Here is a 922746-nt window from a genome sequence, read left to right as displayed (position 1 = left end):
CGACGCGTTCACCGCGACGGGATCGCCGCGCCGCTCCTGGCTGCGACTCAAGCTGGTGCGGGTCGCCGAGGACGCCACCCGGGCCGACGAGGGCTTCGCCGAGGAGTTGGCCGAGGCGCAGACGCCGGCCGTCGCGCCGGGCACGGCCCTGGTCGCCGCCGGTGACGGCAGCACCACCGCCGACTCCACCGGCGTCCGTTTCGACCTGCTCGCCCACGACGCGCTCGGCTCGCCACTGCGCTGGCGGCTACTGGCCGAACACAACCGGATCACCGACCCGCTCGCCGTGCCGCCCGGCACCGTGCTTGCCGTGCCGCCGCTGCCGGGGACCGTCGCCGCCCCGGGTGACGGGGCATGAGCGGCGGCGCGCCCCGGGCGCTGACCGTGCTGCTCGACGGCGACCCGTTGGCCGGTCGCGGCGTCGGGCGGGTGCTCTCGGCCCGGGTGGCGGCTCGACTCAACCGGCCCACCCAGTGCGAGGTGGCGCTGGTCACCGGGCCGGGCAGCGCCGCACCGCCGGCCACGGCGCGGATCGGCGCACGCCTGGAGGTACGCCTCGACGGGCAGTCGGCGGCGCTGTTCGGCGGCGAGGTCACCGCCGTCGAGGTCGAGTACGCCGCCGACGGCGCGGCGACCCTGCGGATCCGGGCCTACGACGCGCTGCACCGGTTGCGCAAGCGACAGCGGCTGCGGGTGTTCGAGTCGGTGACCGCCGCCGAGCTGGCCGCCGACCTCTGCGCCGACCTGGACCTGCGGGTCGACGCCGAGGTCGACGGGCCACGGCTGGACCGGTTGCCGCACCACCGCCCGAGCGACCTGGACCTGCTGCTGGAGGTGACCGGTCGGGCCGGGCTGCACCTGAGCGTCGACGACGACGTGCTGCGCCTGCTGACGCTCGACGGCTTCGGCGCGCCGATCCCGCTCGTGCTCGGCCGCGACGTGCACGGCCTGCGGCTGTCGGTGAACGCGGACACCGCCGTGGGCGAGAGCGCCGCGCTGGGCTGGCACCCGCAGCGGGCCGAACCGTTCACCTCGCAGGCCGGGGCGCCCCGGTGCGGGCGGGACACGCCGGTGGACCCGGATCCGGCCGACGTGGGCGCGGACGGCACCCGGACCGCGCTGGACCAGCCGGGACGCAGCGACGACGAGATCACCGCGCTGGCCCAGGCCCGGCTGGACGTCCGCACGGCGGCGCTGGTCACCGCCGAGGGCACCGCCGAGGGGGATCCCGCGTTGCGGCCCGGCCGGCGGATCCGGCTGACCGGGGTCGTCGAGCCGATGGCCGGCACGTACGTGCTGACCGAGGTGGTGCACACCGTCGACGCCGACGGATACCTGAGCCGGTTCTCCACCGTGCCGCCGCCGGCGCCGCCGGTCGGGCCGCCCGCCCCGGCGGTGGTCACCCTGGGCACCGTCACCGACGTGGCCGATCCGGACGGGCTGGGCCGGGTACGGGTGGAACTGCCCGCGTACGGCGGGGCGGACGCCGGGTGGCTGGCGGTGCTCTGCCCGGGCGCGGGCCGGGGCAAGGGACTGGTGGCGCTGCCCGATCCGCAGGACAACGTGCTGGTGGCGTTGCCCGGTGGTGAACCCGCGTCCGGGGTGGTGCTCGGTGCGCTGTTCGGTGCCGCCACGCCGTACGACACCGGGGTGGACGACGGACGGGCCCGGCGCTGGTCGCTGCGGACCTCGGGCGGCCAGCAGGTGGTGGTCGACGACGTGGCCCGCAGCCTCCGGTTGAGCACCGACGGCGGTAGCTGGCTGGAGCTGACCCCGGACCTGGTGACCCTGCACGCCGCCGCCGACCTGGTGCTCTCCGCCCCGGGCCGGGCGATGGTGGTGCGCGCCCGCAGCGTCGACTTCCTGCACGCCGAGGGGCCCGAGGACCCGGGCACCGCCGCCGAGCGGGCCCGCAGCCTGGCCCGCGCCCATCACCGAGGAGGTGGCTGATGCGCTGGATCCATCGGGACTCGGTGATCAGGTGTAACCACGACGGCCTGGTCCGCAACGAGGAGTCGCAGCGGTGGGTGCGGGTGGTCGGCGTACCGGTGCTGGTGGCCGACGACCCGACCGACCGCACGATCGTGGCCTGCCCGAACTACGGCACGACGGTCAAGCCGTGCACAAAGACCGAGCCGGTCCGGGTCGGCTACAGCGACTTCGTCCGGGTGGACGGTCACCGGGTGGTGCTGTCGCACCTGGAGGGCTTCACCGACGGCAGCCCGCCGGGCCAGTTCCGGTACCGGGTGCGCGATCCCCGGCAACCGTTCCTGGGGGCCGACCGGTGAGGGCGATCCGCTTCCTCGGCGCGGGTTTCGACGCCGGTCGCAGTGGTGGGCTCGGGCTGACCGCGGCCGGCGGGCTGGCCATGACCGACGGCGACGAGACGGTACGCCAGGCGCTGTTCCTGCTGCTGTCCACCACGCCGGGCGAGCGGCTGATGCGTCCCGGGTACGGCTCCCGACTGCACCGGCTGGTCTTCGCCCCGAACGACGACACGACCGCCGGGCTGGCCATCCACTACGTGCGCGCGGCGGTCACCCGCTGGGAGCCGCGCATCGACGTGCTCGACGTGGACGCCGGGCCGGACCCGGACGACCCGTGGCGGCTGGTGATCCGGCTGGACTACCGGATCCGGGCCAGCCTCACCCCCGGGCAGTTGGTCTTCTCCGTGGACCTGCTGCCCGCCGACGACGACCCACCGGGGCCGACCTCCGACCCTGCCGCCGACGCTGAGGAGGGGCGATGACCCTGCCCGTGCCGCACCTGGACGACCGGACCTTCCTCGATCTGGTGACCGAGGCCCGGGAGCGGATCCGGCAGTCCTGCCCCGGCTGGACCGACCTGTCCGCGCACGACCCGGGCATCGCCCTGCTGGAGGCGTTCGCGCACCTCACCGAGGTGATGATCTACCGGCTGAACCAGTTGCCGGAGAAGGCGTACGTCTCCTTCCTCAATCTGCTCGGGGTGGTTCGGCACGCCCCGTCGGCGGCCTGGGTCGACGTTCGCTTCACCCGGACCGGCGCCGACGACGAGGCACTGCGCATCCCGGCCGGTACCCGCGTCGCGGCGGCGCGCGGGGCCGACCCGCGACCGGTCGTCTTCGTCACCTGCGAGCCGGCGCTGCTCGCCGCCGGCCAGCGGGAGGTGACCGTACGGATGCACCACTGCGAGCCGGTCGAGGCGGAACTGCTCGGCGTCGGCACCGGCGCGCCGGGCCAGGTGCTGCGGGCCGGGCGGGCCCCGCTGGCCCGCACCGCCGAGACGCTGGACCTGCTGCTCGGCGTCGAGGTGCCGACCGGCTCGGTGGAGTTGGGCGCGGCAGCCCGCGAGCACGAGGGACGCACCTTCGAGATCTGGCGGGCGGTGGACAGCTTCGCCGGCCTCGGGCCGCAGGACAAGGCGTACCTGGTGGACCGCTGCTCGGGCACGGTGACCTTCGCCCCGGCGCTGGACCTGCGCGGGCCGGACCCCGCCGGTGACGACGCCCCGGTCGCGGCGGTGCCACCGGCCGGTCGGCAGGTGCGGCTCTGGTACCGGGCCGGTGGTGGCACCGCCGGCAACGTGGCGGCCGGGACGCTGACCAGCCTGCGGGACCCGCTGCCCGGGGTGAAGGCGGTCAACCCGCTACCGGCGGCCGGGGGCCGGGAGATGGAGGCGATGGAGTCGGTGCTGCTGCGCGGCCCGTACGCCTTCTTCGCCCAGCAGCGCGCGGTGACCGCCCGCGACTTCGAGGTGCTGGCCACCGGCTCCGGCGGGGTGAGCCGGGCGCGCGCCTTCACCCGGGCCGCCGTCTACAGCTTCGCCCGTCCCGGCGAGGTCGAGGTGGTGCTGGTGCCGTACGTGCCGGACGACGCCCGGCCCGGCGGGCGGCTGCCGGTGGCGGTGCTGCGCGGGCACGAGGTGGAGGAGGCGCGGCTGCGGGTGGAGGCGGACCTGGAACGTCGCCGCTCGCTCGGCACCACCTGCCGGGCGAGTTGGGCGCGGTACAAGGCGGTGTCGATCCGGGCCCGGGTGGTGGTCCGCCGGGAGGAGGACGCGGAGGCGGTGCGACGGCGCATCCACGACCGGCTGCACCAGACGCTGAGCCCGCTGCCCACCCCGTTGAACCCGGCCGGCTGGGCGTTCGGTGAACCGCTGCGGGCCTCCAACGTGTACCGGCTGCTGGAGCACGCCGAGCCGGGGGTGCGCTACGTCGAGTCCGTGCGGTTCGTCGTCGACGAGGCCCCCGACCAGCAGGTACGCACGCTCGCCGCGGACCAGTACCAACCCCGCACCTGGTACGCGGGCAGCGGCCCGGTGCTGTTCCGCTCCACCAACGCGGGTGCCGGATGGGAGCCGGCGGGCCGGTTCGACGGGGAGACCGTACAGCGGGTGGCGCCCGCGCCCGCCCCGGTGCGACCCGGCATCGTGCCCCGGCCCGGTTCGGTGGCGGTGGCCACCGTGCGCTCCGGCGGCGGCTCCCGGGTACACCTGAGCGCCGACCTGGGCGAGACCTGGTCCCTGCTGGCCGACCTGGACTCGCGGATCAGCGACCTGGCCTGGATCGACCGGGACGGCGCGGGCGCGCTGCTGGTCGCCACCGACACCGGCCTGTACGAGGTGTCGCTGCTGCCCGGCGCGGTGCCGTTGCAGATCCTGGTCGATCCGGCCGACGCCGACCGGGGCTTCTACGCGGTCCGGGCGTTCGTCTCCGAGCGCGGCGCGCCCGGGGTGGCGGTGGCCGCGCAGGCCGGGTTCGGGGTCTACCTGTCCGGCAACGCGGGCCGCCCCGGCAGCTTCGCCCACGTCGGCCTCGCCAACGTGGACAACCGGCTGCTCGCGGTGCAGTACGACGGCCCGGCGACGCTGCTGTGGAGCGGCGCCGGGGAGCCGGACCCGAAGAAGCCCGGGCAGGGCTGCTTCCGCGCCCGACTGTTCGAGTCCGACGTGAAGTGGCAGGCGATGCAGGCCGGCTGGGTCGGCGGCACCTGCCGGGACCTGGCCTTCAGCGGCACCCTGGCGCTGGCCGCCACGCAGAGCGGCGGGGTGTTGCGGTTGGACACCGTCGCGGCGCAGCCGCAGTGGGCGTCGGTGTCGGTCAACTGCGGGCTGCCGCTGCGCGACCGCACCCGGTTCGTGCCGGTGGACGCGATCGCCGCCACCGCCGGCACGGATCGGCTGGTGCTCGCCGGTGGCGAACGCGGTGTGCACCGCAGTGGTGACGCGGTCGACTGGTCGGCCAGCGCCAACCAGGCCACCGCCGACGTGGTCACCGTCCCGGACACCTGGCTGCTCTGCTCCGGCGAGCACGACATCGAGGTGGTGCGGCAGGATGCGTCGACCGGCCATTGAGCGGCTGCTGCCCGCCGCCTATCAGCGCGCCTGTGTGCCGGGCAGCGTGCTGTGGGCGCTGCTGGACGTGATGGAGGCGCTGCACGCGCCGGACGAGGCGGTGCTGGCCGAGGTCGACGGGCTGTTCGCGCCGTACCGGGCGCCGGACGGCATGGTGGCGTACCTGGCCGGGTGGGTGGCGATGGACCACGTGATCGCCGCGCCCCGGCGGGACGCCCCGCTGCCGCTGCCGGCCAGTCGGCTGCGTGACCTGGTGGCGCACGGGGCGGCGTTGGCGACCTGGCGGGGCACTCCGGAGGGGCTGCGCACCGCCCTGGAACTGGCCACCGGGGTCACCGGGTTCGTCCTCGACGAGCCGGCCGACCGGCCGTTCCACCTGGTCGTCCGGGTGCCGGCGACCGCTGCCGACCAGCTCGCCCTGGTCAGCCGGATCGTGGCGGCGGAGAAGCCGGCCGCCGTGACCGCCGAGGTCACCGTCGTGGCGGACGCACCGGCGGTCGGCCGGGCCAGTGTGCCGTCCCCCTCCCCCGTTCCCACCGTGCCCGATCCCGCTCCGGAGGAGCCGTCATGACCACCGAATGGACCGTCGTCGCCGCAGCCGAGCAGTTCACCCTGGACGCCCGCAACTCCGGGGAGCTGACCTTCACCGTCTCCAACCCGGGACTCGCGCCGGACACGGTGGTGTTCGACGTGGCACCGGGCGAGGGCACGCAACGCTCCTGGTTCACCGTGGCCGAACCGCAGCGGGTGGTGCCCGGGCAGGGCTCGGTGTCGTTCCTGGTCCGGCTGGCCGTGCCGGCGGGCACGCCGCCGCGCCGCTACGACATGACCGGGTTCGCGTACTCGGCGAACACCGCTCCGGAGGAGAGTTCCCGCTCCAGCGGTCGGGTCACCTACGAGGTGAAGGCCGTGGCGCCGCCGAAGCGTACGCCCTGGCCGTGGATCGCCGCCGCGGCGGCGTTGGTGCTGGTGGTCTCGGCGGTGGTGGTGTTCCTGGTGGCACGCGACGACGACCCGCCGCCGCAGGCCCGGGTGGTGACCGTCGAGGCGGAGACGCTGGTGCCCGGTGCCCGGGTCGAGTCGCCGAGCGGCGCCGCGCCGACGGTGGCGGTGCAGCCCAACTGCTGCGAGGTGACGTGGTCGCAGGACAACCAGTTGTTCTTCCTGGGCCGGGCGATCAACGACCGGGTGACCGTGACGGTGGAACTGCCCGCCCAGGCCGTCTGGCAGTTCTCCACCGTGCGGACCACCGCTCCCGACTACGCCAACACGGTGTTCCTGATCGACGGTCGGCAGGTCGGTGATCCCTTCATCGGCTTCTCCCCCACGGTCCGGATCACCGACTGGGTCGACGTGGCGCGGGTGCCGCTGGCGGCGGGCCCGCACCAGATCACCCTGGTGGCGATCGGCAAGACGCAGAGCACCGACCGCTACTTCGCCGGGCTCGACGCGATCCGCTTCACCGAGCTCCCACCGACCCCCTGACCCTGGTTGATCAAGAGATTCGCGTCAGCTCAGTCCCTGTTCCCGACGCAAACCTCTTGATCGACGCGGAGAGAACCGGAGAGAACGCGGAGAGAGCAGCGATGGCGGCGTGCGATGGAGTGGGGGTGGGGTGGTGACGGGGCGGCAGAAGGTGCTGTTGGTGGCGCTCGGGGTGCTGGTGGTGATCCTGTTCATGGTGGCGGTGGGGGCGGGGGGCGGTGATCGGGGGGACCCGTCGGCGCGCCGTGGGTTGGTCGACCTGCTGGGGCGGGCCGGCGGTGGGGCGCAGGCGGTGGACCCGGCCACCGTCGACGCGGACTGTGCCGAGGCTGCCGGTCGGCTGGCCGTGGACGGCGACTGCGAGCTGCGGGTGGCCGACCCGGGTGGGCTGCGCACGCTGATCCTGCGCGGCCCGGAGGCGTTCACCATCGAGGCGCCGGCACCGGGGGACGCCGAGTTCACCGTCGAGGACGACGTCACACCGGCCGACGACGGTACCGGCGCGGTGGCCCGGATCGCCGTGGACCGGGCCACCACGGTACGGGTGAGCTGCTCCGGCGGCTGCCCGATCACGATCGCGCGGGACTGAGGCGGGGAGGCCGGGATGGGCGCGTTACGCAAGCCGTTCCTGCTGCTGGCGATGCTGGCGCTGGTGCTGGCGGTGGGCGTCGAGTGGGGTGCCGGGCTGCTGCTGGGCGGCGGTGACGCCGGTGCCGCGCTGGCCGACAGCGCCGGTGACCTCGGGGTCGAGGTCGGTGACGTGAGCGGGGTCGGCGAGCCGTCCGGCCGGGGCACCGGCTATCTGGTGCTCGTCGACGCGGCGGCGCTCTGGACGACCGGGCTGTTCTGCCTGGGGCTGGTGCTGCCCGAGCGGATCCACGGCCGGGTGCAGGGCGTCGCCACGCTGATCTTCTCGATCATCCTGATCATCGTGGCGTTCGTGGCGTTGATCGTCGCCTTCGTCGAGCTGATGGTGATGGTGTCGTTGTTCCTGGCCCCGCCGTTCGGCACGCTGGCGTACCTGGCCCTGTGGGGGTTCTTCCCGGTCGGGGACGCGGCCGTCCTGCTCGGTCTGGCGTTGCTGCTCAAGCTCGCCTGGGCCGGGCTGCTGGTGCTGGCCCAGCCGAAGTTCCTCCAGAACAAGGGCCTGGTCCTGCTGATCCTGACCAGCCTGCTCTGCACGGTGCTGCTGGAGTTCCTGCACAACCTGGTGCCGGTGATCCTGGTGAGCATCCTCGACGACCTGGGCGCACTGCTCTTCGCGATCATCGCGATCGTCTGGGCACTGGTGCTGCTGATCGGCGCGATCCCGGCGATCGTCAAGGCGCTCCGGGCCACCGCCGCGCTGCGCGCCGAGCCCGATCCCGACCGCTAGGGCCTGTTTCGTGAGGGCGGCCGGTCCTGATGAGGCAGGCCCTGGGTGCGCGGGGCGGATATGGTGGTGAGGTGATCGGGCTCGGCATGATCTGGTACCTCGTCGGCGTACTCGCCGACGTGGGTGCCTCCAGCATGCTGTCCGGCACGGCCGCGGCGACCGGTGTGCTCCTCACCGTCGTGCTCGCCGCCGCGAACCTGGTCCATCGGGTGGTCACCGCCCCCGACCTGCGGATCACCCGACGACTGCTGCGGGAACGCGCCGGGCGCACGGGTGTGCCCCGACACCGCGATCCGGACGCCGCCGGCCGGGCCCGCCCCAGGGCACCGACCGCGACCCTCGTGGTCGCCTGAGCCCTCGCTGCGCTCCATCCCTGTGCCGCTCCTCGGCGACCGCTGCTGACACGTCCCGCCCGTCATCAGTCTCGTCGTGTTCCGAGGAGTACCCACATGCCCGATCCGTCCGTTCTCCGCCACCCGTACGTCACCGGGGTCCTCCGGTGAGCGCCCTGTTCAGCCCACTCATGGCGGTCGTCTACGGCGCCATCTCGGCCGTCCTGCTGTTCTGGCACGGCGCCTGGCAGATGCTCTTCGGCGACGCCGCCGCGCTCGGCACCGACTGGGCGTGGGTGCTGGGCATCGTCTTCCTGGTGCTGACCGTCCGGGGCGTGCTGTTCCCGGTCTACGTCAGGCAGATCAAGTCGCAGCGCGCCATGCAGGCGCTCCAACCGCGCATCAGGGAGATCCAGGAGAGGCACAAGGACGACCGGGAGACCATGCAGAAGGAGTTGCTGGAGCTCTACCGCACGGAGAAGGCCAACCCGCTGATGGGTTTCCTGCCGATGCTGGTGCAGATTCCGGTCTTCCTGGGCCTGTTCCACGTGCTGCGTCATCTCAAGCCGACCATGCCGGAGCACATGAAGACGCTGTACGGCTGGACCGTCACCCAGTTCGACAGCGCGTCGTCGGCGACGTTGTTCGGCGCGCCGATCGCCGCCAGCCTCCGGTCCGGCGCGCAGGAACTGTCGCTGCTCGGCGCGGACGGCACGACCGTCCGGATCGTCGCCGCGCTCCTGATCGTCACGATGATCGCCACGACCTACCTGAGCAGCCGGCAGATGATCCTGCGGACCGGATGGGCCGAGGACCCGCCGCAGCGGATGGTGCAGCGGCTGATGCTCTACGGCATCCCGTTCTCGCTGCTCGTCTCGGGCCTGATCTTCCCGATCGGCGTGGTCATCTACTGGGTGACCACGAACCTGTTCTCCCTCGCCCAGCAGACCTGGGTGCTGCGGAAGTACCCGCCGCCGACCAGCGGTACGCCGAAGGCCACGGCTGCCGCCCGGCGTGACGGGGGCACCCCGGCCCCCGCCAGGTCGCTCGCCCCCAAGGTCGGCGCGAAGCCGACCACCGCCCGCAGGGGCGCGTCGCGCGGCCGATAGACGCCGAGATCCCGGTACGCCGCCTCGCCCGGCGGCGTACCGGGATCACCGGCAACAGACGTCAGCGCACGTCGGTCGTGGTCCAGCGCGGCGACGCGTTGGTCACCACGGCGGTGTCGCCGACCAGCGTGGTACGCGCCTCGGCGTCCCGACGCACACTGCTGCCCACCCACAGGTCGACGTCGCCGGGCTCCACCACGCGGGTGAGGCTCCGGTCGGAGAAGGCCAGCCGGGTGGTGGGCACCGTCAACTCGACCGTCACCGACTGGCCCGGCTCCAGGTGCACCCGGCGGTAGCCGAGCAACTGGGCCACCGGCCGGGTCACCGAGGCGACCAGGTCACGACCGTAGAGCTGGACCACCTCGTCGCCGGCCACCGCACCGGTGTTGGTGAGCCGGACGGTCACCGGCACCGCCCCGTCGGTCGGCACCGTGGCGGGAACGGTCAGGTCGGCGTACTCGAAGGTGGTGTAGGACAGGCCGTGGCCGAACGGGGCCACCGGGATCGCCGGCAGGTTGGTCACCTCGTTGCCCTCGCCCAGGGTGGGGTGCAGGTACGAGAACGGCTGCGCCCCGGCCGAACCGGGCAGGCTGACCGGCAGCCGCCCGGACGGGTTGACCCGCCCGGAGAGCACCCCGACGATGGCGCCCGCGCCCTCCTCGCCGGGGAAGAACGCCTGCACCACGGCCGCGCAGCGGTCCACCGCCCACCCGATCGCGTACGGCCGGCCGGTGAGCAGCACCAGCACCACCGGCGTACCGGTGGCCAGCACCGCCTCCACCAGCTCGCGCTGCACACCGGGCAGTTCCAGGTCCTCCCGGTCGCAGCCCTCGCCGACCGTGCCGCGCCCGAACAGCCCCGCGTGGTCGCCGACCACCAGGACCGCCACGTCCGCCGCCGCGGCGACGGCCGCCGCCTCGTCGAGGCCGGACCGGTCCGCCGAGTCCACGTCGCAGCCGCGCGCCCAGCTCACCTGGTCGGTGCCGAACTCGGCGCGGGCCGCCGCGAGGACGGTGGGCACCTCGATGCCGGTCTCCACGTCCGGGTGCTGCACGAGCACGTGGTTCAGGAACGAGTAGCAGCCGAACAGCGCACCCTCCCGGTCCGCGTTCGGCCCGACCACCGCCACCCGCCGCCCGGCCGGCAGCGGGAGTACGCCCTGGTTGGCGACCAGGACGACGGACTTCTCGGCGAGCCGGCGAGCGATCGACCGGTGCTCCGGGGAGTCGAGGTCGACCGGTTGCGGCTCGTCGTCGAAGGTGGCGTCGAGGAGCCCGATCGCCTCCTTCTGACGCAGCACCCGCAGCACCGCCCGGTCCACGATCGCCTCGTCGAGCCGGCCCGAGCGCACCGACTCGGCCACCGTCAGGTAGGCGTCCCCGGTCGGCAGTTCGATGTCGACACCGGCGGTCAGCGCCTGCACCGCCGCGTCGGCGTGGTCGGCCGCGACGTGGTGTAGCAGGTTCAGGAAGGCCACGCCGAAGTAGTCGGCGACCACCGTCCCGTCGAAGCCCCACCGGTCCCGCAGGATCCCGGTCAGCATCGTCGGGTCGGCCGCCACCGGTACGCCGTCGATCTCCGCGTACGAGTGCATGACCGACCGCGCGTCGCCGTCCAGGATCGCCATCTCGAACGGCGGGAACAGCACGTCGGCGAGTTCCCGGGGGCCGGCGTGCACCGGAGCGAAGTTGCGCCCCGCGCGGGAGGCGGAGTAGCCGGCGAAGTGCTTGAGCGTGGCCAGCACCCCCTGCGCCTGAAGTCCCCGCACGTACGACGTGCCGAGCGTGCCGACCAGGTACGGGTCCTCGGCGATGCACTCGTCGACCCGTCCCCACCGGGGATCGCGGATCACGTCGAGCACCGGGGAGAGTCCCTGGTGGATGCCGAGTGCCCGCATGGACGACCCGATCGCCTCGGCCATCTCGGTGACGAGGTCCGGGTCGCAGGCCGCGCCCCAGGCCAGTGGAGTGGGATAGGTGGCCGCCTTCCACGCGGAGAGCCCGGTGAGGCACTCCTCGTGGACGATCGCCGGGATGCCGAGTCGGGTGCCGGTCACCAGGTCGGACTGGAACTTCCACAACCAGGACGCGCGGGCCGCAGCGTCGACCGGCCGGGTGCCGTACGCCCGGGTGAGGTGCCCGAGTCCGTGCCGCGAGAAGGTCTCCAGCTTGCCGACGTCGGCGAACTCGCCCTGCAACGGCGCGACCGCCTCGCCCTCCTCCTTCTCCCAGAAGCCGACGAGCTGGGCGACCTTCTCCTCGATGGTCATCCGCCCGAGCAGCTCACGGACCCGTGCCTCGCCGTCCGGCCGGTCGGACCGGTCGTGGCGGTCGTGGCCCGGACCCGGTTGTGCCGGGACCGGTGCGCCGACCACGCCGTGGACCTCAGTCATGCTGTGCTTTCCCCTTTGTGTTGTGCTGGTGCCGCGTGGCCCTCGTCGAGCCGCGCCGCTCAGCCCTTGACCGCGCCCTGCAGGCCACCGACGATCTGCTTCTCGGCGAACGTGAAGAAAAGAAGTGCCGGCAGCATTGCCAGCGAGGTGAAGGCGAGGATTCCGGCCGTGTCCGAGGTGTACTGGCTGGAGAAGTTCTGTACGCCCAGCGGCAGGGTGTGCAGGCTGGCGTCACCGAGCACGAGCAACGGCAGGAGGAAGGCGTTCCAGCTCGCCACGAACGCGAGGATCCCGACGGTGACGAGGGCGGGACGCGACAGCGGGAGCATGATGCGCCAGAGGAATCCGAGCCGACCGGTGCCGTCGATCGCGGCGGCGTCCTCCAGCTCACGCGGGATCGCGGAGAGGAAGGGACGCAGGATCACGATGGTCAACGGCAACGAGAAGGCGATCTGCGGCAGGATCACCGCGTAGTAGGAGTTGATCAGATTCAGGTCGCGAAGCATGAGGTAGAGCGGCAGGATCGCCGCGCCGGCCGGGAACAGCAGGCCGAGGGTGAAGAAGGTGTAGAGCACCTCCCGGCCGCGGAAGGTGTACCGGGCCAGCACGAACGCGGCGCAGACCCCGAGCAGGACGACGCCGAGCGTGGTGCCGAATGCGATCACCGCGCTGTTGAACGCCTGCGTCCAGAAGCCGCTCTTGGTCAGCACCCGGGCGTAGTTGTCGAAGACCCACGGGTCGGGCAGGCCGGCCGGGTTCGCGACGATCTGCGGGGTGGTGCGGAAGCCGCCGATGATGACGTACAGCACCGGGACGATCGACACCGCCGCGACCGCGAGGGCCAGCGCGTAGGTGAGGGGGTTGCCCCACGACACCGGGCGACGCCGGGGCGGGGGCAGAGTGGCGTTGGCGGTCACGTCAGTTCGCCCTTCCGGTCGTGGCACCCTGGATGTCGCGGCGGAGCAGGAACCGCTGGAACAGCAGCGCCGCGACGAACGAGATGACGAAGAGGATCACCGCCACCGCGTTGCCGTACCCCCAGAGCCGGGCGAAGAACCCGTTGTCCACCATGTAGGTGGCCATGGTGGCGGAGGCGCCGAGCGAGCGGACGGCGGGTACCGAGGTCACCCAGATGACGTCGAAGACCTGCAACGAGCCGATCATCGACAGGAACATCCAGATCCGGATGGTGGGGCCGAGCAGCGGCAGGGTGACGTGCCGCTGGATCTGCCACCAGCTCGCGCCGTCGATGGCGGCGGCCTCGTGCAGCTCCTGCGGCACGTTGGACAGGCCGGCGAGCAGCAGGATGATGGCGAAGCCGACGTACTTCCAGGTGAGCACGAACAGCAACGTCCAGATCACGATGTCCAGGTCGGCCAGCCATGCCTGCACCAGGCCGCCCAGGCCGATCGACTGGAACAGCGCGTCCAGGCTGCCGCCCGGGGTCAGGATCAGCTTCCACATGATGCCGACGGTGACCTCGGCCAGCACGTACGGCACGAACGCCAGCAGGCGGAACAGCGTGCGGCCCCGGAAGTGCCGGTTGAGCAGCAGGGCCACGCCGAGGGCGACCGGCCCCTGTAGCAGCAGCGAGCCGAAGACGATGATGGCGTTGTTGCGCAGGGCGTCGAGGAAGATCGGGTCCTGGAACGCCATGACGTAGTTGTCGAAGCCGATGTACTCGGTGGGCGGTCCGACCCCACGCCAGCGGAAGAGGCTGTAGTAGAAGGCGAAGCCCATCGGCACCAGGACGAACATCACGTAGACGATGATCGCCGGGGTGGTGAGACCGATGATCTCGTACCACTTGCGTCGGGTCTCGGCGGCCCGGTCCTTGGAGGGGCGTCGGACGGGCCGGAGCCCCGCCGGCGGCGCGGAGGCACCGCCGGCAGGGTCCAGTGTGGTGGGGTTGGTGGCGGTCACTTGCGCGCGGCCGCCTTCATCGCGTCGACGACCTGCTCGGGCGTCCCGTTGCCGGCGAAGATGGCGACGATCGCGTCGTTCATCGCGTTACCGACGGTGCTGCCGAACGCGGTGTCCAGCCAGAGCTGCACGTAGGTCGCACCGGTGGTCGCCTCCAGGATGGAGCGCAGAGCCGGGTCCTCGACGCCGTCCTCGGCACCCTTGGCGACGGGCAGGCCGGTGCCGGTCTGCGCGTAGCCCTTCTGCACCTCGGGGCTGACGATGTACTTGAGGAACTCGACGCACTCGCCCGGGGCGTTCTTGGCGCAGGCGAAACCGTCGCCACCGCCGAGCGCCGCCTTCGGGTCACCGGCGGAGCCGGAGATCGCCGGCACCGGGAACCAGCCAAGGAACTTGTCGAGCGCCTCCTTGTCGTTGGTCACCGTCTCCAGCGAGCCCTTGTTCCAGTCGCCCATCAGCTCCATGGCGGCCTTGCCGTTGGCGAGCAGACCGTTGGCGCTGGTCGGGTCGTTCTGACCCGGGGTGGCGATGAAGTTGTCCTGGAACGGCTTGGTGTCGATGAAGGTCTTGAGGTCCTGGCCGGCCTTCACGAAGCACGGGTCGTCGAAGACCGTGTCGGTGCTGGCCTTCTTCAGCGTGTCCACCGAGCAGGCGCGCAGGGCGAAGTTGTACCACCAGTGCGCGGCGGGCCACTTGTCACCGGCGCCCAGCGCGATCGGAATCACGTTGATCGCCTTGAGCTTGGTGACCGCGTCGTTCAGCTCTTCGAACGTGGTCGGCGGGGCGGCGATGCCGGCCCGCTGGAACATGTCCTTGTTGTACCAGATGCCCTCGATGCCCATCCGGTACGGCAGACCGTACTGCTTGCCGTCCACCTGCCAGATCTCGGCGGCGCTACCGATGTTGTCGACCTCCGACTTCACCTGCTCGGTGATGTCCTTGAGGTAGTCGGCCTCGACCTGCTCGCGGATCTCGCCGCCGCCCCACGCCTGGAAGATGTCCGGCGGGTCGTTGCTCAGCAGCGCGGCGGGCAGCCGGGTGCGTTGGAGCTGGTTGGTCTCGATCCCCTCGATCTCGATCTTGACCGTCGGGTGGAGTGCGGTGAAGTCGGCGGCGACCTTCTCCCAGTAGGTCTTGCCGGGACCGTCCTGGGAGGCGTTGTGCCACCAGGTCAGGGTCACCGGGTTCTTGAACAGCTCACTCTCCGGAGCTTCGGACTCACCCCCGCCGCCGCATCCGGCGGCAAGCAGTGCGGTGGTGATGGACAGCGCTATAGCGGTGGTTACGCGGCGCTTCAAAGCCATCGGTATCTCCTCGACATTCGTCGCGGTGCTCGGCCTGCCGGGGAGTTTTACAGCCGTGTAACCCGGTGTCAATCGGTGTCGATAACGTTTTCGACTCGCCGTACGCGGCGCTCGTTGAGCCCTCTATCATCGTCGGCGTGGCGTTCCCGCAGCGTGTCAACATGTCGGACGTGGCCCGTGCGGCCGGCGTCTCGGTCGCAACCGTATCCAAGGTGGTAAATGGCCGGTACGGCGTGGCGCAGGCGACCGTGGAGCGGGTTCAGCAGGTCATCCACCAACTCGGATACGAGGCCAGCCTCGGCGCGCAGAGCCTGCGCAGTCACCGCACGAACGTGCTGGGCATCCTGGTGGCCGAGTTCGAGCCGTTCTCCACCGAGTTGCTCAAGGGCGCCTCGTCGGAGGTCACCGGCACCGGCTACCAGTTGCTGGCGTACTCCAGCGGTGACGTGGCCGGCGCCGCCGTCGGCTGGGAACGTCGCTCGCTGGCCCGACTCTCCGGGACGCTGATCGACGGTGCCGTGATCGTCACCCCCACGGTGGTGGAGACCAAGCAGGGCTTCCACGTGGTGGCCGTCGACCCGCACACCGGGCCGTCCGGCCTGCCCACCGTCGACTCCGACAACTTCGCCGGTGCCGTGCTCGCCACCAACTACCTGCTCTCGCTCGGCCACCGCCGCATCGGGCACATCTCCGGTCGCGCCGACCTGGAGTCGTCCCGCCTGCGCGAGGCGGGCTTCCGACAGGCCATGGCCGACGCGGGCGTGACCGTGGACGAACGACTCGTCCGGGTCGGTGGCTTCCGGATCGAGAGCGCCGCCGGCACCGCCGCCGAACTGCTCGCCCTCCCCGACCGGCCGACCGCGGTCTTCGCCGGCAACGACCTCTCCGCCATCTCGACCATCGACGTGGCGCAGCGCATGGGCCTGTCGGTACCGGACGACGTCTCCGTGATCGGCTTCGACAACGTCCCGGAGTCGGCGCTGACCAACCCGCCCCTGACCACGATCATGCAACCGATCCAGCGGATGGGCGCCGAGGCGCTGCGGCTGCTCGTCGACCTGATCGCCGGGGTGGAGCGCGACATCCACATCCGGCTCCCCACCGAGCTCGTGGTCCGCGCCTCCTGCCGCCCGTTCCCCGCCTGACACCACCGGCAGAGGGAATTCGTCCGTCCTCGCACCATCTGACGACAGGTATCACCAGCCCGGTTGCCGGCTCCTGAACTACGTCATCGCGCCGACACGGTACGTACACACACCGTCACCGGCGCACGCTCCTTCGATAGGAGAACCTGTCATGAGCAGTGCAGGAAGACGAGTCCGCCGCGCCACGGTGGTCGGGCTCACCGCTGCGATGCTGACCGGCCTGCTGGCGGTCACCGCCGCTGCGGCGGTACCGGTCGAGGCGGTCCCGGCCGCCGCCGCGGCGGCGCGTTCCGACGTCTACATCCAGGACACCACCGCCGACGTCGGAGTCGAACCGCACACGCTGAACCCGCTCTGGGCCAGCCCCGACATCAAGGTCTGCCCCACCGCCGTGGAGTGCGCGGTGAGCCAGAACCCGATCGTCGGCGTCACCAACTACCTCTTCATCAAGCTGCGAAACCCCGGCCCGTACGGCTCGGGCAGCAGCAGCGGAGTGCTCCGCGTCTACCGGACCACGCCCGGCGGCGGCGCGGTCTGGCCGACCCACTGGACCCAGATCGGCGCGGCCAACGTGGTGTCCTTCGCCGGCGTCACCACGGTCACCATCCCGTGGACCGGAGTCCCCGGGCCGGGACACTTCTGCCTGCTCGCCCGCTGGGTGTCCGCGACCGACCCGATGACCTTCGAGGGCCCGGACATCAGCACGAACACCCGATACAACAACAACATCGCGTGGCGCAACGTCGACTCGGTCCGGCTCACCCCGGGCGGACCGTCGGTCGTACGACCCTTCGCCATCGGCAACTCGCTGACCGTCCCGTCCCGGAACGAGGTCGTCTTCGCGGCGGCCGAACCGCTCCAGGGGATCGGCGGGCGAGTCGTCGTCGACCTCGGCCCGGACCTCTTCGAGCGCTGGCGGGCCGGGGGCGCGGTCGGCACGGGTGTCCGAGCGGTCGGCCGGACCCAGGTGGAGATCGTCGAACCCACCAAGGCCAGCCTGGGCAACATCACGCTGAACCCCGGTGAGCGCGCGGAGTTCTCGCTGCTCTTCTCCGCCGCCGCCGACAGCCAGCGGGAGATCTCCTTCACCGTGACCCAGTTCGGTCCGGACACCAGCGGGGCCAGGTCGACCGATCTCGGTGGTGTGCAGTACCTGATCAGCACCGGCAGGCAGGGCTAGCTCGCACCGAGGCGCGGGGTCGTGGGTCGGAGGGGGCCCACGACCCCCGTGGCGTCAGCGCAGGCAGACCCAGTCGGTGGCCACCACGTGCTCGCCGCTGTACGCGCGAAGCTGCACCGGGCCCGTCGGCGGTACCCCGAGCGAGAAGAGACCCACCGCGTCGACCGTCGCCTCGTCGTAGATTCCGCTCATCGTCCGGGCGCTGACCCGGCCCCGGCCGGCCGGTGAGAACTGGCCGACGATGCCGGCGTCGCTCACCTCGATCTCCAGGACGACGTCGGCGCTCCGGAAGCACAGGCTCCGCGCCGAGCCGGACGAGCGGGTGGCCCCGGCGGGCTCCGCCTCGAGCGCCGAGTCGAAGGTCAGCTCAGCCAGGGTCACCCCGGTCTCCGTCGTCCGCCCCGCGAACGCCGCCCGCGCCGCCGTCAGATGCTCCTCGGGCACGCCCTCGGAGTTCCAGAGCGCGGCGACGAGTTCCGCCCTGAGCCTGTCGTCATCGACCGGCGGCCACGGCTCCATCGCGGTCACCCCCCTGCCGTCCGGCGTGCGGCCCGAGTCCCAGGTACGGGGCCAGCACCGCACAGTCACGCAGCCTCCGCAGGCACCGGGCCTGGGTCGGCCCGATGCTGCCGACCGGTACGCCCAACCGCTCGGAGACCTGCCGGTAGCTGGGCGGCGGCTCGGCCATCAACAGCGCGAGCAGTTCCTGGCACCGGGGCGGTAGCTGGGCGAAGCCCTCCCGCAGCGCCTGCCGCCGTTCCGCCCGCAGCAGGTCCTCCTCCGGCGGAGCGGCGTACGGCCAGGTCCCGTGGTAGGCGTCGAGCGCGCCGTCGGAGGGGTCGACCGGCTGGGTGCGCCGGACGAGACGGGACATCCGGTAGCACTCCCGTCTGGTCGTGACGGCCAACCAGGCCGCCAGTGCCTGCGGCTCGCGGACCTGGCCCAGGTGCTCCACCAGGCGCAACCACACGGTCTGGTTGACATCGGCCGCGTCGGCGCCGCTCAGGTCGTGCGACCGGATCACCGAGTACACCAGCGGGGTGTACCGACGCACCAGTTCGACCCAGGCCGACTCGTCCCCGTCGGCCGCCTCGGCGACCAGGACGCGTACGTGTCGATCGGTCACCACGACACCGCTCGGTGCTCCGCCGTGCCCGGTCATCCGACGAGCACGCCGTAGTCGGGGTGCCATCGCGGCGCCGCGAGCAGGGCCAGCCGTGCCCCGTCGGCGCTCAGTCCGGCCTCGGTCATCAGGGCGGCGAGTCGGCCGGCGACATGCGCCGTGGCGAACGACGTGCCGGCCCAGGTGGCGTACCGGTGGAACAGCCGGGTCGGTCGTCCGGGCAGCGGCAGCCGCCCCTCGACGTACGTGCTGTCGCGTCGACCGAGGGCGCAGGCGTCGACCCAACCACCCCGGCCGCTGTACTCCGCCGGCACCACCGCACCCGCGGCGCTCACCTCGACGGCCCCGACCGCCAGCACGCGGTCCAGGGCGGCCGGCCAGACCGGACGGTCGACACCGGCGTTGCCCGCCGCGGCCACCACCGCCGTCGTCGGCATCGCGGCCAGCACGTTGGCGAGCGGCAACGAGGGCCGGTCGTCGAGGGTGAAGCCGCCCAGGGACAGGTTCACCACCGACACCTCGCCCGAGAGCCGGCTCAGGGCGGCCACCAGCATCGACTCGTCCCCGACACCGGTCGGCGCGAGCGCCGTCTCGGGATCGAGGCGTACGCCCGGCGCGGCCTGCCGCACCACCCCGGCGACGAACGTGCCGTGACCGCCCTGCGGAGCGAGCACGTCGGTGTGCACGTAGAGCGGGTCCTCGTCGTCGACCTCCGGCAGGTATGCGCCGCCCAGCCACTGCGGGTGTCGGCTGCCCGCCTGCCGGCAGATGCCGGTGTCGCAGATCCCGACCGTCACCCCCGCACCCTCGGCGAGCCGGGACGGATCCGGGGGTGGCAGGGCGGCAAGCGCCCGGGGCGGCCCTCCCGGGTTACCCATGATGTTGCCCAGACCGAGCAGCACGTGGTGCGGTTGGACCACGGGCACCGGCGCTCCGGGCCACTGTCGGGGGTCGCGCAGCTTCGTCACGAGCGCGGGGATGTCGGCCTCCCCGGCGAACAGCAGTCGGCTGACACCGGCGAAGCCGACGCCGAACGTCACCGGGTTGCCGGTGGCCCTGAGCCACGCGGCGACCCGCTGGGCGTCGGCGGGGGCGGTGAGCAACTGCCGGGGTCGGTACAGCATCTCCCGCCCCGGTACGGCGTACCGCCGCACGTTGCGGTCGGCGTCGAGCGTCTCGGCGAACGCGAGCTGGTACGCCTTGTCGTCGGCGGCGTCGTCGCCGAGTGCCGGTGCCGGTCGCACGGTGGCACCCAGGGGCAGCGCCATGGTGGTCAGCGCGGACGCGGCCAGCAGGCGTCGTCGGGACAGCCGGGCGGTGACGGGTGGCGCGGTGGGACGGTCGGGCAGCAAGGGTCCTCCCCAGACGACTCGGGAGGCGGCTCGGCGCTGGTGGTCCGGTGCGGCGGGTCCCGGTCTCCGGTCAATTCTTCCAACTGATCGGCACATGTCAATGCCATCCGCCTACTCACTGTCACACGTCGACCACTCGGACGAAATATGGACGACACTCAACGGATGGTGAACCCTGCACCGGTGCCCGACCGCACCGACAGTGCCGCGACCGCCCAGGCGGCCCTCGACACCGTCCAGCGCCGCCCCAGCGAAGCGATCGTGATCGCCGAGCGGGTCCTCGCCGCCGGATCCGACGGGGACGAGCGCTCGACCGCCGACCGCGCCATCGGGCTGGCGCTACGCGAACTCAACGACATGGCCGGCGCCCGGCGGCACCTGCGTCGGGCGGTGCGCCACGCGGGCACGGCCCGGACCCGGGCACTGGCCCGGATGAGCCTCGGGTACGTCCTGGCCAGCTCGGGACACACCGCGGCGGCGCTGCGGGCCGTGACCGCGGCCCTGCCCGAACTGACCGGAGCCGACGCCGGTCGGGCCCGGATGCAGCGGGGGGTGGTGCTGCACTATCGCGGCCGGTACGACGAGGCGGTGCGGGACTACGGCCTCGCCATCGACATCGCCCAACGCGAGGGCGACCTCCTGCTGGAGGCCCGGGCCCGCAACAACCGGGGCCTGCTCAACGCCCACCGGGGCACCACCGGCGGCACCGACGACCTTTCCCGGGCGGCGACCGCCTTCGAGCGGCTCGGCCTCGACCTCGCGGCGGCCGACGCCCGGTGGAACAGCGGGATCGCGGCCGGTCGACGCGGTGACATCGCGGCGGCGCTGCGCTGTTTCGCCGCCGTCGGCGAGGAGTACCGACGCCTCGGCGTGCCCCGACCGGCGCTGCTGCTGGACCGCTTCGAGTTGCTGCTGTCGGTGCCCCTGGTCGACGAGGCGGTGGAGATCGCCGACGTGGCGATCCGGGAGCTGCGCCGCCGGGGCATGGCCTCCGACCTGGCTGAGGCGATGCTGGCCCGGGCCCGGGCCGCGCTGCTCGCCGGTGACCTGGCCACCGCCACCGAGGCCGCCGCCGCGGCCCGGACCCGGTTCCGGCGGCAGGGCCGCCGCACCTGGGCGGCGTTCGCCCGGCACGTCGAGCTACGCGCCGAGGTCCGCCGGGGAACCCGGACCACGGCCCTGGTCACCGCGATGATGCGGACCGCCGACCAGCTCGACGACACCGGGTGGTCCGACCCTGCACTGAGCACCCGCATCGACGCCGGCCTGCTGGCCGCCGCGATGGGTCGCCCGGACCGGGCCCGCACGCTGTTCGCCGTCGCCGCCCGCGCGCGGGCCCGGGGCACCGCACCCCGGCGGGCCCAGGGCTGGTATGCCCTGGCGCTGTCCCGCCGACTCGGCGGGGACGAGACGGGTGCGGCCCGCGCGCTTCGCCGTGGACTGGGTGTGCTCGACCGGCACCGGACCTCGCTCGGCGCCACCGAACTGCGGGCCAGCAGCGGCGCGTACGGACAGGAACTGGCGGCCGAGGGCCTGGACATCGCGATCCGGGCCGGTGCACCGGCGCGGGTCCTCGCCTGGACCGAGCGGTGGCGGGCCAACGCGCTGCGGATGCGCCCGGCCCTGCCACCGGACGATCCCGACCTGGTCGCGACGCTGGCCGAACTCCGGCTCGTCAGCGGGCTGCTGGAGGACGCCGTCCTGGCCGGGCGTCCGGTCCGCGCCCTGCGCGGCCGGCAGACCCGACTCGAACAGCACATCCGGGACCTGGCCCGGCGGGCGCCCGGCGCGTCCGGGGTGACCACCCCACCGGGCGTACGTCGGCTGGCCGACCGCCTCGGCTCCCGCGTACTCGTCGAACTCGTGGCCCACGGCGACCGGCTCGGCGCGGTGCTGGTCCGCGACGGCCGGGCCAGCCTGCACGACCTCGGGCCGCTCGCCGAGGCGGCGAGGCTGGCCCGGTGGCACCGGTTCGGGCTGCGCCGGCTGATCGTCGGCCGGGATCCGACCGCCGCACGGGCCGGTGCCGAGCACGCTGCGGCGGCACTCGACCGTCAGCTCTTCGATCCGGTGCGACGACGCCTCGGTGACCGTCCCCTGGTCATCGTCCCGGTCGGTGCCCTGCACTCGGTGGGCTGGGCCGGGTTGCCCACCTGCGCCGGGCGCGCCGTCACGGTCGCGCCCTCGGCGACGGTCTGGCTCCAGGCGGACCGTCGCACGGCGGGGGCGGGGCCGCCCGTGCTGGCCTGTGGTCCGCGGCTGGCCGCCGGGCAGGCCGAGGTCGCACGGCTCGCCGAGGTGCTGCCCGGCGCCCGGTCGCTCGTCGGGCCGGACGCCACCGCCGGTGCGCTGACCGCCGCGCTGGACGGTGCCGGCATGGTGCACATCGCGGCCCACGGCACCTTCCGCGCCGACAATCCGCAGTTCTCCACGCTGGAGCTGGCCGACGGGCCGCTGTTCGCCTACGAATGGGAGCGGGTCGCCCGTCCGCCCGGCTGCGTGGTGCTCTCCGCCTGCGAATCGGGGCTGACCGACGTCCGTCCCGGTGACGAGATCATGGGTTTCGCCGCGGTGCTGCTGGCGCTGGGTACCCGGTGTCTGATCGCCACCGTCCTGCCGGTGCCCGCCGAGCCCACCACGGCGCTCATGGTGGACCTGCACCGACGGATGTGGGCGGGCGCCCACCCCGCCTCGGCGCTCGCCGAGGCCCAGCAGGCGTTCGTCGCCTCCGGCGACAGCACCGCCCGGGCCACTGCGGCGGCGTTCGTCTGCCTGGGCGCCGGCTGAGACCGGGCCGTCTAGATCAGCGCGGCAGCGGTGGCGCGATCCAGCGCGCCGTCGGCGACGACCACCTGGTAGCGGCCGGGCCGGCTGGTGCCGGCCGGGATCGTCGCGGTCTGCGCGAACGCGAACGCCACGCAGACCCCCGGATACATCGTGGTCCGGACGAACCACCGGTCCCCCGGCCCCAGACCACTGAACACCAGCGTGTACGCCGCGCCCTCCGGCGACCTGCCGCGCAGTGCGACCCACGGCTCGGCGCAGCCGTTGACCGTCTCCTCGCCGTCGCGCGCGGCGGTGAACACCTCGGTCGGCCCGTCCGTCAGCGCCCGCCAGAAGAACCCGCCGTACCCGGCCCCGCCGGGGCGACCGTTGGTGGCCGGGCTGCCCAGCGTCACGTCCCGGTCGGCGGGAGCGGTCAGGGTGCTGCCGACGTCGAGCCGCCAGGCGCTCCGGTGGCCCGGCAGCACCGAGGCGGTGAGGGTACGCCGCTCGGTGAGCAGCACCGCACCGGTCGGGTCGCACCAGTGCAGCAGGTGGTCGAGCCGGTCGGGTGCGCGATGCTGCCAGCCGGTGTGCGCGATCCGGCCGTGGTCGGCCCGCCAGGTGTAGCCGACGTCGCGGACGTAGGTGCGACCGCCCCAGAGGTTGGTGCCGTCGACGTCCTGCACGGCCAGCGACGCACCGAGGTGCCAGACGTGGTCGGCCGGGAACGCGTCGGTGACCGTGGTGCCCGCCAGGGTACGCACCGGGTGCAGGTAGGGCCGGGGTCCGTGCTTCGCGTCGAGGTCGGGTGCGAGCACGTACCGGGCGACCGGCGTACCGCCGACGACCAGGTGCGGATCGTCGTCGGTCGAACGCGTACCGGTGAGCGGTCCGGCGGTCACGACAGCTCCGCCTCGGCGACCGTCCGGCGGCGGGCCACGGCGTGCACGGCGGCCAGCGCGTACCCGGCGAGGATCGGCACCGCGACCGGGGTGACCAGCACGCCGAGCAGCGCGGCGACCACGGTGGTGCCGGCCAGCGCGGCCCAGTGCGCGGGGTGGTCGAGGCAGGCCCGGGCGGCCCGGCCGGCGGCCCACCGCCAGCCGGTGCCGCCGGTACGACCCACCTCGACCACGACGGCGGCGGCGTACCCGAGCAGGCCCGCCGCGACGACGGTGGTGACGCTCAACGCCAGCGCCCCGCCGGGCACCCGACCGGTGGCCAACGCCACCAGGTCGGCGGCGAGCAGGCCGACGGCGGCGAGCCCGAGCAGCGCCACCGGCAGGCCCGGCAGCAGTCCCCGGCCGAACCGGGAGAACGTCTGCCGGGCCGTCGGCCACCTGCCGGTGGCCAGCCAGTCGTGCACGGCCGCGCTGGCGGTGCCGACCGCGGCGCCGGCGGTCACCACCGGCACCGAGGCGAGCACCGTCAGGATGCCGACCAGCGCCAGGTCGGCGGCGTCGCGGACGGTGTCGCGCCAGTCGCGGCGCGGTGTCCGCCGGTCGTGGCCGTCGTCAGCCCTTGAGTCCACTGGTGTTGATCCCCTCGACGAGCATCCGTTGGAAGGCCACGAAGAACACGAAGACCGGCAGCAGGGACAGCACCGACATGGCGAACATCGGTCCCACCGCGCTCTGGCTGGTGGAGTCGATGAACAGGGTCAGCGCCACCGGCACCGTGTAGTCGCTCAGGCTGGACAGGAAGACCAGTTGCCGGAAGAAGTCGTTCCAGGTCCAGATGAACGAGAAGATCGCGGTGGTGACCAGCGCGGGTCGGCTCAGCGGCAGGATGACGTACCGGAAGATGCCGAACGCGTTGGCGCCGTCGATCCGGGCGGCCTCGTCCAGCTCACGCGGGATGCTCCGCATGAACTGCACCATCAGGAAGACGAAGAACGCCTCGGTGGCCAGGAACTGCGGGATCAGCAGTGGGAGGTACGGCCAGTCGCCGCCGACCAGGCCGAGGCTGCGGAACAGGATGTACTGCGGCACGATCAGCACGTGCCCCGGCAGCAGCAGGGTGCCGATCATGACGGCGAACCACAGCCCGCGCAGCCGGAACCTCAGCCGGGCGAAGGCGTACGCGGCCAGCAGGCAGCTCACCGCGTTGCCGACCACGGTCAGCAGACTGACCGTGGCGCTGTTGAGGAAGAACCGGCCGAAGCTGACGTCGAAGTTGCTCCAGCCGTTGGTGTAGTTGCCCGGGGTGAAGGTCTCCGGCAGCAGCCCGATGTTGTTGACGATCTCCTGCTGCGACTTGAACGACGTGCCGATCATCCAGATCAGCGGATAGAGCACCACCGCGACGATGGCCAGCAGCACGATCAGCCGCAGCCAGGAGCGGCTGCGCGGGCGTTGCGGGCGGGTCGCCACGGGTGGCGCCACGGTGCTCGCCACCATCAGCGGTCCTCCCCGTCGGAGTAGTGCACCCAGAACCGGCCGGTGCTGAAGAAGACGACCGTGATCAGGGCGATGGCGATCAGGAACACCCAGGCCATCGCGGAGGCGTAACCCATCTCCAGGTCGGTGAAGCCGGTGATGTAGAGGTTCAGCGTGTACATCAGGGTCGAGTCGACCGGGCCGCCGGTGCCGTTGCTGAGCACGAACGCGGCGGTGAAGCCCTGGAAACCGTTGATGGTCTCCAGCACCAGGTTGAAGAAGATCACCGGAGAGAGCATCGGCAGCGTCACGTTGACGAACTTGCGGAACGTCCCGGCGCCGTCCACCGAGGCGGCCTCGTACAGCTCGGTCGGCACCTGCTTGAGCCCGGCCAGGAAGATCACCATAGGTGCGCCGAACTGCCAGATGGCCAGCACCATCAGGGTCTCCAGGGCCCAGTCCGGGTCGTTGACCCAGGGCTTGCCCTCGATGCCGAACAGCGCCAGGAAGGAGTTGAACGCCCCCTCCCGGTTGAACATGTTCACCCAGACGATGGCCAGCGCCACGCTGCCGCCGAGCAACGACGGCAGGTAGAACAGGCCCCGGAACAGCCCGACCCCGCGCCAGGCCCGGTTGAGCAGCAGCGCCACCCCGAGGGCCGCGGCCAGTTTCAGCGGTACGGCGATCAGGGCGAAGCTGAGCGTGACCCGGACCGAGTGCCACCACGACGGATCGCTGGTGAACATCCGTTCGTAGTTGGCCAGCCCGACCCACTCCACCTCGGACCAGGGGGTGAGGATGTCGTAGTTGGTGAAGCTGAGGTAGAGCGACAACAGCATGGGCATCGCCGTGATGGCCATCAGACCGATGAGCCAGGGCGACAGGAAGACGTAGCCGGCCAGACCTTCCCCGTGCCGGATCCGTCCGGTCCCGCGCCGGGTGGCGTCGGGCCGGACGGATCCGGTGCCGCGGCGGGTCGGGTCGGGCGCCGTGGTCAGGGCCACGAACTGCTCCTCTCCGGGTTTCGCGGCGGCGTCAGGACGCGATCGCTGCCTTGCAGGCCTCGACGAACTGCGCCGCGGCCTCGGCGGGGGTGGCCCGCCCGTACTGGGCGTTCTCGGCGGCCTTGGTCAGTTCGGCGCGGACCTTGCTGTGGCCCTTGATCGGCACCTGCGGCGCCTCGCCGAACGTCTCGGCCAGCTTGTTCTCGACCTCGATGGACTGCTTCATCGCCGGGTCGGTGGTGTCGTCGCTGACCACCCGGCGCAGGTCCATGTTGGACGGCAGGCCCCGGTCGGTGCCGAGCAGCTTGACCGCCTCCGGGTCGTTGGCGAGGAAGTTGATCACGTCCACCGCGACGTCGGCGTTCTTGCTGCCCCGGAAGACCGACCAGTACATCGAGGCGCGGGCCCACTGCGCGCTCGGGTCACCCGGGTACGCGATGACGCCCAGCTCGTCGGCGGTGTTCTTCTTCAACTCCGGCATCTGGTTGACCCAGACCCAGGAGGTGCCCGACTTGCCGGTCACCACGAGCTGCTTGGTGATGTCGGTGGCGTTTCCCTCGTGGATGATGTCGGGGGTGGGCGTGGCGCCCCGGTCCCGCGCGCCCTTCCACAGCTCGAACCACCTGGTCACGTCCTCGGCGGTGAAGCCGAGGTCGTTGCCGGAGTAGAGGTCCTTGCCCTGCTGGCGCAGCCAGACCCAGAACGCCTTGTAGTCGGCGCTGGGGTCCTGGGTGCCGGGGACACCGGCCTTCTTGCTGACCTGCTCGGCCCAGGCGATGTGCTCCTCCCAGCTCATCCCGGTGGTCGGCTCGGGCAGCCCGTTCTTGGTCAGCAGCGTCTTGTTGTAGACCAGGCCCTGGGTGTTCTCCCCGGCGGCGAGGCCGGCGAGTTTGCCGTCGACCTCGCCGTACTGGAGCAGGCTGGGCGGGAACCTGCTGGTGTCGAGGTCGCCGGAGTCCGCGTACTTCTTCAGGTCCAGGGTGGCGTTGCGGGCCGCGTACTCGGCGAGGAAGTTGTCGTCGATCTGGAAGATGTCCGGCGGGTTGCCACCGGCGGTCAGCGTGGCCAGCTTGTCGAAGTAGCCCTGGTTGGCCTGCCAGACCTTCTCGAACGTGACGTCCGGGTTCTTCTTGGTGTAGAGGTCGAGGGCCTGGTTGGTGAGATCGGCCCGGGCCTCGCCGCCCCACCAGAAGATGGAGAGCTTGACCTTGCCGTCGGAACCGGCGTCGTCACCGCCGCAGGCGGCGGCCGCGCCGACCAGCGGCAGGGCCACGACGGCGGCGAGCATGCCGCGCAGCAACCGGCGGCGGAGCAGGGGGGTACGGTAGGTGCGCCCGTCGGACGCGTTCGCGGTGGGGTGCGTTGCGGGGTGCATGTGCGCTCACTCCTTGGCGTTAGGAGGCGACGACGTCACCGGCGGCCACGATCGGGCTGCCCGGGTCCGCACGGCGATGCGGGCCCGGGCCTACGGCAGCGGCGCCGGGACGTTCCCGGCCGGCGTATGGTCCCGGCGCGGTGGAGTCGCGGATGACCAACTCGGTCTGGAGCATTACCTGTGCGGTGGTACGACGGACGCCGACTGTCGCCCCGGCACCGCCGCCCCGCCCGGTGCGCGGGAGATCGGTGTCCTGTTGCAGCAACATGTCGACGGCCGTCCGGCCGGCGGCCGCGGTCGGCGTGGCCACCGTCGTCAGCTTGGGGCGGGTGAGTCGGCTCAGGCTGATGTCGTCGACCCCGACGACACTCACCTCCTGCGGCACCCCGACCCCGAGTGCGTCGAGCCCCTCCAGGAGTCCGATCGCGATCAGGTCGTTGTAGGCGAGCACGGCCGTGACGCCGGCCCGGCGGACCTGCTCCGCCTGGGCCAGGCCACCGTGTTCGGTGGGCGGGTTGGGGCCGAGCACGGTCAGGTCCGCGCCGGCGGTCCGGGCCGCCGCGCTGGCGGCGCGTCGGATCTCCCGGCTGGTCCATGAGCCGCGCGGCCCGCCGAGCAGGGCGATCTGCCGGTGGCCCAGGCCGACGAGGTGCTCGATGGCGGTGCGCGCGCCCTGCCCGACGTCCATCAGGACGCAGGGCAGACCGGCCAGTTGGCGGTTGACCACGACCAGCGGCACCTCGCGGCTGAGCTGCTCGATCAGGCTGTTGCTCATCCGTGGGCTGCACAGCAGCACGCCGTCGACCTGCTTGGCCAGCGCGTGCACCAGTTCCTCCTCCGCGGCGGCGTCCTCGTTCGTGTCGGCGACGAAGACGTGGTAGTCGCGGTGGCGGGCCTGGCTCTCCGCCGCCTTGATCAGCGGCGGGAAGAACGGGTTGGCGATGTCGGCGATGATCAGGCCGATGTTGTGCGTCCGGCCGGTGATGAGGGCGCGGGCGGCGCGGTTGGGCCGGTAGCCCAGGTCCTCGGCGCAGGCCAGGACCCGTACCCGGGTCTCCGGGTTGACCAGATGGGGTGCGGAGAAGGTGCGGGAGACGGTGGAGATGTGCACGCCGGAGGCCCGTGCGACGTCCCGGATGGTGACTGGCACTCAGGCCCCCTTCATCGATGTGTGTCGGCGGTCACGGGTGTCGCCAATTAATGCAAACGGTTGCTCCACTGTCAACGGCGCTTGATTACAGCTCTGTTTCGGCCGGGCTCTCACCATGCACTCTAAGCCCCACGAATAGGGTCAAAAGACGCCGATTCTCGGCTGCTCGTTGACTCTGACCAATCGATCGTGGTTACTTCACTGCAAAGGTTTGCACAAAGATCGAGGAGGATCGGTCTGTGTCACCGCAACCCGGCAAGCGCGCCCGGTACGCCGTCGTCGGCACCGGCGCCCGCGCCGAGATGTTCGTCCGGGCACTGGTCCGCGACCACGCGGACACCGCCGAGCTGGCCGCGTTCGCCGACGTCAACCAGGCCCGGATGGACGCCCACAACCGATGGCTCGGCGAGCTGGGCCACGCCGCGCTGCCGACCTACCACGCCGACGACTTCACCGCGATGCTCACCAAGGAGCGGGTCGACGTGGTGCTGGTGACCTCGGTCGACGTCACCCACGACGCGTACGTGGTGGCCGCGCTGGACGCCGGCTGCGACGTGGTCACCGAGAAGCCGATGACCACCGACGCGCCCCGCTGCCAGCGCATCCTCGACGCGGTACGCCGCACCGGCCGACGGGTGACGGTGGCGTTCAACTACCGCTACAACCCGTTGCACGAACAGATGCGGCGGCTGCTCGCCGAGGGCGCGGTCGGCGAGATCGGCTCGGTGCACTTCGAGTGGCTGCTCGACGTACGCCACGGGGCCGACTACTTCCGGCGCTGGCACCGCGACAAGGCCAGCTCCGGCGGGCTGATGGTGCACAAGGCCAGCCACCACTTCGACCTGGTCAACTGGTGGCTCGACGCCACCCCGGTGCAGGTGTACGCCGCCGGCCGGCTGTTCTTCTACGGCGACGACGGCCGCCGGCACGGCTACGCCCGCGACTACGAGCGGGCGCACGCCGCCCCCGCCGCCGCCGACGACCCGTTCGCGCTGCGCCTGGCCGAGCACCCCCGGCTGCGGGAGCTGTACCTGGACGCCGAGGCCTCCGACGGCTACCACCGCGACCGCAACGTCTTCGCCCCCGGCGTGACCATCGAGGACGACATGGCGGTGCTGGCCACCTACTCCAGCGGCGCGACGATGACCTACCACCTCACCGCGTACGCGCCGTGGGAGGGCTACCGGGTGATGGTCAACGGCAGCCGGGGCCGGCTGGAGCTGGAGGTCACCGAGAGCGAGTTCGTCAGCCCGGCCGCCGCCGGCGCACTCAAGGGCGCCGCCCTGCACGGCGCCGAGGCCGCCAGCGAGGGCGGCGACGCCACGCTGACCCTGCGCCCCTTCTGGTCCCCGCCCCGACGCATCGAGGTCGACGGGTACACCCGGCACGGCCACGGCGGGGCGGACGCCCGGATGACCCAGGTGCTGTTCGGCGGCGTACCCGATCCGCTGGACCGCGCGGCGACCGCCCGCGACGGCGCACTGGCCCTGCTCACCGGCCTGGCCGCCAACCGGTCCTTCGACACCGGCGCCCCCGTGCGGGTCGCCGACCTGCTCACCCTCGACTGACCTCGACCCCAGGAGCCGAACCCCGTGCCCACCTCGACCCGTCCCGACCTGCTGTTACCCGCCGAGCCCGGCCAACGCGCCCTGGCCCGCGAGCTGTACGCGCTGGTGGCGCGGCTGCCCATCATCTCGCCGCACGGGCACGTCGACCCGGGGCTGCTCGCCGACGACCAGCCGTTCCCCGACCCGTCCCGGCTGCTCATCGTGCCCGACCACTACCTGACCCGGATGCTGTTCAGCCAGGGGGTGCTCCCGGCCGAGCTGGGCGTGCCCACCCGCGACGGCAGCCCGGTGGAGACCGACGGGCGGCGGATCTGGCGACGCTTCGCCGAGCACTGGCACCTCTTCCGCGGGACCCCGTCCCGGCTCTGGCTGGAGCAGACCCTCACCGAGGTCTTCGGCCTGGACACCCGACTGTCGCCGCAGACCGCCGACGAGGTGTACGACGCGCTCGCCGCCCGGCTCGCCGAGCCGGAGTTCCGGCCCCGGGCCCTGTTCGAACGGTTCAACATCGAGGTGCTGGCCACCACCGAGTCCCCCCTGGACGACCTGGGTCGGCACGCCAAGCTCGCCGCCGACGGGTGGGGTGGTCCGGGCGGTCGGGTGGTCACCACCTTCCGGCCGGACAACGTGGTGGACCTGGAGTTCGAGGACTGGTCGGCCAACGTCGACCGGCTCGGCGAGATCACCGGCGAGGACACCGGCACGTACCAGGGCTACCTGGCCGCGCTGCGGGCCCGCCGGGAGGCGTTCATCGCCGCCGGTGCCACCTCGTCGGACCACGGGCACCTCACCGCCCGCACCCTGGACCTCGGCGCGGGCGCGGCGGAGGTCTTCGACCGGGCCCGCCGGGGTCGGGCCGAGCCGGGCGACACCGAGGCGTTCCAGGCACACATGTTGCTGGAGTTCGCCCGGATGTCGCTGGACGACGGCCTGGTCATGCAGTTGCACCCGGGAGCGGTACGCAACCACAACCGCTGGCTGCACGACCGGCACGGCCGTGACGTGGGCGGCGACGTCCCGCAGGCCACCGAGTTCGTGCACGCGCTGGCGCCGCTGCTCGACGCGTACGGCAACGACCCCCGGCTGCGGGTGGTGCTCTACACGCTGGACGAGGACACCTTCACCCGGGAACTGGCACCGCTGGCCGGTGGGTACGCCGCCCTGGTGCTCGGCGCACCCTGGTGGTTCCTGGACTCCCCCGAGGTGCTGCGCCGATTCCGCGAGACGGTCACCGAGACCGCCGGCTTCTACAACACCGCCGGGTTCGTCGACGACACCCGCGCGTTCTGCTCCATCCCGGTACGCCACGACGTGGCCCGCCGCATCGACGCCGGCTTCCTCGCCCGGCTGGTGGCCGAGCACCGACTGCCCATGGACGAGGCCGCCGAGACCATCGTCGACCTGGCGTACCGGCTGCCGAAGCAGGTCTTCAAGTTCGGAGAGAAGCAGGCATGACGACCATCACCGACGTGACCGTGCACGACGTACGGTTCCCGACCGCCGCCAGCGGCGACGGCTCCGACGCGATCAACCGGGGCGACTACTCGGCCACCTACGTCGAGTTGCGCACCGACGACGGGCCGACCGGCGCCGGGTTCACCTTCACCAACGGTCGCGGCAACGAGATCACCTGCGCCGCCGTGCAGGCCCTGGCCCACCACGTGCGGGGACGCGGCGTGGAGGAGATCACCGCCGAACCGGTGGCGTTCTGGCGCTCGCTCGTCGCCGACGTGCAGTTGCGCTGGCTCGGCCCGGAGAAGGGGGTCATCCACATGGCCACCGGCGCGCTGGTCAACGCGGTGTGGGACCTGCGCGCCAAGCTCGCCGGCAAGCCGATGTGGCGCTACCTGGCCGAGCTGTCCACCGAGGAGTTGGTGGCCAACGTCGACTTCCGGCACATCACCGACGCGCTCACCCCGGACGAGGCCGCCGCTCTCCTGGACAAGGGACGCGACGGGCTCGCCGACCGGCTGGCCCTGCTGGAGCGGGACGGCTTCCCCTCGTACACCACCTCGGTGGGCTGGCTGGGCTACCCGGACGACAAGGTGCGGGCGTTGACCCGGGAGGCGTACGCGCAGGGGTGGCGGGCGATGAAGATGAAGGTCGGCGGCCCGCCCGAGGACGACCTGCGGCGGGCCCGGATCATCCGGGCCGAGATCGGCCCGGACGCGCTGCTGATGATGGACGCCAACCAGGTGTGGGACGTCGACGAGGCGATCACCAACATGACGGCGCTGGCCGAGGTCGACCCGTACTGGATCGAGGAGCCGACGCACGCCGACGACGTGCTGGGCCACGCCCGCATCGCCCGCGCGCTGACCGAGCTGACCGGCGGCCGGTGCCGGGTCGCCACCGGCGAGGTGGCCGCCAACAAGGTCATCTTCAAGCAGTTGTTGCAGGCCGAGGCGATCGGCGTGATGCAGATCGACGCCTGCCGGGTGGCCGGGGTCAACGAGGTGCTCGCCGAGATCCTGCTGGCCGCGAAGTTCGGCGTACCCATCTGCCCGCACGCGGGCGGCGTCGGGCTCTGCGAGTACGTCCAGCACCTGGCGATCTTCGACTACCTGCGGGTGGGCACCAGTCTGGACGGCCGGATGGTGGAGTACGTCGACCACCTGCACGAGCACTTCGTCGACCCGGTACGCACCCGCGACGGGCGGTACCTGCTGCCGACCGAACCGGGCTACAGCGCCACCATGCGGCCGGAGTCGATCGCCACCTTCCGCTTCCCGGACGGCCCGACGTGGCGGTGACCGTGGGCGCGTCCCGACTGGACCTGGGCGCCCTGCGCCGACTGCCGGCGCAGTCCCGTCCGCTGATCCGCCCGGGCACCGTGCCGGCCGGCGTGATGCACCTCGGGCTCGGCGCGTTCCACCGCGCCCACCAGGCCGTCTACACCGAGCAGGCGCTCGCGTCGGCCGGGGGCGACTGGGGCATCGTCGGCGTCGCGCCACGCAACGCCGATCTGGTGCGGACGCTGACCGCGCAGGACAACCTGTTCAGCGTGAGCACGCTCTCCGCCGCCGACCAGCAGACCCGGGTGATCGGAGCGCTGGCCGACGTCCGGCTGGCCGCCGCCGACCCGGGCGCGATCGTGGCGTTGCTGGCCGACCCGGCGATCCGGGTGGTGACGCTGACGGTGACCGAGAAGGCGTACCAGCTCGATCCGGCGGCCGGGACGCTGCGCCCCGACTCCGAACTGGTCGCCGACCTGACCGGCGACCGGCCCCCGGCCACCGTGCCGGGGCTGCTGGTGCGCGGCCTGCTCGCCCGGGCCGCCGCCGACGCCGGGCCGATCGCGCTGGTGAGCTGCGACAACCTGCCCGCCAACGGTCGTCGGCTGCGTGGCCTGGTCACCCAGGCGCTGGTGTACGCGGGCACCGGGCAGACCGCGCTGGACTGGGTCCAGGACCAGGTCGGCTTCCCCGGCACCATGGTCGACCGGATCGTCCCGGCCAGCACCGCGCAGACCCTGGACGCGGCCCGCCGGGCGCTCGGCGTCGAGGACCTGGCGGCGGTGGCGGCCGAGCCGTACACCCAGTGGGTGATCGAGGACGACTTCCCCGGCGGACGGCCCGCCTGGGACCGGGCCGGTGCGGTGCTCTGCGCCGACGCCGGGCCGTGGGAGCGGCTGAAGCTGCGCGGACTCAACGGGGTGCACTCGGCCGCCGCGTACCTCGGTGCGCTCGCCGGATGCGAGACGATCGCCGACGCGCTCGCCCTGCCGCACCTGACGACGGTGCTGCGGCGGCTGATTGCCGAGGACGTGGCGGCCAGCTTCACCCCGCCCGACGGCGTCGACGTGGTCGACTACGGCGAGCAGGTGCTGGCCCGCTTCGGCAACCCGGCGATCCGGCACCGCACCCTCCAGGTGGCCATGGACGGATCGCAGAAGCTGCCGCAGCGGATCCTGCACACCATCGCCGACCTGCGCGCGTCCGGCCGGTCCGCCCGGTGGGCGGCGCTGGTCGTGGCCGCCTGGATCCGGTTCGCCCAGGGCACCGCCGACGACGGCCGCGCACTGCCGCTGGACGACCCGCTGGCCGAGCGGATCCGTACCGCCCTGGCCGCCGCGCCGCAGACCCCGGTCGGTGCCGTCGACGCGGTCCTCGCCCTCGACGAGGTCGTCCCGCCCGAGGTGGCCGCCGACGCGCAGGTCCGCGCCGACGTCACCGCCTGGCTGACCGACCTGCACCGGCACGGCGTCCGAGCGACCCTGGCCGGTGCCGGATGAGTGAAAGGAAGGGCACCTTCCTAACGCCTGCGGTAGAGCAGGGGTCCCCTGCCAACGCCCCGACACCCACGACCCGCGCGACGCCCGCGACCCGCGCGACGCCCGCCGTACCCGCCACGTCGGTGCCGACGGTCGCGCTGGTCGGGGCGAACGGGCACGGACGTTGGCACCGGCGGGTGCTCGGCCCGCTGCACGACGCCGGACGGCTGCGCCTGGTCGCACTGGTGGACACCCGGCCGTTGGAGGACGAACCGACCGCGCCGGTACCCCCCGACGCCCGGGTCTTCACCGACCACCGCGCCATGCTCTCCGCCGTCACGCCGGACGTGGTGGTGATCTGCACCCCGCCGCACACCCACCTGCCGATCGCCCGGGACGCGTTGACCGCCGGTGCCGACCTGCTGCTGGAGAAGCCGCCGGTGCTCTGCACCGCCGAACACGAGGAGCTGGCCGGGGCGTTGGCCGGCACCGGCCGGGTGGCGCAGGTCGGCTTCCAGGCGCTCGGGTCGGCCGCGCTGACCGCACTGACCGACGCGGTCGGCGCCGGTCGACTGGGTACGGTCACCGGCATCGCCACCGTCGCCGCCTGGCAGCGTCCGGACGCGTACTACGCCCGCTCACCGTGGGCCGGTCGGCGGACGTTGCACGGGCGGCCGGTGCTCGACGGCGCGTTGGCCAATCCGCTGGCGCACGCGGTGATGCAGTGCCTGGCGGTGGCCGAGGCGGTCACCGGTGGGCCGGTGGAGCCGACCGCCGTCGAGGTGGAGCGCTACCGGGTCCGGCCGATCGAGGTCGAGGACACCGCCGTGCTGCGGGTACGCCTGCGGCACGGCCCGCCGGTCGTGGCCGCGGTGACGCTGGCCGGGGAGGACTTCGTCCCCGGCGAGGTGATCGTGACCGGGGACGCCGGACGGGCCGTGCTGGAGTACCCGACGGACCGCCTGCTGCTGCCCGGCGAGACGCAGGCACGGGAGGTGCCCGGCCGACGGGGCCTGTTGGAGAACCTGCTGGACCATCGGGCCGATCCCCGGGTGCCGTTGATCGCGCCGCTGGCCCGGACCGCCCCGTTCACCGCGGTGCTGACCGCGCTCCAGGCGGCGCCCGAGCCGACGTTGCTCGGTGGCGGCTGGGTGGAGACGGTCGGCGACGGCCCGCAGCGGGTGCGAGTCGTTCCGGGCGTCAACGACGTGCTGCGCCGGTCCGCCGAGAGCGGCGCGTTGCCGACCGAGCTGGGTGTGCCGTGGGCGGTCGCCCCGTGGCGGACCGATCCGACCGGAGCGGAATAGGAGGACACCGCAACGCCACTGCAACATCGCCGGTCCGATCAGGACCGATCACGCCACGATGACCAGCGGTTTCCCGACCGGGACAGGTCGGGACGATGTCGGCCGAAAGCATTTTCTGCAACAAAACTGCACATCATTAATATTGACCACAATAAAAACATAACCGTAACCTTCGTCACATAGAGAAACAACGACGAGGGAACGGGACGAGCTGATGCGCAGAATTGCCGCCGGTGCGGCATTGATCATTCTCACCCTGACCGCCGCGCCCACCCCGGCGGCGGCACACCCCGGCCCGACGGGCGGCACGGACACCCTGTCCGTGCTGGCCCGCCAGATCGGCCGACAGGCGCTGCCGACGAACGACGGCTGGGCGGCGGCCGGGCCGGGCACCACCGGTGGCTCCACCGCCACCGCCGACCAGGTCCACGTGGTCGACAGTCGCCAGGACCTGGTCGCCGCGCTCGGCGGGAACAACGCCACCAACGCGACCAACGCGACCCCGAAGATCGTTTACATCCGGGGCGAGATCGACGGGTTCGAGGACGCCGACGGTCGACTGCTCGACTGCGCCGACCTGGCCGACCCCGGGTACTCGCTGGAGACGTACCTGGCCGCGTACGACCCGACCGTGTGGGGACGGGTGGCGCCGAGCGGGCCGGTGGAGGAGGCCCGGGTCCGGTCGGTGACCAACCAGACCCGGCAGACCCAGATCAACGTCGGCCCGAACACCACCATCGTCGGTCTGCGCGGGGCGCGACTGACCGGCCTCACCCTGATGATCGACCGGGCACCCAACGTCATCGTCCGCAACATCACCTTCGACGACGCCCGGGACTGCTTCCCCGCCTGGTCCCCCACCGACGGCGAGACGGGCAACTGGAACTCCCAGTACGACCTGGTCTCGGTCCGCCGCAGCGAGAACGTCTGGATCGACCACAACACGTTCACCGACGGCGACAATCCCGACAGCGGCCAGCCGGTCCACTTCGGACGGCCGTACCAGGTGCACGACGGCGCGCTGGACATCACCCACACGGCCAGCCTGGTGACCGCCTCCTGGAACCGGTTCGACGGGCGGGACAAGCTGATGCTGATCGGCTCGTCCAACACCGTCGGCCCGGACGTCGGTCGGCTCAACGTCACCCTGCACCACAACCTGTTCGACGAGGGGCTCCAACGGCTGCCCCGGGTCCGCTTCGGGCAGGTCGACCTCTACAACAACCAGTACCGGCTGACCGGCGACGCTTTCGAGTACGCCATCGGCGTCGGCGTGCAGTCCGCCGTGTACGCGGAGAACAACCACTTCACCCTCGGCGCCGGCATCACCGCCGCCGATCTGCTCTACGACTGGAGCGGCACCGCGATCACCACCCGGGGCAACTGGGTGAAGGCCGCCGGCAAGCTACCCCGCCCGGTGGACCTGGTGGCCGCGTACAACGCCGCGCACGACCCGGACCTGTCGCCCGACGCCGGCTGGACGCCGACGCTGCGGCACGGACCGGTCCTCCCGGCACCACTGGTGCCCCTCGTCGTCGGCCCGCTCGCCGGAGCCGACCGCCTGCCGCTCTGACCGTCCCTCAGGCGACCCGGCGACCACCCCCGGCTGTAGCAGTACCACCACCGATAGCACGGAAGGTAGGCAAGGATGAGACGAACAGTCGCACTGCGACTCCTCGCGGGGCTGTCCGCGACGGCCGTGGGCGCCGCGGTCTGCGTGACCCTGGTGACCCCCCAGGCGTCGGCCGCCGTCGGCAGCGCCACCGGCTTCGCCACCCGCAACGGCGGCACCACCGGCGGCGCGGGCGGCCAGACGGTACGCGCCACCACCGGCACCCAGATCCACGCGGCCCTGTGCAACCGGGCCAGCAGCAGCACCCCGATCACCATCCAGGTGGAGGGGACCATCAACCACGGCAACACCACCAAGGTGTCCGGGTCGAGCTGCAACACCGCCGCCGACGTGATCGAGCTCAAGCAGATCAGCAACGTCACCATCCTCGGGGTGGGCAACGGTGCCGTCTTCGACCAACTCGGCATCCACATCCGCGAGGCCCGCAACATCATCATCCAGAACGTGACGGTGCGGAACGTCAAGAAGTCCGGCTCACCCACCTCCAACGGCGGTGACGCGATCGGCATGGAGAGCGGTGTCCGCAACGTCTGGGTCGACCACGTCACCCTGGAGGCGTCCGGTGGCGAGTCGGAGGGCTTCGACGGCCTCTTCGACATGAAGAACGACACCCAGTACGTGACGCTGTCGTACAGCATCCTGCGCAACTCGGGTCGTGGTGGCCTGATCGGCTCCAGCGAGAGCGACCGCTCGAACGGGTTCGTCACGTTCCACAACAACCTGTACGAGAACATCGACTCGCGGGTGCCCCTGCTACGCGGCGGGCAGGCGCACATCTACAACAACCACTACCTGCGGATCAACGAGTCCGGCATCAACTCGCGGGCCGGCGGGCAGGCCAAGGTGGAGAACAACTACTTCCAGAACGCCAAGGACGTGCTCGGCACGTTCTACACCAGCGAGGCCGGCTACTGGCAGGTCAGCGGCAACACCTTCGACAACGTCACCTGGTCGGCCCGCAGCGGCGACAACAACCCGGCCGGGCCCAACCCGACATCCAACACCAGCGTCAGCATCCCCTACTCGTACCGGATGGACGCGGCGAGCTGCGTGCCGACCATCGTCCGGGACACGGCCGGCGCCAACAAGGGCATCCGGACCTCGAACGGCAACTGCACCCCGACGAACCCGACGACCAGCCCCACCCCGGGGCCGACCAGCCCGACGCCCGGACCGACCACCAGCCCCACCCCCGGGCCGACGAACCCGCCGAGCGGCACCAACCTGAGCATCGGCGCCGGTTCCGACGGTTCCAGCAAGGCCAGCGGCACCAGCTACGGCGACGTCCGGGACGGCGACATGAACACCGCCTGGTCCCCGTCGGCTACGACGGGTTCCATCTCGATCAAGTGGGACTCCGCGAAGACGATCTCCCGGGTCACCATCCGTGAGGCGTCCGGCGCGGTGGGCAACATCCGGGGCTGGCGTCTGATCAACCACGGCACCGGGGCGGTACTCGCCTCCGGCACCACCGCCGGTGTGATCAGCTTCGCCTCGACCTCGCTCAGCAAGGTCACCTTCGAGATCACCAGCTCCAGCGGCACGCCGAGGGTCGCCGAGTTCGAGACGTACGCCTGACCATCCGACCGCCACGTGGGCGGGAGCCGTCGACGGCTCCCGCCCACCGCCGTGCCGTCGCTGGGCGGCGGTGCGCGACGGCGAGGTGCCGGGGCACGCGGGCGGCCGGGCGGGACGGCGTACGGCAGAATCGGCGGGCGATGCGCGCGGCCACGATCCTCACCGCTCTCGCCGACCTGGCTCCGGCCGGCGCGGAGCGGATGTTCGACGTGTCCGGGACCGGGCGGCCACTGGTCTGGCTGCCCGAGCCGCACCGGGGTCCCCGTACCGCCCGGCTGGACCGCCTCGCCGCACTGGACGCGCTGCACCGCGACGAGCGGATCCTGCGGCTGGGGCTGGCGTTCCTGGTCGGCGGCGTCGACGTGGCGGGGACCCGGCGTCGGGTCCGGCTGCCGCTGCTGGCCCAACCGGTACGCCTGGAACGCGGTCGGCGCGCCTACCGGGTGGTGCCCGCCGGTGACCTCGAACTGACCTCGCTGATCGAGGATCGGGACCTCGCCGCCCGGCTGGAGGCCGCGCCGGGGCTCGCCGGTCCCGGCTGGCTGGCCGCGCCCGGCACCGCCGCCTGGGTGACCACGGCGGCCCAGGCCGCCGGCCTGACGGTCGACCGGGTCGTGCCGAGGCCACCGCGCCGCCTCGACGAGACGACCCTGACCGGCGTGGCCGCGGCGGCGCTGTTCGTCACCCGGGACGTCTTCGCCGGACGACTGCGGGACACCCTGCTGAACTGGGCGGGCCGCCCCGGATTGACCGGGACGGCCCTGACCCGGATCTACCTCGGTCCGGCCGAGACGCCGGCCGACGTCGCGGGCAGCACCACCAGCGGCACCGACTGCAGGACCGACGAGGGCACCGACGACGGGGCGAACGGGGACGACGTACTGTCGCCGCTGGCGCTGAACGAGGCGCAGCGGGACGTGGTCCGGCGGACCCGGACCGAGACGGTGGTGGTGGTCTCCGGCGCGCCCGGGAACGGCAAGAGTCACGCCCTGGTCGCCGCCGCCCTGGACACCGTGGGCCGGGGCGGGTCGGTGCTGGTGGCGACGCAGTCCGCGCACGCCGCGGAGGTGCTCGGCGAACTGCTGCGCCGACACCCCGGCCCACCGCCGGTGCTGTTCGGCGACGCCGAGCGGCGGGAGACCGTCGCCGCCGACCTCGCCGGTGGCATCGCGGCCGGGGTGGACGACGCCCAGTTGCGCGACGACGCCGCCGCCGTGGCCGCCGCCCGGGACCGGGTGAGCGCCGTCCGGTCCGGCATCACCGCCGCGCTGGAGCGGGAACGGCTCGCCGCCACCCTGCCCGGCTGGCAGCCGCTGCTGCCGGCGCTGGGCCACGACGCGCCGACGGTCTTCACGCCGGACGCCGACCTCGCCGCGATCCGGCGGGCCCTGGCCGACACGGGCCCGGCGGATACCGGCTGGTGGTCCCGGCTGCGTCGGGCCCGGGCCGCCCGACGGCTCCGGCGACTGACCGGTGCCGACCCCGGGCTACCCGCCGACCGGCTGCGGGCCGCCGTGGAGGCCGCCGAGGCGGTACGGGCGGCGGCGCGACTGACGGTCGAGGGCGGCACCGACCTGTCGGCCGCCTGGTCGGCGCTGACCGAGGCGGACACCGCGCTCGCCGAGGCGGTCGGCACCGCGCTGCGGCACCAGGTCACCAGCGCGCGACGGTGGACCGGCGACGCCCGCCGGGCCGCCGGTGCCCTGGGCACCGCCCTGCGGGCCGGTCGCAACCGTCGACGCGAGATGCTCGCCGGGCTGGACGCCGAGGCACTGGTGCGGGCCCTGCCACTCTGGGTCGGCACAGTCGCCGACGTGGAGGACCTGCTGCCCCCGGTGTCCGGCATGTTCGATCTGATCGTGCTGGACGAGGCGGCACACGTCGACCAGTTGCGGGCCGCCCCGGTGCTGGCCCGGGCCCGACGCGCCCTGGTCGCCGGTGACCCGCGCCAGTTGCGGTTCGTCTCCTTCGTCTCCGACGAGGACGTGACCGCCACCCTGCACCGGCACGGACTGGACCGCTTCGCCGACCGGCTCGACGTACGCCGGTCCAGCGCCTACGACCTGGCCGCCGGTGCGGCACCGGTCACCTGGCTGGGCGAGCACTACCGGTCCACGCCCCACCTGATCGGGTTCTCCGCACGGCGGTTCTACGGCGACCGGCTCAAGCTGGTGACCCGGCACCCCCGCACCGAGCGCACCGACGCCATCGACGTGGTCACCACCACCGACGCGGACGTGGTCGACGGCGTCAACCGGGCCGAGGTGGACGCCGTACTCGACCTGGTCGGCAAGCTCGCCGCCCAGCCGCCCGGCGGCGGCATCGCGGTGATCAGCCCGTTCCGCGCGCAGGCCGACGCGGTCGAGGCGGCGCTGCTGTCCACGTACGACGTCGACGAGATCGAACGGCTCGGCCTACGCTCCGGCACGGTGCACGCGTTCCAGGGCAGCGAGGCGGACGTGGTGATCGTCTCGCTGGGACTGGTCGACGACGACCCGCCGGGCCGGCACCGTTTCCTGGCCGAACCGAACCTGTTCAACGTCATGGTCACCCGCGCCCGACGGCACCTCACGGTGGTCACCTCGCTGCGCTCCCCCGACGGCATCGTCGCCGACTACCTCCGGTACGCCGCACAGCCGCCGGTCTCCACCACTGCCGACACACGCACGTCCGAGCCGTGGGCCCGCGCCCTCGCCGCCGAACTCGACCGGATCGGCGTGCCGGTACGGCCCGGCTACCCGGTCGGCCGCTGGCGGATCGATCTCTGTGTCGGGGCCGACACGGACGCGGTCGGGGTGATCTGCGGCGTGCACCCGGACGGGGTGGCCGCCCACGTGGAGCGGCAGCGCACCCTGGCCCGCGCGGGGTGGCGTCTGCACGACGTGTTCGCCAGCCGCTGGGCCGACGACCCGATCCGCGCCGCCCTCGACCTGACGGGCCGGATCAGCCCTCGCTGACCACGACAGACCGCCCACGCTCGATGGTGGTCACGGGTAGTCCTTGTCGTGCCGCCACCGACGGTGGGGCAAGGATGAGGTTCCGTCGTCGGTGGACCCGGACTCGGGGCCAGTCTCGTAGACCGCTGGCGGCCACCCAACCCTCAGGTACGCAGCCACGAGCACCCGTACCTGTGGACGGACAGCCCCGCTGTGGACAACCCCACCGCCGGCCCCCATCTGCTATGACGGCGGGGAGGTGCGGCGGCGCGCCGAGTGGGTCGGGGCGCACCGGCCGTCCCCCTACCGGTGCGGGTGATCGGTTATAAGGGACGGATGGAATTGCCACCGTATCTGGCCACCATGCCGATGCACGCGATCACCGAGATGCACGGCGAGGCCGGTCTGCGGGAGCGGTTCCGGCTGGAGATCGAGGTCTTCGACGAAGACGCCCGACGCCGCCTCGACGAGGCGTTGACGCTGGCCTCGCGGCTGCACCGGGACGACCGACGGTCCCGTGAGCCGTACGTGAACCACCTGCTCCGGGTCGCCATCCGGATGGTGCACTACTACGAGGTACGCGACGTCGACGTGATCGTCGCCGGGCTGCTCCACGACGCCGTGGAGGACCACCCGATCGAGCTGGCCGGGGCACGGAACGGCTCCGGGGTCGGTGGCCAGGACAGCTCCGACCGGGCCGCAGCCACCGGCGAGCAGGGCGGATCCGACCAGATCGGCGCGGCGCTGGAGGTGCTCGCGGAACGGTTCGGGCCTCGGGTGGCGCGGCTGGTGGCGGCGGTGACGAATCCGCCGTGGGATCCGGGGCGGGAGCGTGACGAGCAGTACCACGAGCACGTCGCCACCAGCCTGGAGCGGGAGCCGTGGGCGCGGGTCGTCAAGATCTCCGACTTCACGGACAACGGCGTCGGTGTGATCCACTCGATCGGTCCCAAGGTCGAGTCGTTGGCGCGGAAGTACCGCCCGCTGGTGCCCGTCTACCGGGATCTCGTCACCCGCCCGGACACTCCGCTCTCCGCTGCGGTGCGTCGGCACATCCTCGACCAGCTCGACCTGGCCGAGGAGCGCTTCAGCGCCATCCTCGACCAACCCGCCCACCCCGCCTGACCGGGCCACTCCGCCCGGCTACCGACCCCGGTCAGCCGCCGTCGGCCAGGTTGCGGGCCTCGGCGGCCTGGATCTCGGCGGCGCGGCGTTGGTACTCGGCGATCAGCGCCAACTCCTCGGTGCGGTACTCGGCGTGGAGTTCGCCGAGGGCCGGGTCGCGGTGGCCGGGACGGTCCGGTCGCCCAGGCGGCTCCGCAACAGGGTGGCCTGGGCGACCGGGCCGCCGCCCACGCCCAGGCCGTCCCGGGCCGCGTCGTAGAAGTGGTCGCGGGCCTCGTTGGCCCGGTGCAGCAGGTCCGGTAGCTCGTCGTCGGTGGGTACACCCCGGACGAGACGCTCGATCGCCCAGACCGCGTCGCGCCACGCCCGTGCCGCGGTCACCGTCGGGCCGTCACCGAGCAGCAGCACGTTCTCCCAGGCCAGGGTGTGCCGGAAGTCCGCCTCGATGAGGTTGGCCAGCTCCCGCTCCCGGTCCACCTGCGGGCCTTTCCGGCCGGGCGACAACCGGCCGGCGATGGTGTGCACCTCCTTGAGCGCGCGGGCGAACTCCGCGTACGCGTCGAGTCGCCGTTCGTCCCAGCGCACCGTCTGGGTACGCCGCCAGCGCGACCGGTCGGCCAGCGAGGTGGCGACGATCGTGCCGGCGGTGCCGATCAGCACACCGAGCAGGGCAGGCAGTTGCGCCAGGAGGCTTCCCACCACCCGAAGACTGCCACCTCCGAGCAAGATTCAGGGGCATGGGATTCCCGCCCGGGGCGGTATGTTCACCTTCGACAATGGACGGAGCCTGGATACGATGATCCAATCGAGCACAGGTCCGTCACCCCGACCCCGCTGACAGGAGCTAGGAATGGCCAGCCCGGACGCCGAACTCGCCGCGAAGCTCCAGCCCGAGGTGCCGCACGCCGCCCGGATCTGGAACTACTGGATGGGCGGGAAGGACAACTTCCAGTCCGACCGGGCCGCCGGCGACGCCGTGGCGGAGGTCTACCCCGAGATCGTGGTGATGGCCCAGCAGTCGCGCAAGTTCCTCATCCAGGCGGTGCGCTACCTGGCCGCCGAGGCGGGTGTGCGGCAGTTCCTCGACATCGGCACCGGACTGCCCACCATGCAGAACACCCACGAGGTCGCCCAGGCCGTCGCGCCCGACGCGCGCATCGTCTACGTCGACAACGACCCGATGGTGCTGGTCCACGCCCGCGCGCTGCTGTCCAGCACCACCTCCGAGGGCGTCACCACGTACGTGCCCGCCGACTACCACGACCCGGAGAAGATCCTCGCCGAGGCCGCCCGGACGCTCGACTTCGACCAGCCCGTCGCGGTGATGTACATGGGCGTGATGGGCTACGAGCCGGACCTGGACGTGATCCGCGCCATCGTCGGCCGGACCATGGCGGCCACCGCCTCCGGCAGCCACCTCGTGCTCTGGGACGGCACCGACACCAGCCCCGAGGTCGTCTCCGGCGCGGAACGGCTGGCCCAGAGCGGCGGCGTGCCGTACATCCTGCGCAGCCCCGAGCAGATCGGGACCTGCTTCGAGGGGCTGACGCTGGTCGAGCCGGGCCTGGTGCCGATCCCGCTGTGGCGGCCGGCGGCCCCGGACGCGGTGGCGATCGACGCGTACGGCGCGGTGGGCCGCAAACCCTGACCGTCACCTGCCCGGGTGACGGCGGGACCGGTCGGTCACCTGCACGCAGACCGGTCAGGAATCGAGAAGCGCAGGTCAGCGCCCCGACCATAGCCTGACTTCCGGTCGAGCACACCACCGGCAGAGTGCCGGTGCGGCGGCTCGGCCCGGAGGGAGGCCCCGGTGAAGGGCAACGTGTGGACTCGTCAGGTGCACCGGTGGACGTCGATCGTCTTCACGGTGGCCGTCGTCATCGTCACCGTCGTCGCCCTGCGGCAGCAGGAACCGGCCGAGTGGGTGTACCTGCTGCCCCTGCCACCGCTGTTCCTGCTGCTCTTCACCGGCCTGTACCTGTTCGCCCTGCCGTACGCCGCCCGACGCCGCGCCGCCCGCGCGCGCTGACCCGGACCGCCACGCCTCCGACCAGCAGCGCCAGCGCGGCGACGTGCAACAGCCGGACGCCGGTCGGCGCGAGCAGGTCGGCACCGGGCAGCACCGTCACGCCCGCCGCACCGGCGACGACGACCGCCCCGGCGACACCCCAGAACAGGGCCGGCCGGCGGGTCGGGACCGCGAGGCCGTCCGCCTCCCGCCCGCCGCGCCGACCGATCCGGGCCGCGAGTACGACCGCCAGCGCGCTGCCGACGACCGTGCTCGTCAGGTCCGACACGGTCCACCACGCGACGCCGCCGACCCGGGACCAGTCGATCCCGAACAGCACCCGCAGCCAGTCGTCGGTGTGCGTGAGCCAGTCCCACCCGAGATGGCTCGCCGCACCGAGCAGCGCCGACCCGACCGTGATCCACCAGCGGTGCGGCAGCACCGGCCCCCGCAGCGCATAGCCCCGCCAGCCGAACCACCGGTCCCCGGGCAGGTGCACCGCGACGTCGGGGCCGGTGAGGCGGACCACCGCCGCGTACGCCAACGCCACCGGCAGGCACCACCAGAACAGGGCGGGCCAGGAGTGGGTGTCGGCGAAGGTGCGGCCGTCCGCCCCGGCGGCCAGGTACGCGACGTCCGGGGCGACCGCACCGGCACTCAACGCCACCCCGTCGCACCATCGGGGCCGCCACACCCTCACCGCCAGCACCGGCGCGAGATGCGCGGGAAAGGTCAACGGCACGCGCAGCAGCCTAAGCCCACCCCTGATCGTGGCACTGTGGCTGCTCGACACGCCGAGGCGGGAACAGCCACACCGCCACGATGAGCGTGTGCCGGCCCGATCAGCGGGGGCGGAGCCTGGTAGCTCCGCCCCCGCACGGTCAGGCGACGGTGCAGGTGGCGCCGTTGAGCGTGAACGCACTCGGTCGGGCCGTGTTGCCGGTGTGGTTGGCCTGGAACCCGATGCTGACCGACGCGTTGGGCGCGATGGTGCCGTTGTAGGAGACGTTCCGTGCGGTCACCTGCCCGGAGGTCGGCGAGTAGCTGGCGTTCCAGCCGCCGGTGATGGTCTGCCCGGCGGGCAGCGTGAAGACCAGCGACCAGCCGTTGACCGCCGAGCTGCCGGTGTTGGTGATGGTGAGGTCCTCGGTCAGGCCGTTGTTCCAGGCGTTGATCGTGGCGGTGACCCGGCAGGACGCGCCGCCCGGGGGCGGGGTGGTCGGGGGCGGGGTGGTCGGCGGAGCCGTGGTGGGCGGCGGGGTGGTCGGCGGCGGGGTGGTGCCGCCGAACTGGGTGAAGAAGCGCCAGGTCTCGCCCGGCAGCCAGGTCCGCGAACCGCTGTCACCGGGAGCGCCGTCCTGCGGGGCGGCGATGTGCCCCTCGTCGAACGCCGCCCAGACGACCGGGTAGCCGGCCGCGCATCCGGAGTAGGTGGTGGTCCGGTGGGTCAGGCTGCCCTGGCTCGGCTCCGGCGGGTTCTGCGGGGTGCAGCCGTTGTTGCCGACGAACCGGTCGCGCAGGGACCGTCCACCGGCGATGCCGAGCACGTTGTCACGGATGCCGTGTGCCCCGAAGTAGGCGATCCGGCCGGTGCCGCCGCTGCAACCGCTGATCTGGCCACCGGCGTACACGGCGACCGCGCGGAACACGTTCGGCCGGGCGCAGGCGACCGCGTAGCTCATGCCGCCACCCCAACTGAAGCCGAGGGCGAAGCGTTGGGTGGTCTCGACGCAGAGATCCGCCTCGATCACCCGGAGCATGTCGTCGACGAAGGTGATGTCCTCGCCGCCGGAGTTGCCCCATCCGTTGTTCAGCCCCTGCGGCGCGACGAAGATGGTGCTGTTGTTCGACAGGGGCAGCAACCCGTAGTAGGCCCAGGCGTCACGCTGCACGGTCTGGCCGGTGGCGACGTCGGTGGCCGTTCCGCCGCGCCAGTGGAAACCGAAGACCAGCCGGTACGGGTTGGTGTTCTGGTAGTTGTCGGGCACCCGCAGGATGAAGCTGCGGCTCTTGCCGTTGCTCTGGATGGTGTGCGTACCGCTGCGCAGTGTCGGGCTCTTGCCGCACCCGGCGGTCGCGGCGAGCGTGCCGACCTCGGCCGCGGCGGCGGTGCGACCGAGGCTGCCGGTCACCGCCGTGCCGGCGGCGGCCACCAGGAGGAGGGCGGCGAGCAGCACCGGCCCGAAGAACGATCTACGCCTGGACATCGTGGGACTCCATTCCGCGTCGCGTGGACGCGCGGGCGGCGCGGGGCGCCGTGGTGGTGGGTACGGCCGGGATGCCCGTCGACCGGCCTGGTGCCGTGCGCTCGGCCGCGCCGTCTCGCAGGCGCGGCCGAGCGGTGGCGCGTGCCCCTCACTCCCGAAGGGACGGTAACCTGTGAGCGATAACATAGCAAGGAGTCGATGATGGCCGGCGACATCGCTCCGCCGGGCGCAGCCCGGCGGCGCATCATGCCCACCAGTCGGATCAGCGGGTCGGGGCCGAGGCGCGCAGACCGTCCAGGGCGAAGTCGAGCGCGGCCTCGAGATGGTCGATCCTGCCGGTGGCGAGCATCAGCAGCACGCCGCCCTGGATGCTGGCCAGCAGTGCCGACCCGACCCGGTCGGCGTCCAACCCGGCGGCGATCTGACCGGTCGCCTGCATCTGCCGGACGCCGGCCGTGATCCGCGCCTGCCAGCGCGTCATCAGCCCGGCGACCACCGCCTGCGAGCCGGGGCCACGCCGGCCGGTCGGCCCGAGCAGGGTGCTCAGCGGACAGGACATGCCCTGGGCGCGGTAGCGCGCGACGAGCAGGTCGCGCCACTCCTGCCAGGCCGGCCAGGTGCTCAGGTCGCTGAGCGCCGGCTCCTGGTCGGCGAGTACCTGGTCTGCCTCGTGCTGGGCGACGGCGAGCAGCAGTTCCTCCCTGCCGTCCGGGAAGTAGTGGAAGATCTGCCCCTTGCTGGTGCCGGTGCGCCCCATGACGTCGTCGAGGCGCACCTCGTCGACGCCACGCTCGCGCACCTCGGCGGCGGCACCGGCGACGATGCGGGCGCGGGTCTGCTCGCCCTTGCGGGTCAGCGCACGCGGCAACTCGTCCTCCCGAGGTCAGGCGGCTACCGGGCCATTGAACACCGGCGGCGCGTAGCCGGTCGGCTTGTCGCCGATGCCGAGGCCGGGACTCACGATCCAGGACTGGTACGCGGGGGTGAACATCGAGTACGGGGCGGCGAGCGGCCGGGCGCTGGCCGCGTCGAGCCGGTCGCGCAGCTCGCCGGGGATCTCGAAGTCGAGGGCCGCGAGGTTGCCGTCCAGTTGGTCGGCACTGCTCGCGCCGACGACCACGGAACCCACGGCCGGTTGGGTGATCGCCCAGTTGAGGGCCACCTGCGCCATGGGCCGGTCCAGTTCACCGGCCACGCTCTCCAGGGTCTCCACCACGCGCCACTCGGCGTCGCCGACCGGCCGGTTCCCGTCGCCGAGGCGTCCCGCCCCGGACAGGCCGTCGCCGGTCCGGCGGTACTTGCCGGTCAGCAGGCCGCCACCGAGCGGACTCCAGGCGGTCAGACCCAGCCCCACCGTCTGGGCCATCGGCACGAACTCGGGTTCGATGTCCCGCGCCACCAGCGAGTACGGCAGTTGCACGGTGACCATCGGGGTCATCGCGTGCGCCTCGGCGACGCTCTGCGCCCGGGCGGCGTACCAGGCGGGCACGTCGGACAGACCGGCGTAGCGGATCTTGCCGGCGCGGACCAGGTCGTCGAAGGTCCGCACCACCTCCTCGACCGGGGTGATCCGGTCCCAGGTGTGCAGCAGGTACAGGTCGAGGTAGTCGGTGCCGAGCCGGCGCAGCGACTCCTCCACGGCACGGATCATGTGCTTGCGACCGTTGCCGCTGGCGTTGGGGTCGGTGGGGTCGACCGTGTTGGTGAACTTGCTGGTCAGCACCAGCCGGTCGCGGACCTTCGCGGAGTCGATCAGCCGGCCGAGGATCCGCTCGCTCTCCCCCGCCGTGTAGAAGTCCGCTGTGTCGATCAGGTTGCCGCCGGACTCCAGGTAGCGCCGGAAGATCGGCTCCGCCTGCGCCTCGGTGCGGCCGTACGCGGCGTGGAAGCCGCCGGTGCCGAAGTTCATCGTGCCCAGCGCCAGTCGACTCACCCGCAGCCCGGACCGGCCGAGCAGGTAGTAGTGATTCATGGCGCCACTGTGGCGCGGCAAAATTGGACCGACAAGTCCAGAAGCCCCGGCCCCGGAGGGGCGCGACCCGCGCCTCGGGCACCTCGGGTGGCGGACCGGCCCCGTCTGTCACCCGCGACCCACCTCGGTACCAATCCGTAACATCCACAGACTTATATGTCGGCCCGTGCACCGCTAACCTCCTGAGACATCGAAGATCATCCACGCCGGGTGGTCTGCATCCAAGGAGGCTCCGTGTCACAAGCACGCCCACCTCGCCGACGTCGTCTCGTACTCGCCGCCGGCATCACCGCGACCGCCGTCGTCACCAGCCTGCTCGCGCTGCCGCAGCCCGCGATGGCCGCGGGCGGACCGTACCGGGCCGTCGCCGTACCGGTCACCACCCCGCAGGCGGCCGGTGACGTCGCGGTGATCCCCGGTGCGTACGTCGTCACCATGAAGGCCGGCGCCGACGCCACCGTGCCGGCCCGCGCGCTCAAGGCCGCGCCCTCGGCCTACTTCAGCCGCGCGGTGAACGGCTTCGCGGCCCGCCTCACCGCCGCGCAGGTCGCCGAGCTCGCGCACAACGCCAACGTGCTCAGCATCGAGCGGGACGTGATCCAGTACGACGTGGTCGACGCCACCCAGACCAACCCGCCGGCCTGGGGCATCGACCGGATCGACCAGACCACCCTGCCGCTGTCGCGCAGCTACACCTACAACTCGACCGGCACCGGCGTGCACGCGTACGTGATCGACAGCGGCATCCAGGCCAACCACCCCGACTTCGGCGGGCGCGCCCAGTTCGCCTACAACTCCATCGACACCAACAACACCGACTGCAACGGCCACGGCACGCACGTCGCCGGCACCATCGGCGGGACCAGCCACGGCGTCGCCAAGAACGTCCGGCTGTACGGCGTGAAGTGGCTCAACTGCTCCGGCGGCGGCACCCTGTCGGCCGCCATCGGCGCGGTGGACTGGGTCACCCGCAACGCCAACAAGCCCGCGGTGGCCAACGCCTCCTGGAACTACACCTACAGCGCCAGCCTGGCGACCGCGCTGACGAACATGATGAACAGCGGCGTCTTCCTCGCCGCCTCCGCCGGCAACACCGGTGGCAACTCGTGCGACCGGCTGCCCCGCAACCTGACCGCCGCGTTGGTGGTGGCCGCCACCACCAACACCGACGCGCGGGCCAGCTACTCCTCCGTCGGATCCTGCGTGGACATCTACGCCCCCGGCTCGGGCATCGTGTCGACGTACCCCACCTCGACGACCGCCTCGCTCAACGGCACGTCGATGGCGACGCCGCACGCCGCCGGGGTGGCCGCCCTCTGGAAGGCCACCAACGGTGACGCGAGCCAGGCCACGGTGCACAACTGGATCGTGGCCAACGGCACCAGCGGGGTGGTCACCGGCAGCCTCTCCGGCACCCCGAACCTCCTGCTGAACAAGAAGAACCTCTAACCGGACACCGGGTGTCCCCGCCGCTCCCCCGGCGGGGACACCCGGGCCGCCGTCCCGGACGGTCGGGCGGGACGGCCCGCCCGCCGCCGGGCCGGTGTCACCGTCCGGCTAGCGGATCTCGGTCACCTGGGCGCAGGCGAAGGGCAGCGACACCGAGACCGCCCCACCCCGGCTCTCGTCGGCCAGGCCGGCGATCTCGACGGTGCCGGCGGGCCGGTCGGCCGTCCCGTCGCGCACCGTCACCTCGGCCTGCAAGGAGTCCCCGGCGACGAGCTGACTCAGTCCGGCCGGGCGGCGGCCCGGTTCGGCGTACACCGCCGACATGCCGGTCAGGTAGCGCCCGGAGTGACGCAGCAGGACCAGGGTGAGCGCGGACGTGTCGTCGTCGACCTGGTAGCGGTCGCCGGACCGGGTCAGCACGATCTGCCCCTGACCGCCCACCTTGGCCTCCGTGTCGAAATAGAGGCTCACGGTCAGCGTGCCGTCGGCCTTGGAGCGGTAGCACCGGGTCGTCGCCACCCAGCCCGGTGACGTACCGGGCAGCCCCCGGCCCTCGATCCCGATCTCTGCCCGAGTCACCTCGGTCACGGTCGCCGTGCAGGCCGGATCACCTTCCAGGCCGGCGAAGGCCAGCCGGTCACCCCGGCGCAGCAGGTCGCCCGCGACGCCGCCGAAGCCGGCCAGCAGGGCCACCTCGGCGCTGCCCAGGGTGCCGAAGGTGAGCCGGTCGACCCGATGCCACTGACCGGCCGCGAGCATGGCGGACAGGTCCCCGCATCGGCGCCCGCTGGCCAGCGTGATCCGGGTGTCGGACGACTCGACCGGCACCACGTCGGCGGCGAGGTACAGCCCGGGGAAGGCGGCCGGTGCCGCGCCGTCCCCGGTCGGACCGGCACCCGCCGGCTGCCCCTCGGGGGTGGTGTCCGGGTCGGACCCGCCGCCGGTGCAGGCGGTCAGCGCCAGCACCACGGCCAGGCCGAGCGTCGCCGCCCCGGTGCGCCATCGGTCACGTCTCGTCATGGAAGTACCTCACCTTGGGGCATCGTGGGTCGTCGGTCACCCGGACCACCGGCCAGGAGAGCCTGCTGAACGGGAACGTGCTGCCGGCGAGCAGGATCTCGACGTCGCCGACCGGGCGGCCCACCCGGTAGTCCGCGAGCACCTCGGCCCGGGCGTTCAGGAACGGATAGAAGCGCAGGACGCCGTCGAGGAACTGGTTGCCGCCCTCGCCCTTCATGATGAAGAAGGGCTCCGGACCACCCTGGTTGTTGGGCGTGACGCTGATCCTGTTGGCCCTGCCGGCGAAGCCTTTCGGGACGTGCACCCCGGTCGCCGCGCCGGCCATCTGCAACAGTTGGCCGCTCTGTGCGCCGCTGTACCCGGCGGTGCCGGTGAACGGCCCGGTGAGCCCGGCGCAACTGACCAGGTCGACGTAGACCTTGGGCAGCTTCGCGAGGATCAGGTTGACCTCGCCCGCGCCCTGGGCCAGCACGATGTCGGACCCGTGGTACGTGACCTCGATGGTGATCTGCTGCGCCGGCAGGCCCGCCTTGACCAGGACGTCCCGGAGCAGGTCGAAGTTCTTGCCCACGCCGAAGCCGACCGGGTTGCTGAGCAGCCCGTAGACGTCGCCCAGCTCGAACGGGAGGCTCTCCTTGTCCAGCGAGGCGGTGTAGGTGGCCAGGCCGGTCAGCTTCTCGCCCTCGCCGCCGGGGTCCTCGACCGGCGGCTTGAGTTCCAGGGTGGCCACGCCGTCGGCGCCGGTCTTGGCGCCCCGTTGCGACTTCACACTGTCCGCCGAGACCGCCTTCAGTAGTTGGGTGCCGCCCTTCTGGATGGTGCCGACCTGCGGCTGGATGGTGCTGAACCGGACGGTGAAGTCCTTGAGCGGTCCGCTCCTGGGCACGGTGACCCCGGCCAACGCGTAGCAGTCGATCTTTTCGAGCGCGGTCTCCAGGTCGAAGGTCGCGGTCGCGGTCAGCAGGACGTGTTCGGCCCGGCTGCCCGCCGTGTGCTTGAAGTGCGTGCTGGTCTTGTCGGCGGTCAGCGAGAGCCGGGCGCCCAGCAGCAACAGGATCGCGCTGGCCGCCGCCGCCGACTTGCCCCACACCTCGTCCGCCTTGCCCACCCGGTCCTGTGCCCCGTCGGAGAGATTCTTGACCAGGTTGTCCTTCAGGTAGCCCTTGGCCGAGTCGACGATCCCCTTGGCCACCGGGTCCTGCGGCGACCCGAACCGTCGGGTGAGCGCCTTGCACGGCCCGTCCGAGGCGTACGCGACCCCGCCGCCGACCAGCCGGTCGAGCGCGCCGGGACGGGCCGCCGCCCGGGGCTGGGCCTCGTCGACCACCGCGACCAGGCGGCTGGTGGCGTGCCCGAGCAGCAGGACGGTCTGCAACGGGTCCAGGTACGCGGTGTCCGGGTCGGCGGCGGCGAACAGCACCTGCTGCCGGTGCGCCGACAAGGCCCGGACACCCGCTGCCGCGGTGACGAAGATCGGGTGGTGGTCCGGTTCCCGGGCCCAACCGGCGACGGCGGTGGTGACCTGAGCGAAGGTCATCTTCTTGCGGGTCAGCCCGACCGCGTCCAGCAGTTCGGCGAACTGGTCGACGGTGTACCGGTCCCCGGCGCGGGTCGCGGCGGCCAGCAGCGGGAGCAGCTCGGCGTAGACCGGCGCGTCGTGCAGCGCCACCTGGTCGGGCAGCGCCACCACCGGCCCGCGTACCGACACGATCGGGTGGCCGGCGCGGCGCAGCAGTTCGGCGGTGGCCGCCGCCGACCGGGTCGGGTCTGCGGCGTGGATCTCGGTCACCAACCGCTCGGCCGCCTCCACCGGATCGGCCGGCAACGTGGCGGCGACCGCTTCCAGAGCGGGACGGTCGACCCCGGCCGACGGCGGCGGATCGTCGCGGTCGGCGGTGCAGGCGGAGGCGACGAGTGCCAGGCAGAGCAGTGCCACGACCGGTGGTCGCCACCGCAGGCGGATGGCGCCGCGTGGCGCGGGGACACCTCGTGCCCGGCAGGAGGTGCGTGTCATCGGTCTGGTTCCTTCCCGGCGGGGCGGTGTGGCACCGGGCAGTGCCATCCCCGGCATCAGACCGGCCGGCCGATCCCGGTCACCAGGGACCGATGTCCCGACCGGCCGGGAACCTCACGCGCCGGTGTGCCACGCCGCCCCATGCGCGCCGGGTCGGCCCGGCGGCAGTGTGCGGGGCGACGAACCCTCCACCGGAGAAGGAGAACACCATGCATCCCGCCACGTTGCCGGAGAACCCGCCGAGCGCCGCGCCACCGGCACCCGTACGCCCGCCGCGTGCCTGGGCCCTGACCGGCGCCCTCGGCGGCCTGGTCGGCCTGGTCGGCATCTTCACCACCGCGGGCCTGACCGCCCCCGCCGAGCCGTACAGCGCCGACAACGCCGGCTACGTCGCCGCCCTGACCGACCGCGCCGGGTACGTCTGGGCCCACCAGGTGGTGACCGTGGTCGCCATCGTCTGCCTGGCGGTCTTCGCGGCCGGGCTGCGCCGCTACCTGGGGGCGCAGGAGCCCGCCGGCAGCCTGCTGCCCACGCTCGCCGCGAGCGGGGTCGGTCTGGTGCTGGTCGGACTGCTGATCGGCGGCGGGATCTCCACCGAGCTGTTCTTCTCGTTGAACGCGGCGGACGAGTGGGACCCGGACGTCATCGCGCCGATGCTCACCATCTACAGCACCATGGCCTGGCTGTGGGGCGGGATCGGGCTGACCGCCGCGGCGGTCGCGGTCGGTGGGCTCCGGCACGGCTCGGTCAGCCGCTGGTTCGCCGTCTTCAGCGCGGTCATCGCCGTCCTGATCGCGGCCACCCAGCTCGCGCCGGTGCAGTACATCGCGCTGGTGCCCGGCGGGATCTGGCTGGTCGTCGCCGGGGTGACCCTGGCGTTGCGCCAGCGTCCGGGCGGACGGTCCTGAGCGTGTGGCCCCGGCCCGGCACCGGTGGAGGGCCCGGCGTGGCGTCCACGGGGTCGGGCCGGTCGCCCGATCCGCCGGCCCGGCGACACGGTCTAGTCTCGGCGACGCCATGACCACCGAGAACACCGCTGTCGTGCCGGTCGCGGGCACCACCCGGACGCGAGCCGCGCGTGCGCCGCGCCCCGCCTGGACGCGCCGCGCCGCGTGGTCGCTGAGCGGGGCCTCGCTGCAACTGGCCGCCGTCGCGGTCGGACTGGCGATCCTCAACGGCGCTTCGGTGGGCGACCTGTCGCACCTGCTGCTGGTGACGGCCTGGGCCGTCGTCGGCGCGGCGATCGCCGCGCACCGCCCGGACAACCCGATCGGCTGGCTGGCCCTGACCAGCGGACTCTGCTTCTCACTCCAGGAGGCGTGCGGCCAGTACGCCGCGTACGGGCTGGTGGTGGCACCCGGTGCGCTGCCGTTCGCCGAGGCGCTGGCCTGGCCACAGAACTGGCTCTGGGTGCCCGGCAACGCGGCCGTGGCGCTGATCCCGGTGTTCTTCCCCGACGGCCGACTGCTGTCGCCCCGGTGGCGCCCGGCGGTGTGGACGGTGGTGCTTCTCGGTGCGGTCGCCATGGTCACCGGGGCGCTGCGACCCGGCACCAACGAACAGATCGGCCCGGTCAGCGCGGTCAACCCGCTCGGGGTGTCCGGCTGGCAGCCGATCGCCGACCTGGCCGCCATCCCGGCCACCCTGGCCAGTGCGGTCATCTACGTGGCCGCCGGGTGCACCATGGTGTGGCAGGCCCGTCGGGCCCAGGGGGTCCACCGCCAGCAGGTCAAGTGGCTCGGGTACGCGGTCGCGGTCGCGGTCGCCGTGGTGGTCGCCCGGCTCGTCGCCGGCCTGACCGACGGCCACCCGAACATCTGGCCGCACGGCAACCTGTTCTGGGACCTGGCCGGCGGCCTGAGCGGCGCGCTGATCGTGGTCGCCATCGGTATCGCCGTCCTGCAACACCGACTCTTCGACATCGACCTGCTGATCAGCCGGACCGCTGTGTTCGTCGCCCTGTCGGTGGCGGTCGGTGGCGTGTACGTGCTGGTCGTGGGCCTGCTCGGGGCCGGCTTCGACGCCTCGGCGAGCCTGCCGGTCTCGTTCGTCGCGGCGGCCGTGGCCGCGCTGATCCTCGCGCCGCTGCGCGGCTGGCTGCAACGCCGCGTCAACCTGCTCGTGTACGGCGAACGCGACGACCCGTACGCGGTGCTGGCCCGGCTGGGACAACGGCTGGACCAGACCCAGGACGCCGCCGCCGTACTCGCCACCAGCACGGCGACGGTTCGCGAGGCGCTGCACCTGTCCTACGTCGGGATCGAGACGGTCGACGGCCGGTCGTACCGGCTGGGGGTGCCGCCACCGGACCCGGTGCGGCTGCCGCTGGCCGCCCACGACACCGTCGGTCACCTGCTGCTCGGCCCCCGGATCGGGGAGACCACGCTCGGCGCCTGGGAACTGCGGCTGCTGCGCGACCTGGCCCGGCACATCGGGGTGGCGGTGCAGGCGGTCGGCGCCCTGGACCGGGCCCAGTCGCTCGCCGCCGACCTGCAACGCTCCCGGGAGCAGTTGGTGCTCGCCCGCGAGGAGGAACGACGGCGGCTGCGTCGAGACCTGCACGACGGCCTCGGGCCGACGCTGGCCGGACTGACCATGCGCGCCGAGGCGGCCCAGGAACTCGGCCCGGGTCCGCAGACCCAGCGGCTGCTGGAGGAGATCGTGGTGGACGCCCAGACCGCCGTCGCCGACGTCCGGCGGCTGGTCAACGGTCTGCGGCCACCGGCGCTGGACACCATGGACGTGGTCGCGGCGCTGCGGTCGCACATCGCCGGCTGGCCGGACGACGGGCCCCGGGTGGTCTTCGACGCCCCGCCGGTGCTCCCCGAACTCACCGCGGCGGCCGAGGTGGCCGCCTACCGCATCGCGGTGGAGGCGCTGAACAACGCCCGCCGACACGCCCGCGCCACCCAGGTGCAGGTGCGGCTGCGGGTCTCCGGCGGACGGCTGTGCCTGCAGATCCGCGACGACGGCCGGGGCCGCCGACCCGACCGGCCCGACGGCGTGGGCATGCACACGATGCGGGAACGGGCCGAAGAACTCGGCGGCTCCTGCGTCGTCACCTCGACACCGGGCGCCGGCACGCTGGTGACCGCGACCCTGCTCACCGGTATGAAGGAGACCGATGGACCAGATCCGGACCCTGCTGGTTGACGACCACGCGCCGTTCCGGGCCGGGTTGCGCGCGCTGCTCGCCACCAGCCCAGACATCGAGGTGTGCGGCGAGGCGGCCAGCGGCGAGGAGGCGCTGGCCGTGCTCGGCCGGGTGCAACCCGACGTGGTGCTGCTCGACCTGACCATGCCGGGCATGGGCGGCATCGCGGCCACCGAGCGGATGGTCCGGATGAGCCCACACGTCCGGGTCCTGATCCTGTCCATGGCCGACGACGACGACTCGGTCTTCGCCGCGCTGCGGGCCGGTGCCCGGGGGTACGTGCTCAAGGGCGCCCGCCGACTGGAGATCATCCGCTCGGTACGGGTGGTGGCCGACGGTGAGGCGATCTTCGGCCCGGCCATCGCCACCCGGCTGATGGGCTACTTCGCCGGGCTGGACCGGGCCGAACCGGCGTTCCCCGAACTCACCGCACGCGAGCGGGAGATCCTGACACTCATCGCCGCGCACCTGACCAACCCGCAGATCGCGACCCGGTTGGGCCTGAGCACGAAGACGGTCCGCAACCACGTCTCCAACATCTTCGCCAAGCTCCAGGTCGCCGACCGGGCCCAGGCCATCAGCGTGGCCCGCCGACAGGGACTCTGAGCCGGGGCGGTTCGACGAGCCGGGGCGGCCGGTGGGGCGCGGCGGGTCAGCCGGGCGGGAGCGGGCGGCGGCCGGTGGGGCGAATCAGCGGGGCGACGCGCCGGGCGGGCGGGGCGGTAGGGCGGCGAGCCAGTGCTCCAGCGCCTGCGGGGTGTCGAACAGCAGCACCGGCGGCCCGGCCGGGTCCTGCTGCCAGGCGCGCATCCGGGCGCGTTCGCGGGCGTACCCGGTGAGGTGCCAGACCAGGACGGACTCCGAGGAGAGCACGCTGCCCAGCGACTCGCGGTTGCCGTTGCAGATCTCCTCCCCCGTCCGGAGCCGGTGCACGGTACGGCGCAGCAGCCGCCGGAAGGAGAGCCCGCGCGGGTAGTCCAGCCCGATCACCAGGTCGGCCCGGGCCAGCGGCACGTCCCGCCAGCCGTGGTACGCCCCGTCGAGGATCCACCGCTCCTTGCGGCAGATCGCCTCGATCCGGCTGCGCTGCACCGCGACCGGCACCTCCACCCAGCCCGGTTCCCAGAGCAGGTCGTCGACCGGGTGCCAGGGCAGCCCGAGCCGGTGGGCCAACTGCTGCGCGAGGGTGGACTTGCCGGAGCCGTGCACCCCGTACACCAGGATGCGAGTCGGGCTGTTCATCGCGCGGCAGCCTACCGAGTGGTCCGCGCGCCGGGCGGCCGGGTCGGGTGACCGGCCGCCCGGTCGGGATTCAGCGCTTGTTCGCGAGATCGCCGCAGTCCGACTCCTCGGGCAGCAGCGGCCGCAGGGTGACCCGCCACTGTTTGCCGTCGGAGGTCCACGGCGTCGCCGTGTTGGCGCTCGCGGCGGCACCGAGCAGCGTCCCCAACTCGTCCCCGGTGACCGTCACACAGCCCAGCCCCAGGTCCTTGTTGAGGGTCGTGCCGGGCAGGGCCGGCCCGGGCCAGGCCACCTCGGGCTGCTCACCGGCCTCGCTGTCGGCCACCCACGGCTCGGCGACGGCCGCCACGGCGGTCGGCGCGTACGACGTGGTGTCGCCCAGGGTGTCGCCGAGCGGGCCCGCCGGGTCGGTCAACGACTCGGCGAAGGCGCGCAGCTTGTCCCGGGCCGACTGCTGCTCGGCGCTCAGGCCGCTGTCGGTGCCGGTGGCCTCGCCGAGCGCGTAGACTTCGGACTCCTCGACGCCCTTGTCCCCCAGCAGGGTGAACCGGGTCGAGGCGGCGTCGGCGACCGGCGGGGTCCCGAGATCGGAGACTCCGCCGACACCGGCCGCCCGGGCCTGCGCCACCAGCTTCTCGACCTCGTCGGCGCTGATGGTGCGGACCTGGAGGTTGGGCAGGGCCGGGCCGGGATACTGCAACGTCGTCGGCCCCTCGGTGATCACCCGCCCGTCGCCGTAGACGCTGATCGCGGGCAGGCGGGTGGCCAGCATGGCCGGCGTGACGAACCCGCCGACGTAGTCCATCCGGAACACCACGGAGTCCGCCGAGTAGGAACGCTCGGGAGAACCGGCGTCGCCCGCGCCGCCGGCCCCCTGCTGGCCACAGGCCGCCGAGGTCAGCAACAGCAGAGGAAGGACCGCCAGCCGCCCGCTTCGATGAATCTTCATGCCGATCCGACGTATCCGGAGTCCGATCGGTTTCCACCGGACGCAGATCCACTGCGAGCGGCTTCAGGACGAGCCACGGGGACCGTCGAAGCCGGGGTGGTGAGGCGGTACGCCCGTCCAGGACGTGCCAGGATCGTCAGATGTCGATTCGCGGCGGTTCCGCGCTGACCGCCGTCGCCGTGGCCTATGCGATCTCCTCGATGGGCGACCAGGTCGCGCTGGTGGCCTTGACGTTGCGGTTCTACGAGCAGGGCGCCTCGGCGGTCCTGATCTCCGCCCTGGTGGTGGCGGGGGTGCTGCCGATCGTGGTGGTCGGCATGGTGGCCGCGTCGGTCCTCCTCGCGCCCCGCGTGCCGGTGGCCGCCCAGCCGCGCGTGCTCGTGGGAGCCGGGCTCCTCATGGGTGTGGCGCTGACCGTCGTCGCGGTGCTCCCCGTCCTCGCCGTGGCCCTCGTCGGCTTCGTGTGCACTGGCGTCGCCAACGCCCTGCAGAACCTGGCCGTCCGGAACCTCATCCACGCCGAGGTGCCCGCCGAGGTACGGGGTCGTGCCTTCGCCTGCGCCTCGGCGCTCCTCAACGGCGCCAACCTCTCCGGCACCGCGCTGGGTGGACCGGCCGTGGTGGTCCTCGGCGGCGCGACCAGCATCCTCGTCGCGGGTCTCGGCGCGATCGCCGCCACGCTCGCGGCAGCACCGGTCCTGCTCCGCAGGCGTCACGCCACCTCGGATGGCCCTGCGGCGGGCCCGGTCATTCCACGGTGACCGTGTACGCGGCCGTGTGCACCTCGCCGTCGACCTGGAAGTCGAAGAACGCCCGGTACCGGCCGGGGCTGGGCGGGGTCAGCCAGAACGTCACCGCGCCGTCGACGAGTTCCTGCTCGGGGTGGACGTGCACGAGACCCAGGTCCCCCTCCCGGATCAGCACCAGGTGCCCGTACGCGCCCAGGTAGCGTTCCAGTCGGGCCGGCTCGGTGCCGCCGGTGCGGTCGACCCGCAGGGCCAACGGCGTGGTCACGCCCACCGTGGGCGTACCCTCCAGCACCACCGTGTACGGCCCGGCGGTCGTCTCCCGCTGCGGCGGCGGCAGCCCCGCCGGGGTGTACGCCCCGGGCACCTGATGGTCCACGCCGAGCACCAACGGCAGTTGTCGACCGTCGGTGGTGGTGACGGAGAAGTCGGCGTAGACGCGGTGGTCACCGGCCCTGTCCAGGGTCAGCGGGACGCTCCAGGTGCCGTCCGGCGTCATCGTCGGGTGCAGGTGCTGGTAGCCGCCGAGGTCGTTGCCGACCACGATCAGGTGCAGCGGCTTGTCGTGCACCACCGCGAACCGGGTGGCGGGCTGCCCGTCGGGGCCGACGATCCGGAACCGGTAGTCGACGGCCTTGCCGCTCTGCTGCGTACGCAGCACCGGCTGCATGGTGTAGCCGCCCACGCTGACCTGGGTGCCGGTCGCCTGGCCGGTCCCGTCGCCGGGGTGCGTGTGCGGCCCGGTGCCCGGTGGGTGCTGGTGTCCGTCGCCCGCCATCGCTCCGGCGACCGGTGCCCCGGCGGTGGCCGCCTGCCGACCGCCGGTGCTGGTGGTCCGGGGCTCGTCGGTACCGAGGCGCCCCAGTCCGAACCCGGCCAGCAGCGCCACCACCAGCCCACCGACCAGCAGCACCAGCCGGGTGTCGCCGCGCCGGTTCGCCGGGCCGACGGGGGCCGGTTCCGCGTCGTCCGGTGGGTCGACGACCGGCGTTTCCCGCTCGGTGGTGGCGAGCGCACCGACCGGGCCGCCCGCCGAGGACGTGCCACCGGTCGCCGACGTCGCGTTCACGCGCGCCGGGGACGTCGCGGCCACCGTCGAGGTCCGGCCGGTTCCCACCGTGGAGGCGGTCACCGTGGACGCCTTGGCTCCGCCGGTGGCGGACTTGCCTCCCGAGGCCGACTTCTTCGCGCCGGCCCTGGCGTCGGGTCGACGTCCGGTGCCGGTCCGGCGGGTGTCACCCCGAGGTCGGGCGGGTCTGCGGGTGGGACGGGACCGACCGGTGGGGACGCCGGTGGTGGGGCGGCGGCGCAGGACGAGCAGGGCTGCGAGCGCCGCCCCGAGCGCCACCGCGCCGGTGAGCCAGGCGAGCCGTCCGGCACCGTCCCCGCCGTCGCCGGAAGATGAGGGGGGCGCGGTCATCGCCGGTGCGGGGGCCGCCTCGGGTGAGGTGGCGGGCGTCGCGCCGGAGCCGGACGTCTCGTGCTGCTGGGCGGCGGCGAGCAGTGCCGGGGCGGGCTGGTCCGTGGGCGGCTGCCATCCGGCCGGTGCGTCGGTGACCGGTCCGGTGTAGCGGAAGCTCATGGTGCCGCGTACGGTCTCGCCGTCGGAGGCGACGGAGAGGTAGCTGACCGAGTAGCGGCCGGTCGCGGGCAGGTGCGCGAGGGTCACCGTCGCGGGGTAGCCGGTGGCGTACTCGCGTGGCTCGAAGACGCCGTCGACCAGGAAGTACTCCCGGACGGGGCGGTCCAGCGGCGTGGGTGCACCGTGCGTCCAGCCGTTGTCGACGCGGGCGCCGCCGGGCGCGGTGACGGTGAAGTACGCGTCGTCCCGGACCTGCTCGGTGAAGTACAGCTCCACCGTGCTCAGTGCCTTGTCGACGGTGGCGCCCTCGGCCGGTGTGGACACCGCCAGGGTGCCGTGGGCGGCGGCCGGTGGGGTGGACGCGAGGAGGACGGCGGCCGAGGCGAGGACGAGCGCGAGGAGGCCCGAGACCGCGCGTCGGGGAGCCGCTGGGAGTCGACGCATCCGGTCATCGTTGCGACGACGGGGCTTCGTTCAATAGCCCGTCATCTTTTTATTCAGATAGCAAAAGTTATGCCCTGCCCGACTCAACCTGTTGGTGTCGACGACGAAACGGTGCGGGTCAGTGCCGGTCGCACGGGTGGAACAGCGCCGCGTGCCACCGTTTCACCAGGTCCTGATGCCCGGTCAGGGGCGGGGTGAAGCAGAGCCGGTAGCAGGCGGTCCCGCCGTCGGGGGTGGGTGTCGACACCAGCAGCCCGTGCCGGTCCAGCCGCAGCGGGCACGGCAGACAGTCGGCGGGCACGTCGACACCGGCGGCGACCAACTGCCGCCGCAGGAACGGATAGAACTGCGCGCCGTGGTGGTCGACCAGGTCGACCAGGAGCGTTCGCTCCATCGCGGAGATCGGGTCGGGTGCGGCGGCCCGGTAGTCGGCGAGCCGTACCGGCAGGTCCCGGTCCCGGCCGGTGAGGGTGACGCGCTTGGGCACCACCTCCACGATGACCGTCTCCGTACCGATGTCCAGCAGGTCCGGATCGGACCGGGTGGCCGCGACCGCGTCGGCGGCGGCGCGGGCGGCGGCCCCGGTCAACGGGGTGGCCCGGCCGCCGACCCGCAACCGGCCCCAGGTCGGCGAGAAGGGCAGCGGCGGCACGTCCGCGACGTGCACGAGCACCGAGCCGGTGGTGCCGGCGAGCGGGTCGTCGCGGCGGCACACCAGCAGGATGCGGCCGTCGGCAGCGGCGCCGTGCCGGACGTCGGTCACCGCGGGCCCGCGGTACGCCGTCACGGTGGCGAGCGTGGCGCTGCTGGCCAGGGTACGGGCGATCTCGGCGCTACTCGGTTGCATGGGCGGGCTCCGTTCGGGCGGGCGGCCGGGTCGGGGTCACGGGTGCGGGCGGGCGCAGGTGGGGCAGCCGGGCTCGACACCGAGCAGGCGGGCCAGGCCCGCGCTGACGTCGTCCGGTCCGGCGAGCGTCTCGGCGAAGGCGAGTCGCACGTCGCGGTGCCCCTCGGGCACCTCCAGGCGCAGCACGATCCCGTGCCGGTCCAGCCGCAGCGGGTGCACCCGGCCGGCACCGGCCCGCCGGTCGGCCGGCACCAGGCGCGCCAGCCCGCCGAGCGTCTCCGGATGGGCGTCGGCCAGGTGGCGCAGCAGCTCGGCCTCGTACCGGGCGAGCGGGTCGGGATCGGCGGCGGCCAGGTCGTCCGGGTCCACGGTGGCGTCGCCGTCGGGGTCGACGAGGTCGGCGGTGGCGAGCACGAGGACGGCGGTCACGTCGCCGCCGTCGAGGTCGTCCAGGGTGAGCCAGCCGGTGAGCGTGGCACGGGCCCGGACCCGGTGGCGGGCCGGGACCGGCGCCAGGTCGGTGAGCTCGGCCAGGGCCGGCACCTCCCCCGTGTCGAGCAGGTGTCGGGCCAGTTCGGCGTGGACGGGCAGCGCCACCCGGAGCTGCCCGTCGGCGTCGAGGGTGTGCCGTCCGATCAGGTCCGCGCGGTGGCGGCTGGTCCGCAGGCGCAGCGAGTCCGCACCGGCGAGCAGCGTACGCAGTCGCTCGGCCGGTGTGGCGGTGGTCGCCGTCAGGGGTGCCTTGCTCAAGACCTCACCTCCCATTAGGTTAGCCTTACCTTACTAGAGAGGTGATGATGAACCAGTCCCGCCCGAAGATCAAGCGCTCCCGCCGCCTCGGCATCCCACTGACCCCGAAGTGCGTGCGGTACTTCGAGCGCCGGCCCTACCCACCCGGCGTGCACGGTCGGGCCCGGACCAAGGAGAGCGACTACAAGGTCCGGCTGCTTGAGAAGCAGCGCCTCAAGGCGCAGTACGACCTGCGGGAGAAGCAGCTCCGGCTGGCCTTCGAACGCGCCGTGGGCCGTCCGGGCAAGACCGGCGAGGAACTGGTCATCGACCTGGAGACGCGGCTGGACGCCCTGGTCCTGCGTGCCGGGCTGGCCCGCACCATCTACCAGGCCCGCCAGGCCGTCACCCACGGGCACGTCAACGTCAACGGACGACGGGTGGACCGCCCTTCCGCGCGGCTGCGCCCCGGCGACGTGATCGCGGTCCGCGAGGGCAGCCGTGCCAAGACCCCGTTCGTGGTGGCCGCCGCCGGTGCGCACGCCCCGGACCGGACCGCCCCCTACCTCGACGTCGACCTGGCCGGGCTGACCGCACGGCTGATCCGGTTGCCGCAGCGGGCCGAGGTGCCGGTGCTCTGCGACGAGCAACTGGTCGTCGAGTACTACTCCCGCTGACCGCAGCGGTCCGGCCGGCACCCCTCGCGGGTCCGGCCGGACCACCCGGCACCAGGGGTGGCCTGCGACGAGCTGGCACCGGTGCGCTAGACAGGTAGCCGTACCGACCCCCTCGGATGGCGGGAGCACATGTCACCATCCCTGCTCACCTGGCTCTCCGGCGGCGTACTGCTGCTGGGTGCCGGAGTCCTCACCACCCTGCTGCCACGCCTGCGTACGCGCCGGCAGGACCGCCTGGTGGCCTGGTCGACCGCGCGGGCCGCGATCGACAGCGCCACGGTCAGCCGCGACGCGACGAGTGCCCGCGTACCCGAGGCGGACGGCCTGCTCACCCGGGCCGAGTTGCTCGCCGCCGACCACGGCGGTGTCACGGCCGCCCGCGCGGCGGCCGACCTCGCCCGCCGCGCCGACGAGCTGTGGCAGGCGCAGCGGTGACCGCGCCCCGGGGCATCCGACGCACCGAACCGCTGCGCTGGGGACTGCTCGCCGTCGCGGTGGTCGTGCTGGCGGTCTTCCTGCTCGCCCAGCAGCAGAGCATCGACGTCAGCTACGGCCAGTCCCCGGCGGTGTCGAAGCGGGTCGAGGAGGGCTCCGCCGGTGAGCTGAGCGACGCCACCGTGCCGTCCACCGAAGAGATGACCGCCCTGGTCGACGCCGACCCGGTGGTACGCCTGCCGGGCGCCGTCGCCCGATGGGACGAGCAGCGGGTGCGGGACGCGATCGGCGACGACGACACCCGCATCCTGGTCGCACCGCCGGGCCTGGACGAGGAGGAACGCAAGCGGGTACGGGAGGTCAGGAGCGCCACGATCCGGGTGATCGGCACCCAGGTCAGCGGCGGCATGTTCCAGGCCACCCCGGACACCCTGCCCGGTTGGCGGGCCCAGTTCGCCACCGGTGACGTCACCGGCCAGTTGGTCACGTTGATCACCGCGCTGCGCAAGGTGCCGCGCCCGGCCGATGAGGACACGCTGCGCTGGCGCGACCCGAGTCGGACGGAGCTCGACGCGGTCACCGCCGACCTGCGCGCCGACGGGCTGCACATCGCCGAGGGTGCCACCCTGCGCCAGGTGCCGCAGGACGCGCCCACCGCCTTCCCCGACGGCGCCTGGTACGTCGCCCTGCCCGCCCAGCCGTACGGCGAGGCGCTCCCGGCGTACGGTCCGGCGCTGCACCGGCTCTTCCCGGACCAGCCGCTGGTGGTGATGTACGGCAGTTGGATCGAATACCACGGTCCGGGCGCGGCGGACTTCGCCGAGCTGGCCGCGACCAGCTTCTACGCCCACTTCGGCGACCGGCTCAGCCGCTACGACTACCCGCAGCAGAACGTGCTCGGCGTCTACCTGGGCCGGGTGACCGACATTCGGTACGCGGGCCTGTTCGACCGCCCGCTGCCCTACCGCCCGCTGGATCCGCTGCGGGTGGCGCTGCCCGCCCTGCCCTGGATCTTCGCGGCCTGCGTGGCGTGCTTCCTGGTGCTGTCGATCCGGTCGCTGCGCCGCTCCGGCACCCGCCCGGGTGACCCGCAACGTGGTGGTGTGCGGGCCCGGCTGGCCGGGCTCACCGCGCTCGCGGTCGAGGCGTCGCTGCTCACCGACGCGCGCAGCAATCCCGCGTTGACCCGGGGCATCGGCAGGCTCGAAGCGGCCCGGAAGGCGCTCGACGAGGGACTACCGGAGCGGCACGTCCGCCGGTTGCTCGACAACGCGACGGCGGAACTGGAGGAGACCGCCCGCCTGACCGGCATCCCCGGCTACCGCCCCGACCTCTACCTCCAGGGGAGGCTGTCGTGACCGCCGCGCTGCGACGCGGCCTGGCCGCGCTGGTCGGCACGACCTTCGGCGGGGCGGTGCTGGCCTGTCTGGTGCTGGCCGGGTGGGCGCTGTGGTCGGGCGGGATCCTGGACGGCCCGATCGCCCGCGAGGTGCGCGCCTCGTCGACGTACGTCGCCCCCGGAGTGGACCTGGACCGGCCCGCCGCCGAGCGGATCATCGGCAACCGGCGGCTGGTGGTGCTGTTGATGGCGCCCGGCGACGACCTGCGGGACGCCTGCGACCAGACCCGGCAGGCCGCGAAGGGCACGCTGGTGCTGGCGATGAGCCGCGACGGCGACGACTGGGACACCTACGGCTGCTCGCGCATCCGCCAGCGCGACAGCAAGGACTTCGGCCGCGCGATGGTCGCGGAGACGATCATCAGCCGGGGCGTGGACTCGTTCGTGGACCAGCCGCTGGAGGCGTTCAAGGTCATCGTGGTCAACTACGACCTGCTGGTGCGCGCCGGCAACCTCCCGGACGGGGCTCGCACGATCAGCCCGTCGCTGCCCCGGTACCTGCTGGCCGGCGCGGCGGTCGGCGGTGTGGTCGCCGGTGCCGCCTCGCTCTGGATCGCCGGTCGGCGGGCCGGGCGGCTGGCCGCGCAGCGGCGACGCCGACGCGACGAGCAGGCCGACGAGCGCAGCGCGCTCAGTGCCGCGGCGGCCGGGTTGGCGCAGCAGATCGTCGACCTCGACCAGCGGTACGGCCGGCTCTCCGCCCGCAGCACCGGCCGGGGCTACGCGCGGCTGGTCAGCGACTACACCCGGCTGCTCGGCGAACTGTCCGACGCCGGTGCGGGCGAGGTCACCGTGCGGCGGCTGCGGGAGCGGGTGGACGAACTCGCCTCGCGGGCCACGATGCTCACTCGGGAGGCGCAGGCCCGGGCCGGGAACGGTTCGGGTTCGGACCCGTCGTCCACGGGCCACCGTCCGGGGTCAGGGCGTGGCGGTCGGCGGGGGCGTCGGCGCGACCGGCCCGGGTCCACCACCGGCTGACCCGCTGCCCGGTCCGGGCGGCGAACCGGAGTCGGGAACGGTCGTGCCGGTGGTGTGCCGGGACCGGCCGTGCCCGACCACCGACAGCGCGACCACCCGCCGGGACCAGGGACGTACCCGCAGGGTCACCACGTCGCCGTCGCGGCAGCGCGTCGCCCACTCGCTGGGCAGTCCCCACGCGGTGGTGCGGTCGGCGGTCCCGTCGTCCACGGCCAGGTAGTGCAGCCAGGGTCGGGGCGGGCTGTTCTCGCCCCGGGCGACGCTGCGCCACACCTCGATCCAGAGCACCTCGCCGGTGACGGTGCGCTCGGTGGCCAGGTCCAGCAGGGTGCGGACCACGGTGTGCAGGCCGGATAGCAGCACCAGGACCACCACCACGGTGACGCCGTTGCGCACCAGGTCGAAGATCCGGGCGGCCTGGTTCACCGTCGACGGAGTGAGGGTGAACGTGGGCCCGAAGGCGTCGAGCAGGAAGGCGCCGACGGCGACGCCGATCACGCCGCCGGCCAGCAGACGCGGTGCCGACCGGCCGTAGCGGGGCAGCAGCCGGGGGTAGCGGACGCGTATCCGGTGCCACCTGCCGCCGTACGACGACCAGACCGAGGTGCGGTCGCCCAGGCCGAGGTCGAGCACCGTGCTGGCCAGGCGGGTGGCCCCGACGGCGGCACCGTAGCCGAGGTAGCGGTCCCAGATCGCCACCGCGGCCGGGGGCAGTTCGTCGAACTGCTCGTGCCCGCGCAGCCAGTCCCGCACACCGAGCCACCGGGCCGCCACCTGACGGCCGAGCGCCGTGTCGCGTTCGCCCGGTGACGCCCCGGCCAGCGTGGAGAGCAGGACGAACACCGCGATCCCGGCGATGAACGCGTGGTTGCCCGAGGTCGGATGCCAGCTCGCGAGGTGCAGCGCGGCCAGCCCGACCACCGCGGCGGCGGCCAGCGCCGCGCCGACCAGCAGACCGGTCACGCGTGGACCGAAGCGCCGCCGGGACAGGCCGGCGGCACGGGCGTCGGCGATCACCTGCCCGCGCAGCCGCCGGTTCCACGCCCGGGCCCGGGTCTCGTCGCGGAAGGTCAGCGCGGTCAGCGGCAGGACGCCGTCCACCGCCAGTGCGCGGACCCGGTCGAGCACCTCGCGCTCGTACGGGCGCAGTGCGGCCTCGTCCGGCGCAGCCGCCGGCAGGTGGACGGTGCTCTGCCTCGGGTCGTCGCCGGGTTGGCGGATCTCCAGGAAACTCCGGGCGGCGAGGTCGAGCAGGGTCGCCTCGGCGGCGTCCTCGGTCAGCGACCAACGGTTGACCAACAGGTTGACCACGGCGGGCGATTCGGCACCGAGATCCGGGGTGGCCGGCGCGGGTGCCACGGCGGCGGGCCGGGTGACCCACCGGACGACGACGCCGTAGAGCAGCAGCCAGCCGACGAGGGCGCCCAGGCCCACCGTCAGGTCGAGCAGGAGACGGCCGTCCATCACGTGCCGCCGTCCGCGAAGCCGACTCCGACGGCACCACGCTCGCCCGTCCCGGCCTCGAAGTAGTCCCGCGTGCGGAAGCCGGCCGCACCGGCGATCAGGTTGGTGGGCACCGACTGCACGGTGGTGTTGTACGTCTGCACCGCGCTGTTGTAGAACTGCCGGGCGTAGGCGATGCGGTCCTCGGTGCGGGACAGTTCGGCCTGCAACGCCGCGAACTGGTGGTCGGCGCGCAGGTCCGGGTACGCCTCGGCGAGCGCGAGCAGCCGACCGACCGCCTCGGTCAGCACGGTCTCGGCACCGGCGCGACCGGTGGGGCCGGGCGTGGTGGCGGCGGCCAGCGCACCGCTGCGGGCCGCGGAGACCGCCGTCAACGCGTCGCGTTCGTGCGCCGCGTACCCCTTGACCGTCTCGACCAGGTTGGGGATCAGGTCGTGTCGGCGGCTGAGCTGCACGTCGATCTGGGCCCAGGAGGCCTGCACCTGGTTGCGGCGACGGACCAGCCGGTTGTAGGCGACCGTCGCCCAGCCGAGCACGGCCACCCCCAGCAGGCAGAGCAGCCCGCCGACGAGACCCGCCACGACGCCACTGCTCATTCCCCGACCCTCCGGTGCCGCACCTGCGCGCCGCGAGACCGCGGTGACCGGCGCGAACGCGTCGGACCCCGGTGTCGGCGGTCCGGCCGGTCCGATCATGATGATCGGACCCGGCAGGCGCAATCCGACGAACGGGTGGTCACCAGGTGGAACCGGTCGCTCACCCGGCGGCGTCGATGACCCGGCCCCGGTCGGGTCCCGGCCGGGGCCGGGTCGGGGGTCGGCGATGATGGGGCGGTGAACTTCCGCTCCGTCTACCAGCACGGGTTCGTCCGGGTCGCCGCCTGCACCGGGCGTACGCGTATCGCCGAGCCCACCGCCAACGCCGAGGCCGTCCTGCGGCAGGCCCGCCGGTGCGCCGCCGAGGGGGTGGCCGTGGCGGTCTTCCCGGAACTGGGCCTGTGCGGCTACTCGATCGAGGATCTCCTGCTCCAGGACGCGGTGCTGGACGAGGTGGAGGCGGCGCTGGCGCACCTGGTCGCGGAGTCGGCGGAGCTGCTGCCGGTGCTCGTCGTCGGTGCGCCGCTGCGGCACCGGGGCCGGGTCTACAACTGCGCGGTACTGGTGCACCGGGGTCGGGTGCTGGGCGTGGCGCCGAAGTCGTACGTTCCGAACTATCGGGAGTTCTACGAGGCCCGGCAGATCGGCGCGGGGGTCGACGAGCGCGGCGGGACGATCCGGCTCGGCGGCGTCGAGGTGCCGTTCGGGGTGGACCTGCTGTTCACCGCCGAGGACGTGCCGGGCCTGGTGCTGTACGCCGAGGTCTGCGAGGACCTGTGGGTGCCGGTGCCGCCGAGCGCCGAGGCGGCGTTGGCCGGCGCGACCGTCCTGGTCAACCTCTCCGGCAGCCCGATCACGGTGGGTCGGGCCGAGGACCGTCGACTGCTGTGCCGGTCGGCGTCGGCCCGCTGCCTGGCGGCGTACGTCTACGCGGCGGCGGGCCTGGGCGAGTCCACCACGGACCTGTCCTGGGACGGCCAGACGATGATCTACGAGAACGGTGTGCTGCTCGCCGAGACCGACCGGTTCCCGGCCGACGAGCGGCACGCGGTGGCCGACGTCGACCTGGACCTGTTGCGGCAGGAACGGCTCCGGATGGGCACCTTCGACGACAACCGGCGGGCGCACGCGGAGCGGACCGGCGGCTTCCGCGAGGTGCGGTTCCGGCTGGAGCCGCCGACGCGGGACCTGGGGCTGCGGCGGCGGGTCGAGCGGTACCCGTTCGTGCCGTCGGATGCGGCGCGTCTGGCGCAGGACTGCTACGAGGCGTATCACATCCAGGTCGCCGGCCTGCACCAGCGGCTGGCGGCGACCGGCGACCCGAAGGTCGTCATCGGGGTGTCCGGCGGCCTGGACTCGACCCACGCGTTGATCGTCGCGGCGCGGGCGATGGACCGGGCGGGCCGCCCGCGCAGCGACATCCTCGGGTTCACCATGCCGGGCTTCGCGACCAGCGCGCACACCCGGGACAACGCCCACAAGCTGATGCGCTCGCTCGGGATCACCGCGGCCGAGCTGGACATCACCGCCACCGCGCGGCTGATGCTCCAGGAACTCGGCCATCCGTTCGGTGCCGGCGAACCGGTCTACGACGTGACGTTCGAGAACGTGCAGGCCGGGCTACGCACCGACTACCTGTTCCGGCTGGCCAACCAGCGCGGCGGGATCGTGCTCGGCACCGGCGACCTGTCCGAGTTGGCGCTGGGCTGGTGCACGTACGGCGTCGGCGACCAGATGAGCCACTACAACGTCAACGCGGGCCTGCCGAAGACCCTCATCCAGCACCTGATCCGGTGGGTGATCGGCAGCGGCCAGTTCGACGAGGAGGTGGGCGAGACGCTGCGCGCGGTGCTGGACACCGAGATCAGCCCGGAACTGGTGCCGGGCGCGGAACTCCAGTCGACCGAGAGCACCATCGGCCCGTACGCGTTGCAGGACTTCACCCTCTTCCACGTGCTGCGGTACGGCTTCCGGCCGTCGAAGATCGCCTTCCTGGCCTGGCACGCCTGGCACGACCCGGCGGCGGGCAGTTGGCCGCCCAACTTCCCCGAGCACAAGCGGGTCGGCTACGACCTGCCGGAGATCCGCCGCTGGCTGGAGGTCTTCTGCCGCCGCTTCTTCGGCTTCGCCCAGTTCAAGCGCTCGGCGATGCCGAACGGCCCGAAGGTCGTCGCCGGTGGTTCGCTGTCCCCGCGCGGCGACTGGCGGGCACCGTCGGACGGTTCGGCGCAGGCGTGGCTGCGCGATCTCGCCCGCTGGGACGCGCACTGAGTGGACGGTGGACCCGGCCCGGACGATGGTCCGGACCGGCCCCCGGACGTAGGCTGCACTCACCGAGGGCTTCCGCTGTACCGCCGCCGATGAGCGGCGACGGTCCGGCACGGGCCGGGGCGCGGGGTACCACGGCGGGTGGCGGTTCAGCGGAGGGAAAGTGCTGTGGCGGTAGGGCGCGTGGTGCGTTTCGACGAGGTGAAGGGGTACGGGTTCATCGCCCCGGAGGAGGGCGGCGAGGACGTCTTCGTGCACGCGAACGACCTGATGGAGGGCAAGCAGGCGATCACACCGGGCACCCGGGTGGAGTTCCAGATCAAGGAGGGCGAGCGGGGCCTCAAGGGCTACGACGTCCGGGTCGTCGCGTCGGAGCGCCGCCCGCTCGCCGCCCCGGTCACCACCGCCGACACCGAGGAGTACGACGAGGACGCCACCTGTGACGTGCTCTCCGTCGCGGCGCTGCGGACGGAGGTGACCGAGGCGTTCATCCAGGCCGCCCCGGATCTCACCGCGGGTCAGATCGTCCGGCTGCGGGACCAGGTGATCAGGATCGCCACCCGGCACGGGTGGACCGAGGGCTGAGGCTCAGCCGGCACGCCCGCTGCCCACGTCCGGCGTAGGGGTCGCGGACCCACCACCGAACACCACCGCACGCGGCAGCTCGGGTCGCCCGCCCCGTGGCTGCCACTCGCGCGGGTAGCCCAGCGACACCTCCTGGAACGGCACCCCGTCGTGCCAGGTGGTCCGGGGGATGTGCAGGTGACCGTAGACCACCGCCGCCGCCCGGTAGCGGACGTGCCAGTCGGCGGTCAGCTCCGTCCCGCACCACTGGGCGAACTCCGGGTGGCGCAGCACGTCGGTCGGCTCGCGGACCAACGGATAGTGGTTGACCAGGACGGTCGGCAGACCCGGGTCGCAGGCGTCCAGCCGCTGTCGGGTGTACGCCACCCGCGCCCGGCACCAGGCGTCGCGACTCGGATGCGGATCCGGGTGCAGCATGAACTCGTCGGTGCAGACGATCCCGGTGGCGTACGCCCGCGCCAGCGACTCCTCCTTGGTGGTGGTGCCGGGGGCCCGGAACGAGTAGTCGTAGCCGACGAACAGCGGGGCGACGACCACCGGCCCGCCGGGGCCCCGCCAGAGGGGGTACTCGTCCTGCGGGGTGTGCACGCCGAGCGCGCGGCACAGTTCGACGAGGTGGTCGTACCGCTGCTCGCCGCGCAGGTCCACCGGGTCGTGCCGGGGGGTCCACAGTTCGTGGTTGCCCGGTGCCCAGACCACGGTGTGGAACCGCTCGGCGAGGGTCCGCAGTGTCCACTCCACATCGGCGTACGCGTCGCCGACGTCCCCGGCCACGAGCAGCCAGTCCTCGTCGGAGCGTGGTCGCAGCTCCGCCGCGATCCGCCGGTTCTCGCCGTAGCCCACGTGCAGGTCGCTGACGGCGAGAAGCGCGCCGGCACCCATGTCGTCCACCCCCGGTCCGCGACCCGTCGCCGCCCCGCAACGGTAGTCGGACCGGCGGTGGGCGAACAGCCCGTCAGCCGCCGGTGCCCTCTGCGGCGCCGTCCGGGGTAAGGGCGCCGTCGGCCTCACCGGCGTCGAGGTGCACGTGCTGGTGGCCGTTGCCGGCGTCGATGTTGATCTGGTCGAGCTGCGTGGCGGCCACCGACCAGGTGGTGGCGGCGAGGGTGGCCTGCCGGGCAGCCAGCGCCAGGTGGTCGCGCCGCCGGGCGTCGGGAGCGGACGCCGCCAGGGCGACCGCGTCGACCGCGACGGTGGCCTGGGCCACCGCGCTGCGCAGGCCGCCCCGGGCGACGTTGGTGGCCGTGGTGCCCGACGGCGGGTCGGCGTACTGCTCGGTGAGCCGACGCATGGTCTGCCGCCACTGGTCGAGCTGCGTCGGCTCGGGGGCCCGGCCGGACTCCCCGGTCTCCCGCACGGCCACCAGGATCGGTGCCATCTCCTGACCGGTCCGGCGCGCCAGGTCGGTCAGTTCGACGATCTGGCGCGCGTCCCGTTCGACCTCTGCCGCCCGCATGTCGGCGATCCGCGAGTCGGTCTCGTCCGGTCGTCCCAGGGTGAACCCGACCAGCCCGCCCACCAGGGCCACCACCAGCACGGCCGCGACCGCGCCGAGGATCGACCAGCCGGAGGGCCGGGCCGCCGGGGCGGGTGGGGTCAGCAGGTAGGAGGGCCTTCCGGTACGTCGGGACATGGCCACCCCTCGGATCGACGACGATTCGCTCGGAGCGTAGCCCGTATATCACAAGCCGTCGATACTTCTGTGCGTTCCGGCGTCAACTTTCACTCGGCGGGCACGAAAGCCTGCTGGCGGCCAGGCCCACCACGACGGCCAGCAGCGACGTCCTGCCGCGCGTCGACGAACATGACCGTCACCAGGGAGAGGACAGCCGGCATCAGGGTCAAGCCGGCTATTCGCTGCGTAGCCCCTCGGCCCGGGTCAACCGCCACAGCAGTGGCAGGCTGGCGGCGGTGACCACGAGCACCAGCACCGCGGCGGTGCCGGACACTCCGGCGATGGCCGCCCAGTTGACGCCGACGGAGATACCCGCGACCGACTGGAGCAGGGCCGCCACCGCGCTTCCGGTCACGACCGCCAGCAGCATGCCCAGCGTCACCGGGATCGCCACCTGGTAGAGCACCGCCCCGGAGAGGCTGCGGCGGCGGACGCCGAACGCGCTGAGCACCGCCAACGGCCGCCACCGCTCGCGCAACTGTTCGAGGATGTTGACCAGCATGCTCGCGCCGATGACCAGCAGCAGGACGACCGCGCCGATCTGGAGCGCCTGCTGGTAACCGGCCAGCACCGAGGAGGTGCGGCGCTCCTCGAACGTCTGCACGACCGCCGTCGGGTCCACCTGCGCGACGGTGTTGCGCAACCGCTCCACCGCGTCCCGGTCGGCCGAGTCGTACGCGACGAGCACGGTGCCCGGATTGACCGGCGGCACCTGCAACGCTCCCGGGGTGAGCAGGAAGTCCGCCACCACCATCGTGGAGTACTGCCGGACCGTGGGGACCCCGGTGGGCACCGTCCAGCGGATCGGCGTACCGCCGTCGTCGAAGGTGAGCGTGGTGCCCGCCTCCGTCGACGCGCCGCCCGGGCCGGCGAAGCTGTCACCGTCGGCGCAGGAGGGCAGCTCGGCGTACTGGCGCAGGGCCGCGCAGTCGGCGACGTAGACCCGGTGGACCTGGGCCGCGTCCGGGGCGGTGCCCAGGTCCGCCAGCCCGCTGGCGGCCCGGACCCCGACCGTCTCGGCCAGCGCCTCGGCCCAGGTCCGCGCGGGACCGTCGGGCGTGCCCTGCTCGTACACGTAGACCACGGCCTGGAAGTCGTCGTCGGGACTCAGGTCGCTCGCGCCGTACGCCTGCGCCGCGCCGAGCACTCCCTGCACGGCGATCACGCCGGCCACCGACACCGCGATGCCGGAGACGGCCCGGACCGCGGTGTCGCTGTAGAGTTGCAACCGGCGTACCGCGAGCTGCCACGCCACGCCGCCGCCACCCAGCCGCCGTACCGTCGCCTGCACCAGCCACGGCAGGAGCAGCACCACCCCGACCAGCAGCAGCGTCGCCCCGGCGGCGAGTTGCAGCTCCACCAGCAGGCCGCCGGCCTGCTCGGTGAGGCCGCCGAGCAGCGGGTAGAGCAGAAGGAGTCCGACCAGCGAGGGCAGGGGCCGCCACCAGAACCGACGGTGTCGCTCGCCGCCGCGTCGGACCACCCCGAGCGGCTCGATCACCACCTGCCGCAGCGCGGAGAGGGTGACCAAAACCGCGACGGTCGGCACCAGCACCACGACCAGCAACGCCAACCCGGGCACCGGACGCAGGTCGACGGTGAAGAAGCTGAACCCGGGCGGCAGCAGGTCGCCGGCCACCCCACGGACGCCGAGGAAGGCGAGCGCCCCGAGGGCCAACCCGAGCACCGCGCCGACCAGGCTCTCCCCCGCCGCCACCCGCCGAGTCATCGCGCTGTCCGCGCCGACCAGCCGAATCGCGGCGAGTTGGCGGTCGCGGGCCGCACTGCCGAACCGCACCGCCGTGGTCACGAAAATCATCACTGGCAGCAGCAGGACCACCAGGCCCAGTACGCCCAGTACCAGCAGCACCGGAGTCACTCCTGCGGATTCCTGCCGGCCGTCACCGCCGTACGCGTCGATCCGCCGGGCGCCGGGGGTCTCCTCGTCCACCTGCTCCGAGCCCAGGTAGAAGAGACGCTCACCCGGGCCGGCGAGCCCGTCGGCGCCGATGGTGCCGACCACCCGACCGCCCCACCGCTCCCGCAGCAACGCGCCCTCGGGCGAGTCGAGCAGCTCGGCCAGGGCCGGCGAGACGACCATCTCCCCCGGGGCCAACCGGCGGTCGACACCGGGCGGCAGCGGCGTCCGCTCCCCCTCGGGCCGCACCAGCCAGCCGTTGACGTCGGTGCCCCGGTAGCGGGACTCCACGTCGACGGTCAGCAGAGTGTCCGGCCCGGACGCGGACACCACCGGCCCGGGCAGGCGCGCCGCCTCCCGTTCACCACGCGCGGCGGCCAGCGTGGGCAGGGCGGCGACGGTCAGCAGCAGCACCACACCGAGGCCCACGCCGACCGAGATCAGGGTCAGTCGGGCCCAGCCGGACCGGCCGCCCGCCACGCTGAGCCGTACGCCCAGCGCCAGGTCGTCGAACCAGCCCGCCGCGCCGCGCCGCGTCCCGGCGCTCATCGGACGTGCGCCGGAGTGCGGACCTTGCCGTCACGCACCACGACCTCCCGGTCGGAGTACGCGGCCACCCGCGCCTCGTGCGTGACGAGCACGACCGCGGCACCGGTCTGCCGGGCCGCCTCGACGAAGAGCCGCATCACCCGCTCGCCGTTGAGCGAGTCCAGCGCACCGGTCGGCTCGTCGGCGAAGATCACCCGAGGGCCGGTGATCAGGGCGCGGGCCACCGCCACCCGCTGGCCCTGGCCGCCGGAGACCTCCCCGGGGCGCTTGCCCGCCACGTCGCCGACCTCCAACCGGGCCAACGCGTCGGTCGCGCGGCGTGCCGCCTCCCGCCGCCGTACGCCGGACAGCCGCAACGGCAGCGCCACGTTCTCCAGACAGGTCAGCTCCGGGACGAGCTGCCCGAACTGGAACACGAACCCGAAGTCGGTCCGCCGCAGCGCACTGCGGCGCTGGTCGGACAGGGTGACCAGATCCTGGCCGGCGTAGCGGACCCGGCCGGAGTCCGGCACGACGATCCCGGCCAGGCAGTGCAGCAGGGTGGACTTGCCGGAGCCGGACGGGCCCATCAGGGCGAGCACCTCACCGGCGTGCACCCGCAGCGACGCGCCGTCCAGCGCCGTGGTGGCGCCGTACGTCTTGACCAGGTCCTCCGCCTCCAGCAGTGGGGCCTCCGTGGCGGGCTTCATCGCGTCTCCTCTCGCACCTGCGCGCGGAGCTGGTCCAGCCGGGCGGCGGTCAGCTCCAGCCAGCGCAGGTCGGCTTCCAGGTGGAACAGGGCGTGGTCACAGACGAGCTGGTCGGCCAGGTCACCGGCGAGCTTGCGGTGGGTCAGCTCCCGCATCTGCGCCAGGTGCGCGGCGCGCTGCACGTCGAGCAGGTCGGCCGCGTCACGGTCGGTCAGCAGCGCCAGCACGACCTTGGTGTAGAGCTTGCTCTGGAGGTAGACCTCGGGCTGCTCCGGTCGGGCCAGCCACTGCTCGACGTCGGTGACGCCGGCCTCGGTGATCGCGTACCGCTTGCGGTCCGGGCCCTCGCCGGGCTCGGACTGGACCTCGACGAGACCGTTCTTGAGCAGCCGGGCGAGCGTGGCGTAGACCTGCCCGTAGTGCAGCGACCGTCCGCGACCGAACTGGTCGTCGTAGGAACGTTTGAGGTCGTAACCGTGGCGCGGGCCCTGCTCCAGCAGACCCAGTAGCGCGTAACCGACAGACATGAGCGCCACTATACACGCGGGCTATACACACAGTGTCTACGTACGCGGCGTACGGGCCGACGACGCATTGCCGCAGCTCCGGACGGTCGCACGACAGACGTAGGAGCCATAGATCGAAATGTTTGAACATCCGTCGGATGACCGGCCGTGAGCTGCGCCGTAGCGTCGACGCGATCCACCTCGCACGGCCACGGTCACGCACCGTGACCGCACCGCGAGCGTCACGGCCGCCGTGACGGGACGCCCGGTCGTGGATCGGCGCTCCGTGCTGTCCTTTCCACCCCCGAAGGAGCAGAAGTGCCCCGACAACCCCGCTCGTCACGCGCTCGCCGCAGCGGCGCGTTGCTGCTGTCCACCGCCCTCGTCGCCTCGTTGACCTCGGTCGCCGCGAAGCCCGCCGCGGCGGCCCCGGAGGAACCCCTCAAGTCCAACGAGATCTTCCTGACCGGCCCGAGCCAGGGCGCCCCGGAGGACATCGCCGCCGCCTACCTGCGCGCCAACCCGGCCCGGCACGGGGTGACCGCCGCCGACCTCGGTGACCTCGCCGTGCTGTCCAGCTACACCAGCCGGCACACCGGCGTCACCCACGTCAACCTCGCCCAGCGCCACGAGAAGCTGGAGATCTTCGGGGCCACCGCGACGGTCAACGTCGCCCGCGACGGCAGCGTCGTCTTCGTCGGCGACACCCTCGTGGCCGGTTTGACCGGCGGGGCCACCACCCCCGACCTGGACGCCGTCGACGCCGTCGAGGCCGCCGCCGACGCCCTGGACCTGCCCACGCCCACCAACACCCGGGTGATGAGCCGCACCGGCGGCCCGGCGCAGGGCACCGTCGTCAGCGGCAGCGGCATCTCCGCCGAGCCCATCCCGGCCAAGCTCGGCTGGCAGCCCACCGACGCCGGGCTCCGCCTCGCCTGGCAACTCGTCATCGACGACGCCACCGACGCGCACCTCTGGAACGCCACCGTCGACGCGGAGAGCGGCGACCTGCTCGGTGCCGACGACTGGACCACCCACGAGCACACCGACGACCTCGCCGAGACCCTGCACCCGGTCTCCGGCCGGACGATGCCGGTCCGGCGCAGCGGTCCGCTCGGCACGCCCGACCCGGTGCGGGACGGGTCGAGCTACCACGTCTACGGTTACCCGACGGAGAGCCCGAACGACGGCCCCCGTGCCGTGGTGACCGACCCGGCGGACGCGCTGGCCTCGCCGTACGGGTGGCACGACACCGACGGCGTGCCCGGTCCGGAGTTCACCACCACCCAGGGCAACAACGTCCACGCATACCAGGACCAGGACAACAACAACGCACCGGACTTCGGCAGCAGCCCGGACGGCGGCCCGAACCTGACCTTCAACTTCCCGCTCGACCTGGGCGAGAACCCGCAGAGCTACCGGGACGCGGCCACCGCCAACCTGTTCTACTGGAACAACATCATCCACGACGTCTCGTACCGCTACGGCTTCGACGAGGCGTCCGGGAACTTCCAGGCCAACAACTACGGCCGCGGCGGGGTCGGCGGCGACTACGTCCGCGCCGAGGCCGCCGACGGCGGCGGCACGAACAACGCCAACTTCTCCACCCCGGCGGTGGACGGCGTGGGCACGCCCCGGATGCAGATGTACCTGTGGCCGGGCAACCAGTTCGGCGCCCAGAACCAGGTCGTCGTCGACGGGGTCGGGGCGTTCGACGCCACCTGGTCGCGTTACAGCCCGGCGCCGACCAGCGCCGGCCTGCCCGCCCGCCCGTTCGTGTACGGCGGCACCGGCTGCGCCGCCTCGTCGTACCCGGCCTCGCTGCCCGAGGACGGCTGGGTCGCGGTGGTCGACGGCGGCACCACCGCCTGCACCTACCTGCTGCGCACCCAGATCGCCGAGTCGCTCGGCGCCGACGCGGTGGTGGTCGCGCACAACGCGGCCGGCGCCGCGCCGGTGCTCACCGGTGCCATGACGACCGCGCCGGTCGCCATCCCGGCGGTGGCGGTCACCCAGGCCGACGGCACCGCGCTCAAGGCCGCGATCGCCGGCGGCACGGTCACCGGGTCGGTCCGCAAGCATCCCAGCCACCCCGGCATGCGCGACGGCGACCTCGACGCCGGCATCATCATCCACGAGTACGGCCACGGCATCTCGCTGCGGCTGACCGGTGGTCCGGGGATCAACTGCCTGACCGGCAACGAGCAGATGGGCGAGGGCTGGAGCGACTTCTTCGCGATCACCACGCTGCTCGACCCGGCCCTCGACACCGCCGACGGCTCGCGGGGCCTGGTGCCGTACGTGCTCTATCAGTCCGACCGCACCGGCAACGGACTGCGCCCCCGGCCGTACTCGCGCAACATGGAGACCCAGCCGTTCACCTACGACAGCATCAAGACCGGCGGCTGGCTGAACGGCACGTCGCTGGCCGCGCCGCACGGCATCGGGCACGGCTGGGCCGCCGTCCTCTGGGACGTCACCTGGGACCTGATCGACCGGCACGGCCTGAACCCGAACGTCTACGGCGCCTGGAACACCGGCGGCAACAACCTCGCCATGCAGCTCGTCATGGACGGGTTGAAGATGCAGGGCTGCGGGCCGGGCTTCGTGGTCGGCCGCAACGCCATCATCGCCGCCGACGCGGCGCTGACCGGCGGCGACAACGCCTGCACCCTGTGGGCCTCGTTCGCCCGCCGGGGTCTCGGCTACAGCGCGGTGCAGGGCACCACCAACCGGGACGACAACACCGAGGCGTTCGACACCCACCCGTCCTGCCGGGGCGACTTCGTCGGCCGCACCGCAGCGCCCGGCCTGAACACGCTGCCCGCCGGGGACGCGGCACCGATGAAGTTCCAACTCGCCGCGAACCGGGGGCTGGACATCCTGGCCAGCAACTCGCCGTACTCCCGCCTGGTCGACTGCGACACCCTGCAGACGGTCAACCCGGACGGTTCGGTCACGCCGCGACCGCTTCCGGTGGCCGCCGTCAATCCCGGCAACTCCCGCATGTCCGCCAACGCCAGGGGCCAGTACAACTACGTCTGGAAGACCGACCCCGCCTGGGCCGGCACCTGCCGTGAGTTCGTCCTGACCCTGGACAACGGCTTCCAGTACCGCACCTACTTCCGATTCACCGGCTGATCCGACCCGCACCTGCGGGGGAGGGTTCCGAGCCACGGAACCCTCCCCCGCGCCATGCCCACAGGTGTACCCGGGCGGCGAAGGGGTAGGAACCGCCGACCGGCGCCGCCGCGTGTCGCCGCCGTCGCCACGCGAGGTCCGCCGCAGGCCAGGGGGAACGGGATGAGCCGGGTCCGCAATCTGCGCGTCCGCCCCGACCTGCTCTATCTGGCCAGCGGATGGAGCACGCTGGTGACCGACGTCCGTGGCCGGATCACCGGCAGCGATCCGCAGGGATTCTTCGCCCGCAACACCCGGGTGCTGCACACCGAGCGGATCACCGTCGACGGACGGGAGCCGGTGCCGTTCAGCACCGCCACCGTCCAGGGATACGCCCAACTGTCGTACGCCGAGCTGGGCGCCGGGGACGAGCTGCCCTCGCGGGCGGCGTACCTGACCGTGGCACGGTTCGTGGGAGCCGGGCTGCGGACCCGGCTGACCGTGCTCAGTTACGCCGACGTCCCGCTGGAACTGCGGCTGCGGATCGAACTGGACGCCGACTTCGCGGACACCGGCGAGGCCGAGCGGGGGCGTCGGGTGCAGTCCGGCACGGTCGAGCGCCGGTGGGACCCGACGGCGCGGGAGCTACGGCTGACGTACCGCTGCGACGGCCTGGACCGGGCGGTGGCGATCCGGGTGCGGACGGACCAGCCGATCCGGTACGCCGACGCCGGCTTCGAGGTCGACCTGGCGCTGCCGATCCGCGACCGCCGGGAGGTGGAGATCCTCGTCGAGCCCGTCTTCGACGGCGAACGGCTCGTCGCGCCGCCGCCGAGCTTCACCGACTCCGGTGACCTCGCCGGTGCCGCACGGGCCCGGCTGGAACGCGAGTTCACCCGGTTGACCAGCACCAACTTCGACGTGACGGCGGCCTGGCGATGCGCGACGGAGGACCTGGCCGGGCTGCCCCTCGGCGAGCCGGCCGGGCCGACCGCGCCGATCGCCGGCCTGCCGATCTATCAGGAGATCTTCGGGCGAGACACGATGACCGCCTCGTGGCAGGCGATGCTCGCCGGTCCGACGATGCTCGCCGACAGTCTGCGGCTCAACGCCGAGCACCTCGGGCGACGCGTCGACGACTGGCGCGACGAGGAGCCCGGCAAGCCGCTGCACGAGGCGCGCCAGGGGCCGGTGTCCGCGCTCGGACTCGATCCGCTCACGCACTACCACGGTGACTGGTCCACCGCGCCGGACCTGCTCGTCTTCCTCGGCCAGTACTACGCCTGGACGGCGGACCTCGACACGGTCCGCGCGCTGCTGCCGGCGGCCCGCCGCGCGCTGGACTGGCTCGACCGGTTCGGCGACGTGGACCGCGACGGCTTCCTGGAGTACCACTGCCGCTCCCGGGTCGGCGTGAAGAACCAGGGCTGGAAGGACTCCGACGACGCGGTGGTCGACGAGCACGGCAGACCGGTCCCGAACCCGATCGCCAGCAGCGAGTTGCAGGCGTACTGGTACGCCGCGCTGCGGCACGCGGCCGTCACGTTCACGGTGACCGGTCACCCCGCGACCGGCGCGGCCCTGCTACGTCAGGCGAGGGCGCTGCGTCGCCGGTTCCACCGCGCCTTCTGGATGCCGGACCGGGGTTGCTACGCGATGGCCCTCGGCCCGGACGGGCAGCCGGTCCGCTCGGTCAACTCCAACGACGGGCACCTGCTCACCAGCGGCATCGTGCCGGCCCGGATCGCGCCCGTGGTGGCCGACCGGCTGCTCGCGCCGGACATGTTCAGCGGGTGGGGAATCCGGACGCTCTCCGCCACGCATCCGGCGTACAACCCGTTCAGCTACCACCGGGGCAGCGTCTGGCCGGTCGAGGCGGGCACCATCGGCCTCGGACTCGCCCGGTACGGCTGCTGGGAACACCTGCACCGGCTGGCCGAGGGGACGTTCGCGGCGTCGGCCCTCTTCGCCGAGCACCGCCTGCCCGAGGTGCTCAGCGGCCTGTCCCGGGACACCTTCCCGCATCCCGGGGTCTACCCGAACTCGTGCTCCCCGCAGGCCTGGTCGGCCAGCGCGATCGTCGCGCTGGTGCAGGCGCTGCTGGCGCTGCGCCCGGCCGCGCCGCTGCGGGCGATCCTCGTCGACCCGCACCTGCCACCGTGGCTGCCGGACCTCACGCTGGAGGGGGTACGGGTCGGTGGGCACACCTTCGACCTGACGGTGCGCCGTCGACGGGGCGGGCGGACGTCGGTGCGTACCCGGGGCGACCGGATCGCGGTGCTGCGCCGCCCCACCCGCCAGGCGTCGGTCACCCGGCGGCACCGGCCCTGACCACGGGCCGGGTGCTCAGGAGAAGCGGTCCGGGTCACCGGCGCCGACCCGGACGATCTCCGGCTCACCGTCCGAGAAGTCGATCACCGTGGTCGGTTCGGTGCCGCACTCCCCCGCGTCGACCACCGCGTCGACGGCGTGGTCGAGGCGCTCCTTGATCTCCCAGCCCTGGGTCATCGGCTCCTCGTCGCCGGGCAGCAGCAGGGTGCTCGACAGCAACGGCTCACCCCACTCGTCGAGCAGCGCGCGGGTGACCGGATGCGCCGGGATGCGCACGCCCACGGTCTTCTTGCGCGGGTGCAGCAGCCGACGCGGGACCTCGCGGGTGGCCGGCAGGATGAAGGTGTAGCCGCCCGGAGTGGCCGCCTTCACCGCCCGGAACACCGCGTTGTCGAGCTGCACGAACTGGCCGAGCTGGGCGAAGTCCCGGCAGACCAGGGTGAAGTGGTGACCGCTGTCGAGCTGGCGGATCTCCCGGATCCGGTCCATGCCGTCCTTGTTGCCGAGCCGGCTGCCCAACGCGAAGCAGGAGTCGGTCGGGTAGGCGATCAGGCCGTCGCGCCGGACGATGTCGATCACCTGACCGATGATGCGCGGCTGCGGGTTGTCCGGATGCACGTCGAAGTACCTGGCCATGGCCGGAAGCTTAGAGCGACACCGGGAAGTGTCGCATTGGTGACAGTGGCCTCCTTCGGCCACATGTCGACGCCCATCGTTGTCGGTATGGTCGGACGAGCCCACGACGGCGGCTACCGCGACGCCTTCCGACATCCCGCGACACCGACACCCGTCCGGATCACCGTGCTCGTCTTCGGCGTACTGGCGCTGCTCTTCGCGCTGGCGACCGCCCACCGCGCGGTGGTCGACGGCGGCTCGCTCGGTGCCGCCGCCTTCTTCGCCGTGATGGCCGTGGCGTGCACGCTGGTCGCGGTCAGCCTGGCCGCCCGCCGCCCGTGGGCCCCCTACCCGGCGTACGCGCTGACCGGTCTGCTGGCCGCCGCCTCGCTCGGCCTGTGGGGCGCGATCACCTGTGTCGGCGCGCTCCTGCTGGTCTGGGTGCTGTGGGCGCTGAACGCCCGGGTCTCCCGCGACTGGTTCGGTCGACGCGGGCGACTGCGTTGAGCACGACGCGCCGCCCGCTGCCATCGGCGAGGGCGCGCCGCGTCACCACAGGGGCGGGTCGTCCCGCCCACGCCGGTCACGGCGGCCCTCCCCGACCGGGATCGGCGTGCCGTCAGGCGGTCGCCGAGGACTCCGTCTCCGGCTCCTCGTCCGCCTCGGTCGCCGCCGCCTTCTCCGCGTCGGTCTTCTCCGCGTCGGCCTTCGGCTTCTCCGCCTCGGCGGCCGGGTTGACCCAGGAGAACTCGATCTCGATCGAGTACTCGTCCTTGCCCTCCTGCTCGATCTCCAGCTCGCAGCGCACCTGGTCGGCGACGGCGATGGTGCCGGCGGCACCGTAGAAGACCTGCCCGCTCTCCACCTGGCTCGCCACCTGCCGCAGCCATGCGGCCAGGTCCGCCCGCGACACGGTCCGCTCGTCCTCGTAGATATCCATGCCGTCATGCTGGCATTGCGGTGTCGACCGACCACGCCCAGGGTTACCCGGTCGGCGGGACCGCAGGTGGCGTCGCCGGAGCGTCGGGCGGGCGGGGTTCAGGCGGCCGGACCGGCAGCCGCCGCGGCGGCGATCTCCCGGCGGCGGACCGCCGCGATCATCGCCGTGCCGACCGCCATCACCACACCGGCGGTCAGCAGCGCCCAGGATCCGTCGACCCGCAGGGTCAGGAGCGCCGCGACCAGGGCACCGAGGCCCATCGCGACGACCGCGGCGCACCGCCGGGCCCACGCCGCGCCGTCACCCCCGGCGGCCCGGCTGTCCGCCGAGAGGTTGACCATCGCCATCGTCACCACCACCGTGGACAGGTCGCGGACACCGGTGTGGCGGACCGCTGCGGCCTGGGCGCCGAGCACCAGCGCCAGCAACCCGGTGACGACGAACATCGCGATCCCGTCCGGCGCCCCGGCGCCGGACCAGAGCGCGGCCAGCGTCAGCGTCACCGCGCTGCCGACGACCAGCACGAGCAGGCCGGACCGGGGCAGCTTCGCCGAACCGGCCGCCCGGCGGGTCAGCCGGGCGGCGAGCAGCGCGCCGAGCATGAACGCCAGCAGCGCCAGCAGGTTGTTGAGCACCGGCAGACCGGAGACCCCGGCCAGGCCGAAGCCGATGAAGAGCACGTTGCCGGTCATGTTGCCGGTGAAGACCCGGTCCAGGGCGAGGTAGCTGACGCCGTCGATCGCCCCGGTCGCCACGGTGAGCACCAGCAGCGGTACGTCGTACGTCTTGGTCATGGGCCTCTTCCGCAGCTCGCCGGCACCGCTGTGCGGCACGTCGAGAGCGGCCGTGAGCAGGGCGATCGTCCGGATCGGAGTCTACGCACCGCCCACGACCGCGCCCGACGCAGCCGCGTCACGGCCCGGCGGCGGCCTCCAGCAGGTCGTCGTAGTACTGCAACCCGCGATCCGGCGACACGTCCGCGATGGACCAGCTCTGGTAGCCGGTCTTCGTCCTGGGCAGTTCCACGGCGTTCGCCCCGTGGGTGAGGGCGAGTTCCAGGGTCTGGTTCCAGGTCGACGCCGGGCAGGGGTCCTGGTCGGCGCAGACCAGGTCGGCGGTCGCGGTCTGGTAGCTGATCGGGCCGCCCTTGCCCGCGATGTACGCCCACATCGCGTAGTAGTTGTTCGGGCGGCCGGGGTACATCGAGTTGTTGCCCAGCACACACCGGGCGCCTAGCGAGGTCCGGCAGTAGTCGATCATCTGCCGGGTGTACGGCATGTCCACCGACCCGGTCCAGGTCACCTCGTCGATCCGCTGGTACGGGTTGAACGCCAGGTAGGAGCGGGTCTGCTCCCACACGTCGTGCGCGTCGATCTCGTCACGGTGGCACTGGTCGTCGGCCGCCCCGGTGTAGCCGGCCGCCTCCAGGCCGGGCCGGTTCAGGCTGAGCTGCCCGGTCTGCCGGATGTACGGCTCGGCGAACTCGGTGGTGCAGCGGGCGATCACCACGTCCCGGATCCGTGGCTCGTCGTCGTAGCGGGCGGCGAGCCGGTCCTGGAGGTTCTGGTACGCGGTGCCGTACGCGCTGCTCCAGAAGCGGCCGATCGTGCCGGTCAGGCTGCCGGTGGTGTACCACGGGATCGGACTGGTCCCGCCGAGCGACTTCACCCAGTCCGGCGCGTGGATACCGCCGACGACCCGCAGCCGGGCGTACATCCCGGCCGCGTTCGCGGCGGCGACCGCCTGGTCGATCGCGGTGGTGTCGAGCGCGCCGCCGTGGTCGGTGCCGGGCTGCTGCTGCGGTTGCAGGTCGCTCCAGTTGACCCGGATGACGAAGCTGTCCACCACCGGGGCGTACGCGCCGGTAGCCGGCTCGGCCCGGTCGACCAGGCCGCTCAGCGGCGGTTTGAGGGTGACCGCCGTCGGGGTCGACGTCTGCGCCTGTGCCGGTACGGCGACCGCCGTGGCCGCCGTCAACGCGGTGACGATTACCGCGAACCTTCTCACCCGGGAACCTCCTCGTCGCAGGGGGAGCCCGCGTGTCCGGAGGGACCCGCCTCGGGCGGCACCGCCCGGACACCCGGGCACGAAGCGCCAGAATAGGGCCCGCCCCGCCGGACGTCACCGGCCGAGATCGGCGGCGGCATCCGGGCCGGCGCGATTCTCCGCTGGTCACCGTGTCGGTGCGTGCCCCGACCCGTTACGGTGTACCGACCGATCTTCACCTGGGGGTTCCCTTGAGCCGGTTCGAGCAGCTACGGCAACGACTGCGCCGGGCGTACGACGGGGGACGCGAGTCGGTGCGCGCGGCCCGGGACCGGGACCGGACCCGACGGGCCGACCGCGCGGAGGAGTTCGTCCCCCCCATTCCCGAGCCCCGCTCCGGCGACTCCGACGAGGGCGGCCACCCCTCGACGATCAGCCGGGACGACGCCGGGGTGCCGCACTCGTTGCGGATCGCCGCCGCCTGGTCGTGGCGGATCATCGTCATCGGCATCGTCGGCTGGGCGATGCTGCGGTTCATGGGCACCATCCGCGTCGTGATCGTGCCGCTGCTGGTGGCGCTGCTGCTCTCCGCCCTGCTGGCGCCCGCCGTCGGCTGGCTCTTGCGGGCCCGCTTCCCCCGTACGCTGGCCACCGCCGTGGTGCTGATCGGTGGACTGGCCGCCGTGGTCGGCACGCTGACCATGGTGGTCAACGAGTTCATCACCGGTCTGCCCGACCTCAGCCGCAACGCGGCCGACGGCATCGGCCAGATCCAGGACTGGCTGCGCGACGGGCCGCTGAACCTCTCCGACGGGACGTTGGACCAGTACATCCAGGCCGGACAGAACTGGATCAACGAGAACACCCAGGCGCTGACCACCGGGGCGCTCTCCACCGCCGGCACGGTGGTGGAGATCTTCACCGGCGCGCTGCTGGTCCTCTTCGCCATGTTCTTCTTCCTCCGCGACGGGCAGCGCATCTGGCGGTTCATCGTCGGGATGTTCCCGGCCGCCGCCCGCTGGCGGCTCGACGACGCGGGCAACGCCTCGTGGCAGACGCTGGTCGCCTACGTGCGGGCCACCGTGCTGGTGGCGTTCATCGACGCGGTCGGCATCGGCATCGCGCTGGTGCTGTTCGACGTGCCGTTCGCGTTCGCCCTGGCCGCGCTGGTCTTCCTCGGCGCGTTCATCCCGATCGTCGGTGCCACGCTCTCCGGCGCGGTGGCGGTGCTGGTCGCGCTGGTCGACGGCGGCTGGGTCACCGCGCTGTGCATCCTCGGCGCGGTGATCGTGGTGCAGCAGGTCGAGGGGAACGTCCTCCAACCGTGGATCATGGGCAAGGCGGTGGCGCTGCACCCGCTGCCGGTGGTGCTGGCGGTCACCGCCGGTGTGGTGCTCGACGGCATCTTCGGCGCCCTCATCGCGGTACCGCTGATCGCCGTGCTCAACACCGCGGTCCGGCGGTTGGCCCGGCGCATTCCGCCGACCGAACAGCCACCGCCCCCGGAGGCGGTCGTAGTCAAGGCCACCGCGCCCTGACGCTCCGGGCCCCGGCGAGAATCTATGTCGGGTCTCCGGCGCCGTCGAGCAGGGCCCGCCGCAACGTGAGTCGGTGCTCGCGTCGGATCTCCGCCTCGCGGTAGCGTCCCCGGTCGCCGTCGGTCTCCAGCAGCAGCGGGGGCACCGCACGCGGCTGCCCGGCGTCGTCGACGGCGACCATCACCAGGTGCGCGGTGGCCACCGTGGTCGGTGGCACGGCCCGGTCCCACCGGTCGGCGGTCACCTTCACCGCCACCTCCATCGAGCTGCGACCGGCCCAGGTGATCCGGGCGTCGACGTGCACCACGTCGCCGACGCGTACGGCGCGGAGGAAGGCGGTCTCGTCGATGGCGGCGGTGACCGCCGGGCCGTCGGAGTGCCGGGCGGCGACCACCCCGGCCACCGAGTCGATGAGGTTGAGGATCCGGCCGCCGTGGACCGTACCCATGAGGTTGGTGTGGTGCTGGTCCATGATCTGCGACAGGGTCAGGTGGGACGCCGACGGCGTCCGACCGGGGGCGGAAAGTGTGTCCTGCATGGCGGTTCGTCCGTCCTCGCGCGCGGTCTCGGTGGTGCGGTCTGCCGACGGCGTCCGCCGGCGGGAGGTCCCCACCGGCGGACGTCACCGGGTCAGGAGTCGCTCGTCGACCCGTCGGCGGCGGCCAGTTCGGCGCGGACCGAGGTGGCGGCCCGGACCAGCGCGGTCAGGGCCGGACGGACCTCGTCGTAGCCCCGGGTCTTGAGCCCGCAGTCCGGGTTGGCCCAGAGCCGCTCCGGCCCGACGGCCGCCGCCGCCCGGCGCAGCGCGGTGACCACCTCGGCCGCGTCGGGCACCCGGGGCGAGTGGATGTCGTAGACACCCGGCCCGATCCCCCGGGTGTAGCCGACGGTGGCCAGGTCGTCGAGGATCTCCATCCGGGAACGGGACGCCTCGATGCTGGTCACGTCGGCGTCCAGGGCGTCGATGGCGGGCAGCACCTCGCCGAACTCCGAGTAGCACAGGTGGGTGTGGATCGCCGTGGCGTCGGCGACGCCGCTGGTCGCCAACCGGAACGACGCCACCGACCAGTCCAGGTAGGCGGCGTGGTCCCGGCGGCGCGGCGGCAGCAGTTCCCGCAACGCGGGTTCGTCGACCTGGATGATCCGGATGCCCGCCGCCTCCAGGTCCCGCGCCTCGTCGCGCAGGGCCAGCGCGACCTGGCGGGCGGTCTCCGCCAGCGGCTGGTCCACCCGGACGAACGACCAGGCCAGGATGGTCACCGGGCCGGTGAGCATGCCCTTGACCGGCCGGTCGGTGAGCGACTGGGCGTAGCGGGACCAGGCCACCGTGATGGGTTCCCGCCGGGTCACGTCGCCGTACAGGATCGGCGGACGCACACACCGGGAGCCGTACGACTGGACCCATCCGTGGGCGGTGGCGGCGAAGCCGTCCAGGTGCTCGGCGAAGTACTGCACCATGTCGTTGCGCTCCGGCTCGCCGTGCACCAGCACGTCCAGTCCGAGCCGCTCCTGCTCGGCCACCACCTCGGCGATCTCGGCCCGCATCCGCTCGGCGTAGCCGGCCGCGTCGAGGCGGCCGGCGCGGTGCTCGGCCCGGGCCCGGCGCAGCGCCTCGGTCTGCGGGAACGACCCGATGGTGGTGGTCGCCAGCGCGGGCAGCCCGAGGCGGCGCCGCTGGGCGTCGGCGCGCTGCGGATACGGCCCGCGCCGGGTGTGCTCGGGCCGCAGCGCCTCCAGTCGGGCGCGGACCGGGTCGTCGCGCCACTGCGCCGGGACCGGCGGGGGCGCGGCGGGCAGCTCGCCCACCCCGTCGCGCAGCACCCGGCCGAGCGCGACCACCTCGTCGACCTTCTGCCGGGCGAACGCCAACCGTTCCCGCAGTAGCGGGTCGAGGTCGGTCTCGGCGGCCAGGTCGACGGGCACGTGCAGCAGCGAGCAGGAGGTCGACACGGCGACGGTGTCGGCGAGCCCGGTGAGGGTGGCGCCGACGGCTGCGGCAGCCCGCAGGTCGGTCCGCCACACGTTGCGGCCGTCGACCAGCCCGGCGACCACGGTCCGGCCCGGTTGCGCGCCGTGGCCGGCGAGTCGGCCGAGATCGCCCGGCCCGGCCACCAGGTCCAGCCCGATCGCCTCGATCGGCGTGTCCAGCAGCGCGGGTAGCGCGTCGCCCAGTTCCCCGAAGTACGCGGCGACGAACAGGCGGGGTCGGTGGGTCAGCGCGCCGAGCCGGGCGTACGCGGCACCGAGGGCGCGGATCTCGGCGTCGGACCGGTCGCCGACGTACGCCGGTTCGTCGAGCTGCACCCACGGCACCCCGACGTCGGCGAGTGCGGACAGCAGGTCGGCGTAGACGTCGACCAGGTCGTCCAGCCGGTCGAACGGGCGGAACCCGTCGGGCGCGTCGGCGGTGGGCTTGGCGAGCAGCAGCAGGGTCGCCGGGCCGACCAGGACCGGACGGGTGGTGATGCCGAGCTGCCGCGCCCGCCCGTACTCGGCCAGCGGCTTGTCGGGGCGGGCGGCGAAGGCGGTGTCCGGACCGATCTCGGGCACCAGGTAGTGGTAGTTGGTGTCGAACCACTTCGTCATCTCCAGCGGCGGCTCCTGCGCGGTGCCGCGTGCCATGGCGAAGTAGGTGTCCAGCTCACCGAGGCCCAGCCGGCGGAACCGGTCGGGCACGGCGTCGACCGTGACGGCCGCGTCGAGCACGTGGTCGTAGAGCGAGAACGTGTTGGACGGTACGGCGGACAGGCCGGCGTCGTGCAACGTACGCCAGGTCTGCTCGCGCACCTGCGCGGCGGCGGCCCGCAGGGTCGGCTCGTCGATGCGGCCGGCCCAGTAGCCCTCGACCGCGGTCTTGAGCTCACGACGCGGGCCGATGCGCGGGTAGCCGAGCACGGTGCTCGTGCCGAACGGAGTGGTCATGTCGCCAGGGTTCCCTTCCCTCGAGGTCCGGCGGTACGGCTCCGGAGGAGGGCTGGGGAGGGCACGGTGCGACGACCGACCTCGCCCTGGCCCTCCCGCGGGGCCGACGGCGGCGTGCGCGGTTGCGCACGCGGCACGGGCAGGTCTTCGGACTCGTGGGCGCGACCGGCTGGGCCGGTCTCCTACTGGCCGTCGCTTCCCGGACAGGTGTCCAGTGCGTGTGACGGCGGTCGTTCCCACTCACCGCTGCGGGGCAGTCCCGGATTCACACCGGGTTCCCTCTTACGACGCTCCGACCGAACGGCCGGGGCGAACCAGTACCGTCACGGATCCTAGCGTCCGGATCACGCGCGGCGACCGTCGCGCGGGTGTGATGTCCGCACCGCCACGGCGTGTCGGGCGGTGGGTGAACAACGACTCATCCGGCTTCCGCTCGCATGATCATGGTGTTAGTTTTTGCAAAGACTTGGCAAGAACAACGACTTTGCGTGGGAGTGCGGTGAGCGTCACCACCCTGCCGACGAGCCGGACGGACGTGCTCGGCGTGGCGGCGCAGCGTCGCCGCACCGGCCTCTGGCTGCTCGCGCTGACCCTCGGGCTGGTCCTGACCGGGCTGGTCGCGGTCGGGGCCGGGGCGATCGGCATCCCCCCGCTGACGGTGGCCCGGATCATCGGGCACCACCTCGTCGGGCTGCCGGGCGAGGTCACCTGGACCGGGCCGCAGCAGGCGATCGTCTGGCAGGTCCGACTGCCCCGCGTCCTGCTCGGCATGCTGGTCGGCGCCGGCCTGGCGGTCTGCGGCGTGGCGTTGCAGGCCATGGTCCGCAACGTGCTCGCCGACCCGTACCTGCTCGGCATCAACTCCGGCGCCTCCAGCGGCGCGGCTGCCGCGATCCTGTTCGGCGCCGGTGCCGGCTTCGGCCAGTACGCGCTCTCCACCAGCGCGTTCGTCGGCGCGCTCGGCGCGTCGCTGCTGGTCTTCCTGATCGCGCGCAGCGGCGGCCGGGTCACCTCCCTCCGGCTGCTGCTGGCCGGCGTCGCCGTCGGGTACGCGCTGTACGCCACCACCAGCTTCCTGATCTTCGCCTCCGGGTCGGCCGAGGGCGCCCGCTCGGTGATGTTCTGGCTCCTCGGGTCGCTGGGCCTGGCCCGCTGGAACGCCCTGCTGCTGATCGCCGCGGTGGTGCTGATCGGCACCATCGCCTACCTGACCGTCGTCGGGCGGCGGCTCGACGTGCTGGCCATCGGCGACGAGACCGCGCACACGCTGGGCGTCTCGCCGGACCGGTTCCGACTCCGGCTGCTGGTGCTGGTCTCGCTGAGCGTCGGCATCCTGGTCTCCGCCGCCGGCAGCATCGGGTTCGTCGGTCTGGTCGTGCCACACCTGGCCCGGCGCATCGTCGGCGCGCCGCACGTCCGCGTGGTGCCGGTGGCCGCGCTGCTCGGGGCGATCCTGCTGGTCTGGGCCGACGTGCTGGCCCGGGTGCTGCTGGCCCCCCAGGAGATCCCGATCGGCATCATCACCTCCCTGCTCGGCGCGCCCTTCCTGCTGGTCCTGATCCGCCGCCTGCACGCCTCCGGCGCCTGAACGCCCACCCGTCAAGGAGAACCGATGTTGAAGGCAACCCGCCTCGCCACCGCCGCCGCCTCCGCGTGCGTGCTGCTCGTCGCCGGGTGCGGCGGCGGCGCCGACGGGCCGGCCGAGGCCGGTCCCGGTTACCCGGTCACCGTGACCAACTGCGGCGTGGACGTCACCTTCGACGCCGCTCCGGAGCGGGTCGTGCTGCTCAAGAGCGCCGCCGTGCCGTACCTGCACGCGCTCGGCGTCCTGGACCGGGTCACCGCCCGCGCCGGGCAGTACCCGAAGGAGTACTACGACGCGCCGACCCAGGCCGGGTTGGACCGGATCCCGCTGCTGACCGACAGGACCGACACCAGCGGGCACCTGCAGATCTCCAAGGAGGTGGTGATCAGCCAGGAGCCCGACCTGGTCCTCGGCGAGGTCGACAACCTCTCCCGCGACACCCTCGCGGCGGTGGACATCCCGCTGCTGGAGGAGCCGGCGATGTGCCCGGACAGCACCGCCGTGCCGAGCTTCGACGACATCTACGCGCAGATGGAGACGTACGGCCGGGTGTTCGGCCGCCAGACCGAGGCGGCAGGTGCGGTCACCGCGCTCAGGGAGCGGATGACGAAGGTACGGGCCGAGTCGGGCGACGCGTCCGGACGCACCGCAGCGGTGCTCTACCCCACCGTGGGCGGCGGCACCACGTACGCGTACGGCACCGGCAGCATGGCCCACCCGCAGTTGGAGGCCGCCGGCTTCCGCAACGTCTTCGGTGACGTCAAGGACCGGGTCTTCGAGGTCACCGTCGAGGAGTTGCTCGGCCGCAACCCGGACGTGCTGATCCTGCTCTACGGCGACGGCGACCCCCGCGCCGTCGAGCAGGGGCTGACCGGGCTGCCGGGCGCGCAGCAGCTCGACGCGGTCCGCAACGGCCAGGTCATGACACAACTGTTCAACTTCACCGAGCCGCCGACGCCGCTGTCGATCGACGGTCTGGAGCGGATCGTGCAGCGGTTCCGGGAGCAACCGTGATCGAGGCCACCGGTGTCACCTGGCACTACGGCGTCAACCCGGTCATCGACGGGGTCAGTGTCACCGCCCGACCGGGACGGATCCTCGGCCTGATCGGGCCCAACGGCAGCGGCAAGACCACGCTGCTGCGGTTGCTCTACGGCGCGCTGCGCAGCCGCAGTGGACAGGTCGCGGTGGACGGCGATGCGCTGTCCGCCCTACCCGCCCGGGAGGCCGCGCGGCGGCTGGCCGTGGTCGTGCAGGAGACCGGCGGGGAGACCGCCCTGACCGTGGCGGAGTTGGTGCTGCTCGGCCGGGGGCCGCACCTGTCGACGTTCCAGCGGGCCGGGCGGGCCGACCACGAGATCGCCGCCCGCTGCCTGAGTCGGGTCGGTGCCACGCACCTGAGTGGTCGGGCGTTCGCCCAGCTCTCCGGTGGGGAACGGCAACGGGTGCTGATCGCCCGCGCGCTCGCCCAGCAGGCCACCCACCTGCTGCTCGACGAGCCCACCAACCACCTCGACATCCGCTACCAGCACGAGATCCTGCATCTGGTCCGCACGCTGGACACCTGCTCCGTCGTCGTGCTGCACGACCTCAATCTGGCCGCCCGGTACTGCGACGACCTGGTGCTGCTCGGCGCGGGTGGGGTGGCCGCCGCCGGCACCGTCGACGAGGTCCTCGACCCCGCCGTGCTGGAGCCGGTCTACGGCATCGGCATCCGACGCCTGGACCTCGACGGCGCCGTCCACCTGCTGTTCCACCCGATCCACCAGAGCACCGACGAGAGGACCGCCGCATGACCACGCAGGAACGCATCAACGCCTACTGGACCGGTCGCGCGCCTGACTACGACGCGTACCAGCAGCGCCCGGACCGGCTCGCCGACGACCAGCGGGCCTGGTCGGAGATCTGGTCGAAGGCTCTGCCCCCGGCACCGGTGGACGTGCTCGACGTCGGCACCGGCACCGGCCAGGTCGCGATGATCCTGGCCGGTCTCGGGCACCGGGTCACCGGTGTCGACCTGTCCGAGGGCATGCTCGCCGAGGCCCGACGGCACGCCGCCGCCGTTCCCGGCGGTCCGGTCATCCAGCTCGGCGACGCCGTGGCCCCGGACTTCCCGGCGGGCAGCTTCGACGCCGTGACCAGCCGGTACCTGATGTGGACGCTGCGCGAGCCGCAGACCGCCGTGGCCAACTGGATCCGCCTGCTGCGTCCCGGCGGCGTCGTCGCGGTGGTGGACAGCACCTGGTTCCCGGACGGTCTCGACAACGCCTCGGAGAACTTCACCGGCCACTACGACAGCCAGGTGCAGGCCGAGTTGCCGCTGGCCACCGCGACCTCGATCGACAAGACCGTGGCGGTGCTGGAGGAGGCGGGCCTGGCCGACGTCACGGCCGTCCCGCTGACGTCGATCTACGAGCTGGACCGCCGGTACGGCGTGGCACCGAACCACGAGCACCAGATGCAGTACCTGGTCACCGGCCGGGTCTGAGACCGGCCGGGACCGCCTCCGGTCACGTCCGCAGCAACCAGTCACGCTCCGTGCAGCTCTCCGTGGACAGCGGGGAGCTACACGGCGTTGGGATAGGCGCTAATACGCATTAGCGATGTCGGGTTCTTGAATACTGTGCCCCCGGGACGACGCTGTCAAGACCCGACGGCGAGGGCACCCCCAGCGCTCCACGTCGCCTGCACGAGTCCGCTGTAGGCACTTGATAATCCGCATTAGTTCAGGCAGTTCATCGGCCGGAAATCTGGCGTCACCCTCTTGACATCGATCGGGCTCAACCGCGAAGCTCCTTCCCAACCCGAACGCTAATACGCATTAGCGGCAGTGGAAGGACTCCCCCGTGCCCCCTGCACCCCGACGAGTCACGCAACGTGACATCGCCCGGATGGCCGGTGTCAGCCAGGCGACCGTGTCGCTGGTGCTCAACAACCGCGTCGACGCGGAGGTACGCATCGCACCGGAGACCCGGGAGCGGGTGCTGCGGGTGATCGCCGAGACCGGGTACGCCGCCGACCCGGTCGCCCGCCGGCTCGCGTCCCGGTTCAACCGGATCATCGGCGTCTTCACCTACGAGCCCGCGTTCCCCAGCGGCAGCCGGGACTTCTTCCACCCCTTCCTGCTCGGCATCGAGGAGTACGCCGAACGGGTCGGCTGCGACCTGCTGCTGTTCACCAGCGCCCCGGTGGTCGACGGGCGTCGGCGGATCTTCCACCGGGACAACCGGCTGCGCCTGGCCGACGGCTGCATCCTGCTCGGCCGCGAGATCCACGCCGCCGAGTTGCTCCGACTCAACCGCGACGGATACCCGTACGTCGCGGTGGGCCGCCGCGACGACGCCGGTGGACCGGTCCCCTACGTCGGCACCGACTACGCCGCGGCGGTACGCCAACTCGTCGAGCTGGCCCTCGGACACGGTCACCGGCGCCTGGCCTACCTGGGTGTGGACGCCACCGCCGAGTCGTCGGCCGACCGCTGGCGCGGGTTCGACGCCGCCGCACCGGCCGCCGAGGCGGCCCGTCGCCTGACCGGCCCGACCCACGACGCCGAGGCCGTCCTGGACGACCTGGTCGCCGACGGCAGCACCGTCGTCTTCGTCGAGGACTTCGCCACCGCCGTGGCGCTGGAGTCCGCCGCCCGCCGACGCGGCCTGCGTGTCCCCGGTGACCTGTCGATCCTGACCCTCGGCGACCCGACGGTGCCGGTGCCCACCGACACCGCCTTCACCGGATTCCACATCCCCCGCGAGGAGATGGGCCGGCAGTCGGTCGAGGTGTTGACCTCGGTCATCGACGGCAGCGCCGACGGCGTCCAGCAACGACTCCTGGCCTGCGAGTTCGTCGAGGGCGACACCCTCGGCGCCCCCGATCCGGCGGTCGACCGCCGATAGGCGGCCCGCACGACTGGAAGGATGCAAGTGGCACAGATGCGTGCGGACGTGCTCATCGTCGGCGGCGGGCTGGGCGGGGTCGCCGCCGCGCTCGCCGCGGCCCGGGCCGGCCGGTCGGTGATCCTGACCGAGGAGTTCGACTGGCTCGGCGGGCAGCTCACCAGCCAGGCCGTCCCGCCCGACGAGCATTCCTGGATCGAGCAGTTCGGGACCACCGCCAGCTACCGGGCGCTGCGCACCGGCATCCGCGACTACTACCGACGGCACTACCCGCTGACCGAACGGTCCCGCTCCTGGACCGACCTCAACCCGGGCGCGGGCTGGGTCAGCCGGCTCTGCCACGAGCCACGGGTGGCGGTCGCCGTGCTGGAACAGATGCTCGCGCCGTACCGGGGCTCGGGTCGGTTGACCGTGCTCCAGCCGTACCGGCCGGTGGCGGCGGACACCGACGGGGACCGGGTCACCGGGGTCACGCTGGCGCACCGGGACCGCGAGGACCGGATCGACGTCACCGCGCCGTACGTGCTGGACGCCACCGAGACCGGGGAGCTGCTGCCGCTGACCGGCACCGAGTACGTCACCGGCTTCGAGTCGCGGGAGCAGACCGGCGAGCCGAGCGCCCCGGCCGAGGCGCAGCCGATGAACATGCAGGCCGTGTCGGTCTGCTTCGCCATCGACCACGTCGACGGGGACCACACCATCGACCGGCCCGCCGGGTACGACTTCTGGCGCGACTACAAGCCCGACTTCTGGGGTGACCGGCTGCTGTCCTGGCGCTCGCCGAACCCGCGCACCCTGGAGCCCCTGGAGCGCAGCTTCACCCCGAACCCGGACGACGAGCCGTGGCTGGTCGACGCCGACCAGCGCGTCAACCCCGGTGACGGCAACCTCTGGACGTTCCGCCGGATCGCCGCCCGGCGCAACTTCGTCGACGGCGCGTACGCCAGCGACATCACCCTGGTCAACTGGCCGATGATCGACTACTTCGAGGGACCGGTCATCGACGTGCCCAACGCGTCGTGGCACCTGGCCAAGGCGCGCGAGCTGTCGTACTCGCTCTTCTACTGGATGCAGACCGAGGCTCCGCGGCCCGACGGCGGCACCGGTTTCCCCGGGCTGCGGCTGCGCGGCGACGTGACCGGCAACCCGGCCGGGCTGGCCCAGGCGCCCTACATCCGGGAGTCGCGCCGGATCCGGGCCGAGTACACCGTGGTGGAGCAGGACCTCTCCCTCGCGGTACGCGGCGAGCACGGCGCCGTGCGGTACCCCGACTCGATCGGGGTCGGGATGTACCGGATCGACCTGCACCCGTCGACCGGCGGCGACAACTACATCGACGTCGGGTCCTGCCCGTTCGAGATCCCCCTCGGCGCGCTGATCCCGCAGCGGATGGAGAACCTGCTGCCGGCCGGCAAGAACATAGGCACCACGCACATCACCAACGGCAGCTACCGGCTGCACCCGGTCGAGTGGAACGTCGGCGAGGTCGCCGGTCTGCTCGCCGACTTCTGTCTGGCGCGGGGCGAGTCCCCGCGCGCGGTCCGCGGCACCCCCCGGCTGCTGGCCGAGTTCACCGACCGCGTCACGGCCGCCGGCGTCGAACGCCGGTGGCCGGAGATCGCGGGCTACTGACCCCCCGGTGAGGAGAGACGATGAGATCAGGAAAGGGAATACGCGTAGTCGCCACGGCGCTGACCGGCGTTCTCGCCATGTCCGCCTGCGGCGGCGGTGAGGCGCAGGACAGCGGCCCGGCCACCCTGCGGGTCACCGTCTGGTCGGCCAACGAGGCGCATCTGGCCCTGTTCAACGAGATCGCCGACGAGTACCGCCAGAACAACCCCGACGTCACGCAGATCACCTTCGATCCGCTGCCGTTCGACACGTACACCACGGCGCTGACCACGCAGATCGCCGGTGGCAACGCGCCCGACCTGGCCTGGGTGTTCGAAAGCTCGGCACCGGACTTCGTCGCCTCCGGCGCGCTGCTGCCGCTCGACGAGACCCTCGGCAAGGCCGACGGCTACCAGTACGACGACATCCTGCCGGCCACGCTCAAGCTCTGGCAGGACGACGGCAAGCTGTACGCCTACCCCTTCTCCACCTCGCCGTTCGGCGTCTTCGTCAACACCGACCTGCTCAAGCAGGCAAACCAGCGGACCCCGGCCGAGCTGATCGAGGCGGGGCAGTGGACCTGGGAGAACGCCTTCGCCGCGGCCGGTGCCACCCAGGCCGCGACCGGCAAGGCCGGGCTGGTGGTCCGCGACTTCGACTACAAGGACTGGAGCAACCTGTCCACCGTCTGGACCGGGTGGGGCGCCCGGGCGTGGAGCGAGGACGGCAGGACCTGCGGCTTCGCCGAACCCGAGATGGTCGAGGCGATGACGCGGCTGCACCGCGCCGTCTTCACCGACAAGGCGTTGCCCGGCCCGGGCACCACCGCGGACTTCTTCGCCGGTGACGCCGCCATGACCATCACCCAGATCTCCCGCGCCTCGCTGCTCGAGGACGACGGGTTCGCCTGGGACCTGGTCCCGCTGCCCGCCGGGCCGAAGGGGCCGTACGCGGTGGTCGGGCAGGCCGGCATCGGGGTGCTCAAGCGCAGCCCGAACGCCGAGGCCGCCGCCGACTTCCTCGCCTTCCTCACCAACCCCACCAACTCCGCCAAGCTCGCCCAGTTCTTCCCGCCGCCGCGCCAGTCCCAGTTGACCGCCGACACGCTGGCCAAGACGAACCCAAAGCTCAAGCCGGAGCAGTTGCAGAAGGTCGTCATCGACGGGATCACCAACGGTGTCGTCAAGCCCAGCCACGCCGGGCAGGCCGAGATCAGCCAGCAGGTCCGGGCCGGTCTGGACCCGCTGTGGAAGGCCGACGCGGACGTCAAGGCCGTCCTGGACGGGGTCTGCGGCAAGATCCAGCCGTTGCTGGCGAAGTAAGGCGACCGATGACCCGTACGGACACCAGGGTGGACCCGGCCACGGCCGGGTCCACCCCGGACCGGGCCCGGCCGTTCTGGACCGGCCGCCGCCGTGACCACCTCACCGGCTACCTGTTCATCGCCCCGCAGTTGCTCGGCAGCGCCGTCTTCGTGATCCTGCCGCTGGTCCTCGTCGTCTGGTACAGCCTGCACGAGTGGAACGTGCTCGCCGGTACGTTCGACTTCGTCGGCACCGACAACTACGCGGCGCTCGCCGACGACCCGAACCTCGGCTCGGTGCTGCGGGCCACCGGGCTGTTCTCCGTCGGCCTGGTGGTGTTCAACCTGGCCCTGGCGTTGCTGTTGGCCGTCCTGCTCAACCAGAGGCTGCGCGGCACGATCGTGTTCCGCACGCTGTTCTTCTCCCCCGTGGTGGTGTCGCTGGTCGCCTGGACGATCGTCTGGGGCTTCCTGTTGCAGGACAACGGCGGCGTCAACGGCCTGTTGGACACGATCGGCGTGGACGGACCGAACTGGCTGCGCGGCGAGGCCACCGCCATGCTCTCGGTCGTCGTCGTGCAGGTGTTCAAGAACGTCGGCCTGAACATGGTGCTGTTCCTGGCCGCGCTCCAGGGCGTACCCGCCGAGCTGTACGAGGCGGCCGAGGTGGACGGCGCCAGCCGGCTGCGTCAGTTCTGGCGGATCACCGTGCCACTGATCAGCCCGACGATCCTGCTCACCTCGATCATCACGGTGGTCGGCTCGCTCCAGGTCTTCGCGCAGATCGCGGTGCTCACCCAGGGCGGTCCGGGAACCTCGACCACGGTGCTCGTCTACTACCTGTACCAGCAGGCGTTCCAGTTCCACCACTTCGGCTACGGCGCCACCCTGTCGATCGTGCTGTTCGGCATCGTCCTCGCGCTGACCGTGGCGCAGTGGCAGATGCGCAAGAGGTGGGTCTTCCATGAGTCGTGACCTGTCGCCCCGGACCAAGCTCGTGCTCTACGGGGCGCTGCTGGTGCTGGCCGTACCCTTCGTCTTCCCGACCTGGTGGATGGTCACCTCGTCGCTGAAGCCGGTGGCGGACATCTTCGCCTTCCCGCCGCAGTTGCTGCCGGTCGATCCCCGGCTGGACGCCTACCAGCGGGTGTTCGATCTGCAACCGTTCGGCCAGCAGTACCTCAACAGCCTCTACATCGCGCTGGTGGTCACCGTCGGCACCCTGGCGGTGGCGGCCCTGGCCGGGTACGCCTTCGCGCGGATCCGGTTCCGTGGCCAGAACGTGCTGTTCCTGGTCGTCCTCGCCGGATTGCTCATCCCGAGCGAGGTGACCATCGTGCCGCTGTTCCAGATGTTCTTCCGGCTCGGGCTGATCGACACGCACTGGCCGCTGATCCTGGTGCCGATCCTCGGTGCGCCCAGCGTGCTGGCGACGTTCATCATGCGGCAGTTCTTCCTCGCCCTGCCCGGGGAGTTGGAGGAGGCGGCCCGGGTCGACGGGCTGGGCCGGTTCGCCACGTTCTGGCGGATCGCGCTGCCGCTGTCCCGGCCCGCGCTGGGCGCGGTCGCCATCTTCACCTTCCTGCACAGTTGGAACCTCTACCTGGAACCGATCGTGTTCCTGTCCACCCCGGAGAAGTTCACGCTGCCGCAGGCGTTGACGCAGTTCGTCGACGCGTACGGCGGTCCGATGTGGGACGTGCAGCTCGCGGCGGCGTCGATGACGGCGCTGCCGGTGCTGGTGGTCTTCGTGATCGCGCAGAAGCAGTTCGTCGAGGGTCTGGCGCACACCGGCCTCAAGGGCTGACGGAGGCGTCGCCCGGTCCGGTCCCCGCACCGGACCGGGCGACGCCGTGCCTAGACCGCGCGGGCCACGCAGATGCGGGCGTTCAGCCGAGGTCCGGCCTCGTAGAGCATGTACGACACACCGCCGTCGGTGCCGAACGCCGGTGACGCCACCCGGCCGTTGTCCGAGGCGATCGGCCGGTGGAAGACGCCGAGGTGCACCTCGCGGTCGAAGTTGTTGCCGACCTCGGTGAGGTACATGTTGCCGTTGTTGCCGTGGTAGGCCAGGTATGCGGTGCCGTTGCGCTTGAGCAGGTGCGGCGCGGAGATGTCGGTGAGGCCGTCACCGGCGGGCGACACCAGCGGGTTCGGCGCGAACTGCCATCCGCTCCAGCCGTTCGGCGACCAGCCCCAGAAGATCTTCCGGGTGCCGGGTCCGATGGTGTGGGCGCCCATGAAGACCATCACGTAGCGGTTGCCCTTGCCGGCCACCGAGTGCTCGAAGACGCGCGCGTACGAGGTCTCGGTGGTGTTCGGGACCAGCCGGGTGGACAGGATCGGGGTCTCGTCGGTGAACCGGACTCCGTCGGTGGAGCGGGCCACCCGGGTGGTGAAGTTCTCGCCGTGGAAGTACAGGTAGAACTGCCGCGTCGGGGCGTCCCAGACGACGTGCGGCGACGACACGTGGCTCACCGTCGTGGTCGGCAGCACCCGGTCGACGACCGGGTTGCCGGAGTACTCGGTGTAGGGGCCTTCGAGCCGGTTGGCGTAGGCGAGGCAGATGCCGCCCGGCGCGTCGTGCGGCGCGTAGTAGAGGTAGTAGCGGCCGAGGTAGTTGCTGACCTTGTCGTAGACGCCACGGACACACGGGAAGATGAACTCGCGGGTCGGGTTGTAGCGCAGCGACGACGGCAGCGCGTCCCGGACGTACCGGTAGTTGGGGAAGCCGGCGGGGGCGGCGGTGGCCGGTGCGGACGTGACGGCGAGGCCGACGCCGGTGGTCGCGGTCGCGACTCCGGCCGCCGCCACACCGCGCAGCAGCGTGCGTCGGGTGAAGGGGCTCTCGGGGGTACGGGTCATCGTTCCCTCCGTTCAGGATGGACGACGGGGGCAGGGGGACGGGACCGGGCGGGACGGGTCAGCGGACGCCAGTCACCCACGGCGAGCAGCCGTTACGCTGCGAACACTCGCCCCGAAACCGGTTCATTTGATCGATGAGTCTGCGCGTGTGGTCGCCCGACGGTCAAGACGCTAATACGAATTAGCACAGCGAACCCACCCTCCACCCGCCCTCTCGGCCACCCACCCGCCGCGCCGCTCTGCGCCCACCCACGCCACGACCGTCCTGCACCCCCGGCCCACTGCCCCCATTACAGCTTTTCTGCTGTTTTGTCCATTCTGGGGAGGATAATTACTGGCGGAGCGGTCCGTTCACGGGCAGCCGCCGGGAAGGTCGGCCGACGGTCGAGCACCCGCCCGGCGTGCGCCCCGGACCAGAGACGAGAGAGCGCTGATCGACATGACCAACGACATCGCACCGACGAGCATCCGACGACGGCTGGCGGGGTGGCAGAAGGCCACCATCGCCCTGGTCGCGCTGCTCGGCGTCGCCTGCGCCGGCCTGGTGACGCTCGGCGTCGGCCTCAAGCACCGGTACGAGGGCCGGGTGCAGCGGGAGGACATCCTCGGCCGGGGCACCGCGCCCCGCGACGACGAGCGGTGGGCCGACGGGCCGTTGAACCTGCTGCTGCTCGGCTCGGACTCCCGGGAGGGCGAACCGGACCAGGGCCTCTACCCGGGCCAGCGGTCGGACACCATCATGCTGGTGCACCTGAACGCCGCGCGGGACGCCGCCACGGTGGTGTCGATCCCCCGGGACAGCTACGTGGACGTGCCGGCGCGCGAGGGAAGCTGGGCCGGAGGCAAGAACAAGATCAATGCGGCGCTGGCGTTCGGCGGGGCCTCGCTGGCCGCCGAGACCGTGCACCGGCTCACCGGCGTGACGATCGACGGCGTCCTGGTGGCCAACTTCGCCGCCGTGCGGCAGATCGTCGACGCGATCGGCGGCATCACCGTCTGCCTGCCGTACGAGGTGCTCTCCACCGACACCGGGACCCGGTGGCCGATCGGCTGCCACCCACTCGACGGGCGCCACACCGACGACCTGATGCGGCAGCGGCACCACGTGCCCGGCGGCGACTTCGGTCGGATCCAGAACCAGCAGTTCGTGGTGCGGGCCATCGTGGAGAAGGTCACCTCGGAGAACCTGCTCACCGACCCGGCCCGACTGGACCGGGTGCTGACCACCACGGCGGAGTCGTTGACCGTGGACCAGGAACTCGACCTCACCGAGCTGGTGCTGGCGGTCCGGCGGATCTCGGCGGAGTCGCTGCGGTTCGTCACGGTTCCCGCCGCCGACACCGACCTGACCACCCCGGCGGGCTCGTCGGTGCTGCTGGACGAGGAGTTGTCCGCCGCCCTGTTCACGGCGGTACGCGAGGACCGGCTCGACGAATGGTTCGCGAGCCGGTCCACCACGTCAGTGCCGAACTGAGCGGGTCACCTCGTCCGCTGCCAGTACCGGCAGGTCCAGTCGACCTGGTGCAGTTCGTCGGTGATGCCGTGCTCGGCCCGGAAGTCGTCGACCGCCTGCTTGCAGCCGCGGACCGCGTGGTAGTCGTCCACGATGACGTACCCGCCGACGGAGAGCTTCGGGTAGAGGCTGCGGAGCGCGTCCATGGTCGAGTCGTACAGGTCGCCGTCGAGCCGGATCAGCGACAGCCGCTCGACCGGGGCGGTGGGCAGGGTGTCCTTGAACCATCCGGGCAGGAAGTGCACCCGGTCGTCGAGGAGCCCGTACCGGCGGAAGTTGTTCTTGACCTGGTCGAGCGAGACGGCGAGGAACGGCTGCGCCCAGAGCGCGTCCTCGACGTCCTCGGTGCGGTGCGCCTCCGGCTTGGGCAGGCCACGGAACGAGTCCGCCACCCAGACCGAGCGGCTCTGGTCGCCGTACGCCTGCAACATGCCGCGCATGAAGATCACCGCGCCGCCGCGCCACACCCCGGTCTCGATCAGGTCACCCGGGACGTCCTGTGCCAGCACGTCGCGCAGGCACCGCTCCAGGTTGTCGAGCCGACGTAGGCCGATCATCGTGTCCGCCTCCGGCGGCCAGTCCCGGCCGTTGGCCCGCGCGTCGGCGTCGAACGGGAACTTCAACACCAGTTCCAGGCCGCGCCGTTGCAGCAGGTGCTTGTACCGGGCGTAGACCCGGCCGTGCAACGACCTCGCCCGTGGCTGGTACGGCATCCACGTCTCCTGGAAGACGTACCGGGTCAGCGCCTTCTTCAGCAGGTCGCAGTACATCGCCCGCGGGTCGCTGAGAGTGGACGGCAGGTGGTGGGTGAGCGTCTCGCTCATCGGTTACTCCTTGATCGGTACTCGGTGCGGTTCAGTTGGACGGCCAACGGGGACCGTCGGGTGTGGTGTGTCGGTGCTGGTCGAAGTCGGTGACCGGCTCACCACGGACGTACTGCGGGGCGACCGGTGCGTCCGCCGGGCGACGCAGCGGCGCCGGCTCGATCGGGGCCGCCGAGGCGGACCGGTGGACCCGTCCGGACGCCTCCGCGCGCGGTGCCAACGGGCGGCCCAGGGCCGAACCCACCGCCTCGCGACCACCCGCGACCAGCGGGGTGGACCAGGGCTTCACGTCGTCGATCGGCGAGGGCGGCACCGACCGCCAGCGGGCCGTGACCTTGACGTCCTGGTGGGACTGCCGGGGCGGCGCCGGGGTGAGGTGGTCCACCCGGGGCGGCGCGGGCGTGAGGTGGTCGACGCGGGCGGGCGTCGGCCGCACGTCGGCGACCACCTCGACCGGTACGGTCTGGTCGCCGGTGGACGTCGGTCCGGGCCGGGCCGGTTCGGGCGCGGCCGGCGGAGCGGCCGGCGACACCGGCGGTAGTTCCCGGGCCCGGTGCAGCCCGCCCGAGCCCACCTCGCGGACCCGGTGCACGCCCGACGGCACCCGCCGCGGCGGTCGCACGCTCGTGCCGCCCGGCAGGCCCGCGGCCGGCACCTCGTCGGCACCGTGCTGCCCGGCCCGGTCGATCGCGCCGACCGCGACGATGCCGGCCAGCGGCAGGTTCAGCCGGCGCACCAGCCGCGCCGCCCGGGTCGCCTCGGTCAGGTTGGTGAGCCCCGCCGCCACCACGAGCAGCACCCCGTCGACGTGTTCGGCCAGGGTCGCGGTGTCGCATCCGGCCAGCACCGGTGGCGCGTGCACGATCACGCAGTCCTCGGTGTCGGCCAGGGCGTCGAGCAACTGGCCGAGTTCCCGCGCGTGCACGGTGGTCAGGCTCTCCCGGGGCTCGGTCGGCAGCACGGTCAGCGTCGGCAGGTCGGGCAGCGGCGCCGGGGAGTGCTGCCCGGTGCGCACCTGCTGCCAGGTGAACGAGGCGTCCGGGAAGTGGCCGGCCAGGGCGGGGTCCCGGACCGCCGCGTCGATGACGGTGACCTTGCGCCGCTCCGCCGCCATGGCCAGCCCGAGCAGGGCACTGACCAGAGTGGCCCCGTCGTCGCCGTGCACGCTGGTGACCAGCAGCCGACGCCGGGACGAGCTGGTGAGCACACTGAGCGCCGAGACGGTGGACCGGGTCGACGTCGCGATCTCCCGCCGGGCGAACAACGCGGCGCCGTGGTGCCGGGCGAACCGCTTCGGCAGGTGCGGGAGGGTGCCGACGACCGGCAGGCCGAGGCGGGACTCCATCTGCCCGATGTCGCGCAGGCGGCGGTCGAAACGGTCGCGGAGCACCGTCGCACCCCAGCCGGCGAGCATGCCGACGAGCGCGCCGAGGGCGCTGTTCAACAGCGGCTTGGGGAACGCGGGCCGGGTGGGCACGCTCGCGGTGTCCACCACCCGGGTGGTGACCACCGTGTCACCGCCAAGCCGGAGGCGTTCCAACTGGTCGCCCATGGCCTGGCTGACGGCGTTCGCGATCGCGGCGGCCCGACCGGCGGAGGCCGCGTCGGCCCGCACCGTGACGATCTGGAGGCCGGGTTCGAAAGTGCCGTGCACGTTGCCGGCGACCGCCCGCTCGGACAGGCCCAGCCGACCGGCGGCGGCCACCGCCACCTCCCGCGAGCCGATCAGCTTGGCGACGGTGGGTGCCAGGTTCTGGGCGAGCGCGAGGCTCATCTCCGCCGGACGGTCACCCTCGGGCGTGTCGGCCACCACCAGGACGGAGGCGTGCGCCTCGTACCGGGCCGGCAGCAGCGGCGTCACCGCCTGCGCCGCCGCCAGCCCGGCGAGCAGACCGAGCAGCGGCAGGGCTACCCGCCGCCGACTGGTGTCCAGCAGATCGTTGAAGTCGACGGTACGCATCACGCGGCCACCTCCCGGTCCGCGTCGTCGCGGGCCTTCTCACCGGCTCGCGCCGGGACGGGTACGGACATTCGTTCCTCGTGCAGTTGTCGCCAGACCCGGTCCAGCCGGGCGGCGATCCGGTCCCAGGCGAACTCCTCGGTCGCCCGGCGCAGCCCGGCCTCGGACAGTTCGCGGGCGGTCGCCGGGTCGTCGCGCAGCCGGCCGAGCCGGTCGGCGAGCGCGGCCACGTCCCCGGCGGGGAAGATCAGCCCGGCGTCGCCGACGACGTACGGGATCTCCCCGACGTCGCTGCCGACCACCGGGACGCCGCAGGCCATCGCCTCGACCAGCACCCGGCCGAACTGTTCGCGCAGCGGGATGCCGACCCACGGCAGCACGTTGCGCTGCACGATCTCCAGCGCGGGCAGCACCAGCACGCTCATCTGCGCCAGCACGTCGGGCAGGTCGGTGTGGCCGGTCCAGCCGTACCGGCGGACCCGCCCGGGACGGCGTCGCGCAGCCCGGTCGACGTCGTCGTCCAGGCTGCCCTCGCCGACCAGCACCACGTCGCAGTCGACGAGTTCGGCCGCGCGCAGCAGGTCCAGCACACCCTTGTGCGCCTCGAACCGGCCCACGAACCCGACCGTGAACGGCCGCCCGCGCTCCGGCTCGGGGCGGGGGCGGAAGATCCTGGTGTCCACACCCAGGGGAACGGTCGTGGCCGCGCCCCGGTAACCCTTGACCCGCAGCACCTGCCGGGCCGCCGGGGTGATCGGCAGGACCATGTCCACCCGGCGGTACGCGTACCTCTCCAGCAGCGGGAACGGCATCGGGAAGCGGATCACCACGTTCTGCGCGGCGTACAGCGTGGTCGGCACCGTCGGCCAGTGCCGCCGGCACATCCGCAGGACCTGCCAGGTCGACAGGTACGCGGCCTCGCCGATCATGTGCACCACGTCGGGTGGCGGCGACACCGGCGGTGCGCTCCGCCCGCCGAAGCGCACCATGACCGACGCCATGTGGCCGGTCCGGCCCTCCCCCAGCCGGTGCGGCAGCAGGTGGGCCCGGAAACCGGGATGGCGCCGACCGAGCCGGTCGAACTCCAGGCGCGTGGTCGGTGACACGTCAGCCGCCAGCACGGTGAGCCGGAGGTCGGGTCGCTCGCAGAGCGAGTCGAACAGGTCGATCCAGTGCTCGGTGCGCGCCCCGACGACCGTGATCAGTACATGCATCAGTGGTTTCCTCCGGTGTGGAGACGGGTGACCGCGATCCGGCCCACCCGGGTCCAGGCCCGCATCCGCGCGATGCCGGCCCGTGGTTGCAGGGACAGCCGTACGGTGGCCAGGGCCACTCCCAGCAGCGCCCGGAGCAGTACGACGGCCCGCACGGCCCGTCGCGACCGGGGTCGGTGACGGCTGAAGAACACCAGCATGCTGCGGTAGAGGTGGGGCCAGATCCAGGCCGGGTCGCTGCTGCTCGCCCCGCCGCTGTGGGTCGCGGCCACCGACGGCAGATAGAGCACCTCGGCACCCCGACGGCGGGCCTGGAGGCAGAGTTCCTCGTCCTCGTAGTACATGAAGTACGCCTCGTCGAGCCCGCCGACGGCGGTGAAGAGACTGGTGCGTACGGCGAGGCAGGCGCCCGAGACCCAGTCGACCGGGGTGGGTTCGGCCCCGCGCAGGCACGCCTCGTACGCCGCCCGCCGGTGTCGTCCGCCCAGCCACCGGCGGACCGGCACCGGCACCAGCGGTCCGCCGAACCGGCTGGCCACCACCGTGCCGAGCGTCTCGAACGGGTGGGCGCTGACCGCCACCCGGCCGGTGTCGTCGTGCAGGCGTGGCCCCGCGACGCCGACGTCCGGACGGCCGAGCACGGTCCCGACCAGCGCCCGCGCGGTCTCCGGCGGCACCACGCAGTCCGGGTTGACCAGCAGCAGCACCTCGCTGCGCACCCCTGCGGCGGCCCGGTTGACGGCGGCGGCGAAGCCCACGTTGCCCGTGCCGGACACGACGGTGACCTCGGGGAAGTCGGAGCGGACCAGCGCCACCGTCCCGTCGGTGGAGCCGTTGTCGACCAACCGGACCGGCAGGCCGGCACGCCGCAGCGCGGTGAGCGCGGCGCCGATCTGCCGCTGCGAGTTGTACGTCACCACGATCGCCGTCGCGTCGACCATCACGACACCGCCTCGGGGATCCGGACGGGCGAGGGCAGTCGTCCGGGATCTCGGCCACGGTGCGCGCGTACGGTCAGCAACGCCAGCGCGGGCAGCAGCCCGAGTTCCCAGTGCCCGTCGGTGGGGGCGGCGAACACGGCCGCGCCGAGGAAACCGCAGCACAGGGCCGCGAACGGCAGCGCCGCGCCGTCCCGGTCGGCGATGCCGGCCCGGATGCCGCGCAGCACCGGCCAGAGCACCAGGGCCAGGCCGAGCAGCCCGACGTTGGCCAGCAACGTCACGTAGAAGGCGTGGTAGACCGGGCCGACGTCGGTGAGGGCGAAGTCGGCCAGGTAGACGTCGGCGGTGGACTGTCCGAGGCCGGCGCCGATGACCGGCCGCTGGGCGAAGACGTCCAGCCCGACGACGGACTCCGAGGCGCGGTAGCCGGCGGACTGTTCGAGCCCGGTGGCGATCTCCTGCGCGCGCTCGCGTACACCGGGGTCGAGGGCCAGCAGGGCGGCGACGACGCAGCCGGTGGCGGCGGTCGCGGCCAGCCCGGTGCGGACCGCCCGGCCGCCGAAGACCAGCATGATCAGCAGGGTCACCCCGGCGGCGAGCCAGATCCCCCGGTAGGAGGCGAGCACCACGTCGATGGCGAAGAAGCCGGCGAGCAGCACCGAGGCGACCCGACGCCAGCCTCGGGCCCGTCCGGCGTACCAGATCAGGGGCGGGACGGCGAGCAGCGTGAGCAGCCCGCCGTGCCGGCCGGGGACGGTCATCGAGATCGCGGCCAGGATCGTCACGACGCCGACGTAGAGCAGCCCGGCGGCGATCAGCCGGCGGTCCGTGGTGAGGGTGTGCGTGGCCAGGAAGAAGTAGAGCGGCAGGATGGCGATCTGGTATCCGGCGACGACGACCTCGGTGGGCAGGTTCCCGATGGCGAGGCCGTAGCAGGCGGCGGCGACGGTCAGTCCGATCACCACCAGCATGCCGGTGTCGGCGGCGGTGCGTCGGCCGCCCCGGCCGACGCCGAGGGCGTAGCGGATCAGCAGGGCGGTCGCGCCGACGGCCAGCAGCAGCAGGTGCGCCGCCACGTACGTGCGGACGTCTCCCCCGCCGACCAGGCTGCCGGCCACCGCGCCGCCGACGATGCCGACCGGCAGGACGGTCCACGGCCAGAGCAGGAAGACGGCGAGGAAGACCAGTCCGCCGGTGGCGGCCAGCGCCATGACCCCGGGCAGCATGGCCGCCAGTGAGACGGCGGTGCCGAGCGCGGCGCCGGCGGTCGCCACGCCCACCCCGACCACGACCCGGCTCACCGGGCCAGCCCCGCGAGCAGTCGGTGCAGGTGCTCTCCCCGGGCGGCCCAACTGTTGGCGGCGGCCACCGCGCGGCGGCGGGCGATGTGTGCCGGGACGGTCGCCTCGGTCAGCGCCGCGGCGACTGCCGAGGCGAAGGCGTCGGGGCCCGCGGCGAGGCGGACCACGTCGGTCAGCGCGGTCAGCGCCGGCAGCGGCGTCGCGACCACCGGCTTGCCGAGCGCCAGGTACTCGTAGCACTTCTTCGGGTGCACGTAGTCGACCAGACCGCCGATCCGGTACGGGATCACCGCCACGTCGCAGGCGCGCAGCGTCGCCGGCAGGTCGACGTACGGGATCGGGCCGGTGAGCAGCACGTTGGTCAGCCCGGCCAGGGGTGCCCGGCCGGCGGGGGTGCTCGGGCCGACCAGTAGGAACGTCCAGTCGGGGCGGGCCCGCGCCACCCGGGCGACCAGGTCGGCATCGAAGGCGCGGGTGTCGACGGCCCCGCAGTACCCGATCAGCGGTCGGGTCGGCGCGACCGGGCGCGACACGGTCGGTCCGTGCGGGGCGAAGTGCTCCGGGTCGCAGGCGTTGGGCAACACCACCGGGGCGTGCCGGCCGGCCGGCATCCGGGTCGGCAACGCGGCCGAGGACGCCAGCACCAGGTCGGCGACGGCGACCGCCCGGTCCAGGCTGCGGCGCAGGTGGCGGCGGTTCCACCGGCGGGTGAAGGTCCAGTCCAGGTCGGTGGCGTCGTAGACCACGGCGGCGGCGTCGAGTCGGCCGGCGCAGGGCGCGGCCAGGTCCTCGTCCAGCCAGACCAGGCGTACGCCCGCCGCGTCGTGGCGCAGCCAGCGGCGCAGCGCGGCCACCGCCGCGCGCCGGTTGGCCGCGTTGGCCGTCGGCAGGTGCCGACCGAACGGGACCGGGGTGGGCGGTACGACGTGCCAGACGGCGGGCTCGACCCGACGCACGGTGGTGCCGGTCCGGACCCGCAGCCCCGGGGGGTCGACGAACAGCACCCGGTATCCGGTGGCGAGCTGCCGGGCCAGGGCGTGTTGCCGGTGCGCTCCCCCGTGCCACGGGGTGGCGCTGAAGTAGACCACCCACTCGGCGGCGTTCCCCGCCGCGTCGGGCGGGGCGGTCCGGGACTCCCGGCTGCCCAGGTCAGTCACGGCCGGCCCGCTGTCTGACCGGTGCCCGGTGCACGGCCGGCAGCACCTCGTCCTCGCCGACGCGGCCGAGCACCGGTCGGGCGGTGTCGTCGTCGAGCCGGAGCAGCCGGGCACCGGCCTGGCGGTCCAGCCAGCGCCGGACGGCGGCGGCGGCGAAGCGCCGGTTGACCGTGTCGGCGGTCCGCAGCCGCGCGCCGAAGGGCAGCGGGGTCGGCGGGCTGAGATGCCAGGCGGTGTCGTCGATGTGGGTGATCCGGCTTCGCCAGCGTGGACGGGGTGCCGGCGGGTCGACCAGCAACAGGCGTCGGTCCGGGTCGTCGAGCAGCGACTCGGTGACCACCGGCTGGTCGGCCTGCGGGACGGAGGGGGTCCGGGTGAACACGATCAGCCAGTCCCGGATGTCGCCGTCGGGCAGCGGGCCGACGTCGCCGCGCAGGGCGGCCCGCAGGTCGGCGAGGGTGAGCTGTACGTTTCGCCCACAGATCCGCTTGACCGCGTGGTCGATCAGGACGATCAGCCGGAACAGCGCGATCCGGTGACCGGGTTGGGTCAGCCGCAGGTAGCCGACCATGCTGCCGAGCAGGTGACGGAAGCGGATCGCCGGGCCGAGCAGCCGGCAGGAGGCACCTCGGACGTGGGTCACCACGGCGTCCGGGGTCATCCAGAGCTGCTGACCGGCCCGGTCGAGTTGCCGGGCGAGGATGGCGTCGTTCCAGTAGACCGGGAACCGCTCGTCGAAGATGTGGTGCGCGGGCAGCGCCGCGCGGCGCAGCAGCATGCAACTACCCGAGGCCAGCCGTCGGGGCCGGTCGAAGTCCTGTCCGCGCATCTGGAAGGTGTGCAGCGCCTGCCGGAAGCCGGGGACCCGACGCAGCGCGGTGACCAGGGCCAGTGCCGCGGCGAAGCTGGGCTGCTGCACGTAGTGCTGCTGGAAGGTGCCGTCCGGGTTGAGATAGAGCGGGCTGACGCCGGCCGCCTCGGGTCGATCCCGCAGGAACGTCACCATTGTGGACAGTGCGCCGGGATGGAAGGCGACGTCGCTGTTGAGCAGCAGGATCAGGTCACCGCGCGCCTCGCGGTACGCCTGGTTCACGGCGGCGGCGAAGCCGACGTTGCGGGCGTTGCGGATCAGGCGTACCCGGGGTGCGCGGGCGAGCAGGTCGGCCGAGCCGTCACGGGAGGCGTTGTCCACCGCCACCACCTCGTAGTCGAGGTCGGGTGGCACGGTCGCGGCCAGCGACTCCAGGCACTGCCGGGTCTGCTCGCGGGTGTTCCAACTGGTCAGCAGGATGGACACCGACGGCGGGGCGTCCTCGTGCCGGGGCTCGGGGTTCATCGGGTCACCGCCGTGGCGTCCCGGCGGGCGAAGACGCGCAGCAGGTCACCGAGGAGTGGATGGCGCATCCGGGGCGACCGGCTGGCGGCGACGTCGGCGACGAGCAGGTCCCGGGCCTGCCGCAGGCGGGCCATCGGTCGCCAGTAGAACCGGGAGAAGACGGTGTCGTACGAGACCACCTCGAAGCCGGTCTGGCGCAGCATCCGGGTCAGCGTGGTCGGGGTGAAGTGCCAGCGGTGGTATTCGGGCGCGACCGCCGGCCACTGGTGACCGAGACGGGTGGCGGCGGCCGAGGCGATGTTCGGCACCTCCAACGCCAACCACCCACCCGGCGTCAACACCTCCCGCGCCGCCTGCAGGAACCGACGCGGATCGTCCACGTGCTCCAACACATGCCACGCACACACCACATCCGCCCGCAACGACGGCGCGACCTGCTCGAAATACCCCTGCCGCACCGGCACACCCAGGTGCTCCACGGCGAACGCCGCCGCCACCCGAGACACCTCCACCCCGGTCACCGTGAAACCGGCACCCCGCGCCGCCTCCAGGAAATAACCCCCCGCACACCCCGCCTCCACCAACACCGACGGCCGCACCACCGACGACAACCACCGCAACCGCCGCCCCGCCTCGAACCGGCGCTGCCGGCTGGACGCGAAGTAGTCCTGGTAGCCGTCGGTCAGGTAGTACGCCTCGTCGTACAGCTCGTCCGGGGGCACGGCGGGGCCGGCGGTCCACAGGAAGCCGCAGTCGGTGCAGCGGCGCAGCACGCCGTCGAGCGCCGGGGCGGCCCGGCCGTCCCGGCCGCACAACGCGCAGGTGGTCAGTTCGTCGTCTCTGAGCTTCATCAGCCGTTCCGTCCGTCTCGCGGCCTGCGGGCGATCACCCGCAGGAGGTCTCCCCGCCACCGATGGGTCAGGCGTGGCGAGCGCAGGTTGATCAGGTCCGGCGGCAGCAGCCGCCGCGCGTGTCGCATCCGGTATGCGACGGGCATGTAGAACCGGAAGACCGTGGTGTCCTGCCGGACCACCTCGAAGCCGGTGGCGGCCAACAGCCGGGTCAACGAGGTCGGGGTGAAGTGCCAGGGGTGGTACTCCGGCTGGAGTCCCGGCCAGCGGCGGCCGAGGCGGCGTGCGGCGGCCGAGGCGATGTTCGGCACCTCCAACGCCAACCACCCACCCGGCGTCAACACCTCCCGCGCCGCCTGCAGGAACCGACGCGGATCGTCCACGTGCTCCAACACATGCCACGCACACACCACATCCGCCCGCAACGACGGCGCGACCTGCTCGAAATACCCCTGCCGCACCGGCACACCCAGGTGCTCCACGGCGAACGCCGCCGCCACCCGAGACACCTCCACCCCGGTCACCGTGAAACCGGCACCCCGCGCCGCCTCCAGGAAATAACCCCCCGCACACCCCGCCTCCACCAACACCGACGGCCGCACCACCGACGACAACCACCGCAACCGCCGCCCCGCCTCGAACCGGCGGGGCGCGGCCAGGAAGTAGTCCTCGTAGCCGCCGCCGGTGAAGTAGTCCAGGTCGTAGCGGGCCGGGGCGGCGTGCGGATCGGGCACGGTCCAGCCGAGTCCGCAGCAGGTGCAGCGGCACACGACGCCGTCGAGGTCGGCCCGGTGCGGTTGGCCCTCGCCGCAGTTGAGGCAGGTGGTGGGTCGGACGTCGAGGCTCATCGGCGTACCCCGGTCAGCGTGCGGGTCCGTCGGGCGAGCGAACGCAGCCGGGCCCGCTCGTCGGTGTTCAGGTATCCGCATCCGACCAGCAGCGCGGCGGCGAGCGTCAGGGTCAGGCCGGCGCGGGTGGTCACGGCCAGTGCCGCCCCGAGCCGTCCCGGGCCGTCCGGCAGGTGCCCGACGACGGCGGCGCTGGCGAGTCCCGCCACGGTCGCGGCGGCGATCGGTGGCCAGAGCGTACGCAGCACCGGCCGGATCGGACGCCCCGTGGCCTGGTGGAAGTGGGCCAGGAAGTACCCGGTGGCGAGCACCACCGCGAGCGCCGTCGCGGACGGCACGCCGAGCGGTCCGGCGAGCATCAGCAGCGGTACGGTCAGCGCCACGTTGAGGGCGACCGACAGCAGCACGTAGCGGGTTTCGAGACCGGGCCGGCCCTCGACGCGGGCGACGATGGTGGCGGCACCCATGATCAGGTTGAGCGCGTAGGCGGGGGCGAGGATGGCGATGGTCGCCCCGGCCCAGGAGACCGGGTGTCCGAGCCAGAGCCGCACCAGCGGGTCGGCGCTGACCATCAGCGCCGCCGCGGCCGGTGCGAGGAAGACGGCCAGGTGCCGCACCGTGCTCAGGTAGAAGGCGTCGAGCCAGGCCCGGCCGCCGGTGACCGTCCGGCGCACCGCGGCGGGAAAGAGCACCAGCAACGCGAAGCCGGGTGGCAGGCGCAGCAGGTTGAGCAGGCGGGTGCCGAGGTCGGCGTCGCCGGCCACCGCCGGTCCGAAGAATCCGCCGAGCACCAGCCGGTCGAGTTCCACGTTCACCGCGGCGGCACCGCTGGACACCTGGACCCGCAGGCCGTACCCGCCGACCCGGCGCAGGTCGGGCCCGGCCAGGCGGCCCCAGCGGGGTGTCAGGTCGCGGTGCCGGTGGTACGCCGCGGCGGCGAGCAGGATCGTCCGGATCGCACCGGTGGACGCGGCAGCCGCAGCGAGCGCGACCAGTCCGCCGCCGAGCCGGACCACCGCGATCGTGAGCACCGCGCCGAGGACCGCTGTCACCGCGTTGACCAGGGCGAGTGCGCCGTAACGCTGGACGCCTTCGAGGACCGCGCGCCAGGGCAGTTCCACCCCGCCGGCCACCACGCCGAGCAACAGCCACAGGGTGGCGTGCCACGCGTCGCGGGTCAGTTCGCCGAGTCGCAGCAGTTGGGCGATCCAGGGCCAGCCGGCGGCGAGGACGGAGAAGGTGAGTCCGCCCAGCACGAGGCCCCAGGCCAGGCCGAGCCCGAGCAGTCGCCGCAGGACGTCGGCGGGACCGGCCTGGCTGTCCACCGCCGCCACCTCCCGGACCAGCGCCGAGCCGAGCCCGAGGTCGAAGAGGGCGGCGATGGCGAGCAACCCGGTCAGCAGCACCCAGACGCCGAACGCCTCCGGCCCGAGGTGCTGGTAGACGACGGGCAGCGAGACCAGGCCGGCCAGCGCCATGACGATGCGGGCGCCCAGCATGCTCAACGTGTTGCGGGTCAGCCGGGCGCCGACCGTGCCGGTCGGGCTAGCCACGAGGGAAACCCCGGATCAACTCCAGCGCGGTCAGCGCCAGCAGGGTCAGGTCCATCCGCAGCGATCGGCAGTTCAGGTAGAGCAGGTCGCAGCGCAGCTTCTCCTCGACCGTGGCGGCGTAACCCCCGGTGAGCTGGGCGAGCCCGGTGAGTCCGGGCCGGACCAGGTGGCGCAGGTCGTAGTCGGGCAACTGCCGGAACTCGGCGATGAACTCGGGCCGTTCCGGACGGGGACCGACCAGACTCATGTCCCCGCGTACGACGTTCCACAGTTGCGGGAGTTCGTCCAGACGGCTACGTCGCAGCAGGCGGCCGACGCGGGTGATCCGGGGGTCGTCCGGTTGGGCGAGCACCGGCCCGGTCTCGCGTTCCGCGCCGGGTCGCATGGTGCGGAACTTGACCATGAAGAACAGTCGTCCGCCCGCGCCGACGCGTTGCTGGCGATAGAACGGCGGCCCGGTGAACGACACGACCACGGTGATGGCGAGGATCAGCGGGAGCACCAGGATCGCGCTGAGCGCGATGACGCCGAGGTCGAGGTAGCGCTTGACGCGTTCGCCGGTGCGCCGGTGCGGTCCTGACCGGAGCCGGATCCAGGGCAGCCCGCCGAAGCGTCGGAGGCTGGGCGTGGGCAGCAGCCCGTAGACCGGCCGCGCCAGCACCAGGATCTCCACGTCCAGTTGCCGGCAGGCGGCCACGATCGGTGCGTCGATGCTGTCCAGCGAGTTCTTGAGCAGCAGGAGCTTGGGCCGCAGGCGTCGGAGCACCGCGGTGAGCTGGTCGACGTCGGCGGGTACGGGCAGCCGGAGGACGACGTCGAACTCGTCGTTGAGCCGGTCCGGTCGTGCCGGTGTCTCCACCGGTTCGATCACCAACGCGCGGACGCGACCGCGTGCCGGTTCCCCCGTCTGCTGCCCCGAGCCGCGTCGATGACCGTTGAGCAGGAACTCACGGCCGTGTCGACGTACCGGCTCCGGGGCCGTCGTGCGCAGGTCCTCGTGGAACGGGACGGCGACCGACGGTTTCTCCATGTGGCTTACCTCCTCGCCACGCGGCGGAGCGCTCCCCTGAATGCTCTCGACAGCACTATGAACGATTCAGCGGCATAAACAGTTCATTTGCCGCAAAACAAAGCTTTTTCGTTTATGGTATTTGACATCCGTTTGAGGGCGATATGTCAGAATGATCCTGCTCATAGCGGAGAATTGGCTGGTCACACCGCCGATGCCCGCAGAACTGACCACCCCGCCGCCAAGGAGTTCACGATGGAAGTTCCGCCGAACGGAGCCGAGCCATCCGCGCAAGGCAGCTCGGTTCCCAATCGCGTACTGGTGACCGGCGGAGCCGGATTCATCGGAAGTCACGTCGTCGCGCGTCTGATGCTGATGGGGATTCACGTCAAAGTGCTCGACGACTTCTCGACCGGCCGGGTCGAGAACCTCGCCGACGCCGCATACGGCGGGCTGTCACAGTCGGATGTCCTGCGGGGTGACATCCGCACCGCCGAGGCAGTCGACGTGATCCACGAATGGAGGCCCGAGGTCGTGGTGCACCTCGCCGGCCAGGGCAGCCTCCAGGCCGCCCGGGAATCGCCCCTGTTCGACGCCGACGTGAACACCTTCGGCACGATCAACGTGCTGGACGCCTGCGCGCGCAGCGGAGTCCGGTTGTTCGTGCACGCGGCGAGCAGTGCGATCTACGGCAACGTCGCCTCCGACGCCCTGCCCATCCGGGAGGACCGGCCGCTGGCGGCCACCAGCCCGTACGGCATCAGCAAGGCGGTCGGGGTCTGCTACCTGGACTGGTACCGGCGCGAACACGGCATGTCGTACACCGCCCTGGCCTTCGGCAACGTCTACGGTCCGCGCCCGACCGGAGGCGGCACCAGCGTGGTCGCCCTGATGACCGAGGCCCTGCTGAACGGCCAGCCGCCCACCATCTACGGCGACGGCCAGCAGACCCGCGACTACGTGCACATCGTGGACGTGGCCGACGCGGTGGCCCGCGCCTGCCACTACCCGGGCGCCGGGCTGGTCAACATCGCCACCGGCCGGGAGACCACCGTCAACGACCTCTTCGAGCTGGTCTGCTCGGTGGTCGGGGTGGACTGCGACCCGCACTACGCGCCGCATCCGCACCCGCAGGAGGTACGCCGGATGGCGCTGGACAGCAGCAAGGCCCTCGCCCAACTGGGCTGGCGCCCGACCATCGGCCTCACCGAGGGCGTGCAGTTGACCGTGCGGGAGGCACGACGGCGGCGTACCGGCGCCCAGCGCGCCTACCAGCCACGCCAGGGCCAGCCGGTGGGCGTCGGCCACTGACCTTCCGCACCACTCCACCGAGCACCGTCACCTCGTAGCGCCCGGCATCCGGCCGGGCCGGTCGACCCGCGTCCGCGCGGCCCGACCGGCAGGCCGGCGGCCGGGCGCTCGTGCTGCGCCCGCGCGCGCCGACGCGGACCCGCACGACCGTTTCGCGAACCTCCGTCACGTTAGAGGAAAATCCGCTACGTGGGCTTATGTCCTATATGTTCGCTTTGGCCGCTTGACAGGCGGCGTTCACAACGGAGAGGTGAGGACGGATGTACCCGACGAAAGGTCCGGCGATCGGCGGAGGGCTCGCGACGACCGGAGTGGCGATTCAGTCCTGGCTGCTCGTAGGGATCGGGCTGGTCCTGCTCGGCGCCGCCCTGTGGCTCGCCACCTTCGTGAGCCGACCCAGATGAGCGACCGGCCGAGCACCCGGTCCACCGTGGCGAGCTGGTTCCAGGCGTCGCTCGGCGCGGTCTGTGGCATCGCCCTGGGCACCCTGCTGTTCAACCGGTGGCACGACGTGGCGGTGGTCGAGGCGTGGCTCAACGCACGCCTCGTCGCCGCCACCGGGCTGGCCGACACCGACTCCATCGGCGCCGCCGTGATCTTCCCGCTGGGCGAGCGCTGGGTCGGCTTCCTGGTCTCCACCGGATGCTCGGTGGCACTGCTGCTGATCCCGCCGTTCGTACTGGCCGCGCTGCTGGTCGGCTTCCGGCGGGTGACGCTGGCCCGGGGCCTGGTCGCGGTGGCGCTCGCCGTCGGGCTGCTCGTGGTGGTCAACCAGATGCGCCTCGCCGCCGTCGTCGCGTCGATGCGGCTGTGGGGCTTCGAGGTCGGCTACCAGCGCAGCCACGTCCTGATCGGCTCGGCGATCAGCACCGTCGGACTGATCGCCGTCGCCATCGTCTTCCTCCTCCTGATGGGACGCGGAAACCGGGTACGGAGGTCCGCAGGTGCCCGTTGAGCTTCAGTCCCTGGCCGTCCTGAACACGGCGGCGTTCCTGCTCTGCGTCTACTTCTGCGCGTACGTGCTGAGCATCCTGGTGCTGCACCTGCGTACCCAACGCTCCCGCGGCGGGGACCACACCGGCTTCGACTGGCACATCGTCATCCCGTGCCGCAACGAGGCCAGCGTCATCGCGGACACCCTGCACCGGCTGCTGCGTGACCTGCCGGACGTCACCGTCTGGTGCGTCGACGACGCGTCCGACGACGGCACCGACGCGGTCCTGCACTCCTTCGCCGCCGACCCCCGGATCCGGATCATCTCCCGCCGGCTGCCGGACGCCGTGCAGGGCAAGGGAGCGGCCCTGAACGCCGCCTGGCAGACGATCGAACGTCACCTGCCGGCGGACGCCGACCCGGAACGGATCATCCTCGGGGTCCTCGACGCCGACAGCTACCTCGACCCCCGGTGCCGTTCCGCACTCGCCGGCCCGCGCTACTTCGGCACCGCCACGGTCGCCGCCGTCCAGGTCGAGGTCCGCATGACCCAGTGCGCCCGACCGACCCACGGACTGGGTCGGCTGGCCCGGCTGCTGGTCCGGTTGCAGGACATGGAGTTCCGGGCGCCGATCGCCGCCATGCAGTCGCTGCGCCGCCACACCGCGAGCGTGGCGATGGGCGGAAACGGCCAGTTCACCCGGGTGTCGCTGCTCCAGCAGCTCGCCGCCGAGCACGGCACGCCCTGGCACGGCGCCCTGCTGGAGGACTTCGAACTCGGCCTGCACATCCTGCTCCAGGGCAGCCGCACCGAATACTGCGCGGAGAGCTGGGTCGCCCAGGAGGCATTGACCAAGATCCGTCCCCTGATCCGCCAGCGGACCCGCTGGGCCCAGGGCTCGATGCAGTGCGGGCGCTACCTCGCCGCGGTGCTCCAGTCCCGGCGGATCAGCAACTCCGCCACCCTGGAGATCACGCACTTCCTCGCCGCACCGTGGTTCCAGCTCTTCGGCACCCCGGTCTACCTCGGCTGCCTCGCCGTCCTCGCCTGGTACGTGTCCCGCACGCCGGGCGGCCTGATCGGCTGGTGGACGGCAGGTGGTTGGGGCGTACTGCCGCTGATCGTGGTCTTCGGTGTGCTGCCCTTCGCGATCTGGGGCCTGGTCTACCGCAACCGGTGCGAGCCGCACCTGGCCGTCTCCCATGCGCTCGGCCTCGGCGTCAGTCACTGGATCTACAGCTACGTGCAGTCGGTGGCCGTCTGGTTCGCCTTCGCCCGGATGCTCACCTCCCGCTCGGAGTGGCAGAAGACCGCCCGGGGCGCCGATCAGCCTGCGGCCCCCGACGAGGTGCCCGCACCACCGCCCTCCCTCCCCACCACCACCGGCACCGGCACCACGGCCACGGCCACCGGCACGACCGCTGCCACCGGCAGGGCCACCGGCACCGCGACCGGCAGGGCCACGACCATCGGCAGGACCGCGACCATCGGCAGGGCCACCGTGACAGGCAGGTCCACTGTCTCCGAAGCCTCGGCTGTCCGTGGCACCGCCACTGTCCCCGGCACCGCCACGGTGACCGGCGTCGCCCCGGCCACCGGCACGGAAACGGCCACCGGCACGGCCGCTGTTCCTGGCGCTGCCCCGGCGAGCGGCACCGCCGCCGTTCGGCGCCCGCACTACCGCCCGCGCGGCACGGTCTCCGTGCCGCAACCCCCGGTACAGCCCACCCCGTTCGACCGCCCCGACGTCACCGTCAGATACAGAAAGAGAGATCTCACATGCACAAGGTAAGGTCCGGCGTCGCCCGGGCTGCGACGGCGATCGCCGGCGGTCTGGTGATGGCCCTGGCCGTCGCGTCGCCAGCGATGGCCGACACCTCGCAGTCCAGCGCCTCCGCACTCCAGATCAGCCTCGTCGGGGGTGGTCTGGCGAGCTCCGGCACCGCGAGCGCCACCAACGACGGCACCACCGAGTCGATCTCGGGCAACACGAGCCCGCCGCTGTCCGTGCTCGGCGGCCAGACGGTGATCACCGCCGGTGTGCTCGGGCAGTCCGTCCGCGCCTACAACGACGGCACCTCCGCCGCCTGTGCCGGCGTACTCGGTGCCGGTGGCGCCATCACCATCGGGACCGGTGGCTCGTGCATCGTGACCCCCGGCTCCGAGGTGACCCTCACGCTGGGGGCCAACGGGCTCGCCACCATCACCCTGGTCGCGGACGCCATCTACTCCGAGTGCACCGCGACCAGCAGCCCGTCGGCGACCGGTTCGGCGACCCTGGTCAACGCCCGCATCGTCTCGACCCTGCTGGGCATCCCGACGACGCTGCTCAGCCTGCCGGTCAACCCGGCGCCCAACACCGGGCTGAGCGTTCCGGGGCTGCTGAACCTGACCCTCAACGGGCAGAGCAGCTCCGCCACCGGGCAACTGACGGTCACCGCCCTGGACCTGTCCGCGCTGGGCGGCGCGCTCGCGTCGGTGGTCATCGGCTCATCGAGCTGCGGCGTCAACGCCGTGGCACCGCCCATCCCGGTGATCCCGCTGGCCGGCGCACCGGTCGCCCTCGGTCTCGGCGCGGTCGTCGCCGGCACCGGTGGCTTCTTCCTGCACCGTCGCCGCGCCGCGCGCCGGAGCTGACCGATGGGTCGTGACAGAGTGGGCCTCCGCCAGATCATGGTCCTGGCCGGTACCCGTCCCGAGGGTGTCAAGATCGCGCCAGTGGTGCGCCTGCTCTGTCACGACCCACGCCTGGCGGTGACGGTGGTCGACACCGGCCAGCAACCCGGCCGGGTGGAGGAGGCGTTGGCGCCGTTCCGACTCCACGCCGCAGCCACCCTGAGCGTCGCCCGGGACACCGGCACGCTCGCCGAACTCGCCGCCGGGTTGAGCACCGCCGTGGAGGAGCTGTTCACCCTCCACCGGCCGGACGCGGTGGTGGTGCACGGGGACACCACCACCGCGTTGGTCGGCGGGCTCGTCGCCTTCTGGAACCGGATCCCGGTGATCCACCTGGAAGCCGGATTGCGCAGCCACGACCTCGCACAGCCCTTCCCCGAAGAGGCCAACCGGGCCATGCTCGCCCGGATCGCCGCGCTGCACCTCGCCCCGACCACCACCGCACGGGACAACCTGCTCGCCGAGGCAGTCCCCGCCGACCGGGTCGTGGTCACCGGCAACACCGTGGTGGACGCGGTGCACACGCTGCTCCGCGAGGGCCTGGCCCGCGTACCGTCCTGGGTGGACCCCGGCCGTCGGCTGATCGTGGCCACCGCGCACCGACGGGAGAACTGGGGCACCGGCATCAGCCAGGTGCTGCGCGCGCTCACCCGGGTCACCGCGACCCACGCCGACGTCGAGCTGGCCCTCATCACGCATCCGAACCCGCGCTTGGCCGCCCAGGTCCGGGCCGGGGTCGAGGACGCGTCGAACGTCCGCCTGCTGCACCCGCTCCCCTACCCCGACATGATCGGTCTGCTCCGCGCCGCCCGGGTGGTCGTCACCGACTCCGGGGGCCTCCAGGAGGAGGCCGCCAGCCTCGGCGTACCGGTGGTGGTGACCCGCGCCGCGACCGAACGACCGGAGATCGTCGCGCAGCACCTGGGCGACCTCGTCGGCACCGACCCGGACCGGATCGTCCGCGCGGTGTGCGACCGGCTCGACCACCCGACGCCGACCGTGGAGAGCCTCGCCTTCGGCGACGGCCACGCGGCCCGACGCTGCGGACGCGCGATCACCGCCCTGCTGGGCCTGCCGGACGCCCCGTACCCCCGCCGCCGGCCCGCAGCCGCCGTACCGCACACCACCCGGGTCTGAGCCGCCCGGCGCACCGCCCCGACGACAGCGTCGATGCGGGTCGGTCGGGCTCGGTGGGAGGGCCGGGGCGACGCCGGGCAGATGGCCGACGCGGACGCCCGAGCTCGACCCGGTACGCCTGCGCCCACCCCACACGAGTTCGCCATGTACTTCGACTGCGCTGACACCCGTCTACGTCGTTCGGGTCGGCTCCGCCGTCGGGGGGCCTGCCCGAACAACACCGTCCCGGGCCGACCCCGCTTCCGCCGCGCCGACCCCGACCGACACCGTTCCGGGCACGCTCCGCCTTCGCGGGGCTGAACCCGACCGACACCGTCCCCGACCGACACCGCGGGGCGGAGCCGGCCCCAGCGCGTATGGCGGGGATCAAGGCGCGCCCAGGGGACAGGTGGGTAGATCTGTTGTCGCTGGAGCGACAACAGATCTACCCACCTGCCAGCGAGCCGCACGGGTTACCGATGCACGCGGGTCGACGGCAGACCGCACCGGCCGGAGCAGCGGCACGCGCAACAGATCGGCCGCCCGCTCCGACCGGCCCGACAGCGGACGCGCCCTCGCTGCGGCCAGCCGAGCCGGGGCCGTCAGCACGAGGGCGACCGAGGACGACACGAGGGTGGCCGAGACCGGCGCGAGTGACGGTACGAGCACGGTCCGGGTTTGTGCCGGTGAGCAGCGGGTATGCGGGCCGCCCACCCGACTCGGCGGGCACCGCGCGGCGCACCGCCACGACCTGCCACCGAAGACAGGAGTCGTCCCGGTGCCGTCCGCTCCGACCGGAACCAGGATCCACTGACGTGTGCGGCATCGGCGGTGAGGCACGGTTCGACGGCGCGACGCCGGACACCGACGCGGTGGCCCGGATGAGCGCGGCGATGCGGTCCCGGGGGCCGGACGGCGACGGGTTGTGGAGCGACGACTGGTTTGCCCTCGGGCACCGACGGCTGACCATCATCGACCTCTCCGACGCCGGCGCCCAGCCGATGGTGCGCGAGGATCTCGGGCTCGGCCTGGTCTTCAACGGCTGCGTCTACAACTATCCGGAGTTGCGCGAGAAGCTACGCGCCGCCGGGTACCACTTCCGGTCCACCAGCGACACCGAGGTCGTCCTCGTCGCGTACGCACACTGGGGTGAAGCGTTCGTCGACCACCTGGTCGGCATGTTCGCCATCGGGCTGGTCGACCGGACGCGGCGGCGGCTGGTGCTGGCCCGCGACCGCCTCGGCATCAAGCCGCTCTATCTGAGCGAGACGCCGGGACGGCTACGGTTCGCCTCGACCCTGCCCGCGCTGCTGCGCGGCGGTGACGTCGACACCGCCATCGACCCGGTGGCCCTGCACCACTACCTCTCCTGGCACTCCATCGTCCCGGCACCCCGCACGGTGTTGCGCGGCGTGCGCAAGCTGCCACCGGCGACGCTACGGGTGATCGAGGCGGACGGGCGCAGCCGCGACCGCGTCTACTGGCGACCCGAGTACGCCCGCGACCCCGCCCACTCCGGTATGGACGCCCGGGAGTGGCGGGCGGCCCTCGGCGGGGCGCTGCGCACGGCCGTACGTCGGCGGTTGGTGGCCGACGTACCGGTCGGGGTGTTGCTCTCCGGCGGACTGGACTCCAGTCTCATCGTGGCGCTGCTCGCCGAGGCCGGGCAGCAGCAGTTGCGGACCTTCAGCATCGGGTTCGACAGTCGTGGCGGTGAGGCCGGCGACGAGTTCGGCTTCTCCGATCTGGTCGCCCGTACGTTCGACACCGACCACCGGCGGATCCGACTCGCCGACGACGATCTGGTGCCGGCCGTACGCGCCACCGTCGCCGCGATGACCGAGCCGATGGGCAGCCACGACGTGGTCGCCTTCCACCTGCTGTCCGAGCAGGTGGCTCGGCATGTCAAGGTGGCCCAGTCGGGGCAGGGCGCCGACGAGGTGTTCGCCGGGTACGGCTACCACCAGCCGCTCGCCCAGGTGCCGCGTGACGGGGCGGCGGAGACGTTCGCGTCGGCGTTCTTCGACCGCGATCACGCCGAACTGTGCCGGGTGGTGTCCCCCGCGTACGTGTGCGACCACGATGCCAGCCGGGAGCTGCTGCTCGCCGAGTTGGCCGCGCCGGGTGCGCAGACCGCGTTGGACGCCGTCCTGCGGCTGGACACCCACCGGATGCTTCCCGACGATCCGGTCAAGCGGGTCGACAGCATGAGCATGGCCTGGGGGCTGGAGGTCCGTACCCCGTTCCTGGACCAGGATCTGGTGGCGCTGGCGGCGGCGTGCCCGCCGGAGCACAAGGTGGCCCAGGGCGGCAAGGGTGTGCTCAAGGAGGTCGCCCGGGAGGTGCTGCCCGCCGACGTGATCGACCGCCCCAAGGGCTACTTCCCGGTTCCCGCGCTGCGCAACGTGGACGGCGCGGTGCGGGACCTGGTCGTCGACGCCCTGCGGGCACCGGCCGCCCGGCAGCGGGGCCTGTTCCGTCCGGAGTACGTCGCGCACCTGCTCGACGACCCCGAGGCGGCGCAGGCGGCGGCCGGCAGTAACAAGCTCTGGCAGCTCGGCCTGCTCGAACTCTGGCTCCAGACCCACGACATCCACTGACCGACCTACACCGGTGCGCCCGGAACCCAGCGCCCCCGCCCGGCTGTGGCGGCCCCCGAGACCCGTCGGCGCTTGTCGAGGCGGTGCGGGCCGGTGCCGGTCAGCCGGTGGTGGTCTGGGTGGCGAGGTGGTGCAGCAACGCGGGGATGTCACCGTCGGTGTCGTCGAGCAGGAGCCGCTGCCGGGCGGCGCCGGTGCCGATCCGACGGAGTCGGTCGAGTTGCCGCACCACGTAGTCGAGGTCGCCGTGGGCGGTCAACGCCGGGCTGACCGTGGTCAGCAGGTCGGCGACCAGGTCCCAGGCGGGCCGGGGCCGGGTGGTCCGCAGGTCGACGAGGTCACCGTCGAGGCCGTGGTGGGCGGCCCGCCAGTGGGCGGCGGCGACCAGGCAACTGCGCAGCCTGGGTGCCGGAGTGCCGCGCCGGATGTCGTCGACCATGGTCGCGACCAGGGCACGGACCAGCGCCGCGTGCAGCACGGTGTCGTCGACGCTCGGACAGACGTCACCGACCCGGATCTCGATCGTCGGATAGTTCGACGAGGGACGGGCGTACCAGTAGACCATCGCGGGATCGAGCATGATCCCGGCCTCCACGAGGTCGGCGACGGTGGCGTCGTACTCGGCGGCCGAGGCGAAGTAGGGGGTGGGCCCGAGGCTCGGCCAGCGTTCCAGTTGCATGGAACGCCAGCTCGCGTGCCCGGTGTCGTACCCGTCGTGCAGGGGTGAGTTCACCGTGACGGCGTGGAGGACCGGCAACCACACCCGCAGGTGGTTGCCGACCTGGACGGCCAGTTCCCGGTCGGGTAGGCCCACGTGCACGTGACAGCCGCAGACGGCCGGATCGTGCGCGACCGGGCCGAAGCGTCGGGACATCGCGTGGTAGCGCGGTTCGTCCGGTACCGATCGGTGCCCGTCCCGCACCGGGGTGGCGCCCAGGGCGACCAGGCTCGCGCCGGCCGCACGGGCGGCGTCCGCGGCGGCGCGCCGCAGCGTCAGCAGGTGCTCCCGCAACTCGGTCAACTCGGTACAGACCGGGGTGACCATCTCCACCATGCTGTGCCGGAACTCCTGCCGGCTCTGCCGCCGGGCGTCACCGTGCAACGCGGCCCGCACCTGCCCGGCCACCGGCAGGCTCTCCCCGGTCGCCGGGTCCAACAGCAGGAACTCCTCCTCGACGCCCACCGTCAGGGGCGGAGACACCTCGAACTCCGGCGCCGACACCCCGCGATCACCCATCCTCGACGTCCCATCCGCCAGGGGCGACGATGCCCGCCGCCGCAGACCCCGCTTTCCCGAGCACGTCACCGGCAAACGACGTGCCGACCCGACCCCGGTCAGGCCGCGCGACACGGCGATCCCGGCGGGGCCGACCCCCTCCGACGCCACGCACCTGCTGACCCGACCTCCCGGCTACCGAGACCAGTCCTCGACCGGGGTCAACGGGACAGGTGCGGGACGTTCCACCGTCGTCGTCAACTCGATCCGTCGGCCCTCGGCCGCCGACCGGAGCAGAGCGGTCATCACGTCGAGGACGTGCAGCCCCACCGCACCGCTGGCCCGTGGCCCACGCGCCTCGTCGGCCCCGACGAGATCGATCAGGCCGACCCCCCGCGCGGCGCCGACGTAGCCCGCCGCCGGTTCGAGGACACCCCACCCGGGGCCGCCGAGCGCGAGATGACGGACCTCGCCGTCGAAGTTGTTCGGATCGGGTACGGCGAGCGTGCCGCTCTCCCCGTGCACCTCGATCGGCGCAGCCGTCGTCGCGACACCGTCGAAACTGGTGGTCAGAGTGGACAGGACACCATCCGCGTGTTCCAGCACCCCGCTCACGTGGGTCGGCACCTCGACCGGGATCCGCTGCCCGAGGCGGGGCCCCGCACCGATGACCCGGGAGTCACGCAGCCGACTCGCCGCCCCGATCACCGTTCGGACCGGCCCGAGCAGATGGACCAGCGCCGAGACGTAGTACGGCCCCATGTCCAGCAACGGACCGCCGCCCGGGGCGTAGTAGAAGTCAGGGTTGGGGTGCCAACGCTCGTGACCCGCGGTCACCATGACAGCCGATGCGGAGAGCGGCCGACCGATCAGTCCACCGTCGATCGCCGCCCGGGCGGTCTGCGTACCGGTGCCCAGAACGGTGTCCGGCGCGCAACCCACCCGGACACCGGCCGACGCCGCCCGACCGATGAGCGACCGGGCGTCCGGAAGCGCGACCGTGAGCGGCTTCTCGACGTAGACGTTGCGCCCGGCGTCGACCGCCGCACCCGAGACCTCGGCGTGCGCCGCCGGGATCGTCAGGTTGAGCACCGTCGCCACCTCGGGGTGGTGGAGCAGTCGCTCCACACTCGTCGCCTCGACGCCGGGAGTCGTCGCGGCGACGGCGACGGCCCGCGCCTCGTCCAGGTCGGCCACCGCGACGACGCGCACCCTGGGATGGCCGACGAGCGTGTTCAGGTACGCGCGGGAGATGACCCCGAGTCCGACGATGCCGACGCCGTGCGGCTCGCCCACAGCATTCCCCTCTCGATCACGGTACGGACACCCGCCTGCTCCAGCACGTCGAGGCTGTGTCCCGGAGTCGTCACGACGATCCGCCCCGCTCCCCAGTTGCGGGTCCAGATCGCCGGTGAGGTCACCGGCCGGTGCCACGGGTGCCACCCCTGAGTCGGGTGGGTGGTGGTGGCCAGCACGTCGATCAGGTCGTCGTGCAACACCCAGTACTGCTCGGTGACCAGGTCGAAGTCCTCGATCCCGGCGGTGATCGGATGCTCCCGGCCGAGGTCGGTGATCGTGACCGAGTGCGGCAGGAAGCTGTCCTTCTCCCCGCCGCTACGGGCACACGGCTCGATACCGGGGTGCACGGCGAACTGGCCGCCCACCAGGTGCAGGTAGTCCGAGCAGGCCCGGAACGAGTCGACGATCCCGCCGTGCCAGCCGGTGAAACCCGTACCGGCGACGACCGCCGCAGCCAGACCCGCCACCTGCTCCCCGGTGATCTGCGACATCGTCACGCACTGCACGATGAGGTCGGTCGCGGCCAGTTCGGCGGCGTCGGCGTAGACCTCCGTCGACTCCTCCACCCGCACCGCGAATCCATTGTGTTCGAGGAACGGGATGAACAGCTCCGTCGCCTCGACCGGCCGGTGCCCCTCCCACCCGCCCCGGACCACGAGGGCTCTCCGCTGCACCACACCCGCTCCTCCCCGATCCGTCGCCCCGGCCCGCCGCGCGCACCCGACCGACGCCCGAACCGTGACGACCATCGATTACCGTACCCGTACCTTCGCCCACGCCGCCCTCGTCGATCAAGGCGTACCTACCCAGTGGCAGGCATATGTGTGCCGCCACGCCTGGGCGACGACCTGCCTTGACCTGCGCAGCCACGGTAGCTGTCGCATCGAACTGACCGCCGTTGACCGACCGCACCCACCTGCATCAGAAAGGCTGCGGCGCGGCACCCGACAGAATCTGAGTGGAGCATGGCAGTTGCACGACATCACTTCGAGGTGCGCCGTACCGGATCGGTGATCCGATTCTCGATGCCGTCAAGCCGATCTCGCGCCGTGATCACACCGTTCGTTTGACAGACCCACCAACGATCAGACCCACCGGGCGGAACGAGCCAGCGTCAGGCGCGAATCATCGAGGTTAGTACTCTGCTCCTCTTTCAAACATGTCTCGGTCCAATGCTCTGCTCGAACATGGGTTGGTCCGGACGGACGTTGACACTCGGCTAGACACCTCGGGATGCTCGACTAGCAGCACGTCGAGAGAGGATCGTTCATGCCGAACTGGCGCGTCGTCCCCCGCCTCAGCGATTTGACGCTCTCCGCCGGTGCCGCCTCCGTACTGCTCACTGATGTCACGAACGTCGATGAGAGCGACGCACGGCTGACTCTCACGGCGGACCTCGACAGCTCCGAGATGGTGGTTGCCTCGGTACGACCCTCATCGATTACGGTCGCGGGTCGGTCTTCCGTCATGCTGGTGGTCACCGTGTCGGCTGATGAGGAGGCGCCCTCGGTGCGCCGGACGCTGCGGCTCGAACCGGTGGGCGCCCCCGACGCTGCGGTCACGGTAGGGGTGAACGTCAACGCGACACAACCGTGGTCAATCACCGCCGCTGGCCTCAGCTACCAGGGCGGTATTGCGGAATGGATGGAGATCCGTTTCTCCGTGACCGGCCCGGCCGGTGTCCGGGTCCGGGCGGCTGTCGAGTTCGTTACCGAAGATCGCAACGATCTTGACGGGTTCGGCAAGTTCCCACCATTGGCCCGGACGGAGTCGGGGTCCCGGATCATCGGTGTCGACGGCACGACGGAGGTGCCGGTCTATGTATCGATGGGCGACACCTCGTCCGCCGCCGTAGGGATCCTCTTCGACGAGGAGACCGGCACCGTCCGGGCGCGTAGTGACGCTGTTTACCCCGAAGCCCCGTACGAGATCGGTTCCGAGCTGTGAGCGATGAGCACCGAATGCAGGCCGAGAACACTGCCGGCGAGATCGACTGCGGATGGTACGAACACCGATACGGTGTCGTTCCGCAGGGGTGTCGCGGCTCGGCGCATGGCGGCCGGACCGTCATCTACACGGATGCCGCGACGAGCCCGGCCGAGGCGGCCCTCGTCGCACGTCTGAGTCACGGCCGCGGCACCGCCCGCGAGGCGCTGCACTACTTCCGTACCCACGGCTTCCCCGGCCTGCACTCAACGCCAACCTACGATATGGGCAACCACCTGTGGCACTTCACCGATGCCGCACCCACTGTCGGGACGGGTGCCGACTCCGGCCACGGAAGCTCGACCACTGCCACCGGCGCGGTCGACCGAGGTTCGACCGGCCTGGCCGGATCGACCGATCCGTGGATCGGTGTGAACGGGGGAACTCACCACGGCGCGTCCGTCTGGATCGGATCCCGTCTCAACCGCCGCCCCGGCGACCTCCACGGTGGGCACTCCGACAGAGGGCCGACGAACTCCCGCAGTTCCGGTGGCGTTACGACCCATCCGGGTGCGTCTGCACCCGATACGGACGGCTCGGGTGCCGCCGACTCAGGCGGAACCGGGCCGGGCCGCACGGACCCGGTTTCCGGCGACCCGAGCGAAACCGACACCACCGAGCCGGGCGCCACCAGCCCGGATGCGACCACCCACGGCAGCACCGGCACGACCGGACCTGGGAACACCGACGATGCCGGCGTAACCACTTGGCCGCCGCCCGATCTGACCAAGGAGGATTGGTGGCGGTTGTGCTGGGGTTCGGAGTCGTTGCTGCTGGCCAGCGGCAGCGGAACCACCGGGGATCCGCTGGTGTTTCCTCCCGATACCATCGTCGTCCCGCCACGACCGCTCGTGCCTGCTCACGACCCGACACGACCGGCCGAACGTGAGTACGCGACCGCTGAGGAGGAGTGGGAAGTAGCAAAACAGTCCGCCTGGAACTGGCTGTTCGACCAGGCGGCCGGGATCTCCCCGGTGGTCGGATTCGTAGCTGCAGACTGGCGCTATCCGGAGCCACCCGAGTCGGAGATCGGACGTGCCTACGAGCTGCGGCGCGCGTACGACACCATGCAGAACTTCCTCAATGTCGCCTCGTTTGCGATGGGCCTGGTGACACCGATAATCGTCGAGTCGGCGATCACCTCGGGTATCAGCTCCCGGCTGCTGCAATGGCTCAAGGTGTTCATCGCCGACGAGACCGGCAGCCTGGTAATCGGCGGGACGCTCAACGAGTTGCGGGAGGCCAGAGCGGCCCTGACGCTACGCGGTGCGGAGGTCACCGATGAGGCAATCAGCCTGTACGTGAGATACAAGCGGGCATACGAGCGGGAGCGCCATTTCATGGCGATCGACGGGGCCCCCTTCGAAGGCTTCGAGGATCACATCTTCCCCGGTGGGGACGTGCACATCGGCTGGCTCACCGGCTACCGGGCCCGGGACGTCGAACTCGCCAACAAGCTCGCCGGTATCTCCCGCCTCCCACCGAGCTGGGTGTGGCATCACCATCCGGACTTTGGCCGGATGGTGCTCATTCCCCGACAGATCCACGAACAGGTCAGGCACTGGGGCGGCGTCTCCATCTGGTCGCGCCTGTTCGGCATCAGATACCGCTGATCACGCCGGCCACTGCTCGGCCCGGGCCCCGCTCTTCGCGGGATGGAAGCGTCCGGCGGCGTTGGGCGTTGACGCTGGCTCTACGCGGCTTGGAACGCAAAACGCTTGATCCGTACCTGGCAGGGTGGCGCAAGCGCGCACGGACCGTGCCGCTGATCGAAGAGGTACGGCCGATCGTCGCTCACCGCCTGGACTCCGCATCCAAGCCGGAGTCCCGGCTGTTCACCGGTCCACGCGGTGGCCGGATCAGTACCGCCGTACTCCGTGACGCGACGCATTGGGACGAGGTGGTGACCAAACTCGGATTCGAGCACCTACGCAGACACGACCTGCGACACACCGGCCTCACCTGGATGGCCGACGCAGGCGTACCGGTGCACGTCCTACGGAAGATCGCGGGACACGGGTCGCTGACCACGACCCAGCGCTACCTACACCCCGACCGGCAGTCATTCGTTGACGCGGGAACGGCGCTCAGCGCCCATCTGAAGGCTCGCCGGTCCCCAGATGGTCCCCAGCTACGCGCCGTCTAGATCAGCAATGCCCTACCGGCGCAGAATGCATTAAAACCCGTTGACCAGGGCTTACGTCCTGGTCAACGGGTTTCCTAGCAAGTGTCGGGACGGCCGGATTCGAACCGACGACCCCTTGACCCCCAGTCAAGTGCGCTACCAAACTGCGCCACGTCCCGATGCTCCCGCGTCGTCCTGCCCGCGACAGCCGGTACAGCTTAGCGCAGCTTTCCCTCTGCGCCGCACAGCCCCCTCCCCGCTGTCGTGACCACCCACACCACTCCTAGAACGTCCTAGGAGGGTGGGGTGTGGGTCAGCCGTGGGCCTTGCCTCGGCCGCCGGGGCCGAGCTTCTTGCGGGGGCGTACCGAGATCTCGATGGGGCTGCCCTCGAAGCCGAACTCCTCGCGGAGCTTGCGTTCCACGAAGCGCTGGTAACCGGCGTCCAGCGGGCCGGTGGTGAAGAGGACGAAGCGCGGCGGGGCCACCCCGGCCTGGGTGGCGAACAGGATACGGGGGGCCCGTCCCCCGCGTACCGGGTGCGGGGTGGCCTGCACCAGGGCGGTGAGCCAGCCGTTGAGCTGCGCGGTGGGGATCCGGGTCTCCCAGCTCGCCAGGGCCCGGTGCAGGCCGGCGGCGAGCTTGTCGACGGCCCGGCCGGTCTTCGCCGACAGGTTCAACCGGATCGCCCACGGGATGCGGCGCAGCTCCCGTTCGATCTCCTTGTCCAGGTAGTACCGGCGGTCGGCGTCGACCAGGTCCCACTTGTTGAAGGCGATGACGAGTGCCCGCCCGGCCTCGGTGACCATGGTCAGGATCCGCTGGTCCTGCTCGCTGATCGGCTCGCTGGAGTCGAGCAGCACCACCGCCACCTCGGCCGCCTCGATCGCCGAGGCGGTCCGCAGGCTGGCGTAGTACTCGGTGCCGCTGGCCTTGCCGACCCGCTTGCGCAGGCCGGCGGTGTCGACCAGGTGCCAGGTGTCGCCGCCGATGGTGACCAGACTGTCGACCGGGTCGACGGTGGTGCCGGCGACCGCGTCGACCACCGCGCGTTCCTCGCCGGAGAAGCGGTTCAGCAGGCTGGACTTGCCGACGTTGGGCCGACCGACCAGGGCCACCCGACGGGGGCCGCGCGGCCGGTTCTCCACGATCTTCGGTGCTTCGGGCAGTGCGGCCATGATGGTGTCGAGCAGGTCGCCGGAACCCCGGCCGTGCAGGGCCGAGACCGGGTGCGGCTCGCCGAGGCCGAGCGACCACAGCGAGGTGGCCTCCAGCTCGATGTTGGTGTTGTCGGCCTTGTTGGCCACCAGGATGACCGGCTTGGCGCTGCGCCGCAGCATCTTCACCGCCGCCTCGTCGACGTCGGTGGAGCCCACCGTCGCGTCGACCACGAAGATCACCACGTCGGCGGTGAACACGGCCGTCTCGGCCTGCGCGGCGATGGCCGCCGCCCGGTCCTTCGCGTCCGGTTCCCAGCCGCCGGTGTCCACCACGGTGAAGGTCCGCCCAGACCACTGCGCGTCGTACGGGACCCGGTCCCGGGTCACCCCGGGTACGTCCTCGACGACCGCCTGGCGGCGCCCGATGATCCGGTTGACCAGGGTGGACTTGCCGACGTTGGGGCGGCCGACCACGGCCACCACCGGCTGCGGACCGGTCGGCTCCTCAAGGTCGAGGTCCGTCTCCCGCAGCTCCACCCAACCGTCGTTGTCAGTCACGCCCACGCCTCGTTTCGTTGGCCGGTGGCGGGAAACGTCCACGCCACCGCGCCGGATGGTCCGGTCACCGGCCGAGCCGGCAGGTTGTCGCGCCCGGTCACGCCACGTTCCGCTCGGCGAGCAGCGCCCGCAGCTTCGCCACGACCTCGTCGATGCCCAGCTCGGTGGTGTCCAGCACCACGGCGTCGGGGGCCTGGGCGAGCGGATCGGCCTTGCGGGTCGAGTCGATCTCGTCCCGGCGGGCCAGGTCGGCGGCGGTCGCCGCCACGTCGGAGGCGTCCTCGGCGCTGCGACGTGCGGCACGGGCCGCCGCCGAGGCGGTGAGGTAGACCTTGAGGTCGGCGTCGGGGGCGACCACGGAACCGATGTCGCGGCCCTCGACCACGATCCGGCCCGCCTTGGCGATCATGTCGCGCTGCCGGGCCACCAGCAGTGCCCGGACCGCCGGCACGGAGGCCACGGCGGAGACGGCGGCGGTCACCTCGGGACCCCGGATCTCGGCCTCGACGCCGACACCGTCGGCGGTGACGCCGTAGCCGGTGGGGTCGGTGCCGATCCGCAGGTCGACCTCGGCGGCGACCTTGGCGACCGCCTGGGCGTCGGTGAGTTCGACGCCGGAACGCAGCACCGCCCAGGTGATCGCCCGGTACATCGCCCCGGTGTCGAGGTAGCGGGCGGTGAGGCTCGCCGCCAGCCGCCGGGAGACGGTGGACTTACCCGAACCGGACGGCCCGTCCACAGCGACCACGCAGCGCCCGGCCGGTACGTTTTCCTCCACCGTTGTCCTCCTCAGCCCGTACCCCGCGATCCGCCCATCGGCGGACGCGAGCGGTTGCCCACACAGCTTCCATCATGCCCGGCGCCGTGGCGCACGGCCCGTCGGCCCTTCCGGGCCGCCAGGAGCCTACCGTCAGCGGTACCCGCGAGCGCGGGGTCAGTCACCCACGGCCTTGAACAGGGCGGCGACCTCCGCGTTGGTCAGGCGCCGAGTGCGCCCGGGACGCAGGTCGCCGAGCCGGATCGGCCCGATGGAGGTACGCACCAGCCGACTCACCGGGTGTCCGACCTCGTCGAGCAGGCGACGGACGATGTGTTTGCGGCCTTCGTGCAGGGTCAGCTCGACCTGGGCGGTACGTCCCAGACTGCCCACCACCCGGAACGCGTCCACGGTGACCGGGCCGTCCTCCAACTCGATGCCGGCGGCGAGGCGCTTGCCGAGGTGGCGCGGGATCGGCCCGGCCACCTCGCACAGGTACGTCTTGGCCACCCCGTAGGAGGGGTGCATCAGCCGGTGCGCCAACGTCCCGTCGTTGGTGAGCAGCAGCAGGCCCTCGCTGTCCGCGTCGAGCCGCCCGACGTGGTAGACACGCTGCTCGACCCGGTTGCCGACGAAGTCGGCCAGCGCGGTGCGCCCCTTCTCGTCGGCCATGGTGGAGACCACGCCACGGGGCTTGTTCAACGCCAGGTACACCAGCCGGGTGTCGGCCACCAGCCGCTCGCCGTCGACGTGGATGACGGCGTTGGTCGGGTCCACCTTGTCGCCGAGCTGGGCGACCCGCCCGTTGACCGTCACCCGCCGACGGAAGATCAGGTCCTCGCAGGCGCGCCGGGAGCCCACTCCCGCCGCGGCGAGCACCTTCTGCAGGCGTTCCGGGCCGGTGTAGACGGGGGCGTCGGGGCGGGGGGTGCGGTCATCGCGCGGCATCAGCAAGCTCTTCTACGTCGTCGGGGAGGAACGGGGCCAGGGGCGGCAGGTCGTCGAGGCTGTTCAGACCGAGCTTCTCCAGGAACATCGTGCTCGTCCGGTACAGATAGGCCCCGCTGTCCGACTCGGTGCCACACTCCTCGATCAGCCCACGGGTCACCAGGGTACGGATCACCCCGTCACAGTTGACGCCCCGGATGGCGGAGATCCGCGACCGGGTCACCGGCTGCCGGTACGCCACCACCGCGAGCGTCTCCAGCGCGGCCTGGGTCAGCCGGACCGACTGCCCGTCGAGCACGAACCGTTCCACGTAGGTGGCGTATTCCGGCCGGGTGTAGAGCCGCCACCCACCGGCCGCCCGACGTAGCTCGAACCCGTGCCCGGCGGTGGTGTAGCTCGCGGCGATCTGGTCCAGCATCGGCCCGACCCGCTCGGCGGGCTGTTCGAGGACCTGGGCCAGCGTCAGCTCGCTGACCGGTTCGTCCACCACCAGCAGGATCGCCTCCAGCGCCCCGCGCAGCTCGGCGTCGTCGAGCACCGGCGGCGGCTCCGGCACCACCCGCGCCCGCCCACCGCCCCGCGGCCTCCGCCCCGCCCCCTCCTCCGCGATCGTGGTCACCGGCGGCCCCTGGCGGGGCACTTCTGCACCAGGATCCGGAGCTGCCCCGGGTTCGGCGGTTTCCGGGGCGGCAGGATCGGGCTCCGCGCGAGCGGACTCGACGGGATCAGGAGTGGCCGGACCCGGGGCGTTGGATTCGGGGGCGGTGCGCTGCCAGGGCGGGATCCAGGCGGCGGCCTGGTCGGCCAGGGAGTCCCGGCGTTCCTCGTTGGTCATCCGGCACGCTCCTCGGTCGTCACCGCATCGCCCGACGCCGCAACCGGCCCGGCCGACGGCGCACCAGGCTCGGTCGTGGACACACCCGAACCGGCTCCGGCCGGTGCGCCGGCGGGGGCGGGCTCGTCGGGGCTGCCCGCGTACTCGTCGATGGTCAGGGTCGGGCTGGCGTCGGCGGGGCCGGTCCAGCGCACGGTCAGCTCCTCCAGCGCCTGTTCCTGCACGAAGGCGACCACGCCCTGCCGGTACAGCTCCAACAGTGCCAGGAACCGGGCGACCACCTCGAGGGTGGCCTCGCAGTCGGCGCAGAGCAGCGAGAAGGTGGCGGTGCCGGCGCGGCGCAGCCGCTCGCTGATGATCGCGGCGTGTTCCCGGACACTGACCCGGACCATGTGCACGTGGGCGATGGAGACCTCGGGCACCGGCTTCGGGGTCATCGCCCTGACGGCGAGCTTGAGCAGTCGCTGCGGGCCGATGCCGAGTACCAGGTCGGGCAGCGCCTCGGCGTACCTGGCCTCCAGGGTGACCGCGCGCGGGTAGCGGCGACCGCCGACCTCCTCCAGCACCGCGATGTGCGCCGCCGCCTCCTTGTACGACTTGTACTGCAACAGCCGGGCGAAGAGCAGGTCCCGCGCCTCCAGCAGGGCGAGGTCCTCCTCGTTCTCCACCTCGGCCGAGGGCAGCAGCCGGGCCGCCTTGAGGTCGAGCAGGGTGGCGGCGACCAGCAGGAACTCGCTCGCCTCGTCGAGGTCCCAGTCGTCGCCCATGGCCCGGATGTACGCGATGAACTCGTCGGTCACCTGGTGCAGCGCGACCTCGGTGACGTCGAGTTTGTGCTTGCCGATCAGTTGCAGCAGCAGGTCGAACGGGCCGGTGAAGTTGTCCAGCCGCACCGTGAACCTGCCGGTGTCCGCGGCGTCCGGGTCCGACAGGACAACCGGAGTCGCATCCGGCGCGCCGAGGTCAGCCGCGAGCGGCTGCTCCGGTGCGGCGGTCGGGTCGGCGGGCGGCGCGGTCACGCCGACGACCGTAGTCCACGGCCTGGACACCGATGGTTACCGGCCTACCGCTCCGCCTGCGCGGCGATCACCTCGCGGGCCAACTGACGGTAGTTGCGGGCTCCCGAGGAGGCCGGGTCGAGCGTGGTGATCGGGGCACCGGCGACCGTCGACTCGGGGAACTTCACCGTCTTGGTGATGACCGTCTGGTAGACCTTGTCGCCGAACGCCTCCACCACCCGCTGGAGCACCTGGCGACAGTGCGTGGTGCGGCTGTCGTACATGGTGGCGAGGATGCCTTCGAGCTCCAGGTCGAAGTTGAGCCGCTCGCGTACCTTGTCGATGGTGTCCAGCAGCAGGGCGACACCACGCAGGCTGAAGAACTCGCACTCCAGCGGGATGAGTACGCCGTGCGCCACGGTCAACGCGTTGATCGCCAGCAGGCCGAGTGACGGCTGGCAGTCGATCAGGATGTAGTCGTACTCCTTGCGGACGCTCCTGAGCACCCGGGCCAGCGCCATCTCGCGGGCGACCTCGTTGACGAGCTGTATCTCGGCGGCGGAGAGGTCGATGTTGGCGGGCAGCAGGTGCAGCCCGGCCACGTCGGTCTTGATCAGGACGTCCTCGGCGGTGACGTCGTCCTGCATCAGCAGGTTGTAGACCGACAGGTCGAGGTTGTGCGGGTTGACGCCCAGCCCGACGGAGAGGGCGCCCTGCGGGTCGAAGTCGACCAGGAGGACCTTGCGGCCGTACTCGGCGAGCGCGGCACCGAGGTTGATGGTGGTCGTGGTCTTGCCGACGCCACCCTTCTGGTTGGCCATCGCGATGATCCGCGCCGGGCCGTGCCGGTCGGTGGGCATCGGCTCGGGGATGGGCTTGCGCATCGTGTAGGCGGCCGGGTCGGCCGGACCGAGGTCCGAGCCGAGCGCGTTCTGCTGTTCGCGGAGCTCCGACGTCCAGGTCTCGGCACGGTCACCGTTGCCAGCCATGTCCTCGTTGCCCCCTCCCGACGACCATCTGGCGTCGGAGCCGCCCGACGTCCTTCGCGGCGCCGCTGCGCACCCCGGTCATCCCGCCGCCGGGCCGCGCCGATCCCGACTGTACGCCACCGGCCAGCAGGGCGTTCACTACCCGCTCGGCGTGTCGGACGGCGGTACCGACCGGCGCCGTCCCGGCCCACGTCGACCAGCCGGGCCGGTGCCGTCCCGGCCCGCACCCACCGGCCGGTCCGGTGGGTGCGGCGCCGCTGCGCCCGCCGGCGTGGCGCGCCTCACCGTCGGTGCCGGGCGCGCGGGTGTGCGGTGGCGTAGACCTCGCGCAGCCGGTCCACGGTCACCAGTGTGTAGACCTGGGTGGTGGTGACCGAGGCGTGGCCGAGCAGTTCCTGCACCACCCGGACGTCGGCGCCGCCGTCGAGCAGGTGGGTCGCGTACGAGTGTCGCAGGGTGTGCGGGGAGACCGCCTCCGGCCCGTCCACCGGCAGGCCGGCCCGGGCGGCGGCTCGGCGCAGCACGGTCCAGGCGCCCTGCCGGGTCAGCGGGCCGCCCCGGGAGTTCAGGAACACCTTCGGGGTGCCCCGGCCGGCGGTGACCAGTCCGGGCCGGGCGCGGACCAGGTAGGCGCCGAGGGCCCGTAGCGCGTGCCCGCCGACCGGCACCAGGCGGCTGCGTCCGCCCTTGCCGTGCAGCAGCACCACCCCGTCGTCGAGGTCCACGTCGTCCACGGCCACGCCGATCGCCTCGGAGATCCGGGCGCCGGTGGCGTACAGGAACTCCAGCAGCGCCCGGTCGCGCAGCGCCAGCGGCGCCTGCTCCCCCGCCGCGTCCACCGGGCCGGCGGTCTCCAGCAGCCGGACCACCGCGTCGACCGGCAGGGCGCGGGGCAGTCGACGGGGTGGGGTGGGTGGGCGTACGTCCCGGCTCGGGTCGGCTCCGGCCAGGCCCTCGCGCAGCGCGAAGCGGTGCAGGCCGCGCACGGCGCTGGCGGCGCGGGCGGCCGAGGAGACCGCCAGCGGCGGGCGGCCGTCGTCGCCGGTACGCAGCCGGGCCAGGTGCCGTTCGATCTCGGTGGCCGAGACCCCGCCGAGGTCGTCCACCCCGGCGGCGGCCAGCGAGTCCAGGTAGCGGTCCAGGTCACGGCGGTACGAGGCGAGGGTGTTGGCGGCCAGTCCCCGTTCGACGGTGAGGTGGTCGAGGTAGCCGCGCAGCGCACGACGCAGGGCCGGCGCCGGCTCGGGGCCGGCCCGTTCGTCGGTCGCCGTGCTCAGCGTTACCCCCCTAGCGCCTCGGTGAGCGCGAGGGTGGGCAGCCCGTGCGCCTCGGCCACCGGGCCGTAGACGACCTGACCGGCATGGGTGTTCAGGCCCAGGGCCAGCGCCGGGTCGCGCCGCGACGCCTCACGCCAGCCGTGGTTGGCCAGTTCGAGGGCGTACGGCAGGGTGACGTTGGTCAACGCGTACGTGCTGGTGTTCGGCACCGCGCCGGGCATGTTCGCCACGCAGTAGAAGATCGATTCGTGCACCCGGTAGACCGGTTCGTCGTGCGTGGTCGGCCGCGAGTCCTCGAAGCAGCCGCCCTGGTCGATGGCGATGTCGACGAGCACGCTACCGGGCTTCATCCGGGACACCAGCTCGTTCGAGATCAGCTTCGGGGCCTTGGCGCCGGGCACCAGCACCGCGCCGATGACCAGGTCCGCGTCGAGCACGGCCCGTTCGATCTCGTACGCGTTGGAGGCGACGGTCTGGAGGTGTCCCCGGTAGATGGCGTCGGCCTGCCGCAACCGGCCGACGTTCTTGTCCAGCAGCAGCACCTCGGACTGTAGGCCCAGCGCGATCGCGGCGGCGTTCATGCCGGAGACCCCGGCACCGATGACCACCGTCTTCGCCGCGTACACGCCGGAGACGCCGCCGGGCAGCACACCCCGGCCGCCACCGGTGCGCATCAGATAGAACGCGCCGACCTGCGGGGCGAGCCGACCGGCCACCTCGGACATCGGGGCGAGCAGCGGCAGCGAGCGGTCCGGCAGTTCGACCGTCTCGTACGCGATGCCGGTGACCTCGCGGTCGAGCAGTGCCTGGGTGCAGTCCCGCGAGGCGGCCAGGTGCAGGTAGGTGAAGAGGACCTGCCCCGCGCGCATCCGGTGGTACTCCTCGGCGACCGGTTCCTTGACCTTGAGCACCAGGTCGGCGGCGGCCCACACCTCGTCGGCGGTGTCCAGGATCTTGGCGCCGGCCGCGGTGAACTCCTCGTCGGTGATGCTGGATCCGACCCCGGCACCGGCCTCGACGAAGACCTGGTGACCGCCGCGGGTGAACTCGTTGACGCCTGCGGGCGTGATCGCCACCCGGTACTCGTGGTTCTTGACCTCGCGGGGGATGCCGACCTTCACGATGCAGACACCTCTCTCCGGGGACCGCTCTCCCCGACTGGGCGGTGCCGCGGCGGCCCCTTTGCCGCGACGGTCGACCGGTCCCGTGGGCGGCAGTTTAGGCGTACCCGTGCGTCGCGGGAGAGTGCACCATGACATCCGGTGGCCGCGAACCCTGACGATCTGTCAGGTGTACCGGCAGCCCACCGGCTAGTGTCTCCTCAGCCGACAGGACAGTATTGGGCCTCATCGTCCCACGTGGTGCCTACCGGTGCGGACACCGTCGGTGTCGATCACTATCGTGTCGCCTCATGACTACTCCCCCCTATCAGCCCGGGTATCCCCAGGGCGTTTCCGACAAGAGCAAGGTCATCGCCGGCGTCCTGCAGATCCTGCTGGGCGGCTTCGGCGTCGGCCGGTTCTACATGGGCGACACCAAGACCGGTGTCATCCAGCTCATCGTCACACTGGTGACCTGCGGTATCGGCAGCCTCTGGGGTCTGATCGACGGCATCCTGATCCTGGTCAACGGTGGCGTCGACGGACAGGGTCGCCCGCTGCGCGACTGATCCGGCATACGACAGGGGCCGCGCGGTGATCCGCGCGGCCCCTGTCGTCGTGGTCCCGGTCAGCCCGGCAGCGGGGTGTCCGCCCGACGCAGCACCGACCAACCGGAGTCGCGGGCGCGGGCGGCGGCCAGCAACCCGGCCACGCACGGCCCGTTGGTGATCTCGCCGGCCAGGGCCATGCCGACCGCCTCGTCCAGGTCGATCCGGACGATCTGGAGGTCGGCCTCCTCGTCGTGCCGGTCGTGCCGCTGCTCCATCGGCACCTCGCCGAGGTCCCGGGCCAGGAAGACCCGGACCAGTTCGTCGGTGAACCCGGGTGAGCTGTGCACGTCGACCAGCACGTCGAACCGGCCGGCGGTCAGGTCGACCTCCTCGGCCAGTTCCCGGGCCGCGGTCACCGCCGGGTCCTCGCCGGCGACGTCGGTCAGCCCGGCCGGCAGCTCCCACAGACGCCGACCGATCGGCTGGCGGTACTGCCGGATCAGCACCACCTGACCGGCGGCGTCCAGCGCCACCACAGCCACCGCGCCGAGGTGCCGGACCAGGTCCCGGGGGGCCGTGCCGCCGCCGGGCATGCTCACCTGCTCGGTGACCACGTCGAAGATGCGACCGCGGTACCGCACCTCGCGGGAGAGCACCTCGTAGCGGTGCTCGACCGCCTTGCCGAGGTCGCTCACGACGCCGAGGGCACCGTCGGGACGGTGCCGTTGCGGGTGGCTCGCTCGGCACCGTCCAGGTCGACCGGAAGCTGGTCGGCCTGCGAGTACGCCACCGCCGCCTGCACGAACGCGGCGAACAGCGGGTGCGGTCGGGTGGGGCGGCTCTTCAGCTCCGGGTGGGCCTGGGTGGCCACGAAGAACGGGTGCAGCTCGCGGTCCAGCTCGACGAACTCGACCAGCCGCCCGTCCGGCGAGGTACCGGAGATCCGCAGCCCGGCCTTGGCGAGCTGGTCCCGGTAGGCGTTGTTCACCTCGTACCGGTGCCGGTGCCGCTCGCTGACCTCGGTGCTGCCGTACGCCTCGGCGACGATCGACCCCTCGGCGAGCGCCGCCGGGTACGCGCCCAGCCGCATGGTGCCGCCCAGGTCGCCCTTGCCGGCCACGATGTCCTCCTGGTCGGCCATGGTGGCGATGACCGGGTGCACGGCCTCGGAGTCGAACTCCAGGGAGTTGGCGCCGTCCAGCCCGGCCAGGTGCCGGGCCACCTCGATGGTCATGCACTGCAGGCCGAGGCAGAGCCCGAGCAGCGGGACGCCGTTCTCCCGCGCGTACCGGGCGGTGCCGATCTTGCCCTCGATGCCCCGGACGCCGAACCCGCCGGGGATGACGATGCCGTCGACACCGGCCAGCGCAGCCGCCGCGCCCGCCGGGGTGACGCAGTCGTCGCTGGGTACCCAGCGCACCTGCACCCGGGCCCGGTTGCCGAAGCCGGCCGCCCGGATCGCCTCGCTGACCGACAGGTACGCGTCGGGCAGGTCGACGTACTTGCCGACCAGCGCCACGGTGACCGTGCGCCGGGGCTGGTGCACCCGCTCCAGCAGGTCGTCCCAGCCCTCCCAGTCCACGTCCCGGAAGGAGAGCCCGAGCCGGCGCACCACGTACGCGTCGAGCCCCTCGCGGTGCAGCACCTTCGGGATGTCGTAGATGCTGGGCGCGTCCGGGGCGGCGATGACCGCCTCGGCGTCGACGTCGCAGTAGAGCGACAGCTTGTGCTTGAGCTTGTCCGGGATCTCCCGGTCCGAGCGGCAGACGATGGCGTCGGGCTGGATACCGATGTTGCGCAGTTGCGCCACCGAGTGCTGGGTCGGCTTGGTCTTCAGCTCGCCCGAGGGCGCCAGGTACGGCACCAGCGAGACGTGCAGATAGAAGCAGTTGTCGCGGCCCAGGTCGTGCCGGACCTGCCGGATCGCCTCCAGGAACGGCAGCGACTCGATGTCGCCGACGGTGCCGCCGACCTCGGTGATCACCACGTCCGGGGTGCGTCCGTCGTCGTCCGGGTCGGCCATCGCCAGGATCCGCGACTTGATCTCGTTGGTGATGTGCGGGATCACCTGGACGGTGTCGCCCAGGTACTCCCCGCGCCGCTCCTTGGCGATCACGTCCGAGTAGATCTGGCCGGTGGTGACGTTCGCCTTGCCGGACAGGGCCCGGTCCAGGAAGCGCTCGTAGTGACCGACGTCCAGGTCGGTCTCGGCGCCGTCCTCGGTCACGAACACCTCGCCGTGCTGGAACGGGTTCATGGTGCCGGGGTCGACGTTCAGGTACGGGTCGAGTTTCTGCATCACCACGCGTAGTCCCCGCGCGGTGAGCAGGTTGCCGAGGCTGGAGGCGGTCAACCCCTTACCCAGCGAGGAGGCGACGCCCCCGGTGACGAAAATGTGCCTGGTCGTCCGTGCTGAAGGGGCCAAGGCCTGCTCCCGTGTCGTCCGTCGCGGTCGTGCAGACCGCCGAGCCGATCAGCGAAGTGATCACGCGATCCACGGGATTCCACGGTAACACCTCGCCTGCGGCGCTCCGGGGCCGCACCCGAGGTACGGCCCTCGGGGTCACCCGGTGGCGACCTCCGCCGACGACCGTACCGCCCGGCCACGCCCGCGCTCACCCTCCGCAGCGGGCGCGGGCCCCTCCCCCACCGGCACACCGGCCCGCGTCGCGTCCTCGGCCTCTGGGGCCGCCGCGTCGCCCGTGCGGTCGTCGGACCGGATGACGTCGGACGGCCGGTCGGTGGCCGGCCGGGTACGGTCCGCCGAGTGGTCGAGCACCCGCAACGCGGACAACGCCGCCATCGGCACCACCACGGCCGCCGCCGCACCGGCCACGTCCAGCGCCGCCGCGCTCAGCACCCCGCCGATACCGACCGCCACGCCGGTGCCCGCCATCGCCGCCCGGATCGCCGGGTAGATGCCGAACAGCCGCATCAGCCCACCCCAGGGCTGCAACAGCGCGAACCAGACCAGCAGCGCACCGGCCAGCGCCAGCACGGTCAGCGGGCTGTTCAGCAGGGTGTCGATGTTCGAGGCGCTGGACCGCTGCACGGTCAGCCCACCGGTGCCGTCGCCGAGCGCCGCGAGGAACCGGCCCAGGCTGCCGCGATCGGCCGGTGGACGGCCCAGGTCCACCACCGCGAACCCGACCATCACCGCCAACCCGGCCATGGTCGCCCAGGCCAACCGGGTCAGCGTCAGCCAGCCGCCCGCGCTGATCGCCGCCGCGACGCTCACCCCGGCGGTCAACGCGATCGCGCCGATCGAGTCGGCACCCAGGTACGCGCTGCCGACCACCACCACGGCGGCACCGCCCACCACCACCATCACCATCGGCCGCCACGCCCGCCGGACGTGCTGGGCGAGCCAGCCGCCGGTCAGCAGCGCGCCGGCCACGAACACGCCGAGTCCCACGGTGCCGAGCCCGGCGTACCGGCCGCCCTCCAGAGCCGAGTACCCGATCACACCGTTGAGCTGGAGCCGGGCCCCGGTGACCACGTCCAGGCCGACGGCCAACGTGGTGAGTCCGGCCACCGCGCCCAGCGGCCCCAACGTGGTGCCGTACCCCGGCGTCAGCCGCACCAGCAGCGTCGCCGCGGCCAGCAGCACCATGGTCAGCCCGGCGAACGAGGCGGCCGGGTACACGTTGCGCCACCACGGCACGGCCTCGGCGAGCAGGGCCGCCGGGATGGCCAGCGCCGCCGCCACCAGCAGCAGTTCCACCACCGCCACCACCCGACGGGACACCGGCTTGGGCCCGTACGGCCCCGCGTGCCGGCGGGCGCGGCGCAGCAGCGGCAACACCGCCAGGGCGAGCGCCACCTGCACGGCGGCCAGCAGCGTGAAGAACCCGCCCGCCACCTGCCGCTGCGCGGCCGACTCCCGGTCCGCGTCGGCGGGCTCGGCGATCGCGGCGGCCAGGTCGGCCGGACGGCCGCCGACCGACTCGGCGGGCCGGCCGAGGAACGGTCGGTCCGGCATCGGCCGACCCAGGGCCGCCAGCGCGGTCGGCGCGAGGTCGATCAGTTGCAGGTAGCCCTGCCGGCCGGTGCTGGGCGAGGTCAACCAGCCCTCCTCCCAGCCCGGGCCGTCGGCGACGGCCACGTGCAGCCGGGACGGCCGCTCGGTGTCGGAGACCCCGGCGACGATCACCAGCGAACGCGGCGGCCGACCCTCCAGCACCCGGGCCAGTTGGGCGTCGGCCACGCGGGCCGCCGCCGACCGGGACACCTCGTCCTCGCCCTCGACGGTGCCGAGGTCGACGATGCTGAGCACGCAGGAACCGAGCAGCTCGGCTGGATCCTCCGGCAGCGTCGGCGCGTACCGGTCGACCCGGCCGAACGGCCGCGCGGCGGCCACCGCCGCCCCCGGACCCACCGCCACCGAGCAGCGCACCGACTCCGACAACGCGCCCGGCACCGTGCCCCACGGCAGCCGCTCCTGGTTGCGCAGCACCACGCTCTCCTGCTGGGGCAGGTTCGCGCCGATGCCGTCGGGCTGGTCCACCGTCACGTCGGCCGGCGGACACCGCCCATCGGTCGGACCCCCGCCCCACGCGGCGAAGCCACCCGCACCGAGCGTGAGCCAGCCGTCCACCGGACAGGTGGGCCGGTACACCGACCGCACCGACAGCGAGCCGATCGAGCCCTCCTGCGCCATCCGCCACAGCGTCGGCGTGCGCTGCGGGTCCACGTCCTCCCACCGCAGCCCGGCCACCCCGACCAGCACCACGTAGTCGGCGCTCTGCCGGGGCGGCGGACTCTCCGGACGTGCCGCCAGCACGGTGACGCCGAGCGCCACCACGAGCAGGGTCAACAGGATCGGTGCGATTCGGCGCAGCATCACCGGCGTCCCGTCGACGGCGTGTCGGCGTCGGGCGTCGCCGGCCCGGCCCGGCCCGAGGTCAGCTCGGCGTAGAGCGCGACCAACTGGGCCACCGTCTGCGCCTCGGTGGGCCAGGTCTCGGCCCGCACCACCCCCTGCCGGCCCAGCTCGGCCCGGCGCGGCGCGTCGTCGAGCAGGTCGCCGACCGCCGCGTCGACCGCGTCGACGTCACCCGGCGGCACCAGCACCGCGGCGTCCCCCACCAGATCCGGCAGGCCGCCCACCTCGGTCGCCACCAGCGGTACGCCGGCCCGCAGCGCCTCCTGGGCGAACAGTTGGCGGGCCTCCCAGTCGCTGGTCACCACCGCCAGGTCCGCCCCGGCCAGCAGGTCGGCCACGTCGGTACGGTGCCCGAGCAGGGTCACCGGCGCCCGGGCGGCACTGATCCGGGCGGCCAACGGCAGGTACGCCGGACCACTCCCGGCGATCACCACGGCGGGCGGCGGGACCCGCTCCCGCCACCGGGCGGCGGCGTCCACCAACACGTCGTACCGCTTCTGCGGGTGCAGCCGGCCCACCGACAGGATCAGCGGCTGGTCGGCGGCCACCCCGAACTCGGCCCGGACGGCGGTCCTCCCCCGGCGCGGCGCGGGCAGCTCGGGAGCGGCCACCGGGGCGAGCCGGGCGTCTCCGGCGCCGAGCCCGACGGCGCGGGCCACCAGGTCGGCGGAGGCCCCGAGCGTCACCTGCGCACCCCGGGCCACCATCTTCTCGGCCCACCGGGACAGGCTGCCCCGCAGCCCACCGACGAGCACCGCGTTGTGCCAGGTCACCACCAGCGGGGCGGCCGGCCGGGCGAGCACCGCGACCAACCCGGCGCGCAGCCCGTGCGCGTGCACCACGGCCACCTGCTCGCCGGCCAGCACCCGACGCAACGCGGTGATCGCGCGGACGTCGCCCGGCGTCGGGCTGGCCGGGATCTCCACCGGCGCGAACCGGGCACCGGCCCCGACGAAGTCGAACTGGTCCTGGGTCGCTGCCGGCCCGCAGACCAGCACCGACTCACCGGCGGCCGTCAACCCGCGGGCCACCGCCCGGACATGCTGGCCGACGCCACCGGTGCTGGAGGCGAGCAACAACACCACCGTGCCCGACCGGGCATCCGCACCTCTCGCGCTCACCGGTTACGCCCTCCGTTCGCGCCACTTGCCTTTCCGTCCGCGCGCCCGCCGCTGCTCCGGCGTAGGCGTCGACGCAGACCGGTCAGCAGTGGCCGCAGGTCCCGCCGGTCGACCAACCAGACCACGCCGAGGAAGACGACTCCGACCAGGACTCCGGACAGCATGCCCTGCACGAGTGCCGCCGACCGCGTCGGGGTCTCGCCCCACCAATCCAGCAGCACCAGCGCCGCGAGCGCCGCCGTCGTACCCGCCGACACCCCGGCGGCCCCGGCCCGTACGGCACCGGCCAGCGCCGCCGGACCGGCCGCGCGCCGCACGGCCACCAGCAGCAGCCCGCCGAGCAGCAGCATTCCGGCCGAGTTGGCCAACGCCACGGCGAGCACCCGGTCGGACGTCGGGAGCAGTGCCGCCAACGGCAGCGTACCGAGCGTGACCGCCAGCCAACCGGCACTGATGGCGACGGTGGCCTCCCGGGTCGCGCCGCGCGCGTACAGGGCACGGGACAGGACCGCGAACAGCCCGTACCCGAGCAGTCCCGGCGCGAACCCGGCCACCGCCGTGGCGGTGGCGGAGGCGTCCAGCGGGAAGAACCGGCCGATCGGGCCGGCCACCCCGACCAGCGCCGCCGCGCCCAGGCAACTGGACAGCAGCACCGCGCGCACCGTCCCGGACAGGGTGTCGCGGTAGCCGGCCTCGTCGCCGCCGGCCGCCGTCTCGGCCAACGTCGGGTACGCGGCCGTGGCCAGCGGCACCGCCAGCACCGCCCAGGGCAGCAGATAGAACGTCTGCGCCAGGTTGAACACCTGCGGGGCCTCGGTCCGGCCGCCGGAGATCTGATAGAGGATCACCAGCGTGGCCACCTGTTGGGCGGTGACGGTGACCACCCCGGCGGTGACCAGACCACCCACCCGCGCCCGCGCGTCGGCCGGGAAGCCGTACCCGGGACGCAGTCTCAGGCGCAGCCGCCGCAACGGGATCAGCAGCGACATCGACAGCACCACCACACCGAGCGTGGTGCCGCCGGACAGGATCAACTCGGCGCCCCGGCCCGCCTGCGCCACGCTCGCCCCGGTACCGGCCACGGCGGCGAAGACGAGGTACGCCACGATCACCGTCAGGCTGGACAGCAGCGGCGCGATCACCGGCCAGGCGAAGCGGCGGTGCGCCTGGAGCACACCGGTCAGCACGATGCCGATGCCGTACAGCGGCACCTGCGGCGCGAAGACCCGCAGCATCCGGGCCCCGGCCGCCAACTCCTCCGGGCTTCGGCTGTGGAACACCGAGACGATCTGGTCGGCGCCCAGGGCCACCAGCACCGCCAGCGGTACCAGCAGCGTCACCGTCCAGGTCAGCAGCGCGCCGGTGGTCGCCGCCACGGCCCGCCGGTCACCCGCCGCGACCGCACCGGCCAGCAGCGGTACGACCAGACTGGCCAACGCCCCACCGGCCACGATCTCGAAGATGATGTTGGGGACGGTGTTCGCGATCACGTACATCGCGCCCAGGTCGCTGCCCTGCACCACCCAGGTGAAGACGGCGGTACGGCCGAACCCGGCGAGCCGGCTGACCACGGTGAGTACGGCGATCAGCGCGGCGGCCCCGGCCACCCGGCTGGCGCCGGCGAGGGGCGTCGGTCTCGTCACGTCAGTCGTCGCGACGGCCCAGCGCGTCGAGTTCACGCAGGCCCGGAGTACGCGCGATGACGGCGGTGAAGCTGACCTTCTCGCTGGCCGCCGTCAGGCCGGCCAGCACCGCCAGGATCCCGGCCCGACCGACCGGCCCGGTGCGGGCGGCCAGCGCCACGCCGAGCACGGCACCGAGGGCGTTGGCCCCGCTGTCGCCGAGCATCACGTCCTCACCGAGGTCGGCGGGGAGCAGCCCGGCGGCGGCACCCACCGCACCGGCGGCGATCCCCCCGGACGCGCCACCGACCAGCGGCGTGCCGAGCAGCAGGCCCGACTTCAACGCCCGCCCGGGGCGCAGGTCGAGCAGGTTGAGCAGGTTGGCGGTGCCGGCCACCACACCGGCGCCGAGCAGCACGTCCACGCTCCGCCCCAACCCGCCCTGGCGACGGCGGCCACGGTGCCCGGCCACCCGGGGGTCGGCGGCGAGGAGCGCGGCGGCACCCAGACCGGCCGCCCCCACCCCGACGACCTTGACCAGGCCGGCGCTGACCCGCCCCTGCCGCAGCGCGGCGAGGTGTCCCGCGAAGCCCTTGTCCGCCTTCTGCTCGGGTCGGGCACCGGCCACGTCGTCGTAGAGCCCGACCGCACCGGCGCCGAGCCCGGCCACCAGGGCCGCCGCGCCCGCCGGCACGCTGGACGCCCCGCAGGCCGCCGCGCCGGAGGCACCCGCCGCCAGCGCCGGTCCGGCCGCCAGCGTCACCGTCCGGCCACGGAAGTTGGTCCGTGCCAGGGTCGGCCCGGCCGGAGAGGTACGGATCCCACGTAGCGCGTACCGGGCGGCAGCCGCACCGATCCCCGCTGCCAACAGTCGACCGAGCACGCCCACGCCCCAGCTCACCTCGCTCGCTCACGCCGTCCGCCCCGCCGGTCGGCGGGCGACATCGTCGAATCGGACACCCGGGGTGTCCCGTCGACTCACTGGGGCAGTTTAGGCAGCAGCCCGTCGACGTTGTCGCCCACGCCGTACTGGCCGGCCTTGCGCTCGTTGAGCTGCTGCACGACGGCCAGCGAGGTGACGAGCTGTCCCTGCACGGTGTTGGCGTTGTCGACGGTGGAGATGGTCTGCGCCAGCACCGCGTCGCCCCGGACGAAGGAGACCAGGTTGCCGCCGGTGAAGCCGTTTCCGGCGACCACGATGCCGCCGGTGCGGTCGAACTGCTCGGCGATCTTCACCACCGACTCGTCCTTCTTGGCGGAGTCCTTGTCCACGTACGGCTGGCCGCTGACCACCACGACCGCCTCGGCGGCGTTGGTGATCCGGTCGGCGGTGGTCAGGTAGTTCGCGTTCGCGTACGCGGTCACCACCGCCCGCCGGTCGGCCTCGGTGACCGGCTCGGCACCGGCCGGCTGGTCCAGCAGCACGGTGGCCAGCAGGGCGCTGGAGGTCTCCACGCCGTGCCCGTTGCCGGGCAGGCCGCTGGTCGGCGCGCTGGTGGGTCGGGCCGCGGTGACCGCGAGCTCCAGCAGGTTGTTGTTGTTCTCCGGGTTGATGAACTTGTCCTGCAGGTCGATCCGGCCGATGACGTCGGCGTTCGCCAACTTGAGCATCTCGATCACGCCGTCGGTGTGGTCCCGGCCGGTGGGCAGGCTGAGCACCAGCACCCGCTTGCCGGCCAGCTTGCCCGGCAGCATCACCTGGGCCATCTCGGCCGCGAACTCCTCCTCCAGCTCCAGCTCCCGCTGCATGTTCTGGACCGTCTGGCGCATCTGCTGGTTGTCCTTGCGCAGCGAGTTGACGGTCTCCTTGAGCGAGTCCGCGACCGGGCCGTTGAGGGCGGCTGTGCCGACGACCAGGCCGATCGCCAACGCGAGGAAGACCGCGGTCAGGGACACCACGTGGTACCGGAAGTTGATCACGCTTGCAGCCTCTTGATCGGTCGGGAGCTAGAAGAGCTGGCCGAGCTGGAACACAAAATTGTCCCACCACTCGGAGACCACGCCCAAATACGCCTTGCCGACGGTGGACACCGCCACCGCCGAGGCCATCGCCGCCACCGCCGACAGCACCAGCAGCAGCAGCGAGGAACCCGAGATGCTCTGCCGGTAGAGCCGGCTCACCCCCTTGGCGTCGACCAACTTGCCACCGACCTTGAGCCGGGTGAGGAACGTCGACGCCATGCCGCCGCGCCCCTTGTCCAGGAACTCGACCAGGGTGGCGTGGGTGCCCACCGCGACGATCAGCGAGGCGCCCTTCTCGTCGGCCAGCAGCATGGCGAGGTCCTCGCTGGTGGCGGCGGCCGGGAAGGTCACCGCCGGCACCCCCAGGCCGTTGACCCGGGGCAGGCCGGGAGCCCGACCGTCCGGGTAGGCGTGCACGATCACCTCGGCGCCGCAGCGCAGCACGTCGTCGGTGACCGAGTCCATGTCACCGATGATCATGTCTGGCGTGTAACCCGCCTCGACCAGCGCGTCCGCCCCGCCGTCGACGCCGATCAGCACCGGCTTGAACTCCCGGATGTACGGGCGCAGCACGTCCAGGTCGGCCTTGTAGTCGTAGCCCCGCACCACGATCAGGCAGTGGCGGCCCTGGATCTCGGTGGCGATGTCCGGTACGCCGACACCGTCGAGCAGCAGGTCACGTTCCTGCTTGAGGTAGTCCATGGTGTTGGCGGCGAACGCCTCCAACTGCACCGACAGGCCCTCGCGGGCGTCGCTCATCGCCTTGGCCACGCTCTCGGCGTCCTGCAGGCTGCCGTGTGCCAGCGGCTCGTCGCCGAGATAGACGGTGTTGCCCTCGATCCGCACCGTGTCGCCCTCGCGGATCCGCTCGAAGACCCCCTCACCGAGGTCGTCCAACAGCGGGATGCCCGCCGCGACGAGCACCTCCGGGCCGAGGTTGGGATAGCGGCCGGAGACCGACGGCTTGGCGTTGAGGACCGCGCCGACGCCCACGGCGACCAGCGAGTCGGCGGCGACCCGGTCCAGGTCGACATGGTCGATCACCGCGATGTCACCGGGGCGGAGCCGACCGACCAGGCGTTTCGTCCGGCGATCGAGGCGGGCGGTGCCGAGGATTCGTCCCGGTTCCGCGTTCCGGGTCCGGCGCAACGTGGGTAGACGCATCGTGACCATCCTGGCATGTGAGGCAGGCGAATCTGTCGCGACATGCCTGAGCAGGGCCGCCTACCCAGGGAAGCACAGATGGGCGAGGGCCGGTGTGCCTCCGCTCACAATGACGGTCCTCACGACCGCCGTTCGCGGGCCGCGACGGCCAACAACTCCTCCGCGTGGGCGATACCCAGATCCGAGTCCGGCAAACCCGCCAGCATCCGGGCCAGTTCCCGGGCCCGCTCGGTGTCCTCCACCACCCGTACCCCGCTGGTGGTCACCGCGCCACCGGTGTCCTTCGCCACCACCAGGTGCCGGTCGGCGAACGCGGCCACCTGCGGCAGGTGGGTCACCACGAGCACCTGGTGGCTGCGGGCCAACCGGGCCAGCCGACGGCCGATCTCCACCGCCGCCTGACCGCCGACCCCCGCGTCGACCTCGTCGAAGACCAGCGTGGGCGGCCCGCCCGAACCGGCGAAGACGACCTCGATGGCGAGCATCACCCGGGACAGCTCACCGCCGGACGCGCCCCGCTGCAACGGCAGCGACGGCGCACCCGGGTGGGCCAGCAGCCGCAACTCGACCTCGTCGCCGCCGTCCGGCCCGACACCGACCTCCACCCCGTTGACCGGCAACGTGGGCTCGGTCCGTCCGGCCGGTCGGGGCAGCACCGTTACCTCGACGCGGGCGTGCGGCATGGCCAGCCCGGCCAACTCGACGGTCACCTGCTCGGCGAAACGCACCGCCGCCTCCTGGCGGGACGCCGACAACCGGCCGGCCAACTCGGCCACCTCACCGGCCAACCGGGACGCCTCCCGGTCCAACTCCTCAAGGAACTCGTCGGAGATGTCCAGGTCGGACAGTCGGGTCCGGGCCCGCTCCGCCCAGGCGATCACCCCGTCGACGTCGTCGGCGTACTTGCGGGTCAACGCCCGCAACGCGGCCCGGCGCTCGTAGATGCTCTGCAGCCGGGCCGGATCGGCGTCCAACCCGGTGAGATACGTCGACAACTCCACCGACACGTCGGCGACCAGCGTCGCAGCCTCCTCCAGGCGGGCCGCCAACTCCCCCAGGGCCGGATCGGTGCCGGCCTGCGCCTCCAACGTCCGCCGGGCGGTGCCGAGCAACGCCGAGGCGTCGGTGGTCTCGTCGGCCGCCTCCAACCCGCCGGCCACGCACTGGTGGGCCACCTGCGCCGCGGTACGCAACCCCTCGGCGTGCTCCAGCCGCTGCGCCTCGGTCTTGAGCTCGTCGTCCTCACCGGCCTGCGGGTCGACCCGGGTGATCTCGTCGAGCCCCAGCCGCAGCAGATCCGCCTCCTGGTGGCGCTCCCGCGCGTTGCGCCGCCGGTCGGCCAGGTCGTCGACCACCCGACGCCACTGCGTGTACGCCTCGCGCATGGCCTCCAGCAGCTTCTCGTGCTCCGGCCCGGCGAAGCGGTCCAACGCGGCCCGCTGCTCGGCCGGACGCAGCAGGCGCAACTGGTCGGACTGGCCGTGTACGGCCACCACCTGTTCGCCCACCTCGCCGAGCGTCGACACCGGCATGCTCCGCCCGCCCAGGTGCGCCCGGGAGCGACCCTCCACGGTGACCGTACGGCTCAACTGCATCGCGCCGTCGTCGTCGGGCTCGCCACCGGCGTCGGTGATCCGGGCGTGCACCGACTCGGCGACCCGACCGGTCAGACGCAGGCGGCCCTCGACGACGGCCCGGCCGGGCTGGGCACGCACGCGCCCGGCGTCGGCACGGCCCCCGAAGAGCAGGCCCAGGCCGGTGACCACCATCGTCTTGCCGGCCCCGGTCTCGCCGGTGATGACGTTCATGCCGCCGGCAAGCGGCAGCGTGGTGTCCTCGATGACGCCCAGTCCGGTGATGCGTAGCTCCTCCAGCACAGCACCCGACAGTAGACGCGTGGCCCGACACTTGACCAGCCGGCGCGGCGACCCGGGTCAGCGGCGGTTGCCCCGCCAGCCGTGCACCGGCAGGTCGAACTTGGCCACCAGCCGGTCGGTGAACGGCCGGTCCCGCAGCCGGACGATCCGCACCGGCAGGGCGCCGCGACGCACCGTGAGCCGAGCACCCGGCGGCAGGTCGTAGACCCGCCGCCCGTCGCAGCAGAGCACCGCCAGCGTGGTGAACGGGTCCACGGTGATCGAGATGGTGGAGGTGGGTGCGGTCACCAGCGGGCGGCTGAACAGGGCGTGCGCGCTGATCGGCACCAGCAGCAGCGCCTCCACCTCGGGCCAGACCACCGGCCCGCCGCCGGAGAAGGCGTACGCCGTCGAACCGGTCGGCGTGGCGCAGACCACCCCGTCGCACCCGTACCGGGACAGCGGCCGACCGTCCACGTCGACCAGCAGCTCCAGCATCTGGGCCCGCTCGCCCTTCTCGACGCTGATCTCGTTGAGCGCCCACGACTCGATCGTCGGCCCACCGTCGAACTCGGCGGTCACGTCCAGGGTGAGCCGCTCGTCGACGCTGTAGTTGCGGCCCACCACGTCGCGGACCGCCAGGTCCAGGTCGTCGATCTCCGCCTCGGCCAGGAAACCGACCTTGCCGAGGTTGATGCCGAGCAGCGGCACCTTCGCCGGCCGGGCCAGCTCGGCGGCGCGCAGGAACGTGCCGTCCCCACCGAGCGCGAAGACGATCTCGGCGCCCTCGGCCGCCTCCGGCCCGGTCACCGGCACCGCGCCCGGCAGGTCGAGATCCTCGGCCTCCTCGGCCACCACCCGCACCTCGAAGCCGGCGGAGATCAGGTCGGCCGCGACCGTACGCGCGTGTTCCGTGCTGCGCCGACGACCGGTGTGGGTCACCAGCAGGGCGGTACGGGTCACCGGAGGGCCCGCCCGCCGTGGGTCGGCCGTCGCGTCGAACCACCCGGCGGACGTACCCCCGCCGTGGCGGAGTTGCCCTCGCTCACCCGGCCACCTCCTTCGTCACCTCGTCACGCGGGTCACCGGCGGACGCCGGCGCGCCGGGCCCGGCCGCCACCACGGCCCGCACCCGTTCCGGGTCGGCCGGTGGCGCGTCCCGGCGTAACCATACGAAGAACTCCACGTTGCCGCTCGGCCCGGGCAGCGGACTGGCCGCCAACTCCGCCAACCCCAGTCCCAGTGTCGCGGCGGACGCGGCGACGTCGAGCACCGCCTCGGCGCGTAGCGCCGGATCCCGCACCACGCCACCGGCGCCCACCCGGTCCCGGCCCACCTCGAACTGCGGCTTGACCATCAACGCCAGGTCACCCTCGGCGGCGGTGCAGGCGGCCAGCGCCGGCAGCACCAGCCGCAGCGAGATGAACGACAGGTCGGCCACGGTCAGGTCGACCTGCCCACCGATCACCTCGGCGGTCAGCGTCCGGACGTTCGTCCGTTCCAGGACCCGGACCCGCTCGTCGGTCCGCAACGACCAGGCGAGCTGGCCGTAGCCGACGTCGACCGCGACCACCTCGGCCGCACCCGCGCGCAGGAGCACGTCGGTGAAGCCGCCGGTGGACGCCCCGGCGTCCAGGCAGCGCCGACCGGTCACGGTCAGCCCACCGGGAGCGAACGCGGCGAGCGCGCCGGCCAGTTTGTGTCCGCCCCGGGAGACGTACTCGGAGGTGGGGTCGGCGCCGGTGACCACCAGCGGGTCGGCGGGGTCGACCATCGCGGCGGCCTTGCGGGCCACCATCCCCCGGAGCTGGACCCGACCGGCCTCGACCAGCGCGGCGGCCTGCTCCCGCGACCGGGCCAGGCCACGGCGGACGAGTTCGGCGTCCAACCGGTTACGACGTGCCATGGGTGGACGGCCTCCTCAGGCCTGGTCGATGGTGGCGAGCGTTTCCCGCAACGTCTGGTAGGCGGCCTCGTACTGGGCGATCTGGTCGGCCGGGACGAGGTTCGCGGCGTTCACCATCGCCTGCACGGCGGCGTCCACCGCCGGGTGCCCCGCGTCGTCGGCACCGTCGCCGGTCCACGTCTGCGGCGGCGGGCCCGGCCGGGGACCCGGCGGCGGCCCGGGCCGCGGCGAGACGTTCACCGTCGCGCTCCGGCCGGCGTCGCGCCGGTCACCGCACCCGATGCGACGTCCCGCCGCGCGTCGGCCGCCTGAGCCCGCCGGAGGTGACGCGCGAGACGGGCGGTCACGGCGCGGTGTCCGGGCGCGGCCGGGTGGCCTTCGCCGGTCGGGTCGGCGCGTCGCCGTCGGCGGGACGCGCCACCGAGCCTGGCGTCTTCTTCGCCACCGCCTTCTTGGCGACCTTCGCCACCGCCTTCTTGGCCACCGGCTGATCCGCCGCGGGCGGCGGGGCACCGGCCTTCTTCGCCACGGCCTTCTTGGCGACCGCCTTCTTCGCCGGGCCCGGTCCGGGCGGCGGGGCCGCCGCCGCGGTCTCGGCGGCCTCGGCCGCCACGTCGGCGGGCGAGCCGCCCTCCGGGCCGCCGGAGCGTACGGCGGTGTCGGTCATCGTGCGCAACCGGCGTTCCAGCTCGCGTACCCGCCGCTCCAGCTCCTCGACCTCGTCGGCGGTGGCCAACCCGACCGCGCCGAGCGCACGTTCGACCTCGAACCGCACCAGCTTGGTCAGCGCCTCCCGGTTCTCCGCGCCGGTCGAGCGCAACTCCTCGGCCAGCGTCTGGAGCTGCGCGGCGGTCGCGCCGGTCGAACCGGCCAAGCGGCGCACCGCGTCCTGCGCCTTCTTCCGGGGCGCCTCCGTCAGGCCCATGGCCAGTTCGAGGTAGGCGCGCCACGCGTCCTGCATGCCTGAGTCCTTTCACCCGGGGTTCCGGCAGGTGTCACGCTACCGGGCCGCGGTCGGCGTCCCATGCGGTACGGTGCCCGGAGTACGACGTGGTGTGAGGCGAGGAGGCGACGGGTGGCCACCGTGGACGAGTGTCGACAGGCGTTGCAGGACCTGGCCGCCCGGCTGGACCGCAACGCGGAGACCGTCCGCGAGCACGTCGACCTCGACCGCACGCTGGCCTGCCGGGTCAGCGACCTGGAGACCGCCTTCCACGGTCGACTCACCGGTGGACGACTGGTCGGACTGACCGACGGCGACGACCCCACGGCGAAGATCGCCATGACCACCACCAGCGACGACCTGCTCGCCCTGGTACGCGGCGACCTCGACGTGACCCGCGCGGTGGCCAGCCGACGCGTCTCGATCAAGGCCAACCCGTTCGACCTGATGAAACTGCGCAAGCTGCTCTGAGATCCGGCACCCGCCGCCGGGACCTCGGCGCGGCGCGCTCGACGGTGAGTCAGCCGGTCAGGCCGAGGGCCTCCAGCGCCGTCGCCGCCTCCGGCGATCCCGGACGCGGTACGCCGTCCGGCCGACGCTCCCAGGCCACCGCACAGAGCGCCGCGAGCGCGTCCAGCGGCCGACCCGCGCCGGTCAACTCCCACCCGTCCGGGCCGGTCGTGACGCGCCAGCCGCCGTGCTCCGCACCGGCCGCCGGCACCCGGACCATCGCGGTGGGCTCGAAGAGCCCGGTCAGGTCCCAGGCCACGGCCGTCGGGCGGCGGTCGGTCGGTGCGGCGAGCAACTCGGGTACGTCGCTGACGCCGGTGAGCACCAGCAGGCTGTCCAGCCCCGCCCGGTTGGCGCCCTCGATGTCGGTGTCGAGTCGATCACCGACCACCAGGGAGCGGCCCTCGCCCGCCCGGCGCGCGGCGGTGGCGAACAGCTCCGGCGACGGCTTGCCCACCACCTCGTCGGGTTGCCGGTCCAACGCGGTCGCCAGTGCGGCGACCAACGAGCCGTTGCCCGGCAGGGGTCCCCGTCCGCTGGGCAGCGTCCGGTCGGTGTTGGTGGCGATCCACGAGGCTCCGCCGCGTACCGCCACCGCCGCCTCGGCCAGATCGGCCCAGCCGACCTGCGGGCCGTACCCCTGGATCACCGCGACCGGCGCGTCGTCGGCACCGGAGACCGGGGTCAGACCCACCTCGCGGATCTCGGCCCGCAGCGCCTCGGCACCCACCACCAGCACCGGCGCACCGGCCGGCAGCCGCTCGCCCAACAGTTGGGCGGCGGCAGCCGCGCTGGTCAGCACCTCGTCCGGCCGGGCCGGTACACCCATCCCGGTGAGCAGGTCCGCCACGTCGGCCGGCCGGCGCGAGGCGTTGTTCGTGGCGTACGCCACCGCCCGGCCCTCACCGTGCAGCCGGGCGACCGCCTCGACCGCGCCGGGGATCGGCCGGTCGATCAGATAGATCACCCCGTCCAGGTCGAAGACGACCAGGGTGTACCCGTCGACCAGCCGCTCCCCGTCACCGCTCATCGCCGCTCGTTCTCCTCGGCCCGCTCGCCGTCCGTCACGGACGACTCACCGACACCGCTCGCCGCCGGAGCATCGGACGCCTCCACGACATCGGCCTCGACGACCTCGTCACCGCGCGACGTCGCCTCGACGGCCACGCCGCGGTCGTCCCCGACTTCGCCGTCCGCCGCCTGGTCCGTTCCGACCCGGTCCGCCGCAGCCTCGTCCCCCACCGTCTGGTCGGCGACTCGATCCGTCGGCCCCTCGGCCACCTCGACCTCTTCGGGGCGCTCGTCGGTGGTCAGCTCGCTGTCCGGACGGGCCGGTACCGCACCCGGCGCGCCGGGACCGGCGGCCAGTTCCTCGGTGGCCTCGTCCTCGTCGTCGCCCTCGATGACCACGCCGTCGAGTTCGAGCAGCCGCTCCGCCGCGTCGGTCTCCGCCTCGGCGTCGACCTCGGCCGCGCGGGAGAACCACTCCCGGGCCTCGGCCCGACGGTCCACCGCCAGCAGCGCGTCCGCGTACGCGTACCGCAACCGGGCGGTCCACGGCTGAGCCGTGTCGGTGGTGAGTTCGGGCACCTGGAGCATGGCCACGGCCGCGTCCCGCTGCCCGAGGTCGCCTCGCGCACCGGCGGCCACGATCAGCAACTCGATGGCGACGGCCGCCTCCAGCTTCTCCTGCTCGGCACCGCGGAACAGGTCGATGGCCCGCTCGGGGCGGCCCAGCGCCCGCTCACAGTCCGCGAGGACCGCGATGTGGCTCTGCACCCCACTCATCCGGTGGTACGTCCGCAGTTCCGCGATCGCCGTCTGCCACTCGCCCGAGTGGTACGCGGCCAGACCGACCGCCTCGCGGACAGCCGCGATCCGGGACGCCAGCCGACGGGCGGCCATCGCGTGGGCCAGCGCCTCGGCGGGGTCCTCGTCGATCAGTTGCCCGGTCGCCACGAGGTGCCGGGCCACGGTGTCCGCGACCCCCTTCGACAGCGACAGCAACTCGGCCCGTACGTCCTTGTCCAGGTCGGTCGCGACGATCTCGTCCGGCAGCGCCGGCGCGGGCGTACGCCCCTCCTCGCCCTGGTCGAAGCCGTCACGCCGGCCCCGGTCGTCCCGGAAGCCACCGTCACGCCGCTCGCCGCCGCGCTCGTCGGACCCACGGCGGAACCCGCCGTCCCGACGATCGCCGTCGCGGAAGCCTGAGCCGCCCGAAGCGCGGTCCCCGTACCCGCCGTCCCGACGGTCCCCGGACCGGAAGCCACCCTCCCGACGGTCACCGCCCCGGAAGCCGCCCTCACGACGGTCACCACCGTCGCGACGGTCCGGCCGGAAGCCGCCCTCACGACGGTCGTTGCCCCGGAAGCCTCCCTCGCGGCGGTCACCGTCCCGTGCGCCGCCCTCCCGGCGTGCACCGCCGAAGCCGCCTTCGGTACGCCGGTAGCCGCCGCCGTCGCCCTGCCGGCGATCGTCGTTGCCCCGGCGGAAGCCCTCGTCCCGTCGATCCGAGCGGTACCCGCCCTCCCGGCGCTCACCGGAGCCGTAGTCACGTCCCGGGCCGCGCGAGGAGTTGTCCCGGTCCCGCGAACCGCCATCCCGGAAGCCGCCCTCACGACGCTCACCACGGAAGCCACCGTCGCGACGGTCTCCGTCCCGGCGGTCGCTGCGGAAGCCGCCCCGGTCGTCGGAGCCCCGGCCGAAGCCGCCCTCACGACGGTCACCGTCCCGGCGCTCGCCGCGGAAGCCGCCCCGGTCGTCCGAGCCCCGGCCGAAGCCGCCCTCACGGCGCTCGCCCCGGAACCCACCCTCACGACGGTCACCGTCACGCCGCTCGCCCCGGAAACCACCGTCGCGGCTGTCACCGTCACGCCGCTCGCCCCGGAAACCACCTTCACGGCGGTCGCCGCTGTCGCGACGGTCCGACCGGAAACCACCCTCACGACGGTCACCGCCACTGTCGCGCCGGTCGCCGCGGAAGCCGCCGTCCCGGCGGTCACCGTCCCGGCGCTCGCCGCGGAAGCCGCCCCGGTCGTCGGAGCCGCGACCGAAGCCGCCCTCACGACGGTCGTTGCCCCGGAAACCACCCTCACGACGGTCACCACGGAAGCCACCGGAGCTGCGGTCGCCGTCGCGGAACCCACCGGTACGCCGGTCACCGCCCCGGGCGCCCGAGCCGCGCTCGTCGTTGTCGCGGCGGTAGGCCGGCCGGTCGTCACCCTGGCGACGGTCCCCGGAACCGCCCTCGCGACGGTCACTACGGAAGCCACCGGATCCGCGCTCGCCACGGTCGCCACGGAAGCCACCGGAACCGCCCTCACGACGGTCGCCACGGAAGCCTTCGCGGTCGCCACCGGAGCCACGGCGGTCGCCACCGAAGCCGCCGCCGGTACCCCGGTCGCTGCCTCGGTAGCCGCCCTCACGACGGTCGCCGTCCCGACGGAAGCCACCGGACCGGGAACGGTCAGCACCGTAACCGCCGGCGCCACGTCCACCGTCGCGGGAGTCACGCTCCCGACCGCGCTCGTCGCGGTACGACGGACGGTCGCCACGGCGGTTGTCGCCGTCACGGTCGCCGGGCCGTCCCTCGTAGCCCCGGGGACGGTCTCCGCCCTGAGGTCCAGAACTCACTGGTACATCCTTCCTGAATACGTCGTTCCACGACGCAACGCAGTCGAGGGCCGTCCCGATTCCGGGCGGCCCTCGACTGTAACGTGTGTCCGGCGGTGTCCTACTCTCCCACACCCTCCCGGGTGCAGTACCATCGGCGCTGGAGGGCTTAGCTTCCGGGTTCGGAATGTGACCGGGCGTTTCCCCTCCGCCATGACCGCCGTAACCTTATCAACATGTCAAACACAATCCGCACCAACACTGTCCGTGTCGGGGTGTGTTTGTTTGTTGTGAGTTACACAGTGGACGCGTAGCAACTTTGATAGTCAAGTCCTCGGCCTATTAGTACCGGTCAACTGAACCCGTTACCGGGCTTACATTTCCGGCCTATCAACCCAGTCGTCTAGCTGGGGGCCTTACCCCACCAAAGGTGGGTGGGATACCTCATCTTGAAGCGAGCTTCCCGCTTAGATGCTTTCAGCGGTTATCCCTTCCGAACGTAGCTAACCAGCCGTGCCCCTGGCGGGACAACTGGCACACCAGAGGTTCGTCCGTCCCGGTCCTCTCGTACTAGGGACAGCCCTTCTCAAGTATCCTACGCGCACGGCGGATAGGGACCGAACTGTCTCACGACGTTCTAAACCCAGCTCGCGTACCGCTTTAATGGGCGAACAGCCCAACCCTTGGGACCTGCTACAGCCCCAGGATGCGACGAGCCGACATCGAGGTGCCAAACCATCCCGTCGATATGGACTCTTGGGGAAGATCAGCCTGTTATCCCCGGGGTACCTTTTATCCGTTGAGCGACACCGCTTCCACACGCAAGTGCCGGATCACTAGTCCCGACTTTCGTCCCTGCTCGACCCGTCAGTCTCACAGTCAAGCTCCCTTGTGTACTTGCACTCAACACCTGATTGCCAACCAGGCTGAGGGAACCTTTGGGCGCCTCCGTTACCTTTTAGGAGGCAACCGCCCCAGTTAAACTACCCACCAGACACTGTCCCTGAACCGGATAACGGTCCGAAGTTAGATACCCGAATCAACCAGAGTGGTATTTCAAGATTGCCTCCCCTCATACTGGCGTACAAGGTTCACCGGCTCCCACCTATCCTACACAAGCTAACTCAGATACCAATGTCAAGCTATAGTAAAGGTCCCGGGGTCTTTCCGTCCTGCCGCGCGTAACGAGCATCTTTACTCGTAATGCAATTTCGCCGGGCCTGTGGTTGAGACAGTGGGGAAGTCGTTACGCCATTCGTGCAGGTCGGAACTTACCCGACAAGGAATTTCGCTACCTTAGGATGGTTATAGTTACCACCGCCGTTTACTGGCGCTTAAGTTCTCCGCTTCGCCCCGAAGAGCTAACAGGTCCCCTTAACGTTCCAGCACCGGGCAGGCGTCAGTCCATATACATCGAATTACTTCTTCGCATGGACCTGTGTTTTTAGTAAACAGTCGCTTCCCCCTGCTCTCTGCGGCCATACAACGCTCCACCCGCGCGGGGCTTCACGTCTCCGGCCCCCCTTCTCCCTAAGTTACGGGGGCAATTTGCCGAGTTCCTTAACCACAGTTCGCCCGATCGCCTCGGTATTCTCTACCTGACCACCTGTGTCGGTTTGGGGTACGGGCCGCTCGAAACTCGCTAGAGGCTTTTCTCGGCAGCATAGGATCACTGACTTCACCTGAATCGGCTCGGCATCACGTCTCAGCCACATGACGTGCGGATTTGCCTACACGTCGGCCTACACGCTTACCCCGGCACAACCACCGGCCGGGCTCAGCTACCTTCCTGCGTCACCCCATCGCTTGACTACTACCCGCCAGGTTCCCACGCTCTCCACCCTCAACCCGAAGGTCTTGGATGGATCGGATGGTTAGCACAACGAGGTTCATCAGGGACGCTCCTTCGCGGGTACGGGAATATCAACCCGTTGTCCATCGACTACGCCTCTCGGCCTCGCCTTAGGTCCCGACTCACCCAGGGCGGATTAACCTGGCCCTGGAACCCTTGGTCATCCGGCGGAAGGGTTTCTCACCCTTCTTTCGCTACTCATGCCTGCATTCTCACTCGTGCCGCGTCCACAACTCGATCACTCGGCTGCTTCACCCCCGGCACGACGCTCCCCTACCCATCCACACACCTGCACACAAGCCCGAAGACTCGCGCGAAGTACACATGTGAATGCCACAGCTTCGGCGGTGTACTTGAGCCCCGCTACATTGTCGGCGCGGAACCACTTGACCAGTGAGCTATTACGCACTCTTTAAAGGGTGGCTGCTTCTAAGCCAACCTCCTGGTTGTCTATGCGACCCCACATCCTTTTCCACTTAGCACACGCTTAGGGGCCTTAGCTGGTGATCTGGGCTGTTTCCCTCTCGACTACGAAGCTTATCCCCCGCAGTCTCACTGCCGCGCTCTCACTTACCGGCATTCGGAGTTTGGCTGATTTCGGTAAGCTTGTGGGCCCCCTAGACCATCCAGTGCTCTACCTCCGGCAAGAAACACGCGACGCTGCACCTAAATGCATTTCGGGGAGAACCAGCTATCACGGAGTTTGATTGGCCTTTCACCCCTAACCACAGGTCATCCCCCAACTTTTCAACGTTGGTGGGTTCGGCCCTCCACACGGTCTTACCCGCGCTTCAGCCTGCCCATGGCTAGATCACTCCGCTTCGGGTCTAGAACATGCGACTCAAACGCCCTCTTCAGACTCGCTTTCGCTACGGCTCCCCCACACGGGTTAACCTCGCCACATGCCACTAACTCGCAGGCTCATTCTTCAAAAGGCACGCCGTCACCCCGCAAGGCTCCGACGGATTGTAGGCGAACGGTTTCAGGTACTATTTCACTCCCCTCCCGGGGTACTTTTCACCATTCCCTCACGGTACTCGTCCGCTATCGGTCACCAGGAAGTATTCAGGCTTACCAGGTGGTCCTGGCAGATTCACGGCAGATTTCAGGAGTCCGCCGCTACTCGGGAACATCCATAGAAGACCAGCTGCTTTCACCTACCGGACTATCACCGTCTACGGTCGGCCTTTCCAGACCATTCGACTAACAACTGGTTTTGTAACTTCTTCAGTGAGTGTCAGCCCACCACACAGAGTCCCACAACCCCGACCACGCAACCCCTGACAGGTATCACACGCAACCGGTTTAGCCTAAATCCGCTTTCGCTCGCCACTACTCACGGAATCACTAAATTTGTTTTCTCTTCCTACGGGTACTGAGATGTTTCACTTCCCCGCGTTCCCTCCACACACCCTATGAGTTCAGGTGCAGGTGACACCACATGACTGGTGCCGGGTTACCCCATTCGGACACCCTGGGATCACAGCTCGGTTGACAGCTCCCCCAGGCCTATCGCGGCCTCCCACGTCCTTCATCGGCTCCTGGTGCCAAGGCATCCACCGTTCGCCCTTGACAACTTGACCACAAAGATGCTCGCGTCCACTGTGCAATTCTCAACAAACAACCAACCCACAACCCACAGCCCCACACCAGCAACACCACCCCTACAAGGCGACATCCGGTATGCAAGACCAGGCCATGCCTGGCAACCACCAACCACAACACACGCCGTGGTATCCGGTTCTGAAGCAAACAACCCAACAGTTGTTCCTTCAGGACCCAACAGGGTGCCCATCATCTCCCACCAGCCGCACCAGCAGTCATCCCTCCACACCACCTTCCCGAAAGAAGATGGCCGTACTAGAAACCGCCGGCCGTTGCCGACACGAAACTCACCAGTGTCTCCGCCAATTGAGCACCCCGACCCGACATTCGCAGATCGCGGGCTCCATACCAGCTTTCGCCGGATGGTGCTCCTTAGAAAGGAGGTGATCCAGCCGCACCTTCCGGTACGGCTACCTTGTTACGACTTCGTCCCAATCGCCAGCCCCACCTTCGACGGCTCCCTCCACAAGGGTTGGGCCACCGGCTTCGGGTGTTGCCGACTTTCGTGACGTGACGGGCGGTGTGTACAAGGCCCGGGAACGTATTCACCGCAGCGTTGCTGATCTGCGATTACTAGCGACTCCGACTTCACGGGGTCGAGTTGCAGACCCCGATCCGAACTGAGACCGGCTTTTTGGGATTCGCTCCACCTCACGGTATCGCAGCCCATTGTACCGGCCATTGTAGCATGCGTGAAGCCCTGGACATAAGGGGCATGATGACTTGACGTCATCCCCACCTTCCTCCGAGTTGACCCCGGCAGTCTTCGATGAGTCCCCGCCATAACGCGCTGGCAACATCGAACGAGGGTTGCGCTCGTTGCGGGACTTAACCCAACATCTCACGACACGAGCTGACGACAGCCATGCACCACCTGTCACCGGCCCCGAAGGACCCCACATCTCTGCAGGATTTCCGGCGATGTCAAACCCAGGTAAGGTTCTTCGCGTTGCATCGAATTAATCCGCATGCTCCGCCGCTTGTGCGGGCCCCCGTCAATTCCTTTGAGTTTTAGCCTTGCGGCCGTACTCCCCAGGCGGGGCGCTTAATGCGTTAGCTGCGGCACAGAGAACCGGAGAGGCCCCCCACACCTAGCGCCCAACGTTTACAGCGTGGACTACCAGGGTATCTAATCCTGTTCGCTCCCCACGCTTTCGCTCCTCAGCGTCAGTATCGGCCCAGAGACCCGCCTTCGCCACCGGTGTTCCTCCTGATATCTGCGCATTTCACCGCTACACCAGGAATTCCAGTCTCCCCTACCGAACTCTAGCCTGCCCGTATCGACTGCAGGCCCGCAGTTGAGCCACGGGTTTTCACAGTCGACGCGACAAGCCGCCTACGAGCTCTTTACGCCCAATAAATCCGGACAACGCTCGCGCCCTACGTCTTACCGCGGCTGCTGGCACGTAGTTGGCCGGCGCTTCTTCTGCAGGTACCGTCACTTGCGCTTCGTCCCTGCTGAAAGAGGTTTACAACCCGAAGGCCGTCATCCCTCACGCGGCGTCGCTGCATCAGGCTTCCGCCCATTGTGCAATATTCCCCACTGCTGCCTCCCGTAGGAGTCTGGGCCGTGTCTCAGTCCCAGTGTGGCCGGTCGCCCTCTCAGGCCGGCTACCCGTCGTCGCCTTGGTAGGCCATTACCCCACCAACAAGCTGATAGGCCGCGAGCCCATCCCAAGCCGAAAAACTTTCCACCCACAAACATGCGTCCATGAGTGAATATTCGGTATTAGCCCCCGTTTCCGAGGGTTATCCCAAAGCCTAGGGCAGGTTGCTCACGTGTTACTCACCCGTTCGCCGCTCGAGTACCCCGAAGGGCCTTTCCGCTCGACTTGCATGTGTTAAGCACGCCGCCAGCGTTCGTCCTGAGCCAGGATCAAACTCTCCAACAAAAACCAATTGGAAAAGCAAACCCCAGCAACAAACAAATGTTGCCAAAGGAATCCCCACCAACCCAAAAGTTGGCACGGGGCATCATAAAACAATTTGGCACTGGCTTATCAAGCACCCTGTTGAGTTCTCAAAGAACAACCACACACCATCAGAACACCCGACCAGCAGGCACCCCTCCGGGGCCGAACCACACTCACCTCGCGGCGAGCACTTTTACTACGTTACCCGGTGGTTTCAACCGTGTCAAACCGGCTTCCGCTGGTTTGTCGCGCTTCAACCCATTTCCGGGCGCCATGAATCCGTCCGGCTCACGCCGTTCGTCTCGTGGCTTCGGCAGGCCGGTCGCTTGCGGTCTCCCGCCAGCTCGCCCGGTTCCCTACCGGTCGTCAACCTTACCCGGTCGGTTCCGCCTCACCAAATCCGCCTCGCGGCAGATCCGGGGGCACCACCCGGCCTCGGTGTCGGTGAGTGTATCCACCGTATTCGAGGGGTCGACCAGCGCTCCGGCCTCAGGTCTTTCGACCGTTTCGTCCGTTCCGCGCTGACAGAGAGAAAGTTACGCGCCCGACGGATTGATCGTCAAATCCGCCGGACGCGTCCCGCGTCACACCGCGCTCAGCGCTCCAGTTCGACCCCGGCGAAGGAGCGCTTGCCCCGGCGCAGCACCAGGTACCGCCCGTGCAGCAGGTCCTGCGTCGTGGGTACGGCGTCGACCTCGGTCACCCGCTCGTTGTTGAGGTAGGCGCCGCCCTCGGTGATCACCCGTCGGGCCTCCTTCATGCTCGGCACCAGACCCGATTCCTTGAGCAGGGTGGCCACGTCCGGCAACTGACCGAGGCGCACCAGACCAGCCTCGGCGAGCGCGGCGCGCAGCGTCACCGGCGCCAGGTCGGCCAGCGAGCCCCGTCCGAACAGCGCCTGGCTGGCGGTGACCACCTGCGCCATCTCGCGTTCGCCGTGGACCAGGGTGGTCAGCTCCTCGGCCAGGGCCCGCTGCGCGGACCGCGCCGCCGGGCGCTCCGCGCTCTCCTTCTCCAGCGCCTCCAACTCCTCGCGCGAGCGGAAGCTGAAGTAGCGCAGGTACCGGCCGATGTCCCGGTCGTCGACGTTGATCCAGAACTGGTAGAAGGCGTACGGGCTGGTCATCTCCGGGTCGAGCCAGACCGCGCCGCCCTCGGTCTTGCCGAACTTCGTGCCGTCCGACCTGGTGACCAGCGGGGTGGTGAAGGCCTGGACGGGGCCCAGTCCGCGGCGGCGTACGTAGTCCACCCCGGCGGTGATGTTGCCCCACTGGTCCGAGCCGCCGAACTGGAGTTGGCAGCCGTGCCGGCGGTGCAGCTCGAAGAAGTCGTTGGCCTGTAGGAGCTGGTAGCTGAACTCGGTGAAGCTGATGCCGCTCTCCAGCCGGGCGCGGACCACCTCGCGGGCCAGCATCTTGTTCACCGGGAAGTGCTTGCCGACGTCGCGGAGGAACTCGACCACCGACATCTCGCCGGTCCAGTCCAGGTTGTTCACCAGTTCGGCGGCGTTGTCCCCGGTGTACGAGACGAACGGGGCGAGTTGCTCGCGGATGCGACCGACCCAGCCGGCCACCACCTCGGGGGCGTTGAGGGCCCGCTCCGCGCTCTCCTTCGGGTCGCCGATCTGCCCCGTCGCGCCGCCGACCAGCAGAAGCGGTCGGTGGCCGGCGAGCTGGAGGCGGCGGGCGGTGGTGACCTGCATGAGGTGGCCGGCGTGCAGGCTCGGCGCGGTCGGGTCGAAGCCGACATAGAACGCGGCTCCGCTGCCGTCGAGCAGCGCGCGCAGCTCGTCGGGGTCGGTGGAGTCCTGGATCAGGCCGCGCCACCGCAGGTCATCGGTCAGGGAGTCCCGCCGGGGCGGCGGGAGGCTGCTGTCGGTCACGGTCACCGATTCTCCCCCATCGGCCGGGTTCGGCCCTACCGGGTCAGCCGGTGCCGGTGCTCCGGCTACGCTGACGACGCCAAGATCGAGGAGGCTGCCGTGGAGTTCCCGGACGTGTCGAGCGGCTTCGCCGGGTTGCTCGGGCTGGAGTTCGACGAGATGAGCGGCGACCGGGTGACGATCCGCTGGCGGGTACGCCCGGAGTTGCACCAGCCGTACGGGCTTCAGCACGGCGGGGTGTACTGCGCGGTGGTGGAGACGGCGGCCAGCGTGGGCGGCGGGGTGTGGCTGGGTGAGCGCGGGCAGGTGGTCGGCGTGTCCAACCAGACGGACTTCCTGCGGCCGGTACGGGACGGCGAGTTGATCGCTGTCGGCACTCCGGTGCACCGGGGACGCAGCCAGCAGCTCTGGCAGGTGGAGATCACCGACGCCGACGGGCGGCTGGTGGCCCGTGGCCAGGTGCGGTTACAGAACCTCTACCCGAACGCCTGAGCTCCGACCCGCCGCCGGTGCCGCGGCTCGGAGGCGGGGTCGACCGGACGTGGATACGGCTGAGCCCGGCAGCGGATGCCGGTTTTGCGGGGAATTGACGCGCTAACGGCGATATCGTCGCGTCGATGACCACGCCCGCCCCGCCGCCGACGTGAGGAAGCTGTTCGCCGCCACGCTCGGCATCCTGTCCGCGGTCGGTGGCTTCGTGGACATCGGTGACCTGGTCGCCGCCGGGCAGGCCGGTGCGCGGTTCGGCATGGCGCACACCTGGGTGCTGTTGCTCGGGGTGGTGGCCATCTGCGCGTACGCCGAGATGGCCGGACGGATCGCGGCGGTGACCGGCCGGGCGGTCTTCGACCTCGTCCGGGAACGGCTCGGCGCGCGGGTGGCCCTGGTCAACCTGGTGGCGTCGTACCTGGTCACGGTGATCACGCTGGCCGCCGAACTGGGCGGGGTGGCGCTGGCGCTGCGGCTGGCCACCGGGGTGCCGTACCTGGTGTGGGTGCCGATCGCCGGGGCCGCCGTCTGGCTGGTGCTGTGGCGGATGCGCTTCCCGCTGATGGAGCGGGTGTTCGGACTCGCCGGGCTGTCCCTGGTGGTCTTCGCGGTGGCGCTGTTCTGGCTGCCCACCGACTGGACGGAGCTCGGCCGCAGCGCGATCTCGCCGAGCGACTCCGGACAGGGTTGGGGCGCCTACTGGTTCGTGGCGGTGGCGTTGTTCGCCTCCACGGTCAGCCCGTACGAGGTGTTCTTCTTCTCCTCCGGCGGGGTGGAGGAACGCTGGAGCGCGTCCGACCTGGCCGACGCCCGCTTCAGTGTGCTGGTCGGGTTCCCGATCGGCGGGTTCCTCGCGTTGTCGCTGATCGCCACCGCCGCCGTGGTGCTGCGTCCGGCCGGGGTGACGGTGAGCAGCCTGGACGAGGTCGCCCACCCGGTGGTGCTGGCCTTCGGCGCGGTCGGCCTGGCGGTCGCGGCGCTGGCGTTCTTCGCGGTCACCTTCGGCGCCGCGCTGGAGACCGGGCTGTCCGCCGCATACGCCGCCGCGCAGTACTTCGGGTGGCAGTGGGGCAAGCGGGTCAGCCCGCGCGAGGCGGCCCGGTTCCACACCGTGCTGCTGGTCAGCGTGCTGCTCGGGGTCCTGCTGCTGCTCACCACGATCGACCCGGTGACGCTCACCGAGTACATGCTGATCATCAGCGCGGTGGCGTTGCCGCTGACGTACCTGCCGATCCTGGTGGTCGCCAACGACCGCACCTACCTCGGCGACCGGGTCAACGGGCGGGTGCTCAACCTGCTCGGCGCGGTGATCCTGCTGGTCATCGTCGCTGCGGCGATCGTCGCCGTACCGCTGGCCGTGGGCACGAGGATGGGACAGTGAGGATCGAGGTGAGCCGCCAGTTGCTGGACCGCCAGCTCGTCGACGTGGCGGGACGGCTGATCGGCAAGGTGGACGACGTGGAGTTCGCGTTCGACGTGGACGGCGTGCCGTACCTGCGGACGCTGCTCACCGGGCCCGGCGCGCTCGGCGCACGGGTGGGCGGACGGCTGGGACGGATGCTGGTGCTCGCCGCCGAACGCTTCGTCACGGACCGGCCGGTCGCGCCGCTGCGCATCCCGTACGACCTGGTCGCCCGGATCGACAGCGCGGTGTGGTTGCGGGTGTCGGCCGAGGAACTGGCCCCCGCGCCGGTGGAGGAGTGGCTACGGCGCAGGTTGATCGCGCGTATCCCCGGGTCCGGCCGTGCGAGCGGGTGAGCTGCTCGGCCGGACCGTGTACGACGAGCGGGGTCGGCGGCTGGGGCGGGTGGTGGACCTGGTGGTGCGGGGCGGTCCGGCGGGGCCGCTGCGGTTGACCGACCTGGTGGTGACCCGACACTGGTACGGCCGGGTGAGTGGACGGCTGATCGGGCCGGAGCGGCATCCGTCCGGCCCGTGGGCGATCCGCGCGGTGGCCCGGCTACTCGGTCGCAGCACCGTCCAGGTGTCGCTGCGCCGGGTCCGGCTGGACCCGCCGCTGCCGGAACCACCGCCCGGCGACGACGCGCCGCCGCACTGACTCAGCGCGGTGTCCCGTCCAGCACGGTCCGCGCCCCACCCGCTCGGCCGGTCGCCGACGGGCTCGTCGAGTCCACCGGGCCACCGTCGGACGGGGCCGAGTCTCCCGCCTCCGCCGGAGCGGGGTCGGTCGGGGGCTGTTCGGCGCGGTCGGTCGGGGTGTCCGCCGTCTCCGGGGAGTCCGGGCGGCACAGCCGTACGCCGTGGATGGCCCGGGTGTCGACCTCGGTGACCTCCAGCAGCCAGCCGTCGACGGTCACGTGCTCCCCCTGGGTGGGGATGCGTCCCAGGGCGGCGAGTACCAGGCCGGCGATGGTGGTGTAGTCGCCCTCCGGGCGGCTCGGCAGCTCCACGTCGATGTCCGGCAGGTCGTGCACCGGGAAGGTGCCGGGCAGCAGCAGCGACCCGTCCGGTCCGGTGCGTACCGAGTGCACGTCCCGGTCGGTCTCGTCGTAGATCTCGCCGACGATCTCCTCCAGGATGTCCTCCAGCGTGACGATGCCGTCCACGGCGCCCCGCTCGTCCACCACCAGCGCCATGTGCTGACGCTCCGCCTTGAACTGCCGCAGCGCGTCGACCACCGGCACCGAGTCGGGCAGCAGCATCGGCGGGCGGACGTACTCGTCGACCGGCCGGTCGTCGCGGACGCCGACCAGGTCACGCAGGTGGATGACGCCGACCGCCTCGTCCAGCCCGCCGTGCCGCACCACCGGTGCCCGGGAGTGCCCGGACGCGGCGAGCACCAGCCGGGCGTCCTCGGCGGTGGTGCCGCTGTCCAGGCAGAAGACCCGCAGCCGGGGCACCAGTACGGCGCGCAGCCGACGATCCGCGATCTCCACCGCCCCGGCGATGATGGTCTGCTGCTCCTTGGTGAAGCCGTGGTGGCCGGAGACGATGTCCCGCAACTCGTCGGGGCTGATCTCGTCCGGTTCCGGCTTGGGGTCGAGCCCGAACAGTCGGACCACCATGTCGCTGGTGGCGCCGAGCACCCAGACCGCCGGCCGGGTGAGGGCGGCGAGCAGGTCGAGCGGGCGGGCGACCAGCAGCGCCCAGCGCTCCGGCACCTGCATCGCGATCCGCTTCGGGGCCAGCTCGCCGAAGACCAGCGTGACGAAGGTCAGCACCAGCGTGACCAGGACGACCGCGACCATCTCGGCGGCCCGGCCGAAGACGTCGTCCAGTAGTGGCACCAACGGGCGGGCCAACGAGACCGCGGCGGCGGCCGAGGCGAGGAACCCGGCGAGGGTGATGCCGATCTGGATGGTGGCCAGGAACCGGTTCGGGTCCCGGGCCAGCCGGGCCAGCACCTGTCCGGCCCGGCCGGTACGCTCCAGCCGCTGGACCTGGCTGTCCCGCAGCGACACCAGGGCCAGTTCACTGCCGGCGAAGATCGCGTTGATCACGATCAGGACTCCGACCAGGGCCAGCTGGCTCCAGTAGCTCTGCACGCCCGGTTCTCTCCCTCACTGGACCACGCCGGGTGGCGTCGCCGACGGAGGCCCCGCGGCGTAGCGGTGCCAGTTCCCCGTCGCCCCGGCGCCGAATCCTGCTATCGGGACGAGACCTGCGACCGGGTACGACCGTCGCGCGGACGGTCAGCCCAGCGACACCGTCGGTGCCGGCAGGTCCAGCACGAACGAGTCGCCCTCGCGGCGGAATCCGAGCCGGTGGTAGTACGCGCCGACCATCCCCGGTGGGCTCACCACCCGGCGGAAACCACGGTCGGTGAAGAGGCTGCTGCGCCGGTAGACGAACTCGCCGGGGGTGAAGTCGCGGAACGCCGGGGTGACGTAGTCGAGGTCGATCTGGGCGACGCCGTCGCCGATGTCCCGGGCCAGCACCACGCCGACCACCTCGTCGGCGCGTACCACCAGGAAGGCCGCGCGGCCGGCCACCCGCCCGGGGTGGAAGCCGGGGTTGAACCGGGCGATGTCGGCGGCGTGCACCCGCAGCGTGTGGGCCAGGAAGGCGTCGTCGGCACCCACCTCGACCACCTGGTAGGTCTGCTCGTCGTGCCGGGTGGTGAGCAGCCCGCGCAGGTACCACACGTTGATCACGGCCAGCACGACGTTGAGCCCGACCATGGGCCACACCTGCACGGCGGCGTTGTAGCCGATCAACACGAAGCAGCCGACCAGGTTGAGGGCGCGCAGCCGCAGGATGCGCGTCTGCAGCAGCGACCAGACCAGCAACGCGGAGCCGGCCCAGCCGACGAGTTCCAGCCAGTTCACCCCGCGAGGGTAGTCGCCGCCCTGGTCAGCGGCCCGGCGGGGCGGTCAGGCGGGCAGTTCCAGGACGTACTCGTCGACCTCGTGGCCCCGGGCCGGAGCGAAGGCCCGGTCGGTGCCGCGCACGACGAAGCCGCAGCGCCGCAGCACGGTCAGCGAGGCGGCGTTGTCGACCGCCGCGCGCGCGTGCAGCGGCCGTCGGGTCACCTCCGCGAGCAGCGCGCCGAGCGCGCGCGTGGCGTGGCCCCGACCCCACCGGGCCGGGTCGATCCAGTAGCTGACCTCGATGCGGTCGCCGACGGGGAAGGCGAGCACGTAGCCGACCACCGTCTCGTCGACGGTCACCGTGCGGGCCAGGGTGTCCGGGTCGGTCAGGATCCGGACCCAGCGCGCGGCGAACACGCGCGGGTCGGCCGGGTCCGCCGGACCGAAGGCGGCCATCCGGCTGGCCTCCGGGTCGAGCTGGTGGGCGTAGAACTCCGGCAGGTCGTCCTCGCCGACGGGCCGCAGCCGCAGGTCGTCCGTCACCCCCCGACTCTACGCAGCGGTGGTCGGGGTGGGCAGGGCCGTTGGTCCCGGGCCACGCGGGCGGATCGCCCCTGCCGGTGTGCGCCGGAGCGGACCAGGCTGGCATCGGGAGAGCCGTCGGCGGGACGGCCCCGGCACAGGGCGGAGCGGACGTTGGCCGGACAGGTCCAGGTCATCGGCGAGAGACAGGCGGCGCGCACCGGCGTGGTCGCGAAGGCGGCACCGGACGGCACGACGGGTGCCCGCACCGAGAGACGGTGGGCGGTACGCCACGCGGTCATCCCGGGCGGCGTCCGCCTCGACGTGACCGGCACCGGGTACGCCCCGTACGGCGGTGTCCACCGCGACGGCACACCGGTGGCCGTACCGGACGAGCTGCGTCGGCTGGCGCGGGCCGGGCTGCTCTGCTCCGACGCCGCGGTGGCCCCGCCGGACGCCCACCGGCCGGACTGGTACCCCGTCGGCGACCCGGTTCAGGCGGCGCTGGTGACCTTCGCGGCCCGTTGCGGGCTGGACCCGGTGCGCACCCGGACCGCCTGGCCCCGGATCGCCGTACACCCCTTCGACCGGCGGCTGGGCCGGACGACCACGGTGCACCGCTGCTGCGACCGCCGGTACCTGGTGGTCTGTTCCGGGGTGCCGGAGGGGGTGCTGCGAATGCCGCTGCTCGACGCCGTGGACGGGGACGTGACCGCGCTGAGCGCCGCCGCGCAGCGGATGGCGAGCACCGGGCTGCGGGTGCTGGCGCTGGCGGCGGCCCTGGTCGGGACGGCACCGGTCGACACCGCCCACCCGGTCGGGTTGCGCCCGCTGGGCCTGGTCGCGGTCGGTGTGTCGGGGCCGGCCCACCGTTGACCCGGCCCCGACAATGGGCAGAGGCGAATCTGGAGGGCCGATGAACCGACCTGTCGTGGTGGGGGTGGACGGATCACCGCCGAGTCTGGTGGCCGCGGAACACGCGGCGCAGGCGGCGGTCTGGCGGTCCCGCCCCCTGCACCTGGTGCACGGTTACCTGCACCCGCTCGGCTACGGGGTGCCGATCAACCCGTACGAGGTGGGGTTGCCGGCGCCGACCGAGGACGGCCGGAAGATGCTCGAACAGACCGCCGCCGAACTGGTCGACCGGTGGCCGGGGCTCACCGTCGAGGTGCGCCAGGTGGCCGGTGGTCCGGGCGCGACGCTGGTCGAGGAGTCCCGGCGGGCGGAACTGGTCGTGGTGGGCAGCCGGGGACTCGGCGGCTTCGCGGGACTGCTGCTCGGGTCCGTCGGCACCCAGGTCGCCGCGCACGGCCACTGTCCGGTGCTGGTGGTCCGGCCGCCGGACCGTCCGCTGCCGACCGAGGGGGCGGTGCTGGTCGGGGTGGACGGCTCCGAGTCGGCCGAACTGGCCGTCGGGTACGGTGCCGAGGAGGCGGTCCGCCGCGGCGGCACGTTGGTGCTGGCGCACGTCGCCGACGAACGGCACGCCGACGACGGCGGGGAGGCGGCGGCGCTGCTGGCCACGGCGGCGGCCTCGGCCCGGGGCAGCCATCCGGGGCTGACCGTCGAGGAACGGTCGATCACCTCGGCGAAGCCGGACCAGGCGCTGATCGAGGCGACCTCGGACGCGGCCCTGGTGGTGGCGGGCTCCCGGGGGCGGGGCGGCTTCGCCGGGCTGCTGCTCGGCTCGGTCAGCCAGGCGCTGGTGCAGCACGCCCGCTGCCCGGTGCTGGTCGCCCACCCGCACGAACCGGCGCTCTGAGTCGCCGACGCCCTCGCCGTGATCACGGCGAGGGCGTTCGCGTCGTACGGTCAGGCGTCGCCGCGCAGCAGCCGCTCGAAGTCGGTGCCGAGCGCGAACGGGTCGGCCGGTCCGCGCGACGGGGCGGCGCGGTGCACCTGCTCGGCGAGTTCCCGGGCGGCACGGGTGATCCGGGACCGCAGCGCCCCCTCGGCCGTACCGCCGGACCAGTCCTCGGAGGCGGCGAAGACCGCCGTCGGCGTCACCACCGACCGTAGGTAGGTGAACATCGGACGGAGCGCGTGCTCCAGGGCGAGTGAGTGCCGGGCGGTGCCGCCGGTGGCCCCGATCAGCACCGGCCGTCCGCCCAGCGCGTCGGCGTCGAGCAGGTCGAAGAACGACTTGAACAGGCCGCTGTACGAGGCGTTGAAGATCGGTGTGACCGCGATCAGTCCGTCCGCGCCGGTTACCCGGTCGAGCACCTGCCGCAGCGGGTCCGGGGCGAAGCCGGTGAGCAGGTGGTTGACGATGTCGTGGGCGTACTCGCGTAGCTCGACGTGGTGCAGCTCGACCTGCTCGCCGCGCCCGACCAGCTCGTCGCGGGTGGCCGCGGCGAGCTGGTCGGCGAGCAGTCGGGTCGACGACGGCTGGCTGAGGCCGGCCGAGACGACGGCGATCGCCCGTGCGGTCACCGCTTACCCTCCGCCGACGCCGCGCCGGCCGGCTCCGCGTCGCCGGAGGCGGCCCGCTCGGCGGCGGCACGCAGCGAGGCGTGCGTCGGTGCCGCCGGTACGTGGGCCGGACGCAGCGACTCGAACTCCTTGCGCAGCACCGGTACGACCTCCTCGCCGAGCAGGTCGAGCTGCTCCAGCACCGTCTTCAGTGGCAGCCCGGCGTGGTCGACCAGGAAGAGCTGACGCTGGTAGTCGCCCACGTAGTCCCGGAACCCGAGGGTCCGGTCGATCACCTGCTGCGGGCTGCCCACGGTCAGCGGCGTCTGCGAGGTGAACTCCTCCAGCGACGGGCCGTGCCCGTAGACCGGCGCGTTGTCGAAGTAGGGCCGGAACTCGCGGACCGCGTCCTGGGAGTTGCGCCGCACGAAGACCTGCCCGCCGAGGCCGACGATGGCCTGGTCGGCGGAGCCGTGGCCGTAGTGCGCGAAGCGCTGCCGGTAGAGGCCCACCATCCGGCGGGTGTGCTCGGCCGGCCAGAAGATGTGGTTGGCGAAGAACCCGTCGCCGTAGTACGCGGCCTGCTCGGCGATCTCCGGGCTGCGGATCGAGCCGTGCCAGACGAACGGCGGCACGCCGTCGAGCGGTCGCGGCGTCGAGGTGAAGGACTGCAACGGGGTACGGAACTTGCCCGACCAGTCGACGACGTCCTCGCGCCAGAGCCGACGCAGCAGGTCGTAGTTCTCGATGGCCAGCGGGATGCCGTTGCGGATGTCCTGCCCGAACCAGGGGTAGACCGGCCCGGTGTTGCCGCGCCCCATCATCAGGTCGACCCGGCCGTCGGCCAGGTGCTGGAGCATCGCGTAGTCCTCGGCGATCTTCACCGGGTCGTTGGTGGTGATCAGCGTGGTCGCGGTGGACAGCAGCAGCCGCTCGGTGCGGGCCGCGATGTAGCCCAGCATGGTGGTGGGCGATGAGGGCACGAACGGCGGGTTGTGGTGCTCGCCGGTGGCGAAGACGTCGAGACCGACCTCCTCGGCCTTGAGCGCGATGGCCACCATCGCCTTGATCCGCTCCGCCTCGGTCGGCTCACGACCGGTGGTCGGGTCGACCGTGACGTCGCCGACGGTGAAGACTCCGAACTGCATGACAGCTCCTCGTGTCGTCCGACCCGGGCGGTTCGTACCCGGCGTCGCGAACAACATATTTGACTCGTCAACTATTCCGTAGCCCCGGCCCCCTCCAGTGTCCCCCGTCACGCCGCGCTCATCCCCGGCCGGGGTCGCCGCCGGAAGGCCCGGGGTCGCCGCCGGAACGCTACGGAACCGTCGGGTTCGCCGTCTGGCGCCGGTGGTGCCGGGACACCCGGGCACGGTTGCCGCAGGACGGCTTGCACCACGCCCGCAGCGGTTCGGCCTGCTCCCGGAGCCAGGTTCGATCGGCAACCAGGCGGCGATCGCGCCGGTGGACGTCGCGCACCAGACCTCGACGGATCGGGCGTCCCGTACTCCTCCTGGCCGCCTGTCGAGCTGAACCAGCGGCGCTATCGCCGCACCAGGTGCGGGCTCGGGGCGAGGTCCGATCCGCTGCTGCGGTCAGCTCGACAGGGTGCCGACCAGAGTGGGGAGCCGCAGGCGCAGCAGCCGACTAGGACTCGGGACTGGGACCGAAACGGTTCGGACCGGGCTGACCGTCCTGCACGAAGAACACGATCAGCACGATCCACCCGACGATCGGGATCAGCCCGATCAGGAGCCACCAGCCGGAACGGCCCAGATCGTGCAGGCGGCGCACGGAGACCGCCAGCGACGGCAGCAGGAACGCGACGCTGATGCCAGCAGCGTACGAGGTCGTGTCACCCGATCCGGCCGACCGTCGTCACCCCGACGTGGACGGCCCGGCCGGTCTCGACCGGCCGGGCCGTCACGCCTCAGCGGGGTACGACCTGCTCCGCCGCCCACTCCCGCCAACCGGCCAGCCGGTCGGCGGCGGTGGCGAGCTGGTCGGCGACCGGGCCGGGACCGGTCGAGCCGGGCGTGGTCCGGGCGGCCAGCGCCGAACGGACCGACAGCACGTCCCGGACGCTCGGGTCGAGGTGCTCGCTGACCGTGGCCAGGTCGTCGTCGGAGACCTCGTCCAGGGCACAGTCCCGGGCCGCGCAGAGCGCCACCAGCTTGCCGGTGATCTCGTGCGCGTCGCGGAACGGCACGCCCTTGCGGACCAGCCAGTCGGCCACCTCGGTGGCCAGCGAGAAGCCCACCGGCGCGGCGGCGACCAGGCGGTCGACGCGTACCGTCATGGTGGAGATCATCCCGGCCAGGGCCGGCAGCAGCAGTTCCAGGGTGTCGACCGCGTCGAAGGCCGGTTCCTTGTCCTCCTGCATGTCCCGGTCGTACGTCATGGGCAGGCCCTTGAGCATGGTCAGCACCGCGACCAGCCCACCCACCAGCCGTCCCGACTTGCCCCGGGCCAGCTCGGCGATGTCCGCGTTCTTCTTCTGCGGCATGATCGAGGACCCGGTGGCGAAGGCGTCGTCCAGCTCGACCCAGCCGAACTCCTGCGACGTCCAGAGCACCACTTCCTCGCCGAGACGGGACAGGTGCACGCCGACCATCGCGGTGATGAAGAGGAACTCGGCGACGAAGTCCCGGTCCGCCACCGCGTCCATCGAGTTGGCGAACGAGGTGCGGAAACCGAGTTCCTTGGAGACCGCCACCGGGTCCAGCGGCAGCCCCGAACCGGCCAGCGCGCCCGCGCCGAGCGGGCTCACGGCGGCGCGGTGGTCCCAGTCGCGCAGTCGCTCCAGGTCCCGCAGCAGCGGCTGCACGTGGGCGAGCAGCCAGTGGCCGAAGGTGACCGGCTGGGCGTGCTGCAGGTGCGTCATCCCGGGCGCGGCGGTGTCCACGTGCCGCTCGGCCTGCTCCACCAACGCCTCGGCCAGCTCGACCAGCCGCGAGGCCACCCCCCGGGCGTGGTCGCGCAGGTACAGCCGCAGGTCGGTGGCGACCTGGTCGTTGCGGGACCGGCCGGCGCGCAGCTTGCCGCCGAGGCTGCCGAGCCGCTCCAGCAGCCCCCGTTCCAGGGCGGTGTGCACGTCCTCGTCGTCGACCGTGGGCCGGAACGCGCCCGAGGCGCAGGCCGCCTCCAGGTCGTCCAGGGCGGCGAGGATACGGCCCAGTTCGTCCGGGTCGAGCAGGCCGGCGCCGGCCAGCACCCGGGCGTGGGCCCGGGAACCGGCGATGTCGTACGGGGCCAGCCGCCAGTCGAACTGGACGCTCACCGACAGCCGGGCGAGCGCCTCCGACGGGCCACCGGCGAACCGGCCACCCCACAGGCTCGTACGGTTGGCGGGCGCGCTGTTCTCGGTCAGGCTCTTGTCGTCCACCTGGTCCATTCTGGTGGTCACCACCGCGCCGCTCCGCACCGGGCGTCCCGCCCGAGGTTCCGCTCGGTCATGGTGCTGTGTTCCCTTCGGTGTACTCGTCGCGGCGGGCCCAGCCGGCGAGCCGTTCGCCGAGCGCGGCACCGCCGTCGGATTCCCGGGCCACCACGAGGATGGTGTCGTCACCGGCGATGGTGCCGACCACCTCCGGTAGGCCCGCCCGGTCCAACGCGCTGGCCAGGTACTGTGCCGCCCCCGGTGGGGTGCGCAGCACGGCGATGTTGCCGCTGGAGTCGACCTCGTTGAGCAGTTCCCGCAGCAGCCGTACCAGCCGGGCCGGTGCCGCCTCGGCGTCGCGCAGCGGCCGGTGGCCGTCCTCCGGGATGACGTACACGGCCCGGCCGTCACCGCCCCGGGCGGTGACCGCACCGAGTTCCTTCAGGTCCCGCGAGAGCGTCGCCTGGGTGACCTGGACGCCCTCGTCGCCGAGGAACTCGGCCAGCTCGGTCTGCGAGCGGACGGCCCGGTCGCGGATCAGCTCGACGATGCGGGCGTGCCGGGCGGCACGGGTCAACGGTGCGCTCACGTCTCCTCCCCCAGCAGGAACGCCAGCAACGCCTTCTGGGCGTGCAACCGATTCTCCGCCTGGTCGAAGACGGCGCTGCGCGGGCCGTCCAGCACCTCGTCGGTGATCTCCTCGCCGCGGTGCGCCGGCAGGCAGTGCAGCACGATCACCGTCGGTGCGGCGTGCCCGAGCAGATCCTCGTTGACCTGGTAGGGCAGGAACGGGGTGGCGCGGTCCAGCCCGTCGCCCTCCTGCCCCATCGAGACCCAGGTGTCGGTGGCGACCACGTCGGCGTCCCGGACCGCGGCGACCGGGTCGACGAGCACCTGGACGCTGCCGCCGGTCTGCGCGGCGATCGCCTCGGCGCGGGCCACCACGTCGGCGTCGGGCGCGAACCCCTCCGGGCCGGCGACGCGGACGTGCATCCCGGCGGTCGCGCCGGCCAGCAGGTACGAGTGGGACATGTTGTTCGCCGCGTCGCCGACGTACGCCAGGATGCGCCCGGCGGTGTCGCCGAAGCGTTCCCGCACGGTCAGCAGGTCGGCCAGGAGCTGGCAGGGGTGGAAGCCGTCGGTCAGCGCGTTGACGACCGGCACGGTCGCCCCCTCGGCCACCTCGGCGATGCGGTCGTCGCCGTGCGTGCGCAGCACGATCGCGGCCACGTAGCGGGACAACACCCGCCCCGCGTCGGCCAGCGTCTCCCCCCGCCCGAAGTGGGTGACCTGGGTGTCCACCACCAGCGGATGCCCACCGAGCTCGGCGATGCCGGCGTCGAACGAGATCCGGGTCCGCAGGCTCTGCTTGTCGAACAGCACCGCCACCGACCGGGGCCCGGCGAGCGGCGCGTACGCGAACCGGTCGGCCTTCATCCGGGCGGCCAGGTCGAGCACGGCGGCCTGCTCGGCGGGCGACAGGTCGTCGTCACGCAGGAAGTGCCGGGTCATGCGTTGGCCTCCGTCGGGTCGAGGTCACCGGCCGGGCCGGGGGCGGGCGTCACCGCGTCGAGGGCGACGGGCAGTGCGGCCAGGAACGCGTCGGCCTGGTCGGCGGTGAGGATGAGCGGCGGGGCCAACCGGAGCACGTCCGGCTGGATCGGGTTGACCAGGAAACCGGCGGTACGCAGCGTCTCGGCGGCGGCGGCCGACACCGGCGCGGTCAGTGTCACGCCGAGCAGCAGCCCGGCGCCCCGCACCCCGCCGACCAGCGGGTGCCCGAGCCCCTCGACGCCCCGGCGCAGCCGTTCCCCGATCCGCTTCACGTGGTCGAGCAGCCCCTCGTGGGCGATGGTGGAGATCACCGCGAGCGCGGCGGCGCAGCTCACCGGGTTGCCGCCGAAGGTGCTGCCGTGCGAGCCGGCGCCCAGCAGGTTGGCGGCCGGGCCGAAGGCCAGGGTGGCACCGATCGGCAGTCCACCGCCGAGCCCCTTGGCCAGGGTCACCACGTCCGGCTCGACGCCCTCGGCCTGGTGCGCGTACCAGTGCCCGGTGCGACCGACGCCGGTCTGCACCTCGTCGATCACCAGCAGCGCGCCGTGCCGGGCGGTGATCCGGCGGGCCGCGGCGAGGTAGCCGGCCGGTGGCACCACCACGCCGTTCTCGCCCTGGATCGGCTCCAGGATCACCATCGCGGTCGCGTCGGTCACCGCCGCCTCCAGCGCGGCGACGTCACCGTACGGGACGTGGTCGACCTCGCCGGGCAGTGGACGGAACGGGTCGGCCTTGGCCGGCTGACCGGTCAACGCCAGCGCGCCCATGGTCCGGCCGTGGAAGCCACCGACGGTGGCGACGGCGTGGATGCGGCCGGTCCGCCGGGACAGCTTGAACGCCGCCTCGTTCGCCTCCGCGCCGGAGTTGGCGAAGAACACCCGACCCGGGCGTCCGGCCAGGGCCAGCAACAGCTCCGCCAGGGCCACCGGGGGTTCGGCGACGTACAGGTTGGAGACGTGCCCGAGCGTGGCGACCTGCTTCGACACGGCGGCCACCACGGCCGGGTGCGCGTGACCGAGGGAGTTGACGGCGATGCCACCGAGCAGGTCCACGTACTCCCGGCCGGCCTCGTCGGTCACCACCGCGCCGGAACCGGACACCAGGGCCAACGGTGGCGTGCCGTAGTTGTCCATCATCGACTGCCGCCACCGCTCGATGAGCGTACTCATGAGGGGATCACCATCGTTCCGAAGCCTTCCGAGGTGAAAACTTCCAACAGGGTGGAGTGCGCGACCCGGCCGTCGACCACGTGGGCCGCGGGTACGCCGCCGGTGACCGCACGCAGGCAGGCCTCCATCTTGGGCACCATGCCCGACTCCAGCGAGGGCAGCAGCTCGGCCAGCTCGGCGGTGCCGATCTCGCTGACCAGGCTGGAGGTGTCCGGCCAGTTGGCGTACAGGCCGGGCACGTCGGTGAGCACGACCAGCTTGCGGGCGCGCAGCGCCACCGCCAGCGCGGCGGCGGCGGTGTCCGCGTTGAGGTTGTGCAGCACCCCGTCCACGTCCGGGGCCACCGTCGAGATCACCGGGATCCGACCGGCCCCGATCAGGTCGTCGACCGCCGAGACGTCCACCGACTCGACGTCGCCGACCTGACCCACGTCGACGGCTTCCCCGTCCACGTACGCGTGCCGACGCACCGCGGTGAACAGCCCGGCGTCCTCACCGGAGAGCCCGACCGCGAACGGACCGTGCGCGTTGATCAGCCCGACCAGTTCCCGGCCGACCTGCCCGACCAGCACCATCCGGACCACGTCCATCGCCTCCGGGGTGGTCACCCGCAGGCCGCCCCGGAACTCGCTGTCGATGCCGAGCCGACCGAGCATCGCCGAGATCTGCGGTCCCCCGCCGTGCACCACCACCGGCTTGAGCCCGACGTAGCGCAGGAACACCATGTCGGCGGCGAAGGCGCGCTGCAACTCGGGGTCGACCATGGCGTTGCCGCCGTACTTGACCACGACCGTGGAGCCGGAGAAACGGGCCAGCCACGGCAGCGCCTCGATCAGGGTGGCGGCCTTCTCCTGGGCGCGGGTCAGATCCGAGGTCAGGGTCACCGGACCGGCCTTCCGTGAAAGATCATGCTGCTGACCTTCTGTTCGCGACTGCGGGACTCCGCTTCGCTGCGTTCCTCGCGCTCACGTCGAATATGCCGAGTTCTCGTGCACGTACCCGTGCGACAGGTCGTTGGTCCACACCGTCGCCTCGGCGGCGCCGGCGTGCAGGTCGATCCGGATGGTGACGTCCCGTCCGGTCAGGTCGACCCGGGACCGGTCCTCGGCGGCGGCACCGGACCGGCAGATCCAGACGCCGTTGACCGCCACGTCGATCTCGTCCGGCTCGAACGCGGCGGTGGTGGTGCCGACGGCGGCGAGGATCCGCCCCCAGTTCGGGTCGTTGCCGAACAGCGCGGTCTTCACCAGGTTGTTGCGGGCCACCGAACGGCCCACCTCGACCGCCTCGTCCTCGCCTGCCGCGCCGACCACCTCGATGGCGATCTCCTTCGTGGCACCCTCGGCGTCGGCCAGCAACTGCTGCGCCAGGTCGTGGCAGGCGGCGGTGACCGCGCCGGTCAGCTCCGCCTCGCTCGGCGTGACCCCGGAGGCGCCGCTGGCCAGCAGCAGCACGGTGTCGTTCGTCGACATGCAGCCGTCCGAGTCGACCCGGTCGAAGGTGACCCGGGTGGCGGCCCGCAGCGCGACGCCGAGCGTCTCCGGCGTGGCCACCGCATCGGTGGTCAGGACGCAGAGCATGGTGGCCATGCCGGGGGCCAGCATGCCGGCGCCCTTGGCCATGCCGCCGACGGTCCAGCCGTCGCCGCGCGTCACGGCGGTCTTCGGGCGACTGTCGGTGGTCATGATCGCCTCGGCGGCGGCGTCACCGCCGTCACCGGTCAGGGCCCGCACCGCCGCGCCCACTCCCGGTAGGAGCTTGTCCATCGGCAGCCGTTCACCGATCAGGCCGGTGGAGCAGACGGCCACCTCACCGGCGCCGTACTCCCGGCCGGTGACCGCGCTGAGTTCGGCGGCGGTGTGTTCGGCGGTGGCGTGGGTGTCCTGGAAGCCGGCCGGGCCGGTGCAGGCGTTCGCGCCGCCGGAGTTGAGCACCACCACCCGGACCCGGCCGCCGTGGACCACCTGCTGGGTCCAGATCACCGGCGCGGCCTTGACCCGGTTGCTGGTGAAGACCGCGGCGACCCCGGCGTCCGGGCCGTCGTTGACCACCAGGGCCACGTCGGAGGCGCCGCTGGTCTTGAGGCCGGCGGCGACCCCGGCCGCCCGGAACCCCGCCGGGGTGGTGACGGTCATGGCGCGACTCCGAAGCAGGACAGGCCCGTGGTCTCGGGCAGACCGAACATCAGGTTGGCGTTCTGCACCGCCTGGCCGGCGGCACCCTTGCCGAGGTTGTCCAGGGCGGCGACCACGATCAGCCGACCGGAGTCGACGTCGACGGTGGCCTGGAGGTGGCAGGCGTTGCCGCCGAGGGTGGCGGCGGTGTGCGGCCACCGCCCCTCGGGCAGCAGGTGCACGAAGGGCGCGTCCGCGTACGCCGGTGCCAGCACCGCGCGGGGGTCCACCTCTCCGGTCGGCCGCGCGGTGACGGTGGCCAGGATGCCGCGCGGCATCGGCGCCAGCACCGGCGTGAACGACAGCCCGGTCGCGCCGGTGGCCTGCTTGATCTCGGGCACGTGCTGGTGCGCGCCGACCTTGTACGGCGACAGGTCGCCTGCCACCTCGCTGGCCAGCAGGTGGGTCTTGGCGGCCCGGCCCGCGCCGGAGGTGCCGCTGGCGGCGACGACCACCACGTCGGCCGGGTCGGCGGCTCCGGCGGCGATCAGCGGTGCCAGCGCCAGCACGATGGTGGCCGCGTAACAGCCGGTGTTGGCCACCCGCGTGGCGGTGGCGATGCGCTCCCGTTGGCCGGGCAGCTCGGGCAGCCCGTAGGTCCACGCCCCGGCGTGGGTGCCGCCGTAGTAGCGCGTCCAGGCGTCCCCGTCGACCAGGCGGTGGTCCGCGCCGAGGTCCACCACCCGCACCTGCGCGGGCAGCCGGGCCGCGAGCGCCGCCGACTCACCGTGCGGCAGGGCGAGGAACACCAGGTCGGCGTCGGCCAGGACGTCCACGGTGGTCGCCGCGAAGGTCGGGTCCAGACCGGTGAGCTGCGGGTGCACGCTGTCCAGCGGCTGTCCCGCCTGGCGGTGCGCGGTGGCGGCGACCAGGTCGAACTCGGGGTGCCCGGTCAGCAGGCGCAGCAGCTCACCTCCGGCGTATCCACTCGCCCCGGCGACTGCGACCCGAATTCCCATACCTACCTCCGCATGACTATGCAGAAGAGGTTAGCAGCGGCCGGTGACTGACCGCAAGGTCATGCATACCACTGCATGGTGATGTCACCGGGCTCTCGTCGGGGACGGTCAGAGCCGCCCCTCGGCCACCGCCCGGGTCACCCACGGGATCACCTCGTCGAGCATCTCGTCCAAGGAGGTGGTGGCCGTGAAGCCGAGCACCTCGGCGGCCTTGGTGATGTCCGGCACACGCTTGCGCACGTCGTACTCGAAGGGATCGTCGCTGACGTGCCGGAACGGCACGTCCGGCCCCTTGATCTTGTGCCAGATCAGCTCGGCCAACTCCAGGACCGTCGTCGACCGCGCGGTGGAGAGGTTGAAGTCCTCGTTGCGCGCGGCCGGATGCTCGACGGCGAGCGCGATGCCCCGCGCCAGGTCACCGCCGTAGGTGTAGTGCCGCACCTGGTCGCCCTCGCCGAGGATGTGCAGCGGGTCCTGGCCCTTGACGATCTTCTGCACCAGGTCGGGCACCACGTGCGACATGGCCAGCTTCACGTTGCCGGAGAGCACCTCGGCCTGGCCGAGGGCCCGCCCCTCCCCCACCCCCACGCAGTTGAACGGCCGCACGATCGTGTACGGCAACCGGTACTGCTCCCAGGCGGCCCGGGCGTAGTACTCCACCGCCAGCTTCTGGAAGCCGTACGAGGACAGCGGCGGTGGGATACGTCGCTCGTCGCCCTCCCGGCTCGGCCAGTGCGCGGTCGACTCGTACACCATCGAGGAGGAGAGGTAGGTGACCTTGGCGAGCCCACCCTCGCGATGGGCCCGGATCGCCGCGTCGCAGGTGGCCGCCATGATCCGTTCGTTGGTGGCGAGCAGGTCGTAGGCGTACGCGTGGAAGTAGGAGATCCCGCCGATCATCGCCGCACCGGCGACCAGATGGTCACAGCCGTCGAGCAGGTCGGTGAGCAGGTCGACGTCGCGCGCGTCGCCCTCGACGAACCGGAAGCGCGGGTGCGCGTCGTAGCTGTGCGTGACCGGCCCGTACTTCGAGAAGTCGTCGACCCCGACCACCTCGTGCCCGCGATCGAGCAACTCGGCGACCAGGTAGCCGCCGATGAAGCCGGCCGATCCGGTTACCAGGACCTTCGCCACGTACGCTCCTCAGCCGTCTTCTCGTACTCGGGGCCGCGCTTGTCGTACCCGGGGGCGCACGGGACCGTCACGACCGCCGGACCACGCCGGGCGGCCAGCTTCTCCCGGCTCAGCCGTCGACCGTAGGAGAAGAAGTACCACCGCAGGTAGCCCGGCAGGAACCGCCCGAGGTCGAAGTGGGACTCGCCGAGCGGCCGGTCCAGCCAGATCGTCGGGATCTCCGCCACCGGCAGCCGCAGCCGGGTCGCCTTGGCGGTCAACTCCAACCCGATCTCGAAGCCGGTCCGCGACTCGATGCCGACCTCCCGCACGAACGCCGTGTCGTACGCCTTGAAGCTGTTGGTGGCGTCCCGGGTGCCGACCCGGGCGAAGGTGTAGAGGCTCCGGCCCGCCCAACGGGACATGATCCGCTTCAACCGTGGACCGCCGACCTGCTGGCCGCCCGGCATGTAGCGGGACGCCGCCGCGACCACCACCCCCCGGTCCACCAGCCGGGCCAGCTCGTCGATCTGCCGGGGATCGTCACAGCCGTCGGCCATCGTCACCACCGCGACCGGCGCCCGGGCCGCGTCGATGCCGAACCGGATCGCGTTGGCCGGGCCCCGGCCGTAGGTGTTCAACACCGCCCGCACCCGGGGATCGGTCCGCGCGACCTGCTCGACGTACGGCACCGTGGTGTCCTCGGGCTGGTCGTGCACGACGAGCACCTCGGCGGGGAGCATCAACTCCCGCAGCATCCGTTCCAGGCAGCGGACGACCGCCTCGCCCTCGTCGTAGACCGGCACGATCACCGAGACGCGCGGGTTCACACCCGCACCCCCTGCCCGGTCAGGCCCCACATGTCGATCACCGGCCGGTCGGTGTCGAGGCGGGCGTACTGCTCGTGCGGTGCCGCGATCACCAGGAGATCCGACCGGCGCAGCACCTCGTCCAGGTCGAGAAACCGCTCGTCGACCACGTACGGGTCGGTGCAGAGCGTCTCCCGGGTCTTCAACGCCAGGATCTTGCGCAGCTTGTACGCCAGGCTCTCCCGGGGGTCGTCGCTGCCGCCCTTGAACGCCATGCCGAGAATGCCCACCGTAGAGGAGGCCAGGTCGAAGCGGTCCTCCAACCGGGACACCAGGTACAGCGGCAGCCCCTCGTTGATCAGCATGGCCGAGTGGCCGAGCACGAAGTTGTTCCGGTTGAACGCGGCCAACTGCATGGTGTCCTTGAACAGGCACGGCCCGGCGGCGAACCCCGGCATCGGCAGATCCGCCGCGCGCGGGTAGTCGTACGCCACCGCGTGCCGGATCCGGGCGAAGTCGAGCCCGACGTCGTTGGCCATCATCCAGAACTGGTTGGCGGTGGCGAACTTGACGTAGCGCCACGTGTTGGTGAACAACTTCGCCAGCTCCGCCTCCTCCGGCTGCAACGGCACGATCCGGTCGGTGAGGTGCCGGAACAGCCGCTCCGCCCGAGCCTGTGCCTCCGGCGTACGCGCGGCCACGATCTGCGGCAGCGCGAACAGTTCGGTCATCGCGTGGCCCTCGGCGATACGCTCCGGACAGAAGGCGACGTCGGCGTGCACCCCCTTGGCCGCCAGCAGCTTCTCGGTCAGCGCGGTCACGCCCGGATAGACGGTGCTGCGCAGCACCACGAGCTGACCGTCCCGCAGGTACTCGGCGCACCGCTCCAGAGCCCGGGGCACGGCACCGAGATCCGGGTTGAGGTGCTCGTCGACCGGGGTCCCCACGACGACCACCAGATGCGCGGAGACGCCCACCGCCGCCGGGTCGGTGGTGGCCCGGAGACGACCGGTGGCGACCGCCTCGGCCAGCGGTGCGGCGGCACCCGCCTCGACGAACGGCAACGTGGCGGCGTTGACGGTGTCCACCGCGTCGGCGTTGATGTCGTACAGCACGACGGAGAGCCCACGGGCGGCGAAGGCGATGCCCAGCGGCAGGCCGACCCGGCCACAACCACCGACGATGCAGACGTCGACCGCGGAGGGGGGCTCGTCGGACATGAGGGGACTCCCGTGGGGTGGCGGGGTGCGATCGGCGGCGGTGCGCGGGATCCCAGCAGGCTAACCGCTCGGACGTGACTCGCGGGTAACCAAACAGCTATCGATGCCAGCCTTTCGGCCGATCTCCGCCCGGAGGTAAGGAAGGGTCCCCTGCTATGCACGAGGCGTTAGCAGGGGACCCTTCCTTACATCCGCGTCAGGCGCCGCGCAGGGTCGCCTGGAAGCGCTCGGCGGCACGGGCCACCGCGGCGTCGCGGGCGGCCACCGCCTCCTCGACGGTCAGCGTCCGGTCGGGTGCGCGGAAGGTCAGCTTGTACGCCAACGACTTGCGGCCCGCGCCCAACTGGTCGGAGGCGTACACGTCGAACAGCCGCACCGACTCCAGCAGGTCACCGGCGCCCTCGGTGAGGGCCTGCCGCACCGACTCCGCCGGGACCGACTCGTCCACCACCAGCGCCACGTCGATCAGTGCCGGCGGGAAGCCGGACACCGTCGGCGCGAGCGCCACCGGCGCCTCCGGCAACGCGTCCAGGTCCAGCTCCATGGCACTGGTCCGACGGGGCAGTTCCAGCGTGGCGAGCACCGTCGGGTGCAGTTCACCGGCGTGGCCGACCACCGTGCCGTCCACCAGCAACGCGGCGCACCGGCCGGGATGCCAGGGGGCGTACTCGGCGGCCCGCACCTCGACGGAACCCTGCGGCACCCCGGCGGCGGCGAGCACCGCCCGACCCGCCTCGACGGCGTCGGCCCAGCCGGCGGCCCGACCCGCGCCCCACCAGCCGGCCGGCTCGACGTCGCCGGTCAGTACGACCGCGACGTGCCGGGGCTGGTCCGGGACGACCGCGTCGGCGGCGGCGAACTCCTCGTCGGTGGGACGCCGGTCGACGCCCATGACCGGCGGCCGTCCGGCACCCGGACGCGCGCGGAAGACCGTGCCGGTCTCGAAGATCGCCAGGTCGCGCAGGCCACGGCCGAGATTGCGGCGGACGATGCCGAGCAGCGGACCGAGCAGCGAGGTCCGCAGCAGCGGCTCCTCCTCGGACAGCGGGTTGGCCAGCCGGACCGCCTGGCGACGCGGGTCGTCTTCGGGCAGCCCGAGCTGGTCGGCCAGCTCGGTGGAGACGAACGGGTGCGCCAGCACCTCGACGAAGCCGCGTTCGGCGAGCGAGCGGCACACGGCGCGGTGGCGGCGCTGCCGCGCGGTCAACCCTCGCCCGGGCGGCGCGGTCGGCAGCACCGACGGCACCTTGTCGTACCCGTCGAGGCGGGCCACCTCCTCGACCAGGTCGGCCGGATCGGTCAGGTCGGGTCGCCAGGTGGGCGGGACGACGCTGAGCGCCTCGGCACCGGCGACGGTCCCCACCTCGCCCGCGTCCTCGGCGAGCCGGTCGGCGCCCCGGGCCACGGTGCACCCGACCTGCTCCAGCAGGGCCACCACCCGGGCCGGTGGATACTCCACGCCGACCCGTCGGGTGGGCAGGTCCACCGGCAGCACGATCGGCGTACGCGGTGCGACGTGGTCGATGTCCAACACCTCGTCGGCGACGGTGCCGCCCGCGTACTCGGTGAGCAGCCGTACCGCCCGCTCCAGCGCGACCAGCGGCAGGGCCGGGTCCACGCCCCGCTCCCAGCGCTTCGCGGCCTCGCTGAACAGCTTGTGCCGGCGGGCGGTGCGCCCGACCATCACCGGGTCCCAGTGCGCGGCCTCGAACAGCACGTTGACGGTGCCGGGCACCACCTCGCTGGTCTCGCCGCCCATCACGGCCGCGAGCGAGATCGGCACGCCCTCACCGCCGACCGGGTTCGGCGCTCCGGTGTCGCAGATGACCATGTCCTCCGGGGCCAGCGCCCGGGTCACCCCGTCGAGCGTGGTCAGCTTCTCGCCCACCTCGGCCCGTCGGACCACCAGCGCGCCGGTGATCCGGTCCGCGTCGAAGGCGTGCATCGGCTGGCCGAGTTCCAGCATCACGTAGTTGGTGATGTCGACCGGCAGCGAGATGGTGCGGATGCCGGCGACGGTGAGCCGCCGCTGCATCCACTCGGGGCTCGGTGCGGTCGGGTCCACGCCGCGCACCAGCCGGGCCGCGAACCGGTCGCAGCCGACCGTGTCCCGGACCTCGACCGGGTACGCCGGTACGTCGGTGCCGGTCGGCGCGGGGGCCAGACCGGGGTCCCGGAAGCCGACCCCGAGGGCGAGCGCCAACTCGCGGGCCAGCCCCCGCAGCGACATCTGGTAGCCCCGGTCCGGGGTGATCTCCACCTCCACCACGACGTCGTCGAGGCCGACCACCGGTCGGGCGTCGTCGCCGGGTTTGGCGGCGGTGCCCTCGGGCAGCACCACGATGCCGTCGTGGTCGTCGCCGAGGCCCAACTCGCGCTCCGAGCAGATCATGCCGTTGGAGTTGCGCCCGTACGTCTTGCGGGCACCGATGGCGAAGCCACCCGGCAGGACACCGCCGGGCAGGATCACCACCACCCGGTCGCCCGGGGCGAAGTTGCGCGCCCCGCAGACGATCTCCTGCGGCTCGCCGGTGCCGTTGGCGGCGCCGACGTCGACCCGGCAGAACCGGATCGGCTTCTTGAAACCGGTCAGTTCCTCGATCTCGAGGACCTCACCGACCACCAGCGCCCCCTGGACCGTGTCGGCCAGGTCCACGATCGACTCGACCTCGATTCCGAGGTCGACCAGGGCCCGCTCCAGGTCGGCGGCGGGCAGGTCGGCCGGGAGGTCGACGTACTCCCGCAGCCAACTGACAGAAACTCGCATGACTTGTGACCACCGTCTCCGTGACTCGTACCCGTCGCCCTACACCCCGGCCCCGAAGGCGCGGGTGAACCGCACGTCGCCTTCGGCCATGTCCCGCATGTCGCTGACCCCGTGCCGGAACATCACCGTGCGGTCGATGCCCATGCCGAAGGCGAACCCCGAGTAGACCTCCGGGTCGATGCCGCAGGCGCGCAGCACCCGCGGGTTGACCATGCCGCAGCCGCCCCACTCCACCCAGCGAGGTCCGTCGCGGTGCTCCGGGAACCAGACGTCGAACTCGGCCGACGGCTCGGTGAACGGGAAGTAGTGCGGCCGGAAGCGGGTCCGCGCCCCCGCCCCGAACATCGCCCGGGCGAAGTGGTCGAGGGTGCCGCGCAGGTGCGCCATGGTGATGCCCTTGTCCACCACCAGGCCCTCGACCTGGTGGAAGACGGGCGCGTGGGTGGCGTCCAGTTCGTCGGTGCGGTAGACCCGGCCGGGCACGACCACATAGATCGGCGGCTTGCGGGTCAGCATGGTCCGCGCCTGCACCGGCGAGGTGTGGGTCCGCAGGACCAGCCCGGACTCCTCGGCGGGTGCGATGTGGAAGGTGTCCATCAGGCCGCGCGCCGGGTGGTCCGGCCCGATGTTCAGCGCGTCGAAGTTGGTCCACTCCAACTCGACCTCGGGTCCCTCGGCCACCTCGTAGCCCATCCCGACGAACAGATCGCTGATCTGCTCGGTCAGCACGCTGATCGGGTGCCGGGAGCCGCGCGGCCGCCGGTCGTAGGGCAACGTCACGTCGACGCGCTCCTCCACCAGCACCCGCTCGGCCTGTTCGCGCTCCAGCACCTCGGCGCGGGCGGCGTGGGCCTGCTCGATGGCGCGGCGGGCCTCGTTGACCCGCTTACCGGCGTCGGACTTGGCGGCCGGCGGCAGCGCGCCGATCTCCCGGCGGGCCAGCGAGACCGGGGCGCGGTCCCCGAGGTGCGCCGGTCGCACCACGGCCAGCGCGTCGGGGTCACCGGCGGCGGCGAACGCCTTCTCGGCCTCGGTCACGGCCTCGGCCAGGGCGGCCGGGTCGAGCAGGGCGACCTGCTTCGGGTCGTACGGATCGTTGCGGTAGCTCATGGCGTACGGGCACTCCCTCACGGCGGTGCCGGCCCTCACGGGCGGCGAAGCGAGTCTACGGACGCGCGGCTGCGCCGCAGCCCGCCGGTGGGAGTCGCGTGGGGAGCAGGTCAGGCCCGCCGCCCGCCGACACCGGCGGGCTGGCTAAAGGAACGCCGTATCGCGTTCACCATGGGGGCCGCTCTCCCTGTGGGGTGTGAGGTCAGCGCTGCGCTTTCGCTGAAGCGTACAGGCAGACCGCCGCAGCCGCAGCCAGGTTGAGGCTCTCGGCACGCCCGTGCAGCGGCACCCGGACCCGGGCGTCGGCGGCCTCGACCAGTTCGGTGGGCAGGCCGTGCGCCTCGGAGCCGAACAGCCAGGCGGTGGGCGCGGCGAGCCGGCCGGCGTCGGCCAGGTCGTCGAGGTCGTCGGCGCCGTGCCCGGTGGCGGCGAGCACGGTCAGCCCGGCGGACCGGGCCGCGACGAGCACCTCGGCGGGGTCGGGTTCGCGGACCACGTCGACGTGGAACAGGCTGCCGGCCGAGGACCGGACACACTTGCCGTTGTACGGGTCGACGGCCTCGCCGGCGAAGACCACCGTGGCGGCCCCGGCCGCGTCGGCGGTCCGCAGCACGGTGCCGGCGTTGCCCGGGTCACGGATGCCGGCGAGTACGGCGACCAGGCGCGGGCGGCGGGCCAGTGCGGTCTCCAGCGGTACGTCGACGTGCTCGCAGACGGCGACCAGTCCCTGCGGTGCGACGGTCTCGGCGAGCGCGGCGAGCGCCTCCCCGGTCACCTCGGAGACGGGTACGTCGTCCCGGGCGGCGGCTGCCGCGAGGTCGGCGTACCGGTCGAGGGCGGCCGGCGTGCCGAACAGCTCCCGCACCGTACGCGGGCGGGCCAGTGCCTCGCGGACCGCCTGCGGCCCCTCGGCCAGGAACCGGCCGGTGGCCTCGCGCTCCCGGCGGCGGTGGAGCCGACGGGCGGCGACCACCCGGGGCGTACGCGGAGTGAAGGTCATGTCGTCCTCACCACACACGCGCGAGGCGCCCCCGGTCGTGGGGACGCCTCACTGCGTTGTGCGGGGATCAGGCGGCCTGAGCCGGCGCGCCGCCGGTGCCCTCGGCCTTGACCGCGGCCCGGGCCAGCTCGACGATCGCCGCGAACGCCGGAGCGTCGTGGACCGCCATGTCGGCCAGGATCTTGCGGTCGACCTCGATGCCGGCCAGGCGCAGGCCCTGGATCAGGCGGTTGTAGGTCATCCCGTTGGCACGGGCACCCGCGTTGATCCGCTGGATCCACAGCTGCCGGAAGTCGCCCTTGCGGTCGCGACGGTCCCGGTAGGCGTACTGCATCGAGTGCAGCACCTGCTCCTTGGCCTTGCGGTACAGCCGGGAGCGCTGACCGCGGTAGCCACTCGCGGTCTCCAGCAGGGTACGACGCTTCTTCTGGGCGTTCACAGCCCGCTTGACGCGTGCCATCTCAACTCCTTCTTGGACTCAGGTTGGCGCGCGTCAGCGGCCGAGCAGCTTCTTGAGGCGCTTGACGTCGGACTTGGCGACCTCGACCAGGCCCGTCAGCCGCCGGGTACGGGTGGAGGGCTTCTTCTCCAGGTTGTGGCGCAGACCGGCCTGCTGCTTCACGATCTTGCCCTTACCGGTCACGCGGACCCGCTTGCCCGTCCCCGTGTGGCTCTTCATCTTCGGCATGTGGAACGTCTTCTCCCCTGTTACTCGCCGCTGTTGTCGGCGACGGTGCCGGTGTCACCGGCTGCTGCGGTCTCGCCGGCCTCCGGCGCGGCGGAATCCTCCGCTGCCCGGTCCCGGGGCGCCCCGCCCCGGGAGGCGACCGCGGCGACCGCGGCGGCCTTGGTGGCGCGGTGCGGCGCGAGCACCATGATCATGTTTCGACCGTCCTGCTTCGGAGCGGCCTCGACGTACCCCAGCTCCGAGATCTCGCTCTCCAGCCGACGCAGGAGCCGGTAACCCAGCTCCGGGCGACTCTGCTCGCGACCGCGGAACATGATCGTCACCTTGACCTTGTCGCCGGCCTTGAGGAACCGCACCACGTGACCCTTCTTGGTCTCGTAGTCGTGCGGATCGATCTTCGGCCGGAGCTTCATCTCCTTGATGACGGTCTGCTGCTGGTTACGCCGCGCTTCGCGCGCCTTGAGTGCGCTCTCGTACTTGAACTTGCCGAAGTCCATGAGCTTGCACACCGGCGGGCGCGCCATCGGCGCAACCTCGACCAGGTCCAGATCGACGTCCGCGGCCAGCTGAAGGGCGCGCTCCAGCGGGACGATGCCCACCTGCTCACCCTCGGGGCCGACCAGTCGGACCTCACGTGCCCGGATCTGCTCGTTCACGCGTGGTTCGACGCTGATGGGGCCTCCTCGAGTCGGATCTTCATAGGCGGCCGACCCTGCGGCTCCCGGTTGGGAGCCGACCCGGAAAGCAGAAGGCCCCGGCGCATGCCAGGGCCCGCTCGACCGGTCGGCACGATCACAGGATCGCGCATCCCGACCCGGGACATGCCCGGAACCGGAGACCGGACCCGGCCGCCGCAGTCGGCGACTCGGGTGGGAGCAGGCGCCCCACTTTCATGGCCGCCCGCTCAACGCGGACAGCCTGGTCGACTCGACCACACTACACCCTCGGTAACCACCGCCCCAAACCGACCCGCCCTATCCCGGTCCGCCCGCGCTGATCCACCCGCCCGCACCGGGTCTGTCGTCCGGTGCGACGGGTCTGTCGTCCGGGTGCGACGGGTGGTGGTTCGGGCCGGGCCCTGTCGATTCGGGCCGGGCCCTGTCGAGCTGAACCGTCGGCGCCATCACCGAGGGCCGAACCCGTGGCGATCCATTCGTGCCGTCAGCTCGACAGGCCGCCGACCACACGGTGGAGTGCAGCGGCGAAGGCGACTGAGCGTGACGACCGGTCGCGCGGGAGATTCCAGTGCGGGAAGTACCCCGTGCGCCACGGACGCTCAGCGCCACGGGCAGTGAGCCGGCCCGGACGAAGTGCCCGGGTGAGGGCGCTCAGCGGGTGGCGCGCTCGGAGACGGCGGTCAGGTGCGCCTGGTGCAGGCGGCGCAGGGCACGGACGCCGTCGACGGCGAGCTGCTTGTCGGCGGCCTGGAGGGCGACCACCGGCAGCAGGTCGTCGTCGTACAGCTCCAGGGCGGCCCACGGTGCGCCGCGGTCGAAGCGGACGCCGCGGACGACCTCCCAGGGCAACTCGTACGAGCCGATGATGTTGCGGACCCGGATGCGGTGGGCGTCCGCCTCGACCCGGGGACGGGTGAACAACAGCGTGCCGAGGGCGAACAGGACACCGAGCCCGATCATGGCGAACTGGTCGCCGCGCTGGAAGGTGCCGTAGCCGTTGCCGGTGGGGCCGGTCAGGGTGGTGGCGATCAGGGCGAACACGACGACCAGCACGGCCGCCGAGATCCAGCAGACCAGCCGGATGCGGCGCGGTCGCAGGTGGATCCGGTCGGTGCCGTTCACCGGCTCGCGTTCGCCCGTGCCGGCACTGGCCTGCGTCGCGTCCCGCCGCTCACTCATGCGCCCAGTTTGCCATCCGACCCCGGCACGTCGTCCGGCGCCACACGGACCGCACCGTCGTCCCCACCGGTCCCGACCTCGGCGACCGGGGGCGTGCGTGGGACCGGGGGTGGGGTGCCGGTGGCCGGGGCGGTGGCGGCGCGCGGTCCACGACCGGCGACCAGCACGGCGAGCAGGGTGAGCACGGCGCCGGCCAGCACCGGCAGCCGGGCGCCGGGGCCCTGCGGCAGCAGCGCGTCCAGTAACAGTGCGCCGACGAGTTGGCCGCCGACCAGGGCCAGGCCGGTACGCAGGACGCCGGCCGCCCGGACGCCGATCACCAGGGCGGCGACGATGCCGACGCCGAGCAGCCCGCCGGTGTAGAGGTGCCACCCGCTCGGCCAACTGATGGACGGGCCGGAGAAGGCGCCCGCCAGCGCGGCGACGAGCAGCACCACCGGCGTACTGACGACGAAGTTGACCGCGACCCCGGCGGCGGCCGAACCGGCGGCGGAGATCCGGCCGTTGAGCGCGGCCTGCAACGCCACGGCGACACCGCCGAGCACGGCCAGCAGGAGCACACCCACGGCCAGGTCACCGATCGGTCGGCCGGTCTGGGCCAGGGCCACCGCAGCCACCCCGAGCAGCGCCCCGGCGATGCGGGGCGCGGTGAGCGGCAGCCGACCCACCGGGGCCAGGCCGGAGCGGTCCGAGGCCAGCCCACCGAGGCTGCTGCCGGCGACCTGGGCGATGGTGAAGACCGCGACGCCGAGCACCGGCACGGCGTAGGCGGCGAGCACCACGATGGCCGCGCCGCCCAGCCCGCCGAGGTACGACCACCAGGGCAGCCGGGCCCGCCGCAACGCGACGAGCCCGGTCCGCATGGACGGCAGCGCCAGCAGCCCGAGCAGGACCAGCAGGCAGCCGCCGAGGTTGTTGACGACCGCGCCCACGGTGGCGTTGCCGGTCCGCTGGCCCAGCTCGGCGTTGACCGCGCCCTGCGCCGCCGACGCGACGCCGCCGAGGGTGACCAGAGCCAGCGCGAGCGCCGCCGGGCGCGGCCTCACAGCCGGCAGGCGTGGATGTTGGTGACCAGGATCGCCCGGGCGCCGAGGTCGTAGAGCTCGTCCATGATCTGGTGCACGTCGTCGCGCAGCACCATGGCCTGCACCGCCACCCAGCCCTCGCGGTGCAGTGGGGAGACGGTCGGCGACTCGATGCCGGGGGTCAGCGAGCTGGCCCGGTCCAGCAGTCCGGCCGGTACGTCGTAGGCGAGCATCACGTAGCGGCGGGCCACCAGCACCCCGTGCAGCCGGCGCAGCAACTGCTCGGCCTGCGGGTGGGCGTCGGCACCGACGCGGCGGACCAGCACCGCCGACGAGCGCAGCAGCGGCTCACCGAAGACCACCAGCCCGGCCTGGCGCAGCGTGGCACCGGTCTCGACCACGTCGGCGACCACGTCGGCGACACCGAGCCGGATGGCGTTCTCCACCGCGCCGTCGAGCCGGATCACGTCGGCCTTGACGCCCAGCTCGGTCAGGTGCCGCTCGACCAGCCCCGGGTACGCGGTGGCGATCCGGTGCCCGCCGAGTTCCCGGACGTCGTCGACGTCGTCCGCGCGGGCGGCGAAGCGGAAGGTGGCCCGGCCGAAGTTCAGGTCGACGATCTCCTCGGCCGGCGCGCCGGAGTCGATCAGCAGGTCCCGGCCGGTGATGCCGACGTCCAGGTCACCGGAGCCGACGTAGGTGGCGATGTCCTTCGGGCGCAGGTAGAAGAACTCGATGTCGTTGGGTTCGTCCCGGCAGACCAGGTCCTTCGGGTCGGTGCGCTGGCGGTAGCCCGCCTCGCGCAGCATCTTGGCGGCCGATTCGGCCAGGGCGCCCTTGTTGGGTACGGCGACACGCAGCATGACGGAGTGCTCCTTCGATCGGGTTGAGGTCGACGGCGGGGCACTCACAGATGTCGGTAGACGTCCTTCAGGTCGAGACCACTGGCCAGCATCAGCACCTGGACCTGGTAGAGCAGTTGGGAGATCTCCTCGGCGGTGCGCTCGGGCCCCTCGTGCTCGGCGGCCATCCACGACTCGGCCGCCTCCTCGACGACCTTCTTGCCGATGAAGTGCACGCCCTTCTCCAGCGCGGCGACCGTGCCGGAGCCCGGGGTGCCGGCGGCGGCCTTGGCCTGCAGCTCGGCGAACAACTCCTCGAACGTCTTCACGGAATCGGATTCTTTCAGTCGCCCTCGGTCGCCGTGAGCACGGGGCCGGTGTCGACCGCTGGGCGGGACCGGAATTCCCTACCGACATGGTGGGACACCCCTTCGACGTCCGCCGATGCAGGTCGTACGCTGTGCGCCATGGTCAGCACTCCTCGCATCCTCGCGCTCGCGGCCGCCGGCTCGGTCCTGCTCGCGGTCAGCGCCTGCGCGCCCGAATCCGCACCCGCCCCCCAGCCCACCGCGTCCGCCGCGTGCGACAAGGAGAGCCTGGTCACCCGTACGCCGGGCAAGCTCACCATCGCCACCGACGAGCCCGCGTACCAGCCGTGGTTCGTCGACGACAAGCCGGACAACGGGGAGGGCTTCGAGTCCGCCGTGGCGTACGCGGTGGCCGAGAAGCTCGGGTACGCCCGCGCGGACGTGGTCTGGACCCGGGTCAAGTTCGAGACCGCCGTCGCGCCCGGGCCGAAGGAGTTCGACTTCGACATCAACCAGTTCTCCATCACCGACGAGCGCAAGCGGGCGGTGGACTTCTCCGCGCCGTACTACCTGGTGCGGCAGTCGGTCATCGCGCTGAAGTCCTCCAAGATCGCGGGGAGGACGTCGCTGGCCGACCTGCGCGACGCCAAGCTCGGCGCCCAGGTCGGCACGACCAGCTACCAGGCGATCACCGACCTGGTGAAGCCGACGGTCGAGCCGCAGGTCTACAACAGCAACGACGACGCCAAGAAGGCGCTGCAGAACGGGCAGATCGACGGGCTGGTGGTGGACCTGCCCACCGCGTTCTACATCACCTCGGCCGAGATCGACGACGCGGTGATCGTCGGGCAGTTCCCCCAGGTGGGTTCGCCGGAGGCGTTCGGGCTGCTGCTGGACAAGGACTCGCCGCTGACCGGCTGCGTCAGCGGTGCGGTCGGTCAGCTCGCCGGTGACGGCGTGCTGAAGCAGTTGGAGCAGCAGTGGCTCGCCCAGGTGGCGGGTGCACCCGAACTCACGTGAGCACCCTCACCCACCACGATCCGTCGCCCGCGCAGCGGGCCCGGGACGCGTACCGTCGTCGGCAGACCGTGCTGAGCGTGCTGATCGCCGCCGCCTCCACGGCGGTGATCGGCACGCTGCTGGCGGTCGCGGTGACCGGGGCGCCGGGCTGGGACCGGGTACGCGAGTCGTTCCTCGACCCGGAGATCGCCCGGGACGCGCTGCCCCGGGTGCTCGCCGGGCTCTGGCTCAACGTCCGGCTGCTGGTCTGCTGCGCGATCGGCGCGCTGCTGCTCGGGTTGCTGATCGCCGTCCTGCGGACGCTGCGCGGTCCGGTGTTCTTCCCGATCCGGGCGCTCGCGGCCGGGTACACGTACACGTTCCGCGGCCTGCCGCTGATCATCGTGCTGTACGTGCTCACCCTCGGCGTGCCGGGGCTGCGGTTGCAGGGCATGCCGCCGGTGCTGGTGCTGGGCGGGTTGGCGCTGGTGCTCACCTACGGCGGGTACCTGGCCGAGGTGTTCCGCGCCGGCATCGAGTCGGTGCATCCCAGCCAGCTCGCGGCGGCCCGCTCGCTGGGGCTCACCTATCGGCAGACCATGCGGCACGTGGTGCTGCCGCAGGCGGTCCGGCGGGTGGCGCCGCCGCTGCTCAACGACGTGGTGGCGTTGCAGAAGGACGTCGGGCTGGTCTCCCTGGCCGGCCCCATCGACGCGGTACGGGCCGCGCAGATCGCCACCGCCCAGACGTTCAACTACACGCCGTACATCGTGGCCGGGGTGCTCTTCGTCCTGCTCGCCATCCCGCTGATCGCGGTCACCGACCAGGTGACGTTGCGGGCGGCCCGACGCCAGTCCGGAGGCTGACCGTGGACGTGTTGCGGTGTCGGGGGCTGCGCAAGGAGTTCGGTGGCCGGGTGGTGCTGGACTCGCTCGACCTGACCGTGGCCGAGCACCGGGTGGTGGCGTTGATCGGGGCCTCCGGCTCCGGCAAGTCGACGCTGCTGCGCTGCGTCAACCTGCTGGAGGAGCTGCACGACGGGACGATCGAGCTGGACGGCGAGGAGATCACCGCCCCCGGCGTGGACCCGGACCGGGTACGCCGCCGCATCGGCATGGTCTTCCAGGCGTACAACCTCTTCCCGCATCTGAGCGTGCTGGACAACGTGACGCTGGCTCCGCGTCGGGTGCACGGGCGGTCCCGGGCCGACGCCGAGGCGCACGCCCGGGAGCTGTTGGACCGGGTGGGGCTCGCAGACCGGGCCGACGCGTACCCGGATCGGCTCTCCGGCGGCCAGCAGCAGCGGGTGGCGATCGTGCGGGCGCTGGCCAACTCGCCCCGGCTGCTGCTGCTCGACGAGGTCACCTCGGCGCTCGACCCGGAGCTGGTCGGCGAGGTGCTCACGATGATCCGTGACCTCAAGGCCGACGGCATGACCATGGTGCTGGCCACCCACGAGATGGGCTTCGCCCGGGACGTGGCCGACCAGGTCTGCTTCCTCGACGGCGGCCGGGTGGTCGAGTCCGGCCCGCCGGCCCAGGTGTTCGGCGCGCCCACGCAGCCGCGTACCCGGCAGTTCCTGGCCCGGATCATCGAGGCCGGTCGCCTACCGGGTGCGGTCGGGGGCGATCGTGACGACGGTCACCGTCGCTGACCGGCAGGTTTGTACCCTTGATTGGGTACAAACCGACCATGACGACGTCTGTTGAGGTAGCCGTGCCCCGTTCCGCATCCGACCCGGTCGACGTCGCCCACCTGCGGAAGGTCCTCGACGGGCCGTGGGCCGAGGTCCGCGACGCGCACCGGGACAAACTCGACGACCCTTTCCTCCCCGTCTACGGGGAGAGCGGCCACCAGGCCCGGGAGCGGATCAGTCGACTGCTCACCGAGCTCCCCGCCGAGCTGGGCATGGCGGCGTCCTTCCCCACCGAGTACGGCGGCCGTGCCGACGTCGGTGCCTCGATCGTGGCCAGCGAGATGCTGGCGCAGGTCGACCTCTCGCTGATGGTCAAGGCGGGCGTGCAGTGGGGCCTGTTCGGCGGGGCGGTCCTGGCGCTCGGCACCCGTCGGCACCACGACGCGTACCTGCGCGACATCGTCGCGGGCGATCTGCTCGGCTGCTTCGCGATGACCGAGACCGGGCACGGCTCGGACGTCCAGCAACTCCGCACCACCTGCACGTACGACCCGCAGACGCAGACCTTCGACCTGCACACCCCCCATCAGGCCGCCCGCAAGGACTACATCGGCAACGCCGCCCGGGACGGTCGCATGGCGGTGGTCTTCGCGCAGCTCGTGACCGGCGGGCAGCGGCACGGCGTCCACGCCTGGTTGGTGCCGATCCGCGACGCGGACGGCACCCCGATGCCCGGCGTGACCATCGGCGACGCCGGTCCCAAGGCCGGGCTGCTCGGCGTGGACAACGGGCGGCTCAGCTTCGACCACGTCCGCGTGCCCCGCGACATGCTGCTGGACCGCTACGGCCAGGTCGCCGCGGACGGCACCTACGCCAGCCCGATCGCCGACGACTCCCGGCGCTTCTTCACCATGCTCGGCACCCTGGTCCGGGGCCGGGTCAGCGTGGGTGGCGCGGCGGCGGCGGCGACCAAGTCGGCGCTGACCATCGCGGTCCGCTACGGCGACGTGCGCCGCCAGTTCGGCGCGCCCGACGCCGACCGTGAGGTGCTGCTCAACGACTACCTGGCCCACCAGCGCAAGCTGCTGCCCGCCCTGGCCACCACGTACGCGCTGCACTTCGCCCAGGCCGAGCTGGTCGCCGCGATCCACGAGGTGCAGGGCGGCGACGAGCCGGTCGACGAGCACCGGCAACGGGAGCTGGAGTCGCGGGCCGCCGGCCTCAAGGCCGCGCAGACCTGGCACGCGACCCGGACCATCCAGACCTGCCGCGAGGCGTGCGGCGGTGCCGGCTACCTGGCCGAGAACCGGCTGCCCAGCCTCAAGGCCGACACCGACGTGTTCACCACCTTCGAGGGCGACAACACGGTCCTGCTGCAACTGGTGGCCAAGGGGCTGCTCACCGGCTACAAGGACGAGTTCGGTTCGCTGGACGGCTGGGGGCGGGCGTCCTTCGTCGCCGAGCAGGTCCGCGAGATGGTGTTGGAGCGTACGGCCGCGCGGGCGCTCATCGAACGGCTCGTCAGCGCCGTACCCGGTCGGGGCGAGGAGGTCGCCGTCACCGACCGGGGCTGGCAGCTCAGCGTATTCGAGGACCGCGAGAGGCACCTGCTCGACGGTGCCGTCCGGCGGCTGCGCAACGGCGCGAACACCAAGCGGGACCGACCCTTCGACATCTTCAACGACGTGCAGGACCACGTCCTCACCGTCGCCTCCGCGCACATCGACCGGGTGACGCTGGAAGCGTTCGTCGCCGGCATCGAACGCACCACCGACCCGGCCGTCGCGGCCCTGCTCTCCCGCGTCTGCGACCTGTACGCGCTCAGCGTCATCGAGGCCCACAAGGGATGGTTCCTGGAGCACGGCCGGCTCACCCCGGCCCGCGCCAAGGCGATCACCGCCGTGGTGAACAGCCTGCTCAAGGAGCTGCGCCCGCAGATGCGCACGCTGGTCGACGGCTTCGCCATCCCGGAGGCGTGGCTGCACTGCGCCATCCTGCGCGAGGAGGCCGACCGGCAGGAGGCGATGGCCACTCACGACCGGTACCCGACTGATCGGTAACGGATCGCGGACAGGACGGTCACCGAGGGTGCCCCATCCTGGGGCGACACGCCTCACCGACGGGAGACCTCCTGGTGATCTGGATCATCGAAAGCGAGAGCAAGCTGAGCCGCGAGTTCGCGGCCGACCTCAAGCGCCTGCGGGGCAACGAGGCGGTCGCGGTACACACCGGCCGATCCGTGCTGAACAGCAAGATCGCCGAGATGCGGACCCGGCTCGCGCCCCCGCTCGCGCCCGGCGAGCCGGTGCTGGTCCTCGCCCACTCCGGCTACGCGCTCGACGACCGGCACCACGAGGAGCGGCCCTGGGTCGGCGGGCGCTGGCTGGACGAGTTCGTGCAGGACGTCACGGCGAAGTTCACCCCCGCCGGCATCAGCGGCCGTACGCTCTGGTTCCTCGTCTGCCACACCGGGCACGACGTCGCCACGCTGGGTAACCTGCTGGCCGCCGCCGGGGTGAACGACGTGACGATCTACATGCCGACCGACTTCATGTACATCAGCAAGCAGGGAATCCCGCACGTCCTCATCAGCGAGGCCGACCTCGAATCCGTGAACAAGGACGTCGCGAAGTGGGACGGTGACTACATGAGCATCTCGGGCTCGCAGCCCACCGGGGCCTACTGGGCCGGCTGCACGGTCCGCAACCAGGTGGTCACCACGCTCGGCGCGCGGACGGTCGAGGAGGCCGTCCGGGAGCAGTTCGACCCGGAGGAGGACGAAGCCTGAGCCGCCGACGCCGGGGACCCGGACACGGTCCCCGGCGATCAGGCGACGGCTGGTCTCTGCGAGGGCCGGGTCCCGATTCACGGCGTTCGTCGCGTCACGCCGACAAGCGTCGCCAGTCGCGCGACGTCGGCCGCTGCTGGTGAGCCCCGGGCGATCTCGGCGATCAGCGTACGAGCCAGCGGACGGCACCGGACCTCTGCCGGTGCCGTCCGATGCGCCTCGACCAGCGTGCGGCCGGCCCCCCGCAGGTCACCCGCTTGGAGGTACGCCCGCGTGGCGTCGAGGAGGTAGGCCGCCTGATACTCCCCGGGCAACCGCCGCAGCAACCCCCGTCGCAGGATGTTCTCGTGCCGAAACAGAGCGTCGCCGATATCGCCAAGTTCAGTCGCCACGACCACCCGGGCCATCTCCACTGCCGTCATCCCGAAGGTGACGTGGCAATCCGCACCCCCGTCTCTGATCCGGTTGGCGATTCCAGCAGCCTGCTCGATCGACGCCACCGCACCAGACGTGTCCGAGGCGGCGGCAGCAGCCATCGCGGCTTGCAGCAACAGCGTGCCCCGCACGGACAGATCTCCCGCTCCCGCCTGCCTCTGGTCGACACAGCGTGCCGCAGCGATCGTTGCCGTCATCGCAAGCTGATTCCGGCCTGCGGCCCGCAAGGCTTGACCGAGTGGGATCGCAGCGGTTGCCGCCAGCAACGGATCGAGGTTCGCGACGGTCACTGCCCGGTCTGCCACCAGCCATGCCAGAGCGACCTCGCCGATCTTCACCGACACCAACGAGGTGATCCGGTACGCCTGCACCAGGAGTTCGACTCCTGCCCGGACATCGGACCGATGTGTGTGCTGCACGGACACCAACAGCTCCGGAAGTGTCCGCAACACCTGCGGGTAATGAGCATGGTGATAGGTCAACCAGGCATGCGTGACCTGTCGCCGAACCTCTTCGACACTCCCCGACCGACTCGAAGGGCTGGGCCGGAACACGTCATGGCAGGCGATGACGGCATAGACCTTGTCCAACCCGTCGGCCCTGTCGCTGACCGTCGATGAGAGCCCGTCGACGTTGCGACCAAGCAGCACTGCTGGATCAACCCGCAGGACCCGCGCGATCTCCTCGATCAGGGGGTACCGGTCGAGAGCACGGGCACCTCGCTCCACCTTGTCGACCCAACTCTTCGACTTTCCCAGCCGATCGGCCAGCATCTGCTGGGTCATCCGCCGCCGTACCCGCCACTGCGCCATCCGACGCCCTATCGGCACCTCACTCCGCACGACGACCCCGGCCGACCCGACGCGCGCGGGTCGTCTCCTCGGCCGGTATCCGCTCCGCCTCGGCGAGATCGAGAATCCGCTGCTTTGCGGCCTCCCGCTCGGCCGCCTCGATCTGTTCGCCACGGCTCGCTGATGCCTGATGGTCTCTGCTGCCCATTTCCCGACCCTTCGACGAGGGCGCGGCGACAAGACGATGGAGGATGAACCCTGCCGCCGTCACCCTCGATCGTCCTGGGATCACAGAGAGCAAGTCGAGCGAGTCGCCTCGTCCGCTACGGCATGCCGGACAGGGCGAGTTGGCGGACAGCCGCAATGACCTCGTTGGTCAGCCGTCGAGACGCGGAGGCAACGGCTATCTGATCCGCCGCTGCCAACGTCTCGCCGGCCACTGTCAGGTCGCCAGCCTGCCCCTGCGCGATGGCAAGGTGCACGAGGTTGCGCCCGTGCCAATCCGCTCCGGCCGCCTCCTCGCTCACCCCTGCGACACCCGCCATCAGCAGTTCCAGCGCCCGGTCGTTCGCACGGCTGTCGGTCGCGCCGAGGTAGCGCCACGCGATGCCGTGCTGCACGGCGAAGAACGACGGCGTGTACCAGTAGCCCCACGGGGACAACGGCCCCTCCGCAGCCTGGTCTGCCAACTCGGACGCCTCGGCCAGACAGCTACTCACTTCCGCGGCAGCCGCGCCCGCCATAGCCAATCCTCTAGCCTCCTGACCTGCGCAGTAGGCACGCAGCGCGGCATCGACGCTGTCGTCCCGTCGAGCGGCGCGGGACAGTCCGACCATTGCCGGCAGGTCACCCTGCCACTCCGCTTGGTGGCCCTGAAACGACAGCACAGTGGCGACTAGATTCTTGTTGCCGGCCTCGTTCGCCCATTGCAGAGCCCGCGCGTGCCAGCTAGTCGCCGCACGCGCGTCCCCTCGGGCGATACCCAGCCATCCCGCGAACTGTGCCCACTGAGCAGCCATGTCCACCATCTCGGCTCTCGCCCCCACAGGTGCGTCGCGCAGCAGGGACACCACCGTGTCGAGTTGCACACGGACCGCTCCCATCACGGGTCCGGACCCGATGGCGTCCTCCAGGCGGCGGTAACCCGCGAGGAGATTGCCGAGAGCGTTGACCGCAGCGGAATCGACGCAGTGGGGCCGCAGCGCCGCAAATGCCAGCCGCTCCCCCACTTCCGGAGCCGTCGACACCATTCCGGCCAATGCTCCCTGCGCCTGGAGCGCGCGGTCCAGCCGGGCCGCGATCTCCACCGTGGGTTTGGTCTGCCCCGACTCGAACTGGTGAATCAGGCTCTTGCCGTGGTTGACAACGGCGGCCAACTGTCGCAGGGACAGCCCTCGGTCCTCACGTAGCCGCCGCAGTTCAACGGCGAAACGCGGATCCACAATCGTGCTCGCGCGCGGAGGCATATCCCGGTCCCCTTGTCGTCCGGACCTGTCCTAGGACTTGGCGTCGGGATCCGCCACTTCACCCTGAGACAATTCGCCTCTGCTGGCCGATCTCGAAAGGCCACGTTCCGATCCGCGTAGGTACTCACGAAAGAGAGGAGGAAGCAGTTCCCACCGACATCCTCCACCGATTCATTGATCAATTGAAGCGGCGGCTCGCACTTCTCCACTGCCCGCGTACACCCCTCCGTCGCCGGAGGGGTGCCGGGCGGGTCAGACGCCGAAGCCGACGCGTTGGTTGCCGACGGTGGCGACCTGCCGGACGGCCAGCGCCGCGTCGAGCGCGGCGACGGTGGCCGCCCAGCCCTTGTCCTCGGCGGAGCCGGGCAGACCGGCCCGGTCGCGGGCCTGCTCGATGGTGTCGACGGTGAGCACACCGTGCGCCACCGGTTTGCCCTCGTCCAGCGCGATCCGGGTCAGCCCGTCGGTGACCGAGCGGCAGACGTAGTCGAAGTGCGCGGTCGCGCCACGGATCACCACGCCGAGCGCCACCACCACGTCGCAGCGGCGGGCCAACGCCTGCGCCACCACCGGCAGCTCCACCGAGCCGGCCACCCGGGCCGTCACGGCCCGCGCGCCGCACGCCTGCGCGGCGGCGACCGCCCGCTCCAGCATGTGGTCGGTCAGCTCACCGTGCCACCGTGCGGCGACCACTCCCACGGTCATCCCGGACGCGTCGACCGGGGTCGTGCCCGGCTCGCCGAAACCCGCCATCTCGCCTACGCTCCGATCTCTTTGCCGGCGACCGGGCGGCCCATCGGGGCCTCCGACACCTCGTCCAGGTCCAGCAGGTGCCCCATCCGGTCCCGCTTGGTGCGCAGGTAGCGCACGTTCTCCGGGTGCGGGCGCACCGGCAGGCCCTCGCGGCCGGTCACGGTGAGCCCGTAGCCCTCCAGTCCAGCCCGCTTGGCCGGGTTGTTGGTCAGCAGCCGCATCGTGCGGACCCCGAGGTCGTAGAGGATCTGCGCGCCGGTGCCGTAGTCCCGGGCGTCGGCCGGCAGGCCCAGGTCCAGGTTCGCGTCGACGGTGTCCCGGCCCTGGTCCTGCAACTGGTACGCCTGGAGCTTGTGCAACAGGCCGATGCCGCGCCCCTCGTGACCACGGACGTAGAGGACCACGCCCCGGCCCTCCCGGGCGACCCGCTCCAGCGCGGCGTTGAGCTGCGGCCCGCAGTCGCAGCGCACCGAGGCGAAGACGTCGCCGGTCAGGCACTCGGAGTGCACCCGCACCAGCACGTCGCGCCCGTCGCCGATGTCGCCGATCACCAGCGCCACGTGCTCGGCCGTGTCGTACTCGCTGCGGTAGCCCAACGCCCGGAACACCCCGTGCTCGGTGGGCATCCGCGCGTCGGCGACCAGTTCCACCTGCTTCTCGGTACGCCGCCGGTAGGCGATCAGGTCGGCGATGGTGATCAGGGCCAGCGAGTGCTCGGCGCGGAACTTCTCCAGGTCCGGCAGCCGCATCATGGTGCCGTCGTCGTTGACCAGCTCGCAGAGCACACCGGCCGGACGCAGCCCGGCCAGCCGGGTCAGGTCCACGGCCGCCTCGGTGTGCCCCGGCCGACGCAGCACCCCGCCGGTGCGGGCCCGCAGCGGCACCACGTGCCCGGGTCGGGCCAGGTCGGTCGGGTCGGTGGCCGGGTCGGCGAGCAGCCGGATGGTGTGCGCCCGGTCGGCGGCGGAGATGCCGGTGCTCACGCCCTCGCGGGCGTCCACGGTCACCGTGTACGCGGTCTGCCGCCGGTCCTGGTTGGTGTGGTGCATGGGCGGCAGGTCGAGCCGGTCGCACTCGTCCTCGGTGAGCGGTACGCAGATGAAGCCGGAGGTGTGCCGCACGGTGAACGCGAGCAGCTCCGGGGTGGCCAGTTCGGCGGCGAAGATCAGGTCGCCCTCGTTCTCCCGGTCGGCGTCGTCGACCACGACGACCGGTCGGCCGGCGGCGATCTCCGCCAGCGCGTCCTCCACACTGTCGAAGGTCATGCCGTCACTCCGCTCCGCTCCGTGCCGCCATGAGGCAGCGCCACACCGCACCGATGATTCGCTCGCTGACGCTCGCTCATGCCGTCACCTCCTTGGCGGCGAGCAGGCGCTCGACGTACTTGGCCAGGACGTCGGTCTCCAGGTTGACCGGGTCGCCGACGGTCCGGCCGCCGAGCGTGGTCAGCGACAGCGTGGTGGGGATCAGGCCGACGGAGAACCAGTCGGCACCGACCTCGGCCACGGTCAGCGACACCCCGTCCACGGTGATCGACCCCTTCTCCACCACATACCTGGAGAGCGTGGCGGGCAACCGGAACCGGACCGTCTCCCAGCGCGGCGCCGCTTCCCGGGAGAGCACCTCGCCCACCCCGTCGACGTGCCCCTGCACCAGGTGACCGCCGAGGCGGCTGTTGAGTGCGGCGGCGCGTTCCAGGTTGACCGGGTCACCGGCGCGCAGCGCGCCCAACGCCGTGCGCCGCAGCGTCTCGCCCATCACGTCGGCGGTGAACACCCCGCCGTCGACCTCCACCACGGTCAGGCAGACGCCGTTGACCGCGATCGAGTCGCCGTGTCGGGCGTCGGAGGTGACCAGTGGGCCGCGTACGGCGACCGTGGCCGAGTCCTGTGCCGTCGGGGTGATCCCGACGACCTCGCCCAGTTCCTCGACGATGCCGGTGAACATGCCTAGCCCTCCCTCTTTCGGGGCAGCGCGGTGATCCGCAGGTCGGGACCGATCTGCGTAACGTCGGTGAGTTCCAGGTCGATGGCCTCGGCGATGGTGCTCACCCCGGCGTCGACCAGGGCGGCGGGTCCGGCGCCGAGCAGCCGGGGCGCGAGGTAGCCGACGACCCGGTCGACCAGGCCGGCGGCGAGGAACGCCCCGGCCAGTCGCGGGCCGCCCTCCAGCAGCACGGCGCGTACCCCGCGTCCGTGCAGCGCGGCCATCAGCGCGAACAGGTCCACGCGGCCGTCCGGGCCGGCGCCCACCTCGGCGGTGGTGGCGATCCAGGTCCGGGCCGCGCCGTCGCGGACCGTGGCGTCGGCCGGGGTACGCCCCGACGAGTCCACCACCACCCGCAGCGGCTGTCGGATGGCGAGGGTGCCGTCGCGCAGGTTGCGGACGGTGAGCCGGGGGTCGTCGGCGAGCACGGTGCCGACGCCGACGACCACCGCGTCGACGGTGGCGCGCAACGCGTGCACGTCCATCCGGGCCGCCTCGGAGGTGATCCACATGCTGGTGCCGTCGGCCGCCGCGGAGCGGCCGTCGAGCGTCGCGGCATACTTCCAGATCACGTAGGGCAGGCCCCGGCGCATGGCGGTCAGCCAGGCGATGTTGCCGTTCTCCGCCTCGGTGCCGCGTACCCCCAGGTCGACCCGGACCCCGGCGGCCCGCAGGGTGGCCGCGCCGCCGGTGGCGACCGGGTTGGGGTCCGGTACCGCGATCACCACCCGGGCGACCCCGGCCTGGACCAGGGCGGCGCTACAGGGGCCGGTGCGGCCGGTGTGGTCACAGGGTTCCAGGGTGACGACCGCGGTGCCGCCCTTGGCCCGCCGCCCGGCCTGCGCCAACGCGACGATCTCGGCGTGCGGACCGCCGGCGTACGCGTGGAAGCCCTCGCCGACCACCTCGCCGTCGGCGTCGAGCAGGACACAGCCGACGACCGGGTTCGGACTGGTCGTGCCGAGCCCGCGCGCCGCGAGCTCGATCGCACGACGCATCGCCTCGTCGACGGAGACGCTCGCCATCACCTGGCCCTGCCCTCTCGCTCTGCTCGCGCGGGCAGGAAGATCGACTCGCGAGCAGGCGGCGCACGTCCGGGTACGGCACAGCCGCCCCCGGCAGACGGTGGACACGCCGGGAACCCGGCGAACCACACGCCCGTGCCGTCCCGCGCGCTGTCTCCCATCCGGACTGTCTGGGTGCGGACCTGCCGCCCCCAACCGTCGGCCCCGGATTCTCACCAGGTCCACCGGGCGGACGAACCGCTCCCGGGTCGCGGGCTTACCACGGTCGGACCGTGGATCACCGCCGGTTCGGAATCTCACCGAGTCCCGCCAGCGCGTGGTGGGTACTGAGGGAAGTCTTACACGCTCGGGCGGGTTCTGCGCCACCCCGGCGAGCTACTTCACATGTCGGTGACCGGGATCGGCGACGCCCCGACGGCGGTCCACCGCCACGTACGAGCCGGGTTGGCTCTTGGCCACGGTCTTCATCTCCGAGGCGATGGTCATCGCCTCCAGGGGGTCGGTGAGGCGTTTGTCCCGGTCCGAGACGGAGACCCCGATGGAGAGCGTGACCAGCGCGGCCCGGCGGACGTTGCCGCGTCGGTCCTTCAGCTCCACGTAGCCGCGTTCCCGGTCGGTCGGGTCGTAGAGCGCGTCGGCGGCCTTCTCGAAGTCCGCCGACACCCGGGAGGTGAGCGGCAGAACCTGCTCCGGGGTGCAGACGAAGACGAAGTCGTCGCCGCCGACGTGCCCGAGGAAGGCCGGGGGCAACGCGACCGAGACCACCGCCCGGTGCAGGCTGCGGGCCAACGCGGAGATGAACCCGTCGCCCCGGGAGAAGCCGTACCGGTCGTTGACGCTCTTGAACCGGTCGATGTCGATGTAGCCGACGGCGTAGTCCGAGCCGACCCGGATCCGGTCGGCGATCTCCCGCCGGATGCGGCTGTTGCCGGGCAGCCCGGTCAGCGGGGAGACCTCGCGGAACTCCTTGTTGCGCCGCAGCGTGGAACTGACCCGGGCCACCAGCTCGGCGGTGTCGAACGGCTTGACCAGGTAGTCGTCGGCCCCGGCGCTGAGCCCGTGGACCTTGTCCACGGTCATCCCCTTGGCGGTCAGCATGATCACCGGCAGGGCGGCGGTCATCGGGTCGGCGCGCAACCGGCGGGTCAGCTCCAGCCCGTCCACCCGGGGCATCATCAGGTCCACCACGGCCAGGTCGGGCCGCTGCCGCTCGATCACCTCGAGCGCCTCCTGACCGTCACCGGCGAGCACCACCTCGAAGCCGTGCAGGCGCAGGTTCACCTCGACGAAACGGGCGATGTCCCGGTCGTCGTCGACGACCAGGATCACGTCCTTGTGTTCCCCGGCCGGCTCCACCTCAGGCCCCGGGCGCCGCGCGCTCCGCGAGGGCGCGCAGTCGGCGTACCGCCTCGGCCGGGTCGTCGGCGCCGTAGACCGCGGTGCCCGCGACGAAGGCGTCGGCACCGGCCGCGGCGGCCTGCTCGATGGTGTCGGCGGCGATCCCCCCGTCCACCTCGATCCGCAGTTCGAGATGGCCGGCGTCCACGTGCCGCCGCGCGAGCCGGACCTTCTCCAGCAACTGCGGCAGGAACCGCTGTCCCCCGAAGCCGGCCTTGATGGTCATCACCAGCAGCGTGTCGAAGCTCGGCAGCAGGTCGAGATACGGCTCGATCGGGGTGTCCCGGTCGATCGCCAGCCCGGCTTTGGCACCGGCGGCGCGCAGGTCCTTGGCCAGGGCCGCCGGGTCGTCGCACGCCTCGGCGTGGAAGGTCACGTTGTACGCGCCGGCGTCGGCGTAGCCGGGGGCCCACCGCTGCGGGTCCTCGATCATCAAGTGCACGTCGAAGGGCAGCCGGGTGGCGGCCCGCAGGCTCTGCACCACGGGCAGCCCGATCGTCAGGTTCGGCACGAAGTGGTTGTCCATCACGTCGACGTGCAACCAGTCCGCGGCGTCCTCGACGGCGCGGACCTCTTCGGCGAGACGGGCGAAATCGGCGGCGAGGATACTGGGCGCGACGATCGGCGGCGGTACGGTCACTGGGCCAGTGTACGAACGCGGCCGGCGGTCGCGGCAGCGCGCCACCAACGGGGACGCCCGGTGACTCGGGCGTGACCATTGGTGCAGAATGACCCCCTTCGGACTAGTGGAACCGGACGAAGCGGGGACTCGACTGGCCATTAGTCCGAATCGCGGCAACACTCCATCGGGGACGGTGACGGTAACGTGCAGGCCGGTGGGCACGGGATCCGACAGCCGGGCGACGGTTCCCGGAAAGGGCGGACGATGCGACGGTGGCTCGCGGCGCTGGCGCTGGCCGGCGCGGCTGCGATGGTGCTCAGCGGCTGCGTGCGGCCGGGTGGCACGGACGGCGACATCACCAACGGTTGGCCCGCCCTGCGGGCGCCGACGATGTTCGTCCCGGCCACCGACGCCTGCCTGCCCCGGATCACCGCGATCGTGCAGGCGAGCACGTACGAGACGGTGGACTGCGCCCGCAACCACCTCGCCGAGGCGGTCCACGTCGGTGCGTTCACCGGATCGGCGGCGCGGGGACGGCGACCGGAGCCGGGCTCGGCGGCGCTGCGGACCGCGCGGGCCGAGTGCGACCAGCGGGCCCGCCTGGTGCTCGGCGGCGACTGGCACACCGCACGGCTGACGATGAACATCGCGCTGCCCTCGGTCTCCGCCTGGAACAGCGGGGCCCGGTGGTTCCGCTGCGACCTGAGCGAGACCGACAGCATCGACAACACCCGCCCGGTCAACCGCACCGGCAGCCTGCGCGGCGCCCTGATCGGCGACTCGCCGCTGGTGCACCGCTGCTTCGACCCGAAGCTGATCGGCGACAACCTCAACTACATGGCCCCGGTGCTGTGCACCGAACCGCACCGCGCCGAGTTCGTCGGTGTCTACGTCGAGCAGGACATGAGCTGGGAGAAGTTCGTCGCCTCCTCGGCCCAGGCGCACCAGCGGTGCATGGAGCTGATCGCCTCCTTCGCCGACGTGCCGAACAACGCCGACCTGCCGTACCGGGCCGGCTCGATCTTCTACCCGCCGTCGCAACGCGAGTGGGAGGAGGGCGACCGGGGGGTGCGGTGTTTCCTGTGGAGCGACGACCGCAAGCTGACCGGTTCGATGCGCGGCGTCGGCCCACAGGGACTACCCGTCACCTGACCACGGTGCCGTATGCTCCCGCACCGTGGCGTGCCGTGTCCGCGGTCACGCGCGGCAGGAGGTCGACGGGGGATGCGACGGTGGTGGATCGGAGTCGCGCTGGGCGCGGTGACGCTGGCGCTGGCCGCGTGCAGCACCAGACCGGCCGGCGTCGACGGTGACCTGGTCGACGACTGGCCGGTGATGGCCGCGCCGGAGGTCTTCACCCCGGCGGCGCAGACCTGCCACCCGCAGCCGCAGGACGTCGGCTACCTCAGCGGGTACGCGCCGGTGGACTGCGCGCAGCCGCACCGGGCCGAGACGCTGCACGTGGGCCGACTGACCGAGGCGGGTGGGACGACGCCGCCCGAGGAGGGCAGCACCGCGATGCGGACCGCGTACCGCGAGTGCGACCGGGCCGTCCGCGGCGTGCTGGGCGGCGACTGGCGGACCGCCCGGATCGGGCTGACCGTCGTCCTCCCGTCGCCCCGCGCCTGGACCGGCGGGGCGCGCTGGTTCCGCTGCGACGCGCACGAGACGGATGCCCTGGACACCCCGACCCCGGTCCGCCGCACCGCCAGCCTGGCGGGCACGCTGGACGGGTCGTCGTCGCTGCGGCACCGCTGCTTCCGGGCCGAGACCAAGGGCGACGAGGTCACCGAGATGGTCGCCGTGAAGTGCAGCGCCCGGCACCACGCCGAGTTCGTCGGGGTGTGGAAGTCCCCGGCCAAGAGCTACGCCGCGTTCGAGAAGGACACCGCGCGGGCGCACCGCGGCTGCCTCAGCCTGATCGCCACGTACGCCAAGGTGCCCGACGACGGCAACATGCAGTACCGCGCCGGCACGGTCTACTACCACCCCTCCGAAGCGGAGTGGCGCAACGGCGAGCGTGGGGTGCAGTGCTTCCTGTGGCTCAACGACCGCACCCTGACCAAGTCGGTCAAGGGCGGCGGCAGCCGAGCCCTGCCGATCGGCTGACCGGCGGGCCCGGCGCGCTCAGGTACGGCGCAGCAGCGCCAGGAACATCGCGTCGGTGCCGTGCCGGTGCGGCCAGAGCTGCACGGTCGGCCCGTCACCGAGGCCGGGCATGCCGGCCGGCAGCAGCGGTCGGGCGTCCACGAAGTCCACCGGCGCCCCGCAGCGGCGGGCCGCCTCGGTGACCGTCACGTGTGTCTCCACCACGTGCGGCGAGCAGGTCACGTACGCCACCAGGCCGCCCGGCCGGACCGCCCGGAGCCCGGCGATGAGCAGCTCGCGCTGCAACCGGGTCAGGGCCGGCAGGTCCGAGGGCTGGCGTCGCCAGCGCGACTCGGGACGGCGGCGCAACGAGCCCAGGCCGGTGCAGGGCGCGTCGACCAGCACCCGGTCGAAGTGCTCCTCCGCAAGTTTCGGCTCGCTGCCCACCAGCCGACCGTCGGTGTTCAGCACGGTCACCGGCAGCCCTCGGGTCGCGTTCTCGACCAGCCGGGCCCGGTGCTCGGCCACCTCCACCGCGGTCACTCGCGCGTTGCGCTGCGCGGCGATCGCGCCGAGCAGCCCCGACTTGCCGCCGGGACCGGCGCACAGGTCGAGCCAGCGGCCGTCCGGCCCGTCCAGCGGCGCGGCGGCCAACGCGTCGGCCACCAACTGGGAGCCCTCGTCCTGGACGTGCGCCCGGCCGTCGGCCACCGCCGCCAGGTCGCCGGGGGCACCGCCGCCCAGATAGACCGCGTACGGCGAGAAGGCACCCGGTGCGCCACCGACCTCGTCGGCGAGGTCGACGGGGTCGGCCAGTCCGGGCCGCGCGCACAGGTGCACCGGCGGACGCTCGTTGTCCTCGATCAGCAGTCGGGTGGTCTCGCCGAGATCGCCGTCGAGCGCCTCGGAGAACGCCCGGACGATCCACTGTGGATGACTGTAGGCGAGGGCGAGGTGACCGATCGGGTCGGTCTCCAGCGGCGGCGCCAACCGGGCCACCCAGGCGTCGCTGTCGCGTTCGGCGACCTCGCGCAGCACGGCGTTGGCGAAGCCGGTGGCCCCGGGACCGACCACCCGGACCAGGTCGACGGTGGACGAGACCGCCGCGTGCGCGGGCACCCGGGTGTGCAGGAGTTGGTAGGCGCCGATCCGCAACGCGTCCCGCACCGGCGGATCGATCCGCTGCACGTCCCGCCCGGCGGCGGCGGTGAGGATCGCGTCGAGCGTGCCGACGTGCCGCAGCGTGCCGTAGGTCAGCTCGGTGGCGAAGGCGGCGTCCCGACCGATCAGTCCCTCGTCGCGCAGGATCGCCGGCAGCACCAGGTTGGCGTACGCGTCGTCCCGGTGCACCGCCGCGACCGCCTCGTACGCGGCGTGGCGGGGCCGGTCCGCGGCGTTGCGCCCGCTGCGGGGCCCTCGGCGCTCGGGCCCCCGACGGGTGCTGGTCTCCCTCACGCCAACTCCTCCCCGGTGGCGACCCGGACACCCCGTGCCCAGTCGGTCGCCGGCATGGCCCGCTTGCCCGCCGCCCGCACCTCGCCGAGGCGGACCGGGACGGTGGCCGTGCCGGCCAGCACCCGCGCCTTCTCCACCAGCAGCTCACCGGGCTTGAGATCGGGCCCGTCGGGTGCCGGGGTGACCGGACCGAGCTTCACCCGCTCGTCCCGGAAGGTCGTCCACGGGCCGGGGGCCGGGGTGCAGGCGCGGATCCGGCGGTCCACCGCGAAGGCCGGATCGGCCCAGCGCACCCGGGCGTCCTCGACGGTCAGCTTCGGGGCCAGCGAGACACCGTCGGCGGGCTGCGGCTCGGCCCGGGCGGTGCCGTCCTCCAGCGCGTCCAGCACCGCCACCAGCAGCCCGGAGCCGCTGTCGGCCAGCCGCTCCAACAGGTCGCCGGAGGTGTCGACGGGTCGGATCTCGTCGGTCAGGGTGCCGTACACCGGCCCGGTGTCCAGCCCCTCCTCCAACTGGAAGACGCTGGCGCCGGTCAGCTCGTCGCCGTGCAGCACGGCGTGCTGCACCGGCGCGGCGCCCCGCCACGCCGGCAGCAGCGAGAAGTGCAGGTTCACCCAGCCGTGCCGGGGGATCTCCAGCGCCACCGGAGGCACCAGCGCGCCGTAGGCGACCACCGGCACGCAGTCCGGGGCCAGCTCGCGGAGCCGGTCCAGGAACTCCGGCTCGCGGGGACGGGCCGGGGTCAGCACCTCGACGCCGTGCTCGTCGGCCCAGGCGCCGACCGGTGAGCGTTGCAGGCCACGACCGCGTCCGGCCGGGGCGTCCGGGCGGGTCACCACGGCCACCAGCTCGTGCCGCGAGGCGGCCACGGCGGCCAGGGCGGGGACGGCGACGGCCGGCGTACCGGCGAAGATCACGCGCACCGGATCACCGACCCAGACCGAAGGGGCTGCCGCCGCCGTGCGGGCTCAGCTTGACGGTGGGCGGGGCGGCGGCGTCGTACCACTCGGCCTGCCGGATCGCCTTCATCGCCTCCTTGCGGCCGGCCTGGTCGAGCCGGTCGATGAAGAGCACCCCGTCCAGGTGGTCCGTCTCGTGCTGCACGCACCGCGACATCAGACCGGTGCCGACGATCTGCATCGGGTCGCCGTGCCCGTTGAAGCCCTTGGCGATCACGTTCTGCCGCCGCTTGGTGTCGAAGTACAGACCGGGGATGGACAGGCAGCCCTCCGGGCCGTCCTGCTCCTCCTCGTCGGGGAACTCCAGCACCGGGTTGACCAGGTGGCCGAGCACGTCGTCGACGTCGAAGGTGAACACCCGCAGGCCCACCCCGAGCTGCGGGGCGGCGAGGCCGGCGCCGTTGCGCTCACGCATGGTGTCGGTCAGGTCGGCGATGAGCGTACGCAGCTCGACGTCGAAGTCGACCACCGGATCGGCCGGCGTGCGCAGCACCGGGTCCCCGAACAGACGGATGGGCTGAACGGTCACGCGGGTCGGCTCCTTAACGGTGGGACGGGAGTGCCGTACCAGTCTACGGAGTGCCCGCGGAGGCACCGGTCGGCGCACCACGATCGGCGTACGGCGCCAGCTCAGGCGACGGTGACCGGCAGGGTGTCGTACCCGCGCAGGGTCAACCGGGTGCGGTGCCGGGGCGTGCCGGCGGGGGCCAGCTTGGGCAGCCGCCGCAGCACGGCGGGGAAGGCCACCTGCGCCTCCAGCCGGGCCAGTCCGGCGCCGAGGCAGTAGTGCGGGCCGGCCCCGAAGGAGAGCGGGCCGAGCTGTGCCCGCCACGGGTCGAACCGCGCCGGGTCCGGATACCTCCGGGGGTCGCGGTTGGCCGCGCCGACCAGCACCAGCGTCCAGCCTCCGGCAGGCACCTCGACGCCACCGAGGCGGACGGTCGCGGTGCTCGTCCGGGTGGTCAACTGCACCGGCGAGTCGTAACGGAGCAGCTCGTCGACGTAGGCCGGGGCGTGCTCCGGGTGGCGGCGCAGCACCTCGGCCTCCCGCTCGTGCGCCAGCAGCACCGCCAGACCGTTGCCGAGCAGGTTGGTGGTGGTCTCGAAGCCCGCCACGAGCAGCACCACCAGGTTGGCCAGCAGCTCCTCGCCGGAGAGCCGGTCACCGGCATCGTGCGCCTGCACCAGCGCGGTGGTCAGGTCGTCGGCCGGCTGCCGGCGGCGGGCCGCCACCAGCGCGGTGAAGTAGTCGCGCAGTTCGGTGGCGCCCGCGTCGGCCACGGCCAGTTCGGCCGGGGTGATCTCGGGTTCCAGCACCCCGGTCAGGTCCGCCGCCCAGCGCCGGAACAGCGGGCGGTCGGCGGCCGGTACGCCGAGCAGCTCGCAGATCACCGCGACCGGCAGCGGGTAGGCGAACTCGGCCATGAAGTCGACGGCTGCCCCGTCCCGGCCGACCGTCGCCATCGCCGTGATCAGCTCGTCGGCCTGGGCGGCCACCACGTCGCGCATACCCGCGATCCGGCGTGGGGTGAACGCGCCCGCCGCCAGCCGCCGCATCCGGCTGTGGTCCGGCGGGTTGGTCCGCAGCATCGACCGGGCGATCGACGACAGCGCCGGACTCTCCCGCCACTGCGGCAGGACCTGGTCGCGCAGGTCGCCGTCGAGCACCTGGAACCGCGAGTCCCGGAGCAGTTCGTCGGCCTCGGCGTACCCGGTCACCACGTACAGGCCCGGACCGGCCGGGACGACGTGCCCGAAGGCGCGCATCCGCTCGTACGTCGGATAGGGATCGACCCGCCCGGTGGGCGACATGAGTAGCGCGAGCGTGCCGGCGGCGTCCATGGCGGCCTCCTCGGGGTCGGGAGGCTCCATCATGCCCGCGCCGTCACTGCGGTGGTTCAGACCGTGGTGCCGGACTCCCCCGCCAGCACCGCGTCCCCGCCGAGCAGCGCGTGCTCCGGCAGCGGCAGGCGGATGTCGTGGGCGGCCTCCCAGTCGTGGATCAGGCTGGGCCGGACCTGCGCGGCGAAGTAGTCGATCGCACTCATCCCGCCCACCACGGGCTCGTCGACCTCGGCGACCAGTCGGCCGGGCACCAGCCGGAACCCGCCGCGCAGCGCGGCGCTGAGCCGACGGTGCCCGTTGACCACGAAGAAGTACTCGCCGGTGTAGCCGATCTCCAGCGGCTCCAGGGCGGTCTCACCGGCGGCGACGACCTCGTCGACGGCCGTGGAGTCCCAGAGCCCGCGCAGCTCCGTGACCTCCTCGGTCGGATAGACCCGGCCCGGGTCCAGCAGCAGCAGCGGCGGCGCGGCGCGCAGCACCGCCGGGGCGAGTCGGCCCTCGTACGCGTCGATGATCCGCTCGATCACCTCGTCGGCGGGTGCCCGGGTGGTGTCGCAGACCAGGTCGTAGTTGCGCAGCCGGGCCTTGTCCACGCCGTAGCGGACCACGAACCGGTTGCGCTCGCTCTCGCTGCGTTCCCGCAGCTTGAGCTTTGCCTCCTCCATGGAGGTGTAGCTCTCGGCCGGGCCGGAGGGCCGCAGCAGCACCCGGCGGGCCGCCTCACCCGGCTCGGTGATCATGTGCACCTTGAGCGCGTCGGTGAAAAAGTGCCAGGCCAGCCGGGAGTCCATCACCAGGCTCTCGCCGGAGGCGGCGATGTCGCGCTGGAGTTGGTCGACGTAGCCGTCGACCGCCTGGTCGAGTTCGGCGTGCAGGTTGAGCTGGAGCGCGGTCATCTGACGCTCCTGGGCCATCTGCCGGTACAGGTCACCGACGCTGACCCGGCGCAGGCCGAGCCGCTCGGCGATCACCACCGACACGGTGCTCTTACCGCTGCCGAGGTCACCGTTGAAGACGATCGACTGACGAACGGTCACGACTGGTCCACCCCTGATCACCGGCTGTACTGGATCGTCATCGTTATCGCGCCGGACCGACCCGGTCCCGCCGTCACCACGCCCACCGCGACCGCTCCGGCTCGACGTGCCTGACGCCGCGTCACGACCTGGACTCGTCGTGCGCCCCGGCATGACGGGCGATGCTACCACCTTGACCACGGGACTCCCGCGCGCGCAACTCGGGGACGGCGCGTCGACACCCACCGCGAAGGGCACGTCACATGCGGCGACCGGCAGTCACGTAGAGTGATCAGGCGGCGTCAGAACAGCGCGAGCGGGTCGACCTGGAGGCGTACCGGCTCGGCGGCCTTGCGCGCGGTCCGCACCCCCGCCGCCGTATGCAACGCCTCGGCCATCGCCGCCGCCCGTGCCCGGGGCACCCGGACCAGCATCCGTTCCCGGTCGTCGTCGGCCGGCACCGGGCCGAGCACCTCCGCCCCGTCCGGCAGGCGCGCCTGGGCCAGCAGGTCGGCCACCGCCACCGGCAGCCCGGTCACACTGGCCATCCGCACGGCGGGTGGGAACCCCAGCTCCCGCCGCTCGGCCAACTCCCGGGCGGCGAACCAGCCCGGGTCCCAGCGCAGCAGCGCCTGCACCGGCGCGAGCCCGCCGTCGGCGACCACCACCACCCGACCGCCTGCCGCCGCCGGCCGGGCCAGCGCCGCCGCCGCCGTCCAGCGCCGCAGCGCCTCCTCCCCCGCCCGCAGGTCGGCCCGGGTGAGCATGGCCCAGGTGTCCAGCAGCAGCACCGCGCCGTAGCCGCCCTCGGCCACCGGTTCGGCGCCCGGCGTGGCGATCACCAGCCCGGCGCCGCCGGGCACGTCGGCCAGCACCTCCTCCCGCCCGGACGTGCGTACCGGCACTCCCGGGAAGGCCCGACCCAACTCCTCGGCGGTACGCCGGGCACCGGTGACCGAGGCGCGCAGGCGCCGTCCCCCGCAGTGCGGGCAGGCGTACGCGGCGGCGACCCGGCCGCACCAGCGGCAGGCCGGCGGCCGACCGGCGGAGGCCAACGCCAGCGGCCCGGCACAGTGCGGGCAGCGGGCCGGGGTCCGGCAGTCCTGGCAGGCCACCGAGGGCAGATAGCCCCGTCGGGGCACCTGCACCAGCACCGGCAGATCCGCCCGCAACGCCTCCCGGGCGGCCGTCCAGGCCAGGCTCGGCAGCCGCGCGGTCGCCGCGCCCGGATCGCGGGCCAACTGCGGGTCGTCGCCGGTCGGCGCCACCGCCGGGGTACGCGCCCGCAACACCGCCCGGTCCGCGACGACCTCCCGGGCCCAGCCGGTCTCCACCAGCAGTTGCGCCTCGGCGGTACGCGCGAAGCCGCCCACCAGCGCCGCCGCGTCGTCGAGCTGGGCCCGGGTGAGCAGCACCTCCCGGGCGTGCGGGTACGGCGCACGAGGCTCGGCGTGCAGGTCGTCGCCGTCGTCCCAGACGGCGACCAGGCCCAGCCGGGCCACCGGGGCGAACATGGCCGCGCGGGTGCCGATCACCACCGGGGCGGCGGACCGGCGGGCGGTCAGGAAGGCCCGGTAGCGACGGGCCGGACCCAACGCGGCCGACAGGCACACGTGCCGCCCGACGCCCAGCGTGGCGGTGAGCGCGGCGTCGAGCCGGTCCAGGTCCCGGCCGTCGGCGACCACCACCAGCGCACCTCGGCCGGAGGCCACGGTGGCGGCGACGGCGGTGGCGTAGCGGGCGGCCCACTCCTCCCCCGGCAACGCCGACCACACCGCCCGGGGAGAGCGCCCCTCGGCCAGGGCGCGCAGCAGCGCCGGTCCGGCCGGGTAGTCCCGCCATCCGCCCGGGTCGGGCGCTCCGGTGCCCGGGGAGGCCTCGGCGGCGCGGGTGGCTTCGGTGGCCGTCGCCGCCACACCGTCGGTCGGTGTCTCGGCAGGTGGAGGCGGCTCGGCAGCCGTCGCTGGCTCGGCGGGCGGAGACGGCTCGGCGGGCGGGGTGAGGATCTCCTTCTCGACCCGGGCGTGGCGGGGTGGCACGGCGAGGCGCAGCACGTCGGCGAGGCTGCCGGCGTACCGGTCGGCGACGGCACGGGCCAGCCGGGCCACCTCGGGGGCCAGCACCGGCACCGGCGAGACCACCTTGGTCAGGTACAGCGGCTTCGGGTGGTCGGAGCGGTCGGCCCGCGCCAGCACCCAGCCGTCGACGAGTTGACCGGCGAAGCGGACCTTCACCCGGGCGCCGGGGACCGCGTCGTCGGCGAGGTCCGCCGGGACCAGGTAGTCGAAGAGGCGGTCCAGGTGGGGCAGCGGCACGTCGACGCAGACGCGAGCGACCGGCGACCCGTCAGCGGGCCGCCGGTCGTCACTGCCGCCGCCGGTCAGGCTCCCGCAGCCGACTTGAGATCAGCAGCCCGATCCGTGTTCTCCCACGTCAGATCCGGCAACTCCCGACCGAAATGCCCATACGCCGCAGTCTGCCCATAAATCGGCCGCAACAGATGCAGATCCCGAATGATCGCCGCCGGACGCAGATCGAACACCTCCGACACCGCCTTCTCGATCGACGCCACCGGCACCGTCTCCGTACCGAACGTCTCCACGAACAAACTCACCGGATGCGCCTTACCGATCGCATACGCCACCTGCACCTCACACCGCTCCGCCAACCCCGCCGCCACCACGTTCTTCGCCACCCACCGCATCGCATACGCCGCCGACCGATCCACCTTCGACGGATCCTTACCCGAAAACGCCCCACCACCATGCCGCGCATACCCACCATAGGTATCCACAATGATCTTCCGACCCGTCAACCCCGCATCACCCATCGGACCACCGATCTCAAACCGGCCCGTCGGATTCACCAACAACCGATACCCCTCCACCTCCAGACCCAGACCCTCCAACTCCGGCCCGATCACATGATCCCGCACATCCGGCGTCAACAACGACTCCAACGAGATGTCCGCCGCATGCTGCGACGACACCACCACCGTGTTCAACCGCACCGGACGCAAACCCTCATACTCGATTGTCACCTGCGTCTTACCATCCGGACGCAGATACGGCACCGTCCCATCCTTCCGCACCGCCGACAACCGCCGCGCCAACCGATGCGCCAACGCAATCGGCAACGGCATCAACTCCGGCGTCTCCGAACACGCAAAACCAAACATCATCCCCTGATCCCCGGCACCCTGCGCATCCAACGCCGACTCCGACGACCCCGTCCGCAACTCGAACGCGTTATCCACACCCTGCGCAATATCCGGCGACTGCGCCCCAATGGAAATACTCACCCCACACGACGCCCCATCGAAACCCTTCTTCGACGAGTCGTAGCCGATACCAAGAATGGTCTCGCGGACGATCGACGGAATGTCGGCGTACGCCTTCGTGGTCACCTCGCCCGCCACATGCACCTGACCAGTCGTGATCAGGGTCTCCACCGCGACGCGGCTGTGCGGGTCCTGGCCGAGCAGGGCATCGAGGATGCCGTCGCTGATCTGGTCAGCGATCTTGTCCGGGTGGCCTTCCGTGACCGATTCGGACGTGAAGAGGCGGCGTGTCACGGCACTCCTAAGTTTGGGACGTCGTTCCGCGGCAGTCTAGTCACTCACCGCCGAGCGCCGGGTCGATGGTCAGCAGGTGGATCGTGGTCAGGAGGAGCCGTCGGCGAGCCGGGCGACCACCAGGTCCCACACCCCGTCGGCGAGATCCTCCTTGGACTGTTCGGGCATCCGGGTGACCGAACCGTCCGCGCCGATGACGGTGGCCGCGTTGGTCTCGGCACCGAAGACCTTGTCCGTCCCGACCTCGTTGATCACGATGAGGTCGGCCCGTTTGCGGGCGAGCTTGGCCCGTCCGTTGGCCTCGGCGTCACCGGTCTCCGCGGCGAACACCACCAGCAACTGCTCCGGTCGGCGGCTCCGGCCCAGCTCGGCGGCGATGTCCGGGTTGGTCACGAGCGCGATGCTGGGCGCGGTGCCGTCGTCCGACTTCTTGATTTTGCCAGGCGCGTACGTCGCGGGACGGAAATCGGCCGGAGCCGCCGCCATCACCACCGCGTCGGCGTCGACGGCAGCCGCGAGCGTGGCGTCGCGCAGCTCGCCGGTGGTGCCGACGCGGACGATGTCCGCCCCGGCCGGGTCGGGCAGCTCGACGTTCGCCGAGATCAGCGTGACCCGGGCACCCCGAGCGACCGCCGACCGCGCGAACGCGTACCCCTGCTTGCCGGAGGACCGGTTGCCGAGGAACCGCACCGGGTCCAACGGTTCGCGGGTGCCGCCGGCGGTGACGAGGACGTGCCGGCCGGCCAGGTCGGCGGGGGCGTCGACGCCCCGGCGGAGCGCGCGGCGGGCGACCGCGAAGATCTCGGCCGGGTCGGGCAGGCGGCCCTTGCCGGTGTCGACACCGGTGAGCCGCCCCACCGCCGGTTCGATGACGAGTACGCCCCGGGCCCGCAGGGTCGCCACGTTGGCGACGGTGGCCGGGTGCTCCCACATCTCGGTGTGCATGGCCGGTGCCAGCACCACCGGGCAGCGGGCGGTGAGCAGGGTGTTGGTGAGCAGGTCGTCGGCGAGGCCGTGCGCGGCCTTGGCCAGCAGGTCGGCGGTGGCGGGTGCGACCACCACCAGGTCGGCCTGCTGACCGAGGCGGACGTGGGGCACCTCGTGCACGTCGGACCAGACGTCCTCGGCGACCGGCTGACCGGAGAGCGCCGCCCAGGTCGGCGCGCCGACGAACCGCAGCGCGGCGGCGGTCGGCACGACCCGGACCTGGTGGCCGGACTCGGTGAACCGGCGCAACACCTCACACGCCTTGTAGGCGGCGATGCCGCCACCGACACCGAGGATGATCCGGGCGCTCATCGACGCGCGGAGCCTACGGCTGGTCGGTCGGCTCGGCGGTGAGTAGGCCGGCGTTGATCTCGCGCATCGCGATCGAGAGCGGCTTCTCCTGCGGAGTCGTCTCGACCAGGGGGCCGACGTACTCCAGCAGGCCCTCGCCGAGCTGGCTGTAGTAGGCGTTGACCTGACGCGCGCGCTTGGCCGCGAAGATGACCAGCGCGTACTTCGACGTCGTCTTCTCCAGGAGCTCGTCGATCGGCGGGTTGGTGATGCCTTCGGGGTTGGCGATGGATCCCACGGATTAACCTCTGCGTCTTTCGCACGGACCGCGTGTCACGCGGTGCCGGCGCTCAACCGCGCGGACGCGGCCGGGCCGGAGCCAGGAATGAAGAACCGAGCAACCTTACCAGCTCGTCCACCACGTGCTCAGTGTGGTCATGCGACACGCTGCGGTCGAAAGCCGCCAGGGTGGCCGTACCCGGACGACGACCGGGCGGATGGAGTAGGACGAGACGCGCGTCGGGTACCACCGCGCGGACCAGCAGCGCCCCGTCGAGGTCGAGCGGGAGCAGGACCGGCGATCCGGCGGCGAGCCGGTCCCGGACCGGCGCCAGCTCCGTGCCACGCCGGTACGCCCCGATCCGGCTCCATTCCAGCAGTTCGCCCCGGGCCACCCGGCGGTCGAACTCCAGCGGGGCGAGGAAGTGCCGGTGGACGCCCTCCAGCTCGTCTTCCCGGCGGGGCCGGGTGGTGACCGCGAGCGGCGTCCACACAGACGGAGAACGCGCCCGGACCAGCTCGACGACACTCTCCCTACCGGCGCCGGATGGGCCGGCCAGGACAGTGAGCCGAGCCGCCGGGCGCGCCTCGTCATCCAAGCTCACTGCTTGTTTCTACACGCAGCCGTGCTCAGTTGGCGGCGAACTCCCCAAGCAGGGCCTTGCGCTGCTGTTCGCCGAGGCCACGCAGGCGACGGCTGTCGGCGATCTTGAGCTTCTCCATGATCTGGGTGGCTCGGATCTTGCCGATGCCGGGCATCGCCTGCAGCACGGCCGACACCTTCAGCTTGCCGACGACGTCGTCGGACTCGGCGCGCGCAAGAACGGCTCCGAGGGTGGTCTTGCCCTGCTTGAGCTGCTCCTTCAGCTCGGCACGGGCTTTGCGGATCTCCGCAGCCTTCTCCAGCGCGGCTGCGCGCTGCTCAGGGGTCAGTGACGGGAGCGGCACCAGTTCTCCTCAGGTCCCTATCGCGACGGGCGGGACGCACCGCCGCATCTGTGAAACGTGGTGTCGCTGTGAACCAAGGGGTTCCCAGCGCGGGGAAAACTAGCGGTCAACGGAGCTTTCGGCAACGTGGGCGCGCAATGATCACCGCAAAGTGACCGAGCCGTCAGTCAGTCATGACATCGTCAGGGCCGCCCGGCAGTCCGCCACGGCGCGCTCCGCGGCGGCCCGCAGCGCCTCCGGGCGTGGGCCCGCTCCCAACACCTCCCGGGAGTACGAGGGGAGCACCGAGGTAAGGGCCGAACCGAAGACGACCCGTAGATCATCGGCCGTGGCGCCCTGCGCGCCGAGCCCGGGTGCGAGCAGCGGACCGTTCACCGCGGAGAGGTCGCAGCCGGTCTCGCCGACCGTCGCACCGACCACCAGACCGAAACTTCCGAGCGGCTCCGCACCCGCGTTGAGCTGGGAAATCTCGTCGATGACGGTCTGCGCGACGGTGCGTCCGTCAGCACCGCGAGCGCGCTGGACCGAGGCGCCCTCGGGGTTGGAGGTGAGCGCCAGGACGAAGACACCGCCGCCGTGCTCGGCGGCCAGCTCGAACATCGGACCGAGCGAACCGACGCCCAGGAACGGGCTCGCGGTCACCGCGTCGACATACACGGGACTGGATGGATCGAGATACGCCGAGGCGTACGCGCGGACGGTCGAGCCGATGTCGCCGCGCTTGACGTCCAGCAGAACGAGCGATCCGGAATCTCGTAACTGTCGGATAGTTGACTCAAGTACTGCCACCCCTTGGGACCCGAATCGCTCGAAGAAGGCCGACTGGGGCTTGAACACCCCAACCCGGTCACCGAGGGCGTCCACCACGGTCCGGGCGAAGCGACGCAGCCCGTCGACGTCGTCGTCCAGCCCCCACTTGGCCAGCAGTTCCGGATGGGGATCGATCCCGACACAGAGTGGACCCCGCTCGTCGACCGCCCGGCGCAGCCGCGCCCCGAAGCTCTCCATCAGCCAGCCTTCCTCTCGTCCTCAACCTGTCGCGCTCGTCTACTCAACCTGCGTCACCGAACCGCGTCGACCTACTCAGCCCACCCTGATAGCAGCCGCGACACCGCTCGTCACCAGCGCCAGATCGGCGTCCGAGGTGACGTACGGCGGCATCGTGTAGACCAGGTCCCGGAACGGCCGCAGCCACACTCCCTGCGCCACCGCGGCGGCCGTGGCCGCGGCGACGTCCACCTCGTGGTCGAGCTGCACCACGCCGATCCCGCCGAGCACCCGCACGTCCGCCACACCCGGCGCATCGCGCAGTGGCTCCAGTCCGGCGCGCAGACCCCGTTCGAGCCGCGCCACCTCGCCGACCCAGTCCCCGGCCCGCAGCAGACCCAGCGAGGCGTTGGCGACCGCGCAGGCGAGCGGATTGCCCATGAACGTCGGGCCGTGCGCCAGGACCCCACCGCTCCCGATGCCCCGCGCCACCTCCGGCGTGCAGAGCGCGGCGGCCAGCGTCAGGTAGCCGCCGGTCAGGGCCTTGCCGACGCACATCACGTCCGGGGTGACCCCGGCGTGCTCGGCGGCGAACATCGTCCCGGTCCGACCGAAGCCGGTGGCGATCTCGTCGAAGATCAGCAACACCTCGTGCGCCCGGGTCACCTCGCGCAGCACCCGCAGGTAGTGCGGATGGTGGAAACGCATCCCGCCGGCCCCCTGGACCACCGGCTCGACGATCACCGCCGCCAACTCGTGGGCGTGCCGCTCGACCGCCTCCACCAACGCCGCCTCGTACGCCGGGTCCGGCTCGGACGCGAAGCCACCGGGCGGCACCGGGGCGAACACCTGCCGGGGCAGCACGTCGCCCCAGAGGTGGTGCATGCCGCCCTCGGGGTCACAGACGCTCATCGGGTGGAACGTGTCCCCGTGGTACCCGCCCCGCCAGGTGCCCAGCCGGCGGCGCTCCGGCCGACCGACGGCCCGCTGGTACTGCAGGCACATCTTCACCGCGACCTCGACGCTGACCGACCCGGAGTCGGCCAGGAACACGTGCGCCAACCCCTCCGGCGCCACCTCCACCAGGGTCCGGGCCAACCGCACGGCGGGCTCGTGGGTCAGCCCGCCGAACATCACGTGACTCATCCGGCCGAGCTGGTCGGTCACCGCCGCGTCCAGCACCGGATGCCGGTAACCGTGGATCGCCGACCACCAGGACGACATCCCGTCGACGAGCGTGCGGCCGTCGGCCAGTCGCAGCCGTACGCCCTCGGCCTCGGTCACCAGGTACGGCGGCACCGCCGGCGGCAGTGCCGCGTACGGGTGCCAGACGTGCGCCGCGTCGGCGGCGAGGATCTCCTCCGGCGTCATCCGCCCTCCCTGTCCACGCTGCCCGTGCCCACTCCCGCTCCCGCCTCCGGTAGCGGGAACTCGCCGTCCTCGCACCCGCCCCGCACTCCCCTGTGGCCCCTTAGCTCTGCGTCGACCCACGCACTGGTTCGCGGCCGGAACCGATGCGTGGGGTGACGCAGCGCAGGAGCGGCGGGCCGGCCTCTGGACGGGCGACCGGCCGGGCCCAGCGAACGGGCGGACGGACTCCGGGGCGGCGAGGCACGACGGTGTCCGGACAGAGGCGGGTGTCCGGGGAGAGGCGAGGGTGCCGAGGGCGGCGTGGTGGGGGCGGCGGCGCCCGGTGTTCGTGGCCGTCCGCTCCGACGGGAGCGGGGGTGGCGCCGCCGCCTCATCCGGTTCACGACCCGGTGGTGGCCGGAGCCGGGGCGACCGCCGCCGCGCGGGCGACCGCGCGGGGCAGGGCCGGGCCCCGGTAGATGAACCCGGTGTAGAGCTGGACCAGGCTGGCGCCCGCGTCGAACATCCGGGCGGCGTCGTCGGGGTCGACGATGCCACCCACCCCGATGATCGGCAGCCGGCCACCGGTCTCGGCGTGCACGAAGGAGACCACCTGCCGGGCGCGGTCGGCCAGCGGGCGGCCGGAGAGGCCCCCGGCCTCGGCCGCGCGGGCCTGGTCGGCCGGGGCGAGCCCGGCGCGCCCGAGGGTGGTGTTCGTGGCGATCACCCCGGCCGCCCCCCGGGCCAGGCAGACCTCCAGCAGTTCGGCGACGGCCGCGTCGGTCAGGTCCGGCGCGATCTTCACCAGTACCGGCTTCTCCCCCACCAACGCGGCCAGCAGCGCGTCCAGGTGGTCCCGGTCCTGCAACTCGCGCAGTCCGGGGGTGTTCGGCGAGGAGACGTTGACCGCGAAGTAGTCGCCGTGCCCACGCAACGCGCGGTACGACGCCCGGTAGTCCTCCACCGCCTCGGAAAGCGGCGTCACCTTCGACTTGCCCAGCGAGATCCCCAGCGGTACGCCGAGCGGACGGGTCAGTCCCGCCAGCCGGGCGGCCAGCGCCTCGGCTCCGGCGTTGTTGAAGCCCATCCGGTTGATCACGGCCTCGCTGTCCGGCAGCCGGAACAGCCTCGGCCGGGGATTGCCCGGCTGCGGGTGCGCGGTGACCGTGCCGACCTCGACGAAGCCGAAGCCGAGCGCCGGCCAGGCCGGCAGGGCCGCACCGTCCTTGTCCATCCCGGCGGCCAGGCCGACCGGGTTGGGGAACCGCACCCCGAAGACCTCTCGGGGCGCGGCCACCGCGTACCGGGCGCGCAGGGCCGCCAGCGCGACCGGCCGCCCGGACAGGGCGGCCAGCCGGCGCAGCGTCCACTCGTGCGCCGCCTCGGCGTCACCACCGCCGATGCGGAACAGCCCGCGCCGCAGCGTCCGCTCGAAGATCACCGGCTGGCCCGCAGGGTGGCGTGCAGGTCCTGCAACGGACGCACCTGCATGTCGCCCCGGATCAGGGCCTCGATGCCCATCACGGCCGCGGCGGCACCCGGCACGGTGGTGATGCACGGGATGTCCGCGGTGACCGCCGCACTGCGGATCTCGTACCCGTCGGAGCGGGCGCTGGCCCCGGAGCCCTGTGGCGTGTTGATCACCAGAGCCACCCGGCCGGACCGGATCAGCGAGACCGCATCGTCGTCGGCACCGGCCTCGTAGTGCTTGGCGGCCAGCTCGCAGGCGATGCCGTGACGGCGCAGCACCTCGGCGGTGCCGGTGGTCGCCACGATCTCGAAGCCCAGGTCGGCCAGGCGCTTCACCGGGAAGATCATGCCGCGCTTGTCGCGGTTCGCCACCGACACGAAGATCTTGCCCTGGGTGGGCAGCGAGCCGTACGCGGCCGACTGTGACTTGGCGAAGGCGTGCCCGAAGGCGGTGTCGATGCCCATCACCTCGCCGGTCGACTTCATCTCCGGGCCGAGCAGCGAGTCCACCCCCTTGCCGGCCGGCGTGCGGAACCGCTTGAACGGCAGCACCGCCTCCTTGACCGCGATCGGGGCGTCCGGCGGCAGCGAACCACCGTCCCCGGTCGCCGGCAGCATCCCCTCGGCCCGCAGCTCCGCCACGGTGGCACCGAGCGCGATCCGGGCCGCCGCCTTGGCCAGGGGCACCGCCGTCGCCTTGGAGACGAACGGCACGGTACGCGAGGCACGCGGGTTGGCCTCCAGGACGTACAGCGCGTCGTCCTTGAGCGCGTACTGCACGTTGAGCAGTCCGCGTACCCCGATCCCCCGGGCGATCGCCTCGGTGTACCCGCGGACCTGGGCCACGTGCGAACTGGCCAGGGTGATCGGCGGCAGCGCGCACGAGGAGTCGCCGGAGTGGATGCCGGCCTCCTCGATGTGCTCCATGATCCCGCCGAGGTAGACCTCCCCGTCGGCGTCGCAGAGCGCGTCCACGTCGATCTCGATGGCGTCGTCCAGGAACCGGTCCACCAGCACCGGGTGGTCCGGCGAGATGTCGGTGGCCCGCCCGATGTAGTCGCGCAGCGTCACGTCGTCGTAGACGATCTCCATGCCCCGCCCGCCCAGCACGTACGAGGGGCGGACCAGCACCGGGTAACCGATCTCGTCGGCGATCTCCTTCGCCTCCTCGTACGAGGTGGCGGTGCCGTGCGCGGGCGCCCGCAGACCGGCCCGGGCCAGCAACGACCCGAACGCGCCGCGCTCCTCGGCCAGGTGGATCGACTCCGGGGAGGTGCCCACCACCGGTACCCCGGCGTCCTTGAGCCGCTGCGCCAGCCCCAGCGGGGTCTGCCCGCCGAGCTGCACGATCACGCCGATCACACCCGGCCCGCCGGCCTCTCGACCGGAGGTGTCCTCAGCGTGCCAGACCTCCAGCACGTCCTCGAAGGTGAGCGGCTCGAAGTAGAGCCGGTCGGCGGTGTCGTAGTCGGTGGAGACCGTCTCCGGGTTGCAGTTGACCATGACGGTCTCGAACCCGCCGCCACCGGCCGGGCCCGTCGGCGCCTCCCGCAACGCCTGCACCGCGTGCACGCAGGAGTAGTCGAACTCGATGCCCTGCCCGATCCGGTTCGGCCCCGACCCGAGGATCAGCACCTTCGGCCGCGCCGAGCCGACCACCTCGGTCTCGGAGTCGTACGTGGAGTAGTGGTACGGAGTGCTCGCCTCGAACTCGGCGGCGCAGGTGTCCACCGTCTTGTAGACCGGCCGCACGTCCAGCCGGTGCCGCAGCCGACGTACCCCGTCCTCGGCGGCCAGCTCCGGACGCAGCGCGGCCAACTGCCGGTCGGACAGCCCGGCCCGCTTGGCCCGGCGCAGCAGTCCGGCGTCGAGCACCGGCGCGGCCACGATCTCGGCCCGCAGCTCGACCAGCCCGGCGATCTGGTCCAGGAACCACGGGTCGATCCCGCCGGAGGCGGCGCTGACCTCGGCGATCGAGGCGCCCAGCCGCAGCGCCCGCTCCACCGTGTAGAGCCGGCCGTCGTGCGGCATGCCCAGCGCGGCGAGCGTGTTCTCCTTCGTCGCGTCCGCCGGGTCGGGCTGGGTCCAGAACCCCGCCGCCTTGGTCTCCAGCGAACGCATCGCCTTGTTCAGCGCCTCGCTGAAGTTACGCCCGAGGCTCATCGCCTCACCGACCGACTTCATCGTGGTGGTCAGCTCCGGGTCCGCGCCGGGGAACTTCTCGAACGCGAACCGGGGGATCTTCACCACCACGTAGTCGAGCGTCGGCTCGAACGCGGCCGGCGTCTTGAGGGTGATGTCGTTGGGGATCTCGTCCAGCGTGTAGCCGATGGCCAGCTTCGCGGCGATCTTCGCGATCGGGAACCCGGTCGCCTTCGAGGCCAGCGCCGAGGAACGCGACACCCGCGGGTTCATCTCGATGACCACGATCCGGCCGTCGGCCGGGTTGACGGCGAACTGGATGTTGCAGCCGCCGGTGTCGACACCGACCTCACGCAGCACCGCGATGCCCAGGTCACGTAGGTCCTGGTACTCCCGGTCGGTCAGCGTCATGGCCGGCGCCACGGTCACGCTGTCGCCGGTGTGCACGCCCATCGGGTCGAGGTTCTCGATCGAGCAGACCACCACCACGTTGTCGTGGCGGTCCCGCATGAGTTCGAGCTCGTACTCCTTCCAGCCGAGCACGCTCTCCTCGATCAGCACCTCGTGCACCGGGCTGGCCTCCAGCCCGGCACCGGCGATGCGCTCCAGGTCGGCGTCGGTGTGCGCCATGCCCGAGCCGAGGCCGCCCATGGTGAACGACGGCCGGATCACCACCGGCAGGCCCAGCTCACCGACCGTCTCGCGGACCTCGTCCATCGAGTGGCAGACCCGCGAGCGCGGCACCAGACCGGCCGGGTCCTCGACACCGATGCGGACGCCGGCCTTGGCCACGATGTCCTTGAACAACTGCCGGTCCTCGCCGCGCCGGATCGCGTCGACGTCCGCGCCGATCAGCTCGACGCCGTACTTGTCGAGCACACCGGCCTCGTGCAACGCCACGGCGGTGTTCAGCGCGGTCTGCCCGCCCAGCGTGGGCAGCACGGCGTCCGGCCGCTCCTTGGCGATGACCAGCTCCACGAACTCCGGAGTGATCGGCTCGACGTAGGTGGCGTCGGCGAACTCCGGGTCGGTCATGATGGTGGCCGGGTTCGAGTTGACCAGGCTGACCCGGATCCCCTCGCTGCGCAGCACCCGGCAGGCCTGGGTACCGGAGTAGTCGAACTCGCAGGCCTGCCCGATGATGATCGGCCCGGAGCCGATCACCAGGATGTGCTTGAGATCGGTCCGCTTAGGCATTCGTACGCCCCTCGCTGTGGGTCCGGCCCTCGATCAACTCGGCGAAGCGGTCGAAGAGGTAGTCCGCGTCGTGCGGACCGGCTGCCGCCTCCGGGTGATACTGGACGGTGAAGGCGGGCACGTCCTTGGCCCGCAGCCCCTCGACCACGTTGTCGTTGAGGCAGAGGTGGCTCACCTGCACGCCGCCGAACTCGGTCTCGATCACCTGGTCCGGCACCACCGCACCCGGCGTCACACCGGGCACCTCCACCGCGAAGCCGTGGTTGTGGCTGGTCACCTCCACCTTGCCGGTGACCCGGTCGAGGACCGGCTGGTTGATGCCCCGGTGGCCGTAGCCGAGCTTGTAGGTGCCGAAGCCGAGCGCCCGGCCGAGGATCTGGCTGCCGAAGCAGATGCCGAACAGCGGAATCCGCCGCCCCAGCACCTCGCGGGCCAGTCCGACCGGCCCGTCGGCGGTCGCCGGGTCACCCGGACCCGGCGAGAAGAAGACCGCGTCCGCCCCGGTGGCCAGCAGATCCTCGATGGTCGAGTGCGCCGGCATGACGTGCGTGGTCACCCCCCGCGCGGCGAGCCGACGCGGCACGTTGCGCTTGATGCCCAGGTCGAGCGCGGCCACCGTGAACCGGTGCTCGCCCTCGGCCTGCACCACGTACGGCTGCGCCGTGGTGACCTCGGCGGAGAGGTCCGCGCCGAGCATCTGCGGCGCCTCGCGCACCCGGGCCAGCAGCGCCCGGGGGTCGTCGTCCACACTGGAGATACCGACCCGCATCGCGCCCCGATCGCGCAGGTGCCGGGTCAGCGCCCGGGTGTCCACCCCGCTGATGCCGACGATGCCCTCGGTGGCCAGCCGGTCCTCCAGGCCACCGGTGGCCCGCCAGTTCGAGCTGGCCCGGGCCGGGTCACGCACCACGTACCCGGCCACCCAGATGCGCCGCGACTCGTCGTCCTCGCCGTTGACGCCGGTGTTGCCGATGTGCGGGGCGGTCTGCACGACGACCTGACGGTGGTACGACGGGTCGGTCAGCGTCTCCTGGTAACCGGTCATCCCGGTGTTGAAGACCGCCTCGCCGAACGTCTCCCCCACGCTGCCGTACGACTCGCCGTGGAACGTGCGACCGTCCTCCAGGACGAGGATCGCGGGACGCCTACGACTCACTGTGCCAGCCTTTCGTTCGCGACTGCGGTACTCCGCTCCGCTGCGTTCCTCGCACTCACCGAAGCCAGCCTTTCGTTCGCGACTGCGGTACTCCGCTCCGCTGCGTTTCTCGCACTCACCGGACTGCCTTTCCGTCCAGGACCGTCGCCTCGCCACGCAGGAAGGTCGCCACGATGCGACCCGGCAGCGTCATCCGGGCGTACGGGGTGTTGCGGCTACGACTGGCCATCTCGGCCGGCTCGACCACCCGGCGGACCCTCGGGTCGACCAGCGTCAGGTTGGCCGGGGCGCCCGGCACCGGGTCGTGCCCGTGCTCGGTCAGCCCGGCGATCCGCGCCGGAGTGCGGGACATCCGCTCGGCGATCAGGTCCCACTCGGGGCCGAGCACGTCGAGCGCGATCGACAGCGCCGTCTCCAGCCCGAGCATCCCCGGCCGGGCGTACGCCCACTCGCACTCCTTGTCCTCCACCGCGTGCGGGGCGTGGTCGGTGGCGACGATGTCGATCACCCCGTCGACCAGGGCGGCCCGCAGGGCGGCGATGTCGGTGGCGGTCCGCAGCGGCGGGTTCACCTTGAAGACCGGGTCGTACGACCCGGCCGGGCTCCAGCCCTCCGCGACCTCGGGGCTGGCCAGCTCGCTTCCCCCACCGACCAGCGTGTCGGTGAGCAGGAGGTGGTGCGGCGTCACCTCGGCGGTGACCCGTACCCCCCGGGCCTTGGCCTGGCGCAGCACCTCGACGCTGCCGGCGGTGGAGACGTGGCAGACGTGCAGTCGGCTGCCGACGTGCTCGGCCAGCAGCACGTCCCGGGCGATGATGGCCTCCTCGGCGACCGCCGGCCAGCCGGTCAGGCCCAGCCGGGTGGAGACCTCGCCCTCGTGCATCTGCGCGCCCTCGGTGAGCCGGGGCTCCTCGGCGTGCTGTGCGATGATCCCGTCGAACGCCTTGACGTACTCCAGTGCCCGGCGCATCAGCCGGGGGTCGGCGACGCAGTGCCCGTCGTCGGAGAAGATCCGGACCCGGGCGGCGGACTCGGCCATCGCGCCCAGTTCGGCCAGGCGCTCACCGGCCAGCCCGACGGTGACCGCGCCGATCGGCTGCACGTCGACCAGCCCGGCCTCCCGGCCGAGCCGCCACACCTGCTCGACCACCCCGGCGGTGTCCGCCACCGGCGAGGTGTTCGCCATCGCGCAGACCGCCGTGTATCCGCCCAACGCCGCCGACCGCGACCCGGTCTCGACGGTCTCGGCGTCCTCCCGGCCGGGCTCACGCAGGTGGGTGTGCAGGTCGACCAGGCCGGGCAGGGCGACCAGCCCGTCGGCCTCGACCACGGTCGCGTCCGGCGCGGAGAGTCCCACGCCGGCCTCGGCGATGACGCCGTCGCGGATCAGCAGGTCGGTCGGTGCGGCACCGAGCACGCTGACGTTCCTGATCAGGTACGAGTTCACCGGTTGTTCCCCCCGAGCAGCAGATAGAGGACGGCCATCCGCACGGAGACCCCGTTGGCGACCTGTTCGACGATGGTGGAGCGGGGCGAGTCGGCGACCTCCGGCGTGATCTCCATGCCCCGGTTCATCGGACCGGGATGCATGACGATCGCGTGCTCCGGAAGCCGGCGCATCCGCGGGCCGTCCAGGCCGTAGCGGCGTGCGTACTCGCGGGCGGACGGGAAGTAGGAGTCGCCCATCCGCTCCCGCTGCACCCGCAGCATCATCACCACGTCCGACGACGGCAGCACCGCGTCCAGGTCGTAGCAGACGTCGGTGCCGGGGGCGAGGGCGGCGGCGATGTCGCGCGGGATGAGCGTCGGCGGCCCCACCAGGGTCACCTTCGCGCCGAGCGTGGACAGCAGCAGCACGTTCGACCGGGCCACCCGGGAGTGCAGCACGTCGCCCACCACCGCGACCGACAGGCCGGCCAGCCGGCCCAGTCGGGAGCGCATCGTGTACGCGTCGAGCAGCGCCTGGGTGGGGTGCTCGTGGGTGCCGTCACCGGCGTTGACCACCGAGCCGTCCACCCAGTCGGCGAGCCGGTGCGGGGCACCGGAGGCGGGGTGGCGGACCACCACCGCGTCGGCGCCCATCGCCTGGAGGGTCAGCGCGGTGTCCTTCAGGCTCTCGCCCTTGGCGACGCTGGAGCCCTTCGCGGAAAAGTTGATCACGTCGGCGCTGAGCCGCTTCGCCGCCGCCTCGAAGGAGATCCGGGTCCGGGTGGAGTCCTCGTAGAAGAGGTTCACCACCGTCCGGCCCCGCAGCGCGGGCAGCTTCTTCACCTCACGCCCGGCCACCGCGGCCATCTCCTCGGCGGTGTCCAGGATCTGGGTCGCGGTCTCGGCGTCCAGGTCGGCGCCGGAGAGCAGGTGCCTGATCACGACTGGGTCACCTCCCCGTAGAGCCGGACCTCGTCGGTCCCGTCAGTCTCGGCGAGCGTCACCCTGACGCTCTCGGCGAGGGCCGTCGGGATGTTCTTGCCCACGTAGTCGGCGCGGATCGGCAACTGCCGGTGGCCCCGGTCGACCAGCACGGCGAGCTGCACCGACGACGGGCGACCGAGGTCGCCGAGCGCGTCCAGCGCAGCGCGGACCGTCCGGCCGGAGAAGAGCACGTCGTCGACGAGGACCACCCGCATGCCGTCGATGCCACCGGCCGGTAGCTGGGTCGGGCCGACCGCCCGGGTGGCGTTGCGGCGCAGGTCGTCGCGGTAGAGCGTGATGTCCAGCACGCCGACCGGCACGGAGACGTCCTCGAAGGCGCTGATCCGTGCGGCGAGGCGCCGGGCGAGCGGCGCGCCACGGGTCGGGATGCCCAACAACACGGTGTCTGCGGCGCCCTGGGTCTTCTCGAGGATCTGGTGCGCGATCCGGTCGACGACGCGTTGCACGTCGGCGCTGGTCAGGATCACCTTCACCGAGGGTTGTCGCGGCGGCGACGATTGGGCAGCCGGTGGGTAGGCCACGGCGGACCTCCTTCCCCGCCTCACGGGACGGGTCGTTAAAGGACGTCGGGTACTCCGGACCGGTCAAGATCGGCCGGCGGAGGGGCTTCGGCCACGTTACCAGTGGTCGTCGCCGCGATCACCCCTGGGAGCGAGTGGTCCCGGCCACGCACGGTGTGACCGCACGCGTATCGGTTCAGCGGGCAGAACGGGACAACTCGCCCCGAGCGTCCAACCGGTGGGTCTCGACCACTTGACCGGGTGTACGAATCCCCGTACCGTCACGCTCCGTAGCGATCGCTGGGAGAACCCCGAGCAGCACTGGGAGTGTCCGAATGCCCTCTGAATACGCCAAGTCTCTGGGCGCCCGCCTGCGCTCCATCCGCCAGCAGCAGGGCCTGTCCCTGCAGGGCGTGGAGGAGAAGTCGAACGGGCGCTGGAAGGCGGTGGTGGTCGGCTCGTACGAGCGCGGCGACCGTGCCGTCACCGTGTCCCGCCTGGCCGAGCTGGCCGAGTTCTACCGCGTTCCCGTCTCGGAGTTGCTGCCCGACGGCAGTGGAGTGCGGCACGAGCCCACCAGCAAGATCGTGCTGGACCTGGAGCGGCTCTACGACGAGGCCAGCGAGGAGCTCGCCTACGTCGCCCGGTACGCCCGCGCCATCCAGCAGCAGCGGGGCGACTACAACGGTCGGGTGCTGTCGATCCGCGCCGACGACCTGCGCGCCCTCGCCATCGTCTACGACGCCTCCCCGTCCGGCCTGATCGAGCGCCTGACCGAGCACGGTGTGCTGGTCGCCGACCCGCGGGCGTTCTTCGCCTCCTGACACCCCTGACGACAAAGGGGCCCTGCCATCCGGCATGGGCCCCTTTGTCGTCGTCCGGCCCGTCGGCGCGGCTTCGCCGTCGCCCGGCCGGTGCGCTCAGCGGGTCGCGTACTCCGCGATGCGGCCGAGTAGGCCGTTGAGGAAGCGCGGCGAGTCGTCCGTCGACATCTGCCGGGCCAGCTCCACCGCCTCGCTGATCGCCACCGCGTCGTCGATCTCGTCGATGTAGAGCAGCTCGTAGACCGCGATCCGGGCCAGGTTCCGGTCGACCGTCGGCATCCGGTCCAGCGTCCAACCCTCGGCGTAGCTGGCGATCAGCTCGTCGACCCGGTCCAGGTTCCCGGCCACGCCCTCGACCAGACCGACCGCGTACCCGAGATGGTCGGGATGCGGCTTGTCGAGCCGCTCGATGTAGCCGGCGAGCACCTCCACCGGCGGACGATCACGCAGGTCGGCCTCGAAGAGCACGTCCAGCGCCCGCTTGCGCGCCTTACGGCGCGCCGGCATCTGCTGTTTGGGACCCTCGGCCATCAGGCGCGGCCGAGGTAACGGCCGTCGCGGGTGTCGACCTTGATCTTCTCGCCGGTGGTGATGAAGAGCGGCACCTGCACGGTCGCGCCGGTCTCCACCGTCGCCGGCTTGTTGCCGCCGGTCGAACGGTCACCCTGGAGGCCGGGCTCGGTGTAGGTGACCTCGAGCACGACCGAGGTCGACAGCTCGATGTACAGCGGAACGCCCTCGTGCGTGGCCACGATCGCCTCGGCCTCGGGGAGCAGGTAGTTGGCGGCCTCGCCCACCGTCCCGCCGGGCACCGTGATCTGGTCGAACGTCTCCATGTCCATGAAGACGAAGTCCTCGCCGTCGGCGTAGAGGTACTGCATGGTGCGCTTGTCCACGGTCGCGGTCTCGACCTTGGTGCCCGCGTTGAAGGTCTTGTCGACGACCTTGCCGGAGAGCACGTTCTTCAGCGTGGTACGCACGAACGCACCACCCTTACCGGGCTTGACGTGCTGGAACTCGACGACGGCCCAGAGCTCTCCGTCGAGGTTGAGTACCAGGCCGTTCTTCAGGTCGTTGGTGGTGGCCATTTCCTGCCTTGATCATCAGCTGGCGGACAGACCTGACAAGTCTACTCGCCGCCGCCCGACCCGCTGCCCGCCGCCGTCCCACCCACCCCGCGACCCCCGATCCGGCAGCCCCGACGGGCGACGATGGATGAGACAACGGGGACCAATCCGCCATTCGTTCGTCACGGTCAGTAGCGTGGCCCGGGCCACCAGGAACCGCCACCCCGAGACGATCACCCAGTACGACCATCACCCGTGGTCGTCGTCATGGTCCACGGGTCAGCGCAGGAGCGCCCTGGTGGGTCAGCCGTCCTGGTCGAGGTGGGTGGCCAGGTGGTGCAGCGCCAGGCGGTACCCGTCCACGCCGAGCCCGCAGATGACCCCGGTGGCCACCGCGGAGACGACCGAGTGGTGCCGGAACTCCTCCCGGGCGTGGATGTTGGAGATGTGCACCTCGACCAGCGGGGCGCGTAGCAGGGCGCAGGCGTCCCGGACGGCGATCGAGTAGTGCGACCACGCGGCCGGGTTGAGGACGACGGCCGCACCCTCGTCCGCGGCGTCGTGCAGCCAACCGAGCAACTCGTGCTCGGCGTCGGTCTGCCGGACGGTGACGCTGAGTCCCAGTTCCCGTCCGGTCGACTCGCAGAGTTCGACCAGGTCGGCGTAGCTGGTCATGCCGTAGACGTCGACCTGCCGGGTGCCCAGCCGCCCCAGGTTCGGCCCGTTGAACACGTAGACCTTCATGCTGAGCCTGCTTTCGTTCGCGACTGCGGGGCTCGCAACCCCGGCTCACTCCTCGCACTCACTGGGACACCGCGCGGTACGCCTCGAAGAGCAGCTCGTCGTCGGGGCCTTCGAGGATGGCCGGGCGGGCCAACCCGTCGAGCACCACGAAACGCAGGCGGCTGCCCCGGGCCTTCTTGTCGACCCGCATGGTGGCCAGCAGCCGGGGCCAGGCGTCGGCCGGATAGTCGGTGGGCAGGCCGAGTGCCGTCACCACGTCACGGTGTCGGCGGGCGGTGGGCTCGTCCAGACGCCCGGCCAGCCGGGCCAACTCGGCGGCGTACACCAGGCCGACCGCGACCGCGTGGCCGTGCCGCCAGCGGTACTCCTCGACCTTCTCGATCGCGTGGGCGAGGGTGTGCCCGTAGTTGAGCACCTCGCGTACGCCCGACTCGCGCAGGTCTCCGGCGACCACGTCGGCCTTCACGCGGATCGCGCGTTCGATGAGTTCCCGGACGACCGGGCCGGTCGGGTCGGTCGCCGCCGCCGGATCACGCTCGACCAGGTCGAGGATGGCGGGATCGGCGATGAAGCCGCACTTGACCACCTCGGCCATGCCGGCGGCCAACTCGACCTGAGGCAGGCTGTCCAGCGTGGTCAGGTCGGCGAGGACCCCGACCGGCGGATGGAAGGCGCCCACCAGGTTCTTGCCGGCGGCGGTGTTGATGCCCGTCTTGCCGCCGACCGCCGCGTCGACCATGCCGAGCAGCGAGGTGGCCACCGGCACCCAGCGGACCCCGCGCAGCCAGCAGGCGGCCACGAAGCCGGCCAGGTCGGTGACGGCGCCGCCGCCGAGCCCGACCACCGCGTCGGTACGCGTGAAGCCGGCCTCGCCGAGCCGGTCCCAGCAGTGCGCCGCCACGTCGACGTGCTTGCCGGCCTCGGCGTCCGGCACCTCGATCGTCAGCGGCGTCACGCCGGCCCCGGCCAGCCGGGCACCGATCGCGTCGGCCGACTCCTTCAGCGACGCGGTGTGCAGCACCGCCACCCGGGTGGCGTCGGGCAGCAGGCCCGGCAGCGTGTCGAGCAGGTCCCGCCCGACGAGTACGTCGTACGGCCGTTCGCCGCCGACCGGGATCCGGGTCACCTCGTCCATCGCGGGAACCTAACCCTCCGTGCGCAAGAGCTGCGCGATCTCGGCGACGATCTCCTCCGGCGTCCGGTCGTCGGTCACCACCGTGTGGGTGGCCACCTCGGTGTAGAGCGGCCGACGCTGGTCCATCAGGTGTTTCAGGGTGGCCCGGGGGTTGATCGCGAGCAGCGGTCGTCCGGCACCGAGGCCGACCCGCCTGACCGCGTCGGGCAGCTCGACGGAGAGGTGCACGACCCGGTGCCCGACCAGCGCCGCCCGGTTCTCCTCGGCCAGCACCGCGCCACCGCCCAGGGCCAGCACGCCGGAGCAGGAGGCCAGTGCCGCCGCCACCGCGGCGCGTTCCAGGGCGCGGAAGTGCGGCTCGCCCTCGTCGACGAAGATCTCCGGGATCGGCTTGCCGGCGAGGCGTTCGATGTCGGCGTCGGTGTCGCGGAACTCGACCCCGAGCGTGGCCGCCAGCCCCTGCCCGACGGTGGTCTTGCCCGAGCCTGGCGCACCGACCAGGACACAGACCGGGCGGGTCGAAGCGGTCACCGGATCACCAGTGCGTCGAGGTAGCCGGCCAGGTTGCGCCGCATCTCGGCGACCGAGTCGCCACCGAACTTCTCCACCGCCGCCTCGGCCAGCACCAGCGCCACCATCGCCTCGGCGACGACGGCGGCGGCGGGCACCGCGCAGACGTCGGAGCGCTGGTTGATCGCGGTGGCCGGTTCGCCGGTGGTCACGTCCACCGTCGCCAGGGCACGGTTCAGCGAGGAGATCGGCTTCATCGCGGCCCTGACCCGCAGCGGCTCGCCGGTGGTGATGCCGCCCTCCAGGCCACCGGCCCGGTCGGTGACCCGGCGGACACCGGTGGCGGTCGGCATGATCTCGTCGTGCGCCTCGGAGCCCCGGGACCGGGCCTGCTGCCAGCCGTCGCCGATCTCCACACCCTTGATCGCCTGGATCGACATCAGCGCGGTGGCCAGTCGGGCGTCGAGCTTGCGGTCCCACTGCACGTGGCTGCCCAACCCCGGCGGTACGCCGTACGCCAGCACCTCGACCACGCCGCCGAGGGTGTCGGCGGCCTTCTTCGCGGCGTCGACCTCGGCGACCATCCGGGCGCTCGCCTCCGGGTCGAGGCAGCGCAGCGGGTCGGCGTCGATGCGCTCGGCGTCCTCGGGCCGGGGGCGCAGCCCCGGCTTGACGGCGACCGGCCCCAACTCGACCACGTGCGAGACGATCTCGACGTCGAGGGCCTGGCGGAGCAGGGCCTTGGCCACCGTGCCGACGGCCACCCGGGCGGCGGTCTCCCGCGCGCTGGCCCGTTCCAGGATCGGCCGGGCGTCGGTGTGGCCGTACTTCTGCATGCCGGCCAGGTCGGCGTGACCGGGCCGGGGCCGGGTCAGCGGGGCGTTGCGGGCCTGCCGGGCGAGTTCCTCCGGGTCGACCGGGTCGGCGGCCATCACGGTGCGCCACTTGGGCCACTCGGAGTTGCCGACCCGCATCGCGACCGGGCTGCCCAGCGTCACGCCGTGCCGCAGGCCGCCGATGATCTCGATCTCGTCCTGCTCGAAGGACATCCGCGCGCCTCGGCCGTAGCCGAGCCGGCGACGCGCCAACTCCCCGGCGACCTCGGTGGAGGTCACCTCGATCCCGGCCGGCACCCCCTCCAGCATCGCGACGAGAGCGGGCCCGTGTGATTCTCCTGCGGTCAACCAGCGCAACACAGCGGCCAGTCTGTCACGCCGGGTGCCCGCCGACGCGCACCGCCCGCCGCGTCCCGCCCTGCGGACGCGGCGAACGGCGCGACGGGTCCCGGTCGGTCAGATGCCCCGGCCGCGCTTGTGCAGCGTGCGCAGCACGGCGTCGGCGCGGACCACCCGTCCGGCCACGGCCAGTGCGAGGTACGCCCGGGGCTCCCGCGGGTTGCGGCGGATGGTGCGCCGTGCCCAGCGCATGGCGCCGCGACGGTCTCCCGAGGCGGCCCGGGCGAAGGCGATCTGCCCGGCGACCCGGGCCTCCCCCGCCGGCTGGGTGGCGAACTCGGGATACCGCTCCAGCAGCCACTGCAACGCCTCGGAGATGGTGTCCCAGCGTTGGGCGAAGTACGACCGCTTGTGCCAGCGCACCGTCACGTACGGGGTACGCAGGTTGACCAGCGGGGCGCTGCGGGCGGCCCGGAGCAGGAACTCGTAGTCCTCCGCGTAGCTGCCCGGGATCTCCTCGTCGACCAGCCCGAACCCGTCCCGCAACGCGGCCGTGCGGATCACGAAGGTCGACGGGTGCAGCTCGGTCATCCGGTCCCGCAGCAGGTCGGCCAGGCTGATCGAGTCGCGGTCCAGCACCCGCTCGACGGTGTGCCCGTCATAGGTGACCCGGATGCCGCAGCTCACGAACTCGGCGCCGGGCACCGCGTTCAGCGCGTCGACCTGGGCCAGCAGTTTCCCGGGCAGCCACTCGTCGTCGTCGTCGCAGAAGGCGATCAGCTCGCCGGTGGCCGCCAGCGTGCCCGAGTTGCGGGCCCCGGCCAGCCCCGGCGTACGGGTGTTGGTCACCACCCGGACCGTCCGGTCCGGGCCGGACAGGTTGACCAGCGACGGGTCCGGCTCGGACTGGTCGTAGACCACGACCACCTCGACCGGGCCGGGATAGTCCTGCGCCACGATCGCGCGGACCGCGGCCCGCAGCAGCTCGGGACGGTCCCGGGTGGGCACCACGGCGCTCACGCTCGGGTAGGAGGTCATCGGTTCCGCCTTCCGTTCGGACCGGGCGTTCGCCACGGCCGCCACCACGGCCGGTGACGCCGCTGCGCGGCCTCGGCCACCAACTCCTCGACGATGGTCCCCACCCGGCGGACCGCGGCCCGCTGCCCCTCGGCGGCCTCGGCGTCGACCGTCACGGCGAACCGGGACCGGTCGGCCCGCCCGGCGGCGAGCGCGTCGCGCAGCTCCTGCCGGGACTCGCAGAGCGCCACCAGCCCGGCCGTGCCGAGTCGGCGGGCGAACAGCAACTGGTGGTCGTCGACGTGCTCGCCCCGGGTCGGGTCGCGGGGCACCACGATCGGCAGGTGCCCGTGCCGACGCGCCTCCAGGATGGTGGCCGGCCCGCCGTGGCAGACCACCAGGTCGGCACCGGCCATCGCGGTCTGCAACTCGGCGTGGCCGAGGAACGGCACCGCGTCGGGCAGCCCGTCGGCGCGGGTGTGCCCGTGCTGCACGGTCAGCACCACCTCGCCGGCGACCTCGCCGTGCCAGTCCCGCAGCCAGTCGACCAGCCGGTCGAAGGGGTGCTTGTCGGTGCCGACCGCCACCAGGATGCGGGTCCGGCCGTCCGGGTGCGGCCCGCGTGGCGCCGGCACCCGGCCCGGCTCGGTCCGGGCGGGACGCGGGCGTACCGGCGCGACCCGGTGCGCGTCGCCGGCCGCGCTCACAGCAGCGTCCCGACGACGGTGGCCTCCGGGTACTGGCGGCGCTGCTCCTCCCACTGCACGAGCATCGCCGACAGGAACGGGCGGCACAGCCGGGCGGTCAGCGTCGGCGTGTCGATCCGGTCGTAGACCTCAATGTAGACGGTCGGGATCCGGCGCAGCCGGGCCAGCACCACGAACGGGACGGCCACGCCCGCGCCGGTGGTGACCACCGCCGCCACGTTGCGTCGGCGCAGTACCCGGGCCGCCAGCACCGCGTTGCGCAGCAGGTTGCGCACGTTACGGGTGGTCGGATGGTACGCCGGGACCACGTCCTCCCCGGCGAGCAGCGACACCGCCTCGGGTGTGTCGAAGGTGACCCAGCACCGTCGCCACGTCTCGTACCAGGGCCGCAGGGCCAGCAACTGGGCCAGGTGCCCGCCGCTCGAACCGACCAGCAGTATCACCGGCTGCTGGTCGGACCCGGGCTCGTCGATCTTCGCGTCCACGCGACTCCCCACAAGTTCGCTTGGAATTCCTGTCGGCGCCACGCAGCAGCAGACCACACGTCGCCCGGTGGTGAAAGGTGTGACCGGGTGTTACGTGATCTCCGTACGTGGCGGTTGCGGTAGGCCGAGTGGTCGACCGCCCGTCAACCACTGTCACTGCCTGGAGTTCTCTCGTCACTGTCCGACGTCGACAGTGTGGTGCGGCGGACGGATCAGCCGCTATGTCGTTTCTCGATGGTGTCCAGCAGCGCGGGATGCAGCGCCGGATTCCACCCGGCCCCGGCGTCCGCCAGCCGCCAGGTCCGCAGCCACATCTCCACCAGGTACGCGTCGGCGACCAGCCGTTGCCGGGCCCGGTCCAGCCCGAGGGCGGCACCGTGTCGGGCCAACTCCGCGTCGACCTGTCCGGCGGCGTGCGCCGCCGGTTCGCCGCGCAGCACCACCGACCGCTGGAACGCGTCGTGGGCCAGGTCGAACCCGACGGGCACGTCCGGCCCGCTGTGCTCCCAGTCCCAGGCGATCAGGTCACCGTCGTGCCGACCGAGGTTCCACGGCACCCAGTCGCCGTGCCAGTGGCCGAACTCCACCGCCACGTCACCGTGTCGACGTGCCAGTGCGGCGACGGCGGCCACCGCGCGGTCGCCGACCCCCTCGGTCGCGGCCGACCGCTGCGCCTGCTCGGTCAACCGGGCCAGGAACACCGAACCGGCGAGCGGTCGGGACGCGGTCGTCGCCCCACCCCGGCGGGCCACCGCGAGCAGCGCCGCGATCTCCGGCGGCCCGTCGACCGGTACGCCCCGGATCCGGGCCGGCAACGGTTCGACCACCGCCACCACCTGCCCGGCGAAGCTCAACTCGGTGAGCAGCCGGGGAGTCCCGGGGTGCCCGTCGACCCCGGCCGAGGCGGCCACCTCCCGCAGCGCCGCCGCCTCGGTGGTGACCAGTGCGCGGGTGGCGTCGTTCCAGCCGATCTTCGCGTAGCAGCGCGGCGCACCGGTGCCGTCGAACAGTTGCAGGGTCGGCTTGTGGTTCGGGTCCGGTGGCCGCACCCCGCACGCCGCGTACAGCGGCTCGTCGCCGAGCGCGGCGGCCACCCGGGCGGCCAACAGCGCCTCGGCCGGATCCAGCCCGGTGGGCACCGCGACGGTGAGCACCGGAAACGAGGCCCGGTCGACGATGCCCACCCGCGCCGCCGCACCGAGCGCGGCCCGCATCGCCCGCACCTTCGCCGGCCGCAGCGCGTTGTACGCCAGCAGCGCCGCCGCGGTGACCCGGGGCACGCCCAGCGGCAGCAGGAACCGGGCCCGGGCGATCGACGGCACGACCGCGTACCGGGCCACCACGGTGTGCCCGGCGGGCGGCTCGGCGTCCACCGCGAGGGCGATCCGCTCGTCGCCGAAGACCGCCCGGGTGACCCAGCCCAGCCCGTCGCCGCGCGAGCGGGGATCGGCCGTCGCGGTGGCGGCCGTCGTCACGCGACCCGGTCCGGCCAGTCGAGCGACAGCCCCAGCCGTTGCCGCAGCGCCTCGTTGTGCGGGCGGTAGTACTCGGTCAACTCGGCGCGCAGGTCCGCCTCCAGCGGCGCCGACCGCCGGTCGTTGTAGACCTTGAAGTCGGGCAGGTCGAACGCGGGCAGGCCGAGGAAGTCCAGGGTGCGACGGTAGGTGGCCCGCGCGTCGCCGTACAGGTCCTCGCTGGGCAGGAAGAGCAACTGCGAGCGGTCGAACCGCTCCAGCCACGGCTCCAGGTGCTCCAGGTAGCGGCCCCGGGCCCGGTAGGTGTACCAGTCGTACGCCTCGCTGAAGTGCTCCGGTTCGGCGATCAGCCGTTCCCGCTCCCCCGCCGTACGCTCCGGCTCGGCGGCCAGCGCGGCGGCGAAGTCCAGCGGCTCGACGCCGTTGGTCCGCCGCTCCTTCCAGTGCGAGTACGCCCGCTCGACCGGATCCCGCAGCAGCACGATCAGCTTCACCGAGGGCATCAGCGCGGCGACCCGCTCGGCGGCCAGCGGGTGGAACATGTACAACGGTGCCGCCTCACCGACGCGCACCAGGCCGCCGTGGCGGCTCTCCAGCGCCTCCCGCTGGCGCACCGTCGGGAAGTGCGAGCGATACCACGCCTCGCCGCGACCCCAGTGCTCCTCGAAGTAGTGCGAGGACTTCGTGTTCCAGGCCGGGAAGAGCCGGGGCACCAGCGGATGCTGGATGAGGTAGTTCCAGAGCGACGTGGTCCCGCCCCGTTTGGTGCCGATGATGAGGAAGTCCGGCAGCGGACGCCGGTCGCTGGTGCGGACCCCGTAGTCGACGAGGCTCTCCCGCACCCGATTCGTCACCTGGGTCGGCACCAGTTGCTTCACCCGGTCCCGGATGGACGGCACGACGACCTCACCTGCCCTTCGACGGCGGGGGCGGGGTGCCCTGCGGCGACCCGCCCCGAATCTGCACCATGGTCGCCCGGATGCCACGTCGCACCCGGGGTAACGTCAACAAGCCGACGCAGCCGGCGGCGAGCACGGCCACCGCCACCAGCAGGCCGGGAATGCCCCGCCCGCCCACCACCAGGCCGACCGCCGAGGCCAGCCCGACGCCGCCGACGGTGGCCGCCGCCGCGCGCAGCATCCCCGCGTCGACCAACGGCTGGCCCACCACCAGCCGGGCGCAGGTGACGGCCGTGAGGTTCTCGGTGGCGATACCGGCCGCCCAGGCCAGGGCCGCGCCGGTCGCGCCGAACGCGGGGATCAGCAGCAGGCCGAGACCGACGGTGACCACCAGTCCGGCCAGCGCGCCGGCCAGATGCAGCCCGCTGCGCCCACCCATCAGCAGCAGGCTCTGCACGTTGCCGACACCGGTGTTGATCAGCATCGCCAGGGCGAGCACGGTCAACGCGGCGGCACCGGCGGTGAACTCGGGACCGAACAGTGCCAGGAAGGCCGGGCCGAAGACGGCGAGCAGCAGGTAGACCGGCCAGGACAGCACCAGCCCCCAGGTGGTCAACTGCCGGTGCACGGCGGCGGCGGCGACCCGCTCGCCCCGCCCCAGCAACCGCGACAGTTGCGGTGAGACCGCCACCCGCAGGCCCTGCATCGCCAACTGCCCGGCGAGCACGTACCGGCCCACCGCGCCGAACACACCGGCGTCGGCCTGGGTGGCCAGGGCCGAGGTGAGCAGGACGCCGACCCACATGCTGCCGGCGTCGATCGCCGCGGAGGCGGCCCGGGGCAACGCGAACCGCCAGAACGTGGCCCAGTCGGTCCGCTCCGGGCGCAGCCGGGCGCCGTGGCCCACACCGAGCGGCCGGGCGACCATCATCAGGCAGGCCAGCACCCCGACGGCGGCCGGCACCAGCCAGCCGGTCATGCCGGCGACCAGCCCGCCGCCGACCAGCAACGCCGCGCCGACCAACGCCGGTCGGGCCACCGGCAGCAGCAGGAACTGCACCGCCACGTACGAGCGGATCGGGCGCACGCAGCGCACCACGGCCAGCAGCAGGTTCATCGCGACCACCACCGGCACCGCGACGAACGTGACCACCAGCAGCGGCTCCCCCGCCGGGCCGAGCAACCGCCCGGCCAGCGGACCGGCGAGCAGCGCACCGCCGATCGCGATCAGCACCGCGAACAGCAGCGGCGGCACCAGGGCCACCGGCAGCACCCGGGCGGCGTCGCCGTCGGTTCCGGTGCGCCGCCGGGGCAACGCCCACATCAGCCCGGTCTCCGCGCCCAGGGTGCAGACCGCGGCGGCGACGGTCACCACGCCGATCGCGGCGAAGAACGCGCCGGACCCGGTCGTGCCGTACCCGCGGGTGATGACGACCGCCAACACGAAGCCGAACAGGCCGCTGGTGGCCGCGCCGACCAGCCCGGCGACGCCGCTGCGGACGCTGCGCCGGGTCTCGGTCGCGCCGTCGTCCCGGCCCGGATCCGACCCGGCGGGCCGGTCGGCGGCCGGGGAACTGGTGGTGACGGTCATGTGGGCTGCACCGCCGGTCGAGGTCGGGGCCGCCCGGCCGCGCGGTGCACGTCCCGCTCGGTGAGCGCCATCGCGAAGCCGACCGCGAAGAAGGCGACGGCGAGGTTCTGGTTGGCCATCCCATAGAACGGCACCTGCACCAGGCAGACCACCGGCACGATGGAGAGCCACTGCCCGGCCGCCGAGGTGGCGCGGGCACAGACGAACGCGGCGACCACGAACCAGGCGAGGAAGCAGAGCAGCGCGGGTACGCCGTGACTGAACAGCACCATCCAGAGCTGTCCCTGGGTGCCGATCGGCGCGTCGGCGGAGACGGTGTCGACGTTCACCGGGGCCCCGTAGCCCAGCCATGGTGAGTCGCCCACCCGGCGCAGCACCTCGGAGTAGAGCGACAGCCGGTCGGTGTTGGTGTCACTGGACTCGACCCGGTTGCCGATCAGCTCGGTCACCGGGATGAAGAGCGTGACCAGACCGCCGACCAGCACCACGCCGACGATCGAGGCCGCCACCCGGACGTTGCCGCGCAACGCGGCGCGCAGACCGAGCACGGCCAGGCCGGCGCCGAGGCTGAGGAACATCGCGCGGTTGAGCGTGAGGAAGGCCGGTGCCAGCGACAGCGGCAGCGACGCGAGCAGCGCCCAGCGCAGCAGTCCCCGCCGGCGCAGCATGGTGAAGGCGACCACGCAGGGCAGCGTGATCGCGTACGCGCTGCCGTAGTTGTTGGTGTACGCGAAGGGCGCCGCCGGTCGGAAGATCGGATTGAGCGACCGGATGCTGTACTCGGCGGTGGACAGGTGCACCATGTCGTTGATGAACGGCGTGCCGGCCACCCCACCCGGCAGCAGCACCTCGACCGGCGTGGTCATCTCGAAACGCGGTATCACCACGCCCAGCCAACCCAGCACGACCAGCCCGAACCAGAACGCGCAGAGCGGCACCAGGACGGCGGTCTGGTCGGGGCGTTCCCGGGCGACCGTGTAGACGTAGACGCCGACCACCACCGCGGTGAGGTAGAAGCCCAGTCGTAGGGCGAAGGTCAGCAGCGACACCGGCGACTGCAACTGGGTGACGCTCACCAGCACGATGGCCAGGAACAGCAGCCAGATCCCGGTCGCGGGCGGCAGCGGCACCCGCCCCCGGGTGACCAGCAGCACGAACAGCAACGCGCCCAGCAGCGGCCAGCCGAGATAGAAGAAGCCGGCCAGCCACCAGATCGGCACCAGCCCGAACATGGCGATCAGCGGCCACAGCGGCAGCCGGGGCGGCGGGGCGACCACCGACGGGGTGCCGCCGGCTGCCAGCGGTGCCGGCTCGGTGGCCGGCGGTGCCTGGATCACCGGCACCGCCTCAGCCCCGGCCGCTACGCGAGAGCACGAAGCCGAGCGGATTCACCCCGGCCGCCCGCAGTCGTTCGGCGAGCCGACGCAGGTCGGTCTGCCGGGTCCGGTCCCGCTCGACCACCACCACCGCGGTGCCCTGCCGGGCCACCGCGACACCCCGCTCGTCGGCCTCGGCCGGCGGGGCGTTGTAGAGCACCAGGCGCTTGTCGGCTCCCTGCCGCCAGGTGCCGAACCGGACGCTGCCGGCACCCACGGTGATCGTGTCGCCGCCGTTCACCTGGCCGTTCGCGGTCGGGGTGACAGTCGCCTTCGCGGAGGTGACCCGGGGGATCGTGATCGTCGCCTCCGGGTCGGTCGAGGGACGCGCGCCCGGCGGGTGCGGCGAGGGACGGCGGATCACCTCGGTCGGCGAGTCGTCCGGCCCCTCCATGCTGACCGGCCGGGCCGGCGCGGTACGTGGCTTCGGCACGGAGGGTCGGCTCGGGTCGATGCTGGGCGGCAGCCGGTCCCGGTCGGCCTGCACGGCGGCGCGCAGCCGGTCGAGCCGGCCGCTGTCGTCGGCGACGAACACCTCGCGCCCGGCCACCGCCAGTGCCACGGCAAGGCCGGCGGTGATCGCGCTGGCGTCCTCCCGGGCGGTCACCACGGCGACCCGGGCGGGATGGCGTACCCGCTCGGCGATGGCCATCGCGACGTAGCGCACGTCCGCGTCGACGGCCCGACCACGCAGGCCGGTGTACCGGATGGTGCCCAGCAGCGGCAGGCCGGTGTTGTCCTTGGCGTCCACGACGGTACGCACCCGCCGGTCGAAGGACTCCCAGGCGAACGCGAGCACCAGGCCGACCAGGGCGCCACCGAGCAGCCCGGCGGCCATCAGCATGGGCGCGTTGCCGGCCGCCGAGGTCAGCGCCCGCTCGGCGGACTGGGTGACCCATCCCGGGTTCACGTCGACGGCGGCGATCTCGGTGCGGGCGGAGTTGAGCTGGGTGAGCTGGTTGTTGATCGCGCTCAGCTCGGCGACCGCCACGTTACTGGTGGTGGTGTCCCGGGAGTTGTTCACCCGCCGCTGTGCCGCGGCCTGCTGCGTGGCGACCTTCTCGATGCTCTCGTCGTACGAGCGGAGCATCTCCTCGCGCTGCCGCTCGTACATGGCCCGCCGGACGTTGAGGTAGCTCTCCGCGGCGAGGTTGGCGCCGAGGACCGCGTCGTCGGCGTCGCGGGCCTGGTAGACGAAGCGCAGGATCTGCCCGCCGGTGGGCACCTCGACCTCGAGGGCGTCGCGGACCGACCGCTGGTCCGAGCCGAACTCGTCGGCCAGCTTCCCGACCACCTCGGTGCCGGTGGCGATGCGGCTCTCCACGTTCATGTTCACCGCCCGGTCGGCGTTGGCGCCGCTGGGCGTGAACGCGTCGGTGACCACCGGACGGACCGCCACCACCGCGTTGGCGCTCACCGCCGACGGGGCCAGGAAGGCGTAGCCCGCAGCGGCCACCAGCCCGAACACCGCGACTGCGGCGACCTGCCGGATCCGGTGCAGCGGCACGCGCAGCACGTCGGTGATGGTGACGGACCGAGGCGACGTCTCGGCGTTCGCACCGTCGTTGGCCCAGGGGCTGGGAGCGGCATCAGTCATTGAACTTCTTCACCGTTTGTTGTGGGTTGCCGATGACCACGACCCCGGGCGGTACGTCCGTCCGCACCACGGTCGCAGCCCCCACCACGCTGTCCCGGCCGATCCGTACGCCCTTCATGACCAGCGCGTGAGCGCCGATCCAGACGTTGTCCTCGACCGTGATCGGCGCACGCGTGGCCGGGGTGGGCGGATCGTGCCGCTGAGCCGGTGGCAGGTTGTGGAAGTCATTGTCCAGCAACTCGCAGTCGGACAACAGGCACCGATTCCCGATCGTCACCGACGTCCACGTGCCCACCCACGTCGCGTTGAGCAGGCAGTCGGCTCCGACGCGTACCTCGCCGGGCCCGGCGAAGCGGACCAGCTTGTTCAGCCGGGTCCGGTCACCGATTGTCACCCGCACCCCGCGCCGCAGACGGATCCGTCCCCGGATCTCGACATCCCGCCCGAGGGTCAGGCGCGGATAACGCAGGCCGTACCAGCGACGCTTGATCGCGAAGACCACGCGCACCACGAGGCCACGCCGGATGTCGCTCAACGGTCCTCCCCACGTTCCGTTGGGCCGGCGACGGTGGATCCGCCGCCGGCCCAACGTGAACAAATTACCGAGGTTACATTACGAACAGTGAACGCTACTGCACGGAGAAGAACATCGACGGAGTCGACCAGGTCAGTTCCGTGGTAGCGGTGGCGATCACCGTAGCCTCGGCACCGGTGGCCACGGCAGCGGGGGCCAGGGTCGGATCGAAGGGCACGCTGCGCAGCGATCCGTTCGTCGCCCCGAAGACGATCTTCCCGTTCACCCAGGCCATGCCGCGCACGGTGGACCAACTGACCCCCGTGGTCGGCACGGTGAACTCGGTGGCACCCAGGTAGTTGCCGTCGATCTCGAAGAACCGGTAGTACAGGTTGTTCTGCCCGGTCCGGGTGTAGTAGAGCCGGCCGTCGAGGAAGAACGCCCCGGTCAACTGCGCCGGGTTGAACCAGTCGTTGTAGCCGGACGCCTCCCACGGCACACCGATGGTGGTGCCGTTGAACATCGAGATGTCGATCCGGCTACCCGTACGCGACCCGGAGACCAACCGCGACCAGTAGATCCGGTCGTCCACCCGCCAGGTCGCCCCGGCACCGGTGTAGTTGGCCTGGCTCACCGTGGTCGCGGTGCCGAGAGTGCTCCCGTCGAACGGCACCTTCGCCAACTCACCGCTGCCGACGTTGAGGTACAGGTGGCCGCTGGCGGCCGTCGGAGGGTTGCGCGGGGTGATGGTGCGGCCACCGCTGACCGGGAACATGCCCAGCCGGCCGTGGTACTCGTTGCCCATGCCGTCGGAGTTGTGCCCGAAGTACAGGCCGTCCGGACCACGCCAGAGCACCGGCACGGTCGAGCCCCACGAGCTGGCGCCCGACGGCAGCGCCGAGCCGCCGCTACGACGCGGGTTCCAGTTCACCGGCATGCCGGTGGCCGGGTTGACCGCACCGATACCGAGTCGGTCGATCGCGCCGTTGCCGGCGCTGTCACTGGCGTTCGGGTTGTTCAGCCAGCGGAAGTGCCCGCCGAGGTAGATGACGTTGTCGGCCACCTCGACCGAGGTGATGGTGTCGTTGCCGGTGAAGTTGACCCAGGTGGCGTTCTGGCCGCTGCCCCGGGCCGCGGTCTCGAAGCGCACCAGCGCGTCGCAGTACGCCGACGGCCAGCCCGCACCGCCGTTGGTGCCCACGACGAACCAGCTCCCGTCGGCACCGAACCGCACATCCTGCACGTAGTGCACGAAGGTGGTGGGGGCCGCACAGGGCGCCACGAACCGCTCGCTGCTCCAGTCGATCACGCTGGGCGTGCCGGTCAGGTCGATCAGCGCGATCTGGTTGCGCGGCAGGTCGTTGACGAACATGAAGTTGCCGCCGACCACGAGCGTGCTGCCGTCCGGCGACACGTCGATGGCCCACGCGTACATGCTGGTGTCGTGTCGACCGACCGAGGTGTTGATGTTGAAGGTCGGGTCGATCGCACCGCTGGTCGCGTTCAGCCGCCCGAGCCCGGCGTGCGCCGTGCCGTTGAGCCAGTTGAACGCCCCGGCCACGTACAGCCAGTTGCCGTGCAGCACCATGTCACGCACGGTGCCGCCGTCGGACCGACCCACCCAGGTGTCGATGATCATGCCGGTGGACGGGTCGAGCGCCACCAGGTTGCGGCGGGCCACCCCGTTGACGTTCTTGAAGACACCGCCGACGATCAGCGTCCCGCCGGGACCCGCGATGAGCGAGTTGACCGCCCCGTCGAGCACCGGCAGGAAGGTGGTGGAGATCGTCCCGGTGGTCCGGTTGTAGGCGAAGAGGTAACGCTGGGTGGTCCACGACGAACTGACGGTCTGCCGGATCTGGGTGAAGCTGCCTCCCACGAACACCGTGTTGCCGACCTGTGCGAAGGCACGGGCCTCACCGTCCCGCGCGTGCGGGGTCTCGTCGGCGGGGTTCGCGGACACCAGAGTCGCCGGTTCGGGAACCGGCACCACGGCGGCGGATGTCGCGCTGGGCACGGCCAGGACGGCCGCGACGGTTGCTAATGCGACAGCCCCTGCCCGTACGCGCTTTCGGCGGGTGTTCCGCCACGGGAAGGAGATTATGGGCACGCTGCGCCTCCAGGGTGGACGGGAATGTGCGTTGCGTAGCCTCTCCCGTTCGCCCCTGGGGCGATATCCGCCGATTGGGCGGTCAGTTCATCCAGTTGCGGACATCACCGCGGGCGGTCGTATGTCGGACAACACCGGTACGGCATCCGACCGCCCACGGGTTACCTGAGGTCAGCGGCTCCCTCCGGTGGGTTGCCGAAGGTAACTGTCCCGTCCGGCGGCGGCGAAACCGGCCACCGCCGAGGCGTCCTGGTTCATTGTCATGTTGCAGACGTTCGTCGTCTTCGTCATGCCCGGGGAGTTGAAGTAGATCGCGGCCTTGATCTTCGGGTGGGCCTTCAGCGCCGCCGGGAACTCCTCGAACCACCGCCGCTTCGCGTTCGGGTCGGCGCTGTCGAAGTTCGTGCCGAACTCGGCCAGCATCCGGGGCTTGCCCTTGCCGATGCCGGTGTCGTCCAGCCAGCGGTAGAACGAACCGATCGTGGTGCTCGGGCTCTTCCAGGTCGTACTGCCGTTGCAGACGTGGAAGTTGTACGGGTCCCAGGCCACCCAGTCGACGTAGTCGTCACCCGGGTACAGACCGGCGTACCGGTTGTAGTGGCCGGACCAGCCCATCATCGTCCAGACCCACACCGCGTTGCGGACGTCGGCCTTGGCGAAGCGGTCGTGCACGTACCGCCAGGCGCGGACGAACTCCGCGTCGCTGCCCTTCTCCGGCTCGTCCTCCGGCTCGTGGTCGAAGCCCATGAACACCGGCACCCCGGCCGCCTTGATCCGGCCGGCCACGTCGTCGATCGTCTGGTCGTACCGGCCGCTGTACACGTCCCGCCAGGTGAGCACCGTGCCGGACGAGAAGACCCGGCTCTCCCAGGCGAAGAACATCAGCCGACCCTCACGCATCTGCTGCTGCTGGTACGCGTCGGGGAAGGCACCGTTGCTGCCGCTGTTGGAGAAGTCGTGGTAGCGGTGCACGATGTCGAACGTCCGCCCGACCTGCTTCTCCACGTCGGTGATCGCCTTACCGTGGTCCCATCCGCTGCCCGCGCCGGAGGGTGAGTACATCCCCCACCAGGCACCGCAGGACGGCACCAGCTTCGCCGACACCTGACCGCACGCACCGGAGTCCGCCGGTGGCTTGGTCGGCGTCGGGCTGGGCCGGGCCGGGCTCGGGCTCACGCTCGGCGACACCGTCGGCGAGGCGGGTGGACGGGTCGGCAGCGCGGCCGAGGGCGTCGGCGAGACGCTGGTCGGCGCGGGCGTCGGACGCGTACCCGTGTCGTAGCGCAACACCAGGCGGGGACGGACGTCCGGGTTGCGGTTCTCCCCCGACGCCCAGTAGATCCGCGTGCCCAGCCCGGCCTGTGCCAGCGACACCGTCCAGGTGCCGTTGCCGGTCACCAGTTCGGAGACGTCCCACTCGTTGAAGCCCTTGCCGACGCCGGACACCGCGTCCAGGGCGGCGCCGACCTGACCGGGAGCCGGTCGGGCGGCCCGGGCGTCGAGCCCGGAGTCGTGCGCGGTGACCGCCGCGTCGAACGCCTGCCAGGAGTGCACCCGCAACGTCGCCCGGATGTTCGTCGCGTTCGCGGGCAGTGAGGTCACCGAGAAGGCGAGGACCGCCTGCCGGTCTCCCCGGGGGTTGCCGTCACACGGGGCGGCGCAGGTGGCCAGCGTCGTCTTGACGCTGTTGTCGCCGTCCTGCGGAACGCTCGTGGCGGTGGTGTCGAACACCACCGGAATGGAGATGTCGTCGTCGGCGATCAGGGGCACCATGGTCGCGCCGATGCCGAGCACGACCGTGGTGCTCAGGACACCGAGCACCACGGCCTTGCGCCGGGGGCCCTGGTGCCGGATGAGGCGGTGCAGTCCGCGCCTGGCCACTCAGACTCCTTGTGAATTCGGCGATAACGCTGTGGAGCGTATCGGCGTACACAACAGAGCGTGCGAATGACCGGGGAACCTAAGCGCGTCTTAAAGTTCGCCTAAGCCGACGCTGCGACACCGCGCCCGGCCCAAGCTGCGGCAGGGTACCGGCAATCTGGCGACTCAGCACCGGCCGATCCGCAGGTCAGCGCCGCAGCGGGTCCCCATCTCCGCGCCGGACCGGTGCCGCACCTCAGCGGCGATCGATGATCTACCCCACTGACGGCCCATGCGCAAGTCCGCGCCGATCGATGCCGCGTCCCGGCGGCACGTGCGGCTCAGTTCGGGGCGGCCTGCTTCGCCGGCGTGACGAACGACTGCCAGGCGGCAGGCGCGAACCGCAGGGTGCCGCCGGCCCGGTCCTCGGTGTCGCGCACCAGCACGACGCCGGAGAACTTGTCGGCGACCTCCACGCACGACCCGCCGTTGGTCCCTGAGTAGGTCGACGTACACCTGGCACCGGTCATGTCCATGTCTGCGCCACTTCCCTGATCAGTTCGAGTGACTGCCTGCGCGGGAACGCCTCACCCCGGACCGCCTCCCACGTCCGTTGGAGCGTCTTTCCCCCACCTCTGCCCGATCCGCTCGCGGATTCGTCAAGCCCACCCGCTTGCGCCGATGACGTGCGCGGGGGACCCGCGCACGTATCGACGCTAGTGGGGTCCTATCCAGACTGTCACCTGGCGAAGCCGCTCCCATCCAGGAAGGACGGGGTGGTTTCGCATACCGGGGCCGCCCGTGGATCCCACACCCGGGCGGCCCCGTCCACCCCAGGAAATGGAGGACGACTTGCGTACGCCGGTCGCCTGGTACCAATGCCCGAGGACGGTTCTGCCGTCCCGGTCGCCGCCACGACGTCGACGCGGCACCCACCTGCCCGAGTGGATGCGTCGGCCGACCCGGCCGCTGCCCCGGCAACGCCCCGGGCGCCCCGGCTGGCTGACTCCGGGGCAACAGTGGCGGGCGAACGGGGGCCACCCATGATCGCCACGCGCCCCTTCGCCACGCGCCCCTTCGCGCCCGGGGGTGGCCCACCTCCGGTGCGACCGCACGCCCCTGCCGCCGACGTCCCGCACACCCCGCTACGGCCGATGTGGTGCTGCCGCGCCGACGGGCAACCCTGGCCGTGCGGCGAGGCCCGACTCCTGCTCCGCGTCGAGTACGACGGCAACTCCACCGGCACGAAGGCCCTCACGAGGGCAGTTGCGTACCCAAGCGCAAACGGGGATCACGTCGCGCGAGCAGCTAGGGCACTCGATCCAGGATGTAGTGGCCTCGCGAACAGACGAATACCACTCGATCCAGGATCGAGCGAACGGTCGGCCCGAGCGGCCAGGCTGCCCGAACGGCCAGGCTGCCCAGCGGCCAGGGCGGTCAGGCGGACCGAGCGGCAGCCAGCGCGGCGGCCATCGCGGCGCGGGGGGCGGGGACGCCGGTGAACTGCTCGAACTGGCCTACCGCCTGGGCCAGCAACAGGTCCAGGCCGGAGACCACCGGGCAGCCGGTGGCAGCGGCCGAGGCGGCCAGCGGCGTCGGCCACGGATCGTAGATGGCGTCGAAGAGCACCGTGGTGGGACGCCAACGCACCACACCGGCAAGCTCGTCGGCAGCGCCCTTCGGCACGGTGGAGATCAGCAGGTCGACGTCGGCCAACGCCGCCGCGTCCGCCCAGGGCGCGGCGGTGAGGGCCAGTCCCAGCGCGCTCGCCACCGGCGCCAGCTCGTCGACCGCTGCCGTGCGGCGGGCCACCACGGTCACCCCGGTCGCGCCCAGCCGGGCCGCCGCCGCCAACGCCGCCCGCGCCGTGCCACCCGCACCCAGCACCGTGACGGACGCACTCGCGCGTACGCCTGCGGACGTCAGCACGTCGACCATGCCGGTGACGTCGGTGTTGTCCGCATACCAGGTGCCGTCGGAACGGCGTACCAGCGTGTTGGCCGCGCCGACGGCGGCGGCGACCGGCGAGACCTCGGCGGCGACGGTCAGCGCCGCCTCCTTGCCGGGCATGGTCACCGACAGCCCGGCCCACTCCGGGCCCAGCCCGGCGACCAGGTCCGGCAGCTCCGCCGCCGCGCACTCGATCCGGGTGTACGACCAGCCGGTGAGCCCGGCGGCGGCGTACCCGGCGTTGTGGATCACCGGGGAGAGCGAGTGTGCGATGGGCTTGCCCAACACTGCCGCCCGCCGTGCCACCACCGTCACAGGACGCCGTTCTCCTTGGCCTTCTGGATGTTGCGCTCGTGCTGGCTGTAGTCCTTGGTGAAGGCGGAGTTGCCTTCCTTGTCGATCGCCACGAAGAAGAGCCAGTCGCCGGCCGGCGGGTCCATCGCGCCTTCCAGCGCTTCCTTGCCCGGATTGTTGATCGGCGTCGGGACCATGCCGCGCAACTTGCGGTTGTACGGGTTGTCCGGGTTGTCGAGGTCGCTCCGCGTCATCTGGCCGGAGGTCTTGCCCTCCTGCCCGATCATCTCGAAGTAGTAGTTGACCGTGACGTCCATCTCCAGGCAACTACAGTCGAACGTGCCCGAGTAGACCCGGTTGTAGGCGACCCGGGCGACCCGACCCAGGTCCTTCTTGGTGCCGGCCTCGGCCTGGGCCAGCGACGCCACGATCAACGCCTCGTACGGGCTGATCCCGCCGCGTTCCTTCTGCACCCGGTCGGCGAAGTCCATCTGCCCGGTGACGGAGAGGAAGTGGTCGACCATCTGCCCCAGGATCACCTCGGCGGTGGCGTTCGGCGGGATCTCGTAGGTGTCCGGGAAGAGGAAGCCCTCGATGGACTTGCTCGACTTCTTGCCGTCCTCGCGCTTGAACCACCAGTCCGGTACGCCCAGCTTCTCCGGGTCCTTCGCGGCGGCCTCGAACTCCTTGACCGGGATGTCGGTCTGCTCGCTGAGCAGCTTGAAAATGCTCTTGGCGGTGCGGCCCTCGGGGATGGTGAGCCCGTTGACGATCCGGTTCTGCGGGTCGAGCATCGCGGCCAGGGCGTTCGCGCCGCTCATCTCCTTGCGCAGCTTGTACGTGCCGGGCTGGATGTTACGACTGCGGGAGTTCTCCTGGGCCGCCTCGGTGAACGCCTTGGTGCTCTTGATCACACCGGCGTCGCGGAGCACCACGGCCATGTCGGCCAGGAAGGCGCCCTGCGGGATCTGGATCGTCACGTCCTCGGTGCCGTCACCGTCGAAGTCCGGTGTGACGAAGTAGCTCTGGATCCGGTCGAAGCCGTAGAAGGCACCGCCACCGATGCCGCCGAGCAGCACCAGTGCCAGCAGCAGGGCGAGCACTGTCTTGCCCCGCCCGCCACCGGAGCGGCCGTTGCGCCGCCGTCCCCGGCGGTGCTTGCCCTTCTCCCCCCGGTCCTGCTCGTCGAACCCGAGGTCCAGATCGTCAGTCATTCGGTCCGCCTCCGCTGCGCATCCAGCCAGCTCTGCAGAATCTCCACCGCGGCGGCCTGATCGACCACCGCCCGTTGTCTCTTCCCCCGGACACCGCGCTCGGCAAGCCTACGACTCGCCACTACCGTCGACATCCTCTCGTCGGTCAGCGTCACCGGAACAGGCGCTATCACATCGGCCAGTTGTCGAGAGTACGCCTTCACGTGTTCCGCTGCGGGGCCGTGTTTACCCGCCAGGTTCACCGGTAGGCCCACCACCACCTCGACCGCCTCGTGCTCGGCGACCAGTGCGGCCACCTCCGCGAGGTCCGTCGGCACCGCGTCTGGCCTGGGGTTCTGCTCACGCGAGAGGGTGACCAGAGGGGTGGCGAGAACCCCGTGCGGATCCGACCGGGAAACCCCGATCCGCACCTGTCCGACGTCCACACCCAACCGCACACCCCGGGACAACCCGGTCACGCTTCGTCACCTCGCCCGATATACACGGCAGGGCGGACCTGCTCGGCCCGCCCTGCCCTGAGGTTCTGAGGACTCACGCCTCGGCGACCGCCTTCTCCACGGTGAGCAACAGGGTGGCGACCTCCGACTCCGGCAGCCCACCACCCTGGGCCAGGTCCGGACTGCCACCGCCGCGCCCGGAGAACGCCGCCTTGACCAGGTCGTTGGCGGCGAGGCCCCGGTTACGGGCGGCCGAGTTCACCGACACCACCAGGGACGCCTTCCCGTTCGCACGGGCCGCCACCGCGACCACGCCCGGCCGGGCCACGTCGATCCGACCCCGGATCTCCTGGGCCAGCGTGCGGACGTCGTTGCCGGCCGCCCCCTCGGGTGCCTCGATGCCGACATAGGCCACCCCGCGCACGTCCCGGGCCTGCGCGGCGAACGCCGCCGCACCGCCCAGCACGAGCTGGGCGCGCAGCTTCTCCAGCTCCTTCTCCGCGTCGCGGAGCTGGGTCACCGTCTGCTCGACCCGGTCCGCCACCTGCTCGGAGGGGACCCGGTACAGCTCGGCCAGCCGGGACACCAGCAGGTGCTCACGGGCCAGGAAGTTGAACGCGTCCATGCCGACCAGCGCCTCGACCCGGCGTACCCCGGAACCGATGGACGACTCCGACAGGATCTTGACCAGGCCGAGCTGGCCGGAGCGGGCCACGTGGGTGCCGCCGCACAGCTCGCGGGCGTAGTCGCCGACCTCGACCACCCGGACCTGGTCGCCGTACTTCTCGCCGAACAGCGCCATGGCTCCGATCCGACGCGCCTCCTCCAGCGAGGTGACGAAGGCGTGCACCTCCAGGTCCGCCAGGAGCACCTCGTTGACCTGCTGCTCCACGTCGCGCAGCACGCTCGGCGCCACCCCGGTCGCGGTGTTGAAGTCGAACCGCAGCCGACCCGGGGCGTTCAGCGAACCGGCCTGGGTGGCGGACTCGCCGAGGAAGTTGCGCATGGTCTGGTGCACCAGGTGGGTCGCGGTGTGCGACCGGGAGATGGCCCGCCGACGGCTGGTGTCGATCTCGGCGTACCCGGTCTCACCGGCCCGCACCTCGCCCCGGACCACCCGGGCCCGGTGCACGATCAGCCCCGGCACCGGCTGCTGCACGTCGAGGACCTCGACCTGACCGCCACCGACGGTGATCATGCCGACGTCGGGCTGCTGCCCGCCGCCCTCGGCGTAGAACGGCGTGGTGTCCAGGACCAGCTCGACCAGGTCGCCCTCGACGGCCGCCGCGCGCGGCCCGTCGGTGCCGAGCACCGCCCGCACCGTCGACTCGCGGGAAACCTCGGTGTAGCCGGTGAAGGTCACCGGACCACCGGCGTCGAGCACCGACCGGTACGCCGACAGGTCGGTGTGTCCGGTCTTACGCGCCTGCGCGTCGGCCTTGGCCCGGGAGCGCTGGTCGGCCATCAGCCGCCGGAAGCCCTCCTGGTCGACGGTGAGGCCCTGCTCGGCCGCGATCTCCAGGGTCAGGTCGATCGGGAAGCCGTACGTGTCGTGCAACTGGAACGCCTTGTCACCGGAGAGCGCCGGTCGACCCGCCGACTTCGTCTCGGTGATCGCGGTGTCCAGGATCGTGGTGCCCGCCCGCAGGGTCGCCAGGAAGGCGTCCTCCTCCGCGTACGCGTACGCGGAGATCCGGTCGAAGTCGGCGGCCAGCTCCGGGTACGAGGGCGCCATGCAGTCCCGGGCCACCGGCAGCAGCTCGGGCAGGGCCCGCTCCTGCCAGCCGAGCAGCCGGACCGCGCGGATCGCCCGACGCATGATCCGCCGCAGCACGTAGCCACGGCCCTCGTTGGACGGGGTCACCCCGTCGCCGATCAGCATCAGGGCGGTACGCACGTGGTCGGCGACCACCCGCAGCCGGACGTCGTCGGGGTGCGACTGGTTCGCCGCGTGCCCGGAGTGCGCGCCGTACCGCTTGCCGGTCAGCTCGGCGGCGCGGTCCAGGATCGGCCGGACCTCGTCGATCTCGTACAGGTTGTCGACGCCCTGCAGGATGGAGGCCATCCGCTCCAGGCCCATGCCGGTGTCGATGTTCTTCTTCGGCAGCTCACCGACGATCCGGAACTGCTCCTTGCTGAGCACGTCCGCGATCTCGTACTGCATGAAGACGAGGTTCCAGAACTCCAGGTACCGGTCCTCGTCGACCTCCGGGCCGCCCTCGGCCCCGTACTCCGGGCCCCGGTCGTAGTACAGCTCGGAGCAGGGACCGGCCGGGCCGGGGATGCCCATCGACCAGAAGTTGTCCTTCTTGCCCCGGCGCACGATCCGCTCGACCGGCACACCGACGCGCCGCCAGATGTCGTACGCCTCGTCGTCGTCCAGGTAGACCGTCGCCCAGACCCGCTCCGGGTCCAGCCCGAAGCCGCCCGCCTCGACCGGCTTGGTGGCCAGCTCCCAGGCGAACGGGATCGCGCCGTCCTTGAAGTAGTCGCCGAAGGAGAAGTTGCCGTTCATCTGGAAGAACGTGCCGTGTCGGCTGGTCTTGCCGACCTCGTCGATGTCCGGCGTACGGATGCACTTCTGCACGCTCACCGCACGGGAGAACGACGGCGTCTGCTGCCCCAGGAAGTACGGAACGAACTGCACCATGCCGGCGTTGACGAACAGCAGGTTCGGGTCGTTGATGGCGGGCAGCGGAGCGGACGGCACCACGGCATGGCCGTTCGCCTCGAAGTGGGCGAGATACCGCCGCTTGATCTCCGCCGTCTTCATCGCTGGGGTTCCTCCGGAAAGATGTCTCTGTCACCGACGCGCGGCTCCTCGCGCACGTCGGCGAACTGGTCGTCGAACGCCTCGCCCTGGGCGAACGCCTCGTGGATCTCGTGTTCCCGCTCGGCCATCCCGGCGCGTACGTCCGCCACGAAGCTACGCAGTTCCTCGACGAGACCGCCAGCGGATTGCGACAGGTTGTCGGCGATGCCCGCCGGGGTGTACGCGTGCGCGGCACGGGTCGCCTGGCGGACCACCACCACGCCGACGGCCAGACCGATGCCCAGCCAGAACAGCCGCTTCATGCTCGTACCTCCGACGCCGGTCAGCGGTTGCCGCGCCGGGCGGCGCGCCGCTGGGACTTGATGGTGTCGCGGACCTCGCGCTCGGTCTCGGCGTTGCGTCGGGCCGAGGCGGCCTTGCGCACGCCGTAGCCGAAGGCGGCCACCTTGACCAGCGGGTTGGCCGCCGCGGCCGAGACCACGGTGACCAGGTTGGCGACGTTGGCGCTGATGTTCTGCGCGTGGCTGGTCATGGTGTCGACCTTGGCGAGCTGGAGGTTCACCCCGTCGAGTGACGTCTGCACCTGTTCCAGGGTGACGTTGACGTTCCGCACGGTGGTGTTGACGTCACCGAGCAGCGGCCCGGTCCGGTCGTTGAGGTCGTTGATCATCTGGGTGGTCGCGTCCACGGTGTGCCGCAGCCGCAGGATGGGCAGCGTCAGGATCAGCACCAGCATCGCGAACGCGATAGCCGCGATCAACGCCGCGACCTCCAAAAAGCCCACGCCTGTCCTCCTCAACACGGTCCCGGGACATCACGGCCCACGAGACGTACGACCTTCTCGCCCTCGCCGTCACCGGTGGCCCGCCACGCGCTCGTCGGCAGCGGGCGGGCCGCCAGATGCAGACCCTACCGTCCGTGATGACAATCGGCTCAGGACGGTGGTGACGGCGTCAACTCGCCCAGCGGATCGTCGGTCAGCGTCGGGAAGGGATCCTCACCGGTCAGTGACGGATCGGTGTCCGGCTGTGGCCTGGTCCGCTCGTCGTCGATCGCGTTGCGGACCTTCACCGACACCAACGAACCGGAGCACTCCTCGGCTGCGGTCGACGGGTCGGGTGACGGCACCACCGCCGGCTCACCGTCCACCGGCGGCGGTACGCAGGTCGGCTCCCGGACCCACAGGTCCAGCGTCAACTCGTCCCGCCGCCAGCAGGTGTAGCTGCCGTTCTCCTCCTGCTCCGGGCAGTACGCGGGCCGCCAGGGCTGCCAGCCGTCACCGCTCAGCGCGGCCTCGTACACCTGGGCCGTCTCCTCCGGCGACCGCTCGGAGGTGACGGTCCGCTCGCGCAACCGGCAGTCCAGCAGGCACCAGCGGCTGCCGCTGGCGTAGTCCTCCGGCTGCACCGCGGCCCACTCCGGCACCTCCAGTTCGTCGAGCGCGACGAAGACCGGGTCCCGGTTCATCGCCTGCACGCCGAAGAAGGCCGGCACGCCGGCCAGCAGGAGCACGCTGACCAGGGCCAGCAGCAGCGTACGACGACGCTGCCCGGCACCGGTCTGCCGGCGCGTCTCCGGGTCGACGTCCACCGCCTCGTCGTCGGGCCGGTCGCCGTCGCTGTCCTCCAGGTCGGCGGGGCGCCGTACCGCCGGTTCCGGCGCGGGCCGGGGCCTGCTCGGGTCGGCGGACGCCACCACGGCGGCGGCCCGGGCCACCGCCTCCCCGGCAGCCGGTGGCGGGGGCACCGCTGCGGCACCGGACGGTTCCGGGCGGGCCGGGTCCCGTTGGGGCGGAGCGGCCCGACCGGCCGGGCGGTCGTCGAGGCGTGGGGCCGACGCGGCGGCGCGGGCCACCGCGGACGGCGGTTCACCGGGGCCCGACCCACCGTCGGGTCGGCCCGGCCCGCCCTCGGGGCGTCCCGGGGCACCGTCGGGTCGACGGGAGCCCACCTCGGGGTGCATCGGGCCGCCGTCGGGGCGACGCCGTCCGACCTCCGGGTGGGGCGGTCCGGCAGGCCGGGCAGCCCCCCGAGCGGGCCCTGGCGGCATGCCACCGGGACGGCCCGGTCCTGCCGCCGTCGTGTCGGGGCCGCCGGAACCACGCGGCGCACCGGCGTCCGGAGGCATCGGGCCACGCGGCGGCGGACCGGCATCGGGGGGTACGGGGCCACGCGGCGACGCGCCGTCGGAAGGAGTCAGTCCACGCGGTGCGCCGGAGTCCGGTGGCATCGGCGCACGCGGCGACAGACCGTCCGGGGACACTGGTCCACGCGGCCCGTCCGGGGGCACTGGTCCACGCGGCGGCGGGCCGGCGTCGGGGCGGGCGGTCCCGCGCGGCGGACCGGGGGGAACACCCTCCGTCGGCCCGGTGCCGCGCGGCGGTCCGGCCGGACCGCCGTCCGGGCGGCCGACCGGCCGGGTACGGCCGGTGGATGCCTCGGGTCCGGGACGGCCGGCGGGTCCCCCCGGTCCCATCGGAGCGGTACCGGGCGGTTCGGCCCGGCCCCGCCCGACCGGAGGTCCATCCCGTCGAGCCCGATCGACCGGCGCACCATCGGGTCGAGCCCGATCGACCGGCGCTCCGTCGGGACGGCCGGGCTCGCCCGGCGGCCCGTCGGGTCGGCCGCGATCGGTCCGGGGCGCATCCGGTCGGCTACGACCGGCGGGCGCTGCGTCGGGTCGTCCGTGGTCGCTCGGCGGGGCGTCGGGGCGGCCACCACCGGGGCGACCCGGCGCGGCAGGGCCGGCTCCGGGGATGGCCGCGGCGGGCCAGCCCGGGATGCCGCCCGGGTCGGTCTGGTCGTCCGGGTTCGCGCGCGAGGGGCCGTCCGCGTCACGACGACCACCGAGCATCGCCGTACCACCGGACGGGGTGCCGCCCGCGTGCCCGGCCGGACCGCCCGGTGTCGTGCCGGGCCGCCGCTTGACCGTCGGCAGCGCCGGATCGGTGTGGTGCCCGCGCCCGGCCTGTCGCAGCCAGTCGGCCGGCCGTTCCGGACGCCCGGCCCGGCCGTCACCGGGTCGGGTCGCGAACGGCCGCTCGCCGGTGTCACCGGGCCGCGTCACGTACGGGCGCTCACCCGTGTCGCCGGGCCGCGCCACCACAGGTCGTTCCCCGGTCTGACCGGCCCGGGCGGCGAACGGCCGCTCGCCGGTGTCACCGGGCCGGGTCACGTACGGGCGCTCGCCGGTGTCACCGGGTGCGGGAGCGCGGCCGGAGTCGTCGGCGGCCCGCCGCCCCGGAGGCGGCGTCTCCTCGCCGCCGGCCGCGCGGCGACCCCGAACCGGGTTCTCGGTCGGCGCGGCGGCCCGGCGGCCGGCCGGCGGCGTCGCCGGTTCCTCAGGTGCGGCGCGGCGGCCCCGGAACGAGGAGTCGGCCCGCTCGGGCGACACGGTGCGGGGCTCCGACGGGGTGACGGGCATCGCCGACGGATCGCCGGACGGCACTCCGGGAATGGCCGGCGCGTTGCCGGACAGCGGGACGATCGGTTGTTCTTCCTCGGGCTCGGCGGCGCGGCGGCGACCACCCCGGCGGCCTCCCGATGGCGCGACGGAGGGCCCACCGGCGACGGCGGGGCCAGCCGGTCCCGACGACGGGCGGATACCGGGGTCGGTGGTCGGTACGCCGTCCTCCGCAGCCCGGCGGCCACGGCGGGGCACCGGGCCGGTGGTGTCGGACGGAGCCGTGCCGACCTGCGGCGTCGCGGACTGGTGGGTCGCGGCATCGGCCGGGCGGGGCGCGGTCGGGCGGGGTCCGGCAGGGCCACCGACGCCCGGAGCCGTCGCATCGAGGTCGGTGCGGTCCGGGGTACGCGGACCGGCGCCCGCCTCCGGCGGCGGTGTGCCCCGGACCGGGCCGCGCGGGACGGTCCGGCGTGCACTGGCCGGAATCCCGCTGGGCCGACCGGCGGGGTTCCGTCGTGGCGTGGGCTGGTGTGGCGCGGGACCGGCCGGTCCGCCGGACTCGGGTCCGGCGGGCACGCCCGGAACCGGGCCGGTCGGCGCGCCGGAGACCGGGCCGGACGTCATCGCGGAGGGGTGGCCGCCCGGCCCGCCCGAGACAGGTTCGGCGGGCCCGGGACGTCCGCGCCAACCGGGCGGGCCGCCCGCGTCGGCGGGCCAGCCGCCGGTCGGCTCACCCGTCGGGCCGTTCTCCCGTCGCCCGCCGGGCGGCGGTGCGGTCGCGAACGAGGGACCACCCGGAGCGCGGTCACCCGGGCCAGCAGGCGGCCCGGCGGCGAACGGTGGCCCGCCCGGCGCACGGTCACCGGGCCCAGCAGCAGGCGGCGGGCCGGAACCGAACGGTGCACGGTCGCCGGGGCCGGCGGAAGGCCGGGGGCCGGGGCCGGCGGGCGGCCGGGGGCCGGGCGACGAGGGCTCGGCGGCGGGCGGCCGAGGCCCGGAAGTGGGCGGTGCAGCGTGCGGCGGTGCACCGACGGGCGGGCGGGGGGCCGGTGCGCCCGGCCACGGCCCGTCGACCGGACGGGAGCGTGGCGGCTCGGCCGGGAGCCGGCGGGGCGGTGCGGCCGGTGGACCGGCGGCCGGATCCGGCATGCCGGGCGGCATCGCGGCCCGGCCACCGGCTGCCGGTGGCGGAACGGACCCCGGCGGAGGCGGCGGGGCGGCCCCGGAGGGGGGTGCCGGGCGTCCGGTGGGCGGCTGCCCCGGACGGACCGGAGGCACCTGACCGGGCCGGTCGGTGACCGGCGGGGCGGGGCGGGCGCCGGGGCCGTCCGGAGCCGGGGCGACCCCGTCCGGGCCCAGTTCCCCCCGCTGCTGCTTGGCCGAGCGCAGGTCGTCGATCCAGCCGAAGTCCTCACCGGCGCCCGGGTCCTCCGGGGCGGCCTCGGGCTTGTTCCGGCCCCAGCGGCGGCCCTTGGGACGCCGCTCGTCCGGGCCGTCCTCCGGTCGCTCCGACGATTTCACTGTTGACCCTTCCCGTCGGCGCCGCGGCCGACCTCATCCGCCGCGTGGGCGTCCGTGACCGTGGACTGGCCGCCGTCGACTCCGGACGGGGGCGTCTCGGCCCGGCCCGTCGTCGCCACCCGGTCACCCGTGGTCTCCGCCGGTACGCGGGCGGGCGCGGGCAGCCCGCGGACGATCCGGCGCAGCAGCGGCAGCCGGGTGGCCACCGACCGTTCCGCACCGTGTTGGCTCGGCTGGTAGTAGTCGGTGCCGATCAGGTCGTCCGGCACGTACTGCTGGGTGAGCACGCCCCGCTGGTCGTCGTGCGGGTAGCGGTACCCGATGCCGTGGCCGAGCCCGCGCGCCCCGGCGTAGTGGCCGTCGCGCAGGCCGCGCGGCACCGGGCCGCCCCGGCCGGCCCGGACGTCGGCGATCGCCGCGCCGATCGCGGCGGTTGCCGAGTTCGACTTGGGGGCGGTGGCCAGGTGGATCACCGCCTGGGCGAGGTTGAGCTGCACCTCGGGCAGGCCGACGTACTCGACGGCGTGGGCGGCGGCCGTGGCGACGCTCAACGCGCCCGGATCGGCCATGCCGACGTCCTCACTGGCGAAGATGACCAGCCGTCGGGCGATGAACCGGGCGTCCTCACCGGCCACCAGCATCCGGGCCAGCCAGTGCAGCGCGGCGTCCACGTCCGACCCGCGCATGCTCTTGATGAACGCGCTGGTCACGTCGTAGTGGGCGTCACCGGCCCGGTCGTAGCGCACGGCGGCGGTGTCCACCGCCTGCTCGGCGGTGGCCAGGTCGATCCGGCCGGTGCCCAGCGCGGTCGCCGACCCGGCCGCCGCCTCCAGCGCGGTGAGCGCCTTGCGGACGTCCCCACCGGCCAGCCGGACCAGGTGGTCCTCCGCCTCCGGTGCGCAGTCGAGCGCGCCGCCCAGGCCACGCTCGTCGGTCAGGGCCCGACGCAGCAGCGCGCGGACCGCCGCGTCGTCGAGCGGCTGGAGAGTCAGCAGCACACACCGGGACAACAGCGGGGAGATGACCGAGAAGTACGGGTTCTCCGTGGTGGCGGCCAGCAGCGTGACCGTACGGTCCTCGACGGCGGCGAGCAGCGAGTCCTGCTGGGTCTTGCTGAACCGGTGCACCTCGTCGATGAACAGGACGGTCGGCGGGCCACCGGTGCGCCGCTGACGCCGGGCGGTGTCGATCACGGCTCGGACGTCCTTGACGCCGGCCGAGAGCGCCGACATGGCCACGAACCGCCGGTCGGTGGCGGCGGCCACCAGGTGGGCGATGGTCGTCTTGCCGCTGCCGGGCGGCCCCCACAGGATGACCGACATCGGCGCGTTGCCGGCGACGAGTTGCCGCAGTGGTGCGCCGGGCGCGAGCAGATGGTCCTGGCCGACGAGTTCGTCCAGGGTGGCCGGGCGCATCCGGACCGGGAGCGGTGCGTCCGGACCGACCGGGGTGAAGCCGCCGACGCCGTCGGAACCCGTCGGCGCACCGGGTGCTGCCGTGGGTTCACTGAGGGTGAACAGGGCGTCGGACTCCATCACGAGAACAGTACCGGGCTCGACCGACAACGCCGGAATCGCGCTGCCGGCCGAGCCCGGGATGATCGTTCTCGGTCAGCCGCGCCCTGGGCGGCGACCCCGGTACCAGCGGCCACCGCCGCCCCGGCTGCCGAAGCCGGCCAGGTGCAGCGCGAGCAGCAGAAGCCCGATCAGCACGAGGGTGTTCCAGTTGAACAGATCCGGTGCACCGAGATTGCTGTTCAGCAGGTCGAGCAAGAGTGCGAAGCCGAAAACCGCGGCGGCGGCGATGGCGAGCATGTCGTTCCTCCGGTGGGGGTTCCAGTAGGTTCGGCGCGGGATGTACCCGATCGGTCGGCTCGCCAATCTCCACCCTGGATCGGAGTCACCCCGTAGCGCCCCCACCTAGGCTGTTCCCGTGATCATCGCTGCCGAGGCCCTGGTCGGCCGGGAGGCGATCCTGGCCGCCGTGGACCACCATCCCTTCTTCCGGCACACGGTGCCGCGACACGCTCCGGTGCGCGGCTGGCGGCACGACGGGGCGGTGTGCTGGCTGCGGTCGTCGACGGAGTCGACGGTCTGTGCCGCCGTCGGGGTGCCGGGCGCGGCCGTCGAACTGGTCGGCGCGCTCGCCGAGGAGCGGCTGCTCGACGCGGGCCAGTGGGCGCACCTGCCCCGGCTGGATCCCGCCACCGACCGCGCCGGTACGGCCGGGGCGGCGTACCAGGACTGGGACTTCCTCTGGACGACCGGCGCGCCGCCGCCGCAGTCCGGCGAGGAGCGGGTGGTCCGCCTGAGCGCGGCGGACCACCCGGCGCTGACCGCGCTGATCGACGAGGCGTTCCCGACCAGTACGGCGCGGCCCGGTGGCGCCGGAATCGTCGACTGGTACGGCATCCGCGACGGCGACCGGCTGATCGCCGCCGGGGCGGACCGGACCCGGGGCGAGGTCGGCTTCCTCGCCGGGCTGGTGGTCTCCCCGACGCGGCGCAACCGGGGTCTGGGCGCGGCGCTGACCGCCGGCCTGACCCGCACGCTGTCCGCGCGGTACGACACGGTGGCGTTGGGCGTCTATCCGGACAACGTCGGGGCGATCCGGTTGTACCGGCGGCTCGGCTACACCGGCAGCTTCCCGCTCACCTCGGTCCGGCTCGCCGCGTCGGCGGACGCCCGGGCGGCCCGCCAGGCCGGCAGGTAGAGCGGCGCGGCCACGGCCAGCACCACCGCGCCGACCAGCATCGCCGTGCCCACCCCGGCCCGATCGCCGACGAGACCGAGCACCACCCCGCCCAACGCCCCCGCCGGCATGGCGACCATCGAGTTCACCGAGATCACGCTGTTGCGGTAGGGCCCGTCCACCTGCCGGTGCAGCAGTCCCATGTGCAGCGGGTTCGACGCGCCGTGCACGGCGTAGCAGGCGATGAAGGCGACCAGCACACCGACCGGGCCCGCGAACAGGGCCATACCGACGACCGTGACCCCCTGCACGATCCGGAGCAGGGCGGCACCGGGTGCGGCCCCCAACCGGCGGATCAGCAGCGGGGTGAGCGCCGCGCCCCCCGCGGACGCCAGCCAGGCCACGGTGTTGGCCGGACCGAGCAGGGCGGCGGCGCGGTCGCCGTCCCCCACCACCTCGGCGAGCCGGACCGGCAACAGTCCCTCGAAGGTCATCGTGCCGAAGCCCCAGAACAGCTCGACCGCCACCAGCGCGAGCAGCACCCGGGACCGACGCAGCAGGCCGAAGGCCTCACCCACCATGCGCGGTGCCGCACGGACCGAGGACCGCAGCGCGCCGGCACCGGCCACCGGACGCCGCTCCGCCAGCAACGTCAGCAACGCCACCAGGGCGACGGCCTGCAACAGGACCGCGACCACGATCGGCGTGGTGAGCGCGCTGACCGGGCCCACCGGCCCCAGCGCCACCAGCCCACCGCTGAGCAGCGCCCCGGCCGCCATGGACAGGCCGAGGACCGTGCCACCCTGGCCGAGCCCCTTCTCGTACGCGGCATCGGGGTCGACGGCGAGCGTGCTGTTGACGTACCAGGACTCCAACGGGCCGCTGTCCAGGGCCCGGAACACACCCTGCAACGCCCAGACGGCGACCAGCAGGGCGACGGAGTCGGCGACCACCAGCAGGGCCAGCGACGCCAGGCCGACCACGTTCGCCACCACCAGCACCGGCCGACTGCCCAGCGCGTCGGCGAAACCGCCCGTCGGCAACTCCAGGGCGAGCACCACCACCCCCTGGGCCGCGACGGCCAACCCGATCTGGGTCAGGGTCAGGCCCCGCTCCTGCATGAGCAGGATGATCACCGGGATCATCAGGCCGACCGGAAGCCACCGGAGCCCGTGCAGGACCAGGAAACGACGGCGGATCTGGAGAACGGACAGGTCGCTGGTCACTGCTTCGTCCCCATCGACAGCGGGTGGCTGGCCAGCACCACCTGCACCTGCTCGGCGCCGGGCGCGTCCGGGTCCGCCTCGGCGTGGTAGCGCTGGAGGATCTGCAACAGCTCGGCCTGGAGTTCCTTCAGCCGGCTGGCGGGGATGGTCATGAAGACGTCGCTCATGCCGAAGGCCTCCCGCCACTCCGGCGACCACCTGTCGCGTACCGCGAACCACCGCTCCGCCTGCTCGACGAACAGTCGCACCTGATCGGCCTGGATCCACTCGATCGCGGCCCGGGCGTCCGGGTCGTCGTCGAAGTCGGTGCTCTCGAAGCTCGTGACGTCGTGCGCGGCCCGCCACCAGCGTTGCCGCCCGCTACCCCGGTCGGGCTCCTCGACGACCAGGCCGACCTCGGCCAACTGGCGTAGGTGGTAGCTGGTCGCGCCGGTGTTGGTGTCCAGCAGGTCGGCGAGGGTGGTGGCGGTCGCCGCCCCCTTCACCCGAAGCGCACCGAGCAGCCGGTTGCGCAGCGGGTGTGCCAACGCCCGGACCTGTCGGTGATCGATGTGCACCCGTCGCGGTGCCGGCTTCCGCACGTCTCCCATGACCACACGGTAGCCGTGCACAGTTTCTATGCACAAGTTCTGTGCATAGAAACTGTGCACCCGGGCCGGGCTCAGGTGGAGAGCAGCTCGGTGACGCCCCGCAACCGCGTCCGCAGCAGCGTGGCCGCGCGGGTCGAGTCCAGACGTACCGCTGCCGGGGCGCGACACACCGACGGCCCGCGACGCAGGCGCGCGGTCGGCGGGCTGCTGGCCCGCCGACCGCACGCGGTGTCGGTCAGGTGGGGTCGGCGACCGGGGCGGCCGGGCCGGCGGTGCCGGTGTGCGGGACCTGGGCGGGCTTGGGCTTGGCGTCGATGCCGGCCTCGGTGCGCTGCTGCCCGGTGATCGGGGTGGGCGCGCCGGTCAGCGGGTCGAAGCCGCCGCGCGTCTTCGGGAAGGCGATGACCTCGCGGATCGAGTCGACCCCGGCCAGCAGCATGCAGACCCGGTCCCAGCCGAACGCGATGCCGCCGTGCGGCGGCGGGCCGTAGCTGAACGCCTCCAACAGGAAGCCGAACTTGTCCTGCGCCTCCTCCGGCGTGATGCCGAGCAGGTCGAAGACCCGCTGCTGCACGTCGCGGCGGTGGATACGGATCGAGCCGCCGCCGATCTCGTTGCCGTTGCAGACGATGTCGTACGCGTAGGCCAGCGCCCGGTCCGGTGCCTCCTCGAAGCGGTCGACCCACTCGGCGTTCGGCGAGGTGAACGGGTGGTGCACGGCCGTCCAGCCACCGTCGTCCGTCTTCTCGAACATGGGGGCGTCCACCACCCAGCAGAACGCCCAGGCGCTCTCGTCGACCAGGCCGGCCCGCTTGGCGATCTCGATCCGGGCCGCGCCGAGCAGCTCCTGTGCCTCACGGGCCTCCGGACCGGCCGCGAAGAAGACGGCGTCGCCCGGCTTGGCGCCGACCGCGTCGGCCAGCCCGGCCAGGTGCTCGGCGGAGAGGTTCTTCGCCACCGGTCCGCGCGGCTCACCGGTCTCGGCGTCCAGCACCACGTAGGCCAGCCCCTTGGCACCGCGCGCCTTGGCCCAGTCCTGCCAGCCGTCCAGTTCCTTGCGGGTCTGGCTCGCCCCGCCGGGCATCACCACCGCGCCGACGTAGCCGCCCGCGTCGATCGCCCCGGCGAAGACCCGGAACTGGGTGCCGCGCAGGTAGTCGGTCAGCTCGGTCAGCTCCACGCCGTAGCGCAGGTCCGGCTTGTCCGAGCCGTACCGGGCCAGGGCGTCGTGCCAGGTGATCCGCGGGATCGGCCGGGGGATCTCGTACCCGGCCAGGTCGGACCAGAGGGCGGCGGCGATCTCCTCACCGAGGTCGATGACGTCGTCCTCGGTGACGAAGGACATCTCGATGTCGAGCTGGGTGAACTCCGGCTGCCGGTCGGCCCGGAAGTCCTCGTCGCGGTAGCAGCGGGCGATCTGGTAATACCGCTCCATGCCGCCGACCATGAGGAGCTGCTTGAACAGCTGCGGCGACTGCGGCAGCGCGTACCAGCTACCGGGTTGCAGGCGGACCGGAACCAGGAAGTCGCGGGCGCCCTCCGGGGTGGACCGGGTCAGCGTCGGCGTCTCGATCTCCAGGAAGTCCCGCTCGTGCAGCACACCACGGGCGAGCTGGTTGGCCCGGGACCGCAGGCGCATCGCCCGGGCCGGGCCGCCCCGGCGCAGGTCGAGGTAGCGGTACTTGAGACGGACGTCGTCGCCGGCCACCACCTGGTCGTCGATCGGCAGCGGCAGCGGGGCGGCCTCGGAGAGCACGTCCAGCTCGACGGCGGTCACCTCGATCTCGCCGGTGGGCAGTTCCGGGTTCTCGTTGCCCTCCGGGCGGCGGGTGACCTCACCGACGACCTTGACGCAGTACTCGTTGCGCAGCGCGTGCGCATCCTCCGCACGGAAGACGACCTGGACCACGCCGGTGGCGTCGCGCAGGTCGACGAAGATGACACCGCCGTGGTCGCGCCGGCGGGCCACCCACCCGGCGAGCGTCACCGTGGTGCCGGCGTCCGTCGCGCGCAGGCTGCCGGCGTCATGGGTACGGATCACGACGTGCGTCTCCCTCGTCTGGCTCTACGTCCGTTGCTCCCGGCATTCTGTCAGCCCGCACCCGCTCTCGTTCCCCGGGTGTGCAAGGAAGGGCCCCCTGCTACCGCCTCGTGCATAGCAGGGGTCCCCTGCCAACAGCAGCGCGCCGGCAGCGTTAGCAGGGGACCCGTGCTCTACCGCAGGCGTTAACAAGGTGCCCTTCCTTTCACGCGCAAGCCGGGCGGGCCGCCGGAGGAGGAATCCGGCGGCCCGCTGGCGGAGGAGAAGGTCAGGTACCCGAGTACGGATCAGTAGACGCTGACCCCGTACCGGCTCAGCACCGGTCCGATCGGCTGGAAGAACGTGGTGCCGCCGATGCTGCAGTTGCCGCTGCCGCCGGAGGTCAGGCCGAGCGCGATGGTGCCGCTGAACAGCGAGCCGCCGCTGTCACCCGGCTGGGCGCAGATGTTGGTCCGGATCAGGCCGCGCACCTGGCCCTCGGCGTAGTTGACGGTGGCGTTGAGGGCGGTCACCGAGCCACTGCGGACGCCGGTGGTGCTGCCGGAACGCTGCGCCGACTGCCCGACGTACGCGCTGCCGGAGGCGGTGATCTCCCGGTAGGTGCCGTTGTAGAGGTAGACGTTGCCCGGCTGCACGACGCTCTGGTTGGCGTACCGGACGATGCCGTAGTCGCTGCCCGGGAAGACGCTGCCGGTGCGCGAGCCGAGCAGCGAGGTCTGCGCCGAGTTGCTGTACCAGTTCGCGGCGATGTTGGTGCAGTGGCCGGCGGTCACGAAGTAGTAGGTGCTGCCGGCACGCACGTTGAAGCCGAGCGAGCAGCGCCCGCCGCCCTGTGCGTAGATCGCCTCGCCACCGGAGATGCGGGTGCTGAGCACGCCGGCCTCGGCCTCGATGCGGACGGCGCCGTTGGTGCGCGCGGCGGCGGCCTTGACCCGCTCCAGCTTGGCCCCGGTGACGGTGCTGTCGACGGAGACGACGACCTGGTTGGTGGCCGGGTCGGTCCACCAGGCGGTGCCCGGGATCGCGGCGGAGCGCTCCAGCGCGGCGGTGGCCCGGTCCAGCTCGGCCGCGCCTCGCTTGACCAGCTTGGGGGTCGCACCGGCGGCGGCCACCTGGCGGGCCGCGACGGCGTCGGTCACCGCGACGACCATGGTGCCGCTGGCGTCGGCGTAGGCGCCGGCCGCGCGGTCACCGAGGCGGTCGGCGAGGGCCGCCGCGGCGTCGGGTGTGGCGGACGCGGGCGCCGCGTGGGCCGGCGCGCCGGCCAGTACGCCGGCGACGAGAGTTCCGGCGGCGGCGACGGAACCGACGCGGCGAAGCATTGACCTTGTGGGTCGCATGTAACAGCCTCCCGGTAGGGGGTTTCATGCCCTGTCACGTCGACAGGAGCGGGGGCAACTCGGCCACCTGGGGAAATGGCCGAGCGAGGGAAAGTATTCACACATTTAAGATCGTCAACAAGCCCCGACTCCGGCCGAATCGACCAACCGCCTCGAAGTAATCGCTGCGCAACATTGTGGACACAGACGGTCGTCTATACGCTCTGGTCACCGCCGCCACCCGGCAACCGTGAACCGGAGGCCACCATGACCCTCGTCCGACGCGCGCTGGCCACCCTTGCCGGCGTCACCGCGTTCGTTCTGCTCGCCACCGCGCCCGCCCTGGCCGCACCCGGCCCGGCACCGACCTCGATGGCCAGCCTCGGCGACTCGATCACCCGGGGCTTCAACGCCTGCGGGTGGTACGTCGACTGCACCAGCCGATCGTTCAGCACCGGCGACGACTCCACGGTCAACAGCCACTACCTGCGGATCCGCCGGGCCGAACCGGCGATCAACGGCCGCAACCACAACGCTGCCCGCACCGGCGCGAAGTCCGCCGACCTGAGCGACCAGGCCGCCACCGCGGTCAGCCAGGGAGCCGGGTACGTGACGATCCTGATCGGCGCGAACGACGCCTGCACCGGCTCGGAGTCGAGCATGACCTCGGTGTCCACCTTCCGGGCCAACATCGACTCCGCGCTGAACCGGCTCAAGTCCGGGCTGCCGAACGCCCGGGTCTTCGTGATCAGCATCCCCGACGTGCACCGACTCTGGACGGTCGGCAAGGACAGCGGCAGCGCGCGTACCGCCTGGTCGTTGTTCGGGATCTGCCAGTCGCTGCTGGCCAACCCGACCTCCACCGCCCAGGCCGACGTGGACCGACGCAACCGGGTCCGGCAGCGGGTGGTCGACTTCAACGGCCAGCTCGCGGCGGCCTGTGCCGCGTACGGCTCGAACTGCCGGTACGACGGCAACGCCGTCTTCGGCTACCCGTTCGCCCTCTCCCAGCTCTCCGGCTGGGACTACTTCCACCCGAACGCCGGCGGCCAACAGGTCCTGGCGAACGTCTCCTACCCCGCCGGCTTCGCCTGGTAGCCACCGGAGACCGCCCGGCGGCAGCACCGGAACCCGCGCCGGGCCCCACCGCCGGACACCGGTCCGGCCTCACCGCCGGTGACCGGCCGGGTGTCACCGTCGACGGGCACCCGGCCCCGGACGCGGCACCACGTCACGCGGCTCGGTGACGTGGTGCCCGTCCGCGCAGCGCAGTTCCGCCCGGATCTCGGCGCCGCAGTCGCGGTGTCCGACGCTCAACGGTGGCCCCTCCGGGTCGGCGAGGTAGCGGTCCCCCCAGGCCAGCACGGTGACCAGCACCGGCCACAGGTCCATTCCCTTGGCGGTGAGCCGGTACTCGTGCCGCAGCCGACTGCCCGGCTCGCGGTACGGCTCGCGCCGCAGCACCCCCTGCGCGACGAGTGTGGCCAGCCGGTTGGTCAGCACCTGCCGAGGTACGCCCGTGCGTACCCGCATGTCGTCGAAGCGGCGGACCCCGCTGAACACCTCGCGGAGCACCACCAGGGTCCACTTCTCGCCGAGGATCTCCATGGCGCGGGCGACCGTGCAGTTGTCGATCGACCAGTCCAGGGCCACGGGTCTCATACTCGCCAGGCTAGGTCTGATTGACAGACCCAGCAAGCACTGCCAGGCTGCGTCCATGACGCAGACGCAGGGTGCGACGCGCAGCCGTACCTTCTCCTGGTCCGACCCGGGCCTGAACGCCGCCCAGGTCGGCCGGCGCAGCGGACTGGAACTGCTCCGCGCGATGATCGCCGGAGAGCTGGCCGCTCCGCCGGTGATGCACCTGATCGACATGTCCCGGATGGAGGCCGATGAGGGCCGGGTCGTCGTCGAGCTGGAGCCGCAGGAGTTCCACTACAACCCGCTCGGCACCGTGCACGGCGGCGTGCTCTCCACGCTGCTGGACACCGCCGCCGCGTGCGCCGTGCACACCACGCTGCCGGTCGGTGTGGGCTACACCTCGCTGGACCTGAACGTGAAGTTCCTCCGCCCGGTGACCATCCGTTCCGGGACGCTGCGCTGCGAGGGCACCGTGCTGCAACGCGGCCGGCGGACCGCCCTGGCCGAGGCCCGGCTGACCGACGGGCAGTCCCGCCTCGTCGCGCACGCCACGTCGAGCTGTCTGCTGCTTCCCCTGGAGTGAGGGTAAGGAGGGGTCCCCTCCTAACGCCTCGTGTATAGGAAGGGCCCCCTCCTTACATCCGTGCCCTTCCTTGCATCCGAGCCGCCGCGGGTGTGGACGTCGTCGAGAGAGCCAGCGACGTCCGCACCCGCGGCCTAGCTCACCAGCGGTCGCAGGTCCGCCGCAGGAGGCGCCCACTCCCCCGCCGCCGCCACGACCTGCTCACCGGAGCGGATGTCCTTCACCTCGTCGGGGGCACCCTCCGCGCCCGGGAACCAGACGTACGGGATGCCGCGCCGCTGCGCGTACCGGATCTGCTTGCCGAACTTCGCCGCGCTCGGCGACACCTCGGTGGGTACGCCCCGCGACCGCAGCGCCTCGGCGACCCGGTTGCTGTCGGCCCGCAGCTCCTCGTTGGTCACCGCCACCAGCACGCAGGTCGGCACCTCTCGCGACACGGTCAGCGCCTCGGCGCCGAAGAGCAGCCCGAGCAGCCGGGTCACCCCGATCGAGATGCCCACTCCGGGGAAGCGGGTGGTCCCGGCGCTGGCCAGGTTGTCGTACCGGCCACCGGAGCAGATCGAGCCGAACTTCTCATACCCGATCATCTGCGTCTCGTACACGGTGCCGGTGTAGTAGTCCAGGCCCCGGGCGATGCGCAGGTCGGCCACGCAGAGGCCGGGCGAGTGCGCGGCGGCGGTCTCCACCACGGCGGTCAGCTCCGCGACGCCCTCGTCCAGCAACGGGTCGTCGACCCCGAGCGCGCGGACGGCGTCGGCGAACGAGGCGTCCGGCGCGGAGATCTCGGCCAGCGCCAGGCACGCCTTGGCCTGCGCCTCGCTCGCCCCGGCCGTGGTCGCCAGCAGCTCCGCCACACCGGCCGGGCCGATCTTGTCGAGTTTGTCGACCGCGCGCAGCGCCGCCTCGGGGTCGGTCAGCCCGATGCCCCGGTAGAAGCCCTCGCAGATCTTGCGGTTGTTGACCTGGATGCGGACCGGTGGGATCGGCAGCGCCCGCAGCGCGTCGCCGATGACCAGCGGCATCTCCGCCTCGTGGTGCCCGGCGAGGGTGTCCCGGTCGACGATGTCGATGTCGGCCTGGAGGAACTCGCGGTACCGCCCCTCCTGCGGACGCTCACCCCGCCACACCTTCTGGATCTGGTAGCGGCGGAACGGGAACTGGAGCTTGCCGGCGTTCTCCAGCACGTACCGGGCGAACGGCACGGTCAGGTCGAAGTGCAGGCCGAGGGTGTCGTCACCGGCCGGACCCTCCGGATCGCCCTGTAGGCGCCGGATCACGTAGACCTCCTTGGAGGTCTCCCCCTTGCGCAGCAACTGGTCCAGCGGCTCGACGGCCCGGGTCTCCAGCGGCGCGAAGCCGTACAGCTCGAAGGTGGACCGGATCCGGTCCAGGACGTACTGCTCGATCATCCGCTGGGCGGGCGTCCACTCCGGGAAGCCGGAGATGGGCGTGGGCTTGCTCATGATGCTCCTTCGGCACCCGCGCGCGGCGCGGGGAGGTCCTGGTCCGCGGCGGCTACAGGCCGCGGGTGGGGGCCGCCGGTCGTCCGCCGTCCATCCCGGCCACCTCGACGAGGTACGGATTGGTGGCGCGCTCGCGGCCGATGGTGGTGGTGGGGCCGTGGCCGGGCAGTACGACGGTGTCGTCGGCGAGTGGGAGGATCTTGTCCCGCAGGCTGGTGACCATCGTCGGCATGTCGCCGCCGGCCAGGTCGGTGCGGCCGATCGAGCCGGCGAACAGCACGTCACCGGAGAGGCAGATCTGCTCCGCCTCCCAGGGCGAGCCGGCGCCGGGCAGCCGGAACAGCACCGACCCGCCGGTATGGCCCGGCGCGTGGTCGACGGTGATCTCCAACCCGGCGAGGCTGAGCGTCGTGCCGTCGGCCAGTTCCGCGACGTCCTCCGGCTCGGCGTACGGCAGCCGGCCACCGAAGAGCTGGGTGAGGTCCATCGACAGGGCTTTCGTCGGGTCGGCCAGCATCTCCCGGTCGGCCGGGTGCACGTACGCGGTGATGCCACGCGCCCCGCACACCGGCGCCACGGAGAAGGTGTGGTCGAGGTGCCCGTGGGTGAGCAGGACGGCCGCCGGGTGCAGGCGGTGCTCGGCGAGCAGAGCGTCGAGCCGGTCGATCACCCCGATGCCGGGGTCGACCACCACGCACTGCTCCCCCGGCGCGGCGGCGACCACATAGCAGTTGGTGCCGAAGGCGTCCGCGGGAAAGCCGGCCACGAGCACGTCCGCTCCCCTTCCGTCGAGTCGTCCTCGCCAGCAGCCTACCGGCGTCCCCGGCGGACCCGGACCGCTCGGTCCTCGCGGCACGCGGGGGCAGTGACGGACTCCGATGCGGATGTGCAACGACCTCGTACACGACTTTCCCAGCCGGTACCCGTACACTCTGGCGGGCGTGTGGCGTGGCGCACCTGCCGCCCGACGGGTACGCGACCACCAGGTGACGACCAGGGTAGAGGAAAGGGGAGCACGGGTGGCTTCCAGCAGGGACCGGCAGCGCAAACTGGCGCGGGCCAAGCTCGACCGGCAACAGGCCCGCCGGGCCGCCACCGTCAGGCGCCGTCGGCGCATTCGAGCCGGTGTCGGTACCGCCCTGATCCTCGTGCTGGTCGTCGCCGGCTCGGCGTGGGCGCTGGGCGCCTTCGACCGCGAACCGACGCAGGACACCGCGAACGACGAGGTCTGCCTCTGGACCCCGCAGAACACCGAGGGCAACCCGAACCTCCGCCAGGTCGGCGAACCGGCCGCCACCGGTCTGCCGGTGACCGGCACCCGGCCGATGACGATCACCACCAACCAGGGCGACCCGATCTCGGTCGAACTGGACCTGGCGAATGCCCCGTGCGCCGCCGCGAGCATCGCCCACCTGGCCGGGCAGGGCTTCTACAACGACACCAAGTGCCACGAGATCACCGCCGACGGGGCGGTGCGCTGCGGCGACCCGAGCGGCACCGGCCTCGGCGGCCCGTCGTACTCGTTCCACAACGAGAACGTGCCGACCGCGCCGGAGGCGTCGCCCAGCCCGTCGCCGGACTCACCGCCCACGTACCCCAAGGGCACGGTGGCGATGATCAGCAACCCGCCGGGCGCCAACGGCAGCCAGTTCCTGATCTTCTTCGAGGACTTCACCACCGCCGAGCCGGCCTTCCCGGTCATCGGCCGGGTCACCGGCGGCCTGGACGTGGTGGAGAAGATCGGCGCCCTGCCGACCGTGGAGAATGAGGCTGGGGAGAAGGTCAAGCCGAAGGACGACGACGTGGTCATCCAGAGCCTGACCGTCGGCGAGCCGGGGCTGGACCCGGCGTCACCGGCCGAGCCGACGCCGAACGGCACGGCGAGCCCGGCGGCCTCCGGCGCACCCGAGGCCAGCGCGAGCGCCGGCTGAGCGACACCCGGCGGTTCCACCCACCGCAGCGGCATCCACATACAGTCCAGGAGGATCGAGGCGTGACGTCCACCAGAGAGCGGCAGCGCGCGGCGGCCCGCGCCCGGCTCGAGAAGGAGATGGCCGAGCGGGCGACGCGGGCGCGCAAGCGCCGCCAGACCCAGGCGGTGGTCGGGGCCGGAGTGGTCCTGCTGCTGGTGGTCGCCGGCACGGCCTGGCTCGCCACCAACCTGATCGGCGACGACAGCGGCGGCGACACCGCGGCCCAGGGCGGCAGCACCGCGGAGTGCGGCTGGGTGGAGATCCCGGCGGGTGAGCGGACCCCGACGACCAAGGACGTCGGGCTGCCGGACACCGAGCAGAGCCGGGTCGGCACCCAGACCATGACGATCACCACCAACCTCGGTCCGATCACGGCCCGCATCGACCGGGCGGCCGTGCCGTGCACCGCGGGCAGCTTCACCCACCTGGCCGAGCAGAACTTCTTCGACAACACCAAGTGCCACCGCCTGGTGACCGAGGGCATCAAGGTGCTCCAGTGCGGTGACCCGAGCTCCACCGGCGACGGCTGGCGGGAGACCGACGGCACCGGCGGCCCGGCCTACCGCATGCCGGAGGAGAACCTGCCCACCGACAAGCGTCCGCCGTACGAGGCCGGCGTCATCGCGATGGCCAACTCCGGTCAGCCGGCCAGCACGGGCAGCCAGTTCTTCATCGTCTACGGCGACTCGCCGCTGGACCCGAACTACACCGTGCTCGGCACGATCACCGACGGGATGGACATCGTCAACGACGTCGCCAAGGCCGGTGACGACGGCGCGTTCGCCCAGCAGGCCGGTGGCGGTCACCCCAAGAAGGAGATCGTCATCACCGACCTCACCATGAGCGCACCCACCGGCTGAGCTCCCCCGCACACCACGAAGCGCCCGTCGGCCCAGCCGACGGGCGCTTCGTCATCCCCCACCCCACCCGCCACCTACCCTGCCCCCTGCCCCCTGCCCCCTGCCCCCTGCCCCCGCGATCATGGAGTTGTGGCTGGCGCATAGGAGGACAAAGCACCCATAAGATCAGCCATAAGTCCATGATCGACGCAGGCGACGCGCGGGGCGCAGGCGAGGGCGTCGGGCGCGGGGCGACGCGCGGGCGACGCGGGTGGACGGACGACGGCGGGTGGGTGACGCGGGCGGGAATCGTCAGGGACCAGGCCAGCGGCGTGAGGGACGGAGACCACAGCGGCGGCGCCGGGTCCCCGGGGACGGAACGAGGCGGGTCGGTCAGGCGCCGGAGGTCACCCGGTAGGCGTCGAAGACGCCGTCGACCTTGCGGACGGCGGCCAGCAGGTGCCCCAGGTGCTTCGGGTCGGCCATCTCGAAGCTGAACCGGCTCACCGCCACCCGGTCCCGGGTGGTGGTGACGGTGGCGGAGAGGATGTTGACCCGCTCCTCGGAGAGCACCCGGGTGACGTCTGCCAGCAGCTTGTGCCGGTCCAGCGCCTCCACCTGGATGGCGACCAGGAACGTCGAGGCGGAGGTGAGCTTCCAGCTCACCTCGACCACCCGTTCGCCCTGGGCGCGCAGATCCTCGGCGTTGGCACAGTCGTCGCGGTGCACGCTGACCCCGCCGGAGCGCGTCACGAAGCCGAACACCGTGTCCGGCGGCACCGGGGTGCAGCAGCGGGCCAGCTTGATCCAGACGTCGCTGACGCCGCGTACGACCACACCCGGGTCGTGGCTGGAGGCCCGGCTGCGCGGCGGCCGGGTGGCCACGGCGGTCTCGGCGATGTCCTCGGCCGCGCCCTCCTCGCCGCCGTAGGTGGCCATCAGCTTCTGCACCACCGACTGCGCGGAGACCTGACTGTCCCCCACCGCCGCGTACAGCGACGCCACATCGGCCAGGTGCAGGTCCCGGGCGATCGCCATCAGGTTGTCGGAGGTGAGCATCCGCTGCAACGGCATGCCCTGCTTGCGCATCGCCTTGACGATCGCGTCCTTGCCCTCCTCGATCGCCTCCTCGCGGCGCTCCTTGTTGAAGTACTGCCGGATCTTCGTCCGCGCCCGGGGGCTCTTGACGAATCCCAACCAGTCCTGCGTCGGCCCGGCCGTCTCCGACTTCGAGGTGAAGATCTCGATCACGTCGCCGTTGGACAGCGTCGACTCCAACGGCACCAATTTGCCGTTGACCCGCGCCCCGATGCACTTGTGCCCCACCTCGGTGTGCACCGCGTACGCGAAGTCCACCGGCGTCGACCCCGTCGGCAACGGGATCACGTCGCCCTTCGGGGTGAAGACGTACACCTCCTGGCTGGACAGGTCGAACCGCAACGCGTCCAGGAACTCGCTCGGGTCCGCCGCCTCCCGCTGCCAGTCCAGCAACTGCCGCAGCCACGTCATCTCGTCGATGTGCGCCGGCGGCCCGACGATCTGGGTGCCCTTCTCCTTGTACTTCCAGTGCGCCGCGATACCGAACTCCGCCGTACGGTGCATCGCGTACGTCCGGATCTGCATCTCCACCGGCTTGCCGGTCGGCCCGATCACCGTGGTGTGCAGCGACTGGTACATGTTGAACTTGGGCATCGCGATGTAGTCCTTGAACCGCCCCGGCACCGGCTGCCAGTTCGCGTGGATCACCCCCAACGCGGCGTAGCAGTCCCGCACCGTGTCGACCAGGATCCGCACACCCACCAGGTCGTAGATGTCGTTGAAGTCCCGACCCCGCACGATCATCTTCTGGTAGATCGAGTACAGGTGCTTCGGCCGACCCGTCGTCTCCGCCTTGATCTTGGCGGCCTTCAGGTCGACCTGGACCTTCTGCGTCACCTGCCGCAGCAACGCCTCGCGCTGCGGCTGGTGCTCTCCGATCAGCCGGTTGATCTCCTCGAACCGCTTCGGGAACAGCGTCCCGAACGCGAGGTCCTCCAGTTCCCACTTGATGGTGTTCATACCCAGGCGGTGGGCCAGCGGGGCGAGGATCTCCAGCGTCTCCTTGGCCTTCTGCTCCCGCTTCGGCGCGGGCAGGAAGGAGAGCGTCCGCATGTTGTGCAGCCGGTCGGCCAGCTTGATCACCAGGACGCGGGGGTCCTTGGCCATGGCGACGACCATCTTGCGGATCGTCTCGGCCTTCGCCGCGTCGCCGAGCTTGACCTTGTCGAGCTTGGTGACGCCGTCGACCAGCAGCGCGACCTCGCCGCCGAAGTCGGTGCGCATCTGGTCCAGCGAGTATTCGGTGTCCTCGATGGTGTCGTGCAGCAGCGCGGCGACCAGCGTGGTGGTGTCCATGCCCAGGTTGGCCAGGATGGTGGCCACCGCCAGCGGGTGGGTGATGTACGGGTCGCCGGACTTGCGGTACTGACCGGAGTGCCACCGCGCGGCGGTGTCGAAGGCACGTTGCAGCAGCCGGGCGTCCGCCTTGGGGTGGTTCTCCCGGTGTGACGAGATCAGCGGCTCCAACACCTCGCTGACCTGGGAGGACTGCCACGGCGCGTTGAACCGCGCCAGCCTCGCCCGGACCCGTCGCCCGGTGGGCGCGTTGGACAGCCCGAACCCGCTGCTCGGCAACGGGTCACCGGCGGCTGCGACGGACCCGCCGTCGGCCGCGCTGGGGACCGCCACGTCAGCGCTGGGGCGTACCGTACCGGGCACCCCGGCCACGGCCGGTGTGGCGCCGTCGGGGTCGGTCAGCGAGCCGTTCGCGTCACCTGTCGGGTGCACCGTGCCCTCCACCGGAGGGACGACATCGTGGGACACCGGCCTCCTCACCGCTCGCCGGGGAAACCGACCGTGCGTCGGCCGGTCTGGTCTCTCGCGCCTCTCGAACGGCTCACCGTCCGGTCAGCAATGGGCAATGCTACCCGCACCGACGGTGCCCTGCCGCTCCGCCGGACGTACCGTGCCGCCTCCGTCGCCGGGGGCGGGTCGGTTCAAACGGTCAGCAGGGCATGGACGGGACGCGGCGCCAGTTTCGCCCGCCCGCCGAGGAAGGAGAGCTCCAGCAGCACGGTGAAACCGGCGACCGTGCCGCCGGCCCGTTCCACCAGGTCCAGGGTCGCCGCGGCGGTGCCGCCGGTGGCGAGTACGTCGTCCACCACCAGCACCCGGTGCCCGGCGGTGAACGCGTCCTGGTGCACCTCCAGCGTCGCCTCGCCGTACTCCAGCTCGTAGGAGGCGGCGTACGCGGGACGGGGCAGCTTGCCGGCCTTGCGCACCGGCACCACACCGACCCCGGTCGCGTACGCGATCGCGGCGGCGACCACGAAGCCGCGCGCCTCGATGCCGACCACGGTGTCGAAGGAGTCCCGCCCGTGGTGGGCGACGATCCCGTCGATCACGGTGCGGAAGGTCTCTCCGTCGGCGAACAGCGGCATCAGGTCCTTGAACATGACGCCCGGCTTCGGGAAGTCGGGCACGTCCAGCACCCGGCTGGCGACCAGCCGGGCGGTCTCCGGGCCGCTGTCGCCGCGTACCGCGGTGCTGTGGGTCTCCGTCACGACGCTTCCGTTCCCTTCCACCAGACAACGGCGCCCTGCACGCTGTTCGCACAGCATGCAGGACGCCGTCGTGTTCGTCCCTACCGGGTCGGTCCCGGCCCGGTCAGCGCCGTTTGCCGCCACCCGGGCGGTTGCCGCCACCGCCGCTCGGGCGGCCGCCACGGGCGCCACCGGAGCGCTTGCCGGCCGGACGCGCACCCACCTTCGGCGCGGCGGCACCGGCCAGGGCCGCACCCGCCTCGGCGGTCACCGGCTCCTCGTCGGTGTCGGTCGTCTCGGTCGACTCCGCCTTGCGGGAGCCCTTGGTCGTCGCGGCGTCCCGGGTCGTCCCGGCCCGCCGGGCCTGCACCCGCTTGTTGTGCGCGTCGATCCGCGGGTCGCGGTTCTTGAGCACCACCAGCAGCGGCGTGGCCAGGGTGATCGAGGTGATGAAGGCCATCGCCATACCGACGAAGAGCACCAGGCCGAGGTCCTTCAGGGTGCCCGCGCCGAGCAGGCCGGCACCGATGAAGAGGATGCCGCCGACCGGGAGCAGCGCGACCACCGAGGTGTTGATCGACCGCATCAGGCTCTGGTTGACGGCCAGGTTGGCTGCCTCGGCGTACGTCTGGGTGTTGCTCGCGGTGATCCCTCTGGTGTTCTCCTGCACCTTGTCGAAGACCACCACCACGTCGTACAGGGCGAAGCCCAGGATGGTGAGGAATCCGACGATCGTCGACGGCGTGACCTCGAAGCCGACGATCGAGTAGAGGCCGGCGGTGAGGACCAGGTTCATCACCAGCGAGAAGATCGCCGCGATGGCCATGTTCAGCTCGAAGCGCAGCACCAGGTAGACGGTGACCAGCGCGATGAAGATGACCAGACCGAGCAGCGCCCGGTTGGTGACCTGGCTGCCCCACGCCTCGCTGACCCGGTTGCTGCTGATCGACTCGGGGTCGATGTTGAACTGCTGGCCCAGGGTGGTCTTGACCGCCTGGACCTGCTCGCCGTTCAGCTCGGTGGTGCGCAGCTCGTAGAAGTTGCCGCTGCCGCCGCCGACCTGCTGCGCGGTGACCACCGTGCCACCCTGGGCCGACAGTGCGTTCTGCGTGGCCGCCTCGGCGTCCTGGAGCGTGCCGACGCTGGTCGGGATCTGGAACGAGTTGCCACCGGCGAACTCGATGCCGAGCTTGAACCCGTTGAAGATGACGCTGGCCAGCGCGATCGTCGCCAGCACCGCGGCGATGGTGAACCACATCTTGCGCTTGCCGACGATGTTGAGGCCGGCCTCGCCCCGGTAGAGGCGAGCTGCCAGACCGTTCTCAGCGGACATGTCACGCCTCCTTGGCGCGCTGGTTGCGAGGCTGGGTCGGCGCCGAGCGGGCGGGCAGCACCCGGCCGAGCCCGCTGACCCGCGGGGACAGGAACGCCTTGGTGCTGGCGAGCATCGTCATGATCGGGTGTCGGAACAGGAACACCACGAGCAGGTCGAGCACCGTGGCCAGACCGAGGGCGAAGGCGAAACCCTTCACCGTGCCGACCGAGACGATGTAGAGCACCACCGCCGAGAGGATGGTGATGGCGTTGGCCGAGATGATCGTCCGGCGGGCCCGGATCCAGGCTCGCGGCACCGCGCTGCGCGGGCTGCGGCCCTCGCGGATCTCGTCCTTGAGTCGTTCGAAGTAGATGACGAACGAGTCCGCCGCCACACCGAGCGAGACGATGATGCCGGCGATGCCGGCGAGGGTGAGCGTGAAGCCGATCTGCCGGCCGAGGAACACCAGCGAGCCGAAGAGCAGCAGCGCCGAGGCGACCAGGCTCAGGAAGATGACCGAGCCGAGCAGGCGGTAGTAGAAGAACGAGTAGATGATGACCAGCAGCATGCCGATGCCGGCCGCGAGCAGACCGGCCCGCAGGTGGCTGGCGCCCAGCGTGGCGGTGACGTTCTGCTGCTCCTGCGGCTCGAAGGTGACCGGCAGGGCACCGTAGCTGAGGTAGCCGGCCAGCTCGCTGGCCTCGGCGTTGGTGAAGTTGCCGGTGATCTGCGAGCTGCCGACGAGCACGCCCTGGATCTGCGGCGACGAGATGATCGTGTTGTCCAGCACCACGGCGACACGGCAGCGACCCTCGTCACCGAGCGCGGAGGCGTCACAGGCCTGGCCCTCGTTGTTGAACGCCTCGCGGGTCAGCGCGGTCCACTTCTCCCCGCCGCTGCGGGTGAAGTCCAGGCTGACCACCCACTGGCTGGTCTGGTCGCGCACCGCGGTGGCGCTGCTGACGTCGGTGCCGAGCACCTTCGCCACGTCCAGCAGGTTCTTGATGGAACCGGCCTCGCAGGAGACCGCCTGCTGCTCCGGGTCGGAGATCGAGGCCGGCGGCCGGTCGTCGAGCTGGAGGCAGCTGATGGTCGGCACGTTGAACTGCATCTGCGTCGGCAGCACCGCGACCTCGCGGCCGGACAGCTCGGCGAAGGGCGCGAGCTTCTCGGCCAGCGACGGGTCGGCGGCCAGGTCCGCCGGGGCCTGGAGGCCGGTGGCGGCGGCCCACGCCTCGGCGCCGACCTTCTGCTCGACGGCCTGCCGCTGCTCCTCGACGCTCTGCGGCACGTCCTCCTCGGCACTCGGCGAGGGCGAGGGGGTCGCGGCGGGCGACTCGGTGGGCGTCGGGGTCGGCGCGCCACCGCCCTGGCCACCGGCCGACGGCGAAGAGGTGACCTCGGCCTCGGGCGTGGGCGACGGGCTCGCGGCGGCGTCCCCGGACGGCGTCGGCTCGACCGACCCGCTCGGGGTCGGCGCCGGGGTGCGGACCGTGCCGCTGCCGTCGGCGATCTTCAGCACCTTGCGGAAGCGCAGCTCGGCGGCGCTGCCGACCTCGGTGAGGTCGCGGTTCTCGCCGGGCAGGGAGATGACGATGTTGCGGTCGCCCTCGGTGATCACCTCGGCCTCGGCCACGCCGTACGCGTTGACCCGGCTCTCGATGATCTGGCGGGCCTGTTCGAGGTTCTCCGCCGTCGGGGCCCGGCCGTCGAGGGTGTTGGTGGCCTCCAGCGTCAGCCGGGTACCACCGACCAGGTCAAGACCGAGACGAGGCTCGAGCCGTTCCTTCCAGCCCCCGCTGGCGCCGGCCGAGAAGAACACCAGAAGGTAGAGGACGATGAAGATGGCCCCGAGTACGGCCAACTGCCGTCCCGGGCGCATCTGTCCCTGAGGTGGTGCCACGGCTGTCCTGTCTCCCTGTACGGTCGCGCCGCCGCGGGCGCGGCGGCGGGTCGGCCGGCTGCCCGGCCCACGGTCTGCCTTCCGACGGCGCCCGGGCCGGTGCCGCCGCCTCGGGTGGCCGACGCGGACGCGTGGACCGGCCGAGCCGGAACACCGACGCCCGGCGTCGGCCATCTATCCAGTTGTCGCACTCGCGCCACGTGTGGCGGCCACCCGCACGGGGACGCGTCCGGGTGACTCCCACCCGGGCGCGGTGACCGCCGCGGCGGCGGCCCGGGTGGGCGCGGTGTTCAGTCCTTGACGGTGTCGCTCTCCTCGACGGGCGACTCGACCGGCCGCTCCGCCTTGGTGACCACCCGGGCGATCGCCGGGCGGGCGTAGCGGGTCTGCACTCCGGGAGCGATCTCGAGCAGCACGCTGTCGTCCTCGACGCCGGTCACCGTGCCGTAGAGCCCGCCGATGGTGACCACCTCGTCGCCGGCGGAGAGGCCGGTCTGCATCGCCTCGGCCTCACGGCGGCGCTTCTGCTGCGGGCGGATCATCATGAAGTACATGACGCCGAAGAGCAGCGCGATCATGAGGATCGGCGTGAAGCCCGCCGCTCCTCCGCCTTCTGCTGCGTAGAGCACGGTTGTAGACCTTCCCATTGGCCTCCATCACGGTGCTGGCACCGAGCGGAGGCGGATTTTCACATCCTGTGCGGACCGCGGCGAGTCTAGTCGCTCTATCTGGGAACGCCGAATGCGGCACAGATCACGAACAGATCACGGCTGGTCGCTGTCCACCGAGAACAAGTCGGGCACAGCAGGAGCCTCGAACCCAAATGTACCATTCGGGGGCGTACGTCCCAGGTGGTGCCAGGCGGCCTCGGTCGCCACCCGGCCGCGCGGCGTCCGGGCCAGCAGCCCGGCCCGCACCAGGAACGGCTCGCAGACCTCCTCCACGGTGTCCGGCTGCTCCCCCACCGCCACGGCCAGGGTGGACAGGCCGACCGGGCCGCCCCGGAACGAGTCCACCAGCGCGGTCAGCACCGCCCGGTCGAGGCGGTCGAGGCCGAGGGCGTCCACGTCGTACACGGTCAACGCCGAGCGCGCGGTCTCCACGGTGACCACCCCGTCGGCCCGGACCTCGGCGAAGTCGCGGACCCGGCGCAGCAGGCGGTTGGCGATCCGGGGAGTGCCCCGCGACCGGCCGGCGATCTCCGCCGCGCCGTCGTCGGTGATCGGCACGCCGAGGATCCGGGCCGAGCGGTGCAGCAGCAGCTCCAGCTCGGCGGGGACATAGAAGTCGAGGTGGGCGACGAACCCGAAACGGTCCCGCATCGGGCCGGTCAGCAGCCCGGCCCGGGTGGTCGCGCCGACCAGCGTGAACGGCTCGACGTCGAGCGGGATGGCGGTGGCCCCGGGTCCCTTGCCGACCACCACGTCGACCCGGAAGTCCTCCATCGCGCTGTAGAGCAACTCCTCGGCGGGGCGGGCGATCCGGTGCACCTCGTCGATGAAGAGCACGTCGCCCTCGGCGAGGCTGGTCAGGATCGCGGCCAGGTCGCCGGAGCGCTCGATCGCCGGGCCGCTGGTCACCCGGATGCCGGTGCCCAGCTCCGCGGCGACGATGTTGGCCAGGGTGGTCTTGCCGAGGCCGGGCGGCCCGGACAACAGGATGTGGTCCGGCGGCGAACCGCGCCGCATCGCGCCCTGCAACAGCAGGTCGAGCTGGTCCCGGACGCGGTGCTGGGCGATGAACTCGTCCAGCCGCTTCGGCCGGACACTGACCTCCGCGTCCCGCTCCGCATCGCTGACGTACGCCGAGACCAGCCCGCCGTCGGGCGCGGTCACCGGGACCGGCCCAGCAGCCGGATGGCCTGCTTGAGCAGCACCGGCACCGGCGGCGTGGGTCCGTCGACGGTCTCCGCGACGGCGGTGACCGCCTGGTCGGCCTGACCGGCCGTCCAGCCCAGCCCGATCAGCGCCTGGCGGACCTGCTCCGGCCAGGCCCCGCCGGTCACCCCGGCCGCGCCGTCGGCGCCGACGGCCACCGGGCCGATCCGGTCGCGCAGCTCCAGCACCAGACGTTCGGCGCCCTTCTTGCCGATCCCGGGTACGCGGGTCAGCGCGCCCGTGTCGGCGTTGGCGATCGCCTTGCGTACCGCGTCCGGGGTGTGCACGGCGAGCACCGCCTGGGCGAGCCGGGGCCCCACTCCGCTCGCGGTCTGGAGCAGCTCGAACAGCGCCCTCGCGTCGTCGTCGGCGAAGCCGTAGAGGGTGAGTGAGTCCTCCCGCACCACCAGGCTGGTGGCCAGCCGGGCCGACTGGCCCACCCGCAGGTCGGCGATGGTGCCGGGAGCGCACTGCACGGCCAGGCCGACCCCGCCCACCTCGATCACCGCGTGGGCCGGGCCGGTCGCGGTCACCACGCCGCTCACACTGGCGATCATCTCGCTCCTCCTCGTCTCGCCCGGTCCGCCGCGACGGCCAGTCTGGACCGGGTGCCACCCCGCCACACATGGCAGATGGCCAACGCGAGGGCGTCCGCGGCGTCGGCCGGACGCGGCGGCTCGGGCAGCCGCAACAACCGGGTGACCATCGCCGTGATCTGCGCCTTGTCCGCCTTCCCGGAGCCGGTCACCGCCGCCTTCACCTCGCTCGGCGTGTACGTCTGCACCGGCAGCCCGGCTCGCGCCCCGGCGAGGACGGCGATCCCGCTGGCCTGCGCGGTGCCCATCACCGTACGCACGTTGTGCTGGCTGAACACCCGCTCCACGGCCACGCTGTCCGGACGGTGCTCGGCGACCAGCTCGGTCAGCGAACGGTCCAGGTGCAACAGGCGGGCGGGCAGCTCGTCACCGGGATCGGTGTAGACGACGTAGTAGGCGATCAGCGTGCACGGCTTCCCCGGCACCCCCTCGACCACGCCGACCCCGCATCGGGTCAACCCCGGGTCGACGCCGAGCACCCGCACGCCGCCTCCTCCCCCGGCCACCGGCCAGTACGTGTGTTCGACACCCTACCGATGCCGTCTGCGAGACGTGCTCCGGGACACGCCCGCCGCCCGCCCACTCGGCCGCACCACCGGAGTCGCCGTGCGCCCGTGCCGGTCTCAGCCCCACCAGAACAGCGAGCCGAGCACGGTGTAGAGCGCCACCAGCGCCAGTCCTTCGAGGTGGTTGACCGTGCCGTCGATGGTCACGAAGACCACGAGCAGGGCCGCCACGATGACCGCGACGATCTGCAACGGCGGGAAGATCAACGTGAACTCACCGGCGCCGAGCAGCGGTGCGATCAGCATGAGCACCGGGGCCAGCATCAACGCGACCTGGAGCGCGCCCTCCATGGTGATCGCGGTGGCGGTGTCGGCGTCGCCCCGCAGGCTGAGCTGCACCGCCGGGGCGAGCTGCGACAGGTTGCCGACGGTGGCCACCAGGAAGAGACCGACGAAGGCGGCGTTGAGGTTCATCGCCTCGGTCGCCGGCAGCAGGGCGTCCATCAGCCAGTCCGCCTCGAACGCGATGAGCAGACCGGCCACCGCGACCAGGATCAGGACGCGTGGCAGCGGCCAGGTGCCCACCTTGGCCTCACCGGCTCCGTTGTGCACCGGCGGCGGCGCGTCGGCGTCCTTGCCGAGCCGGAACGGCAGCGACACCACGAACACGGTGAGCAGGGCGATCGCCACCACGTAGGAGACCGCGGTGGTGTGCTCGGCGGCGGGGGTGCCGAGGTTCACCGCGATCGCCGGAGTGATCAGGGTGGCCATCAGCAGCACGAGCATGACCCGGGTGACCTTGGCGTGCCGGCCGTCGATGCTCATCGTGCCGTTGCGCAGCCCACCGGCCAGATAGGACAGTCCGTTGCCCAGCAACAGCAGGTTGAGCACCGACCCGATCAACGCGGCCTGCACCACGGCCACCAGGCCGGCGCGGAGCGCGAAGATGCAGATGATCAGCTCGGGCAGGTTGCCGACCACCGCCTGGAAGGTGCCGATGGCGGCCGGACGCATCCGCCCACCGAGCTGGTCCAGCGAGCGTCCGAGCACCGCCGAGGCGAGGGTGATCGCGGCCAGCGTGACGAAGAAGCGCAGGACCGGCGCCGCGCCGGTGAGATGGGCCAGGGCGGCGAGCATCGCACCGAGTGCGGTCGCACCCCACAGGAGCATGTCCACCAGGCGCCCGACGTCCCGACGGGGCTGGTCGATCTCGGCCGCCGACGTCTGCATGATCGAACCCTATGGGGCGGGGCTACTCCGACCAACATCTCCGGTGGCCGGTGTGACCCGGGCGACCGCGCCCGGGTCACACCGGGCGACGCTCAGTGCTTGCCGTAGTGCTCCCGGGTCTCGCGGATCGCCTCCTCGGCCGCCGCGCGCTCCTGCGGGGTGACGCCCCGCTTGGCGGCCATCCGCGCCCGCAGCAGCTCGAACGCGATCGGCAGCACGGACAGCCCCACGATGGCGATCAGGATGTACTCGATGTTCGTCTTGACGAACGGGATCTGGCCCAGGAAGTAGCCGAGGACCGTCACGCCGGTGCCCCAGAGGATGCCGCCCACCACGTTGTAGATGACGAAGGTGCGGTAGTTCATCCGGCTGACCCCGGCGACGATCGGGGTGAACGTCCGCACGATCGGCACGAAGCGCGCCAGCACCACCGACCGGGCGCCGTACTTCTCGAAGAACTCGTGGGCCTTGAGCAGGTTCTCCTGCTTGAACAGACGCGAGTTCGGGCGTCGGAACAGCGCCGGGCCGACCTTGCGGCCGAACAGATATCCCACCTGGTCGCCGGCGATGGCGGCGATGGTGATGAGCAGGCACACCAGCCACAGCGGATACTTGAGGTACTGGCCGTCGGCGACCAGCAGCCCGGTGGTGAACAGCAGCGAGTCGCCCGGCAGGAAGAACCCGATCAGCAGGCCCGACTCGGCGAAGACGATCACCAGGATGCCGATCAACCCGAAGGTCGAGATCAACCACTCCGGATCGAGCCAGTCCGGGCCGAGAGCCAGGGTGGTGGTGATGGGCGTCGACAAGGAGACCTCCGAAGACCGCGGCAGGCGTCCCGACCGCCGCGGGACGCCCGTAGTCTAGGCCGCCGCCGATCGCCCCGGTGCCCGACATCAGTTCACACCGATTCGCGCAGGTCAGGGGCGTTGCGGTGGGTCGTGAGCCCGTCTCTCGTACCGCCGCGCCGTGCCCCTTGCGCGTCCGGACACCGTGCCGTGGTCGGCGATCGTGTCCCGTCCGCCTCAGCGGGCGGTGATGCCCTCCAGCACCTGGTCGACGACCTTCACCGGGAGGGTCGTGGTGTCGAGGTCCGGGTTCCAGTTCATCACCCGCTGGATGAGCATCGGGCCGGTGAGCATCGCCATAGTCACCTCGACGTCGAGGTCGGCGCGGAGTTCACCGTCGCGTACGCCCCGCCGCAGCACCTCCCGCATCACCGCCCGGCGCGGCTCGATGATGTTCTGGTAGAGCGCGTACTGCTCCGGGTCCCGTTTCACCACCGGCACCAGACACGGCATGATCTTCGCGGCCCGCGGGTCGATGTGCTGCCCGATGGTGCTGACCAGTGTGATCAGGTCGTCCCGGACGGACCGACCGGCCGGCTGCGGCGGGTCGCCCTTCAGCGTCCGCAACGCGTCGCTCAGCAACGCGTTCTTGCCCGGCCACCGGCGGTAGATGGTCGCCTTGCCGACCCCGGCCCGGGCGGCGATCGCCTCCACCGAGATCGCCTCGATCGTGCTGCCCTCCGCCAGCAGGTCCAGGGTCGCCTCGACGATGGCCTCGTCCGCGCGGACGCTCCGCGGCCGCCCGGGCGGTCGCGGAACGTCCGTACTGCTCGTCATGGCCGCATTGTTCCTGACATCAGGGCGCACCGGCCAACTCGGGCTCGCCGACCGGCACCGGCGCTGCGGCGTCGGCCCGGCCCGGCATCCACCGCAGCGCCACCACGACACCGGCCGCCGCGACCAGCGCGGCCAGCACCGCGGACAGGTGCATCGCCGAGACGAAGGCGTCGTCGGCCGCCGCGATCACCTGCGGTGCCGCCGGTCCGAGCTGACCCGCCACGCCGTACGCGCCGGAGATCGACTCGCCGGCCGCCGCCCGCGCCCCGGACGGCAGGTCCGCCACGGCCGGAGCGATTCCGGTGCGGTACCCGGCGGCCAGCACCGAGCCGATAACCGCGACACCCAGCGCGGCGGCGACCTGGCGGATGGTGTTGCTGACGGCGGAGCCGACGCCCGCCTTCTCCCGGGGCAGCGCCGACATGATCGACTCGGTGGCCGGCGGCATGATGTTCGCCATCCCGGTGCCCTGGAGGAAGAAGACGACCAGCACCACCCAGATCGGCGTGGTGGCGTCGACGAAGGCGAACGCGGCCAGCGACACCGTGGTCAGCAGCAGTCCCACCGTCGAGACGGCCCGCGCGCCGTACCGGCGGACCATGGTGGCGCTGCGGGGCGCGAAGACCAGTTGGGCCACCGCGAACGGCAGGAACAGCAGGCCGGTCTGCAACGGGCTGTAGCCGCGTACCAGTTGGAGATAGAACGAGCTGAAGAACATCACGCCCATGGCCGCGAAGAACACCAGCCCGATCATCGCCACCGGTGCGGCGAACCGTGGCACCCGGAACAGGCGTACGTCCAGCGACGGGTGGGTGCTGCGCCGCTCGTACGCGACGAACCAGGCCAGCACCGCCAGGCCGCCGAGGATCGTGGCCCAGACCAGTGGGCGACCGAAGCCGTGCTCGCCGCCGTCGATGATGCCGTACGTCAGGGTCACCAGGCCGACCACCGAGAGCAGGACACCGACCACGTCGACACGTCCCGGCGCGGGATCCCGCGACTCGGGCACCAGCAGCGCCACCAGGACCACGCCGATCGCCGTCACCGGCACGTTGATCAGGAAGACCGAGCCCCACCAGAAGTGCTCCAGCAGCAGCCCGCCGAGCACCGGACCGATCGCCACCGCAAGCCCCACCGCACCGGCCCAGATGCCGATGGCCCGTCCCCGTTCCCTCGGGTCGAAGACGTTGGAGATGATCGACAGGGTGGCCGGCATGATGGCCGCGCCGCCGACCCCCATCAGCGCGCGGGCCGCGATCAGTTGACCCGGATTCTGCGCGTACGCCGAGAGCAGCGAGGCCACTCCGAAGAGGACCAGCCCGATCAGCAGCATCCGCCGTCGCCCGGCCCGGTCACCCCACACCCCGAAGGTGAACAGCAGCCCGGCGAAGACCAGCGTGTACGAGTTGATCGACCACTCCAGTTCCCCCTGGGTGGCACCGAGCCCGTGCACCGGGTCGGCCAGCGTACGCAGCGCGACATTGAGGATCGTGTTGTCCAGGACGACGACGAGCAGGCTGATGACCAGCACTGCGAGGATCGCCCACCGCCTCGGGTGCCCGGTGTTCTCGTTCGGCTGCATCCCCCGACACCCTTCACATTTCGATACGGCCAAGTACCGTAATCATCCCGAGCGTAGGCGTCCCCATTCCGATACGGAACCGATCCGTATTCATTGTGACCCCAGTCACCACCCCTTCCCAGCGACACTCCGCTCCGCTGGCCCCGCTGGCCCGGGTGTAAGGAGGGGACCCTTCCTATGCACCAGGCGTTAGCAGGGGACCCCTCCTTACACCCACCCCCGCCCCGCCGGACCCGGATGCAAGGAGGGGTCCCCTCTTAACCTCTCGGCACCTCTCGGCGCGCGGGCACGGGAGGAGCGAGGAGGTGGGTTGATTTGTTGCTGCCATAGCGACAACAAATCAACCCACCTCCCGTGGGCACGCCTGACCCAGGCGCCGAGTATGGGGCTTTTGTCCGCTCTGGGCTTGGCGTGGGCGGAATTCATTGGCGGCGGGGGACGTTGTATCCGGTGACTGGCCACCGCAGAGCCCACACCCGGCTGCGGCAGATCCGGAGCGCCGGATCCCCTGCGGGAATGGCCCGCCTTCGCCAGTCGTTACACCTGGACCCGGCACCGCGAGCGGCCACCACACCGCGCCAGCCAGGGTCACCCCCCTAGTAAAGCCACCAGCGCCGGACGGCGTCGGCACCACACCCCCACGGTGCCCTACCCCCGAATGGAGCTACCCCCATGAACACCATGCTGCGCAACAGCGTCCTCGCCATCGCCGGACTCACCGTCGCCGGCGGCCTCGCCGCCGGACCCCTCAACCACGACACCACCACACCGACCAACCCCATCGCCGCCGCCGTCCAAGCCGACAAGCCCGACACCGGCACACTGATCCCACACGGCGTCCAAGGCACCCAGTCCCACATCGACCTGACCGACGAGCAGATCGACAACGCCAAGGCCATCATCGCCGCCACCAAGAAGGCCGACATGAACGAACGCGCCGCCGTCATCGCCATCGGCACCGCATTCCAGGAATCCAAGCTGGAGAACCTCGGCCACCTCGGCGCCCGCAACGACCACGACTCACAGGGCCTGTTCCAGCAACGCCCGTCCAGCGGTTGGGGCACGGTCGAACAGATCACCGACCCCGAATACGCCACCCTCGCCTTCCTCAAGGGCCTCAAGCAGGTCGACGGCTGGCAGGACATGCCGCTGACCGTCGCCGCGCAGACCGTCCAGGTCTCCGCGTTCCCCGACCACTACGCCCAATGGGAACAGCAAGCCGCCGACCTCGTCGCCGCACACTGGAACAGCTGACCCCCACCCGAACACGACAGCCGGCGCCCCCAGCCCGGGGGTGCCGGCCGTCAACGACTCCACCGCGTTAGGAAGGGCCCCCTGCTATACACCACGCGACAGCAGGGGACCCTTCCTTCCATCACAGCAAGGCGTTGAGGGCGAGGTCTACGTCCTCGGGGATGGTGTAGAGGTGGAAGGAGGCGCGAACCCGGCCCGCCCGGACGGCTGCGCGTACCCCGGCCCGTTCCAGCTTGTGCTCCGCGTCGGGCACCTCGACGGTGACGATGGCACTGTCGCCGGGCGGTCGCCCCAGGCCGGTGAGGAACCGGTTGGCCAGCGCCACGTTGTGCGCGTGCACCGCCGGCACCCCGATCTCCAGCAGCAGTTCCAGCGCCGGAGCAGCGCCGACCCAGGGGAACCAGGCCGGCGAGATGTCGAAACGGCGGGCGTCGTCGGCCAGCCGCAGCGGCGGCCCGTAGTAGGAGGCGTGCGGGTCGCGGCCCGCGTACCAACCGGCGGCGTCGGGCCGCAGCCGCTCCCGCAGGGCCGGATCGAGGTACGCGAACCCGGTGCCCCGGGGACCCATCAGCCACTTGTAGCCGCCGGCCACGACCACGTCGGCCCGGCTCGCGTCGAACGGCAGCCAGCCGCACGCCTGGGTGGCGTCCACCGCGACGAGCGCGCCGTGCGCCCGGGCCGCCGCGACGATCTCGTCGTACGCGGCCACCGTCCCGTCGGCGGACTGCACCAGGCTGAACGCCACCAGATCGGTGTCGTCGTCGATCGCGTCGACGAGCCCGGCCGGCGGTACGGTGCGCACCTGCACGCCCCGCTCCTCCTGCACCAGCCAGGGGAAGAGGTTGGAGGTGAACTCGACCTCGGGGACCACCACCCGTGCCCCGGCGGGCAGTGCGGCGGCGACCGGAGCCAGCATCTGGGAGACGACCGCGCCGACCGACACGTCGGTCACCGGCACGCCGACCATCTGGGCGAACGCCGCCCGGGACCGATCGGTCGCCTCGCTCCAGCCCTCCCAGGAGCCGCGTCCGGCCCGCCACGCCGCGAGCGCGTCCTGCAACGCCTCCCACGCCGGGTCCGGCGGCAGCCCGTAACTGGCGGTGTTCAGCCACCCGGGCTGCGGTTGCCACAGTTTCTGTGCCTGTTCCAGTTCCACGCCCCGACGTTAGCCCTGCTCACACCCGCTCCCCAGCGCCAATCCGCGCACCCTGGCTCCCGATCCCCAGCCCGAACGCTCCGGGCCCGCTCCGAACGCTCCAGGCCCCCGGCCGGAACGCTCCGGGCGACATCCGAACGCTCCGACCTGCACCCGAACGCTTCGGGCCTGGGTTCGTGCAGGCCGACCCGGGTCAGCTCACGTTGGCGGGACCGAGCACGCTCTTGAGGTCACCCATCAGGGCGGTGGTGGGGGCGACGCGGAACAGGCCCAGTCGCCAGGTCTCGACCCGGCCGCTGCGGTGCAGCTTCACGTGCACCTCGGTGTCGCCGGGATGCAGCAGCAGGGTCTCCTTGAGCCGGTCGGCGAGCGGTGGCGTGAGTCGGTTGACCGGGATCGTCAGGGTGACCGGTTTGCTCGCCGGGTTGCTGCTGACGTCCGGCAGTTGCATGTCCATCGCCATGATGCGCGGGGTGTCGTCGCGCCGGTCGATCCGGCCCTTGACCACCACGATGGCGTCCTCGGCGATGTACTGCCCGATCACCTCGTAGGTGTTCGGGAAGAACAGCGCCTCCACCCCACCGGCGAGATCCTCCAGGGTCGCCGAGGCCCACGCCCGGCCCTGCTTGGTGACCCGCCGCTGCACGCCGGAGAGGATGCCGGCGAGCGTGACCACCGCGCCGTCGGGCACGGTGCCCTCCTCGGACAGGGTGGCGATGGTGCAGTCGGCCGCCGCGTTCAGCACGTGCTCCAGACCGAACAGCGGGTGGTCGGAGACGTACAGGCCGAGCATCTCGCGTTCGAACGCGAGCTTGTCGCGCTTGTCCCACTCGCCGTCGCTGATGACGGGCATGACCGTCGTGGTGGTCGCGGTCTCGGTGTCGCCGAAGCCCGAACCGAAGAGGTCGTACTGGCCGACGGCCTCCTTGCGTTTGACGTCGGCGTACGCGTCGATGGCGTCGGCGTGCACGGTGAGCAGCGCCTTGCGCGGGTGCTTGAGCGAGTCGAACGCCCCGGCCTTGATCAGCGATTCGATGGTCTTCTTGTTGCAGACCACCGCGTCCACCTTGGACAGGAAGTCGTAGAAGTCGGCGTACTCGCCCTTCTCGTCGCGGCACCGCATGATCGCCGCCACCACGTTGGCGCCGACGTTGCGGATCGCGCCGAGACCGAAGCGGATCTCCTTGCCGACCGGGGTGAACGGCCCGGCGGAGGTGTTCACGTCCGGCGGCAGCACCTGGATGCCCATCCGGCGGCACTCGGACAGGTACATGGCCATCTTGTCCTTGTCGTCGCCGACGGAGGTCAGCAACGCCGCCATGTACTCGGCCGGGTAGTGCGCCTTCAGGTACGCGGTCCAGTACGACACCAGCCCGTACGCGGCCGAGTGCGCCTTGTTGAAGGCGTACCCGGCGAACGGGACCAGCACGTCCCAGACCTTCTGGATGGCCTCGTCGGAGTAGCCGTGTTCGCGGCAGCCGTCCCGGAACGGGCCGAACTCCTTGTCGAGGATCTCCTTCTTCTTCTTGCCCATCGCCCGGCGCAGCAGGTCGGCCTGGCCGAGCGTGTAGCCGGCGAGGATCTGGGCGGCGCGCTGCACCTGCTCCTGATAGACGATCAGGCCGTAGGTGGGGGCGAGGATCTCCCGCAGCGGCTCCTCCAGCTCCGGGTGGATCGGGGTGATCTCCTGGAGGCCGTTCTTGCGCAGCGCGTAGTTGGTGTGCGAGTCCACGCCCATCGGGCCGGGACGGTACAGCGCCAGGACCGCCGAGATGTCCTCGAAGTTGTCCGGCTTCATCATCCGCAGCAGTGACCGCATCGGCCCGCCGTCGAGCTGGAACACGCCCAGGGTGTCGCCCCGGGCCAGCAGCTCGTACGCGGCCTTGTCGTCCAGCGGCAGGGCCAGCAGGTCCAGTTCCTTGCCGTGGTTGAGCTGGATGTTCTTGACCGCGTCGTCGATGATGGTCAGGTTCCGCAGGCCGAGGAAGTCCATCTTCAACAGCCCGAGCGACTCGCACGTCGGGTAGTCGAACTGGGTGATGATGACCCCGTCGGAGTCCCGGCGCATCAGCGGGATGTGGTCGACGATCGGCTCGGCGGACATGATCACGCCGGCGGCGTGCACCCCGGTCTGCCGGATCAGACCCTCGATGCCCCGGGCGGTGTCGATGACCTTCTTGACGTCGGCCTCGGACTCGTACATGCCGCGGATCTCGCCGGCCTCGGCGTACCGGGGGTGCTTCGGGTCGAAGATGCCTTCGAGCGGGATGTCCTTGCCCATCACGGCCGGTGGCATGGCCTTGGTGATCCGGTCACCGACCGCGTACGGGTAGCCGAGCACCCGCGCCGAGTCCTTGATCGCGGCCTTCGCCTTGATGGTGCCGAAGGTGGCGATCTGGGCGACCTTGTCCTCACCCCACTTGTCGGTGACGTACTTGATCACCTCACCGCGCCGACGCTCGTCGAAGTCGATGTCGACGTCGGGCATGGAGACGCGCTCGGGGTTGAGGAAGCGCTCGAAGATCAGCCCGTGCGGGATCGGGTCCAGGTCGGTGATGCCCAACGCGTACGCGACCAGCGAACCGGCCGCCGAACCCCGTCCGGGGCCGACCGCGATGCCCTGGTTCTTGGCCCACTGGATGAAGTCGGCCACCACGAGGAAGTACGACGGGAAGCCCATCTGGATGATGACGCCCAGCTCGTACTCGGCCTGCACGACATGGCCCTCGGGGATGCCCTGCGGGTAGCGGCGGCCCAGGCCGGCGAAGGTCTCCTTGCGGAACCACGACTCCTCGGTCTCGCCCTCGGGCACCGGGAAGCGCGGCATCAGGTTGTGGAACTCGAACATCCCGGCCGGGTCGACCCGCTCGGCCACCAGCAGCGTGTTGCGGCAGCCCTCCAGCCAGACGTCGGAGCGGTCCACGTCGCGCATCTCGTCGGCGGACTTGATGTAGTAGCCGCTGCCGCCGAACTTGAACCGGTTCGGGTCGGCGACGTTGCTGCCGGTCTGCACACAGAGCAGCACGTCGTGCGCCTCGGACTGCGCCTCGTGCGTGTAGTGCGAGTCGTTGGTGACCACCGGCGGGATACCGAGCTTGCGGCCGATCTCGACCAGCCCGTCCCGGACCTTCTTCTCGATGTCCAGGCCGTGGTCCATCAGCTCCAGGAAGTAGTTCTCCTTGCCGAAGATGTCCTGGTACTTCGCGGCGGCTTCGAGCGCCTGCGCGTCGTGGCCCAGCCGCAGCCGGGTCTGCACCTCGCCGGAGGGGCAGCCGGTGGTGGCCATCAGGCCATCGGCGTACTCGGCCAGCAACTCGGCGTCCATCCGGGGCCACTTGACGAAGTAGCCCTCGGTGTACGCCTTGCTGGTCAGCGTGAACAGGTTGTGCAGGCCGGTCTTGTTGCGCGCCCAGATCGTCTTGTGCGTGTAACCGCCGCTACCCGAGACGTCGTCGCTCTTCTGCTCCGGCCGACCCCAGCGCACCCGCTTCTTGTGATAGCGCGACTCCGGCGCGACGTACGCCTCGATGCCCAGGATCGGGGTGACCCCGGCGGCCATGGCCTGCTTGTAGAAGTCGTTCGCGCCGTGCATGTTGCCGTGGTCGGTCATCGCCACGGCCGGCATCCCCTGCCGTTTGACCTCGGCGAACAGGTCCTTGAGACGGGCCGCACCATCGAGCATCGAATACTCCGTGTGCACGTGCAGATGCGCGAACGAATCGCCCACGGAGCCCCCCGGGTCGGATGATCGAGACGGTCGGGGCTAACCCTAACCCTGCCGCCGGAGACCGTTCCAGCGCGCCGCGCGCCCCCGGTCCGCCGGGGTGTCGCGGATCATGCCGGGCCGGTCCGCGCGGCCGACCGCACCGACCCGACAAGGTGGTGGGCGGGCCCCACAGGCTGCCCCGTCGGCCAGGTCCGTCACCGGGTACGGCCCGGCCGTCCGGCAGCTCACCGACGGCGCGTACCCGCACCAGCCGGTCGCCCTCCATCCGCCGCAGCAGCCGGGCCTCGTCCAGGAAGCGTTCCGGACGCGTACGTCGTGATGCCCGTTCTCGGCAAGCACCTTGATCCGCCACGCGGGCGTCCAGTCCCGAGGCGTAACACCAGCCACACGGTCGCGAACGCCGCCACGCCCAGCAGCCGCTCCACCCCATACACCCCGAACCCCGCAGGCATCCCCACCACCCCGCCCTCCCCCACCACCCGACACCAGCCCCGCCGATCATGGAGTTGCGGCAGTTCCATAACGCGCATATCAGCACATATCAACAACCTCAACTCCATGATCGATTCGGCTACGGAACCCCAACTCCATGATCGACGAAGCCGGACAACGAAAAGCCGGGCTGGCGCAGCCAGCTCCCCGCCGGACCGTCCACACCAGAGCGCGCAATGCCGAGAAGTGGGCGGGTGATGCAGATGACCAAGGAGTTCGTGCCCCCGACACCGTCCTTCCCGTCATCAGAACTTCTTGATCAACCGGGGCCAGCCCCGCAGGGCGGGAGGCGTCCTGCTGATTTTCAAGCATGGTCGACTGGTCCCGGTGTTCACCGCCAGCGCGTACCTGGTGCGGGTGGTCCCGGGTGGCGTCGTTCACCGGCCACCCGATCCGGCCCGGCGTCGGCGGCTTCCAGGTGGGCCCGGCGGCCTACGTCGAGCGCACCTTCCGGCAGGGCACCACCTGCTGGCCGACCGCGAACAAGAAGGGCCGCGCGCGCAGGACGGGCAGGTGAGTAGGACGGCCCCGGGCGCGACAATGCCGCGCGAGCGGGCAGGACCGATCGCCCCGGGCGGCAGTGCCCGGGGCGATCGGCGGTCGGTGGCGATCAGTGCGTCGGCAGGCCGGCCTCCTGGCGGGCCCGCTCGTCGCCGCTGACGGTGTGCAGCGCCTTCTCGCGGATGAACAGCACGGCGACCAGGGCGAGGAACGCGATCGGCGCGCCGATGAGGAACAGTTCGGAGGTGGCGGTGGCGTACGCGTCGCGCACGATCACCAGCACCGGCTCGGGCAGCGCGGAGAGGTCGGGTACCTCGGTGGTGCCGCCGTCGGCGGGGGCCGCCGCCGGGCCGAGCTGCGCGGTCATCAGGCCGGTGACCCGGTTGGCCAGGACCGCGCCGAGGGCGCTCACCCCGATCGCGCCACCCATGCTGCGGAAGAAGGTCAGCACGGAGGTGGCCGCGCCCAGTTCGTGGGCGGGTACGTCGTTCTGCGCCGCCAGCACCAGGTTCTGCATGAGCATGCCGACGCCGGTGCCGAGGATCGCCATGTAGGTGAAGAGCAGTGGCAGCGGGGTGTCGGTGCCGATGGTGGACAGCAGGAGCATGCCGACGACCATCACGGCGGCCCCGGCCACCAGGTACGCCTTCCACCGGCCGTACTTGGTGATGAGTTGGCCGGCGACCGTGGAGGAGACGAGCAGTCCGAGGATCATCGGCAGGCTCATCAGTCCGGCGATGGTCGGTGACTTGCCCAGCGAGGTCTGGAAGTACTGGGACAGGAACACGGTGCCGCCGAAGAGGGCGACGCCGACCAGCATGCTGGCGATGGTGGTCAGCGCGACGGTCCGGCTGCGGAAGATCTTGAGGGGGATGATCGGCTCGGGGACCCGGGCCTCGACCCAGATCGCCGCGCCGAGCAGCGCCAGGCCGCCGACGACCATCAGCGCGGTCCAGCCGGAGGCCCAGGCGAACTTGTGCCCGGCCAGCGAGGACCAGATCAGCAGCGTGGACACCCCGGCGGTGATCAGGGCCGCGCCGGCCCAGTCGATGCGTACCCGGCGTCGGGTGACCGGCAGGTGCAGGGTGCGCTGGAGCAGCACGATGGAGACGATGCTGAACGGCACACCGATCAGGAAGCACCAGCGCCAGCCCAGCCAGGAGGTGTCGACGAGGACGCCGCCGATCAGCGGTCCGGCGATGGTGCCGACGCCGAAGACGGCGCCGAAGATGCCGGCGTAGCGGCCGAGTTCGCGCGGCGGGATCATGGCCGCCATCACGATCATCGCCAGCGCGGTCATGCCGCCCGCGCCGATGCCCTGCACCACCCGGCTGAACAGCAGCACCTCGACGGTGCGGGAGAGTCCGGCGATCAGCGAGCCGACCACGAACAGGCCGAGGGAGAGCTGGATGAGCAGCTTCTTGCTGTAGAGGTCGGCCATCTTGCCCCAGAGCGGCACGGTGGCGGTCATCGCCAGCAGCTCGCTGGTCACGATCCAGGTGTAGACGGTCTGGCTGCCCTGCAGGTCGGCGATGATGCGGGGCAGCGCGTTCGCCACCACCGTCGAGGCGAGAATCGCCACGAACATGCCGACCATCAGCCCGGAGAGGGCCTGGAGGATCTCCCGGCGGGACATCGCGCCGCCACCCGACTCGGGGGCGTCGATCGGCTCGGTTGTTGCGGTCATGGACGCTTCCTCACGCGTGGTTCTGCCCGGGGCACGGTCGCGCCCGGGGGTGGTGGCAGGTCGGTGTGCGGCGGCGGTCAGCCGGTACGCGGGTCGGGCACTCCCGCCGCGACGGTGGCGAACGCCTCGTCGAGCAGCGCGGCGAGGGAGCCGACGCCGTCGCAGGTCGCCCAGCGGATCATCGCGGTACGCAGTGCGGCTCCGGCGACCGCGACGACGAGCGCCGGGTACGCGTCGGTGGCCGGACATCCGGTCCGGGCGGCGACCGCCTCGACCAGCGCCCGTTCGGTGACCGCGTTGCCGGAGATCAGGCGGGCCAGCAGCACCGGGTGTTGGCTGACCACCCGCATCCGCAGCAGTGACAGTTCGGCGTTGCCCTGCACCTCGTCGACGACCTCGGAGAAGGCGCGCCGGAGCGCCTCCAGCGCCGGCAGGTGCGCGGGTGCGGCGGCGAACGCGGCCAGCACCACCTCCCGGTCGGCCTCGGTGTCGCCGATCAGGGCGTCGTCCTTGGTCGGGAAGTAGTTGAAGAAGGTCCGCGAGGAGACGTCGGCCGCCTCGCTGATCTCTTCGACGGTGACCTGGTCGAGTCCGCGTTCGGCGACCAGGCGCAGCGCGGCGGTGGCGAGGGCGGCCCGGGTCTGCCGCTTCTTGCGGTCGCGTCGGCCCAGCGAGGTCGAGTCTTCCGAGGTCACGGCAGAACTGTAGAACCAAAGATGCAGTCTCTGCAAAGTTTTATCTTGTGACGTGAAACGCCTCGTCCCGACACCATGTCGTGCAGCAGACACTATTGCGAGTTGGACAATGCTGTGTGGCACACACTATCGTGTGGCGCATGGTCAGCGACGACGTCCTGCGGACACACCTCCAGGAGCTACGCCGGGGAACGGTGGTGGTGGCCAGCCTGGTCGCGCTGCGCCGACCCGACTACGGCTACGCGCTCCTGCAACGACTCACCGGGCACGGCTTCCCGGTGGACGCCAACACCCTCTATCCACTGCTGCGTCGGCTTGAGGAGCAGGGGCTCCTGAGCAGCGAGTGGAACACCGAGGAGAGCCGGCCGCGCAAGTTCTACCGCACCAGCGAGTCCGGCGAGCAGGTGCTGCGCCGACTGCTCGACGACCTCTCCGCCGTGCAGACCTCCCTCACCGACCTGATCGAAGGAGCCCCGCGATGACGACCTCCCTGACCGACCGGTATCTCGCCGCGACGCTGCGTTCCGTGCCGACCGGACGGCGTGCGGAGATCGCCGACGAGCTGCGCGCGTCGATCGCCGACATGATCGACGGCCGGACCGCCGCCGGGCTCGACGCCACCACCGCCGAGCGCGAGGTGCTCACCGAGCTGGGCGACCCGGCACAGTTGGCGGCCCGCTACCACGACCGGAGACTCCAGCTCATCGGCCCGGAGTACTACCCGGCCTGGCAACGCCTGATGATCGTGCTGCTGAGCACCGTGCCCGCCGTGGTCGGCGTGCTGATGGGCGTGCTGGAGACCACCACCGCCGAGAACCCGGCCGGCGCCATCGGCGAGGGCATCGGGGCGGCGTTCAACGTCGCGGTGCACATCGGCTTCTGGGTGACGCTGGTCTTCGCGGTGATGGAACGGCTGGGCACCCCGCTGCACCTGCCGGAGTGGACCGTCGACCACCTGCCCGAGGAGCCCGTCGAGCGGGACGTCACCCTCACCGACACGGTGGCCTCGATCGTGTTCCTCGGCCTCACCATCGCCTTCCTGCCCTGGCAGCAGTTCCAGCGGGTGATCGGTGACGGCGGCGACCGGCTGCCGATCCTCGACCCGGCGCTCTGGACGTTCTGGCTGCCGGTGTTCCTCGTGGTCCTGGTCGCCAGCATCGGTCTGGAGTTCGCCAAGTACCGGGCCCGCCGGTGGACCTGGCCGCTGGTCGGCGTCAACGTCCTGCTCAACCTGGGCTTCGCGGGTCCGGCGATCTGGCTGTTGCAGGAGGAACGGCTGCTCAACCCGGAGTTCGTCGACCGTTTCACCTGGCTGAGCGACGGCGGCCTCGCCATGGTCAGCCGGATCAGCATCGTGGTGATCGCCGCGATCGCCCTCTGGGACATCGGCGACAGCGCGGTCAAGGCGTACCGGGCCGGACGCTGATCCGACAGTCGGGTGCGGGCGGGACGCATGGCGGTCCCGCCCTCACCGGGCGTACACCTCAGGGGAGAACGGGCAGCTCTGGACTGTCGCCCGTACGATCATGAGCGCTGGAACCGACGTGCAACCGAGGGAGCGGCCATGGAACTGATCATCGGATTGCTGTGTCTGGTGGTGATCGTCGTAGCAGTGCTCGGCTTCGGCGTGTCGATCTACAACGGGCTGGTCCGGGCCCGCAACGCGTACCGCAACGCCTTCGCCCAGATCGACGTGCAACTGGTCCGCCGGCACGACCTGATCCCCAACCTGGTGGAGACCGCCAAGGGATACCTCAAGCACGAGCGGGAGACGCTGGAGGCGGTCATCTCGGCGCGTAACAACGCCGTCAACGCGCAGACCGCCGCGTCGGCCGCTCCCGGCGACCCGGCGGCGATGCAGCAGCTCAGCGGCGCGGAGAACGCGCTGAGCGCGACCCTGGGCCGACTGTTCGCGCTCTCCGAGGCATACCCGGACCTCAAGGCCAACCAGAACATGATGCAGCTCTCCGAGGAGCTGACCTCCACGGAGAACCGGGTCGCCTTCGCGCGGCAGGCGTACAACGACTCGGTGATGGCCTACAACAACAAGCGCGAGGTGTTCCCCGCGAGCATGCTGGCCGGGATGTTCTCGTTCGGTCCGGCGGCGCTGTTCCAGCCGGACGACCCGACGCAGCGCAACGCCCCGCAGGTGTCGTTCTGAGGAACCGATGAACTTCTTCGAACGACAGCGTCAGGTCCGCCGGCTGTCGACCCGGCTGGTCCTGCTGTTCGTCCTGGCCGTGGTCGGCATCGTGGTGGTGGTGAACCTCGCGACGGTGTTCGCCTTCAACGTCGGCACCAGCAACCCACCCCAGCTCGCCGGGCTGGTCGTGATGGTCACCCTGGCCACCGTCGCCGCGATCGGGCTGGCCGCGACGGTGCGTACGCTCACGCTGCGCGGCGGTGGCGGGAAGGTGGCCCGCGAGCTGGGCGGGGTGCCGGTGCCGGCGGACACCACCGACCCGGAGCTGCGGCGGCTGCGCAACGTCGTCGAGGAGATGGCGCTGGCCTCCGGCGTACCCGTGCCCGAGGTCTACATCCTGCCCGAGGAGACCGCGATCAACGCCTTCGCGGCGGGCTGGAGCCCGTCCGACGCGGCCGTCGCGGTCACCCGGGGCGCGCTGCAACGACTCAACCGCGACGAACTCCAGGGAGTCATCGCCCACGAGTTCAGCCACGTGGTCAACGGCGACATGCGGCTCAACATCCGGCTGATGGGCCTGCTGTTCGGCATCCTGTTCCTGACCGTGGTCGGTCGGGGCCTGGCCCGTGCCGGCGCCCTCGGCGGACGGAGCCGCAGCAGCAACAACAACGGCGGTGCCCTGCCGTTCATGCTGGTCGGGCTGGCGTTGCTGGTGGCCGGGTACATCGGGGTGCTCGCCGGTCGGCTCATCCAGGCGTCGGTGTCCCGGCAGCGGGAGTACCTCGCCGACGCCTCCGCCGTGCAGTTCACCCGGCAGACCAGCGGCATCGCCGGGGCGCTGAAGAAGATCGGTGGCCTCTCCGACGGCTCCGAGTTGCGCACGCCCAAGCGCGACGAGGTGGGGCACATGCTCTTCGGCGCGGCGGGCCGGGCGTCCTGGCTCGCCACCCACCCGCCGCTGGCCAAGCGGATCCAGGCGCTGGAACCCTCGTTCGACCCGAACGAGCTGCGGCAGCTCGCCCAGCGCTGGGCCGCCGCACCGCCGTCGGGCCGGCAGGAGGACATCGCCCTCGGCCTGGCCCCGAGCGGTCCCGGCGACGCGCCCGCCCGCCGGGACTCCGCCGGACCGGCCGCCGCGACGCTGCCGGTGGAGGGCACCCGGGTACGCGTCGCGCCGGCCGAGATGCTGGGCCGGGTGGCCGCACCCACCGAGACGGCGTACACGCACGCCGCGGCGATCCTCGACCGCATCCCGCAACCGCTGCTGGTCCGGGCCCGCAACCGGGACTCGGCCGCGCCGCTGGTGCTCGGGCTGCTGCTCGCCGCCGAGCCCGAGGTCCGGCGGCACCAGCACGAGGCCATCGCCCGCCAGCACGGTCCGGCGCTCGCCGACGCCGCCCTGCGGGAGGCCGGTGAGCTGGCCGGTCTGCATCCGATGCTCCGGCTGCCCCTGGCCGAGTTGGCGTTCCCGGCCCTGCGCGCCCGCACCGACGCCGAACTCGAATCGCTGATGGCGGCCGTGTTCACGCTGATCCACGCCGACGGCGCGATCAACGTGTCCGAGTACTGCCTGTCCCGGCTGCTGCTGGCCGAGATCCAGGAGTCGCTCAAGCCGGACTCCCGGTGGCGCACCGACCGCCGTACGCTCACCGACGCCCGCTCCGCGGCGGGTTACCTGCTGGCCATCCTGGCCCAGGTCGGGCACGGCGACCGGGCCGCCGCCGAGCAGGCGTTCCAGGCCGGTGTCGCCACCCTGCTGCCCGGCACCGCCCTGCCGTACGCGCCGCCGGAGAACGGCGTCCTGGCGTTGGAGACCGCCTGGCCGGTGCTGGACGGGCTGCGGCCGGGCGACAAGGAGCGGCTGGTCGCAGCCGTGGTGGCGGTGATCAGCCACGACGGGATGATGACCGTGCCGGAGATCGAGCTGCTGCGGACCATCTGCGGCCTGCTGCACTGCCCGCTACCGCCGATGGCCGGCGACGGCGTCGGCTGACCGCCGCGTCACCCGCCGGTCGGGGCCGTCAGGGGCCCGACCGGCGTGGTGCCCGTACACCGGTCCCGCCACTCACGAGCCAGCAGCGCGTAGATCACCTCGTCGGCCCACTCCCCCTTGACGTACTCGTTCTCCCGCAGGTGGGCCTCGCGCCGCATACCCAGCCGGGCCAGCACCTGGGCGGAGGCGGTGTTGCGGGCGTCCAACCGGCCGACGACCCGGTGCAGGTCGCACCGGTCGAAAGCCAGCGCAAGCATGGCCTGGGCCGCCTCGGTCGCGTAACCGCGTCCCCGGTGGTCCGGATGCAGCAGGTAGCCGATCTCGCCCTGCCGGTGCGCCGCGCTGGTCCAGCACAACAGCACGTCGCCGACGAGTTGCCCGGTCTCCCGCAGCACCACCGCCAACTGGATCGCGTCGCCCTGTTCCCGCAGCGCGGTCCGCTGCTGCCGCCGCGCCAGCACCTCGCGGATGCCGTCGAGGTCGGCTGGTGCCTCGCTGTAGAGGTAGCGGTGGACGGCCGGGTCGCCGAAGTAGGCGTGCAGGTCGGTCACGTCGGCGGGCTGGAAGGCCCGCAGGTGCAGTCGCTCGGTCTCGATCGGCAGGTCAGGCGTGAACACCGGGGCAGGCTACCCGGTGGCGGGATGGCATTCTCACCTGGTGACCACCGAGAGCAGCGACGACTGGCGGCGGCCGGGCCCCACGCCCGAGCAGCAGCGCCTGGACCTCTACGCCGGGCTGGCCGCGACGGTCATCGCCCTGCTCAGCCTCACGCTGGCCCGCAGCACCGGTACGTTCCTGCTCGGGCCGCCGCCGTCCGGGCTCGAACAGATCCTCTGGACCGTCGCGGTGCCCCTGCCGTTGATCTGGCGACGCCGGTACCCGGTCGCCACCGCGCTGGCCGTGTCGGCCGCGTTCATCGGCGCGCAGGTCCGGGCCGTCCCGGAGTGGCAGCTCTCCCAGTGGGCGCTGTTCGCCGCCATCTTCACGCTCGGCGCGTGGGGGCCGAACCGTCGGCTGTCCCGGCGGCTGCGGATCGGCATCATCGGCGCCATGTTCGCCTGGCTCGGCATCGCGTACGCGATCAGCCTCGACGAGATCACCCCGGACAGCTTCGAGAACGCGCTCGGGCCGGTGCCGCCGGTGCTCGCCGCGATCGTCACCGGTCTGCTGATCAACGTGTTGTTCTTCGGGTTCGCGTACTTCTTCGGGGAGACCGCCTGGATCGCGGCCCGGCGGCAGCACGAGCTGGCCGAGCAGGCCGAGCAGTTGCGCCGGTCGCAGGCGGAGGCCCGGCAGCACGCGGTGGTCGGCGAGCGGGTCCGGATCGCCCGGGAGCTGCACGACGTGGTCGCCCACCACGTGTCGGTGATGGGTGTGCAGGCGGCGGCCTGCCGCCGGGTCTTCGACAAGGACCCGGCGAAGGCGCGGACCGCGCTCGCCTCGATCGAGGAGTCGGCCCGGACCGCGGTGGACGAGTTGCGCCGGATGCTCGGGGTGCTGCGGGCCCGCGACAACGGCCCGGAGGGCACCGGCCAACCCGCCGGGGTCGACCGGATCGCCGCCGTGGTGGACCGGGCGCGGGAGGCTGGCCTACACGCCACGCTGGGGGTGTACGGCGACCCGACGCCGCTGCCCGAGTCGGTGTCCCAGGCCGCGTACCGGGTGGTGCAGGAGGCGGTGACGAACGTGTTGAAGCACGCGAGCGGGGCGACCCTGCTCGATGTCCGGGTCCGTTATCTGGCCCAGGAGATGGAGGTCGAGGTGACCGACGACGGTCGGGCCACCCGCCCGGCGAACGACGACGGGTTGGGACTGGTCGGGATGCGGGAACGGGTCACCACCCACGGCGGGGAGTTGGAGGTGGGCCCGCGTACCGGTGGTGGGTGGCGGGTGCGCGTCCGCTTCCCGCTGCCGCTGACGGCCGGGAGCGCGACGTGACCGGGGCGACGCCGCCGGTCCGGGTGCTGCTCGCCGACGATCACCACCTGGTGCGGACCGGCTTCCGGGTGATCCTGGAGATCGAGGACGACATCGAGGTGGTCGGCGAGGCCGCCGACGGGGAACGGGCGGTCGCGATGGCCCGGGCGCTGCGCCCGGACGTGGTGCTGATGGACGTGGAGATGCCCGGCGTGGACGGGTTGGAGGCGACCCGTCGGATCAGCACCGAGTCGGACGAGCCGGGCGGTCCGGCGGTGCTCATGCTGACCACGTTCGACCGGGACGACTACCTGTTCGCCGCGCTGCGCGCCGGGGCGAGCGGGTTCCTGCTCAAGAACGGCACGCCGGAGGCGCTGGTCGACGCGATCCGGGTGGTGGCCCGGGGCGACGGTCTGCTCGCCCCGGAGCTGACCCGTCGGGTGATCGCCACGTTCGCCCGGCCGGGAGGTCCGGCCGGGACGGTGGGTGGCCCCACCCCGGAGGAGGCGCTGCGCGACCTGACCCCCCGGGAGCGGGAGGTGCTGGTCCTGGTGGCCGGCGGTGCCAGCAACGCCGAGATCGCCGGAGCCCTGCATCTGGGCGAGGCGACCGTGAAGTCGCACGTCAGCCGGGTGCTGGCAAAGCTGGGCCTCCGCGACCGGGTGCAGGCGGTGGTCTTCGCGTACGAGCAGGGGGTGGTGCGCCCGGGCGGATGACCTCCATCCGGAGGTGGAGTCCGGATTTCCGTCGACGGACGGAGGGCAATCGATGATCACGCTTCTAGCGTGGAGTGCGTGACCACGGTACTCCGCCTCGACGGCGTCGACCGCAGCTTCGGCGACCGTCAGGTGCTCAAGAATGTGTCCTTCGATGTCGTCGCCGGTCGGATGACCGGCTTCGTCGGCGGTAACGGCGCCGGCAAGACCACCACCATGCGGATCATCCTCGGCGTGCTCGCCGCCGACTCCGGCCGGGTGACGTGGCGGGACGCGCCGCTGACCCGACAGGTCCGGGGGCGGTTCGGCTACATGCCCGAGGAACGCGGTCTCTACCCCAAGATGAGCGTCCGCGAGCAGGTGGTCTATCTGGGCCGGCTGCACGGGCTGACCGCCGAGGGCGCCCGGCGCGCCACCGACGACCTGCTGGAGCGGGTCGGCCTCGGTGAGCGCGGCGACGACCTGCTGGAGACGCTGTCGCTGGGCAACCAGCAACGCGCCCAGATCGCCGCCGCCCTGGTGCACGACCCCGAGGTGCTGGTGCTAGACGAGCCGTTCTCCGGGCTGGATCCGATGGCCGTGGACACGGTCGTGGCCGTGCTGCGCGAGCGGGCCGCCGCCGGTGCGCCGGTGCTCTTCTCCAGTCACCAGTTGGACGTCGTCGAACGGCTCTGCGACGACCTGGTGATCATCGCTGACGGTGCGATCCGGGCTGCCGGCAGCCGCGACGAGTTGCGTGCCGCGTACACCACGCCCCGCTACGAGCTGGTGGTGGAGACCGACGCCGGTTGGTTGCGGGACCAGCCCGGCGTGACCCTGGTCGACCTGGACGGCGCCCGCGCCGTCGTCGACCTGACGCCCGGGACGGACGAGCAGGTCGTGTTGCGCGCCGCGCTGGAGCGTGGCGCGGTCCGCGCGTTCCGACCGGTCACGCCCTCCCTCGCCGAGATCTTCCGAGAGGTCGCCCAGTGAACACCATGCAGGCCACCCGACTGGTCGCCGCCCGCGAGATCCGGGTCAAGCTGCGCGACCGCACCTTCCTGATCAGCACGGTCGTCTTCCTGCTGATCGCCGCGGCGGCGACCATCCTGCCGCCGCTGTTCTCCGGCGGGCCGTCCAGCGTGGCGACGACCGAGGCGGCGGCGGCTCCGCTGCGCGCGGCCGGTCTGGAGGTACGCGTCGTCCCCGACGACGACGCCGCCGAGCAGGCCGTACGCGACGGTGACGCGGACGCCGCAGTCGTCGCCGGCCCGAGGGTGCTGGCCATGAACGACGCCCCCAACGACGTGGTCAACGCGTTGAGCACCCGGCCTCCGGTCGAGTTGCTGAACCCGGACGCGATCGACCCGGTGCTGGCGTTCCTGGTGCCGTTCGCCTTCGCGTTCATCTTCTTCATCACCTCGCAGACGTTCGGCGTGCAGATCGCGCAGAGCATCATCGAGGAGAAGCAGACCCGGATCGTGGAGATCCTCGTCGCGGCCGTACCGGTCAAGGCGTTGCTGGCCGGCAAGATGCTCGCCGGCACGATCCTCGCGCTCGGCCAGATAGCCCTGGTCGCCCTGGTCGCGGTGGCCGGCATGGCGTTCAGCGGCAGTACCGACATGCTCTCCCTGCTCGGCCCGGCGATCGGCTGGTTCATCCCGTTCTTCCTGCTCGGCTTCGTGCTGATCGCGGCCATGTGGGCGGCGGCCGGTGCGCTGGTCAACCGGCTGGAGGACATCGGCGGGGTGTCGACGCCGGTGCAGCTCGCGGTGATGCTGCCGTTCTTCGGGGTGGTCTTCCTCAACGACAACCCCACCGCGATGACGGTGCTGTCCTACCTGCCGTTCTCGTCGCCGACGGCGATGCCGCTGCGGCTGTTCGCCGGGGACGCGGCGCTCTGGGAGCTGTTCGCCTCGCTGGTGCTGCTGCTGGTGGCGGCGGCCGGGTTCCTGCTGGCCGGGGCCCGCGTCTACGAGGGGTCGCTGTTGCGGACCAACGGCCGCACCTCGCTGCGGACCGCCTGGCGGGAGCGCGAGACGATCGGCTGACCGCACGACGCCCGTCACGCGTCGGCGTCCCTGCACGGGGTCGCCGGCGCGTCGCCGTCAGCGGCCACGTCCGACCTTGAGGTGCGGCAGGTCGTGCGGTCAGCGGCCACGTGCGGCCTGGAGCACGGCAGGTCGTGCCGTCAGCGCCCGCAGGCGACCTTGAGCTGCGGCAGGTCGCGGGTGAACTCCCGGAAGCCGACACCGAGGTACATGTTCCGGGCGGCCGGGTGGGCCGGTGCGCCGAGGCAGGCCACCAGCGCCCGGCGTGCCCCGGCCGCGCGGGCGCGGTGCATCCCGTAGAGCTGCAACGCGGAGCCCAGCCCTCGCCGCCGGAAGTCCCGGTGGGTGCCGACCGGCTCGAACTCCGCGGTCCGCGTCGCCTCGTCGTACCAGACGATCGCGGTCGCGGCGAGCCTGCCGTCCGATGCCTCGACCAGCACGTGCAGGTCGGCGCGGTAGGGCCAGGTCCGCTGCACCCGCGCGCAGGCGGTGTCGGTGAAACTCGACCGGTGCCAGGCGTCCCGGTGCGCCCGGGCCAGGGCCGCCACCGACAGGTGCTCGGCGGTACGCAGCCGGAAACCCTCGGGCAGCACCGGCTCCGGCACGTCGACCAACTCCCGCGCGTTGAACTGGATCCAGGAGCCGCTGTCCGAGCCGGTCTCGGCGTCGAACGCGTACCCGTGGGCGGCCACGGCGGCCCGCGACGCCGCGTCCCCGACCTGCACGGTCAACGCGCGGTCGACGTCGCCGGCCACCTCGTCGTACCAGTCGAGGACCTCGGTCAGCAGCTCCGTCCGGTCCGGATGCGCCTGCCAGATCAGGTTGGCCCGGGTGACCTCGCGGAACGTCCCGTCACTGCGCGCCACCCGGTGCGGCAGGTACGCCCACCCCCACGCGGCCAGCCGGTCGTCGACGAACCACAACCGGTGCAGCCAGTACCGGTGCAGGGCGTCGTGGTCCTTGGCCCAGCCCCAGGCCAGCTCACCGACGGTCGCCTCGCCGTTGACCAGCTCCGGCCGCCGGGCCATCACCTGCTGGGCCAACCCCTGCATCAACCGCAGCTCGTGCAGACCGAGATCCGTCATCCGGGCACCCTCGCAGGGCCCCGGCCGGGCTGTCGAGGCATTTCGTGCCGAGTCGGGCCGCGGGTCGGCCGCCCGAGGTCAGCGTCTCGCGCCGCCCGAGGTCCGTCGGGTTGCCGAGGTCCGTCGGGTTGCCGAGGTCCGTCGGGTTGCCGAGGTCCGTCGGTCGCTGAGGCGTCGCTCGCTGAGGTGCGTCGGTTGGCCGCCGAGGTCAGCGCGTCGGTCATCGTCGTCCGTCGGTCATCGTCGTCCGTCGGTCATCGTCGTCCGTCGGTCATCGTCGTCCGTCGGTCATCGTCGTCCGTCGGTCATCGTCGTCCGTCGGTCATCGTCGTCGGGTCGGCCGCCGACGTCGGGTCGGCCGCCGACGGTCAGCAGGGGACGGCGGCCCAGCCGGCGGGCAGGCGCGGCGTCGGCCAGGCCGGGTCGGGCCGCCAGGCCGCCCAGGACTCGTCCCACCAACGCTCACCGGCGTCGAGCAGGGCGGCGATCCGGTCGCCTTCGGCGCGGATCGTCTCCCCCATCCCCGGGTAGCACCCCTCCACCAGCCGCTGGGCGAACATCTCCACATCCTTGAAGACGTACCGGTCGGCGTCCGCCGACCACCACAGGTCCAGCTCGTGGTCGAGGGTGTCGACCCCGATCGGGGTACGCCGGAACGGCTCCTGGAGGTTGAAGCACCACCCGGCGAAGACGCGCTTACGGACCGGACCAGAACACGTCGACCGAGTGGGCCTCACCGGGGCGCTGGAGCATCAGTTTGCCGTGCCCGGTCCAGGCGGTGTGCCCGGCCGTCTGCCACGGGTGCCGCCCGCACGGGAAGACACCCTCGTCGGGGAACCCGAACTCGGCTCCCGGCGGCAGGTAGAGCGCCAGCAGGTCGGCGGAGTCCTCGACGCAGATCGTCGGCACGGCGAACCAGACCTCGCGGACCGGCCCTTGATCACGCTCGATCCGGGATCGAGTGCCTTCCCCCGCCCGCCGAGACCACTCGATCCTGGATCGAGCGGACCGTGACGCCGGACGCGGCACCTCGCCGAGCATGATCTCCCGCTGCGGCGGCTGCATGCGGTATATCAGCACCTGCCCGAGCGGCCCCGCTGGACGTGTCGGGCGTGCGCGCGGGGCTGGCCCTGTCCGGCGGCCCGGATGCTGCTGCGGGTCGGGTACGACCTGGACCGGGTCGGCCTCACCGTCTATCTTGCCCGCCAGTTGTTCGACGCCACCGGCGACCTGTTTCGGCTGGCCGAGGGCGCGCCACCGCCACCCGGCGAGTTGTTCGACCGCTTCCTGTCCTGGGCGACCCCGCAGTCATGGCAGCAGCCGCAGGCCGGGTGACCGACACAGGCCGGGCGGTTGCCGCAGGCCGGGCGGTTGCCGCAGGCCGGGCGGTTGCCGCAGGCCGGACGACCTCACGGACTGCGGCGGCAGCCCCCTGCACCAGCCGGAATGTCACCCGTGGCTGGTACAAGTCCAACACCCACCGACCGGAGGAGCAGGATCATGGACGTACGTGACGCGGCCCAGCGATGGGCCGACGCCTGGGCCACGGGTTGGCCCGCCCAGGACGGGGAACGCATCGTCGAGTTGCAGGCCGAGCAGGGCGACCACTGGGCGTCGATGTTCCGCGCCTGCCGGGGCCGAGCCGGGCTGCGCGCCTACGTCGAGGAGTGCTTCGGCGAGGAGACCCGCCCGGCCGAGGTCTGGTTCGGCGTGCCCCGGGTCGACGGCGACACCGCGACGGTCGAGTACTGGGCGATCACCTACCCGTACGACCAGCCGGTCACCCTCTCCGGCTGCACGGTGGTCCGCTTCGACGCCGACGGCCTGGTCACCGAGTCCCGCGACTACTCGCACGCCAAGGAGGGCCGCATCCCCCCGCCCACCGGCCTGTTCGCCGACCACCACCCGTGAATCTTGGGACGGTTTCCGCTCTCGAAACGGAACTGTCCAAGATTTCTGAGTCAGCGACGCCGGAAGCGCGGATCCGCCTGGCAAAGGACGCGGCGGAGCCCTCGAGGAAGGGCCAGCGGCGGCTCAGTTCTCGGGGAGGGTGCGCATGGTGCGCAGTGGGGAGAAGACGACCCAGAGGACCCCGAACAGGGCACCGATCCGGCGACCCCGAGGGCGGGCCGTACCCCGACCGTGGCGCCGAGTGCCCCGCCGACCAGGGCGCCGATCGGACGGATGCCGTGGTTGACGGTGCGCCGGAAGCCGGAGACCACGGCGAGCATCGCCACCGGGGTGGCCGCGATCTGCACCGAGCCGACCGCGATGTCGAGATCATGACGCCCAGCGCGGAGACGAACTCGGCGGCGAACAGCAACGCGAGCACCACCGGCTGCGGTCCCGTGGCGAGCGGCACGAGCAGCAGCGGAGCCGGGAAGACGACGAACCCGAGCAGCACTGCGGGGCCGATCCCGATGCGGCGGCTGACCGGGCCGGTGACCGCCGCACCGAGCAGCCCGCCGACCGCGCCGGCTCCGATGGCCAGGCCCAGGAGGCCGGGAGAGACGCCCAGCTCGGTCGTCACGTACAACGCGAAGAGCGCGGCGAACATGTGGTTGAACAGGTTCAGCGTGGTGGTGCCGAGCAATGTCGCCCGGAGCACCTCGGAGCAGGCCACGTACCGGACACCGGCGGCCATGCCCCGGGCGGAGTCGCCGCCCACCGGGTGTTCGGTGACCCTGGTCCGGCTCAGGAAGACCGCCGACACCAGGTAGGTGACGACGCCGGAGATGAGCGCGATTGGGGCGGTGAGCACCTGCACCAGCACGCCGCCGACGCTCGGACCGGCCACGTGCGCCATGGCCCGACTGCCGTTGACCAGACTGTTCGCGTCCACGTAGTCCGACCGCCGGACCAGTGCGGCGAACAGTCGGCGGGCCCGACGCCGACGGCGAGCAGGGCCAGCAGCGGTACGGCGAGCATGGTGATCTGGTCGCCGAACAGCGAGACGGTCTGCGCGGACCAGTAACGGCGAAACGCCGTCTCGCGGAGCAGCCGTGGGACGCGCGACCGGGGCGGCGGCGCGGCTTCGGCCAGGACGAGCAGTTCGGTCACGTCCCGTCTCCGCCCGCCGGTTCTGCCCGGGCGACGCCCGGGGTAGCGCCATCTGCACGAACGTCACCGGGCGGGACCCGGGCGGGCGTTTCGCCGGGTCGGCGATCCGGGCCAGCAGTGCGTCGACCGTCTCCGTGATCTCGCACAGCTCGGCGGCGGTGACGTGCAGCAACACGTCGCCGAAGCCGGCGGCGGCCCGCCACTGCGCGGGCTCGTCGGCGGCTGAGGAAGAGGCGCGGGGCGATCTCCTGGTTGGTCAGGCCGGCGCGGACCAGCTCGGCGATCTCCCGTTCCCGCTGCGGTCGGTGGCCTGAACGCCGGACGGCCCGTCCCCGTTGATCGGGGACGGGCCGTTCCGGTGTGCGCCGGTCGGGCGGCAGGTCAGCCGACCGCCTCCATCACCTCGTCGCTGACGTCGAAGTTGGCGAAGACGTTCTGCACGTCGTCGCTGTCCTCCAGCACGTCGATCAGCTTGAAGATCTTGCGCGCGCCCTCCTCGTCCAGCGGCACGGTGACGCTGGGGATGAGCGAGGACTCGGCCGACTCGTACTCGATGCCGGCGTCCTGGAGCGCGGTGCGGACGGCGATCAGGTCACCCGGCTCGGAGACCACCTCGAACGCCTCGCCCAGGTCGTTGACCTCCTCGGCCCCCGCGTCGAGGACCGCCAGCATCACGTCGTCCTCGGTGGTGCCTGCCTTCGGCACGATCACCACGCCCTTGCGGGAGAACATGTACGACACCGAACCGGCGTCGGCGAACGAGCCGCCGTTGCGGGTCAGCGCGGTGCGTACCTCGGTGGCGGCGCGGTTGCGGTTGTCGGTCAGACACTCGATGAGCAGTGCGACGCCGTTCGGGCCGTACCCCTCATACATGATCGTCTGGTAGTCGGCGCCGCCGGCCTCCAGGCCGGAGCCGCGCTTGACCGCCCGGTCGATGTTGTCGTTCGGGACCGAACTCTTCTTGGCCTTCTGGATGGCGTCGAACAGGGTCGGGTTGCCGGCCGGGTCACCGCCACCGGTCCGCGCCGCGACCTCGACGTTCTTGATCAGCTTGGCGAACATCTTGCCGCGCTTGGCGTCGATGACCGCCTTCTTGTGCTTGGTCGTCGCCCACTTTGAGTGGCCGGACATCTGTTACCTCCGTTGCTACCCGCCGTCTGCATCGACCGCACCGCGCACGCCCCGCTCCGCACCCGCGCACGCGGTGGTGCCGGTCAGCTCTGGTGGAAGCCGTGGCGGCCAGAAGGCCCTGCCGAATCTCGACAATCCTACCGACGTGCGACGGGTGGTCGTCACCCGCCGCACGTCGGCCGCCGGCCTGATCGCCCGAGCTTCACAGATCAGACAAAAGCCACCGACGAACGTGCCCGCGACCACCTGCCGGACTCGGCGGAGCTGGCCGACCACCAGGTGGCCGAGCTGCACCGGCGTCGACAGGGTGATCCGGTGGTCGACGCGTTCGGCGAACGCCTCGCCGTGACCGTGGGGACACCCTTCACCTCCCGGTGGGAGCGCCGTCCGGTGGCGGTGCGGGCCAACGGCGTGCGCTTGGTTGCGGCATCGGCGAGGTCGGGCGACTGCGCCTGGCGTACGAGACGCTCGACCTCGCCGACGACGGCCAGCGGTGCTGGTCCACCTGCCCGCCGACGCCGCCTGCGCCGAGGCGCTGGACCACCTACTGGGCCGACGTCCCGGCGTCCTGCGCTCGGTGGCCGGCTGAGTCCGACGCCCTGCGCCCGTCGCGGGCTGCTTCGGCGCCCTGCGGACGGCGGGCAGCACCGCCTCCTGGCGGCTTTCCGACAGAAATGGCGGGGGTCGTCGACGGCCCGCACCGCAATTCCCCTAAAACCGCCCGACGGTAGCCCTCGGCACATCCGGCAACTGCCAAGGATCCGCCGAACAGCCATTCTTCCGGCCCCGGGGCGCGCCTTTTCCGACTGGCCCGGGTGCCACACACTGGCGCTGTCGTGAGCAGTCGACCGCACCCCGGAGGCGATACGTGCTGGAGGATTTCGAGGAATTCGGCCGTGACCTGCCGATGATCGGCAAGGGCGGCGTCAGCGCACTCAACAAGTTCTCGCTCATGGTGGAACTGCCGTACGCACAGGATCTCGACCTGCCGCCCGAACGCAAACGCGCGGTGGGGGCCCGGTTGTACCGCAGCGTCGCCGAGGTGCTGGAGGCCGCCGAACTGTACTCGGTGCAGCACCTGCGGCTGGACTGGACTGTACTCGGTGCAGCACCTGCGGCTGGACTGGTCCGACGGCAACATCGGGATCGTCTACGACGACTCGTCCTTCGGCTTCCGGATGGCCATCCGACGCGACCTGCGCATCATCCTCGAACGGCCCGGATCGTCGCTGCGCCTCTTCCACAATTGGTACCGGGTATTCATGCCCTACATCCAGGGGCTGGTGTCGCGAATCGCGATCGACCTGTCCGACATCCTGCATTCCGATTTCGACCTGCAACCGATCCGGACCAGTTACCTGTTCTCCCTGCTCACCTACGATTTCATTCCGGTACGCGCACCCCGCCCGGTCAGCAGCCACCAACTGATCGGCAACCTGTTGTCGCACCGCCCCGGCGAGGACGGCCGATTCCTCTCCGTGCCCAGTGGTGGCGCCGCCGGTCCGCTGCGCACCGGCCGACTCGACGTGGAGATCTCCAACTTCCGCGAGGTCGCCCCCGACGTGCACGTACGCGAGATCTACGACATCCAGGCCCCCTCGAACCAGGGCTACCGCGGCATCTGGCTGGACTTCTACTGCATCTCCGAGACCGTCGGCGACGGTGACCCGGCCCTGGAGTCGCGCATCGCTCCACGGCCCGAGTTCCTGCTGGAGCAGTACACGGTCCCGTACCGCGACTTCTTCCGGGATCGCGTCGTCAAGGGCTTCCTGGCCGACTTCTTCAAGGACTGCGAGTTCTCCTGCGCCGTCGGGACCATGCCGTGACGCAGGAGACGCTCAACGTCATCCAGTTCGCGGGCCTGGTGGCCACCTTCGTGTGCAGCATCGTCGCGCTGTTCCTGTCCTGGCAGAACAACCGCTCCTCGGATCGGGAGGTGCGGGTGGCCGCCGAACAACTCCGGGCCTCGATCATCCCCGTTCCGATGATCCAGGACTCCCGGCTGACCTGGCGCGGGCAGGCCCTGGTGGTGCTCTCCGTCCGGCTCCGCAACGTCGGGTCGGGGCCGATCCTCGGCATCCAGATCACCGGCATCCGGATCGACCGCACCAGCCTGGCCTTCGAGGCACTGAGCGCCCCGAAGGCGGACGTCGTCATGCCCACCACCGACGTCGAGCAGCGGCTCCGCTTCGTCGACCCACCGCAGGTCGCGCAGCCGAGTCTGGTGCTCGTCGAGATCGAGTACTTCGACGTGCTGGGCAACCACTACCAGCAGCCACTGCCGTTGACGGTCGTCTCCGGCACCGGCAGCGGCGCCATGGCCGGAGTCCGTCCCGCCCGCATCAGCCGGAACCCCTAGAGAGGCAGTCGCGGATGTCCAAGCTCATTCTCGGCCGGGCAGTCGTGCGTCACCTGGAACCCGAGCCGCTGTCCAAGAGCCAGTTCGCCCAGCGGCGACCCAGCGACACCGGGGTACGCGCCCGCCTCGGACTCGGCGAGGAACACATCGTCGACGACGCCGAGTTGGGCCCGGTGGTCGCCTCGGACGACGACAGCCACCTGATGACGATCGCGCCCACCGGAGCCGGCAAGGGCCGAGACGTGATCATCCCGAACCTGCTCACCTACGAGGGCTCGGTGGTGGTCATCGACCCGAAGGGCGAGAACTACGACGTCACGCACGAGCACCGTCGTACCGTGCTGGGCAACGAGATCGTGCTGCTGGACCCGTTCGGCGCCAGCCACGGCGGCAGCGACAAGCGGGGTTCGCTGAACCCGTTCGACGTCTTCGGCGCGCTGCGGCGCGACGACGACGCCGCCGAGGAGGCCGAGGACTTCGGCCGGGTGCTCTCCGACATCCTGATGGGCGGCATCCAGTCGCTGTCCGACCCGTTCTGGGACGAGATGGCGCAACTACTGATCGCCGCGCTCGCCACCGACCTGATGACCGGCCAGCCCGACCGGCCCGACACCCTGCAGGAGCTGCGTACCCAGCTCTTCGAGTCGGACCTGCGCTACCGGCTCGCGGTGGCGCTCGACACGCGGCCGAAGTCGATGCCGCCGGGTACGCGACAGGAGTTCGAGATGCTGCTCAGCATCGCGGACGCGGAGAAGACCTTCAGCGGGATCGTGGCCACCGCCGCCCAGCAACTGGCCGCCTTCAGCTCCCGGCGGACCGTGGACGCCACCGCCCGGACGAGCTTCGCCCTGAGCGACCTGACCAACCCCGAGCGGCGGATCTCCATCTACGTGGTCATCCCGCCGCACAAGCTGCGTACCCATCAGCGCCTGCTGCGGGCCTGGGTGGGTTGCCTGCTGTACTACGTGATGAACAGCCGGTCGATCAACCAGTCCCGGCTGCTGTTCCTCATCGACGAGGCGGCTCAGCTCGGCCGGTTCTCGCTGCTCCAGGAGGCGATCACGCTGCTGCGCGGGTACGGGCTGCGCACCTGGACCTTCTGGCAGGACCTCGCGCAGTTGTCCAGCCTCTACGGCCTCGCCGCCGAGACCATGATCAATAACTCGGGCGTGCTCCAGGTGTTCAGCCCGGCGAACTTCGGTGCCGCGACCGCCCTGTCGATGCGGATCGGGTGCAGCGTCGGTGAGCTGCTGCAACTCGCCCCGGACGAGCAGGTGATCGCGTTCAAGAACGAGTGGCCGACGAAGATGGAACGCTTCAACCACCTCACCGACCCGGTGCTGCGCGGCTGGGCCCGCGCCAACCCCCGACACGGCACCGCGCCACCGCCCGCGTGAGTTCGATCCGCCCGCGTGGCGTTCCCGTGGCGCGTCAGCTCGCCGCGCGGACCAGGTCCACGAAGTAGGCGTGCAGTCGCGCGTCGCCGGTGAGCTCCGGGTGGAACGAGGTGGCCAGCAGGTTGCCCTGGCGGACCGCCACGATCCGCCCGGCGGCCGGGCCGGCGGTGACCGTGCCCAGCACCTCGACGTCGTCGCCGACCCGCTCGACCCAGGGGGCGCGGATGAAGACCGCGTGCAACGGGCCGCCCGGCACTCCGGCGATCTCCACCGACGCCTCGAACGAGTCGACCTGGCGGCCGAACGCGTTGCGCCGGACGGTCATCGCGATGCCGTCGAAGCCCCGCTGGTCGGGGCGGCCGTCGAGGACCTCGGTGGCCAGCATGATCATGCCGGCGCAGGAGCCGTAGACCGGCAGTCCGGCGGCGATGCGCTTGTCGATCGGCTCGCGCAACTCGAAGATGTCCACCAGCTTGCTGATCGTGGTGGACTCCCCACCGGGGATGACCAGTCCGTCGACCGCGTCCAGTTCGGCTGCCCGGCGTACCGGTCGGGCCTGCGCGCCCGCCCCGGCCAGCGCGGCGACGTGCTCGCGGACGTCGCCCTGTAGGGCGAGCACACCGATCACGGGTGCCGTCACAGGCGTTCCTTCCGTGGTGTTAGCAGGGGTCCCCTGCTATGCACGAGGCGTTAGCAGGGTGCCCTTCCTTGCATGTCACCTGTGCGCTGCACGTCACCAGCCGCGGTCGGCGAGACGGTGCGGGACCGGGATGTCGTCGACGTTGATGCCGACCATCGCCTCACCGAGCCCCCGGGAGACCTTGGCCAGCACGTCCGGGTCGTCGTGGAAGGTGGTCGCCTTGACAATCGCGGCGGCCCGCTGCGCCGGGTTGCCGGACTTGAAGATGCCGGAGCCGACGAAGACGCCCTCGGCGCCGAGCTGCATCATCATCGCGGCGTCGGCAGGCGTGGCGATACCACCGGCGGTGAACAGCACCACCGGCAGTTTGCCGCTCTCGGCGACCTCTTTGACCAGCTCGTACGGCGCCTGCAACTCCTTCGCCGCGACGAACAGCTCGTCGGTCGGCAACGTGGAGAGCCGACGGATCTCCTGGCGGATCCTGCGCATGTGGGTGGTGGCGTTGGAGACGTCACCGGTGCCGGCCTCGCCCTTGGAGCGGATCATGGCCGCGCCCTCGGTGATCCGGCGCAGCGCCTCGCCCAGGTTGGTCGCGCCGCAGACGAACGGGACGGTGAACGCCCACTTGTCGATGTGGTTGGCGTAGTCGGCCGGGGTCAGCACCTCGGACTCGTCGACGTAGTCCACGCCGAGCGCCTGGAGGATCTGCGCCTCCACGAAGTGCCCGATCCGGGCCTTGGCCATCACCGGGATGCTGACCGCCTGGATGATGCCGTCGATCATGTCGGGGTCGCTCATCCGGGACACCCCGCCCTGGGCGCGGATGTCGGCGGGGACCCGCTCCAGCGCCATCACCGCGACGGCACCGGCATCCTCGGCGATCTTGGCCTGCTCGGGGGTGACCACGTCCATGATCACGCCACCCTTGAGCATCTCGGCCATGCCGCGCTTGACGCGGGCGGTGCCGACGACCGGGGTGGCACTGCTGGTGGGGGAAGTCATCTGGGACAGGCTCCTCAGGCGTGCTCGGGGCGGGGGGCAGCGCAGATGCTACGCGCGGCGCGATGCCCCTCCGAGCGCCAATCGCAGGCGTGGTGGCCTGCTCTGTGGCCCCGGTCACCCCTGCGCCCGGGGACCGGCGCGGACGACGGATCAGCGGGTACGCGCGTCGACGGCGGGCACGGTGAGCGTCGGATCGTCGATGTCGAAGTAGCGCGGCCAGGTGTGCCCCCGCCCCATCCGGAGCAGCCGCACCAACGGTCGACCGCGCGCCGAACGGGCGTCCCGGACCAGATCGGTGTGCACCTGCCGGGCCAGCGCGAGCCGCCGACTGGCCGCGATCACCGCGTCGCAGTCCGGGTCGGCGGGGTCGAGTACGACCGCGCGCAACTGCCGGGTCAGGTCGTTCTCGGCCGCCTCCCGCTCGTCCGGGCCGGCGTCCAGCGCGATCCGCGCCGCCGCGTACAGCTCGACGCCGTACCGACGCTCCGCCAGCACCGCCGCCGCGGCGGCCCGACGCAGCAGATGGGCGTCCAGGGCGCGCGCGGCGAGCTGCGCGCGGGACTGGAGCCGCTCGACCCGGCCGGCGGTCCAGATCAGGTACGCCGCCACCAGGGCGACGACCACCGTCGCGCCCACCACCCACCACATGCCCGGCATCGTAGTGCTGCTCCCGTTCCTCCCGGTCAGTCCGGCCCCACCCACTCCTGGTCGATCACCCGCCCGTCGGTCGCCTCGATCGCCGCTGCGTATACCTCCAGAACGCGCCGGGCAACCACGGGCCAGTCGAAATTCGCCACCACCTGGTGCCCACAGGCGGTCAGCTCGGCCCGCTGGACGGGATCGTCGAGCAGCTCGGCCAGGCGGTCGCGCAGCGTCACCGCGTCACCGGTGGGGAACAGCCGTCCGGCCCGCCCGCCGTCGAGCACCCGGCGGAACGCGTCCAGATCGCTGGCGACGACCGTCGTGCCGGCGGCCAACGCCTCGGTGAGGATCATGCCGAAGGACTCGCCACCGGTGTTCGGTGCCACGTACAGGTGCACACTACGCAGCATCCGGGCCTTCTCCTCCTCGGAGACCAGCCCGAGGAAGGTCACCCGATCCCGAAGATCGGGCGGAAACTGGTCGAACAGGTCGTCCCGGTCCCCCGGGCCGGCGACCAGCAGGCGCAACCCGGCCCGCTGCCGGGCCAACTCCACGAACGCGTCGCGCAGGATCGGGAACCCCTTGCGGGGCTCGGTGAACCGGCCCAGGAAACCCAGCGTCCCGCCCTCGCCCGGCGCGTACTCGCCCGGCCAGCCCGGCAACGGCTCCACCCCGGCGAACTTGGCCACCGCCACCCCGTTGGGGATCTCCACCGCGCCGCCGTCCAGGTGCTCGACCTGCACCTTGCGGGCCAGCGCGCTGACCGCGATCCGCGCGGTGATGCGTTCCAGCACGATCTGCAGGACGCCCTGGGCGACCGAGAGCACCCGGGAGCGGGTCATCGCGGTGTGGAAGGTGGCCACCACCGGCCCCCGCGCCGAGAGCACGGCGAGCATCGACAGACTCAACGTCAGCGGCTCGTGCACGTGCAGCACGTCGAAATCGCCCCGGGTGATCCAGCGACGCACCCGGGCGGTGGAGACCGGGCCGAACGCGATCCGGGCCACCGACCCGTTGTACGGCAGCGGCACCGACCGGCCGGCCGGCACCACGTACGGCGGCAACGGCGAGTCCTCGTCCGCCGGAGCCAGCACGCTCACCTCGTGGCCGAGCCCGATCAGCGCCTCGGCGAGATCCATGACGTGGTTCTGCACCCCGCCCGGCACGTCGAAGGAGTACGGGGAGACGATGCCGATCCGCATTGCGTCCGCCCCCTCAGTCCCGCCACATCCGCTGCAACATGTGCCAGTCTTGCGGATGCCGGGCGATGCCCGACGCGAGACCGTCGGCGATCCGCTGGGTCAGCGTACGGACCCGCTCGTCCAGCGAGCCCTCCGCGGGCCCCGGCAGCGGCAGCGGCCCCTCGATCGAGGCGCACGCCGCATCCGGTTCGTACCACATCGACGCCACGTACAGAGGGGCTCCGGTCCGCAACGCCAGCAACGCCGGCCCCGCCGGCATCCGGGTCCGACCGCCGAAGAAGTCCACCTCCACACCCCGGGCGGACAGGTCCCGGTCGGCCAGCAACGGCACCACCGCACCGGCCTGGAGCCGGTCGGTCAGCACGTCGATGGGGGGACGGTCACCGCCGGTGGTGGGCAGGATCTCCATGCCCAGTCCCTCCCGGAAGGCCACGAACCGCTCGTAGACCCCCTCCGGCTTGAGCCGCTCGGCGACGGTGGACAGCGGCCAGCCGTTGGCGACCACCCAGGCACCGGCCAGGTCCCAGTTACCGCCGTGCGGCAGCGCCACCACCGCGCCCCGCCCGGCCGCCACGTCGGCGGCGAGCTTCTCGGCGCCGTCCAGCCGGAAGCCGGCGAGCACCTGCTCCCGGCTCAGCGACGGCAGCCGGAACGCCTCCATCCAGTAGCGGGAGTACGACCGCAGGCCCGCCCGGACCAGCTCGTCCAACTCCGCGTCGGGCAGCTCCGGCCCGACCACCCGGCGCAGGTTGGCGCGCAGCCGGCTGGCACCCTTGCCCCGGCGGCGGTGGGCCCGGTCCGCCACCGCGTCGAACGCCGCCACCGCCACCGGGCGGGGCAGTACCCGGACCAGCCGCCAACCGGCGACGAACCCGAGTTCGGTGAGGTTCACCTGGTTTGGGCCTGCCGGTAGACGTACCGCATCCGCTGGCCGACGGTGAACAGCGACACCGCCGCCAGCAGCCAGAGCGCGATCGGCAGCGCCGCCGGGTGGACCAGCGCGGCGAGCACGCCGCCGACGCCGACGATCAGCAGCCGCTCGGTACGCTCCGCGATGCCGACGTTCCCGCTCATCCCGAGCCCCTCGGCGCGGGCCTTGACGTAGGAGACGAGACCGCCCGCGGCCAGACAGATCAACGCGGCGGCCATGCCACCGCGGTCCCCCTCGCCGGCCAGATAGAAGGCGACCGCGCCGAAGACCGCGCTGTCGGCGACCCGGTCCATGCTGGAGTCGAGGAACGCCCCGAACGTGGTGGACCCGCCGCTCATCCGGGCCATCGTCCCGTCGAGCAGGTCGGTGAGCGCGAAGACCGTCACGATCAGCGCACCGGCGACCAGATGGCCGCGCGCGCCGAAGCCGAGCGCGCCGACGAGCACCCCGACGGTGCCCGCGACGGTGACCGCGTTGGGGGACACGCCCGCGCGCAGCAGGCTACGGGCGATCGGCTCCACGACGCGGGTCATCCCCGCGCGGGCCGACACTTGGAAGATCTTCGCCATGGCGGTCCCACGATAACGGTCGGCCCACCGGCCGACGACACCGCCGGTCCGGGTGGCAGGGGTTGTGTCGGTCCGCCACCGGGTGTGAGATCGAGCAGTAAAGTGACCCGGCTCACCCGACCACCCGTTGACTGCGCGGTTCGGAGCGGTCCCCCGGAGGATATCGCCGCAGCACCCGCCCGGGCCGCGTCCCCGTCGCGCACGGCGGTCGCCACCTACCACCACCGGTTGAGGGAGGTGCGCCCGATGGCGCAGAAGAGTCACGACAAGGGGGCCGCCGGCGGCGTGCCGGCGGTGACCGACCCCGCCAGGATCCGCAACGTGGTGCTCGTCGGGCATTCCGGCGCGGGCAAGACGACGCTGGTCGAGGCGTTGCTCGCGGCCAGCGGCACGATCGACCGGCCGGGCTCCGTCGCCGACGGGACCACCGTCTGCGACCACGACCCCGCCGCCGTACGCCAGCAGCGCTCGGTGGCGCTGTCCTGTGCGCCGCTGCACCACGACGGGATCAAGGTCAACCTGCTGGACACGCCCGGCTACGCCGACTTCGTCGGCGAGCTGCGGGCCGGGCTGCGGGCCGCCGACGCCGCCCTGTTCGTGGTCTCCGCCGTGGACGGCATGGACGCCGCCACCGCCGCACTCTGGGAGGAGTGCGCCGCCGTCGACATGCCCCGCGCGGTGGCCGTCGCCCGGCTGGACCATCCGCGCGCCGACTTCGACGAGGCGGTGGCGCTGTGCCAGCGCGTCTTCGGCGACAACGTGGTCCCGCTCTACCTGCCGATGCTCGGCGACGACGGCGAGTCCACCGCCGGCCTGCTCGGGCTGATCACCCGACGGGTCTTCGACTACACCGCCGGCCTGCCCGCACAGGTCCGCGAGCCCGACCCGGAGCACCTGCCGGCGATCGCGGAGTCCCGCGACGAGCTGATCGAGGGGATCATCGCGGAGAGCGAGGACGAGACCCTGATGGACCGGTACCTCGGCGGTGAGGAGATCGATCCCGCCCTGCTCGTCGAGGACCTGGAGAAGGCCGTCGCGCGGGGCCACTTCTATCCGGTGGTGCCGGTCTGCGCGGCCACCGGCGTCGGGCTGGACGTCCTTCTGGAGGTGCTCACCGCCGGATTCCCGTCCCCGCCGGAGCACGACCTGCCGCCGGTCACCGGCGTCGACGGCTCGCCCCGCCCGCCGCTGACCTGCGACCCGGACGGACCGCTGGTCGCCGAGGTGGTCAAGACGACGGTGGACCGGCACGTCGGGCGGGTCTGCGTGGTACGCGTCTTCTCCGGCACCCTGCGTCCGGACCGTACCGTGCACGTCGCCGGACACGGCATGGCCGAACGCGGCCACCCGGACCACGACGCCGACGAACGCATCGCCCACCTCTACAGCCCGCTCGGTGCCACGCTGCGCGAGGTCGGGGTGGCGGTGGCCGGTGACATCTGCGCCATCACCAAGTCCGGCAGCGCGGAGACCGGCGACACCATCTCGGCCAAGGACGACCCGCTGCTGATCGCCCCGTGGGAGATGCCCGAGCCGCTGCTGCCGGTCGCCGTGGTGGCGAAATCCCGCTCCGACGAGGACGCGTTGGCGCGCAACCTGGCCCGGCTGGTGGCCGGTGACCTGACCATGCGGCTGGAACGCAACCCGGAGACCCACCAGTTGGTGCTCTGGTGCATGGGCGAGGCACACGCCGACGTGGTCCTGGACCGGTTGCGCGCCGGTGGCGTCGAGTTGGACACCGAACCGGTGCGGGTGCCGATGCGCGAGACGCTCACCGCGCCGTCCCGTGGGCACGGTCGGCACGTCAAGCAGTCCGGCGGGCACGGCCAGTACGCGGTCTGCGACATCGAGGTGGAACCGCTGCCGCGCGGCGGCGGCTTCGAGTTCGTCGACCGGGTGGTCGGCGGCGCCGTACCGCACCACTACGTCCCCTCGGTCGAGAAGGGCGTACGCACCCAGATGGAACGCGGGCTGGTCGCCGGTCACCCGGTGGTGGACCTGCGGGTGACCCTGGTCGACGGCAAGGCGCACAGCGTCGACTCCTCCGACGCCGCGTTCCAGACCGCCGGGGCGCTGGCCCTGCGCGACGCCGCCGAGCAGGGCGGACCAATCGTGCTGGAACCGGTCGACGAGGTGACGGTCCGGGTGCCCGACGGCAGCGTGGGCGCGGTGATGGGCGACCTCTCCGGCCGACGCGGCCGGGTCCTCGGCACCGAACCGGACCCGGACGTCGAGGGCCGGACCCTGATCCGCGCCGAGGTGCCCGCCACCGGGCTGCTCCGGTACGCGGTGGAGCTGCGCGCGATGACCGCCGGTGCCGGCACCTTCCGCCGCAGCTTCCTCCGCTACGACTCCCACCCCACCCCCTGACCTTCCCGGGGGTCCCGGTCAGGGGCGGGCGGTGGGGAGCATGGGGCTGGGCCAGTAGGGGCGGTCCACCTCGCGCAGGGCGGCCGAGCGCAGCGCGGCGAGTCGGCGTTCGACCTCGGCGAAGTGGTCCGGGCGAAGCGGACCGAGGGCCAGGGCGGCGGCGTTCTCCTCGACCTGGGCGACCGTACGGCACCCCGGGATCGGGATGGTGCGCTCGCTGCGGGCCCAGATCCAGCCCAGCGCGCCCTGCGCCAGGGTGCGCCCGTCGGCGGTCAGCGCCGCCCGCACGGCGTGCACCCGGCGCAGCCACTCCGGCGCGGGCCGCCCACCCCGGAACCACTCCAACCATCCCGAGGTCATGCCCCGGATGTCGTCGTGCGGCAGCGTCGAACAGTGGTGGTACTTGCCGGTGAGCAGCCCCATCCCCAGCGGCCCCCGGTTGACACTGGCCAGGTCGTACTTGTCGCAGACCGCGAGCAGGTCGGGGGCGTCCCGGAGCACCGACAGGCTGTGCTGCACGACCGCGCCGTGCCGGGCGCCCTGGCCGAGCGCGACGGCCCGGTCGACCCGGTCGGTGCTCCAGCCGTACGCGCGGACCAGCCCGTCGGCGACCAGATCCTCCAGCACGCCGAGCAACGCCTGGGCCGGGGCCACCGGCAGGTCGGCCAGGTGCAGTTGGTAGAGGTCGATCCGGTCGGTGCCGAGGCGACGCAACGAGTCCCGTACCGCCCGGTGCAGGTACGCCGGGGACGCGTCCCGGCCGGTGGCCTGCCGGGACCGCTCGTCGAACGTGTACCCCCACTTGGTGGCGATCACCGCCTCGTCGCGCCGCCCGGCCAGGGCCCGGCCGAGGAGCCGTTCGCCGTGTCCGGCACCGTACGAGTCGGCGGTGTCGAAGAGGGTCACGCCGAGGTCGAGGGCGCGGCGGACCGCCCGGACGGACTCCTCGTCGTCGACCGCCCCCCACCCCAGCGGGGTGTGCCCCTCCGACCAGGGACCGGCGATCGCCCAGCAGCCCATGCCGAGGGCGCTGACCTCGATCCCGCTGCGCCCCAGCGTGCGCGTCGACTCCGCCACCGGCGCATCGTGCCATCTTCCGGACAGGGTTTGACAGACATCCAGCACGATCATCCGTACGGGGGACCGTCGCCCACGGATCACCCCGGATCACCCCGGATCCGTCCCCGTTCTCGCCCCCACCCGGGCGACCTGCGGATCGCTCCGGATCCGGTTGCCCTCCCGGCCGCCTCTGCTCTGCTCACCGATACGCATCGACTTCAGCGCGTAACCGTTGCGTGGGGTGAAGCAGAGCAAAGGCGGCGCAGCGGTGTGCGCGGTCCGGCGCGGCGCAGTCCACAGCGAGCACAGAGGACCCGGCGCGCAGAGCAGCCCGGGTGCGGGGGCGGTGCGTGAGGTCCCCCGGGAGGGGCGAGGCGTCGCGGGTGAGGTCAGGTCGGCCAGGCGCGGACGAACAGGTCGCGGGTGTCGCCGAGCAGTTGCGGCAACACCTTGGTACGCCCGATCACCGGCATGAAGTTGGCGTCACCGCCCCACCGTGGCACCACGTGCTGGTGCAGGTGGGCGGCGATGCCGGCGCCCGCCACCCCGCCCTGGTTCATGCCCAGGTTGAAGCCGTGCGCGTTGCTGACCTTGCGGATCACCCGCATCGCGGCCTGGGTGAACGACGCCAACTCGACCGTCTCCGGTTCGTCCAGGTCGGTGTAGTCGGCCACGTGCCGGTAGGGACAGACCAGCAGATGCCCGGGGTTGTACGGGTACAGGTTGAGCACCACGAAGACGTGCTCGCCCCGCGCCACGACCAGGCTCTCCCCCGCCGGCCGGGCCGGGGCCAGGCAGAACGGGCAACCGGAGGGCTGCTCGTAGCCGCCCTCGGGCCGGTCCTCGCCGGAGATGTAGGTCATCCGGTGGGGCGTCCAGAGCCGGTCCAGCCCGTCGGCCATGTCCCTGTCGCTGTGCTCGTCCGCTCCCCCAGTCACACCGGCGATCCTACGGCCCCGCCGGGCGGGTGCCGAGCCTCGGCCCGGCACCCGGCGTGAGCGGAGGAGCGGTACCCGTCGTGATGTGAGGAAGGGTCCCCTGCTCTACCGCAGGCGTTGGTAAGGTGCCCTTCCTTACGACTGGGCGGAGGGGCCGACGTTGGTGCGGGTGCGGACGACGTCGAGGACGTGGGAGACCGCCTCGGCCAGCGGCACCCCGTTGCGCTGCGAGCCGTCCCGGTAGCGGAACGAGACGGTGCCGGCGGCCACGTCGTCGTCCCCGGCGATCACCATGAACGGGATCTTCTGCTGCTGGGCGGTGCGGATCTTCTTCTGCATCCGGTCGTCACCGGCGTCCACCTGGGCGCGGATGCCCTCGGCGCGCAGCGCGGCGACGAAGCCGTGCAGGTAGTCGGCGTGCTCCTCGCGGATCGGGATGCCGACCACCTGCACCGGGGCCAGCCAGGCCGGGAACGCCCCCGCGTAGTGCTCGGTGAGCACACCGAAGAACCGCTCGATCGAGCCGAACAGCGCCCGGTGGATCATGACCGGCCGCTGCCGGGTGCCGTCGGCGGCCTGGTACTCCAGCCCGAAGCGCTCCGGCAGGTTGAAGTCGACCTGGATGGTGGACATCTGCCAGGTACGGCCGATGGCGTCCTTGGCCTGCACGGAGATCTTCGGGCCGTAGAAGGCCGCGCCGCCCGGGTCGGGCACCAGGTTGAGGCCGGACTCCTCGGCCGCCGACCGCAGCGCCTCGGTGGCCCGCTCCCAGTTCTCGTCGGTGCCGACCGACTTCTCCGGGTTGCGGGTGGACAGCTCCAGATAGAAGTCGTCCAGGCCGTAGTCGCGCAGGAGTTCGAGCACGAAGGCGAGCAGGGACTTCAGCTCCCCCGCCATCTGCTCCTCGGAGCAGAAGATGTGCGCGTCGTCCTGGGTCATGCCACGCACCCGGGTCAGGCCGTGCACCACACCGGACTTCTCGTAGCGGTAGACCGTGCCGAACTCGAACATCCGCAGCGGCAGCTCCCGGTAGGAGCGACCCCGGGACCGGAAGATCAGGTCGTGCATCGGGCAGTTCATCGGCTTGAGGTAGTAGCTGGCGCCCTCCACCTCCATGGGCGGGAACATGCCGTCGGCGTACCAGTCGAGGTGCCCGGAGACCTCGTACAGGTGACCCTTGGTGATGTGCGGGGTGTTGACGAACTCGTACCCGGCCTGCTCGTGCTTGAGCCGCGAGTAGTTCTCCATCTCGCGGCGGATGATGCCGCCCTTGGGGTGGAAGACCGCCAGGCCGGAGCCGAGCTCGTCGGGGAAGCTGAACAGGTCCAGGTCCGCGCCGAGCTTGCGGTGGTCGCGCCGGGCCGCCTCCTCCAGCAGCTTCAGGTACGCCTTGAGCGCGTCCCGGGTCGGCCAGGCGGTGCCGTACACCCGCTGGAGCTGCGGGTTCTTCTCGCTGCCCCGCCAGTACGCGGCGGCCGAGCGCATCAGCTTGAACGCGCCGATCAACCGGGTGTTGGGCAGGTGCGGGCCCCGGCACAGGTCGGACCAGCAGACCTTGTCGGAGTCGGCGGCGAGGTTGTCGTAGATGGTCAGCTCGCCGCCACCCACCTCCATCACCTCGGAGGAGTCCAGCCCCTCGCCCTTGACGTCGATGAGTTCCAGCTTGAACGGCTCGGCGGCCAGCTCCGTCTTGGCGTCGTCGAGGCTGTCGAAGCGCCGCCGCCGGAACCGCTGCCCGGACTTGACGATCTCCTGCATCCGCTTCTCGACCTTGGCGAGATCGTCCGGCTGGAACGGCTTGTCCACCGCGAAGTCGTAGTAGAAGCCGTTCTCGATCGGCGGGCCGATGCCGAGCCGGGCCTCGGGGAAGACGTCCTGCACCGCCTGGGCCAGCACGTGCGCGGTCGAGTGCCGCAGCACGTCGAGCCCGTCCGGGGAGTCGAGCGGGACCGGCTCGACGGCGGTCTCCTCGGTCGGCTGCCAGTCCAGGTCCCGCAGGGCGCCCTGCGGGTCGCGGACCACCACGATCGCCTTCGGGCCGGTGGTGGGCAATCCGGCTGCCGCCACCGCGTGGGCCGCCGTCGTCCCGGCGGCGACGACGACGGGGTCGGCCACGGCGGGGGTACGGGGTGCGGACACGGGTGAACTCCTCGCAGCAGATGTGACGGAAGGTGCCGGTGACGGCTCACCGCGATGGTATCGGTCGGTGTGGCGGCCACCGTCCCCGACACCGTAGGGGACGGATCCGGCCGACGTTGAACCTTTTCGGCCCGGGATCCGAACTACCAGGTGTGGCCGGAGCCGGTTCCGGCCGCGTCGACACGGATGGGGACCCAGCATGGCGATGACGCGCGGCGGCAGCCGTCGACGCCGGGGCGCGCTGGTGGCCGCCCTGGCCACGGCCGGGGTGCTGCTCTGGCCCGCGACCACGGCGTGGGCCGACGGCGTGACGTTCACTCCGGCCGAGGCCCAGCAGGGCAACTCGGTCAAGCTCGAGTTCCTGGTGCCCGACGAGCGGCCCGGGGTCCGGACCGAGCGGATCGAGATCCGGATGCCGGCGGAGACCCCGGTGGCCGAGGTGTACCCGCTCTCGGTGGAGGGCTGGGCGCCCGCCATCACCACCCGCAGGCTCGACGCCCCGATCGCGGGCATGCACGGTCCGGCGACCGACGTGGTGACCGCCGCGCTGACCTGGACCCGGGGCACCGGCGAGGCGGGGGCGGGCCCGGCCCGGCTGGTGTTCTCGATGGCGCCGCTGCCGCAGGCCGAGCAGGTGCGGTTCGAGCTGACCCAGACCTACGCCGACGGCCTCCAGGTGCACTGGGGCGACCGTCCCGGCCAGCGCCCCCTGCCCGCGCTGACCCTCACCCCGGGTGACCCGGCGTACCCGGGTGCCGCTCACGGTGGTCACGGCGCGGCACCCGGCGGTGCCGTGCCGGGTGCCCCCGCTCCGGCCACCGCCCCGCCCGACGAGGGCCCGAACGCCAACAGCCTGCTCGCCGCCGGCCTGGTCGCCGGCCTGGGCGGTGGCGCGGTGATCGGCTGGCTGATCAGCCGACGCCGCCGTTCCGGCACCGAGGAGATCGACCGGTCGGTGCTCGACGGGGAACCCGCCGCCGAGGACGGCCCGACGGCCACCGCCGGGTCGACGCCGACGCCGACACCGGCCGGGTCGGTGGCCGGACGAGCCGAGTCGGTGGCCGACGCTACGCCTGCGGACCGGCCGACCCCCACGGCCGACGCCGACCCGGCGCCGCGCCGCGACGACCGGGTGGCGCAGGCCGGCGCGGCCCGCTGAACGGCACGGGTCAGAGCGGCACGGGTCAGTCGGTCCAGTCGGGCAGCGGTTCCCGGGCGGCCAGCCAGTCAGTGGGCACCCCGCCCGGGGTGCCCACTCCGGTGTGGGCGGCCACCACCGAGCCCGCGATGGCGGCGGTGGTGTCCACGTCGCCGCCCGCCTCGACGCAGGCCCGGACCGCCGCCGGGTAGTCGGTCAGGTGCACGGCGGCAACCCACAGCGTGAAGGCGACGGTGTCCTGTGCGGTGACCCGCGCGCCGTTGCCGACCGCCGCGACGACCTCGGGCAGTGACCGGTCGAGCAGTCCCGCCACCCGGCGTACGGTGCGGTGCACCTCGGTCGCCGGGTCCAGCGCGGCGGCCACCCCGGCGAGCAGGCGGGCCGGGTCCGGGCGCTCACCGTCCAGCCGGGCGCGGGTGGCAAGCGAGGCGGCCACCGCCACCGCGACGGCTCCGGCGATCCCCTCCGGGTGCGCGTGGGTCACCTCGGCGGAAGCCCGGGCCTGGGCGGCGGCCCGGCTGGTCGAGTCGGCGAAGTACGCGCCCAGCGGGCCGACCCGCATGGCCGCGCCGTTGCCGCAGGATCCCTGCCCGTCGAAGGCGGAGGCGGCGGCGACCGGCCACGGGGTGCCGGTCCGGATCAGGCGCAGGATGCGGACGGCACCCGGACCGTAGCCCCGGTACGGTTCGCAGCGCTCGGCGAAGGCCAGGGCGAGGGCGTCCCGGTCGACGCGACCGGTCTCGGCCAGCGCCGCCACGACCGAGCAGGCCATCTCGGTGTCGTCGGTCCACTGCCAGGGCGGTGGTGGGAGCCGACCGGCGGCCAGGTCGGCCGGGATGTTGCCGGGGACGAAGAACTGCGAGCCGAGCGCGTCACCGACCGAGAGGCCGGCGAGCGAGTCTCCGGCCAGGGCCAGGCGGGTGTCGGGATAGAGGGTGAACGTCATCGTCGTACCAGCTTGGCGCGTTCTCGGGTGGGCCGCAACGACGTGACGCGCCGCTCCGAGTACCGTTCTGACGTGGCCACCGTCCTGCTGGTCGAAGACGATCACGTCGTACGCGGCGCGATGCTTCGCTCCCTCACCGACCGGGGCCACGCCGTGCACGCGGTCGGCACCGCGCTGGACGCGCTGCGTCGGGTGGCCGCCGAGACGCCCGACCTGGTGGTGCTCGACCTGGGCCTGCCGGATCTGGACGGGTCGGACGCCCTGCGGATGCTGCGCGGCATCACCGACGTACCGATCATCATCGCCACCGCCCGCGACGACGAGCAGTCCGTGGTGAAGCTGTTGCGGGCGGGTGCCGACGACTACATGGTCAAGCCGTTCACCGGCGCGCACCTGGACGCGCGGATCACCACCGTGCTGCGCCGGGTCGGCCGCGCCAGTCGCGGCGTGGCACCGGCCGTGCACAGCGTCGGCGGGCTGCGGGTCGACGTCGGTGAGCGCAGCGCCCTCCTGGACGGTGCGGCGCTGGCGCTGACCCGCAAGGAATTCGACCTGCTGGCCTATCTCGCCGCCCGACCTGGCCGGGTAGTGTCCCGGCGGGAGCTCTTGGAGGAGGTATGGCGGCAGCCATCGGTCGGCGAGGACCAGACAATCGACGTGCACCTGTACTGGCTGCGCCGCAAAATGGGCGAGTCCGCGGCGAAACCCCGCTACCTGCGCACCGTGCGGGGGGTGGGCTTCCGGCTGGTGGCGCCGGACTGAGGCGCTCGCTGGCGCTGCTGACCGGCGGCACCGGCATTCTGCTGGCACTGGCCTTCCTGATCCCACTCGGCCTGACCCTGGGCGGTCAGGCCCGCGAGGAGGCGATCGCCGACGCGGCCCGGCGCAGCGCGCTGGTCACCGGCGCGCTCGCGGTGAGTACCCAGCCGGTGCTGGTGGAGCGCGCGATCGAGGCGAGCGGCGCCGACCCGGCGACCCGTCCGGTGGTGCACGGTCTCGACGACGTGGACGCCGGGGCCGGACGCGCCGACGCCGGGCAACTCGACCGGGCCCGCGACGAGGGCCGGTCCCTGGTGGTCGACGTCGACGGCGGGGTGCTGCGGCTGGACCCGGTGGTGCTGGGCGACCGGACGGCCGTGGTGGAGGTCTTCGTACCGGACGAGACGCTCGACGGCTCGGGGCGCTGGTGGCTGCTGGTCGGGGTGGCCGTCGCGCTGGTCGGCGCGGCCGTGCTGGTCGTCGACCGGCTCGCGGCCCGCACGGTCGACGCCACCCGGGGCCTGGTCAAGGCGGCGCTCGCGGTCAGCGACGGCGACCTGGGCGTCCGCGTGGAGCCGAGCGGCCCGCGCGAGGTGGCCGAGGCCGGGCACGCGTTCAACCGGATGGCGGAGCGGTTCGTCGCCGCCCGCACCGAGGAGCGGGAGCTGGTGGCCGACCTGTCGCACCGGTTGCGGACCCCGCTGACGGTGCTCCGGCTGGACGCGGAGGCCCTGGAGTCCGACGACACCAGCGTGGACGCGTTCAGCCAGGCGGAGTTGGACCACCGACGCGGCATCCGGCGGATCCGGCAGGCGATCGTCACCCTGGAGGGCGAGATCGACGTGCTGATCAAGACCACCCGCAAGGCGGTGGCCACCGAGGCGGCTCCGGCGATGTGCGACGTGAGCGAGGTGGTCCGGGACCGGATGGTGTTCTGGGCGGCCCTCGCGGGCGACCAGAACCGCCCGCACCGGGTGGTCGGCGCCCAGTTGCGCATCCCGGTGCCGGTGCCCCGGGCCGAGCTGGCCGCCGCGCTCGACGCGGTGATCGGCAACGTGTTCCGCTACACCCCGCAGGGCACCGCGTTCGAGGTGGCGGTCTCCCGGCGCGACGGGTACGTGGCCGTCCGGATCGACGACGCGGGGCCGGGCATCGCCAACCCGGATCGCGCGCTGCGTCGGGGCGCCAGCGACCAGGGTTCCACCGGCCTCGGACTGGACATCGCCAAGCGGGTGGCGTTGCAGGCCAACGGTTCGGTGAGCATCGACCGGGCCCGGTTGGGCGGTGCCAGCGTGGTGATGCTGCTCGCCGATCCGGAGGCGACGCCCCGACAGGTCAGCCGGTTCGGTCTGGTGGGTCGGATGACCCGGGAGGCGCGGGAGCAGAAGGGCAGCGGACGGCGCTGGCCGAGGCAACGGCCCACCGACGGCTGACCGGCTCACGGGCCGCCCGGTTGTGCGGCGGCACAAGTCTTCCTTAGATCCGAATTAACGACGTCCCATTGGCCCGGTACGGGTGTCAGGATCGGCTTCGAACCCAGCAGTTCCACCGGCTCTCCGCTCCCAGCGCACATCGGCCGGTGGAGCCGTGCGCGCGGCGGGAGACACGGTCCCCCCACACCTCCTCCCGTCGCGCGCACTTCATCTCGTCCGCCGGTCCCGACCGGTTCGGCCGGGACCGGGGACCTCCGCAGACGCCGCGAGTCAGGCGCGCGTGGCGGCCAGGTAAGCGTCGATCTCGGTGCTGATCCGCTGTTTGCCCGCCGGGTCGAGGAACGAGGCGGTCACCGCGTTGCGGGCCAGCGCCGCCACCTGTTCCGGTCCGGCGTCGAGCAGCCGGGCGGCCACCGCGTACTCGTCGTCGAGGGTGGTGCCGAACATCGGCGGGTCGTCGGAGTTGATCGTCACCAGCAGCCCGGCCTCGACCAGCGCGGGCAGCGGGTGCTCCTCGATGGTCGCCACCGCCCGGGTCCGCACGTTGGAGGTCGGGCAGACCTCCATCGCGATCTGCCGCTCGGCGAGGTGGGCGAGCAGCTCCGGGTCTCCGGCGGCGGAGATGCCGTGGCCGATCCGCTCGGCGCCCAGCTCGCGCAGGGCGTCCCAGACGGTCTGCGGGCCGGTGGTCTCCCCCGCGTGCGGCACCGAGTGCAGACCCGCCGCCCGGGCCTGGTCGAAGTAGGGCTTGAACTGCGGCCGGGGCACTCCGATCTCGGGGCCGCCCAGGCCGAAGCTGACCAGCCCGTCCGGGCGCTCGTCGAGGGAGATCCGCAGCGTCTCCTCGGCGGCCGGCAGGCCCGCCTCGCCGGGGATGTCGAAGCACCACCGCAGCTCGATGCCGAAGTCGGCGGCGGCCCGCTTGCGGGCGTCCTCGATCGCCTCGCAGAACGCCGGTGCCGGGATGCCCCGGCTCACGTGCGAGTACGGCGTCACCGTCAACTCGGCGTAGCGCACCTGCTGGCGGGCCAGTTCCCGGGCCACCTCGTGGGTGAGGATCCAGACGTCCTCCTGGTCGCGGACCAGGTCGACGACGCTCAGGTACAGCTCGATGAAGTGCGCGAAGTCGCGGAAGACGAAGTAGTCGGCGAGCAGTTGCGGGTCGGCGGGGACCGGCGTACGCCCCTCGTGGCGGGCGGCCAGTTCGGCGACGATCCGGGGCGAGGCGGAACCGACGTGGTGCACGTGCAGTTCGACCTTGGGCAGGCCGGCGATGAAGGTACGCAGATCGGTCACGGGTTCTCCTGGGCGATGGCACCGGTACACCGGCGACGAACGGTCGTTGCGCAGTCTTACAGGCCGCCGGTCCGGGCGGGGCGAGGCACGTCCGGCCGGGTCCACCTCGCGCGGCCCGGCCTCGGCACGGACGCCGGGGGTCACTAGGCTCGGTCGCATGGAGCAACGCACCTTCCCCCGGATCGGCCGACAGGTCGGCGTGGTCGGGCTCGGCGCCTGGCAGCTCGGCGCCGACTGGGGCACGGTCACCGAGGACGACGCGATGGCGGTGCTGGACGCCGCGGTCGACGCCGGCATCACCTTCCTGGACACCGCAGACGTCTACGGCGACGGCCGCAGCGAGCAGCTCATCGGGCGGTACCTGGCGGCTCACCCGGACGCCGGGCTGACGGTGGCCACCAAGATGGGGCGTCGGGTGGCACAGACCTCCGACGCGTACATTCTGGACAATTTCCGCCAATGGACTGATCGTTCGCGCGCCAACCTCGGCGTGGACACGCTGGACCTGGTGCAGTTGCACTGCCCGCCGACGTCCGTGTTCGCCACCGACGCGGTCTTCGACGCCCTGGACACCCTCGTCGCCGAGAGGCGCATCGCCGCGTACGGCGTCAGCGTGGAGACCTGCGACGAGGCGCTGACCGCGATCGGCCGCCCCGGGGTGGCCAGCGTCCAGATCATCCTGAACGCGTTGCGGCACAAGCCGCTGGAGCAGGTGCTGCCGGCCGCCTCGGCCGCCGGGGTGGGCATCATCGCCCGCGTACCGCTGGCCAGCGGGCTGCTCTCCGGCCGGTACGACGAGCGGACCACCTTCGCCGCCGACGACCACCGGTCCTTCAACCGGCACGGGGAGGCGTTCGACGTCGGCGAGACGTTCTCCGGCGTCGACTACACGCTGGGGCTGGCGGCGGTGCGCCGACTCGCCCCACTGGTCGGCGACGACCGGACGATGGCCCAGTTCGCCCTGCGGTGGGTGCTCGACCAGCCCGGAGTCACCGTGGTCATCCCCGGCGCCCGCGACGCGGCACAGGCCCGGGGCAACGCCGCCGTGGCCGGGCAACGCCCATTGTCGACGGACGAGCAGGACGCCGTCGCCGCCGTCTACGACGAGCTGATCCGTCCGCAGGTGCACCAGCGATGGTGACCGAGGAACCGGGGGTGCCGGCGATGGCGATCGGGGAGCCGACCGAGGGCACCGGCATCCCGGCGCAGAGCCCGGCCCCGCAGGACCGGATGAGCGGCTGGTTCCGACTCACCATCGGCCTGCTGGCCGTGGTCGTCGGGGCGATCTGGACGGTGCAGGGCCTCGGGTACGTGGAGGACGCCCTGATCACCGGTCAACGGATCTGGGCGGTACTCGGTCCGCTGCTGGCCCTCGTCGGCGCGGTACTGCTCTGGCTCGGCATGCGGGCCCGGACTCGGCGCTGACCGGGGGATGCGGAAAGCCCCGCGTCCGTACGGAACGCGGGGCTTTTGCACCTGTGCGGGGACTGCCTCGCCGTCTGGCGGTCGGCGGTCGCCGACCGGTGCCTCAGAGGGGGCGGACCTGCTCGGCCTGCGGACCCTTCTGGCCCTGGGCGATCTCGAACTCCACCCGCTGGTTCTCCTCCAGCGTGCGGTAGCCGCTGGACTGGATGGCCGAGAAGTGGACGAACACGTCAGCACCCCCGCCGTCGACGGTGATGAAGCCGAAGCCCTTGTCAGCGTTGAACCACTTCACGGTTCCCTGCGCCATGTGTATCTCCTTCTAAAACTGGCGGCCGAGCACGCCGTGCGGCCGGTTGGCCGTTTTCGAGCAGCGGCGCCTGAGGCGGCCCCCAAGGCAGGAGACTTCTCTCAACCCACGCCGTCTCTCAACAGCGGGGAACAGCAAACCACGTACGCAAAAACTCTGCACAGCCTACCCGACGAAATTCTCCGACATGTGACCTGACGGATGCGAAAGATCCGCTGTGCGGCGCCCGTGAGGTAAGGAGAAAGGCCCCCTTGACCGGTACGGACAAGGGGGCCGGACAGGTCGAACGGAAGCTCCTAGTCGGGCCAACGGCCGGTCAACCGGCGTACGCCCACCGCGCCCCCACGGTCCACGGCGGCCCGGACGACGGAGAAGATGGCGCCCTGCAACGCCGCCGCCGCGAGGATCTCGCCCCAGCGACGATCCTCGTCGACGGGGTCGGGAGCCTCGCCGTCCCCGGCGGTCAACTTCCAGACCTGGCGGAAGATGGCACCCGCGACCGCACCGGCGGCGATGCCGGCCAGGATGCCCACCGGCCGGTAGGCGACCTTGCTCAACCCCTTGCTCACCCACGCCTCCCTCGAATGATCATCAGCACCACGGCGGTGACGATCGCGCCCGCCGCGAGGGCGACGAACGGTGCCGGGCCGTGCCGTCCCCGCACCGGCGGATGGGTCAGGGCCGCCTGGCCACGGACCCGGGCGACGGTCAGCGCCGCCTGCTCCCGGACCCGCTCGCGCGCCTGGTCCGCCGAGGACTTCAACCGCTTCTTGACGTCGGCCTTGGCGGCCAGCGCCTCCACCGTCTCGCCCAGCTCGACCCGGGTCCGCCGGATCTCCGCCCGCAGCGCCTCGGTGTCGCCGGTGCCGTCGCTGTGGCCGTTGCGCGTCCCGTTGTGTGTCATGCCCGTCCCCTGTCCTTCACCGCCGCGCTGACCACGTCGACGTCGGCCCGCACGCTCTGCACGGTCGCCTGCGGCACCGGCGGCACCGCCTGGCTGACCTGCTTCTTGCCGAGCAGCGCGAGAACGCCGGCGATCAGGAAGACGACCGCCGCCACGATGAGCGCGGCCGCCCACGCCGGCAACACCAGTGCCAGCAGCAGGATCGCCGCGGTGATCAGCGCGCCGAGGCCCAGGAAGGCCAGGGCACCGCCACCGGCCAACAGGCCGACGCCGATACCCGCGTGCTTGCCCTTCTCTGTCAGCTCCGCACGGGCCAGCGCGAGCTCGTCCCGGACCAGGCGGGACACCTGCTCCGTCGCCCGCTGGACCAGCTCGGCGGTGGAGGGCTCGCTTCCGTTGTGGGATGTGCGGACGTTCGCCACGTCAGCCATGCTGTCCCCCTCTCGTCGTCACCGCGCTGTATGCCCGAAGTAGCCGCCCGCCAATCCTGTGTGCGAAGAAGGAGCAGGGCGTCCCGCACGAGGTCCCCGGTAAACCTGCCGTCAAACCCTTCCGACCCGTCCCGTTCGGGCGACCCGTCCCGTTCGGGCGACCCGCAGCCGGTCGGGGGCCGGGGGCGGCGTGTGCGGCACCATGCTGCGACCCCCGACCGCACGTCGTCCGGCTCAGCGGCGCGCCTCCACCGGCTCGTCGGGGCCGACGAAGGCTTCGCTGCGGGCGTCGCCGTCGTCGCTGCCGCCGAAGAGGCGGGCGTCGTCGGGGACCTCCCCGTCCTCCAGGCGTCGGGTCCGGCGCTTGGGGGTCACCCACTGCCAGGGCAGGGAGCCGGCACCGTCACCGACCTCGGTACGCAGCCGTGGCAGCGCGGTGGGCCGCTGGTCGCGTACCCAGGCCACCATGTGCTCGCGGACCAGGCAGCGCAGGTCCCACAACGCGCCGGCGCTGGCGGCGCTGACCAGGGCGCGCAGCTTGACCATGCCGCCGGTCGCGTCCGTCACCTGGAGTACGCAGACCCGGCCGTCCCACAGCTCGGTGCCCTCGACCAGGCGACGCAACTCCTCCCGCATCGCCTGCACCGGCAGCGACCAGTCGACGTCGAACTCCGCCGTGCCGAGCACCGCCGCCTCGGTACGCGTCCAGTTCTGGAACGGGGTGCTGGTGAAGTAGGAGGTGGGCAGGATCAGCCGACGGTCGTCCCAGATCTGCACCACCACGTAGCTGAGGGTCAACTCCTCGATCCGGCCCCACTCCCCCTCGACCACGACCACGTCGTCCAGACGGACCGCGTCGCTGAAGGCGAGTTGCAGCCCGGCGAAGACGTTGCCGAGCAGGCTCTGCGCGGCCAGCGCGGCGACGATACCGACCACACCGGCGCTGGTCAGCACACCGGCACCGATGCCGCGTACCGCCGGGAACGTCATCAGCATCACGCCGACGGTGAGCACCACGATCACCACGATGGTCACCCGACGCAGCATGACGACCTGGGTGCGGACCCGACGGGCGTGCCGGTTGTCCGGCACGTCCACCCGGAACCGGGCCAGCGCGGTGTCCTCCACCACCACCAGCAACGAGGTGACCAACCAGGCGGTGGCCGCGATGACCGCGAGCACCAGCGTGTGCAGCAGCGCCTGCCGCCACCCGGTGCCGACCGCGTAGCCGGTGCTGAACCGGACGGCGAACTGCACGGCGAGCACGGTGGCGGCGATCTGGAACGAGCGGTGGGCGTGCTCGGTCAACTCCATCAGCAGTCGTGAGCGGTGGCCCCACCGCCGGATCGAGCGATGTACCACCTCGACCACGGCAACGGCGATCGCCGCCGCGGCGAGCGCGGCGACGACCGTCACGAGGTAGCTGTGCACGTGTGATTCTCCTTCCGACCGACGACAAGATCGACGCAAAGGGGCAAGTTTGCCCCAGAACGCCGTCACCGGCCACCGCAACGCCGCTGCGGTGGCCGGTGACTGAAGGGGGTGGAATCAGACCTTGCGGTAGCGGGCCTGGAGGAAGCAGTAGAGGCCGAAGGCGGCGATGCCCAGTCCGACCAGCGACAGCAGGATGGTGCCGAACGCCTGGTCCCGCAGCGTCCGCAGGGCAGCGTCCAGGCCCCGGGCCTTCTCCGGGTCGTAGTTCACCGCGGCCAGCACGACCAGGAAGCCGGTCACCGCGAACGCGCTGCCCCGGGCGGTGTAGCCGGCCATGCCGAGCCGCCGGGCGAGCTGGGTGGTCCGGGCGTTCATCTCGCCGGTCTTCAGCCGCTTCATGAACTTCTTCTTGACGCCGTAGATGAACATGCCGACGCCGACGCCGACGAGGGCCAGGCCGGCGAGACCGACCAGCCACCGACCGCCGGTCGACTCCATCAGACGGGCGGTCAACTCCTCCTGCTGGGAGGCGCTGTCGGAGTTCGCGTTGGAGAAGACCTTCCAGGCCGTCCATGCCAGCCAGAGGTAGATGACCGCGCGGGCACCGGAGAAGACCCGCTCCTTGATCCGGTCGTTGCCGCTCTCGGTCTGGTGCCCGACGGCGGCTTCGAGGGCCTGCCAGATCGCCATGGCGACCATGCCGACGGCGATGGCGATGACCACGAACGTGCCCATCGGCTGCGCGGCGAGTGTCCGCAGCGCACCGGACTGGTCACCGTCGTCGGAGGAGTTGCCGAATGCGATCTGCAACGCCAACCAACCGAACAACAGGTGCACGATCCCGTAGCCGATGAAACCGGCCCGGGCGAGGAGTTCCAGCCACCGGCTGTCTGCCGTTCGGGCGGCGGTGGCTTCGGCGTTCCGGGTGAGAGACATGCGCCATCAATCTCCGGGCGCGAAGATTTCCAAACGTGTCCCGCCGTCGCCGGAAAGCGACAGCGGGACGGGTGGATCGGACGGTTGTCGGCGTCAGCCGGAATTGCGCGAAATGCGCACCTTGACCTCAGAATCGGTGACGCTGTCCAGGGTCACCGCCAGGCCGCCGACGTCGGTGGCCTGCTGCCCGACGGTCAGCGACAGTTGCTCACCGGCGACCTCGATGGTCACCACGTCGTCCTGGGCCTCGACGAGCCGCGCCTCGACACCGAGGATGTTGGCGCGCGCCTCCACCCCCCGGTCGAAGGTCACCGTGCAGGCGTCCAGTCCGCAGTCCGTGCGGGCTCCCTCGGAGCTGCACCCCATCAGCAGGGCGGCACCGAGCACGAGCCCGGCCAACAGACCGGCCGACTTGCGGGTGGGGACCCTCCAGGCGAGGGTGCGCCGGCTGCGGCCGGCGGGCGATCGGTTCGTCACCGCCTCAGCGTACGAGACGGAGGCGAACGGCCCCGGGGTGCCGAACCGGCGGTGGACAATGGTCCGGTGAGCATGCTGGTCGAGGAGAACGCCGCCAAACACCGCTACGAGATCCTGGTCGACGACGCGTTGGCCGGGTTCACCGCGTACCTGCCCCGGGGCGAGGCGCTGGTCTTCACCCACACCGAGGTGGACCCGGCCTTCCAGAACCGGGGCGTCGGCTCGGCACTGATGCGCGGCACCCTGGACCAGGTCCGGGCCCAGGGACAGCGGGTGGTCCCGCAGTGCCCGTTCATGCACGCCTACATCGAGCGCCACCCCGAGTACGCGGACCTGGTCACCAGCCTGACGTGACGGCGGTACCGCCGAGCAGTTCGGCCACGGCCCGACCGGCGGCCCGGGTCGCCCCGTGCGAGGCGACGTGCACCGCGCCGGTGACCAGTGCGGGCACACCCAACTCCACCACCACGGCGTCGGGCCGGTCCGCCAGCACCCGGTCGACGGCGGTGCGCATCCAGTCGTGCCGGTGCAGGTCGCGGACCACCAGCACGAGCGGTCGGCCGACCGCGTCCGTGGCCGGGTCGGTCGGCACCTCGCCCCGCGCGAAACGGGCGCTGGTGGTGCCCGGCACCAGCGCGGTCAACGGCGCGGCCACTCCCCACGGGGTCTCCGCCCCGATCGCGATGTTGTGCGGCGGCTGGAACTCCACCACGTGCGCCGGAGCGGCCAACGGCAGGTCGGCACCCCCGTCGGCCCGGGTGACCCGGATCGCCCGGCGCGCGGCGACCAGTCCGACCGCCGAACCACCGGCCGTCACCGGGATACGCCCACCGGCCGTCCGGGCGGCCACCGTCCAGGCCGCGAGCTGACCGACCCGCTTCGCCGACTCGGCCAGCCGCTCCTCCGGCAGATCCCCGGCCACGACCGCGTCCACGATGGCGTCGCGCAGGTGCCGGGCGGTCTCCTCGTCGGCGTGCTCGCCACCGACACAGATCGCGTCCACCCCGGCGGCCAACGCCCGCACCGCCGCACCGGCGAGGCCGTACCGGCCGGCGACCGCCTGCATCTCCACCGCGTCGGTCACCACCACGCCGTTGAAGCCCATCTCCTCGCGGAGCACACCGCCCAGGATCCGGGTGCTCAGCGTCGCCGGCAGCTCCGGATCCAGCGCCGGCACCAACAGATGCCCGGTCATCACCGCCTGCACGCCCGCCTGCACGGCGGCCCGGAACGGGGCCAGCTCGACGGCGTCCAGACGGTCCCGGTCCCCGCTGATCCGGGGCAGGTCGTGATGGGAGTCCACCCGGGTGTCGCCGTGCCCCGGGAAGTGCTTGGCGCAGGCCGCCACCCCGCCGGACTGGAGGCCGTGCACCCAGGCGGTGGTGTGCCGGGCCACCACCGCCGGATCGGCACCGAACGAGCGGACGCCGATCACCGGATTGTCCGGATTGGAGTTCACGTCGACGTCGGGCGCGTAGTCCAGGGTGACGCCCAGCGCGGCGAGTTCGACGCCCAGGTCTCGGGCGACCTCCTCGGTGAGGGCCGGGTCGTCCACCACGCCGAGGGCGAAGTTGCCCGGCCGGGTGCTGCCCCGACCCGACTCGATGCGGGTGACGTCGCCCGCCTCCTCGTCGATCGCCACGATCACGTCCGGCCGCTCCGCCCGCAGCCCGGCGGTCAGCGCCGCCACCTGCTCCGGGTCGACGACGTTGCGGCTGAACAACACCACCGCGCCGAGGCCGTCGCCGAGCCAGCGGCAGACCCACGCGGGCGGGACGGTGCCGACGAACCCGGGTTGCAGGACCGCGGCCGCCAACGCCGCCAGGTTCCCGTTCGCTCGCTGACGCTCGCTCATGCCGGCGCGTACCCCCGTCATCCTCCGCCGCGGACTGCCCCGCCACGCGGCGGTGCAGCAATGGTCACACCGCGCCACCGAATAGTCAATAAACCTTACAGTTGCCTTGGGAGCGCTCTGCCAGCAGAGTGCGGAGATGGACCCGCTGCTGTTGCTCGCCGACGCGACGAGCCCGGCCGACATCCCCGGCGTACGCCTGCTCGGCCTGGTGGCGGGCGGCCTGCTGCTGCTCGTGGCCATCCGGGCGATGTTCCGGCGCTGAGGGCGCGACCGGGTGTGACCCGCCCCCGCCGGGGTACCGCCTGGCCCTGGAACCGACGGTCCCGCGTGGCCGGACCGGTGTTTCGGCGCTGGTCCGGCCGGGTACCTGCGGCCCTCGATGAAGCTCACCACGCACTCGATGTCGTTGCGCCGCGCGGCGCGCAGCCTGTTCGGCTGGTCCTCCCTGCGCCCCAACCAACTGGCCGCGATGCGCGCGGTGATGCGGCGGCGCGACGCGTTGGTGGTGCTGCCCACCGGCGCCGGCAAGTCGGCGATCTACCAGATACCGGCGAGCCTGATCCCCGGCCCGACCGTGGTGATCTCTCCGCTGCTGGCTCTGCAACAGGACCAGATCGCCGCGCTCAACGAGCGGCAGCGGGCCGAGCTGCGGGCGGTCCGGATCAGCTCGGACGAGTCACCGGCCCAGCAGGCCGAGGCGATCGCCGAGATCCGCGACGGTCGGGCCGAGTTCCTCTTCATCACCCCGGAGCAACTGGCCAACCCGGACCGGCTGGCCGAGGTGCGCGCGTTGAGACCGGCGCTGGTCGCGATCGACGAGGCGCACTGCATCTCGGCCTGGGGCCACGACTTCCGCCCGGACTACCTGGCGCTCGGTCAGCTCATCGAGGGCATCGGACGGCCACCGGTGGTGGCGCTGACCGCCACCGCCTCCCCACCGGTACGCGACGACATCGTGGCCCGGCTGCGGCTGCGCGAACCCGAGATCGTGGTGTCCGGTCTGGACCGACCGAACCTCTTCTTCGAGGTGGCGCACTGCCCCACCGAGGACTACCGGTGGCGACGGCTGATCGCGCTGCTGCGGGACGACGAGCGACCGGGCATCATCTACGTACCCACCCGGCGGGCGGCCGAGGAACTCGCCGACCGGCTCACCGACGCCGGATACCCGTCGCAGTACTACCACGGCGGGATGGCGGCCACCGCCCGCGCCCGGCTGCACGAGGCGTTCCTGGCCGACCAGGTGCCGATCATGGTGGCCACGTCGGCGTTCGGCATGGGCATCGACAAGCCGAACATCGCCTGGGTGGTGCACATGGCGCTGCCCGACTCGCCGGACAGCTACTTCCAGGAGATCGGCCGGGCCGGTCGGGACGGCCAGCCCGCCCGCGTGCTGCTGCTCTGGCAGGCCGAGGACGTGGGGCTGCAACGCTTCTTCAGCGGTGGCCTGCCCGACGCCACCGAGCTGCGCGACCTGGCCGCCCTGCTGCGCCAGGGACCGACCACCAAGAAGGAACTGCGCGAGGTGACCGGGCTGGGGCCGCGCAAGCTCGGGCAGTACCTGGCCCTGCTGGAGCAGGTCGGTGCGGCGCAGCCGCGCGCCCGGCAGCGGATCGGCGCGCCGCGCTACTCGCCGACGCCGGTGGAGGCCGCCGAGGCGTCGGTGGCCGAGGCCGAACGGCAACAGAACCTGACCCGCTCGCGGACCGACATGATGCGGGCCTTCGCCGAGACCACCGCCTGCCGGGGGCAGACCCTGCTGGCCTACTTCGGCGAGCAGATGACCCAGATCTGCGGACACTGCGACAACTGTCACGCCGGCACCAGCACCGCCGACGACGGCGCGGTGGGTCCGTTCCCGGTGCACAGCCAGGTGCGGCACCCGGAGTGGGGCGGCGGCCTGGTGCTCAGCTACGAGGACGGCCGGATGACGGTGCTGTTCGAGGAGGTCGGGTACAAGACGTTGTCGGTCAGCGTGGTGTCCGAACAGGGACTGCTGACGCTGGACTAACCTGAGCCCGCCGCGATGGCGGCGGGGACATACCGGGCCCGGCGCGGGCAGCAGGCAGGTGGCGCGTCACCGGGGACCCGGACGACGAACGGGAGAGGCACGGTCGTGATCGAAGAGCCGACGTACACCGCTTTCGGTTTCTCCGACGAGGAGTGGGGGCTGCTGGTCGGCCTGCCGCAGGCGGTGCTCACCGCGGCGAGCGCCGCAGAGTCCGACGGCACCCGGGCGACGATGGCCGAGAGTGCGGCCGGACTGGAGACGATCTCCACCGGCCGGGAGTCGGCCAGCCCGCTGGTGGCCGCGGTGGCCGGGGAGATCGTGACCCGGGTGGGCGACCCGGAGGCCGGCGAGGAGTTGCCGGTGATCGCGCCGGAGGACCCGCGCGCGTACGCCGAGGACGTGCTGGGCCGGGCCAAGGCCGCCGCCGCGCTGCTGGCGGCGAAGGTGGACGAGGGCGAGGCCGGCGCGTACCAGCACTGGCTGGTGGAGATCACCGACCAGGTGGTCGGCGCGGCCACCAGCGGCGGCATCCTCGGGCTCGGGGGTAGCCAGGTCAGCCCCTCGGAGCGACGCTTCCGGGACCGGCTCGCCCAGGTCCTCAACGACTGAGCGACGGCGACGAGCAGGGGGGCGACGTCCGACGGACGTCGCCCCCCCTGCTCTCTCTCGTGCGGATCAGGCGATCCGGCGGCGGAACAACACCGATGAGAGCAGCACCGCGACCGCCAGCATGCCCAGGCACCAGGCCGCCGCGCGGGCCGGCGCCGCGCCGACCGGCAGGTCGAGCAGCAACCCGCGCAGCGACTCGATGACCGGCGTGACGGGCTGGTGTTCGGCGAAGCCGCGCAGCCAGCGGGGCAGCGTCTCGACCGGCACGAAGGCGCTGCTCGGGTAGGGCAGGAACATCACCAGGAAGGTGTACCCGCCGGCTGTCTCGGGCGTACGGGCCAGCAGCCCGAACGCCGCCGACAGCCAGGACACCGCCAGCAGGAACAGCAGCAGCACCCCGGCGGCGGCCAGCCAGCGCAGCGGTTCCACGGCGGGCCGGAACCCGATGACGACGGCGACGGCCAGCACCAGCACGGTGGAGACCGTGTTGCGCGCGATGCTGGCCGCCACGTGACCGCCGATGATCGAGGTCGCGCCGACGTCCATGGTGCGCAGTCGCTCGATCATGCCGTTGGTCATGTCCGTGGTGACGCTCACCGCCGTGCCCGCCGCGCCGAAGCCGGCGCAGAGCAGCAGCACGCCGGGCACCACGTAGGTCACGTACGTCGAGCCGGTGTCGATCGCCCCGCCGAAGAGGTAGACGAAGACCAGCAGCAGCATCACCGGCAGCAGCAGCGAGGTGAGCAACGCGTCGACGTTGCGGCGCGACAGCCGGACGCAGCGGCCGATCATCACCGCCGTCTGCGATCCGCGTACGGCCAGCTCAGACATGGGTCACCTGCCGTCGGGTGGGCGCCGGAGTGCCGGTGAGGGTGAGGAAGACGTCGTCGAGGGTCGCCTCGCGGACGGTGAACCGGACCACCCCGTGACGGTCCGGATCGATCTCGTCGAGCAGGGCACGCACCTGCGGCGCACTTCCGTCGGTGGCCACCGACAGGGCGAGCCGGTCCGGGTCCCGGTCGGTGACCCGGTCGCCCAGCAGTGCGACCGCCTGCCGCAGGCCGCCCTCCTCGCGCCAGGTCAGCTCCAGCCGGTGCGCGCCGAAGCGGCGCTTGAGGTCGTCGGCGGTGCCCTCGGCGGCGATCGCGCCCCGGTGCAGCACGGTGATCCGGTCGGCCAGTCGGTCGGCCTCCTCCAGGTACTGCGTGGTGAGCAGCACGGTCACCCCGGTGCGGGCCAGTTCGCCGACGACCTCCCAGAGCCCCAGCCGGCTGCGCACGTCCAGGCCGGTGGTGGGCTCGTCCAGGAACACCACGGACGGCTGCCCGACCAGGCTGGCGGCGAGGTCCAGGCGGCGGCGCATGCCCCCGGAGTAGGTGATCGCCCACCGCCCGCCCGCGTCGGTCAGCGCGAAGCGTTCCAGCAGATCGGTGGCGCGCTTGCGGGCCGCCGGCCCGGACAGCCCGGCGAGCCGGGCCAGCATGGTCAGGTTCTCCAGGCCGGTCTGGGTGTCGTCCAGGGCGGCGTGCTGGCCGGCGAGGCTGATCGTCCGCCGGACCCGTCGTCGGTCACGCACCACGTCGTGGCCGGCGACCCGGGCGCTGCCCCCGTCGGGCCGGGTCAGCGTGGCCAGGATCCGCACCGTGGTGGTCTTGCCGACCCCGTTCTGGCCGAGCAGCGCGTGTACGCCGCCGGCCTCTACCCGCATGGTCAGCCCGTCGAGGACGACGAGGTCGCCGAAGGACTTCCTCAGCTCGACCAGTTCGACCGCGGGTGGTCCGTTCGCCATGGTCACTCTCCGCTTTCTGCGTATGTCGTACGCTTAACTGCGTAGACCATACGCAGAAGTTACGATGAGGGTCAAGCCCGGCCGGTGGAGGTACATGTGAGCGACGGTCCCGACGTCGAACTGCCCGAGAACATCGCGCTCGCCTGGGGGCTGCGCGACCGTCCGAGCCGAGGCCCGAAGCGCGGCCTCAGCCTGGAACAGGTGGTGGCCGCCGGGATCCAGGTCGCCCAGTCCGAGGGGCTCGGCGCGGTGTCGATGAGCCGCGTCGCCGGTGAGCTGGGCGCAGCGACGATGTCGCTCTACCGGTACGTGCCGACCAAGCACGACCTGCTCGACCTGATGGTCGACACCGCGTACGGGCCGCCCCCGCCACCGCGCGCCCCGGACGAGGGCTGGCGCCCCGCGCTGACCCGCTGGGCCGAGGGGAACCTGACCGCGCTGCGCCGCCAGCCGTGGATCCGGCACGTGCCGATCAGCGGCCCGCCGATCAACCCCAACCAGGTCCGCTGGCTGGAGTACGGCCTGGCGGCCCTGGCCGGTACCGGCCTGCGCGGCACCGAACGCGTCTCCACCGTCATGCTGGTCAGCGGGTACGCCCGGAGCTGGGCCACCACCACCGCCGACCTGACCGAGGCGGCGGTCCGCAGCGGACAGACCCCCGACCAGGTGGGCCTGCACTACTGGCGGCACCTGGCCCGGCTCACCGCCGACGGGCCCTACCCGGCGATCCACGAGTTGATCGCCGAGGGCGACGACGAGGACGACTACGTCGACGCGGAGTGGCGCTTCGGGCTCGGCCGGGTGCTCGACGGCGTCGAGGTGATGATCCAGACGCGCACGACGGACGGCCGGTGACCGCTCAGGACCGGTCCAGCAGGTCCAGCACGGCACGCTCGGCCTGTTCCCGGTCGCTGTCCCGGCCGACCGGCACCACCACGCCGTCGTGGAACAGGTCGACCACCCGAGGGTCCACGTAGGAGGTCCGGGCCACCGTCGGGGTGTTGCCGAGCAGCTCCGCCACCTCGCGCATCACGCCGGCCACCGCCCGCCGACGTGCGGTGACCGACCTCGGCTGTCCGAGCACGGCCAGCTCGGTGGCCGCCCGGACGGTGGCGTGCCAGGTGCGGAAGTCCTTCGCCGTCATCTCGCCGCCGCTGGCGTCCCGCAGGTAGTCGTTGACCTCGTCGGCCCGTACGTCCCGCCACTGCCGGCCGTCCCAGTAGCCGAACAGCCGGTCCGCCGCCCGTCGACGGCGACGCAGGTGGGTCAGCACCCGGCACAGCTCCGGATCGGAGACCAGGCGGACCTGCTCGATGCCGCCCTTGGCCGGGAACTCGAAGACCACACAGCCCTGGCGGGACCGGGCGTGTTCGGGGCGCAGGGTGGCGACGCCGAAGGTCGGCTCGTCCCCGGCCGCGTACTGGTCGCTGCCGACCCGGAAGGTGCCCATGTCGAGCAGCCGGGTCACGGTCGCCAGCACCCGCTCGCGACGCAGCCCCCGCCCGGTCAGGTCCTGGCCGACCCGTTCCCGCAGCACCGGCAGCCGGCGGGCCACCTCCAGCACGTGGTCGAACTTGGCCTCGTCCTGCCGCTGCCGCCACAGCGGGTGGTAGAGGTACTGCTTGCGGCCTGCGGCGTCGATCCCGGTGGCCTGGATGTGGCCGTTCGGATGCGGAGCGATCCACACCTGCCGCCAGGCCGGCGGGATGACCAGGGCCCGCAGCCGGGACAGCTCGTCCGGGTCACGCACCGGCTCGCCGCGCGGGTCGAGGAACGACCAGCCCGGACCGCGTCGCCGGCGGCCGTATCCCGGCCGACCCGGATCACTACGCCGCAACCGCACGGTCCGCCCGCACCACCCGTTCCACCTCCTCGACGGCGGCCAGCACCGCGTCGACCCCGACGGCGGTGACCGCCGGGTGACCGCCTACCCCGTCCGAAGTCGGGCATGCGCCGCCCCAGAGCACCCGGTGTCGTCGTCGTTCCGGCGGCGGGCCCCACCGGGCGGGCGGGACCGGCCCGAAGATCACCACCGACGGGGTGCGGTAACCGGTGGCCAGGTGCGCCACGCCGGTGTCCCCGCTGACCACCAGCCGGGCCCCGGCGACCAGCGCGGCGAGCTGCCCGAGGTCGGTCCGCCCGGCCAGCACCGCATCGCCGGGCAGCCCGGCCTCGTCCGCGACCCGAGCCGCGGTGGCCCGCTCCCCCGTACCGCCGGTCAGCACCACCCGGTGCCCCGCGTCGGTCAGCTCGCGGGCCAGCGCGGCGTACCGACCGGGCGGCCAGCGCTTGGCCGGCACCTTGGAGCCGGGATGCAGCACCGTCACGCCGGTCGGCACGGTCCCCGGCGACGGCCGCCGCAGGTCCAGGTCGGTCGGGTCGGCCGCGATCCCGTACCAGCGCAGCAGCCGGCACCAGCGCGCCACCTCGTGCTCCGCGTCGTCCCACCCGGGCCCGTCGGCGTGCGCCGCCCGCGCGTCGGCGAAGGCGAACAATCGGTCCGGGCCGGTGCCGGCGAGCAGCCGGTGCGAGCGCGGTCCCCGGCCGTGCAGGTTCACCGCCACCTCCACCGGCCCGCCGGGCGCCCCCAGCCGGTCCAGCCCGTCGGTGGGCAGCAGCCGGTCCACGCCGCCGACCAGCTCGACCAGCGGGCCGAGCCAGTCCGGCGCGGCGAGCACCAGTTCCCGGTCCGGGTACGCCGCCCGCAACGCCCGCAGTGCCGGGACCGCCGTGGCGAGATCACCGACACCGAGGGCGCGCAGCACCAGGATCACGGGTACGAGGTCTCCTGCTCGGCGCAGACCACCATCTCGCGTACCGCGCATCCGGCCGGTTGGGAGAGCGCGAACATCACCGCGGCGGCGGTGTGCGCCGGGTCGTTGAGGATCGCGTCCGGCCCCGGACGGTACTGCGCGTCGCGGTCGTCGAAGAAGGCGGTCCGCATGCCGCCCGGCACCAGCAGCGTCACGTTCACCGCCCCGGCCAGCTCGGCGGCGAGCGCGCGGGTGAAGCCGACCACGCCGAACTTCGCCGCGCAGTACGCCGTGGCGTCGCTGACCGCCTTGACCCCGAGCGTGGACGCCACCGTGACGATGCTGCCCCGGGCGGCCTCCAGGAAGGGCAGCGCGGCCCGGATCACGGCGGCGGTGGCCAGCAGGTCCACCGTGACGATCCGGTCCCAGGTCTCGCCGGGCACGTCGGCCAGGCGGCCGGGCACGTCCACACCGGCGGCGGTCACCACCGCGTCGAGACCGCCCTCGCGCTCGGCGAGCTGCCGGGTGGCGGCCTCCGCCGCGCGGGTGTCGGCCAGGTCGCACTCGACCCAGGCCACCCCGTCGCCGGGTGCCTGCCGGTCCAGCACCAGCGGTCGCCCGCCGGAGCGGGCGACCGCGGCCACCACCGCCGCGCCCAACCCGCTGGACCCGCCGGTGACCAGCACGGTGCGTCCGGTGCCGGGCGCGCTCATCGGGACACCCCCACGCCGGTACGCGCCGCCGTCGCGGCGATCAGGCCGGTGGTGGACCGGCCGTCCAGGTACGGCACCACCACCGTGTGACCGCCCCAGCGGCGCAGTATCTCGGCCTCGGGCAGACAGTCGCCGTCCCCGCCGCCGGTGGCGTAGTCCCCGCCCTTGACCCAGATGTCCGGGCGCAGCCAGGACAGTGCCGCCGCCGGAGTCGACTCGTCGAAGATCATCACCGCGTCCACGCAGCTCAGCGCCGCCAGCAGGCGGCTGCGGTCGTCCTGCCGCACGACCGGGCGGTCCGGGCCCTTGAGCCCGCTGACGCTGGCGTCGGAGTTGAGGCACACCACCAGGCAGTCGCCGAGTTGCCGAGCCGCCTGGAGGGTCGCCACGTGACCGGCGTGCAGCAGGTCGAAACAGCCTCCGGTCGCCACGACCGTGCCCCCGGCGGCACGGACCCGGGCCACCACGGCGGCGGCTGCCGCCACCCCGACCCGGTCACCGCCCACCGCGGTGTGCACCGCCTGCGGGGCCCGCCGCACCGCCGTCGGCAGCGCGGTCGCCACTCCCCCGTCCGCCACGTACGCCGACGCCTCGGTCACCGCCTCCTGCACCGCCTCGGAGAGCAGCGCGCCCCGGCCCAGGGCCAGTCCGGCGGCGACCGCGAACCGGTCCCCCGCACCGCAGGTGTCGCCCTCGGCGGCCACCGGCGTCGGCACCACCAGCGGGGTCGACCCGGCGTGGCTGAGCAACGCGCCGTCGGCGCCCAACGTCACCGCCACCGCACCGGCCCGCCAGCGTTGCCGCAGGCGCTCCGCGCCGTCGGCGGCGGTGGCCAGCCGGGTGGCGGCGGCGGGTGCCTCGACCAGCTCCTGCACCTCCGACTCGTTCGGCGTGACCAGGTGCACCCCGGGCACCGCCGCCGGTCCGCGCGGGTGCGGGTCCCAGACCACCGGGGCCCGGGTCGCCGCCAGGGCCGCCCGCAGCGCCGGCTGCCGCGCCACCCCCCGGCCGTAGTCGCTGACCAGCACCACCGACGCCCGCTCGATGACCCGCAGCACCGCCTCGGCGGGTTCGCCCGGCGTCTGAGCGCCGCCGCCCCGGTCGTGGCGCAGCAGCACCCGCCCACCGGCCCGCAGCCGGATCTTCTCCGGGGTGGACCCGGCCAGCCGCAACGGGTACACCTGCACCCCGGCGGCGGCCAGCAGCACCCCCAGCCGGGCCCCACCGGCGTCGTCGGCCAGCGCGGTGACCAGCACCACCTCGGCGCCCTGCGCGGCGGCGAAGACGGCGGCGAGTCCGGCCCCGCCGGGCCGGTCGACGTGCGCGGTCTCGTCCAGCACCGGGACCGGCGAGTCCGGACAGAGCCGGTTCACCACGCCCTCCACGTCCCGGTCGAGCAGGGTGTCGCCGACCACCACCACGGGTCCCCTCACGCTTGCCTCCTCACGCCTCGACCGGTCGGCCGGCCCCACCGTCCAGCACCACCTCGACCCCGGCGCGGACCGGACCGGCCGCCGGTGCCTCCGACGCCGCCGGCACCACCGGCTCCACGTACGCCACCGCCGGTCGCTCGGCCATCGCCCGCTCCACGTACTCGCAGAGCAGGTGACTGGAGACCAGGTGCAGTTCCTGCACGACCTGCGAGTCCGGGCAGTCCACCGCGAGCGCCTCGTGGACGGCGTCGGCCAGCGGATTCGGTGCCGGGCCGGTGAACGCCCAGCACCGCAGCCCGGCCTGGCGACCCGCCCGCGCGGCGGCCAGCAGGTTCGTGCTGCCACCGCTGGTGGAGAGCAGCAACAGGACGTCGTCGGGGCGGCCGTGCGCGCGGACCTGCCGGGCGAAGACCTCCTCGTAGCCGTAGTCGTTGCCGATCGCGGTCAACGCCGAGGTCTCGGCGTGCAGGGCGATGGCGGACAGCGGCTGCCGGTCCTCGCGCAGCTTGCCGACCAGCTCGGCGGTGAGGTGCTGCGCCTCGGCGGCGCTGCCACCGTTGCCGGCCACCAGCAACCGGCCCCCGGCGGTCAGGTGCTGTGCCAGGACGACCCCCCACCGGGCCAGCAACGGCTCGCACCGCCGGTACGGCGCCAACGCGGCGGCCAGGTGCGCCAGGTGCGTCTCCAGCGGGTTGCGCCCCGGCATCAGGCCACCACCCGGGTCGGCCGGTGCACGGCGGCCACCTCGGCGTACAGATCGGCGAGACGTTCCGCGGTGACCGTCCACGAGTAGTGCTGCCGGGCCCGCGCCCGGGCCGCGCCCGCGTACGCGAACCGGCGGATGCGGTCGTCGAGCAACCCGGCCAGCGCCTCGCCCAACGCCCTCGGGTCACGCGCCGGCACCAGGTCCCCGGTCACCCCGTCGACCACGGTGTCCCGCAACCCGCCCACGGCGGTCGCCACCACCGGGACCCCACACGCCATCGCCTCCAGCGGGGTCAGGCCGAACGGCTCGTACCAGGGGGCGGCGACCAGGATGTCCGCCGACCGGTACCAGCGGCCCATCTCCTCGCGCGGCACCGCGCCGACCAGCCGCACCCGATCGGCCACCCCGCAGCTCCGGGCCAACGCGCGCAGCCGCCGGGCGTACGGGTCGGTCTCCAGCAGCCCGGCGGGCGGGCCGCCCACCACCACGCACTCGGCATCCGGCACGTGCGCCATCGCGCGGACCACGGTCTGGAAGCCCTTGCGTTCCACCAGCCGTCCGACGGTGAGGATGCGGGCCCGTCCCGGCTCCCGTTCGGCGGCCGGGCCCAGCGGGGCGAACGTGCCCAGGTTCACCCCGGACGGCACGACCGTCATCGCCGAGCGGGGCACCCCCATCCGGACCAGCTCGCCGACCTCGTCGCGGCACTGCGCGATCACCCGGTCCACCGACCGGCCGAGTTGGAGTTCGTAGCCGATCCGCCGGGCCGGGCTGGTGTCCTGGACACCCTGGTGGCGGCGCTTGACCGTGCCGAGCGCGTGGTACGTCTGCACCACCGGCACGCCGACCTGCCGACCGGCCTGCACCGCCGCCAGCCCGCTCATCCAGAAGTGTGCGTGGACCACCTCGGGCGTCCAGTCGCCGCGCCAGCGCTCCACCAGCCAGGCACCGAACGCGCGCATGTGCGGCAGCAGCGCGTCCTTGGCCACCGGCTCGGCCGGCCCGGCGGGTACGTGCACCACGTCGTAGCCGTCCGGGCTGCGCACCATCACCGGCAGGTCCACCGCGTCGCGCCGGGTGTAGACGCGGACGTCGTGCCCGGCCGCGACGAGCGCGGCGGAGAGTTCCGCGACGTGCGTGTTCTGGCCACCGGCGTCCTCCCCGCCCAGGATGGCGAGCGGGCTGGCGTGCTCCGAGATCATCGCTATCCGCATACTTCCTCCTCCAGCAGCCGGTCCCAGTCGGCGAGGAAACGGTCGAGGCCGTAGCGTTCCCGGGCGGCGGCCCGCGCCGCCTGCCCCGCCAGCCGGGCCCGCTGGGGCTCGGCGACGAACCGGCCGGCGGCCTCCAGCAGCTCGTCGACGCGGGTGTCCAGCGCACCGGCGTCCGGCGGCACGGCCATCACCGCCTCGGTGCTGGCCAGCGCCACCACCGGCATGCCGATGCTCATCGCCTCGATCAGGCTCAGCCCGAGCGAGGTCCACCGGCACAGGTGCAGGTACGCCCGGCGGCGCGCCAGCTCGGCGTGCATCCGGTGCTGCGGTACGTCGTCGTGGCTGGTGAGGCGGTCGGCGGGCAGGCCGAGGTGGTCGGCGAGCCCGGCCACCTTCATGCCGAAGACGTCCAGCGGGGCGATCTCGGCGAACCGGGGCAGCAGGTCGGTGCCGGTGACCCGCCAGCGGCGTACCGGCTCGTTGATCACCACGGCCAGCCGGTCCAGTTCGCCGGTGTACTCGACGGCCGGTGGCACGATGCCGTGGTCGACCACGGTGGTCCGGGTCGTGCCGGTGTCCCAGAACAGCTCGTTGAAGGCGGTCACGTGGGCGACGAGCAGGTCGTCGCGGTCGGCCATCGGGTGGCGGCTGTGCGGCACGTCCCCGTCCTTCGGGGTGTTGTGCTCGACGTAGATCGCCGGCACGTCCCGGCCGGGCCGACGGCCCAGCCACCGCTCGGCCAGCTCCAGCTCCTCCGGGCGTTGCAGGAGGACCACGTCGACGTCGCTGTCGCGCAACTGCTCCGGGCTCACCTCGGCGGCGCTCTCCGGCCAGGTGTACGTGCGAGCCCGGCCCAGCCCGTACGGCCCCCGGTCCGGGGTGGCCGGCACCAGGTAGCGGTGTTTGCCGTGCACGAACGACGTGGTCCACGAGCCGTGCACGTGCCAGAGCAGGATGTTCATCGGCCGCCTCCCGCCGCCGCACGGGACACCACCGGGCGGGTGGGCACCGGGTCCGGCGGTACGCCCAGCAGCCGGAGCGCGTCGACGACCGCGCCCGGGGAGATTTCGCTGAGGCACGGGTGACCGGGCACCGGGCAGCGCGCGGCGCGGCTGTCACGGCATCCGGCGGTCGCGTCGCCGAGGCGTACCGTCGGCACCCGCCAGGGGGCCCACTGCCCGAACGGCACGGTGGGGGCGAACAGGCTCACCACCGGCACCCCGGAGGCGGCGGCCAGGTGCGCCGGGCCGGTGTTGCCGACCACCAGCGCGCCGGCACCGGCCACCACGGCGGCCAGCTCGGCGAGCCCGGTCCGGCCGCCGAGGTCGCGGGCGTACCGGCCGGCGACCCGGGCGGTCAGCTCGCGTTCCTGCGGGCCGCCGGTGACCACCACCCGGTGACCGGCGGCGGCCAGCTCCCGGGCGATCCGCTCGGCCAGCTCCGGCGGGCAGCCGCGCGCCGGCGCGTCCGAGCCCGGGTGCAGCACCACGTATCCCGGCTCGCCGGCCTCCGGCGGCGGGGCGGGCACCGGACGCAACCGCAGGCGCGGCTCGTCGTAGGCGGGCAGCGCATACCCGGCGGCGGCGGCCAGCGACAACGCGCGTTCGGCCTCCGGCACACCGGCCGGTACCCGGTGCCGGACGTCCAGCAGGCTTCCCGGGTAGTCGTCGCTGATCGCCGCGATCCGCCGCACCCCGGCCATCCGCAGCAGCAGGGCCAGCGGCAACGGCGACTGGTGGAACGAGGTGAAGACGACCGCCTCGTCGGCGGCGACGGCCGCCAGCCGGGCGGTCAGGGCGGCCATCTCGGCGGGGTCGACGGGTCCGGGTTCGGGATCGATCCACGGCAGCCGGTGCTCCACGATCTCGTCGACGCCGGGCAGCAGTTCGGCGGCGGCCCGGCCGCGCGGGCCGCAGAGCAGCACCACCCGGTCGGCACCGGCGGCCACCGCCCGGACGCCGGGGCCGGTGACCAGCACGTCGCCGACCGAGTCGGCGCGCACCACCAGCACCGTCCGTCGCGGTCCGGTCGCGGGTGTCGGTGCCGGGCGCAGTGCCTGTCGGCGGCGCAGGATCTCGTCCACCGCCGACGGCAGATCGGCGGCGAGCCAGCCGGCGGCGGCGATCTCCTCGGCCCGGGTGACCGGTGTGGGCACGAGGATGCCCGCCGCACCGGCGGCCAGCGCGGCGGTGACGTCCCGGCCGATGTCGCCGATCAGCACGCAGCGCGCGGGTACGGTGCCGAGCGCCCGGGCGGCGGCCTGCACCAGCCCGGGTGCGGGTTTGCGGCAGGCACAGCCGTCCCCGTCGTCGTGCGGGCACACCTGCCACGAGTCGAAGGGGCCGAGCAGGTCCTCGACCCGACGGTGCACCCGGCGCAGGTCCGCCTCGGTGAACAGGCCCCGGGCCAGCCCGGACTGGTTGGTGACCACGGCGAGCCGCAGACCGGCCGCGCGCAACCGGTCCAGCGCGGCCCGCGCGCCGGGCATCGGCCGTACCTTGTCCGGGTCGCCGTTGTACGGCACGTCCTCGACCAGGGTGCCGTCCCGGTCCAGCAGAACCGCGTCGAACAGGGCGGGACCGGCCCGGTCGACGCCGGTCAGCACCCCGGCTGACCTGCGCTGATCCGGCTCCCCACGGTCCTGTCGCACGGGCGGCGGGTTCCCTGCGCCCCGAGGAGTAAACGTCGATCGGGGCGTGGTCGACGGGTACCGGCCCACCGACCGACGCACCGCCGCTCGCGGGTGGCCTTACCCACGGCCCCCGAGAAGCTAACCCGTGCTGCCGTTAGCCGGGCCGCCCACCTGGGTACGGCCCTGTGCGTGGCGATCGTGGAGCGGGTCATCGAGGCACCGGTACGGCAGGTCTGGGCGGTGCTGGCCGACGGGTGGACGTACAGCGACTGGGTGGTCGGCACCGCGCACATGCGCAACGTCGACGACGACTGGCCCCGGGTGGGGACCCGGCTGCACCACCGGGCCGGCCCCTGGCCCCTCTCCCTGGAGGACTCCTCCCAGGTGCTGGAGTGCGAGCCGGAACGCAAGCTGGTGCTGCGGGTGAAGCTCTGGCCGGCCGGCGAGGGCGTGGTGGTCTTCACGCTGGAACCGGTCGGGCCGACCAGCACCCGGGTCCTGCTCGGCGAGGACTTCGCCGCCGGCCCGCTGCGGTGGCTGCGCACCAAGATCAATGACTTGGTGCTGCACCAACGCAACAAGGAGACGCTGAGTCGGCTCGCGGACATCGCCCGCCGCCAGAAGGCACCGGACTGACCTGGGCAGGGGGAGCCGATTCCCCCTGGAACGGACAAGTGGCTACGCTCACGGGGAAGCCTGTCCGCAGACCGAGGATGTCCCCCATGATCGAACCCGTCCAGTTACCCACGCCGTGGGGGGACGCGCGCCTGACCGTCGTGGTACCCACCTACAACGAGGCGGGCAACCTGCCACTGCTGGTCGAGCGCCTGCTCGCCCTGCCGTTGCCGGGCCTGAAGGTGCTGGTCGCGGACGACAACTCCCCGGACGGCACCGGCGAGGTGGCGGACAAGCTGGCCATCGAGCACCCGGAGCGGATCGAGGTCGTGCACCGGCCGGGCAAGGAGGGCCTCGGCCGCGCGTACGTGGACGGGATCAGCCGCGCCCTCGACGGCGGGGCCGAGTACGTGGCCCAGATGGACGCCGACCTGTCCCACCCGCCGGAGGCGCTGCCGGGGATGCTCGGCGCGCTGCTGTCCACCCAGGCCGGTGTGGTGATCGGCTCCCGATACGTGCCCGGTGGCGAGCTGGACGAGAACTGGCCGCTGTACCGGCGCGCGCTCAGTGGCTGGGCCAACCTGTACGTGCACACGCTGCTGCGGGTCCGCATCCGGGACCTGACCGCCGGGTTCAAGATCTGGCGGGCCGACGCGCTGCGTGACATCGGGTTGGAGCGGGTGCAGTCCAACGGCTACAGCTTCCAGGTGGAGATGCACTACCTCGCCACGAAGCTGGGGCACACCATCCTGGAGGTGCCGATCCGCTTCGAGGAGCGACGCGACGGCGACTCGAAGATGACCACCGCCACCAAGATCGAGAGCGCGTTGATGCCGTTCAAGCTGCGTACCCGGCATCGCGGCATCGAGCGCTGAGTCACCGCGCGGGCCGTGACCGGCCGCGTCGGGGTGGCCGGTCGCCACGACGCCTCAGCGATACACGGCCCGGTGGGCGGTGTCCACCGCCCGGCGATAGGCGCCGCCGGTGAACGTCTGGTCCCGGGCCAGCGCGGCCCGAGCCGCGTTGGCCCCCGGCGCCCCGTGCACCCCACCGCCGGGATGCGCCGACGCGCTGGCCAGGAAGAGCCGGTCGACCGGGGTGTCCGCGCGGCCGAGTCCGGGCACCGGGCGCAGGAACAGTTGCTGGTAGGGCGCGGCGGTGCCACCACCGAGGGCACCGCCGACCAGGCTCGGGTTGGCCTCCTCCAGATCGGCCGGCCCGAACACGTGCCGACCGACCACCAGGCTCCGGAAGCCGGGCGCGGCGGCCTCCAGCACCGCCTCCATCCGCTCCACGTGACCGAGCACGTCCTCGCTGCGCCAGTGCCGACGAAACGGCAGGTGCGTGTACGACCAGAGCGACTCTGTGCCCGGCGGGGAGTGGCTGGGGTCGGCCACCGTCATCTGCCCGACCAACAGGAACGGGTCGCGGGGCAGCTCACCTCGGGCGAGCGTCGCGGAGTAGCCGGTCAGCCCGCCGAGATCCGCACCGAGGTGCACGGTACCGACGGTGGCCAGCCGCCGGTTGGTCCACGGCACCGGCCCGGACAGCGCCCAGTCCACCTTCAGCGTCGACCCGTCCCACCGGAAGTGCTCCAGGTCCGCCACCAGCCTCGGTGGTAGCGCCGCCGCGCCGACCAGGTCCAGGTAGAGCGCGGGCGCGGGCACGTCCGCCAGCACCGCCCGGCGCGCCCGGTACAACCCGCCGTCGACGGTGCGCACGCCCATCGCCCGACCCCGGGCCACCAGGACCCGGTCCACCCGGGCGTCGTGGCGGATCCGGCCGCCCCGCTCGGTCAGCCGGGCCACCAGCGCGTCGGTGATCTTCTGTGCCCCGCCGGTCGGCACCGGCCAGCCGACCTGCTGGCCGAGCATCGCCAGCAGCCAGCCGTACAGGCCGGAGCCGGCGTCCTCGGTGGACAGATCGGTGTGCAACGCGCAGCCGGCCATCAGCGCCGGCCCCCCGGCACCGGTGAACAGTTCCTCGCCGAGGCGACGCACCGGCAGGACCATCCGCCGGGCCAGCCGCAACGCACCGCCGGTGTGCAGCCGACGCAGCATGTCCAGACCGGGGCGTACCGGTGGGAACGGGGTGCCGATCAGGTCCAGCATCGGATCGGCGATGTGCTGCCACTGCGCGTACGCGGCCAGCCAGCGTTCGCCGTCGCCGGGCGCGAACTCCTCCAGCGACGCCGCCGTGACCTCGGGGTCGCGGTTGAGCAGGGCGGCCCGGTCGTCCGGGAAGAGGTGGGCCAGCACGTCCGGGGCGTGCCGCCAGGCCAGTCCGTACCGGGTCAGGTCGAGCCCGCGCAGCACCGGGGAGGCGTAACCCAACGGGTAGAAGGAGCTGTAGAGGTCGCTGAGGTAGCCGGGCGCGGTCACCTCCGCCGAGCGCACCGCTCCGCCCGGCGCGCCGGTCGCCTCCAGCACCAGCACGTCCCAGCCCGCGTCGGCGAGCAGGTTCGCGGCGACCAGGCCGTTGTGGCCGGCGCCGACGACCACCGCGTCGGCCTGCTCGGCGCCGAGAGAACCGGACGACATCATCCACCGACGCTACCCGGGCTCAACCGGGCGAAACGTTTGCCCGGCGACCATCGGGGCATGCAGCGCGCCATGTACACGGTTGCGCAGCTCATCGGTGGGGTGTGGGGGGCCGGCGAGGAGGCCGGTGACCTGGTGGTGCACGACCCGGCGACCGGCGCTGCGGTGACCGCCGCCCCGGTCGCCACCCCGGACGAGGTCGGCAAGGCGGTCGCGGCGGCGCGTGGCGTGGCGGCCGAGTGGGCGGCGACGCCGCCGGCCGAGCGGGCCGCCGCGTTGCACCAAGCCGCCGACGCGGTGTCCGCCGCCGCCGACGAGCTGGCCGAGGCGACCACCGCCGAGATGGGCAAGCCGCTCGCCGACGCCCGGGGCGGCGTCGAGGCCGGCATCGCCACCCTGCGGCAGTACGCCGAACTCGCCCCGGCCCGGGGCGGGCGGACCCTGCACGGCGCGCCCGAGGCCCTGGACTTCATGACACCGCAGCCGCGCGGCGTGGTCGCCGTGATCACCCCGTGGAACGACCCGGTGGCGGTGTCCTGCGGGCTGCTCGGCGCCGCCCTCGTCACCGGCAACGTGGTGCTGCACAAGCCGAGCGAACGCACCCCGGCGACCGGGTGGCTGCTGGCCCGCGCGTTCGACTCGGCGCTACCGGCCGGTGTGCTCTCGCTGCTGACCGGCGGGGCGGAGACCGGCGCGGCGCTCGCCGGTGCCGAGGTGGACGTGGTGGCGCACGTCGGGTCGACCGTGACCGGACGGGCCGTCGCCGTGGCAGCCGCCCGCAGCGGTGCCAAGGTGCTGTTGGAGAACGGCGGCAGCGACCCGCTGATCGTGGACGCCGACGTGGACCCGGTCTGGGCCGCCGGGCAGGCCGCGATCGGCGCGTTCGCCAACGCGGGGCAGATCTGCGTCGCGGTGGAGCGCGTCTACGCGCACCGCGACGTGGCCGAGGACTTCGTCGCCGCGCTGGTGGAGCGGGCGGCGGCGCTGCGCGTCGGGCCGGGTGGCGATCCGGCCACCGACCTGGGTCCGCTGGTCGACCGGCGGCACCGCGACCAGGTGCACGGGCAGGTGACGGCGGCGGTCGCCGACGGGGCGCGGATCCGGGTCGGCGGGACGCTGCCGGAGGGGCCGGGCGCCTTCTACCCGGCCACCGTGCTGGACAACTGCCGGCACGACATGGCGCTGGTGCGGGAGGAGACGTTCGGGCCCGTCGCGCCGGTGGTGGTGGTCGACTCGTTCAGCGAGGCGCTGCGGTGTGCCGCCGACTCGCCGTACGGGCTGGCGGCGACCGTACTGACCGGGTCGATGAGTCACGCCCAGCGGGCCTGGCGGGAACTGCCGGTCGGCACGGTCAAGGTGAACGCGGTCTTCGGCGGCGCTCCGGCCGGGGCGGCCCACCCGCGTCGGGGCAGCGGTCAGGGCTTCGGCTACGGGCCGGAGCTGCTGGACGAGTTCACCGCCGTCAAGGCGGTGCACATCGAGGCACCCGGCGGCGGGCACTGGTGAGGACCGCGCCGGTACGCCGAGGGCCCCGACCCGTGCCGGTGACGGCGGAGTCGGGGCCCTCGGGGCGGCGGGTCAGTCGCCGCGTGCCCTGGCGGTCTGCCGGTCGTTCGCCTTCTGGATGGCGCTGACCAGTTCCGGCTTGCTCATGCTCGACCGGCCCCGCACGTCCAGTTCGCGGGCCCTGGCCATCAGGTGCTCCTTGGGGGCGTTCGCGTCCACCCCACCGGCGGTGGGTGCCCGCCGTTCCGGGCCGCCTCCGGCGGCCTGTCGGTCACTCGGGCCCTTGCGGCCCTTGGGCTCCCAGTGGTCGCCCACCTTCTCGAACTCGTGCTTCACGGCGGCGAAGGCGGTGCGGTGTGCCCGTTCCCCCTCGCCGTACGTCTCGACGGCCGAATCGTGCGTCTTCTCCCAGGTGCGCTGTGCCTTCTCCGGGGAGCGCCGCAGCGTGCTGGGCAGTACCTCGCGCCCGGGCATCTCGATCCTCCTCCGTGGTCGGGCCATTCCGACTGGCGTTCCCCGCCCCGGCGGCGCCAAACCCGGAATCCGGTTTGCCGCCGAGCGGCCGGGGGTACCGGCCGGGCCACCCGGCGTACCCTGGTGCCGGTCGTCAGCAGGGAGCGGTGATGACCACGACGAACCCGGACGCCACGGCCGAGGAGCCGCCGGTGTCCGATCTACCCGCCCGGATCCGGCAGTTGCACTGGTCGACGTGGCGGGGCGTGCTGGTCCGCAGCGGGCGCAACTACCTACAGGACAACTGCACCGACTGGGCCGCCGCGCTCACCTACTACGGCGTGCTCGCGCTCTTCCCCTCCACCGTCGTGGTGGTCGCCCTGGTCGGGCTGGTCTCGGACGGGGAACGCACCGTCGACACCGTGCTCGACCTGGCCCGGGACGTCGGGGCGGGTTCGGTGGTGGCGAACGAGAACTTCGTCGGCGTGGTCCGGGGCGTGGTGGAGCAGAACAGCTCGGCCGGGGTGCTGCTCAGCTTCGGTCTGCTCGGCGCGCTCTGGTCCGCCTCGAACTTCATCGCCTCGTTCACCCGCGCCTCGAACACCGTCTACGGGGTGACCGAGGGGCGGCCGGTGTGGAAGCTGCGGCCGATCCAGATCGGGTTGGCGGCGCTGTCCCTGGTGCTGCTCGCCGTGGTGGCCACCGGGCTGATCGTCAGCGGGCCGGTCGCCGACGCGGTCGGCGACCTGGTGGGCGCCGGGGGCGCGGCCCGGACCGCCTGGTCGGTGGTGAAGTGGCCGGTGCTCGCGATGATCGCGATGCTGCTGATGTCGATGCTGTTCTGGGTGGCGCCGAACGTCCGCCAGCCCCGGTTCCGGTGGCTCACCCCGGGCGGGGTGGTGGCGCTGGTCGCCTGGGCGTTGGGTTCCTTCGGCTTCGGCCTGTACGTGGCCAACTTCGGCTCGTACGACACCACCTACGGCAGCCTCGGCGCGGTGATCGCGTTCCTGGTCTGGCTCTACCTGTCCAACTCCGCCCTGCTGCTCGGGGTGCAGATCAACGCGGAGTTGCAGCGCGGACGGGTGCTCCAGTCCGGCGTGCGCGACGCCGAGGAGCCCGTCCTGCCACCGAGGTCACCGGCCGCTTCGTGACCCGGTGCCGGGTTTACCACCCCCTCCCCCGGGTAGCGCAGAAGGCATGGAACGGGGCAGCAGCAAGCACTCACCGAGAGTCGACGACCAGATGGAGCAGGAGGTCAACGGCCTGGTGCAGGGGCCGGGGACCGGCGGCTCCCGGGTCGACGAGTTCCGGGTGCCGGAACCGGCGGGCGAGGACCAGCCGGAGGCGACCACGGTCGTCGGCGGCGAGAGCCGCAGCGGCACGCCGCAGGGCATGACGTCCGAGGACGTGGAGGGCCGCAGCCGGCTGGGACGGTTCATCACGATGACCGCCCTGCCCGGTGACCGGGCGGCCCTGCTCGCGAACGCGCGGGAGAACGAGGCGCCGGCCGATCTGCTCGCCGAGTTGGAGCGCCTGCCGGAGAGCACCCGGTACGAGACGGTGTCCGAGGTCTGGGCCGCACTCGGCCACCGGAACGAGACGACGCGCTGGTGAGGCTGGCCTGCGGCCCGCCCCCGCACCGGCGCAGGAGAGGATTCTGATGAGTGGTGTGACCGAGCACGTGGACGTGGCCGTCCCGGTACGGACGGCGTACGACCAGTGGACGCAGTTCGAGGAGTTCCCCCACTTCATGGAGGGCGTCGAGGAGGTCCGTCAGCTCTCCGACACGCTCACCCACTGGACCGTGGAGATCGCCGGGGTCAAGCGCGAGTTCGACGCGGAGATCACCGAGCAGCTCCCGGACGAGCGGGTCGCCTGGCATTCGACCGGCGGCACCAAGCACGCCGGGGTGGTCACCTTCCACCGGCTCGACGAGCAGAACAGCCGGGTCAGCCTCCAGTTGGAGTTCGACCCGCAGGGCGTCCTCGAACAGGCCGGCGACAAGCTGGGCGTGGTGGACCGCCGGGCAAAGGGTGACCTGCAACGCTTCAAGCAGTTCATCGAGCGACGCGGTCAGGAAACCGGCTCCTGGCGCGGCACCGTCGACCGACCGCAGCCCTGATCCCTTCCGTACCTTCCGCCACGGCCGCCGCTCACCCGGCGGCCGTCGCCGTTGCCGGTGGTCGCGCCGGTGCCGGTGGTCGCGCCGGTGCCGGTGGTCGCGCCGGTGCCGGTGGTCGCGCCGTTGCCGGCATCGCCGGGTCGCGCGGGGCGCCGTTTGGCCGGTGCGGGTGGGGGTAGGGCGAGGGTATGAGCGACGACAGGGTGTGGCGTGACGAGGAACGGCTGCCGTTGGAGGAGCTCGACCGGGCGGTCGCCCGGTCCACGCTCGACGGGCAGTCCGACGACGTGACCGGCAACGACGCCGGGGAGGAGGCCGCGTTCGGTCACGGCCCGGAGGCCGCCGACCGGGGTTCGCAGGTCCCCGGTACGGGTCGCGAGCCGACCGACCCCGAGCGCGCCCACCGTCCCTCCACCACCGGACGTACCGGCCCGGACACCCTCTGACCGCACCACCGGATCATCGCCGATCGGGGCGCGGTATCGGGCTTTTCATCCCGTCAAGCGCCTTCTGTGAAGACGCCACGCCCATGATCGGCGGTGATTGGGTCGGCCGGACGGGTCAGGATTCGGACGGGTCGGACAGATTCGGCCGTTCGGCTGACGGCAATGCCGCGACAGCGCGCAAGACTTTCGGGATGCATCAGGGCTCCGGCTTCCTCACCACGCGTCAACGCCGCCTGGCATGGCTCGGCTTCCTGCTCGCCGCCGCTCAGGCACCCGTCTCCGCCCGCTTCACCGAGGACAGCTCCTGGCTGTTCAGCCTCTGCGTCGCACTGATGGTGGCGACTGTGATCATCGCGGACGACACCGCGCGCCGCCGTCCGGCGGACGCCCGCTCGACGGAGTAGGCGCACCCGGGCCGCTGCGGGCGGCGCACCGCCCTCACCCGGCCTCCGGCGGGCGGGCCTCGTGACCCGTCCGACCACGGGTACGACGCCGTTCCTTCATCTCCGCCTCGTACACGTGCCGCCGGCCCCCGACCAACTCGTCGCGGGCGGTCCGGTCCAGGTCACGGAAGAGCGCGTAGTACCCGTCGTCGAACTCCTCGACGAGCTGGAACGTCCAGCGTCCCGCGATCACGTTGCGACCCACCAACTCGTCGGCGATCCGGTCGGCGATCGCCTCGTGCCCGGCCGCACGGAACATCCGCACCGCCTCGTCCAGCATCAGGTCGGCGTGCCCGATGCGCTGGTGCATCGAGTACAGCTCGCCACGGGCGCGTTCCACGCACTCCAGCGCCTCGCTGAGCCTGCCGAGCGCCTCCACCGTGTCGTCGCTCACACCGGCCGGTCGTCGGTGCCGCTCCTCGGGGCCGTCGGTGGTGTCCATTCGTGCCTCCCTGTTGCCGCCACTGCCCGGATGGGCGGTCGCACGTCCGGGTCCGGATGCCCGGCACGACGACCGGCCGACCCCCTGACCAGCCGGGCGGCCGAGGCCGCCGCCGGTCCGCGTTGGCTAGATTCGTTCCCCATGCGCGTGCCGTCGAACCGGGTTCGGACCCGTACCACCGTCGAGGACAACCGGTCGGCCCTGATGGCGCTCGCCACCGCCATGGGTCTGGACGGGCTGGCCGCCGCTGCCGCCCTGCCCGGCCTGCTCGCCGCCGTCGACCAGCACGCCGCCGCGGTGCGCGACAGCCTCCGGGGCGACGACGCCCCGCTGACCGCCGCCGCCCTGGCCGGCTACGCCGAGGGGCTGCGGACCGCCGCCGACGAGCACGGCTGGCAGCCACCGGCCACCCCGGTCGAGTGGGCCGAGGCGGACTGGGTGCTGGTGCGACTGCTCGCCGTCTGCGCGCTGACCGCCGCGCTGGACACCCCGGCCCCGCAGCCGCCGCCGCTGTGACGCGGACGGGTGCCCGCCGTGTGGCGGACACCCGTCGGCGGTACGCGTCCGGTCACCGACCGAACTGCTGGGTCTCGTCACCCGAGTTCCCGGACTGGTACGTGCCCCGTCCCCCGGACATCGAGGACTCCTGCCCTCGCGACATGGCCTGGGTGCGCTCGGCACCCGCCCGGTCGGCCATCTGCCGCTGCATGTCGCTGCGTCCGGCCTGGGTGCCCTGCCGCTGTTCGCGGACGGCCCGCGACTCCTCCGCGATCCGGTGGAGCCAGCCGTCCCAGCGGTTCTGCATGGGCTTGACCAGACCACCGCCCACGCCGACGATCAGGATGCCGGCCACCGTGGCGAGCACCGCGATCAGGACCGGAGTGGTGACGGTGGTGGCGATGCCCACCTGGTTCAGCGCGGCGATGACGCCGAGCGCGATGATGAAGACCGCCGTCAGGTCGGCCAGCACCCGCCCGTACGACAGACCACCCAGCGCACCGCTGACGAGGTCCCGTACCGCGTTGGCGATCGCCGCGGCGATCACCACGATCACGATCGCCACGAAGGCCCGGGGCAGCCAGGCCACCACGCCGCCGATCAGGTTGCTGATCGCGTTCGGACCCCAGACGCCGAAGGCGAACTGAAGCGTGAACAGCAGTACGGCGTAGTACGCCAGGCGGGCCAGGATGTCACTGGCGTCGTACCTGGTCCGTTCGAGCGCGCGCTTGATGCCGCCCCGTTCGACCGCGCGATCGAACCCCACCCGTTCCAGGACCGTATCAACGATCTTGAGCACGGCTCTCGCGATGAGCCATCCGACCACCAGGATCGCGATGAACGCGATGGCCCTCGGTACGAACAGCAGCACCGACCTCCACATGTCGGCCACAGCGTCACCGATGTTGACCTGCCTGGCCGCCAGGGTTTCCGGCATGATGTCCCTCCTGTCGCATGGACTGCCCCGCGCGCATACCCCAACGTCGGGGCGGCACGCCGCGCAGGTCACCTGCTTTTTCCCGACACATCCCGACAGAACGGCCCTGACCTGCCCTGATGACCCGACCCGAACCGCCGGGCACATGATCGGAAACACGGGTCGAGGGGTCGGGCTAGGCTGCGGTCATGCCAGGAACGGTCGGGCGAGTCCCCACGCCAGCAGGTCAGGCGCCCCGTGCGCCGGTGCCGCGCGCCACGACCGTCGTCGGCCACCACGAGTGGGGCGCGACCGTGCTGGGCACCCGCGAGTCCTGGGACCCGGCGGTCCGCGCCGCCGTCGAGGTGGTGCTCGCCTCACCCGCGCCGATGGCGCTCTACCTCGGCGACGAGTTGCTGCTGCTCTACAACGACGCGTACGCCGAGTTGATCGGCGACCGGCACCCGCAGGCCGTGGGGCGGCCCGCCGCCGAGGTCTTCGACCGGGCGTGGCGGCTGCCCGGCGTCGGTGACGTGGTCGAGCAGACGTACCGCACCGGGGAGCCGTTCCTGGAGAAGGAGGTGCCTCTCCCCCTGCACTCCGACGGCCTCGACCCGTCGGTCTACATCTGGGCCTGCTCGACCGTCCGGGACAGCCGGGGCCGGATCGCCGGGGTGCTCTCGGTGGTCGCCGAGACCAACCCGGCGACCCGCCAGTTGCAGGAGCTCAGTGATTTCGCGGCGGCGTTGTCCGGCACGCTGACGCTCGACGACGTGGCCCGGGTCGCGCTGCGGTACGCGCTCACCTCGTTCGACGCCGACCGGGTCTCGTTCGCCGTCGACGACACCGGCGGTGGGGGCGGCTGGCGGCTGGTCCGCCGGGTCCGTGGCGAACTCGTGGACGAGGCGGACGAGCGGCTGCCCCCGCTGTGGCGGCGCGGGCCGGCGGACTGGCCGGCACCGGCCGCGCTCAGCGCGCGTACCGGTCAGGCCCGGTTCGTCGACGACGGCGAACCGCTGCGCGAGACCGCCGCCGACCGGCACGACCAGCGGGTCCGCGCCCTGGCGTCGGTGCCGCTGCGCGCCTCCGGGGTACGCGGCGCGCTCACCGTCGGATACCGCACCCCGCACACCTGGACCGCGCCGGAACGGGCGTTGCTGGCCGCGTCGGCCGAGTTGGTCGGTCAGGCGACCGAGCGGGCCCGCCGCTTCGAGACCCAGCACGGCACCGCCCAGTTGCTCCAGCGCAGCATGCTGCCGGAGAACCTGCCGAGCCTGCCGCTGCTGCGGATCGCCGCCCGATACGACCCGGGGGTCGACGGCAACGCCGCCGGTGGCGACTTCTACGACGCCTTCGTGCTGCCCACCGGCGACCTGGGGGTGGTGCTCGGCGACGTGGCCGGGCACGACGTGCAGGCCGCCGCCCGGATGGGACAGGTACGCGCCGCGCTGCGGGCGCTGGCGCTCAACGACCCGCGTCCCGACCAGGTGCTCGTCGGGCTGGACCGGCTGGTGACCAGCCTCGGGTCCGAGACCGGCACGTACGAGCTGTTCGTGACCGTGGCGTTCGGGGTGATCGACGTGCAGCGGGAGCTGCTCACCCTGGCCAGCGCCGGTCACCCGGCCCCGCTGGTACGGCGCTGCGGGCCCGGGGGCGAACCACGGGCCGAGTACGTGGACGTGCCGACCGGCGCGCCGCTGGGCATCGGCTACCACCCCGCCACCGGCACCGTCGCGTTCTCCCCCGGCGACACCCTGCTGCTGTTCAGCGACGGTGTGGTGGAGCGCCGACGGCAGGGGCTGTCGCACGGCCTGGCGCGCCTGGCGGAGTCGGTGGCCGCCGCGCCCAGCGGTGACCCGAGGGCCCTCTGCGCCACCGCGTCGTCCTCGGTCCCCGGTGCCACCGAGGACGACGTGGCCGTCCTGGCCGTCGAGTACGCGCTGCGACCGAGCCGGTCGGCCCGGATGGAGGTGCCGGCCGAGCCGACGGCGCCGAGCCGGGTCCGGCACTGGATGACCGCGCTGCTCACCGAGTGGCGGGTGGCCGAGTCGGTGATCGGCGCGGCGGTGCTCTGCACCAGCGAGTTGACCACCAACGCCCTGCTGCACGCCGGCACCGAGGCCCGGGTGGAGATCGACCTCAGCCCGGAGCGCCTGCTCGTCTCGGTGGCCGACTCCGGGTCCCGGGGCACGGTGACGCGGGCCCGCACCGACACGCTGAGCAGCCGGGGACGCGGGCTCGGGCTGATCGAGGAGCTGAGCGACGCCTGGGGCACCGACCCCACCGTGCGCGGTTCGACCGTCTGGTTCGAGATCCTGCTCCCACCCGGCTGACCCCGCCCGGCGGGCGACCCGGCCCGCGCCTCAGGTCAGCCGCTGGACCAGGGCGCGGCCGAGGTCGCGGCCGGACCGCCAGGCGGTCTGCACCCGGGACTCGCCGAAGACGTCCCCGGCCAACCCGATCCCGTCGCCGTCCAGATGGAACGCGACGTGCTCGCCGGAGGTGGGCTTGGCGTACGTCCAGCGGTGCACGTGCACGTGCTCGGCGCGCTCGGGTAGCGCGAGCAGGTCGCGGACGGCCGCCTCGACGGCCGACGCGGCGCCGGTGGGCTGCGCGAGATGACCGGCGGCGAACTCCGGCGTGGTGTGCGCGACCAGCACCGGTGCACCGTCACCGCGCCGGTCGCCGTCGTCGCAGACCAGGCTGAGCAGCGGATGGTCGTTGACGAAGGCGCCCCGGAAGTCGGACCAGCGTCGGGTCGGGAAGCGCAGCACGGCGGAGAGCGTCGGCGCCCAGCGCTGCCGCCCGGCCGCCTCGGTGGCGTCGGCCAGGGCCGGGTCCAGCAGCAGCGCCGCCTGCGGGCCCGGCATCGCCAGGACCGCCGCCGCGCACGCGGTGCCGTCCACCAGCGGACCGGCCTCGACGCCGAGCACCAGCCGGTTCACCACCACCGGCAGGTCGCGGGCCAGGTGCTCGACAAGGGACCGCAGACCCCGGGGAGCGGACCAGCGCATCGGCCCGGCGACCTCGCGCCGCCCGGTGCCGTCGTAGGAGACGAAGGTGTCGGTCCACTCGTGGGCCAGGCCGGCGGCCTCCCATTCGCGTACCACCTCGGCGAACTCCGGATCGCTCACCGTCAGGTAGGCCGCGCCCAGGTCGGCGGGGCGGCCGTCGAAGCGTTTGCTGGCCATCCGCCCACCGGCCACCCGACCGCGTTCGCGGATCTGGACGGGCACGCCGGCCCGCGCCAGTTCCGCCGCGCAGGCGACGCCCGCGATCCCCGCACCGACCACCACGACACCCGTCCGATCCAGACCCATCCGGTGATCGTATTCGCGACCTGGCCCACGTGGCGGCGACCGAGCGGCGACCGTCGATCCTCCGGATACTTCCGGAAGGTCTTCACAAGTTCGCAACCGGCCCGTACCTTGTCGGACATGTGGGAGCGCTTCCACGCACTGTCTTCGATGCATACGAGGAGCAGTCCATGAGAACCCGAGGCACCTATGCCGTGGTCGGCGCCGTCGCGACGGCCCTGACCGTGGTCGCCACCGTCGGCGTGGGCGCGTTGCGTCCCGCGCCCGCCGCCGCCGCCGACTCCGTGTTCTACGTCGATCCGGACACCAGCGCCGCCCGCTGGGTGGCCGCCAACCCGAACGACTCCAAGGCCGCCGTGATCCGGGACCGGATCGCCAGCGTCCCGCAGCCCCGCTGGTACACCACCACCAACACCTCGACCGTACGCGCCGAGGTCAGCTCCTTCGTCACCGCCGCCGCCAACGCCGGCAAGATCCCGATCCTGGTGGTCTACAACATCCCCAACCGCGACTGCAGCAACCACAGCGGGGGCGGTGCGCCCAACCACTCCACCTACCGGCAGTGGGTGGACCAGGTCGCCGCCGGGCTCGGCGGTCGACCCGCCACGATCATCCTGGAGCCCGACGTGCTCCCGATCATGACGAGCTGCATGAACGCCAGCCAGCAGGCCGAGGTCCGGGCCTCCATGGCGTACGCCGGCAAGGCGCTCAAGGCCGGCTCGTCGGCGGCGAAGGTCTACTACGACATCGGCCACGGCGGATGGCTCGCGCCCAGCGAGGCGGCTGCTCGGCTCAACGCGGCGGACATCGCCAACAGCGCCGACGGCATCTCGGTGAACGTGTCGAACTACCGCCGCACCGCCGACGAGGTCTCGTACGCCAAGCAGATCATCCAGGCCACCGGCATCTCCCGCCTTAAGGCGGTCATCGACACCAGCCGTAACGGCAACGGCCCGGCCGGCTCGGAGTGGTGCGACCCGCCGGGACGGGCGATCGGCACGCCGAGCACCACCGCCACCGGCGACTCGGCGATCGACGCGTTCCTCTGGGTGAAGCTGCCCGGCGAGGCCGACGGTTGTATCGCCGCGGCCGGACAGTTCGTGCCGCAGCGGGCGTACGACCTGGCGATCGCGGCCGGCCCCCCGCCGACCACCACCCCGCCGACGACGACCCCGCCGACCACCACTCCCCCCACCACCACGCCGCCGACCACGCCGCCCCCGTCCAACCCGCCCGCCGGAAGCTGCGCGGTGACGTTCACCCCGAACACGTGGGCCGGCGGCTTCACCGCCGAGATCCGGGTCACCAACCGCAGCGTGGCGCTCACCGGCTGGACGCTCGCCTTCAACGCCGGCTCCGGCGTACGGCTGAGCAACGGCTGGAACGGCACCTGGAGCCAGTCCGGTGACCGCATCGAGGTCCGCAACGTCGCGTACAACGGCAGCGTGCCCGTCGGCGGCACGATCAGCGTGGGCTTCCAGGGCACCTACAGCGGCAGCAGCCTGCCGACGCCCGGCCCCTTCACCCTCAACGGCGGCACCTGCGCCTGACCGGCGCGCCCCCAGGACCACACCGGGCCCACGGGCCACCACCACAGACCGGGCCTCCGGCCGACACCGCGACAGCGGCGGCCGGGGGCCCGGTCGCCTGCGCGGGACCGGCCGGTACCCGATCCGCCACGGGCGTTACCACTCGCCCCAGGCGGGAACGCGAGCCGAGACGAAGGAGGAGACCCATGACCACACAGTCGAATCCCTCGGCGTGGCAGCCTGGCGTGACCGGCGGCGACACCCTCCCGTCCGGCCCCGGAGGCCGCACCGCGGCACCCAGCGGCGACGGGCACGGCCCACCGGCCGGACCGCCGACCGTGACACTGGGCGCGTACCCGGACTATCCGTCCGCGCAACGCGTCGTGGACTATCTGGCCGACAACCGCTTCCCGGTCGAACGGACCGCCATCGTCGGCACCGACCTCACCCTGGTGGAGACGGTGCTCGGTCGGCTGACCACCGCGCGGGCCGCGCTGATCGGCGCCGGTACGGGTGCCTGGCTCGGACTGTTCATCGGTCTGCTGTTCGGCATCTTCACGGTCGGCAACTGGCTGGCCGTGCTCCTGGTCGGCCTGGTCATCGGTGCCGTCTGGGGTGCCGTGTTCGGCGGGGTCGCGCACGCCATGACCGGCGGCAAGCGGGACTTCACCTCGGCCAGCTCACTGCGGGCCAACCAGTACGCGGTGACCGTCGAGGCGGACGTCGCCGAACAGGCCCGACAGCTCGTGGGCCGACTGCACCTGGGCGGTCGCTCGGCACAACCGGCGACCTGACATCACGCGAGGCCCACGGGTGGGAACTCTCCCGCCCGTGGGCCGCTTCGCGTGGTCAGGGCCGCGCTTCCCCGCAAGGTCACGACAGTGAGCCCGGCGGCACGAGGTGGGGAGATTTGGTGTCGCTGGAGCGACACCAAATCTCCCCACCTCGGCCTCGCGCGGAGTCGACCATTCCCCGGTCGCGCATCGGGGCGGGCCCTCCCCGTGGCGACCTGTCAGGGCCGGTCGCCCTGACCACCGCTGTGCGGCACCCGCTCCGCCGGGACGACGCCGAGCCGACCCGCCTGGTAGTCCTCGAACGCCTGGATCAGCTCGTCCCGGCTGTTCATCACGAACGGGCCGTACTGCGCCACCGGCTCGCGGATCGGCTGCCCGCCCATGATGTAGAGGTCCAGCGTCGGGGTGCGGCTGTCCTGCCGGGCGTTGGCCTTGAACCGCAGCGCGTCGCCCGGGCCGTGCACCGCGAGCTGCCCGGTGCGGACGCCGCGTCCGTTCGCGCCGACCGTGCCCCGGCCGCCCAGCACGTACACCAGGGCGTTGAAGTCCGGCCGCCACGGCAGGTCGACCTGCGCGCCGGGCTCGACCGTCACGTGGGCGACGGTGATCGGCGTGTACGTCGATCCGGGTCCCTGGTGCCCGGCGATCTCACCGGCGATCACCCGGACCAGCGCGCCACCGTCCGGCGTGGTGACCAGTGCCGCCTGGTTGCCCCGGATGTCCTGGTATTTCGGCGGGTTCATCTTGGCCACCTTGGGCAGGTTGACCCAGAGCTGGGTGCCGTGGAACAGACCACCGCTGACCACCAGGTGCTCCGGCGGCGCCTCGATGTGCAGCAGGCCACTGCCGGCCGTCATCCACTGGGTGTCGCCGTTGGTGATGGTGCCGCCACCGCCGTGGCTGTCCTGGTGGTCGAAGACCCCGTCGATGATGTACGTGACGGTCTCGAAGCCGCGGTGCGGGTGCCAACTGGTGCCCTTCGGCTCGCCCGGCGCGTACTCCACCTCGCCCATCTGGTCGAGGTGCAGGAACGGGTCCAGCTCGGTGGTGGGTACCCCGGCGAAGGCCCGGCGCACCGGGAAGCCCTCGCCCTCGAAGCCGCTGGGCGCGGTGGTCAACCGGCGGACCGGACGGATGACGGTGGTCGACTCGTCGAGCTTGGGCAGTCGGGGCAGGACGAGGACGTTGTCGACGGTGATGGCGGGCATCGGAAGCTCCTTCAGCTCTCGCGGGGGGCGGTGCCGGCGGTGCCCTGCAACCGCTGGCCGAGTCGGGTGAAGACCGTGGTCAGGCAGGCGATCTCGGCATCGTCGAGGTCGTCCATCAGGTGGGTGCGGACCGAACGCAGATGGTGCGGGGCGGCCTCGCGCAACGCCATCAGCCCGGCGGCGGTGAGCACCGCCTCGCTGCCCCGCCCGTCGTCCGGACAGGGCTGCCGGGCGACCAGGCCACGCCGCTGCATGGAGGAGACCTGGTAGGTCAGTCGACTGGGCGAGAAGACGAGCCGACCGGCGAGCTCACCCATCCGCAGCCGCTGCCCCGGGGCCTCGGCGAGCAGCACCAGCACGTGGTAGTCGGCGAAGCTCAGCTCGCTGGCGGCCCGCAGGTCGTCCTCCAGCCGGGTGAACAACCGCTGGCTGGCCTCGATGTAGGCCCGCCAGGCGGCCAGTCGCACCTCGCTCAGGTTCTCCGTCATGGCGCCACCGTAGCACTTATTCAAGATTTGAACAACGGAGCCCCGGGCAGCACCATCTGCACCACACTCCCCAGGTAGATGATTCGGTCAAAATTTGAAGCGACACCGCGCCGACCCTCGCCGATCTTGGAGGAGTGGCGGGCGTTCCGGGGCTTGTGTGCCTTGTGTCGCTACCACAAGTCCATGATCGCGGGGGGCGTGCCCGCGGGGCGGGGCGTGCCCGTCGTGGGGCATGCTCCCCGACGGAGGACGCGGCTGTGCGACACTTTCGCGTCGTGGAACTGACCGGCCCCGGCCTGCTGCTACGCCCCTGGAGCACCGCGGACGCGCCCGCCGTGCTGGCCGCGTGGCACGACCCGGCCATCGCCCAGTGGAACCCGCAGGGCGATGCGTTCGACCTCGACACCGCCCGGCAGTGGGTTCGGTGGCGGGCCGACTGGTCCCAGGGCACCCACGTCTCGCTGGCGGTGGCCGACCCGACCCGACCGGAGATCATGCTCGGCTCGGTCTCGCTGCACCGCATCCACGCGGGCGACGCGTCGATCGGCTACTGGATCGTCGCCGCCGCCCGCCGACGGGGCCTGGCCTCGGCGGCGGTCCGACTGCTCACCGAGTGGGCCTTCCGCGACCTGGGCCTGCACCGCATCGAGCTGTGCCACGCGGTCGCCAACCCGGCCTCCTGCCGGGTCGCCGAGCGGGCCGGGTATCCGGTCGAGGGCACGCTGCGGCAGTCACACCGCTACGGCGACGGCCGACGCTACGACGAACACCTGCACGCCCGCCTCGCCACGGACTGAGCCCTGCGGCGACGGCGCGCCAGCCGGGTCAGGAGACGGCGAATATGCCGGCCACGCCCAGCAGGACCATCACCAGTACGGCCAACAGCGCACCCCGCTCGCTCTCCACCGCCTGCTCGCGGTGCTCGGTCACGGAGTTCGTCATCTCGCCGTGCATGGTGCGGCCTCCTCGCTGCTCGGGCCGAAGCCGGGCCCACGTCACCGGCACGGACGGCCGGCGGGACGAGCCCGATCCGGGATGGTGAGGCCGGGGCGGCCTCCGGGTGGTCACGCCGACGCGCACGGCGATGTCGCCCGGCGCACCGGGGCGTACCGACCCGCGACTGGCTTACCCACCTGGAACAGGGAAAACCCGAAAGAGGCCCGGATTTCTCAGCCGATGGACGGCCGGCGCGGGCTCAGTGGTGCGCGGGCAGCGGGCGTTCGGCGTACGGCACGTCCGTCGACCCGGACTCCGGAGTGTCGAGCACGGTCAGCCCACCCGGGTACGCGAACGACGCCCGGGGCGAGTAGTAGCCCCACCCGATGGTGAGCGGGTTCTCCGGCCGCAGCGCGTACACGGGGTGCTCCGGGTCCAGGAACTCCACCGACTCGATCTCGAAGGAGGTGCTGGGCTCGGCGACCACCGGGTAGATGCTGCTCACCAGCCGGTCGTGCAGTGCGGTGACGTACCGGTGGTGGCCGTTGTGCACGGCGTGGCCGGTCTCACCGGCACGCACCCGGGCCCGGATCACCGGCACGCCGCCGATGGTGGTCTCGGTCACCAGTTCGTGCCCGTTCGCGACGATGGTGGTGTCACCGGTCAGCGCGGGAGCGCCCCGGCCGAGGGCGTACTGGCGGACCAGTTCGCTGGAGGTCACGTAGTGGGTCCACCAGCCCCCGGGGGTCACGCCGTCGGGCGCGTCCACGCCGGCCAGGGTCACCCCGAGGTAGGTCAGCGAGTACGAGCCGAAGCCGGAGGTCTGGCTCGCGTCGTCCACCACGTACTGGTTCATGAAGACCTGGCCGCCGGGATGCGGGCACAGCCCGGCCGGGACGAGCGCCGCCACCGCGTCCGGATCCGCCGGCAGCCAACTGAAGTACAGCGTCCGGCAGTTCACGACGAGTTGGGGCACCGCGGGGTCGAGCACAACACCTCCGGTCGACAGTTTTCCCGCGACGCTATGCCCGGTCCCACCGACGGGACAACGACGGATAGGCGACAGTCGTCACACCGACCCGGCGGCATCTCCCCCGATCGGCGGCGTCAGCCCGCCGTCCGTCCGGGCCCGCGCGAGTGACGACCGATGAGGGGATCGTCCGAACCGCCCAGTGGAGATCACGAATCACCCTCCGAACCGGCGGTAGTTGATGGACGAATGACCGATTGAGGAGGTTTCATGCCTCAAAATCACTTAAGCACATCGTCCGTTCGGCTAGATTTCTGCGGCACCATCAGGCTAAGGTGACTCCCGAACGGACTAACAGCTCTAAACCAAAGCGTCACGTCTTTATCCGCGGACGAGGTGCAGGGAGGACCACCATGACCGCGCTCACCGAAACGGCGACCGCCCCGGCGCCGAAGCTCGACCCGCGATCACTCTCCGACAGTGCCACCGACCTACTCAACGCGATGGCCGCGCTGCCGGCCGGGCACCCGTCCCGGGCCGCGCTGCGGGACCGGGCGATCGAGGCCTGGCTGCCGCTGGCCAACCACCTCGCGCACCGCTACAGCGGGCGCGGCGAGCCCACCGACGACCTGGCCCAGACCGCGGCCGTCGGCCTGATCAAGGCGATCGACAAGTTCGATCCCACCCGGGGCGTCGACTTCGCCGGCTACGCGATCCCCACCATCATCGGCGAGCTCAAGCGGCACTTCCGCGACCGCACCTGGGACATCCGGGTCCCCCGGCGGCTCCAGGAGCTGCGGCTGGCCATCTCCGACGCCAACAGCTCGCTGTTGCAGACCCTCGGCCGCTCGCCGACGGTCGCCGACATCGCCACCCACCTCAACCTCACCGAGGAAGAGGTCCTGGAGGGCCTGGAAGGCGCCCGCGCCTACAACGCGGTGTCGCTGTCCACCCCGACCGGTGACGGCGACCGGGCGACCGAGCTGGGCGACATGCTCGGCGGCGAGGACAGCGAGTTCGAGCTGGCCGAGCTGCGGGTGGCCCTCGGGCCGGCGCTGGCCACGCTGGACGAGCGCGAGCAGAAGATCCTCACGCTGCGCTTCTACGGCAACCTCACCCAGTCGCAGATCGCCGAGCAGATCGGCGTCTCGCAGATGCACGTGTCCCGGCTGCTGGCCCGGGCGCTGACGAAGCTGCGGGGGCAGCTCGACGGTACGTACTAAGGGGGGTGGCGACGGTGGCCGGGTCCGCACGGACCCGGCCACCGTCGTGTCCGCCGCCACCGCCTCGGCCCCGTCGGCCCGCCCGGGCCGGCGCCCGCGTCGGCCGAGCCGGTGGGACGGACGACTCAGGCGGCGGCGGGCTCCCGCCACATCGGCCAGAACGGCGTACCGTCGGGCAACCGGAACGGCTCCGACACCCGGTACCCGTGCCGCGCGTAGAGGTCACGACCGATCTCGCTGCTCGCCTCCAGATAGGCCGACACGCCGTTGGCGTCCAGCCAGGCGTGGTGGTGCCGCAGCAGCGCCGAACCCACCCCCTGCCCCTGGCGGTCCGGCCGCACGGCCAGCAGCGCCAGGTGGTGGTGGTCCCGGTGCGGGTGGTGGGCGGCGAACAGCTCGTCCAGGTGGACGAAGCGCGGCGTCCACTCCCCGCAGGCGGCGGCCAGCCGGGCGTCGTACTCGTCCGGCGGCGGCAGCGGCTCGCCGACCGACGGCAGCCAGACCGCCACCCCGGCCCGGTCCGCCGTGCCGAACACCAGCCCGTGCCGCATCGCGTGCGCCACGATGATCTCGAAGTTCCCGGCCAGCACCGCCTCCCGCTTGGCCTCGTCCGGAACCAGCCACCGGGTGGCGTCCAGGACCAGGAAGGACTCGGCGATGCGCTCGGCCACCCAGCGGGTGTCCGCCACCCCGAGGCGGGAGATCGTCGTCACCGTCATCGCCGCGCCTCCGCCTCGACCGGCGACGGCGGGACCATGACCGCGGCGGCGCTCTCCGCTCCCAGCCCGATCCGGGCGTACGTGTCGGGCCGGCTGCTGCGCAACGTCAGCCCCCACAGCGCGCCGAGCAGCGCCGCCACCGGGTACACCGCCGGGAAGGCCCAGCGCAGCGGGGAGTCGGGCTCGACGCCGAGCAGGTTGGCGAAGTTCTGCACCGCCAGCACGATGATGGCGGTCAGCGCGATCGCGGCGATGCCGGGCGCGATCAGCCGCCGCCAGAGCGTCTCCTGGGCGGCGTTGCGGGCGAAGTAGACGATGATGGCGACCGCGGTGGTCGCGATCAGCAGCAGCACACCGAAGCCACCACTGGTGCCCAGCCAGAAGAACAGTTGCAGGACCGGGTCCCAGCCGTTGAACGCGTACAGCAGGATCACCACCAGGCCGAGCGCGCTCTGCGCCAGCGAGGCGGCCTGGGGCGCACCGGTCGTCGGCGAGGTCCGCCCGAACACCGCCGGCAGCACCCGCTCGCGGCCCAGCGCGAAGGCGTACCGCGCGGTGGTGTTGTGGAACGAGATCATCGCGGCCAGCACCGAGGTCAGGAACAGCGCCTGCCCGATGGTGAGGACGGTGTCGCCCAGGTGTGCGCCGGCCAGGTTGAAGATCAGTTCCACGCTCTGCGTGCCGGCCTCCTCGACGATCCGGTCCGGGCCGACGGCCACCGTCATGCTCCACGACGAGAGGGCGTAGACCACCGCGATGATGGCCACCGACAGGTAGGTGGCCATCGGCACGGTCCGCTGCGGGTCCTTGCTCTCCTCGCTGAACACCACCGCCGCCTCGAAGCCGACGAAGCCGAGGATCGCCAGCACCAGCACCGCGCCGAGGCCGGGCACGAAGAAGTTGTCCGGCGAGAACGCCGCGAAGCTGACGCTGCCGCCCGCCGGGTTGCCCAACTGGCCGAGGTCGAACAGCACGATGACGGCGATCTCGGCGCAGAGCAGCGCGGCCAGCACCATGCCGTTGATGTCCACGCGCAGCAGCCCGAGCAGGCCCACCAGCGCCCAGGCCAGCAGCGCCACGATCCACCACTGTGGCGTCACGCCGAACAGCCGGTCCAGCACCGGTGCCGCCGCCGCGCCGATGGTGCCGTAGAGCCCGACCTGGAGGGCGTTGTACGCGATCAGCGCCACCCACGCCGCGCCCACCCCGGCCGGGCGGCCCAACCCCCGGGCCACGTACGCGTAGAAGGCACCGGCGTTGGCCATCCGGCGGGCCATCGCCACGTAGCCGGCGGAGAAGAGCGCCAGCACGGCGGCGACCGCCAGGAAGGCCAGCGGGATGCCGAGCACCCCGACGACGCCGTAGCCGGTGGTGACCACACCGGCGACCACGGTCAGCGGCGCCGCCGCGGAGAGCACGAAGAAGACCACCGAGGGCACCCCGAGGCGGCCACGGGCCAGTGCCTCGGAGACGTTGCTCGATCGTGGGGTTGTCACTGTCGAGGGCATGACTGCTCCGGATGTCAGGGAGGGGAAGGAAAGGAGCTGACTCAGGGGATGCCGCGCAACACGGCCGCACCCACGGCGGCCTCGGTCTGCCCGACGAGTTCCTTGAGCGGAGCCGGCAGGGCCGGAATGATCAGGTTGAGCCGGTGGTGGGCGCGCGGACCCGCGCTCCACAGCACCTCGCGGGTCAGCCCGGCCGCCGCGACCAGCCCGAGCAGCAGCGCGTCGGGCACGTGGGGCGGATCCGCGCGTTCCAGCGCGGCGCGCAGTCGGGTGGCCGGCCAGGCCGCGACGTTGAGGTCCGTCGGCACGTACGTGACGCTGGTGCGCAGCAGTCGACGCATCTCCTGCCGGCGCAGCACCCCGGCGCGCGCCAGCCGCTCCCCCACCGAGGTCACCGCCGTCTGGGCGAGGAAGCTGAGCCAGGTACGCACCGCCTGGTGCTGTTGCTCGCCGATCAACTGGTCCAGCACGGTGTGTGCCAGCGCGTCGGCCGGTGGACGCCGGTCGACCACGGTGACCTGTCCGGCAGCGACCGTCACGTGTCCATAGAGGACGAGCTCGCCGAGCAGGCCGGCGGCCAGGCCGAGGCTGGTGGCGGCCGGATGCAGCTTGGCCTTGCCCCGGGTGTCGTTGTGCGCGATCAGAAAGAACTCGTCGGCGATGAGCACGCGTCCCCCCTGGCCGGCCGTCCATAGTGATCGCTAACCGGAGGCAAGGATGCACCGAGTGCTACTGCAACGCAACTCCCGTTTTCGGCAGTTGCACTCCGTGCTGACGCGACCTGGGACTTTTCCCGTGACAGACTCGGAGGGTGACTGCGAGCCCCACCGTTCGCCGCCGCCGCATCGCCCGGGAACTCCGCCAGTTGCGCGAACGCGCCGGCATGACCCTGGACGTCGCCGCCCGGCAACTGGACATGTCCAAGAGCAACCTCTCCCGCATCGAGAACGCCCAGATCGGCATCAAGCCGCGCGACGTCCGGGCCGCGCTGGCGCTGTACCAGGTGACCGGCAACGACGCCGAGGCGCTCATCGAGATCGCCCGGGGCGCGCAGCAGCGGGGCTGGTGGCAGCACTACAGCGACGTCCTGCCGGAGTGGTTCGAGTTCTACGTCGGACTGGAGGCCGAGGCGGCCACCCTGCGCACGTACGAGGCGGAGGCGGTGCCGGGGCTGCTACAGACCGAGGCGTACGCCCGGGAGGTCTACCGGCTCACCGCGGGCGAGGACGACATCGACCGCAAGGTGGCCGCCCGGCTGCGCCGCCAGGACGTGCTGCGCAGCGACGAACCGGCTGAGCTGTCGGTGGTGCTGAACGAGGCGGTACTGCTACGCCCCGTGAGCGAACGAGCGGTCATGGCGGAGCAACTCGCCCACCTGGAGACCACCGCACAGCTACCCAACGTCACCATCCAGGTACTTCCATTCGCGGCCGGCGGCCACCCGGCGATGAACTCGCCGTACGTGATCCTCACGTTTGCCGACGCCGCCGACGCGGCCGTGGTTTACCTGGAAAACCTCACGACAGGCCTGGCACTGGAAGAGGTCGCGCAGGTGCGCTCGTATAGCCTTGTGCACGAGAGGCTGCGACGCCTGGCGCTTGATCCAGCGGCGTCTTTGGTACGCCTGAAGGAAGCTTCTCGTTACTTTACGTGACCGTCCGGCGCGGTCACGGTCGGTATCGACGAAGGGATCGCGATGACCGCGCTCGACCTGTCCCGGGCTAACTGGCGTACCAGTACGCGCAGCGTGGGCAACGGCAACTGCGTCGAGGTCGCCGTCGTCGACGGTCGGGTGGCGGTGCGGGACAGCAAGGACCGTCCCGGCCCCGTGCTGAGCTTCCCGCCGTCGGCCTGGCACGCCTTCGTCACCGGCGTCGACGGGGTCCACGCCGGCTGATCCGCCGCCTGCGCGGGCCGCGCCGGGCAGGCGGGCACGTCGAGGCGGGAGACCGGCCCGTCGACCGAGGCGCAGCGGACACGTCGACCGGGGCCGCAGAGCCGGTGCGAGACTGGGCCGTGCTCTCCGACGTACCCCTCGACCTGCCGGTCCGTCCCGCGCTGCCGGCGCTGGTGGCGGCGCTGCGCGCGGCGGGGACCGCGGTCCTCGTCGCCCCGCCGGGCACCGGCAAGACCACGCTCGCCCCGCTGGCGGTGGCCGAGGCGGTCGCCGGGCGCGTGCTCGTCGCCCAGCCCCGGCGGGTGGCCGCCCGGGCCGCCGCCCGGCGGATGGCGACGCTGCTCGGCGAGCGGGTCGGTGACCGGGTCGGTTACGCGGTGCGGGGCGACCGGCGGGTCGGCGCGCGGACCCGGGTCGAGGTGGTCACCACCGGGCTGCTGGTCCGCCGGTTGCAGCACGACCCGGAACTGGCCGGCGTCGGCGCGGTGCTGCTGGACGAGGTCCACGAACGACAGCTCGACGCCGATCTCGCGCTCGCCTTCAGCGTGGAGTCCCGGGCCGCGCTGCGGCCGGACCTGTGGCTGCTGGCGATGTCGGCGACCCCGGAGGCGGACCGCTTCGCCGCCCTGCTCGGCGGGGACCGCCCCGCGCCGGTGGTCCGGGCCGCCTCGGCGCTGCACCCGGTGACCCGGGTCTGGGTGCCACCGGCCCGGCCGGTGCCGCCGCCCGGCGCCGGGCCGGTGGACCGGGCGCTGCTCGACCACGTCGCCGCGACCGTCCGGCGGGCACTCGACGAACAGGACGGTGACCTGCTGGTCTTCCTTCCCGGCGTGGGCGAGATCGCGGCCGTCGCGGGCCGGCTGGCCGCCCTGCGCGACCGCGTCGACGTGCTACGACTGCACGGCCGGCAGGACGGCACCGAGCAGGACGCCGCGCTACGCCCGGGACCGCGACGGCGGGTGGTGCTGGCCACCGCGGTGGCCGAGAGCAGTCTGACCGTGCCCGGGGTGCGGACCGTGGTGGACGCCGGCCTGTCCCGGGTCGCCCGGCTGGACCTGGCCCGGGGACTGGGCGCGCTGGTCACCGTGCCGGTGTCCCGGGCCGGGGCCACCCAGCGGGCCGGGCGGGCCGGTCGTGAGGCACCGGGGCACGTCTACCGCTGCTGGTCACCGGCGACCCACGAGCGACTGGCGGCCCAGCCGGAACCGGAGATCGCCACCGCCGACCTCACCGGCTTCGCGCTCGACCTGGCCGCCTGGGGCGCGCCGGACGGCACCGGGCTGGCGCTGCCGGATCCGCCCCCGGCGGCGGCGATGGCGGTGGCCCGGGAGACGCTCGGCACGCTCGACGCGCTGGACCCGGACGGGCGGATCACCGCGCGGGGACGGGCGATCGCCGCCACCGGAGCGCATCCCCGGCTGGCCCGGGCCCTGCTCGACGGGGCCGCCCGGGTGGGCGCCCGGCGGGCCGCCGAGGTGGTGGCGCTGCTCGCCGAGGAGTCCGTCGCCGGGACCGGAGACGACCTCGCCGCCGCCTGGCGTCGGCTGCGCGACGGCGTCGACCCGGGTGCGACCGCCCGCTGGCGGACCGAGGTACGCCGGCTGCGTACCGCCCTGCCGAGCGGCACCGCCGAGGACCCGTCCGGGAGAGCCCTGCCCGACGACCTGGCCGCCGGGTTGCTGGTCGGGTTGGCGTACCCGGAGCGGGTGGGCCGGGTGCGGCGGCCGGGCGGTTCGGCGTACCTGATGAGTGGCGGGACCGCGGCGGAGCTGGCACCGGGGTCGGCGCTGGCCGGTGCCGGGTGGCTGGCCGTGGCGGTGGCGGACCGTGCGCCCGGCGCGCCGGCCGCGCGGGTCCGGCGGGCCGCGGTGCTGGACGAGGCGACCGCCCGGGAGGTCGGCGCGGCGCTGCTGCGCACCGACCGGGAAGTCGGTTGGTCCGGCGACGACGTGGTGGCCCGGGAGGTGGTCCGGCTGGGCGCCATCGAGCTGGTCGACCGGCCGCTGCCCCGACCCGGCCCGGCGGAGGTCGCCGCCGCCCTGCTGACCGGGCTGCGCGAGGTCGGCCTCGACCTGCTGGGTTGGAGCCCGGCGGCGCGGGCACTACGCGATCGGTTGGCGTTCTGCCGGCGGGCGCTCGGCGACGACTGGCCGGACGTCAGCGACGAGGCGCTGCTGGCCCGCGCGCCGGACTGGCTCGGGCCCGAGCTGGCCGGGGCCCGCCGCCGGGCCGATCTGGCCCGGGTCGACGTGACCGGTGCGCTGCGCCGCCTGGTGCCCTGGTCACTGGCGGGTCGGCTGGACGAACTGGCCCCCGAGCGGATCACCGTGCCGAGCGGATCCCGGATCCGGGTGGACTACACCGACCCGGCCGCGCCGGTGCTGGCGGTCCGGCTCCAGGAGACCTTCGGGTGGGCGCAGGCGCCCCGCGTCGGCGGCGGTCGGGTGCCGGTGCTGCTGCACCTGCTCTCCCCGGCGGGCCGGCCGGTGGCGGTCACCGCCGACCTGGCCTCGTTCTGGCGAACCGGCTACCGGCAGGTACGCGCCGAACTACGGGGGCGTTACCCACGCCACCCCTGGCCGGAGGACCCGACCACGGCCACACCCACCCGGCGGGCTGGGCGCGGCTGACGTGAAAGGAAGGGCACCCTGTTAACGCCTGGTGCATAGCAGGGGACCCTTCCTAACAGCCGTCAGCCGCCGCGCCCAGCCGTCGGCTGGGCGCGGCCGACCGGGTCCGGGCGCGGCTGCGCGTCAGGGCTCGTCGATCACGTCCGCGATGACCACGGTGATGTTGTCCGGGCCACCGGCGTGCAACGCCAGGTCGATGAGCTTGCGGGCGCAGGCATCCCGGTCCGGGTGGGCGGCGAGCACCTCGGCCAGCGTCTCGGCCCGGACGACGTTGGACAGTCCGTCGCTGCACAATAGCCAGCGGTCGCCGTGGCGGGGCAGCATCGTGGCGTACGTCGGGGATACCTCGTCGCCCTGCAGCGCCTGGGTGACCACCGCCCGGCGGGGGTGGCTGCTGGCCTGGTCCGGTGTGATCACCCCCTGGTCGACGAGCATCTGCACGAATGTGTCGTCCCGGGTGATCTGCTTGAGCACGGCGTCGCGGTACAGGTACGCCCGGGAGTCACCCACGTGGGCCAGCGCCAGGCAGCTTCCGGTACGCGCGAACAGCAGCGCGGTCAGCGTCGTGCCCATCCCCTGCCGCTGCGGGTCCTCGCTCACCGCCTGCCGGATCCGGGTGGTGGCCGACTGGATGCCGTCCTGCAACGCGGCGACCAGCGCGTGCTCGGGTATCTCCACGTCCAGCGGCGCCACCGCCTCGATGGCGATGGCGCTGGCCAGGTCGCCCGCGGCCATCCCGCCCATGCCGTCGGCGACGGCCACCAGCCAGGTCCCGGCGTGCAGCGCGTCCTGGTTGCCGCTGCGGATCAGCCCACGGTCGCTCGTCCCCGCGGAACGCAGCTTCAGGGTCATGGGACGCAGCCTGCCAGGAGAAGGGCTCCGTTGTCTCTAGGAGATCAGGACGACCGGGCGTGGCGCGGCGAATCTCACTGGCCGACGACCTCCGAGCCCATCGGATGGGATCGATTGACAGGGCCCGTCCACCCTGGAAACATGCCCGATACCTGGGAGCGCTCCCAGCTTCCTCGCACTCGCCCACCACCATTCCGTCCCGTTCGTCGGAAGGAATATTCCGTGACGCCATACCGACGTCGACTCGCGGTCCTCGCCGCGGCGACCACCGTGGCGCTGGCCGCCGTGAGCGCCGGCACCGCCCACGCCGATCCCCCGGCCGAAGCCCCCGAACAGATCACCAACGGCGATTTCAGCACCGGCGTGTCGCCGTGGTTCTCCTTCGGCACCGGCCCGCTCGGCGTGACCGACGGCCAACTCTGCACCACCGTCGCCGGTGGGTTGGCCAACCCCTGGGACGCCGGCATCGGCCAGGACGCGGTGGCGCTGGTCGCCGGCGCCGAGTACACCCTCGGCTTCGACGTCACCGCGACCCCCGGCAGCAACGTCACCGCCGTGCTGCAACTGGGCAACGCCCCCTACACCGGCTACTACTCGGTCACCGCCGCCGCCACCCCCACCCAGCAACGGGTCGAGCGGACCTTCGTGGCGCCCGAGGACGACGAGCGCGCGCAGCTCATCTTCCAGGTCGGCGGCGCCGCCGAGGGGCAGACCGTCTGCCTGGACAACGTCTCGCTGCGCGGCGGCAACCCGCCCGAGCCGTACGTGCCGGACACCGGCCCCCGGGTCCGGGTCAACCAGGTCGGCTACCTGCCCGGCGGCCCCAAGAACGCCACTGTCGTCACCGACGCCACCGAGGCCCTGCCGTGGCAGTTGCGCGCCGCCTCCGGCAGCGTGGTCGCCAGCGGCACCACCACCCCGCGCGGCGTCGACCCGGCGTCGGCGCAGAACGTGCACTCCGTCGACTTCTCCGGCTACCGCACACCGGGGCAGGGCCTGACGCTCGCCGTGGACGGCGAGGTTAGCCACCCGTTCGACATCTCCGGCGCGCTCTACGAGCGACTGCGCTCCGACGCGTTGCAGTTCTTCTACATCCAGCGCAGCGGCATCGCCATCGACGGCGACCTGGTCGGCGACGAGTACGCCCGTCCCGCCGGTCACCTGGGCGTCGCCCCGAACCAGGGCGACGTCGACGTGCCGTGTCAGGCCGGGGTCTGCGACTACCGGCTCGACGTGCGCGGCGGCTGGTACGACGCCGGTGACCACGGCAAGTACGTCGTGAACGGCGGCATCGCCACCTACCAGTTGCTGAGCACCTTCGAGCGGACCAAGAACGCCGCCACCGCCGGCTTCGGCACCGCTCTCGGCGACGGCACGCTGCGGCTGCCGGAGCGCGACAACGGGGTGCCCGACATCCTCGACGAGGCCCGCTGGGAGCTGGAGTTCCTGCTGCGGATGCAGGTGCCGGCCGGCAAGCCGCTGGCCGGGATGGCCCACCACAAGATCCACGACCGGAACTGGACCGGCCTGCCGTTGCAGCCCGAGGACGACCCGGAGCCGCGTGAGCTGCACCCGCCGTCCACCGCCGCCACGCTCAACCTGGCCGCCGTCGCCGCGCAGTGCGCCCGGCTGTTCGCCCCGTACGACGCGGCGTTCGCGCAGCGCTGCGGCACCGCGGCCAAGACCGCGTACGCGGCGGCCAAGGCCAACCCCACCCGGTACGCCAGCCCGACCGACGGCAACGGCGGCGGCGCGTACGACGACAGCAACGTCACCGACGAGTTCTACTGGGCCGCCGTGGAGTTGTACCTGACCACCGGCGAGCGCGCGTACCTGACCGACCTGACCGCCTCGCCGCACCACACCGGTGACGTCTTCGACGCGCGGGGCTTCGGCTGGCAGAGCGTGGCCGCGCTGGGCCGCCTCGACCTGGCCACCGTGCCGAACGGGCTGCCCGCCGCCGACCTGGCCCGGGTTCGCGCCTCGGTCACCACCGCCGCCGACGGCTACCTCGCCGAGATCCAGCGGCAGGCGTACGGGCTGCCGATGCCCGGTGACGCCGGCAGCTACTTCTGGGGCGGCAACAGCAACGTGATCAACAACGCGGTCGTGTTGGCCACCGCGTTCGACCTGACCCGCGAGGCGAAGTACCGCGACGGTGCGGTGCAGGCGATGGACTACATCTTCGGCCGCAACGCGCTGAACATCTCGTACGTGACCGGGTGGGGCGAGCACGCGGCGGAGAACCAGCACAGCCGCATCTTCGGCCACCAGCTCGACCCGTCCATGCCCAAGCCTCCGGTCGGCTCGCTGGCCGGCGGCCCGAACGCCGCCCTCCAGGACCCGTTCGTGGAGCAGTTGCTGGCCGGCTGCGCGCCGATGTTCTGCTTCGTCGACGACATCGCCTCGTACTCCACCAACGAGGTCGCCATCAACTGGAACTCGGCGCTGACCTGGATCTCCTCGTTCCTCGCCGACCAGGGTGACGCCTCGGCCGTACCGGCGCCGACGTGCTCGGTGTCGTACACCAACTACGGCTTCTGGCAGGGCGGCACCGGCTTCACCGCCCAGGTGGCCATCCGCAACACCGGCACCAGCGCGGTGAACGGCTGGACCGCCCGCTTCGCCTTCACCGGCGACGCCAAGGTCCGGGAGGCCTGGACGGCGAAGGTGACGCAGGCCGGTGCCACGGTGACCGCCAAGAACGAGTCGTACAACGCCCGGATCAACCCGGGCGGCACGGTGACCTTCGGCTTCAACGCCACCACCGGGCCGGGGGCCAACCCCGACCCCGCCCTGGTCACCGTCAACGGCTCCCCCTGCACCGTCTCCTGAACCCCGGGTGGGGGGCCGTCGGCGACCGGCCCCCCACCCGGCCCGTCTCGCCCCCCCGCTTCGTTGATCAAGAGGTTCGGGTCCCGATCCGTGCTGGATCGGGACCCGAACCTCTTGATCGTCGCGTGGCAGCATGGCCGGTATGACGGAGATCGTGGTGCGGCGGGGTGGGGTGGCGGACGCGGCGGTCGTGTTGCGGCTGCTCGATGTCGCTGTCGCGTGGTTGGCGGAACGGGGGCGCACCGGGCAGTGGGGCACCGCGCCGGCCTCGACCGACCCGCGCCGGATCGCCCAGGCCGACGGGTGGGCCGTCGGCGGCGGGCTGTGGCTGGCCGAGGTGGCCGGGCAGCCGGTCGGGGCGCTGGTGGTGGGCGACGCCACCGAGTACGTGCCACCCGCCACCGAGCCGGAGCTGTACGTGAACCTGCTGGTCACCGATCGGGCGCACGCCGGTGCCGGAATCGGTGGCCGGCTGCTGGCACACGCCGCCGAGCTGGCCCGGGAACGCGGTGTGAACCTGCTGCGGGTGGACTGCTACGCGGGCGACGACGGCGCGCTGGTCCGCTGGTACGAGCGGCAGGGCTTCACCGCCACCGATCCGTCCGCCGTGTCCCGACCGGACGGCACGCAATGGCCGGGACAGGTGCTGGCCCGCCGCCTCGACTGAGCCGTCGCCGTCCCCGGCCCCGGTCCCCGGGAGGGTCGGACGGGAGAATGACAGGTACCGGCCGCCCCCACGGACGACCGTCTGCGGAGAAGCGCTGCTCAGCCGCTGCGACCGCGCAGCTTCGGTAGCACCTGCTCGCCGAACGCGTCGAGGAACGGCCGCTGCTCCTGCCCGACGTGGTGCAGCGCGATCTGGTCGAACCCGAGGTCGACGTACTCCTCCAACCAGCCCACGTGCCGGCCCAGGTCGGCGGAGATGTTGACCACCTCGGCGAGGCGGCTCATCGGCACCTCGGCGGAGACCACGTCGAAGTGTTCCGGGGTGGCCAGGTCCCAGCAGACCGGCGGCGCGAAGACGTTGCTGCGCCACTGGTCGTACGCGATCGCCTCGGCCTCGCCATGGTCCGGCGCCCAGCTCAGGTGCACCTGGAGATGCACCGGCCCGCGACCGCCGCCCTCCCGGTACGCGTCGATCATCCGCCGCAGGTGCTCGGGTGCGGCGTTGACGGTGATCAGCCCGTCCGCCCACTCCGCGCACCAGCGGGCGGTCTCGACGCTGACCGCCGCGCCGACCAGGGCCGGAGGCTGCTCGGGGCGGCTCCACAGTCGGGCCCGGTCCACGCGTACCAGGCCGTCGTGGCTGACCTCCTCACCGGCGAGCAGCGCGCGGATGACGTCCACGCACTCGCGCAGCCGGGCGTTGCGGACGTCCTTGCGCGGCCAGACCTCGCCGGTGACGTGCTCGTTGGCGGCCTCTCCGGAGCCGAGGGCGGCCCAGAAACGCCCCGGGTACATCGCGCCGAGGGTGCCGATCGCCTGGGCGATGATCGCCGGGTGGTAGCGCTGCCCGGGCGCGTTGACCACGCCGAAGGAGAGGTCGGTGGCCTGGAGCGCGGAGCCGAGCCAGGACCAGGCGAACCCGGAGTGGCCCTGGCGTTCGCTCCACGGCGCGAAGTGGTCGGAGCACATGGCCGCGTCGAAGCCGACCTGCTCGGCGTGGATCACCGCTTCCAGCAGCGCGCGCGGGTGGATCTGCTCGTGGGAGGCGTGGAAGCCGATCGCCGTCATGCGGGCTTTCCCTACCCACGCGCGGCGCGATGTAAGCAGGGGTCCCCTGCTACCGCCTGGTGCATAGCAGGGGACCCCTCCTTTCATTCCATCGGTCGAGCGGTCAGCCCACCGGTGCGCCGTGCCGGGAGCGCAGCAGCGGGGCGACCTCGGTGGCGAAGCGTTCCATCTCGGCGAAGTGCGGCTGGAATTGGAACAGGAACGTGTCCACGCCGGCATCGGCGAAGGCGCTGATCCGGTCGGCGATCTGCGCGTAGCTGCCGACCAGGCCGGAGAGGGTTCCGCCGTTCGTGCCGACACTGGCCACCCCGACCGCGTTGCGGCCCATCACCCGGGCCGGATCCGCGCCCTCGATCGGCTTGCGCTGTTCCTGGGTCAACCGCCAGAGCCGGTCGAACTCCTCCTTCGCCTCGCTCTCGGTCGGGCGGGCGATGAGGAAGCTGGTCAGCCCGAACCGCAGCGGCGCGCGCCCGGTGCGGGGCCGGGACCGCAGGTCGGCGATGACCGCCCGCACCCCGTCGGGGCCCTCCAGCGGTCGGCCGTTGATCAGGAAGACGTCCGCCGCCGCGGCGGCGAGGGCACGGGCCGGCTCCGACTCGCCGCCGAAGTAGACCAGCGGCGGGCTGCCGGCGTACGGCAGCGGGCGCAGCCGCAGGTCGTCGGCGCGCAGATAGTCGCCGGTCGCGGTCACCGGTCCACCCGCCCATGCCTGCTCCACGATGGACAGCCATTCGCGCGAGTAGTCGTACCGGCGGTCGTGGTCGATCAGCGGCAGACCGAGTCTGGTGATCTCGGGCAGGAACCAGCCGGACACCAGGTTGATCGCGAACCGGCCCCGGCTGATGTGGCCGATCTGGGTCGCCATCTTGGCCAGTACGCCCGGGTTGTAAAGGAAGGGCTTGACCGCAGCGATGATCTCGATGCGGGAGGTCGCCTCGGCGATCGCGGCCGACGTCGTCCAGGTGTCGATGACGTCGCCGTCCGGGTCACCCGGGTTGACGGTGTGCTGGGCGATGAGGGTGGTGTCGAGGCCGAGCCGTTCGGCCTCGACGACGGTCCGCCGGTTGTCGGCGTAGCTGCCGTCGAGGCACTCGTCCGGATGCCGGCGCACCGCCCAGTTCCCGCTGATCGGCGTCCACACCCCGAGACGCGGTGACGTGCCCACGTCAGGCCGCCGGCAGGACGTCGTTGAAGTCGCCGACGAAGACCTGCTTCACGTCGACCGGCTTCTCGATGAACTCGACGGAGAGCAGTTCGTCGGCGAACTCCTGCTGGCGGAGCAGGAACGCGTCGTCGATCGGTTGGTAGCCGGCACCGCTGATCCGGAAGGTGGTGGACAGGGTCGTCAGGCTGTAGTCCACGTGCGGCTTGACGACCTGCGCCGCCTCGTCGGGATGCTGGGAGGCCCAGAGTCCGAGTTCCGCAGCCGCCTGGAAGAAGGCCCGCAACGCCGCGTGCTTCTGCTCGTACGCCTGGGGGCTGACCCGCAGGCAGTAGAGGTTGTTCACGGTGCCGGCGATCCCGTCGATCTCCACCAGTTCCGGGTAGCGCTCCAGGATGTCCGGCGATCCGGGGGCGTTCGCCGAGTACGCCTCGATGTCGCCCTTGACGAGGGCGTTGACGCCGTCGGCACCGGAGATGTTGACCGCCTTGACGTCGTTGTCGGTGAGGTTGTTCTTCTTCAGCAGCCGCTCGTACAACAGCCCGTGGTTGGAGCGGATCGGCATGCCGACGCGCTTGCCCACCAGGTCGGCGAAGCTGGTGATCCCGGAGTCACGACGCACGATGTACTTGATGTTCTGGTCGTTGGGCTTGGTGCAGCCGATGACCTTCTGCCGGCTTCCGGAGGCCGCCGCGGTGATCGGACCGATGTCACCGGTGTCGGAGATGTCGATCTGACCGGCCTCCATGGCCGAGTTCAGTTCGACCGAGTTGGCGAACTCCCGGTATGTGATCTGCACGCCGGGCACCTGGAGGTTCTTCGCCTCGAACAGCGGTGTGTAGCCGTACAGGTCGGTGGTGACCAGGGTGAGCGAGACCGTGCCGTCGGCGTTGGCCGCGCCGCCTCCGCCACCGCAGCCGGTCAGTGCGACGGCGACGGTGAGCACGGCGGCGAGCAGGGGTGCCCGACGGGTTCTGCGGTCGATCATGGTTGTGCCTTTCGACAGGGGTGCCGGTCAGTGCCGGCCGAGTTCGGTTTCGTAGTGGGCGGCACCGAGCTGTTCGAGAATCCGGATCCGGGTCCGCTCGAAGCCGGGGTCCTCGCGGGTGCGGGCACCGGTGAAGTGGGGTCTGACCTCGTCGGCGAGCCGGCCGCCGGTCAGCACGAGGATCCGGTCGGCGAGCACGATCGCCTCGTCGACGTCGTGGGTGACCAGGACGGTGGTGAAGCCGTGCGCCTTCCACAGCGAGTGGACCAGTGCCTGCATCCGGAGCCGGGTCAACGCGTCGAGGGCGCCGAACGGCTCGTCGAGCAGCAGCACCTCCGGCCGCCGGACGAGCGCGCGGGCGAGCGCGGCCCGCTGCGCCTCGCCGCCGGAGAGCGTGCCCGGCCAGGCGTCGGCGAGGGCGTCCAGGCCGACCTCGGCGAGCACCTCCACGGCCTGCCGGCGCAACGCGGCGCGGTTGCCGCGCAGCCCGAAGACGACGTTCTCCCAGACCGAGCGCCAGGGCAGGAGCCGGGCGTCCTGGAAGCCGACCGCGACCGGCTGCCGGACGGACAGCTCACCCTCGTGGTCGGTGTCGAGAGCCGCCAGCGCGCGCAGCAGGGTGCTCTTGCCGCCGCCGCTCTCGCCGACGATGACCAGGAACTCGCCGTGGCGTACCTCCAGGTCGACGGTGTCCAGGATGAGGCGGCTGCCGTAGTGCTTGCGCAGCCCGCGTACGGAGATGCCGGCGATGTCCGGCGACGCCACGCTCATCGGTCCACGAACTCTCGTCGCCACGACAGGGTCTTCCATTCGATGACCCGGACCAGGCCCTCGATGGCCAGGCCGAGCAGCGCGTACAGGGCCAGACAGAGCACGATCGTGTCGGTCTGCAGGAAGTCCTTGGCCCGGGTCAGCATGTAGCCGATGCCGGACTCCGCCGCGACGGTCTCGCCGAAGACCAGGCTGAGCCAGGCGATCGCCAACGAGAACCGCAGTCCGATGAGCAGGTGCGGTAGCGCTCCGGGCAGGATGATGTGCCGGATCACGGCGTACCGGGAGGCCCCGCAGCTCTGTGCGAGTTCCCGGAACCGTGGGTCGACCGACCGGATGCCCTTGCTGAAGTTCAGGTAGATCGGAAAGATCACGCCGATCGCGACCAGGCCGACCTTCAGCGCCTCGTCGATACCGAGCCAGAGCAGGAGCAGCGGCATCATGCCCAGCGTCGGCACGGCCCGCAACATCTGCAGCGGCGGGTCGACGAGTTCGTCGGCCACTCGGGACAGCCCGGTCGCCAACCCCAGCAGCACGCCGATCAGGATGCCGACCAGCAGTCCCAGTACCACCCGTTGCAGGGAGGCCAGCACGTTCGTCGCCAGCACGCCGCTCTCGGCGAACTCGACGAACCGGTCCCAGACCATCCGCGGGCTGGCGAACGTGGTCGGGTTCAGCCAGCCGACGCTGGAGGCCAGTTGCCAGACGCCGACGAGCAGGACCGGCACCAGCACCCGTCGGGCCGACTTGAGCAGCCGGCGCCGTGCCGGGCTGCGGCGCGCCGGCGGGCCGGCCGGGCCACCGGTCGGCCGACCGACCGTGGCGTCCACGGTGGACAGGGCAGGCGCGGTCATCGGGGTATACCTCCTCCTACGATCACGGCGTTCACAGCAGGGGCCCCCGGGGTGCGACGCCGTTGAGCACGTGGTTGCCGAGGTGGTGGTACTTCCAGCGGGTCGGGTCGTGCAGGGTGTGCGTCCGGGCGTCGCGCCAGAACCGGTCCAGCCCGTGTTCCTCGTCGGTGGCGCTGGTGCCGGCGTAGGAGAACAGCTCGCTGGCGGTGGTCACCGCGGTCTCGGCGGTGAACGCGCGGGCGGCGGCGACGGCGAGCGACGCCTCGGCGACCTTCCCGGCCTCCAGGACCGGGTCGGCCTCGGCCGCGTCGACCGCGTCGGCGGCCCGTTCCAGCAACGCGCGGGCCGCGCGTACCTGGACGGTCTGCCGGCCGACGTCGTTGATCAGGTGGTGCTCGTCGGCGGCCCGCTCCCACGGGCTGTCGGCGTAGGCGCGGGTCCGGGTACGCACGTACTCGGCTGCGGCGGCCAGCGCCGATTCGGCGATCCCGACGTCGATCGCCGCGTGCAGCAGTTGTCCGGCGGCACCGGCGGTACGCAGTTCCGCGCCGTCGTACGGCCACCGCACGATCTGCTCGACCGGCACCCGCACGTCGGTGAGCAGGGTGCTGCCGCTGTGCGTACCGCGCTGACCGAGAGCGGTCCAGTCGTCGCCGAAGGAGAGTCCGGGGGTGCCCTGCCGGACGAAGGCGACCACGTCGACGCCGTCCGGATCCCGGGTCTTCACCGGCACCCAGTCCGCGGTGGAGGCACCGGTCGTGTAGTACTTGCGGCCGTCCAGCCGCAGGTCCGTCGTGCCGGGCAGCGCCCGCAGCGACGTCGACGTCTCGCCCTTGCGGCGATCGACGCCCCGTTCGGCCATCGCGTTGCCGAAACGGGCGCCACGCAGCACCTCGCCGAGAAGGAACTCCTGCTGTGCCGGGGTGCCCCGGTCACGCAGCACCCGGACGAAGACGAAGTGGTTCTGGAGCACCTGGCTGATGGAGGCGTCCGCGACGGCGAGCACCCGGAACACGTCGGCCAGGTCGCGGTGACCGACGGCGGCACCGCCGTACGCCCGGGGAACCGTGATGCCGAGCAACCCGGAGGCCGCGACCTCCTGGAGTTCGGCGGTGGGGACGGCCCGGTTCCGGTCTCGGTCCCGTGCGCCGGGCGCGAACCGCCGCGCCAACTCGGAGGCGACGCGTACCGCCTCGGCGCCGTCGGCGAGCACGGGGGCCACGGGGTGGGCGGTCATCCGTCGGCCGCCTCGACGATGCCGAGCAGACGGCGCGCGTTGCCCCCGGCGACGGCGGCCACCTCCGCCTCGTCCAGTCCCGCCGAGGCGAGCGCGGCGAGGACCTCGTCCCGGTGGATCGACTCGGCCACGATCGGCGAGTCCGATCCGACCAGGACGTGATCGGCACCGACCACGTCGACCAGGAAGCGGATGCTGGCCGGGTCGAATCCCATGGTGTCGACGTAGACGTGCCGCCGGAGGTGTTCCGGCGCGTGCCGGCTGATCTTCGCGGTCAGCCCGGTGAAGGTGCCGAGCAGCAGGGCCGGGGCACCGATCAGCGGGATGACGATCCGCAGGTGCGGCAGGTCGTCGACGACCCGGGAGTTGAGCAGCGCCAGCAGGCTCGCGGCGTCGATCGCGCCACGGGCGAGCAGGGTGCCGGCGCGGCCGATCCCTTCGAGCTGGTCGGTGAAGCCGCGCGGGTTGATCGGATGTACGAACACCGGCACGCCGAGTTCCGCCGCCGTCCGCAGCGTCGGGTAGGCGGCCGGGTCGTCGAGCAACCGGTCCCCTCCGCTCGCGGCGGCGTCGACGACCGCACCGGACAGGTGCAGCTCGGTCACCGCACGCCGGAGTTCGGTGGCGGCCTCCTCCCCCTGCCAGGCGTCGATGGTCGCCAGTCCCACCAGTCGGCCCGGGTGGACGGCGACCTGGCGGGCCAGGTGATCGTTGATCTCCCGGATCACCCGGGCGGTCAGGGTCGTACCGGCGGCGGCGACCAGGGACGGCGGAGCGTTGAGCACCCGGGTGGCGACGCCTCCGGCCTCGGCGGACGCCAGGACGTCGTCGAGGTCGACGATGCGCCGGACGGTCCGCTCCCGGAGCGCGGCCACCTCGGGTCTGGCGGACGCCCACAGGGCGGGTGGATGGGCGGGGTCGACGTAGTGGACGTGGAAGTCCACCACCGCCGGTGAGCCGATTTCGGACATGCTGACCTGATCTCTGTGCGGTGAGGGGTGTGGAACGGCGCGAAGGATCACCGGTTCCGGGGAGAGTCGGCCCGCGCGAAGGCAGAGGTGGCCGTCGAGGGTGAGCCGATGGGGGTGCCCGAGCGGGTCACCGAGAGAGAGGGGGCGGCGCCGGCCGAGTCGTCAGGCCGGCGGGTCGTCTAGAGCCGACACAGGGCACCGGCGGTGCGGCGCAGGTCCACATGCCAGCGCCGCCGGTGCCAGGTGAAATGGCTCTTGATCACGACAGTAACCCTATCCACCCGATAGGAATTAACAACAACCTGCCCAGCATCCGAGACGCCGGAGGCGGGCGTGACCAGCAAAATCACCCCCGTGGCGGCAATCCGCTCCGCACCGCTCGTGTGCAACTACTCGGCGTGGGCGCCCGCACCGGCGGTGGCCGCGCCCTCGCCCACCCAGACGGTCTTGACGTTGCAGAACTCGTGCATGCCCTGCGCCGACAGTTCCCGGCCGTAGCCGGAGTTCTTCACCCCGCCGAAGGGCAGTTCCGGGTACGAGGTGGTCATGCCGTTGACGAAGACGGCTCCCGCGTCCAGGTCGGTGGCGAAGCGCTCCTGCTCCTGCGGGTCGCGGGTCCAGGCGTTCGAGCCGAGGCCGTACGGGGTGCCGTTGGCCACCTCGATCGCCTCGTCGTACGACGAGACCCGGTACAGCCCGGCGACCGGCCCGAACACCTCCTCGCTCCACATCCGCATGTCCGGCCGCAGGTCGGTGACCACGGTCGGCGGATAGAACCAGCCGTCGCCGGTCGGCTTCTCGCCGCCGCAGAGCACGGTGGCGCCCCGGTCGACGGCGTCCCGCACCTGGGCGTCGACCTCGTCGCGCCCCCGCTCGGAGGCGAGCGGCCCGACGTCGGTGTCGTCGTCCATCGGGTCACCGACCCGTAGCGCCGACATCCGGTGTGCGAACGCCTCGGCGAACGCCTCGTACACGTCGGTGTGCACGATGAACCGCTTGGCCGCGATGCAGGACTGGCCGTTGTTCTGGCAGCGGGCGGTGGTGGCCACCTCGGCGGCGAGGTCCACGTCGGCCGAGGGCATCACCACGAACGGGTCGCTGCCACCCAGTTCCAGCACGGTCTTCTTGAGTTCCCGGCCGGCGATCTGGGCGATCGAGCGGCCGGCGGGCTCACTGCCGGTGAGTGTGGCGGCCCGGACCCGGGGGTCGCTCAGGATCCGGTCGACGGCGTCGGAGCCGACCAGCAGCGCGGTGAAGGCACCTTCGGGGAAGCCGGCCCGCCGGAACACGCTCTCCAGCGTCAGTGCCGTCTGCGGCACGTTGGAGGCGTGTTTGAGCAGTCCGGTGTTGCCGGCCATCAGCGCCGGCGCGGCGAACCGGACCACCTGCCAGAGCGGGAAGTTCCACGGCATCACCGCCAGCACCGGCCCGATCGGCTGGTAGCGGACGAACGCCCGGGTCGCGGAGACCGCCGACGCGTCGGCCGGACGATCGGCCAGGAACTCCGCGGCGTGCCGGGCGTAGAACCGGCAGGCGCTGGCGCACTTGGTGACCTCGGCCTTCGACGCGGCGAGGGTCTTGCCCATCTCGGTGGTCATCAGCCGGGCGATCTCGTCGCGCTCCGCCTCCAGCAGGTCGGCCGCCGCCGTCAGCCACCGCCCGCGCTGCGCGATCGTGGTGGACCGCAGGTCCCGGTACGCCAGGTGGGTCCGCTCGATCGCCTCGTCGACCTGCGCGTCGGACATCGCCTCGTACGTCTTGAGCACTTGCCCGGTCCGGGGGTCGGTGGTGGCGATGGACATCAGGGCTTCTCCCGTCACTCGAAGAGCGAGTGCCGTACGCCGGGTTCCTCGCGGCGGCGGGCGGCACGACGACGTTGGATGACGGCCAGGTCGACGACGGCGATCACCGCGAGAACGACGCAGACGACACCCAACCAGGCCACGTCGGCACGGAACGCCAGCACCGCGAAGACGACCATGGAGACGAGCCCGAAGCCGGCCAGTACGAGCCTCAGGTTGAGCGCGCTGTACGCGTGGCCGACCGTGCCACGGGCACGTCGGGGCTGGGATCTGGTCATCGCCCCCACCTACCCGGCGATGCCGGGGCTAACCGTCGTGGCGGGCCCCGGTGGTGCGTTGCGTTACATCGACCGCCCGCCGGGGGGCCGTCACGGGTCGGCGCGCGCACCATGGGAGGCATGACCGTGAGCTCCGCCGCGCCGGTGACCGTCGCCGTGGCCCGACGTGCCGACCCCGCCCGCACCGACGAGATGGTGGCGTGGATGCGGGCCGGTACGGCGCTGGCCGAGGTGTTCCCAGGCTTCCTGGGCGCCGGTTGGGTCCGCAGCGCACCCGGTTCGGGCGAGTGGCACATGCTCTACCGCTTCGCCGACCCGGACACGCTGCGCCGCTGGGAGGAGTCGCCGCAGCGGCACTGGTGGCTGACCTCGGCACAGGGCATCGTCGAGCACACCCGGGTCGAGCGACGGACCGGCATCGAGGGCTGGTTCGACCCGCCCCGCGAGGAGACCGTGGAGTTGCTGGACGCGACGCCGACGGTGCCCGCCTCGCCGCCCCGCTGGAAGCAGGCGATCACCATCTGGCTGGCTTTCTTCCCGCTCAGCCTCACCGCGACGCTGCTCACCGGCCACTTCCTGCCGGAGTTGCCGGTGGCGGCCCGGGTCCTGGTCATGACGCTAACCCTGACCCCGCTGATGACCTATCTGGTGCTGCCCCGGATCACCCGGGCGCTGCACTGGTGGCTGCACGGGCACCGCGCCCCGTGGCGCGCATAGCACGCGGCCCTCGACCGCGACAGGTCTCTGCCGCATCTCCGACATCGACACGGGAGCACCACCCGCCCCACGCGTAGAGTCACCATGCTGTCGCTCTGTGCTGTGAGGCTGGGGAACTCATGCCCAAACGCTGGACCACCGTCGTGGTCAGCCTGCTCGCACTGGTCGCGCTCGCCTGCGAGGCCGGTGCGGAACCGACACCACGGCCGAGCGACGACACACCCCGGGCCGGCTCACCCAAGGTCGTCGCCGCGCTCGGCGACTCGATCACCACCGGGTTCGGTTCCTGCCTGGTCCTGACCTCGTGCGAACGCAACTCCTGGTCGACCGGGGACGGCCTGCGGGTGGAGAGCCACTACCGGAAGCTGGTGGACCGCAACCCGGGGCTGCGCGGCCACGCCCACAACCACGCCCGTGCGGGCGCGCGGGCCGCCGCGCTGGCCGGGCAGGCCGAGCGGGCGGTACGCGACCGCGCCGACTACGTGACCGTCCTGATCGGCGCCAACGACGCCTGCCGGAGCACGATCGGGGCGATGACCCCGGTGACCGAGTTCCGGGCCGAGATCGACCGAGGGCTGCGGGTGTTGCGCGAGGGCCGCCCGAAGGCGCGGGTGCTGGTGGTGAGCATCCCGGACCTGTACCGCCTCTGGGAGGTCGGCCACGACGACTCCCGGGCGGCCCGTGCCTGGCGGCGCGGCGTCTGCCCGACGCTGCTGGCCGACGCGACCTCGGACGCCCCCGCCGACCGGGCCCGCCGGGCCGAGTTCCGGGAGCGGATCGACGCCTACAACAACCAACTCCGGGCGGCCTGCCGGGCGTACGGCTCCCGGTGCCGCCACGACGGCGGGGCGGTACACCGGGTGCGCTTCGACCTGGACCTGGTCAACCGGTTGGACTACTTCCACCCGAACACCGACGGTCAGTCCCGCCTCGCCGAGGTGACCTGGCGCTCCTCCGGCTACGCGGACTGACCGTCGGCGAAGGCGCACCCGCCGGACTACTCGGGCGAGATCCGCGGTGCCGGGATGGGCGGGCCGTCGGGCCGGCGGTACATGGCCCGGGAGCGTTCGGCCAGTCCCTTGGTGGCCGAGGAGTTCGCCCAGGTGCCGAGCACGATCGCGGCGCCGGGCACCACCTTGGCGAAGAGTCGCTTCGCGGCGCGGACGCCGGCCATCTGGGCCAGTCGTACGCCCAACCGCAGCATCACCCGGCTCAGTGCCTGCTGCCCGCCGCCACCGCCGAACAACGCACCGGCGCGTTCCCGCCCGGCCGCCACCCCCAGCGCCAGCCGGGCACTCGCCGCCACCTTGTGCACCTTCTGCAACACCAGCAGGTCGGCGGCGCGGTCCGGGTGGGTCGGGTCCACCCCGTACGCGGCGGCGATGTGCAGCACCATCCGCGCCTGGGTCCAGGCCAGCACCCCCACGTCGATCACCGCACCGGGCAGTCCGGCGGCACCGGAGACCGCACCGGAGAGCCGCGCCCGGTTGACGAACCGGCGTACCGCCTTCTCTGCCAGGGCCTCCTCGGTGAGGCGCGGATGGTCGGCGCGGGCCTGCCGGGCCCACCGCTCCGCCTCCGGCCCGAGCCGGCGCACCGCCTCGATGGCGAGGTGCTCCGGCGCGTACTGCGGATCCTGGCGCATGCGGTCCCAGAGCGTGGCCGGCGGGGCCTCGACGGCCTCGCCCGCGGACGCCGGCCCGGCCGGTGCCGGGGTGACGGGCTGACCGTCGGCGGGGACGGAATCGCTCATCGCTCTCCCTTCGGTGACTTCCCTCCATGTGTACCTCGTGACGGCAACGCGGTACCCCGGTCGGTTGTTGCTACACCGATGCCGGGGCGAACGGCTCGCCGCAACAGGAATGCATCAGGATGACGGGTACGTTCTGGCGATCGGGACGCCGTCAACCCGGCGACCCGTGACGCGCAAACCAGGGAGGCCGCACCGGTGCTCGACCCACACGAGCTCTACGAACTCACCGACGATCTGTCCGACCTCGGGCAACCGGTCCTGATCCAGGCCCTCACCGGCTTCGTCGACGCCGGTAACGCCAGTCGGCTGGCCCGCGAGCAGTTGTTCACCTCGCTGGACGCCCGCCCGATCGCCCGGTTCGACCTCGACCAGTTGTTCGACTACCGCTCCCGGCGTCCGGTGATGACCTTCGTCGAGGACCACTGGGAGAGCTACGACGCGCCCGCGTTGGAGCTGCACCTGCTCAGCGACGACGACGAGACCCCGTTCCTGCTGCTCACCGGACCCGAGCCGGACCTACAGTGGGAGCGGTTCGTGGCTGCCGTGTCGGGTCTGGCCGAGCGGCTCGACGTCCGGCTCACCGTCGGGCTGAACGCGATCCCGATGGCGGTGCCGCACACCCGCCCGACCGGCGTGACCGCGCACGCCACCCGACGTGACCTGATCGCCGGCTACGAGCCGTGGCTGCAACGGGTGCAGGTCCCCGGCAGCGTGGGACACCTGCTGGAGTTCCGCCTCGGCGAGGCGGGCCGGGACGCGCTGGGCTTCGCCGCCCACGTGCCGCACTACGTGGCGCAGGCCGAGTACCCGGCCGCCGCCGAGGTGCTGTTGGCGTCGGTGTCGCGCAGCACCGGGCTGCTGCTCCCCCGCGACGGGCTGCACTCGGCCGCCGAGGTGGTACGCGTCGAGATCGACCGGCAGGTCGCGCAGAACGACGAGGCCAGCGCGCTGGTGCAGGCGCTGGAGGAGCAGTACGACGCGTTCGCCCGGGGCAAGGGCGAGCGGAACCTGCTCGCCGCCGAGAACGGTCCGCTGCCCACGGCCGAGGAACTCGGCGCCGAACTGGAACGCTTCCTCGCCGAGCAGACCCGCCCGCCGGAGGCGTAACGGCCGCTCCGCGTGCAAGGAAGGGCCCCCTATTAACGCCTCGTGCATAGCAGGGGTCCCCTCCTAACACTTCGCCCCTGCGCGAACCGCACACCGCACAGCGCCGCGCACACTGCGAACCGCCGGGCTCGTGCGACGTCGGGCGGGACGGGCCGGGATACGGCAGGCTGGCACCATGCGCCTGGCGACCTGGAACGTCAACTCGGTGAAGGCCCGCCTGCCCCGCCTGTTGGACTGGCTGGCCGGCACCGGGCCGGACGTGGTCTGCCTACAGGAGACCAAGTGCCCCGACGGCGCGTTCCCGGTCGCCGAGGTGGGTGACCTCGGCTACACCGTGGCCAGCCACAGCGACGGCCGGTGGAACGGCGTGGCCGTGCTGTCCCGGGTCGGGCTCGCCGACGTCACGGTCGGGTTCCCCGGCGAACCCGGGTTCCCCGAGCCGGAGGCCCGTGCCATCGCCGCCACCTGCGACGGGCTGCGGGTCTGGTCGGTGTACGTGCCGAACGGGCGGGCCCCCGACGACCCGCACTACGCGTACAAGCTGGCCTGGTTGGCGGCGCTGCGGGACGCGCTGGACGCGGAACTGACCGGCGGGCCGGCGCTCGCGGTCTGCGGCGACTTCAACGTGGCCCCGACCGACGAGGACGTGTGGGACCCGGCGCTGTTCGCGACCTCCACCCACGTCACGCCGGCCGAGCGGGCCGCCCTGGCGGCGCTGCGCGACCTCGGCCTCGACGACGTGGTGCCCACCCCGATGAAGGGGCCGCACCCGTACACCTACTGGGACTACCGGGCCGGGATGTTCCACCAGAACAAGGGCATGCGGATCGACCTGGTGTACGCCTCGGCGCCGGTCGCCCGCGCGGTCCGTTCCGCGTACGTGGACCGGGAGGCCCGCAAGGGCAAGGGCCCCTCGGACCACGCGCCGATCGTGGTCGACGTCGACCTCGTGCCGACGGTCGAGTCCTTCTGACCCCGCCCCACCCGCCCACCACCTCTCCCGCCGATCTCGGTACGAAACGGCCCCTGGCGGGGCATCCGTGCACCAAGATCTGATGCGTTCATCCGGGTCTAGGGTGGAGACATGGCAGTTGTGAAGATCAACGCGATCGACGTCCCGCCCGGTGCCGGTGCGGAGTTGGAGAAGCGGTTCGCCGCCCGCGCCCGCGCCGTGGAGAACTCCCCCGGTTTCCTCGGCTTCGAGCTGCTGCGCCCGGTGGCCGGTGAGAACCGCTACTTCGTGTACACGCGGTGGGAGACCGAGCAGGCGTACCAGGACTGGGCCAACGGTCCCGCCCGGGCCGCCCACGCCGCCCCACCCGGTGCCGAGCAGCGTCCCCCGGTCGCCTCCGGCGCCACTCTCCTGGAGTTCGAGGTCGTTCAGCAGGTCCCCTGACCAGCAGCCGCTCACACCCTGGCGACGGGAAGCCGGGGCGGGCGAGAATCCCGCCCGGCCCCGCCCGTCCCGTCCGGCCGCGCCGACGAGGACGCCGACACCGGGATGGTCAGGCGGGGCGGGTGGTGGTGAGGCTGGCGAAGGCGATCACGTTGTCGGCGTAGCCGTCCTGGCCACCGAGCCACTGTCCGCCGCAGGTGATCAGGCGCAGGGTCGGTGGGCCGTCGTGACCGTAGACACGGTCGGCCGGCAACTGGTCCTTCGGGAAGTGCTCGACGGAGTCCACGGTGAACACCGCCACCGAGCCGTCCTCGCGTTTCACCTCGACCGTGTCGCCCACCCGCAGTTTGCCCAGGTCGTAGAAGACCGACGGGCCGCTCTTGGTGTCCACGTGCCCGACGATCACCGCCGGGCCGGGGTCGCCGGGGACCGGGCCTCGGTCGTACCAGCCGGTCTCCTGGTGTCGGCTCAGCGGCGGCACCCCGATCGTGCCGTCCGGTGCGTCGCCGACCGGCTTCACCGGGGCGGAGACGTCGATCGAGGGCACCGACAGGCTCACCGGTCGAGCCACGGTCCGCGTCGCGGGTGCCGAGGTCGACGCCGCTTCGCCGCCGGTCGCGGCCCAGCCCAGCGGGGAACCGGCGGTACGACCCAGCCCGGCTCCGGTGGCGAAGACACCCACCAGCACCAGCACCACGGCCAGCGGCAGCGACCACGGGCGACGGCCGGAGCGCTCGACCCGTTGCGCACGGCGGGCACGGACGCGGGCACCGGCGCCGATCGGGGCCCGGCCCTGCACGTCCGGCGGAACCGGCCCGTCCAGGTCGGTCGGGTACGCCCGATCCGGCGACGGTACGCCCGAACCCGGCGGTGGTCCGCCCGGCCCCGGAGGTGGGGTGTCGACGGGAAGGTGTGCCCAGGGACGCGACCTGCGCGGTGTGGCAGTCGGTGGGTACGGCGTCCCCGGCGAGGCGGCCACGGCAGGGTGAGCGCTAACCGGCGAGGCGGCCACGGATGGACGAGAGGTGCCGGGTGCGGCGACCGTGGGTGGGCGGGGGCCGGGACGCGGCGGATCGGGCACGAAGAGGTCGGGGCGGGGCGGGCTGGCTACCGGGCGGCTACGCGGGGCACCGGCGACGGGCGACGGGCGGCCGGTGCGGGGCGTACCGCCGGAGCCGGTGGGACGGGGGGCGCGCGGGGCGGGCACGGCGGGCTCACCCGCCCGTGCCGCGCCGACGGGTGGCGGCGACCCAGACGACCATCCCGGTGACGGTCAGCGCGAGCCCGCCGGGCAGCAGCAGCCCGGAGGCGACACCGCCGGCCGCGCCGCCGAAACCGGTCGCCGGGCCTCGGCTGGGCTTCATCTGGCGTACGACCTGGACCATCGTCGACGCGGTCTCGCCGCCCCGGCACTCCAGCTTGACCCGGTAGTTGCCGGGGAGCACCCGGTCCTTGACCATCGCCGTCCCGAAGAGCAGGCCGCGTTGCGGCTGCACCGCGACCCGGCCGAAGGCGTCCGAGACGACGATCGCGCCGACGGAGTTGTCCTGGCAGCTCGCCCGCAGGCCGACCATGTGGCCCGGTTCGACGGTGCTCGGCATGACCTCGACGAAGACGTTCGGGCCGGGTTGCGGGGCGGCGACCACGCCGGTCGGATCCGGTTGCGGGGCGGCGGCACGGACGGCCGTCAGGTCGGACCACGGCGCGGCGGGGGCGGCCGTCGGACCGGAGCGCGCAGCGACGGGTACGCCGGCCCGGGCGGGACCGGGCGGCAGCAGCGGTACGGCGAGTACGGCCGCCAGCAGTGGCAGGGCGGCGACGAGCAGCAACGGCACCCGACGAGTGCGGGTCACTGACACGATGCCCCCTCCCGGCGCGCCGGAGCAGTCGCCGGACGCCGCTGCGGACACCCGGCCTGCCGTACGGGATGATGGTCTCACTCCCGGTCGTACCTCACATCCGATCCGGCGCGATGCTCGCGTAGGCTCGGTTCGCTGTGACCTCCACCGACCCGCTTCCCACCGTGTCCGCGCCGCCCCACCCGGCGCGGCCGATCCGCACCTTCCACCCGCGTGGCGGCCGGATGAGCGACCGTCAGACGGCGGCGTTGACGCACCTGTGGCCGATGTACGCCCTGCGGGTGGCCGATGTCGACCGACTCGACCCGGTCGACCTCTTCGGCCGGCGGGCACCGCTGGTGGTCGAGATCGGGTCCGGCATGGGCGACACGACCGCCGAGATGGCCGCCGCCGACCCGGATCGAGACTATCTGGCGGTCGAGGTGCACACGCCGGGAATCGCGAACCTCCTGGACCTCGTGCACCAGCGCGAGCTGGGCAATCTCCGGATCGCCGAGGGTGACGCGCTGGACCTGGTACGCCTGTTGCCGCCCGACTCCCTCGACGCGGTGCACGTGTTCTTCCCGGATCCGTGGCCCAAGTCGCGGCACCACAAGCGGCGACTGATCCAGCCGGCGCACGTGGCGCTGCTGCGGTCCCGGCTGGCGCCGGGCGGCACGTTGCACTGCGCGACCGACTGGGCGGAGTACGCGGCGTCGATGCGGCTCACGCTGGACGCCGACCCCGGCCTGGTCAACCTCCACGACGGGGTCGCGCCCCGGCCGGAGCACCGGCCGGTCACCCGGTTCGAACGGCGGGCGCTGCGGGCGGGACGGCCGATCGCCGACCTGATGTACCGCCGCCGCTGAAGCGCTGCGCGGGCTCCCAGATGTAAGGAGGGGTCCCCTGCTAACGCCTGGTGTATAGCAGGGGACCCCTCCTTACATCCGAACCCACGGCCCGGCGGCGGGCGGCGGCAGCATCCCCGGTTGGCGTTGGTGGGGCGGCGACAGGCACGATGGACCGGCCATGACTCTCACCGCCGCGCTGCCCAAGACCGCCGACCCCGACACCCTCTACGACGCGTTCGCCGGCTGGGCGTCCGAGCGCGGCCTGGACCTCTATCCCCACCAGGAGGAGGCGGTCATCGAGATCGTCTCCGGCGCGAACGTGATCATGAATACGCCGACCGGCTCCGGCAAGAGCCTGGTGGCGATCGCCGCGCACTTCGCCGCGCTGGCCGGCGACCGGACGACGTTCTACACCGCGCCGATCAAGGCCCTGGTGTCGGAGAAGTTCTTCGCGCTCTGCGAGGTGTTCGGCGCGGAGAACGTCGGGATGCTGACCGGTGACGCGAGCGTCAACGCCGACGCGCCGATCATCTGCTGCACGGCGGAGATCCTGGCCAACCTGGCGCTGCGCGAGGGCAGCCGCGCCGACGTCGGCCAGGTCGTGATGGACGAGTTCCACTTCTACGCCGAGCCCGACCGGGGCTGGGCCTGGCAGGTCCCGCTGATCGAGCTGCCGCAGGCGCAGTTCGTGCTGATGTCGGCCACGTTGGGCGACACCACCCGGTTCGTGGACGACCTGACCCGGCGTACCGGCCGGGCGACGGCCGTCGTCCGCTCGGCCGAGCGGCCGGTCCCGCTGCTCTTCTCGTACGCGATGACGCCGCTGCACGAGACGCTCGAAGAGTTGCTGCAGACCAAGCAGGCCCCGGTGTACGTCGTGCACTTCACCCAGGCCGCCGCGTTGGAGCGCGCACAGGCGCTGATGAGCGTCAACGTCTGCACCCGCGCCGAGAAGGACATGATCGCCCAGGCCATCGGCGGCTTCCGGTTCACCTCCGGCTTCGGCAAGACGCTGTCCCGCCTGGTCCGTCACGGCATCGGCGTGCACCACGCCGGCATGCTGCCCAAGTACCGCCGGCTGGTGGAGACGCTCGCCCAGGCAGGTCTACTCAAGGTCATCTGCGGTACGGACACCCTCGGCGTCGGCATCAACGTGCCGATCCGCACCGTGCTGTTCACCGGCCTGTCCAAGTACGACGGCGTACGGACCCGGCTGCTCAAGGCGCGCGAGTTCCACCAGATCGCCGGCCGGGCCGGTCGGGCCGGTTTCGACACCCTCGGTCGGGTGGTCGTGCAGGCGCCCGAGCACGTGATCGAGAACGAGAAGGCGCTCGCCAAGGCCGGTGACGACCCGAAGAAGCGGCGCAAGGTGGTCAAGAAGAAGCCGCCGGAGGGCTCCATCGGCTGGGGCCAGCCCACCTTCGACCGCCTGGTGTCGGCCGAGCCGGAGCCGCTGACCTCCAGCTTCCAGGTCAGCCACTCGATGCTGCTCAACGTCATCGGCCGTCCCGGCGACGCGTTCGCCGCGATGCGGCACCTGCTCACCGACAACCACGAGGACGCGGCGGCGCAGCGCCGGCACATCCGCCGGGCGATCGCCATCTATCGCGCGCTGCGGGCCGGTGGTGTGGTCGAGGAACTGCCCGAGCCGGACGAGACCGGGCGGCGGGTCCGGCTCACCGTCGACCTCCAACTGGACTTCGCGCTCAACCAGCCGCTGTCGCCCCTCGCCCTGGCCACCATCGAGTTGCTGGACACCGACTCCCCGTCGTACGCGCTGGACGTGCTGTCGGTGATCGAGTCGATCCTCGACGACCCTCGCCAGGTGCTGTCCGCGCAGCAGTTCAAGGCCCGTGGTGAGGCGGTCGCCGCGATGAAGGCCGAGGGCATCGAGTACGAGGCCCGCATCGAACTGCTCGACGAGGTGACCTGGCCGAAGCCGCTGGCCGAGCTGCTCGACAACGCGTACGAGATGTACCGGCAGGGGCATCCGTGGGTGGCCGACCACCAGCTCTCCCCCAAGTCCGTGGTCCGGGACATGTACGAGCGGGCGATGACGTTCACCGAGTTCGTGCAGTTCTACGGGCTGTCCCGGTCCGAGGGGCTGGTGCTGCGCTACCTCGCGGACGCGTACAAGACGCTGCGCCAGACGGTGCCCGAGGAGGCCAAGACCGAGGAACTCGTCGACCTGATCGAGTGGCTCGGCGAGTTGGTCCGGCAGGTCGACTCCAGCCTGATCGACGAGTGGGAGCGGCTGCGTAACCCGGGCGACCTGCCCGACGTCGCCGCCGCCCTGGACGATCGACCGGCCGCGGTGACCCGCAACGCGCGGGCGTTCCGGGTGCTGGTGCGCAACGCCCTGTTCCGGCGGGTGGAACTGGCGGCGTTGCGGCACTGGGACGCCCTCGGCGAGCTGGACGCCGAATCCGGGTTCAACGCCGACGCCTGGGCGGACGCGCTGGAGCCGTACTTCGAGGCGTACCCGGAGATCGGCACCGGGCCGGACGCCCGTGGCCCCGCGTTGCTCATGATCGAGCAGGGTCGGGAACGCTGGAGCGTCCGGCAGATCCTCGACGACCCGGACGGCGACCACGACTGGGGCATCAGCGCCGAGGTCGACCTGGCCGCCTCCGACGAGGCCGGGGCGGCGGTGGTCCGCGTCACCGACGTCGGCCAGCTCTAGGCGTCTCCCGGTCACCCGACCAACCGGACCTCGGCGGCGCGACGCGCCGAGCGGGCCGGGCTTCGCCGTACCCGCAGATCGGCGGCACAAAATGGGGCGTTCCTTGACAGTGGGGGTCGACGCTCACATGCCATCACATAGACGACGCATCCTTCCCGGGCAGCGCTCCGCAGACGGCGCCGTCGTGGTGCTCGTGGCGGCGTCGTTCGGCCCGTACGTGGTGTCCGGCGTCCGTACCGAGCAGCTCGCCGTCTGCGCCGTCGCGGTGCTCGCGTTCCTGGCCCGTGCCCGACGCCTGCCGACCACCCCCGGGCCGGTCGTGGCGCTCGCCGCCCTGCTCGTCGCCTATCCGACGGTCGCCGCCGTGGCGTCGATCGGCGACGCCCACCTCCCCACCGGGATGCGCACGGTCGGCTTCTGGGCCGGGCTGGACAACCTGCTCCTGCCGGCGATCGTCCTGACCGCCGGCTACCTGATCGTCTCCGGTGACGTCGACCGGCTGCGACTGCTGCGGTTCGCCGCCGGGACGCTCGTCACGATCCTCGCCGCCAACGCGATCCTGGCGTACGCGATGCTGATGGACCCCGGCGCGTACGACCACATCCTCAGCGCCTGGTGGAGTGGCGACACCGGCACGGTGACGACCGCCGAGCGAGCCGCCACGATGGGCCGCTACTCGGGCGTGTTCAACCAACCGGCCGAGGCCGGTGTCATGTACAGCCTCGGGCTGGTCGCCGCCGTGTTCCTGCTGCGTCGCCGGCCCGTCCCGCTCGCCACCGCCGGGGTCCTGCTCACCATCGGCGGGCTCCTCACCGCGTCCAAGATCTTCCTGCTGGTCGGGCTGCCGGTGGCGATCTGGCAGACCTGGGCCGGCTCGCCGTGGCGTACCCGGGTCGGCGCGGCGCTGGCCGTCAGCGGCGTCCTGGCCGTCTTCGATCACCAGGCGCGGCGGCCCGACTCGCCGATCGGCGGCATGCTCCTCGACGCGTGGCTCACCCCGGGTGAGCAGTCCGGCAGCCTCCTGTCGCTGTACTCGGCCCGCCGCTTCGGCGAGAACTCGACGCTCGCCGACGCCGCCGGGATCGTGTTCACCCACTCGCCGTGGACCGGCTTCGGCATGGACGGGCTGCGCATCGCCTACGACTCGGCATGGGTGGAGGCGTTGGTGATGGCCGGCGTCCTCGGCGTGGTGGCGCAGACCGCGATCCTGGCCATGCTGGTCGTGCTCTGGTGGCGGTCCCGCCGCCGGACCGACCGCGCCGTGGTGCGGTTCGGCGCCGGGCTGCTGGTCGTGGTCGTCGTCGGGTCGCTGGGACTGCCCACCACCACGGTCAACCGGGTGGCGACGGTGGTGTGGCTGCTGGTGGCGCTGCTGCTCGTGACCCGGCCGGCCGCCCCCGCACCCATGCCGCTCCCGGTGGCGGCGGTGCCGCAGCGGACAGCCGCGCCGACCCGGCGGACGACGCCCGAGCCCCGCCGACCGAAGGCGCCGACCGACCCGTTCGCGCCGACCCGGACAGGGTTGCGGACCTGGCCGATCCGGACCCGTCAGCGCAGTCCGATCGGCCCCTTATCTCCTCTGGGCGATGTCAGACCCGTCGATTAGAATATATGTACTAATCGAGTTCCTGACCTGGGAGGATGCTCGTGACAGCGCCCACCTCCGCCCCCCTCACGCCGTACGCCACCCTCCTCGGCTTCACCCGGTACGTCGGCCGTACCGGGCCCACCAAGGCCAGCTTCGTCGGCGGCCTGCGTCGGCAGCGGGCCAGCCGCTCGGGGTTCAACCCGCACGGCCAGTTCGTCAAGGCGCTCAAGGCCGACATCGCCTTCCACACCGGCGGCACCCACCTGACCCAGGTGGTCGACGTGGTCAAGCCCCGCTGGCGACCGCTCTACCAGGCCCTGACGCCCGGCGCGACCGCCTGGCTGCACTCGCTCGGCGAGCCGGCCACCGTCGACCTGGCGCAGACCCGCGACGCCCTGGCCATGCTCGGCGACCTACCCATCAAGATCAACCCCCACTTCGGCATCCGGTACGCCGACGGCCGTGCCGAAGCGGTCCGCCTGCACTTCGACGAGGCGCCGCCCAGCGAGGAGGCGACCCTGGCCGCCCTGCACCTGACCGCCCGCCACATGGACGCCGTCCTGCCGCACGCCGAGCCGGTCCTGGTCGACGTGCGCCGCGGCACCACCCATCGGATGCCCGACAGCGCCAAGTCCGACGAGATCGAACGCTGGCTGGCCGGGGAGGCCGCCGCCTTCCGCGCCATCTGGTCCGCCGCCGCCTGACGCCCCTCTCCCCCGCACGTCCGTAACCGGTCATCCCGTCGTCGGTCGGCTCTGTCGTTCTCCTCCGACCTCGGTGGTGGTCCGGTGCCAGCCGGTGCCGGACCACCCGCCCGCCGAGCGCACCGCCTGTCGGCACAGCTCGGCCCGGCCGGCGACGCGATCGAGAGCACGCCCGACGCGACACCGATGCACAATCCGCGCACCTTCAGCGATGTGCTGTCTCAGGCTCCCTTGGAGGCAGCAGTATCACTGAGGTTGCGCGGATCATGAGGACGGGCGCACCGCGCGAGGCCAGGTGGGTCACTCGGGCGTGCAGGTGGGTTACCCGGGCGTGGTGGGTGGCTCGGTCACCTGGTTCACCTGGGGGTCCTCGACCGTGCCGGTGATCACGCGGAGCGCCGGGAACTGGTCGGCCAGCAGCCGCCGGCACGGGTCGCAGGGGGCCACCAGGATCCGACCGCGATCGCCCACGGTGACGATCGTCTCCAGTTCGCCCGCGTGCTGGGTCGCCGCGGTGCCCACCACGACCACCTCGGCGCAGGCACCCCCGGTGGGGTGCACGACGTTCACGCCGGAGACTATCCGTCCGTCGACGGTGCGGGCCGCCGCCGCAAGGGTGTGTGCGGCGCTGCGGCAGCGCAGCTTGGCCACGGCGCTGGCGGCCTGCACCAGCGCCCGGTCGGTGTCACGCATCGTCATCGGCGTTCCCGTGCTCGCTCCGGCTCGGCGGTCAACGATAGACCGCCGCTCTGCTCACACCCACGCGGTGCAGGCGCGCACGGTGTTAGGAGGGGACCCTTCCTATGCCTGAGGCGTTAGCAGGGGACCCTTCCTTACATCCGGGCATCCGGGCATCCGGTTCCTCACGCACCGGGGGTAACCAGGAGGCGGGTCGGCGGCGCGCTGCCTATCCTTGGCCACGACATGCAGAATCCAGCCACCACCGCCGCGACCGATCCCGTTCGCGAGGTGCACCGTCGCCTCTCCACGTTGATGTTCCGCGACCAGCGTCGGCTGCGTCGGCGGCTGGACGGGTTGCGGAAGGTACGCGATCCGCAGCGTCGGGAGGCGACGCTCGCCGAGATCGTGGTCGAGGTGGCCGAGGCGGAGGCGCGGCTGGCGGCCCGACGGGCGGCGGTGCCGGCGGTGACCTACCCGGCGCAGTTGCCGGTCAGCGAGCGGGCGGCCGACATCGCGGCGGCGATCCGGGACCACCAGGTGGTGATCGTGGCCGGGGAGACCGGCTCGGGCAAGACCACCCAGTTGCCGAAGATCTGCCTGGAGTTGGGCCGTGGGGTGCACGGGCTGATCGGGCACACCCAGCCGAGGCGGTTGGCGGCGCGTACGGTCGCGGACCGGATCGCCGAGGAGTTGGGTACCCAGCTCGGTGACGTGGTCGGCTACAAGGTGCGTTTCACCGATCAGGTGGGCGAGAACAGCCTGGTCAAGCTGATGACCGACGGCATCCTGCTGGCCGAGTTGCAGACCGACCGGATGCTGCGCCAGTACGACACGCTGATCATCGACGAGGCGCACGAGCGTAGCCTCAACATCGACTTCATTCTCGGCTACCTCCGGCAGCTCCTGCCCCGCCGCCCGGACCTGAAGGTGATCATCACCTCGGCGACCATCGAGACCGACCGGTTCGCCCGGCACTTCGCCGGGCCGCCCACCGCCGAGCATCCGGACGGGGTGCCGGCGCCCGTGGTCGAGGTGTCCGGTCGGACGTACCCGGTCGAAGTGCGGTACCGCCCGCTGGTCGAGGTCGACGAGGACGCCGACGACACGGACGAGGAGAACGTCCGCGACCAGGTCCAGGCCATCGGCGACGCGGTGCAGGAGTTGGCCGCCGAGGGGCCCGGCGACGTCCTGGTGTTCCTCAGCGGCGAGCGGGAGATCCGGGACACCGCCGACGCGCTGGGCAGGCTCGTGGAGAACCGGCCGGCGCTGCGCCACACCGAGATCCTGCCGCTGTACGCCCGACTCAGCGTCGCCGAGCAGCACCGTGTCTTCGCCCCGCACGGTGGGCGGCGGGTGGTGCTGGCCACCAACGTGGCGGAGACCTCGCTGACCGTCCCGGGCATCAAGTACGTGGTGGACCCGGGGACCGCGCGGATCTCCCGCTACTCGCAGCGGCTCAAGGTGCAGCGGCTGCCGATCGAGCCGGTCTCGCAGGCCAGCGCCAACCAGCGCAAGGGCCGCTGTGGGCGTACCTCGGACGGTATCTGCATCCGGCTCTACGACGAGCAGGACTTCCTGGCCCGGCCCGAGTTCACCGATCCGGAGATCCTGCGGACCAACCTGGCCTCGGTCATCCTCCAGATGACCGCGATCGGGCTGGGCGACATCGCCGCTTTCCCGTTCATCGACCCACCGGACCGGCGCAACATCGCCGACGGCGTCAACCTGCTGCACGAGTTGGGTGCCCTCGACCCGACGGAGACCGATCCGGCCCGCCGGCTGACCGCGCTGGGGCGGCGGCTCGCCCAGCTTCCCGTCGACCCCCGGCTGGCCCGGATGGTGTTGGAGGGCGAGCGCAACGGGTGTGCCGTCGAGGTGATGGTGATCGCCGCCGCGCTGTCGATCCAGGATCCGCGGGAACGTCCGGCCGACCGGCAGGCGCAGGCGGACCAGGCGCATGCCCGGTTCGCCGACAAGGAATCGGACTTCGTCGCGTACCTCAATCTCTGGCGTCATCTGCGCGAGCAGCAACGGGCCCTGTCGTCGAGCGCGTTCCGCCGGATGTGCAAGGCCGAGTACCTCAACTACCTGCGGGTACGCGAGTGGCAGGACATCGTCAGCCAGTTGCGCCAGGTGTTGCGTACGCCGAACGCGGACCTGCCGGAGGAGATCGACACCCCCCGGGTGCACCAGTCGCTGCTGCCCGGTCTGCTGTCCCACGTCGGCCTGAAGGACGCCCAGAAGCACGAGTACCTGGGTGCCCGGGGAGCCAAGTTCGGGCTGTTCCCGGGGTCGGCGCTGTTCCGCAAGCCGCCGCGCTGGGTGATGGCCGCCGAGCTGGTGGAGACGTCCCGGCTGTGGGGGCGGGTGAACGGGCGGATCGAACCGGAGTGGGTCGAGCCGCTCGCCCAGCACCTGGTGAAGCGCAGTTACAGCGAGCCGCACTGGGAGAAGAAGCAGGCGGCGGTGATGGCATACGAGAAGGTGACGCTCTACGGCGTACCGCTGGTCACGTCTCGGAAGATCACCTTCGGCCGGATCGACCCGACGCTGAGTCGGGAGCTGTTCATCCGGCACGCGCTGGTCGAGGGCGACTGGTCCACCCACCACCAGTTCTGGCGGGACAACCAGCGGCTGCTGGCCGAGGTGGAGGAGTTGGAGAACCGGGCTCGGCGGCGGGACATCCTGGTCGACGACGAGACGATCTTCCAGTTCTACGACGAGCGGATCCCCGCCGACGTGGTCTCCGGACGGCACTTCGACAGGTGGTGGAAGACGGCCCGCCGGGAGCGGCCGGACCTGCTCACCTTCACCCGCGAGCTGCTGGTCAACGCCGGTCGGGGCGGGGTGGACGAGGCCGACTTCCCGGACTCGTGGAGTGCCGACGGGGTCAGCCTGCCGGTGACGTACACCTTCGAGCCGGGCACGCCGACCGACGGGGTGACGGTGGACATCCCGTTGCCGCTGCTCAACCAGGTGCCGGCGGAGAGCTTCGACTGGCAGGTGCCGGGGCTGCGCGAGGAGCTGGTGATCGCGCTGATCCGGTCGCTGCCGAAGCCGGTCCGCCGCAACTTCGTGCCGGTGCCGGACTTCGCGCGCGCCGCACTGGCCGCGATCACCCCCGGCGAGGAGCCGCTGCTGGACGCGCTGACCCGGCAGTTGCGCCGGATGACCGGGGTGACGGTCCCTCGCGACGCCTGGGACCTGAGCCGGTTGCCGGCGCACCTGCGGGTCACGTTCCGGGTGCTCGGCGAGGACGACAAGCCGGTCGCCGAGGGCAAGGACCTGCCGTCCCTGCAACGTCGGCTCACGGCGGAGGTACGCCAGGTGGTGGCCGCCGCCGCGCCGGACATGGCGCGTACCGGGCTGACCGGCTGGGAGATCGGCACCCTGCCGCGCACCATCGAGCAGGTCCGGGCCGGGTACGCGGTGACCGCGTACCCGGCGCTGGTGGACGAGGGCGCCACGGTGGGCGTACGCGTCGTCGACTCCGCCGGTGAGCAGGAGGCCGCGCACTGGGCCGGCACCCGGCGGCTGCTGCGGCTGACCGTGCCGTCGCCGGCGAAGTTCCTCCAGGGGCGGCTGTCCAACGAGGCGAAGCTGGCGCTGTCCCGCAACCCGCACGGCGGGGTGCAGGCGTTGATCGAGGACGCGGCCGGGGCGGCGATCGACAAGCTGGTCGCCGACGCCGGTGGACCGGCCTGGGACGTCGAGGGTTTCGCCGCGCTGCGGGACACCGTGCGGGCCGGGCTGGTGGACACCGTGGTGGAGGTGATGGATCGGGTCCGGGCGGTGCTCGGCGCGGCGTACGCGGTGCAGCAGCGACTCGGCGCGACGAGGAACCTGGCCGTGGTGGCCGCCCTGGCCGACATCCGCGCCCAGCTCACCCGGCTGGTGCACGCCGGATTCATCACCGAGGCCGGGTACGCCCGCCTGCCCGACCTGCTGCGCTACCTGACCGCGATCGAGCGACGGATGGACCGGTTGGCGGCCAACCCGCAGCGGGACAAGCAGCAACAGGACCGGGTCGCGGTGGTCCAACGGGAGTACGACGAGATGGTCGCGGCGCTGCCGGCTGCCCGTCGGAACTCGGCCGCGGTGCGGCAGATCCGCTGGATGATCGAGGAGTTGCGGGTGAACGTCTTCGCCCAGGCGCTGGGCACCCCGTACCCGGTCTCCGAGCAGCGCATCTACCGTGCCATGGACGACGCGGAGAGCGGCTAGGTCAGGGGTTCCACGCCGGGTGGGAGCTGCGCGCCGGCGGTGGCGGTCTGCACGTACTCCAGCAGGATGCGGCGCAGTTCGCGGCCGGCGTGGGTCGGCACCACGTCGCGGCGGCGGGCCACCGCGATGGTGCGGCGGACCCCGGGGGGCGCCAGTCGGGTGACCCGGATGCCGGGCCGCCGGGCCACCACGATGCCGGGGACCAGCGCGACGCCCAGCCCGGCCTCGACGAAGCTGAGGACCGCGTCCATCTCGCCGCCGTCGACGGAGAGCGTCGGCTCGAACCCGGCGGCGCGGCACGCCTGGAGGGTGGCGTCGCGCAGGTCGTAGCCTTCGCGGAACATCACCAGCGGCTGGTCGCGCAGGTCGGTGATGCGCAGGTCGCCGCCGGTCGAGGCGGTCGGCAGCGGGTCGACCGAGGCGACCACCAGGCTCTCCCGCAGGATCGGGTCGGCACGCAGCCCGGGGTCGGTGCCCTGGGCCGGCATGATGATCAGCGCCAGGTCGAGGTCGCCGCGGAGCAGGTCCCGGACCAGGTCCTGCGAGCCGCCCTCCTCCACCCGCAGGTCGATGGTGGGATGGGCGTCGCGGAACAGCCGCAGCACCGGCGGGGCCAGCGAGGTGGCCAGGCTGGGGGTGGCGCCGAGGCGTACCCGGCCGCGCCGCAGGCCGACCAGTTCCTGCACCTCCCGGGTGGCGGTGTCGACGTCGGCCAGGATCCGCTTGGCCAGCGGCAGCAGCACCTCCCCGGCGGCGGTGAGGGCGATGTTCCCCCTTACCCGCTCGAACAGCGGGGCACCGAGGCTGTCCTCCAGGGCGTGAATTTGCTTACTCAACGAGGGCTGAGTTATGCCGACGATGTCGGCCGCCTGGGTGAAATGTCGTACTTCTGCCACCGCTACGAAGTACTTCAGCTGATGGAGCTGCATCTACATAGCTTATGGCTATCAAGACTGCGGTGTCGATGCATTGGACGACTGATCAAAGTACTCCTAGCGTCGGGCTCGTGGTAGTCACGACGAGAACGCGGTCGCCCATCCGATCCAATGTCGGACTGAAGGCGGTCATGGCGGTGACGGGCATCTTCCTGGTGCTCTTCCTCATCGCGCACATGCTGGGCAATCTCAAGGTCTTCGCGGGCGACGCGTCGTTCAACGACTACGCGCACTGGCTGCGCGACATCGGCGGACCGGTGCTGCCGCACGTCTGGTTCCTCTGGATCATGCGGATCGGCCTGCTGGTCTCGGTGCTCGGCCACATCTGGGCGGCCACGGTCCTCGCGCTGCGCGCCCGCGCCGCCCGCCCGGTGCGCTACGCCCACCGCAAGAAGGTCCGGGGCAGCTACGCCGCCCGCACCATGCGCTGGGGCGGCGTGATCATCCTGCTCTTCGTGATCTACCACATCCTCGACCTCACCACCGGCACGCTGAACCCGGTCGGTGACCCGTCCCGGCCGTACGCCAACGTGGTGGCCGACTTCGCGCCGTCGCGCTGGTACGTCACGCTCTTCTACACGCTGGCGATCGTCGCGCTCGGCTTCCACCTGCGGCACGGCATCTTCAGCGCGCTGCGCAGCCTCGGGCAGCAGACGCCCCGGGGCGAGCAGCGGGCCCGCCTGGTGGCGCTGACCTTCGCCGTCGTCCTCTGCGCCGGCTACCTCCTGGTCCCGTTCGCCGTACTCACCGGATTGGTGTCCTGACCATGGATCTGTTCACCGAGGGCGACCCGATCGCCGACACCCGGGCTCCCGACGGGCCGATCGAGACCCGGTGGGAACGCCGCCGTTTCGAGGCCAAGCTGGTCAACCCGGCCAACCGGCGCAAGATGACCGTGATCGTGGTCGGCACCGGCCTGGCCGGCGGAGCCGCCGCCGCCACGCTGGGCGAGCAGGGCTACCGGGTCAAGTCGTACTGCTACCAGGACAGCCCGCGCCGGGCCCACTCGATCGCCGCGCAGGGCGGCATCAACGCCGCCAAGAACTACCGCAACGACGGTGACTCGGTGCACCGGCTGTTCTACGACACCGTCAAGGGCGGCGACTTCCGCTCCCGGGAGTCGAACGTGCACCGGCTGGCCGAGATGTCGGTGAACATCATCGACCAGTGCGTCGCCCAGGGCGTCCCGTTCGCCCGCGAGTACGGCGGCCTGCTGGACACCCGGTCCTTCGGTGGCGCGCAGGTCCAGCGCACCTTCTACGCCCGGGGCCAGACGGGTCAGCAGTTGCTGCTCGGCGCGTACCAGGCGCTGGAGCGGCAGATCGGCCTCGGCAACGTGGAGATGAACGCCCGGCACGAGATGCTGGAGCTGATCATCATCGACGGCAAGGCGCGCGGCATCGTCGTCCGGGACATGGTCACCGGCGAGATCAGCACCGAGTTCGCCGACGCCGTGGTGCTCGCCTCCGGCGGCTACGGCAACGTCTTCTACCTCTCCACCAACGCCAAGGGCTGCAACGTCACCGCCACCTGGCGGGCGCACCGCAAGGGCGCGTACTTCGCCAACCCCTGCTACACCCAGATCCACCCGACCTGCATCCCGGTCTCCGGCGACCACCAGTCGAAGCTGACCCTGATGAGCGAGTCGCTGCGCAACGACGGCCGGGTGTGGGTACCGAAGACCAAGGGCGACGACCGCAACCCGCGGGACATCCCGGAGGACGAGCGCGACTACTACCTGGAGCGGATCTACCCCTCCTTCGGCAACCTGGTGCCGCGCGACATCGCCTCCCGGGCCGCGAAGTACGTCTGTGACGAGGGCCGTGGCGTGGGCCCCACGAAGCTCGGCGTCTACCTGGACTTCTCCGACGCCATCGGGCGTCTCGGCCGCAAGGCCATCGAGGCCAAGTACGGCAACCTCTTCGAGATGTACGAGCGGATCACCGGCGAGGACCCGTACGAGGTCCCGATGCGCATCTACCCCGCCGTGCACTACACGATGGGCGGCCTCTGGGTCGACTACGACCTCCAGTCCACCATCCCCGGCCTGTTCGTGATCGGCGAGGCGAACTTCTCCGACCACGGCGCGAACCGGCTCGGCGCCTCGGCGCTGATGCAGGGGCTCGCCGACGGCTACTTCGTGCTGCCGAACACGGTCGCCAACTACCTGGCCGCCGGCCCGTTCGAGCAGGTCGACGGCAGCCACCCGGCGGCCGTCGAGGCGCGGCGCGACGTCGAGGACCGGATCCAGCGGCTACTCGCGATCGACGGCGACCGCACGGTGGACTCGTTCCACCGTGAGCTGGGCCAGATCATGTGGGAGCACTGCGGCATGGAGCGCTCCGAGGCCGGGCTGCGCAAGGCGATCGACGAGATCCGGGCGCTGCGCGACCAGTTCTGGCAGCGGGTCCGGGTGCCCGGCGACGGCGAGGGGCTGAACCAGTCGCTGGAGAAGGCCGGCCGCGTCGCCGACTTCTTCGAGCTGGCCGAGCTGATGTGCATCGACGCCCTGCACCGGGAGGAGTCCTGCGGCGGTCACTTCCGTGCCGAGCACCAGACTCCCGACGGCGAGGCCCAGCGCGACGACGAGCACTTCGCGTACGTCGCCGCCTGGGAGTTCACCGCCACCGGGCAGCCGTCGGTGCTGCACAAGGAAGACCTGAACTTCGAATACGTCCACCCCACGCAGCGGAGCTACAAGTGAACCTGACCCTGCGCATCTGGCGTCAGTCCAGCCCCCAGGACAAGGGGCGGATGGTCACCTACCAGGTCGAGGACGTCTCCCCGGACATGTCCTTCCTGGAGATGCTCGACGTCCTCAACGAGCGACTCATCCTCTCCGGCGAGGAACCGGTCGCCTTCGACCACGACTGCCGCGAGGGCATCTGCGGCATGTGCGGCCTGATGATCAACGGTGACGCGCACGGGCCGCAGCGCGGCACCACCGCCTGCCAGCTCCACATGCGACAGTTCTCCGACGGCGAGACCATCGACATCGAGCCGTGGCGGGCCCGGGCCTTCCCGGTCATCAAGGACCTGGTGGTCAACCGCAACTCGTTCGACAACATCATCGCCGCCGGTGGGTACATCACCGCCCCCACCGGCAGCGCGCCGGAGGCCCACTCGGTCCCGGTGGCGAAGGCCGACGCCGACGCCGCCTTCGAGTCGGCCGCCTGCATCGGCTGCGGCGCCTGCGTGGCCGCCTGCCCGAACGGCTCCGGCATGCTCTTCACCGCTGCCAAGGTCACCCAGCTCTCGCTGCTCCCCCAGGGCCAGCCGGAGCGGTACACCCGGGTGATCGGCATGGTCGACGCGCACGACGAGGCCGGCTTCGGCGGCTGCACCAACGCGGGCGAGTGCACCGTGGTCTGCCCGAAGGGCATCCCGCTGACCACCATCGGCCGCCTGAACCGCGACTACCTGGCCGCCACCGCCAAGCGGAACGACACCCCCGGCACCTGACCCCCAACACCTGAACCGCACGCGAAACGGCCGCCCCACCCACCTCCCCCCCTCCCCCTCCCCACCCACCCCCGGGCGCGGTGATCAAGGAGTTTGCGTCACGCGACCGCAGCGTCAGCGACCAGAACTCCTTGATCGCGCAGGCCGGGGAGGGAGGGGGAGGGGGGAGGGGCGGGAGGTGGGGGGGGGGAAGGTGCGGCGCTGGTGGCTATGGCTCGGTGCCTGGCGGACAAGTGGAGTACCTGCTGACTTCGGCCCGATCAACGGTGCCGGAGCACGGCGTGGACGGGCTCTGGCTGCATCTGTCCGACATCCTGCGGACCGCCTGGCGGGCCGTCCGGTCCGCGGACACGCCGCCCGGCCGCACGCTGGCCGTCTTCGGCCTCGGCCCGGTGGGGCAGGCTGGTGGTGCTCAAGACCGCGGTGAAGGCCGTCCCCGCGCGGCGGCACCGTCTCCATCTCCGGGGTGTACAACGGCGAGGTCGACCCGCTGCCGCTGAGGGCATCCAGTTGCGGATGGGCCAGTGTCACGTACGCCGGTGGGTCGACGAGATCGTCCCGCTGCTCACCGACGAGGACCCGCTCGGTGTCTCGGACCTGCTCACCCACCGGCTGCCGCTGGACCGGGCCCCGCTGGCGTACCAGATGTTCCAGCGCAAGGAGGACGGCTACGTCAAGGTGGTCCTCAACCCGTGAGCGCGCGCCGGTGTGCGTCCGTCGGCCTAAGGTGTCCATGACGGGAACGGGAGTGGACCATTCGCGAACCGGTTGCACCGCGCAGCGACCCGAGCCGGATCGCGGCACGGGTCCGAGCGGCGTACCGGCGGGAGCGCGCCCGGGCCGGCGGCGACTGGCAGGCGTACCTGAGTCTCGCCGGGCCGGACGGCCCGCTGGTAGCGGTGGACGAGTCGGCGGACCGGCGGGTCGAGGCGTACAGCGTCAACAAGATCGCGGTGGCGACGGCGGTGCTGGACACGGTCGACCGGGGGTTGCTCGCCCTCGACCGTCAGGTCGAGGTGACCGCCGAGCTCGCGACTCCGGACAGCGACGGCATCTTCGGGTTGGCCGGCGCCTATCCCAGCCGGGTGACGCTGGGGCACGTGCTGGCGAACCTGCTGACCGTCTCCGACGACGTCGCGGTGCGGCTGTGCGCGCAGGTCTGCCCGGCCGCCGAGGTCAACCGGATCGTGGCGGCGAAGGGCTTCCCGGGCACGTCTGTGCAGCCGGTGCCCGACTCGCCCCGGTACCACCTCGGCACCAGCACGGCCCGCGAGACGCACGACCTGCTGCGGGCGCTCGTCGGCGGCACCCTGCTCTCCCCCGCCTCGACGGAGTTCGTGCTGCGGATGCTGCGTTCGCCGGTGGCGTTCACCGACGGGGTGCGACGCACCATGTCGTCGGCCGAGCGGGCGCGGATCGCCACCAAGGCCGGCTGGTTCCGCGACGCCCGGCACGAGGCCGGGGTGATCTTCGACACGGCCGGGGCGCCCCGACTGACGTACGCCTTCTTCGCCGCCGGTCAACCCGGGGCGGACGACTTCGGCGCCACCCACCCCGCTGTGCAGGCCCGGGCCCGGTTGGGTCGGCGGTTGCTGGACCTGACCGACCGGCTGGCGACCGGCGAGCCGCGCCCACACGGCTGCGGCAACCAGGGTTGAACCGGGCGGTCAGGGCTACCGTGGACTGCGGGGATCAGCAGAGGGGGCAACCATGCGAGCACCGAAGGAGCCGACGGGACGAGTCACCGGCCGACGGATCGGTGGATCGGTGGTCGGGGTGGCCGCGTTGGCCGGACTGGCCGGACTGGCGTGGGCGGCCCGGGGCGTACCGGCCGCGCTCGGTGGCCGCCTGACCGGGGCGCGGGCGGAGCGGGCGGCCCGGTCGCCGCAGTTCCGCGACGGGACGTTCCACAACCGGGCGAGCACCCGGACGGCGCCCAATCCGGACAGCAACCTGTTCCGCGAGATGATCTTCGGTAAGCAGCAGCGTCGACCGACCCGGGCCGTGCCGCTGGTGCGGTCGACGCCCGCGCCGGACGTCGACCGGGCCCGCGAGCTGAACCTCGTCTGGTACGGCCACGCCTCCACGCTGATCGAGATCGAGGGTCGCCGGGTGCTGGTCGACCCGGTCTGGAGCGACAGGTGCTCGCCGTCGGACGCGGTCGGTCCGCGTCGACTGCACGAACCGCCGGTACGCCTCGACGAGCTGCCGCAGCTCGACGCGATCCTGATCTCCCACGACCACTACGACCACCTGGACATGGCCACGGTGCGGGAGTTGACCGCCCGGCAGTCGGCGCCGTTCCTGGTGCCGCTCGGGGTCGGCGCGCACCTCGACCGGTGGGGGGTGCCGGCGCACCGGGTGATCGAGCTGGACTGGTCGCAGACGCACCGGGTGGCCGACCTGGAGATCACCTGCACGGCCGCGCAGCACTTCTCCGGCCGGGGGCTGCGGCGCAACGGCACGCTGTGGAGTTCGTGGGTGGTCGCCGGTCGGCAGCGGAAGGTCTACTACACCGGGGACTCCGGCTACTTCGACGGGTACGCCGAGATCGGGGCGGCGTACGGGCCGTTCGACGCGACGCTGGTGCAGATCGGCGCGTACGACCGGGCCTGGCCGGGGATCCACATGTTCCCGGAGGAGGGCGTCGCCGCCCACCTGGATCTGCGCGGCGGGCTGTTCGTGCCGGTGCACTGGGCGACGTTCAACCTCGCCATGCACGACTGGTCCGAGCCGGTGGACCGGCTCTGGGCCGAGGCCAAGGCCCGCGACGTCCGGCTGGCGGTGCCCCGGCCCGGCGAGCGGGTCGTGGTGGACGACCCGCCGCCGGTCGACGGCTGGTGGCAGACGGTCGCCTGAGCTCCTCGGTGTTAGGAGGGGGCCCTTCCTATGCCGTAGGCGTTAGGAAGGTGCCCTTCCTTTCACCGCACCCGCCGCGCGGTCAGAGGACGAAGGCGTCGGTCCAGAGGGCGCCGGAGCGGCCGGACAGGGCGTCCAGCATCGCCACCGCCTGCCCGTCGGTGAGCTGGGCGACGAAGTCCACGATGGCGCGGCCACGCGCCTTGCCGAGCCGGTCCGGGGTACGCGGGTGCAGCTCCGCCTCGGCCAACTCCACCAGGTCGTGCAGCCGTCGGGGCAGACGGGACTCCTCCTCCGGGTCGAGCAGCCACTCCAGCAACGCCTCGACCAGGGTGCCGAGCAGGCGGGCCTGGCCCCGCTGGTGCAGTGCCAGGTCGGGGCGGGCCAGCACGAAGCGGTGGTGGACGAACTTGAGCACCTGCACCTCGTGCCACTGCGCCGGGGCCAGCAGCACGTGCCCGGAGCGCATGCCGGGCTGCTCGACCACGGTGATCGCGTCCACGAAGCGGGTGGTCCACCGGGCGGAGAACCGGGCGACGTACTGTTCCGCCTCGATGGAGCCGTCGAAGGGTACCGCCAGCAGGCCCTCGACCAGCTCCTCCCGGACGTGTTCGACGGCCGCCGCGAAGGCGTCGTCGTCGGCGATCCAGGCGTCCTTGCGGTGCAGTTGGCGGCGCAGCCGCTCGATCGCCGAACCGGGCCGGCGGGCCGAGGTCTGCAACGCCGCGTCGGTGATCGCCCGGAAGCTGCCGCCCTCCCGCTGCCAGGCCATCAGCTCGGCGGCGACGGCACCCTGCTGGAGCACCCCGACGCGATAGAAGTCCTCCACGTCGTGGATGGCGTAGGCGACGTCGTCGGCGGTGTCCATCACCGACGCCTCGACGGTCTGCTGCCAGTCGGCGATCCGCCCGGCGAACGGCGCACGCGCCTGCCGCAGGTCCTCCAGCTCGGTGCGGTACGCCCCGAACTTGGCCGAGCCGCTGTCCGGGTCGTCCGGCGGCGGGGTGGCACCGCGCGGCGGCGGGTCCATCAGGCGCGGGTGCGGGTCCGGGTGGTCGAGCCGGGTCCACGGGTACTTCAGCATCGCCGCCCGGACCGCCGCGGTCAGGTCCAGGCCGGTGGTGGCCGCGCCCCGGATCTCGGTCGAGGTGACGATCCGGTACGACTGGGCGTTGCCCTCGAAGCCGTCGGTGAGGCCGAGCCGGTGCCGGGCCAGCCGGTCCAGCACCCGTTCGCCCAGGTGCCCGAAGGGCGGGTGACCGAGGTCGTGGGCGAGCGCGGCGGCCTCCACCACGTCCGGGTCGCAGCCGCCCAGCTTCTCCACCAGGTCACGTTGCCACCCGTCGGCGGTGAGCCGTTCCGCGATCGCGCGGGCCACCTGTGCGACCTTGAGGCTGTGCGTGAGCCGATTGTGCACCAGCAGACCGGACCCGCCGGGACTGACCACCTGGGTGACTCCGCCCAGGCGGGTGAAGAACGGCGAGCCGACGATGCGGTCCCGGTCCGCGCGGAACGGGCTGGTCGCGAGGTCGCCGAGGGTGCGGGCGCTGCCGCCGAACAGGCGTCGGGCGCGCGGCTCCACAGGTGGTTCCATGATCGCCACGGTAGCCCGGCAGAATGCACCACGGAACCCACACCCGAAGGCGGAGCGACATCGTGACCCTCTCTGTTCATCAGCGCATCGCCGAGGAACTCGGCGTCGCCGAGCGCCAGGTACGCGCGGCCGTGGATCTGCTCGACGGCGGTGCGACGGTGCCGTTCATCGCGCGGTACCGCAAGGAGGCCACCGGGCTGCTCGACGACACCCAGCTTCGTACGCTCGAGGAGCGGCTGCGCTACCTGCGGGAGCTGGACGAGCGGCGGGCGGCGGTGCTGGAGTCGATCCGCTCCCAGGGCAAGCTGGACGAGGCCCTGGAAGCGCAGATCATGGCGGCCGACTCGAAGTCCCGCCTGGAGGACATCTATCTGCCGTACAAGCCGAAGCGGCGGACGCGGGCGCAGATCGCCCGCGAGGCGGGGCTGGAGCCGCTGGCCGACACGCTGCTCGGCGACCCGACGCGGGACCCCCGGGAGACCGCCGCCGGCTACGTCGACGCGGACAAGGGGGTGGCCGACGCCGCCGCCGCGCTGGACGGGGCGCGGGCCATCCTGATCGAGCGGTTCGCCGAGGACGCCGACCTGATCGGCACGCTGCGCGAGCAGATGTGGTCGCGGGGCCGGCTGGTGGCCCGGGTCCGCGAGGGACAGGAGTCGGCCGGCGCGAAGTTCGCCGACTACTTCGACTTCGCCGAGCCGTACCCGAAGCTGCCCTCGCACCGCATCCTGGCGATGTTCCGGGGCGAGAAGGAGGGCGTGCTCGACCTGACCATGGACCCGGAGACCGACGGCGACGCCGACACGGTCACCGGCCCGACCCGGTACGAGGCGGCGATCGCCGGCCGGTTCGGCGTCGGCGACCAGGGGCGGCCCGCGGACCGGTGGCTGGCCGACACGGTGCGCTGGGCGTGGCGTACCCGGATCCTCATCCACCTCGGCGCGGACCTGCGGATGCGGTTGTGGCAGGCGGCCGAGGAGGAGGCCGTCCGGGTCTTCGCCACCAACCTGCGTGACCTGCTGCTGGCCGCGCCGGCCGGGGCCCGGCCGACGATGGGGCTGGACCCGGGGCTGCGGACCGGGGTGAAGGTGGCGGTGGTGGACGCCACCGGCAAGGTGGTCGCCACCGACACGATCTACCCGCACGAGCCGCGCCGACAGTGGGACGCCTCGATCGAGACACTGGCCCGGCTCGCCGGGGCGCACCAGGTGGAGCTGGTGGCGATCGGCAACGGTACGGCCAGCCGGGAGACCGACAAGCTCGCCGGTGACCTGATCAAGCGCTTCCCGCAGCTCGGGTTGACCAAGGTGATGGTCTCCGAGGCGGGTGCCTCGGTCTACTCCGCCTCCGCGTACGCGGCGCAGGAGCTGCCCGGGATGGACGTGTCGCTGCGTGGCGCGGTCTCCATCGCCCGCCGGTTGCAGGACCCGCTCGCCGAGCTGGTGAAGATCGACCCGAAATCCATCGGCGTCGGGCAGTACCAGCACGACCTGTCGGAGGTGAAGCTCTCCCGGTCGCTGGACACGGTGGTGGAGGACTGCGTCAACGGCGTCGGGGTGGACGTGAACACCGCGTCCGCGCCGCTGCTGACCCGGGTCTCCGGGATCGGCGCCGGGCTGGCCGAGAACATCGTGCTGCACCGGGACGCCAACGGGCCGTTCCGCAGCCGCTCCGACCTGCGCAAGGTGCCCCGACTCGGGCCGAAGGCGTTCGAGCAGTGCGCCGGCTTCCTGCGCATCCCCGACGGCGACGACCCGCTGGACTCCTCCAGCGTGCACCCCGAGGCGTACCCGGTGGTGCGCCGGATCCTGGCCAGCACCGGACAGGATCTGCGGACGCTGATCGGCCGGTCGGCGATCCTGCGCGGCCTGCGGGCCACCGACTTCGTCGACGACACGTTCGGTCTGCCGACGGTCACCGACATCCTCGCCGAGTTGGAGAAGCCGGGGCGCGACCCGCGTCCGGAGTTCAAGACCGCCACCTTCGTCGAGGGCGTCGAGAAGATCGGCGACCTGACCCCGGGGATGGTGCTGGAGGGCGTGGTCACCAACGTGGCGGCCTTCGGCGCCTTCGTCGACGTCGGGGTGCACCAGGACGGTCTGGTGCACGTGTCGGCGATGTCGCGCACCTTCGTCAAGGACCCGCGCGAGGTGGTGAAGTCCGGCGACGTGGTCAAGGTGAAGGTGCTGGACGTGGACGTACCGCGCAAGCGCATCTCGCTGACGCTGCGGCTGGACGACGACGCGGAGGCCGCCCGCGGCGGTCCGCGGGAGCGCGGTGGCCGGGAGAACCAGGGCGGTCGGGAGAACCAGGGCGGTCGGGAGAATCGGGGCGGCCGGGACGGCGGCGGGCAGGGCGGTGCCGGGCAGGGCGGACGCGGCGGCGGTCGCGGAGACCGGGGCGGGCAGCGCGGCGGGCCGCAGCAGCGGCAGGGCCGGGGCCCGGCCGGGCCGGCGAACGACGCGATGGCCGAGGCGTTGCGTCGCGCCGGACTGGCCTGAGCCCCTCCCCGGGTGAGCGGCGTACGGTGAGCGCCATGGCGGGCGACGAGGACTGGCGGGAGCAGCGACGGCGGGCGGTGCACGCGCACGCCGAGGCCGAGTCCCGGGCCCGGGCCGTGGAGCAGGCCGCGGCGACGGAGCTGGTGCAGCGCTTCGTCGCCGACGCGACCGCGCGCGGGCTGCGCACCGAGCGGCTGCGGGTGACGTCCTACGACGGGCGGCACCGCTACCGCACCGGCCTGACCGGCTGGTACGTCGACCGGGCGCGCTCGCGGGCGGTCGACGCCCGGGGGAACTTCTATCTGCTGACCGTGCCGAACAGCGTGCGTGCGCTGCTGTTCGGCGCGGTCTGCCCGCCGGTCCCGCCGCCGCTGGTGGTCGGCCGGGGCGGCCGGGACGGCGAGTCCCTGCCGCTGGCGGAGCTGCTCGACCGGCGCCTGGACGCCGGTGACGACTGGCCCTGACGCCCTCGACGCGGGCCCTGACGCCCTCAGCGTCGGTGGACGTCGACCACCTCGGACAGCGCCTGCTCCACCCGATGAGCACCGGCGGCCACCGAGAAGACCCGCTGGTAGTGCAGCCGACCGGCCTGCCCGAGCAGGTCGAGCTTCTCCCGGCCGAGGTCGCAGAGTTCGCGCAGCGCGGCGGCGATCGAGTCGGGGTCACCGGGCCGGGCGGTGATCCCGGCCCCGCTGTCGCGGGCCACGTCGGCGGCGTCCCCCTCGGCGGCCACCAGCAGGGCCCGTCCGGCGGCCAGGGTGGCCTGCACCTTGCTCGGCATGGTGTACGCCGACATGCCGCCGGGCCGAAGGCTCACGTAGTGCGCGTCGCCGGTCGCCATCAACGCGGGCATCCGTTCCCGGGGCAGTTGCCCGAGGAAGCGCACGTTGGCCGCGCCCGACTCCTCGGCCCGACGGCGCAGCCGTTCCTCGGTGGTGCCGGAGCCCGCGATCACGCAGACCAGCCGGGGGTCGGCCACCCTTGCGCAGGCGTCCACGAGCGAGTCGAGCCCCTGTGCCTCGCCGAGCGCACCGGCGTACACCAGGACCACCTGGTCGGGGCGCACGCCCAGCTCCGCGCGCAGGTCACCGGCGCGGGGCCGGGGTGTCTCGTCCGCCCACATCGGGATGTGCACCAGCTTCTCCCGGGGCACGCCCCGACCGGCGAGCAGGTCGACGGCGCCGGGCGAGACGCAGGCGACCCGGGCGGCGCTGCGGTACATCGCGCCGCACCAGCCGGCCATGCCCCGCTCAACGGTCCGGGACAGCCGCCCGGTCCCGAGGAATCCGCTGGCCACCACGCTGTCCGGCCAGAGGTCGAGGACGTGCAGCAGCACCGGCACCCGGTGGGCGTACCGGGTGAACCACATCGGCAGCGCGACGCTGATCGGCGAGTTACCCACCCAGAGCGCGTCCAGCCCCCGCAGCACCGGCGTGCCGGAGGTCAACGCGGAGACGGCGAAGGAGCCGTAGTTGGCGACCCGACGCAGCGCGGAACGGTCGTGGCTGGGATAGAGCGCGACCCGCCGGATCCGGGTCGCGCCGACGGTCTCGTCCCGGCGGCGGGCCATCCGGTAGCCGGGGGCCAGTCGCCCGGTCGGGTAGTTGGGGAAGCCGGTGAGCACCTGCACCTCGTGCCCCCGTCCGGCGAGGGCGGTGGCGAGCATCCCGGGCAGGGCGGCCGGGCCGGGCTCCGGGTCGAACCATTGCGTGAGCAGGCCGATCCGCATGCGCCTCATCCCGTCTCCAGTGGGGCCAACGGGCGTACCGGCGGCACGGCGCCGTCGGTGCGCCACAGCGCGGTCAGCGACTCGCGCAGGTCGTACGCGGGTGCCCAGCCGAGCACCCGCCCGGCACGTGTGGTGTCCGCGCACATCCACGGCACGGTGGCGGAGCGCCCGGCGTCGGCGGCGAACCCGCCGTCGCGGACGTCGCCGGTGAACCCGGCCACCTCGGCCAGCAGCCGGACCACGTCGCGGACGGCCACCGCCCGGCCGCTGCCGACGTTGACCACCCGGTCGGCCGTGGGCGCGCTGCGCACCGCCGCCAGCACCGCCGACGCCACGTCCCGCACGTCGACGAAGTCGCGGTACGTGTCGTGCAGTCCCAGCGCGATGCCATCGTCCCCGGCGGCGCGGGCCGACCTGATCAGCGCGGTGACCCGGCCGAGCACGTTGCCCGCCGGGATGCCCGGCCCGACCGGGTTGAAGACCCGCAGCACGACCGTGTCGACCCGGCCCGCCGTACCGGCCAGCTCCGCCAGCCGGGTCGCGGTCAGGTGACTGAGCCCGTACTCGTTGACCGGCGCGCACGGATGGTCCTCGGTCACCGCGAGGCCGTACGGGACGGCGCCGTACTCGGCGGCCGACCCGATCCGGACCAGTCGGGCCGTCGGCACCGCCTCCGCCATCGCCTCGACGAGCTTGGCGGTGGCCAGCACGTGCGCGCGGACGAAGTCGTACCCGGAGCCGACGATCCGGCCCGCGGCGACCACCACCGCGTCGGGCCGTTCCCGGGACAGCAACGCGATCAGCGCGGGAAGGTCGATGCGGACCAGGTCGCAGGCCGACCGGTCGGGTGCCCGGACGTCGGCGTGCGCGGCGAGCAGCGCCCCGACGTGCCGTCCGAGGAACCCGCCGGCGCCGAGCAGCAGCACCCGGTTCATCGGCGGTACGCGGGATCCGCCTCGGCGACCGTCGACTGCCCTGGATTGCCGGTGAACTCGTGCCAGGTGGCCGCACCCGGCGCGGAGATGCCCTGGCGGCTGGCGACCACCCAGACGGTGGCCAGCACGATCTTCAGGTCCAGCAGGAGCGAGCGCCGGTCGACGTACTCGACGTCGTGGGCGAACTTGACCTGCCACTCCAGCGCGTTGCGGCCCCGGACCTGCGCCAGCCCGGTGATGCCGGGCCGTACGTCATGGCGGCGGGCCTGTTCCGGGCTGTAGAGGTCGAGGTACTGCACCAGGTGCGGGCGGGGACCGACGACGCTCATCTCGCCCCGTAGCACGTTCCAGAACTCGGGCAGCTCGTCCAGGCTGCTGGCTCGCAGCCAGCGGCCGACCCGGGTCAGGCGCTGCGCGTCGGTGACCAGTCCCCGGTCCGGGTCGGGGTGCCGCATGGTCCGGAACTTGACCATCTCGAACAGCTCGCCGTGCAGGCCGGGCCGCTTGTGCCGGAACAGCACCGGCCGACCGTGCGCGATCAGCACCACGAGGGCCACCAGGGCCATCAGCGGTGCGCCCAGGACCAGGACGAGGAGGGCGCCCACGACGTCGAGCAGCCGCTTCCACCGATCGTACGGTCGCCAGGTGGCCGGATCCTCGGCGATCCCGCGCGGACCCCTCGCCGCGCCGGCAGCCCCGGCACGCGTGTGCGTCGCATGGAGAGCAACTTTTGACATGCGATACGCATATCATTCTCCGCTGCGCCGGATCGCGCTTTCACATTTCGTGGCGCACTGTTCGGACCGTACGGTGGAATGAATTTCGCTCACCTGCCACCCACACGCGGACAATCCGAATGAGACTCCTCTTTCAATTCAGGAAAGCCGTCCCGGATCAGTTCGTGAATCGGTATGTTCGCCGGTGGACGCCGTCCCGACGGCATCGCGGAACACTCGACAGGGAACAGGCAGGGCCAGATGTGATTTCCTCGCTAACGGATCGGCGATTTCTGATTACCGGTGGCACCGGATCATTCGGCCAGACGATGGTTTCCCGGCTGCTCGACGCCGGGGCCACCGAGGTGCGGGTCCTCAGCCGCGACGAGTCCAAGCAGGACGCGATGCGACACCGCCTGCGCGACGACCGGGTCCGCTACTACGTGGGCGACGTCCGTGACTACGACAGCGTGCTCAGGGCCGCGCGGGGCATGGAGTTCGTCTTCCACGCCGCCGCGCTCAAGCAGGTCCCGTCCTGCGAGTTCTTCCCGTTGGAGGCGCTGCGCACGAACGTGCTCGGGAGCGCCAACGTCGTCGAGGCCTGCGAACGGGTCGGGGTCGAGACGCTGGTGCTGCTCAGCACCGACAAGGCGGTCTACCCGGTGAACGCGATGGGGATGACCAAGGCGCTGATGGAGAAGGTGGCCCAGGCGCACGCCCGGAACAACCCGCAGGCCCGGACCCGGGTCTGCTGCGTGCGCTACGGCAACGTCATGTACTCGCGCGGCTCGGTCATCCCGCTGTTCATCGAGCAGATCCGCCGGGGCGCGCTGCCGACCGTCACCGAGCCGTCGATGACCCGTTTCCTGATGTCGCTGGCGCAGTCGGTCGACCTGGTCGAGCACGCGTTCCGCGACGGGCAGCCGGGCGACGTGTTCATCCGCAAGGCCGACGCCTGCACCATCGGCGACCTGGCCACCGCCCTGTGCAACCTGTTCGGGGTGCCCGCCAAGTTCGACGTGCTCGGCATCCGGCACGGGGAGAAGCTCTACGAGACCCTGGCCAGCCGGGAGGAGCTCGCGCACGCCGAGGACCTGGGCGAGTTCCTCCGGGTGCCGGTGGACAGCCGCGACCTGAACTACGCCCTCTACTTCGAGGAGGGCAACGTCGAGCGGGGCGCGTTGGCCGACTTCCACTCGCACAACGCGCGCCGGCTCTCCGTACCGGAGATCGAGACGCTGTTGCGGACCCTGCCCGAGGTACGGGCGCAGCTCGACGTCGCGGCGGCTGCCGCCGTGCCCGCATGACCGAGCGGCGCGGCGCCGACCCGGGCGTGGGCGGCGGCACGACCGATCGGGTGCCCCGGCGGCGCGACCAGGCCGACGCCGCACACCCCGGCCGACAGGGCGGTGAGTCGGGCTCGTCGCGCCCGGCCGCCCGGCGGGTACTCGTCGTCGGGGTCACCGGCATGCTCGGTCACGCCGTCCTGCGCGAACTGAGCGCCGATCCCGACCTGGACGTGCACGGCCTGGCCCGGCGGGTCGACGACGAGGCGGGGTGGTTCCCGGCGCACCTGCGCGACCGGATCACCACGGGCGTCGACGCCACCCGGTTCGCCGAGGTCCGCCGTTTCCTCGACCTGCTTCGGCCGGACGTGGTGATCAACTGTGTGGGTGTGATCAAGCAGCGGCCGGACGTGCAGGAGGCGGTGCCGACCGTCACGCTCAACGCGCTCCTGCCGCACCTGCTCGCCGCCGCCTGCGTCGATCTCGGCGGCCGGCTGGTGCACGTCAGCACCGACTGTGTCTTCTCCGGTCGACGGGGCGACTACGCCGAGGACGACCTGCCCGACCCACCCGACCTGTACGGGCGGTCCAAACTGCTCGGTGAGGCGACCGGACCGTCGGCGCTCACCCTGCGCACCTCGATCGTCGGCCACGAGTTGACCTCGCACCGTTCCCTGGTGGACTGGTTCCTCGCCCAGCGGGGTCAGGTCCGGGGCTTCACCCGGGCCGTCTACACCGGCGTGACCACCGTCGAGTTCGCCCGCCTGCTGCGCACCGTGGTGCTGCCGCGCGAGGACCTGACCGGGCTCTACCACGTCGCGGCCGATCCGATCACCAAGCACGACCTGCTGCGGCTGGTCGCCGAGGTGTACGGCTGGCCCGGTGAGCTGGTGCCGGACGACGGTTTCGTCTGCGACCGCTCGATGCGGGCCGACGCCCTCGCCCAGGCCACCGGCTACCGGCCGCCGGACTGGCCGGAGATGGTCCGGGCCATGCACGCGGCCCGGGCCCGCTGGACCGACGCGGACCGGCCCGGCATCCGGGTCTGACGGCGGACGAGGACGACGACCCGCCGGGCCGCGTGGTACGCGGGCCGGCCGCGAGGCGGAGGACAGCACGTGATGAACCGTTTGGCCGAGTGGGGCGTCGTCGCGGGGGCGGCGGCGCTGGTCGTGGTCACCACCCTCGTCGCGGTCGACGCCCCGCTGGTCGCGATCGGGCTGACCCTGCTGCTCCTGTTGGTCGCCCTGGTCCGCCGGGTGGACGGGTGGCGGTGGTTGCTGGGGCTGACCACCGCGCTGCTGGTCTGCGCCTCGTCGGACCTGCCCGCCCTGGTCGAGGTGAGCTTCTATCCGCGCTACGCCGCGGTCGCCGCCCTGGTGGTGTGGGGGCTGTGCCGGCCGGTCCGGGTCCCGGTCCGGCTCGCGCCGTGGACCGGTGTCCTCGTCGCCGCGCTCTGGTCGGTCGCCGGGCTCGCCACGCTCAGCACCGTCTGGTCGGTGGTCCCGATGGAGACCTTCCAGCGTGGGGTGGCCCTGGTGCTGCTGGCCGCCCTGGTGCACGTGCTGGTGCGGCGGCGGTGGTCCGAGCGTACGGTGATGCTCGCCGACCTGCGGACGGTGTACCTGGTCCTCAGCGTGTCCGCCCTGGTCAGCCTCGGGTACGGGGTCAGCGGCGGCGTGCTGACCGCCGCGCTGGCCAGCAGCCAGCGGTTCCAGGGCATCTACAACAACCCGAACATGCTCGGCATCGTGTGCGCCCTGGCCATCCCGCTGGGCTGGGCGGTGTACCAGCAGTTCCGCCGACCCGTGCTGCTGCTCGGCGTCCTGCCGGCCGGTGTCTGTCTGCTGCTGTCGCAGTCCCGGACCGGCATCGTCGCCGTCCTGGTCGGTGCCGCCTGGGTCCTGCTGCGGCACGGGTTCGGGCCGGTGGTCCGGGCCGCCACGGCGGTGACCGCGACGCTGCTGGTGGCGCACCTGTTCAACCTGCTGCCGGTCATCTTCTCGGCACCGTGGATGCAGCGGGTCGTGCTGCGCTTCACCGATCCGGAGGGCGCCGACCTGTCCAACGGCCGCACCGAGATGTGGCAGGCCACCGTCGACCTGTGGTGGCAGAACCGGCCCACGCTGGGTTTCGGGTACGCGTCCCGCAACCACCTGTTCGAACTCGCCAGCTACGACGAGTTCTTCGGCGCGGGCGTCAGCGTGGTGCACAACAGCTACCTGCAACTGCTGCTGGAGCTGGGGCTCACCGCCGTCGTCCCGCTGGTGGCGCTGCTGCTGGCCGCCGGGCGCGGCGCGCTGCGCGCACCGGTGCGCGGGGCCAACTCGGGCCTGGTCTGGCTGGTGGTCAGCGGCGTGCTGGTGCAGTTGACCGAGTCGGCCATCTTCGGCACCGGGCAGCCCTACCCGTACGTGTTCTGGCTCGCGGTCGCCGCCCTGCTGCACCGGCCCACCGCCGACCCGGACGAGAAGGCCGGGGTCACCGAGGGCGTACGCACCCGGCCGGGTCGGCGGGCACCCGTCGGGCTGCCCGGCTGAGACCGGCCGCCCGTACGCGACGGATCTCCTCCGGCCGCACCGGGCAGGCGCGGGAACGCCGGTCGCGTCAGCGCCGGGCGGCGGTCAGGAACGCGGTGACCCGGGCCTGCCAGGCCCGGTGGTCGAACGACTCACGGGCCCGGGACAGGGCGGCCCGGCTCATCGCCGCCCACTCCTCGTCCCGCAGGCGCAGCGCCCGCTCGATCCCGCGTCGGACGTCGTCCGGGCCGTTGCCGTCGAGCACCAGGCCCTCGACGCCGTCGTGCACGTGGGCGGCCAGGTCGCTGGTGTGGTTGAGCAGCACCGGGCAACCGGCGGCGAGGCTCTCCGGCACCTTGGACGGGAAGCCGTGCGCGGCGTACCCCCCGGTGGGCCGGACCAGCATCGAGAAGTGCGCGCCGCCGAGCAGCGTGAGCACGGTGTCGCGGGGTACCCGGCCGAGGAAGGTCACCTCGGCCGCCACCTCGTCCAGCAGCGCCGGGTCCAGGTCCGACCCGGTGGCGGCCTGCTCGCGGGTGATGCCCGCGATGGTCAGGCTGACCCGTCGCTGATCGGCCGGGGCGAGCCGGCTGATGCCGCGCACGATCACGTCGAGCATGTCCTTGCGGCCGGGGGTGCCGGCGTAGACCAGCCGCAGCCCGTCGACCAGCGACGGTGTCCGGGGCGGCGCGAACTCGGCGCAGTCCACCTGCGGCGGCACCACCAGCACGTCGAGGCCGTACGCGGCGAGGTGCTCGGCGAGTGCGCCGGTCACCGCCGTGGCCCGGTGCACCAGCCGGGTGGCCAGGAAGGTCGACCAGCGGTGCCGCACGAAGTACGGGGTGAGCCAGCCGTGCGCGAACTGGTGCCGGTCGTGGCGTTCGCTGGCGTCGACCACCACCGGGGCGCGCAGCGCGAGCCGCAGCACCGCCCAGTTGCCGAGCGTCATCATCGCCATCGGCAGCAGCACCACGCCGATCTCGTCGCGGTCCACGCCCGCACGGCGCAGGGCGCGCAGCACGCGTACCGGTCGGGCCAGGCGGGCCGCCATCCGGGTGAGCCGGTTGCCGCCCCGCACGCGCAGCGTGACCAGGTCGATGCCGGCGAGGTCGCCGAACTCGCCGGGGAAGGGGACCTCGCAGGGCCAGTCGTTGACCACCAGGGTCCGCTCCCCCTCGGGCGCGGCGCTGCGGGCGAGTTGCCGCAGCCGGTTGGAGGTGGCGTCGCCGTACGGGAAGGCGTACGCGCCGACGAGCAGCGGCCGGGCCGGGCGTACCCGGATCGTCGACCGACGGCGCTGCTCCGGGCCGCGTACCAGGGTGCTGTCGTTCATCTCGGTCACCGTTCCGAGCCGACCCGCTGCCGGCTCCGCTGTGCTGTCGGATGTTCCCGTGGTCGATAGATGGCGAGGTGGGCGGCGAGGGCGGCGTCGATGGCGAAGACGCTGTCGGCGAAGCGCGCGGCGGCCGTCTGCGGCGTCGTCGACGCGGTGTACGCGGCGGCGGTCCGCACCGCCTCGGCCCAGGCCCTCGGCGGCGCGTCGGTGTCGACGACCGTCACGCCGGGCAGGTGCGACTCGATGAACCGCACCCCGGGCAGGTCGGCGGCGACGGTGCCGACGCCCAGCGCGACGGGTTCCAGCACTCCCCCGGGCAGCCCTTCCAGGCAGGAGGGGTGCACCACCACGTCGGCCTGCCGCAGCAGGTGGCCCACGTCGTCGCGTGGGCCGAGCAGGTGCACCCGGTCGGCGAGTCCGGCGGCGTACGCCGCCGCACGGACCCGCGCGTCGTCGTCGGCGTCGTCGCCGGGACCGACCAGCACCGCGTGTGCCGGCACGCCCAGCGACCGCAGCTCGGCAAGGATCGGCGGCAGCAGCCAGCGCCGCTTCTCCGGCGAGGCCCGCCCGACGCTGACACAGACGAGGGCGCCCGGTTCGGCGCCGACCAGTGCGCGCAGGTCGTCGCGGCCGGGTGCCCGCAGCCGGTCGAGGTCGAGGCCGTTGAGCACCACCCGGCAGCGCCGGTCGCGCTGCCACTGCGGGTCGTAGCCGAAGGTGAGCGAGCTGGGCGAGACACCGAGGATGTCGGTGGCACTGTGCCGCAGCAGCCGACCGCAGAGCCGTCGGTAGACGCGCCGCCGTAGGCTGCGGCGGACGTTGTCGTCGCCCCGGAAGTGCGCCACCCGAACGGGTACGCCGCAGAGCCGGGCCAGTGCCAGCGGTACGCCGGAGAAGTTGGCGCAGTCGACGTGCACCACGTCCGGACGCAACCGCCGCAGCAGCCCAAGCAGGCGCGGGGCGAAGTCGGCGTCCAGCGCGATCGGGGTGACCGTGCCACCGTGCCGGGTGACCACGTCGGCCAGCGGGCCGGGGCCGATCCGGTGGCTGAGCGTCACCAGGTGCACCTCGACACCGGCGGCGGCCAGCCGGGGCAGCAGCTCGGCGGTCCGCATCTCGGTGCCGCCGAAGTTCAGCTCGCCGACGATGCGCAGGACCCGGCACGGCGGCTCGGGGTGGCGCGGGCCCGGCGTCGCCGGGTCATCCCGGGTGGACACCGGCGTGCTCCTTCGCTCGTCGGGCCGGTCGGCGGGGCCGGTCACCGGCGAGCGCCCGCCGGTAGCCCACGATCACCGCCGGCCACATGGTCAGCACGTACGCGAGACAGGCCGCGACCGGCAGGCCGACGAGCCCGAACTGCCGCAGCCCCCAAACCTTGAGCCCGGCCGCCAGCACCAGGAACGACGCCCAGCCGACGAACTGCGGACGGAGCAGGCCGACGCTGTTCTGCACCATGGTCAACGGAGAGGTGACGGCGACCAGGAAGGACCAGGCGGCCAGCCCGGCCAGGAGCGCGACCGACACCGAGGCGCGGTCGATGCCGCTCACCCACGACTCGACCAGCCGGGGGCCGACGCCGACCAGCGCGCCGCCGACCACACCGACGATGACGCCGTAGAGCAGCACCATGCGTCGGGTGTTGCGGCGCACCCAGGCCACCTCGCCCCGGGCCAGGGCGGTGCCGTTGACCGGCCAGATCGTCATGCCGACCAGCCCGACGAAGATCGACAGTACGCCGAACAGCTTCCCGACCACCGCGTAGTGGGCCGCCACCGCCGGCCCGAGCAGGTACGCGACCAGCGGGCTGTCCATGTTGAGCGCGATCGACGACATGGTGGTGAGCGCGAAGAACTGGAGACCGAGCCGGAGCAGGCCGACGGCGGTGGCCCGGTCCACCAGGGCCGGACCGGGCCGCAGCACGGGCTCCTGGAACCAGAAGTACGCCACCGTGTTGAGCAGGTTGGTCAGCGGCACGGCCAGCACCGCGCAGCCGATCACCACCAGCGGACTCCACCCGGCGGCGATGGCGCCGAGCACCGCGCCCATCGCCACCAATGCACCGGCCGACTGCCAGACGTTGCTCTGCACCACCTGGCCCCGGGCGTACTGGATCCGCTGGATCAGCGAGAACGGGATGTTGACGGCGAAGGCCCCGAAGCAGAGCAGCACCATCGTGGACGCGTCCGCGGCGACCCGCGCGTCGGTCACGCCGAACAGCCCGGCCCATCCCACCGTGGGTACGACCGCCACCAGCGCGACGACCAGCACCACGGCGACCGCGCCGAGGGTGGCGAAGGCGCTGGAGATCTCCCGCGCCTGGGCCCGGACGTCGGTGACGTGGTGGCTCAGCCGGGTCAGCAGCCCGTTGCCCAGCCCCAGGTCGGCGAACCAGGCCATGCCGGTCAGCGCGGTGACCGCCATCCACAGGCCGTACCGCTGCTCGCCGAGGTAGCCGAAGCAGGCCGGGGTGACGACGAGCGGCGCGGCCAGGCCGATCCCCTTCGCCGCCATCGCGGCGGCGATGCCGACCGTGACGCGTCGGTCCCGCTCCCCCGCCACCTCGGACGGCGTCGGCGCGGCGGCGGCCGGTGCCGTGTCGGTGGCCGGTGCCGCCGGCAGGGTCTCCACGGCGGACGGCGCGTCGACGGCCTGCGGCATCTCGGCGGGAGGCGGCGTCGAGGTCTGTGCAGGGTCGACGGGAGGGCTCGGGGCCCTCGACCGCCCCGGTCCGGTCCGGCTCGCCGCCCGGTTCACCGGGTCCCGGCGGGTGCGAGGTCGCGCCGCCCGGACATCCACGCGACGGTGGCGCGCAGGCCGTCGAGACGGTCGACCGGGGTCACGTCCGGGAACAGCTCCCGCAGCAGGGTGTCGTCGGCCAGCGAGTGCGGCACGTCGCCGCCGCGCGGGGCGGCGTACTCACGGGCGATCGGTCGCCCGAGCAGCCCCGCCAACTCGTCGACGACCTCCAGCAGGGTGGCCCGCGCCCCGAAGGCGAGGTTGACCGGGTGCGGGTGCTGCACCCGGCGGCGCAGCGCGTCCAGGATGACCTGGCACACCGTGCCGACGTAGGTGAAGTCGCGGGACTGGGTGCCGTCGCCGTGCACCACGACCGGCTCGCCGTGCAGGGCGGCGTGCGCGAAACGCGGGATGACCGCCGCGTACGGGTGGTCGTGCCGCTGCCCGGGCCCGAACACGTTGAAGAACCGGAAGGCCAGCGTGGGCAGGCCGAACGAGGCCTGGTACGCCAGCGCGTACGCCTCGGTGGCCAGCTTGCTCGCCGCGTAGGGGCTCATCGGCCGGGTCCAGGTCAGCTCCGCCTTGGGCAGCGCCGGGTTCGTGCCGTACACCGACGACGACGAGGCGACGACGACGTGCGCGACGTGGTGTCGGCGGGCCGCCTCCAGCACCATCAGCGTGCCGGTCGCGTTCGCCTGGTGGGAGGCGACCGGGTCCGCCAGGGAGCGGGGCACGCTCGGCAGGGCCGCCAGGTGGACCACCGCCTCCCGGCCCGCCATCGCGGTGTCCAGGGCGACCGGGTCCAGGATGGAGCCCTCGACCAGGTCGACGCCGAGCCCGTCCAGGTTGCCGGGCAACCCGACGGAGAGATCGTCGAGGACGGTCACCTCTTTGACGGCGGGATCGGCCAACGCGGCGCGGGCCAGATTGGATCCGATGAAACCGGCCCCGCCGGTGACCAGAACTCGCATGGACATAACCCCCGAATGAATGTCGAAGGTATGTATATCGACTCATCTGGGTCAGCGTCCCGCGTTCGCGGAATTCCGCGCTGCTGTCCGGGAGCCGACCGTGCACCGCTGACCAGGGGCGACGTGGCGCACAGTGACATCATCGGGACGCGTCACGGCGGAGGTGCCGGCATGGGAGAACTGATCGTCTACCGTTCCAACGCCCTGATGACCATCCGGTCGCGTTTCGACGCCACCCGGGACGTGCTGATGCCGGCGAACATCGCCTATCCCCTGGGCATGGTCGGCATGTGGCACTCCAGCCTGCCGCAGGTCACGCTCGTCCCGTCGACGGCGACCGACGCCCAGGTGTGGCCCTCCCCGTCGGCCGTGGGCACCCCGATCCACGACACCTCCGACGACAACTGCCCGATCAACACCGGCTGGTCGTACGTGGGCGGCAACCACGGGTACAACGTGGGCGACCAGATCGTCGTGACCAACCACGGCAAGACCACCGCCGACGTGGGTTCCCGGTGGACCGACGGCACCGAGGTTTTCACGCTGCTCGCCATCACCAACGCCGACAGCCTGCTGTTCGGCAACCCGTACGTGATCGTGGCCGGCGTCGCCCAGGGCGCGCGGCTGCGGCCGGCGGCACCGCTGACCCACCTCTCCGGCGCGACGAACCGCACCACCGTGCCGATCACGGGTCTCACGCCGGACGTCCAGATCCGCCCGGCCACGCACAGCCACGTGGTGAGCGTGGAACTCGACGGTCGGGCGCTGCCGGACGGTCGACGTACCGGCCAGGAACTGCGGATCCGGGAGTCGTACGTGATCCCGTCCTATCGCGGGATGATCGACACCGCCCAGGCGAACATCGGCACGCCGATCGCCACGATCATGACCCGCGTCCCGTCGCTGTGCCGGATCGACAACCTGTACCGCTGGAGCACGGACGGGCTGCTGATCTCGCAGACGGTCACCGCGCTGGACCGCTTCGCCCTGAACGCCGGGGTCACCCAGTGTTCGGCGCTGACCGTGCCGAGCGGCGGCAGCCGCCGACAGTTCATGCCGAACGTCGGGGTCGCCGGCTCGCTGAACTGGTCGACCTGGGCGAAGCTCGACACGCTGACCGCCCTCACCGACATCACCCCGGCCACGCTGCGGGACCCACTGACCCCGGCCGCGAGCATGACCCAGTGGGTGATCGACTCCGGCGGGGAGCAGAGGTGGGGTATCGCGGTCGGACTGCTGCCGTTGGACGACGGGCGACGGGCGGTCCGGGTCCGGCACACCACGGACAAGTCCTGGTTCGTCAGCTCCAGCCTGAAGAAGAACTACCCGCAACTGGTGTGGGGACGCAGGCTGGAGCCGGGTGACTCGGTGACCGGCACGGCGTACCGCCGCTATCTGGCGCCGCCCTCGACCGCCACCGAGATCGTCGTCTCCACCGGCACCCACGACGTCGTGGTGATCGAGCGGGTCGACCCGGTCGCCCAGACCCGGATGCCGGCACCCCGGCTGTACCACCGGCGGCTGGTCGCCGAGGGTGCGACCAACCTCACGGTGCCGGACCGGGTCGCCGTCGACGGCATCCCGTACGCGGTGCCGGTCTCGCCCGGGTACGGCATGTGGCGTGCCGAGCCCGCCCCACCGGCCCCGCCGCAGGTGCCCGGCGTCGTGCTCGGGGTCGGCAGCTACTTCCTGCCGCTGGCCGGTCCGACCCGGGCCAGCACGTACACCGGCGCGTTCCAGCGGCTCCTGCTGCACCCGGTCTACCTGGCCGAGGCGACCCCGGTCGACCGGGCCTGCGTCGAGGTGACCGCGCCCGGCACCGGCGTGCTGCGCCACGGCGTGTACGCCCACGACCCGGCCACCGGACGGCCCGCGTTCCTCGGCCCGATCGCCGACTTCGGCACGCTGGCGGTGACCACCGCCGGGATCAAGGAGTCGGTGCTGGGCACGCCGGTGATGCTGCCCGGCGGTTGGCACTGGTACGCGCTGGTCTGGCAGGGCACCGGCAGCACCGCGCCGACGCTGCTGGCCGAGGCGGCGGGCGGGACGGCGCTGAACATCGGCACCGACCGGGCGGCGATGTCCGGCGACCGGTACGGCTACCAGGTGACCGGCGTGACCGGCGCCCTGAGCGCGATCACGGTCGACGACGTCCACCGGTTCCCGCCACCACGGGTGGCCTACCGGCGGGCCTGACGGCCTCAGGCCGTGGTCACCCCGTAGATCCGCTTCATCGCCTCGTGCTTGGCCGGCACCGGCAGGTGGCCGATCCCCAACGACTTGGCCTGCAACCGCGCGAGGTACTCGTCGGTGGTGCGCAACGGTCGCGCCGGCACCCCGGCGGCCACGGTGTTGTCCGGGATGTCCCGGGTGACGATCGAGCCCGCCCCGATCACGCACCGGTTGCCGATGGTGACGCCCGCCAGGATCATCGACCGCATCCCGATGTAGACGTCGTCGCCGACGACGATCGGCGCGGTCCAGTCCAGGTCCGGGTGTTCCTTACGGAGGATCAGCGTGCCGCCGTCGTGCGTGACGAACTGGACCTCGGAGGTGATGAAGACGTTGTCGCCGAGGGTGATCAGCCAGGGCTCCGAGCCGAACATCGCCCGGCTGATCCCATAGAACCGGACCCGGCCGGTCAGGTTCACCCCGAGCGAACGGGCGAACGCCTCCGGGTCGCGGGTGGCGGCGAGATGGTCGCGCACCCGCTGGACCATGGTACGAACGCGACGAGACACCTGACGTCCTCACCTGACGAAGTACGCGGCGACGGGCCGGCGTGCCCGCACCGCCGGACACCTCCCGCAACGATCCGCCCCGGGTACGAGTGACGGACCTCCGGCGGGTCGACGGTCAGCGGCAGAACCGGCGGGCGTGCTCCAGCACGTTGAGTTCCCGGCTCTGTCGCCGCCAGATCCGGTAACGCCGGGCGGCGACCCGTTTCGCCTCGGCGCGCTCGGCGACCGGGCGGTCGGCGAGCCGGTCGAGCACCGTGCTGAACCCGGCGGCCGTGGCGGGGCGCACCACCGCTCCCCCGGCCTGCGTGATCAACTCGCTGAACGGTGTCTCGTCGGAGCAGATCACCGGGCAGCCGGCGGCCAGGCTCTCGACGATCACGTGACCGTAGTTCTCGCCCAGCGTCGGGAAGAGGAACGCGTCGTACCGGCCGAAGGTCGCAAGCACCTGCCCCGCCGGGAGTTCGCCCCGGTAGGCGACCCGGACGTGCTCGGGCATCGACTCGACGATCCCGCGACACCGCGCCCAGTACGCCTCGTCCTCCACCGGCCCGAAGATGTCGAACTCGACCGGCCGGGTCGTACCGGCCACCGCCTCCAGCGCCGTGACCAGGTTCTTCATCGGCGAGATCCGGCCCACGAAGACCAGCCGCAGCGGCCCCTCGCGCGGCTCGGCGGGCGGGGCGGGATCCTCCGGCACGGCGCACTCGTTGCCGTTGACCATCACCCGGGCCCACGGCATGGCCGCCCGGATCTGCTCCTCCTCCCGCCGGCTGCACGCCTGCCAGCGCACGCCGAGCCGACGCAGCAGCGGTGCCCACACCGACAGGAACAGTCGCTTCTTGCGGGACCTGATGTCCAGGGCGGCCGGAGCCAGTTCCCCGCGCGGCGCGAGCAGGATCGCCCCGGCGCGCAGCACGCCCGAGGCGACCGCGAGGATCGACACCACCGAGAACGGCGACCAGAGGCTGTTGACGTAGAGCAGGTCGACCGGTCGGGAGCGGACGTGCCGCAGCAGCCGCGCCCAGTGCCGGAGCGCGAACGGGTCGAGGTAGAACACGGCCGAGCGGGCGTCGCGGCGCAGCAACCGCCCGGACAGCCCCGGGTAGGACGCCGGTGAGTGCAGGTCACGATCCCGGGTGACCAGGGTGACGTCGAGGTCGTCCGGCAGGGTGTCCAGGATGTAGCGCAGCGAACGGATCGGCCCGCCGCCCCGGAAGCCGGGCTCGAACACACCGGCGGTCGCGACGACCCGGTAGCCGTCCGACTCGACGGCGGACCGCGACGCCGACCGGTGCGTACCGGCGACGGGCGGACGGGTCCTCACCAGCTCGTTCACTGTGTGGCTCACCTTCAGGAAGCGGGCGTCCGTCACCGCAGGCCACAGCCGCGCCCGCCGGTGCGGAGGTGGGGCCTGCGGACCGGTGTCGGCGCGACCGTCACCATCGACGCTCCGGGGCGGCTCGGATGGCGGAGAGCGCCCGGCGTTCTCCCCGGACGAGGGAGCCACGGGTGACGACCGACGTAGTGATCGTAGGAGTCGGCGGAATGGGCCGTGAGGCGTATCGGGTAATTTGTCTACTCAACACGCCGATGTCCCGCGAACCCCGATGGCGGATGCGCGGATTCGTCGACGACTACCCCGCCGAGCCCCCTCAACCAGAACTGCACGGCACGACGCGGTGCTGGGCGACTACGTGTCGGTCAACCCGCTGGCCGCCGTCTCCGGCCACTGCCGCCTCGCCGAGGGCGTGATGGTCGGCACCACCGCCGCCGTCCTCAGTGCCGGATGCCCGCCCAGTCGTGATGACGGCGCACGGTCGACAGGATGAAGTCGACCACCCGGCGTGAGGTGTCCGGGACCTGGTAGTCCAGCGGACAGCCGGCGGCACCGGCGGCGGCCTGCGCCACCACCACCCGGACCGCCTCCACCACCCCGGCCGGGTCCAGGCCGGTCATCACGATCGACCCGGTGTCCAGCGCCTCGGGGCGCTCGATCGACTCGCGCAGGGTCACCGCCGGGAAGCCGAGGATCGCCGACTCCTCGCTGACCGTGCCGCTGTCCGAGAGCGTGCACCGGGCGTGCCGTTGCAGGGTGACGTAGTCGAAGAAGCCGAACGGCTCGTGGAAGGCGATGGCCTCCAGCCGCGTACCGTCCACGGCGAGGGACTCCAACCGCTTGCGAGTGCGCGGATGGGTGGAGACCAGCAGCGGCAGGCCCCACTCGTCGCGTACCGCGCAGAGACAGTCCAGCAGCCGGCGGAGCCGGTCCGGGTGGTCGACGTTCTCCTCCCGGTGGGCGCTGACCACGACATAGCCACCGGGCTCCAGGTCGAGCCGCGCCAGCACGGTCGAGGCGTCGATCTGCGGCCGGTAGTGGTCCAGCACCTCGCGCATGGGCGAGCCGGTGTGCAGGATCCGCCGGGGGTGCAGGCCCTCGGCGAGCAGGTTGCGCCGGGCGTGCTCGGAGTAGACCAGGTTGAAGTCGGCGACGTGGTCGACCATGCGCCGGTTCGTCTCCTCCGGCACGTTCAGGTCGAAGCAGCGGTTGCCGGCCTCCATGTGGTACACCGGCACCTTCATCCGTCGGGCCATCAGCGCCGAGATCGCGCTGTTGGTGTCACCGAGCACCAGCAGCGCGTCCGGACGGGTCTCGGCGATCGCGGCCTCGGTGCCGACCAGGACTGCGCCGAGCAGGGTGCCGAGCGAGCTGGTGTCCGCACGCAGGAACCGGTCCGGCGCGCGGACCCCCAGCTCGGTGAAGAAGATGTCGGACAGGGCCGGGTCCCAGTTCTGTCCCGTGTGCACCAACGTGTGCTCCACGGTCCGGTCCAGCGCGTCGATCACCCTGGCCAGCCGGATGATCTCCGGCCTGGTCCCGACGACGGTCATCACCCGGGTCACGGGCATTCTCCTCACAGCGGTCTTCCGGTGGACGGTGCGGCCCACCGGTTCAGGACGTACGCCCCTGCGGGGGCACCCGGTACGCCGGGTCGCGGATCACGTGCCGGGCCTGGTCGAGCACGCTGACCCGGGTCAGGCTCGCCCGCCAGCGCCGGTACGCCGCACCGGCGGCCACCCGGGCCACGTGCCGCTGCTCCGGTGCGGCCGTGGCGACCTCGGTGACCAGTGCGCCCAGGGCCGACGGGGTCAGATCGGTCAACACCAGCCCGCCACCGTCGCGCAGCACGCCGGTCCAGGGGGTGCGGTCGGAACAGATCACCGGGCAGTACGCCGACAGGCTCTCCGCGATGGCGTTGCCGAAGTTCTCGCCCCGGGTCGGCAGCACGAACGCCTCGTACCGGGAGAAGGTCTCGCGGACGTGGTCGGGGTGCAGCTCGCCGCGATAGGCGACGGTGGCCTGCTCGGGCAGGGCCGCGATCAGTTCCTGGCACCGTCGCCAGTACCCCGGGTCCTCCACCGGGCCGTACACGTCCAACCGGACCGGCACCGGCACGTGGGCGAGCGCGCGGAGCACCAGGTCGAGGTTCTTCATCGGGGAGATCCGTCCGATGAAGACCAGCCGCGCCTGCGCGGTCGGCGGCAGCGTGACCGGCTCCGGATCCGGCTCGGGACCGCTGGCGACGGCGACCACCCCGATCCGGGCCCGGGGCAGCACCCGCCGGATGTCGGCGGCCTCGGCCGGAGTGGTGGCGTGCCACAGCACCCGGGGCTGGGCGAGCATCCACCGCCAGCCGGCCAGGAAGATCCGCTTGCGCAGGCCGTGCAGCCGCAGCGCGGCCGACCCGAACTCGCCCCGGGGCGCCACCAGCACGCGCCGCACCCGCAGCAGGCCGAGCCGGGCCGCGACGATGGGCAGGATGGAGAAGGTCGACCAGACGCTGTTGACGTAGAGCAGGTCGAACCGGACCGTGCGCAGCGCGCGCCAGAGTTGCCGCCAGTGCGCCGGACGGCGTACCCCGAGGTAGAAGATGCTGGTCCGGCCGAATCGCGCCCACCGACCGGAGAGACCGGGATAGGGATCGCGCGAACCGAGGTCGTGGTCACGGGTCAACATGGTCGTCTCGATGTCGTCGCTGGCTTTCGCGAGCACGTCCGAGATCGAGCGGACCGGGCCGCCGGCACGCCAACCGGGAACGAAGTACTCCGCCGTCACGAGAACGCGGAATTGCTTCTCGTCATATTCCGAGAGTCCCTCTCGAAATTGCGACACGGGGGTGGTGTCGTTGACCATCTTCGCTCCTCGCCGGCAGCACAGGACTGATTGGCCCAACGATCGAGCGCTTCTGCGGTGACTGCCGGACGCAGGAGGCGACACCTTCCGAACAGTTTGTGCAGAACGCAATCCGAAACCCCGAACAACGCAATAGATACCAGGCGACACACACCGTCGGCACAGCGCTAGGGGACGTGCGCCGCCCGTGGGGGGACTGAGCACCCGCCTCCGGCCGGGACGGTCGGCGCCGGGCTACCGCGAGCCGGCGCCGATCGTGCCCCGGACCGTACGACCGAGCCGCCGGTAGATGTTGACCGCCGTGCCGGAGGTCTGGAACCTCAGCCGGTCTCCGGCGCTCAGCATCGCGCGCGTGACGGGCACCTGGCCGGCGAGTGCCCGCCGCAACCACGGTCCGACCACCTCGGCCGCCCGTGGCACCACGTCGTCGTCGACGGCGGGGGGCAGCACCCGGTCGTAGATCCGCAGCCCGTCGAAGGGCTGGTCGAAGAAGGCCGCCGTCTTCGGCGCGTACGAGATCGGCAGGATCGGCACGTCCAGGGCCGCCCAGAGCGCGCTGGAGTGCAGCTTCATCGAGACGGCGACCGTGCACTCCGCCATCGCGGCGGCGAAGTCGAGCAGGTCCACGCCCTCGTACGGCAACACCGTCGCGTCACCGCCGGCCAGTTGCCGGCACACCTGTTCGGTGAAGGTCACGTCGGGTCCACCGGTCCCCGCCTCCAGGACGAAGAGGCGCACCGCGTCGACGCCGTACCGCTCGGCGACCCGGGCCACGTGGCGGGCGGTGTCGGTCACGTCCAGCCCCGGCCACCGCCGCAGCGCCACCCCCAGCACCTCCGGCCGGTCGCGCCCGGCCGCTGCGGGACGTACCCCCAGCCCGTCGAGGAAGGTCCGGTCGACGAAGTCCCGGCAGCGCCGGGCCCGCCACCCCAGCCGCTGCTCCGCCAGGGTCACCGAGTCGCCGTCGCGCAGGTAGCACTCGTCGAACGGGGACCCGAGGGCCCGCAGCCGACGTTCCCAGTCCGCGCTGAGCGGGCCGAGACCGAGCCCCACAGCGAGCACCGGCACCGCCGGCAGGTGTCCCGGCAGGAAGCTCAGCCACCGGTAGGGAGTGTGCGGGTGATGGCTGGTCTGGAGCAGGCCACCGCCGCCGAACAGCACGGCGCGGCAGCCCTGGAAGCTCAGTTCGCTGCGGCGGGAGCCGGGCAGGTCCCGTCCGGGGCGGACCGGCCGGGGACGCAGTGGCGCACCGAGCCGGGCCGAGATCGCCGCCCAGTCGATGGGACGACCGAAGCTGAGGTACCGGACCTCGGTCTCCTCTTCCACGTCGGTGGCGGCGGCCACCGCGGCGATCAGGATCAGGTCGTCACCGAAATTGCCGGCCTCACCGAGGCAGACCAGTCCGACGGCACGGGTCACCGCACAACTCCCCTCCGCCCGCCCAGCTTCAGATAGCTGAACCACCAGCAACCGGCGCTGACTAGGGCGAGTACGGCCAGTGCGCCTGCTGCGCCACCGGCTCCGAACAGAACACCACCCGCGACGATCGTCGCGATCCGCACCGGCCCGAGGACCACACCGATCGCCAAGGCACGTCCACCGGCGTGGGCGACGCGGTGCCCGGCGAAGGCGACGAGGGCGACGGGGGCCAGCAACGCCTCGACGGAGAGCAGCGGCAGCAGCGGACGGGCCGCGTCCCAGTTGTCGCCCAGCACGGCCCGGCCGACGTCGTCCGGCAACAGGCACACCGCCAGCACCAGTGGGAGCACCACGCCGCCGGTCACCGCGATGACCGAACCGGCCACCCGCATCCGGGCGCGTGCTGTCTCCGGACGTGCCTGGGCCAGGTACGGGACGATCAGCGAGGAGAGCGTCGTCATCAGCAGCGTCACCGGGCCGAAGACCGTTCGGGCCGCGCCGAGGGCGCCGACCACGGCCACCCCCGCCGTCGCGGCCAGACCGCTCAGGGCCAGTTGGGCCGAACCGGTGGTGACCAGGAACTGCGCGGCGAAGGAGGCGGCCACGCGGGTGCCAGCACGGTCGAGCCCCCAGCCGGGCACCACGCCGTAGCGCAGCCGCAGTGCGGCCACGACACCGATGACCGCACCGGAGACCGCCCAGCCGACGAAGATCATCACCGGCGGCACCGACCCGACCACGGCCGCCCCGACGGCCAGAGCGGTGCAGCCCAGCCAGGCGCACTCCTGGGCCAGCGCGACCCGGGTGCCGCCGACACCGATGCTGATGGCCTTGACGTAGTCGTAGACCACCAGGCCGGGCAGGGCCAGGCCGACCACGGTGAGGTAGTCGGCGCCGACCACCACCCCGGTGGCCGCCGCGAGCAACCCGGACCCGACGGCGACGGTGCAGGCGCGGCGGGCCCCCCACGCGATCTCGGGCCGGGCCGGGCCGGCCCGCGCGGCCAACACCGATTCGGTGACCGCCGTCCGCACCAGACCGATGACCAGTACGTAGATCGAGAAGGCCAGGGCGAACTGCCCCAGTCTCGACAGTGACTCACTCCGCGCGACGGAGACCGAGACCATCAGGTTGCCCACGCTCGACAGCCCGTTCACCGACAGCGCCGCCACCGTACGTCGGACGAACGCCCGCCGACCGCCCGCCCGGGGGATCTCGCTCGCCACCGACGGGCCGGTGCGCGGCGCCGCCCGGGTCGTCATGTCGGGAACCGGATGGGCCGCGGCGGTGCCGGCGTCGGCACCCGGTGCCGGGTCAGTCGCAGGAGCAGCAACACCGGCAGCGCGGCGACGCAGAACTGCACGAACGAGATCATGGACTCCGGATAGACCTTCGACCACATCAGTGGGCTGGCGACCGCGAACCCGAAGAGCGCGAGGCGGACCGGTCCCGGTGGACCGCCGGCCCGCAGCAGCAGGACCCCGACGAGGGCCCACCCGGTGTAGAACAGCACCACGCCCCACGGACCGTCGAGGAAGTAGATCGTGCCGAGCGCGAGGAAGGTGTACGCGGACGTCGACGTTCCGCCGAGGTACTCGTTGATCCGCGTGCCGGTCGACAGGGCCGGCCGGTCCGGGTCGAGTGCCCGGGGCACCAGCCCGTACCGCACGATCTGGGACACGCCGGGGCGCTCGATGTCGACCGGCACGTCGTACTCGCTGGCGCGCGTCACCTGTAGGTCGAAACGGAGCCGGTCGCCGGAGGTGACCTCCTCGTCGACCGCCACGCCACCGTCGACCCGGATCTCGTTGCGGGCGGCGTACACCGTCGGCCAGATCAGGAACAGCGCGATGACGGCGATCACCACGAACCGGGTGTGCAGCAACCCGCAGAGGGCCGCCAGCGCCACCACGAAGGAGAGGTAGCCCATCACGGGAGCGGTCAACGCGGTGGCCATCGCCACCACCACCTGCGCGCCGATGAGGTAGGCCGTCCAGCGCAGGCAGGCCAACCGGCCCGCCTGCCCGGCGAGCAGGCTCGCGGCCAGCAGCGCGAAGGCGAGGTATCGCCAGCCCATGAACAGGGAGCTGAGCATGGCCGTCGGTGACGTCACCACCTCGCCGGTGAGCTGGGTGAAGATCGTGCCGCGGCCGGCCCAGGCACCGGCCAGGTCGGCGGTGACACTGACCAGCGTGACCGCGCGGGCGATCGTGAACAGGTGGGGGTGACCGGCGCTGGCCTCGGCCAGGCCGCGTTGCCACTCGCCGCGTCGGCCCACCCGTCGCAGGAAGGCCAGCTCGACGAGTACGCACCCCGGCAGCGCCAGGGCCAGCAGCATGACGATGAAGCCCAGGTCCGGATTGCCGTTGAGTACCGCCATCGGGACGACGAGCACCGCGTACGGGGCCGACACCATCGTGCTCACCGGAAAGAGTTGCAGCAGCCAGTTCAGCCGGGGCAGTCTGCGGCGGCGGCCCCGCGGGGCCCTCGTCGTGTCCGGTGGTGCCGGGGTCGCTGGTCGAGCCTCGGCCACGCGGTACGACGTCGCGCACGTCACCGGTCGGCCGTCCGGTCGGCGAGCAGTCGATCGTAGGTGTCGGTGAATCGGGACAGCGCCGCAGAACGGGAGAAGAGGCACTCGCAGCGTCGACGGGCGGCCTCCGCCATCGCCGGGCCGGAGACGTCCAGGATGTCCAGGATCCGCGCCGCGACGGTCGCGCTCACCTCGTCGGCGGGCTCCAGGGGAACCAACCAGCCGGTCCGCCCGTCGGCGACGCACTCGACGGCCCCGTGGGTGGCCGTGAGCACCGTCGGCAGACCACAGGCCATCGCCTCCACGGCCGAGAGACCGAGGCCCTCCTCGTAGGAGGTCTGGAGGAAGACGGACGCGCCTCGGAACAACTCGACCAGGTCGTCGGCCGGGACGTCGGGGCGTACTCGGACCCGCTCACCGAGCCCGAGTTGCGCGACCAGGTCCGTCACACCCGGTGCGAGCCGCCCCTTGCCGGCGAGGACGAGCGGCGGCAGGTCCGGGCGACGTCGCAGGGCCTCGGCGTAGGCGCGGACCATCCGGTCGAGCCCCTTGCGTGGATCGCCGAGCCGGCAGACCGAGAGCAGGTATCCGTCGGCGCGCCAGCCGGACGGCGACGGTGTGAACCGGGCGGTGTCCACGCCGGGCGGCGCGAGCAGGACGCCCGACAGTCCGAGCGACACCGCCCAGTCGAGGATCACGTGGTTCTCCACCAGGACCGCGTCCGCCGCGCCGAGCGCCGACCGCTCGATCCGGGAGGTGAGCCGGGTCATCGCCGCCCGCCAGAGGTCAGCCGGGTGCCAGGGCCGCAGTGGACGGTGCGCCCGTTCCCACGCGACGAGCGTCGCCATCTGCACCACGACCGGCGGACCGGCGGAGAGCACCGGAGCCGCCCAGGCGGGTGTGCCGCAGACGACCTGGATGCAGTCGTATCCCGCCAACGCCCTGGTCAGTTCCTGCCGAGGCCGGTACCGCATGACCTCCACCTCGACCGCGTTGGCGCCCCAGTACCGCTCGTGCGGCACCGTGTCGGACGGCCGCAGCAGGCTGGCGCGCCGCCAGGACCGGGGCGCGAGCAACCGGCGGCTGCCGGCGTCCCGGACGGACGTCGCCAGGTCGTGCACGTCCACGGCGTACCGGCCGGTGTCCGTCAACCCCTCGTACAGCCAGTTGACCACCGAACCCACCCCGCCGTTGCGGTGCAGCCCGTGGGTCACCAGGGCGACCCGACGGCGCGCCGACGCGGCGGGGCGACGCCCGGTCGGGCCGTGACCCGCCGGTTGCCGACCGGGCGGTGGACACGTCGCTTCCCGAACGCGAACCTGGCCCGGCTCATCACTCATATATCGGCCTCCGCAATATCGGATCGGGTCGAGAAGGAATAGCCAAAATAGCATCGTGGTCGACGAATGCCGAACAAAGGGCACCGCGAGCCGAATTCGTGAATAGTCGTCACGTCGCGCTCGATCAGAATCCGGCACACGCAATTGACGGACGCCGGCCGGTAGGCACCGTGCGGGCGACCGGACTGTGGTGAGCTGGCCACATGGACCGAATCCGGCTCGGGCTGGTGCTCCATCCCACCCGGGACACCTCGCCCGTGGTGGACACCATCGCGGCCTGGGCCGTCCGGCACGACGCCACCCTGGCGGTACGCGTCGAGGACCGCCACCGGGTCCCCGAGTCGGTCCAGGCGATGCCGACGGCGGACCTCGTCGCCCGCTCCGACGTGCTGGTCAGCATCGGCGGGGACGGCACCATGCTGGGCGCGCTCCGGATGGCCGTGAACGACCCCAAGCCGGTGCTCGGCGTGCACCTGGGCAAGGTCGGGTTCCTGGTCGAGGTGGAGCCGCCGGAGGTGCCGGCGGCGCTGGACCGGCTGCTGACCCGGGACTACACCGTGGCGGGACACAGTTGCCTGGCCTGCGACGTGTGCGGCGACGACGTGGTGGCGTTCAACGACATCGCGCTGATCCGTGCGCCCGGCCAGGGATTCGTCACCGCCACCCTGGCCGTGGACGGCCGCCGGTACGGCTACTACCGCTGCGACGCGGTGGTGGTCAGCACGCCGGCCGGGTCGACCGCGTACAGCTACGCGGCGGGCGGGCCGCTGATCTCCCCGGCCACCCGGGCGGTGGTGGTGACCCCGAGCGCGCCGATGTCCGGCATCTCCCGGGCCGTGGTGCTCTCCCCCGACGAGAACGTCCGGCTGGAGCTGCGGCCCGGTTCCGGGCCGGTCGCGGTGGAGGTCGACGGGCTGCTGATCCGCGAGAGGTCGACCTCCGGCGCGGTCGACATCCGCTACCGGCACGACGCGGGCCTGGTGGTGCGCCTCGACCCGGGCCGCTTCCAGGAGCGCAGCCAGCTCAAGTTGAGCCTGCTGGACCTGCCGCTGCTGCCCGAGCAACTGCGCGAGCTGCTCCCCGAGGAGTTGCGTTCACGTCTCGACCGCCGGATACCACCGACGGCCTGAATTCGACGTCTGCGCATTCGGAGAACGTCCCTCGCCCCCCTGCACGCGACAATTGTTCACACTTCCGGAAATGAACGACCGGCCAGAGAAACGTGAAAACGGGAATCGGACGACCTTAATTCCGCTAAGCAGTTAGGGGACGTGCGTGGCCCCAGACCCGATGTGGGTCTTCACCGGCCACGGACAGGACAGGGGAGATCGTCATGCCACCCGAGATAACGCCGACGCCCCAGGACCGGAACAGAGTGAACCGACGCCGTACCGCCGTCTTCCTGGCCGCCGACGCCCTCGCCTGGGTCGGCGGCTTCACCGTGGCCGGCTGGGCCCGCTACGAACAGGTGCCCACCGCGGACAAGGCCACCGACGTGATGCTGCTCGGTGCCGCCACCGCCGTGCTGCACGTCGGGATCAGCGCACTGCGACGGATCTACTCCGGCCGGCAGCCGTTGGGCACCATCGAGGAGGTTCGCGGACTCGCCGGCACGACCGCCACCACGGCCGCCCTGGCGCTGCTCGCCCTGCTCGCCTTCGGCGAGCGCCCGATCCCGGCCAGCACCCCGGTGGTCGGCGGCGCGCTGGCGCTGCTGTTGATGCTCTGCTCCCGCCTGCTGCACCGGCACCGCCGCGACCGCGCCATGCGTCCGGACGCCCGATCCGCCACCCCGGTGCTCCTGTTCGGTCTGGGCGAGGCCGGTCAGGGGCTGGTCCGGGCCATGCTCGGCGACCCGAAGGGACGCTACCTGCCGGTCGGCGCGCTGGACGACGACCCGGAGCGGCGCGACCTGCGCATCGCCGGGGTCCCGGTGCTCGGCGGCCGGAAGCAACTCGCCGAGGCCGTCCGCCGCACCGGCGCGACCACACTGATCTTCTCGGTGGCGAACGCCGACGCGACCCTGATCCGGGAGATCCGGGAGATCACCCTCCGCACCGGTGCCGCCTTCAAGATCATCCCACCGGTCCGGGAGCTGGTGGACCACCGGATCAGGGTCAGCGACGTCCGCGACGTACAGATCAGCGACCTGCTCGGTCGCCGTCAGGTGGTCGGCGACCTCACGCTCGACGACAACGGCCTCGCCGGTCGGCGGATCCTGGTCACCGGCGCGGGAGGCTCGATCGGCGCGGAACTGTGCCGGCAGATCATGCGGGCCAACCCGGGCGAGCTGATGATGCTCGACCGGGACGAGTCCGCGCTGCACAGCCTCCAGATGTCACTCACCGGGCGGGCCCTGCTCGACGGCCCGGAACTCATCCTCGCCGACCTGCGCGACGACGAGGGCATCCGGCGCATCATGCGGGACCGTCGACCCGAGATCGTCTTCCACGCCGCCGCGCTCAAGCACCTGACTCTGCTGGAACGGCACCCCGGCGAGGCGATCAAGACCAACGTCTGGGGCACGCTCACCGTCCTGGACGCCTGCCGGGACGTCGCCCGCTTCGTCAACATCTCCACCGACAAGGCCGCCAACCCGATCAGCGTGCTCGGCTACTCCAAGCGCCTCACCGAGATGCTCACCGCCCACGCGGCGGCGACCCACCCGGGCACCTTCCTCAGCGTCCGGTTCGGCAACGTGCTCAGCAGCCGAGGCTCGGTGGTGACCGCCTTCCAGCGGCAGATCGAGGCCGGGCAGCCGTTGACCGTCACGCACCCCGACGTGACGCGATACCTGATGACCGTGCAGGAAGCGGTGCACCTGGTCCTCCAGGCGGCCAGCATCGGGCGCGACGGCGAGGCACTGGTGCTCGACATGGGCGAGCCGGTCCGCATCGACGACCTGGCCCGCCGGATGGTCGCCCAGGCGGCCAGCCCGGTGCAGGTCGTCTACACCGGACTGCGCCCCGGCGAGAAGCTGCACGAGGACCTGCTCGGCCACGGCGAGGCCGACCACCGTCCACTGCACCCGCTGATCTCGCACGTGACCGTGCCGGCCCTCGACCCACTAGAGGTCAGTGCGCTCGACCCGTTCGGCGACCCGGGCCTGATCGTCGACCAGCTCGCCGCGCTCTGCGGCGTCTCGCCGGGTACGTCCCGCGAACGCCAGCCGGGCATCCCGCTGGCCCGCTGACACGTCACCGACGTGCCGTCACCCGCACCGGGTGACGGCACGCGGGCGTACGCGTCCACGACTGCCCGACGCCGACGGACCGGTCACGCGCCGCCCGCTGTCCGACGCCGGGCCCGAGCCGGGCCGGGCAGACGCCGGCCGCTGTCCGATACCCGGCGGCAGCCGGGCCGGGCAGGTGCCGAGCCCTCAGGAGTCGGCCAGCACCTCGGTGACCAGTTCCCGCGCCTCCTGCTGGATCCGGGCCAGGTGCTCGGGCCCCTGGAACGACTCGGCGTAGATCTTGTAGACGTCCTCGGTGCCCGACGGGCGGGCGGCGAACCAACCCGAGGCGGTCGTCACCTTGAGCCCGCCGATCGGCGCGCCGTTGCCGGGCGCGGCGGTGAGCGTGGCGGTGATCGGCTCACCGGCCAGCTCGGTGGCGCGCACCTGCTCCGGGGAGAGCTTGCCGAGCACGGCCTTCTGCTCCCGGGTGGCCGGGGCGTCGATCCGGGCGTACGCGGGCGCGCCGAACCGGTCGGCCAACTCGGCCCAGTGCTCGCTGGGCGTCCGGCCGGTGGTGGCGATGATCTCGGCAGCGAGCAGGCAGAGCAGCAGACCGTCCTTGTCGGTGGTCCACGTCCCGCCGTCGCGGCGCAGGAACGAGGCGCCCGCGCTCTCCTCGCCGCCGAAGCCCACCGCGCCGTCGAGCAGTCCGGGCACGAACCACTTGAAGCCCACCGGCACCTCCAGCAACGGACGCCCGAGGTCGGCGGCGACCCGGTCGATCATCGACGAGGAGACCAGGGTCTTGCCGACGGCCGCGTCCGGACCCCACTGTTCCCGGGTCCGGAACAGGTGGGCGATCGCCACCGCCAGGTAGTGGTTGGGGTTCATCAGACCGGCGTCCGGCGTCACGATGCCGTGCCGGTCGGCGTCCGCGTCGTTGCCGGTGGCCACCTGGTAGTCGGCGCGCATCGCGATCAGCGAGGCCATCGCGTTCGGCGACGAACAGTCCATCCGGATCTTGCCGTCGCCGTCCAGGGTCATGAACCGCCAGGTCGGATCCACCGTCGGGTTGACCACGGTCAACTCCAACCGGTGCCGCTGGGCGATCTCGCCCCAGTAGTCGACGCTGGCCCCGCCGAGCGGGTCGGCACCGATCCGCACCCCGGCGTCGCGGATCGCGTCCACGTCGATCACCGCCGGCAGGTCGTCCACGTACGCGCCGAGGAAGTCGTACGTGCCGGTGGTGTCGACGGCGCGCGCCCGCGCGTACGGGATGCGTCGCGCCTCCTTGAGCCCGGCGGCGAGGATCGCGTTCGCGCGGTCCTGGATCCATCGGGTCACGTCCGAGTCCGCCGGACCGCCGTGGGTGGGGTTGTACTTGAACCCGCCGTCGTCCGGCGGGTTGTGCGACGGGGTGATCACGATGCCGTCGGCGAGCCCGCCGGTGCGACCCCGGTTGTGGGTGAGGATGGCGTGCGAGACCGCCGGGGTCGGGGTGTAGCCGTCCCGGCTGTCCAGCAGCACGGTGACCTCGTTGGCGGCGAGCACCTCCAGGGCGTCCACGGCCGCCGGGGTGGACAACGCGTGGGTGTCCCGGCCCAGGAACAGTGGCCCGTCGACGCCCTGCTCCCGCCGGTAGTCACAGAGCGCCTGGGTGACCGCCAGGATGTGGTCGGAGTTGAACGCGTTGCGCAGGCTCGACCCGCGATGCCCGGAGGTGCCGAAGGAGACCTGCTGTGCCGGGTCGGCCGGGTCGGGATGCTCGGCGTAGTAGGCCGTCACCAGCCGCGGAACGTCGACCAGGTCGGCGGGCTGAGCCGGCTGACCGGCGCGCGGGTGACTCATGGCTCCACCTTCTGTCCTTTGCCGATGACCACGATCCCGTTGTCCGAGACGGTGTAGCGCTGCCGGTCCCGTTCCAGGTCCACGCCGATCTCCGCGCCCTCGGGCACGTAGACGTTCTTGTCGAGGATGGCCCGGCGGACCACCGCGTGCCGGCCGATCTCGACGCCCTCCATCAGCACCGCGCCGTCCACGTGCGCCCAGGAGTGCACCTTGGCCTTCGGCGAGACGATCGAGTTCTCCACCAGCGAGCCGGAGATCACCGCGCCGGGCGACACCATCGAGGCGACCGCGCGGCCGACCCGCTCACCCCACTGGTGCACGAACTTGGCCGGCGGGTACGGCGGCTGCTCGGTGTAGATCGGCCAGTCGAAGTTGTAGAGGTTGAACACCGGGTGGACGTTGATCAGGTCCATGTGGGCGTCGTAGAAGGAGTCGAGCGTCCCCACGTCGCGCCAGTAACCCCGGTCCCGGTCGGTGCTGCCCGGCACCTCGTTGTCGCGGAAGTCGTAGACGTTGGCCTCGCCGCGCTCCACCAGCATCGGGATGATGCTGCCGCCCATGTCGTGCTTGCTGGTCTTGTCCTCGGCGTCGCGCTCCACCGCCTCGATCAGCGCCCTGGTGGTGAAGACGTAGTTGCCCATCGAGGCGTAGATCTCGTCGGGCGCGTCGGGCAGCCCGACCGCGTCGGTGGGCTTCTCCCGGAAGGCCCGGATCCGTCGGCCGTCCTCGCCGACCTCGATCACGCCGAACTGGTCGGCGGTGTGCAGCGGCTGCCGGATGCCGGCCACCGTGACCCCGGCACCGGAGGCGATGTGGTCCTCCACCATCTGCCGGGGGTCCATCCGGTAGATGTGGTCGGCACCGAAGACGATCACGTAGTCGGGCTGCTCGTCGTAGATCAGGTTGAAGCTCTGGTAGATCGCGTCGGCGGAGCCGGCAAACCACCAGGGGCCCCGGCGCTGCTGCGCGGGCACCGGCGTCACGTAGTTGCCCAGCAGCGTCGACATCCGCCAGGTCTTGGTGATGTGCCGGTCGAGGGAGTGGGACTTGTACTGGGTCAGCACGACGATCTTCAGATAGCCGGCGTTGGCCAGGTTGGAGAGGACGAAGTCGACCATGCGGTACATCCCGCCGAACGGGACGGCCGGCTTGGCCCGGTCCGTGGTCAGCGGCATCAGGCGCTTGCCCTCTCCGCCGGCCAGGACGATCGCGAGCACCTTGGCAGCCATGACCAGACGCTATCCATCCCCGTGCCGCTTCACCACTCGTACGGGCACACTTCTGCACTAGGGTGCCGGGCATGACCGACTCCGCCCCCCTTCGCGTCGACCTGCTCACCCGGGAGTACCCGCCCGAGGTCTACGGCGGTGCCGGGGTCCACGTCGAGTACCTGGCCCGGGAGCTGCGCCGGATCACCGAGGTCCGGGTGCACTGCTTCGGTGCGCCGCGTACCGAGCCGGGAGTCCGGGCGTACGCGGACCCGCCGGCGCTGGCCGGGACGAACGCCGCGCTGCGGACCATGGGTGTGGACCTGGAGATGGCCGCCGGGTGTGCCGGCGCGAACGTGGTGCACAGCCACACCTGGTACGCCAATCTCGCCGGACACACCGCGAAGCTGCTGTACGGGGTGCCGCACGTGGTGACCGCGCACAGCCTGGAGCCGCTGCGACCGTGGAAGGCCGAGCAGCTCGGCGGCGGCTACGCGCTCTCCTCCTGGTGCGAGCGCACCGCCTACGAATCCGCCGACGCGGTCGTGGCGGTCAGCGCCGGGATGGGCCGGGACGTGCTGGCCGCGTACCCGTCGGTGGACCCGGAGCGGATCAAGGTGATCTACAACGGCATCGACACCGCGCAGTACGCCCCCGACCCGGGCACCGACGTGCTGACCCGACTCGGCATCGACCCCGCCCTGCCCAGCGTGGTCTACGTCGGGCGGATCACCCATCAGAAGGGCCTGCCGCATCTGCTGCGTGCCGCCCGTGAACTGCCGCCGGAGACGCAGCTCGTGCTGCTGGCCGGCGCACCCGACACGCCGGAGATCGCCGCCGAGGTGGAGGGTCTGGTCGCCGAGCTGCGGTCGCGCCGCTCCGGAGTGGTCTGGGTAGCCGAGATGCTGCCCAAGTCCGAGGTGATCCAGGTACTCACCCACGCCACCATCTTCGTCTGCCCGTCGGTGTACGAGCCGATGGGCATCGTCAACCTGGAGGCGATGGCCTGCGAGACCGCCGTGGTCGCCACCGCCACCGGCGGCATCCCCGAGGTGGTCGCCGACGGCGAGACCGGGCTGCTGGTCCCGATCGACCAGGCCACCGACGGCTCGGGCCGCCCGCTGGACCCGGCCCGCTTCGAGGCCGACCTGGCGGACCGGCTGAACACGCTGCTGGCCGACCCGGTGCGGGCCGCCGCACTCGGCCGGGCCGGGCGCCGACGCGCGGTGGAGCACTTCTCGTGGGACGCGATCGCGCGCCAGACGCTAGAGCTGTACCGCTCGCTTTCCGTGTAAGGCTTTGGGTGTAAGGAAGGGCACCTTATTAACGCCTCGTGCATAGCAGGGGTCCCCTGCTAGAACATGCTCACCCCGCACCGTCGCCACCGACGTGCAGGGTGGTGGCGAGGCGGGTGAGCGCGGCGGGAGCGGTGGCGGCGCGGGCCACCACGGCGACCAGAGCGCGGGCGGACGGGCGCTCGCGTACCTCGCCGGGGGCGGTCCGCTCGGCGTCCAACAGCGCCCGCCCCGCCTGGAGCATGTCGCCGAGGCGGGCGTGCGCGCGGGCCACGTCGAGCAGGTACGCCGCGCGGTGCTCGGTCGGCAGCCACCGCCACCCGTTCCCCGCCGTCAGCCGTTCGTGTCGAGCCGCCGCCACCCCGACGTCCCCGAGGTCGGCCGCGATCACCACCCGCGCCGCCTCCACCGCCGCCGTACCGTAGCCGTCCGGCAGCTCGGGCACGATCGCCGCAGCCTGGTCGATCAGCTCGCGCGCGCTGCGGCCGTCGCCCCGACCTCCGGCGGCCAGACCCGCCTGGACCAGCAACGTCGTGCGGAGAGTCGCCGCGTCGCCCGCCCCACGCGCGATCCGTTGCGCGGCCACGACCGCCGCGTCCATCGCCGACCGTCGCCGCCCGACCGCCCGCAGCGCCTGACTCAGCGGTACGGTCGCGGCGGCGGCCAGCAGCGCGTTCCCGCTCCCCAGGGCGACGGCCATCCCCCGGTCCGCCGCCAACCACGCCGACTCCCGCTGGTCCACCTTGATCAGAGCCAGAGCAACCAGCCCGTACGCGCCGACCAGCAGCTCGTCACCGACCGGATCGGGAGGGTCGACCCGCACCTGCCGGACCGTGTCGAGCAGGTCGGGTAACAGCCTGAGCAGGGCCGGATACCGGGCATGCCGGTAGCTCTGCTCGGCATGGTACAGCCGGGCCCGCACCTGCTCCACGTCGACCGGACGCGACGACGCCGGGACGTGGTACTTCGCCAGGGCCGCCCGAACCCGCTCCACACCGGCGGCAGCGGGCGCGGATCGCCCGGCCCGGTCCGGCAGCAGGCTCGCCAGGTCGATCCGGAGCGCGTCGGCCACCTCGCGCAGGTTCGACACCCGCTCCACCCGGCGCTCCCCACGTTCGACCTTGTCCACCCAGCTCTTGGACTTGCCGATCCGGTCGGCGAACTGCTGCTGCGTCATGTTCCGCCGGACCCGCCACTGCGCGATCCGCCGCCCCACCGGCACCTCACTCACCGCCACACACCCCCGCCGCCCGACCCCACCCCACCCACCGCGTCGATCATGGAGTTGTGGTTCGTCCAAAGGCCGCGTACCGCCACAAACCTGCTGCCACAACTCCATGATCGACGACTGAACACCGGACGCGGGATGTCGGGCGGGGGCTGGTGCATCCGTGCCTCCTTGCGAGTGGCGGGAGGTGGGGCAGGGCGAGCACATCGGGAAGTGCGGGCAGGGCGGGGCGGCACGGGGACCCGCCCCGCCCTGGTCAAAGGCACTCCGCTGCTGACGAGAGGCCCACCACAACTTAGCGCACACTGTATACACAGTCAACACTGCACGCACAGAGTGCAGCCCCGGCGTGGCATGCTCGACGCGCTGACGAGAGGCGTTGCCATGCCCAGACAACCCGTGTACGAGCAGGTCATCGCCGACGTGATCGCGTCGGTTCGATCCGGCGCACTGCGGCCCGGCCAGAAGCTGCCGTCCATCGCCCAACTGTGTGAGCAGTACCAGGCGAGTCCGACGCCGATCAGGTTCGCGCTCCGCATCCTCGACGAGCGGGGCTGGATCGAGGTCCACCAGGGCAAGGGATCGTTCGTGTCGCCGGAACCGCCGGCCTGATCTCCCACGCGCGCCGACCGGCGCGCCCCGGCCGAGGGCAGATCGAGCCAGTGCGAGGGCGGCGGGTGGCGACGGGGCAAGCGGGGCACGGTACGGCGGTCGAACGAGCGCGAGCCGATCTCGCACAGTAGGTTGAGGCGGTGAGCGGACGGTTCCCGATCGAAGACGTCTCCCCTGTCGTCTCCTGCGGTCGCTACCCGGCCCGAGCCGTCGTCGGCGAGGTGGTGCCGGTCTCGGCAGTCGCCTACCGCGAGGGGCACGACGCGCTCGGCTGCAACGTGGTCTGGTTGGGCCCGGACGGGCTGGCGCGACCGTTCACCCGGATGAGACCGGGCGAGCCGGGCCGGGACCGGTGGCACGCCACGATCGTCCCGGACGCCGTCGGCGAGTGGATGTTCACCGTCGAGGCGTTCAGCGACCCGTACCTGACCTGGCACAACGCGGTGACCAAGAAGGTCGCCGCAGGCCAGGGGCCGACCGAGCTGGCCAACGACCTGGCCGAGGGCGTACGCGTGCTGCGGGCCGCCGCCGAGCTGGTCCCGGCCGCCGAGCGGGCGGGCCTGGACGGGGCGGTGCGCGCGCTTCGCGACACCGCGCTGCCGCTGCCGCAGCGGGTGGCTCCGGCGCTGGCGCTGGCCGACCTGCTCTGGGCGCACCCGGTCCGGGAGCTGGTCACCACCGGCGAGGAGTACCGCATCTGGGTGGACCGTGAACGTGCCCTCTTCTCCGCCTGGTACGAGTTCTTCCCCCGCTCCGAGGGCGCGATCCCGGCCACCGTCGACGCCCCGGCCCGGTCCGGCACGTTCGCCACCGCCACCGAGCGGCTGCCGGGGGTGGCCGCGATGGGCTTCGACGTGCTCTATCTGCCGCCGATCCACCCGATCGGCCGGGTCAACCGCAAGGGCCCCAACAACACGCTGGTCGCCGGGCCGGACGACGTGGGTTCGCCGTGGGCCATCGGCGCCGCCGAGGGCGGGCACGACGCCATCCACCCCGATCTGGGTACGCCGGAGGACTTCCGCGACTTCGTCGCCGCCGCCGCCGAACACGGCCTGGAGGTAGCGATGGACCTGGCGTTGCAGTGCGCCCCCGACCACCCCTGGGTGACCGCGCACCCGGAGTGGTTCACCACCCGGGCCGACGGCAGCATCGCGTACGCGGAGAACCCGCCGAAGAAGTACCAGGACATCTATCCGGTGAACTTCGACAACGACCCGGAGGGCATCCGCGCCGAGGTGCTGCGGGTGGTGCGGCACTGGGTCGGCGAGGGCGTGAAGATCTTCCGGGTGGACAACCCGCACACCAAGCCGGTCGACTTCTGGCACTGGCTGATCGGCGAGGTCAAGCGGGTCGACCCGGACGTGTTGTTCCTCGCCGAGGCGTTCACCCGACCGGCGATGATGCACGGGCTGGCGAAGGTCGGCTTCACCCAGTCGTACACGTACTTCACCTGGCGGACCTCGGCTGCCGAGATGAGGGAGTACTGCGAGGAACTGGTGGCGGCGGCCGACTACATGCGGCCGAACTTCTGGCCGAACACGCCGGACATCCTGCACGCCTCGTTGCAGCACGGCGGACCGCCGATGTTCAAGATCCGGGCGGTGCTGGCCGCGCTGCTCTCCCCCTCCTGGGGCATGTACGCCGGGTTCGAACTCTTCGAGCACGTCGCGCGCCCCGGCGCGGAGGAGTACATCGACAACGAGAAGTACGAGCTGCGTCCCCGGGACTGGGCCGGCGCGCTGGCGCAGGGGAGGTCGCTGGCTCCGTTCATCGCCACCCTGAACCAGGTCCGCCGGGAGAATCCGGCTCTGCACCGACTGCGGAACCTGGTCTTCCACGACATCGACAACCCGGCGCTGCTCTGCTGGTCCAAGCACGACCCGACGACCGGCAACACGGTGCTGGTGATCTGCTCGTTCGACTCGCACACCGTGCAGTGGGGCAACACCACGCTGGACATGCCCGCGTTGGGCCTGGACTGGCACGACCGGTTCACCGTGCACGACGCGCTGACCGGCGCCGCCTACGACTGGGGACAGCGCAACGCGGTCCGCCTCGACCCGTACCTGCAACCCGCGCACGTGCTGGTGCTGCGCCGCCCCGACGCCACCGCACCCGACACCGCGCCCGACACCGCCAGCACCGCGCCCACCGCCGCCCGTCCCCGCAGCGGCACCGACTCCGCCACGAAGGACGACGCCCGATGGACCAGTTGATCTCCGGGGAGACCCACGACCCGCACGCCGTGCTCGGGGCCCACCCGGCGAACGGGCGTACGGTGATCCGCACGATGCGCCGGGGCGCGGCCGAGGTGTGCCTGCTCGTCGGGGAACGGCGGTACCCGATGACCCGGGTGCACGACGTCGGCGTGTTCGAGGCGACCGTCCCCGGCGAGGCCCTCGACTACCGCGTCGAGGTGGACGGGCAGCCACACGACGACCCGTACCGCCACCCGCCGACCCTGGGCGAGTTGGACCTGCACCTGATCGGCGAGGGCCGACACGAGCGGCTCTGGGAGGCGCTCGGCGCCCGGGTACGCGAGGACGGCGTGGCGTTCACCGTGTGGGCGCCCAACGCCCGGGGCGTACGGGTGATCGGCGACTTCACCGGCTGGGCACCGGACGACGGCTGGCCGATGCGGTCGCTGGGCTCCACCGGCGTGTGGGAGGTCTTCGTGCCCGGGGTGGCGTCCGGCGCCCGGTACAAGTACCGCGTGCTCGGCGCGGACGGGTACTGGCGGGACAAGGCCGACCCGCTCGCCGCGTACGCGGAGGTGCCGCCGGCCACCGCCTCGGTGGTGCACCGCTCGACCTACGAGTGGACGGACGCACAGTGGTTGGCCCGGCGGGCGAGGCAGCAGCCGCACCAGGAGCCGATGAGCGTGTACGAGGTGCACCTCGGCTCGTGGCGGCCCGGCCTCGGCTACCGGGAGCTGGCCGAGCAGTTGACCGCGTACGTGGTGGAACTGGGCTTCACCCACGTGGAGTTCCTGCCGGTGATGGAGCACCCGTTCGGCGGCTCCTGGGGCTACCAGGTGACCGGCTACTTCGCGCCGACGTCGCGGTTCGGCGACCCGGACGACTTCCGGTACCTGGTGGACCGGCTGCACGCCGCCGGCATCGGGGTGATCCTGGACTGGGTGCCCGCGCACTTCCCCAAGGACGAGTGGGCGCTGGCCCGCTTCGACGGCACCCCGCTCTACGAGCACCCGGACCCGCGTCGCGGCGAGCACCCCGACTGGGGCACGTACGTCTTCGACTTCGGCCGCCGCGAGGTCCGCAACTTCCTGGTCGCCAACGCGCTCTACTGGCTGGAGGAGTTCCACGTCGACGGGCTGCGGGTGGACGCGGTCGCCTCGATGCTCTACCTCGACTACTCCCGCGCCGACGGGCAGTGGGTGCCCAACCAGTACGGCGGCCGGGAGAACCTGGAGGCCATCGCGTTCATGCAGGAGACCGACGCGACGGTCTACAAGCACCACCCCGGGGTGGTGATGATCGCCGAGGAGTCCACCGCCTGGCCGGGGGTGACCCGCCCGACCAGCGACGGCGGGCTGGGCTTCGGTTTCAAGTGGAACATGGGCTGGATGCACGACACCCTGCTCTACACCTCGAAGGACCCGATCTACCGGCAGCACCACCACCATCAGCTCACCTTCTCCCTGGCGTACGCCTGGAGCGAGAACTACGTGCTGCCGATCAGCCACGACGAGGTGGTGCACGGCAAGGGGTCCCTGCTCGCCAAGATGCCCGGCGACCAGTGGCAGCGCCTGGCCAACGTGCGCGCGCTGCTGGCGTACATGTGGGCGCACCCGGGCAAGCAACTGCTCTTCATGGGCTGCGAGCTGGCCGACGAGCGGGAGTGGAGCGAGGAGCGCGGCCTCGACTGGTATCTCCTGCACGACCCGGCCCGGGCCGGCGTGCAACGCCTCGTCGGCGACCTCAACCGGGTCTACCGGGACACCCCCGCCCTGTGGACACAGGACACCTCCCCCGCCGGGTTCCGCTGGCTCGCCGGTGACGACGTCGCCAACAACACCGTCTCGTTCGTCCGGATCGCACCCGACGGCGCGACCCTGGTCTGCATCGCCAACTTCTCCGCCCGCCCGCTGGACGACTACCGGGTCGGCCTGCCGGCGGCGGGCACCTGGGCCGAGGTGCTCAACACCGACGCCCACCACTACGGCGGCTCCGGCGTCGGCAACCTCGGCACCGTCCACGCCCAGGACATCCCCTGGCACGGGCTGCCCGCCTCGGTGGCACTGCGCGTCCCCCCGCTCGGCGCCCTCTGGCTCCGCCCGGCCTGACCACTGCCCGGGTCGCCGTCACGGGCGTGGCCGTCACGGCCTGCGGGCCCTGGGTACTTCCTCTGCGCCTGTCGAGCTGAACCGTTTGCGCCATCGCAGCGCCAGGCACGACACGCCGCAGCCTGGTGGCCACCTTCCGCGATCCGTTCCCGCTCTCAGCTCGACAGGTCGCCGTCGGCACCCTCGTCGACTCGTGCGGGGGCCCGAACCTGCGGCACACAGCCAGGCCCCGAGCGGGGGCAGGCCGTCGGGTGGGGCATCGCAGACGGCGCGGGACCCCGACCACCTCATGTCTGCGTGACAGCGCGCTCACCAGGTCGGTAACAATTCGCCGGGCTCGCACGTAGGTCACCGAGCGGTGAACCACCGGCGCCCGCGCGCCCGTACCTCCGGGGGTAGTTGACGACGAGGGGGAGAGCATCGATGGCGAGCAGCAGGCGTACGACCCGGAGCAGTCGGCGCGGGACATCACCGCGACAGCGCAAGATCGCGGGGGCCACGGCGATCGGGGTGACCCTCGGCGTCGCCTTCGCGATGGCGACCGGGACCAGCTCGGCGAGTGAGAACTGCGAGGGTCTCGACACGGCCGTGGGCAGCAACCTCGCCTTCATCGCCGACCAGTTGGTGTTCCCGGACCCGCTGTCGGAGGCCCGGATCGCCAACCGGCAGGCCGTCATCGACCAGCTCGAACAGCGACGCGCGGCGGCCGGTTGCACCGATGAGGTCGAGGTGCCGGACGCGGACCCGAACGCGGCGCTCAACGGCGGCGCGGCGGAGAACTGCGACGGCCTGGACACCGCCGTCCGAAACAACCTGACCTTCATCGCCGGTCAGCGGCAGAACCCGGACGCGCTGTCGGAGGCCCGGATCGCCAACCGGGAGGCGGTCATCGACCTGCTCGAAGACCGCCGGCACCTGGCCGGCTGCACGGGCGAGGTGACGCTCACGCCCGGCGGCTGACGCCCGGCGGGCTCGGGAGGAGCGGCACAGCGCCTCAGACCAGGCCGGCGCCGCGCAGCAGGGTCCAGAGGCCCGCGCCGTCGGGGGCGGAGAGCCACTTCTGCCCGATCGGCCCCTCGGCAGGGCTGTCGTGCGGGACGGGGAGGCTACCGGCCAGCACCGCCTGGGTGGGTGAGAGCCGCCGGATCGCCACGCCCGCCACGTTGTCCGGGTGGGCGGCGGCGAACTCACGGTAGATCTCCGGGTCGTGCTGGCCGTCGTCGCCGACGAGCAGCCAGCGTACGTCGGGGAACTCCTTGGCCAGCCGGGCCAGGGTGGCGCGCTTGTGCTCCCGGCCGCTGCGGAACCAGCGGTCGTGGGTGGGTCCCCAGTCGGTCAGCAGCAGCGGCCCGGCCGGATAGAGGTGCCGGGACAGGAAGCGGGTGAGTGTCGGGGCGACGTTCCACGCGCCGGTGGACAGATAGAACACCGGGGCGCCGGGGTGCGCGGTGACCAGGCGCTCGTAGAGCACGGCCATGCCGGGCACCGCCATCCGGGCGTGCTCGTCGAGCACGAACGTGTTCCAGGCGGCGAGCAGCGGCCGGGGCAGCGCGGTGACCATGACCGTGTCGTCGATGTCGGAGAGGACGCCGAAGCGGACCTCCGGGTCGAGGATGCGGACCGGTGCCTCGACCGGCTCGGCGTCCTGGACGCTGAGCCGTACCGACCCCCAGCCGGGTGGCAGGTTCGTCTCCACCACGACGTCGACGAAGCCGCTGCGGTCGGCCCGCGTCTCGTGGGTCACCCCACCGGTCTCGATGGTCACGGTGACGTGCTTGGCGGGCAGCGTGGTGAAGCTGCGCCAACCCCGGACCTTCTCCAGCCGGCCCCGCTGACGGGTGTCCGGTCGCCCGAGCAGCACCCGGCACATCACCCGCGCCCAGCCGGGGGCACCGTATCCGGTGTAGGCGATGATGTTGATCCGCCAGCCCGTCCGGCGTAGCCGACGCTCGACCACGGCGTGCACCGCGTCCTCGATCCGTGCGGCCCGGTGCAGGGTCGGTATGGCCAGTTGGCCGGCGGAAGTGGGTGACACGGGTGCAACCCTGCCACACGTCGGCGACCTCGGCCATGCGAGAGCCGCCCCGGCACCCCGTCGGCGACCCCGGACGACCCGCACCGCCGACCGGTCGGCCACCGCGCCAACAGCGCCGTGCCGCCGGGCGCGCGAGCCCGCCCGAACTGCGGCAAAGCGGCCCGTAGCGCCGTGCAGCCGTGCGAGACTCCGGACGGGACGACGACGGGGGCGATGGTCGTGCCACGTGCAGGGTCGCAATCAGGGCGACAGCGCGGACGGGGATGGCTCCGGCTCGACCGGCCGGCGTTCGTCGCGCTGCTCCTCGGGCTGGCCGGGGTCGGCTACCGGCTGTACCTCGTGCTGCACACCGTGCCGGTGTCCAACAGCGACGAGGCGACGTTCGGACTGGCCGCGCTGCACATCGCCGAGGGCCGCGAGCACCCGGTCTTCCTGTACGGCCAGCGCTACATGGGAATGTTGCAGTCGTACCTGGCCGCTCCCCTGCTCGCGGTCGGCGGTCCGAGCTGGCCGTTGCTGCGGCTGCCGGTGCTCGCGCTCTACGCGGTGTTCCTCTGGCTGATCCACCGGCTGACCCGGCGGATCGGGTCGCCGTGGTTCGCCACCCTGGTCGTCGGTCTGCTGGCGCTCGGCTCCGAGCGGGTGATCCGGGACCAGGTGACGACCGTCGGCGGTCGACCGGAGGTCAAGGTCGCGGTGTTGGCGATGCTGCTGCTGGTCGCCGGGCTGGCCCAGGGCACGGTGCGCCACCGTCGGCTGGCCGTCGGCGTCTTCGGGCTGCTCGCCGGGGTGGCCGTCTGGTCGGACTGGCTGATCGTGCCGTACCTGGCGGTGGCCGGGCTGGCGCTGGTGTGGGCGGTACGCCGGGAGTTGCTCGGCGGGGCCGGGCTGCTGCTGCTCGTCGGATTCGCCGTCGGCATCGCCCCGATGATCCGCGACAACCTCGTCGCACCGCCCGGACAGGACTCCCTCTCGGTGCTGCGCACCATCAGCGGCGGCACCGCAGCACCGCCGCCGTGGGCGCAGCGGCTGGACGGCGGGTTGCTGGAGGGGGTGTCGCTGGCGGGTGGACTCTGCCCGCTCTCCGGCTGCGCCCGCTGGCAGGAGTGGTTCGGGCTGCTCTACCCGGTGCTGCTGGTCGTCGCGGCGGTGCTGGCCGGGCTCGCGTACCGCCGGGGGGCCGGGCGGGCCGACCGCCTCGCCCCGGTGCTGCACCTGGCGTTGCTCGGCGGGGCGGCGTTGACGCTGCTGGCGTACGTGCGCAGCTCGCTCGCCGCGACCGACCCGCTGGGCAACGCGCGGTACCTGTCGGTGCTGCAACTGTCGATGCCGGCGGTGCTGTGGCCGCTCTGGTCGGCGGCGGTGGCCGGCGCTCGGGGCGCGGTCGGCGCGTGGCGGCGGCTGGTCGGCGCGGTCGCCACCGCCGTCCTGGCCGCCCTGGCGGCGACCTCGTTGGCGGTCACGGTCCTGTTCGCCACCGCCGGTGCGGACCCCGGCCGACGGGAGGAACGGTACGCACGGCAACTGGCCGCCACGGTCCACGCGGCCGGTCTGCACGAGGTGTACGGCGAGTACTGGACCTGCAACCGCCTGATCTTCAACACCGCCGAGAAGGTCGTCTGCGGGGTGCTCGACGGCGAGCTGCACCCCGGTCAGAACCGCTATCCGAAGTACTGGTGGCGGCTCGCCCGCGCCACCCGTCCGGGGTACGTGCTGGCGGCCGGGGCACCGGCGGACCGGCGGCTGCGGGAACTGCTCGGCGACCGCGCGGACGGCAGCCTGCTCGCCGAGATCGGTGGCTTCCGCGTGTACCACCCGCCGGAGCCACTGCGCCCCTGGCGTTAGAGTCGCCCATGCTCATCCTGCTGCCGCCCTCCGAGGGCAAGGCCGACGCCGGCACCGGCCGCAAGCTGGACCTGGACCGGCTCTCGCTGCCGGCGCTCAATCCCGCCCGCCGGGAGGTGCTGGACGCGCTGGTGGCACTCTCCTCCGGGCCACCGGAAGCGGCGCTGGACGCACTCGGGCTCAGCGCCGGCCAGCACGGCGAGTTGCGGCGCAACGCCCGGCTGACGGCGGCGGCCACCGCTGCGGCCGGGGCGATCTACACCGGCGTGCTCTACGAGGCCCTCGACCTGGCCACGCTCCCGCCCACCGCCCGACGGGCGGCGCAGCGGCAGGTGCTGGTCAGCTCCGGGCTGTGGGGGGCGGTCCGGCTGACCGACCGGATCCCGCCGTACCGCTGCGCGATCGGGGCCCGCCTGCCCGGTGTGGGTGCGCTGTCGGCGTACTGGCGGCGGGTGTTGGGGCCGGTGTTGACCGAGGCGGCCGGCAGCGCCGTGGTGCTCGACCTGCGGTCCGGCGCGTACGCCGCCACCTGGGCGCCGCGCGGCGCAGCGGCCGAGCGCGTCGTGACGGTGCGGGTGCTGCACGAACGTGAGGTGGACGGGCAGCCGGTGCGGTCGGTGGTCAGTCATTTCAACAAGGCCACCAAGGGCCGACTGGTGCGGGATCTGCTGCTCGCCGGCGCCCGCCCACGCACCACGGATGCGCTGGTCACGGCGCTGCGGGACCTCAAGTACACGGTGTGCGAACAGGTCGGCGCGCCGGGCCGTCCACGTCAGATCGACGTTGTGGTTTCCGAACTGTAACCAGGCGCAAGATTTCCTCAAGGCTGAGCCGGATCGGTACCACCCGCGGGTGTCACAGGTCACCGTAAGGAGGACCCGACACCACAAGGAGGCACTCCGGTGGTTGCCGCACCCATTCTGCTCGACCGGCATCGCCAGGCGACGACCCTGCCGCCGTTGGACTGGACCACGCTGGCCGACGCGTTCGAGACAGCCTGCCTACTGCGCTGCATGCCGCCTCCGGCGGCTCCCGGCAACCGGTACGCGGGCCAGCAACCCGCCATCCCGGCGACGATCGAGTTCAACCGGGAGGAGGCGGCGCGGCGGACCCGACAGCTACTCGACCGCCTGCACATCCCGGTCCGGCACGAGACGGCGGTGGGCGGGCTGCGCCGCCGCTACGAACTGCACCAGATCCACATCGCCCGCGAGCACCGCACGGCGTACGCGGCGATGGTGGAGAACGGGTGGCGGCGGGGCCGCCGCGAGTTGCTCGGGGGGCCGGTGCCCGGTGCCTCGACGGCCCGGCGGCTGTGGCGTACCCGACTGGCCGCCGCCGCCTGGCGGGCCGCCCTGCTGGCCGGTGGCCGGCACGTCCGTCGGCACATCCTCGGCGTCCGGATCACCGACCGGGAGTTGGCCGCCGTGCTGGTGCGCGGCGCGGCCCTGCTGGACGTGCCGGCGCTGCTGCGTCCCGGCACCGGCTGTTTCCTGGTCAGTGTCGCGCACGGCCGGGATCGCGAGCAGATCCTGCGCCACGCCGGAGAGGAGGCGGCCCACCGCCCAGTCGCCTGATCCGTGGCCGACCGGACGGCCGGAACGGCTCGCCGACCGCCGGTCGACACCACCCGGACGGCCCCGGCAGACCTGCCGGGGCCGTCCGGAGAGCGCTTCCGCCGCCTCTGGGCTTGCGCCACAGGGGTCCGGCGGCGCACAGTGCTGCCCGTGAGCCGTACCCGGTACACCGCCCGAGCCCGGCGACGCGGCGCCCGCGCCACGCTGGCACTGACCGTGTTGCTGGCCCTGCCCGGTCTCAGCGCCTGCCGGGAATCTCCAGATAAGACAGTGCATATCCGGATCGCCACCGGCAGCCCGACCGCCGTCTACCACGCCTTCGGCGAGTCCCTGGCGGCCATCCTCAACCGGGAACTGCCCGACGTACGCGCCGAGGTGATGGTCACCGCCGCCTCGGCGGAGAACGTCCGGCTCCTCGGCGCCGGCCGGGCCGAACTCGGCTTCACCCAGGCCGACGTGCTGCCCGCCGATCCCGGGCCGCACCCGCAGGTGGTGGCGGTCGCCCGGGTCTACGACGACCTGCTGCACCTGGTCACCACCGCGAACAGCCCGGTGCAGACCCTGACCGACCTGCGCGGGCGGCGGGTCTCGGTCGGTGCGCCCGGTTCCGGCACCGAGATCACGGTGCAGCGGCTGCTCGCCGCCGCCGACCTCGACGACGGCCGGGTACGCCAGGAACGGCTCGGCCTCGACGACTCGGTGGCCGCGCTGCGGGACGGGCGGATCGACGCGTTCTTCTTCTCCGGCGGGCTGCCGGTGCGGGCGGTGGCCCAGTTCGCCCAGGACACCCCGACCCGCATCGTCGACCTCGGCGAGTGGACCGCCCCGCTGCGCGTGGGCAACCCGGAGGTGTACGTGCCACGGGACATCCCCCGCTCGGTGTACGGCATCGACGCGGTCACCACCGTGGCCAACCCCAACTATCTGCTGGTCCGTGCCGACCTGCCGGAACCGCTGGTCCGCGAGGTGACCCGGCTGCTGATGGAACGGCGCTCCGAACTGGCCAGCGCCCATCCGGCGGCCGGACGGATGAGTCCCCGCTCGGCGATCGCCACCTCACCGCTGCCGCTGCATCCCGGCGCCGCCGACTACTACCGGGCCAGCAAGCCCTGATCCTCGCCGGCCACCGAGGCCGGCGGCACCGGCTCGGTGGACGCCGGGCCGGGCGGCGCGGCCGGGGGGCCGGGATCGGCCGGCTCGCTGGGTGCCGGGAACCACAGGGCCGCCACCAGCCCCCGTGGCGCGTTCGGGTGCATGGTCAACCGACCGTCGGAGGCGTCGACGAGCACCGCGGCGATGGTCAGCCCCAGCCCGGCACCGTCGACGTTCTGCACCTCCGGTGCCCGCCAGAAGCGTTCGGTGGCCTGGCCGAGCTGATCGGAGGTCATACCCGGACCGGTGTCGCGCACCTCCAGGGCGATCCCACCCTCGCGGGTCGCGACGGAGACGGTCACCTCACCGCCCACCCCGCTGAACTTCACCGCGTTGTCGATCAGCGCGTCCAGCGCCTGGTCGATGGCGGTCGGCACGGTCTGGGCGTACGTCGGCGCGGGGTCGGCCGCCAGGCGCAGGGCGACCTTGCGGTGCCGGGCCAGCGGCTCCCACGCGGCGACCCGGGACGCGGCCACCGCCACCGCGTCGACGGTCACCCGCTGGTTCTCCCGCCGCTCGGCCCGGGCGAGCGTGAGCAGCGCGTCGAGCAGCAGCGCCAGCCGATCGGTCTCCTCCAGGGCCAGCCGGTGCTCGGCGCGGCCGTCCTCGTCGGTCAGGCTCGGTCCCAGCTCCTCCACCCGCAACCGCAGCGCCGTCAACGGGTTGCGGAGCTGGTGGCTGGCGTGCGCGACGAACGCGCGTTGGCGGTCCATCACGTCGGAGACGGCGTCGGCCATGTGGTTGAAGCTCGCCGCCAGGCGGCGCAACTCGGGTGGGCCCACCTGGTGCTGCACCCGGGCACCCCGGTCGCCCTCGGCGATCTCGTGGGTGACCGCGTCCAGCTCGGTGACCGGGCGCAGCACCCAACCGGCCAGCCCGAACGCGGTCAGCACGCAGGCCAGCACCGCCAGCGTGCCCAGCGCGGCGAGCAGCAGCCACCAGGTGGCCACGGTCCGGCGAACCCCGTCGGACGGGGTCGCGGTCACCACCGCGCCGAGCACCTCGCCGCCGTCGTTGATCGGCACCGCCACCACGATCGGCCCGTACACCCAGGGCCAGACCGACTCCGGTCCGCTGTTCTGCTGGCCGGACAGTGCGATGTCCAACGCCTCGCGGGTGCCGGTGCCCGGCCGGTAGCTGCCCGACGCGACCACCACCCGCCGGTCCCGGTCGACCACCGCCGCGCCGATGCCGAACAGATCGTCGTAGCTGCTCAACTCGGCGTCCAACGGGCCGGAGACACCGCTGCGCAGCGCCGGACCGGCCAGCGAGGCGAACCGGGTGGCGTCGGCGATCCGGTCCGCCCGGACCCGCTCGGTCTCCCGGGTGGTCAGCGTCATCCCCAGCGGCAGGCCCAACGCCGCCAGCACCAACACCATCAGCAGGAGGTAGCTGATCACCAGCCGGCGGCGCACTCACTCGCTCCGCAGCCGGTAGCCGACGCCACGAACGGTCTCCACCAGCCGCGCGTCGCCGAGCTTGCTCCGCAACGAGCCGACGTGCACCTCCACGGTGTGCCGGTCGGCGAAGGTGGTCCCCCAGGCGTCGAGCAGGATCCGGTCGCGCGGCACCGCGACACCGGGCTGCCGGGCCAGCGAGACCAGCACGTCGAACTCCTTGCGCGTCAACGCGACCGGGCGTTCGGCCACGGTGACCGTACGGGCCGCCACGTCGATGCGCAGCCGCCCGGCCTCGATCAGGTTGCGCTCCGGCGCCGCGTGCGAGGCCCGACGCAGCACCGCCTCGATGCGGGCCTGCAACTCCACCATCGAGAAGGGCTTGACCACGTAGTCGTCGGCGCCGAGCCGCAGACCGAGCACCCGGTCCCGTTCCTCACCCCGGGCCGTCACCGCGATGATGCCGAGCTGGTTGCTGCGGCGGCGCAGTTCGCGGCAGAGGTCGGTGCCGTCGCCGTCGGGCAGGGTCAGGTCCAGCAGCACCAGATCGCACGGCGCGGCGGAGAGGGCGGCGGAGACGGTCGCCGCGTGCTCCACCTCGTAGCCGCGGCGCGTCAGCGCGGACGACAACGCGGCGGCCACCCGACGGTCGTCCTCGACCAGCAGGATGCGCACCCGGCCTCCCCGTTCGGTCTGCTCCGCTGACCCCGCATGGTCCCGGTCGGACTCCACCGGCCGTGGGGTCACGGTCGGCGGAACTGACCTTAGATGGTCGCAGACAACCGCCCCGGGTGACAGGCCCAGGACCGGGTGACGGTGAGTCAGAGGCCGAAGACCTCGTCGGCGGTGGCGTCGCGTACGCCGTCCGTGAAGCCCCGGAAGGCCGGGTCGTCGTGACTGGCCGGCACGGTGGTGACCAGCTCGCCCGTGGCCTCGGTGACCGCGTCCACCAGCGGCGGGAAGTCGATCTCGGCGTCGGCGAGCGTGTCGTCGTCGGCCTGGCCGAGGTTGATCACCTGCTGTACGTCCTCGGCGGCGGTGTCGGGGTCGCCGGCCCAGTCCGCACCGGCCCGGTAGCACTCGTCGTAGAGCGCCCGCTGGCTGTCGGTCCAGTCCTCGTGGTAGCTCTCCACGCCCGTCCCCTCTCCCGCGACCTGCCTCCGAGCATGCCCGTCCGCGCGCCCGGCCGGGCGCGTACCGGACAAAACCGGTCCCGGCGCGCCGCCGCCGGCTCGCTTGCGGGCCGGACCGACGCCGCGCCGCATGTCGGACGGCGGCCCGGCCCGGTGCCGGACGACGACGCGACCCGCCGCCGGTGCCCAGTCCGACGCCGGACGGCGACGCGCCCGGAACGACAGGTCGTCCCGGGCGCGTGGCGGTCGCGGAGCGGTCAGTGGCAGAGCCGCCCGATCTCCTCGGCGAACCGGTCCATCGGGTTCGCCTCGGCCGGGCCGAGCAGATAGGTCTTCAGGTCCCGACGGGCGTCGGTCATCGGGTCGTCACCGGCCCGGGTCACCGCGACGATCTTCTCCAGCTCACCGCAGTCCGCCGCGAGCAGGTACGCCGCCCGCGAGGTGGGGAAGGTCCGCCGGAACTCGTCCTCGGGCAGCCCGGCCGGGTTGGCCACCACGTACGGCCGCTGGCTCTGCACGAAGTCCGAGACCACGCTGGAGACGTCGCTGATCAGCAGGTCGGTCTGGTTGAAGCAGTCGAACAGCGCGGGCACCCGGCCGGTGACCACCCGGTGCGCCGGCCCGTCCAGGCCGCTCGCGTCGACGTCGCCGCCGGCCGCCCGGATCCGCTCGACGATCCGCTGGTGCACCGCCTTGGCCTGCTTGGACCGGGTGCCGGTCAACGGGTGCGGCTTGTAGATCAGCCGGACGGCGGGACGGGTGGCCAGCAGCGTGGCCACGATCCGGTCCCCCATCAGCATCAGCGAGGTGTGGTACGGGTCGTCGTCGAGCCAACCCTCCCAGGTCGGCGCGTACAGCACGGTGAACGGCCGGTCGACGGCCTCCGAGCCGAAGGTGTGCACACCGGCCAACTGCGGACGGCCGATCTCCACGATGTCGGCGTCCAGCACGCCCACCCCGGCCCGCGCGTACCGCTCCCGACCGGCCAGGCCGGCGACCCACACCTCGTCGTACACCTTGCTGTACGGGTTGACGCTGGCCGCCTTGTCGCTGTCGCCGTGCCCGACGAAGACGTGCTTCATGCCGGGCTCACGCAGCATGTGGATGTTCGGCCCGACGTTGGCGGCGTACAGGGTGGCCCGGATGCTGCTCTTGTCCAGGTTCATGAAGTCCGGCGCGGCCGGCACGAAGATCACCGGCAGCCGGGTGTCGGCCAGCTCCACGAAGGCGTCCCGGCTGCGCATCAGCACCACCGCGCGGCGGCCCAGCGCCTCGATCGGCGCCAGCCACATGTTCGCCTGGTAGACGTCCTTGGCCGGGCCGGCGAAGTAGAGCGCCACCTCCGGGCGGTAGCTGTTGAGCCAGTTCTGCACGGCCGGCAGTTGCGGGCTCTGCCCGGTGCCCCGGCCACGCAGCCAGGTGAGGGCGACGATGCCGCCGATCACCCCGGCCAGCCCGACGGCCACCAGACCGGCGAGGAAGACCGGCGTCACGTCGTCGGCGGCGACGGCCACCACGGCGGCCGGGATGAGCAGGACGTTCGTCCACGGCAACCGGTCACCGGCCACCTCGGCGGCCCATTCCGGCGGGCGGGGGGCGGACCGCATCCGGCCCAGGTCGATGTTGCGGACCAGGGCGGAGACCGGGTTGCGCCGGTCGATCATCCGGTTGAACGCCCCGGCGAAGACGGCGATCAGCCACACCCCGGCGGGCAGCAGGAGCAGCAGGGTCAGCTCGGTGCCGGTCAGCGACACCTGGGAGGCGACCAGCAGCACCACCGACAGGTCCCGGCCCAACTGCCGGTAGACCCGGTTGATGCCGACCTTCTGCAGCAGGGTCGCGGTGGCCGGTGACCACCGCTCCACGGCGAACTCGCCCAACACCGCCGCCGTCCCGGCGACCGCGAAGAGGACCACCCAGCCGAGCGCGCCAGCGGCGAGTAACACCAGGTAGGACGCCACCAGCAGGGCGCCACGCGCGGCGACGCCGACGCGTGAACTCAACATGCCGAACAACGAGTACGCTCCCTAACGAGATCGATGACCGGCTGGATACGCCTCGAACGGCCGCCAGCGTAGCTGCGACCTTAACGCGAAACCTCGCCGGGACAACGCTCGGGTATCCGGCATCTTTCGCCCAAACCGTCGACCACGCGAAACGGACGGCACACGTAACCGATCCGAAATCCGCCGGACGCGTCAGTCCCGACGCAGACAGGTGACCCCGCCCGGCTGATCGGGCACCGGGGGCGGCAACTCGGCGAACTCGGTGTAGCCGAGACGGGCCGCGGTCCGTCGGGCGAACCGGTTGCCGTTGTAGACGCAGATCGTCCCCACGTCCAACCGCTCCAACGCCTCGGACACCTCGTCCCGGGTCGGCCGTCCCTCCGCCGGCCCCCCGTCGGAGAACCGGGTCAGCAGCAGGCGGTCCTTCGCGAACTGCGACTCCAGGTCGTACTCGACCAGATAGAAGTCGCGCGGCAGCACCACCCGGACCTCGCTGGTCACCATCGGCATGGCCCGCATGATGGTGGCCGGGGCGAGCAGGAAGCCGTCCGGCCGGTCGAGGGTGACGATCCACTCCGCGATGACCTGCCGCCGCTCCGGGATCTTCCAGCTCGGTCGGTCGCGCATCTCCACCCAGCTCCGTTCGGACCACATCGGAGTGGCGTAGACCGCGAACGAGGCGATCATCGAGCCGGCCAGCACCACGCCCACCAGCGCCCGTACCGAGCGGAACCGGGTGGGCAGCCAGACCGTGCAGAGCAGCCCGATCAGTGCGGGCAGGGCGAGCAGCCACGGCACCCGCCAGAGCACCACCGAGATGCCGGTCAGCGCGCCGAGCCACTCCAGCACCCCGGGCACCATCAGCACGCTCAGCGTCAGCGCACCGCCGGCCGCCAGCAGTCCGGCCGTACGGCGACGGGCCAGCAGCGGCCCGCACCACAGCGCGAGTCCGCCGATCACGCCGACGATGCCGATCTCGAAGGTGCGCCGGTAGGTGTACGCGGCGTCGTACGCGACCGCGTCGGCCCCGTCCGCGGTGCCCTGCCCCAGCACGATCTGGGTCAACACCACCGAGCCGACCGGGTACGCCAGGGCGACGACACCGACCAGCAGTGCCGACTTCCAGCGCCCGACCAGCAGCATCATCAGCGCCGCCCCGCCGACCAGCATCGGCAGGATGATCGCCGCCGTGGTGGTCAGCCCGATGGCGGTGACCGACAGCGCGAAGACGAGCACCAGGTGACGCTTGCGCCCGTCGTCGAACCAGCGGGTCAGGTAGTACCACATCAACGGCACGACAGCCGAGACGAACATGCCCTTGCCCTCGTACAGCCGGGGCAGGTGGAACGTGCCCAGCGCGGCGTCCGAGCCGGCGACCAGCGCGAGGAACGCGGCGGCCACGGTGAAGGCCAGCACCGGGCGGCGCGGCGCCCACCGGTGCACCACCCGCCAGAGCGCGAGTACGGCGAGCACCGCCATCACCGGCAGCAGCAGGAACCAGGTAGCCGAGGAGGCGTGCATGTCGAGGAACCGGCCCAGCGCGCCGGCCAGCACCTCGATGCTGGCGGTCGGCGGCAGCGACGCCATCGCCGGGAGCACGTTCTCGCTGAACAGGAAGTCGTTGAGCGGGACGATGTCGCGTTCGGCCACCCACACCGACCGGCCCACGTAGTAGACGTCGTCGGGGGTGTTGCGGGCGATGTAGAGCGAGGCCGCCGCCGCCACGCCGGAGATCAGCAACGCGTACAGCGACTGCCAGGCGTTCGGGGCGGGCGCGGAGGGCCGGTCCGGCGGGATGCGCCGCCACGTCCAGACGGTCAGCACCACCATGCCGACGGCGGCGACCGCTCCGGTCGAGGCGGGCCACCACCAGGAGATGTTCTCGCCTGCCGGGGTACCGGCCAGGCCCGCGGTGACCGCCGCCGCCACGCCGAAGAGCAGCACGACCGCCGTCGCCAGGCGCTGGGCGACCGGCATCCGGGCGGTCCGGCCGGTCGGCGTACCGGCAGAGGTGTCCGTGTCCTCGGTCGGCGTCGCGTCCGGCGTCGTCCCGGCGCGCGTCGGCGCGTCCGCGCCGGTCGTGGTGTCGGGACCCGTGGTGGCGTCGGGACTAGTGGTGGTGTCGGGACCCGTGGTGGTGTCGGGATCCGTCGGGTCGGTGGGCGTCGCGGGTCGGGCGGCACGACGACGCAGGGCCCACTGACCCACCCGGACCAGCACCGCGAGCAGCGCCAGCGCCGGGCCGGTCACCAGCCAGATCCGGAGGGTCGACGACGGGGCCCAGCCGAGCGGCAGGCCGACGTGGTAGAGCAGCGTCCAGAGTGCGAAGGCCAGCACCGCGACGTCGGTCAGCACGGCCGGGATCGCGGCGATCCCCGCCCCGAGCCCGCGCAGACCGGCCCGGACGTACCGCCAGGGTGAAGGCTGCGGGCCGGGTGGGGTGGCGGTGGGACCGGTCGGTCCGTCGGCCGCCGCCGGAGCGGGCTCGGTGACGGTCTGGTCGGTCATCGACACACTGCGTCCTTGTCGTCGTACGTGCGGGTGCGGCTGGACACTCCACGGCCGTCTGGCAGACCCCGCGAACCACACCGAGCGTAGTCATCCCGGGTGTCGAGTCGAGCCGACGCGCAGTGACGCGCGGGCCCGATGCCCGATGCCTGCCAGCGGTACCCAGAGCTGGGCCGACTCAACCCCCGGCCGGGGCCGTACGCGGCCGGGGCAGCGGGTCCGGGGCGCCGAGCCCACGGGCCACCGACTCGACCAGGGTCTCCAGGTAGCTGTCCGTCAGCGGGGCACGGGCGACGGCGAGCCGCCAGTAGAGCGGACCCACGATCAGGTCGACCGCGGCGTCCCGGTCGAGGTCGGCGGTCACCTCGCCGCGCTCGACCGCGCGACCGATCAGCCGACCGACGACCTCCTGCTGCCGGGCGCGCAGCACCTGCTGGAGGGTCTCGTCGATGGTCGGGTTGCGGGCCGCCTCGGCGAGCAGGTCGGGGATGATCTGCGCGGCGAGCGGGTGCCGCAGGGCGTGCGCCACCACCTGGAACAGCAGCGCCAGGTCACCGCGCAGGCTGCCGGTGTCCAGCGCGGGCAGCCGGCCACCGGCTGCGGCGGCCACCACCTCCAGCACCAGGTCGAGCTTCGAGTTCCACCGGCGGTAGATGGCGGTCTTGCTGACCCCGGCCCGGCGCGCCACCGCCTCGATGGAGAGCCGGCCGTAGCCGACCGCCGCGAGTTCCTGCATCAGGGCCCGGCGGATGGCCGTGGTGATCTCGCCACGGAGCACCGCCGCACCGGCCGGCGTACGTCTCTTCCCGGTCGTCACCTGGGACTCTTCTCGACTGTCACGAGGAACAATGTAGCGCAACGACGGTACGGTTGCGTCCCGACGTCTTTCGGACTACTGTCCACGCAGCGGCGAGGCGGCGCTCCACGCTAGATTCCATCGTCGCGAACGTATCCGCCGCACGACAGATCGGAGCGCCCATCCCCATGGCCAACACCGCGCTGGCCGACCCCGATTCCGGCCTCACTCCCGCGCAACTGGCCGCCCGCCACGGCCTGCGGGTGGCCGGCGAGCGGCCGTCACTCCGCCGCTACAGCGGTGAGCTGTGGCGTTACCGGCACTTCATCACCGCGTACGCCAACGCCAAGTTGACCGCCTCGTTCAGCAACGCCCGGCTCGGGCAGCTCTGGCAGGTGCTCACCCCGCTGACCAACGCGGCGGTCTACTACCTGATCTTCGGCGTGGTGCTGGAGCAGAGCCGGGGCATCCCGAACTTCATCGCCTACCTCACCACCGGTCTGTTCATCTTCAACTTCACCCAGACCACGGTGCAGCAGGGCACCCAGGCGATCAGCGGCAACCTCGGCCTGATCCGGGCCCTGCACTTCCCCCGGGCCTGCCTGCCGCTGGCCATCACCACCACCCAGTTCCAGCAACTCCTCGGCTCGCTGGTGGTGCTGGTCTGCATCGTGGTGGCCACCGGTGAGCCGATCACCCTGATGTGGCTGATGCTGGTGCCGGCGGTGCTGCTCCAGACGGTGTTCAACGCCGGGTTGACCATGGTGGTGGCCCGGCTGGGCGCCAAGGCCACCGACCTCAAGCAGGTCATGCCCTTCGTGCTGCGGGCCTGGATGTACGGCTCCGGGGTGCTCTACAGCGTGACGCTGTTCTCCGACAACCTGCCCGGCTGGGCCACCGGGATCGTGCAGTTCAACCCGATGCTGGTCTACATCGAGCTGGCCCGCAGCGCCCTGCTGGAGGAGACTCCGCTGCTCAACGACTCGCTGCCGCTGACCTGGCTGATCGCGGTCGGCTGGGCGGTCGTGATGGGCGTCGGCGGCTACCTCTTCTTCTGGCGCGGCGAACAGGAGTACGGTCGTGGTTGATCACCTCGAGATGTCCAACGACGTGACGGTCACCCTGCCCCGGATCCAGGACCGGATCCCGACCGTGGTGGTGGACGACGCGCACATCGTCTATCGGATCCACAAGGGCGCCGCCGGCAACACCAGCCCGGTGGCCGCGTTCAAACGGATGGTGAGCCGCACCTCGGCGCCGAACGTGCGCGAGGTGCACGCGGTGCGCGGGGTCACCTTCACCGCGTACCGGGGTGAGGCGATCGGGCTGATCGGCACCAACGGCTCCGGCAAGTCGACGCTGCTGCGGGCCATCGCCGGCCTGCTGCCGGTGGAGCGCGGCGCGGTCTACACCCAGGGGCAGCCGTCGCTGCTCGGGGTGAACGCGGCGCTGCTCAACGACCTGCCCGGTGAGCGCAACGTCACGCTCGGCTGCCTGGCCATGGGCATGCGCCCGGCCGAGGTCCAGCGCAAGCTCCCGGAGATCATCGAGTTCTCCGGGATCAACCAGCGGGGCGACTTCGCCTCCCTGCCGATGCGGACGTACTCGTCCGGCATGTCGGCCCGGTTGCGCTTCTCCATCGCGGCGGCCAAGCAGCACGACGTGCTGTTGATCGACGAGGCGCTGGCCACCGGCGACAAGGCGTTCCGCAAGCGCAGCGAGAAGCGGGTACGCGAGCTGCGGGAGAGCGCCGGAACGGTGTTCCTGGTGAGCCACCAGCTCTCCTCGGTCCGGGACACCTGCGAACGGACAATCTGGCTGGAATCGGGCCTGATCCGGATGGACGGGCCGACCGCCGAGGTATTGAAGGCCTACGAGGCGTTCACGAACGGCAAGTAGAGTCCGGGTGAACGTCCGACGCCCGCAGGGCGTCGCGCGGACCGCGTCGGCCCGTTGGGGTGACGCGGTCCGCGCGTTAAGGTTCAACGCGTCGCCGGGGCCGGCGACAACCCCCCACCCACACCACCTCACCGAACCATGTACCCCCGAGAGCGAGGACCGGCAATGACGCAGGACCAGACCACCGACCCGGGCAGCCGGCCGGAGAGCCCGGCACCGTGGCGACCCTCGCGGACGGTGGCCGTGGTGCTGGCCGGCGGCACCGGCACCCGGCTGGGCCTCGGCATCCCCAAGCAGCTCCTCAAGATCGCCGGTAAGCCGATCATCGAGCACACCCTGGCCGTCTTCGAGGCCGCGCCGGAGATCGACGAGATCATCGTGCTGATGGCCACCGGGCACGTCGACGAGGCGCAGCGGATCGTCGACAAGGCCGGCTTCCGCAAGGTCACCAAGGTGATCGAGGGCGGCGACACCCGCAACGCCACCACCCGGGTCGCGTTGGACGCCGTCGGCGAGGCCGACTGCAACATCCTCTTCCACGACGCGGTACGGCCCCTGCTCAGCGGCCGGATCGTCCGGGAGTGCGTGAACGCCCTCTGGACGTACGCGGCGGTCGACGTGGCCATCCCGTCGGCCGACACGATCATCCAGGTCGACGAGGACGAGTGCATCACCGACATCCCGGTCCGCGCGACGCTGCGTCGGGGCCAGACGCCGCAGGCGTTCCGGTCGAGCACCATCCGGGAGGCGTACCGGCGGGCCGCGGGCGACCCGAACTTCGCCGCCACCGACGACTGCGGCGTGGTCCTGCGCTACCTGCCCGAGGTGCCGATCAAGGTGATCGACGGCTCGGACGAGAACATCAAGGTCACCCACCCGGTCGACGTGCACCTGGCGGACAAGCTGTTCCAGCTCGCCGCCGCCAAGGTGCCCCGGCTGACCGACCACCGGGCGTACAGCGAGGAGGTCACCGGCCGCACCATCGTCGTCTTCGGCGGCAGCTACGGCATCGGCCACGACCTCACCGAGCTGGCCCGCCGGCACGGTGCCCAGGTCTTCCCGTTCAGCCGCTCCAGCACCGGCACGCACGTGGAGCGGCCGGAGGACGTCGAGGCCGCGCTGCGGGCCGCCTTCGAGGCCACCGGACGGATCGACCACGTCGTGGTCACCGCCGGGATCCTGGAGAAGGGCGCGCTGGCCGAGATGGACCAGGAGACCATCGACCGGGTGCTCCAGGTCAACTTCGTCGGCCCGGTGACCGTCGCCCGGCAGTCCCTGCCCTACCTTCAGCAGACCAAGGGCCAGCTCCTGCTCTACACCTCCAGCTCGTACACCCGGGGACGGGCCGACTACGCGCTCTACTCGGCCACCAAGGCGGCGCTGGTCAACCTCACCCAGGCGCTCTCCGACGAGTGGGCCGAGTTCGGCGTACGGGTCAACATCATCAACCCGGAGCGGACCGCCACCCCGATGCGGACCAAGGCGTTCGGCGCGGAGCCCGAGAACACCCTGCTCGCCGCCGAGACCGTCGCCCAGGCCTCGCTGGACGTGCTGATCTCGGAGCTCACCGGTCAGGTGATCGACGTACGCCGGCCGCCCGGCGAGGCGTCGGCGCCCGCCCCGGTACCCACCCAGGCCGACGCGCCCAGCAGCGGCACCCGCGTCGGCTGACCCACCGACGACGAGCACGAAGGCAGCGCCGAGATGCGTGGTGACCTGGTCACGAAGTTGGCCGCCCGGGGCCTGGCCACCGGCGGGGCGGTCCTGGCGTTCCTGGTGCTCGCGCTCACCGGCGCGACCACCTGGGGGCTCGGGCTGGCGGTGGCCGCGCTCGCCGCGACGGTCTGGGAGCGCCGGGTGCGACCCGGCGCCGACAGCGTCGCGGAGACCGCCCTGCTCGCCGCCGGGATCCTGGTCGGCTACGCCCGGCAGCTCGACGGCGGTTTCGACCCGTTCCTGATGGTCGCCGCCCTCGTGCTGCTCGGGCTGGTGCTGGTCACCGGGCCGTTGCGGGCCGCCGGCAACCTGGAGATCCGCGCCGCCAACCTGCCGGTACGCACCTGGGTGCCGCAGGTCGCCGCCCGAGGAGACGACGCGGTGGCGGGGCTGCTCGCCGCGCTGGCCGTGGCGGCCCTGGCCGGACTGCCCGCCGTGGTGGCCCTGCTGATCTGCCTGCCGGTCGGCGCCGCCGTCGCCGTGGTCGTCCTCGACCTGGCCCGTCGCCGGTTCCGGCCGGCGGCCGGCGGGTCGGCGGTCACCCGGGCGCTGCGTCGCCACCAGCCGGAGTTCGTGCTGCACTTCTCCGCCCCGCCCGGGTCGGAGTATCAGGTCACCATGTGGCTGCCGTACCTCGAACGGATCGGTCGGCCGTTCGTGGTGATGCTGCGGGAACCGGAGTTCCTGCCCGCCGTGGCGGCGGCCACCACCGCCCCGGTGGTCTACTGCCCGACGCTGCGCACCATGGACGAGGTGCTGGTGCCGAGTCTGCGGGTGGCGTTCTACGTCAACCACGGCGCGAAGAACAGCCACTGCATCCGGTTCACCCAGCTCACCCACGTCCAGCTACACCACGGCGACAGCGACAAGGCCCCCAGCGCCAACCCGGTGTCGGCGATCTTCGACCGGATCTTCGTGGCCGGCGAGGCGGCCATCGACCGGTACGCCCGGGCCGGAGTGGAGATCCCGGCCGAGAAGTTCGTGGTGGTGGGTCGCCCGCAGGTCGAGACGATCGAGGTACGCCACCAGCCGACGCGCGGACTGGCGAACCCCACGGTCCTCTACACCCCCACCTGGACCGGCCACCACGCCGACGCCGACTACTGCTCGCTGCCGATGGCCGAGACGCTGCTGCGACGGCTGCTCGACCGGGGCGCCACGGTGATCCTGCGGGCCCACCCCTACACCAACCAGCACCCGGCCTCGGCCCGGCGCCTGGCCCGGCTGCACGAGTTGCTCGCCGCCGACCGGTCCCGCACCGGCCGCCAGCACCTCTTCGGCGCCGCCGCCGGCCGGCTCACCCTGGCCGAGTCGGTGAACCGGGCGGACGCGTTGATCTCCGACGTCTCCGGGGTGGTCTCCGACTGGCTGTACTCGGGCAAGCCCTACACGGTCACCGACACCGGCGCCGACGGGGACCGGTTCGTCGAGCGGTTCCCCCTCGCCGCCACCGGCTACGTGCTGCGGCGGGACATGTCCGACCTGGACGACGTGCTGACCCGGCTGCTCGACACCGATCCGCTCGCCGAGGCGCGCTGGGCGACCCGGCGGCGCTACCTGGGCGACTTCCCCGCCGAGACGTACGCCGAGGCGTTCCTGGCGGCCGCCCGACGGGAGCTGGACCCGGCCTGGAGTGCCCCGGCACCGCGTACCACGACCGACGCCGCGCTGCCCAGCGCCACCTGAGCGGTCCTCAGCGCCAGGGGTCGAGCAACGCCAGCACCGCCGCGGGGTCCTCGATGTGGGCGTTGTGCCCGAGACCGGGCAGCGTGACCACGGGCACGTCGTACTCCCGGAGTTGGGCGTCGGTGACCATCGCGTCGTGTTCGCCCCGGGCCAGCAGGACCGGTACGTCGATCGCCGCCAGCAGGGCGGCCAGGTCGGGTTCGCCGACGGCGAAGGCGGCCGGGTCCATGGCCAGCCGCCACCGCCCGTCCACCTGCCGCAGCCCGGCGTCCACCGCCGGTCGCTCCGGGCTGAGCAGCCCGGTCAGGCCGGACACACGCAGATGCCGCCGGGCCGCCTCGTCACGGGTGGTGAACCAGGTGACCGGCCGGGCGGCGAGATCGGCGGCGCGGGCCAGCTCCGCCGGGGACCACACCGCCTTGATGCCGAGGCCCACCACCGCGTCGACCGGCACGCCCCGATCGGCGGCGGCCAGCGCCAGCCCGACCACCCCGCCGAGCGAGTGTCCCAGTACGACGATCCGGTCGTCCGGGGCGAGGCTCTCCGCGACCCGGTCGGCGAGGGCGGTGAACGAGTACTCCGGCAGCGGCGACGCGCCGCCGTGACCGGCCAGGTCCGGGGCGGACCAACGGCCCGGCCACCGTTGTTCCAGCAGCGGCGCCCAGGGCAGCCACACGTCGCCGGTGGCACCCATCCCGTGCAGCAGCACCAGCACCGCCCGGCCGCCCGACTCCTCGCTCATGCGCGAAGTCTGCCACCCCGGACCCGGATGTAAGGAAGGGTCCCCTGCTATGCACCAGGCGATAGCAGGGGACCCTTCCTTACATCTCAGGAGGAGTAGCCGCGGGTCGCGGCCCAGTGGGCGAGGTCGATGGTGGTCATCCAGTACGAGTAGTACGAGGCGTCGGCCGAGTCGGCGATCTTGACCAGGCGACCGTCGTCCTCGTAGCCCACCACGGCGACGTAGTGGCCACCGGGGAAGGAGTGCCAGCCGCCGTCGGTGTCGGTGGCACTGCCGGCCACGTTCACCACGACACCGCGCCCGTCGGTGATCGCCTCCACCACGTCGGCCTGGAGCTGGTCCATCTGGGCCGGGGTGGCCGAACCGCCCCGCAGCATCGTGGTCGAGTACGGCTCGCCCTTGACGGTGGCGTTGAGCACCCGGGTGGTGTCCAGGGCCGAGTTGGTGCCGGCGTACGTGGTGCCGAGCTGCGCGGCCAGGGTGTCCTGGTCACGGTCGACACCGGCGGCGCTGAGCGCGTTGCGTACCGCGGCCGGACCGCAGTAGTAGCCGGTGGTCTGGGCCTGGAAGTCGTAGTCCAGGACCTTCCGGGCCGGCGGCTTCGGTGCGGCCTTCGCACTGCTGGCCACCGGCGAGGGGGCCGCCGAGGTGGTCTTCGGCGAGGGCGACGGCGACGGGGCGGCGCTGCTCGGGGCCGCGCTGCTGGGCGAGGTCGACGGGGTCGACTCCACCCGGGTGTCGGCGCGGGAGACCGCGGTGTCGCCACGCAACTCGGCGACGGCGGTCGTGGTGTGCGCGGTGGCCGGGGCGTCGGAGGTGTCGACGAGTACGGCACCGGCACCGGTGGCCAGCGCCAGCGCGGCCGCCGAGGCGGCGACGACCTGGTAGGGGCGTTCGGTGGCCAGCCGACGTAGCTGGCGCGTGACGGTCTGCTTCACGGAGTCCTCCACGGGGGCTCAGGGAGGCACGGCGAACCGCTCCGGCGGTCAGCTCGACAGGACCTGTCGAGGACCACCCGAGTACGGGGACGACCGTGCGAGGGGCTGCGCCCGGGCTAGCGGGCGGGGGCGGTGGCCGCAGTCAGCTCGTGGCCGACGGCCCGGCGAGCGCGGGCACCGCGGTGCCGTGGAGGAACAAGGGGGGTACGACGAGGGGCTGCACGAGTGGAAAGCTCCTTCCGACACCGCCGACCGGGTTAGCTGACGGGTTCGGGCGGGAAGACGGCCCTACCGTGAGCCGAGGCTCGCGGATTCACCCCAGTGGTGCGGTGGGTCCCCGGTTCGTGAGACCACGATTAGGCGGGTCGATGCGGCGTCGCCTCCTGCGATCGGGTACCGCATCGGACGGGCCGACACTACTGGTCGGTCACTGCCCTGCCAACCCGCCCTGACCTGCGTAAACATGATCCAGATCGATGATTTTCGGGCGTTCGGTCATCGATGTCGCGCAACGGGACCGATGGCGATCGACGCAACGGGCGGTGACAAGGGGACCACCCGCAGACAATGTCTCCGGGCTTCGCGTCCCGTCTCGGTCGGATCCGGCTCCGGTGTCCGTTCCGGCGGAAGGTGTGACCGGGCTCACCCGATCCGGCCGGACTATCCGGCCGACGGTTCATCCCACGCGCGCCGGACGCCACCGCAGGACCGCCGCCGCCGGACGCGCGACGGTGGTGACGGCGGGCGCCGGGAGCGGATTCGGCCGCAGGCGCTGCGCGGCGGCGTACGCCTCGGCGGAGAGCACCCGGGCCGCTTCGCCGGCCAACTCGGCCTCCCGCCAGGCGGCCCGTTCCCGCTCGGCGGCGGCCCGGTACGCGGCCCGGTGGTTGTCCCGGACGACGCGGGCCAGGACGACCTCCTGGTCGACCTGGTGCAGTCGCGCGTCCCAGCCGGCCCGACGGGCCAGCACGTCGGTGAGCTGCCGCGCCGACAGGTCACCGCGCCAGTGCGCCTTCATCGCGGCGTGGTGCAGCCAGCGCTCCCGGGCGGCGTACTCACTGGCGGTACGCGGGGTGCGGGGCGCGGGTAGCGCGGTGACCCCGGCGAGCCGCCGGGCCCGGCTCTCCGCCTCGTCGTAGGAGGCCCAGGACCGGTCGAGGGCGGTCTGAGCGGTGTGCCACGCCTCCCGACGCCGTGCCGCGTTCTGCGCGGCCCCGGCGGCGGCCACGGCCACCTCACCGGCGTAGCGGCGCAGGTCGGCCGCCTCGGCCTCGGCGGGGTCGTCGACCGGGCCGGTGTCGTCGCCGGTCGATTCGGGCCGGGCGACCATGGCGGTGAGCACGCCCAGCGCGAGCACGAGCAGCACCGACCAGATGGCGGCGGCCCGGGGCACCTCGATCAGGAACTGGTAGAGAACGGTCTTCTCCATGGCGGGACCTCGTGGGCTGTGGTGCGCTGACAGCGGGCCGCCGGACCCGGTCGCCGGTGGCGGGTGCCACGGGCCGGGCGGGGCGGTGGGGACGCATCGCGGGGGCAGTGGTCCCGGGAACACCGGGACGGGCTGCGGCGGAGTCGGTCGACGCGCCGCAGCGGGACGCGAGTGGTCAGGCGCCGGGTGGGGCGCGAGCACCGTGGGCGCCCGGTGGGACCACCGTCGGGGGCGGTGCCGCCGGACCCGCCACCGCCGTCACGGCGGGCCGGTACGCCTCCGGGCGCGCCTCGGACAGCAGCCCGGGCACGCCGGCCGGGTCGGCGTGGTCGACGGCCACAGTGGCGTCCGGCGTGATCACCTCGCCGGGCGACGTGGCGTGCCAGCCGGTGTGGGGCGCCTGCGCGAGGAGGGCGGCCGAGGCGAGCCCGTCGGCGGGGTGCCCGGCGGGGGCACCCGGAGCGGAGGTCGCCCAGGCGCCGAGGGTGAAGGCGGCGGCGACCGCGAACCCGGTCAGTAGCCGGGTCGCCCAGCGCGCCAGCCACCACAGGGGACGGGTGGGCGCGACGGGAGGCACGTCGTCAGGCTACCGCCAGCACCCTCCCACCGCATCGACCACGGGCGTGTCGGGTCGGCGACGCGCCGTCGGCGACACACGAAACAGCAGGTCACTGCGGTGACGAGCAGCCTCCACGGTGGACTCAGCGAGACGGGTCGTGGCGTGCGGTGGTGTGCGGCTCGTCCTCCGGCACGCGCTGCCTCGGCAGCCCGGCGGGCGGGCCGTCGGCCCCGGCGGAGGTGTCCACGGACGGCCTGGCGGAGGCCGTACGGCTCGGGGCCAACCGCCGCATCATCGGCTGCTCCACGTAGCGGTGCAGCAACGCGGCCATCGCCAGGGTGAGCAGCAGGAACCCGATCACCGCCGGCACTCCCCACCAGCCGGGCAGGCCGGTGCCCCAGTCTCCGGTGAGCCGCAGGATCGTCATGATCACGAAGACGTGCACCAGATAGAAGGCGAACGAGACCTCGCCCAGCCAGACCATCAAACGAGAGCGTAGCGGCGACCGACGGCCGTGCACGTCGGCGTCCGCCGCCGCCGCGATCACCAGGACGTACGCCACGGACAGCAGCGCCGCCCACAGCTCGGCCCGGATCCACTGCGAGGCCGCCACCCAGGTCGCGACGAAGATCACGGTGGCCAGCGGCAGCCGTGGGCCGCGCCAGCGACCGCGCAGCATCAGCTCGGCGGCGGCCACGCCCATCCAGAACTCCAGCGACCGCACCAGCGGGAAGATCTGGGCGAACCACCAGCGGCTCTGCTCCGGCACCAGCAACTGGCCGGGCCAGAGCGCCAGGATGAGCAGTGGCATGGCGATCACCACGGTCCACAGCATCCACGGCCTGGCCCGGCGGACCAGCGGCAACGCCAGCGGCAGGCAGAGATAGAAGAACAGCTCGCAGGAGAGCGACCAGCTCACGTTGTTGACGCTGTAGAAGTAACCCGGTCGCGGGTCCCACGCCTGGAGCAGGAACAGGTTCTCCAGCGCGGCGACCGGGTTGATCGGGTCGGCGAACCAGAGCGCCGCGAGCATCGCCAGCGCCCACATCACCAGGTGGTTCGGATAGATCTTGGCGATCCGTCGACGCCAGAACCGACGGCGGGAGTCGCCCACCCGGGCCGACCAGACCAGCACGAAGCCGCTGAGGATGAAGAAGAACTGCACCCCGGACAGGCCCAGGGTGAAGATCTCGCTGACCACCGCCTGGTGGCCGGGCTCGGCGATGATGCGCATGGTGCCGGCGTGGAAACCGAAGACCAGCAGCGCGGCGATCCACCGTAATCCGGTCAACGAGGGCAATCGGCTGGCGTCACCGCGTCGGGTGGTGGAGGGCGGCCTATCGACGACGGTGGTGCTGGTCATTCCGGGCACCATACCGGTGTGGGCACTCCCCCTCGAACCGGGCATCCGGGGGCGGAAGTGGCTCAGGTGTCAACTGGTCCTCCGGTGGCCTACTATTCCCGGGACTTGGATGAGCACCCACCCCGCCATCCGGCCCGGTGGTGCGCTGGGCAGTGCCGAGGCGGGGGCCGGCACACCGACGAGAGGCAGAGTCAGCGATGCACCAGCGGATCCTGATGCGGGCCCGGAAGGGTCCCTTCGACGTCAACTCGCCCGAGGAGACGTTCGAACGGAACCTGATCGGTGAGAACGCGGGCAACCTGGTCTTCAGTCACGCCGCGAACAAGCTGCTGGCCACCCGTGCCGCCACCATCACGCCCAACGGCTTCACCGTCAACATGCGTGACAGCGACCGGATCAACGAGGAGTACGACGTCTTCGTGGTCCCGCTGGCGAACGCGTTCCGGCGCAGCTACGCCCACCGGCTCGACGCGATGAGCCGGCTGATCGAGCGGTTGAAGATCCCGGTCGTGGTGCTCGGGGTGGGCGTGCAGACGAACGTCGACGGCGACCGGGAGTACCTGCGGCCGATCGACGACCAGGTGAGCCGCTTCTGCCGGGCCGTCCTCGACCGTTCGCCGAGCATCGGCGTCCGGGGCGAGATCACCGCCGACTACCTGCGGACGATCGGCTTCTCCAACGTCGACGTGATCGGCTGCCCGTCGATGTTCCTGCACGGCGACACCCTGCCGGTGGACAAGCGCAAGACCTTCATCGGCCCGTACGACAAGATCGCGCTGACCGTCTCACCGTACGTGAAGTCGATGGCGAAGATCATCAAGACGCACCACCAGCGCTACGAGAACCTGCGCTACATCCCGCAGGACCTCAAGACGCTGGGCACCCTGCTCTTCGGCGACGCTCCCGAGGACCGGGGCAAGACCAGCGAGATCCCGATCCACACCACGCACCCGCTGTTCACCGAGGACAAGGTGCGGATGTTCGTCGACCCGTGGACGTGGATCGACTACCTCTCCGGGTTCGACTTCAACTTCGGCACCCGCATCCACGGCACCATCGTCTCGCTGCTCGCCGGCACGCCGGGCTTCCTCTTCGCACACGACTCGCGCACCCTGGAGCTGGCCCGCTACTTCGAGATCCCGCACCGGGTGATGCGCGACGTACCGGCCGACGTGGACGCCGCCCAGCTCTACGACGAGGCCGACTACTCGGGCATGGTCAACGGCCACAAGCAGCGGTACGAGACGATGCTCCAGTTCCTGGCCAAGCACAACCTGGGCAACTCCTTCGCCGACGCCGACAGCGCGGCGGTGTTCGACGCCACCCGGCAGGCGACCGCCTTCCCGCCGGCCGTTCGTCCGGCGTTGGCCACCTCCCCCGAGGTGCTCGTCAAGCGCATCGAGTGGCTTCGTGACCAGGAGGCCGTACTCCGCGAGCAGGCGTCGCAGGCGATGCCTCGGCCGGAGCGGATCCGCACCCGGATCAAGAAGGCCGTCCCCGGCTCGGTGCGCCGCATGCTCAACCGTTAACCCGACGCTGTTCGGCTGTTCAAACACTCCACCACCGTCGGCCACGTCGGGTTCCAGGGCCGTCCATCCGCGCCGTCGAAGGTTGCGGCGTGGTCATTGCGCCGACGCACGCGCCGCTGTTGAGCATCGTGGTACCCGTCTACGACGTCGAGGCGTACCTGCGACAGTGCCTCGACTCGATCCGTGGCGACGTCCCGGCCGACCGGGCCGCGGAGGTGGAACTGGTCGCGGTGGACGACGCCTCGCCGGACGGGTGCGGCGACCTGCTGCGCGCGTACGCGGCCGAGCATCCGGGCGTACGCGTGCGGCACCTGAGCACCAACGTCGGCCTCGGCCCGGCCCGCAACGCCGGGCTGGACGTGGCCACCGGCCGGTACGTGTGGTTCGTCGACAGTGACGACTGGCTGCCGCCGGGCACGATCCCGGCGGTGCTGGACCGGCTGCGGGCGGACCGCCCCGACGCGATGATGATCGACCACCTGCGGGTGCACGACTGTGGCCGCCAGGAGGTGGACCCCAGCAGCCGGTTGCTGCGGGACACCCCCGGCGTGCTGCGGCTGGCCGACCGGCCCCGGCTGCTGCGGGTGCAGCACACCGCCTGGAACAAGGTGGTCCGCCGCGAGTTCCTGGCCGCGCTGCGGCTGCGCTTCCACCCCGGCTGGTACGAGGACATCCCGTTCAGCCACCCGCTGCTGATCGGCGCGGAGCGCATCTCGGTGCTGGACCGGGTCTGCTACCTCTACCGCCAGGGCCGGCAGGGCGCCATCACCTCGACCCGCAGCGGTCGGCACTTCGACGCCTTCGACCAGTACGACCGGCTCTTCGCCTGGCGGCAGGAGCGGTTTCCGGACGGGCGCTGGCACAGCGAGCTGTTCGACCTGATGGTGAACCATTTCCTGGTGGTGGTGGGCAACGACGACCGACTGCACCCGCACCTGCGGCGCGACTTCTTCCGGCGGGTCGCCGAGCACTACCGCCGGTACCTGCCGGAGCGCGGGTACCCCCGCCCCGGCGGGGTGGCCGGGTTCAAACACCGCCTCGTCGGCCGGGACAGCTACCTGGCGTACGCCGCGCTGCGCCGGGCCCACCGGCTGGCCACCCGGTTGCGTGCTGCGGCGCCCGCCGCCCCGGCCACGCCCACCGCACCGACCCCGACCGCCGCGGCGTCCGCCGCGTCCCCGGCCCCGCCCGACGGCACGCCGGACCCCACACCGCCCCGCGCGCTGGTGCGGAGCCGCCAGAACGGATCACGATGACCACCTTGAAGATCGGCCCGCACCTGGTCGGCGCCGGAGAGCGCCCCATCGTGGTGGCCGAGATGTCCGGCAACCACAACGGTGACCTGGACCGGGCACTCTCGATCGTGGACGCGGTCGCGGCGACCGGCGCGCACGCGCTCAAGCTTCAGACGTACCGACCCGACACGATCACCATCGACGTGGACACCCCGGCGTTCCGCATCTCCGGCGGGCACGAGCTGTGGGGCGGGCAGAACCTCTACCGGCTCTACGAGCGGGCACACACCCCGTACGAGTGGCACCGGCCGATCTTCGAGCGGGCGCGCGAGCACGGCCTGACGGTCTTCTCCTCCCCCTTCGACCCCTCGGCCGTGGAGCTGCTGGAGGAGTTGGACGCCCCCGCGTACAAGATCGCCTCGTCGGAGCTGGTCGACCTGCCGCTGATCCGGCTCGTCGCGGCCACCGGCAAGCCGATGGTCATCTCCACCGGTATGGCCACGCTGGCCGAGATCGACGCCGCGGTCCGCACCGCCCGCGACGGTGGTGCCGGTGGGATCGTGCTGCTGGCCTGCACCGCCTCGTACCCGGCGCCGCCCGCCGACAGCAACCTGCGCCGCATTCCGGTGCTGGCCGAGGCGTTCGGGGTGCCCGTCGGTCTCTCCGACCACACGCCCGGCATCGGCGTGCCCCTCGCGTCGGTGGCGCTCGGGGCCTGCTTCGTCGAGAAGCACGTCACGCTGGACCGCGCCGACGGCGGCGTGGACTCCGACTTCTCCCTCGACCCGTCCGAGCTGGCCGCGCTGGTGGTCGAGTCGGAGCGGGCGTACGCGGCACTCGGCGGCACCGCCGTCGGCCCCACCCCCGCCGAGCGGGAGGGCCTACGGTTCCGCCGCTCGCTCTACGTGGTGGCCGACGTACGCGCCGGGGACGAGGTCACGGCGGCCACCGTACGCTCGATCCGGCCCACCGGCGGACTGCACCCGGTGGAGATCGACCGGGTCCTCGGTCGCCGCTTCACCACCGACGTCGCCCGGGGCACGCCGCTGAGCTGGGACCTGATCTGACAGTCGGCCGTCACCGTTCGGCACCCGGCGCGGCCGTTGCAGCGTCCCGCACCACGCCCCACCCACGGCCGGCCCGCGCCACGGCCGGCCCGCACCACGCGCGGCGCCCGGCGGCCCGCACCACGCAGGGTGGGTAGATCTGTTGTCGCTGGGGCGACAGCAGATCTACCCACCCCGGAGCGATGGCGGGCGACATGCCGCGACCCGGCAGGCCGCCTGGACTCGATCGGATGGGGCGAGGCGGTCGCAGGCGTCGACGGCACAGACGGTTCAGCTCGAAAGGCCCAAGCCGGGAGACGGCAAGCCCAAGCCGGGAGACGGCAGGCCCGGGGTGACGGCGAAGGCGACGGTGACGACCAGGTCGGCCAGTGCAGCCCGGTCCGCCGAGCCGGCCTCGTCGGCGAAGCCCGAGGGGCTGAGGACCAGGGTGCGCCACAGCCGGACGGTGCCGGTCGGCATGTTCAGGCCGTACCGTCGCCACACGGCGACCATCGGCACGTCAGCGAGCTTGGCCACGCACTCGGTGCGGGTCCACCGGGCCCAGAAGTCCGAGATGCCGAAGCGGTGCGCCAGCATCGGCGGCACCTCGGCGGCGGCGTACTCGGCGTCGATCGCGACCCGCCAGCCCGGGATAGGCGGCGCGTACCAGCCGACGCAGCGTCCGTCGGCGAGATGGCTGCGGGTGACGGCGTCGCCCGAATCGGTCACCGACGCGACGCGTAGGTGTCGCGGCGCGGCGGCGAGGAGCGCGGCCACCGACGGTCCGCCCGCGCCGACGGCGACGCGGGCGGAGGAAGTGCCCGGATCAGATCGAGGCCGCACCGTCGACCGCGATGACCTGGCCGTTGATGTTGGTCTGGTCGCGCAGCAGCATCCGCACCACCGGTACCACCTCGTGCGGCTCGGTCAGACGACCGGTCGGGGTGCGGCGCACGATCTGGTCCAGTTGGGTCGGCCCGAGCACCGCCGACATCTCCGAGGCGAAGAAGCCCGGCGCAACGGCGTTGACCAGCACCCGGCCGCCCAGTTCCCGGGCCAGCGACCGGGTGGCGGCGTCCATCCCGCCCTTGGTGGCGGAGTACGCGACCAGGCCGGGGAAGCCGCGCTGCGCGCAGATCGAGGTGACGTTGACGATCCGCCCGCGCCGCCCCTGCGCCAGCATCCGCCGCACCGCGAGGCGGGTGAGCTGCAACGGCGCGGTCAGGTTGGTCTCGACGATCCGGGCGATGTCGGCGTCGGCGGTGTGCACGTGCAGCGAGTCCTGTCCGACCGCCGCGTTGTTGACCACGCCGTCGACCGGCCCGAGCCGGGCCTCCACCGCCCGGAGGAACGCCTGCGTGGCGGCCCGGTCGGTGAGGTCGACCGAGTCGGCGTGGACCCGGTCCGGATGGGTCTCGGCGAGCTTCGCCAGCTCCGGGGTGACGGTACGCGCGAAGGCGGCCACCCTCATCCCGGCGTCGAGCAGGTCGGTGACGATGGCGAGCCCCAGCCCCCGGGAGCCGCCGGAGACGAGGACCACGGTGGACGGTGGGACGGGAACGGGGGTGTCAGACATCGCTCTTCAGCGTCTCCTTGACGGGGATCTCGGCGCGCAACCGGATCCGGCGGGGCACGGCGTACTCGGGCAGCCGGTCGGTGCACCACCGCACCAACGCCGCCTCGTCGAGGTCCGGTCCGGTCGCGTCGGGCACCGGTGGGGCGGGCACCACCTCGGCGACGACCATGTGGCCGAGCAGCGGGGCGCGTCGGCCGGTGACCCGGGCCCAGGCCACCCGGGGATGGGCGGTGAGCACGTCGCGGACCAGTCCGGCGGAGACCTTGCTGCCGCCCACGTTGATCTCGTCGGTGTCTAGCCGCCCGGTGATCAGCACCCGTCCGTCGACCACCTGCGCCCGGTCCCCGGTGCGGACCGGCCCGGCCAGACCGACCCCGTGGTACGGCGAGGTGACCACGAGTTCGGAGTCCCGCAGCCCGATCGTGGGGCGTCCGGGGGCGGCGCGGTCCAGCCACTCGACCGGGAACCCGGCCTGTCCGTCGTGCACCACGATCGCCGCGCCGACCTCGGAGGAGGCGTAGATCCAGGAGATCCGGGCGGCCGGGAAGACCTCCCGCAGCCGGTCCAGCACCGCCTGGTCGACCGGCTCCCCGCCGAGGGTGAGTTGACGCAGCGGCACCCGGGCCAGCGCCTCGGGGTCGCGGTGCAACGCCCGACGCCAGAAGGTGGGCGTACCGGAGGCGGCGTCCACACCGTGTGCGGCGGCCAGCGCCGGCCAGTCGTCGAGCTGCTCCGGCTCCACCAGCACCAGGTGTTGTCCGGGCTGGGTCAGCGCCAGCGTCACCACCTGCCACCAGGCGTACGTGCCGGGAGCGTACGGGCAGAGCCAGGTGCGGCCCGGTTGGGCGCCCCGGACGGTGGTCACCGACTCCAGTGTGTGCCCAACGCGCTTCGGTCGACCGGTGGTGCCGGAGGTCAGCAGCCAGAGCCGACCGGGCTCGGCCGGTCGGGGGCGGGTCGGCACGAGGACGACGGTCCCGTCCCCGCCCACGACGGCCTGGTCTCCGAACACCGTCGGATCGGCGGCGGTCAGGGCGAACCCGGCGGCCCGTAGCTCGTCCCGCAGCCCGGCGTCGACCCGCCCGGCCCCGGCGAGCAGCAGCTCGGTGCCGTGCACGGCGTGGTGCCGGGCTGCGGCGAGCGCGTCACGGGCGGAGTGCGCGAGCACCGCCACCGGGTCCGGCAGCCCCGGCTCGGGCAGGTCCCGCCAGGTCAGCACGCTGCCGCCGACCACCACGCGGTTGTCCACGCCGGCCGGGCACGACCCGAGGCGCGCGGGGACGCGGACGCTCACTGCCGCGCGAGGTCGGCGAGGAAGTCCAGCACGTCGCCGACGGTGGCGATGCGCCGCAACCCGGGGGCGTCGAAGTTCAACTCCTCCCCCGTGACGTCCTCGACCCGCAGGGCCAGCTCGGAGAAGTCCAGCGACCGGAAACCGATCTCCCGCAGATCCGCCGCGTCGTCGTCCGGCAGCGCCTTGCCCTGGTTGGCCAGCACCTGCCCCATGAGGTCGCGAATCTGCGCGCGACTCAATTCCGTCATGCGGCGGAGTGTACAGCCCGACGAATCGTGATTAGGGTGCCCGATGACCCCGGAAATACGAACAGAAAGTGAGCGGTACGTGCTGCGAGACGCCACCGGAGACGACGTTAACCTGATGTTGTCCTGGCGTAATCTCCCGGTCAATCGACAGGTCAGCAAGACCGACCACGTGATCAGCGCCGAGGAGCACCGGCGGTGGTGGGAGGCGGTGCGCACCGACCCCGCCCGACGGGTGTTGACCTACCTGCACGACGGCGTGCCCGCCGGCACGGTCACCTTCTTCGACCTGCGGTTCGACGGTTTGCGTACCGGGTCGTGGGGGTTCTTTCTGGACGCCGAGGGGCTGGCCGGGCGGGGAGCCACCCTGCCCGCCTGGCTGGCCGTGATGCGGGCGGCCGTCGCGTACGCCTTCGACGTGCTGGCCCTGGACCGGCTCGATGGCGAGGTACTCGCCCACAACACCGTGGTACGTCGGATGAACCGTCGTTTCCGGTTCGTGGAGGGCGTCGGGCGCGTCGAGGTGCACGACGGTCGGGAAATCATCGTAATCCCCATTTCACTGCACCGCGACAACCGCCGTCGGCGCTGATTCGACGCGCCGTCCAGGTCGCGTTCACGAGACGTTCGACAATTGTTCCCGACCTCGGCGGAAACGGGCCCGAGAGTGCCCGCCATTCACGGCCCGAGCGGCCCGGGTTAACCGCAGGGCGTCGACCTGTTAACCCATCGCCCCTAGCGTTCCCACCCGGCCGGCTGTGGCGTCGCCGGCTCACCGACGACCACGGGAGCACCACATTGAGCGAGCTGAACGGATCGTCCATCCTCGTCACCGGGGGCACGGGTTCCTTCGGCCGGACCTTCCTCCGGCACCTCCTGCACGAGGTCGACCCGGCCCGGGTGGTGGTCTTCTCCCGTGACGAGCTGAAGCAGTACGAGCTGCGTCAGCAGCTCGGCGACGACCCGCGACTGCGCTGGTTCATCGGCGACATCCGGGACCGGCACCGGCTGACCCGGGCCATGCACGGGGTGGACCACGTGGTGCACGCCGCCGCGCTCAAGCAGGTCGACACCGCCGAGTACAACCCGTCGGAGTTCATCGCCACCAACATCACCGGGTCGCAGCACGTCGTCGACGCGGCGATCGAGGCCGGCGTACGTAAGGTCATCGCGCTCTCCACCGACAAGGCGTCCAGCCCGATCAACCTGTACGGCGCGACGAAGCTGGTCGGCGACAAGCTGTTCGTCTCCGCCAACCACTACGCGGCCCCGCACCCCACCCGCTTCTCGGTGGTGCGCTACGGCAACGTGGTCGGCAGCCGGGGTTCGGTGGTGCCGCTGTTCCGCCGCCTCGCCGCCGAGGGCCGCAGCCTGCCGATCACCGACAAGCGGATGACCCGATTCTGGATCACGCTGGACCAGGCGGTGCAGTTCGTCCTGGACTCGTTCGACCAGATGCAGGGCGGCGAACTGTTCGTGCCGCGCATCCCCAGCATGCGCATCCTCGACCTGGTCGAGGCGGTCGCCCCGGACGCCACCACCCACGAGGTCGGCATCCGCCCGGGCGAGAAGCTGCACGAGGAGATGATCGCCCCGGACGACAGTCGCCGGACGCTGATCGCCAAGGACCGCTTCATCGTGCAGCCGACCATCGCCACCTGGGGCTACCAGCCGCCGGTCGGCTGCGAGCCGGTGTCGGACGGGTTCGCGTACCAGTCGGACACCAACGACGAGTGGCTCACCGTGCCGCAGGTGCGCGCCATGCTCGGCCTCACCGCCCTCGCGGCATGACGTCTCACCACACCGGTGCGATGCTGCCGTACGGTCGGCAGTCGGTGACCGAGGAGGACGTCGCCGCCGTGGTCGCCGCGCTGCGCAGCGACTGGCTCACCACCGGCCCCGAGGTCGCCGCGTTCGAGGCGGAGCTGTCCCGGTGGGCCGGCGGCGCCGGGGTGGCGACGGTCTCCAACGGCACGGCGGCGCTGCACGTGGCGTACGCGGCGGCCGGTGTCGGCCCCGGCGACGAGGTGGTCGTGCCGCCGACGACGTTCGTGGCGACCGCGAGCAGCGCGCTGGCGCTGGGCGCGCGGATCGTCTTCGCCGACGTCGAGGAGGAGACGTACACGCTGGACCCGGCGGCGTTGGCCGCCGTCGTCACCGAGCGGACCAAGGTCGTCACCGCCGTGGACTACGCCGGCCATCCGGCCGACTACGACGCGCTGCGCGCCGCGATCGACGGTACGGGTGCCACGCTGCTCGCCGACGCGGCGCACTCGATCGGGGCCGCCTACCGGGGTCGGCCGGTCGGCACGCTCGCCGATGTGACCACGTTCTCGTTCTTCCCCACCAAGAACATGACCACCGCCGAGGGCGGCGCGGTCGTCACCGGCGATCCGGAGCTGCTCACCCGGGCCCGCCGGTTCCGCAACATCGGGCTGGTCCGGGAGCGCGACGAGCAGCGGTGGCCGGACGAGGGCGGCTGGCACCAGGAGGTGCACTCGTACGGGCTGAACTACCGGCTGCCCGACGTGCTCTGCGCGCTCGGCCGCAGCCAACTGCGCCGCCTCGACGCGTTCCTGGCCCGCCGGGCCGAGTTGGTGGCCCGCTACGACGAGGCCCTGGCCGACCTGCCCGGCGTGCTCGTCCCGGGTCGGCGGGACTGGGCCGCACCGGCCTGGCACCTGTACCCGATCCGGGTGCGCGACGGTCGCCGTCGACAGGTGTACGACCGGATGCGCGCCGCCGGCATCGGCGTGCAGGTCAACTACATCCCGGTGCACTGGCACCCGGTCTTCGCCGACCTCGGCCACCGGCGCGGCGCACACCCGGTCGCGGAGGCGTTCTATGCCCAGCAACTGTCGCTGCCGCTCCATCCCGGCCTGCGCGACGCCGATGTCGACCGGGTCGTGGACACGCTCGCCGCGGCGCTGCGCGGCGCCCGGGTCCGGTCGGCCGCCTGAGAGGACCCGATGCACCACGCGAACCACTTCTACGGGCACGCGCACGTGCTAGCCCGCTACGCCGGACTGGGTGACGGGCATCCGCCCCGGATCGACGGGTACGTGCAGCACGGCTGGAACATCGGCGACGGGCTGGCACCCGGCCACCCGTACGCCGACCGCGCCCCCAGCCTGCTCTGGTCCGAGCAGACCCGGCGACGCGCCTGGTCGGTGGGGCGACGCAACGTCACCGTGATCGGGGCGCCCTTCGCGTACCTGCTGGCGACGCGGGCCGCCGAGCCCGCGCCCGAACGGGAGGGCACCATCTGGTACCCGTTCCACGGCTGGGAGGGGCAGCACGTCACCGGTGACCACCGGGAGCTGATCGCCCGGATCCGGGACACCGAGCCCGGCCCGGTCACCGTCTGCCTGTACTGGCACGAGCACCGGATGCGTCGGGTCCGCCGACTCTACGAGAACGCCGGGTTCCGGGTCGTCTGCCACGGCTACCGGGGGCACTGGTGGAAGGACACCGATCCGCTGTTCCTGGACCGGCAGCTCGACGAACTACGCCGCCACCGGCGCGTGGCGTCGAACCGGCTGACCAGCGCCATCTTCTACGGCATCGCCGCCGGGTGCGAACCGGCCGTGTACGGCGACCCGATGACGCTGGCCGACGAGGACCCCACCTTCGGCGGCACCGCCCGCATCCGCCGCCAGTGGCCGGAGCTGCACGGCGAACACCTGCACCTGGCCACCGCCGTGGAGATCACCCGCGCCGAACTGGGCACCGACCACCGCTACCCGCCCACCGCCCTGCGTGAACTGCTGGGCTGGGCGAACCCGGACGAGGAGACGACGTGACGACCGAGACGGCCGTGACGCTGCCCGGCGGCGAGATGCCGACCTGGTCCGACGAGGCCGCCGACGCCGGCCCGCTCGCCACGCTGGTGGCCCGACTGGTGCCCGACGACGCGCGGGTGTTGCTGGCCGGGCCGCACGACCCGGCGGTCCTGGACGCGCTGGCACACACCCGGGTCACCGCGCTGCTGCGCGGCTACCCCGACGCGGCGGCGCTCGCCGGACAGGTCGACCGGGTGGTGGTGGCCGGTGTGGCGGGGCTACCCGCCGACGAGGAGTACGACCTGGTGCTCGCCGCCGCCGGGCTGGACGCGATCGAGTCGGTCGAGGGCCCCCGGTTCGGGTGGGACGCCCGGCTGCGGCGGTTGGCGGCGGCCGTACGCCCCGGCGGGACGCTGCTGCTGCGGCTGGACAACCCGCTCGGCGTACACCGACTGGTGGCCGACTCCCCCTGGTACGCCGACCGCGCCGACGCCGCGTGGACCGTCGGCGGGGCACTCGACCCCGACCGTCCGGCCGCCCTGGACCAACTCCGGACGAGGCTGGCCGACGCCGGGCTGCGAGCGGGCGGCTGCTACGCCGGATACCCCCGCCCGGACCTGACCACCGCGCTGCTGGCGACCGACCGACTCACCCGGCACACCGACTCCGGACTCTTCGACGCGCTGTTGCAGCGCAGTTGCACCGAGGGGTTCGACGGCCGGTTCGTGCTGGCCGACCCGGCCCGGCTGGCCGTGGACGCGCTGCACGCCGGCCGGGCGGTCGAGCTGGCCCCGTGCTGGCTGGTGCTCGCCCAACGGGTCACCGACACCGCCGGGAGCGGTCCGGCCCCCGCCGGACTGCCGGTGGCGCTGGTGCGCGCCCACGGCACGGGTGGCCCGGTCCTTCAGGTGCTCGACGGTCCACCGGGCTGGCGGTGGCACGGCACGGCACCGACCGGACGGACCACACCCGCCACCGCGCCGTACGCGAGCCGACGGGCCGCCCACCGCGACCCGGCGGCACCGGACTGGCCGGTCCCCGACGGGCGGCTGCTGCGGACCCTGCTGCTCGACGGCTGTCTGCGTCGCGACACCGGCCGGTTGCGTCACCTGCTGCGCGGATACGCCGACTGGCTCGCCGGGCAGGCCGAGCAGGGTCGGCTCGGCGGGGCGGCGGCGCTGGCCGGGGCGGACAACCTGGTCGTCGCCGGTGACCGCTTCGCGGTGCTCGATCCGAGTTGGCGGGCCGACGACCCGTTGCCGGTCGACGTGGTGCTCGCCCGCACGCTGTGGCGCTTCGCCACCGAGCTGGTCACCGGCGGGTACGCCCACCCGTGGACCTCCACCCTCGACGTGGCGGGCCTGACCGTGGTGCTCGGCGGGGTGGCCGGGCGGGACTTCGACCGCACGGTGGTGGACGCGGCGGTGGAGACCGAGGCCGCCCTCGGTGCCGCACAGCGGGGCCTGGACGCCGCCGGGCGCGCCGACCTCGACGCCCACCTGCGCGCGGTCACCCCGACCGACCCGCCGTCCGGCCCGCGCAGCTACCAGCAGCTCCACGAGGCGTGGCGACGCCAGCGCGAGGAGAACACCCGGATGGCCGCGCTGCTGGCCTGGACCGAGGAACTGCTCACCTCGCGGGAACGCGCGCTGCGTCGGGCCGAGGCGACGGTCAACCTGCTCAGCGGCTCGCTCAGCTACAAGGTGGGCCGCCTCGCCATCACCCCGGCCCGGCTGGCCCGGCGGGGCGCACGGGCCGCCAAGCGACGGGCCCGCGCCGCGCTGGCCCCCCGGCAGCCGGAACCGAAGCGGACGGAGCGGTCGTGACCGAACGGTTCGTCGGCGTGGTGCAGGCCCGGATGGGCTCCACACGGTTGCCCGGCAAGGTGTTGCGCCCACTCGCCGGACGCAGTGTGCTGGGTCGGGTGGTCCGTGCCGCGCAGGACAGCGGCGTCCTCGCCGACCTGGTGGTGGCCACCAGCGTCGACCCCGGCGACGACGCGGTGGTCGCCGAGTGCGAGCGGCTCGGCGTGGCCTGGCACCGGGGACCGGTGGACGACGTGCTGTCCCGCTTCGTCGGCGCGCTCGACGCGCACCCGGGCGAGGCGGTGATGCGGTTCACCGCCGACTGCCCGCTGCTGGACCCGGAGATCGTCCGGCTGGTCGCCTCGGTGTACCGGGCCGTGCCCGGCCTGGACTACGCCAGCACGTCGATCGCCCGTACGCTGCCGCGCGGCCTGGACGTCGAGATCATTCGGGCCGAGGCGCTACGGACCGTGGACAAGCTCGCCACCGGCCATGACCGGGTGCACGTCACCTCGTACGCGTACGCTCATCCGGAGCGCTTCCGGGTGCTCGGGGTCACCCTCACACCGGACCGGTCCGGGCTGCGGCTCACCCTCGACACCGAGCCGGACTGGCAGGTGGTCAGCGCCGTGGCCGCACACTTCGGTGACGTCGCCGTGCCGCTGGCCACGCTCGCCGACTGGCTCGACGGACGACCCGAGCTGCGGGCGCTCAACGCCGAGGTGCGGCAGAAGCGGTTGGAGGAATGCTGAGCACGGTACGGGTCGGTCTGCGCTGCGACGCGGACCCGCAACGCGGCGTCGGGCATCTGGTGCGCTGTCTCGCCCTCGGCGAGGAACTGCTGGCCCGGGGCGCCACCGTCGAGGTCTTCGGCACGGTCACCGGCGTCGACTGGGCGGCCGGTCGACTCGCCGCCCGGGGCATCCCGCTGCACCCCGGCCCGGACACCCCGGACGCGCTGGTCCGCGCGGCCCGACGGCACGACCTGGACGTGCTGGTGCTCGACTCGTACGACCTCGACCCGGCCTGCGCCGGTGCGCTCCGCGAGGCCGGGGTGCTGACCCTGGCCGTCGTGGACGGCGACACCCGGGGACAGGACGCCGACCTGTTCCTGGACCAGAACGTCGGCGCCGACCTCACGGTACGCACCGGGCGGCTGTTGGCCGGCAGCGCGTACACCCTGCTAGGCGACTCGGTGCTGACCGCCCGCCCGGCGACGCCCCGCCCGACGCGGGTGGACCGGCCCTCGGTGCTGGCCTTCTTCGGCGGCACCGACGCGGCCGGAGCGGCACCGGTCCTGGCCGAACTGCTGATCGCCACCGGGCGGCCGATGACGCTCACCGCCGTCGTCGGGCGGCCCGAGATCACCGGGCGACTCACCGCGCTGCGCACCGGACCGGGTCAGTCGCTGCGGCCGGTGCCGCCCACCGACGCCCTGCCGGACCTGATCGCCGCCGCCGACCTGGTGGTCAGCGCGGCCGGCACGTCGACCTGGGAGCTGTGCTGCCTGGGCGCGCCGTCGGCGCTGGTCTGCGTGGTGGACAACCAACGCGAGTCCTACCACCGGGTGGTCGCCGCCGGGCTGGCCGCCGGGCTCGGCGAACTGCCCGACCTGGTCGCCGACGACACCGCCCAAACCGCCGCCGTCCGACTCCTGGACGAACTGCTCGAAAGCGACGTCCGCCGGGCCGCCCTCTCGGCCCGCGCCCACGCGGCCGTGGACGGGCGCGGCCGGGGCCGGGTGGTCGACGCGGTGCTCGACGCCCTCGACCACCAGTGGATCGCACAGGCGTACTAAACCCCTGCTAGGGTGGCCTCATGTCGCAGGCCGCGTACCAACCGTCGATGCTCGACGTCACCGACGCGCCCCCCGCCCTCGGCCCGCTGGCCGGGCGGCTGCGCCGACACCCGCTGAGCCACGGCGCCTGGGTCGACCACCTGCCCGGCTGGGTGCACGGCTCCGACCAGGTCCTCGACGTGCTCCGCCGGGACGTGCCGTGGCGGGCCGAACGCCGCACCATGTACGACACCGAGGTCGACGTGCCCCGCCTGCTCTGCTGGTACGCCGCCGACCGCCCACTGCCCCACCCGGTGCTCACCACCGCCCGCCAGACGCTGACCCGGCACTACGCCGACGAGCTGGGCGAACCCTTCGTCACCGCCGGCATGTGCCTCTACCGCGACGGCCGCGACAGCGTGGCCTGGCACGGCGACACCCTGGGCCGCTCCGCGCACACCGACACCATGGTCGCCATCGTCTCGTTCGGCTCGCCCCGCCAACTCCTGCTGCGCCCGCGCGGCGGCGGCACCGCCCTACGCTTCCCGCTCGGGCACGGCGACCTGGTCGTGATGGGCGGCTCCTGCCAACGCACCTGGGAACACGCGGTGCCGAAGACCGCCCGACCGGTCGGCCCCCGGGTCAGCGTCCAGTTCCGCCCGGCCGGCGTCGCCTGACCGACCCCCGGGACGGGCCCGACCGCCGACGCGACGGGCCCGACCGGGACGCGGTCAGTCGCGGTCGATCTGGTGACCGACCACCGTCGGGCCGAGCATCACGGCGAAACCGGAGCCGTCCCGACGCGGATCGGCGGCCGGCAACTCCACCGGCTCCCCGTTCGCGGTGGAGCCCACCGGACGCGGACCGATCCAGCCCACGACCACGTCGGTCTCCCCCTTGAGGAACCGCTGCGCCCGCACCCCGCCGGTCGCCCGCCCCTTCACCGGGTACGCCGCCAACGGCGTCACCTTCACGGTCGCCCCGGTGGAGGTGACCACCATGGGCTCGCCGTGCTCCGGATCGTCGGTGCGTACCGCACCGAAGTGGACCACCTGCGCGTCACCCGGCAGCGCGATGCCCGCCATGCCGCCACCCTTGAGCCCCTGTGGACGCACCGTGCCCGCCGGGAAACGCAACAGCGACGCCGCGCTGGTCAGGAACGCCAACGTCTCGGCGCCGTCGGTCAGCCAGGTCGCCCCGACCACCTCGTCGCCCGCGCGCAGCCCGATCACCTCGAACTCGTCCGAACGCACCGGCCAGTCGGGGGCACAGACCTTGACGACACCCTGCCGGGTGCCCAACGCCAGACCGGACGAGCCCTCGGCGGTCGCACCGAGCGGCGCCAGCCCCACCACCGTCTCCCCCGGCGCCAGCGGCACCAGCTCGGCGGCGGACATCCCGCCACGCAACGACACCGTGCCCGCCTGCTCCGGCAACACCGGCAGCGGCAGCACGTCGACCTTGAACGCCCGCCCCGCACTGGTCACCAGCAGCACCCGGCCCCGGGCGGTGGAGTGCACCACCGCGCGTACCGCGTCGTGCTTGACCCGGCCGTGCCGACGCCGCCCCTCGGCGGCCTCCTCCGACTCCGCGGCGGTACGCGCCACCAACCCGGTGGCGGACAGGATCACCTGACACGGATCGTCGGCCACCTCCAGCGGCCCGGCCGGCACGGACGCCGCCAGCACCTCCTTGAGGTCGCCGTCGACGAGGGTCGTCCGGCGCGGCGCGGCGAACTGCTTCACCACCGCGGCCAGCTCGTCGGAGACGACCTTCTTGAGCACGTTCTCGTCGTCCAGGATGGTGGACAGCTCGGCGATCTCCCCGCGCAGCTTCTCCTGCTCGGCCTCCAGCTCCAGCCGGTCGTACTTGGTCAACCGGCGCAACGGCGTGTCCAGGATGTAGGTCGCCTGGATCTCGGAGAGCTTGAACTGCCGCATCAGCCCGCTCTTGGCCGCCTGGGCGTCCTCGCTGGCCCGGATCAGCTTGACCACCTTGTCGATGTCGAGCAGCGCGATCAGCAGGCCGTCGACCAGGTGCAGGCGCTCCTCCCGCTTGCGCTTACGGTAGGAGCTGCGCCGGGTCACCACCTCGTAGCGGTGCGCCAGGAACACCTCCAGCAGCTCCTTGAGCCCCAGGGTGCGCGGTTGGCCGTCGACCAGCACCAGGTTGTTCACGCCGAAGGACTGCTCCAGCGGGGTGAGCCGGTAGAGGTCGGCGAGCAGCGCCTGCGGGTTGACCCCGACCTTGCACTCCACCACGAGGCGGGTGCCGCTCTCCCGGTCGGTCAGGTCCTTGACGTCGGCGATGCCGGTCAGCCGCTTGGTCTTGTTCACCTCGTTGGTGATCGCCGCGATGACCTTCTCCGCGCCCACCCCGTACGGCAGCTCGACCACGGTGATCGCCTGCCGTCCCCGGCTGCCCTCCAGCGGGCCGATCTCCACCTTGCCGCGCATCCGCACCACGCCACGCCCGGTCTCGTACGCCCGACGCACCTCGTCGAGGCCGAGCAGCAGGCCACCGGTGGGCAGGTCGGGACCGGGCACGAACTCCATCAGCTTGTCGAGCGTGGCGGTCGGGTGCCGGATCAGCCAGCGGGCCGCCGAGACGACCTCGCCGAGGTTGTGCGGGATCATGTTCGTCGCCATCCCGACCGCGATCCCGGAGGCCCCGTTGACCAGCAGGTTGGGGAAGGCGGCCGGCAGCACGGTGGGCTGGGTCAGCGAGCCGTCGTAGTTGGGCTCGACGTCGACGGTGTCCTCACCCAACTCGCCGACGAGCAGCATCGCCTCCCGTGACATCCGCGCCTCGGTGTAACGCGCCGCTGCCGGTCCATCGTCCGGGGACCCGAAGTTCCCGTGCCCGTCGATGAGGGGGGTGTTCAGCGAGAAGTCCTGCGCCAACCGCACCATCGCGTCGTAGATGGCGCTGTCGCCGTGCGGATGGTATTTACCCATCGTGTCGCCGACGATGCGGGCCGACTTCACGTGCGCCCGGTCCGGCCGGTAGCCCTGCTCGTACATCGACCAGAGGATGCGCCGGTGCACCGGCTTGAGGCCGTCCCGGGCGTCCGGCAGGGCGCGCGAGTGGATGACCGAGAAGGCGTACTCCAGGTAGGAGTCGGAGACCTCGGTGACCAGCGGGTTGTCGACGATCCGCGCGCCCGCCCGGTCGAACGCGGAGTGGTCGACCTTGGTGTCCTTGCGGCGTGCCATGGCTCAGCTTTCCTTCCGGAACCGGTGGTCAGGCGTCGATGGCGTCGCGGTCGACGCGGTCGGCGGAGTCGATCAGCCAGTTGCGGCGCGGCTCGACCTTCTCCCCCATCAGCAGGTCGAGGATCCGCTCGGCGGCGTCGACGTCGTCGATGGTGATCCGGCGCACCGACCGGGTGGCCGGGTTCATCGTGGTTTCCCACAACTCGTCGGCGTCCATCTCACCGAGACCCTTGAAGCGCGGCACCGGCGTGACGATCTGCTTGCCGGCCGACGCCAGCTTGCGCACCGTCGCCTCCATCTCCGCCTGGGTGTAGGTGTAGATGGTCTCGGGGTTGCGCCCCTTGGTGGTGATCTTGTGCAGGGGCGGCATCGCGGCGTAGAGCCGGCCCGACTCGATCAGCGGGCGCATGTAGCGGGCGAAGAGGGTGATCAGCAGCGTCCGGATGTGCGCGCCGTCGACGTCCGCGTCGGCCATGATGAGCACCCGGCCGTAGCGCAGCGACGACAGGTCGAAGGTACGCCCCGAACCCGCGCCGAGGACCTGCACGATCGCCGCGCACTCGGCGTTGTCCAGCACCTGCTGGAGGTTGGCCTTCTGCACGTTCAGGATCTTGCCCCGGATCGGCAGAAGCGCCTGATATTCCGCAGAACGGGCAAGTCGCCCGGTGCCCAATGCGCTGTCGCCCTCGACGATGAACAGCTCACTTCTGTCGATACCCGCGGCCCGGCAGTCGACCAGCTTGGGCGGCATGGACGCGCCCTCCAGGGCGGTCTTGCGCCGGGCGGCGTCCTTCTGCTGCTTCTGGGTCAGCCGCACCCGGGCCGCGTCGACGATCTTCTGGAGGACCGTCCGGGCCTCGGTCTTGGTCCTACGGTCGTCCAGCCAGGACTTGACGTGCTGCTCGACCAGGCCCTGCACCACCTTGACCACACCGGCGGTGGACAGCTCGTCCTTGGTCTGCGAGGTGAACTGCGGCTCGGGCACCCGCACGTGCACCACCGCGGTCATGCCCTCCAGGACGTCGTCCAGCGTGGGCGCGTCCTCCTTGGCCTTCAGCAGGCCCCGGGTGTTGCGGACGGCGTCGGCGAGGGTACGCGCCAGCGCCCGCTCGAAGCCCTTGCGGTGGGTCCCGCCGTGCGCGTTGCGGATGGTGTTGGTGAAGCACTCGACGGTGCGCTCGTAGCCGGTGCCCCAGCGGAAGGCCACCTCGATCTCGGCGCGCCGCTGCACGTTGGACTGCATCACGCCGTTGGCGTCGGCGGCGTTCTCGCGGTAGGTCCCCTCGCCGGTGACCAGCAGGGTGCCGGAGACCGGTCGGTCGCCGCCCGGAGCGAGGAACTCCACCATGTCGGTGAGCCCGTTCGGGTAGTGGAACCGCTCCTCGGTGGGCTGCTCGCCGGTGAGGTCGCGCAGGGTGTAGCTGACGCCGGGGACCAGGAACGCGGTGTGGCGCAGCTTGGCCCGGACCGCGTCGTGGTCGAGGGCGGCGCCGGTCTCGAAGTAGCGGGGGTCGTACCAGTAGCGGATCGAGGTGCCGGTGCGCTGGTTGCGCTTGACCGCGCCGACGATCTGGAGGCCCGGGCCGGGGGCGAAGGAGGCGTCCGGTCCGTCGCCGTCGAAGATGCCGGGCACACCGTGCCGGAACGACATGGTGTGCACCTTGCCGCCCCGCCGGACGGTGACGTCGAAGCGGCGGGACAGCGCGTTGACCGCCGAGGCGCCGACACCGTGCAGGCCGCCGGAGGTCTTGTAGCCGGAGCCGCCGAACTTGCCCCCGGCGTGCAGCCGGGTGAGGACCAGCTCGACGCCGGAGATGCCGGAGCGGGCATGCACGTCGGTGGGGATGCCGCGCCCGTCGTCGTCGACCTGCACCGAGCCGTCGGGGTGCAGGATGACCTCGATCTTCGTGGCGTGACCGGCCACACCCTCGTCGGTGGAGTTGTCGAGAATCTCGTTGACGAGGTGGCCCACGCCACGGCTGTCGGTGGAACCGATGTACATGCCGGGACGCTTGCGGACGGCGTCCAGCCCCTCGAGGTGGGTGAGGTCGTCGGCCCCATACAGGGTCTCAGGCTCTGCGGTCAACTGGTCGTACTCCCCGGTCTCGGCGATGTGCTGCACCGCACCGTCGGCGGTCGGCCCGGCGCGGGCACGCCGCAGCGAGCGTAGCCGCACGCCCCGACAAGCCGAGCGGACACCCACGCGGCACGCCGCGTGGCGGCGCTGCTGGTGGACCTTGCCGCGGTCAACGTCCGGGTGTCCGGCGTTATGCCCGGCCCCCGGTGCGCGTGGTGCGGGCGTACGCCTCCGGCGTCCCTGGCGTCCCGGTGCCACTCATGTTTCCCATGGTTGACGTGCGTCACACCCGCGTGATGTCATCACGTTCTAGAGGATCTTTCATATTTCCATGAACGGATGGGGAAGCCATGTCCGGGTTGCGTCGTACCGCCGCGTTGGCCCTGGCCATCGCCACAGCGGCCGTCACCACCACCGTCGCCGCGTCCGCCCCCGCCGGGGCGGCTCCACCCACCGCGGCGGTCGCCCTCGGCGACAGCTTCATCAGCGGCGAAGGCGCCGGGGCCTACCAGCCGGTGGCCGACTCGACCGGCGTCGCGCGGGGCTTCCCGGGGTGGACGGCGCCGAACAGTGACGCCTTCTTCTGCCACCGGTCCGGCAACGCCTCGCTGCACCAGGCGTCGCTGCCCGGCATCCAGGCCCGGTTCAACCTGGCCTGCTCCGGTGGGCAGCCGCACGACATCGCCGCCGCCTCGTCGGCCCGCGCCAACGGGCGTCAGGTCGCCGCGCAGCTCGACCAGCTCCGGACGGTCGCCCAGACCCACGACATCGACCTAGTGCTGATCGGTCTCGGCTCCAACAACAGCTCGTTCACCTTCGGCGGGGTCGCCGAGAAGTGCGCCAACCGGTTCATCGCCGACGCCTGGACGGGCTGGTGGGAGTTCTGGGCGTACCTGAACGGGCCGGTGGAGCAGAAGCCGTGCACCGACGCCGACCTGGCGACCCCGGCGCAACTCGCCGCCGCCACCGCCGAGACCACCGCGGCCGTGCGGCAGATCCTGACCACGCTGCGCGAGGTGGACGCCGACGGCCAGCACCGCGTGGTGTTGCAGGACTACACCAACCCGCTGCCGCTGGAACTGGAGGCCGGATACCACTCCGAGGACAGCCGGGACGACACCCGGGACAAGTTCCGCGCGCTGGGTGCCGAGCGGTACGCGGCCGGCTGCCCGATCCACCGCGCCAGCCTGGCGCCCGGGCACCGGTTCTCGCAGGGCCTCGGCACCATCGTCAGCTCCGCCCGGAGCACGCTGGCCGCCGAGTTCCCCGACGTCGACCTGGTCTACCTCAACGTGCAGCGGGCCTTCGACGGCGCCCGGCTCTGCGAGCGGACCAACAGCCCGACGGGCACTCTGGCCACCCCGATCCGGTTGCAGGACAACCCGCCCAACGGCACCTTCGTCACCAGCCTCTCCGGCAAGGACAAGATCGCCATTCAGCGGATCGCCAACACCTGCGTGACCTACTTCCAGACCTGCCAGGAGTCGTGGCACCCGAACGCCGCCGGACACCAGGTGCTCGGGCAGTGCCTGACCGGCGCGGCCACCACCGCCGCCCGATCGGTGGCCTGCGTACGCGCCTCGAACGGCACGATCAGCGTCTCCTGAACCACCCCCGAGGGGCCGTCCCGACGCGACCACCCGCGCGTCGGGGCGGCCCCGCGCCCTGCGTGGATTAGCCGGTGCGGACCGGGGTAAGCCGCAGCGCCCGACACGGTGGAGGGGGACCTGATGTCTGACAGTCACACCGCACTGCGATCGATGCACGACCTGGGCCTGGCGGCCTGGTTCGGCGGCTCCCTGATGGGAGCGTTCGGCGTCAACGGCGCCGCGGCCCGCATCGACGACTCGACCAAGCGGCTCTCGACGGCCTCGACCGGCTGGACCCGGTGGACCCCGGTCAACGCCGCCGCGATCGGCGCGCACCTGGCCGGTGCGGTCGGCGAGCTGGTCACCGAGAGCCCGCGGATGGCCGCCCAGCGGGGCGTCGGCCGGGCCAGCACGGTGAAGACCGCGCTGACCGTCGGCGCGCTCGCGGTGACCGGCTACAGCCGGCTGCTCGGCATGCGTCTGGCCAAGGCCGGCACGACGTCGGTGCAGGGCGTGACCGAGCCCAACGGGCAGACCCCGGCGCACGTGGCCGCCAGCCAGCGCCAGTTGCGGATGCTCCAGTGGGCCATCCCGGCGCTGACCGGGGCGCTGATCGTGGTCACCGCGTACATGGGTGAGCAGCAGAAGCCCGGGCAGGTGCTGCGCGGGATCCTCGGCCGGGCCAACGGCCTGGCACATGCGCCGGGCCGGATGGGCAAGGGTGCCGGCGGGATGGCGGCCATGCACGCGGTTCGGCGGCACATGGCCATGAACGGCCGCTGACGGCCGACCGGCACGACGCGCGCACCGACCGCGACCGCCGGCGTACCGACAGGCGAGGTGGCCATGAGCGACAGGGACAGGCAGGACCGGGGACCGGAGAGCGTCGCGCCCTGGGGCACCACGGACGGCTTCGACGCCGACCCGCCGTGGGGTGCGGGCGAGCACTCGCCGATGGACGAGGGCAGCGAGGAGACCGCGGTGCCCGAGGGACGACGGGGCGAGCGGCGGGCGGCGGACGGGTCGCCGCAGCGGCCCGAGGGACGGCACGGGTTCGGGTCGGTGGAGCCGACCCGTACGCCCGAGGCCGGACCGGGCGCACCACCGGACCCGGCCCCGGCGAGGCGGCCGTTCCCAGACGACGTGGCCGGCGAGGATCTGCCGGACAACGCGCTGGAGGAGGCGACCGGTATGCACACCGAGGGCTCCTGGCACGGTTGAGTTTCGGTCCGTGCCGTCCGGTCAGGACGGCACGGACCGGGCCGCCTTCACGCCGAGCAGCGCGGCGCTGGGCCTGGCCGGCGCAGCAGGTGTTGAACAGCACGTGCGTTCGTCGACCTGACCGGCGAGGTCGGTGAGCAGCTCCGACCAGCGGCGCAGTTCCTCGTCGCCGTAGGCGTAGCGGAAACGTTCCTCCTTGTCGCCGCCGTCCCAGGCGGTGCTGTGCCCGTGAAACCGGATCATCGCCAGCCGGGCGGTGGCCAGCGGGACCGGTCGCCCGGATCGGCAACCGATGGGGCACGCCGTCCGCCCTCGGGTTTGTCCGGGCGTCGGCCGGGGAGGCAGCCGGTGGACGAAGGAGGCGACAGATGCGCGCGTTGAGGCTGCCCGCCTGGAAGAGCGAACCGGAACTGGTCGAGATCGACGAGCCGACACCCGGCCCCGGCCAGGTGGTGGTGAAGATCGGTGGTGCCGGGGCCTGCCACTCGGACCTGCACCTGATGCACGACTTCGACTCGGGCACGCTGCCCTGGGGGCCGCCGTTCGTGCTGGGGCACGAGAACGCCGGCTGGGTGCACGCTCTCGGCGCCGGGGTGACCGGGTTGGAGGTGGGCCAGCCGGTCGCGGTGTACGGGCCGTGGGGCTGCGGTGTGTGTGCCCGCTGTCGGGTCGGCGCCGACAACTACTGCGAGAACCCGGCCGCCGCGCCGGTGCCCGGTGGCGGTGGTGGTCTCGGCCTGGACGGTGGCATGGCCGAGTACGAGCTGGTGCCGGCCGCCCGGCACGTGGTGCCGTTGCCGGACGGGTTGGACCCGGTGCAGGCGGCGCCGTTGACCGACGCGGGGCTGACCCCGTACCACGCGATCCGTCGGTCCTGGCCCAAGCTGGTGCCGGGCAGCACGGCGGTGGTGATCGGCATCGGCGGCCTGGGGCACGTGGGCGTGCAGATCCTCAAGGCCACCACCGCCGCCCGGGTCGTCGCGGTGGACACCCGGGACGAGGCGTTGCGGCTCGCGCAGGAGTGCGGCGCGGACCTGGCGTTGAAGTCCGGGGCGGGCACTGCCGACGAGATCCGGACGCTGACCGGCGGCCGGGGTGCCGACGTGGTGCTCGACTTCGTCGGCGCGGACCCCACCCTGAAGCTCGCCGTCTCGGTGGTGCGGACCGTCGGCGACCTGACCATCGTGGGTATCGGCGGCGGCTCGCTGACCGTGGGCTTCTTCACGGTGCCGTACGAGGCCAGCGTGCAGACCACCTACTGGGGCAGCCGACCGGAGCTGATCGAGGTGCTCGACCTGGGGGCACGCGGTCTGGTCCGCCCGAAGACCACCACGTTCGGGCTAACCGACGCGTTGGAGGCGTACCGCCGGATGCAGGACGGCACGCTGGAGGGCCGGGCGGTCATCGTGCCGTGAGGGCCGGCCCGCCTACAGTGATCATGTGGTCGCCGCGCTGGAGCTCTATCTGGACACCGTCGCCACCCGCCGGATCCGGGTGCTCTGGGACGCCCTGGAGGCCGAGGGGGTGCAGAGCATGCGGTCCCTGCTGGAGCAGCGGCACCGGCCGCACGTCTCGCTGGCGGTCGCGCCGCGTCTCGACCCGGAGCAGGTGGCGGCGGCGCTGACCGGCACCGTCGTGGCGGCGCCGCTGCGGCTGTCGTTCCAGCACGCCGGCCAGTTCGTCGGCCGGGTGCTCTGGCTGGGGCCGGTGCCCACCACGGACCTGCTGGCGCACCACCGGCTGGTGCACGACCGGCTCACCGCCGCAGGTGTCGGGCTGGTCGAGCACTACCGGCCGGACCGCTGGGTGCCGCACTGCACGCTGTCCATGCGGGTGCCGAACACGTTGATGGCGATCGCGGTCCGCCGCTGCCTGGAGGTTCTGCCGCTGGAGGCCACCGTGATCGGTGCGGCGCTGACCGACCACGCCCGGGGCATCTCGCACCCGCTGTCCTGACGCGCCGGGGCTCAGCTCGACGGGTCGGCGCGGCCGTGCCGCCAGTAGCCCATGAAGGCCACCGCCCGCCGGTCCAGGCCGCACTCGGTGACCAGGTGCCGGCGCAGGGTACGGATGACACCCGCCTCCCCCGCCAGCCACGCGTACAGCGGCGCGGACGGCAGCGCGTCGGGCACCTCCCAGAGGATCGCGCGGTCCACGTCCACGTCGTCGACGAGCTGACCGCCCGACGCGTACGCCCCGGACACGCCCGCCCCGACCGGCAGCGCCCGGGCCAGCAGGTCCTCGGCGGCAGCGGCCACCGCGGGGACCAGTCGGGCACCGTACGGCCCACCGTCGCGCGACAGCCAGGTCACCTCGACGCCGGGCGGCACCACCAGCGGCAGCGCGTCCGCCGCCGACGGCACCTCCAGCAGCACCCGGCCCCGGGCGTCGGACGGCAGCCGCTCGCAGATCCCGCCGATCGCCGGCACCGCCGTCTCGTCCCCGGCGAGCAGCAGCCGACCGGTGGACGGCGGACGGAACTCCCGTCCACCGTGGTCGCCGTCGTACCCGGCGTCCGGGCCGGCGATGGCGATCTCGTCGCCGGGGCGTACCCGCCGCGCCCACCGGGTCGCCGGGCCGGAGTCACCGTGCAGCACCAGGTCGACGTCCACCTCGTTGAGATGGGGCCGGACCGCTCGCGCGGTGTAGGTGCGGATCGGGTTGCGCAGGTGCTCCGGCAGGGCCCGCCACTGCGCGTACCAGTCCGGCCCGTGCGGCAGGTCCGCCCCACGCTGGCCGGGCAGCGGCAACGCCAGCTTGATCCGCTGGTCGTAGCCGTTGTCGGCGAAGCGGTCCAGGTCCGGGCCGGTGAAGGTGACCCGGACGAAGGAGGGGCTGAGCCGGGTTACCGCGCGGACCTCGACGGCGAACAGCCGCCAGGGCGTGATCGGCAGGGTGTGGGTCATGGTGCCTCTCTGGTGCGGACCGGTGGCGCGGCGGCGCGTCACCGGGATCGGGGCGCGGCGGCGCGGGAACGCCACAGCAGCCAGACGAAGTACGGGGTACCGATCATGGCCGTGACCAGGCCGGCGGGGATCTGTGCCGGAGCGATCACGGTGCGGCCGAGGGTGTCGGCGAGACTGACCAGTCCCGCGCCGAGCAGCGCGGCGACCGGGAGGACCCGACTGTGCCGTCCACCGACGAGCGCGCGGGCGGCGTGCGGGGCGACCAGGCCGACGAAGCCGATCACACCGACGGCCGAGACGGCGGTCGAGGTGAGCAGCGCCGCCGCGCCGAGGGCGATCAGCCGGGTCCGTTCCAGCCGGACGCCGAGCACCCGGGGGGTGTCGTCGTCCAACGTCATCAGGTCCAGCTCGCGGCGGGCGGCGACCACCGCCGGGGTGAGCACCAGCAGCGCGATCGCCACCGGCAGCACCTGGGCGGCGGTGCGCCCGTAGGTGGAGCCGGAGAGCCAGGTGAGCGCCTTGCCGGTGTTCCACGGGTCGAAGGCCACGATCATGAAGGTGATCATCGCCATGCCGCCCTGCCAGGCCCCGAACCCGATCAGGACCAACCGGTCGGAGCTGAGCCCGCCGCGCCACGCGGCACCGTAGACCAGGGCGAACGCGAGCATGGCGCCCAGCCCGGCCACCCCGGAGACGGCCCACACCCCGGCCAGCGGCACGAAGGTGAGCAGCGAGACCGCGCCCAGGCCGGCTCCGGCGGTGATGCCGAGGATGCCGGGCTCGGCCAGCGGATTGCGGCAGACCGCCTGCACGGTGGTGCCGGCCACGGCCAGTGCCGCGCCGGCCAGCATCGCCGCGGCGACCCGGGGCCAGCGCTGGTCCAGCACGAAGGTGTACGCGGGCCCGGTGTTGCCGTTGATCCAGTTGACGATGTCGCCGAACAGCACCCAGGTGTCCCCGAACAGCATGCCGAGCAGCACCGCCGCGCCGGTGACGGTGGCCGCCACGACGAGCACCGTGCGGTGGAAGGCGGCGGAGCGTACGGCCGCGTGACCGCCCGGCGGACGACGGGTCGGTCCGGCGTCGCGGTGCCGCCGGGCCAGCCAGATCAACACGGCCGCGCCGAGCAGGGTGGTCACCACGCCGGTGGGGATGTCCACCCCGGCCTGGCCGCCCATGACGGCCCGCAGCAGCACGTCGGAGCCGAGCACGATGATCACCCCGGCGATGCCGGAGAGCGGCAGCAGCACCCGGTGCCGGTGCACGCCGGGCACCACCGAGCCGAGCAGTCGGACGATCACCGGCGCGCAGAGACCGACGAATCCGACCGGCCCGGTGAGGGTCACCGCCGAGGCGGCGAGCAGCACGGCCAGCACCGTGACGATCAGCCGGGTACGGCGTACGTCCAGGCCGAGCACGGTGGCGGTGTCGTCGCCGAGGGCGAGGATGTCGAGGCGGTGCCCGAGCAGCATCAGTGCCACGACGGCGATGCCGAGCACCGGGGCGAGCTGGGTGAGCGCGTTCAGGTCGCTCTGCACCAGCGAGCCGTTGCCCCAGGCGAACAGGCCGATGGTGGCCTGCTCGAAGAGCAGGAGCAGCAGCATGGTCACCGAGCTGAGCGCCATCGCGGTCGCCGAACCGGCGAGGATGAGCCGGGTGGTGCCGGCCTGCCCGCCGGAGGACATCGCCATCACCAGTCCGGCCGCCGCGAGCCCGCCGCAGAAGGCGAGGCCACCGGCGGGCAGCGCGGGCAGCGCGATGCCGAACGCGGAGACCGAGACGATGGCCAGGTGCGCGCCGGCGTTGACGGCGAGCGTGTCCGGCGAGGCCAGCGGGTTGCGGGCGATCGACTGGAGGGCCGCGCCGGCGAAGCCGAGGGCGACACCGATGGCCAGCCCGGCGAGCAGCCGGGGCACCCGGGAGGCGACCAGGACCCGGACCGTCTCGTCGTCGCCACCGGTGAGCAGCCGCAGCAGGTCGAGCGCGCCGACGGCGGAGGTGCCCTGGGTGAGGTGCACACCGGCGACCACCAGCAGCAGTGCGCTGGCGGCGACGAAGGCCCCGACGACGCGAGGGGCCGAGACGCGCCCGGCCGGAGCCGGCCCTCGGGCCGGCTCCGTACGCGGGGGTGCGGACAGGGTGGTCACACCGCGTAGGTGTTGACGAACTGGTCGATGTACTGCTTGCCGGAGAGCGGCCCGCCGAAGGTCCAGATCCCGTCCGGCATCCGGTGCAGGTTGCCCTGCTGGACGAAGGGCAGCGACTTCCAGATGGCGTTGTCGGCGAGACCGTCGGCGAAGACGTCTTCGCCGTCCGAGGCGTTGTAGAAGAAGTGCAGGTCCGGGCTCTTGAGCACGGTCAGGCCCTCGACGTCGGTCTGGCCCAGGCCCCACGCCTCGTCGACCTCGCCCTGCCAGGCGTTGGTCAGGCCGAGCTGGATGCCGATCTGGGAGACGAGCGCGCCCTGGCCGAACATCCGGATGCTGACCGTGCTGCCTTCCTTCCAACCGTCGGCGATGGCGAACGGCTTGCCGGCGGCACCGGCGTCGGCGATCTTCTTCTTGCCGTCGGCGATCGCGGTGTCGAAGTCGGCGAGCAGCTTCTCCGCCTCGGCGGTCTTGCCGACCGCGGCGGCGATCATGTTGACGTCGGCGCGCATCCGGCCGAGGTTGTCCGTGGCGTCGCTGCCCTTGGTGACGACGACCGGGATGTACTTCTCAAGCTGCGCGATCGTGCCGGCACCGCGGTCGTCCGTCATCACCACGAGGTCCGGCTCCAGCGCGACGATCGAGTCCACGCTCGGTTCGCCCCGGGTGCCGACGTCCTTGACGTCGGCGTCCAGCTTGGCGGCCGTGACCCAGGTGGCGTAACCCTTGGGGTCGGCGACACCGACCGGCATGACACCGAGGCTGACGAGTATCTCGACCTCGCCCCACTCCAGGCCGACGACCTTGGTGGCGGGCTTGTCGAGCGTGATCTCCTTGCCCCGGCTGTCGGTCAGGGTGACCGGCCCGCCCGTGGCGGAGGGGGTGGAGGCGGGTTCGGAGGTGTTCTCGGTGGTGCCGCAGGCGGCCAGCACCAGGGCGGTGGCGGCGGCGACCAGGGCCGTGACACGGGTACGGGACATGATGTTCTTTCTCGGGATGGGTTGTACGGACCGGTCCGGGATCAGACCGGGATGCGGGTGAGGTGGCGGCCCACCGGGCGGGTGGTGACCAGACCACTGAGCGGGTCGACGACGACCTCGATCCGGATGCCGTAGGTCTCGGTCAGGTCGTCCTCGGTGAAGACCTCGGCCGGAGTGCCGGTGGCCCGGACCCTGCCGCCGTGCAGCAGCACCACCTCGTCGGCCACGGCGGCGGCCTGGTTGAGGTCGTGCAGCACCACGCCGACCGCGACACCGTGGTCGTCGGCGAGGTCCCGCATCAGGTCGAGGATCTCGACCTGGTAGCGCAGGTCGAGGAAGGTGGTCGGCTCGTCGAGCAGCAGCACCGGGGTGTCCTGGGCCAGGCAGGTGGCCAGCCAGACCCGCTGCAACTCGCCGCCGGACAGCTCGTCCACCGGCCGGTCGGCCATCGCGGTGACCCCGGTGACCTCCATCGCCCGGCCGATCGCGGCGGGACCGTCGGGGTCGTCGGCGCGCCAACGCCCCCGGTACGGGTGCCGACCGTAGCCGACTACATCACGGACCGTGACCCCGTTGGGGACCGGTCGGCTCTGGGCGAGCAGGGTCACCCGGCGGGCGTACTCCTTGGCGGGCAGGCCGGCGGCGGCGGACCCGTCGGCGAACAGCACCGCGCCGCTGTCGATCGGGTGCAGCCGGGCCAGTGCCCGCAACAGGGTCGACTTACCACTGCCGTTCGGCCCGACCAGGGCCGTCACCGCACCGGGGCGGAGCGTGATCCCGGCACCGTGCACCACCGGCGTGCCGTGGTAGCCCAGGTGGAGGTCGGCTCCACGCAGGCTCTGCTCGACGCCGTCCGACGCCAGTACGCTCGACATGCGGTTAGGCTAACCTAACCTAACTCGCTGTCAAGACGGGGCCCCCGACACCGGTCGGCGCACCGGCCCGGTTCGACGCGACTCGATGGCAGGCCGGCGCGACACCGCCCACCCAGGTCACCCGGACCCCTGCCGGCCGCACCCGGGACCGCGGACCGCACCCACCCGTCAGCCGGTGCCGAATCGGTACCGGGGTGGGAGGACAGACGAACGCGAGCAGCGGTAGCGTTGCGCGTCATCGCAGCCGGGCGGCCGGTGTGGCGCTCGCGATCGTACGGAGGATGGGGCATGTCCATCGGCGAGGAACCGTTCGCAGCCCGCGACGACCTGGCCTCGCGGCCGAACTTCGAGGTCACCCTGCGGGGGTACGACAAACGGCAGGTCGACCGCTACGTCGAACAGGCCGACGCCCGCATCGCCGCGGTCGCCGCCGACCGGGACCGGGCCACGTCGCACGTACGGGACCTGACCGGCAAGCTCCAGGCGTTCCAGGTCGAGGTGACCGAGCTGCGCCAGCGGCCGACCCAGATGGACCGGGCGTCCTTCCGCGACCTGGGCCCGATGGTCGACCAGATCCTGGACCTGGCCGAGAAGCAGGCGACGGCCATCGTGGACACCCACACGTCCCGGGCCACCAAGCTCCAGGCGGAGGCCGAGAAGACGCTCGCCAACGCGCGCGAACGGACCGTCAAGGCGCTGGCCGACCTCGACGAGGAGTTGGCCGGCCGACGGGCCGAGCACGAGAAGACGTACGAGGAGAAGCGCGCCACGGCCGAGGCGGAGCTGACCGAGATCCGCGAACGCGCCGAGAAGCTGCGTGCCGAGGGTGAGGCCGCACACGAACGCGCCCAGCAGGAGGCGCAGCGCATCGGCGAGCAGTGCCGCCAGCAGGTCGAGCAGGCCCGCTCGGCGGCGGAGGCGCTGACCACCTCCGCGCGTACCCAGATCCACCAGGAGATCCAGGCGGCCCGCACCAAGAGCCAGCAGGAACTGGCCCAGTGGCGGACCACCGTGGAGGAGGAACTCGCGGAGCGGCGGTCCAACGCCGAGGAGGACCTGGCCGAGCAGCGGGCGTCGGTCGAGCGCGAGTTGGCCGCCCAGCGGTCCGCCGCCGAGCAGCGGGTCAGCTCGATGATCGCCGACGCGCAGCAGTACTCGGCCGAGATCCGCAAGCGCGCCGACGAGCAGGCGGCCGAGACCCGCAAGTTCAGCGACGAGCAGGCTGCCGCCGCCGAGGAGCAGTTGCACACCGTCCAGCTCCAGGTCGGCGAGCAGCAGGAGGCGCTGGCCCGGTTGCAGGAGGAGCTGGACGGCGCCCGGCAGCAGCTCGACGAGACCCGGCGGGACAAGGAGGCCACCGACGCCGAGCTGACGCGGCTGCGCCGGCAACTGGAGGAGACCGGCCGCGACCTCGCGGCGGAGAGCCAGCGGCTGGACGAGGTGCGTCGGGCCGTCGAGGCGGCCGAACGGCACGCCAAGGAGACCCGGGCCCGGGTGCAGCGGGAGGCCAAGCGGGTCGCCGACCTGGCGGCGGCGGCGGTCATGGCGGCGGCGGCCGGCGGCACCGAGACCGCCGAGTACCCGGTGGTGGGCGCACGCCCGTCCGCCCGGGTCAACGGCGAACCGGCCCCGGCGACCGGCGCGCACCACTCCCCGGCGACCGGTGACCCTCGCGCCGAGGCGGCCGGTCCCGGGCCGGGCGGTCCGCAGCGGCCGGCGGTCGACGGCTCCGCGGCGGGCCCGGACGGCACCACCGCCGGTCCGGACGCGTCCCGTCCCGACGCCGACGTCCTGCGTTCCGGCGAGGACCCGGACGGTACCCGCACCGAGGTCGGCTCGGCGGACACCGCCTCCGGCGACCCGGTGGGCAGCGGTGGCGCGGCGGGCACCTCATCTGGCCCGGACGGCACCGCCTCCCCGACCGGCTCCGAGGGCACCGGCCCGGCGCAGTCCGGTCCGGTGGCACCGAACGACGTGGCGGGGTTGGCGGACCCGGTGGCGCGGGCGGCGGCGGTGGTCGCGGCCGGCGGGAAGGGCGGCATCGACTGGTTCGCCGGTCCGCCGGTCACCGAGGACGAGGCCGGGCACCCGGTCGTCGCCGCCAACGGCACCGCGCCCGAGCCCACCGCGCGCTGAGTCGACCGGGTCGGGCCGGTGCGGGGCGCGTCCCCGCACCGGCTCACCCGCCGACCGTGCTCAGCACGGTCGGCGCGGCAACCAGCCGAGGAACCGGTCGCGGGCGTCGGCCGGCGGCAACCCGGGCAGGTCCCGGGCGGCGGCGAGCAGACACGAGCCCAGATAGACCGCGAGCGCGGCGCGCGCTCCGCCGAACTCCGCCAGCAGTTGGCTCTGCTTCACCGCGCACGGCCATTCCTGACCGCAGCCGGTGCAGGTCCAGGCGGGCGGCGAGGGCAGGTGCTCCGGCGGTTTCGTCGAGCGGTAGCGGGCGTTCGCGCTGTTGCCGCGCCCGGTGTGCGGACGCGCCCCCCGGACCGTGTCGTCCACCTCCGGCGGACGGGTGGCGAACAGTTCCCGCCGGGCCAACCCCAGCGCGCCGCCGGTGCGGACCAGTGCGTCCGGGCCGGGCCGGTGCCCGACCAGCGCCCCCAGCAGGTGATGTCCCAGCAGGTCGAACGCGTCGGGCCCGAGGTCGAGTTCCCGACACAGCCCGATCAGTCGCAGCGGCGCCGTCACCCGCTGTGTCACCAGCGCCGAGCGCAGCACGTCACGGAACCCGTCCCCCAGTGCCCCCAGCCGGCTCCCCACGATGCTGGTCAGGATCGTCTCCCCGGTGATCCGCCGAAGCGCTTCGGCCGTCGCCCGGCGGACGATGTCAGTCGGATCCCTACCCTCCAACACCCCACCCCTCCCGTCCGTACGCGTCGCGCGGCTACCTCTCCTTCGGACACTCGTCGCGAGATCGTGGAAGTCGCTCTCCGGCTGGTCGCGCGCACGCCCGGGTGCCCGGTCGACCGGTCCGAGAACGAAGTCCCCCGTCTTCGGCAACGATCGAGCACCGGTCGACGCGACGCATACACGATGAGAAATCTCTGGGATTCCTTCCTATGTGGATGCCGTAGGTGGGATTCCTTGCATTTGGCCGCACGGGCGTCGGTGTCTCCCTGAGCGACGGCCACGGCGCGCCGACCGCCTGATCCCCATCGACTCCGGCCGGTGCCAGAATCGCCACATGCCGCGTTCGCTCGTCGGCCGGGACGCCCTGTTCGACCTGGCCTGGCGCGCGCTGGGCGAGCCCGGCCCGGTGCTGTTGGAAGGCCCGGCCGGGATCGGCAAGACGACCCTGCTGCGAGCCCTGGTCGCCGAGGCGACCCGGGCCGGGTGGTCGGTCCTCTCCTGCGCGCCGGCCGAGTGCGAGACCGACCTGCCGTTCGCCGCTCTCGCCGACCTGCTCCGCCCGCTGGCGGACCTGGTGGTGGACCTGCCGCGTCCCCAGCGGGTGGCCGCCGAGGTGGTGCTGCTCACCGGGGACAGCGACGAGACGTTCGACGAACGGGTGGTCGGTGCGGCGACCCGGACGCTGCTGGAGGCGGCGCTCGCGGTCGGACGACCGGTGCTGGTCGCGGTGGACGACGCGCCCTGGCTGGACCGACCGAGCGAGCGCGCGCTGCGGTTCGCGCTGCGCCGACTCGACCCGGCGCCGGCCACGCTGGTGAGCTGCCGCACCCCGGCCGGACCGGCGCCCTGGGCGGCTCCGCTCGGGCTCGACACCGGCCCCCGCCGGCTGACCCGGCTGGCCCTGGCCCCGCTCGACGTGGCCGCGCTGCACCACGTGCTGCGGGACCGGATCGACGCCCCGCTGAGTCGCCCGCTGCTCGCCCGGATCGCCCGCGAGGCGGCCGGCAACCCGCTGGTCGCCATCGAGGTGGCCCGCGCGGTACAGCGCCTGCCGCAGCCTCCCGAGCCGGGACAGGACCTGCCGGTGACCGCCTCCATGCACCACCTCCTCGGCGAGGTTCTCGCCGGGCTGCCGCCGCGCTGTCGGGACGCGGTGCGGTTGGCCGCCCTGCTCGGCGTACCGGTGCTCGGGGATCTGGCGACGGCCGGGGTCGGTCCCGGCGCGTTCGACGCCGCCGAGGAGGCGGGGCTGTTGGTGGTGACGCCGCAGCGGGTCGAGTTCGCCCACCCGGTGTACGCGGCGGCGGTCCGCGCCGGCATCCCGCCCGGCGTACGGCGGGCCCTGCACCGCCGACTGGCCGAGGCGGTGGCCGACCCGGACGAGCGGGTCCGGCATCTGGCGCTCTGCGCCACCACGGCCGACCCGGTGGTGGCCGACGCCCTGGCGGCTGCCGCGGCACGGCAGCACGCGCGTGGGGCGCCGGAGGCCGCCGCGACCCTCTACGAGTCCTCGGCGCGCCTCACGCCGACCGACGACCGTCAGGCCCAGGGGCGGCGGCGGCTGGCGGCGGCCCGGTGCCGGTTCGACTGCGGAGACCATCCGGGTGCCCGGCTCGCCGCCGAAGCGGTGGCCGACGAGTTCACCGGCGACGTCCGCGCCGAGGCCCTGCTGCTGCGGGCCGTGGTGGCGTGGAGCGCCGACGAGCCGGGCGGCACCGCCGTCGAGGCCGCCGGGCAGGCCCTGACCGCGACCCGACCGGACTCTCCCCTGGCCGGTCGGATCCACGCCCACCTGGCGCTCTTCGTCGATCTGCCCGATCCGGCCCGTACGCACGCCGAGGCGGCGGTCGGTCTGCTCACCGGGCCCGGCGGCGACCCCGCGCTGCTGGCCGCCGCGCTGATGAACCTGTTCTTCAACGAGGTACGCGCCGGAGCGCCGCCCCGCACCGACCTGCTCGACCGGGCACTGGCCATGGAGGGGGCGGAGCCGTCCTGGCTGGCCGGCACGATCCCGGCCGTCTGGTGGAAGGGCATCGACGACCTGCACCGGGCCCGGGAGCGCCTGACCGGGCTACTGGACCGGGCCACCGCACGCGGGGACGAGCCGTCCCAGTACGAGCTGCTCAAGCACCTCGGCGAGACCGAGCTGCTGGCCGGTCGCTGGGCGGCGGCCGAGCGGCACATCGCGGCGGCCCGCGAACTCGGCGAGTTGCTGGGCACCGAACTCACCGCCGAGACCTGGCTGGCCGCGCTGCTCGACGCGCTGCGGGGGCGGCTCGACACGGCGGCCCGGGTGGCCGAGGCGGGCGCCCGACTCGGCGACGAACTCGACGACGACTGGTGCCGTCGGATCCACCTGCACCTGGGTGCGTTCGTCGCGCTCAGTGCCGGGCGGACGGTCGACGCCGCCGCCGGGTTCCGGCGGCTCGCCGCGATATTCGACCGGATGGGCCTGGCCGAGCCGTTGGCCCAACGCTTCGAGCCGGACTGGATCGAGGCGTGTGTCGGGGTCGGCGACCTGGTCACCGCGCGGGCGACGCTGGCACGGCTGGCCCAGCGGCACCGGCGGCTGCCGCGTCCCTGGACGCTGCTCGGGTTGGCGCGCAGCCGGGCGCTGGTGGACAGCGCCGACGGGATCGACCCGTCGGCCGCGCTGGCGGAGATCGACGCCGCGCGGGCCGCGGTGCCGCCGGACGTCCTGCCGCTGGATCGCGCCCGGTGTCTGCTGGTCGCCGGGGTGGTGCACCGCCGGTCGCGTCGTAAGCGACAGGCCCGGGAGGCGTTGCAGGTCGCGGCGGCCGAGTTCGACGCGCTCGGGGCGGCGGCGTTCGCGCAGCGGGCCCGGGCCGAGGCCGGCCGCCTCGGTGGCCGCCCGCCCGCCCCGTCGGACCTCACCGCGACCGAGGAACGCGTGGCCCGGCTCGCCGCCCTGGGCCGCACCAGCCGGGCCATCGCCGACGAACTGTTCGTCAGCCCGAAGACGGTCGAGACGAACCTCTCCCGGGTCTATCGCAAGCTGGGCATCTCCCGCCGGGCCGAGCTCGGTGCCGCGCTCGCGCGGACGGCGACCGGCGCCCGGGATCCGGTGGCGGGCGTCGAAAGCTAGGGAAACACCGGATTCCTTCCCGGTCCGCCGACCGTAGCGTCGAGACGTCACCCGACGGTCGGCCGAAGAAGGGAGCAGGACACGTGCGGCGAAAGATCCTGCCGGCGCTCTGCGTGGCGGTGCTCGTTCTCACCGGATGCGACAACGGCGGCACCGAGGCGCCGGCGACGCCGGACACGGGAGCCGGCGCGGACACCGACTTCGACCTGCCCGTCGACACGGCCGACACCGTCCGCCCACCCTGCCCGTTCACCGCGGCGCAGATCTCCGAGTTCGTCGGGGAGCCGATGGAGGACCAGGGCACCTGTAGCTTCGGCGACGGCAAGGGGGTGGCCCAACTGACCGTGACCACCGCCTCCCGGCTCGCCGGCGAGAGCACCTACGACTACCAGCGTCAGCAGGCCGGGCAGATCTATCCGACGGTGACGGAGGTCGGCGACGGCGCGAAGGGTTACCTGGCGGTCAAGGACATCGGCGCCGAGGCGGTGCTGGTCGGCGACGGCGGCGCCTACACCGTGACGCTGAGCAGCTTCGCCCGCCTCGGTGCCCGCCCCGACGGGTACGAGCAGGCGCTGCGTCGGCTGCTCGACGCCCTGCCCCGGTGACGGCGCGGCGGAGGGAGACGACGATGAGGCACCTGTCCACCGCCGCCCGGCTCACCGTGACGGCGCTCGTGACGGCCGTACTCGCCGCCTGTGGCGGGACCGCCGAGCCGGCGGCGGCACCGCCACCGGCGGCACCGACCGGGACACCCGGGCCGGAGCCGTCGAGCGAGCCGCCCGCGCCGCCGGACGCGCCCGAGGTCGACGCCTGCGCGCTGGTGACCAAGGCGGAGGCCGAGGAGTTGGCCGGTACACCGTTGGAGGACCCGGTGGCGGTGCGGGACACCTGCACGTACACCGGGCCGGTCTCGGGGCCGTTGGCCCAGGTGGAGGTCTTCGTCGGCGACGGGGCGAAGAAGATCCTCGACGTCGACCGGGACCTCGATCACGAGTTCGAGACGCTCTCCGGCATCGGGGACGAGGCGTACCTGGAGGAGGGGGCGGTCTTCGTCAGCGTCTCCGGAACCTGGGTGGCCGTCCGGCTGGTCCGGCTGGACGACCCGGCCGGGTACGTCACGCGCCTCACCGACGTGGCCCGGACGGTGGCCGGGCGCTTGTGACCCGTCCGCAGCCCGGTCACGCGCGATCGGGCTGCGCCTCGGGGTCCCGGGGCCCCTCCTCCTGCCGCCGCCCGAATCGCTGCCGGACCGACTCGCTGGCCTGCTCCTCCGGGCAGCCGAGGGTGCGCAGCAGGTCGGTGGCGACGGTCCGGATCTGCGCCACCACCACGCTGCCGGAGAAACCGACCCCCTCCTGGTACGCCTCGGCGGCCCGGTCCACCGCCTTGAGGATCAGCCCCTCGGTGCGGCCGGTGTGGTGCCCACTCTCCGCGGTGATCTGCATCAGCGCGAGGGAGTCGCCGAAGTAGTGCACCGCCGCGGGCAGACCGGTCGGCACCGGTTCGTCGTCGCGGACCGCCGTGGCGGCCCGACGTAACAGTTCCTGGCAGCCCCGCACGGCCAGGTCGAGATAGCGCACGCCGCGTTCGTAGTGCTCGAACTCGGACCGGCGATGCCACCGGGCCGGCGAGATCGCCACCGCCTCCTGTGCCCCGGCGACGGCGTCGGCGATGAGTTTGACCTGCGGGTCGAGGGCGGTCAGGGCGTCCCGGGCCCGGGCCACCGCCTCGGCGTCCCGGGACGACATGCCGTCGGCGCCGGTGTGCAGTTGCTCCATCAGCACCATGAACAGCGGACGGGCCGCCCGCTGCACGAGCCGGACCGGGTTCACCGGCAGCACCGCCACCACCAGCACGGCGGCCAGTCCACCGATGGTGGCGTCGATGATCCTGGGCACCTCCAGCCCCCGTTGCACCGGCGCGAGCGTGGCGATCAGGACGGCCGTGCCGCCGGCCTGGGTCACCACCTGGCCGCCCCGGCTCAGCGTGAGGGCGAGCAGGATGGCCAGCGTGACGACGGTGCCGATCTGCCAGGGCCCGGTGCCGATGACCCAGATCAGGGCGTCACCGACCACGATCCCGGCCAGGACGCCGATCAGTAGCTCCACGGTGCGTCGGGTCCGCCGACCGATCGCGGCGGCGATCGTGCCCACCGCCGCGCTGGGTGCGAAGACCGGCGAGGGATGCCCGAGAACCTGGTGCGCGACCGTCCAGGCGACGGCGGCGGCGACCCCGGCCTGCACCGCGAGGATGGCGTACAGCTCCAGCGTCCGGCGCCGTTCCTGCCAGCCGATCCGTCCGCTGAAGCCGCCGACCGCGCGCGCGACCACCCCGACCACACTCCCGACGGCGTCCCGTAGCCATCCGCGGTCCCGTTCGTCCGTCGCCGTCACGCCGCCGACTACCCGCCCGGGCTGACCTCATTCGCTGGTACGCGTCCGACCACCCGACTCGGTACGGGCACCGACGACCGCCTTGCCGTGACACAACGCCCCTACCTGCGCAGAAGCACTCAATATCAGCTTTGGTCGATTGACAAAGTTGTTGATCCCAACTTATGGTGCGAGCCGGCCGGACGTTTCCGGTGGTCCCGGCGGCGCTCGGCCAGCATCCCGTCGACACCATCACCACACCGAGGAGCGTCATGGCCGGGCTGAGAGGCACACTACGCAGGACACGATGGCGGTTCGGCCTGGTCACCAGCGGGATAGCCGTGTTACTGGCCGGCGTCGGCCTGGTCAACGCGGGTGCCGCGTACGCCGCCGCGGGCTGCCGGGTGGTCTACTCCGCCCCCAGCCAGTGGCCCGGCGGCTTCACCGCCAACGTCGACCTGACCAACCTCGGCGACCCCGTCAACGGCTGGCGGCTGACCTGGACGTTCCCCTCCGGCCAGCGGGTGACGCAGGCGTGGAACGCCACCGTCACCGCCACCGGCAACGACGTGACGGCCACCAACGTCGGCTACAACGCCGCCCTGGGCACCAACCAGAGCGTCTCGTTCGGCTTCAACGGCACCTACACCGGCACCAGCAACGCCGCGCCGACCTCGTTCGCCCTCAACGGGGTCACCTGCACCGGGAGCGTCGGCCCGACCACGCCGCCGCCGACCACGCCACCGCCCACCACGCCACCCCCGACCACCCCGCCGCCGGTCGGTGACGCGATGGCGTACGTGGCCGCGATGCAGCCTGGCTGGAACCTCGGCAACACCTTCGACGCGGTCGGCGCCGACGAGACCGCCTGGGGCAACCCCCGGGTCACCCCGGCGCAACTCGACGCCATCCGGGCCCAGGGCTACAACAGCATCCGCATCCCGGTGACCTGGAGCAACCGGCACGGCCCGGCACCCTCGTACACGATCGACGCGGCCTGGCTGAACCGGATCAAGGAGGTCGTCGGCTGGGCGCTGGACGACGGCTTCTACGTGATGATCAACATCCACCACGACTCGTGGCAGTGGATCCACGAGATGCCGACCAACCGCACCACCGTCCTCAACCGCTACAACGCGCTCTGGACCCAGATCGCCGCCGCGTTCCGGGACGCCTCGCCGAGGCTGCACTTCGAGAGCGTCAACGAGCCGCAGTTCGCGAACAGCTCCGGCGACGCCCAGAACGCGCAGCTCCTGCACGAGCTGAACACCTCGTTCCACCGGATCGTGCGGGCCTCCGGTGGCAACAACGCCACCCGGATGCTGGTCCTGCCGACCCTGCACACCTCCTCCGACCAGCCCCGCATCGACGAACTGGTGAGCACCTTCACCCAACTGGGCGACCGCAACCTGATCGCCACCGTGCACTTCTACGGCTACTGGCCGTTCAGCGTGAACGTCGCCGGCGGCACCCGGTTCGACGCGGTCACCCAGCAGGATCTGATCGACCGGTTCGACCGGGTGCACAACGCCTTCGTCGCCCGGGACATCCCGGTCGTCATCGGCGAGTACGGGCTGCTCGGCTTCGACCGACACACCGGCACCGTGCAGCAGGGCGAGAAGCTCAAGTTCTTCGAGTTCCTCGGTCACTACGCCCGCACCAAGCGACTCACCACCCAGCTCTGGGACAACGGCCAGCACTTCGACCGGATCACCTTCCAGTGGAGGGACGCGGAGCTGTTCGCCCAGATCAAGTCGAGCTGGACGACCCGCTCCGGCACCGCCTCCGCCGACCAGGTGTACGTGCCGCGTACCGGCTCGGTCACCGCCAAGTCGCTGACGCTGAACCTGAACGGCACCACCTTCTCCGGGCTGCGGCAGGGCACCACCACCCTGGCGCAGGGCACCGACTACACGATCTCCGGCAACCAGCTCACGCTGACCGCGAGCGCGCTGACCCGGCTGGTCGGCAGCCGGGCGTACGGCGTCAACGCCACCCTGCACGCCCGCTTCTCCACCGGCGTGCCGTGGCGGATCGACATCGTGACGTACGACCCGCCGGTGCTGTCCAACTCCACCGGCACGACCGCCGCGTTCGCGATCCCGACCCAGTTCCGGGGCGACCAGCTCGCCACCATGGAGGCGAAGTACGCCGACGGCAGCAACGCCGGCCCGCACGACTGGACGTCGTACAAGGAGTTCGACGTCGCCTTCGCGCCCGACTACGCCGCCAACCGGATCACGCTGACCTCCACCTTCTTCGGTGAGGTACGCGACGGCGCCCCGGTCACCCTCACCTTCCACTTCTGGAGCGGTGCCCGGGCGACCTACCGCGTCACCAGGTCCGGCACGGCGGTCACCGGCGTCACCGGCTGAGCGACGGTGCCACCGGCCGCCCTTCGCGGCCGGTGGCACCCACCGGTCATGATGGAATCATGATCCGATTCGTGCTGAACGTGTTGTGGCTCATCTTCGGCGGCGGGATCGTGCTGGCGATCGGGTACGGCATCGCGGCCCTGATCTGCTTCGTGCTCGTCGTCACCATCCCGTTCGGCGTCGCGTCGCTGCGGTTGGCGTCGTACTCGTTGTGGCCGTTCGGCCGGACCCTGGTGCCCAAGCCGAATGTCGGCGTGGCCTCCGGCGTCGCCAACGTCATCTGGGTCGTCCTGGCCGGCTGGTGGCTCGCGCTGTCGCACATCGTCGCCGGGGTGAGCCTCTGCCTGACCATCATCGGGATCCCGTTCGGGGTGGCCAACTTCAAGCTGGTGCCGGCGGCGATCTGGCCGCTCGGGCAGGAGGTCGTCCCCGCGCCGTAACGATTCCCTGCTCGACGCCGGGTCGGGACGGCCACAATCAAGGCGTGGATCGGGTGCTGACGGTGATCGCCGCCCTTCCGCCGGTGGTCGTCCTGGTCCTGGTGTTCGCCCTGCCCGCGTTGGAGTCCTCCACCCTGCTCGGGCTGGTCGTCCCGGGTGAGACCGCCGTCCTGGTCGGCGGTGTGGTCGCGCACGAGGGTCACCTGCCGTTGTCGGCGGTGGTCGCCGCAGCCGCAGCCGGGGCGTGCCTCGGCGACCAGGTCGGCTACCTGCTGGGACGGCGATACGGGCCGGCGGTGCTCTCCCGTGCGCCCGCCGCCGCACGGCGGCGCCTCGACCTGGACCAGGCTCGGCGTCTGGTGGCCGAGCGGGGTGCGGCGGCGGTGGTCGTCGGCCGGTGGGTGGCGGTCCTTCGGGTGGTGGTCCCACTGACCGCCGGGGCCAGCGGCATGCGCCGGACCACGTTCGGGTGGGCCAACGTGACCGGCGGGCTGCTCTGGGCGGCGGCGGTCTCCGTGCTGGGCTACCTCGGCGCGGCCTCCTACCGCTACCTGGAACGGGAACTGGGCATCGGCACCGAGGCGCTGTTGGGCCTGGTCGTGCTGGGCGGGCTGCTCGCGCTGGCGCGCAGGCGGCGCAGGCGGCGTCAGAACAGGGTCGACCAGTAGTCCCAGAAGCGCACCAGCACCGCCAACAGGATCACCGTGTACCAGGCGACCAGGATGAAGCTGTGGTAGCCGGCGAGTCCGGCCAGCCGGGCCGGTGGTGACGACGGCGGCACCCGACGCAGGTGGTGCAGCGTGGTGTAGACGAAGATCGCGATCATCACCACCCAGACCACCATGCAGTACGGGCAGAGCGCGCCGATGACGTACAGGCTCTGGTAGATCAGCCAGTGCACGAAGATCACGCCGAACGTGGCACCGGCCTGGAGACCGGCCCAGATCCAGCCGGGCAGCCGTACCCCGGCGAGCAGCACGACGCCGAGGGTGGTGACCACCGCGAAGCCGGCGATGCCGAGCAGCGGGTTCGGGAGGCCGAAGGCGGCGGCCTGCGGGGTGGTCATCACCGAGCCGCAGGACAGGATCGGGTTGATGCTGCACGTCGGCACGTAGTCCGGATCACCCAGCAGGTTGATCTTCTCGACGGTGAGGGTCGCCGCCGCGAGCAGACCCACGGCGCCGCCGACGGTGAGCACCCACGCGGTGACCCGGGCGAGGAAGGTCGCCCCCGGTGCGTCGGTGTCCGCCGGCCGACGGGCCGTGTCGGCGCTCATCCGGCGAGCGCGGCGTCGATGGCGGCGATCATGTCCGCCTGGGTACGGACGTTGGTCAACTGCCGCCCGTTGAGGAAGAACGTCGGCGTGCCCTGCACCCCGGCGGTCTCGCCGTCGGCCCGGTCCCGGGCCACCCGCTCGGCGGTGGCCGGGTCGTCGAGGTCCCGCCGGAACGCCTCGACGTCCAGGCCGAGGGTGCGCGCGTACCCGACGAACGTCTCGGTCTGCGGGGTCCGCTGGTGCCCCCACGCCTCCTGGTTCTCGAACAGCACGGTGTACATCTCGGCGAACCTGCCCTGGTTGGCGGCGGACTGGGCGGCCCGGGCGGCCAGCTCGGCGTTGGGGTGGCTGGGGATCGGGAAGTACCGCACCACGAAGGTGATCCGGTCCTGGTAGGCGTCCAGGAGTTCGTTCACCGCCGGGTAGACCGCGCCGCACGCCTCGCACTCGAAGTCGAGGAACTCCACCAGGGTGACCCTGCCGTCGGTCGCGGTGGAGAGTCGGTGGCTGTCGTCGCGCACCAGCACGGCCGGATCGACCGGTTGGCCGTCGGCGCGCGAGCCGGCGTTCCGGTTGATCGTGGTCAGGCCGATCATGACGAGGATCACCACCAGGATCATCGCCAACGTCAGTCGCAGGTTCCTCGTCATGCGGGCGTCAACCTTCTCTGCGGGAGCAGCCCATGCTGCACCGGTCGGCTGGCAGATAGCTGAGAGCAGCCTGGACGGGAACTCAACCGCGTACCCGCCGGTCACGTTCGGCCAGCTCGGCGAGCATCCGGTTGTAGGCGGCCAGTTCCGGGTCCTCGCGTCCCTCGGCCTCCGCGCGGTCGGCGGCCCGGTCACGGCGGCGGGCCTCCCGCCGGTCGGCCTGGATCCACTGGTACATCAGCGCACCCATCACGATCACCGTGGGCAGCTCACCGAAGGACCAGGCGATGCCTCCGGCGGCCTGCTGGTCGGCCAGCGGTGTCGGCCCCCACGGCCGGTCCAGCGCGATCCACCAGTCGGCGGCCAGCACGGTCGCGGACTGCATGAGCGCGACGCCGAGGAAGGCGTGCAGCACCATGCTGATCAGCACCAGGACCATCTTCAGCGGGTACGGCACCCGGCGTGGTGCCGGGTCGACCCCGATGACCGCCCAGAAGAAGAGGTATCCGACGGCGAGGAAGTGCCCGACCATCGCCAGGTGGGCGGCGTGCGAGCGGACCGCCAGCTCGTACAGGCCGGTGAAGTAGAGCACGTAGAGGCTGGCCACGTAGACGACGAGCGCCACCACCGGGTGGGTCAGCACGCGGGAGGCCCGGGAGTGCAGGCCCGTTTGGAGCCACTCCCGGGGACCCGGCCAACGCGGGTCGACGGCCGGTCGCAGTGCCCGCAGCGCGAGCGTGACCGGCCCGGCCAGCACCATCAGGATCGGCGCGACCATCATCAGCAGCAGGTGCTGCACCATGTGCACGCTGAACAGCACCGGACCGTACCGGGCCAGGCCGCTGGAGGTGGCGACGACGATCACCACGCAGCCGAGCAGCCAGAACGCGGTACGCGCGGCGGGCCACGCGTCGCCACGCCGCCGCAGCCGCCACACCCCCGCGAGGTAGAGCGCCGCCGCGCCCAGGACGGCGGCGACGACCAGCGGTTCCGGCAGCCAGAGCCGGGTCACCGTGGCCACGCTCATCGGCGGCGGCATCGGGAAGCCGAGCAACGCGGTCGCCACGTCCCCGTCGGCCCCGACTGCCGGCACCGGGGTACGCGACAGCGCCACCGCGGCACCGACGGCGGCCCCGAACAGCAGCGTCTCCACGACGGCGACCCGCACGAACGGGCGTCGCCGACCGGCGACCAGGGCCAGCATCGTGGACCGCCGGTGCCACTGCCCGAGCACCGCGATCACCGCCAGCACGGCGGTCTTCACCAGCACCAGCCGCCCGTACCCGGTGCCGGTCAGGTCGGCCGGGCCGGTCAGCCGTACGCTCGCCGACAGCGCTCCGGACACCCCGACCGCGACCAGACAGACCAGCGCCAGCGGGGAGAACCGGCGCACCGCGACCGCGAGGTCGGCGGCGGCGCCCCGGACGGTGACCGCCAGGGCGAGCAGCCCACCGGCCCAGACGGTGACCGGCACCACGTGCAGCAGCAGGCCGGACACGGCCACCTGGTGGTTGCTGGCCGAGGCGGCGTGCCCGGTGAAGACCGGCGGCACCACCGCGGCCAGGGCGGCGGTCAGCGCCACCACCGCCCCGGACGGACGCAGGCTGCGGGCCGCGACGACGGCCGCGACCAGCGCCAGCGCTCCGCTGAGCGCCAGGGACCGGCCCAGCGACACGGTGCCGACGAAGTTCAGTACCGCACGGACCGACAACACCTGTGCGGCGGGCAGCCCGAACAGGTCGACGAGCGTCCAGCAGACCGCGACCCCGGCGGACACCGCCCAGGCGGCAGCGGTCCACGCGGCGGCGCGCAGCCGGCGGTAGCCCAGCACGGAGAGCCGGCCGCCGTCGTCGCGCGGGGACAGCACGGTGGCCGCCACCAGCAGCCCCACGGTGGCCACCGCGCCGATCTGCATGCCGAGCCGGGCGGCCGGCAACAGCCAGGCCGCGGTCGGGTCCGGGTCGGGCAGCCCCGGTGGAGTCGGCGGTACGCTGCCGCCGCCCCACCGCAGCAGCACGGCGGCGGCAGCGGCGGCGACCAGGACCAGGGCGGCGGGCACCAGCACCGGACGGCGCAGGACCAGGGGTGGGACGAGGTGGTGCGGGCGGTTCAACGACGACTCCCGGTGCGGGTGGTTTCCCAGGTAGTCGGCGCGGCGGGGCTCCGGGTTCCCGGCGGTCACCAATGGGCGCCGTGGCAGACGCCCTCGGCGTCCTCGGGCTCCACCTGCAACGTGGCGTGCTCGATCTCGAAACGGTCGTGCAGGAGCCGGCGGGCGGCGGCCAGCACCCGGGCCAGGTCCGCCCCGGCGGCCAGGGTCAGGTGCGCCGAGGCCACCTCCATGCCCGAGGTCAGCGTCCAGACGTGCAGGTCGTGTACGTCGGCGACACCCTCGACCTCGCGCAGCGCGTCGCGGACCTCGGCGACGTCCAGGTGCGGCGGCGCGGCCTGGACGAGAACCCGCAGTGCGGCCCGGCCCAGCCGGTAGGTGCGGGGCAGGATGAACAAGCCGACCGCCACCGCGACGATCGGGTCGGCGTACCACCAGCCGGTCAGTGCGATCACCCCGGCCGCGACGATCACGCCGATCGAGGCGAGCAGGTCGCCGAACACCTCCAGGTAAGCGCCCCGCACGTTGAGGCTCTCCTGGGCTCCGGAGCGCAGCAGCAGGAACGCCACGATGTTGGCGACCAGCCCGGCCACCGCCACCGCCAGCATCGGCCCGGCCATCACCTCCGGCGGTTCGCCGAGCCGGCGTACCGCCTCGACCAGCACGAAGAGCGCCACCCCGGAGAGCAGCACCGCGTTGGCCAGCGCCGCCAGGACCTCCATCCGATAGAGCCCGAAGGTGCGCTGTCCGTCCCGGGAGGCCCGGCTCGCCGCCGTGATCGCGGCCAGCGCCATGCCGATGCCGAGCACGTCGGTGAACATGTGCCCGGCGTCCGACAGCAGCGCCAGCGAACCGGTCACCCAGGCACCGATCGCCTCCACCACCATGAAGACGGCCAGCAGGGCGAAAGCGGCCCAGAGTCGCCCCCGGTGCTTCTCCCCCGCGCGCAGGACCTGCTGCCCGTGATCGTGCCCGGCACCCATCCGGCACTCCTTCCGCTCGCCACCAGCAACATATGCGGACATTGCAATAAGTGCAAGTGAGGTGCCGGAATCGCCGAATCGGACAGGAGGGGCGACTTGCGCCCTGGGTCAGCGCGCCCGCCAGTTCGCCCACAGCGCGCCCAGCACCAGGCCGGGCCGGGCCAACGCGCGCGGGTGCTCACGCATCGAGACGACGTCGTTGAAACGGCGGGCCGTCGTCACGTCGGTCATGGTCGCCCGGACGATCTGGCCACCCACCCAGCTCGACAGCCGGTACCCGCGCGGATAGGGACCGTCGACGTGCGGCAGCGCCAGGTCGGCGGAGGTCGACATCGACCAGGCGGCGTCCACCACGACCCGTTGCAGCTCGAAGAAGCGCCGGGCCGGGAACCGGAGGTCCGGCCCGGAGCGCAGGTACGCCGACAGACAGGCCGCGTGCAGCGCGGCGGCGGTGATCCCCTGACCGTAGACCGGGTTGAACGAGGCGACCGCGTCCCCGACGCTGACCAGGCCGCCCGGGAACCGCCGCAGCGCGTGGTAGTCCCGCCGTCGACTGTCGGCGTGCCGGTAGGTCTGCACCTCGCCGAGCATCTCGCTGTCGGCGACCTCGGTGAACTCGGGCGGGAACTGCTCACGCAGCCGACGCACGAAGTCCTCGGCGGTGCGGCCGGGCCGGTTGTCGCCGTAGCCGGCCATCATCGCCATCCACCGACCGTCCTCGATGGCGAAGTACGCCGCCCCGGCGACGTCCGAGGACGCCTTGACGCTGTTCAGCGCCATCACCACGGTGTGCTCCGGGTGCGCCTCGCGGCGACGGAACAGGGCCGTGGCGTAGTTGAGGTGCACCGGCATGCGCCGCAACGCGGGCCGCTCCCAGCCGGCCTCCGCCAGCCAGTCGGAGAGGCGGCTCGACCGACCCATGGCGTCGACCACCAGGTCGGCGTTCTCCACCCCGGACGCGGCGTTCACGTCGCACCGGACCCCGGTCACCGACGAGCCGTCGAGCACCAGACCGGTGGCGCGGGCGGTCACCGTCTTGACGTTGGGCAGCCGCAGGACCTGCTGTCGGATCAGTCCCTCCAGCAACGGCCGGCTGCCCGCCAGGCTGTCCGCGTCGTCGGGAACCACCACCTTGAGGCGTCCGTCGAGGTAGTTGCGCCGGGCGCCGGGCGGTGCCTCGACGGCCCCCTGGGCCAGGGCCTGCTCGCGGAACCCGGGGAAGAGGCGCTCCAGTTGCAGGAAGCCGCCGGGCAGCAGCGCGTGCAACTGCGTCCCCTGTGGCACTCCCGGCCGTCCGCCCGGCACGTGCAGGTCGTCGCGGTCGATCACGACGACGCTCGCCGCGTGGTCGGACAGCACCCGGGCGGCCAGCAGGCCGGCGATGCTGCCGCCGATCACCACGGCCGTGCCGAGGACCGGGGACGGCTGGTCGGGCGGTCGCACCGCGTTCAGCGCGGCGAAGACCTGAGCCGGAGAGAAGGACATCGTGCTCTCCAAGGGGTGCGAGGAGTGGCGCCGTTCCGCCGGGCCCGGCCGGTGATCGAGGCACAGGCAGGCCGCCGGAACCGGGCGGTCAACATGACGCTCAACGATCGTTGCACAGCCAGGGAACGCGAGGGCAAATCCGATGATCGGTGCGCCCCCACCTCGCGACGGTGCCGGCACGAGCACCGGCGATCGTCGCGTATTGGCTGCTCAGCACCCCCTTCTCAGGTCGTCGCGGCACCGTCGCGGGTGCTTCGCGGGCCCGCGTCGACGCGGTTGACGAGGTAACCGAAGGCCGCTGCGGTAAAGAACATGACAATGCCGTAGACGGCGGCCGGGATCCCCATCTGTGTGTTGTTCAGCAGCGCCGGGCTGAGCGCGATCGTGATGGCCAGGGTGCTGTTGTGGATGCCGATCTCGAATCCGGCCGCCTTCGCGGCGGTCCGGTCGATCCCCGCCAGCCGTGGCACCCCGTAACCGATCGCGAGGCTGAGCAGGTTGAACGCCAGCACCGCCAGACCGACCGCGACGAAGTAGTCGGCGATGTTCTCCCGCTCGCCGAGCACCGCGCCGAGGATCACCGCGACCAACACCACCACGGACATGATCCGGACCGGCCGGTCGAGCCGGTCGGCGACGCCCGGCACCCGGGCCCGGACCAGCATGCCGATCGCGACCGGGACGAGCACGATGGCGAACACCTGCACCACCTTGTCGAACTGCAGGCCGATGCTCGTCGCGTCGCTCAGGAAGTAGCCCGCCGACAGGTTGACCACGATCGGCAGGGTGAGCACGGCGAGCACCGAGTTGATCGCGGTCAGCGTGATGTTCAGCGCCACGTGCCCACCGAACAGGTGGCTGTAGAGGTTGGCCGTGGTGCCGCCGGGCGATGCCGCGAGCAGCATCATCCCGACGGCCAGTTCCGGCGGCAGGTCGAAGGCGAGCACCAGACCGAAGCAGAGCAGCGGCAGCACCAGCACCTGGCAGGCCAGCGCGATGACGGCGGCCTTCGGGTGCTGGGCCACCCGCCGGAAGTCGGCGACGGTCAGGCCGAGACCCAGACCGAGCATGATGATGCCGAGGGCGATGGGCAGTCCGATCAGGGTCAGGGCGGAGTCCATGACACGACATCGTTACCACCCGGTAACGCACTCACAATCCTCCATGTGGCCGGGGTACGCCGCCCGGCTCAGCGACCACAGGTGAGCGTGAAGCCCGCCGGCACCGAGGTGGTCGACGCGAGCAGGCCGAACGTCGTGGTCCCACCCGGGGCGAGTCGACTGTTCCAGCCGGCGTCGCGGACGGTCACCTCGCCGCCCGCCTCCGTCGGCGTCCCGTTCCAGATCGACTGGATCCGCTGGTCACCGGGCCAGGTCCAGGAGACCTGCCAGCCGTCGAGCGCCTCCGTCCCGGTGTTGCGCACGGTGACCGTGGCGACGAAGCCACTCTCCCAGCCGCTGCCGATCGTCGCCGTCGCGGCGCACACCGGCGACGGCTGGGTACGCGCCGGTCCGCCGACGATGTACGGGTCCCGTCGACCCTCCGAGTCGCCGAACCGGAACCAGTACTCGGTGTCCGGCGTGAGCCCGTCGACCACCACGTACCCGTAGCTCTCCAGCCCGGTGTCCGCCGAGGCGACCGGATCGCGCCACTGCGCGGCGTCCTCCCGGCTGGTGAAGAGGTGGACCGTGAGCGGCGTGGCGTACCCGCAGGGCGGACGGAACAGCAGCGAGTAGCGGAAGGTCACGCTCGTAGCGGTGGTGCTGTCCGCCGACGCGGACAACGGCAGCGCGGGTGGGCAGGCAGGCGGCGAGGTGGTGAGCGGGGCGGGCGGGGACGTGGCGGCGCCCGCGCCGCTCGCCAGGCCGGTCACGCCGACCAGGGTCAGTGTGGCGACGACGATCGTCGCCAGAGCGTACTTCTTGGACATGTGGTGTCTCCTCCGCAGGTGGCGGGGGCACCGGGCACGCAGCGGCGACCGGTGCCCGCGGTGCGGGCTGCCCTGCGCGGGTGGCGTCCCGCGCGCCCTGACGATCGTTCGCACGCCGGCCCCGGACGCGACTGAGCAGAGTGTTTCATTCGACAGCGGTCGATACAACGGACGACCAGCCGATCCACCCGAGCCGGACGGGCCGCGCCCGGGGAGAATGGGGCGATGCCCGTGGTTGAGGCGGTGGCCGTCGTCCCCGTACCCCCGAATCTCGCGTTCGCGATCTCGCAGACCACCATGCCGGTCCGGCGGCGGTGGGATCCGTTCGTCCGCAGCCAGCACTTCGTGGACGGCGCCGTCCGGCCGGACCGGGGCGTCCGCACGTTCACCCGGTCCCGGCACGGCCTCTCGATGGTCAGCGAGTACGTCTCCTACGCCCCGCCGACCAACGTGGGCATGAAGATGGTGCGCGGCCCGTGGTTCTTCGAGATGTTCGCCGGCGGCTGGCGGTTCGCGCCGGCGGCCGAACCCGGGCACACCGTCGCGACCTGGCGCTACCACTTCCGCTGCCGTCCGGCGCTGCTGCGACCGGTCGCCGACCGGATCGGCACCTGGCTGCTCGGCCGGGACATCCGCCGCCGGATCGCCGGCTACGCCGCCGGCTGCGCCGACCCGGTCGTGGTCGCCGCCGCCGAGCGGGACCTGCGCGAACGCGGCGACGGGAACCGGACCGACTCCTGACCGACAACACCGCCGCAGCATGCGCTCCATCCGGGCCGTCGGACTCGGCGGGGCGATGATCTGGGCAGCCCGAGCCCGGCGCGGCGGCCTCAGCGCACCGGCAGCGTCGACTCGCGCATCACCAGGCGGCTGGCGAACTCCTCGGAGCGGGTCGTCGCACCGTCGATGGCCGCGAAGAGGCGCTGCCCGGCCACCGCGCCGAGGTGCTGGAGGTTCATGTCGACGCTGGTCAGTCGCGGGCGGGAGTCCGCCGAGATGGCCTCCCAGTTGTCGAAGCCGATCACCGAGATCGCCGACGGCACGTCCCGGCCGAGATCACGCAGGGCGTCCAGGACGCCTCGGGCGATCTGGTCGCTGCCGCAGAAGATCGCGTCGACCTCGGGCCGCTGCTCGACGACCATGTACGCGGCGGCCCGCCCCCACGACTCGTCCCACGAACCGTAGTAGGGCCGGTCGCCGACCATGCCCAGTCCCGCCGTGGCGAGCGCCGCCGCCGCGCCCTCGGCACGGTCGCGGGCCGCCTGGAAGCCCGGCTCGCCGGTGATGTGGGCGATGTTGCGTCGGCCGCAGGCCAGCAGGTGCTCGATGGCGAGACGGCCGCCCCCGACGTTGTCGACGGTGATGGAGATGTCGGCCGGGTCCGAGGAGGGGGCGTACACGTAGACCACCGGCACCGGGATGTTGCCGGCCAGCGGCGGCCGGGGGTCGGTCCGCGAACCGACCACGATGAGCCCGTCCACCCGGCGCGACAGCAGCGCACGCACGTGGTGCTTCTCCCGGATCGCGTCGCCGCGCGCGTCACACAGGAAGACCGACACCTGCCCGGCGCCGAAGGCGTCCTCGGCGCCCATCAGAATGGGGATCGAGAACCGCCCCTCCAGGTCGCTGGTGAGCAGGCCGACGGTCCCGGTCCGGCCGCTGAGCAACCCTCGGGCCAGGGCGTTCGGAGCGAAGGAGAGCAGTTCCGCGGCCTCCAACACGCGTACCCGGGTGGTCGCCCGCACCTCGCCCCGCCCGTTGATGGCCTTGGAGGCGGTGGCGACCGAGACCCCGGCCAGCTTGGCGACGTCGGTGAGCGTGGGCGTGCGGTTGGCGGGGACCTCTGGCTCGGTCGTCATGCGGTGCTCCCTCCCAGCGACCGGCATGGATGCGGTGCGCGGCGACAGGCTGCTTCGGGAGCCCGCACAGGCACTCCCGACGGAAGTGACCTTGTAAAGGTTTTCGGCATTGTTTCGGTGTCGTTGCCCGGCTCGCGGTGTCACCCGTACCTGCGCGGAAACACTACACCGAAGTGTCCCGTCGACGCGGTTCAGGAAGGCCCCTCGGTGCCCCCTTCCCGAAACCCCGCCGAAACGTTCGCTGGCCGCACACGTAGTGATGAAAGGAAGGGTCCCCTGCTATACACGAGGCGTTAGCAGGGGACCCTTCCTTTCGTCCGAGGAGGCCAGGTGGCGGTCGCGTTCGGCCTCTCGGAGCTGTGGGATCCGGTCGTCCGACGCCACCCGCACGCGTTCTACGACCGGGTACGCGACAGCGGCGGCCCGGTCCTCCAGGTGGACCCCGCCGGCAACCGGCTGTGGGTGGTCGCCGGGCACGCCGACGTGCTGGACGGGTTGCGGCATCCGATGCTCGGGCACGAGGTGCACCGGCACCGCCCGGACGGCTCCACCCCGGCCCCGTACCAGACGTCCGAGATCGCCAGGATCGAGTCCCGGCAGCTCATCAGCCTCGACCCTCCCGATCACACCCGGCTGCGGGGGCTGGTCAGCGGCGGATTCACGGCCCGGGCGGTGGCCCGGTTGGAGCCGTGGATCGGTGCCCTCGCCGACCGACTCGTCGAGCGGGCGCGCCGGCAGGGCCACGTGGACGCGGTGGCCGACCTCGCCGATCCGGTACCGGTCAACGTCATCGCCGAGCTGGTGGGCGTACCGGAAGCGGACCGGGCGCGGTTCCGGGCCTGGTCGGCGGCGATCGTGTCGGCCGGGTTCGACGGCCCGACGGCGACCCTGGAGTTCGCGGCCTACCTCGACGACCTGGCGGCGCGCCGCCGTGCCGAACCCGCCGACGACCTGATCTCCGAGCTGGTGGCGGCGGAGGACCGGGCGGACCGGCTGGACCGCGACGAGCTGGTGGCGCTGGTGCAGTTGCTGCTCATCGCCGGGCAGGAGACCACCGTCGACCTGATCGTCAACGGACTCCGCCTGCTGCTCACCCATCCCGAGCAGTGGGCGGCGCTGCGCGACGAACCCGCGCTGGCCGAGGCGGTGGTGGAGGAGACGCTACGGTTCCGGGGGCCGGTGGAGATCGTGCCGCCCCGGTTCGCCTTCGCGGACGTCGAGCTGGCCGGTGGGCGGATCCCCGCCTTCGACCGCGTGGGGCTGTCGATCTGGGGGGCCAACCGGGACCCGTCGGTCTTCGACCGGCCGCACGAGTTCGACATCGCCCGCAGCGACGTCCGTCGGCACATCGCCTTCGGGTACGGCATCCACTTCTGCCTCGGCGCGCACCTGGCGCGGCTGGAGAGCCGGATCCTGCTCGACCGCGTGGCACGGCACCTGCCCGGCCTGCGGCTGGCGGTCGACGCCACCGACCTGGACGCGTTCCGCCTACATCACGACGGGCTACCGCTACGTGTGTGACGTCCGCGCCGCGCACGCCACCCGCCCGGCAGTCAGTCCCACGCCACCCGCCCGGCAGTCCCACGCCGCACACCAGGCGGCCCCGCACGCCCGGACATGCCGCACGGCGGGACGGGAAGCGGTCACGCGGACGTCCGGGACTCCTGACGGCCTTCGTCGCGGGCCTGCGCGAGCAGCCGCGCGAGTCGGCGGCGGCGTCCGCGCACCACGGTCCGCCCGGCGAGTACGAGCACCACGACCGCGAGTACGAGCGCCAGCTGCGGCCACGGGATCGACCAGACCGTGACGGTGGCGGTGGTGCGCCGGATCTCGGCGTCGGTCGGGTCGCCGACCAGGATGTCCGGGGTGAGCGTGACGGTGGCGGTCAGCCGACCCCAGCCCCACACCCCGTCCACGTGCGCCTCGGCCGGGCGGTCGCCGCCGGGCAGCAGTTCCTCCACCTCGGCCGGCCCCTCGGTGTCGAGCAGCCCGAACAGGTCGCGGACGGTGGCTCGACCGGCACCGGTGACGGCCACGTTGCCGTCGTTGCCGGCCGTGTACCGGATCCGCAGGTCGCCCGGAGCGAAGGGGTTCCACGACCGGTGGTGCGTGGCGGTGAGGTCGTCGATGCGGAGAGCGGCGACGGCGGTGCCACTGGCCCGCAGCATCACCCGGAACCCGACCCGGCTCTCCACCGCCACCGTTCCGCCGGTGCTGGTGACGGTCGCCGCGATGCCGGCCGGGTGGTCGCCGGGGCTGGCGTCGGCGGGTGCCTCGATGGTGAACGGCACCACCCGCGTCGACTTCGCCCCGACGCTCACCGTGTCGCGCACCGTGATCCAGGTGCCGCCGTCCACCGAGGACTGGTGCGACGGGAGCATGTTGAACCGCCCCTTGTCGGTGAGGTAGCCGTCGGCGGCCTGGAGCGAGAACACCACCGGGGCGTCGCTGAAGTTGCGGACCGCCAGGTGCTCGGTGACCACCTCGCCGGGGTCGAGCGTGCGCTCCACCCAGCGGCGGCCGTCGGGGCCGAGCGGGTTCGCCGGTTGGACCGCCCAGGTGACGGTGGGTGCGGTCGGCTCCGCCCGCGCGGGGACCGCCCCGGCCGGGCCGGTCGCCACCAGCAGGACCAGCACGGCCAGTACGGCGGACAGCCGTGCCGCCGTACGCGGTCGCCACGGGACACTCGGCACTCTCATGACCAGCCCTTCACACCGCAGGGGATACGGGTGGGGGCCGCCGAACTCTGGCGGCCCCCACCTGCGTGGATCACTCGAACAGGGACAGGGTCAGCGTCGAGGTGTACTCACCCGCGGCCACGTCGGCCGGGGTCCGCAGGAACAGGTCCGCGTCGACCGAGTACGCCCCACCGGCGACCGCACCCGAGTCGAACGTCGAGACCAGCAACTCCTGGTCGACCAGACCCACGTTGTTACCCGGCTGCGTCGGCTCGTCCAACACCGTCACGACCTCTTCACCCTCGCTGACCAGACCGGTGTCACCACCGTCGACCAGCCGCGGCCTCCACCCCAGGTGCCCGGCACCGATCGGCTCCTGACCCGCCGCCCCGGTGAAGTCGGTGGCACTACCCAACACCGCCCACGCCGCACCCGACGGCACCTCGTCAGCGGTACGCGTATCCGTCACCGTCACCGTCGGCAACCCACCCACGAACTGCCGCACCAACAACGTCGACCCGTCCTCGGTCAACGTCACCGAGTCACCCGCGATCGACATCGCCAGCACACCCGGCTCCACCAACTCCTCGATCTCCACGGTGACCCTCACGTCACCACTGTCACCCGGATCAGCCGACACCGGCGCAGCCGCCACCACCGACCCGACCAACAAGGCCCCGGCAGCACCCGCCGCCAGCAACCGCTTCCGATTCCATGTGTTCATGCGATTCTCCGTTGTCTCTCGTGGTTACTGGGCTTGACGAGGGTCGGCGGCACAATCAGCGCCGGGATGGTCCCGGGTGACGACGGTCGTCACGTCCGTGCCGTCGACCGAGCCGGTGACCCGCACCGTGGCGGTGCCGGACGGGACCGACGCGGCACGGGTGGTGAACTGCTGGAAGGCGCTCGCGCCCGGAGCCACGGCCGACACCGACCGCTGCCCGTACGCGCTCTCCAACACCACGTCCACCGGACCGTCATGGTCGTTACGCGCCTGCACCGCCACGTACGCCTTCCCGGCCACACACCGCGCCTGCACGGTGACCGTCACCGGCACCTCGGGCCGGACACCCGGATCGTCGGCGAACACCCGCCACTCGGTGACGGCGACCGCCGAGTAGGTGGTGCCGTTGCCGTTGGCCCGGATGGTGGCGCGCACCCTCGACGTGGTCACCGGGTCGAAGGAGACGGTGTTGAACGTGGTGGTGCTGGTGCCGTACGGCGAGGCGCCGGTCACGTCACGCCAGGCCGAGGTCGGGGCGTCCCAGTACTGCAGCACCCACCCGTCGGGCTGGGCGACGCCGTCCCCGGTGCCCTGGTTGGAGTCCCGCCAGAACTTCAGCTCGGTGCCGGTGATCCGCACCGGGCGGCTCCAGTCGTACTGGATCCACTGGGTGGCCGGGCGGCTGCCCGACCAGGTCCCCCAGATCTGCGCCTGGCCCGGGTTGGCCGGGTCGGCACCGTCGTTGAGCGCGGTGAGGCTGTTCCAGCCCGCCGTGAACGAGGCGGTCGGGGTGCCGATCGGCCCGATGTTGCCGGTGAGCGGCCCCGACAGGTCGGCCGGGATGGCGACCGTCTTGGCGGTCTCCAGGTTTCCGGCCACGTCGACCGCCCGGTACGACAGCGTGTGCCGGTTCGCGTCGGGGGCCGGGATCGCGCCGTCGTACGTGGTCCAGTCGCCCGTGCCGATGGCGTACTCGATGCGGGCGACGCCGGAGGTCGCGTCGGTCGCGGCGAGCGTGACCGCCCGGGTGGTGCTGTGCACCGTGGCGGTGCTGACCGGGGCGGTGGCGTCGACGCGTACCTCCAGGGTGGCCGGGTCGGAGACGTTGCCGGCCCGGTCGGTGGCGGTCGCGGTGACGGTGTGTCGGCCGTCCCCGGTGACGGTGACGTCGAGCGACCGTACGTCGGTGGCCTCGACCGGCGTGCCCGATCCGACCCGCGCGGAGATGGTCATCCGGCCGCCCCGGTCGTCGACACCGGCGGCCCGCACCCGCACCGTGGACCGGAACCAGCCGTCACTGCCGGCGCTGCCGCTGGGCGTGAGCGTCACCGTCGGCGGCGTCACGTCACCCTCGGTGTCGTCCGGCGAGATGACGGTGACCTGCGCGGAGACCCGGTCGGCGGCGTACCCGAGCACGGTCCCGTCGATGGTGAACGTCCGGGGCGCGGCGACGTCTGCGGGCCGTACCTCGTCCCAGTAGACCGGCACCCGCAGCGTCTGCGCGCCGAACGACACCGGCAGCGTGTCCGGCAGGTCGGTCTCGCCGACCTCCACGGTCATCGCCGGGGCGGTGACCGACTCCGGCTGCGCGGCGAGGACCTTCCACTCCTCGACCGCCACCCCGGAGTACGTGCTGCCGTTGGTCGACGCGTCGAACAGCGCGCGCACCTGCGTGGTGGTCACCGGGTCGAAGGTGGTGTTCTGGAAGCCCTGCGTCGCGGTCGGGAATCCGGTCGGGTTCGGCACGTCGGCCCACTGCCCGGTGTCCAGGTTCCAGTACTGCATGCGCCAGCGGGCGGGCGCGGCGACACCGACGCCGGTGCCCTGCGGCTGGTCGTTCCAGAAGTCGATCTGCGAACCGGAGATCCGCATCGGCTGGTCCCAGGTGTACTGCACCCACTGCTGCGGCGGGTTGTTGCCGGTCCAGGTGCCCCACATGTCCGGCGGCAGCGGGTTCGACCGGACGATCTCGTCGTTGAGCGCCTTGACCCAGTACTGCACGGGGACCGGCTCGTTGGAGACGGTGACCCGGGCCTCCTGGGCGATGTTCGGCCGGGGGGTGAGGTCACGTCCCTTGGCCGGGGTGGGCGTGACGAGCTTCATCCGAGGCGGGGTCAGCGAGTCGTCCCACTCGACCGGGTCGATCGCCACCGAGCGCCGGAAGTGACCGCCGCCCACGGCGTCGGCGGTGTGGTACGCCAGATACCAGGTGCCGTTGAACTCCAGGACGCCCGGATGGCTGGTGGTCGAGGAGACCGGGCGCAGGAAGGTCCCCCGGTAGGTCCACGGTCCCTCCGGTGACGCGGCGGTGCCGTAGGCGAGGCAGGCGTGGTAGTTCGCCGGGGTGCACTGCGAGGTCGGGCCGGCGTTGTTGCCGGCGTACGCCATGTAGTAGGTGCCGTTGCGCTGGAAGATCCAGGCGCCCTCGAAGAAGCCGGTCAGGCCGGTGACGGTGCGCGGGGCGCCGATCGGGGTCTTCATGTCCTGCTGGAGTTCGAGCATCCGCAGTTGGCTGAAGGAGCCCCACCAGATGTAGACCCGCTGGTTCGGGGCCTCGCCGTCGACCAGGATCGTCGGGTCGATGTTGTGGATGGTGTTCGGCGTGGGCACCCGCTGGGAGATGATCGGGCCGCCCGCGTGGTCGGTCCACGGGCCGGTCGGGCTCTCCGACACGGCCACCCCGATCGCGAACCGGTCCGAGGCGGTGCTGTTGCGTTCGTGGATCGGGACGTACCAGTAGTAGCGTCCGTCGACGCCCTGGATCACCTGGCCGGCGTACGCGCGGCCGGGGGTGGCCCAGGCGAAGACGGCCTCCGGGCGCATCAGCGACGGGTAGTGGGTCCACTCCCCCGCCTCGACGTCGGTGGTCCGGAAGGCGCCCCACTCGTTCATGATGAAGTCGTTGGTGGACGGTCCGGCCTGGTCGTGGCCGGTGTAGACGTAGAGCTGGTCGGCGTCGGTGTCGTTGCCGGGGGCACCGGCCCGCACGACCATCGGGGCCGGGTCGGCGGAGTAGTAGCTGCCGTCGCCGAGGATCGGGTTGACCGTGCTGGTGAAGGTGTACGACTGGGGTTCGGCGGCCTGTGCCGGACCGGCGACGCCGGCCAGGCCACCGGCGACGAGCCCGACGGACGCGGCCACGGCGATCGTCCTGCGCCAGCGGCGCGACGGCCGGGTGGAGGGTGGGGCGGCGCCGCGCCCCACGGTGGTGTTCACGGTGTCGATCTCCTCACTCGTGCGCGGGGGTGGTGGCGGCGCCCAGGTCGGACGCCGCCACCACGAGGGGGTCAGCCGCAGGTGAGCGCGCCGAACGGCGCCTCGAACTCCACGGTCACCGGCTCGCCGTCGACGGTCCCGGTGGCCTTCACCGTCGCGGTCCCGGCCTGCACCGACTTGGCGCGGGTGTTGAACGCCTGGAAGGCGGACTTCCCGGAGGCCACGTCGGCGACCGTCCGCGAGCCGTACGGCGTGACCAGCTCGATGCGCAGCGGCACGTCCCCGGCGTTGCGGGCGTTGACGGAGACGTAGACGTTGCTGCCGGTGCAGCGCGTGCTGGCCTGCACCTCGACGTCCCAGACCGGGGTCTGGGGCGGGTCGCCCACGGTGAGGGTCAGCGTGGTCCGGGTGGCCCCGGCCTGGCTGACGTACGGGGGCAGGATCAGGTCACCGATGATGGTGTAGCGGCCGGGGGTGTTGACGATGCGCTCGTCGAAGTCCCAGTCGACACCGATGGCCTGGTTGTCCCGCGATCCGTCGTTGTAGGAGACCTCCACCTTGTCCGGCAGGAACGGCAGTTCGCCCACCTCGACGGACTGTTCGAAGCTCTCGGCGCCCTGGATCGAGATACCGCCGGTGGACATCTCCGGCCGTACGTAGATCCGCGCCTCGGCGATCAGCCCGTACGCGTCGTTGGTGCCGTAGACCACGAACGGGTCGACGTTCGGCTCGGCGACCTGCTCGGGGGTGATCTCCTGCCAGTTGAACGCGACCTGGCCGCGCTCGCCGCTGGCGTAGACGGCGTCGAGCGTGCTCGGCAGCGTCGGCACGTCACCGACGCCGGTGCGGATGAGCACCGGGGACCGCACCGAGTCGACCGTCTCGCCGTTGGCCCGCCAGCGCAGCACGCCGGTGCCGGCGCCGCTGCCCTGCACGCCCCAGATGCGGATCCGCAGGTAGCTGGTGCTGACCGGTTCGAACTCGAAGTTGTTGAACCGGTTGGTCGCCAGTCCACCGGCGTACGTGGAGCCCTCGGCCAGCGTCACCGGCGTCCAGGTGGTGCCGTTCTCCGAGGTCTCGATGGCGTACGTGCCGGCGTTGGGGCGGCGGGTGCCGCCGTTGTCGTCGTACCAGTAGATGTCGGTCGAGGAGAGTCGCACCGGTGCGGCCCAGCGGTACTGGATCCACGCCTCCCGGGCGGTGCTGGTGCCGTTCTGCGGCTGACCCCAGTTGCCCCAGCCGTTGCCGGCACCGGGGTTGGAGTTGTTCGGCGTGGTGGGCTCGTTGACCCGCGAGTGGTTCTCCCAGGACGCCGTGCCGCTGGTGCTGATCGTGGCCGAGGCACCGAACTCCGCGGTGACCTCGCGCTCGGTCAGCGTGACCGACACGTTCGCCGTCGACCGCTTATCGCCGTCGTCGGCCCAGAACCGGAACACGTAGTCACCGGCGACGGTGCCGGTGACCCGGGTGCTCAGCGCCCGCGCGTCGGCGAAGATGACGCCCGCGCCCTGCGGCGCGGAGACGGTCTCCCAGCCGAAGGTCAGCTCGCTGTCGTACGGGATGCCGTCGTCGGCGGCCGTGGCGACGAGCCGGGTGGACAGGTTGCCGTCCGCCGAGCCGTCCCGGTCGGCGGTGACCTGTGGCGCCTGGTTGGTCACGTCCGGCACGTCCCGCCCGGACTCGAACACCTGGATCTCGCTGATCGCGGTGAAGTGGGTCGGGTTGTTGGTGAAGGTGACCCGGAGCCTGTCGGTGGTGACGGTGTCGAACAGCGCCTCGTTGAACTTGGCCGACGGCACGACCGGGTTCTTGAACTGGTCCGGCACCTCCTTCCAGCCGCCGTTGCCGTCGGGCACCTGCACCCACCAGCGCGCCGGCTCGCGGTAGCCACCGGCCTGCCGGTCGCTGACGAAGTAGACCTTGACGTTGTCGAGGCTCTTGGCCGAGCCCAGGTTCAGCTCGATGTAGCCGTTGCGCTCGGTGGTGCCGTAGTTGCCCCAGTACGGCTCGTTGGCGGTGATCCCGTCGGTGACGGCCGCCAGCGACACCGGACGCTCGGTCTCGGAGATCGCGCCGGGCGTGTAGTTCATCGAGGTGGTGCTCCAGCCGGGCGTGTGGAACTGCCGCCACGGCGTGGGCCGCACACCCTGCTGGGTGTACGAGGAGCTGAGCTGGGCGCCCTGCGCCAGGTTCGGCGCCTCCTCGGTGAGGTCGATCCCGGCCGTCTTGAGGTAGCTGACGACCCGGTCGTCGGAGATCGGGGTGTCCACCGCGCTCGGGAAGTCGGTGCCGGTGGTGGCGGTGAAGGTGACGGTCACCCCGTCCTCGGCCTGCACCTGGTTGGTGTTCGGGTCGTAGGTGACCTTGCCGAGCTTGTCGGTGGTGACCTTCTTCTCGCCGTTGAGGAACAGGCTGTAGCCGGCGCCCAGGCCGTACTTGCTGCCGTCCGGGTCCCAGACGATGGTGACGTCCTGACCGTGGTACCGCAGGTTGTTGACCATGAAGTGCTCGTAGCCGAACTGGATCGGCCACAACTCGATCTTGTCATCGGAACGCGGCTGGATGCCGCCCATGTCCTCGATGAAGATGTAGTTCATGTTGCCGAGCATGATGTGGTTCTGGTTGTTGCGGTTGTAGGAGCGCGTCGTCGGGTTCCAGTTGGAGTAGTACTCGGCCTGGTTCGCGACCCGCATGTCGGCGTTCGGGTAGATGCTCCACGCCATCCAGTCCAGCAGCCGCTTGGCGTACTCCGGGGTGATGTACTTCTGCTCCGGGTCGTAGTGGCGCAGCGCCGAACGGACACCGCGGTACTGCACGGTGAAGTTGATGTTCGAGAAGTTGTTCGAGCCACCGATCCCGTACACCGACCGGTCGTACTGGTTGGCGGTGTAGAACGGGAAGATCGGGAAGTTGTCGCCGTAGGTCAGGAACCGGAACCCGTCGACGTACTTCTCCCACTGGTCGGTCGGGATCAGGTTCTCGGCGTAGATGTCGTAGAGGTTCGTCTCCTTGGCCGGGATCAGGTTCCGGGCCGAGGCGGGCAGCGGGTTGGCCCGCCCGTTCGCGGTCGCCGCGCTGCTCGCGCCGTGCGACGTGCCGGCCAGGAACATCCGCATGTCCGGGCTCCACAGCCGGGTCAGGATCGCGTCCCGGATCTCGTCGGCGCTGGTCCCCATCGCGTCGACCTTGGCCTGGTCGGCGTCGGAGATCTGGTAGAGCTGACGGGCCGCGTCGAACGCGCCCCACACGTACGCCGACTCCGGCCGCTCGATCGTCCGCGCGCCCGGTGCCCCGGTGTTCACCTTCGGGAAGCCGAACGTGATCGCGTCGGCGTCGTTGCCCGGCATGTAGTTGGTGTCGTACGCGATCAGCTTGTCGTCGTTGCCGTCGTAGTGCTCCAACTGGCCGACGCCGTCGCCCTCGAAGTACTGGGCGAACTTGCGGGCGACCTGCTTGCCGCCGCCGTGCACGTTGTACGCCTCGAGTCCGGCCGTGCCGAGGTACTGCGAGTAGTGGTTGTTCCAGCTCGTGTGTCCCGGGCTGTCCAGGAAGGCCGAGGAGCCGGACAGCTCACCGATGTTGAGGATCTGGCCGTAGCCGAGATAGGGCGTCCGCAGCCACTTGGTGTCCTGCAGGTGCATCGGCTGGGTCAGCGCGACCGAGTTCTGATAGAGGTTCACCCCCTCGATCGTGGTGGGGTACTGGTAGACGTGGCCGGAGGCGTTGGCGTCGAGCGAGTTGTAGCGCTCGCCCCACCAGCGGTACACGATGGCCTTCTCCAGCGCCGGGTCCGGCACGTTGATGTACGGCACGTCCTGGGCCCAGCGGCGGTGGAAGGCGGTGATGCCGGTCCGCACGGCCGTGGTCGGCGACAGGTCGGCGTACTCCTGGTAGCTCTCCACCGTCTCGGGCAGCGTGGCCGAGGAGACCGCGCCGACCACCGAGAGCGACAGCGAGCCACCGGCCGGGACGGTGATCTCCCGGTCCAGGTTGCTGCCGCTGCGGGTGAAGCCGGAGCCGGTCAGGTCCACCCGGACGGTGTCCCACGGGGTGTCGACCAGCCCGTTGTTCGAGCCGCTGGTGATGGTGCGGGTGCCGGTGAGCGCGGCGTCGCCCGCCGCCTGGGTGGCCAGCGGGGACGCGGCCCGCACGGTGAAGCTGGCCGCCGAGCCGCCGGGGTTGGTGAACCGGATGGCGGTGACCGCCACGTTGTCGTAGGTGATGAACTTCGTCAGGTCGGCGGTGACGCCGGTGCTGCCGATGGTGTAGCGGCTCCTGGCGTGGCTCGGTGCGTTGAACCGGTTGGCGTTGACCTCGGACACGGTCTGCCCGGGCACCGTGACGGTGTAGAGGTTGCCGAGGTTGTTGGGGCCGCCGACGAACGTGTTGCCGGCGAAGCCCATCACGGTGAAGTTGTTGTTGCTCGCGCCGCGCATGTAGAGGGTGCGCCCTCGGGTCATCAGCACCGCTGACCCGAGCGTGCCGCTGACTCCGAGGATGCGGTCGAGGTAGTAGTCCGTACCGCCGGCGGCGAGGTCCTTCTCGAAGATCGACTGGTGCATGCTGCCGGCGGTGAACGGTACGCCCGGCCGAAGCTGGTCGGCGACGCTGCCGACGTTGCTGTAGACCGGGTCGCCGATGTCCATGACGTGGTTCTGACCGTTGGTGTGGACCCCGACGTCGCCCTCGTTGCCGGGCAGGACGGGGCCGGCCGCGTGGGCCGGGGACGATACGGCGACCGTCCCCGACACCACGAGCGCGGCAAGGGCACCCCAGAGGGGCACCCTCCGCACGCGTCTGCGGATCATCTTCTTCCTCCTTGATATCGGCGCGGGTGGGCGGGTGAGGCGGTCCCCCACGTCGCACCTAGGTGGTGATTCGAGCGGCTCGTGGTGGTGCGGGCGGCGCGGGCCGGGAAGCTCGGTGTGAGCGCTAACATCAGCTCCGCCCCTGGCCCTGCTCCGGCAGGTCACCGTCGACGGGGATCCAGACCCGCATGGTCGAGGGGCCACGGTTGGCCCAGGCGTGGTACGGCACCAGCGTCACCTCGTCGAACACCTCGACGGACGCGGGCGACGACTCGGCGGCGTCGGCCCGGTAGGGCCATTCGTGGTCGTCCGCGCGCACCCGGCGGCACCGCACCACGACCCGGCCGTCGACCAGCCGGGGCGGTCGGCTGGTGTCGACGCGCAGCTCGTCGACGGTCGCCACCTCCGGCACGTCCACCGACTCCAACGCGAACACCAGCGGGCCACGCTCCACCGCGACACAGCCCCGCACCGCGTCGATGCGACTGTCCGGATAGGTGAAGCGGGGCGCCATCGGCAGGGCCAGGACGACCTCGTCGCCGCGTCGCCAGGTGCGCTGCTCGGTGACCATGCCGGGGGCGACCGGCCGGGTGGCTCCGGCCACGGTGACGGTGGCCCCGTCGACGGCCCAGTCCGGCACCCGCAGCGACAGCGACCACGGGTGGTCGTCGTCGCTGTCGACGCGTACCCGGATCTCGCCGTCGTGCGGGTAGTCGGTGCTGATCACCAGGCAGCGCTCCCGCCCGTCGGGGAGGCGGTGCGCCACCGTCCCAGGCAGGTACTGGTGCAGTTGCAGGCCCTCGTCGTCGCAGGTGGCGGCGTACGCGCCCAGGCTGGCCACGGTGCGGGCCACGTTGGTCGGGCAGCAGGAGACCTCGAACCACGGCGCGCGCAGCGAGGCCGCCGCGCGCAGGCTGGGCCGGTCCGCGTCGGGCACCGTGCCGAGTTCCCGCCGGTGCAGCGTGTTGGTGTAGAAGAAGCTGCGCCCGTCGGTCGACGGCGAGGTCGACACCACGTTGAACAGGGTCCGCTCGATGAGGTCGGCGTAGCGGGACTCACCGTCGGCGAGCAGCAGCCGCCAGGCCAGCATCACCGAGCCGATGCCCGCGCAGGTCTCCGAGTACGCCCGGTCCGGCGGCAACATCCAGTCCTCGCCGAACGCCTCGTCCTGGTGCCGGGAACCCTGCCCACCGGTGACGTAGGTACGCCGGGTGACCGTGTGCTGCCACTGGCCGCGTACCGCGTCCAGCAGGCCGGCGTCCTTCAGCTCGACCGCCACGTCGACGGCCCCGGCGGCCAGGTAGTTCGCCCGCACCGCGTGCCCGCGCAGCACGGTGGCCTGCCGGACCGGGGTCTCGTCCTGGAAGTACTCCCGACCGAACTCGATGTCGGCCAACCGGCCGTGACCACGCCGGTCGACGAAGAGCGCGGCCTGGGTCAGGTAGCGGTCCTGGCCGGTGGTCCGGGCCAGTTCCACGAAGGCGGTCTCGATCACCGGATGGCCGCAGACGCTGTCGATGCCGTCCACGCCGAACACCTCGCAGACGTGGTCGGCGGCCCGGCAGGCGATCTGGAGCAGGCCGTCGTCGGCGTCCGGCCGGGTCCGGGCCCGGGCCACGGCGGCCTGGACGAGGTGGCCGACGCAGTAGAGTTCGTGCCCCCATTCCAGGTCCGACCAGCGCGGTTGCTGTCCGGGGCGGCCGAACCTGGTGTTCAGGTAACCGTCGGGCTCCTGCGCCGCGCCGACCCGCCGCACCAGGGCGCGGAACCGCGCTTCGAGGTCCGGGTCGGCGGTCCGGCCGATCTCCCACGCCATCGCTTCCAGGAACTTGTAGATCTCCGAGTCGGAGAACTCGCGTCCGCGTCGCTCGCCGGAAAGGTCGCCGTCCACCGCCAGGTCGAAGTTGCGGACCCAGCCCTCCCGTTCCAGCCAGTGCGCGATGTGGTCGAGGGTCACGCCGCCGTTGACCGACTGGCGCTCGGCCCAGAATCCGCCCACGATCCGGACTTCCCGCAGGTCGAGGGGGCGCAGGCGACCCCGGACCGGCAGGACGGGTGCGGCCGGATGTGCGTTGCCGCTCATGGTCATCCTTTCAGCGCGCCGGACATGAAGCCGCGCACGTAGTGTCGTTGCAGCAGGAGGAACAAGACGATGCACGGCAGGGCGAGCACGACGACGCCCGCTTCGGTCGCCCCGTAGTCGACGACGCCCTGGACCTGGCCGCGCAGGTTGGACACGGCCAGCGGCAGCGTCATCTTCTCGGTGTCGTTGATCAGGATCAGCGGGGCCATGAAGTCGTTCCACGCGGCGAGGAAACCGAAGAGACCGACGGTGATCAGGCCCGGTTTCACGGCCGGCAGCAGCACCCGCCACAGCGCGCTGAACGACGAGCACCCGTCGACCATCGCGGCCTCGTCGAGTTCGCGGGGCACCGCCTCGAACGAGATGCGCATCAGGAAGGTGGAGAACGGCAACTGGAACATGGTCAGCACGAGCGCGACGCCGACCAGCGAGTTCTGCAACCCCACCTGGTTGAGCAGGACATAGAGCGGGATCAGCAGCGTCGCGTACGGGACCATCAGGATGGCCAGGGTGAGCAGGAACAGGATGTTCTTGCCGGGGAAGCGGAACCGGGCGAAGGCGTACCCGCCGAGGAACGAGATCAGCAGCGTCAGCGCCACCGTGAGCAGCGAGACGAACGCCGAGTTGCCGAGGTAGCGCCAGACGCCGGCCTGGTAGGCGGCCAACGTCTGGTAGTTGCCGATGCCCCAACCGTCGACCTGGTTGGTGCCCGGCTGCGGGGAGACGGAGGCGATCGCGGTCCAGACCAGCGGTGCCAGGAAGATCAGGGCGACCGACCCGGTGAACACCCAGTACGGCGTCCGCAGCGCGATCCCGGCGATGGTGGTGCCGGCCGGCTTCTTCGGCCTCGACGGCTGCGACCCGGACGGCGGGGTCCGGTCGGCGACGGTCGGTGTGGTGCGGGAAACGACGGCCATCGGATCAGTTCTCCTCGGACCGGAAGGCGCGCATCTGCAACGCGTTGATCAGGATCAGGGCGACCAGCACGATGACGGAGATGGCCGCCGCCACCCCCAGGTCGTTCTGGCCCTGGAACGCCACCATGTAGATGAGCTGCACGACGGTGATCGTGCTGTTGTCCGGGCCGCCCTTGGTCAGGATGTAGAACTGCTCGAAGGCGAGCAGGGAGCCGGTCACGCAGAGCACGGTCGTCAGCGCCAGCGTGGGGCGCAGCAGCGGCAGGGTGACCTTGCGGAAGGTCTGCCAACGGCTCGCACCGTCGGTACGCGCCGCCTCGTACACGTCGGCGGGGATTCCCTGTAGGCCGACCAGCATGAGCACCATGTAGAAGCCCGCGTACCGCCACACGATCAGGAAGGTCGTGGAGAACAGCGCCGCGTTCGGGGAGCCGAGGAACGTGATGCCCAGGCGGTCCATCAGCGGGGCCAGCGGGCTCGCGTACGGCGAGTAGATCACGTAGAACAGCAGCGACGCCGAGGCCAGACCGAGCGCGCTGGGGATCAGGAACGAGGCCCGCAGCAGGTTGTTCCACCGGCTGGACTCCTGCACCAGCAGGGCGAGTCCCAGGCCGAGCGCCAGCAGCAGCGCGGTCGCCAGCGCCGTGTACTTGAGGGTGAACACCACCGAGTCGGTGAAGAACCGGTGCTCGACCGCCTTCACGAAGTTGTCGGGCGCGTTGAACCCCTGGTCACCGGTGAGCAGCGGCCACCGCGACAGCGACATCTTGACGACCAGCACCAGCGGCACGGCGAACAGCAGCGCCACGAAGACCGCGGTGGGTGTCGCGTAGAGCCAGCCGAGCAGGGCCTGACGACCTCGGGGACGGGCGCGGCGCCGTGTCGCCGCGCGGGGCGGGCGAGACGGTGCGGTGACGCTCATGGGAACCTCTCGTTTCCTTCGCTGGCGGACCGAACGTGGGCGCGACGCGGGCGTGTGCCGACCGGTAGGGACTCCTCGGGCGGCACACGCCCACGCCGGGTACCTACTGCTTCAGGACGGCGCTGATCTCGCCGTTGTCCTTCTGCAGGTCGCCGTTGCCGTTGAGCACCTGGTTACGGACGAGGGTCAGCCACGGGCTGTTCGGTGCGTTGAACGCCTGCTGGAAGTTGAGCGCGACCGGGGTGTCACCCTGACCGGCCACCTCGTTGATGGTCACCAGGCGCGGGTCCTCGGCGGCGTACTTGTTGTTCGCCAGGTCGGCCCGGGAGACCACGTCCTTGTTCTTGGCCAGCACCTCGACCTGGGCCTCCTCGGACATCATCCAGCTCAGGAAGTTCCACGCCTGGGCTGCCTTCTTGGAGTCCTTCGAGATGCCGATGCCGTCGCCACCGACGAAGGTGGAGGCACCGCCGTCGGGACCGGGGATGCCGGCGACACCGACGTCGAACGGCGTCGAGGAGAGCAGCGTCGCCGGGTAGAACATCAGGCCGACCTTGCCCTCGGTGAAGGCGGCGGTCCAGGTCGGACCGGTCTCCCCCGCCGAGGCGGGCAGCACGGCACCCGAGCGCCACAGGTCCTGCCAGGTGTTGAAGACCTTCTGCGCGGTCTCGTCGCCCAGCTTGGACTCGGTGCCGTCCTCGCTGAGCACCTGGCCGCCGCCGGCCCAGACGGACGGGAACCAGGTGAAGACGAGGCAGCCGCCGCAGTTCAGCCCGGCGGCCGTACCGTAGACGCCCTCCTTGCCCGAGGCCTGCACCGCCTTGGCGGCGGCGGCGTACTCGGCGAGCGACGCCGGCGCCTTCTCCGGGTCCAGCCCGGCGTCCCGGAACAACTGCTTGTTCCAGAACATCATGGACAGGTCCAGCACGAACGGCAGGACGTGGGCCTTGTTGTCGACGGTGCCCGCCGAGAGGTGTCCCTTGTTGATCTGGTCCTTGAAGTCCAGGCCGTCGATGTTGGCGCTGATGTCCTGGAAGAGGCCCTGGTTCACCCAGTTCGGCACGTAGACGATGTCCGCGGCGAAGAGGTCGGGCAGACCGCCGGAACCGGCCGCCGCGCCGACCTTGGCGACGTAGTCGTCGTTCGGTACGACGGTCAGCTTGACCTGGTTCTGGTGCTTGGCGTTGTACGCGTCGACCAGCAGCTTCGCCTGCTTCTCCAGGGGCGCGCGGGTCCACAGGGTCAGCTCGCTGCCGTCGTCGACGCCGGTCGGCCCGGCCTCGGCCGCGCTGGTGCCGCTCGGCTCGTCGCTGCCGCAGGCCGCCACGGCGAGGACCATCGTCGCCGCCATGGCTCCGGCCAGCGAACGCAGGGCAGTACGCCTGCCCAGGGTTTTCCTCATGATTCCTCTCCTAGTCGCATCGAAGCTCGCCGGGGAGCCGCGAGGCGGTTCCCGTGAGCCGGGTAGCGGACGGTTCCGCGCGATCGGGTGGGACGGGAGCCGCCGCCCCGGCCGTCGACCGTGGCGCCCCCGTGGACGTGATCGGCGAAGCCGGATGATCAGGTACGGCCGACGAGTGGCCGGCCGGGCAGGGTCAGGGTGTGGACATCGGGTCGTCGGCGGTGTTCCGCCGAGCCGAGGTGTCGTGGGGACGGTCCGACGGGGGCACCGTCGTACTGCTGTCTCGCGCGGGACCGATGCACCGGTGAGGACGTTCGCGCCGCCTTCGTGGGCGATGCCTCGTCCGTCCTCATCGGTGTCGCCTCCCGCCGGTTCCGACGGGATCGGCACGGCAAGCCGCACCGCCGCCGAGGTGGTCGGTATCACTTTCCGCCGCTAGCGTGTCCCACGAAAACGGTTTCGGCAAGATGTCGGACGGGTAAAACCTGAACCTGTTTCGGTGCGGTCTTCGCCTTCCCCTGCATGCACTCTGCGCTCTACGCTTGCCCCGAATACGGGGGCGGCGACCACCTGCCGGCCGTCCTGAAACTTTTGCGAAAGGCTTTCGGTGGGGCGACGACGATCACAGTCAGTGACGCTGAGTGACGTGGCCAGCCGGGCCGGCGTCTCGGTCGCGACCGCGTCCAAGGCGCTCAACGGACGCGCCGAGGTGGCCCAGGCCACCCGGGAACGCGTCCTGCGCGCGGCCGGCGAACTCTCCTTCCAGCCCAACGCGCTGGCCTCCGGGCTGATCAACGGACGCACCCGCACCGTCGGGCTGCTCACCGACGAACTCGGCGGCCGGTTCGCCATGTCCATCCTGCTCGGTGCCGAGAACGCCCTCGGCAACGAGCAGATGTCGGTGCTGCTCTGCGACGCCCGGGGCGACGCCATCCGGCGTCAGCACTACATCCGGACGCTGCTGGCACGGCAGGTCGACGGGTTCATCGTGGTCGGCGACAGCAACGAGGCCGGACCCTCGTTGACGCAGGACATCCCGGTCCCGGTGGTCTACGCCTACGCCGAGTCGACCGACCCCCGGGACCTGTCGGTCATCGCCGACGACGAGGGCGGCGCCCGGCTCGCCGCGGAGCACCTGGTGCTGCACGGACGGCGGCGGATCGGGCACATCACCGGTCCGGACGGCTACCGCTCCGCCCGGGACCGGGCGGCGGGGCTGCGGGCGGTGCTCACCGAGGCGGGCCTCGATCCCGCCGGGGACCCACTCTTCGGCGAGTGGTCGCAGCGGTGGGGTCGGCACGCCGCCCGCCTGCTGCTGGCCGCCCGCCCGGACGTGGACGCGATCTTCTGCGGCAACGACCAGTTGGCCGCCGGAGCGGCCGACACACTGCGTGACCTCGGCCGACGCATCCCGGACGACGTGGCGATCGTCGGCTACGACAACTGGGAGTTCTTCGCCGCCGACTGCCGTCCACCGCTGACCACCGTGGACCTCAACCTGGAGCGGCTCGGTGCGACCGCGGTCGAGCACCTCTACGCCGCTCTCGACGGCAACCCCGGCAGCGGCGTCATCCGGCAACCCGGCCGCCTCGTCGTCCGCGAGTCGACCGGACCGGCGGTGCACCGCTGAGCCGGGCGGCGTCGCCGGAGCCGACGACCCACCGGGCCGGGAGAATCCTTCTCGGCCGGGGGCGCTAACCGATCAGGCTGGCCGGTCGCAGCGCGCGCAGCGGTCGACCCACGCTCCCCGGCGTCGCGGCGCTGCGGCGGCTGACCAACTCCGGCACCAGCAGGTCGCGTCGCCGCACCGGCGTCTGCCCGGCCGGGTCGAGCTGCGCCAGCAGCAGTCCCAGGCTGCGTCGGCCGAGTTCGGCGAAGTCCTGCCGGACCGACGTCAGCGGGGGCAGGAAGTGCGCGCCGTCCGGCGTGCCGTCGAAGCCGACCACGCTGACGTCCTCCGGCACCCGCCGACCCGCCTCGTGCAGCGCGCGCAACAGGCCGAGGGCGAGTTGGTCGCTGGCGCAGAAGACGGCGGTGACGTCGGGGTCGGCAGCCAGCCGCTCCCCCTGCTGGTATCCGGTGCTGGCGTTCCAGTCCCCGGGGACGACGGCGGGCACCGGAGCACCGGCGGACCGCAGGGCCTCCCGCCATCCCCGGATCCGCTCCGCCGCCTCCGGCCAGTCGTCCGGGCCGGACACGTGGTGCACGGTGGCGTGCCCGAGGTCGAGCAGGTGTCGGGTGGCGAGTCGGGCCCCCGCCACGTTGTCGATCTGTGCGCTGGCGATCTCGTCGCTACACCCACCGCCGACCGTCACCGCCGCGAGCCCGCCCGCCGCCTCGGCCAGCGCGCCGGCCATGGCGGGCTTGGGCGCGATGGCGATGAGCCCCTCGACCGACTGCCGGCGCAACCAGTCCGCCGCGTCGAGCACCGACCGCCGGTCCAGGTGCCGCACGCTGGCGACGCTGACGAAGTAGCCGGCGGAGCGGGCCGCCCCCTCGATGGCGTAGAGCATCGACGTCGGCCCGTAGAGCGGGCTCTCGTACCCGATGATCCCGAGCGTGCCGGAGCGCCGGGTGACCAGGGCACGGGCCGCCGGGTTGCGCTGGTAGTCCAGCTCCCGCATCGCGGTCAGCACCCGTTGGCGGGTGTCGTCGGCGACGTACGGGTGGCCGTTGATGACCCGGGAGACCGTCTGGGCGGACACCCCCGCCCGCGCGGCGACGTCACGCATGATCGATCGACCGCTGGACCGTCCGGCAGCGGCCCGGGTGTTCGCCGCCCGCCCCCGTGACCCGCCGTTCTTCTCGATCATCGTCTGCTCTCCTCGCCCAGAGGTCCCCGACGCGTCGCCCGTGCCGCCAGGACCGATGGTCAGCGCACGCGCGAAGACCTCGGTGGTCCGATCTCCGACAATGAACCTCGAAAACCGTTTCGGCAATCCCTCTCAGGAGATCTCCGGCGAAACTCACTTCGGAGATCATTGGATTTCGGTGTGGCAGCACGTGGCGCGGACCCACCACAACGGCAACCTGTACGGGTTCCGCAACCACGGTTGGGACCAGGTCATGGCCAGCCGCGGCCGAACGCCCCGCAGTGCGCGCCCGAGTGCGGTCGCTTCTTCAGCCAGGGTGGGCAGTACCCGAACTGCCCCGGCGGGGTGGCCCGCCACGACGACCATCGCTGCGGTTGGCCGACGGGTTCGGCGGCGGTGCCGGCGGCGACCGGGGTCAACGCACGGGCCACGAGTACGACATGACCAACCTGGACGCCGAGAACATGCACATCCTGCTGCACGAGATAGGCCACACCCTGCGGGGCTCGGCCCGGCGGCCGGGCCCCGCAGGACTCACTCCTCGACCCATTCCAGCAGGTCACCGGGCTGACATTCGAGCACCCGACACATCGCCTCCAGGGTGCTGAACCGGACGGCCTTGGCCCGGCCGTTCTTGAGCACCGCCACGTTCGCCGGTGTGAGCCCGACCCGATCGGCGAACTCACCGACGCTCATCTTGCGCTTGGCGAGCTGGACGTCGATGCGTACCACGATGGGCATCAGATCACCGCTTCCATGTCGGTCCGCAGCGTGGTGGCCTGGCGCAGCAGCGCGCGCAGCACCACCATCAGCAGCCCCAGCACGGCGACGCCGGTCGAGAGCAGGAGCAGCAGGAACGGGACTCCGGGGTCGTCGGCCCTGAATCCTACGTAGAGGAACACGGCCACCAGCACCACCCAGGCGGCGGCGACGGCCCACACGATGACGTCCACCCAGACCAGGGAGACCGGGCTGAAGATCCGGTCGTTCTTGACCAGGGTGAGCAACTTCCAGGTGGAGACGATCACCACCTGGACGCAGAGCACCCAGAAGACCGTGACGGCGGTCAACGGCCACCGCAGGTACGCCTGGTCCGGTGACTCCTGTGCCATGTGGGCGAACTGCCCCGGCAGCGAGAGGGTCTGGAACACGACCAGGATCCCGAACAGCACCACGAGGAAGACTCTGAGGGCGGCCACCGCCCAACGTGTCACCAGCATGCATCGACTATCACTCGCCACCTATCGAAAGTCAATAGGTTTCGACCGTTACCACCCCGACCGGTCACCCCATCAACTCACCGAGCGCGTCGCCGAACACCTCGTGGTGCCGGCGGACGTCCTCGACCGTGGTCTGCGGGCACATCAACGCCATGTTGTGGAACGGGGTCATCAGGATCCCCCGGTTGAGCAGGTAGACGTGCAGGTAGTCCTCCAGGTCGCCGTCGGCGCACCGGGCCGACTCCGTGCCGGTACGCGGAGCCGGGTCGACGAAGCGGTACTCCACCCGCGCGCCGAGCCGACTCACCGACCACGGCAACGCGTACTCGGCGAACAGCGCGCCCACCCCCTCGGCGAAGCGGGTCGCCGTCTCGGCCATGCCGGTGAACGCCTCGTCGGTGAGCACCTCCCGCAGGGTGGCCAGGGTGGCTGCGATCGACACCGGGTTGCCCGCCAGGGTGCCACCCACCCCGCCCATGTCGACCAGGTCGAGGTCCGTCCGGTCGGTCAGCGCGGCGGCCAGTTCGGCGGAGAGGCCGTACGCGCCGACCGGGATGCCGCCGCCGATGGCCTTGCCGATGGTGACCACGTCCGGCGCCAGGTCCCAGGCGGCGGTCGCACCGCCCGGCCCGGCGGAGAACGTGTGCGTCTCGTCGTTGACCAGGTAGGTCCCGTACTGACGGGTGAGCGCGCGTACCCCGTCGAGGTAGCCGGGCTCGGGCAGCACGATGCCGATGTTGGTCAGCGCCGGTTCCATCAGCACCGCGGCCACGTCGCCGTGGGCGAGTTCGCGGGCCAACCCGTCCAGGTCGTTGAACTCGGCGACCCGGCTGGTGGCGGTCACGTCGCCGGGAGCGCCGACGTTGCCCGCCCGACTGCGGGGCCGCCCGTCCGGCCCGACCACGATCAGCGACTCGTCCACCGATCCGTGGTAGCAGTAGCTGTTGACCAGGATGCGGGGACGGCCGGTGACGGCGCGCAGCAGCCGGACGGCCCACCGGTTCGCGTCGGTGGCGGTCAGCGTGAAGCTCCAGGCGGGCAGCCCGAAACGCCGGGCCAGCTCGGCACCGACCGCCGCCGCCTCCTCGGTGGGCAGCATGGTGGCCGCCCCACCGAGCTCGGCCAGGCGTCGGGTGACCGCCTCGACCACCGGTGCCGGGGAATGGCCCGCCATCGCACCGGTGTCGCCGAGGCAGAAGTCGACGTACTCGTGGCCGTCGACGTCGGTGACCCGGGCCCCGCGCGCCCGGTCCAGATAGACCGGGAAGCCGGCCGCGTTCTTGTTCATCCAGGTCATCGGGACCCTGCCGAACAGGTGCCCGGCGTCGGCGTACGCGGCGGCCGAGCGGGGGTGGCGGTCCACGAACGTGGACCGCTCCCGCGCGAGCAGCCGTCCCAAGCGGGTGCGGTCGACGCCCTCAGCTTCGAAATCCGTCGGCATCGGGCGACAGTACCAACGAGATGGACTGCCAGCTAGATGCCGTACGACTGATAACTGACGCTACCGCCGTCAGGGCTTCCGTCCGACCGCGCAGTACTGGTCGATCTCCTCGGGCAGTTCGGCCGGGTCGCCGTCGGGCCGCCAGCGGGTCACCGAGACCACGCCCGGCTCGACGAGTTCCAGGCCCGCGAACAGGCCGGCGATCCGCTCCGGGCTGCGCAGGTGGTAGCGGGGGTTGGCGGAGACGTTCCAGATCCGGACCGCCTCGGTGACCGCCTCGCTGGTATCGCTGCCGTCGTACATCGCGAGGTAGCTGCCGGAGGGCAGGCGGCCGACGAGTCCGTCGACGATCGCCTTCGCCTCGTCGTCGGACTCGACGTGACCGAGGATGCCCATCAGCATCACGGCGACCGGCTGGTCCAGGTCCAGCGTCCGGGCCGCCTCGCGCAGGATCCGGTCCGGGTCGCGCAGATCGGCGTCGACGTAGTCGGTGGCGCCCTCGGGCGTACCGACCAGCAGGGCGCGGGCGTGTGCCAGCACGAGCGGATCGTTGTCGACGTACACGATGCGTGCGTCCGGAGCGACGGACTGCGCCACCTCGTGGGTGTTGTCGGCGGTCGGCAGGCCGGTGCCCACGTCCAGGAACTGCCGGACGCCCGCCGTGCCGGCCAGGTGGCGCACCGCCCGGGCCAGGTACGCGCGGGACAACCGGGCGTTCTGCGCGAGCTGCGGCAGGTTGGCGATGATCTGGTCGCCGACCTCGCGATCGGCGGCGAAGTTGTCCTTGCCGCCGAGCAGGTAGTTCCAGATCCGCGCGGTCTGCGGCACTCCGGTGTCCAGAGTTGGCCTGTCCTGTTCGCCGCCGGTCACGGTCGTGCCGTCCACCACGTTCGCACCCTCAGTCTCATTAGGACCATTGTCGTCTACCGGGCGTCAGCCTAGCCCCGCGCCCATCCTGCCGAACCCCGCCCGTCTGCACTATGTTGCAGGCGCCGCGCCCTCGCCCGCCCGACCACCCGCCCGACCGCCAGGAGACCGATGATGACCTCCACCGCACCCGCCGGACCGACCGGGTTCGACGTCGCCGCGCTCCGCGCCCACTTCCCCTCGCTGGCCTCGGGCATCGCGCACTTCGACGGCCCGGGTGGCACGCAGACGCCGCGCCCGGTCGCCGACGCGGTCACCGCCACGATGACCGCCCCGATCTCCAACCGGGGCACCGGCGCGCTCTCGGAGACCAACGCGGACGCCGCCGTCGGCGCGTTCCGGCTCGCCTACGCCGACCTGCTGGGCGTACCCGCCGCCGGGATCGTCTACGGCCGCAGCGCCACCCAGTTGACCTTCGACTTCTCCCGGATCCTCGCCCAGGACTGGGGTCCCGGTGACGAGGTGGTGGTCACCCGGCTCGACCACGACGCCAACGTCCGGCCGTGGGTGCTGGCCGCCGAACGGGCCGGCGCGGAGGTGCGCTGGATCGACCTCGACCCGGCCACCGCCGAGTTCGACCCCGCCTCGGTGGCCGACGCGGTCACCGACCGGACCCGGCTGGTCGCCGTCACCGGCGCGTCCAACCTGCTCGGCACCCGACCCGACGTCCGGACGATCGCCGACGCCGCACACGCGGTCGGCGCACAGGTCTTCGTCGACGGTGTGCACCACGCGGCACACCAGTTCGTCGACGTACCCGCGCTCGGTGCCGACTTCTACGTCTGCTCCCCGTACAAGTTCCTCGGACCGCACTGCGGGGTACTCGCCGCCGACCCGGGTCTGCTGGAGACGCTGCGACCGGACAAGCTGATCCCGGCCACCGACGTCGTGCCCGAGCGCTTCGAACTCGGCACCCTGCCGTACGAGATGCTGGACGGCGCCACCGCCGCCGTCGACTTCCTCGCCGACATCGCACCCGGTGACGACCCGGCGAACACCTCCCGGCGGGAGCGGCTGCGTGCCTCGCTGCACGCCGTCGACGCGCACGAGACCCGGCTGCGGCACCGGATCGAGGAGGGACTGGCGGACCTGGGCGCGGACGTGGTGGTCCACTCCCGGGCCGCCGACCGTACCCCGACGCTGCTGCTCACCCTGCCCGGCCGCAAGACCCGCGACGCCTACCGGTTCCTGCTCGACCACGACGTCCTGGCCCCGGCCGGCTCCTTCTACGCGTACGAGCCGTTCCGCCGGCTCGATCTCGACGACGAGCACGCGCTCCGGCTCGGCCTGGCCCCGTACAACGACGACAGCGACGTCACCCGCGTCCTGCACGGCCTGGCCGCCTTCCTGGCCCAGGTGTAAGGAAGGGCACCCTGCTAACGCCTCGTGCATAGTAGGGGACCCTTCCTTACATTTCCCGCCCGCTCCGCCCAGCCCGCGCGACGTCCCGCCCACGAGCCGGAGACCTGAACTGCCGCGCCCGACGGTGACCGCACACTTCTCTCACGGAGGAAACCCCATGGACGGCATCGACCCCTCGGTCCCACCCAGCGGTCCGGGATGTGCCGACTGCGAGGCCGCCGACCCACCGGGCTGGTGGGTCCACCTGCGGCGCTGCGCCCGGTGCGGGCAGGTCGGCTGCTGTGACTCGTCGCCCAGCCAGCACGCGAGCGCGCACGCCGCCGCGACCGGCCACAACATCGTCCGCAGCTACGAGCCGGGCGAGGAATGGTTCTGGGACTACACCGAGCAGACCATGTACGAACAGGGTCCGGAACTCGCCGCCCCCGCCCACCGCCCCCTCGACCAGGGCGTACCCGGCCCCACCGACCGCGTGCCCCGCGACTGGCGGCGGCACCTGAACCGCTGACGATTGTGAGGAGGGGTCCCCTGCTATGCACGAGGCGTTAGCAGAGGACCCTTCCTTACCACAACATCAGAACAGCCAGGTCGGCAGCTTCGGGTCGCTGCGCAGCGGCACCAGCGGCGGCGCCTCGTCGACGGCCGGACCGGCCGAGCGGCCCCGGGACTCGTCGGACTCCGTGCCCGGCGGCGGCGCTGCCGCACACCGCGTACCGTCCGCCGGCACCACCAGGTCGATCAGGTACGCCTCGATCGCCTCGTCGGCGCAGGCCACCCGGCCGTAGACGATGTGTCCCCAGCCCTCGTAGGTCAGCAGTTCGGCGTGGTCGCCGAACTGTGCGGCGGCGCCGAGCGCCCAGTTGTAGCCGGTCGCCGGGTCGTGCAACGAGTTGACGAACAGCAGCTCGGCCTGGTTGGTCGGGGTGATCGGCCGCTGCGGGTTGTCCGCCGTGCTGGGCCAGCCGAGGCAGATGGCACCGATGGCCGCCCGGGGCAGGTCCGGCAGGTCCGGCGAGGCGAGTTGGGCCGCGTCCACGATCGTCCGCCACTGCCCGATGTTCTGCGCCCCGAGGTTCCAGTCCTCGCAGAGCACCGCCTGGTACGCGAAGGGCACCACGGTCGGTGGCTGTTCCTCGGTCGACCGGCGGGCCGCCGGTACGCCCCACGGACGGCCGGCGTCGACCCGTTCCAACTCGGCGGCGATGTCGAGCCAGTACGGCTGGTAGTTCACGTTGCCCAGCACGAAGTTGACCAGATCCCGCTTGGTGATCTTGTAGCTGTGGTTGTCCGGGTCCGGCAACTCGCCCCGGGCGGCGCGGTCGAGCAGCCGCTGCCAGAACCTGCGGATGTCCCGCCCGTACAGCGCGCACTGGGGCAGTCGGGCGCAGCCGGCCACGAACTCGTTGAACGAGTCCTGCCCGGCGGCAGCCTGGGTGACGGCGAAGCCCCGGGCGTCCAGGCTGTGGTCCATGGTGCTGTCGGCGACGATGGCGCGTACCCGGGTGGGGAACAGTTCCGCATACTGCTGGGCCATCAGCGTGCCGTACGACATTCCGAGGAAATTCAACTGCGGGTCGCCGACGGCGGCCCGGATCGCGTCGATGTCCCGGATCACCTGGAGCGTGTTCACGTGGTCGAATATCGGGCCGCTCCGGGAGCGGCAGTCGTCGGCCAGGGCCCGACTCGCGGTGACCATTCGGGTGAAGTCGGCGGCCGTCTTGATGGCGTCGGCCGGCAGGGCCGACAACTTGTCGACGGCGCACATGATAGGTGCGCTGCGGGCCACTCCACGCGGGTCGAAACCGATGATGTCGAAATGACGACGCAATTCTTCGCCGTACGTGGCCCACAATGCGGAGTCCACGCCCGACCCACCCGGGCCGCCCGGATTCACCAGCAGCGATCCGCGCCGTACATCGGGATCGGTCGCCGGCCGCTTGGCCAGCGCCACCTCGATCGTGGGACCGTTCGGATCGGCCCAGTCGACCGGCACTTCGAGCGTGCCGCACAGCGCGCTGTCATCCTGCTCACAGGGCTCCCACTGCACCTGTGACACGGGTGCCGCCGAGGCCGGCGACACCACGGCCGGCACCAGCGCCGCCCCCACCGCGATACCGGCGAGTAATTGCCGGATCATTTTCTTGCGCATGTGCCCTCTCCCCCACGACTTTCCCGGCCCCCTGCCGGGCGAGGCTGAAGTTAGCGAATCCGCCGAGGCTCGGGGTTACCGGAAAGTGTCAGCGGCAATACCGTTCGGACAGCCCCGGCCGACAATGATCCGCAGCCGCTTGTGATCCATTTCGGCTCACCGACGTGAATGGTGAGGTCACCGCCGTCGCGGAAGTCACGGAAGTGGCGTGAACGAAGCACCGCCGAGGACTGTCAACATGGTGGACGTCACAGGGCGACCAATTCTTCGAATTCACCCACCCGGCGCTTTCCCGCAACGCCCGTCGAAACTGCGTGACGGATTCGAAACGTCGCCGAGCCCGGCCGCCCGGCACGGACGACCCCGCGCGGCGCACCGCTCGGGGTAGGTTGCCGAGTCATGGCCACCACCGCCGCCGACGTCCGGCGCGACCTCGCCCAGCTCGCCGATCCGACCCGCGCGGCCGGGGTGAGCCGGTACCTCAAGATGTTTCCCGGCGGGTACGGCGAGGGTGACCGGGCCATCGGCGTCACCGTGCCGCAGCAGCGCCGGGTCGCCGGCCGGCACTGGCGCGGCCTCGACCTGGCCGACACGGGGACGCTGTTGACCAGCGAGGTGCACGAGGAGCGGCTGACCGCGGTCTTCATCCTGGTGCGCAAGTTCGGCAGGGCCGACGAGCGGGAACGCGGCCGGATCGTCGAGCTGGTCCTGACGCACAGTGCCCACCTGAACAACTGGGACCTGGTGGACTCCTGGGCGCCGTACGTCCTCGGGCCCTGGCTGCTCGACAGGGACCGTGACGTCCTGGACCGGCTGGCCGGCTCGGACCTGGTCTGGGACCGGCGGATCGCGGTGATGGCCACTCTCGCGTTCATCAAGGCCGACGACTACGCGTGGACGTTCCGGCTCGCCGAGCGACTCCTGCGCGACCCGCACGACCTGGTGCACAAGGCGGTCGGGTGGATGCTGCGCGAGGTGGGCAACCGGAATCTGGCGGCGGAGGAGGAGTTCCTGGTCCGGCACTACCGGGTGATGCCGAGGGTCATGCTGCGGTACGCGATCGAGAAGTTCCCGCCGCAGCGCCGCAAGGACTACCTGTCCGGCACGGTCTGAGGCGGTCGCGGAGCCGCCCGCGCCGGACCACCGACGATCGGCGGGGCCGACGCGGGTCAGGGCCGGGTCGCGCGCAGGTAGATCGTCACGGCGTCCGTCGCGTCGAGATCCACGAGCAGGCGACGGTACGTACCGTTCGGCCCCGGTGCCCCTTCGGCGAGCCCGGAGACGCGGGCCGCGCGCTCGGGGTGCCAGGTGTCCCCGCCGCCCACGTCGTCCTCCCGCGTGACGGCGCGGAGCCCGGGGGTCAGTTCCGCGCCGAAGTCCCCGTCACGGACGAAGGTGTCGAGGGCGTCGCGGGGAATCCGGAACCTGGCCGACAGGTGGCTCTCCAGCCCGTTGCTGCTGACGGCCGAGAGGAACACCGTGCCGGGCGGGAACGTGACGTGGGCGACGGCCTCCACCTCCGACGCGGTCGCCGGTCGCGGCGGCGACTGAAGCGCGGCGTCGGTGTCGCCGAGTTGCGTCACCGCCACCACGCCGCAGGAGATCACCGACAGCACGAGGCTCAGCCCGGCCAGGACGAGGGCGTACGTGGAGGCGCGGCTGCGCCTCGGCTGGTCGGACACGGGCAGGACCCTACGCGACGGTGCCGTCGGGCCGGATCCCACCCCGTCAATACATCGACAGTCTTGCATATGTTGACGAGGCTCGTGTATGAAGACTGAGCAATCGTTAAGGTTCCGGTCTCCTGGGAGGAGCGACGATGACACACGCCCCGCGCCGTCTGCGCACGCTGGCGGTCATGCTCAGCGCCTGCACACTCGGGCTGAGCCTGCTGTCGGCACCAGCCGAGGCGTACTCGGCGCCACCTCTCGCGCCGCAGTCCGAGCGCGCCCCCGAGTCCGACCAGTTCGTGGCCGAGGGCGTGACGACCGTCGGCGAGTTGCGCACGCTCGACGGCGCGCTGTCGTACGCCCGCGACGGCCGGACCCAGGTCATCCACCACCCCGGCGCCACCTACGTCAAGGTGCACTTCGCCTCGCTGCGACTCGGCCCCGGCGAGTACGTCACCGTGGCCAGCCCCGACGGCCGGGAGAGCCACCGGTACGACCGCCACCTGAACCGGGCCACCGGCTCGGACTACACCACCGACGGGCAGCCGGGCTTCTGGGCCATGTCCGTCGAGGGCGACACCGCCGTGGTGACGCTGCACAGCACCCGCGCCAGCCGGGGCAGCGCCGCCACCATCGACCGGTTCTGGCGCGGCTACGACCGCACCGAGATCGCCGCGCACAACTTCTCGACCCAGTCCGTGTGCAGCACCGACGCCCGTCGCGACGTGGTCTGCTACCAGAGCAGCCACCCGACCGAGTTCGCCCGGGGCAACGCGGTGGCGCGACTGCTGATCAGCGGCGGCGGGTCGTGCACCACCTGGCGCGTCGGCAACACCAACCGGATGCTGACCAACAAGCACTGCTTCTCGACGCAGTCGGCGGTCAGCGGCAGCGAGATGCAGTTCAACTACCAGTGCGCCACCTGCGGCGGGGCGAACCCCGGCCCCGGCACCAAGGTCAGCGGCGCCACGCTCTACCAGGTGAGCAGCGGCGGCTCCAACCAACTCGACTACGCCCTCTACTCGGTGAACAACTTCGCCGCCATCCAGGGCTACGGCACGCTCTACCTGGCGACTTCCGCCACCACCACCGGCGCCCAGATGTACATCCCCGGCCACGGCGACGGCAGCCCGAAGCGGCTGTCCATCTTCGAGGACACCCAGAACGGCGCACGCTGCACCGTCCGGAACGCGAACTACAGCACCTGGAACATCAGCTACAGCTGCGACACCTCCGGCGGCAACTCGGGCTCGCCGGTGCTCAACAGCAGCCACCGGGTGATCGCCCTGCACCACCTCGGCGGCTGCCCGTCCAACCAGGGCGCGAAGGCGCACCTGATCTACAACGAGATCGCCGGCCTGATCGACAACGGCTGACCCGAGCAGCACCGCAGGCGACGACGGCAGGCCACCGACCCCGGCGGTGGCCTGCCGTGCCACACGTCGCAGGGACGCTACGTGGGTCCGAACCTGTCACGAGACGGCGGTGAGGGGTTGCGACCAGGGCATACGATCCGGCGCATGAAGGCTCACCGCGCCTGGCCGCTGGCCGCCCTGCTTCCCCTGTTGGCCGCGTGCGTGGTCAGCCCGGTGGAGGAGGTCGCGGCGTCGACGGTCACCTACACCTGCTGCGCGCGCGCCGACGTCGAGCAGGTGTACCAGCCGGGGCAGACCTTCACCCTGAACTGGATCGTCGAGTCGCCCGACGACCCACCGGTGACGCCGACTCCCGGGCCCGACGTCGAGCTGACCGCCCACCTGATCGGCCCGTTCGAGTCGGTCGAGCAGCTCACCGCACACGCCATGGGCACGCTCACCGTCCCCGGGCTGGTCACCTACCCGGCCGAGCCGGTCCGCCCCGCCGACGCACCCGACCGACGCCCGGTCAGCACCATCGCCATCGCCCCGGACGCCGGTCCCGGCTACTACAACCTGGTCAGCTCCATGGCCGACCAGGGGAACGCGGTCGGTGGCGAGAGCGTCATCCAGGTGGTGGCCGGAAGCTGAGGTCCCCGCTCAGCACGCCTTGCGGACGTACGTGCGGGAGCCCGGTGCCGAGACGGCGAGGTCGCGCAGCACGATCGAGAGGGTGCTGCCGTGCGAGCCGCACGCCTTGCTGAACCCGCTCTCGGTGTACTCGATCACGATCACGTTCGCGCCGTAGGTCCGGGTGTACGCGTCACACTCGTTCCACGTGCCGCACTCCTCGGCGACGGCGAAGTCGAACCCGGCCTTGCGGGCGTTGGCGGTGCTCAGCTCCGCGAGGTTCTTCTGCGCCACGGCCAATCCCTTGCCGTGCGCGTACGCGCTCAGCGACGCCGCGTACGCGACCGCCTGCGACTCGGTCAGCAGCCCCTTGGACCGGGTGAACGAATCCAGGTTGTCCGGCTCGATCGCCTTGAACCCCTTGCCGGCGCACCGGTCGATCCACCCGCCCACGATCGTGGTGAGCGCCGTCCGCTTGGCCGCCGTGGAGTAGTCCAGCATCAACTCGTTCCAGTCCTCGTCGACCACGAGGTTGCCCTGCGCGTCCCGCAGCAGCAGGTCCGGGTGGTTCGTCTTCCACCACGACTCGGCACCGGGCTGCGCCTGGAAGGCGTTGACGTAACAGATGTTGTACAGCCCGGCGGCGGGTGACGCCTCCAGGTCACGGCTGACCACGGTGACGCCGGACGGCGGCGCGTACACCCCGCCGATCTGGTAGTCGAACCCGGCGTTGGCGGGCGGCGGTGCCCACGTCGGCGCGGTCGTGCGGTTCCCGGCCGGCGGCGTCGTCGCCGGGGTGGACGCGGCCGGACCACCGGAGGCAGCCGGGGTCCGCGAGGGCGGCGGCGTGGTCGCGGGCACACTCGGAGACGTACTCGCCGACGGCGTCGCCGTGGTCGGCCCGCTGCTCACCGCCGCGCCCAGCGCCGACGGCGCGTCGGGCGTCGGCGCGGCGCTCGGAGTCACACTCGGCGTGGGCGAGACCTGCTGCTGCCCGAGGCCCCACCAGGGCTGCCGGCCACTCGCACCGGCAGCACCGATGCCGACACCGAGCACGACGACGGCGACCGCCGCCGCCGTCAGCCCCACCCGGGCCCGCCTGCGCTTCGATCCCATCGAGCCAACTCCTCCAGGTACGTGTGAGCGCACCCTACGAGAACCGGCCGGGACCGGGACACCCCCCGCTTCGAGGGGCGCGGACACCCCCTCCGGCACGGCCGTTGTCCCCCGCCGACGACGCCGCACCTGCCCGCGGCAGGTCGCTCTCACCCGCCCGCCACTCGGTCGCCTCAGCGACCGGCCGCGGTGAAGGCTCTGGCGCCGGCCGGGACGGAGACGAATTCGGCGGAGGTCGATGTCATTTCACCGCATGTGCAACCACCGAGGCGAAATCGATATCGATATGCTTATCCAGTGCATCGGAGTAGTTTCGTCGGCCGGACCGGTGAGCTGAAGCACCTGCGATCGGTGGTGGCGGGCGTCGGCGGACGCGGCGTCATCCTCAGCGGCGGGGCCGGCGTCGGTAAGAGTCGGCTGGTCCGCGAGGCCGTGGCGCAGCTTCCCGCGAGCCGGTACGTCGTCTGGCCCATCACCGCGGCCCATCCGAGTACGGCTCTGCCCTTCGGCGGTCTGGCCCAGGTGCTTCCCGTCGCGCAGCCGGCAGGTCTCACCCCCGCCGGAGTGCTGCGATGGGTGGTGGATTCGTTGCACGAGCAGGCCATGGGTCGGTCCATCGTGCTCACCGTCGACGACGCCCACCTGCTCGATCCGCCGTCGTCGGCGCTGGTCCAGGTGCTCGCCCGACAGGAGGACGTGGTCCTGCTCGGGACGGTGCACGACGGCGAGCAGATGCCGCTGCCGCTGCGACCGCTGTGCGTCGACGAGTTGGTCGAGCGCGTCGAGTTGACTCCGTTCGGCCGGGACGAGACCGCCGAGTTGCTCACGGCCGTTCTCGGCGGGCCGGTCGAGGCGCGGTCGATCGACCGGATGCTCCGCCTCTCGGCCGGCAATCCGCTGCTTCTGCACGAGCTGCTCCACGGCACGATGGGCAGTGGCGAGTGGGCGTGCTGCGACGACGGGTGGCAGTGGAACGGCCACTCGACGCGGCCCCTCGACGTGACGGACGTGATCGGCACCCGGATCGAGCACCTCACTCCCGGCGTACGCAAGGTGGTGGAGCTGGTCGCCCTGAGCGAGCAACTGGGCCTGCGTCTGCTCACCACCGCGACGGACACGGCCGACGTCAGGCAGGCCGAGGAGAACGGCCTGATCGCGGTCGTCCGGCATGACCGTCGGGTCGACGTGCAGTTGACCCACCCGCTGTACGGGGAGCTGCTGCGCCGCCGCTGTCCGCCGGCCCGGACCCGGCAGTTGCAGACCGAGCTGGCCGACCTGGTGCAGGCCACCGGCGCCCGCCGCCCGGGTGACCTGCTGCGGGTCGCCCTCTGGCGGCTCGGCGCGGGCTCCGGGCAGGATCCCCGGCTGCTGCTCGCCGGAGCCATGCAGGCGTTCGCCCGCTACGACGTACCGCTGACGGTGCAACTCGCGCGGGCCGCGCTGGACGCCGGTGGTGGTCACGACGCCGCCGAACTGCTGGCCACCATCCTGATGCTCTGCGAACGCCCGCACGAGGCCCTCCAGGTGCTCGACCAGGTCCGCGACGAACCCGCCGACGAGCGGCGGCGGAGCCGCTGGCTCACCGTTCGGGGCATGGTGACGTACTGGAGCCTCGGCGACGAGTCCACCGCCGACACCCTGGCCGAGGCTGCCGTCCCGATGACCGACCCCGGTCACCAGGCGCGGGTCTGGGCCTTCGAGGCGCTCATGCGGATGCACCGGATGGAGATCGCCGCCGCGCTGCGGTTGAGCCAGGCGGTGCTGACCCAGCCGGCAGCCGGTCCGGGTGCCCGAGGACTGACCCGGTGTGTGGTCGCCTACGTGGACGCGACACGCGGTCTGTTCCGCCGCAACGCCGACACGATCGCCCAGGTGGAGGCGGAGGTCGCCGGCTGGCGGGGGGACGTGCCCTACCTCCAGGCGATGGTGGAGTCGGCCCGGGCCGCCCGGCTGGCGCTCACCTGCGACCTGGCCGGCATCGACGCGATCGCGGCCGACGAGTTCGCCGACCTGGTCAGCTCGGGTGGCCTACGGCTCGGCAGCGGCTTCCTGACCGTCCTCCAGTCCTATGCGGCGCGGCTGCGGGGGCGCACCGACCAGGCGATCACGTTCAGCGACACGGCCGGCGCGATACTGGCCACCAGCCGGCTCTACGGCAGTCTCGCCCACGGCGAGCGCGCGCAGGTGGCGGCCTGGCGCGGCGACCCCGACGCGGCCCTGGCGGCGATGGCGGCGGCAGACGCGTCGTACTCCCCGTGCCTCGCGGTGTTCTACCCCTGGTTGGAACTGGCCCGTGGCGGGGCCATCGCCGCCACCGGTGACCTGTCCGCCGCCGTCGGACACCTGGTCGCGCTGACCGACCGGCTGCGCCGCGACGGGCTCGCCGGGTACGAGGGGCTGGCCCTGCACGACCTGGTCCGGCTGGGCCGGGCGGCCACTCCGATCGGCCCGACCTGCGCCGACGGTGCACAGCGGTCGGTGGCCCAACGCCTGTCCGAGCTGGCCGAGCGTACCGACGGAACCCTGTCGCCGCTGTTGGCCCGGCACGCGCGGGCGTGCGCCGCCGAGGACGGCGCCGGGTTGCTGGCGGTCGCGGACGCCTTCGCCGCGGCGCAGCTCACCGTGTGGGCGGCCGAGGCCGCCGCGACGGCGGTACGCGTGCTGCGCCGCGACGGAGATCCGCTGGCGGCTGACGCGCGTCGCCGTCTCGGCACGCTGCTCGCCGCCTGCGACCGGATCCGCACCCCGACGCTCGACGCCTCGCGCGATTCCTGACCGGCCGGACGGGCGATCAGGCAGCGCGTCGACCGGCGACGGTCGGGTCTCGCGTGGGTTGAACGGTCGGGAACGTTACGCCGGTGAGGTCTTCGGAGACAGCCCAGAGTCGCTTCTGGAGGGCCACCTCGTACGACTGGGGGCTGGAGGTGACCAGCCGGGGGTGGCCCATGACCTCGTTGCGTCCGCCGGGGCCGTAGTACTGGCCGCCGAGCACGGCGGGGTCGGTGGCGGCGCGCAGGGTCGGCAGCGCGCCCATCGCCGGGGTCTGGGTGATCAGCGGTGCGAGCCAGGTGAGTGGGAGTCGGAGTGCCGCCGGGCTGTTGCGGGCGAGTTCGGTGCTGGACATTCCGGGGTGCGCGGCCACCGCGACGGTGGTGCCGTGCGGGGCGAGGCGGCGCTGCAACTCGTAGGTGAACATGAGGTTGGCCAGCTTGGACTGACCGTAGGCGGCGACCCGGCCGTACGACCGCTCCCAGTGCAGGTCGTCGAAGTGGATGTCGGCCCGGATGCGGTGGCCGACACTGCTGACCGTCACCACCCGTGAGCCGGGCACCGGCCGCATCAGGTCCAGCAGCAGCCCGGTGAGCGCGAAGTGCCCGAGGTGGTTGGTGCCGAACTGCAGCTCGAAGCCGTCGCGGGTGGTCTGCTTCGGGGTGTACATCACCCCGGCGTTGTTGATCAGCAGGTCGAGCCGGTCGAACCGGGACCGCAACTGTCCCGCTGCGGCCCGGACGGAGTCGAGCGAGGTCAGGTCCAACGCCTGCACGGTCACGTCGCCGGTCATCCGGGCGGCGGCCTGCGCGCCCTTGTCGACGTCGCGTACGGCGAGCACCACGGACGCGCCGCGTGCGGCGAGCGCCTTCGCGGTCTCGTACCCCAGTCCGGTGTTGGCGCCGGTCACCACGGCGACCCGCCCGCGCTGGTCCGGGATGTTCGCCGTCGTCCACTTCTCGCTCATGCCAGAGCTCCCCATCGACTTAAGTACCGGAGGTATTTTGTAACGACAACGCTAAAGTACTCGCGGTACGTTGTCAACGTACCGAAGGTACTTAAGCTAGGCTGGCGATCGTGACCTTCCAGCGGGCCCGGACCGAGGAACAGCGCGAGATCCGCCGACGGGCGATCCTCGACGCGGCGTCGGCGATGCTCGACGAGATGCCCGTGGCCTCGGTCACCCTGAACGAGCTGAGTCGCCGGGTGGGTCTGGCGAAGCCGAACGTGCTGCGCTACTTCGAGTCCCGCGAGGCGGTGCTGCTCGAACTGCTGGACCGCCACCTCCAGGAGTGGCTCACCGACCTGGCCGACGAGTTGGCCGACTCCATCGACGACGACCTGCCCATGGTCGAGCGGGCGACGGCGGTGGCCGAGGTTCTCAGCCGCTCCCTGGCCGCCCGAGTGGTGCTCTGCGACCTCTTCGGCGCACAGGTCGCCGTGCTGGAACACAACGTCTCCGTCGAGGTCGCCCTGCGCCACAAGCGCGCCTCGAAGGCGCACCTGACCACCATGACCGCCCTGATCGAGAAGCACCTGCCGGAGTTGGGCGAGACCGCCACGCTGTTCAGCCTGCAGACCATGGTCATGGCCGGCGCGCTGTCGGCGTACAGCACACCGCCACCCAGCCTGGAGGCGGCCTACCAGGCCGAACCCGACCTGGCCCGCTTCCACATGGAGCTGCGGGACTCCCTGAAGCTGGCCCTGACCGCGACCCTCCTGGGCGTGCTACCCCGCCGCTGACGCCCGGCATGACGGCATCGGACATGATCGAGGCGTGGGTGACCTTGTGATCAATCTGCTGGCGAGCGTCATCGCCGGTACGGCCGTCTGGCTCTCCGGGTTTCTGTTACGCCGGCGCAGGCTGAATCGGTCCCGCGCCTTCTTCGGCCTGACCGCCGGAGCGAGCTGTCTCCTGGTGGTGTCCCGGCACGCGTCGTCGCCGCGCGAGTTCAGCGTCCACCGCCGCGACGTCGCCGCGCTGGTAGAGTTGGCGACCATCGCCCGGGAGTGCGGCGCGCACGCCGACCGGGTCGGCGAGGACCAGCCGACCGGGGAGATCGGCCGGCTGACCGAGTTCTGCGTCGGCGGCCCCGGTGGCGCGAGCCCGCGCAGCGCCACCCACGTACGCGCGATCCTTCGCGGCGTGACGTACGAGACCTTCGACGAGGAGAAGCGTCGAAGGTCGTTCACGGTCGGCGGCACCGAGTACGTCTTCAGCCCGGAGATCAGCTACGTCCTGCTCGCCCGGTTCTGGGGGCCGGTCGGTGGACGCCCGGTGTTCTTCATCGGCGGCCTGACGGCGGGCAGCAACCTCGCCGCCGCCCGCTACCTGGCCAGGCACCACCCGGAACTCGCCCGCACCTATGGTGCCGACCGACCGTTCGCGCTGGTGCTGCGCATCATCGAGCCGGCCGCGTACGGCACCGACTACACCGAACTGGTCGCCGACGTGACCGACGTGGCGTTCCAGCCCGCGCCGAACCCGGCGACGTAGGCAGCTCCAGGCTCGGCAGTGCGCGATGTCGGCTGTTATGTAAGGAGGGGTCCCCTGCTATGCACCAGGCGTTAGCAGGGGACCCTTCCTTTCACCACAACAGCCCTACACCCCGGCCGCAGTCGCGTCCGCGAAGTACGGCTCGGCCGCCTCCAGCCGAGGCACCCGCACCCCCAGCCGACGCGCTTCCGCGAGCGTGTCGCGGCAGACCGCGCGCAACTCCTCAAGGTTGGCGTGCGCCGTCGTCACCCTGCGTGCCGGCGGGAAATGGGCGAACATCCAGGCGAGTACCGGTGCGGCCAGCCAGACGGGCCCGGTGAACGGCAGCAGCGAGGACCGATGCCGCCGCAGGTCGACGCCCCGCGCCTCGACCAGCGGCAGCAGCTCGCGGATGGCCAGGATCGCCTCGCGTATGTCACCGCGCGTCAGCGCGGACAGGGAGCCCCGACGCAGGCTCTGCGTGTGCAGACCCGCGTTCTGGACGAAGTGGAGCGCCAACCAGCCCCGGAAGTCGGAGTTCTCCTGGATCCGGAACCCGGCCCCGCGAAACACCTCGCGCACGGCCCGCTCGCGCTCGGTCGGTGGCCGGTTGAGAGTGCCGAGGAAGACCACCGGGAGCAGCGAGGCGCGCAGCACCCCGTCGTCGCCGAAACCGCCGCCGGCTCCGGGGAAGCCCCAGGCCACCTGCTCGGTGGGAAGGTGTTCGATCGCGGTCAGCGGCTCGACCCACAGGTTGTTGAAGACGAGCACGGTGGCCCCGCCCACGCGCGGCCCCAGGAAGGCGGCAGCCTCCGCGAAGCCGTAGTGCTGCACGCTCAGCACGATCAGGTCGAAATCGTGGTCCGGCTCCAGCGACTCGCGCAGGCGCACCGGCCACTTCTCCGCGAGACGCTTCCCCCAGGGCCGCCGTCGCGCATCGAGCAGATCAAGGTCGATCGCATCGCCGTACGCCGCCGCGCGCCCCGGCCGGACGTAGAACTCGACGTGGTGCCCGGCCCGCTCCAGGGCCCACCCGTACGCTGCACCGATCACGCCCCGACCGAACATCAAGATCTTCACGCGCCACCTCGTACCCTATAATTGGAGACAGCCTCCACTTTCAAAATATGGAGACAGTCTCCACTTGTCAATCTGGGACCTCACGTGACCGATGCCAAGCCGCTCCGCGCCGACGCCCGCCGCAACCGCGAAGCCCTGATCGCCAAGGCCCGCGAACTCTTCGCCAAGAACTGCTTCAACCTGCGCTTCGACGACTTCGCCAAGCTGGCCGGCGTCGGCACCGGCACGCTCTACCGCCACTTCCCCACCCGGGAAGCCCTGGCCGAGGCGGTCTACCGCGAGGAACTCGCCGCGCTGTGCGACCGCGCCCGCGAGCTGCACGCCACGCTCCCCGCCGACGAGGCGCTGGAGTCCTTCCTGCGCGGCTTCGTCGCCCATCTGCACGCCCACGAGGGGCTCGCCCGCACCCTCGCCACGCTCATGGCCACCCGCTCGGACACCATGGCCGAGGGCGCCCAGGCCCTACACCAGGTCATCGCCGACCTGCTGACCGACGCCGCCGAGGCCGGCACCGTCCGCGACGACGTGGGCGCCGACGCCGTCATGATCGCCATTAACGGCATCTGCGCGGCCTACGAGCACCCGAGCTTCCGCACCAACGCCGACCAGGTCGTCACCCTCGTGCTCGCCGGACTCCGCCACACCGCGCGCTGAGTGACGCCGGCCAGCCTGTCGGCGTACCTGCTCGCGGTCGGCTACAGCCAGGGCGGGCCGTGGATCGTGGGGATCAACCCCAACGGGCTCATCGGCCGCCACGAGGACGTCGGCTTCCACGCCATCGGCTCCGGCGCGCCCATGGCCCAGCAGGCGGGCGCGCCGCTGTCCCACTTCCGGATGACCACGCGCACCGTCGAGTACGGCGTGATCGGCGTGATGCGGGTGCTGGAACGAACCTCGCCGTCGGTCGGCAGGCCGTTCCGCGTCGCCTGCATCCGCATGGTGGCGAGCCCGAGAGTGCACGCCCAGCAAGTGCGCCGGGTGGCTCTGATGGCGGGCGCTCCCGTCAGCCAACGGCGCGCGGGCGTCGCGCATACCGGTGAGCCATCTCCATCACGGCAGTGCCGGTCGCGGCCGGGCCGTTGGATCACCGGCGGGCATCGGCACCGGTGGCGGACGAGACGGCGACTCGGTCCAGCGCATCCTCGTACACCCCGACCTTGAAGTTGACCAGGTCCAGACACTTCCGAAGCTGGTCCATCTGGTCCAGCACCCATTCTCGGTGCTTTCTCAGTAGCACCAGCCGTTCCGCCTCGGTGCCGTCGCCCGCGCGGACCAGTTCGGTGTAGCGCCGGATAGCCGGCAGCGGCATGCCGGATGCGCGCAGGATCATGCAGAGGTGGAGCCAGTCCACATCGTTCTCGTGGTAGACGCGACGCCCGCCGGGATCGCGCCGGATCGGGTCGGCCAGGATGCCTTCCCGCTCGTAGAACCGCAGCGTGTGCACGCTCAGCCCAGTGCGCTCGGCGACCTCGCCGATGCTCAGGCCCGGGACGACTTCGGACATGACGCCCAGCGTACGGGTTGACCTAGAGTCGACTCCAGCTCCTAGGGTGCTCGCACGCAGAGCCGGCCGGGCCGACCGCCCGGCACGCGACGACCACAAGGAGCACCACCATGCGTTACCGCGTCCTCGGCCGTACCGGCATCGAGGTGAGCGTCCACTGCCTCGGCACCATGATGTTCGGCTACGTGGGCAATCCCGACCACGACGATTGCGCGCGAATCATCCACGCCGCCCTCGACCAGGGGATCAACTTCGTGGACACCGCGGACATGTACTCCGCCGGCGAGTCCGAGGAGATCGTCGGCAAGGCGCTGCGAGGCCGCCGGGACGACGTGGTGCTCGCCACCAAGGTGCACTTCCCGATGGGTGAGGGCCGGAACCGGGGCGGCAACTCGCGGCGCTGGATCGTCCGGGAGGTCGAGGAGAGCCTGCGCCGGCTGAGCACCGACTGGATCGACCTCTATCAGGTGCACCGGCCGGACCCCACCACCGACATCGAAGAAACCCTGTCGGTCCTGACCGACCTGGTACGCCAGGGGAAGATTCGCGCCTTCGGCTGCTCGACCTTCCCGGCCGAGCAGATCGTCGAGGCGCACCACGTCGCAGAGCGGCGCGGGCTGCACCGGTTCCGGACCGAGCAGCCACCGTACTCGCTGCTCGCCCGGGGGATCGAGACCGACCTGCTCCCAGTCACCCAGCGCTACGGCATGGGCGTACTGACCTGGAGTCCGCTTGCCTCCGGCTTCCTGACCGGCCGCTACCGCAAGGGGCAGCCGGTGGACCTGTCCACGGGCCGGGCCGCGCTCACCCCCGCCCGGTTCGACCCGGCGATCGAGGAGAACGTGCGCAAGCTGGACGTGGTGGAGCAACTCGTCAAGCTGGCGTCGGAGATCGGCTGCACGCTGCCGGAACTGGCGCTGGCCTTCCCGGTGGCGCATCCCGGGGTCACCTCGGTGATCATCGGGCCGCGCACCATGGAGCAGCTCGACGCCGCGTTGAAGGGCGCCGCGCTCACCCTGGACGATGCCGTACTTGACCGGATCGACGAGATCGTCCCGCCGGGCACCAACCTGTACCAGGCCGACGGTGCCTGGCGCCCACCGGCGCTGACCGACCCGGCGCTCCGCCGTCGCCCGATCGCCGACCGCCCAGCAGCCTGACCAGTCATCCACAACGGCCTGCGCTTCCAGCTCTCCGACGGCGGTCGCCCTCACGTCTTCATCTCTCGGGACACCAGATACTTCCGCGCACGGCGTTGGTTCGATCTCGCCGAGGCAGTCACCGGACGGCGTCCAACACGTGAATCGGACCACTGATCTCTTCGCTGTCAACTCACGGCAGGCCGGTCGGATCAGGTGTCGTACGAGGTCGTCCGGGCTGGTGGCGCTCGTTCCGGTCCGGTGCGGGTGGCACGGTTGCTGCACTCCACAGTTGTACTTTCTTGGCTACACGGAGGACGTCTCGGGCTGCGGCAGCTACCGGGCAGTCCGCCGCTCGGCAGATCGGGCAGCAGCCGTCGGGGCCGGGTCGGTGGTCGCGCAGTACCCAGCGGGCGGTCAGGATCAGTCGGTTGCGGATCTGGGCGAGGGACAGGAACGGCGCGGTCATCTTCAGCCCACCCCGATGGTGGCGGCGAGGTGCACGAGCGTGGTCGGGGCGGTGGGGTCGCGGACGATCTGAGCGAGTACGTTCCGGCCCGCCGGACGGTGCCGGATCTCGGCCGGCGCGAGACGGTCGGCCTCCATAAGCGTCCGGCCGGCGTTGATCGGATCGTCGGTGTGCAGGTACGCGCGGGCGGCGTCGATCAGGTGCGCGGCGCGGTACTCGACGGGCAGCCACCGCCAGCCGTCGCGGTCGGTCGCCTTCTCGTGCCAGGCCACGGCGTCGCCGCCGTCGCCCAACTCCACGGCTGCGGTCACCCTGGCCGTCTGCACCGCCGTCGGCCCGAACCCGGTGCGGTGGTGGTCATGCCCGTCACCGACCTGAGCGGCCAGTGCTGCCGCCTCGTCGAGCAGATCAGCCACCGCCGTCTCGTCGCCTGATCGGGCGGCAGCCAACGCCGCCTGCACCAGCAGGGTCCCGCCCAGTGACAGTTCCTCAGGTGCGCCGTCCTCGATGGTCGGCGGCACGATCCGGTAGGCGGCGGCCAACATGGCCGACCTGGCCGCCCGCACCTGCCCACACCCGCGCAGCACCTGACCGAGTTGCACCGCTGCCGCAGCGACCAGGATGCGGTCCCCGGTGGCGGCGGTCATGGCCCGATCGACCGCCAGCCACGCCAGGTCCGGTTCACCCATCTTCATCAACAGCGACGCAGTTATCCGGTACGCCTCCACCAGCGGCCCCCGACCTGCCACCGGGTCCGCCGCATGAGCGTGCTCGACGTGGGCGAGCAACTCCGGCAGTCGGTCGGCCACCCGGTCGTAGCGGGCGTGTTGGAAAGTCGTCCACACGTAGGCGACCTGCCGGTCCACCTGCGCGCCGGAGGGCAGCGGACGATTGCCCAGAGGTCGGCCGAGAGGAATCGCGTACCGGGACAAGGCCGCGCGGATCCGTTCGACGTCTGCGGTCCGGTCGGACACATCCGTCGGCTGGACCTCCCGGCCGAGCAGCACCGCCGAGTCGATACGCAGGACCGTGGCGACCTCCTGGAGCGTGGACACCTTGTCCAGCGAGCGGACTCCCCGCTCGACCTTGTCCACCCAACTCTTCGACTTCCCCAACCGATCGGCGAACACCTGCTGCGACAGCTTCCGCCGCCCCCGCCAGTACGCCACCCGCCGCCCCACCGGCAGGGTCTCCAACGGCCCGGCCGTCATCCGATCCACCCACGACATGAGCGGTGGACCGATCCGACGTGTACGCGCGGAGAGCCGCGCTGCTGAGCAACGACCCGCCGGACATCTTCCAGGCATGGCTCACCGCAGGCGGTGCGCATTCCCTCCTGGGCGAGTCGGGCCGGTTGGCACGGTCCGGGCTGAATCTCATGCCAGGTGCCGGTGGCCACGCAGAAGCTGGAGCTGCCGGGTCGGTGAGTTTCCCAGAGGGCACGGGCCAGTCGCCACAGCAGGCGGTGCCGGCACTCGTCGGGTGGTTCCACGGGCGGATCGTCGATATCGAAGGACATGCGCCGACCATCCCGTTCGGCGGCGAGCCGTTCCATGGCCAGCGGTCATGTCACGGTGACATGGGACGGGTCGACCAGCGCGATCGAGTCGCTCTAGGCTTTCGATCTGAACACCTTGAGTAGTCGGAACGCGACGCTGGGAGCTGCCGTGCTGCTCGATCCGCTGCGGATTCCGGAGGATGCGTGGTCGCACGGTGAGGTGCTGGCCGCCCTGGCGGCCCGTGACATCGGCGGGCTGTTCCGCTGGATCACGAGTCTCACCGGGGCGAGTCAGAGCCGGATCGGCGCCGCCGTCGGGCTGGAACAGGGCTACGTCAGCCGGATCATGGCCGGACGCAAGGTCACTTCGATCGAGGTCCTGGAACGGATCGCCGACGGATGCCGGATGCCCGACCAGGCGCGAACCACGATGGGCCTGGCACCAAGACAGGCCGCACCACCAACCGACCTCGGCCGGCGCACTCCCAGCGAACCGCCGGCCATTCGGACCTGGCAGGAGGACATACGTAGTGCCGCAGAGCTTTGGCGAGGTGACGTGAACCGTCGAGACGTACTCCGGCAGGTGGCCTTCAGCTCCGCCGGCTACACCCTGCCGGCGCTGCGCTGGTTCACCGCACCCGACCCGGCCCCGGTGACCCAGCCCGGCCGCAGCACGGTCGGTCAACCGGAGATTGACACCATCCGCGCGATGACGGTGACCTACCGCCAGTTGGACAACCAGTACGGAGGCGGCCACGCCCGCGACACCGTCGCCCGCTACCTCCACCAGGAGGTCACCCCACTGCTCACCAACGGCCGTTACAACCACCCCACCGGCCAACGACTGCTCAGCGCCGCCGCCGAACTGGCCCAACTCGCCGGCTGGCAGGCGTACGACACCGCCGAGCACGGCATCGCCCAGCGGTACCTCACCCTCGCTTTGGACTTCGCCCACGCCGCCGCAGACGACGGCCTCGGCGCGGAAATCCTCGCCGCCATGAGCCACCAGGCCACCTACCTCGGCCACACCGCCACCGGCCTCGACCTCGCCCGCGCCGCCGGGCAGACCGCCCGCCGCGCCGGCCTTCTTGTCCTGACCGCCGAAGCCCACGTCATGGAGGCCCACGCCCTGGCCAAGGCCAAGGACGAACGAGCCTGCGCCGCCGCCCTACACCAGGCAGAACAGGCCCTCGACCGGGCCGATCGCAGCACCGACCCGCAGTGGCTCAGCTACTTCGACGAGGCGTACCTGTCGGCCAAGTTCGGCCACTGCTTCCACGCCCTCGGCCACAACACCCACGCCGAACGCTTCGCCGCCCGATCGCTACGGATGGACAACCGATACGTGCGCGGCAGGGCCTTCAACCTCGCCCTGCTCGCCAGCGTCCACGCCCGGCAGGACGAACCCGAACGGGCCTGCACCATCGGCGCGGAAGCCCTGACCCTGACCACTCAGCTACGTTCAGCCAGAGCCGTCCGCTACCTGCGCGAACTGCAAACACACCTCGCCCCGCACCGGCGGCTACCCGCCGTCCGGCACTTCACCGGCCGCATCGACGCCACCCTCGGCCCCCGTCGCTGACACCTACAGCTCTCCCCGGGCCTTACGCGCAACCAGCTCCAGCACCGCGATCACCGTGCCGGCACCGACGATCTCACCCCGAGACACCAGCTCGTACGCCTCGTCGAGCGGGATCCAGGCGACCTGCTCGGCCTCGTTCACGTCCATAGGGGCACCGATGTGCTCAGCCTGCCGGGCCAGGAACAGCAGATTCTCGGCGTCGGCGGTGCCGACCCAGGGTTGAAAGGACCGGAGCGGCTCGACCTCCTGGGGCCGCCAGCCGGTCTCCTCCTCGACCTCCCGCACCGCGCACTGAGCCGGCTGCTCGTGATCGTCGACGTAGCCACCAGGCAGTTCCCACACCCACCGGTCGAACACGAACCGATGCCGCCGCATCAACAGCAGGCGCTCCCGATCGTCCAGCACGGCGACCATGGCTGACCGGGGAGCCCGAATCACGTACTGCTCGAAGCGAACCCCGTCCGGCAGTTCCACCTCGGCGATACTCAGCCGCGCACGCCGGGTGTCGTCCACCACCCGCTCGCCGTGGATGGTCCACCGGGTCAACTCCGTCGCCTGCTTCTCCACCACCCCGCCAGTATCCACGCGAACCATACCCGCCCCACAAGCGGCATCTGCTGGACGCACCTCCCAGACGACAACCCAAACACCGACCCCCGTCGAGGGAGAGTGGCCTCACGTAGCAGTGGAGTGTGATCGAGTGCTATACCGCGTGGTCTGACGTACTGGTTGTTGCTTCGAGCATGATCGGGAGTTGCCATACGGCAGGGCCTTCGCTGACGTTCCGCTGGCTGCGGGCGCCTGAGGACGGCCGCAGGCCGCCCGCAGGGCAGTCCGTAGCGCGGTTCAAGTCCACCCCTGCCCGCACCTCTGTCGGTTCGGCGTTGGATCACGCCGCGCTGACGTGCACGTCGCGTCGCCTGTCGTCGACCCAAGGCCGTGCCACCTGCCAGCGAAGCTGCACAGAGGGGTATACAACCACCTTCTGATCCATCGTCCGCCTTTAAGTCTGTGGCCCTCAGGGAGTCAGACAGGAAACACCCGTTCTGATCGGGTAACCACCGATATCGAATTTTTCAGGTGATAGGACCGTCTCGCGTCGGACCCACCCGGATTGGTGCCTTCGGGGACGCAATCCCGCCTACGGGACTACTCTTACGTACCCCTCACCTGCTGTCGTGAGGGTGGAGCCCCTCCGAAGGCTGGAGCTGATCAGTGCGCCTCGCGTCGATACACGTACAGGGTTTCCGCAGTTTGGCCGACGTAGGCCCAATCGAGATCACTCGCCCGACGATCTTGGTGGGCCACAACGACAGCGGAAAAACCGCACTCCTCGACGCGATCGCGTATCTACTCAACAGGTACACCCTCAGCGAGGAGGACAGAACATACCTCAGAGAGCCGACTGTACCGACCTCTGGCGAATTAAGCGGCCGCTCAGCTCGCGTGGAGACGACTACCGTAACGGGCGAGTTTGTGCTCTCACCGCAAGAGCAGAAGGAATACGGACTTCTGGAGCGAGTGCGAATCCGCCGTCGCGCTACGGCGGATGGCCAAGGACGATTCGAAATCGAGGCCAAAGTTCCGGAGGACCTAGAATTCCGGGATCTGACGGCCAAGAGGAATGACGAGCTTCGAGACCTGGCAAAGGCACATGACATCGACATTCGAGGAATCACCAAGAAGGACGACCTGGTGGAGCGTATCAGCCTCCACGAAAAGGCTGCCCCTTCAATAACCGATTGGGTCTCGCTTCCGGACGCAAAAACAACGCTTCCCCATCTACTCAATTTTGGCGATCAGGACTCTGCCGAGACAGCCATCAAAGCCGCCCTAAATACCAGGTTTCAGCAACATCTCGATGATCCAGCGCTGAAGTCGAGGATAGACGATCTCAGGGACGAGCTGAGCAGCAGAGTCAAAGAGGATGCCAAGGAATTGGTCAGGCACGTCGAGGGCCGCTGCCGTGATTTAAAGTCTGTGGTGATCGAGCCCGAGATCAGCTTTAGCAAGGCGCTGCGGGCCACTCGCCTGAATCTTGCCACCACCGACGGTGAGGAGGTCGACATTGGCCGATTTGGCGCAGGCCGCGCCCGTCGAGTGAGCCTCGCAATCTGGGAATGGGCGAGCGAGACCCTTCGCAGCTCCCTCCCTCGCCCGCAGCACCTGGATGACCCACCAGACCAAGAAAGCCTGCTCGACGCCCAGCCACCAGACGCCGTTGTCCTTTACGATGAGCCAGACACCCACCTGGATTACCTTCAACAGCGACGCATAATGAAAATTATTCAGGAGCAGTCAGATGCCCCGAATATCGTCGTCGTTCTCGCAACACATTCGATGAATCTAATCGACGGTGCCGCCGTGCACGAGCTGGTTCACTTGAGGCTTAATGATAGCCGCCGAACCGAGGTGGATTGCCTGCTTTCGACGGGTTCCCACCATGAGCATGATCGACATTTGATGAACGTCGCCATCTCGCTGGGCCTACGGAATACCGTCCTTCTGCACGAGCGATTCTTCCTCGCCGTAGAGGGCGACACCGAGATGCAATCTTTTCCCATATTGTTTAAGCTCTCAACCGGCAAGACCCTTCAGCAAGCAGGAATAGCGCTGGTGGCCTGCAACAAGAATGAGGGTGCAATCCTATTTGCAGGCCATCTAGTCCAACACGGCAGACAAGTAGCCTTCGTTGTTGATGGCGATACCATCAAACAGAAGTTCTACAACGAAGGACGACTGGCGGATGCCGGGCTAAAGTTGCGCGAGCATGTTCACCTTGTCGGCAAACCCGACAAGGAACTAGAGCACCTCTTTACCGATGAGCAATGGTGCCGAGCAGCGAATGAGAATTGGCCCCGAGTTGACGAGCAGACGTGGACGCCCGACGACATCCGAGTCCTTCGAGAAGGTAAAAAATTCAGTGCCGGCCTGGCGGATACCTTCCGAACGAACAGCGAATCTGGACCAAGCGGAAAGCCAGCGACGATGCTTGCCCTAGTCCAAGGCTTCGACGAGCCCGCTGAGGTTCCTATGCCGATTCACGAGATCTTCCGCAAGCTGTTGGAGATGGCAGCACTAGACGCCTGAGCTTGAGAAGCGGCTCTTCGAGCGAGCATGCGATGACGGCGCTGGAGGGCCGTTGGGGGCTCCCACCCGTGCCAGCCCTGGCCCGGCGTCCACAGCTGGACATGCTCGCGCTCAGCGACGCCGCACCAACGGCAGCCACTGGGCGGCGCCACTTCCCCGTGCTGGTTGAGGGGCTGCATCGCATACCTCCCCGGCTTGGTGTACGTCAACCATGACACGCGGGTACGACATTTTCCATGGGAAGCCCACTACTTCTTGAAGCCGAGCAATCCCACAGAGTCAAGCCCTGGGCTGCTGATCACGTCAACGACCAACATCCAGCGGAGACGCGCACGCCTCGACCGCTCTGACAGCAGTCGGTCGACCTTCCAACCCGTCTGCCGCCGACCCTCAGGGCGCACATGCTCGGCTACGGCGGGCACTTCCTCACCAAGGCCCGCCGGTACTCGGTCACCTTCGGGCTGCTCCGCGACACCCGCGCCACCTACCGCCGCGCCGATGACAGCTCCGTCAGCGTCGGCACCCTGGCCTTCGTCGGTTCCGGGTGGCTCACCGACGGGGACGCGCTGCTCGCCAACACCGCCGCCGCCCAGCACCGGGAACGCAGCCGCGTCGGCCGGGAGGAACTCGCCCACGAGATGTGGTCGGGGGTGGCGGCGTGACCCGCCCCCTCGCCCCGCGCTGGTACTCCCCCGCCGAGGTAGCCGTCCTGCTCGGCTTCGGCATCTCCAAGGTCAAGATGAAGATCGCCACCGGTGAGCTGCGTTCCATCAAGGACGGCAAGTACCGCCGCATCCTGCCCGAATGGGTCGACGACTACATCCGCGACCAGATCGACCGGCAGGAGGCCGCCTGATGCCCGCCCGTGCCCGCGCCAACGGCGAAGGCTCGATCTTCCCGTACCGCAACGGCTTCGCCGCGTACGTCTGGGTCACCAAGCCGGACGGCAAGCGCACCCGCAAGTACGTCTACGGCAAGACCCGCGACGCCGTCCACGACAAGTGGATCAAACTGCACCAACAGGCCAAGGCCGGACCGGTGGCGACCAGTGTGCCGACCGTGGGCAGCTTCCTCGCCCACTGGCTGACCGAGATCATCGAGCCGAACCGGGCGCCGCTCACCTACGCCACCTACGAGACGTTCGTCCGGCGTTACCTCTCCCCCGGCCTCGGCACCAAGCGGCTCGACCGGCTCCAGGCGCGCGACGTGCAGACCTGGCTGAACCAGGTGGCCCGCACCTGCCAGTGCTGCGCCCAGGGCAAGGACGCCGCCCGCCGCAAGGAGAAGCGGCGCTGCTGCGCGGTCGGTCGGTGCTGCCAGGCGGTCCCGTCGACGCGCACGGTCAGCGACATCCGGGCCGCACTGCGGGCTGCCCTCACCCACGCCCAGGCCGAGGACCTCATCACCAGGAATCCGGCCGTGCCGGTCACCCTGGCCACCGTCCGCCGTCGACGGGGCAAGTCCTGGTCCAGCGACGAGGCACGCCGCTTCCTCGAATCCGCTCGCGGCGACGCCGATCCGCTCTACGCCGCGTATGCCCTGGTCCTCGTCACCGGCCTGCGCAAAGGCGAAGCCCTCGGCCTCACCTGGGCGGACGTCGACCTCGACGCCGGGGAGCTGACCATCGGGCGGCAACTGCAACGCGTACGCGGCAAGCTCCTGCACCGCGACACCAAGACCCAGGCATCCGACGCCACCCTGCCCCTGCCCGACATCTGCCTGGCCGCACTGCGACTGCGCAAACACCAACGCGACGAGGCCCGCGCGACGGCCGGTAAGGCGTGGCACGACAACGACCTGGTGTTCACCACCCGCTACGGCACGCCCATCGAGCCGCGCAACTTCCAGCGCTCCTGGCAGACCCGCTGCGACAAGGCGGCAACGAAGCCGATCACCGTCCACGACGCGCGACGGACCTGCGCCACCCTCCTGGCCGACCTCGACGTGCACCCGCGAGTCGCCATGCAGATCCTCCGGCACGCCCGCTTCTCCGTGACGATGGAGATCTACACGCAGGTGTCCTCGCAGGCGACGAGAGACGCCCTCAAGCGTCTCGGCGAATCCCTGACGCGATGACGAACTGCTGTACTTCGCTGCTGTACGGGCAGCAGAAAGGCCACCTCCCGAAGCCGGGAAGTGGCCTGAGCTGCGTGGGCGATACTGGGATCGAACCAGTGACCTCTTCGGTGTGAACGAAGCGCTCTCCCGCTGAGCTAATCGCCCTCAGCGCGGATGACTCTACCCGATCGGGCGGCCGACCCGCGAACCCGGGGTCAGTTCGTGGCGAGGTAGCGCAGGACCTGGGCGATCACGTCGATGCCGAGGCTGTACTTGATCGAGAGCAGGGCGACGGTGGCGACGAAGACGAGGCCGACCGAGCCGATGACCAGGCGCAGCACCAGTGACTGTCGCTTGACCCAGGCCGTCCAGCCGTGGACGTGGCGGCGGGTGAAGGCGAGCAGGCGTTTGGCCCAGTGGAACTCGACGGCCCAGATGCCGAGGCCGGCGATCACCAGGAGCCAGCCGGGGCCGGGTAGCGGGATGAGCACGATGCCGATGGTGACCACGAGGGCACCGAGGACGCCGATGACGACGCGCAGGGCCAGGCGGCCGGTGGGGTTGGCGCGGACCAGCGCGAGGGTGGTGGAGACGCGCTGCCGCCAGCGGGGCCGCTCGTCCACGGCGGTGGCGTCCGGTCCGTCGTCGGCCCGGTCGGCCTCGATTCGCTCGTTGCGCATGCGGTGAGGGTTTCCCCGTCCGGCGGGGCTATTCCCGTCGGTGAAGCCTCGTTCGTTGCGGCCGGTTCGGCGATTGTCGGCCGGTTCGTGGTCGACCGCTGACCGACCGTGCCGGTCGTGCTGTTCGTTCGGCACCCGTACCCCCGCTGTTCGGCTCTGCGGGCCGCGCCGTTCGACGGGTCCCGCCTCGCCAGCTGATCCACTGAGGATCGCTCACCGATCATTTCACGCCCAGTGTGGCGCGGGACCGTCACTGCAACGGCCGACTGGACGTTACCGGAGTAAGTCGACGACTGAGCTACCCGATGATCGGGCGGGATCAAGGCACTGGGCAGAACCGGAAATCCTAGATGAATTTTCACATTCTCGCGGCCTTTCCGAACCCTCTCCCACCACTGGGTGAAGTCAGCGTATGGCGGAGCGTAGGCAGAGGTAGCGCCTGAGTATGGGAAAAGCGGGACACGCGCGTTCCGCACGCGGTGCCGGGGGGAGAACGTCCATGAGTGTCATCCGACCGACGACCGTTGAGGTCGAGACGTCGCTAAGGCTAGTCGCGCCTGACGCCACCGCATTGCCGGTGCGCGCCAGTCTGCGCTACGACCCTGCTGACCCGTATGCGGTCCATGTCCTGTTCCACGCCGAATCGGCCGGTGGCGAGGCGGTGAGCTGGTCGTTCGCTCGCGAGCTGCTGGTCACCGGGCTCGACGAACCGGCCGGCATCGGCGATGTCCGGGTCTGGCCGTGGGCCACCCCGCGCGGCGACTTCGTCGCGCTGGCGCTGTCGTCGCCCGACGGCAACGCCCTGTTCGAGGTGCCGCGCAGCGTGCTGGTGCGCTTCCTGCGGCGGACCTACGTCGTCGTCCCGCGCGGCCGGGAGGCCGAGCACCTGGACGTCGACACGGCGGTGAACCGGCTGCTCGCCGGTCGCTGACCACCGACCCAGGCGGGGCCGCGCGGATCTGCCGAGTCCGCGCGGCCCCGGCTTGTCCGGCGGTACGCACACCACCCGCACCACCCGTGCCACGCGCCCGGCCCGGTGCCGGGCCGCACCCGGCCCCGGCACGTCAGGGCGTCCCACGGACGGTCAGCCGTGCGTGGTCATGCCCCCGTCGACCGGGATCACCGCGCCGGTCAGGTACGCGCCGGCCCGCGACGCCAGGAAGATCGCGACGCCGGCCATGTCCTCCGGTCGACCGATCCGACCGAGTGGCACCTGCGCCTCGACGGCAGCCCGCGCCTCCGGGTCGTCCAGGACGAACGCCATCATCTTGCTCTCGAACGGCCCCGGGGCGACCGCGTTGACGGTGATCCGCTCGCCGACGAGTTGGTGCGCCAGGCTGCGGGTCAGCATGTGCAGTGCCGCCTTCGTCGCCGAGTAGGCGTACACCTCCATGGCCGGGACCCGGAGTCCGTCGACGGAGCCGATGTTGATCACGCGGGCCGGGTCGTCGGCGCTGGCGGCGGCGCGCAGCACCGGCAGCAGCTCGGTGGTGAGCCGGAAGACGGCCTTGACGTTGACCGCCCAGAGCTTGTCGAAGGCGCTCTCCGGATACTCCGCGAGTGGTGCGCCCCAGGTCGCGCCCGCGTTGTTGACCAGGACGTCGAGCCGGTCGACCCGGTCCCGCACGGCGGCGGCCAACTGCCGTGCCCCGTCGTCGCTGCCGAGGTCGGCGGGGATCGCGGTGCAGTGGCCGAGCGCGGACAGTTCCTCGGCGACCGCCGCGCAGACGGCCGCCTTGCGGGAGGAGATGACGACGTGCGCGCCGGCCGCCACGAACCCTCGGGCGATCATCAGCCCGATCCCCCGCGAACCGCCGGTCACCAGGACATTCTTGCCGTCGACCGAGAACAGATCCTGCATGCCCATCCCCTCGCGAGCCGGCCGTGGCTCCCCGGGCGGTCGGCGCCACCGACGCGGACCGTCCGCCCGCCACGGCGACCAGATGACTACCGCCCGGTAACGTAACCGCCGGGCGGTACGCCGACAAGAGCACGGTCGATCGAGGCGTGGACGCCGACGGCGCCGGCTCGGCGACGCGCCCGTCACCAGAGGTGCGTACCGGCCGGTCGCGGGCTAACGTCGCAGGTGATGGTCCCTTCCGGTCACCTCGACAGGGTTCTACCCGACGCTGCCTCCGGCCCGGCCGAGATCGACACGATCACGCTGTGCGATCTGACGCCCGACACCGCGTGGCGCCGCCCGGTCCTGCTGGACCGCGAGCTGATCGTGCTCGGCACCGGCGGCCACGGCGTCGCCGAGGTGGACTTCCGCGCCCAGCCCTGCCGCCCCGGCACGTTACTGCGCGTACGCGCCGGGCAGGTGCTGCGCTGTCCGCTGCCCCGTCTCGACGCCACCGTGGTCCGCTGGCATCCGGACGCGTTACGTGGGCTCGACGTCGACGTGCACCACGTACCCACCCGGGTGCAGCTCGCCGGTGAGGACGAGGACGCGGTCATCAGCGAGGTCAGCCAGTTGACCGTGGACGTTCGTCGGCACCAGGACGTGCCCGCCGGCCGCAGCCTGCTGCGCTATCAGCTCACCGTGCTGCTGCTGCGTCTGAGCATGCTGCCGTCCGAGCTGCGCCGGGCCGGCCGCCCCGAGGAGGAGACCTTCCGCCGGTTGTGCCGTGAGGTGGAGCGCGGCTACCAGCGCACTCGTCGGGTCGAGGACTACGCCGAGCGGCTGGGTTGCTCGGTACGTACCCTCACCCGGGCCTGCCTGGCGGTGACCGGGCGCAGCGCCAAGCAGGTGGTGGACGAGCGGGTCGCGCTCCAGGCCAGCCGCTTGCTCGCCGCCACCGACGAGCCCATCGCCCGGATCGGTCGGCTGCTCGGCTTCACCGAGCCGACCAACTTCGGCCGGTTCTTCACCCGTGAGGTCGGGGTCAGCCCCGGTGCCTTCCGGGCCGCCCGCGAGCAGCCCGGACCGAGCCCGGTCGTCCGGCCCCGGCCGCCCGCCGAACCGGCCCCGATGCTGCGATCCCGTCCGTCGATCGAGGCCCGTCGGGCGTGACCCGGCCGGTCCGGTCGGTCACTCCGTCAGCCCGGCGACGCCCAGACCCGGGGCGGTTGGGCATGATGGCAGGGTGCAGATCTCCGCGCGTGGCGACTACGCGGTACGAGCGGCGCTGAGTTTGGCCGCCGCGTACCCGTCATTGCTGTCCACCCAGACCATCTCCGCGGAGCAGGACATGCCTCGCAAATTCCTGGAGGCGGTCCTGGCCGACCTGCGCCGGTCCGGCCTGGTCCGCGCCCAGCGCGGTGCCGAGGGCGGGTACGCCCTGGCCCGGCCGCCCCGGGAGGTGACCATCGGGGCGGTGCTGCGCGCGGTGGAGGGACCGCTGGCCGGCGTACGCGGGCTTCGTCCGGAGGAGACCAGCTACGACGGGGTGGCGCAGCACCTGCCCGGGTTGTGGGTGGCGGTACGCGCCTCGCTGCGCCGGGTGGTCGACGAGGTGAGCCTGGCCGACGTGGTGGGCGGACGGCTGCCCGCCCACGTCCGTCGACTGACCACCGCGCCCGACGCCTGGGAACCTCGCTGACCCACCCGCCCGTCACGGGTGGACACGGTCACGCGGCCGTGGTGTATCCGCCCCGGTGGTGCAGCAGCGGCGGGCCGTCCACTCCCTCGGCGAGCGCCAGCGGCTCGGCGATCACCAGCGCGTGGTCGCCGGCCGGCACCCGGTGCACCACCCGGCAGAGCAGCCGTGCCAGCACCCCGGTCAGCAGCGGCAGCCCGAACGGCCCGGCCTCCCAGTAGGGGTACGCGGCGAAGCGGTCGACGCCCCTGGCGGCGAAGATCCGGGCGGCCTCGGTCTGGTTCTCGGCGAGCAGGTGCACGGCGACGTGCTCGGCCCGATCGAGCACCGAGGCGCTGGACGAGGTCGCACCGACGCAGAACGACACCAGCGGCGGGTCCAGCGACACGGAGGTGAACGACGTCGCGGTGAACCCGGCCCGCAGGGGCGCGCCGACGTCACCGAGGCAGGCGGGTCGGGTCCCCCGGGCCACGGCGGTGACCACGGTGACCGTGCTGGCCTGACGGCGCAGCAGCGTACGGAACAGGTCCGGGTCCACCGGCCGCAGCTCGTCGGTGCGGCTGTGCTGCGCGGTGGTCATGCCGTCACCGACGGGCAGAGGCGGGGCGGCGTGGCCGGTGCGATGGGGTGAGGGGTGCGGTGCATGCGGGGTCCTCTCCGAAACGCCAGGTGGAGCCGGTGACTCAGCACGCCCTTCCCATGAGGTGAGATGAACGCACTTTCACTCCACGCACCCCTGATTCAACCAGGATCTTGAGTCCGACAACACCCATCTGATGAATAGGATATTCGGGCCACTGCGGACCTCTGATCTCCACTGTGCACCGCGTGGTTTGACGGATCTCCGATACGGGAATCTTCGATGCCGCGCGGGGATGACGAAGGGAGGCCCACGATGGGTCTGATGTTCCGCAAACGCAAGAAGTACGGGCCGCTGATCCTGAACTTCACCGAGAACGGTTTCTCGTCCTGGAGCATCAAGATCGGTCGCTGGTCGTGGAACTCGCGGGCCAAGGCGCACCGCGTCGACCTGCCCGGCCCGCTCTCCTGGAAGCAGGACAAGTCCCGGGCGTGAGCCCGTGAGTCGCGCGGGGCGTCGGAGCAATCCGGCGCCCCGTTCGCATGCCCGTCCCCGGTGCGCGAACGGTCAGCGGGCGGCGGCCGTGATCAGCACGTCCCCGCCGAGCCGGCCCTGCTCCGGGTCACGCCGCACCGCGCCCGTGTCGAGCAGCGCGTCCAGGGCCCGCACCGCGTCCACGGCCCGGTACGCCGTGTCGGTCACCGCGTACCGGCGCAGCTCGGTCACCGTACGCGGGCCGGAACGGGACAGCTCGGCGAGCAGCGCCTCACCCAGCAGTGCCGGGTCCGGTTGAGCGGCACCCGAGTCCCAGAGACTCTCCTTGAACGACTCCAGGCTGCGGTCCGAGGCGGTGCCGAAGCCGATCCGTCGACCGGAGGGCGACTCGACCTCGGCGACCAGCGGGAACCCGGCGTCGACCAGCGCCGCCCGCAGCGGGGTGTCCGGACCGGCCGGCACCAGCACCTCACCGGGTCGGCCGGAGGCGGCGGCGGAGAGCGCCACCGGATCGACGGCACCGTCCACCTCCAGGTAGGACAGCACCGGCGCACCGGACGCCCCGGCCGCGCGCAGCGCCACCGGCAGCAGGGCCGTCGGGCCGGGCATCAGGTGCACGGTGACCTCGGCCGGCAGTCCCGCCTCGGCGGCACCCAGCCGGGCCGGCAGCTCCTCGGTGCCGCCGGCCAGCACCAGCACGGTCAGCCGAGCCCCGCGTACGTCCCCGGCGCACTCGCCGGCCACCCGGACAATCTCCTCGGCCAGGGCGGGGTCGCGTCCGTCGTACCCGAGAACCACCGTCGCCCGGCGGGCACGCCGCAACGCCCCCGGCACCCAGAACCTCAGGTGCCGGAGCACCACCTGCCGCCCCACCTCGTCTGCCACCCTGCCGTTGTACCGCACCGCCCGGCCGCGCCGCGGGCACCCTCGGCAGTCCGGCGGCGCGGGTCAGTGCGACGAGCCGGCCGGGACGGAGATGCCGATGCCGCCCCGGGTGTCGCCGCCGTACCTGCTGATCTCGGCGGCCAGGTCGAGACGGCCGATCCGGGTACGGGCGTCGAGCGCGGCGTCGTCCAGCCGGTCGGCCGGCACCAGCCAGACCACCTCGAACTCCAGCCCGTCCGGGTCCTGCCCGTAGAGGCTCTTGGTGGTGCCGTGGTCGGAGGTGCCGACCAGCGCACCGGCCCCGGCCAGCCGACGGGCGGTGGCGGCCAGCTCGTCGAGCGTGTCCACCTCCCAGGCGAGGTGGTAGAGGCCGACGGTGGCCCGACCGGCGGCCGACGGGCCGGCTCCCGCGCCGATCTCGAAGAGGCCGAGGTCGTGGTCGTTGGTGGAGTCGGGGGCCTGGAGGAAGGCCGCGCCCCGGAACCCCTCCGGGGTCATCGGCACCCGGCGGAAGCCGAGCACGTCGCGGTAGAAGGCGACGCTGCGCTCCAGGTCACTGACGTAGAGGACGGCGTGGTTGAGGCGATGGATTCCCATGCCACCGAGGCTAGCGCGTTCTAGTTGAGCGCTCAACTAATGTCGCTATGATGGCGGTCATGACCCGCTGGCTGGACCCGGACGAGCAGCGCACCTGGCGCGCGTTCCTGACCGCCTCCCGGGCGTTGATGGAGACGCTCGACCGCGAACTCCAACGCGACGCCGGGATGCCGCACGCCTACTACGAGATCCTGGTCCGGCTCTCCGAGGCGCCGGAGCGTCGACTGCGGATGAGCGACCTCGCCGAGGCCAGCGGCTCCTCCCGGAGCCGCCTCTCGCACGCGGTGGCCCGCCTGGAGGCGGCCGGCTGGGTCCGCCGGGAGGACTGTCCGACCGACCGGCGCGGGCAGATCGCCCTGCTCACCGACGACGGCTTCGCCGCACTGGAGGCCGCCGCGCCCGGCCACGTCGAGGGGGTACGCCGTCACCTCTTCGACGCGCTCAGCCCCGCCCAGGTAGACCAGTTACGCCGGATCAGCGAGGCAGTGGCCGATCGCCTGACCCGCCCCTGACCGGATCCTGACCGAACCACTCCGGCGCGGGGCTTGTACATAACGTCGTCGGATGAGCACGATGGGGCGTGCCCTCCGGCTTCGGTGAACTGACTGATCAGGCGCACGACCTGGTCTCCTCCGGCGACCTCGCCGGTGCCCAGCGGCTCCTCGCCGACGCGCTGACCGGCGCCGACCCGCGCCCGGCCAACGCGACACCCGAGATCGCCGAGGCGGCCGGCCTGCACGCGCGGGTGCTGGTCGCCCTCGGCGAACCGCACTCGGCACGAGGCTGGGCCGCGTACGCGTACGCGGCCACCAGCCGCCTGCACGGCCGCTCCGACCCGCGTACGGTCGCCGCCGCGGCCACCCTCGCCGCGGTGCTGCACCGGGTGGGCAGTTGGTCCCGGGCCGCTCGGCTGTACCAGGAGGTCATCATCGAGCTGACCGCCTCGGACGGGCCGGAGTCCCTGCGGGTGCTCGCCGCGCACGCCGACCTGGCCACCGTGGAGTACGCCCGGGGCCAGTGCCAGGTGGCCCGCGACCGACTCCAGGACGCCTGGGAGCTGCACCGCGAGGTGTACGGCGACGGACAGCCCAGCGGCATCAAGATGCTCGCCCGACTCGGCTCGATGCAACGCGACTGCGGGCAGTTCACCGAGGCGCAGGACCACCTCGCGCTCGCCCGGGAACTCGCCCGTCGACACCTCGCCCCGGACGACCCGCTGACCGCCCAGGTGGCCTCGTTGTCCCGGGCCCCCGCCAACCCCGACCACGTCTGCGCCGACACCCCGCCGGTGGGCGCGGAGGGCCCCGTCGTACCGGCCGCGCGGACCCCGGCACAGGGCGACGCCCCGCCCAGCGGCGACTGGACCGCCCAGGCCGCCGCCGTACCGCCCGCCTGGCCCGACCACGACACCGGCGACCAGCCGGACGACCCCGGAGCGGACCGCGACGGGACCGACCCGACCTGGCCGGAGTCCCCGGCTGCCGAGGCCGGGGGCACCCAGACCTGGGCGGAATCCTCGGCCCCGGCAGCCGGGACCACGCCGACCTGGGCGGGGTTCGGTCCGGCGGGGTCGGGCGCAGCCGGGTGGCCCGACCCGGACGACGCCGACCGGGACTGGTCCGCGCCGACGGGAGTCCCGGCGGCGGCTGCCACCCCGGATTGGACGGCGTCGACCGCCGACGACGCCGGGTGGGCCGGGACCGGCGACGGGCGGACCTGGCCCACGGACACCCCCGGTCAGGCGTCCTGGCCCGCCGACACCGACGGTCAGTCGGGCTGGCCCACGGACGCCCCGGGTCAGCCGAGCTGGCCGGCGGAGACCGCCGGGGACCCGCGCTGGCCCGTGGACGCGCCCGACCAGACGGGCTGGCCGGCGGCGGGCGACCCGACGGATCCCCGGTACGCCGAGGAGCAGCACCCGCCCGAGGGCTACCACCCCGGTCAGGGCCACCCGGGCGGCCAGCCGCCCGCCGGGGCCGCGTCGCCGGTGCCAACCCCACGGCAGCCGGTGGACGGTCCGGCCGGGCCACCGCAGGACTGGTGGACCGGACAACCGACCGACCCGCCCTCGCCCGATCCCGCCCCTCCGCACCGGCCCACTCCCACCCCGTCGGCCGAGTCGAGCGGAGCGGCCGTACCGCCGAGCGTGATGGGCCTGACCGGTCCGGCGCCGCAGGCACCCGGGGTGTACCGGCTGCGGCGGCTGGAACCGGAACGCACCGGCCCGTCGTCGCGGCTGCTGCCGGTGCCGGTACGCCGCACGCCCGCCGCGCCCTCCCCCGGACCGAACCGGCTGGTGCCGATCATCGTGGCGGGCGTGGTCGTGGTGCTGCTGGGTGCCGCCGCGGTGATCGCCGGAGTGTCGAGGGTCGGGGACTCGGGCGAACCCGCCGCCCCGACCGCCGGGGGGACCCCGAGCGGGGCGGCTCCCCCGTCCGCGTCGGCACCGGAGGCCCCACCGGCCTCCCCCGGCGCGCCGCCCAGCGAGCTCTCGCTGCGCGACAACCGGGACAGCGTCACGTTGAACTGGACGTACCCGGCGGGGGCGGAGGGACCGGTGATCATCTCGGGTGGTCGGACCGGGCAGCCGAAGAACCCCTTCGCCGATCTGCCCGCCGGCACCGACAGTTTCGTGGTCTACGGCCTCAATCGCAGCCTCGACTACTGCTTCACCGTCGCGGTCGCCTGGTCCACGGACACGGTCGCGCGATCCGACGAGGTCTGCACCGAACGCCGCTGACCGCACCGCCCGGAGTTGGGACGCGGACGTCGCACCCGGGGGTGTGACGGGGCTCGACCGCCTTGGCTCCGGCGGTCGTCGCGCGGTATCTTCGGCAGTTCAGGAAACAAAAAAGAACGGCTCGAAAAGCCGTTCCTAATCGAACTCTAACCCACCGGGAGACGGATTGTCAAGGCACTCCGGCGGTTCGCCGTCCGACGACGAGATCGGCCGCGAGCAGGAGTACGTCTCGATGCTCTACCACCGCCTCGACGACCTGCGGGACCAGGCGTCACGGCGGCTGACCGAGGAGTTGCGGACGGCGGGCGGCACACTCCAGGCCCGCTCCCAACGCGACAGCGCGGTCCGCATGTACGCCGAACAGGTCGAGCAGTTCGCGGCGGTGGAGAACGGCCTCTGCTTCGGTCGGCTCGACACCGACGACGACGAGCGCCGCTACATCGGCCGGATCGGCATCTTCGACACCGACGGCGACTACGACCCGCTGCTGATGGACTGGCGGGCCCCGGCCGCCCGCGCCTTCTACCTCGCCACCGCCGCCAACCCGCAGGGCATCCGGCGGCGGCGTCACCTGCGTACCCGGCAGCGCAAGGTGGTCGCCCTCAACGACGAGGTGCTGGACCTGAACACCGCCTCCCCCACCGCCCACGAGGAACTGACCGGCGAGGCGTCGCTGCTGGCCGCGCTCAACGCCGGGCGTACCGGCCGGATGCGCGACATCGTCGAGACCATCCAGGCCGAACAGGACCGGATCATCCGCTCCGACCTGTCCGGTGTGCTGGTGGTGCAGGGTGGCCCCGGCACCGGCAAGACCGCGGTGGCGCTGCACCGGGCCGCGTACCTGCTCTACACCCACCGCCGGGAACTCTCCACCCGGGGCGTACTGCTGGTCGGCCCGAACATCACCTTCCTGCGCTACATCTCGCAGGTGCTGCCCGCGCTGGCCGAGACCGGCGTGCTACTGCGTACCCAGGGGGACCTCTTCCCCGGCGTCAGCGCCAGACGCGCGGAACCGGCCACCACCGCGGCGCTCAAGGGACGGTCGGTCATGACCGAGGTGCTGACCAACGCGGTCCGCGACCGGCAGCAGGTGCCCGACGAGCCGGTCGAGATCGAGCTGCCGCAGCAGGAGATCCTGGTCCTCGACCCGGCGACCGTCCGGGCCGCCCGGGACCGCGCCCGCCACAGCGACCGCCCGCACAACCTGGCCCGTGCCCTCTTCGACGTCGAGATCATCCACGCCCTGGCCGACCAGGTCGCCGAACGGATCGGCGCCGACCCGCTGGGCGGGGAGAACCTGCTCGAAGAGGCCGACCGTGCCGAGATCCGCCGGGAACTGCGCGAGGAACCGGAGATCACCGCCGCACTGGACGAGCTGTGGCCGGTCCTCACCCCGCAACGCCTGCTCGCCGACCTGTACGCCTCGACCGACCGCATCGCCGCCGCCGCGCCGATGCTCACCGCCGACGAGCGGGCCGCCCTGCACCGCGAGCCCGGCGGTTGGACCCCCGCCGACGTGCCGCTGCTGGACGAGGCGGCGGAACTGATCGGCGAGGACGACCGGGCCGCCGCCGCCCGCCGGGACCGCATCCGCGCCCTGGAACGCGAGTACGCCGAGGGCGTGCTGGAGATCGCCCGGGGCTCCCGGTCCATCGACGTCGAGGACGAGGCCGACGGCGGTGAGATCCTCGGCGTGACCGACCTGCTCGACGCCGACCGACTGCTGGAACGGCAGGAGGAGGCCGACCGGCTGACCACCGCCCAGCGCGCCGCCGCCGACCGGTCCTGGGCGTTCGGCCACGTGATCGTCGACGAGGCGCAGGAACTGTCCCCGATGGCCTGGCGGCTGCTGATGCGTCGCTGCCCGAGCCGCTCCATGACGATCGTCGGCGACGTGGCCCAGACCGGGGCGCTGGCCGGCACCCCGTCCTGGTCCGAGGCGCTGGCACCGTACGTGGCCGACCGGTGGCGGCTCACCGAGTTGACCGTCAGCTACCGCACCCCCGCCGAGATCATGGAGGTGGCCGGCCGCGTACTGGCCGAGATCGACCCGGCCCTGCGCCCGCCCCGCGCCGTACGCGCCAGCGGTTTCCCGCCCGCCGCGCGGGACGTACCGGCGGACCGGCTGACGGCGGAGCTGATCGGGGTCGCCACCGACGAAGCGGCCGGGCTCACCGACGGACGGCTCGGGGTGATCGTGCCGGCCGGTCGCGTCGACGACCTCGGTACCGCCCTGACCACCGCGCTGCCCGAGGCGACCGTCGGCGAGCAGCCCGACCTGGAGAGCCGGGTGGTGGTGCTGACCGTCGCCGAGGCCAAGGGCCTGGAGTTCGACTCGGTGATCGTGGTCGACCCGGACCGCATCGTCGCCGAGTCGCCCCGTGGGCGCAGCGACCTCTACGTCGCGCTGACCCGCGCCACCCAACGCCTCACCACCCTCACCCCCACCCCCTGACCCGCACCAGGATGTGGCGACGGCCCGGCCCCACCTGGGGCCGGGCCGGTGGTTGGGTGGGTCACTCGAAGCTGCCCACGTGGGTGGCCGGAGTGGACTGGTCGCTGGTGCTGCCGCCGGCCGGGGTGCTCATCCCGCCGGTGGTGGCGTCGCCGGTGGTGGTCGGTGCCACCTTGCCCCGGTGCCGTTCCGGCTGGCGGGCCACCCGTCGGGCGCTGGCCGGTCCGGCCGTACCGCCCGTCGTGGTGAGCGCGCCCTGCCCCCGGGTGGGACCGCCGTCGCGCAGCACGGTGGGGTCGATCGGCACGTGCGCCGGATCGTCCCGGTCGTCGCGCTGGATGGCACTCTCCACATCGGTGGGCGGTACGGTCACCTCGTCCACGGCGCCCTCGCCGTACACGCCGCCGGCGATCCGTTCCTCGGCCCGGCGGGCGGCGTCCTGTCGCATGTCGTCCTCACGCACGATCCATCACCTCGCAGAAGCGTCGGTCCTGATGGCGTGCCCGGTGACCGCCCCGGCAAACCCGGTCCACCGGTCCACCAGGCCCGCGCCGGCCTCCGGTCGCGCGTGCAGCCGGCCGCAGGTGGTGCGGAGAGCCGTGGCCGCAGGTGGTGGTGCGGGGCACGGTCGGAACGGGACATCGGGCGGGCTCGGGTGGTTTTCGCCAGGCCGGGCAGGTATCCCCGCGCCGGACGGATTCGGCCGGGTGGCGGGGTGTTACTGCCCCCCGGCGGCGGGGTAGACGGCGGGTGCCCCCGCCATGTGCGCGAACCGTGCCGTGGCCGACACGCGGTAGCGGGGCGAGGGCCGCAGGTGACGACTCATCAAATCCTGAGGAGGACAGATGAGCACGCAGGCTGCATCCACCAGGCCGATGAACCGTCCGGCGCAGGACGCCCAGAACCGGCAGGCCATGCAGGAGGCCGCCACCCACCCGATGCCGATGATGCACGACGGGCATCGGGGGGAGATGCCGTCTCCGGGTACGGAGACCAAGCAGTCGTTCCTGACGACGGAGTTCTGGATCTACGCGGCAGCCGTCACCCTCGTGGTGATCTCTGCCTTCTGGCGCGGGACCACCGCGAACGGCCTGAACCTGAACAACCCCGGTCAGGCGTGGTTCTTCATCACGCTGCTGACCATCGGTTACCTGGGTAGCCGTGGTCTGGCCAAGGCCGGTAGCCAGCGGCGTTCGGCCGCGGAGCGCAAGCAGCGCGGGCGGCGCTGACCCCTTGCGTGCGGTGGCCCTCCGGGAAGTCTCCCGGAGGGCCACCGTCCTGTCTGGTCACGCCCCCGCCGAGCGGGGGTGCGGCATCGTCTCCTAGAACTCCTCGAAGCCGCCGAAGTCACCGCCGCCGTCGAAGTCACCGCCGAAGTCGCCGGCCGCCTCGGTGACCTCCTCCTCGGCACCGTCGAAGGCGTTGCCGATCATGTGACCGGCGAGCATGCCACCGGCCGCGCCGAGCGCCGCACCGGCGACCACGCCACCCATGCCGACCCCGCCCCGCCGCTGCGGCGGGCCGTACTTGTGCGGCGCACCGTAGCCCTGCGGCCCGTAGCCCTGCGGCCCGTACCCCTGGGGGCCGTAGCCCTGCGGCCCGTAGCCGGGCGCGCCGTAGCCCTGCGGAGCGCCGTAGCCCTGCGGGCCGAACGCCTGGGCGCGCAGCGCGCCGAACCGCCCGATGGTCTCCTGGATCCAGCCGTCGACCGTCTCCACCCAGTCGGACCGCTCGGCGTCGGAGTGGGCCACCTGGTACCGGCCGAACACGTCCTGGCCGGGCGCGAGGAAGCCGCCCCGCTTGTCGCACTCGAGCACCACGTCCACGCCGTGCGGGTTGGCCACGAACGTCACTTCGAGTTCGTTGACGGTCTGCGCGTACTGCGGCGCGGCGAAGAACTCGATCTCCTGGTAGAACGGCAGCGTCTGACGTACGCCCTGGATCATGCCGCGCTCCAGGTCGGCCTTCTTGAAGCGGAAGCCGAGCTGGAGGAACGCCTCCAGGATCCGCTCCTGCACCGGCAGCGGGTGCACGTTGATCTCGTCCAGGTCGCCCTTGTCGACGGCCTTGGCGATCGCCAGCTCGGTACGCAGACCCATCGACATGCCGTGCAGCCGCTGGCCGTACAGCCCGGTGATGGGGGTTTCCCACGGCACCGGAAGCTGGAACGGGATGGACAGCGCCTGCTTCGCGGCGAGCTGGAGCGGGCCGCTGACGACCTGCCGGTGGAACTCCATCACCCCGGCCTGCTCGCCGACCTCGACCCGGGTGACCAGGCCGATCACGATCTGCTCGATGCTCGCCGCCGCCTCCCCGCCGAGCAGGTTGACCTGACCGTCGAGGGCCAGCCCGGGTCTGGTGTTCGGGTTGGCCAGGACGGTGTCCACACTCGGACCGCCCACGCCCAACGCGCTCAACATCTTCTTGAAGACCATTCAGTTCTCCTGCGGGGTCTGGTGCCCGGGCTCCCTTTAGGAACGGACGCTGACGGCGGCACCGTATCGGGCGGCCCTGAAAGGTCGCTGGGAAGCCGGTCGCGGAATTCCTGTCGGACGGATGTCGAGATCCGGCCCGGCGGCTTCGACCAGAGGGTGCGGGCACCGACAATGGTGCCCGAGGCCGTGAGGAGACAGTCGTGAAGTACATGTTGCTCATGCAGTCCAGCGTCGCCGGGATGGACTTCCCGCCGATCCACACCTGGGCTCCGGAGGAGCTCGGGGCGCACATCGGCTTCATGGGCGAGGTGGGCGCGAAGCTGGCCGCCGACGGCGAGTTGGTCGACGGGCAGGGCCTCGCCGGGCCGGCGCAGGCGAAGATCGTACGGGCCGGGTCCAGCGGCGCGCCGGTGGTGACCGAGGGGCCGTTCGCCGAGACGAAGGAGTTCCTCGCCGGGTACTGGATCGTCGACACCGACACCCCGGAGCGGGCTGTCGAGATCGCCGCCTGGATCTCCACCGCCCCCGGCCCCGGCGGTGCGCCGCTGAACATGCCGATCGAGGTGCACCCGGTGCTGTCCGCGCCACCAGAGGACCTGTGACGGACGATCGACGGACCGAGGACCTGCTGCGCGAGCTGGCGCCGCAGGTCCTCGGCGTTCTGGTCCGCAGGTTCGGTGACTTCGCCACCGCCGAGGACGCCGTGCAGGAGGCGCTGCTGGCCGCCGCGACGGGTTGGCCCGGGGCGGGTGTGCCGGACAATCCACGTGGGTGGTTGATCCAGGTCGCGTACCGGCGGATGGTCGAGCTGATCCGCGCCGAGCAGGCCCGGCGGGCGCGGGAGGACCTGGTCGCCCGGCGCGAGCCGAGGGACGCGCACCGCGTACCGCCGGTGGACGCGCACCTGGACGCGGACCGTGACGACACCCTGGAGCTGTTCCTGCTCTGCTGCCATCCGGCGTTGTCGTCCGCCTCGGCGATCGCGCTGACGCTGCGGGCGGTCGGCGGCCTGACCACCGCCGAGACGGCCCGCGCGTTCCTGGTGCCCGAGTCCACCATGGCCCAGCGGATCAGTCGGGCCAAGCAGCGCATCCGCGAGTCCGGTACGCCGTTGCGGCTGCCTGCGGCGGCGGAGTTGCCGGCCCGGCTGACCTCGGTACGGCACGTGCTCTACCTGGTCTTCACCGAGGGACACGTGGCCAGCGCCGGGGACACCCTGCACCGGGTGGACCTGGCGCAGGAGGCGATCCGACTCACCCGAATGTTGCACACCCGGTTGCCGGGCGACAGCGAGGTGACCGGGTTGCTGGCGTTGATGCTGCTCACCGAGGCGCGGGCGGCGGCGCGCACCGGCCCGTCCGGCGAGTTGATCCCGCTGGCCGAACAGGACCGCGCCCGCTGGGACCCGGCGGCGATCGCGGAGGGCGTCGCGCTGGTCACCCGGGCGCTGCCCCGGGGTCCGGTCGGCCCGTACCAGGTGCAGGCCGCCATCGCCGCGCTCCACGACGAGGCGCCGACCGCCGCGCAGACGGACTGGCCGCAGATCCTCGCGCTCTATCAGGTGCTGGAGCAGGTGTCGGCCAGTCCCGTGGTGGCGCTCAACCGGGCCGTGGCCACCGCGATGGTGCACGGCCCCGAAGCCGGGCTGTCCGCCCTGGCCGCGCTGGACGGCGAGGCCCGTCTGGCCGGTCACCACCGTCTTCCCGCCGCCCGCGCCCACCTGTACGAGATGGCCGGTGACCACGAACGCGCGGTGCACCAGTACCGGTGCGCAGCCGGCCTGACCGCCAGTCTGCCGGAGCAGCGCTACCTGCTGATGCGCGCCGCCCGTCTGGCCTGAGCCCGGACCGCCTGCTCGTCCGCCTCTCGTCCGCGCCGTCCGCCTCGGTGGAGCTCGGCACCGGCGGTGACCCGGGTGGCCGGGCCCAGGTCGGGCCCGGCCACCGTCAGGGTGCGGTCGTCAGCTCGCGGTGCAGGTCACCGCAGGAGCCGGGTTGCTGCCGCTCCAACTTCCGAGGAAGCCGAAGCTGGTGCTGGCACCGGCGCCGAGTTGACCGTTGTAGGAGACGTTGCGTGCGGTCACCGTGGTACCGCTGCTGGTGACCGTGGCGTTCCAGGACTGGCTGACCGACTGGCCACCGGCGAGGGTCCACCGCACCGTCCAGCCCGTGATGGCGCTGCTGCCGGCGGTCACCCGGACGTCGCCCTGGAAGCCGCCCTGCCACTGCCCGGTGATCGAGTACGTCGCCGTGCAGCCGGCCCCCGGCGGCGGGGTGGTCGGCGGAGGCGTCGTGGGCGGTGGCGTCGTCGGCGGAGGCGTGGTCGGCGGCGGGGTGCCGCCGAAGACACTGGCCTCCCGGGCGGTCTGCCGGATGCCGTTGGTGCCGTTGAACAGACGCTGGCCCCACGTGGTGAGCTGGTTCGGGTTGAACGAGGTGGCCATGTCGAGGTACTCCACGCCACCCCCGTTGCCGCTCCACGACCAGCCCAGCCAGCCGATGCCGTTGGCCTGCGTGTAGGAGAGGATGGCGTCCTCGTCCGGGTCGCCGTCGGAGTGGTAGTGACCGAACTCGCCGACCACGATCGGCAGACCACGGCTGCGGAAGCGGCCCAGGTAGTCACTGATCTCGGCGGCGGTGTCGAAGACGCCGTACATGTGGATTGAGAAGACCGTGTTGCGGGCCGGGTCCGCGTTGAACACCGTCGGCGCGCTGTCTCGCATCGTGAAGGACCAGTCCTGGCCCCAGTTCGGGCCGTCCACCATGATGGTGTGCGCGAAACCCGCGGTACGCAGCCGCCGGATCGCGTTCGACGTGTCGGTGGCCCAGGACGAGTAGTTCTGGTTGCCGTACGGCTCGTTGCCGATGTTGACGATCACGTACCGCTCCTGGCCGGTGAGCGCGCTGGCGATGCTCAGCCAGTAGTCGACCGCCCGGTCCAGGGTGGCCGCGCCGCTCTGCTCGCCGTAGCCGGTGGTGTCGTGCACCTCCAGGACGCAGATCAGCCGGTTGGTCTTGCAGAGCTGGATCACGTTCGACACGTCCTCGGCGCTGTTGCGGGTCCACCGGTCCCCGCTGGACAGCACCACCCGGACGGTGTTCGCGCCGAGCGCCTTGATGTTGGCGAAGGAGCTGGTCTGGTTCGCGTACCAGGTGTGCGCGTGGTTGACGCCGCGCATGATGAACTCGTTGCCGTTGGCGTCGTACAGCTTGCCGCCGCTGACCGTGAAACCGGTGGCGGCGTGCGCCGACGGGCCGAAGGCGAACACTGCGGCGACGGTCGCCAGCAGCACGGCGCCGACGGCCCCGAACAGTCTCTTCATCGATTCCTCGCAGGAGTTCTCTCCCTCCGTGCCCAGGAGGGAGTGCGGTGAGTGGCAGGTGCGGCGGCTGTGCCCGGCAGCCGCACGGCGAGAGGCCCGGCGAGGCAGGCATCAGCGTAGGCCGATGGAGCCTCGGAAGCAACCGGTTCAGTAGAGCGGCCGACGGCCGGCGACCCGTGGCGGCCCGGTTTCTGGTGGGCCGTCACGGGCGGACCATCCCCACCACAGGATGGGCTCCAGGCCGGCGCTGAACCGGTTCAGGCAACGGTAGGCAGCCGCCGGAGAGCCCGTCAAGCGTCGACCAGGGTTGACCCATCCGGGCCCGGGTATCCGCAAACGGACCGCCGGGGAGCGAAGGAGACAGCATGGTCAGCATCGGATACACGTTGATGTGCGAACAGGCAGGCCCCAAGGAACTCGTCGACTATGCGGTACGCGCCGAGGCCGCCGGTTTCGACCAGCTCGTCATGTCCGACCACTACTACCCCTGGCTGGAGTCGCAGGGCCACTCGCCGTACGCCTGGTCGGTCCTGGGCGCGGTCGCCCACGCCACCTCCCGGGCGGAGCTGATGTCGTTCGTGACCTGCCCGATCCGCCGCTACCACCCGGCCGTGGTGGCGCAGAAGGCCGCCACCGTCGGGCTCCTCTCCGACGGACGGTTCACCCTCGGCCTGGGCGCCGGGGAGAACCTCAACGAACACGTGGTCGGCGCCTGGCCGCACGTGCAGCAACGGCACGAGATGTTCGAGGAGGCCCTACAGATCATCCGGCCGCTGCTCGACGGCGAGACGCTCACCTTCTCCGGCAACCACTACGACGTGCCCGACGCGTACCTGTGGGACCGGCCCGACACGCCGGTGCCGATGGCGGTGGCCGCGTCCGGACGGCAGTCGGCCACCCTCGCCGCCGAGTACGCCGACGGCATGATCGCCACCGAGCCGCAGGCGCACCTGGTGGAGATGTACGAGGAGGCCGGTGGCGCCGGACGACCCCGCTATGGTCAGGTGGCCATCTGTTACGGCCCGGACGAGACGGAATGCCGCAAGATCGCGCACGACCAGTTCCGATGGTTCGGGCTCGGCTGGAAGGTCAACGCCGAACTGCCCGACACCGACGCGTTCGAGGCCGCCGCGCAGTCGGTACGCGAGGAGGACGTGGCCGCCGGCATCTCCTGCGGCCCGGACGTGGACAGGCACGTGGACGCGTTCAAGAGGTTCGTCGACGCCGGGTTCACCCACGTGGCGCTGGTGCAGGTCGGCGGCGACAACCAACCGATGTTCCTGGACTGGGCGCAGGAGCAGTTGCTGCCCCGGCTACGCGAACTGTGACCGGCAGGAGATGACTCGACCATGCGTATCGGCAACACGGAGATCCGACCGGCCGGCGGCGGCCTCGGCTGCCTACTGATGATCCTCTTCTCGATCGTCGCCTCGATCGTGCTGACCGTCCTACTCAACCTGGTGCTCTGACCGTCGGCGTAGCAGCACGAACGCGGATGCAAGGAAGGGCGTGGTTGTAAGGGAAGGCGTGGTTGTAAGGGAAGGGCGTGGATGCAAGGAAGGGTCCCCTGCTAACGCCTCGTGTATAGGAAGGGTCCCCTCCTTACATCCAGGTGCCGCCGAGCGCAGAATCACGCGGCGTTGCCGGTCCGCCTGCCCGGTCGGCGGCGTAGGCCGAGGCCGACGAGAACGTCGCGGGTGGCGTGGCCGATCGGCTCCAGAAGGGCGCGACAAAGCCAGCCGACCGTCGCCTGCCAGACCGCACCGACGGCTCGGCAGACGGGCAGCAGCAGGTGCGTCCACACCCACAGCCCGGCCCGGAACACCGGGCGCAGCGTCCACACCCAGCCCCAGCGGAGGATGCGCCCCGCCGTACGCCAGGCCCAGCCCAGCACGGCCAGCACCGCGAGCCATCAGCCCAGCAGTCGGGCGGGCGGGGTGAGCACGCGTACGGTCCACGCCAGCGGCAGCCACACCAGGTAGTACGACGGCACCAGCACGAGGACCCGCACCAGCCAGGCCAAGGAGTTGACCAAGGAGTTTGCGTCCTCCGCCTCCGCCTTCCGTGGCTGAAACCTCTTGATCAACTCAGGAGGTGGGGGCGGTGGGGTGGGGTGGGGTGAGGGTGAAGGTGGCGGTTAGGGGGTGGTGGTCGGAGGCTTGGTGGGTGTCGGGGCTGCGGATCACCCGGGCGTCGACCAGGCGGGCGGCCAGGGCGGGGGTGGCCAGCAGGTAGTCCAGGCGCATCTCGGCGAACTCCGGGGTGTGTCCGTAGCCGGTGGGCACGGTCGGGCCGGCGGTGGCGGCCAGGTCGACCAGGCCGGCGGCGAGCAGGCGGGCCACCGCCCGGGTGTCCACGGTCCGTCCGTCGCGCCGCAGGTGCCGACGGCGGTACGCGGGGGCCAGCCGGGCCAGGCTCCGGGCATGGGCGCCGCCACCTGTCTGGACGAGGTCACCGGCGTGGTCGGTGGGTTCGGCGTACGGGTCGAGGGTGTTCAGGTCCCCGGCGAGCAGGGCGAGGTCGGCGCGGGCCCGGCGCAGCGCGGTGGCCGCCCAACGGGCCTCGACCAGACGGCGACCGCCACGGTACGGATAGAAGTGGGTGCTCAGGACGGCCAGCGGCCCGGCGTCGGTGGACAGTGTCACGCGCTGCGCCGCGTGGTGGAACGGGCGGCGGACCGGCCCGGACGCCACGGTCGGCCAGCGCGGGTGCACGAGGATCGCGACCGGCTGGCCGAAGGGTGACCGGGCCAGGTGGGGCGTCAGACCGGCGTCCGCGGCGAAGCGGGCCACGTCGAGGCCGCGCAGTTCCTGGAGGGCGAGGACGTCCGGCCGGTACGCGGCGACGACCCGGGCCAGCAGGATACGCCGGTCCGGGCCGCCCCGGTCCCGTCCGCCGTTGCGGATGTTCCAGGTCATCACCCGCAGCACGGTCACCTCAGCCCGGCTGGCCGGCCTTGGCCAGCTCGTCGTCCAGGGTGTCCACGTCCTCCGACTCGATCTCGGGTCGGTTGCCCGCCCGCACGTCCTCGTTGGGGCGTACCACCCAGTAGAGCAACCCGATCCAGAGCGCGGTCAGCATGATCGCGCCCATGAAGTCGGTCGGGTGGTGCATGCCCCGGTACATCCGGGAGATGGCCACGCCGACCGGCATGATCACCGCCGCCGCCGCGAACAGCCAGCGCCACCACCGGTCGGTACGCGGGAACACCACCACCGCGATCGCCACCCACAGGCAGAGTGTGGCGGCGATGTGGCCGGACGGGAAGGAGGAGGTCGGCATCGGACCGTCCAGGTTCTCCACCGGCGGGCGCGGCCGGTCCACGGCGGCGGCGGAGGCGAGGAACAGTGTCAGCTCACCGAACATGGTCAGCGCCACGAAGAGCACCGGCCGCCAGCGTCGCCAGATCGCCAGCACCAGCGGGCAGAAGACCATCGAGATGAGCAGGATGGCGTGGGTGTCGCCGACCTTGCTCCACCACCAGCTCACGTCGTCCAGGAACGGGGTGCCGTGCTCGGCGAACCAGCGCGGCACGGTCTCGTCGAGCCGGGCCAGGAAGGTGCCGTCGGCGTGGTAGCTGACGAACATGCCGAAGCCGTAGAGGGCGCCGAAGACCAGCACCCAGCCGACCACGATCTCGGCGATGCCGGCGCGGGCGTGCGGCAGCAGCTTCTCCTCGTCCGGTGCCAGGGCCACCTCGTGCGCCGCCTCGGGTTCCAGTCCGTCGGTCAGCGGGGCGGCCGGTCGGCCGCGTTCCAACCGCCACAGCCGGAAGGCGTACGCGGTGACGCCGAGCCAGGCCGCGCCGAGCAGCCAGGCGCCGAGCACGTCGGAGAGGAAGTGCACGCCGAGCGCGACCCGGGTGAATCCGATCAGGACCACCACGGTGGCGACCAGGGCGATCGCCGGTTTGCGCCAGCGGGGCGCCATGGCCGGCAGGAACACCAGCAGCAGCGCGCCGTAGGCGACCATCGACCCGAGCGCGTGCCCGCTGGGGAAGCTCTGCCCGGCGTACGTGCCGATGGGCACGTCCACCTCGGGGCGCAGCCGGTCGACGAGCGTCTTGAGCGACGGGTCGAGGATCAGCGCCCCGGCGCCGGTGACGATCAAGAAGACCGCGAGCCGGCCCTGCCGACGGATCAGCAGCCCGACCACGGCCACGGTGACCAGCCAGACGATCACCGGTCGGCCGCCGAGGTCGGTGATCGCGTTGAGCACCGTCACCAGCGGACCGATGGGTGAGATCTGCTCGTTGAGCCACTGCGCCACGCCGTGGTCCACGTCGTACAGCGGGGCCCACTGGACGCGGACCAGCACCAGCAGCAGCCCGAACCCGACCCCGGCACCGAGGACGAGCAGCAGCCCGGCGAGGGTCCGTTCGGTGAAGTGACCGAGCGGTCGTCGCAGTACGTCCCGGACCGCGCCCACGGCAGCCTCCTCCTCAGGTGGCGCCGACCGACGGCGACGCCTTCTGGCGTGGCGCTGTACCCGCGTCGATGCCTGCGTACACCCGTCCGGGCGGCGGGGCGCTACAGCGCGGTCATCTCGCCGGTGTCGAGCAGACCGGCGCGGGGCGCGTTCGGCTTCCACAGGTCCGGCTTGGCGGGCTCGGACACGCCGATGCGGACCGCCTCCAGTTGGGCGGCGAAGGCCAGCCCGCCGAACAGCGCCATGCCGGTGAGGTTGGCCCAGAGCAACAACGCCATCATGCCGGTCAGCGCGCCGTACGTCTGGCCGAAGTCCGCACTGAACGCCACGTAGCCGGCGAGCAGCAGACTGGCCAGCCACCACAGCACGGTGGCGATGCCGGCGCCGAAGAACAGCCAGGACAGGCCGGGTTGGCGGCGACGCGGGGCGTACCGGAACAGCACCGCCACGGCCAGCACGGTCAGCCCGAGGCTGAGTGGCCAGCGCACCACGTCCCAGACGGTGGCGGCCAGTTCACCCCAGGCGTAGTGGCGTTCCACCGAGTCGCCCATCGGGCCGCCGCCGACCAGGATGAGGAACCCGGTCAGCGCCGGGATGCCGGCGAGGACGGCGAGCGCCGCGGCGCGCAGGTACTTGCGCAGGGCGGGGCGGTCGCGCTCGACGCCGTAGATGCGGTTGGCGCCCCGCTCGATCTGCGCCATCGTGCTGGTCAGCGCGACCAGCCCGGTGCCCAGGCCGAGAGCCAGCGCCACCTCCCCGATGTCCTCGACGCGTTCGCCGCCCGCACCCTCGCCGAGCAGTTCGGCGACGACCGCCTCGCTGGCGCCGGGGGTGAGCGCCAGCACGGTGTCGGCCACCACCTCGCCGCCCTCGGCCGCCCCGAGCTCCGCGATGAGCCCGGTCAGCGCGATCAGGAACGGCACCACGGCGAGGCAGAGCTGGAAGGCGAAGGCACGGGCGTGGCTGAACCCGTCGCCGTAGCGGAACCGGACGAAGGCGTCGTGGAGCAGGTGCCAGCCGCCCTCGCGGCGCAGCGTCTGCCAGGCGTGGTCGGCGCAGAGCTGCTCGTCGGACATCAGCCGGGTCTCCGGCACCATCTTGGTGCTACTCACCCCGACCCTCCTCGATGAGCCGCTCACCCCGCTCGGCGGCACCGGACGCGTCCTCGGCCAGGTCGGGTGTGCGGTCGGGCTGCGGTACGCACAGCCACAGGGCCCGTCGACGGATCTGCACGTTCAGCTCACGGCCGGGCTCGATCAGATCGCCGTCCAGTTCGCGCGGTTGTGCGCGGTTGCTGGTGATGGTCACCCGACGGGCCCGGAAGACCTCCATCCGGGGCACCCGGTCACGGCGGCGTACCACCGCCCAACCGAGCGAGAGCCAGTGCCGCAACCGGTGCGGGGTGAGCACGGCGACGTCGAGGTAGCCGTCGTCGGGTTCGGCCTCGGTGAGCAGGCGTACCCCGCCCTGGAGGCGGCCGACGTTGGCGACCAGCACCGAGCGGGCGCGGCGACGCAGCGGCGGCTGGTCGTCCAGCGAGACGGACACCCGCATCGGGCGGTCCCGCAGGTGGCGGGCGGCGCCCACGACGTACGCCGGCCAGCCGATCCGCCGTTTCGTCGTCTCGTTGGTGGCGGCCAGCATCTGGGCGTCGAAGCCCATGCCGGCCATCACCGCGAAGTGCTGTCCGTCGACCTCGCCGACGTCGAGCAGTCGCCGTCCGCGCTCGAGGGCCACCTCGATGCCGGCGGCCAGGTCGTTGGAGAGTCCCAGGTTGGCGGCGAGCAGGTTACCGGTGCCCTGCGGAAGCACGGCGAGGGCGACGTCGGTGCCGACCAGGGCGCTCACGCAGGCCATCACGGTGCCGTCGCCGCCGCAGGCGAAGACCACGTCCACGCCCTTGGCCAGGGCCTGCTCGGTCTGGCCACGACCGGGGTCCTCGACGGTGGTCTCCAGCCACAGCGGCTCGGGCCAGCCGGCGGCGGCGAGCGCGTCGACGACGGTGCGGCGGAACGTATCGATGTCGTCCACCTTGACCGGGTTGACCACGACCGCACTGCGTAGGGCCTGTCCGTGCCGTCCAGCTTCCACGGCGTCAGTGTGCGGCACGGTCGACGGTTCGGCGACCCGACGCCGGGTGACCAGGTTCACCCGGCCGGAAGGTGTGACGCCGACCTGCGGCGTGGCGGCTCAGGCGGCGGCCCGCAGGGCGCTCTCCACCCGGTGGCGCACGTCGGCCAGGTCCACTCCGGCCTCGGTGAGCACCAGCGCGGCCAGCCCGTTGCCCTCGCGCAGCAGCCCCAGCAGGATGTGCTCGGTGCCGATGTGCCGGTGGCGCAGCCGCATCGCCTCGCGCAGGGCCAGCTCCAGCACCTTCCTGGCCCGGGCGGAGAACGGCCCGCCCGGTTGCCGCCGCAGCCGACCCCAGCGGCGACGCGGTGCCGGGACGGCCTCACGCAGCGCGTCGGGGCCGAAGGACTCCTCGATCCGGGCCACGATCGCGGCCAGGTCGATACCGATCTCCCGCAGCGCGGCGGCGTCGGCCTCGGCGAGCCCGTCCGCACCGCGTACGGTGTGCCGGCGCACCCGCTCCCGCAGGTCGTCACCGGTGACTCCGACGTCGCGGAGCACCCGGGCGGCCAGCGCGTCGCCGTCGGCGAGGAGGCCGAGCAGCAGGTGCTCGGTGCCGACGGGTCCTCGCCCCTCGGCCCGCGCCTCGTCGCGTGCGTGCCGCACCACGGCGCGGGCGCGGTCGGTGAACCGTTCGAACATCACGCCTCCCGGGAGGATCCGACCGCCGGTCGCCCGGCGTGCTTCTTGTGGACCGCCTGCCGACTGACCTCGAGCGCGTCGGCGATCTCCTGCCACGACCAGCCCTGTCGTCGGGCGTTGTCGACCTGGACCACCTCGAGCCGTTCGAGCAGCCGGCGCAGGGCGCGGACCGCGCGTAGGCCGACCCGGGGGTCGGTGCTGCCGGCCGCAGCCGCGAGTTCCGTCGCCTGACTCATGCCGTCAACCTACATTGACACACCCGACCCTGTCAACCCCGGTTGACACCCGGCGTCGGCCCGCCGCCACCCGCCAGCGCGGTCGTGCTCCGGGTACGTTCAACGCCCTGACCAGGGCGGGCGTCCGGCGATCACGCCCCGGCGACGCATCGGCGCGACTAGCCTCAACAGCAGGCCGAGCGCAGCGCGGGGGTGATCGCGGATGGCCCCAGGCGGCGAGACGCCGGTGCTGGTCGGCGTCGGTCCGGACGGCGCGCTGCCGGTGGCCCGTACCGCCGCTCGGGTGGCCGCCGCCCACGGCCGCGCGCTGCACCTGATGCACGCGTTCAACTGGGCCGCGCTGGAGGCGCCCGCGGTCACCGCGTCCCGCTCGCACGCCGAGGAGCTGCTCGCCGAGGCCACCGTGGCGGCCAACCAGAGCGAGCCGGACGTCCCGGTCAGCGCCGAGGTGATCGAGGGTTCGGCGGTGTCGACGCTGGTCCGCAAGTCCGAGTCGGCCTTCCTGGTGGCCGTCGGGGACGGCGGCATGGCCCACTGCGACCGCTGTATCCCGGCCGACAGTCCGGCCGTCCAGGTGGCCGCCCGCGCCGAATGTCCGGTGCTGGTCGCCCGTCAGGAACCTCCACCGGCCGGGCCGGTGCTGGTCGGGGTGGACGGCTCGACCTCCGCCGAGATCGCCCTGACCTGGGCGTACGCCTGTTCCGGTCGGCACCGCTCGCCCCTGCTGGCGGTGTGGGTGGTCGAGTCCGACGCGGCGGTGGGCGAGGCCACCGACCGGCTCGCCGCACTGGTGGCCCGGCACGGCGCCGGGCATCCCGACGTAGCGGTGGAGTGCCGGGTCCTCCGGGGCGAACCGGGTGACGTGCTGGTCGAGCAGTCGCGCACCGCGCAGTTGGTGGTGGTCGCCGCGCGCGGCGACGAACCGTGGCGCGGCATGCTCGGCGCGGTCAGCCAGTCGCTGCTCTACCACGCCCCGGCCCCGGTGCTGGTGGTCCGCGGTGTCACCGGGCCGCCCGACGACGACGGGCCGGGACACCCGGGTGGGCGGGACCAACGGCCCTGATCCACGCCCGCCGATACCGCGAAGCTGGAGGCAGGAAACCCGCGCTGCGGATGCAGAATCCACCGACCCGCGAGAGGCTCAAGCAGTATGGACACGGCCGTGGACATCCCGAGCACCCTGACCGACGAGGACCTGCGCCGCCTGGACGCCTACTGGCGGGCGGCGAACTACCTCAGCGTCGGGCAGATCTATCTGCTCGACAATCCGCTGCTCCGCGAACCGCTGACAGCCGAACACGTCAAGCCCCGGCTGTTGGGACACTGGGGCACCTCGCCCGGCCTGAACCTGATCTACGCCCACCTCAACCGGGTGATCGTCGCCCGCGACCTGTCGGCTCTCTTCGTCACCGGTCCCGGCCACGGCGGTCCGGCGGTCGTCGCGAACACCTGGCTGGAGGGCACCTGGAGCGAGCGGTACCCTGGCGTCGGCCGCGACGAGGCCGGGATGGCCCGGCTGTTCCGCCAGTTCTCCTTCCCCGGTGGCATCCCCAGCCACGTGGCCGCGGAGGTGCCGGGCTCGATCCACGAGGGCGGCGAGTTGGGGTACGCGCTCAGCCACGCCTACGGTGCCGCGTTCGACAATCCCGACCTGCTGGTGGCCTGTGTCATCGGGGACGGCGAGGCGGAGACCGGCCCGTTGGCCGGGAGCTGGCTGTCGACCGTGTTCCTCAATCCCGCCCGGGACGGCGCGGTGCTGCCCATCCTGCACCTGAACGGCTACAAGATCGCCAACCCGACGGTGCTGGACCGGATCCCCGAGTCCGACCTGCTCGCCATGATGCGCGGCTACGGCTACCAGCCGTACGTGGTGGCCGGTGACGAGCCCGCCGCCGTGCACGAGACGCTCGCCGCCACCCTCGACCGGGCGCTGGACGAGATCGCCGAGATCCAGCGTCGGGCCCGATCCGGTGCCACCACCGAGCGTCCCCGCTGGCCGATGATCATCCTGCGTACGCCGAAGGGCTGGACCGGCCCGCGCGAGGTCGACGGCAAGCAGGTCGAGGGCACGTTCCACGCCCACCAGGTGCCGTTGTCGAACGTCCGCAGCAACCCGGAGCACCTGGCCGAGCTGGAGCGTTGGCTGCGCAGCTACCGCCCGGAGGAACTGTTCGACGCCACCGGTGCCCCCGTCGCCGAGCTGGCCGCCCTGCCGCCCACCGGGGACCGGCGGATGAGCGCCAACCCGGTCACCAACGGCGGATCGGTGCTGCGCGACCTGGACCTACCGGACTTCCGCGACTACGCGGTGGACGTGCCGAGTCCCGGTGCCACGGCCACCGGCGCCACCGGCGAGCTGGGCCGGTGGATCCGCGACGTGATCGCCGCGAACCCGCAGACGTTCCGGCTGTTCGGGCCGGACGAGGTGGCCTCCAACCGGCTCCAGGCGGCCTTCGAGGTCACCGACCGGGCCTGGATGGGCACCACGGTGCCGGGCGACGACCACCTCTCCCCCGACGGGCGGGTGATGGAGGTGCTCTCCGAGCACCTGTGCCAGGGCTGGCTGGAGGGCTACCTGCTGACCGGCCGACACGGCGTCTTCACCAGCTACGAGGCGTTCATCCACATCGTCGACTCGATGGTCAACCAGCACGCGAAATGGCTCAAGGTGACCCGGGACATCCCCTGGCGGATGCCGGTGGCGTCGCTGAACTACCTGCTCTCCAGCCACGTCTGGCGGCAGGACCACAACGGCTTCTCGCACCAGGACCCGGGCTTCATCGACCACGTGATGAACAAGAAGGCCGAGGTCGTCCGGGTCTATCTGCCGCCGGACGCGAACACCCTGCTCTCCACCATGGACCACTGCCTGCGCAGCCGGCACTACGTCAACGTGGTGGTGGCCGGCAAGCAGCCCGCGCCGAACTGGCTGACCATGGACGAGGCCGTGCAGCACTGCCGACGCGGGGTGGGCATCTGGGACTGGGCCGGTACGGACGGCGGCAGCGAGCCGGACGTGGTGCTCGCCTGCGCCGGTGACGTACCGACCCTGGAGACGCTGGCGGCGGCGGACCTGCTGCGCCGGCACCTGCCCGACCTCAAGGTCCGGGTGATCAACGTGGTGGACCTGATGCGACTCCAGCCGTCCAGCGAGCACCCGCACGGCCTGCCGGACAACGAGTTCGACACGCTGTTCACCCGCGACAAGCCGATCATCTTCGCCTACCACGGCTACCCGTGGCTGATCCACCGGCTCACCTACCGCCGCACCAACCACCACAACCTGCACGTACGCGGGTACAAGGAGGAGGGCACCACCACGACGCCCTTCGACATGGTGATGCTCAACGACCTGGACCGGTTCCACCTCGTCATCGACGTGATCGACCGGGTACCCGGGCTCGGCGACCGGGTGGCGTACCTGCGGCAGGAGATGAGCGACGCGCGCGACGCGGCCCGCGACCACACCCGCCGGTACGGCGAGGACGACCCCCGGGTCGCCGAGTGGCGCTGGGTCCGCGAGACCGACCCCACCAACCCCTGAGGAGGAAGCAGCCATGACCAGGAGTACGAGCGGCGCGGAGATCGTGGTGGGCTACGACGGCTCACCGGACGCGGCGGCGGCCCTGGACTGGGCGCTGGAACAGGCCCGCCGTGACGGCCGCGCGGTCCGGCTGGTGTACGTCTTCGAGTGGCTCACCGTGGCCGGCTGGGTCGGACCCGGCGTCACGCCCGGCATGTGGCCCGACGAGCAGGCCCGTCAGCAGGTCGAGGAGTTGGTGGGCAGGGCCGCGAAGGAGGCCGGTGCGGCCAACCCCGAGCTGACCGTACGCGGCGAGGTCCGCGACGGCCCGCCGGCCCTGGTGCTGGAGGAGAGCTCGGCGGAGGCCGACCTGGTGGTGCTGGGCGGCCGGGGACACGGCGGCTTCGCCGGCCTGCTCGCCGGATCCACGGCGGTCAGCGTCACCGCGCACGCGCACTGCCCGGTGGTGGTGGTCCGCCGCGACACCGCCGACGCCGCACGGACCGGGCACGTCACCGTGGGGGTGGACGGCTCCGAACCCTCCCTGGTGGCCCTCGGCTACGCGGTCGAGCAGGCCGCCCTGCGCCGGGTGCCGCTGCGGGTGCTGCGCGCCTGGCAGCCCAAGGGCGACCAGTGGAACCTCACCGGTGAGCAGGGCCGCGACGCGGCCCTGGCCGAGGACCGCGCGGAGCTGGACGAGGTGCTGCGCCGCTGGCGGGAGACGTTCCCCGACGTCGAGGTGAGCGTCGAGACGGGCACCGCCGCACCGGCCGGGCTGTTGATCGAGTCCAGCCGCCAGTCGCAACTGGTGGTGGTCGGCACCCGGGGCCGGGGCGGCCTGCGCGGCATGCTGCTCGGCTCGGTCAGCCAGCAGCTCATCCAGCACGCGCACTGCCCGGTGGCGGTCGTCCGGGAACGCTGATCCGATCCGCGCCGACCGGCGTCAGGCCGGTCGGCGCGGCCCGCCACCGAGCGCCCGCAGGGCGTTGAGGATCACCAGCACGTCGATGCCCTCCTGAAGGAACGCACCGGCCACCGGCGGCAGCTTCCCGGCCGCCGCGAACCCCATCGCGACGACCGCCAACCCCATCCCCACCGTGGCGCTCTGCACCGCGATCCGCCGGGCCCGGCGCGCCACCTCCACCGCGTCGGCGAGCGGGTCGAGCCGGTCGACGCTCAGTACGGCGTCGGCGACGTCGGCGGAGGCGGTCGCCCCGGTGGCACCCATCGCCACCCCGACGTGCGCCTCGGCCAGGGCGGGCGCGTCGTTGACGCCGTCGCCGACCATCACGGTGACCGCCCGCCCCGCCTCGGCGCGTACCCGGGCGGCCTTCTCCTGCGGGGTGCACCGGGCCAGCACGTCGTCCACGCCGACGGCGCGCGCCACCCGGCGCGCCGTCTCCGGGCGGTCTCCGGTGACCATCACGATCCGGGTCATCCCGGCCGTCCGCAGCCGGTCCACCACCTGGCGGGCGTCCGGGCGTACCGGGTCCTCCAGCACCACCGCGCCGAACGGCCCGGTCTCGTCGGACACCCACACCACGCTGTGTCCGGCCTGCTCGGCGCGGGTACGGACCGGCACCGCCCACGGCGGCGGGTCGGCATCGAGCTGACCGACGCGGATCCGACGTCCACCCACCCGCCCGCGCACTCCCCGGCCCGCCTCCTCGGTCACCTCCGTCGGCGCCAGCAGACGCATCCCGCGCCCTCGGGCATCCCGGACCAGCGCCGCCGCCAACACGTGCGGGGAGAGTTGTTCCACCGAGGCGGCCGAGCGCAGCATCTCGTCGGCGTCGCCGCCGGGGGCCACCACCAGGTCGGCCACCCGTGGTCGGCCCAGGGTGAGCGTGCCGGTCTTGTCGACCAGCAGGGTGCGGGCGCGACCGAGCACCTCCAGCGACCCGCCGTCGCGGACCAGCATCCCCCGCCGGGCCACCCGGGACAGCCCGCTGACGATGGCGATCGGGGTGGCCAGCAGCAGCGGGCACGGGGTCGCCACCACCAGCACCGCCACCGCCCGCAGGAACTCCCCGGACAGCGTCCAGCCCAGACCGGCCAGCACGAGGGTGAACGGCACGAACGCGACGGCATAGCGGTCGGCCAGCCGCACGGTCGGGGCCTTGCGGGCGGTCGCCTCCTCGGCCAACCGGACGATCCCCGCGTACGTGCTGCGGGCGGCGCTCTCGGTGGCCCGCAGCCCGAAGCCCGCCCCGGCGTTGACCACGCCACTGGCCACCCGCTCCCCCGCCGCCCGCTCGACCAGCCGGGACTCCCCGGTCACCACCGACTCGTCGAGGGTCGCCGCAGACTCCACGACGCCGTCGACGGCGACCACGTCACCGGGGCCCACCAGCAGCCGATCCCCGACCGTCACCCGGTCCACCGGCACCACCTCGATGTCACCGTCGGCGGTACGCCGACGGGCGGTACGCGGGGCGCGGGCGAGCAGGGATCGCAGGTCACGGGTCGCCCGTCGGTGCGCGTACGCCTCCAGGGTCCGGCCGGTCGCCAACATCAGCGCGACCACGGCACCGGCCAGGTACTCGCCGACGACGAGCGCCCCGGCCAACGCCAGGACGGCGATCACGTCCACGCCGAAGCGTCGTCGCCACAGCTCACGCAGCATCGAGGCGGTCGCCGGCAGCAACGCGACGAGGGTCGCCGCCGCCCACACCACGTCGGCGATCCCGGCCCGTCCGGCCAGTCGTGCCGCCGCTCCGGCCAGGACCAGCGCGGTCAGTGCGGTCAGCGGCGCCCACAGCCACCACCAGCGTGGTCCACCCGACGGCGCGGGGCGCGGCGGCAGGCACTCGCGGGGACCGTGGTCCGGCGCGTCCGACGTCGGTTCCGCCATGCGCGGATCGTCGCAGGCACCGTGCCCCACCGTCGGGCACTCGGGCCAGATTCCGGGCCGAACTACCCGTCGACGCCGGGTCCCTGGGCCCCTGCGGGTCCCCCGGCGGATGCCGCAGGATGGACCAGACCCGGCCCACGGCCGTACCGAGGTGCGGCACGATGAGCAGAGACGAAAGGTCGTGACGATGAGCCACCAGACGCCGGCCACGCACCGCCCGCTGCCCACCGCGCTCGCGGAGGCCGCCACGATGGCCGGTCGGGCGCCCTCGGTGCACAACGCGCAGCCGTGGCGCTGGCGGGTCCTGCCCGACGCGCTGGAGCTGCGGATGGTGCACGACCCGCAGTTGGCGGCCACCGACCCGGAGGGCGAGCTGGCCCGGTTGAGCTGCGGCGCGGCGCTGCACCACGCCCGGCTGGCGTTGGCCGCCGAGGGCTGGACGGGGACCGTACGGCGGATGCCCGACCCGGCGGAGCCGGACCTGCTCGCCCGGCTGACCGACCTGCGGCCCGGCGGGGCCGACCCGGACGCCATGCGGACCGTCCAGTGCATGCAGGTCCGGCACACCGACCGTCGACCGGTCAGCGACGAGCCGGTCGGCGGCGAACGACTGGACGCGGTCGGCACGGCCGCCCGCCGGGAGGGCGCCCGGTTGGAGATCCTCGACCGCGACCAGGTGCTGGAGTTGGCCGCCGCCGCCTCGCACGCCGCCACCGTCGAGGCCGACGACTCCCGGCTGCGCGAGGAGTTGGCCTACTGGACCAGTCGGGCCGCCGGGACCGGGCTGACCGCCGAGGTGCTGCCCGAGCAGGCCCCGCAGACCACCGTGCCGGGCCGGGACTTCGGCCGCCCCGGGACGCTGCCGGTGGGGCCCGGGCACGACCGGGCCGCGTCGTACGCGGTGCTCTACGGCGACCAGGACGAGCCGGTGGACTGGCTGCGCGCCGGTGAGGCGCTCTCGGCCGCCTGGCTGACCGCCACCCGACTGGGTGTCTCGGTGGTGCCGCTGAGCGGGGTGGTGGAGGTGCCGGCGACCCGGCAGGTCCTGCGCGGGGTGCTGGCCGGGCTCGGCCACCCGTACCTCGTCCTGCGTCTCGGAGTCGCGGACCCGACGCACGCCGGCCCGCCGCACACGCCGCGACGGGACCGCGCCGAGGTGGTGGACACCTCCGCGGTGGACGGAACAGCGGGATGAGCCGGCGGCCGGCGGCCGGTTAGCATCGCCGGGTGACCGTCGGCGATCCCCACCCCCGGCACGGGCCACCGTCCCTCGGGCTCAGTCCGCTCTCCCGTGTCCACCTGGACGAGCTGCTCCAGGAGATGCTGGACCGCGTCGGGGAGGTGATGACCAGCCGGGAACGGCTCCGGGCCCTGCTCGACGCGGTGGTCGGCATCGGCACCGACCTGGACCTGCGCAGCACCCTGCAACGGATCGTGCAGTCCGCCTGCGACCTGGCCGGTGCCCGGTACGGCGCGCTCGGCGTGATCGGCACCGACCGGACGCTGCACGACTTCATCACCCACGGCATCTCCCCCGAGCTGCACGCCAGGATCGGTGACCTGCCGCACGGCCGGGGCGTGCTCGGTCTGCTGATCGACGAGCCGAAGCCGCTGCGGATGCCGGACATCACCCAGCATCCGCGCTCGTACGGGTTCCCGCCGAACCATCCGCCGATGCACACCTTCCTCGGCGTGCCGGTCCGCATCCGTGACCAGGTCTTCGGCAACCTCTATCTGGCCGAGAAGCAGGGCGGCACGCAGTTCACCGAGGACGACGAGGAGATCGTCGTCGCGCTCGCCGCGGCGGCCGGGGTGGCGATCGAGAACGCCCGGCTGTACGCGCTGGCGCACCGGCGGGAACGCTGGCTCGCGGCCACCGCCGAGATCACCTCGCTGCTGCTCGGCGAGGTACGCCGCACCGACGCGCTGACGCTGGTGGCACGGCGTGCCCGTGAGGTCGCCGAGGCCGAACTGGCCCTGGTGCTGCTCTACGACGACGAGGCCGACCACTTCACGGTCGAGGTCGTCGACGGTGCCGGCGCTCAGGCACGCGCGTTGGTCGGCACGGTGCTGCCGGCGGCGGACACCAGTTTCGCCGGGCCCGTCGCGCAGCGCCGGCACGACTCGGTGGACGACCTCGCCCACGCCGCGCCCTGGCCGGCGGTGCTGCACACCGGGCCGGCGGTGATCTCGCCGCTGGCCACCGCCGACACCCTGCACGGCGTCCTGGTGATCGCGCACGCCACGGAGCACGGTGGCGCCACCGACGAGGACGTGGCGCTGCTCGGCAGCTTCGCCGGGCAGGCCGCGCTGGCCATGGAACGCGCACGCGGCCAGGAGGAGCGCGAGCAGTTGGTGGTCCTGGAGGACCGCGAGCGGATCGCCCGGGACCTGCACGACGTGGTCATCCAGCGGCTGTTCGCCACCGGCCTGCACCTGCAGAGCGCGGTGCCGCTGGCCGCACGGCCCGAACTGACCAAACGGATCAACGCGGCCGTCGACGACCTCGACGCCACCATCTCCGACATCCGCCGTACCATCTTCGAGCTGCGCAGTCCGGTGAGCGCGGCGCTGCGCACCGAGATCCGCGAGGCGGTGGAGGTGGCCGCCGGGTCGTTGGGCTTCCGGCCCCGGCTGGAACTGACCGGTCCGGTCGACAGCGCCGTCCCGGACGCGGTCCGTCCCGATCTCACCGCCGTGCTCCGGGAGGCCCTGTCCAACGCGGTACGCCACGCCGAGGCGTCGGCGGTGACGGTGTCGGTGCGCGTCGACGGCGGGCGGGTGACCGTGCTGGTGACCGACGACGGGGTGGGCTGCGACCCGGCCGCCGCCCGGGGCGGGCTGGTGAACCTGCGCGAACGCGCGGAACGCCACGACGGCACCTTCGAGGTGCGCCCGGCCCGACCGCGCGGCACCGAGCTGTGCTGGTCGATCCCGCTACGGGACTGAGCGGCCGGGTGTCGGCGTACGGTCAGCGGGGCTTGCCGAGCAGCCGGGTGGCCAGCACGGCGGCCTGGGTACGCCGTTCCAGACCGAGCTTGGCGAGCACGCTGGAGACGTAGTTCTTGACCGTCTTCTCGGCCAGGAACATCTTGCCGGCGATCTCCCGGTTGGTCAGGCCCTCGGCGACGTACTCCAGGATCCGCCGCTCCTGCTCGGTGAGGGACTGCAACTCGCGCGGCTGCTCCACCCCGCTGCGGATGCGGTCCAGCACCCGGGTGGTGATCGCCGGGTCGAGCAGCGACTGCCCGGCCGCCACCCGACGTACCGCGTCGACCAGGTCGGTGCCGCGGATCTGCTTGAGCACGTATCCCGAGGCACCGGCCATGATCGCGGCGAACAACGCCTCGTCGTCCTCGTACGAGGTGAGGATGAGGCCCTTGATCGAGGAGTCCACGGCCCGCACGTCCCGGCACACGTCGATGCCGTTGCCGTCGGGCAGCCGGGCGTCGAGGATCGCCACGTCGGGGCGCAGGGCCGGGATCCGGCGGGCGGCCTCCGGCGCGGAGCCGGACTCGCCGACCACCTCTATGTCGCCGCTGGCCTGGAGCAGGTCGGCAAGGCCACGACGGACGACCTCGTGGTCGTCGAGCAGGAACACCCGGATCATCCCTCGTTTCTACCCGTTCTCCCCCGCCGCGTGCAGGGGCCGAAGGTCCCGTCCCACCACCCGTCGCCCGATCGGACGCGCGGTCCGACGTCGGCGGTGCCCGGGCAGGGGCGGGGTGTCCCGGTGGTTCGGGACGTGTGGCCCTGCTCGACGGGGGTCCCCGAGGCGCACCGTGGGGAGGTACCGGCGAGCGTGAGGGGGCAGGACCATGGAGACCGGCTACACCGTCGAGCAGCTTCGGGTCGCCGCGGCCGACGCGATCCGCGCGCCGTCCCTGCACAACGTCCAGCCCTGGCGGTTCCGGCTGCGTGAGGGCGGGATCGAGGTGCTGCTCGACCCGCAGCGGCGGCTGCCCGCCACCGACCCGAGCGGTTGGGGCGCCCGGGTCGCCGGTGGCGCGGCGTTGTTCAACCTGCGGCTGGCGCTGGCGGTGGCGGGCGCTCCGGCCACCGTCCGGCTGCGGCCGTACCCGGCGGAACCGACCGTGCTGGCCCGGTTGGTGCCGGACCTGCCGCGCCGACCGACTCCGGCCGAGCAGAGCCTGCACGGGGCGATCCGCCGCCGGTTCAGCAACCGCGCACCGTTCTGGCCGGATCCGGTACCCGCCGACACCCGCTGGCGCCTCGGCGAGGCGGCGCGCGCCGAACACTGCTGGCTGGAACTGCTGATCGGGGTGAGCGCGGTCACCGCGTTCGCCGAGATCGCCCGCGGCGCGCACCGCGTCCTCGAACGCGACCCGGCCTACCGGGCCGAACGCCTCACCTGGGTACGCGCCGAGCCCGCGCCCGACGGGGTGCCGACCACGGCCGGTGGACCGCAGGCCGAACCGCAGGACCTGCTGCCGTCGCGCGGCTTCGGTGCCGCCCGACGCGCACCCGGCCGCGACTTCGAGCCGGAGCCGCTGGTGGCGGTGCTCGGTTCGGCCGGCAACACCGCCGTCGACCAGGTCGTCGCCGGTCAGGCGTTGCAGCGGGTACTGCTCACCGCCACCGACTCCGGGCTGTCGGTGTCGATGCTGTCCCAGCCGATCGAGGTGCCCTCGGCCCGGGATCAGCTCCGGATGTCGTTGGGCCGGTTCGGCACCCCGCAGATGGTGATGCGGATCGGTTTCGGCGGCCCCGGTCGGCCCACCCCGCGCCGCCCGGTCGAGGAGACGCTGGACCTGCCGGTGCGCCTCGGCTGACCGGCGAGGCCGGGTGGGCCGGGGTGGCGCTCAGCGGGCCGCCGGGACCGGGTCACCGGTGGCCAGCTCGGCGAGCAGGGCGGCCTCGCGGGCCGGGTCGAGACCCACCGGCTCCCGGGCCGGGCGGCCCGCCCGGCCCGGCACCGTGCCGACCCGGCGCAACCACTCCCAGGTGTCGGCGACGGTGTCGGCCACCGGTCGGCCGACCAGCCCGGCTGCGTGCGCCCGGGCGACGTCGACCTGCTGCATCCAGCGGTACTCGTGGCCGGGCGGCAGCCAGATCGGCACCTCGCTCCACGGGGCCACGCCCGCGTCGAGCAGCCGGTCCGGCGCGATCCAGCGCAACGAGGCGTCGGCGCCGGTCGCCGCGACCGCGGCGGCGAGCAGGTCACCCATGGTGGCGTGCCCGGGACGGCCGATCACGTTGACGGCGCCACCGAGCCCGGAGACCCCGGCGTCGAGCAGGAAGACAGCCAGGTCGCGCACGTCGACGTACTGCAACGGAAGGTCGGCGGGGCCGGGTGCGAGCACGTCCCCACCCCGGGCGATGCGCGTCAGCCACCACGGCAGCCGGCCGATGTCCTCGCCTGGGCCGAGGATCAGCCCGGCCCGGGCCAGCAGCACCCGGTCGCCGAGGACCGCCTGCACCGCCCGTTCGCTACCGCGCTTGAGCGTCGGGTAGTCGCCGTCGGCGGCGGCCGGGTCGGCGTCGACCACGGCGCCGTCCTCGGTCACCCCGGCGGGCACCGGCGGCGCGTAGACCGAACCGGAGGAGACGTAGACGTAGTGCCGGACCCGCCCGGCGAGCATCCGCGCACCGGCCAGGGCGTCCCGGGGCGCGCCGTCCCAGGTGTCGACCACCACGTCCCACTCGCCGTCGGCCAGTGCGGCCAGCCCGTCCGAGGTGGTGCGGTCGCCGACCAACTGCCGTACGCCGTCCGGAGGAGCCCCGTGCCGCCCCCGGTTGAACACCGTCACCGTCCATCCACGACGGACACCCTCGGCGACGGTCGCCCGGCCCACGAATCCGCTGCCGCCCAGCATGAGCATTCTCATGCGGTCCACCCTGCCGCGTGTCGGGCTCGGCGAGGCACCTCGTTCACCGTCAGCGGATCTGCCCTCGGCAGAAGCGCTGAGTGCCGTGCCCGGCGGACGCCTCAGGCGTGCGCCGGGCACGGGCTTCGGCAGGGCGGTGCCGCGGGCACGGCGGGCACTCCTGGCCGGCTCCTTCATCGAAGGTTGGCACGCTAAATCGTCGTCTCGACCGAGACGGGCGTCAACAACTTCCGGAAATTATCGGTAGTTCAACCGGTGGTCGACCGGGCGGCGGCGCTGTCCCGGACCACCAGCTCGGTGGCCAACTCGATCCGGGGGCTCTCCACCTTCTCCCCCTTGGCCAGCCGCAGCACCGTCCGCGCCGCCAACATGCCCATCTCGGCCAACGGCTGACGCACCGTCGTCATCGGCGGCGAGGACCAGCGGACCTCCGGCAGGTCGTCGAAGCCCACCACGCTGACGTCGTCGGGCACCCGCAGACCCCGCTGCCGGACCGCCTCGTACACCCCCAACGCCATCTGGTCACTCGACGCGAAGATCGCCGTCGGCGGATCGGCCAACCCCAGCAGGCGGGTGCCGCCCACGAACCCGGACTCGTGATAGAAGTCGCCCGGGCAGACCAGCGAGTCGTCGAAGCCCAGCCCGGCGGCCTCCAGCGCGGCCCGGTAGCCGTCCATCCGGGCCCGGCTGCACATCAACTGCGGCGGACCGGCGATGAACCCGATCCGCCGGTGCCCCAGCCCGATCAGATACTCGGTGGCCCGCAGGCCCCCCGCCCAGTTGGTCGCGCCGACCGTCGGCGCGTCCTGCGGCGGCAGACCGTCGGCGTCCACGATCACCACCGGGACGTCCATCCGGCGCAACTCGGCCCGCATGGGCGCCTCGACCATGGACGTCACGAAGATGACGCCCTCGGTGCCCCGCCCGCGCAGGCCGGTCAACCACTGCTCGGCGGGGGCGGTCTGCCGGTGGATGGCGGAGACCACGGTGCCCACCCCGGCGGCGTGCGCCACGTCCTCCACACCCCGGATGATCTCCACCGCCCACGGGCTGTCCAGGTCGTTGAAGACCAGGTCCACCAACCCCGAACTCGCCCGCATACTCGGCGGACGGCGCTGGTACCCGTACCGGGTCAACAGCTCCTCCACCCGCTGACGCGTCTGGGGAGCCACGTCCGAACGCCCGTTGATCACCCGCGACACGGTCGGCACGGAAACGCCGGCCAGATCGGCGATCGCCGAAATCGTGACCCTGCGGGTCTCTCTGGCAACCACAGCTCCACCCACCCAACCCGGTACGGCGACCCACCCGGCGAGGCAGCCGACAACACCCACCCTAGTGCCGGAAATTTCACGCGCATACCGGGAGGTGGGGCAGATCCCTCGGCCCGTCGGGCGGTCAGCTCCTCGGCGCCGCCGCGCTGTCCCGGATGACCAATTCGGTGGCCAACTCGATCCGGGGGCTCTCCACCTTCTCCCCCTTGGCCAGCCGCAGCACCGTCCGCGCCGCCAACATGCCCATCTCGGCCAACGGCTGACGCACCGTCGTCAACGGGGGCGAGGACCAGCGGACCTCCGGCAGGTCGTCGAAGCCCACCACGCTGACGTCGTCGGGCACCCGCAGACCCCGCTGCCGGACCGCCTCGTACACCCCCAACGCCATCTGGTCACTCGACGCGAAGATCGCCGTCGGCGGATCGGCCAACCCGAGCAACCGCACACCGCCGGAGAAGCCGGCCTCGTGATAGAAGTTGCCGACCTGGATCAGCCGGTCGTCGATGGGGATGCCGGCCGTCTCCAGCGCCGCCCGGTAACCGTCCATCCGGGCCCGGCTGCACATCAACTGCGGTAGTCCGGCGATGAACCCGATCCGCCGGTGTCCCAGCCCGATCAGGTACTCGGTGGCCCGCAGGCTGCCGGCCCAGTTGGTGGCACCGATCGTCGGCGCGTCCTGGGCGGGTACGCCGGCCGGGTCGACGATCACCACCGGGATGTTGAGACGACGCAGCTCGGCCTGCTGCGGCCCCTCCAGCGTCGAGGTGACGAAGATGACGCCCTCGGTGGAGCGGGTGCGGATGTTGTCCAGCCACTGCTTGGCCGAGGAGGTGCGGCGGTGGATGGCGGAGACCACGGTGCCCACCCCGGCGGCGTGCGCCACGTCCTCCACACCCCGGATGATCTCCACCGCCCACGGGCTGTCCAGGTCGTTGAAGACTAGGTCCACCAACCCCGAACTCGCCCGCATACTCGGCGGACGCCGTCGATACCCGTGCCGGGTCAGTAACTCCTCCACCCGCTGACGCGTCTGGGGAGCCACGTCCGAACGCCCGTTGATCACCCGAGAGACCGTCGGCACGGACACGCCGGCCAGTCGGGCGATCGCCGCGATGGTCACTGTGCGGTTGTCGTTGGCAGCCACGCGGCGCCTCCATCTCCTCGCTCGAGGGACGCCGCCGACGGGGACGTCACTGCTGGCTCTTCGCCACCGCGGTGATGTCCTTGAGGATCTGATCCGGCCGCTTACGACCGATCATCAGCTCGGCGACGCTGTCGTTGACCTGCTGACCGACCGCCGGCGGGTACGCCTGGTCGAGGTAGAGCTGGAAACCGGTCGCGACAGCCAGGTGCGCCGCCACCACCTGGTTGTTCGGGTCCTTGATCCGCCCGACGGCGGCCAGGTTGGTGGGGAGCACGGCCCCGGTCTCGGCCGCCCGGCGCTGGTTCTCCGACCGCAGCAGCAGGCGCAGGAAGTCCACCGTCGCGGGCGGTGCGTCGCGGCCCACCGCGAAACCGTTGCCGCCGCCGAACGCGTCGGTGGCCGCGCCCTTGCCGCCCTCCACCGTCGGGAAGGTGAAGAACCCGAGCTGGTTGCCGATGCCGCGCTTGCTGTTCGACGACGACGCCTGGATCGAGGGCGCCCACTGGCCCATCAGCTCCATGGCGGCCTCACCGTTGCCCATCGTCGCGCCCTGGCCGTCCGCCGTGCCGTACTCGGCGGAGCGCCAGTTGCGCTGGAACGGCTTGAGATCGACCAGTTCCTTCAGGCGCTCACCGGCGGCCACGAACTCCGGGGTGTCGAAGTTCCCGGTCTCGCCCGCGCGGCGCAGGGCGTCCACACCACCGACGCGCATCGCCAGGTACGCCCAGTAGAAGTGCCCCGGCCACTTGTCCTTGCCGGCGAGGGCGATGGGGGTGATGCCGCGCGCCTTGAGCTTGCCGACCGCCTCCAGCAGCCCGGCCCAGGTGGTCGGCGGCGAGGTGATGCCGGCGTCGGAGAAGTGGTCGCGGTTGTACCAGAAGCCGGTCATGCCCACGTCGAACGGGATGCCGTAGATCCGTCCGTTGATCGTGTAGGGCTGCAACGCCGCCGGGAGCAACTGCCCGATCCACGGTTCCACCTCGGCGGTGATGTCCTTGACCAGGCCCGCTTCCACCTGCTGCTGCAACAGGCCGCCGCCCCACGACTGGAACAGGTCCGGTGGCGTGCCCTTCTTGGTGATCTCGGCCAGCTCGCCCTTGAAGATCTCGTTCTCCAGCGGCTCGATCTCGAACGTCACGTTCGGGTGCCGGCCCGAGTACACCCGCGCCAGGTCGGCCCAGACCGGAAGCATCGGCTCGGTGTTCTGGATGTGCCACCACTTGATCGTCTGCGGCGCGCCGGGGCTCTCGGACTCGCCCCCACCACATCCTCCGAGCAGGAAGGAACCGGCGCCGAGGCCGGCCAGGCCGAGCAGTGACCTGCGGGAGACGGGCGCTGTCATCTGTATCCCTTCGACAACCGGTGACGTACGCATAGGGCACCGCGATCGGCGACAGGCCGCGAATGGCAGTTCGAAAGTTTCAACCCGTTGCCGGCATTTTCGACGTGATGGCCGGCACGTTACGACGCGTCGACGTACCCGGTCAAGAGGCTGTCGCAAGCAGACACTACCCGCTACGGTGATCCGAATCTCGAGGGGTTCCCGCAGCCCACTTCCGGAAATCCACCGGGATCGAAGCCTGAAGGAGCAGCGCATGTCGGCCGAGACCGCGGACGTGGACACCACCCGGTCGATCCGGAACCCGGTCCTCGCCGGCTTCCACCCCGATCCGTCCATCCTGCGTGTCGGCGACGACTACTACCTGGCCACCTCGACCTTCGAGTGGTATCCGGGCGTACGCGTGCACCATTCCACGGACCTGGTGCACTGGCGTGACCTGGGCGGGATCGTCACCGACCGCCGCCTGCTCGACCTGCGTGGCTGCGACGACGCCGCCGGGATCTGGGCGCCCGACCTGACCTACCACGATGGACTGTTCCACCTGGTCTACAGCGACGTGGCCAGCTTCACCGGCGGCTACTGGGACGTGCAGAACTTCCTCACCACCGCGCCGAGCATCACCGGCCCGTGGTCGGCACCGGTCCGGCTGCACGCGCACGGCTTCGACGCCGCCCTGTTCCACGACGACGACGGCACCACCTGGGTGCTCGCGCTCAGCGCCGAGTGGCGGCCGGGCCGCGACCGCTTCGGCGGCATCGAGATCCAGCAGTACGACCCGGTCGCTGAGCGCATGGTCGGCGAGCCGCGGATCATCTTCACCGGCACCGAGGTCGGCCTGACCGAGGGACCGCACCTGTACCGCCGCGACGGCTGGTACTGGCTGGTCACCGCCGAGGGCGGCACGAGCTGGGAGCACCAGGTCACGGTGGCCCGTTCGCGCGAGCTGTTCGGGCCGTACGAGGTCGACCCGGCCGGACCGCTGCTCACCTCCGTCGGCCGCCCCGACCTCACGTTGCAGAAGGCCGGACACGGCAGCCTGGTCCAAACCCCGGGCGGCGACTGGTACCTGGCACACCTCGTCGGACGCCCGTACACCCCGCTCGGCAGGTGCGTGCTGGGACGGGAAACCGCCATCCAGAAGGTGGACTGGCCGTCCGGCGGGTGGCCCCGCGTCGACGGCGGCATCCCGGCCGACGAGATCCCGGCACCCGACCTGCCGGCCCAGCCCTGGCCGACGGCACCGGCCCTCGACCACTTCGACGCGCCCGAACTGGCGGTGTGCTGGTCCACGCTGCGCCGACCGGCCGACGACGACTGGATCGACCTGCGCTCGCGGCCGGGACACCTGCGGGTGCGTGGTGGGCAGTCGCCGACCGGCAGGCAGACCCCGAGCCTGGTCGCCCGCCGGGTCGGTACGCCGCACTGCTCACTGGAGACGGTCGTCGAGTTCGACCCGCGCGACCACCGGCACCTGGCCGGCGTGACCGGGTACTACAACACCCGCAACTGGCACCACCTCTATCTGACCCGGGCCGACGACGGGCGCGTCGTGCTGGAGGTGTTGAGCTGCGACCGGGGACGGCGCACCGCGTACCCGCAGCTCACCGTCGACACCGGCGGCGCCCGCCGGGTCGGCCTACGGGTGACCTTCGACGGCCCGGTGTTGCGCTTCGCCTACGACCTGGGCGACGGCTGGCAGCAGATGCCGGTCGAGTTGGACGCCACCATCCTCTCCGACGAGCACGCCACCGAGATGGTCGACGGCGAGTTCACCGCCTGGGGCTTCACCGGATCGCTGCTCGGTCTCTGGGTGCAGGACATCGGCGGTGACGGCCGGTACGCGGACTTCGACCACGCCACCTACCTCGAACACTGACCGGTGCCGCGTCCGGAACGTTCTCGATATCGCTTTACAGCGCTATGAACAGGCAATATGCCGAGAGCATGAGGTATCGACGGTTGACGCCTCGGCATCGATGGCCGTAACGTTTCGACCAAGTTACCGGACGCTCCCGGAACGACCGCATCGCCACCGCAGCATCGTCGCCGTGCCGGGTGGGGCGGGTCCGCGCCCCACGCGACCCACTCGCCGCACCACCTTGTCGGAAGGCCACCGGTGATGCCACCGTCCACCCCGCCACGTCACGCCCCCTACCCCGCCGTCACGTTCCGCACCGGCATCGGGCTCCCACCGGCACGCCCGGTCGAGGTGATCGACACCGGGCGGGTCCTCTGCCTCACCTTCGACGACGGACCGCATCCGGTGCACACCCCGCGCCTGCTCGACGTGCTGGCCGGGCACGACGTCCGGGCGGTCTTCTTCCTCCGGGGCGACCAGGTCGTCCGGTACCCCGAGGTGGTCCGTCGGATCACCGCCGAGGGGCACGTGCTCGGCAACCACGGGATGCGGCACGACGACATGAGCGGCTGGGCCGCCGGTCGCATCGCCTCGGACCTGCTGGAGACCAACGCGGTGATCCGGCAGGCCGTGCCGTACACCCGGGTCGGCTACTTCCGCGCCCCGTACGGCGCCTGGGGTCAGACCCCCACCGTCGCCGCCGCTCTCGGCATGCGGCCGATGGGTTGGCGGCTCGCCGTCACCGACTGGGAGCCGCCCGGCACCGAGGAACTGCTGCGGCGACTCACCGACGGCGCCGCACCCGGCGCGGTGGTGCTGCTGCACGACGGCGGCGGAGACCGGAGCCAGACCGTCGACGCGGTCGACCGCTTCGTACCGTCGGCCCGGACCGCAGGGTGGACCTTCGCGCTGCCCGACGGCGGCGGACGTCGCTGACTTCAGCAGTACCGTGCGGCAGCCCACGACCTGTGCGGTCTAGGCGGCGGAGTTCGGAGCAGCCGCACGGCGAAGGACTTCCTCCGTCGTCAGCGGGCTGGGCGGATGGTGGCTCAGGCACATCGGCGCCTGCATCTTGACGAACCGAGCCCCTTCGACGGCGGCATAGAACTGCCCCGTGCGCATCTTGCCCACGTCCGGCACATCGGTGCCCTTCGCCCTGGCCACGTCCCGCGCCGCCTCGATCTGGACCGGCGCGGTCAACAGCCCGAAGAACTGGGTGGCCGCGTTACCCGGGATCTGGTTGTGCAACGCCTTCGGCGACTGCGTGGCGAACACCAGGCCCAACCCGTACTTACGCGCCTGCGAGGTCAACGCCAGGGTGCTGTGGGTGCAGGCGGTGACGGCACCGGACGGGGCCAGCGTCTGGGCCTCGTCCATCACCAGGAGCCCGCCCAGGGGGCGGTCACCGGCCGGATGGCGCTTGATCCAGGTGAAGAGTGCCAGTTGAAGCTGGTTGACGAAACTCTGCCGCTGCTGGTCGTCGGGAAGCCCGACGAAGCTGATCACCGAGATCCGGGCCCGTCGGCCCGGCGGTGGCGTGAGCAGGTCGCCGGGGTCGACAGGGGTCCCGGCCCCACCGAACAACGGGTCGTTGATCAGCGCCGCCTTGAGCAGTTGCGCCATGCTCGCCGCCAGCTTGGGCGCGCTGTCGAGTTGACTGACCCCGTCAGGTAGCTCGTTGAGCACCTCGGTGAACGCGTGCAGGTCGTTGGCACCGGTGTGGGCATAGCTGATCAGCGCCTCACGGAGCACCGCACGTCCGAGTCGCGCCTTGTCCGTACCGCCGTCCACCCGAGCGTGCGGGGCCAACGTGGCGACGGCGGCGTTCACCGCCGCCGTGAAACCGTCCGGATCGTCGAGCACATCGGCGAACCGGGGCAACGGATGGAACGCCAGCGGACGACCCGCCTGCCGGCCCGGCGTCCAGATCGTCACGTCGGTCCCGGATCGGTAGGCCGCCGCCAGGTCCGCGTCGCCCGGCGCCCACCCGTTCGGGGGCACCGGCCATGCATCGCCGAGTCTGGCGAGGTCGTTGTTCGGATCCAGGACGATGGCGGAGACACCGCGCAGGGCGCACTCCTCGACGAGCCGGCGGATCAGCACGGTCTTTCCCGAGCCGGATCCGGCGAAGACGACGGTGTGCCGGCGCAGCGACTCCAGACCGATCCGCACCGGGTCGGGCCGTCCGGGGACGACACCGAGCACCAGATGGTGCGGGTCGACTCCGGCGACGGGTGCGAGACCGGTGACAGGGGGGTACGACGTCACTGCGGTCACCGGTACGTCCGTGGGCGGTGTCGCGGGGACAGGCGCCCGCCCGACGACCCGATCGGTCGGCGGCGCCTCCGGATGTGGTGCCGTTCCCGCCGACACCTCGACGGTGGGCAGGACGCCGGAGGGCGGAGCGGGAACCGGCGCGTCGCCGTCGTGCGCACCGCCCGGCCCGGCTCCGAGCGCCTCGCGCAGGCAGCCGATGTCCGCCACGGGTCGACGGTCGGCGAACCACGGCCGCAACGTCTCCAGGCCGTACGTCTGGATGAGCTGTTCCAGGGCGGCCAGCCGGCGGATGTCCGCAGCCGGGAAGGTGAGCGTCCGCCCGCCCGCCCGCTCGAACGCCTCCAGCACCTCCCGGGTGCGGGCCCCCGTCGACCACGCCGCGCTGCGCAGCAGGAAGAGCCGACGCTTGGCGACGCCCTCGGTGAGACCTGCGGTGGTCACGGCATTGCGTATCCGGTTGAGTGCCGCGATGTGGTGTGATGCGCAGATCGCCCGGAAAGACCAGTGCTCCTCGTCCTCGCTCTCCTCGTCGAGGCTGTGTCGGAGCCGAGCGTGCAGGGCCGGCTTCCCGCCGGCCGGGATCGGATCGAGGCTGAACGCCTCCACCGCCGGGCCCTGCCCGGCGATCCACGCGGTCAGCCCGGCCTTGAGCAGTTCCGGGACCCGGGCGTCCTCGGAGTCCTGGCGGACGGCGGGCTCGGGGTCCGCCCCGGCGACGAGTTCCGCGTACCTGACGTCGATCTTCCCGAACTCGTCCGCGTGGCCCGCCGCGCCGGGTGCCCGGTCCGACGGGGATCCGGTCGTCACGACGGGTCGGTCCGGTGTCGGGTGCAGCAGATGCCGGAGTTCCCGCACCTCGCCGGCGGACAGACAGGCCCGTACGTGCGCGTCGATGCGACGCAGCAACTCGCGCGGGGTGAAGCCCTCCACCTCGTCGAACGCGGACGGATGGATGGGCCAGGACGGGTACGGCGGCGCGAAGCCGAGTTCGTCGAACAGCATCGCGAAACGCTTCTCGACGAGTTCCCGGCCGACCTCGGCGGCGGGGATCTCCTTGAGCGGGGCGGCCTCCCGGAACCGGTCCTGCACCGTGTCGGTGGCCTGCTCCTTGACGTTCTGCCAGGTCTGCGGGAGACAGGAGACCACGGACAGCGAGCGGCGGGTGGTCTCCCGCAGGGCCATCAGCCCGCTGGCCACCTGCTCCAGCAACAGCGAGGTCTGCCAGTCGGTCTCGCCCCGGACGTCGTGGTTGGTCGCTTTCACCGACTGCGCGACCATCAGGTCGATCTGGTCGACCGCGATCACCGTCGGACCGACCATGGCCAGCAGGCGGGAGGTGTCCTGGACCACCTCCTGGGGCGCCCGCCGGGTGCGTCGCAGACCCCAGCCGGCGCGGAGACCCGGTTCCTCCTCGTCGCTGGAGCAGAGGAAGTCGAAGCCGATGTCCTGGAGGGCCGACTGCTCGGCGGCATAGAGGACCAACGCTCGGGCGGTGTCCTGGCACTCGGTCCCGATCTGGCGGCTGCTCTTGCGGATCAGGTCGACGAAGGCGTCGAGCGCCGGTCGACTGAGCTCGGTCTCACCGGTGACCGCCCGGCGCACCGTTCGCGGTGCGTCGACACGGTCCGCCAGCCGACGCAGGAACGTCCGCAGTTGGGATGTCCCGTCCGGCATCGCCCTGGCGAAGCCGGTCAACATCGACATCGCGGTGCTGTGCCAGAACGCCCGGGCCTCCAGCAGCTCCACCAGGAAGAAGAACCCGCCGCGTTGCTGCACCTCCTGACGCACCGTGCCGAGCAGATGGGTCTTGCCGGTGCCGCGTTGGCCGAGGATGGCGACACCCACCGGGCTGGAATCGGCGCTCTGCTCCGCCTCGGCGAAGCTGTCCAGCACCGTCTGCACCACGTCGTGGTGCAGTCCCTCCACATGGAACGGGGTCGGCTTCCAGACGTCGTCCGGTGTCGGCGCCCAGTTGAACCTCAACGCAGCCAGGGCCCGCCGCTGCTCGGCGGCCATCATGACGAGATGGCGATGAGGTGCTTGTCCTGGTTGCCGATACTCACCGCGGCGGCGCGCTCCTCGGACCGGAGCACCTTCTGGTTGGACTCCGGCACCAGGTGGACGTTGCGGTCCCGGTTGAGGTGCACCAGCGCGGCGTCGACCTCCGGACGGGGCAGGTCCGCGACCGCGGCGCGCAGGTCGGACAGCATGACGTAGTCGCCGGGACGCGCCGCCAACCCGTGGTATGCCTGTCGGATCAGTGCGACCGCATCGACCGGAGAGCCGGCCCGTGCCGCGTCCACGGGCGGCACGGCCACGGCCGAGACGACGTCGTCCTCCTTGATCTGCAACCGGAAGAGGTCGTCGGCCCGGCTGCCCGAGTGGTCGATCAGCCGCCGCAGGAAGTCCAGCGCGACATAGAGCGCGCCGCCCGCCGTCCCGGCGCCCTTGGGCGCCTCGGCCCCCAACTCCTCGGCGGCCCGGCTCCATCCCTTGTCGGTCAGGGACAGGGTGATCGGCTTCTCGGAAACCTCGATCAGATCGAGCGAGAGAAGTCGACGCCGGTGATCCGCTTTCAGGCCGATCCCGGCGACATTGGTGAAGTAGGTCTGCGGCAGCGGCGTCGCCTTGATCATAAGCGTGACGAGAATGCACCGGTCAACGAGGGTCAGTTCCTTTTCCGGCATGCGGATGCTCCTCTGTGGCACGAGCTTTCACCACGTTGACGGTGATGATCGAAGACTCGGAAGGGGTGGCCGTGGTTCAGGTTCCGCAACGGGTTGGCCCCGCGCACGGGCCGATTCTGCCGACGGCGACCGACGAGCGCAAGGTCACCAATCCTGCTGCCAATAACCGACAACACCGTTGAGTGGATCTTCAGTCGGGCAGCGTGGACGGTGTGACTGGAACACCCGTTCGGAGCCGCCAGTGGTGATCGACTAAACGACCGTTGCCAAATGTCCAGCACAACAGGCAGCATGGCGGTTCGGCGAGAGGCCCGCCGGCAATTGGGTGGCGCCGCGACCTCTCCTGCCGTTCCGGGGAGAGGGCAACGGAGGTGACCTGTGCAGTCTGAAGTGGTCCGCTACCAGGTCGATGACCAGACCATCGCACTGATCGAGGTCGAACCGCTCGCCGGTTTCCAGCCCGCCGGGATCGGCGATGTCGCCGGTCGGGTAAGGGAATCCGCCGCACCTGCGGTCGCCGCTGCGAAGGAACTGCTGGAACAGGTGAAGTCCGTCGCTCCCGACTCGGTCGAGGTCCGGTTCGGGATCAAGGCGACCGGCACGGCGAACTGGGTGGTGGCGAAGGCGACCGGAGAGGCGAACTTCGAGGTCACCCTCGCCTGGCACGCGGACGACGCCCCGGATCGCGGCACCGGTCTCCGGCCCTGACGAACGGGCGACCCCGTGACGACAGCCCCCGATGACAGCCCATGGGTCGCCGCCCTCCATCGCGGCACCCACCCGGACACCCCGGTCGGCACCGGCATCGTCATCGACACGAACCTCGTCCTCACCTGTCACCACGTGGCGTTCTCCACCGACGGCACCCTCCACGACGACCTGTATGTCGCCTTCCCGCTCGCGCCGAAGGTCACCTACTTCGACCGTCGCAAGGTCGGGCAGTGCCTGCACGACGGTAAACAGACCGCCCACGTCGACCTGGTCCTGCTCGAACTCGTCGAGCCGGTGCCGACCACCGTGGTCCCCGCGCGGCTGCGCTGCCTCGAACCCAAGCCCCTGGTGGACCGCCCCTTCTGGGCGTTCGGGTTCCCGACCCAGGTCATCGGCGGCACCTCGGCCACCGGCACCGTCACCGAACTCGGCGGATACGGCCACGTGATGATCGACAGCGGTGCCGGAGGCGCGTTGAGGAAGGGGTTCAGCGGCGCTGCCGTCTGGTCTCCCGAGTACCAGGCGGTGATCGGCGTCGTCGTCTCCGCCGACGGCACGGGCCGGGGACAGGCGGTCACCCTCCACCACGCCGACGAGCAGATACCCGAGATGAAGCTGGAGACGCTGTCGGCCTGGCGGATCGAGGACGCCGACGACACCGCGCTCTCCGCCTGGGGTTGGACGCTCAGCAGCGACGGTGAGGCCGGTCGGCACTGGCTGCCCCGGGCCCGTGGGGTGGCGGTCGACACCGAAGGCGGCGCCCGCTTCCGAGGACGGACCACCGCCCTCCGTCGCGTCGTCGACTGGCTCGACGGGGCGACGGCGGTCACCCGTCCACTGATCGTCACCGGGTCGCCCGGGGTCGGCAAGTCGGCGGTGCTGGGGCGGGTCGTCACCACCGCCGACCGGCAGATCCGCGCCACGCTTCCCGCCGACGACGTCGCCGTCACCGCCACGGTCGGCTCGGTCTCGTGCGCGGTACACGTCAAGGGCAAGACCGCAGACGAGGTGGCTACCGAGATCGCCCGCGCGGTCGCCGTCGACCTGCCCGCCGCCCCCGCCGACCTGGTGCCGGCGGTACGCCGACGCCTGGCCCGTCGGTCCACCCGCTTCACTCTGGTCATCGACGCGCTCGACGAGGCGGTGAACCCCGACCACGCCCGACGGATCATCGAGGAGATCCTGCTGCCGATGGGTGAGGAATGCGGCCGGTACGGGGTCCGGGTCGTGGTCGGCACCCGCCGCTCCGACGACCGTGGTGACCTGATCGCCTGTTTCGGCGACCGGGCAGAGTTGATCGACCTGGACACACCCGAGTACTTCGCCGAGTCCGACCTGGTCAACTACGCCGAGGCGACGCTGCGACTACTCGGCGCCGAGCGTCCCGCCAACCCGTACGCCCCACCCGGTGCCGCCGCACCACTCGCCCACCGCATCGCGACCCTGGCCAAGGGGAACTTCCTCGTCGCCGGTCTCGTCGCGCGGGCACACGCGTTGCGCGACATCGAGCCCGTCGACCCGGCCACCGTGTCGTTCACCGCGACCGTGGCGTACGCGCTGGACGCCTACCTGGCGGGACTTCCCGCGGCCGGCGCGACCTCGGCTCGACTGGCCCTCACCGCCCTGGCGTACGCCGAGACACCCGGGCTGCCGCTCGCCCTGTGGCAGACCGCGGTGACGGCGTTGGGCGGTGCGGTCACGCAGGCGCAGCTTCTCGCCTTCGCCCGTACCTCGGCGGCGAACTTCCTGGTCGAGACCGGCGGCGGCAGCCAGCCCGCCTACCGACTGTTCCATCAGGCGCTCAACGACGCGCTGCTCGCCGAGCGCGACGCGCGAGCGGCGCGACGCGAGGACCAACGCCGACTGGTGTCCGCGTGGGCGGACCAGGCCCACACCGACGGCTGGGCGCACGCTCCCGACTACCTGCTCCGGTCGCTGCCGCAACACGCCGCCCGGGCCGGGCTCGTGGACCGGTTGCTCCTCGACGAGGACTACCTGTTCCACGCGCACCTGGATCGGCTGCTCACGGTGGTCGACACGGAACAGCTCCCGACGGCGCCACTACCGCAGGCCAGAGCGAGGCTGTTGCAACGCACCCCGCTGGCGGTCGCGGCGGAGCCGGCCGAACGGGCCGCGCTGTTCTCGGTCGTCGACCGCCTCGACGGTCTGCGCAGCGGTGTCACCGCCGCACGGGCCCCCTATCAGGCGCGGTGGGCGCACACCCCGCCGCGCCAGGAACGCAGCGTGTTGGACGGCCATTCCCAGGCCGTCTACGACGTCGCCGCCATCGAGATCGACAACCGGCGGCTACTCGCCTCCGTCGGTGACGACGGCACCCTCCGGCTCTGGGATCCGCTGACCAACCAGGTCGAGTCGGTCTTCACCTGTCATGACGACACGGTCCGGGGCGTGTGCGCCGTCCGGACCGCCCTCGGCGAGGTGCTGATCGCCACCGCCGGGCATGACGGCACGGTGGCGCTCTGGGAGCCACGGACCGGTCATCGCCGACACGAGCTGCGCGGACACGACGACTGGGTACGCAACATCTGCGCCATCCCACTGCCGGAGGGTGACCTGCTCGCCTCGGCCGGCGACGACCGGACCGTACGCGTGTGGGACCCGGTGAGCGGCACCCAGCGGTACGAGTTGACCGGCCACGCCGGCTGGGTGACCGCGGTGACGTACGTGCCGGCCGACGGCCGCCACCTGCTCGCCTCGACCGGCTACGACGGGGTGATCCGGATCTGGGAGCCGACCGTCGACGACCGCCCGATGCTGGTCCTCACCGGTCACACCGGCTGGGTCACCACCCTCTATGCGGTGCGGTCACCCGACGGCACGCTGCTCGCCTCGGCCGGATACGACGGCACGGTGCGCCTCTGGGATCCGCTGACCGGCCGCCAGGTGCAGGTCCTGGAGACCGACGGACCCCTCACCGACCTCTGCACGGTCGAGGTCGACAGCGGGCTCCTGCTGGCGTCCACCGGCGAGGACGGACTCATCCGACTGTGGGAGGTGTCGACCTGGACCGGCCGCCCCAGCCTGCGTGGGCACGCGAGTTGGGTCCGCGCGGTGTGTGAGCTGCGCACGGCGAAGGACCGGATGCTGGCCACCGCCGGAGACGACGGCACCGTACGGCTGTGGGACCCGGCCGGCGGCCAACCCGACACGGTCGCCGACCAGGACCGGTTCGGGCCGGTCACCGCCCTCTGCCCGGTGCCTGGCACGCGAGGCGCGCTGGTCGCCTCGGGCGGTGCCGACGGCCGGGTGCGGGTCTGGGACGCCCGCACCGGCGAGCGGGTGCGGGAGTTCAGCACGTCGGGCGGGGCGGTCAACGCCCTGTGCGCCATCCCGGACGACGAGGAACCGTTGATCTTCACGGCTCAGGACGACGCCACCGTCGGGTCGTGGGGGTCGCACGACGATCAACCGACGCACGTGATGAGCGAACACCACGCCTCCGTCGCGGCGGTCTGCCCACTCGTGGTCAACGGCGAGACGGTGATCGCCTCGGCCGGCGACGACCAGGCCATCCGGCTGTGGCACCCGCACACCGGCTCGGTGCGTGGGGTTCTGCTCGGACACGTCACCCGCGCCTGGGTGACGGCCCTGACCACGGTGACCTGGCCGGGTATCGAGGCACTCGCCTCGGCCGACAAGAGCGGCACCGTGATGCTGTGGGCCGGCGGGGACAGCCCGATCTGGACCCAGCAGGGTCACCAGGACGCGGTGACCGCGCTCTGCGCCGTCCCGGTGGCTGATCGTCCGATGCTCGTCTCCGCCAGCGCAGACCATTCGATCCGGATGTGGGACGCCGAGTGGGGCCAGCCGGTGCGGTGGTTCACCGGACACACCGCAGCCGTCACCGGTCTGAGCCTCGTCCGGGTCGACGGTCGTGATCTGCTCGCCTCGACCAGCAGGGACCGTACGGTGCGGATCTGGGAACCGACGACCGGCCGGTTGGTGCGCACCATCCCCGTCTACCACCCGGCGCTCGCCTGCTGCACCGTCGAGGACACGCTGCTGGTGGGGCTTGATCAGGGACTGCTCGCACTGGCCGTCACCGGCTGACACGCGATCGGACTGGTGGGCGATACTGGGTTTGAACCAGTGACCTCTTCCGTGTCAAGGAAGCGCGCTCCCACTGCGCCAATCGCCCGTGGAGACCGCCGACACCGGAGGGTGCGGGCAGGCTACGAGCGGACGACGGGATTCGAACCCGCGACCCTCACCTTGGCAAGGTGATGCGCTACCAGCTGCGCTACGTCCGCGTACCCCGTGAAGTGCCGGGGACGCGCCCACTCTACCCGATGACAAGATCGCCCGGCCGGCCACCCCGCTTCCCCGCGTGATTGTGCCGCTCACCGTCGGGGTACAGACCTCTACGACAGCACACCGCGCCCCTGGAAGAAGGAGGCTGTCATGGGTATCGGAACCAGTGTTTTCCTGCTCGCGCTCGGCGCGATCCTCGCCTTCGCGGTCAACGCCAGCATCGGTGGTCTCGACCTGGACGTGGTCGGCTGGATCCTGATGGCCGCCGGCGTACTCGGTCTGATCATGACGACCCTGGTCTGGGGCCGCCGCCGTCAGGTGGTCACCACCGAGCAGCCGGCGGAGTACCGCCGGGTCGAGGAGCGCCGGGACGTCGCGCCGCCGCTGTGAACACGGCGTACGGCGGACTGGTCGGCGGCCGACGGAGCTGATCGGTCGTCCGGCACACGACGTTGGCGGCCACCGTGCACGGTGGCCGCCAACGTCGTGGCTAGCTCTGCCGGGTGCGGTTCAGGATGCCGTTCAGGTAGAGCCCCTCCTGGCAGGTCCCGGGCGTGGCGGCACCGACCGGGGTGCCGGGTTGGCGGCACTCGACCGTGAGCGTCACCCGCGCCCCGGCCGGTATCCGGATCGGGGTGACCGAGTGGTAGTCCTGGTTGCGGAAGTTCTCCAGGCCGTAGGTGACCACCCGCACGTCGTCGGCGGTGATGGTCAGGGTGCCGGTGTCCCCCTGCGGGTTGTCGACCAGGAAGTCCGTGAGCAGCAGGACCCGGTTGCGGGGCACGGTGTAGCTGCGCGACGCCGTGCTGCCCGGGTTGGTCCGCAGCGTCAGCGCGGTGGCGAACTGTCCGCCGCCGCCGGGGGCCGCCGCCGGCGTCGGCGAGGGGCTCGATGGCGGGGCGACGGGATTCTCGGCGCGGTCCTGCGCGACGGCCTCCCGGGCCGCCTCGCCGGCAGCCTCGTTCGCGGACGCCTGCATCTCGGTCGCGGCCTGCGCCACCCGCTCGTCGGCGGCCTCCTGGGCCGCCGACTGCACCGCCGGACGCAGCAGACCGAACCAGAGCGCGAGCAGGAGCAGCAGCAACGCCAGCAGCAGCGCCAACAGTTTGAGCAGCCACCCGGAGAGGACCGGCTGCTGCACCAGCGTGCCGTCCAGCGTGATCGCCCGGCCGTCCCGGTCGGTCAGCAGCGCCCGGAACGGCAGGTGGCGCGGCGTGCCGCGCCAGAGCAGCCGCGTCGCCCGTACGCGGAGTCCGGCCTGGTACTGCTCGCCCGCGGCCAGGATCATCGCCGTCGGGCGGGCCGTGAAGCGCAGTTGCTCCGCGCCGTCGGTCGCGGCGACGGTCAACTCCTCGCCGATGTTGCCGCCGTTGACCACGGCGATCCGGTAGCGCGCACCGAGTCGGGCCCGCCGCACCTGCGGCCGGAGTTCGGCGGCCACCTCGGAGAAGGGCGCGATGGTCAGCACGCCTTCCTCGACCGTCGCGGTCTCCGGCGCCTCGGACGGCACCACCCGCACACCGTACGGCAGGTCACCGGCGCGGACCTCGGAGGAGCGCGGTGGCCGGACGGTGAGCACGACGGTCTCGACGGCCCCGGGATAGAGGGACACCCGGGGTGGCGTGAACGTCACCCACGCGTCGGGCACGCCGACGATGGTGAGGTCGTACGCTTCGACGACGTCACCCGAGTTGCGGATCGTCACCGGTATGTCGACGCTTTCTCCCGGCACGACCACCGTCGGGGTGTCCACCAGGCCCAACGAGACGCTCATGTCCGCCCACGGTAGGCGTGCGGCGACGCCTGGCGACCGTCCGGCGGGGAACCGGCACGGGCAGAACCGTTGCCCGTTAGGTCCACGTTAGGTGCACGCGAAGTCACGCTCGTCATGCTCTGCGTACCGGCGCGGTACCCGCCGTGCCGGGCCGTCCGGGCCGGACGACCGGGACGGGCGTCGAGGTGTGGGGGAGGCTGGAGATGCAGCGTGTCACGGTGAGCGTCCACGCGGAGGACCCGATCTCGCGGTCCGGGGTGGAGAGCCAACTGCGTGCCCGTCCGGACCTGTGGGTGATCGAACCGGGCCGGGAGACCTCGGAGAGCGTCTCGCTGGTGGTCGTCGACGTCCTCGACGAGTCGGCCATCCGGCTGCTGCGCCGCCTGCACCGCACCGGCCCGGCCAAACTGGTGCTGGTGCCCGCCCGGATCGACGACGCCGGGCTGTCCCAGGCGGTGGAGCACGGCGTGGTGGGCCTGGTCCGTCGCACCGAGGCGAGCGCGGAACGACTCAGTCACATCGTGCTGGCCGTGGCCCGGGGTGAGGGCGCGCTCCCGGCCGACCTGCTGGGACGGCTGATGGCCCAGATGGGGCGGTTGCAGCGGCAGGTCCTCGAACCACGCGGGCTCACCCTGCTCGGGCTGAGCACCCGGGAGGTGGACGTGCTGCGGCTGGTCGCGGACGGGCTCGACACCCGGGAGATCGCCGGCAAGCTGTCGTACTCGGAGCGGACCGTGAAGAACGTCCTGCACGACGTCACCAGTCGGCTGCAACTGCGCAACCGGGCGCACGCCGTGGCGTACGCGCTGCGCAACGGCTTGATCTGAGGCGGAGGTTGCCTCAACGGGCGGGGTGGGCTGCCCCCTCGGGTGCCCGACTGGTCGAGGCGGCCGGACGCCGCAGCACCGGAGGATGGCGGTGGCCATCCCGTACGACGTCCGCCTCGCGAGGTCCACGTGCGACGCATGATCGGATTCCCTGTCGTCCTGGCCGTGCTGCTCGTGGCCGCACCGCCGCCCACCACAGGGGTCGCCGTCGCCGCGCCCGCGCCGGCCCCGACCACACCACCCGCACCGGCTCCGAACGACCAACTGAGCCAGCGGATCGCGTACGCCGGCACCGGGCACCGCGGCGTCGGTGTCGTCACGGGCGAGGGCTCGGCGGCGACGGCGGCACCGTTCTTCGGCCCCGGCCCGGGCCACTTCGACGACGAGGTCTCGGCCCGGGGGTCGACGGTGACCTGGGTGGGTCGGCGGGACACCCGCACCACCGAGGTCTACCTGCGGCGGGGCACCGGCCCGGTGCAGCGGGTCACCGAGAACTCGGCCGACGAGTCCCGGCCGGTGCTCTCCCCCGACGGCTCCCGGATCGCGTACAGCTCCGCCGCCGGGCGGGCCGACGGCGCGCACGACGTGTTCGTGGTCGACGTGGCGGGCGGCGACAGCCGACGGGTGACCGACGGCACCGGCGACAACAGGTGGCCGACCTGGTCACCGGAGGGTACGACGCTGGCCTTCGCCGGGCAGCGCGGCGACGCCACGGTTCCGCAGATCTATCGGATCTCCGTCGACGGCGGCCCGGTCGCCCAGGTCACCACCGAGGCGACCGGTGCCGCCGAGCCGGCCTGGGATCCGAACCCGGCGCACGGCCGTCTCGCCTACACGGTCGGGCCGGCCGAACCGGCCCCCGAGGTGTGGTTGATCGCCCCGGACGGCACCGCGCGGACCCAGATGCTGCCCGGCGGTTGGCAGGCCCGGCAACCGGCATGGACCGCCGACGGGGCCACCGTGGCGTTCGTGAGCCGGACGCTGCCGGACGGCGGATCGGCTGGAGACGTCGACCGGCTCTACTCGGTGCTGGTGCAGGAGGACGTGTGCCAGTGCGTGGTGGTGCAACGACTCGACGAGAACCGCGACGTCAGCCATCCCACCTGGTACACCGCGCCGGGCAGCGGCACCGAGTCGCTGCTGGTCGGCCGGACCAGCGCCCTGGACCGGACCACCGCCACCCTCCAGGACATCCGGCCGGACGGGGTGGACCCGCGTGACCTGGGCGTGTCGGTGCTGCGCGAGGACCCGGGGGCGTTCGACAACTCCTTGCTGCTCTGGGAGCCGGTGGACGGTGATCCGTGGTTCGAGCGGCAGGCGTACTCACCGGACGGGCGGCAGATCGCGGTCACCCGGTTCGAGACGGTCGGCGGCGTACGGACCGAACGGTTGTGGATCGTGGACGCCGACGGGAGTCGGCCCCGGCTGCTGCCGATCGCCGGGCGGGGCAGCGGCGACCGGGAGACCGACCCGGCGTGGTCGCCGGACGGCACCCGGCTTGCCCTGGTCCGCAACTCGCCGGGCGGTGTCCCGGGGACGCGTTCGCCGTCCCGGATCGAGGTGGTCGACGCCGTCGACGGGGACCTCCTGCTGGACCTGCCGGTCCCGGCCCCGCTGGCCGGACTCGACGACACCCAGCCGGCCTGGTCGCCCGACGGCACCCAGATCGCCTTCACCCGGGGCACCTACCGGGGTGAGGTGTCCACCCACATCTGGACCGCCAACGCCGGCAACGGCCTCGACCAGACCGACCTGACCGAGACGATCTGCGGTGTCGGATGCCCGGTCGTCGACGACAGCGCCGCGTTCTCCCCGGACGGCACCCGACTGGTCTTCAACCGGGAGGCCGACGGTCTGGTCCTGCTCGACCTGGACGACGGCGACTGTCGCCTGCTGCTGCCCGCCGGTGGCGGGTCCTGCGCCCTGCCGGTCCCGGACCGGGAGGACGCCCCGCACCAGCCACGTGACGTGGCCTGGTCACCGGACGGCCAGCGGCTCGCGTTCTCGGCCCGCCGTGCCGAGGGCAACAACTCACCCGAGGCACTGTGGAGCTACGACCTGGCCGCCGGCACCGTCGGCCCGCTGACCGGACACCTGCCCGGACGGCAGAAGGAGCCGAGCTGGCAGCGTCGCGTCGACGTCGCCACCTCCGTGTCGGTGCCCGCGCCCACCACCACGGTCGGCGGCCCCACCTCGTTGCGGTTCGCCGTCACCGACCAGGGGCCGACCGCCGCCGACGACGTGCAGGGCGTCCTGCGCGTACCCGCCGGGCTGTCGGTGACCGGCCTCGACACACCGGCCGGTGAGTGTGTGCTCGCCACGCTGCGCTGCGCGCTGGGTCGCCTGGAGGTGGGACGTACCGTCGAGGTCCGGGTCGACCTGGTCGGGACCGCGGCCGGCAACTTCGAGGTGGGCTGGTCGGTCGAGACCAGCCCGACCGACGCGGACCCGGCCGACAACGCCACGGCGACCACGGTCCGGGTCGTGCCCGCACCGCCGGGCAGCCCGGCCGACCCGACGATCACCGTCTCGGTCGACCCGCAGCCGGGCTACGTCGGCGGCGTCGTCACCGTCCGGTACACGGTGCGCAACGCGGGCGGGACCACCGCGACCGGCCTGCGGATCCGCGCCGGCCTGCCCGACGGGGTACCGGCCGGCGGGCTGCTGCCCGACTGCCGGGACGACGGCTGCCCGGTGCCGGACCTCGCCCCCGGCGCCGCCGCCACGGTCGGCGGCACACTCGCCCCCGGCGCGGCCCTCGACACGATCGTCCGGGGCACCGTCTCCACCACCGGCGGCAACGCCGACCCGGACAACGACACCGCCACCGCGCGGCTGCGGGTACTCCAGCCGCGGATCGTGGCGGTGCCGGAGATCGGGCCGCCCGGCTTCGTCGCCACCATCCGGGGAATCGACTTCCCACCGCGTCAACCCGTGCGTCTGGCCTGGGACGTCGGCATCACCGCGACCGCCGCGCCGGTACGCCCGGCCGCCGACGGCACCTTCGCCGCCCAGGTGCTGGTGCTGCCGAAGGACCGGCTGGGTGAACGTCGGGCGGTGGCCACCGGCACCGGGTTCCGCCCGGTCAACACACCGTTCCTGGTGGTGCTGCCGGCCCAGCAACCCCCCGGACTGCTGCGCCGGAGCTGGTGACGACGATGGGAGCGGGCGCGTGATACACGAGATCGACGAGGCCCTGCGTGGGCTGGTCGCCACCGAGGCGCTGACGGGTAGCGGGGTGGAGGTGTCGTTCGACGCGCCCACCCGGGACTGGGCGACCCGCCGCAACGCACCGACGGTGAACCTGTTCCTCTACGACATCCGCGAGGACCGGTCCCGGTACTTCCAGGGGCGGGTCGCCGAGCGGGACGAGACCGGCCAGACGGTGGCCTGGCACGACTCGCCGCACTTCTTCGCGCTGTCCTACCTGGTCACCGCCTGGACCAACCGACCCACCGACGAGCACCGCCTGCTCGCCAGCCTGTTGGCCGGTCTGATCCGCTACGACGAGGTGCCGACCGAGCGGATGACCGGCTCGCTGGCCGCGCTCGGCCTGGCCGTGCCGATGTCGGTCGCCGCGCCACCCGGCGAGGGACGGGCGCTGGCCGATGTCTGGACCGCGCTCGGCGGCGAGCTCAAACCGTCGCTGGACCTGGTGGTCACCGCCCCGGTCTCGACCCGCCGGTCGCCGGCCGCCCCGCCGGTGCGGGAGCGGACCGTCCGGGTCGGCGACATCGCCGGAACGCGGGTGAGTCGACGTACGCACACGGTGGCCGCCCCCCGCCGGGACGACGACGGTCGGTCCCCCGGGCCGGGCGGTCTGCGGTGAGCGGGGCGGACGACACGGCGTACCTGTCGGAGCGGCTCGGGCTGGTCGCCGCGCGGGTACGCCGGGCGGTGGCCGAGCGCCGCCGGGACGACCCCGACCCGGACGACGCCTTCCGGGGGCTGTACGTGTCGGCCGACCACGCCGAACGCCTGGCCGCCGCCGAACCGGCGCCGTGGCGAAAGGAAGGGCACCCTGCTAACGCCTCGTGTATAGCAGGGGACCCCTCCTTTCATCTCGGCCCGGCGGAGCGGACCGCTGCCGACGCGGGTGAGCCGCGCCTGCTGCGGCTGGCGCGCCGCTTCGGACTCACCCCGTTGGACGTCGACGTTCTGCTGGTCGCGTTGCTGCCCGACGTCGAGTCCCGGTACGAGAAGCTGTACGGCTACCTCCACGACGACGTCAGCCGTCGCCGGGCCACCATCGGGCTGGCCCTGGAGCTGTGCGGGACGCCCGCCTCGGCGGTCGCCGGACGGTCCCGGTTCGCCGGCTCCGCTCCCCTGGTCGGCGGTGGGCTGCTGCTGGTCGAGCAGCCGGACCAGCCGTACCTGTCTCGGCCACTGCGGGTGCCCGACCGGGTGGCCGGGTACCTGCTCGGTGACGACACCGTCGACGCCCGGCTCGCCGAGTTGGCCTGGCCCGTCGGGGACGACACGGCCCCGCCGTCCGACACCGCCGACCGCCTCGGCGCGGCGGTGCGGGCCGGGGTGCGCCTGGCGTACCTGCGGGAACAGCCCGGTGCTGTCGCCGACGATCTGGGGGTCGCCGCGCTGGTGTCGGCCGGTTGGGCGGTCCTCCGCCTCGACCTGGACGCGCTGGTCGTCGATCCGGCCCCGGTCGACGTGCTGGCGGTGGCGGTGCGGGAGGCCCGGCTGCGCGGCGCCGGACTGGTCGTCGGGCCGGTCCAGGCGCTCGAACCGACCGGAACGCCGGCACACGCCCGGTTGCTGCGCCGGGTCGCCGACCAACCGGTGCCGGTGCTGCTCACCGGAACCGTCGAGTGGGATCCGCACTGGAGCCGGCAGGCGCCGCTGCTGGTGACCGCCACGCCGTTGGACGAGCAGGGCCGGGCCCGGCTGTGGCGCACGGCGGGTGCCGCGCGGGCCGCCGACCGGCCCGCGGGCTGGGCCGACGGCGTGGACGCGGCCCGGGAGCTGGCGGCGTACCTGCTCGGCCCGGACCAGATCCGGCGGGCCGCGCAGGCCGCCGACCAGCTCGCGCTCTTCGAGGGCGCGGACCGGGTGGACGCCGGGCACCTGCGGGCGGGGGTACGCGGACAGAACGCCGGTGGCCTGGCCCGGCTGTCCCGGCGGATCGAACCCGGCGTCGGCTGGGCCGATCTGGTGCTGCCCGAGCAGGTGCACGACCAGTTGCGGGAGCTGGCCCTGCGGGTGCGGTACCGGGACCGGGTGCTGGGCCGGTGGCGGATGCGTCCCGGCGGCGGGCGCGGGCGCGGGGTGCTGGCGTTGTTCGCCGGTGACTCGGGCACCGGCAAGACGATGTCGGCGGAGGTGGTCGCCGCCGACCTCGGCCTGGACCTGTACGTCGTGGACCTGTCCACGGTGGTGGACAAGTACGTCGGCCAGACGGAGAAGAACCTGGAACGGATCTTCACCGAGGCGGCCGGTGTCAACGGCCTGCTGCTCTTCGACGAGGCGGACGCCATCTTCGGCAAACGGTCGGAGGTCAAGGACGCCCGTGACCGGTACGCCAACCTGGAGAGCGCCTACCTGCTGCAACGGATGGAGTCCTTCGACGGCGTCGCGGTGCTCACCACGAACCTGCGCGCCAACCTGGACGAGGCGTTCACCCGGCGGCTCGACCTGATCGTCGACTTCGCCATGCCGGACGTGGCGCAGCGGCGGGCGCTCTGGGACCGCTGCCTCGGCACCGAACTGCCCCGCGATCCCGACCTGGACCTGGACTTCTGCGCCCGCAGCTTCGAGCTGGCCGGTGGCAGCATCCGGGCCTGTGTGGTGACCGCCGCGTACCTGGCGGCCGAGGCCGGTCGGCCGGTCCGGATGGCGGACCTGGTCGGCGCGGTGCAGCGGGAGTACCGCAAGCTCGGCCGGTTGCTGCTGGAGAGCGAGTTCGGCGCGCACCAACCTCGCGGGGAGCCCGCGCGGATCCACTGACGAGAGGGCAGCGATGCGAGCACACGATCCGGCCGGCCGCGACGTCGCGGCCCGCCCCGTCACGCCGACCAGACCGGAGACCACCGGCGCCGAGCAGGTCCGGCCGGAGGCGGGTGCGGCGTCCGTCGGACCGACCGGCGTCGGACCGGGCGGTGCGGCGGCCACCATCCTGGACCTGCAACACCGGGCCGGTAACGCCGCCGCCACCTTGGCGGTGCAGCGGATGCGCTGCGCCGACCCGGACCACGGCCACGAGTCGGAGCCGGTGCAGCGGTCGGCGGTGAACCAGGTGTTGCGCTCGTCGGGCAGCCCGCTGGCCGGGCCGGTACGGCAGGACATGGAGGCCCGGCTGGGCGCGGACTTCTCCGACGTACGGCTGCACACCGGCGCGCTCGCCGAACGCTCGGCGGCGGAGGTGGACGCCCGCGCCTTCACGTCGGGATCGCACGTGGTGCTCGGCCGGGGCGGGAGCGACCGGCACACCCTGGCCCACGAACTCACGCACGTCATCCAGCAGCGCTCCGGCCCGGTCGCCGGCACGGACAACGGTCACGGCCAGCGGGTCTCCGACCCGGGTGACGCCTTCGAGCGGGCGGCCGAGGCGAACGCCCACCGGGCACTGAGCACACCGCCACCGGCGCACGACGTCCACCAGGCGCCGCAAGCGGCCATGTCAGCACCGATCGGGTCGGCGGCGGGTGCCGCGGTGCAGCGGGTCGGCGCCGACGAGCTGCACCGGGAGCCAACTGGCCCCTCGGTGCAGGTTCGCGGGCCACGCCGATCACGCTCGAACCGGCGCCCCGCCACCCAGGTGGACCAGGCGGCCTGGAACCAACTGGCCACCGCCTACCAGGCAGCCACCGAGCAGGCCCCGTACAAGGAGCGGATCCGCCTCGACACCGACCTCACCTCGCTGAGCGAGATGAGTCCACCGGGAACGGGATACCAGCTCGGCACCGCGCTTACCAACGTGGCGCAACAGGTGGGTATCACGTTGGCGGGCGGGGTCACAGGTGCCCGTAGCAACGCGGAGATGATGGAGGAGCTGGGTCGTCTTGATCCGGCCTCCCTGCCGTACTGGCAGGCCCAGGACGCCCGGGACCAACAGCTTGCCGCCGACGCGGTGAACCGGGAGGCGCAGTACCAGAACGAATCCGGGCCCGAGAACGCGCAGGCCCGACGGGATGTCACGGTGGGCCTGCTACGCGGGATCCAGATGCCGGCGGCCGACGCGACGGACATGCTGCTGACCTTCAACGACGGTCTGGTCATCGGCGGAGCACACCGTGCGGAACCGTTCTTCGCCTGGGCCGTCGACCACATGGCGCGGTTGCACCAGAACGGGGTACGGACGCTCTATCTGGAGTCACTCCGGGAGGACGCGCACCAGCGCCTGGTCGACGAGTACCTCGCCGGCGGCGTGATGAGTCGGGAGCTGACCAACTTCTGCAACACCTACCAGCGGTCACACGCCGTCGACCTCGCCGGATTCCTGGCCGAGGCCCGCAGCGCGGGTATGCGGGTCAAGGGCACCGGCGGTCGGCCCGCGCGCCAGGTCGGCACGAACATCCACAATCGCGCCGTCCTGTTGAACACCTACGGTGAGCAGGTGGTCCGGCGAGACCGGGCGCAGACCGTCGCCTCGGGCGGAGATCCGGGCAAGTACCTGATGCAGGCCGGCGAGTCACACGCCGGTACACACACCAACCGCGCGCCGACCTCGGCGATCGCGGGTGGCGTGGCCCTACCCAACCGGTTCCCCGGCATCGACGAGTTGCTCGACGTGCCCGCCGTACGACTGGAGGACAACATGGATGGCAGGAAGGGTTTCCGCGCCATCTGATCTCGTCCCGAATCACGCGGGCTCCAGCCAACAGCCTGTCTCATCCCTCTACAACGGGAGCGTGTACGCGTGCACGAAGAAGTTTTCGACGCGCGCCCAGTGCAGGTGACCGGCAAGGGCAAGGTCGCCCTCCCGACCGAGGACTACATGCACATGGATCTTGCCGTCTCGGATCTCGCCGGTGCCGCTCAGCTCGAACGGCTGCCGGTACTCGTTGACGATATCCGTGCTTGCGTCGTCCGTTGGCATGTTGCTGATCGCGCATGCGTCGACGGCACCGATCAGAGAGACGATTGCGCCATTCGCTATGCCCTCTTCGGCTGCGCGCCGGGCGAGCGTGTCGATTACTTCTTCCCCGGGCTTGACGCTCAACAGCTTCATCGTTTGCTTATCCAATCGTTAGAGGAGTAGCACCGGCCAACACTGCTGCATAGGCGCGCAGGTTCTCGCGGCACGGTTCGTTCTTGACGGCCGACATCAGAGCCGATCGCATCCCCGTGTCCTTGGCGTCTACGAAATTCGCGAGCAGTACGGCGCTACACCATCGGGCGGCGGCGTCTCGGTTGTTCGTGAGTTCATCTGCAAGGCGGCGTGATGCCCACGCTTTGGTGTCGTCGCCTTCGCCGAGTCTCCAGACGGCCGCTTGCGTGTTTGCTGCACCGGAAAGCTCGACTGCTCGCCCCCACGGCAGTTCTAGGACTCGACTGGCGACGGCTGTGACGTAGAGGTGTCGGGCGTCCTGGTCGCTGCGGATGGCCGAGATTGCCGCGTCGCCCAAGTCTGCCGCTCCGATCTTAGCGAGGATGCCGGCGGAGTTGACTCTCAGCACTGCGGTGGCACCGCTTCGCATCCATGCGGTCAGGCCCCGGCGTGCGCCCTCGTTCTCGGCTGCCAGTGCGCTGATGGTCAGGTCGGTGGCGTGGCTCGTCTGCGCTGTGGCGAGCAGATGTCCGCTGCCTTGTGCGATGTCGCCGAACACGCGGTGAGCAACCAGAACGTCAGTCAGTGCCGGGTCCGTGAATCGGTATGCTCCGCCTGCTGTGCGTACAACGTGTGGGTGTGTGTTCAAGCGATGAGCAACCGGCTGCGAGATTTGAGAAGAGTGCAGCTCGTCTTTGCGGTTCTGCCAAAGGTGCCATGCGAGCCACTCGGCGGCTTCGTGGTCGCCAATCGGCTGCCCTGGCATTGATGAGTCGTGCAGAAATCCACTGGCGGCGGTGGCTGCCGTCGAGGCGAAGAACTGGCGGCGGTTCACTGTGCCCTCTTTCTCGTCCAGCTTTCGGCTGGCGGCGGGCAGGGCAAACCACAATCGGTCTTCCGGTATGTGTAGCACTGCTGACCACTGCGCCAAACGGTCAAGATGGACGACGGGGGGACCGTTCTCGATCCGGCTTAGTTGAGCTTGGCTCATACCGACCCAGGAAGCGGCCTGATCTTGAGATATCGGTTGGCGGCCATGGTAGGGGTGCGTTCGCCAGGCCCGGATTACCCGGCCCATGTGGCGGTCTTGTAGTGCTTGGTCAAGGACGACCTCGTTCCAGAAGTCGGCCGGAATCTCCGGTGCCACCCCTGGGTGCTGGCGGCCGTGGGATGCGCAGGGCGAGCAACGGCCACCGGTGTTGTCGCGTGCGAGCCGTGCGCCGCAGCGGCAATAGCGGTTCCGGCGGGTCGGTGTCATCTTGGCGTCCTTGCGTGGCTGCCGAGCCTTGATGGTAGGCAGTGCCTCTCCAAGATCCCATCCGAGTGCCGGTTGTGCCTATGCATCAGACGCATATTGACATCCGTCCTCTGTCATGTTGCCGAAGGTCTGACCTCCGGCATCGTGTCGTAACGATAAGCGACAAGTCGATTACGGCGCTGCGGCTCCTGTTTGCGCTGTTCAGTCGGCGCGGGCAGGTAGTCGGCGCGTTGCGCTAGGCCGGACGCGACATCCGGCCTGTCCTCTCACAGCACGTTCGGCCATGCAGCGTGGAAGGCGGTTACGGATGGGCATGTACCCCGGCGGCGAACAGGTCGATGCCGCGCAAGTTGCGCTTGAGCGGCACGCGGTGTCGAGCGCGGACGGCAGGTGCTTGAGCTGCGAAACGGCGGGGCCGTGCGCCCCCCGTGAGGCGGCGGTTCTGGTGTTCACGCGATCACTACGTCTGCCCAGCCGGCGGCCCGGGGCTACTCGCCCGGAGCTGATCGGCGCACGTCGTGTCGGTGTGCCCATGCTGCTCGCGGCGCGGTAGGTCGCCGTGATGACAGGTGCCACCGCCGCGTTGATCCCGCTACGCCCGGCTCTGGAGCAGGTGACCCCGGAGACGGTGGCGGAGGCTCGTCGGTTGCTGGGGGCTCGGTTAGCGGACGTGCGTACGGCTGCCGGTGTCAGGCAGGTGGACCTCGCTCGGATGGTGCGGTGGTCCCGCAGCACAGTCGCCAACGTTGAGACGGGACGGCAGTCAGCTCCACGGGAGTTCTGGTTGGGGTGTGATCTTGCTCTGGGCGCTCGTGGGCTGTTGGTGGCCGCGTGGGTGGAGACCGAGGCGCTGTCGAATCGCTTGCGCGACCAGGTAGCGATGGAGCGGATCCGGCTGCGGTTGTCTGAGTCGCCGCCGAGGTGCGTGTGCCGCGATCTTCAACGCCTGCTCAGTGAGGTGGCTGCGTCGGCGCAGCCCGGCCGTCCGACCGTCGTCGGAGCGGTTCGGCGGCAGCGCCCTGGATGACTCGCTCCGCCCTTCTGCGGAGCGACTGGACTCGCACGGCCGAGGCGGTGTCCCGGAGCCAGTTCGGCTGTGCGCAAGGAGTCACGGCGATTGAAAGGAGGCGTGTGCCTCGTACGTCAGCTCGTAGTGCCGACCCGATCAGTTCTCTCGAAGGAGACACAGCATCATGACCGACACGATCACTGGTAACCCGACCATCGAGGCGTACACCGGCTCGATCGATCTGTCTCGCCCCCTCTTCGTGGGCGTCGGCGGTTCCGCGATGTCCGGCCTGGCCCGGCTCCTGGCCGAACTGGGACACGAGGTCAGCGGCAGCGACCTGCACGACTCGGCCACCCTGGCGACCCTGCGCGCGGCGGGCGTGCGGGTGCACCTCGGTCACGACCCCGCCTACATCGAGGGCGCGAGTTGCGTCGTCTACACCACTGTGGCGCGGGACGTGCCGGAGGTGCGGGCGGCCCGGGTTGCCGGAATCCCGGTGGTGCATCGGGCGCAGGTTCTTCACGCCCTCTCCGCCGAGCGGCAGTTGGTGGCGGTGTCCGGATCGCACGGGAAGTCCACCACGGCGGGCCTGCTCGCCCACATCTTGCGCACCCTCGGTGAGGACCCCACGCATCTGATCGGGGCGGACCTCACCGGCCCGGGTTCGGGCGCGCACCTCGGCCGATCGCGCCTGTTGGTCGCGGAGGCGGACGAGTCGGATCGGTCCTTCCACTTCCTCGCTCCGTCGATCGCGGTCATCACCAACGTGACGGACGATCACCCGGAGAACTTCGTCAACCACGCCGACGTGATGCGGGCCTACGTCGGTTTCGGTGGCCGGATCGCTCCGTCCGGGTTCCTGATCGTCAACGCGGACTGTGTGGGCGCGACGGTGGCGGCCGATGTGATCGCCGACGAGCGTCCGGACCTGACGGTCCTGCGGTACGGCCGGGACCGGACGGCCGACGTACGGATTTTGGACGTGCACGCCGAGGGCTGGTCGGCCTCCGTAACGCTGCGCGTTGCTAATGGCACGGAGGTACGGCTGACCCTGCCGACTCCGGCGGGGCACCACCTGGACAACGCGGCGGCAGCCATGGCGTGTGCGGTGGCCCTCGGCCTGGATCCCGCCGACGTGGCCCGGGCGGCGTGCACCTTCGCCGGAGTGCGCCGCCGATTCGAACAGCTCGGCAGCAGGGCCGGCGTGATGGTGGTCGACTCCTACGCCGACCACCCGAACGAGATCGCGGCCGATCTGGAAGCGGCCCACACGCTGGCCCGTGGGCGGGTGTTCGTGGTGTTCCAGCCGTCCGGACACGCCCGCGTCCTGGCCTTCGGAGAGCGGATCGGGCGGGTGCTGGCGGACAAGGCCGATTACGTGCTGCTTCTCGACGTGCACGGCACCGTGCCGGAGGGACGACCGGTCGCGGACAACACGGCCATCATCGCGCGACTGCGTGAGGGCTCGTACTGCCTGCCGCTCGGGCCGGAGCACGCCGCCCGGGTCGTGGCGCGGATGGCTGGCCGCGGTGACGTGGTGCTGACGATGGGCACCGGCGACGTGGCAGGCTACGGCGCGGCAATCCTGGACAGCCTGACCAGTCGGCCCGAGGTCGCGCTGTCCGCGTAACCGCTACGCCTCGGCGGTAACGGCGTCGGGCTCCTCGGCAAGCCTGTTGGCCAGTTTGAGGAGTCCGGCGCTGTTGGCTGCCTTCACCAACACGACATCACCGGGCCGCAGCCCTGCACGTAGCAGCTCCCACGCCTGTTCCATGTCCGCTGCCCGATCTACCGCCGTGCCGGAGGCTCCGGCCGCGTACTGGTCAGCGTTCGCGGCACCGATCGCGACGAGCCACCCGGCACCGATCTCCGAAACCTGCTCCCCGATCTCACGATGAACCTGCGCGGCGTAGTCGCCCTGCTCGGTCATCTCACCCAGCACGGCGACGGCACGGCGACCGTCTCCCGCCATCGCATGCAATGCCCGTAGTGCGGCGCGCATGGCGTCCGGTGCCGCGTTGTAGGCGTCGTTGATGACCGTCACGCCGTCAACCCTAGTGGTCACCTGCATCCGCCCCGGAGACACCGCCTCCGCCTGCGACACCGCCTCGGCCACGGCGTCGATCGAATGTCCCAGCCCAAGGGCGACGGTGGCGGCGGCGAGGGCGTTCGACGCCTGGTGCAGCCCGTAGAGCCGCAACCGCACCTCGGCGGCCTGGCCGTCGTACACGAGCCGGAATCCGGCGCGGCCCGACTCATCCATGACGACATTCTCAGCCCGCACGTCGGCAGGGCTGTCGATGCCATAGGTGAGCACACGCGCGCGAGTCCGCTCCGCCATCGCCGCCACACGCGCGTCGTCGGCGTTGAGCACTGCCAACCCGCCGTGGTGCGCGTCAGGCAGCGCTTCCACGATCTCCCCTTTGGCCTGGGCGATGTTCGCCACCGACCCGAATTCCCCGATGTGCGCGTGCCCGACGCGGGTGACGACACTGACGGCGGGCGGAGCGATGCGGGTGAGGTAGGCGACGTGTCCGATACCGCGTGCACCCATCTCCAGCACCAGATAGCGCGTGTCGGCGGTGGCGCGGGTGACCGTGTACGGCAACCCAAGCTCGTTGTTGTTCGATGCCCGGTTGGCCACCGTCTCACCCCAAGCGGGGAGCACCTGAGCGAGAATGTCCTTGGTCGATGTCTTGCCTACCGAGCCGGTGACTCCGATGACAGTGGTGCGCGAAAGCCGGTCGACCACAGCACGGGCAAGCTGCCCATACGCCGTCGGCACGTCCTCGACGACCACCGCCGGTACTCCGACCGGGCGCGAGGCCAGCACGGCCACCGCCCCGGCCTCGACTGCGCGGGCAGCGAAGTCGTGCCCGTCGACGCGCTCACCGGGCAGCGCCACGAACATTCCCCCGGTGTCCACCTGCCGACTGTCGAATACCACCGGGGCGGTCACGGTGACGCCGTGAGGAGCATCGTGCACGGCTCCGCCGACAACGGCGGCGATCTCTTCGAGGGTCATCGGAAGCACCTGATGAATTTACCGTGCGAGGTATGCCGGGTGAGTGGTCACAGAGAGGTGTCGCCGGATAGTGGCCGACGGCGGCCACGAATGGTGTCCGTCGGACGGCGGCCGAGGTCGTCCTCATCTGGGGGCGGGCCCGATCTCGTCCGGGCCGCCGGGGTCGGGCGCGACGGTGGGCTGCTCGTCGGCGACGAGCTGTGCGTAGTCGTCGCCGGTGCCGACCAGCGCGGAGAAGATCTCCCGCAGCCTGTTCTCGTCCCGCTCCGCCCGGTTGATCTGCTCGGTCAGCCTGGCGTCCTCCGCCTTGAGCTTGCGCAGCCAGTCGCCACCGAGCGTGACCCGCATGGTGTCCAGCTTGCCCACCCCGATCTTGTCCTGTTTGAGCCCGCCGACGCTGGAGGCCGGGTTGGCGGTCGCCTCGGTGGACTTGGCGGTGTGGCGGTATCCGACCGGGTTCCTCGGGGCGTTCGGATCCGGTTTGGACAGGCCGATCGCGTGCAGCACGGTGTCCTTCACCGATTCGGGGGCGGTGGTCTCCAGGCCGATCTGGAGCCAGCCGATGTCGCTGGCGGTGGGCGGCTTGTAGACGAGCAGGATGTGGCCGTGCACGCCGTCGGGGAGCACCACGTCACCGTTGAAGTCGCGGCTGCCGATGCCACCGGCCGCGATGTCCGCGCCACGCTCGTCGCGCCGGGGGTACTTGACGAGTTTGCCGGCCGTCGCCTTCACGCCGCCGACCTCGCGCAGCGTCTCCTCGCTGCCGCCGGTCATGTCGTGCGTGCTGAACGCCCGCTTCGGCAGGTTCCGCATCCCCAACCAGTCCGGCAGCGACCTGCCACCGATCGGTTCCGCCGTCTCCTCCCGGGGGATCTCCACCCGGACGTTGACCCGCCCGCCGTGCGCGAGGGCCCGCGCCACGGCTCCGGTGTGGCGACGCCACTGCCGGTCCGCCGAGTTCTTGCCCTCGGCCCCGGCCACCTCCAGCCCCTGCTGGATGATCACGAACAGCCGCCGGAGCAGCGTGTTGGCCCGCTGGTTCTTCCGGTTGAACTCCTCGATCTGCGGTGCGCTGAGTGCCTCGGTGCCCTCCTGACCGGCCTGGAGATCCTGGGCGGCGAGGGTGGCGGCGAACGTGTCGCGTACGTCGGTGGTCAGTTCGGCTTCCAGTTCCTCGCGCAGCGGGTCGCCCTCGGGCGCGGACCGCATCATGATGCCCCGGGCCAGCACGTACGCGGGGGTGTCGCGGATGCCGCCGGACTCCGCCCGCCGCTCCCAGGCCAGGGTCGCGACGTACAGCCGTTTCCCCGGCGGCAGTTGCAGCCAGTCGTAGTACTTGCTCGCGTCCAGGTACGCCTGCGCCTCCTCGAACGACCCGGTCTCGGCCTGCACCGCGCTGCCCGGACCCGCCCGATCGATCTCGTCCCGCTCGGCGGTGCTGAGCAGCGGCCCCCGGGACAGACGCGAGGTGTAGTCCGGTGCCGCCTGCTCGGTCGCGGTCGACTGGGCTCCGCCGGGTGCCCGCTGCACCGGCAGGGCGGGCGAACCGCCGTGCTCACCGGAGAGTGCGGCGGCGACGGCCGCGTTCCCGGCGGCGTGCTGAAGCGCCATGATCGGATGTTCCGGCCGGGCACCGGACGCGGTGCCACCGCGACGGACCGACCCTCCCGTACCGCGCTCGCCCTGGTCCTGACGCCACTCTCCGGCCCGCATCGTGCTCCTTCCGGCCCGCTGGCTCTTCCTGCCGTCCGGCAAGTCTGCGCGGCCGGGCGGGCAGTCGACGGTGACCGCGAGGGCACACGTGCGGGTAACGCACGCGGGGCGGATCGGGAAATGCCGGCGACGCGGGCGGGCATCGGCGGCGCACCGCTCAGGCCAGCCGCAGGGTCCGCTTGAGGAAGGTGACCGCCTGGTTGATGGCGGCCTCGGCCGCCTCGGTGCCGCGCAACGCGTCGAGCATCACGAAGTCGTGGACGATCCCCTGGTAGCGGGTCGCCGAGACCTGGACTCCGGCCGAGCGCAGCAGGTGGGCGTACGCCTCTCCCTCGTCCCGCAGCACGTCGGCCTCGGCGGTGATGACCAGCGCGGGCGGCAGCCCGGCGAGGTGTTCCGGGGCCGCCCGCAGCGGCGAGGCGGCGGCCTCGGCCCGTACCGCCGCGTCCGGCGCGTACTGGTCCCAGAACCAGCGCATGGTGTCCCGGCGCAGGTGGAATCCCTCGGCGAACATCCGGTACGACGCGGTGTCGAAGCCGGCGTCGGTGACCGGGTAGAACAGCACCTGCCCGACCGGTCGCGGCGTACCGCGCCGCTTCGCCAGCAGCGTCACCGCCGTCGCCAGCGTGCCGCCCACCGAGTCACCGGCCACGGCGATCCGTTCACCGTCCAGGTCGGCCGCACCCGCGTCGGCGAGCCAGCGCAGCACCGCGTGGCACTCCTCGACCGCCACCGGGTAGCACGCCTCCGGCGCGAGGCTGTAGTACGGGAAGACCACCGCGGCGCCGGTGCCGGCGGCCAGTTCCCGGACCAGCCGGTCGTGGGTGCGGCAGTTCCCGAGGACCCAGCCGGTGCCGTGCAGGTAGAGGATCACCGGCAACCGGCCGATGGCACCGGACGGCCGGACCACCCGGACCACGATCTCGCCGCCGGGCCCACCGGGCACCACCCGCTCGTCCAGGTCGGCGTCGGGCCGGGCCAGGTGCCCGGACTGGAGGTCGTCCAGGAGCCGCCGGCCCCGCTCCGGCCCCAGCTCGTGCAGGTACGGCGGTCGCGCGGTCGCCTCGGCGAACCGTCGGGCGGCGGGTTCCAGCACGATCCCGGCGGGAACGTGTCGTCCGGGGACAGGCATCCGACCACTCCGGAAATCCGGGCCGCGCACGCGGCGGAGACACACCGAGGTGTCCCCCGGGTACGCGGAGCCTCTCCGGCCCCCGTCCGGAAAGACATCCGCCATCTGACGGCACTGTCGGTGGACTGCCCCTTCGGGTAGTGGCCGCTTCCCCGCCGCCCGCCCGTCGAGTCATGGTTGCCGGCACCGGGCCTGACCAGACTTCTCCTCACGGATCGCCGTCGTGCCCGAGGGAGCGTGTCATGCCGTCGTACCTGTCACCCGGGGTGTACGTGGAGGAGGTGCCGAGCGGCTCACGCCCGATCGAGGGTGTGGGTACCGCCGTCGCCGCCTTCGTGGGCTTCGCCGCCAGGGGGCCGTTCCACACCGCGACTCTGGTCACGAACTGGAGCCAGTTCGTCCAGACGTTCGGGGAGGCGCTCGACGACGCCTACCTCGCCCACGCGGTGTACGGCTACTTCGCCAACGGCGGTGGCATCTGCTACGTGGTGCGGGTCGGTGCCCCGGAGACTGCGACCGAGGCGACCGGCGCGACCAGGACGGACCGCACGGTCACCGGGCCGTCGGTGTCGCTCGGCACCTTCACCGTCACCGCCCTGCCCGGCTCGGGTGACGGCGGTGAACTCACCGTGGAGGTGGCCGACGTCGAGGGCGAGTCCGTGCCGGAGGACCGGTTCCGGCTGGTGGTCCGACAGGGCGGCACGGAACGGGAGGCGTTCGACGTCTCCGCGAAGCGCAACACCAAGGCGTACGTGGTCAACCAGGTGCGGGAACGGTCGAAGCTGATCGCGGTCGAGGAGGCGGCACCGGCGAGCTCGCTGGCCCGGCCCTCGAAGCAGTCGGTGACCGTGCCGCCGGTGCCGACCGAGGACGCCGGCCTGCCCGCCCGGATCTCCGCCGACGACTACGTCGGTGACGCCGACGCCCGGACCGGCTTCGGCGGGCTGGAGGCGGTCGACGAGATCACCATGGTCGCGGTGCCCGACCTGATGAGCGCCTACCAGCAGGGCCGGATCAGCCTGGAGGACGTCAAGGCGGTCCAACTGGCGGTCATCTCGCACTGCGAGCAGATGGGCGACCGGATGGCGCTGCTCGACCCGCCGCCGGAGCTGACCGCCCGGGGCGTGCTGACCTGGCGGCAGGAGGAGGCGGGGTACGACTCCCGCTTCGCCGCCCTCTACTACCCCTGGATCAAGGTGTTCGACCCGGCCAGCGGGCAGCACCGGTTCCTGCCGCCGAGCGGGCACGTCGCCGGTCTGTGGTCGCGGACGGACGCGGAACGCGGGGTCCACAAGGCACCGGCGAACGACGTGCTCCGGGGCGTGATCGAGGTGCAGAACTCGGTGACCAAGGGCGAGCAGGACCTGCTCAACCCGATCGGGGTGAACTGCATCCGTACCTTCCCCGGTCGCGGCATCCGGGTGTGGGGCGCGCGGACCCTCTCCTCGGACCCCGCCTGGCGCTACATCAACGTGCGTCGGCTGTTCAACTACATCGAGGAGTCGATCCTGCTCGGCACCCAGTGGGCGGTCTTCGAGCCGAACGACGAGCGGCTCTGGGGCACGATCCGGCGCAACATCGCCGCGTTCCTCACCGAGGAGTGGCGCAGCGGGGCGCTGTTCGGCAGCACCGCCGCCGAGGCGTTCTACGTCAAGTGCGACCGGGAGACCAACCCGCCGGAGTCGGTCAACCTCGGCCGGGTGGTCTGCGAGGTCGGTGTCTCCCCGGTACGCCCCGCCGAGTTCGTCGTGTTCCGGATGTCGCAGTACTCCGACAGCACCAGCCTCGTCTCCGAGTGACCCGAAGCGTACCCAGCACAGACATGTGACGGCTAGGAAAGGACGGTAGCCAGCGATGGCGGAGACGGGCGACACCTTCGTTACCCACCGGTTCCAGGTGGAGCTGGGCAAGGCACGGGTCGAATCGGTCCAGGAGGTCAGCGGCCTCACGGTGGAACTCGACGCGATCGAGGTCACCCAGGTCACCCCGACCGGGGAGTACATCATCCGCAAGATCCCGGGGGCCCGGAAGGGCGGCGAGGTGACCATCACCCGTGGCCTGGACAAGAGCAGCGCCTTCACCGAATGGATCAAGGACACGTACGAGAAGGGCGCGATCAACACCGCCCGGCAGAACATCAGCGTGATCGTGGTGGACGCGGAGAACTCGGAACAGCGCCGGTGGGACCTGACCAACGCCTGGGTGAGCCGGTGGGAGGGACCCAGCCTGCGGGCCGGTGACACCTCCCCGGCCACCGAGAAGATCACCATCGTCTTCGAGGAGATCACCAGTTCCTGAGCCACATCGCCACGGACCGCGCGAAGGGAGGTAGCGGCGGCCACTCCCGGCCCGACTCGGGCCGGGTCCGCACGCCGTGAGGTCGATGAGACGACGCACTGTTTCGTACACCGCCCCGGAGGAGCCGCTCGACGGCCCGGACACCGACGCCGGGGCCGCCCCGAACGGCCGGGCCGCACCGACGCCCGAGCCGCCGAGGCTCCAGACCGAGTTCTCCTTCGAACTCCCCCGGGGGTACGTCGACGAGGCGGGCGCCCTGCACCGGCACGGCACCATGCGGCTGGCGACCGCCCGCGACGAACTCGGTCCGCTGGTCGACCTGCGGGTCAAGGACAACCCCGCCTACCTGTCGGTCGTGCTGCTCAGCATGGTCGTCACCCGGCTGGGCACGATCACCGACGTACGGGCCGAACACGTGGAACGGCTGTTCGCCTCGGACCTGACCTTCCTGCAGGACTTCTACCGCCGCATCAACGCGGAGGGGCACACCCGTGCCGCGGTCACCTGCCCGCACTGCACCTCGGACTTCGAGGTGGACCTGGCCGGTGGTCGCCCGGGGGAATCGTGACGTACGCGACCGACCGGCTCTACGAGGAGGTCGCGTACGTCGCCTACCACTTCCACTGGTCCCGCGACGAGATCCTCGACCTGCGCCACGACGAACGGCGGCGCTACGTCGCGGAGATCGCCGCCATCAACACCCGCGTCAACGAGGGGCGGTGATCGACGATGGGCGTACGCGACCTGCTCCGGCGGTGGCGCGGACCGGTCCGGCCCGACGCCCTCCCGGTCGACCCGACCCCGGCCGCTGACCCGGCTCCCACCCCGGTCGTCGACGGCCGGGGCTGGCGGAGCGTACCGCCGATGGACGGTCTGCTCGCCGGTGTCGAGGTGCCGATCAGCGACCCGGTCGGGTTCCGGCACCGGCTGGCCACCTGGCAGGACCCCACCGCCCGTCGTCCCCTGCACCACCTGGTCAGCCCGGACGCGCCCAGCGGGCTGGCACACGACCTGCTCCGCCCGGTGTCCGCACCGGCGGCGACGCCGGACCGTGCCACCGCCCGGCCGGTGCGGCGTTCGACCGTTCCCGACTCCGCCCTGCCGGTGCAACGCCGGGCCACCGCCACCCCGGCCGAGCCGGGTCCCACGCTCCCGGTGGCCCTCCGTGCGCCGTCGGCCTCCCCCACCGGCCCCCTGACCGACGCGGACGGCCCGGCTCCCGAGGATCCGGCCCCGACAGCGGCCGTGACGCCCCGACCGGTCCGTCCCGCCCCGGCCCGCCGAGCCGGTACGCCGTTGACGCTCGCCCAGGTCAGCGCGCCGCCGCGCCGGGTACCCGCCCACCGATCCGGCCCCGCCGACCGAGCCTGGACACCGCGCACCGCGGCCCCGTCCGGCCCGAACCCCTCCGGTTCCGCCGCACCGGCTCACCGCGCCGCGTCCAGTCCGACGGCTCCCGGTCCGGCCGTGCCGACCGGCCCCGCACCGACCGGCCCCGCACCGATCAACGCCGCACCGACCGGCCCCGCTTCGCTGCCCGCCACGTCGACCGGGCACGCCCCGACACCGACCCGGCACGATCCGCTGCCCGCCGTCCGGACCGCCCCGGTGCCGACGACGTCGGACCGCCCGGCCCCGTCGACCGGCGACGCCGCGCGGACCGGTGGGCCGGTGCCGCCGACCTCGACCGGTGCCCCGGCCCGCACCACGCCGACCCGCCGCGACCCGCCGCCCGCCACGTCGAACGGGTCGGTTCCGGTGTCGCGGGCGCCCCGGATCGGTGGCGCCGCACCGCGACTCGGTCTCGGCGAGCCCGTCGTGATGCCGCCACCCGACCCGGACTCGCCACCGGCGGTGCTGTCCGCCCGTCGTCCGGCCCCGGACCAGCCTTCGCCCAGATCCGTTGGGTCCAGCCCGGCGCGCACCCGGCCCACGGACGCGTACTCCGGCCGTGGCGCGGGCGGCGGCACGTCCGGCGCGGGCGACGCGGCACCGGTGCAGCGGTCCACTCGCCTCCATGGTGGGGGGACGTCGACCGGTGCCACTCCGGCCGCACCCGGCGGAGGCGCCCCGTCCGGTGGCCCGGCTGGACGTGCCGGTGCCGGTCCGCACTCCCCGACCTCCGCACCGCGAGGTGTCACCGGTCGACCGGAGAGTGCTCCGGTGGTACGACCACCGGGGGCCGGCGGGTCGAGGTCGGAAGCCGGAGCGGGGCCGTCCGGCCCGGGCCGGTCACCGCTCCGGGAGGTACCGGCGGGTCGGAGCGGTCCGCCGGTACCTCCCCCCAACCCGCTGGTGGGCCTCGGGGCCCCGCTCACCCCGGACGCGGCCCCGCCACGAGTCGCGGCCCGGCCGGTAGCCGCCACCGGTCCGGTGCCGACCCGACGCACCACCGCCGACACCTCGCCCCACCCCGGCGACGCCGCCCACCGGCCCGCGCCGCCGACGGTCTCCCCGCCGACGGGTCCGGCCCGGGTCCGCCCGCTCGACAGGGCACCGGCCGCCCCGACGCCCACGGCCATGCTCCCGGCACACCCGGACCGTCCGGTCCCGACCGGCAACGGCAGCGCGACCCCGTCGCCCCGGACCGCGAGCCCGACCCCGATATCCCGGACCGGGACCGGCAGCGTGTTCCCGCCCCTGACCGCGAGCCCGACCCCGGCCGGGACCGGCAACGCGTCCCGGCCCCGGGCCGCAGGCCACACCTCGACCGGGACCGGCAGCGCAGCCCCGACCCGGGCCGACGGTCCGGTCCCGGCCGGGAGCGGCAACGCACCACTGGTGCGGACCGGAGGCCCGGCGTCCGTGCCCCGGGCCGGTGGCACACCTCCGGGGTCTTCGACGCAGACCGGTGACGCGGCCCCGGTGGTGCAGACCCGGTCCGCCGCCCCGCAGCAGGCCCCGCGCCCGATGACGTACCCCGCCGAGCCGTCCGCCCCGGCGGCAGCGTCACCGCGGCCCCGATCGGTGACCGTCCGGTCGGACACGCCGGTCGTCCGTCCGCACTCCCCGGCCGCCGCTGCGGCGGCCGGTAGGGGGCCGACGGTGCGGGGTGCCGGCCCGGCGCCGACGCCGCGCGGCACGGCGGCCGACCGGCGGACGGGGCGCGCCCCGCTGCTCGGCGAGCGGCCCCTGAGGCCGGTCCTGCAACGGTCCGGGCTCGACGCGACGCCCCGACGTGGCACGGGATCCAGGACACCGGCGGCTGCCCGCACCCCGGCCGGGTCCGCAGTGCCGGTCCGGTGGGTCCGGTCGACCGGCAGTGCACCGGAGACCACGACCAGCCGAACCTCGGCGAGCACCAGGGAGGCCCCCACGATGACCGGACCAGAAGCGTCTGTCGCAGGTTCCGGCACCCGGCCCGGTCCGGGTGCCGGGCCGCACCCGGCCCGACCGGTCACCGGACCGGTCCGGGCGACCGCCACGGCCGCCGTGTCGGCACCCGCGCCCGCCGGCCCGGCGCCGCGCCCGCCGGTCGTGACCCGCGCCGCGGGTGCCACCACGCCGATCGGTGCCGCACCGCAGATCCAGCGGACACCGCGCGGCGGCACGTCCACCGCGCCGCGCCCCGCCACCGTGGTCCAGCGGACGGGACCGGTGGCGTCCGGAACCTCGACCACCACCCGCGCCAAGACGGCCGGCGGCTCCGACCGCGCCACGACCGGCACGACCCGGGACGCCCCCACCCGGACGTCGCCAGGCGGGGGACACGAGGACCGGGACAGCGCCGAACGGTTCCACCACCTGGACCCCAGGGCCCTGGACGAACTCGCCCACCGGCTCTTCGAACCGATCTCCCGGCTGCTGCGGACCGAGCTCCGGCGCGGACGTGAACGCTCCGGCCGGTGGCTGGACGGTGGCCGGTGAGCGACGTCGACCCCGGCACCAGCGTCCACTTCCGGCTCCGCATCGACGGCATCGACCTCGGCAACTGGAACTCCTGCGACGGGCTCGGCTGCGAGGTCGAGGTGGAGCAGCACCAGGAGGGCGGCAACAACGGCTTCGTCTGGCAACTGCCGTCGCGGGTGCGCTACACCAACGTCACGCTCACCCGACCGTTGATCCCGGACACCGCCAAGGTGGCCCGGCTGCTCGCCAAACTCCCACAGGGCGTCACCCGGGGCACCGCCCAGATCGCGGCACTACAGCCCAACCGGGCCCTGCTGGTCCAGTGGGGACTGGCCGACGTCGTCCTGGTCCGCTGGACCGGCCCGTCCTTCGACCCGGCCCGCTCCGAGACGGCCACCGAGAGCATCGAACTCGCCTACCACGGCTTCCTGGAGGTGGGCTGACATGCCGACCGGCAAGGTCTCCGCGTTCCTCCAGCGCTACAACCCGCCGCTGGGCGGCGGCAACCGTCCCGGCGGGGCGCTGGGCGGCCCGATCACCTTCATGTTCAACCCGAACGAGCTGACGCTGACCAAGTCGGCCTCCTGGATCCCGCACGTGGTCCGTGGCGCAGAGCAGGTCGGCATCCCGGAGTTCACCGGCTCGGAGCCGCGCAACCTCGCGCTGACGGTCTTCCTCGACGTGACCGACACGCACAGCCGTACCGTGCAGCAGCGCGTGGAGAGCCTGCTGTCCTGCTGTACGCCGACCACGGCCAGCATCGCCGCGAAGGCGCCCTCGCCACCGTGGGTGAAGTTCACCTGGGGCCAGTTCCAGACCGTCTCGTTCTACTCGTACGTCAGCCAGGTCACCGCGACGTACACGCTGTTCGACAGCTCCGGCACCCCGTTGCGGGCGACCTGCGCGGTGAACCTGACCGAGATCAACGGCAGCAAGCCCGCCCAGAACCCCACCTCGGGCACCCGCTCGGCGCGTCGGGTGCACCGGGTGGTGGACGGCGACTCGTTGCCGCTGCTGGCCCACCGCGAGTACGGGGACCCGACCCTCTGGCGGGTGATCGCCGAGGCGAACGACCTCGACGACCCGAGCCGGCTGCCACCCGGCACCGAGCTGCTGTTGCCCGCGCCCGACGAGGTCCCGACCGCCCTGTCCCGCGTATCCGTCGGGTCCGGTGCCGCCGCGGAAGGTAGGTAGCTCACGTGCCCACCGGAACCCTGACCAACCTGCTCAAGGTCGGCCTGCCCACGGACGAGATCCCCGCCCCCTGGCCGGAGGAGTTGACGTACGGCTGCGTCGAGGACGGCGTCAACATGCCGGCGGTGGCGACCCTGCGCTACCGCGATCCGGGCTCGCTGATGGTGGAGAAGGTCGGCATCACGATCGGCCAGAAGCTGACCGTGGCGGTCCGGCCCGGCGACCGCAACGGCGAGACACCGCTGTTCACCGGCGAGGTGATCACCGTCGAGACGGAGTTCGACGGCACCGGCACGTACACCACGATCCGCGCCCTGGACCTGTCGCACCGCCTCCGGCGCGGCCGACGGGTGGCCCGCTACCTCAACCGGAAGGCGTCCGACATCGCCGGGGAACTGGCCCGGTTCGCCGGTCTGCCGATCGGCCGGATCGATCCCACCACCGTGGTCTACGAGGTGGTGGCGCAGCCCAACGTCAGCGACTGGGAGTTCCTCCGGATGCTGGCCGCCGACAACGACGCCGAGGTGGCGATGGTCGACGGACGGTTCGTGTTCCGCCGGCCGGTCCGCGCCGCCTCCGCCCCCGGCACGCAGACGCCCGCCGAGCGCAGCGACTTCGTGGCGGAGGTCAACGGCAACGTCCTCTCCATGCACGCCACCGTCACCTCGGCCGGCCAGTTCACCGACGTCGAGGTACGCGGCTGGGACCGCCGTACCCGCCAGCCGGTGATCGGTCGTACCCGGGTGCGCGACAGCGACGAGGTACGACTGCCGGTGACCGCCGGGGAGTTGGCGGAGCGGTTCGGCAACGCCGAGATGCTGGTCGCCGACGTGCCGTACGAGACGGCGGCCGAGGTCGACACCGTGTCCCGGTCGCTGGCCGCCCAGGTGGCGAGTGGCTTCGCCGAACTCGAGGTGGCGCTCCGGGGGAACCCGCTGCTGCGCACCGGCGTGCCGTTCACGCTCAGCGGCGTCGGGAAGCCGTTCGTCGGCAAGTACACCGTGACCGCCAGTCGGCACCTCTTCGGGCCGGCGCGGTTCTACGAGACCTGGCTGACGGTCAGCGGCGCCCAGGACCGGTCGCTGGGCGGCCTCACCGGCGGCAACCCGGTCGCGCTCCGGTCGCGGATGCCGGGGCTGGCCGTCGGCGTGGTCACCGACGCCAACGCCGTCCGGGACCGTAACCATCCGGAACGCCGGGACCGGGGCTGGGTCAAGCTCCGCTTCCCCTGGCTGGACGACGAGTACGAGACCGACTGGGTCCGGACGGTGCAACTGGGCGGAACCGGCGGCGGCGGGGTGTGCTGCCCCGAGGTCGGTGACGAGGTGCTGGTCGGCTTCGAACAGGGGCTGCTCGACCGGCCGTACGTGATCGGCGGGCTCTACAACGGCGTCGACCAGCCCTCGCCGCACGACGGTCCACTCGTCGACCCGACCAGCGGGGCGGTGAACCGACTCTCGTTCGCCTCCCGCAACGGCCGGGCGACCGGCGGCGGGACCACCGGCAACTGGGTCGAGCTGCTGGACGGGCCGACCGTCGCCGCCGCGGCGCAGGGGGTTCGGCTGCGTACCCAGAAGGGCACCGACAACCTGCTGGTGCACCTGGACCGGGCCGGCACGTCGGTGGTGGTCCGCAGCGACGGCAGCGTGGTGATCGAGGCCAAGACCGACCTCACCGTCCGCGGCACCGGGGGCGTCTCGGTCGAGTCGCGCGGGCCGGTCTCGGTCACCGGTCGAGGCGTGTCGGTGGACGCCGGGACCGGCGAGCTGAAGCTCACCGGTGACAGCGTGTCGATCTCCGGCCGGATCGTCCGGATCAACTGAGGAGGGAAACGCGATGCCAGCAGCAGCCCGTATCGGGGACAGGGTCGGCCACGGCGCACCCACCGGAAGCGTCGGCCCGCCCGCCGCAGGTCTGCCCGGGGGTGCCGCGTCGCCGGCCGGTCCCCTGCTCGGCGTGGCCAGCGTGCTCATCGGTGGCCGACCGGCGGCGGTGGTCGGCACTGTGTGCACCTGCCCGGTGCCGCCACCGCACCTGGCCCTCGGCCCGGGCAACGTGGTGGTGCCCAGCCCGCCACGGGCGGGCGGGCAGGTGCTGATCGGCGGCTTCCCCGCCGCCCGGGTCGGCGACCGGACCACCTGCTCGGCGACGATCCTGACCGGCGCCCTGAACGTCTCGATCGGGGGCTGAGCGAGGTGGCGGAGCAGTTCATCGGTGCCGGGTGGGCGTTCCCGCTGCGGTTCGACGCCGGTGGCGGCATCGCGCTGGTCAACCGGGAGCGGGAGATCGTCGAGGCGATCCGGCTCATCCTCGGCACCGCACCCGGTGAGCGACCCATGCGCCCCGAGTTCGGCTGCGCGATCCACGACTTCGTCTTCGCGCCCGCCGACGAGAACACCGCCGGGCAGGTCGCCTTCGAGGTACGCGCCGCACTCGACCGCTGGGAGCCCCGGATCGAGGTCACCGACGTTCTGGTGGGCTTCGACGAGGTGACCGCCGGCACTCTCTACATCGACCTCCGGTACGTGCTGCGCGGGACCAACGACCCCCGCAACCTGGTCTTCCCGTTCTATGTGATCCCGTCGCACGACGGGGCCGAGGTGGAGGCGACGTACTGATGGCCCTGCCCGCACCCAACCTCGACGACCGACGTTTCCAGCACCTCGTCGACGACGCCAAACGCTTCATCCAGCAGCGCTGCCCGGAGTGGACCGACCACAACGTCTCCGACCCGGGGGTCACGCTCGTCGAGGCGTTCGCACAGATGACCGACGAGCTGCTGTACCGGTTGAACCGGGTGCCGGAGAAGAACTACCTGGCCTTCCTCGACCTGATCGGCGTACGCCTGTTCCCACCGACCGCGGCACGGTCCGCGCTCACGTTCTGGCTCGCCGCCCCGCAGGCCGAGACGGTGCTGCTGCGGGCCGGGACCGAGGCCGGCACGGTGCGTACCGAGACGGAGGAGGCCATCGTCTTCGCCACCGACACCGACCTGGCGATCGTGCCGTGCGAGCTGGCCCACCTGCGCGTGCATCCCGCCGACGGTCCGGCCGCCGACCGCACCGACCAGGTGCTCGACGGCCGGGACGTGGCCTGCTTCGCCACCCCGCCCGCGGTCGGCGACGCGGTGCTGTTCGGCCTGGACGCGGCGGTCCCGTCCTGCGTGGTGGTGCTGCGGCTGGAGAGCCGGGTGGAGGGCATCGGCGTCGACCCCCGGCAGCCGCCGGTGCGCTGGGAGGCATGGGACGGCGCAGGCTGGACGGAGTGCGAGGTGGACAGCGACTCCACCGGTGGACTCAACCGGCCGGGCGACGTGGTGCTGCACGTACCGGCCGGACACACCACCTCCACCGTCGGCGGCCAGCGGGCCGCCTGGCTGCGGTGCCGGCTGGTCGCCGCCGAGCCCGGCCAGCCGTTCTACTCGGCCTCCCCGACGATCCGCGCCGCGACGGCCTTCACCATCGGCGGCACCGTCGAGGCGGTGCACGCCGAGACGGTGGTGGGCGAGTTCCTCGGCGAGTCCGAGGGCGTACCGGGCCTGCGCCTTCGGGTGGCCCGCCCGCCGGTGCTCCCCGACGACGAGCCGTTCGTGGTCGAGGTCTCCGACGGCACCGGCTGGCAGGAGTGGACCGAGGTGGACGCGTTCGGCGCCACCGGCCCGGACGACCGGTGCGTGACCGTGGACCGGACCACCGGCGAGGTGGAGTTCGGGCCGGCGGTCCGCGAACCGGACGGATCGCTGCGCCGCTACGGCGCGGTGCCGCCCAACGGCGCCCGCCTGCGGGTAAGGCGGTACCGCACCGGCGGTGGACGGCGCGGCAACGTGGCCCGGGGCGCGATCTCGATGCTGCGCAGCTCGGTGCCGTACGTCAGCCGGGTGGAGAACCGGGAGGCCGCCCTCGGCGGCGTGGACGGCGAGTCGGTGCAGAGCGCCCGCCAGCGGGGCCCGGTGCAGTTGCGGGCACAGGACCGGGCGGTGACCGCCCGGGACTACGAGCTGATCGCCGGGCAGGCCGTACCGGCCGCGGCCCGGATCCGCTGCCTGTCCGCCGGGGACGGCGCCGACCCCGGCGGGGTACGCCTGCTGGTGGTGCCCGAAGCGGTCGCGGACGCCGGTGAGCAGCTCCGCTTCGAGCAACTGATCCCGCCCGACGACATGCTCGCCACCATCGCCGAGCACCTGGACGCGCGCCGCCCCATCGGCGTACGACTCAGCGTGGAACCCCCCTTCTACCAGGGCGTCACCGTGGCGGTCCGGCTGAGGGCCCGGCCCGGTGCGCAGGCCGGACGGGTCCGTACGGCGGTGCTCGACGCGCTCTACGGCTACCTCAACCCGCTGCGCGGCGGGCCGGACGGGACGGGCTGGCCGTTCGGCCGACCGGTGCAGTCCGGCGAACTCTTCGGGGTGCTCCAGCACCTGCCCGGCGTCGCGTTGCTGGAGGAGGTGCTGCTCTTCCCCGCCGACCCGCTCACCGGCCGGCGCGGCACGGCCACGTCCCGGGTCGACCTCGACCCGCACGCGTTGGCCTTCTCCTACGAACACCAGGTCCGGGTGGAGGAACGCTAGGTCCGCCCGGACCGGAGAGGGATGTCCCATGCGCGGCACGGTGGCGGGTCTCGGCACACCGCATCCGTTCGGCCCACGGCTGCCGGCGATCTATGCCTCGGACGACGTGGCCGGACGGCTGCTCGCCGCCTTCGACGAGGTGCTGGCCCCGGTGCACGCGACGCTGGACAGCCTCGCCGCCTATCTGGACCCCCGGCTGGCCCCGGCCGACTTCGTCGACTGGCTCGCCGGGTGGGTGGCCGCCGAGACGGCACCGGGGTGGACCCTGGCGCAGCGCCGCGAGGCGGTCGCCGGGGCGGTGGCGCGGCACCGGGTGCGCGGTACCGCGCAGGGCCTGGCGGAACAGGTGCAGATGGTCTTCGGGGTCCGGCCGGAGATCACCGAGAACGGCGGTACGGCCTGGTCGTCGGAGTCGGGCGGGCCGCTTCCCGGCACGGCGGTACCCGCCCTGACCGTGACGGTACGGGTACCCGAGCCGGACCGGGTGCCGCTGGACGCGCTACGGGCGCTGGTGGAGGCGAACCGGCCGGCGCACGTACCGTGCACGGTCCGGGTCGTCGCCGACGGGCAACCGGCGGAGGGTGACGACGATGGAGCGGTGTGAGCGGTGCGTACCGGCCGAACCCGGTAGCGCCTTCTGCGGGGTCTGCGGATCGTTCCTCGACTGGGAGCAGTCCCCGGACGCGCCGCCGCCCGTCCGGCCGTCGACCGGGCCCCGCCCCGCCCCGCCCCCGGACGATCCGGTGACGGCCCGGCCGGTCGACCCGGGAACCGCGGACGCCCCCGACGACACGACGCCCTGGTTCGACTTCCCGACCCCGACCCCGACCTCGACACCGACCGCCGCACCGACCCCGGTTACCGAACCGACTCCGGCGCACCCGGCCACCGTGCAGTCACCGGCGCGCCCGGCCACGTGGACACCGACCGGCACGGCCGCCGAATCGGCCCCGGTGACTCCGACCGGCGAACCGGTGGAGGTCGTGGAGGCGGTCCAACCGGCCCGCCCGTCGATCCGTCGGCCGGTCGTCCGGCAACGCCCATCCTCGACCGAGGAGAGTGCCGGCGGCGTCACCTGCCCGGTGTGTGGGACGGGCAACCCGCCGGACCGCAGGTTCTGCCGCCGGTGCGGCAACGCCCTCGACGCCCGGACCGGCCCGTCCGCCCGGGAGTCGTGGTGGCGGCGCCTGCGCCGAGCCGTGGGCCGGGCGGCGAACTGGCTGTTCCGGCCCCGCTCCGGCGTCGCGGGTCTGGTACGCCGGATCGCCGCACTGCTGCTCGTCGTCGCCCTGCTCGCCGGTCTCGCGTACGGCGTGGCCCGGTTCGGTCCGCAGGCCGGCGACGCCGTACGCGACCGCCTCGCCGATCCGCAGCCGGTGAGCCCGGTGTCGGTCCAGGCGTCCAGTCAGGCGGGCGGCCACCCGGCGGAGGCGGTGGTCGACGGGATCAGCAACAGCTACTGGGCCCCCGCCTCCGAGGGCGCCGGTGGCGGCGAGTACGTCGAACTCACCTTCGCCACACCGTTCCGGCTGCTCGACCTGATCGTGCACGCCGGTGTGTCGGCGCAGCGCGACGAGTTCCTGCGGCAGGCCCGCCCGGCGGAGCTGGAGCTGACGCTCTGGACCAGCGGCGGCACCTCGGAGAGCCGCGTACTCCAGCTCGCCGACCAGGCCGGCCCGCAGACCTTCCACCACGTGGTCGACGACGTGGTGCGGGCCCGGCTCACCGTCCGGCAGAGCTACGGCACCGCCCCCGACCGTCGTACCGCCGTCGCCGAGGTCGAGTTCTTCCGCCGCCCCTGACGGCGCTCAGGCGGCGCTCTGACCGCCGTCAGGCGGCGCGGGCCGGGCCGGGCACCCCGAGTGTGCGCAGCACCCGGTCGTAGGCGCAGCGTGTCCGCGCCGCCGCCGCCGTGTCCCCGGACCGCTGGTGCGCCTCGGCCAGCACCCGCCAGGCGTCGTCCCGGAACCCGTCGATCTCCAGTCCGCGACGGGCCGCCGCAGCCGCCCCGGCGAGATCACCGGCCTCCAGTTCGAACGCGGCGAGCGTCACCGCCGCCTCCGCCGCCAGAGTGCGGTAGCGGTCGCGGTCGGCCACCACCCACTCCGCCGGGCCGTCCTCCGGCAGCAGGTCACCGGCGTACTGGGCGAGCGCCTCCCGCAGCGCCGCCGTCGCGACGCCCCGCTGCCCCGCGCCCACGTTGCGCCGCCACGCCGCCACCGCGTTCTCGAACGAGCGCACGTCGCAGCGGGCACTGCGCGGCAGATCCAACAGGTACGACTCGCCGTCACGTCGCACGAACCGGGACTCGCCACGCCGTACGCCCGGTTCGAGGAACGCCCGCAACGTGGAGACACCGACGTGCAGGTTGCGGATGCCGGACCCGACCGGCAACTCCGGCCAGAGCGCCGTCAGGATGGTCTCCCGGTGCACCGGCCGACCACCGTGGGCGGCCAGGAACCGCAGCAGGGCGCGCACCCTCGGCCGTACCGTCGTCCACTCCAGCCGACGCCCCGGGATCTCCAGATGGAACCCGCCGAAACAGCGGACCACGAGTGGCGCGCCCGTGTCCGGCTGCGTGACGGTCGACGGTCCCGGTTCCTCGACCGCCCGTCCCCGGAGCGGCTGCTGGCTCGAATACCTCATCTTCCGGAACTCCTCCGTCCCCCATCGGTCGCCGTGCCCACCACAGATGCTGCGCCGATCACCGCGCGTAGACATCAGTCAGTTGACGCATACCGATCTCGGAGCCGCCCGGTCAGGACTCGGCGCCGGACACCGCCTCGCGGCGCAGCGCCTCGCGGGCGATCTCGACCCGGCTCCGCACGCCGAGTTTGCCCAGGACGTGCGAGATGTGGGTCTGCACGGTCCGCCGCGACAGGTACATCTCCCGGGCGATGTCCGGCGTGGATCGTCCCTGGGCCACCAGTGCGGTCACCCGCGCCTCGGTCGGGGTGAGCGCGTCCCAACCGACCCGGGCGCGGGCCGGCCGGGGGCCCCGGACACCCCGGCGGACACCGAGACGTCGCAGTCGCCGCTCGGCGCGGCGCACGTCCCAGACCGCGCCGAGGCCGTCGTACCCGTCGACCGCCTCGCCCAGCAGCGTCCTCGCCTCGGCCGGTGAGCCGCGTCGGGCCAGCACCGCGGCCAGGTCCTCGATCGTGCCGGCCAACTCCACCGGCGACCCGACCGACCGGTAGTACGTGACCGCCTCGCGCAGCGGCGTCGGATCGTCGTCGAACAGCCCCTGACACCGGCGCAGGGCCGCCGCGGCCCGACCCGGCCGGGACTCGGCCGCGGTCTCCGCCCGGCACGCCTGCACCGCCGCCCGGGCCGCCGCCGCGTCGTCGGTCGCCACCGCGAGCCGCACCAACTCGGGCGTCCACTGGTGGAGCAGGGTCATCTCACCGGGCCCCCGTTCCAGGACCACCGACAGCTCCGCCAGCGCCCGTGCCGGATCCCCGTCCTGCTCGGCGGCGAGCGCCCGCGCGGCGAGCAGGAAATCGCGATTCTCCCGGTCGGCGACGGTACGCACGGGAAGCTCCAGACCGGCGCTCAGGTGCGCGGTCGCGGTGGCGCTGTCCCCGCGACGCCCGGCGATCATCGCGGCGACACCGCGCCACAGCAACGCCGGACCGCGTTCGCGGAGCCCGGAGTACGTGATCGCCGTGCTGTCCCGTTGGAGGATGTCGAGTTCGGCGAGCGCGTCGTCCCAGCGACCGAGCCAGTAGAGCAGCACGGCGGCGGTGAGCGTGGAGACGCCCTGACCCGGCCCACCGTCCCGCTGGCCCACGGCCCGGGCCCGCCACAGGGTCTCCTGCGCCGCCGGCCACCGGTCGAGGTTCTGCAGGCTGAAGATCCGGCCGTCGAAGGCGAACGTCCGCAGGTCGGCGTGCTCGGGTGCGTCGCCGAGCACGGCCAGCGCCCGGTCGGCGAAGTCGAGGGCGGCCTCGTGGTCACGGCGGACCGAGTGGGTCAGCCACAGGTCCGTCAACGCGTACGCGACGGCGAAGGCGTCCCCGGCCGCCTCACCCACCCGCAACGCCTCCCGCGCCGTGCGGTCCGCCGTGTCCAGGTCGCCGCTGCTCGCCCGGTTGACCATCGACAGCGAGGCGAGCAGGCGGGCCTGCCACACCGCGGGTACGCCCGGACGGCGCAGCGCCGCGCCCAGGACGTCCAGCGCCTCCTCGTTGCGACCCTGGCCGAACAGCGTGCGGGCCAGGATCGAGGACATCTCGGCCTGTTGTCCCGGCCCGGTCGGCAGGGTCAACGCCGACCGGGCCCGGGCGGCGGCCTCGGAGTGACGCCCGGCGTCGAGCAGCACCCGGGCCAACTCCACCGACAGCGCGGCCTGGTCGGCACGGTCGAGCGGGCTCACCGACAACTCGCGTTGCAGCAGCTCCGCCGCGATGTCCGGGGCGCGGGCCGCCAACGCCGGTGCCGCCTCGACGACCCACGTACGGGTCCACTCGTCACCGGTGTGGCCGGCCGCCAACAGTTGCTGGGCCACCCGCAGCGGTTCGGCGCCCGCGCCGGCCAGCGTCCGCGCCGCCTCGCAGTGCAGCGCCGCGCGCAACGCGGCCGGCATGCTGTCGTAGAGCGCCTGACGGATCAGCGGATGCCGGAAGGCGAGCTGGTCGCCGACGCCGACGACGATCCCGGCGGTGACCGCGTTCTGCAACCCTTCGGCCAGGTCCGACACGGTCCGGCGGAGCACCGCGGCGAGGTCGGTGACGCCGAACTCCCCGCCGAGCAACGACGCGGTCCGCAACATCTGGGCGGTGGCCGCCGACACCACGCTGAGCCGGTCGGTCAGGGCTGCCGCGAAGGAGGCGGGCACCCGGTCGAGCGCGGCGTCGGTGAGTTCCCCACCGCTCGGCAGCGCGCCGGCCGTCTGCTCCCGGGCCAGGGCGTCGAGCAGTTCACGCAGATAGAGCGGATTGCCCATGGCCCGCCCGAGCAGACGGTCGAGCCCCGGCCCCGGGGGCGCACCGAGGACCCCGGTGGTCATCGTGCGGACGTCGTCCGGACTGAGCGCGCCGAGCGACAGCAGGGTGCCGCCCCGGCGCAGGGTGGCGGCGCGCAACGTCTGGACGTCCTGCCGGGTGGGCACCGGACGGGTCGCGCTGACCAACAGCAGTGGAAGTTCCTCCACCGCGAGGGCGAGCCGGTGCCACAGCATCAACGACGCCTCGTCGGCCCATTGCAGGTCGTCGAGGACCAGCACGGTGGGTCCGTCGGTACACAACTCGTCGACCAGCGAGACGAGCATTTCGGTGGCCGTCATCGCGATGTCGTCCACCGCGAAAAGCCCTGGCCGCCGGTCCCGCAGGAACTCGGCGATCCGTGCGCGGCGCGGGTCCGGCGAGCGCAGCCGAACCTGGAGACAGTCCAGCATCACCCGCAGCGGAAAGCGGTGGGACAACTGGTCCGCAGTCCCCCACAACACCTCGCGGTCGCCGCTCCCACCACCTGTCAGACCGGTCGCGACCAGGGCAGACTTGCCGATGCCCGCCTCACCCTCCACCCACAGCACCGAGCCACGCCCGTGGCCGGCGGCCTCGGCGGCGGTATGCAGGACGGCCAGTTCCTTTTCCCGTCCGGCCCAGACAGTTGGCAGATCAACTGGAAACATGGCGAATGCACCCGAACGGAATGGACGGTGAAGCGACGCGCATCGGTGCATATTAGCCGACCGCAACGGCCCGACATGGCCACGAATTGAGGACCGAGAATGTGACACGCATTTCCTGAGATCGCTTTTCCCACCGCGACCGCGTCCGTGCTGCTCGACGCCCCGGAGGGCACGCACGGCAGCACTCCCGCGCCGCCACCCTCGCGCGCCGGACGCCCCGCGCCCCACCGTCCCCGCGCCCCACCGTCCCCGCGCCCCCGCTTCCGCGCCAGGACGCCCCGGCTCCCGGGACGCGACACGACCACGGAGAGGGGACGCCAGCCGGGTCAACCGACCTCCTCAGGGCTTCCACCGACCCGGGCCGAGGCGGCGACACCCATGAGGTCGCGGCGCCGGGGCCGGAGTACGGGGCAGGCCGACCGCGCGGATGCCCGGGCTCGGCACCACCGGTCACCCGGACACGAATCGGCCCGCCATCAGGATCGATAGCGGGCCGGTCGATCTGCGATCGATGGTGGGCGATACTGGGTTTGAACCAGTGACCTCTTCCGTGTCAAGGAAGCGCGCTCCCACTGCGCCAATCGCCCGTGCTCTTGTTACGCCGAGGTGGGGACGGGATTTGAACCCGCGTACACGGCTTTGCAGGCCGTTGCCTCGCCTCTCGGCCACCCCACCGAGGTTGCCCCCGTCACGCGTGGCGGCAGCTCCGAGCGGACGACGGGATTCGAACCCGCGACCCTCACCTTGGCAAGGTGATGCGCTACCAGCTGCGCTACGTCCGCACGTCCCCGGTTTTCCGGTGACGGATGAGAACTTTAGCCGAGCGGTGGAACGCTTGCCAAATCGGGCCCCGCCCGGCGCGTCCGGTTCCACTCGGGCCCGCCCAGCATGCCCGGTTCCAGCCCCACCCATCCGATACGTCTGGTTCCGCCGCGTGGGGCCGCCCCTACTCCACAGGCTTCCTAGGAACCTGCGCTGGGGTCTGTCCGACCCGACGCCGGCGGGTCGGGTGGCGGCGGGCGGAAGATCTGGCGGCGGGAGGTCGGACGGCCAACTCGGGCCGGGCGGGGCGCATGGCGGGCAGCGCGACCGGGGCGGCCCGGCGGGCGACGAGTGTCCGGGTTCCGACTGTCGCAAGCCGGATCACCAGGGGTTTGGTGACACGCCGTGTCCGCTTCGATGGGCTACGGTGACGGGCGTGACGAGACGTGCGGCCGAGATCCGCCTGGATGCCCTGCTGCGCACCGCTTGTGACGTGATCGTGCAGCGTGGTCTGGCGAACACCCGAACGGCGGACGTGGCGCAGGCCGCCGGGGTCAGCCAGGCCCTGGTCTTCTACCACTTCGCCACCAAGGAACGGCTGCTCGCGCAGGCCTTCGCGTACGCGGTCGAGCAGGATCTGGCTCGTCTGGACACGGTGACCCGGTCCAGTGCCCCGCCGCTGACCAAGCTCCGCCGCATCCTCCGCCTCTACACCCCGGCCGGTCGGCCCACTTCCTGGTCCATGTGGATCGACGGCTGGTCGGAGTCGCTGCGCACCCCGGAGTTGGAGAAGGCCTCCCGCAAGCTCGACCTGCGCTGGCGGCAGGACCTCGCGACGGTGATCTCCGACGGGGTCCGCGAGGGCGTCTTCGAGTGCGCCGACCCGGCCGGTGCGGCCTGGCGGATCAGCGCGGTCATGGACGGCCTGGCGGTCCAGCTCGCGGTGCACGACCGGGTGATCTCCCGGCGGCAGTTCGCCGAGTGGGTGCGCCTGGTGACCGCCCGGGAACTGGGCCTCGACCCCGCACAGCTCGACTGAGCACTCCGCCGGAGGCCGGACGGACGAGCTCTGCCGGAGGCCGAGGCGGACGAACCTGCACCGGAGTCGCCGGGCGACGGCCACAATGACGCCATGGATCTGCTCGAGGTGTACCGGCGCAGCCTGGCGGAGTTCACCGACCGGGTGGAACAGGTCGGCGGCGGGCAGTGGTCCGCGGTGACCCCGTGCCCGGGGTGGGACGTCCGTACCCTGGTCAACCACGTCGTCGGTGAACAGCACTGGAGTGTCGCGCTGCTCGCCGGCCGGACCATCGCGCAGGTCGGCGACCGTTACGACGGCGACCAGCTCGGTGCCGACCCGGTCGTGGCGGCGCGCGACGCGGCGGCACAGGCCGAGGTGGCCGCCGCCTCCCCCGGCGCTCTGGAGCGCACCGTGCACCTCTCGGCCGGCGACACGCCCGCCGGGGAGTACCTGCACCAACTGCTCGCCGAGCATCTCGTGCACGGCTGGGACCTGGCCGTGGCCATCGGCGCCGACCCGAGGATGGACGCCGACGCGGTCGCCGAGTGCGCCCGCTGGTTCAGCCGCGCCGTCGGCGACTACCGGAGCAACGGGCTGGTGCACGACCGGGTCGACGTCTCGCCGCAGGCGGACGAGCAGGACCGCCTGATCGCCGCCTTCGGCCGTGATCCCGGCTGGGCACCGTGACGGCTCGGGGACCGCGACGGCTCGACACGTACGGCGGCCGGCGCGGGAGCACCCGCGCCGGCCGCACCCCCGGTGTGTGAAGTACGCGAGCGGTCAGCCCAGCCGACCACCGTCACGGGGTACCGTCCGCCACCGCTGACGCGGCCCGGGTTGCCGCTCCCAACGGTCCGCGGCGCTCACCGCGACACCGTCGGCGGGTACCGGCTCCGGATCCTTGGTCAACTGCCGCAGCCGCATCAGCAGGCCGACGCCGAGGAACAGCAGCAACCCGCCGAGCAGGAAGGCGACCTCGGTCAGGCCGAGCCCGGCCCCGGTCTGCGAGACGTTGCCGGCGGCTCCGGCCTCCGGCGCGGCGGCACCACCACCGGCGGCACCGGCGTCGACCCGCTCCCCGGGGCCCTCCTCCGGCGGGTCCTCCGTCGGCTGCGGCGCCAACTCCCGGGGCGACTCGCTCGGGGTCGCCTCGGTCGGGGTGGGTGCCGCCGTCGGGCGGGCCGCCCCTCGGCCGACCACGTCGCGGTTGGCCGTCTGGCGGGACAGCAACTGTAGGTTCTGGTCGTACGCCTCGACGGTGAGTTGGACCCGCCCCGGGTCAGCGTCACGGGCGAACGCGACCCGGTACTGGGCGGTCACCGTACGCCCCGGGCAGAGCGTGCCCGGGTCGAGCTGCCGATCCGTCAACCGGGCCGCATTGCCCTCGGTGCGCACCTGCACCGGGAACGAACCGGTCTCCTCGATCCGGTCGATCCGCACCTGGTCCAGCCGTACGCCCTGCACACCGACCACCATCGACCAACGCACCTTGATGCAGCCGCCCTGGTCCGAGCGGGAGACCACGGCAGAGACCGTCTCCACCCGCCCACCTGCGGTGAACCGGTCCGGCAGGCCGCTGAGTTCGGTGGCGAACGCCGCCTGTGCCGGCGCGGACAGGGCCAGGTGCACTCCGGTGACACAGGCCAGTACCACCCCGATCCGTAGCGTGTTCCGCCACAGCCTTCTCACGATCCGTCCTCCTGTTGGTCGCCTCCATCGGCCACGCTATGAGGGCCGGACGCCAGCCGGTAGACGGGCGTGTTCGCACGTGGTGTGAAGCAAGATGCCCCTTTTCACGTACGGTATTGAACCGGTCACGCGAGACCCGCGACACGCCGAGCCGGGTCACGATGGACAATCACCGGGTGTCCGCGATCTCCACCGCCTTCGTCCGCTTGCACGCCCGACTCGGCCCCGTCGCCTTCGTGCCCGAGGTGCGGCTGCACCAGGCGGACGAGCCGATCGGCCTGTGGGAGCTGACCGAGGGTGAGTTCCGCAGCGACCGGCCGCCGCCGTTCTGGGCCTTCGCCTGGGCGGGCGGCCAGGCTCTCGCCCGGTACGTCACCGACCACCCGGACCTCGTCGCCGGCCGGCGGGTCCTCGACCTGGCCTCCGGCTCCGGCCTGGTGGCCATCGCCGCCGCCCGGGCCGGTGCCGCCGCCGTGCGCGCGGTGGAGATCGACGAACTGGCCGTCGCGGCGGTCGCGCTCAACGCCGAGGCCAACGACGTACGCGTCGACGCCGAACTCGGCGACGTCCTCGATCGGGACGCCGGGGACGCCGAGGTGGTGCTCGCCGGGGACGTGTTCTACAGCGAGGCGATGGCCAACCGGGTCCTGCGGTTCCTGCTGCGCGCCGCCCGCTCCGGGGCCACCGTGCTGGTCGGCGATCCCGGACGCGCCTTCCTGCCCCGGGATCGCTTCGACGAGGTGGCCGCCTACGACGTGCCGGTCAGCGAGGCGCTGGAGAGCGTACGGGTGAAGCGCACCACGGTGTGGCGGCTGCGCGCGGGACGGCCGTCGGCGGCCCGCTAGCGTGACGCGGTGCTGTTCCGCGCCTGGGAGCAGGCCCCGGAGGCGACCGGAAGCGCCGGGGCCGGTGCCGCCGTGGCCGGTGTCGACACGGCCCGGGTCGTGGACCACGTGGGCGTCGCCCACCTGCTGGTGACCCGGCACGCGCTGGTGCGGCAGGTGCTGACCGACCCGGTGACGTACCGCCCGGACAACGCCCTGGACGCGGTGACCCCGATCCCGGTCGCCGCGCTGCGGATCCTCGCCGCGCACCGGTTCCGGTTGCCGCCCACGCTGGCCAACAACGGCGGCGTCGACCACCCGGGGATCCGCGCGCTGGTCGCCGACGCGCTGCACCCGAAACGGGTGGCCGACCAGCGGGACTGGCTGGCCGCACTGGTCCGCCGACGGGTGGCCGGTCTGGACGCCACGCTGGACGGCGGCGTACCCGTCGACCTGCACGCCGGGCTCGCCGCCGACCTGCCGCTGCTGGTCCTGGCCCGGCTGGTCGAGTTGCCCGACGCGCCGGTGGCGGCGGTGAAGGATTTCGCCCGCGCCGCGCTGGAGCTGTTCTGGGCACCGCTGGACGCCGACCGGCAGCAGTTCCTCGCCGCCGAGGTGGGTCGCTTCCACCGGGTGCTGCGCGAGTTCGCGGCCACCGGCGGCGGGCTCGCCGCGTCGCTGCGGGACGCCGGGCACCCGCCCGACGTGGTGGTCGGCGCGCTGTTCTTCCTGCTGGTCGCCGGCCAGGAGACCACCTCGCAGTTCCTCACCCTGCTGATGCACCGGCTGATCGGGGAACCGGCGGTACTCGCCGGACTGCGCGACGGCTCGGTGCCGGTCGCCGACGTGGTCGAGGAGGGGCTGCGGCTGGAACCGCCGATCGTCACCTGGCGGCGCGTCGCCGCCCTGGACACCACGCTGGGCCAGACGGCGGTGGCGGCGGGCACCAGCATCGTGCTCTGGCTGGGTCGCGCCGGACGCGACCCAGCGGTCGTCGAGTCGCCGGACGGGTTCCGGCCGGGGCAGCCCGGGTCACGCCGGCACCTGGCCTTCGGCGCGGGCGTGCACCGCTGCGTGGGCGACCAGCTCGCCCGGATGGAGGCGACCACGGTGTTGACCGAGGTGGCCCCGCTGCTGGCCCGGGTACGGGTGCTGCGTGCGCCCCGCTACCCCGACAACCTCACCTTCCGGATGCCGGACGCCCTGGTCGTGACGCGCGAACCGCTCAGTTGATCTCGTCGGCCCAGGCGCGCCAGTCGTCGAGTACGCCGTACAGCGCCGGGGTGAGCCAGCCCGGCGCGGACCGCCGGAACACGCCCGGGTCCATCGCCCCGGCCCCGGCCGGCAGCGCACCGAGCATGTTCGGCAGCAGGTCGCTGAGGTTGGCCCAGTGCACCAGCTCCGGATCGGCCGGCCAGGCGCCGAGCACCACGCCCGCCGGCACCGCGCGCCGGTCCAGCGCCTCCAGGGTGAGCGCGGTGTGGTTGAGGGTGCCCAGCCCGGCACGGGCCACCACCACCGCCGGGGCACCCAACGACACCGCCAGGTCGGCCACCGTCCACGGCTCGCCTGAGGGTCGCAGCCCCATCGGTACGAGCAGCCCGCCGGCCCCCTCGACCAACACCAGGTCGTGCTTGTCCGCCTCCTCACGGATCGCGTCGACCGCGTTGTACAGCTCCAGCGGCGGCAGGTCCGCCACCCGGGCGGCGGCCAGCGGGGCGAGCGGATCGGGGAAGGCGGCCAGGGTGCGGGCGGTCATCGGGGCGGAGAGCCGGGTGACCGCCTCCACGTCGCCGGGTTCGCCGGTGGCCGTACCCGTCTGGCCGGGTTTGACCACCGCCACCCGCAGCCCGGCCGCCTGCGCGGCGGCCGTGATCGCCGCGGTCACCACCGTCTTGCCGACCTCGGTGTCGGTGCCGGTGACCAGCACCGGTCCGCGCCACTGATCCGTCATGGGGCACAGTCCACGATGACCTCCAGGGCCCGCTCGAAATCCGCCCGGGACGGCCCGGCACCGATGGTGAGCCGCAGCCGGGACCGGCTGTCCGGGGTGGAGGGCGGCCGGAAACAGCCGACCGCCACGCCCCGGTCCCGGCAGGCGGCAGCCCAGTCGGTCGCCGCCTCCGGGCCGGGCGCGGTGACCGAGACGACGGCGGCGTCCGGCGCGGAGACGTCCAGGCCGGCGGCGCGCAGGCGATCCACCGCGAGCGTGGCGCGGGCGGCCAGTTCGGCGCGGAGGGCGTCGCCGTCGCGGGCCAGCCCGACGGCGGCGTGCACCCCGGCGGCCACGGCCGGAGGCAGTGCGGTGTCGTAGATGAAGGTCCGCGCGGTCTCCACCAGGTGCCGGACGAACTCGGCCGGACCGGCGACCACCCCGCCGGCACCGCCGAGCGCCTTGGACAGGGTGGCGGTGACCACCACGTCCGGCTCGCCGGTCAGCCCGGCGGCGGCCACCGCACCGGCCCCGGCCGGGCCGACGACCCCGAGCGCGTGCGCGTCGTCGACCAGCAGCAGCGCCCCGTGCGCGCGGGCGGTCGCGTGCAGCCGGACCAGGGGGGCCAGGTCACCGTCGACGGAGAAGACCGACTCGGTGACCACCACCGCCGGCCGGTCGGGTGCCCCGGCCAGGGCCGCCGCGACCGCGTCGACGGCGGCGTGCGGGGTCACCACGGTCTCCGCCCCGGAGATGCGGCACCCGTCGATCAGGCTGGCGTGGTTGTGCGCGTCGGAGACCAGCAGCGTGCGGGGACGCACCAGCGCCCGGACCGCGCCGAGGTTCGCCAGGTAGCCGGAGGAGAAGACCAGCGCCCGCTCGGTGCCGAGCCAGTCGGCGAGGGTGTCCTCCAGCGCGTGGTGGGCGTCGGTGGAGCCGCGGACCAGACGCGAGCCGGTCGCGCCCAGCCCGTACTCGGACAGCGCCTTGGTCGCCGCGGCGACCACCTCGGGATGCGCGGACAGCCCCAGGTAGTCGTTGCCGGCCAGGTCCACCACGGCGTCGTCGGCGGTACGTGGGCGCAGTCGACGGGTCAGTCCCGCCTTCGCCCGCAGGTCAGCGCGGCGTGCCAGGGCCGCCAGCCAGTCCGCCACCACCACGCCCCTTCCCCGCCGGTTGCCACCGTCAGGCGTCGTCGCCCGGCCACACGCTGTCGCCCCGGGCGCTTCCGCCGGGCGAAGTTACCACCCGTCCGGGCCGTCCCGGCGTGGCGCGGTACGGCTCGCCGGAGGGCACCGGGGCGGGGCCGCGCGCGTTTCCGCCCGTCGGGGGGCCTTGTAGGGTACGTGCCATGCCAGAGATCCTCGACCAGGCCCGTACCCAGGTGCTGGAGGGTGGCGTCGGCCTGGACCAGGCCGGTGTCCTCGCGGTGCTGAACCTGCCCGACGAGCACCTGACCGCCACGCTCCAGCTCGCCCACGACGTGCGGATGCGCTGGTGCGGCCCGGAGGTCGAGGTCGAAGGCATCGTCTCGCTCAAGACCGGCGGCTGCCCCGAGGACTGCCACTTCTGCTCGCAGTCCGGCCTGTTCACCTCGCCGGTGCGATCGGTCTGGCTGGACATCCCGTCGCTGGTCGAGGCCGCCAAGCAGACCGCCGCGACCGGAGCGACCGAGTTCTGCATCGTGGCCGCCGTACGCGGCCCGGACGCCCGGCTGATGACGCAGATGCGCGAGGGCGTCGCCGCGATCAGGGCCGAGGTCGACATCCAGGTCGCCGCCTCGCTCGGCATGCTCAGTCAGGAGCAGGTCGACGAACTGGTCGACATGGGTGTGCACCGGTACAACCACAACCTGGAGACCTGCCGGTCGTACTTCCCGAACGTGGTCACCACGCACTCCTGGGAGGAACGCTGGGAGACGCTGCGAATGGTGCGCGAATCCGGGATGGAGGTCTGCTGCGGCGGCATCCTCGGGCTCGGCGAAACCGTCGAGCAGCGGGCCGAGTTCGCCGCCCAGCTCGCCGAACTGGACCCGCACGAGGTGCCGCTGAACTTCCTCAACCCCCGGCCGGGCACCCCGCTCGGCGACCGCCCGGTGGTCGAGGGCAAGGACGCGCTGCGCGCCATCGCCGCGTTCCGGCTGGCCATGCCGCGCACCATCCTGCGGTACGCGGGCGGCCGGGAGATCACCCTCGGTGACCTGGGCACCCGCGACGGTCTACTCGGCGGCATCAACGCGGTGATCGTCGGCAACTACCTGACCACCCTCGGTCGACCGGCCACCGACGACCTCAAGCTGCTCGACGACCTCAAGATGCCGGTCAAGGCGCTGTCGGCGACGCTCTGATGCCGATGGGCGAGCTGGTCGGGACGTGGTGCGACCGCTGCGGCGAGGCCGTGGCGGTCGGCGACCACCAGGGCTGCGCGGCGGCCCGCACCCTGGAACCGCCCCGCTACTGCACCGGATGCCGACGACGGATGAAGGTGCAGGTGCTGCCGGTCGGTTGGGCCGCGACCTGCGTCGAACACGGCGAACAGCGAGGCTGAGACGTGACGTTGCGCGGACAGGCGGTGACCCTGCGGCCGGTGAGCGCCGACGACGTGCCCACGCTCGCCGCCATCCGCGCCGAGCCCGAGGTCCGTCGCTGGTGGCGCGGCGACGACGACCTGACCGCCGCCGTCGAGGCCGACCTCGCCGACGGCGACCTGGAGGTGTACGTCGTCGAACACGACGACCGGGTGGTCGGCGCGATCCAGTGGTACGCCGAGAACGACCCCGACTACCGCCACGCCGGCCTGGACATCTTCCTCGACCCGTCGGTACGCGGCCGGGGCCTCGCCGGGGACGCCATCCGCACCCTGGTCCGGCACCTGATCGACGCCCACGGCCACCACCGCTTCACCATCGACCCGGCGGCGGCCAACACCGCCGCGATCCGCGCGTACGCGAAGGTCGGCTTCCGCACCGTCGGCGTCCTGCGCCGGTACGAACGCGGCGCCGACGGCCGCTGGCACGACGGCCTCCTGATGGACCTGCTCGCCGACGACCTCCGCTGACCCCACCCGAGCCGCGACGCTCACGCCGTAGCCGCGCCGGGTTCGGTGTAAGGAAGGGTCCCCTGCTAACGCCTCGTGTATAGCAGGGGACCCTTCCTAACATCGCGGACGTCGCGGCTCCGAACACACCGCGCGAAATTCGGTGGCGCCCCGCCCATCGGGTGCCCAGAGTCGGACGATGTCCGTTCCCGATGATCGTGCCGATGCCCTGGAGTGGTTGGCCTTCGCGCAGGCCGGAGTCCTCACCACCGCCCAGGCACGGTCCGTGCTGACCGAGGGCACGCTACGGGGTCTCGTGCGGTCCGGCCGGTGGCGCTCGGTCAGTCGTGGCATCCTGCTGTCCGGCAACGGTCGACTCACCCGGGCCCAGCAACTCTGGGTGGCCGTCCTCGCCTGCGGACGGGGCGCGGTACTCGCCGGCCCCACCGCAGCCGCCGAGGCCGGCGTGCGCGGCCTGCGGCCCGAGCCGTTGCACGTCCTCGTGCCGTCGACCCGCCGCGTCGGGCGTACCACCCTGCGCCGGTTGCCGCTCGACATGGCAGCCGTGGTGGTGCACCGGACGTCGCTGCTACCCGCCGACCACCTCCAGGTCGGCCGGCCGCCCCGGACCAGCACGGCACGTGCCCTGGTGGACGCGGCGGGCTGGGCACCCTCGACCCGGGCGGCACAGGAGGTGTTGGCCGCCGGCTGCCAGCAGCGGAGGGTACTGCCCGAGGAGGTGGCCGCCGTGCTCGACATCCTGCCCCGGGCACCTCGGCGCAGTCTCATCCGGCAGACCGTCGACGACATCGCCGGAGGCGCCCAGGCGCTCAGCGAGATCGACTTCGTCCGGCTCTGCCGCCGCGCCGGGCTGCCGGCACCGGACCTACAGGAGCGACGAACCGACACGACAGGTCGTACGCGCTGGCTCGACGCGTACTGGCGCGAGTGGCGGATCCACGTCGAGATCGACGGGGCGCACCACATGGACGTACGCCAGTGGGCGGCGGACATGCAGCGGCAGAACGACGTCTGGACAGCGGGTGACCGCATCCTGCGCTTTCCCGCCTGGCTGGTACGCGCGCACCCCGACCAGGTCGCCGACACGGTCCGCCGCGCTCTCCTCACCGCCGGCTGGCGACCGGAGTCGTGAATCTTGGAAATCTACCGTTCGACGCTGACGGTAACTGTCCAAGATTGACAGTCACTCCACGCGGTGAGTGCCGCGATGCCGCATCCCGCCTACGGCAAAGTGGCCGGGTCGGACGGATCGTGACGGCGAGGGCGCCGCGGTCGGACGGGTCGTGACGGCGAGGGCGCCGGGGTGGATCGGGTGGTGACGGCGAGAACGGCCGCCGGAGGGACACCGGCGGCCGTTCTCGGGTGGTTGGTCATCGGGTCTCCCCCGATCAGCCGGAGGAGATGGCACAAGCTTGCCTGCGGATGGGGCCCACCGATCTCAGGCGAACGGTCCGACCTGGGCAGACGGGCGGGTCCCGTGTCGGGACGTCGGGGTGGAATCCGGGGCCGCCAGCGGCGTGTCGGTGTAACGCGATTCGGCCCGCCGACGCTACCCCACCGGCCCGGACTCGCCCGCGCCCCGGCGCCTGCCGTCTGCACCCCGACGAGACGCTCGCGCCGTTCCGGATCGGCCTTCCCGGAACGCTCGCTCCTATGGTGCCGCTCGGCCTTCCCAAACCGGTGAACACCAGATTACATTGCTACTCATCCATGGGAGCGCTCCCGGCCCTGCTGGAGCCACTCTGCCACCACCGCCGGCAGCCGTCCACCCCGACGCGTCCGCGTCGACGCTGCCTGCCCGCACCGACAGGAGCAGCCGCATGCACCACACCAGACGGCCGGGCCGCGCGCGCGGCGACGGTCACGGCAGACGCGGCCACTGGTCACGTCGTCTCCGCAGCACCGGCACGGTCATCGCCGCCGGCCTGGCGCTGGCGGTCGGCGTCCCGGCGGCAGCCGCCGCCGCCCCGTACACCACCGCCCCGAACAAGACCAGCGACGCCGAGACCAGCAACACCGCATCGATCAACGCCACCACCAGCAGCGCCGCATCAAGCAGCGCCGCCGCACCGGCGTTCAACTACGCCGAGGCGTTGCAGAAGTCGCTGCTGTTCTACGAGGCGCAGCAGTCCGGCAAGCTGCCGGACTGGAACCGGGTCTCCTGGCGCGACGACTCGGCACTGCGGGACGGCGCGGACGTGGGGCTCGATCTCACCGGCGGCTGGTACGACGCCGGTGACCACGTGAAGTTCGGCTTCCCGATGGCGTTCACCACCACGATGCTGGCCTGGGGCGCGGTCGAGTACCGGGCCGGCTACGTGGCGTCGGGTCAGCTCACCCACCTGTTGAACAATCTGCGGTTCGTCAACGACTACTTCATCAAGGCGCACCCCTCGCCGAACGTGCTGTACGGGCAGGTCGGCAAGGGCGACGACGACCACAAGTGGTGGGGTCCGGCCGAGGTGATGCCGATGGCGCGGCCCGCGTACAAGATCGATGCGAGCTGTGGCGGCGCGGACCTGGCGGGTGAGACGGCGGCGGCGATGGCCGCGTCGTCCATGGTGTTCCGGCCGACCGACGCCGCGTACGCCGACAGGCTGCTCACCCACGCGCGGCAGCTCTACACGTTCGCCGACACGGTGCGTAAGAGCTACCACGAGTGCATCACCGACGCGACCAGCTTCTACCGGTCGTGGAGCGGCTACCAGGACGAGCTGGTGTGGGGCGCGATCTGGCTGTACCGGGCCACCGGCGACGCCACCTACCTGGCCAAGGCGGAGAGCGAGTACGACAGGCTGGGCACCGAGCCGCAGACCACCACCCGCTCCTACAAGTGGACGGTGGCCTGGGACAACAAGCAGTTCGGCGCGTACGTGCTGCTGGCCAACCTGACCGGGAAGCAGAAGTACGTGGACGACGCCAACCGGTGGTTGGACTTCTGGACCGTCGGCGTGAACGGGGAACGGGTGCGCTACTCCCCCGGCGGGATGGCGGTGCTCGACTCCTGGGGCGCGTTGCGGTACGCGGCCAACACCGCGTTCGCGGCGCTGGTCTACAGCGACAAGACCACCGACGCGACCCGCAAGGCCCGCTACCACGACTTCGCCGTCCGGCAGATCAACTACGCGCTCGGCGACAACCCGCGCAACTCCAGCTACGTGATCGGCTTCGGCACCAATCCGCCGAAGAACCCGCACCACCGCACCGCGCACGGCTCCTGGTGGGACAGCATGACCGTACCCACCGAGACTCGGCACACCCTCTTCGGCGCGCTGGTCGGCGGGCCGTCGTCGCCGAACGACGCGTACACCGACAACCGGTCGGACTACGTGATGAACGAGGTCGCCACCGACTACAACGCCGGTTTCACGTCTGCGCTGGCCCGGCTCTCCCAGGAGTACGGGGGTACGCCGCTGGCCGGTTTCCCGGGTGTCGAGCGGCCGGACATCGACGAGCTGACCGTGGAGACCACGGTGATGCAGAACGAGACCCGGGCCACCGGCCTCAAGGTGATGATCTACAACAAGTCGGCGTTCCCGGCGCGGGCGTTGACCGACGCGAAGTTCCGCTACTACTTCCGCCCCGACGGCACCGGCGCGGTGCAGGTCACCCCCGGTTACACCCAGGGTTGCCCGGCACCGAGCACGGCGAAGCAGGCCGGCGGTGACCTCTGGTACGTGGAGGTCGACTGCACCGGCCACACGATCGCGCCGGCCGGTCAGTCGCAGCACCGGATGGAGGTGCAGTTCAAGGTCGGAGTGCCGGAGGGCGGCACCTGGAACACCGGCAACGACCCGTCGTTCCAGGCCGCCGCCGGACCGAACCGCACCGTGCCGTTGTATGCGGGCGGGGTCCGGGTGTGGGGCGTCGAGCCCAGCGGCGACACCGACCCGCCGCCGCCGGACCCGGACGACACCGTCGCGCCGACCGCTCCCGGCGCGGTGACCGTCTCCGGAATCACGGCGACCGGAGCCACGCTGACGTGGGGTGCCGCCACCGACAACGTGGGCGTCACCGGGTACCGGATCTACCGGGACGACGTGCTGGTCACCACCGTCACCGGCACCACGTACGCGGCGACCGGGTTGACCGCGCAGACCACGTACCGCTTCCACGTGGTGGCCGTGGACGCGGGCGGCAACGTCTCGCCGCCCACCGCGAGGGTCTCGGTGACCACGTCGGCACCGCTGCCGACGACGCCCTGCCGGGTCACCTACGGCACCAACGACTGGAGCAGCGGGTTCACCGCGAACATCACCATCGCCAACACCGGCACCTCGACCATCAACGGCTGGACGCTGGCGTTCACCTTCCCGAACAGCGGCCAGCGGGTCGGTCAGGGTTGGGGGGCGACCTTCCAGCAGACCGGCGCGTCGGTGACCGCGAGCAGCTTGTCCTACAACGGCGCTCTCGCGCCGGGCGCGTCCACGAGCATCGGTTTCAACGGTACGCACACCGGCAGCAACCCCCGCCCGACCGGCTTCACGGTCAACGGGGCGACCTGCACCGTCGCCTGATCCCGGGGCGGTGTGGCCGGGCCGACGTGCGCGGCCACACCGCCCCTCCAGCACGCGCCGACACCCCGATCGGTTCACCCTCAGTGCAGATTGTGTGAACATCCATAAGATCCACCCGTACGCCGACCGCTCCCGTACCCATCGGCACCCCTGTCGACCTGGGAAAAGGAGCTGAACAATGAGCGGACGGCACCGTCGGACACGTCGGACACGCCTGCTGGCCCTGGTGGCGGTCGGAGTGGTGGCCCTCGCCGGACTGGCGATCGCCCCGATGACCTTCGCCGCCGAGGCACCCCGCAACACCTGCCCCGACCTGGAGGTCATCGGCGCACGCGGCACCACCGAACGCCCCGGTCTCGGCATCGTGCTGACGCCGCTGGCCCGGCAGATCACCCGGGACCTGCCGCAGACCGTCCGCACCACGCCGCTGGCCTACCCCGCCTCCGGCAACTACATTGCCAGCGTCCGTCAGGGCGTCGCCGAGGTGCAGCGGGTGATGACCGCGACCGCCGCGCAGTGCCCCGACACCCGCTTCGTCCTGATGGGCTACTCCCAGGGCGCCGACGTGATGGGCGACGCGCTGGCCGGCACCGGCAGTCGTGCCGGTCTCTCCGCCGACCTCGCCGCGCGAGTCTCCTCCGTACTCCTCTTCGGCGACCCCTCCTTCACCGCGGGTGAACCCTTCAACGTCACCGACGGTCGACGCTCCGGCATCTTCCCCCGGGGCGCGGGCCGGTTGAACGGCTTCGCCGACCGCATCCAGTCGTACTGCAACGCCAACGACCGCTTCTGCCAAGGCGGATTCAGCTTCGCCGCACACGTCAACTACCAGGGGTTCCACCCCCAGGCCACCCGCTTCGCCGCCACCCGCGCCACCGCCGACGTACCCCGCTGACCTCGCGGCTGGTTCCATCTGCGGCGCGCCGCTGCGGCACACCGCCGACGGACCGGCGGCGGCCGTGCTGCGGCGACGGCAATCTTGGACAGTTTCCGTTAGCTCCTAACGGAAACTGTCCAAGATAGACATCCGTACCGCACGACCGTGGCGGTGTGGTCGGGTGTGCGGGGATGGGGCGAGCACGAGTCGCCGCAACCCGGCGGGCATCACGAACAACTGCCGCTTCTCGACCGCGTCTCCGTACCGGTCGAGCTGGTAACACTGGATCCAGGTCCAGCCGTACGGCGGATGCCAGTCGGCCTGCTCGCGGACGACCCGCACCGCGATCGGCGTGCGAAACTGCGGACCCGCCTCGCGAGTCAACAGGTACACACCGGGCTCGACCACCGGCGTCCCGTCCGGCCGACGCCGCTCACCAGGCACGACGCGGTACGACCACAGCCTGGTCCACCCGCACCCGGGCGTACCGGCGACGGACCTGGAGCGACCCGTCCCGCTGCACCGCGTGCCCGCTCACCTCGGCCCACACGTGGCCGTCCGCCTGCTGCGCCCGGCCGATCACCTCGGCCACGTAGAGCAGCAACTCTCCCACCCCGGGCAGGTACGCCCCCTCCGGCACCCGGATCACGTCTCCCACCGCCACGGTGCCCACCGCCTCCCCACCGAGCACGTCGGCGAACGACGGAGCAGGCGGACAGCCATGGACGGCCGCAGCAGCCGGAGTCGTACCCGTACCGACCGCCGCGGCAGACGGCCGACCGGCGCGGTCACCGGCGGACCTCTCCCCTGCCGGCCCGATCGGCGTCTCCCCCGGCAGGACAATGGGCGCCGACCAGCGTGACGGCGGGACATTGTTCGTCGGTCGCGGTGTGGACACGAAAGCCTCCCTCGTCGTCTCGGTGGACCGGGGGTCGCCGCGGATGCTCGCCCGGCGGCGACCCCCGGGACGAACGCGCCCACCGGGTCAGGGGGAATCGACCTCCACCGAACGCGCCATCTACCAAAACCTTGCCGAGAGTGATGGGATCAGTACACGACGAAGGAGTGTTCCCTGGGGACGTCCGGGACATTCATGGGGAGGCAGGATGAATGATGCACTTCGAGTGGCCATGGCAGAGGCAGGCGAGACAACCGAAAGCCTCGCAGCTCAGACGGGCGTTGATCCCAAGACGGCGGCCAGGTGGATCAGTCCGGGACGCGTTCCGCAACCTGCTCGGCGCGCAAAGGTAGCCACGATCCTCGGCCGGGACGTTGGTGACCTGTGGCCCGATGTCCTCAAGCGTCGCGAGCCGCAGTGGTTACGGGAGTGGATCGACTGGGAACGCGAAGCCGTCTCGTTGCGCTGGTTCGAGCATTCGTGGGTGCCGGGCTTGCTCCAGACCGAGGCTTACGCCCGGGCGACGTTGACCGGCGAGGCCCTCACGGCCGAGGAGGTGGGAGACGTCGTGGCCTCCCGCCTCGATCGGCAAGGGATTCTCCGGCGTGAGCGTCCGCCCCTGCTGGTCGCGGTCATTCACGAGTTGGTGCTGTTCCAGTCCGCCTACGGCGACCGCGAGCTGATGCGCGACCAGTGTGAGCATCTCGCCCGATGCGCCGCCCTGCCCAACGTGCAGGTGTTGATCGTGCCGAGGGACGTGGGCATGTATCCGGGTCTCGGCGGCGGCTTCATCATCGCCGAGTTGCCCAGCGGTCAGCACGTCGCTCACGTCGACGGCCAGGCGCCTGCGCAGATCATCGGAGAAGCGGCCGACGTTGCTACGCTGAATCGCAGGTGGGAGCGCATCAGAAGCGAGGCCCTTTCTCGCTCTCAATCCCTTGATGTCATCAGGAAGGCAGCAGCATCATGGACCTGACCGGTGCACGGTGGCACAAGAGCAGCAAGAGCGGTAACAACGGCGGATCCTGCGTCGAAGTGGCGGACAACCTCCCCGGCACCGTCCTCGTCCGCGACACCAAGGACCGTGACGGCGGGACGCTGGCGTTCGCCCCGACCGCATGGCGGGCGTTCGTCGCCCAGCCCCCCACGCGGGCCTGACCTACCTCTCCGGACACCTGAGAGCGCTCGCCCCACCGGGGCCGGGCGCTCTCACCGTCCCCAGCAGCCGCCCGGCACAGCTCTCCAGCCTGACTCCCCGTCGATCATGGAGTTGTGGCACGGACGAACAGGGGCAATTCAGCGGAGAACGCTCACCACAACTCCATGATCGACGGGGTCCACCGCGCCACGCGGCACCACGCGGCAAGGCGTGCCCCACGTCGAGGCGCGCGACCCGGCACACGAGAGCGTGCGGGACAGCAAAGGGCGGTGGGCGGGGCTCCCGCACCGGGAGCCCCGCCCACCTCACCGTCCTCCGCACCGGAGGTCGGTCGTCTGTGCTGTCAGCCGGCGCGTTCCGTCGCCGCCGACACCTCGGCCCCGAGGGGCACGGTCATGGTGAGCAGGGAGCCGTCGCGTTCGGCGGTGGCGGGTCGCGCCAGCCGACGCAGGGTACGCAGCATGGGCGTGTTGTCCGCCTGGATGTGCAGCACCATCGCCGCGTACCCGGCGGACTCGGCCTGCCGCGTCAACCGGCGCAGCAGGGTCGAACCGAGCCCGCGCCGCTGCCAGTCGTCGCGGACCAGCAGGGCCGCCTCGGCCTCGTCGCCCTCGGCGAGCAGGTTCGCCATCGCGACGACCGACTCCGCCTCCCCGTCGGAGCCGGTCGTCACGGCGATCAGGGTCTGCCCGCGCGCCGGTTCCAGGATCTGGCGCAGTCGGGCCGGGGTGGGCAGGCAGGCACCGCCCAGGTAGCGGCGTTGGCGGGTCTCCGCCGAGCACGCCTCGTGCAACTCGGTCACCGCTGCCAGGTCGTCGGCGACGGCCGGGCGTACGGTCAACTCGGCGCCGTCGGGCAGGACCACGGTGACCTGTTCGGCGGTGCGGCGGGCTGCGGTGGCGCCCAGCTCCAGCAGTGCCTGCGCGCGGGCGTACTCGGCGGGGGTGAAGCTCGGCGCGACCCGGCGCAGCAGGTAGGAGCCGCCGTTGGGGTCGGCCAGCAGCATCGTCGACTCGTCGACTCCGACGCGCGTCACGGCGAGCGCCGGACGCCAGGTCACCTCGTCCGCGCCGAGCAGGGCACGCAGCACCTGGCCGGTCGCGTCCGGGTCGTGGACCAGCCGGGTGGCCAGCCCGAGTACCCGGGTCGGCTGGTCCGCCAGGCCACGCGCCTCGCTGCGCGCCACCCAGCAGTCCCGCCCCCGGCCGCGTTCCACGGCGGCGATCAGACCCGCCTCGTCCAGGGTGTCCGGCGCGTCCACGAGGAAGTCGTCGACGGCGCCGCGTTCGGTGGTGTGCACCTGCACGGTGAGGATGTTGACTCCACGCAGCGCGAGGCTCGCCGTGAGCACCGACAGGTAGCCCGGCCGGTCGTCCACGGTGGCCCGGATCCGCCACAGCGTCATGGTCGCCTCCTTTCACCTGTCACCCTGGCCTGCGGCTGTTGCGGGGCGGTTGCCCCGTCGTGTCCGGCGGCGACGGGCCCTGCGGTCTGCGTCACACCAGGTCGCGGGCGGTCAGGGGTTGGCGGTGACGGCCGGGGGGGCCGACCAGGTCGAGTCGGTCGCCGAGGATCACCGCGCTGGCCCGGACGAGCTGGGCGAGCCGGTCGACCTCGGTGCTGTGGAAGGCGGCCGGGGTCAGCGTCTCGTTGTGCTCGCGGGAGACCACCAGGACCAGACCGGCGCGTCCGAACGGCGCGACCGCGAAGTGGCTGCCGTCGGGCATGGTCATCGACCGGGCGCGCAGCGGGGTCACCTCCGGCAGCCGGGGCGGCACCGGCGTACGCCAGCTCGCGTGCCCGACCGTCGCGCCGCCGCCTCCGGTGCGGGAGGCCCAGTCGACCGGTACGACAGCGGCCACGGCCCACTCGGCGGCGAGCAGTCCGGGTACCGCGTCGACCAGGGTGGCCAGCCCGTCGGCCGGGTTCGCGGCGACCTGGGCCAGCAGTTCGGCGTCCTGCCCGGTGGTGGTGGGCGCGCCGATCGCCCGCCACACCCCGTCGACGCGTACGCCCGGGATCGCGGCCAGACCGGCCAGCAACCGTTCCACCCGGGCGGCGCCCGGCCAGACCACGGTGAAGTCGTCCACCGCCCGCCCGCCGAGCCGTTCCAGGACGACCACCTGGACGATGTCCGCACCCGAGACACCGAGGGTGCGGGCCACCTGGCCGAGGGTGCCCGGACGGTCCGGCAGGGTGACCCGTACGCGCAGCAACATCTGAACCCTCCGCTCGGCGGGCCGGCACAATGCCGGCAGGCTGACCCAGAGCCTGGCAGTTGACCATTTCGTCCCTGTTGCTGCGGCATGTCCCCTGGGCAAAACCTGACCTTGACAACCCGTCGGGGCTGCCATCAACTGTCCGAATGACCGATCCGGCTGCCCGTTTCCCCGCCGGACTGGACCTGGACCGGCTCGGCGCGTACCTCGCGTCGCACCGACCGGAGTCGGCCGGGGAGCCGCTGCGGGCCGACCTGATCGCCGGTGGGCGGTCGAACCTCACCTACCTGGTCCGGGTCGGTGGCCGTGACCTGGTGCTGCGGCGACCGCCGCTGGGGCACGTCCTGGCCACCGCGCACGACATGGCCCGCGAGTTCCGGGTGATCTCGGCGCTGGCCGGCACCGACGTGCCGGTTCCCCGCGCCCTGCTGCTCTGCGCCGACGAGGACGTGCTCGGCGCGCCGTTCTATCTGATGGAGCGCGTTCCCGGCGAGGTGTACCGGAGTCGCGCACAGACCGACCGGCTCGACGCCGGGCAGCGGCACGACCTGGCGATGGCGATGATGGACACCCTCGCCACGCTGCACACCGTCGACCCGGCGGCGGTCGGCCTGGCCGACTTCGGCCGCCCGGACGGCTACCTGGCCCGGCAGGTACGCCGCTGGGCCGGGCAGCTCGACCGGTCCCGCAGCCGACCACTGCCCGGCATCGACGAGCTACGCGACCGGCTCGCCGCCACGGCCCGCGACAGCACCGGTACGGGCCGCATCGTGCACGGCGACTACCGGCTGGACAACCTGCTCGCCGCCGTCGAACCGGCGACCGGCTCGATGAGCGTGACCGCGGTGCTGGACTGGGAGATGGCCACGCTCGGCGATCCGCTGGCCGATCTCGGGCTGCTGTTGACGTACTGGGACGTCCTGGGCGGCGGTGTGGTGCCCGTCGACAACCCGGTCGCCGACGGCATCGGCCCGCGCGCCGGGTTCCCGACCGGCGCGGAGCTGATCGACCGGTACGCCGCGCGCAGCGACGTCGACGTCGGCCCGCTCGACTGGCACGTGGCGCTGGGCTGCTTCAAACTCGCGGTGATCTGCGAGGGCATCCACTACCGGCACACCCTCGGGCAGACCCTCGGCGAGGGTTTCGACACCATCGGCGGCATGGTCGCCCCGCTGGTCGACCACGGGCTGGCCACGCTGAGGGAGGCATGATGCACTTCGGGTACGACGACCGCACCGAGCAGTTGCGCGGGGAGCTGACCGAGTTCCTGGTTGATCACGTCTACCCGGCCGAGGCCGTGTACGCCGCCGAGGTGGCCGCCGCCGGTGATCCGTGGGCCCGACCGCCGGTGCTGGCGACGTTGAAGGACGAGGCACGTCGGCGCAACCTGTGGAACCTCTTCCTCCCCGATCCGCGTCACGGCGCCGGGCTGACCAACCTCCAGTACGCGCCGCTGGCCGAGCTGACCGGCCGCAGCCCGCACCTGGCCCCGGAGGCGCTCAACTGCGCCGCGCCGGACACCGGCAACATGGAGTTGCTCGCCGAGTTCGGCTCCCCCGCCCAGCAGGAGCGGTGGCTCGGCCCGCTGCTGGCCGGCCAGATCCGCTCGGCGTTCTGCATGACCGAACCCGACGTCGCCTCCTCCGACGCGACGAACATCGCCACCGCGATCCGCCGCGACGGCGACCACTACGTGATCGACGGCCGCAAGTGGTGGTCGTCCGGGGCGATGGACCCGGCCTGCGAGATCCTCGTCGTGATGGGCAAGACCGACCCGGGCGCCGACCGGCACCGGCAGCAGAGCATGGTCCTGGTCCCCCGGGACACCCCCGGGGTCACGGTCCGCCGGGGGATGACCGTCTTCGGCTTCAGCGACGCCCCGCACGGTGGTCACGCCGAGATCGACTTCGACGGCGTACGGGTGCCGACGGAGAACCTCGTCGGTGCCGAGGGCAGCGGGTTCGCCATCGCCCAGGCCCGGCTCGGCCCCGGCCGCATCCACCACTGCATGCGTCTGATCGGCATGGCCGAACGGGCCCTGGAACTGCTCTGCCGTCGAGCCGCCGACCGGGTCGCGTTCGGCCGTCCCCTCGCCGAGCAGGGCGTGGTGCGGGAGTGGATCGCCGAGTCCCGGGTCCGCATCGAGCAGGCCCGCCTGCTGGTGCTCAAGACCGCCTGGCTGATGGACACCGTCGGCAACAAGGGCGCACACACCGAGATCCAGGCGATCAAGATCGGTACCCCGGCGATGGCCGAGTGGGTGATCGACAAGGCGATCCAGACGTACGGCGCGGCCGGCGTCAGCCAGGACACTCCCCTGGCCGCACTCTGGACCCACGCCCGTACGCTCCGCCTCGCCGACGGCCCCGACGAGGTGCACCGCGCCAGCCTCGCCAAGCGCGAACTACGCCGCTGGACCCACCCCGCCTGACCCGCCGCCCGGTCCGCCGTCGCCGGCCCTGTTCCGTTCGGCCACCACGCGCCGATGCTCCGGCGGCACCAGACCGAGCAGTACTGCACCGCTCCGGCGCCTGTCGAGCTGAGAGCAGAGACGGGTCACCGGTCGCCCACTCGGCAGCGAGCAGCCAGCGGCGGCTCGCACGGCAGCGAGCAGCCAGCGGCGGCCTGTTCGACGGCGACCAATCGCATGTGACCGAGCGATGGCAAAAACGGGTCAGCTCGACAGTGCCCGAAGCAGAGGTAGGTCAGGGCCTCGGTCCGTCGCGGCGGCCTCCGCCCGGATAGGGGCTCGCGACGAGCCCTCGCTGCCGACCCGCTCTGAGGTGTCGTGCACCTACCCGCCGCTGGTGATCAGCCGCAGGGCAGGCTCTGAGGGTGTGCGTCAGGCGGTGGCGCGCTCGACGAGCTGGGTGTCCAGGACGATGTGCGGGTCGGGGATCTCGTCACCGCGGATGCGGGCCACCAGCAGGCGGGCCATCTGCCGGCCCATCTCGTCGACCGGCTGGAACACCGAGGTGAGCGGCGGGTTGGCCTGTCGGGCGATGGGCGCGTCGTCGAAGCCGATCACGGCCACGTCCTCCGGTACGCGGCGGCCGGTCTCGCGCAGCGTCCGCATGGCGCCGAAGGCCATCAGGTCGGCGGCGACGAAGACGGCGTCCAGGTCGGGGCAGCGGTCCAGCAGTTGCCGCATCGCGGTCGACCCGCTCTCCTCGCTGAAGTCGCCGTACCCGATGAGGTCGGGGTTGACGCCGAACCCGGCGGTGCGGACCGCGTCCCGGTAGCCGGCGAGCCGGGCCAGGCCGGCGCCCATGTCCTGGGGGCCGGCGATGGTGGCGATGCGGCGACGTCCCCGGGCGGCGAGGTACTCCACGGCCTGCCGCGCACCACCGGCGTTGTCGACGTCGACGAAGGAGGCGGGCTGGGCCTCGGGGTGCAGCATCCGGGCCGGACGTCCGCCCAGCACCGTGGGCAGCCCCCGCTCCTCCAGGAGGGTGGGCAGCGGGTCGGAGTCGTGCAGCGACAGCAGCAGCACCCCGTCGACGTGCTGGTTGGTGAGGTGGTGCTCGACCCGTTCCCGCTCCAGCGGCGACTGTGCCATCGCCAGCCAGAGCTGCAACGGCGTCTCCAGCAGGACCGAGCTGATCCCGCGCACGATGCCGGCGAAGAACGGCTCGGCGAAGATGCGCTCACCGGACTCGCTGACCACCAGGGCCACCGAGTCGGTGCGTTGGGTCACCAGGGCCCGGGCCGCGCGGTTCGGCACGTACCCCAGTTCGGCGATTGCCTGCTGCACGGCGGCGCGGGCCTCGGGACTCACCTGGGGGGAGCCGTTGACCACGCGGGAGACCGTCCCGCGGCCGACTCCGGCGCGGGCGGCGACCGCGTCGAGGGTCGGGCGCCCGAGCGACCGGGTGCGCTGCGTTGTCATCGTCTGCTCCTCCGACATGGGCGGACCCGGCACCTGGTTCAGCGTTGGTGCCGGGCCACCCGTTACTGGCTGGCCGTCGCCCTATTGTGCGGCCAGACCGTTGCGTCGGATCACCTCCGCGTACCACCTGGCGCTGGACTTGGGGATACGAGTCTGGCTGTCGTAGTCGACGTAGATCATCCCGAACCGCTTGGTATAACCCCAGGCCCACTCGAAATTATCCAACAGCGACCAGGCGAAGTATCCCCGCAGGGGCACGCCGGCGCTGATCGCCTCGTGCGAGGCGCGCAGGTGGGCGTCGAAGTACGCAAGCCGGTCGGCGTCGTCGACGTGACCGTCGACCACCGCGTCGACGAAAGCCGAGCCGTTCTCGGTGACGTAGAGCGGCAGGTCGGTGTACTCCTCGTGCACCCGACGCAGGGTCTCGACCAGGCCGGGAGCGTCGATCTCCCAGTTCATGTCGGTCACCGGGAATCCGCGGGTGACGAACCGGACGTTCTCGCTGCCCGGCCAGGTCGACGGGGCCCGCCAGTACTCCTCCGGGTCCTCGCCGGGCACCGGCGCGGCCACCACGTGCCGGCTGTAGTAGTTGATGCCGACCACGTCCAGCGGGCTGGAGATGACCGCCAGGTCGCCGTCGTGGACGTGCCCGAAGTCGGTCACCTTCGCCAGGTCCGTGACCAGGTCCTCCGGGTACGACCCGCGAAGGATCGGATCCAGGAAGAACCGGTTGGCCAACCCGTCGATGCGCCGGGCGGCGTCCAGGTCGCCAGGCGCGTCACTGGCCGGGGTCACCGGGTACAGGTTGACGGTCACGCCGAGCTGGGCACTCGGAATGGCCGCACGCAGCGCCTGGACGGCGAGCCCGTGGCCGAGCATCAGGTGGTGTCCGGCGCGGACCGCGTCCGCGCCGTTCTGCCGACCGGGCGCGTGCACGCCCGAGCCGTAGCCGAGGAACGCCGAGCACCACGGCTCGTTGAGCGTCGTCCAGTACTTCACCCGGTCGCCCAACGCACCCGCCACGAGCTGCGCGTAGTCGGCGAACCGGGCGGCCGTGTCGCGGGCCGGCCAGCCACCGGCGTCCTCCAACTCCTGGGGCAGGTCCCAGTGATAGAGGGTGAGCCACGGCTCGATGCCGTTGGACAACAGTTCGTCGACCAGCCGCTGGTAGAAGTCCAACCCCTCGGCGTTGGCCGGGCCCGAGCCGCCCGGCTGCACCCGCGGCCACGACACCGAGAACCGGTACGACTTCAACCCCAGCTCGGCCATCAGGCGAACGTCGTCACCGAGCCGGTGGTAGTGGTCGCAGGCGACGTCGCCGGTGTGCCCGGCGACGGTCCGGCCCTCGGTGTGGCTGAAGGTGTCCCAGATCGACGGGGTACGGCCACCCTCGCGCGCCGCGCCCTCGATCTGGTAGGCGGCGGTGGCCGCGCCCCAGAGGAAGTCGGACGGGAAGGTCAACGGGGCGCGCTCGTCGAGGACACCCACCGCGGGTGGGATGGCGGGGTTGCTCACGACTTGACAGCACCTTCCATGATGCCGCCGATGATCTGGCGGCCGAACAGGATGAAGACCAGGACCAGTGGCAGGGTGCCGACCGCCGTGGCGGCGAAGACCTGGGAGTAGTCGGTGTAGTAGGCGTACGAGAGGAAGGAGAGCGAGACCTGGAGGGTCGGGTTCTCCGGGGTGAGGATCGCGTACGGCCAGAGGAAGGAGTTCCACGTCTCCATGAAGGTCAGCAGGCCGAGGACGGCCGCCGCCGGACGCAGCGCCGGCAGCACGATGTTCCAGTAGATCCGGAACGTGCTGGCACCGTCGACCCGACCGGCCTCGATCAGCTCGTCGGAGATCGCCTGGCTGGCGTACTGCCGCATCATGAACACGCCGAACGCGCTGACCAGGAACGGCACGGTGACGGCGTACAGGGTGCCGTACCAGTTCAATTCCTGCATCATGCCCCAGAGCGGGATGATGCCGAGCTGGGTCGGGATCATCATGGTGATGACGATCATCAGCAGCAGGATGTTGCGGCCCCGGAAACGCAGCTTCGCGAAGGCGAAGCCGGCCAGCGAGCCGGTGAGGACCACCGACAGGGTCACCACCGAGGAGACGATGATCGAGTTCATCAGGCCGGTGAGGAAGTTGGCCGCGTCGTTGTCGAGCACGCGCCCGAAGTTGTCACCGAAGGCACCACCCGGGGTGAGCGGCGGCGGTACGTCGTTGATCGAGTCCAGCGTGCGGGTGCCGATCACGACCATGTAGTAGAACGGGTAGATCGACAGCAGCGCCGCCAGGACGAGCGCGATGTAGGTCAGCGGACTGGTGCGCCACAGGCGCCGGGAGGCCGAGGTCACAGCTCTCTCCTCACTTGGCCGAACGGCGGACGAGTACGAAGTTGAGCAGCGACATCAACGCGATGATCAGGAAGATCGCCCAGGCGACGGCGGCACCGTAGCCAGCGGTGTTGAGGTTCTCGATGCCCTTCTCGTACATGTACATCGCCAGGGTCTGGAACTCCCGCTGGTTGCCGCCGAGGATGCTGCCGTTGGCGAAGAGCAGCGGCTCGGTGAAGAGCTGCATGCCGCCGATCGTGGAGAGGATGATCACGAAGATCAGGGTGGGGCGGACCATGGGGATGGTGATCTGCCAGAACTGCCGCCACGGGCCGGCGCCGTCGATCGAGGCCGCCTCGTAGAGGTCCTTCGGGATGGCCTGCATCCCGGCAAGCAGGATCAGGGTGTTGTAACCGACCCAGCGCCAGTTGACCATGGTCGCGATCGCGGTCCAGGAGCTCCACCGCTGGCCGTCCCAGTCGATGTTGTCGACGCCGACGAAGCTGAGCACCCAGTTGATGAGGCCGAACTCCCGCTGGAACAGCATGCCGAAGACGATCGCGACGGCGGCCACCGAGACCACGTTCGGGATGAAGATCGCCAGCCGGAAGAAGGTCTTGGCGCGCAGCAGGGTGCTGTTGAGCAGGTTCGCCAGGAAGAGCGCGAGCAGCAACTGCGGGATGGTCGACAGCGCGAAGATGCCGAACGTGTTGAAGAGCGCGTTCCAGAAGTAGTCGTCCTTGATCAGGGCGGCGTAGTTGTCGAGCCCGATGAACGTCTGGTCGCCGATCATGTCCCAGTCGTGCAGGGACATCCAGGCGGTCCGCAGCATCGGGTACAACCCGAAGATGCCGAAGATCAGGAAGAACGGCGCGATGTAGAGGTACGGGGAGTACTTCAGATCCAGGCGGTTGAGCAGGAACCCGCGCCGACGCGGGGGCTCGGAGCCCGGTGGTGTGACGTTCGACGGGGGGGCCGTCGTGGCCGAGAGGCTCATGATTTTCCTTTCCCGGCGGGAGCCCTTCCGAGGGGGCCCACGCGCAGGGTGCAACCCAGACGGGGACCGACCGGTGGCGCCCGGGGTAGTCCCCGGACGCCACCGGTGGGAAATCACTGTCAGAAGGCGCCCTGGATGCCGGCGTCCTTCACGAACTGCTCCCAGGCCTTGTCCTTGTTGGCCTGCCCGTTCTCGAACGACCGCAGGGCCGGCTCGAGCGCGTTCTCCTTGACCGCCTGGTGCTTCGGGCCGAGGTGGACCGGCTCGATCTTGGCGACGCTCTCACCGAAGATCTTGCCGGTCGGCGCGCCGCTGAAGTACTCGTTGGTGTAGCTGAGGAACGCCTCGTTCTTCAGCGCCTCCAGGTTGGTGGGCAGCGGGCCCTTGGCCTTGAATGCCTCGACCTGGCTGGTGGCGTTGGTCAGGAACTCGGCGAGCTTCGCCGCCTCCTTCTGGTGCGCGCTCTGCTCCGGCACGGCCAGCCACGAGCCGCCCCAGTTGCCGCCGCCGCCCGGCACGGCCGCGACGTCCCACTTGCCCTTGTTGGCCTCACCCGAGTTGTCCGCCACGATGCCGAGCATCCAGGACGGGCAGAAGGTCGCCGCGAAGGTGCCCTGCTTGAAGCCGCCCGACCACTCCGGCGACCAGGTCGCCGCCTTGGCGGAGATGTCCGACATCGAGGTCGCGGTGTCCCACGCGGCCTTCACCGCGGGGCTGGAGTCCGCGATGATGTTGTTCTCCTTGTCGTAGAACAGGTCGCTGCCCTGCTGGAACAGCACACCGTTCGAGACCGCGGTGATCGAGTCGATGAACGCCTTGCCGGTCGCGTCCTTGTACTTCTTACCGGCCTGGTGGAAGCCGTTCCAGTCCGGCCAGAGCGCCGAGACCTGGTCGCGCTCGGTGGGCAGGCCGGCCGCCTGGAACAGGTCCTTGCGGTAGCAGACCGCGAGGCTGCCGACGTCGGTCGGCAGGCCGATCAGACGCCCGTCGGGAGCCTTGCCCAGCTCCCACTTCCAGGGCAGGTACTCCGTGGAGTGGTCGTCGATCAGCGGGGTGAGGTCGACCCAGTTGCGCGGGTTGGCCTTGAACTCGTTGAGGATGCCCTCCTCCAGCGCGGTGACGTCCGCCGCGCCCTTGCCGGTGGCCAGGTACCGGACCAGCTTCGGCCGGTACTCGCCGAGCTGCGCGGTCTTCCGCAGCTCGATCTTGATGCCGCTCTGCTGCTCGTACTGCTTGACGAGCTCGTCGTAGCCCATCTCGCCGAAGGTGTCGACGACCAGCTTGGCGGGCTTGCCGCCCTCGCCGGTGTTGCTGTCATCGCTACCGCAGGCCGCGAGACCGCCGACAGCGGTGACCGCCGCCAGCGCGCCTGCCGCCAGGCGGGTACGCCGCGTGGTGAGGCTCATCCTGACCCCTCTTTCAGTGGTGAGGCTGGTTTATGTGTGGTGGGGGGTGCCGCAGCGCCATCCGCCCCGACTGGTCGGTCGGGTTCGGGCGCCCGGGGCGGGACTGTGATCCACGCCATCTTGGGAACGCTCCCATGAGATTGCCGGGAGGTATCCGGAGTGTCAATAGCCCGCTGGGAGCGTTCCCAGATCGTTACCGCGAAAATGTTTACCCCGCGCTCCGATACGGACCGCGGGGCAGCTCAACGTGATCGCTGAGTAACGAATCAGCAGAGTCGGCGCAGCAGCGTGCTGACCCTACCTGCGTCGAACGCCTCCGGGTCGAATCCGGAACCCACCCATTCCCGCATCGCCCGGTGCTCCGGGTGGCCGGGATCGCTCAGCGCGGCGAGCAGCAACAGGTAGCCCTGCGGACCGCCGACGTCCTCCGGCGGCCCGGCGCGCTCACCGTCCAGGCAGGTCGGGTAGCGCTCGTCCGGGTCGGCGGCGAAGGCGTCCTCCACCACCAGATCGTGCTCCCACCAGTCGCCGAAGTCGTACGTGTAGTGGATCCGGCTGCCCTTGCCCACCACCGCGTCCAGGCGTACGTCCAACTCGTCGTGCACACTCAGCTCGCCGTCGGGGTCGGGTTCGCCGTACTGCACCCCGTCGATCTCGAACGAGTGCAGGTGGCAGTCGCGCCACCCCATCGCGTGCTGTACCACCCGGTGAACCCGGTCGAGGGTGTAACCGGCGGGCACCAGGACCCGCCGCCAGATCGTGGGACGCAGCCCGGCCAGGGACATCCGCAGCGCGAAGATCTGACGTGACATGCTGCGTCATCCTTCCTCGGCATAGGCTGCCAGCATGATCTGCCGAGCGTGCCGGACACGGCGGCACGACGAGTGTCCGGGCCGGAACTGGTGCGACTGCCAGCACCGTACCCCTCGTCGCACCCCTCCGGTCACCGGTCCGGCCGGCGAATGACCGTCGGACTTCCGATTCGCGCGCTCTGGCCCGACCCGTCACCCGGTCCGGTCGACGACGACACGCTCACCGCGCTCTACCGGCGTGCCGACCGACCCCACCTGCGGATGAACTTCGTGACCAGCGTCGACGGCGCGGTCAGCCTCGACGACTACTCCGCCGGGCTCTCCGGCGAACCGGACAAGCGGGTGTTCGGGCTGCTGCGGATGCTCTGCGACGCGCTGCTGGTGGCCGCCGGCACGCTGCGCCACGAGGGCTACCGGGCGATCCGGCTCGACGAGCGGCGTCGTGCCTGGCGGCGGGCGCACGGGCTGGCCGAGTACCCGACCCTGGTGGTGGTCTCCGGCAGCGGGCGACTCGACCCCGACCAGGCCGCCCTCGCCGACGCCCCGGTACGCCCCGTGGTGCTCACCTGCGCCGACGCCTCGCCGCCGCCCGGACTGTCCAGCGTGGCCGACGTGGTGCACTGCGGTGACGAGCGGGTCGACCTGGTCGCCGGCCTCGCCGAGATGCGTCGGCGCGGCCTCGACCAGGTGCTCTGCGAGGGCGGCCCGCACCTGTTCGGCGCGCTCACCACCGACGACCTGGTCGACGAGATCTGCCTGTCGGTCGCCCCGCTGCTCGCCGGTGCGGGCGCCGGGCGGATCACCGCAGGTGACCCGAGTCCGGCGCGCCACCTGCCGCTGCGGCACGTCCTGCACGCCGACGACGGCACCCTGCTGCTGCGCTACGCCAGAGGCTGACCCGACCGGATCCAGTTGTGGTAATCCGCCACCCGGCCGCTGCTCGGCTCTCTACCGTGAACCGGGATCGGCAACGGCCGGGAGGCGGGGCGTTGGCACACGAGGTGGTCGAGCTGCGGGTGCACGGCGTCTCCGGCACCTCCGCCGAGTCGCTGCTCGACCATCCCGTGGTGATCCGGGTGGCCGGCGACACCAACGCCGGGTTCTACCGCCCCCGTCCCGGGTTCGGGATCAGCGACCGCCCGAGCGGGATGCACGTGGAGGCGTACCGCTGGGGTGCGCTCACCGCGGGCGGCGCGGTGCGTACCCTCTCGTTGCTGTTCCTGCTGCCGTTCATGCTGGTCAACCTGGCCGTGTGGGCCCGGCCGCCGACCGGCGGCAGCGGCAGCCCCATCGGCCCGGTGTGTCGGCTGCTCGCCGCCACCCTGACCGCCGCGTTCGTCCTGTCGATCGTCGGGGTGACCGTGGACATCGTCGGCTGGCAGTGCACGCCCTACCAGCCCTGCGTGCACAACCGCCCGTACCTGTCCTGGCTCTCGGACCTGCCGCTGGGACCACGCCTGGCGTTGCTCGCGCTGCTGCCGATCGGTGCGCTGCGGCTGCTCTGGTGGCTCGGCGAGCGCTCCGCCCGGGTGTTCGAGGCGTTCCCGGCCGCGCGCGGGCAGGACCGGGGCGGCGGGGAGGACCGGGGCGGCGGCGGGGAGGACCGGATCGACAGCCCCGGCTTCTGGAACGACGCACTCGTGGTGCAGCGGTTGCGCGCCGTCCACGTGGCGGTCGGGCTGGGCACCCTGGACGCCATCCTGCTCGGCGCACAGATCAAGATCCGTCCCACCCCGGTCGCGTACGTGCTGTTCGTGACCGCCTGGTTCCTGCTCGCCGCCTGCGTGGTGCTGCTCTGTCTACCCTCCCGCCGGGTCGACGAGGGGCCGGGCCGCGGACCGGTGGACTTCCGGGGCATCCGTCCGCTGCGGCTGGTGGCCACCGGGCTCACCGTGCTGGCGCTGGTCTACACCATGATCCCGCTGGAGCCGGCCCCGCCCCGGGAACAGCTTCCCGGATTCGAGGGGGCGGTGGCCGCGTTGATCGCGGTCCAGGCCGCCCTGCTGGCCGTGCTCACCGCCACCACCCTGCACCAGCGGCGACACGGCGCGGGGAAGGACTCGTCCTGGTTGAGCGGCCTGGCCGCGCCGGTGTTCGCCGCGGCGGCCGTCGCCGCCGCCTACGGGTTCTCCGCCGCCCTGGTCTACCGGGTGGCCGACTTCCTGGACCGGGGCGAGATCCCGAACCCGGCCCGGCCGAACCTGCCCGGAGCGCCACCGCTGGAGCCGCCCGTCTCCTACCGGTGGGCCGCGCTGGCCGGGCTGGTGGCGATCGTGGTGGTGGCGGCGACGACGATGTGGCGGGTGCTGAGCAGCCGACGACGCCGACGCCGGATGGCCGAGGAGGTCGTCCGGCGGGACTTCCCCGACGTACCACCGGAGGCGGTCCCCCGACGTCGGGTCGTCCGTGAGGTGGTCGCCCGGGCCGCGATCGCCGAGCAGCTCACCCCGGCCTTCATCGTGTTCCTGGTGCTCTCGCTGTTCGGCGTGGCCGTGGTGGGGCTCGACCTGATCGGCATCGGACCGTCGGATCTGAGCCGGCGACTGATCGACACCGACGGCGAGGCGACCATGAACCTGGCCATCGCCACCGACGTCGGGATGTACGTCATCGGTCTGGTCGGCCTCGGCATCCTGGTGCTCGGGGTGCTCTCGTACCGGTCCGAGGAGACCCGGCGCACGGTGGCGGTGATCTGGGACCTGGGCACCTTCTGGCCGCGTACGGTGCATCCGTTCGCGCCGCCGTGTTATGCCGAACGGGCCGTGCCGGAGCTGGCCAAGCGGGTCACCGCGCTGACCGCTCGGGGCGACGTGGTGCTCTCCGGGCACAGCCACGGCTCGGTCCTCGCCGCCGCCACGCTGCTCCAGTTGCCGGACCGGGTACGACGGCGGGTGGCGTTGCTGACCCACGGCAGCCCGCTGCACCGGCTCTACGCCCGGCTCTTCCCCGCCTTCCTCGGCGACGCGACCCTGTACGAACTGGGCGACCGGATCGGCTGGCGGTGGGTGAACCTGTGGCGCAACACCGACCCGGTGGGCGGGCCGATCTTCTCCGCCCACCACCCCGGCGAGCGCCCGCGCGTGTCGGGGCCGGCCGGTACGGTCGACCGGCGGTTGCGCGATCCCCGCGCGGTCGTCGTCGACCCGGACGACACCGTCCCGCCACCGATCGACCAGCACTGGCCCTACCACACCGACCGGGGGTACGAGGCGGCCGTGCACGAGTTGACCGGGCGGCTCGACCCGAGCGGGCAGCCGCCGCGGCGGCACCGGTAGCTCGTCCCGCCGGTAGCTCGTCCCGACCACCGCCACGCAGGGTCCACGGTCGGTCGCGGTACGCGCGCGACGGACGGCCGGGGCGTGGTCTCCGCCGCGTCGCGTGGCGGCCTGTCGTACTCCTCCGGCAGGATGCAGGGCGTGTGTGCCGACCGCGACGACCTGCCGACCGGAGCTGCCTGATGACTGACCAGGGGATCCACCGCCCGGGCGCGATCGACGGCCAGGGCGAGGGGGTCGGCCCGGGCGGGATCGACAGCCCGGGCGAGGGGGTCGGCCGGGTGCTCGGCACCGCCGACGCCACGCCGCTGCAGTTCTGGACGGCGGTCTCCCCCGGCAGTTACCTCCAGCTCGACGACGTGGTGGTCACCCGGCGGGAGCTGCCCGACCGCGAGCCGGTGACCATCGCCGGGGTGGTCACCCAGGTCCGCGCGCGGCACGAGGGCGCGCAGTTCGACTCCGACGTGTTCGCCATCGCCGACGGCACACTGCCGGCGCAGGTGCAGGAGGCCGCCGAGATCACCACCACCCGGGTGGACCCGGAGTTCTACGTCCCGCCGCACCCGGGCGCGGTGGTGCACCGGGCCGAGGGGGACGCCCGCGCCCGGGCGCTGCACTTCGACCGGATGGAGCGACGCGTCCCGATGGGCACCGGGCGCGACGGCGTGCCGGTCTACCTCAACGCCGACTTCCTCGACGGCACGCGCGGCGCGCACGTGTCGATCTCCGGCATCTCCGGGGTCGCCACCAAGACCAGCTTCGCCACCTTCCTGCTCTACTCGGTGTTCCGCTCCGGCCAGCTCGGCGGGGACGCGGTCAACGCCAAGGCGCTGATCTTCAACGTCAAGGGCGAGGACCTGCTCTTCCTCGACCATCCGAACGCCCGGCTGGACGACGCCACCCGGGCCGCGTACGCCCGGCTCGGTCTCGTCGCCGACGCCTTCCCGGACGTCCGGGTGTACGCCCCGCCCAGGGTCGGCGACTCCTCCGGCACCCCGGACGTGCACAACCGACTGACCGGGGTGGACAGCTTCTACTGGACGCTGACCGAGTTCTGCGAGAAGCGGCTGCTGCCGTACGTCTTCGCCGACGCCGACGACGAGCGGCAGCAGTACACGATGGTGGTCCACTCGGTCGCCGCCCATCTGGCCCGGTACGCCCAGCCCGCCGACGGCGGGGTCAGCGTCGACGGGGTGCGCCTGGGCACCTACGCCGACCTGGTCGACCACATCGTCGAGCAGCTCAGCGACGACGAGACGCGCAGCGACTGGGCGGGCAGCGCGGTCGGCCTGGGCACGGTGAACGCCTTCGCCCGGCGGCTGATCGGCAGCAAGAAGGACCTGTCCCGGCTGATCCGGGGCGACCTGGCGACCCGCCGCCCACACAGCATCAACACCGCCGAGTCGGCCCAGGTCACCGTCGTCGACCTGCACAACCTGCCGGATCGCGCGCAGCGCTTCGTGGTCGGCGTGACCCTGAAGACCGAGTTCGACAACAAGGAGAAGCAGGGCGCCAAGCCGCTGCTGTTCGTGGTGCTCGACGAGCTGAACAAGTACGCCCCCCGCGAGGGCTCCTCCCCCATCAAGGAGGTGCTGCTGGACATCGCCGAGCGGGGCCGCTCGCTCGGGGTGATCCTGATCGGCGCGCAGCAGACCGCCAGTGAGGTGGAGCGGCGCATCGTCACCAACTCGGCGATCCGGGTGGTCGGTCGACTCGACCCGGCCGAGGCGTCCCGCCCCGAGTACGGCTTCCTGCCACCGGCGCAACGGCAGCGGGCGCTGCTGGCCAAGCCCGGCACCATGTTCGTCAACCAGCCCGACATCCCGGTGCCGCTCTGCCTGGAGTTCCCGTTCCCGGCCTGGGCCACCCGGGTCTCCGAGGCCGGTGCCGCCCCCTCGCAGACGTTGCGCTCGATCACCCAGTCCGCCGACCCGTTCGCCGTGGTGGGGTCCGGCGGCGGCAGCGCCGACGACGACATCCCCTTCTAGACGATCTGATTCGCCACGAGGAGAGGGCTACCCGTGAAGATCCTGCACACCTCGGACTGGCACGTGGGCAAGGTCCTCAAGGGGCAGTCCCGGGCCGAGGAGCACAAGCAGGTGCTCGCCGGGGTCATCGACATCGCCCGCCAGGAGCGGCCCGACCTGGTCGTCATCGCCGGTGACCTCTACGACACCGCCGCGCCGACGGCGGAGGCGACCCGCCTGGTCACCCGGGCGTTGACCGCGCTGCGCCGCACCGGCGCCGACGTGGTGGCGATCGGTGGCAACCACGACAACGGCGCGGCGCTGGACGCGCTGCGGCCGTGGGCCGAGGCCGCCGGCATCACGCTGCGCGGCGCGGTCCGCGAGGATCCGGCCGAGCACGTGGTGGACGGCACCACGGCGGGCGGGGAACGCTGGCGGCTGGCGGCGTTGCCGTTCCTGTCGCAGCGGTACGCGATCCGCGCGGTGGAGATGTACGAGCTGACCGCCGCCGAGACCAACCAGACGTACGCCGACCACCTGGGCCGCATCCTCGCCCGGTTGACCGAGGGCTTCGACGAGCCGGACCGGGTGCACCTGGTCACCGCGCACCTGACCGTGGTGGGCGCGACCACCGGCGGCGGCGAACGGGACGCGCACACCGTGCTGGGGTACGCCGTACCCGCCACGGTCTTCCCCGGCACCGCGCACTACGTGGCGTTGGGGCACCTGCACCGCGCCCAGCGGGTGCAGGGGCCGTGCCCGATCCGCTACAGCGGCGCCCCGTTGGCGGTGGACTTCGGCGAGCAGGAGAACGTGCCGTCGGTGACCCTGGTGGAGGTGACCGCGACGACGGCGGCACGGGTCCGGGAGGTGCCGGTCGCGGAGGCGACGGCGCTGCGCACGGTGCGTGGCACGCTGACGCAGCTCGCCGAGATCACCCCGCCGGAGGGCTGGCTGCGGGTGTACGTCCGCGAGCAGCCCCGGGCCGGACTGCGGGAGGAGGTCCAGGAACTGCTCCCCCGCGCGTTGGAGATCCGCATCGATCCGGAGCTGGTGCCCGCGCCGGGCAGCGGCACCCGGATCGCCCAGCGGGCCGGCCGGTCGCCCCGCCAGCTCTTCGCCGACTACCTGGACAGCCGGGGGCACGCCGACGACGGTGTGCGGGAACTCTTCGACGAGCTGATCGAGGAGGTCGATCACTGATGCGGCCGATGCGGCTGGACATGGCCGGCTTCACCGTCTTCCGGGACGAGACCACCGTCGACTTCACCGACGCCGACTTCTTCGCCCTGGTCGGGCCGACCGGTTCGGGCAAGTCGACGGTGCTCGACGCGATCTGTTTCGCGCTCTACGGCACGGTGCCGCGCTGGGGCGGCGCGCGGGGCCTCGGCAACGCGTTGGCCCCGTCGTCGACGGAGGCGCGGGTCCGGCTGGTCTTCGAGTCCGGTGGGGCCCGCTACGTGGCCACCCGAGTGGTGCGCCGGGACAGCCGGGGCAACGCGAAGACCGCGAACGCCGGTCTGCAACTGATGCCCGACGGGTTCGACGTCACCAAGCTGGACACCGGGCTCAGCCCGGAGGACCTGGGCGAGGTGGTCGCCGGTACGCCGGCCGAAATGGAGACCGCCGTACTGGAGGCGGTGGGCCTGCCGTACGAGCAGTTCACCAGTTGCGTGGTGCTGCCGCAGGGGCAGTTCGCCGACTTCCTGCACGCCCGTCCCGCGACCCGGCAGCAGATCCTGGTCAACCTGCTCGGTCTCGGTGTCTACGAGCAGGTCCAGCAGCGGGCCACCACCCGCGCCGGGCAGGCCGAGGCGAAACTGGAGACAGTCGACCACCTGCTGGCCGGGCTCGCCGACACCGACGACGCCACAGTCACACAGGTCACCGACCAGGTGCACCGGATGCGGGAACTGGCCGAGGCGGTGGCCGAGGCCGTACCGGAACTGGACGCGGCTCGGGCGACGGTGCGTACGGCCGGGGCGGCGTTGGCGGCGCTGGACGCCGAGTTGACCGTGCTGGACGAGGTCCGGGCACCGGACGGGGTGGCCGAGGTGGCGCGGGCGGTGGACGCCGCGCGGGCCGAGGCCGACGCGGCGGCGGGCGCGGTGTCGCTGGCCGAGGAGCGCGAGGAGAAGCTGCGCGGCGAGTTGGCCGCCGCCGGTGACGAGAGCGCGCTGCGGATGCTGCTGCGGGCGTACGCCGACCGGGACCGGCTCGCCGCCGAGGCCGAGCGGGTACGCGCCGTGGTGCAGACCGCCGGTGCCGAGCACGAGGCGGCGGCCGGTGCGGTCGCCGAGGCGCGGGCGGCGGCCGACCGGGCCGAGGCGGACCTGGCGGCGGCGTTCCAGGCCCACGAGGACGCGAAGGCGGCCGACCAGGCGGCGGCGTTGCGGGCGCACCTGACCGACGGTGACTCCTGCCCGGTCTGCGAACAGACCGTCGCCCGGGTGCCGGCGATGCCCGCCGGTTCGGCGGTGGCGCACGCGGTGGCGACCGGCAAGGCGGCCCGGGCGGCCAGTGAGGCGGCGAAACGGCTGCTGGCCGAGCGTGACTCGGCCGCGCGGGACCTGGAACGGGTGCTGCTGCGGGCCCGCGCCGAGCAGGACGGGTTGCGGACCCGCCTGACCGAGGTGGACGACCGCCTGACCGGGGCGGCCTCCGCCGAGGCGGTGCGGGCGACCCTGGCCGAGCACGCGCGGCTGCGGCAGGCACTCGACGAGGCGGCGACGGCGGTCCGGGCCGGTCGGGACACCGCCCGGCGGGCCCGGGGTGCGCTGGACGCGGCGCAGGAGCGCCTGCGGTCGGCGTGGCGGCGGTTCGACGGCGTACGCGACGGGGTGGCCCGGTTCGGGCCGCCGGCAGCCGACCGGGACGACGTCGCCGCCGCGTGGAGCACGCTGTCGGAGTGGGCCCGGGAGCAGGCCCGGCAACGCCAGGCGCAGCGGGCCGGGTCGGCGGAGTCGGTCGCCGTGGCCGAGGCGGTGGCCACCGAGGTCGCGGCCCGGATCGCGGGCATCTTCACCGCCGCCGGGCTGCCCGCACCCGACGATCCGGTACGCGCCGCCACGGTCACCGTGGAACGGGCCGAGGCCGACCTGCGCCGGTTGACCGAACGCCGTGCCCAGGCCGAGGAGCTGCGCGCCCAGCGGGCCGAGCACGAACACCGGGCCCAGGTGGCCCGCGCGCTGGCCGGGCACCTGCGGGCCAACAACTTCGAGCGGTGGCTGCTGGCCGAGGCGTTGGACCTGCTGGTCGACGGCGCCTCCGGGATCCTGCGGGAACTCTCCGGCGGGCAGTACGACCTGGTCCACGACAAGGGCGAGTTCTTCGTCGTCGACCACTACGACGCCGGGTTGCGCCGGGGCGTACGCACCCTCTCCGGCGGCGAGACGTTCCAGGCGTCCCTGGCGCTGGCACTGGCGCTCTCCGAGCAGTTGGCCGGGATGTCCACCACGGCGGCCAGTCTGGAGTCGATCGTGCTGGACGAGGGTTTCGGCACCCTCGACGCGGCCACCCTCGACACGGTCGCCGCCACCCTGGAGAACCTGGCCGCCCGCGGTGACCGGATGGTCGGCGTGGTGACCCACGTGCCGGCCCTGGCCGAACGCATCCCGGTCCGCTTCGAGGTCCGCAAGGACGCCCGCTCGGCCCGCATCGAACGGACCGGCCGGTGAGCGCGAGGAGTGCAGCGCAGCGGAGCCCCGCAGTCGCGAACGAAGGACGTGGCCGGTGAGCGCGAGGAGTGCAGCGCAACGGAGCCCCGCAGTCGCGAACGGCAGGACCGGGCCGTGAGCGCGGGGCGGTTCTTCGTCGACGCGTGGGATCCCGCCTACGGGGCCTCGTTCGAGGCGTCGGCGGCCGGACCGGCCGCGCCGAGCAGCGCCCGGGTGGAGGCGGACCACGAGGTGCCGGTGGTGGACTGGCGGGCGATCGGCCCCCGGCCCGGGGTCCGCGCCCCGGACGTGGTGTTGCTGGTGGACGGGGTACGCCGGATCGACGCCAGCGTCTGGACGGCGGAGGAGGACGGCACCTCGTTCCCCGGTCTGGCCGCCTCGTACGCCGCCGGTGTGGTCCGCTGCGACCTGGAGCGCGGCGCGGCCCGGCTGGCCGGTGCCAAGGTGGGCCGGGGACTCTTCACGGCCAGCCCGTCGGCCACCGACGTGGTCGCCGGCACCGTCCGCTATCCGGTGCACCGGGTCAACGGCACCGGGGAGCTGGCGAAGCTGCCGGCCGCCGTGCAGGGGCCGCTGACCGCGCTGGAGGTGGAGGTCTCGGCCGCCGCCCGTACCGACGACGACCTGCTGGTGGTGGACGGACCGCTGCGTAACCGGCGGCAGTTGCCGCGCACCCTCGGCTACATCAAGACTCAGCACAGCCAGTACCTCGACGCCCGGCTCACCGCGGTGGTCACCGGGCTCGCCGCCGGTCACCGCTCGCCGGTGTTCCGGTTGGGCACCGCGTGGGGCGGCTGGTCGTGGTATGTCCGGCTGCCGGTGGCCGCCGGTGCCCCCTGGGCCGGGATCGTCCGGTTGGAGTGTTCGGCGGACCTGGAGATCGCCGAGGTGGTGCGGTTGGCCGACCTGTCGCTGGTCACCCTGCCCCGGTTCGCGTCCACTCCCTACAAGGACCCCCGGGCCCCGCAGAACCTGGTCCCGATCGCCGGGCTGGAACGGTTGCTGCGCTCGCGGCTGGGCGACTCCCGGCTGCTGCACCGCGCGCTGACCGCCGCCGCGCGGACCGGCCGCTGATGGGTCGGCGACGCACCACCGACCGGATCGCCGCGCGGGTCGACACCGGGCAGGCCGAGCTGGTGCCCGACCCGGACCGGCCCGGATCGTGGACGTTGCTGCTGGACGGCGCGCCGCAGTCGCACGTGGACCTGGCCGACCCGACCCACCTGGAGTTCGAGTACGTGCGCCGGCTGGCCGCCGCGATCGACCTGGTCGCGCCCGCCGGTACGCCGCTGCGGGTGCTGCACCTGGGCGGCGGCGCGCTCACCCTGCCCCGGTACGTCGCCGCCACCCGCCCGGGTTCGGTGCAGCGGGTGGTCGAGGTGGACGGTGCGCTGGTCGACCTGGTCCGCCGGGAGCTGCCCTGGCGGCCCGATCCGCGCCTCAGGGTCCGGGTGGACGACGCACGAACGGTGCTGGCCGGCGGGCGGGACGCCGGTTACGACGTGATCGTGGCGGACGTCTTCGCCGGCTCCCGGACACCGGCCCGACTGACCTCGGTCGAGTACGCCGCCGAGGTGGCCCGGGTGCTGCGGCCCGGCGGCTGGTATCTGGCGAACCTGGCCGACGGGCCGCCGCTACGGTACGCCCGGGGGCAGGTGGCGACCGTCCGCGAGCTGCTGCCCCGGGCCTGCCTGGTGGCCGACGCGGCGGTGCTGCGGGGGCGGCGCTACGGCAACCTGGTGCTGGTCGCGGGCCGTCAGGAGCCGCCGGTGGCGGCGTTGACCCGGCGGGCCGCCGGTGACTGGTTCCCGGGCCGGGTGCTGGCCGGCGCGGACCTCGACCGGTTCGCCGGAGGCGCCCCGGTGGTGCGCGACAGCGACGCCGCCGACTCCACACCGCCTCCGCCGGGGATTTTTTCCGTCCGCCGTTGATCCGTTCGGCGGGGCCCTCCGTACTACTCGGCAGCCATGCCCGTGGGGGGACGGCTTTCTGTCCATGGACATCCGGAGGTCTGCATGCATGCACTGGCGGTCGGTTGGCAGGGCGACCGGGTGCGGGTGGACTGGATGTCCGCTCGATCCCAGTCGCGGCCGACCACGTCCGACCGTGGGGTCGACTCCCGCGCGACGTCTCGCCAGAATAGCCCGGTGACGCCGCGACCTGCCCCGGGCCGACACCAGGCCACGACGACCGAGGCCGCCCACTCCGACCAGTTGATCCGCACGCTGTACGCCGAGCACGCCGGCCCGCTGCTGATGTTCGTGATGCGGCTGACCGGAGGGGATCGGCAGCGCGCGGAGGACATCGTCCAGGAGACGTTGCTGCGGGCCTGGCGCAACGCGCACCGGTTGGGTACGCAGGGACAGGGGTCGCTCCGGCCGTGGCTGGTGACGGTCGCCCGCCGGATCGCCATCGACGAACACCGCAGCGAGCAGGCCCGCCCGGCCGAGACGTACGACCGGGACCTGACCGCCTTCGCCGAGTCGGACAGCACCGATCGGGTGCTCCGCTCGATGACGGTGGCGGACGCGCTGCGTACGTTGAGTCAGTCGCACCGGGAGATCCTGGTGGCGACGTACTTCCGGGGCCGGACGGTGCCGGAGGCGGCCGAGGAACTCGGGCTGCCGTTGGGCACCGCGAAGTCGCGGGTCTACTACGCGCTGCGCGCGCTGCGCACAGCTCTGCAGGAACGGGGGGTGACGGAATGAGCCGGGTAGACCACATGGACGTCGCCGCGTACGCGCTCGGCGTACTGGACGAACAGGACATGGAGCGGTTCGAGGAACACCTCGCGACCTGCTGGGCCTGCGCCGCCGAACTGGAATCGATGGTGCCGGTGGTGGGGCTCCTCTCCGACATCGACGAGGAGTCGGTGACGGCGCTGGAGCAGACCCACTCGGATCCGGTCCTGCTGGACCGTACGCTCGTGGCGTTGCGCAGCCACCGGCGCAAGGCCCGGTTCCGGCAGATCCTGGCGACCGCAGCGGCCGTGGTGGTGTTCGGCGGCCTGACCGGTGTGGTCTTCAGCAACCTGGCCGGCGAGAGCGGCGCGCCGCCGATCGCCGGAGGCCCGAGCAGCGCCCCGTTCGACCCGTCGGGCGGCGGCCCCGGTAACCCGGGCCCCGGCGTCGGTGGCAACGAGCAGGAGGGCGAGCAGGTCGACGTCACCGACCCGAGCACCGGTGTCGAGGGCACGTTCTGGCTTATCGGCAAGGACTTCGGCACCAAGATGGACTTCAGCCTGGGCCGCTTGCCCGGGCCGCGCACCTGCCGCCTGGTCGTGGTCAAGAAGGACGACAGCACCGAGGTCGTCTCCACCTGGACGGTGCCGACGTCCGGGTACGGCACCACCAGCAACCCGACCCGGGCCGCGCTCTCCGCGACCACATCGGTGCAGATGGACGACATCAAACACATCGAGGTGCAGGAGGTGAACGGCAGAGGCGCCACCAGGCCGCTGCTGACCGTGCCCGCCCCCTGATCCGTACCGCGTGATCGAAGGCCCGTCTCCGTTCGGAGGCGGGCCTTCATGGCGCTGGTCTGCGGATACGCACTCCTACGCAGGTTCGGGCCGTCCGGTTCAACGGGCCGCTGTGAAATGAGCCACCGTTTGGCATTCAACCTTGACACTGCCGACCCCGTATATCCCGGTGACTGTCAAGCATGAGGAGGGCACGTGGCACAGATCAAGCGGACCGTCATCGCTGTGAGCGCCGTGGGCGCCATGGTCGCACTTACGGCTTGCGCTCCCGCGGGCTACGACGGGACGAACGCCGGTGCGGCCGAGCCGGTCGCCGTTGCCGCGGCCGAACCCACCGTGACCGTTGACCCGGAGGCCAGCGCGAACCCGGAGGCGAGCGCCACCCCAGGTGCCTCGGCATCACCCGGAGCGGGGGACGACAACGACGTTCCCCTGCCCGACGGCGTCGAGCTGACCGAGAGTCTCACCGGCAAGAAGTTCCCCCGGATGGGCAGCGCCGTCGTCAACCAGGACGGGTTCCTCCTGTACCGCTTCGACAACGACACCAACGACCCGCCCGCCAGCAACTGCGAGGGCCAGTGCATCGAGGTGTGGCCGGCCGCGCTGACCGACGGCAACCCGAAGCTCAAGGGCGTCTCGGACGACGCGGTGGGCACCATCACCCGCCCCGACGGCACCCGTCAGATCACCCTCGACGGCTGGCCGCTCTACACCTACATCGGTGACAAGAAGGCCGGTCAGTGGAAGGGCCAGGGCGTCGGCGGCACCTGGTTCGTGGTGAACCCGGACGGCAGCAAGAACCTGGAGTGCCTGCCCAAGGGCACCCCGAAGGCGGTCTCGCCGCCGTCGAAGACCAAGTCGGACAGCGGCTCGGACTACTGATCCGATCCGGCACCGGTGGCCGGTCGCAGCCCGTTACGGGCGCGGCCGGCCACGGTCGTTCCGTCGGCACGTGGGGACGCACCCGTCGAGCGGTCGACCGAAGTGGCAGAGTTACCCCATGACCGGGACCGCGCCGACCGCGAGCCGGACGCTGCGCCCGCCACCCGGCTACCGGCTGGCCGCCACGATCCGGCCGCTGACCTTCAGCCCGTACGACCCGTGCGCCCGGACCGTCGACGGCACCCTGTGGTGGGCCACCCGCACCCCGACCGGACCCGCCACCCTCGCGCTGGATCCGACCGGCGGCGAGGTGCGGGCCGACGGGTACGGGCCGGGTGGCGACTGGGTGGTCGCGCACGCCGACGCCATCGCCGGGCTGCGTGACGACCTCACCGGCTTCGCCGACCTGGCTCGGTCGCATCCCGTGGTGGCGCGACTCGCAGCCCGCCACGCCGGGGTGCGGATGCCCGCCACCGGCCTGGTCTTCCCCCGCGTGCTCCGGGCCGTCTTCGAGCAGAAGGTGACCGGCAAGGAGGCGTACCGGGCGTACGCCGCCACCGTCCGTCACTTCGCCGAACCGGCGCCGGGGCCGGTGTCGTTGCTGCTGCCGCCCGAGCCGGCCGCCGTCGCGGCCACCCCGTACTGGGTGTTCCACCCGTTCGGCGTCGAACAGCGTCGGGCCGAGACCCTGCGCCGGGCCGCCGCCGTCGCCGACCGGCTGGAGCGCTGCGCCGACACCGTCGAGGCCACCCGCCGGTTGACCGCCGTCGCCGGCATCGGCGCGTGGACCGCCGCCGAGGTGGTACGCGTGGCCTACGGCGACGCGGACGCGGTCAGCGTCGGCGACTACCACGTGCCGAACACGGTGGCCTGGGCGCTCGCCGGTGAGCCGCGTGGTGACGACGCGCGGCTGCTGGAGCTGCTGGAGCCGTTCCGGGGCCACCGGGGCCGGGTCTGCCGGCTGCTGGAGGTCGCCGGGATCCAGGCACCCAGGTTCGGCCCCCGGGCACCGATCCGCTCCTTCGCCCGCTTCTGAGCGGATCACGCGGCTTCGCGCAGGTCGGCCAGGCTTACCGGGGTACGCCGACGCAGCAGTTCCGCCAGCTCGGGCACCGAGCCCACCTCGCCGAGAACGTTCTTGCCCCCGCCGAAGCGGCGCGGATAGTGGTGGACCAGCCGGTACACGTACCGCTGCCGGATCAGCTCGACGCTGACCCGCCACCGCCCACAGCACCCGCACACCCACTCCGACACCCCGCGAAAGTAGCTCTGACCTGCACTTTTCTGATTCGCCCGGGTGGGACGGCAGGGCGTACGGGCGGACAGCACACCCACGGCGCGACAGTGATCTGCCGCACCGTTGTCGGTGTGGTCTGGTTGACTGACGCCGTGGACCTGCCGATCAACCCGCCGGTGGAGCCGATGCTGGCACGCAGCGTGGCGTCGATCCCGATCGCGCGGGGGATGACCTACGAGCCCAAGTGGGACGGCTTCCGCTGCATCGTCTTCCGCGACGGCGACGAGGTGGAGCTGGCCAGCCGGGGCGGCAAGACGATGACCCGCTACTTCCCCGAGGTGGTGGAGCAGGCCCGGCGGCAGTTGCCGGAGCGCTGCGCGGTGGACGGCGAGCTGATCGTGATCCGCCGCGACGGGCCGGACGGCCAGCCCCGGCTCGACTTCGAGCTGCTGGCCCAGCGCATCCATCCGGCGGCGTCCCGGGTCGCCCTGCTGGCCGAGACCACACCGGCCGACTTCGTCGCCTTCGACCTGCTGGCGCTGGACGGCGAGAACCTGCTCGACGCGCCCTACCCGACCCGCCGCGCCCGGCTGGAGCAGGCGCTGGCCGGGGTGCGGCCACCGGTGCACGTCACGCAGGTGACCACCGACGCGGACACCGCCCGCCGCTGGTTCGACGTGTTCGAGGGCGCCGGGTTGGACGGGTTGATCGCCAAGCCGGCCGACCTGCCGTACGAGCCGGGCAAGCGGCTGATGTTCAAGGTCAAGCACGCGCGCACCGCCGACGCGGTGGTGGCCGGATTCCGCTGGCACAAGTCCGGCCCGGTGGTGGGTTCGCTGCTGCTCGGGCTCTACGACGACGCGGGCGTGCTGCACCACGTCGGGGTGAGCGCCTCGTTCACCATGGCCCGCCGGGCCGAGCTGCTGGAGGAGTTGGCACCCTACCGCGACGTCGGCGCCGAGCACCCGTGGGTGCACGGCGACCACGAGCGGGGCCAGCGCATCCCGGGCGGGGTCAGCCGGTGGACCGGCACCAAGAACCTGGAATGGGAGCCGGTCCGCCCGGAACTGGTGGTCGAGGTGGCGTACGACGCGATGGAGGGCGACCGGTTCCGGCACACCGCGCGGTTCGTCCGCTGGCGGCCCGACCGCGACCCGCGCTCCTGCCGATACGATCAACTCGACCGGCCGGTGCGGTTCGACGTGGACCAGGTCCTGCGGGGCGACCCGGCGGTGCCGGTGGGATCCGCGCCCGACTGACCCGCGGCCGTCGACCCGATCACGGAGGCCCAGCTCGTGACCCGTACTTCCGACCGGATCCGCCGCCTGCGGCTCACCCTGGCCGGCCTGACCGCCGTCGTGCTCGTCACCACCGGCTGCACGCTGCCGGCCTTCGCGCCGCGCGCCGACGTCGACACCCAGGGGTCCGCCGCCCCGCCCGGCACGGCACCCGACTGGCGGGCCTGCCCCGAGGTGCCCGACGACCTGGTCGGACGCAGCGCCGCGGGCGTCCGGTACGACTGCGCCCGCATCCAGGTGCCGCGCGACTGGGCCGGCGGCACCGCCGCCACCAGCGGTCCCGGCGTCGGCGAGACCTTCGAGATCGCCCTGTTGCGGGTCCGCTCCGACAAGCAGCGCAACCGCATCGGCTCCCTGCTGATCAACCCGGGCGGCCCGGGCGGCTCGGGCGTGGACACCGCCGTCTACCTCTCCTTCGGCGAGCAGTTCGGCGGCCTGCCCGACAGCATCCTGGAACGGTTCGACGTCATCGGCTTCGACCCGCGCGGCGTGGCCCGGTCCAGCCCGGTCGAGTGCATCTCCGACGCCGACCTGGACGGCGTCTTCGGCTACGACCCCGACCCGGAGAGCCAGGAGAAGTTCGACGTCCTCGTCACGATGGCCAAGCGGATCGGCCAGAGCTGCGGCGACAAGTACGGCGACCAGCTCAAGCTCTACTCCACCGAGCAGACCGCCCGGGACATGGACGCGATCCGCGCGGCGGTCGGCGACGACAAGACGACCTACCTCGGATACTCGTACGGCACGCTGCTCGGCGCCACGTACGCCCAACTCTTCCCGCAGCGGGTGCGGGCGCTGGTGCTCGACGGCGCGGTCGACCCCCGACAGAATCTGATCGCCGGCTCGGAGAGCCAGGCCAAGGGCTTCGAGCGCGCCTTCGACAACTTCGGCCGCTGGTGCGCGGCCAACGCCGGCAACTGCCCGATCGCCCCCGACGCCCGGGCCGCGGTCGTCTCCGCCATCGACAAGGCCAAGTCCTCCCCCGTCCGCTCCGCCGACGGCCGCGAGGCCACCTCCGGCTGGATCTTCTACGCGGTCATCTCGTCCCTGTACAACGAGACCGGCTGGCGGCAGCTCGCCCGCGCCATCGACCAGTTGGCGCAGGGCAACCCCGAAGCGGTGTTCCAACTCGCCGACAACTACACCGACCGCGACGACAACGGTCGCTACACCAACCTCTTCGACGCCAACACCGCGATCAACTGCGCCGACGACGAGGAACGCCCCAGCCTGGAACGGATCCGCCAGTTGCAGTCCCAGTGGCGTACCCAGTACCCACTGTTCGGTCCGGCGCTGGCCACCGGCCTGGTCTCCTGCACCGAATGGCCCGGCGGCACCGACCCCTACCCCACCGGACGCGCCGAAGGTGCCCCGCCCATCCTGGTCGTCGGCACCACCGGCGACCCGGCCACCCCCTACGAGCAGACCCCGGCCCTGGCCGAGATGCTCGGCGTCGGACGCGTGCTGACCTGGGAGGGCGAGGGACACACCGCGTACCCGCAGACCCCCTGCATCACCGAGGCCGTCGACGCGTACCTGATCGACCTGACGGTGCCCGCCGAAGGCAAGCGCTGCCCCGCCCGTTAGCGACCCGAGCGGATCTTGCCATTCCTCCCCACTGGATCTCGGTACGAAAGCGCCCTTCGGGGGCACGTCCCCGCCAAGGTCCGGACGGGGCCCATCAGCTCCGGTCCCCACTCACGCCATGCAGCGTGGTCAAACTCCGACGCGGCGCACCCTGGAGCGGTGGTGGTCTGGCCACCGGGAACCACGATCCTCGACGACGGACGGATCGGTGTGCACGTGCCGGATGGCGGCCCGATCGTCGTGGGTGATCGAGTCGAGGGCGGCGGCGGACACGTCGAGGCCCCACTCACCGAGGACGAGCCGCCGGGCCACCTGCCACCCCTGCCGGTCGAGTGCGGACCCGCCGGCGCACCGATCGCGGTGATGCAGGGCGTCACCCGTCAGAGCGACGGCTGACGCCGCTCCGCCGCGCATCGGCTCGCGCCGCTGTGGGACGCTCGCGGGATGAGCGACGTGTTCTTCCGGGAGGCGGTCCGGGCCGACCTGCCCGCCGTCCTCGACCTGCTCGCCGACGACGTGTTGGGGCGTACCCGTGACGTCGGAGAGGTCGACGCCACGTACGAGAAGGCGTTCGCCGACATCAGTGCCGACCCGCGTAACCACCTCGTCGTCGCCGAGGCCGACGGTGAGGTGCTGGGATGCATGCAGCTCACCTTCATTCCCGGGCTCGGCCGCCACGGCTCCGAACGGCTGTTGATCGAGGCGGTGCGGATCCGCTCGGACCAACGCGGGCGGGGCGTGGGCAGCCTCATGATGACCTGGGCGATCGACCGCGCCCGGCAGCGCGGCTGCGGGCTGGTGCAGCTCACCACCGACAAGAGCCGCCACGACGCGCACCGGTTCTATCTCGGCCTCGGCTTCGTCCCGAGCCACGAGGGCATGAAGCTCAGTCTCTGAGCCTCCCCTCGGCCGATGGTCCCGCCAACCGCTCAAGATCCCGCTCGATCCTGGATCGAGTGGTTGTCCGCGCGCTCCGAAGCCACTCGATCCAGGATCGAGCGTGACCTTGCCGAGCGCACCGGGCACGGCGCGACGCACCGACGACGGAGCGTGTGACGACGCGGCGGGCGGTGATCCGAGGGGGTCGCGCTCAGCGGGGGCGGTCGCGGTCCTTGGAGGGTTGGACCCGCTTGGGTTCGCCGGGCATCTTCGGGTGGTCCGGCGGGTACGGCAGGTCGCCTTCGCCGGCTGCGGCGTCCCGCTCGGCCCACTCCAGCAGCGGGGTGATGTCCCACGCGGCGTCGTCGATGCCTGCGTGCGGGTCGCCGCGCTCGGCCAACCGCTGCGGCACGGTCCGCAGGTCGAAGTCGTCGGGGTCGACGTCGGGCAGCTCGTCCCAGGTGACCGGGGTGGAGACGGTGGCCCGGGCGTTGGCCCGCAACGAGTACGCGCACGCGATGGTGCGGTCCCGGGCCATCTGGTTGTAGTCGACGAAGACGCGTTCGCCGCGTTCCTCCTTCCACCACGCGGTGGTGACCAGCTCGGGGCGGCGGCGGGCCAGTTCCCGGGCCAGCGCGATGGTGGCCCGGCGCACCTCGACGAAGCTCCAGCGCGGCTGGATACGCAGGTAGACGTGCACGCCTCGGCCGCCGGACGTCTTCGGCCAGCCCGGCACCCCCAGCTCGTCGAGGATCACGCGCAGCTCGGCGGCGGCGGTGGCCGCGTGGGCGAAGTCGGTGCCGGGCTGCGGGTCGAGGTCGACGCGCAGCTCGTCGGGACGGTCGACGTCGGCGGCGCGTACCGGCCAGGGGTGGAACACCACGGTGCCCATCTGCGCGGCCCAGGCCACGTGGGCGAGGTCCGCCGGGCACAGCTCCGCCGCCTTGCGTCCGCTGGGGAAGCTGATCTCGGCGGTACGCACCCAGGGCGGCACGCCCCGCGTCGGCACCCGCTTCTGGAAGAACATCTCGCCCTCGATGCCGTCCGGGAAGCGTTGCAGGGTCGTCGGGCGGTCGCCCAGCGCCCGCATGATGCCGTCGCCGACGCTGCGGTAGTAGTGGAAGACGTCGGCCTTGGTGAAGCCGCGCTCGGGGAACATCACCCGATCCGGGCTGGACAGCCGGACCAGGTGCCCGGCGACCTCGATCTCCTCGGCCGCAGCCTTCGCACCTGCCATGGCGCGACCATATGCGATGGGTCCGACCTTCGACGTACGGTTGTCCGGTGAGTCTTCCCGACAGCGAACTGCCCCGCACCGAGGACGAGTGGCGGGTCCGGCTCAGCCCCGAGGAGTTCCGGGTGCTGCGCGAGGCCGGCACCGAACGGGCATGGACCGGCGAGTACGTCGACACCAAGACGCCGGGGATGTACCGCTGCCGTGCCTGCGGCGCGGAACTGTACCCGAGCGACACGAAGTTCGACTCGCACTGCGGGTGGCCGAGCTTCGACGACGCCATCCCGGGTGCGATCACCGAGATCGAGGACGACAGCCACGGCATGCGGCGCACCGAGATCCGCTGCGCCCGCTGCGACAGTCACCTGGGGCACGTCTTCCGGGGTGAGGGCTTCACCCCGAAGAACACCCGGCACTGCGTCAACTCGATCTCCATCCGCCTGGACCCCGGCACCGCCTGACCGCGAGCGCTCCCCGACCCGGCGACGCGCCACCGCCGGGCCACGCCGCGTGGCGGTCCCCGTCGGCCCAGGCCGCCTGGCGGTCAGACGTCGGCCCAGGCCGCGTCCCCGTCAGACGTCAACCCAAGCCCGGTCCCGGTCAGCCGCCGGGCCACGTTAGGTCCCGGCCAGCCACCGCGCCGCGTCCGGCCAGCCCCGCGCCGCATTCGGTCCCGGCCAGCCACCGCGCCGAGACCGGCCAGCCACCACGCCGAGACCGCGCCGGGATCGGTCAGCCGTCGGCTGCCGGGCGCGCCGTCAGCATCGCCACCTGGGCGGTACGCGACTGGGCGACGCGCCGCGCCAGGTCGCGTACCCGCTCGTCGGTGCCGGCGGCGAGGTGCGCCCGGGCCAGGTCGGCGGCGGCCTGCTGGTGCGCGCCGAGCACCTCGACCAGGACCGCGTCGACCTCGCCGGGTGCGGCGTCGCGCAAGCGGGCCAACTGGTCGGGGCCGGTGCCGTGCCCGGCGTGGTCGTCGGCCCGCGCGGTACGTCCGGCCTGCGCCAACCAGGCGCGGGCGTCGGCCAGTTCGTCGGTCTCGGTCACCTCGACGGCGGCCACCAGGGTCCGCAGCTCGGTGTCGACAAGCCGGTCCCGGACCAGCCGGACGATCTCCAGGGTCTGCTCGGTGTGCCCGGCCATCATCGACAGGAACAGCAGGTCGATGCCGGTCATCTCGGTCGGGGCGGACGGCGCTGCGGGGGCGGCGACCGCTGCCGGCGTACCGCTCGGCGCACGGTCCGCGGTCGGCACGGACGGGCCGCATCCGGCGGCGAGCAGCACGACGAGCAGGGCGGACAGCGCGGGCTGCACGGACAGTGCGGCAGGTCGGCGATGCGGCACGACGGACGGCACGGTACGCCGGTGGTGCCGCGGGCGGGACACGACAGCGCGTACCGCCGGTCGGGGAGCCGGCGTGAGGTGCGGTGCGGGCCGGGCCCGACCGCACCTCACGCTGGTCAGACCTGGGTCCACAGCGCCGGTACGTTCGGCGGCTCCCATCCGGCGATGGCGGTGTGCGCCTGCCGGCAGCGGTAGGTGCGACCGCCGTAGGTGACCTGGTCCCCGACGGTGTACGCGCGGCCGGCCGTCCAGGTGCCTCCGACCGGCGGGTTGGTGGTCGGGCCGGCCGTCGGGGTCGGCGACGGTGCCGGCGGGGTGGTCGGGCTCGGGCTCGGCGTGGGGTTGCCGGTACCGCCACCGACCTGCAGGTCGACGCAGGAGTAGAAGGCGTTGGCGGTGTCCGAGATGTTCCACACGGCGAGGAGCTTCTGGCGACCCGGGTAGCCGGACAGGTTGACGGTGTGCGAGACGGTGGCGCCCGGTTGGCGACCGCCGCCGCTGAACACCGCGACCCGGGTGTTTCCGATGAAGTACTCCCAGTCACGGGTGGCGTGCTGCGCGGTGTTGACCCAGGTGAAGGTGACCGTGGTGCCGACCGAGGTGGCGGGCCAGCCCCGGTTGTCGTCGTTGAGGACGGCGAAGTGGGAGATGTTGGCGTGGCAGTTGCGCAGTCCCTTGGGGCCTTCCACGCTCTGCGGCTCCCAGCGGATCTGGCCGCAGTCCGGGACGCGGTTCTGGGCGCAGAGCGCCTGGCGGCTCGGCGGTGACGAGACGTAGCCGTGGGCCTGGGCCGGGGTGGCGACGGCCAGGGTGGAGACCATGGCCCCGGCGGCGACGAGCGGGAGGGTGATTCTTCGACGCATGGCGGCAATCCCTTTCGGCATGTTGCCTGGTGAGGTGCCACCAACATAATTTAAACCTTGTTAACAGTAAAGACCGCTATCGATAAAACGCGCGGTCCGCACATCAGAGGACCAGCAGGCTCCCCCGCTCGTCGATCCGATCGGCCGACTCGTCGTCGAACCACAGCCCACCGGTGGCGAGATAGCGGAAGCGGTACCGGCCCGGGCCGAGGCGCACGGTCACCGTCCGGGTGCCGTCGCGGCGTGCGATCAACTCGTGTCGGCCGGGCCGCCAGTCGTTGAAGCAGCCGACCACGCTCACCGCGCCCGGCGGGGCGTCCCGGGGCAGGCAGAAGGTGACACGGGTCTGACTGCCGAACAGCCGACTGCGCTTGATCATGATTCCTCCGGTTGACGACCACCGGTACGTCGACGCCACCGGCCGCCGGATCGCCCCCGTTCGGCCAGGACACCTCGTACAACGGGCGACCCGCCACCGCCGACACGCCGCACCGGCCGGAGGAGTCGCCGAGATTTCCCGTCGAGAAAACCCGATACAGGGGCAAGATTGGACAAAAGGGCTATCAGTGGAGGTGAGTGTCGTGGCGACGTGCGAGGTCTGCGGTAACGACTACTGGCTGGCGTTCGAGGTGCGTACGGTCAGCGGCGACGTGCACACGTTCGACAGCTTCGAGTGCGCCGGCCACAAGCTGGCCCCGATCTGCGAACACTGCGGCGTCAAGATCCTCGGGCACGGCGTGGAGGTCTCCGGCCGCTTCTTCTGCTGCGGGCACTGCGCGCGCGCCGTGGAGACCGAGCAGGGTGCACAGATCCGGGACGCCGTGGGCGCCCGACCCGCCTGACCGCCTGGTCGCGGTGGAAGGAGGGGTCCCCTGCTATACACGAGGCGATAGCAGGGGACCCCTCCTTTCACACCAGGCCCCGCCGGGTCCGCCGGTTGGGCACGGCCTAACCTGGCCGGGTGTCGAGCACCGAACTGCGGGTCGCGCGCTTCGCCGACCTGGACGCCCGAACCTTCCACGACCTGGTACGCCTACGCGCCGACGTGTTCGTGGTCGAGCAGCAGTGCCCGTACCCGGAACTCGACGGGCGGGACGTCGAGCCGGACACCTGGCACCTCTGGCTGACCCACGACGGCGCTCCCGTCGCGTACCTGCGGATCCTGGCCGACCCCGACGACGTGGCCCGGATCGGACGGGTGGTGGTGGCCCCGGCGGCACGCGGCGGCGGGCACGCCGGGCGCCTGATGACGGAGGCGCTGGCCCGGATCGGTGACCGGCCCTGCGTGCTGGACGCCCAGTCGCACCTGGTGGCGCTCTACGCCCGGTACGGCTTCACGACCAGCGGACCGGAGTACGTCGAGGACGGCATCTCGCACACCCCGATGCGCCGTACGAGCTGAACCGCTTCACATCGGCTCCGGCCACGAGCACCGCCGACCCCGCCACCGCATTGACCAGTGGCGATGGTGTGTGCCATCCTTCGGGCGAAGCCAGGGCAACGTGATCAGGCCGGGAGGGGCAACTCCCGAGCGATCCGGGCGATGTCGCGATCCGACGACTCCCCCTGGGGGCTCCATGTCCAAGCTACTCAGAAGATCACGGGCACTGTCGCTGTTGGGTGTGGCGGCCGGTGCCATGCTGCTGCTCTCCACCGCGCTCGTCGCTCCGGTGTCCGCGCACGGTTCCGTGGCCAACCCGGTCTCCCGCAACTACGGCTGCTGGCAGCGCTGGGGCGGTGACTTCCAGAACCCGCGGATGGCCACCGAGGACCCGATGTGCTGGCAGGCCTGGCAGGCCAACCCGAACGCCATGTGGAACTGGAACGGCCTGTTCCGCGAGGGGGTGGCCGGCAACCACCAGGGCGCCATCCCGAACGGCCAGCTCTGCTCCGGTGGCCGTACCGAGAGCGGACGCTACAACGCGTTGGACGCCGTCGGCGCCTGGCGGACCACCTCGGTGGCCAACAGCTTCCGGCTCAAGTTCTTCGACCAGGCCAGCCACGGTGCCGACTACATCCGGGTGTACGCGACCCGGCAGGGCTACGACGCGCTGACCAAGCCGCTGGCCTGGTCCGACCTGGAACTGGTCGGCCAGATCGGCAACACTCCGGCCTCGCAGTGGCAGCGCGAGGTCGACGGGGTGTCCACCGAGATCCCGGTGAACGCGCCGGGACGCAGCGGACGGCACGTGCTGTTCACCGTCTGGCAGGCCAGCCACACGGACCAGTCGTACTACATCTGCAGCGACGTGCAGTTCGGTGGCGGCACCACGCCGCCTCCGACCACCCCGCCGGCCTCGCCGACGCCGACGCCGACCTTCGACCCGCCCACCACGCCCCCGCCGACCACCGCACCGCCCGCGACGGGTGCCTGCTCGGCGACGTACCGGGTCACCTCGACCTGGTCCGGTGGTTTCCAGGGTGAGGTGCAGGTGACCGCGGGCAGCGCGGCCATCCGGAGCTGGCGGGTGACCTGGACGTACGCCGGTGGCCAGCAGGTCAGCCAGGCGTGGAACGCCACCGTCACGTCCAGCGGGTCGACGGTGACCGCCCAGAACGTCGGCTACAACGGCGGTCTGGGGGCCGGTGCCAGCGCCACCTTCGGCTTCCTGGCCTCCGGCAGCGGGTCGAGCGCGCCGGCGCTGACCTGCACGGCGACCACCTGACCCCGAGCGGGGCCGCGCCTACCTCCCTCGGGCGCGGCCCCGCCCGGCACACTCCCATCGACGCGGCACGTCGACGTTGGGCGGCGGGCGTCGGCTGTCGACTGTCGGCTGTCGGCGTTAGGAGGGGTCCCCTGCTATGCACGAGGCGTTAGCAGGGTGCCCTTCCTTACACCTCGGCCCAGCAGCTAGGCGAGCGCGGAGACGATGTCGGCGATCGGGCGACGACGGCCGGTGTAGAACGGCACCTCCTCGCGGACGTGCAGGCGCGCCCGCGAGCCGCGCAGGTCACGCATCAGGTCGACGATGCGGTGCAGCTCGTCGGCCTCGAAGGCCAGCATCCACTCGTAGTCGCCGAGCGCGAACGAGGCGACCGTGTTGGCGCGTACGTCCGGGTAGCCCCGGGCCATCTTGCCGTGTTCGGCGAGCAGCTCACGCCGCTCGGCGTCGGGCAGCAGATACCAGTCGTACGAGCGGACGAACGGGTAGACGCAGAGGTAGGCGCGGGCTTCCTCGCCGGCCAGGAACGCCGGGATGTGGCTCTTGTTGAACTCGGCCGGTCGGTGCAGCGCCATCTGCGACCAGACCGGGGTCAACGCCCGGCCCAGCGTGGTGCGCCGCAACCGCAGGTACGCGTCCTGGAGGTCGTCGCTGGACGAGGAGTGCCACCAGATCATCAGGTCCGCGTCGGCGCGCAGGCCGGACACGTCGTACGTGCCGCGCACCACGACGTCCTTGCCGGCCAACTCCTCGATCAGCGACTCGACCTCGCCGGTGACGTTGTCGCGTAGCGACGGCAGCGGCGCGCTGGCCCGGAACACCGACCACATGGTGTAGCGGATGGTGTCGTTGAGCTCCCGCAGCCGGGCCGCGTTGGTCTGCTCGGTCATCTCCCCGGTCCTCCCAGTGCTGTGATGATCTCTTCGGCCGCCGCCTCGCCGGAGCGGACGCAGACCGGAATACCGACCCCGTCGTAACCCGCGCCGGCCAGGGCCAGCGTCGAGCGTGTCGCCCGCAGCGCGGCCCGCGCGGCGGCCACCCGGTCGAGATGACCGGGGGTGTACTGCGGCAACGCGCCGCCCCACCGCTGCACGTGCCCGTCCACCGGGGCGGGCAGTGGCGTGTCGAGTACCCCCGACAGCTCCCGGTGCACGGTGGCGGCCAGGTCCTGGTCGGGGCGCTGGAGCTGGGCCTCGTCGCGGTAGCGGCCCACTGAGGCGCGGACCAGGGCCAGCCCGTCGGACCGGCGCAGGTGTCCCCACTTGGTGGTGAAGAACGTGGACGCCTTGATCAGCAGGCCCTCGGTGCTCGGCACCAGGAAGCCGGAGAGCGCCGGCAGCGCCGGTTCCGGCAGGGCCAGGGTGACCAGGGCGACGCTGGCGTAGTCCAGGTCGCCGATTCGCGCCGCCACGTCGGCGGCCGACTCGGCGAGCAGGCGGGCCGCCGGGCGGGCCGGGACGGCCAGCACCACCGCGTCGACGTCGACGTGCTCCGGGTCGCGGGTGGGTCCGACGGTGAGCCGCCAGCCGGGGCCGACCGGGGTCAGTTCGCGGACCGCCGCGTTGCGACGTACGGTCGCCGCGCCGGCCGTCGCGGCGGCGTCGACCAGGGTGCTCAGTCCACCGGCCAGGGTGCCGAATACCGGCTCACCGGGGGCGCGGGGGGCGGCGGCCTGCGCCGCGCGTACCGCACCGAGCAGCGTGTGCTCCGTCCGGGCCGCCCGGGCCAGCGCCGGCATGGTGGTGGCCAGCGAGAGGTCGTCGGCGCGTCCGGCGTACACACCGCCGAGCATCGGGTCGACCAGCCGGTCCACCACCTCGTCGCCGAAGCGGGCGCGGACCAGCGCGCCGACGGCGACGTCCTCGTCCGGGCCGAGCAGTGGCCGTCCGCCGTCGTGGTCGGCCTCCGGCGTCGGCCGGGCCACCGCCGCCACCTTCGCCAGATCCCCGGGTACGCCCACCAGCGTCCCGCCCGGGATCGGGCGCAGCCCGCCGTCGACGGCGAGGGCCGCCTGCCCGACGGTCGGGTGCACGATCCGGTCGGCCAGCCCGAGCCGGCGCACCAGGGTCACCGCCGCCGACTCGCCGCCGGCCGGGTCCCGCATCAGGAACGACTCCGCGCCGAACTCGACCGGTCCGCCGGCCAGTTCGCCGGTGCGCAGCTTGCCGCCGAGCGCACCGGACTGCTCGTACACGGTGATGTCGGTGCCCTCGGGGGCCCGGTCGCGCAACCGCAGCGCGGCGGCCAGCCCGGTGATGCCGCCGCCGATCACCGCCACCCGCCACCGCGTCGCCATGGTGGTCAGTTCCGGGCGGAGAGTTCGTGCACCAGCGCGACCACCCGGGTCAGCACCTCCGGGTCGGTCTCCGGCAGTACGCCGTGGCCGAGGTTGAACACGTGCCCGGGGGCAGCCCGGCCCTCGTCGAGGATCCGCCGCACCTCGGCCTCGATCACCGGCCAGGGGGCGAACAGCAGACACGGGTCGAGGTTGCCCTGCACGGCCTTGTCCGGCCCGATCCGGCCGGTCGCGACGTCCAGCGGCGTACGCCAGTCCACGCCGACCACGTCGGCGCCGGCCTCGCCCATCGCGCCGAGCAGTTCGGCGGTGCCCACCCCGAAGTGGATCCGGGGCACACCGGCGTCGGCCAGCCCGCCGAGCACGGTCGTCGAGTGGGGCAGCACGAAACGGCGGTAGTCGGCCTCGGAGAGCGCACCGGCCCAGGAGTCGAAGAGCTGTACGGCGGAGACCCCGGCCTCGATCTGTACGCGCAGGAACGCCAACGTCACCTCGGCCAAGCGGCCGGCCAGCGCGTGCCACAGGTCGGGCTCGCCGTACATCAGCGCCTTGGTCTTGGCGTGGGTCCGCGACGGACCGCCCTCGACCAGGTAGCTGGCCAACGTGAAGGGGGCACCGGCGAAGCCGATCAGCGGCGTGTCGCCCAGTTCCTTGACCAGCATCCGAACCGCCTCGTCGACGTACCCGACGTCGCTGAGGTCGATCGGCCGGATCCGCTCGACGTCGGGGGCGGAACGTACCGGTTCGGCCACCACCGGCCCGGTTCCGGGGACGATGTCCAGGTCGACCCCGGCGGCGGCGACCGGCACCACGATGTCGCTGAACAGGATCGCCGCGTCCACGTTGTGCCGGCGTACCGGCTGGAGGGTGATCTCGGTGACCAGTTCGGGGCGGCGGCAGGACTCCAGCATCGCCACGTTGGCCCGGATCTGGCGGTACTCCGGCAGCGAGCGGCCGGCCTGGCGCATGAACCAGACCGGGGTGTGTGGGACGGACCGGCGGCGGCACGCCCGCACGAAGGGCGAGTCGGTCGGCCCGTCGGGGCGGGTTGCGTCGTCTCGGGCAGCATCGCCCGTGGTGTCGGTGGCCATCGCGGCAATCGTGCCACGCGCCCGGTGCCCGCTCCGCGCCCACCGCCGGCTTTGTGACGTGAAAGGAAGGGCACCTTGCTAACGCCTGCGGTATAGCAGGGGACCCCTCCTTGCAGTAAGCCCGCGCGCGACGCAGCAAGCCCGCGCGCGACGCGCGCACGAAGCCCGCGCACGGCGCGCGGGAGCGGCGGTGTGGGGAGATCGTCGGCGCGCCGTCCGAGCCGGGAACCGGGCGGCGGCTTAGGCTGCAAACATGGCCGCCCCGATCGCGCTTCCGGACACCTTCGCCCGCGCGGTCACCGGGCTCCGGGTGACGGCGCCTCGACCGGAGATCGTGCTGGAGGAGGCCGGCGCGCCGCAGCGGCTGGCGCCATACTCGTTCGCGCTCTCCGCGGCGGTGCTGCGCGACGGCGACGAGGTGGCCACCGCCCGGCTGATCCTGCTGCACGATCCCGCCGGGCACGAGGGCTGGCAGGGCACCCTGCGACTGGTCACCTACGTGACCGCCGAGCTGGAGGTCGACCTGGCCGCCGACCCGCTGTTGCCCGGGGTGGCCTGGACCTGGCTCACCGACGCGCTGGAGGCGCACGATGCCGGGCACCGGGCGATCGGCGGCACGGTCACCCAGACCGCGTCGACCCGGTTCGGTGACCTGGCCGGGCCGCCGGCCGCCTGCGACATCGAGATCCGCGCGTCGTGGACCCCGACCGGTGTGGAGCTGACCCCGCACCTGTACGCCTGGTGCACGCTGCTCGCCTCCACGGCGGGCCTGCCGCCGCCCGGCGTCACCGCGCTGGACGAGCGTCGCGCCGCGGCCGCCGGTTGACGGGGCGGGTACGGCCCCCCGGCGACGAACCGCCGACACGCGGCGGGGCGGGTGCGCGCGGCACGATCCGTTGGCGCACTAGGGTTGCCAGGTGACCGACGAACCACCCCTGCGCCGTCGGACCGCCGCAAGCCGTACGGGAAACGACACGCACCACGAGCCGTCGGCGCGGCCGGAACCGTCGGACGCGGGGACCGAACCCACCGGCGGCGAGTCCGTGCCGTTGACCGCCCCACGTGAGGGCACTCCCGAACCGGTGGCGACACCGGACCAGCTCGCCGAGGTGGTGGCCCGTTTCGCGGCCGGCACCGGCCCGGTGGCCCTGGACGCCGAGCGCGCCTCCGGCTACCGCTACAGCCAGCGGGCGTACCTGGTGCAGTTGCGCCGCCAGGGCGCCGGCACCGTGCTGATCGACCCGTTGCCGCTACCCGACCTGAGCAGCCTCGACGCGGCGATCGCGGACACCGAGTGGGTGTTGCACGCGGCCAACCAGGATCTGCCCTGTCTCGCCGAGCTGGGGTTGCGGCCACGCCGACTGTTCGACACCGAGCTGGCCGCCCGGCTGGCCGGGTTCGAGCGGGTCGGCCTGGCCGCGCTCACCGAGCAGTTGCTCGGGTTCAGCCTGGAGAAGCACCATTCGGCGGCGGACTGGTCGAGCCGGCCGTTGCCGGAGTCCTGGCTCACCTACGCCGCGTTGGACGTGGAGCTGCTGACCGACCTGCGCGACGCGCTCGACGCGGAGCTGTCCCGGCAGGGCAAGTCCGCGTGGGCGGCCGAGGAGTTCGCCGCGCTGGTGGCCAGCGGGGACCGTCCGCCCCGGGTCCGGGCCGATCCGTGGCGGCGCACCTCCGGCATCCACCGGGTTCGCGGGGCGCGGGCGCAGGCGCGGGTGCGTTCGCTCTGGTACGCCCGCGACCAGATCGCCGCCCGGCGGGACGCGGCGCCGGGGCGGGTGCTGCCCGACTCGGCCATCGTGGCCGCCGCCGAGCTGGACCCGAAGGACGAGAAGACGCTGCTCACCCTGCCCGGTTTCGGCGGTCGGTCGGTACGCCGGCTGGCCCGGACCTGGCTGGCGGCGTTGGACGACGCCCGGCACTTGCCGGACGACGAGTTGCCGGTGACGCCGACGGTGGAGGGACCGCCCCCGCCGCACCGGTGGGCGGAACGGGACCCGGCCGCCGCGGCCCGGCTGACCCGGTCCCGCGAGGTGGTGCTCCGGGTGGCCGGCGCGCACCACCTGCCGCCGGAGAACCTGATCTCCCCCGACACCATCCGTCGGGTCGCCTGGCAGCCGCCCGAGGAGATCACCGAACACACGGTCGCCGAGGCGCTCCGCAGCCACCACGCCCGAGACTGGCAGATCAACCTCCTCCTCCCCGACCTGGCCGAAGCCCTAACCACCCCACCCCCCACCTCCCCCTCCCCACCCACCTGATCCGGCGTTGATCAAGAGGTTTGCGTCCGATAGGCGGCCGGTAGCCGACGCAAACCTCTTGATCAACGCGGGCCGTCGGCGCGGGCCGTCGGCGCGGGCCGTCGGCGCGGGCCGTCGGCGCGAGCGGGGGTGTGGGGTGGGCCACAGCGGGGTCGCGGGCACGGGTTATTACTGGCGAGTAGCATTCGAGGGAAACGCCAGTGCTGGCTAGGAGGCTCAAGTGCCCCGTGAAGTTCGGGATGTCGTCTTCGTGGACGGCGTCCGCACCCCGTTCGGTAAGGCGGGTGGGATGTACGCCGACACCCGCGCCGACGACCTGGTGATCCGATGCATCCGCGAACTGCTGCGCCGCAATCCGCAGCTCCCCCCGGAACGGGTCGAGGAGGTGGCCATCGCCGCCACCACCCAGATCGGTGACCAGGGCCTGACCATCGGCCGTACCGCCGCGCTGCTGGCCGGCCTGCCCAAGACGGTTCCCGGCTTCGCCATCGACCGGATGTGCGCCGGCGCGATGACCGCGGTGACCACCGTCGCCAGCGGCATCGCCGTGGGCGCGTACGACGTCGCGATCGCCGGCGGTGTCGAGCACATGGGCCGCCACCCGATGGGCGAGGGCGTCGACCCGAACCCGCGCATCGTCGCGGAGAAGCTGGTCGACCCGTCCGCGCTGGTGATGGGCTCCACGGCGGAGAACCTGCACGACCGGGTCCCGCACATCACCAAGGAGCGCACCGACGCGTTCGCGCTCGCCTCGCAGCAGAAGACCGCGAAGGCGTACGCCAACGGCAAGTTCCAGGACGACCTGGTCTCGGTGGCGATCCGCGACCCGGAGACCGGCTGGGGCCTGGCCACCGTCGACGAGGCCCCCCGGGACACCTCCCTGGAGAAGCTGGCCACGCTGAAGACCCCGTTCCGCCCGCACGGCAAGGTGACCGCGGGCAACGCGGCCGGGCTGAACGACGGCGCGACCGCCAGCCTGCTGGTCGCCGAGGACGTCGCCCGCGAACTGGGCCTGCCGATCGCCATGCGGCTGGTGTCGTACGGCTTCGTCGGCGTCGAGCCCGAGGTGATGGGCGTGGGCCCGATCCCGTCGACCGAGAAGGCGCTGCGCATCGCCGGCCTGACCATCGACGACATCGGCCTGTTCGAGCTGAACGAGGCGTTCGCCGTGCAGGTGCTCGCCTTCCTCGACCACTTCGGCATCGCCGACGACGACCCCCGGGTCAACCAGTGGGGCGGCGCGATCGCCATCGGGCACCCGCTCGCCTCCTCCGGCGTACGGCTGATGACCCAGCTCGCCCGGCAGTTCGCCGAGCACCCCGAGGTCCGTTACGGCCTCACCGCGATGTGCATCGGCATCGGCATGGGCGGCACGGTCATCTGGGAGAACCCACACTGGACGGAGTCCGGCCAGCCAGCGCAGCGGGAGGGTGGAGACAAATGAGCCTCGCGGCACCCAACGAGGTGGTCACCAGGGCGCTGCTGCGTCAGGTGAACGTGCCGGGGCTGGACCGTCCGGCCGCCCTGATCACCCTCGACAACGGACTCGACCACACCAAGCCGAACACCTTCGGTCCGGGCGGCCTGACCAGCCTGGACGAGGCGATCAGCGCCGCGCTGGCGGCCGACCCGGCGTTCGTCGCGGTGACCGGCAAGCCGTACATCTTCTGCGTCGGCGCGGACCTGACCAGCCTGCCGCTGCTGGCGGACCGGGCGCAGGCGTTGGAGATCGGCCGGCTGGGGCACCGGGTCTTCGCCCGGCTGAAGGACAGCCCGGTCCCGACCTTCGCCTTCGTCAACGGCGCGGCGATGGGCGGTGGCCTGGAGCTGGCGTTGCACTGCCACTACCGGACGCTGTCCGGCGGCGCGGCGGCGCTGGCGCTGCCCGAGGTGTCGCTCGGCCTGATCCCGGGTTGGGGCGGCACCCAGCTCCTGCCGAACCTGATCGGCATCCCCGCGGCCACCCAGGTGATCATCCAGAACCCGCTGATGCAGAACAAGATGCTCAAGCCGAAGCAGGCCGCCGAGCTGGGCATCGCCGACGTGCTGCTGGAGCCGGCCGACTTCCTGGAGCGGTCGCTGGAGTGGGCCGCCGGGGTGGTACGCGGCGAGGTGACCGTCACCCGCCCCGAGGTCGACAAGGACATGTGGGCGGGCGTGCTCTACTTCGCCCGGCAGACGCTGGACCAGCGGCTGCACGGCGCGGTCCCGGCCGCGTACCGGGCGCTGGACCTGCTGGAGACGGCGAAGGACGCCGACTTCGCCACCGGCACCGCCGCCGAGGACGAGGCCCTGGCCGACCTGGTCTTCTCCGAGGAGTTGCGCAGCGGCCTGTACGCCTTCGACCTGGTCCAGCGGCGGGCCAAGCGACCGGCCGGCGCGCCGGACAAGGGGCTGGCCCGTCCGGTGACCAAGGTCGGCATCGTCGGCGCGGGCCTGATGGCGGGCCAGTTGGCGCTGCTGTTCGCCCGCCGCCTCCAGGTCCCGGTGGTGCTCACCGACCTGGACCAGGCCCGGGTGGACTCCGGCGTCGGCTACGTGCACACCCAGATCGAGAAGGCCGTCAGCAGGGGCCGGATGGACAAGGGCACCGCCGCCAAGCTGTACGGCCTGGTCAGCGGCACGGTCGACAAGAGCGCGTTCGCCGACGCCGACTTCGTCATCGAGGCCGTCTTCGAGGACCTGTCCGTCAAGAAGCAGGTCTGGGCCGAGCTGGAGAAGATCGTCGCGCCGGAGGCGGTGTTGGCGACGAACACCTCCTCGCTGTCGATCACCGCGATGGCCGAGGAGCTGGAGCACCCGGAGCGGGTGGTCGGCTTCCACTTCTTCAACCCGGTCGCGGTACTGCCGCTGCTGGAGATCGTCCGTGGCGAGCGGACCGACGACGCCACCCTGGCCACCGCCTTCGCGGTGGGCAAGCAGCTCAAGAAGTCGTCGGTGCTGGTGAAGGACGCCCCGGCGTTCGTGGTCAACCGGCTGCTCACCCGTTTCCTCGGCACCGTCTTCGCCGCCGTGGACGCGGGCACCCCGCTGGAGGTGGCGAACCGCGCGCTGGACCCGCTGGGTCTGCCGATGCGACCGCTGGCACTGCTCCAGCTCGTCGGCCCGCCCGTCGCCCACCACGTCGGCGGCACGCTGCACGCGGCCTACCCGGACCGGTTCACGGTCAGCGACAACCTCAAGCGGATCGCGGACTCCGGCCAGCCGATCGTGGTGGACGACGAGATCAACGCCGAGGTGGCGAAGCTGCTGGTGGTCGGCGACCGGCCGCTCACCGAGGAGCAGGTACGCCAGCAGGCGCTCGACGCGCTGGCCCAGGAGATCCGGCTGATGCTGGACGAGGGGGTCGTCGCCGAGGCGCAGGACATCGACCTGTGCATGATCCTCGGTGCCGGGTGGCCGTTCCACCTGGGCGGCGTCACGCCGTACCTGGACCGGACCGGCACCAGTGAGCAGGTCACCGGTCAGCGCTTCCTGCCGCGCGGCGTGGCCGGCCTGGCGGGCTGAGTCGAGCCGGGTCACGGTGGTCGCCCACCCGGGGTGACCACCGTGACCGGCGGTCGGGGCCAGCGGCACGAGCGGCGGCTGGCTACCATCCCGGTTCCACCCCTCGTCAGGAGCCGACCGCATGTCCCACCCGGACCAGCACCACAATCCGCACGGCGCCGGCCCGTACCCGCCGGGCGGCAGCTACCCACCGCGCAGCGGCGACCAGTACCCGCCGGGCGGGTCGTATCCGCAGGCCGGCGGCTACCCGCCGCCGGGGACCGGCTATCCCCCGCCCCCACCGGCCGGCGGGTATCCCACGCCCGGTCAGCCGTACGGCGCCTTCCCGCCGCCCCCTCCGCCGAAGAAGTCCCACGCGGGGAAGATCGTGCTGATCGTCTTCGCCGTCCTCGTGGTGCTCTGCGTCGGCGGCGGCTCGGTCGTCTGGTTCGTGGTCCGGGACACCGTCGGCGAGGCGGTCGACGCCAGCCGGACCCGGGTGGTGGCGCCGGAGACCCTGGCCGGCCGACAGAAGGTCACCGAACCGGAGTTGCAGCAGCTCTCCGACTCGATGGTCCGGGAACTCAAGTCCTCGATCCAGAACGAGACGGGTGCGGTGGGTGCCTTCTACGGCAACCCGTCGCAGGAGAACCTCGTGATGATCGTGGCCGTCTCCGGGCTGATGGCCGACCCCAAGCGGGAACTCGACGAGGCGGTCCAGGCCATCTCGACCGAGCTGACGGTCAGCAACATGACGTCGGTCGAGCCGGGCCCGCTCGGCGGCGAGGCCCGCTGCGGCGACGGCCGGGCCGACGTGGCGCTGGGCATCTGCGTCTGGGCGGACCGTGGCAGCGTCGGCATGATCGTCTTGTTCTGGTCCTCCCGCGACGACGCCGCATCCGAGTTCCTCACCATCCGTGGCCAGGTCGAACAACGGTCCTGACGGACGCACCGGTGGCCGGACGGGGTGAATCCCCCGCCCGGCCGTCGCGTCGCTGCGGCCGGTGGCGGGCGATCACCCGTCCATCAGGGCGTGTTCCGCCAGACTGCGTTCCACGCAGAACTCGTTGCCCTCCGGGTCGGCCAGCACCACCCATCCCCTGCCGTCCGGCCGACGGTGGTCGGCGACCGGCGTGGCGCCCAGGCCGAGCAGGCGTTCCACCTCCTCGTCCCGGGTCCGGTCGGTCGGTTGGAGATCCAGGTGGATGCGGTTCTTCACGGTCTTGCCCTCGGGCACCCGCTGGAAGAGCATCCCGCCGCCGGCCGTGTCCGGGCCGGACAGCAACGCGCACTCCTCGTCCCCCGGCCGGTCGTCCGGGTCGGGACGCAGCCCGGTGGCCGCCGCCCAGAAGGTCGCCATGGTGTACGGGTCGGCACAGTCGACGTCGATCCAACGCACTCGGGAAGTCATGACCCCAACCTCTCACCGGGATCAAGCGATTATCAGCGCATCGGGTCAGCGTGTGCCCTGCTCCACGGTCGGCGCGGAGTCGGCCGCCGGCAGGTTGACCGTCACCTCCAGGCCGCCCCCGGACTGTGCCACCGCCGTCACCGTGCCGCCGTGCGCGTCACAGACCGCCCGCACGATGGACAGGCCGAGGCCGGACCCGCGGGCACCGGTCCGTTCCCGGCCGCCGCGCCGGAACGGCTCGAACAGCCCAGGTACGTCGGCCGGGTCGACCTCGAAGCCGGTGTTGCCCACCACCAGCCACGACCGCTGGCCGTCGGAGCCGGTCCGCACCCAGAGCCGCCCGTGCAGGTGGTTGTAGCGGACCGCGTTCTCGATCAGGTTGCCGGCCAACCGGTCCAGCAGACCGGGGTCGCCGACCACCGGTGCCGGCTGGAGCGAGGTCCGCACGTCCAGCTTGATCCGGTCCACCTCGCGGCGCACCGCGGACAGCGCGTTGAGCGTGCCGGCGGCCAGGTCGCACTCGGTACGCCGAGCGAGCCGCCGGCCCGTCTGCGCCTCGCTGCGGGCCAGCACCAGCAGGGCGTCGACCAGCCCGTTGGCCCGTTCGGAGGCGTCGCGCACCACGGTCGCCATCCGGCGGTACTCGGCCGCGTCCGCGTCGTCGTCGCTGAGCGTCACGTCGATCTCGGTCCGCATCACCGCCAGCGGCGTGCGTAACTCGTGCGAGGCGTTGGCGACGAACCGTTTCTGCGACTCGAAGGCGGCACCGATCCGGTCCAGCATCGCGTCGAAGGTGTCGGCCAGCTCGGCCACCTCGTCGTCCGCCCCCGAGTAGCCGATGCGCTGGTGCAGGGTGGTCTCGCCGAGTCGCCGCGCGGTGGCGGTCACCTGGTGCAGTGGTCGCAGTGCCCGCCCGACGACCGCGTACGCCCCGACCACGCCGGCCGCGCCGACCGCCAGCAGCGCGGCCAGCCCCTTCGCCAGCAGTTCGCCGGAGGCCGCGCTGACCAGTTGCCGCTGCCACGCCCCGGCCTCCAGGGTGCTGCCGTCGGCCAGCACCACGGTGGTGCCGGGCAACAGCTCGTCGGTGGGGCGCAACGCGTCGCGCACCAGCAACCAGGCCAGCAGCAGCAGGATCGCCCCGGCGCCGATCAGCAGGACGCCGTTGAGCAGGGTCAGTCGCAGTCGCAGGGTGGGCCGCGGTCGCAGTCGCGTGACCGGCCCGATCCCCAGGGCGGGCGTCACGCCGGCCCCTCGGCGGTGCGGTAACCGGCCCCCACCACGGTCTCGATCAGCGGCGGATCACCGAGCTTGCGGCGCAGGGTCATCACGGTGACCCGGACGATGGTGGTGAACGGGTCGGTGTTCGCGTCCCACACCCGTTCCAGCAGTTCCTCGCTGGACACCACCGCCCCGCGCGCCTTGAGCAGCTCGCAGAGCACCCCGAACTCCTTGTTGGTCAGCTCCACCGGCTGCCCGGCCCGGGTGGCCACCCGCCGGGCCGGGTCGACGACCAGATCGGCCAGTTCCAGTACCGGAGGTGCCGCCGGAGTGGCCCGTCGGCCCAACGCCTGCACCCGGGCCACCAACTCGTCGAAGGCGAACGGCTTGGGCAGGTAGTCGTCGGCACCGAGTTGCAGGCCCTCGACCCGGTCGGCGACGGTGCCGCTGGCGGTGAGCATCAGCACCCGGGTCAGCGCGCCGGAGGCGGCCAGCTCGGCGCAGATCTGGTCACCGTGCATGCCCGGCAGGTCACGGTCGAGCACCACCACGTCGTACCGGGTGACGAAGGCCATCTCGTGTCCGCTGTCACCGTCGTACGCGACATCCACCGCCATGCCGCGTTTGCGCAGGCCGCGCGCGATCGCGTCGGCGAGGTTGCGCTCGTCCTCGACCACCAGTACCCGCATGTCACGCCCCTTTTCCGCCGGTGACCACCCGACAACCTAGCGCCGGCCGCCAAGTCGGGCGTGCCACCCCGGGCCGGTGTCACTCCGGCAGTCGCCAGACCCCGAAGTCGCCGTCCTGCCGACGGCAGGCCACGAGGTCTTGGCGGGCCTGGCATTCGCCACGCCCCCCGACCAGCACGTCGATCGGCCGGGCCCGGTCGGCGTCCGGGTGGAGCTCGGCGAGCACCAGGCCGACATCGGCCACCGGTCGTACGGCGAGCAGGTGCGGCGCGTACTCGTACCGGTGGACCTGCTCCCACGGCCCGTGGTCGACGAGCGCCGCCCCGGTCGTCATGTCGAAGGTGGCCAATTCCATCGTCCCCTCGGCCCACCTGGACAGGACCAGCGCACGCCGCTCCCCCACCAGCAGGAGGTCGGCGATGTCCCGGTTGTCCCACCGGATGGCGCCGGTGGCCGGGTCGAGGACCTGCACCCCGCCGCTGGCCAGAAAGGCGCAGAGCAGCGCGGCGCAGTCGGTGACGTGGTAGACCGTCGGCACGGTGGTCTGCCAGACCGGAACCAGCCCGTCGACCGTGTAGGCGGCGACGGTGTTCGAGTTCCGGACCACCGCCACCAGGTCGCCGACCACCCACGCCGACTGGTAGCCGGCCGGGTCGTCGGCGGGCGGCGGCAGGCGGTGCCGGACCTCCCCGGTCTCCGGGTCGCGCACCTCGACGCCGCCGTCGAGCGTGGACACCACGACCGCGTCGACCGCTCCGTCGCGGAGCCGGTAGTCGACGCTGGACGCCGAGAGCGGAATGGACCACAGCTCGCGGGCGCTCGGCAGCTCGATCATCCGCAGCGTGTTCGGCATGCTCTCGCGATGGGTCCGCAGCAGTGCGCGGCGGGGGTCGTCGAACATCGCCACGCCCGGCTCGCGCCAGCGTTCCCGACCGGTACGGGCATCGAGCAGCACGCTCTGGCTGGTCTCGGTCTCCTCGGCGGACATCGAGACCAGCACCCCGTCCTCGGCGACGGGCTGCACCCGGAAGACCCGATGGCCGTGCGACAGGGCGACCCGCCACGACGGAGTCAGCTTCGGCGGCGTGCCGGTGGCCGGCTCGGGATGGGGAAAGGCGAGCAACTCGGGGCGGTCGCCGGTGGCCTCGGTGCCGGGGATGACGGCGAAGATCTGGTCCGCCGAGAGGAGCAGGCTGGCGCCGAGAGGCACCGGCACCGTCGCGTACACCCGGCGGGGCGGCGGTGCGGCGCCGGCCATCGTCACCAGCACGACCACCGCGAGCAGCGCGGCTGCCCAGCGGCGCGAGCCGGCGAAGGTCCGGTGACGTCTCGGCGGGTGGTCGGTCGGCTCGGTGATCTCACCGAGGTCGATCAACGTCACGGTCGTCCTTCCTGCGGTGCGCCGACACGGCCCCTCACAGCCGTCGGCCGCCCCGGCGACCGCCTGTACGATGGCCCGTCGTGGCTGTGCCGGTGATTGATTCCTCGTTGAACCCCGTCCCCGAGACCGTCGAGGCGGAGTCAGCGACAAGACGTCGCCGACGCGGGCCGACGCGCGTCGACGTACTGGCCATCGGAGCCTACGTCCTGCTCGGCGTCCTCGTCTGCCTCTACTACTGGGTGGACGTGCAGAACCGCGTCTCGTCCCATCTGCCCACCGACCACAGTTGGTTCGAGTGGTTGTTCTCGCACGGTGCGTACTCGGTGATGCACCTGGAGAACCCGCTGTTCAGTACGCGGCAGAACGCCCCGGACGGGGTGAACATGATGGCCAACACCTCGCTGCTCGGGGTGACCCTGCCGCTGGCCCCGCTCACCTGGCTGCTCGGCCCGCAGGTGGTGTACGCGCTCTACCTGGGCGGTGCGCTGGCGGCCACCGCCGCCACCTCGTACTGGATGCTCTCCCGGCACCTGGTGCGCTCCCGGGCCGCCGCCTTCGTCGGCGGCGCGTTCCTCGGCTTCGCCCCCGGCATCGTGCACCACGCCAACGGCCAGCCGAACTTCGTCTCCAACTTCCTGCTGCCACTGATCGTGGTGCGGGTGTTCCGGCTGACCGAACCCGGCCGGTGGCGGCGCAACGGGCTGGTGCTGGGCCTGCTGGTGGCGTACCAGATCTTCATCAACGAGGAGATGCTGCTGCTCACCGCGCTGGCCTGCCTGGTCATCGTGATCGCGTACGCGGTCATGCGGCCACGCCAGGCGCGCGACCGTGCCGGCACGTTCGGTGCCGGACTGGGCCTCGGCGGCGTCGTCGCCCTGCTGCTCACCGCCTACCCGATCTGGTACCAGTTCAACGGCCCACAGTCCTACCGGGGTCTACAGGGCGGGGTGTTCCACAGTTGGGGTGAGGACGTCGTCGCCTTCGTCACCTTCCCCCGCGACACCATCGCCGGCACCGAGGCGGTGGAGGCGACCATCGGACTGACCGAGCAGAACAGTTGGTTCGGCTGGCCGATGGTGCTGTTCACGGTGGTGGCGCTGGCGCTGCTGGTGCGCCGGTCGATGGTGGCCCGGATCCTCGCCGTGCTGGTGGTGCTCTTCTCGGTGGGCTCGCTCGGCCCGGAGATCCGGTTCAACGGCGAGCTGACCGGCATCGCCGGTCCGTGGTCGTACATCTCGGAGGACCTGCCGCTGGTCGAGATGATGATGCCGACGCGGCTGGCCCTGGTCACCACCGCCGCGCTCGGTGTCCTGCTCGCCCTGGCATGGGACGCGGTGGCCGGCAACCGCCGGTCGCCGGTGCCGGCACCGCGCTCCGGCGAACCCGCGCCCGCCGCCCGCAACCGGCCGCGCTGGCAGCGCGGCGTCGGGTACGCGGCCATCTCGCTCGCCGTCCTGCCGCTGTTCCCCACCCCGCTGCCCGCCGAGGAGGTTCCGCCGCCGCCGACCTTCATCACCTCGGGCGCCTGGCGGCCGTACGTGCCGGAGGGCCGGACGCTGGTACCGGTGCCCATCCCGAGCAACGTGCACGGTCTGTCCACGTTGCGCTGGAGCGCGCTGACCCAGCACGAGTTCCCGATCCCGGCGGGGTACTTCATCGGCCCCAACCTCGACGGTGAGGGCGTCTTCGGTGCGCCGAACCGGCCCACCAGCACCCTCGTCTATCGCACCATCGACGCCGGTGAGGTGCCCGATCTGACCGACGAGAACCGCCAGCAGGCCGTCGAGGACCTGCGCTTCTGGCGGGCCTCGGTGGTGGTGCTCGGCGCCCACCCCCGGGAGGCCGTGCTGCGGGATCTGCTGACCGGCCTGCTCGGCGAGCCGCAGCGGGTGGACGACGTCTGGCTCTGGGACGTCCGCGACCGCGTCTGACGCGCTCCGGCCTTGTTGGAAGGAAGGGCCCCCTGCTAACGCCTCGTGCATAGCAGGGGACCCCTCCTTACACCTCAGGCGCAGCGGGCAGCGGCTCGGAGACGTGCGCGGTGACGATGCGCCAGCCGACGGGCAGGCGTACCCAGGTCTGGGTCTGCCGGCCGGTGGCGACCGTACCGGCGTAGCCGAACCGGGTGGTGACGACCGCGAGGTCCAGGCCCAAGGTGGTGATCACCGTGTCGACCAACCGGCGACCCGGTGGCAGCGGTGGCTGTGCGGCCCGCCATTTCCGCTGCTCCTCCAAGCCGTACTGGTGGTCGGCGAGGCCGAAGCGCACCGTCCGGTCGGAATCCCGGAAGTAGCCGCAGATCCGCTCCGCGTCCCCGTCGACCAGGGCCTGCTCGTAGCCGGCGAACACGGCCGCGACCTCGGCCACCACGTCGGCGCGGTCGATCTCCATCGGGTTCGTCCTCTCCAGTCGGAACGACAGCGGGCGGCGGGGCGTCCCGGTCGGGCGGCGGAACCTGCCGCCCGACCGGGACACCGCCTCAGCCACTCACCGCCGCCTCGCGGGTGTCGTCGTCCGCCGGGGCGGCACCGGTCGGACGGCCCGGCGCGGAGACCGAGGGGGTCGGGGTGTCCCGGGTCCCGGGCGCGGTGGCGCCGCTGTGCAGGCGATCCAGTTCGGCCTCCTCCGGCGCGGGCACCCGGGGCGGGTGCGCCCCGAGCGCGAAGATCCCGCAGATCACCGCGACGAAGAGATACCCGAGGGCCACCTGCCCGTTGGCGTTCCACCGGACCTCCTCGCCGTGGATCAGGCCGATGAAGGCGAGCACCGCACCCGACGCGGCGAACACGGCCGCGTGGACGAAGCGTTTGTCGATGATGAACGCCACGATCGCGCCGAGCACCAGACCGGCGAGGATGGCCCCTTCCCCGAGTATCCGCAGCCCGTCGTAGACCACCCCGGCACCGGCGAGCGCCTCGTTGCCGACCTCGGCGGCAGTGGTGCCGGCCGCCGCCAGGGCGTTGTTCATCTGCCCGGTCGCCCAGGCCGCGATGTTGGGGATCAGCGCCGCCACCACCGCTGCCGCGTGGGCCCGGGGCGTGGCCTGGAACGCCTGCGCGCCGATCAGCAGCCCGATGTAGAGCAGGATCGGCACGATCGCCGCGGTCGGGAAGATCGCACCGAGCAGGGAGAACATCCCGAGGAAGCAGAGCAGCGCGATGACCACCCCGGTCGCCATCGAGTAACCGGTCCGCCCTCCGGCGGCCTTCCAACCGGGGTGTCCGACGTACACGGCGGGCGGGAAGGGGGAGCCGAGGGCCGCACCGACCACCGCCCCGGCACCGTCGGCGAGCAGGACACTGCGCAGGTTGTAGTTGTCCCCGGCGGTGGCGGCGCTCTCCACGTTGGTCATCGCCTCGGTGAAGTTGTAGACCCCGAGCGGGATCGCGGTCGCCAGCAGCGGCGCCATGTCGGACAGGCCGCGCCCCAGCAGGTCGAGCTGGAACGTGGGGAAGGCGACGGCGATGTCCCGCGCCGCCGCCGTCACGTCCGGCACCGACATCGCCCCGCCGAGCCAACCGATCGCCGTACCCAGCAGCAGGGCGGCCAGCCCGATCGGGAAGTTGAACGGCAGTTTCACGTCGGTGAGCAGCCCGATCAGGAGCAACGCGAGGACCGGCAGGGCGATCCAGGCCATCCGCCACATCTGTCCTGCCGGGTTCATCGAGATGAAGGTGACGCTGATGCCGGCCAGCGTGCCGAGCAGCGCGGCGCGTGGGGTGTACCGGCGGATGTACGGGCCGACGAACGCACCGATCAGCACGATCACACCGATGATGAACGCCCACGCGAGCCCGGCCTCCCAGGCCCGCCTCGGATCTCCGGTGCTCAGGAAGATCGGCAGCATGATGACGAAGATGACGATGAACATGTGCGGCACGCTCGGCCCGTACGGCAGGGCGGTCACGTCGGTACGCCCTTCCCGTCGTGCCAGCCGCCGGGCCAGGTGGGTGTAGTAGACGTTGCCGGCCACCAGGGCGATGCCGAGGGCCGGCAGGATCGTGCCGAACACCTCGCCTTCGGGCAGGTTCACCACGAAGATGCAGAGCCCGGTCAGGGTGAGGACGTTGACCAGGACGTTGACGCCGAAGCCGAAGAACGCGTTGGTGTCGCCGCGCACCCAGTACGGCAGGCGCGGCGCGGAGGTCGTGGTGGGGTCCATGAGCGGCTCCCGGTCAGGAGGAGGCGGGCGACGAGGGGGCGCTGGGCAGCACGGCGAGTACGTCCGTCGAGTCGGCCACCCAGCCGAAGATGCCGCCCTGGGCGGCGATCATGTCGAGTCCGACCCGGTGGAACTCCGGGAAGTAGGACCCGACGCAGTCGGCGAGCACGAGGCACTCGTATCCGCGGTCGTTCGCCTCCCGGACGGTGGTGTGCACGCACACCTCGGTGGTGACGCCGGTGACCAGGAGACTGTCGATCTTCCGTTCGGCGAGCAGTTCCGCCAGGCCGGTGGCGTGGAAGGCGCCCTTGCCGGGCTTGTCGACGACCGGCTCGCCGGGCAGCGGCGCCAACTCGTCGACGATGTCGTGGCCGTACTCGCCGCGGACCAGGATCCGGCCGTTGGGTCCGGGGTCGCCGATGCGCATGCGCGGGGCGCCCCGCTGGAGCTTGGCCGGTGGGCAGTCGGAGAGGTCCGGCAGGTGGCCCTCGCGGGTGTGCACGACGGTCAGGCCGGCGGCGCGGGCGGCGGCCAGCAGCGCGCCGAGCGGCCCGATCGTGCGCCGCAACTGGTCGACGTCGTTGCCCAGGCTCTCGCCGAAACCGCCCGGTTCCAGGAAGTCGCGCTGCATGTCGATGACGAGCAGCGCCGTGGTCGAGAGGTCGAAGGTGTACGGGAAGGGTCGCGCGGCGGCGATGGTCGGCATGGTCCACCTCACCCGGTCGTGGCGGCGATGACGTCGTCGGAGGTGGCCACACAGCCGAAGACGCCACCCTGCATGGTCACCATGTGCAGGGCGGCCTCGTGGTTGCCCTTGTCGGTGGCGCCGGTGCAGTCCGACAGGATCAGGCACTCGTAGCCCCGGTCGTTCGCCTCGCGCATCGTGGTGTGCACACAGACGTCGGTGGTGATGCCGGTGAGGATCAGGTGGGTGATGCCCCGGGTACGCAGTACCAGGTCGAGGTTGGTGGCGTAGAACGCGCCCTTGCCCGGCTTGTCGACGACCACCTCGCCGGGGGCCGGGGCGACCTCGGGCACGATCTCCCAGCCCGGTTCGCCCTTGACCAGGATCCGGCCGCACGGACCGGCCCCGCCGATCTCGGCGCCGATCCGCGCCGAGCGCCATCGCTTGTTCGCCGGCAGGTCGGACAGGTCGGGATCGTGTCCCTCCCGGGTGTGCACCACCAGCATGCCGAGCGACCGGACGTGCGCCAGCAGCCGGGCGGTGGCGGGCAGGCCGGCTCGGGTCAGGCCGATGTCGTAGCCCATCGCGTCGACGTAGCCGCCCGGCCCGCAGAAGTCGGTCTGCCAGTCCACACAGAGCAGTGCGGTACGCACGGTGTCGACCGTGCCGTCGTACGGCCACGGGTAGGGGTTCGCGGGTACCGGACCGATCGTTGCCATCGCTCCTCCTGTCTTCTCCGTTCACGGTCGGCTGGCGGTGTTAGGAGGGGTCCCCTGCTATGCACGAGGCGTTAGCAGGGGACCCCTCCTTACATGCGGCGCGCCGGTACGCGCGCCAGCCACCGGCGGCGCTGATGTCCTCGGCGTCCGGGCCGGCCGCGTACGCCTCGCAGAGGAACCCGAGCACGTCCCGCCCGTCGTGCAGCCGCACCCAGCCGAGCGAGAGCGGAGCGGGCACCTCGGCCAGCAACCCGCCCACGGCCGACGCCGGCAGCGACCAGAGCTCGACCTCGATCGGGTGGCCGTCGGGGGCGGTCGAGGCGACGCGGACCAGTCCGGGCAGCCCTTTGCCGTCCGGGGTCGGCATCCGGTACAGCCGGTAGAGCGGCGCGGTGCGGGCCGCCCCGGCGAGGGTGGCTCCGAGGTCGGTCAGCTCGGCGTTGCGCGACTCCCCGGTCAGGTGCCGCCCGACCACGGCGATCAGCACCTCCGTGCGGCCCGGCGGTGTGCCGTCGCGCCGGATCGGCGGCGCGACCACCGTGCCCGACGTGGTCGCCGTTGCCGGATCGGCCTCGGCGAAGGCGGCGCCGAGCCGGGCCAGTGTGGTGTCGCTGAAGGCCGGGCCGACCAGGGTCAGGCTGGCCGGGCGACCGTCGGCGGTGAACCCGTTCGGCACGGTCACCCCGGCCAGGTCGAGCAGGTTCGCGAACTGGGTGTACCGGCCGAGCACGGCGTTGCGTCCGATCGGGTCCTCGGCGATCTCGTCGAGCGTGAAGGTCGTGCCGACGGTCGGCACGACCAACACGTCCATCTCCTGCCACCACCGGTCGACCTCGGCCCGCAACTCGCGGAGCCGGTGCCTCCCCCGGAAGGCGTCGACGGCGTCGTAGCGCCGCCCGGTCTCCAGCACCGTCCGGGTGACCGGGAGGACCGCCTCCGGATGCGTACGCAGGAAGTCGTCCAGCCCGGCGAGCCGCTCGGCCACCCACGGACCCTGGTAGAGCAGGTCCCCCGCGGCGAGGAAGGGAGCCAGCGGGACCTGCCGCACGGTGCCGACCAACTCCCGCAGGCGGTGCACGCCGGCCGCGAACCGGACCGCCTGCCCGGCGTCGTCGAAGAACTCCAGGTCCACGGTCCGGGGTACGCCGAGGCGGAGCGTCCCCGGCGCGCGGGCCGTGAACCGCTCGGCCGGGAGCGCACGCCCCCAGGGGTCGGCTGTGCTCACCGCGCGGGCGGCGTGCAGCACCTCGCTGGCGCCCGCGACGTCGACGGCGAAGACCGAGACGCAGTCCAGCGAGCGGCAGGCCGGCACCACACCGGCCGTGCTGAGCAGCCCTCGGGTGGGTTTGACGCCGACGATCCCGTTGAGCGCGGCCGGAACCCGGCCGGAGCCGGCGGTGTCCGTGCCCAGGGCGAAGGCGACCTGACCGGCGGCGACCGCGACCGCCGAGCCGGAACTGGACCCGCCGGATACGAGACCTCCGCCGAAGACGCTCTCGACGCTGCCGTACGGGGATCGCGAGCCGGTCAGGCCGGTGGCGAACTGGTCGAGGTTGGTCTTGCCGACCAGCAGGGCTCCGGCGTCGAGGAGTCGGCGGACGACCGGCGCGTCCTCGGCGGCCCGGTACCCGAAGTCGGGGCAGCCGGCAGTGGTGACCATGCCGGCCACGTCGATGTTGTCCTTCACCGCGAACGGGATCCCGTACAGCGGCAGCGTCTGCGGGTCGGTGTCGGTCAGCGCGGCGGCCCGGGTCCGCAGTTCCTCGGCGGAGACGGTGCTGATCCAGACCGGTTCACCGGCTCGCCCGGCGAGTCCTTCCAGGACGGTCTCGGCCAGCTCGGCGGGGGTGAGGCGATGCTCGCGGTACGCGGACCGCAACTCCGAGATCGATCCGATGCGCTCTGGCATACAGTCGATTGTCGACCGTTCTGTTTCAGGGACCGGCGCCGGACGTAACGACGACATGACGCCGCCGCCGATCCGCTACTCCAGATACGTTCGTGCCCCGTGCCCGGAGAGGGCGGCGAGGACCGTCTCCGGGTCTCCCCCGGCCACCGCCTCGAAGAGCCGCTCGTGCCGGTGCACACCGTCGAGGGGTTGCGCCTGCTCCGCCTCGCGGCGCAGGTTGATGGCCATGTAGAGCTGCAACTTCACCAGGATCGAGTCGTACACCCCGGAAAGCTGACGGTTACCGGCCAGCGTCACCAGCGCGACGTGGAACGTGCGGTGCGACTCGGCGACCGCCAGCCGGTCACCGGCGCGCGTCGCCTCCCGCATCCGGTCCAGCGCCGCCCGCAACCCGACCAGGTCGCTTTCCCGTCCCACCGGGATGGCCGACCGGACCGCGAACCGCTCCAGCACGTCGCGCACCTCGTACAGCTCCTGGACGTCCCGGGCGGAGAGGGTGGCGACCCGGACCCCGCGCCGGGGCACGTGCTCGACCAGCCCCCGCTGCGCCAGCAGCCGCAACGCCTCGCGCAACGGTGCCCGGCTGATCCCCAACCGCCGGGTCAACTGCTCCTCCACCAGGCGCTCACCCGGTTCGCTCCGACCGCTGAGGAGTTCCCGGGTCAACCGGGAGACGGCGAGATCCACCAGACTGACACTTTCCAGCTCACCGTCCATCGGCGTCGCGGCCACGTCGCTCACCCCGACGAGTCTGCCATCCGGCCCACGGGCGACCGGTGCGGGCGCGACTCAACCGACAAGTGGGCGGACGTCCCAGACCAGCGCGCCGCCGATCTCCCTCGGCGGGCCGAGCAGCGCCTCCACGGTGTGCCGGACCGGGTCGCCGTGGTGCAGCCCGCCCTGCACGACCACGGCCGCCCGCCAGTGCCGCAGGTCCGCCACCGCCTGCCGGCGTTCCGCCTCGGTGATCGGCGGCACCACGCCGGTGTCCGCCACCCGCCGCAACAGCGCCGAGGTGGGCCGGTCCGGGGCACCCCACCGGGCCGTCGGGTCGTCCGGGGCGTGCGGGCCGATGAAGAAGCCACCCGGAGCGGTGAAGGCCAGCCCGGTCCGGGCCGACCAGAGCATGCCCGGGCTGCGGCCGGCGTTGGTCACCGGCGGCACCGGGACCAGCGTGCGGCCCGCCGGCACGTACGCCCGCCAGGTGCCGTCGGCCACGAACGCCGGCACCGGCCGACTCGACACGGTCCGGATCGGGGTCGGCACCAGCGGCAGCAGGGCGACGGCCAGCGCGGCGGCTCCGACCAGGCGGACCGGTCCGTGCCACCGGTCCCGGGCGGGCGCGATGTCGACGGCCGCCCGCTGAGCCCAGCGGTCCATCGCGAGCGCGACCAGGACACCGAGCACCGGGGTGCAGACCAGCGCGAACCGGGCCGGCACCACGTGGTCGAGCAGCGGCAGCTCGGCGACCAGCCGGTACGGCCCGGGCAGGTCGGTGGCCCGTCCGTCGAGGCGTACCCGGGCACCGAGGGAGAGCAGGGCGAACACCAGGCCGCAGGCGGCCAGCGCACGGACCAGCGGGCGACGCCGGAGCCAGACCGTGACCACCACGGCCAGCACCAGCAGCCCGACGCCGAAGAACGAGTTCTCCTCGGTCGGGTTGGGCGCCAGCAGGCCGGGCGGGCGGTCCTCGCCGAACAGCGTCTGTCGGGCGAGGCCGGTGAACGACGCCGCGTCCAACTGGTAGCTGTACGCGTGGAACGGCATCCCCCGGTAGTGGCCCGGACCGAAGAACTGGAACCACAGCGGGTACGCCAGCAGCGCCCCGGCCACCAGCGCGCCGACCCCGATCCGACCGGCCGTCGACGGGGCCAGCCGACGGGCCGCCGACGGGTCGGCGATCGCGTACGCGCCGACGAACACGCCGCAGGCCAGCGCCACGAACAGCAGCACCTCCTCGCCGAGGAAGACCTGGTACGTCACGACCAGCCCGAGCAGCACACCGTGCCGCCACACCCGGCCGTCCGGCTCGGGTCGGAACACCAGCGCCAGGATCAGCGGCACCAGGAACTGGGCGGCCATGTGCAGGTGCGTACCGGCCTGGGCGACCATGCCGGGCGCGAAGCCGCAGACCAGGCCACCGACGGCGGCGGCCGGCCAGGTGTCGACCAGACGGCGGCGCAGCAGCACGTACCAGGCGGTGGCGGTGCCGGCGAGGCAGAGCACCACCGCGACACCGAAGGCGGCCTGCGACCCGAACAGCAGCGTGACCGGGGACAGTGGGACACCGAGGCCGAGCACCGAGGTGTTCGCCATCAGGTTCACGCCGCCGGGCGCGTTCAACGCGTCGCTCCACAGCGGGTTCTCCCACCCGGCCACGGCACGGGCCGCGCGGGCCAGCATCCACTCGAAGAGGATCTGGTCACCGGCCTGGTGGAACAGCCGGTCCGGGCGACCCCACTGGCGGTGGGTCAACCACGCCGCCAGCGCGACGTAGCCGACCGGCACCGCCACGTCCGGGGCACGCGCGGGCGACCACCGGCGACGGCGCGACGCCACCTCGGCGGTACGGTCGGCCGTGCCGACGGCCATCAGCCCGTCGGAGCGGTCAACGGCCGTACGTCCCACACCCAGACGTCCAGCTCCTGCCGGGCCGGGCCGACCAACTGCTCGACGGTCTGCCGCAGCGGCTCCGAGTGCGGCTGGCGCAGCGGCAGCACCAGCACGGCCGCCTTCCAGTGCCGCAGCTCGTCCAGCGAGCGACGCCGCTGACGGTCGTCCAGTTCCGGCGTACGGCCGGTCGTGGCGACCTCCTCCAGCAGCTTCCCGACGCCGCTGGGCCGCCCGTTGAAGCGGCCCGGGTCACCGGTGGTGGCGTTGCGCGGGGCCAGGAAGTAGCCGCCGGGCATCTTGAAGTCGAGGTTGGTGGAGGCGGCCCAGCGCATCCCGTGGGTGTTGCCCATGCTGGGCACCGGGATCGGCACCAGCGTCTGGTCCGGCCCGACGTAGGCGCGCCAGCGGTCCGAGGTGATGAAGTCGGGCACCGGCGGTCGGGAGGTCATCGGCAGCGGCATCGGTGCGATCGGCAGGAGCGCGAGCACCAGACCGGCCACGGTCAGCGTCCGCACCACCCGCCGGTCCAGGTCCAACGTGCGGCTGCGCTCGATGGCCAGCGCCAGCAGGATCGCCACCACCACGCTGACGATCATGCCGAACCGGGTCGGCACCACCGCGTCGAGCAGCGGCAGCCGGACCAGCCACTCCCACGGGCCGACGATCAGCTCCCGGTCCCACCAGGTGATGCGCTCACCGAGGGAGAGGATCACATAGAACCCGGCGGTCGCCGCCAGCGCCCGGACCAGCAGTTCCCGCCGCAGCCAGAGCACGATGCCGACCGCGATCAGGGCCAGGCTCCACCCGAAGAAGGCGTTCTCCTCGGAGTAGTTCGGGGCGAGGTTCACGTTGGCCCGTTGGTTGCCGCCGATGGTCGGCGAGCCCGGGGCGAAGTACGCCGCGATGTCGTTGCCGTAGTCACGGACCGCGTCGCTGAGCCCGTGGTACGCCATCGGCCCGGCGAACTGGATGTAGAGCGGGTACGCCAGCAGCGCACCGGCGATCACCGTGCAGGTGGCCACCGCCTTGCCCAGCGGGCGCCAGGCCGCCGACCAGAGTCCGGGACGCTGGACGACCATCGCGATCAGGAAGATGCCGCAGCCCATCGCGGTGAAGAGCAGGATCTCCTCGTTGATGAACGCCTGCACGGTGACCAGCAGGGCCAGCAGCGCACCGTCCCGGTACGGGCGGGTGGAGCGGGTGATGACCATGACCCGCCACACGATGAACGGCAGCAGGAACTGGCTGATGATGTTCGGATGCCAACTGGCGTGCGACAGCATCGCCGGGGAGAACCCGCAGAGCCAGCCGCCGACGATCGCGGCCAGCGGGTAGCTGACCACGTGCCGGGACAGCACGTGGTACCAGGCCGAGGCGGTGCCGGCGAGGGCGAGCGTGACCAGCACCACGAACGTGACGGCGGGCCCGAACAGCAGGGTCACCGGCACCATCGGGATACCCAGCGCCAGGATGGCCGTGTTGGCCATCAGGTTGACACCGTCGGGGTAGTTGAACTGCTCGGTGAAGAACGGGAACTCGCCGTGCAGCACCACCCGGACCGAGTGGGCGAGGAAGAACTGCACCTGTGCCGGGTCGCTGCTGTAGAGCGAGGCCACCCGACCGGCCGGGTCCATCCAGATCTGGCTGGTCACCCAGATGGCGGTGAGCAGGAAGCCGCCGAAGACGGCCAGGTCCAGCCGACGGCGGGTCCAACGGAACCGCCGCCACCGCGACGGCGCCGAACCGGACGCCGCATCACCCGTCGGCGGGTCCTCGTCCCCGGTCGGCGCGCCGGGCGTCGGCGTGGCCCCGGAGTCGGCCGGGGCGTCGACGGCCGACGCGGTCCCGGACCGGGCCGGGGCGTCGCTGGTGGTGGTGCCGGAGTCGGCCGTGGTGTCGATGGTCGGCGCGGGGTCGCGCGTACCCTCACCCAGCGTGACGGGTTCGGACGGCGAGCCTGCGACGACGTCGGATTTCGGCGGCGATGCGGCGCGGGTCTCAGCAGGCGTCACAGTCGGCGGAGTCTACCCGAGTGGGGAGATAGCTCCCAAGTCGACGCGGCGTCCCCTGTGGCCGGTGTACCGCCCGGGCGACGCAGCGTGAGGCGGCGCGAGCCGACGGCCGGGCGTCTCGTACTATTGCCCTCCGAACGACGGCCGATGTGATCGGGGGCGTGACAGGTGGCTCCAGCCCGCTGGCGCGGATTGACCGCCACCGGCCTGTCCAGTCTGTTGGTCGCCCTCACCGCCTGCGGCCCGGTCGCCGAGCGTCGGCCGCAGGACCTCCGGGTCGGCTACGACAGCATGGACGGGTCGTTGACCGTGTGGCCGCCTCGCGGCTCGCTGGCCGAGGACGCGGCGACCACCGCCGCGGTGACCGAGGCGGTCCGTGAGTGGCGTTCACCGATCGACGACCGGGTGCACGTGCCCTCCTCCGGCATCCTCTTCTCCGGCGAGGTCGACGGCGCACCGCTGGCCCTGGTGGCCGCGTCGGTGCCCGGCCAGGCCGCGTCCTGGCTGCTCCAGCTCAGCGGCGGCGACGGCGGGTACGAGGTCAGTCAGGCCACCGAGTACACCGACCCGGGCTATCTCGTCTACTCCGACGTGCTGCCGGTACAGACCGCCGACGGGCGGCGCTACCTCACCTCGGAGCGGGTCCGGCGGCTGGTCGGCCCGAACGGCCGGCCCGTACCGGCGACCGACGGCCTGACCGACCCGGTGGAGGTCCCGCAGTGCGAGGCGGTGCCGGTGACCGCCACGTTGCGCTCGACCGAGTCGCTGCCCCGGGGACGCGCCGCCGACCGGCTGCTGGATCTCGGCACCGGCACCGCGAACCCGCGCTACCCGCTGGTGCGTGACGACAGCGGCTCGGGCCGACGGGCCCTGGCCGACCTGGACACCTGCGCGCTGGCCGGCGAGGACGGTCCGTTCGGTAGCGTCACCCGACGGGTCGGCGACCGGGACACCCCGGATTCGGTGCCGGCGTCCTGGCCGAAGTCGAAGGTCGCCGTGCGGACCCTCGGCGAGTTGGCACTCAACGGCGGTGAACCGGCGGAGCTGGAGCAGCTCAGTTGGGAGACCGCCGACGGCACGATGACCGCGTTGGTCTACCGGCCGGCGGACGGCGGCCCGACGGTGCTCTCCCCCGCCGACCGGACCACCCCGTTGCAGGTCTACGAACTGCCGGTGCCCGGTCAGCCGCTGGTCGTGCTGAGCTGGCGTGCCACCAAGGACACCACACTGTCGGTGCCGCCGGACACGACCCGCCTGCTCGATCGTCCCGGCCTGGTGGTGGCGCCGCTTCCGGAGCGCAGCGAGACCTTCAGCCTCGCGGCCGACGACAAGACGCACTACCGCTCCGCCGGTCACCGCCGCTGACCCCCACAGGCCCTCGCACCCCTCACACCGCGCACCCCGGTGAGGCCACCGAGCGGGACAGGCCCGCGATCATGGAGTTGTGGCCCTGACAAAAGGGGCGCAACACGCCAAAAGCTCAGCCCGAACTCCATGATCGGCACCGAAGCCGACCATGACTCCATGATCGAGGGAGCTTCGACCACGACTGCCTGATCGACGGGGCGAGGCACCCGCACGCCGACGACGGCGGCGTGCGGGTGGAGAGTCCACGACGGGAGCGCGAGGCGCCCCGGGGTGTCAGTTGGCGGACGGGGTGGGGGTGTTCTCGGGCGTCAGCCGGGCCGGGTCGACCGGGGTGGTCTCCAGGCGGGAGATCCAGCCGGTGACGTCGCGCGCCACGTCCTGCGCGGTCAGGCCGAGGTCGGCCAGGATCTGCGCGCGGGAGCCGTGCGGGTGCCAGTCGGCCGGTACGCCCAGGTCGCGCAGCGGCACCTGGACGCCCGCGTCCCGCATGGCCTGGGCGAGCGCGTCCCCGACGCCGCCCAGCCGGACGCCGTCCTCGACGGTGACCACCAGGCGGTGCCCGGCGGCCAGCTCGACCAACTCGGCCGGGACCGGGCGCACCCAGCGCGGGTCCACCACGGTCACCCCGTAGCCCTGCTCGGCGACCCGGGCGGCTACCTCCATGCCGAGCTGACCGAAGGCACCCACCGCGACGAGCAGCACGTCGGTACGCGCCGACTCGGCCAGCACGTCGACCGTGCCGATCCGGCGCAGCGCGGGCAGGTCGGCGGCGACGGCACCGGTCGGGTAGCGCAGCACGGTCGGTCCGTCGTCGACGGCGACCGCCTCGCGCAGCTCCTCGCGCAGCGTGGCGGCGTCCCGGGGAGCCGCCATGCGCAGGCCCGGCACCACCCCGAAGACCGACATGTCCCAGATGCCGTAGTGGCTCGGCCCGTCCGGGCCGGTGATGCCGGCCCGGTCCAGCACGAAGGTGACCGGCAGCTTGTGCATCGCCACGTCCAGCAGGACCTGGTCGAAGGCCCGGTTGAGGAAGGTCGCGTAGACCCCCACCACCGGGTGCAGCCCGCCGAGCGCCAGGCCGGCCGCCGAGGTGACCGCGTGCTGCTCGGCGATGCCCACGTCGTAGGTGCGCTCGGGGTACTTGCGGGCCAGCTTCGCGATGCCGGTCGGCTCGGCCATCGCGGCGGTGATGCCCACCACGTCGGGCCGCTCGTCGGCGATCGCGACCAGCTCGTCGCCGAACACGTTCGTCCACTTCACCGACGGCGCGGCGGTGGCCTTGCCGGTGGCGATGTCGAAGGCGCCCGGCCCGTGGAAGCAGTCCGCCTCGTCCTCCTCGGCGGGGCGGTAGCCGTAGCCCTTGCGGGTGACCGCGTGCACGATCACCGGGCCGCCGAAGTTCTTCGCGGCGCGCAGCGCGGTTTCGACGGCGGCCACGTCGTGCCCGTCGACCGGGCCGACGTACTTGATGCCGAGGTCCTCGAACATCGCCTGCGGCGCGACGGCGTCCTTGATGCCCTTCTTGACCGCGTGCAGCACCTCGTACATCGGCTTGCCGACCAGCGGCGTCGAGCCGAGGGCGTCCTTGACCGTGTCGAGGACCTTCTCGTAGCCCGGGTTCAGCCGCAGCGTCGAGAGGTGGTCGGCGAGGCCGCCGATGGTCGGCGCGTACGAGCGCCCGTTGTCGTTGACCACGATCACCAGCGGGTTGCCGGCGGCGGCGATGTTGTTCAGCGCCTCCCAGCACATGCCGCCGGTCAGCGCCCCGTCGCCGACCACGGCGACCACGCTGCGCGCCTCGCCCCGCAGGGCGTACGCCTTGGCCAGCCCGTCGGCGTACGACAGGGCGGTGGAGGCGTGCGAGTTCTCGATGATGTCGTGGTCGCTCTCGGCCCGGCTCGGGTAACCGGAGAGCCCGCCGCGCTGACGAAGCTGGTCGAAGCCCTCCTGGCGGCCGGTGACGATCTTGTGAACGTACGCCTGGTGACCGGTGTCGAACAGCAGCCGGTCCCGGGGAGAGTCGAAGACCCGGTGCATGGCGAGGGTGAGCTCGACCACGCCCAGGTTAGGGCCGATGTGACCCCCGGTGCGGGACACCTTGGCGACCAGGAAGTCACGGATTTCGGCGCTGAGAATGTCCAGTTCGCTGGCGGACATCCGCTTGACGTCCTGGGGACCGTGCACCGTGGCCAGCAGCCGGCCCTGGTTGGCCGTGTCCTCTTCAACACTCATGACCGCAGAGTCTATCGGCCTCCGCACACCTCGCAGCCCGGGTCACCGCGCCCGTTCCCTGACCGCCAGGTCAGGCCCGCACCCGTAGGCGGCGTGGCGGCACCACCCCGGCGGAGGCGGTGGACCGGGCCGACGGACCGGCGGGTGTCCAGGAGCCGAGCACGGTCGCCCGGTCCGCACCGGTCACCGAGGGCAGTGCGCCCGGCAGCCCGTGCCAGGACAGCCAGCCCAGCAGCGCGAACGCGTACGCCTCCTTGGCCTGCGCCGGGACGCCCAGCTCGTCGGTGGTACGCAGCCGCCGCCCGGCGCCGAGCTCGCCGAGCCGACGCCACAGCGTCCGGTTGCGGACCCCGCCACCGGCGGCGACCACCTCCATCACCCGGTGCCGGTCGCAGGCGTCCGTCACGGTCCGGGCGGTCAGCTCGGTCAACGTGGCGAACACGTCGTCGACGGCCACCGGCCCGTCCAGGGCGGCCAGCCGCCGGTCGAGGTACCCGGCGTGGAACAGCTCCCGGCCGGTCGACTTGGGTGCCGGGGCGGCGTAGTACGGCTCGGCCAGCAGCTCGGTGAGCAGCCCGGCGTGCACCCGTCCGGCCGCCGCCTGGGCACCGTCCCGGTCGCAGGGCTCCCCCAGCAGCCGCTCGGCGGCGGCGTCGAGCAGGGCGTTGGCCGGTCCCACGTCGTACCCGAGCACCGGCGATGCGGCCGAGACCACGGTGAGGTTCGCGATGCCGCCCAGGTTCAGTGCCGCCCGGGGCGCCGGATCGGTGCCGGCCAGCAGCAGGGCGTCGAAGGCCGGCACCAGCGGCGCGCCCTGCCCACCGGCGGCGACGTCCGCCGAGCGCAGGTCGGCGAGGACCGGTACGCCGACCCGGGCGGCCACCCGGGCCACCGCGCCCAGTTGCAGGGTCCCCCGGGCCCGGCCGCCCTCGACCCAGTGGAAGACCGTCTGCCCCGGCGACACCACCACGTCGACACCGCCGCCGGCCAGGTCCAGGCCGACGGCCGCCGCCTCGGCGAACACCTCGCCCAACCGGTTGTCCAGCCGACACACGTCCTCGATCGTGGTCGTGCTCGGCGGCAGCACCGCGCCGATCGCGGCGCGCAGCTCGTCGTCGTAGGGCAGGCTCCGGTGTCCGAGTGGCCGCAGCCACAGCGTGTCGCCCTCGGCGGTGAACTCGGCCACCGCCACGTCCACCCCGTCGTAGGAGGTCCCCGACATCAGCCCGACGATCTTCATCGGCCCAGGCTAGGCGGCCGGACGGTCAGTCGGCGGCCGGGCCGGGCACCAGCAGTCCCACCAGCTCCACGTGCTGGGTCATGGGAAAGAGGTCGAATCCGCGCAGCTCCGCCAACCGCCAGCCCGCCCCGGTGAAGGCCCGCAGATCACGGGCGAACGCGGCCGGGTCACAGGCCACGTAGGCGACGGCCCGCGGCCCGGCCGCGACCACGTCGCGCACCACCCGGGCACCGGCGCCCGACCGGGGCGGATCGAGCACCACCACGTCGACCGGTCCGGTGATCCGGCGACGGGCCAGCGCGGTCTCCACCCGGGCCGCCACCACCTCCACCCGGGGCAGGTCGCGCAGGTTCTCCCGGGCCGCCGCGACGCCGTCGCCGGCCGACTCGACCAGGGTGACCCGGCCGGACCCGCCGACCCGCTCGGCCAGTGCGGCGGCGAAGAGTCCGGCCCCGCCGTAGAGGTCCCAGGCGATCTCGCCCGGCTGCGGGTCGGTCAGTGCCACCACCGCGTCGACGAGCGTGTCCGCCGCCGCCGGGTGCACCTGCCAGAAGGACGAGGCGGGCAGCACCCACTCCCGGCCCGCGGCCTGCTCGCGCACCCGCTCCGGGCCGCTGACGATCCGGGTACGCCCGGCCGCGACGGCGGTCACCGTCACGTCCCCGCCGGTCGAGGCGACCGTCTCCACCGCCTCGTCGTCCGGCCACCGGGTGCCGGTGGAGGTGAGCACCGGCAGGTCCTGCACAGCCGGGTGGGCGATCAGGCAGCGGTCGATCGGCACCACCTCGTGCGAGCGGTGTTTGAGCAGCCCGGCCCGGCCCGCCGCGTCGACCGCGTAGCGGACCCGGGAGCGCCAGCCCAGCGGCCCGCCGGGCAGCGCCTCGACGCGGACGCCCAGCGCGTCGCAGGCGGCCTCGTCGAGCCCGCCGATCCGGACGAGTTGCTCGCGGACGACCGTGGTCTTCCAGTCGAGTTGGGCCTGCGGGGCGACGTGTTGCAGGTCGCACCCGCCGCACCGGCCCGGCCGGGCGTACGGGCAGGGCGGGGTGACCCGCTGCGCGGCGGGCTCCAGCACGGTCACCGCGTCGGCCCGGACGAATCCCCGGTGCACCTCGGTCACCTCGGCCACCACCCGTTCGCCGGGCAACGCGTGCCGGACGAAGACCACCTGCCCGTCGACCCGGGCCACGCAGTGGCCGCCGGGAGCGACCGCCGCCACGGTCAACTCGACCCGCTGGGCCTCCTCCAGCCCGCCCGCGGTCGGCCCGGCAGCGGTGTCGGCCCGACGCTCGGCGGGGGTCCGCGACGTCGTCCCGCTCATCGCGGCTCACCGCCCGGCGTCTCGCCGTCGCGGGACGCCACCGAGCCGGCCGGCGGGGCGCCGGGCGGCAGCGTGCTGCGCGGCGTCACCCGGGGCCCCCTCGCCGGTCCCCGGCTCAGCGTGGCGTCCATCCGGTCCAGGTCCTTGCCGGCGGTCGAGGCGAGTTGCCACGGCACACTGGTCACCATCACTCCCGGTTCGAAGAGCAGGCGGCCCTTGAGCCGCAGCGCGCTCTGGTTGTGCAACAGGTTCTCCCACCAGCGGCCGACGACGTACTCGGGGATGAAGACGGTGACCACGTCGCGCGGCGACTCCCGACGGACCCCCGCCACATAGTTCAGGATCGGGCGGGTGATCTCCCGGTACGGCGAGTCGATCACGGTCAGCGTGATCGGCATCTCCCGCCGCTCCCAGTCCGCCTGCAACTGCCGGGTGTCGGTGTCGTCCACGTTGACGGTCAACGCGGTCAGCGTGTCCGGCCGGGTGGCCTGCGCGTACGCGACCGCCCGCAGGGTCGGCTGGTGCAGCTTGCTGACCAGCACGATCGCGTGGTTGCGGGCGGGCAGTACCGGGCGACCGTCGTCCGGGGTCAGTTCCACCGCGACCCGGTCGTAGTGCCGACGGACGGCCAGCATCAGCAGATAGATCACGCCCATCGCGACGATCGCGATCCAGGCGCCCAGCAGGAACTTGGTGATCAGCACGATGACCAGCACCGTTCCGGTCATCGCCATGCCGAACGTGTTGATCGCCCGGGAACGGACCATCCGGGCTCGCACCCGGGGATCGCGTTCGGTGCGCAGCAGCCGGTTCCAGTGCCGGATCATGCCGGCCTGGGAGAGCGTGAACGAGACGAAGACCCCGACGATGTAGAGCTGGATGAGCTTGGTCACCTCGGCCTGGAAGCCGATGATCAGCACGATCGCGAAGGCGGCCAGGAACAGGATGCCGTTGGAGAAGGCCAGCCGGTCGCCCCGGGTGTGCAGTTGCCGGGGCAGGTAGCGGTCCTGGGCCAGGATCGAGCCGAGCACCGGGAAGCCGGTGAAGGCGGTGTTCGCGGCCACGAAGAGGATCGTGGCGGTCACCCCGACCACCAGGAACCCCAGGATCGAGCCGGATCCGAAGATGGTCTCGGCGAGCTGAGCGGTGACGGTCTTCTGTACGTACCCATCCGGGCCCGCGACGATCTGGTGGCCCGGGTCCTCGACGAACTGCAACCCGGTGAGCCGGGCCAGCCAGACGATGCCGACCAGCATGGTCACCGCGACCAGGCCGAGCATCAGCAGCGTGGTGGCGGCGTTGCGGCTCTTGGGCGACTTGAACGCCGGCACCCCGTTGGAGATCGCCTCCACGCCGGTGAGCGCGGCGCACCCGGAGGAGAAGCTGCGCAGCAGCAGGAACGCCATCGCCCAGCCGGTGGTGTCGTGCCACTCGGCGGCGATCACCAGGTCGGCGCTGGGTGCGCGCAGGTCCTCGCCGAGCACCACGATCCGGACCAGCCCGGTGAGGATCATGCCGATGATGACGATCATGAAGCCGTAGGTGGGGATGGCGAACGCGCTGCCCGCCTCCTTGAGCCCGCGCAGGTTGACGGCGGTGAGCAGGACCACCGCGCAGACCGCGATCAGCACCTTGTGGGTCGCCACGAAGGGGATCACCGAGCCGAGGTTGGCCACCCCGGAGGAGACCGACACGGCGACCGTCAGCACGTAGTCGACCAGCAGGGCGCTGGCCACCCCCACCCCGGCCCGGGGGCCGAGGTTGACCGTGGCCACCTCGTAGTCGCCGCCGCCCGAGGGGTAGGCGTGCACGTTCTGCCGGTAGCTGGCCACCACGGTCAGCATCACCACGACGACGCCGAGGGCCACCCACGGCGAGAACACGAAGGCCGAGGCCCCCGCGATGGAGAGCATCAGGAGGATCTCGTCCGGCGCGTACGCCACGCTGGACAACGCGTCCGAGGCGAAGACGGGCAGGGCGATGCGCTTCGGTAGGAGGGTGTGCTTGAGGCGGTCGGACCGGAACGGTCGACCGACGAGCAGCCGCTTCAACAGGGAGGTGGATCGGGCCACAACCGCCAAGCGTACGACCGCTGCCAGCCGGGACGCGCGGTGGTCGCCCGCAGCCGCTCCCGAGGCCGGAGTACCGTCGGTCCCCGTCCGCGACGCCGACGTGACAGGCTCACAGGCGACGAGGCGCGGCGGTACGCACCGTGGGAGGAAGCGTGCATATCGTGATCATGGGATGTGGCCGGGTCGGGTCGACCCTGGCGCAGAGCCTCGAAGGCCGCGGGCACTCGGTGGCGGTGATCGACCACGACGCCGAGGCGTTCCGCCGGCTGGGGCCGGACTTCACCGGGATCACGGTCACCGGGGCCGGCTTCGACGGCGACGTGCTGCGCGAGGCCGGGATCGAGCGGGCCGACGCCTTCGCCGCCGTCTCCAGCGGCGACAACTCCAACATCATCTCGGCTCGGCTGGCCCGTGAGACGTTCGGCGTGTCCCGGGTGGCGGCCCGCATCTACGACCAGCGCCGCGCCCAGGTCTTCGAGCGCCTCGGCATCCCCACCGTGGCCACCGTCCGCTGGACCGCCGACCGGATGCTGCGGCACCTGCTGCCCGAGGGCAACGTCGAGATCTTCCGCGATCCGACCAGCACGGTCTCCATCGTCGAGGTGCCGGTGCACGAGGAGTGGATCGGTCGGCCGGTCCGGGCACTGGAGGAGGCCACCGGGGCCCGGGTGGCGTACCTGATCCGCTTCGGCATCGGCACGCTGCCCACCGGGTCCAGCGTGGTGCAGGAGGGCGACCAGGTCTTCATGCTGGTGACCGACGACATGGTGGCCACGGTCACCGCGACAGCGGCGGCACCGGAAAGGGGGCAGTGACATGCGGGTCGCCATCGCCGGCGCCGGCAACGTGGGTCGCTCGATCGCCCAGGAGCTGATCGAGAACGGCCATCAGGTGATGCTCATCGAGCGGCAACGGCGGAAGGTACGGCCGGAGCGGGTGCCGGACGCGCAGTGGGTGCTGGCCGACGCCTGCGAGCTGACCAGCCTGGAGCAGGCCGACCTCGCCGGCTGCGACGTGGTGGTCGCCGCCACCGGCGACGACAAGGCCAATCTGGTGGTCTCGCTGCTGGCCAAGACCGAGTTCGCGGTACCCCGGGTGGTCGCCCGGATCAACCGGGCCGAGAACGAGTGGCTCTTCACCGAGCAGTGGGGCGTGGACGTGGCGGTCAGCAAGCCACGCGTGATGGCCGCCCTGGTCGAGGAGGCGGTGACCGTCGGCGACCTGGTCCGCCTGATGACCTTCCGGCAGGGCGAGGCCAACCTGGTCGAGATCACGCTGCCGCCGACCGCGCCCTACGTCGGGCAGCCGCTGCGGGCGGTGCCGCTGCCCCGGGACGCCGCCCTGGTGGCGATCCTGCGCGGCAAGCGGGTCCTGGTGCCCACCCCCGACGACCCGGTCGAGGCCGGCGACGAGCTGATCTTCGTGTGCACCGCCGAGATGGAGGACGCGGTACGCGCGGTGGTCCTCGGCCCGGACAGCGTCGAGCGCACCCGCGAGTCGCGCTGAGCCGTCAGCTCGGCAGCGGTGTCGGCTCGGACTCCCGCATGACCCGGCGGACGGTCCAGACCGTGATCAGCAACAGCAGCACGTACGGCGGGTAGCCCAGCGCGAGCCGGGCCACGCCCAGCGCGGTGTCCTGCTGCGCGAGGTAGAGCCCGGCCTGCACGCCGACCTTGGCCAGCCAGACCACGCCCCACAGCACGGTCAGGCCGGTGAAGGTCCGCACCAGCTTCGGGTCGTTCCGCCACTCGGAGCTGCCCTTGGCCACCAGCACCGACCAGAGCCAGCCGACCAGGGGCTGCCGGATCACCGCCGAGACCAGCAACGCCACGCCGTAGCCGATGCCGTAGAGGATGCCGGGCAGATAGAAGTCGCGGGCCTCGCCGGTCCGCCAGGCGATGGCGGCACCGATGCCGATGCCGAACAACCCGTTGACCGCGTGCCGCACCGGCCGACGCTGGGCCAGCCGCAGCACGCCGATGAGAACCGCCACACCCACCGACGCGATCACCGCGGGGCGCAGCTCGCCGAGGATGTTGACCACCACGAAGACCACCACCGGGATGCTGGACTCCACCAGCCCCCGCCAGCCGCCGAGTTGGTCGGCCATCTGCTCGGCGACGGTCGGCAGCCGCTCCTCGTCGGTCGGCTCGGTCTCCGGCTGGGTGGCCGGGTGCTGTCCGGTGGTCATCGCCCGCCTTTCATCCGCCGCGCCCGCGTAGTCACGTCGACGGCTCCAACTCGTAGTACGGGTTGTAGATCACCTTACGGTCGTCCCGCACCGCGATCCGCCCCTTCGCGGTCAGGTGTCGCCCGGGTTCGATGCCGGTGATGCGCCGTCGCCCCAGCCAGACCAGCGTCACGACGTCACTGCCGTCGTAGAGGTCGGCCTCCAGCGCCGGCTGGTTGGTGCGCGGCGTGTAGACCACCGTACGCAGACGGCCGGTGACCGAGGCCACCTGGCCCCGGGCACACTGTGCCGCCGGGACACCGCCGCACCGGGCGCTGTCCCGCTGCAACTGCTGGGCCTCGATCTCGGCCTCGCTGGCGGTGAGCCGTCGCAGCATGCGCCGCAGCGAACCCCGACCCTCGCCGGTGCTCATGACCTCCGCGTCACCCCATCCACGCCGGCCGGGACGTCGCCGGCACCCGCCGCGATCCGGCGGCGCCGGAACGGCTCACGCCAGCGTACGCCGGTGTGGGCCGTCCCGGCGTCTTCGACGGAGCCGGGTTCAGCGCGTACCGGGTGCCGGTGCCGTCTCGGCCTCGGCCTCGACCTGGCCGGCCGCCTCGCGGGGCAGACGCAGCGGCAGCGGCTCCCGCACCGGCTTGGCCTCCTGTCCCCGGTCGACGACCAGTCCGTCGAGGCAGTCGGCCAGCGGACCGGCGGCGGCCGGGTCGGTGGCCGCGGCGCCCTGGTACACCGCCCGGACCATCCACCGGGGCCCGTCGACGCCGACGAACCGCAGGTCCGTCAGCCCGTCGTCGGTACGCACCCGGGCGTGCAGCTCGACGCCGTACTCGCCGGTGACCTCCTGGGCGGCGGCGCCGTCGTTGAACAACGACTTGCGGATCTCCTCCCGCACCTCGTCCCAGATGCCCTCGGAGCGCGGCGCGGCGAAGACGCCGAGTTGCAGGGCGCTCGGCCCGTGCACGAGCACGACCTGCTGGATCACCCCCTGCGGGTCGGCCTGCACCCGCACCTCCACCTCGGGCACCGCCGGGATCTGCAGGCTGCCCAGGTCGAGTCGCTGCACCCCGTCCGGCGCCTCGGAGACGTCGTACGGCCCACGCGCCGGCGCCTCCGACGCCGAACCGGCGTCGTCGACGGTCTGGAGCGCGTCCGTGGCTCGCTCGTCACGGGCGTGCCGTCCCGCGGCCCGCTTTCGGGAGAAGATCACTGCGTCCACCCTCCGCTGTTCGCACTCACCGTGCCATCTCTTCCGTCCACGCCGTCCGTGGGCGGCGGCGGCACCAGCCCGACGTGTCCGCCGGTGGAGCCGTGCCCGCCGGTCCCGCGTCCGGACGCGGGCAGCTCGGCCACCGGCCGGAAGGCCGCCCGTGCCACCCGCTGCACAACGAGTTGCGCGATCCGGTCGCCCCGCGAGATCTTCACCGGTGCGTCCCGATCATGGTTGATCAGGTTGACCAGGATCTCACCCCGGTAGCCGGCGTCGACCGTACCGGGCGCGTTGAGCACCGTCACGCCGAGTCTGGCCGCGAGCCCCGATCGGGGGTGGACCAGGCCCACGTACCCCTCGGGCAACGCGATCGCCACGCCGGTCGGCACCAACGCCCGGCCGCCGGGCGGCAACTCGACGTCGGCGGCGGCCACCAGGTCGGCACCGGCGTCACCGGGATGCGAGTACGCCGGCAGCGGCAGCTCGGGGTCGAGTTGCCGTACCGGCACGGGCACCAGGTCGGTCACGGTCTACCTCTTTCGTCCGTTCCGCTGGGGGTGACCCTGCCATCCTGCCCGGTACCCGGCCCGCCGCGCGCCGTACCCTGGCACGAGTGAGCACGTCACCGTCCCCCGCCACCACCGGCACCACCCCGACGTACGCCGAACGGCTCCGTCTGCCCTGGTGGTTGTGGCCGGCCGGGATCGCGGTCGCCGCGCTGCTCGCGGTCGAGGTCTGGATGGGCGCGGACGGCGTACGCGCCTGGCTGCCGTTCGCGGTGTTCGTCCCGCTCGCGCTGGCGACCATGGCGTGGCTGGGCCGGATCCGCATCGCGGTGACCGGCGGGGAGTTGCAGGTCGACGACGCCCGGCTGCCGGTGCGCTTCGTCGCCGACGCCGTCGCGCTGGACGCCGACGGGCGGCGTGAGGTGCTCGGGGTGGCCGCCGACCCGCTGGCGTTCGTGGTGCAGCGGCCGTGGGTATCCGGCGCGGTCCAGGTGGTCCTCGACGACCCGGACGACCCCACCCCGTTCTGGGTGGTCAGTTCCCGGCGCCCGGTCGAGCTCGCCGAGGCGATCCTGGCCGCCCGGGACGCGACACGCTGACTCCCACCCCTTCCCGGGCACCCTCGGGCCTCCTCGGCGCTCTCAGGGCCGTTGCCGACGCTGTCCCGGGGCTCAGCCGCCGGGAGGTCGGTCAGGAAGCGGGCAGCACAGGCGGCCCACCGGGCATCGGTGGCCCGGGTGGCCCGCCGGGCAACGCCCGCCGTTGCCGACGCAGATCGGCGCGGAGCTCGTCGGCCAGCGCCCGGGTGGCGCGCCGGTTCAGGAAGCTCGCCACCGCCGCGCCGGTCAGGAACGGCCCCAGCGTGGTCAGGTTGCGGCCGAACCGCTTGAGCAGGGTGTCCCGCAGCTCGTGGCGGGCGGCGGTGCCGAGCACGGCGCCCACTCCCACGCCCGGCATCATCGGGTTGACGCCGCGCCGGTTGGCCCACGCCTGCACCAGGGCGACCGTGCGCTGGGTGCCTCCGCCGGGCAGCGGCGCGCCGTAGATCTCGTGCAGCTCGCCGGTCAGCTTCAGCTCGATCGCCACCACGGTGACCGTCTCGGCGGCCAGCAGCACCGGGGCGGACAGCAGGCTCGGGGTGACCGTCCACTGCACGGCGGAGGCGCCGCCACCGGCCGCGCCGATCCCGGCGGTCGCCCGGGACGCGTTGCGCACCAGCCGGTCGGCCAACTGCTCGTCGTCCAAGCCCGGGAAGTGCCGGCGCAGGGTGGCCAGGTCCCGGATCGGTACGTGCGGGGCGACCTCGGCGACGGTGTCGACCATCCAGCGGACGGCCGCCTTCGGCTTGAACAGGTCACCGATGCCCCGGGCCCGGGCCTGCCCCACCAGACGCCCGAGCAGTTGGCGGCGCGTCGCCGGCTCGACGTCGTCGGCGGTCAGCGCGACCACCGTCGCGCCCAGCTCGTCCGTGCCCTGCTCGTTCGCGTCCCGCCCGCTCGCGTTCGGCTCGTTCGCGTTCGGCTCGCTCATGCCGCCACTCCGCTGCCCTCCGTGCCGCCACGCGGCGCCGCGGCACCGGGCCGATGCCTCGACCGCCGCCGCGCGCCCATGCCTGTCCTCCCCCGGCTGACGGCCACCGCGTGGCGCGTCACCCCACGAGTGAATCAGGTCTCGGGCGTCACCGCTCGTCGAGCCGGGTAGCGGCGGCTCCATGCCGGAGCCGCCGCTGTGGTGGTGGTGTCGGGCCGTCGGTCAGACACACTCACGGCAGATCAACTCGCCGTTGCGCTCGACTGCCAGTTGGCTGCGGTGGTGCACCAGGAAACACCGGGCACAGCGGAACTCGTCCTGCTGCATCGGTAGCACCTTGACCGTGAGCTCCTCGTCGGCGAGGTCGGCGCCGGGCAGCTCGAAGCTCTCCGCCACCTCCGCCTCGTCGACGTCCACGGCACCCGACTGTGAGTCGACGCGCCGGGCCTTGAGCTCTTCGAGGCTGTCCTCGCCGAGGTCGACCTCGTCGCGGCGCGGGGCGTCGTAGTCGGTGGCCATCGGTTTCACTCTCCCATTTCGATGTTGTCGCTTCCGGTTGTAACGCCGGACGACGCTGTTTCGGTTCCGCTGGCCGGCCACCGCAAGTGTCGGCCACCCGACCCGACGTCTGTGTGGGCCAGACCGCCAGAGGATCTCCCCGACGAGCGCGGAACCTACCCCCCCTTGGGCGAGGCATGTATACCGCCCTCGTGGCTGAGATGTACGCCCCTGCACGGGAAGTTGTTCCCAATGTGACTCAGGCGACACGAAGATAGGGGTAGTAGTACCCCGTTCCAGGGTGGCGCGCCGGTATGTCGGACTGTTTCCACGCCACGGTCGGACAACCGTTAACCTCAGCGGCGTACCCGGCGGCCGGCGGGACGGCCCGCACGCCGACGGCCGCTGCCACCCATCCATCGCCCGGGAGCGCCCTGATGAGCTTTGCGCGAGTGCGAGCACTCGTTGTCGTCGGCATGTTGGCGGTGGTCGCCCTGGTCTTCGTGGTCGTCGCCCTCGTCAAGGACACCCAGAGTAACGCGGGCTCCGCCCAGGGCTGCCCGGAGGACTGGCCGCGTGCCGACGTGACATTGCGCGAGCGCAAGGACGTCAAGATCAGAGTGCTGAACGCCACCGACCGACCCGGGTTGGCCGGCAGCGTGGGCGACGAGTTCCGCAACCGCGACTTCCAGGTCCAGAAGGAAGGCAACCAGAAGAAGCAGGTCGACGACGTGGCGGTGCTGCGGTACGGCCCGAAGGGCGTCGGCTCGGCCCACCTGCTGCGGGCGTACTTCCTGAACAGCGCCGAGTACGAGTACGACGCCAAGCGCGAGGACGACGTGGTCGAGGTGGTCCTCGGCAACGGCTTCCGGCAGTTGGCGACCACCACCGAGGTCAACCAGTCCCTCGGCGACCTCGGTTCGCCGGTGGCCCCGCCGGGCACCTGTCCCCTGCCGGTCGAGGACTGACCGACGGATCGGTCCGACCGGGTGGACCGGACGAGCCGGGCGGGTCGATCTGATCGGCCGAGCGGCCCGACCACGGGTCACCCGGCCGGACGATCAGGGGCCGCCCGAGGCGTCCAGCGCGGCCAGCCGGTCGTGCAGGGGCGCGAACAGGTCCGGCGGCGCGGCGATGACCATGTCCGGCCCGGGGCCCTGCCCGTCGATCCCGCCGATCCGCAGCCCGGCCTCGGTGGCGACCAGCCCACCGGCGGCCCGGTCCCAGTCCGCCAGGCCCTTCTCGTAGAACGCGTCGGCCCGCCCCTCGGCGACCAGGCAGAGGTCGACGGCGGCGGCACCGAGTCGACGGATGTCCCGGACGTGCGCGATCAGCTCGGTCACCACCCGGGCCTGGTGGGCACGGCGGGCCGGGTCGTAGCCGAATCCGGTGATCACCAGCGTCTGCCCGAGCTCGGTCTCGGCGGAGCCGCGCAGTCGCCGGCCGTCCCGCCAGGCACCGCCACCGGCCGTCGCGGTCCACTCCTCGCCGGTGTGGATGTTGCGCACCACACCGGCCACGACCTCGCCGTCCACCTCGGCGGCGATCGACACCGCGCAGTGCGCCAGCCCGTACAGGTAGTTGACCGTGCCGTCGATCGGATCCACGATCCACCGCACCCTGGCGGTCGGAGCGCGCTCCGTGGCGCCGTACTCCTCGCCCAGCACGGCGTCGTCCGGCCGCCGCCGACGCAGCGCCTCGATGATCTGGCGCTCCACCGCCCGGTCGGCCGCGGTCACCACGTCGGTGGCGGTGCTCTTGGTGGCCGCCACGGAGACCCCCTCGACCCGCATCCGGTGCGCGGTGGCCGCCGCCTCCCGTGCCACGTCGATCGCGATCTCCAACAACTGCCCTGGCTGGGGCGCCGAGCGGTCCATCGTCCGTCCCCTTCCCGCACGACCGGGTTTCCGAGTCCTGCGCGGGTATCATCCTTACAAAGTCCAGAAGTGCACCGAATCGGCGGTCTCGACCGCCGGTCAGCCGTGCGGCGCAGGATGATCGCCGCAGACGGCGTTACAATTCACCCCTGCCCACCGCCACGGGCGACCGGACGACCGGTCGGCCGGGGACACGGGGGTTCCTCAACCACATCGCCCGGCGTGGTGCCCCACGCTGCGCCGGACGATCCCGGCCGTGCTCGCTCTTCGCCTCCGGAAGGTCATTCGTGACAGAACCCCGCCAGACCGGCGCCGACGTTCGCTCGCTCACCGACACCCTGATCGCCCACGCGCAGAGCGCCGGCGGCCAGCTCACGTCGGCCCAGCTCGCGCGCACCGTCGAGTCCGCCGAGGTGACTCCGGCCCAGGCCAAGAAGATCCTGCGGGCGCTCTCCGAGGCCGGGGTGACCGTGGTGGTCGACGGTTCGGCCAGCACCCGCCGCCGGGTCGCCGCCGCCCGTTCCGCCACTCCCGCCTCCCGGGCCACCACCGCCAAGACCACCAAGAAGGCGGCGGCGCCCGCTCCGAAGCAGGCCGCCGCGGCCGACGAGGCACCGGCTCCGGCGCCCCGCAAGGCGACCGCGCGCAAGGCCGCCGGCACCACCGCCGACGTGGCCAAGGCCGTCGCGCCGGCCAAGAAGTCCACCCGGGCCACCAAGGCGACGGTGGCCGCCGCCACCGGCGCCAAGCCGGCCAAGGCCGGTGGCAAGGCCAAGGGCGAGGGCGCCGAGGGTGAGGTCGACCCCGAGGAACTCGCCGCCGAGATCGAGGACGTGGTGGTCGAGGAGCCGGCCGAGCTGACCCAGGCCGCCGAGGCCGACGCGGCGAGTTCGGCCACCGACAACGACTTCGAGTGGGACGACGAGGAGTCCGAGGCGCTCAAGCAGGCGCGCCGGGACGCCGAGCTGACCGCGTCGGCCGACTCCGTCCGGGCGTACCTCAAGCAGATCGGCAAGGTGCCGCTGCTCAACGCCGAGCAGGAGGTGGAGCTGGCCAAGCGGATCGAGGCCGGGCTCTACGCCGCCGAGCGGCTGCGCGCGGCCGACGAGGGCGAGGAGAAGCTCGTCCGCGAGATGCAGCGCGACCTGCTCTGGATCTCCCGCGACGGCGAGCGTGCCAAGAACCACCTGCTGGAGGCGAACCTCCGCCTGGTCGTCTCGCTCGCCAAGCGGTACACCGGCCGCGGCATGGCCTTCCTCGACCTCATCCAGGAAGGCAACCTCGGCCTCATCCGCGCCGTCGAGAAGTTCGACTACACCAAGGGCTACAAGTTCTCCACCTACGCCACCTGGTGGATCCGCCAGGCCATCACCCGCGCCATGGCCGACCAGGCCCGCACCATCCGCATCCCGGTACACATGGTCGAAGTGATCAACAAGTTGGGCCGGATCCAGCGCGAGCTGCTCCAGGACCTGGGCCGTGAGCCCACTCCGGAGGAGCTGGCCAAGGAGATGGACATCACACCGGAGAAGGTGCTGGAGATCCAGCAGTACGCCCGGGAGCCGATCTCGCTCGACCAGACCATCGGTGACGAGGGTGACAGCCAGCTCGGTGACTTCATCGAGGACTCGGAGGCGGTCGTCGCGGTCGACGCGGTGTCCTTCTCGCTGCTGCAGGACCAGCTCCAGCAGGTGCTCCAGACGCTGTCCGAGCGGGAGGCGGGCGTGGTCCGCCTGCGCTTCGGCCTGACCGACGGCCAGCCTCGCACGCTGGACGAGATCGGGCAGGTCTACGGGGTGACCCGGGAGCGGATCCGGCAGATCGAGTCCAAGACGATGTCCAAGCTGCGGCACCCGTCGCGTTCCCAGGTACTCCGGGATTATCTCGACTGATCAGCTCGCGTCAACTGATCGTGTCGTTTTGACCACCAGGCGTCAACGCCGGATGGTGATCAGGTGGTTGCACGAATGTGATCGTTGACGTGGCACCCTGGGTGCACGGCACACTGTCCGTGCCAGGTGTGACCTCGGTCCCCCGCGGGCACACAGGGAAGGCGAGGCCCTACAAGGGTGTTGCACGATAGGTGACCAAGACCGAAGAGAGTGTTCATCGGTGACGACCAGAGGAGGAAGGCGATGACCCCGACCCTCACGCCGCCGCCCGAGACGGTGAGCCCCCCGGCCGCCGATGAACGGTGCGACCGCTGCAATGCCGCCGGCAAGCTCCGGATCACCCTCTCGGGTGGCAGTGAGCTGGTGTTCTGTGGGCACCACGCCAACAAGTACGCGGAGGATCTCGTGAAGATCACCGTACGGTTCGCGACGGACCCGGAGTTCACTTGGCGCGGCGCCGACCTGATGGCGAACTAGAACCCACGAGACACACCGCCGGCCGGAGGCCCCACACGGGCCTCCGGCCGGCTCCGTCTACCCCCACCCCCCACCCCCACCCCGCCTGACGCGGGTGATCAAGAGATTTGGGCCACGATCGCCGACTCGCCCCGACGCAAACTCCTTGATCACCCGACGGGGAGGGGGGTGGGTGGGTGGGGGGTGGGGTTAGAGGGTCTGGACGGTGGCTATGCGCTCTTCGAGCTGTTCGATGGTGGCCTGGGCGCTGGGCGGGCCACCGCAGAGGCGACGGAGCTCGGCGTGGATCTTCCCGTGCGGTTGGCCGGTGCGGTGGTGCTGGGCAGCCACCAGAGCGTTGAGCTGGCGGCGTAGCGCGACTCGGCGTTGGGCGGCGTTCATCGGCGCCGGCGCGGGCGGTGCCGCCGGTTCGGCCGGTCGCTCGGTGGCACGGCGCTTACGGGCCGCCAGTTGCTCGGACTGCCGCTTGGACAGCAGCTCCGCCACCTGCGCCGAGGTCAGCAGCCCGGGCAGGCCCAGGTACTCCTCCTCCTCGGGGGTGCCGGCCTGGGCGGCGGTGCCGAACGAGGCACCGTCGAAGATCACCTGGTCCAGTTCGGCGGTGGCGGACAGCGCGGCGAACCGCTTCTCCAGCTCGCCGCTGGCCTGGTCGTCGCGCTGGGCCCGCTCCAACAGGTCGTCGTCGAAGCCCTCGCGGTCCTTCGGCTTGCCGAGCACGTGGTCCCGCTCGGCCTCCATCTCGCTGGCCAGCCCGAGCAGGTGCGGAACGCTGGGCAGGAACACCGAGGCGGTCTCCCCCGGGCGACGGGCCCGGACGAACCGCCCGATCGCCTGCGCGAAGTACAGCGGGGTGCTGGCACTGGTGGCGTAGACGCCGACGGCCAGCCGGGGGATGTCGACCCCCTCGGAGACCATCCGCACCGCGACCAGCCACCGTTGCTCGGACGCCGCGAACGTCGCGATCCGGGCCGAAGCGCCCACGTCGTCGGAGAGGACGACAGCCGCCTTCTCCCCGGTGACCTGCTCGATGAGCTTGGCGTACGAGCGGGCGGACTGCTGGTCGGTGGCGATCACCAGACCGGCCGCGTCGGGCATGCCCGCCTCGCGCAGCACGGTCAGTCGGGCGTCGGCGGCCCGCAGCACCTGCGGCATCCAGTCGCCGGCCGGGTCCAGGGCGGTACGCCAGGCCTGGGCGATCAGATCCTGGGTCATCGGCTCGCCCAGCCGCGCCGACAGCTCCTCCCCGGCGTTGGTGCGCCACCGGGTCTCCCCGGAGTACGCCAGGAACAGCACCGGCCGCACCACGCCGTCGCGCAGGGCGTCGCTGTAGCCGTACACGGAGTCGGCCCGGGACCGCAGCAGCCCGTCCCCGCCCCGCTCGTACTCGACGAACGGGATCGGGTTGTCGTCGGAGCGGAACGGCGTACCGGTCAGCATCAGCCGGCGTACGGCCGGCTCGAAGGCGGCCTTCACCCCGTCGCCCCAGGTACGCGAGTCGCCCGCGTGGTGGATCTCGTCGAGGATGACCAGGGTGCGCCGGGTCATGGTGCGCCGCCGGTGCACGTGCGGCGCCATGCCGACCTGCGCGTAGGTGATCACCGCGCCGTGGAAGTCCGCCGACGAGTGCAGGTCGGCGTTGCGGAACGCGGCGTCGAGCTGGATGCCGACCCGGGCCGCCGCAGTCGCCCACTGGGTCTTCAGGTGCTCGGTCGGCGCCACCACGGTCACCGCCTCGACGGTGCCGTCCGCGAGCAGTTCGGCGGCGATCCGCAGGGCGAAGGTGGTCTTCCCGGCGCCAGGGGTGGCGACCGCGGTGAAGTCCTCGCTGCGTCGGCGCAGGTACTCCACCAACGCCTTGCGTTGCCAGGCCCGTAGGGGCGGGAACGTCTCGAGCGCCGGCGTCCGGGGTGCCACGGCTCGCTCCTCTCCGACCGCAGTGTCCCGACCGCAGGCCGGCGGACCCGGGCCGGGGGCGCGGTAGTCGCCCCACGAAAACGCCTCCGCGCAGAACAAGCCGCGAAGGCCGACTCAGCATAACCAGGACCGGCGACCGGCCCCACGCGACGCCACACCGGGCGTCCGGTGCCCTTCGCCACTGCCCGACCGCAACGACCACAGCGCCAGGTCACCGCGCCGCGTCGGCCACCGCACCGGGTCCGCGACGTGACGCCGCGTCCACCGGGTGGTGACGGCCGCAGCGGCGACGGTCACGGTCACTCCGGCGGCGGTCCGGACGCCTCCGTGCGGGGCTGACGCAGCGTCGCCACCGGCGCCGACCAGCGTCGCCGCAGCGCCACCACGCGTACGCCGAAGACCAGCACCGCCGCAGCGGTGAGCGGGGCCGGGCCGGTGCGGTCGAGGGCGAACAGGACCGCGACCACGATCGCGCCGACCAGCGCCGCGAGCGCGTAGATCTCCCGCCGCAGCACCACCGGGATCTCGCCGGTGAGCAGGTCGCGGACCAGGCCGCCGCCGATCGCGGTGAGCATGCCGATCAGGCAGGCGCCGACGGCCGGCACCTGGGCTTCGAGGGCCTTGAGGGTGCCGACGACGGTGAACAGGCCGAGCCCGGCCGCGTCCAGCACCAGGACGGTGGTCCGCAGCCGGGCGAACTGCGGGTGTAGCCAGAAGATCGCTCCGGCGGTCAGCGCGGCCGTGGTCGCGTACCGCCAGTCGCCGAAGGCCAGCGGCGGGGCCTCGTTGATGACCAGGTCACGGAAGATCCCGCCACCGAGGGCCGCGACGAAACCGACGAAGACCACGCCGAACAGGTCGAGGCGCTTGGCGACCGCCGCGGAGGCTCCCGAGGCGGCGAAGACCGCGACCCCGGCCAGGTCGGCCAGGAGCAGGGCGGTGGAGGTGGTCACCGCCGCAGGCTACGCGGGCGTACGGGCGGTCGGCCCGGGGTCACTCGCGGTACGAGTCGTAGATCTCTTTGCACTTGGGGCAGACCGGCGAACCCTTTTTGGGGGTCTTCGTCACCGGGAAGGTCTCTCCGCACAGTGCCACGACGAAGGTGCCCATGACGGCACTCTCGGCGATCTTTTCCTTCCGGACGTAGTGGAACATCTCCGGGCCGGTGTCGGCGTCCTTCAGCTCCGGACGCTCCAGGACCTCTGTGCTCACGTCTGCACCTCCAACCGACAAGTCTGGCAGGTCACTGTGGCCCCGGTCCACCTGAGGTGACCGGGGCGGCGGCAGTACGGTGGGCGACTGTGACCCACTTTCACCTTCGCCACGGCACCGAGGTGGCCCAGGCGCTGCGCGAGCGGCGTCCTGTGGTCGCCCTGGAGAGCACCATCGTCTCGCACGGCCTGCCCCGGCCGGACAACCTGCGGGTGGCCCGGGAGATCGAACAGGCCGTCCGGGACGCGGGCGCGGTCCCGGCCACCATCGGGATGGTCTCCGGCGAACTCGTGGTGGGCCTCGACGACGCCGAGCTGACCCGGTTGGCCACCGCCGAGGACGTGACCAAACTCTCCGTACGCGATCTCGCGGTGGCCGCCGCGACCGGCGCGGACGGCGCCACCACCGTGGCCGCGACCAGCGCGGTGGCGGCCCGGGCCGGGATCGGCGTGTTCGCCACCGGCGGCCTGGGCGGGGTGCACCGGGAGGCCGCGCAGACCTTCGACGAGTCCGCCGACCTGGTGACCCTGGCCCGGACGCCGATCGCGGTGGTCTGCGCCGGGGTCAAGTCGATCCTCGACGTGGGGGCGACGCTGGAGCGCCTGGAGACCCTCGGGGTGGCCGTCGTCGGCTACCGCAGCCGCCGGTTCCCGGGCTTCTTCATCACCGACAGCGGCTTCGACCTGGACTGGTCGGTCGACTCGCCGGAGCTGATCGCGGACGCGCTGGCCGCCCGCGAGGCGCACGGCGTGCACCACGGTGGTCTTGTCGTCGCCAACCCGCTGCCGGTCGACGAGCAACTCGACCCGGACCTGCACGACCGGACTCTCGCCGAGGGACTGGCCCGGCTGGAGCGCGACGGGGTGAGCGGCAAGGCGGTCACCCCGTACCTGCTCTCCCACTTCCACTCCGCCACGGAAGGCGCCAGCCTGGCGGTCAACGTCCGGATCATCCTGCGCAACGCCGATCTCGCCGCCCGGATCGCGGTGGCCGCCGCCACCCGGCGCGACAGCGCCACGGCGTGAGCGGATCCGGCGTACGGACCGGCACCGGAGCACGCCGGGGCAGCGCCGCCGGCCGGGTGCTGGTCGTCGGTGACGTGATCACCGACGTGGTGGCGGTGCTGACCGCCCCGCTGACCCGGGGCACGGACACGCCCGCCCAGATCCGGTTCACCGGCGGCGGGCAGGCCGCGAACACCGCCGCCTGGCTGACCACGCAGAGCGTGCCGGTGACGCTGGTCGGCGCCGTCGGCGACGACGCCGCCGGACGGGACCGGATCGCGGAGCTGACCGCCGTGGGCGTCGACTGCGCGGTGCGGACGGTGGCCGGGATCGGCACCGGCACGGTGATCGTGCTGGCCGGTGGGGACGAACGCACCATGGTCACCGAACGTGGGGCGAACGTGGGGCTGCGCCCCGAGCAGGTCGACGCGGCGCTGGCCGAGGCGCCGGAGGCGAGCCACCTGCACCTGTCCGGGTACACGCTGCTGGACCCGGAGTCCCGCCCGGCGGGTCGGCACGCGCTGGCCGCCGCCCGCGAGCGCGGCCTCACCACAAGCGTGGACGCGGCCTCCGCGGCGCCGCTGCGGGCCGTCGGTGCGGCGGTCTTCCTGTCCTGGGTACGCGGGGTCGACCTGCTGCTGGTGAACACCGACGAGGCGACGGTGCTGGCCGGCGGACTGGATCCGGCGGCCCAGGGACGGGCGCTGGCCGCCACCGCCCGACGGGTGGTGGTCAAGCGCGGTGGGGCGGGCGCCACCTGGGTGGAACGGACCGGCACGCTCGTCACCTCACCGGCCCGCCGGGTGGCGGTGGTGGACGTGACGGGAGCGGGTGACGCCTTCGCGGCCGGGCTGCTCGCCGCCTGGCTGACCGGGGCGACTCCGGAGGCCGCCCTGAACCGGGCCACCGACCTCGGCGCGGCGGCGGTCTCCCAGGTGGGTGCCCGGCCGGTCGGCTGAACCGCTCACGACGACCAGTCCTGCCCGGGCCGGGCCAGTGCTGCCCGGGTGGGACTGCGTCAGGGCTCGGCGTCGATGACCTTGTGCGGCCGTTCCTCGGCGGTGAGGCTCATCGGCGGGGCCTCCTGCTGCTGCCGCCGTGCCGACCGGCCGATCAGCCGGTGCTGTTCCTTCGGCGGCCGGTCGTTGGCCAGCAGCACCGCGAGCCACGGGACGACGATCATGCCCAGCGCCACCAGCGGCAGCCAGAGCCAGAGCAGGGGTGCCCGCGTGCCGACCAGGATCGCGCCGGCGATCACGCACGCCACCCGGACGCCCATCATCGCCACGTACCGCCGCTGCCGGGTGGTGAGCTGGTCGTTCTGGCTGCGCGAGGCGTCGGTGATGAGGATCGGCCGGTACGCCTGATGCTTCACCGTGTACCTCCTCGAGGGGTCGCTCCCATCCTGTCACCTCGACCGGGCCCACGACGACGTTCCTCGGGCCGTCGCCTCGCCGGACCGCTCAGCCCCCGGTGGCCTTCGCCTTCGCCGCCGCCTTCTGCTGCTGCTTGTACTCCCGGACCAGGCGCAACGACTCGGCGTCGGTGAAACCCTTGGCGGAGGTACCGGCACCGGCCAGTACCCTCGCTTCGCTCCAGGCGGTACCGGTACCCAGCACCCCGGCAGTACCCGTACCGGTACCCCAGTCAGTACCCAATACCCCTTTCCGACGGCTACAGCCCGTTGCGTCGGTGGGCTGCCCACTCGCCGGTCCAGGCCGCGAGGTCGTGGACCCACCCGGCGGCGGTGCGCCGGGACTTGGCCGACCACTTCGCGGCGTTCTTCGACGCGAACTCGTCCAGGACCGCGCCGTCGAGGCTTACCCATGCGGGGAACTGTGACAGCCACGCCTCCGCCTGGTCCGGGGTGTGGCCGGCACCGATGAGCCACTGCACGAGCAGCGTCAGCTCTACCCACGGGGCAGCCCTCGTCGCCCAGGCCCAGTCGACGATCCGCAGACCGCCCGCAGTCTTGATCAGGTTGGCCGGGTTCAGGTCGGTGTGGATGAGCGACCTGCCGGCCATCGCCGGATGCGAGAACCCGAGCCGCGCCTCCGGGGTGAACCAGGTTCCGCCCGGTGCAGGGGCCGTCTGTAGCCCCTTCAGGGCCACGGCGAGCACTCCCAGGTCCGCGCTGCCGGGCGAGAGATCGGGGTGGGGGCCGTCAAGGTGCTCGACCCCCACCGCCAACCAGCCGCCGTCCTCGACGTACCACAGGACTGCCGGTGCGCAGTCGATTGCCTCGGTTGCCGACAGCTCGTAGCGCAGTGACTGGACGCCGAACTCGCCCGAGGCCGCCTTGACGAAGACCTTGCCGGCCGAGCCCGTGACGGTTGACGCGATCTCCGCATGGTCGCCACGCGGAGCCGGGCACACGTCGATGATGCCGCCGACTCGCGCGGCTATCCTCGCCGTCACGGCGTCGGGCAAGGACGCCCAGTCACTACGCATGGATCACCTCTCGCTGTTACTGCACGCCCGGCTGAGGCGGGTTGGGCGGGCAGCAGGACTCGGCCTCACCGTGCCAGAACTCCATGTCGACCCGGAAGCCGGTCCGGTGCAGCGCCGCGAGCGTGAACGTCACGGCGGTGCCGTCCATCATCCCCTCGGTCAGGATCGGGATGTGGTGGACGAAGCCCCCGGCGATCTGCTCGCAGGCGGCGGCGTACGGGACGGTGTGCTGCAACACGGAGTGCCACACCGCGTCGACCGGGAGGGTCGGCACGACACGGCCGATCGACCCGTCCGGCAGCGGCATCCCGAAGTCGGCGTTGCCGACGTTGTCGGCGTGCGCCTTCAGGAACACGAGGAACTGCTCGACGGCCCGCTCCGAGTAGGCGCGGGTGACGTGCCGGTCGGCGGCGAAGTAGTCGACCAGCTTGCCGAACGTCTCGGCGTCGACGAGGGTCCGGGGGTCGGCGGCGGTGGTGGCCGACCTGTCGGCGGTGATAGTCACGTCTGTCCTCCTAGCTGTGTTGCTGGGGATGCTGCGTCTGTGCCTGTCCTTCGGTGTAGCGATCGGTTGGGCGACTCACGGGCGGCGGCGGACCGGAGGGCCCCTCACCCGCCGCTCGGGTAGGCGCGCAGCGGCGGCCGAATCAGCGGCGGCGTTCTCGTCTGGACCGCACCAGCGGGGAGATGCCGGTCCTGCCGGGCCAGCAGGAAGTCGCGCGTCCATGGGGTGCTCCCTCGTTGAGGTCGATCGGCTGGTTGACCCATCGCATGAACCGGTTGTTGAGCGCGGCGAGGTCGGGAGTGAAGCCGAGCATGACGATGTCGTCCACGGCATCCCGCATCGAATGCGCGAGGTAGAAGACCAGCGCCAGCGTGTGGCCCGCGTACTCACGGAGGAGGGCCAGCTTCGCGGGGCCACAAGGCCAGTGCGCTCCGCAGGCCCGGCACCGCCAGAGCGGCCGGCTGGGAACGTGCTCGCGGCTCACGATGCACCTCCGAGGCCGCGAAGCGTCTGGCCGAGGGTCAGTAGCTCCCCGGCCCGGTCCCAGAGGATCGCCGTCGAGTCATCCCCTGGCCGCAGCGTCAGTCGCGCGGCCAGGTCGGGCGGAGGACTCATCCTTGGGACCGGGCCGGGGGCTGGAATGCCAGGTACCGTCCGCATTCGCGGCGGTTCACAGCCGGGACAAATGCACTTGTGCCCGCGCCGCCGCCTGTGACGTCCCGACATTGAACCCCCTCGAAAGGTTTCTGGGGGAGGGACGCGCACCCGTGCCTCGATCATCCCGTTGGATGCGCGTCCCTCAGCAGACGCAACCGCCGGGGTTGTGGATGTCCCTCCACCGGCCGCGCCGTCCTGGGGACACACTGCCAATGAGTGATGGGACCGGTACACGACGTTCGTTAATCTCTGGGGACGTTCGGGACGTCCGTGAGGAGGTGGGAATGAACCACGCACTTCAGCAGGCCATGATGCAGGCTGGCGAGACCGCCGAAAGTCTTGCCGCCCGCGTTGGCGTCGACCCGAAGACTGCTGGGCGGTGGGTGTCGCCGGGGCGCACGCCTCGCCCCCGGTGCCGTGCCGCCGTGGCGGCCATCCTTGAGCGGGAGGTCGCGGATCTGTGGCCGAGTGCCGTTCGCGGCGAGCCCGACTGGCTGCGCGACTGGGTTGACTGGGAGCGCGAAGCGACCGCCATTCGGTGGTACGAGCCGGCGTACGTGCCGGGCATCCTTCAGACCGAGGCGTACGCGCGGGCCACGCTCGCCGATGGGCTACTCCTGCCTGACGAGATCGAGCAGCGAGTGCATTCGCGGCTGAAGCGGCAGGAGATCCTGGACCGCGACGACCCTCCACTGCTTCTGGCCGTCCTCGACGTGATGGTGCTGCGCCGTCCGGTTCATGGACACCCCGGCGTCATGCGTGAGCAGGTCGAGCACCTGGCGAGGATGGCGGAGCTGCCGTACGTGCAGATCCTCGTGGTGCCAGAGGACGCGGGGATCTACCCTGGACTTCAGGGAGGTTTCATCCTGGCGACTCTCCGCGACGGCTCGTCGGTGGCGCATCTCGATCATCAGGTGGACGCGCAGGTGGTGTCCACGCCGGATCGGATCGCCACTCTCCAGCGCGTGTGGGAGATCATCAGGGGCGAAGCGCTCTCGCGCAGGCAGTCACTCGACCTGATCAAGGAAGCGGCGCAGACATGGACATGACCGGAGCCAACTGGCGTAAGTCGAGCTACTCGGGGGCCAACGGCGGCTCGTGCGTGGAGGTGGCCGACAATCTCCCCGGCGTCGTCCTGGTCCGCGACACCAAGGACCGTGACGGTGGCACCCTCCACTTCAGCCCGAGCAACTGGAAGGGCTTCGTCAGCCTGGCCAAGCAGATCGGCCCCGTGGGCTGACGCCTCCGACGCAGAAGGCCCCCAGCGCGATGCTGGGGGCTCTTTCGTGCTGCCTGCCATCTGACCCGGGCATGCTCCCGAGGTGCAGTCCTCGTCCACGCCATCGGCCACCAGGGACGCCTGGCCGCCTCGCACTCGGCCTCGATGATCGCCTCGTGAGGGCTGCGGCCGGCTGCCGCTGACCATGATGGTCGTGCCCTTCAGGTGGCGCAGCCACCGCCGGATGCTCTCGGCGGTGGCACCCACGTCCAGGCCGGGCGGAACGTTGGCCGTGAAGCTGAGCGCGTTGTCGGCGTAGTTGGTCTGATAGAACGCCAGGAATGCCAGCAGCTCGTCGAGGCTCAGCTCGGCGGCTCTCGCTGGCCGACGTCCGCCGGGCCATCGCCTCCCTAGCCCAGCCCAGCGCCTCCGCCTGAGCTCCCTCGCCGGACCGCTCAGCCCCCGGTGGCCTTCGCCTTCGCCGCCGCCTTCTGCTGCTGCTTGTACTCCCGGACCAGGCGCAACGACTCGGCGTCGGTGACGTCGGCCACCGACCGGTGGACCTCCGGCTCGCCGTAGCCACCGGCCGCCTCCTGCCAGCCCGGCGGCCGTACGCCGAACCGCTTGCCGAGCAGGGCGAGGAAGATCTGCCCCTTCTGTCGGCCGAAGCCCGGCAGGGCGGTGATCCGCGCGAGCAGCTCCGCACCGTCGGCGGGGTCGGCCCAGAGTCGGGCGGCGTCACCGTCGTACCGGTCGACCAGCGCCCGGCAGACCTCCTGCACGCGGGCCGCCATCGCCTTCGGGAACCGGTGCAGCGCCGGCGGCTGGGCGAAGAGGGCCACCAGCGCCTCCGGGTCGTACTCGGCGAGTTCCCGGGCGTCCAGGTCGTGACCGAGCCGCTGGGCCAGCACGTACGGCGAGGAGAACGCCTTCTCCATCGAGATCTGTTGGTCGAGAACCATCCCCGTCAACAGCGCCAGCGGACTCTGCGTGAGCAGCCGGTTCGCCTCCGGGTCGATGGGCAGTGCGAGTGTCATGCCCCTCATCCTGCCCGCCCCGGCCGGCAGCAGGTGATCCAACACTCAGCTTGATTCCGGATTAGGTTAGGCTGTGCTAACTTCGGCGCTCGGTCGTCCCGGGCCGCAGAGGAAAGGGTTCATCGTGCTTCTCACCCGCCGTACCACCGGCGCGTTGCTCGCCGCCAGCTTGCTCACCGTCGGGCTGGCCGCCTGCGGATCAGGTGAGGAGGACGCGGCGGCAGACTCGGGCCAGTCGACCGACAAGTCGATCACCGTCTACAGCGGACGCAACGAGCAGCTCGTCAAGCCGCTGCTGGACAAGTTCACCGAGCAGACCGGCATCACCGTCAACGCCCGGTACGCGAACACCGCGCAGCTCGCCGCCCAGCTCGTCGAGGAGGGCGACCGGTCCCCCGCCGACGTGTTCTTCGCGCAGGACGCGGGCGCCCTGGGCACCGTGGCCAAGCAGGGCATGTTCACCACGCTCGCCGAGGAGACCACGGCGAAGGTGCCGGCGTCCTACCGCGCCGGCAACGGCCAGTGGGTCGGCGTGAGCGCCCGTGCCCGGGTGTTGGCGTACAACGCCGACCTGGTGAAGGCCGACGAGCTGCCCGCCTCGGTGTTCGACCTGACCGGCCCGGCCTGGAAGGGCAAGGTCGGCGTCGCCCCGACCAACGCCTCGTTCCAGGCGTTCGTCACCGCCATCCGGGTGCAGCACGACGACGCCAAGGCCGAGCAGTTCCTCAGCGGCCTCAAGGCCAACGACCCGCAGATCCGCGACGGCAACGGCAAGATCCTCGAAGACGTCGGCGCGGGCACGATCCCGGCCGGCCTAGTGAACCACTACTACCTCGGTGAGATCGCCAAGGAGCAGGGCACCACGCCGGACGCGCTCAAGGTCAAGCTGCACTTCTTCTCCGGCGGTGACACCGGTGCGCTGGTGAACGTCGCGGGCGTCGGCGTGCTCAAGCGGGCCGCCGAGAACGCCGACGTGCAGAAGTTCGTGGACTTCCTGCTCGGCACCGAGGCCCAGACGTTCTTCGCCGAGCAGACCTACGAGTACCCGGTGATCGACGGCGTGCCGTCCCCGGCGTACGTGCCGGCCCTGTCCGAGCTGGCGGTGCCGCAGATCGACCTGAACGACCTGGACACCCTCGACGCCACCGTCACCATGATCAAGAACTCGGGCCTGGTGCCCTGACCGCACCACCCTCCGTCGCAGGGCCGTCCCGATCCGGGTCGGCCCTGTCCGGCGTACCCGGCGGGTTCCGGCGACTGGCCCCACGGCCGGCGTTGCTCGCGGCCTCGACCGCCGCGGTGGCCGTCGCCCTGATCCCGCTGGCCTACCTCGGGGTACGCACCGCCGAGGCGGGCTGGGACGCGGTCGTCGCCGAGTTGTGGACCGAACGGGTCGCGCTGCTCGCCCTGCGCAGTCTCGGACTGGCCGCCGTGGTCACCACGGCGTGCGTCCTGCTCGGCGTGGGCACCGCGTTCCTGGTCACCCGGACCGACCTGCCCGGCCGCCGGGCCTTCGCCGTGCTGGCGGCGTTGCCGCTGGCCGTACCCACCTACATCGCCGCCTTCGCCTGGGTCTCCGCGCTGCCCCGGCTGGAGGGATTCTGGCCGGCGGCGCTGGTGCTCACCCTCTGCTCCTACCCGTACGTGCTGCTGCCGGTCGCGGCGGCGTTGCGCGGCGCGGACCCGGCGCAGGAGGAGGTGTCCCGGTCGCTCGGGCGCAGCGGGTGGCAGACCTTCACCGCGGTGACGCTGCGGCAGGTCCGCCCGGCCACCGCCGCCGGTGCGCTGCTGGTCGCCCTCTACGTGCTCTCCGACTTCGGCGCGGTCTCCATCCTGCGCGCCGACACCTTCACCCGGGCCATCTTCGTCGCCTTCGACCTCGGCTTCGACCGCACCGGCGCGCTGGTGCTCTCCAGCGTGCTGGTGGTGCTCACGGTGGTGCTGCTGACCGGCGAGACCGCCACCCGCCGCCGGGGGGCCCGGTACGCGCGGCTCGGCGGCACCCGCCGTCCCGCACCCCGGCTGGCGCTCGGGTCGGCCCGCTGGCCGGCCATCGCCGTGCTGACCGGCGTCGCCGCGCTGGCGCTCGGCGTACCGGCGGTCAGCCTCGGGCGGCGGCTCGCCGCCGGGGTGTCCCGCCCGGGCGCCCTGCCCGAGGTGCTCACCGCCGCCGGGAACTCGCTGACCGTCTCGCTGGCCGGCGCCGCGCTCACCATGCTGCTGGCGCTGCCGCTGGGGCTGCTCGTCGCGCGGGCGCCGGGTCCGCTGACCACCGCACTGGACCGGCTGGCGTACCTGGCTCACGCCCTGCCCGGCGTGGTGATCGGACTCTCGCTGATCTTCTTCGGGATCAACGTGGCGTACCCGCTCTATCAGACCCGGTGGTTGCTCGCCCTGGCGTACGCGACGCTCTTCCTGCCGCTGGCGGTCGGCGCGGTGGCCGGCGCGGCCGCCCAGTCCCCCGCCGGCCTGGAGGAGGTGGCCCGGTCGCTCGGTCGTGGCCCCTGGACCGTGCTGCGCACGGTGACCCTGCCGCTCACCCTGCCGGGCATCGGCGCCGGGGCCGCGCTGGTCTTCCTCACCGGCATGAAGGAACTCCCGGCCACCCTGCTGCTGCGCCCCACCGGCACGGACACCCTCGCCACCGAGCTGTGGACGAGTACGGCCGTCGGCGCCTACGCGGCGGCGGCCCCCTACGCCGCGCTGCTGGTGCTGATCTCGGCGGTACCCACCTGGCTGCTGGTCGCCCGCAGCGGCCTGCTCGACCGGGAGCGCGATACATGACGACGGCGCAGTGGAGGGGTGGCATGAGAGAGCACAGCGAACGAATCAGCAACACAGCAGCCCATGTCACCCCGCAACGAAGTGGAGGGGTGGCATGAGAGAGCGCAGCGAACGAATCAGCAGCTCAGCAAGCCATGCCATCCCGCAACGAAGTGGAGGGGTGGCATGAGAGAGCGCAGCGAACGAATCAACAGCTCAGCAAGCCATGCCATCCCGCAACGAAGTGGAGGGGTGGCATGAGTGAGGTCGTGCTCGACGGTGTGGTCAAGCGGTACGGGCGGGTCACCGCGTTGGCCGGCGCCGACCTCAGCGTGCCGTCCGGGCGGTTGACCGCGGTGCTCGGGCCGTCCGGCTGCGGCAAGACCACGTTGCTGCGTTGCCTGGCCGGCTTCGAGCGGCTCGACGGGGGGGAGATCCGCATCGACGGCGCGGTGGTCGCGGGCGGCGGCCGGCACCTGCCGGCGCACCGACGACGCATCGCGGTGGTCCCCCAGGAGGGTGCCCTCTTCCCGCATCTGCGGGTGGCCGAGAACGTCGGCTACGGGCTGGACCGGGCCACCCGACGCACCGACCGGGTCGAGGAGGTGCTGGCGCTGGTCGGGCTCGCCGGGTACGGCGACCGGATGCCGCACCAGCTCTCCGGCGGGCAGCAGCAGCGGGTCGCGGTGGCCCGCGCGCTCGCGCCCCGGCCGTCGGTGGTGCTGCTGGACGAGCCGTTCAGCGCCCTGGACGCGGGGCTGCGCGCCGGGCTGCGGCACGACGTACGCGAGGCACTGCGCGCCGACGGGGCGACCGGTGTGCTGGTCACCCATGATCAGGGTGAGGCGCTGTCGGTGGCCGACACGGTGGTGGTGCTGCGCGACGGTCGGGTGGTGCAGGCCGCCGCGCCGACCACGGTCTACCGGGAGCCGGCCGATCCCTGGGTGGCCGGTTTCGTCGGTGACGCGGTGCTGCTGCCGGCGGTGGTCGAGAGCGGGACCGCCCGGACCGCGTTGGGGGTACTGCCGGTCGCCGGTGCGGTGGCCGACGGTCCGGTCACCGTGCTGCTCCGGCCGGAGCAGATCCGCCTCGCCGCCGGGCCCGGTGGGGTCACCGGCACCGTGCTGCGGCACGACTTCCACGGTCACGACGCGCTGGTCGGCCTGCGGCTGGGTGACGGTACGGCGATCACCGCCCGGGTGCTCGACGGGGCCGCCGTGCCGATGGACGGCGAGGTCGGGGTACGGGTGGACGGGGTGGCGCGGGTCTTCCCGGCAGGCGCCGACCGCAGCGCTCCGGTCGACCTGGCCGCCTGACCTCGTCCGGTCCGGCGGGCGGCCCCCGGTGTGCGGTTCCCACGCGCGGGCCCGGCGGACGGTGGTGCCGTCCGCCGGGCCGGTGTGCGTCAGGGTCAGTTGACCACGAACAGCAGGCGGTTCGGCGAGCCGCTGCCCGGGCTGGTCACCACGCCGGTGGTGGCGTTGCTGGTCAGGTAGCTCTTGACCTGGGCCGGGGTGTAGGACGGGTTGGCCGAGAGCACGAGCGCGGCGGCGCCGGCCACGTGCGGGGAGGCCATCGAGGTGCCGTTCAGCGTGCTGGTCGCGGTGTTGCTGGTGTGGTACGCGGACAGCACGCTCGACCCGGGCGCGAAGATGTGCACGCACGAGCCGTAGTTCGAGAAGGACGACCGGGCGTCGGTGCTGGTCGTCGCGCCGACGGTGATGGCGGTCGAGGTGCGGGCCGGCGAGTAGTTGCAGGCGTTGGCGTTGGAGTTGCCGGCCGCCACCGCGTAGCTGATGCCGGAGGCGATCGAGTTGGCCACCGCGTTGTCGATCGTGCTGCTGGCCCCGCCGCCGAGGCTCATGTTCGCCACGGCCGGCTTCACCGCGTTGGCGGTCACCCAGTTCACGCCGTTGACCACGCTGGCGGTGGTGCCGCCGCCGGAGCAGTTGAGCACCTTCACCGCGACCAGGCGGACGGACTTGGCCACGCCGTACGTCGCGCCGCCGACGGTCCCGGCGACGTGGGTGCCGTGGCCGTTGCAGTCGGTGTTGTTGGTGTCGACCGTGTTGGTGCCCCAGGTGGCCCGGCCGCCGAACTCGTTGTGCGTGAGGCGGATGCCGGTGTCGATGATGTAGGCCCGCACGTTCGAGGCCGTGTTCGGGTAGGTGTAGGTGCCGCTCAGCGGGCGGTTCCGCTGGTCGATACGGTCCAGGCCCCAGGTGGGGTTGGTCTGGGTGGCCTGGACGGTGAACGCCTGGTCCTGCTCGACGTACGCGACGGCCGAGTTGGCGGCGAGCCGGGCCGCCTGCTTCGCGGTCATCTTGGCGGCGAAGCCGGTCAGCGCGGCGGAGTAGGTGTCGGAGACGCTGCCCCCGTACCGCTGGACCAGGGCGGTGGCCCGGTCCGGCACTGCGGTGCGAGCCGCCGACGAACCGGCGGCGCCGACTGCGTCGGAGCGCAGGACGACGACGTAGCTGCCGCTGATCGCGTTCGCGGCGCCGGCGCCGCGGATCTCGCCGGTGGGTGCGGCGACCGCCGCGGTGGTGCTGGCCGCCGAGACGGCCGCCGCGGTGGCGACGACGGCGAGCGCCCGGATGACGTGCCGTCGCGCGGTGGACCCTGAGGACATCGTCTGCCTCCCTAACCGGAACGGCCGACCGGGTCATGGCCGGACGGCGCGTCCCATGGACTCGAATGGATGAGATGCTAGCGTTAGATCGATGAATATGACAGAGACGCTCTTCGATTGACTGAGATTGTCACGGGCACCCGCTCCCCGCCCCGACGTCACCAGGCAGGATGGCGGTGTGGACGGACACGACATGCTGCTCTCCCCTGCCGGCGTCGAGGCGCTGCGGACCGCGTTGACGCGAGCCGCCTTCACCGCCAACGGCATCGCCACCCGGCTCGGACCGCAGGCCACCGGCGGGGTGGCCCGTAACGACTTCCGGGCCGCGTTGCGCGCCACCGCCGACGGCGAGCCGCTCGACACCCTGATCCGGGTCTTCATCTGCGAGCAGACCGAGCCGGAGGCCGCCGTCGCCGCCGCGCTCGCGCCGCTGTCGATCGACGAGGCGCTCGCCGCCGGGCTGGTCGAACGGTACGGCGACGGGCTGCGGATGGGGCTGGACCTCGAACCGTACGGCGACGACTGGTGGGTGCTGGCCGACGTGCCGGGCAGCGCCCGCCCCGGTCGGCCCCTGCACGCCGAGCACGTGCTGGGCATCGGCGGAGCGACCCAGACGATGATCGGCGCGGCCGTCCGGCAGCCGGTGCAGAGCGCGCTCGACCTGGGCACCGGCTCCGGCGTCCAGGCCCTGCACCTGAGTACGCACGCCCGGCAGGTGACCGCCACCGACGTCTCCCGGCGGGCGCTGCGGTTCGCCGCCACCACCGCCGCGCTCAACGGCCAGCGGTGGGAACTGCTGCACGGCGACATGGTGCAGCCGGTCGCCGGACGACGCTTCGACCTGGTGGTCAGCAACCCGCCCTTCGTGGTCGGGCCGGGCACCACCACGCACGTCTACCGCGACTCCGGCCGCGTCGGCGACGCGATCGGCGCCGAGCTGGCCGCCGCGGCCGACGGGCTGCTCACCGAGGGCGGCACCATGCAGTACCTGGCGAACTGGGTGCACGTGGCCGGGGAGGACTGGGGCGAGCGGGTGGCCGGTTGGTTCGCCGGGACCGGTCTGGACGCCTGGGTGATCCAGCGCGAGGTCGCCGACCCGATGGCGTACGTCAACCTGTGGCTCACCGACGTCGGCGAGTCGGCCGACCCGCAGCGGATGGCCGACTGGCTGGACTGGTTCGACGCGCACAAGGTGGAGGCGATCGGCTTCGGCATCGTCTCGCTGCGCCGGAGTGGGCACGACGACCCGGTGCTGCGGGTGGAGGACCTGCGGCAACGGGTGGAGGCCCCGATGGGCGACCGGGTCGCGGCCTGGTTCGACCGGCAGGACTGGCTGCGCCGGCAGGGCGACGGGTTGCTGGACGCCCGCTACCGGGCCGCCGACGGTCTCCAGTTGCGGCAGGAGGCGACCATGGGCCCGGAGGGCTGGGGCGTCGACCGACAGGTCCTCGCCATGCCGCACGGGCTGCGCTGGACCGAGGAGATCGATCCACTGGTCCTCGCCCTGGTGGGTGGCGCCGACGGGCGTCTGCCGCTACGCGACCAGATCGCGCTGCTCGCCGTCGCGCACGACGTCACGCCGGACGAACTCGCCGAGGCGGCCGGACCGATCGTGGCGCACCTGGTCGAACGCGGTCTCATCGAGCCGGTGCGGTCCTGATGCGGGCGGTGGTGCAGACCGTCGGACGGGCCGGCGTCACCGTCGACGGCGAGGTGGTCGGCGCGGTCGACGACGGGCTGCTGGTGCTGGTCGGGGTGACGCACACGGACACCGTCGAGACCGCCCGGACGATGGCCCGCAAGGTGTACGAGCTGCGCATCCTCGACGACGAGCGGTCCGCCGCCGACGTCGGCGCGCCGATCCTGGTAGTCAGCCAGTTCACGCTCTACGGCGACGCGCGCAAGGGACGCCGGCCGAGCTGGACCGCCGCGGCCCCCGCCGAGGTGGCCGAACCGCTTGTCGACGCGGTGGTCGAGGCGCTGCGCCAGCGCGGCGCGACGGTGGCCACCGGCCGCTTCCGGGCGCACATGCTGGTCGAGAGCGTCAACGTCGGGCCGCGCACCATCCTGCTCGACCTGTGACGCCTCGCGAGGTGGACGGGCCCGGATCACGGCGCCCGCCCACCTCGTGGTCACCGGTCAGCCGAAGAGTCCCCGACGTTGCAGGGACTGCCGCAGCCAGCCGTCGAGCTGCGCCGCCCAGTCCGTACGGTCCATCGTGGCGTAGTCGACGGTGAACCGACCGAAGACGTCCCGGCCCTCGGTCAACAGGCCGCCGCGCTTGTCCAGCTCCAACACCACCTGCATCTGCCGGGGATCGGCGACGAAGGTGACCTCCAGTTGCTTCATCGCACCCGCGTACTGCGGCGCGGGGTAGAACTCGATCTCCTGGTAGAACGGCAGCGTCTGGTGCACGCCGTAGATGTGCCCCCGCTCGACGTCGGCCCGGGCGAACCGGAAGCCGAGCCGCAGCAACGCCTCCAGCAGCTTCTCCTGCGCCGGCAGCGGGTGCACCGCCACCGGGTCGAGGTCACCCTTGTCGAGTGCGCGGGCCACCTCCAACTCGGTACGCAGCCCCATCGTCATCCCGTGCAGGTGCTGCCCGTACAACTGGGTGACCGGGGTCTCCCAGGGCACCGGGAACCGGAACGGCACGTCGTAGCGCTGCCCGGCCTCCAGCCGGAACGGGCCGGTCACCTGCTGCCGGTGGAACTCCTGGTTCGTGGCGTACTCGTTGTCGCCGCTCTCCACCTCGACGCGGGTCATCAGCCCCAGAGCCACGTACGAGACGTCCACCCCGTGCTCGCCTCCGGTCACCGCGATGGTGCCCGTCAGCTCACCGCCCGGCCGGCAGTTCGGGTTCGTCAGCACCGTCTCCACGGACGGGCCGCCGACTCCCATCGCCTGCATGAGCCGCTTGAAGACCACCATTGCCTCCGTCGCATGTCCGCCCGACCCCGGCACCCGGGGTACGGGGTTGCGTCGGCCCGTCGGCCGACCGCTGGCACGGTAACCGGCGCCGCCAAGTCGTATCTGCCGAACCAGCACAGCCGCCCGCAAGGTGGGGGTAACGGAACGGTCACTGTCGGTTCTCCGATCGCCTCACTCCCGTTTTACGCCTCACCCGCCAAGCTGTGTGTCACCGGCTGCCAGAGGGGCCGGGGCGACACGGCACGGACGCGGACACGGGGAGAGACAGAGATGGCCCTGCAGATGATGGAGCACCGGATGCGCGCCGGCACCGAGGCGGAGCACGGCGTCGACACCCTTACCGACCTGGACGCCACCGACGAGCGTGGCGTCTCCACCGACCTGGTTCGCGCGTACCTCAACGGGATCGGCCGGACCAAGCTGCTCACGGCGGCCGAAGAGGTGGACCTGGCGAAGCGGATCGAAGCCGGGTTGTTCGCCGAGGAGAAGCTGTCCACCTGCACCCCGCTCTCGGCCGACCTGCACGCCGACCTGAACGTGGTCGCGCAGCAGGGCCGGGCCGCCAAGAACCACCTGCTGGAGGCGAACCTGCGCCTCGTGGTGAGCATCGCCAAGCGGTACACCGGCCGCGGCATGGCCTTCCTCGACCTCATCCAGGAAGGCAACCTCGGCCTCATCCGCGCCGTCGAGAAGTTCGACTACACCAAGGGCTACAAGTTCTCCACCTACGCCACCTGGTGGATCCGCCAGGCCATCACCCGCGCCATGGCCGACCAGGCCCGCACCATCCGCATCCCGGTACACATGGTCGAGCAGGTCAACCGGATGGTCCGGGCCCGCCGCGAGCTGTCCGTCTCGCTGGGTCGGGAACCCACGGTGGCTGAGGTCGCCCGCGCGCTGGACGTACCCGAGTTCCAGGTGATCGAGCTGATCTCGTACGACCGGGAGCCGGTCAGCCTGGACCAGGCCGTCGGCCAGGACGGGGAGAGCGCGCTGGGTGACTTCGTCGCCGCCGCCGACCCGGCCGGCGGGCCGGGCGACACCGCCGCCCAGGGCGAGTTGCGCAACGAGGTGAGCATCGTGCTGGCCACGCTCTCCCAGCGCGAGCAGGCGGTGATCCGGCTGCGGTTCGGGCTCGACGACGGCCGACAGCGCACCCTGGACGAGGTCGGCCGCGAGTTCGGACTGTCCCGCGAGCGGATCCGGCAGATCGAGAAGGTGACGCTGCTCAAGCTGCGGGCCCCGGAGCGGGCGCAGCGGCTGGAGGCGTACGCCTCCTGACGTGACTGGTGTGCGACCGGGATGTAAGGAGGGGTCCCCTGCTATACACGAGGCGTTAGTAGGGTGCCCTTCCTTTCACAAACGGCGGGGGCCGGTGTCGGGGCGGGGGGCGGCCGAGCCGGTACGGACCGAGGCGTGCAGCACGGCCAGCCCGTCCGGGCGGGCCAGCACCGGGTTCAGCGTCAGTGCGCGGACCCGGGGTTGCTCGTCGGCGAGCCGCCCGATGCGCAGCAGCAGGTCGGCCAGGGCCGCCCGGTCGACCGGGGCGGCACCCCGGTGGCCCCGCAGCAGAGGCGCCGCCCGGGGGGCGTCGACCAGCTCGGTGGCGTCCCGGTCGGTCAACGGCACCGCCCGCCAGGCCCGGTCGCCGAGCAGGTCGGTGGCGACCCCGCCGAGGCCGAAGCCCACCACCGGCCCGAACGCCGGATCCTCGACCAGCTCCACCACGCAGGCCACCCCGGGCGGCACCATCGGCTGCACCAGCACGTCCGCGCCGAACGCGGCGGCCAGCTCGGCGTACGCGCGGCGGACGGTGTCGGCGTCGGGCAGGTCCAGGCGGACCGCGCCGAGGTCGAGTCGGTGCCGGAGCCCACCGGCGGCGGCCTTGAGCGCCACCGGGAAACCCAGCCGGGTGGCCGCGTCGACCGCCGCGTCGACCGAGTCGACCCGCGCCGACTCGACCACCTCGATGCCGTACGCGGCGAGCAGCGCCTCCGGATCGCCCCCGTCCGCCCGCAGCGCCGCCTGCGCCGCCACCGGATCGACGTCGGGCAGCTCGGGCAGTACACCGGCCGGACCACGCCGCCAGTGCGCGTACGCGGCGACCCGGGCCAGCGCGCGTACCGCCTCCTCCACGCTCGGGTAGGCCGGTGTTCCCGCCGGAGCCTGCCCGACCAGGAAGGTGGCGACCGTCGGCTTGTCGGCCGTGGGCGCGGCGAGCGCGGCGGCGAAGTCCGCCTCGGTGTCGGTGAGCTGCCCCGGCAACGGCGGTGCGAAGAGGACCACCAGCGCGTCGACCGAGTCGTCGGCGGCGGCCCCGGCGAGCGCCGCGCCGAACTCGGCGGCACCGGCCCGGGGACCGACGTCGACCGGGTACCCCGGTGCGACCCGCAGCCCCTGTGCCGCGCAGGCGGTGGCCGCCAGCCCGGTCAACGCCGAGGAGTTGCCGACCACGCCGACCCGGTTCCCGGCCGGCAGCGGCTGGTTGGCCAGCAACGCCCCGACGTCGAGCAGCTCGGCGACGGTGTCCACCCGGATCACCCCGGACTGGGCGAACAGGGCGCTCACCGCCGTCTCGTCCGGGCCGGCGGAGTCGCCCAGCCCGGGCGGACGGGCCGGGGAGGCCAACGCCACCACCGGTTTGTCGCGGCCGATCCGCCGGGCCAGCCGGGCGAACTTGCGCGGGTTGCCGAAGGTCTCCAGGTACAACATGATCACGTCGGTGTCCGGGTCGTCCTGCCAGTACTGCAACAGGTCGTTGCCGGAGACGTCGGCCCGGTTGCCGGCCGAGACGAAGCTGGACACGCCCAGCCCGCGCCGGTCCGCCTCGGCCAGCAGCGCCACCCCGAACACGCCGGACTGGCTGAAGATGCCGACCCGCCCGGGCTCCGGCAGTCGCGGCGCGAGCGTGGCGTTGAGGCGTACCGCCGGGTCGGTGTTGGCCACGCCGAGGCAGTTGGGGCCGATGACCCGCATGCCCGCCGCGTGGGCCGCGCGGACCAGCGTGCGCTGCGCGGCGGCACCGGCCATCCCGGCCTCGGCGAAGCCCGCGGAGATGACCACCAGGCCGTGTACGCCGGCCGCGGCGGCGTCGGCGACCACCTCGGACGCCGACTCCGGCGGCACCGCCACCACGGCCAGGTCGACCGGCAGGTCGGCGTCGACCGCCGACGGGTACGCGGGCAGCCCGGCGACGCGGGCGGCGGTCGGGTGCACCGGCACCACCGACCCGGTGTACCCGCCGTCGCGCAGGTGCCCGAGCACCGCCGCGCCGACGCCCTGCCCGGTGGCGCTGGCCCCGTAGACGACCACGCCACGCGGGGCGAGCAGCCGGGCGATGGACCGGGCCTCGGTGCGGTGCTCCCGTCCCCGCTGCACCTCCAGGGTCGCCTCGGTGGGCGCGATCGGGAAGGTCAGGTGCACCACGCCGTCGGCGAACTGGCGCTGGATCTGGTAGCCGAAGTCGGCGAAGACCCGCAGCATCGCGCCGTTGGCCGGGAGCACCTCGGCCACGAAGTTGACGATCCCGCTGCGGCGGGCCGCGTCGGCGAGGTGTTCCAGCAGCACCGAGCCGATGCCCCGGCCCTGGTAGGCGTCCTCCACCACGAACGCGACCTCGGCGTCGGGCGCGGCCGGGCCGAGCCGCTCGTACCGGCCGACGGCGACGATCCGGTCGCCGGCCAGCACCACGAACGCCTCCCGGTCGCGGTGGTCGACGTTGACGAAGCGGTGCAGGTCGCGTTCGGGGATCCGCGGGTACGGCGAGAAGTACCGCAGGTACCGGGTGCGCTCGGAGAACCGGGAGTGCATCGCCACGATGCCCGGCGCGTCGGCGGGACTGATCGGTCGCAACTGGACCGTGCTGCCGTCGCTGAGCAGCACGTCCACGGCTGGTTCGGTTGTCGTCACCTCGGGCGGCCCTCCCCCGGCCGACTCAGTCGCGCGGATCGTGCGGGTCGAGGCCGAGCAGCGGGAAGACGGCCTTCCGGGTGGCCGCGATGGCCCGGTCCACCGGGTTCGGCTCGCCGGTGGGCTGCCATGGCTGGTAGCTCGGGTCGACGTCGTCGGTCATCCGCAGCGGGATGTCGGTGCCGGGACGCCGGGACCGGGCCAGGTCCCGCCAGCCCGGCGGCGTCAGCGTGGCCGGGTCCAGCGGCTCGCCGGTGGCCACCGCGAGCAGGTGCGTCCAGGCCCGGGGCACCACCTCGACGAGCGCGTACCCGCCGCCGCCGGTGGCCACCCACCGGCCGTCGCACAGCTCGTCGGCGAGCGCCCGCAGAGCCAGGTAGGTGGCGCGCTGCCCGTCCACCGACAGGTGCAGGTCGGCGAGGGGGTCGACGCGGTGGGCGTCCGCGCCGCACTGGGTGAACAGCACCTGCGGACGGAACGCGCGCAGCACCGACGGCACGATCGCGTGGAAGGCGCGTTGCCAGCCGGCGTCCTCCACTCCCGGCGGCAGCGGCACGTTGACCGCCGTACCGGCGGCGTTCGGGCCACCGGTCTCGTCGGGGAACCCGGTGCCGGGGAACAGCGCGAGCGGCGTCTCGTGCAGGCTGACCGTCAGCACCCTCGGGTCGTCCCAGAAGATCTGCTGCACCCCGTCGCCGTGATGCACGTCGACGTCGACGTACGCGACGCGCTCCGCGCCCAGGTCGAGCAGCCGGGCGATGGCCACCGCCGGGTCGTTGTAGACGCAGAAGCCGGCCGCCCGGTCCGTCATGGCGTGGTGCAGGCCGCCGGCCACGTTGACCGCGCGCCGCGCCTGACCGCGCCACACCGCCTCGGCGGCGGCCACCGTCGCCCCGGCGATCAACGCGCTCGACTCGTGCATGCCCTCGAAGACCGGGTTGTCCGAGGTGCCCAGCCCGAAGCCGGTGAAGAACGGCTCACGCGGCGCCATCCGGACCGCGCCCAGGTAGCGCGGGTCGTGCACCCGGCCGAGCAACTCGTCGTCGGCCGGGTGCGGCTTGACCATGCGGACGCCGGGCCGGTGCAGCACGCCGAGTTCCCAGGCGAGCGCGAGGGTCAACTCCACCCGGACCGGATCGAGCGGGTGGTCGCCGAGGTCGTAGGCGAGCAGCGACTCGTCCCACATCACCACCGTGTCGTCGGACATCTGCCCATGGTCGCACGCGACCGCACAGTGGGCCTGGTCAGGCGTCCGTGCCCGGGCCGGTGGCCACCGGCCGGTCCGGGTCGGCCACCCACTCGCTCCACGATCCGACGTAGAGGGCGGCGTCCGGACGACCGGCCAGGTGCAACGCGAGCACCGCCTGCGCGGCGGTCACCCCGGAGCCGCAGTACGCGCCGACCGGCGACCCGGCGACCACCCCGGCCGACGCGAAGCGGTCCCGCAGCACCTCGACGGCGGCGAAGCTGCCCTCGGTGACGTACTCGGGGGCGGGCACGTTCACCGCACCGGGGACGTGCCCGGCCACCGGGTCGATCGGCTCCTGCTCGCCCCGGTAGCGCGGCGCGGCCCGCACGTCGAGCAGCACCCCGTCACCGGCGGCCAGGCGCGCGGCGGCCGAGGCGTCGAGCACCGGTAGCGCACCCGGGCGGACGGTCACGTCGCCGGGCTCGGGCGTCGGCACGTCGTCGCTGGTGGGCAGGCCGTCGGCGAGCCACGCCGGGTAGCCGCCGGACAACAGGCGTACCGGCCGGTGCCCGGCCCAGCGCAGCGTCCACCAGGCCCGGGCGGCGGCCATGCCGTCGCCGCCGTCGTACACCACCACCGGGTGACCGTCGCGCACCCCGGCGGCCCGCAGCGCCGTCTGCAGGGCCTCGGGGTCGGGCAGGGGGTGCCGGCCGGCCGGACCGGGCGGGCCGCAGAGCGCGGTGTCCAGGTCGACGAAGACCGCGCCCGGCACGTGCCCGGCCGCGTAGTCGTCCCGGCCGGGTGGGCCGACCAGGCGCCACCGCACGTCGAGCAGGATGGGCGGTTCGGCAGCGTCGAGTTCGGCGGCGAGCGACCGCGCGTCGACCAGAAGATCGTCTGTACCGGACATGCAACCAGTCAACACCATCAGTGACGACGGCGGCGGTTCGGCAACCGTCGATCGGGGTGCGGCAGGGTACCATCGATACCCGGAGGGCCGCTGACACCATGAAGTCTCACGACTTGGTCGATACGACCGAAATGTACCTGCGCACCATCCTCGAACTCGAAGAGGAGGGAGTGCCGCCGCTACGCGCCCGGATCGCTGAACGGTTGCGCCAGAGCGGCCCCACCGTGAGCCAGACCGTCGCCCGGATGGAACGCGACGGCCTGCTGACCGTGGAGGGCGATCGGCACCTCACGCTCACCGATCTCGGCCGCGCCACCGCCGTCTCGGTGATGCGCAAGCACCGGCTCGCCGAGTTGCTGCTGGTCAACGTGATCGGGATGCCCTACGAGGAGGCCCACGAGGAGGCCTGCCGCTGGGAGCACGTGATGAGCGACGCGGTCGAGAAGCGGGTCTACGACCTACTCAACCGGCCGACCCGGTCACCGTACGGCAACCCCATCCCGGGCCTGGACGAACTGGGTCCGCCCACCCAGAGCGAGCCGGAGACCGCCGAGAGCGAGCGCAACCTCGCCTTCCCCGGTCTGAGCGGCAAGGTGATCGTCCGGCGGATCTGCGAGAGCGTGCAGACCGACGCCGAGGTGCTCCGCCAACTGCACGCCGCCGGGGTCGACCCGGGGGCCACGGTCACCGTGGCGCAGGAGCGGGACGGCGTGTCGATCGACCGTTCCGGCGAGAGCGTCCGGCTGCCCCGCGAGGTCGCCTCCCGGGTCTTCGTCGCCGCCGCCGCCTGACCGTTCACTCGACGTACGGGCAGTGCCGGCAACCCCGGCCGCAGCACGTTCCGCGGCGGGCCAGGAAGCCGGCGCTGAGTACGAACAGCCCGGTGTCCGGGTCGAGGTAACCGGCGTCCCCGGCGGCCAGGGCCGCGTCGTGGGCGGCGATGATCCGCGCACGGCCGGGGTGCCCGGGCGACAGCCGCGACGGATGCGGCTCGCTCAGGGGCCGTGCCGCCAGGGGCCGTCGCTCTCCACTCATCCCGCGCAGTCTAGGCAGCCGCCGCCCCCACCCCCACGACAGGATGAAGACCCGACCTGCCACACCCGCACCGCTCCGCGCTGATCATGGACTAGTGGCTCTCGGAAAGCGCCGAGATGGCCTACTTTGCCACCGCCACAACTCCATGATCGACGGCACGGGGACGGGTGAACGCCGGGGAAGTCGGTCGGGCTGGGGGTGGCCGCGACGTGCGGGAGCCCCGGGCGCGCGGACGCGCCCGGGGCTCCCGTACGTACTGGCGGGTCAGCTACAACCGCTGGTGGAGCCGCAGCCCTCGCAGACGTAGCAGCTACCGGCCGGGCGCATCTTCGTACCGCAGGTGAAGCAGAGCGGTGCATCAGCGGCCTTGCCGATCACGGCCTCCAGCAGCTCGGTGCTGGAACCGACCGACGGTGCCGGCTTGATCGCGGCGGCGTCGGCGAGTTCCTGGGCCGGTTGGGCGACCGGGCCGCTCTTCGGCTCCTCCGGCTTGGCCTCCACCGGAGCGGACGCGGCCATCGCGGTGAGGTCCGTGCCGTTGGCCTCCGCCTCCGCCTCGGCGGCGAGCTGGGCGGCCCGCTCCCTGGCGGTGAAGATGCCGATCTCGGCGCGGCGCTCGTAGGGCAGGAAGTCCAGCGCCAGGCGACGGAAGATGTAGTCCATCACCGAGGCGGCCATCCGCACGTCCGGGTCGTCGGTCATGCCGGCCGGCTCGAAGCGCATGTTGGTGAACTTGCTGACGTACGTCTCCAGTGGGACGCCGTACTGCAGGCCGATCGAGATGGCCACCGAGAAGGCGTCCATCACCCCGGCCAGGGTGGAGCCCTGCTTCGACATCTTGAGGAAGACCTCGCCGAGGCCGTCGTCCGGGTAGGACGAGGCGGTGAGGTAGCCCTCGGCGCCACCGACCGAGAAGGAGATGGTCTCCGAGGGGCGCTTCTTCGGCAGCCGCTTGCGCACCGGACGGTACTCGACGACCTTCTCCACCACCGGCTCGACCGCGGTGACGGTCGCCTCCGGCTCGGCGGTCTTCTTCTTCGCCGCCGACAGCGGCTGGCCCACCTTGCAGTTGTCCCGGTAGATCGCCAGCGCCTTGAGGCCGAGCTTCCAGCCCTCGAAGTAGATCTTCTCGACGTCGGCGACGGTCGCCTGCTCCGGCATGTTGACCGTCTTGGAGATGGCGCCGGAGATGAACGGCTGGACCGCCGCCATCATCCGCACGTGGCCCATCGGGGCGATGGACCGCTCACCCATGGCGCAGTCGAAGACCGGGTAGTGCTCCGGCTTGAGGCCGGGGGCGTCCACCACGTGTCCCTGGTCGGAGATGTGCTCGACGATCGCCTCGACCTGCTCCTCGGGGTAGCCGAGGCTGCGCAGGGCACGCGGCACGGTCTGGTTGACGATCTGCATCGAGCCGCCGCCGACCAGCTTCTTGAACTTGACCAGCGCCAGGTCCGGCTCGACGCCGGTGGTGTCGCAGTCCATCATCAGGCCGATGGTGCCGGTCGGCGCGAGAACGCTGGCCTGCGAGTTCCGCCAGCCGTTCCTGTCGCCGATCTTGTTGCCCTGGGTCCACTGCCTGGTGGCCTCGCGCACCACCGCGGTGGCCACCGTGCCGGCCGGCTTGATCTGGTCGTTGGCGGCGGCGTGCTTGCGCATGACCCGCTTGTGCGGCTCGGCGTTGCGGGCGTACCCGTCGTACGCGCCGACGATGCCGGCCAGCTCGGCCGAGCGGCGGTACGCCGTGCCGGTCATCAGCGAGGTGATCGCGGCGGACAGCGAACGGCCCTGGTCCGAGTCGTACGGCAGGCCGGAGGCCATCAGCAGGGCGCCGAGGTTGGCGTACCCGATGCCGAGCTGCCGGTACGCCCGGGTGGTCTCCCCGATCTTCTCGGTCGGGAAGTCGGCGAAGCAGATCGAGATGTCCATCGCGGTGATGACCAGCTCGACGCTGCGGACGAACTTCTCCACCTCGAAGCCGCCGTCGGCGCGGAGGAACTTCATCAGGTTCAGCGAGGCCAGGTTGCACGAGGAGTTGTCCAGGTGCAGGTACTCCGAGCACGGGTTCGACGCGGTGATCCGGCCGGTCTCCGGGCAGGTGTGCCAGTCGTTGATGGTGTCGTCGTACTGCAGGCCGGGGTCGGCGCACTCCCAGGCGGCCTGGGAGATGGTGCGGAACAGCTTCTGCGCGTCGATGGTCTCGATCACCGCGCCGTCGAGCCGGCCGCGCAGGTCGAAACCGCCGCCCTGCTCGACCGCCGCCATGAACTCGTCGGAGACCCGGACCGAGTTGTTGGCGTTCTGGTACTGCACGCTGACGATGTCGGCGCCGCCCAGGTCCATGTCGAACCCGGCGTCGCGCAGCGCGCGGATCTTGTCCTCCTCGCGCGCCTTGGTGACCACGAACTCCTCGATGTCCGGGTGGTCGACGTCGAGGATGACCATCTTGGCGGCCCGCCGGGTCGCGCCGCCGGACTTGATGGTGCCGGCGCTCGCGTCCGCGCCGCGCATGAAGCTGACCGGGCCGGAGGCGGTGCCGCCGGAGGAGAGCAGTTCCCGGGAGGAGCGGATCCGGGAGAGGTTCACCCCGGAGCCGGAGCCGCCCTTGAAGATCAGCCCCTCCTCCTTGTACCAGTCGAGGATGGAGTCCATCGAGTCGTCGACGGCGAGGATGAAGCAGGCGCTGACCTGCTGCGGCGACGGCGTGCCGACGTTGAACCAGACCGGCGAGTTGAAGCTGAACACCTGGTGCAGCAGCATCCAGGTCAGCTCGTGGGCGAAGACCTCGGCGTCGGCCGGGGAGGCGAAGTAGCCGTACTCCTCGCCTGCGGTGCGGTAGGTGGTGACCACCCGGTCGATCAACTGCTTGAGCGACCACTCCCGCTCCGGGGTGCCCACCGCGCCCCGGAAGTACTTGGTGGTCACGATGTTGGCCGCGTTGACGCTCCAGCTCTGCGGGTACTCCACCCCGCGCTGCTCGAAGTTGATCGAGCCGTCCCGCCAGTTGGTCATCACGACGTCGCGGCGCTCCCAGGCGACCTCGTCGTACGGGTGCACGCCCTCGGTGGTCCAGACCCGCTCCACCTTGAGGCCCGCGTTCGTCTTGTTCCGTGACCTGCTTGTTGTCACACCGTCCCCCGGCATCTCATCCGCCCCCTCGCTCACGCGGGCACCCCGCGCGATCCGACTGTCACTACTGCTGCTCAGACGTTCACTGCGCGTGGGCCGTCTCGGCCCCGGCGCCCTCCCGGGCGCGCGCGGCGGCCCGCAGCGTCTCGATCTCCTGCTCGAAGTCGGCGAGCGAGTCGAACGACCGGTAGACGCTGGCGAACCGCAGGTAGGCGACCTCGTCCAGGTCCCGTAGGGGACCCAGGATGGCCAGCCCGACATCGTGGCTCGGGATCTCGGCGGCCCCCTTGGCGCGAATGGTCTCCTCGACCCGCTGCGCCAGGATCGCGATCGAGTCCTCGTCGACCGGCCGCCCCTGGCACGCCTTGCGCACCCCACCGATGATCTTCGTCCGGCTGAACGGCTCGGTCACCCCGCTGCGCTTGACCACCGCCAGCACCGCCTCCTCGACGGTGGTGAACCGTTTGCCGCACTCCGGGCAGGAGCGCCGCCGACGGATCAACTGACCGTCGTCCGCCTCCCGCGAGTCGACCACCCGGGAGTCGGCGTGCCGGCAGTACGGACACCGCATCGCCCGACCTCCTTGATCGACTTCGGGTACGCCCCCATCCGCCTCCGGGCACACGCAGGGACGGCGGAGCCGTCCCGCAGGACGGCCGCCGGCTCGGCGGCGCGGAAAGTGCGGTGGGTAGTCGAACCCAACCTGTAGGCGACTTACGCCCATGTGACTACTACATCTAGGGGTCGAACCTATGCCGCTGGCGATCCGAGGTCAAGTTGACCGGCGTGTCCGGCGCGTCACCCACCCTCCCCTCTCCACCCGACCTGAGAACCAACGCGGACCGGTGGCGGGGGTTACCGTCCGGCCGGACAGGATCACCGACAATCCGTACGGGGTCGAACACGCGTTCGACCCCGCGTACCATTTATCAGAACGGGCGTACGACTGTCGCGGTTTTCCGGCCCGACACGCGGAGATAGGTCGTACAGATGTTTGAAAATGACCGATCCCACCGATACGGTCATGAACAGCCGGAGGTGACCATGGTCGCCGCACCGGCCGACAGATCACCGTGCGCACCACGAGCCGCCGAGGCACCCCAGCGCCGACCAGGGAGGACGGACGTGACCGAGGACCGGGCCAACCGGCCGCAGAGCCCGCAGCAGAGCATCGAGGCGGGTCCGCCGGCCGCCCGTCGCCGCAGCGTCACCCGCACCCGCTCCGGGCAGCCCGCCGTGCGCCCGGTGACCCCGGTGGTCAGTGGCTTCCCCGACCCGGCGACCGTCGACCTGACCGCCCGCCAGCGGCGCATCCTCGACTTCATCCGCACCTGGGTGGAGCGGCACGGTTACCCGCCGAGCGTGCGGGAGATCGGCGAGGCGGTCGGGCTGGTCTCCCCGTCGAGCGTCGCCTACCAGCTCAAGGAGTTGGAGAAGAAGGGCTTCCTGCGGCGCGACCCGAACCGGCCGCGCGCGGTCGACGTCCGCTCCCCCAGCGTCGACGACGAGCTGGCCCGCTCGCAACGACCCACCCCGGCGTACGTGCCGATGCTCGGCCGGATCGCCGCCGGTGGGCCGATCCTCGCCGAGCAGTCGATGGAGGAGGTCTTCCCGCTGCCTCGCGAGTTGGTCGGCGAGGGTGAGGTCTTCATGCTCCAGGTCAAGGGCGACTCGATGCTCGACGCGGCGATCTGCGACGGCGACTGGGTGGTCGTCCGGCAGCAGCCGACCGCCGACTCCGGCGAGATCGTCGCCGCCATGCTGGACGGCGAGGCGACCGTGAAGACCTACCGGCGGCGCGACGGCCACGTCTGGCTGATGCCGCAGAACCCGGCCTTCGACCCGATCCCCGGTGACGACGCCACCATCATGGGCCGGGTCGTCGCGGTGCTGCGCCGGATCTGAACGACGACGCGGCCGGTGCTGACCCGAGGTCAGCACCGGCCGCCGTCGGCAATGGCTGCCGTCAGTACCGGTCGCCTCGGTAGCCGTAGTTGCCGCCCGGCATCTGGCCGTACGGCTCGTTGCCGTCCTCGCGGTACCGACCGGAACGCCGACCCCGGTAGTCCGGCTCGCCGCCGGGTCCACCCCGCCGGGGCGGCTCCGCGCGGCCTCCAGCGCCACCACCGGGCTGTCCGCCCCGCCCACCGCCGGGCGGCCCGCCCGCGCGTCCACCGCCGCCACCGGGCATCCCGCCGCCGCGGCCACCACCCGGGGCACCGCCACCCGGGGCACCGCCACCCGGGGCACCGCCACCGCGCCCGCCGCCACCGGGCGGCCCGCCGGCCCGGCCACCGCCACCGCCGTAGACCCCACCGCCGGAACGGCCACCGCCACCCTGAGCCGGGCGTCCGCCGCCGCCCTGCGACGGGCGGCCACCGCCACCGGGACGGCCGCCGTAGACCGGGCCGCCCTCGCCACCCGACCGGCCACCCTGGTCGCCGGAGCGGCCACCGCCACCTCCGCCGCCGTAGACGCCACCGCTCTGAGCCGGGCGGGCACCGTTGGCACCCGCCGGACGGCCACCGCCGTAGACCGCACCCGACCGGGCGCCCTCGGGCCGGTCGCCCTTCGCCGACCCGCCGTAGACGGCACCGGACGGGGCCCCGCCGTACACCGCGCCCCGACCCCGGTCCTTCGGGCCGAAGCCGTCGTCCGTGCGGCTCGGGCCGTCGTCATCGTCGCCGTCGCGGCTCTTGCCCGCCGGCACCGGACGCTTGCGGGCCCGCAGGATGCCGACGATGCCGGCGCCCACCAGCAACGCGCCGAGCACACCGACGGTGGCGATCAGGTAGGTGATGTCGTCCAGGGTCAGCCCGTCGAACCACGACCGACCGGCCGCGTTCTTCACCGCGTCCGGGTCGTCGGCCAGGCTCTTCGGGCCTTCGGTCGACGGCGTGTAGCTGAGGATGTCGACCGGCTCGTTGTCGTCGAGGTGCCCCGCGTCGGAGACGGTCAGGAAGGTCTTCCCGTCGAGCGAGTACGCGATCGCCTCGCCGAACGGGTCGGCCAGCGGGGTCACCCGGGGCGTGCCCGTGGTCAGCGCCGTGACGATGTCGCCGTTCTGCACGTCGTACTCGAAGGCGTCGGCGTACGTGCGCAGCACCACCCGGGCGCCGTCCGGCGACCGGGCCGCACCGGTGATCGCCACTCGCCCGAAGGTGCTCAGCGGGTTCTCGGTGTCGGTCTTGGGCAACTCGATGTCGCCGAGCTTCTTCATCGGCACCGGCTCGGTGTCGCCGGTCTTGAGCGCGCCGTCGGCGGTGAAGATCTCCGCCTTGCCGGACGTCACCTTCGTGATGATCAACGGCAGGTTGTCGTTGCCGATCAGCAGCGCCTCGGCGTCGCGGGGCTTGCCGTCCGGGTACGCCAACCGGTGCAGGACCGGCGACTTGCTGCCGTTGATCGGCATGCTCCAGACCGCCACCCGTTCGCGGCGCTGCCGACTGGTGATGTTGTCGCCGGTGTCGGCGATCCACAACGTGTTGCCGTCCGGCGAGACGGCGAGGTCCTCGGTGTCGAACGGCCCCGCACCGGAGTAACGGACGTCGCGGGTGACGTCGCAGTCCTTGTTGAGGTAGAAGACCCGCTTGCGGCTGTCCTGGTCGGTGCTGTCGTTGATCACGATGTACCCGTTACGGGTGACCACCAGACCGGACATCTCCCGCAGCCGGGAGTCGGTGACCGAACACTGCTTCTTGGGGGCCGCCGCCAGCGGCGCGCCGGCCACCGGTGCCGCCGCCACCGGCGCGACCGCACCGGCGGCGAGCAGCGAACCTCGGTCGGTCGGTGCGACCGGCGGGGCGACATCGGTCACCGGCGATGCGGCGTACGCGGGTGGCGACGACCCGGGCGCGGCGAGAGTGACGCCGGTGACCGCCACGGTGGCCCCGAACAGGCCGAGCGCAACCGTGACCGAGGAGACAGTGCGGTGCATGGAAGGAAGTGTCGCACGCCCCACGTTTCCTTCGGGTGACGCGCCTGGACGGTCACCGCGCGGCACGAACCGCCTGCGACGCGTCGATGTACGCGGTCAGTTCGGCGGCGAGCGCCTCGTTGACGCGTACGTGCAGCATGGTGCCCTCGGCCAGGTGCGCGGTGCTGAGCACCTCGCCCTGCCGGTGCAGGCGGGCCACCAGGTCACCCCGCTCGTACGGCAGCACCACCCGCAACTCCACCGCCGGGCGTGGCAGGCGCTGCTCGATCGCCGTCCGCAGGTCGTCGATGCCACGGCCGCGGTGCGCGGAGACGAAGATCGCCTCCGGCCAGAGCCGCTTGAGGTGCAGCAGGGTCTCCTCGTCGGCGGCGTCGGTCTTGTTGACCACCAACAGCTCGGGCAGCCGGTCGGCACCGACCTCGCCGAGGACCTCTCGGACGGCCCGGACCTGCTCCTGCGGATCGGGGTGGGCACCGTCGACCACGTGCACCACCAGGTCGGCCTCGGCGACCTCCTCCAGCGTCGAGCGGAACGCCTCGACGATCTGGTGCGGCAGGTGCCGGACGAACCCGACCGTGTCCGACAGGGTGTAGACGCGCCCGTCGGCGGTGGTGGCGCGGCGGGTGGTCGGGTCGAGCGTGGCGAAGAGCGCGTCCTCGACCAGCACGCCGGCACCGGTGAGCCGGTTGAGCAGGCTCGACTTGCCGGCGTTGGTGTAACCGGCGATGGCCACGGCGGGCACCGCGTTACGGGTACGCCGGGCGCGCTTGGTCTCGCGTACCGTCCGCATGGCCTTGATCTCGCGGCGGAGCCGGGCGATGCGGTGGCGGATGCGCCGCCGGTCGGTCTCCAGCTTGGTCTCACCGGGACCACGCACACCCACGCCGCCACCGGCGCCGCCGCCACGGCCGGAACCGCCGGTCTGGCGGGACAGCGTCTCACCCCAACCGCGCAGGCGGGGCAGCAGGTATTCGAGCTGGGCCAACTCGACCTGGGCCCGACCCTCCTTGCTCTTGGCGTGCTGGGCGAAGATGTCGAGGATCAGCGCCGTCCGGTCGACCACCTTGACCTTGGTGCGCTGTTCCAGGTTGCGGAGCTGGGACGGGGACAACTCACCGTCACAGATGACCGTGTCGGCACCGGCGGAGAGCACCACCGCGCCCAGGTCGTCGACCTTGCCCCGGCCGATGTAGGTGGCCGGGTCCGGCCGGGTACGCCGTTGGATCAGCCCTTCGAGCACCTGCGAACCGGCGGTCTCGGCCAGCGCGGCCAGCTCGGTCAGGGAGTTCTCCGCGTCGGTCTGGCTGCCCTCGGTCCAGACGCCGACCAGGACCACCCGCTCCAGCCGGAGCTGGCGGTATTCGACCTCGGTGACGTCGGTCAGCTCGGTGGAGAGGCCGGGGACCCGTCGCAGTGCCTGCCGCTCGGAGAGCTCGTAATCGCCGGTGGTGGCGTCGGGCTCGTCGTCGGGAAATGGAACGTGGGTCTCCTGGTCGCGCAAGCGTCTCTCCTGTCCGTTCTGTGCATGTACCGAGCAATCCTGACATGTGTCAACGCCGGGTGCACCTGCTATATGCCCACCGTCGGAACCGACAAAAGCGGGGGCGGCTGCCAGCGGCCCGAGCAGGGCGAGTAGAAATGGGCCAGCCGTTCAGCGCCGACGGAGGGGATCCGCGTGCCCACCACCCGACTGCCCAGTGCCGGATTCTCGATCACGATCCGGATCGCCGTACCCGCCGATGCGTCCTCGATCGGGCGGTTGACCACCTCCGTGGGCGAGGCCGGCGCCATCGTCACCGCGCTGGACGTGGTCGACTCCGACCCGACCCACGTGATCGTGGACCTCACCTGCGACACCGCCGACGCCGGGCACGCCGACCAGGTCGTGGACGCGCTCAGCACGTTGGACGGCGTGGACGTGCGCAAGGTCTCCGACCGCACCTTCCTGCTGCACCTCGGCGGCAAGATCGAGGTCAGCTCGAAGGTGGCGCTGCGGACCCGCGACGAACTGTCCCGGGCGTACACCCCGGGGGTGGCGCGGGTCTGCCAGGCGATCGCGGAGAACCCCGCCGACGCCCGACGACTGACCATCAAGCGCAACACGGTCGCCGTGGTCAGCGACGGCTCGGCCGTGCTCGGGCTGGGCAACCTCGGGCCGGCCGCCTCGCTGCCGGTGATGGAGGGCAAGGCGGCGCTGTTCAAGCGGTTCGGCGGGGTCGACGCCTGGCCGGTGGTGCTGGACACCCAGGACACCGACGAGATCGTCGCCATCGTGAAGGCGATCGCGCCCGCGTACGGCGGGATCAACCTGGAGGACATCGCCGCGCCGCGCTGCTTCGAGATCGAGGCCCGGCTGCGCGAGGCGCTGGACATCCCGGTCTTCCACGACGACCAGCACGGCACCGCGATCTGCGTGCTCGCCGCGTTGACCAACGCGTTGCGCGTCGTGGGCAAGCAGCTCGCCGACGTGCGGGTGGTGGTCTCCGGAGCCGGCGCGGCGGGCACCGCGATCATGAAGCTGCTGCTGCGCCAGGGCGTCGGCGACATCATCGCGTACGACCGGCAGGGCGCCCTGCACCGCGGTCAGACCGACCTCAACCCGGCCTGGCAGTGGCTGGCCGAGAACACCAACCGGGACGGCTACTCCGGTGACCTGGCCGGCGCGCTCAACGGCGCGGACGTCTTCATCGGGGTGAGCGCGCCGAACCTGCTCACCGGCGACGACGTCGCCACCATGGCCAAGGACTCGATCGTCTTCGCGCTGGCCAACCCGGACCCGGAGGTCGACCCCCGGGAGGCGCGCAAGCACGCCGCCGTGGTCGCCACCGGCCGCTCCGACCAGCCGAACCAGATCAACAACGTGCTCGCCTTCCCGGGCGTGTTCCGCGGCATGCTCGACGCGCACGCCGAGGAGTTCACCGAGGAGATGGCGCTGGCCGCCGCCCGGGCCATCGCCGACGTGGTCGGCGAGGAGAAGATCAACCCGACGGTCATCGTGCCCAGCGTCTTCGACTCCCGGGTGGCCCCGGCGGTGGCCGCCGCCGTCCGCGCCGCCGCCCAGAACCCGGCCGTCACCCCGCCCCCCGCCGCCGACCCGGGCCCGGCCGACCTCCCCGAGATCGCCGCCAACGCCTCCGCCACCCCCTGACGCCCGACGCTGACGCCCGGCTCCGGCCGCGCCCGGCACTCTGGACGCGTCAGACCGGGCTACCCGGCCCTGCACACCGTCGGGTAGCCCCGGAGACCGCCGGCACCGCCGATCATGGAGTTGTGGCACAGACAAAGCCCTCTGAATAGGGCATATCGCCGACCACAACTCCATGCTCGGCGCGGTCGGTGGGTGCGGCGGGGGCGGGGGCGGGGTGCCGGGAGTGGTCAGGTGAGGGCGAGGGTGCCGGTGGCCACCAGGACTGCGGGGCCGGAGAGCCAGCAGGAGTCCTCCTCGACGGTCACCGTGAGACGGCCGCCGGGCACGTCGACCGCGACCGTGCCGGTCTCCCGCCCGACGTCGTGCAGAGCGACGGCGGCGACCGCGCACGCGCCGGTGCCGCAGGACAGCGTCTCGGCCGAGCCGCGCTCGTAGACGCGCATCAGCACGTGCGGGTCACCGTCGGCGGCGCCCTCACCGGCAGCGGTGAACTCGACGTTCACCCCGTGCGGGAAGAGCTCCTCGTCGACGTGGGGCGCCCGGGTCAGGTCCAGGCCGGCGAGGTCCAGGCCGGCGGGCAGCGGGCAGACCAGGTGCGGATTGCCGACGTCCACCGCCGTGCCGGGCAGGGCTAGCCCGCCCAGGGCTGCGGTCGAGGCGGCGTACAACCGGGGACGCCGCATCTGGACGGCGACGGTGTCGCCGTCGACCCGGGCGTGCACGATGCCGGCGCGGGTGGCCACCGGCAGGTCGCCGTCGCCCGGGGTGGCCAGCCCGTTCTCCAGCAGGTACCGGACGAAGACCCGCGTGCCGTTGCCGCACATCTCGGCGAAGGAGCCGTCGGAGTTCCAGTAGTCCATGAACCACTCGGCCTCGCCGGCCAGGGCCACGCCGTCGGGGTGCTTGGCGGCACGGACCACGCGCAGCACGCCGTCCCCGCCGAGGCCGCGTCGCCGGTCGCAGATCGTCGCCACCAGGTCGGGCGTCAGATCGAGCGCGCCGTCCGGGTCGGGCAGGATCACGAAGTCGTTGGCGGTGCCGTGTCCCTTGGTGAACTCCACGCCTTCCATCATGGCGCAGCGGAGCGGGCCGCTCCGAGGGCGGCCTCGATCAGTGCCGGATCGGCCGAGTCGAGCCAGCGTACGCGCGGATCGCGGCGGAACCAGGACCGTTGGCGGCGGACGAAACGTCGGGTGGCCCGGATCGTCTCGTCGTGTGCCTCGGTCTCGGTCAGCTCACCGGCGAGGAAGCGCAGTACCTGCTGGTAGCCGAGCGCCCGGCTGGCCGTACGCCCCTGCGCCAGGCCGTGGCCGACCAGCTCGCGGGTCTCGGCGACCAGACCGTCGGCCCACATCCGGTCCACCCGCAGGGCGATGCGCTCGTCGAGCCGGGCCGTGTCCAGGTCGACGCCGAGCTGGACGGCCGGGTAGTAAGGCGTCGGTTCCGGCAGGGCGGCGGTGAAGGGCCGACCGGTCAGCTCGATGACCTCCAGCGCCCGGACGATCCGCCGGCCGTTGCCGGGCAGGATGCCGTCGGCTGCCACCGGGTCGGCCGCGCGCAGCCGCGCGTACAGCGGTGCCGGGCCGACGGCGGCCAGCTCGCCCTCCAGGCGTTCGCGCAGCGCCGGGTCGGTGCCGGGGAACTCGAACCGCTCCAGCACCGCCCGCACGTACAGTCCGGAGCCGCCGACCAGCAGCGGCACCCGGCCCCGGGCCAGGATGTCGTCGATCGCCGCGCGGGCCAGTCGTTGGTACTCCGCGACGCTGGCCGGTTCGGTCACCTCCCAGAGGTCCAGCAGGTGGTGCGGCACGCCCTCGCGTTCGGCGACGGTGAGCTTCGCGGTGCCGATGTCCAGGCCCCGGTAGAGCTGCATCGAGTCGGCGTTGACGACCTCACCGCCGAGCGCGTGCGCCAGCGCGATGCTCAGCGCCGACTTGCCCGCCGCGGTCGGCCCGACCACCGCGACCACCGTGCCCGGGGCGCTCATGCCCGCTCCCAGTTCGCCACCAGGTAGGCCACGCCGTAGGGGGCGCTGTGGTGCCGCAGTTCGCCGTGCCAGTCGCCGCCGCTGGCCCGCGCCGCACCGGCGAGCACCTGCCAGGGCGCCCGCCCGGCGACCCGGAGCTGCGCCGACCGGACGGGGTCCAGGCCGAACAGCGCGTCGACGTCCGCGTCGGCGAGGGCTTCGGCGACCGTCTCGTCGTACGCCTCGGCGCGCGGATCGGCGTAGCCGGGCGCCTTCTCGCCCCGGCAGGCCGACCCGTCCCCCATCACCAGCAGCGCCCAGGGTCGGCCGGACACGAGACGGGCACCGAGGTCGGCACACGCTCCGACCGACGCGTCGGCCGCCACGGTCGACATGCGCCACGTCGCGTCGCCGGACGCGGGCGACGGGTGACGATTCAGCAGCCAGGCACCGACGAGCAGGCCGAGTGGTAGGCGGTCGGTGCCGGGCCGGTCACCGGGGAGGTCGCCGAGGCGTACCTCCAGCGGCAGGCCCCAGGGCGCGAAGCTGCCCTGGAACGGCGGATCGAGCGCGGCGGTGCGCTCGGCGGCCCCGACCACCAGCACGTCGTGCGCGCCCGAGTCGAGCAGCCGGGCGACGGCGGCGTCACAGGCGGCGCGGAGGTCGTCCAGTTCGGGCGCGGCGGCACCGGCCACCTCGGGGACCAGCAGCGGTGGGTGGGGGCAGACGGCGGCGGCGACCAGTGGCACCCGGCAACCGTATCGGGCGGCCGGGCAGGTGGCGCCGAGCACCGGCCGGCGGGCCCCTCGGTCGTACGCCGTTCGGCGAAAAGCGGCACGCCGGTTCGGACGGTGACGACAGAGGGCTAGGACACCGTATGGTCACGGTCGGCGATAGGCGCTCGACGCGGACCGGGGCGGACCTGTGACAATGCCCGGAGAACTTTGACTGCGCCGTGGCGGGCCCGGGAGGCTGCTCCCTGGGCACCGGGAGATCGAGGATGGGCACATGAGCGACTGGACTGCCTTCGGACGGGTGGACGCGGACGGCACCGTTTACGTCAAGACCGCCGAGGGCGAGCGGGTGGTCGGATCCTGGCAGGCGGGAGCACCCGAGGAGGGGTTGGCGCACTTCGCGCGCCGCTTCGCCGACCTGGTGACCGAGGTGGATCTGACCGAGGCGCGGCTCAACTCCGGCGCGGCGGACGCCAACCATTCGCTGAGCACGATCCGGCGCATCCGTGCCTCGTTGGCCGAGGCACACGTGGTCGGCGACATCGACGCCCTTGCCGCCCGGCTCGACAAGCTCGCCACGGTGGCCGAGGAGAAGGCCGGCGAGGCGCGGGCCGCCAAGGAGGCCGCCCGGACCGAGGCTCTGGCGCGCAAGACCGCGCTCGTCGAGGAGGCCGAGAAGCTGGCCGCCGAGTCGACCGGCTGGAAGACCGCCGGCGACCGGCTCAAGGAGATCCTCGACGAGTGGAAGACCATCCGGGGGGTCGACAAGAAGACCGACGGCGAGCTGTGGAAGCGGTTCGCCGCCGCCCGGGACGGTTTCACCCGCCGCCGGGGCGCCCACTTCGCCTCCCTGGACGCGCAGCGCAAGCAGGCGCAGACGGTCAAGGAGGAACTGGTCGCCGAGGCCGAGAAGATCAAGGACTCCAGTGAGTGGGCGTCCACGGCCAACCAGCTCAAGGAGCTGATGAACCAGTGGAAGGCCGCCCCGCGCGCCTCCAAGGAGGCCGAGCAGCGGCTCTGGGAGAGGTTCCGCGCCGCGCAGGACGCCTTCTTCACCCGGCGCAGTGAGGTCTTCTCGGCACGGGACAACGAGCAGCGCGCCAACCTGGAGCGCAAGCAGGCGCTGCTCGCCGAGGCCGAGGCGCTCGACGTCGAGGGCGACCCGAAGGGCGCGCAGGCCAAGCTGCGCGACATCCAGGCACAGTGGCACGAGGCCGGACGGGTTCCCCGGGAGGCGGCGGCCGGGCTGGAGCGCCGGCTGCGGACCATCGACGAGAAGGTCCGCGAGGTGATGGACTCGGCCTGGCGCCGGACCACCCGAGAGGACAACCCGCTGCTGGCCCAGATGCGGTCCCAGGTGGCCGAGGCCGAGGAGCGGCTGGCCCGTGCCCAGGCGGCCGGCGACGCCCGACGGATCAAGGAGGCCGAGCAGGCGCTCGCCTCGAAGCGGCAGTTCCTCCAGTTGGCCGAACAGGCTGGCTGAGCGCACCCCGGACGACCCCGGTTCCCGTGTGGGAGCCGGGGTTTTTCCGTCGCCGAAACCCCTGGTCAGCACGATGTGAACGTACGACATTTACATCGAGCCGATTCTATGGTTACCTGGGGAAAGCGTTTGCCCTCCGGGGCCAGACACGCCGAGCCACTCCGACCCACTCCGTCCGACGGCAGGCCGCACTCCGCGAACACCCCGGCACCGCCGCCCCTGGGCAGGGCAGTCACCGGCGCCGGAGCGTACCCCCTGCCGACCGGATGACGCATCGAGGCCGACGCCACGGGACGCACCACCGGCACCCGATCGTGGCGGGCCGCATCGCGGACGCGTCCGGGCAGCGACAGTCGGTCCGCGAACACCACGCGTCGTCCGGCCCGTTCCGCGTACCCGAGGATGAGGAGAAATCTCCGTGCTTGCATTCGTCACGCGTCGCCTGACCCGGCGACTCGCGGCGCTGGCCGCCACGGCGGTCGCGCTGCCCACGGCGCTCGTCGCGGTGACGGCCGCCCCCGCCACGGCGGCGACCGTCGACACCAGTGCGTACTACGTGTTCGTGAACCGCAACAGCGGCAAGGCGATGGACCTGTGGAACTGGTCCACCGCCGACGGCGGCGAGATCCGGCAGTTCACCCGCGCCGACGGCAACAACCAGCAGTTCCAGTTCGTCGACGTGGGCAGCGGCTACTACCAGCTCCGGAACCGGCACTCCGGCAAGGTCGTCAGCATCCCCAACTCGAACGACGGCGTACAGGTCACCCAGGTCACCGCGAGCAGCGACACCAAGCAGCACTTCCGGCTCGCGGACTCCGCCAACGGCGACGTCCGGTTCATCAGCCGGCACAGCAACAAGGCCCTCGAAGTGTGGCAGTGGTCCACCGCCGACGGTGGGATCGTCTCGCAGTACGCCGACATCGACGGCGCCAACCAACGGTGGCAGTTGGTCCGGCTCGGTGGTGGCACCACTCCCCCGCCGAACCCCGGCCCGCAGACAGGACTGGTCGGCTGGGCCACCCAGAACGGCGGCACCAGCGGCGGTGGCAGCGCCGGCACCACCACGGTGACCACCGCCTCGGCGCTGACCAGCGCGCTCGGCTCCAGCAGCGCGGCGGTGATCCGGGTCTCCGGCACCATCAACTGCTCGGGCATGCTGCGGGTCCGGTCCAACAAGACCATCCTCGGCAACGCGGGCGCGACGATCGTCGGGTGCGGCTTCACCATCAACGGTGACCGCAACGTGATCATCCGGAACCTGACATTCCGCAACTGGGGCGACGACGCGATCAACATCGAGCAGTCGGCCACCAACATCTGGGTCGACCACAACACCTTCAGCGCCGGCTACGACGGCGCGGTCGACATCAAGCGCGGCTCCGACTTCATCACCGTGTCGTGGAACCGGGTGTTCAGCCACGACAAGACCATGCTGCTCGGGCACAGCGACGACAACGCCGGTCAGGACGTCGGCAGGCTGCGGGTGTCGTACCACCACAACTGGTTCGACGGCAGCAACCAGCGCAACCCCCGGGTCCGCTTCGGCAACCCGGTGCACGTCTACAACAACTTCTACAGCAACGTGCGCGGCTACGGCGTGGCGTCCACGATGAACGCCGGTGTGCTGGTCGAGGGCAACTACTTCGAGAACACCCCCGACCCGTTCCACCGGGGTGAGGGCGACTCCGGCCCCGGCTCACTGGTGGCCCGCAACAACCACTTCGTCAACTCGGGCAGCGGACAGAGTGGCGGCAGCGTGGCCGGAATCCCGTACGCGTACACCCTGGACACGCCGAGCAACGTCAAGTCGATCGTGACGGGCGGCGCGGGCGCCGGACGGATCTCGGTCTGACCGCGCGGGCCGGTCGGGGCGCGGCACGCCGGGCCCCGACCGGCTCTCAGGTCGCGACGGCGCAGCCGCTCGTCGGCGCGGGCACCACGGCCGGCGCGCCGACCGACGGCAACCCGAGCAACACCCCGGGGGTACGCGGCGAGCGACCCGCCTCGGCCGCGTCACCGGCCCGGGTACGCCGGTGCGACAGCGGCTCCCCGTCCGCGTTGAGGTGGTGCGGGGCGGCGTAGGTGATCGCGGTGTGCACGATGTCGCCCGGCCGGATCGAGCCCGGCTCGACCGCACCGGTCGCGAAGTGCACCAGGCGGCCGTCGCGGGCCCGGCCGGACATCCGGCCGGTGCGCTCGTCCTTGCGGCCCTCCCCGACGGCGACCAGCACCTCGACGGTCTCACCGACCAGCTTGCGGTTCTCCGCCCAGGTGATCTCCTCCACGCAGGCGATCAACCGCTCGTACCGCTCCTGCACGACCTGCTTGGGCAGTTGGCCGTCCATGGTCGCGGCGGGCGTGCCGGGGCGCTTGGAGTACTGGAACGTGAAGGCGGAGGAGAACCGCGCCTCGCGGACCACGTCCAGCGTGCGCGCGAAGTCCGCCTCGGTCTCGCCGGGGAACCCGACGATGATGTCCGTGGTGATCGCCGCGTCCGGCATGGCGGCGCGGACCTTCTCGATGATGCCCAGGTACTTGTCCGACCGGTACGACCGGCGCATCGCCCGCAGCACCTCGTCGGAGCCGGACTGCAACGGCATGTGCAGCGCGTGGCAGACGTTCGGCGTCTCGGCCATCGCGGCGATCACGTCGTCGGTGAAGTCCTTCGGGTGCGGGCTGGTGAACCGGACCCGCTCCAGCCCGTCGATCTCGCCGCAGGCGCGCAGCAGCTTGCCGAAGGCGTACCGGTCGCCGAACTCCACGCCGTACGAGTTGACGTTCTGCCCGAGCAGCGTCACCTCCAGCACGCCCTCGTCGACGAGCGCGCGGACCTCGCTGAGGATGTCGCCGGGCCGGCGGTCCTTCTCCCGGCCCCGCAGCGACGGCACGATGCAGAAGGTGCAGGTGTTGTTGCACCCCACCGAGATCGACACCCACCCGGCGTACGTGGACTCGCGGCGGGTCGGCAGCGTCGACGGAAACACGTCGAGGGCTTCGAGGATCTCCACCTCGGCGGCCGTGTTGTGCCGGGCCCGCTCCAGCAGCACCGGCAGCGAGCCGATGTTGTGGGTGCCGAAGACCACGTCGACCCAGGGCGCCTTGCGGACGATGTCACCGCGGTCCTTCTGGGCCAGGCAGCCGCCGACTGCGATCTGCATCCCCGGGTGCCGGTCCTTGACCGGCCTCAGGTGCCCGAGGTTGCCGTACAGTCGGTTGTCGGCGTTCTCGCGGACCGCGCAGGTGTTGAACACCACCACGTCCGGGTTGTCGTCGGCCTCGCCCGCGCGGACGTAGCCCGCCTGCTCGAGCAGGCCGGAAATGCGCTCGGAGTCGTGCACGTTCATCTGGCAGCCGTAGGTGCGCACCTGGTAGGTGCGCGGGCCGCCCGCCGCTGCGGTAGTCATGACGTGCAAAGCGTAGCCGGACCCGTGGAACGGTCGGAACGAGGAGGAGCCGTGTGCCGGAGCATCAAGACCCTGCGTGAGCCGTACACCCCACAGGTCACCGACGCGGACGTGGAGGCAGCGGCGTTGCAGTACGTCCGGAAGATCTCCGGATTCCGGGCCCCGGCGGCGCACAACGCCGCCGCGTTCGACGCCGCGGTGGCCGCGGTCGCCGCCGCCACCCGCACCCTGCTCGACGAACTCGTGGTCCGTGGTGCCCGCCCGAGCTGACGCCGCACCTCGTGGCCGGCCGTGGTGAAAGGAAGGGCACCTTACTAACGCCTGCGGTAGAGCAAGGGCCCCCTGTTAACCCGCAACCTCGCGTCCGCGGCTCGTCCCGTCGCCGAACCGGCAGGCGGCGTACCGCTGTGAGCCGGCTGGAGGCGTACCGCGTTAAGAGGGTGCCCGTGCTCTGCACGAGGCGTTAACAGGGGGCCCTTCCTTGCACCTCAGGCGGCGGCTAGGGCGGGGTTCACCGAGTCCGGGGTCCACCGCGACCCCCGGCACCGGGACCAGCCCCGACAGCGCGCGTCGGCCTCGGTGCAGAGGCGACGCTCGCTGAGCACCTCACCGTCGTCGGTCTCCCGCACGTCGAAGTGCACCGGGCGGATACTTCCGTCGGGTGCGACCAGCAGGTGCCGGGTCTCGTCGAGCGTGTCGTCGCGCAGCAGGCAGTTGCGGTCGAGCAGCCGGGCCAGCGCCGCGACGCTGGGCAGCTCGGGCAACCCGTCGGGTACGCCGTAACAGTCCACGATCGTGGCGAACTCCCCCGGTGCCTGCCACACGTCGCAGATCACCGCGTACGTTGGCAGACGGGCCGGATCGGCCACGGCCAGGGGCATCACCACCCGACCGAGTGCCTCGGCCAGTGCCGGGTAGACCTCCACCGGTCGTACCTGGTCGATTCTCCAGTTCCACAGCTCGGTCACGCCGCCTCCTCGCTGTGCTCGTTCCACCGGCCTCCGGATCGGGCCTTACTGACGATGGTGGGGGGCATTTGCCCCAAGCCGGGGGCAAGTTACCGGTCTGTGACCATTCTGGGCAAAATTTCCCGACGCCACATCGCTGCGGGTAGCGGGAAGGTGACAGTTTATCGGGTATGGTCCGCGCTCCCACGCAGCGGCTCGCCGAGGCATCGTCCCGCGCGCCGGCCGCCTCCAGCAGGGCCACGACGCGGGTCAGCGCAGCACGATGCGGTGTTCGCTGCGGGGCCGCAGTTCGCCGATCACCGGAGCACCCGGCACCTCACCGGCCACCAGCAGGCCACCCGAGGTCTGCGCGTCGGCCAACAGCAGTCGCTCGGCCTCACCGACGGCGCCGAAGTCGGTCCACGGGGTGACCCATTCGAGGTTTCGGCGGGAGCCACCGCTGACGTACCCGTCCCGCACCGCCTCGACGGCGCCGGTCAGATAGGGCACCCGGGCGACGTCGATCACCACGGTCAGTTCACTGGCCCGGGCCAGTTTCGACGCGTGGCCGAGCAGACCGAATCCGGTCACGTCGGTGCCGCAGCGCACACCGGCCGCCACCGCCGCCCGAGCCGCCTCCCGGTTGAGGGTGGTCATCGCGGCGACCGCCTCGGGGAAGCTCTCCCCGGTGTTCTTGTGCCGGGTGTTGAGCACGCCGACGCCGAGCGGTTTGGTCAGCGAGAGCGGCAGCCCGGCCCGCCCGCCGTCGAGGGTGATCAGTTCCTCCGGCCGGACCAGACCGGTGACGGCCAACCCGTACTTGGGGCCGTCGTCGTCGACGCTGTGGCCGCCGGCCAGGTGACACTCGGCCTCCCGGGCCACGTCCCGGCCGCCGCGCAGCACCTCGCGCGCCAACTCCAGCGGCAGTACGTCACGGGGCCAGCAGAGCAGGTTCAGCGCCACCAACGGGGTGCCGCCCATCGCGTACACGTCGGAGAGCGCGTTGGTGGCGGCGATCCGACCCCAGTCGTACGCGTCGTCCACCACCGGCGTGAAGAAGTCGGCGGTGGTCACCACGCCGGTCCGCTCGTCCAGCCGGACCACTGCCGCGTCGTCCCCGTGATCGAGCCCGACCAGCAGGTCGGCCGCGCCGGCGGCGGGACCGAGCCCGGCCACCATCTCCTCCAGCTCGCCGGGTGGGATCTTGCAGGCGCATCCGCCGCCGCGGGCGTACCTCGTCAGCCGTGTCCGTTCAGTCATCAGCCCATGATCTCCGTCACTGCGCGTGAGCACCATCGCTGACCGGCAAACTCGGACTTCAGGTCAGGATCCGGGTCGGTGTTACCGCTCCGTGACCAACTGAGTTGTCTACCGACATGTCGCCCCGCCTACAGTGGCCGCTAACCGAGGGTCATCCGGCCCTCAAAGCAATGAGGGGGACGGTGGACGACGTGACGACGGGCGAACCGCTCATCGTGCTGGACTCGGTCAACAAGTGGTTCGGGCCGTTGCATGTACTGGACGACGTCTCGGTGTCGGTGAACCGGGGTGAGGTGGTCGTAGTGATCGGCCCGTCCGGCTCCGGCAAGTCGACCCTGTGCCGCACGATCAACCGACTTGAGCCGATCAACTCCGGCACCATCACGTTCGACGGCCAGACGCTGCCGGCCGAGGGCAAGGCCCTGGCGAAGCTGCGCAGCGAGGTCGGGATGGTGTTCCAGTCCTTCAACCTCTTCGCGCACAAGACGATCCTTGAGAACGTCACCCTTGGCCCGGTCAAGGTGCGCAAGGAGAAGCCGGCGGCGGCCCGCGAGCGGGGTCTGGCCCTGCTCGACCGGGTGGGCATCGCCAACCAGGCCGACAAGTACCCGGCCCAGCTCTCCGGCGGTCAGCAGCAGCGCGTGGCGATCGCCCGGGCGCTGGCCATGCAGCCCAAGGCGATGCTCTTCGACGAGCCCACCAGCGCACTCGACCCGGAGATGGTCGGCGAGGTGCTGGAGGTGATGACCTCGCTGGCCCGGGACGGCATGACCATGGTCGTGGTGACCCACGAGATGGGCTTCGCCCGGCACGCCGCCAACCGGGTCATCTTCATGGCCGACGGAAAGCTGGTCGAGGAGTCCACCCCGAACGAGTTCTTCGCCAGCCCGAAGACCGACCGGGCCAAGGACTTCCTCTCCAAGATCCTCACTCACTAGTTCCGACCGAATAGGAGCACGCCGTCCCCCCGGCGGCGGAGCTTTGTCGCAGAAGGAGATGAAAAATGCGTATTAAGCGCATAGCGGCGTTTGCCGCGGCAGCCACCCTCGCCCTCGGCATGACCGCCTGTGGCGGTGACGACGCCGACGACGCCGCCGGCGAGACCAAGGACTTCGCCGCCGGCAGCACGATGGAGCGCCTCAACAAGGCACAGTCCATCAAGATCGGCACCAAGTTCGACCAGCCGCTGTTCGGCCTCAAGGGCCTCGACGGCGCCCCGCAGGGCTTCGACGTCGAGATCGGCAAGGTCATCGCCGCCGAGCTGGGCATCCCGGAGAGCAAGATCGAGTGGGTCGAGACCCCGTCCGCGGTTCGCGAGCAGCGGATCGAGGAGTCGGCGGTCGACCTGGTGATCGCGACCTACACGATCAACGACACCCGCAAGGAGCGGATCGACTTCGCCGGGCCGTACTACATCGCCGGCCAGACGATCCTGGTCCGGGCCGACGAGAACGAGATCACCGGCCCCGACTCGTTCAAGACCACCACCAAGAAGATCTGCTCGGTGCAGGGTTCGACCCCGGCCAAGAACATCGAGCCGTACCTGAGCAACGTCGCCGAGCAGCTCGTCGTCTTCGACGTGTACACCAAGTGCCTCGACGCCCTCAAGGGCGGCCAGGTGGACGCGATCACCACGGACAACGTGATCCTGACCGGCTACATGTCGCAGAACGAGGGCCAGTTCAAGCTCGCCGGTGAGCCCTTCACCGAGGAGCCGTACGGCATCGGCCTCAAGAAGGGCGACAACGACTTCCGCACCTTCCTGAACGACACCCTGGAGGCGTCCTTCGCCGACGGCCGTTACCTGAAGGCCTGGAAGGACACCGCGGGCAAGGTCGACTCGACCGACCCGAAGATCCCGACCGTCGACCGCTACTGATCCCTTAGCTGAAGGGTGATTTCGTGAACGTCCTCGTCGACAATTTCGACGTCTTTCGCAGTGGATTCTTTGTCACTCTTCAGCTCTGCATCCTGTCGGCCACGGGGGCGTTGATCCTCGGCGTCCTCGTGGCCGTCATGCGGATCTCGCCGGTGCCGCCACTGCGGTGGCTCGGCGGAGCGTATGTCACGGTGCTGCGCAACTGTCCACTGACGATTGTCATGTTCTTCGCGGCGTTCGGTCTCCCGGCACTCGGGTCCAACGCCGACTTCCTCCGGATCCCGGGGCTCGACGCGGTCTTCCAGCGTATGGGCACCGACCTCCCGTACTTCCGGTTCGCGTTCATCGCGCTGAGCGTCTACACGGCCGCGTTCGTGGCCGAGGCGGTCCGCAGCGGCGTCAACGGCGTGTCGAGCGGCCAGGCCGAGGCGGCTCGGGCCATCGGGCTGACCTTCACGCAGAACCTGCGCTTCGTCGTCCTGCCCCAGGCATGGAAAGGAGCGATCGTGCCGCTCGGCAGCGTGCTGATCGCCATGATCAAGAATTCGGCGCTGGCCGGCTTCTTCGGCGTCGCCGGAGACCTCTCCGCCAGTGGCCAGGCGCTCACCAGCGTGGGTGGCCTGCCGATCATCCCCGTCTTCATCGGCATCAGCCTGGGCTACCTGATCCTCACGGTCCCCCTCGGCCTGATGCTGGACCGGATCGAGCGCCGTCAGGCGGTGGCCCGATGAGCAACCAGACGATGTCCGTCCTCTACGACGCCCCCGGTCCGCGCGCCCGCCGGATCACCATCATCTCCAGTGTGCTCGCCGCCGTCGCGGCCGTCGCCGGTGCCTACTTCCTCATCTACCGGCCGCTCGACGAGCGTGAGCAGTTCGCGATGGAGAAGTGGGGACCGCTGGTCGACCCGAGCAACGAGGTCTTCGGCCAGGTGTGGACCCAGCTCGGCCAGGGCTTCCGGGCCACGCTGATCGCCGCCGCGCTGGCCATCGTCAGCTCGCTGATCTTCGGTACCCTGCTCGCCATCCTGCGGGTGCAGCTCAAGGCGCTGATGCGCCGTCGCTTCACCACCCTGGCGCCGCCGGTGGCCCTGGTCGTACGCGGGCTGAGCTGGGTGCTCAACGGCGTGACCAAGTTCTTCGTCGAGGTGTTCCGGGGACTGCCGGTCGTCATCACGATCTTCTTCTGCGCCAGCGGCCTGCCGGTGCTCGGCGTGGACCTGGGCAGCATCCTGTGGTATCTGGTGATCGGCCTGACCATCTACAACGGTGTGGTCATCGGTGAGATCCTCCGCTCCGGCATGGAGGGCCTGCCCGGCGGCCAGCGCGAGGCGGCCGACGCGATCGGTCTGACCTCGTTCCAGGCGACCCGGATGATCCTGCTGCCGCAGGCGTTCCGGATCATGCTCCCGGCGCTGATCAGCCAGCTCGTCGTGGTCTTCAAGGACACCTCGCTCGGCTTCATCATCAGCTACGAGGAGGTGCTCCGGAAGAGCAGCTTCATCATCCAGGTGCTGGACAACCCGATCCAGGTGTACTTCGTCGTCGGTGTCATCTACATCGCCGTCAACTACCTGCTGTCGAAGCTCGCCGAGTACGCCCAGCGGCGCCTCGCCCAGGGCCGTCGGACGATCAAGAAGCCGGAGCCGACGCAGGCCGCCCCCATGACGGGATCGGCCACCCCTCAGGAGACCGAGGCGGTGGCGGGCACCACCACCTGACCTCGATCAGGACGCAACACCCCAACCGGATGGCCGGTCGGAGGCGAGAAGCCACCGACCGGCCATCGGCGTCAGCGGGCGATCTCGGTGACCCGGGACTCGCGGACCACCGTCACCCGGATCTGCCCCGGGTAGGTCAACTCCTCCTCGACCTGCTTGGCCACGTCGCGGGCCAGCACCGCCGCGCCGATGTCGTCGACGTCGTCCGGCTTGACCATCACCCGGATCTCCCGGCCCGCCTGCATCGCGAAGACCTTCTCCACGCCGTGCTTGCCGGCGGCGATCTCCTCGATCCGCTCCAGTCGCTTCACGTACGCCTCCAGGCTCTCCCGCCGGGCCCCCGGCCGTCCCCCGGAACAGGCGTCGGAGGCCTGGGTGAGCACCGCCTCGACGGTCTGCGGCGGCACCTCGTTGTGGTGCGCCTCGATGGCGTGCACCACGTCCTCGCTCTCGCCGTACTTGCGGGCCACGTCGGCGCCGATGATGGCGTGGCTGCCCTCCACCTCGTGGGTGAGCGCCTTGCCGATGTCGTGCAGGAACGCCGCCCGCTTGATCAGCGGCACGTCCAGACGCAGCTCGGCGGCCATCACCCCGGCGATGTGCGCGGTCTCCACCAGGTGCTTGAGCACGTTCTGCCCGTACGAGGTGCGGTAACGCAGCCGTCCCAGCAGCGTGACCAGCTCGTCGTGGATCTCGGTGATCCCGACCTCGACCAGGGCGTCCTCGGCGGCCCGTCGGCAGAGCTGGTCCACCTCCTGGCGGGCCAGGTCGTGCACCTCCTCGATCCGGTGCGGATGGATCCGCCCGTCGAGCACCAGCTTCTCCAGCGTCAGCCGACCCACCTCCCGGCGTACCGGGTCGAAGCAGGACAGCAGCACCGCCTCAGGGGTGTCGTCGATGATCAGGTTGACGCCGGTGACCGACTCGAATGCCCGGATGTTGCGGCCCTCCCGACCGATGATCCGGCCCTTCATCTCGTCGCCCGGCAGGTGCAGCACACTGACCACGCTCTCCGCGGTCTGTTCGCTGGCCACCCGTTGGATCGCGTCGACCACGATGTGCCGGGCCCGCTGCTCGGCCGTGGACCGGGCGTCGGACTCGATGTCCCGCACCAGCAGCGCCGCCTCCCGCTTGGCCTGGGTCTCGATCGCCTCGACCAGCTCGGTACGGGCCGCGTCGGCGGTCAGTCCGGCCACCCGCTCCAACTCCCGGCGCCGCTGGTTCTCCGCCTCGGCCAGCTCCGCCTCCCGGACGGCCAGCGCCGCCTCCCGCGTCGCCAACGCCGCGTTCGCGGCGGTGAGCTGACGTTCCCGCTCGGCGAGCCGTTCCACCTCCTCGGTGTGCAGCCGCTCCCGCTCGTCCATCCGGGTGGCCCGCCGCTCGACCTCGGCGGCCTGCTCCCGGGTGGTCGCGGCGAGCACCGCCACCTCCCGCTCACCGCTGCGCCGGGCCGCCGTGCGTAACTGTTCGGCGTCCGCCTCGGCCTGCTTGTGTGCCCGTTCCAGCACGGCGTCCGCCTCGGCGCGGGCGTCGTCGAGCACCCGGCGGGCCTCCGCCCGGGCCGACTTCGCCTCCGCCTTGGCTCCCGCCGCCTCGGCGCGCGCCGCGGACGCCGCCGACTTGGCCACGTCGATGGTGCTGTTCACCTCGTCGGCGGCGGACCGCAACGCCGCCAGCGACTGCTCCTGACGGTCCTTCTCCGCGATGTACGCGGGGTCCTCGGGCGCCGGGCGGGACTGCATGCCGCGCAGCACCCGCAGCCCGAGGAAGGCCGCGCCGAGCACCACCACGGTCAGCAGCAGGACGGCGACCAGGAGCACCACGTCCAGGCCCCTCATACGGCGGCTCCCCGGGCTGCGGCACCGGTCGTCACGGTGCGGCGCAACGGCGCCGCCGGGTGCTCTCCCGGCGACCCTGAACTCTGCTCACCGTCGTCGGTGGCCTCCGCACCCCCCGCAGCGGGTGCACCAGTCCCCCCGCTCATGTCGGCCACCCGATGGACCCGTACCGCCTCGACATGGCGCGCCTCCCCTGAACGTCGCGCCGCAGGCAGCATGCCGGTGGGCACGCTCCTACGGCTCTGGACGCCCGACCGGAGCGCCTGGCCGTGGGATGGCTTCCTCCGCCGACCGGTCGCTGGACCGTCGGCGGGCCGGGTGCAGTTGTCCCGTCGGACCCGGACCGGCCTGTCCGTGCTCGACGTATGCAGCCGGCGAACCGGCCAAAGTGATGCTGTTCTGTTACGAGATCTATGTTGTGCGCTTAGCCTGCGCCGGTCGGGCAATGTGAGCCTTTATGGCGAGGCTAGGACTCCAACGCCCTCCGGTCAAGAAGTCATGATCAAACCACCCGGACGGAGAGAAGTTGTGCAGTCACTCTGCGCCACCGCAGAGTCGGACTTCAGCGGACAAACGCCACCGGTGAACGGACCGGCCTCCGGTCAGTCGCCCGAACCGCCCGCCGCGTCCCCCTCGGCGTCGATCAGGGCGTCCGCGTCGAGGTGCTCGGCGAACTCGGCCGCCTCGGCGCTCTGCGCCGCCAGGGCGTCCTTCACCGCGCGGATCGCCACGCCCGGTGGATAGCCCTTGCGGGCCAACGTGCCGACCAGCCGCCGGAACACCGCATCCGGCTCACCCCGAGCCGTCCGCAGCTTCCGCTCGACCAGGGCCCGCGCGGTCTCCGCCTCGGTGGTCTCATCCAACTCGTCCAGCGCCTCGCTGGCGGTGTCACCGTCCACGCCACGTCGACGCAGCTCGTTGGCGAGCGCCCGACGGGCCAGCCCTCGGCCGGCGTGCCGGCTGCTCACCCAGGCCCGGGCGAACGCGGCGTCGTCGATGATGCCGACCTCGTCGTACCGATCGAGGACCCCGACAGCGGTCTCCTCGGAGATGCCCCGTCGGGCCAGCGCGGTGGCCAACTCGGCACGGGTGCGCGGACGCACCGCGAGCTGCCGCAGGCAGATCTCCCGTGCCACCTCGGCCTCGTCCCGGGGTGGACCCGCTCTTCGACCACCCGCCGCCCCGTCGGTCGACGGCGTGCCGGAGCCCGTCCCGTCGTCGGGCGGACCGGCGGCCGGGCCGGACCCGGCGGCGCGGCGACCTCGGCGGGGGCGAGGGGTGCCATCGGCCGTACGAGGCGGACTGGCATCCCAGCCCCGCCCCGTACGCCCGCGTCGTCCAGCCATGAGTCAGATCAGAAGTCGACCGGCGGCAGCTCCGGGCCACCGGCGGCATCGCCCACGCCGGCCCCGACACCGAGCTTCTCCAGGATCTTCTTCTCGATCTCGGCGGCCACGTCCGGGTTCTCCCGGAGGAACTCGCGGGCCTTCTCCTTGCCCTGGCCGAGCTGGTCACCGTCGTAGGTGTACCAGGCGCCGGACTTACGGATGATCGCCTGCTCGACGCCGACGTCGATCAGCGAACCCTCACGGGAGATGCCCTTGCCGTACATGATGTCGAACTCGGCCTGCTTGAACGGCGCGGCCACCTTGTTCTTGACGACCTTGACCCGGGTGCGGTTACCGACCACGTCGGTGCCGTCCTTGAGGCTCTCGATGCGACGCACGTCGAGCCGGACCGAGGCGTAGAACTTCAGCGCCCGACCACCCGTCGTCGTCTCGGGGCTGTTGTGCACCATGACCCCGTCGACGAAGTAGTTGTGGTTGCCCTCCACCTCGATGTCGAACCGGTTCATGGAGCGGGCCTTGGGCTTGACCCGGACGTCGATGACCCGGGCGGGGACCGGCGTGAGCTCCTCCGCGACGAACTGCGGCTCGACGGCGTACCGGCCACGGAAACGCGGCAGCAGCTTCGACTCCATCGCCACCGGCACGTACGAAGCGACCAGCTCCTGGAACCTCGCCGACGACTCGGTGGTGAAGATGATCGACGCCGTCTGCCGCGCCCCACGGGAGACCAGCTTCACGTCCATGCCGTACGCGTCACGCAGGTGCTCGACCAGCCGGTCGCGGCTGCCCTCCGCCATCGCCTCGACGCAGATCTCGATCCGGCCGGAACCGCCGGCCGTGCGCGTCTGCGCACCCGTGGACCGGACCGTGAAGCAGCCGTCGTCCATGTACCACACCGCGAGGGCGAGCGGGGTCAGCGCCTTGAGGTAGTCCCAACTCAGGTGCTTCTTACCGTCACCCAGGTAGACGGCCCGACGCAGTTCGTCCAGCTCCGGCAGCGGCGTGAAGTCGACGAAGGCCGCGCCTCGGGAGTCGCTGCGGCGGGAGTGCCCGATGTTGTCGAGCAGCGAGACCTTCCAGTCGAGGTAGTCGACCTGCTGTGCGCCGTGACCGAGGCGGAAACGGACACCGGAGCGGTCCCGGCGGTTCGGCGAGAGAGCGCCGTCGCCCATCAGCGAACCGAGCACCACCTGCCACTGCTGCTCACTGAGGCGCCGCGCCTCGGCCAACATCACCCGGTCACCGGCGATCACCTCGCCCGCCTCGCGCCAGCCACCGGGAGTGCGGATCAGGTGGTTGGCGGTAGCGGCGAACTGCGCCCGCCCGTTGCCGCCGGACTTGGCGACGGTGAACTGGAGGAACTGCTCGGCCGGACCGTTGTTGAACCAGTTGACGATCCGCTTCGGCTCGACCCGGTCGGTCTCCGGGTCGTAGGAGAGGACCTCGACGTCCATCCGCTGGTTGACGATCTTGCCGATCTTCTCCTGGGTGCCGTCGGCCAGGGTGACCCGGGTCGAGTACGACATGCACCCGAACATGACGCCGATCTTCTCGCGGAGCTGGTTGATGAAGATCGCGGTGGTGCCGGTGTTGTTGAGCACACCGGTGATCTTCCGCAGCGCCTGGCTCATCAACCGGGCCTGTAGACCGACGTGGCTGTCGCCCATCTCGCCCTCGATCTCGGCGCGCGGCACCAGCGCGGCGACCGAGTCGATCACGATGATGTCGATGGCGCCGGAGCGGACCAGCATGTCCGCGATCTCCAGCGCCTGCTCGCCGGTGTCCGGCTGGGAGACCAGCAGGGCGTCGGTGTCGACACCGAGGGCCTTGGCGTACTCCGGGTCGAGCGCGTGCTCGGCGTCGATGAACGCGGCGATGCCGCCGGCCCGCTGGGCGTTGGCCACCGCGTGCAGGGCGACCGTGGTCTTACCGCTGCTCTCCGGGCCGTAGATCTCGACGACCCGGCCCCGGGGCAGGCCGCCGACACCGAGCGCGACGTCGAGGGCGATGGAGCTGGTGGGGATCACCGCGGTCTGGATGACCGGCCGCTCCCCCAGCCGCATCACCGAGCCCTTGCCGAACTGTTTATCGATCTGAGCGAGAGCAAGGTCGAGTGCCTTCTCCCGGTCCGGCCCTGCCGCCATCGTTGCCACCCCTGCCTTCGCCGGCGTCTTTCCTGAGCTTCGCGTCACGCGGGACACGCTAGGCGCTGGGTCCGACAGAAAACCAGCCGACGGGCCGTGATCTGTGGACGAGCGCCCCGCTGTGGACAATAGCCGAACAGGTGTACGAGTCGGCAAGGGACACGCGGAAGTAACGAATCGGCTGCTCAGCGTAGCCGGGCGGGCACCCGGTCCGGATAGGCGGCGACCACCGCGCGCCACACCACGTGCGTCTCCGTACCGGCCGCGAGCGCCTGCTCGACGGTCCGCCCGCCGAGCTGCGCCAGCACCTGGTCACGGGCGATGCTGGCCGCGTAACCGGGGCCGAACGCCTCCTCCAGCCGCGTCCAGAAGTCGGTCAGCCGCACGTCGATCAGTCCTCCTCGTCCGGTGCGCCCACCGGCACCGGCCGCAACGCTAGCGCCAGCAGGGGGGCCACCGCGACCGCCGCCAGCAGGGTCAGCACGGGATATCCCGACACCTGCACGACAAACCCGCTGATCGCGCCGGCCAGCGCACCGGCCAACCCCATGAGCAGGTCGGACAGGCCCTGGGCGCTGGGGCGTACCGCGTCCGGCACGGACTCCGACAGCAGCGTGGAACCGGCCACCATGGTCGCCGACCAGCCGAGCCCGAGCAGCACCAGCCCGACGACCAGCCGGGGGGTGTCATGCCCGGCGGTGCCGGCGACCGCGCAGGCGGCGAGCAGCGTGCCGGCACCGCCGAGGATCACCGCCCGGCGGCCGAGCCGGTCGGCGAGCCAGCCGACCACCGGCGCCAGCGCGTACATGCCGGCGATGTGCAGGCTCAGCACCAGCCCCACCACCGGCAGCACCTCGTCCACCGGGTGGAACTCCCGCAGGTGCACCGGGGTCATCGCCATCACGGCCACCATCACCAGGTGACCGACGGCCACGGCGGCCACGCCGAGTCGGGCGGCCGGTCGGGTGCGTACCACCGACCAGGCGGCGCGCATCCCCGCACCGCGCCGGGCCGGCGGCACGGGCACGGGCTCGGCCGCCACCGGGTCGCCCGGCGGCGGCGCGGGGACGGGTCGCTCACCGGCCGGCGCGGACCCCCCGCGACCGGGGGCGTCCGGGACGGCCGCCGCGAGACGGCGCGCGGTCAGCAGCGGGTCGGGCCGCAACCGCACCAGGAGTACGCCGGCGGCGAGCACGAACGCGGCGGCGCTGAACGCGAACGGGCCGGACAGCGCCGGCAGCCCCCAGCCGCCGGTGACGCGGTCGGCCAGCGCGGCGAAGTTCGGGGCGGCCACCGCGCCGACGGTGGTGGCCCAGACGACCAGGGACAGGTGCCGGGCACGGCGGGCCGGCGCGGCCAGGTCGACGGCGGCGTAGCGGGCCTGGAGGTTGGCCGCCGACCCGCCGCCGAACAGCAACATGCCGAGGAAGATCAGCGGGATCCACCGGGTCGCCGCAGCCACCACGATCAGCGTCCCGCCCAGCGCGCCGACGCCGTACGCCACGGCCAGGCCCGGCCGGCGGCCGTGCCCGGTGATGATCCGGGTGATCGGCACGGCCAACAGCGCACCGCCGACCACGGCGGCGCTCTGCGCCAGACCGGCCGCGGCGGTGCCGGCGATCTCGGCGACGAGCAGTGCCCCGACGGCGAAGCCGATGGTCACCCCGATCCCGCCGAGCACCTGGGTGCCGCAGAGCAGGCGCAGGGTACGCCGCTGGAGCGACACGACGTCGACGGGCGCCGGTGAGGCCACCCGGGACTCGTCGTGGTCGCGTTCGTGCAGATGCTGCCGCATGGCGGCAAGTGTGGCACCGCCGGACGGTCACCGGGTGAGCGCGCGGGCGGCCACCGTCAGGTCGGCGACGAGACCGTCGTAGGCGATGTCCTGGTTGTCGGCGCGCAGCACCGCCGACGGGTGGATGGTGGCCAGCAGCCGGGCGGCGGGGGCGTCGGTGGTGTGCCCGGCGCTGTCCGTCGGGACCCGCTGGAAGTCCTCGGGGTGCTGTGCGGCGGCCGGCCAGGGCAGCAGTTCGCCCCGCTGGCGGGTGACCCGGAACGTCGGGCCGAGCAGCGCCTTGGCGGCGGTCGCGCCGAGCACCACCACGATCTCCGGGTGCAGGCGGGCGAACTCGGCGACCAGCCACGGCCGGCAGGCGGTGATGTGCACCCGGTCCGGCGTCTGGTGGATGCGGCGCTTGCCTCGTAGAGAATGCCGGAAGTGCTTCACCGCGTTCGTGATGTACAGATGTCGAGGGTCCAGCCCCGCGTCGTCGACCGCCTTGCGGAGCAGCCGACCCGCCGGACCGACGAACGGCAGTCCCTTCTGGTCCTCCAGGTCGCCGGGCTGCTCGCCGACGAAGACCACCCGGGCGCGGGCGTCGCCCCGACCGAAGACGGTCTGCGAGGCGTCCCGGTACAGCTCGCAGCCCCGGCAGCCGGCCGCGGCGGCGCGCAGGTCGTCGAGCGTGTCGGCCTGTGGCGGGATGAACCGTTGGGCGCCGGGCGCGGTGTCGGTGTCGGACATGTCGACTGTTCTACCCCGTGTGGCGCGGGCCACGCGAACGAGGCCGGCAGTTCGACCGTACGGGCAGGTCCCGGGCGTGGGCCTCAGTAGCAGGCGATCTCGACGAGGTTCCGGTCCGGGTCGCGTACGTAGACGCTGGTCATCTCGCCCAGCGCACCGTCGCGGCGGACCGGCCCGACCTCCACCGGGACACCGGCGCGGGTCAGGTCGGCCAGGACGGCGTCGATCGAGCCGGCGCTGACCAGGCACAGGTCACCGGAGCCGGGGGTGGGTGCCACCGCCTTCGGGTCGAAGGTGTGGTCGGCCTGGTGCAGGTTGATCTTCTGGTCGCCGAAGTGCAGCGCCGTCCGGTCCCCGTTGCGGACCACCCGCATGCCGAGCACGTCGGCGTAGAAGGCGGTGGTGCGGTCGACGGACTCGACGGTGAGGACGAGGTGGTCGAGTCGGAGGATCTCCATTTCCGGAACCTAACAGGGCTCAGGCGCTGAAACCGGCGGGTGGGGCGGGGCGGGCGGCGCGGGCCAGCGCGTCGGCCAGTGCCGGCAGGTCCGCCTCGTCCAGCGGGCTGACGGTGATCCGCAGCGCGGGCGGGCCGGCGATGCGGTAGAGCGCGCCGGGGGCGGCCAGCCAGCCGGCGTCGCGCAGCACGGTCGCGGCGAGGGTCTCGTCGGCCACCGGCAGCCACACGTTGATGCCGCTGCGCCCGTGGGCGGGCAGGCCCCGGGCGGCCAGTGCGGCGATCAGCCCGGTGCGCCGTCGTTCGTACCTGTCGGCGGCCCGCTCGATCGAGGCGGCCACCGCCGGGTCGTGCCAGAGCGAGAGCACCAGGCGTTGCAGCAGGGTGGAGACCCAGCCGGCACCGACGCGGGCCCGTCCGGCCACCCGGGCCACCGTGGTCTCGTCCCCGGCCAGCACGGCCAGCCGCAGGTCGGGGCCGAACGGTTTGCTCACCGAACGGAGGAAGGCCCAACTGGCGGTCGCGCCGGCCAGCGGGTGCAGCGGCACCCGGGCCAGTTCGGCGGCGTGGTCGTCCTCGATCAGCAGCAGGTCGGCGTACTCGGCGAGCAGGGCGCGCAGCGCGGCGGCCCGGTCGGCGGAGACGGCCGCGCCGGTGGGGTTCTGCGCCCGGCTGGTCACCACCAGCGCCCGCGCTCCGGCGGCGAGCGCGGCGGCCACCCCGGCCACCATCGGCCCGTCGTCGTCGACCGGTACGCCGATCGGCCGCATCCCGAGCGCGGCGATCAGGTCGAGCAGGCTGGCCCAGCCCGGGTCCTCCACGGCCACCGCGTCACCGGGGCGCAGGTGCGCGCCGAGCAGGCGCTCGATGCCGTCCAGCGCGCCGCCGGTGAGGGTCACCTCGGCCGGGGGGACCCCGTCGGCGACCAGTCGCGCCCGGGCGGCCTCGGCCACCTCGGGCAGCACGCCGACGTCGGGGTAGCCGACCGGCGTACCGGCGGATTCGGCCAGGCGGGCGAGGTGCGGGCCGAGCGGGGGCAGCAGCCGGGTGTCGGGCTCACCGGCGGACAGGTCGCGCAGCCCCGGGGCGGGAGGTGGGCGCAGCGCGGCGCGGCGGGCGGCCACCGGCGGGCGGGGGCGCACCCGGGTGCCGTGTCGGCCGGCGGTGGCGACCAGACCGCGTCGGCGCAGGTCGGCGTAGGCGCGGGAGACGGTGGCCGGGCTGACCGCCAGGTCGGCGGCGAGCGTGCGGACCGGCGGCAGCGGGTCGCCGGGGACGAGGGCGGCGTGGCGGATGCCCGACTCGATGCTGGCCGAGATCTCGACGGCCGTCGCACCGGTCACCTGATAGCGTGCTGACACAAACAAGAGATTGTACTAGAACAAAGGTGGGAGCATGTACTCGCCGACCGCCCGCACCACCGCCAGTCGCTCCCGGGAGCGGATGAGCTACGACCGCGACGCCGCGCACGCGGTGCTCGACGAGGCGTACCACTGCGCGCTCGCCTTCACCGTGGACGGTGCGCCCCGCGTCCTGCCCACCCTGCACGTGCGCGTCGGCGACACGCTCTATCTGCACGGCTCCACCGGCAGCCGGCCGCTGCTCGCCGCCCGGGGCGACGGTCTGCCGGTCTGCGTGGCGGTCACCCTGCTCGACGGGCTGGTCTACGCCCGGTCGCAGTTCCACCACAGCGCCAACTACCGCTCGGTGATCGCGCACGGCACCGCCCACCTGGTCACCGACACCGACCTGCGTGCCGAGGTCTTCACCGCCCTGATGGAGAAGACCGGCACCGGCCGCGCCGCCCAGAGCCGCCCACCGAACCGGCGGGAACTGGCCGAGACCGCGCTGCTGGCCCTGCCGCTGCGCGAGGTGTCCGTGCGTACGCGCACCGGCGGCGTCCGCGACGAACCCGACGACCTGACGCTTCCCCACTGGGCCGGAGTCGTACCGCTGCGGCTGACCGCCGGACCGCCACAGCCCGACGCCGGGGTCACCGCGCCGGTACCGGCCTACCTGCGGCCGGTCGGCACGCCCTGGCACGAGCCGGCCGAGCTGCGCGGCGCGCACGTCCGGCTGGAACCGTTGGACCTGTCGCACACCGACGAGCTGTACGCGGCCACCACCGACCCGGAGGTCTGGCGGCACCTGGGCGTCCCCCAGCCGGCCGACCCGGCGGCGCTGCGCGACGAGATCGCCACGGCCCTGGCCGCGCAGCACCGTGGCGAGCGGGTCGCGTGGGCGCAACGGTGCGCGGTCACCGGGGTGGTCGTCGGCTCCACCTCGTACTACGAGATCGACGACGACCGGCGGTCGGTGGCCATCGGCTACACCTACCTCGGGCGGCCCTGGTGGCGTACCGGAATCAACACCGAGGCGAAGCTGCTGCTGCTCGGCCGCGCCTTCGACGACCTCGGCGCGGTCCGGGTGGTCTGGCACACCGACATCCGCAACGAGCGTTCACAGCGGGCCATCGCACGGCTCGGCGCCATCCGGGAGGGCGTGCTGCGCAAGCACCGGCAGCGGCCGGACGGCTCGTGGCGGGACACGGTGCAGTACTCGATGACCGCCGACGAGTGGCCGAACGCACAGGTCAGGCTGCGGGAAAGGCTTCTCTCCAGGGCCGACGCGGCCGGATGATGTCGGGCGTGCTGGGGATCACCGACATCTGGACGTACGTGCTGGGCACGGTCGCCATCATCCTGCTGCCCGGACCGAACTCGCTCTTCGTCCTCTCCACCGCCGCCCGGCGCGGGGTGGGCGTCGGGTACCGGGCCGCGGGCGGGGTGCTGGTCGGCGACGCGGTACTCATGATCCTGTCCGCCGCCGGGGTGGCGTCGCTGCTCAAGGCGTACCCGCCGGTCTTCCTCGTGATCAAGTACGCGGGTGCCGCGTACCTGGGCTACGTCGGGGTGACCATGCTGCGCGGCGCCTGGCGGCGCTGGCGAAACCGCAACGACCCGGGCACGCCGCGGCTGATCGACGCCGCGAAGCCGGCGGAGATGCGCAGCCCGTTCCGCAAGGCCATGATGATCAGCCTGCTCAACCCGAAGGCGATCCTCTTCTTCGTCTCGTTCTTCATCCAGTTCGTCGACCCGACCTACGCCTGGCCGGCGCTGTCCTTCCTGCTGCTCGGGCTGATCGCGCAGGTCACCAGCCTGCTGTACCTGACCGCGCTGATCTTCGCGGGCACGTTCCTGGCCACCCAGTTCCGTCGTCGCCGCCGGCTGTCGGCGGGGGCGACCACCGCGGTGGGCGCGCTGTTCCTCGGCTTCGGCTTCAAGCTCGCGCAGGGTTGAGGGCGGCTGCGGCTTGTGTGAAAGGAGGGGTCCCCTGCTAACGCCTGAGGTATAGCAGGGGACCCCTCCTTACACCGATGGGCGCGAGGTGCCGCAACGCGGGAAGGTGCGCGGGGTACTGCGGCGGGCGTCAGGTGCCGTCGCCGCCTCCACCGCCACCGACACCCGCGCCACCGGCGGTGCCGCCCAGGCCGAAGCCGGGGACGATCGGCCGGTCGGGCGGTCGGCTGACGTGGGCGGACTCGGTGATGGTGGCCGACCAGTCGGCCTGTGCGGCGGCTGCCGCATGCCGGTTGATCGTCTCGCGCAGCCAGCCGTCCACGACGGAGACCCAGTCGCGCTGGTCGGCGTTGACGTGCCAGATCCGGAACCGGCTGATGCTGGTATGGGTGATCCCGGCCAGCGCCAGCCGGCGGTCGCACCAGAGGATCACTTCGAGGCCGGCGGAGTTGGCCACGAAGATCACCTCCAACTCGGTGATCGGCCCGGCGTAGAGCGGCCCCACCCAGAAACCCCACCGCTGGTGCAGCGGCAGGGTCTGCTCCACCCCCGGCAGCCGCCCGTCGACCAGACCCGCCTGACGCACGCTGAACCCGAGCGTGTCCAACGCGGCCAGGACGTGCTGCTGGGTGGGCAGCGGATGGACGAAGACCGGCACCATGGCGCCCTGGTCCAGCGCCGGGTCGATCGCCACCTCGGTACGCAGCCCCATCCGCAGGCTGAGCAGCGGCACCCCGCCGTACGTGGTCACCGGCGTCTCCCACGGCAGCGGGAACTCGAACGGGATCGAGCGCGCCCGATTGGCCCGCAGCACCAGCGCGTCGGCCACCTGTGCCTGGTGGAACTGCACCAGCCGCCGAGGAGCCTCCGGGTCGTCCGGCTCGACCGAGCTGACCAGGCCGAGCCGGACGTGCAGGACCGGCACGTCGACCGCACCGGCGATCAGGTTCACCCGCCCCGGCAGACGCAGGCCGGGGCGGGTGCTCGGATTGGCCAGCGCGGTCTGCACCGTCAGGCCCGTACCGCCCGACTCCGGTGACACCCCCGTCAGCCGCATCCGTGTCGCTCCTACCTCAGGCGGCGTACCGCACGTGGGATCGGATCGGTCTCGTCGTCGAACTCCCCGATGACCTCCTCCAACAGGTCCTCCAGGGCGACGAAGCCGACCGGCCGGGCCGGGCCGCCGCCGTTGCGCACCAACGCGAGCTGCGAACGGCGGGCCCGCATCACGGCCACCGCCTCGGTCACGGTGGCCGTGCCGGGCAGGGTGATCGCCTCGTTCATCAGGTCCACCGCCCGGGCGTCCGGCCGGACGGCGGTGGCCCGCACCGCCTCGCGTACGTGCACCAGGCCGCAGACGTCACCGGCGGCGTCCAGCACCGCCATCCGGGACCGGCCGCTGTCCCGGCTCACCTGCTCGATCCGGTCCACCGGGTCCTCCCGGCGCACCGTCACCATCCGGTCGAAGGGCTCCATGACCTGGGCCACGGTGGTCGCCTGCAACTGGAGCATGCTGGTCAACAGCTCGTGCTGCGCGGCGCCGAGCAGTCCGTGCTCGTGCGACTGCTCCAGCAGCATCCGCAACTCGTCCGGGCCGTGCACCTGGGCCAACTGGTCCTGCGGGTTGACCTTGAACAGCCGTAGCAGCGCGTTGGCGACCGCGTTGAGCACCGACAACACCGGCCGGGCGACCCGGGCGAAGGCCCGGAACGGCAGGGCCAGCAGCAACGCGGACCGCTCCGGGTGGGTGATCGCCCAGGACTTCGGGGCCATCTCGCCGACCACCAGGTGCAGGAAGGTGACCAGGCTGAGCGCGAAGATCAGCGCGATCACGTGGCTGGCGCCGTAGGGCAGGCCGACGGCGTGCAGCAGCGGCCCGACCAGCCGTTCGATCGCCGGCTCGGCCAACGCACCGAGGCCCAGCGTGCACAGGGTGATGCCGAGTTGCGCGCCGGCCAGCATGAGCGACAGTTCGCGTACGCCGTCGAGGGCGGCCTTCGCCGCCCGACCGCCACCGGCCGCCGCCTGTTCCAGGCGGTAGCGCTTGCTCGCCACCAGGGCGAACTCGGCGGCGACGAAGAACCCGTTGAGCGCCAGCAGGACCACCGAGGTGACCAGCGCGAATCCGGTGCTCACGCGCCCACCTCCGCAGGCCCGTCGGAGAGTTGGAGCCGGACCGAGTCGGCCACGTGCCGGTCCACCGCGAGCACCTCGACCAGGGCACGCGGCCCCGGCCCGTGCTCACCGTCGGCCGGCAGGCTGATCTCCAGCCGGTCACCGACCTCGGGTACCCGGCCCAGCTCCCGCATCACCAGGCCGGAGAGGGTGTCGTACTCGGGGCCCTCGGGCAGGGCGATGCCGGTGCTGTCGGCGACCTCGTCGATGCGCCAGCGTGCCGGCACCACCCACGAACCGTCCTCCTGCCGGGCCGGGGCCCGCTCCGGCGGATCGTCCTCGTCGCGGATCGGGCCGACCAGTTCCTCGGCGATGTCCTCCAGCGTGATGACACCCGCGAAGCCGCCGTACTCGTCGACCACGCAGGCGAGCTGCCGGTGCCCGGACCGGAGCCGGTCCAGCACGATCGGCAGCGGCAACGTCTCGGGTACGAGCAGCGGCGGACCGGCGACCGTACTGACCGGGGTGGTGGCGCGTTGCGCCGGGGGCACCCCGAGTACGTCGGCGATGCCGATCACGCCGACCAGGTCGTCGACGCCCTCGGTGCCGCGTACCGGGAAACGGGACCGGCCGGTGTCGAGCAGCTCGACCACCCGGCTGATCGGCTCGTGGGCCAGGACGGTGTGCACGTCGACCCGGGGCACCATCGCCTCACCGGCGGTCAGTTGCCGGAAGTCGAGCCCCCGGTCCAGCAGCTCGGACATCTCGGCGTCGAGGTGACCGCCCTGCCGGGACTCGGCGATGATCTGCTCCAGGTCCTCCGGCGTGGCGCCGCTGGGCAGCTCCTCGATCGGCTCGATGCCGACCCGGCGCAGCAGGCGTACCGCGGCCCGGTCGAACAGCTTGATGACCGGTCCGGCGACGGCCAGGTAGACCAGGGTGGAGCGGGCCAGGGCCCGAGCCACCGGCTCGGGCCGGGCGATGGCCAGGTTCTTGGGGGCCAGCTCGCCGACCACCATCTGCACCACGGTCGCGATGACCAGGGCCAGCGCCACCGACAGCGGCAGACTGACCGCGGTGGAGACGCCGGAGACGCCGAGCAGCTCGGCCAGGCCGGCACCGAGGTAGGGCTCGGCGAGATAGCCGACCAGCAGGGTGGTGACGGTGATGCCGAGCTGCGCGCCGGAGAGCATGAACGACAGCCGGCCGGTGACCTCCAGGGCGCGCGCGGACGCCTGGTCACCCTCCTCGGCGCTCTGCTTGAGCTTGCCCCGGTCGACGGCGACGTAGCCGAACTCCTGCGCGACGAAGTAGCCCGTCGCGATGGTCAGAACGATGATCAGTACGAGACCGACGGTGATCAACACGGGAGGCTCAGGGCTCCCGGGGTCGCCGGGTCGTGTGGATGCCGGGGCTTACCCGGCTGGCTACTGCTGCCCTCCTGGGCAGAAGAGTCGATCATCCCGTCATTCTACCGGCGGGGACGCCCGGCTCGCGGCCTGTGGAGGCACTGAGGTAAGGAAGGGTCCCCTGCTATGCCGGAGGCGTTAGCAGGGGACCCTTCCTTACCAGTCGGCGGTCAGCTCTGCACGATTCGGACGTCGTCGACGGCGGCCTCGACCAGGCTGGCGGTGCTTGCGTCGGCGGCGTCGATCACGATCCGGACGGTCTGTCCGCGCAGGGCCGAGACGTCCGCGCCGCCGGTCTGCCAGGACGCCGCCCGGTTGGTGGCCGCACCGGTCGCGCTGAGCGCGGTGACCGTGCTGCTGCCGACCACGCGCACCCGCAGGTAGTCGGCGCTGCTGGAGTTGTTCAGGTGGGCCAGGTACCAGGAGAACGACAGCGTCAGCGTGCCGGTGGACGGCAGCGTGATCGTCGGGGACTGGACGGTGCTGACGCCGCCGTCGAGGTCGTGGTCCCCGGCGCTGCTGCCGGCGAGCGGGCCGGTGACCAGGTCGTAGCTGCCGCTGACCGTGGTGCCGAGTTGGGTGGCGACACCGGAGCTACTGGTGGCGGCGGGGTCGGCGCGCTCCCACCGGCCGGCGGTGGCGGTGTCCGTACCGGCCGGGTTGACGGTCCAGCCGGTGGCGGTCTCGAAGGTGTCGCTGTAGACCGTGGTGCCGGGCGGTGGGGTCGCCACCTGGGCCAGCGTCCAGACGGTGTACGCGATGGCGTCGGCGTTGCGGTCCAGCGCGGTGTCGTTGATGTTGGTGAGCGTGTCGCAGGCCCGGTGGTAGCAGGGGTCGAACGCCTGCCCGGCGGTGCCGCCCCAGAGTGACGCCTGGGCGCTGGACTTGGTGCCCTCGGCGCCGGTGAAGGTGCCGCCGGCCGGGATGCCCACGCTGATGAACGGGCCGTAGTCGCTGCGCCCGTCGAAGTCGGTGCCCCGGGTCGGTACGCCGATCGAGGTGAAGTACGCCTGGATGGTCTGCTCGATCTGGGCCGAGCCGGCCGGGCCGGGCCCGGCGCCCACCCCGTCGGAGTTGTCCCCGTCGTAGACGAAGTAGCCCGCGTTGGGCGAGCCGACCATGTCGAAGTTCAGGTACTGCCTGATCCGGCTCCGCTCGGCGGTGGGCAGGTTGTTGACGTAGTACTGCGAGCCACGCAGCCCCAGTTCCTCCGCGCCCCACCAGGCGAACCGCAGGTGCCGGTCGGGGGTGAACCCGGTCCGGGCCACGGCGAGCGCCACCTCCAGGATCGCGGCCGAGCCGGAGCCGTTGTCGTTGATGCCGGGCCCCGTGGTGGTGCTGTCCAGGTGCGCTCCGGTCATCACGACCGCGTTCGGGTCGCCCCCGGGCCAGTCGGCGATCAGGTTGTAGCCGGTGGCACCGTTGTAGGTGAACGACTGGACGGCGGTGGTGTAGCCGACCGCGTCGAGCTGGGCCCGGACGTAGTTGACCGAGGCGAGGTAGCCGGGTCGGCCGTGTGCCCGGTTGCCGCCGTTGGCGGTCGCGATCGACTGGAACTGGGTGAGGTGACCCTTGACGTTCGTCAGGGAGATGTCGGGCGCGGCCACGGCGGCGGTGATCGGCGCGGCGCCGGCCACGGGCGCGCCCGCGACGGCCGACGCGGCGAGCGTCGCGGTGGCGACGACCGCGGCGAGCCCGGCGGTACGGAGGGTGCGGGGTCTCATGGATCCTCCCGGTTCGGGGGCGAACACCGGCCGACCGTGGGTGCACGGGTGGCCGACGGACGGCCACTTGATCGATGTCCGTCATTGCGAGAGGTTGCTGCGCGCCGCCCCGACGGGCAAGACGCAAGGTGCCGGATTGATCGCTCCGCCCGAATTCCGGCGTGTCACCGGTCGGCGAGATCGTCGGCCTCCAACAGTTGCCGGTCCAGCCGCCCGCTGCGGTACGCCGCCCGGCCGATCATCTGTGCGGCGACCGGCGCGGTGGCCAACTGGAAGATCCCGACCAACGCGATCATCCCGAGGTCGGAGACGGTCCGCAGCCGCAGGCCCACCCCCAGCAGCAGGAGCAGGACGCCGAGCACCTGCGGCTTGGTGGCCGCGTGCATCCGGGTCGGCGCGTCCGGGAAGCGCACCACCCCGATCGCGGCGGCCAGGCTCAGCAGTGCACCGGCGATCAGGCTGGTCGCGCCCAGCCAGTCGGCGACGACACCCAGCGTGGCCCCGTCCAGCCAGTCGGCGGCGGCCCCCGGCGACACCCCGTCGAGCCAGGTCACGATCGACAACCCGGTCGGCCGGCTCACGGCCGACCCGCCGGCCGGCCACGCGGCCGTCACGGCTTCTCCCGGACGGCGAAGCGGACCATCGACACCGAGCCGACGAAGCCGAGCAGGCCGAGCGCCACCAGCACCGGCAACGTGGTGGCGTGCCGGTTGATCGCCGCCTCCGCACCGACCGCGCCGATCATGGTGGCCAGCAGCATGTCGGCGGCGATCACCCGGTCCAGCAGCGACGGCCCACGATAGAGCCGGGCGAGGGCGAGCAGCGCGGTCACCGACAGCAGACCGGCCAGTACGACGATGAGGACGGTGTTCACGGGTACTCCTTGTCGGCCGGGTCGGCGCGCAGGCGGCGGACCTCGGCCGTCGACCCCACCGCCTCGATGATCCGCTGTTCCACGGCGCGTACCTGCTCGCGTGCGTCGGTGAGGTCGCTGCGTCGGCGTACGTCCAGCACGTGCACGTAGAGCGTCGCGCTCTCCCGCTCCACGTCCACGATCAACGTGCCCGGCACCAGCGAGAGCGCCTCGGCGGTGAGAGCCAGGTTGAGGTCGGTGCGCACCCGTAGCCGGACCGCCACGATGGCCGAGCGGGGCACGTACCCGGGCTGCACCGCGATCCGGGCGACGTGCACGCTCGCCCGGACCAGTTCGACGACGAACCGGACCCCGAACACCAACAGTCCCCGGGGCCGCAGCCGCCCGGCGAAGGTCACCGGCGGGAGCGGGAAGAACACCAGCACCGCCGCGCCGACCAGGATCCCGCCCAGCAGGTTGCCCCAGGTGAACTCGCCCCAGAGCAGGTTCCAGACCAGCACCAGCCAGCCGACCGCGATGGCCTGGTCCCGCCATCGGCCCGCCCGGCCGCGTACGTCCCGGCCCGGCCCGTCGGCCGACCCGCCGTCGACGTCGGTGCGGGTCACGGTGGACCGTCCGGCAGTACGGCGTGGATGTACGGGGTCCGCTCGCGCAGGTCGACGGCGGCGCCGGTGGTCACGTCGAACAGCGGACCCGCCACCACGGTCAGCGACACCCCGAGGACCACCAGGGCGATGGTGGCCCCGATGGTCAGCGCGGGCAGCGGTGCGGTCGACTCGACGGTCTGGCAGGGCGTACGCCAGAAGGCCAGGTTCCACACCCGACTGGCCACGTACAGGGTGAGCAGGCTGGTCAGCGTCCCCACCGCCACCAGCGTCCAGGGCAGCGCGCCACCGACGGCCACCCCCGCCTGGAGCAGCCCGAGCTTGCCGAGGAACCCGGAGAACGGCGGGATGCCGGCGAGGTTCATCGCCGAGACGAAGAAGAGCACGGCGAGCAGGGGCGTCAGCCGGGCCAGCCCGCCGAGCCGACGCAGGTCGGTGCTGCCGGTGCGTTGTTCGATCAGACCGGCGACCAGGAACAGGGTGGTCTGGATGGTGATGTGGTGCACCACGTAGAAGATGGCCCCGACCAGCCCGGCGACGGTGCTGAGCCCCACCCCGAAGATCATGTAGCCGATGTGGCTGACCAGCGTGAACGAGAACAGCCGTTTCAGGTCCGACTGGGCCACCGCGCCGAGGATGCCGACCAGCATGGTCAGCCCGGCCACCACCATCAGCACCCGGTCGGCCTGCTCGCCGGGGAACAGCAGGGTCTGGGTGCGGATGATCGCGTACACGCCGACCTTGGTGAGCAGTCCGGCGAAGACGGCGGTGACCGGGGCCGGGGCGGTCGGGTAGCTGTCCGGCAGCCAGGCCGACAACGGGAAGACCGCCGCCTTGATGCCGAAGGCCAGCAGCAGCATGAGTTGCAGGCTCAGCCGTACGCCCTCGGGCAGTCCGTCGAAGCGGGCGGCGAGGTGGGCCAGGTTGAGCGTGCCGGTGGCCGCGTACACCAGGCCCACCGAGATCAGGAAGATCATCGAGGCCAGCACGTTGACCACCACGTACGTCGAGCCGGTGCGGATGCGCAGCCGGGTGCCGTTCAGCGTGATCAGGACGAAGCTGGCGGCGAGCAGCATCTCGAAGCCGACGAAGAGGTTGAACAGGTCACCGGCGAGGAAGGCGTTCGTCACGCCGGCGGTCAGCACCAGGTAGGTGGGGTGGAAGATGGCCAGCGGCGCGGACTCCCCGGTCTCCGCCTGGCCCTGGCCGATCGAGTAGAGCAGCACGCACAGGGTCACCGCCGAGGAGACCACCAGCATCAGGGCGGCCAACTGGTCGGCGACCAGCACGATGCCCACCGGAGCCGGCCAGGCGCCGATCTGCACCACCAGCGGCCCGTGCCGGTAGGCGTGCACCAGCAGCAGCACCGCCACCACCAGCGTGGCGGCCAGGCAGAACACGCTGACGATGCGCTGCGGCACCGGCCACTTCACCAGCAGCAGGGTCAGTGCCGCGCCCAGCAACGGCAGCAGCACCGGCAACGGCACCAGGGCGGTCATCGGTGCTCCCGGCGCGGTGGCGCGTACCGGCTCATCCCGGACCTCCCTCGCGGCGGGGCTGCCACGGCGCGGGCGCGTCGACCTGCTCGGGGTCGGTCTCCGGCGGCTCCCCGCCGAGGTCTGCGGTGGAGACCTCCCGGCGCGCCGCCCGGCGCACGATCTGCTGGTCCTCCAGGTCGTCGGGCACCTCGTCGTCGCCGGTCAGATACCAGCTCCGGTAGCTGATGGCGAGCAGGAAGGCGGTGAACCCGAACGTGATGACGATGGCGGTGAGCACCATGGCCTGGGGCAGGGCGTCGCTCATCCGATCCGGCTCGGTGACCCCGACGACCGGGGCCCGCCCGGACCGGCCGCCGAAGATGATCAGCAGGTTGACGCCGTTGCCGATCAGGATGATGCCGAGCAGGATCCGGCTCAGGCTGCGTTCCAGCAGCAGGGTCACCCCGCAGCCGACCAGCACCCCGATCGCCACGAACGAGACCAGGTTCGCCCCGGCGCTCATCGGGTGCCGCCCCGACGCTCGACGGCCAGCCCGCCCTCGGGTCCACCGGCCGCCTCGATGTGCCGGTCCACCTCGGCGCCGAGACTGCGCAGCACGTCCAACGCCAACCCGATCACCACCAGATAGACGCCGACGTCGAAGAAGAGCGAGGTGATCAGGTAGAAGTCGCCGATCACCGGCAACCAGAGGTCGATCCGCGCACTCTGCAGCACGGCGCCACCGGCCAGCAGGGAGGTCACCGCGCCGCAGACCGCCAAGCCCAGCCCGGCGCCGAGCACGGTGCCCGCGGAGACCGGAGCGGCCTCGGCCAACTCGTACCGGCCGCCCGCGAGGTAGCGCATGGTCAGCGCCAGGCTGGCCACCAGGCCACCGGCGAAGCCGCCGCCGGGCGCGTTGTGACCGGAGAACAGCAGGTAGAACGAGAAGAGCACGGCGGTGTGGAAGATCAGCCGGGTGACCACCTCCAGCACGATCGAGCGGTTGCGTTCGATCAGCGTGGCGCCGCCGCGCAGCCACACCGGTCGCCCGGCCAGGCTCTCCCCCCGGTCGGCGTCCAGTCGCCGGGGACGGGGACCGGTGCGGGACTGCTGGAAGATCAGGCTCGCCACCCCGGTCGCCGCGGCCACCAGCACCGCCAACTCGCCCAACGTGTCCCAGGCCCGGATGTCGACGAGCGTCACGTTGACCACGTTGCGGCCGTACCCCTGCTCGACGGCGAGCCGGGGGAAGTCCTCGGAGATGGTGCGGGTGTGCCGGGCCGCCGTGGCGGTCAGCGCGAGCCCGGCCACGGTGAGGCCGACCAGGAGCCCGATGGAGCGGCGGATCCAGCGACTGCGGCGCAGCGGGCGGACCGAGAACCGCTCCGGCAGGCGACGCAGCACCAGCACGAAGACCGCGATGGTCACGGTCTCCACCAGGAACTGGGTGAGCGCCAGGTCGGGCGCGCCGTGCAGCACGAAGAACATCGCGGTGCCGTAGCCGGTCACTCCGACCAGCAGCATCGCGGTGAGCCGACGGCGGGCCCCGACGGCGAGCAGCGCCGCCATCGCGATCACCAGCAGCACCACCGGTTGCGCGGGTGAGCCCCACAGCTTCAGGGACTGTTCCCACGGCCGGACGACCAGCAGCACCCCGCCCGGCACGGCGGACAGCACGATCAGGATCAGACCGAGGTACTGCGGCAGCGAACCCCGCTGGGTGACGCTGGTGACGTCCACGGCGGTGCGGTCGAAGCGGTGGATGAGCCACTCGTAGCCCTGCTGGCCGGTGGTCGGGGAGCGCAGCCGGGCCAGCACCGGGGCCAGTGGACCGCGCAGCACGAACAGCGCCGCGCCACCGGTGAGGGTCAGCGCGGAGAGGCCGAGCGCGAGGTTGACACCGGGCCAGAGCGTCAGGTGCGCGTGCACCGGTCCGAGGAGGCGCGCGTACGGGCGGATCAGGTGGTCGAGCGCGCCGGCCGCCGGCCCGGCGACGAGCCCCGCCCCGGCGAGCACGGCCGGGGGCCACAGCATCGCCGCCGGGATCCGGGCCCACTCGGTCGGGGCCGGCCCGGGACGGGTGCCGAACGCGCCCCAGAGGAACCGGATGCTGTAGGCGACCGTGAGCACGGTGCCGACCACCAGTACGGCCAGCGCCACCGGCCGATCGGTGAAGGCGGCGAAGACCGCCTCCTTGGCGACGAAACCGAACAGTGGCGGCACCCCGGCCATGGAGGCGGCGGCCAGCCCGGCCACCACCGCCAGCAACGGGGCTCGCCGCCCCAGACCGGACAGCTTGCGCAGGTCGCGGGTGTGCGCGCCGTGATCGATGATGCCGACGACGAGGAACAGCGCCGCCTTGAACAGGGCGTGTGCCGCCAGCATCGCCACGCCGGCCAGCGCGGCGTCCGGGGTGCCCACCCCGACCGCCACCGCCACCAGGCCGAGTTGGCTGAGCGTGCCGTACGCCAGCAGCAGTTTCAGGTCGTTCTGCCGCAGCGCGGACCAGCCGCCCAGCACCATGGTGGCCAGCCCGGCGACCAGCACCACCGGCCGCCACGGGCCCACCTGCGCCAGCAGCGGGGCGAGCAGACCGAGCAGGTAGACGCCGGCCTTCACCATCGCCGCCGCGTGCAGGTACGCGCTGACCGGCGTCGGCGCCGCCATCGCCACCGGCAGCCACGAGGTGAACGGCAGCAGGGCCGACTTGGACAGCGCCCCGAGCAGGATCAGCACCACCGCCACGATCAGGTACGCCCCGCCGGGCAGCGGGTGTTGCGACAGTTCCGACAGGCGGTAGGTGCCGGCGTGGTGGCCGAGCATGATGAACCCGACCAGCATGGCCAGGCCGCCGAAGGTGGTCACGGTCAACGCCTGGGCGGCGGCCCAGCGGGCGGAACGCCGCTCGGCGCTGTGCCCGATGAGCAGGTAGGAGAAGACCGTGGTGAGTTCCCAGCAGACGTAGAGCAGCAGCAGGTCGTCGGCGAAGACCAGGCCGAGCATGGCTCCGGCGAAGCCGACCATCACCCCGGCGAACTGGGCCGTGCCGACGGCCGGCGGCGGGAAGTACCGCGCGCTGTAGACCAGCACCAGGGCGCCGACGCCGCCGATCAGCAGCGTCATCACCCAGGACAGGGTGGTCGTCCGGAAGGCCAGGTCGAGCCCGAGCTTCGGGATCCACGGGTACGTCTCGACCACCGCGCCGCCGTCGACCACGTCGCGGGTCCGGTACACCGCCCAGCCGAGCGCGGCGGCCGGCGCCAGCGCCAGCGGGTAGCAGGCGCGCGCACCCCACCGACGGACCAGCAGCGGTGCCGCCAGCGCCGCCACGAGGTGCAGGATCAGCAGTACGAGCACGCGCGCTCCCGGTCGAGGTGGCAGCGGCGCCCGTTCCGCGTGCGCGGCGCCTACCTGCGATCAGACGACATCTCCGGGGCGTACTAGGCGGTTTTGCCGAAAAAAGCCCATATTCACCTTCGTCTGGCGCGAGGGGGTACGACAGGCCCGGTCGACCGAATGGGATCCGGTGACGCTCGGGCGCGGCGGGGCCGCTGCCGGCACCGCAGACCGCGAGGGTGTTCCCGTCCTACCCGGCGCGGGTCTCGACCATCAGGTCCGGACGGCCGAGTTGCCGCGCCGCCTTGTTGACGAGTCGCTGCGCAGCGGCGAGGGAGCGGACGGAGAGTAGTCGACCGCGGCTCTCCCGTCGGAGTACGAAGTAGTGCACGGCGACGCGTACCCGCGCCCGGTCGGCGGCACTGGCCTGGGCCGTCGAGGCGATCAACTCCCGCAGGCAGCCGGCGAGGCGCTCGGCCAACTCCAGATCGGGGCCGTGCAGGCCGGTGCGGAGAGTGGCGACATGACTGTCGACCTTGCGCACCAGGACGTCGGTGCCGGACCCTGGACTCCGCTCCTCGACGTCCATCCGACCTCCTCACCGCGCGCTACACCGCGAGTGAAGTTACTTTATGTTGCAGGATGCAAGCAAGCAGTTAAGTAAGACTTAACGGATTCTACGGGCATGACGCCTGCAACGCCTTAAACAGACATACCTCTCCGTCGCCGTCTGGGGAGGATGTCGGTCCCCGGGGGCAGTATGGGGTCGTGGCGGATTCCAGCGGCGGGTCGACCGGGGTGCTCTCCCGCTTCGGTCCGGCGACCCGGGAGTGGTTCGGGGCGGCCTTCGCCGCGCCCACGGCGGCGCAGTCCGGTGCCTGGACGGCGGTCGCGGCCGGGCGGCACGCCCTGGTGGTGGCGCCGACCGGTTCCGGCAAGACCCTCGCCGCCTTCCTCTGGTCGCTGGACCGGCTGGCCCGCGAGTCGGCCCCGGACGACCCCCGACACCGGTGCCGGGTGCTCTACGTCAGCCCGCTCAAGGCGCTCGCGGTCGACGTCGAACGGAACCTGCGCGCGCCCCTGGCCGGCATCCGGCAGGCCGCCACCCGGCTGGCGCTCCCTCCGCCGGAGATCACCGTCGGCATGCGGACCGGCGACACCCCGGCCGACGAGCGGCGGGCCTTCGCCCGGACCCCACCGGACATCCTGATCACCACTCCGGAGTCGCTGTTCCTGCTGCTCACCTCCGCCGCGCGGGACGCACTGCGGGGCGTCGAGACGGTGATCGTCGACGAGGTGCACGCGGTCGCCGGCACCAAACGCGGCGCCCACCTGGCGCTCTCCCTGGAGCGTCTCGACGAGCTGCTGCCCGCTCCGGCGCAGCGGATCGGGCTCTCCGCCACCGTCCGGCCGGTCGACGAGTGCGCCCGGTTCCTCGGCGGCGCCCGCCCGGTCGACGTGGTGGCCCCGGCCGGCGCCAAGACGATCGAGGTCAGCGTCCAGGTCCCGGTCGAGGACATGACCCGCCTCGACGAGCAGGAGCAGCCGGCGGACGACCTCGCCGGCCCCCGGTCGGCGTCGATCTGGCCCGCCGTCGAGGAACGCGTCTACTCGTTGATCCGGGCCCATCGCTCGACCATCGTCTTCACCAACTCCCGGCGCAGCGCCGAGCGGCTCTGCGCCCGCCTCAACGAACTCGCCGTCGAGGAGGGCGCCGAGGAGACCTCCGACGGAGCGACACCGCCGACCGGGCGGCCGGTCCGGACACCGGCGGAGATGATGGCCCAGGCCGGGGCGGTGGCGGGAGTCCCACCGGTGATCGCCCGCGCGCACCACGGCAGCGTCTCCCGGGAGGAGCGCCGGCACATCGAGGAGTCACTCAAGGCCGGTCAGCTCCCGGCCGTGGTCGCCACCTCCAGCCTCGAACTCGGCATCGACATGGGCGCGGTCGACCTGGTGGTCCAGATCGAGGCGCCGCCCAGCGTGGCCGCCGGCCTGCAACGCGTCGGCCGGGCCGGGCACCAGGTCGGCGCGGTGTCCCGTGGCGTGGTGCTGCCCAAGCACCGGGGCGACCTGCTCTCCTGCGCCGTGGTCGCCGAGCGGATGGGCGACGCGGCGATCGAGGAGCTGCACCATCCGCGCAACCCGCTCGACGTGCTCGCCCAACAGATCGTCGCGATGGTGGCGCTGGACGAGTGGCCGGTGGCCGACCTGGCGACGGTGGTGCGCCGGGCCGCGCCCTTCGCCGAACTGCCCGACTCCGCGCTGCACGCCGTCCTCGACATGCTCTCCGGCCGCTATCCGTCGACCGCCTTCGCCGAGCTGCGTCCCCGTCTGGTCTGGGACCGCGCCACCGACCTGCTGACCGGTCGGCCGGGCGCCCAACGGCTCGCGGTGACCAGCGGCGGCACCATCCCCGACCGGGGCCTGTTCGGCGTCTTCCTGGCCGGCGCCGAACGCGCCGCCCGGGTCGGCGAGCTGGACGAGGAGATGGTCTACGAGTCCCGGGTGGGCGACGTCTTCCTGCTGGGCTCCTCGTCCTGGCGGATCGAGGAGATCACGCCGGACCGGGTGCTGGTCTCCCCCGCGCCCGGGCAGGCGGCCAAGATGCCGTTCTGGAAGGGCGACCAGCCGGGCCGCCCGGTCGAACTCGGCCGGGCCATCGGCGCCCGGGTACGCGGCCTGCTGCGCCAGGGCGACGACGAGGCGACCGCCGCGCTGCGCGCCACCGGCCTGGACGACTGTGCCGCCGGCAACCTGATGGCCTACCTGCGCGAGCAGCAGGCCGCCACCCGCGCGCTGCCCGACGACCGGACGGTGGTGGTCGAGCGGTTCCGCGACGAGCTGGGCGACTGGCGACTGGCCGTGCACAGCGTGCTCGGCGCGCGGGTGAACGCGCCCTGGGCACTGGCCGTCGGCCGACGACTGGCCGAGCGGTACGGCGTGGACGCCCAGGTGCTGCCCGCCGACGACGGCATCGTGGTGCGCCTGCCGGACACCGCCGACACGCCGCCCGGCGCCGACGTGGTGGCCTTCGACCCCGAGGAGATCGTCCAGCTCGTGGAGGAGTCGGTCGGCACCTCGGCGCTGTTCGCGGCCCGGTTCCGGGAGTGCGCCGCGCGGTCGTTGCTGTTGCCCCGCCGCGACCCCCGTCGCCGCCAGCCGCTCTGGCAGCAGCGGCAACGCGCCGCCCAACTCCTCGACGTCGCCCGCGAGTACGCCGACTTCCCGGTCACCCTGGAGGCCGCCCGGGAGTGCCTCCAGGACGTCTTCGACCTGCCCGCGCTGGCCCAGGTGATGCGGGACCTGGCCGGTCGCCGGGTCCGGCTGGTCGAGGTGGAGACGCCGCGCCCGTCGCCGTTCGCCCGCTCACTGCTTTTCGGGTACGTCGGCGCCTTCCTCTACGAGGGCGACTCGCCGCTGGCGGAGCGCCGGGCGGCGGCGCTGGCGCTGGACTCGGCCCTGCTCGGCGAGTTGCTCGGTCGGGTCGACCTGCGTGAGTTGCTCGACGCGGAGGTGCTCGCCGAGACCGAGCGGCAGTTGCGCTGGCTCACCCCGCAGCGTCGTCCCCGCGACGCCGAGGACGTGGTCGAGCTGCTGCGCCAGGTCGGCGACCTGAGCGACGACGAGCTGGCGGCACGCGGCGTGCCGGTGGACTGGTTGACCGAGCTGGCCGCCGCCCGGCGGGTGCTGCGGGTCCGGATCGCCGGGCAGGACCGCTGGGTCGGGGTGGAGGACGCCGGTCGGCTGCGGGACGCGTTGGGCGTGGCGCTGCCGGTGGGTGTCGCCGAGGCGTACCTCGAACCGGTCACCGATCCGCTCGGCGACCTGGTGGCCCGCTACGCCCGCACGCACGCGCCGTTCGCGGCGAGCACCTGCGCGGCGCGGTTCGGGCTGGGCGTGTTCGTGATGGAGCAGGCGTTGCGTCGGCTGGGGGCCACCGGCCGGGTGGTCTCCGGCGAGTTCACCCCGGAGTCGGTCGGCACCCAGTGGTGCGACGCGGAGGTGCTGCGCATGGTGCGCCGCCGGTCCCTCGCCGCGCTGCGCCGCGAGATCGAGCCGGTGCCGCCCCGGGCGCTGGCCACCTTCCTGCCCCGCTGGCAGCAGGTCGGCTCGTCGGCGCGCGGAGTCGAGGCGGTGGCCGCGGCCGTGGAGCAGTTGCAGGGCGTGTCGGTGCCCGCCTCGGCCCTGGAACGGCTGGTGTTGCCGGCCCGGGTGGCCGACTACTCCCCCGCCCAACTCGACGAGTTGTGCGCCAGCGGCGAGGTGCTGTGGGCCGGGGCGGGCGCGATCTCCAGCGGTGACGGTTGGGTCGGCCTGGCGTACGCGGACACCGCCGCGCTGCTACTGCCGCCGACGGATGACACGTCGGCGCGTACGCCCCTGCACGACGCGGTGCTGGGCGCGCTCGGCGACGGCCAGGCGATGTTCTTCCGTCCGCTGGCCGATCGGGTCGGGTCCACCGACGACGCCGAGCTGACGGCGGTGATCTGGGACCTGGTGTGGTCGGGTCGTCTCACCAACGACACGCTGGCACCGCTGCGGGCGCTGCTCGGCGGCGGTGGCGCGCACCGGTCCCGGCCGACCGCCGCGCGGGGCCGCTACCGGCGTCCGGGCCGGGTGGCCCTGCCGGCCCGGGGTGGCCCGCCGACGGTGGCGGGGCGCTGGTCCCGGCTGCCGGAGCGGGACACCGATCCGACCCGCCGGGCCGCCGCCCTGGCCGACGTGCTGCTGGAGCGACACGGCGTCGTCACCCGGGGCGCGGTCGTCGCCGAGCAGGTGCCGGGTGGGTTCGCGGCGGTGTATCCGGTGCTGGCGGCGATGGAGGAGCGCGGCGCGGCCCGGCGGGGGTACTTCGTGGACGGGCTGGGCGCGGCGCAGTTCGCGGTGCCCGGCGCGGTGGACCGGATCCGGGCCCTGGCCGAGCCGCTCGACGGCGGGCGGGCGGCCCGGGGCGCCCCGGCGGTGGTGCTGGCCGCCACCGACCCGGCCAACCCGTACGGGGCGGCGCTGCCCTGGCCGGAGCGGGTGGTCGACTCCGGTGACGCCACCACCCCGGCACCCACCGGCCATCGGGCCGGACGCAAGGCCGGAGCCCTGGTCGTGGTGGTCGCCGGTGACCTGGTGCTCTACGTCGAGCGCGGCGGCCGGACGATCCTCAGTTTCACCGACGACGCCGACGCGTTGACCACCGCCGGCAAGGCGCTGGCCGACGCGGTCCACTCCGGTGCGCTCGGCCCGATGTCGGTGGAACGCGCCGACGGTGCGGCCGTCCGCTCGTCACCGCTGCGGGACGCCCTCACCGCCGCCGGTTTCCGCACCACCCCGCGCGGTCTGCGGCTGCGCGCCTGACGCCGGAGCGCCCGGTCCCGGCGTGCACGATCGCCGCCACGTCCGCGCGATCGGTGCTCGGATCAGTCGAGGTCGGTGAGCGCCTTCTCGTAGCCGGGGCGGTCGGCGCGGGGCGTCCTGGCCTCCAGGTAGTTGAGCACGACGGTGCCGGAGCGGAACGAGGCACCGGCCCACACCTCGGCCATGTCGCTGGCGCTGACCTCGTCGGGGAAGACGTAGACGGCCACCCCGTCGGTCACCACGATCTCCGAGCAGCCCAGCCCGAGTCCGTCCGGCCCGCAGTCCACGGAACGGTCCTTGGACTTGCCCGCCTTGAGGCCGGCGGCCCGGAACGCGGCGACGACCTCGCGTGCGCTGGGCTCGCCGGTCTTGCGGGGCGGCAGCTTCACCGGGGGCGGGCTGGGTGGGCGGCGTTCGGTGCTGCCGGTCACGGTCGGCTCGGCGGCGGGCGGCGCGCTCGACGGGGTCTGTGACGGGGCCGGTGCGGTGGCCGGTGCGCTGGCCGGGGGCGGTGCGCTCGTCGGGTCGCCGGCGGACGACTGTTCCTTCTCGCCACCACCGCAGGCGGTGAGGGCGGCGGTGACCGCGACGAGGACGAGGGCTGGCAAGATCCGGTGGCTCACTCCGAGCAGTCTGCCGGGCGGGCGGCGCGCTGTGCAGTGGCCGGTCGGTCAGGCGGCCTGTCACCTATCCGGCACCCGCGGCGGACCGTACGATGCGGTGCCGTGACCAGCAGCGTGGATCGGGTCGTCTCGTTCACCACCGACTACGGCCTGACCGACGGATTCGTGGCGGCCTGCCACGGGGTGATCGCACGGCTCGCCCCGGCGGTGCGGGTGATCGACGTGACGCATCTGGTGCCGCCGGGCGACGTCCGGCGCGGCGCGACGGTGCTCGCCCAGACGGTGCCGTACCTGCCGGACGGCGGGGTGCACCTGGCGGTGGTCGACCCGGGTGTGGGCACGGCCCGACGGGGTATCGCGCTGGCCACTCCCGGGGGCCTGCTGGTGGGGCCGGACAACGGACTCTTGTGCGACGCGGCAGACGCGTTGGGCGGGGTGCGCGCGGCGGTGGAGCTGACCGATCCGGCGTGGTGGGCCGCCCGGGTCTCCGCCACGTTCCACGGCCGGGACGTGTTCGCGCCGGTCGCGGCCCGGCTGGCCACGGGAGCGCCGATGGCGCAGGCCGGTCCGGCGGTCGATCCGGCGACGCTGGTACGCCTGCCGACCCCGGTGGTCGAGTCCACACCGGACGGCTTCGTCGCCGAGGTGCTGACCGTGGACCACTTCGGCAACGTGCAGGTGGCCGCCGCAGCCGAGCTGCTCGCCCCGCTTCCGGCCCGGTTGCGGGTACGGCCGCCGGACACCGACTCGCTGTGGGCTGCCGTGCACGGGCGGACGTTCGGTGACGCGCCGGTCGGCGGCCTGGTGGTGCACGCCGACTCGGCGGGTCTGGTGGCGCTGTCGGTGAACGGTGGACGCGCTGTGGACCTGCTCGGGGTGGCACCGGGTAGGCTGCTGCGGGTGTGGGCGGAACGCGCCGACGAGGTGCCCCGCGCCACACACCCGTAACGTCTACTGTGGAAAGCTGTTCCGGTGAACGATCGCTGGGTTCCCGCCGCCTGCCCCTGCTGCGCGTACCGGACCGGCGGCGGCACCTGTCCGGTCTGTTTCTGGACCGACGACGGTCAGGGCGACGCCGACGCGGACGTGGTCCGTGGTGGCCCGAACGGGGATCTGAGCCTGTCGCACGCCCGGCTGAACTTCGCCGTGTACGGCGCCTGCCACCCCCGCTACCAGGACGCGGTCCGGGCACCTCGCCCGGACGAGGTGCCCTGAGCCCAGGCCGGGCCGGCGTGGGAGGACACCGGCCCGGCTCCGCGCGCGGTGTTCAGCAGCGCGGCACCGTGGGGCCCCAGACCGCCGAGACGTACGCGTGGCTGACGAACTGCCCGCTGGCGAGACGGTTCCATCGGTTGGTGGTGCGGTACGGCCCGGTCACCGTCTGCCCGGTCACGTAGCACTCGACCGGCACGTGGGAGTAGCGGGCGGCCAGGCCCCGGCTGGCGTAGCCGGTGCCGGCTCCGGCACGGATGTTCAGCGGCCCGTCGCCGATCACGGCCCGGCTGCCGGTGCCGGTCCACAGGTAGGCCACGTCGACCCAGGTGTTGGTGGTCAGTTGCAGCCCGTCCCAGAACGTCCCGTCGGCGAGGTCGATCCCGGCCGGGTTCAGCACCGTACGGCCGAACTGGTCCCGCCCGCCGTTGTAGCCGTTCTGGTAGGCGGCCTGCGCCTGCGGACGGCCCTGCGGCAGATCCTTCCAGTTCTCCCGGACGGCGCTGGGGTTCCAGTAGTCGTCCCGGGTGTTCCACGGTCCGACGTCCCATACCGGCGCGTACGTGCAGCGGGTGCCGCTGGTGGTGCAGACCCGGACGGTGTAGTCACCGCTGTTGCGCGGGGAGAGGCTCCGCCGCGACGGGAGCGCCACGAAATGGTCACGGGGCGCGACGGTGTGCCCGTTGGCGGTCACCTCGCCGACCAGGCCGATCCGGGTGGTGAAGACCCGGTAGACGCGGCCGGGCGTGGCGGCGGCGACGGCCACCCCGCCGGTGTCGGCGGTGAACCGGACGGCGCGGACCTCGGCGGTGGCACCGGCCGGGCCTCCGGTGAGCACCACCCGGGTCTGCACCCGCCCGATCGGCCGGTCGAAGACCACCGCCGGGACGGCGTCGCGCCATTCCGTCCAGCCGCTGCCGTGCCAGCCGCGCACCTGGACGCTCGCGGTGGCACCGGCCCGGGCGGTGGCCGTCACCTCGGCCCGCACCCGGGTGGCCGGGCTGGTCAACGTACGCGGCGCGGCCACCAGCATCCCCTCGGCGACAGCGCTGCGGCGGGCCGGTACGCCGGGCGGACGGGCGTCGGCCAGCCGCAGCCCGGACCGGGTGTGCCGGACGTTGACGTCGTCGGCGTCGACGGTGGACAGGCTGGCGTTCCAGGTGTCGGCGCGAGCGGCCGAGGCGGGCGTAGGCGGCGCCAGGGTGACGGCCAGGACGGCGGTCAGGACGGCGGCCGACGCGGTCGTCGACCGTGATAGACGAATGCGATTCATTCGTTTTCCTCCTCAGATCTCCCCGATAATGCTCATATATGAAGATCGAACCGAAGTGACATACAAATAGCGATACATGCGAATTCGGTTCGGGTGAGGGAGAATGGTGGCGTGCCCGAAGGTGACACCGTCTGGAACACCGCCCGCGTCCTGGACCGCGCCCTGGCCGGCGCCCGGCTGACCGGCAGCGACTTCCGGGTGCCCCGGCTGGCCACCACCGACCTGACCGACTGGGCGGTACACGAGTGCGCCAGCCGGGGTAAGCACCTGCTGCTCCGCCTGACCGCCCCGACCGACACCGGCACTCCCACCGCCACCGGCCCGGTGCACTGGACGCTGCACTCGCACCTGCGGATGGACGGCACCTGGCGGACGTACGCCCCCGGGGAACGCTGGACCGCCCGCCCGGCGCACCTGATCCGGGTGGTGCTGCGAGCCGCCGCCGCGACCGCCGTCGGCTACCACCTGCACGACGTGGCGCTGGTGCCCACCGCCGACGAGGACCGCCTGGTCGGCCACCTCGGCCCCGACCTGCTCGGCACCGACTGGGATCCGGTGGAGGCGGTCCGCCGGCTCGCCGCGCATCCGGACACCGCCATCGGTGTCGCGCTGCTCGACCAGCGCAACCTGGCCGGGATCGGCAACCTCTACAAGTGCGAGGTGCTGTTCCTGCGCGGGGTGCATCCGCGCACCCCGGTCCGGGAGGTACCCGACCTCGACGGCCTGGTCCGGTTAGCGCAGGACCTGCTGGCCGCGAACCGGGGACGGTGGACGCAGAGCAGCACCGGCTCGCTACGTCGGGGCCAGACCAGCTACGTGTACGGGCGTCGGGCGCAGCCGTGTCGCCGCTGCGGCACCGCGATCCGCAAGGAGGAACTGGGCGAACGGGTCACCTACTGGTGCCCGGCCTGCCAGCCCGCCGCCTGAGCCGGCCGACGTGGAAGTTCCGCCGACTCGGACGCAAGTTCCACGGGAGTCTGCGCAGGTGGCGGGCCGGTTCGGAGTGGCGGCGCCGACACGCCGGGCGGTCACCAGATAGGGACGATTGGGTACTTCCTAACCACCCCCCGGCCATCGCATGCTGCGATTGAGCGCTCACGGAAAGTCAAAGTCGTGCGCTGCGCACGCCACATCGCAGTGGTGGCCGCCGCGCCCCGACCCCGGGGAGAGCCATGGCCGTGTTCCGCAGATTCCGGTCGACCTGGCGGGATCGCGCCACCCGCGACGGCGAGTCGAGCCCGGGGGCCGTCCCCGAAGCCCGCACCGACCCGGACCACGCGGACCCCGGCCCCGTCCAGGCACCCCACGACGCGCCGCCGGCCCAGATGCGGCAGGACGCGCCGCCCGCCCCGGTGTCGCACGGCGCGCCGCCCGCGCAGGCACCGCAGGGTGCGCCGCCCGCCCAGGCACCGCCCCCGCCGACCCGGAGCGCGCCCGCCGGACGACCGTCGACACCGGCCAGTCTGGACCCGGCGGCGGTGCCCCGGCTGTTCGGCACGGTGCCGAATCACGCGTACAGCCCGCTGCCGGTGGTCGACTCCGACGGGACGGTGGTGGGCGGCACCGGCATCCGCAAGTTCGTCGACCCGCTGCCCGGTCTCGGCCCGCTGGGGCGAACGCCGCTCGGCGCGCACCTGCCGGTCGCCGTGCCGGACACCATCAGCTACCCCGGCTGCGACTACTACGAGATCGGTCTCGCCGAGTACACCCAACGCCTGCACAGCGACCTGCCGGCCACCCGGATGCGCGGCTACCGGCAACTGAACCTCGGCACCGACGTCGACGGACACAACACCGTGGCACCGCCCCGGCAGCCCTGGCACCTCGGGCCGGTGGTGCTGGCCCGGCGCGGCCGACCCGTACGGATCAAGTTCATCAACCAGCTTCCCGCCGGACCGGCCGGCGACCTCTTCCTGCCCGTCGACCCGACCGTGCCGGGGGCCGGGACCGGGCCGCTCGGCGGACCGGCACCGTACCCACAGAACCGGGCGGTGCTGCACCTCAGCGGCGCGTCGACCGGTTGGGCCAGCGCCGGCAACCCGTGGCAGTGGATCACTCCGGCCGGGGAGATCACCCCGTACCCGACCGGTGTCGGGCTGGCGCACGTCCCCGACATGCCACCCCCGGGCCAGGGCGCCACCACGCTGTACTTCCCGAACGAGCAGAGCGGACGACTGCTCTGGTTCCACGACAACACCGCCGGACTGTCCCGGCTGACCGTCTACTCCGGACAGGTCGCGCTCTGTCTGCTCACCGACGAGGCACAGGAGCGGCTGGTCGACGACGGGGTGCTGCCGTGCGACCAACTCCCGCTGGTCTTCGAGGACAAGACCTTCGTGCCGGACGACGCGCAGCTCGCCACCCAGGACCCGACCTGGGATCGCAGTCGGTGGGGGACGCGCGGCAGCCTCTGGCACCCGCACGTCTACCAGCCGCAACAGGACCCGCACCGCCCGGAGGGCGTCAACCCGACCGGCCGCTGGGACTACGGCCCGTGGTCGCGTACCGCCGCGTCGGCCGGACCGGAGGTCACCGCCGCCACCGTGCCCAACCCGCACCACGACCCGGTCACCGACCCGGACGAGCCGCCGGAGGCACCGGGCGTGCCGCACCCGAGCGCGGTGCCCGCCGCCTACGGGGACACCGTGCTGGTCAACGGTGCCGCGTACCCGTACCTGGAGGTGGAGCCGAAGGTCTACCGGTGGCGGATCCTGAACGCCTGCGCCGACCGGTGGTTGAACCTCCAGCTCTACCGGGCCGCCTCGGACGCGCCGATGTGGACGCCGGAGGGCCGGCTGTCCGACGCCGACGCGGGCGAGGTGCCGATGGTCGACGCGATCCGGGCACCCGACCGACCGACGGGCTGGCCGACCGACGGGCGCCCCGGAGGCGTACCGGACCCGGCCGCCACCGGACCGGAACTCATCCGGATCGGCAACGAGGGCGGCCTGCTGCCCGAGCCGGTGGTGATCCCGAACCGGCCGATCGGATTCCGGTACGACCGGCGCGAGGCGACCGTGCTCAACGTCGACGGGCACGCCCTGCTGCTGGCGCCCGGCGAACGCGCCGACGTGCTGGTGGACTTCGCCACCGTCGCGCCGGGCAGCACGCTGATCCTCTACAACGACGCCCCGGCCCCGCTGCCCGCGCTCGACCCCCGACACGACCACCACACCGGCGGCCCGGATCGCAGCGCCGAGGGCGGCGCGCCACCGACCCGCCCCGGGTACGGCCCGAACACGCGCACCCTGATGCAGTTCCGGGTCTCCGGCACCCCCGCCTCCCCGTACGACCTGGACCGGCTGCGCGAGCGGCTGCCCGGCGCGTACGCCGCCGGCCAGCGTCCGCCGATCGTGCCGCAACCCGCCTACGACGCCTGCTTCGGCACGGTCTCCGCGCCGACCCGGATCCCGGTGCACGCCGCCGCCGTCACGTTCACGCCGACCGGCGGCGCCGCACCGGTGACGCTGCCGTTTGCGATCAAGGCCGTCCGGCAGGTCTTCGAGCCCGAGTACGGCCGCGCCACCGGCCGCCTCGGCGTCGGCCACCCACACGCCGGACCGCTCGACGAACCCACCCTGCCGCTCGGCCCCGCCGACCCGGCCACCGAGACCCTGCACGTCAGCGACCCGGCCGTACCCGTCGGCGCACCCGGTGACGGCACCCAGCTCTGGCGGGTACGCGGCACCGGCCGACACACCCACCCGGTCCGCTTCGACGGCCTCGACGTGCAGGTGGTCAGCCGGGTCGGCCGGGACGGCCGGATCCGGCCACCACACCCCGGCGAACTCGGCTGGAAGCAGGTCGTCCGCGTCGACCCGGGCGAGGACGTGCTGATCGCGCTGCGCCCCGAGGCCCCGCCGCTGCCGTTCAAGCTCGGTGACAGCATCCGGCTGCTCGACCCGACCCGACCGGCCGGCGTACCCACCGGCTCCACCGAGATCAGCCCGCTCGACGGACGTCCCGCCTCGGTGGTCAACCGCCTGGTCAACCTGGGCTGGGAGTACCGCTGGGGCAGCGCCGCGGCGGGCCTGCGTGACCAGGGGATGAGCCGCCCGCTGGTGGTCCGCGTCGCACCCCGCTCCCCCACCGGCCTGAACGCCACTCCGGCCCCCGGCTCGGCCACCGCCCTACCGGCGATCAACCTGACCTGGACCGGCAACGGCGGTCAGCCCGCCGCCACCAGCCACCTGCTACAGCGGGCCACCGACTCCACCTTCACCGGCGGCCTCACCGAGATCACCGTGGCCGGCAGCGCCACCCGCTACACCGACGCCACCATCACCCCCGGCGTGACGTACCACTACCGCCTCCGCGCGGAGAACACGGTGAGCTGCTCCGCCTGGTCGAACAGCGTCCCGGCCGCGGTGCAGCTCACCGCCCCCACCGGCCTGACCGCCACCATCCCACCGGCCGCCCCGCTGCGGGCCGCGCTGCGCTGGGCCAACCGCTCCTTCGCCACCGGCATCGACGTGCAGCGGGCCACCAACCCCACCTTCACCAGCGGCCCCGGCACCACCGCCATCGGCGTCGGCGACCACCACCTGGACACCGCGCTCGCCCCCGACACCACTTACTACTACCGGGTACGCACCACCTACCTGGGCGTCGCCTCGCCCTGGTCCACGGTGGCCACCGTGATCACCCCGCCGGTGCCCGGCGTACCCACCGCGGTCAGCGTCGCCACCAGCACACCCGACCCGGACACCGCGACGGTCGTACTCGGCTGGGCGGCGAGCACCCCCACCGGCCCGGGAGCCGGTTTCACTGTGGAACGGGCCCTGGACGCCGCGTTCACCCGGGAACTGGCCACGTTCACCGTCACCGGACGCGGCTTCACCAATACCGGCCTGGCCCGTGGCGTCACCTATCACTACCGGATCCGCTCGTTCAACGTGGTGGCCGCGTCCCCGTACACCGGCCCCATCCCAGTGACCACCCCAAAGTAAACCCGCCACCCCCGCCCACCCCACCACCCCCGCATGCCCCTCCCGCCCCGTCGATCATGGAGTTGTGGCAGCGACAAAAGGTGCACATCATCGCGTAACCACGACCTCAACTCCATGATCGACGCGTCGAGGGAGACGGCGGCCGGTGGGGACGACGGGAGTCCGGCGGTCAGGAGGTGGTGGCGGGGCGACCGACGGCCCGTAGCTCCGACAGCGCCGACGCGAAGCCGTGCAGCATGTCCGTGGCCTCCGTCAGACGGGCTGCGGAAGGGTGCTCACTGTCGGGGCGGTACTCCTCGGCCAGGTAGCCGGCCGCCGCCACGACCAGTCGCTCGTACGCCCCCACACCGGCGTCCAACTGCCCGGTGAGCGCCTCGTGCGCCTCGGTCAGTGCGGGACGGGCGTCCGGGGGCGCGAGGTGTACCGCGCGTTCCACGCTCGCCACCCGGTTGGCCAGCTCGCGCAGTGACTGCTCGGCCACGGCGGCCTCGGCGACGGCGGGTTCGGCGAAGCCGGTCAGCCGACCGCCCATGGACGCCAGGGTCGACGCCGCCCGGTCCAGTCGTTCCCACGGCTGGGCCGCGCTGGTGCCGCGCAGGGCGCCACGGGAGCGGACCCGGCGCACCTCGGCCACCACCCCGGCACCGACCGGTAGCCGCTCCACGGCGGCGACCAGGCGGGCACGGCTGCGGGCGGCGGCCTGAGCGGGATCGAGAGCGGGCGGGGCGGGCTGGGCCGACAGCGCCCGCAGGTCCACCCAGCGCCAGGCGGCCAGCGCGGTGGAGGCGCCGGCCGCGGCGGCCCAGACGGCGTCGGCGAGGCCGATTCCGGCGTACGGGGTCAGGATGACGGTGGCACCGCCGAGCCCGCCGGCCAGTACGCTCCACCGGCGGGCGGAGCGACGGAGCTTGCCCAGCCGGCGGAAGTAGCGGGTGCGCTCGTCTGCTGCCACCGTCGCCTCCTTGACGCCTCGGTTCAGCCGGCGGCGCTGGCGTCGCCGGTGTTGCGATCCCGGTTCATGCTGGCCCGCAGCTCGTCGAGGCGGGCCACACCCGGGTCGTTGGTCTGTGCCGCCTGCTGCTGGCCACCGGCGGCGGCGTTCTGGTCGGCGGCGCCGCCGAGCTGCTCGCCGGCCATGCTGGCGCGGATCTGGTCGAGGCGGGCCGACCCGGCCACGTCCAGCGTGGCCTTCTGGATCTCCAGCATCCGGCCCTCGGCCGAGTTGCCGGCCAGCTCGGCACGGCCCATCGCGGTGGAGTAGCGGCGCTCGATGCGGTCGCGGACCTCGTCCAGGCTGGGCGTGCTGCCGGGGGCGGTGAGCGCCGACATCGACTCCAGCGAGGAGGCCACCGTCTCCTGCATCTTGGCCTGTTCGAGCTGGCTGAGCAGCTTGGCCCGCTCGGCGAGCTTCTGCTGGAGGATCATCGAGTTGTTCTCGACCGCCCGGCGGGCCTGTCCGGCGGCGGCGAGCGCCTGGTCGTGCAGCGTCTTGAGGTCCTCGGCGGCCTGCTCGGACGAGACGAGCTGGCTGGCGAGGGTCTGCGCGGACTGCTCGTAGCGGCCGGCCTCGACCTCGTCGCCCTTGGCGCGGGCCTGGTCGGCGAGGACCAGTGCCTGTCGGGCGTTGCTCTGCAACCGCTCGACGTCGGACATCTGCCGGGAGAGCTTCATTTCCAGTTGCCGCTGGTTGCCGATCACCGCGGCGGCCTGCTGCACGAGCGCCTGGTGTTGCCGGTGCGCCTCGTCGATCGCCTGCTGGAGCTGCACCTTGGGATCGGCGTGCTCGTCGATTCGGGCGCCGAAGAGCGCCATCAGGTACTTCCAACCCTTGACGAACGGGTTCGCCATCTCCGCCGTATCCCCTCAGTCACGTCGCTGCGCCAACCGCCATGTCCGGCCGGCCCAGCTCGGCCACCGGCGATGGTGGGTCCATCGTCCCAGCCGAGCGCCGGCACGACATCCGGACCGGCGCGAGGGGGACGCTGCGATCAACCCTACGCGGCGGTCGCCACCTCGACCATCGGCCGGCGGCTCAGGCGGTGTGGAACACGCTCAGGCGGCGCAGACCACGTCCCGGTCGGTGCGTTCGGCGGAGCGGACCCGGGTGCTGCGCAGCGTCGCCTTGAGCGGCGACTCCTGGCGCACCGCGACCGCGACGGAGCCGTCCGAGCTGACCTGACGCACCGGTCGGCCGGTGGCCTTGTGCACCGCCGTCGCGCCGACGGGAGTCGCCTCGACCGGCTCGTCCTGCACCGGCACCAGCACGCCCGGTAGCTGCTCGGCGAGGGCCACGGTGTCGCTGACCTCGCGCAACAGCTCGGACAGACGGGCGCCGAGCGCGTCGCAGATCGCCGCGAGCAGTTCGCTCGACGGTTCCTTCTGGCCGCGTTCGATCTCGGACAGGTAGCCCAGGCTGACGTTGGCGGCGGAAGAGACCTCGCGCAGCGTGCGGTGCTGCCCCTGCCGGCGCGCCCGTAGTGCGTCACCGATCACCCGGCGTAGCAGGACCATCGCACCTCCCCTGAGGGACACAGTTCGCCCGGCCGCCGGCCCGGTGGTGCGCACCGGCTCCGACTGTCGGAGCTTTCCCGCAACCGTACCCGTTGCGGGCCGCCACGACATCCCGCCCCGCCCTCCTAGCTTGCGGCGGCGACGTCCCGGTGGGTGTGGGCGGCGAGCATCCGAAGCGCCTCGGTGACCGTTTCGCCCCGAATGTTGTCCCGACTGCCGACCAGGTGGAGTTCGCGTACCTCGCTGCCGGAGGGACCGGCGACCGCGACGTAGACCAGCCCGACCGGCTTGCCGTCCTGCGGCTCCGGCCCGGCGACGCCGGTGGTGGCCAGGCCCCAGTCGGCACCGCAGCGCCGCCGCCCGCCCTCGGCCAGGGCGGCGGCCACGTCGCCGTCCACCGGGCCGCGCGCCGTCAGCAGATCCGCCGGTACGTCGGCGAGCTGCTCCTTCAGCTCGGTGGCGTACACCACCAGTCCACCCCGGTAGACCGCGCTCGCCCCGGCGATCTCCACGATCGTGGCGGCCAGCAGTCCACCGGTCAGCGACTCGACGGTGGCGAGGGTCTCCCGTCGCTCGGTGAGGCGGTGCACCACACCGGCCGCCGCGCTGCCCATCTGTCCTTCGCCCTCTTTGACACCCACGCCCTGCATCCTTCCCGACAAGTGGACGGTCTACTCGCCGCAGCGCCGGGCGGACGGTCAGCGGGCGCGCCGCAGCCGCAGAGCCTGGGCGATGTAGTCGAACCCGGTGACCACCGTCACCGCCACCGCCGCCGCCATGATCCACGGGCCGATCGCGGCCAGGGTGTCGGGCATCGGCCAGAGGTACCAGGTGATGGCGAGGATCTGGAGCGCCGTCTTGACCTTGCCGCCCCGGCTCGCCGCGATCACCCCACGCCGGATCACCCAGAAGCGCAACGCGGTGATGCCCAGCTCGCGGGCGAGGATGACCACCGTCACCCACCAGGGCAGTTGGGCGTACCAGGAGAGCAGCAGCAGGGCGGCACCGGTGAGCGCCTTGTCCGCGATCGGGTCGGCCACCTTGCCGAACGCGGTGACCAGCGAGAACCGGCGGGCGATCCAGCCGTCGACCAGGTCCGTCGCCGACGCCACCACGAAGATCACGCAGGCGACGCTGCGCCACCCGGCGTGCGTCATGCCGGAGACCACCACACAGGCGGCGAAGACCGGTACGAGCAGCAGCCGCAGCCCGGTCAACGCGTTGGCGGCGTTGACCACCGGGACCACCCGGGCCACCACGGGCAGCGGGGTGGACTCCGTCGCCTCGGTCATCGGCGCGTTCTCCGGCAGCACACCTGGTCGCTCTCCCGCTTCGTCCTGGCCGGCGGTCACCGTGTCGCGCCGGGCGCCGCCGAGATCATCTCATCGGGTACGGCGACCAGGTCGACGCCCTCGGTGTCGGTGACGGTGGCCCGGACCAGGTCACCGGGGCGCAGCGCGGCCAGGTCGACCCCGCCGCCGTCCGGGGCGACCAGGGTGGTGGAGCCGTCCACCTCGGGCGCCTGGTGTGCGGCCCGCCCCTCGACCATTTCGCCGTCGACCGAGTCCACCAGCACCTCGACCGTGCTGCCGAGGCGGTCCTCGGCGCGCTGCGAGCACAGCTCGTCGGCGAGGGCGCTGAGCTTGTCGTACCGGCGTTTGATGGTGGCGGCGGAGACCTTGCCGGGCAGCCCGGCGGCCTCGGTGCCGTCCTCGTCGCTGTAGTCGAAGACGCCGATCGCGTCGAGCCGGGCCTCGGTGAGGAAGCGGACCAACTCGTCGTAGTCGGCGCGGGTCTCGCCGGGGAAGCCGACGATGAAGTTGCTCCGCGCGCCGGCCTCCGGGGCCAGGGCCCGCGCCGAGGCCAGCAGTTCCAGGAAGCGGTCGGTCGAGCCGAAGCGCCGCATCCGGCGCAGCACCGGCTCGCTGGAGTGCTGGAACGACAGGTCGAAGTAGGGCGCCACGCCGGGCGTGGTGGCGATCGCCTCGACCAGGCCGGGCCGGGTCTCGGCCGGCTGGAGGTAGCTGACGCGGACCCGGACGATGCCGTCGATCACCGCGAGCTGCGGCAGCAGCTTCTCCAGCGCACGGGGGTCGCCCAGATCCTTGCCGTAGGAGGTGGAGTTCTCGCTGACCAGCACCAGCTCGCGGACACCGCTCTTGGCCAGCCACTCGGCCTCGGCCAGCAGCTCGTCCGGGGTCCGCGAGACGAACGCGCCCCGGAACGCCGGGATCGCGCAGAACGTGCAACGCCGGTCGCAGCCGCTGGCCAGCTTGAGCGAGGCCACCGGGCCGCTGTCCAGGCGGCGACGCAGCACCGGCCGCAGGTGCGCCGGGGTGTGTTCGTCCACCTCGGCCACCGTGCCGTGGCCGGGCAGCGACACCGCGCTGCCCCGCCGGGCGACCGGGGTCAGCGGCAGCAGTTCCCGCCGGTCGCGGGGGGTGTGCGCGGCGAACTCCCGCCCGGCGACGACCGCGTCCAGCCGGGCCGCGATGTCCGGGTAGTCGTCGAAGCTGAGCACCGCCTGCGCCTCGGGGAGGCTGTCGGCCAGTTCCCGGCCGTACCGCTCCGCCATGCAGCCGGCCGCCACCACCTTGGCGCCGGTGTCGGCGGCGGCCAGCAGCGTCTGGATCGAGTCCTGCTTGGCCTTCTCCACGAAGCCGCAGGTGTTGACCACCACCACGTCGGCGCCCTCGCCGTCGGTGGTCACCTGCCAGCCGTCGGCGTGCAGGCGGGCGGCCAGCTCCTCCGAGTCGACCTCGTTGCGGGCACAGCCCAGGGTCAGCAGGGCGACCCGGCGGCCGTCGGCGGGCTGCTCCGGGTCGCGGGGCGACGCCGGACGCACCGCCTGGGAGTCGTCGACAGGAGAGGTGGCAGACACCATCCGAGGGTACCGGGCCACCGGCTCCCGCCCGACAGCCCGGCCGGACCCCGACCGACCGGGCCGACCCGACCAGCCGGGCCGGACCGGGCGGCGGACCCCACCGGGCCGCACGGGCGGGCGTCAGGCCGCCGGGGCGAGCACCGAGACCAGGCGGTCGAGCAGGAAGACCTCGGCGCCGGCCAGGCCGACCGCGCAGAAGACCGAGATCTGCTCCGCGCCGGTGCGGCCGGGTGCCGTGCCCGCCAGCACCGCGCCCAGGTCGCGCAGGCGGGCGGCGTACGGCGGCTGGGCCGCGAGCATCGGCGGGACGTACGCGCCGGCCTGCTCCGGGGAGTCGCTGGCCAGCACGGCGGCGGCGTCCAGCAGGTCGGGACCGAACTCGGCCCGGTCGCACTGCTTGAAACCGACGGCGTTGACGTGCGTTCCCGGTGAGACGTCGGCGGCGGTCAGCACCGGCGTGGTGGACGTGGTGGCCAGCACCACCACGTCCCGGTCCCGGATGGCGGCCCGCGCGGTGTCCACCGCGCGGGCCGGGATGCCGAGTTCGGCGCGGACCCGGGCGGCGAACGCCTCCCGGCGGGCCGCCGAGCGGCTGTGCACGGTCATCTCGCGCAGCGGTCGTACCGCGGCGACGGCCCACACCTGGGCCCAGGCCATCCGGCCGGACCCGATCACGCCCAGCGTGGTGGCGTCCGGGCGGGCCAGGGCGTCCACCGCGACCCCGCCGGTCGCACCGGTACGCCGGGACCCCAACTCCTCCCCCACCGCCACCGCCCGCACCGCCCCGGTACGCCCGTCGTGCAGCACCACCACCTGCTCGGCGCCCGGGTGTCCGAAGGTGTCGTACGACCGGTAGCCGTACCACTCGTCGCGCAGGTGTCCGGCGGTCAGCACCATCCGGCCCCCGCCCAGCGACGCGGCGGCCCGGGGCGGTGCCACCAGCCGTCCCCCGTACGCGGCGAGCAGGGCCTGGCGCATCGCGTCCACGGTGGTCGCGGCGTCCAGCGCGGCGGCGACCTCCGGATCGGAGATGAGGACCGTCATGGCGCCATCGTGCAAGGTGAAGTCAGGTTGAAGTCCACTCCCGGTGAGCGTTCTCACCCGCGGCGTCCGCCACGTCCGGTGCTACGGTCGGTCCCGACGGCCCCCGTGGCCGTCCCGGACGAGTCGTGGGCGTACCCGGTGAGCCAAGACGCCCCGCGTGATGGACCGACTCGTCCCGGCGCCCCGGCGGCCCGGGCGGACCTGAAGAGGTGACCCGATGGCCTGGATCGCGCTGGTGATCTCCGGACTTCTCGAAACGGCGTGGGCGATCGCCCTGGACCGCAGCGCCGGCTTCACCCGACCCGTCCCCTCCGCGATCTTCGCGGTCACGCTGGTGCTCAGCATGGCCGGACTGGCGTACGCGCTGCGCGAGATCCCGGTCGGCACCGGCTACGCGATCTGGGTCGGGATCGGCGCGACCGGCACCGCCCTGGTCGGCATGCTCGCGCTGGGCGAGTCGGCAAGCGTGCCCCGGCTGCTCTGCCTGCTGCTCGTCGTCGCCGGAGTGATCGGGCTCAAGGTCTACCACTGACCCGTGTCCCGGCGTGCCGTTTGGACGGCGCCCCGACATGGGTACTGGCCGATCAACGACGAGTTGACCACCGGAGGAGATCATGGCCAACATGCACGCCGGCACCCGCCCGCGCACCAACGCCGCCCGCATCTGCACGATCCTGGGCTTCGTCTTCGCCGGTCTCGCACTGTTCCTGTTCCCGCTGCTGTTCGGCCTGGTCGCCGTCGGGCTCGGGGTGGCCGGCGCGGTGCAGGGCGACAAGCCACTCGGCTGGTACGCCGCCGGGGCGGGCGTGGCCGCGATCCTGCTCAACCTGGTCCTCGCGGCAGCCCTCGCGAGCTGACCCGCGCCGCCGCAGACGTGGAGGGGCCCGCCGGATGTCCGGCGGGCCCCTCCACGTCTGCGGGTCGGTCTGGTGCGACGGCACCGACCGACCGGCCAGGCGGCACCGAGGTCAGCCCTCCGTGCCCCGCAGCCCCTCCAGGACCTCTTCCAACTCGTCCGGCTTGATCAGCACGTCGCGGGCCTTGGACCCCTCGGAGGGCCCGACCACGCCCCGCGTCTCCATCAGGTCCATCAGGCGGCCCGCCTTGGCGAACCCGACCCGCAGCTTGCGCTGGAGCATCGAGGTCGAGCCGAACTGCGAGGTGACCACCAGCTCGACCGCCTGCACCAGCAGGTCCAGGTCGTCGCCGATGTCCTCGTCGATCTTCTTCTTGCTCTCCTGCGCGGCGGTCAGCACGTCGGAGCGGAACTCCGGCTCGCGCTGGTCCTTGCAGAACTTCACCACGTCGACGATCTCGCGCTCGGTCACCCAGGCGCCCTGGATCCGTACCGGCTTCGACGCGCCCATCGGCAGGAACAGGCCGTCGCCGCGCCCGAGCAGCTTCTCCGCGCCGGGCTGGTCCAGGATGACCCGGGAGTCGGCCAGCGACGAGGTGGCGAACGCCAGGCGGGACGGCACGTTGGCCTTGATCAGACCGGTCACCACGTCGACCGAGGGCCGTTGGGTGGCCAGCACCAGGTGGATACCGGCGGCCCGGGCGAGCTGCGTGATCCGGACGATCGAGTCCTCCACGTCGCGCGGCGCGACCATCATCAGGTCGGCCAACTCGTCCACGATCACCAGCAGGTACGGGTACGGGCGCATCTCCCGCTCACTGCCCGGCGGTGCCTTGATCTCGCCGCTGCGCACCTTGCGGTTGAAGTCGTCGATGTGCCGGACCCCGTTGGCCGCCAGGTCGTCGTAGCGCATGTCCATCTCGCGGACCACCCACTCCAGCGAGTCGGCGGCCTTCTTCGCGTTGGTGACGATCGGGGTGACCAGATGCGGGATGCCCTCGTAGCCGGTCAGCTCGACCCGCTTCGGGTCGATCAGCAGCAGCCGCACCTCGTCCGGCGTGGCCCGGGTCAGGATGGACATCAGCAGGGTGTTGAGGCAGCTCGACTTGCCCGCGCCGGTGGCACCGGCGATCAGGATGTGCGGCATCTTGGCCAGGTTGGCCACCACGAAGCCGCCCTCGATGTCCTTGCCGAGGGCCACCACCATCGGGTGGTGGTCGCTGGTGGCCGCCCGCGACCGCAGCACGTCGCCGAGCGCCACGTTCTCCGGGTCGGTGTTCGGGATCTCCACGCCCACCGCGCTCTTGCCCGGGATCGGGCTCAGGATGCGGACGTCGGGCGACTTCACCGCGTACGCGATGTTGCGGGAGAGCTGGGTGATCCGCTCGACCTTGACGCCGTGGCCCAGCTCGACCTCGTACCGGGTCACCGTCGGCCCCCGGGTGAAACCGGTCACCGCCGCGTCCACGTCGAACTGGTCGAAGACGCCGGTCAGCGCCGCGATCACCTCGTCGTTGGCCTTGCTGCGGCTCTTCGGCGCGGCACCGGTGCTCAGCATGTTCGCCGGGGGCAGCGCGTAGTCCCCGGCCAGCCCGGTCAGCGCGAGCTGCTCGGCCCGGGTCGGCGCGGGCGAGTGCTCCGGCGGCTCGGCCGGCTTGCGGCTGGCCGGCACCCGGGACGGTGCCTTGCGCGGCAGGACGACGGTCTCCTGGAGGTCCACCCCGTCCAGGTCCTCGAAGTCGTCCGGGTCGATCGGCGGAGGCGTGCGCTTCGCCGGCCGTCGCCTCGGTGGAGTCGCGGGCGTCCCGGCCTCGTCCTCCTCCTCGGTGCGGCCGATCACGGTCCCGGCCAGCAGGCCGAGCCGCTCGGGCACCTTGTTGATCGGGGTCGCGGTCACCACCAGCAGCCCGAACACCAGCAGCAGGAGCAGCAGCGGCACCGCCACCCAGGCGGTGACGGCACGCTCCAGCAGGCTGCCCACGCCCGCGCCGACCAGGCCACCGGCGAAGTCCCGCTCGCCGGGATCGGCCGGCTGCTGGCCGATGTGCAGCATCGCGGCGGTGGCGACCAGCATGGAGCCCCAGCCGATCAGGCCACGGCCCCGGTGCTCGGGGTCGCCGGGTTGCCGCATCAGCCGCCACGCGCCGATGCCGAGCAGCACCGGCACGACGATGGAGATGGCACCGAGGAACAGCCGGATCGTGTCGGCGAGCTGGGCGCCCAGCGGGCCGGCCCCGGAGAACCACAGTGCGCCTGCGGTGAGCAGAGCGAGGCCGATCACCAGCAGTCCGGCACCGTCGCGACGGTGCTCCGGATCGATGTCGGCGGCGGAGGCGGCCTGTCGACCGGTGGCGCGTACCGCCCACCCGACGCTGTGCGCCAGGCCCATCCACACCGCACGGACCGCCCGCCCGACGTACGCCGCCGGGCCCGGTCCCCGGGTGGTGGTGCGACGCCGGACCGGCGCCCGGGTCTTCTTCGCCGGTTGACGGGCACGACTGTTGTTCGTGCCACCGCGCGGCGACGCGCCGCGTCGGCGGCTCGCCTGAGAGGTACGGCCCGCCATAGCATCACCGTAACGGCGGTCCCGGGGATACGCCGGTCTTACTGGTCGCGTCCGCGTGTCGCAGCACGGACGCCGCCACCTGCCGTGATAATCGCCGGACCGAAGGGTGCCCGATGGCGTCGCCGGAGTTCGAGGACGGACCGTTGGCCGGACACCCGTCGGCACTGCGGCCGTTGACGCACGACCTCGTCTCGGCCGTGCTGGCGCACCGGGGACACCCGGTCACCGCCGACGGGGACGCGCTGGTCGGCCGGTGGGCCGAGGGCCACATCTGGTTCCTGCGTGCCGGGGACGACGGCGAGATCCTCCAGGTCCGCACGGTGGCCACGCCCGCCTTCGGGGTCGCGGAGGTGCCCCGGCTGCACGGGTTCTGCAACACCTGGAACCACGACCTGTTCTGGCCCAAGGCGTTCGTCCACGTCGACGACGCCGGCCGGGCCCGGGTCTGCGGAGAGGTGATCACCGACCTGGAACGCGGCGTCACCCCGCACCAGCTCGACCGGCTGCTCGGCCGGGGCATCTCCACCGGCCGCAGGCTGGCCGCCGAGGTGGGCCGGCTCGTCGGGTCGGCGCGGTCGTGACCGGCTGGCCGACCGGCCCCGGACGGGGTCGACAGCGCACCCGGAGCAGCGCGCCGGCTCCCGGCGAACGGCCCGCCGACGCGCTGCACGACGCCCGGGACATGCCCGACGGCGAGGCGCGGATCGCCGAACTGGAACGCGTCGCCGCCCTCGCCGAAGCGGTCGGCGACCCCGCCACCGCCCGGACCGCCTGGTCCGAACTGGTCGAGACACACCTGCGCGGCGGCGAGCGGTGGCGGCTGTTCGAGCCCGTCCGGCGCTGCCTCGACGCCGCCGCCCGCACCCGGCCGGACCGCGGCGGCCCGGACGACGAGACGCTGCGCCGCTACCGCCGGTACGCCGCCGAAGCCCTGCTCGGCACCCCCCGCATCGGCCTGGACCAGGCCGCACACCTGCTCGGCACCGACACCGACGTCGCGACGGCGGCGCTGGACGGCCACGACACGGACGCGGTGGTGGCGCAGGTGCGCTGCCGGATCGCCGACCACCTCGGCGACGAGCCCACCGCCCGGCACTGGCTACGCCGGTGGCAGGCCGCGACCGGCGACCCGGCCGCCGGATGCCCCGACTGTCTGCCGGTACGCCAGGCCGACCTGCTCGCCGGCTGGGGCGACTGGACCGCGGCGCTCGCCGTCGTCGCGTCCGTCCTGGACGGTCCGCATGGCTGCACCGCCCAGCCCGAAGCGGCCCTGACCGGGGCCCTGCTGCCCTGGCTGCGGGCCGGTGAGACGCAGCGGGCGGCCCGCGCCCACGTGCACGCGTACCGGCGGCACCGGGTCGAACCCGACGGGTTCGGTCACCTCGCCACCCACCTGCGCTTCTGCGCCCTCGGCGGGTACCCCGGGCGCGGACTGGCGATCCTGGTCGAGCAGTTGCCCCGGTTGGACCAGCCGCACGACGACCGGTCGGTGATGGAGTTCACCGCCGCCGGCGCGCTGGTCTGCGCCCGTGCCGCCGACGACGGCGACGGCCCGGTGCACCGACCGGCGTACCGGGGACGGCCGGCGGCGCAGGTCACGGTGAGTGCGCTCGGCGCCGAGCTGCTCGCCGTCGCGACCGCGCTGGCCGGCAGCTTCGACGCCCGCAACGGCACCGGGCACCAGTCCGGCCGGATCGCCGCCTGGCTGGCCGAACGCCCGCTGGCCGAGCCGGTGCCGCTGCCCGGCGAGGACGAGATCGAGCCGGACCACGAGCCGTGGCCCGGCGCCCCTCCACCGGCCGGGTCCGGTGGCGACACGACCGGTGTAGAGGTCACGACGGGCGACGGGACCGGTCCGGCGGACGAGATCGGCGCGTTGACCGTGGGGATGATCACCGAGGCGCTGGACCGGCGCGGCGACGGGTACGCCCTCGATCCGACCGGCACCGTGCTCGGGCGCTGGGGTGACGCGGTGATCCAGTTCCGGCGGGCCGGGGAACGCGGCGAGATCCTGCACGCCCGGGTGGTCGCCGGTCGGCGGTTGCCGGCCGCCCGGCGCGCCGAGGCGTACGCGTTCTGCAACGGGTGGAACCGCGACCGGCTGCTGCCCAGCGCGTACGTGCACGATCCGGGCGGGGGTGAGCTGGTGCTGGCCGGCGAGGTGACCACCGACCTGGCGTACGGGGTCGCCCCGGCACAGGTCACGGTGCTGGTCGACGCGGCGGTCCGCACCGGCGTCGCGTACGCCGAGGCGGTCGCCGCCCTGCCCTGAGCGGACATGCGACGGCCCGGCCGGACGTGACGCGTCCGACCGGGCCGAAGGGGGATCAGCGTCGGCTGCCCAACGTGGCGAAGTTCTGCGTGGTGAGCAGCGTCAGGTTGTTGCGTTGCAGGATCTCGTTGACCGGCTGGTAGAACGTCGTGCCACCGCGTACGCAGTCGCCCGAGCCGCCGGAGGTGACGCCCTGCGCCTGGTTGCCCGAGATCCACGAACCACCCGAGTCACCGGGCTCGGCGCAGACGTTCGTCCGGACCAGACCGCTGACCAGACCCTCCGGGTAGCGGACGGTGGCGTTGCGGGCCTGCACGGTGCCGCAGCGCACGCCGGTGGTGGAGCCGGACCGGCAGATCGACGACCCGGCCGGCACCTCCTGCGAACCGGCGACCCGGGCGATGCCGCCCCGGAAGTCGGTCACCTCGGGCAGCACCCGGGTGTTCTGGTTGACCTGCACGAAGGCCCAGTCGTCGCCGGGGAAGGAGGAGGCCCGGAAGACGCCCTGTAGTTCGCCGTCAGCACCCGAGGTCCGGGCACCGACCCGGCCGCAGTGCCCGGCGGTCACGTAGCCGCCGACCACCGCGAAGCCGACCGAGCAGCGGCCTGCGCCGACGAAGAACGGCTCACCGCCACGGACGTCGGCGAAGAGGCGCGGCTGCTCCTCGGTGGCCATCCGGACCGCCTGGCGGGGTACGCCGGCACGGGCCACGAAACGCCAGCCGGCCGCTTCGGCACCCGGAGCGGCGAGCACCACCACGCTGTTGGTGGCGACGTCGACGTACCAGCCGGAGACGTCCTCGGCCCGCGCGGCGGTCCGGTCCATCCGGGTCTTGATCGCGTCGAGCTGGCCGACGCCGCGCTCCACCACCTTCGGCACCGCGCCGGTGGCGCGTACCCGCTGTGCCTGGGCCGCGTCGGCGACCGCGACGTTGAGCTGGCCGCCGTCGGCGCTCAGCCAGCTACCGGCGTAGTCCCCGCCGAGGTCCGCCCGGAGCTGGTCGACGACCCCGCTGGCCCAACGCTCGGTCTTCAGCCGCGCCGCGACCTGCGCCTGGTCCAACCCCAGGTCCCGACGCATGGCCTCGACCACCTCGGCGTCGGCGCCCGCCACGGCCTGGCCGGTCGGCGCGGTGCTCGGCGCGCTGCCGTCACCGGCGAAGGACGGCAGGGCCACCGCCGCCGCCGCGCCCACCGCCGCCACCACGACACCGATGGCTGTCAATCGTCTGCGGTCCATCCGCCATGCTCCTCCCGGCGGGCGCGGGGCACGCCTGCCGGATCGGAGTACGGGCGGATGGACCGAACGGTTCAGACTTCGACGACAGTGGGCACGATCATCGGCCGACGCCGGTAGGCGTCGTTGACCCAGCGGCCCACGGTGCGGCGGACGATCTGCTGGAGCTGGTGCGGGTCGGTGATGCCGTCCGCGGCGGCCCGGTTGAGAGCCTCGGTGACCAGCGGGATCACCGCGTTGAACGCCTGCTGGTCCTCCGAGAAGCCCTTCGCGGACACGGTCGGCCCGGCGACCACCTTGCCGGTCACCGAGTCCACCACCACGGTCGCGGCGATGAACCCGCCGTCACCGAGGATGCGACGCTCGGTGAGCAGCGACTCGCTGACGTCACCGACGGCCAGACCGTCGACGTAGACGTACCGGCTCTTGACCCGCCCGACCAGGCTGGCCCGCCCCTCCACCAGGTCGACCACGTCGCCGTCCTCGCAGAGCACCACCCGGTCGGCCGCCACCCCGGACTCGATGCCGAGGCGGGCGTGCGCCCGCAGGTGCCGCCACTCCCCGTGCACCGGCATCAGGTTGCTGGGCCGCACCACGTTGAGCAGATAGAGCAGCTCACCGGCGGGAGCGTGACCGGAGACGTGCACCTTGGCCACGTCCTTGTGCACCACCACCGCACCGGCCCGGGCCAACCGGTTGATCACCCGGTAGACCGAGGTCTCGTTGCCCGGCACCAGCGACGAGGCCAGCACCACCGTGTCGCCCGGGGCGATCGTGATGTGCCGGTGGTCGCCGCTGGCCATCCGGCCCAGGGCGCTCATCGGCTCGCCCTGCGACCCGGTGGACATCAGCACGATCTGCTCGGGCGGCATCGACGTGGCCTCGTCCAGACCCACCACCAGACCCGCCGGGATGTTGAGCAGCCCCAGGTCACGGGCGATACCCATGTTGCGGACCATGGACCGGCCGATCAGCGCGACCTTGCGGCCGTGCTCCAGCGCCGAGTCGAAGACCTGCTGCACCCGGTGCACGTGCGAGGCGAACGAGGCGACGATGATCCGGCCGCGCGCCTTCGCGAAGATCGAGTCGAGGACCGGGCCGATCTCCCGCTCCGGGGTGACGAAGCCGGGGATCTCCGCGTTGGTGGAGTCCGACAGCAGCAGGTCCACACCCTCGGCGCCGAGCCGGGCGAACCCGGCCAGGTCGGTGATCCGACCGTCCAGCGGAAGCTGGTCCATCTTGAAGTCGCCGGTGTGCAGGACCAGGCCCGCCGGCGTACGGATGGCCACCGCCAGCGCGTCCGGGATCGAGTGGTTGACGGCGAAGAACTCGCACTCGAACGGACCGAGCCGCTCCCGGCCGCCCTCGCGCACCGTCAACGTGTACGGCTGGATCCGCCGCTCCGCCAGCTTCGCCTCGACCAGTGCGAGGGTGAACTGGGAGCCCACCAACGGGATGTCCGGCTTGTGGGCGAGCAGGTACGGCACCGCGCCGATGTGGTCCTCGTGGCCGTGGGTCAGCACGATCGCCTGGATGTCGTCGAGCCGGTCGAGGATCGGACCGAAGTCCGGCAGGATCAGGTCGACGCCGGGCTGCTCCACGTCGGGGAAGAGCACGCCGCAGTCGACGACCAGCAGCTTGCCGTCGTACTCGAAGACGGTCATGTTCCGGCCGATGGCGCCGAGCCCGCCGAGCGGAATGATCCGCAGTCCGCCCTCCGGCAGCGGCGGGGGAAGTTGGGCCTCCTCGTTGTGCGCCTCGGTCACGCGTTCACCTCATTCTGCGACGCCGTCACCCGGCGTCCGTCGTGTCGTTTGATCATTCGGGCAGCGGTAGCCCGGCCGCCGCGCAGTCGGCGCGGAGCTGGGCGAGCTGGTCTTCGGTGGCTTCCACGAGCGGCGACCGGACCGGCCCGGCGGGCAGCTTCGACGCGTTCAAACCCGCCTTGACCAGGATCGTGCCCTGGGTACGGAAGATCCCGGTGAACAGCGGCAGCAGCCGACGGTGCAGGGCGAGCGCGGTCGCGGTGTCCCCCGCGTCGTACGCCTCGATCATCCGCTTGGTGTCGGCCCCGGTGAAGTGCGTCGAGGTGCCGACCACGCCGACGCACCCGACCGCGAGCGCGGGCAGCGTGAAGGCGTCGTCGCCGCTGTAGAACGCCAGGTCCGTACGGCTGGTCACCCAGCTCGTCGCGGTGATGTCGTTCTTGGCGTCCTTGACCGCGACGATGCGGCCGTGCTCGGCGAGCCGGACCAGCGTCTCGGTCTCGATCGGCACCCCGGAGCGGTGCGGGATGTCGTAGACCATCACCGGCAGGCCAGTGGAGTCGGCCACCTCGGTGAAGTGACGCAGCAACCCGGCCTGCGGCGGCTTGTTGTAGTACGGGGTCACCACCAGCAGCCCGTGCGCACCGGCCTTCTCCGCGGTGGCGGCCAGCTCGACGGTGTGCCGGGTGTCGTTGGTGCCGACCCCCGCCACCACCCGGGCCCGCTCACCGACGGTCTCCACCACGGTCCGGATCAGGCGTTCCTTCTCCGCGTCCGTGGTGGTCGGCGACTCGCCGGTGGTGCCGTTGACCACCAGCGCGTCGTTGCCCTGCTCGGTCACGAGGTGGTCCGCGAGTCGCGCGGCGCCGTCGAGGTCGAGCGCACCGTCGGCGGTGAACGGGGTCACCATCGCGGTGAGCACTCGTCCGAAGGGGCGGGAGGCCGCCCGGACCGGTGTGTCAAGGTGGTCGTGCGTCATGGTGACAACCTAGCGGACGGCCGGCGGTCGGCCGCCGGGGAAGGCCTCAGGACCCCTCGGTGAGCGGAAGGGCTCTCCCGCTCAGGATGCCGCGATGTGTGGGCTCGCCGCCACCTCGGTGCCATCGGCGAGGGTCGAGACGACGAAGTCGGCGAACACGTTCGGCGCCACCCGCTGCAACTGCCGCAGGCACTCCACCGCCAGCTCCCGGATCTCCACGTCGGCGTGCTCGGTGGCCCGCATACCGATGAAGTGCCGCCAGGCGCGGTAGTTGCCGGTCACCACGATCCGCGTCTCGGTGGCGTTCGGCAGCACCGCCCGCGCAGCCTGCCGGGCCTGCTTACGCCGCAACGTCGGGTTGGGCTCGTCGGCGAAGTGCTGCTCCAACCCCGCCAACAACTCGTTGTACGCCCGCACGCTCGCCTCGGCCGCCTCGACGAACCGCTTGTGCAGCTCCGGGTCCTCGGCGATCACCCTCGGCTCCACCATCGCCGCGTCCCGCTCCGGCACGTACCGCTGGGACAACTGCGAGTACGAGAAGTGCCGGTGCCGGATCAGCTCGTGCGTGAACGACCGGGAGACCCCGCTGAAGTAGAAGCTGACCGACCCGTGCTCCAGCACCGAGAGGTGCCCGACCTCCAGGATGTGCGCGAGGTAGCCGGCGTTGGTGGCGGTCGCCGGGTTCGGCTTCTTCCAGCTCTGGTAGCAGGCCCGCCCGGCGAACTCCGCGAGCGCCTGTCCCCCGTCCGCGTCGGTCGACCACGGCACGTCCTCCGGCGGGTCGAAGTGGGTCCACGCGATCAGCTTGACCTGGGGCTGCACCATCTCCGGCATTCCTGCGACTGTAGTTGGCCCACCCACCACCCCCCACCCCCACCCCCACCACCCCCACCGCCCCACGCCGTCCCACCCCGCCGGCCGCGTTGATCAAGAGCTTTCGGTCACGGACGACGGCGTTAACGACCAAAACTTCTTGATCACGCGGGGCAGGGGTGCAGGCCGTGGGGGGTGGGGGTGGGGGTGGGGGTGGGGGTGGGGGTGGGGGTGGGGGTGGGGGTGGGGGTGGGGGTGGGGGTTAGACGTAGAGGGCGGTGAAGGGGGGCCAGGGGAGGTTGCGGACCACGGTGAAGGCCAGCCAGGCGGCGAGGAAACCACCGATCAGCCTCGGACCGACGCGCAGCTCGGGCAGGCGCCAGCCGAACGCCTGCTTGCCGGCCCAGGCGACGAAGAAGTACGCCAGGAACGGCAGCGCGAAGACGAAGAGGAAGTGGTGCCGCGCGGCAGCCGGCAGGTCGGCCTGCAGGACGTACCAGAGTGCTCGGGTGCCGCCGCAGCCGGGACAGTCCAGGCCGGTGGTGAGTTTGAGCAGGCAACTGGGCAGCGCGTCCGGCGCGGAGCGGGTCGGGTCGCTGATCAGCGCGTACCCGATGCCGGCGGCGACGCACCCGACGGCGGCCAGCGGCACCACCCAGCGCGGGGTGCGCGCGTGCAGGCGCGTGACGAAGCGGGTGAGGCGGTCGGGCTCGGCGATCGGCGGGTAGTAGCCCGGCGGATAGCCGCCGGGATAAGTCCCCGGATGACCGCCGGGGTGGTCCCCCGGATGGCCGGCGGGCGGGGGTGGCTGGGCGCCCGGTCGGTCAACGCTCGTCACGTTGCTCACCGTACACCTGCCACGCCCAGCAGCGCGGCGGCCAGCGGCGCGGCCAGGTCACCGGCGGAGGGCGGAGCGACCGCGTCCAGGCCGAGCCAACCGGCGAGCCGGTACAGCTCGGCGGCGAGGGCCACGGCGGTCTCCCCCGGGTCGGCGCCCGGCTCGACCCAGGCGGCCGGCACCAGCAGCACCCCGGCCTTGCGGTCGGCCTTGAGGTCGACGCGGGCGGTGAACCGCTCCCCCTGCCGGAACGGCAGCACGTAGTAGCCGTACACCCGCTGCGGCGCGGGCACGTAGATCTCGATGCGGTAGGTGAAGCCGAACAGCCGCTCGGTGCGGCCTCGTTCCCAGACCAGCGGGTCGAAGGGGCTGACCAGGGTGTTGCCGCGGACCCAGCGGGGCACCCGGGCCTGCGCGTGCAGCCAGGCCGGCTGCCGCCAGCCCGGCACCGTCACCGGGCGCAGTTCCCCGGCCTCGACCAGCTCGGCGACCGCCTGCCGGGCACCGGCCACCGGCAGGCGGAAGTAGTCGCGCAGCTCCACCTCCGCGGCCACCCCGAGCGCGCGGGCGGCGACGCCGACGAGCGTGCGGTACGCCTCGGCGTCGCTCGGCGTCGGTGCGTTCAGCACCTCGGCGGGGAGCACCCGTTCGGGCAGGTCGTAGCGGCGGGCGAAGGAGGTGGTGCGGTCCGCCGCGCACACCTCGCCGGCCCAGAAGAGGTATTCCAACGCCTGCTTGACCGCCGACCAGTTCCAGCCCCAGTTGCCGGTCTCCCGGGGCGCGTCGTGTTCGATCTCGGCGACGGTCAGCGGGCCGCGTGCGGCCACCTCGTCGCGGACCCAGGCCACCAGGGCGGGCTGCTCCCGGGCGATGCGGCGCATCCCGCCCCAGGCGTCGGTGTGTGCCCGCGCCATCCGCCAGCGCAGCGCCGGATGCAGGCCGACCGGCACCAACGACGCCTCGTGCCCCCAGTACTCGAACAGGTCACGTGGCCGGCGGTAGGCGGCGGTGTCGAGCAGCGCGGCCGGGTACGGCCCGAGCCGGCTGTAGAGCGGCAGGTAGTGCGCGCGTTGCAGCACGTTCACCGAGTCCATCTGGATCAGACCGACGCGGTCGAGCACCCGCCGCAGGTGACGGCGGGTGGGCACCCCGGTGGGCGGCGGGTCGGCGAAGCCCTGTGCGGCCAGCGCCACCCGGCGGGCCTGGGCGAGCGAGAGCGATTCCGGTGCGACCATCGCAGCGCAGGCTACGTCACCCGTACGACACCGGTGCGGACACTGGACCTGACGCCGCGCGCCGCCTAGAACTGGAGCCATGCCCACCATCCGTCGGGAGGAACCCGAGGACGCCGAGGCGATCGCCCGGGTGCACGTGAGCGGCTGGCAGGCCGGGTACGCCGGGATCATGCCGGACGAGGTGTTGGAGCGGCTCAACCCGGTGGCCTGGGCGCAGCGCCGCCGGGCCCTCGGCACGGCCGACCCGGAGCACCCGTTCACCACCCTGCTCGCCGAGGTCGACGGGGCGTTGGCCGGGTTCACCACGTTCGGGCCGTACCGCAACGACCAGGACCGGGGCGACCTCGACCCGACGTACGGCGAGGTGCTGGCGCTCTACGTGGCACCTGCCCACTGGGGCGACGGCACGGCTGCGGCGCTGTTCACGGCCGCGCACGACGGCCTGCGGGAACGCGGCTGGTCGGAGTACCGGGTGTGGGTGCTGGCGGACAACCACCGGGCCCGCCGGTTCTACCAACGAGCCGGTCTGTCACCGGATGGCGCGGAGTCGACCTATCCGGTGCCACTGTCCGGCGGGCGTCCGCCGATCGGGCTGGTCGAGTTGCGGTACACCGGTCGCCTCGACGGCTGACCGCGCGACCGGCGTCGACGGTCCGCCCCGGCCCGGCGTTCCGTCCCGGCGGCCCAACGGCAGGAAGGCCAGCAGCGCCAGGCTGATCCAGACGTACGTGTTGCCGAACAGGAAGCCGTCGACCCCGCTGAAGTCCTGCTCCCACGCCCAGACGATCCGACTGGTCAGGAAGCCGTACCCGACGGTGGCGGCGGCCAGCAGCAGGCGGCGTCGGCGGCTACGCGACGGAGCGGCCATGCCGTGATCCACCAGCAGCACCAGCCCCGGCAGCAGCCAGACCAGGTGGTGCACCCAGGTGACCGGGCTGACCAGGCACATCACCGCTCCGGTCAGGGCCAGGCCAGCCGCCTCGTCACCGACCGCCACGGCGGCCCGCGACCGCCAGATCCACACCACGACCGTCGCGACCACCAGCGCCAGCCAGGCCAGCGTGCTGGGGCTCTGCGGGTCGAGCCGGGCCACCACGCCGCGCAGCGACTGGTTGGAGACGAAGGCCAGCTCGCCGACCCGGCCGGTGTTCCACAGGGCGGAGGTCCAGAACTCGCGGGAGGCGTCCGGGAACAGCGCGGCGGCCAGCACGGTCGCTCCGGCGGCGGTGCCGGTGGCGGTGAGCGCCGCCCGCCAGCGGCCGGTGACCAGCAGGTAGACCAGGAAGATGCCGGGCGTGAGCTTGATCGCGGTGGCCAGGCCGATGCCGACACCGGCCCACCGGCTGTCGCGCGGCAGCAGCCGCAGCAGGTCCACCGCGACCAGGAACAGCAGCAGCGTGTTGACCTGACCGAAGTTGATGGTCTCGCGCATCGGCTCGAACGCGGCGGCCAGGCAGAGCGCCACCGCGAAGGCGAACCAGCGGGTCCAGCCGGCGCGCCGGGACACCGGGTCCAGCAGCCACCAGATCAGCACCGCGGCGGCGGCCACCCCGGCGGCGACGCTCACCGCGATCGCCCCGTGCCAGGGCAGGTACGCCATCGGCAGCATCACCAGCGCGGCGAACGGCGGGTAGGTGAAGCCGTACTGGGTGCCGGGCTTGAGGTAGTCGTAGATCTCACCGCCGTCGTGCACCCACCAGACCAGCGCGCCGCGATAGACGTGCAGGTCGAAGAAGCCGTGCCGGACCGCCGCCACGGACAGGAACGCGGTCACCGCGACGGCGAGTACGACCACTGCGACGACCTGTCCGACCGTCCGCCTGGCACCCTGCGCCACCGTCGCCTCCCTCACCCTGCGTAGGCTGTCGTCCCATGGCTCTGGGGTTTGTCCGCCCGGCGCGTCCGGAGGACGCCGCCGAGATCGCCCGCATCCAGCTCGCGACCTGGCGGGTCGCCTACCGGCGGCTGCTGCCCCGGCACGTGCTGGAGAACCTCGACGAGGCGTGGCTCGCGCGGCGGTGGGACGCCGCGGTGCGCCAGCCGCCCGGCGACACCCATCGGGTGCTGGTCGCCGTCGAACAGGCCGAGCAATCGTATCTGGTGGGCTTCGCCGCCTCCGGGCCGGTCGACGCGGAGGCCCTGGCCCCCAACGAGCCGGCCGACGCGCTCGGCACCGGCGTGGTGGCGGTGACGGACCTGCTGGTGGAGCCGCGCTGGGGTCGGCGCGGGCACGGCAGCCGGCTGCTCGCCGCCAGTGTGGACCTGTGGCGGGAGTCCGGCTTCACCCGGGCGCTCGCCTGGGTCTTCGAGGGCGACGAGGCGTCCCGGAAGTTCCTCGGCGCGGCCGGTTGGGAGCCCGACGGGGCGGGCCGGGCGCTGGACGTGGACGACATGCTGGTGCCGCAGCTCCGCCTGCACGTGGCGGTGCCCACCGAGGCGGGCGAACCCGGCGAACCGGCCGCCCCTCCCGCCGACGCTCCCGCAGCCCCGCCCGCCGAGGCGGACTGAGCGGCCTTCGGACGGCCAGGCCCGGTGACGACCGTCGCTCGGACGCACCGCTACCCCGGCGACCGTCGCTCGGACGCACCGCTACCCCGGCGACCGTCGCTCGACCGTCGCCGGCCCTATTCCGACCGGCCACGATCCGCCGGTGCCCCCCCCGGTTACCTTTTTGATCGTCCCCAGTCGGGGACTCTCGGTCGCTCGGCCCGGTATGACTTCCTGCCCCTGTCGTTTGGATGATCCGGGGGGTGTTGTCGCCGGGTCGGGTGGCGTCGGTGGACCGCTGATAGGGACACGGCCGCCCGCTTTGTGGGTTGGTCTCTTCGTAACGTGGCTGCCGGCAGTCCGATGCCCAGACCAGCGGCCGGGGCCACGAGGCGATGCGTGGAGGCGGGTGTGGTGCACGACGGATACGGCGTCTACCTCGGCTTGGACGTCGGCAAAGAGGGTCACCACGCGGTGGGGCTGGCGCCGGACGGCAGGCGGCTGCATGACGCGGCGTTGCCGAACACGGAGGCGCGGCTGCGGCAGTTGTTCGACAAGCTCGCCCGTCACGGTGCGGTTCTGGTGGTGGTCGACCAGCCCGCGTCGATCGGTGCCTTGCCGGTCGCGGTGGCTCGGGCGTGTGGGCATCAGGTGGCCTACCTGCCCGGCCTGGCGATGCGGCGGATCGCTGACCTGCACCCCGGTTCGGCGAAGACCGATGCCCGCGACGCCTACGTCATCGCTGACGCGGCCCGCACTCTGCCGCACACGCTGCGGCGGGTCGACGTCGGCGACGAGACCCTGGCCGAACTGGAGGTCCTGGTCGGCTTCGATGATGACCTCGCCGGCGAAGCCACCCGCGTGTCCAACCGGATCCGGGGACTGCTCACCCAGATCCACCCCGCTCTGGAACGTGTCCTCGGCCCGAAAGTCCACCACAAGGCGGTGCTGGAGCTGCTGTCCCGGTGCGGCGGTCCGGTCGGGCTGCGCAAGGCCGGCCGCCGCAAGCTGCTGTCGATCGCCGCCGTCCACGCACCCCGCATGGGCGAACGCCTCGTCGAGCAGATCATGACCGCGCTGGACGAGCAGACCGTCACCGTTCCCGGCACCCAGGCGGCGGAGACGATCCTGCCCCGCCTCGCTGACAGCCTGCGAGACGTCCTGCGCCAACGCGACCAGGTCGCCACTCAGGTCGAGGGGATGCTTGATGCGCACCCTCTCGCCGAGGTCCTGACCTCGATGCCCGGCATCGGTGTCAGGACCGCCGCCCGGATCCTGCTCGAAGTCGGCGACGGCACCGCCTTCGCCACCCCCGGCCACCTCGCCGCCTACGCCGGACTCGCACCCGTCACCCGACGATCCGGCAGCAGCATCCGCGGCGAACACCCACCCCGCGGCGGCAACAAGAACCTCAAACGAGCCTTCTTCCTCGCCGCGTTCGCCGCCCTCGCCGACCCCACCAGCAGGGCTTACTACGACCGCAAGAGAGCCGAGGGCAAACGCCACAACGCTGCCCTCATCTGCCTGGCCCGCCGCCGCTGCGATGTCTTGTTCGCCATGCTCCGCGACAAGATCCCCTACCAACCCCGCCCAGCCACGCCGATCGCGGCTTGACCAAACCCATAGGGACACCCCCCCCCGACGGAGACGTACTGCCACCCCGGTGCCTGTCGAGCTGAGAGCAGAGACGGATCACCGATTGCCCACTCGGCAGCGAGCAGCCAGCGACGGCCCGTCCGGCAGCGACGGCTCGCCCGGCAGCGACGGCTCGCCCGGCAGCGACGGCTCGCCCGGCAGCGACCGATCACACGTAGCCGACCGACGGTGACGGGCGGCCGACCGGGCAGCGATAGCGCAGACGGTTCAGCTCGACAGGGCCCGACGCAGGGGTAGGACACCGCCTCGGTCCGTCACGGCGGCCTCGGTCCGTCACGACGGCCTCGGTCCGTCACGACGGCCTCCGTCCGGGAGGGGCCCGCGTCGCGCGTCCCGGCCGCCCGGGCCGGGCTCAGTCGAGCAGCGGGTCCAGGCCGAGGGTCAGCCCGGGTCGGCTGGGCACCGCGCGCACGGCCAGCAGCACGCCGGGCATGAACGAGACCCGGTCGTACGAGTCGTGCCGGATGGTCAGCGTCTCGCCGGTGGTGCCGAAGAGCACCTCCTGGTGGGCGAGCAGGCCGGTGGCCCGGACCGCGTGCACGCGTACCCCGTCGACGTCGGCGCCCCGGGCACCGGGCACCTCGTCGGTGGTCGCGTCCGGCATCGGGCCCAACCCGGCCTCGGCGCGAGCCGCGGCGACCAGGCGGGCGGTGTGCGTGGCGGTGCCGCTGGGCGCGTCGAGCTTACGCGGGTGGTGCTGCTCGACGATCTCGACGGACTCGAAGTGCCGGGCCGCACGAGTGGCGAACTGCATCATCAGCACCGCGCCGATGCCGAAGTTCGGGGCGATCACCATGCCCAGCTCCGGCCTGCCGCCGAGCCACTCCCGCACCTGGTCCAGCCGCTGCCCGGTGAAGCCGGTGGTGCCGACGACCGCGTGCACGCCCTGGTCCACACACCAGCGCAGGTTGTCCATCACCACGTCCGGGGTGGTGAAGTCGACGACCACCTGCGCACCGGCCTCCGCGACGGCGGTCAGCGGGTCACCCTGGTCGACCGTGGCCACCAGTTCCATGTCGGCGGCGCCGTCGACGGCCTTGCACACCTCGAGGCCCATCCGGCCCCGGGCACCCAGCACACCGACCCGGATCGGCCCGGTCGCGCCCTTCTCCTGCTCGTCAGTCACGCGGCACAACCTATCCCAATCGGGACGGCGGTACCCCGGGGGTACGACGGTCGCACCCCCGGGCGGCCGGGTCAGGCGACGAAGTCCGCCTCGCCGAACGGACCGACCACGGCCAGCGACATGGGTCGGCTGAGCAGGTCGGCGGCGAGCGCGTTGACCTCGTCGAGGGTGACCGCGTCGACCCGGCGCAGCAACTCGTCGACCGGGACCAGGTCGCCGTAGAGCAGCTCCCCCTTGGCCAGCCGGCTCATCCGCGAGCCGGTGTCCTCCAGGCCGAGGACGAACGAGCCCTTGCTCATCCCCTTGCCCCGGGCCAGCTCGGCCTCGGTGACGCCCTGCGCGGCGGTACGCGCCAACTCGGCCCGGGTCAGCTCCAGCACCTCCTGCACCCGGCCCGGGGCGCAGCCGGCGTACACGCCGAACAGGCCGGTGTCGGCGTACTGGCTGGCGTAGGAGTAGACCGAGTACGCCAGGCCGCGTCGCTCGCGTATCTCCTGGAACAGGCGGCTGGACATGCCGCCACCGAGCACGTTGTTGAGCACGCCGAGGGCGAAGCGGCGCTCGTCGAGCCGGTCGATGCCGGGGCTGCCGAGCACCACGTGCGCCTGCTCGGTCTCCTTGGCATGGACGACCACGGTGGCGGTCTCGGTGCGTACCGCCGGGGTGGTCGGCCGGTGCGGCGCGGGCGTCGCCGGGTCGGTGTCCAGCGGGCTGTCCTTGAGCGCCGACCGGACCAGCCGGACCACGGTCGCGTGGTCGAGGTTCCCGGCGGCGGCGATGACGATCTGCGGCGCGACGTAGCGGCGGCGGTAGAAGCCCTGGATCTGCCAGCGGGTCATCGGCGTCACCGTCTCCGCCGTGCCGGAGATCAGCCGGCCCAGCGGGTGGTCGCCGTAGACGGCCCGGGTGAACAGGTCGTGCACCTCGTCGCCGGGCTCGTCGTCGTGCATGGCGATCTCTTCGAGGATGACGCCCCGCTCGGTCTCCACGTCGGCCGGTTCGATCAGGGAGTCGGCGACCAGGTCGCACATCACGTCGATGGCCAGGGGCAGGTCCTCGTCCAGCACCCGGGCGTAGTAGCAGGTGTACTCCTTCGTGGTGAAGGCGTTGGTCTCCCCGCCGACCGCCTCGATCGACGAGGAGATCTCCAGGGCGTCCCGTTTGTGGGTGCCCTTGAACAGCAGGTGCTCCAGGAAGTGGGCGGCACCGGCCTGCGGCCCCGTCTCGTCCCGCGAGCCGACCGCCACCCAGATGCCGAACGAGACGCTGCGCATCGCCGGAATCGCCTCGGTGAGGACCCGCAGCCCGCTGGGCAGCACCGTGCGGCGCACCGTACCGCCCAGTGGGTCGTCACTCAACGTCCTGGTCACCGCCCGGGTGGTCGCGGCGGCGTGCCGGACGCCGGACGGTGTCCCTCCCGGTCGCGCCGTGGGCGGGGACGAACGGCGGGTCCGACTCACGGCAACCTGCTTCCAAGTACGACGAGGGGTGGTGGATCACGAACCGGCCGGGCGACGGTGTCGCCCGGCCGGTCAGCGCTGCGGTACTCCTAAACGGCGATCAGCTGTGCCGGGTGCGGCGCCGCGGACGGGAGTCCCCGCCGCCCTCGCCACCCTCCGGGCCACGCCCGCCCCGGTCGCCACCGCGCTCGCGGTCGCCCCGGTCACGCGGAGCCCGGTCGCCCCGGTCGCGGCCGGCCGGCCGCTCGCCACCGGCCTCGGCGGCGGGCGCCTCAGCGCCCTCCGGCCGGACCTTGTCGAGGTAGATCTTGCCGCGCTGGTCGATGTCGGCGATCTCGACCTCGACCCGGTCGCCGACGTTGAGGAAGTCCTCGACCTTCTCGACCCGCTTGCCGTCGCCCACCTTGGAGATGTGCAGCAGACCGTCGCGGCCCGGCAGCAGCGAGACGAACGCGCCGAACGGCGCGGTCTTGACGACCGTGCCCAGGAAGCGGTCGCCCATCTTGGGCAGGGTCGGGTTGGCGATCGCGTTGATCCGCTCGACCGCGGCCTGCGCCGACGGGCCGTTGGTGGCGCCGACGTAGATGGTGCCGTCGTCCTCGATGGAGATCTCGGCGCCGGTCTCGTCCTGGATGGCGTTGATGGTCTGGCCCTTCGGGCCGATCACCATGCCGATCTTGTCGACCGGGATCTTCACCGTGGTGACCCGGGGCGCGTAGTCGGACATCTCGGCCGGGGCCTCGATCGCCCGCTGCATCACGTCGAGGATGGTCTGCCGGGCCTCGTACGCCTGCTGGAGCGCGGCGGCCAGCACGTCCGACGGGATGCCGTCGAGCTTGGTGTCGAGTTGCAGGGCGGTGACGAAGTCCCGGGTGCCGGCGACCTTGAAGTCCATGTCGCCGAAGGCGTCCTCGGCACCGAGGATGTCGGTCAGCGTCACGTACTGGGTCTTGCCGTCGACCTCGTCGGAGATGAGGCCCATGGCGATGCCGGCCACCGGCGCCTTCAGCGGCACACCGGCGGAGAGCAGGCCCAACGTCGAGGCGCAGACCGAACCCATCGAGGTGGAGCCGTTGGAGCCGAGGGCCTCGGAGACCTGCCGGATCGCGTACGGGAACTCCTCGCGCGACGGCAGCACCGGGATCAGCGCCCGCTCCGCCAGCGCGCCGTGCCCGATCTCGCGGCGCTTCGGCGAGCCGACCCGGCCGGTCTCACCGGTCGAGTACGGCGGGAAGTTGTAGTTGTGCATGTAGCGCTTGGACTTCTCCGGGGAGAGGGTGTCCAGCGCCTGCTCCATGCGCAGCATGTTCAGCGTGGTGACGCCGAGGATCTGGGTCTCGCCACGCTCGAACAGCGCCGAGCCGTGCACCCGGGGCAGCACGCCGACCTCGGCGCTCAGCGGACGGATCTCGCGCGGGCCACGTCCGTCGATGCGGACCTGCTCCCGCAGCACGCGACCGCGCACCTCGGACTTGGTCAGCGAACGGAAGGCGGCCGACAGCTCCTTCTCCCGACCCTCGAAACGCGGGCCGACCTCGTCCAGCAGGCGGGCCTTGACCGCGTCCAGGGCCTCCTCGCGGTCCGCCTTGCCGGCGATCTGCAGAGCCTCGGCGACGTCGGCGCGTGCGAACTCGGCGACCGCGTCGTACGCGTCGTCCTGGTACTCCAGGAAGACCGGGAACTCGGCGACCGGCTTGGCGGCCACCTCGGCCAGCTCGCTCTGCGCGCGGCACAGCTCACGGATGGCCGGCTTGGCGGCCTCCAGGCCGCTGGCCACGACCTCCTCGGTGGGTGCCGGGGCACCGTCGGCGACCAGCTTGACGGTGTGCTCGGTGGCCTCGGCCTCGACCATCATGATCGCGACGTCGCCGTCGGCCAGGGCGCGACCGGCCACGACCATGTCGAAGGTGGCGCGGCTCAGCTCCTCGTGGGTCGGGAAGGCGACCCACTGGCCGTCGACGTGGGCCATCCGGGTGGCCCCGATCGGGCCGGAGAACGGCAGGCCGGAGAGCTTCGTCGACATCGAGGCGGCGTTGATCGCCACCACGTCGTACGGGTGCTGCGGGTCGAGCGCGAGGATGGTCTCGACGACCTGGACCTCGTTGCGCAGGCCCTTGACGAACGAGGGACGCAGCGGCCGGTCGATCAGGCGGCAGGTGAGGATGGCGTCCTCGCTGGGGCGACCCTCACGGCGGAAGAACGAGCCGGGGATCCGGCCCGCGGCGTACATCCGCTCCTCGACGTCGACGGTCAGCGGGAAGAAGTCGAACTGCTCCTTCGGCTGCTTGCCGGCGGTGGTGGCGGAGAGGACGACCGTCTCGCCGAGCTGGGCGATGACGGAGCCGGCAGCCTGACGGGCCAGCCGACCGGTGGAGAAGGTGATCTCACGGGTGCCGAACGACCCGTTGTCGATCACGGCGGTGCGGACTTCGGTGCCGAGTTTGGTCTCGGTCATGGTGCTGTGGTGCTCCTTCGCATCGGGGGCCACGACGCGGGAGCTGTACGGACGGCCGGTCTTCGATCGAAGCGCCCGGTACCACCGGCGAACTGCCGGGGCCTCCGGAGGCCACTACCGGAGACCGGTACGCCGACGGCTCCCCTTGTCTCAGGTGCGCGCGGCCCGTGTCTCGGGTGGGACGCCGACGGGGGGAGCGGCCCGCTGGGCCACTCCCCCCGTCACGTCACCGACGCAGACCGAGTCGCTCGATGAGCGACCGGTAGCGGTTGATGTCCTTCTTCTGCACGTAGTTGAGCAGCCGACGGCGACGGCCGACCAGCAGCAGCAGCCCACGGCGGCTGTGGTGGTCGTGCTTGTGCACCTTCAGGTGCTCGGTGAGCTCGGCGATCCGCTTGGTGAGGACCGCGACCTGCACCTCGGGCGACCCGGTGTCACCCTCGGCGGTCGCGTACTCCTCGCGGATCTTGGCCTTGGCCTGCTGGTCGAGCGCCATGTTCTCCCTGTTCTGATGGGTTGTCGATACGGTTCGTCGGGCCGGGCTAGGGCACCGGCGACGAACGGCCCTCGCGTCCGCGGCGTCGAGCAGGCAGCGAGGCCCCACGTCGGTCAGCCGACGTCCACGCCAGCCTACCAGCACCTGGTCCGGATCGTCCTGGCGAGCCCTCAGCCCAGCGCCCGGCGCGTCTGCGCGACGTCCTCGGTGATCTGCGCGACCAACGGTTCGATCGCGTCGTACCGGACCTGCCCGCGCAGGCGGGCGACGAAGTCCAGGGCGAGTCGCTCGCCGTACAGGTCGCCGTCGAAGTCCAGCGCGTACGCCTCGACCCGCCGCTCCCGGCCGGAGAAGGTCGGATTGGTGCCGATCGAGACGGCGGCGGCCAACGGGTGCGGCTGCCCCCGACGGATCAACCGGGCCGCGTAGATGCCGTCCGCCGGCACCGCCGCGTACCGGTGGCAGAGCAGGTTCGCGGTGGGGAAGCCCAGCTCCCGACCGCGCTGGTCACCCCGGACGACGATCCCCTCCAGCCGGTGCGGACGGCCCAGCGCGACCGCTGCGGCGGGCACGTCCCCCGCGTCGACGCAGGAGCGGATGTAGGTCGAGGAGAAGACCGTGCCCGCCTCGGAGACCAGCGGAGCGTCCTCGACGGCGAAGCCGAACGTACGCCCGAGCCGGTCGAGCAGCGCCACGTCCCCGGCCGCCCGGTGCCCGAACCGGAAGTTGTCCCCCACCACCACCAGGGCGGCGTGCAGGTGCGCCACCAGCACGTCGTGCACGAACGCCTCGGCGGGCAGCCGGGAGAACTCGGCGGTGAACGGCACCACGCAGAGCACGTCCACGCCGAGCGACTCGATCAGCTCCGCCTTGCGGGCCGGTTCGGTGAGCACCGCCGGGTGCGAGCCGGGCCGGACCACCTCGGCCGGATGCGGGTCGAAGGTGACCACCACCGACTGCACGCCCAGCTCGCGGGCCCGGGCCACGGTGTGGCCGATGGTCGCCTGGTGCCCCTTGTGCACGCCGTCGAAGACGCCGATGGTGACGACGGACCGCCCCCACCCGCCGGGCACCGCGTCGAAGCCCCGCCACCGCTGCATGCTTGTTCCTCCGCTAGTCCGCCCGCCCGCACCGACCGGGCCGGCACCGCCGTCAGGCCGGGGCGAGCACGATCTCCGCACGGGCCCGGCCACCCCGCTCGCTGACGATAGCGATCAACCCACCGGCCGGATCGAAGACCGCGTAGGGTCCGGCCAGCCCGACCGGCTCCAGCGGCCCGCCGTGGGAGAGCACCTTCGCCTCGTCGGCGCCGGCGTCCCGGCGGGGGAAGAACCGGGCGGCGGCGACCGCGAGCGGCACCCCGACCACGTCGGGCGCGCGCTGCTCCAACTCGTCGAGGGTGGCGGCCTCGGCCAGGGTGAAGCCGCCCACCGCGGTCCGGCGCAGCGCGGTCAGGTGCCCACCGACCCCGAGCGCCAGGCCCGCGTCGCGTGCGATCGCCCGGATGTACGTACCGGTGGAGCAGGACACGTCGACGTCCACGTCGACGACGTCCGGCTGGTCGCGACGTATCGCCGACACGGCGAGGCGGGCTACGGTGACCCGCCGGGCCGGCAGCTCGACGTTCTCCCCCGAGCGCACCCGCTTGTACGCCCGCTGTCCGTCGATCTTGATGGCGCTCACCGCGCTCGGCACCTGGTCGATCTCGCCGGTCAGGTCCGCCAGCGCGGCGAGGATCGCCTCGTCGGTGAGGGTGCCGGCGGGCGTGGTGGCGATCACGTCGCCCTCCGCGTCGTCGGTGACCGTGGACTGGCCGAGGCGGACGGTGGCGGTGTAGCTCTTGTCCGCTCCGATCACGTACGTCAGCAGCCGGGTGGCCCGGCCCACACCGAGCACCAGAACCCCGGTGGCCATCGGGTCGAGCGTGCCGCCGTGGCCGACCCGCCGGGTCCGCGCGAACCGGCGGATCCGCGCCACCACGTCGTGCGACGTCATGCCGCCGGGCTTGTCCACCACGATCAGACCCTCAATGCTCACGACGTGCAAGCCTGCCAGACCGCCGGCGTCCGCCCGACACCGGACGACCGGCCGGAGACCGGATGGCCGATCCGTCGACGCTCACGCGACGGCGTCGACCGGCCGCTTCTCGTCCCGGACCGCGCCGGTCACCGCCCAGGCGCCGCTGCGCAGCCGCAGCACCAGACCGACCAGCCGGACGACGACGAACAGCATCAGGCCCGCCCAGATCCCGCCGAGGCCGAGGTCGAAGGCGTAGGCGAGCCAGATCGCCGGCAGGAACCCGCCCAGCGCACCGGCCACGGTCAGATTGCGCAGATAGCGGATGTCACCGGCACCGATCAGCACCCCGTCCAGGGCGAACACCACCCCGGCCAGCGGCAGCATCGCGACGAACCACGGCCACGCCACCATCGCCTGCGCGTGCACGGCGGTGTCCGGGGTGAACAGGGCCGGCACCACGCCGGCACCGGCCGCCACCAGCACCCCGAACGCGGTGCCGCAGACCGCGCCCAGCCAGGCGACCCGGCGGGCCAGGGCCCGCGCCACCGCCGCGTCACCACCGCCGAGTGCCGCACCGACCAGCGCCTGCGCGGCGATGGCCAACGCGTCGAGCACCAGCGCGGCGAAGAACCAGAGCTGCACCGCGATCTGGTGGGCGCCGACCACGGCGGCACCGAACCGGGCTGCCACGGCGGTAGCCGACAGGAAGCTGACCTGGAAGGCGACGCCCCGGATCAGCAGGTCACGGCTGAGCACGAGTTGCTGGCGGATGACCCGGAGGTTCGGGCGCAGCGGCGACCGCTCGGAGATCAGCGCGCCGACGAAGAGCACGCCACCGATGGTCTGGGCGATCGCGTTGGCCACCGCCGAGCCGGTCAGCCCCATCCCCACCGGATAGACGAGCACCGGGCAGAGCACCGCGGAGAGCAGGTTCGGACCGACCACGAACATCAGCGGTCGTCGAGTGTCCTGGACGCCCCGCATCCAGCCGTTGCCGGCGGCGGCGAGCAGCAGGCCGGGCGCACCGAACGCGGCGACCCGGAGCCACTGCCCGGCGGCCTCGCCCACCTCACCGCCGCCCGCGAGAGCGCCGGCCAGCGCGCCGCCACCGAACTGCATGGCGACCACGACCAGCAGCCCCACCCCGAACGCCAGCCAGGAGGACTGCACGCCCTCGGCCACCGCGGCGGCCCGGTCACCGGCGCCGAAGCGGCGGGCGGCCCGGCCGGTGGTGCCGTAGGCGACCACGGTGCCCAGCCAGGCGGTCAGGGTCATCACGGTGCCACCGACCGCCACCGCGGCCAGCGGCACGCGGCCCAGGTGACCGACGACCGCGGTGTCGACGAGGACGTAGATCGGCTCGGCGGCCAGCACGACGAGAGCCGGCAGGGCGAGGGCGGCGAACCGGCGCGGTGAGGCGACACGGCCGGCTACGGAGGTCTGGCTCATCGCCGCCGATCCTGGCACGCGATGTGTAAGGAGAGCAAGCTCCTGCGGCACTTACCCGAGCGGGGCGTCCGCCAGGACGGTGGAAGCACAGGCGACGGGTCGGTACGCGGACGGTGGCACAGGCCGCCCCGGGACCGTCAGCCGGTCCGAGGCGGTGACGCCTCACGCGCGATGCGGCTCGGCGTCACCGCCGGGCGCGTACGGTCACTGACGGGTGTCCATCGAGGTCTGCAGGGCGCGGCGGGCCTGCTCACGGGCCTCGTCGGTGGTCTCGGTCTTGGGCTTGGCGGGCATGGCGGACCCCTTCCAGGGCGCGCGCCGACTGGCGCGACGGCATCACGGGCGGTGTACGACAGGCACCCGGAACCGGCCCCAGGATCACCGGAGCTATGGACGGGTGGTGTGGTGGTTGGCCCGGGTCGGTCGACCCTGGAGGGGAAGCGACGCCGGGTAGGGCTCCGCTCCCGTGACCCGCGCCACAGCAGCACCGGTCTATTCCCAAGTTATCGTTCAGGTCCACATGGTGCGTGCTGTTCCCGCCATCTGGACCGGTCGGATCCCGGTCACCTGGCCAGGAAGTGCCAGCCCACCCACCACCAGAAGCCGAACATGCCGATCCGGCCCACCGGCACCGGACCGACCTCGTAGCGCATCACGTAGGCGCACATCTCGCCGAGCGTCGGGATGCGCGAGCCCTCCCGCCGTGCCATCCACTCGACCACCGCGAACAACACCAGACCGACCAGGAACCCGCCGATCGCCAGATAACGCATCATCGGCGCACCAACCCCCAGAACGCCGAGAGCCAGACCAGCCAGGCGGCGGAACGGACCAGTCGGTCCTCCAGCAACGGGTCGGCCAGCAGCGAGAAGGTCGGGAAGTCGTCACCGGCCGCCGCGAAGAAGGTCGCCCCCTCGAACACCCCGAACACCACCACCGGCAGCGTCCACCAGACCGCGCCGGAACCCAGACGCTCGGGTGCCGGGCGGGCCTGCACCCGCTTGGTCAGGCCCAGCCAGATCAGCAGCCCGCCGGTGCCGAAGACGTAGAGGTTGGCCTCCGTGGAGAACGACGGGAACCGGCCGCCGACCAGCGAGAGGGCCACCAGCACCGGTACGCAGACGACTGGCCTCTCCCAGGTCCGGGGAGCGTCGATCGTGAGGTCGTGGGGCTGCTCCATCACTCGATTCTCCCCGTCATCTCCCGGCGGCGGTATGGCAACACTCCCCCGAGCCGGCCCTGAAATCACCCCTCGGGGTCGACACCGCTTCCCGGCCCGGGCACCACCAACTCGGCGCGTACCCGGTCGACCACCTCGTCCACGCTGCCCCGGCCGGTGAACCCGGCGGCGAGTCGATGCCCGCCGCCGCCCAGCGCGACCGCCACCCGACTCACGTCCACCGCGCCCTTGCTGCGCAGCGACACCGCCCACTCCTGCGGCCCGGTCTGCTTCACCACGCAGCTCACGTCGGCCTCGGCGGTGCAGCGCACCGGGTCGATCAGCGCCTCCAGGACGTACGGCCGCTGGTCGTGCCGGGCCAGGTCGTCCAGGGTCGCGTACGTCCAGACCAGGCCGTGCCCGGCCGCCGCCTCGGGCTCCAACCGGGCGCGGCCGAGCACCTCGCCGAAGAGGCGTACCGCGCCGAACGGCCGGCTGTCGAACACCCGCCGGGAGATCTCCCCCGGCCGGATGCCGGTGGCCAGCAGACGGGCCGCCATCTCGTGCACGGCCGGCGTGGTCGCGTCGAACCGGAACGAACCGGTGTCGGTGCTCAACGCCACGTACAGGCACTCGGCGATGCCCGCGTCCAGCGGCACCCCGAGTCGGGCCAGCAACTCCTCCGCGACCACCGAGGTGGCCGCTGCCGCCGGGTCGACCAGGTTGACGTCGCCGAAACCGGCGTTGGAGGCGTGGTGGTCGAGCACCAGCGCGGTGCCCGGCCCGGCCAGCCGGTCGGCCAGGTCACCGAGGCGCGTTTCGCTGGCCGCGTCGAAGCAGATCACCAGGTCCGGCTCCGGGTCGGCCTCGGTCGCCGGCACCAGCAGCTCCAGTCCGGGCAGACCACGGAAGGGTTCCGGCACCTCCGGCGGCCCCGGGAAGGTCGCCTGCAACCGGCGTACGCCGAGTTGCCGCAGCCCGAGCCCGAAGCCGAGCATGGTGCCCAGCGCGTCGCCGTCCGGGTTGACATGGCAGATCAGCAGCACCCGGCCGTCGGGGACCACCCGGCGGACCGCCGCCACCGCGTCGACCCAGTCGGTCTCGCTCGGCGCGGACCCGCCCGGGTCCGGCGACGTCGCCGTACCCGTCGTGCCTCCGGTGGTCGCCGCGTCCGGGGCGGCGGCACCCGCCGCCCCCTCGGCCGCGCCGGGGCGGGCCGGGCCCGGCAGCGCCGCGCCCGGGCCCGACTCGGTCAGCGCACCGCCGGAGGGGGCGGTCATCGCCGCTCCCCGCTCCGGGTCTCGTCCGTGTCGGTGGTGCCGGTGCCGTTCTCGGCCTCGGGCTCGTCCTCCTCGTCTTCCAGCCGGTACGGCTGGGACTCACCCGCGTACTCGGCCTTGGCGGCGAGGCGCTGCACCTCCGCGTCGGCGGTCCGGGCCGCCGCGAGCAGGTCGTCGATGTGCTTCACCTGGTCCTGTACGTCGTCCAGGACGAAGGTCAACGTCGGCGAGTGACGCAGCCCGAGCGCCTTGCCGACGGTGCTGCGCAGCATGCCCTTGGCGCTGTCCAGCGCGGCGGCGGTGCCCGCCTGCGCCGCGGCGTCACCGAGCACGGTGTAGAAGACCGTGGCGTCGCGCAGGTCTGCGGTTATCCGGGCGTCGGTGATAGTGATCATGCCGAGCCGCGGGTCCTTGATCTGGCTCCGCACCACCGACGCGACCAGTTCCCGCACCCGCTCCGCGTGCCGACGTACCTTGGCCGGATCCGTCATCTCCGCCACCTCCACGGCGTCCCGCTGCCGGCCGGGACCGGCGACGCCGTCACCGGAGCCCGCACCGACCCCAACACTGGAAACCCTACCCGCGCCACGTGCTCCGGTGCGCGGGGCGGCGGGTGACCGCACCCGCCGCCGATCACTCGTCCGCGCCGTGCAGCCGGCGGCGTACCGACAGCAACTCGACCTCCGGTCGACCGGCCACCAGGCGCTCGCACGAGTCGAGCACCTCACGGGCGTGCGCCGCCTCCGCGGCCACGACCGCCACTCCTATCTCGGCTCGCCCGTGCAGGTCGAGCGCACCCACCTCGGCGGCCGACACCTCGAAGCGGCGCAGCGCCGCCACGATCGGCCGAACATACGATCTCTTCGCCTTCAGCGACCGGGAGTCGCCCGGCAGCAGCAGGTCGAACACTGCGGTTGCGGTGAACATCGCTGCGGACACTACCCGCACCCCACCCCGCATGATCAAGGGGTTTACGCCATCCGGCGTAAACCCCTCGATCAGTGCGTCACTACCGGATCAGGCGCGAACCTTCTCCCGCATCTCGAAGGTCTCGATGATGTCGCCCGGCTGCACGTTGTTGTAACCGGACAGCGTCAGACCACACTCGAAGCCCTCGCGGACCTCGGTCGCGTCGTCCTTGAAGCGCTTGAGCGAGCTGATCGTGATGTTGTCCGCCACGACCGTGCCGTCGCGCAGCAGGCGCGCCTTCGCGTTGCGTCGGATGATGCCCGACCGGACGATGCAACCGGAGATGTTGCCGATCTTGGACGAGCGGAAGACCTCGCGGATCTCCGCGCTGCCCAGCTCAACCTCCTCGTACTCCGGCTTGAGCAGGCCCTTGAGCGCCGCCTCGATCTCCTCGATGGCCTGGTAGATGACGGTGTAGTACCGGATCTCCACGCCCTCGCGGTCGGCCATCTCGCGGACCTTGTTCGAGGCCCGCACGTTGAAGCCGATGATCGTGACCGGCTCGGACGAGGCGCTCGCGAGCATGACGTTGCTCTCGGTGATCGCGCCGACGCCCCGGTCGAGGACCTTGAGCTGGACTTCCTCGGGGATGTCGAGGTTGAACAGCGCGTCCTCCAGGGCCTCCACCGAACCGGAGACATCGCCCTTGAGGATGAGGTTGAGCGACGTCTTCTCGCCCTCCTTGAGCTGCTCCATGAGCGTCTCGAGGGTGGCCCGGCCACGGGAGTTGGCGAACGCCGCCGCCCGCCGCCGCGCCTGACGCTGCTCGGCGATCTGCCGCACCGTGCGGTCGTCCGCCGCGGCGAGGAAGGTGTCACCGGCGCCGGGCACCGCGGTCAGACCGAGGACCATGACCGGACGCGCCGGGCCGGCCTCGGTGACCTGGTTGCCGTTCTCGTCGAGCATCGCCCGGACCCGGCCGTGCGCCCCACCGGCGACGATCGAGTCGCCCGCCCGCAGGGTGCCCTTCTGCACCAGCACCGTCGCCACCGCACCACGGCCCTTGTCCAGGTGCGCCTCGATGGCCACACCCTGCGCCGGCCCGTCGGTCGGAGCGGTCAGCTCCAGCGACGCGTCGGCGGTGAGCAGCACGGCCTCAAGGAGTTCGTCGATGCCGATGCCGGGCTTCGCGGCCACGTTGACGAACATGGTCTCGCCGCCGTACTCCTCGGCGACCAGGCCGTACTCGGTCAACTGCTGGCGGACCTTGTCCGGGTTGGCCTCCGGCTTGTCGACCTTGTTGACCGCGACCACGATCGGCACGTCCGCCGCCTTGGCGTGGTTGAGCGCCTCGATGGTCTGCGGCATCACACCGTCGTCGGCCGCCACCACCAGGATCACGATGTCGGTGACCTGGGCACCACGGGCACGCATGGCGGTGAACGCCTCGTGACCCGGGGTGTCGATGAAGGTGACCGCCCGGTCCTCGCCGTCGTGCGGGACGTGGACCTGGTAGGCGCCGATGTGCTGGGTGATGCCACCGGCCTCGCCGGCCACCACGTTCGCCTTGCGGATCGCATCGAGCAGCTTGGTCTTACCGTGGTCGACGTGACCCATGACGGTCACCACCGGCGCACGGCTGACCAGGCGGTCCTCCGCGACCTCCGCGTCGAGGTCGATGTTGAACTGCGCAAGCAGCTCGCGGTCCTCGTCCTCCGGGCTGACGATCTGCACGTTGAAGCCGAGGTGCTCACCCAGCAGCAGCAGGGTGTCGTCGGAGCACGACTGGGTCGCGGTGACCATCTCGCCCAGGTTGAACATCTCCTGGACCAGCGAACCCGGGTTGGCGTTGATCTTGTCGGCGAAGTCCGACAGCGAGGCGCCACGGGAGAGCCGGACCGTCTGCCCCTGACCCCGGGGAGCACCCGAGCTCATGGTCGGGGCCGACAGGTTGTCGAACTCCTGTCTGCGCTGCTTCTTGGACTTGCGACCACGGGTCGGCTTGCCACCCGGACGCCCGAAGGCACCGGCGGCACCGCCGCCACGGCCACGGCCGCCGCCACCCGGACGACCGCCGCCACCGGCCGGACCGCCCGGACGGAAGCCGCCACCAGCACCGGCACCGCCGCCACCACCGGGGCCGCCACGGTAACCGCCGCCACCGCCGCCACCACCGGGGCCGCCACGGTAGCCACCGCCACCGCCGCCACCACCGGGGCCGCCACGGTAACCGCCGCCACCGCCGCCACCCGGACGACCGGCACCGCCGCCACCGGGGCGACCGGCACCCGGGCCACCCGGACGACCGGGACGCTGGCTCGGCATGGAGGCCGGGCTGGGCCGCGGCGGCATCGAGGCGGGACTCGGCCGCGGCGGCATCGAGGCCGGGCTGGGCCGCGGACCACCGGCACCGGCGGCCGGAGGCCGCTGCTGCTGGCTGCCCTGGATACCGAAGGGGTTGTTACCGGCGCCGCGCGCCGGCGGGCGACCCTGCCGGCCACCCGGGCCGGGGTTCGGGCCACCGGGACGACCCGCGGCCGGGGAACCCGGGCGGGGCGGCATGGTGCCGGGACCGGGCCGCGGACCCGGACGAGCGCCACCGTCGGCCGGAGGCTCCCGGCGGACGTTCTCGCGCTGCTGCTGGCGGGCGGCCTGCGCGGCCTTGACCGCGGCCTCCTGCTCGGCCTTCAGCGCGGCGGCGCGCGCCTCGGCGGCGGCCACCTCGATGTCGTGGGCACTCGCCGGCTTGGCGACCGGGGTCGCCGACGGCGGAGGGCCGGGAACCGGTGCCTTCGGCTTCGGCCCGGGCATCGCCGGACGCCGTGGCGGCGTCGGCTTGGCGGTCACCCGGGGCTCGCCGGGGGTCGACGGCGGGGTGGGTGCTGCCGCCGGAGCCGGTGCGGCCGACGGCGCAGCCGCCGGGGCACCAGAGCCGCCGGAGGCGACGAACGCGTTACGCAGTCGCCGGGCGACGGGCGCCTCGACGGTGCTGGACGCGGACTTGACGAACTCGCCCATTTCCTTCAGCTTGGCGAGAACGGTCTTGCTTTCGACCCCGAGCTCTTTCGCAAGCTCGTGTACGCGGGCCTTGCCTGCCACTGCACTCCTCACTCCGAGGTCGTGCGGGCAGCACCCGCAGCGACCTCACTCGTGCACTTGAAGCCTGGTCATTTCTGGGACTTCATCGTGTGCTCATGTCGGTCGTCCTACCTTGCTAGCGGCCACACCCGGTCGGATGACCGGACGTGGTGGTTAACGCGTCAGGTACTCCGCGAGGGTGCCGTCATCCGGAACCCCGGCGAGGCGCAGCGCGCGCCCGAAGGCGCGACGCCGCACTGCCTGCGCGAAGCAGGCCGGATCTGGGTGCATGTTCGCTCCCCGACCCGGCATCCTGCGGGCCGGATCGGGTCGAAGGCTGAACCCAGCCTCGTTGCCGACCGCGACGATCCGCAGTAGTTCACTGGCCGGTGCTCGCCGCCGGCAACCCACACAGGTGCGCTCCGGCAGCGCGCGTCGTGCCACTGGAAAGAGTCTACCCCTAGCTACCCGAGACCGCTCCGCCTGGCTCCCGGACCTGATCGGCCCCGGGCCGACCGCCGGAGCCGGACTGTTCCGCGTCGGACCGGATGTCGATCCGCCAACCGGTCAGCCGGGCAGCAAGTCGGGCATTCTGCCCTTCCCGCCCGATCGCCAGGGAGAGCTGGAAGTCCGGCACGGTCACCCGGGCCGCCCGAGCGGCCAGGTCCACCACCTCGACCCGCAGGGCCTTGGCGGGTGACAACGCGTTACCGACGAAGGTGGCCGGGTCGTCGGACCAGTCGATGATGTCGATCTTCTCGCCGTGCAGCTCGCTCATCACCGCCCGGACCCGCTGGCCCATCGGCCCGATACAGGCGCCCTTGGCGTTGACCCCGGCGACGGTGGACCGCACCGCGATCTTCGTACGGTGACCGGCCTCACGCGCGATCGCGCTGATCTCGACCGTACCGTCGGCGATCTCCGGCACCTCCAGGGCGAAGAGCTTCTTCACCAGGTTCGGGTGGGTACGCGAGAGCGTGATCTGCGGCCCGCGCATCCCCTTGGCCACGTGCACCACCACGCAGCGGATCCGCTCGCCGTGGGTGTACCGCTCCCCGGGCACCTGCTCGGACTGGGGCAGCACCCCCTCCAGCTTGCCCAGGTCGACCGTGACGATGCCCTTCTCGGCCCGGGCCTCGTGCGCCTGCACCACACCGGTCACCAGGTCACCGTCGCGGCCGGCGTACTCGCCGAAGTGCACCTCGTCGGTGGCCTCCCGCAACCGCTGGAGGATGACCTGCTTGGCGGTCATGGCGGCGATCCGCCCGAAGTCGTGCGGAGTGTCGTCCCACTCCCGATCCACCGTGCCCTCGTCGCCCAGTTCCTGGGCGTAGACCAGGGCCACGCCGGTCTTGCGGTCGATCTCCACCCGGGCGTGCGGCTGCGCACCCTCGGTGTGCCGGTACGCGGTCAGCAGCGCGGTCTCGATCGCCGCGAGGATCGTGTCGAACGGGATCTCCCGCTCGCGCTCGAGTGCGCGCAGCGCCGCGAGGTCTATGTTCACCTCTCCTCGTCCTCCACATCGTCGTCGTCATCGTCGTCGAGGTCTTCTGATTCGGCCAGTTCGTCGAGGCGGCTGAACTCGACCTGCACCCGGCCCGGTCCCAACTCGGGGTACGCCCACCCGGCGCGCTCGGCGTCGGTCTCCAGCACCACGCGCTCGTCGTCGGCCTCGACCACCCGCCCGGTGACCTGCCGGTCGCCGGCCGTCCCGCCGCCGCGCACGGTCACCCGGACCAACCGGCCCACGTTGCGCCGCCAGTGTCGGGGCAGGGTCAGCGGCCGGTCCACCCCCGGCGAGCTGACCTCCAGTTGGTACTCCCCGGCGACGATGTCGCCGCCGGTCTCCTCGGCCGCGTCCAGCGCCGCCGAGACCGCCCGGGACACGTCGGCGACCGCGTCCAGGTTGATGCCGCCGTCGGCATCGACGATCACGCGTACCACGTGCCGCCGGCCGGCCCGGGAGACGGCCAGGTCCTCCAGGTCGTAGCCGGCCTCGGCGACGACCGGCGCGATCACCTCGCGCAGCCGCTCGCGGCGGGCGGACAGGTCGCCCCGACCACCCGGCGCGCTGCGCGGCGCGGGACCACCTCGCGGAGCCTGGCCGCCACGGGGTCGCCCCGTCGTTCTGGTGGCACGGCCACGCTGCGTCATCTGTTGGACCTTCCACTGCTCGTCGGCCGCCATGCCGGTACGCCACCGGTGCGGGCGCGCCGGTGGTTGCGCAGAGCGTAACGCGCCCGGCGGAGGAGAGCCCGGGCGGCGCACCGGCGCCACCGCGCCACACGGCCCACGCCGATGGTGTTGACTTGTCCGGTGGTGATGGGCATGACGAGTCGGCCGGACGGGTCCGCCGAGCTTTCCCGGCGCACGGTTCTGCGGGCCGGTGCGCTGCTGGCGCTGGGTGGGGCCGCCGTGCCGCTGAGCGGTTGCGGTCTCTTCGGCGGGGACGAGCGGACACCGGAGCCGGATCCGCTGGATCCGCTGGTCGACGAGGCGTGGAGTCTGGCCGCGGGGCTGCGCGCCGCCGCCACCGCCCACCCCGACCTGGCCGCCCGGCTCGTCCCACTCGCCGAGTCGCACGAGGCGCACGCGGCCGAACTGGCCCGGCTGACCGGTGCCGCGACGCCGTCCGGCTCGGCCGTACCGACCGGGGCGTCCTGGTCCCCCGCCGTCCCGCCGGGCGAACCGGCCGCCGCGCTGGCCGCGCTGCGCCAGGCCGAACGCTCCGGCCGGGAGTCGGCCAAGGCCGCCTGCGCCGCCGCGCCGGCCGAGCGGGCCGCGGTGCTGGGCTCGGTCGCCGCCGCCCGCGCCAGCCACCTGGAGGCGTTGCGATGAGCGGATGGACCACCGGGCGCGGTGCGCCGGCCGGGCCGGATGAGGCGCTCGCCGGGGCGCTGACCGCCGAATACGCGGCCATCTGGGCCTACGGCCCGATCGGGGTACGCCTCACCGGCGACGATCGGAAGGCCGCCGCCGACGCGGAGGCGGCCCACCGGGGCCGACGGGACGCGCTGGTGATGCAGATCAGCACCGGTGGCGGGACCGTGCCGCCGGATCGGGCCGGCTACGCCCTGCCCTACCCGGTCACCGACCGGGCCAGCGCGCTGCGGCTCGCGATCGAGGTGGAGGAACGGACCGCGGCGTTCTGGCGGGCGGCACTGCCGGTCAGCACCGGCGCCGAGCGGGAGCGCGCCCTGGCCGCCCTGATCGAGTACGCGGTCCGGGCGACGCGGTGGCGACGCAGCGCCGGCACCACCCCGCTGACCGTGCCGTTCCCGGGTCGACCCGCCTGAGGTGGACATGCCCGTCGATGGGTAGGCAGCGTCACGGTCCGCACCGGTTGCGGATGGCATACCAGGTATGCATACTCCGGTTCCATGTCCATCCGTCACGGCCTGCTCGCCCTGCTCGAACGCGGCCAGATGTACGGCTACCAGCTCCGGGCCGCCTTCGAGGAGTCGACCGGCTCCACCTGGCCGCTCAACATCGGGCAGGTCTACACCACCCTGTCCCGGCTGGAGCGGGACGGGCTGGTGCGGTCTTTGCCGGAGAGCGAGGCCGGGCAGCGGCCGTACGAGATCACCGAAGCCGGGCGGGCGGACCTGACGCTGTGGTTCGCCACCCCGATCAGTCGCAACGACCGACCCCGTGACGAACTGGCGATCAAGCTGGCGTTGGCGCTGACCACACCGGGGGTGGACGTCCGTGCCGTGGTGCAGACCCAGCGCACCGCGACGATGCGGACTCTCCAGGAACTGACCCGGCTGAAGTACTCCAGCGACCGGCCCGAGGACCTGCCGTGGCGGCTGGTGCTCGACGCGATGGTCTTCCAGGCCGAGGCGGAGGTGCGCTGGCTCGACCACTGCGAAAGCAGCCTGGTGCGGCATCGCCCCCCAGCCGCCGGCCCGACGCCACTGCCCGAGGCGGCGGGCCGCAGTGCTGAGGAGGCCTGGCGGTGAGCGCGGACGACCGGCCCACGTCGGCGACCCGCGACACCGCCACCACACCCGGCCGACCGGACGACGGCACCGGGGCAGATCCGGAGGCGGTACTGGAGCTGCGGGGCGTGCACCGCACCCACGGCAGCGGCCCGGCCGCGGTGCACGCCCTGCGCGGGGTGAGCCTGGTCGTCCGCCCCGGCGAGCTGGTCGCCGTGATGGGTCCCTCCGGCTCCGGCAAGTCCACCCTGCTGACCCTGGCCGGTGGGCTGGACAGCCCGACCGAGGGCCACGTGCTCGTCGAGGGACAGCCGCTGCACGCCCTGGACCGGCGTGGCCTGGCCCGGCTGCGTCGTCGCCGGATCGGCTACATCTTCCAGAACCTCAATCTCATCGGCAGCCTGACCGCCGCCGAGAACGTCGCCCTCCCCCTCGAACTCGACGGCGCGGGCGTACGGCGGGCCCGTCGGCTGGCGCTCGACGCGCTGACCGAGGTGGGTCTCGCCGAACTCGGCGACCGGTTCCCCGACCAGCTCTCCGGCGGCCAGCAGCAGCGCGTGGCGATCGCCCGGGCACTGGTCGGCGAACGGCGTCTGGTGCTGGCCGACGAGCCGACCGGGGCGTTGGACTCGCAGACCGGTGAGGCCGTCCTGCGGCTGCTGCGCCGCCGGGTCGACGGCGGAGCGGCCGGGGTGCTGGTCACCCACGAGGCACGGCACGCCGCCTGGGCGGACCGGGTGGTGTTCCTGCGCGACGGCGTGGAGGTCGACTCGACCGCCCCGCTGGTCGGCATCGACGCACTGCTCTCCGGCAGCTCCCGGTGAGCCTGCTCCCCCAGTCGCGGCCGTCGCACGAACTCCCACCCGGTCAGCCCCGCCGGAGCCGGCTGGCGGAGACGTTCGGGTCGTGGCGCGCCGCGCTGCGGATCGCCCGTCGCGAGGCGACGCGGGCCCGTGGACGTACCGCCCTGGTGCTGGCGATGATCGTCCTGCCCGTACTGGCCCTGTCGTTCATCGCGGTCAGCGCGGACATGGCCCAGCTCGATCCCGCCGAGAAGATGGACCAGCGGCTCGGCGACGCCGACGCGGAACTGCGGGTGGTCAGTACGGGGCAGCTCGCCCAGAACGCCGACGGCAGCGGATGGGACGCGCCGGACGACCGGATCCCCGAGACGGTCACCGTGGACGACGTCCTCCGGTTGCTCCCGGAGGGCAGCCGGGCCCTCCCGGTACACCGCGGGGTGCCGATGCCGGTACGGGACGGCACCCGGATCCGCGACGACGTACCCGCCACCGAGGTCGACCTGACCGATCCGCTCGCCGCCGGTCTCGTCCGGGTCCACGAGGGCCGGGTGCCGGCCACCGCCGACGAGGTCGCGCTGAACCGGGCCGCCCGGCGCACCCTCGGCGTCGACGTCGGGGGCGTGCTCAGCGCCGGGGACGGCACCGGGAGCCGGACCGTCGTCGGTGTGGTCGAACTCCCGGAGTCACTGGAGCCGATGGCGTTCCTCCGTCCCGCCGGGGAACCGTCGGGCTCGCTGCACCACGACACCGTGTTCCTGGTCGACCTGCCCGGGCCGGTCACCGAGGACCTGTTCCGCCACCTCAACCGCAACGGAGTGGTGGTCGGTGCCCGCGTCTCCGCTCCGTCGAGCCCGGTGGAGGCGGTCCGTCCGCTCGGCAACAGTCTGGGCGCGGAGGCGATCGGCACCGGGATGCTCATCGGCGGACTGGGACTGCTGGAGGTGGTCCTGCTGGTCGGCCCGGCCTTCGCGGTGGGGGTCCGGCGACGGCGGCGGGAACTGGCGTTGGTCGCCGTGGCCGGCGGCGACGCGGCCCAGCTCCGCCGCGTGGTGCTCGCCGACGGCGTGCTGCTGGGGTGCCTCGGTGCCGCCGTCGGGGTGGCGCTCGGCGTGCTCTCCGCGTTCGCCGCCCGCCCGCTGGTCGAGGAGTTCGTCTTCCAGCACCGCTTCGCCGGGTACCGCGTCTGGCCGGCGGCGCTGGGCGTGATCGCACTGGTCGCCGTACTCGCCGGGGTGCTGGCCGCGCTCGCGCCGGCCTGGACCGCCGCCCGGCAGGACGTGGTCGCCGGGCTCGCCGGCCGACGCGGCGCACCCACCCACCGGCGGCTCTGGCTGGCGCTCGGGGTGCTGCTGGCTGCCACCGGGCTGGTCATCGCCGGGATCGGTGCGGCGATGGTCCGTTCGTCGGTCATCCTCGCCGGGCTGGTGCTCGGCGAACTCGGGCTGGTCTTCGCCACGCCGACGCTGGTCGGGCTGCTGGCCCGGCTCGGCCGGTTCCTCCCGCTGGCGCCCCGGATCGCGGTACGCGACGCCAGTCGCAACCGTTCCTCGACCGCGCCGGCCATCTCGGCGGTGATGGCGGCGGTCGCCGGCAGCGTCGCCCTGGGTGCCTTCCTGGCCAGTGACGACATCCGCTCCGACGGGCGGTACCGGCCGCTGCTGCCGGACCGGACGGTGCTGGTCACCGCCGACGACCCGGCGGCCGACGGTCCACTCGGCCGGGCCGCCGTCACCGCTGCCGCCCAAAACCATCTCGGTGCCGCGACGGTCGCCCCGCTGGTCGAGGCCGGCTGCCGGCCGGTCTTCGACGCCTGCCTGGTGAGCGCGGTGCCGCCGCCGGACCAGGTCTGCCCGTGGCGCCCCTACGACGCGATGAGCGAGGCCGAGCAGCGGCGGGCCCGGGCCGACCAGCGCTGTCAGAGGCCGTCGGAGGACCACCTCGACGGCTACTTCCAGGTGGCGGTCGACGACGGCGCGGCGCTGCCGATGCTCACCGGCGCGACGCCGGCCGAGGTCGCCGACGCCACGGCCGTCCTGCGCGCGGGTGGCGCGGTGGTGACCGACCCGCGCTACCTCGCCGACGGCCGCCTGCACCTGCGGGTCGAACCGGACGACGACCGGGTGGTGGACGCGGCCACCGCGACCGTGCCCGGGTACGCCACGGGGAGCGACCTGCGACCACCCTGGTTGCTGCTCTCGCCCGCCGCGGCCGACCGCCTCGGCCTCGCCGTCCGGCAGGTCGGTTGGGCGGTCGCCGCCGACGAGCCGCCGGGGCAGCGGCAACGCGACCGGTTCGTCGACGCGTTGGAGTCCCTCGGTCCGGTCGGCGCACAGTTCGAGGTCGGCAGGGGCTTCGGCAGCACCGAGCCGCTCCTGCTCCTGCTGGCCGGAGTCTCGGCGCTGGTGACCGTGGGGGCCGCCGGGATCGCCACCGGACTCGCCGCCGCCGAGGGGCGGGCCGACCTGTCCACCCTCGCGTCGGTCGGTGCCGGTCCGGGCGTGCGAAGGCTGCTGTCGCTCTGCCAGGCCGGGGTGATCGCCGGACTCGGCTCGTTGCTGGGCATCGTCGCCGGGCTCGGCTCGGCGGCGATCATCCTGACCTTCACCAACCGACGGCTGACCGAGGGGTGGCCGGTGGAGTCGCCGTACCCACTGGTGGTGCCCTGGATCACGCTCGGCGTGCTGGTGGTGGTGCCGCTGGTGGCGATGGCCGGGGCGGCGCTGCTGACCCGGTCCCGGCTGCCGGTGGAGCGCCGCCTGGACTGACGGGACGTCGGCGGGACGGTCGGCGAGCGTTGTCGTACCGACGCCGGTGGATGCAGAATGTCCCGATGTCCGTACTGCGAGACGTGACCCGGCGGATCGGTCACCACCCCTGGTTCGGTGCCACCGCCCGGCTGCTGGTGCCGCTGGACCGGGCGGTCGGTCGGCTGACCAAGGGCCGGGTGGTCGCGCTCGGGCTGGTGCCGTCCCTGGTCATCACCACCACCGGCCGCCGCTCCGGCAAGCCGCGCAGCAACCCGTTGCTCTATGTGCCGGACGGCGACGGGTTCGTGGTGGTCGGCTCCAACTGGGGCCAGACCCAGCAGCCCGCCTGGTCGGTGAACCTGCTCGCCGAGCCGCGCGCCGAAGTGGACGTCGCCGGGCGCCGCATCGCGGTACGCGGTACGCCCGCGACCGGTGCCGAACGCGAACGCCTGTGGCGGCTGCTGGTCGACGCCTGGCCCGCGTACGAGGCGTACGTGCGCCGGGCCGGTGACCGGGAGATCCGGGTCTTCCGGTTGGTGCCGACGGTCTCCGGCACGCCCGACGGCACGGACGCGCCGGACGGGCCGCCCCCGCCGCACTAGGGTGTGCGGTGACCGGGCCGTCGCTGCCCGCGACGGTCCGCACGGTGGCGCGATCGTGGGGTGGTCGGTGTGGACGGTGTCCCGGAACACCGGGACGATCCCCGGTGGCAGGTGGCCGATCGGGTCGCCGAGGCGGTCCGCCGACGGTTCCCCGCCGACGTGCTCGCCGTCGCGGTGCACGGACCGCTCGCGCACGGCGACGACGACGGCGGTGGGGACGGCGAGGTCGGGCTGCTGGTGGTCACCTACCGGCCCGGTGCCGGGCCGCCCTCGGCCACCCGGCGGGTCGACGGGGTGCTCGTCGACCTGACCGTGGCCTCCGCCGAGGAGCGCCTGCGTCAGGCCCGGCAGCTCACCTCGCGATGGCCGCTGACCGCCGACCGGTACGTCACGACGCGGGCGCTGCACGACCCGACCGGATGGCTGCGTACCCAGCGCGACGAACATCTCGGGCGGCTGGCCCGGGCCCGTCCGGCCGAGTTCAGCGGCGCCGCCCGCCGGGCGTGGTACCGGGGCAGCGCCGCGCACGCGCGGGCGGCCCGGCTGGCCGAGTGGTACGAGACGGACCAGGCCCTGCTGATGCTCGGCGAGGCGCGGCTGGCCGCCGCGACCGTCAACGGGCTGCTCAGCCGCACCTACTTCCGCGACCCCGGCGACGCGGTCCGGCGGACCGGGCTGGCCGGGGCGGACATGACCGAGGTGGGCGCGGTGCTGGCCCGTCAGTCGGCGGAGCTGACCGCCCGGGGGCGCCCGGTCGACGGGACCGTCGACGACCTGCTCAGTGGGTGACCGCGCGTCGGCTCAGCCCAGGCCGCCCTGCACGCCGATGAGCGCACCGACCAGGTAGGTGGCCGCCGCCGCGGCGGCACCGAGGAGCAACTGCCGCATTCCGCCGGTCCACCAACGCCGGTTGGTGAACCGGGAGACGATCGCGCCGGCCACGAAGAGCCCGATCCCGCCCACCGCCAGGGCCAGCGTCAGGCTGGTCGCGCCGAGCAGGTACGGCAACAGCGGCACCAGCGCGCCGACCGAGAAGCAGAGGAACGACGACAACGCCGCCGCCCACGGGTTGGGCTGCTCGTCCGGGTTGACACCCAACTCCTCCTGGACGTGCATCCGCAACGCCTGCTCCGGGTGTTGGCGGACCGCCTCGGCCACCTGCACGGCGAGGTCCTCGGGCAACCCCCGCGCCATCCACATCTCGGCGAGTTCCCGGGCCTCCTCCTCGGGGTGGCGTTCCAGCTCGCGCCGTTCCTTGGCCACCTCGGCGGCGATCTGCTCGTTGGCCGAGCGGACGCTGGTGTACTCGCCGAGCGCCATCGAGATCGCGCCGGCGACCAGACCGGCGGTGCCGGTCAGCACGATGGCCTGCGGCGAGACGCCGCCACCGCCGACACCCGCGATCAGGGCGATGTTGGTCACCAGCCCGTCCATCGCGCCGAAGACGGCGGGTCGCAGCCACCCGCCCGAGACGTCCGCGTGGTGGTGTTCCCGCAGTGCCGCAGGAGTGTCGGTCACGGCAGCGTCAGGATCTCGTACCCGTCCTCGGTCACCAGCACGGTGTGTTCGAACTGGGCGGTCCACTTCCGGTCCTTGGTGACCACCGTCCAGCCGTCCTCCCACATGTCGTACTGGTGGGTGCCGAGGGTGATCATGGGCTCGATGGTGAACGTCATGCCCGGCTCCATCACGTCGGTGGGCCGTGGGCTGTCGTAGTGCGGCACGTAGAGACCGCTGTGGAACGCCTCGCCGATGCCGTGACCGGTGAAGTCGCGGACCACGCCGTAGCCGAACCGCTTCGCGTACGACTCGATGACCCGCCCGATGACGTTGATCTGCCGGCCCGGCGCGACGGCCTTGATGCCCCGCGTCATCGCCGCGTGGGTCCGCTCGACCAGCAGCCGGACCTCCTCGTCGACCTCGCCGACGCAGAAGGTGGCGTCGGTGTCGCCGTGCACCCCACCGATGTACGCGGTCACGTCCACGTTGATGATGTCGCCGTCGGCCAGCACCGTGGAGTCCGGGATGCCGTGGCAGATCACCTCGTTGAGGCTGGTGCAGCAGGACTTCGGGAAGCCCTTGTACCCCAGCGTCGACGGGTACGCCCCGTGGTCGACCAGGAACTCGTGCACCACCCGGTCGATCTCGTCGGTGGTCACACCGGGCTTGCAGTGCTCACCGGCGAGCTGGGTGGCCTGCGCGGCGAGCCGCCCGGCGACCCGCATCTTCTCGATCGTCTCCGGCGTCTGCACGTGCGACCCCTGCCACGGCCGGGGCGACTTCTTGCCGACGTACTCGGGTCGGACGATGTGGGCGGGCACCGGCCGCCACGGGGAGAGCGTGCCTGGGGTCAACGGCGCACGGACGGTCATGCGGCAAGCCTATCGCCGCGCCCCGGGTGGCCCCCGTCACCGTCGGTGGCCCACGGTTGTTGCCCTACCACAACTGCTGTGTCAAGGTGTCAGCGTGGATCAAGGGGGAGCACCGCCCGTCTTCTCCGCCAGCGCGGAGATCGACGGTGATCACCTCCGCGTGGTGGTCACCGGCGAGGTCGACATGGCGACCGCGGACACCATGACGCAGACCGCGCTGCGCGAGCCAGCCACCCGGCTGACCCTCGACCTGCGCGCGGTGACCTTCTTCGACTCGGCGGCGATCCACGCGGTGGTGCGGCTCGCCGGTCACTATCCGGACACCCTGACGGTGTTGCCGTCCCGACAGGTCAGCCGCGTGCTGCACATCGCCGGTCTGGGCGGGCAGCACTGGCTGCGGCCGGTCTGACCCGCCGCGCCGGACGGCTCAGGCACCGAGTTCCCGACGCAGCGTCACCTCCGTGCCCTCCGGGGTACGGCTGACCGACAGCTCCCCGAGTGCCTCGATCAGGGAGAGTCCCCGGCCCCGGAAGCCCGACCCGGTCGACTCCCGCCAACGTCCGGTGTCGCGTACGGTCGCGGTCACCGTCCGGCCCTCCACGGTCACCTCGACACCGATCGTCGGCTCCACCGGATCCACCGGGTGCTCGATGGCGTTCGCCGCCGCCTCGGAGACCGCCACCGTCAGGTCGAACAGGTCGGTCTCGTTCACCCCGTGCGCGACCAGGAAGTCCTCCAGCCGCTTGCGCAGCACACTGAGCCGGGTCGGGTCGGCGGGCAGCCGCAGCGCGAACCGGTCGAGTTCGGCGGCCTCCAGCGCGAGCACCGCCACGTCGTCGCGGCGGGGCCGGTCGACCACCCGCTGCACCACCGCGTCGACCAGGTCCACCACGTGCTCCCCCGGCCGGGCCGCGTCGGCCCGGAGCTGTTCCAGCGCCTCGTCGATGTCGACGTGCCGGTCCTCGACCAGACCGTCGGTGTAGAGCAGCAGCCGGTCGCCGGCGGACAGCTCGCCGGTGACCGTCTCGTACTCCGTCCCCGGAATCGCGCCGACGGGTGGGCCCAGCGCCCGGTCGTGCAGGAACGCCACGTCGCCTCCTCGGATCAGCAGCGGGGACGGATGCCCGGCGCTGGCGTACCGCAGCCGACCGGTACGGGGGCTGAACCACAGACAGAAGACCGTGGCGAAGGAGCGCGACCCGGTCGAGCCGACCAACCGGTTCAGCCGGGTCAACGACTCCCCCGGGTCGAACCCCTCCAACACGTACGCGCGCAGCGCGTTGCGCAACTGCCCCATCGCCGCCGCGGCCGGCACCCCCTTGCCGACCACGTCCCCGATGACCAGGACCATCTCGTCGTCCTCGCGGGTCACCACGTCGTACCAGTCGCCGCCCACCTCGACGTCGTCGCTGCCCGGCAGGTAGCGGCTGGCCACCACCGCACCCGGCAACTGGGGCAGGGTACGCGGCAGCAGGCTGTGTTGCAGGGTGGTGGCGATGCGGTGCTCGACCTCGTAGAGCTGGGCGTTCTCCAGGCGTACGCCGACCAGCCGGGCGAGCTGGGTCAACGCGGCCTCGTCCGTGCCGGCCGCCTCGGCCACCGCCCGCCACACCCGCAGTTCACCGAGGTGCTTGCCGCCCACCCCGGTCAGCGGCAGGACGAAGGCGGGATCGGCGGCGCTGGTGCCGCCGCCGTCGGCCTCGAACCGGGCGTCTCCGGCGGTGACGGACACCCGGACCGCCTCGGCGAGACTCAACGCGTGCCGTGCCGCGACCTGGAGCACCTCGTCGGTGGAGCGCGCGGTGTTCACCGCCACGGCCGCGTCGGCGAGTGCGGCCAACCGCCGGATGAGCTGGCCGCGCAGTTGGCCGAGTTCGACGTTGGCCCGCACCCGGGCGACCAGCTCCTGCCCGGAGAAGGGTTTGGTCAGGTAGTCGTCGGCGCCCACCGCCAGGCCGGCCACCTCCTCGGCCGAGCCGGCGCGGGCGGAGAGCAGCACGATCGGCACGTACCGGGTGCGCGGGTCGGAGCGCAGCGCGGCGACCAGGCCGAAGCCGTCCAGTCGCGGCATCATCACGTCGGTCAGGACCAGGTCGAAGTCGGTGTCGGTGGCCAGCCGCAGCGCGTCCACGCCGTCGGTGGCGGTGCGCACCTCCCAGGTCGGCGCCAGCAGCCTGGTGACGTGGTCACGCAGGTCCCGATTGTCGTCGACGACCAGGATCCGGCCCGCCGCCGCGCGTGGGCCACGGACCTCGCCCACGTCGGCCCGGTCGTCGCTCCAGCGCTCGGCCTCGGCGACGAAGAGTGCGCTCTGCACCGGCTCGCGCTCGGTGCAGGTCTCGGCCACCCGGTCCGTCGGCAGGTGCGCGGAGCCGAACGGGACGGTGACCACGAAGCGGCTGCCCTCGTCGACCCGACTGGTCGCGCTGACCTGACCGCCGTGCATCTCGACCAACTCCCGGACCAGCGCCAGGCCGATCCCGGTGCCCTCGTGGCTACGCGAGGGCACCCCCGGTGCCCGGTGGAACCGCTCGAAGACGTGCGACAGTTCCTCGGCGACGATGCCCACGCCGGTGTCGGCGACCTCCAGGCGGGCCACGCCGTCGACCGCCCGCACCTCGATGCGGATCTCCCCGTCGAGGGTGAACTTCACCGCGTTGGAGAGCAGATTGAGGACGATCTTCTCCCACAGCTCCTGGTCGACGTAGACCGGCTCGGGCAGCGGCGGGCAGTCCACCGTCAGCCGCAACCCGGCGCGGTCGGTGGCCGAGCGGAACGTGCTGGCCAGCCGGGCGGTGTAGTCGGCCAGATCGACCGGCTCGTAGTGCGCGGCCAGCCGCCCGGACTCCAGCCGGGAGAAGTCGAGCACCGTGTTGACCAGCTTGAGCAGCCGCAGCGCGTTGCGGTGCATCATCGTCAACTGCGCGGTGTACGTCTCCGGCAGGCCCGGGTCGGCGAGCAGGTCCTCCAGCGGGCCGAGCACCAGGGTCAGCGGGGTACGGAACTCGTGGCTGACGTTGGCGAAGAAGTTGGTCTTGGCCAGGTCCAGGGCGGCCAGTTCGGCGGCGCGTGCCTGCTCCTGCTCGTACGCGCGCTGCTTGCCGACGGCCCGGGAGATCTGCGCGGCGACCAGTTCGAGGAAGGTGCGGTAGTCGTCGGAGAGCGGCAACCGGCGGGCCACCCCCAGCACCAGCACGCCGGCCTGTTCCGCGGTGGCGGTGATCGGCAGCAGCAGCGCCTCGTCGGCGGCGTCGGCCGGCACCTCGCCGAACAGGTCGACGGTGGGCACCGTGCCGCCCTCGGCGGCAGCACCGGCCGCCCCGGCGGCAAGCTGTTCGACACCGGTCACCGGGCCGCTCGTGCCGGCCAGCCGCAGGCCGCCGTCGGGTCCGTACAGGTAGAGCAGCCCGAACGGTACGTCCTGCCGGTGCCGGTCGAGCACCGCCGCGGCCACCCGGCCGAGTTCCGCGCTGCTGCTCACCTCGGCCAACTCGGAGCCGAGTTCGGCGAGCGTACGCAGCCGCCGCTCGCCCAGCACCCGACCGGTGGTCTCGCTACAGATGCAGAGCACCCCACCGATCGAGCCGTCGGTGTCCCGGATCGGGTCGTACGAGACGTCGAAGTAGACGTCCTCCACGAAGCCGTGCCGGTCGAGCAGGAAGTGGTGGTCCCGCGCCTGGTACGAGTCGCCGGTCCGCACCACGCCGGTGAGCAGCGGCCCGAGCACGTCCCAGGTCTCGATCCAGTGGTCGCGGGCCGGCTGCCCGAGGACCGCCGGATGCTTGTCTCCGATCGTCGGCCGGTAGGCGTCGTTGTAGAAGGCGTGCTGCTCGTCACCCCAGAAGACGACGATCTGCGCCTTCGAGGCGAGCATCGTGCTCACCGCGTTGCCCAACGCGGTGGGCCACTGCTCCGGCGCGCCGAGCGGACTCGCCGACCAGTCGCGGTCACGCAGCAGAGTGCCCATCTCGCCACCGGCCGCGAACGCCGCCGCGAGCAGCGGTGGTACCACACCGTGTGTCGCCGACGGGTCACCCCCGTCCACGCCCCCCTGGGCCGAGTTCATGCAGCCTCCCCGGCCTGTTCGCGACGTGCCCTGATCATCGCTGCCGTGACCGGACTTCTACCCCGCCGAACCAGGAACGTAACGCATCAGTCGATCGCGACGCTGATTAGCCCACGACAGTTGTCGATCAACCGATACGAATCGCCCGACCGATGACCGGAAGTGTCGGCTACATCACAGTGGTGTCACATAGGCACCGGTGATCCCGCCGTCGACCACGAACTGCGCGGCGGTCATGAACGACGAGTCGTCACTGGCCAGGAACGCCACCGCAGCGGCGATCTCGGTCGGTTCGCCGAACCGCCCCATCGGCACGTGCACCAACCGGCGGGCCGCCCGCTCCGGATCGGCGGCGAACAGCTCCCGCAGCAGCGGCGTGGCCACCGGGCCGGGGCAGAGGGCGTTGACCCGGATGCCCTCGCGCGCGAACTGCACGCCCAGCTCCCTACTCAGCGCCAGCACCCCGCCCTTGCTCGCGGTGTACGCGATCTGCGACGTCGCCGCACCCATCAGTGCCACGAACGAGGCGGTGTTGATGATGGATCCCCGGCCCTGCCGGCGCATGTGCGGGATGACGTACTTGCAGCACAGGTAGACGCTGGTGGTGTTCACCCGCAGCACCCGCTCCCAGGCGTCCAGCCCGGTCTCCAGGATGGAGTCGTCGTCCGGCGGTGAGATGCCGGCGTTGTGGAACGAGACGTCCACCCGCCCGTACCGCTCGACCACCCCGTCGAAGAGGTCACGGACGGCGGCCTCGTCGGTCACGTCCACGGCGACGAAGGTCCCGTCGACCTCCTCGGCGGCCCGGGGACCCCCCTCGGTGTCGACATCGACGCAGACCACCCGCGCCCCCTCGGCGGCCAACCGCCGGACGGTGGCCAGCCCGATCCCGCTGGCCGCGCCGGTCACCACGGCCACCCGGTCCTGCAACCGCTGCATCGCCTCACTCCTCCGTGCCGATGAAGACGTTCTTGACGTCGGTGAACGCGTGCAGGGCGTCCGGGCCCAACTCGCGACCGAGACCGGAGCGTTTCATCCCGCCGAACGGCGTCCAGTACCGCACCGACGAGTGCGAGTTCACGCTCAGGTTGCCCGCCTCCACCGCCCGCGCCACCCGCACCGCCCGGCCCACGTCACGGGTCCAGATCGAGCCGGACAGGCCGTACTCGGTGTCGTTGGCCAGCCGGATCGCGTCCGCCTCGTCGTCGAAGGGCAGCACCGAGACGACCGGGCCGAAGACCTCCTCGCGCCAGTGTCGGTCGGCGGGCGAGTCGGCGAGCAGCACCGTCGGCGGATACCAGTAGCCGGGGCCGTCCGGGCAGGAGCCGGTGAAGGCGACCCGCGCGCCGTCGACGTACCCGGCGACCCGGTCCCGGTGCCCGGCGGAGATGAGCGGACCCATCTCGGCGGCCTCGTCGGCCGGGTGACGGACCCGGAACGCCCGCACGGCCGGCTCCAGCAGTTCCAGGAAGCGGTCGTAGACCGGGCGCTGCACCAGGAGCCGGGACCGGGCGCAGCAGTCCTGACCGGCGTTGTCGAAGACCCCGGACGGGGCTGCCGCCGCCGCCTTCTCCAGGTCGGCGTCGGCGAAGACGAGGTTCGCCGACTTGCCGCCCAACTCCAGGGTCAGTCGCTTCACCTGTGCGGCGCAGCCGGCCATGATCCGGGTGCCGACCTCGGTGGAGCCGGTGAAGCAGATCTTGCGTACCGCCGGGTGCCCGACGAAGCGTTCACCCACCACGTCGCCCCGCCCCGGCAGCACCGTGAGCACGCCCTCGGGCAGCCCCGCCTCCCGGGCCAACTCGCCGAGGCGCAGCGCAGTCAACGGGGTCAGCTCGGCGGGTTTCAGCAGCACCGTGTTGCCGGCGGCGAGCGCGGGCGCCAGTCCCCAGGCGGCGATCGGCATCGGGAAGTTCCACGGCACGATCACCCCGACCACGCCCAGCGGCTCGTGGAACGTGACGTCCAACCCACCCGCCACCGGGATCTGCCGTCCGGTCAGCCGCTCCGGTGCCCCCGCGTAGTAGTCCAGCACGTCGCGCACGTTGCCCGCCTCCCAGCGGGCGTTGCCGATGGTGTGCCCGGCGTTCTCGACCTCCAGCCGGGCCAACTCCTCCACGTGCGCGTCGACCACCGCCGCGAACCGCCGCAACAGCCGGGCCCGCTCCCCCGGCGCCACCTGGCGCCACCGCTCGTACGCCACCGCCGCCCGCGCCACCGCCGCGTCGACCTCGTCCGCCGACACCCCCGCGACCTCGCGCAGCAGCTTCCCGCTGGCCGGATCCCGCACCTCAGCCACGCCCACCCACACTCCCCTCGCCTCGTCTGCGGGCACGGCTCCCCGCCGCCCCCGCCGCCGTCCCCGCCACCCGCGCCCCCACGCCACCCGTGAACTCCGCACCACCCGTGAACTCCGCGCCGATCATGGAGTTGTGGTGGCAGCGAAAGCCGCGAAAGAGGACAGGTCGGGTGCCACGACTCCATGATCGGCGCGGGGCAGCGGGAGCAGCGGGGGCAGCGGGAGGCCGAGGCCCAGGCTGACGGTCTGGGGCCGGTCAGAGGCGCTCGAAGCCACGGGCGAGTTCCCAGTCGGTGACGGCGGCGTCGAAGGCGGCCAACTCGACCCGGGCCATGTTGGTGTAGTGGGCGACCACGTCGTCGCCGAACGCCGCCGGGGCCACGGTGGAGGACTCCCAGAGCGTCAGCGCGTCCCGGAGGGTGCCGGGGACGCGGTCGGCCGCCGCGTCGTCGTACGCGTTGCCGGTGCACTCCTCACCCAGCTTCAACTCCTGCTCGATGCCGTGCAGCGCGCCCGCCACCAGGGCCGCGATCGCCAGGTACGGGTTGACGTCCGCCCCCGGCACGCGGTTCTCCACCCGCATCCCCTGACCGTGGCCCACCACCCGCAACGCGCAGGTGCGGTTGTCGGTGCCCCAGCGCAACGCGGTCGGGGCGAACGAATCCGGCTGGTACCGCTTGTAGGAGTTGATGTTCGGCGCGAAGAAGAGGCTGAACTCGCGCATCGTGGCGAGCAGCCCGGCCAGCACCCGCTGCCCGGTGACGCTCAGGTGGCCCGGCCCGTCGCCCAGCATCGCCGACCCACCGGAGGCGTCCCGCAGCGAGAAGTGGATGTGGCAGGAGTTGCCCTCCCGGGCGTTCGGCTTGGCCATGAACGTGATCGACATGCCCTCCTGGGCGGCGATCTCCTTCGCCCCGTTCTTGTAGATCACGTGGTGGTCGGCGCAGCGCACCGCCTCGTCGTACCGGAAGGCGATCTCGTGCTGGCCGAGGTTGCACTCGCCCTTGGCGCTCTCCGGGGTGAGCCCCGCGCCCGCCATCTCGTTGCGGATGCGCCGCAGCAGCGGCTCCACCCGGGCGGTGCCGAGCAACGAGTAGTCCACGTTGTACTGGTTGGCCGGGGTCAGCTCCCGGTAGCCGCGCTGCCACGCCTGCTCGTACGAGTCGCGGAACAGCACGAACTCCAGCTCCGTGCCCGCGTACGCGGTCAGTCCGTGCGCGGCCAGCCGGTCCAGTTGTCGGCGCAGGATCTGTCGGGGCGAGACGGTCACCGGGCCGGTGTCGCCGGGCCAGTGCAGGTCGGCCAGGAGCAGGGCGGAGCCGGGCTGCCACGGCACCCGGCGCAGCGTGTCGAAGTCCGGCTTCATCGCCAGGTCACCGTAGCCGCGCGACCAGCTCGACATCTCGTACCCGTCGACGGTGTTCATGTCGACGTCCACCGCGAGCAGGTAGTCGCAGCCCTCGCTGCCGTGCCCGACCACCTGGTCGAGGAAGTACGGCGCGTGGAACCGTTTTCCCTGTAGCCGGCCCTGCATGTCGACCAGGGCCAGCACCACCGTGTCGATCTCGCCCTCGGCGACGGCGACCCGCAGTTGCTCCAGCGTCAGCGGGGCTCTCTTCATGAGCATCACCGAACCACCGCCCCCGCCCTTGTGCAAGG

The 922746-nt window shown here is 72.4% G+C and carries 807 protein-coding genes, 7 tRNA genes, 3 rRNA genes, 10 pseudogenes and 4 riboswitches (1 of these 831 cut by a window edge); of the genes and pseudogenes, 336 read left to right on the top strand and 491 right to left on the bottom strand.

The window, feature by feature from the left end:
- The 11 genes from ACQVFL_RS11425 to yidC form a co-directional block, all read left to right on the top strand.
- On the top strand, nucleotides 1-358 hold the final stretch of the coding sequence (locus ACQVFL_RS11425) for a hypothetical protein (protein ID WP_431729323.1). 386 nt of this gene lie to the left of the window's left edge; the window shows 358 of its 744 coding nt (coding positions 387-744); its start codon lies beyond the left edge, outside the window; its stop codon occupies nucleotides 356-358.
- Complete coding sequence (locus ACQVFL_RS11420) at nucleotides 355-1950, top strand: phage baseplate assembly protein V (RefSeq protein WP_431729322.1); 1596 nt, start codon at nucleotides 355-357, stop codon at nucleotides 1948-1950. The genes ACQVFL_RS11425 and ACQVFL_RS11420 overlap by 4 nt, the downstream gene beginning before the upstream one ends.
- Nucleotides 1950-2288, top strand: coding sequence for a hypothetical protein (locus tag ACQVFL_RS11415; protein ID WP_396695134.1), 339 nt, complete (start codon nucleotides 1950-1952; stop codon nucleotides 2286-2288). The genes ACQVFL_RS11420 and ACQVFL_RS11415 overlap by 1 nt, the downstream gene beginning before the upstream one ends.
- Nucleotides 2285-2749, top strand: coding sequence for a GPW/gp25 family protein (locus tag ACQVFL_RS11410; protein WP_431729321.1), 465 nt, complete (start codon nucleotides 2285-2287; stop codon nucleotides 2747-2749). Before ACQVFL_RS11415 ends, ACQVFL_RS11410 begins: the two co-directional genes overlap by 4 nt.
- Nucleotides 2746-5334 carry a putative baseplate assembly protein gene (locus ACQVFL_RS11405; protein WP_396695138.1) on the top strand — a complete coding sequence of 863 codons (2589 nt, stop codon included), beginning with the start codon at nucleotides 2746-2748 and terminating at the stop codon, nucleotides 5332-5334. The genes ACQVFL_RS11410 and ACQVFL_RS11405 overlap by 4 nt, the downstream gene beginning before the upstream one ends.
- A complete protein-coding gene (locus ACQVFL_RS11400) occupies nucleotides 5315-5905 on the top strand; it encodes a phage tail protein (RefSeq protein WP_431729320.1) in 591 nt (196 codons plus the stop codon). The genes ACQVFL_RS11405 and ACQVFL_RS11400 overlap by 20 nt, the downstream gene beginning before the upstream one ends.
- Nucleotides 5902-6819 carry a hypothetical protein gene (locus ACQVFL_RS11395; RefSeq protein ID WP_396695142.1) on the top strand — a complete coding sequence of 306 codons (918 nt, stop codon included), beginning with the start codon at nucleotides 5902-5904 and terminating at the stop codon, nucleotides 6817-6819. Before ACQVFL_RS11400 ends, ACQVFL_RS11395 begins: the two co-directional genes overlap by 4 nt.
- Nucleotides 6820-6952: 133 nt before the next feature.
- Entirely contained in the window at nucleotides 6953-7408 is a 456-nt protein-coding gene (locus ACQVFL_RS11390; protein WP_431729319.1) for a hypothetical protein, read from the top strand.
- A gap of 15 nt (nucleotides 7409-7423) precedes the next feature.
- Nucleotides 7424-8194, top strand: coding sequence for a hypothetical protein (locus ACQVFL_RS11385; protein ID WP_431729318.1), 771 nt, complete (start codon nucleotides 7424-7426; stop codon nucleotides 8192-8194).
- Between the two features lie 29 nt (nucleotides 8195-8223).
- Entirely contained in the window at nucleotides 8224-8547 is a 324-nt protein-coding gene (locus ACQVFL_RS11380; RefSeq protein WP_396695148.1) for a DUF6412 domain-containing protein, read from the top strand.
- A gap of 170 nt (nucleotides 8548-8717) precedes the next feature.
- Complete coding sequence (gene yidC, locus ACQVFL_RS11375) at nucleotides 8718-9635, top strand: membrane protein insertase YidC (protein WP_431729816.1); 918 nt, start codon at nucleotides 8718-8720, stop codon at nucleotides 9633-9635.
- Nucleotides 9636-9696: 61 nt separating this feature from the next.
- On the opposite strand, the gene ACQVFL_RS11370 is transcribed toward yidC, so the two are convergent.
- From ACQVFL_RS11370 to ACQVFL_RS11355, 4 genes are read right to left on the bottom strand one after another with little or no spacing between them, the layout of a single operon-like run.
- Nucleotides 9697-12027, bottom strand: a complete 2331-nt coding sequence (locus ACQVFL_RS11370) for a beta-glucosidase (RefSeq protein WP_396695150.1) — start codon at nucleotides 12025-12027, stop codon at nucleotides 9697-9699.
- Between the two features lie 59 nt (nucleotides 12028-12086).
- Nucleotides 12087-12944 (bottom strand): carbohydrate ABC transporter permease, encoded by an 858-nt coding sequence (locus ACQVFL_RS11365; RefSeq protein ID WP_396695152.1) that lies wholly within the window; start codon nucleotides 12942-12944, stop codon nucleotides 12087-12089.
- A gap of 1 nt (nucleotide 12945) precedes the next feature.
- Complete coding sequence (locus tag ACQVFL_RS11360) at nucleotides 12946-13950, bottom strand: carbohydrate ABC transporter permease (protein WP_396695154.1); 1005 nt, start codon at nucleotides 13948-13950, stop codon at nucleotides 12946-12948.
- On the bottom strand, nucleotides 13947-15254 hold the full coding sequence (locus tag ACQVFL_RS11355; RefSeq protein ID WP_396695156.1) for an extracellular solute-binding protein: 1308 nt from the start codon (nucleotides 15252-15254) through the stop codon (nucleotides 13947-13949). Before ACQVFL_RS11355 ends, ACQVFL_RS11360 begins: the two co-directional genes overlap by 4 nt.
- A 137-nt stretch (nucleotides 15255-15391) precedes the next feature.
- Here ACQVFL_RS11355 and ACQVFL_RS11350 point away from each other — a divergent pair, with 137 nt between their 5' ends.
- Nucleotides 15392-16399 carry a LacI family DNA-binding transcriptional regulator gene (locus tag ACQVFL_RS11350; protein WP_396695157.1) on the top strand — a complete coding sequence of 336 codons (1008 nt, stop codon included), beginning with the start codon at nucleotides 15392-15394 and terminating at the stop codon, nucleotides 16397-16399.
- Between the two features lie 151 nt (nucleotides 16400-16550).
- Nucleotides 16551-17579: a hypothetical protein gene (locus tag ACQVFL_RS11345; RefSeq protein WP_396695159.1), complete on the top strand. Its 1029-nt coding sequence runs from the start codon at nucleotides 16551-16553 to the stop codon at nucleotides 17577-17579.
- Nucleotides 17580-17633: 54 nt separating this feature from the next.
- Here ACQVFL_RS11345 and ACQVFL_RS11340 read toward each other — a convergent pair whose 3' ends face one another.
- Genes ACQVFL_RS11340 through ACQVFL_RS11330 form a run of 3 tightly spaced genes read right to left on the bottom strand, consistent with a single transcriptional unit; the run spans nucleotide 17634 to nucleotide 20054 of the window.
- Nucleotides 17634-18098, bottom strand: a complete 465-nt coding sequence (locus ACQVFL_RS11340) for a hypothetical protein (RefSeq protein ID WP_396695160.1) — start codon at nucleotides 18096-18098, stop codon at nucleotides 17634-17636.
- Entirely contained in the window at nucleotides 18073-18705 is a 633-nt protein-coding gene (locus ACQVFL_RS11335) for an RNA polymerase sigma factor (RefSeq protein ID WP_431729317.1), read from the bottom strand. The genes ACQVFL_RS11340 and ACQVFL_RS11335 overlap by 26 nt, the downstream gene beginning before the upstream one ends.
- Nucleotides 18706-18737: 32 nt before the next feature.
- Nucleotides 18738-20054 (bottom strand): S8 family peptidase, encoded by a 1317-nt coding sequence (locus ACQVFL_RS11330; RefSeq protein WP_396695163.1) that lies wholly within the window; start codon nucleotides 20052-20054, stop codon nucleotides 18738-18740.
- A 165-nt stretch (nucleotides 20055-20219) separates the two neighbouring features.
- On the opposite strand from ACQVFL_RS11330, the gene ACQVFL_RS11325 reads away from it, so the two are divergent.
- Complete coding sequence (locus tag ACQVFL_RS11325; protein WP_431729316.1) at nucleotides 20220-22841, top strand: CHAT domain-containing protein; 2622 nt, start codon at nucleotides 20220-20222, stop codon at nucleotides 22839-22841.
- Between the two features lie 11 nt (nucleotides 22842-22852).
- Here the strand turns inward: ACQVFL_RS11325 and ACQVFL_RS11320 are convergent, their stop codons facing one another.
- Genes ACQVFL_RS11320 through ACQVFL_RS11295 form a run of 6 tightly spaced genes read right to left on the bottom strand, consistent with a single transcriptional unit; the run spans nucleotide 22853 to nucleotide 28727 of the window.
- Nucleotides 22853-23722 carry a PmoA family protein gene (locus ACQVFL_RS11320; protein ID WP_396695167.1) on the bottom strand — a complete coding sequence of 290 codons (870 nt, stop codon included), beginning with the start codon at nucleotides 23720-23722 and terminating at the stop codon, nucleotides 22853-22855.
- Entirely contained in the window at nucleotides 23719-24351 is a 633-nt protein-coding gene (locus tag ACQVFL_RS11315) for a hypothetical protein (RefSeq protein WP_396695169.1), read from the bottom strand. Before ACQVFL_RS11315 ends, ACQVFL_RS11320 begins: the two co-directional genes overlap by 4 nt.
- Complete coding sequence (locus ACQVFL_RS11310; protein ID WP_396695171.1) at nucleotides 24335-25219, bottom strand: carbohydrate ABC transporter permease; 885 nt, start codon at nucleotides 25217-25219, stop codon at nucleotides 24335-24337. Before ACQVFL_RS11310 ends, ACQVFL_RS11315 begins: the two co-directional genes overlap by 17 nt.
- Nucleotides 25219-26202 (bottom strand): carbohydrate ABC transporter permease, encoded by a 984-nt coding sequence (locus ACQVFL_RS11305; protein ID WP_396695173.1) that lies wholly within the window; start codon nucleotides 26200-26202, stop codon nucleotides 25219-25221. The genes ACQVFL_RS11310 and ACQVFL_RS11305 overlap by 1 nt, the downstream gene beginning before the upstream one ends.
- A gap of 31 nt (nucleotides 26203-26233) precedes the next feature.
- A complete protein-coding gene (locus ACQVFL_RS11300) occupies nucleotides 26234-27577 on the bottom strand; it encodes an ABC transporter substrate-binding protein (protein ID WP_431729315.1) in 1344 nt (447 codons plus the stop codon).
- A 19-nt stretch (nucleotides 27578-27596) separates the two neighbouring features.
- Nucleotides 27597-28727 (bottom strand): LacI family DNA-binding transcriptional regulator, encoded by a 1131-nt coding sequence (locus ACQVFL_RS11295; protein ID WP_396695177.1) that lies wholly within the window; start codon nucleotides 28725-28727, stop codon nucleotides 27597-27599.
- Between the two features lie 239 nt (nucleotides 28728-28966).
- Here ACQVFL_RS11295 and ACQVFL_RS11290 point away from each other — a divergent pair, with 239 nt between their 5' ends.
- The 9 genes from ACQVFL_RS11290 to ACQVFL_RS11250 all read left to right on the top strand — a co-directional run bounded on the left by ACQVFL_RS11290 (nucleotide 28967) and on the right by ACQVFL_RS11250 (nucleotide 43087).
- Entirely contained in the window at nucleotides 28967-30295 is a 1329-nt protein-coding gene (locus tag ACQVFL_RS11290; RefSeq protein WP_396695179.1) for a Gfo/Idh/MocA family protein, read from the top strand.
- Between the two features lie 24 nt (nucleotides 30296-30319).
- Nucleotides 30320-31750, top strand: coding sequence for a glucuronate isomerase (uxaC, locus tag ACQVFL_RS11285; RefSeq protein ID WP_431729314.1), 1431 nt, complete (start codon nucleotides 30320-30322; stop codon nucleotides 31748-31750).
- Entirely contained in the window at nucleotides 31747-33048 is a 1302-nt protein-coding gene (locus ACQVFL_RS11280) for an enolase C-terminal domain-like protein (RefSeq protein WP_396695183.1), read from the top strand. The genes uxaC and ACQVFL_RS11280 overlap by 4 nt, the downstream gene beginning before the upstream one ends.
- The gene (locus ACQVFL_RS11275; protein ID WP_431729313.1) at nucleotides 33039-34529 is read left to right on the top strand and encodes a mannitol dehydrogenase family protein; all 1491 of its coding nucleotides are present in this window, start codon (nucleotides 33039-33041) and stop codon (nucleotides 34527-34529) included. The genes ACQVFL_RS11280 and ACQVFL_RS11275 overlap by 10 nt, the downstream gene beginning before the upstream one ends.
- Nucleotides 34530-34651: 122 nt before the next feature.
- Nucleotides 34652-35815: a Gfo/Idh/MocA family protein gene (locus tag ACQVFL_RS11270; RefSeq protein ID WP_431729312.1), complete on the top strand. Its 1164-nt coding sequence runs from the start codon at nucleotides 34652-34654 to the stop codon at nucleotides 35813-35815.
- Nucleotides 35816-36029: 214 nt separating this feature from the next.
- Nucleotides 36030-37388: a polysaccharide lyase family 1 protein gene (locus tag ACQVFL_RS11265; protein WP_396695189.1), complete on the top strand. Its 1359-nt coding sequence runs from the start codon at nucleotides 36030-36032 to the stop codon at nucleotides 37386-37388.
- A 75-nt stretch (nucleotides 37389-37463) separates the two neighbouring features.
- Nucleotides 37464-39026 carry a pectate lyase family protein gene (locus tag ACQVFL_RS11260; protein ID WP_431729311.1) on the top strand — a complete coding sequence of 521 codons (1563 nt, stop codon included), beginning with the start codon at nucleotides 37464-37466 and terminating at the stop codon, nucleotides 39024-39026.
- Nucleotides 39027-39166: 140 nt separating this feature from the next.
- Nucleotides 39167-41983, top strand: coding sequence for an AAA domain-containing protein (locus ACQVFL_RS11255; RefSeq protein ID WP_431729310.1), 2817 nt, complete (start codon nucleotides 39167-39169; stop codon nucleotides 41981-41983).
- A gap of 315 nt (nucleotides 41984-42298) precedes the next feature.
- Nucleotides 42299-43087, top strand: coding sequence for an HD domain-containing protein (locus ACQVFL_RS11250; protein WP_431729309.1), 789 nt, complete (start codon nucleotides 42299-42301; stop codon nucleotides 43085-43087).
- Nucleotides 43088-43189: 102 nt separating this feature from the next.
- Here ACQVFL_RS11250 and ACQVFL_RS11245 read toward each other — a convergent pair whose 3' ends face one another.
- Nucleotides 43190-43789, bottom strand: coding sequence for a hypothetical protein (locus ACQVFL_RS11245; RefSeq protein ID WP_396695197.1), 600 nt, complete (start codon nucleotides 43787-43789; stop codon nucleotides 43190-43192).
- Between the two features lie 148 nt (nucleotides 43790-43937).
- Here ACQVFL_RS11245 and ACQVFL_RS11240 point away from each other — a divergent pair, with 148 nt between their 5' ends.
- Both ACQVFL_RS11240 and ACQVFL_RS11235 read left to right on the top strand, forming a co-directional pair.
- A complete protein-coding gene (locus tag ACQVFL_RS11240; RefSeq protein ID WP_396695199.1) occupies nucleotides 43938-44735 on the top strand; it encodes an SAM-dependent methyltransferase in 798 nt (265 codons plus the stop codon).
- Nucleotides 44736-44897: 162 nt separating this feature from the next.
- Nucleotides 44898-45116, top strand: a complete 219-nt coding sequence (locus ACQVFL_RS11235) for a hypothetical protein (protein WP_396695201.1) — start codon at nucleotides 44898-44900, stop codon at nucleotides 45114-45116.
- Here the strand turns inward: ACQVFL_RS11235 and ACQVFL_RS11230 are convergent.
- The 4 genes from ACQVFL_RS11230 to ACQVFL_RS11215 all read right to left on the bottom strand — a co-directional run bounded on the left by ACQVFL_RS11230 (nucleotide 45052) and on the right by ACQVFL_RS11215 (nucleotide 49274).
- On the bottom strand, nucleotides 45052-45837 hold the full coding sequence (locus tag ACQVFL_RS11230; protein ID WP_396695203.1) for a DUF4184 family protein: 786 nt from the start codon (nucleotides 45835-45837) through the stop codon (nucleotides 45052-45054). The genes ACQVFL_RS11235 and ACQVFL_RS11230 overlap by 65 nt on opposite strands.
- A 139-nt stretch (nucleotides 45838-45976) precedes the next feature.
- Nucleotides 45977-47302 (bottom strand): cellulose binding domain-containing protein, encoded by a 1326-nt coding sequence (locus ACQVFL_RS11225; protein WP_396695205.1) that lies wholly within the window; start codon nucleotides 47300-47302, stop codon nucleotides 45977-45979.
- Between the two features lie 262 nt (nucleotides 47303-47564).
- A complete protein-coding gene (locus ACQVFL_RS11220; protein ID WP_431729308.1) occupies nucleotides 47565-48170 on the bottom strand; it encodes a TetR/AcrR family transcriptional regulator in 606 nt (201 codons plus the stop codon).
- A 15-nt stretch (nucleotides 48171-48185) separates the two neighbouring features.
- The gene (locus tag ACQVFL_RS11215) at nucleotides 48186-49274 is read right to left on the bottom strand and encodes an aldo/keto reductase (RefSeq protein WP_431729307.1); all 1089 of its coding nucleotides are present in this window, start codon (nucleotides 49272-49274) and stop codon (nucleotides 48186-48188) included.
- A 234-nt stretch (nucleotides 49275-49508) separates the two neighbouring features.
- Between ACQVFL_RS11215 and ACQVFL_RS11210 the strand changes: the two genes are divergently transcribed.
- The gene (locus ACQVFL_RS11210; protein WP_431729306.1) at nucleotides 49509-50723 is read left to right on the top strand and encodes a S8 family peptidase; all 1215 of its coding nucleotides are present in this window, start codon (nucleotides 49509-49511) and stop codon (nucleotides 50721-50723) included.
- A 108-nt stretch (nucleotides 50724-50831) separates the two neighbouring features.
- Here the strand turns inward: ACQVFL_RS11210 and ACQVFL_RS11205 are convergent, their stop codons facing one another.
- Together ACQVFL_RS11205 and ACQVFL_RS11200 are read right to left on the bottom strand one after the other, a co-directional pair.
- Nucleotides 50832-51743 (bottom strand): hypothetical protein, encoded by a 912-nt coding sequence (locus ACQVFL_RS11205; protein WP_431729305.1) that lies wholly within the window; start codon nucleotides 51741-51743, stop codon nucleotides 50832-50834.
- Nucleotides 51730-53757, bottom strand: coding sequence for a hypothetical protein (locus ACQVFL_RS11200; RefSeq protein ID WP_431729304.1), 2028 nt, complete (start codon nucleotides 53755-53757; stop codon nucleotides 51730-51732). The genes ACQVFL_RS11205 and ACQVFL_RS11200 overlap by 14 nt, the downstream gene beginning before the upstream one ends.
- 209 nt (nucleotides 53758-53966) lie before the next feature.
- Here ACQVFL_RS11200 and ACQVFL_RS11195 point away from each other — a divergent pair, with 209 nt between their 5' ends.
- From ACQVFL_RS11195 to ACQVFL_RS11185, 3 genes are all read left to right on the top strand, one after another.
- Nucleotides 53967-54665, top strand: coding sequence for a hypothetical protein (locus ACQVFL_RS11195; protein ID WP_431729303.1), 699 nt, complete (start codon nucleotides 53967-53969; stop codon nucleotides 54663-54665).
- A gap of 109 nt (nucleotides 54666-54774) precedes the next feature.
- On the top strand, nucleotides 54775-56910 hold the full coding sequence (locus ACQVFL_RS11190) for a sensor histidine kinase (RefSeq protein WP_396695217.1): 2136 nt from the start codon (nucleotides 54775-54777) through the stop codon (nucleotides 56908-56910).
- Nucleotides 56882-57517, top strand: coding sequence for a response regulator (locus ACQVFL_RS11185; protein WP_396695219.1), 636 nt, complete (start codon nucleotides 56882-56884; stop codon nucleotides 57515-57517). The genes ACQVFL_RS11190 and ACQVFL_RS11185 overlap by 29 nt, the downstream gene beginning before the upstream one ends.
- Nucleotides 57518-57601: 84 nt before the next feature.
- Here the strand turns inward: ACQVFL_RS11185 and ACQVFL_RS11180 are convergent, their stop codons facing one another.
- Together ACQVFL_RS11180 and ACQVFL_RS11175 are read right to left on the bottom strand one after the other, a co-directional pair.
- A complete protein-coding gene (locus ACQVFL_RS11180; protein ID WP_396695221.1) occupies nucleotides 57602-58153 on the bottom strand; it encodes an AAA family ATPase in 552 nt (183 codons plus the stop codon).
- A gap of 70 nt (nucleotides 58154-58223) precedes the next feature.
- Nucleotides 58224-59102, bottom strand: a complete 879-nt coding sequence (locus tag ACQVFL_RS11175) for a hypothetical protein (protein WP_396695223.1) — start codon at nucleotides 59100-59102, stop codon at nucleotides 58224-58226.
- A gap of 140 nt (nucleotides 59103-59242) precedes the next feature.
- On the opposite strand from ACQVFL_RS11175, the gene ACQVFL_RS11170 reads away from it, so the two are divergent.
- Entirely contained in the window at nucleotides 59243-59863 is a 621-nt protein-coding gene (locus tag ACQVFL_RS11170; protein WP_431729302.1) for a hypothetical protein, read from the top strand.
- On the opposite strand, the gene ACQVFL_RS11165 is transcribed toward ACQVFL_RS11170, so the two are convergent.
- The 3 genes from ACQVFL_RS11165 to ACQVFL_RS11155 all read right to left on the bottom strand — a co-directional run bounded on the left by ACQVFL_RS11165 (nucleotide 59850) and on the right by ACQVFL_RS11155 (nucleotide 63486).
- Nucleotides 59850-61874 carry a copper resistance protein CopC gene (locus tag ACQVFL_RS11165; RefSeq protein WP_431729301.1) on the bottom strand — a complete coding sequence of 675 codons (2025 nt, stop codon included), beginning with the start codon at nucleotides 61872-61874 and terminating at the stop codon, nucleotides 59850-59852. The genes ACQVFL_RS11170 and ACQVFL_RS11165 overlap by 14 nt on opposite strands.
- Nucleotides 61875-61992: 118 nt before the next feature.
- Nucleotides 61993-62721, bottom strand: coding sequence for a hypothetical protein (locus ACQVFL_RS11160; protein WP_431729300.1), 729 nt, complete (start codon nucleotides 62719-62721; stop codon nucleotides 61993-61995).
- A gap of 36 nt (nucleotides 62722-62757) precedes the next feature.
- The gene (locus ACQVFL_RS11155) at nucleotides 62758-63486 is read right to left on the bottom strand and encodes a DUF2470 domain-containing protein (protein ID WP_396695231.1); all 729 of its coding nucleotides are present in this window, start codon (nucleotides 63484-63486) and stop codon (nucleotides 62758-62760) included.
- 32 nt (nucleotides 63487-63518) lie between these two features.
- Here ACQVFL_RS11155 and rpsD point away from each other — a divergent pair, with 32 nt between their 5' ends.
- The 4 genes from rpsD (at nucleotide 63519) to ACQVFL_RS11135 (ending at nucleotide 66939) form a co-directional block, all read left to right on the top strand.
- Entirely contained in the window at nucleotides 63519-64127 is a 609-nt protein-coding gene (gene rpsD / locus ACQVFL_RS11150) for a 30S ribosomal protein S4 (protein ID WP_396695233.1), read from the top strand.
- Between the two features lie 129 nt (nucleotides 64128-64256).
- Nucleotides 64257-64562 (top strand): DUF6403 family protein, encoded by a 306-nt coding sequence (locus ACQVFL_RS11145; protein WP_396695235.1) that lies wholly within the window; start codon nucleotides 64257-64259, stop codon nucleotides 64560-64562.
- Nucleotides 64559-65920, top strand: coding sequence for a hypothetical protein (locus tag ACQVFL_RS11140; protein WP_431729299.1), 1362 nt, complete (start codon nucleotides 64559-64561; stop codon nucleotides 65918-65920). The genes ACQVFL_RS11145 and ACQVFL_RS11140 overlap by 4 nt, the downstream gene beginning before the upstream one ends.
- Nucleotides 65917-66939, top strand: a complete 1023-nt coding sequence (locus ACQVFL_RS11135; protein WP_431729298.1) for a hypothetical protein — start codon at nucleotides 65917-65919, stop codon at nucleotides 66937-66939. Before ACQVFL_RS11140 ends, ACQVFL_RS11135 begins: the two co-directional genes overlap by 4 nt.
- On the opposite strand, the gene ACQVFL_RS11130 is transcribed toward ACQVFL_RS11135, so the two are convergent.
- Entirely contained in the window at nucleotides 66880-68403 is a 1524-nt protein-coding gene (locus ACQVFL_RS11130; protein WP_431729297.1) for a DUF2207 family protein, read from the bottom strand. The genes ACQVFL_RS11135 and ACQVFL_RS11130 overlap by 60 nt on opposite strands.
- A complete protein-coding gene (locus ACQVFL_RS11125; protein WP_396695243.1) occupies nucleotides 68403-68999 on the bottom strand; it encodes a LemA family protein in 597 nt (198 codons plus the stop codon). The genes ACQVFL_RS11130 and ACQVFL_RS11125 overlap by 1 nt, the downstream gene beginning before the upstream one ends.
- Nucleotides 69000-69236: 237 nt before the next feature.
- Here ACQVFL_RS11125 and ACQVFL_RS11120 point away from each other — a divergent pair, with 237 nt between their 5' ends.
- Together ACQVFL_RS11120 and ACQVFL_RS11115 are read left to right on the top strand one after the other, a co-directional pair.
- On the top strand, nucleotides 69237-71270 hold the full coding sequence (locus ACQVFL_RS11120; protein ID WP_396695245.1) for an NAD(+) synthase: 2034 nt from the start codon (nucleotides 69237-69239) through the stop codon (nucleotides 71268-71270).
- Between the two features lie 165 nt (nucleotides 71271-71435).
- Nucleotides 71436-71852 carry a cold-shock protein gene (locus ACQVFL_RS11115; protein WP_396695247.1) on the top strand — a complete coding sequence of 139 codons (417 nt, stop codon included), beginning with the start codon at nucleotides 71436-71438 and terminating at the stop codon, nucleotides 71850-71852.
- A 3-nt stretch (nucleotides 71853-71855) separates the two neighbouring features.
- On the opposite strand, the gene ACQVFL_RS11110 is transcribed toward ACQVFL_RS11115, so the two are convergent.
- From ACQVFL_RS11110 to ACQVFL_RS11090, 5 genes are all read right to left on the bottom strand, one after another.
- Complete coding sequence (locus ACQVFL_RS11110; RefSeq protein ID WP_431729296.1) at nucleotides 71856-72734, bottom strand: metallophosphoesterase family protein; 879 nt, start codon at nucleotides 72732-72734, stop codon at nucleotides 71856-71858.
- Nucleotides 72735-72807: 73 nt separating this feature from the next.
- Nucleotides 72808-73485: a hypothetical protein gene (locus ACQVFL_RS11105; RefSeq protein WP_396695251.1), complete on the bottom strand. Its 678-nt coding sequence runs from the start codon at nucleotides 73483-73485 to the stop codon at nucleotides 72808-72810.
- A gap of 217 nt (nucleotides 73486-73702) precedes the next feature.
- Nucleotides 73703-75994 (bottom strand): FtsX-like permease family protein, encoded by a 2292-nt coding sequence (locus tag ACQVFL_RS11100; protein ID WP_431729295.1) that lies wholly within the window; start codon nucleotides 75992-75994, stop codon nucleotides 73703-73705.
- Entirely contained in the window at nucleotides 75991-76683 is a 693-nt protein-coding gene (locus ACQVFL_RS11095; RefSeq protein ID WP_396695254.1) for an ABC transporter ATP-binding protein, read from the bottom strand. The genes ACQVFL_RS11100 and ACQVFL_RS11095 overlap by 4 nt, the downstream gene beginning before the upstream one ends.
- Nucleotides 76680-77210, bottom strand: a complete 531-nt coding sequence (locus tag ACQVFL_RS11090) for a PadR family transcriptional regulator (RefSeq protein ID WP_431729294.1) — start codon at nucleotides 77208-77210, stop codon at nucleotides 76680-76682. Before ACQVFL_RS11090 ends, ACQVFL_RS11095 begins: the two co-directional genes overlap by 4 nt.
- A gap of 297 nt (nucleotides 77211-77507) precedes the next feature.
- Here ACQVFL_RS11090 and ACQVFL_RS11085 point away from each other — a divergent pair, with 297 nt between their 5' ends.
- Together ACQVFL_RS11085 and ACQVFL_RS11080 are read left to right on the top strand one after the other, a co-directional pair.
- The gene (locus ACQVFL_RS11085; RefSeq protein ID WP_431729293.1) at nucleotides 77508-80330 is read left to right on the top strand and encodes a M36 family metallopeptidase; all 2823 of its coding nucleotides are present in this window, start codon (nucleotides 77508-77510) and stop codon (nucleotides 80328-80330) included.
- Between the two features lie 162 nt (nucleotides 80331-80492).
- Nucleotides 80493-82640, top strand: a complete 2148-nt coding sequence (locus ACQVFL_RS11080) for an amylo-alpha-1,6-glucosidase (protein WP_431729292.1) — start codon at nucleotides 80493-80495, stop codon at nucleotides 82638-82640.
- 15 nt (nucleotides 82641-82655) lie between these two features.
- On the opposite strand, the gene ACQVFL_RS11075 is transcribed toward ACQVFL_RS11080, so the two are convergent.
- Nucleotides 82656-83276: an L-threonylcarbamoyladenylate synthase gene (locus tag ACQVFL_RS11075; protein ID WP_396695262.1), complete on the bottom strand. Its 621-nt coding sequence runs from the start codon at nucleotides 83274-83276 to the stop codon at nucleotides 82656-82658.
- Nucleotides 83277-83363: 87 nt separating this feature from the next.
- Between ACQVFL_RS11075 and ACQVFL_RS11070 the strand changes: the two genes are divergently transcribed.
- Nucleotides 83364-83762: a hypothetical protein gene (locus ACQVFL_RS11070; RefSeq protein WP_396695264.1), complete on the top strand. Its 399-nt coding sequence runs from the start codon at nucleotides 83364-83366 to the stop codon at nucleotides 83760-83762.
- Nucleotides 83763-83874: 112 nt separating this feature from the next.
- Here the strand turns inward: ACQVFL_RS11070 and ACQVFL_RS11065 are convergent, their stop codons facing one another.
- The 3 genes from ACQVFL_RS11065 to ACQVFL_RS11055 all read right to left on the bottom strand — a co-directional run bounded on the left by ACQVFL_RS11065 (nucleotide 83875) and on the right by ACQVFL_RS11055 (nucleotide 86202).
- The gene (locus tag ACQVFL_RS11065; protein ID WP_431729291.1) at nucleotides 83875-84195 is read right to left on the bottom strand and encodes an amphi-Trp domain-containing protein; all 321 of its coding nucleotides are present in this window, start codon (nucleotides 84193-84195) and stop codon (nucleotides 83875-83877) included.
- Between the two features lie 98 nt (nucleotides 84196-84293).
- The gene (locus tag ACQVFL_RS11060; RefSeq protein WP_431729290.1) at nucleotides 84294-84989 is read right to left on the bottom strand and encodes a YoaK family protein; all 696 of its coding nucleotides are present in this window, start codon (nucleotides 84987-84989) and stop codon (nucleotides 84294-84296) included.
- 118 nt (nucleotides 84990-85107) lie between these two features.
- The gene (locus tag ACQVFL_RS11055) at nucleotides 85108-86202 is read right to left on the bottom strand and encodes a hypothetical protein (RefSeq protein WP_396695271.1); all 1095 of its coding nucleotides are present in this window, start codon (nucleotides 86200-86202) and stop codon (nucleotides 85108-85110) included.
- Between the two features lie 230 nt (nucleotides 86203-86432).
- Between ACQVFL_RS11055 and ACQVFL_RS11050 the strand changes: the two genes are divergently transcribed.
- A complete protein-coding gene (locus tag ACQVFL_RS11050; RefSeq protein WP_396695273.1) occupies nucleotides 86433-87719 on the top strand; it encodes an AI-2E family transporter in 1287 nt (428 codons plus the stop codon).
- Nucleotides 87720-87741: 22 nt separating this feature from the next.
- On the opposite strand, the gene ACQVFL_RS11045 is transcribed toward ACQVFL_RS11050, so the two are convergent.
- Together ACQVFL_RS11045 and metE are read right to left on the bottom strand one after the other, a co-directional pair.
- The gene (locus ACQVFL_RS11045) at nucleotides 87742-88257 is read right to left on the bottom strand and encodes an acyl-CoA thioesterase (RefSeq protein WP_396695275.1); all 516 of its coding nucleotides are present in this window, start codon (nucleotides 88255-88257) and stop codon (nucleotides 87742-87744) included.
- 92 nt (nucleotides 88258-88349) lie between these two features.
- On the bottom strand, nucleotides 88350-90641 hold the full coding sequence (gene metE / locus ACQVFL_RS11040; protein ID WP_431729289.1) for a 5-methyltetrahydropteroyltriglutamate--homocysteine S-methyltransferase: 2292 nt from the start codon (nucleotides 90639-90641) through the stop codon (nucleotides 88350-88352).
- Between the two features lie 121 nt (nucleotides 90642-90762).
- Nucleotides 90763-90975: riboswitch (cobalamin riboswitch) on the bottom strand.
- A 165-nt stretch (nucleotides 90976-91140) separates the two neighbouring features.
- Between metE and ACQVFL_RS11035 the strand changes: the two genes are divergently transcribed.
- The 9 genes from ACQVFL_RS11035 (at nucleotide 91141) to ACQVFL_RS10995 (ending at nucleotide 100840) form a co-directional block, all read left to right on the top strand.
- Nucleotides 91141-92229, top strand: coding sequence for a FecCD family ABC transporter permease (locus ACQVFL_RS11035; protein ID WP_396695279.1), 1089 nt, complete (start codon nucleotides 91141-91143; stop codon nucleotides 92227-92229).
- Between the two features lie 24 nt (nucleotides 92230-92253).
- The gene (locus ACQVFL_RS11030) at nucleotides 92254-93240 is read left to right on the top strand and encodes an ABC transporter substrate-binding protein (protein WP_396695281.1); all 987 of its coding nucleotides are present in this window, start codon (nucleotides 92254-92256) and stop codon (nucleotides 93238-93240) included.
- Complete coding sequence (locus tag ACQVFL_RS11025) at nucleotides 93237-94022, top strand: ABC transporter ATP-binding protein (RefSeq protein ID WP_431729288.1); 786 nt, start codon at nucleotides 93237-93239, stop codon at nucleotides 94020-94022. The genes ACQVFL_RS11030 and ACQVFL_RS11025 overlap by 4 nt, the downstream gene beginning before the upstream one ends.
- A complete protein-coding gene (locus ACQVFL_RS11020; RefSeq protein WP_396695285.1) occupies nucleotides 94019-94714 on the top strand; it encodes a class I SAM-dependent methyltransferase in 696 nt (231 codons plus the stop codon). Before ACQVFL_RS11025 ends, ACQVFL_RS11020 begins: the two co-directional genes overlap by 4 nt.
- A gap of 358 nt (nucleotides 94715-95072) precedes the next feature.
- Nucleotides 95073-96119 (top strand): LacI family DNA-binding transcriptional regulator, encoded by a 1047-nt coding sequence (locus ACQVFL_RS11015; RefSeq protein ID WP_431729287.1) that lies wholly within the window; start codon nucleotides 95073-95075, stop codon nucleotides 96117-96119.
- A gap of 36 nt (nucleotides 96120-96155) precedes the next feature.
- Nucleotides 96156-97751, top strand: a complete 1596-nt coding sequence (locus tag ACQVFL_RS11010; protein WP_431729815.1) for an FAD-dependent oxidoreductase — start codon at nucleotides 96156-96158, stop codon at nucleotides 97749-97751.
- A gap of 20 nt (nucleotides 97752-97771) precedes the next feature.
- Nucleotides 97772-99052: an ABC transporter substrate-binding protein gene (locus ACQVFL_RS11005; RefSeq protein ID WP_396695291.1), complete on the top strand. Its 1281-nt coding sequence runs from the start codon at nucleotides 97772-97774 to the stop codon at nucleotides 99050-99052.
- 8 nt (nucleotides 99053-99060) lie between these two features.
- The gene (locus ACQVFL_RS11000) at nucleotides 99061-100008 is read left to right on the top strand and encodes a carbohydrate ABC transporter permease (RefSeq protein WP_396695293.1); all 948 of its coding nucleotides are present in this window, start codon (nucleotides 99061-99063) and stop codon (nucleotides 100006-100008) included.
- Complete coding sequence (locus ACQVFL_RS10995) at nucleotides 99998-100840, top strand: carbohydrate ABC transporter permease (RefSeq protein WP_131052930.1); 843 nt, start codon at nucleotides 99998-100000, stop codon at nucleotides 100838-100840. Before ACQVFL_RS11000 ends, ACQVFL_RS10995 begins: the two co-directional genes overlap by 11 nt.
- 50 nt (nucleotides 100841-100890) lie before the next feature.
- On the opposite strand, the gene ACQVFL_RS10990 is transcribed toward ACQVFL_RS10995, so the two are convergent.
- Nucleotides 100891-101898, bottom strand: coding sequence for a hypothetical protein (locus ACQVFL_RS10990; RefSeq protein ID WP_396695295.1), 1008 nt, complete (start codon nucleotides 101896-101898; stop codon nucleotides 100891-100893).
- A gap of 439 nt (nucleotides 101899-102337) precedes the next feature.
- Here ACQVFL_RS10990 and ACQVFL_RS10985 point away from each other — a divergent pair, with 439 nt between their 5' ends.
- Nucleotides 102338-103372 (top strand): LCP family protein, encoded by a 1035-nt coding sequence (locus tag ACQVFL_RS10985; protein WP_396695297.1) that lies wholly within the window; start codon nucleotides 102338-102340, stop codon nucleotides 103370-103372.
- A gap of 5 nt (nucleotides 103373-103377) precedes the next feature.
- Here ACQVFL_RS10985 and ACQVFL_RS10980 read toward each other — a convergent pair whose 3' ends face one another.
- The 11 genes from ACQVFL_RS10980 to ACQVFL_RS10930 are packed head-to-tail and all read right to left on the bottom strand — an operon-like array spanning nucleotide 103378 to nucleotide 116426.
- Nucleotides 103378-104235, bottom strand: coding sequence for a TylF/MycF family methyltransferase (locus tag ACQVFL_RS10980; RefSeq protein ID WP_396695299.1), 858 nt, complete (start codon nucleotides 104233-104235; stop codon nucleotides 103378-103380).
- 31 nt (nucleotides 104236-104266) lie between these two features.
- Nucleotides 104267-106195 (bottom strand): hypothetical protein, encoded by a 1929-nt coding sequence (locus ACQVFL_RS10975; RefSeq protein WP_431729286.1) that lies wholly within the window; start codon nucleotides 106193-106195, stop codon nucleotides 104267-104269.
- Nucleotides 106195-107409: a glycosyltransferase gene (locus ACQVFL_RS10970; RefSeq protein WP_396695303.1), complete on the bottom strand. Its 1215-nt coding sequence runs from the start codon at nucleotides 107407-107409 to the stop codon at nucleotides 106195-106197. Before ACQVFL_RS10970 ends, ACQVFL_RS10975 begins: the two co-directional genes overlap by 1 nt.
- Nucleotides 107409-108350, bottom strand: a complete 942-nt coding sequence (locus tag ACQVFL_RS10965; RefSeq protein WP_431729285.1) for a glycosyltransferase family 2 protein — start codon at nucleotides 108348-108350, stop codon at nucleotides 107409-107411. The genes ACQVFL_RS10970 and ACQVFL_RS10965 overlap by 1 nt, the downstream gene beginning before the upstream one ends.
- Complete coding sequence (locus ACQVFL_RS10960; protein ID WP_396695307.1) at nucleotides 108350-109651, bottom strand: O-antigen ligase family protein; 1302 nt, start codon at nucleotides 109649-109651, stop codon at nucleotides 108350-108352. Before ACQVFL_RS10960 ends, ACQVFL_RS10965 begins: the two co-directional genes overlap by 1 nt.
- Complete coding sequence (locus tag ACQVFL_RS10955; protein ID WP_431729284.1) at nucleotides 109648-110808, bottom strand: glycosyltransferase; 1161 nt, start codon at nucleotides 110806-110808, stop codon at nucleotides 109648-109650. Before ACQVFL_RS10955 ends, ACQVFL_RS10960 begins: the two co-directional genes overlap by 4 nt.
- The gene (locus tag ACQVFL_RS10950; protein WP_396695311.1) at nucleotides 110801-112144 is read right to left on the bottom strand and encodes a glycosyltransferase family 2 protein; all 1344 of its coding nucleotides are present in this window, start codon (nucleotides 112142-112144) and stop codon (nucleotides 110801-110803) included. Before ACQVFL_RS10950 ends, ACQVFL_RS10955 begins: the two co-directional genes overlap by 8 nt.
- Nucleotides 112141-112995, bottom strand: coding sequence for a class I SAM-dependent methyltransferase (locus tag ACQVFL_RS10945; protein WP_396695313.1), 855 nt, complete (start codon nucleotides 112993-112995; stop codon nucleotides 112141-112143). Before ACQVFL_RS10945 ends, ACQVFL_RS10950 begins: the two co-directional genes overlap by 4 nt.
- A complete protein-coding gene (locus ACQVFL_RS10940; protein WP_431729283.1) occupies nucleotides 112995-113843 on the bottom strand; it encodes a class I SAM-dependent methyltransferase in 849 nt (282 codons plus the stop codon). Before ACQVFL_RS10940 ends, ACQVFL_RS10945 begins: the two co-directional genes overlap by 1 nt.
- Nucleotides 113840-115396: a lipopolysaccharide biosynthesis protein gene (locus ACQVFL_RS10935; RefSeq protein WP_396695317.1), complete on the bottom strand. Its 1557-nt coding sequence runs from the start codon at nucleotides 115394-115396 to the stop codon at nucleotides 113840-113842. The genes ACQVFL_RS10940 and ACQVFL_RS10935 overlap by 4 nt, the downstream gene beginning before the upstream one ends.
- Entirely contained in the window at nucleotides 115389-116426 is a 1038-nt protein-coding gene (locus tag ACQVFL_RS10930; protein ID WP_396695319.1) for a sugar transferase, read from the bottom strand. Before ACQVFL_RS10930 ends, ACQVFL_RS10935 begins: the two co-directional genes overlap by 8 nt.
- 114 nt (nucleotides 116427-116540) lie before the next feature.
- Between ACQVFL_RS10930 and ACQVFL_RS10925 the strand changes: the two genes are divergently transcribed.
- From ACQVFL_RS10925 to ACQVFL_RS10895, 7 genes are all read left to right on the top strand, one after another.
- Nucleotides 116541-117716 (top strand): GDP-mannose 4,6-dehydratase, encoded by a 1176-nt coding sequence (locus ACQVFL_RS10925; protein ID WP_431729282.1) that lies wholly within the window; start codon nucleotides 116541-116543, stop codon nucleotides 117714-117716.
- Nucleotides 117717-117976: 260 nt separating this feature from the next.
- Nucleotides 117977-118120, top strand: a complete 144-nt coding sequence (locus ACQVFL_RS10920; protein WP_161595048.1) for a hypothetical protein — start codon at nucleotides 117977-117979, stop codon at nucleotides 118118-118120.
- Nucleotides 118117-118671 (top strand): hypothetical protein, encoded by a 555-nt coding sequence (locus ACQVFL_RS10915; protein ID WP_396695323.1) that lies wholly within the window; start codon nucleotides 118117-118119, stop codon nucleotides 118669-118671. Before ACQVFL_RS10920 ends, ACQVFL_RS10915 begins: the two co-directional genes overlap by 4 nt.
- On the top strand, nucleotides 118661-120442 hold the full coding sequence (locus tag ACQVFL_RS10910; RefSeq protein ID WP_431729281.1) for a glycosyltransferase: 1782 nt from the start codon (nucleotides 118661-118663) through the stop codon (nucleotides 120440-120442). Before ACQVFL_RS10915 ends, ACQVFL_RS10910 begins: the two co-directional genes overlap by 11 nt.
- Complete coding sequence (locus ACQVFL_RS10905) at nucleotides 120430-121287, top strand: choice-of-anchor P family protein (RefSeq protein ID WP_396695327.1); 858 nt, start codon at nucleotides 120430-120432, stop codon at nucleotides 121285-121287. Before ACQVFL_RS10910 ends, ACQVFL_RS10905 begins: the two co-directional genes overlap by 13 nt.
- Nucleotides 121288-121290: 3 nt before the next feature.
- Nucleotides 121291-122463, top strand: coding sequence for a non-hydrolyzing UDP-N-acetylglucosamine 2-epimerase (gene wecB / locus ACQVFL_RS10900; protein WP_431729280.1), 1173 nt, complete (start codon nucleotides 121291-121293; stop codon nucleotides 122461-122463).
- A 794-nt stretch (nucleotides 122464-123257) separates the two neighbouring features.
- Nucleotides 123258-125042 carry an N-acetylglutaminylglutamine amidotransferase gene (locus tag ACQVFL_RS10895; protein WP_431729279.1) on the top strand — a complete coding sequence of 595 codons (1785 nt, stop codon included), beginning with the start codon at nucleotides 123258-123260 and terminating at the stop codon, nucleotides 125040-125042.
- Nucleotides 125043-125142: 100 nt separating this feature from the next.
- Here ACQVFL_RS10895 and ACQVFL_RS10890 read toward each other — a convergent pair whose 3' ends face one another.
- The 3 genes from ACQVFL_RS10890 to ACQVFL_RS10880 form a co-directional block, all read right to left on the bottom strand.
- On the bottom strand, nucleotides 125143-126279 hold the full coding sequence (locus ACQVFL_RS10890) for a carboxylate-amine ligase (RefSeq protein WP_431729278.1): 1137 nt from the start codon (nucleotides 126277-126279) through the stop codon (nucleotides 125143-125145).
- Between the two features lie 174 nt (nucleotides 126280-126453).
- Nucleotides 126454-127554, bottom strand: coding sequence for a Gfo/Idh/MocA family protein (locus ACQVFL_RS10885; RefSeq protein WP_396695335.1), 1101 nt, complete (start codon nucleotides 127552-127554; stop codon nucleotides 126454-126456).
- Nucleotides 127494-128234, bottom strand: coding sequence for a ThuA domain-containing protein (locus tag ACQVFL_RS10880; RefSeq protein ID WP_396695337.1), 741 nt, complete (start codon nucleotides 128232-128234; stop codon nucleotides 127494-127496). Before ACQVFL_RS10880 ends, ACQVFL_RS10885 begins: the two co-directional genes overlap by 61 nt.
- A gap of 592 nt (nucleotides 128235-128826) precedes the next feature.
- On the opposite strand from ACQVFL_RS10880, the gene ACQVFL_RS10875 reads away from it, so the two are divergent.
- The 3 genes and pseudogenes from ACQVFL_RS10875 to ACQVFL_RS10865 form a co-directional block, all read left to right on the top strand.
- Nucleotides 128827-129504 (top strand): hypothetical protein, encoded by a 678-nt coding sequence (locus ACQVFL_RS10875; protein WP_431729277.1) that lies wholly within the window; start codon nucleotides 128827-128829, stop codon nucleotides 129502-129504.
- Between the two features lie 14 nt (nucleotides 129505-129518).
- Complete coding sequence (locus tag ACQVFL_RS10870) at nucleotides 129519-131156, top strand: HNH endonuclease (protein ID WP_431729276.1); 1638 nt, start codon at nucleotides 129519-129521, stop codon at nucleotides 131154-131156.
- Nucleotides 131157-131287: 131 nt separating this feature from the next.
- Nucleotides 131288-131689, top strand: a pseudogene (locus ACQVFL_RS10865) (tyrosine-type recombinase/integrase); the annotation flags it as partial.
- A gap of 84 nt (nucleotides 131690-131773) precedes the next feature.
- Here ACQVFL_RS10865 and ACQVFL_RS10860 read toward each other — a convergent pair.
- The 9 genes from ACQVFL_RS10860 to ald all read right to left on the bottom strand — a co-directional run bounded on the left by ACQVFL_RS10860 (nucleotide 131774) and on the right by ald (nucleotide 140310).
- A tRNA-Pro gene (locus ACQVFL_RS10860) sits at nucleotides 131774-131847 on the bottom strand.
- A 134-nt stretch (nucleotides 131848-131981) separates the two neighbouring features.
- On the bottom strand, nucleotides 131982-133385 hold the full coding sequence (gene der / locus ACQVFL_RS10855; protein ID WP_396699465.1) for a ribosome biogenesis GTPase Der: 1404 nt from the start codon (nucleotides 133383-133385) through the stop codon (nucleotides 131982-131984).
- A 97-nt stretch (nucleotides 133386-133482) separates the two neighbouring features.
- The gene (cmk, locus tag ACQVFL_RS10850; RefSeq protein ID WP_396699467.1) at nucleotides 133483-134163 is read right to left on the bottom strand and encodes a (d)CMP kinase; all 681 of its coding nucleotides are present in this window, start codon (nucleotides 134161-134163) and stop codon (nucleotides 133483-133485) included.
- Between the two features lie 156 nt (nucleotides 134164-134319).
- Complete coding sequence (locus ACQVFL_RS10845; RefSeq protein ID WP_396699469.1) at nucleotides 134320-135090, bottom strand: pseudouridine synthase; 771 nt, start codon at nucleotides 135088-135090, stop codon at nucleotides 134320-134322.
- The gene (gene scpB / locus ACQVFL_RS10840) at nucleotides 135077-135925 is read right to left on the bottom strand and encodes an SMC-Scp complex subunit ScpB (protein WP_431729275.1); all 849 of its coding nucleotides are present in this window, start codon (nucleotides 135923-135925) and stop codon (nucleotides 135077-135079) included. Before scpB ends, ACQVFL_RS10845 begins: the two co-directional genes overlap by 14 nt.
- Nucleotides 135922-136944 (bottom strand): segregation and condensation protein A, encoded by a 1023-nt coding sequence (locus tag ACQVFL_RS10835; protein ID WP_431729274.1) that lies wholly within the window; start codon nucleotides 136942-136944, stop codon nucleotides 135922-135924. Before ACQVFL_RS10835 ends, scpB begins: the two co-directional genes overlap by 4 nt.
- A 44-nt stretch (nucleotides 136945-136988) precedes the next feature.
- Nucleotides 136989-137912, bottom strand: a complete 924-nt coding sequence (locus ACQVFL_RS10830) for a ParA family protein (protein ID WP_117230487.1) — start codon at nucleotides 137910-137912, stop codon at nucleotides 136989-136991.
- Nucleotides 137913-138193: 281 nt separating this feature from the next.
- On the bottom strand, nucleotides 138194-139189 hold the full coding sequence (locus tag ACQVFL_RS10825; RefSeq protein WP_431729814.1) for a tyrosine recombinase: 996 nt from the start codon (nucleotides 139187-139189) through the stop codon (nucleotides 138194-138196).
- Nucleotides 139190-139191: 2 nt separating this feature from the next.
- Complete coding sequence (gene ald, locus ACQVFL_RS10820) at nucleotides 139192-140310, bottom strand: alanine dehydrogenase (RefSeq protein WP_396699476.1); 1119 nt, start codon at nucleotides 140308-140310, stop codon at nucleotides 139192-139194.
- Between the two features lie 218 nt (nucleotides 140311-140528).
- On the opposite strand from ald, the gene ACQVFL_RS10815 reads away from it, so the two are divergent.
- Entirely contained in the window at nucleotides 140529-140858 is a 330-nt protein-coding gene (locus ACQVFL_RS10815; RefSeq protein ID WP_396699479.1) for a TM2 domain-containing protein, read from the top strand.
- Nucleotides 140859-140917: 59 nt separating this feature from the next.
- Here ACQVFL_RS10815 and ACQVFL_RS10810 read toward each other — a convergent pair whose 3' ends face one another.
- The 13 genes from ACQVFL_RS10810 to ACQVFL_RS10750 all read right to left on the bottom strand — a co-directional run bounded on the left by ACQVFL_RS10810 (nucleotide 140918) and on the right by ACQVFL_RS10750 (nucleotide 156317).
- Nucleotides 140918-141535 carry an NUDIX domain-containing protein gene (locus ACQVFL_RS10810; protein ID WP_431729273.1) on the bottom strand — a complete coding sequence of 206 codons (618 nt, stop codon included), beginning with the start codon at nucleotides 141533-141535 and terminating at the stop codon, nucleotides 140918-140920.
- On the bottom strand, nucleotides 141532-143265 hold the full coding sequence (locus ACQVFL_RS10805; RefSeq protein ID WP_431729272.1) for a CTP synthase: 1734 nt from the start codon (nucleotides 143263-143265) through the stop codon (nucleotides 141532-141534). Before ACQVFL_RS10805 ends, ACQVFL_RS10810 begins: the two co-directional genes overlap by 4 nt.
- Before the next feature lie 138 nt (nucleotides 143266-143403).
- Nucleotides 143404-145683 (bottom strand): hypothetical protein, encoded by a 2280-nt coding sequence (locus ACQVFL_RS10800; RefSeq protein ID WP_431729271.1) that lies wholly within the window; start codon nucleotides 145681-145683, stop codon nucleotides 143404-143406.
- Nucleotides 145683-146846 (bottom strand): glycosyltransferase family 4 protein, encoded by a 1164-nt coding sequence (locus ACQVFL_RS10795; RefSeq protein ID WP_431729270.1) that lies wholly within the window; start codon nucleotides 146844-146846, stop codon nucleotides 145683-145685. Before ACQVFL_RS10795 ends, ACQVFL_RS10800 begins: the two co-directional genes overlap by 1 nt.
- Nucleotides 146843-148489, bottom strand: coding sequence for a murein biosynthesis integral membrane protein MurJ (murJ, locus tag ACQVFL_RS10790; protein WP_396699489.1), 1647 nt, complete (start codon nucleotides 148487-148489; stop codon nucleotides 146843-146845). The genes ACQVFL_RS10795 and murJ overlap by 4 nt, the downstream gene beginning before the upstream one ends.
- A gap of 1 nt (nucleotide 148490) precedes the next feature.
- Nucleotides 148491-149357: a hypothetical protein gene (locus tag ACQVFL_RS10785; RefSeq protein ID WP_396699510.1), complete on the bottom strand. Its 867-nt coding sequence runs from the start codon at nucleotides 149355-149357 to the stop codon at nucleotides 148491-148493.
- 89 nt (nucleotides 149358-149446) lie between these two features.
- Entirely contained in the window at nucleotides 149447-150388 is a 942-nt protein-coding gene (locus ACQVFL_RS10780) for a copper transporter (protein WP_396699491.1), read from the bottom strand.
- Nucleotides 150389-150415: 27 nt separating this feature from the next.
- A complete protein-coding gene (gene steA, locus ACQVFL_RS10775) occupies nucleotides 150416-151594 on the bottom strand; it encodes a putative cytokinetic ring protein SteA (RefSeq protein ID WP_131054654.1) in 1179 nt (392 codons plus the stop codon).
- 119 nt (nucleotides 151595-151713) lie between these two features.
- Nucleotides 151714-153471 carry a DNA repair protein RecN gene (gene recN / locus ACQVFL_RS10770; protein WP_431729269.1) on the bottom strand — a complete coding sequence of 586 codons (1758 nt, stop codon included), beginning with the start codon at nucleotides 153469-153471 and terminating at the stop codon, nucleotides 151714-151716.
- A gap of 57 nt (nucleotides 153472-153528) precedes the next feature.
- Nucleotides 153529-154413: an NAD kinase gene (locus tag ACQVFL_RS10765; protein ID WP_396699496.1), complete on the bottom strand. Its 885-nt coding sequence runs from the start codon at nucleotides 154411-154413 to the stop codon at nucleotides 153529-153531.
- A gap of 82 nt (nucleotides 154414-154495) precedes the next feature.
- Nucleotides 154496-155356 (bottom strand): TlyA family RNA methyltransferase, encoded by an 861-nt coding sequence (locus ACQVFL_RS10760; RefSeq protein WP_396699498.1) that lies wholly within the window; start codon nucleotides 155354-155356, stop codon nucleotides 154496-154498.
- 15 nt (nucleotides 155357-155371) lie between these two features.
- The gene (locus ACQVFL_RS10755; protein ID WP_431729268.1) at nucleotides 155372-155596 is read right to left on the bottom strand and encodes a hypothetical protein; all 225 of its coding nucleotides are present in this window, start codon (nucleotides 155594-155596) and stop codon (nucleotides 155372-155374) included.
- Nucleotides 155597-155699: 103 nt separating this feature from the next.
- Nucleotides 155700-156317: a phasin family protein gene (locus ACQVFL_RS10750; protein WP_431729267.1), complete on the bottom strand. Its 618-nt coding sequence runs from the start codon at nucleotides 156315-156317 to the stop codon at nucleotides 155700-155702.
- A gap of 114 nt (nucleotides 156318-156431) precedes the next feature.
- On the opposite strand from ACQVFL_RS10750, the gene ACQVFL_RS10745 reads away from it, so the two are divergent.
- Nucleotides 156432-156770 (top strand): SCP2 sterol-binding domain-containing protein, encoded by a 339-nt coding sequence (locus tag ACQVFL_RS10745; protein ID WP_431729266.1) that lies wholly within the window; start codon nucleotides 156432-156434, stop codon nucleotides 156768-156770.
- A 49-nt stretch (nucleotides 156771-156819) separates the two neighbouring features.
- Here the strand turns inward: ACQVFL_RS10745 and ACQVFL_RS10740 are convergent, their stop codons facing one another.
- From ACQVFL_RS10740 to tyrS, 6 genes are all read right to left on the bottom strand, one after another.
- Nucleotides 156820-157839: an HAD-IIA family hydrolase gene (locus ACQVFL_RS10740; protein ID WP_431729265.1), complete on the bottom strand. Its 1020-nt coding sequence runs from the start codon at nucleotides 157837-157839 to the stop codon at nucleotides 156820-156822.
- On the bottom strand, nucleotides 157836-158783 hold the full coding sequence (locus tag ACQVFL_RS10735; protein WP_431729813.1) for a tetratricopeptide repeat protein: 948 nt from the start codon (nucleotides 158781-158783) through the stop codon (nucleotides 157836-157838). The genes ACQVFL_RS10740 and ACQVFL_RS10735 overlap by 4 nt, the downstream gene beginning before the upstream one ends.
- A gap of 1746 nt (nucleotides 158784-160529) precedes the next feature.
- Nucleotides 160530-160646, bottom strand: a 5S ribosomal RNA gene (gene rrf, locus ACQVFL_RS10730).
- 97 nt (nucleotides 160647-160743) lie between these two features.
- Nucleotides 160744-163856, bottom strand: a 23S ribosomal RNA gene (locus tag ACQVFL_RS10725).
- 398 nt (nucleotides 163857-164254) lie between these two features.
- Nucleotides 164255-165770: ribosomal RNA gene (locus ACQVFL_RS10720) — 16S ribosomal RNA — on the bottom strand.
- Together the 16S, 23S and 5S rRNA genes form the textbook arrangement of a ribosomal RNA operon.
- A gap of 616 nt (nucleotides 165771-166386) precedes the next feature.
- The gene (tyrS, locus tag ACQVFL_RS10715; RefSeq protein WP_431729812.1) at nucleotides 166387-167673 is read right to left on the bottom strand and encodes a tyrosine--tRNA ligase; all 1287 of its coding nucleotides are present in this window, start codon (nucleotides 167671-167673) and stop codon (nucleotides 166387-166389) included.
- 99 nt (nucleotides 167674-167772) lie between these two features.
- Here tyrS and ACQVFL_RS10710 point away from each other — a divergent pair, with 99 nt between their 5' ends.
- The 4 genes from ACQVFL_RS10710 to ACQVFL_RS10695 all read left to right on the top strand — a co-directional run bounded on the left by ACQVFL_RS10710 (nucleotide 167773) and on the right by ACQVFL_RS10695 (nucleotide 170221).
- The gene (locus ACQVFL_RS10710; RefSeq protein ID WP_431729264.1) at nucleotides 167773-168165 is read left to right on the top strand and encodes a PaaI family thioesterase; all 393 of its coding nucleotides are present in this window, start codon (nucleotides 167773-167775) and stop codon (nucleotides 168163-168165) included.
- Nucleotides 168166-168316: 151 nt separating this feature from the next.
- Nucleotides 168317-169543, top strand: a complete 1227-nt coding sequence (locus ACQVFL_RS10705) for an NRAMP family divalent metal transporter (protein WP_431729263.1) — start codon at nucleotides 168317-168319, stop codon at nucleotides 169541-169543.
- Entirely contained in the window at nucleotides 169540-169920 is a 381-nt protein-coding gene (locus tag ACQVFL_RS10700) for a hypothetical protein (RefSeq protein WP_396699180.1), read from the top strand. The genes ACQVFL_RS10705 and ACQVFL_RS10700 overlap by 4 nt, the downstream gene beginning before the upstream one ends.
- The gene (locus ACQVFL_RS10695) at nucleotides 169907-170221 is read left to right on the top strand and encodes a PRC-barrel domain-containing protein (RefSeq protein WP_396699178.1); all 315 of its coding nucleotides are present in this window, start codon (nucleotides 169907-169909) and stop codon (nucleotides 170219-170221) included. Before ACQVFL_RS10700 ends, ACQVFL_RS10695 begins: the two co-directional genes overlap by 14 nt.
- Nucleotide 170222: 1 nt before the next feature.
- Here ACQVFL_RS10695 and ACQVFL_RS10690 read toward each other — a convergent pair whose 3' ends face one another.
- From ACQVFL_RS10690 to ACQVFL_RS10680, 3 genes are all read right to left on the bottom strand, one after another.
- Nucleotides 170223-171668 (bottom strand): hemolysin family protein, encoded by a 1446-nt coding sequence (locus ACQVFL_RS10690; protein ID WP_431729262.1) that lies wholly within the window; start codon nucleotides 171666-171668, stop codon nucleotides 170223-170225.
- 147 nt (nucleotides 171669-171815) lie between these two features.
- A complete protein-coding gene (locus tag ACQVFL_RS10685) occupies nucleotides 171816-172451 on the bottom strand; it encodes a hypothetical protein (protein ID WP_396699174.1) in 636 nt (211 codons plus the stop codon).
- 45 nt (nucleotides 172452-172496) lie between these two features.
- Nucleotides 172497-172976 (bottom strand): GNAT family N-acetyltransferase, encoded by a 480-nt coding sequence (locus ACQVFL_RS10680; protein WP_396699171.1) that lies wholly within the window; start codon nucleotides 172974-172976, stop codon nucleotides 172497-172499.
- A 153-nt stretch (nucleotides 172977-173129) separates the two neighbouring features.
- On the opposite strand from ACQVFL_RS10680, the gene ACQVFL_RS10675 reads away from it, so the two are divergent.
- Together ACQVFL_RS10675 and ACQVFL_RS10670 are read left to right on the top strand one after the other, a co-directional pair.
- Complete coding sequence (locus tag ACQVFL_RS10675; RefSeq protein WP_396699169.1) at nucleotides 173130-173831, top strand: hypothetical protein; 702 nt, start codon at nucleotides 173130-173132, stop codon at nucleotides 173829-173831.
- A 40-nt stretch (nucleotides 173832-173871) separates the two neighbouring features.
- Nucleotides 173872-174717 carry a universal stress protein gene (locus ACQVFL_RS10670; protein WP_431729261.1) on the top strand — a complete coding sequence of 282 codons (846 nt, stop codon included), beginning with the start codon at nucleotides 173872-173874 and terminating at the stop codon, nucleotides 174715-174717.
- Between the two features lie 50 nt (nucleotides 174718-174767).
- Here the strand turns inward: ACQVFL_RS10670 and ACQVFL_RS10665 are convergent, their stop codons facing one another.
- The 24 genes from ACQVFL_RS10665 to ACQVFL_RS10550 form a co-directional block, all read right to left on the bottom strand.
- Nucleotides 174768-175388, bottom strand: a complete 621-nt coding sequence (locus ACQVFL_RS10665; protein WP_431729260.1) for an FMN reductase — start codon at nucleotides 175386-175388, stop codon at nucleotides 174768-174770.
- Nucleotides 175385-176515: an LLM class flavin-dependent oxidoreductase gene (locus ACQVFL_RS10660; protein ID WP_396699163.1), complete on the bottom strand. Its 1131-nt coding sequence runs from the start codon at nucleotides 176513-176515 to the stop codon at nucleotides 175385-175387. The genes ACQVFL_RS10665 and ACQVFL_RS10660 overlap by 4 nt, the downstream gene beginning before the upstream one ends.
- Before the next feature lie 169 nt (nucleotides 176516-176684).
- Nucleotides 176685-176846 carry a hypothetical protein gene (locus tag ACQVFL_RS10655; RefSeq protein ID WP_396699161.1) on the bottom strand — a complete coding sequence of 54 codons (162 nt, stop codon included), beginning with the start codon at nucleotides 176844-176846 and terminating at the stop codon, nucleotides 176685-176687.
- A gap of 168 nt (nucleotides 176847-177014) precedes the next feature.
- Nucleotides 177015-177200, bottom strand: a complete 186-nt coding sequence (locus ACQVFL_RS10650) for a DUF805 domain-containing protein (RefSeq protein WP_431729811.1) — start codon at nucleotides 177198-177200, stop codon at nucleotides 177015-177017.
- Between the two features lie 97 nt (nucleotides 177201-177297).
- Complete coding sequence (gene argH, locus ACQVFL_RS10645; RefSeq protein ID WP_396699191.1) at nucleotides 177298-178761, bottom strand: argininosuccinate lyase; 1464 nt, start codon at nucleotides 178759-178761, stop codon at nucleotides 177298-177300.
- A gap of 58 nt (nucleotides 178762-178819) precedes the next feature.
- Nucleotides 178820-179335: an arginine repressor gene (locus tag ACQVFL_RS10640; RefSeq protein ID WP_117230175.1), complete on the bottom strand. Its 516-nt coding sequence runs from the start codon at nucleotides 179333-179335 to the stop codon at nucleotides 178820-178822.
- Nucleotides 179332-180258 (bottom strand): ornithine carbamoyltransferase, encoded by a 927-nt coding sequence (gene argF / locus ACQVFL_RS10635; protein ID WP_431729259.1) that lies wholly within the window; start codon nucleotides 180256-180258, stop codon nucleotides 179332-179334. Before argF ends, ACQVFL_RS10640 begins: the two co-directional genes overlap by 4 nt.
- Complete coding sequence (locus tag ACQVFL_RS10630) at nucleotides 180255-181469, bottom strand: acetylornithine transaminase (protein WP_431729258.1); 1215 nt, start codon at nucleotides 181467-181469, stop codon at nucleotides 180255-180257. The genes argF and ACQVFL_RS10630 overlap by 4 nt, the downstream gene beginning before the upstream one ends.
- Nucleotides 181466-182353 (bottom strand): acetylglutamate kinase, encoded by an 888-nt coding sequence (gene argB, locus ACQVFL_RS10625; protein WP_396699155.1) that lies wholly within the window; start codon nucleotides 182351-182353, stop codon nucleotides 181466-181468. The genes ACQVFL_RS10630 and argB overlap by 4 nt, the downstream gene beginning before the upstream one ends.
- A gap of 81 nt (nucleotides 182354-182434) precedes the next feature.
- Complete coding sequence (gene argJ / locus ACQVFL_RS10620) at nucleotides 182435-183604, bottom strand: bifunctional glutamate N-acetyltransferase/amino-acid acetyltransferase ArgJ (protein ID WP_396699153.1); 1170 nt, start codon at nucleotides 183602-183604, stop codon at nucleotides 182435-182437.
- Entirely contained in the window at nucleotides 183601-184602 is a 1002-nt protein-coding gene (argC, locus tag ACQVFL_RS10615) for an N-acetyl-gamma-glutamyl-phosphate reductase (protein WP_431729257.1), read from the bottom strand. The genes argJ and argC overlap by 4 nt, the downstream gene beginning before the upstream one ends.
- Before the next feature lie 108 nt (nucleotides 184603-184710).
- On the bottom strand, nucleotides 184711-185736 hold the full coding sequence (locus tag ACQVFL_RS10610) for an NAD-dependent epimerase/dehydratase family protein (protein ID WP_396699149.1): 1026 nt from the start codon (nucleotides 185734-185736) through the stop codon (nucleotides 184711-184713).
- Entirely contained in the window at nucleotides 185718-186545 is an 828-nt protein-coding gene (locus ACQVFL_RS10605) for a glycosyltransferase family 2 protein (protein WP_396699147.1), read from the bottom strand. Before ACQVFL_RS10605 ends, ACQVFL_RS10610 begins: the two co-directional genes overlap by 19 nt.
- Nucleotides 186542-187744 (bottom strand): nucleotide sugar dehydrogenase, encoded by a 1203-nt coding sequence (locus ACQVFL_RS10600; protein WP_396699145.1) that lies wholly within the window; start codon nucleotides 187742-187744, stop codon nucleotides 186542-186544. Before ACQVFL_RS10600 ends, ACQVFL_RS10605 begins: the two co-directional genes overlap by 4 nt.
- A gap of 196 nt (nucleotides 187745-187940) precedes the next feature.
- Complete coding sequence (gene pheT, locus ACQVFL_RS10595; protein WP_431729256.1) at nucleotides 187941-190511, bottom strand: phenylalanine--tRNA ligase subunit beta; 2571 nt, start codon at nucleotides 190509-190511, stop codon at nucleotides 187941-187943.
- A 39-nt stretch (nucleotides 190512-190550) separates the two neighbouring features.
- The gene (gene pheS, locus ACQVFL_RS10590) at nucleotides 190551-191621 is read right to left on the bottom strand and encodes a phenylalanine--tRNA ligase subunit alpha (RefSeq protein ID WP_431729255.1); all 1071 of its coding nucleotides are present in this window, start codon (nucleotides 191619-191621) and stop codon (nucleotides 190551-190553) included.
- A gap of 202 nt (nucleotides 191622-191823) precedes the next feature.
- Nucleotides 191824-192621: a TrmH family RNA methyltransferase gene (locus ACQVFL_RS10585; protein WP_396699139.1), complete on the bottom strand. Its 798-nt coding sequence runs from the start codon at nucleotides 192619-192621 to the stop codon at nucleotides 191824-191826.
- Nucleotides 192622-192688: 67 nt separating this feature from the next.
- Nucleotides 192689-193081, bottom strand: a complete 393-nt coding sequence (rplT, locus tag ACQVFL_RS10580) for a 50S ribosomal protein L20 (RefSeq protein WP_117230164.1) — start codon at nucleotides 193079-193081, stop codon at nucleotides 192689-192691.
- Nucleotides 193082-193114: 33 nt separating this feature from the next.
- On the bottom strand, nucleotides 193115-193309 hold the full coding sequence (rpmI, locus tag ACQVFL_RS10575; RefSeq protein WP_396699136.1) for a 50S ribosomal protein L35: 195 nt from the start codon (nucleotides 193307-193309) through the stop codon (nucleotides 193115-193117).
- Nucleotides 193310-193329: 20 nt separating this feature from the next.
- A complete protein-coding gene (infC, locus tag ACQVFL_RS10570; RefSeq protein ID WP_350700095.1) occupies nucleotides 193330-193965 on the bottom strand; it encodes a translation initiation factor IF-3 in 636 nt (211 codons plus the stop codon).
- A gap of 672 nt (nucleotides 193966-194637) precedes the next feature.
- Nucleotides 194638-195165 (bottom strand): PH domain-containing protein, encoded by a 528-nt coding sequence (locus ACQVFL_RS10565; protein WP_396699134.1) that lies wholly within the window; start codon nucleotides 195163-195165, stop codon nucleotides 194638-194640.
- Nucleotides 195162-196211, bottom strand: a complete 1050-nt coding sequence (locus tag ACQVFL_RS10560) for a DMT family transporter (protein WP_396699132.1) — start codon at nucleotides 196209-196211, stop codon at nucleotides 195162-195164. Before ACQVFL_RS10560 ends, ACQVFL_RS10565 begins: the two co-directional genes overlap by 4 nt.
- A complete protein-coding gene (gene hisG / locus ACQVFL_RS10555; protein WP_396699130.1) occupies nucleotides 196208-197053 on the bottom strand; it encodes an ATP phosphoribosyltransferase in 846 nt (281 codons plus the stop codon). Before hisG ends, ACQVFL_RS10560 begins: the two co-directional genes overlap by 4 nt.
- A gap of 44 nt (nucleotides 197054-197097) precedes the next feature.
- The gene (locus ACQVFL_RS10550) at nucleotides 197098-197361 is read right to left on the bottom strand and encodes a phosphoribosyl-ATP diphosphatase (protein ID WP_088947482.1); all 264 of its coding nucleotides are present in this window, start codon (nucleotides 197359-197361) and stop codon (nucleotides 197098-197100) included.
- A gap of 138 nt (nucleotides 197362-197499) precedes the next feature.
- Here ACQVFL_RS10550 and ACQVFL_RS10545 point away from each other — a divergent pair, with 138 nt between their 5' ends.
- The 5 genes from ACQVFL_RS10545 (at nucleotide 197500) to ACQVFL_RS10525 (ending at nucleotide 202763) form a co-directional block, all read left to right on the top strand.
- Complete coding sequence (locus ACQVFL_RS10545) at nucleotides 197500-198360, top strand: ABC transporter substrate-binding protein (RefSeq protein ID WP_396699128.1); 861 nt, start codon at nucleotides 197500-197502, stop codon at nucleotides 198358-198360.
- The gene (locus ACQVFL_RS10540; protein WP_396699126.1) at nucleotides 198357-199205 is read left to right on the top strand and encodes an amino acid ABC transporter permease; all 849 of its coding nucleotides are present in this window, start codon (nucleotides 198357-198359) and stop codon (nucleotides 199203-199205) included. The genes ACQVFL_RS10545 and ACQVFL_RS10540 overlap by 4 nt, the downstream gene beginning before the upstream one ends.
- A 2-nt stretch (nucleotides 199206-199207) precedes the next feature.
- The gene (locus ACQVFL_RS10535) at nucleotides 199208-199993 is read left to right on the top strand and encodes an amino acid ABC transporter ATP-binding protein (protein WP_396699124.1); all 786 of its coding nucleotides are present in this window, start codon (nucleotides 199208-199210) and stop codon (nucleotides 199991-199993) included.
- A gap of 38 nt (nucleotides 199994-200031) precedes the next feature.
- Nucleotides 200032-202035, top strand: coding sequence for an acyl-CoA dehydrogenase (locus tag ACQVFL_RS10530; RefSeq protein ID WP_431729254.1), 2004 nt, complete (start codon nucleotides 200032-200034; stop codon nucleotides 202033-202035).
- 74 nt (nucleotides 202036-202109) lie between these two features.
- On the top strand, nucleotides 202110-202763 hold the full coding sequence (locus ACQVFL_RS10525) for a hypothetical protein (protein WP_396699120.1): 654 nt from the start codon (nucleotides 202110-202112) through the stop codon (nucleotides 202761-202763).
- Between the two features lie 77 nt (nucleotides 202764-202840).
- Here the strand turns inward: ACQVFL_RS10525 and ACQVFL_RS10520 are convergent, their stop codons facing one another.
- From ACQVFL_RS10520 to rpe, 9 genes are all read right to left on the bottom strand, one after another.
- Nucleotides 202841-204010, bottom strand: a complete 1170-nt coding sequence (locus tag ACQVFL_RS10520; RefSeq protein WP_431729253.1) for a helix-turn-helix domain-containing protein — start codon at nucleotides 204008-204010, stop codon at nucleotides 202841-202843.
- A 19-nt stretch (nucleotides 204011-204029) separates the two neighbouring features.
- Nucleotides 204030-204197, bottom strand: coding sequence for a hypothetical protein (locus ACQVFL_RS10515; protein WP_396699116.1), 168 nt, complete (start codon nucleotides 204195-204197; stop codon nucleotides 204030-204032).
- A gap of 115 nt (nucleotides 204198-204312) precedes the next feature.
- Entirely contained in the window at nucleotides 204313-205431 is a 1119-nt protein-coding gene (locus ACQVFL_RS10510; protein WP_431729252.1) for a helix-turn-helix domain-containing protein, read from the bottom strand.
- A 276-nt stretch (nucleotides 205432-205707) separates the two neighbouring features.
- Nucleotides 205708-206208 carry a 6,7-dimethyl-8-ribityllumazine synthase gene (gene ribH / locus ACQVFL_RS10505; RefSeq protein WP_396699112.1) on the bottom strand — a complete coding sequence of 167 codons (501 nt, stop codon included), beginning with the start codon at nucleotides 206206-206208 and terminating at the stop codon, nucleotides 205708-205710.
- A gap of 5 nt (nucleotides 206209-206213) precedes the next feature.
- Complete coding sequence (locus ACQVFL_RS10500) at nucleotides 206214-207473, bottom strand: bifunctional 3,4-dihydroxy-2-butanone-4-phosphate synthase/GTP cyclohydrolase II (RefSeq protein ID WP_396699110.1); 1260 nt, start codon at nucleotides 207471-207473, stop codon at nucleotides 206214-206216.
- 76 nt (nucleotides 207474-207549) lie between these two features.
- Nucleotides 207550-208155 (bottom strand): riboflavin synthase, encoded by a 606-nt coding sequence (locus tag ACQVFL_RS10495; RefSeq protein WP_396699108.1) that lies wholly within the window; start codon nucleotides 208153-208155, stop codon nucleotides 207550-207552.
- 2 nt (nucleotides 208156-208157) lie between these two features.
- Nucleotides 208158-209219 carry a bifunctional diaminohydroxyphosphoribosylaminopyrimidine deaminase/5-amino-6-(5-phosphoribosylamino)uracil reductase RibD gene (ribD, locus tag ACQVFL_RS10490; protein ID WP_396699106.1) on the bottom strand — a complete coding sequence of 354 codons (1062 nt, stop codon included), beginning with the start codon at nucleotides 209217-209219 and terminating at the stop codon, nucleotides 208158-208160.
- Nucleotides 209220-209364: 145 nt separating this feature from the next.
- Nucleotides 209365-209537: riboswitch (FMN riboswitch) on the bottom strand.
- 57 nt (nucleotides 209538-209594) lie between these two features.
- Complete coding sequence (locus ACQVFL_RS10485; protein WP_396699104.1) at nucleotides 209595-210575, bottom strand: GGDEF domain-containing response regulator; 981 nt, start codon at nucleotides 210573-210575, stop codon at nucleotides 209595-209597.
- A gap of 1 nt (nucleotide 210576) precedes the next feature.
- Nucleotides 210577-211257, bottom strand: a complete 681-nt coding sequence (gene rpe / locus ACQVFL_RS10480) for a ribulose-phosphate 3-epimerase (RefSeq protein WP_431729251.1) — start codon at nucleotides 211255-211257, stop codon at nucleotides 210577-210579.
- A 246-nt stretch (nucleotides 211258-211503) separates the two neighbouring features.
- Between rpe and ACQVFL_RS10475 the strand changes: the two genes are divergently transcribed.
- On the top strand, nucleotides 211504-212391 hold the full coding sequence (locus ACQVFL_RS10475) for a septum formation family protein (RefSeq protein ID WP_396699100.1): 888 nt from the start codon (nucleotides 211504-211506) through the stop codon (nucleotides 212389-212391).
- Nucleotides 212392-212463: 72 nt separating this feature from the next.
- Nucleotides 212464-213348, top strand: coding sequence for a septum formation family protein (locus ACQVFL_RS10470; RefSeq protein ID WP_431729250.1), 885 nt, complete (start codon nucleotides 212464-212466; stop codon nucleotides 213346-213348).
- Between the two features lie 18 nt (nucleotides 213349-213366).
- Here the strand turns inward: ACQVFL_RS10470 and ACQVFL_RS10465 are convergent, their stop codons facing one another.
- From ACQVFL_RS10465 to pyrR, 19 genes and pseudogenes are all read right to left on the bottom strand, one after another.
- The gene (locus ACQVFL_RS10465) at nucleotides 213367-214824 is read right to left on the bottom strand and encodes an RsmB/NOP family class I SAM-dependent RNA methyltransferase (protein WP_431729810.1); all 1458 of its coding nucleotides are present in this window, start codon (nucleotides 214822-214824) and stop codon (nucleotides 213367-213369) included.
- Nucleotides 214779-215705 (bottom strand): methionyl-tRNA formyltransferase, encoded by a 927-nt coding sequence (fmt, locus tag ACQVFL_RS10460; RefSeq protein ID WP_396699096.1) that lies wholly within the window; start codon nucleotides 215703-215705, stop codon nucleotides 214779-214781. Before fmt ends, ACQVFL_RS10465 begins: the two co-directional genes overlap by 46 nt.
- A gap of 4 nt (nucleotides 215706-215709) precedes the next feature.
- Nucleotides 215710-216270 (bottom strand): peptide deformylase, encoded by a 561-nt coding sequence (gene def / locus ACQVFL_RS10455; RefSeq protein ID WP_396699094.1) that lies wholly within the window; start codon nucleotides 216268-216270, stop codon nucleotides 215710-215712.
- 43 nt (nucleotides 216271-216313) lie between these two features.
- Nucleotides 216314-217583 (bottom strand): annotated as a pseudogene (locus ACQVFL_RS10450) (cytochrome P450).
- A gap of 56 nt (nucleotides 217584-217639) precedes the next feature.
- The gene (locus ACQVFL_RS10445) at nucleotides 217640-218623 is read right to left on the bottom strand and encodes an AAA family ATPase (protein ID WP_431729249.1); all 984 of its coding nucleotides are present in this window, start codon (nucleotides 218621-218623) and stop codon (nucleotides 217640-217642) included.
- A gap of 281 nt (nucleotides 218624-218904) precedes the next feature.
- Nucleotides 218905-220917 (bottom strand): primosomal protein N', encoded by a 2013-nt coding sequence (locus ACQVFL_RS10440; RefSeq protein ID WP_431729248.1) that lies wholly within the window; start codon nucleotides 220915-220917, stop codon nucleotides 218905-218907.
- Nucleotides 220918-220982: 65 nt separating this feature from the next.
- Nucleotides 220983-222176, bottom strand: coding sequence for a methionine adenosyltransferase (metK, locus tag ACQVFL_RS10435; protein WP_431729247.1), 1194 nt, complete (start codon nucleotides 222174-222176; stop codon nucleotides 220983-220985).
- 87 nt (nucleotides 222177-222263) lie between these two features.
- On the bottom strand, nucleotides 222264-223475 hold the full coding sequence (coaBC, locus tag ACQVFL_RS10430) for a bifunctional phosphopantothenoylcysteine decarboxylase/phosphopantothenate--cysteine ligase CoaBC (protein WP_431729246.1): 1212 nt from the start codon (nucleotides 223473-223475) through the stop codon (nucleotides 222264-222266).
- A 13-nt stretch (nucleotides 223476-223488) separates the two neighbouring features.
- Entirely contained in the window at nucleotides 223489-223752 is a 264-nt protein-coding gene (gene rpoZ / locus ACQVFL_RS10425) for a DNA-directed RNA polymerase subunit omega (RefSeq protein ID WP_007075826.1), read from the bottom strand.
- 52 nt (nucleotides 223753-223804) lie between these two features.
- The gene (locus tag ACQVFL_RS10420) at nucleotides 223805-224338 is read right to left on the bottom strand and encodes a guanylate kinase (protein ID WP_396698951.1); all 534 of its coding nucleotides are present in this window, start codon (nucleotides 224336-224338) and stop codon (nucleotides 223805-223807) included.
- A 25-nt stretch (nucleotides 224339-224363) separates the two neighbouring features.
- Nucleotides 224364-224681: an integration host factor, actinobacterial type gene (mihF, locus tag ACQVFL_RS10415; RefSeq protein WP_117229171.1), complete on the bottom strand. Its 318-nt coding sequence runs from the start codon at nucleotides 224679-224681 to the stop codon at nucleotides 224364-224366.
- A 171-nt stretch (nucleotides 224682-224852) separates the two neighbouring features.
- A complete protein-coding gene (pyrF, locus tag ACQVFL_RS10410; protein WP_431729245.1) occupies nucleotides 224853-225689 on the bottom strand; it encodes an orotidine-5'-phosphate decarboxylase in 837 nt (278 codons plus the stop codon).
- A 75-nt stretch (nucleotides 225690-225764) separates the two neighbouring features.
- Nucleotides 225765-227039 (bottom strand): adenosylmethionine--8-amino-7-oxononanoate transaminase, encoded by a 1275-nt coding sequence (locus tag ACQVFL_RS10405; protein WP_396698947.1) that lies wholly within the window; start codon nucleotides 227037-227039, stop codon nucleotides 225765-225767.
- A 379-nt stretch (nucleotides 227040-227418) separates the two neighbouring features.
- Entirely contained in the window at nucleotides 227419-228459 is a 1041-nt protein-coding gene (locus ACQVFL_RS10400; RefSeq protein WP_431729244.1) for a quinone-dependent dihydroorotate dehydrogenase, read from the bottom strand.
- Nucleotides 228456-231827, bottom strand: a complete 3372-nt coding sequence (gene carB / locus ACQVFL_RS10395) for a carbamoyl-phosphate synthase large subunit (RefSeq protein ID WP_431729243.1) — start codon at nucleotides 231825-231827, stop codon at nucleotides 228456-228458. The genes ACQVFL_RS10400 and carB overlap by 4 nt, the downstream gene beginning before the upstream one ends.
- On the bottom strand, nucleotides 231820-232983 hold the full coding sequence (gene carA, locus ACQVFL_RS10390) for a glutamine-hydrolyzing carbamoyl-phosphate synthase small subunit (protein ID WP_396698941.1): 1164 nt from the start codon (nucleotides 232981-232983) through the stop codon (nucleotides 231820-231822). The genes carB and carA overlap by 8 nt, the downstream gene beginning before the upstream one ends.
- A 115-nt stretch (nucleotides 232984-233098) precedes the next feature.
- Nucleotides 233099-234430 carry a dihydroorotase gene (locus ACQVFL_RS10385; RefSeq protein WP_431729242.1) on the bottom strand — a complete coding sequence of 444 codons (1332 nt, stop codon included), beginning with the start codon at nucleotides 234428-234430 and terminating at the stop codon, nucleotides 233099-233101.
- Nucleotides 234427-235353 (bottom strand): aspartate carbamoyltransferase catalytic subunit, encoded by a 927-nt coding sequence (locus tag ACQVFL_RS10380; protein WP_396698937.1) that lies wholly within the window; start codon nucleotides 235351-235353, stop codon nucleotides 234427-234429. Before ACQVFL_RS10380 ends, ACQVFL_RS10385 begins: the two co-directional genes overlap by 4 nt.
- The gene (pyrR, locus tag ACQVFL_RS10375; RefSeq protein ID WP_396698935.1) at nucleotides 235350-235937 is read right to left on the bottom strand and encodes a bifunctional pyr operon transcriptional regulator/uracil phosphoribosyltransferase PyrR; all 588 of its coding nucleotides are present in this window, start codon (nucleotides 235935-235937) and stop codon (nucleotides 235350-235352) included. Before pyrR ends, ACQVFL_RS10380 begins: the two co-directional genes overlap by 4 nt.
- Nucleotides 235938-236251: 314 nt before the next feature.
- Between pyrR and bldD the strand changes: the two genes are divergently transcribed.
- Complete coding sequence (gene bldD, locus ACQVFL_RS10370; protein WP_117229180.1) at nucleotides 236252-236740, top strand: transcriptional regulator BldD; 489 nt, start codon at nucleotides 236252-236254, stop codon at nucleotides 236738-236740.
- Nucleotides 236741-236836: 96 nt separating this feature from the next.
- Here the strand turns inward: bldD and nusB are convergent, their stop codons facing one another.
- From nusB to ACQVFL_RS10230, 28 genes and pseudogenes are all read right to left on the bottom strand, one after another.
- Entirely contained in the window at nucleotides 236837-237247 is a 411-nt protein-coding gene (gene nusB / locus ACQVFL_RS10365; protein ID WP_396698933.1) for a transcription antitermination factor NusB, read from the bottom strand.
- Between the two features lie 23 nt (nucleotides 237248-237270).
- On the bottom strand, nucleotides 237271-237828 hold the full coding sequence (efp, locus tag ACQVFL_RS10360) for an elongation factor P (RefSeq protein WP_117229183.1): 558 nt from the start codon (nucleotides 237826-237828) through the stop codon (nucleotides 237271-237273).
- A gap of 282 nt (nucleotides 237829-238110) precedes the next feature.
- Nucleotides 238111-238551: a type II 3-dehydroquinate dehydratase gene (gene aroQ, locus ACQVFL_RS10355; protein ID WP_396698932.1), complete on the bottom strand. Its 441-nt coding sequence runs from the start codon at nucleotides 238549-238551 to the stop codon at nucleotides 238111-238113.
- 58 nt (nucleotides 238552-238609) lie between these two features.
- Complete coding sequence (gene aroB, locus ACQVFL_RS10350; RefSeq protein WP_396698930.1) at nucleotides 238610-239686, bottom strand: 3-dehydroquinate synthase; 1077 nt, start codon at nucleotides 239684-239686, stop codon at nucleotides 238610-238612.
- Nucleotides 239687-239695: 9 nt separating this feature from the next.
- On the bottom strand, nucleotides 239696-240217 hold the full coding sequence (locus tag ACQVFL_RS10345; protein ID WP_396698928.1) for a shikimate kinase: 522 nt from the start codon (nucleotides 240215-240217) through the stop codon (nucleotides 239696-239698).
- Complete coding sequence (gene aroC / locus ACQVFL_RS10340; RefSeq protein ID WP_396698926.1) at nucleotides 240214-241392, bottom strand: chorismate synthase; 1179 nt, start codon at nucleotides 241390-241392, stop codon at nucleotides 240214-240216. Before aroC ends, ACQVFL_RS10345 begins: the two co-directional genes overlap by 4 nt.
- A 96-nt stretch (nucleotides 241393-241488) precedes the next feature.
- Nucleotides 241489-242409, bottom strand: coding sequence for a glycosyltransferase (locus tag ACQVFL_RS10335; protein ID WP_431729241.1), 921 nt, complete (start codon nucleotides 242407-242409; stop codon nucleotides 241489-241491).
- On the bottom strand, nucleotides 242406-243095 hold the full coding sequence (locus ACQVFL_RS10330; protein ID WP_396698922.1) for a glycosyltransferase: 690 nt from the start codon (nucleotides 243093-243095) through the stop codon (nucleotides 242406-242408). Before ACQVFL_RS10330 ends, ACQVFL_RS10335 begins: the two co-directional genes overlap by 4 nt.
- Nucleotides 243092-243568: a UDP-N-acetylglucosamine--LPS N-acetylglucosamine transferase gene (locus tag ACQVFL_RS10325; protein WP_396698962.1), complete on the bottom strand. Its 477-nt coding sequence runs from the start codon at nucleotides 243566-243568 to the stop codon at nucleotides 243092-243094. Before ACQVFL_RS10325 ends, ACQVFL_RS10330 begins: the two co-directional genes overlap by 4 nt.
- A 224-nt stretch (nucleotides 243569-243792) precedes the next feature.
- Nucleotides 243793-245055 (bottom strand): hypothetical protein, encoded by a 1263-nt coding sequence (locus tag ACQVFL_RS10320; protein ID WP_431729240.1) that lies wholly within the window; start codon nucleotides 245053-245055, stop codon nucleotides 243793-243795.
- Nucleotides 245052-245954, bottom strand: coding sequence for a sulfotransferase domain-containing protein (locus ACQVFL_RS10315; RefSeq protein ID WP_431729239.1), 903 nt, complete (start codon nucleotides 245952-245954; stop codon nucleotides 245052-245054). Before ACQVFL_RS10315 ends, ACQVFL_RS10320 begins: the two co-directional genes overlap by 4 nt.
- A gap of 7 nt (nucleotides 245955-245961) precedes the next feature.
- On the bottom strand, nucleotides 245962-247545 hold the full coding sequence (locus ACQVFL_RS10310; RefSeq protein WP_396698917.1) for a lipopolysaccharide biosynthesis protein: 1584 nt from the start codon (nucleotides 247543-247545) through the stop codon (nucleotides 245962-245964).
- Nucleotides 247542-248777, bottom strand: a complete 1236-nt coding sequence (locus tag ACQVFL_RS10305) for an O-antigen ligase family protein (RefSeq protein WP_431729809.1) — start codon at nucleotides 248775-248777, stop codon at nucleotides 247542-247544. Before ACQVFL_RS10305 ends, ACQVFL_RS10310 begins: the two co-directional genes overlap by 4 nt.
- A 115-nt stretch (nucleotides 248778-248892) precedes the next feature.
- Nucleotides 248893-250518 carry a lipopolysaccharide biosynthesis protein gene (locus ACQVFL_RS10300; protein WP_396698913.1) on the bottom strand — a complete coding sequence of 542 codons (1626 nt, stop codon included), beginning with the start codon at nucleotides 250516-250518 and terminating at the stop codon, nucleotides 248893-248895.
- Entirely contained in the window at nucleotides 250511-251053 is a 543-nt protein-coding gene (locus tag ACQVFL_RS10295) for an acyltransferase (protein WP_396698911.1), read from the bottom strand. Before ACQVFL_RS10295 ends, ACQVFL_RS10300 begins: the two co-directional genes overlap by 8 nt.
- Before the next feature lie 94 nt (nucleotides 251054-251147).
- Nucleotides 251148-253049, bottom strand: a complete 1902-nt coding sequence (locus tag ACQVFL_RS10290; protein WP_431729238.1) for a hypothetical protein — start codon at nucleotides 253047-253049, stop codon at nucleotides 251148-251150.
- Between the two features lie 264 nt (nucleotides 253050-253313).
- Nucleotides 253314-255023: a glycosyl hydrolase gene (locus tag ACQVFL_RS10285; RefSeq protein ID WP_396698907.1), complete on the bottom strand. Its 1710-nt coding sequence runs from the start codon at nucleotides 255021-255023 to the stop codon at nucleotides 253314-253316.
- Between the two features lie 320 nt (nucleotides 255024-255343).
- Complete coding sequence (locus ACQVFL_RS10280) at nucleotides 255344-255532, bottom strand: DUF397 domain-containing protein (RefSeq protein WP_396698905.1); 189 nt, start codon at nucleotides 255530-255532, stop codon at nucleotides 255344-255346.
- Nucleotides 255529-255624: pseudogene (locus tag ACQVFL_RS10275) on the bottom strand (XRE family transcriptional regulator); the annotation flags it as partial. The gene ACQVFL_RS10280 and the pseudogene ACQVFL_RS10275, both read right to left, overlap by 4 nt.
- A gap of 815 nt (nucleotides 255625-256439) precedes the next feature.
- A complete protein-coding gene (locus tag ACQVFL_RS10270; protein ID WP_431729237.1) occupies nucleotides 256440-257267 on the bottom strand; it encodes a shikimate dehydrogenase in 828 nt (275 codons plus the stop codon).
- Nucleotides 257264-258460 (bottom strand): endolytic transglycosylase MltG, encoded by a 1197-nt coding sequence (mltG, locus tag ACQVFL_RS10265; RefSeq protein WP_396698901.1) that lies wholly within the window; start codon nucleotides 258458-258460, stop codon nucleotides 257264-257266. The genes ACQVFL_RS10270 and mltG overlap by 4 nt, the downstream gene beginning before the upstream one ends.
- Entirely contained in the window at nucleotides 258457-258918 is a 462-nt protein-coding gene (gene ruvX, locus ACQVFL_RS10260) for a Holliday junction resolvase RuvX (RefSeq protein WP_350695004.1), read from the bottom strand. Before ruvX ends, mltG begins: the two co-directional genes overlap by 4 nt.
- 73 nt (nucleotides 258919-258991) lie before the next feature.
- A complete protein-coding gene (gene alaS, locus ACQVFL_RS10255; protein ID WP_396698899.1) occupies nucleotides 258992-261670 on the bottom strand; it encodes an alanine--tRNA ligase in 2679 nt (892 codons plus the stop codon).
- Nucleotides 261667-261972, bottom strand: coding sequence for a hypothetical protein (locus ACQVFL_RS10250; RefSeq protein WP_396698897.1), 306 nt, complete (start codon nucleotides 261970-261972; stop codon nucleotides 261667-261669). Before ACQVFL_RS10250 ends, alaS begins: the two co-directional genes overlap by 4 nt.
- Nucleotides 261973-261992: 20 nt before the next feature.
- Nucleotides 261993-262454: a DUF948 domain-containing protein gene (locus ACQVFL_RS10245; RefSeq protein ID WP_396698895.1), complete on the bottom strand. Its 462-nt coding sequence runs from the start codon at nucleotides 262452-262454 to the stop codon at nucleotides 261993-261995.
- Between the two features lie 149 nt (nucleotides 262455-262603).
- On the bottom strand, nucleotides 262604-263260 hold the full coding sequence (locus ACQVFL_RS10240) for a hypothetical protein (protein ID WP_396698960.1): 657 nt from the start codon (nucleotides 263258-263260) through the stop codon (nucleotides 262604-262606).
- A gap of 3332 nt (nucleotides 263261-266592) precedes the next feature.
- Complete coding sequence (locus ACQVFL_RS10235) at nucleotides 266593-268131, bottom strand: replication-associated recombination protein A (protein ID WP_431729236.1); 1539 nt, start codon at nucleotides 268129-268131, stop codon at nucleotides 266593-266595.
- A 75-nt stretch (nucleotides 268132-268206) separates the two neighbouring features.
- Nucleotides 268207-268410: a hypothetical protein gene (locus ACQVFL_RS10230; protein WP_396698891.1), complete on the bottom strand. Its 204-nt coding sequence runs from the start codon at nucleotides 268408-268410 to the stop codon at nucleotides 268207-268209.
- 118 nt (nucleotides 268411-268528) lie between these two features.
- Here ACQVFL_RS10230 and ACQVFL_RS10225 point away from each other — a divergent pair, with 118 nt between their 5' ends.
- On the top strand, nucleotides 268529-269308 hold the full coding sequence (locus ACQVFL_RS10225) for a GNAT family N-acetyltransferase (protein WP_396698890.1): 780 nt from the start codon (nucleotides 268529-268531) through the stop codon (nucleotides 269306-269308).
- Here ACQVFL_RS10225 and ACQVFL_RS10220 read toward each other — a convergent pair.
- From ACQVFL_RS10220 to ACQVFL_RS10205, 4 genes and pseudogenes are all read right to left on the bottom strand, one after another.
- Nucleotides 269266-270513: pseudogene (locus ACQVFL_RS10220) on the bottom strand (MFS transporter); the annotation flags it as partial. The gene ACQVFL_RS10225 and the pseudogene ACQVFL_RS10220 sit on opposite strands and share 43 nt — an antisense overlap.
- Entirely contained in the window at nucleotides 270510-271103 is a 594-nt protein-coding gene (locus ACQVFL_RS10215) for a helix-turn-helix domain-containing protein (protein WP_396698886.1), read from the bottom strand. The pseudogene ACQVFL_RS10220 and the gene ACQVFL_RS10215, both read right to left, overlap by 4 nt.
- Before the next feature lie 235 nt (nucleotides 271104-271338).
- Entirely contained in the window at nucleotides 271339-273144 is a 1806-nt protein-coding gene (gene aspS / locus ACQVFL_RS10210) for an aspartate--tRNA ligase (protein WP_431729235.1), read from the bottom strand.
- 287 nt (nucleotides 273145-273431) lie between these two features.
- Entirely contained in the window at nucleotides 273432-274484 is a 1053-nt protein-coding gene (locus ACQVFL_RS10205; protein ID WP_396698882.1) for a S1 family peptidase, read from the bottom strand.
- A gap of 246 nt (nucleotides 274485-274730) precedes the next feature.
- On the opposite strand from ACQVFL_RS10205, the gene ACQVFL_RS10200 reads away from it, so the two are divergent.
- Entirely contained in the window at nucleotides 274731-275561 is an 831-nt protein-coding gene (locus ACQVFL_RS10200; protein ID WP_396698880.1) for an SGNH/GDSL hydrolase family protein, read from the top strand.
- A 93-nt stretch (nucleotides 275562-275654) separates the two neighbouring features.
- On the opposite strand, the gene ACQVFL_RS10195 is transcribed toward ACQVFL_RS10200, so the two are convergent.
- Nucleotides 275655-276125: a winged helix-turn-helix transcriptional regulator gene (locus ACQVFL_RS10195; RefSeq protein WP_396698878.1), complete on the bottom strand. Its 471-nt coding sequence runs from the start codon at nucleotides 276123-276125 to the stop codon at nucleotides 275655-275657.
- Nucleotides 276126-276180: 55 nt separating this feature from the next.
- On the opposite strand from ACQVFL_RS10195, the gene ACQVFL_RS10190 reads away from it, so the two are divergent.
- Nucleotides 276181-276687: a PaaI family thioesterase gene (locus ACQVFL_RS10190; RefSeq protein WP_431729234.1), complete on the top strand. Its 507-nt coding sequence runs from the start codon at nucleotides 276181-276183 to the stop codon at nucleotides 276685-276687.
- A 134-nt stretch (nucleotides 276688-276821) separates the two neighbouring features.
- Here the strand turns inward: ACQVFL_RS10190 and hisS are convergent, their stop codons facing one another.
- Nucleotides 276822-278150, bottom strand: coding sequence for a histidine--tRNA ligase (gene hisS, locus ACQVFL_RS10185; protein WP_431729233.1), 1329 nt, complete (start codon nucleotides 278148-278150; stop codon nucleotides 276822-276824).
- Between the two features lie 52 nt (nucleotides 278151-278202).
- On the bottom strand, nucleotides 278203-278922 hold the full coding sequence (locus ACQVFL_RS10180) for an MBL fold metallo-hydrolase (protein WP_396698872.1): 720 nt from the start codon (nucleotides 278920-278922) through the stop codon (nucleotides 278203-278205).
- A 247-nt stretch (nucleotides 278923-279169) separates the two neighbouring features.
- On the opposite strand from ACQVFL_RS10180, the gene ACQVFL_RS10175 reads away from it, so the two are divergent.
- On the top strand, nucleotides 279170-280081 hold the full coding sequence (locus tag ACQVFL_RS10175; RefSeq protein WP_396698871.1) for a peptidylprolyl isomerase: 912 nt from the start codon (nucleotides 279170-279172) through the stop codon (nucleotides 280079-280081).
- 62 nt (nucleotides 280082-280143) lie between these two features.
- The gene (locus tag ACQVFL_RS10170) at nucleotides 280144-280983 is read left to right on the top strand and encodes a peptidylprolyl isomerase (protein WP_396698869.1); all 840 of its coding nucleotides are present in this window, start codon (nucleotides 280144-280146) and stop codon (nucleotides 280981-280983) included.
- Between the two features lie 372 nt (nucleotides 280984-281355).
- Here the strand turns inward: ACQVFL_RS10170 and ACQVFL_RS10165 are convergent, their stop codons facing one another.
- The 12 genes from ACQVFL_RS10165 to ACQVFL_RS10110 form a co-directional block, all read right to left on the bottom strand.
- On the bottom strand, nucleotides 281356-283800 hold the full coding sequence (locus tag ACQVFL_RS10165; protein ID WP_396698958.1) for a RelA/SpoT family protein: 2445 nt from the start codon (nucleotides 283798-283800) through the stop codon (nucleotides 281356-281358).
- A gap of 197 nt (nucleotides 283801-283997) precedes the next feature.
- Entirely contained in the window at nucleotides 283998-284564 is a 567-nt protein-coding gene (locus tag ACQVFL_RS10160; RefSeq protein ID WP_350695032.1) for an adenine phosphoribosyltransferase, read from the bottom strand.
- Between the two features lie 103 nt (nucleotides 284565-284667).
- The gene (gene secF, locus ACQVFL_RS10155; RefSeq protein WP_396698867.1) at nucleotides 284668-285876 is read right to left on the bottom strand and encodes a protein translocase subunit SecF; all 1209 of its coding nucleotides are present in this window, start codon (nucleotides 285874-285876) and stop codon (nucleotides 284668-284670) included.
- Nucleotide 285877: 1 nt separating this feature from the next.
- Nucleotides 285878-287761, bottom strand: coding sequence for a protein translocase subunit SecD (gene secD / locus ACQVFL_RS10150; RefSeq protein WP_396698865.1), 1884 nt, complete (start codon nucleotides 287759-287761; stop codon nucleotides 285878-285880).
- 290 nt (nucleotides 287762-288051) lie between these two features.
- On the bottom strand, nucleotides 288052-288390 hold the full coding sequence (gene yajC, locus ACQVFL_RS10145; RefSeq protein WP_350695037.1) for a preprotein translocase subunit YajC: 339 nt from the start codon (nucleotides 288388-288390) through the stop codon (nucleotides 288052-288054).
- Between the two features lie 135 nt (nucleotides 288391-288525).
- On the bottom strand, nucleotides 288526-289596 hold the full coding sequence (gene ruvB / locus ACQVFL_RS10140; protein ID WP_431729232.1) for a Holliday junction branch migration DNA helicase RuvB: 1071 nt from the start codon (nucleotides 289594-289596) through the stop codon (nucleotides 288526-288528).
- Complete coding sequence (gene ruvA, locus ACQVFL_RS10135) at nucleotides 289593-290195, bottom strand: Holliday junction branch migration protein RuvA (RefSeq protein WP_396698861.1); 603 nt, start codon at nucleotides 290193-290195, stop codon at nucleotides 289593-289595. The genes ruvB and ruvA overlap by 4 nt, the downstream gene beginning before the upstream one ends.
- Nucleotides 290192-290719 (bottom strand): crossover junction endodeoxyribonuclease RuvC, encoded by a 528-nt coding sequence (ruvC, locus tag ACQVFL_RS10130; protein ID WP_396698859.1) that lies wholly within the window; start codon nucleotides 290717-290719, stop codon nucleotides 290192-290194. The genes ruvA and ruvC overlap by 4 nt, the downstream gene beginning before the upstream one ends.
- A 138-nt stretch (nucleotides 290720-290857) precedes the next feature.
- Nucleotides 290858-291970: a sodium:proton exchanger gene (locus ACQVFL_RS10125; protein WP_396698857.1), complete on the bottom strand. Its 1113-nt coding sequence runs from the start codon at nucleotides 291968-291970 to the stop codon at nucleotides 290858-290860.
- A 92-nt stretch (nucleotides 291971-292062) separates the two neighbouring features.
- Entirely contained in the window at nucleotides 292063-292779 is a 717-nt protein-coding gene (locus ACQVFL_RS10120; protein ID WP_396698855.1) for a DedA family protein, read from the bottom strand.
- A gap of 216 nt (nucleotides 292780-292995) precedes the next feature.
- On the bottom strand, nucleotides 292996-293595 hold the full coding sequence (locus ACQVFL_RS10115; RefSeq protein ID WP_431729231.1) for a TetR/AcrR family transcriptional regulator: 600 nt from the start codon (nucleotides 293593-293595) through the stop codon (nucleotides 292996-292998).
- Nucleotides 293596-293614: 19 nt separating this feature from the next.
- Complete coding sequence (locus tag ACQVFL_RS10110; protein WP_431729230.1) at nucleotides 293615-295177, bottom strand: MFS transporter; 1563 nt, start codon at nucleotides 295175-295177, stop codon at nucleotides 293615-293617.
- 672 nt (nucleotides 295178-295849) lie between these two features.
- On the opposite strand from ACQVFL_RS10110, the gene ACQVFL_RS10105 reads away from it, so the two are divergent.
- Nucleotides 295850-296431, top strand: coding sequence for a hypothetical protein (locus ACQVFL_RS10105; RefSeq protein WP_431729229.1), 582 nt, complete (start codon nucleotides 295850-295852; stop codon nucleotides 296429-296431).
- Nucleotides 296432-296552: 121 nt separating this feature from the next.
- Here ACQVFL_RS10105 and ACQVFL_RS10100 read toward each other — a convergent pair whose 3' ends face one another.
- Nucleotides 296553-297587: an aminotransferase class V-fold PLP-dependent enzyme gene (locus tag ACQVFL_RS10100; RefSeq protein ID WP_431729228.1), complete on the bottom strand. Its 1035-nt coding sequence runs from the start codon at nucleotides 297585-297587 to the stop codon at nucleotides 296553-296555.
- A gap of 193 nt (nucleotides 297588-297780) precedes the next feature.
- A complete protein-coding gene (gene dnaE, locus ACQVFL_RS10095) occupies nucleotides 297781-301314 on the bottom strand; it encodes a DNA polymerase III subunit alpha (protein ID WP_396691045.1) in 3534 nt (1177 codons plus the stop codon).
- An 859-nt stretch (nucleotides 301315-302173) separates the two neighbouring features.
- Here dnaE and ACQVFL_RS10090 point away from each other — a divergent pair.
- The gene (locus ACQVFL_RS10090) at nucleotides 302174-302323 is read left to right on the top strand and encodes a hypothetical protein (RefSeq protein ID WP_431729227.1); all 150 of its coding nucleotides are present in this window, start codon (nucleotides 302174-302176) and stop codon (nucleotides 302321-302323) included.
- A 93-nt stretch (nucleotides 302324-302416) separates the two neighbouring features.
- On the opposite strand, the gene ACQVFL_RS10085 is transcribed toward ACQVFL_RS10090, so the two are convergent.
- Both ACQVFL_RS10085 and ACQVFL_RS10080 read right to left on the bottom strand, forming a co-directional pair.
- On the bottom strand, nucleotides 302417-303994 hold the full coding sequence (locus ACQVFL_RS10085; protein ID WP_396691049.1) for an MDR family MFS transporter: 1578 nt from the start codon (nucleotides 303992-303994) through the stop codon (nucleotides 302417-302419).
- Between the two features lie 77 nt (nucleotides 303995-304071).
- Nucleotides 304072-304689: a TetR family transcriptional regulator gene (locus ACQVFL_RS10080; protein WP_396691051.1), complete on the bottom strand. Its 618-nt coding sequence runs from the start codon at nucleotides 304687-304689 to the stop codon at nucleotides 304072-304074.
- A 140-nt stretch (nucleotides 304690-304829) separates the two neighbouring features.
- On the opposite strand from ACQVFL_RS10080, the gene ACQVFL_RS10075 reads away from it, so the two are divergent.
- The 4 genes from ACQVFL_RS10075 to ACQVFL_RS10060 all read left to right on the top strand — a co-directional run bounded on the left by ACQVFL_RS10075 (nucleotide 304830) and on the right by ACQVFL_RS10060 (nucleotide 308825).
- Nucleotides 304830-305171: a PadR family transcriptional regulator gene (locus tag ACQVFL_RS10075; RefSeq protein WP_117229241.1), complete on the top strand. Its 342-nt coding sequence runs from the start codon at nucleotides 304830-304832 to the stop codon at nucleotides 305169-305171.
- Nucleotides 305168-306115, top strand: coding sequence for a permease prefix domain 1-containing protein (locus ACQVFL_RS10070; RefSeq protein WP_431729226.1), 948 nt, complete (start codon nucleotides 305168-305170; stop codon nucleotides 306113-306115). Before ACQVFL_RS10075 ends, ACQVFL_RS10070 begins: the two co-directional genes overlap by 4 nt.
- Before the next feature lie 138 nt (nucleotides 306116-306253).
- Nucleotides 306254-306850 (top strand): LemA family protein, encoded by a 597-nt coding sequence (locus ACQVFL_RS10065; protein WP_176093276.1) that lies wholly within the window; start codon nucleotides 306254-306256, stop codon nucleotides 306848-306850.
- Nucleotides 306851-306857: 7 nt separating this feature from the next.
- On the top strand, nucleotides 306858-308825 hold the full coding sequence (locus ACQVFL_RS10060; RefSeq protein ID WP_396691055.1) for a M48 family metallopeptidase: 1968 nt from the start codon (nucleotides 306858-306860) through the stop codon (nucleotides 308823-308825).
- A gap of 8 nt (nucleotides 308826-308833) precedes the next feature.
- Here the strand turns inward: ACQVFL_RS10060 and ACQVFL_RS10055 are convergent, their stop codons facing one another.
- Entirely contained in the window at nucleotides 308834-309442 is a 609-nt protein-coding gene (locus ACQVFL_RS10055; RefSeq protein ID WP_431729225.1) for a GNAT family N-acetyltransferase, read from the bottom strand.
- 40 nt (nucleotides 309443-309482) lie between these two features.
- Between ACQVFL_RS10055 and ACQVFL_RS10050 the strand changes: the two genes are divergently transcribed.
- The 4 genes from ACQVFL_RS10050 (at nucleotide 309483) to ACQVFL_RS10035 (ending at nucleotide 313488) form a co-directional block, all read left to right on the top strand.
- Nucleotides 309483-310763: a sensor histidine kinase gene (locus ACQVFL_RS10050; protein ID WP_396691059.1), complete on the top strand. Its 1281-nt coding sequence runs from the start codon at nucleotides 309483-309485 to the stop codon at nucleotides 310761-310763.
- Entirely contained in the window at nucleotides 310760-311458 is a 699-nt protein-coding gene (locus ACQVFL_RS10045; RefSeq protein WP_396691061.1) for a response regulator, read from the top strand. The genes ACQVFL_RS10050 and ACQVFL_RS10045 overlap by 4 nt, the downstream gene beginning before the upstream one ends.
- Nucleotides 311459-311536: 78 nt before the next feature.
- Nucleotides 311537-312430, top strand: coding sequence for an ABC transporter ATP-binding protein (locus ACQVFL_RS10040; RefSeq protein ID WP_396691063.1), 894 nt, complete (start codon nucleotides 311537-311539; stop codon nucleotides 312428-312430).
- Nucleotides 312427-313488, top strand: a complete 1062-nt coding sequence (locus ACQVFL_RS10035; protein WP_431729224.1) for an ABC transporter permease — start codon at nucleotides 312427-312429, stop codon at nucleotides 313486-313488. The genes ACQVFL_RS10040 and ACQVFL_RS10035 overlap by 4 nt, the downstream gene beginning before the upstream one ends.
- Before the next feature lie 140 nt (nucleotides 313489-313628).
- Here the strand turns inward: ACQVFL_RS10035 and ACQVFL_RS10030 are convergent, their stop codons facing one another.
- From ACQVFL_RS10030 to ACQVFL_RS10020, 3 genes are all read right to left on the bottom strand, one after another.
- A complete protein-coding gene (locus tag ACQVFL_RS10030; RefSeq protein ID WP_431729223.1) occupies nucleotides 313629-314573 on the bottom strand; it encodes a GNAT family N-acetyltransferase in 945 nt (314 codons plus the stop codon).
- Nucleotides 314574-314941: 368 nt separating this feature from the next.
- Nucleotides 314942-315310 (bottom strand): DUF402 domain-containing protein, encoded by a 369-nt coding sequence (locus ACQVFL_RS10025; RefSeq protein ID WP_431729222.1) that lies wholly within the window; start codon nucleotides 315308-315310, stop codon nucleotides 314942-314944.
- A complete protein-coding gene (locus ACQVFL_RS10020; RefSeq protein ID WP_431729221.1) occupies nucleotides 315270-315638 on the bottom strand; it encodes a hypothetical protein in 369 nt (122 codons plus the stop codon). Before ACQVFL_RS10020 ends, ACQVFL_RS10025 begins: the two co-directional genes overlap by 41 nt.
- Before the next feature lie 81 nt (nucleotides 315639-315719).
- Here ACQVFL_RS10020 and ACQVFL_RS10015 point away from each other — a divergent pair, with 81 nt between their 5' ends.
- Both ACQVFL_RS10015 and ACQVFL_RS10010 read left to right on the top strand, forming a co-directional pair.
- Nucleotides 315720-315908 (top strand): hypothetical protein, encoded by a 189-nt coding sequence (locus ACQVFL_RS10015; RefSeq protein WP_431729220.1) that lies wholly within the window; start codon nucleotides 315720-315722, stop codon nucleotides 315906-315908.
- A gap of 165 nt (nucleotides 315909-316073) precedes the next feature.
- Nucleotides 316074-316484 (top strand): nuclear transport factor 2 family protein, encoded by a 411-nt coding sequence (locus ACQVFL_RS10010; RefSeq protein WP_431729219.1) that lies wholly within the window; start codon nucleotides 316074-316076, stop codon nucleotides 316482-316484.
- A gap of 123 nt (nucleotides 316485-316607) precedes the next feature.
- Here ACQVFL_RS10010 and ACQVFL_RS10005 read toward each other — a convergent pair.
- The 3 genes and pseudogenes from ACQVFL_RS10005 to ACQVFL_RS09995 form a co-directional block, all read right to left on the bottom strand.
- A pseudogene (locus tag ACQVFL_RS10005) lies at nucleotides 316608-317633 on the bottom strand (MFS transporter).
- Nucleotides 317630-317893 carry a hypothetical protein gene (locus ACQVFL_RS10000; RefSeq protein WP_431729808.1) on the bottom strand — a complete coding sequence of 88 codons (264 nt, stop codon included), beginning with the start codon at nucleotides 317891-317893 and terminating at the stop codon, nucleotides 317630-317632. Before ACQVFL_RS10000 ends, ACQVFL_RS10005 begins: the two are co-directional and overlap by 4 nt.
- Nucleotides 317894-318014: 121 nt before the next feature.
- Nucleotides 318015-318764: a YebC/PmpR family DNA-binding transcriptional regulator gene (locus tag ACQVFL_RS09995; protein ID WP_131053942.1), complete on the bottom strand. Its 750-nt coding sequence runs from the start codon at nucleotides 318762-318764 to the stop codon at nucleotides 318015-318017.
- A gap of 1103 nt (nucleotides 318765-319867) precedes the next feature.
- On the opposite strand from ACQVFL_RS09995, the gene ACQVFL_RS09990 reads away from it, so the two are divergent.
- Genes ACQVFL_RS09990 through ACQVFL_RS09980 form a run of 3 tightly spaced genes read left to right on the top strand, consistent with a single transcriptional unit; the run spans nucleotide 319868 to nucleotide 322520 of the window.
- Complete coding sequence (locus ACQVFL_RS09990; protein ID WP_431729218.1) at nucleotides 319868-320590, top strand: hypothetical protein; 723 nt, start codon at nucleotides 319868-319870, stop codon at nucleotides 320588-320590.
- On the top strand, nucleotides 320587-321123 hold the full coding sequence (locus ACQVFL_RS09985; RefSeq protein WP_350695084.1) for a hypothetical protein: 537 nt from the start codon (nucleotides 320587-320589) through the stop codon (nucleotides 321121-321123). Before ACQVFL_RS09990 ends, ACQVFL_RS09985 begins: the two co-directional genes overlap by 4 nt.
- Nucleotides 321124-321137: 14 nt before the next feature.
- The gene (locus ACQVFL_RS09980) at nucleotides 321138-322520 is read left to right on the top strand and encodes a type IV secretory system conjugative DNA transfer family protein (RefSeq protein WP_396691076.1); all 1383 of its coding nucleotides are present in this window, start codon (nucleotides 321138-321140) and stop codon (nucleotides 322518-322520) included.
- Nucleotides 322521-322554: 34 nt separating this feature from the next.
- On the opposite strand, the gene pdxT is transcribed toward ACQVFL_RS09980, so the two are convergent.
- The 6 genes from pdxT to pgsA (ACQVFL_RS09950) form a co-directional block, all read right to left on the bottom strand.
- Nucleotides 322555-323160, bottom strand: a complete 606-nt coding sequence (pdxT, locus tag ACQVFL_RS09975; RefSeq protein WP_431729217.1) for a pyridoxal 5'-phosphate synthase glutaminase subunit PdxT — start codon at nucleotides 323158-323160, stop codon at nucleotides 322555-322557.
- A gap of 93 nt (nucleotides 323161-323253) precedes the next feature.
- Entirely contained in the window at nucleotides 323254-324162 is a 909-nt protein-coding gene (pdxS, locus tag ACQVFL_RS09970) for a pyridoxal 5'-phosphate synthase lyase subunit PdxS (RefSeq protein WP_396691079.1), read from the bottom strand.
- Nucleotides 324163-324312: 150 nt separating this feature from the next.
- The gene (locus tag ACQVFL_RS09965; RefSeq protein WP_396691081.1) at nucleotides 324313-324819 is read right to left on the bottom strand and encodes a hypothetical protein; all 507 of its coding nucleotides are present in this window, start codon (nucleotides 324817-324819) and stop codon (nucleotides 324313-324315) included.
- A gap of 26 nt (nucleotides 324820-324845) precedes the next feature.
- Nucleotides 324846-326006: a glycosyltransferase family 4 protein gene (locus ACQVFL_RS09960; RefSeq protein ID WP_396691083.1), complete on the bottom strand. Its 1161-nt coding sequence runs from the start codon at nucleotides 326004-326006 to the stop codon at nucleotides 324846-324848.
- A 13-nt stretch (nucleotides 326007-326019) separates the two neighbouring features.
- On the bottom strand, nucleotides 326020-326898 hold the full coding sequence (locus tag ACQVFL_RS09955; protein WP_396691085.1) for a phosphatidylinositol mannoside acyltransferase: 879 nt from the start codon (nucleotides 326896-326898) through the stop codon (nucleotides 326020-326022).
- The gene (pgsA, locus tag ACQVFL_RS09950) at nucleotides 326895-327506 is read right to left on the bottom strand and encodes a phosphatidylinositol phosphate synthase (RefSeq protein ID WP_396691087.1); all 612 of its coding nucleotides are present in this window, start codon (nucleotides 327504-327506) and stop codon (nucleotides 326895-326897) included. The genes ACQVFL_RS09955 and pgsA (ACQVFL_RS09950) overlap by 4 nt, the downstream gene beginning before the upstream one ends.
- 246 nt (nucleotides 327507-327752) lie before the next feature.
- Between pgsA (ACQVFL_RS09950) and ACQVFL_RS09945 the strand changes: the two genes are divergently transcribed.
- Nucleotides 327753-329876: an elongation factor G-like protein EF-G2 gene (locus ACQVFL_RS09945; protein ID WP_431729216.1), complete on the top strand. Its 2124-nt coding sequence runs from the start codon at nucleotides 327753-327755 to the stop codon at nucleotides 329874-329876.
- 18 nt (nucleotides 329877-329894) lie between these two features.
- Here ACQVFL_RS09945 and ACQVFL_RS09940 read toward each other — a convergent pair whose 3' ends face one another.
- From ACQVFL_RS09940 to thrS, 3 genes are all read right to left on the bottom strand, one after another.
- On the bottom strand, nucleotides 329895-330953 hold the full coding sequence (locus ACQVFL_RS09940; protein WP_431729215.1) for an aldo/keto reductase: 1059 nt from the start codon (nucleotides 330951-330953) through the stop codon (nucleotides 329895-329897).
- A gap of 371 nt (nucleotides 330954-331324) precedes the next feature.
- The gene (locus tag ACQVFL_RS09935) at nucleotides 331325-331837 is read right to left on the bottom strand and encodes an HIT family protein (protein ID WP_396691863.1); all 513 of its coding nucleotides are present in this window, start codon (nucleotides 331835-331837) and stop codon (nucleotides 331325-331327) included.
- Between the two features lie 171 nt (nucleotides 331838-332008).
- On the bottom strand, nucleotides 332009-334012 hold the full coding sequence (thrS, locus tag ACQVFL_RS09930) for a threonine--tRNA ligase (protein WP_431729214.1): 2004 nt from the start codon (nucleotides 334010-334012) through the stop codon (nucleotides 332009-332011).
- A 199-nt stretch (nucleotides 334013-334211) separates the two neighbouring features.
- Between thrS and ACQVFL_RS09925 the strand changes: the two genes are divergently transcribed.
- Nucleotides 334212-335171: a DUF1775 domain-containing protein gene (locus ACQVFL_RS09925; RefSeq protein WP_431729213.1), complete on the top strand. Its 960-nt coding sequence runs from the start codon at nucleotides 334212-334214 to the stop codon at nucleotides 335169-335171.
- A 25-nt stretch (nucleotides 335172-335196) separates the two neighbouring features.
- On the opposite strand, the gene ACQVFL_RS09920 is transcribed toward ACQVFL_RS09925, so the two are convergent.
- The gene (locus ACQVFL_RS09920) at nucleotides 335197-336117 is read right to left on the bottom strand and encodes an ADP-ribosylglycohydrolase family protein (RefSeq protein ID WP_396691098.1); all 921 of its coding nucleotides are present in this window, start codon (nucleotides 336115-336117) and stop codon (nucleotides 335197-335199) included.
- Nucleotides 336118-336189: 72 nt separating this feature from the next.
- Between ACQVFL_RS09920 and ACQVFL_RS09915 the strand changes: the two genes are divergently transcribed.
- Complete coding sequence (locus ACQVFL_RS09915; protein WP_396691100.1) at nucleotides 336190-336879, top strand: response regulator transcription factor; 690 nt, start codon at nucleotides 336190-336192, stop codon at nucleotides 336877-336879.
- A 17-nt stretch (nucleotides 336880-336896) separates the two neighbouring features.
- The gene (locus tag ACQVFL_RS09910) at nucleotides 336897-338309 is read left to right on the top strand and encodes a HAMP domain-containing sensor histidine kinase (RefSeq protein ID WP_396691864.1); all 1413 of its coding nucleotides are present in this window, start codon (nucleotides 336897-336899) and stop codon (nucleotides 338307-338309) included.
- A 270-nt stretch (nucleotides 338310-338579) separates the two neighbouring features.
- Here ACQVFL_RS09910 and ACQVFL_RS09905 read toward each other — a convergent pair whose 3' ends face one another.
- A complete protein-coding gene (locus tag ACQVFL_RS09905; protein ID WP_396691102.1) occupies nucleotides 338580-339605 on the bottom strand; it encodes an adenosine deaminase in 1026 nt (341 codons plus the stop codon).
- Nucleotides 339606-339762: 157 nt separating this feature from the next.
- On the opposite strand from ACQVFL_RS09905, the gene ACQVFL_RS09900 reads away from it, so the two are divergent.
- Together ACQVFL_RS09900 and ACQVFL_RS09895 are read left to right on the top strand one after the other, a co-directional pair.
- Nucleotides 339763-340746 (top strand): aldo/keto reductase, encoded by a 984-nt coding sequence (locus ACQVFL_RS09900; RefSeq protein ID WP_396691104.1) that lies wholly within the window; start codon nucleotides 339763-339765, stop codon nucleotides 340744-340746.
- Between the two features lie 89 nt (nucleotides 340747-340835).
- Nucleotides 340836-341030 (top strand): hypothetical protein, encoded by a 195-nt coding sequence (locus ACQVFL_RS09895; RefSeq protein WP_396691865.1) that lies wholly within the window; start codon nucleotides 340836-340838, stop codon nucleotides 341028-341030.
- 103 nt (nucleotides 341031-341133) lie between these two features.
- Here the strand turns inward: ACQVFL_RS09895 and ACQVFL_RS09890 are convergent, their stop codons facing one another.
- From ACQVFL_RS09890 to ACQVFL_RS09860, 7 genes are all read right to left on the bottom strand, one after another.
- Nucleotides 341134-341337, bottom strand: coding sequence for a cold-shock protein (locus ACQVFL_RS09890; RefSeq protein WP_013732668.1), 204 nt, complete (start codon nucleotides 341335-341337; stop codon nucleotides 341134-341136).
- A 296-nt stretch (nucleotides 341338-341633) separates the two neighbouring features.
- On the bottom strand, nucleotides 341634-341906 hold the full coding sequence (locus tag ACQVFL_RS09885) for a DUF4235 domain-containing protein (RefSeq protein ID WP_396691107.1): 273 nt from the start codon (nucleotides 341904-341906) through the stop codon (nucleotides 341634-341636).
- Nucleotides 341903-342241 carry a DUF3618 domain-containing protein gene (locus ACQVFL_RS09880; protein WP_396691109.1) on the bottom strand — a complete coding sequence of 113 codons (339 nt, stop codon included), beginning with the start codon at nucleotides 342239-342241 and terminating at the stop codon, nucleotides 341903-341905. The genes ACQVFL_RS09885 and ACQVFL_RS09880 overlap by 4 nt, the downstream gene beginning before the upstream one ends.
- Nucleotides 342238-342672, bottom strand: coding sequence for a phage holin family protein (locus tag ACQVFL_RS09875; protein WP_396691111.1), 435 nt, complete (start codon nucleotides 342670-342672; stop codon nucleotides 342238-342240). Before ACQVFL_RS09875 ends, ACQVFL_RS09880 begins: the two co-directional genes overlap by 4 nt.
- A gap of 234 nt (nucleotides 342673-342906) precedes the next feature.
- Nucleotides 342907-344103 (bottom strand): mechanosensitive ion channel family protein, encoded by a 1197-nt coding sequence (locus ACQVFL_RS09870; RefSeq protein ID WP_396691113.1) that lies wholly within the window; start codon nucleotides 344101-344103, stop codon nucleotides 342907-342909.
- A 117-nt stretch (nucleotides 344104-344220) separates the two neighbouring features.
- The gene (locus tag ACQVFL_RS09865; protein ID WP_396691114.1) at nucleotides 344221-345042 is read right to left on the bottom strand and encodes a DUF1206 domain-containing protein; all 822 of its coding nucleotides are present in this window, start codon (nucleotides 345040-345042) and stop codon (nucleotides 344221-344223) included.
- A 93-nt stretch (nucleotides 345043-345135) separates the two neighbouring features.
- Nucleotides 345136-345519, bottom strand: a complete 384-nt coding sequence (locus ACQVFL_RS09860) for a hypothetical protein (RefSeq protein WP_396691115.1) — start codon at nucleotides 345517-345519, stop codon at nucleotides 345136-345138.
- A 72-nt stretch (nucleotides 345520-345591) separates the two neighbouring features.
- Here ACQVFL_RS09860 and ACQVFL_RS09855 point away from each other — a divergent pair, with 72 nt between their 5' ends.
- On the top strand, nucleotides 345592-345873 hold the full coding sequence (locus ACQVFL_RS09855) for a GNAT family N-acetyltransferase (RefSeq protein ID WP_396691866.1): 282 nt from the start codon (nucleotides 345592-345594) through the stop codon (nucleotides 345871-345873).
- Here ACQVFL_RS09855 and ACQVFL_RS09850 read toward each other — a convergent pair.
- Nucleotides 345857-347374 (bottom strand): glycoside hydrolase family 3 protein, encoded by a 1518-nt coding sequence (locus ACQVFL_RS09850; RefSeq protein WP_431729212.1) that lies wholly within the window; start codon nucleotides 347372-347374, stop codon nucleotides 345857-345859. The two genes, ACQVFL_RS09855 and ACQVFL_RS09850, sit on opposite strands and share 17 nt — an antisense overlap.
- Before the next feature lie 136 nt (nucleotides 347375-347510).
- Between ACQVFL_RS09850 and ACQVFL_RS09845 the strand changes: the two genes are divergently transcribed.
- The 3 genes from ACQVFL_RS09845 to ACQVFL_RS09835 all read left to right on the top strand — a co-directional run bounded on the left by ACQVFL_RS09845 (nucleotide 347511) and on the right by ACQVFL_RS09835 (nucleotide 349994).
- Nucleotides 347511-347636, top strand: coding sequence for a hypothetical protein (locus tag ACQVFL_RS09845; RefSeq protein ID WP_396691118.1), 126 nt, complete (start codon nucleotides 347511-347513; stop codon nucleotides 347634-347636).
- A 117-nt stretch (nucleotides 347637-347753) separates the two neighbouring features.
- The gene (locus ACQVFL_RS09840; protein ID WP_431729211.1) at nucleotides 347754-349385 is read left to right on the top strand and encodes a RecQ family ATP-dependent DNA helicase; all 1632 of its coding nucleotides are present in this window, start codon (nucleotides 347754-347756) and stop codon (nucleotides 349383-349385) included.
- A gap of 105 nt (nucleotides 349386-349490) precedes the next feature.
- Nucleotides 349491-349994, top strand: coding sequence for a hypothetical protein (locus ACQVFL_RS09835; protein ID WP_396691121.1), 504 nt, complete (start codon nucleotides 349491-349493; stop codon nucleotides 349992-349994).
- Nucleotides 349995-350060: 66 nt separating this feature from the next.
- Here the strand turns inward: ACQVFL_RS09835 and ACQVFL_RS09830 are convergent, their stop codons facing one another.
- Nucleotides 350061-350825, bottom strand: a complete 765-nt coding sequence (locus ACQVFL_RS09830) for an ABC transporter permease (RefSeq protein WP_396691123.1) — start codon at nucleotides 350823-350825, stop codon at nucleotides 350061-350063.
- A complete protein-coding gene (locus ACQVFL_RS09825; protein WP_431729210.1) occupies nucleotides 350818-351783 on the bottom strand; it encodes an ATP-binding cassette domain-containing protein in 966 nt (321 codons plus the stop codon). Before ACQVFL_RS09825 ends, ACQVFL_RS09830 begins: the two co-directional genes overlap by 8 nt.
- Nucleotides 351784-351879: 96 nt before the next feature.
- Here ACQVFL_RS09825 and ACQVFL_RS09820 point away from each other — a divergent pair, with 96 nt between their 5' ends.
- Nucleotides 351880-352638 (top strand): TetR/AcrR family transcriptional regulator, encoded by a 759-nt coding sequence (locus ACQVFL_RS09820; protein ID WP_431729209.1) that lies wholly within the window; start codon nucleotides 351880-351882, stop codon nucleotides 352636-352638.
- Between the two features lie 4 nt (nucleotides 352639-352642).
- Here the strand turns inward: ACQVFL_RS09820 and ACQVFL_RS09815 are convergent, their stop codons facing one another.
- The 8 genes from ACQVFL_RS09815 to ACQVFL_RS09780 are packed head-to-tail and all read right to left on the bottom strand — an operon-like array spanning nucleotide 352643 to nucleotide 361207.
- Nucleotides 352643-353626, bottom strand: a complete 984-nt coding sequence (locus ACQVFL_RS09815; protein WP_396691128.1) for a DNA topoisomerase IB — start codon at nucleotides 353624-353626, stop codon at nucleotides 352643-352645.
- Nucleotides 353610-354557, bottom strand: a complete 948-nt coding sequence (locus ACQVFL_RS09810) for a glycosyltransferase family 9 protein (protein WP_431729208.1) — start codon at nucleotides 354555-354557, stop codon at nucleotides 353610-353612. Before ACQVFL_RS09810 ends, ACQVFL_RS09815 begins: the two co-directional genes overlap by 17 nt.
- Nucleotides 354554-355249: an SDR family oxidoreductase gene (locus ACQVFL_RS09805; protein ID WP_396691132.1), complete on the bottom strand. Its 696-nt coding sequence runs from the start codon at nucleotides 355247-355249 to the stop codon at nucleotides 354554-354556. The genes ACQVFL_RS09810 and ACQVFL_RS09805 overlap by 4 nt, the downstream gene beginning before the upstream one ends.
- Nucleotides 355246-356682, bottom strand: a complete 1437-nt coding sequence (locus ACQVFL_RS09800; protein ID WP_431729207.1) for a PfkB family carbohydrate kinase — start codon at nucleotides 356680-356682, stop codon at nucleotides 355246-355248. Before ACQVFL_RS09800 ends, ACQVFL_RS09805 begins: the two co-directional genes overlap by 4 nt.
- Nucleotides 356683-356692: 10 nt before the next feature.
- Nucleotides 356693-357391, bottom strand: coding sequence for an SIS domain-containing protein (locus ACQVFL_RS09795; protein WP_396691867.1), 699 nt, complete (start codon nucleotides 357389-357391; stop codon nucleotides 356693-356695).
- Complete coding sequence (locus ACQVFL_RS09790) at nucleotides 357388-358602, bottom strand: glycosyltransferase (protein ID WP_396691136.1); 1215 nt, start codon at nucleotides 358600-358602, stop codon at nucleotides 357388-357390. The genes ACQVFL_RS09795 and ACQVFL_RS09790 overlap by 4 nt, the downstream gene beginning before the upstream one ends.
- A complete protein-coding gene (locus ACQVFL_RS09785; protein ID WP_431729206.1) occupies nucleotides 358593-359564 on the bottom strand; it encodes a glycosyltransferase family protein in 972 nt (323 codons plus the stop codon). Before ACQVFL_RS09785 ends, ACQVFL_RS09790 begins: the two co-directional genes overlap by 10 nt.
- On the bottom strand, nucleotides 359561-361207 hold the full coding sequence (locus ACQVFL_RS09780) for an HAD-IIIA family hydrolase (RefSeq protein WP_431729807.1): 1647 nt from the start codon (nucleotides 361205-361207) through the stop codon (nucleotides 359561-359563). The genes ACQVFL_RS09785 and ACQVFL_RS09780 overlap by 4 nt, the downstream gene beginning before the upstream one ends.
- Nucleotides 361208-361423: 216 nt before the next feature.
- Between ACQVFL_RS09780 and ACQVFL_RS09775 the strand changes: the two genes are divergently transcribed.
- Nucleotides 361424-361870 (top strand): SRPBCC family protein, encoded by a 447-nt coding sequence (locus ACQVFL_RS09775; RefSeq protein WP_396691140.1) that lies wholly within the window; start codon nucleotides 361424-361426, stop codon nucleotides 361868-361870.
- Nucleotides 361871-361956: 86 nt separating this feature from the next.
- A complete protein-coding gene (locus ACQVFL_RS09770) occupies nucleotides 361957-362724 on the top strand; it encodes a polyprenol monophosphomannose synthase (protein WP_350695142.1) in 768 nt (255 codons plus the stop codon).
- A gap of 54 nt (nucleotides 362725-362778) precedes the next feature.
- On the opposite strand, the gene ACQVFL_RS09765 is transcribed toward ACQVFL_RS09770, so the two are convergent.
- A complete protein-coding gene (locus tag ACQVFL_RS09765) occupies nucleotides 362779-364392 on the bottom strand; it encodes a phytoene desaturase family protein (protein ID WP_431729205.1) in 1614 nt (537 codons plus the stop codon).
- Between the two features lie 69 nt (nucleotides 364393-364461).
- Here ACQVFL_RS09765 and ACQVFL_RS09760 point away from each other — a divergent pair, with 69 nt between their 5' ends.
- The gene (locus tag ACQVFL_RS09760) at nucleotides 364462-365895 is read left to right on the top strand and encodes an aldehyde dehydrogenase family protein (RefSeq protein WP_431729806.1); all 1434 of its coding nucleotides are present in this window, start codon (nucleotides 364462-364464) and stop codon (nucleotides 365893-365895) included.
- 72 nt (nucleotides 365896-365967) lie between these two features.
- On the opposite strand, the gene ACQVFL_RS09755 is transcribed toward ACQVFL_RS09760, so the two are convergent.
- Nucleotides 365968-366369: a ChaB family protein gene (locus tag ACQVFL_RS09755; protein ID WP_396691145.1), complete on the bottom strand. Its 402-nt coding sequence runs from the start codon at nucleotides 366367-366369 to the stop codon at nucleotides 365968-365970.
- 149 nt (nucleotides 366370-366518) lie between these two features.
- Here ACQVFL_RS09755 and ACQVFL_RS09750 point away from each other — a divergent pair, with 149 nt between their 5' ends.
- The 5 genes from ACQVFL_RS09750 to ACQVFL_RS09730 all read left to right on the top strand — a co-directional run bounded on the left by ACQVFL_RS09750 (nucleotide 366519) and on the right by ACQVFL_RS09730 (nucleotide 369320).
- Complete coding sequence (locus ACQVFL_RS09750) at nucleotides 366519-367499, top strand: YihY/virulence factor BrkB family protein (protein WP_396691147.1); 981 nt, start codon at nucleotides 366519-366521, stop codon at nucleotides 367497-367499.
- 46 nt (nucleotides 367500-367545) lie between these two features.
- Complete coding sequence (locus ACQVFL_RS09745) at nucleotides 367546-367962, top strand: DUF2795 domain-containing protein (protein WP_396691149.1); 417 nt, start codon at nucleotides 367546-367548, stop codon at nucleotides 367960-367962.
- 46 nt (nucleotides 367963-368008) lie between these two features.
- Nucleotides 368009-368470: an SRPBCC family protein gene (locus ACQVFL_RS09740; protein WP_396691151.1), complete on the top strand. Its 462-nt coding sequence runs from the start codon at nucleotides 368009-368011 to the stop codon at nucleotides 368468-368470.
- Nucleotides 368471-368658: 188 nt separating this feature from the next.
- The gene (locus ACQVFL_RS09735; RefSeq protein WP_396691152.1) at nucleotides 368659-368916 is read left to right on the top strand and encodes a hypothetical protein; all 258 of its coding nucleotides are present in this window, start codon (nucleotides 368659-368661) and stop codon (nucleotides 368914-368916) included.
- A 191-nt stretch (nucleotides 368917-369107) separates the two neighbouring features.
- Entirely contained in the window at nucleotides 369108-369320 is a 213-nt protein-coding gene (locus ACQVFL_RS09730; RefSeq protein WP_396691154.1) for a hypothetical protein, read from the top strand.
- A gap of 34 nt (nucleotides 369321-369354) precedes the next feature.
- Here the strand turns inward: ACQVFL_RS09730 and ACQVFL_RS09725 are convergent, their stop codons facing one another.
- Nucleotides 369355-369801 carry a hypothetical protein gene (locus ACQVFL_RS09725; protein WP_396691156.1) on the bottom strand — a complete coding sequence of 149 codons (447 nt, stop codon included), beginning with the start codon at nucleotides 369799-369801 and terminating at the stop codon, nucleotides 369355-369357.
- 141 nt (nucleotides 369802-369942) lie between these two features.
- Between ACQVFL_RS09725 and ACQVFL_RS09720 the strand changes: the two genes are divergently transcribed.
- On the top strand, nucleotides 369943-370317 hold the full coding sequence (locus ACQVFL_RS09720) for a DUF6401 family natural product biosynthesis protein (RefSeq protein WP_431729204.1): 375 nt from the start codon (nucleotides 369943-369945) through the stop codon (nucleotides 370315-370317).
- Nucleotides 370318-370369: 52 nt separating this feature from the next.
- Here ACQVFL_RS09720 and ACQVFL_RS09715 read toward each other — a convergent pair whose 3' ends face one another.
- On the bottom strand, nucleotides 370370-371236 hold the full coding sequence (locus tag ACQVFL_RS09715) for a mechanosensitive ion channel family protein (protein ID WP_396691160.1): 867 nt from the start codon (nucleotides 371234-371236) through the stop codon (nucleotides 370370-370372).
- A gap of 188 nt (nucleotides 371237-371424) precedes the next feature.
- Here ACQVFL_RS09715 and ACQVFL_RS09710 point away from each other — a divergent pair, with 188 nt between their 5' ends.
- Complete coding sequence (locus ACQVFL_RS09710) at nucleotides 371425-373548, top strand: ATP-binding SpoIIE family protein phosphatase (protein WP_396691162.1); 2124 nt, start codon at nucleotides 371425-371427, stop codon at nucleotides 373546-373548.
- 30 nt (nucleotides 373549-373578) lie between these two features.
- Here the strand turns inward: ACQVFL_RS09710 and ACQVFL_RS09705 are convergent, their stop codons facing one another.
- Complete coding sequence (locus ACQVFL_RS09705; RefSeq protein ID WP_396691163.1) at nucleotides 373579-374535, bottom strand: NAD(P)/FAD-dependent oxidoreductase; 957 nt, start codon at nucleotides 374533-374535, stop codon at nucleotides 373579-373581.
- 167 nt (nucleotides 374536-374702) lie between these two features.
- Between ACQVFL_RS09705 and ACQVFL_RS09700 the strand changes: the two genes are divergently transcribed.
- Together ACQVFL_RS09700 and ACQVFL_RS09695 are read left to right on the top strand one after the other, a co-directional pair.
- On the top strand, nucleotides 374703-376082 hold the full coding sequence (locus ACQVFL_RS09700) for a glycoside hydrolase family 6 protein (protein ID WP_396691165.1): 1380 nt from the start codon (nucleotides 374703-374705) through the stop codon (nucleotides 376080-376082).
- 185 nt (nucleotides 376083-376267) lie between these two features.
- Nucleotides 376268-376855, top strand: coding sequence for a general stress protein (locus ACQVFL_RS09695; RefSeq protein ID WP_396691167.1), 588 nt, complete (start codon nucleotides 376268-376270; stop codon nucleotides 376853-376855).
- Nucleotides 376856-377073: 218 nt separating this feature from the next.
- On the opposite strand, the gene ACQVFL_RS09690 is transcribed toward ACQVFL_RS09695, so the two are convergent.
- Both ACQVFL_RS09690 and ACQVFL_RS09685 read right to left on the bottom strand, forming a co-directional pair.
- Complete coding sequence (locus ACQVFL_RS09690) at nucleotides 377074-378063, bottom strand: pirin family protein (RefSeq protein WP_396691169.1); 990 nt, start codon at nucleotides 378061-378063, stop codon at nucleotides 377074-377076.
- 11 nt (nucleotides 378064-378074) lie between these two features.
- Nucleotides 378075-378551: a MarR family winged helix-turn-helix transcriptional regulator gene (locus ACQVFL_RS09685; protein WP_396691171.1), complete on the bottom strand. Its 477-nt coding sequence runs from the start codon at nucleotides 378549-378551 to the stop codon at nucleotides 378075-378077.
- A 275-nt stretch (nucleotides 378552-378826) separates the two neighbouring features.
- Between ACQVFL_RS09685 and ACQVFL_RS09680 the strand changes: the two genes are divergently transcribed.
- A complete protein-coding gene (locus ACQVFL_RS09680) occupies nucleotides 378827-379348 on the top strand; it encodes a GNAT family N-acetyltransferase (RefSeq protein ID WP_396691173.1) in 522 nt (173 codons plus the stop codon).
- Between the two features lie 398 nt (nucleotides 379349-379746).
- Here the strand turns inward: ACQVFL_RS09680 and ACQVFL_RS09675 are convergent, their stop codons facing one another.
- Nucleotides 379747-380478, bottom strand: coding sequence for a hypothetical protein (locus tag ACQVFL_RS09675; protein WP_396691175.1), 732 nt, complete (start codon nucleotides 380476-380478; stop codon nucleotides 379747-379749).
- Nucleotides 380479-380870: 392 nt separating this feature from the next.
- Here ACQVFL_RS09675 and ACQVFL_RS09670 point away from each other — a divergent pair, with 392 nt between their 5' ends.
- Nucleotides 380871-381680, top strand: a complete 810-nt coding sequence (locus tag ACQVFL_RS09670; protein ID WP_350695171.1) for a SigB/SigF/SigG family RNA polymerase sigma factor — start codon at nucleotides 380871-380873, stop codon at nucleotides 381678-381680.
- A gap of 125 nt (nucleotides 381681-381805) precedes the next feature.
- On the opposite strand, the gene ACQVFL_RS09665 is transcribed toward ACQVFL_RS09670, so the two are convergent.
- The 3 genes from ACQVFL_RS09665 to ACQVFL_RS09655 are packed head-to-tail and all read right to left on the bottom strand — an operon-like array spanning nucleotide 381806 to nucleotide 384575.
- Entirely contained in the window at nucleotides 381806-382399 is a 594-nt protein-coding gene (locus tag ACQVFL_RS09665) for a GNAT family N-acetyltransferase (protein ID WP_431729203.1), read from the bottom strand.
- Nucleotides 382396-383907, bottom strand: a complete 1512-nt coding sequence (locus ACQVFL_RS09660; protein WP_396691179.1) for an APC family permease — start codon at nucleotides 383905-383907, stop codon at nucleotides 382396-382398. The genes ACQVFL_RS09665 and ACQVFL_RS09660 overlap by 4 nt, the downstream gene beginning before the upstream one ends.
- A gap of 41 nt (nucleotides 383908-383948) precedes the next feature.
- Nucleotides 383949-384575, bottom strand: a complete 627-nt coding sequence (locus tag ACQVFL_RS09655; protein WP_396691181.1) for a GOLPH3/VPS74 family protein — start codon at nucleotides 384573-384575, stop codon at nucleotides 383949-383951.
- A gap of 143 nt (nucleotides 384576-384718) precedes the next feature.
- On the opposite strand from ACQVFL_RS09655, the gene ACQVFL_RS09650 reads away from it, so the two are divergent.
- From ACQVFL_RS09650 to hrpB, 3 genes are all read left to right on the top strand, one after another.
- Nucleotides 384719-385561 (top strand): helix-turn-helix domain-containing protein, encoded by an 843-nt coding sequence (locus tag ACQVFL_RS09650; protein WP_396691183.1) that lies wholly within the window; start codon nucleotides 384719-384721, stop codon nucleotides 385559-385561.
- 42 nt (nucleotides 385562-385603) lie between these two features.
- Entirely contained in the window at nucleotides 385604-385804 is a 201-nt protein-coding gene (locus tag ACQVFL_RS09645) for a DUF397 domain-containing protein (protein ID WP_396691185.1), read from the top strand.
- Between the two features lie 119 nt (nucleotides 385805-385923).
- On the top strand, nucleotides 385924-388434 hold the full coding sequence (hrpB, locus tag ACQVFL_RS09640) for an ATP-dependent helicase HrpB (protein WP_431729805.1): 2511 nt from the start codon (nucleotides 385924-385926) through the stop codon (nucleotides 388432-388434).
- A 123-nt stretch (nucleotides 388435-388557) separates the two neighbouring features.
- Here hrpB and ACQVFL_RS09635 read toward each other — a convergent pair whose 3' ends face one another.
- On the bottom strand, nucleotides 388558-389286 hold the full coding sequence (locus ACQVFL_RS09635) for a PP2C family protein-serine/threonine phosphatase (RefSeq protein ID WP_396691187.1): 729 nt from the start codon (nucleotides 389284-389286) through the stop codon (nucleotides 388558-388560).
- 222 nt (nucleotides 389287-389508) lie between these two features.
- Here ACQVFL_RS09635 and ACQVFL_RS09630 point away from each other — a divergent pair, with 222 nt between their 5' ends.
- A complete protein-coding gene (locus tag ACQVFL_RS09630) occupies nucleotides 389509-392121 on the top strand; it encodes a glycoside hydrolase family 9 protein (RefSeq protein WP_431729202.1) in 2613 nt (870 codons plus the stop codon).
- A 142-nt stretch (nucleotides 392122-392263) separates the two neighbouring features.
- Nucleotides 392264-392788 carry a GNAT family N-acetyltransferase gene (locus tag ACQVFL_RS09625; RefSeq protein ID WP_431729201.1) on the top strand — a complete coding sequence of 175 codons (525 nt, stop codon included), beginning with the start codon at nucleotides 392264-392266 and terminating at the stop codon, nucleotides 392786-392788.
- A gap of 98 nt (nucleotides 392789-392886) precedes the next feature.
- On the opposite strand, the gene ACQVFL_RS09620 is transcribed toward ACQVFL_RS09625, so the two are convergent.
- From ACQVFL_RS09620 to ACQVFL_RS09580, 9 genes are all read right to left on the bottom strand, one after another.
- On the bottom strand, nucleotides 392887-393855 hold the full coding sequence (locus ACQVFL_RS09620) for a TIGR03885 family FMN-dependent LLM class oxidoreductase (RefSeq protein WP_431729200.1): 969 nt from the start codon (nucleotides 393853-393855) through the stop codon (nucleotides 392887-392889).
- 103 nt (nucleotides 393856-393958) lie between these two features.
- The gene (locus ACQVFL_RS09615) at nucleotides 393959-395020 is read right to left on the bottom strand and encodes an LLM class flavin-dependent oxidoreductase (protein WP_431729199.1); all 1062 of its coding nucleotides are present in this window, start codon (nucleotides 395018-395020) and stop codon (nucleotides 393959-393961) included.
- A gap of 1 nt (nucleotide 395021) precedes the next feature.
- A complete protein-coding gene (locus tag ACQVFL_RS09610; protein ID WP_396691195.1) occupies nucleotides 395022-396005 on the bottom strand; it encodes an ABC transporter substrate-binding protein in 984 nt (327 codons plus the stop codon).
- A gap of 27 nt (nucleotides 396006-396032) precedes the next feature.
- Nucleotides 396033-396776 carry an ABC transporter ATP-binding protein gene (locus ACQVFL_RS09605; RefSeq protein WP_396691197.1) on the bottom strand — a complete coding sequence of 248 codons (744 nt, stop codon included), beginning with the start codon at nucleotides 396774-396776 and terminating at the stop codon, nucleotides 396033-396035.
- On the bottom strand, nucleotides 396773-397630 hold the full coding sequence (locus tag ACQVFL_RS09600; RefSeq protein ID WP_396691199.1) for an ABC transporter permease: 858 nt from the start codon (nucleotides 397628-397630) through the stop codon (nucleotides 396773-396775). The genes ACQVFL_RS09605 and ACQVFL_RS09600 overlap by 4 nt, the downstream gene beginning before the upstream one ends.
- Nucleotides 397631-397661: 31 nt before the next feature.
- A complete protein-coding gene (locus ACQVFL_RS09595; RefSeq protein ID WP_431729198.1) occupies nucleotides 397662-398867 on the bottom strand; it encodes an SfnB family sulfur acquisition oxidoreductase in 1206 nt (401 codons plus the stop codon).
- On the bottom strand, nucleotides 398864-399838 hold the full coding sequence (locus ACQVFL_RS09590; RefSeq protein ID WP_431729197.1) for an amidohydrolase family protein: 975 nt from the start codon (nucleotides 399836-399838) through the stop codon (nucleotides 398864-398866). Before ACQVFL_RS09590 ends, ACQVFL_RS09595 begins: the two co-directional genes overlap by 4 nt.
- A gap of 389 nt (nucleotides 399839-400227) precedes the next feature.
- Complete coding sequence (locus tag ACQVFL_RS09585; RefSeq protein WP_431729196.1) at nucleotides 400228-401640, bottom strand: NADP-dependent succinic semialdehyde dehydrogenase; 1413 nt, start codon at nucleotides 401638-401640, stop codon at nucleotides 400228-400230.
- Between the two features lie 14 nt (nucleotides 401641-401654).
- Nucleotides 401655-401918: a DUF6343 family protein gene (locus tag ACQVFL_RS09580; protein WP_396691207.1), complete on the bottom strand. Its 264-nt coding sequence runs from the start codon at nucleotides 401916-401918 to the stop codon at nucleotides 401655-401657.
- Nucleotides 401919-402038: 120 nt separating this feature from the next.
- Here ACQVFL_RS09580 and ACQVFL_RS09575 point away from each other — a divergent pair, with 120 nt between their 5' ends.
- On the top strand, nucleotides 402039-402635 hold the full coding sequence (locus ACQVFL_RS09575; RefSeq protein ID WP_396691209.1) for an antibiotic biosynthesis monooxygenase: 597 nt from the start codon (nucleotides 402039-402041) through the stop codon (nucleotides 402633-402635).
- Nucleotides 402636-402754: 119 nt separating this feature from the next.
- Nucleotides 402755-403606, top strand: a complete 852-nt coding sequence (locus tag ACQVFL_RS09570; protein ID WP_396691211.1) for a GDSL-type esterase/lipase family protein — start codon at nucleotides 402755-402757, stop codon at nucleotides 403604-403606.
- A 26-nt stretch (nucleotides 403607-403632) separates the two neighbouring features.
- Here the strand turns inward: ACQVFL_RS09570 and ACQVFL_RS09565 are convergent, their stop codons facing one another.
- A complete protein-coding gene (locus ACQVFL_RS09565; RefSeq protein WP_431729195.1) occupies nucleotides 403633-404388 on the bottom strand; it encodes an EcsC family protein in 756 nt (251 codons plus the stop codon).
- A gap of 195 nt (nucleotides 404389-404583) precedes the next feature.
- On the opposite strand from ACQVFL_RS09565, the gene ACQVFL_RS09560 reads away from it, so the two are divergent.
- The 3 genes from ACQVFL_RS09560 to ACQVFL_RS09550 all read left to right on the top strand — a co-directional run bounded on the left by ACQVFL_RS09560 (nucleotide 404584) and on the right by ACQVFL_RS09550 (nucleotide 406891).
- Entirely contained in the window at nucleotides 404584-405495 is a 912-nt protein-coding gene (locus ACQVFL_RS09560; RefSeq protein WP_396691217.1) for a proteasome assembly chaperone family protein, read from the top strand.
- A 175-nt stretch (nucleotides 405496-405670) separates the two neighbouring features.
- Nucleotides 405671-406468 (top strand): exodeoxyribonuclease III, encoded by a 798-nt coding sequence (locus tag ACQVFL_RS09555; RefSeq protein ID WP_431729194.1) that lies wholly within the window; start codon nucleotides 405671-405673, stop codon nucleotides 406466-406468.
- 111 nt (nucleotides 406469-406579) lie between these two features.
- A complete protein-coding gene (locus ACQVFL_RS09550; protein WP_431729193.1) occupies nucleotides 406580-406891 on the top strand; it encodes an antibiotic biosynthesis monooxygenase family protein in 312 nt (103 codons plus the stop codon).
- Nucleotides 406892-407000: 109 nt separating this feature from the next.
- Here the strand turns inward: ACQVFL_RS09550 and ACQVFL_RS09545 are convergent, their stop codons facing one another.
- Nucleotides 407001-407672: a class F sortase gene (locus tag ACQVFL_RS09545; RefSeq protein WP_396691872.1), complete on the bottom strand. Its 672-nt coding sequence runs from the start codon at nucleotides 407670-407672 to the stop codon at nucleotides 407001-407003.
- Nucleotides 407673-408105: 433 nt separating this feature from the next.
- Nucleotides 408106-408744: a hypothetical protein gene (locus tag ACQVFL_RS09540; protein ID WP_396691223.1), complete on the bottom strand. Its 639-nt coding sequence runs from the start codon at nucleotides 408742-408744 to the stop codon at nucleotides 408106-408108.
- Between the two features lie 143 nt (nucleotides 408745-408887).
- On the opposite strand from ACQVFL_RS09540, the gene trmB reads away from it, so the two are divergent.
- The 4 genes from trmB to ACQVFL_RS09520 all read left to right on the top strand — a co-directional run bounded on the left by trmB (nucleotide 408888) and on the right by ACQVFL_RS09520 (nucleotide 414555).
- The gene (gene trmB / locus ACQVFL_RS09535; RefSeq protein WP_431729192.1) at nucleotides 408888-409598 is read left to right on the top strand and encodes a tRNA (guanosine(46)-N7)-methyltransferase TrmB; all 711 of its coding nucleotides are present in this window, start codon (nucleotides 408888-408890) and stop codon (nucleotides 409596-409598) included.
- 160 nt (nucleotides 409599-409758) lie between these two features.
- Nucleotides 409759-412263, top strand: coding sequence for a DEAD/DEAH box helicase (locus tag ACQVFL_RS09530; protein ID WP_431729191.1), 2505 nt, complete (start codon nucleotides 409759-409761; stop codon nucleotides 412261-412263).
- A 127-nt stretch (nucleotides 412264-412390) separates the two neighbouring features.
- Nucleotides 412391-413869, top strand: coding sequence for an O-antigen ligase family protein (locus ACQVFL_RS09525; protein ID WP_396691229.1), 1479 nt, complete (start codon nucleotides 412391-412393; stop codon nucleotides 413867-413869).
- Nucleotides 413870-413910: 41 nt separating this feature from the next.
- Entirely contained in the window at nucleotides 413911-414555 is a 645-nt protein-coding gene (locus ACQVFL_RS09520; protein ID WP_396691230.1) for a hypothetical protein, read from the top strand.
- 321 nt (nucleotides 414556-414876) lie between these two features.
- Here ACQVFL_RS09520 and ACQVFL_RS09515 read toward each other — a convergent pair whose 3' ends face one another.
- Complete coding sequence (locus tag ACQVFL_RS09515) at nucleotides 414877-415254, bottom strand: cytidine deaminase (RefSeq protein WP_396691232.1); 378 nt, start codon at nucleotides 415252-415254, stop codon at nucleotides 414877-414879.
- Between the two features lie 225 nt (nucleotides 415255-415479).
- Between ACQVFL_RS09515 and hrpA the strand changes: the two genes are divergently transcribed.
- A complete protein-coding gene (hrpA, locus tag ACQVFL_RS09510; protein WP_431729190.1) occupies nucleotides 415480-419460 on the top strand; it encodes an ATP-dependent RNA helicase HrpA in 3981 nt (1326 codons plus the stop codon).
- Here hrpA and ACQVFL_RS09505 read toward each other — a convergent pair.
- Nucleotides 419457-420389: a LysR family transcriptional regulator gene (locus tag ACQVFL_RS09505; protein ID WP_396691236.1), complete on the bottom strand. Its 933-nt coding sequence runs from the start codon at nucleotides 420387-420389 to the stop codon at nucleotides 419457-419459. The two genes, hrpA and ACQVFL_RS09505, sit on opposite strands and share 4 nt — an antisense overlap.
- A gap of 77 nt (nucleotides 420390-420466) precedes the next feature.
- Between ACQVFL_RS09505 and ACQVFL_RS09500 the strand changes: the two genes are divergently transcribed.
- The 6 genes from ACQVFL_RS09500 (at nucleotide 420467) to ACQVFL_RS09475 (ending at nucleotide 426716) form a co-directional block, all read left to right on the top strand.
- Entirely contained in the window at nucleotides 420467-421159 is a 693-nt protein-coding gene (locus tag ACQVFL_RS09500; RefSeq protein WP_396691238.1) for a succinate dehydrogenase cytochrome b subunit, read from the top strand.
- Nucleotides 421160-421161: 2 nt separating this feature from the next.
- A complete protein-coding gene (locus tag ACQVFL_RS09495; RefSeq protein ID WP_396691239.1) occupies nucleotides 421162-423099 on the top strand; it encodes a fumarate reductase/succinate dehydrogenase flavoprotein subunit in 1938 nt (645 codons plus the stop codon).
- Nucleotides 423096-423857: a succinate dehydrogenase/fumarate reductase iron-sulfur subunit gene (locus ACQVFL_RS09490; protein WP_396691241.1), complete on the top strand. Its 762-nt coding sequence runs from the start codon at nucleotides 423096-423098 to the stop codon at nucleotides 423855-423857. The genes ACQVFL_RS09495 and ACQVFL_RS09490 overlap by 4 nt, the downstream gene beginning before the upstream one ends.
- Before the next feature lie 516 nt (nucleotides 423858-424373).
- Nucleotides 424374-424553: a hypothetical protein gene (locus tag ACQVFL_RS09485; RefSeq protein ID WP_396691243.1), complete on the top strand. Its 180-nt coding sequence runs from the start codon at nucleotides 424374-424376 to the stop codon at nucleotides 424551-424553.
- A 203-nt stretch (nucleotides 424554-424756) separates the two neighbouring features.
- Nucleotides 424757-425515 carry a serine hydrolase gene (locus ACQVFL_RS09480; RefSeq protein WP_396691245.1) on the top strand — a complete coding sequence of 253 codons (759 nt, stop codon included), beginning with the start codon at nucleotides 424757-424759 and terminating at the stop codon, nucleotides 425513-425515.
- A gap of 52 nt (nucleotides 425516-425567) precedes the next feature.
- Complete coding sequence (locus tag ACQVFL_RS09475; protein ID WP_431729189.1) at nucleotides 425568-426716, top strand: MBL fold metallo-hydrolase; 1149 nt, start codon at nucleotides 425568-425570, stop codon at nucleotides 426714-426716.
- A gap of 82 nt (nucleotides 426717-426798) precedes the next feature.
- Here the strand turns inward: ACQVFL_RS09475 and ACQVFL_RS09470 are convergent, their stop codons facing one another.
- Nucleotides 426799-428310 carry a deoxyguanosinetriphosphate triphosphohydrolase family protein gene (locus ACQVFL_RS09470; RefSeq protein ID WP_431729188.1) on the bottom strand — a complete coding sequence of 504 codons (1512 nt, stop codon included), beginning with the start codon at nucleotides 428308-428310 and terminating at the stop codon, nucleotides 426799-426801.
- Between the two features lie 62 nt (nucleotides 428311-428372).
- On the opposite strand from ACQVFL_RS09470, the gene ACQVFL_RS09465 reads away from it, so the two are divergent.
- Nucleotides 428373-430811: a Tex family protein gene (locus tag ACQVFL_RS09465; RefSeq protein ID WP_431729187.1), complete on the top strand. Its 2439-nt coding sequence runs from the start codon at nucleotides 428373-428375 to the stop codon at nucleotides 430809-430811.
- A 35-nt stretch (nucleotides 430812-430846) separates the two neighbouring features.
- Nucleotides 430847-431275 (top strand): hypothetical protein, encoded by a 429-nt coding sequence (locus ACQVFL_RS09460; protein ID WP_396691252.1) that lies wholly within the window; start codon nucleotides 430847-430849, stop codon nucleotides 431273-431275.
- A 26-nt stretch (nucleotides 431276-431301) separates the two neighbouring features.
- On the opposite strand, the gene ACQVFL_RS09455 is transcribed toward ACQVFL_RS09460, so the two are convergent.
- The 3 genes from ACQVFL_RS09455 to ACQVFL_RS09445 are packed head-to-tail and all read right to left on the bottom strand — an operon-like array spanning nucleotide 431302 to nucleotide 434092.
- Complete coding sequence (locus ACQVFL_RS09455) at nucleotides 431302-432549, bottom strand: glycosyltransferase family 4 protein (RefSeq protein WP_396691254.1); 1248 nt, start codon at nucleotides 432547-432549, stop codon at nucleotides 431302-431304.
- Nucleotides 432546-433475 carry an NAD-dependent epimerase/dehydratase family protein gene (locus ACQVFL_RS09450; protein ID WP_396691256.1) on the bottom strand — a complete coding sequence of 310 codons (930 nt, stop codon included), beginning with the start codon at nucleotides 433473-433475 and terminating at the stop codon, nucleotides 432546-432548. The genes ACQVFL_RS09455 and ACQVFL_RS09450 overlap by 4 nt, the downstream gene beginning before the upstream one ends.
- Nucleotides 433472-434092, bottom strand: a complete 621-nt coding sequence (locus ACQVFL_RS09445) for a sugar transferase (protein WP_431729804.1) — start codon at nucleotides 434090-434092, stop codon at nucleotides 433472-433474. Before ACQVFL_RS09445 ends, ACQVFL_RS09450 begins: the two co-directional genes overlap by 4 nt.
- A 362-nt stretch (nucleotides 434093-434454) precedes the next feature.
- Here ACQVFL_RS09445 and ACQVFL_RS09440 point away from each other — a divergent pair, with 362 nt between their 5' ends.
- From ACQVFL_RS09440 to ACQVFL_RS09430, 3 genes are all read left to right on the top strand, one after another.
- Entirely contained in the window at nucleotides 434455-435498 is a 1044-nt protein-coding gene (locus tag ACQVFL_RS09440; RefSeq protein ID WP_396691258.1) for a polysaccharide biosynthesis protein, read from the top strand.
- Complete coding sequence (locus ACQVFL_RS09435) at nucleotides 435495-436526, top strand: dTDP-4-dehydrorhamnose reductase family protein (protein WP_431729186.1); 1032 nt, start codon at nucleotides 435495-435497, stop codon at nucleotides 436524-436526. The genes ACQVFL_RS09440 and ACQVFL_RS09435 overlap by 4 nt, the downstream gene beginning before the upstream one ends.
- 72 nt (nucleotides 436527-436598) lie before the next feature.
- Complete coding sequence (locus tag ACQVFL_RS09430) at nucleotides 436599-438017, top strand: O-antigen ligase family protein (protein WP_396691262.1); 1419 nt, start codon at nucleotides 436599-436601, stop codon at nucleotides 438015-438017.
- A gap of 67 nt (nucleotides 438018-438084) precedes the next feature.
- Here ACQVFL_RS09430 and ACQVFL_RS09425 read toward each other — a convergent pair whose 3' ends face one another.
- The 4 genes from ACQVFL_RS09425 to ACQVFL_RS09410 all read right to left on the bottom strand — a co-directional run bounded on the left by ACQVFL_RS09425 (nucleotide 438085) and on the right by ACQVFL_RS09410 (nucleotide 443039).
- The gene (locus tag ACQVFL_RS09425; protein ID WP_396691264.1) at nucleotides 438085-439329 is read right to left on the bottom strand and encodes a glycosyltransferase; all 1245 of its coding nucleotides are present in this window, start codon (nucleotides 439327-439329) and stop codon (nucleotides 438085-438087) included.
- A gap of 5 nt (nucleotides 439330-439334) precedes the next feature.
- Nucleotides 439335-440549, bottom strand: coding sequence for a glycosyltransferase (locus ACQVFL_RS09420; protein ID WP_431729185.1), 1215 nt, complete (start codon nucleotides 440547-440549; stop codon nucleotides 439335-439337).
- On the bottom strand, nucleotides 440533-441990 hold the full coding sequence (locus ACQVFL_RS09415; RefSeq protein ID WP_431729184.1) for a lipopolysaccharide biosynthesis protein: 1458 nt from the start codon (nucleotides 441988-441990) through the stop codon (nucleotides 440533-440535). The genes ACQVFL_RS09420 and ACQVFL_RS09415 overlap by 17 nt, the downstream gene beginning before the upstream one ends.
- A 92-nt stretch (nucleotides 441991-442082) precedes the next feature.
- Nucleotides 442083-443039, bottom strand: coding sequence for an NAD-dependent epimerase/dehydratase family protein (locus ACQVFL_RS09410; protein ID WP_431729183.1), 957 nt, complete (start codon nucleotides 443037-443039; stop codon nucleotides 442083-442085).
- A 171-nt stretch (nucleotides 443040-443210) separates the two neighbouring features.
- On the opposite strand from ACQVFL_RS09410, the gene ACQVFL_RS09405 reads away from it, so the two are divergent.
- Nucleotides 443211-445235 (top strand): hypothetical protein, encoded by a 2025-nt coding sequence (locus ACQVFL_RS09405; RefSeq protein WP_431729182.1) that lies wholly within the window; start codon nucleotides 443211-443213, stop codon nucleotides 445233-445235.
- Between the two features lie 5 nt (nucleotides 445236-445240).
- On the opposite strand, the gene ACQVFL_RS09400 is transcribed toward ACQVFL_RS09405, so the two are convergent.
- From ACQVFL_RS09400 to ACQVFL_RS09365, 8 genes are all read right to left on the bottom strand, one after another.
- Nucleotides 445241-445759 (bottom strand): acyltransferase, encoded by a 519-nt coding sequence (locus ACQVFL_RS09400; RefSeq protein ID WP_431729181.1) that lies wholly within the window; start codon nucleotides 445757-445759, stop codon nucleotides 445241-445243.
- A 136-nt stretch (nucleotides 445760-445895) separates the two neighbouring features.
- On the bottom strand, nucleotides 445896-447116 hold the full coding sequence (locus ACQVFL_RS09395; RefSeq protein ID WP_431729180.1) for a glycosyltransferase: 1221 nt from the start codon (nucleotides 447114-447116) through the stop codon (nucleotides 445896-445898).
- A 440-nt stretch (nucleotides 447117-447556) separates the two neighbouring features.
- Entirely contained in the window at nucleotides 447557-448687 is a 1131-nt protein-coding gene (gene wecB / locus ACQVFL_RS09390) for a non-hydrolyzing UDP-N-acetylglucosamine 2-epimerase (protein WP_431729803.1), read from the bottom strand.
- Nucleotides 448688-448730: 43 nt separating this feature from the next.
- A complete protein-coding gene (locus ACQVFL_RS09385) occupies nucleotides 448731-449894 on the bottom strand; it encodes a glycosyltransferase (protein ID WP_431729179.1) in 1164 nt (387 codons plus the stop codon).
- A 312-nt stretch (nucleotides 449895-450206) separates the two neighbouring features.
- Nucleotides 450207-451391, bottom strand: coding sequence for a polysaccharide pyruvyl transferase family protein (locus ACQVFL_RS09380; protein WP_431729178.1), 1185 nt, complete (start codon nucleotides 451389-451391; stop codon nucleotides 450207-450209).
- Nucleotides 451388-452653 (bottom strand): hypothetical protein, encoded by a 1266-nt coding sequence (locus tag ACQVFL_RS09375; RefSeq protein ID WP_396691281.1) that lies wholly within the window; start codon nucleotides 452651-452653, stop codon nucleotides 451388-451390. Before ACQVFL_RS09375 ends, ACQVFL_RS09380 begins: the two co-directional genes overlap by 4 nt.
- Nucleotides 452650-453816, bottom strand: coding sequence for a hypothetical protein (locus tag ACQVFL_RS09370; protein WP_396691283.1), 1167 nt, complete (start codon nucleotides 453814-453816; stop codon nucleotides 452650-452652). Before ACQVFL_RS09370 ends, ACQVFL_RS09375 begins: the two co-directional genes overlap by 4 nt.
- A 128-nt stretch (nucleotides 453817-453944) precedes the next feature.
- Nucleotides 453945-455138, bottom strand: a complete 1194-nt coding sequence (locus ACQVFL_RS09365) for a glycosyltransferase (RefSeq protein WP_431729177.1) — start codon at nucleotides 455136-455138, stop codon at nucleotides 453945-453947.
- A 329-nt stretch (nucleotides 455139-455467) separates the two neighbouring features.
- Here ACQVFL_RS09365 and ACQVFL_RS09360 point away from each other — a divergent pair, with 329 nt between their 5' ends.
- Nucleotides 455468-456394 (top strand): NAD(+)/NADH kinase, encoded by a 927-nt coding sequence (locus tag ACQVFL_RS09360; RefSeq protein ID WP_396691287.1) that lies wholly within the window; start codon nucleotides 455468-455470, stop codon nucleotides 456392-456394.
- Nucleotides 456395-456597: 203 nt separating this feature from the next.
- A complete protein-coding gene (locus ACQVFL_RS09355) occupies nucleotides 456598-458457 on the top strand; it encodes a polysaccharide biosynthesis protein (RefSeq protein ID WP_431729176.1) in 1860 nt (619 codons plus the stop codon).
- Between the two features lie 186 nt (nucleotides 458458-458643).
- On the opposite strand, the gene pgm is transcribed toward ACQVFL_RS09355, so the two are convergent.
- Nucleotides 458644-460287 carry a phosphoglucomutase (alpha-D-glucose-1,6-bisphosphate-dependent) gene (gene pgm, locus ACQVFL_RS09350; RefSeq protein WP_431729175.1) on the bottom strand — a complete coding sequence of 548 codons (1644 nt, stop codon included), beginning with the start codon at nucleotides 460285-460287 and terminating at the stop codon, nucleotides 458644-458646.
- Nucleotides 460284-461516 carry a glucose-1-phosphate adenylyltransferase gene (gene glgC / locus ACQVFL_RS09345; protein WP_350695255.1) on the bottom strand — a complete coding sequence of 411 codons (1233 nt, stop codon included), beginning with the start codon at nucleotides 461514-461516 and terminating at the stop codon, nucleotides 460284-460286. The genes pgm and glgC overlap by 4 nt, the downstream gene beginning before the upstream one ends.
- Before the next feature lie 71 nt (nucleotides 461517-461587).
- Between glgC and glgA the strand changes: the two genes are divergently transcribed.
- The gene (glgA, locus tag ACQVFL_RS09340; protein WP_431729174.1) at nucleotides 461588-462790 is read left to right on the top strand and encodes a glycogen synthase; all 1203 of its coding nucleotides are present in this window, start codon (nucleotides 461588-461590) and stop codon (nucleotides 462788-462790) included.
- 70 nt (nucleotides 462791-462860) lie between these two features.
- On the opposite strand, the gene ACQVFL_RS09335 is transcribed toward glgA, so the two are convergent.
- Nucleotides 462861-464021: a helix-turn-helix domain-containing protein gene (locus ACQVFL_RS09335; protein ID WP_431729173.1), complete on the bottom strand. Its 1161-nt coding sequence runs from the start codon at nucleotides 464019-464021 to the stop codon at nucleotides 462861-462863.
- Between the two features lie 381 nt (nucleotides 464022-464402).
- On the opposite strand from ACQVFL_RS09335, the gene ACQVFL_RS09330 reads away from it, so the two are divergent.
- From ACQVFL_RS09330 to ACQVFL_RS09315, 4 genes are all read left to right on the top strand, one after another.
- Complete coding sequence (locus tag ACQVFL_RS09330; RefSeq protein ID WP_117227522.1) at nucleotides 464403-464630, top strand: winged helix-turn-helix domain-containing protein; 228 nt, start codon at nucleotides 464403-464405, stop codon at nucleotides 464628-464630.
- A gap of 140 nt (nucleotides 464631-464770) precedes the next feature.
- On the top strand, nucleotides 464771-466846 hold the full coding sequence (locus tag ACQVFL_RS09325; RefSeq protein WP_431729172.1) for a maltotransferase domain-containing protein: 2076 nt from the start codon (nucleotides 464771-464773) through the stop codon (nucleotides 466844-466846).
- Entirely contained in the window at nucleotides 466834-468936 is a 2103-nt protein-coding gene (glgB, locus tag ACQVFL_RS09320; RefSeq protein WP_431729171.1) for a 1,4-alpha-glucan branching protein GlgB, read from the top strand. The genes ACQVFL_RS09325 and glgB overlap by 13 nt, the downstream gene beginning before the upstream one ends.
- A gap of 423 nt (nucleotides 468937-469359) precedes the next feature.
- Complete coding sequence (locus tag ACQVFL_RS09315) at nucleotides 469360-469896, top strand: hypothetical protein (protein WP_396691300.1); 537 nt, start codon at nucleotides 469360-469362, stop codon at nucleotides 469894-469896.
- 34 nt (nucleotides 469897-469930) lie between these two features.
- On the opposite strand, the gene ACQVFL_RS09310 is transcribed toward ACQVFL_RS09315, so the two are convergent.
- Nucleotides 469931-470971: an App1 family protein gene (locus ACQVFL_RS09310; RefSeq protein WP_396691302.1), complete on the bottom strand. Its 1041-nt coding sequence runs from the start codon at nucleotides 470969-470971 to the stop codon at nucleotides 469931-469933.
- A 213-nt stretch (nucleotides 470972-471184) separates the two neighbouring features.
- Here ACQVFL_RS09310 and ACQVFL_RS09305 point away from each other — a divergent pair, with 213 nt between their 5' ends.
- From ACQVFL_RS09305 to ACQVFL_RS09290, 4 genes are all read left to right on the top strand, one after another.
- Nucleotides 471185-472816: an ArnT family glycosyltransferase gene (locus ACQVFL_RS09305; protein WP_431729170.1), complete on the top strand. Its 1632-nt coding sequence runs from the start codon at nucleotides 471185-471187 to the stop codon at nucleotides 472814-472816.
- An 8-nt stretch (nucleotides 472817-472824) separates the two neighbouring features.
- A complete protein-coding gene (gene yaaA, locus ACQVFL_RS09300) occupies nucleotides 472825-473619 on the top strand; it encodes a peroxide stress protein YaaA (RefSeq protein ID WP_396691305.1) in 795 nt (264 codons plus the stop codon).
- Between the two features lie 99 nt (nucleotides 473620-473718).
- A complete protein-coding gene (locus tag ACQVFL_RS09295) occupies nucleotides 473719-474393 on the top strand; it encodes a hypothetical protein (protein ID WP_396691307.1) in 675 nt (224 codons plus the stop codon).
- Nucleotides 474394-474543: 150 nt separating this feature from the next.
- Nucleotides 474544-475506, top strand: a complete 963-nt coding sequence (locus ACQVFL_RS09290) for a TAXI family TRAP transporter solute-binding subunit (protein WP_431729169.1) — start codon at nucleotides 474544-474546, stop codon at nucleotides 475504-475506.
- Here the strand turns inward: ACQVFL_RS09290 and ACQVFL_RS09285 are convergent.
- The 6 genes from ACQVFL_RS09285 to ACQVFL_RS09260 all read right to left on the bottom strand — a co-directional run bounded on the left by ACQVFL_RS09285 (nucleotide 475485) and on the right by ACQVFL_RS09260 (nucleotide 483406).
- Complete coding sequence (locus tag ACQVFL_RS09285; RefSeq protein ID WP_431729168.1) at nucleotides 475485-476960, bottom strand: sensor histidine kinase; 1476 nt, start codon at nucleotides 476958-476960, stop codon at nucleotides 475485-475487. The genes ACQVFL_RS09290 and ACQVFL_RS09285 overlap by 22 nt on opposite strands.
- Nucleotides 476961-477617: a response regulator transcription factor gene (locus tag ACQVFL_RS09280; protein ID WP_396691312.1), complete on the bottom strand. Its 657-nt coding sequence runs from the start codon at nucleotides 477615-477617 to the stop codon at nucleotides 476961-476963.
- Between the two features lie 146 nt (nucleotides 477618-477763).
- Nucleotides 477764-478075 (bottom strand): hypothetical protein, encoded by a 312-nt coding sequence (locus ACQVFL_RS09275; protein ID WP_396691314.1) that lies wholly within the window; start codon nucleotides 478073-478075, stop codon nucleotides 477764-477766.
- Between the two features lie 257 nt (nucleotides 478076-478332).
- The gene (locus ACQVFL_RS09270; RefSeq protein ID WP_396691316.1) at nucleotides 478333-480090 is read right to left on the bottom strand and encodes a CDP-glycerol glycerophosphotransferase family protein; all 1758 of its coding nucleotides are present in this window, start codon (nucleotides 480088-480090) and stop codon (nucleotides 478333-478335) included.
- A gap of 183 nt (nucleotides 480091-480273) precedes the next feature.
- Entirely contained in the window at nucleotides 480274-482589 is a 2316-nt protein-coding gene (locus tag ACQVFL_RS09265; RefSeq protein WP_396691318.1) for a DUF6077 domain-containing protein, read from the bottom strand.
- Between the two features lie 178 nt (nucleotides 482590-482767).
- A complete protein-coding gene (locus ACQVFL_RS09260) occupies nucleotides 482768-483406 on the bottom strand; it encodes a TetR/AcrR family transcriptional regulator (RefSeq protein WP_396691319.1) in 639 nt (212 codons plus the stop codon).
- Nucleotides 483407-483573: 167 nt separating this feature from the next.
- On the opposite strand from ACQVFL_RS09260, the gene ACQVFL_RS09255 reads away from it, so the two are divergent.
- The 4 genes from ACQVFL_RS09255 (at nucleotide 483574) to ACQVFL_RS09240 (ending at nucleotide 488686) form a co-directional block, all read left to right on the top strand.
- Complete coding sequence (locus tag ACQVFL_RS09255; RefSeq protein WP_396691321.1) at nucleotides 483574-484473, top strand: ABC transporter permease; 900 nt, start codon at nucleotides 483574-483576, stop codon at nucleotides 484471-484473.
- Nucleotides 484474-484483: 10 nt separating this feature from the next.
- On the top strand, nucleotides 484484-485284 hold the full coding sequence (locus ACQVFL_RS09250; RefSeq protein WP_396691874.1) for an ABC transporter ATP-binding protein: 801 nt from the start codon (nucleotides 484484-484486) through the stop codon (nucleotides 485282-485284).
- 165 nt (nucleotides 485285-485449) lie between these two features.
- The gene (locus ACQVFL_RS09245) at nucleotides 485450-486955 is read left to right on the top strand and encodes a D-ribitol-5-phosphate cytidylyltransferase (RefSeq protein WP_431729167.1); all 1506 of its coding nucleotides are present in this window, start codon (nucleotides 485450-485452) and stop codon (nucleotides 486953-486955) included.
- 33 nt (nucleotides 486956-486988) lie between these two features.
- Entirely contained in the window at nucleotides 486989-488686 is a 1698-nt protein-coding gene (locus tag ACQVFL_RS09240) for a CDP-glycerol glycerophosphotransferase family protein (protein ID WP_431729166.1), read from the top strand.
- A gap of 7 nt (nucleotides 488687-488693) precedes the next feature.
- Here the strand turns inward: ACQVFL_RS09240 and ACQVFL_RS09235 are convergent, their stop codons facing one another.
- The 5 genes from ACQVFL_RS09235 to ACQVFL_RS09215 form a co-directional block, all read right to left on the bottom strand.
- A complete protein-coding gene (locus tag ACQVFL_RS09235) occupies nucleotides 488694-489428 on the bottom strand; it encodes an alpha/beta fold hydrolase (RefSeq protein ID WP_431729165.1) in 735 nt (244 codons plus the stop codon).
- Between the two features lie 86 nt (nucleotides 489429-489514).
- On the bottom strand, nucleotides 489515-490378 hold the full coding sequence (locus ACQVFL_RS09230; protein WP_431729164.1) for a C39 family peptidase: 864 nt from the start codon (nucleotides 490376-490378) through the stop codon (nucleotides 489515-489517).
- Between the two features lie 219 nt (nucleotides 490379-490597).
- A riboswitch (cyclic di-AMP (ydaO/yuaA leader) is annotated at nucleotides 490598-490739 on the bottom strand.
- A gap of 303 nt (nucleotides 490740-491042) precedes the next feature.
- Complete coding sequence (locus tag ACQVFL_RS09225; protein ID WP_396691330.1) at nucleotides 491043-491795, bottom strand: hypothetical protein; 753 nt, start codon at nucleotides 491793-491795, stop codon at nucleotides 491043-491045.
- A gap of 175 nt (nucleotides 491796-491970) precedes the next feature.
- The gene (locus tag ACQVFL_RS09220; RefSeq protein WP_396691331.1) at nucleotides 491971-492372 is read right to left on the bottom strand and encodes a hypothetical protein; all 402 of its coding nucleotides are present in this window, start codon (nucleotides 492370-492372) and stop codon (nucleotides 491971-491973) included.
- A 124-nt stretch (nucleotides 492373-492496) separates the two neighbouring features.
- Nucleotides 492497-493717 (bottom strand): acyltransferase family protein, encoded by a 1221-nt coding sequence (locus tag ACQVFL_RS09215; RefSeq protein WP_396691333.1) that lies wholly within the window; start codon nucleotides 493715-493717, stop codon nucleotides 492497-492499.
- 197 nt (nucleotides 493718-493914) lie between these two features.
- Here ACQVFL_RS09215 and ACQVFL_RS09210 point away from each other — a divergent pair, with 197 nt between their 5' ends.
- The 3 genes from ACQVFL_RS09210 (at nucleotide 493915) to pseI (ending at nucleotide 497548) form a co-directional block, all read left to right on the top strand.
- Complete coding sequence (locus ACQVFL_RS09210) at nucleotides 493915-495246, top strand: polysaccharide pyruvyl transferase family protein (RefSeq protein WP_396691334.1); 1332 nt, start codon at nucleotides 493915-493917, stop codon at nucleotides 495244-495246.
- Between the two features lie 89 nt (nucleotides 495247-495335).
- Nucleotides 495336-496502, top strand: a complete 1167-nt coding sequence (locus ACQVFL_RS09205) for a glycosyltransferase family 2 protein (RefSeq protein ID WP_396691336.1) — start codon at nucleotides 495336-495338, stop codon at nucleotides 496500-496502.
- Entirely contained in the window at nucleotides 496499-497548 is a 1050-nt protein-coding gene (gene pseI, locus ACQVFL_RS09200; RefSeq protein ID WP_431729163.1) for a pseudaminic acid synthase, read from the top strand. Before ACQVFL_RS09205 ends, pseI begins: the two co-directional genes overlap by 4 nt.
- Nucleotides 497549-497818: 270 nt before the next feature.
- Here the strand turns inward: pseI and ACQVFL_RS09195 are convergent, their stop codons facing one another.
- The 4 genes from ACQVFL_RS09195 to ACQVFL_RS09180 are packed head-to-tail and all read right to left on the bottom strand — an operon-like array spanning nucleotide 497819 to nucleotide 500645.
- Nucleotides 497819-498304: a hypothetical protein gene (locus ACQVFL_RS09195; protein ID WP_431729162.1), complete on the bottom strand. Its 486-nt coding sequence runs from the start codon at nucleotides 498302-498304 to the stop codon at nucleotides 497819-497821.
- A 49-nt stretch (nucleotides 498305-498353) separates the two neighbouring features.
- Nucleotides 498354-499103 (bottom strand): SDR family NAD(P)-dependent oxidoreductase, encoded by a 750-nt coding sequence (locus ACQVFL_RS09190; protein WP_396691340.1) that lies wholly within the window; start codon nucleotides 499101-499103, stop codon nucleotides 498354-498356.
- Nucleotides 499096-500352, bottom strand: a complete 1257-nt coding sequence (locus ACQVFL_RS09185; RefSeq protein WP_431729161.1) for an AMP-binding protein — start codon at nucleotides 500350-500352, stop codon at nucleotides 499096-499098. The genes ACQVFL_RS09190 and ACQVFL_RS09185 overlap by 8 nt, the downstream gene beginning before the upstream one ends.
- Nucleotides 500353-500393: 41 nt before the next feature.
- Nucleotides 500394-500645, bottom strand: a complete 252-nt coding sequence (locus tag ACQVFL_RS09180; protein WP_350695330.1) for an acyl carrier protein — start codon at nucleotides 500643-500645, stop codon at nucleotides 500394-500396.
- Between the two features lie 43 nt (nucleotides 500646-500688).
- Between ACQVFL_RS09180 and ACQVFL_RS09175 the strand changes: the two genes are divergently transcribed.
- From ACQVFL_RS09175 to ACQVFL_RS09140, 8 genes are all read left to right on the top strand, one after another.
- The gene (locus ACQVFL_RS09175; RefSeq protein WP_431729160.1) at nucleotides 500689-501234 is read left to right on the top strand and encodes a GNAT family N-acetyltransferase; all 546 of its coding nucleotides are present in this window, start codon (nucleotides 500689-500691) and stop codon (nucleotides 501232-501234) included.
- 206 nt (nucleotides 501235-501440) lie between these two features.
- Entirely contained in the window at nucleotides 501441-502433 is a 993-nt protein-coding gene (gene pseB, locus ACQVFL_RS09170; protein ID WP_431729159.1) for a UDP-N-acetylglucosamine 4,6-dehydratase (inverting), read from the top strand.
- Nucleotides 502434-502453: 20 nt separating this feature from the next.
- Complete coding sequence (locus ACQVFL_RS09165; protein WP_431729802.1) at nucleotides 502454-503602, top strand: DegT/DnrJ/EryC1/StrS family aminotransferase; 1149 nt, start codon at nucleotides 502454-502456, stop codon at nucleotides 503600-503602.
- A 9-nt stretch (nucleotides 503603-503611) separates the two neighbouring features.
- The gene (locus ACQVFL_RS09160; protein WP_396691351.1) at nucleotides 503612-504445 is read left to right on the top strand and encodes a hypothetical protein; all 834 of its coding nucleotides are present in this window, start codon (nucleotides 503612-503614) and stop codon (nucleotides 504443-504445) included.
- Nucleotides 504442-506250, top strand: a complete 1809-nt coding sequence (locus ACQVFL_RS09155; protein ID WP_431729158.1) for a class I SAM-dependent methyltransferase — start codon at nucleotides 504442-504444, stop codon at nucleotides 506248-506250. The genes ACQVFL_RS09160 and ACQVFL_RS09155 overlap by 4 nt, the downstream gene beginning before the upstream one ends.
- Nucleotides 506247-506981: a cytidylyltransferase domain-containing protein gene (locus ACQVFL_RS09150; protein ID WP_396691354.1), complete on the top strand. Its 735-nt coding sequence runs from the start codon at nucleotides 506247-506249 to the stop codon at nucleotides 506979-506981. Before ACQVFL_RS09155 ends, ACQVFL_RS09150 begins: the two co-directional genes overlap by 4 nt.
- On the top strand, nucleotides 506978-508027 hold the full coding sequence (locus ACQVFL_RS09145; protein WP_431729801.1) for a PseG/SpsG family protein: 1050 nt from the start codon (nucleotides 506978-506980) through the stop codon (nucleotides 508025-508027). The genes ACQVFL_RS09150 and ACQVFL_RS09145 overlap by 4 nt, the downstream gene beginning before the upstream one ends.
- A 20-nt stretch (nucleotides 508028-508047) precedes the next feature.
- Nucleotides 508048-508683, top strand: coding sequence for an alpha-ketoglutarate-dependent dioxygenase AlkB (locus tag ACQVFL_RS09140; RefSeq protein WP_431729157.1), 636 nt, complete (start codon nucleotides 508048-508050; stop codon nucleotides 508681-508683).
- Between the two features lie 54 nt (nucleotides 508684-508737).
- Here the strand turns inward: ACQVFL_RS09140 and ACQVFL_RS09135 are convergent, their stop codons facing one another.
- Together ACQVFL_RS09135 and ACQVFL_RS09130 are read right to left on the bottom strand one after the other, a co-directional pair.
- Complete coding sequence (locus tag ACQVFL_RS09135) at nucleotides 508738-511221, bottom strand: DNA gyrase/topoisomerase IV subunit A (RefSeq protein WP_431729156.1); 2484 nt, start codon at nucleotides 511219-511221, stop codon at nucleotides 508738-508740.
- 28 nt (nucleotides 511222-511249) lie between these two features.
- Nucleotides 511250-513307, bottom strand: a complete 2058-nt coding sequence (locus tag ACQVFL_RS09130; protein WP_431729800.1) for a DNA gyrase/topoisomerase IV subunit B — start codon at nucleotides 513305-513307, stop codon at nucleotides 511250-511252.
- Nucleotides 513308-513648: 341 nt separating this feature from the next.
- On the opposite strand from ACQVFL_RS09130, the gene ACQVFL_RS09125 reads away from it, so the two are divergent.
- From ACQVFL_RS09125 to ACQVFL_RS09115, 3 genes are all read left to right on the top strand, one after another.
- The gene (locus ACQVFL_RS09125) at nucleotides 513649-514905 is read left to right on the top strand and encodes a hypothetical protein (RefSeq protein WP_396691358.1); all 1257 of its coding nucleotides are present in this window, start codon (nucleotides 513649-513651) and stop codon (nucleotides 514903-514905) included.
- Between the two features lie 123 nt (nucleotides 514906-515028).
- Nucleotides 515029-515670 carry a hypothetical protein gene (locus ACQVFL_RS09120; protein ID WP_396691360.1) on the top strand — a complete coding sequence of 214 codons (642 nt, stop codon included), beginning with the start codon at nucleotides 515029-515031 and terminating at the stop codon, nucleotides 515668-515670.
- Nucleotides 515671-515733: 63 nt separating this feature from the next.
- Nucleotides 515734-516108, top strand: a complete 375-nt coding sequence (locus ACQVFL_RS09115; RefSeq protein WP_431729155.1) for a hypothetical protein — start codon at nucleotides 515734-515736, stop codon at nucleotides 516106-516108.
- A 21-nt stretch (nucleotides 516109-516129) separates the two neighbouring features.
- Here ACQVFL_RS09115 and ACQVFL_RS09110 read toward each other — a convergent pair whose 3' ends face one another.
- Nucleotides 516130-516351, bottom strand: a complete 222-nt coding sequence (locus ACQVFL_RS09110) for a hypothetical protein (protein WP_396691363.1) — start codon at nucleotides 516349-516351, stop codon at nucleotides 516130-516132.
- 125 nt (nucleotides 516352-516476) lie between these two features.
- On the opposite strand from ACQVFL_RS09110, the gene ACQVFL_RS09105 reads away from it, so the two are divergent.
- Both ACQVFL_RS09105 and ACQVFL_RS09100 read left to right on the top strand, forming a co-directional pair.
- Nucleotides 516477-517523 carry an NAD(P)-dependent alcohol dehydrogenase gene (locus ACQVFL_RS09105; protein WP_396691365.1) on the top strand — a complete coding sequence of 349 codons (1047 nt, stop codon included), beginning with the start codon at nucleotides 516477-516479 and terminating at the stop codon, nucleotides 517521-517523.
- A 25-nt stretch (nucleotides 517524-517548) separates the two neighbouring features.
- Nucleotides 517549-518064, top strand: a complete 516-nt coding sequence (locus ACQVFL_RS09100; protein ID WP_396691367.1) for a 2'-5' RNA ligase family protein — start codon at nucleotides 517549-517551, stop codon at nucleotides 518062-518064.
- A gap of 11 nt (nucleotides 518065-518075) precedes the next feature.
- Here ACQVFL_RS09100 and ACQVFL_RS09095 read toward each other — a convergent pair whose 3' ends face one another.
- The 4 genes from ACQVFL_RS09095 to ACQVFL_RS09080 are packed head-to-tail and all read right to left on the bottom strand — an operon-like array spanning nucleotide 518076 to nucleotide 523016.
- On the bottom strand, nucleotides 518076-519014 hold the full coding sequence (locus ACQVFL_RS09095) for a siderophore-interacting protein (RefSeq protein WP_396691369.1): 939 nt from the start codon (nucleotides 519012-519014) through the stop codon (nucleotides 518076-518078).
- 38 nt (nucleotides 519015-519052) lie between these two features.
- Entirely contained in the window at nucleotides 519053-521161 is a 2109-nt protein-coding gene (locus ACQVFL_RS09090; protein ID WP_431729154.1) for an iron ABC transporter permease, read from the bottom strand.
- Nucleotides 521158-522141, bottom strand: coding sequence for an ABC transporter substrate-binding protein (locus tag ACQVFL_RS09085; protein WP_431729153.1), 984 nt, complete (start codon nucleotides 522139-522141; stop codon nucleotides 521158-521160). The genes ACQVFL_RS09090 and ACQVFL_RS09085 overlap by 4 nt, the downstream gene beginning before the upstream one ends.
- A gap of 41 nt (nucleotides 522142-522182) precedes the next feature.
- Nucleotides 522183-523016, bottom strand: coding sequence for an ABC transporter ATP-binding protein (locus tag ACQVFL_RS09080; protein WP_431729152.1), 834 nt, complete (start codon nucleotides 523014-523016; stop codon nucleotides 522183-522185).
- A gap of 288 nt (nucleotides 523017-523304) precedes the next feature.
- Between ACQVFL_RS09080 and ACQVFL_RS09075 the strand changes: the two genes are divergently transcribed.
- Entirely contained in the window at nucleotides 523305-525152 is a 1848-nt protein-coding gene (locus ACQVFL_RS09075) for a hypothetical protein (protein ID WP_431729151.1), read from the top strand.
- Nucleotides 525153-525212: 60 nt separating this feature from the next.
- Here ACQVFL_RS09075 and ACQVFL_RS09070 read toward each other — a convergent pair whose 3' ends face one another.
- On the bottom strand, nucleotides 525213-525875 hold the full coding sequence (locus ACQVFL_RS09070) for a hypothetical protein (RefSeq protein ID WP_431729150.1): 663 nt from the start codon (nucleotides 525873-525875) through the stop codon (nucleotides 525213-525215).
- A 331-nt stretch (nucleotides 525876-526206) separates the two neighbouring features.
- Between ACQVFL_RS09070 and ACQVFL_RS09065 the strand changes: the two genes are divergently transcribed.
- The 3 genes from ACQVFL_RS09065 to ACQVFL_RS09055 all read left to right on the top strand — a co-directional run bounded on the left by ACQVFL_RS09065 (nucleotide 526207) and on the right by ACQVFL_RS09055 (nucleotide 530140).
- Complete coding sequence (locus tag ACQVFL_RS09065) at nucleotides 526207-528978, top strand: AAA family ATPase (protein WP_431729149.1); 2772 nt, start codon at nucleotides 526207-526209, stop codon at nucleotides 528976-528978.
- An 83-nt stretch (nucleotides 528979-529061) separates the two neighbouring features.
- The gene (locus ACQVFL_RS09060) at nucleotides 529062-529583 is read left to right on the top strand and encodes a hypothetical protein (RefSeq protein WP_396691381.1); all 522 of its coding nucleotides are present in this window, start codon (nucleotides 529062-529064) and stop codon (nucleotides 529581-529583) included.
- Between the two features lie 23 nt (nucleotides 529584-529606).
- A complete protein-coding gene (locus tag ACQVFL_RS09055; protein WP_396691382.1) occupies nucleotides 529607-530140 on the top strand; it encodes a DUF3558 family protein in 534 nt (177 codons plus the stop codon).
- Between the two features lie 16 nt (nucleotides 530141-530156).
- On the opposite strand, the gene ACQVFL_RS09050 is transcribed toward ACQVFL_RS09055, so the two are convergent.
- The gene (locus ACQVFL_RS09050; RefSeq protein WP_431729148.1) at nucleotides 530157-531371 is read right to left on the bottom strand and encodes an FUSC family protein; all 1215 of its coding nucleotides are present in this window, start codon (nucleotides 531369-531371) and stop codon (nucleotides 530157-530159) included.
- A 251-nt stretch (nucleotides 531372-531622) separates the two neighbouring features.
- Between ACQVFL_RS09050 and ACQVFL_RS09045 the strand changes: the two genes are divergently transcribed.
- The 3 genes from ACQVFL_RS09045 to ACQVFL_RS09035 are packed head-to-tail and all read left to right on the top strand — an operon-like array spanning nucleotide 531623 to nucleotide 534833.
- Nucleotides 531623-533725 carry a cellulase family glycosylhydrolase gene (locus ACQVFL_RS09045; protein WP_431729147.1) on the top strand — a complete coding sequence of 701 codons (2103 nt, stop codon included), beginning with the start codon at nucleotides 531623-531625 and terminating at the stop codon, nucleotides 533723-533725.
- Nucleotides 533726-533784: 59 nt separating this feature from the next.
- Nucleotides 533785-534165 (top strand): YccF domain-containing protein, encoded by a 381-nt coding sequence (locus ACQVFL_RS09040; protein ID WP_396691387.1) that lies wholly within the window; start codon nucleotides 533785-533787, stop codon nucleotides 534163-534165.
- A 44-nt stretch (nucleotides 534166-534209) separates the two neighbouring features.
- On the top strand, nucleotides 534210-534833 hold the full coding sequence (locus ACQVFL_RS09035) for a DedA family protein (protein ID WP_431729146.1): 624 nt from the start codon (nucleotides 534210-534212) through the stop codon (nucleotides 534831-534833).
- On the opposite strand, the gene ACQVFL_RS09030 is transcribed toward ACQVFL_RS09035, so the two are convergent.
- The 7 genes from ACQVFL_RS09030 to ACQVFL_RS09000 form a co-directional block, all read right to left on the bottom strand.
- Nucleotides 534812-535441 carry a vitamin K epoxide reductase family protein gene (locus tag ACQVFL_RS09030; RefSeq protein WP_431729145.1) on the bottom strand — a complete coding sequence of 210 codons (630 nt, stop codon included), beginning with the start codon at nucleotides 535439-535441 and terminating at the stop codon, nucleotides 534812-534814. The genes ACQVFL_RS09035 and ACQVFL_RS09030 overlap by 22 nt on opposite strands.
- A complete protein-coding gene (locus ACQVFL_RS09025; RefSeq protein ID WP_431729144.1) occupies nucleotides 535438-536091 on the bottom strand; it encodes a DsbA family protein in 654 nt (217 codons plus the stop codon). Before ACQVFL_RS09025 ends, ACQVFL_RS09030 begins: the two co-directional genes overlap by 4 nt.
- An 82-nt stretch (nucleotides 536092-536173) precedes the next feature.
- Nucleotides 536174-538174, bottom strand: a complete 2001-nt coding sequence (locus ACQVFL_RS09020) for a cytochrome c oxidase assembly protein (protein ID WP_431729799.1) — start codon at nucleotides 538172-538174, stop codon at nucleotides 536174-536176.
- Nucleotides 538175-538269: 95 nt separating this feature from the next.
- Nucleotides 538270-539184 (bottom strand): cation diffusion facilitator family transporter, encoded by a 915-nt coding sequence (locus tag ACQVFL_RS09015; protein ID WP_396691395.1) that lies wholly within the window; start codon nucleotides 539182-539184, stop codon nucleotides 538270-538272.
- Nucleotides 539185-539292: 108 nt separating this feature from the next.
- Nucleotides 539293-540669, bottom strand: coding sequence for an FAD-dependent oxidoreductase (locus ACQVFL_RS09010; RefSeq protein WP_431729143.1), 1377 nt, complete (start codon nucleotides 540667-540669; stop codon nucleotides 539293-539295).
- Between the two features lie 224 nt (nucleotides 540670-540893).
- Nucleotides 540894-541790 (bottom strand): bile acid:sodium symporter family protein, encoded by an 897-nt coding sequence (locus ACQVFL_RS09005; RefSeq protein ID WP_396691399.1) that lies wholly within the window; start codon nucleotides 541788-541790, stop codon nucleotides 540894-540896.
- Nucleotides 541791-541858: 68 nt separating this feature from the next.
- Complete coding sequence (locus tag ACQVFL_RS09000) at nucleotides 541859-542599, bottom strand: cellulose binding domain-containing protein (protein WP_431729142.1); 741 nt, start codon at nucleotides 542597-542599, stop codon at nucleotides 541859-541861.
- A gap of 225 nt (nucleotides 542600-542824) precedes the next feature.
- Between ACQVFL_RS09000 and ACQVFL_RS08995 the strand changes: the two genes are divergently transcribed.
- Nucleotides 542825-543340, top strand: a complete 516-nt coding sequence (locus ACQVFL_RS08995; protein WP_396691403.1) for an SRPBCC family protein — start codon at nucleotides 542825-542827, stop codon at nucleotides 543338-543340.
- Between the two features lie 89 nt (nucleotides 543341-543429).
- Here ACQVFL_RS08995 and ACQVFL_RS08990 read toward each other — a convergent pair whose 3' ends face one another.
- Nucleotides 543430-544458, bottom strand: a complete 1029-nt coding sequence (locus ACQVFL_RS08990; RefSeq protein WP_431729141.1) for a LacI family DNA-binding transcriptional regulator — start codon at nucleotides 544456-544458, stop codon at nucleotides 543430-543432.
- Nucleotides 544459-544788: 330 nt separating this feature from the next.
- Between ACQVFL_RS08990 and ACQVFL_RS08985 the strand changes: the two genes are divergently transcribed.
- On the top strand, nucleotides 544789-545979 hold the full coding sequence (locus ACQVFL_RS08985) for a cytochrome P450 (protein WP_396691406.1): 1191 nt from the start codon (nucleotides 544789-544791) through the stop codon (nucleotides 545977-545979).
- Between the two features lie 122 nt (nucleotides 545980-546101).
- Here ACQVFL_RS08985 and ACQVFL_RS08980 read toward each other — a convergent pair whose 3' ends face one another.
- From ACQVFL_RS08980 to ACQVFL_RS08945, 8 genes are all read right to left on the bottom strand, one after another.
- Nucleotides 546102-547157 (bottom strand): hypothetical protein, encoded by a 1056-nt coding sequence (locus ACQVFL_RS08980; RefSeq protein WP_431729140.1) that lies wholly within the window; start codon nucleotides 547155-547157, stop codon nucleotides 546102-546104.
- Nucleotides 547158-547227: 70 nt separating this feature from the next.
- Nucleotides 547228-547860 (bottom strand): hypothetical protein, encoded by a 633-nt coding sequence (locus ACQVFL_RS08975; RefSeq protein WP_431729139.1) that lies wholly within the window; start codon nucleotides 547858-547860, stop codon nucleotides 547228-547230.
- 24 nt (nucleotides 547861-547884) lie between these two features.
- Nucleotides 547885-551085: an OmpL47-type beta-barrel domain-containing protein gene (locus ACQVFL_RS08970; protein ID WP_431729798.1), complete on the bottom strand. Its 3201-nt coding sequence runs from the start codon at nucleotides 551083-551085 to the stop codon at nucleotides 547885-547887.
- 62 nt (nucleotides 551086-551147) lie between these two features.
- Complete coding sequence (locus ACQVFL_RS08965) at nucleotides 551148-555884, bottom strand: Ig-like domain-containing protein (RefSeq protein ID WP_431729138.1); 4737 nt, start codon at nucleotides 555882-555884, stop codon at nucleotides 551148-551150.
- 130 nt (nucleotides 555885-556014) lie between these two features.
- Entirely contained in the window at nucleotides 556015-557967 is a 1953-nt protein-coding gene (locus ACQVFL_RS08960; protein ID WP_431729137.1) for a glycoside hydrolase family 127 protein, read from the bottom strand.
- 2 nt (nucleotides 557968-557969) lie between these two features.
- Nucleotides 557970-558884: a carbohydrate ABC transporter permease gene (locus ACQVFL_RS08955; protein ID WP_396691415.1), complete on the bottom strand. Its 915-nt coding sequence runs from the start codon at nucleotides 558882-558884 to the stop codon at nucleotides 557970-557972.
- A gap of 4 nt (nucleotides 558885-558888) precedes the next feature.
- Nucleotides 558889-559806, bottom strand: a complete 918-nt coding sequence (locus tag ACQVFL_RS08950; RefSeq protein WP_396691417.1) for a carbohydrate ABC transporter permease — start codon at nucleotides 559804-559806, stop codon at nucleotides 558889-558891.
- A 103-nt stretch (nucleotides 559807-559909) separates the two neighbouring features.
- Entirely contained in the window at nucleotides 559910-561208 is a 1299-nt protein-coding gene (locus tag ACQVFL_RS08945) for an ABC transporter substrate-binding protein (protein WP_396691418.1), read from the bottom strand.
- Between the two features lie 607 nt (nucleotides 561209-561815).
- Here ACQVFL_RS08945 and ACQVFL_RS08940 point away from each other — a divergent pair.
- Entirely contained in the window at nucleotides 561816-562838 is a 1023-nt protein-coding gene (locus ACQVFL_RS08940; protein WP_396691419.1) for a LacI family DNA-binding transcriptional regulator, read from the top strand.
- A gap of 64 nt (nucleotides 562839-562902) precedes the next feature.
- Here the strand turns inward: ACQVFL_RS08940 and ACQVFL_RS08935 are convergent, their stop codons facing one another.
- From ACQVFL_RS08935 to ACQVFL_RS08910, 6 genes are all read right to left on the bottom strand, one after another.
- A complete protein-coding gene (locus tag ACQVFL_RS08935) occupies nucleotides 562903-564021 on the bottom strand; it encodes a LacI family DNA-binding transcriptional regulator (protein ID WP_431729136.1) in 1119 nt (372 codons plus the stop codon).
- A 251-nt stretch (nucleotides 564022-564272) separates the two neighbouring features.
- Entirely contained in the window at nucleotides 564273-564503 is a 231-nt protein-coding gene (locus tag ACQVFL_RS08930) for a hypothetical protein (RefSeq protein WP_431729135.1), read from the bottom strand.
- 52 nt (nucleotides 564504-564555) lie between these two features.
- Nucleotides 564556-564762, bottom strand: a complete 207-nt coding sequence (locus tag ACQVFL_RS08925) for a helix-turn-helix domain-containing protein (RefSeq protein WP_350695398.1) — start codon at nucleotides 564760-564762, stop codon at nucleotides 564556-564558.
- Nucleotides 564762-565241, bottom strand: coding sequence for a DUF2975 domain-containing protein (locus tag ACQVFL_RS08920; RefSeq protein WP_396691420.1), 480 nt, complete (start codon nucleotides 565239-565241; stop codon nucleotides 564762-564764). Before ACQVFL_RS08920 ends, ACQVFL_RS08925 begins: the two co-directional genes overlap by 1 nt.
- 64 nt (nucleotides 565242-565305) lie before the next feature.
- Entirely contained in the window at nucleotides 565306-566682 is a 1377-nt protein-coding gene (locus ACQVFL_RS08915) for a transaminase (RefSeq protein WP_431729134.1), read from the bottom strand.
- A 69-nt stretch (nucleotides 566683-566751) separates the two neighbouring features.
- Nucleotides 566752-567567: an SAM-dependent methyltransferase gene (locus ACQVFL_RS08910; protein ID WP_396691422.1), complete on the bottom strand. Its 816-nt coding sequence runs from the start codon at nucleotides 567565-567567 to the stop codon at nucleotides 566752-566754.
- A 153-nt stretch (nucleotides 567568-567720) separates the two neighbouring features.
- Between ACQVFL_RS08910 and ACQVFL_RS08905 the strand changes: the two genes are divergently transcribed.
- Together ACQVFL_RS08905 and ACQVFL_RS08900 are read left to right on the top strand one after the other, a co-directional pair.
- A complete protein-coding gene (locus ACQVFL_RS08905; protein ID WP_431729133.1) occupies nucleotides 567721-568971 on the top strand; it encodes a cysteine desulfurase-like protein in 1251 nt (416 codons plus the stop codon).
- A 157-nt stretch (nucleotides 568972-569128) separates the two neighbouring features.
- Nucleotides 569129-569479 carry a UBP-type zinc finger domain-containing protein gene (locus tag ACQVFL_RS08900; RefSeq protein ID WP_396691423.1) on the top strand — a complete coding sequence of 117 codons (351 nt, stop codon included), beginning with the start codon at nucleotides 569129-569131 and terminating at the stop codon, nucleotides 569477-569479.
- Nucleotides 569480-569545: 66 nt separating this feature from the next.
- On the opposite strand, the gene ACQVFL_RS08895 is transcribed toward ACQVFL_RS08900, so the two are convergent.
- The gene (locus ACQVFL_RS08895; protein ID WP_431729132.1) at nucleotides 569546-571120 is read right to left on the bottom strand and encodes an alpha/beta hydrolase; all 1575 of its coding nucleotides are present in this window, start codon (nucleotides 571118-571120) and stop codon (nucleotides 569546-569548) included.
- Between the two features lie 399 nt (nucleotides 571121-571519).
- Here ACQVFL_RS08895 and ACQVFL_RS08890 point away from each other — a divergent pair, with 399 nt between their 5' ends.
- A complete protein-coding gene (locus tag ACQVFL_RS08890) occupies nucleotides 571520-572233 on the top strand; it encodes a DNA alkylation repair protein (protein WP_396691425.1) in 714 nt (237 codons plus the stop codon).
- Between the two features lie 56 nt (nucleotides 572234-572289).
- Here ACQVFL_RS08890 and ACQVFL_RS08885 read toward each other — a convergent pair whose 3' ends face one another.
- Nucleotides 572290-572802, bottom strand: coding sequence for a hypothetical protein (locus tag ACQVFL_RS08885; protein ID WP_431729131.1), 513 nt, complete (start codon nucleotides 572800-572802; stop codon nucleotides 572290-572292).
- A 137-nt stretch (nucleotides 572803-572939) separates the two neighbouring features.
- Between ACQVFL_RS08885 and ACQVFL_RS08880 the strand changes: the two genes are divergently transcribed.
- Both ACQVFL_RS08880 and ACQVFL_RS08875 read left to right on the top strand, forming a co-directional pair.
- Nucleotides 572940-574166, top strand: coding sequence for a trypsin-like serine peptidase (locus ACQVFL_RS08880; RefSeq protein WP_431729130.1), 1227 nt, complete (start codon nucleotides 572940-572942; stop codon nucleotides 574164-574166).
- A gap of 144 nt (nucleotides 574167-574310) precedes the next feature.
- Entirely contained in the window at nucleotides 574311-574796 is a 486-nt protein-coding gene (locus ACQVFL_RS08875; protein ID WP_396691428.1) for a hypothetical protein, read from the top strand.
- Nucleotides 574797-574805: 9 nt separating this feature from the next.
- On the opposite strand, the gene ACQVFL_RS08870 is transcribed toward ACQVFL_RS08875, so the two are convergent.
- Complete coding sequence (locus ACQVFL_RS08870; protein WP_396691429.1) at nucleotides 574806-575891, bottom strand: endo alpha-1,4 polygalactosaminidase; 1086 nt, start codon at nucleotides 575889-575891, stop codon at nucleotides 574806-574808.
- A gap of 297 nt (nucleotides 575892-576188) precedes the next feature.
- On the opposite strand from ACQVFL_RS08870, the gene ACQVFL_RS08865 reads away from it, so the two are divergent.
- Entirely contained in the window at nucleotides 576189-578666 is a 2478-nt protein-coding gene (locus ACQVFL_RS08865; RefSeq protein ID WP_431729129.1) for an AAA family ATPase, read from the top strand.
- 16 nt (nucleotides 578667-578682) lie between these two features.
- On the opposite strand, the gene ACQVFL_RS08860 is transcribed toward ACQVFL_RS08865, so the two are convergent.
- Nucleotides 578683-579627 carry an SDR family NAD(P)-dependent oxidoreductase gene (locus ACQVFL_RS08860; RefSeq protein ID WP_431729128.1) on the bottom strand — a complete coding sequence of 315 codons (945 nt, stop codon included), beginning with the start codon at nucleotides 579625-579627 and terminating at the stop codon, nucleotides 578683-578685.
- Nucleotides 579628-579737: 110 nt separating this feature from the next.
- Here ACQVFL_RS08860 and ACQVFL_RS08855 point away from each other — a divergent pair, with 110 nt between their 5' ends.
- Both ACQVFL_RS08855 and ACQVFL_RS08850 read left to right on the top strand, forming a co-directional pair.
- Nucleotides 579738-580403, top strand: coding sequence for a TetR/AcrR family transcriptional regulator (locus ACQVFL_RS08855; RefSeq protein ID WP_431729127.1), 666 nt, complete (start codon nucleotides 579738-579740; stop codon nucleotides 580401-580403).
- A gap of 34 nt (nucleotides 580404-580437) precedes the next feature.
- Entirely contained in the window at nucleotides 580438-581157 is a 720-nt protein-coding gene (locus tag ACQVFL_RS08850; RefSeq protein ID WP_431729126.1) for a hypothetical protein, read from the top strand.
- A gap of 105 nt (nucleotides 581158-581262) precedes the next feature.
- Here the strand turns inward: ACQVFL_RS08850 and ACQVFL_RS08845 are convergent, their stop codons facing one another.
- Nucleotides 581263-582216 (bottom strand): ketopantoate reductase family protein, encoded by a 954-nt coding sequence (locus ACQVFL_RS08845; RefSeq protein ID WP_431729125.1) that lies wholly within the window; start codon nucleotides 582214-582216, stop codon nucleotides 581263-581265.
- Nucleotides 582217-582300: 84 nt separating this feature from the next.
- Here ACQVFL_RS08845 and ACQVFL_RS08840 point away from each other — a divergent pair, with 84 nt between their 5' ends.
- On the top strand, nucleotides 582301-582870 hold the full coding sequence (locus tag ACQVFL_RS08840) for a TetR/AcrR family transcriptional regulator (RefSeq protein ID WP_396691435.1): 570 nt from the start codon (nucleotides 582301-582303) through the stop codon (nucleotides 582868-582870).
- 41 nt (nucleotides 582871-582911) lie between these two features.
- Here the strand turns inward: ACQVFL_RS08840 and ACQVFL_RS08835 are convergent, their stop codons facing one another.
- Both ACQVFL_RS08835 and ACQVFL_RS08830 read right to left on the bottom strand, forming a co-directional pair.
- A complete protein-coding gene (locus ACQVFL_RS08835) occupies nucleotides 582912-583148 on the bottom strand; it encodes a hypothetical protein (RefSeq protein WP_431729124.1) in 237 nt (78 codons plus the stop codon).
- 152 nt (nucleotides 583149-583300) lie between these two features.
- Nucleotides 583301-583720, bottom strand: coding sequence for a MerR family transcriptional regulator (locus ACQVFL_RS08830; protein ID WP_431729123.1), 420 nt, complete (start codon nucleotides 583718-583720; stop codon nucleotides 583301-583303).
- A 110-nt stretch (nucleotides 583721-583830) separates the two neighbouring features.
- Here ACQVFL_RS08830 and ACQVFL_RS08825 point away from each other — a divergent pair, with 110 nt between their 5' ends.
- Nucleotides 583831-584880: an aldo/keto reductase gene (locus tag ACQVFL_RS08825; RefSeq protein ID WP_431729122.1), complete on the top strand. Its 1050-nt coding sequence runs from the start codon at nucleotides 583831-583833 to the stop codon at nucleotides 584878-584880.
- Nucleotides 584881-585330: 450 nt separating this feature from the next.
- Here ACQVFL_RS08825 and ACQVFL_RS08820 read toward each other — a convergent pair whose 3' ends face one another.
- Both ACQVFL_RS08820 and ACQVFL_RS08815 read right to left on the bottom strand, forming a co-directional pair.
- Nucleotides 585331-586539 carry a helix-turn-helix domain-containing protein gene (locus ACQVFL_RS08820; RefSeq protein ID WP_431729121.1) on the bottom strand — a complete coding sequence of 403 codons (1209 nt, stop codon included), beginning with the start codon at nucleotides 586537-586539 and terminating at the stop codon, nucleotides 585331-585333.
- Between the two features lie 98 nt (nucleotides 586540-586637).
- A pseudogene (locus ACQVFL_RS08815) lies at nucleotides 586638-586883 on the bottom strand (hypothetical protein); the annotation flags it as partial.
- A 112-nt stretch (nucleotides 586884-586995) separates the two neighbouring features.
- Here ACQVFL_RS08815 and ACQVFL_RS08810 point away from each other — a divergent pair.
- A complete protein-coding gene (locus ACQVFL_RS08810) occupies nucleotides 586996-588408 on the top strand; it encodes a helix-turn-helix domain-containing protein (RefSeq protein ID WP_431729797.1) in 1413 nt (470 codons plus the stop codon).
- Between the two features lie 3 nt (nucleotides 588409-588411).
- Here the strand turns inward: ACQVFL_RS08810 and ACQVFL_RS08805 are convergent, their stop codons facing one another.
- Nucleotides 588412-588978 carry an NUDIX hydrolase gene (locus ACQVFL_RS08805; RefSeq protein ID WP_431729120.1) on the bottom strand — a complete coding sequence of 189 codons (567 nt, stop codon included), beginning with the start codon at nucleotides 588976-588978 and terminating at the stop codon, nucleotides 588412-588414.
- A 645-nt stretch (nucleotides 588979-589623) separates the two neighbouring features.
- Between ACQVFL_RS08805 and ACQVFL_RS08800 the strand changes: the two genes are divergently transcribed.
- From ACQVFL_RS08800 to ACQVFL_RS08785, 4 genes and pseudogenes are all read left to right on the top strand, one after another.
- A complete protein-coding gene (locus ACQVFL_RS08800) occupies nucleotides 589624-591498 on the top strand; it encodes an AAA family ATPase (protein ID WP_431729119.1) in 1875 nt (624 codons plus the stop codon).
- A gap of 395 nt (nucleotides 591499-591893) precedes the next feature.
- Nucleotides 591894-592160 (top strand): annotated as a pseudogene (locus ACQVFL_RS08795) (replication initiator); the annotation flags it as partial.
- Nucleotides 592157-592354 carry an excisionase family DNA-binding protein gene (locus tag ACQVFL_RS08790; RefSeq protein ID WP_431729118.1) on the top strand — a complete coding sequence of 66 codons (198 nt, stop codon included), beginning with the start codon at nucleotides 592157-592159 and terminating at the stop codon, nucleotides 592352-592354. The pseudogene ACQVFL_RS08795 and the gene ACQVFL_RS08790, both read left to right, overlap by 4 nt.
- On the top strand, nucleotides 592354-593574 hold the full coding sequence (locus ACQVFL_RS08785; protein ID WP_431729117.1) for a tyrosine-type recombinase/integrase: 1221 nt from the start codon (nucleotides 592354-592356) through the stop codon (nucleotides 593572-593574). The genes ACQVFL_RS08790 and ACQVFL_RS08785 overlap by 1 nt, the downstream gene beginning before the upstream one ends.
- A 75-nt stretch (nucleotides 593575-593649) precedes the next feature.
- Here the strand turns inward: ACQVFL_RS08785 and ACQVFL_RS08780 are convergent.
- Nucleotides 593650-593721, bottom strand: a tRNA-Val gene (locus ACQVFL_RS08780).
- A gap of 50 nt (nucleotides 593722-593771) precedes the next feature.
- Complete coding sequence (locus tag ACQVFL_RS08775) at nucleotides 593772-594236, bottom strand: TIGR02611 family protein (protein WP_431729116.1); 465 nt, start codon at nucleotides 594234-594236, stop codon at nucleotides 593772-593774.
- 499 nt (nucleotides 594237-594735) lie between these two features.
- Between ACQVFL_RS08775 and ACQVFL_RS08770 the strand changes: the two genes are divergently transcribed.
- Nucleotides 594736-595167, top strand: coding sequence for an SsgA family sporulation/cell division regulator (locus ACQVFL_RS08770; protein ID WP_007457244.1), 432 nt, complete (start codon nucleotides 594736-594738; stop codon nucleotides 595165-595167).
- Between the two features lie 153 nt (nucleotides 595168-595320).
- Here ACQVFL_RS08770 and ACQVFL_RS08765 read toward each other — a convergent pair whose 3' ends face one another.
- Nucleotides 595321-596097 (bottom strand): SDR family oxidoreductase, encoded by a 777-nt coding sequence (locus ACQVFL_RS08765; protein WP_396691445.1) that lies wholly within the window; start codon nucleotides 596095-596097, stop codon nucleotides 595321-595323.
- A 228-nt stretch (nucleotides 596098-596325) separates the two neighbouring features.
- On the opposite strand from ACQVFL_RS08765, the gene ACQVFL_RS08760 reads away from it, so the two are divergent.
- Together ACQVFL_RS08760 and ACQVFL_RS08755 are read left to right on the top strand one after the other, a co-directional pair.
- On the top strand, nucleotides 596326-597249 hold the full coding sequence (locus ACQVFL_RS08760) for a helix-turn-helix transcriptional regulator (RefSeq protein WP_431729115.1): 924 nt from the start codon (nucleotides 596326-596328) through the stop codon (nucleotides 597247-597249).
- A gap of 73 nt (nucleotides 597250-597322) precedes the next feature.
- Nucleotides 597323-597778, top strand: a complete 456-nt coding sequence (locus ACQVFL_RS08755) for an RrF2 family transcriptional regulator (protein WP_131056663.1) — start codon at nucleotides 597323-597325, stop codon at nucleotides 597776-597778.
- 28 nt (nucleotides 597779-597806) lie between these two features.
- Here ACQVFL_RS08755 and ACQVFL_RS08750 read toward each other — a convergent pair whose 3' ends face one another.
- Entirely contained in the window at nucleotides 597807-598355 is a 549-nt protein-coding gene (locus ACQVFL_RS08750) for a flavin reductase family protein (RefSeq protein ID WP_396691447.1), read from the bottom strand.
- Between the two features lie 315 nt (nucleotides 598356-598670).
- Here ACQVFL_RS08750 and ACQVFL_RS08745 point away from each other — a divergent pair, with 315 nt between their 5' ends.
- Complete coding sequence (locus tag ACQVFL_RS08745) at nucleotides 598671-598850, top strand: DUF4236 domain-containing protein (RefSeq protein WP_131056659.1); 180 nt, start codon at nucleotides 598671-598673, stop codon at nucleotides 598848-598850.
- Nucleotides 598851-598922: 72 nt separating this feature from the next.
- Here ACQVFL_RS08745 and ACQVFL_RS08740 read toward each other — a convergent pair whose 3' ends face one another.
- Nucleotides 598923-599735: a hypothetical protein gene (locus ACQVFL_RS08740; protein ID WP_431729114.1), complete on the bottom strand. Its 813-nt coding sequence runs from the start codon at nucleotides 599733-599735 to the stop codon at nucleotides 598923-598925.
- Between the two features lie 63 nt (nucleotides 599736-599798).
- Entirely contained in the window at nucleotides 599799-600332 is a 534-nt protein-coding gene (locus ACQVFL_RS08735; RefSeq protein WP_396691449.1) for a VOC family protein, read from the bottom strand.
- A gap of 50 nt (nucleotides 600333-600382) precedes the next feature.
- Here ACQVFL_RS08735 and ACQVFL_RS08730 point away from each other — a divergent pair, with 50 nt between their 5' ends.
- From ACQVFL_RS08730 to ACQVFL_RS08715, 4 genes and pseudogenes are all read left to right on the top strand, one after another.
- Nucleotides 600383-600844, top strand: a complete 462-nt coding sequence (locus tag ACQVFL_RS08730) for a MarR family winged helix-turn-helix transcriptional regulator (RefSeq protein ID WP_396691450.1) — start codon at nucleotides 600383-600385, stop codon at nucleotides 600842-600844.
- A 68-nt stretch (nucleotides 600845-600912) separates the two neighbouring features.
- Nucleotides 600913-602152 (top strand): annotated as a pseudogene (locus tag ACQVFL_RS08725) (tetratricopeptide repeat protein); the annotation flags it as partial.
- A gap of 329 nt (nucleotides 602153-602481) precedes the next feature.
- Nucleotides 602482-603072: a hypothetical protein gene (locus ACQVFL_RS08720; protein WP_431729113.1), complete on the top strand. Its 591-nt coding sequence runs from the start codon at nucleotides 602482-602484 to the stop codon at nucleotides 603070-603072.
- Nucleotides 603073-603304: 232 nt separating this feature from the next.
- The gene (locus ACQVFL_RS08715; protein WP_431729796.1) at nucleotides 603305-605527 is read left to right on the top strand and encodes a HelD family protein; all 2223 of its coding nucleotides are present in this window, start codon (nucleotides 603305-603307) and stop codon (nucleotides 605525-605527) included.
- 61 nt (nucleotides 605528-605588) lie between these two features.
- Here ACQVFL_RS08715 and ACQVFL_RS08710 read toward each other — a convergent pair whose 3' ends face one another.
- Complete coding sequence (locus tag ACQVFL_RS08710) at nucleotides 605589-605990, bottom strand: hypothetical protein (protein ID WP_396691452.1); 402 nt, start codon at nucleotides 605988-605990, stop codon at nucleotides 605589-605591.
- Nucleotides 605991-606372: 382 nt separating this feature from the next.
- Here ACQVFL_RS08710 and ACQVFL_RS08705 point away from each other — a divergent pair, with 382 nt between their 5' ends.
- Nucleotides 606373-606756 (top strand): hypothetical protein, encoded by a 384-nt coding sequence (locus ACQVFL_RS08705; protein WP_396691453.1) that lies wholly within the window; start codon nucleotides 606373-606375, stop codon nucleotides 606754-606756.
- A 93-nt stretch (nucleotides 606757-606849) separates the two neighbouring features.
- Here ACQVFL_RS08705 and ACQVFL_RS08700 read toward each other — a convergent pair whose 3' ends face one another.
- Nucleotides 606850-607962: a sporulation protein gene (locus ACQVFL_RS08700; RefSeq protein WP_431729112.1), complete on the bottom strand. Its 1113-nt coding sequence runs from the start codon at nucleotides 607960-607962 to the stop codon at nucleotides 606850-606852.
- A 209-nt stretch (nucleotides 607963-608171) separates the two neighbouring features.
- On the opposite strand from ACQVFL_RS08700, the gene ACQVFL_RS08695 reads away from it, so the two are divergent.
- Nucleotides 608172-608564 carry a YciI family protein gene (locus ACQVFL_RS08695; RefSeq protein ID WP_396691884.1) on the top strand — a complete coding sequence of 131 codons (393 nt, stop codon included), beginning with the start codon at nucleotides 608172-608174 and terminating at the stop codon, nucleotides 608562-608564.
- Nucleotides 608561-609802 (top strand): RNA polymerase sigma factor, encoded by a 1242-nt coding sequence (locus ACQVFL_RS08690; RefSeq protein ID WP_431729111.1) that lies wholly within the window; start codon nucleotides 608561-608563, stop codon nucleotides 609800-609802. The genes ACQVFL_RS08695 and ACQVFL_RS08690 overlap by 4 nt, the downstream gene beginning before the upstream one ends.
- 120 nt (nucleotides 609803-609922) lie before the next feature.
- On the opposite strand, the gene ACQVFL_RS08685 is transcribed toward ACQVFL_RS08690, so the two are convergent.
- Nucleotides 609923-611284 carry a cellulase family glycosylhydrolase gene (locus ACQVFL_RS08685; RefSeq protein ID WP_431729110.1) on the bottom strand — a complete coding sequence of 454 codons (1362 nt, stop codon included), beginning with the start codon at nucleotides 611282-611284 and terminating at the stop codon, nucleotides 609923-609925.
- 365 nt (nucleotides 611285-611649) lie between these two features.
- On the opposite strand from ACQVFL_RS08685, the gene ACQVFL_RS08680 reads away from it, so the two are divergent.
- The gene (locus ACQVFL_RS08680; RefSeq protein WP_431729109.1) at nucleotides 611650-612612 is read left to right on the top strand and encodes a TIGR03557 family F420-dependent LLM class oxidoreductase; all 963 of its coding nucleotides are present in this window, start codon (nucleotides 611650-611652) and stop codon (nucleotides 612610-612612) included.
- Nucleotides 612613-612914: 302 nt separating this feature from the next.
- On the opposite strand, the gene ACQVFL_RS08675 is transcribed toward ACQVFL_RS08680, so the two are convergent.
- The 8 genes from ACQVFL_RS08675 to ACQVFL_RS08640 form a co-directional block, all read right to left on the bottom strand.
- The gene (locus tag ACQVFL_RS08675) at nucleotides 612915-613187 is read right to left on the bottom strand and encodes a hypothetical protein (RefSeq protein WP_431729108.1); all 273 of its coding nucleotides are present in this window, start codon (nucleotides 613185-613187) and stop codon (nucleotides 612915-612917) included.
- Between the two features lie 9 nt (nucleotides 613188-613196).
- Nucleotides 613197-613319 carry a hypothetical protein gene (locus tag ACQVFL_RS08670; protein ID WP_431729107.1) on the bottom strand — a complete coding sequence of 41 codons (123 nt, stop codon included), beginning with the start codon at nucleotides 613317-613319 and terminating at the stop codon, nucleotides 613197-613199.
- A 52-nt stretch (nucleotides 613320-613371) separates the two neighbouring features.
- Nucleotides 613372-614220: an endonuclease/exonuclease/phosphatase family protein gene (locus ACQVFL_RS08665; protein WP_431729106.1), complete on the bottom strand. Its 849-nt coding sequence runs from the start codon at nucleotides 614218-614220 to the stop codon at nucleotides 613372-613374.
- A 1-nt stretch (nucleotide 614221) separates the two neighbouring features.
- Nucleotides 614222-615712: a phosphatase PAP2 family protein gene (locus ACQVFL_RS08660; RefSeq protein WP_431729105.1), complete on the bottom strand. Its 1491-nt coding sequence runs from the start codon at nucleotides 615710-615712 to the stop codon at nucleotides 614222-614224.
- Nucleotides 615713-615813: 101 nt separating this feature from the next.
- Nucleotides 615814-616824: a YihY/virulence factor BrkB family protein gene (locus ACQVFL_RS08655; RefSeq protein ID WP_396691461.1), complete on the bottom strand. Its 1011-nt coding sequence runs from the start codon at nucleotides 616822-616824 to the stop codon at nucleotides 615814-615816.
- A complete protein-coding gene (locus ACQVFL_RS08650; protein ID WP_431729104.1) occupies nucleotides 616817-617803 on the bottom strand; it encodes a diacylglycerol/lipid kinase family protein in 987 nt (328 codons plus the stop codon). Before ACQVFL_RS08650 ends, ACQVFL_RS08655 begins: the two co-directional genes overlap by 8 nt.
- A gap of 99 nt (nucleotides 617804-617902) precedes the next feature.
- Nucleotides 617903-618484 (bottom strand): Clp protease N-terminal domain-containing protein, encoded by a 582-nt coding sequence (locus tag ACQVFL_RS08645; protein ID WP_396691463.1) that lies wholly within the window; start codon nucleotides 618482-618484, stop codon nucleotides 617903-617905.
- Nucleotides 618484-618720: an HTH domain-containing protein gene (locus ACQVFL_RS08640; RefSeq protein WP_357212447.1), complete on the bottom strand. Its 237-nt coding sequence runs from the start codon at nucleotides 618718-618720 to the stop codon at nucleotides 618484-618486. Before ACQVFL_RS08640 ends, ACQVFL_RS08645 begins: the two co-directional genes overlap by 1 nt.
- Nucleotides 618721-618922: 202 nt before the next feature.
- Here ACQVFL_RS08640 and ACQVFL_RS08635 point away from each other — a divergent pair, with 202 nt between their 5' ends.
- The 3 genes from ACQVFL_RS08635 to ACQVFL_RS08625 all read left to right on the top strand — a co-directional run bounded on the left by ACQVFL_RS08635 (nucleotide 618923) and on the right by ACQVFL_RS08625 (nucleotide 623165).
- Nucleotides 618923-619783 carry a universal stress protein gene (locus tag ACQVFL_RS08635; RefSeq protein ID WP_396691464.1) on the top strand — a complete coding sequence of 287 codons (861 nt, stop codon included), beginning with the start codon at nucleotides 618923-618925 and terminating at the stop codon, nucleotides 619781-619783.
- A gap of 87 nt (nucleotides 619784-619870) precedes the next feature.
- Nucleotides 619871-622264 (top strand): phosphoketolase family protein, encoded by a 2394-nt coding sequence (locus ACQVFL_RS08630; RefSeq protein ID WP_431729103.1) that lies wholly within the window; start codon nucleotides 619871-619873, stop codon nucleotides 622262-622264.
- A gap of 13 nt (nucleotides 622265-622277) precedes the next feature.
- The gene (locus ACQVFL_RS08625; protein WP_431729102.1) at nucleotides 622278-623165 is read left to right on the top strand and encodes a universal stress protein; all 888 of its coding nucleotides are present in this window, start codon (nucleotides 622278-622280) and stop codon (nucleotides 623163-623165) included.
- Between the two features lie 21 nt (nucleotides 623166-623186).
- On the opposite strand, the gene ACQVFL_RS08620 is transcribed toward ACQVFL_RS08625, so the two are convergent.
- Complete coding sequence (locus ACQVFL_RS08620; protein WP_431729101.1) at nucleotides 623187-625097, bottom strand: heavy metal translocating P-type ATPase; 1911 nt, start codon at nucleotides 625095-625097, stop codon at nucleotides 623187-623189.
- A 187-nt stretch (nucleotides 625098-625284) separates the two neighbouring features.
- Here ACQVFL_RS08620 and ACQVFL_RS08615 point away from each other — a divergent pair, with 187 nt between their 5' ends.
- Nucleotides 625285-626292, top strand: a complete 1008-nt coding sequence (locus ACQVFL_RS08615) for an Acg family FMN-binding oxidoreductase (RefSeq protein ID WP_431729100.1) — start codon at nucleotides 625285-625287, stop codon at nucleotides 626290-626292.
- 125 nt (nucleotides 626293-626417) lie between these two features.
- Nucleotides 626418-628046, top strand: coding sequence for a GAF domain-containing sensor histidine kinase (locus ACQVFL_RS08610; RefSeq protein ID WP_396691885.1), 1629 nt, complete (start codon nucleotides 626418-626420; stop codon nucleotides 628044-628046).
- Between the two features lie 22 nt (nucleotides 628047-628068).
- Here ACQVFL_RS08610 and ACQVFL_RS08605 read toward each other — a convergent pair whose 3' ends face one another.
- On the bottom strand, nucleotides 628069-628707 hold the full coding sequence (locus tag ACQVFL_RS08605) for a response regulator (protein ID WP_117226524.1): 639 nt from the start codon (nucleotides 628705-628707) through the stop codon (nucleotides 628069-628071).
- 208 nt (nucleotides 628708-628915) lie between these two features.
- Here ACQVFL_RS08605 and ACQVFL_RS08600 point away from each other — a divergent pair, with 208 nt between their 5' ends.
- Nucleotides 628916-629890 (top strand): Acg family FMN-binding oxidoreductase, encoded by a 975-nt coding sequence (locus tag ACQVFL_RS08600; protein WP_396691469.1) that lies wholly within the window; start codon nucleotides 628916-628918, stop codon nucleotides 629888-629890.
- Between the two features lie 30 nt (nucleotides 629891-629920).
- Here ACQVFL_RS08600 and ACQVFL_RS08595 read toward each other — a convergent pair whose 3' ends face one another.
- The 4 genes from ACQVFL_RS08595 to ACQVFL_RS08580 all read right to left on the bottom strand — a co-directional run bounded on the left by ACQVFL_RS08595 (nucleotide 629921) and on the right by ACQVFL_RS08580 (nucleotide 634706).
- The gene (locus ACQVFL_RS08595; RefSeq protein WP_431729099.1) at nucleotides 629921-630946 is read right to left on the bottom strand and encodes an NAD-dependent epimerase/dehydratase family protein; all 1026 of its coding nucleotides are present in this window, start codon (nucleotides 630944-630946) and stop codon (nucleotides 629921-629923) included.
- A gap of 248 nt (nucleotides 630947-631194) precedes the next feature.
- Nucleotides 631195-632220, bottom strand: a complete 1026-nt coding sequence (locus tag ACQVFL_RS08590; RefSeq protein WP_396691471.1) for a LacI family DNA-binding transcriptional regulator — start codon at nucleotides 632218-632220, stop codon at nucleotides 631195-631197.
- A 124-nt stretch (nucleotides 632221-632344) separates the two neighbouring features.
- Complete coding sequence (locus tag ACQVFL_RS08585) at nucleotides 632345-633364, bottom strand: LacI family DNA-binding transcriptional regulator (RefSeq protein ID WP_396691472.1); 1020 nt, start codon at nucleotides 633362-633364, stop codon at nucleotides 632345-632347.
- Nucleotides 633365-633410: 46 nt separating this feature from the next.
- Nucleotides 633411-634706: an extracellular solute-binding protein gene (locus tag ACQVFL_RS08580; protein ID WP_396691473.1), complete on the bottom strand. Its 1296-nt coding sequence runs from the start codon at nucleotides 634704-634706 to the stop codon at nucleotides 633411-633413.
- Between the two features lie 253 nt (nucleotides 634707-634959).
- Here ACQVFL_RS08580 and ACQVFL_RS08575 point away from each other — a divergent pair, with 253 nt between their 5' ends.
- Both ACQVFL_RS08575 and ACQVFL_RS08570 read left to right on the top strand, forming a co-directional pair.
- Nucleotides 634960-636582, top strand: a complete 1623-nt coding sequence (locus ACQVFL_RS08575) for a glycoside hydrolase family 43 protein (protein ID WP_431729098.1) — start codon at nucleotides 634960-634962, stop codon at nucleotides 636580-636582.
- A gap of 243 nt (nucleotides 636583-636825) precedes the next feature.
- Entirely contained in the window at nucleotides 636826-637500 is a 675-nt protein-coding gene (locus tag ACQVFL_RS08570; RefSeq protein WP_396691475.1) for a polysaccharide deacetylase family protein, read from the top strand.
- Between the two features lie 39 nt (nucleotides 637501-637539).
- On the opposite strand, the gene ACQVFL_RS08565 is transcribed toward ACQVFL_RS08570, so the two are convergent.
- Nucleotides 637540-640860: a helicase HerA domain-containing protein gene (locus ACQVFL_RS08565; protein WP_431729097.1), complete on the bottom strand. Its 3321-nt coding sequence runs from the start codon at nucleotides 640858-640860 to the stop codon at nucleotides 637540-637542.
- Nucleotides 640857-641528 carry a hypothetical protein gene (locus ACQVFL_RS08560; RefSeq protein ID WP_396691477.1) on the bottom strand — a complete coding sequence of 224 codons (672 nt, stop codon included), beginning with the start codon at nucleotides 641526-641528 and terminating at the stop codon, nucleotides 640857-640859. Before ACQVFL_RS08560 ends, ACQVFL_RS08565 begins: the two co-directional genes overlap by 4 nt.
- Before the next feature lie 44 nt (nucleotides 641529-641572).
- On the opposite strand from ACQVFL_RS08560, the gene ACQVFL_RS08555 reads away from it, so the two are divergent.
- From ACQVFL_RS08555 to ACQVFL_RS08545, 3 genes are all read left to right on the top strand, one after another.
- Nucleotides 641573-641710 carry a hypothetical protein gene (locus tag ACQVFL_RS08555; protein ID WP_396691478.1) on the top strand — a complete coding sequence of 46 codons (138 nt, stop codon included), beginning with the start codon at nucleotides 641573-641575 and terminating at the stop codon, nucleotides 641708-641710.
- A gap of 196 nt (nucleotides 641711-641906) precedes the next feature.
- On the top strand, nucleotides 641907-642236 hold the full coding sequence (locus ACQVFL_RS08550; RefSeq protein WP_396691479.1) for a CU044_2847 family protein: 330 nt from the start codon (nucleotides 641907-641909) through the stop codon (nucleotides 642234-642236).
- A gap of 15 nt (nucleotides 642237-642251) precedes the next feature.
- Nucleotides 642252-646310, top strand: coding sequence for a trypsin-like peptidase domain-containing protein (locus tag ACQVFL_RS08545; RefSeq protein ID WP_431729096.1), 4059 nt, complete (start codon nucleotides 642252-642254; stop codon nucleotides 646308-646310).
- Nucleotides 646311-646323: 13 nt separating this feature from the next.
- On the opposite strand, the gene ACQVFL_RS08540 is transcribed toward ACQVFL_RS08545, so the two are convergent.
- Together ACQVFL_RS08540 and ACQVFL_RS08535 are read right to left on the bottom strand one after the other, a co-directional pair.
- Nucleotides 646324-646398, bottom strand: a tRNA-Val gene (locus ACQVFL_RS08540).
- Nucleotides 646399-646437: 39 nt separating this feature from the next.
- A tRNA-Gly gene (locus ACQVFL_RS08535) sits at nucleotides 646438-646510 on the bottom strand.
- A gap of 151 nt (nucleotides 646511-646661) precedes the next feature.
- Between ACQVFL_RS08535 and ACQVFL_RS08530 the strand changes: the two genes are divergently transcribed.
- Entirely contained in the window at nucleotides 646662-646901 is a 240-nt protein-coding gene (locus ACQVFL_RS08530) for a DUF6458 family protein (RefSeq protein ID WP_396691481.1), read from the top strand.
- 100 nt (nucleotides 646902-647001) lie between these two features.
- On the opposite strand, the gene ACQVFL_RS08525 is transcribed toward ACQVFL_RS08530, so the two are convergent.
- Nucleotides 647002-648285, bottom strand: coding sequence for a hypothetical protein (locus ACQVFL_RS08525; protein ID WP_431729095.1), 1284 nt, complete (start codon nucleotides 648283-648285; stop codon nucleotides 647002-647004).
- Between the two features lie 203 nt (nucleotides 648286-648488).
- Between ACQVFL_RS08525 and ACQVFL_RS08520 the strand changes: the two genes are divergently transcribed.
- From ACQVFL_RS08520 to ACQVFL_RS08500, 5 genes are all read left to right on the top strand, one after another.
- The gene (locus ACQVFL_RS08520; RefSeq protein ID WP_431729094.1) at nucleotides 648489-649112 is read left to right on the top strand and encodes a LuxR C-terminal-related transcriptional regulator; all 624 of its coding nucleotides are present in this window, start codon (nucleotides 648489-648491) and stop codon (nucleotides 649110-649112) included.
- A 138-nt stretch (nucleotides 649113-649250) separates the two neighbouring features.
- Nucleotides 649251-652265 (top strand): hypothetical protein, encoded by a 3015-nt coding sequence (locus ACQVFL_RS08515; protein ID WP_431729093.1) that lies wholly within the window; start codon nucleotides 649251-649253, stop codon nucleotides 652263-652265.
- Between the two features lie 19 nt (nucleotides 652266-652284).
- A complete protein-coding gene (locus ACQVFL_RS08510) occupies nucleotides 652285-652941 on the top strand; it encodes a DUF4255 domain-containing protein (protein WP_431729092.1) in 657 nt (218 codons plus the stop codon).
- Nucleotides 652938-655073, top strand: a complete 2136-nt coding sequence (locus ACQVFL_RS08505) for an ATP-binding protein (RefSeq protein ID WP_396691486.1) — start codon at nucleotides 652938-652940, stop codon at nucleotides 655071-655073. The genes ACQVFL_RS08510 and ACQVFL_RS08505 overlap by 4 nt, the downstream gene beginning before the upstream one ends.
- Nucleotides 655074-655086: 13 nt before the next feature.
- Complete coding sequence (locus ACQVFL_RS08500; protein ID WP_431729091.1) at nucleotides 655087-656916, top strand: eCIS core domain-containing protein; 1830 nt, start codon at nucleotides 655087-655089, stop codon at nucleotides 656914-656916.
- Nucleotides 656917-656964: 48 nt separating this feature from the next.
- On the opposite strand, the gene ACQVFL_RS08495 is transcribed toward ACQVFL_RS08500, so the two are convergent.
- Both ACQVFL_RS08495 and ACQVFL_RS08490 read right to left on the bottom strand, forming a co-directional pair.
- Nucleotides 656965-657297: a PPC domain-containing DNA-binding protein gene (locus ACQVFL_RS08495; RefSeq protein WP_431729090.1), complete on the bottom strand. Its 333-nt coding sequence runs from the start codon at nucleotides 657295-657297 to the stop codon at nucleotides 656965-656967.
- 7 nt (nucleotides 657298-657304) lie between these two features.
- A complete protein-coding gene (locus ACQVFL_RS08490; RefSeq protein ID WP_431729089.1) occupies nucleotides 657305-658594 on the bottom strand; it encodes a helix-turn-helix domain-containing protein in 1290 nt (429 codons plus the stop codon).
- Between the two features lie 562 nt (nucleotides 658595-659156).
- On the opposite strand from ACQVFL_RS08490, the gene ACQVFL_RS08485 reads away from it, so the two are divergent.
- Both ACQVFL_RS08485 and ACQVFL_RS08480 read left to right on the top strand, forming a co-directional pair.
- Entirely contained in the window at nucleotides 659157-659621 is a 465-nt protein-coding gene (locus tag ACQVFL_RS08485) for a helix-turn-helix domain-containing protein (RefSeq protein WP_431729088.1), read from the top strand.
- Nucleotides 659622-659787: 166 nt separating this feature from the next.
- A complete protein-coding gene (locus ACQVFL_RS08480) occupies nucleotides 659788-661233 on the top strand; it encodes a UDP-N-acetylmuramate--L-alanine ligase (RefSeq protein WP_431729087.1) in 1446 nt (481 codons plus the stop codon).
- Between the two features lie 3 nt (nucleotides 661234-661236).
- Here the strand turns inward: ACQVFL_RS08480 and ACQVFL_RS08475 are convergent, their stop codons facing one another.
- The 3 genes from ACQVFL_RS08475 to ACQVFL_RS08465 all read right to left on the bottom strand — a co-directional run bounded on the left by ACQVFL_RS08475 (nucleotide 661237) and on the right by ACQVFL_RS08465 (nucleotide 665473).
- Entirely contained in the window at nucleotides 661237-662628 is a 1392-nt protein-coding gene (locus ACQVFL_RS08475) for a UDP-N-acetylmuramoyl-tripeptide--D-alanyl-D-alanine ligase (RefSeq protein ID WP_431729086.1), read from the bottom strand.
- 123 nt (nucleotides 662629-662751) lie between these two features.
- A complete protein-coding gene (locus ACQVFL_RS08470; RefSeq protein ID WP_431729085.1) occupies nucleotides 662752-664239 on the bottom strand; it encodes a hypothetical protein in 1488 nt (495 codons plus the stop codon).
- 259 nt (nucleotides 664240-664498) lie between these two features.
- Nucleotides 664499-665473, bottom strand: coding sequence for an alpha/beta hydrolase (locus ACQVFL_RS08465; RefSeq protein WP_396691489.1), 975 nt, complete (start codon nucleotides 665471-665473; stop codon nucleotides 664499-664501).
- A gap of 242 nt (nucleotides 665474-665715) precedes the next feature.
- Between ACQVFL_RS08465 and ACQVFL_RS08460 the strand changes: the two genes are divergently transcribed.
- From ACQVFL_RS08460 to ACQVFL_RS08400, 13 genes are all read left to right on the top strand, one after another.
- Nucleotides 665716-667272 carry a phage tail sheath family protein gene (locus ACQVFL_RS08460; protein ID WP_431729084.1) on the top strand — a complete coding sequence of 519 codons (1557 nt, stop codon included), beginning with the start codon at nucleotides 665716-665718 and terminating at the stop codon, nucleotides 667270-667272.
- Nucleotides 667273-667327: 55 nt separating this feature from the next.
- Nucleotides 667328-667771 carry a phage tail protein gene (locus ACQVFL_RS08455; protein ID WP_350695527.1) on the top strand — a complete coding sequence of 148 codons (444 nt, stop codon included), beginning with the start codon at nucleotides 667328-667330 and terminating at the stop codon, nucleotides 667769-667771.
- Nucleotides 667772-667856: 85 nt separating this feature from the next.
- Nucleotides 667857-668339: a hypothetical protein gene (locus ACQVFL_RS08450; protein WP_396691491.1), complete on the top strand. Its 483-nt coding sequence runs from the start codon at nucleotides 667857-667859 to the stop codon at nucleotides 668337-668339.
- Entirely contained in the window at nucleotides 668336-668494 is a 159-nt protein-coding gene (locus tag ACQVFL_RS08445; RefSeq protein WP_162854369.1) for a DUF6760 family protein, read from the top strand. Before ACQVFL_RS08450 ends, ACQVFL_RS08445 begins: the two co-directional genes overlap by 4 nt.
- 6 nt (nucleotides 668495-668500) lie before the next feature.
- Nucleotides 668501-671638, top strand: a complete 3138-nt coding sequence (locus ACQVFL_RS08440; protein ID WP_431729083.1) for a hypothetical protein — start codon at nucleotides 668501-668503, stop codon at nucleotides 671636-671638.
- Complete coding sequence (locus ACQVFL_RS08435; RefSeq protein ID WP_396691493.1) at nucleotides 671635-672063, top strand: phage tail protein; 429 nt, start codon at nucleotides 671635-671637, stop codon at nucleotides 672061-672063. Before ACQVFL_RS08440 ends, ACQVFL_RS08435 begins: the two co-directional genes overlap by 4 nt.
- Before the next feature lies 1 nt (nucleotide 672064).
- Nucleotides 672065-672814 carry a peptidase M23 gene (locus tag ACQVFL_RS08430; RefSeq protein WP_396691494.1) on the top strand — a complete coding sequence of 250 codons (750 nt, stop codon included), beginning with the start codon at nucleotides 672065-672067 and terminating at the stop codon, nucleotides 672812-672814.
- A 5-nt stretch (nucleotides 672815-672819) separates the two neighbouring features.
- On the top strand, nucleotides 672820-674637 hold the full coding sequence (locus ACQVFL_RS08425; protein ID WP_396691495.1) for a VgrG-related protein: 1818 nt from the start codon (nucleotides 672820-672822) through the stop codon (nucleotides 674635-674637).
- Nucleotides 674638-674650: 13 nt separating this feature from the next.
- Nucleotides 674651-675004, top strand: a complete 354-nt coding sequence (locus ACQVFL_RS08420; RefSeq protein ID WP_431729082.1) for a PAAR domain-containing protein — start codon at nucleotides 674651-674653, stop codon at nucleotides 675002-675004.
- Between the two features lie 5 nt (nucleotides 675005-675009).
- Entirely contained in the window at nucleotides 675010-675432 is a 423-nt protein-coding gene (locus ACQVFL_RS08415) for a GPW/gp25 family protein (protein WP_396691497.1), read from the top strand.
- Nucleotides 675432-677381 (top strand): putative baseplate assembly protein, encoded by a 1950-nt coding sequence (locus ACQVFL_RS08410; protein ID WP_396691498.1) that lies wholly within the window; start codon nucleotides 675432-675434, stop codon nucleotides 677379-677381. The genes ACQVFL_RS08415 and ACQVFL_RS08410 overlap by 1 nt, the downstream gene beginning before the upstream one ends.
- Nucleotides 677382-677409: 28 nt before the next feature.
- Nucleotides 677410-677985: a phage tail protein gene (locus ACQVFL_RS08405; protein WP_396691499.1), complete on the top strand. Its 576-nt coding sequence runs from the start codon at nucleotides 677410-677412 to the stop codon at nucleotides 677983-677985.
- A complete protein-coding gene (locus ACQVFL_RS08400; RefSeq protein ID WP_431729081.1) occupies nucleotides 677972-679183 on the top strand; it encodes a zinc ribbon domain-containing protein in 1212 nt (403 codons plus the stop codon). The genes ACQVFL_RS08405 and ACQVFL_RS08400 overlap by 14 nt, the downstream gene beginning before the upstream one ends.
- A 28-nt stretch (nucleotides 679184-679211) precedes the next feature.
- Here the strand turns inward: ACQVFL_RS08400 and ACQVFL_RS08395 are convergent, their stop codons facing one another.
- The 5 genes from ACQVFL_RS08395 to ACQVFL_RS08375 form a co-directional block, all read right to left on the bottom strand.
- Nucleotides 679212-680027, bottom strand: a complete 816-nt coding sequence (locus ACQVFL_RS08395; RefSeq protein WP_396691501.1) for an AfsR/SARP family transcriptional regulator — start codon at nucleotides 680025-680027, stop codon at nucleotides 679212-679214.
- A gap of 112 nt (nucleotides 680028-680139) precedes the next feature.
- Nucleotides 680140-683016: an ATP-binding protein gene (locus ACQVFL_RS08390; protein WP_396691502.1), complete on the bottom strand. Its 2877-nt coding sequence runs from the start codon at nucleotides 683014-683016 to the stop codon at nucleotides 680140-680142.
- 512 nt (nucleotides 683017-683528) lie between these two features.
- Nucleotides 683529-683603 (bottom strand) — tRNA-Val (locus ACQVFL_RS08385).
- Between the two features lie 17 nt (nucleotides 683604-683620).
- Nucleotides 683621-683691 (bottom strand) — tRNA-Cys (locus ACQVFL_RS08380).
- A 34-nt stretch (nucleotides 683692-683725) separates the two neighbouring features.
- Nucleotides 683726-683798 (bottom strand) — tRNA-Gly (locus ACQVFL_RS08375).
- Between the two features lie 416 nt (nucleotides 683799-684214).
- Between ACQVFL_RS08375 and ACQVFL_RS08370 the strand changes: the two genes are divergently transcribed.
- Nucleotides 684215-684817 carry a TetR/AcrR family transcriptional regulator gene (locus tag ACQVFL_RS08370; RefSeq protein WP_396691503.1) on the top strand — a complete coding sequence of 201 codons (603 nt, stop codon included), beginning with the start codon at nucleotides 684215-684217 and terminating at the stop codon, nucleotides 684815-684817.
- A 93-nt stretch (nucleotides 684818-684910) separates the two neighbouring features.
- Complete coding sequence (locus ACQVFL_RS08365) at nucleotides 684911-685486, top strand: TIGR03086 family metal-binding protein (RefSeq protein ID WP_396691504.1); 576 nt, start codon at nucleotides 684911-684913, stop codon at nucleotides 685484-685486.
- Between the two features lie 93 nt (nucleotides 685487-685579).
- Here the strand turns inward: ACQVFL_RS08365 and ACQVFL_RS08360 are convergent, their stop codons facing one another.
- On the bottom strand, nucleotides 685580-686488 hold the full coding sequence (locus ACQVFL_RS08360) for a hypothetical protein (RefSeq protein WP_396691505.1): 909 nt from the start codon (nucleotides 686486-686488) through the stop codon (nucleotides 685580-685582).
- A 161-nt stretch (nucleotides 686489-686649) separates the two neighbouring features.
- On the opposite strand from ACQVFL_RS08360, the gene ACQVFL_RS08355 reads away from it, so the two are divergent.
- Nucleotides 686650-687333 (top strand): class I SAM-dependent methyltransferase, encoded by a 684-nt coding sequence (locus ACQVFL_RS08355; protein WP_396691506.1) that lies wholly within the window; start codon nucleotides 686650-686652, stop codon nucleotides 687331-687333.
- 9 nt (nucleotides 687334-687342) lie between these two features.
- Nucleotides 687343-688545: a cytochrome P450 gene (locus ACQVFL_RS08350; RefSeq protein ID WP_431729080.1), complete on the top strand. Its 1203-nt coding sequence runs from the start codon at nucleotides 687343-687345 to the stop codon at nucleotides 688543-688545.
- Here ACQVFL_RS08350 and bioD read toward each other — a convergent pair.
- Nucleotides 688538-689266, bottom strand: coding sequence for a dethiobiotin synthase (gene bioD / locus ACQVFL_RS08345; RefSeq protein ID WP_396691508.1), 729 nt, complete (start codon nucleotides 689264-689266; stop codon nucleotides 688538-688540). The genes ACQVFL_RS08350 and bioD overlap by 8 nt on opposite strands.
- The gene (locus ACQVFL_RS08340) at nucleotides 689263-690399 is read right to left on the bottom strand and encodes an 8-amino-7-oxononanoate synthase (RefSeq protein ID WP_431729079.1); all 1137 of its coding nucleotides are present in this window, start codon (nucleotides 690397-690399) and stop codon (nucleotides 689263-689265) included. Before ACQVFL_RS08340 ends, bioD begins: the two co-directional genes overlap by 4 nt.
- Nucleotides 690400-690596: 197 nt before the next feature.
- Between ACQVFL_RS08340 and bioB the strand changes: the two genes are divergently transcribed.
- From bioB to ACQVFL_RS08310, 6 genes are all read left to right on the top strand, one after another.
- Nucleotides 690597-691592 carry a biotin synthase BioB gene (bioB, locus tag ACQVFL_RS08335; RefSeq protein WP_396691509.1) on the top strand — a complete coding sequence of 332 codons (996 nt, stop codon included), beginning with the start codon at nucleotides 690597-690599 and terminating at the stop codon, nucleotides 691590-691592.
- The gene (locus ACQVFL_RS08330) at nucleotides 691592-691792 is read left to right on the top strand and encodes a hypothetical protein (protein WP_396691510.1); all 201 of its coding nucleotides are present in this window, start codon (nucleotides 691592-691594) and stop codon (nucleotides 691790-691792) included. The genes bioB and ACQVFL_RS08330 overlap by 1 nt, the downstream gene beginning before the upstream one ends.
- Nucleotides 691793-691795: 3 nt before the next feature.
- Complete coding sequence (locus tag ACQVFL_RS08325; RefSeq protein ID WP_396691511.1) at nucleotides 691796-692302, top strand: GNAT family N-acetyltransferase; 507 nt, start codon at nucleotides 691796-691798, stop codon at nucleotides 692300-692302.
- Nucleotides 692303-692480: 178 nt separating this feature from the next.
- Nucleotides 692481-693434 (top strand): hypothetical protein, encoded by a 954-nt coding sequence (locus tag ACQVFL_RS08320; RefSeq protein WP_431729078.1) that lies wholly within the window; start codon nucleotides 692481-692483, stop codon nucleotides 693432-693434.
- Between the two features lie 688 nt (nucleotides 693435-694122).
- Nucleotides 694123-696819 carry a glycoside hydrolase family 9 protein gene (locus ACQVFL_RS08315; protein ID WP_431729077.1) on the top strand — a complete coding sequence of 899 codons (2697 nt, stop codon included), beginning with the start codon at nucleotides 694123-694125 and terminating at the stop codon, nucleotides 696817-696819.
- Nucleotides 696820-696997: 178 nt separating this feature from the next.
- The gene (locus ACQVFL_RS08310) at nucleotides 696998-697714 is read left to right on the top strand and encodes a cutinase family protein (RefSeq protein WP_396691513.1); all 717 of its coding nucleotides are present in this window, start codon (nucleotides 696998-697000) and stop codon (nucleotides 697712-697714) included.
- A 415-nt stretch (nucleotides 697715-698129) separates the two neighbouring features.
- On the opposite strand, the gene ACQVFL_RS08305 is transcribed toward ACQVFL_RS08310, so the two are convergent.
- Nucleotides 698130-698594, bottom strand: coding sequence for a hypothetical protein (locus tag ACQVFL_RS08305; RefSeq protein WP_396691514.1), 465 nt, complete (start codon nucleotides 698592-698594; stop codon nucleotides 698130-698132).
- Between the two features lie 208 nt (nucleotides 698595-698802).
- Between ACQVFL_RS08305 and ACQVFL_RS08300 the strand changes: the two genes are divergently transcribed.
- A complete protein-coding gene (locus tag ACQVFL_RS08300; protein WP_396691515.1) occupies nucleotides 698803-699570 on the top strand; it encodes a DUF5753 domain-containing protein in 768 nt (255 codons plus the stop codon).
- Nucleotides 699561-699752 (top strand): DUF397 domain-containing protein, encoded by a 192-nt coding sequence (locus tag ACQVFL_RS08295; RefSeq protein ID WP_396691516.1) that lies wholly within the window; start codon nucleotides 699561-699563, stop codon nucleotides 699750-699752. The genes ACQVFL_RS08300 and ACQVFL_RS08295 overlap by 10 nt, the downstream gene beginning before the upstream one ends.
- Nucleotides 699753-700096: 344 nt before the next feature.
- On the opposite strand, the gene ACQVFL_RS08290 is transcribed toward ACQVFL_RS08295, so the two are convergent.
- A complete protein-coding gene (locus ACQVFL_RS08290; protein WP_396691517.1) occupies nucleotides 700097-701158 on the bottom strand; it encodes a GNAT family N-acetyltransferase in 1062 nt (353 codons plus the stop codon).
- 91 nt (nucleotides 701159-701249) lie between these two features.
- Nucleotides 701250-701972, bottom strand: coding sequence for an amino acid-binding protein (locus ACQVFL_RS08285; RefSeq protein ID WP_431729076.1), 723 nt, complete (start codon nucleotides 701970-701972; stop codon nucleotides 701250-701252).
- A gap of 146 nt (nucleotides 701973-702118) precedes the next feature.
- On the opposite strand from ACQVFL_RS08285, the gene ACQVFL_RS08280 reads away from it, so the two are divergent.
- Complete coding sequence (locus ACQVFL_RS08280; RefSeq protein ID WP_396691519.1) at nucleotides 702119-703183, top strand: phosphotransferase family protein; 1065 nt, start codon at nucleotides 702119-702121, stop codon at nucleotides 703181-703183.
- The gene (locus tag ACQVFL_RS08275; protein ID WP_431729795.1) at nucleotides 703183-704403 is read left to right on the top strand and encodes an acyl-CoA dehydrogenase family protein; all 1221 of its coding nucleotides are present in this window, start codon (nucleotides 703183-703185) and stop codon (nucleotides 704401-704403) included. The genes ACQVFL_RS08280 and ACQVFL_RS08275 overlap by 1 nt, the downstream gene beginning before the upstream one ends.
- 411 nt (nucleotides 704404-704814) lie before the next feature.
- On the opposite strand, the gene ACQVFL_RS08270 is transcribed toward ACQVFL_RS08275, so the two are convergent.
- The 6 genes from ACQVFL_RS08270 to ACQVFL_RS08245 form a co-directional block, all read right to left on the bottom strand.
- On the bottom strand, nucleotides 704815-705861 hold the full coding sequence (locus ACQVFL_RS08270; RefSeq protein ID WP_350694022.1) for a LacI family DNA-binding transcriptional regulator: 1047 nt from the start codon (nucleotides 705859-705861) through the stop codon (nucleotides 704815-704817).
- Between the two features lie 81 nt (nucleotides 705862-705942).
- Complete coding sequence (locus ACQVFL_RS08265; protein WP_431729075.1) at nucleotides 705943-707376, bottom strand: GH1 family beta-glucosidase; 1434 nt, start codon at nucleotides 707374-707376, stop codon at nucleotides 705943-705945.
- Nucleotides 707373-708215, bottom strand: a complete 843-nt coding sequence (locus ACQVFL_RS08260; RefSeq protein ID WP_396691523.1) for a carbohydrate ABC transporter permease — start codon at nucleotides 708213-708215, stop codon at nucleotides 707373-707375. Before ACQVFL_RS08260 ends, ACQVFL_RS08265 begins: the two co-directional genes overlap by 4 nt.
- A gap of 10 nt (nucleotides 708216-708225) precedes the next feature.
- Nucleotides 708226-709191, bottom strand: a complete 966-nt coding sequence (locus ACQVFL_RS08255) for a carbohydrate ABC transporter permease (protein WP_396691525.1) — start codon at nucleotides 709189-709191, stop codon at nucleotides 708226-708228.
- Between the two features lie 119 nt (nucleotides 709192-709310).
- The gene (locus ACQVFL_RS08250; protein WP_396691526.1) at nucleotides 709311-710597 is read right to left on the bottom strand and encodes an ABC transporter substrate-binding protein; all 1287 of its coding nucleotides are present in this window, start codon (nucleotides 710595-710597) and stop codon (nucleotides 709311-709313) included.
- A 266-nt stretch (nucleotides 710598-710863) separates the two neighbouring features.
- A complete protein-coding gene (locus tag ACQVFL_RS08245) occupies nucleotides 710864-711409 on the bottom strand; it encodes a plasmid pRiA4b ORF-3 family protein (RefSeq protein ID WP_396691527.1) in 546 nt (181 codons plus the stop codon).
- 150 nt (nucleotides 711410-711559) lie between these two features.
- Here ACQVFL_RS08245 and ACQVFL_RS08240 point away from each other — a divergent pair, with 150 nt between their 5' ends.
- The 11 genes from ACQVFL_RS08240 to ACQVFL_RS08190 all read left to right on the top strand — a co-directional run bounded on the left by ACQVFL_RS08240 (nucleotide 711560) and on the right by ACQVFL_RS08190 (nucleotide 725727).
- On the top strand, nucleotides 711560-712306 hold the full coding sequence (locus ACQVFL_RS08240) for a pyrimidine reductase family protein (protein ID WP_396691528.1): 747 nt from the start codon (nucleotides 711560-711562) through the stop codon (nucleotides 712304-712306).
- 56 nt (nucleotides 712307-712362) lie between these two features.
- Entirely contained in the window at nucleotides 712363-714684 is a 2322-nt protein-coding gene (locus tag ACQVFL_RS08235) for a hypothetical protein (RefSeq protein ID WP_431729074.1), read from the top strand.
- 182 nt (nucleotides 714685-714866) lie between these two features.
- Nucleotides 714867-716672, top strand: a complete 1806-nt coding sequence (locus tag ACQVFL_RS08230; RefSeq protein ID WP_396691530.1) for an ATP-binding protein — start codon at nucleotides 714867-714869, stop codon at nucleotides 716670-716672.
- A gap of 33 nt (nucleotides 716673-716705) precedes the next feature.
- Nucleotides 716706-717854: an exonuclease SbcCD subunit D gene (locus ACQVFL_RS08225; protein WP_396691531.1), complete on the top strand. Its 1149-nt coding sequence runs from the start codon at nucleotides 716706-716708 to the stop codon at nucleotides 717852-717854.
- A complete protein-coding gene (locus ACQVFL_RS08220; RefSeq protein WP_431729073.1) occupies nucleotides 717854-720328 on the top strand; it encodes an AAA family ATPase in 2475 nt (824 codons plus the stop codon). Before ACQVFL_RS08225 ends, ACQVFL_RS08220 begins: the two co-directional genes overlap by 1 nt.
- A 114-nt stretch (nucleotides 720329-720442) precedes the next feature.
- Nucleotides 720443-721402 carry a hypothetical protein gene (locus ACQVFL_RS08215; protein ID WP_396691533.1) on the top strand — a complete coding sequence of 320 codons (960 nt, stop codon included), beginning with the start codon at nucleotides 720443-720445 and terminating at the stop codon, nucleotides 721400-721402.
- Nucleotides 721402-722259: a spermidine synthase gene (locus ACQVFL_RS08210; RefSeq protein WP_396691534.1), complete on the top strand. Its 858-nt coding sequence runs from the start codon at nucleotides 721402-721404 to the stop codon at nucleotides 722257-722259. Before ACQVFL_RS08215 ends, ACQVFL_RS08210 begins: the two co-directional genes overlap by 1 nt.
- 84 nt (nucleotides 722260-722343) lie before the next feature.
- Nucleotides 722344-723036: a sigma-70 family RNA polymerase sigma factor gene (locus tag ACQVFL_RS08205; RefSeq protein ID WP_119579049.1), complete on the top strand. Its 693-nt coding sequence runs from the start codon at nucleotides 722344-722346 to the stop codon at nucleotides 723034-723036.
- A complete protein-coding gene (locus ACQVFL_RS08200) occupies nucleotides 723033-723809 on the top strand; it encodes an anti-sigma factor family protein (protein WP_431729072.1) in 777 nt (258 codons plus the stop codon). Before ACQVFL_RS08205 ends, ACQVFL_RS08200 begins: the two co-directional genes overlap by 4 nt.
- A gap of 195 nt (nucleotides 723810-724004) precedes the next feature.
- Nucleotides 724005-724691 (top strand): hypothetical protein, encoded by a 687-nt coding sequence (locus ACQVFL_RS08195; RefSeq protein ID WP_396691536.1) that lies wholly within the window; start codon nucleotides 724005-724007, stop codon nucleotides 724689-724691.
- A 118-nt stretch (nucleotides 724692-724809) separates the two neighbouring features.
- On the top strand, nucleotides 724810-725727 hold the full coding sequence (locus ACQVFL_RS08190; RefSeq protein WP_431729071.1) for a DNA-3-methyladenine glycosylase family protein: 918 nt from the start codon (nucleotides 724810-724812) through the stop codon (nucleotides 725725-725727).
- A 5-nt stretch (nucleotides 725728-725732) separates the two neighbouring features.
- Here ACQVFL_RS08190 and ACQVFL_RS08185 read toward each other — a convergent pair whose 3' ends face one another.
- Nucleotides 725733-725945, bottom strand: coding sequence for a hypothetical protein (locus ACQVFL_RS08185; protein WP_396691538.1), 213 nt, complete (start codon nucleotides 725943-725945; stop codon nucleotides 725733-725735).
- A 135-nt stretch (nucleotides 725946-726080) separates the two neighbouring features.
- Here ACQVFL_RS08185 and ACQVFL_RS08180 point away from each other — a divergent pair, with 135 nt between their 5' ends.
- The 4 genes from ACQVFL_RS08180 to ACQVFL_RS08165 all read left to right on the top strand — a co-directional run bounded on the left by ACQVFL_RS08180 (nucleotide 726081) and on the right by ACQVFL_RS08165 (nucleotide 729710).
- Nucleotides 726081-727187 carry an ATP-dependent DNA ligase gene (locus ACQVFL_RS08180; RefSeq protein WP_396691887.1) on the top strand — a complete coding sequence of 369 codons (1107 nt, stop codon included), beginning with the start codon at nucleotides 726081-726083 and terminating at the stop codon, nucleotides 727185-727187.
- A gap of 57 nt (nucleotides 727188-727244) precedes the next feature.
- A complete protein-coding gene (locus ACQVFL_RS08175; RefSeq protein WP_431729794.1) occupies nucleotides 727245-728813 on the top strand; it encodes an alpha/beta hydrolase in 1569 nt (522 codons plus the stop codon).
- 159 nt (nucleotides 728814-728972) lie between these two features.
- Nucleotides 728973-729209: a hypothetical protein gene (locus ACQVFL_RS08170; RefSeq protein WP_396691539.1), complete on the top strand. Its 237-nt coding sequence runs from the start codon at nucleotides 728973-728975 to the stop codon at nucleotides 729207-729209.
- Between the two features lie 48 nt (nucleotides 729210-729257).
- Nucleotides 729258-729710 (top strand): GNAT family N-acetyltransferase, encoded by a 453-nt coding sequence (locus ACQVFL_RS08165; protein ID WP_396691540.1) that lies wholly within the window; start codon nucleotides 729258-729260, stop codon nucleotides 729708-729710.
- Nucleotides 729711-729903: 193 nt separating this feature from the next.
- On the opposite strand, the gene ligD is transcribed toward ACQVFL_RS08165, so the two are convergent.
- Nucleotides 729904-730929, bottom strand: a complete 1026-nt coding sequence (ligD, locus tag ACQVFL_RS08160; RefSeq protein WP_431729070.1) for a non-homologous end-joining DNA ligase — start codon at nucleotides 730927-730929, stop codon at nucleotides 729904-729906.
- A 47-nt stretch (nucleotides 730930-730976) separates the two neighbouring features.
- Here ligD and msrB point away from each other — a divergent pair, with 47 nt between their 5' ends.
- Nucleotides 730977-731387, top strand: coding sequence for a peptide-methionine (R)-S-oxide reductase MsrB (gene msrB, locus ACQVFL_RS08155; RefSeq protein ID WP_396691542.1), 411 nt, complete (start codon nucleotides 730977-730979; stop codon nucleotides 731385-731387).
- Nucleotides 731388-731658: 271 nt separating this feature from the next.
- Here the strand turns inward: msrB and ACQVFL_RS08150 are convergent, their stop codons facing one another.
- The 3 genes from ACQVFL_RS08150 to ACQVFL_RS08140 form a co-directional block, all read right to left on the bottom strand.
- Entirely contained in the window at nucleotides 731659-732270 is a 612-nt protein-coding gene (locus ACQVFL_RS08150) for a DUF305 domain-containing protein (RefSeq protein ID WP_431729069.1), read from the bottom strand.
- A 116-nt stretch (nucleotides 732271-732386) separates the two neighbouring features.
- Entirely contained in the window at nucleotides 732387-733133 is a 747-nt protein-coding gene (locus ACQVFL_RS08145; protein WP_396691544.1) for a lytic polysaccharide monooxygenase, read from the bottom strand.
- A 103-nt stretch (nucleotides 733134-733236) separates the two neighbouring features.
- Nucleotides 733237-733512 carry an isoamylase early set domain-containing protein gene (locus tag ACQVFL_RS08140; protein WP_431729068.1) on the bottom strand — a complete coding sequence of 92 codons (276 nt, stop codon included), beginning with the start codon at nucleotides 733510-733512 and terminating at the stop codon, nucleotides 733237-733239.
- A gap of 202 nt (nucleotides 733513-733714) precedes the next feature.
- On the opposite strand from ACQVFL_RS08140, the gene ACQVFL_RS08135 reads away from it, so the two are divergent.
- The 3 genes from ACQVFL_RS08135 (at nucleotide 733715) to ACQVFL_RS08125 (ending at nucleotide 735799) form a co-directional block, all read left to right on the top strand.
- Entirely contained in the window at nucleotides 733715-733975 is a 261-nt protein-coding gene (locus ACQVFL_RS08135; RefSeq protein ID WP_396691546.1) for a Prokaryotic metallothionein, read from the top strand.
- 119 nt (nucleotides 733976-734094) lie between these two features.
- On the top strand, nucleotides 734095-734535 hold the full coding sequence (locus ACQVFL_RS08130; protein ID WP_396691547.1) for a GNAT family N-acetyltransferase: 441 nt from the start codon (nucleotides 734095-734097) through the stop codon (nucleotides 734533-734535).
- Between the two features lie 175 nt (nucleotides 734536-734710).
- Entirely contained in the window at nucleotides 734711-735799 is a 1089-nt protein-coding gene (locus ACQVFL_RS08125) for a lytic polysaccharide monooxygenase auxiliary activity family 9 protein (protein WP_431729067.1), read from the top strand.
- Between the two features lie 185 nt (nucleotides 735800-735984).
- Here the strand turns inward: ACQVFL_RS08125 and hemQ are convergent, their stop codons facing one another.
- Genes hemQ through hemE form a run of 3 tightly spaced genes read right to left on the bottom strand, consistent with a single transcriptional unit; the run spans nucleotide 735985 to nucleotide 739183 of the window.
- Nucleotides 735985-736686 (bottom strand): hydrogen peroxide-dependent heme synthase, encoded by a 702-nt coding sequence (gene hemQ / locus ACQVFL_RS08120; protein ID WP_396691549.1) that lies wholly within the window; start codon nucleotides 736684-736686, stop codon nucleotides 735985-735987.
- A complete protein-coding gene (gene hemG / locus ACQVFL_RS08115; protein WP_431729066.1) occupies nucleotides 736683-738092 on the bottom strand; it encodes a protoporphyrinogen oxidase in 1410 nt (469 codons plus the stop codon). The genes hemQ and hemG overlap by 4 nt, the downstream gene beginning before the upstream one ends.
- A 5-nt stretch (nucleotides 738093-738097) precedes the next feature.
- Nucleotides 738098-739183: a uroporphyrinogen decarboxylase gene (hemE, locus tag ACQVFL_RS08110; RefSeq protein WP_431729065.1), complete on the bottom strand. Its 1086-nt coding sequence runs from the start codon at nucleotides 739181-739183 to the stop codon at nucleotides 738098-738100.
- Nucleotides 739184-739436: 253 nt separating this feature from the next.
- Here hemE and ACQVFL_RS08105 point away from each other — a divergent pair, with 253 nt between their 5' ends.
- From ACQVFL_RS08105 to ACQVFL_RS08085, 5 genes are all read left to right on the top strand, one after another.
- Nucleotides 739437-740009 carry a DUF3000 domain-containing protein gene (locus ACQVFL_RS08105; RefSeq protein ID WP_431729064.1) on the top strand — a complete coding sequence of 191 codons (573 nt, stop codon included), beginning with the start codon at nucleotides 739437-739439 and terminating at the stop codon, nucleotides 740007-740009.
- Nucleotides 740010-740100: 91 nt separating this feature from the next.
- On the top strand, nucleotides 740101-741444 hold the full coding sequence (locus tag ACQVFL_RS08100; protein ID WP_396691553.1) for a ribonuclease D: 1344 nt from the start codon (nucleotides 740101-740103) through the stop codon (nucleotides 741442-741444).
- A gap of 220 nt (nucleotides 741445-741664) precedes the next feature.
- Nucleotides 741665-742888: a thiolase family protein gene (locus ACQVFL_RS08095; RefSeq protein ID WP_396691554.1), complete on the top strand. Its 1224-nt coding sequence runs from the start codon at nucleotides 741665-741667 to the stop codon at nucleotides 742886-742888.
- Nucleotides 742885-744951: a 3-hydroxyacyl-CoA dehydrogenase NAD-binding domain-containing protein gene (locus ACQVFL_RS08090; RefSeq protein WP_431729063.1), complete on the top strand. Its 2067-nt coding sequence runs from the start codon at nucleotides 742885-742887 to the stop codon at nucleotides 744949-744951. Before ACQVFL_RS08095 ends, ACQVFL_RS08090 begins: the two co-directional genes overlap by 4 nt.
- Before the next feature lie 121 nt (nucleotides 744952-745072).
- Nucleotides 745073-745873 (top strand): hypothetical protein, encoded by an 801-nt coding sequence (locus ACQVFL_RS08085; RefSeq protein WP_396691556.1) that lies wholly within the window; start codon nucleotides 745073-745075, stop codon nucleotides 745871-745873.
- Nucleotides 745874-745945: 72 nt separating this feature from the next.
- On the opposite strand, the gene ACQVFL_RS08080 is transcribed toward ACQVFL_RS08085, so the two are convergent.
- From ACQVFL_RS08080 to ACQVFL_RS08065, 4 genes are all read right to left on the bottom strand, one after another.
- On the bottom strand, nucleotides 745946-746341 hold the full coding sequence (locus tag ACQVFL_RS08080; RefSeq protein WP_396691557.1) for a VOC family protein: 396 nt from the start codon (nucleotides 746339-746341) through the stop codon (nucleotides 745946-745948).
- A gap of 45 nt (nucleotides 746342-746386) precedes the next feature.
- Nucleotides 746387-747586, bottom strand: a complete 1200-nt coding sequence (locus ACQVFL_RS08075; protein ID WP_396691558.1) for a sensor histidine kinase — start codon at nucleotides 747584-747586, stop codon at nucleotides 746387-746389.
- A complete protein-coding gene (locus ACQVFL_RS08070; protein ID WP_350693955.1) occupies nucleotides 747583-748251 on the bottom strand; it encodes a response regulator transcription factor in 669 nt (222 codons plus the stop codon). Before ACQVFL_RS08070 ends, ACQVFL_RS08075 begins: the two co-directional genes overlap by 4 nt.
- Before the next feature lie 79 nt (nucleotides 748252-748330).
- The gene (locus ACQVFL_RS08065) at nucleotides 748331-749632 is read right to left on the bottom strand and encodes a PQQ-binding-like beta-propeller repeat protein (RefSeq protein ID WP_431729062.1); all 1302 of its coding nucleotides are present in this window, start codon (nucleotides 749630-749632) and stop codon (nucleotides 748331-748333) included.
- Between the two features lie 80 nt (nucleotides 749633-749712).
- On the opposite strand from ACQVFL_RS08065, the gene ACQVFL_RS08060 reads away from it, so the two are divergent.
- On the top strand, nucleotides 749713-751563 hold the full coding sequence (locus ACQVFL_RS08060; RefSeq protein WP_431729061.1) for a hypothetical protein: 1851 nt from the start codon (nucleotides 749713-749715) through the stop codon (nucleotides 751561-751563).
- 67 nt (nucleotides 751564-751630) lie between these two features.
- On the opposite strand, the gene ACQVFL_RS08055 is transcribed toward ACQVFL_RS08060, so the two are convergent.
- The 8 genes from ACQVFL_RS08055 to ACQVFL_RS08020 form a co-directional block, all read right to left on the bottom strand.
- Nucleotides 751631-752023: an AtzH-like domain-containing protein gene (locus ACQVFL_RS08055; protein ID WP_431729060.1), complete on the bottom strand. Its 393-nt coding sequence runs from the start codon at nucleotides 752021-752023 to the stop codon at nucleotides 751631-751633.
- 88 nt (nucleotides 752024-752111) lie between these two features.
- Nucleotides 752112-753794: a regulator gene (locus ACQVFL_RS08050; RefSeq protein ID WP_431729059.1), complete on the bottom strand. Its 1683-nt coding sequence runs from the start codon at nucleotides 753792-753794 to the stop codon at nucleotides 752112-752114.
- Nucleotides 753795-753807: 13 nt separating this feature from the next.
- Nucleotides 753808-754500, bottom strand: a complete 693-nt coding sequence (locus ACQVFL_RS08045; RefSeq protein WP_396691564.1) for a cysteine hydrolase family protein — start codon at nucleotides 754498-754500, stop codon at nucleotides 753808-753810.
- 8 nt (nucleotides 754501-754508) lie between these two features.
- Nucleotides 754509-755198, bottom strand: coding sequence for a biuret amidohydrolase (biuH, locus tag ACQVFL_RS08040; RefSeq protein ID WP_431729058.1), 690 nt, complete (start codon nucleotides 755196-755198; stop codon nucleotides 754509-754511).
- A 40-nt stretch (nucleotides 755199-755238) separates the two neighbouring features.
- Nucleotides 755239-757107, bottom strand: coding sequence for an allophanate hydrolase (gene atzF, locus ACQVFL_RS08035; protein WP_431729057.1), 1869 nt, complete (start codon nucleotides 757105-757107; stop codon nucleotides 755239-755241).
- 75 nt (nucleotides 757108-757182) lie between these two features.
- The gene (locus tag ACQVFL_RS08030) at nucleotides 757183-757848 is read right to left on the bottom strand and encodes a GntR family transcriptional regulator (RefSeq protein WP_396691567.1); all 666 of its coding nucleotides are present in this window, start codon (nucleotides 757846-757848) and stop codon (nucleotides 757183-757185) included.
- A gap of 48 nt (nucleotides 757849-757896) precedes the next feature.
- Complete coding sequence (locus tag ACQVFL_RS08025; protein WP_431729056.1) at nucleotides 757897-759699, bottom strand: hypothetical protein; 1803 nt, start codon at nucleotides 759697-759699, stop codon at nucleotides 757897-757899.
- Nucleotides 759699-761621 (bottom strand): hypothetical protein, encoded by a 1923-nt coding sequence (locus tag ACQVFL_RS08020; protein WP_431729793.1) that lies wholly within the window; start codon nucleotides 761619-761621, stop codon nucleotides 759699-759701. Before ACQVFL_RS08020 ends, ACQVFL_RS08025 begins: the two co-directional genes overlap by 1 nt.
- A 279-nt stretch (nucleotides 761622-761900) precedes the next feature.
- Between ACQVFL_RS08020 and ACQVFL_RS08015 the strand changes: the two genes are divergently transcribed.
- Nucleotides 761901-763097: a hypothetical protein gene (locus ACQVFL_RS08015; RefSeq protein ID WP_396691569.1), complete on the top strand. Its 1197-nt coding sequence runs from the start codon at nucleotides 761901-761903 to the stop codon at nucleotides 763095-763097.
- Between the two features lie 276 nt (nucleotides 763098-763373).
- Here the strand turns inward: ACQVFL_RS08015 and dxs are convergent, their stop codons facing one another.
- The 4 genes from dxs to ACQVFL_RS07995 form a co-directional block, all read right to left on the bottom strand.
- Nucleotides 763374-765332: a 1-deoxy-D-xylulose-5-phosphate synthase gene (gene dxs / locus ACQVFL_RS08010; protein ID WP_431729055.1), complete on the bottom strand. Its 1959-nt coding sequence runs from the start codon at nucleotides 765330-765332 to the stop codon at nucleotides 763374-763376.
- A 70-nt stretch (nucleotides 765333-765402) separates the two neighbouring features.
- Entirely contained in the window at nucleotides 765403-766572 is a 1170-nt protein-coding gene (locus ACQVFL_RS08005; protein WP_431729054.1) for an anhydro-N-acetylmuramic acid kinase, read from the bottom strand.
- A gap of 25 nt (nucleotides 766573-766597) precedes the next feature.
- The gene (locus ACQVFL_RS08000) at nucleotides 766598-767893 is read right to left on the bottom strand and encodes a class I SAM-dependent RNA methyltransferase (RefSeq protein WP_431729053.1); all 1296 of its coding nucleotides are present in this window, start codon (nucleotides 767891-767893) and stop codon (nucleotides 766598-766600) included.
- Nucleotides 767890-769965, bottom strand: a complete 2076-nt coding sequence (locus ACQVFL_RS07995) for an APC family permease (RefSeq protein WP_431729052.1) — start codon at nucleotides 769963-769965, stop codon at nucleotides 767890-767892. Before ACQVFL_RS07995 ends, ACQVFL_RS08000 begins: the two co-directional genes overlap by 4 nt.
- Before the next feature lie 152 nt (nucleotides 769966-770117).
- On the opposite strand from ACQVFL_RS07995, the gene ACQVFL_RS07990 reads away from it, so the two are divergent.
- Both ACQVFL_RS07990 and ACQVFL_RS07985 read left to right on the top strand, forming a co-directional pair.
- Nucleotides 770118-770780, top strand: a complete 663-nt coding sequence (locus tag ACQVFL_RS07990; protein ID WP_396691574.1) for a potassium channel family protein — start codon at nucleotides 770118-770120, stop codon at nucleotides 770778-770780.
- Nucleotide 770781: 1 nt separating this feature from the next.
- On the top strand, nucleotides 770782-771471 hold the full coding sequence (locus ACQVFL_RS07985) for a potassium channel family protein (RefSeq protein WP_396691576.1): 690 nt from the start codon (nucleotides 770782-770784) through the stop codon (nucleotides 771469-771471).
- 4 nt (nucleotides 771472-771475) lie between these two features.
- On the opposite strand, the gene ACQVFL_RS07980 is transcribed toward ACQVFL_RS07985, so the two are convergent.
- From ACQVFL_RS07980 to dut, 4 genes are all read right to left on the bottom strand, one after another.
- Nucleotides 771476-772156: a DUF3159 domain-containing protein gene (locus ACQVFL_RS07980; RefSeq protein ID WP_396691577.1), complete on the bottom strand. Its 681-nt coding sequence runs from the start codon at nucleotides 772154-772156 to the stop codon at nucleotides 771476-771478.
- A gap of 31 nt (nucleotides 772157-772187) precedes the next feature.
- The gene (locus ACQVFL_RS07975) at nucleotides 772188-772568 is read right to left on the bottom strand and encodes an OB-fold nucleic acid binding domain-containing protein (protein WP_396691578.1); all 381 of its coding nucleotides are present in this window, start codon (nucleotides 772566-772568) and stop codon (nucleotides 772188-772190) included.
- 129 nt (nucleotides 772569-772697) lie between these two features.
- Nucleotides 772698-773366: a DUF3710 domain-containing protein gene (locus ACQVFL_RS07970; protein WP_396691579.1), complete on the bottom strand. Its 669-nt coding sequence runs from the start codon at nucleotides 773364-773366 to the stop codon at nucleotides 772698-772700.
- A complete protein-coding gene (gene dut, locus ACQVFL_RS07965) occupies nucleotides 773363-773893 on the bottom strand; it encodes a dUTP diphosphatase (protein ID WP_396691580.1) in 531 nt (176 codons plus the stop codon). Before dut ends, ACQVFL_RS07970 begins: the two co-directional genes overlap by 4 nt.
- 77 nt (nucleotides 773894-773970) lie before the next feature.
- Between dut and ACQVFL_RS07960 the strand changes: the two genes are divergently transcribed.
- Entirely contained in the window at nucleotides 773971-774471 is a 501-nt protein-coding gene (locus ACQVFL_RS07960) for a DUF3093 domain-containing protein (protein ID WP_396691890.1), read from the top strand.
- A gap of 91 nt (nucleotides 774472-774562) precedes the next feature.
- Here the strand turns inward: ACQVFL_RS07960 and ACQVFL_RS07955 are convergent, their stop codons facing one another.
- Complete coding sequence (locus ACQVFL_RS07955) at nucleotides 774563-775402, bottom strand: hypothetical protein (protein ID WP_396691581.1); 840 nt, start codon at nucleotides 775400-775402, stop codon at nucleotides 774563-774565.
- 222 nt (nucleotides 775403-775624) lie between these two features.
- Nucleotides 775625-775921, bottom strand: a complete 297-nt coding sequence (locus ACQVFL_RS07950) for a DUF4193 domain-containing protein (protein WP_007075406.1) — start codon at nucleotides 775919-775921, stop codon at nucleotides 775625-775627.
- Nucleotides 775922-776352: 431 nt separating this feature from the next.
- Here ACQVFL_RS07950 and ACQVFL_RS07945 point away from each other — a divergent pair, with 431 nt between their 5' ends.
- Nucleotides 776353-776868, top strand: a complete 516-nt coding sequence (locus ACQVFL_RS07945) for a LytR C-terminal domain-containing protein (protein WP_396691582.1) — start codon at nucleotides 776353-776355, stop codon at nucleotides 776866-776868.
- Nucleotides 776869-776961: 93 nt separating this feature from the next.
- Here the strand turns inward: ACQVFL_RS07945 and ACQVFL_RS07940 are convergent, their stop codons facing one another.
- A complete protein-coding gene (locus ACQVFL_RS07940; protein ID WP_431729051.1) occupies nucleotides 776962-777777 on the bottom strand; it encodes an inositol monophosphatase family protein in 816 nt (271 codons plus the stop codon).
- Nucleotides 777778-778064: 287 nt separating this feature from the next.
- Here ACQVFL_RS07940 and ACQVFL_RS07935 point away from each other — a divergent pair, with 287 nt between their 5' ends.
- Nucleotides 778065-779669, top strand: a complete 1605-nt coding sequence (locus ACQVFL_RS07935; RefSeq protein ID WP_396691585.1) for an RNA polymerase sigma factor — start codon at nucleotides 778065-778067, stop codon at nucleotides 779667-779669.
- A 243-nt stretch (nucleotides 779670-779912) separates the two neighbouring features.
- Nucleotides 779913-780146 (top strand): DUF7455 domain-containing protein, encoded by a 234-nt coding sequence (locus tag ACQVFL_RS07930; protein ID WP_117226588.1) that lies wholly within the window; start codon nucleotides 779913-779915, stop codon nucleotides 780144-780146.
- Nucleotides 780147-780335: 189 nt separating this feature from the next.
- On the opposite strand, the gene ACQVFL_RS07925 is transcribed toward ACQVFL_RS07930, so the two are convergent.
- The 3 genes from ACQVFL_RS07925 to ACQVFL_RS07915 form a co-directional block, all read right to left on the bottom strand.
- The gene (locus tag ACQVFL_RS07925) at nucleotides 780336-782060 is read right to left on the bottom strand and encodes a DEAD/DEAH box helicase (protein WP_431729050.1); all 1725 of its coding nucleotides are present in this window, start codon (nucleotides 782058-782060) and stop codon (nucleotides 780336-780338) included.
- Nucleotides 782061-782359: 299 nt separating this feature from the next.
- Nucleotides 782360-783013 (bottom strand): trimeric intracellular cation channel family protein, encoded by a 654-nt coding sequence (locus ACQVFL_RS07920; RefSeq protein ID WP_431729049.1) that lies wholly within the window; start codon nucleotides 783011-783013, stop codon nucleotides 782360-782362.
- A gap of 40 nt (nucleotides 783014-783053) precedes the next feature.
- On the bottom strand, nucleotides 783054-783272 hold the full coding sequence (locus ACQVFL_RS07915; RefSeq protein ID WP_131057695.1) for a DUF3039 domain-containing protein: 219 nt from the start codon (nucleotides 783270-783272) through the stop codon (nucleotides 783054-783056).
- Between the two features lie 89 nt (nucleotides 783273-783361).
- Here ACQVFL_RS07915 and ACQVFL_RS07910 point away from each other — a divergent pair, with 89 nt between their 5' ends.
- Nucleotides 783362-784297, top strand: a complete 936-nt coding sequence (locus ACQVFL_RS07910; protein WP_431729048.1) for a pseudouridine-5'-phosphate glycosidase — start codon at nucleotides 783362-783364, stop codon at nucleotides 784295-784297.
- Entirely contained in the window at nucleotides 784294-785235 is a 942-nt protein-coding gene (locus ACQVFL_RS07905) for a carbohydrate kinase family protein (protein ID WP_431729047.1), read from the top strand. Before ACQVFL_RS07910 ends, ACQVFL_RS07905 begins: the two co-directional genes overlap by 4 nt.
- A 59-nt stretch (nucleotides 785236-785294) precedes the next feature.
- Here ACQVFL_RS07905 and ACQVFL_RS07900 read toward each other — a convergent pair whose 3' ends face one another.
- The 5 genes from ACQVFL_RS07900 to ACQVFL_RS07880 form a co-directional block, all read right to left on the bottom strand.
- Complete coding sequence (locus tag ACQVFL_RS07900) at nucleotides 785295-785651, bottom strand: DUF3099 domain-containing protein (RefSeq protein ID WP_396691590.1); 357 nt, start codon at nucleotides 785649-785651, stop codon at nucleotides 785295-785297.
- Nucleotides 785652-785739: 88 nt separating this feature from the next.
- Nucleotides 785740-785895 (bottom strand): hypothetical protein, encoded by a 156-nt coding sequence (locus ACQVFL_RS07895; protein WP_431729046.1) that lies wholly within the window; start codon nucleotides 785893-785895, stop codon nucleotides 785740-785742.
- A 55-nt stretch (nucleotides 785896-785950) separates the two neighbouring features.
- Nucleotides 785951-786727 (bottom strand): aminoglycoside phosphotransferase, encoded by a 777-nt coding sequence (locus ACQVFL_RS07890; protein WP_431729045.1) that lies wholly within the window; start codon nucleotides 786725-786727, stop codon nucleotides 785951-785953.
- Nucleotides 786728-786743: 16 nt separating this feature from the next.
- Nucleotides 786744-787232, bottom strand: coding sequence for a hypothetical protein (locus ACQVFL_RS07885; protein WP_350693909.1), 489 nt, complete (start codon nucleotides 787230-787232; stop codon nucleotides 786744-786746).
- Nucleotides 787233-787374: 142 nt separating this feature from the next.
- Nucleotides 787375-787716, bottom strand: a complete 342-nt coding sequence (locus tag ACQVFL_RS07880; RefSeq protein ID WP_431729044.1) for a hypothetical protein — start codon at nucleotides 787714-787716, stop codon at nucleotides 787375-787377.
- 457 nt (nucleotides 787717-788173) lie between these two features.
- On the opposite strand from ACQVFL_RS07880, the gene ACQVFL_RS07875 reads away from it, so the two are divergent.
- Both ACQVFL_RS07875 and ACQVFL_RS07870 read left to right on the top strand, forming a co-directional pair.
- On the top strand, nucleotides 788174-788938 hold the full coding sequence (locus ACQVFL_RS07875) for a DUF5753 domain-containing protein (protein ID WP_431729043.1): 765 nt from the start codon (nucleotides 788174-788176) through the stop codon (nucleotides 788936-788938).
- Nucleotides 788935-789129 (top strand): DUF397 domain-containing protein, encoded by a 195-nt coding sequence (locus tag ACQVFL_RS07870; protein ID WP_350694095.1) that lies wholly within the window; start codon nucleotides 788935-788937, stop codon nucleotides 789127-789129. The genes ACQVFL_RS07875 and ACQVFL_RS07870 overlap by 4 nt, the downstream gene beginning before the upstream one ends.
- Before the next feature lie 434 nt (nucleotides 789130-789563).
- Here ACQVFL_RS07870 and ACQVFL_RS07865 read toward each other — a convergent pair whose 3' ends face one another.
- The gene (locus tag ACQVFL_RS07865) at nucleotides 789564-790145 is read right to left on the bottom strand and encodes an HhH-GPD-type base excision DNA repair protein (RefSeq protein ID WP_431729042.1); all 582 of its coding nucleotides are present in this window, start codon (nucleotides 790143-790145) and stop codon (nucleotides 789564-789566) included.
- 121 nt (nucleotides 790146-790266) lie between these two features.
- On the opposite strand from ACQVFL_RS07865, the gene ACQVFL_RS07860 reads away from it, so the two are divergent.
- From ACQVFL_RS07860 to ACQVFL_RS07850, 3 genes are all read left to right on the top strand, one after another.
- Complete coding sequence (locus ACQVFL_RS07860; RefSeq protein WP_431729792.1) at nucleotides 790267-791328, top strand: iron ABC transporter substrate-binding protein; 1062 nt, start codon at nucleotides 790267-790269, stop codon at nucleotides 791326-791328.
- A 44-nt stretch (nucleotides 791329-791372) separates the two neighbouring features.
- Nucleotides 791373-792929 carry an ABC transporter permease gene (locus tag ACQVFL_RS07855; protein WP_431729791.1) on the top strand — a complete coding sequence of 519 codons (1557 nt, stop codon included), beginning with the start codon at nucleotides 791373-791375 and terminating at the stop codon, nucleotides 792927-792929.
- 236 nt (nucleotides 792930-793165) lie between these two features.
- Nucleotides 793166-794224 (top strand): ABC transporter ATP-binding protein, encoded by a 1059-nt coding sequence (locus ACQVFL_RS07850; protein WP_396691594.1) that lies wholly within the window; start codon nucleotides 793166-793168, stop codon nucleotides 794222-794224.
- Between the two features lie 95 nt (nucleotides 794225-794319).
- Here the strand turns inward: ACQVFL_RS07850 and ACQVFL_RS07845 are convergent, their stop codons facing one another.
- Nucleotides 794320-795540: a S8 family peptidase gene (locus tag ACQVFL_RS07845; protein WP_396691595.1), complete on the bottom strand. Its 1221-nt coding sequence runs from the start codon at nucleotides 795538-795540 to the stop codon at nucleotides 794320-794322.
- A 178-nt stretch (nucleotides 795541-795718) separates the two neighbouring features.
- On the opposite strand from ACQVFL_RS07845, the gene ACQVFL_RS07840 reads away from it, so the two are divergent.
- Together ACQVFL_RS07840 and dtd are read left to right on the top strand one after the other, a co-directional pair.
- Nucleotides 795719-797200, top strand: a complete 1482-nt coding sequence (locus ACQVFL_RS07840) for a DUF7059 domain-containing protein (protein ID WP_396691596.1) — start codon at nucleotides 795719-795721, stop codon at nucleotides 797198-797200.
- Nucleotides 797200-797622, top strand: a complete 423-nt coding sequence (gene dtd, locus ACQVFL_RS07835; protein WP_396691597.1) for a D-aminoacyl-tRNA deacylase — start codon at nucleotides 797200-797202, stop codon at nucleotides 797620-797622. Before ACQVFL_RS07840 ends, dtd begins: the two co-directional genes overlap by 1 nt.
- 57 nt (nucleotides 797623-797679) lie before the next feature.
- On the opposite strand, the gene ACQVFL_RS07830 is transcribed toward dtd, so the two are convergent.
- A complete protein-coding gene (locus ACQVFL_RS07830; protein WP_396691598.1) occupies nucleotides 797680-798468 on the bottom strand; it encodes a sporulation protein in 789 nt (262 codons plus the stop codon).
- Nucleotides 798469-798741: 273 nt separating this feature from the next.
- On the opposite strand from ACQVFL_RS07830, the gene sigB reads away from it, so the two are divergent.
- The gene (gene sigB / locus ACQVFL_RS07825; protein WP_431729041.1) at nucleotides 798742-799752 is read left to right on the top strand and encodes an RNA polymerase sigma factor SigB; all 1011 of its coding nucleotides are present in this window, start codon (nucleotides 798742-798744) and stop codon (nucleotides 799750-799752) included.
- Between the two features lie 75 nt (nucleotides 799753-799827).
- On the opposite strand, the gene ACQVFL_RS07820 is transcribed toward sigB, so the two are convergent.
- From ACQVFL_RS07820 to ACQVFL_RS07810, 3 genes are read right to left on the bottom strand one after another with little or no spacing between them, the layout of a single operon-like run.
- Complete coding sequence (locus ACQVFL_RS07820) at nucleotides 799828-802380, bottom strand: GNAT family N-acetyltransferase (protein ID WP_396691600.1); 2553 nt, start codon at nucleotides 802378-802380, stop codon at nucleotides 799828-799830.
- Between the two features lie 25 nt (nucleotides 802381-802405).
- Nucleotides 802406-803587 carry an acetoin utilization protein AcuC gene (locus ACQVFL_RS07815; protein WP_431729040.1) on the bottom strand — a complete coding sequence of 394 codons (1182 nt, stop codon included), beginning with the start codon at nucleotides 803585-803587 and terminating at the stop codon, nucleotides 802406-802408.
- 37 nt (nucleotides 803588-803624) lie between these two features.
- A complete protein-coding gene (locus ACQVFL_RS07810) occupies nucleotides 803625-804479 on the bottom strand; it encodes a sulfurtransferase (protein WP_396691602.1) in 855 nt (284 codons plus the stop codon).
- Between the two features lie 98 nt (nucleotides 804480-804577).
- Between ACQVFL_RS07810 and ACQVFL_RS07805 the strand changes: the two genes are divergently transcribed.
- Nucleotides 804578-805270 (top strand): metal-dependent transcriptional regulator, encoded by a 693-nt coding sequence (locus ACQVFL_RS07805; protein ID WP_396691603.1) that lies wholly within the window; start codon nucleotides 804578-804580, stop codon nucleotides 805268-805270.
- Nucleotides 805271-805274: 4 nt separating this feature from the next.
- On the opposite strand, the gene ACQVFL_RS07800 is transcribed toward ACQVFL_RS07805, so the two are convergent.
- From ACQVFL_RS07800 to nrdR, 3 genes are all read right to left on the bottom strand, one after another.
- Entirely contained in the window at nucleotides 805275-805514 is a 240-nt protein-coding gene (locus ACQVFL_RS07800; protein WP_396691604.1) for a DUF5522 domain-containing protein, read from the bottom strand.
- A 264-nt stretch (nucleotides 805515-805778) separates the two neighbouring features.
- Nucleotides 805779-808658: a vitamin B12-dependent ribonucleotide reductase gene (locus ACQVFL_RS07795; RefSeq protein ID WP_396691892.1), complete on the bottom strand. Its 2880-nt coding sequence runs from the start codon at nucleotides 808656-808658 to the stop codon at nucleotides 805779-805781.
- Nucleotides 808659-808725: 67 nt separating this feature from the next.
- Nucleotides 808726-809214 (bottom strand): transcriptional regulator NrdR, encoded by a 489-nt coding sequence (gene nrdR / locus ACQVFL_RS07790; protein WP_350693877.1) that lies wholly within the window; start codon nucleotides 809212-809214, stop codon nucleotides 808726-808728.
- 554 nt (nucleotides 809215-809768) lie between these two features.
- Here nrdR and lexA point away from each other — a divergent pair.
- Nucleotides 809769-810548, top strand: a complete 780-nt coding sequence (gene lexA / locus ACQVFL_RS07785) for a transcriptional repressor LexA (RefSeq protein WP_396691605.1) — start codon at nucleotides 809769-809771, stop codon at nucleotides 810546-810548.
- A 61-nt stretch (nucleotides 810549-810609) separates the two neighbouring features.
- On the opposite strand, the gene ACQVFL_RS07780 is transcribed toward lexA, so the two are convergent.
- Nucleotides 810610-812580, bottom strand: coding sequence for a hypothetical protein (locus ACQVFL_RS07780; protein ID WP_431729039.1), 1971 nt, complete (start codon nucleotides 812578-812580; stop codon nucleotides 810610-810612).
- A gap of 52 nt (nucleotides 812581-812632) precedes the next feature.
- Nucleotides 812633-814081, bottom strand: a complete 1449-nt coding sequence (hflX, locus tag ACQVFL_RS07775; protein ID WP_431729038.1) for a GTPase HflX — start codon at nucleotides 814079-814081, stop codon at nucleotides 812633-812635.
- Between the two features lie 174 nt (nucleotides 814082-814255).
- On the opposite strand from hflX, the gene ACQVFL_RS07770 reads away from it, so the two are divergent.
- Nucleotides 814256-815728, top strand: coding sequence for an NAD-dependent malic enzyme (locus ACQVFL_RS07770; RefSeq protein WP_396691608.1), 1473 nt, complete (start codon nucleotides 814256-814258; stop codon nucleotides 815726-815728).
- 227 nt (nucleotides 815729-815955) lie between these two features.
- Here ACQVFL_RS07770 and dapF read toward each other — a convergent pair whose 3' ends face one another.
- From dapF to ACQVFL_RS07755, 3 genes are read right to left on the bottom strand one after another with little or no spacing between them, the layout of a single operon-like run.
- Nucleotides 815956-816789 (bottom strand): diaminopimelate epimerase, encoded by an 834-nt coding sequence (gene dapF, locus ACQVFL_RS07765; protein WP_431729037.1) that lies wholly within the window; start codon nucleotides 816787-816789, stop codon nucleotides 815956-815958.
- Nucleotides 816790-816797: 8 nt separating this feature from the next.
- Nucleotides 816798-817829, bottom strand: a complete 1032-nt coding sequence (gene miaA / locus ACQVFL_RS07760; protein WP_396691893.1) for a tRNA (adenosine(37)-N6)-dimethylallyltransferase MiaA — start codon at nucleotides 817827-817829, stop codon at nucleotides 816798-816800.
- Entirely contained in the window at nucleotides 817712-818443 is a 732-nt protein-coding gene (locus tag ACQVFL_RS07755) for a class III extradiol dioxygenase subunit B-like domain-containing protein (protein ID WP_431729036.1), read from the bottom strand. Before ACQVFL_RS07755 ends, miaA begins: the two co-directional genes overlap by 118 nt.
- Nucleotides 818444-818702: 259 nt before the next feature.
- On the opposite strand from ACQVFL_RS07755, the gene ACQVFL_RS07750 reads away from it, so the two are divergent.
- The gene (locus tag ACQVFL_RS07750) at nucleotides 818703-819911 is read left to right on the top strand and encodes a DUF349 domain-containing protein (RefSeq protein WP_396691611.1); all 1209 of its coding nucleotides are present in this window, start codon (nucleotides 818703-818705) and stop codon (nucleotides 819909-819911) included.
- Nucleotides 819912-820329: 418 nt separating this feature from the next.
- Nucleotides 820330-821763, top strand: a complete 1434-nt coding sequence (locus ACQVFL_RS07745; protein ID WP_396691612.1) for an RICIN domain-containing protein — start codon at nucleotides 820330-820332, stop codon at nucleotides 821761-821763.
- A gap of 46 nt (nucleotides 821764-821809) precedes the next feature.
- On the opposite strand, the gene miaB is transcribed toward ACQVFL_RS07745, so the two are convergent.
- Nucleotides 821810-823315, bottom strand: coding sequence for a tRNA (N6-isopentenyl adenosine(37)-C2)-methylthiotransferase MiaB (gene miaB / locus ACQVFL_RS07740; RefSeq protein ID WP_396691613.1), 1506 nt, complete (start codon nucleotides 823313-823315; stop codon nucleotides 821810-821812).
- 51 nt (nucleotides 823316-823366) lie between these two features.
- Here miaB and ACQVFL_RS07735 point away from each other — a divergent pair, with 51 nt between their 5' ends.
- On the top strand, nucleotides 823367-823585 hold the full coding sequence (locus ACQVFL_RS07735) for a DUF2277 family protein (protein ID WP_117226614.1): 219 nt from the start codon (nucleotides 823367-823369) through the stop codon (nucleotides 823583-823585).
- A 218-nt stretch (nucleotides 823586-823803) separates the two neighbouring features.
- On the opposite strand, the gene ACQVFL_RS07730 is transcribed toward ACQVFL_RS07735, so the two are convergent.
- Both ACQVFL_RS07730 and selD read right to left on the bottom strand, forming a co-directional pair.
- Nucleotides 823804-824283 (bottom strand): hypothetical protein, encoded by a 480-nt coding sequence (locus ACQVFL_RS07730; protein WP_396691614.1) that lies wholly within the window; start codon nucleotides 824281-824283, stop codon nucleotides 823804-823806.
- A 249-nt stretch (nucleotides 824284-824532) separates the two neighbouring features.
- Nucleotides 824533-825522, bottom strand: coding sequence for a selenide, water dikinase SelD (selD, locus tag ACQVFL_RS07725; RefSeq protein ID WP_396691615.1), 990 nt, complete (start codon nucleotides 825520-825522; stop codon nucleotides 824533-824535).
- A 170-nt stretch (nucleotides 825523-825692) separates the two neighbouring features.
- On the opposite strand from selD, the gene ACQVFL_RS07720 reads away from it, so the two are divergent.
- The 4 genes from ACQVFL_RS07720 to ACQVFL_RS07705 all read left to right on the top strand — a co-directional run bounded on the left by ACQVFL_RS07720 (nucleotide 825693) and on the right by ACQVFL_RS07705 (nucleotide 829121).
- A complete protein-coding gene (locus tag ACQVFL_RS07720; RefSeq protein ID WP_162854365.1) occupies nucleotides 825693-826460 on the top strand; it encodes an amino acid ABC transporter ATP-binding protein in 768 nt (255 codons plus the stop codon).
- A 65-nt stretch (nucleotides 826461-826525) separates the two neighbouring features.
- A complete protein-coding gene (locus tag ACQVFL_RS07715; RefSeq protein WP_431729035.1) occupies nucleotides 826526-827401 on the top strand; it encodes a glutamate ABC transporter substrate-binding protein in 876 nt (291 codons plus the stop codon).
- Nucleotides 827402-827424: 23 nt separating this feature from the next.
- Nucleotides 827425-828132, top strand: a complete 708-nt coding sequence (locus ACQVFL_RS07710; protein WP_396691617.1) for an amino acid ABC transporter permease — start codon at nucleotides 827425-827427, stop codon at nucleotides 828130-828132.
- Entirely contained in the window at nucleotides 828129-829121 is a 993-nt protein-coding gene (locus ACQVFL_RS07705; RefSeq protein WP_396691618.1) for an amino acid ABC transporter permease, read from the top strand. The genes ACQVFL_RS07710 and ACQVFL_RS07705 overlap by 4 nt, the downstream gene beginning before the upstream one ends.
- Nucleotides 829122-829192: 71 nt before the next feature.
- Here the strand turns inward: ACQVFL_RS07705 and rny are convergent, their stop codons facing one another.
- From rny to ACQVFL_RS07655, 10 genes and pseudogenes are all read right to left on the bottom strand, one after another.
- Nucleotides 829193-830959 carry a ribonuclease Y gene (gene rny, locus ACQVFL_RS07700; protein WP_431729034.1) on the bottom strand — a complete coding sequence of 589 codons (1767 nt, stop codon included), beginning with the start codon at nucleotides 830957-830959 and terminating at the stop codon, nucleotides 829193-829195.
- 602 nt (nucleotides 830960-831561) lie between these two features.
- Complete coding sequence (locus tag ACQVFL_RS07695) at nucleotides 831562-832305, bottom strand: regulatory protein RecX (RefSeq protein ID WP_431729033.1); 744 nt, start codon at nucleotides 832303-832305, stop codon at nucleotides 831562-831564.
- An 8-nt stretch (nucleotides 832306-832313) separates the two neighbouring features.
- Nucleotides 832314-832814, bottom strand: a complete 501-nt coding sequence (locus ACQVFL_RS07690) for a hypothetical protein (protein WP_396691894.1) — start codon at nucleotides 832812-832814, stop codon at nucleotides 832314-832316.
- Nucleotides 832815-832985: 171 nt separating this feature from the next.
- Nucleotides 832986-833561, bottom strand: a pseudogene (locus ACQVFL_RS07685) (LAGLIDADG endonuclease); the annotation flags it as partial.
- Between the two features lie 39 nt (nucleotides 833562-833600).
- Nucleotides 833601-834452: pseudogene (gene recA, locus ACQVFL_RS07680) on the bottom strand (recombinase RecA); the annotation flags it as partial.
- A 185-nt stretch (nucleotides 834453-834637) separates the two neighbouring features.
- Nucleotides 834638-834838, bottom strand: coding sequence for a DUF3046 domain-containing protein (locus ACQVFL_RS07675; protein ID WP_396691622.1), 201 nt, complete (start codon nucleotides 834836-834838; stop codon nucleotides 834638-834640).
- Between the two features lie 5 nt (nucleotides 834839-834843).
- Nucleotides 834844-836247: an MFS transporter gene (locus ACQVFL_RS07670; RefSeq protein ID WP_431729032.1), complete on the bottom strand. Its 1404-nt coding sequence runs from the start codon at nucleotides 836245-836247 to the stop codon at nucleotides 834844-834846.
- A gap of 27 nt (nucleotides 836248-836274) precedes the next feature.
- Nucleotides 836275-836976: a UdgX family uracil-DNA binding protein gene (locus tag ACQVFL_RS07665; RefSeq protein ID WP_396691624.1), complete on the bottom strand. Its 702-nt coding sequence runs from the start codon at nucleotides 836974-836976 to the stop codon at nucleotides 836275-836277.
- Nucleotides 836977-837059: 83 nt separating this feature from the next.
- Nucleotides 837060-837434 (bottom strand): VOC family protein, encoded by a 375-nt coding sequence (locus tag ACQVFL_RS07660; protein WP_396691625.1) that lies wholly within the window; start codon nucleotides 837432-837434, stop codon nucleotides 837060-837062.
- A gap of 19 nt (nucleotides 837435-837453) precedes the next feature.
- Entirely contained in the window at nucleotides 837454-838794 is a 1341-nt protein-coding gene (locus tag ACQVFL_RS07655) for an aminotransferase class I/II-fold pyridoxal phosphate-dependent enzyme (RefSeq protein ID WP_396691626.1), read from the bottom strand.
- Nucleotides 838795-838828: 34 nt separating this feature from the next.
- Between ACQVFL_RS07655 and ACQVFL_RS07650 the strand changes: the two genes are divergently transcribed.
- Together ACQVFL_RS07650 and leuE are read left to right on the top strand one after the other, a co-directional pair.
- Complete coding sequence (locus ACQVFL_RS07650) at nucleotides 838829-840073, top strand: bifunctional pyridoxamine 5'-phosphate oxidase family protein/GNAT family N-acetyltransferase (protein WP_431729031.1); 1245 nt, start codon at nucleotides 838829-838831, stop codon at nucleotides 840071-840073.
- Complete coding sequence (gene leuE, locus ACQVFL_RS07645; RefSeq protein WP_396691628.1) at nucleotides 840070-840732, top strand: leucine efflux protein LeuE; 663 nt, start codon at nucleotides 840070-840072, stop codon at nucleotides 840730-840732. The genes ACQVFL_RS07650 and leuE overlap by 4 nt, the downstream gene beginning before the upstream one ends.
- Before the next feature lie 130 nt (nucleotides 840733-840862).
- Here leuE and ACQVFL_RS07640 read toward each other — a convergent pair whose 3' ends face one another.
- The 11 genes from ACQVFL_RS07640 to ACQVFL_RS07590 all read right to left on the bottom strand — a co-directional run bounded on the left by ACQVFL_RS07640 (nucleotide 840863) and on the right by ACQVFL_RS07590 (nucleotide 852862).
- Entirely contained in the window at nucleotides 840863-841789 is a 927-nt protein-coding gene (locus ACQVFL_RS07640) for a sporulation protein (RefSeq protein ID WP_396691629.1), read from the bottom strand.
- A gap of 11 nt (nucleotides 841790-841800) precedes the next feature.
- Entirely contained in the window at nucleotides 841801-842868 is a 1068-nt protein-coding gene (locus ACQVFL_RS07635; protein ID WP_396691630.1) for a hemolysin family protein, read from the bottom strand.
- On the bottom strand, nucleotides 842865-844214 hold the full coding sequence (locus tag ACQVFL_RS07630; RefSeq protein WP_396691631.1) for a hemolysin family protein: 1350 nt from the start codon (nucleotides 844212-844214) through the stop codon (nucleotides 842865-842867). Before ACQVFL_RS07630 ends, ACQVFL_RS07635 begins: the two co-directional genes overlap by 4 nt.
- A gap of 212 nt (nucleotides 844215-844426) precedes the next feature.
- Nucleotides 844427-845980 carry a M28 family metallopeptidase gene (locus ACQVFL_RS07625; protein ID WP_396691632.1) on the bottom strand — a complete coding sequence of 518 codons (1554 nt, stop codon included), beginning with the start codon at nucleotides 845978-845980 and terminating at the stop codon, nucleotides 844427-844429.
- Nucleotides 845981-846144: 164 nt separating this feature from the next.
- Complete coding sequence (mnhG, locus tag ACQVFL_RS07620) at nucleotides 846145-846474, bottom strand: monovalent cation/H(+) antiporter subunit G (protein WP_396691895.1); 330 nt, start codon at nucleotides 846472-846474, stop codon at nucleotides 846145-846147.
- A gap of 116 nt (nucleotides 846475-846590) precedes the next feature.
- Nucleotides 846591-846854, bottom strand: coding sequence for a monovalent cation/H+ antiporter complex subunit F (locus ACQVFL_RS07615; protein ID WP_131053511.1), 264 nt, complete (start codon nucleotides 846852-846854; stop codon nucleotides 846591-846593).
- The gene (locus ACQVFL_RS07610) at nucleotides 846851-847459 is read right to left on the bottom strand and encodes a Na+/H+ antiporter subunit E (protein WP_396691633.1); all 609 of its coding nucleotides are present in this window, start codon (nucleotides 847457-847459) and stop codon (nucleotides 846851-846853) included. Before ACQVFL_RS07610 ends, ACQVFL_RS07615 begins: the two co-directional genes overlap by 4 nt.
- Complete coding sequence (locus ACQVFL_RS07605; protein ID WP_396691634.1) at nucleotides 847456-848958, bottom strand: Na+/H+ antiporter subunit D; 1503 nt, start codon at nucleotides 848956-848958, stop codon at nucleotides 847456-847458. The genes ACQVFL_RS07610 and ACQVFL_RS07605 overlap by 4 nt, the downstream gene beginning before the upstream one ends.
- Before the next feature lie 31 nt (nucleotides 848959-848989).
- The gene (locus tag ACQVFL_RS07600; RefSeq protein WP_431729030.1) at nucleotides 848990-849460 is read right to left on the bottom strand and encodes a Na(+)/H(+) antiporter subunit C; all 471 of its coding nucleotides are present in this window, start codon (nucleotides 849458-849460) and stop codon (nucleotides 848990-848992) included.
- On the bottom strand, nucleotides 849457-852294 hold the full coding sequence (locus ACQVFL_RS07595) for a Na+/H+ antiporter subunit A (protein WP_431729029.1): 2838 nt from the start codon (nucleotides 852292-852294) through the stop codon (nucleotides 849457-849459). Before ACQVFL_RS07595 ends, ACQVFL_RS07600 begins: the two co-directional genes overlap by 4 nt.
- 229 nt (nucleotides 852295-852523) lie before the next feature.
- Nucleotides 852524-852862, bottom strand: coding sequence for a hypothetical protein (locus ACQVFL_RS07590; protein ID WP_431729028.1), 339 nt, complete (start codon nucleotides 852860-852862; stop codon nucleotides 852524-852526).
- A gap of 179 nt (nucleotides 852863-853041) precedes the next feature.
- Between ACQVFL_RS07590 and ACQVFL_RS07585 the strand changes: the two genes are divergently transcribed.
- On the top strand, nucleotides 853042-857625 hold the full coding sequence (locus ACQVFL_RS07585; RefSeq protein WP_431729027.1) for an ATP-dependent helicase: 4584 nt from the start codon (nucleotides 853042-853044) through the stop codon (nucleotides 857623-857625).
- Nucleotides 857626-857687: 62 nt separating this feature from the next.
- Here the strand turns inward: ACQVFL_RS07585 and ACQVFL_RS07580 are convergent, their stop codons facing one another.
- A complete protein-coding gene (locus ACQVFL_RS07580) occupies nucleotides 857688-858248 on the bottom strand; it encodes a hypothetical protein (RefSeq protein ID WP_396691638.1) in 561 nt (186 codons plus the stop codon).
- Nucleotides 858249-858362: 114 nt separating this feature from the next.
- On the opposite strand from ACQVFL_RS07580, the gene ACQVFL_RS07575 reads away from it, so the two are divergent.
- Nucleotides 858363-859196 carry an SAM hydrolase/SAM-dependent halogenase family protein gene (locus ACQVFL_RS07575; RefSeq protein WP_431729790.1) on the top strand — a complete coding sequence of 278 codons (834 nt, stop codon included), beginning with the start codon at nucleotides 858363-858365 and terminating at the stop codon, nucleotides 859194-859196.
- A gap of 24 nt (nucleotides 859197-859220) precedes the next feature.
- Nucleotides 859221-859463: a CPCC family cysteine-rich protein gene (locus ACQVFL_RS07570; RefSeq protein WP_396691639.1), complete on the top strand. Its 243-nt coding sequence runs from the start codon at nucleotides 859221-859223 to the stop codon at nucleotides 859461-859463.
- Nucleotides 859464-859515: 52 nt separating this feature from the next.
- Here ACQVFL_RS07570 and ACQVFL_RS07565 read toward each other — a convergent pair whose 3' ends face one another.
- A complete protein-coding gene (locus tag ACQVFL_RS07565) occupies nucleotides 859516-860733 on the bottom strand; it encodes a hypothetical protein (RefSeq protein WP_431729026.1) in 1218 nt (405 codons plus the stop codon).
- Nucleotides 860734-860844: 111 nt separating this feature from the next.
- Here ACQVFL_RS07565 and ACQVFL_RS07560 point away from each other — a divergent pair, with 111 nt between their 5' ends.
- Both ACQVFL_RS07560 and ACQVFL_RS07555 read left to right on the top strand, forming a co-directional pair.
- A complete protein-coding gene (locus tag ACQVFL_RS07560) occupies nucleotides 860845-861660 on the top strand; it encodes a zinc finger domain-containing protein (protein ID WP_396691641.1) in 816 nt (271 codons plus the stop codon).
- A gap of 245 nt (nucleotides 861661-861905) precedes the next feature.
- Nucleotides 861906-865682, top strand: coding sequence for a hypothetical protein (locus ACQVFL_RS07555; RefSeq protein WP_431729025.1), 3777 nt, complete (start codon nucleotides 861906-861908; stop codon nucleotides 865680-865682).
- 169 nt (nucleotides 865683-865851) lie between these two features.
- Here ACQVFL_RS07555 and pspM read toward each other — a convergent pair whose 3' ends face one another.
- The 7 genes from pspM to ACQVFL_RS07520 form a co-directional block, all read right to left on the bottom strand.
- Complete coding sequence (pspM, locus tag ACQVFL_RS07550) at nucleotides 865852-866634, bottom strand: phage shock envelope stress response protein PspM (RefSeq protein WP_396691643.1); 783 nt, start codon at nucleotides 866632-866634, stop codon at nucleotides 865852-865854.
- 23 nt (nucleotides 866635-866657) lie between these two features.
- The gene (locus ACQVFL_RS07545) at nucleotides 866658-867530 is read right to left on the bottom strand and encodes a PspA/IM30 family protein (protein ID WP_396691644.1); all 873 of its coding nucleotides are present in this window, start codon (nucleotides 867528-867530) and stop codon (nucleotides 866658-866660) included.
- A 204-nt stretch (nucleotides 867531-867734) separates the two neighbouring features.
- Nucleotides 867735-868193, bottom strand: coding sequence for a helix-turn-helix domain-containing protein (locus ACQVFL_RS07540; RefSeq protein ID WP_396691645.1), 459 nt, complete (start codon nucleotides 868191-868193; stop codon nucleotides 867735-867737).
- A 125-nt stretch (nucleotides 868194-868318) separates the two neighbouring features.
- Nucleotides 868319-868843 (bottom strand): CinA family protein, encoded by a 525-nt coding sequence (locus ACQVFL_RS07535; RefSeq protein ID WP_396691646.1) that lies wholly within the window; start codon nucleotides 868841-868843, stop codon nucleotides 868319-868321.
- A gap of 48 nt (nucleotides 868844-868891) precedes the next feature.
- Complete coding sequence (pgsA, locus tag ACQVFL_RS07530; RefSeq protein WP_396691647.1) at nucleotides 868892-869485, bottom strand: CDP-diacylglycerol--glycerol-3-phosphate 3-phosphatidyltransferase; 594 nt, start codon at nucleotides 869483-869485, stop codon at nucleotides 868892-868894.
- Nucleotides 869486-869541: 56 nt separating this feature from the next.
- A complete protein-coding gene (gene rimO / locus ACQVFL_RS07525) occupies nucleotides 869542-871077 on the bottom strand; it encodes a 30S ribosomal protein S12 methylthiotransferase RimO (protein ID WP_431729024.1) in 1536 nt (511 codons plus the stop codon).
- A gap of 120 nt (nucleotides 871078-871197) precedes the next feature.
- Complete coding sequence (locus ACQVFL_RS07520) at nucleotides 871198-872121, bottom strand: ornithine cyclodeaminase family protein (protein WP_431729023.1); 924 nt, start codon at nucleotides 872119-872121, stop codon at nucleotides 871198-871200.
- Between the two features lie 92 nt (nucleotides 872122-872213).
- Nucleotides 872214-872279: riboswitch (guanidine-III (ykkC-III) riboswitch) on the top strand.
- Between the two features lie 59 nt (nucleotides 872280-872338).
- Between ACQVFL_RS07520 and ACQVFL_RS07515 the strand changes: the two genes are divergently transcribed.
- The gene (locus ACQVFL_RS07515; protein WP_396691650.1) at nucleotides 872339-872653 is read left to right on the top strand and encodes a DMT family transporter; all 315 of its coding nucleotides are present in this window, start codon (nucleotides 872339-872341) and stop codon (nucleotides 872651-872653) included.
- An 82-nt stretch (nucleotides 872654-872735) separates the two neighbouring features.
- Nucleotides 872736-872978 (top strand): hypothetical protein, encoded by a 243-nt coding sequence (locus ACQVFL_RS07510; RefSeq protein ID WP_396691651.1) that lies wholly within the window; start codon nucleotides 872736-872738, stop codon nucleotides 872976-872978.
- A 111-nt stretch (nucleotides 872979-873089) separates the two neighbouring features.
- Here the strand turns inward: ACQVFL_RS07510 and ACQVFL_RS07505 are convergent, their stop codons facing one another.
- On the bottom strand, nucleotides 873090-875543 hold the full coding sequence (locus tag ACQVFL_RS07505; protein WP_396691652.1) for an FtsK/SpoIIIE family DNA translocase: 2454 nt from the start codon (nucleotides 875541-875543) through the stop codon (nucleotides 873090-873092).
- A gap of 113 nt (nucleotides 875544-875656) precedes the next feature.
- On the opposite strand from ACQVFL_RS07505, the gene ACQVFL_RS07500 reads away from it, so the two are divergent.
- Complete coding sequence (locus tag ACQVFL_RS07500) at nucleotides 875657-876124, top strand: YbjN domain-containing protein (RefSeq protein WP_396691653.1); 468 nt, start codon at nucleotides 875657-875659, stop codon at nucleotides 876122-876124.
- Nucleotides 876121-877815 (top strand): YbjN domain-containing protein, encoded by a 1695-nt coding sequence (locus tag ACQVFL_RS07495; protein WP_431729022.1) that lies wholly within the window; start codon nucleotides 876121-876123, stop codon nucleotides 877813-877815. The genes ACQVFL_RS07500 and ACQVFL_RS07495 overlap by 4 nt, the downstream gene beginning before the upstream one ends.
- 55 nt (nucleotides 877816-877870) lie before the next feature.
- Here ACQVFL_RS07495 and ACQVFL_RS07490 read toward each other — a convergent pair whose 3' ends face one another.
- From ACQVFL_RS07490 to ACQVFL_RS07465, 6 genes are all read right to left on the bottom strand, one after another.
- Nucleotides 877871-879055 carry a S1 family peptidase gene (locus ACQVFL_RS07490; protein ID WP_431729021.1) on the bottom strand — a complete coding sequence of 395 codons (1185 nt, stop codon included), beginning with the start codon at nucleotides 879053-879055 and terminating at the stop codon, nucleotides 877871-877873.
- Nucleotides 879056-879126: 71 nt separating this feature from the next.
- A complete protein-coding gene (locus tag ACQVFL_RS07485) occupies nucleotides 879127-880818 on the bottom strand; it encodes a ribonuclease J (RefSeq protein WP_396691656.1) in 1692 nt (563 codons plus the stop codon).
- Nucleotides 880819-880870: 52 nt separating this feature from the next.
- Nucleotides 880871-881797, bottom strand: coding sequence for a 4-hydroxy-tetrahydrodipicolinate synthase (gene dapA, locus ACQVFL_RS07480; protein WP_431729020.1), 927 nt, complete (start codon nucleotides 881795-881797; stop codon nucleotides 880871-880873).
- Nucleotides 881798-881878: 81 nt separating this feature from the next.
- Nucleotides 881879-882622: an FAD-dependent thymidylate synthase gene (gene thyX, locus ACQVFL_RS07475; RefSeq protein ID WP_396691897.1), complete on the bottom strand. Its 744-nt coding sequence runs from the start codon at nucleotides 882620-882622 to the stop codon at nucleotides 881879-881881.
- A 250-nt stretch (nucleotides 882623-882872) separates the two neighbouring features.
- Nucleotides 882873-883457: a DUF2752 domain-containing protein gene (locus ACQVFL_RS07470; RefSeq protein ID WP_396691658.1), complete on the bottom strand. Its 585-nt coding sequence runs from the start codon at nucleotides 883455-883457 to the stop codon at nucleotides 882873-882875.
- Nucleotides 883454-884683: a winged helix-turn-helix domain-containing protein gene (locus tag ACQVFL_RS07465; RefSeq protein WP_396691659.1), complete on the bottom strand. Its 1230-nt coding sequence runs from the start codon at nucleotides 884681-884683 to the stop codon at nucleotides 883454-883456. The genes ACQVFL_RS07470 and ACQVFL_RS07465 overlap by 4 nt, the downstream gene beginning before the upstream one ends.
- A 79-nt stretch (nucleotides 884684-884762) precedes the next feature.
- On the opposite strand from ACQVFL_RS07465, the gene ACQVFL_RS07460 reads away from it, so the two are divergent.
- On the top strand, nucleotides 884763-885314 hold the full coding sequence (locus ACQVFL_RS07460; RefSeq protein ID WP_396691660.1) for a GNAT family N-acetyltransferase: 552 nt from the start codon (nucleotides 884763-884765) through the stop codon (nucleotides 885312-885314).
- Here ACQVFL_RS07460 and ACQVFL_RS07455 read toward each other — a convergent pair.
- Nucleotides 885213-886520 (bottom strand): glycosyltransferase family 87 protein, encoded by a 1308-nt coding sequence (locus ACQVFL_RS07455; protein WP_431729789.1) that lies wholly within the window; start codon nucleotides 886518-886520, stop codon nucleotides 885213-885215. The genes ACQVFL_RS07460 and ACQVFL_RS07455 overlap by 102 nt on opposite strands.
- 35 nt (nucleotides 886521-886555) lie before the next feature.
- Between ACQVFL_RS07455 and ACQVFL_RS07450 the strand changes: the two genes are divergently transcribed.
- Nucleotides 886556-887191 (top strand): N-acetyltransferase family protein, encoded by a 636-nt coding sequence (locus tag ACQVFL_RS07450; protein WP_431729019.1) that lies wholly within the window; start codon nucleotides 886556-886558, stop codon nucleotides 887189-887191.
- 342 nt (nucleotides 887192-887533) lie between these two features.
- Nucleotides 887534-888784 (top strand): IS110 family transposase, encoded by a 1251-nt coding sequence (locus ACQVFL_RS07445; protein WP_431729018.1) that lies wholly within the window; start codon nucleotides 887534-887536, stop codon nucleotides 888782-888784.
- A 394-nt stretch (nucleotides 888785-889178) separates the two neighbouring features.
- Here ACQVFL_RS07445 and dapB read toward each other — a convergent pair whose 3' ends face one another.
- The 16 genes from dapB to rimP form a co-directional block, all read right to left on the bottom strand.
- Entirely contained in the window at nucleotides 889179-889952 is a 774-nt protein-coding gene (dapB, locus tag ACQVFL_RS07440; RefSeq protein ID WP_396691662.1) for a 4-hydroxy-tetrahydrodipicolinate reductase, read from the bottom strand.
- Between the two features lie 71 nt (nucleotides 889953-890023).
- The gene (locus tag ACQVFL_RS07435; protein ID WP_431729017.1) at nucleotides 890024-891412 is read right to left on the bottom strand and encodes a M16 family metallopeptidase; all 1389 of its coding nucleotides are present in this window, start codon (nucleotides 891410-891412) and stop codon (nucleotides 890024-890026) included.
- Between the two features lie 100 nt (nucleotides 891413-891512).
- Nucleotides 891513-893867: a polyribonucleotide nucleotidyltransferase gene (locus tag ACQVFL_RS07430; protein ID WP_396691664.1), complete on the bottom strand. Its 2355-nt coding sequence runs from the start codon at nucleotides 893865-893867 to the stop codon at nucleotides 891513-891515.
- Between the two features lie 226 nt (nucleotides 893868-894093).
- Nucleotides 894094-894363: a 30S ribosomal protein S15 gene (gene rpsO, locus ACQVFL_RS07425; protein WP_117226670.1), complete on the bottom strand. Its 270-nt coding sequence runs from the start codon at nucleotides 894361-894363 to the stop codon at nucleotides 894094-894096.
- A 170-nt stretch (nucleotides 894364-894533) separates the two neighbouring features.
- Complete coding sequence (locus tag ACQVFL_RS07420) at nucleotides 894534-895463, bottom strand: bifunctional riboflavin kinase/FAD synthetase (RefSeq protein WP_396691665.1); 930 nt, start codon at nucleotides 895461-895463, stop codon at nucleotides 894534-894536.
- 52 nt (nucleotides 895464-895515) lie between these two features.
- Entirely contained in the window at nucleotides 895516-896358 is an 843-nt protein-coding gene (gene truB / locus ACQVFL_RS07415; protein ID WP_431729788.1) for a tRNA pseudouridine(55) synthase TruB, read from the bottom strand.
- Between the two features lie 123 nt (nucleotides 896359-896481).
- On the bottom strand, nucleotides 896482-897831 hold the full coding sequence (locus tag ACQVFL_RS07410; RefSeq protein WP_396691666.1) for an MATE family efflux transporter: 1350 nt from the start codon (nucleotides 897829-897831) through the stop codon (nucleotides 896482-896484).
- A 563-nt stretch (nucleotides 897832-898394) separates the two neighbouring features.
- Entirely contained in the window at nucleotides 898395-898604 is a 210-nt protein-coding gene (locus tag ACQVFL_RS07405; RefSeq protein ID WP_396691900.1) for a DUF6186 family protein, read from the bottom strand.
- A complete protein-coding gene (locus tag ACQVFL_RS07400; RefSeq protein ID WP_396691667.1) occupies nucleotides 898604-899011 on the bottom strand; it encodes a hypothetical protein in 408 nt (135 codons plus the stop codon). Before ACQVFL_RS07400 ends, ACQVFL_RS07405 begins: the two co-directional genes overlap by 1 nt.
- Nucleotides 899012-899076: 65 nt before the next feature.
- The gene (locus tag ACQVFL_RS07395) at nucleotides 899077-900270 is read right to left on the bottom strand and encodes a DHH family phosphoesterase (RefSeq protein ID WP_431729016.1); all 1194 of its coding nucleotides are present in this window, start codon (nucleotides 900268-900270) and stop codon (nucleotides 899077-899079) included.
- Nucleotides 900267-900761, bottom strand: a complete 495-nt coding sequence (gene rbfA, locus ACQVFL_RS07390; protein ID WP_396691668.1) for a 30S ribosome-binding factor RbfA — start codon at nucleotides 900759-900761, stop codon at nucleotides 900267-900269. Before rbfA ends, ACQVFL_RS07395 begins: the two co-directional genes overlap by 4 nt.
- 142 nt (nucleotides 900762-900903) lie before the next feature.
- Entirely contained in the window at nucleotides 900904-901197 is a 294-nt protein-coding gene (locus ACQVFL_RS07385; RefSeq protein ID WP_396691669.1) for a DUF503 domain-containing protein, read from the bottom strand.
- Nucleotides 901198-901287: 90 nt separating this feature from the next.
- Nucleotides 901288-904278: a translation initiation factor IF-2 gene (gene infB / locus ACQVFL_RS07380; RefSeq protein WP_396691670.1), complete on the bottom strand. Its 2991-nt coding sequence runs from the start codon at nucleotides 904276-904278 to the stop codon at nucleotides 901288-901290.
- A gap of 153 nt (nucleotides 904279-904431) precedes the next feature.
- Nucleotides 904432-904668, bottom strand: a complete 237-nt coding sequence (locus ACQVFL_RS07375) for a YlxR family protein (protein WP_431729787.1) — start codon at nucleotides 904666-904668, stop codon at nucleotides 904432-904434.
- A gap of 49 nt (nucleotides 904669-904717) precedes the next feature.
- Nucleotides 904718-905761, bottom strand: coding sequence for a transcription termination factor NusA (gene nusA / locus ACQVFL_RS07370; protein WP_431729015.1), 1044 nt, complete (start codon nucleotides 905759-905761; stop codon nucleotides 904718-904720).
- Nucleotides 905758-906411 (bottom strand): ribosome maturation factor RimP, encoded by a 654-nt coding sequence (rimP, locus tag ACQVFL_RS07365; RefSeq protein ID WP_396691673.1) that lies wholly within the window; start codon nucleotides 906409-906411, stop codon nucleotides 905758-905760. The genes nusA and rimP overlap by 4 nt, the downstream gene beginning before the upstream one ends.
- Before the next feature lie 174 nt (nucleotides 906412-906585).
- Between rimP and ACQVFL_RS07360 the strand changes: the two genes are divergently transcribed.
- From ACQVFL_RS07360 to ACQVFL_RS07330, 7 genes are all read left to right on the top strand, one after another.
- A complete protein-coding gene (locus ACQVFL_RS07360; protein WP_396691674.1) occupies nucleotides 906586-907095 on the top strand; it encodes a hypothetical protein in 510 nt (169 codons plus the stop codon).
- Nucleotides 907092-907553 (top strand): ferritin-like domain-containing protein, encoded by a 462-nt coding sequence (locus ACQVFL_RS07355; RefSeq protein ID WP_431729014.1) that lies wholly within the window; start codon nucleotides 907092-907094, stop codon nucleotides 907551-907553. Before ACQVFL_RS07360 ends, ACQVFL_RS07355 begins: the two co-directional genes overlap by 4 nt.
- 84 nt (nucleotides 907554-907637) lie before the next feature.
- Entirely contained in the window at nucleotides 907638-908219 is a 582-nt protein-coding gene (locus ACQVFL_RS07350) for a PadR family transcriptional regulator (RefSeq protein ID WP_396691676.1), read from the top strand.
- Between the two features lie 92 nt (nucleotides 908220-908311).
- Nucleotides 908312-909022 (top strand): ABC transporter ATP-binding protein, encoded by a 711-nt coding sequence (locus ACQVFL_RS07345; protein ID WP_431729786.1) that lies wholly within the window; start codon nucleotides 908312-908314, stop codon nucleotides 909020-909022.
- Nucleotides 909019-911766: an FtsX-like permease family protein gene (locus tag ACQVFL_RS07340; protein WP_431729013.1), complete on the top strand. Its 2748-nt coding sequence runs from the start codon at nucleotides 909019-909021 to the stop codon at nucleotides 911764-911766. Before ACQVFL_RS07345 ends, ACQVFL_RS07340 begins: the two co-directional genes overlap by 4 nt.
- 65 nt (nucleotides 911767-911831) lie before the next feature.
- A complete protein-coding gene (locus ACQVFL_RS07335; protein ID WP_396691678.1) occupies nucleotides 911832-912350 on the top strand; it encodes a nitroreductase family deazaflavin-dependent oxidoreductase in 519 nt (172 codons plus the stop codon).
- Nucleotides 912351-912419: 69 nt separating this feature from the next.
- Complete coding sequence (locus ACQVFL_RS07330) at nucleotides 912420-913139, top strand: nucleotidyltransferase domain-containing protein (protein WP_396691679.1); 720 nt, start codon at nucleotides 912420-912422, stop codon at nucleotides 913137-913139.
- Nucleotides 913140-913151: 12 nt separating this feature from the next.
- Here the strand turns inward: ACQVFL_RS07330 and ACQVFL_RS07325 are convergent, their stop codons facing one another.
- The gene (locus tag ACQVFL_RS07325; RefSeq protein ID WP_396691680.1) at nucleotides 913152-913868 is read right to left on the bottom strand and encodes a VIT1/CCC1 transporter family protein; all 717 of its coding nucleotides are present in this window, start codon (nucleotides 913866-913868) and stop codon (nucleotides 913152-913154) included.
- Nucleotides 913865-914722 carry a type I methionyl aminopeptidase gene (gene map / locus ACQVFL_RS07320; RefSeq protein ID WP_396691681.1) on the bottom strand — a complete coding sequence of 286 codons (858 nt, stop codon included), beginning with the start codon at nucleotides 914720-914722 and terminating at the stop codon, nucleotides 913865-913867. The genes ACQVFL_RS07325 and map overlap by 4 nt, the downstream gene beginning before the upstream one ends.
- A 94-nt stretch (nucleotides 914723-914816) precedes the next feature.
- Between map and ACQVFL_RS07315 the strand changes: the two genes are divergently transcribed.
- Entirely contained in the window at nucleotides 914817-915131 is a 315-nt protein-coding gene (locus ACQVFL_RS07315) for an STAS domain-containing protein (protein WP_396691682.1), read from the top strand.
- An 18-nt stretch (nucleotides 915132-915149) separates the two neighbouring features.
- Here ACQVFL_RS07315 and ACQVFL_RS07310 read toward each other — a convergent pair whose 3' ends face one another.
- The 4 genes from ACQVFL_RS07310 to ACQVFL_RS07295 all read right to left on the bottom strand — a co-directional run bounded on the left by ACQVFL_RS07310 (nucleotide 915150) and on the right by ACQVFL_RS07295 (nucleotide 922708).
- Complete coding sequence (locus tag ACQVFL_RS07310) at nucleotides 915150-918788, bottom strand: SpoIIE family protein phosphatase (protein WP_431729012.1); 3639 nt, start codon at nucleotides 918786-918788, stop codon at nucleotides 915150-915152.
- A gap of 174 nt (nucleotides 918789-918962) precedes the next feature.
- The gene (locus tag ACQVFL_RS07305) at nucleotides 918963-919727 is read right to left on the bottom strand and encodes a 3-oxoacyl-ACP reductase (protein ID WP_431729011.1); all 765 of its coding nucleotides are present in this window, start codon (nucleotides 919725-919727) and stop codon (nucleotides 918963-918965) included.
- 4 nt (nucleotides 919728-919731) lie between these two features.
- The gene (locus tag ACQVFL_RS07300) at nucleotides 919732-921087 is read right to left on the bottom strand and encodes an aldehyde dehydrogenase family protein (protein ID WP_431729010.1); all 1356 of its coding nucleotides are present in this window, start codon (nucleotides 921085-921087) and stop codon (nucleotides 919732-919734) included.
- Between the two features lie 256 nt (nucleotides 921088-921343).
- The gene (locus ACQVFL_RS07295) at nucleotides 921344-922708 is read right to left on the bottom strand and encodes a glutamine synthetase family protein (protein ID WP_431729785.1); all 1365 of its coding nucleotides are present in this window, start codon (nucleotides 922706-922708) and stop codon (nucleotides 921344-921346) included.
- Between the last annotated feature and the right edge of the window lie 38 nt (nucleotides 922709-922746).

The sequence above is a fragment of the Verrucosispora sp. TAA-831 genome, from assembly GCF_050780145.1.
GTDB lineage: Bacteria > Actinomycetota > Actinomycetes > Mycobacteriales > Micromonosporaceae > Micromonospora.
Note: the sequence above shows the minus strand (reverse complement) of the source record. Positions and strands in the feature narration are given on the sequence as shown.

Bases quoted from the DNA above. Each gene is read 5' to 3' on its own strand.
- ACQVFL_RS11420 (WP_431729322.1), top strand. From the start codon at position 355: ATGAGCGGCGGCGCGCCCCGGGCGCTGACCGTGCTGCTCGACGGCGAC.
- ACQVFL_RS11415 (WP_396695134.1), top strand. From the start codon at position 1,950: ATGCGCTGGATCCATCGGGACTCGGTGATCAGGTGTAACCACGACGGC.
- ACQVFL_RS11405 (WP_396695138.1), top strand. From the start codon at position 2,746: ATGACCCTGCCCGTGCCGCACCTGGACGACCGGACCTTCCTCGATCTG.
- ACQVFL_RS11400 (WP_431729320.1), top strand. From the start codon at position 5,315: ATGCGTCGACCGGCCATTGAGCGGCTGCTGCCCGCCGCCTATCAGCGC.
- ACQVFL_RS11395 (WP_396695142.1), top strand. From the start codon at position 5,902: ATGACCACCGAATGGACCGTCGTCGCCGCAGCCGAGCAGTTCACCCTG.
- ACQVFL_RS11385 (WP_431729318.1), top strand. From the start codon at position 7,424: ATGGGCGCGTTACGCAAGCCGTTCCTGCTGCTGGCGATGCTGGCGCTG.
- ACQVFL_RS11380 (WP_396695148.1), top strand. From the start codon at position 8,224: ATGAGGCAGGCCCTGGGTGCGCGGGGCGGATATGGTGGTGAGGTGATC.
- yidC (WP_431729816.1), top strand. From the start codon at position 8,718: ATGGCGGTCGTCTACGGCGCCATCTCGGCCGTCCTGCTGTTCTGGCAC.
- ACQVFL_RS11370 (WP_396695150.1), bottom strand. From the start codon at position 12,027: ATGACTGAGGTCCACGGCGTGGTCGGCGCACCGGTCCCGGCACAACCG.
- ACQVFL_RS11355 (WP_396695156.1), bottom strand. From the start codon at position 15,254: ATGGCTTTGAAGCGCCGCGTAACCACCGCTATAGCGCTGTCCATCACC.
- ACQVFL_RS11345 (WP_396695159.1), top strand. From the start codon at position 16,551: ATGAGCAGTGCAGGAAGACGAGTCCGCCGCGCCACGGTGGTCGGGCTC.
- ACQVFL_RS11340 (WP_396695160.1), bottom strand. From the start codon at position 18,098: ATGGAGCCGTGGCCGCCGGTCGATGACGACAGGCTCAGGGCGGAACTC.
- ACQVFL_RS11325 (WP_431729316.1), top strand. From the start codon at position 20,220: ATGGTGAACCCTGCACCGGTGCCCGACCGCACCGACAGTGCCGCGACC.
- ACQVFL_RS11310 (WP_396695171.1), bottom strand. From the start codon at position 25,219: ATGGTGGCGAGCACCGTGGCGCCACCCGTGGCGACCCGCCCGCAACGC.
- ACQVFL_RS11300 (WP_431729315.1), bottom strand. From the start codon at position 27,577: ATGCACCCCGCAACGCACCCCACCGCGAACGCGTCCGACGGGCGCACC.
- ACQVFL_RS11280 (WP_396695183.1), top strand. From the start codon at position 31,747: ATGACGACCATCACCGACGTGACCGTGCACGACGTACGGTTCCCGACC.
- ACQVFL_RS11265 (WP_396695189.1), top strand. From the start codon at position 36,030: ATGCGCAGAATTGCCGCCGGTGCGGCATTGATCATTCTCACCCTGACC.
- ACQVFL_RS11260 (WP_431729311.1), top strand. From the start codon at position 37,464: ATGAGACGAACAGTCGCACTGCGACTCCTCGCGGGGCTGTCCGCGACG.
- ACQVFL_RS11255 (WP_431729310.1), top strand. From the start codon at position 39,167: ATGCGCGCGGCCACGATCCTCACCGCTCTCGCCGACCTGGCTCCGGCC.
- ACQVFL_RS11250 (WP_431729309.1), top strand. From the start codon at position 42,299: ATGGAATTGCCACCGTATCTGGCCACCATGCCGATGCACGCGATCACC.
- ACQVFL_RS11240 (WP_396695199.1), top strand. From the start codon at position 43,938: ATGGCCAGCCCGGACGCCGAACTCGCCGCGAAGCTCCAGCCCGAGGTG.
- ACQVFL_RS11225 (WP_396695205.1), bottom strand. From the start codon at position 47,302: ATGTCCAGGCGTAGATCGTTCTTCGGGCCGGTGCTGCTCGCCGCCCTC.
- ACQVFL_RS11215 (WP_431729307.1), bottom strand. From the start codon at position 49,274: ATGAATCACTACTACCTGCTCGGCCGGTCCGGGCTGCGGGTGAGTCGA.
- ACQVFL_RS11205 (WP_431729305.1), bottom strand. From the start codon at position 51,743: ATGACGAGACGTGACCGATGGCGCACCGGGGCGGCGACGCTCGGCCTG.
- ACQVFL_RS11200 (WP_431729304.1), bottom strand. From the start codon at position 53,757: ATGACACGCACCTCCTGCCGGGCACGAGGTGTCCCCGCGCCACGCGGC.
- ACQVFL_RS11195 (WP_431729303.1), top strand. From the start codon at position 53,967: ATGCATCCCGCCACGTTGCCGGAGAACCCGCCGAGCGCCGCGCCACCG.
- ACQVFL_RS11190 (WP_396695217.1), top strand. From the start codon at position 54,775: ATGACCACCGAGAACACCGCTGTCGTGCCGGTCGCGGGCACCACCCGG.
- ACQVFL_RS11185 (WP_396695219.1), top strand. From the start codon at position 56,882: ATGGACCAGATCCGGACCCTGCTGGTTGACGACCACGCGCCGTTCCGG.
- ACQVFL_RS11180 (WP_396695221.1), bottom strand. From the start codon at position 58,153: ATGAACAGCCCGACTCGCATCCTGGTGTACGGGGTGCACGGCTCCGGC.
- ACQVFL_RS11175 (WP_396695223.1), bottom strand. From the start codon at position 59,102: ATGAAGATTCATCGAAGCGGGCGGCTGGCGGTCCTTCCTCTGCTGTTG.
- ACQVFL_RS11170 (WP_431729302.1), top strand. From the start codon at position 59,243: ATGTCGATTCGCGGCGGTTCCGCGCTGACCGCCGTCGCCGTGGCCTAT.
- ACQVFL_RS11165 (WP_431729301.1), bottom strand. From the start codon at position 61,874: ATGCGTCGACTCCCAGCGGCTCCCCGACGCGCGGTCTCGGGCCTCCTC.
- ACQVFL_RS11160 (WP_431729300.1), bottom strand. From the start codon at position 62,721: ATGCAACCGAGTAGCGCCGAGATCGCCCGTACCCTGGCCAGCAGCGCC.
- ACQVFL_RS11155 (WP_396695231.1), bottom strand. From the start codon at position 63,486: ATGGGAGGTGAGGTCTTGAGCAAGGCACCCCTGACGGCGACCACCGCC.
- rpsD (WP_396695233.1), top strand. From the start codon at position 63,519: ATGAACCAGTCCCGCCCGAAGATCAAGCGCTCCCGCCGCCTCGGCATC.
- ACQVFL_RS11145 (WP_396695235.1), top strand. From the start codon at position 64,257: ATGTCACCATCCCTGCTCACCTGGCTCTCCGGCGGCGTACTGCTGCTG.
- ACQVFL_RS11130 (WP_431729297.1), bottom strand. From the start codon at position 68,403: ATGGACGGCCGTCTCCTGCTCGACCTGACGGTGGGCCTGGGCGCCCTC.
- ACQVFL_RS11125 (WP_396695243.1), bottom strand. From the start codon at position 68,999: ATGAGCAGTGGCGTCGTGGCGGGTCTCGTCGGCGGGCTGCTCTGCCTG.
- ACQVFL_RS11110 (WP_431729296.1), bottom strand. From the start codon at position 72,734: ATGGGTGCCGGCGCGCTTCTCGCCGTCAGCGACCTGCACGTGGGCTAC.
- ACQVFL_RS11105 (WP_396695251.1), bottom strand. From the start codon at position 73,485: ATGTCCCGACGTACCGGAAGGCCCTCCTACCTGCTGACCCCACCCGCC.
- ACQVFL_RS11100 (WP_431729295.1), bottom strand. From the start codon at position 75,994: ATGAGCGCCGGGACGCGGCGCGGCGCGGCGGGCTGGTTCGACGACCTG.
- ACQVFL_RS11095 (WP_396695254.1), bottom strand. From the start codon at position 76,683: ATGAAGCCCGCCACGGAGGCCCCACTGCTGGAGGCGGAGGACCTGGTC.
- ACQVFL_RS11090 (WP_431729294.1), bottom strand. From the start codon at position 77,210: ATGTCTGTCGGTTACGCGCTACTGGGTCTGCTGGAGCAGGGCCCGCGC.
- ACQVFL_RS11080 (WP_431729292.1), top strand. From the start codon at position 80,493: ATGAGCCGGGTCCGCAATCTGCGCGTCCGCCCCGACCTGCTCTATCTG.
- ACQVFL_RS11075 (WP_396695262.1), bottom strand. From the start codon at position 83,276: ATGGCCAGGTACTTCGACGTGCATCCGGACAACCCGCAGCCGCGCATC.
- ACQVFL_RS11070 (WP_396695264.1), top strand. From the start codon at position 83,364: ATGGTCGGACGAGCCCACGACGGCGGCTACCGCGACGCCTTCCGACAT.
- ACQVFL_RS11065 (WP_431729291.1), bottom strand. From the start codon at position 84,195: ATGGATATCTACGAGGACGAGCGGACCGTGTCGCGGGCGGACCTGGCC.
- ACQVFL_RS11060 (WP_431729290.1), bottom strand. From the start codon at position 84,989: ATGACCAAGACGTACGACGTACCGCTGCTGGTGCTCACCGTGGCGACC.
- ACQVFL_RS11045 (WP_396695275.1), bottom strand. From the start codon at position 88,257: ATGCAGGACACACTTTCCGCCCCCGGTCGGACGCCGTCGGCGTCCCAC.
- metE (WP_431729289.1), bottom strand. From the start codon at position 90,641: ATGACCACTCCGTTCGGCACGAGCACCGTGCTCGGCTACCCGCGCATC.
- ACQVFL_RS11030 (WP_396695281.1), top strand. From the start codon at position 92,254: ATGTTGAAGGCAACCCGCCTCGCCACCGCCGCCGCCTCCGCGTGCGTG.
- ACQVFL_RS11020 (WP_396695285.1), top strand. From the start codon at position 94,019: ATGACCACGCAGGAACGCATCAACGCCTACTGGACCGGTCGCGCGCCT.
- ACQVFL_RS11010 (WP_431729815.1), top strand. From the start codon at position 96,156: ATGCGTGCGGACGTGCTCATCGTCGGCGGCGGGCTGGGCGGGGTCGCC.
- ACQVFL_RS11005 (WP_396695291.1), top strand. From the start codon at position 97,772: ATGAGATCAGGAAAGGGAATACGCGTAGTCGCCACGGCGCTGACCGGC.
- ACQVFL_RS11000 (WP_396695293.1), top strand. From the start codon at position 99,061: ATGACCCGTACGGACACCAGGGTGGACCCGGCCACGGCCGGGTCCACC.
- ACQVFL_RS10995 (WP_131052930.1), top strand. From the start codon at position 99,998: ATGAGTCGTGACCTGTCGCCCCGGACCAAGCTCGTGCTCTACGGGGCG.
- ACQVFL_RS10990 (WP_396695295.1), bottom strand. From the start codon at position 101,898: ATGACCCGTACCCCCGAGAGCCCCTTCACCCGACGCACGCTGCTGCGC.
- ACQVFL_RS10985 (WP_396695297.1), top strand. From the start codon at position 102,338: ATGACCAACGACATCGCACCGACGAGCATCCGACGACGGCTGGCGGGG.
- ACQVFL_RS10980 (WP_396695299.1), bottom strand. From the start codon at position 104,235: ATGAGCGAGACGCTCACCCACCACCTGCCGTCCACTCTCAGCGACCCG.
- ACQVFL_RS10975 (WP_431729286.1), bottom strand. From the start codon at position 106,195: ATGCGTACCGTCGACTTCAACGATCTGCTGGACACCAGTCGGCGGCGG.
- ACQVFL_RS10970 (WP_396695303.1), bottom strand. From the start codon at position 107,409: ATGCATGTACTGATCACGGTCGTCGGGGCGCGCACCGAGCACTGGATC.
- ACQVFL_RS10965 (WP_431729285.1), bottom strand. From the start codon at position 108,350: ATGGTCGACGCGACGGCGATCGTGGTGACGTACAACTCGCAGCGGCAG.
- ACQVFL_RS10950 (WP_396695311.1), bottom strand. From the start codon at position 112,144: ATGAACCCCGAGCCCCGGCACGAGGACGCCCCGCCGTCGGTGTCCATC.
- ACQVFL_RS10945 (WP_396695313.1), bottom strand. From the start codon at position 112,995: ATGAAGCTCAGAGACGACGAACTGACCACCTGCGCGTTGTGCGGCCGG.
- ACQVFL_RS10940 (WP_431729283.1), bottom strand. From the start codon at position 113,843: ATGAGCCTCGACGTCCGACCCACCACCTGCCTCAACTGCGGCGAGGGC.
- ACQVFL_RS10930 (WP_396695319.1), bottom strand. From the start codon at position 116,426: ATGGAGAAACCGTCGGTCGCCGTCCCGTTCCACGAGGACCTGCGCACG.
- ACQVFL_RS10925 (WP_431729282.1), top strand. From the start codon at position 116,541: ATGGTATTTGACATCCGTTTGAGGGCGATATGTCAGAATGATCCTGCT.
- ACQVFL_RS10920 (WP_161595048.1), top strand. From the start codon at position 117,977: ATGTACCCGACGAAAGGTCCGGCGATCGGCGGAGGGCTCGCGACGACC.
- ACQVFL_RS10915 (WP_396695323.1), top strand. From the start codon at position 118,117: ATGAGCGACCGGCCGAGCACCCGGTCCACCGTGGCGAGCTGGTTCCAG.
- ACQVFL_RS10905 (WP_396695327.1), top strand. From the start codon at position 120,430: ATGCACAAGGTAAGGTCCGGCGTCGCCCGGGCTGCGACGGCGATCGCC.
- wecB (WP_431729280.1), top strand. From the start codon at position 121,291: ATGGGTCGTGACAGAGTGGGCCTCCGCCAGATCATGGTCCTGGCCGGT.
- ACQVFL_RS10890 (WP_431729278.1), bottom strand. From the start codon at position 126,279: ATGGGTGATCGCGGGGTGTCGGCGCCGGAGTTCGAGGTGTCTCCGCCC.
- ACQVFL_RS10875 (WP_431729277.1), top strand. From the start codon at position 128,827: ATGCCGAACTGGCGCGTCGTCCCCCGCCTCAGCGATTTGACGCTCTCC.
- ACQVFL_RS10870 (WP_431729276.1), top strand. From the start codon at position 129,519: ATGCAGGCCGAGAACACTGCCGGCGAGATCGACTGCGGATGGTACGAA.
- ACQVFL_RS10845 (WP_396699469.1), bottom strand. From the start codon at position 135,090: ATGCCGCGCGATGACCGCACCCCCCGCCCCGACGCCCCCGTCTACACC.
- scpB (WP_431729275.1), bottom strand. From the start codon at position 135,925: ATGACCAACGAGGAACGCCGGGACTCCCTGGCCGACCAGGCCGCCGCC.
- ACQVFL_RS10830 (WP_117230487.1), bottom strand. From the start codon at position 137,912: ATGGCTGGCAACGGTGACCGTGCCGAGACCTGGACGTCGGAGCTCCGC.
- ACQVFL_RS10800 (WP_431729271.1), bottom strand. From the start codon at position 145,683: ATGCTGCGCCGAATCGCACCGATCCTGTTGACCCTGCTCGTGGTGGCG.
- steA (WP_131054654.1), bottom strand. From the start codon at position 151,594: ATGCGTCTACCCACGTTGCGCCGGACCCGGAACGCGGAACCGGGACGA.
- ACQVFL_RS10760 (WP_396699498.1), bottom strand. From the start codon at position 155,356: ATGGCACGTCGTAACCGGTTGGACGCCGAACTCGTCCGCCGTGGCCTG.
- ACQVFL_RS10750 (WP_431729267.1), bottom strand. From the start codon at position 156,317: ATGCAGGACGCGTGGCGCGCCTACCTCGAACTGGCCATGGGCCTGACG.
- ACQVFL_RS10740 (WP_431729265.1), bottom strand. From the start codon at position 157,839: ATGAGCGGTGACGGGGAGCGGCTGGTCGACGGGTACACCCTGGTCGTC.
- ACQVFL_RS10670 (WP_431729261.1), top strand. From the start codon at position 173,872: ATGAACCGACCTGTCGTGGTGGGGGTGGACGGATCACCGCCGAGTCTG.
- ACQVFL_RS10660 (WP_396699163.1), bottom strand. From the start codon at position 176,515: ATGCAGTTCGGAGTCTTCACCGTCGGCGACGTCACGGTCGACCCGACC.
- argH (WP_396699191.1), bottom strand. From the start codon at position 178,761: ATGGACCAGGTGGACGACAAGAGCCTGACCGAGAACAGCGCGCCCGCC.
- argF (WP_431729259.1), bottom strand. From the start codon at position 180,258: ATGACCCGGCACTTCCTGCGTGACGACGACCTGTCGCCCGCCGAGCAG.
- ACQVFL_RS10630 (WP_431729258.1), bottom strand. From the start codon at position 181,469: ATGAGTACGCTCATCGAGCGGTGGCGGCAGTCGATGATGGACAACTAC.
- argJ (WP_396699153.1), bottom strand. From the start codon at position 183,604: ATGACCGTCACCACCCCGGCGGGGTTCCGGGCGGCCGGGGTCGCCGCC.
- argC (WP_431729257.1), bottom strand. From the start codon at position 184,602: ATGGGAATTCGGGTCGCAGTCGCCGGGGCGAGTGGATACGCCGGAGGT.
- ACQVFL_RS10600 (WP_396699145.1), bottom strand. From the start codon at position 187,744: ATGTCCGACGAGCCCCCCTCCGCGGTCGACGTCTGCATCGTCGGTGGT.
- pheT (WP_431729256.1), bottom strand. From the start codon at position 190,511: ATGCGAGTTTCTGTCAGTTGGCTGCGGGAGTACGTCGACCTCCCGGCC.
- pheS (WP_431729255.1), bottom strand. From the start codon at position 191,621: ATGAGCTACCGCAACGATCCGTACGACCCGAAGCAGGTCGCCCTGCTC.
- ACQVFL_RS10585 (WP_396699139.1), bottom strand. From the start codon at position 192,621: ATGACCTTCACTCCGCGTACGCCCCGGGTGGTCGCCGCCCGTCGGCTC.
- rplT (WP_117230164.1), bottom strand. From the start codon at position 193,081: ATGGCACGCGTCAAGCGGGCTGTGAACGCCCAGAAGAAGCGTCGTACC.
- rpmI (WP_396699136.1), bottom strand. From the start codon at position 193,309: ATGCCGAAGATGAAGAGCCACACGGGGACGGGCAAGCGGGTCCGCGTG.
- ACQVFL_RS10565 (WP_396699134.1), bottom strand. From the start codon at position 195,165: ATGAGTGAGCGGCGGGACGCGACGCAGGCCAGTGCCGGCACGGGCGAA.
- hisG (WP_396699130.1), bottom strand. From the start codon at position 197,053: ATGCTGCGTGTCGCCGTACCCAACAAGGGCGCCCTGGCCGAATCGGCC.
- ACQVFL_RS10545 (WP_396699128.1), top strand. From the start codon at position 197,500: ATGGTCAGCACTCCTCGCATCCTCGCGCTCGCGGCCGCCGGCTCGGTC.
- ACQVFL_RS10530 (WP_431729254.1), top strand. From the start codon at position 200,032: ATGACGACGTCTGTTGAGGTAGCCGTGCCCCGTTCCGCATCCGACCCG.
- ACQVFL_RS10520 (WP_431729253.1), bottom strand. From the start codon at position 204,010: ATGGCGCAGTGGCGGGTACGGCGGCGGATGACCCAGCAGATGCTGGCC.
- ACQVFL_RS10515 (WP_396699116.1), bottom strand. From the start codon at position 204,197: ATGGGCAGCAGAGACCATCAGGCATCAGCGAGCCGTGGCGAACAGATC.
- ribH (WP_396699112.1), bottom strand. From the start codon at position 206,208: ATGGCGGGTTTCGGCGAGCCGGGCACGACCCCGGTCGACGCGTCCGGG.
- ACQVFL_RS10500 (WP_396699110.1), bottom strand. From the start codon at position 207,473: ATGACCTTCGACAGTGTGGAGGACGCGCTGGCGGAGATCGCCGCCGGC.
- ACQVFL_RS10495 (WP_396699108.1), bottom strand. From the start codon at position 208,155: ATGTTCACCGGCATCGTCGAGGAACTGGGCGAGGTCGTCGGGATCACC.
- ribD (WP_396699106.1), bottom strand. From the start codon at position 209,219: ATGGCGAGCGTCTCCGTCGACGAGGCGATGCGTCGTGCGATCGAGCTC.
- ACQVFL_RS10475 (WP_396699100.1), top strand. From the start codon at position 211,504: ATGCGACGGTGGCTCGCGGCGCTGGCGCTGGCCGGCGCGGCTGCGATG.
- ACQVFL_RS10470 (WP_431729250.1), top strand. From the start codon at position 212,464: ATGCGACGGTGGTGGATCGGAGTCGCGCTGGGCGCGGTGACGCTGGCG.
- coaBC (WP_431729246.1), bottom strand. From the start codon at position 223,475: ATGAGCGCCCGGATCATCCTCGGTGTCGGTGGCGGCATCGCCGCCTAC.
- pyrF (WP_431729245.1), bottom strand. From the start codon at position 225,689: ATGGAGAGCTTCGGGGCGCGGCTGCGCCGGGCGGTCGACGAGCGGGGT.
- ACQVFL_RS10405 (WP_396698947.1), bottom strand. From the start codon at position 227,039: ATGACGCCGGAGGAGATCCTCGCCGCCGACGCGGCGCACGTCTGGCAC.
- carB (WP_431729243.1), bottom strand. From the start codon at position 231,827: ATGCCTAAGCGGACCGATCTCAAGCACATCCTGGTGATCGGCTCCGGG.
- bldD (WP_117229180.1), top strand. From the start codon at position 236,252: ATGCCCTCTGAATACGCCAAGTCTCTGGGCGCCCGCCTGCGCTCCATC.
- nusB (WP_396698933.1), bottom strand. From the start codon at position 237,247: ATGCCGGCGCGCCGTAAGGCGCGCAAGCGGGCGCTGGACGTGCTCTTC.
- efp (WP_117229183.1), bottom strand. From the start codon at position 237,828: ATGGCCACCACCAACGACCTGAAGAACGGCCTGGTACTCAACCTCGAC.
- aroQ (WP_396698932.1), bottom strand. From the start codon at position 238,551: ATGAAGGTCTACGTGTTCAACGGGCCGAACCTGGGGCGGCTGGGCACC.
- aroB (WP_396698930.1), bottom strand. From the start codon at position 239,686: ATGGACGAGGTGACCCGGATCCCGGTCGGCGGCGAACGGCCGTACGAC.
- ACQVFL_RS10335 (WP_431729241.1), bottom strand. From the start codon at position 242,409: ATGACCTCCTACCCGAGCGTGAGCGCCGTGGTGCCCACCCGGGACCGT.
- ACQVFL_RS10310 (WP_396698917.1), bottom strand. From the start codon at position 247,545: ATGACCGTCACCACCAGTTCCCCGGCCGCCGACCGGCCCGCCGGGTCG.
- ACQVFL_RS10305 (WP_431729809.1), bottom strand. From the start codon at position 248,777: ATGTTCGGGCTGGTGCCGATCTGGTGGCTGGCCGGCTTCTTCTATCTC.
- ACQVFL_RS10300 (WP_396698913.1), bottom strand. From the start codon at position 250,518: ATGACTGATGCCGCTCCCAGCCCCTGGGCCAACGACGGTGCGAACGCC.
- ACQVFL_RS10280 (WP_396698905.1), bottom strand. From the start codon at position 255,532: ATGACCGGTGCCAGGTGTACGTCGACCTACTCAGGGACCAACGGCGGG.
- mltG (WP_396698901.1), bottom strand. From the start codon at position 258,460: ATGACTGACGATCTGGACCTCGGGTTCGACGAGCAGGACCGGGGGGAG.
- alaS (WP_396698899.1), bottom strand. From the start codon at position 261,670: ATGAAGACGGCGGAGATCAAGCGGCGGTATCTCGCCCACTTCGAGGCG.
- ACQVFL_RS10250 (WP_396698897.1), bottom strand. From the start codon at position 261,972: ATGAAGCGGCTGTTCTGGCTGGGCATCGGTCTGGCCGTCGGCGTGGTG.
- ACQVFL_RS10235 (WP_431729236.1), bottom strand. From the start codon at position 268,131: ATGGAGTCCGACGCCCTGTTCACCCTCAGTGAACCCACGGCAGCACCC.
- ACQVFL_RS10230 (WP_396698891.1), bottom strand. From the start codon at position 268,410: ATGCTCGCCATCGCCGCCGCCGCGGTTTTCGGCTTCGCACTCTTGCTC.
- ACQVFL_RS10215 (WP_396698886.1), bottom strand. From the start codon at position 271,103: ATGGGAGACGTGCGGAAGCCGGCACCGCGACGGGTGCACATCGATCAC.
- ACQVFL_RS10205 (WP_396698882.1), bottom strand. From the start codon at position 274,484: ATGCGACCCACAAGGTCAATGCTTCGCCGCGTCGGTTCCGTCGCCGCC.
- ACQVFL_RS10200 (WP_396698880.1), top strand. From the start codon at position 274,731: ATGACCCTCGTCCGACGCGCGCTGGCCACCCTTGCCGGCGTCACCGCG.
- ACQVFL_RS10195 (WP_396698878.1), bottom strand. From the start codon at position 276,125: ATGAGACCCGTGGCCCTGGACTGGTCGATCGACAACTGCACGGTCGCC.
- ACQVFL_RS10190 (WP_431729234.1), top strand. From the start codon at position 276,181: ATGACGCAGACGCAGGGTGCGACGCGCAGCCGTACCTTCTCCTGGTCC.
- hisS (WP_431729233.1), bottom strand. From the start codon at position 278,150: ATGAGCAAGCCCACGCCCATCTCCGGCTTCCCGGAGTGGACGCCCGCC.
- secF (WP_396698867.1), bottom strand. From the start codon at position 285,876: ATGTCCGCTGAGAACGGTCTGGCAGCTCGCCTCTACCGGGGCGAGGCC.
- ruvA (WP_396698861.1), bottom strand. From the start codon at position 290,195: ATGATCGCCAGTGTGAGCGGCGTGGTGACCGCGACCGGCCCGGCCCAC.
- ACQVFL_RS10125 (WP_396698857.1), bottom strand. From the start codon at position 291,970: ATGCAGACGTCGGCGGCCGAGATCGACCAGCCCCGTCGGGACGTCGGG.
- ACQVFL_RS10115 (WP_431729231.1), bottom strand. From the start codon at position 293,595: ATGACGAGCAGTACGGACGTTCCGCGACCGCCCGGGCGGCCGCGGAGC.
- ACQVFL_RS10110 (WP_431729230.1), bottom strand. From the start codon at position 295,177: ATGCAGCCGAACGAGAACACCGGGCACCCGAGGCGGTGGGCGATCCTC.
- ACQVFL_RS10105 (WP_431729229.1), top strand. From the start codon at position 295,850: ATGAACACCATGCTGCGCAACAGCGTCCTCGCCATCGCCGGACTCACC.
- ACQVFL_RS10085 (WP_396691049.1), bottom strand. From the start codon at position 303,994: ATGACCGCAACAACCGAGCCGATCGACGCCCCCGAGTCGGGTGGCGGC.
- ACQVFL_RS10075 (WP_117229241.1), top strand. From the start codon at position 304,830: ATGGTCAGCGACGACGTCCTGCGGACACACCTCCAGGAGCTACGCCGG.
- ACQVFL_RS10070 (WP_431729226.1), top strand. From the start codon at position 305,168: ATGACGACCTCCCTGACCGACCGGTATCTCGCCGCGACGCTGCGTTCC.
- ACQVFL_RS10065 (WP_176093276.1), top strand. From the start codon at position 306,254: ATGGAACTGATCATCGGATTGCTGTGTCTGGTGGTGATCGTCGTAGCA.
- ACQVFL_RS10060 (WP_396691055.1), top strand. From the start codon at position 306,858: ATGAACTTCTTCGAACGACAGCGTCAGGTCCGCCGGCTGTCGACCCGG.
- ACQVFL_RS10030 (WP_431729223.1), bottom strand. From the start codon at position 314,573: ATGACGGATCTCGGTCTGCACGAGCTGCGGTTGATGCAGGGGTTGGCC.
- ACQVFL_RS10020 (WP_431729221.1), bottom strand. From the start codon at position 315,638: ATGCAGCCGCCGCAGCGGGAGATCATGCTCGGCGAGGTGCCGCGTCCG.
- ACQVFL_RS10015 (WP_431729220.1), top strand. From the start codon at position 315,720: ATGCTGCTGCGGGTCGGGTACGACCTGGACCGGGTCGGCCTCACCGTC.
- ACQVFL_RS10010 (WP_431729219.1), top strand. From the start codon at position 316,074: ATGGACGTACGTGACGCGGCCCAGCGATGGGCCGACGCCTGGGCCACG.
- ACQVFL_RS09995 (WP_131053942.1), bottom strand. From the start codon at position 318,764: ATGTCCGGCCACTCAAAGTGGGCGACGACCAAGCACAAGAAGGCGGTC.
- ACQVFL_RS09980 (WP_396691076.1), top strand. From the start codon at position 321,138: ATGTCCAAGCTCATTCTCGGCCGGGCAGTCGTGCGTCACCTGGAACCC.
- pdxS (WP_396691079.1), bottom strand. From the start codon at position 324,162: ATGACTTCCCCCACCAGCAGTGCCACCCCGGTCGTCGGCACCGCCCGC.
- ACQVFL_RS09965 (WP_396691081.1), bottom strand. From the start codon at position 324,819: ATGCCGGGCATGTGGTGGGTGGTGGGCGCGACGGTGGTCGTCGCCCTG.
- ACQVFL_RS09960 (WP_396691083.1), bottom strand. From the start codon at position 326,006: ATGCGGATCGGCATCGTCTCCCCGTACTCCTTCGACGTGCCGGGCGGG.
- pgsA (WP_396691087.1), bottom strand. From the start codon at position 327,506: ATGGCGAAGATCTTCCAAGTGTCGGCCCGCGCGGGGATGACCCGCGTC.
- ACQVFL_RS09945 (WP_431729216.1), top strand. From the start codon at position 327,753: ATGGCGCAGAAGAGTCACGACAAGGGGGCCGCCGGCGGCGTGCCGGCG.
- ACQVFL_RS09935 (WP_396691863.1), bottom strand. From the start codon at position 331,837: ATGGCCGACGGGCTGGACCGGCTCTGGACGCCCCACCGGATGACCTAC.
- ACQVFL_RS09925 (WP_431729213.1), top strand. From the start codon at position 334,212: ATGGCGATGACGCGCGGCGGCAGCCGTCGACGCCGGGGCGCGCTGGTG.
- ACQVFL_RS09920 (WP_396691098.1), bottom strand. From the start codon at position 336,117: ATGACGTTCACCCTCTATCCCGACACCCGCCTGGCCCTGGCCGGAGAC.
- ACQVFL_RS09900 (WP_396691104.1), top strand. From the start codon at position 339,763: ATGGAGCAACGCACCTTCCCCCGGATCGGCCGACAGGTCGGCGTGGTC.
- ACQVFL_RS09895 (WP_396691865.1), top strand. From the start codon at position 340,836: ATGAGCGGCTGGTTCCGACTCACCATCGGCCTGCTGGCCGTGGTCGTC.
- ACQVFL_RS09890 (WP_013732668.1), bottom strand. From the start codon at position 341,337: ATGGCGCAGGGAACCGTGAAGTGGTTCAACGCTGACAAGGGCTTCGGC.
- ACQVFL_RS09880 (WP_396691109.1), bottom strand. From the start codon at position 342,241: ATGACACACAACGGGACGCGCAACGGCCACAGCGACGGCACCGGCGAC.
- ACQVFL_RS09875 (WP_396691111.1), bottom strand. From the start codon at position 342,672: ATGGCTGACGTGGCGAACGTCCGCACATCCCACAACGGAAGCGAGCCC.
- ACQVFL_RS09865 (WP_396691114.1), bottom strand. From the start codon at position 345,042: ATGTCTCTCACCCGGAACGCCGAAGCCACCGCCGCCCGAACGGCAGAC.
- ACQVFL_RS09855 (WP_396691866.1), top strand. From the start codon at position 345,592: ATGCTGGTCGAGGAGAACGCCGCCAAACACCGCTACGAGATCCTGGTC.
- ACQVFL_RS09850 (WP_431729212.1), bottom strand. From the start codon at position 347,374: ATGAGCGAGCGTCAGCGAGCGAACGGGAACCTGGCGGCGTTGGCGGCC.
- ACQVFL_RS09845 (WP_396691118.1), top strand. From the start codon at position 347,511: ATGGACCCGCTGCTGTTGCTCGCCGACGCGACGAGCCCGGCCGACATC.
- ACQVFL_RS09840 (WP_431729211.1), top strand. From the start codon at position 347,754: ATGAAGCTCACCACGCACTCGATGTCGTTGCGCCGCGCGGCGCGCAGC.
- ACQVFL_RS09830 (WP_396691123.1), bottom strand. From the start codon at position 350,825: ATGTCTGAGCTGGCCGTACGCGGATCGCAGACGGCGGTGATGATCGGC.
- ACQVFL_RS09825 (WP_431729210.1), bottom strand. From the start codon at position 351,783: ATGGCGAACGGACCACCCGCGGTCGAACTGGTCGAGCTGAGGAAGTCC.
- ACQVFL_RS09805 (WP_396691132.1), bottom strand. From the start codon at position 355,249: ATGAGCGCGCCCGGCACCGGACGCACCGTGCTGGTCACCGGCGGGTCC.
- ACQVFL_RS09790 (WP_396691136.1), bottom strand. From the start codon at position 358,602: ATGCGGATAGCGATGATCTCGGAGCACGCCAGCCCGCTCGCCATCCTG.
- ACQVFL_RS09785 (WP_431729206.1), bottom strand. From the start codon at position 359,564: ATGAACATCCTGCTCTGGCACGTGCACGGCTCGTGGACCACGTCGTTC.
- ACQVFL_RS09770 (WP_350695142.1), top strand. From the start codon at position 361,957: ATGATCGAACCCGTCCAGTTACCCACGCCGTGGGGGGACGCGCGCCTG.
- ACQVFL_RS09765 (WP_431729205.1), bottom strand. From the start codon at position 364,392: ATGATGTCGTCCGGTTCTCTCGGCGCCGAGCAGGCCGACGCGGTGGTC.
- ACQVFL_RS09760 (WP_431729806.1), top strand. From the start codon at position 364,462: ATGTACACGGTTGCGCAGCTCATCGGTGGGGTGTGGGGGGCCGGCGAG.
- ACQVFL_RS09755 (WP_396691145.1), bottom strand. From the start codon at position 366,369: ATGCCCGGGCGCGAGGTACTGCCCAGCACGCTGCGGCGCTCCCCGGAG.
- ACQVFL_RS09750 (WP_396691147.1), top strand. From the start codon at position 366,519: ATGACCACGACGAACCCGGACGCCACGGCCGAGGAGCCGCCGGTGTCC.
- ACQVFL_RS09745 (WP_396691149.1), top strand. From the start codon at position 367,546: ATGGAACGGGGCAGCAGCAAGCACTCACCGAGAGTCGACGACCAGATG.
- ACQVFL_RS09740 (WP_396691151.1), top strand. From the start codon at position 368,009: ATGAGTGGTGTGACCGAGCACGTGGACGTGGCCGTCCCGGTACGGACG.
- ACQVFL_RS09735 (WP_396691152.1), top strand. From the start codon at position 368,659: ATGAGCGACGACAGGGTGTGGCGTGACGAGGAACGGCTGCCGTTGGAG.
- ACQVFL_RS09730 (WP_396691154.1), top strand. From the start codon at position 369,108: ATGCATCAGGGCTCCGGCTTCCTCACCACGCGTCAACGCCGCCTGGCA.
- ACQVFL_RS09725 (WP_396691156.1), bottom strand. From the start codon at position 369,801: ATGGACACCACCGACGGCCCCGAGGAGCGGCACCGACGACCGGCCGGT.
- ACQVFL_RS09720 (WP_431729204.1), top strand. From the start codon at position 369,943: ATGCGCGTGCCGTCGAACCGGGTTCGGACCCGTACCACCGTCGAGGAC.
- ACQVFL_RS09715 (WP_396691160.1), bottom strand. From the start codon at position 371,236: ATGCCGGAAACCCTGGCGGCCAGGCAGGTCAACATCGGTGACGCTGTG.
- ACQVFL_RS09710 (WP_396691162.1), top strand. From the start codon at position 371,425: ATGCCAGGAACGGTCGGGCGAGTCCCCACGCCAGCAGGTCAGGCGCCC.
- ACQVFL_RS09705 (WP_396691163.1), bottom strand. From the start codon at position 374,535: ATGGGTCTGGATCGGACGGGTGTCGTGGTGGTCGGTGCGGGGATCGCG.
- ACQVFL_RS09700 (WP_396691165.1), top strand. From the start codon at position 374,703: ATGAGAACCCGAGGCACCTATGCCGTGGTCGGCGCCGTCGCGACGGCC.
- ACQVFL_RS09695 (WP_396691167.1), top strand. From the start codon at position 376,268: ATGACCACACAGTCGAATCCCTCGGCGTGGCAGCCTGGCGTGACCGGC.
- ACQVFL_RS09690 (WP_396691169.1), bottom strand. From the start codon at position 378,063: ATGCCCGCCATCACCGTCGACAACGTCCTCGTCCTGCCCCGACTGCCC.
- ACQVFL_RS09685 (WP_396691171.1), bottom strand. From the start codon at position 378,551: ATGACGGAGAACCTGAGCGAGGTGCGACTGGCCGCCTGGCGGGCCTAC.
- ACQVFL_RS09670 (WP_350695171.1), top strand. From the start codon at position 380,871: ATGACCGCGCTCACCGAAACGGCGACCGCCCCGGCGCCGAAGCTCGAC.
- ACQVFL_RS09665 (WP_431729203.1), bottom strand. From the start codon at position 382,399: ATGACGGTGACGACGATCTCCCGCCTCGGGGTGGCGGACACCCGCTGG.
- ACQVFL_RS09660 (WP_396691179.1), bottom strand. From the start codon at position 383,907: ATGCCCTCGACAGTGACAACCCCACGATCGAGCAACGTCTCCGAGGCA.
- ACQVFL_RS09645 (WP_396691185.1), top strand. From the start codon at position 385,604: ATGACCGCGCTCGACCTGTCCCGGGCTAACTGGCGTACCAGTACGCGC.
- ACQVFL_RS09635 (WP_396691187.1), bottom strand. From the start codon at position 389,286: ATGACCCTGAAGCTGCGTTCCGCGGGGACGAGCGACCGTGGGCTGATC.
- ACQVFL_RS09625 (WP_431729201.1), top strand. From the start codon at position 392,264: ATGACGGAGATCGTGGTGCGGCGGGGTGGGGTGGCGGACGCGGCGGTC.
- ACQVFL_RS09620 (WP_431729200.1), bottom strand. From the start codon at position 393,855: ATGACGGCGATCGGCTTCCACGCCTCCCACGAGCAGATCCACCCGCGC.
- ACQVFL_RS09610 (WP_396691195.1), bottom strand. From the start codon at position 396,005: ATGATCGACCGCAGAACCCGTCGGGCACCCCTGCTCGCCGCCGTGCTC.
- ACQVFL_RS09605 (WP_396691197.1), bottom strand. From the start codon at position 396,776: ATGAGCGTGGCGTCGCCGGACATCGCCGGCATCTCCGTACGCGGGCTG.
- ACQVFL_RS09600 (WP_396691199.1), bottom strand. From the start codon at position 397,630: ATGACCGCGCCTGCCCTGTCCACCGTGGACGCCACGGTCGGTCGGCCG.
- ACQVFL_RS09595 (WP_431729198.1), bottom strand. From the start codon at position 398,867: ATGACCGCCCACCCCGTGGCCCCCGTGCTCGCCGACGGCGCCGAGGCG.
- ACQVFL_RS09590 (WP_431729197.1), bottom strand. From the start codon at position 399,838: ATGTCCGAAATCGGCTCACCGGCGGTGGTGGACTTCCACGTCCACTAC.
- ACQVFL_RS09585 (WP_431729196.1), bottom strand. From the start codon at position 401,640: ATGTCCATCGCCACCACCGACCCCCGGACCGGGCAAGTGCTCAAGACG.
- ACQVFL_RS09580 (WP_396691207.1), bottom strand. From the start codon at position 401,918: ATGACCAGATCCCAGCCCCGACGTGCCCGTGGCACGGTCGGCCACGCG.
- ACQVFL_RS09575 (WP_396691209.1), top strand. From the start codon at position 402,039: ATGACCGTGAGCTCCGCCGCGCCGGTGACCGTCGCCGTGGCCCGACGT.
- ACQVFL_RS09570 (WP_396691211.1), top strand. From the start codon at position 402,755: ATGCCCAAACGCTGGACCACCGTCGTGGTCAGCCTGCTCGCACTGGTC.
- ACQVFL_RS09565 (WP_431729195.1), bottom strand. From the start codon at position 404,388: ATGAGCGATTCCGTCCCCGCCGACGGTCAGCCCGTCACCCCGGCACCG.
- ACQVFL_RS09555 (WP_431729194.1), top strand. From the start codon at position 405,671: ATGCGCCTGGCGACCTGGAACGTCAACTCGGTGAAGGCCCGCCTGCCC.
- ACQVFL_RS09550 (WP_431729193.1), top strand. From the start codon at position 406,580: ATGGCAGTTGTGAAGATCAACGCGATCGACGTCCCGCCCGGTGCCGGT.
- ACQVFL_RS09530 (WP_431729191.1), top strand. From the start codon at position 409,759: ATGACTCTCACCGCCGCGCTGCCCAAGACCGCCGACCCCGACACCCTC.
- ACQVFL_RS09525 (WP_396691229.1), top strand. From the start codon at position 412,391: ATGCCATCACATAGACGACGCATCCTTCCCGGGCAGCGCTCCGCAGAC.
- ACQVFL_RS09515 (WP_396691232.1), bottom strand. From the start codon at position 415,254: ATGACGATGCGTGACACCGACCGGGCGCTGGTGCAGGCCGCCAGCGCC.
- hrpA (WP_431729190.1), top strand. From the start codon at position 415,480: ATGCAGAATCCAGCCACCACCGCCGCGACCGATCCCGTTCGCGAGGTG.
- ACQVFL_RS09505 (WP_396691236.1), bottom strand. From the start codon at position 420,389: ATGCAGCTCCATCAGCTGAAGTACTTCGTAGCGGTGGCAGAAGTACGA.
- ACQVFL_RS09495 (WP_396691239.1), top strand. From the start codon at position 421,162: ATGGATCTGTTCACCGAGGGCGACCCGATCGCCGACACCCGGGCTCCC.
- ACQVFL_RS09485 (WP_396691243.1), top strand. From the start codon at position 424,374: ATGGGCCAGTGTCACGTACGCCGGTGGGTCGACGAGATCGTCCCGCTG.
- ACQVFL_RS09475 (WP_431729189.1), top strand. From the start codon at position 425,568: ATGCGAGCACCGAAGGAGCCGACGGGACGAGTCACCGGCCGACGGATC.
- ACQVFL_RS09470 (WP_431729188.1), bottom strand. From the start codon at position 428,310: ATGGAACCACCTGTGGAGCCGCGCGCCCGACGCCTGTTCGGCGGCAGC.
- ACQVFL_RS09460 (WP_396691252.1), top strand. From the start codon at position 430,847: ATGGCGGGCGACGAGGACTGGCGGGAGCAGCGACGGCGGGCGGTGCAC.
- ACQVFL_RS09455 (WP_396691254.1), bottom strand. From the start codon at position 432,549: ATGAGGCGCATGCGGATCGGCCTGCTCACGCAATGGTTCGACCCGGAG.
- ACQVFL_RS09450 (WP_396691256.1), bottom strand. From the start codon at position 433,475: ATGAACCGGGTGCTGCTGCTCGGCGCCGGCGGGTTCCTCGGACGGCAC.
- ACQVFL_RS09435 (WP_431729186.1), top strand. From the start codon at position 435,495: ATGACCGAGCGGCGCGGCGCCGACCCGGGCGTGGGCGGCGGCACGACC.
- ACQVFL_RS09430 (WP_396691262.1), top strand. From the start codon at position 436,599: ATGAACCGTTTGGCCGAGTGGGGCGTCGTCGCGGGGGCGGCGGCGCTG.
- ACQVFL_RS09425 (WP_396691264.1), bottom strand. From the start codon at position 439,329: ATGAACGACAGCACCCTGGTACGCGGCCCGGAGCAGCGCCGTCGGTCG.
- ACQVFL_RS09415 (WP_431729184.1), bottom strand. From the start codon at position 441,990: ATGCCGCAGGCCGTCGACGCGCCGTCCGCCGTGGAGACCCTGCCGGCG.
- ACQVFL_RS09410 (WP_431729183.1), bottom strand. From the start codon at position 443,039: ATGCGAGTTCTGGTCACCGGCGGGGCCGGTTTCATCGGATCCAATCTG.
- ACQVFL_RS09405 (WP_431729182.1), top strand. From the start codon at position 443,211: ATGGGAGAACTGATCGTCTACCGTTCCAACGCCCTGATGACCATCCGG.
- ACQVFL_RS09400 (WP_431729181.1), bottom strand. From the start codon at position 445,759: ATGGTCCAGCGGGTGCGCGACCATCTCGCCGCCACCCGCGACCCGGAG.
- wecB (WP_431729803.1), bottom strand. From the start codon at position 448,687: ATGCCCGTGACCCGGGTGATGACCGTCGTCGGGACCAGGCCGGAGATC.
- ACQVFL_RS09375 (WP_396691281.1), bottom strand. From the start codon at position 452,653: ATGACGACCCGGGCGGCGCCGCGCACCGGCCCGTCGGTGGCGAGCGAG.
- ACQVFL_RS09360 (WP_396691287.1), top strand. From the start codon at position 455,468: ATGGACCGAATCCGGCTCGGGCTGGTGCTCCATCCCACCCGGGACACC.
- ACQVFL_RS09355 (WP_431729176.1), top strand. From the start codon at position 456,598: ATGCCACCCGAGATAACGCCGACGCCCCAGGACCGGAACAGAGTGAAC.
- pgm (WP_431729175.1), bottom strand. From the start codon at position 460,287: ATGAGTCACCCGCGCGCCGGTCAGCCGGCTCAGCCCGCCGACCTGGTC.
- glgC (WP_350695255.1), bottom strand. From the start codon at position 461,516: ATGGCTGCCAAGGTGCTCGCGATCGTCCTGGCCGGCGGAGAGGGCAAG.
- glgA (WP_431729174.1), top strand. From the start codon at position 461,588: ATGACCGACTCCGCCCCCCTTCGCGTCGACCTGCTCACCCGGGAGTAC.
- ACQVFL_RS09330 (WP_117227522.1), top strand. From the start codon at position 464,403: ATGCCCAGACAACCCGTGTACGAGCAGGTCATCGCCGACGTGATCGCG.
- glgB (WP_431729171.1), top strand. From the start codon at position 466,834: ATGGACCAGTTGATCTCCGGGGAGACCCACGACCCGCACGCCGTGCTC.
- ACQVFL_RS09315 (WP_396691300.1), top strand. From the start codon at position 469,360: ATGGCGAGCAGCAGGCGTACGACCCGGAGCAGTCGGCGCGGGACATCA.
- ACQVFL_RS09305 (WP_431729170.1), top strand. From the start codon at position 471,185: ATGGTCGTGCCACGTGCAGGGTCGCAATCAGGGCGACAGCGCGGACGG.
- yaaA (WP_396691305.1), top strand. From the start codon at position 472,825: ATGCTCATCCTGCTGCCGCCCTCCGAGGGCAAGGCCGACGCCGGCACC.
- ACQVFL_RS09265 (WP_396691318.1), bottom strand. From the start codon at position 482,589: ATGACCGACCAGACCGTCACCGAGCCCGCTCCGGCGGCGGCCGACGGA.
- ACQVFL_RS09255 (WP_396691321.1), top strand. From the start codon at position 483,574: ATGGCCAACACCGCGCTGGCCGACCCCGATTCCGGCCTCACTCCCGCG.
- ACQVFL_RS09250 (WP_396691874.1), top strand. From the start codon at position 484,484: ATGTCCAACGACGTGACGGTCACCCTGCCCCGGATCCAGGACCGGATC.
- ACQVFL_RS09245 (WP_431729167.1), top strand. From the start codon at position 485,450: ATGACGCAGGACCAGACCACCGACCCGGGCAGCCGGCCGGAGAGCCCG.
- ACQVFL_RS09240 (WP_431729166.1), top strand. From the start codon at position 486,989: ATGCGTGGTGACCTGGTCACGAAGTTGGCCGCCCGGGGCCTGGCCACC.
- ACQVFL_RS09235 (WP_431729165.1), bottom strand. From the start codon at position 489,428: ATGAGCGAGGAGTCGGGCGGCCGGGCGGTGCTGGTGCTGCTGCACGGG.
- ACQVFL_RS09225 (WP_396691330.1), bottom strand. From the start codon at position 491,795: ATGGAGAAGACCGTTCTCTACCAGTTCCTGATCGAGGTGCCCCGGGCC.
- ACQVFL_RS09215 (WP_396691333.1), bottom strand. From the start codon at position 493,717: ATGACCAGCACCACCGTCGTCGATAGGCCGCCCTCCACCACCCGACGC.
- ACQVFL_RS09210 (WP_396691334.1), top strand. From the start codon at position 493,915: ATGCACCAGCGGATCCTGATGCGGGCCCGGAAGGGTCCCTTCGACGTC.
- pseI (WP_431729163.1), top strand. From the start codon at position 496,499: ATGACCACCTTGAAGATCGGCCCGCACCTGGTCGGCGCCGGAGAGCGC.
- ACQVFL_RS09190 (WP_396691340.1), bottom strand. From the start codon at position 499,103: ATGTCTGACACCCCCGTTCCCGTCCCACCGTCCACCGTGGTCCTCGTC.
- ACQVFL_RS09180 (WP_350695330.1), bottom strand. From the start codon at position 500,645: ATGACGGAATTGAGTCGCGCGCAGATTCGCGACCTCATGGGGCAGGTG.
- ACQVFL_RS09175 (WP_431729160.1), top strand. From the start codon at position 500,689: ATGACCCCGGAAATACGAACAGAAAGTGAGCGGTACGTGCTGCGAGAC.
- ACQVFL_RS09165 (WP_431729802.1), top strand. From the start codon at position 502,454: ATGCTGCCGTACGGTCGGCAGTCGGTGACCGAGGAGGACGTCGCCGCC.
- ACQVFL_RS09160 (WP_396691351.1), top strand. From the start codon at position 503,612: ATGCACCACGCGAACCACTTCTACGGGCACGCGCACGTGCTAGCCCGC.
- ACQVFL_RS09140 (WP_431729157.1), top strand. From the start codon at position 508,048: ATGTCGCAGGCCGCGTACCAACCGTCGATGCTCGACGTCACCGACGCG.
- ACQVFL_RS09135 (WP_431729156.1), bottom strand. From the start codon at position 511,221: ATGGCACGCCGCAAGGACACCAAGGTCGACCACTCCGCGTTCGACCGG.
- ACQVFL_RS09125 (WP_396691358.1), top strand. From the start codon at position 513,649: ATGTCCGGGTTGCGTCGTACCGCCGCGTTGGCCCTGGCCATCGCCACA.
- ACQVFL_RS09120 (WP_396691360.1), top strand. From the start codon at position 515,029: ATGTCTGACAGTCACACCGCACTGCGATCGATGCACGACCTGGGCCTG.
- ACQVFL_RS09115 (WP_431729155.1), top strand. From the start codon at position 515,734: ATGAGCGACAGGGACAGGCAGGACCGGGGACCGGAGAGCGTCGCGCCC.
- ACQVFL_RS09110 (WP_396691363.1), bottom strand. From the start codon at position 516,351: ATGATCCGGTTTCACGGGCACAGCACCGCCTGGGACGGCGGCGACAAG.
- ACQVFL_RS09105 (WP_396691365.1), top strand. From the start codon at position 516,477: ATGCGCGCGTTGAGGCTGCCCGCCTGGAAGAGCGAACCGGAACTGGTC.
- ACQVFL_RS09095 (WP_396691369.1), bottom strand. From the start codon at position 519,014: ATGACCCACACCCTGCCGATCACGCCCTGGCGGCTGTTCGCCGTCGAG.
- ACQVFL_RS09085 (WP_431729153.1), bottom strand. From the start codon at position 522,141: ATGTCCCGTACCCGTGTCACGGCCCTGGTCGCCGCCGCCACCGCCCTG.
- ACQVFL_RS09080 (WP_431729152.1), bottom strand. From the start codon at position 523,016: ATGTCGAGCGTACTGGCGTCGGACGGCGTCGAGCAGAGCCTGCGTGGA.
- ACQVFL_RS09075 (WP_431729151.1), top strand. From the start codon at position 523,305: ATGTCCATCGGCGAGGAACCGTTCGCAGCCCGCGACGACCTGGCCTCG.
- ACQVFL_RS09065 (WP_431729149.1), top strand. From the start codon at position 526,207: ATGCCGCGTTCGCTCGTCGGCCGGGACGCCCTGTTCGACCTGGCCTGG.
- ACQVFL_RS09055 (WP_396691382.1), top strand. From the start codon at position 529,607: ATGAGGCACCTGTCCACCGCCGCCCGGCTCACCGTGACGGCGCTCGTG.
- ACQVFL_RS09045 (WP_431729147.1), top strand. From the start codon at position 531,623: ATGGCCGGGCTGAGAGGCACACTACGCAGGACACGATGGCGGTTCGGC.
- ACQVFL_RS09040 (WP_396691387.1), top strand. From the start codon at position 533,785: ATGATCCGATTCGTGCTGAACGTGTTGTGGCTCATCTTCGGCGGCGGG.
- ACQVFL_RS09030 (WP_431729145.1), bottom strand. From the start codon at position 535,441: ATGAGCGCCGACACGGCCCGTCGGCCGGCGGACACCGACGCACCGGGG.
- ACQVFL_RS09025 (WP_431729144.1), bottom strand. From the start codon at position 536,091: ATGACGAGGAACCTGCGACTGACGTTGGCGATGATCCTGGTGGTGATC.
- ACQVFL_RS09015 (WP_396691395.1), bottom strand. From the start codon at position 539,184: ATGGGTGCCGGGCACGATCACGGGCAGCAGGTCCTGCGCGCGGGGGAG.
- ACQVFL_RS09010 (WP_431729143.1), bottom strand. From the start codon at position 540,669: ATGTCCTTCTCTCCGGCTCAGGTCTTCGCCGCGCTGAACGCGGTGCGA.
- ACQVFL_RS09005 (WP_396691399.1), bottom strand. From the start codon at position 541,790: ATGGACTCCGCCCTGACCCTGATCGGACTGCCCATCGCCCTCGGCATC.
- ACQVFL_RS09000 (WP_431729142.1), bottom strand. From the start codon at position 542,599: ATGTCCAAGAAGTACGCTCTGGCGACGATCGTCGTCGCCACACTGACC.
- ACQVFL_RS08995 (WP_396691403.1), top strand. From the start codon at position 542,825: ATGCCCGTGGTTGAGGCGGTGGCCGTCGTCCCCGTACCCCCGAATCTC.
- ACQVFL_RS08990 (WP_431729141.1), bottom strand. From the start codon at position 544,458: ATGACGACCGAGCCAGAGGTCCCCGCCAACCGCACGCCCACGCTCACC.
- ACQVFL_RS08980 (WP_431729140.1), bottom strand. From the start codon at position 547,157: ATGAGAGTGCCGAGTGTCCCGTGGCGACCGCGTACGGCGGCACGGCTG.
- ACQVFL_RS08975 (WP_431729139.1), bottom strand. From the start codon at position 547,860: ATGAACACATGGAATCGGAAGCGGTTGCTGGCGGCGGGTGCTGCCGGG.
- ACQVFL_RS08965 (WP_431729138.1), bottom strand. From the start codon at position 555,884: ATGATCCGCAGACGCGTGCGGAGGGTGCCCCTCTGGGGTGCCCTTGCC.
- ACQVFL_RS08960 (WP_431729137.1), bottom strand. From the start codon at position 557,967: ATGAGCGGCAACGCACATCCGGCCGCACCCGTCCTGCCGGTCCGGGGT.
- ACQVFL_RS08955 (WP_396691415.1), bottom strand. From the start codon at position 558,884: ATGGCCGTCGTTTCCCGCACCACACCGACCGTCGCCGACCGGACCCCG.
- ACQVFL_RS08950 (WP_396691417.1), bottom strand. From the start codon at position 559,806: ATGAGCGTCACCGCACCGTCTCGCCCGCCCCGCGCGGCGACACGGCGC.
- ACQVFL_RS08945 (WP_396691418.1), bottom strand. From the start codon at position 561,208: ATGAGGAAAACCCTGGGCAGGCGTACTGCCCTGCGTTCGCTGGCCGGA.
- ACQVFL_RS08935 (WP_431729136.1), bottom strand. From the start codon at position 564,021: ATGATCGAGAAGAACGGCGGGTCACGGGGGCGGGCGGCGAACACCCGG.
- ACQVFL_RS08925 (WP_350695398.1), bottom strand. From the start codon at position 564,762: ATGCCCATCGTGGTACGCATCGACGTCCAGCTCGCCAAGCGCAAGATG.
- ACQVFL_RS08920 (WP_396691420.1), bottom strand. From the start codon at position 565,241: ATGCTGGTGACACGTTGGGCGGTGGCCGCCCTCAGAGTCTTCCTCGTG.
- ACQVFL_RS08915 (WP_431729134.1), bottom strand. From the start codon at position 566,682: ATGCCGACGGATTTCGAAGCTGAGGGCGTCGACCGCACCCGCTTGGGA.
- ACQVFL_RS08905 (WP_431729133.1), top strand. From the start codon at position 567,721: ATGATGACCTCCACCGCACCCGCCGGACCGACCGGGTTCGACGTCGCC.
- ACQVFL_RS08900 (WP_396691423.1), top strand. From the start codon at position 569,129: ATGGACGGCATCGACCCCTCGGTCCCACCCAGCGGTCCGGGATGTGCC.
- ACQVFL_RS08895 (WP_431729132.1), bottom strand. From the start codon at position 571,120: ATGCGCAAGAAAATGATCCGGCAATTACTCGCCGGTATCGCGGTGGGG.
- ACQVFL_RS08890 (WP_396691425.1), top strand. From the start codon at position 571,520: ATGGCCACCACCGCCGCCGACGTCCGGCGCGACCTCGCCCAGCTCGCC.
- ACQVFL_RS08880 (WP_431729130.1), top strand. From the start codon at position 572,940: ATGACACACGCCCCGCGCCGTCTGCGCACGCTGGCGGTCATGCTCAGC.
- ACQVFL_RS08875 (WP_396691428.1), top strand. From the start codon at position 574,311: ATGAAGGCTCACCGCGCCTGGCCGCTGGCCGCCCTGCTTCCCCTGTTG.
- ACQVFL_RS08870 (WP_396691429.1), bottom strand. From the start codon at position 575,891: ATGGGATCGAAGCGCAGGCGGGCCCGGGTGGGGCTGACGGCGGCGGCG.
- ACQVFL_RS08860 (WP_431729128.1), bottom strand. From the start codon at position 579,627: ATGAGCGAGAAGTGGACGACGGCGAACATCCCGGACCAGCGCGGGCGG.
- ACQVFL_RS08835 (WP_431729124.1), bottom strand. From the start codon at position 583,148: ATGCAGGCGACGCGGAACGGCCTGCCGACCGACGGCGAGGTTCGTTCC.
- ACQVFL_RS08830 (WP_431729123.1), bottom strand. From the start codon at position 583,720: ATGTCCGAAGTCGTCCCGGGCCTGAGCATCGGCGAGGTCGCCGAGCGC.
- ACQVFL_RS08825 (WP_431729122.1), top strand. From the start codon at position 583,831: ATGCGTTACCGCGTCCTCGGCCGTACCGGCATCGAGGTGAGCGTCCAC.
- ACQVFL_RS08820 (WP_431729121.1), bottom strand. From the start codon at position 586,539: ATGACGGCCGGGCCGTTGGAGACCCTGCCGGTGGGGCGGCGGGTGGCG.
- ACQVFL_RS08785 (WP_431729117.1), top strand. From the start codon at position 592,354: ATGCCCGCCCGTGCCCGCGCCAACGGCGAAGGCTCGATCTTCCCGTAC.
- ACQVFL_RS08775 (WP_431729116.1), bottom strand. From the start codon at position 594,236: ATGCGCAACGAGCGAATCGAGGCCGACCGGGCCGACGACGGACCGGAC.
- ACQVFL_RS08770 (WP_007457244.1), top strand. From the start codon at position 594,736: ATGAGTGTCATCCGACCGACGACCGTTGAGGTCGAGACGTCGCTAAGG.
- ACQVFL_RS08765 (WP_396691445.1), bottom strand. From the start codon at position 596,097: ATGCAGGATCTGTTCTCGGTCGACGGCAAGAATGTCCTGGTGACCGGC.
- ACQVFL_RS08760 (WP_431729115.1), top strand. From the start codon at position 596,326: ATGGTCCCTTCCGGTCACCTCGACAGGGTTCTACCCGACGCTGCCTCC.
- ACQVFL_RS08750 (WP_396691447.1), bottom strand. From the start codon at position 598,355: ATGACCACCGCGCAGCACAGCCGCACCGACGAGCTGCGGCCGGTGGAC.
- ACQVFL_RS08745 (WP_131056659.1), top strand. From the start codon at position 598,671: ATGGGTCTGATGTTCCGCAAACGCAAGAAGTACGGGCCGCTGATCCTG.
- ACQVFL_RS08735 (WP_396691449.1), bottom strand. From the start codon at position 600,332: ATGGGAATCCATCGCCTCAACCACGCCGTCCTCTACGTCAGTGACCTG.
- ACQVFL_RS08730 (WP_396691450.1), top strand. From the start codon at position 600,383: ATGGCGGTCATGACCCGCTGGCTGGACCCGGACGAGCAGCGCACCTGG.
- ACQVFL_RS08720 (WP_431729113.1), top strand. From the start codon at position 602,482: ATGGGCCTGACCGGTCCGGCGCCGCAGGCACCCGGGGTGTACCGGCTG.
- ACQVFL_RS08715 (WP_431729796.1), top strand. From the start codon at position 603,305: ATGCTCTACCACCGCCTCGACGACCTGCGGGACCAGGCGTCACGGCGG.
- ACQVFL_RS08705 (WP_396691453.1), top strand. From the start codon at position 606,373: ATGAGCACGCAGGCTGCATCCACCAGGCCGATGAACCGTCCGGCGCAG.
- ACQVFL_RS08700 (WP_431729112.1), bottom strand. From the start codon at position 607,962: ATGGTCTTCAAGAAGATGTTGAGCGCGTTGGGCGTGGGCGGTCCGAGT.
- ACQVFL_RS08695 (WP_396691884.1), top strand. From the start codon at position 608,172: ATGTTGCTCATGCAGTCCAGCGTCGCCGGGATGGACTTCCCGCCGATC.
- ACQVFL_RS08685 (WP_431729110.1), bottom strand. From the start codon at position 611,284: ATGAAGAGACTGTTCGGGGCCGTCGGCGCCGTGCTGCTGGCGACCGTC.
- ACQVFL_RS08680 (WP_431729109.1), top strand. From the start codon at position 611,650: ATGGTCAGCATCGGATACACGTTGATGTGCGAACAGGCAGGCCCCAAG.
- ACQVFL_RS08645 (WP_396691463.1), bottom strand. From the start codon at position 618,484: ATGTTCGAACGGTTCACCGACCGCGCCCGCGCCGTGGTGCGGCACGCA.
- ACQVFL_RS08640 (WP_357212447.1), bottom strand. From the start codon at position 618,720: ATGAGTCAGGCGACGGAACTCGCGGCTGCGGCCGGCAGCACCGACCCC.
- ACQVFL_RS08635 (WP_396691464.1), top strand. From the start codon at position 618,923: ATGGCCCCAGGCGGCGAGACGCCGGTGCTGGTCGGCGTCGGTCCGGAC.
- ACQVFL_RS08630 (WP_431729103.1), top strand. From the start codon at position 619,871: ATGGACACGGCCGTGGACATCCCGAGCACCCTGACCGACGAGGACCTG.
- ACQVFL_RS08625 (WP_431729102.1), top strand. From the start codon at position 622,278: ATGACCAGGAGTACGAGCGGCGCGGAGATCGTGGTGGGCTACGACGGC.
- ACQVFL_RS08620 (WP_431729101.1), bottom strand. From the start codon at position 625,097: ATGGCGGAACCGACGTCGGACGCGCCGGACCACGGTCCCCGCGAGTGC.
- ACQVFL_RS08615 (WP_431729100.1), top strand. From the start codon at position 625,285: ATGAGCCACCAGACGCCGGCCACGCACCGCCCGCTGCCCACCGCGCTC.
- ACQVFL_RS08610 (WP_396691885.1), top strand. From the start codon at position 626,418: ATGCTGGACCGCGTCGGGGAGGTGATGACCAGCCGGGAACGGCTCCGG.
- ACQVFL_RS08605 (WP_117226524.1), bottom strand. From the start codon at position 628,707: ATGATCCGGGTGTTCCTGCTCGACGACCACGAGGTCGTCCGTCGTGGC.
- ACQVFL_RS08600 (WP_396691469.1), top strand. From the start codon at position 628,916: ATGGAGACCGGCTACACCGTCGAGCAGCTTCGGGTCGCCGCGGCCGAC.
- ACQVFL_RS08595 (WP_431729099.1), bottom strand. From the start codon at position 630,946: ATGAGAATGCTCATGCTGGGCGGCAGCGGATTCGTGGGCCGGGCGACC.
- ACQVFL_RS08580 (WP_396691473.1), bottom strand. From the start codon at position 634,706: ATGACAGCGCCCGTCTCCCGCAGGTCACTGCTCGGCCTGGCCGGCCTC.
- ACQVFL_RS08575 (WP_431729098.1), top strand. From the start codon at position 634,960: ATGTCGGCCGAGACCGCGGACGTGGACACCACCCGGTCGATCCGGAAC.
- ACQVFL_RS08570 (WP_396691475.1), top strand. From the start codon at position 636,826: ATGCCACCGTCCACCCCGCCACGTCACGCCCCCTACCCCGCCGTCACG.
- ACQVFL_RS08565 (WP_431729097.1), bottom strand. From the start codon at position 640,860: ATGATGGCCGCCGAGCAGCGGCGGGCCCTGGCTGCGTTGAGGTTCAAC.
- ACQVFL_RS08560 (WP_396691477.1), bottom strand. From the start codon at position 641,528: ATGCCGGAAAAGGAACTGACCCTCGTTGACCGGTGCATTCTCGTCACG.
- ACQVFL_RS08555 (WP_396691478.1), top strand. From the start codon at position 641,573: ATGATCGAAGACTCGGAAGGGGTGGCCGTGGTTCAGGTTCCGCAACGG.
- ACQVFL_RS08530 (WP_396691481.1), top strand. From the start codon at position 646,662: ATGGGTATCGGAACCAGTGTTTTCCTGCTCGCGCTCGGCGCGATCCTC.
- ACQVFL_RS08525 (WP_431729095.1), bottom strand. From the start codon at position 648,285: ATGAGCGTCTCGTTGGGCCTGGTGGACACCCCGACGGTGGTCGTGCCG.
- ACQVFL_RS08520 (WP_431729094.1), top strand. From the start codon at position 648,489: ATGCAGCGTGTCACGGTGAGCGTCCACGCGGAGGACCCGATCTCGCGG.
- ACQVFL_RS08515 (WP_431729093.1), top strand. From the start codon at position 649,251: ATGATCGGATTCCCTGTCGTCCTGGCCGTGCTGCTCGTGGCCGCACCG.
- ACQVFL_RS08500 (WP_431729091.1), top strand. From the start codon at position 655,087: ATGCGAGCACACGATCCGGCCGGCCGCGACGTCGCGGCCCGCCCCGTC.
- ACQVFL_RS08495 (WP_431729090.1), bottom strand. From the start codon at position 657,297: ATGAAGCTGTTGAGCGTCAAGCCCGGGGAAGAAGTAATCGACACGCTC.
- ACQVFL_RS08490 (WP_431729089.1), bottom strand. From the start codon at position 658,594: ATGACACCGACCCGCCGGAACCGCTATTGCCGCTGCGGCGCACGGCTC.
- ACQVFL_RS08485 (WP_431729088.1), top strand. From the start codon at position 659,157: ATGACAGGTGCCACCGCCGCGTTGATCCCGCTACGCCCGGCTCTGGAG.
- ACQVFL_RS08480 (WP_431729087.1), top strand. From the start codon at position 659,788: ATGACCGACACGATCACTGGTAACCCGACCATCGAGGCGTACACCGGC.
- ACQVFL_RS08475 (WP_431729086.1), bottom strand. From the start codon at position 662,628: ATGACCCTCGAAGAGATCGCCGCCGTTGTCGGCGGAGCCGTGCACGAT.
- ACQVFL_RS08470 (WP_431729085.1), bottom strand. From the start codon at position 664,239: ATGGCGCTTCAGCACGCCGCCGGGAACGCGGCCGTCGCCGCCGCACTC.
- ACQVFL_RS08465 (WP_396691489.1), bottom strand. From the start codon at position 665,473: ATGCCTGTCCCCGGACGACACGTTCCCGCCGGGATCGTGCTGGAACCC.
- ACQVFL_RS08460 (WP_431729084.1), top strand. From the start codon at position 665,716: ATGCCGTCGTACCTGTCACCCGGGGTGTACGTGGAGGAGGTGCCGAGC.
- ACQVFL_RS08455 (WP_350695527.1), top strand. From the start codon at position 667,328: ATGGCGGAGACGGGCGACACCTTCGTTACCCACCGGTTCCAGGTGGAG.
- ACQVFL_RS08450 (WP_396691491.1), top strand. From the start codon at position 667,857: ATGAGACGACGCACTGTTTCGTACACCGCCCCGGAGGAGCCGCTCGAC.
- ACQVFL_RS08440 (WP_431729083.1), top strand. From the start codon at position 668,501: ATGGGCGTACGCGACCTGCTCCGGCGGTGGCGCGGACCGGTCCGGCCC.
- ACQVFL_RS08430 (WP_396691494.1), top strand. From the start codon at position 672,065: ATGCCGACCGGCAAGGTCTCCGCGTTCCTCCAGCGCTACAACCCGCCG.
- ACQVFL_RS08420 (WP_431729082.1), top strand. From the start codon at position 674,651: ATGCCAGCAGCAGCCCGTATCGGGGACAGGGTCGGCCACGGCGCACCC.
- ACQVFL_RS08410 (WP_396691498.1), top strand. From the start codon at position 675,432: ATGGCCCTGCCCGCACCCAACCTCGACGACCGACGTTTCCAGCACCTC.
- ACQVFL_RS08405 (WP_396691499.1), top strand. From the start codon at position 677,410: ATGCGCGGCACGGTGGCGGGTCTCGGCACACCGCATCCGTTCGGCCCA.
- ACQVFL_RS08400 (WP_431729081.1), top strand. From the start codon at position 677,972: ATGGAGCGGTGTGAGCGGTGCGTACCGGCCGAACCCGGTAGCGCCTTC.
- ACQVFL_RS08395 (WP_396691501.1), bottom strand. From the start codon at position 680,027: ATGAGGTATTCGAGCCAGCAGCCGCTCCGGGGACGGGCGGTCGAGGAA.
- ACQVFL_RS08390 (WP_396691502.1), bottom strand. From the start codon at position 683,016: ATGTTTCCAGTTGATCTGCCAACTGTCTGGGCCGGACGGGAAAAGGAA.
- ACQVFL_RS08365 (WP_396691504.1), top strand. From the start codon at position 684,911: ATGGATCTGCTCGAGGTGTACCGGCGCAGCCTGGCGGAGTTCACCGAC.
- ACQVFL_RS08355 (WP_396691506.1), top strand. From the start codon at position 686,650: ATGGACAATCACCGGGTGTCCGCGATCTCCACCGCCTTCGTCCGCTTG.
- bioD (WP_396691508.1), bottom strand. From the start codon at position 689,266: ATGACGGATCAGTGGCGCGGACCGGTGCTGGTCACCGGCACCGACACC.
- bioB (WP_396691509.1), top strand. From the start codon at position 690,597: ATGCCAGAGATCCTCGACCAGGCCCGTACCCAGGTGCTGGAGGGTGGC.
- ACQVFL_RS08330 (WP_396691510.1), top strand. From the start codon at position 691,592: ATGCCGATGGGCGAGCTGGTCGGGACGTGGTGCGACCGCTGCGGCGAG.
- ACQVFL_RS08320 (WP_431729078.1), top strand. From the start codon at position 692,481: ATGTCCGTTCCCGATGATCGTGCCGATGCCCTGGAGTGGTTGGCCTTC.
- ACQVFL_RS08315 (WP_431729077.1), top strand. From the start codon at position 694,123: ATGCACCACACCAGACGGCCGGGCCGCGCGCGCGGCGACGGTCACGGC.
- ACQVFL_RS08310 (WP_396691513.1), top strand. From the start codon at position 696,998: ATGAGCGGACGGCACCGTCGGACACGTCGGACACGCCTGCTGGCCCTG.
- ACQVFL_RS08300 (WP_396691515.1), top strand. From the start codon at position 698,803: ATGAATGATGCACTTCGAGTGGCCATGGCAGAGGCAGGCGAGACAACC.
- ACQVFL_RS08295 (WP_396691516.1), top strand. From the start codon at position 699,561: ATGGACCTGACCGGTGCACGGTGGCACAAGAGCAGCAAGAGCGGTAAC.
- ACQVFL_RS08290 (WP_396691517.1), bottom strand. From the start codon at position 701,158: ATGACGCTGTGGCGGATCCGGGCCACCGTGGACGACCGGCCGGGCTAC.
- ACQVFL_RS08285 (WP_431729076.1), bottom strand. From the start codon at position 701,972: ATGTTGCTGCGCGTACGGGTCACCCTGCCGGACCGTCCGGGCACCCTC.
- ACQVFL_RS08280 (WP_396691519.1), top strand. From the start codon at position 702,119: ATGACCGATCCGGCTGCCCGTTTCCCCGCCGGACTGGACCTGGACCGG.
- ACQVFL_RS08275 (WP_431729795.1), top strand. From the start codon at position 703,183: ATGCACTTCGGGTACGACGACCGCACCGAGCAGTTGCGCGGGGAGCTG.
- ACQVFL_RS08270 (WP_350694022.1), bottom strand. From the start codon at position 705,861: ATGACAACGCAGCGCACCCGGTCGCTCGGGCGCCCGACCCTCGACGCG.
- ACQVFL_RS08255 (WP_396691525.1), bottom strand. From the start codon at position 709,191: ATGAGCCTCTCGGCCACGACGGCCCCCCCGTCGAACGTCACACCACCG.
- ACQVFL_RS08250 (WP_396691526.1), bottom strand. From the start codon at position 710,597: ATGAGCCTCACCACGCGGCGTACCCGCCTGGCGGCAGGCGCGCTGGCG.
- ACQVFL_RS08245 (WP_396691527.1), bottom strand. From the start codon at position 711,409: ATGTCACGTCAGATCTTCGCGCTGCGGATGTCCCTGGCCGGGCTGCGT.
- ACQVFL_RS08240 (WP_396691528.1), top strand. From the start codon at position 711,560: ATGACCGTCGGACTTCCGATTCGCGCGCTCTGGCCCGACCCGTCACCC.
- ACQVFL_RS08230 (WP_396691530.1), top strand. From the start codon at position 714,867: ATGACTGACCAGGGGATCCACCGCCCGGGCGCGATCGACGGCCAGGGC.
- ACQVFL_RS08220 (WP_431729073.1), top strand. From the start codon at position 717,854: ATGCGGCCGATGCGGCTGGACATGGCCGGCTTCACCGTCTTCCGGGAC.
- ACQVFL_RS08210 (WP_396691534.1), top strand. From the start codon at position 721,402: ATGGGTCGGCGACGCACCACCGACCGGATCGCCGCGCGGGTCGACACC.
- ACQVFL_RS08205 (WP_119579049.1), top strand. From the start codon at position 722,344: ATGCATGCACTGGCGGTCGGTTGGCAGGGCGACCGGGTGCGGGTGGAC.
- ACQVFL_RS08200 (WP_431729072.1), top strand. From the start codon at position 723,033: ATGAGCCGGGTAGACCACATGGACGTCGCCGCGTACGCGCTCGGCGTA.
- ACQVFL_RS08190 (WP_431729071.1), top strand. From the start codon at position 724,810: ATGACCGGGACCGCGCCGACCGCGAGCCGGACGCTGCGCCCGCCACCC.
- ACQVFL_RS08165 (WP_396691540.1), top strand. From the start codon at position 729,258: ATGAGCGACGTGTTCTTCCGGGAGGCGGTCCGGGCCGACCTGCCCGCC.
- ligD (WP_431729070.1), bottom strand. From the start codon at position 730,929: ATGGCAGGTGCGAAGGCTGCGGCCGAGGAGATCGAGGTCGCCGGGCAC.
- ACQVFL_RS08145 (WP_396691544.1), bottom strand. From the start codon at position 733,133: ATGCGTCGAAGAATCACCCTCCCGCTCGTCGCCGCCGGGGCCATGGTC.
- ACQVFL_RS08140 (WP_431729068.1), bottom strand. From the start codon at position 733,512: ATGATCAAGCGCAGTCGGCTGTTCGGCAGTCAGACCCGTGTCACCTTC.
- ACQVFL_RS08125 (WP_431729067.1), top strand. From the start codon at position 734,711: ATGTCCAAGCTACTCAGAAGATCACGGGCACTGTCGCTGTTGGGTGTG.
- hemQ (WP_396691549.1), bottom strand. From the start codon at position 736,686: ATGACCGAGCAGACCAACGCGGCCCGGCTGCGGGAGCTCAACGACACC.
- hemG (WP_431729066.1), bottom strand. From the start codon at position 738,092: ATGGCGACGCGGTGGCGGGTGGCGGTGATCGGCGGCGGCATCACCGGG.
- hemE (WP_431729065.1), bottom strand. From the start codon at position 739,183: ATGGCCACCGACACCACGGGCGATGCTGCCCGAGACGACGCAACCCGC.
- ACQVFL_RS08105 (WP_431729064.1), top strand. From the start codon at position 739,437: ATGGCCGCCCCGATCGCGCTTCCGGACACCTTCGCCCGCGCGGTCACC.
- ACQVFL_RS08090 (WP_431729063.1), top strand. From the start codon at position 742,885: ATGAGCCTCGCGGCACCCAACGAGGTGGTCACCAGGGCGCTGCTGCGT.
- ACQVFL_RS08085 (WP_396691556.1), top strand. From the start codon at position 745,073: ATGTCCCACCCGGACCAGCACCACAATCCGCACGGCGCCGGCCCGTAC.
- ACQVFL_RS08080 (WP_396691557.1), bottom strand. From the start codon at position 746,341: ATGACTTCCCGAGTGCGTTGGATCGACGTCGACTGTGCCGACCCGTAC.
- ACQVFL_RS08070 (WP_350693955.1), bottom strand. From the start codon at position 748,251: ATGCGGGTACTGGTGGTCGAGGACGAGCGCAACCTCGCCGACGCGATC.
- ACQVFL_RS08055 (WP_431729060.1), bottom strand. From the start codon at position 752,023: ATGGAGATCGACCGCGCCGACGTGGTGGCCGAGGTCGCGGCCGTGTTC.
- ACQVFL_RS08050 (WP_431729059.1), bottom strand. From the start codon at position 753,794: ATGGACCCCACCACGACCTCCGCGCCGCGCCTGCCGTACTGGGTGCGC.
- ACQVFL_RS08045 (WP_396691564.1), bottom strand. From the start codon at position 754,500: ATGCCGACCATCGCCGCCGCGCGACCCTTCCCGTACACCTTCGACCTC.
- biuH (WP_431729058.1), bottom strand. From the start codon at position 755,198: ATGGCAACGATCGGTCCGGTACCCGCGAACCCCTACCCGTGGCCGTAC.
- atzF (WP_431729057.1), bottom strand. From the start codon at position 757,107: ATGCCAGAGCGCATCGGATCGATCTCGGAGTTGCGGTCCGCGTACCGC.
- ACQVFL_RS08025 (WP_431729056.1), bottom strand. From the start codon at position 759,699: ATGGCCGTCGGCACGGCCGACCGTACCGCCGAGGTGGCGTCGCGCCGT.
- dxs (WP_431729055.1), bottom strand. From the start codon at position 765,332: ATGAGTGTTGAAGAGGACACGGCCAACCAGGGCCGGCTGCTGGCCACG.
- ACQVFL_RS08005 (WP_431729054.1), bottom strand. From the start codon at position 766,572: ATGAAGATCGTCGGGCTGATGTCGGGGACCTCCTACGACGGGGTGGAC.
- ACQVFL_RS08000 (WP_431729053.1), bottom strand. From the start codon at position 767,893: ATGAGCGGGACGACGTCGCGGACCCCCGCCGAGCGTCGGGCCGACACC.
- ACQVFL_RS07985 (WP_396691576.1), top strand. From the start codon at position 770,782: ATGCGGGTCGCCATCGCCGGCGCCGGCAACGTGGGTCGCTCGATCGCC.
- ACQVFL_RS07980 (WP_396691577.1), bottom strand. From the start codon at position 772,156: ATGACCACCGGACAGCACCCGGCCACCCAGCCGGAGACCGAGCCGACC.
- ACQVFL_RS07975 (WP_396691578.1), bottom strand. From the start codon at position 772,568: ATGAGCACCGGCGAGGGTCGGGGTTCGCTGCGGCGCATGCTGCGACGG.
- ACQVFL_RS07955 (WP_396691581.1), bottom strand. From the start codon at position 775,402: ATGAGCGAGCCGAACGCGAACGAGCCGAACGCGAGCGGGCGGGACGCG.
- ACQVFL_RS07950 (WP_007075406.1), bottom strand. From the start codon at position 775,921: ATGGCCACCGACTACGACGCCCCGCGCCGCGACGAGGTCGACCTCGGC.
- ACQVFL_RS07940 (WP_431729051.1), bottom strand. From the start codon at position 777,777: ATGGACCGCTCGGCGCCCCAGCCAGGGCAGTTGTTGGAGATCGCGATC.
- ACQVFL_RS07930 (WP_117226588.1), top strand. From the start codon at position 779,913: ATGACCCCGACCCTCACGCCGCCGCCCGAGACGGTGAGCCCCCCGGCC.
- ACQVFL_RS07890 (WP_431729045.1), bottom strand. From the start codon at position 786,727: ATGCGTAGTGACTGGGCGTCCTTGCCCGACGCCGTGACGGCGAGGATA.
- ACQVFL_RS07875 (WP_431729043.1), top strand. From the start codon at position 788,174: ATGAACCACGCACTTCAGCAGGCCATGATGCAGGCTGGCGAGACCGCC.
- ACQVFL_RS07870 (WP_350694095.1), top strand. From the start codon at position 788,935: ATGACCGGAGCCAACTGGCGTAAGTCGAGCTACTCGGGGGCCAACGGC.
- ACQVFL_RS07865 (WP_431729042.1), bottom strand. From the start codon at position 790,145: ATGACACTCGCACTGCCCATCGACCCGGAGGCGAACCGGCTGCTCACG.
- ACQVFL_RS07850 (WP_396691594.1), top strand. From the start codon at position 793,166: ATGAGTGAGGTCGTGCTCGACGGTGTGGTCAAGCGGTACGGGCGGGTC.
- ACQVFL_RS07845 (WP_396691595.1), bottom strand. From the start codon at position 795,540: ATGTCCTCAGGGTCCACCGCGCGACGGCACGTCATCCGGGCGCTCGCC.
- dtd (WP_396691597.1), top strand. From the start codon at position 797,200: ATGCGGGCGGTGGTGCAGACCGTCGGACGGGCCGGCGTCACCGTCGAC.
- sigB (WP_431729041.1), top strand. From the start codon at position 798,742: ATGGCCCTGCAGATGATGGAGCACCGGATGCGCGCCGGCACCGAGGCG.
- ACQVFL_RS07815 (WP_431729040.1), bottom strand. From the start codon at position 803,587: ATGTCCGACGACACGGTGGTGATGTGGGACGAGTCGCTGCTCGCCTAC.
- ACQVFL_RS07810 (WP_396691602.1), bottom strand. From the start codon at position 804,479: ATGTCCGGTACAGACGATCTTCTGGTCGACGCGCGGTCGCTCGCCGCC.
- ACQVFL_RS07805 (WP_396691603.1), top strand. From the start codon at position 804,578: ATGAAGTCTCACGACTTGGTCGATACGACCGAAATGTACCTGCGCACC.
- ACQVFL_RS07800 (WP_396691604.1), bottom strand. From the start codon at position 805,514: ATGAGTGGAGAGCGACGGCCCCTGGCGGCACGGCCCCTGAGCGAGCCG.
- ACQVFL_RS07795 (WP_396691892.1), bottom strand. From the start codon at position 808,658: ATGCCGGGGGACGGTGTGACAACAAGCAGGTCACGGAACAAGACGAAC.
- nrdR (WP_350693877.1), bottom strand. From the start codon at position 809,214: ATGCGGTGTCCGTACTGCCGGCACGCCGACTCCCGGGTGGTCGACTCG.
- ACQVFL_RS07780 (WP_431729039.1), bottom strand. From the start codon at position 812,580: ATGCACCGCACTGTCTCCTCGGTCACGGTTGCGCTCGGCCTGTTCGGG.
- ACQVFL_RS07750 (WP_396691611.1), top strand. From the start codon at position 818,703: ATGAGCGACTGGACTGCCTTCGGACGGGTGGACGCGGACGGCACCGTT.
- miaB (WP_396691613.1), bottom strand. From the start codon at position 823,315: ATGACTACCGCAGCGGCGGGCGGCCCGCGCACCTACCAGGTGCGCACC.
- selD (WP_396691615.1), bottom strand. From the start codon at position 825,522: ATGACTGAACGGACACGGCTGACGAGGTACGCCCGCGGCGGCGGATGC.
- ACQVFL_RS07720 (WP_162854365.1), top strand. From the start codon at position 825,693: ATGAGGGGGACGGTGGACGACGTGACGACGGGCGAACCGCTCATCGTG.
- ACQVFL_RS07715 (WP_431729035.1), top strand. From the start codon at position 826,526: ATGCGTATTAAGCGCATAGCGGCGTTTGCCGCGGCAGCCACCCTCGCC.
- ACQVFL_RS07705 (WP_396691618.1), top strand. From the start codon at position 828,129: ATGAGCAACCAGACGATGTCCGTCCTCTACGACGCCCCCGGTCCGCGC.
- rny (WP_431729034.1), bottom strand. From the start codon at position 830,959: ATGAGGGGCCTGGACGTGGTGCTCCTGGTCGCCGTCCTGCTGCTGACC.
- ACQVFL_RS07695 (WP_431729033.1), bottom strand. From the start codon at position 832,305: ATGGCTGGACGACGCGGGCGTACGGGGCGGGGCTGGGATGCCAGTCCG.
- ACQVFL_RS07690 (WP_396691894.1), bottom strand. From the start codon at position 832,814: ATGAACCGGTTCGACATCGAGGTGGAGGGCAACCACAACTACTTCGTC.
- ACQVFL_RS07670 (WP_431729032.1), bottom strand. From the start codon at position 836,247: ATGCGGCAGCATCTGCACGAACGCGACCACGACGAGTCCCGGGTGGCC.
- ACQVFL_RS07665 (WP_396691624.1), bottom strand. From the start codon at position 836,976: ATGTCCGACACCGACACCGCGCCCGGCGCCCAACGGTTCATCCCGCCA.
- ACQVFL_RS07660 (WP_396691625.1), bottom strand. From the start codon at position 837,434: ATGGAGATCCTCCGACTCGACCACCTCGTCCTCACCGTCGAGTCCGTC.
- ACQVFL_RS07650 (WP_431729031.1), top strand. From the start codon at position 838,829: ATGTACTCGCCGACCGCCCGCACCACCGCCAGTCGCTCCCGGGAGCGG.
- leuE (WP_396691628.1), top strand. From the start codon at position 840,070: ATGATGTCGGGCGTGCTGGGGATCACCGACATCTGGACGTACGTGCTG.
- ACQVFL_RS07640 (WP_396691629.1), bottom strand. From the start codon at position 841,789: ATGCGGCTGACGGGGGTGTCACCGGAGTCGGGCGGTACGGGCCTGACG.
- ACQVFL_RS07625 (WP_396691632.1), bottom strand. From the start codon at position 845,980: ATGAGACCCCGCACCCTCCGTACCGCCGGGCTCGCCGCGGTCGTCGCC.
- ACQVFL_RS07605 (WP_396691634.1), bottom strand. From the start codon at position 848,958: ATGACCGCCCTGGTGCCGTTGCCGGTGCTGCTGCCGTTGCTGGGCGCG.
- ACQVFL_RS07600 (WP_431729030.1), bottom strand. From the start codon at position 849,460: ATGAGCGCCGGGGCGAACCTGGTCTCGTTCGTGGCGATCGGGGTGCTG.
- ACQVFL_RS07590 (WP_431729028.1), bottom strand. From the start codon at position 852,862: ATGGACGTCGAGGAGCGGAGTCCAGGGTCCGGCACCGACGTCCTGGTG.
- ACQVFL_RS07565 (WP_431729026.1), bottom strand. From the start codon at position 860,733: ATGAATCGCATTCGTCTATCACGGTCGACGACCGCGTCGGCCGCCGTC.
- ACQVFL_RS07555 (WP_431729025.1), top strand. From the start codon at position 861,906: ATGGCCGTGTTCCGCAGATTCCGGTCGACCTGGCGGGATCGCGCCACC.
- ACQVFL_RS07545 (WP_396691644.1), bottom strand. From the start codon at position 867,530: ATGGCGAACCCGTTCGTCAAGGGTTGGAAGTACCTGATGGCGCTCTTC.
- ACQVFL_RS07540 (WP_396691645.1), bottom strand. From the start codon at position 868,193: ATGGTCCTGCTACGCCGGGTGATCGGTGACGCACTACGGGCGCGCCGG.
- ACQVFL_RS07535 (WP_396691646.1), bottom strand. From the start codon at position 868,843: ATGCAGGGCGTGGGTGTCAAAGAGGGCGAAGGACAGATGGGCAGCGCG.
- pgsA (WP_396691647.1), bottom strand. From the start codon at position 869,485: ATGACCGAGGCGACGGAGTCCACCCCGCTGCCCGTGGTGGCCCGGGTG.
- rimO (WP_431729024.1), bottom strand. From the start codon at position 871,077: ATGGTGTCTGCCACCTCTCCTGTCGACGACTCCCAGGCGGTGCGTCCG.
- ACQVFL_RS07520 (WP_431729023.1), bottom strand. From the start codon at position 872,121: ATGACGGTCCTCATCTCCGATCCGGAGGTCGCCGCCGCGCTGGACGCC.
- ACQVFL_RS07515 (WP_396691650.1), top strand. From the start codon at position 872,339: ATGGCCTGGATCGCGCTGGTGATCTCCGGACTTCTCGAAACGGCGTGG.
- ACQVFL_RS07510 (WP_396691651.1), top strand. From the start codon at position 872,736: ATGGCCAACATGCACGCCGGCACCCGCCCGCGCACCAACGCCGCCCGC.
- ACQVFL_RS07505 (WP_396691652.1), bottom strand. From the start codon at position 875,543: ATGGCGGGCCGTACCTCTCAGGCGAGCCGCCGACGCGGCGCGTCGCCG.
- ACQVFL_RS07500 (WP_396691653.1), top strand. From the start codon at position 875,657: ATGGCGTCGCCGGAGTTCGAGGACGGACCGTTGGCCGGACACCCGTCG.
- ACQVFL_RS07490 (WP_431729021.1), bottom strand. From the start codon at position 879,055: ATGGACCGCAGACGATTGACAGCCATCGGTGTCGTGGTGGCGGCGGTG.
- dapA (WP_431729020.1), bottom strand. From the start codon at position 881,797: ATGACGCACGACCACCTTGACACACCGGTCCGGGCGGCCTCCCGCCCC.
- thyX (WP_396691897.1), bottom strand. From the start codon at position 882,622: ATGGTGCAGCCCCAGGTCAAGCTGATCGCGTGGACCCACTTCGACCCG.
- ACQVFL_RS07465 (WP_396691659.1), bottom strand. From the start codon at position 884,683: ATGGTCGCACCGGAATCGCTCTCGCTCGCCCAGGCCCGCCGGGTGGCG.
- ACQVFL_RS07460 (WP_396691660.1), top strand. From the start codon at position 884,763: ATGCCCACCATCCGTCGGGAGGAACCCGAGGACGCCGAGGCGATCGCC.
- ACQVFL_RS07450 (WP_431729019.1), top strand. From the start codon at position 886,556: ATGGCTCTGGGGTTTGTCCGCCCGGCGCGTCCGGAGGACGCCGCCGAG.
- ACQVFL_RS07445 (WP_431729018.1), top strand. From the start codon at position 887,534: ATGCCCAGACCAGCGGCCGGGGCCACGAGGCGATGCGTGGAGGCGGGT.
- ACQVFL_RS07430 (WP_396691664.1), bottom strand. From the start codon at position 893,867: ATGACCGAGACCAAACTCGGCACCGAAGTCCGCACCGCCGTGATCGAC.
- rpsO (WP_117226670.1), bottom strand. From the start codon at position 894,363: ATGGCGCTCGACCAGCAGGCCAAGGCCAAGATCCGCGAGGAGTACGCG.
- ACQVFL_RS07420 (WP_396691665.1), bottom strand. From the start codon at position 895,463: ATGCAGCGGTGGCGGGGCTTCGACGCGGTGCCCGGCGGGTGGGGGCGG.
- truB (WP_431729788.1), bottom strand. From the start codon at position 896,358: ATGACGTCGCACGACGTGGTGGCGCGGATCCGCCGGTTCGCGCGGACC.
- ACQVFL_RS07410 (WP_396691666.1), bottom strand. From the start codon at position 897,831: ATGAGCCAGACCTCCGTAGCCGGCCGTGTCGCCTCACCGCGCCGGTTC.
- ACQVFL_RS07405 (WP_396691900.1), bottom strand. From the start codon at position 898,604: ATGCGTTATCTGGCGATCGGCGGGTTCCTGGTCGGTCTGGTGTTGTTC.
- ACQVFL_RS07400 (WP_396691667.1), bottom strand. From the start codon at position 899,011: ATGGAGCAGCCCCACGACCTCACGATCGACGCTCCCCGGACCTGGGAG.
- ACQVFL_RS07395 (WP_431729016.1), bottom strand. From the start codon at position 900,270: ATGACCGCCCCCTCCGGCGGTGCGCTGACCGAGTCGGGCCCGGGCGCG.
- rbfA (WP_396691668.1), bottom strand. From the start codon at position 900,761: ATGACGGATCCGGCCAAGGTACGTCGGCACGCGGAGCGGGTGCGGGAA.
- ACQVFL_RS07385 (WP_396691669.1), bottom strand. From the start codon at position 901,197: ATGTTCACCGCAACCGCAGTGTTCGACCTGCTGCTGCCGGGCGACTCC.
- rimP (WP_396691673.1), bottom strand. From the start codon at position 906,411: ATGACGCAGCGTGGCCGTGCCACCAGAACGACGGGGCGACCCCGTGGC.
- ACQVFL_RS07360 (WP_396691674.1), top strand. From the start codon at position 906,586: ATGACGAGTCGGCCGGACGGGTCCGCCGAGCTTTCCCGGCGCACGGTT.
- ACQVFL_RS07355 (WP_431729014.1), top strand. From the start codon at position 907,092: ATGAGCGGATGGACCACCGGGCGCGGTGCGCCGGCCGGGCCGGATGAG.
- ACQVFL_RS07350 (WP_396691676.1), top strand. From the start codon at position 907,638: ATGTCCATCCGTCACGGCCTGCTCGCCCTGCTCGAACGCGGCCAGATG.
- ACQVFL_RS07335 (WP_396691678.1), top strand. From the start codon at position 911,832: ATGTCCGTACTGCGAGACGTGACCCGGCGGATCGGTCACCACCCCTGG.
- map (WP_396691681.1), bottom strand. From the start codon at position 914,722: ATGACCGTCCGTGCGCCGTTGACCCCAGGCACGCTCTCCCCGTGGCGG.
- ACQVFL_RS07310 (WP_431729012.1), bottom strand. From the start codon at position 918,788: ATGAACTCGGCCCAGGGGGGCGTGGACGGGGGTGACCCGTCGGCGACA.
- ACQVFL_RS07305 (WP_431729011.1), bottom strand. From the start codon at position 919,727: ATGCAGCGGTTGCAGGACCGGGTGGCCGTGGTGACCGGCGCGGCCAGC.
- ACQVFL_RS07295 (WP_431729785.1), bottom strand. From the start codon at position 922,708: ATGAAGAGAGCCCCGCTGACGCTGGAGCAACTGCGGGTCGCCGTCGCC.